This is a genomic window from Qipengyuania aestuarii (assembly GCF_019711535.1).
Lineage (GTDB): Bacteria > Pseudomonadota > Alphaproteobacteria > Sphingomonadales > Sphingomonadaceae > Qipengyuania > Qipengyuania aestuarii.
Map to the genome: position 1 here is coordinate 1 of NZ_JAIGNP010000001.1, position 905,219 is coordinate 905,219.

The 905,219-nt window shown below is 60.6% G+C and carries 902 protein-coding genes, 18 tRNA genes, 1 other RNA gene, 2 pseudogenes and 1 riboswitch (1 of these 924 running past the window's edge); of the genes and pseudogenes, 418 read left to right on the top strand and 505 right to left on the bottom strand.

The window, feature by feature from the left end; genetic code table 11:
• Positions 1 to 2: 2 nt before the first annotated feature.
• From K3175_RS00005 to recJ, 3 genes are all read right to left on the bottom strand, one after another.
• Positions 3 to 74, bottom strand: a tRNA-Glu gene (locus tag K3175_RS00005).
• A gap of 47 nt (positions 75 to 121) precedes the next feature.
• A tRNA-Glu gene (locus K3175_RS00010) sits at positions 122 to 196 on the bottom strand.
• A gap of 84 nt (positions 197 to 280) precedes the next feature.
• Complete coding sequence (recJ, locus tag K3175_RS00015; RefSeq protein WP_221541343.1) at positions 281 to 2,065, bottom strand: single-stranded-DNA-specific exonuclease RecJ; 1,785 nt, start codon at positions 2,063 to 2,065, stop codon at positions 281 to 283.
• Positions 2,066 to 2,148: 83 nt separating this feature from the next.
• On the opposite strand from recJ, the gene K3175_RS00020 reads away from it, so the two are divergent.
• Positions 2,149 to 2,634, top strand: coding sequence for a flavodoxin family protein (locus K3175_RS00020; protein ID WP_221541344.1), 486 nt, complete (start codon positions 2,149 to 2,151; stop codon positions 2,632 to 2,634).
• 28 nt (positions 2,635 to 2,662) lie between these two features.
• On the opposite strand, the gene K3175_RS00025 is transcribed toward K3175_RS00020, so the two are convergent.
• The 10 genes from K3175_RS00025 to miaA form a co-directional block, all read right to left on the bottom strand.
• The gene (locus tag K3175_RS00025) at positions 2,663 to 3,619 is read right to left on the bottom strand and encodes an NAD(P)H-dependent flavin oxidoreductase (RefSeq protein WP_221541345.1); all 957 of its coding nucleotides are present in this window, start codon (positions 3,617 to 3,619) and stop codon (positions 2,663 to 2,665) included.
• 369 nt (positions 3,620 to 3,988) lie between these two features.
• Positions 3,989 to 5,680, bottom strand: a complete 1,692-nt coding sequence (gene leuA / locus K3175_RS00030; RefSeq protein ID WP_221541346.1) for a 2-isopropylmalate synthase — start codon at positions 5,678 to 5,680, stop codon at positions 3,989 to 3,991.
• Between the two features lie 178 nt (positions 5,681 to 5,858).
• The gene (locus tag K3175_RS00035; protein ID WP_221541347.1) at positions 5,859 to 7,007 is read right to left on the bottom strand and encodes an alpha-hydroxy acid oxidase; all 1,149 of its coding nucleotides are present in this window, start codon (positions 7,005 to 7,007) and stop codon (positions 5,859 to 5,861) included.
• A complete protein-coding gene (locus K3175_RS00040; protein WP_221541348.1) occupies positions 7,004 to 7,621 on the bottom strand; it encodes a DUF4329 domain-containing protein in 618 nt (205 codons plus the stop codon). The genes K3175_RS00035 and K3175_RS00040 overlap by 4 nt, the downstream gene beginning before the upstream one ends.
• A 28-nt stretch (positions 7,622 to 7,649) precedes the next feature.
• Positions 7,650 to 8,291, bottom strand: coding sequence for a YceI family protein (locus K3175_RS00045; protein ID WP_221541349.1), 642 nt, complete (start codon positions 8,289 to 8,291; stop codon positions 7,650 to 7,652).
• Positions 8,292 to 8,549: 258 nt separating this feature from the next.
• Entirely contained in the window at positions 8,550 to 9,584 is a 1,035-nt protein-coding gene (ilvC, locus tag K3175_RS00050) for a ketol-acid reductoisomerase (RefSeq protein ID WP_221541350.1), read from the bottom strand.
• A gap of 26 nt (positions 9,585 to 9,610) precedes the next feature.
• Positions 9,611 to 10,126 (bottom strand): acetolactate synthase small subunit, encoded by a 516-nt coding sequence (ilvN, locus tag K3175_RS00055; RefSeq protein WP_221541351.1) that lies wholly within the window; start codon positions 10,124 to 10,126, stop codon positions 9,611 to 9,613.
• Positions 10,123 to 10,422, bottom strand: coding sequence for a hypothetical protein (locus K3175_RS00060; RefSeq protein WP_221541352.1), 300 nt, complete (start codon positions 10,420 to 10,422; stop codon positions 10,123 to 10,125). The genes ilvN and K3175_RS00060 overlap by 4 nt, the downstream gene beginning before the upstream one ends.
• Positions 10,422 to 12,182, bottom strand: coding sequence for a biosynthetic-type acetolactate synthase large subunit (ilvB, locus tag K3175_RS00065; RefSeq protein WP_221541353.1), 1,761 nt, complete (start codon positions 12,180 to 12,182; stop codon positions 10,422 to 10,424). The genes K3175_RS00060 and ilvB overlap by 1 nt, the downstream gene beginning before the upstream one ends.
• A gap of 94 nt (positions 12,183 to 12,276) precedes the next feature.
• Positions 12,277 to 13,230, bottom strand: a complete 954-nt coding sequence (gene miaA / locus K3175_RS00070) for a tRNA (adenosine(37)-N6)-dimethylallyltransferase MiaA (RefSeq protein ID WP_221541354.1) — start codon at positions 13,228 to 13,230, stop codon at positions 12,277 to 12,279.
• On the opposite strand from miaA, the gene serB reads away from it, so the two are divergent.
• Positions 13,223 to 14,107 (top strand): phosphoserine phosphatase SerB, encoded by an 885-nt coding sequence (serB, locus tag K3175_RS00075; protein WP_221541355.1) that lies wholly within the window; start codon positions 13,223 to 13,225, stop codon positions 14,105 to 14,107. The two genes, miaA and serB, sit on opposite strands and share 8 nt — an antisense overlap.
• Before the next feature lie 69 nt (positions 14,108 to 14,176).
• Here the strand turns inward: serB and purL are convergent, their stop codons facing one another.
• Genes purL through K3175_RS00090 form a run of 3 tightly spaced genes read right to left on the bottom strand, consistent with a single transcriptional unit; the run spans position 14,177 to position 17,549 of the window.
• The gene (gene purL / locus K3175_RS00080) at positions 14,177 to 16,411 is read right to left on the bottom strand and encodes a phosphoribosylformylglycinamidine synthase subunit PurL (RefSeq protein WP_221541356.1); all 2,235 of its coding nucleotides are present in this window, start codon (positions 16,409 to 16,411) and stop codon (positions 14,177 to 14,179) included.
• Between the two features lie 49 nt (positions 16,412 to 16,460).
• Positions 16,461 to 17,141, bottom strand: coding sequence for a hypothetical protein (locus K3175_RS00085; RefSeq protein ID WP_221541357.1), 681 nt, complete (start codon positions 17,139 to 17,141; stop codon positions 16,461 to 16,463).
• A gap of 12 nt (positions 17,142 to 17,153) precedes the next feature.
• Positions 17,154 to 17,549 carry a DUF2177 family protein gene (locus K3175_RS00090; RefSeq protein WP_221541358.1) on the bottom strand — a complete coding sequence of 132 codons (396 nt, stop codon included), beginning with the start codon at positions 17,547 to 17,549 and terminating at the stop codon, positions 17,154 to 17,156.
• A 63-nt stretch (positions 17,550 to 17,612) separates the two neighbouring features.
• Between K3175_RS00090 and K3175_RS00095 the strand changes: the two genes are divergently transcribed.
• The 12 genes from K3175_RS00095 to K3175_RS00150 all read left to right on the top strand — a co-directional run bounded on the left by K3175_RS00095 (position 17,613) and on the right by K3175_RS00150 (position 27,129).
• Positions 17,613 to 17,867, top strand: a complete 255-nt coding sequence (locus K3175_RS00095; RefSeq protein ID WP_221542285.1) for an exodeoxyribonuclease VII small subunit — start codon at positions 17,613 to 17,615, stop codon at positions 17,865 to 17,867.
• A gap of 21 nt (positions 17,868 to 17,888) precedes the next feature.
• The gene (locus tag K3175_RS00100) at positions 17,889 to 18,779 is read left to right on the top strand and encodes a polyprenyl synthetase family protein (RefSeq protein ID WP_221542286.1); all 891 of its coding nucleotides are present in this window, start codon (positions 17,889 to 17,891) and stop codon (positions 18,777 to 18,779) included.
• Complete coding sequence (coaD, locus tag K3175_RS00105; RefSeq protein WP_221541359.1) at positions 18,779 to 19,291, top strand: pantetheine-phosphate adenylyltransferase; 513 nt, start codon at positions 18,779 to 18,781, stop codon at positions 19,289 to 19,291. Before K3175_RS00100 ends, coaD begins: the two co-directional genes overlap by 1 nt.
• Before the next feature lie 83 nt (positions 19,292 to 19,374).
• Complete coding sequence (locus K3175_RS00110; protein WP_221541360.1) at positions 19,375 to 20,052, top strand: peptidylprolyl isomerase; 678 nt, start codon at positions 19,375 to 19,377, stop codon at positions 20,050 to 20,052.
• A gap of 37 nt (positions 20,053 to 20,089) precedes the next feature.
• Positions 20,090 to 21,118: a tRNA preQ1(34) S-adenosylmethionine ribosyltransferase-isomerase QueA gene (queA, locus tag K3175_RS00115; protein WP_221541361.1), complete on the top strand. Its 1,029-nt coding sequence runs from the start codon at positions 20,090 to 20,092 to the stop codon at positions 21,116 to 21,118.
• Between the two features lie 10 nt (positions 21,119 to 21,128).
• Positions 21,129 to 22,076, top strand: coding sequence for an ABC transporter ATP-binding protein (locus tag K3175_RS00120; RefSeq protein ID WP_221541362.1), 948 nt, complete (start codon positions 21,129 to 21,131; stop codon positions 22,074 to 22,076).
• Complete coding sequence (locus tag K3175_RS00125; RefSeq protein WP_221541363.1) at positions 22,073 to 22,837, top strand: ABC transporter permease; 765 nt, start codon at positions 22,073 to 22,075, stop codon at positions 22,835 to 22,837. The genes K3175_RS00120 and K3175_RS00125 overlap by 4 nt, the downstream gene beginning before the upstream one ends.
• A 149-nt stretch (positions 22,838 to 22,986) precedes the next feature.
• Positions 22,987 to 23,532, top strand: coding sequence for an outer membrane beta-barrel protein (locus K3175_RS00130; protein WP_221541364.1), 546 nt, complete (start codon positions 22,987 to 22,989; stop codon positions 23,530 to 23,532).
• A 96-nt stretch (positions 23,533 to 23,628) separates the two neighbouring features.
• Positions 23,629 to 24,579: a DUF481 domain-containing protein gene (locus tag K3175_RS00135; protein ID WP_221541365.1), complete on the top strand. Its 951-nt coding sequence runs from the start codon at positions 23,629 to 23,631 to the stop codon at positions 24,577 to 24,579.
• The gene (tgt, locus tag K3175_RS00140; protein WP_221542287.1) at positions 24,579 to 25,715 is read left to right on the top strand and encodes a tRNA guanosine(34) transglycosylase Tgt; all 1,137 of its coding nucleotides are present in this window, start codon (positions 24,579 to 24,581) and stop codon (positions 25,713 to 25,715) included. Before K3175_RS00135 ends, tgt begins: the two co-directional genes overlap by 1 nt.
• Positions 25,712 to 26,407 carry an SDR family NAD(P)-dependent oxidoreductase gene (locus tag K3175_RS00145; RefSeq protein ID WP_221541366.1) on the top strand — a complete coding sequence of 232 codons (696 nt, stop codon included), beginning with the start codon at positions 25,712 to 25,714 and terminating at the stop codon, positions 26,405 to 26,407. Before tgt ends, K3175_RS00145 begins: the two co-directional genes overlap by 4 nt.
• Positions 26,404 to 27,129 (top strand): M50 family metallopeptidase, encoded by a 726-nt coding sequence (locus tag K3175_RS00150; RefSeq protein WP_221541367.1) that lies wholly within the window; start codon positions 26,404 to 26,406, stop codon positions 27,127 to 27,129. The genes K3175_RS00145 and K3175_RS00150 overlap by 4 nt, the downstream gene beginning before the upstream one ends.
• Positions 27,130 to 27,132: 3 nt before the next feature.
• Here the strand turns inward: K3175_RS00150 and K3175_RS00155 are convergent, their stop codons facing one another.
• The 7 genes from K3175_RS00155 to radC all read right to left on the bottom strand — a co-directional run bounded on the left by K3175_RS00155 (position 27,133) and on the right by radC (position 32,100).
• Entirely contained in the window at positions 27,133 to 27,303 is a 171-nt protein-coding gene (locus K3175_RS00155; RefSeq protein ID WP_221541368.1) for a hypothetical protein, read from the bottom strand.
• A 133-nt stretch (positions 27,304 to 27,436) separates the two neighbouring features.
• Positions 27,437 to 28,051: a 30S ribosomal protein S4 gene (gene rpsD / locus K3175_RS00160; protein WP_221541369.1), complete on the bottom strand. Its 615-nt coding sequence runs from the start codon at positions 28,049 to 28,051 to the stop codon at positions 27,437 to 27,439.
• 175 nt (positions 28,052 to 28,226) lie between these two features.
• On the bottom strand, positions 28,227 to 28,868 hold the full coding sequence (locus K3175_RS00165; protein WP_345719285.1) for a phosphoribosylanthranilate isomerase: 642 nt from the start codon (positions 28,866 to 28,868) through the stop codon (positions 28,227 to 28,229).
• Between the two features lie 10 nt (positions 28,869 to 28,878).
• The gene (gene pyrF, locus K3175_RS00170) at positions 28,879 to 29,553 is read right to left on the bottom strand and encodes an orotidine-5'-phosphate decarboxylase (RefSeq protein ID WP_221541371.1); all 675 of its coding nucleotides are present in this window, start codon (positions 29,551 to 29,553) and stop codon (positions 28,879 to 28,881) included.
• Positions 29,550 to 29,912 carry a DUF1049 domain-containing protein gene (locus K3175_RS00175; RefSeq protein ID WP_221541372.1) on the bottom strand — a complete coding sequence of 121 codons (363 nt, stop codon included), beginning with the start codon at positions 29,910 to 29,912 and terminating at the stop codon, positions 29,550 to 29,552. Before K3175_RS00175 ends, pyrF begins: the two co-directional genes overlap by 4 nt.
• 59 nt (positions 29,913 to 29,971) lie before the next feature.
• The gene (gene purB / locus K3175_RS00180; RefSeq protein ID WP_221541373.1) at positions 29,972 to 31,282 is read right to left on the bottom strand and encodes an adenylosuccinate lyase; all 1,311 of its coding nucleotides are present in this window, start codon (positions 31,280 to 31,282) and stop codon (positions 29,972 to 29,974) included.
• A gap of 101 nt (positions 31,283 to 31,383) precedes the next feature.
• Entirely contained in the window at positions 31,384 to 32,100 is a 717-nt protein-coding gene (gene radC, locus K3175_RS00185; RefSeq protein ID WP_247710599.1) for a RadC family protein, read from the bottom strand.
• 57 nt (positions 32,101 to 32,157) lie between these two features.
• Here radC and K3175_RS00190 point away from each other — a divergent pair, with 57 nt between their 5' ends.
• The 8 genes from K3175_RS00190 to K3175_RS00225 all read left to right on the top strand — a co-directional run bounded on the left by K3175_RS00190 (position 32,158) and on the right by K3175_RS00225 (position 38,794).
• The gene (locus K3175_RS00190; RefSeq protein WP_221541374.1) at positions 32,158 to 35,367 is read left to right on the top strand and encodes an intermembrane phospholipid transport YdbH family protein; all 3,210 of its coding nucleotides are present in this window, start codon (positions 32,158 to 32,160) and stop codon (positions 35,365 to 35,367) included.
• A gap of 20 nt (positions 35,368 to 35,387) precedes the next feature.
• A complete protein-coding gene (locus K3175_RS00195; RefSeq protein WP_247710600.1) occupies positions 35,388 to 35,624 on the top strand; it encodes a YnbE family lipoprotein in 237 nt (78 codons plus the stop codon).
• Positions 35,625 to 35,635: 11 nt separating this feature from the next.
• Entirely contained in the window at positions 35,636 to 36,028 is a 393-nt protein-coding gene (locus tag K3175_RS00200) for a YdbL family probable chaperone protein (RefSeq protein ID WP_221541375.1), read from the top strand.
• A 184-nt stretch (positions 36,029 to 36,212) separates the two neighbouring features.
• The gene (locus K3175_RS00205; protein ID WP_221541376.1) at positions 36,213 to 36,533 is read left to right on the top strand and encodes an AtpZ/AtpI family protein; all 321 of its coding nucleotides are present in this window, start codon (positions 36,213 to 36,215) and stop codon (positions 36,531 to 36,533) included.
• 54 nt (positions 36,534 to 36,587) lie between these two features.
• A complete protein-coding gene (locus K3175_RS00210) occupies positions 36,588 to 37,376 on the top strand; it encodes a F0F1 ATP synthase subunit A (protein ID WP_321207868.1) in 789 nt (262 codons plus the stop codon).
• A gap of 37 nt (positions 37,377 to 37,413) precedes the next feature.
• A complete protein-coding gene (locus tag K3175_RS00215; protein WP_221541377.1) occupies positions 37,414 to 37,641 on the top strand; it encodes a F0F1 ATP synthase subunit C in 228 nt (75 codons plus the stop codon).
• An 81-nt stretch (positions 37,642 to 37,722) separates the two neighbouring features.
• Positions 37,723 to 38,217 carry a F0F1 ATP synthase subunit B family protein gene (locus K3175_RS00220; RefSeq protein WP_221541378.1) on the top strand — a complete coding sequence of 165 codons (495 nt, stop codon included), beginning with the start codon at positions 37,723 to 37,725 and terminating at the stop codon, positions 38,215 to 38,217.
• On the top strand, positions 38,210 to 38,794 hold the full coding sequence (locus K3175_RS00225) for a F0F1 ATP synthase subunit B family protein (protein WP_221541379.1): 585 nt from the start codon (positions 38,210 to 38,212) through the stop codon (positions 38,792 to 38,794). Before K3175_RS00220 ends, K3175_RS00225 begins: the two co-directional genes overlap by 8 nt.
• 71 nt (positions 38,795 to 38,865) lie before the next feature.
• Here the strand turns inward: K3175_RS00225 and gloB are convergent, their stop codons facing one another.
• From gloB to aroA, 6 genes are all read right to left on the bottom strand, one after another.
• On the bottom strand, positions 38,866 to 39,621 hold the full coding sequence (gloB, locus tag K3175_RS00230; RefSeq protein WP_221541380.1) for a hydroxyacylglutathione hydrolase: 756 nt from the start codon (positions 39,619 to 39,621) through the stop codon (positions 38,866 to 38,868).
• A 130-nt stretch (positions 39,622 to 39,751) separates the two neighbouring features.
• Positions 39,752 to 41,455, bottom strand: a complete 1,704-nt coding sequence (rpsA, locus tag K3175_RS00235) for a 30S ribosomal protein S1 (RefSeq protein ID WP_221541381.1) — start codon at positions 41,453 to 41,455, stop codon at positions 39,752 to 39,754.
• Between the two features lie 452 nt (positions 41,456 to 41,907).
• The gene (locus tag K3175_RS00240) at positions 41,908 to 42,519 is read right to left on the bottom strand and encodes a YSC84-related protein (protein WP_221541382.1); all 612 of its coding nucleotides are present in this window, start codon (positions 42,517 to 42,519) and stop codon (positions 41,908 to 41,910) included.
• Between the two features lie 87 nt (positions 42,520 to 42,606).
• On the bottom strand, positions 42,607 to 43,233 hold the full coding sequence (locus K3175_RS00245; protein WP_221541383.1) for a (d)CMP kinase: 627 nt from the start codon (positions 43,231 to 43,233) through the stop codon (positions 42,607 to 42,609).
• Positions 43,230 to 43,499 carry a CBU_0592 family membrane protein gene (locus K3175_RS00250; RefSeq protein ID WP_224811757.1) on the bottom strand — a complete coding sequence of 90 codons (270 nt, stop codon included), beginning with the start codon at positions 43,497 to 43,499 and terminating at the stop codon, positions 43,230 to 43,232. The genes K3175_RS00245 and K3175_RS00250 overlap by 4 nt, the downstream gene beginning before the upstream one ends.
• The gene (gene aroA, locus K3175_RS00255) at positions 43,496 to 44,803 is read right to left on the bottom strand and encodes a 3-phosphoshikimate 1-carboxyvinyltransferase (protein ID WP_221541384.1); all 1,308 of its coding nucleotides are present in this window, start codon (positions 44,801 to 44,803) and stop codon (positions 43,496 to 43,498) included. The genes K3175_RS00250 and aroA overlap by 4 nt, the downstream gene beginning before the upstream one ends.
• 164 nt (positions 44,804 to 44,967) lie before the next feature.
• Here aroA and K3175_RS00260 point away from each other — a divergent pair, with 164 nt between their 5' ends.
• From K3175_RS00260 to rimM, 5 genes are all read left to right on the top strand, one after another.
• On the top strand, positions 44,968 to 45,309 hold the full coding sequence (locus K3175_RS00260; RefSeq protein WP_221541385.1) for a TIGR02300 family protein: 342 nt from the start codon (positions 44,968 to 44,970) through the stop codon (positions 45,307 to 45,309).
• A 102-nt stretch (positions 45,310 to 45,411) separates the two neighbouring features.
• Positions 45,412 to 45,487, top strand: a tRNA-Ala gene (locus tag K3175_RS00265).
• Between the two features lie 187 nt (positions 45,488 to 45,674).
• Positions 45,675 to 47,177 carry a signal recognition particle protein gene (gene ffh / locus K3175_RS00270; protein ID WP_221541386.1) on the top strand — a complete coding sequence of 501 codons (1,503 nt, stop codon included), beginning with the start codon at positions 45,675 to 45,677 and terminating at the stop codon, positions 47,175 to 47,177.
• A gap of 38 nt (positions 47,178 to 47,215) precedes the next feature.
• A complete protein-coding gene (gene rpsP, locus K3175_RS00275; RefSeq protein ID WP_221541387.1) occupies positions 47,216 to 47,656 on the top strand; it encodes a 30S ribosomal protein S16 in 441 nt (146 codons plus the stop codon).
• Positions 47,657 to 47,664: 8 nt separating this feature from the next.
• A complete protein-coding gene (rimM, locus tag K3175_RS00280; RefSeq protein ID WP_221541388.1) occupies positions 47,665 to 48,150 on the top strand; it encodes a ribosome maturation factor RimM in 486 nt (161 codons plus the stop codon).
• On the opposite strand, the gene K3175_RS00285 is transcribed toward rimM, so the two are convergent.
• The gene (locus K3175_RS00285) at positions 48,147 to 49,061 is read right to left on the bottom strand and encodes an NAD(P)/FAD-dependent oxidoreductase (protein WP_221541389.1); all 915 of its coding nucleotides are present in this window, start codon (positions 49,059 to 49,061) and stop codon (positions 48,147 to 48,149) included. The genes rimM and K3175_RS00285 overlap by 4 nt on opposite strands.
• A 134-nt stretch (positions 49,062 to 49,195) precedes the next feature.
• On the opposite strand from K3175_RS00285, the gene K3175_RS00290 reads away from it, so the two are divergent.
• The 6 genes from K3175_RS00290 to K3175_RS00315 all read left to right on the top strand — a co-directional run bounded on the left by K3175_RS00290 (position 49,196) and on the right by K3175_RS00315 (position 54,996).
• A complete protein-coding gene (locus K3175_RS00290; RefSeq protein ID WP_221541390.1) occupies positions 49,196 to 49,489 on the top strand; it encodes a hypothetical protein in 294 nt (97 codons plus the stop codon).
• Between the two features lie 60 nt (positions 49,490 to 49,549).
• Complete coding sequence (gene trmD / locus K3175_RS00295; protein WP_221541391.1) at positions 49,550 to 50,275, top strand: tRNA (guanosine(37)-N1)-methyltransferase TrmD; 726 nt, start codon at positions 49,550 to 49,552, stop codon at positions 50,273 to 50,275.
• Positions 50,276 to 50,288: 13 nt separating this feature from the next.
• Positions 50,289 to 50,657, top strand: a complete 369-nt coding sequence (gene rplS, locus K3175_RS00300; protein ID WP_247710601.1) for a 50S ribosomal protein L19 — start codon at positions 50,289 to 50,291, stop codon at positions 50,655 to 50,657.
• Between the two features lie 360 nt (positions 50,658 to 51,017).
• Positions 51,018 to 53,309 (top strand): S9 family peptidase, encoded by a 2,292-nt coding sequence (locus tag K3175_RS00305; RefSeq protein ID WP_221541392.1) that lies wholly within the window; start codon positions 51,018 to 51,020, stop codon positions 53,307 to 53,309.
• An 83-nt stretch (positions 53,310 to 53,392) separates the two neighbouring features.
• Positions 53,393 to 54,418 carry an aspartate-semialdehyde dehydrogenase gene (locus K3175_RS00310; protein ID WP_221541393.1) on the top strand — a complete coding sequence of 342 codons (1,026 nt, stop codon included), beginning with the start codon at positions 53,393 to 53,395 and terminating at the stop codon, positions 54,416 to 54,418.
• A complete protein-coding gene (locus tag K3175_RS00315; protein ID WP_221541394.1) occupies positions 54,400 to 54,996 on the top strand; it encodes a hypothetical protein in 597 nt (198 codons plus the stop codon). The genes K3175_RS00310 and K3175_RS00315 overlap by 19 nt, the downstream gene beginning before the upstream one ends.
• Here the strand turns inward: K3175_RS00315 and K3175_RS00320 are convergent, their stop codons facing one another.
• The 3 genes from K3175_RS00320 to K3175_RS00330 form a co-directional block, all read right to left on the bottom strand.
• Positions 54,997 to 56,568 carry a DHA2 family efflux MFS transporter permease subunit gene (locus tag K3175_RS00320; protein ID WP_221541395.1) on the bottom strand — a complete coding sequence of 524 codons (1,572 nt, stop codon included), beginning with the start codon at positions 56,566 to 56,568 and terminating at the stop codon, positions 54,997 to 54,999.
• A gap of 4 nt (positions 56,569 to 56,572) precedes the next feature.
• Positions 56,573 to 57,532: an HlyD family secretion protein gene (locus K3175_RS00325; RefSeq protein ID WP_247710602.1), complete on the bottom strand. Its 960-nt coding sequence runs from the start codon at positions 57,530 to 57,532 to the stop codon at positions 56,573 to 56,575.
• 100 nt (positions 57,533 to 57,632) lie between these two features.
• Positions 57,633 to 58,079 carry a MarR family winged helix-turn-helix transcriptional regulator gene (locus K3175_RS00330; RefSeq protein ID WP_221542294.1) on the bottom strand — a complete coding sequence of 149 codons (447 nt, stop codon included), beginning with the start codon at positions 58,077 to 58,079 and terminating at the stop codon, positions 57,633 to 57,635.
• Between the two features lie 235 nt (positions 58,080 to 58,314).
• Here K3175_RS00330 and K3175_RS00335 point away from each other — a divergent pair, with 235 nt between their 5' ends.
• The 4 genes from K3175_RS00335 to rimK all read left to right on the top strand — a co-directional run bounded on the left by K3175_RS00335 (position 58,315) and on the right by rimK (position 62,384).
• Positions 58,315 to 59,070, top strand: a complete 756-nt coding sequence (locus K3175_RS00335) for an alpha/beta fold hydrolase (RefSeq protein ID WP_221541396.1) — start codon at positions 58,315 to 58,317, stop codon at positions 59,068 to 59,070.
• Between the two features lie 70 nt (positions 59,071 to 59,140).
• Positions 59,141 to 60,994: a M2 family metallopeptidase gene (locus K3175_RS00340; protein ID WP_221541397.1), complete on the top strand. Its 1,854-nt coding sequence runs from the start codon at positions 59,141 to 59,143 to the stop codon at positions 60,992 to 60,994.
• Between the two features lie 26 nt (positions 60,995 to 61,020).
• Positions 61,021 to 61,482 carry an ATP-dependent zinc protease family protein gene (locus K3175_RS00345; protein ID WP_221541398.1) on the top strand — a complete coding sequence of 154 codons (462 nt, stop codon included), beginning with the start codon at positions 61,021 to 61,023 and terminating at the stop codon, positions 61,480 to 61,482.
• A complete protein-coding gene (gene rimK, locus K3175_RS00350; RefSeq protein WP_221541399.1) occupies positions 61,479 to 62,384 on the top strand; it encodes a 30S ribosomal protein S6--L-glutamate ligase in 906 nt (301 codons plus the stop codon). Before K3175_RS00345 ends, rimK begins: the two co-directional genes overlap by 4 nt.
• A 14-nt stretch (positions 62,385 to 62,398) precedes the next feature.
• Here the strand turns inward: rimK and K3175_RS00355 are convergent, their stop codons facing one another.
• The 6 genes and pseudogenes from K3175_RS00355 to rpsF all read right to left on the bottom strand — a co-directional run bounded on the left by K3175_RS00355 (position 62,399) and on the right by rpsF (position 66,547).
• Entirely contained in the window at positions 62,399 to 62,641 is a 243-nt protein-coding gene (locus tag K3175_RS00355) for a hypothetical protein (RefSeq protein ID WP_221541400.1), read from the bottom strand.
• A gap of 103 nt (positions 62,642 to 62,744) precedes the next feature.
• Positions 62,745 to 63,122, bottom strand: coding sequence for a hypothetical protein (locus K3175_RS00360; protein WP_221541401.1), 378 nt, complete (start codon positions 63,120 to 63,122; stop codon positions 62,745 to 62,747).
• Positions 63,123 to 63,742: 620 nt separating this feature from the next.
• Positions 63,743 to 65,218, bottom strand: a pseudogene (locus tag K3175_RS00365) (AMP nucleosidase); the annotation flags it as partial.
• An 88-nt stretch (positions 65,219 to 65,306) separates the two neighbouring features.
• Entirely contained in the window at positions 65,307 to 65,945 is a 639-nt protein-coding gene (gene rplI, locus K3175_RS00370) for a 50S ribosomal protein L9 (protein WP_221541403.1), read from the bottom strand.
• A 12-nt stretch (positions 65,946 to 65,957) separates the two neighbouring features.
• Positions 65,958 to 66,182 carry a 30S ribosomal protein S18 gene (gene rpsR / locus K3175_RS00375; protein ID WP_006832330.1) on the bottom strand — a complete coding sequence of 75 codons (225 nt, stop codon included), beginning with the start codon at positions 66,180 to 66,182 and terminating at the stop codon, positions 65,958 to 65,960.
• On the bottom strand, positions 66,182 to 66,547 hold the full coding sequence (gene rpsF / locus K3175_RS00380) for a 30S ribosomal protein S6 (protein ID WP_221541404.1): 366 nt from the start codon (positions 66,545 to 66,547) through the stop codon (positions 66,182 to 66,184). Before rpsF ends, rpsR begins: the two co-directional genes overlap by 1 nt.
• A gap of 215 nt (positions 66,548 to 66,762) precedes the next feature.
• Here rpsF and K3175_RS00385 point away from each other — a divergent pair, with 215 nt between their 5' ends.
• A complete protein-coding gene (locus tag K3175_RS00385; protein ID WP_221541405.1) occupies positions 66,763 to 67,707 on the top strand; it encodes a DUF808 domain-containing protein in 945 nt (314 codons plus the stop codon).
• A 112-nt stretch (positions 67,708 to 67,819) separates the two neighbouring features.
• Positions 67,820 to 69,532, top strand: a complete 1,713-nt coding sequence (locus K3175_RS00390; protein ID WP_221541406.1) for a GGDEF domain-containing protein — start codon at positions 67,820 to 67,822, stop codon at positions 69,530 to 69,532.
• On the opposite strand, the gene K3175_RS00395 is transcribed toward K3175_RS00390, so the two are convergent.
• Positions 69,529 to 70,956, bottom strand: coding sequence for a Mur ligase family protein (locus K3175_RS00395; protein WP_221541407.1), 1,428 nt, complete (start codon positions 70,954 to 70,956; stop codon positions 69,529 to 69,531). The two genes, K3175_RS00390 and K3175_RS00395, sit on opposite strands and share 4 nt — an antisense overlap.
• 66 nt (positions 70,957 to 71,022) lie before the next feature.
• On the opposite strand from K3175_RS00395, the gene K3175_RS00400 reads away from it, so the two are divergent.
• The 4 genes from K3175_RS00400 (at position 71,023) to dnaN (ending at position 74,839) form a co-directional block, all read left to right on the top strand.
• Positions 71,023 to 71,835, top strand: coding sequence for an LD-carboxypeptidase (locus tag K3175_RS00400; RefSeq protein WP_221542295.1), 813 nt, complete (start codon positions 71,023 to 71,025; stop codon positions 71,833 to 71,835).
• A gap of 40 nt (positions 71,836 to 71,875) precedes the next feature.
• Positions 71,876 to 72,814, top strand: a complete 939-nt coding sequence (gene fabD / locus K3175_RS00405) for an ACP S-malonyltransferase (protein WP_221541408.1) — start codon at positions 71,876 to 71,878, stop codon at positions 72,812 to 72,814.
• Positions 72,814 to 73,566 (top strand): 3-oxoacyl-[acyl-carrier-protein] reductase, encoded by a 753-nt coding sequence (fabG, locus tag K3175_RS00410; RefSeq protein ID WP_221541409.1) that lies wholly within the window; start codon positions 72,814 to 72,816, stop codon positions 73,564 to 73,566. Before fabD ends, fabG begins: the two co-directional genes overlap by 1 nt.
• Before the next feature lie 148 nt (positions 73,567 to 73,714).
• Positions 73,715 to 74,839 carry a DNA polymerase III subunit beta gene (gene dnaN / locus K3175_RS00415; RefSeq protein ID WP_221541410.1) on the top strand — a complete coding sequence of 375 codons (1,125 nt, stop codon included), beginning with the start codon at positions 73,715 to 73,717 and terminating at the stop codon, positions 74,837 to 74,839.
• Between the two features lie 80 nt (positions 74,840 to 74,919).
• On the opposite strand, the gene K3175_RS00420 is transcribed toward dnaN, so the two are convergent.
• Entirely contained in the window at positions 74,920 to 76,227 is a 1,308-nt protein-coding gene (locus tag K3175_RS00420) for an FAD-dependent oxidoreductase (RefSeq protein ID WP_221541411.1), read from the bottom strand.
• Between the two features lie 99 nt (positions 76,228 to 76,326).
• Here K3175_RS00420 and K3175_RS00425 point away from each other — a divergent pair, with 99 nt between their 5' ends.
• The 6 genes and pseudogenes from K3175_RS00425 to K3175_RS00450 all read left to right on the top strand — a co-directional run bounded on the left by K3175_RS00425 (position 76,327) and on the right by K3175_RS00450 (position 85,103).
• Entirely contained in the window at positions 76,327 to 78,573 is a 2,247-nt protein-coding gene (locus K3175_RS00425; RefSeq protein ID WP_247710604.1) for an EAL domain-containing protein, read from the top strand.
• Positions 78,574 to 78,681: 108 nt separating this feature from the next.
• On the top strand, positions 78,682 to 80,898 hold the full coding sequence (locus tag K3175_RS00430; protein ID WP_221541412.1) for a sensor domain-containing protein: 2,217 nt from the start codon (positions 78,682 to 78,684) through the stop codon (positions 80,896 to 80,898).
• Between the two features lie 53 nt (positions 80,899 to 80,951).
• On the top strand, positions 80,952 to 82,769 hold the full coding sequence (gene lepA / locus K3175_RS00435) for a translation elongation factor 4 (protein WP_221541413.1): 1,818 nt from the start codon (positions 80,952 to 80,954) through the stop codon (positions 82,767 to 82,769).
• Positions 82,770 to 82,966: 197 nt separating this feature from the next.
• Complete coding sequence (locus K3175_RS00440; RefSeq protein ID WP_221541414.1) at positions 82,967 to 83,293, top strand: DUF6481 family protein; 327 nt, start codon at positions 82,967 to 82,969, stop codon at positions 83,291 to 83,293.
• A pseudogene (locus tag K3175_RS00445) lies at positions 83,294 to 83,475 on the top strand (elongation factor 4); the annotation flags it as partial.
• Positions 83,476 to 83,483: 8 nt separating this feature from the next.
• Entirely contained in the window at positions 83,484 to 85,103 is a 1,620-nt protein-coding gene (locus K3175_RS00450) for a hypothetical protein (RefSeq protein ID WP_221541415.1), read from the top strand.
• Here the strand turns inward: K3175_RS00450 and K3175_RS00455 are convergent.
• The 5 genes from K3175_RS00455 to K3175_RS00475 all read right to left on the bottom strand — a co-directional run bounded on the left by K3175_RS00455 (position 85,100) and on the right by K3175_RS00475 (position 89,444).
• Positions 85,100 to 86,119, bottom strand: a complete 1,020-nt coding sequence (locus K3175_RS00455) for a nucleotide kinase domain-containing protein (RefSeq protein ID WP_221541416.1) — start codon at positions 86,117 to 86,119, stop codon at positions 85,100 to 85,102. The two genes, K3175_RS00450 and K3175_RS00455, sit on opposite strands and share 4 nt — an antisense overlap.
• 50 nt (positions 86,120 to 86,169) lie before the next feature.
• Entirely contained in the window at positions 86,170 to 86,772 is a 603-nt protein-coding gene (locus K3175_RS00460) for an Nmad2 family putative nucleotide modification protein (RefSeq protein WP_221541417.1), read from the bottom strand.
• Positions 86,772 to 87,140, bottom strand: a complete 369-nt coding sequence (locus tag K3175_RS00465) for a PTS sugar transporter subunit IIB (protein ID WP_221541418.1) — start codon at positions 87,138 to 87,140, stop codon at positions 86,772 to 86,774. Before K3175_RS00465 ends, K3175_RS00460 begins: the two co-directional genes overlap by 1 nt.
• A 146-nt stretch (positions 87,141 to 87,286) precedes the next feature.
• Positions 87,287 to 88,096 (bottom strand): hypothetical protein, encoded by an 810-nt coding sequence (locus K3175_RS00470; RefSeq protein WP_221541419.1) that lies wholly within the window; start codon positions 88,094 to 88,096, stop codon positions 87,287 to 87,289.
• Positions 88,097 to 88,259: 163 nt separating this feature from the next.
• Positions 88,260 to 89,444, bottom strand: coding sequence for a GGDEF domain-containing protein (locus tag K3175_RS00475; protein WP_221541420.1), 1,185 nt, complete (start codon positions 89,442 to 89,444; stop codon positions 88,260 to 88,262).
• Between the two features lie 136 nt (positions 89,445 to 89,580).
• On the opposite strand from K3175_RS00475, the gene K3175_RS00480 reads away from it, so the two are divergent.
• Positions 89,581 to 91,521 (top strand): lipoxygenase family protein, encoded by a 1,941-nt coding sequence (locus K3175_RS00480; RefSeq protein WP_221541421.1) that lies wholly within the window; start codon positions 89,581 to 89,583, stop codon positions 91,519 to 91,521.
• Between the two features lie 63 nt (positions 91,522 to 91,584).
• Here the strand turns inward: K3175_RS00480 and K3175_RS00485 are convergent, their stop codons facing one another.
• Positions 91,585 to 92,850 (bottom strand): glutamate-5-semialdehyde dehydrogenase, encoded by a 1,266-nt coding sequence (locus K3175_RS00485; protein WP_221541422.1) that lies wholly within the window; start codon positions 92,848 to 92,850, stop codon positions 91,585 to 91,587.
• Between the two features lie 44 nt (positions 92,851 to 92,894).
• Positions 92,895 to 93,680, bottom strand: a complete 786-nt coding sequence (proC, locus tag K3175_RS00490; protein ID WP_345719318.1) for a pyrroline-5-carboxylate reductase — start codon at positions 93,678 to 93,680, stop codon at positions 92,895 to 92,897.
• A 211-nt stretch (positions 93,681 to 93,891) separates the two neighbouring features.
• Between proC and proB (K3175_RS00495) the strand changes: the two genes are divergently transcribed.
• From proB (K3175_RS00495) to K3175_RS00525, 7 genes are all read left to right on the top strand, one after another.
• Positions 93,892 to 95,040 (top strand): glutamate 5-kinase, encoded by a 1,149-nt coding sequence (gene proB / locus K3175_RS00495; RefSeq protein WP_221541424.1) that lies wholly within the window; start codon positions 93,892 to 93,894, stop codon positions 95,038 to 95,040.
• Between the two features lie 420 nt (positions 95,041 to 95,460).
• Positions 95,461 to 96,654, top strand: coding sequence for a Na+/H+ antiporter NhaA (nhaA, locus tag K3175_RS00500; protein ID WP_221541425.1), 1,194 nt, complete (start codon positions 95,461 to 95,463; stop codon positions 96,652 to 96,654).
• Positions 96,651 to 97,649, top strand: a complete 999-nt coding sequence (locus K3175_RS00505) for a TerC family protein (RefSeq protein ID WP_221541426.1) — start codon at positions 96,651 to 96,653, stop codon at positions 97,647 to 97,649. Before nhaA ends, K3175_RS00505 begins: the two co-directional genes overlap by 4 nt.
• 92 nt (positions 97,650 to 97,741) lie before the next feature.
• A complete protein-coding gene (locus tag K3175_RS00510) occupies positions 97,742 to 98,542 on the top strand; it encodes an outer membrane protein assembly factor BamD (RefSeq protein ID WP_221541427.1) in 801 nt (266 codons plus the stop codon).
• 77 nt (positions 98,543 to 98,619) lie between these two features.
• The gene (gene recN / locus K3175_RS00515; protein ID WP_221541428.1) at positions 98,620 to 100,284 is read left to right on the top strand and encodes a DNA repair protein RecN; all 1,665 of its coding nucleotides are present in this window, start codon (positions 98,620 to 98,622) and stop codon (positions 100,282 to 100,284) included.
• Positions 100,285 to 100,387: 103 nt separating this feature from the next.
• Positions 100,388 to 102,445, top strand: a complete 2,058-nt coding sequence (gene ligA / locus K3175_RS00520; protein ID WP_221541429.1) for an NAD-dependent DNA ligase LigA — start codon at positions 100,388 to 100,390, stop codon at positions 102,443 to 102,445.
• A gap of 45 nt (positions 102,446 to 102,490) precedes the next feature.
• Positions 102,491 to 103,627: a serine hydrolase gene (locus tag K3175_RS00525; protein WP_221541430.1), complete on the top strand. Its 1,137-nt coding sequence runs from the start codon at positions 102,491 to 102,493 to the stop codon at positions 103,625 to 103,627.
• On the opposite strand, the gene K3175_RS00530 is transcribed toward K3175_RS00525, so the two are convergent.
• The 4 genes from K3175_RS00530 to K3175_RS00545 are packed head-to-tail and all read right to left on the bottom strand — an operon-like array spanning position 103,593 to position 106,822.
• Positions 103,593 to 104,270, bottom strand: coding sequence for a TIGR02117 family protein (locus tag K3175_RS00530; protein ID WP_221541431.1), 678 nt, complete (start codon positions 104,268 to 104,270; stop codon positions 103,593 to 103,595). The genes K3175_RS00525 and K3175_RS00530 overlap by 35 nt on opposite strands.
• A complete protein-coding gene (locus K3175_RS00535; protein ID WP_221541432.1) occupies positions 104,267 to 105,169 on the bottom strand; it encodes a 50S ribosomal protein L11 methyltransferase in 903 nt (300 codons plus the stop codon). The genes K3175_RS00530 and K3175_RS00535 overlap by 4 nt, the downstream gene beginning before the upstream one ends.
• On the bottom strand, positions 105,166 to 106,068 hold the full coding sequence (bla, locus tag K3175_RS00540; protein ID WP_247710605.1) for a subclass B3 metallo-beta-lactamase: 903 nt from the start codon (positions 106,066 to 106,068) through the stop codon (positions 105,166 to 105,168). The genes K3175_RS00535 and bla overlap by 4 nt, the downstream gene beginning before the upstream one ends.
• A gap of 43 nt (positions 106,069 to 106,111) precedes the next feature.
• Complete coding sequence (locus K3175_RS00545) at positions 106,112 to 106,822, bottom strand: SDR family NAD(P)-dependent oxidoreductase (RefSeq protein WP_221541434.1); 711 nt, start codon at positions 106,820 to 106,822, stop codon at positions 106,112 to 106,114.
• Between the two features lie 110 nt (positions 106,823 to 106,932).
• On the opposite strand from K3175_RS00545, the gene sdhC reads away from it, so the two are divergent.
• From sdhC to K3175_RS00580, 7 genes are all read left to right on the top strand, one after another.
• Positions 106,933 to 107,313 (top strand): succinate dehydrogenase, cytochrome b556 subunit, encoded by a 381-nt coding sequence (gene sdhC, locus K3175_RS00550; RefSeq protein WP_221541435.1) that lies wholly within the window; start codon positions 106,933 to 106,935, stop codon positions 107,311 to 107,313.
• 8 nt (positions 107,314 to 107,321) lie between these two features.
• A complete protein-coding gene (sdhD, locus tag K3175_RS00555; RefSeq protein ID WP_221541436.1) occupies positions 107,322 to 107,708 on the top strand; it encodes a succinate dehydrogenase, hydrophobic membrane anchor protein in 387 nt (128 codons plus the stop codon).
• Positions 107,708 to 109,549, top strand: a complete 1,842-nt coding sequence (gene sdhA / locus K3175_RS00560) for a succinate dehydrogenase flavoprotein subunit (RefSeq protein ID WP_221541437.1) — start codon at positions 107,708 to 107,710, stop codon at positions 109,547 to 109,549. The genes sdhD and sdhA overlap by 1 nt, the downstream gene beginning before the upstream one ends.
• Position 109,550: 1 nt before the next feature.
• Positions 109,551 to 110,672, top strand: a complete 1,122-nt coding sequence (locus K3175_RS00565) for a saccharopine dehydrogenase family protein (RefSeq protein WP_221541438.1) — start codon at positions 109,551 to 109,553, stop codon at positions 110,670 to 110,672.
• The gene (locus K3175_RS00570; RefSeq protein ID WP_345719286.1) at positions 110,669 to 111,112 is read left to right on the top strand and encodes a thiol-disulfide oxidoreductase DCC family protein; all 444 of its coding nucleotides are present in this window, start codon (positions 110,669 to 110,671) and stop codon (positions 111,110 to 111,112) included. Before K3175_RS00565 ends, K3175_RS00570 begins: the two co-directional genes overlap by 4 nt.
• Positions 111,109 to 111,957: a glycoside hydrolase gene (locus K3175_RS00575; protein WP_247710606.1), complete on the top strand. Its 849-nt coding sequence runs from the start codon at positions 111,109 to 111,111 to the stop codon at positions 111,955 to 111,957. Before K3175_RS00570 ends, K3175_RS00575 begins: the two co-directional genes overlap by 4 nt.
• 82 nt (positions 111,958 to 112,039) lie before the next feature.
• The gene (locus K3175_RS00580; RefSeq protein ID WP_221541439.1) at positions 112,040 to 112,636 is read left to right on the top strand and encodes a hypothetical protein; all 597 of its coding nucleotides are present in this window, start codon (positions 112,040 to 112,042) and stop codon (positions 112,634 to 112,636) included.
• Here the strand turns inward: K3175_RS00580 and K3175_RS00585 are convergent.
• The 3 genes from K3175_RS00585 to ypfJ all read right to left on the bottom strand — a co-directional run bounded on the left by K3175_RS00585 (position 112,633) and on the right by ypfJ (position 114,891).
• Positions 112,633 to 113,259, bottom strand: a complete 627-nt coding sequence (locus K3175_RS00585; protein ID WP_221541440.1) for a peptidylprolyl isomerase — start codon at positions 113,257 to 113,259, stop codon at positions 112,633 to 112,635. The genes K3175_RS00580 and K3175_RS00585 overlap by 4 nt on opposite strands.
• 25 nt (positions 113,260 to 113,284) lie before the next feature.
• On the bottom strand, positions 113,285 to 113,845 hold the full coding sequence (locus K3175_RS00590; RefSeq protein ID WP_221542299.1) for an ATP-dependent Clp protease proteolytic subunit: 561 nt from the start codon (positions 113,843 to 113,845) through the stop codon (positions 113,285 to 113,287).
• Between the two features lie 191 nt (positions 113,846 to 114,036).
• Positions 114,037 to 114,891, bottom strand: coding sequence for a KPN_02809 family neutral zinc metallopeptidase (gene ypfJ, locus K3175_RS00595; protein WP_221541441.1), 855 nt, complete (start codon positions 114,889 to 114,891; stop codon positions 114,037 to 114,039).
• Between the two features lie 89 nt (positions 114,892 to 114,980).
• Between ypfJ and K3175_RS00600 the strand changes: the two genes are divergently transcribed.
• The 5 genes from K3175_RS00600 (at position 114,981) to K3175_RS00620 (ending at position 119,711) form a co-directional block, all read left to right on the top strand.
• Positions 114,981 to 115,736, top strand: a complete 756-nt coding sequence (locus tag K3175_RS00600) for a 3-hydroxybutyrate dehydrogenase (protein ID WP_221541442.1) — start codon at positions 114,981 to 114,983, stop codon at positions 115,734 to 115,736.
• Positions 115,733 to 116,413 carry a hypothetical protein gene (locus K3175_RS00605; RefSeq protein ID WP_221541443.1) on the top strand — a complete coding sequence of 227 codons (681 nt, stop codon included), beginning with the start codon at positions 115,733 to 115,735 and terminating at the stop codon, positions 116,411 to 116,413. The genes K3175_RS00600 and K3175_RS00605 overlap by 4 nt, the downstream gene beginning before the upstream one ends.
• A 36-nt stretch (positions 116,414 to 116,449) precedes the next feature.
• The gene (gene guaB / locus K3175_RS00610) at positions 116,450 to 117,955 is read left to right on the top strand and encodes an IMP dehydrogenase (protein WP_221541444.1); all 1,506 of its coding nucleotides are present in this window, start codon (positions 116,450 to 116,452) and stop codon (positions 117,953 to 117,955) included.
• Between the two features lie 15 nt (positions 117,956 to 117,970).
• Entirely contained in the window at positions 117,971 to 119,149 is a 1,179-nt protein-coding gene (locus tag K3175_RS00615; protein WP_221541445.1) for an RsmB/NOP family class I SAM-dependent RNA methyltransferase, read from the top strand.
• Positions 119,150 to 119,210: 61 nt separating this feature from the next.
• Positions 119,211 to 119,711: a tetratricopeptide repeat protein gene (locus K3175_RS00620; RefSeq protein WP_221541446.1), complete on the top strand. Its 501-nt coding sequence runs from the start codon at positions 119,211 to 119,213 to the stop codon at positions 119,709 to 119,711.
• 69 nt (positions 119,712 to 119,780) lie between these two features.
• On the opposite strand, the gene K3175_RS00625 is transcribed toward K3175_RS00620, so the two are convergent.
• Both K3175_RS00625 and K3175_RS00630 read right to left on the bottom strand, forming a co-directional pair.
• Positions 119,781 to 120,254 (bottom strand): RNA pyrophosphohydrolase, encoded by a 474-nt coding sequence (locus K3175_RS00625; RefSeq protein ID WP_221541447.1) that lies wholly within the window; start codon positions 120,252 to 120,254, stop codon positions 119,781 to 119,783.
• On the bottom strand, positions 120,251 to 121,201 hold the full coding sequence (locus K3175_RS00630) for an alpha/beta hydrolase (RefSeq protein WP_221541448.1): 951 nt from the start codon (positions 121,199 to 121,201) through the stop codon (positions 120,251 to 120,253). Before K3175_RS00630 ends, K3175_RS00625 begins: the two co-directional genes overlap by 4 nt.
• Positions 121,202 to 121,371: 170 nt before the next feature.
• Between K3175_RS00630 and K3175_RS00635 the strand changes: the two genes are divergently transcribed.
• From K3175_RS00635 to K3175_RS00645, 3 genes are all read left to right on the top strand, one after another.
• Positions 121,372 to 123,306, top strand: coding sequence for a 2-oxoacid:acceptor oxidoreductase subunit alpha (locus K3175_RS00635; RefSeq protein ID WP_221541449.1), 1,935 nt, complete (start codon positions 121,372 to 121,374; stop codon positions 123,304 to 123,306).
• Complete coding sequence (locus K3175_RS00640) at positions 123,306 to 124,340, top strand: 2-oxoacid:ferredoxin oxidoreductase subunit beta (protein ID WP_221541450.1); 1,035 nt, start codon at positions 123,306 to 123,308, stop codon at positions 124,338 to 124,340. The genes K3175_RS00635 and K3175_RS00640 overlap by 1 nt, the downstream gene beginning before the upstream one ends.
• A 227-nt stretch (positions 124,341 to 124,567) precedes the next feature.
• The gene (locus tag K3175_RS00645; RefSeq protein WP_221541451.1) at positions 124,568 to 125,515 is read left to right on the top strand and encodes a metal-dependent hydrolase; all 948 of its coding nucleotides are present in this window, start codon (positions 124,568 to 124,570) and stop codon (positions 125,513 to 125,515) included.
• On the opposite strand, the gene K3175_RS00650 is transcribed toward K3175_RS00645, so the two are convergent.
• On the bottom strand, positions 125,512 to 126,288 hold the full coding sequence (locus K3175_RS00650; RefSeq protein ID WP_345719287.1) for a phosphatase PAP2 family protein: 777 nt from the start codon (positions 126,286 to 126,288) through the stop codon (positions 125,512 to 125,514). The genes K3175_RS00645 and K3175_RS00650 overlap by 4 nt on opposite strands.
• 23 nt (positions 126,289 to 126,311) lie before the next feature.
• On the opposite strand from K3175_RS00650, the gene K3175_RS00655 reads away from it, so the two are divergent.
• The 4 genes from K3175_RS00655 (at position 126,312) to alaS (ending at position 132,444) form a co-directional block, all read left to right on the top strand.
• Positions 126,312 to 127,706, top strand: a complete 1,395-nt coding sequence (locus K3175_RS00655; protein ID WP_221541452.1) for a cryptochrome/photolyase family protein — start codon at positions 126,312 to 126,314, stop codon at positions 127,704 to 127,706.
• A 42-nt stretch (positions 127,707 to 127,748) separates the two neighbouring features.
• Positions 127,749 to 128,987, top strand: coding sequence for an SAM-dependent methyltransferase (locus K3175_RS00660; RefSeq protein WP_221541453.1), 1,239 nt, complete (start codon positions 127,749 to 127,751; stop codon positions 128,985 to 128,987).
• Positions 128,988 to 129,087: 100 nt separating this feature from the next.
• Entirely contained in the window at positions 129,088 to 129,714 is a 627-nt protein-coding gene (locus K3175_RS00665) for a glutathione S-transferase family protein (protein ID WP_221541454.1), read from the top strand.
• A 69-nt stretch (positions 129,715 to 129,783) separates the two neighbouring features.
• A complete protein-coding gene (gene alaS / locus K3175_RS00670) occupies positions 129,784 to 132,444 on the top strand; it encodes an alanine--tRNA ligase (protein WP_221541455.1) in 2,661 nt (886 codons plus the stop codon).
• Positions 132,445 to 132,488: 44 nt separating this feature from the next.
• Here the strand turns inward: alaS and K3175_RS00675 are convergent, their stop codons facing one another.
• The 4 genes from K3175_RS00675 to K3175_RS00690 all read right to left on the bottom strand — a co-directional run bounded on the left by K3175_RS00675 (position 132,489) and on the right by K3175_RS00690 (position 137,507).
• Positions 132,489 to 132,668 carry a hypothetical protein gene (locus K3175_RS00675; RefSeq protein ID WP_221541456.1) on the bottom strand — a complete coding sequence of 60 codons (180 nt, stop codon included), beginning with the start codon at positions 132,666 to 132,668 and terminating at the stop codon, positions 132,489 to 132,491.
• Between the two features lie 44 nt (positions 132,669 to 132,712).
• Positions 132,713 to 134,473, bottom strand: coding sequence for a cation:proton antiporter domain-containing protein (locus tag K3175_RS00680; RefSeq protein ID WP_221541457.1), 1,761 nt, complete (start codon positions 134,471 to 134,473; stop codon positions 132,713 to 132,715).
• Between the two features lie 51 nt (positions 134,474 to 134,524).
• Positions 134,525 to 136,180, bottom strand: a complete 1,656-nt coding sequence (locus K3175_RS00685; RefSeq protein ID WP_221541458.1) for a carbon-nitrogen hydrolase family protein — start codon at positions 136,178 to 136,180, stop codon at positions 134,525 to 134,527.
• A 106-nt stretch (positions 136,181 to 136,286) separates the two neighbouring features.
• Positions 136,287 to 137,507 (bottom strand): NADP-dependent isocitrate dehydrogenase, encoded by a 1,221-nt coding sequence (locus K3175_RS00690; RefSeq protein ID WP_221541459.1) that lies wholly within the window; start codon positions 137,505 to 137,507, stop codon positions 136,287 to 136,289.
• A gap of 516 nt (positions 137,508 to 138,023) precedes the next feature.
• Here K3175_RS00690 and K3175_RS00695 point away from each other — a divergent pair.
• Complete coding sequence (locus tag K3175_RS00695) at positions 138,024 to 138,254, top strand: hypothetical protein (RefSeq protein WP_221541460.1); 231 nt, start codon at positions 138,024 to 138,026, stop codon at positions 138,252 to 138,254.
• Positions 138,255 to 138,518: 264 nt separating this feature from the next.
• Here the strand turns inward: K3175_RS00695 and K3175_RS00700 are convergent.
• Positions 138,519 to 138,593: transfer RNA gene (locus tag K3175_RS00700), tRNA-Val, on the bottom strand.
• 73 nt (positions 138,594 to 138,666) lie between these two features.
• Positions 138,667 to 139,056 carry a response regulator gene (locus K3175_RS00705; protein WP_221541461.1) on the bottom strand — a complete coding sequence of 130 codons (390 nt, stop codon included), beginning with the start codon at positions 139,054 to 139,056 and terminating at the stop codon, positions 138,667 to 138,669.
• Between the two features lie 174 nt (positions 139,057 to 139,230).
• Between K3175_RS00705 and K3175_RS00710 the strand changes: the two genes are divergently transcribed.
• Positions 139,231 to 140,169 carry an N-formylglutamate amidohydrolase gene (locus tag K3175_RS00710; RefSeq protein ID WP_221541462.1) on the top strand — a complete coding sequence of 313 codons (939 nt, stop codon included), beginning with the start codon at positions 139,231 to 139,233 and terminating at the stop codon, positions 140,167 to 140,169.
• A 197-nt stretch (positions 140,170 to 140,366) separates the two neighbouring features.
• On the opposite strand, the gene K3175_RS00715 is transcribed toward K3175_RS00710, so the two are convergent.
• The 3 genes from K3175_RS00715 to K3175_RS00725 form a co-directional block, all read right to left on the bottom strand.
• A complete protein-coding gene (locus tag K3175_RS00715) occupies positions 140,367 to 141,338 on the bottom strand; it encodes a M48 family metalloprotease (RefSeq protein WP_221541463.1) in 972 nt (323 codons plus the stop codon).
• A gap of 89 nt (positions 141,339 to 141,427) precedes the next feature.
• Complete coding sequence (locus K3175_RS00720) at positions 141,428 to 142,216, bottom strand: SapC family protein (protein WP_221541464.1); 789 nt, start codon at positions 142,214 to 142,216, stop codon at positions 141,428 to 141,430.
• A gap of 83 nt (positions 142,217 to 142,299) precedes the next feature.
• Complete coding sequence (locus tag K3175_RS00725) at positions 142,300 to 143,748, bottom strand: FAD-binding oxidoreductase (RefSeq protein WP_221541465.1); 1,449 nt, start codon at positions 143,746 to 143,748, stop codon at positions 142,300 to 142,302.
• A 189-nt stretch (positions 143,749 to 143,937) separates the two neighbouring features.
• Here K3175_RS00725 and K3175_RS00730 point away from each other — a divergent pair, with 189 nt between their 5' ends.
• Both K3175_RS00730 and K3175_RS00735 read left to right on the top strand, forming a co-directional pair.
• The gene (locus tag K3175_RS00730; RefSeq protein WP_221541466.1) at positions 143,938 to 144,489 is read left to right on the top strand and encodes a hypothetical protein; all 552 of its coding nucleotides are present in this window, start codon (positions 143,938 to 143,940) and stop codon (positions 144,487 to 144,489) included.
• 122 nt (positions 144,490 to 144,611) lie between these two features.
• The gene (locus K3175_RS00735) at positions 144,612 to 145,946 is read left to right on the top strand and encodes a DEAD/DEAH box helicase (protein ID WP_221541467.1); all 1,335 of its coding nucleotides are present in this window, start codon (positions 144,612 to 144,614) and stop codon (positions 145,944 to 145,946) included.
• A gap of 58 nt (positions 145,947 to 146,004) precedes the next feature.
• Here the strand turns inward: K3175_RS00735 and K3175_RS00740 are convergent, their stop codons facing one another.
• Positions 146,005 to 148,317, bottom strand: coding sequence for an ATP-dependent helicase (locus tag K3175_RS00740; RefSeq protein WP_221541468.1), 2,313 nt, complete (start codon positions 148,315 to 148,317; stop codon positions 146,005 to 146,007).
• A 116-nt stretch (positions 148,318 to 148,433) separates the two neighbouring features.
• Here K3175_RS00740 and K3175_RS14115 point away from each other — a divergent pair, with 116 nt between their 5' ends.
• Positions 148,434 to 149,042 carry a hypothetical protein gene (locus tag K3175_RS14115; protein WP_247710607.1) on the top strand — a complete coding sequence of 203 codons (609 nt, stop codon included), beginning with the start codon at positions 148,434 to 148,436 and terminating at the stop codon, positions 149,040 to 149,042.
• 85 nt (positions 149,043 to 149,127) lie between these two features.
• Here the strand turns inward: K3175_RS14115 and rsmD are convergent, their stop codons facing one another.
• Positions 149,128 to 149,673 (bottom strand): 16S rRNA (guanine(966)-N(2))-methyltransferase RsmD, encoded by a 546-nt coding sequence (gene rsmD / locus K3175_RS00750; RefSeq protein ID WP_221541469.1) that lies wholly within the window; start codon positions 149,671 to 149,673, stop codon positions 149,128 to 149,130.
• Positions 149,670 to 150,437: a pseudouridine synthase gene (locus K3175_RS00755; RefSeq protein WP_221541470.1), complete on the bottom strand. Its 768-nt coding sequence runs from the start codon at positions 150,435 to 150,437 to the stop codon at positions 149,670 to 149,672. Before K3175_RS00755 ends, rsmD begins: the two co-directional genes overlap by 4 nt.
• 293 nt (positions 150,438 to 150,730) lie before the next feature.
• Here K3175_RS00755 and K3175_RS00760 point away from each other — a divergent pair, with 293 nt between their 5' ends.
• Entirely contained in the window at positions 150,731 to 152,470 is a 1,740-nt protein-coding gene (locus K3175_RS00760; protein ID WP_221541471.1) for an AmpG family muropeptide MFS transporter, read from the top strand.
• A 3-nt stretch (positions 152,471 to 152,473) separates the two neighbouring features.
• Here K3175_RS00760 and K3175_RS00765 read toward each other — a convergent pair whose 3' ends face one another.
• The 5 genes from K3175_RS00765 to trpB form a co-directional block, all read right to left on the bottom strand.
• Positions 152,474 to 153,763: a bifunctional folylpolyglutamate synthase/dihydrofolate synthase gene (locus K3175_RS00765; RefSeq protein ID WP_221541472.1), complete on the bottom strand. Its 1,290-nt coding sequence runs from the start codon at positions 153,761 to 153,763 to the stop codon at positions 152,474 to 152,476.
• Positions 153,764 to 153,771: 8 nt separating this feature from the next.
• Positions 153,772 to 154,620, bottom strand: coding sequence for an acetyl-CoA carboxylase, carboxyltransferase subunit beta (gene accD / locus K3175_RS00770; RefSeq protein WP_221541473.1), 849 nt, complete (start codon positions 154,618 to 154,620; stop codon positions 153,772 to 153,774).
• Between the two features lie 2 nt (positions 154,621 to 154,622).
• Positions 154,623 to 155,432: a tryptophan synthase subunit alpha gene (gene trpA, locus K3175_RS00775; protein ID WP_221541474.1), complete on the bottom strand. Its 810-nt coding sequence runs from the start codon at positions 155,430 to 155,432 to the stop codon at positions 154,623 to 154,625.
• A 177-nt stretch (positions 155,433 to 155,609) separates the two neighbouring features.
• Positions 155,610 to 156,005 carry a hypothetical protein gene (locus K3175_RS00780; RefSeq protein ID WP_221541475.1) on the bottom strand — a complete coding sequence of 132 codons (396 nt, stop codon included), beginning with the start codon at positions 156,003 to 156,005 and terminating at the stop codon, positions 155,610 to 155,612.
• Complete coding sequence (gene trpB, locus K3175_RS00785; protein WP_221541476.1) at positions 156,002 to 157,216, bottom strand: tryptophan synthase subunit beta; 1,215 nt, start codon at positions 157,214 to 157,216, stop codon at positions 156,002 to 156,004. The genes K3175_RS00780 and trpB overlap by 4 nt, the downstream gene beginning before the upstream one ends.
• A gap of 91 nt (positions 157,217 to 157,307) precedes the next feature.
• On the opposite strand from trpB, the gene K3175_RS00790 reads away from it, so the two are divergent.
• On the top strand, positions 157,308 to 157,619 hold the full coding sequence (locus K3175_RS00790) for a chorismate mutase (protein WP_221541477.1): 312 nt from the start codon (positions 157,308 to 157,310) through the stop codon (positions 157,617 to 157,619).
• Here the strand turns inward: K3175_RS00790 and K3175_RS00795 are convergent.
• The 11 genes from K3175_RS00795 to K3175_RS00845 all read right to left on the bottom strand — a co-directional run bounded on the left by K3175_RS00795 (position 157,609) and on the right by K3175_RS00845 (position 167,580).
• Complete coding sequence (locus K3175_RS00795) at positions 157,609 to 158,331, bottom strand: RNA methyltransferase (protein ID WP_221541478.1); 723 nt, start codon at positions 158,329 to 158,331, stop codon at positions 157,609 to 157,611. The genes K3175_RS00790 and K3175_RS00795 overlap by 11 nt on opposite strands.
• Positions 158,324 to 158,800, bottom strand: coding sequence for a transcriptional regulator NrdR (nrdR, locus tag K3175_RS00800; protein ID WP_221541479.1), 477 nt, complete (start codon positions 158,798 to 158,800; stop codon positions 158,324 to 158,326). Before nrdR ends, K3175_RS00795 begins: the two co-directional genes overlap by 8 nt.
• A gap of 29 nt (positions 158,801 to 158,829) precedes the next feature.
• The gene (locus tag K3175_RS00805; RefSeq protein ID WP_221541480.1) at positions 158,830 to 159,078 is read right to left on the bottom strand and encodes a hypothetical protein; all 249 of its coding nucleotides are present in this window, start codon (positions 159,076 to 159,078) and stop codon (positions 158,830 to 158,832) included.
• A gap of 10 nt (positions 159,079 to 159,088) precedes the next feature.
• Positions 159,089 to 160,372 carry a serine hydroxymethyltransferase gene (glyA, locus tag K3175_RS00810; RefSeq protein WP_221541481.1) on the bottom strand — a complete coding sequence of 428 codons (1,284 nt, stop codon included), beginning with the start codon at positions 160,370 to 160,372 and terminating at the stop codon, positions 159,089 to 159,091.
• Between the two features lie 7 nt (positions 160,373 to 160,379).
• Positions 160,380 to 160,817: a ribose 5-phosphate isomerase B gene (gene rpiB / locus K3175_RS00815; RefSeq protein ID WP_221541482.1), complete on the bottom strand. Its 438-nt coding sequence runs from the start codon at positions 160,815 to 160,817 to the stop codon at positions 160,380 to 160,382.
• A 92-nt stretch (positions 160,818 to 160,909) separates the two neighbouring features.
• Complete coding sequence (locus K3175_RS00820; protein ID WP_221541483.1) at positions 160,910 to 161,629, bottom strand: bacteriorhodopsin; 720 nt, start codon at positions 161,627 to 161,629, stop codon at positions 160,910 to 160,912.
• 117 nt (positions 161,630 to 161,746) lie between these two features.
• The gene (locus K3175_RS00825; RefSeq protein ID WP_221541484.1) at positions 161,747 to 162,427 is read right to left on the bottom strand and encodes a carbonic anhydrase; all 681 of its coding nucleotides are present in this window, start codon (positions 162,425 to 162,427) and stop codon (positions 161,747 to 161,749) included.
• Positions 162,428 to 162,501: 74 nt separating this feature from the next.
• Positions 162,502 to 164,508 carry an RNA polymerase sigma factor RpoD gene (gene rpoD, locus K3175_RS00830; protein WP_221541485.1) on the bottom strand — a complete coding sequence of 669 codons (2,007 nt, stop codon included), beginning with the start codon at positions 164,506 to 164,508 and terminating at the stop codon, positions 162,502 to 162,504.
• 19 nt (positions 164,509 to 164,527) lie between these two features.
• Positions 164,528 to 166,411 carry a DNA primase gene (gene dnaG, locus K3175_RS00835; protein WP_221541486.1) on the bottom strand — a complete coding sequence of 628 codons (1,884 nt, stop codon included), beginning with the start codon at positions 166,409 to 166,411 and terminating at the stop codon, positions 164,528 to 164,530.
• A gap of 33 nt (positions 166,412 to 166,444) precedes the next feature.
• Positions 166,445 to 167,131: a hypothetical protein gene (locus K3175_RS00840; RefSeq protein WP_221541487.1), complete on the bottom strand. Its 687-nt coding sequence runs from the start codon at positions 167,129 to 167,131 to the stop codon at positions 166,445 to 166,447.
• Entirely contained in the window at positions 167,128 to 167,580 is a 453-nt protein-coding gene (locus tag K3175_RS00845) for a GatB/YqeY domain-containing protein (protein ID WP_221542302.1), read from the bottom strand. Before K3175_RS00845 ends, K3175_RS00840 begins: the two co-directional genes overlap by 4 nt.
• A 164-nt stretch (positions 167,581 to 167,744) precedes the next feature.
• Between K3175_RS00845 and carA the strand changes: the two genes are divergently transcribed.
• The 4 genes from carA (at position 167,745) to greA (ending at position 173,503) form a co-directional block, all read left to right on the top strand.
• Positions 167,745 to 168,923 (top strand): glutamine-hydrolyzing carbamoyl-phosphate synthase small subunit, encoded by a 1,179-nt coding sequence (gene carA, locus K3175_RS00850; RefSeq protein ID WP_221541488.1) that lies wholly within the window; start codon positions 167,745 to 167,747, stop codon positions 168,921 to 168,923.
• A gap of 2 nt (positions 168,924 to 168,925) precedes the next feature.
• Positions 168,926 to 169,600, top strand: coding sequence for a hypothetical protein (locus K3175_RS00855; RefSeq protein WP_221541489.1), 675 nt, complete (start codon positions 168,926 to 168,928; stop codon positions 169,598 to 169,600).
• Positions 169,601 to 172,924, top strand: a complete 3,324-nt coding sequence (gene carB / locus K3175_RS00860) for a carbamoyl-phosphate synthase large subunit (RefSeq protein ID WP_221541490.1) — start codon at positions 169,601 to 169,603, stop codon at positions 172,922 to 172,924.
• A 111-nt stretch (positions 172,925 to 173,035) separates the two neighbouring features.
• On the top strand, positions 173,036 to 173,503 hold the full coding sequence (greA, locus tag K3175_RS00865) for a transcription elongation factor GreA (protein WP_247710608.1): 468 nt from the start codon (positions 173,036 to 173,038) through the stop codon (positions 173,501 to 173,503).
• Positions 173,504 to 173,550: 47 nt separating this feature from the next.
• On the opposite strand, the gene K3175_RS00870 is transcribed toward greA, so the two are convergent.
• The 6 genes from K3175_RS00870 to K3175_RS00895 form a co-directional block, all read right to left on the bottom strand.
• Entirely contained in the window at positions 173,551 to 174,072 is a 522-nt protein-coding gene (locus K3175_RS00870; RefSeq protein ID WP_221541491.1) for a GNAT family N-acetyltransferase, read from the bottom strand.
• 12 nt (positions 174,073 to 174,084) lie between these two features.
• The gene (locus K3175_RS00875; RefSeq protein ID WP_221541492.1) at positions 174,085 to 174,315 is read right to left on the bottom strand and encodes a DUF4170 domain-containing protein; all 231 of its coding nucleotides are present in this window, start codon (positions 174,313 to 174,315) and stop codon (positions 174,085 to 174,087) included.
• Between the two features lie 113 nt (positions 174,316 to 174,428).
• Positions 174,429 to 174,938, bottom strand: coding sequence for a hypothetical protein (locus K3175_RS00880; RefSeq protein ID WP_221541493.1), 510 nt, complete (start codon positions 174,936 to 174,938; stop codon positions 174,429 to 174,431).
• A gap of 53 nt (positions 174,939 to 174,991) precedes the next feature.
• Positions 174,992 to 175,327 carry a hypothetical protein gene (locus K3175_RS00885; protein ID WP_221541494.1) on the bottom strand — a complete coding sequence of 112 codons (336 nt, stop codon included), beginning with the start codon at positions 175,325 to 175,327 and terminating at the stop codon, positions 174,992 to 174,994.
• Complete coding sequence (locus K3175_RS00890; protein WP_221541495.1) at positions 175,320 to 175,757, bottom strand: phage holin family protein; 438 nt, start codon at positions 175,755 to 175,757, stop codon at positions 175,320 to 175,322. The genes K3175_RS00885 and K3175_RS00890 overlap by 8 nt, the downstream gene beginning before the upstream one ends.
• Positions 175,758 to 175,780: 23 nt before the next feature.
• Positions 175,781 to 176,422, bottom strand: a complete 642-nt coding sequence (locus K3175_RS00895; RefSeq protein ID WP_221541496.1) for a hypothetical protein — start codon at positions 176,420 to 176,422, stop codon at positions 175,781 to 175,783.
• Between the two features lie 177 nt (positions 176,423 to 176,599).
• Between K3175_RS00895 and eno the strand changes: the two genes are divergently transcribed.
• Positions 176,600 to 177,889: a phosphopyruvate hydratase gene (gene eno / locus K3175_RS00900; protein ID WP_221541497.1), complete on the top strand. Its 1,290-nt coding sequence runs from the start codon at positions 176,600 to 176,602 to the stop codon at positions 177,887 to 177,889.
• Between the two features lie 39 nt (positions 177,890 to 177,928).
• On the opposite strand, the gene ribH is transcribed toward eno, so the two are convergent.
• The 8 genes from ribH to K3175_RS00940 all read right to left on the bottom strand — a co-directional run bounded on the left by ribH (position 177,929) and on the right by K3175_RS00940 (position 185,659).
• The gene (ribH, locus tag K3175_RS00905; protein WP_221541498.1) at positions 177,929 to 178,357 is read right to left on the bottom strand and encodes a 6,7-dimethyl-8-ribityllumazine synthase; all 429 of its coding nucleotides are present in this window, start codon (positions 178,355 to 178,357) and stop codon (positions 177,929 to 177,931) included.
• A gap of 5 nt (positions 178,358 to 178,362) precedes the next feature.
• Complete coding sequence (ribB, locus tag K3175_RS00910; RefSeq protein ID WP_221541499.1) at positions 178,363 to 179,601, bottom strand: 3,4-dihydroxy-2-butanone-4-phosphate synthase; 1,239 nt, start codon at positions 179,599 to 179,601, stop codon at positions 178,363 to 178,365.
• A 114-nt stretch (positions 179,602 to 179,715) separates the two neighbouring features.
• Positions 179,716 to 179,791: transfer RNA gene (locus K3175_RS00915), tRNA-Lys, on the bottom strand.
• A 170-nt stretch (positions 179,792 to 179,961) separates the two neighbouring features.
• Positions 179,962 to 181,083, bottom strand: coding sequence for a rod shape-determining protein RodA (rodA, locus tag K3175_RS00920; RefSeq protein ID WP_221541500.1), 1,122 nt, complete (start codon positions 181,081 to 181,083; stop codon positions 179,962 to 179,964).
• Entirely contained in the window at positions 181,080 to 183,161 is a 2,082-nt protein-coding gene (mrdA, locus tag K3175_RS00925; RefSeq protein WP_221542304.1) for a penicillin-binding protein 2, read from the bottom strand. Before mrdA ends, rodA begins: the two co-directional genes overlap by 4 nt.
• On the bottom strand, positions 183,161 to 183,712 hold the full coding sequence (locus K3175_RS00930) for a rod shape-determining protein MreD (protein WP_221541501.1): 552 nt from the start codon (positions 183,710 to 183,712) through the stop codon (positions 183,161 to 183,163). The genes mrdA and K3175_RS00930 overlap by 1 nt, the downstream gene beginning before the upstream one ends.
• Entirely contained in the window at positions 183,712 to 184,602 is an 891-nt protein-coding gene (locus K3175_RS00935) for a rod shape-determining protein MreC (protein WP_221541502.1), read from the bottom strand. The genes K3175_RS00930 and K3175_RS00935 overlap by 1 nt, the downstream gene beginning before the upstream one ends.
• Positions 184,603 to 184,615: 13 nt before the next feature.
• Positions 184,616 to 185,659 (bottom strand): rod shape-determining protein, encoded by a 1,044-nt coding sequence (locus K3175_RS00940; protein ID WP_221541503.1) that lies wholly within the window; start codon positions 185,657 to 185,659, stop codon positions 184,616 to 184,618.
• 196 nt (positions 185,660 to 185,855) lie between these two features.
• Here K3175_RS00940 and mutL point away from each other — a divergent pair, with 196 nt between their 5' ends.
• Positions 185,856 to 187,658, top strand: a complete 1,803-nt coding sequence (gene mutL / locus K3175_RS00945; protein WP_221541504.1) for a DNA mismatch repair endonuclease MutL — start codon at positions 185,856 to 185,858, stop codon at positions 187,656 to 187,658.
• Entirely contained in the window at positions 187,658 to 188,152 is a 495-nt protein-coding gene (locus tag K3175_RS00950; RefSeq protein ID WP_221541505.1) for a hypothetical protein, read from the top strand. The genes mutL and K3175_RS00950 overlap by 1 nt, the downstream gene beginning before the upstream one ends.
• A 1-nt stretch (position 188,153) precedes the next feature.
• Here K3175_RS00950 and K3175_RS00955 read toward each other — a convergent pair whose 3' ends face one another.
• The 14 genes from K3175_RS00955 to K3175_RS01020 form a co-directional block, all read right to left on the bottom strand.
• Positions 188,154 to 188,612 carry a MaoC family dehydratase gene (locus K3175_RS00955; protein WP_221541506.1) on the bottom strand — a complete coding sequence of 153 codons (459 nt, stop codon included), beginning with the start codon at positions 188,610 to 188,612 and terminating at the stop codon, positions 188,154 to 188,156.
• A gap of 15 nt (positions 188,613 to 188,627) precedes the next feature.
• Complete coding sequence (locus tag K3175_RS00960; RefSeq protein ID WP_221541507.1) at positions 188,628 to 189,368, bottom strand: glutaredoxin family protein; 741 nt, start codon at positions 189,366 to 189,368, stop codon at positions 188,628 to 188,630.
• 136 nt (positions 189,369 to 189,504) lie between these two features.
• Positions 189,505 to 190,320 carry a DUF1206 domain-containing protein gene (locus K3175_RS00965; RefSeq protein ID WP_221541508.1) on the bottom strand — a complete coding sequence of 272 codons (816 nt, stop codon included), beginning with the start codon at positions 190,318 to 190,320 and terminating at the stop codon, positions 189,505 to 189,507.
• Positions 190,321 to 190,384: 64 nt separating this feature from the next.
• Positions 190,385 to 191,944, bottom strand: coding sequence for an alkaline phosphatase D family protein (locus tag K3175_RS00970; RefSeq protein WP_221541509.1), 1,560 nt, complete (start codon positions 191,942 to 191,944; stop codon positions 190,385 to 190,387).
• A gap of 52 nt (positions 191,945 to 191,996) precedes the next feature.
• Positions 191,997 to 193,097, bottom strand: a complete 1,101-nt coding sequence (ychF, locus tag K3175_RS00975) for a redox-regulated ATPase YchF (protein WP_221541510.1) — start codon at positions 193,095 to 193,097, stop codon at positions 191,997 to 191,999.
• A 65-nt stretch (positions 193,098 to 193,162) separates the two neighbouring features.
• Complete coding sequence (locus K3175_RS00980; protein ID WP_221541511.1) at positions 193,163 to 194,161, bottom strand: SDR family oxidoreductase; 999 nt, start codon at positions 194,159 to 194,161, stop codon at positions 193,163 to 193,165.
• 34 nt (positions 194,162 to 194,195) lie between these two features.
• On the bottom strand, positions 194,196 to 194,765 hold the full coding sequence (pth, locus tag K3175_RS00985) for an aminoacyl-tRNA hydrolase (protein ID WP_221541512.1): 570 nt from the start codon (positions 194,763 to 194,765) through the stop codon (positions 194,196 to 194,198).
• Positions 194,766 to 194,824: 59 nt separating this feature from the next.
• Positions 194,825 to 196,195, bottom strand: coding sequence for a beta-1,3-glucanase family protein (locus tag K3175_RS00990; RefSeq protein ID WP_221541513.1), 1,371 nt, complete (start codon positions 196,193 to 196,195; stop codon positions 194,825 to 194,827).
• A gap of 165 nt (positions 196,196 to 196,360) precedes the next feature.
• On the bottom strand, positions 196,361 to 197,044 hold the full coding sequence (locus tag K3175_RS00995) for a 50S ribosomal protein L25/general stress protein Ctc (RefSeq protein WP_221541514.1): 684 nt from the start codon (positions 197,042 to 197,044) through the stop codon (positions 196,361 to 196,363).
• A gap of 154 nt (positions 197,045 to 197,198) precedes the next feature.
• Complete coding sequence (locus K3175_RS01000) at positions 197,199 to 198,113, bottom strand: TraB/GumN family protein (protein ID WP_221541515.1); 915 nt, start codon at positions 198,111 to 198,113, stop codon at positions 197,199 to 197,201.
• A 78-nt stretch (positions 198,114 to 198,191) separates the two neighbouring features.
• Positions 198,192 to 198,389, bottom strand: a complete 198-nt coding sequence (locus K3175_RS01005) for a helix-turn-helix transcriptional regulator (RefSeq protein WP_221541516.1) — start codon at positions 198,387 to 198,389, stop codon at positions 198,192 to 198,194.
• Positions 198,386 to 198,772: a hypothetical protein gene (locus K3175_RS01010; RefSeq protein WP_221541517.1), complete on the bottom strand. Its 387-nt coding sequence runs from the start codon at positions 198,770 to 198,772 to the stop codon at positions 198,386 to 198,388. Before K3175_RS01010 ends, K3175_RS01005 begins: the two co-directional genes overlap by 4 nt.
• Entirely contained in the window at positions 198,769 to 199,038 is a 270-nt protein-coding gene (locus K3175_RS01015) for a hypothetical protein (RefSeq protein WP_221541518.1), read from the bottom strand. Before K3175_RS01015 ends, K3175_RS01010 begins: the two co-directional genes overlap by 4 nt.
• Positions 199,039 to 199,105: 67 nt before the next feature.
• A complete protein-coding gene (locus K3175_RS01020) occupies positions 199,106 to 199,432 on the bottom strand; it encodes a UrcA family protein (RefSeq protein ID WP_221541519.1) in 327 nt (108 codons plus the stop codon).
• 194 nt (positions 199,433 to 199,626) lie between these two features.
• On the opposite strand from K3175_RS01020, the gene K3175_RS01025 reads away from it, so the two are divergent.
• The 3 genes from K3175_RS01025 (at position 199,627) to ppdK (ending at position 205,414) form a co-directional block, all read left to right on the top strand.
• On the top strand, positions 199,627 to 200,526 hold the full coding sequence (locus K3175_RS01025; RefSeq protein WP_221541520.1) for a glycine--tRNA ligase subunit alpha: 900 nt from the start codon (positions 199,627 to 199,629) through the stop codon (positions 200,524 to 200,526).
• Positions 200,493 to 202,688 carry a glycine--tRNA ligase subunit beta gene (gene glyS, locus K3175_RS01030; RefSeq protein WP_247710609.1) on the top strand — a complete coding sequence of 732 codons (2,196 nt, stop codon included), beginning with the start codon at positions 200,493 to 200,495 and terminating at the stop codon, positions 202,686 to 202,688. The genes K3175_RS01025 and glyS overlap by 34 nt, the downstream gene beginning before the upstream one ends.
• 62 nt (positions 202,689 to 202,750) lie before the next feature.
• Positions 202,751 to 205,414 carry a pyruvate, phosphate dikinase gene (gene ppdK, locus K3175_RS01035; RefSeq protein ID WP_221541521.1) on the top strand — a complete coding sequence of 888 codons (2,664 nt, stop codon included), beginning with the start codon at positions 202,751 to 202,753 and terminating at the stop codon, positions 205,412 to 205,414.
• On the opposite strand, the gene K3175_RS01040 is transcribed toward ppdK, so the two are convergent.
• Complete coding sequence (locus tag K3175_RS01040) at positions 205,411 to 206,169, bottom strand: class I SAM-dependent methyltransferase (RefSeq protein ID WP_221541522.1); 759 nt, start codon at positions 206,167 to 206,169, stop codon at positions 205,411 to 205,413. The genes ppdK and K3175_RS01040 overlap by 4 nt on opposite strands.
• 67 nt (positions 206,170 to 206,236) lie before the next feature.
• Here K3175_RS01040 and K3175_RS01045 point away from each other — a divergent pair, with 67 nt between their 5' ends.
• The 5 genes from K3175_RS01045 to K3175_RS14315 all read left to right on the top strand — a co-directional run bounded on the left by K3175_RS01045 (position 206,237) and on the right by K3175_RS14315 (position 211,903).
• On the top strand, positions 206,237 to 207,049 hold the full coding sequence (locus K3175_RS01045) for a ComF family protein (RefSeq protein ID WP_247710610.1): 813 nt from the start codon (positions 206,237 to 206,239) through the stop codon (positions 207,047 to 207,049).
• 286 nt (positions 207,050 to 207,335) lie between these two features.
• Positions 207,336 to 207,710, top strand: coding sequence for a phosphoribosyl-AMP cyclohydrolase (hisI, locus tag K3175_RS01050; RefSeq protein WP_221541523.1), 375 nt, complete (start codon positions 207,336 to 207,338; stop codon positions 207,708 to 207,710).
• A gap of 32 nt (positions 207,711 to 207,742) precedes the next feature.
• Positions 207,743 to 208,186, top strand: coding sequence for a MerR family transcriptional regulator (locus K3175_RS01055; protein ID WP_221541524.1), 444 nt, complete (start codon positions 207,743 to 207,745; stop codon positions 208,184 to 208,186).
• A gap of 53 nt (positions 208,187 to 208,239) precedes the next feature.
• Entirely contained in the window at positions 208,240 to 210,045 is a 1,806-nt protein-coding gene (locus tag K3175_RS01060) for an acyl-CoA dehydrogenase C-terminal domain-containing protein (RefSeq protein ID WP_221541525.1), read from the top strand.
• Positions 210,046 to 210,259: 214 nt separating this feature from the next.
• Positions 210,260 to 211,903 carry a putative bifunctional diguanylate cyclase/phosphodiesterase gene (locus K3175_RS14315; RefSeq protein WP_345719288.1) on the top strand — a complete coding sequence of 548 codons (1,644 nt, stop codon included), beginning with the start codon at positions 210,260 to 210,262 and terminating at the stop codon, positions 211,901 to 211,903.
• 39 nt (positions 211,904 to 211,942) lie between these two features.
• Here K3175_RS14315 and cysK read toward each other — a convergent pair whose 3' ends face one another.
• The 4 genes from cysK to tyrS form a co-directional block, all read right to left on the bottom strand.
• Positions 211,943 to 212,863: a cysteine synthase A gene (gene cysK, locus K3175_RS01070; RefSeq protein WP_221541527.1), complete on the bottom strand. Its 921-nt coding sequence runs from the start codon at positions 212,861 to 212,863 to the stop codon at positions 211,943 to 211,945.
• Positions 212,860 to 214,140: an MFS transporter gene (locus K3175_RS01075; RefSeq protein ID WP_345719319.1), complete on the bottom strand. Its 1,281-nt coding sequence runs from the start codon at positions 214,138 to 214,140 to the stop codon at positions 212,860 to 212,862. Before K3175_RS01075 ends, cysK begins: the two co-directional genes overlap by 4 nt.
• A gap of 120 nt (positions 214,141 to 214,260) precedes the next feature.
• Positions 214,261 to 214,599, bottom strand: coding sequence for a PilZ domain-containing protein (locus K3175_RS01080; protein ID WP_221541529.1), 339 nt, complete (start codon positions 214,597 to 214,599; stop codon positions 214,261 to 214,263).
• A 105-nt stretch (positions 214,600 to 214,704) separates the two neighbouring features.
• Entirely contained in the window at positions 214,705 to 215,934 is a 1,230-nt protein-coding gene (gene tyrS, locus K3175_RS01085; protein WP_221541530.1) for a tyrosine--tRNA ligase, read from the bottom strand.
• Positions 215,935 to 215,966: 32 nt separating this feature from the next.
• Here tyrS and K3175_RS01090 point away from each other — a divergent pair, with 32 nt between their 5' ends.
• Both K3175_RS01090 and K3175_RS01095 read left to right on the top strand, forming a co-directional pair.
• Positions 215,967 to 216,509 carry a DOMON-like domain-containing protein gene (locus K3175_RS01090; protein ID WP_221541531.1) on the top strand — a complete coding sequence of 181 codons (543 nt, stop codon included), beginning with the start codon at positions 215,967 to 215,969 and terminating at the stop codon, positions 216,507 to 216,509.
• Positions 216,506 to 217,708: an exo-beta-N-acetylmuramidase NamZ family protein gene (locus K3175_RS01095; protein WP_221541532.1), complete on the top strand. Its 1,203-nt coding sequence runs from the start codon at positions 216,506 to 216,508 to the stop codon at positions 217,706 to 217,708. The genes K3175_RS01090 and K3175_RS01095 overlap by 4 nt, the downstream gene beginning before the upstream one ends.
• A gap of 11 nt (positions 217,709 to 217,719) precedes the next feature.
• Here K3175_RS01095 and K3175_RS01100 read toward each other — a convergent pair whose 3' ends face one another.
• Positions 217,720 to 218,901 carry a vWA domain-containing protein gene (locus K3175_RS01100; RefSeq protein WP_221541533.1) on the bottom strand — a complete coding sequence of 394 codons (1,182 nt, stop codon included), beginning with the start codon at positions 218,899 to 218,901 and terminating at the stop codon, positions 217,720 to 217,722.
• Between the two features lie 120 nt (positions 218,902 to 219,021).
• On the opposite strand from K3175_RS01100, the gene K3175_RS01105 reads away from it, so the two are divergent.
• Positions 219,022 to 220,422 carry a methyl-accepting chemotaxis protein gene (locus K3175_RS01105; RefSeq protein ID WP_221541534.1) on the top strand — a complete coding sequence of 467 codons (1,401 nt, stop codon included), beginning with the start codon at positions 219,022 to 219,024 and terminating at the stop codon, positions 220,420 to 220,422.
• Positions 220,423 to 220,484: 62 nt separating this feature from the next.
• Here the strand turns inward: K3175_RS01105 and K3175_RS01110 are convergent, their stop codons facing one another.
• Positions 220,485 to 221,351 (bottom strand): AAA family ATPase, encoded by an 867-nt coding sequence (locus tag K3175_RS01110; RefSeq protein ID WP_221541535.1) that lies wholly within the window; start codon positions 221,349 to 221,351, stop codon positions 220,485 to 220,487.
• A 95-nt stretch (positions 221,352 to 221,446) separates the two neighbouring features.
• Here K3175_RS01110 and K3175_RS01115 point away from each other — a divergent pair, with 95 nt between their 5' ends.
• Positions 221,447 to 222,667 carry a bifunctional alpha/beta hydrolase/OsmC family protein gene (locus K3175_RS01115; RefSeq protein ID WP_221541536.1) on the top strand — a complete coding sequence of 407 codons (1,221 nt, stop codon included), beginning with the start codon at positions 221,447 to 221,449 and terminating at the stop codon, positions 222,665 to 222,667.
• Positions 222,668 to 222,671: 4 nt separating this feature from the next.
• Here the strand turns inward: K3175_RS01115 and K3175_RS01120 are convergent, their stop codons facing one another.
• The 6 genes from K3175_RS01120 to K3175_RS01145 all read right to left on the bottom strand — a co-directional run bounded on the left by K3175_RS01120 (position 222,672) and on the right by K3175_RS01145 (position 229,211).
• Positions 222,672 to 223,811, bottom strand: coding sequence for a sensor histidine kinase (locus tag K3175_RS01120; protein WP_247710673.1), 1,140 nt, complete (start codon positions 223,809 to 223,811; stop codon positions 222,672 to 222,674).
• Positions 223,700 to 224,143 (bottom strand): response regulator, encoded by a 444-nt coding sequence (locus K3175_RS01125; protein ID WP_221541538.1) that lies wholly within the window; start codon positions 224,141 to 224,143, stop codon positions 223,700 to 223,702. Before K3175_RS01125 ends, K3175_RS01120 begins: the two co-directional genes overlap by 112 nt.
• Positions 224,140 to 225,636, bottom strand: a complete 1,497-nt coding sequence (locus K3175_RS01130; protein ID WP_221541539.1) for a sensor histidine kinase — start codon at positions 225,634 to 225,636, stop codon at positions 224,140 to 224,142. Before K3175_RS01130 ends, K3175_RS01125 begins: the two co-directional genes overlap by 4 nt.
• An 18-nt stretch (positions 225,637 to 225,654) precedes the next feature.
• A complete protein-coding gene (locus K3175_RS01135) occupies positions 225,655 to 226,026 on the bottom strand; it encodes a hypothetical protein (RefSeq protein ID WP_221541540.1) in 372 nt (123 codons plus the stop codon).
• Entirely contained in the window at positions 226,019 to 228,007 is a 1,989-nt protein-coding gene (parE, locus tag K3175_RS01140; protein WP_221541541.1) for a DNA topoisomerase IV subunit B, read from the bottom strand. Before parE ends, K3175_RS01135 begins: the two co-directional genes overlap by 8 nt.
• A 61-nt stretch (positions 228,008 to 228,068) precedes the next feature.
• A complete protein-coding gene (locus K3175_RS01145; protein WP_221541542.1) occupies positions 228,069 to 229,211 on the bottom strand; it encodes a penicillin-binding protein activator in 1,143 nt (380 codons plus the stop codon).
• Positions 229,212 to 229,249: 38 nt separating this feature from the next.
• Between K3175_RS01145 and rsmI the strand changes: the two genes are divergently transcribed.
• The 4 genes from rsmI to K3175_RS01165 are packed head-to-tail and all read left to right on the top strand — an operon-like array spanning position 229,250 to position 232,086.
• Positions 229,250 to 230,104, top strand: a complete 855-nt coding sequence (rsmI, locus tag K3175_RS01150; RefSeq protein ID WP_345719289.1) for a 16S rRNA (cytidine(1402)-2'-O)-methyltransferase — start codon at positions 229,250 to 229,252, stop codon at positions 230,102 to 230,104.
• Entirely contained in the window at positions 230,101 to 230,451 is a 351-nt protein-coding gene (locus K3175_RS01155) for a YraN family protein (RefSeq protein WP_221541544.1), read from the top strand. The genes rsmI and K3175_RS01155 overlap by 4 nt, the downstream gene beginning before the upstream one ends.
• Positions 230,452 to 230,484: 33 nt before the next feature.
• Positions 230,485 to 231,453 carry a glutathione synthase gene (gene gshB / locus K3175_RS01160; RefSeq protein ID WP_221541545.1) on the top strand — a complete coding sequence of 323 codons (969 nt, stop codon included), beginning with the start codon at positions 230,485 to 230,487 and terminating at the stop codon, positions 231,451 to 231,453.
• A 24-nt stretch (positions 231,454 to 231,477) separates the two neighbouring features.
• Positions 231,478 to 232,086, top strand: a complete 609-nt coding sequence (locus K3175_RS01165; protein ID WP_221541546.1) for a DedA family protein — start codon at positions 231,478 to 231,480, stop codon at positions 232,084 to 232,086.
• Here K3175_RS01165 and K3175_RS01170 read toward each other — a convergent pair.
• Positions 232,083 to 232,979 carry a tyrosine recombinase XerC gene (locus tag K3175_RS01170; protein ID WP_221541547.1) on the bottom strand — a complete coding sequence of 299 codons (897 nt, stop codon included), beginning with the start codon at positions 232,977 to 232,979 and terminating at the stop codon, positions 232,083 to 232,085. The genes K3175_RS01165 and K3175_RS01170 overlap by 4 nt on opposite strands.
• On the bottom strand, positions 232,976 to 234,130 hold the full coding sequence (gene hemW / locus K3175_RS01175; RefSeq protein ID WP_221541548.1) for a radical SAM family heme chaperone HemW: 1,155 nt from the start codon (positions 234,128 to 234,130) through the stop codon (positions 232,976 to 232,978). The genes K3175_RS01170 and hemW overlap by 4 nt, the downstream gene beginning before the upstream one ends.
• A gap of 296 nt (positions 234,131 to 234,426) precedes the next feature.
• Between hemW and K3175_RS01180 the strand changes: the two genes are divergently transcribed.
• On the top strand, positions 234,427 to 234,996 hold the full coding sequence (locus K3175_RS01180; protein ID WP_345719291.1) for a CAP domain-containing protein: 570 nt from the start codon (positions 234,427 to 234,429) through the stop codon (positions 234,994 to 234,996).
• Between the two features lie 3 nt (positions 234,997 to 234,999).
• Here K3175_RS01180 and rdgB read toward each other — a convergent pair whose 3' ends face one another.
• Together rdgB and rph are read right to left on the bottom strand one after the other, a co-directional pair.
• Positions 235,000 to 235,629 carry an RdgB/HAM1 family non-canonical purine NTP pyrophosphatase gene (gene rdgB / locus K3175_RS01185; protein ID WP_221541549.1) on the bottom strand — a complete coding sequence of 210 codons (630 nt, stop codon included), beginning with the start codon at positions 235,627 to 235,629 and terminating at the stop codon, positions 235,000 to 235,002.
• Positions 235,626 to 236,342, bottom strand: coding sequence for a ribonuclease PH (gene rph, locus K3175_RS01190; protein WP_221541550.1), 717 nt, complete (start codon positions 236,340 to 236,342; stop codon positions 235,626 to 235,628). Before rph ends, rdgB begins: the two co-directional genes overlap by 4 nt.
• Positions 236,343 to 236,495: 153 nt before the next feature.
• On the opposite strand from rph, the gene hrcA reads away from it, so the two are divergent.
• From hrcA to K3175_RS01210, 4 genes are all read left to right on the top strand, one after another.
• Entirely contained in the window at positions 236,496 to 237,539 is a 1,044-nt protein-coding gene (gene hrcA, locus K3175_RS01195; RefSeq protein WP_221541551.1) for a heat-inducible transcriptional repressor HrcA, read from the top strand.
• A 13-nt stretch (positions 237,540 to 237,552) separates the two neighbouring features.
• Positions 237,553 to 238,158 (top strand): nucleotide exchange factor GrpE, encoded by a 606-nt coding sequence (grpE, locus tag K3175_RS01200; RefSeq protein ID WP_221541552.1) that lies wholly within the window; start codon positions 237,553 to 237,555, stop codon positions 238,156 to 238,158.
• A gap of 37 nt (positions 238,159 to 238,195) precedes the next feature.
• The gene (locus tag K3175_RS01205) at positions 238,196 to 239,947 is read left to right on the top strand and encodes a DUF885 domain-containing protein (RefSeq protein WP_221541553.1); all 1,752 of its coding nucleotides are present in this window, start codon (positions 238,196 to 238,198) and stop codon (positions 239,945 to 239,947) included.
• Between the two features lie 61 nt (positions 239,948 to 240,008).
• A complete protein-coding gene (locus tag K3175_RS01210; protein WP_221541554.1) occupies positions 240,009 to 240,302 on the top strand; it encodes a glycine zipper domain-containing protein in 294 nt (97 codons plus the stop codon).
• 50 nt (positions 240,303 to 240,352) lie between these two features.
• Here K3175_RS01210 and K3175_RS01215 read toward each other — a convergent pair whose 3' ends face one another.
• Together K3175_RS01215 and K3175_RS01220 are read right to left on the bottom strand one after the other, a co-directional pair.
• Complete coding sequence (locus K3175_RS01215; RefSeq protein ID WP_221542308.1) at positions 240,353 to 240,787, bottom strand: vgr related protein; 435 nt, start codon at positions 240,785 to 240,787, stop codon at positions 240,353 to 240,355.
• Positions 240,788 to 240,882: 95 nt separating this feature from the next.
• Positions 240,883 to 241,362 carry a copper chaperone PCu(A)C gene (locus K3175_RS01220; protein WP_247710612.1) on the bottom strand — a complete coding sequence of 160 codons (480 nt, stop codon included), beginning with the start codon at positions 241,360 to 241,362 and terminating at the stop codon, positions 240,883 to 240,885.
• Here K3175_RS01220 and K3175_RS01225 point away from each other — a divergent pair.
• The 3 genes from K3175_RS01225 (at position 241,361) to dnaJ (ending at position 244,671) form a co-directional block, all read left to right on the top strand.
• Positions 241,361 to 241,543, top strand: coding sequence for a hypothetical protein (locus K3175_RS01225; RefSeq protein WP_221541555.1), 183 nt, complete (start codon positions 241,361 to 241,363; stop codon positions 241,541 to 241,543). The genes K3175_RS01220 and K3175_RS01225 overlap by 2 nt on opposite strands.
• Positions 241,540 to 243,474, top strand: a complete 1,935-nt coding sequence (gene dnaK / locus K3175_RS01230; protein ID WP_221541556.1) for a molecular chaperone DnaK — start codon at positions 241,540 to 241,542, stop codon at positions 243,472 to 243,474. Before K3175_RS01225 ends, dnaK begins: the two co-directional genes overlap by 4 nt.
• Positions 243,475 to 243,546: 72 nt before the next feature.
• Positions 243,547 to 244,671: a molecular chaperone DnaJ gene (gene dnaJ, locus K3175_RS01235; protein ID WP_221541557.1), complete on the top strand. Its 1,125-nt coding sequence runs from the start codon at positions 243,547 to 243,549 to the stop codon at positions 244,669 to 244,671.
• Here dnaJ and K3175_RS01240 read toward each other — a convergent pair whose 3' ends face one another.
• On the bottom strand, positions 244,672 to 246,990 hold the full coding sequence (locus K3175_RS01240) for a patatin-like protein (RefSeq protein WP_221542310.1): 2,319 nt from the start codon (positions 246,988 to 246,990) through the stop codon (positions 244,672 to 244,674).
• Positions 246,991 to 247,062: 72 nt separating this feature from the next.
• Here K3175_RS01240 and radA point away from each other — a divergent pair, with 72 nt between their 5' ends.
• The 10 genes from radA to K3175_RS01290 all read left to right on the top strand — a co-directional run bounded on the left by radA (position 247,063) and on the right by K3175_RS01290 (position 258,869).
• Positions 247,063 to 248,427: a DNA repair protein RadA gene (gene radA, locus K3175_RS01245; protein WP_221541558.1), complete on the top strand. Its 1,365-nt coding sequence runs from the start codon at positions 247,063 to 247,065 to the stop codon at positions 248,425 to 248,427.
• 34 nt (positions 248,428 to 248,461) lie between these two features.
• The gene (locus K3175_RS01250) at positions 248,462 to 249,001 is read left to right on the top strand and encodes a CvpA family protein (protein ID WP_221541559.1); all 540 of its coding nucleotides are present in this window, start codon (positions 248,462 to 248,464) and stop codon (positions 248,999 to 249,001) included.
• Positions 249,001 to 249,429: an iron-sulfur cluster assembly scaffold protein gene (locus K3175_RS01255; protein WP_221541560.1), complete on the top strand. Its 429-nt coding sequence runs from the start codon at positions 249,001 to 249,003 to the stop codon at positions 249,427 to 249,429. The genes K3175_RS01250 and K3175_RS01255 overlap by 1 nt, the downstream gene beginning before the upstream one ends.
• A gap of 34 nt (positions 249,430 to 249,463) precedes the next feature.
• A complete protein-coding gene (locus K3175_RS01260) occupies positions 249,464 to 251,125 on the top strand; it encodes an MFS transporter (RefSeq protein ID WP_221541561.1) in 1,662 nt (553 codons plus the stop codon).
• Positions 251,125 to 252,159: an alanine racemase gene (gene alr, locus K3175_RS01265; protein ID WP_221541562.1), complete on the top strand. Its 1,035-nt coding sequence runs from the start codon at positions 251,125 to 251,127 to the stop codon at positions 252,157 to 252,159. Before K3175_RS01260 ends, alr begins: the two co-directional genes overlap by 1 nt.
• An 82-nt stretch (positions 252,160 to 252,241) precedes the next feature.
• Positions 252,242 to 252,796, top strand: coding sequence for a polyhydroxyalkanoate synthesis repressor PhaR (gene phaR, locus K3175_RS01270; RefSeq protein ID WP_221541563.1), 555 nt, complete (start codon positions 252,242 to 252,244; stop codon positions 252,794 to 252,796).
• A 183-nt stretch (positions 252,797 to 252,979) separates the two neighbouring features.
• Positions 252,980 to 254,521 (top strand): proline--tRNA ligase, encoded by a 1,542-nt coding sequence (gene proS / locus K3175_RS01275; protein WP_221541564.1) that lies wholly within the window; start codon positions 252,980 to 252,982, stop codon positions 254,519 to 254,521.
• Between the two features lie 104 nt (positions 254,522 to 254,625).
• A complete protein-coding gene (locus tag K3175_RS01280) occupies positions 254,626 to 255,984 on the top strand; it encodes a M20/M25/M40 family metallo-hydrolase (protein WP_221541565.1) in 1,359 nt (452 codons plus the stop codon).
• Positions 255,985 to 256,005: 21 nt separating this feature from the next.
• Complete coding sequence (gene rnr, locus K3175_RS01285; protein ID WP_425594818.1) at positions 256,006 to 258,300, top strand: ribonuclease R; 2,295 nt, start codon at positions 256,006 to 256,008, stop codon at positions 258,298 to 258,300.
• Between the two features lie 50 nt (positions 258,301 to 258,350).
• On the top strand, positions 258,351 to 258,869 hold the full coding sequence (locus K3175_RS01290; RefSeq protein ID WP_221541567.1) for a peroxiredoxin-like family protein: 519 nt from the start codon (positions 258,351 to 258,353) through the stop codon (positions 258,867 to 258,869).
• Positions 258,870 to 258,873: 4 nt separating this feature from the next.
• Here K3175_RS01290 and K3175_RS01295 read toward each other — a convergent pair whose 3' ends face one another.
• Positions 258,874 to 259,326: a universal stress protein gene (locus K3175_RS01295; RefSeq protein WP_221541568.1), complete on the bottom strand. Its 453-nt coding sequence runs from the start codon at positions 259,324 to 259,326 to the stop codon at positions 258,874 to 258,876.
• Positions 259,327 to 259,455: 129 nt separating this feature from the next.
• Between K3175_RS01295 and K3175_RS01300 the strand changes: the two genes are divergently transcribed.
• From K3175_RS01300 to K3175_RS01330, 7 genes are all read left to right on the top strand, one after another.
• Positions 259,456 to 260,808: a pyruvate dehydrogenase complex dihydrolipoamide acetyltransferase gene (locus K3175_RS01300; RefSeq protein ID WP_221542311.1), complete on the top strand. Its 1,353-nt coding sequence runs from the start codon at positions 259,456 to 259,458 to the stop codon at positions 260,806 to 260,808.
• Positions 260,805 to 261,353, top strand: a complete 549-nt coding sequence (locus tag K3175_RS01305) for a hypothetical protein (RefSeq protein ID WP_221541569.1) — start codon at positions 260,805 to 260,807, stop codon at positions 261,351 to 261,353. The genes K3175_RS01300 and K3175_RS01305 overlap by 4 nt, the downstream gene beginning before the upstream one ends.
• Before the next feature lie 118 nt (positions 261,354 to 261,471).
• Complete coding sequence (locus K3175_RS01310; protein WP_221541570.1) at positions 261,472 to 261,951, top strand: hypothetical protein; 480 nt, start codon at positions 261,472 to 261,474, stop codon at positions 261,949 to 261,951.
• 3 nt (positions 261,952 to 261,954) lie between these two features.
• Positions 261,955 to 262,362 carry an acyl-CoA thioesterase gene (locus K3175_RS01315; RefSeq protein ID WP_221541571.1) on the top strand — a complete coding sequence of 136 codons (408 nt, stop codon included), beginning with the start codon at positions 261,955 to 261,957 and terminating at the stop codon, positions 262,360 to 262,362.
• Positions 262,363 to 262,656: 294 nt separating this feature from the next.
• A complete protein-coding gene (lpdA, locus tag K3175_RS01320) occupies positions 262,657 to 264,069 on the top strand; it encodes a dihydrolipoyl dehydrogenase (protein ID WP_221541572.1) in 1,413 nt (470 codons plus the stop codon).
• A 40-nt stretch (positions 264,070 to 264,109) separates the two neighbouring features.
• Positions 264,110 to 265,963, top strand: coding sequence for a cation:proton antiporter domain-containing protein (locus tag K3175_RS01325; protein WP_221541573.1), 1,854 nt, complete (start codon positions 264,110 to 264,112; stop codon positions 265,961 to 265,963).
• A gap of 110 nt (positions 265,964 to 266,073) precedes the next feature.
• Positions 266,074 to 266,250 carry a hypothetical protein gene (locus K3175_RS01330; protein WP_221541574.1) on the top strand — a complete coding sequence of 59 codons (177 nt, stop codon included), beginning with the start codon at positions 266,074 to 266,076 and terminating at the stop codon, positions 266,248 to 266,250.
• Between the two features lies 1 nt (position 266,251).
• Here the strand turns inward: K3175_RS01330 and K3175_RS01335 are convergent.
• A tRNA-Ser gene (locus tag K3175_RS01335) sits at positions 266,252 to 266,341 on the bottom strand.
• 126 nt (positions 266,342 to 266,467) lie between these two features.
• On the opposite strand from K3175_RS01335, the gene K3175_RS01340 reads away from it, so the two are divergent.
• The 9 genes from K3175_RS01340 to mazG all read left to right on the top strand — a co-directional run bounded on the left by K3175_RS01340 (position 266,468) and on the right by mazG (position 274,484).
• Complete coding sequence (locus K3175_RS01340) at positions 266,468 to 267,487, top strand: lytic murein transglycosylase (RefSeq protein WP_221541575.1); 1,020 nt, start codon at positions 266,468 to 266,470, stop codon at positions 267,485 to 267,487.
• 202 nt (positions 267,488 to 267,689) lie between these two features.
• Entirely contained in the window at positions 267,690 to 268,766 is a 1,077-nt protein-coding gene (locus K3175_RS01345; RefSeq protein ID WP_247710613.1) for a D-alanyl-D-alanine carboxypeptidase family protein, read from the top strand.
• Positions 268,763 to 269,404, top strand: a complete 642-nt coding sequence (gene tmk, locus K3175_RS01350) for a dTMP kinase (protein ID WP_221541577.1) — start codon at positions 268,763 to 268,765, stop codon at positions 269,402 to 269,404. The genes K3175_RS01345 and tmk overlap by 4 nt, the downstream gene beginning before the upstream one ends.
• Entirely contained in the window at positions 269,401 to 270,348 is a 948-nt protein-coding gene (locus K3175_RS01355; protein WP_221541578.1) for a DNA polymerase III subunit, read from the top strand. Before tmk ends, K3175_RS01355 begins: the two co-directional genes overlap by 4 nt.
• Positions 270,341 to 271,900 carry a methionine--tRNA ligase gene (gene metG, locus K3175_RS01360; RefSeq protein ID WP_221541579.1) on the top strand — a complete coding sequence of 520 codons (1,560 nt, stop codon included), beginning with the start codon at positions 270,341 to 270,343 and terminating at the stop codon, positions 271,898 to 271,900. The genes K3175_RS01355 and metG overlap by 8 nt, the downstream gene beginning before the upstream one ends.
• On the top strand, positions 271,900 to 272,676 hold the full coding sequence (locus K3175_RS01365; RefSeq protein ID WP_221541580.1) for a TatD family hydrolase: 777 nt from the start codon (positions 271,900 to 271,902) through the stop codon (positions 272,674 to 272,676). The genes metG and K3175_RS01365 overlap by 1 nt, the downstream gene beginning before the upstream one ends.
• Positions 272,673 to 273,440, top strand: coding sequence for an MBL fold metallo-hydrolase (locus K3175_RS01370; RefSeq protein WP_221541581.1), 768 nt, complete (start codon positions 272,673 to 272,675; stop codon positions 273,438 to 273,440). Before K3175_RS01365 ends, K3175_RS01370 begins: the two co-directional genes overlap by 4 nt.
• Entirely contained in the window at positions 273,437 to 273,622 is a 186-nt protein-coding gene (locus tag K3175_RS01375; RefSeq protein WP_221541582.1) for a hypothetical protein, read from the top strand. The genes K3175_RS01370 and K3175_RS01375 overlap by 4 nt, the downstream gene beginning before the upstream one ends.
• A gap of 103 nt (positions 273,623 to 273,725) precedes the next feature.
• The gene (gene mazG / locus K3175_RS01380; protein WP_221541583.1) at positions 273,726 to 274,484 is read left to right on the top strand and encodes a nucleoside triphosphate pyrophosphohydrolase; all 759 of its coding nucleotides are present in this window, start codon (positions 273,726 to 273,728) and stop codon (positions 274,482 to 274,484) included.
• Here the strand turns inward: mazG and hflX are convergent.
• The 7 genes from hflX to dusB all read right to left on the bottom strand — a co-directional run bounded on the left by hflX (position 274,481) and on the right by dusB (position 283,685).
• Entirely contained in the window at positions 274,481 to 275,782 is a 1,302-nt protein-coding gene (gene hflX / locus K3175_RS01385; RefSeq protein ID WP_221541584.1) for a GTPase HflX, read from the bottom strand. The two genes, mazG and hflX, sit on opposite strands and share 4 nt — an antisense overlap.
• A gap of 17 nt (positions 275,783 to 275,799) precedes the next feature.
• Positions 275,800 to 276,336 carry an RNA chaperone Hfq gene (gene hfq, locus K3175_RS01390; RefSeq protein ID WP_221541585.1) on the bottom strand — a complete coding sequence of 179 codons (537 nt, stop codon included), beginning with the start codon at positions 276,334 to 276,336 and terminating at the stop codon, positions 275,800 to 275,802.
• Between the two features lie 164 nt (positions 276,337 to 276,500).
• Positions 276,501 to 277,883 carry a nitrogen assimilation response regulator NtrX gene (gene ntrX, locus K3175_RS01395; protein ID WP_221541586.1) on the bottom strand — a complete coding sequence of 461 codons (1,383 nt, stop codon included), beginning with the start codon at positions 277,881 to 277,883 and terminating at the stop codon, positions 276,501 to 276,503.
• Between the two features lie 2 nt (positions 277,884 to 277,885).
• Positions 277,886 to 280,123 carry a sensor histidine kinase gene (locus K3175_RS01400; RefSeq protein ID WP_221541587.1) on the bottom strand — a complete coding sequence of 746 codons (2,238 nt, stop codon included), beginning with the start codon at positions 280,121 to 280,123 and terminating at the stop codon, positions 277,886 to 277,888.
• A 60-nt stretch (positions 280,124 to 280,183) separates the two neighbouring features.
• Positions 280,184 to 281,599 (bottom strand): nitrogen regulation protein NR(I), encoded by a 1,416-nt coding sequence (gene ntrC / locus K3175_RS01405; protein WP_221541588.1) that lies wholly within the window; start codon positions 281,597 to 281,599, stop codon positions 280,184 to 280,186.
• Positions 281,596 to 282,669, bottom strand: a complete 1,074-nt coding sequence (locus K3175_RS01410; RefSeq protein ID WP_221541589.1) for a two-component system sensor histidine kinase NtrB — start codon at positions 282,667 to 282,669, stop codon at positions 281,596 to 281,598. Before K3175_RS01410 ends, ntrC begins: the two co-directional genes overlap by 4 nt.
• Positions 282,666 to 283,685 (bottom strand): tRNA dihydrouridine synthase DusB, encoded by a 1,020-nt coding sequence (dusB, locus tag K3175_RS01415; protein ID WP_221541590.1) that lies wholly within the window; start codon positions 283,683 to 283,685, stop codon positions 282,666 to 282,668. The genes K3175_RS01410 and dusB overlap by 4 nt, the downstream gene beginning before the upstream one ends.
• A 77-nt stretch (positions 283,686 to 283,762) precedes the next feature.
• Between dusB and K3175_RS01420 the strand changes: the two genes are divergently transcribed.
• Both K3175_RS01420 and K3175_RS01425 read left to right on the top strand, forming a co-directional pair.
• Positions 283,763 to 284,905 carry a bifunctional 2-C-methyl-D-erythritol 4-phosphate cytidylyltransferase/2-C-methyl-D-erythritol 2,4-cyclodiphosphate synthase gene (locus K3175_RS01420; RefSeq protein ID WP_221541591.1) on the top strand — a complete coding sequence of 381 codons (1,143 nt, stop codon included), beginning with the start codon at positions 283,763 to 283,765 and terminating at the stop codon, positions 284,903 to 284,905.
• 16 nt (positions 284,906 to 284,921) lie between these two features.
• A complete protein-coding gene (locus tag K3175_RS01425) occupies positions 284,922 to 285,425 on the top strand; it encodes a CinA family protein (RefSeq protein ID WP_221541592.1) in 504 nt (167 codons plus the stop codon).
• On the opposite strand, the gene K3175_RS01430 is transcribed toward K3175_RS01425, so the two are convergent.
• A complete protein-coding gene (locus tag K3175_RS01430) occupies positions 285,422 to 285,877 on the bottom strand; it encodes a type II toxin-antitoxin system RatA family toxin (protein WP_221541593.1) in 456 nt (151 codons plus the stop codon). The genes K3175_RS01425 and K3175_RS01430 overlap by 4 nt on opposite strands.
• Positions 285,877 to 286,830: a lipoyl synthase gene (gene lipA / locus K3175_RS01435; protein ID WP_221541594.1), complete on the bottom strand. Its 954-nt coding sequence runs from the start codon at positions 286,828 to 286,830 to the stop codon at positions 285,877 to 285,879. The genes K3175_RS01430 and lipA overlap by 1 nt, the downstream gene beginning before the upstream one ends.
• A gap of 113 nt (positions 286,831 to 286,943) precedes the next feature.
• Here lipA and K3175_RS01440 point away from each other — a divergent pair, with 113 nt between their 5' ends.
• Together K3175_RS01440 and K3175_RS01445 are read left to right on the top strand one after the other, a co-directional pair.
• The gene (locus tag K3175_RS01440) at positions 286,944 to 287,582 is read left to right on the top strand and encodes a carbonic anhydrase (protein ID WP_221541595.1); all 639 of its coding nucleotides are present in this window, start codon (positions 286,944 to 286,946) and stop codon (positions 287,580 to 287,582) included.
• A gap of 37 nt (positions 287,583 to 287,619) precedes the next feature.
• Positions 287,620 to 288,345: an NYN domain-containing protein gene (locus K3175_RS01445; RefSeq protein WP_221541596.1), complete on the top strand. Its 726-nt coding sequence runs from the start codon at positions 287,620 to 287,622 to the stop codon at positions 288,343 to 288,345.
• 67 nt (positions 288,346 to 288,412) lie between these two features.
• Here the strand turns inward: K3175_RS01445 and K3175_RS01450 are convergent, their stop codons facing one another.
• A complete protein-coding gene (locus K3175_RS01450; RefSeq protein WP_221541597.1) occupies positions 288,413 to 289,747 on the bottom strand; it encodes a hypothetical protein in 1,335 nt (444 codons plus the stop codon).
• A gap of 300 nt (positions 289,748 to 290,047) precedes the next feature.
• Here K3175_RS01450 and gyrA point away from each other — a divergent pair, with 300 nt between their 5' ends.
• Positions 290,048 to 292,891, top strand: a complete 2,844-nt coding sequence (gene gyrA / locus K3175_RS01455) for a DNA gyrase subunit A (RefSeq protein WP_221541598.1) — start codon at positions 290,048 to 290,050, stop codon at positions 292,889 to 292,891.
• Positions 292,892 to 292,907: 16 nt separating this feature from the next.
• Here the strand turns inward: gyrA and K3175_RS01460 are convergent, their stop codons facing one another.
• A complete protein-coding gene (locus K3175_RS01460) occupies positions 292,908 to 293,564 on the bottom strand; it encodes a lysoplasmalogenase family protein (RefSeq protein ID WP_221541599.1) in 657 nt (218 codons plus the stop codon).
• A gap of 55 nt (positions 293,565 to 293,619) precedes the next feature.
• Here K3175_RS01460 and trmFO point away from each other — a divergent pair, with 55 nt between their 5' ends.
• Positions 293,620 to 294,987 carry a methylenetetrahydrofolate--tRNA-(uracil(54)-C(5))-methyltransferase (FADH(2)-oxidizing) TrmFO gene (gene trmFO, locus K3175_RS01465; RefSeq protein ID WP_221541600.1) on the top strand — a complete coding sequence of 456 codons (1,368 nt, stop codon included), beginning with the start codon at positions 293,620 to 293,622 and terminating at the stop codon, positions 294,985 to 294,987.
• Here the strand turns inward: trmFO and K3175_RS01470 are convergent, their stop codons facing one another.
• The 8 genes from K3175_RS01470 to K3175_RS01505 form a co-directional block, all read right to left on the bottom strand.
• Positions 294,988 to 295,455: an EF-hand domain-containing protein gene (locus K3175_RS01470; protein ID WP_221541601.1), complete on the bottom strand. Its 468-nt coding sequence runs from the start codon at positions 295,453 to 295,455 to the stop codon at positions 294,988 to 294,990.
• A gap of 35 nt (positions 295,456 to 295,490) precedes the next feature.
• Positions 295,491 to 296,135 carry a hypothetical protein gene (locus tag K3175_RS01475; RefSeq protein ID WP_221541602.1) on the bottom strand — a complete coding sequence of 215 codons (645 nt, stop codon included), beginning with the start codon at positions 296,133 to 296,135 and terminating at the stop codon, positions 295,491 to 295,493.
• A 30-nt stretch (positions 296,136 to 296,165) separates the two neighbouring features.
• Positions 296,166 to 296,693 carry a pilus assembly protein TadE gene (locus tag K3175_RS01480; protein ID WP_247710614.1) on the bottom strand — a complete coding sequence of 176 codons (528 nt, stop codon included), beginning with the start codon at positions 296,691 to 296,693 and terminating at the stop codon, positions 296,166 to 296,168.
• 129 nt (positions 296,694 to 296,822) lie between these two features.
• Entirely contained in the window at positions 296,823 to 297,431 is a 609-nt protein-coding gene (locus K3175_RS01485) for a TadE/TadG family type IV pilus assembly protein (RefSeq protein ID WP_345719292.1), read from the bottom strand.
• Complete coding sequence (locus tag K3175_RS01490; RefSeq protein WP_221541604.1) at positions 297,428 to 299,368, bottom strand: TadE/TadG family type IV pilus assembly protein; 1,941 nt, start codon at positions 299,366 to 299,368, stop codon at positions 297,428 to 297,430. Before K3175_RS01490 ends, K3175_RS01485 begins: the two co-directional genes overlap by 4 nt.
• 91 nt (positions 299,369 to 299,459) lie before the next feature.
• Positions 299,460 to 300,839 carry a pyruvate dehydrogenase complex E1 component subunit beta gene (locus K3175_RS01495; RefSeq protein WP_221541605.1) on the bottom strand — a complete coding sequence of 460 codons (1,380 nt, stop codon included), beginning with the start codon at positions 300,837 to 300,839 and terminating at the stop codon, positions 299,460 to 299,462.
• 3 nt (positions 300,840 to 300,842) lie between these two features.
• On the bottom strand, positions 300,843 to 301,913 hold the full coding sequence (gene pdhA / locus K3175_RS01500) for a pyruvate dehydrogenase (acetyl-transferring) E1 component subunit alpha (RefSeq protein WP_221541606.1): 1,071 nt from the start codon (positions 301,911 to 301,913) through the stop codon (positions 300,843 to 300,845).
• 131 nt (positions 301,914 to 302,044) lie between these two features.
• Positions 302,045 to 302,359 carry an FtsB family cell division protein gene (locus K3175_RS01505; RefSeq protein WP_221541607.1) on the bottom strand — a complete coding sequence of 105 codons (315 nt, stop codon included), beginning with the start codon at positions 302,357 to 302,359 and terminating at the stop codon, positions 302,045 to 302,047.
• Positions 302,360 to 302,552: 193 nt separating this feature from the next.
• Between K3175_RS01505 and hppD the strand changes: the two genes are divergently transcribed.
• The 4 genes from hppD (at position 302,553) to K3175_RS01525 (ending at position 306,409) form a co-directional block, all read left to right on the top strand.
• Positions 302,553 to 303,674 (top strand): 4-hydroxyphenylpyruvate dioxygenase, encoded by a 1,122-nt coding sequence (gene hppD / locus K3175_RS01510; RefSeq protein WP_221541608.1) that lies wholly within the window; start codon positions 302,553 to 302,555, stop codon positions 303,672 to 303,674.
• Positions 303,671 to 304,243, top strand: coding sequence for a VOC family protein (locus K3175_RS01515; protein ID WP_221541609.1), 573 nt, complete (start codon positions 303,671 to 303,673; stop codon positions 304,241 to 304,243). The genes hppD and K3175_RS01515 overlap by 4 nt, the downstream gene beginning before the upstream one ends.
• A gap of 79 nt (positions 304,244 to 304,322) precedes the next feature.
• A complete protein-coding gene (locus tag K3175_RS01520; protein WP_221541610.1) occupies positions 304,323 to 305,201 on the top strand; it encodes a mechanosensitive ion channel family protein in 879 nt (292 codons plus the stop codon).
• Between the two features lie 35 nt (positions 305,202 to 305,236).
• Positions 305,237 to 306,409 carry an MFS transporter gene (locus K3175_RS01525; protein WP_221541611.1) on the top strand — a complete coding sequence of 391 codons (1,173 nt, stop codon included), beginning with the start codon at positions 305,237 to 305,239 and terminating at the stop codon, positions 306,407 to 306,409.
• On the opposite strand, the gene K3175_RS01530 is transcribed toward K3175_RS01525, so the two are convergent.
• The 4 genes from K3175_RS01530 to grxC all read right to left on the bottom strand — a co-directional run bounded on the left by K3175_RS01530 (position 306,410) and on the right by grxC (position 308,079).
• Positions 306,410 to 306,486, bottom strand: a tRNA-Arg gene (locus K3175_RS01530). It abuts the gene before it with no gap.
• 39 nt (positions 306,487 to 306,525) lie between these two features.
• Positions 306,526 to 306,993 (bottom strand): DUF1178 family protein, encoded by a 468-nt coding sequence (locus tag K3175_RS01535; RefSeq protein WP_221541612.1) that lies wholly within the window; start codon positions 306,991 to 306,993, stop codon positions 306,526 to 306,528.
• Positions 306,994 to 306,999: 6 nt separating this feature from the next.
• Complete coding sequence (locus tag K3175_RS01540) at positions 307,000 to 307,815, bottom strand: carbon-nitrogen hydrolase family protein (RefSeq protein WP_221541613.1); 816 nt, start codon at positions 307,813 to 307,815, stop codon at positions 307,000 to 307,002.
• Positions 307,816 to 308,079 (bottom strand): glutaredoxin 3, encoded by a 264-nt coding sequence (grxC, locus tag K3175_RS01545; protein ID WP_221541614.1) that lies wholly within the window; start codon positions 308,077 to 308,079, stop codon positions 307,816 to 307,818.
• A 165-nt stretch (positions 308,080 to 308,244) separates the two neighbouring features.
• On the opposite strand from grxC, the gene K3175_RS01550 reads away from it, so the two are divergent.
• The gene (locus K3175_RS01550) at positions 308,245 to 308,712 is read left to right on the top strand and encodes an Hsp20 family protein (protein ID WP_221541615.1); all 468 of its coding nucleotides are present in this window, start codon (positions 308,245 to 308,247) and stop codon (positions 308,710 to 308,712) included.
• Positions 308,713 to 309,099: 387 nt separating this feature from the next.
• Here K3175_RS01550 and pyrG read toward each other — a convergent pair whose 3' ends face one another.
• The 3 genes from pyrG to tpiA form a co-directional block, all read right to left on the bottom strand.
• Positions 309,100 to 310,734: a CTP synthase gene (gene pyrG / locus K3175_RS01555; protein WP_221541616.1), complete on the bottom strand. Its 1,635-nt coding sequence runs from the start codon at positions 310,732 to 310,734 to the stop codon at positions 309,100 to 309,102.
• A 104-nt stretch (positions 310,735 to 310,838) separates the two neighbouring features.
• Complete coding sequence (gene secG / locus K3175_RS01560) at positions 310,839 to 311,198, bottom strand: preprotein translocase subunit SecG (protein WP_221541617.1); 360 nt, start codon at positions 311,196 to 311,198, stop codon at positions 310,839 to 310,841.
• A gap of 71 nt (positions 311,199 to 311,269) precedes the next feature.
• The gene (gene tpiA, locus K3175_RS01565) at positions 311,270 to 312,031 is read right to left on the bottom strand and encodes a triose-phosphate isomerase (RefSeq protein WP_221541618.1); all 762 of its coding nucleotides are present in this window, start codon (positions 312,029 to 312,031) and stop codon (positions 311,270 to 311,272) included.
• A gap of 219 nt (positions 312,032 to 312,250) precedes the next feature.
• Between tpiA and K3175_RS01570 the strand changes: the two genes are divergently transcribed.
• The 10 genes from K3175_RS01570 (at position 312,251) to lexA (ending at position 321,849) form a co-directional block, all read left to right on the top strand.
• The gene (locus K3175_RS01570; protein ID WP_221541619.1) at positions 312,251 to 314,188 is read left to right on the top strand and encodes a peptidyl-prolyl cis-trans isomerase; all 1,938 of its coding nucleotides are present in this window, start codon (positions 312,251 to 312,253) and stop codon (positions 314,186 to 314,188) included.
• 8 nt (positions 314,189 to 314,196) lie between these two features.
• Positions 314,197 to 315,711 carry an anthranilate synthase component I gene (gene trpE, locus K3175_RS01575; protein ID WP_221541620.1) on the top strand — a complete coding sequence of 505 codons (1,515 nt, stop codon included), beginning with the start codon at positions 314,197 to 314,199 and terminating at the stop codon, positions 315,709 to 315,711.
• Entirely contained in the window at positions 315,708 to 316,550 is an 843-nt protein-coding gene (locus K3175_RS01580; RefSeq protein ID WP_221541621.1) for a phosphodiester glycosidase family protein, read from the top strand. The genes trpE and K3175_RS01580 overlap by 4 nt, the downstream gene beginning before the upstream one ends.
• On the top strand, positions 316,543 to 317,499 hold the full coding sequence (gene pip, locus K3175_RS01585) for a prolyl aminopeptidase (protein ID WP_221541622.1): 957 nt from the start codon (positions 316,543 to 316,545) through the stop codon (positions 317,497 to 317,499). The genes K3175_RS01580 and pip overlap by 8 nt, the downstream gene beginning before the upstream one ends.
• A complete protein-coding gene (locus K3175_RS01590) occupies positions 317,496 to 318,023 on the top strand; it encodes a YcxB family protein (RefSeq protein WP_221541623.1) in 528 nt (175 codons plus the stop codon). The genes pip and K3175_RS01590 overlap by 4 nt, the downstream gene beginning before the upstream one ends.
• Before the next feature lie 9 nt (positions 318,024 to 318,032).
• Positions 318,033 to 318,632, top strand: a complete 600-nt coding sequence (locus K3175_RS01595) for an anthranilate synthase component II (RefSeq protein ID WP_221541624.1) — start codon at positions 318,033 to 318,035, stop codon at positions 318,630 to 318,632.
• A complete protein-coding gene (gene trpD, locus K3175_RS01600) occupies positions 318,629 to 319,624 on the top strand; it encodes an anthranilate phosphoribosyltransferase (RefSeq protein ID WP_221541625.1) in 996 nt (331 codons plus the stop codon). The genes K3175_RS01595 and trpD overlap by 4 nt, the downstream gene beginning before the upstream one ends.
• Positions 319,621 to 320,409, top strand: coding sequence for an indole-3-glycerol phosphate synthase TrpC (trpC, locus tag K3175_RS01605; protein ID WP_221541626.1), 789 nt, complete (start codon positions 319,621 to 319,623; stop codon positions 320,407 to 320,409). Before trpD ends, trpC begins: the two co-directional genes overlap by 4 nt.
• 133 nt (positions 320,410 to 320,542) lie before the next feature.
• Positions 320,543 to 321,016, top strand: coding sequence for a cyclic pyranopterin monophosphate synthase MoaC (moaC, locus tag K3175_RS01610; protein ID WP_221541627.1), 474 nt, complete (start codon positions 320,543 to 320,545; stop codon positions 321,014 to 321,016).
• A gap of 125 nt (positions 321,017 to 321,141) precedes the next feature.
• A complete protein-coding gene (lexA, locus tag K3175_RS01615) occupies positions 321,142 to 321,849 on the top strand; it encodes a transcriptional repressor LexA (RefSeq protein WP_221541628.1) in 708 nt (235 codons plus the stop codon).
• Between the two features lie 30 nt (positions 321,850 to 321,879).
• Here lexA and K3175_RS01620 read toward each other — a convergent pair whose 3' ends face one another.
• Positions 321,880 to 324,066: a ComEC/Rec2 family competence protein gene (locus tag K3175_RS01620; protein WP_221541629.1), complete on the bottom strand. Its 2,187-nt coding sequence runs from the start codon at positions 324,064 to 324,066 to the stop codon at positions 321,880 to 321,882.
• 28 nt (positions 324,067 to 324,094) lie between these two features.
• Between K3175_RS01620 and gltX the strand changes: the two genes are divergently transcribed.
• On the top strand, positions 324,095 to 325,534 hold the full coding sequence (gene gltX, locus K3175_RS01625; protein ID WP_221541630.1) for a glutamate--tRNA ligase: 1,440 nt from the start codon (positions 324,095 to 324,097) through the stop codon (positions 325,532 to 325,534).
• Positions 325,535 to 325,544: 10 nt separating this feature from the next.
• Positions 325,545 to 326,831 (top strand): citrate synthase, encoded by a 1,287-nt coding sequence (locus K3175_RS01630; RefSeq protein WP_221541631.1) that lies wholly within the window; start codon positions 325,545 to 325,547, stop codon positions 326,829 to 326,831.
• A 214-nt stretch (positions 326,832 to 327,045) separates the two neighbouring features.
• On the opposite strand, the gene K3175_RS01640 is transcribed toward K3175_RS01630, so the two are convergent.
• Together K3175_RS01640 and K3175_RS01645 are read right to left on the bottom strand one after the other, a co-directional pair.
• Complete coding sequence (locus K3175_RS01640) at positions 327,046 to 328,404, bottom strand: sensor histidine kinase (protein ID WP_221541633.1); 1,359 nt, start codon at positions 328,402 to 328,404, stop codon at positions 327,046 to 327,048.
• Between the two features lie 143 nt (positions 328,405 to 328,547).
• A complete protein-coding gene (locus K3175_RS01645; RefSeq protein WP_221541634.1) occupies positions 328,548 to 329,726 on the bottom strand; it encodes a hypothetical protein in 1,179 nt (392 codons plus the stop codon).
• 201 nt (positions 329,727 to 329,927) lie between these two features.
• Here K3175_RS01645 and K3175_RS01650 point away from each other — a divergent pair, with 201 nt between their 5' ends.
• A complete protein-coding gene (locus tag K3175_RS01650; protein WP_221541635.1) occupies positions 329,928 to 332,552 on the top strand; it encodes a coiled-coil domain-containing protein in 2,625 nt (874 codons plus the stop codon).
• A 3-nt stretch (positions 332,553 to 332,555) separates the two neighbouring features.
• Here the strand turns inward: K3175_RS01650 and K3175_RS01655 are convergent, their stop codons facing one another.
• From K3175_RS01655 to ndhC, 20 genes are read right to left on the bottom strand one after another with little or no spacing between them, the layout of a single operon-like run.
• Complete coding sequence (locus tag K3175_RS01655) at positions 332,556 to 332,828, bottom strand: DUF1467 family protein (protein ID WP_221542313.1); 273 nt, start codon at positions 332,826 to 332,828, stop codon at positions 332,556 to 332,558.
• Positions 332,829 to 332,844: 16 nt separating this feature from the next.
• Complete coding sequence (locus K3175_RS01660) at positions 332,845 to 334,503, bottom strand: ribonuclease J (protein ID WP_221541636.1); 1,659 nt, start codon at positions 334,501 to 334,503, stop codon at positions 332,845 to 332,847.
• Positions 334,500 to 335,276, bottom strand: a complete 777-nt coding sequence (locus tag K3175_RS01665; RefSeq protein WP_221541637.1) for a type III pantothenate kinase — start codon at positions 335,274 to 335,276, stop codon at positions 334,500 to 334,502. The genes K3175_RS01660 and K3175_RS01665 overlap by 4 nt, the downstream gene beginning before the upstream one ends.
• A 3-nt stretch (positions 335,277 to 335,279) precedes the next feature.
• The gene (locus K3175_RS01670) at positions 335,280 to 336,053 is read right to left on the bottom strand and encodes a biotin--[acetyl-CoA-carboxylase] ligase (RefSeq protein WP_345719293.1); all 774 of its coding nucleotides are present in this window, start codon (positions 336,051 to 336,053) and stop codon (positions 335,280 to 335,282) included.
• Positions 335,999 to 337,453: an NADH-quinone oxidoreductase subunit NuoN gene (gene nuoN / locus K3175_RS01675; RefSeq protein ID WP_221541639.1), complete on the bottom strand. Its 1,455-nt coding sequence runs from the start codon at positions 337,451 to 337,453 to the stop codon at positions 335,999 to 336,001. The genes K3175_RS01670 and nuoN overlap by 55 nt, the downstream gene beginning before the upstream one ends.
• A complete protein-coding gene (locus tag K3175_RS01680; protein WP_221541640.1) occupies positions 337,453 to 339,012 on the bottom strand; it encodes an NADH-quinone oxidoreductase subunit M in 1,560 nt (519 codons plus the stop codon). Before K3175_RS01680 ends, nuoN begins: the two co-directional genes overlap by 1 nt.
• Positions 339,012 to 341,075: an NADH-quinone oxidoreductase subunit L gene (gene nuoL / locus K3175_RS01685; RefSeq protein ID WP_221541641.1), complete on the bottom strand. Its 2,064-nt coding sequence runs from the start codon at positions 341,073 to 341,075 to the stop codon at positions 339,012 to 339,014. The genes K3175_RS01680 and nuoL overlap by 1 nt, the downstream gene beginning before the upstream one ends.
• A gap of 6 nt (positions 341,076 to 341,081) precedes the next feature.
• A complete protein-coding gene (gene nuoK, locus K3175_RS01690; RefSeq protein ID WP_221541642.1) occupies positions 341,082 to 341,387 on the bottom strand; it encodes an NADH-quinone oxidoreductase subunit NuoK in 306 nt (101 codons plus the stop codon).
• A complete protein-coding gene (locus K3175_RS01695; protein ID WP_221541643.1) occupies positions 341,384 to 342,004 on the bottom strand; it encodes an NADH-quinone oxidoreductase subunit J in 621 nt (206 codons plus the stop codon). Before K3175_RS01695 ends, nuoK begins: the two co-directional genes overlap by 4 nt.
• Positions 342,005 to 342,031: 27 nt before the next feature.
• The gene (nuoI, locus tag K3175_RS01700; RefSeq protein WP_221541644.1) at positions 342,032 to 342,517 is read right to left on the bottom strand and encodes an NADH-quinone oxidoreductase subunit NuoI; all 486 of its coding nucleotides are present in this window, start codon (positions 342,515 to 342,517) and stop codon (positions 342,032 to 342,034) included.
• Positions 342,514 to 343,569, bottom strand: a complete 1,056-nt coding sequence (gene nuoH / locus K3175_RS01705) for an NADH-quinone oxidoreductase subunit NuoH (RefSeq protein ID WP_221541645.1) — start codon at positions 343,567 to 343,569, stop codon at positions 342,514 to 342,516. Before nuoH ends, nuoI begins: the two co-directional genes overlap by 4 nt.
• Positions 343,566 to 345,554 (bottom strand): NADH-quinone oxidoreductase subunit NuoG, encoded by a 1,989-nt coding sequence (gene nuoG / locus K3175_RS01710; RefSeq protein ID WP_221541646.1) that lies wholly within the window; start codon positions 345,552 to 345,554, stop codon positions 343,566 to 343,568. Before nuoG ends, nuoH begins: the two co-directional genes overlap by 4 nt.
• Complete coding sequence (gene nuoF / locus K3175_RS01715) at positions 345,554 to 346,846, bottom strand: NADH-quinone oxidoreductase subunit NuoF (RefSeq protein WP_221541647.1); 1,293 nt, start codon at positions 346,844 to 346,846, stop codon at positions 345,554 to 345,556. The genes nuoG and nuoF overlap by 1 nt, the downstream gene beginning before the upstream one ends.
• The gene (locus K3175_RS01720; RefSeq protein ID WP_221541648.1) at positions 346,846 to 346,989 is read right to left on the bottom strand and encodes a hypothetical protein; all 144 of its coding nucleotides are present in this window, start codon (positions 346,987 to 346,989) and stop codon (positions 346,846 to 346,848) included. Before K3175_RS01720 ends, nuoF begins: the two co-directional genes overlap by 1 nt.
• Positions 346,986 to 347,657 (bottom strand): NADH-quinone oxidoreductase subunit NuoE, encoded by a 672-nt coding sequence (gene nuoE / locus K3175_RS01725; RefSeq protein WP_221541649.1) that lies wholly within the window; start codon positions 347,655 to 347,657, stop codon positions 346,986 to 346,988. The genes K3175_RS01720 and nuoE overlap by 4 nt, the downstream gene beginning before the upstream one ends.
• Entirely contained in the window at positions 347,657 to 348,874 is a 1,218-nt protein-coding gene (locus K3175_RS01730) for an NADH-quinone oxidoreductase subunit D (RefSeq protein WP_221541650.1), read from the bottom strand. The genes nuoE and K3175_RS01730 overlap by 1 nt, the downstream gene beginning before the upstream one ends.
• Positions 348,871 to 349,416: a hypothetical protein gene (locus K3175_RS01735; protein WP_221541651.1), complete on the bottom strand. Its 546-nt coding sequence runs from the start codon at positions 349,414 to 349,416 to the stop codon at positions 348,871 to 348,873. Before K3175_RS01735 ends, K3175_RS01730 begins: the two co-directional genes overlap by 4 nt.
• Complete coding sequence (locus tag K3175_RS01740; RefSeq protein WP_221541652.1) at positions 349,413 to 350,318, bottom strand: NADH-quinone oxidoreductase subunit C; 906 nt, start codon at positions 350,316 to 350,318, stop codon at positions 349,413 to 349,415. Before K3175_RS01740 ends, K3175_RS01735 begins: the two co-directional genes overlap by 4 nt.
• Before the next feature lie 11 nt (positions 350,319 to 350,329).
• Positions 350,330 to 350,896 carry a NuoB/complex I 20 kDa subunit family protein gene (locus tag K3175_RS01745; protein ID WP_221542314.1) on the bottom strand — a complete coding sequence of 189 codons (567 nt, stop codon included), beginning with the start codon at positions 350,894 to 350,896 and terminating at the stop codon, positions 350,330 to 350,332.
• Positions 350,897 to 350,912: 16 nt separating this feature from the next.
• Positions 350,913 to 351,287 carry an NADH-quinone oxidoreductase subunit A gene (ndhC, locus tag K3175_RS01750; protein ID WP_221541653.1) on the bottom strand — a complete coding sequence of 125 codons (375 nt, stop codon included), beginning with the start codon at positions 351,285 to 351,287 and terminating at the stop codon, positions 350,913 to 350,915.
• Between the two features lie 169 nt (positions 351,288 to 351,456).
• Between ndhC and K3175_RS01755 the strand changes: the two genes are divergently transcribed.
• Positions 351,457 to 351,939 carry a YbjN domain-containing protein gene (locus K3175_RS01755; RefSeq protein ID WP_221541654.1) on the top strand — a complete coding sequence of 161 codons (483 nt, stop codon included), beginning with the start codon at positions 351,457 to 351,459 and terminating at the stop codon, positions 351,937 to 351,939.
• Between the two features lie 74 nt (positions 351,940 to 352,013).
• On the opposite strand, the gene K3175_RS01760 is transcribed toward K3175_RS01755, so the two are convergent.
• Positions 352,014 to 353,420 (bottom strand): coniferyl aldehyde dehydrogenase, encoded by a 1,407-nt coding sequence (locus K3175_RS01760; protein ID WP_221541655.1) that lies wholly within the window; start codon positions 353,418 to 353,420, stop codon positions 352,014 to 352,016.
• 89 nt (positions 353,421 to 353,509) lie between these two features.
• Between K3175_RS01760 and K3175_RS01765 the strand changes: the two genes are divergently transcribed.
• Together K3175_RS01765 and K3175_RS01770 are read left to right on the top strand one after the other, a co-directional pair.
• Positions 353,510 to 354,706 carry a thiolase family protein gene (locus K3175_RS01765; protein ID WP_221541656.1) on the top strand — a complete coding sequence of 399 codons (1,197 nt, stop codon included), beginning with the start codon at positions 353,510 to 353,512 and terminating at the stop codon, positions 354,704 to 354,706.
• A gap of 57 nt (positions 354,707 to 354,763) precedes the next feature.
• The gene (locus K3175_RS01770) at positions 354,764 to 355,195 is read left to right on the top strand and encodes a hypothetical protein (protein WP_221541657.1); all 432 of its coding nucleotides are present in this window, start codon (positions 354,764 to 354,766) and stop codon (positions 355,193 to 355,195) included.
• Between the two features lie 72 nt (positions 355,196 to 355,267).
• Here the strand turns inward: K3175_RS01770 and K3175_RS01775 are convergent, their stop codons facing one another.
• Positions 355,268 to 355,735, bottom strand: coding sequence for an SH3 domain-containing protein (locus tag K3175_RS01775; RefSeq protein ID WP_221541658.1), 468 nt, complete (start codon positions 355,733 to 355,735; stop codon positions 355,268 to 355,270).
• An 85-nt stretch (positions 355,736 to 355,820) separates the two neighbouring features.
• Here K3175_RS01775 and K3175_RS01780 point away from each other — a divergent pair, with 85 nt between their 5' ends.
• Both K3175_RS01780 and K3175_RS01785 read left to right on the top strand, forming a co-directional pair.
• Positions 355,821 to 356,846, top strand: coding sequence for a 2-hydroxyacid dehydrogenase (locus tag K3175_RS01780; protein WP_221541659.1), 1,026 nt, complete (start codon positions 355,821 to 355,823; stop codon positions 356,844 to 356,846).
• A gap of 41 nt (positions 356,847 to 356,887) precedes the next feature.
• Positions 356,888 to 357,316, top strand: coding sequence for a nuclear transport factor 2 family protein (locus K3175_RS01785; protein WP_221541660.1), 429 nt, complete (start codon positions 356,888 to 356,890; stop codon positions 357,314 to 357,316).
• Here the strand turns inward: K3175_RS01785 and K3175_RS14320 are convergent.
• The 7 genes from K3175_RS14320 to K3175_RS01820 all read right to left on the bottom strand — a co-directional run bounded on the left by K3175_RS14320 (position 357,313) and on the right by K3175_RS01820 (position 365,975).
• A complete protein-coding gene (locus K3175_RS14320; RefSeq protein ID WP_221541661.1) occupies positions 357,313 to 358,362 on the bottom strand; it encodes a methyl-accepting chemotaxis protein in 1,050 nt (349 codons plus the stop codon). The genes K3175_RS01785 and K3175_RS14320 overlap by 4 nt on opposite strands.
• A gap of 94 nt (positions 358,363 to 358,456) precedes the next feature.
• Entirely contained in the window at positions 358,457 to 358,870 is a 414-nt protein-coding gene (locus K3175_RS01795) for an alpha/beta fold hydrolase (protein WP_247710615.1), read from the bottom strand.
• Between the two features lie 307 nt (positions 358,871 to 359,177).
• Complete coding sequence (locus K3175_RS01800; RefSeq protein ID WP_221541662.1) at positions 359,178 to 360,584, bottom strand: NAD(P)H-dependent flavin oxidoreductase; 1,407 nt, start codon at positions 360,582 to 360,584, stop codon at positions 359,178 to 359,180.
• A 38-nt stretch (positions 360,585 to 360,622) separates the two neighbouring features.
• Positions 360,623 to 361,330: a class I SAM-dependent methyltransferase gene (locus K3175_RS01805; RefSeq protein ID WP_221541663.1), complete on the bottom strand. Its 708-nt coding sequence runs from the start codon at positions 361,328 to 361,330 to the stop codon at positions 360,623 to 360,625.
• Positions 361,330 to 362,457: a peptide chain release factor 2 gene (prfB, locus tag K3175_RS01810; protein WP_221541664.1), complete on the bottom strand. Its 1,128-nt coding sequence runs from the start codon at positions 362,455 to 362,457 to the stop codon at positions 361,330 to 361,332. The genes K3175_RS01805 and prfB overlap by 1 nt, the downstream gene beginning before the upstream one ends.
• 85 nt (positions 362,458 to 362,542) lie before the next feature.
• Positions 362,543 to 364,978: a penicillin-binding protein 1A gene (locus K3175_RS01815; protein WP_221542316.1), complete on the bottom strand. Its 2,436-nt coding sequence runs from the start codon at positions 364,976 to 364,978 to the stop codon at positions 362,543 to 362,545.
• A 133-nt stretch (positions 364,979 to 365,111) separates the two neighbouring features.
• Complete coding sequence (locus tag K3175_RS01820; protein WP_221541665.1) at positions 365,112 to 365,975, bottom strand: N-acetylmuramoyl-L-alanine amidase family protein; 864 nt, start codon at positions 365,973 to 365,975, stop codon at positions 365,112 to 365,114.
• Positions 365,976 to 366,415: 440 nt separating this feature from the next.
• On the opposite strand from K3175_RS01820, the gene K3175_RS01825 reads away from it, so the two are divergent.
• Entirely contained in the window at positions 366,416 to 369,166 is a 2,751-nt protein-coding gene (locus tag K3175_RS01825) for an Rne/Rng family ribonuclease (protein ID WP_221541666.1), read from the top strand.
• A 128-nt stretch (positions 369,167 to 369,294) separates the two neighbouring features.
• Here K3175_RS01825 and K3175_RS01830 read toward each other — a convergent pair whose 3' ends face one another.
• Positions 369,295 to 370,044, bottom strand: coding sequence for a nucleotidyltransferase family protein (locus tag K3175_RS01830; RefSeq protein ID WP_345719294.1), 750 nt, complete (start codon positions 370,042 to 370,044; stop codon positions 369,295 to 369,297).
• A gap of 177 nt (positions 370,045 to 370,221) precedes the next feature.
• On the opposite strand from K3175_RS01830, the gene K3175_RS01835 reads away from it, so the two are divergent.
• Both K3175_RS01835 and K3175_RS01840 read left to right on the top strand, forming a co-directional pair.
• Positions 370,222 to 371,358 (top strand): CDP-alcohol phosphatidyltransferase family protein, encoded by a 1,137-nt coding sequence (locus tag K3175_RS01835; RefSeq protein WP_221541668.1) that lies wholly within the window; start codon positions 370,222 to 370,224, stop codon positions 371,356 to 371,358.
• Complete coding sequence (locus K3175_RS01840) at positions 371,355 to 371,783, top strand: HIT family protein (protein WP_221541669.1); 429 nt, start codon at positions 371,355 to 371,357, stop codon at positions 371,781 to 371,783. Before K3175_RS01835 ends, K3175_RS01840 begins: the two co-directional genes overlap by 4 nt.
• Here the strand turns inward: K3175_RS01840 and K3175_RS01845 are convergent, their stop codons facing one another.
• Positions 371,784 to 372,530 carry a phosphocholine cytidylyltransferase family protein gene (locus tag K3175_RS01845; RefSeq protein WP_221541670.1) on the bottom strand — a complete coding sequence of 249 codons (747 nt, stop codon included), beginning with the start codon at positions 372,528 to 372,530 and terminating at the stop codon, positions 371,784 to 371,786. It abuts the gene before it with no gap.
• A gap of 107 nt (positions 372,531 to 372,637) precedes the next feature.
• Here K3175_RS01845 and K3175_RS01850 point away from each other — a divergent pair, with 107 nt between their 5' ends.
• Entirely contained in the window at positions 372,638 to 373,987 is a 1,350-nt protein-coding gene (locus tag K3175_RS01850; protein WP_221541671.1) for a lipopolysaccharide biosynthesis protein, read from the top strand.
• Here the strand turns inward: K3175_RS01850 and K3175_RS01855 are convergent.
• The gene (locus K3175_RS01855) at positions 373,984 to 374,649 is read right to left on the bottom strand and encodes an HAD family hydrolase (RefSeq protein ID WP_221541672.1); all 666 of its coding nucleotides are present in this window, start codon (positions 374,647 to 374,649) and stop codon (positions 373,984 to 373,986) included. The genes K3175_RS01850 and K3175_RS01855 overlap by 4 nt on opposite strands.
• A gap of 103 nt (positions 374,650 to 374,752) precedes the next feature.
• On the opposite strand from K3175_RS01855, the gene K3175_RS01860 reads away from it, so the two are divergent.
• The 3 genes from K3175_RS01860 to zapE are packed head-to-tail and all read left to right on the top strand — an operon-like array spanning position 374,753 to position 377,107.
• Entirely contained in the window at positions 374,753 to 375,535 is a 783-nt protein-coding gene (locus tag K3175_RS01860) for a succinate dehydrogenase iron-sulfur subunit (protein ID WP_221541673.1), read from the top strand.
• A 1-nt stretch (position 375,536) separates the two neighbouring features.
• The gene (locus K3175_RS01865) at positions 375,537 to 375,995 is read left to right on the top strand and encodes a PaaI family thioesterase (protein WP_221541674.1); all 459 of its coding nucleotides are present in this window, start codon (positions 375,537 to 375,539) and stop codon (positions 375,993 to 375,995) included.
• Entirely contained in the window at positions 375,992 to 377,107 is a 1,116-nt protein-coding gene (zapE, locus tag K3175_RS01870; RefSeq protein ID WP_221541675.1) for a cell division protein ZapE, read from the top strand. The genes K3175_RS01865 and zapE overlap by 4 nt, the downstream gene beginning before the upstream one ends.
• Here zapE and K3175_RS01875 read toward each other — a convergent pair.
• From K3175_RS01875 to K3175_RS01885, 3 genes are all read right to left on the bottom strand, one after another.
• The gene (locus K3175_RS01875) at positions 377,104 to 378,336 is read right to left on the bottom strand and encodes an ExeA family protein (RefSeq protein ID WP_221541676.1); all 1,233 of its coding nucleotides are present in this window, start codon (positions 378,334 to 378,336) and stop codon (positions 377,104 to 377,106) included. The two genes, zapE and K3175_RS01875, sit on opposite strands and share 4 nt — an antisense overlap.
• Positions 378,337 to 378,408: 72 nt before the next feature.
• On the bottom strand, positions 378,409 to 379,635 hold the full coding sequence (locus K3175_RS01880; RefSeq protein WP_221541677.1) for a pyridoxal-dependent decarboxylase, exosortase A system-associated: 1,227 nt from the start codon (positions 379,633 to 379,635) through the stop codon (positions 378,409 to 378,411).
• Positions 379,632 to 381,161, bottom strand: a complete 1,530-nt coding sequence (locus tag K3175_RS01885) for an acyl-CoA ligase (AMP-forming), exosortase A system-associated (RefSeq protein WP_221541678.1) — start codon at positions 381,159 to 381,161, stop codon at positions 379,632 to 379,634. Before K3175_RS01885 ends, K3175_RS01880 begins: the two co-directional genes overlap by 4 nt.
• Before the next feature lie 123 nt (positions 381,162 to 381,284).
• Between K3175_RS01885 and K3175_RS01890 the strand changes: the two genes are divergently transcribed.
• On the top strand, positions 381,285 to 381,587 hold the full coding sequence (locus K3175_RS01890) for an acyl carrier protein (protein ID WP_221541679.1): 303 nt from the start codon (positions 381,285 to 381,287) through the stop codon (positions 381,585 to 381,587).
• Between the two features lie 3 nt (positions 381,588 to 381,590).
• Here K3175_RS01890 and K3175_RS01895 read toward each other — a convergent pair whose 3' ends face one another.
• From K3175_RS01895 to K3175_RS01920, 6 genes are all read right to left on the bottom strand, one after another.
• Positions 381,591 to 382,787, bottom strand: a complete 1,197-nt coding sequence (locus K3175_RS01895) for a class I SAM-dependent RNA methyltransferase (protein ID WP_221541680.1) — start codon at positions 382,785 to 382,787, stop codon at positions 381,591 to 381,593.
• The gene (locus K3175_RS01900; protein ID WP_221541681.1) at positions 382,784 to 384,172 is read right to left on the bottom strand and encodes an NAD(P)H-hydrate dehydratase; all 1,389 of its coding nucleotides are present in this window, start codon (positions 384,170 to 384,172) and stop codon (positions 382,784 to 382,786) included. Before K3175_RS01900 ends, K3175_RS01895 begins: the two co-directional genes overlap by 4 nt.
• Positions 384,173 to 384,210: 38 nt before the next feature.
• Positions 384,211 to 386,067 (bottom strand): dihydroxy-acid dehydratase, encoded by a 1,857-nt coding sequence (ilvD, locus tag K3175_RS01905; RefSeq protein WP_221541682.1) that lies wholly within the window; start codon positions 386,065 to 386,067, stop codon positions 384,211 to 384,213.
• A gap of 89 nt (positions 386,068 to 386,156) precedes the next feature.
• On the bottom strand, positions 386,157 to 386,882 hold the full coding sequence (locus K3175_RS01910) for an N-formylglutamate amidohydrolase (RefSeq protein WP_221542317.1): 726 nt from the start codon (positions 386,880 to 386,882) through the stop codon (positions 386,157 to 386,159).
• Positions 386,882 to 387,691 carry a 4-(cytidine 5'-diphospho)-2-C-methyl-D-erythritol kinase gene (locus K3175_RS01915; RefSeq protein WP_221541683.1) on the bottom strand — a complete coding sequence of 270 codons (810 nt, stop codon included), beginning with the start codon at positions 387,689 to 387,691 and terminating at the stop codon, positions 386,882 to 386,884. The genes K3175_RS01910 and K3175_RS01915 overlap by 1 nt, the downstream gene beginning before the upstream one ends.
• A gap of 165 nt (positions 387,692 to 387,856) precedes the next feature.
• Complete coding sequence (locus K3175_RS01920; protein WP_221541684.1) at positions 387,857 to 389,503, bottom strand: electron transfer flavoprotein-ubiquinone oxidoreductase; 1,647 nt, start codon at positions 389,501 to 389,503, stop codon at positions 387,857 to 387,859.
• An 82-nt stretch (positions 389,504 to 389,585) separates the two neighbouring features.
• On the opposite strand from K3175_RS01920, the gene K3175_RS01925 reads away from it, so the two are divergent.
• The 5 genes from K3175_RS01925 to K3175_RS01945 all read left to right on the top strand — a co-directional run bounded on the left by K3175_RS01925 (position 389,586) and on the right by K3175_RS01945 (position 394,911).
• The gene (locus K3175_RS01925) at positions 389,586 to 390,371 is read left to right on the top strand and encodes a hypothetical protein (RefSeq protein WP_221541685.1); all 786 of its coding nucleotides are present in this window, start codon (positions 389,586 to 389,588) and stop codon (positions 390,369 to 390,371) included.
• Positions 390,368 to 392,089 carry a lytic transglycosylase domain-containing protein gene (locus K3175_RS01930; RefSeq protein WP_345719295.1) on the top strand — a complete coding sequence of 574 codons (1,722 nt, stop codon included), beginning with the start codon at positions 390,368 to 390,370 and terminating at the stop codon, positions 392,087 to 392,089. The genes K3175_RS01925 and K3175_RS01930 overlap by 4 nt, the downstream gene beginning before the upstream one ends.
• Before the next feature lie 28 nt (positions 392,090 to 392,117).
• On the top strand, positions 392,118 to 392,645 hold the full coding sequence (moaB, locus tag K3175_RS01935; protein WP_221541687.1) for a molybdenum cofactor biosynthesis protein B: 528 nt from the start codon (positions 392,118 to 392,120) through the stop codon (positions 392,643 to 392,645).
• Between the two features lie 106 nt (positions 392,646 to 392,751).
• On the top strand, positions 392,752 to 393,765 hold the full coding sequence (locus K3175_RS01940) for a hypothetical protein (protein WP_221541688.1): 1,014 nt from the start codon (positions 392,752 to 392,754) through the stop codon (positions 393,763 to 393,765).
• Between the two features lie 48 nt (positions 393,766 to 393,813).
• The gene (locus tag K3175_RS01945) at positions 393,814 to 394,911 is read left to right on the top strand and encodes a PA0069 family radical SAM protein (protein ID WP_221541689.1); all 1,098 of its coding nucleotides are present in this window, start codon (positions 393,814 to 393,816) and stop codon (positions 394,909 to 394,911) included.
• Here the strand turns inward: K3175_RS01945 and K3175_RS01950 are convergent.
• From K3175_RS01950 to K3175_RS02010, 13 genes are all read right to left on the bottom strand, one after another.
• Positions 394,908 to 395,375 carry a DUF411 domain-containing protein gene (locus tag K3175_RS01950; protein WP_221541690.1) on the bottom strand — a complete coding sequence of 156 codons (468 nt, stop codon included), beginning with the start codon at positions 395,373 to 395,375 and terminating at the stop codon, positions 394,908 to 394,910. The two genes, K3175_RS01945 and K3175_RS01950, sit on opposite strands and share 4 nt — an antisense overlap.
• A 93-nt stretch (positions 395,376 to 395,468) precedes the next feature.
• On the bottom strand, positions 395,469 to 395,978 hold the full coding sequence (locus tag K3175_RS01955; protein ID WP_221541691.1) for a hypothetical protein: 510 nt from the start codon (positions 395,976 to 395,978) through the stop codon (positions 395,469 to 395,471).
• Between the two features lie 130 nt (positions 395,979 to 396,108).
• On the bottom strand, positions 396,109 to 396,642 hold the full coding sequence (locus K3175_RS01960) for a hypothetical protein (protein ID WP_221541692.1): 534 nt from the start codon (positions 396,640 to 396,642) through the stop codon (positions 396,109 to 396,111).
• 14 nt (positions 396,643 to 396,656) lie between these two features.
• Positions 396,657 to 397,376 carry a hypothetical protein gene (locus K3175_RS01965; protein ID WP_221541693.1) on the bottom strand — a complete coding sequence of 240 codons (720 nt, stop codon included), beginning with the start codon at positions 397,374 to 397,376 and terminating at the stop codon, positions 396,657 to 396,659.
• Positions 397,377 to 397,545: 169 nt separating this feature from the next.
• Positions 397,546 to 397,977 carry a DUF1330 domain-containing protein gene (locus K3175_RS01970; protein ID WP_221541694.1) on the bottom strand — a complete coding sequence of 144 codons (432 nt, stop codon included), beginning with the start codon at positions 397,975 to 397,977 and terminating at the stop codon, positions 397,546 to 397,548.
• A 10-nt stretch (positions 397,978 to 397,987) separates the two neighbouring features.
• Positions 397,988 to 398,533 carry a pseudouridine synthase gene (locus K3175_RS01975; protein ID WP_221541695.1) on the bottom strand — a complete coding sequence of 182 codons (546 nt, stop codon included), beginning with the start codon at positions 398,531 to 398,533 and terminating at the stop codon, positions 397,988 to 397,990.
• A 3-nt stretch (positions 398,534 to 398,536) separates the two neighbouring features.
• Positions 398,537 to 400,153, bottom strand: a complete 1,617-nt coding sequence (locus tag K3175_RS01980; protein WP_221541696.1) for a long-chain fatty acid--CoA ligase — start codon at positions 400,151 to 400,153, stop codon at positions 398,537 to 398,539.
• Between the two features lie 47 nt (positions 400,154 to 400,200).
• On the bottom strand, positions 400,201 to 403,674 hold the full coding sequence (gene dnaE, locus K3175_RS01985) for a DNA polymerase III subunit alpha (protein WP_221541697.1): 3,474 nt from the start codon (positions 403,672 to 403,674) through the stop codon (positions 400,201 to 400,203).
• 75 nt (positions 403,675 to 403,749) lie between these two features.
• On the bottom strand, positions 403,750 to 404,079 hold the full coding sequence (locus tag K3175_RS01990) for a hypothetical protein (protein WP_221541698.1): 330 nt from the start codon (positions 404,077 to 404,079) through the stop codon (positions 403,750 to 403,752).
• A gap of 6 nt (positions 404,080 to 404,085) precedes the next feature.
• Positions 404,086 to 404,565 (bottom strand): glutathione peroxidase, encoded by a 480-nt coding sequence (locus K3175_RS01995; protein ID WP_221541699.1) that lies wholly within the window; start codon positions 404,563 to 404,565, stop codon positions 404,086 to 404,088.
• 16 nt (positions 404,566 to 404,581) lie between these two features.
• On the bottom strand, positions 404,582 to 404,860 hold the full coding sequence (locus tag K3175_RS02000) for a P-loop NTPase family protein (RefSeq protein ID WP_221541700.1): 279 nt from the start codon (positions 404,858 to 404,860) through the stop codon (positions 404,582 to 404,584).
• A gap of 50 nt (positions 404,861 to 404,910) precedes the next feature.
• The gene (locus tag K3175_RS02005; protein ID WP_221541701.1) at positions 404,911 to 405,585 is read right to left on the bottom strand and encodes an ABC transporter ATP-binding protein; all 675 of its coding nucleotides are present in this window, start codon (positions 405,583 to 405,585) and stop codon (positions 404,911 to 404,913) included.
• Positions 405,578 to 406,819, bottom strand: a complete 1,242-nt coding sequence (locus K3175_RS02010) for a lipoprotein-releasing ABC transporter permease subunit (RefSeq protein WP_221541702.1) — start codon at positions 406,817 to 406,819, stop codon at positions 405,578 to 405,580. The genes K3175_RS02005 and K3175_RS02010 overlap by 8 nt, the downstream gene beginning before the upstream one ends.
• A 179-nt stretch (positions 406,820 to 406,998) precedes the next feature.
• Between K3175_RS02010 and purF the strand changes: the two genes are divergently transcribed.
• From purF to K3175_RS02025, 3 genes are all read left to right on the top strand, one after another.
• Entirely contained in the window at positions 406,999 to 408,471 is a 1,473-nt protein-coding gene (gene purF, locus K3175_RS02015) for an amidophosphoribosyltransferase (protein ID WP_221541703.1), read from the top strand.
• A gap of 1 nt (position 408,472) precedes the next feature.
• Positions 408,473 to 409,180 (top strand): SDR family NAD(P)-dependent oxidoreductase, encoded by a 708-nt coding sequence (locus K3175_RS02020; protein WP_221541704.1) that lies wholly within the window; start codon positions 408,473 to 408,475, stop codon positions 409,178 to 409,180.
• A 118-nt stretch (positions 409,181 to 409,298) separates the two neighbouring features.
• Positions 409,299 to 409,646, top strand: a complete 348-nt coding sequence (locus K3175_RS02025; RefSeq protein WP_221541705.1) for a PilZ domain-containing protein — start codon at positions 409,299 to 409,301, stop codon at positions 409,644 to 409,646.
• A gap of 469 nt (positions 409,647 to 410,115) precedes the next feature.
• On the opposite strand, the gene recA is transcribed toward K3175_RS02025, so the two are convergent.
• From recA to smpB, 4 genes are all read right to left on the bottom strand, one after another.
• On the bottom strand, positions 410,116 to 411,177 hold the full coding sequence (recA, locus tag K3175_RS02030) for a recombinase RecA (RefSeq protein ID WP_221541706.1): 1,062 nt from the start codon (positions 411,175 to 411,177) through the stop codon (positions 410,116 to 410,118).
• Positions 411,178 to 411,334: 157 nt separating this feature from the next.
• Positions 411,335 to 413,806 carry a hybrid sensor histidine kinase/response regulator gene (locus K3175_RS02035; RefSeq protein WP_247710616.1) on the bottom strand — a complete coding sequence of 824 codons (2,472 nt, stop codon included), beginning with the start codon at positions 413,804 to 413,806 and terminating at the stop codon, positions 411,335 to 411,337.
• On the bottom strand, positions 413,803 to 414,378 hold the full coding sequence (locus K3175_RS02040; protein WP_224811464.1) for a DUF2062 domain-containing protein: 576 nt from the start codon (positions 414,376 to 414,378) through the stop codon (positions 413,803 to 413,805). Before K3175_RS02040 ends, K3175_RS02035 begins: the two co-directional genes overlap by 4 nt.
• Before the next feature lie 131 nt (positions 414,379 to 414,509).
• The gene (gene smpB / locus K3175_RS02045; RefSeq protein ID WP_221541707.1) at positions 414,510 to 414,992 is read right to left on the bottom strand and encodes an SsrA-binding protein SmpB; all 483 of its coding nucleotides are present in this window, start codon (positions 414,990 to 414,992) and stop codon (positions 414,510 to 414,512) included.
• A gap of 113 nt (positions 414,993 to 415,105) precedes the next feature.
• On the opposite strand from smpB, the gene K3175_RS02050 reads away from it, so the two are divergent.
• A complete protein-coding gene (locus K3175_RS02050; protein WP_221541708.1) occupies positions 415,106 to 417,049 on the top strand; it encodes an alpha/beta hydrolase family protein in 1,944 nt (647 codons plus the stop codon).
• A gap of 21 nt (positions 417,050 to 417,070) precedes the next feature.
• Here the strand turns inward: K3175_RS02050 and dapA are convergent, their stop codons facing one another.
• The gene (gene dapA / locus K3175_RS02055; protein WP_221541709.1) at positions 417,071 to 417,952 is read right to left on the bottom strand and encodes a 4-hydroxy-tetrahydrodipicolinate synthase; all 882 of its coding nucleotides are present in this window, start codon (positions 417,950 to 417,952) and stop codon (positions 417,071 to 417,073) included.
• A gap of 137 nt (positions 417,953 to 418,089) precedes the next feature.
• Between dapA and K3175_RS02060 the strand changes: the two genes are divergently transcribed.
• Positions 418,090 to 420,009 carry a lytic transglycosylase domain-containing protein gene (locus K3175_RS02060; protein WP_221541710.1) on the top strand — a complete coding sequence of 640 codons (1,920 nt, stop codon included), beginning with the start codon at positions 418,090 to 418,092 and terminating at the stop codon, positions 420,007 to 420,009.
• A gap of 23 nt (positions 420,010 to 420,032) precedes the next feature.
• Entirely contained in the window at positions 420,033 to 420,512 is a 480-nt protein-coding gene (greB, locus tag K3175_RS02065; protein WP_221541711.1) for a transcription elongation factor GreB, read from the top strand.
• A 110-nt stretch (positions 420,513 to 420,622) separates the two neighbouring features.
• Here greB and K3175_RS02070 read toward each other — a convergent pair whose 3' ends face one another.
• Complete coding sequence (locus K3175_RS02070; RefSeq protein ID WP_221541712.1) at positions 420,623 to 421,294, bottom strand: outer membrane protein; 672 nt, start codon at positions 421,292 to 421,294, stop codon at positions 420,623 to 420,625.
• A 295-nt stretch (positions 421,295 to 421,589) separates the two neighbouring features.
• Between K3175_RS02070 and rlmN the strand changes: the two genes are divergently transcribed.
• From rlmN to K3175_RS02115, 9 genes are all read left to right on the top strand, one after another.
• Complete coding sequence (gene rlmN, locus K3175_RS02075; protein ID WP_221541713.1) at positions 421,590 to 422,846, top strand: dual-specificity RNA methyltransferase RlmN; 1,257 nt, start codon at positions 421,590 to 421,592, stop codon at positions 422,844 to 422,846.
• Positions 422,847 to 422,850: 4 nt separating this feature from the next.
• Positions 422,851 to 423,879, top strand: a complete 1,029-nt coding sequence (locus tag K3175_RS02080) for a septation protein IspZ (RefSeq protein WP_221541714.1) — start codon at positions 422,851 to 422,853, stop codon at positions 423,877 to 423,879.
• A gap of 66 nt (positions 423,880 to 423,945) precedes the next feature.
• Complete coding sequence (locus tag K3175_RS02085; RefSeq protein ID WP_221541715.1) at positions 423,946 to 424,926, top strand: acyl-CoA thioester hydrolase/BAAT C-terminal domain-containing protein; 981 nt, start codon at positions 423,946 to 423,948, stop codon at positions 424,924 to 424,926.
• Complete coding sequence (locus tag K3175_RS02090; RefSeq protein ID WP_221541716.1) at positions 424,923 to 425,522, top strand: class I SAM-dependent methyltransferase; 600 nt, start codon at positions 424,923 to 424,925, stop codon at positions 425,520 to 425,522. Before K3175_RS02085 ends, K3175_RS02090 begins: the two co-directional genes overlap by 4 nt.
• 164 nt (positions 425,523 to 425,686) lie before the next feature.
• The gene (locus K3175_RS02095) at positions 425,687 to 426,331 is read left to right on the top strand and encodes an MOSC domain-containing protein (protein ID WP_221541717.1); all 645 of its coding nucleotides are present in this window, start codon (positions 425,687 to 425,689) and stop codon (positions 426,329 to 426,331) included.
• A 127-nt stretch (positions 426,332 to 426,458) separates the two neighbouring features.
• Positions 426,459 to 426,854, top strand: a complete 396-nt coding sequence (locus tag K3175_RS02100) for a glycine zipper 2TM domain-containing protein (protein ID WP_221541718.1) — start codon at positions 426,459 to 426,461, stop codon at positions 426,852 to 426,854.
• A gap of 110 nt (positions 426,855 to 426,964) precedes the next feature.
• Entirely contained in the window at positions 426,965 to 427,732 is a 768-nt protein-coding gene (locus K3175_RS02105; protein ID WP_247710617.1) for an SDR family oxidoreductase, read from the top strand.
• Positions 427,733 to 427,807: 75 nt separating this feature from the next.
• Entirely contained in the window at positions 427,808 to 429,097 is a 1,290-nt protein-coding gene (locus K3175_RS02110; protein WP_221541720.1) for an SAM-dependent methyltransferase, read from the top strand.
• Between the two features lie 425 nt (positions 429,098 to 429,522).
• A complete protein-coding gene (locus tag K3175_RS02115) occupies positions 429,523 to 430,770 on the top strand; it encodes an SAM-dependent methyltransferase (protein ID WP_221541721.1) in 1,248 nt (415 codons plus the stop codon).
• A 52-nt stretch (positions 430,771 to 430,822) separates the two neighbouring features.
• On the opposite strand, the gene K3175_RS02120 is transcribed toward K3175_RS02115, so the two are convergent.
• The gene (locus K3175_RS02120; protein WP_221541722.1) at positions 430,823 to 432,136 is read right to left on the bottom strand and encodes an acyltransferase family protein; all 1,314 of its coding nucleotides are present in this window, start codon (positions 432,134 to 432,136) and stop codon (positions 430,823 to 430,825) included.
• A gap of 253 nt (positions 432,137 to 432,389) precedes the next feature.
• Here K3175_RS02120 and K3175_RS02125 point away from each other — a divergent pair, with 253 nt between their 5' ends.
• Positions 432,390 to 433,604, top strand: a complete 1,215-nt coding sequence (locus K3175_RS02125; protein ID WP_221541723.1) for an argininosuccinate synthase — start codon at positions 432,390 to 432,392, stop codon at positions 433,602 to 433,604.
• 947 nt (positions 433,605 to 434,551) lie between these two features.
• Entirely contained in the window at positions 434,552 to 435,064 is a 513-nt protein-coding gene (locus tag K3175_RS02130; protein ID WP_221541724.1) for a septal ring lytic transglycosylase RlpA family protein, read from the top strand.
• 51 nt (positions 435,065 to 435,115) lie between these two features.
• Here the strand turns inward: K3175_RS02130 and K3175_RS02135 are convergent, their stop codons facing one another.
• Complete coding sequence (locus K3175_RS02135) at positions 435,116 to 436,318, bottom strand: hypothetical protein (protein WP_221541725.1); 1,203 nt, start codon at positions 436,316 to 436,318, stop codon at positions 435,116 to 435,118.
• A 264-nt stretch (positions 436,319 to 436,582) separates the two neighbouring features.
• On the opposite strand from K3175_RS02135, the gene K3175_RS02140 reads away from it, so the two are divergent.
• The 3 genes from K3175_RS02140 (at position 436,583) to K3175_RS02150 (ending at position 438,750) form a co-directional block, all read left to right on the top strand.
• On the top strand, positions 436,583 to 436,813 hold the full coding sequence (locus tag K3175_RS02140) for a hypothetical protein (protein WP_221541726.1): 231 nt from the start codon (positions 436,583 to 436,585) through the stop codon (positions 436,811 to 436,813).
• Between the two features lie 336 nt (positions 436,814 to 437,149).
• Positions 437,150 to 438,217: a GmrSD restriction endonuclease domain-containing protein gene (locus K3175_RS02145; RefSeq protein WP_221541727.1), complete on the top strand. Its 1,068-nt coding sequence runs from the start codon at positions 437,150 to 437,152 to the stop codon at positions 438,215 to 438,217.
• The gene (locus tag K3175_RS02150; RefSeq protein WP_221541728.1) at positions 438,214 to 438,750 is read left to right on the top strand and encodes a HEPN domain-containing protein; all 537 of its coding nucleotides are present in this window, start codon (positions 438,214 to 438,216) and stop codon (positions 438,748 to 438,750) included. The genes K3175_RS02145 and K3175_RS02150 overlap by 4 nt, the downstream gene beginning before the upstream one ends.
• 31 nt (positions 438,751 to 438,781) lie before the next feature.
• Here K3175_RS02150 and K3175_RS02155 read toward each other — a convergent pair whose 3' ends face one another.
• From K3175_RS02155 to uvrA, 3 genes are all read right to left on the bottom strand, one after another.
• Positions 438,782 to 439,129: a hypothetical protein gene (locus tag K3175_RS02155; RefSeq protein WP_221541729.1), complete on the bottom strand. Its 348-nt coding sequence runs from the start codon at positions 439,127 to 439,129 to the stop codon at positions 438,782 to 438,784.
• Positions 439,130 to 439,262: 133 nt separating this feature from the next.
• Positions 439,263 to 439,562, bottom strand: a complete 300-nt coding sequence (locus K3175_RS02160) for a TM2 domain-containing protein (RefSeq protein WP_221541730.1) — start codon at positions 439,560 to 439,562, stop codon at positions 439,263 to 439,265.
• Between the two features lie 85 nt (positions 439,563 to 439,647).
• Positions 439,648 to 442,605 (bottom strand): excinuclease ABC subunit UvrA, encoded by a 2,958-nt coding sequence (gene uvrA / locus K3175_RS02165; protein WP_221541731.1) that lies wholly within the window; start codon positions 442,603 to 442,605, stop codon positions 439,648 to 439,650.
• Positions 442,606 to 442,969: 364 nt separating this feature from the next.
• On the opposite strand from uvrA, the gene K3175_RS02170 reads away from it, so the two are divergent.
• From K3175_RS02170 to K3175_RS02185, 4 genes are all read left to right on the top strand, one after another.
• Positions 442,970 to 443,887, top strand: a complete 918-nt coding sequence (locus tag K3175_RS02170) for a lysozyme (RefSeq protein ID WP_247710618.1) — start codon at positions 442,970 to 442,972, stop codon at positions 443,885 to 443,887.
• A 12-nt stretch (positions 443,888 to 443,899) separates the two neighbouring features.
• Positions 443,900 to 444,442: an RNA 2',3'-cyclic phosphodiesterase gene (thpR, locus tag K3175_RS02175; protein ID WP_221541732.1), complete on the top strand. Its 543-nt coding sequence runs from the start codon at positions 443,900 to 443,902 to the stop codon at positions 444,440 to 444,442.
• Positions 444,439 to 445,086 carry a hypothetical protein gene (locus tag K3175_RS02180; RefSeq protein ID WP_221541733.1) on the top strand — a complete coding sequence of 216 codons (648 nt, stop codon included), beginning with the start codon at positions 444,439 to 444,441 and terminating at the stop codon, positions 445,084 to 445,086. Before thpR ends, K3175_RS02180 begins: the two co-directional genes overlap by 4 nt.
• 147 nt (positions 445,087 to 445,233) lie before the next feature.
• A complete protein-coding gene (locus tag K3175_RS02185) occupies positions 445,234 to 447,480 on the top strand; it encodes a M3 family metallopeptidase (protein ID WP_221541734.1) in 2,247 nt (748 codons plus the stop codon).
• 22 nt (positions 447,481 to 447,502) lie between these two features.
• Here the strand turns inward: K3175_RS02185 and K3175_RS02190 are convergent, their stop codons facing one another.
• Both K3175_RS02190 and K3175_RS02195 read right to left on the bottom strand, forming a co-directional pair.
• Positions 447,503 to 447,793, bottom strand: coding sequence for a GCN5-related N-acetyltransferase (locus K3175_RS02190; RefSeq protein ID WP_221541735.1), 291 nt, complete (start codon positions 447,791 to 447,793; stop codon positions 447,503 to 447,505).
• A 59-nt stretch (positions 447,794 to 447,852) separates the two neighbouring features.
• The gene (locus K3175_RS02195) at positions 447,853 to 449,799 is read right to left on the bottom strand and encodes a TonB-dependent receptor plug domain-containing protein (protein ID WP_221541736.1); all 1,947 of its coding nucleotides are present in this window, start codon (positions 449,797 to 449,799) and stop codon (positions 447,853 to 447,855) included.
• A 411-nt stretch (positions 449,800 to 450,210) separates the two neighbouring features.
• Between K3175_RS02195 and K3175_RS02200 the strand changes: the two genes are divergently transcribed.
• The 9 genes from K3175_RS02200 to K3175_RS02240 all read left to right on the top strand — a co-directional run bounded on the left by K3175_RS02200 (position 450,211) and on the right by K3175_RS02240 (position 461,075).
• On the top strand, positions 450,211 to 450,423 hold the full coding sequence (locus K3175_RS02200) for a hypothetical protein (RefSeq protein ID WP_221541737.1): 213 nt from the start codon (positions 450,211 to 450,213) through the stop codon (positions 450,421 to 450,423).
• 311 nt (positions 450,424 to 450,734) lie between these two features.
• Positions 450,735 to 451,697, top strand: coding sequence for a malate dehydrogenase (gene mdh, locus K3175_RS02205; RefSeq protein WP_221541738.1), 963 nt, complete (start codon positions 450,735 to 450,737; stop codon positions 451,695 to 451,697).
• Positions 451,697 to 452,155 carry a hypothetical protein gene (locus tag K3175_RS02210; protein ID WP_221541739.1) on the top strand — a complete coding sequence of 153 codons (459 nt, stop codon included), beginning with the start codon at positions 451,697 to 451,699 and terminating at the stop codon, positions 452,153 to 452,155. Before mdh ends, K3175_RS02210 begins: the two co-directional genes overlap by 1 nt.
• Before the next feature lie 9 nt (positions 452,156 to 452,164).
• Entirely contained in the window at positions 452,165 to 453,055 is an 891-nt protein-coding gene (sucD, locus tag K3175_RS02215) for a succinate--CoA ligase subunit alpha (protein WP_221541740.1), read from the top strand.
• A 101-nt stretch (positions 453,056 to 453,156) separates the two neighbouring features.
• Positions 453,157 to 455,991 carry a 2-oxoglutarate dehydrogenase E1 component gene (locus tag K3175_RS02220; RefSeq protein ID WP_221541741.1) on the top strand — a complete coding sequence of 945 codons (2,835 nt, stop codon included), beginning with the start codon at positions 453,157 to 453,159 and terminating at the stop codon, positions 455,989 to 455,991.
• Positions 455,992 to 456,018: 27 nt separating this feature from the next.
• Complete coding sequence (gene odhB / locus K3175_RS02225) at positions 456,019 to 457,254, top strand: 2-oxoglutarate dehydrogenase complex dihydrolipoyllysine-residue succinyltransferase (protein WP_221541742.1); 1,236 nt, start codon at positions 456,019 to 456,021, stop codon at positions 457,252 to 457,254.
• A gap of 122 nt (positions 457,255 to 457,376) precedes the next feature.
• The gene (gene lpdA / locus K3175_RS02230; RefSeq protein WP_221541743.1) at positions 457,377 to 458,795 is read left to right on the top strand and encodes a dihydrolipoyl dehydrogenase; all 1,419 of its coding nucleotides are present in this window, start codon (positions 457,377 to 457,379) and stop codon (positions 458,793 to 458,795) included.
• Positions 458,796 to 458,810: 15 nt separating this feature from the next.
• Entirely contained in the window at positions 458,811 to 459,659 is an 849-nt protein-coding gene (locus tag K3175_RS02235; RefSeq protein ID WP_221541744.1) for a hypothetical protein, read from the top strand.
• Between the two features lie 51 nt (positions 459,660 to 459,710).
• Positions 459,711 to 461,075: a serine hydrolase gene (locus K3175_RS02240; RefSeq protein ID WP_221541745.1), complete on the top strand. Its 1,365-nt coding sequence runs from the start codon at positions 459,711 to 459,713 to the stop codon at positions 461,073 to 461,075.
• Positions 461,076 to 461,115: 40 nt separating this feature from the next.
• Here K3175_RS02240 and K3175_RS02245 read toward each other — a convergent pair whose 3' ends face one another.
• Positions 461,116 to 462,789 (bottom strand): dipeptidyl-peptidase 3 family protein, encoded by a 1,674-nt coding sequence (locus K3175_RS02245; protein WP_221541746.1) that lies wholly within the window; start codon positions 462,787 to 462,789, stop codon positions 461,116 to 461,118.
• A 119-nt stretch (positions 462,790 to 462,908) separates the two neighbouring features.
• Here K3175_RS02245 and K3175_RS02250 point away from each other — a divergent pair, with 119 nt between their 5' ends.
• The 3 genes from K3175_RS02250 to K3175_RS02260 are packed head-to-tail and all read left to right on the top strand — an operon-like array spanning position 462,909 to position 465,642.
• Positions 462,909 to 464,243, top strand: a complete 1,335-nt coding sequence (locus tag K3175_RS02250; RefSeq protein ID WP_221541747.1) for an amidase family protein — start codon at positions 462,909 to 462,911, stop codon at positions 464,241 to 464,243.
• Positions 464,244 to 464,287: 44 nt separating this feature from the next.
• Positions 464,288 to 464,992 carry a PepSY domain-containing protein gene (locus K3175_RS02255; RefSeq protein ID WP_221541748.1) on the top strand — a complete coding sequence of 235 codons (705 nt, stop codon included), beginning with the start codon at positions 464,288 to 464,290 and terminating at the stop codon, positions 464,990 to 464,992.
• Entirely contained in the window at positions 464,989 to 465,642 is a 654-nt protein-coding gene (locus K3175_RS02260; RefSeq protein ID WP_221541749.1) for a trimeric intracellular cation channel family protein, read from the top strand. The genes K3175_RS02255 and K3175_RS02260 overlap by 4 nt, the downstream gene beginning before the upstream one ends.
• A 150-nt stretch (positions 465,643 to 465,792) precedes the next feature.
• On the opposite strand, the gene K3175_RS02265 is transcribed toward K3175_RS02260, so the two are convergent.
• The 35 genes from K3175_RS02265 to K3175_RS02435 all read right to left on the bottom strand — a co-directional run bounded on the left by K3175_RS02265 (position 465,793) and on the right by K3175_RS02435 (position 491,301).
• Positions 465,793 to 466,377, bottom strand: coding sequence for a hypothetical protein (locus tag K3175_RS02265; protein WP_221541750.1), 585 nt, complete (start codon positions 466,375 to 466,377; stop codon positions 465,793 to 465,795).
• Positions 466,378 to 466,657: 280 nt separating this feature from the next.
• On the bottom strand, positions 466,658 to 467,080 hold the full coding sequence (rplQ, locus tag K3175_RS02270; RefSeq protein WP_221541751.1) for a 50S ribosomal protein L17: 423 nt from the start codon (positions 467,078 to 467,080) through the stop codon (positions 466,658 to 466,660).
• 83 nt (positions 467,081 to 467,163) lie between these two features.
• Positions 467,164 to 468,219 carry a DNA-directed RNA polymerase subunit alpha gene (locus tag K3175_RS02275; RefSeq protein ID WP_221541752.1) on the bottom strand — a complete coding sequence of 352 codons (1,056 nt, stop codon included), beginning with the start codon at positions 468,217 to 468,219 and terminating at the stop codon, positions 467,164 to 467,166.
• Positions 468,220 to 468,326: 107 nt separating this feature from the next.
• The gene (gene rpsK / locus K3175_RS02280) at positions 468,327 to 468,716 is read right to left on the bottom strand and encodes a 30S ribosomal protein S11 (protein ID WP_006831904.1); all 390 of its coding nucleotides are present in this window, start codon (positions 468,714 to 468,716) and stop codon (positions 468,327 to 468,329) included.
• Positions 468,717 to 468,776: 60 nt separating this feature from the next.
• On the bottom strand, positions 468,777 to 469,145 hold the full coding sequence (gene rpsM / locus K3175_RS02285) for a 30S ribosomal protein S13 (protein ID WP_221541753.1): 369 nt from the start codon (positions 469,143 to 469,145) through the stop codon (positions 468,777 to 468,779).
• A gap of 292 nt (positions 469,146 to 469,437) precedes the next feature.
• Entirely contained in the window at positions 469,438 to 470,790 is a 1,353-nt protein-coding gene (gdhA, locus tag K3175_RS02290) for an NADP-specific glutamate dehydrogenase (RefSeq protein ID WP_247710620.1), read from the bottom strand.
• 120 nt (positions 470,791 to 470,910) lie between these two features.
• Entirely contained in the window at positions 470,911 to 471,555 is a 645-nt protein-coding gene (locus K3175_RS02295) for an adenylate kinase (RefSeq protein ID WP_221541754.1), read from the bottom strand.
• A gap of 32 nt (positions 471,556 to 471,587) precedes the next feature.
• Positions 471,588 to 472,952 carry a preprotein translocase subunit SecY gene (secY, locus tag K3175_RS02300; RefSeq protein WP_221541755.1) on the bottom strand — a complete coding sequence of 455 codons (1,365 nt, stop codon included), beginning with the start codon at positions 472,950 to 472,952 and terminating at the stop codon, positions 471,588 to 471,590.
• Positions 472,953 to 473,054: 102 nt separating this feature from the next.
• Complete coding sequence (rplO, locus tag K3175_RS02305; protein ID WP_221541756.1) at positions 473,055 to 473,579, bottom strand: 50S ribosomal protein L15; 525 nt, start codon at positions 473,577 to 473,579, stop codon at positions 473,055 to 473,057.
• Positions 473,580 to 473,687: 108 nt separating this feature from the next.
• Positions 473,688 to 473,876, bottom strand: coding sequence for a 50S ribosomal protein L30 (gene rpmD / locus K3175_RS02310; protein ID WP_221541757.1), 189 nt, complete (start codon positions 473,874 to 473,876; stop codon positions 473,688 to 473,690).
• Between the two features lie 5 nt (positions 473,877 to 473,881).
• Positions 473,882 to 474,661, bottom strand: a complete 780-nt coding sequence (gene rpsE / locus K3175_RS02315; protein WP_404678912.1) for a 30S ribosomal protein S5 — start codon at positions 474,659 to 474,661, stop codon at positions 473,882 to 473,884.
• Positions 474,661 to 475,005 (bottom strand): 50S ribosomal protein L18, encoded by a 345-nt coding sequence (gene rplR, locus K3175_RS02320; protein ID WP_221541758.1) that lies wholly within the window; start codon positions 475,003 to 475,005, stop codon positions 474,661 to 474,663. The genes rpsE and rplR overlap by 1 nt, the downstream gene beginning before the upstream one ends.
• Before the next feature lies 1 nt (position 475,006).
• Positions 475,007 to 475,540 (bottom strand): 50S ribosomal protein L6, encoded by a 534-nt coding sequence (gene rplF / locus K3175_RS02325; RefSeq protein ID WP_221541759.1) that lies wholly within the window; start codon positions 475,538 to 475,540, stop codon positions 475,007 to 475,009.
• Complete coding sequence (gene rpsH / locus K3175_RS02330) at positions 475,540 to 475,935, bottom strand: 30S ribosomal protein S8 (RefSeq protein WP_221541760.1); 396 nt, start codon at positions 475,933 to 475,935, stop codon at positions 475,540 to 475,542. Before rpsH ends, rplF begins: the two co-directional genes overlap by 1 nt.
• Positions 475,936 to 475,946: 11 nt before the next feature.
• A complete protein-coding gene (gene rpsN, locus K3175_RS02335; protein WP_040963574.1) occupies positions 475,947 to 476,252 on the bottom strand; it encodes a 30S ribosomal protein S14 in 306 nt (101 codons plus the stop codon).
• Between the two features lie 41 nt (positions 476,253 to 476,293).
• Positions 476,294 to 476,872, bottom strand: coding sequence for a 50S ribosomal protein L5 (gene rplE / locus K3175_RS02340; protein WP_221541761.1), 579 nt, complete (start codon positions 476,870 to 476,872; stop codon positions 476,294 to 476,296).
• On the bottom strand, positions 476,865 to 477,185 hold the full coding sequence (gene rplX, locus K3175_RS02345) for a 50S ribosomal protein L24 (protein ID WP_221424868.1): 321 nt from the start codon (positions 477,183 to 477,185) through the stop codon (positions 476,865 to 476,867). The genes rplE and rplX overlap by 8 nt, the downstream gene beginning before the upstream one ends.
• Positions 477,185 to 477,553: a 50S ribosomal protein L14 gene (rplN, locus tag K3175_RS02350; RefSeq protein ID WP_006831888.1), complete on the bottom strand. Its 369-nt coding sequence runs from the start codon at positions 477,551 to 477,553 to the stop codon at positions 477,185 to 477,187. Before rplN ends, rplX begins: the two co-directional genes overlap by 1 nt.
• A 68-nt stretch (positions 477,554 to 477,621) precedes the next feature.
• Positions 477,622 to 477,912 (bottom strand): 30S ribosomal protein S17, encoded by a 291-nt coding sequence (gene rpsQ / locus K3175_RS02355; protein WP_221541762.1) that lies wholly within the window; start codon positions 477,910 to 477,912, stop codon positions 477,622 to 477,624.
• Positions 477,913 to 477,922: 10 nt separating this feature from the next.
• Positions 477,923 to 478,132 carry a 50S ribosomal protein L29 gene (gene rpmC, locus K3175_RS02360; protein WP_221541763.1) on the bottom strand — a complete coding sequence of 70 codons (210 nt, stop codon included), beginning with the start codon at positions 478,130 to 478,132 and terminating at the stop codon, positions 477,923 to 477,925.
• On the bottom strand, positions 478,132 to 478,566 hold the full coding sequence (rplP, locus tag K3175_RS02365; RefSeq protein ID WP_090478793.1) for a 50S ribosomal protein L16: 435 nt from the start codon (positions 478,564 to 478,566) through the stop codon (positions 478,132 to 478,134). Before rplP ends, rpmC begins: the two co-directional genes overlap by 1 nt.
• A gap of 21 nt (positions 478,567 to 478,587) precedes the next feature.
• Positions 478,588 to 479,283, bottom strand: coding sequence for a 30S ribosomal protein S3 (rpsC, locus tag K3175_RS02370; RefSeq protein ID WP_221541764.1), 696 nt, complete (start codon positions 479,281 to 479,283; stop codon positions 478,588 to 478,590).
• 1 nt (position 479,284) lies between these two features.
• Complete coding sequence (gene rplV, locus K3175_RS02375; RefSeq protein ID WP_006831883.1) at positions 479,285 to 479,662, bottom strand: 50S ribosomal protein L22; 378 nt, start codon at positions 479,660 to 479,662, stop codon at positions 479,285 to 479,287.
• The gene (rpsS, locus tag K3175_RS02380; RefSeq protein WP_160607323.1) at positions 479,662 to 479,937 is read right to left on the bottom strand and encodes a 30S ribosomal protein S19; all 276 of its coding nucleotides are present in this window, start codon (positions 479,935 to 479,937) and stop codon (positions 479,662 to 479,664) included. Before rpsS ends, rplV begins: the two co-directional genes overlap by 1 nt.
• 6 nt (positions 479,938 to 479,943) lie before the next feature.
• Positions 479,944 to 480,780: a 50S ribosomal protein L2 gene (rplB, locus tag K3175_RS02385; protein WP_221541765.1), complete on the bottom strand. Its 837-nt coding sequence runs from the start codon at positions 480,778 to 480,780 to the stop codon at positions 479,944 to 479,946.
• Complete coding sequence (locus K3175_RS02390; protein ID WP_221541766.1) at positions 480,780 to 481,100, bottom strand: 50S ribosomal protein L23; 321 nt, start codon at positions 481,098 to 481,100, stop codon at positions 480,780 to 480,782. Before K3175_RS02390 ends, rplB begins: the two co-directional genes overlap by 1 nt.
• Positions 481,093 to 481,716, bottom strand: a complete 624-nt coding sequence (gene rplD / locus K3175_RS02395; RefSeq protein ID WP_221541767.1) for a 50S ribosomal protein L4 — start codon at positions 481,714 to 481,716, stop codon at positions 481,093 to 481,095. The genes K3175_RS02390 and rplD overlap by 8 nt, the downstream gene beginning before the upstream one ends.
• Before the next feature lie 2 nt (positions 481,717 to 481,718).
• Positions 481,719 to 482,576 (bottom strand): 50S ribosomal protein L3, encoded by an 858-nt coding sequence (rplC, locus tag K3175_RS02400; protein ID WP_221541768.1) that lies wholly within the window; start codon positions 482,574 to 482,576, stop codon positions 481,719 to 481,721.
• A 243-nt stretch (positions 482,577 to 482,819) separates the two neighbouring features.
• On the bottom strand, positions 482,820 to 483,131 hold the full coding sequence (gene rpsJ / locus K3175_RS02405) for a 30S ribosomal protein S10 (protein WP_006831877.1): 312 nt from the start codon (positions 483,129 to 483,131) through the stop codon (positions 482,820 to 482,822).
• A gap of 333 nt (positions 483,132 to 483,464) precedes the next feature.
• Positions 483,465 to 484,640 (bottom strand): elongation factor Tu, encoded by a 1,176-nt coding sequence (gene tuf / locus K3175_RS02410; protein WP_221541769.1) that lies wholly within the window; start codon positions 484,638 to 484,640, stop codon positions 483,465 to 483,467.
• A 91-nt stretch (positions 484,641 to 484,731) separates the two neighbouring features.
• A complete protein-coding gene (gene fusA, locus K3175_RS02415; RefSeq protein ID WP_221541770.1) occupies positions 484,732 to 486,864 on the bottom strand; it encodes an elongation factor G in 2,133 nt (710 codons plus the stop codon).
• Between the two features lie 120 nt (positions 486,865 to 486,984).
• Positions 486,985 to 487,455 carry a 30S ribosomal protein S7 gene (gene rpsG, locus K3175_RS02420; RefSeq protein WP_221541771.1) on the bottom strand — a complete coding sequence of 157 codons (471 nt, stop codon included), beginning with the start codon at positions 487,453 to 487,455 and terminating at the stop codon, positions 486,985 to 486,987.
• A 161-nt stretch (positions 487,456 to 487,616) separates the two neighbouring features.
• Entirely contained in the window at positions 487,617 to 487,988 is a 372-nt protein-coding gene (gene rpsL / locus K3175_RS02425; protein ID WP_006831873.1) for a 30S ribosomal protein S12, read from the bottom strand.
• 480 nt (positions 487,989 to 488,468) lie between these two features.
• The gene (locus K3175_RS02430; protein WP_221541772.1) at positions 488,469 to 489,173 is read right to left on the bottom strand and encodes a DUF2290 domain-containing protein; all 705 of its coding nucleotides are present in this window, start codon (positions 489,171 to 489,173) and stop codon (positions 488,469 to 488,471) included.
• Positions 489,163 to 491,301: a DEAD/DEAH box helicase gene (locus K3175_RS02435; protein WP_221541773.1), complete on the bottom strand. Its 2,139-nt coding sequence runs from the start codon at positions 491,299 to 491,301 to the stop codon at positions 489,163 to 489,165. The genes K3175_RS02430 and K3175_RS02435 overlap by 11 nt, the downstream gene beginning before the upstream one ends.
• A 428-nt stretch (positions 491,302 to 491,729) precedes the next feature.
• Between K3175_RS02435 and K3175_RS02440 the strand changes: the two genes are divergently transcribed.
• Complete coding sequence (locus K3175_RS02440) at positions 491,730 to 492,299, top strand: hypothetical protein (protein WP_247710621.1); 570 nt, start codon at positions 491,730 to 491,732, stop codon at positions 492,297 to 492,299.
• Here K3175_RS02440 and K3175_RS02445 read toward each other — a convergent pair.
• The 15 genes from K3175_RS02445 to K3175_RS02515 form a co-directional block, all read right to left on the bottom strand.
• Entirely contained in the window at positions 492,253 to 492,936 is a 684-nt protein-coding gene (locus tag K3175_RS02445; RefSeq protein WP_221541775.1) for a Fe2+-dependent dioxygenase, read from the bottom strand. The genes K3175_RS02440 and K3175_RS02445 overlap by 47 nt on opposite strands.
• Positions 492,937 to 492,956: 20 nt before the next feature.
• Positions 492,957 to 495,224 (bottom strand): TonB-dependent receptor, encoded by a 2,268-nt coding sequence (locus K3175_RS02450; RefSeq protein ID WP_221541776.1) that lies wholly within the window; start codon positions 495,222 to 495,224, stop codon positions 492,957 to 492,959.
• A 224-nt stretch (positions 495,225 to 495,448) separates the two neighbouring features.
• Entirely contained in the window at positions 495,449 to 495,640 is a 192-nt protein-coding gene (locus K3175_RS02455) for a DUF1289 domain-containing protein (RefSeq protein WP_221541777.1), read from the bottom strand.
• Positions 495,641 to 495,647: 7 nt separating this feature from the next.
• Positions 495,648 to 496,031 (bottom strand): acyl-CoA thioesterase, encoded by a 384-nt coding sequence (locus K3175_RS02460; protein ID WP_221542323.1) that lies wholly within the window; start codon positions 496,029 to 496,031, stop codon positions 495,648 to 495,650.
• Between the two features lie 192 nt (positions 496,032 to 496,223).
• Positions 496,224 to 496,426: riboswitch (cobalamin riboswitch) on the bottom strand.
• Positions 496,427 to 496,466: 40 nt separating this feature from the next.
• On the bottom strand, positions 496,467 to 496,991 hold the full coding sequence (locus K3175_RS02465; RefSeq protein WP_345719297.1) for a GNAT family N-acetyltransferase: 525 nt from the start codon (positions 496,989 to 496,991) through the stop codon (positions 496,467 to 496,469).
• On the bottom strand, positions 496,984 to 497,772 hold the full coding sequence (locus K3175_RS02470; RefSeq protein ID WP_221541778.1) for a LysR substrate-binding domain-containing protein: 789 nt from the start codon (positions 497,770 to 497,772) through the stop codon (positions 496,984 to 496,986). Before K3175_RS02470 ends, K3175_RS02465 begins: the two co-directional genes overlap by 8 nt.
• Before the next feature lie 67 nt (positions 497,773 to 497,839).
• The gene (trxA, locus tag K3175_RS02475; protein ID WP_221541779.1) at positions 497,840 to 498,160 is read right to left on the bottom strand and encodes a thioredoxin; all 321 of its coding nucleotides are present in this window, start codon (positions 498,158 to 498,160) and stop codon (positions 497,840 to 497,842) included.
• A gap of 54 nt (positions 498,161 to 498,214) precedes the next feature.
• A complete protein-coding gene (gene addA / locus K3175_RS02480; protein WP_345719298.1) occupies positions 498,215 to 501,694 on the bottom strand; it encodes a double-strand break repair helicase AddA in 3,480 nt (1,159 codons plus the stop codon).
• Positions 501,691 to 504,708 carry a double-strand break repair protein AddB gene (gene addB, locus K3175_RS02485; protein ID WP_221541781.1) on the bottom strand — a complete coding sequence of 1,006 codons (3,018 nt, stop codon included), beginning with the start codon at positions 504,706 to 504,708 and terminating at the stop codon, positions 501,691 to 501,693. Before addB ends, addA begins: the two co-directional genes overlap by 4 nt.
• Complete coding sequence (locus tag K3175_RS02490; protein ID WP_221541782.1) at positions 504,701 to 505,423, bottom strand: nucleotidyltransferase family protein; 723 nt, start codon at positions 505,421 to 505,423, stop codon at positions 504,701 to 504,703. The genes addB and K3175_RS02490 overlap by 8 nt, the downstream gene beginning before the upstream one ends.
• Entirely contained in the window at positions 505,420 to 506,409 is a 990-nt protein-coding gene (locus K3175_RS02495; RefSeq protein ID WP_221541783.1) for an aminoglycoside phosphotransferase family protein, read from the bottom strand. The genes K3175_RS02490 and K3175_RS02495 overlap by 4 nt, the downstream gene beginning before the upstream one ends.
• The gene (tsaE, locus tag K3175_RS02500; RefSeq protein WP_221541784.1) at positions 506,406 to 506,843 is read right to left on the bottom strand and encodes a tRNA (adenosine(37)-N6)-threonylcarbamoyltransferase complex ATPase subunit type 1 TsaE; all 438 of its coding nucleotides are present in this window, start codon (positions 506,841 to 506,843) and stop codon (positions 506,406 to 506,408) included. The genes K3175_RS02495 and tsaE overlap by 4 nt, the downstream gene beginning before the upstream one ends.
• Entirely contained in the window at positions 506,840 to 509,182 is a 2,343-nt protein-coding gene (locus tag K3175_RS02505) for a sensor histidine kinase (RefSeq protein WP_221541785.1), read from the bottom strand. Before K3175_RS02505 ends, tsaE begins: the two co-directional genes overlap by 4 nt.
• A gap of 96 nt (positions 509,183 to 509,278) precedes the next feature.
• Complete coding sequence (ahcY, locus tag K3175_RS02510; protein ID WP_221541786.1) at positions 509,279 to 510,688, bottom strand: adenosylhomocysteinase; 1,410 nt, start codon at positions 510,686 to 510,688, stop codon at positions 509,279 to 509,281.
• 135 nt (positions 510,689 to 510,823) lie between these two features.
• A complete protein-coding gene (locus K3175_RS02515) occupies positions 510,824 to 511,282 on the bottom strand; it encodes an S-adenosyl-L-homocysteine hydrolase (RefSeq protein WP_221541787.1) in 459 nt (152 codons plus the stop codon).
• Positions 511,283 to 511,454: 172 nt separating this feature from the next.
• Here K3175_RS02515 and K3175_RS02520 point away from each other — a divergent pair, with 172 nt between their 5' ends.
• Entirely contained in the window at positions 511,455 to 511,934 is a 480-nt protein-coding gene (locus K3175_RS02520; RefSeq protein ID WP_221541788.1) for a peroxiredoxin, read from the top strand.
• 66 nt (positions 511,935 to 512,000) lie between these two features.
• On the opposite strand, the gene K3175_RS02525 is transcribed toward K3175_RS02520, so the two are convergent.
• Positions 512,001 to 512,456, bottom strand: a complete 456-nt coding sequence (locus K3175_RS02525) for a hypothetical protein (RefSeq protein WP_221541789.1) — start codon at positions 512,454 to 512,456, stop codon at positions 512,001 to 512,003.
• Between the two features lie 266 nt (positions 512,457 to 512,722).
• On the opposite strand from K3175_RS02525, the gene K3175_RS02530 reads away from it, so the two are divergent.
• Entirely contained in the window at positions 512,723 to 514,588 is a 1,866-nt protein-coding gene (locus K3175_RS02530) for a GGDEF domain-containing protein (RefSeq protein ID WP_221541790.1), read from the top strand.
• Positions 514,589 to 514,613: 25 nt separating this feature from the next.
• Here K3175_RS02530 and folE read toward each other — a convergent pair whose 3' ends face one another.
• The 3 genes from folE to K3175_RS02545 are packed head-to-tail and all read right to left on the bottom strand — an operon-like array spanning position 514,614 to position 517,278.
• Positions 514,614 to 515,225 (bottom strand): GTP cyclohydrolase I FolE, encoded by a 612-nt coding sequence (folE, locus tag K3175_RS02535; RefSeq protein ID WP_221541791.1) that lies wholly within the window; start codon positions 515,223 to 515,225, stop codon positions 514,614 to 514,616.
• A complete protein-coding gene (locus K3175_RS02540) occupies positions 515,222 to 516,784 on the bottom strand; it encodes a phospholipase D-like domain-containing protein (protein ID WP_345719299.1) in 1,563 nt (520 codons plus the stop codon). The genes folE and K3175_RS02540 overlap by 4 nt, the downstream gene beginning before the upstream one ends.
• Before the next feature lie 2 nt (positions 516,785 to 516,786).
• Entirely contained in the window at positions 516,787 to 517,278 is a 492-nt protein-coding gene (locus K3175_RS02545; protein ID WP_221541792.1) for a hemerythrin domain-containing protein, read from the bottom strand.
• Positions 517,279 to 517,387: 109 nt separating this feature from the next.
• Here K3175_RS02545 and K3175_RS02550 point away from each other — a divergent pair, with 109 nt between their 5' ends.
• Positions 517,388 to 517,786 carry a metallopeptidase family protein gene (locus K3175_RS02550; protein WP_221541793.1) on the top strand — a complete coding sequence of 133 codons (399 nt, stop codon included), beginning with the start codon at positions 517,388 to 517,390 and terminating at the stop codon, positions 517,784 to 517,786.
• A gap of 120 nt (positions 517,787 to 517,906) precedes the next feature.
• Here the strand turns inward: K3175_RS02550 and K3175_RS02555 are convergent.
• Positions 517,907 to 517,983 (bottom strand) — tRNA-Arg (locus K3175_RS02555).
• A gap of 44 nt (positions 517,984 to 518,027) precedes the next feature.
• Positions 518,028 to 518,450 carry a (deoxy)nucleoside triphosphate pyrophosphohydrolase gene (locus K3175_RS02560; RefSeq protein ID WP_425594820.1) on the bottom strand — a complete coding sequence of 141 codons (423 nt, stop codon included), beginning with the start codon at positions 518,448 to 518,450 and terminating at the stop codon, positions 518,028 to 518,030.
• 86 nt (positions 518,451 to 518,536) lie between these two features.
• Between K3175_RS02560 and K3175_RS02565 the strand changes: the two genes are divergently transcribed.
• Together K3175_RS02565 and K3175_RS02570 are read left to right on the top strand one after the other, a co-directional pair.
• A complete protein-coding gene (locus K3175_RS02565) occupies positions 518,537 to 518,716 on the top strand; it encodes a Flp family type IVb pilin (RefSeq protein WP_221541795.1) in 180 nt (59 codons plus the stop codon).
• A gap of 121 nt (positions 518,717 to 518,837) precedes the next feature.
• On the top strand, positions 518,838 to 519,011 hold the full coding sequence (locus K3175_RS02570; RefSeq protein ID WP_221541796.1) for a Flp family type IVb pilin: 174 nt from the start codon (positions 518,838 to 518,840) through the stop codon (positions 519,009 to 519,011).
• 83 nt (positions 519,012 to 519,094) lie between these two features.
• On the opposite strand, the gene K3175_RS02575 is transcribed toward K3175_RS02570, so the two are convergent.
• The 5 genes from K3175_RS02575 to K3175_RS14265 all read right to left on the bottom strand — a co-directional run bounded on the left by K3175_RS02575 (position 519,095) and on the right by K3175_RS14265 (position 524,499).
• The gene (locus tag K3175_RS02575) at positions 519,095 to 520,573 is read right to left on the bottom strand and encodes a M48 family metalloprotease (RefSeq protein WP_221541797.1); all 1,479 of its coding nucleotides are present in this window, start codon (positions 520,571 to 520,573) and stop codon (positions 519,095 to 519,097) included.
• Positions 520,574 to 520,690: 117 nt separating this feature from the next.
• Positions 520,691 to 521,635: an acetyl-CoA carboxylase carboxyltransferase subunit alpha gene (locus K3175_RS02580; protein WP_221541798.1), complete on the bottom strand. Its 945-nt coding sequence runs from the start codon at positions 521,633 to 521,635 to the stop codon at positions 520,691 to 520,693.
• Between the two features lie 10 nt (positions 521,636 to 521,645).
• Positions 521,646 to 522,524 carry a tyrosine recombinase gene (locus tag K3175_RS02585; RefSeq protein ID WP_221541799.1) on the bottom strand — a complete coding sequence of 293 codons (879 nt, stop codon included), beginning with the start codon at positions 522,522 to 522,524 and terminating at the stop codon, positions 521,646 to 521,648.
• A gap of 8 nt (positions 522,525 to 522,532) precedes the next feature.
• Positions 522,533 to 524,368: a hypothetical protein gene (locus K3175_RS02590; protein WP_221541800.1), complete on the bottom strand. Its 1,836-nt coding sequence runs from the start codon at positions 524,366 to 524,368 to the stop codon at positions 522,533 to 522,535.
• Positions 524,365 to 524,499, bottom strand: a complete 135-nt coding sequence (locus K3175_RS14265; RefSeq protein ID WP_282098236.1) for a hypothetical protein — start codon at positions 524,497 to 524,499, stop codon at positions 524,365 to 524,367. Before K3175_RS14265 ends, K3175_RS02590 begins: the two co-directional genes overlap by 4 nt.
• A gap of 77 nt (positions 524,500 to 524,576) precedes the next feature.
• Here K3175_RS14265 and K3175_RS02595 point away from each other — a divergent pair, with 77 nt between their 5' ends.
• From K3175_RS02595 to K3175_RS02605, 3 genes are read left to right on the top strand one after another with little or no spacing between them, the layout of a single operon-like run.
• Positions 524,577 to 525,137: a shikimate kinase gene (locus K3175_RS02595; protein WP_221541801.1), complete on the top strand. Its 561-nt coding sequence runs from the start codon at positions 524,577 to 524,579 to the stop codon at positions 525,135 to 525,137.
• Positions 525,128 to 526,237: a 3-dehydroquinate synthase gene (aroB, locus tag K3175_RS02600; protein WP_221541802.1), complete on the top strand. Its 1,110-nt coding sequence runs from the start codon at positions 525,128 to 525,130 to the stop codon at positions 526,235 to 526,237. The genes K3175_RS02595 and aroB overlap by 10 nt, the downstream gene beginning before the upstream one ends.
• Positions 526,215 to 526,703, top strand: a complete 489-nt coding sequence (locus K3175_RS02605) for a GNAT family N-acetyltransferase (protein WP_221541803.1) — start codon at positions 526,215 to 526,217, stop codon at positions 526,701 to 526,703. Before aroB ends, K3175_RS02605 begins: the two co-directional genes overlap by 23 nt.
• Positions 526,704 to 526,739: 36 nt before the next feature.
• Here the strand turns inward: K3175_RS02605 and K3175_RS02610 are convergent, their stop codons facing one another.
• From K3175_RS02610 to K3175_RS02650, 9 genes are all read right to left on the bottom strand, one after another.
• Positions 526,740 to 527,111 (bottom strand): tRNA-binding protein, encoded by a 372-nt coding sequence (locus K3175_RS02610; RefSeq protein ID WP_221541804.1) that lies wholly within the window; start codon positions 527,109 to 527,111, stop codon positions 526,740 to 526,742.
• A 1-nt stretch (position 527,112) separates the two neighbouring features.
• On the bottom strand, positions 527,113 to 529,179 hold the full coding sequence (locus tag K3175_RS02615; RefSeq protein ID WP_221541805.1) for an acetyl-CoA carboxylase biotin carboxylase subunit: 2,067 nt from the start codon (positions 529,177 to 529,179) through the stop codon (positions 527,113 to 527,115).
• Positions 529,180 to 529,346: 167 nt separating this feature from the next.
• Positions 529,347 to 530,378, bottom strand: coding sequence for a biotin synthase BioB (gene bioB / locus K3175_RS02620; protein ID WP_224811379.1), 1,032 nt, complete (start codon positions 530,376 to 530,378; stop codon positions 529,347 to 529,349).
• Positions 530,375 to 530,692, bottom strand: a complete 318-nt coding sequence (locus tag K3175_RS02625) for a hypothetical protein (protein WP_221541806.1) — start codon at positions 530,690 to 530,692, stop codon at positions 530,375 to 530,377. The genes bioB and K3175_RS02625 overlap by 4 nt, the downstream gene beginning before the upstream one ends.
• A gap of 1 nt (position 530,693) precedes the next feature.
• Entirely contained in the window at positions 530,694 to 532,850 is a 2,157-nt protein-coding gene (gene scpA, locus K3175_RS02630; RefSeq protein ID WP_221541807.1) for a methylmalonyl-CoA mutase, read from the bottom strand.
• Positions 532,851 to 532,872: 22 nt separating this feature from the next.
• Entirely contained in the window at positions 532,873 to 533,328 is a 456-nt protein-coding gene (gene mce / locus K3175_RS02635) for a methylmalonyl-CoA epimerase (RefSeq protein ID WP_221541808.1), read from the bottom strand.
• A 77-nt stretch (positions 533,329 to 533,405) separates the two neighbouring features.
• Positions 533,406 to 535,445, bottom strand: a complete 2,040-nt coding sequence (locus tag K3175_RS02640; protein ID WP_247710622.1) for a S9 family peptidase — start codon at positions 535,443 to 535,445, stop codon at positions 533,406 to 533,408.
• A gap of 168 nt (positions 535,446 to 535,613) precedes the next feature.
• On the bottom strand, positions 535,614 to 537,146 hold the full coding sequence (locus tag K3175_RS02645) for an acyl-CoA carboxylase subunit beta (protein WP_221541809.1): 1,533 nt from the start codon (positions 537,144 to 537,146) through the stop codon (positions 535,614 to 535,616).
• 56 nt (positions 537,147 to 537,202) lie between these two features.
• A complete protein-coding gene (locus tag K3175_RS02650; RefSeq protein WP_221541810.1) occupies positions 537,203 to 537,940 on the bottom strand; it encodes a TlyA family RNA methyltransferase in 738 nt (245 codons plus the stop codon).
• 1,058 nt (positions 537,941 to 538,998) lie between these two features.
• Here K3175_RS02650 and K3175_RS02655 point away from each other — a divergent pair.
• Entirely contained in the window at positions 538,999 to 540,078 is a 1,080-nt protein-coding gene (locus tag K3175_RS02655; protein ID WP_221541811.1) for a branched-chain amino acid aminotransferase, read from the top strand.
• Here the strand turns inward: K3175_RS02655 and K3175_RS02660 are convergent.
• A complete protein-coding gene (locus K3175_RS02660; RefSeq protein ID WP_221541812.1) occupies positions 540,075 to 541,004 on the bottom strand; it encodes a LysR family transcriptional regulator in 930 nt (309 codons plus the stop codon). The genes K3175_RS02655 and K3175_RS02660 overlap by 4 nt on opposite strands.
• A 107-nt stretch (positions 541,005 to 541,111) precedes the next feature.
• On the opposite strand from K3175_RS02660, the gene K3175_RS02665 reads away from it, so the two are divergent.
• Positions 541,112 to 541,813, top strand: a complete 702-nt coding sequence (locus tag K3175_RS02665) for a pirin family protein (RefSeq protein ID WP_221541813.1) — start codon at positions 541,112 to 541,114, stop codon at positions 541,811 to 541,813.
• A 14-nt stretch (positions 541,814 to 541,827) separates the two neighbouring features.
• Positions 541,828 to 542,421, top strand: coding sequence for an FMN-dependent NADH-azoreductase (locus K3175_RS02670; protein WP_221541814.1), 594 nt, complete (start codon positions 541,828 to 541,830; stop codon positions 542,419 to 542,421).
• A gap of 40 nt (positions 542,422 to 542,461) precedes the next feature.
• On the opposite strand, the gene K3175_RS02675 is transcribed toward K3175_RS02670, so the two are convergent.
• The 3 genes from K3175_RS02675 to K3175_RS02685 form a co-directional block, all read right to left on the bottom strand.
• Entirely contained in the window at positions 542,462 to 544,528 is a 2,067-nt protein-coding gene (locus tag K3175_RS02675) for an NAD(+) synthase (RefSeq protein ID WP_221541815.1), read from the bottom strand.
• 279 nt (positions 544,529 to 544,807) lie between these two features.
• Positions 544,808 to 545,821 carry a sensor histidine kinase gene (locus K3175_RS02680; RefSeq protein ID WP_221541816.1) on the bottom strand — a complete coding sequence of 338 codons (1,014 nt, stop codon included), beginning with the start codon at positions 545,819 to 545,821 and terminating at the stop codon, positions 544,808 to 544,810.
• A 124-nt stretch (positions 545,822 to 545,945) separates the two neighbouring features.
• Positions 545,946 to 546,947 (bottom strand): DNA topoisomerase IB, encoded by a 1,002-nt coding sequence (locus K3175_RS02685; RefSeq protein ID WP_221541817.1) that lies wholly within the window; start codon positions 546,945 to 546,947, stop codon positions 545,946 to 545,948.
• A 94-nt stretch (positions 546,948 to 547,041) separates the two neighbouring features.
• On the opposite strand from K3175_RS02685, the gene yghU reads away from it, so the two are divergent.
• The 10 genes from yghU to K3175_RS02735 all read left to right on the top strand — a co-directional run bounded on the left by yghU (position 547,042) and on the right by K3175_RS02735 (position 559,657).
• On the top strand, positions 547,042 to 547,893 hold the full coding sequence (gene yghU, locus K3175_RS02690) for a glutathione-dependent disulfide-bond oxidoreductase (protein ID WP_221541818.1): 852 nt from the start codon (positions 547,042 to 547,044) through the stop codon (positions 547,891 to 547,893).
• A gap of 50 nt (positions 547,894 to 547,943) precedes the next feature.
• A tRNA-Gln gene (locus tag K3175_RS02695) sits at positions 547,944 to 548,018 on the top strand.
• 439 nt (positions 548,019 to 548,457) lie between these two features.
• Positions 548,458 to 550,755 carry a glycoside hydrolase family 3 N-terminal domain-containing protein gene (locus K3175_RS02700; RefSeq protein WP_247710623.1) on the top strand — a complete coding sequence of 766 codons (2,298 nt, stop codon included), beginning with the start codon at positions 548,458 to 548,460 and terminating at the stop codon, positions 550,753 to 550,755.
• Positions 550,755 to 552,098, top strand: a complete 1,344-nt coding sequence (locus tag K3175_RS02705) for a GntT/GntP/DsdX family permease (protein WP_221541819.1) — start codon at positions 550,755 to 550,757, stop codon at positions 552,096 to 552,098. The genes K3175_RS02700 and K3175_RS02705 overlap by 1 nt, the downstream gene beginning before the upstream one ends.
• Before the next feature lie 103 nt (positions 552,099 to 552,201).
• Complete coding sequence (locus K3175_RS02710; RefSeq protein WP_221541820.1) at positions 552,202 to 552,987, top strand: enoyl-CoA hydratase-related protein; 786 nt, start codon at positions 552,202 to 552,204, stop codon at positions 552,985 to 552,987.
• A gap of 3 nt (positions 552,988 to 552,990) precedes the next feature.
• Complete coding sequence (locus K3175_RS02715; RefSeq protein ID WP_221541821.1) at positions 552,991 to 553,803, top strand: HTD2 family dehydratase; 813 nt, start codon at positions 552,991 to 552,993, stop codon at positions 553,801 to 553,803.
• Between the two features lie 56 nt (positions 553,804 to 553,859).
• Entirely contained in the window at positions 553,860 to 555,458 is a 1,599-nt protein-coding gene (locus K3175_RS02720) for an acyl-CoA dehydrogenase family protein (protein WP_221542329.1), read from the top strand.
• Positions 555,459 to 555,693: 235 nt separating this feature from the next.
• Entirely contained in the window at positions 555,694 to 557,802 is a 2,109-nt protein-coding gene (locus K3175_RS02725) for a TonB-dependent siderophore receptor (RefSeq protein WP_221541822.1), read from the top strand.
• Entirely contained in the window at positions 557,802 to 558,374 is a 573-nt protein-coding gene (locus K3175_RS02730; RefSeq protein WP_221541823.1) for a hypothetical protein, read from the top strand. Before K3175_RS02725 ends, K3175_RS02730 begins: the two co-directional genes overlap by 1 nt.
• Entirely contained in the window at positions 558,371 to 559,657 is a 1,287-nt protein-coding gene (locus K3175_RS02735) for a PepSY-associated TM helix domain-containing protein (RefSeq protein ID WP_221541824.1), read from the top strand. Before K3175_RS02730 ends, K3175_RS02735 begins: the two co-directional genes overlap by 4 nt.
• Before the next feature lie 71 nt (positions 559,658 to 559,728).
• Here the strand turns inward: K3175_RS02735 and K3175_RS02740 are convergent, their stop codons facing one another.
• A complete protein-coding gene (locus K3175_RS02740; RefSeq protein ID WP_221541825.1) occupies positions 559,729 to 560,001 on the bottom strand; it encodes a UvrB/UvrC motif-containing protein in 273 nt (90 codons plus the stop codon).
• 165 nt (positions 560,002 to 560,166) lie between these two features.
• Positions 560,167 to 560,853 (bottom strand): type 1 glutamine amidotransferase domain-containing protein, encoded by a 687-nt coding sequence (locus K3175_RS02745; protein ID WP_221541826.1) that lies wholly within the window; start codon positions 560,851 to 560,853, stop codon positions 560,167 to 560,169.
• A gap of 293 nt (positions 560,854 to 561,146) precedes the next feature.
• Between K3175_RS02745 and K3175_RS02750 the strand changes: the two genes are divergently transcribed.
• Positions 561,147 to 561,749: a TetR/AcrR family transcriptional regulator gene (locus tag K3175_RS02750; RefSeq protein ID WP_221541827.1), complete on the top strand. Its 603-nt coding sequence runs from the start codon at positions 561,147 to 561,149 to the stop codon at positions 561,747 to 561,749.
• Between the two features lie 79 nt (positions 561,750 to 561,828).
• Here the strand turns inward: K3175_RS02750 and K3175_RS02755 are convergent.
• The 5 genes from K3175_RS02755 to K3175_RS02775 form a co-directional block, all read right to left on the bottom strand.
• Positions 561,829 to 561,905 (bottom strand) — tRNA-Met (locus K3175_RS02755).
• 76 nt (positions 561,906 to 561,981) lie between these two features.
• A complete protein-coding gene (locus K3175_RS02760; RefSeq protein ID WP_221541828.1) occupies positions 561,982 to 562,500 on the bottom strand; it encodes a 2'-5' RNA ligase family protein in 519 nt (172 codons plus the stop codon).
• On the bottom strand, positions 562,497 to 563,465 hold the full coding sequence (gene mltG / locus K3175_RS02765; RefSeq protein ID WP_221541829.1) for an endolytic transglycosylase MltG: 969 nt from the start codon (positions 563,463 to 563,465) through the stop codon (positions 562,497 to 562,499). The genes K3175_RS02760 and mltG overlap by 4 nt, the downstream gene beginning before the upstream one ends.
• A 1-nt stretch (position 563,466) precedes the next feature.
• A complete protein-coding gene (gene fabF, locus K3175_RS02770) occupies positions 563,467 to 564,726 on the bottom strand; it encodes a beta-ketoacyl-ACP synthase II (protein ID WP_221541830.1) in 1,260 nt (419 codons plus the stop codon).
• A 97-nt stretch (positions 564,727 to 564,823) separates the two neighbouring features.
• Positions 564,824 to 565,060 carry an acyl carrier protein gene (locus tag K3175_RS02775; RefSeq protein ID WP_006834437.1) on the bottom strand — a complete coding sequence of 79 codons (237 nt, stop codon included), beginning with the start codon at positions 565,058 to 565,060 and terminating at the stop codon, positions 564,824 to 564,826.
• Between the two features lie 155 nt (positions 565,061 to 565,215).
• On the opposite strand from K3175_RS02775, the gene K3175_RS02780 reads away from it, so the two are divergent.
• Positions 565,216 to 565,647 carry a ferritin-like domain-containing protein gene (locus K3175_RS02780; RefSeq protein WP_221541831.1) on the top strand — a complete coding sequence of 144 codons (432 nt, stop codon included), beginning with the start codon at positions 565,216 to 565,218 and terminating at the stop codon, positions 565,645 to 565,647.
• Positions 565,648 to 565,724: 77 nt separating this feature from the next.
• Positions 565,725 to 566,120, top strand: coding sequence for a hypothetical protein (locus K3175_RS02785; protein WP_221541832.1), 396 nt, complete (start codon positions 565,725 to 565,727; stop codon positions 566,118 to 566,120).
• Positions 566,121 to 566,145: 25 nt separating this feature from the next.
• Here K3175_RS02785 and aspS read toward each other — a convergent pair whose 3' ends face one another.
• On the bottom strand, positions 566,146 to 568,002 hold the full coding sequence (gene aspS, locus K3175_RS02790) for an aspartate--tRNA ligase (RefSeq protein WP_221541833.1): 1,857 nt from the start codon (positions 568,000 to 568,002) through the stop codon (positions 566,146 to 566,148).
• A 158-nt stretch (positions 568,003 to 568,160) separates the two neighbouring features.
• Between aspS and rnd the strand changes: the two genes are divergently transcribed.
• Both rnd and K3175_RS02800 read left to right on the top strand, forming a co-directional pair.
• Positions 568,161 to 569,393, top strand: a complete 1,233-nt coding sequence (rnd, locus tag K3175_RS02795) for a ribonuclease D (protein ID WP_221541834.1) — start codon at positions 568,161 to 568,163, stop codon at positions 569,391 to 569,393.
• Positions 569,393 to 570,289, top strand: coding sequence for a hydrogen peroxide-inducible genes activator (locus tag K3175_RS02800; protein ID WP_221541835.1), 897 nt, complete (start codon positions 569,393 to 569,395; stop codon positions 570,287 to 570,289). Before rnd ends, K3175_RS02800 begins: the two co-directional genes overlap by 1 nt.
• Positions 570,290 to 570,312: 23 nt before the next feature.
• On the opposite strand, the gene map is transcribed toward K3175_RS02800, so the two are convergent.
• Together map and K3175_RS02810 are read right to left on the bottom strand one after the other, a co-directional pair.
• Positions 570,313 to 571,074, bottom strand: a complete 762-nt coding sequence (map, locus tag K3175_RS02805) for a type I methionyl aminopeptidase (RefSeq protein WP_221541836.1) — start codon at positions 571,072 to 571,074, stop codon at positions 570,313 to 570,315.
• Position 571,075: 1 nt separating this feature from the next.
• Entirely contained in the window at positions 571,076 to 571,285 is a 210-nt protein-coding gene (locus K3175_RS02810; protein ID WP_221541837.1) for a ParD-like family protein, read from the bottom strand.
• 209 nt (positions 571,286 to 571,494) lie between these two features.
• On the opposite strand from K3175_RS02810, the gene K3175_RS02815 reads away from it, so the two are divergent.
• Both K3175_RS02815 and K3175_RS02820 read left to right on the top strand, forming a co-directional pair.
• Positions 571,495 to 572,841 carry a M1 aminopeptidase family protein gene (locus K3175_RS02815; protein WP_221541838.1) on the top strand — a complete coding sequence of 449 codons (1,347 nt, stop codon included), beginning with the start codon at positions 571,495 to 571,497 and terminating at the stop codon, positions 572,839 to 572,841.
• 87 nt (positions 572,842 to 572,928) lie between these two features.
• Positions 572,929 to 573,309 carry a RidA family protein gene (locus K3175_RS02820; RefSeq protein ID WP_221541839.1) on the top strand — a complete coding sequence of 127 codons (381 nt, stop codon included), beginning with the start codon at positions 572,929 to 572,931 and terminating at the stop codon, positions 573,307 to 573,309.
• A gap of 262 nt (positions 573,310 to 573,571) precedes the next feature.
• On the opposite strand, the gene pgsA is transcribed toward K3175_RS02820, so the two are convergent.
• Positions 573,572 to 574,165, bottom strand: coding sequence for a CDP-diacylglycerol--glycerol-3-phosphate 3-phosphatidyltransferase (gene pgsA, locus K3175_RS02825; protein WP_221541840.1), 594 nt, complete (start codon positions 574,163 to 574,165; stop codon positions 573,572 to 573,574).
• Between the two features lie 115 nt (positions 574,166 to 574,280).
• On the opposite strand from pgsA, the gene K3175_RS02830 reads away from it, so the two are divergent.
• Positions 574,281 to 575,630: an MFS transporter gene (locus K3175_RS02830; RefSeq protein ID WP_221541841.1), complete on the top strand. Its 1,350-nt coding sequence runs from the start codon at positions 574,281 to 574,283 to the stop codon at positions 575,628 to 575,630.
• On the opposite strand, the gene K3175_RS02835 is transcribed toward K3175_RS02830, so the two are convergent.
• Positions 575,627 to 575,776, bottom strand: a complete 150-nt coding sequence (locus K3175_RS02835) for a hypothetical protein (RefSeq protein WP_221541842.1) — start codon at positions 575,774 to 575,776, stop codon at positions 575,627 to 575,629. The genes K3175_RS02830 and K3175_RS02835 overlap by 4 nt on opposite strands.
• A gap of 194 nt (positions 575,777 to 575,970) precedes the next feature.
• On the opposite strand from K3175_RS02835, the gene K3175_RS02840 reads away from it, so the two are divergent.
• Positions 575,971 to 577,638, top strand: a complete 1,668-nt coding sequence (locus tag K3175_RS02840) for a thiamine pyrophosphate-binding protein (RefSeq protein ID WP_221541843.1) — start codon at positions 575,971 to 575,973, stop codon at positions 577,636 to 577,638.
• 66 nt (positions 577,639 to 577,704) lie between these two features.
• Here the strand turns inward: K3175_RS02840 and K3175_RS02845 are convergent, their stop codons facing one another.
• The gene (locus K3175_RS02845) at positions 577,705 to 577,887 is read right to left on the bottom strand and encodes a CsbD family protein (protein WP_221541844.1); all 183 of its coding nucleotides are present in this window, start codon (positions 577,885 to 577,887) and stop codon (positions 577,705 to 577,707) included.
• 116 nt (positions 577,888 to 578,003) lie between these two features.
• Positions 578,004 to 578,414, bottom strand: coding sequence for an EVE domain-containing protein (locus K3175_RS02850; protein WP_221541845.1), 411 nt, complete (start codon positions 578,412 to 578,414; stop codon positions 578,004 to 578,006).
• Between the two features lie 144 nt (positions 578,415 to 578,558).
• On the opposite strand from K3175_RS02850, the gene K3175_RS02855 reads away from it, so the two are divergent.
• From K3175_RS02855 to K3175_RS02880, 6 genes are all read left to right on the top strand, one after another.
• Positions 578,559 to 580,265, top strand: a complete 1,707-nt coding sequence (locus K3175_RS02855; protein WP_221541846.1) for a putative bifunctional diguanylate cyclase/phosphodiesterase — start codon at positions 578,559 to 578,561, stop codon at positions 580,263 to 580,265.
• A 41-nt stretch (positions 580,266 to 580,306) separates the two neighbouring features.
• On the top strand, positions 580,307 to 581,116 hold the full coding sequence (gene dapF, locus K3175_RS02860) for a diaminopimelate epimerase (protein ID WP_221541847.1): 810 nt from the start codon (positions 580,307 to 580,309) through the stop codon (positions 581,114 to 581,116).
• Positions 581,113 to 582,300 (top strand): MiaB/RimO family radical SAM methylthiotransferase, encoded by a 1,188-nt coding sequence (locus K3175_RS02865; RefSeq protein WP_221541848.1) that lies wholly within the window; start codon positions 581,113 to 581,115, stop codon positions 582,298 to 582,300. Before dapF ends, K3175_RS02865 begins: the two co-directional genes overlap by 4 nt.
• Positions 582,297 to 583,220: a signal recognition particle-docking protein FtsY gene (ftsY, locus tag K3175_RS02870; RefSeq protein WP_221541849.1), complete on the top strand. Its 924-nt coding sequence runs from the start codon at positions 582,297 to 582,299 to the stop codon at positions 583,218 to 583,220. The genes K3175_RS02865 and ftsY overlap by 4 nt, the downstream gene beginning before the upstream one ends.
• A 69-nt stretch (positions 583,221 to 583,289) precedes the next feature.
• Entirely contained in the window at positions 583,290 to 583,949 is a 660-nt protein-coding gene (locus tag K3175_RS02875) for an inner membrane-spanning protein YciB (protein ID WP_221541850.1), read from the top strand.
• A gap of 7 nt (positions 583,950 to 583,956) precedes the next feature.
• Positions 583,957 to 584,391 carry a GNAT family N-acetyltransferase gene (locus K3175_RS02880; protein ID WP_221541851.1) on the top strand — a complete coding sequence of 145 codons (435 nt, stop codon included), beginning with the start codon at positions 583,957 to 583,959 and terminating at the stop codon, positions 584,389 to 584,391.
• Here K3175_RS02880 and K3175_RS02885 read toward each other — a convergent pair.
• The 11 genes from K3175_RS02885 to K3175_RS02935 all read right to left on the bottom strand — a co-directional run bounded on the left by K3175_RS02885 (position 584,388) and on the right by K3175_RS02935 (position 593,271).
• Positions 584,388 to 584,600 (bottom strand): hypothetical protein, encoded by a 213-nt coding sequence (locus K3175_RS02885; protein ID WP_247710624.1) that lies wholly within the window; start codon positions 584,598 to 584,600, stop codon positions 584,388 to 584,390. The genes K3175_RS02880 and K3175_RS02885 overlap by 4 nt on opposite strands.
• Positions 584,601 to 584,664: 64 nt before the next feature.
• The gene (locus K3175_RS02890; RefSeq protein WP_221541852.1) at positions 584,665 to 584,877 is read right to left on the bottom strand and encodes a cold-shock protein; all 213 of its coding nucleotides are present in this window, start codon (positions 584,875 to 584,877) and stop codon (positions 584,665 to 584,667) included.
• 235 nt (positions 584,878 to 585,112) lie between these two features.
• Positions 585,113 to 587,050: a potassium transporter Kup gene (locus K3175_RS02895; protein ID WP_221541853.1), complete on the bottom strand. Its 1,938-nt coding sequence runs from the start codon at positions 587,048 to 587,050 to the stop codon at positions 585,113 to 585,115.
• 119 nt (positions 587,051 to 587,169) lie between these two features.
• Positions 587,170 to 587,814, bottom strand: coding sequence for a tetratricopeptide repeat protein (locus K3175_RS02900; RefSeq protein WP_221541854.1), 645 nt, complete (start codon positions 587,812 to 587,814; stop codon positions 587,170 to 587,172).
• Positions 587,811 to 588,215 carry a cytochrome c-type biogenesis protein gene (locus tag K3175_RS02905; RefSeq protein WP_221541855.1) on the bottom strand — a complete coding sequence of 135 codons (405 nt, stop codon included), beginning with the start codon at positions 588,213 to 588,215 and terminating at the stop codon, positions 587,811 to 587,813. Before K3175_RS02905 ends, K3175_RS02900 begins: the two co-directional genes overlap by 4 nt.
• A complete protein-coding gene (locus K3175_RS02910) occupies positions 588,212 to 588,739 on the bottom strand; it encodes a DsbE family thiol:disulfide interchange protein (protein WP_221541856.1) in 528 nt (175 codons plus the stop codon). Before K3175_RS02910 ends, K3175_RS02905 begins: the two co-directional genes overlap by 4 nt.
• Complete coding sequence (locus K3175_RS02915) at positions 588,736 to 590,691, bottom strand: heme lyase CcmF/NrfE family subunit (protein WP_221541857.1); 1,956 nt, start codon at positions 590,689 to 590,691, stop codon at positions 588,736 to 588,738. The genes K3175_RS02910 and K3175_RS02915 overlap by 4 nt, the downstream gene beginning before the upstream one ends.
• On the bottom strand, positions 590,688 to 591,149 hold the full coding sequence (gene ccmE / locus K3175_RS02920; protein WP_221541858.1) for a cytochrome c maturation protein CcmE: 462 nt from the start codon (positions 591,147 to 591,149) through the stop codon (positions 590,688 to 590,690). The genes K3175_RS02915 and ccmE overlap by 4 nt, the downstream gene beginning before the upstream one ends.
• Positions 591,150 to 591,300: 151 nt before the next feature.
• Complete coding sequence (ccmC, locus tag K3175_RS02925) at positions 591,301 to 592,023, bottom strand: heme ABC transporter permease CcmC (protein WP_221541859.1); 723 nt, start codon at positions 592,021 to 592,023, stop codon at positions 591,301 to 591,303.
• A 55-nt stretch (positions 592,024 to 592,078) separates the two neighbouring features.
• A complete protein-coding gene (locus tag K3175_RS02930) occupies positions 592,079 to 593,143 on the bottom strand; it encodes a Leu/Phe/Val dehydrogenase (RefSeq protein ID WP_221541860.1) in 1,065 nt (354 codons plus the stop codon).
• A gap of 51 nt (positions 593,144 to 593,194) precedes the next feature.
• Positions 593,195 to 593,271, bottom strand: a tRNA-His gene (locus K3175_RS02935).
• Positions 593,272 to 593,464: 193 nt separating this feature from the next.
• On the opposite strand from K3175_RS02935, the gene K3175_RS02940 reads away from it, so the two are divergent.
• A complete protein-coding gene (locus tag K3175_RS02940; RefSeq protein ID WP_221541861.1) occupies positions 593,465 to 594,100 on the top strand; it encodes a prolyl hydroxylase family protein in 636 nt (211 codons plus the stop codon).
• Between the two features lie 59 nt (positions 594,101 to 594,159).
• Here K3175_RS02940 and rpmE read toward each other — a convergent pair whose 3' ends face one another.
• The 10 genes from rpmE to pyrH all read right to left on the bottom strand — a co-directional run bounded on the left by rpmE (position 594,160) and on the right by pyrH (position 603,521).
• The gene (rpmE, locus tag K3175_RS02945) at positions 594,160 to 594,384 is read right to left on the bottom strand and encodes a 50S ribosomal protein L31 (protein ID WP_221541862.1); all 225 of its coding nucleotides are present in this window, start codon (positions 594,382 to 594,384) and stop codon (positions 594,160 to 594,162) included.
• Between the two features lie 94 nt (positions 594,385 to 594,478).
• Positions 594,479 to 594,931 (bottom strand): 3-hydroxyacyl-ACP dehydratase FabZ, encoded by a 453-nt coding sequence (gene fabZ, locus K3175_RS02950; protein ID WP_221541863.1) that lies wholly within the window; start codon positions 594,929 to 594,931, stop codon positions 594,479 to 594,481.
• A 22-nt stretch (positions 594,932 to 594,953) separates the two neighbouring features.
• Positions 594,954 to 595,631: an OmpH family outer membrane protein gene (locus tag K3175_RS02955; RefSeq protein ID WP_221541864.1), complete on the bottom strand. Its 678-nt coding sequence runs from the start codon at positions 595,629 to 595,631 to the stop codon at positions 594,954 to 594,956.
• Positions 595,631 to 598,324 carry an outer membrane protein assembly factor BamA gene (gene bamA / locus K3175_RS02960; protein ID WP_221541865.1) on the bottom strand — a complete coding sequence of 898 codons (2,694 nt, stop codon included), beginning with the start codon at positions 598,322 to 598,324 and terminating at the stop codon, positions 595,631 to 595,633. The genes K3175_RS02955 and bamA overlap by 1 nt, the downstream gene beginning before the upstream one ends.
• A 136-nt stretch (positions 598,325 to 598,460) precedes the next feature.
• Positions 598,461 to 599,570 (bottom strand): RIP metalloprotease RseP, encoded by a 1,110-nt coding sequence (rseP, locus tag K3175_RS02965; RefSeq protein ID WP_221541866.1) that lies wholly within the window; start codon positions 599,568 to 599,570, stop codon positions 598,461 to 598,463.
• Between the two features lie 26 nt (positions 599,571 to 599,596).
• Positions 599,597 to 600,748 (bottom strand): 1-deoxy-D-xylulose-5-phosphate reductoisomerase, encoded by a 1,152-nt coding sequence (locus K3175_RS02970; protein WP_221541867.1) that lies wholly within the window; start codon positions 600,746 to 600,748, stop codon positions 599,597 to 599,599.
• Positions 600,745 to 601,377 (bottom strand): phosphatidate cytidylyltransferase, encoded by a 633-nt coding sequence (locus K3175_RS02975; protein ID WP_247710626.1) that lies wholly within the window; start codon positions 601,375 to 601,377, stop codon positions 600,745 to 600,747. Before K3175_RS02975 ends, K3175_RS02970 begins: the two co-directional genes overlap by 4 nt.
• 118 nt (positions 601,378 to 601,495) lie before the next feature.
• Positions 601,496 to 602,179: a polyprenyl diphosphate synthase gene (uppS, locus tag K3175_RS02980; protein WP_221542332.1), complete on the bottom strand. Its 684-nt coding sequence runs from the start codon at positions 602,177 to 602,179 to the stop codon at positions 601,496 to 601,498.
• Between the two features lie 25 nt (positions 602,180 to 602,204).
• Positions 602,205 to 602,762: a ribosome recycling factor gene (gene frr / locus K3175_RS02985; RefSeq protein ID WP_221541868.1), complete on the bottom strand. Its 558-nt coding sequence runs from the start codon at positions 602,760 to 602,762 to the stop codon at positions 602,205 to 602,207.
• 33 nt (positions 602,763 to 602,795) lie between these two features.
• Positions 602,796 to 603,521, bottom strand: a complete 726-nt coding sequence (pyrH, locus tag K3175_RS02990; RefSeq protein ID WP_221541869.1) for a UMP kinase — start codon at positions 603,519 to 603,521, stop codon at positions 602,796 to 602,798.
• 108 nt (positions 603,522 to 603,629) lie between these two features.
• Between pyrH and K3175_RS02995 the strand changes: the two genes are divergently transcribed.
• Positions 603,630 to 604,085, top strand: a complete 456-nt coding sequence (locus K3175_RS02995; protein WP_221541870.1) for a VanZ family protein — start codon at positions 603,630 to 603,632, stop codon at positions 604,083 to 604,085.
• Positions 604,086 to 604,175: 90 nt separating this feature from the next.
• Here K3175_RS02995 and tsf read toward each other — a convergent pair whose 3' ends face one another.
• Together tsf and rpsB are read right to left on the bottom strand one after the other, a co-directional pair.
• On the bottom strand, positions 604,176 to 605,102 hold the full coding sequence (tsf, locus tag K3175_RS03000) for a translation elongation factor Ts (RefSeq protein ID WP_221541871.1): 927 nt from the start codon (positions 605,100 to 605,102) through the stop codon (positions 604,176 to 604,178).
• Positions 605,103 to 605,219: 117 nt separating this feature from the next.
• Positions 605,220 to 605,969, bottom strand: a complete 750-nt coding sequence (gene rpsB, locus K3175_RS03005) for a 30S ribosomal protein S2 (RefSeq protein WP_221541872.1) — start codon at positions 605,967 to 605,969, stop codon at positions 605,220 to 605,222.
• Positions 605,970 to 606,322: 353 nt separating this feature from the next.
• Between rpsB and K3175_RS03010 the strand changes: the two genes are divergently transcribed.
• Complete coding sequence (locus K3175_RS03010; RefSeq protein ID WP_221541873.1) at positions 606,323 to 606,556, top strand: hypothetical protein; 234 nt, start codon at positions 606,323 to 606,325, stop codon at positions 606,554 to 606,556.
• On the opposite strand, the gene K3175_RS03015 is transcribed toward K3175_RS03010, so the two are convergent.
• Together K3175_RS03015 and K3175_RS03020 are read right to left on the bottom strand one after the other, a co-directional pair.
• Positions 606,525 to 607,367 carry a CDP-alcohol phosphatidyltransferase family protein gene (locus K3175_RS03015; RefSeq protein WP_221541874.1) on the bottom strand — a complete coding sequence of 281 codons (843 nt, stop codon included), beginning with the start codon at positions 607,365 to 607,367 and terminating at the stop codon, positions 606,525 to 606,527. The two genes, K3175_RS03010 and K3175_RS03015, sit on opposite strands and share 32 nt — an antisense overlap.
• Entirely contained in the window at positions 607,364 to 608,113 is a 750-nt protein-coding gene (locus K3175_RS03020) for a phosphatidylserine decarboxylase (protein WP_221541875.1), read from the bottom strand. Before K3175_RS03020 ends, K3175_RS03015 begins: the two co-directional genes overlap by 4 nt.
• A gap of 101 nt (positions 608,114 to 608,214) precedes the next feature.
• Between K3175_RS03020 and K3175_RS03025 the strand changes: the two genes are divergently transcribed.
• Positions 608,215 to 609,291 (top strand): phosphatase PAP2 family protein, encoded by a 1,077-nt coding sequence (locus K3175_RS03025; RefSeq protein WP_221541876.1) that lies wholly within the window; start codon positions 608,215 to 608,217, stop codon positions 609,289 to 609,291.
• Here K3175_RS03025 and K3175_RS03030 read toward each other — a convergent pair.
• Both K3175_RS03030 and K3175_RS03035 read right to left on the bottom strand, forming a co-directional pair.
• Entirely contained in the window at positions 609,252 to 610,394 is a 1,143-nt protein-coding gene (locus K3175_RS03030) for a beta-ketoacyl-ACP synthase III (protein ID WP_221541877.1), read from the bottom strand. The genes K3175_RS03025 and K3175_RS03030 overlap by 40 nt on opposite strands.
• Before the next feature lie 37 nt (positions 610,395 to 610,431).
• Complete coding sequence (locus K3175_RS03035; RefSeq protein WP_221541878.1) at positions 610,432 to 611,721, bottom strand: adenylosuccinate synthase; 1,290 nt, start codon at positions 611,719 to 611,721, stop codon at positions 610,432 to 610,434.
• Positions 611,722 to 612,061: 340 nt separating this feature from the next.
• On the opposite strand from K3175_RS03035, the gene K3175_RS03040 reads away from it, so the two are divergent.
• The 6 genes from K3175_RS03040 (at position 612,062) to K3175_RS03065 (ending at position 618,975) form a co-directional block, all read left to right on the top strand.
• Positions 612,062 to 613,927, top strand: a complete 1,866-nt coding sequence (locus K3175_RS03040; RefSeq protein WP_221541879.1) for a DUF1800 domain-containing protein — start codon at positions 612,062 to 612,064, stop codon at positions 613,925 to 613,927.
• Positions 613,928 to 613,938: 11 nt separating this feature from the next.
• Entirely contained in the window at positions 613,939 to 615,363 is a 1,425-nt protein-coding gene (locus K3175_RS03045; RefSeq protein WP_221541880.1) for a DUF1501 domain-containing protein, read from the top strand.
• Between the two features lie 97 nt (positions 615,364 to 615,460).
• Entirely contained in the window at positions 615,461 to 616,276 is an 816-nt protein-coding gene (locus K3175_RS03050) for an aldo/keto reductase (RefSeq protein WP_221541881.1), read from the top strand.
• A gap of 55 nt (positions 616,277 to 616,331) precedes the next feature.
• A complete protein-coding gene (locus K3175_RS03055; RefSeq protein ID WP_221541882.1) occupies positions 616,332 to 617,399 on the top strand; it encodes a DUF5694 domain-containing protein in 1,068 nt (355 codons plus the stop codon).
• 33 nt (positions 617,400 to 617,432) lie between these two features.
• Positions 617,433 to 618,377: an oxygen-dependent tRNA uridine(34) hydroxylase TrhO gene (gene trhO, locus K3175_RS03060; protein WP_221541883.1), complete on the top strand. Its 945-nt coding sequence runs from the start codon at positions 617,433 to 617,435 to the stop codon at positions 618,375 to 618,377.
• Positions 618,370 to 618,975, top strand: coding sequence for a glutathione S-transferase (locus K3175_RS03065; RefSeq protein WP_221541884.1), 606 nt, complete (start codon positions 618,370 to 618,372; stop codon positions 618,973 to 618,975). Before trhO ends, K3175_RS03065 begins: the two co-directional genes overlap by 8 nt.
• Here K3175_RS03065 and K3175_RS03070 read toward each other — a convergent pair.
• The 3 genes from K3175_RS03070 to K3175_RS03080 form a co-directional block, all read right to left on the bottom strand.
• Complete coding sequence (locus K3175_RS03070) at positions 618,972 to 620,084, bottom strand: ATP phosphoribosyltransferase regulatory subunit (RefSeq protein ID WP_221541885.1); 1,113 nt, start codon at positions 620,082 to 620,084, stop codon at positions 618,972 to 618,974. The two genes, K3175_RS03065 and K3175_RS03070, sit on opposite strands and share 4 nt — an antisense overlap.
• Before the next feature lie 28 nt (positions 620,085 to 620,112).
• Positions 620,113 to 621,696, bottom strand: coding sequence for a phosphoglycerate dehydrogenase (gene serA, locus K3175_RS03075; RefSeq protein WP_221541886.1), 1,584 nt, complete (start codon positions 621,694 to 621,696; stop codon positions 620,113 to 620,115).
• A gap of 89 nt (positions 621,697 to 621,785) precedes the next feature.
• Positions 621,786 to 622,943 (bottom strand): phosphoserine transaminase, encoded by a 1,158-nt coding sequence (locus tag K3175_RS03080; protein WP_221541887.1) that lies wholly within the window; start codon positions 622,941 to 622,943, stop codon positions 621,786 to 621,788.
• Between the two features lie 244 nt (positions 622,944 to 623,187).
• On the opposite strand from K3175_RS03080, the gene K3175_RS03085 reads away from it, so the two are divergent.
• From K3175_RS03085 to K3175_RS03095, 3 genes are read left to right on the top strand one after another with little or no spacing between them, the layout of a single operon-like run.
• Positions 623,188 to 624,360: a glycosyltransferase family 4 protein gene (locus K3175_RS03085; protein ID WP_221541888.1), complete on the top strand. Its 1,173-nt coding sequence runs from the start codon at positions 623,188 to 623,190 to the stop codon at positions 624,358 to 624,360.
• 46 nt (positions 624,361 to 624,406) lie between these two features.
• On the top strand, positions 624,407 to 625,729 hold the full coding sequence (locus K3175_RS03090) for a replication-associated recombination protein A (RefSeq protein ID WP_221541889.1): 1,323 nt from the start codon (positions 624,407 to 624,409) through the stop codon (positions 625,727 to 625,729).
• Positions 625,716 to 626,588 carry a hypothetical protein gene (locus K3175_RS03095; RefSeq protein ID WP_221541890.1) on the top strand — a complete coding sequence of 291 codons (873 nt, stop codon included), beginning with the start codon at positions 625,716 to 625,718 and terminating at the stop codon, positions 626,586 to 626,588. The genes K3175_RS03090 and K3175_RS03095 overlap by 14 nt, the downstream gene beginning before the upstream one ends.
• Here K3175_RS03095 and K3175_RS03100 read toward each other — a convergent pair.
• Complete coding sequence (locus K3175_RS03100) at positions 626,585 to 627,526, bottom strand: glutaminase (RefSeq protein ID WP_221541891.1); 942 nt, start codon at positions 627,524 to 627,526, stop codon at positions 626,585 to 626,587. The genes K3175_RS03095 and K3175_RS03100 overlap by 4 nt on opposite strands.
• Before the next feature lie 92 nt (positions 627,527 to 627,618).
• On the opposite strand from K3175_RS03100, the gene K3175_RS03105 reads away from it, so the two are divergent.
• A tRNA-Thr gene (locus tag K3175_RS03105) sits at positions 627,619 to 627,694 on the top strand.
• A gap of 83 nt (positions 627,695 to 627,777) precedes the next feature.
• Here K3175_RS03105 and K3175_RS03110 read toward each other — a convergent pair.
• Positions 627,778 to 627,863: transfer RNA gene (locus K3175_RS03110), tRNA-Tyr, on the bottom strand.
• Between the two features lie 153 nt (positions 627,864 to 628,016).
• On the opposite strand from K3175_RS03110, the gene rlmB reads away from it, so the two are divergent.
• Both rlmB and K3175_RS03120 read left to right on the top strand, forming a co-directional pair.
• Positions 628,017 to 628,808 (top strand): 23S rRNA (guanosine(2251)-2'-O)-methyltransferase RlmB, encoded by a 792-nt coding sequence (gene rlmB, locus K3175_RS03115; RefSeq protein ID WP_221541892.1) that lies wholly within the window; start codon positions 628,017 to 628,019, stop codon positions 628,806 to 628,808.
• A 111-nt stretch (positions 628,809 to 628,919) separates the two neighbouring features.
• On the top strand, positions 628,920 to 629,684 hold the full coding sequence (locus K3175_RS03120) for a hypothetical protein (protein ID WP_247710628.1): 765 nt from the start codon (positions 628,920 to 628,922) through the stop codon (positions 629,682 to 629,684).
• 82 nt (positions 629,685 to 629,766) lie between these two features.
• On the opposite strand, the gene K3175_RS03125 is transcribed toward K3175_RS03120, so the two are convergent.
• The 4 genes from K3175_RS03125 to K3175_RS03140 form a co-directional block, all read right to left on the bottom strand.
• Positions 629,767 to 630,039 (bottom strand): HU family DNA-binding protein, encoded by a 273-nt coding sequence (locus K3175_RS03125; RefSeq protein WP_221541894.1) that lies wholly within the window; start codon positions 630,037 to 630,039, stop codon positions 629,767 to 629,769.
• Positions 630,040 to 630,253: 214 nt separating this feature from the next.
• Positions 630,254 to 632,647: an endopeptidase La gene (lon, locus tag K3175_RS03130; protein ID WP_221541895.1), complete on the bottom strand. Its 2,394-nt coding sequence runs from the start codon at positions 632,645 to 632,647 to the stop codon at positions 630,254 to 630,256.
• 300 nt (positions 632,648 to 632,947) lie between these two features.
• Complete coding sequence (locus K3175_RS03135; RefSeq protein WP_221541896.1) at positions 632,948 to 633,289, bottom strand: YbaB/EbfC family nucleoid-associated protein; 342 nt, start codon at positions 633,287 to 633,289, stop codon at positions 632,948 to 632,950.
• A 10-nt stretch (positions 633,290 to 633,299) separates the two neighbouring features.
• Positions 633,300 to 635,198: a DNA polymerase III subunit gamma/tau gene (locus K3175_RS03140; protein ID WP_221541897.1), complete on the bottom strand. Its 1,899-nt coding sequence runs from the start codon at positions 635,196 to 635,198 to the stop codon at positions 633,300 to 633,302.
• A gap of 86 nt (positions 635,199 to 635,284) precedes the next feature.
• On the opposite strand from K3175_RS03140, the gene K3175_RS03145 reads away from it, so the two are divergent.
• Positions 635,285 to 635,773 carry a DUF4188 domain-containing protein gene (locus tag K3175_RS03145; RefSeq protein WP_221541898.1) on the top strand — a complete coding sequence of 163 codons (489 nt, stop codon included), beginning with the start codon at positions 635,285 to 635,287 and terminating at the stop codon, positions 635,771 to 635,773.
• On the opposite strand, the gene ffs is transcribed toward K3175_RS03145, so the two are convergent.
• The 4 genes from ffs to K3175_RS03165 form a co-directional block, all read right to left on the bottom strand.
• An RNA gene (gene ffs / locus K3175_RS03150) (signal recognition particle sRNA small type) lies at positions 635,772 to 635,866 on the bottom strand. The two genes, K3175_RS03145 and ffs, sit on opposite strands and share 2 nt — an antisense overlap.
• Before the next feature lie 147 nt (positions 635,867 to 636,013).
• Positions 636,014 to 636,292, bottom strand: coding sequence for an ETC complex I subunit (locus K3175_RS03155; RefSeq protein WP_221541899.1), 279 nt, complete (start codon positions 636,290 to 636,292; stop codon positions 636,014 to 636,016).
• 17 nt (positions 636,293 to 636,309) lie between these two features.
• The gene (gene hrpB, locus K3175_RS03160) at positions 636,310 to 638,742 is read right to left on the bottom strand and encodes an ATP-dependent helicase HrpB (RefSeq protein ID WP_221541900.1); all 2,433 of its coding nucleotides are present in this window, start codon (positions 638,740 to 638,742) and stop codon (positions 636,310 to 636,312) included.
• A gap of 29 nt (positions 638,743 to 638,771) precedes the next feature.
• The gene (locus K3175_RS03165; protein ID WP_221541901.1) at positions 638,772 to 639,788 is read right to left on the bottom strand and encodes a polyprenyl synthetase family protein; all 1,017 of its coding nucleotides are present in this window, start codon (positions 639,786 to 639,788) and stop codon (positions 638,772 to 638,774) included.
• 67 nt (positions 639,789 to 639,855) lie between these two features.
• Here K3175_RS03165 and K3175_RS03170 point away from each other — a divergent pair, with 67 nt between their 5' ends.
• A complete protein-coding gene (locus tag K3175_RS03170) occupies positions 639,856 to 640,164 on the top strand; it encodes a chorismate mutase (protein WP_221541902.1) in 309 nt (102 codons plus the stop codon).
• A gap of 8 nt (positions 640,165 to 640,172) precedes the next feature.
• On the opposite strand, the gene K3175_RS14130 is transcribed toward K3175_RS03170, so the two are convergent.
• The 5 genes from K3175_RS14130 to K3175_RS03195 all read right to left on the bottom strand — a co-directional run bounded on the left by K3175_RS14130 (position 640,173) and on the right by K3175_RS03195 (position 644,279).
• The gene (locus tag K3175_RS14130; RefSeq protein ID WP_247710629.1) at positions 640,173 to 640,940 is read right to left on the bottom strand and encodes a hypothetical protein; all 768 of its coding nucleotides are present in this window, start codon (positions 640,938 to 640,940) and stop codon (positions 640,173 to 640,175) included.
• A gap of 44 nt (positions 640,941 to 640,984) precedes the next feature.
• Positions 640,985 to 642,478, bottom strand: a complete 1,494-nt coding sequence (locus K3175_RS03180; RefSeq protein ID WP_425594822.1) for a sensor histidine kinase — start codon at positions 642,476 to 642,478, stop codon at positions 640,985 to 640,987.
• The gene (locus K3175_RS03185; RefSeq protein ID WP_221541903.1) at positions 642,426 to 643,106 is read right to left on the bottom strand and encodes a response regulator transcription factor; all 681 of its coding nucleotides are present in this window, start codon (positions 643,104 to 643,106) and stop codon (positions 642,426 to 642,428) included. The genes K3175_RS03180 and K3175_RS03185 overlap by 53 nt, the downstream gene beginning before the upstream one ends.
• A gap of 85 nt (positions 643,107 to 643,191) precedes the next feature.
• Positions 643,192 to 643,497, bottom strand: coding sequence for a PepSY domain-containing protein (locus K3175_RS03190; protein WP_221541904.1), 306 nt, complete (start codon positions 643,495 to 643,497; stop codon positions 643,192 to 643,194).
• A gap of 62 nt (positions 643,498 to 643,559) precedes the next feature.
• Positions 643,560 to 644,279: an SIMPL domain-containing protein gene (locus tag K3175_RS03195; protein ID WP_221541905.1), complete on the bottom strand. Its 720-nt coding sequence runs from the start codon at positions 644,277 to 644,279 to the stop codon at positions 643,560 to 643,562.
• 131 nt (positions 644,280 to 644,410) lie between these two features.
• Here K3175_RS03195 and K3175_RS03200 point away from each other — a divergent pair, with 131 nt between their 5' ends.
• From K3175_RS03200 to K3175_RS03210, 3 genes are all read left to right on the top strand, one after another.
• Complete coding sequence (locus K3175_RS03200; RefSeq protein WP_345719300.1) at positions 644,411 to 645,976, top strand: amidohydrolase family protein; 1,566 nt, start codon at positions 644,411 to 644,413, stop codon at positions 645,974 to 645,976.
• A 203-nt stretch (positions 645,977 to 646,179) separates the two neighbouring features.
• Positions 646,180 to 647,994, top strand: a complete 1,815-nt coding sequence (locus K3175_RS03205) for an ABC-F family ATP-binding cassette domain-containing protein (protein WP_221541906.1) — start codon at positions 646,180 to 646,182, stop codon at positions 647,992 to 647,994.
• Complete coding sequence (locus K3175_RS03210) at positions 647,991 to 648,569, top strand: uracil-DNA glycosylase family protein (RefSeq protein ID WP_221541907.1); 579 nt, start codon at positions 647,991 to 647,993, stop codon at positions 648,567 to 648,569. The genes K3175_RS03205 and K3175_RS03210 overlap by 4 nt, the downstream gene beginning before the upstream one ends.
• Positions 648,570 to 648,609: 40 nt before the next feature.
• Here K3175_RS03210 and K3175_RS03215 read toward each other — a convergent pair whose 3' ends face one another.
• Positions 648,610 to 649,095, bottom strand: a complete 486-nt coding sequence (locus tag K3175_RS03215) for a DUF6456 domain-containing protein (protein ID WP_221541908.1) — start codon at positions 649,093 to 649,095, stop codon at positions 648,610 to 648,612.
• A 94-nt stretch (positions 649,096 to 649,189) separates the two neighbouring features.
• Here K3175_RS03215 and K3175_RS03220 point away from each other — a divergent pair, with 94 nt between their 5' ends.
• Positions 649,190 to 649,762 carry a helix-turn-helix transcriptional regulator gene (locus K3175_RS03220; protein ID WP_221541909.1) on the top strand — a complete coding sequence of 191 codons (573 nt, stop codon included), beginning with the start codon at positions 649,190 to 649,192 and terminating at the stop codon, positions 649,760 to 649,762.
• 25 nt (positions 649,763 to 649,787) lie between these two features.
• Here the strand turns inward: K3175_RS03220 and secF are convergent, their stop codons facing one another.
• From secF to yajC, 3 genes are read right to left on the bottom strand one after another with little or no spacing between them, the layout of a single operon-like run.
• Positions 649,788 to 650,765, bottom strand: coding sequence for a protein translocase subunit SecF (secF, locus tag K3175_RS03225; RefSeq protein WP_221541910.1), 978 nt, complete (start codon positions 650,763 to 650,765; stop codon positions 649,788 to 649,790).
• A gap of 12 nt (positions 650,766 to 650,777) precedes the next feature.
• Positions 650,778 to 652,376, bottom strand: coding sequence for a protein translocase subunit SecD (secD, locus tag K3175_RS03230; protein ID WP_221541911.1), 1,599 nt, complete (start codon positions 652,374 to 652,376; stop codon positions 650,778 to 650,780).
• 27 nt (positions 652,377 to 652,403) lie between these two features.
• Positions 652,404 to 652,718 (bottom strand): preprotein translocase subunit YajC, encoded by a 315-nt coding sequence (gene yajC / locus K3175_RS03235; RefSeq protein ID WP_221541912.1) that lies wholly within the window; start codon positions 652,716 to 652,718, stop codon positions 652,404 to 652,406.
• 201 nt (positions 652,719 to 652,919) lie between these two features.
• Between yajC and K3175_RS03240 the strand changes: the two genes are divergently transcribed.
• From K3175_RS03240 to K3175_RS03250, 3 genes are all read left to right on the top strand, one after another.
• Positions 652,920 to 652,996 (top strand) — tRNA-Pro (locus tag K3175_RS03240).
• 322 nt (positions 652,997 to 653,318) lie between these two features.
• Positions 653,319 to 653,732: a holin family protein gene (locus K3175_RS03245; RefSeq protein WP_221541913.1), complete on the top strand. Its 414-nt coding sequence runs from the start codon at positions 653,319 to 653,321 to the stop codon at positions 653,730 to 653,732.
• A gap of 139 nt (positions 653,733 to 653,871) precedes the next feature.
• On the top strand, positions 653,872 to 654,546 hold the full coding sequence (locus tag K3175_RS03250; RefSeq protein ID WP_221541914.1) for a GNAT family N-acetyltransferase: 675 nt from the start codon (positions 653,872 to 653,874) through the stop codon (positions 654,544 to 654,546).
• A gap of 90 nt (positions 654,547 to 654,636) precedes the next feature.
• Here the strand turns inward: K3175_RS03250 and K3175_RS03255 are convergent, their stop codons facing one another.
• Positions 654,637 to 655,122: a DUF5946 family protein gene (locus tag K3175_RS03255; RefSeq protein ID WP_221541915.1), complete on the bottom strand. Its 486-nt coding sequence runs from the start codon at positions 655,120 to 655,122 to the stop codon at positions 654,637 to 654,639.
• 122 nt (positions 655,123 to 655,244) lie between these two features.
• On the opposite strand from K3175_RS03255, the gene K3175_RS03260 reads away from it, so the two are divergent.
• The 3 genes from K3175_RS03260 (at position 655,245) to K3175_RS03270 (ending at position 657,430) form a co-directional block, all read left to right on the top strand.
• Positions 655,245 to 656,147, top strand: a complete 903-nt coding sequence (locus K3175_RS03260) for a hypothetical protein (protein WP_221541916.1) — start codon at positions 655,245 to 655,247, stop codon at positions 656,145 to 656,147.
• A 130-nt stretch (positions 656,148 to 656,277) separates the two neighbouring features.
• Complete coding sequence (locus tag K3175_RS03265) at positions 656,278 to 656,967, top strand: hypothetical protein (protein ID WP_221541917.1); 690 nt, start codon at positions 656,278 to 656,280, stop codon at positions 656,965 to 656,967.
• Positions 656,968 to 657,109: 142 nt separating this feature from the next.
• Entirely contained in the window at positions 657,110 to 657,430 is a 321-nt protein-coding gene (locus tag K3175_RS03270) for a hypothetical protein (protein ID WP_221541918.1), read from the top strand.
• 135 nt (positions 657,431 to 657,565) lie between these two features.
• Here K3175_RS03270 and K3175_RS03275 read toward each other — a convergent pair whose 3' ends face one another.
• The gene (locus K3175_RS03275; protein ID WP_221541919.1) at positions 657,566 to 657,763 is read right to left on the bottom strand and encodes a hypothetical protein; all 198 of its coding nucleotides are present in this window, start codon (positions 657,761 to 657,763) and stop codon (positions 657,566 to 657,568) included.
• A 202-nt stretch (positions 657,764 to 657,965) separates the two neighbouring features.
• Here K3175_RS03275 and K3175_RS03280 point away from each other — a divergent pair, with 202 nt between their 5' ends.
• The 4 genes from K3175_RS03280 to K3175_RS03295 all read left to right on the top strand — a co-directional run bounded on the left by K3175_RS03280 (position 657,966) and on the right by K3175_RS03295 (position 661,380).
• Entirely contained in the window at positions 657,966 to 659,453 is a 1,488-nt protein-coding gene (locus K3175_RS03280; RefSeq protein ID WP_247710630.1) for a sensor histidine kinase, read from the top strand.
• A 146-nt stretch (positions 659,454 to 659,599) separates the two neighbouring features.
• Positions 659,600 to 660,391, top strand: a complete 792-nt coding sequence (locus K3175_RS03285; protein WP_221541920.1) for a hypothetical protein — start codon at positions 659,600 to 659,602, stop codon at positions 660,389 to 660,391.
• 10 nt (positions 660,392 to 660,401) lie between these two features.
• Positions 660,402 to 661,103, top strand: a complete 702-nt coding sequence (locus K3175_RS03290) for a hypothetical protein (RefSeq protein ID WP_247710631.1) — start codon at positions 660,402 to 660,404, stop codon at positions 661,101 to 661,103.
• A gap of 43 nt (positions 661,104 to 661,146) precedes the next feature.
• On the top strand, positions 661,147 to 661,380 hold the full coding sequence (locus K3175_RS03295) for a hypothetical protein (protein ID WP_221541921.1): 234 nt from the start codon (positions 661,147 to 661,149) through the stop codon (positions 661,378 to 661,380).
• A 30-nt stretch (positions 661,381 to 661,410) separates the two neighbouring features.
• Here the strand turns inward: K3175_RS03295 and K3175_RS03300 are convergent, their stop codons facing one another.
• The 3 genes from K3175_RS03300 to K3175_RS03310 are packed head-to-tail and all read right to left on the bottom strand — an operon-like array spanning position 661,411 to position 663,026.
• Positions 661,411 to 662,184, bottom strand: coding sequence for a sulfite exporter TauE/SafE family protein (locus K3175_RS03300; RefSeq protein ID WP_221541922.1), 774 nt, complete (start codon positions 662,182 to 662,184; stop codon positions 661,411 to 661,413).
• Positions 662,185 to 662,191: 7 nt separating this feature from the next.
• Positions 662,192 to 662,710, bottom strand: coding sequence for a rhodanese family protein (locus K3175_RS03305; RefSeq protein WP_221541923.1), 519 nt, complete (start codon positions 662,708 to 662,710; stop codon positions 662,192 to 662,194).
• 4 nt (positions 662,711 to 662,714) lie between these two features.
• The gene (locus K3175_RS03310) at positions 662,715 to 663,026 is read right to left on the bottom strand and encodes an ArsR/SmtB family transcription factor (RefSeq protein WP_247710632.1); all 312 of its coding nucleotides are present in this window, start codon (positions 663,024 to 663,026) and stop codon (positions 662,715 to 662,717) included.
• A gap of 73 nt (positions 663,027 to 663,099) precedes the next feature.
• Here K3175_RS03310 and K3175_RS03315 point away from each other — a divergent pair, with 73 nt between their 5' ends.
• On the top strand, positions 663,100 to 663,972 hold the full coding sequence (locus K3175_RS03315; protein WP_221541924.1) for an MBL fold metallo-hydrolase: 873 nt from the start codon (positions 663,100 to 663,102) through the stop codon (positions 663,970 to 663,972).
• A 159-nt stretch (positions 663,973 to 664,131) separates the two neighbouring features.
• Here the strand turns inward: K3175_RS03315 and K3175_RS03320 are convergent, their stop codons facing one another.
• Complete coding sequence (locus K3175_RS03320; RefSeq protein WP_221541925.1) at positions 664,132 to 666,612, bottom strand: DUF4838 domain-containing protein; 2,481 nt, start codon at positions 666,610 to 666,612, stop codon at positions 664,132 to 664,134.
• Positions 666,613 to 666,771: 159 nt separating this feature from the next.
• Here K3175_RS03320 and K3175_RS03325 point away from each other — a divergent pair, with 159 nt between their 5' ends.
• Both K3175_RS03325 and K3175_RS03330 read left to right on the top strand, forming a co-directional pair.
• Positions 666,772 to 668,130: an ADP-ribosylglycohydrolase family protein gene (locus K3175_RS03325; protein ID WP_221541926.1), complete on the top strand. Its 1,359-nt coding sequence runs from the start codon at positions 666,772 to 666,774 to the stop codon at positions 668,128 to 668,130.
• A 190-nt stretch (positions 668,131 to 668,320) separates the two neighbouring features.
• Positions 668,321 to 668,626 carry a UrcA family protein gene (locus K3175_RS03330; RefSeq protein ID WP_221541927.1) on the top strand — a complete coding sequence of 102 codons (306 nt, stop codon included), beginning with the start codon at positions 668,321 to 668,323 and terminating at the stop codon, positions 668,624 to 668,626.
• 631 nt (positions 668,627 to 669,257) lie between these two features.
• Here the strand turns inward: K3175_RS03330 and K3175_RS03335 are convergent.
• Positions 669,258 to 670,238, bottom strand: coding sequence for a transferrin-binding protein-like solute binding protein (locus K3175_RS03335; protein WP_221541928.1), 981 nt, complete (start codon positions 670,236 to 670,238; stop codon positions 669,258 to 669,260).
• 311 nt (positions 670,239 to 670,549) lie between these two features.
• Between K3175_RS03335 and aroQ the strand changes: the two genes are divergently transcribed.
• From aroQ to K3175_RS03360, 5 genes are all read left to right on the top strand, one after another.
• A complete protein-coding gene (gene aroQ / locus K3175_RS03340; protein ID WP_221541929.1) occupies positions 670,550 to 670,984 on the top strand; it encodes a type II 3-dehydroquinate dehydratase in 435 nt (144 codons plus the stop codon).
• A gap of 75 nt (positions 670,985 to 671,059) precedes the next feature.
• Positions 671,060 to 671,548 (top strand): acetyl-CoA carboxylase biotin carboxyl carrier protein, encoded by a 489-nt coding sequence (gene accB / locus K3175_RS03345; protein WP_247710633.1) that lies wholly within the window; start codon positions 671,060 to 671,062, stop codon positions 671,546 to 671,548.
• Between the two features lie 10 nt (positions 671,549 to 671,558).
• Positions 671,559 to 672,908, top strand: a complete 1,350-nt coding sequence (gene accC, locus K3175_RS03350) for an acetyl-CoA carboxylase biotin carboxylase subunit (RefSeq protein WP_221541930.1) — start codon at positions 671,559 to 671,561, stop codon at positions 672,906 to 672,908.
• 21 nt (positions 672,909 to 672,929) lie between these two features.
• Positions 672,930 to 673,364, top strand: a complete 435-nt coding sequence (locus K3175_RS03355; protein ID WP_221541931.1) for an NUDIX hydrolase — start codon at positions 672,930 to 672,932, stop codon at positions 673,362 to 673,364.
• Positions 673,365 to 673,647: 283 nt separating this feature from the next.
• Complete coding sequence (locus tag K3175_RS03360) at positions 673,648 to 674,217, top strand: TMEM165/GDT1 family protein (protein WP_221541932.1); 570 nt, start codon at positions 673,648 to 673,650, stop codon at positions 674,215 to 674,217.
• A 31-nt stretch (positions 674,218 to 674,248) separates the two neighbouring features.
• Here the strand turns inward: K3175_RS03360 and K3175_RS03365 are convergent, their stop codons facing one another.
• Positions 674,249 to 674,677 (bottom strand): GFA family protein, encoded by a 429-nt coding sequence (locus K3175_RS03365; RefSeq protein WP_221541933.1) that lies wholly within the window; start codon positions 674,675 to 674,677, stop codon positions 674,249 to 674,251.
• Entirely contained in the window at positions 674,674 to 675,135 is a 462-nt protein-coding gene (locus K3175_RS03370; RefSeq protein WP_221541934.1) for an Lrp/AsnC family transcriptional regulator, read from the bottom strand. Before K3175_RS03370 ends, K3175_RS03365 begins: the two co-directional genes overlap by 4 nt.
• A gap of 239 nt (positions 675,136 to 675,374) precedes the next feature.
• On the opposite strand from K3175_RS03370, the gene K3175_RS03375 reads away from it, so the two are divergent.
• From K3175_RS03375 to K3175_RS03390, 4 genes are all read left to right on the top strand, one after another.
• The gene (locus tag K3175_RS03375) at positions 675,375 to 677,015 is read left to right on the top strand and encodes a histidine kinase dimerization/phospho-acceptor domain-containing protein (protein ID WP_221541935.1); all 1,641 of its coding nucleotides are present in this window, start codon (positions 675,375 to 675,377) and stop codon (positions 677,013 to 677,015) included.
• 80 nt (positions 677,016 to 677,095) lie between these two features.
• Positions 677,096 to 677,172: transfer RNA gene (locus tag K3175_RS03380), tRNA-Ile, on the top strand.
• Between the two features lie 30 nt (positions 677,173 to 677,202).
• A tRNA-Pro gene (locus K3175_RS03385) sits at positions 677,203 to 677,279 on the top strand.
• Positions 677,280 to 677,385: 106 nt separating this feature from the next.
• On the top strand, positions 677,386 to 678,654 hold the full coding sequence (locus K3175_RS03390; protein ID WP_221541936.1) for an MATE family efflux transporter: 1,269 nt from the start codon (positions 677,386 to 677,388) through the stop codon (positions 678,652 to 678,654).
• Positions 678,655 to 678,675: 21 nt separating this feature from the next.
• On the opposite strand, the gene K3175_RS03395 is transcribed toward K3175_RS03390, so the two are convergent.
• Positions 678,676 to 680,037, bottom strand: a complete 1,362-nt coding sequence (locus tag K3175_RS03395; RefSeq protein WP_221541937.1) for a M20/M25/M40 family metallo-hydrolase — start codon at positions 680,035 to 680,037, stop codon at positions 678,676 to 678,678.
• A 137-nt stretch (positions 680,038 to 680,174) separates the two neighbouring features.
• On the opposite strand from K3175_RS03395, the gene ettA reads away from it, so the two are divergent.
• Complete coding sequence (gene ettA / locus K3175_RS03400) at positions 680,175 to 681,848, top strand: energy-dependent translational throttle protein EttA (RefSeq protein WP_221541938.1); 1,674 nt, start codon at positions 680,175 to 680,177, stop codon at positions 681,846 to 681,848.
• Positions 681,849 to 682,509: 661 nt separating this feature from the next.
• On the opposite strand, the gene K3175_RS03405 is transcribed toward ettA, so the two are convergent.
• Entirely contained in the window at positions 682,510 to 683,538 is a 1,029-nt protein-coding gene (locus K3175_RS03405) for an endonuclease/exonuclease/phosphatase family protein (protein ID WP_221541939.1), read from the bottom strand.
• Between the two features lie 334 nt (positions 683,539 to 683,872).
• Between K3175_RS03405 and K3175_RS03410 the strand changes: the two genes are divergently transcribed.
• The gene (locus K3175_RS03410) at positions 683,873 to 684,310 is read left to right on the top strand and encodes an FKBP-type peptidyl-prolyl cis-trans isomerase (RefSeq protein WP_221541940.1); all 438 of its coding nucleotides are present in this window, start codon (positions 683,873 to 683,875) and stop codon (positions 684,308 to 684,310) included.
• 54 nt (positions 684,311 to 684,364) lie between these two features.
• Here the strand turns inward: K3175_RS03410 and K3175_RS03415 are convergent, their stop codons facing one another.
• Positions 684,365 to 685,192, bottom strand: coding sequence for a substrate-binding domain-containing protein (locus tag K3175_RS03415; protein ID WP_221541941.1), 828 nt, complete (start codon positions 685,190 to 685,192; stop codon positions 684,365 to 684,367).
• A gap of 72 nt (positions 685,193 to 685,264) precedes the next feature.
• On the bottom strand, positions 685,265 to 685,852 hold the full coding sequence (locus K3175_RS03420; RefSeq protein ID WP_247710634.1) for a pyridoxamine 5'-phosphate oxidase family protein: 588 nt from the start codon (positions 685,850 to 685,852) through the stop codon (positions 685,265 to 685,267).
• Positions 685,853 to 686,007: 155 nt separating this feature from the next.
• Between K3175_RS03420 and K3175_RS03425 the strand changes: the two genes are divergently transcribed.
• Complete coding sequence (locus K3175_RS03425; protein WP_247710635.1) at positions 686,008 to 686,874, top strand: RcnB family protein; 867 nt, start codon at positions 686,008 to 686,010, stop codon at positions 686,872 to 686,874.
• A gap of 67 nt (positions 686,875 to 686,941) precedes the next feature.
• On the opposite strand, the gene K3175_RS03430 is transcribed toward K3175_RS03425, so the two are convergent.
• Complete coding sequence (locus K3175_RS03430) at positions 686,942 to 687,496, bottom strand: cytochrome b (protein ID WP_221541942.1); 555 nt, start codon at positions 687,494 to 687,496, stop codon at positions 686,942 to 686,944.
• Positions 687,497 to 687,596: 100 nt separating this feature from the next.
• Between K3175_RS03430 and K3175_RS03435 the strand changes: the two genes are divergently transcribed.
• Positions 687,597 to 688,265 (top strand): prolyl hydroxylase family protein, encoded by a 669-nt coding sequence (locus tag K3175_RS03435; RefSeq protein WP_221541943.1) that lies wholly within the window; start codon positions 687,597 to 687,599, stop codon positions 688,263 to 688,265.
• Positions 688,266 to 688,281: 16 nt separating this feature from the next.
• On the opposite strand, the gene K3175_RS03440 is transcribed toward K3175_RS03435, so the two are convergent.
• From K3175_RS03440 to K3175_RS03450, 3 genes are all read right to left on the bottom strand, one after another.
• Positions 688,282 to 689,910 carry a lysine--tRNA ligase gene (locus K3175_RS03440; RefSeq protein ID WP_221541944.1) on the bottom strand — a complete coding sequence of 543 codons (1,629 nt, stop codon included), beginning with the start codon at positions 689,908 to 689,910 and terminating at the stop codon, positions 688,282 to 688,284.
• A 355-nt stretch (positions 689,911 to 690,265) separates the two neighbouring features.
• Entirely contained in the window at positions 690,266 to 691,150 is an 885-nt protein-coding gene (locus tag K3175_RS03445) for an oxidoreductase (protein WP_221541945.1), read from the bottom strand.
• A gap of 11 nt (positions 691,151 to 691,161) precedes the next feature.
• On the bottom strand, positions 691,162 to 692,037 hold the full coding sequence (locus K3175_RS03450; RefSeq protein WP_221541946.1) for an NmrA family NAD(P)-binding protein: 876 nt from the start codon (positions 692,035 to 692,037) through the stop codon (positions 691,162 to 691,164).
• Between the two features lie 101 nt (positions 692,038 to 692,138).
• Between K3175_RS03450 and K3175_RS03455 the strand changes: the two genes are divergently transcribed.
• Complete coding sequence (locus K3175_RS03455) at positions 692,139 to 692,846, top strand: TetR/AcrR family transcriptional regulator (protein ID WP_221541947.1); 708 nt, start codon at positions 692,139 to 692,141, stop codon at positions 692,844 to 692,846.
• Between the two features lie 14 nt (positions 692,847 to 692,860).
• Here K3175_RS03455 and K3175_RS03460 read toward each other — a convergent pair whose 3' ends face one another.
• Positions 692,861 to 693,967, bottom strand: a complete 1,107-nt coding sequence (locus K3175_RS03460; RefSeq protein WP_221541948.1) for a mechanosensitive ion channel family protein — start codon at positions 693,965 to 693,967, stop codon at positions 692,861 to 692,863.
• A 101-nt stretch (positions 693,968 to 694,068) separates the two neighbouring features.
• Here K3175_RS03460 and K3175_RS03465 point away from each other — a divergent pair, with 101 nt between their 5' ends.
• The 3 genes from K3175_RS03465 (at position 694,069) to K3175_RS03475 (ending at position 697,933) form a co-directional block, all read left to right on the top strand.
• A complete protein-coding gene (locus K3175_RS03465) occupies positions 694,069 to 696,819 on the top strand; it encodes an ATP-dependent DNA helicase (protein ID WP_221541949.1) in 2,751 nt (916 codons plus the stop codon).
• Complete coding sequence (locus K3175_RS03470) at positions 696,816 to 697,343, top strand: SixA phosphatase family protein (RefSeq protein ID WP_221541950.1); 528 nt, start codon at positions 696,816 to 696,818, stop codon at positions 697,341 to 697,343. The genes K3175_RS03465 and K3175_RS03470 overlap by 4 nt, the downstream gene beginning before the upstream one ends.
• A gap of 83 nt (positions 697,344 to 697,426) precedes the next feature.
• Positions 697,427 to 697,933, top strand: a complete 507-nt coding sequence (locus K3175_RS03475) for a ComEA family DNA-binding protein (protein WP_221541951.1) — start codon at positions 697,427 to 697,429, stop codon at positions 697,931 to 697,933.
• Here the strand turns inward: K3175_RS03475 and K3175_RS03480 are convergent.
• Together K3175_RS03480 and soxR are read right to left on the bottom strand one after the other, a co-directional pair.
• Complete coding sequence (locus K3175_RS03480) at positions 697,918 to 698,490, bottom strand: protein-methionine-sulfoxide reductase heme-binding subunit MsrQ (protein ID WP_247710636.1); 573 nt, start codon at positions 698,488 to 698,490, stop codon at positions 697,918 to 697,920. The genes K3175_RS03475 and K3175_RS03480 overlap by 16 nt on opposite strands.
• Before the next feature lie 13 nt (positions 698,491 to 698,503).
• Entirely contained in the window at positions 698,504 to 698,980 is a 477-nt protein-coding gene (soxR, locus tag K3175_RS03485) for a redox-sensitive transcriptional activator SoxR (RefSeq protein ID WP_221541953.1), read from the bottom strand.
• A 127-nt stretch (positions 698,981 to 699,107) separates the two neighbouring features.
• Here soxR and K3175_RS03490 point away from each other — a divergent pair, with 127 nt between their 5' ends.
• Complete coding sequence (locus tag K3175_RS03490; protein WP_221541954.1) at positions 699,108 to 699,479, top strand: VOC family protein; 372 nt, start codon at positions 699,108 to 699,110, stop codon at positions 699,477 to 699,479.
• 59 nt (positions 699,480 to 699,538) lie between these two features.
• On the opposite strand, the gene K3175_RS03495 is transcribed toward K3175_RS03490, so the two are convergent.
• The 3 genes from K3175_RS03495 to ubiA are packed head-to-tail and all read right to left on the bottom strand — an operon-like array spanning position 699,539 to position 701,530.
• Positions 699,539 to 699,991: a tRNA (cytidine(34)-2'-O)-methyltransferase gene (locus K3175_RS03495; protein WP_221541955.1), complete on the bottom strand. Its 453-nt coding sequence runs from the start codon at positions 699,989 to 699,991 to the stop codon at positions 699,539 to 699,541.
• Position 699,992: 1 nt separating this feature from the next.
• Positions 699,993 to 700,613: an SOS response-associated peptidase gene (locus tag K3175_RS03500; protein ID WP_221541956.1), complete on the bottom strand. Its 621-nt coding sequence runs from the start codon at positions 700,611 to 700,613 to the stop codon at positions 699,993 to 699,995.
• Positions 700,613 to 701,530, bottom strand: coding sequence for a 4-hydroxybenzoate octaprenyltransferase (gene ubiA / locus K3175_RS03505; RefSeq protein WP_221541957.1), 918 nt, complete (start codon positions 701,528 to 701,530; stop codon positions 700,613 to 700,615). Before ubiA ends, K3175_RS03500 begins: the two co-directional genes overlap by 1 nt.
• 130 nt (positions 701,531 to 701,660) lie before the next feature.
• Between ubiA and K3175_RS03510 the strand changes: the two genes are divergently transcribed.
• From K3175_RS03510 to K3175_RS03520, 3 genes are read left to right on the top strand one after another with little or no spacing between them, the layout of a single operon-like run.
• The gene (locus K3175_RS03510) at positions 701,661 to 702,416 is read left to right on the top strand and encodes a 16S rRNA (uracil(1498)-N(3))-methyltransferase (RefSeq protein ID WP_221541958.1); all 756 of its coding nucleotides are present in this window, start codon (positions 701,661 to 701,663) and stop codon (positions 702,414 to 702,416) included.
• 41 nt (positions 702,417 to 702,457) lie between these two features.
• Complete coding sequence (locus K3175_RS03515) at positions 702,458 to 703,828, top strand: glutamate--cysteine ligase (protein WP_221541959.1); 1,371 nt, start codon at positions 702,458 to 702,460, stop codon at positions 703,826 to 703,828.
• A gap of 23 nt (positions 703,829 to 703,851) precedes the next feature.
• The gene (locus tag K3175_RS03520) at positions 703,852 to 704,154 is read left to right on the top strand and encodes a putative quinol monooxygenase (RefSeq protein ID WP_221541960.1); all 303 of its coding nucleotides are present in this window, start codon (positions 703,852 to 703,854) and stop codon (positions 704,152 to 704,154) included.
• 18 nt (positions 704,155 to 704,172) lie between these two features.
• On the opposite strand, the gene K3175_RS03525 is transcribed toward K3175_RS03520, so the two are convergent.
• The 4 genes from K3175_RS03525 to K3175_RS03540 all read right to left on the bottom strand — a co-directional run bounded on the left by K3175_RS03525 (position 704,173) and on the right by K3175_RS03540 (position 708,422).
• Positions 704,173 to 705,525: an outer membrane protein assembly factor BamB family protein gene (locus K3175_RS03525; RefSeq protein WP_247710637.1), complete on the bottom strand. Its 1,353-nt coding sequence runs from the start codon at positions 705,523 to 705,525 to the stop codon at positions 704,173 to 704,175.
• Between the two features lie 17 nt (positions 705,526 to 705,542).
• Positions 705,543 to 706,316 carry a tetratricopeptide repeat protein gene (locus tag K3175_RS03530; RefSeq protein ID WP_221541961.1) on the bottom strand — a complete coding sequence of 258 codons (774 nt, stop codon included), beginning with the start codon at positions 706,314 to 706,316 and terminating at the stop codon, positions 705,543 to 705,545.
• A 136-nt stretch (positions 706,317 to 706,452) separates the two neighbouring features.
• A complete protein-coding gene (locus tag K3175_RS03535; protein ID WP_221541962.1) occupies positions 706,453 to 707,556 on the bottom strand; it encodes a glycosyltransferase family 4 protein in 1,104 nt (367 codons plus the stop codon).
• Complete coding sequence (locus tag K3175_RS03540) at positions 707,553 to 708,422, bottom strand: alpha/beta fold hydrolase (RefSeq protein ID WP_221541963.1); 870 nt, start codon at positions 708,420 to 708,422, stop codon at positions 707,553 to 707,555. The genes K3175_RS03535 and K3175_RS03540 overlap by 4 nt, the downstream gene beginning before the upstream one ends.
• Before the next feature lie 79 nt (positions 708,423 to 708,501).
• Between K3175_RS03540 and K3175_RS03545 the strand changes: the two genes are divergently transcribed.
• Both K3175_RS03545 and astD read left to right on the top strand, forming a co-directional pair.
• Positions 708,502 to 709,905, top strand: a complete 1,404-nt coding sequence (locus K3175_RS03545) for a protein adenylyltransferase SelO family protein (RefSeq protein ID WP_221541964.1) — start codon at positions 708,502 to 708,504, stop codon at positions 709,903 to 709,905.
• Positions 709,906 to 709,986: 81 nt separating this feature from the next.
• Positions 709,987 to 711,435 (top strand): succinylglutamate-semialdehyde dehydrogenase, encoded by a 1,449-nt coding sequence (astD, locus tag K3175_RS03550; protein ID WP_221541965.1) that lies wholly within the window; start codon positions 709,987 to 709,989, stop codon positions 711,433 to 711,435.
• 112 nt (positions 711,436 to 711,547) lie between these two features.
• Here astD and K3175_RS03555 read toward each other — a convergent pair whose 3' ends face one another.
• Complete coding sequence (locus K3175_RS03555) at positions 711,548 to 712,009, bottom strand: glycine zipper 2TM domain-containing protein (RefSeq protein WP_221541966.1); 462 nt, start codon at positions 712,007 to 712,009, stop codon at positions 711,548 to 711,550.
• A gap of 182 nt (positions 712,010 to 712,191) precedes the next feature.
• Between K3175_RS03555 and rarD the strand changes: the two genes are divergently transcribed.
• Positions 712,192 to 713,100 (top strand): EamA family transporter RarD, encoded by a 909-nt coding sequence (gene rarD / locus K3175_RS03560; protein ID WP_221541967.1) that lies wholly within the window; start codon positions 712,192 to 712,194, stop codon positions 713,098 to 713,100.
• Here rarD and pyrC read toward each other — a convergent pair.
• Positions 713,078 to 714,124: a dihydroorotase gene (gene pyrC / locus K3175_RS03565; protein ID WP_221541968.1), complete on the bottom strand. Its 1,047-nt coding sequence runs from the start codon at positions 714,122 to 714,124 to the stop codon at positions 713,078 to 713,080. The genes rarD and pyrC overlap by 23 nt on opposite strands.
• 39 nt (positions 714,125 to 714,163) lie before the next feature.
• On the opposite strand from pyrC, the gene ygfZ reads away from it, so the two are divergent.
• Positions 714,164 to 714,898 (top strand): CAF17-like 4Fe-4S cluster assembly/insertion protein YgfZ, encoded by a 735-nt coding sequence (ygfZ, locus tag K3175_RS03570; RefSeq protein WP_221541969.1) that lies wholly within the window; start codon positions 714,164 to 714,166, stop codon positions 714,896 to 714,898.
• Positions 714,899 to 714,914: 16 nt separating this feature from the next.
• Here ygfZ and K3175_RS03575 read toward each other — a convergent pair whose 3' ends face one another.
• Positions 714,915 to 715,505, bottom strand: coding sequence for a TetR family transcriptional regulator (locus K3175_RS03575; protein ID WP_221541970.1), 591 nt, complete (start codon positions 715,503 to 715,505; stop codon positions 714,915 to 714,917).
• A 101-nt stretch (positions 715,506 to 715,606) separates the two neighbouring features.
• Here K3175_RS03575 and K3175_RS03580 point away from each other — a divergent pair, with 101 nt between their 5' ends.
• Entirely contained in the window at positions 715,607 to 716,491 is an 885-nt protein-coding gene (locus tag K3175_RS03580) for a metal-dependent hydrolase (RefSeq protein ID WP_221542342.1), read from the top strand.
• Between the two features lie 66 nt (positions 716,492 to 716,557).
• Here the strand turns inward: K3175_RS03580 and K3175_RS03585 are convergent, their stop codons facing one another.
• The 3 genes from K3175_RS03585 to rplU form a co-directional block, all read right to left on the bottom strand.
• On the bottom strand, positions 716,558 to 717,097 hold the full coding sequence (locus tag K3175_RS03585) for a GNAT family N-acetyltransferase (protein WP_221541971.1): 540 nt from the start codon (positions 717,095 to 717,097) through the stop codon (positions 716,558 to 716,560).
• A 208-nt stretch (positions 717,098 to 717,305) separates the two neighbouring features.
• Positions 717,306 to 717,575, bottom strand: coding sequence for a 50S ribosomal protein L27 (gene rpmA / locus K3175_RS03590; protein ID WP_006833595.1), 270 nt, complete (start codon positions 717,573 to 717,575; stop codon positions 717,306 to 717,308).
• A gap of 12 nt (positions 717,576 to 717,587) precedes the next feature.
• Positions 717,588 to 718,043, bottom strand: coding sequence for a 50S ribosomal protein L21 (gene rplU / locus K3175_RS03595; RefSeq protein ID WP_221541972.1), 456 nt, complete (start codon positions 718,041 to 718,043; stop codon positions 717,588 to 717,590).
• Positions 718,044 to 718,224: 181 nt separating this feature from the next.
• On the opposite strand from rplU, the gene K3175_RS03600 reads away from it, so the two are divergent.
• A complete protein-coding gene (locus K3175_RS03600) occupies positions 718,225 to 718,752 on the top strand; it encodes a hypothetical protein (protein WP_221541973.1) in 528 nt (175 codons plus the stop codon).
• Positions 718,749 to 719,429, top strand: a complete 681-nt coding sequence (locus K3175_RS03605) for a Crp/Fnr family transcriptional regulator (protein ID WP_221541974.1) — start codon at positions 718,749 to 718,751, stop codon at positions 719,427 to 719,429. The genes K3175_RS03600 and K3175_RS03605 overlap by 4 nt, the downstream gene beginning before the upstream one ends.
• Before the next feature lie 6 nt (positions 719,430 to 719,435).
• On the opposite strand, the gene K3175_RS03610 is transcribed toward K3175_RS03605, so the two are convergent.
• The 15 genes from K3175_RS03610 to coxB form a co-directional block, all read right to left on the bottom strand.
• Entirely contained in the window at positions 719,436 to 719,861 is a 426-nt protein-coding gene (locus tag K3175_RS03610) for a hypothetical protein (protein WP_221541975.1), read from the bottom strand.
• 75 nt (positions 719,862 to 719,936) lie between these two features.
• On the bottom strand, positions 719,937 to 720,410 hold the full coding sequence (locus K3175_RS03615) for a molybdenum cofactor biosynthesis protein MoaE (RefSeq protein WP_345719302.1): 474 nt from the start codon (positions 720,408 to 720,410) through the stop codon (positions 719,937 to 719,939).
• On the bottom strand, positions 720,403 to 720,645 hold the full coding sequence (locus tag K3175_RS03620; RefSeq protein WP_221541976.1) for a MoaD/ThiS family protein: 243 nt from the start codon (positions 720,643 to 720,645) through the stop codon (positions 720,403 to 720,405). The genes K3175_RS03615 and K3175_RS03620 overlap by 8 nt, the downstream gene beginning before the upstream one ends.
• Positions 720,642 to 720,947, bottom strand: coding sequence for a Rossmann fold domain-containing protein (locus K3175_RS03625; protein ID WP_221541977.1), 306 nt, complete (start codon positions 720,945 to 720,947; stop codon positions 720,642 to 720,644). The genes K3175_RS03620 and K3175_RS03625 overlap by 4 nt, the downstream gene beginning before the upstream one ends.
• A complete protein-coding gene (locus K3175_RS03630) occupies positions 720,947 to 721,318 on the bottom strand; it encodes a dihydroneopterin aldolase (RefSeq protein WP_221541978.1) in 372 nt (123 codons plus the stop codon). The genes K3175_RS03625 and K3175_RS03630 overlap by 1 nt, the downstream gene beginning before the upstream one ends.
• Positions 721,319 to 721,328: 10 nt before the next feature.
• Positions 721,329 to 722,216 (bottom strand): class I SAM-dependent methyltransferase, encoded by an 888-nt coding sequence (locus tag K3175_RS03635; protein WP_221541979.1) that lies wholly within the window; start codon positions 722,214 to 722,216, stop codon positions 721,329 to 721,331.
• Positions 722,216 to 723,607, bottom strand: a complete 1,392-nt coding sequence (gene thrC / locus K3175_RS03640; RefSeq protein WP_221541980.1) for a threonine synthase — start codon at positions 723,605 to 723,607, stop codon at positions 722,216 to 722,218. The genes K3175_RS03635 and thrC overlap by 1 nt, the downstream gene beginning before the upstream one ends.
• A 51-nt stretch (positions 723,608 to 723,658) precedes the next feature.
• Complete coding sequence (locus K3175_RS03645; protein ID WP_221541981.1) at positions 723,659 to 724,258, bottom strand: SURF1 family protein; 600 nt, start codon at positions 724,256 to 724,258, stop codon at positions 723,659 to 723,661.
• 71 nt (positions 724,259 to 724,329) lie between these two features.
• Entirely contained in the window at positions 724,330 to 725,154 is an 825-nt protein-coding gene (locus K3175_RS03650; RefSeq protein WP_221541982.1) for a cytochrome c oxidase subunit 3, read from the bottom strand.
• A gap of 77 nt (positions 725,155 to 725,231) precedes the next feature.
• Positions 725,232 to 725,795 (bottom strand): cytochrome c oxidase assembly protein, encoded by a 564-nt coding sequence (locus tag K3175_RS03655; RefSeq protein ID WP_221541983.1) that lies wholly within the window; start codon positions 725,793 to 725,795, stop codon positions 725,232 to 725,234.
• A 123-nt stretch (positions 725,796 to 725,918) separates the two neighbouring features.
• Complete coding sequence (locus tag K3175_RS03660) at positions 725,919 to 726,839, bottom strand: heme o synthase (RefSeq protein WP_221541984.1); 921 nt, start codon at positions 726,837 to 726,839, stop codon at positions 725,919 to 725,921.
• A 29-nt stretch (positions 726,840 to 726,868) separates the two neighbouring features.
• Positions 726,869 to 727,693 carry a TolB family protein gene (locus K3175_RS03665; protein ID WP_221541985.1) on the bottom strand — a complete coding sequence of 275 codons (825 nt, stop codon included), beginning with the start codon at positions 727,691 to 727,693 and terminating at the stop codon, positions 726,869 to 726,871.
• A gap of 67 nt (positions 727,694 to 727,760) precedes the next feature.
• Entirely contained in the window at positions 727,761 to 728,732 is a 972-nt protein-coding gene (locus tag K3175_RS03670; RefSeq protein ID WP_247710638.1) for an alpha/beta fold hydrolase, read from the bottom strand.
• Between the two features lie 82 nt (positions 728,733 to 728,814).
• Positions 728,815 to 730,533 (bottom strand): cytochrome c oxidase subunit I, encoded by a 1,719-nt coding sequence (gene ctaD, locus K3175_RS03675; RefSeq protein WP_221541986.1) that lies wholly within the window; start codon positions 730,531 to 730,533, stop codon positions 728,815 to 728,817.
• A gap of 41 nt (positions 730,534 to 730,574) precedes the next feature.
• Positions 730,575 to 731,660, bottom strand: coding sequence for a cytochrome c oxidase subunit II (gene coxB / locus K3175_RS03680; RefSeq protein ID WP_247710639.1), 1,086 nt, complete (start codon positions 731,658 to 731,660; stop codon positions 730,575 to 730,577).
• 213 nt (positions 731,661 to 731,873) lie between these two features.
• Between coxB and pyrE the strand changes: the two genes are divergently transcribed.
• The 9 genes from pyrE to K3175_RS03725 are packed head-to-tail and all read left to right on the top strand — an operon-like array spanning position 731,874 to position 738,587.
• On the top strand, positions 731,874 to 732,455 hold the full coding sequence (pyrE, locus tag K3175_RS03685) for an orotate phosphoribosyltransferase (RefSeq protein ID WP_221541987.1): 582 nt from the start codon (positions 731,874 to 731,876) through the stop codon (positions 732,453 to 732,455).
• A complete protein-coding gene (locus K3175_RS03690) occupies positions 732,452 to 733,516 on the top strand; it encodes a serine hydrolase domain-containing protein (RefSeq protein WP_425594823.1) in 1,065 nt (354 codons plus the stop codon). The genes pyrE and K3175_RS03690 overlap by 4 nt, the downstream gene beginning before the upstream one ends.
• Positions 733,513 to 734,253: a pyridoxine 5'-phosphate synthase gene (locus K3175_RS03695; protein ID WP_221541989.1), complete on the top strand. Its 741-nt coding sequence runs from the start codon at positions 733,513 to 733,515 to the stop codon at positions 734,251 to 734,253. Before K3175_RS03690 ends, K3175_RS03695 begins: the two co-directional genes overlap by 4 nt.
• Positions 734,254 to 734,266: 13 nt before the next feature.
• Positions 734,267 to 734,668, top strand: coding sequence for a holo-ACP synthase (gene acpS / locus K3175_RS03700; RefSeq protein WP_221541990.1), 402 nt, complete (start codon positions 734,267 to 734,269; stop codon positions 734,666 to 734,668).
• Positions 734,665 to 735,540: a signal peptidase I gene (lepB, locus tag K3175_RS03705; protein ID WP_221541991.1), complete on the top strand. Its 876-nt coding sequence runs from the start codon at positions 734,665 to 734,667 to the stop codon at positions 735,538 to 735,540. Before acpS ends, lepB begins: the two co-directional genes overlap by 4 nt.
• Positions 735,537 to 736,682, top strand: coding sequence for an AI-2E family transporter (locus K3175_RS03710; protein WP_221541992.1), 1,146 nt, complete (start codon positions 735,537 to 735,539; stop codon positions 736,680 to 736,682). The genes lepB and K3175_RS03710 overlap by 4 nt, the downstream gene beginning before the upstream one ends.
• Before the next feature lies 1 nt (position 736,683).
• Positions 736,684 to 737,964, top strand: a complete 1,281-nt coding sequence (locus tag K3175_RS03715) for a DUF3089 domain-containing protein (protein WP_221541993.1) — start codon at positions 736,684 to 736,686, stop codon at positions 737,962 to 737,964.
• Positions 737,961 to 738,431 carry a Holliday junction resolvase RuvX gene (gene ruvX / locus K3175_RS03720; protein ID WP_221541994.1) on the top strand — a complete coding sequence of 157 codons (471 nt, stop codon included), beginning with the start codon at positions 737,961 to 737,963 and terminating at the stop codon, positions 738,429 to 738,431. Before K3175_RS03715 ends, ruvX begins: the two co-directional genes overlap by 4 nt.
• Positions 738,432 to 738,449: 18 nt before the next feature.
• Positions 738,450 to 738,587 (top strand): hypothetical protein, encoded by a 138-nt coding sequence (locus K3175_RS03725; RefSeq protein ID WP_221541995.1) that lies wholly within the window; start codon positions 738,450 to 738,452, stop codon positions 738,585 to 738,587.
• A 171-nt stretch (positions 738,588 to 738,758) separates the two neighbouring features.
• Here the strand turns inward: K3175_RS03725 and K3175_RS03730 are convergent, their stop codons facing one another.
• The gene (locus K3175_RS03730) at positions 738,759 to 739,202 is read right to left on the bottom strand and encodes an Rrf2 family transcriptional regulator (protein WP_221541996.1); all 444 of its coding nucleotides are present in this window, start codon (positions 739,200 to 739,202) and stop codon (positions 738,759 to 738,761) included.
• Between the two features lie 108 nt (positions 739,203 to 739,310).
• Between K3175_RS03730 and K3175_RS03735 the strand changes: the two genes are divergently transcribed.
• The 6 genes from K3175_RS03735 to K3175_RS03760 all read left to right on the top strand — a co-directional run bounded on the left by K3175_RS03735 (position 739,311) and on the right by K3175_RS03760 (position 742,991).
• Positions 739,311 to 740,210 carry an NAD(P)/FAD-dependent oxidoreductase gene (locus tag K3175_RS03735; protein WP_221541997.1) on the top strand — a complete coding sequence of 300 codons (900 nt, stop codon included), beginning with the start codon at positions 739,311 to 739,313 and terminating at the stop codon, positions 740,208 to 740,210.
• Positions 740,211 to 740,408: 198 nt separating this feature from the next.
• Positions 740,409 to 740,747: a hypothetical protein gene (locus tag K3175_RS03740; RefSeq protein WP_221541998.1), complete on the top strand. Its 339-nt coding sequence runs from the start codon at positions 740,409 to 740,411 to the stop codon at positions 740,745 to 740,747.
• A gap of 121 nt (positions 740,748 to 740,868) precedes the next feature.
• Positions 740,869 to 741,186 carry a hypothetical protein gene (locus K3175_RS03745; protein ID WP_221541999.1) on the top strand — a complete coding sequence of 106 codons (318 nt, stop codon included), beginning with the start codon at positions 740,869 to 740,871 and terminating at the stop codon, positions 741,184 to 741,186.
• Positions 741,187 to 741,391: 205 nt separating this feature from the next.
• Entirely contained in the window at positions 741,392 to 741,964 is a 573-nt protein-coding gene (locus tag K3175_RS03750; RefSeq protein WP_221542000.1) for a hypothetical protein, read from the top strand.
• Positions 741,965 to 742,108: 144 nt separating this feature from the next.
• The gene (locus tag K3175_RS03755) at positions 742,109 to 742,576 is read left to right on the top strand and encodes a PaaI family thioesterase (protein ID WP_221542001.1); all 468 of its coding nucleotides are present in this window, start codon (positions 742,109 to 742,111) and stop codon (positions 742,574 to 742,576) included.
• Positions 742,569 to 742,991 (top strand): PaaI family thioesterase, encoded by a 423-nt coding sequence (locus K3175_RS03760; RefSeq protein WP_221542002.1) that lies wholly within the window; start codon positions 742,569 to 742,571, stop codon positions 742,989 to 742,991. Before K3175_RS03755 ends, K3175_RS03760 begins: the two co-directional genes overlap by 8 nt.
• A 9-nt stretch (positions 742,992 to 743,000) precedes the next feature.
• Here the strand turns inward: K3175_RS03760 and K3175_RS03765 are convergent, their stop codons facing one another.
• Positions 743,001 to 745,205, bottom strand: a complete 2,205-nt coding sequence (locus K3175_RS03765; RefSeq protein WP_221542003.1) for a transglycosylase domain-containing protein — start codon at positions 745,203 to 745,205, stop codon at positions 743,001 to 743,003.
• Positions 745,206 to 745,255: 50 nt separating this feature from the next.
• On the bottom strand, positions 745,256 to 746,248 hold the full coding sequence (locus tag K3175_RS03770) for an AAA family ATPase (protein WP_221542004.1): 993 nt from the start codon (positions 746,246 to 746,248) through the stop codon (positions 745,256 to 745,258).
• A 53-nt stretch (positions 746,249 to 746,301) separates the two neighbouring features.
• Here K3175_RS03770 and K3175_RS03775 point away from each other — a divergent pair, with 53 nt between their 5' ends.
• A complete protein-coding gene (locus K3175_RS03775; protein ID WP_221542005.1) occupies positions 746,302 to 747,147 on the top strand; it encodes an oxygenase MpaB family protein in 846 nt (281 codons plus the stop codon).
• Between the two features lie 56 nt (positions 747,148 to 747,203).
• Here K3175_RS03775 and K3175_RS03780 read toward each other — a convergent pair whose 3' ends face one another.
• From K3175_RS03780 to K3175_RS03795, 4 genes are all read right to left on the bottom strand, one after another.
• Positions 747,204 to 747,560 (bottom strand): response regulator, encoded by a 357-nt coding sequence (locus K3175_RS03780; protein ID WP_221542006.1) that lies wholly within the window; start codon positions 747,558 to 747,560, stop codon positions 747,204 to 747,206.
• Positions 747,557 to 748,639 (bottom strand): PAS domain-containing protein, encoded by a 1,083-nt coding sequence (locus tag K3175_RS03785; protein WP_221542007.1) that lies wholly within the window; start codon positions 748,637 to 748,639, stop codon positions 747,557 to 747,559. Before K3175_RS03785 ends, K3175_RS03780 begins: the two co-directional genes overlap by 4 nt.
• Before the next feature lie 77 nt (positions 748,640 to 748,716).
• Positions 748,717 to 749,868 (bottom strand): GGDEF domain-containing protein, encoded by a 1,152-nt coding sequence (locus K3175_RS03790; protein WP_221542008.1) that lies wholly within the window; start codon positions 749,866 to 749,868, stop codon positions 748,717 to 748,719.
• A gap of 83 nt (positions 749,869 to 749,951) precedes the next feature.
• On the bottom strand, positions 749,952 to 750,542 hold the full coding sequence (locus tag K3175_RS03795; RefSeq protein WP_221542009.1) for a J domain-containing protein: 591 nt from the start codon (positions 750,540 to 750,542) through the stop codon (positions 749,952 to 749,954).
• Positions 750,543 to 750,621: 79 nt separating this feature from the next.
• On the opposite strand from K3175_RS03795, the gene K3175_RS03800 reads away from it, so the two are divergent.
• Genes K3175_RS03800 through K3175_RS03810 form a run of 3 tightly spaced genes read left to right on the top strand, consistent with a single transcriptional unit; the run spans position 750,622 to position 752,509 of the window.
• Positions 750,622 to 750,894, top strand: a complete 273-nt coding sequence (locus K3175_RS03800) for a BolA family protein (protein WP_221542346.1) — start codon at positions 750,622 to 750,624, stop codon at positions 750,892 to 750,894.
• Positions 750,891 to 751,622 (top strand): glutathione S-transferase, encoded by a 732-nt coding sequence (locus K3175_RS03805; RefSeq protein WP_221542010.1) that lies wholly within the window; start codon positions 750,891 to 750,893, stop codon positions 751,620 to 751,622. Before K3175_RS03800 ends, K3175_RS03805 begins: the two co-directional genes overlap by 4 nt.
• The gene (locus K3175_RS03810) at positions 751,619 to 752,509 is read left to right on the top strand and encodes a pirin family protein (protein WP_221542011.1); all 891 of its coding nucleotides are present in this window, start codon (positions 751,619 to 751,621) and stop codon (positions 752,507 to 752,509) included. Before K3175_RS03805 ends, K3175_RS03810 begins: the two co-directional genes overlap by 4 nt.
• Positions 752,510 to 752,552: 43 nt before the next feature.
• On the opposite strand, the gene K3175_RS03815 is transcribed toward K3175_RS03810, so the two are convergent.
• Positions 752,553 to 753,617 (bottom strand): DUF2332 domain-containing protein, encoded by a 1,065-nt coding sequence (locus K3175_RS03815; protein ID WP_221542012.1) that lies wholly within the window; start codon positions 753,615 to 753,617, stop codon positions 752,553 to 752,555.
• A gap of 44 nt (positions 753,618 to 753,661) precedes the next feature.
• On the opposite strand from K3175_RS03815, the gene hisG reads away from it, so the two are divergent.
• The 6 genes from hisG to K3175_RS03845 all read left to right on the top strand — a co-directional run bounded on the left by hisG (position 753,662) and on the right by K3175_RS03845 (position 760,203).
• Positions 753,662 to 754,315 carry an ATP phosphoribosyltransferase gene (gene hisG / locus K3175_RS03820; RefSeq protein WP_221542013.1) on the top strand — a complete coding sequence of 218 codons (654 nt, stop codon included), beginning with the start codon at positions 753,662 to 753,664 and terminating at the stop codon, positions 754,313 to 754,315.
• Positions 754,315 to 755,604 carry a histidinol dehydrogenase gene (gene hisD / locus K3175_RS03825; RefSeq protein WP_221542014.1) on the top strand — a complete coding sequence of 430 codons (1,290 nt, stop codon included), beginning with the start codon at positions 754,315 to 754,317 and terminating at the stop codon, positions 755,602 to 755,604. The genes hisG and hisD overlap by 1 nt, the downstream gene beginning before the upstream one ends.
• A complete protein-coding gene (gene nusB, locus K3175_RS03830; protein ID WP_221542015.1) occupies positions 755,601 to 756,053 on the top strand; it encodes a transcription antitermination factor NusB in 453 nt (150 codons plus the stop codon). Before hisD ends, nusB begins: the two co-directional genes overlap by 4 nt.
• Positions 756,054 to 756,067: 14 nt before the next feature.
• Complete coding sequence (gene thiL, locus K3175_RS03835; protein ID WP_345719321.1) at positions 756,068 to 756,913, top strand: thiamine-phosphate kinase; 846 nt, start codon at positions 756,068 to 756,070, stop codon at positions 756,911 to 756,913.
• A gap of 144 nt (positions 756,914 to 757,057) precedes the next feature.
• Complete coding sequence (locus tag K3175_RS03840; protein ID WP_221542016.1) at positions 757,058 to 759,211, top strand: sodium-translocating pyrophosphatase; 2,154 nt, start codon at positions 757,058 to 757,060, stop codon at positions 759,209 to 759,211.
• A 101-nt stretch (positions 759,212 to 759,312) separates the two neighbouring features.
• Positions 759,313 to 760,203: an acyl-CoA thioesterase gene (locus K3175_RS03845; RefSeq protein WP_221542017.1), complete on the top strand. Its 891-nt coding sequence runs from the start codon at positions 759,313 to 759,315 to the stop codon at positions 760,201 to 760,203.
• A gap of 37 nt (positions 760,204 to 760,240) precedes the next feature.
• On the opposite strand, the gene K3175_RS03850 is transcribed toward K3175_RS03845, so the two are convergent.
• A complete protein-coding gene (locus K3175_RS03850; RefSeq protein ID WP_221542018.1) occupies positions 760,241 to 761,281 on the bottom strand; it encodes a phytase in 1,041 nt (346 codons plus the stop codon).
• Positions 761,281 to 764,127, bottom strand: coding sequence for a TonB-dependent receptor (locus K3175_RS03855; RefSeq protein ID WP_221542019.1), 2,847 nt, complete (start codon positions 764,125 to 764,127; stop codon positions 761,281 to 761,283). Before K3175_RS03855 ends, K3175_RS03850 begins: the two co-directional genes overlap by 1 nt.
• Positions 764,128 to 765,222: 1,095 nt before the next feature.
• Here K3175_RS03855 and K3175_RS03860 point away from each other — a divergent pair.
• Positions 765,223 to 766,086 (top strand): hypothetical protein, encoded by an 864-nt coding sequence (locus K3175_RS03860; RefSeq protein ID WP_221542020.1) that lies wholly within the window; start codon positions 765,223 to 765,225, stop codon positions 766,084 to 766,086.
• Between the two features lie 224 nt (positions 766,087 to 766,310).
• On the opposite strand, the gene K3175_RS03865 is transcribed toward K3175_RS03860, so the two are convergent.
• The gene (locus K3175_RS03865; protein ID WP_221542021.1) at positions 766,311 to 766,526 is read right to left on the bottom strand and encodes a hypothetical protein; all 216 of its coding nucleotides are present in this window, start codon (positions 766,524 to 766,526) and stop codon (positions 766,311 to 766,313) included.
• Positions 766,527 to 766,797: 271 nt separating this feature from the next.
• Between K3175_RS03865 and K3175_RS03870 the strand changes: the two genes are divergently transcribed.
• The 3 genes from K3175_RS03870 to K3175_RS03880 all read left to right on the top strand — a co-directional run bounded on the left by K3175_RS03870 (position 766,798) and on the right by K3175_RS03880 (position 771,248).
• Positions 766,798 to 768,651, top strand: coding sequence for a DEAD/DEAH box helicase (locus K3175_RS03870; protein WP_221542348.1), 1,854 nt, complete (start codon positions 766,798 to 766,800; stop codon positions 768,649 to 768,651).
• A 108-nt stretch (positions 768,652 to 768,759) separates the two neighbouring features.
• Positions 768,760 to 769,497: an EcsC family protein gene (locus K3175_RS03875; RefSeq protein ID WP_221542022.1), complete on the top strand. Its 738-nt coding sequence runs from the start codon at positions 768,760 to 768,762 to the stop codon at positions 769,495 to 769,497.
• A 77-nt stretch (positions 769,498 to 769,574) separates the two neighbouring features.
• Positions 769,575 to 771,248 carry a M28 family metallopeptidase gene (locus tag K3175_RS03880; RefSeq protein WP_221542023.1) on the top strand — a complete coding sequence of 558 codons (1,674 nt, stop codon included), beginning with the start codon at positions 769,575 to 769,577 and terminating at the stop codon, positions 771,246 to 771,248.
• A gap of 112 nt (positions 771,249 to 771,360) precedes the next feature.
• Here the strand turns inward: K3175_RS03880 and bdcA are convergent, their stop codons facing one another.
• Positions 771,361 to 772,074: an SDR family oxidoreductase gene (gene bdcA, locus K3175_RS03885; RefSeq protein WP_221542024.1), complete on the bottom strand. Its 714-nt coding sequence runs from the start codon at positions 772,072 to 772,074 to the stop codon at positions 771,361 to 771,363.
• A gap of 75 nt (positions 772,075 to 772,149) precedes the next feature.
• Here bdcA and K3175_RS03890 point away from each other — a divergent pair, with 75 nt between their 5' ends.
• Complete coding sequence (locus K3175_RS03890; RefSeq protein ID WP_221542025.1) at positions 772,150 to 772,740, top strand: TetR/AcrR family transcriptional regulator; 591 nt, start codon at positions 772,150 to 772,152, stop codon at positions 772,738 to 772,740.
• A 17-nt stretch (positions 772,741 to 772,757) separates the two neighbouring features.
• Here K3175_RS03890 and uvrC read toward each other — a convergent pair whose 3' ends face one another.
• Positions 772,758 to 774,725 carry an excinuclease ABC subunit UvrC gene (uvrC, locus tag K3175_RS03895; RefSeq protein WP_221542026.1) on the bottom strand — a complete coding sequence of 656 codons (1,968 nt, stop codon included), beginning with the start codon at positions 774,723 to 774,725 and terminating at the stop codon, positions 772,758 to 772,760.
• A gap of 80 nt (positions 774,726 to 774,805) precedes the next feature.
• Here uvrC and K3175_RS03900 point away from each other — a divergent pair, with 80 nt between their 5' ends.
• Together K3175_RS03900 and K3175_RS03905 are read left to right on the top strand one after the other, a co-directional pair.
• Complete coding sequence (locus K3175_RS03900; protein ID WP_221542027.1) at positions 774,806 to 776,092, top strand: APC family permease; 1,287 nt, start codon at positions 774,806 to 774,808, stop codon at positions 776,090 to 776,092.
• The gene (locus tag K3175_RS03905; protein WP_221542028.1) at positions 776,092 to 777,276 is read left to right on the top strand and encodes a BaiN/RdsA family NAD(P)/FAD-dependent oxidoreductase; all 1,185 of its coding nucleotides are present in this window, start codon (positions 776,092 to 776,094) and stop codon (positions 777,274 to 777,276) included. The genes K3175_RS03900 and K3175_RS03905 overlap by 1 nt, the downstream gene beginning before the upstream one ends.
• Before the next feature lie 7 nt (positions 777,277 to 777,283).
• Here K3175_RS03905 and K3175_RS03910 read toward each other — a convergent pair whose 3' ends face one another.
• Entirely contained in the window at positions 777,284 to 779,944 is a 2,661-nt protein-coding gene (locus K3175_RS03910) for a TonB-dependent receptor plug domain-containing protein (RefSeq protein ID WP_221542029.1), read from the bottom strand.
• A gap of 258 nt (positions 779,945 to 780,202) precedes the next feature.
• Between K3175_RS03910 and infA the strand changes: the two genes are divergently transcribed.
• The 6 genes from infA to K3175_RS03940 all read left to right on the top strand — a co-directional run bounded on the left by infA (position 780,203) and on the right by K3175_RS03940 (position 783,789).
• A complete protein-coding gene (gene infA, locus K3175_RS03915) occupies positions 780,203 to 780,448 on the top strand; it encodes a translation initiation factor IF-1 (RefSeq protein WP_007163491.1) in 246 nt (81 codons plus the stop codon).
• A 19-nt stretch (positions 780,449 to 780,467) separates the two neighbouring features.
• Positions 780,468 to 781,043: a Maf family protein gene (locus K3175_RS03920; protein ID WP_221542030.1), complete on the top strand. Its 576-nt coding sequence runs from the start codon at positions 780,468 to 780,470 to the stop codon at positions 781,041 to 781,043.
• Positions 781,036 to 781,995, top strand: a complete 960-nt coding sequence (locus K3175_RS03925; protein ID WP_221542031.1) for an Rne/Rng family ribonuclease — start codon at positions 781,036 to 781,038, stop codon at positions 781,993 to 781,995. The genes K3175_RS03920 and K3175_RS03925 overlap by 8 nt, the downstream gene beginning before the upstream one ends.
• Entirely contained in the window at positions 781,988 to 782,167 is a 180-nt protein-coding gene (locus K3175_RS03930) for a DNA gyrase inhibitor YacG (protein WP_221542032.1), read from the top strand. Before K3175_RS03925 ends, K3175_RS03930 begins: the two co-directional genes overlap by 8 nt.
• Positions 782,168 to 782,255: 88 nt before the next feature.
• A tRNA-Phe gene (locus tag K3175_RS03935) sits at positions 782,256 to 782,331 on the top strand.
• A 141-nt stretch (positions 782,332 to 782,472) separates the two neighbouring features.
• Positions 782,473 to 783,789, top strand: coding sequence for a cation:proton antiporter (locus K3175_RS03940; protein WP_221542033.1), 1,317 nt, complete (start codon positions 782,473 to 782,475; stop codon positions 783,787 to 783,789).
• Here the strand turns inward: K3175_RS03940 and K3175_RS03945 are convergent.
• Genes K3175_RS03945 through K3175_RS03955 form a run of 3 tightly spaced genes read right to left on the bottom strand, consistent with a single transcriptional unit; the run spans position 783,786 to position 786,801 of the window.
• Positions 783,786 to 785,042, bottom strand: a complete 1,257-nt coding sequence (locus tag K3175_RS03945; protein ID WP_221542034.1) for an adenosylmethionine--8-amino-7-oxononanoate transaminase — start codon at positions 785,040 to 785,042, stop codon at positions 783,786 to 783,788. The genes K3175_RS03940 and K3175_RS03945 overlap by 4 nt on opposite strands.
• Complete coding sequence (gene bioD, locus K3175_RS03950) at positions 785,039 to 785,659, bottom strand: dethiobiotin synthase (RefSeq protein WP_221542035.1); 621 nt, start codon at positions 785,657 to 785,659, stop codon at positions 785,039 to 785,041. The genes K3175_RS03945 and bioD overlap by 4 nt, the downstream gene beginning before the upstream one ends.
• On the bottom strand, positions 785,656 to 786,801 hold the full coding sequence (locus K3175_RS03955; protein WP_221542349.1) for an 8-amino-7-oxononanoate synthase: 1,146 nt from the start codon (positions 786,799 to 786,801) through the stop codon (positions 785,656 to 785,658). The genes bioD and K3175_RS03955 overlap by 4 nt, the downstream gene beginning before the upstream one ends.
• Before the next feature lie 145 nt (positions 786,802 to 786,946).
• Between K3175_RS03955 and purC the strand changes: the two genes are divergently transcribed.
• A complete protein-coding gene (purC, locus tag K3175_RS03960; RefSeq protein WP_221542036.1) occupies positions 786,947 to 787,753 on the top strand; it encodes a phosphoribosylaminoimidazolesuccinocarboxamide synthase in 807 nt (268 codons plus the stop codon).
• Here the strand turns inward: purC and K3175_RS03965 are convergent, their stop codons facing one another.
• Entirely contained in the window at positions 787,754 to 788,635 is an 882-nt protein-coding gene (locus tag K3175_RS03965; RefSeq protein ID WP_221542037.1) for a diacylglycerol/lipid kinase family protein, read from the bottom strand. It abuts the gene before it with no gap.
• A gap of 169 nt (positions 788,636 to 788,804) precedes the next feature.
• Between K3175_RS03965 and K3175_RS03970 the strand changes: the two genes are divergently transcribed.
• Complete coding sequence (locus K3175_RS03970) at positions 788,805 to 791,690, top strand: M16 family metallopeptidase (protein WP_221542038.1); 2,886 nt, start codon at positions 788,805 to 788,807, stop codon at positions 791,688 to 791,690.
• Positions 791,691 to 791,758: 68 nt separating this feature from the next.
• Here K3175_RS03970 and K3175_RS03975 read toward each other — a convergent pair whose 3' ends face one another.
• Positions 791,759 to 793,981 carry a TonB-dependent receptor gene (locus K3175_RS03975; RefSeq protein WP_221542039.1) on the bottom strand — a complete coding sequence of 741 codons (2,223 nt, stop codon included), beginning with the start codon at positions 793,979 to 793,981 and terminating at the stop codon, positions 791,759 to 791,761.
• Between the two features lie 290 nt (positions 793,982 to 794,271).
• On the opposite strand from K3175_RS03975, the gene purS reads away from it, so the two are divergent.
• Entirely contained in the window at positions 794,272 to 794,505 is a 234-nt protein-coding gene (purS, locus tag K3175_RS03980) for a phosphoribosylformylglycinamidine synthase subunit PurS (protein WP_221542040.1), read from the top strand.
• Positions 794,505 to 795,182: a phosphoribosylformylglycinamidine synthase subunit PurQ gene (gene purQ / locus K3175_RS03985; RefSeq protein ID WP_221542041.1), complete on the top strand. Its 678-nt coding sequence runs from the start codon at positions 794,505 to 794,507 to the stop codon at positions 795,180 to 795,182. The genes purS and purQ overlap by 1 nt, the downstream gene beginning before the upstream one ends.
• Before the next feature lie 10 nt (positions 795,183 to 795,192).
• On the opposite strand, the gene K3175_RS03990 is transcribed toward purQ, so the two are convergent.
• The 3 genes from K3175_RS03990 to K3175_RS04000 all read right to left on the bottom strand — a co-directional run bounded on the left by K3175_RS03990 (position 795,193) and on the right by K3175_RS04000 (position 800,366).
• Complete coding sequence (locus K3175_RS03990) at positions 795,193 to 797,556, bottom strand: putative bifunctional diguanylate cyclase/phosphodiesterase (RefSeq protein WP_345719304.1); 2,364 nt, start codon at positions 797,554 to 797,556, stop codon at positions 795,193 to 795,195.
• An 83-nt stretch (positions 797,557 to 797,639) separates the two neighbouring features.
• On the bottom strand, positions 797,640 to 799,463 hold the full coding sequence (gene glmS, locus K3175_RS03995) for a glutamine--fructose-6-phosphate transaminase (isomerizing) (RefSeq protein ID WP_221542042.1): 1,824 nt from the start codon (positions 799,461 to 799,463) through the stop codon (positions 797,640 to 797,642).
• 54 nt (positions 799,464 to 799,517) lie between these two features.
• Complete coding sequence (locus K3175_RS04000) at positions 799,518 to 800,366, bottom strand: DMT family transporter (RefSeq protein ID WP_247710642.1); 849 nt, start codon at positions 800,364 to 800,366, stop codon at positions 799,518 to 799,520.
• Here K3175_RS04000 and K3175_RS14135 point away from each other — a divergent pair.
• The 3 genes from K3175_RS14135 (at position 800,251) to K3175_RS04010 (ending at position 803,180) form a co-directional block, all read left to right on the top strand.
• Entirely contained in the window at positions 800,251 to 800,502 is a 252-nt protein-coding gene (locus tag K3175_RS14135) for a hypothetical protein (protein ID WP_247710745.1), read from the top strand. The genes K3175_RS04000 and K3175_RS14135 overlap by 116 nt on opposite strands.
• Before the next feature lie 105 nt (positions 800,503 to 800,607).
• Complete coding sequence (locus tag K3175_RS04005; RefSeq protein ID WP_221542044.1) at positions 800,608 to 802,134, top strand: TadA family conjugal transfer-associated ATPase; 1,527 nt, start codon at positions 800,608 to 800,610, stop codon at positions 802,132 to 802,134.
• Positions 802,135 to 802,145: 11 nt separating this feature from the next.
• Entirely contained in the window at positions 802,146 to 803,180 is a 1,035-nt protein-coding gene (locus tag K3175_RS04010) for an acyltransferase family protein (RefSeq protein ID WP_221542045.1), read from the top strand.
• Here the strand turns inward: K3175_RS04010 and K3175_RS04015 are convergent.
• Positions 803,177 to 803,401, bottom strand: a complete 225-nt coding sequence (locus K3175_RS04015) for a hypothetical protein (RefSeq protein ID WP_221542046.1) — start codon at positions 803,399 to 803,401, stop codon at positions 803,177 to 803,179. The genes K3175_RS04010 and K3175_RS04015 overlap by 4 nt on opposite strands.
• Positions 803,402 to 803,535: 134 nt before the next feature.
• Between K3175_RS04015 and K3175_RS04020 the strand changes: the two genes are divergently transcribed.
• Positions 803,536 to 803,667, top strand: a complete 132-nt coding sequence (locus K3175_RS04020) for an entericidin A/B family lipoprotein (protein ID WP_221542047.1) — start codon at positions 803,536 to 803,538, stop codon at positions 803,665 to 803,667.
• Between the two features lie 12 nt (positions 803,668 to 803,679).
• On the top strand, positions 803,680 to 803,811 hold the full coding sequence (locus tag K3175_RS04025; RefSeq protein WP_221542048.1) for an entericidin A/B family lipoprotein: 132 nt from the start codon (positions 803,680 to 803,682) through the stop codon (positions 803,809 to 803,811).
• A gap of 33 nt (positions 803,812 to 803,844) precedes the next feature.
• Here K3175_RS04025 and K3175_RS04030 read toward each other — a convergent pair whose 3' ends face one another.
• The 12 genes from K3175_RS04030 to K3175_RS04085 form a co-directional block, all read right to left on the bottom strand.
• Complete coding sequence (locus tag K3175_RS04030; protein ID WP_221542049.1) at positions 803,845 to 804,468, bottom strand: DUF938 domain-containing protein; 624 nt, start codon at positions 804,466 to 804,468, stop codon at positions 803,845 to 803,847.
• Between the two features lie 4 nt (positions 804,469 to 804,472).
• On the bottom strand, positions 804,473 to 804,946 hold the full coding sequence (locus tag K3175_RS04035; RefSeq protein WP_221542050.1) for an ABA4-like family protein: 474 nt from the start codon (positions 804,944 to 804,946) through the stop codon (positions 804,473 to 804,475).
• A gap of 11 nt (positions 804,947 to 804,957) precedes the next feature.
• The gene (locus tag K3175_RS04040; RefSeq protein ID WP_221542051.1) at positions 804,958 to 805,653 is read right to left on the bottom strand and encodes an NAD(P)H-binding protein; all 696 of its coding nucleotides are present in this window, start codon (positions 805,651 to 805,653) and stop codon (positions 804,958 to 804,960) included.
• Positions 805,646 to 806,806 carry a deoxyguanosinetriphosphate triphosphohydrolase gene (locus K3175_RS04045; protein ID WP_221542052.1) on the bottom strand — a complete coding sequence of 387 codons (1,161 nt, stop codon included), beginning with the start codon at positions 806,804 to 806,806 and terminating at the stop codon, positions 805,646 to 805,648. Before K3175_RS04045 ends, K3175_RS04040 begins: the two co-directional genes overlap by 8 nt.
• Positions 806,807 to 806,912: 106 nt before the next feature.
• Complete coding sequence (locus K3175_RS04050; RefSeq protein WP_221542053.1) at positions 806,913 to 807,602, bottom strand: aspartate/glutamate racemase family protein; 690 nt, start codon at positions 807,600 to 807,602, stop codon at positions 806,913 to 806,915.
• 53 nt (positions 807,603 to 807,655) lie between these two features.
• Complete coding sequence (locus K3175_RS04055) at positions 807,656 to 808,657, bottom strand: alpha/beta fold hydrolase (protein ID WP_221542054.1); 1,002 nt, start codon at positions 808,655 to 808,657, stop codon at positions 807,656 to 807,658.
• Between the two features lie 225 nt (positions 808,658 to 808,882).
• Positions 808,883 to 809,224, bottom strand: coding sequence for a hypothetical protein (locus K3175_RS04060; RefSeq protein ID WP_221542055.1), 342 nt, complete (start codon positions 809,222 to 809,224; stop codon positions 808,883 to 808,885).
• Positions 809,225 to 809,228: 4 nt separating this feature from the next.
• Positions 809,229 to 810,788: an NAD(P)(+) transhydrogenase (Re/Si-specific) subunit beta gene (locus tag K3175_RS04065; protein WP_221542351.1), complete on the bottom strand. Its 1,560-nt coding sequence runs from the start codon at positions 810,786 to 810,788 to the stop codon at positions 809,229 to 809,231.
• Positions 810,789 to 810,913: 125 nt separating this feature from the next.
• On the bottom strand, positions 810,914 to 811,198 hold the full coding sequence (locus K3175_RS04070; RefSeq protein ID WP_006833497.1) for an NAD(P) transhydrogenase subunit alpha part 2: 285 nt from the start codon (positions 811,196 to 811,198) through the stop codon (positions 810,914 to 810,916).
• 129 nt (positions 811,199 to 811,327) lie between these two features.
• Positions 811,328 to 811,900: a fasciclin domain-containing protein gene (locus K3175_RS04075; protein ID WP_221542056.1), complete on the bottom strand. Its 573-nt coding sequence runs from the start codon at positions 811,898 to 811,900 to the stop codon at positions 811,328 to 811,330.
• Between the two features lie 133 nt (positions 811,901 to 812,033).
• The gene (locus K3175_RS04080) at positions 812,034 to 813,155 is read right to left on the bottom strand and encodes an NAD(P) transhydrogenase subunit alpha (protein ID WP_221542057.1); all 1,122 of its coding nucleotides are present in this window, start codon (positions 813,153 to 813,155) and stop codon (positions 812,034 to 812,036) included.
• Between the two features lie 13 nt (positions 813,156 to 813,168).
• Entirely contained in the window at positions 813,169 to 813,294 is a 126-nt protein-coding gene (locus tag K3175_RS04085) for an aa3-type cytochrome c oxidase subunit IV (protein ID WP_221542058.1), read from the bottom strand.
• A gap of 212 nt (positions 813,295 to 813,506) precedes the next feature.
• Between K3175_RS04085 and K3175_RS04090 the strand changes: the two genes are divergently transcribed.
• Together K3175_RS04090 and K3175_RS04095 are read left to right on the top strand one after the other, a co-directional pair.
• The gene (locus K3175_RS04090) at positions 813,507 to 814,922 is read left to right on the top strand and encodes a sigma-54-dependent transcriptional regulator (RefSeq protein ID WP_221542059.1); all 1,416 of its coding nucleotides are present in this window, start codon (positions 813,507 to 813,509) and stop codon (positions 814,920 to 814,922) included.
• Positions 814,923 to 815,053: 131 nt separating this feature from the next.
• Positions 815,054 to 815,833 (top strand): SDR family oxidoreductase, encoded by a 780-nt coding sequence (locus tag K3175_RS04095; RefSeq protein WP_221542060.1) that lies wholly within the window; start codon positions 815,054 to 815,056, stop codon positions 815,831 to 815,833.
• A 5-nt stretch (positions 815,834 to 815,838) separates the two neighbouring features.
• Here the strand turns inward: K3175_RS04095 and folP are convergent, their stop codons facing one another.
• The 4 genes from folP to K3175_RS04115 all read right to left on the bottom strand — a co-directional run bounded on the left by folP (position 815,839) and on the right by K3175_RS04115 (position 820,642).
• The gene (gene folP, locus K3175_RS04100; RefSeq protein ID WP_221542061.1) at positions 815,839 to 816,951 is read right to left on the bottom strand and encodes a dihydropteroate synthase; all 1,113 of its coding nucleotides are present in this window, start codon (positions 816,949 to 816,951) and stop codon (positions 815,839 to 815,841) included.
• A gap of 83 nt (positions 816,952 to 817,034) precedes the next feature.
• Positions 817,035 to 818,360, bottom strand: a complete 1,326-nt coding sequence (locus tag K3175_RS04105) for a chloride channel protein (protein WP_247710643.1) — start codon at positions 818,358 to 818,360, stop codon at positions 817,035 to 817,037.
• A 65-nt stretch (positions 818,361 to 818,425) separates the two neighbouring features.
• Positions 818,426 to 819,397 carry a sensor histidine kinase gene (locus tag K3175_RS04110; protein WP_221542062.1) on the bottom strand — a complete coding sequence of 324 codons (972 nt, stop codon included), beginning with the start codon at positions 819,395 to 819,397 and terminating at the stop codon, positions 818,426 to 818,428.
• Positions 819,398 to 819,475: 78 nt separating this feature from the next.
• Positions 819,476 to 820,642: a site-specific DNA-methyltransferase gene (locus K3175_RS04115; RefSeq protein ID WP_221542063.1), complete on the bottom strand. Its 1,167-nt coding sequence runs from the start codon at positions 820,640 to 820,642 to the stop codon at positions 819,476 to 819,478.
• Between the two features lie 304 nt (positions 820,643 to 820,946).
• Between K3175_RS04115 and K3175_RS04120 the strand changes: the two genes are divergently transcribed.
• Positions 820,947 to 821,927 carry a sensor histidine kinase gene (locus tag K3175_RS04120; RefSeq protein ID WP_221542064.1) on the top strand — a complete coding sequence of 327 codons (981 nt, stop codon included), beginning with the start codon at positions 820,947 to 820,949 and terminating at the stop codon, positions 821,925 to 821,927.
• A gap of 28 nt (positions 821,928 to 821,955) precedes the next feature.
• Here the strand turns inward: K3175_RS04120 and K3175_RS04125 are convergent, their stop codons facing one another.
• The gene (locus K3175_RS04125; RefSeq protein WP_221542065.1) at positions 821,956 to 822,873 is read right to left on the bottom strand and encodes an oxidoreductase; all 918 of its coding nucleotides are present in this window, start codon (positions 822,871 to 822,873) and stop codon (positions 821,956 to 821,958) included.
• Positions 822,870 to 823,496, bottom strand: coding sequence for a ribonuclease HII (locus tag K3175_RS04130; RefSeq protein WP_221542066.1), 627 nt, complete (start codon positions 823,494 to 823,496; stop codon positions 822,870 to 822,872). The genes K3175_RS04125 and K3175_RS04130 overlap by 4 nt, the downstream gene beginning before the upstream one ends.
• On the opposite strand from K3175_RS04130, the gene K3175_RS04135 reads away from it, so the two are divergent.
• From K3175_RS04135 to K3175_RS04160, 6 genes are all read left to right on the top strand, one after another.
• Positions 823,495 to 824,679, top strand: a complete 1,185-nt coding sequence (locus K3175_RS04135; protein ID WP_221542067.1) for a PQQ-dependent sugar dehydrogenase — start codon at positions 823,495 to 823,497, stop codon at positions 824,677 to 824,679. The two genes, K3175_RS04130 and K3175_RS04135, sit on opposite strands and share 2 nt — an antisense overlap.
• A gap of 49 nt (positions 824,680 to 824,728) precedes the next feature.
• A complete protein-coding gene (locus K3175_RS04140) occupies positions 824,729 to 825,271 on the top strand; it encodes a GNAT family N-acetyltransferase (protein WP_221542068.1) in 543 nt (180 codons plus the stop codon).
• Positions 825,272 to 825,322: 51 nt separating this feature from the next.
• Entirely contained in the window at positions 825,323 to 825,871 is a 549-nt protein-coding gene (locus tag K3175_RS04145) for a DUF1285 domain-containing protein (protein ID WP_221542069.1), read from the top strand.
• The gene (locus K3175_RS04150) at positions 825,868 to 826,461 is read left to right on the top strand and encodes a CoA pyrophosphatase (protein ID WP_221542070.1); all 594 of its coding nucleotides are present in this window, start codon (positions 825,868 to 825,870) and stop codon (positions 826,459 to 826,461) included. The genes K3175_RS04145 and K3175_RS04150 overlap by 4 nt, the downstream gene beginning before the upstream one ends.
• Before the next feature lie 19 nt (positions 826,462 to 826,480).
• On the top strand, positions 826,481 to 827,656 hold the full coding sequence (locus K3175_RS04155; protein WP_221542071.1) for a CCA tRNA nucleotidyltransferase: 1,176 nt from the start codon (positions 826,481 to 826,483) through the stop codon (positions 827,654 to 827,656).
• A gap of 259 nt (positions 827,657 to 827,915) precedes the next feature.
• Entirely contained in the window at positions 827,916 to 828,455 is a 540-nt protein-coding gene (locus K3175_RS04160; protein WP_221542072.1) for a hypothetical protein, read from the top strand.
• A gap of 115 nt (positions 828,456 to 828,570) precedes the next feature.
• Here K3175_RS04160 and parC read toward each other — a convergent pair whose 3' ends face one another.
• On the bottom strand, positions 828,571 to 830,868 hold the full coding sequence (gene parC / locus K3175_RS04165) for a DNA topoisomerase IV subunit A (RefSeq protein ID WP_221542073.1): 2,298 nt from the start codon (positions 830,866 to 830,868) through the stop codon (positions 828,571 to 828,573).
• A 99-nt stretch (positions 830,869 to 830,967) separates the two neighbouring features.
• On the opposite strand from parC, the gene K3175_RS04170 reads away from it, so the two are divergent.
• Both K3175_RS04170 and K3175_RS04175 read left to right on the top strand, forming a co-directional pair.
• Positions 830,968 to 831,525, top strand: a complete 558-nt coding sequence (locus K3175_RS04170; protein WP_221542074.1) for a type 1 glutamine amidotransferase domain-containing protein — start codon at positions 830,968 to 830,970, stop codon at positions 831,523 to 831,525.
• A 103-nt stretch (positions 831,526 to 831,628) separates the two neighbouring features.
• Entirely contained in the window at positions 831,629 to 833,335 is a 1,707-nt protein-coding gene (locus tag K3175_RS04175) for a mechanosensitive ion channel family protein (protein WP_247710644.1), read from the top strand.
• 18 nt (positions 833,336 to 833,353) lie between these two features.
• Here the strand turns inward: K3175_RS04175 and K3175_RS04180 are convergent, their stop codons facing one another.
• The 4 genes from K3175_RS04180 to K3175_RS04195 form a co-directional block, all read right to left on the bottom strand.
• On the bottom strand, positions 833,354 to 834,244 hold the full coding sequence (locus tag K3175_RS04180; RefSeq protein WP_221542076.1) for an endo alpha-1,4 polygalactosaminidase: 891 nt from the start codon (positions 834,242 to 834,244) through the stop codon (positions 833,354 to 833,356).
• Positions 834,245 to 834,372: 128 nt separating this feature from the next.
• The gene (locus tag K3175_RS04185) at positions 834,373 to 834,699 is read right to left on the bottom strand and encodes a 2Fe-2S iron-sulfur cluster-binding protein (protein ID WP_221542077.1); all 327 of its coding nucleotides are present in this window, start codon (positions 834,697 to 834,699) and stop codon (positions 834,373 to 834,375) included.
• Positions 834,696 to 835,790: a cysteine desulfurase family protein gene (locus tag K3175_RS04190; protein ID WP_221542078.1), complete on the bottom strand. Its 1,095-nt coding sequence runs from the start codon at positions 835,788 to 835,790 to the stop codon at positions 834,696 to 834,698. The genes K3175_RS04185 and K3175_RS04190 overlap by 4 nt, the downstream gene beginning before the upstream one ends.
• A gap of 141 nt (positions 835,791 to 835,931) precedes the next feature.
• Positions 835,932 to 836,978, bottom strand: coding sequence for a cysteine desulfurase family protein (locus K3175_RS04195; RefSeq protein WP_221542353.1), 1,047 nt, complete (start codon positions 836,976 to 836,978; stop codon positions 835,932 to 835,934).
• A gap of 130 nt (positions 836,979 to 837,108) precedes the next feature.
• Here K3175_RS04195 and K3175_RS04200 point away from each other — a divergent pair, with 130 nt between their 5' ends.
• Together K3175_RS04200 and K3175_RS04205 are read left to right on the top strand one after the other, a co-directional pair.
• Entirely contained in the window at positions 837,109 to 837,765 is a 657-nt protein-coding gene (locus K3175_RS04200) for an alpha/beta hydrolase (protein ID WP_221542079.1), read from the top strand.
• A gap of 160 nt (positions 837,766 to 837,925) precedes the next feature.
• Entirely contained in the window at positions 837,926 to 838,615 is a 690-nt protein-coding gene (locus tag K3175_RS04205) for an energy transducer TonB (protein WP_221542080.1), read from the top strand.
• 19 nt (positions 838,616 to 838,634) lie between these two features.
• Here the strand turns inward: K3175_RS04205 and K3175_RS04210 are convergent, their stop codons facing one another.
• Positions 838,635 to 838,844, bottom strand: coding sequence for a hypothetical protein (locus K3175_RS04210; RefSeq protein ID WP_221542081.1), 210 nt, complete (start codon positions 838,842 to 838,844; stop codon positions 838,635 to 838,637).
• A 121-nt stretch (positions 838,845 to 838,965) separates the two neighbouring features.
• Between K3175_RS04210 and K3175_RS04215 the strand changes: the two genes are divergently transcribed.
• Both K3175_RS04215 and K3175_RS04220 read left to right on the top strand, forming a co-directional pair.
• The gene (locus K3175_RS04215; protein ID WP_221542082.1) at positions 838,966 to 839,346 is read left to right on the top strand and encodes a DUF3597 domain-containing protein; all 381 of its coding nucleotides are present in this window, start codon (positions 838,966 to 838,968) and stop codon (positions 839,344 to 839,346) included.
• Between the two features lie 38 nt (positions 839,347 to 839,384).
• A complete protein-coding gene (locus K3175_RS04220; protein WP_221542083.1) occupies positions 839,385 to 841,223 on the top strand; it encodes a DUF885 domain-containing protein in 1,839 nt (612 codons plus the stop codon).
• 23 nt (positions 841,224 to 841,246) lie between these two features.
• Here K3175_RS04220 and K3175_RS04225 read toward each other — a convergent pair whose 3' ends face one another.
• The 3 genes from K3175_RS04225 to K3175_RS04235 all read right to left on the bottom strand — a co-directional run bounded on the left by K3175_RS04225 (position 841,247) and on the right by K3175_RS04235 (position 844,807).
• Positions 841,247 to 842,179, bottom strand: a complete 933-nt coding sequence (locus tag K3175_RS04225; RefSeq protein ID WP_221542084.1) for a glycoside hydrolase family 16 protein — start codon at positions 842,177 to 842,179, stop codon at positions 841,247 to 841,249.
• Positions 842,180 to 842,225: 46 nt separating this feature from the next.
• On the bottom strand, positions 842,226 to 843,047 hold the full coding sequence (locus K3175_RS04230) for a glutaminyl-peptide cyclotransferase (RefSeq protein ID WP_221542085.1): 822 nt from the start codon (positions 843,045 to 843,047) through the stop codon (positions 842,226 to 842,228).
• A gap of 170 nt (positions 843,048 to 843,217) precedes the next feature.
• Positions 843,218 to 844,807, bottom strand: a complete 1,590-nt coding sequence (locus tag K3175_RS04235) for a phosphoenolpyruvate carboxykinase (RefSeq protein WP_221542086.1) — start codon at positions 844,805 to 844,807, stop codon at positions 843,218 to 843,220.
• Between the two features lie 183 nt (positions 844,808 to 844,990).
• Between K3175_RS04235 and K3175_RS04240 the strand changes: the two genes are divergently transcribed.
• The 7 genes from K3175_RS04240 to K3175_RS04270 all read left to right on the top strand — a co-directional run bounded on the left by K3175_RS04240 (position 844,991) and on the right by K3175_RS04270 (position 850,229).
• A complete protein-coding gene (locus K3175_RS04240) occupies positions 844,991 to 845,740 on the top strand; it encodes a response regulator transcription factor (protein WP_221542087.1) in 750 nt (249 codons plus the stop codon).
• Positions 845,733 to 847,301 carry a sensor histidine kinase gene (locus tag K3175_RS04245; protein ID WP_221542088.1) on the top strand — a complete coding sequence of 523 codons (1,569 nt, stop codon included), beginning with the start codon at positions 845,733 to 845,735 and terminating at the stop codon, positions 847,299 to 847,301. Before K3175_RS04240 ends, K3175_RS04245 begins: the two co-directional genes overlap by 8 nt.
• Positions 847,298 to 847,759: an HPr kinase/phosphorylase gene (locus K3175_RS04250; protein WP_221542089.1), complete on the top strand. Its 462-nt coding sequence runs from the start codon at positions 847,298 to 847,300 to the stop codon at positions 847,757 to 847,759. The genes K3175_RS04245 and K3175_RS04250 overlap by 4 nt, the downstream gene beginning before the upstream one ends.
• Positions 847,756 to 848,646 (top strand): RNase adapter RapZ, encoded by an 891-nt coding sequence (rapZ, locus tag K3175_RS04255; RefSeq protein WP_221542090.1) that lies wholly within the window; start codon positions 847,756 to 847,758, stop codon positions 848,644 to 848,646. Before K3175_RS04250 ends, rapZ begins: the two co-directional genes overlap by 4 nt.
• A 64-nt stretch (positions 848,647 to 848,710) precedes the next feature.
• Entirely contained in the window at positions 848,711 to 849,136 is a 426-nt protein-coding gene (locus K3175_RS04260) for a PTS sugar transporter subunit IIA (RefSeq protein WP_221542091.1), read from the top strand.
• The gene (locus K3175_RS04265; protein WP_221542092.1) at positions 849,133 to 849,411 is read left to right on the top strand and encodes an HPr family phosphocarrier protein; all 279 of its coding nucleotides are present in this window, start codon (positions 849,133 to 849,135) and stop codon (positions 849,409 to 849,411) included. Before K3175_RS04260 ends, K3175_RS04265 begins: the two co-directional genes overlap by 4 nt.
• 2 nt (positions 849,412 to 849,413) lie before the next feature.
• Positions 849,414 to 850,229 carry a TrmH family RNA methyltransferase gene (locus tag K3175_RS04270; protein WP_221542093.1) on the top strand — a complete coding sequence of 272 codons (816 nt, stop codon included), beginning with the start codon at positions 849,414 to 849,416 and terminating at the stop codon, positions 850,227 to 850,229.
• A gap of 155 nt (positions 850,230 to 850,384) precedes the next feature.
• Here K3175_RS04270 and K3175_RS04275 read toward each other — a convergent pair whose 3' ends face one another.
• The 4 genes from K3175_RS04275 to recR all read right to left on the bottom strand — a co-directional run bounded on the left by K3175_RS04275 (position 850,385) and on the right by recR (position 853,676).
• Complete coding sequence (locus K3175_RS04275) at positions 850,385 to 850,696, bottom strand: PilZ domain-containing protein (RefSeq protein WP_221542094.1); 312 nt, start codon at positions 850,694 to 850,696, stop codon at positions 850,385 to 850,387.
• A 129-nt stretch (positions 850,697 to 850,825) separates the two neighbouring features.
• On the bottom strand, positions 850,826 to 852,277 hold the full coding sequence (locus K3175_RS04280) for a DNA recombination protein RmuC (protein ID WP_221542095.1): 1,452 nt from the start codon (positions 852,275 to 852,277) through the stop codon (positions 850,826 to 850,828).
• Between the two features lie 173 nt (positions 852,278 to 852,450).
• The gene (gene def, locus K3175_RS04285) at positions 852,451 to 853,017 is read right to left on the bottom strand and encodes a peptide deformylase (RefSeq protein WP_221542096.1); all 567 of its coding nucleotides are present in this window, start codon (positions 853,015 to 853,017) and stop codon (positions 852,451 to 852,453) included.
• 62 nt (positions 853,018 to 853,079) lie between these two features.
• Complete coding sequence (gene recR / locus K3175_RS04290; RefSeq protein WP_221542097.1) at positions 853,080 to 853,676, bottom strand: recombination mediator RecR; 597 nt, start codon at positions 853,674 to 853,676, stop codon at positions 853,080 to 853,082.
• Between the two features lie 53 nt (positions 853,677 to 853,729).
• On the opposite strand from recR, the gene fmt reads away from it, so the two are divergent.
• From fmt to K3175_RS04305, 3 genes are all read left to right on the top strand, one after another.
• Positions 853,730 to 854,638, top strand: coding sequence for a methionyl-tRNA formyltransferase (gene fmt / locus K3175_RS04295; RefSeq protein ID WP_221542098.1), 909 nt, complete (start codon positions 853,730 to 853,732; stop codon positions 854,636 to 854,638).
• Entirely contained in the window at positions 854,635 to 855,384 is a 750-nt protein-coding gene (gene truA, locus K3175_RS04300; protein WP_221542099.1) for a tRNA pseudouridine(38-40) synthase TruA, read from the top strand. Before fmt ends, truA begins: the two co-directional genes overlap by 4 nt.
• Before the next feature lie 84 nt (positions 855,385 to 855,468).
• Entirely contained in the window at positions 855,469 to 856,578 is a 1,110-nt protein-coding gene (locus K3175_RS04305; protein WP_221542100.1) for a zinc-binding dehydrogenase, read from the top strand.
• Position 856,579: 1 nt separating this feature from the next.
• Here K3175_RS04305 and K3175_RS04310 read toward each other — a convergent pair whose 3' ends face one another.
• Entirely contained in the window at positions 856,580 to 857,569 is a 990-nt protein-coding gene (locus K3175_RS04310) for an asparaginase (protein WP_221542101.1), read from the bottom strand.
• A gap of 71 nt (positions 857,570 to 857,640) precedes the next feature.
• Between K3175_RS04310 and K3175_RS04315 the strand changes: the two genes are divergently transcribed.
• Positions 857,641 to 857,716, top strand: a tRNA-Val gene (locus K3175_RS04315).
• Between the two features lie 18 nt (positions 857,717 to 857,734).
• Here K3175_RS04315 and K3175_RS04320 read toward each other — a convergent pair.
• The 4 genes from K3175_RS04320 to K3175_RS04335 form a co-directional block, all read right to left on the bottom strand.
• Positions 857,735 to 857,878: a DUF2474 domain-containing protein gene (locus K3175_RS04320; protein WP_221542102.1), complete on the bottom strand. Its 144-nt coding sequence runs from the start codon at positions 857,876 to 857,878 to the stop codon at positions 857,735 to 857,737.
• The gene (gene cydB, locus K3175_RS04325) at positions 857,878 to 858,885 is read right to left on the bottom strand and encodes a cytochrome d ubiquinol oxidase subunit II (RefSeq protein WP_221542103.1); all 1,008 of its coding nucleotides are present in this window, start codon (positions 858,883 to 858,885) and stop codon (positions 857,878 to 857,880) included. The genes K3175_RS04320 and cydB overlap by 1 nt, the downstream gene beginning before the upstream one ends.
• On the bottom strand, positions 858,875 to 860,332 hold the full coding sequence (locus K3175_RS04330) for a cytochrome ubiquinol oxidase subunit I (RefSeq protein ID WP_221542104.1): 1,458 nt from the start codon (positions 860,330 to 860,332) through the stop codon (positions 858,875 to 858,877). The genes cydB and K3175_RS04330 overlap by 11 nt, the downstream gene beginning before the upstream one ends.
• 125 nt (positions 860,333 to 860,457) lie before the next feature.
• On the bottom strand, positions 860,458 to 860,871 hold the full coding sequence (locus K3175_RS04335) for a TlpA family protein disulfide reductase (protein ID WP_247710646.1): 414 nt from the start codon (positions 860,869 to 860,871) through the stop codon (positions 860,458 to 860,460).
• A gap of 160 nt (positions 860,872 to 861,031) precedes the next feature.
• Between K3175_RS04335 and argH the strand changes: the two genes are divergently transcribed.
• The 4 genes from argH to K3175_RS04355 all read left to right on the top strand — a co-directional run bounded on the left by argH (position 861,032) and on the right by K3175_RS04355 (position 864,740).
• Positions 861,032 to 862,405, top strand: coding sequence for an argininosuccinate lyase (gene argH / locus K3175_RS04340; protein WP_221542354.1), 1,374 nt, complete (start codon positions 861,032 to 861,034; stop codon positions 862,403 to 862,405).
• A gap of 3 nt (positions 862,406 to 862,408) precedes the next feature.
• Positions 862,409 to 862,645 carry a lipoprotein gene (locus K3175_RS04345; RefSeq protein ID WP_221542106.1) on the top strand — a complete coding sequence of 79 codons (237 nt, stop codon included), beginning with the start codon at positions 862,409 to 862,411 and terminating at the stop codon, positions 862,643 to 862,645.
• A 62-nt stretch (positions 862,646 to 862,707) separates the two neighbouring features.
• Positions 862,708 to 863,970 carry a diaminopimelate decarboxylase gene (gene lysA, locus K3175_RS04350; protein WP_221542107.1) on the top strand — a complete coding sequence of 421 codons (1,263 nt, stop codon included), beginning with the start codon at positions 862,708 to 862,710 and terminating at the stop codon, positions 863,968 to 863,970.
• The gene (locus K3175_RS04355) at positions 863,970 to 864,740 is read left to right on the top strand and encodes a precorrin-2 dehydrogenase/sirohydrochlorin ferrochelatase family protein (RefSeq protein WP_221542108.1); all 771 of its coding nucleotides are present in this window, start codon (positions 863,970 to 863,972) and stop codon (positions 864,738 to 864,740) included. Before lysA ends, K3175_RS04355 begins: the two co-directional genes overlap by 1 nt.
• On the opposite strand, the gene K3175_RS04360 is transcribed toward K3175_RS04355, so the two are convergent.
• The gene (locus K3175_RS04360; RefSeq protein WP_221542109.1) at positions 864,737 to 865,723 is read right to left on the bottom strand and encodes a helix-turn-helix domain-containing protein; all 987 of its coding nucleotides are present in this window, start codon (positions 865,721 to 865,723) and stop codon (positions 864,737 to 864,739) included. The genes K3175_RS04355 and K3175_RS04360 overlap by 4 nt on opposite strands.
• 143 nt (positions 865,724 to 865,866) lie before the next feature.
• On the opposite strand from K3175_RS04360, the gene obgE reads away from it, so the two are divergent.
• From obgE to K3175_RS04380, 4 genes are read left to right on the top strand one after another with little or no spacing between them, the layout of a single operon-like run.
• Positions 865,867 to 866,922, top strand: a complete 1,056-nt coding sequence (obgE, locus tag K3175_RS04365; RefSeq protein ID WP_221542110.1) for a GTPase ObgE — start codon at positions 865,867 to 865,869, stop codon at positions 866,920 to 866,922.
• Between the two features lie 5 nt (positions 866,923 to 866,927).
• Complete coding sequence (gene proB, locus K3175_RS04370) at positions 866,928 to 868,049, top strand: glutamate 5-kinase (protein WP_221542111.1); 1,122 nt, start codon at positions 866,928 to 866,930, stop codon at positions 868,047 to 868,049.
• On the top strand, positions 868,046 to 868,951 hold the full coding sequence (locus K3175_RS04375; protein ID WP_221542112.1) for an NAD-dependent epimerase/dehydratase family protein: 906 nt from the start codon (positions 868,046 to 868,048) through the stop codon (positions 868,949 to 868,951). Before proB (K3175_RS04370) ends, K3175_RS04375 begins: the two co-directional genes overlap by 4 nt.
• Positions 868,952 to 868,977: 26 nt before the next feature.
• The gene (locus K3175_RS04380; protein WP_221542113.1) at positions 868,978 to 869,625 is read left to right on the top strand and encodes a hypothetical protein; all 648 of its coding nucleotides are present in this window, start codon (positions 868,978 to 868,980) and stop codon (positions 869,623 to 869,625) included.
• A gap of 10 nt (positions 869,626 to 869,635) precedes the next feature.
• Here the strand turns inward: K3175_RS04380 and K3175_RS04385 are convergent, their stop codons facing one another.
• The 9 genes from K3175_RS04385 to K3175_RS04425 form a co-directional block, all read right to left on the bottom strand.
• On the bottom strand, positions 869,636 to 870,391 hold the full coding sequence (locus K3175_RS04385) for a phosphoadenylyl-sulfate reductase (RefSeq protein WP_345719306.1): 756 nt from the start codon (positions 870,389 to 870,391) through the stop codon (positions 869,636 to 869,638).
• Positions 870,388 to 870,840, bottom strand: a complete 453-nt coding sequence (locus tag K3175_RS04390) for a DUF934 domain-containing protein (RefSeq protein ID WP_221542114.1) — start codon at positions 870,838 to 870,840, stop codon at positions 870,388 to 870,390. Before K3175_RS04390 ends, K3175_RS04385 begins: the two co-directional genes overlap by 4 nt.
• Positions 870,833 to 872,464 carry a nitrite/sulfite reductase gene (locus K3175_RS04395; RefSeq protein WP_221542115.1) on the bottom strand — a complete coding sequence of 544 codons (1,632 nt, stop codon included), beginning with the start codon at positions 872,462 to 872,464 and terminating at the stop codon, positions 870,833 to 870,835. Before K3175_RS04395 ends, K3175_RS04390 begins: the two co-directional genes overlap by 8 nt.
• The gene (locus tag K3175_RS04400) at positions 872,464 to 872,760 is read right to left on the bottom strand and encodes a DUF2849 domain-containing protein (RefSeq protein WP_221542116.1); all 297 of its coding nucleotides are present in this window, start codon (positions 872,758 to 872,760) and stop codon (positions 872,464 to 872,466) included. Before K3175_RS04400 ends, K3175_RS04395 begins: the two co-directional genes overlap by 1 nt.
• A complete protein-coding gene (cobA, locus tag K3175_RS04405; protein ID WP_221542117.1) occupies positions 872,757 to 873,512 on the bottom strand; it encodes a uroporphyrinogen-III C-methyltransferase in 756 nt (251 codons plus the stop codon). The genes K3175_RS04400 and cobA overlap by 4 nt, the downstream gene beginning before the upstream one ends.
• Positions 873,513 to 873,609: 97 nt before the next feature.
• The gene (locus K3175_RS04410) at positions 873,610 to 874,665 is read right to left on the bottom strand and encodes a mechanosensitive ion channel family protein (protein ID WP_221542118.1); all 1,056 of its coding nucleotides are present in this window, start codon (positions 874,663 to 874,665) and stop codon (positions 873,610 to 873,612) included.
• A 14-nt stretch (positions 874,666 to 874,679) separates the two neighbouring features.
• Positions 874,680 to 875,891, bottom strand: coding sequence for a cystathionine beta-lyase (metC, locus tag K3175_RS04415; RefSeq protein ID WP_221542119.1), 1,212 nt, complete (start codon positions 875,889 to 875,891; stop codon positions 874,680 to 874,682).
• A gap of 98 nt (positions 875,892 to 875,989) precedes the next feature.
• Positions 875,990 to 876,817, bottom strand: coding sequence for a sulfurtransferase (locus K3175_RS04420; RefSeq protein WP_221542120.1), 828 nt, complete (start codon positions 876,815 to 876,817; stop codon positions 875,990 to 875,992).
• Between the two features lie 50 nt (positions 876,818 to 876,867).
• Positions 876,868 to 877,998, bottom strand: a complete 1,131-nt coding sequence (locus K3175_RS04425) for a hypothetical protein (protein WP_221542121.1) — start codon at positions 877,996 to 877,998, stop codon at positions 876,868 to 876,870.
• Between the two features lie 102 nt (positions 877,999 to 878,100).
• Here K3175_RS04425 and queF point away from each other — a divergent pair, with 102 nt between their 5' ends.
• Positions 878,101 to 878,559, top strand: coding sequence for a preQ(1) synthase (gene queF, locus K3175_RS04430; protein WP_221542122.1), 459 nt, complete (start codon positions 878,101 to 878,103; stop codon positions 878,557 to 878,559).
• Positions 878,559 to 879,446 carry a DUF1499 domain-containing protein gene (locus tag K3175_RS04435; RefSeq protein ID WP_221542123.1) on the top strand — a complete coding sequence of 296 codons (888 nt, stop codon included), beginning with the start codon at positions 878,559 to 878,561 and terminating at the stop codon, positions 879,444 to 879,446. The genes queF and K3175_RS04435 overlap by 1 nt, the downstream gene beginning before the upstream one ends.
• Before the next feature lie 105 nt (positions 879,447 to 879,551).
• On the opposite strand, the gene K3175_RS04440 is transcribed toward K3175_RS04435, so the two are convergent.
• Positions 879,552 to 880,469, bottom strand: coding sequence for an ABC transporter permease (locus K3175_RS04440; protein WP_247710647.1), 918 nt, complete (start codon positions 880,467 to 880,469; stop codon positions 879,552 to 879,554).
• A 74-nt stretch (positions 880,470 to 880,543) separates the two neighbouring features.
• On the opposite strand from K3175_RS04440, the gene K3175_RS04445 reads away from it, so the two are divergent.
• Together K3175_RS04445 and K3175_RS04450 are read left to right on the top strand one after the other, a co-directional pair.
• Complete coding sequence (locus K3175_RS04445; protein WP_221542124.1) at positions 880,544 to 881,239, top strand: GcrA family cell cycle regulator; 696 nt, start codon at positions 880,544 to 880,546, stop codon at positions 881,237 to 881,239.
• A 72-nt stretch (positions 881,240 to 881,311) separates the two neighbouring features.
• Entirely contained in the window at positions 881,312 to 881,833 is a 522-nt protein-coding gene (locus tag K3175_RS04450; protein ID WP_221542125.1) for a DUF1993 domain-containing protein, read from the top strand.
• Here the strand turns inward: K3175_RS04450 and K3175_RS04455 are convergent.
• Positions 881,830 to 882,510, bottom strand: coding sequence for a spermidine synthase family protein (locus tag K3175_RS04455; RefSeq protein WP_221542126.1), 681 nt, complete (start codon positions 882,508 to 882,510; stop codon positions 881,830 to 881,832). The two genes, K3175_RS04450 and K3175_RS04455, sit on opposite strands and share 4 nt — an antisense overlap.
• Before the next feature lie 100 nt (positions 882,511 to 882,610).
• Between K3175_RS04455 and K3175_RS04460 the strand changes: the two genes are divergently transcribed.
• A complete protein-coding gene (locus tag K3175_RS04460) occupies positions 882,611 to 883,714 on the top strand; it encodes an NAD(P)-dependent alcohol dehydrogenase (RefSeq protein ID WP_221542127.1) in 1,104 nt (367 codons plus the stop codon).
• Between the two features lie 78 nt (positions 883,715 to 883,792).
• Here the strand turns inward: K3175_RS04460 and K3175_RS04465 are convergent, their stop codons facing one another.
• The 13 genes from K3175_RS04465 to pspF all read right to left on the bottom strand — a co-directional run bounded on the left by K3175_RS04465 (position 883,793) and on the right by pspF (position 897,400).
• Positions 883,793 to 884,227, bottom strand: coding sequence for a GlcG/HbpS family heme-binding protein (locus K3175_RS04465; protein ID WP_221542128.1), 435 nt, complete (start codon positions 884,225 to 884,227; stop codon positions 883,793 to 883,795).
• Between the two features lie 191 nt (positions 884,228 to 884,418).
• Positions 884,419 to 886,701, bottom strand: coding sequence for a polyribonucleotide nucleotidyltransferase (gene pnp, locus K3175_RS04470; protein WP_221542129.1), 2,283 nt, complete (start codon positions 886,699 to 886,701; stop codon positions 884,419 to 884,421).
• 178 nt (positions 886,702 to 886,879) lie between these two features.
• The gene (gene rpsO / locus K3175_RS04475; RefSeq protein WP_221542130.1) at positions 886,880 to 887,149 is read right to left on the bottom strand and encodes a 30S ribosomal protein S15; all 270 of its coding nucleotides are present in this window, start codon (positions 887,147 to 887,149) and stop codon (positions 886,880 to 886,882) included.
• A 5-nt stretch (positions 887,150 to 887,154) separates the two neighbouring features.
• On the bottom strand, positions 887,155 to 888,075 hold the full coding sequence (gene truB, locus K3175_RS04480; RefSeq protein ID WP_221542131.1) for a tRNA pseudouridine(55) synthase TruB: 921 nt from the start codon (positions 888,073 to 888,075) through the stop codon (positions 887,155 to 887,157).
• Positions 888,072 to 888,761, bottom strand: a complete 690-nt coding sequence (locus K3175_RS04485; protein ID WP_221542132.1) for a site-2 protease family protein — start codon at positions 888,759 to 888,761, stop codon at positions 888,072 to 888,074. The genes truB and K3175_RS04485 overlap by 4 nt, the downstream gene beginning before the upstream one ends.
• A gap of 38 nt (positions 888,762 to 888,799) precedes the next feature.
• A complete protein-coding gene (locus K3175_RS04490) occupies positions 888,800 to 889,405 on the bottom strand; it encodes a thymidine kinase (protein ID WP_221542133.1) in 606 nt (201 codons plus the stop codon).
• Between the two features lie 107 nt (positions 889,406 to 889,512).
• Positions 889,513 to 889,911 carry a 30S ribosome-binding factor RbfA gene (rbfA, locus tag K3175_RS04495; protein ID WP_221542134.1) on the bottom strand — a complete coding sequence of 133 codons (399 nt, stop codon included), beginning with the start codon at positions 889,909 to 889,911 and terminating at the stop codon, positions 889,513 to 889,515.
• Positions 889,911 to 890,450 carry a DUF1697 domain-containing protein gene (locus K3175_RS04500; protein WP_345719307.1) on the bottom strand — a complete coding sequence of 180 codons (540 nt, stop codon included), beginning with the start codon at positions 890,448 to 890,450 and terminating at the stop codon, positions 889,911 to 889,913. Before K3175_RS04500 ends, rbfA begins: the two co-directional genes overlap by 1 nt.
• 151 nt (positions 890,451 to 890,601) lie before the next feature.
• The gene (gene infB / locus K3175_RS04505) at positions 890,602 to 893,175 is read right to left on the bottom strand and encodes a translation initiation factor IF-2 (protein ID WP_221542135.1); all 2,574 of its coding nucleotides are present in this window, start codon (positions 893,173 to 893,175) and stop codon (positions 890,602 to 890,604) included.
• Between the two features lie 20 nt (positions 893,176 to 893,195).
• A complete protein-coding gene (locus K3175_RS04510) occupies positions 893,196 to 893,939 on the bottom strand; it encodes a DUF448 domain-containing protein (protein WP_221542136.1) in 744 nt (247 codons plus the stop codon).
• A complete protein-coding gene (gene nusA, locus K3175_RS04515; RefSeq protein ID WP_221542137.1) occupies positions 893,920 to 895,584 on the bottom strand; it encodes a transcription termination factor NusA in 1,665 nt (554 codons plus the stop codon). The genes K3175_RS04510 and nusA overlap by 20 nt, the downstream gene beginning before the upstream one ends.
• On the bottom strand, positions 895,584 to 896,141 hold the full coding sequence (gene rimP, locus K3175_RS04520) for a ribosome maturation protein RimP (protein WP_221542138.1): 558 nt from the start codon (positions 896,139 to 896,141) through the stop codon (positions 895,584 to 895,586). Before rimP ends, nusA begins: the two co-directional genes overlap by 1 nt.
• A gap of 233 nt (positions 896,142 to 896,374) precedes the next feature.
• Entirely contained in the window at positions 896,375 to 897,400 is a 1,026-nt protein-coding gene (gene pspF, locus K3175_RS04525; RefSeq protein WP_221542139.1) for a phage shock protein operon transcriptional activator, read from the bottom strand.
• A gap of 156 nt (positions 897,401 to 897,556) precedes the next feature.
• Here pspF and K3175_RS04530 point away from each other — a divergent pair, with 156 nt between their 5' ends.
• The 13 genes from K3175_RS04530 to K3175_RS04590 all read left to right on the top strand — a co-directional run bounded on the left by K3175_RS04530 (position 897,557) and on the right by K3175_RS04590 (position 902,216).
• Positions 897,557 to 897,709 (top strand): hypothetical protein, encoded by a 153-nt coding sequence (locus K3175_RS04530; RefSeq protein ID WP_221542140.1) that lies wholly within the window; start codon positions 897,557 to 897,559, stop codon positions 897,707 to 897,709.
• A complete protein-coding gene (gene pspA, locus K3175_RS04535; protein WP_425594827.1) occupies positions 897,682 to 898,611 on the top strand; it encodes a phage shock protein PspA in 930 nt (309 codons plus the stop codon). Before K3175_RS04530 ends, pspA begins: the two co-directional genes overlap by 28 nt.
• Before the next feature lie 3 nt (positions 898,612 to 898,614).
• Complete coding sequence (gene pspB / locus K3175_RS04540) at positions 898,615 to 898,911, top strand: envelope stress response membrane protein PspB (RefSeq protein ID WP_221542142.1); 297 nt, start codon at positions 898,615 to 898,617, stop codon at positions 898,909 to 898,911.
• Positions 898,908 to 899,288, top strand: coding sequence for an envelope stress response membrane protein PspC (pspC, locus tag K3175_RS04545; RefSeq protein ID WP_221542143.1), 381 nt, complete (start codon positions 898,908 to 898,910; stop codon positions 899,286 to 899,288). The genes pspB and pspC overlap by 4 nt, the downstream gene beginning before the upstream one ends.
• Positions 899,289 to 899,314: 26 nt before the next feature.
• On the top strand, positions 899,315 to 899,623 hold the full coding sequence (locus tag K3175_RS04550; RefSeq protein WP_221542144.1) for a hypothetical protein: 309 nt from the start codon (positions 899,315 to 899,317) through the stop codon (positions 899,621 to 899,623).
• Positions 899,623 to 899,958 carry a hypothetical protein gene (locus K3175_RS04555; RefSeq protein WP_221542145.1) on the top strand — a complete coding sequence of 112 codons (336 nt, stop codon included), beginning with the start codon at positions 899,623 to 899,625 and terminating at the stop codon, positions 899,956 to 899,958. Before K3175_RS04550 ends, K3175_RS04555 begins: the two co-directional genes overlap by 1 nt.
• On the top strand, positions 899,958 to 900,281 hold the full coding sequence (locus K3175_RS04560) for a hypothetical protein (RefSeq protein ID WP_221542146.1): 324 nt from the start codon (positions 899,958 to 899,960) through the stop codon (positions 900,279 to 900,281). Before K3175_RS04555 ends, K3175_RS04560 begins: the two co-directional genes overlap by 1 nt.
• On the top strand, positions 900,281 to 900,595 hold the full coding sequence (locus K3175_RS04565; protein ID WP_221542147.1) for a hypothetical protein: 315 nt from the start codon (positions 900,281 to 900,283) through the stop codon (positions 900,593 to 900,595). The genes K3175_RS04560 and K3175_RS04565 overlap by 1 nt, the downstream gene beginning before the upstream one ends.
• Positions 900,592 to 900,870 (top strand): hypothetical protein, encoded by a 279-nt coding sequence (locus K3175_RS04570; protein WP_221542148.1) that lies wholly within the window; start codon positions 900,592 to 900,594, stop codon positions 900,868 to 900,870. The genes K3175_RS04565 and K3175_RS04570 overlap by 4 nt, the downstream gene beginning before the upstream one ends.
• A gap of 41 nt (positions 900,871 to 900,911) precedes the next feature.
• Positions 900,912 to 901,148 carry a hypothetical protein gene (locus K3175_RS04575; RefSeq protein WP_221542149.1) on the top strand — a complete coding sequence of 79 codons (237 nt, stop codon included), beginning with the start codon at positions 900,912 to 900,914 and terminating at the stop codon, positions 901,146 to 901,148.
• Between the two features lie 78 nt (positions 901,149 to 901,226).
• Positions 901,227 to 901,634 (top strand): SufE family protein, encoded by a 408-nt coding sequence (locus tag K3175_RS04580; RefSeq protein WP_221542150.1) that lies wholly within the window; start codon positions 901,227 to 901,229, stop codon positions 901,632 to 901,634.
• 1 nt (position 901,635) lies between these two features.
• Positions 901,636 to 901,983: a YbaN family protein gene (locus K3175_RS04585; protein WP_221542151.1), complete on the top strand. Its 348-nt coding sequence runs from the start codon at positions 901,636 to 901,638 to the stop codon at positions 901,981 to 901,983.
• A 74-nt stretch (positions 901,984 to 902,057) separates the two neighbouring features.
• On the top strand, positions 902,058 to 902,216 hold the full coding sequence (locus K3175_RS04590) for a YqaE/Pmp3 family membrane protein (RefSeq protein ID WP_221542152.1): 159 nt from the start codon (positions 902,058 to 902,060) through the stop codon (positions 902,214 to 902,216).
• Between the two features lie 38 nt (positions 902,217 to 902,254).
• Here K3175_RS04590 and K3175_RS04595 read toward each other — a convergent pair whose 3' ends face one another.
• The 3 genes from K3175_RS04595 to K3175_RS04605 are packed head-to-tail and all read right to left on the bottom strand — an operon-like array spanning position 902,255 to position 903,988.
• Complete coding sequence (locus K3175_RS04595) at positions 902,255 to 902,755, bottom strand: sterol desaturase family protein (RefSeq protein ID WP_221542153.1); 501 nt, start codon at positions 902,753 to 902,755, stop codon at positions 902,255 to 902,257.
• Positions 902,752 to 903,525 carry a fatty acid desaturase gene (locus K3175_RS04600; protein WP_221542154.1) on the bottom strand — a complete coding sequence of 258 codons (774 nt, stop codon included), beginning with the start codon at positions 903,523 to 903,525 and terminating at the stop codon, positions 902,752 to 902,754. The genes K3175_RS04595 and K3175_RS04600 overlap by 4 nt, the downstream gene beginning before the upstream one ends.
• A 40-nt stretch (positions 903,526 to 903,565) precedes the next feature.
• On the bottom strand, positions 903,566 to 903,988 hold the full coding sequence (locus tag K3175_RS04605; protein ID WP_221542155.1) for an acyl-CoA thioesterase: 423 nt from the start codon (positions 903,986 to 903,988) through the stop codon (positions 903,566 to 903,568).
• A gap of 89 nt (positions 903,989 to 904,077) precedes the next feature.
• Between K3175_RS04605 and leuC the strand changes: the two genes are divergently transcribed.
• A protein-coding gene (leuC, locus tag K3175_RS04610; protein ID WP_221542156.1) for a 3-isopropylmalate dehydratase large subunit crosses the window boundary here: on the top strand, positions 904,078 to 905,219 show its 5' portion. It continues 295 nt past the right edge of the window; 1,142 of the gene's 1,437 nt are visible here — the first part of the coding sequence; it begins with the start codon at positions 904,078 to 904,080; its stop codon lies beyond the right edge, outside the window.

Genomic DNA, 905,219 nt, shown 5'->3' on the forward strand with positions numbered 1-905,219 from the left:
GGTGACCCGTACGGGAATCGAACCCGTGTTTCAGCCGTGAAAGGGCCGCGTCCTAACCGCTAGACGAACGGGCCACATGAGTGGCGCTTTGCGCGGATTGCGTATGCAATAACGCCACCGATGGTGACCCGTACGGGAATCGAACCCGTGTTTCAGCCGTGAAAGGGCCGCGTCCTAACCGCTAGACGAACGGGCCACACCCCTTGCGGGGTCGGTGGCGTGGCGGCGCAATTAGGCGCGCCTGTCAAAACCGTCAACCCACAATCGGGTGTCTTTTCCATCAATCTGCAAAAGCTGCGTCTTCCAGATGGAGTTCCGCTTGTGGGCGGCTACCCCAGTCGTCGATTTTCACGCGCCCGGCGAGCCACAGACGCCGCCCCTTCGACGCATGAAGCAAAGCTTGGCCCATGTCGCTTTCCGCAGCGCGAAACGCGATTCCCTTGAAGCTCTTGCCGTCATCACCGCTGGCGATAAGGCGAACGTGGTCTGTGCCGACGATATCGCATTTTACCAAGCGGACGGGACCAACCGCGACGCGAGGTCCGGGCCAGCCGACACCGTAGGGGCCGCCTGCTTCGAGCGCTTCGACCAATTCGGGAGTGAGGCCACCGGGAGCGACGGCGAGATCGAGGAGCATCTCGCGATTCTCGCCAGCGCGGGAAACAGGGCCTTCGAGATGAGCGTCAATCCAGTCGGAGAATGCTTCAAGCCTGTCTTCTGCCACCGTCAGGCCGGCGGCCATCGCATGGCCACCGCCTTTTACCAGCAGACCCTCCTCACGCGCCCGGATGATTGCGGCACCGAGGTCAACGCCGGGAATCGAACGCCCTGAGCCCTTACCTTCGCCGTTTTCGTCAAGCGCGATCACGAGAGACGGCTTGCCAGTCTTCTCCTTTATCCTGCCGGCCACGATCCCGATCACGCCGGGATGCCATCCTCGGGCGAAAACGACGTGCACGGCGCGGTTGTGCTGGCTTGCAAGCTGGTCTTCGGCTTGCTGCTGCACGTCGGCCTCGATGGTCCGGCGATCCTCGTTCAACGAAGAGAGCTGGGCGGCGATCTGGCGCGCTTCTTCGCTGTCCTGCGTAGTCAGTAGCCGCACGCCAAGGGTCGATTCGCCGACCCTTCCGCCTGCGTTGATGCGGGGGCCGAGCGCAAAACCCAGGTCGGAGCAGGCCGGCGCGCGCTTCAGCCGGCTTGCGTCTATCAAGGCGGCCATGCCGATATTGTCGCGCCGAGCCATGATCTTGAGGCCCTGCGCGACGAAGGCGCGATTGAGCCCGTGCAGCGCCGCAACGTCCGCGACCGTGCCGAGGGCCACCACGTCAAGCAACGCCATGAGGTCCGGCTCCTTGCGGGCGGCAAAATAGCCCTGCTTGCGGAGGGTTCGCACCAAGGCGATGGCCAGCAGAAACGCGACGCCGACTGCCGCGAGATGGCCGTGTGATGCGGCAAGGTCGTTCTCGTCGAGACGATTGGGGTTCACCAGCGCGGCGGCAAAGGGAAGATCGGGCGAGCATTTGTGATGATCGACCACAATGACATCGACACCGGCCTCGCTCGCCATGGCGAGCGCTTCATGAGCCATCGCGCCGCAATCGACGGTCACGATCAGGCTGGAGCCGCTTTCGGCAAGCTTTACCAAGGCTTCCCCCGAAGGACCGTATCCTTCGAGCAGCCGGTCGGGGATGTAGTAATCGGCCTCGACGCCGAGGTCGCGTAGCAAGCGGATCAGCAGGGCTGAACTTGTGGCGCCATCGACGTCGTAATCGCCGTAAATGGTTATGCGTTCTTTGCCGAGGACCGCTTGGGCGATCCGGTCAGCGGCGACGTCCATATCCCTGAACTCCGAAGGGTCGGGCAGGAATTCGCGCAGAGTGGGTGTCAAATGGCGCGAAAGGTCCTCCGGCGCGACGCCGCGGGCCAGCAGTATCTGGCGTGCGATCGCCTCTCCGTCGCCGAAATGGCCTTGGCCCAAATCCATATTGCCGCCACGCCAGCGCCAGGCGCGGCCGGTGAGGGATTGGGAAACGCCGAAAACCTTGGGGAGGGCAGTGGTAGCCATGGCGTGGTTCATACTCTCTTGCGTGCTGGCACGGCAACCGTGCCTGCGTTGACAATCGACAGCGGTGCCCCGAATCTGTGCCCATGACAGACGGACATCTGCTGATCGCATGGCATGGGCGCACCGGCACCAGCGAAGCGCTTGCCGCGAGCGCTGCCGCAGGTGCTGCCGCCAATGGCTCTCTGCTCCCCGCCGCAGATGTCTCGCCCGATGACCTGCTGGCAGCGGCGGGCTATCTGTTCGTCTGCCCCGAGAACCTCGCCAGCATGAGCGGCGAGATGAAGGAGATGTTCGACCGCTGCTATTACCCGGTGCTGGGCAAGCTGAACGGCCGACCCTTCGCCACGATCATCGCCGCTGGAAGCGACGGCGAGGGCGCCCAGCGACAGATCGACCGCATCGCTAAGGGCTGGCGATTGAAGCGCGTGGCGGAACCGTGGATCGTCAACACCGAGGCGCAATCTCCAGAGGCGATCCTTGCGGCCAAGACGCTAGAACCCTCCACCCTGCAAACCGCCCGCGAGATGGGCGAAGCGCTGGCCGAAGGGATCGCGTCGGGGATGTTCTGACCCGGCGCGGCCCGGATCAGCCGGTCTTTTACGTCAGCGCGGCCTTGGCTGCTTCGTATTCGTGTTCCAGCCGCGCGACCATGTCCGACACGGGGCCGATGGTCTTGACCGTGCCGATGCCCTGACCCGAACCCCAGATGTCCTTCCACGCCTTGACCTTGGTATTGCCGCCGCTGCCGAAGTTCATCTTGCTCGGGTCGCTTTCGGGCAGGTTCTCAGGGTCCAGACCGGCATTCTCGATGCTCGAGCGCAGGTAGTTGCCATGCACGCCGGTGAAGAGGTTCGAATAGACGATCCCGTCCGCGCTGCCTTCCACGATGCCCTGCTTGTAGCCATCGACGGCATTGGCTTCCTCGGTCGCGATCCAGGGGGAACCGATATAGGCGAAATCCGCCCCCAGCGCCTGCGCGGCGAGGATCGAGCGGCCGTGGGCGATCGATCCTGACAGCGCCACCAATCCATCGAACCATTCGCGGATTTCCTGCATCAGGGCGAAGGGGCTCAGCGTGCCGGCATGTCCGCCCGCACCGGCGGCGACGGGGATGAGACCGTCCGCGCCTTTTTCGATCGCCTTATGGGCAAAGCGGTTGTTGATCACGTCATGCAGGGTGATCCCGCCCCAGCCACGCACGGCCTGGAAGATCTCTTCCCGCGCGCCGAGCGAGGTGATGATCAGCGGTACCTGCCATTTGGCACAGGTCGCCATGTCGGCTTCGATCCGGTCGTTCGAACGATGGACGATCTGGTTGACAGCGAAGGGTGCTGCCGGGCGATCGGGATTGTCGCGATTATGAGTGGACAGTTCTTCGGTGATCTGGTGCAGCCATTCGTCGAGCTGGCTCTGCGGCCGCGCATTCAGCGCCGGGAAGCTGCCGACGATACCCGCCTTGCACTGCGCGATTACCAGTTCCGGTCCGGAGACGATGAACAGCGGCGAACCTATCACTGGGATACGCAGTTTGTCGAAGGGGGCAGGTAGGGTCATTCGCTAGGGTTCCTCTTCCAGTTAGCGAAGTGCGTATTGCGTGCCATCGCACTTGTCGAGCGTGACGTTACGTAAACGTCAAGCGGGGGCGTTTAAGAGCTGGTCACGAAAGGAGAATCCTACAGGATGGAGCACATGGAGCACGGTCCAGGGCCAAAACAATTCACCCAGCAGAACCCGCAGATTTCTGCGGTCGGAGAGGTTAAATGGAGCAGGCATGGGGCAGCGCTATCAGCCAGGCTGAATGTAGGAAAGGGGTTGTCGCGGCTTGCAGGCGAAGGCCGGATCAGCCCACTCTTTAGGCCGTCCCAAACGCTCGCCGGCGATGCAGCGCAGGCTCCGTATCGGCCCCCCTGGCAGGTCCCGCGATCAGGCCGGGGACTTGCGCATGACAGCCGAATTCGCCGCCGACAGAACGGCGCGTACGCTGGCCGTGGCAACGTCTTCATCGATCCCCACGCCCCAGATAGTCTGACCATCGGGCGTCCGGCATTCCAGATAAGCGGCAGCGCGGCTGTCACGCCCCGTGGTCAGCGCATGCTCCGTATAGTCGATCACTTCGAGGCTCAGCCCGAATGCATCCTCGATCGTGGCGAGGACAGAGGAAATCAGACCGTTGCCGCGACCGGATACGGTCTGCTCCTGGCCCTCGACCTCGATCGTTCCGCTGAACAGCCGGGTGCCGTCCGTGGCGCGGCGTTCCTCGTAATCGACCAGCTGGAAATGCTTCGGCGCTGTCTGCACGTGATAGGCCTGCTTGAAGCTTTCCCAGATGTCGTCTGCCGTCAGCTCGCGGCTCAGTTCGTCCGCCACCCGCTGGACATGCGGGCTGAAATCGGCCTGCATCTTCTTGGGCAGCCTGAGGCCCTGCGTCTGCTCCAGGATCCAGGCGAAGCCGCCCTTGCCGGACTGCGAATTGACGCGGATGACTGCTTCGTAGCTGCGGCCCAGATCGGCCGGGTCGATGGGGAGGTAAGGCACGCGCCAGTGCGGATCGTTCTGCACCTGATGCGCCGCGAACCCCTTCTTGATCGCATCCTGATGGCTGCCGGAAAAGGCGGTGTAGACCAGTTCGCCGCCATAGGGATGGCGCTGGTGCACGGGCAGTTCGTTGCAATATTCGACCGTCTCGATCACCCGGTCGATGTCCGAAAAGTCCAGCTGCGGATCGACGCCTTGCGTGTACATGTTGAGCGCCATGGTCACGAGGCAGCAATTGCCCGTGCGCTCACCATTGCCGAACAGGCACCCTTCCACGCGATCGGCACCGGCCATCAGTGCCAGTTCCGCCGCCGCAACGCCTGTACCGCGGTCGTTATGCGTGTGCAGGCTGATGACCGCGCTTTCGCGGTTGGGCAGGTTGCGAATGAAATATTCGACCTGGTCTGCATAGATATTGGGTGTGGCCGCTTCCACTGTGGCGGGCAGGTTCAGGATGATCGGATGTTCGGGCGTGGGCACGAGCACCCCCATCACCGCTTCGCAGACCTCGAGGCTGAAATCGAGTTCGGCGGTGGAGAAGGTTTCCGGGCTGTACTGGAAGTGCCAGTCCGTATCAGGCTGCTTCGCCGCTTCATCGCGCATGATTTTGGCGCCTTGGACCGCGATGTCACGCACCTGGTCCTTCGTCATGCCGAAGACCACTTCGCGCCAGGCGGGGCTGACGGCATTGTAAAGATGGACGATTGCTGCACGCGCGCCCGTCAGGCTGGCGAAGCTGGTGCGGATCAGATCTTCTCGGCTTTGCGTGAGAACCTGCACCAGCACGTCGTCAGGGATGCGGCCCGACTGGACGAGGCCCGAAATGAAATCGAATTCGGTTGCGCCAGCGCTGGGAAAGCCGACCTCGATTTCCTTCACGCCGACATCAACCAGCAGGTCGAAGAAGCGGTTCTTCTTATGCGCGTCCATCGGGTCGACGATGGCCTGATTGCCGTCACGAAGATCGGTCGACAGCCAGCGCGGCGGCGCGGTGATGGTGCGCGAGGGCCATTGCCGATCCGCCAGCGGGACCTGCGGAAAGGGCGAATATTTGACGCTCGGGTCGGTGAGCATGGGCATTGGGGAGTACTCGTGTCGGTTAAAGCTGCGGTCTGATCTGCCCTTGGGTGCGCGGCGCACCTACATGGCACGCACGGATCACGCCCAAGGGCGGCTAAGTCGCAGAATAAGTCCGATACGGTTCATCGGCTGGTGCATTGCGTATTATTGCCTCCAGTTCAACCGTTACTTTGCATAATCATCGCAGCCTGACCCTTTCGCGGCTCAATTGTTGCACGCTGATGACGCCCATCAGGCGCATGGCCCGCTCGATCTCTTCCTTCAGGATTTGCAGCGCGCGCTCCACGCCCTCCTGTCCCGCGGCGGCGAGGGCATAGAGATAGAGGCGTCCGCCCGATGCAGCAGTGGCGCCCATGGCAAGGCTCTTCAGGACATGCGTTCCGCGCCTAACGCCGCCATCGAGAATAATCTCTATCTCGCCCCCGACCGCGTCGACGATTTCCTCGAGCTGGTCGAAGGGCGCGCGGCTGCCGTCGAGCTGGCGGCCGCCGTGGTTGGAAATCCAGATGGCATCCGCCCCGATTTCGACCGCGCGGCGGGCGTCCGCCACGCTCATGATGCCCTTGAGCGCGAAAGTCCCGCCCCAGTCCTGCCGAATGCGGGCGGCGGTGTCCCAATCCATGCCGGTGTCGAGCATGGTGTTGAAGTAATCCTGGATGCTCACCGCCTTGCCGCTGCCTTCGCTGACATGGCCATCGAGATTGGGCAGGCGAAACTTCGGCCCGAAGACATAATCCAGCGTCCAGCGCGGGCGGGTGGCATAGCTCCACAGCGAACTGGCGGAAAAGCGGGGCGGGGTGGTGAAGCCCGACCGCAGGCAGCGTTCGCGCTTGCCCGATACGATGGTGTCCACGGTCAGCGCCAGCGCATCGAAACCGGCGGCCTTGCAGCGTTCGATCATGCTGGCATTGAGGCGCTTGTCCTTGTGGACATACAGCTGGAACAGCTTGGGCGCGTCGGTCAGCGCGGCGATGTCCTCGATCGAATGGGTGGCGAGGCTGGAGATGCCGAACCAGACGCCGAATTTCGATGCGGCCCGGGCCACGGCGCGTTCGCCATCCCGGTGGAAGGCGCGTTGCAGGGCCGTGGGGCTGAGCATCAGCGGCAATTCGCTGCGGCGGCCCATGATCGTGCAGCCCGTGTCGATCCTCTCCACGCCCGCCAGCACATCGGGAACGAGATCGACTTCGTCGAAAGCGGCGGTGTTGCGGCCCTTGGTCAGCTCGTCATCCGCTGCGCCGTCGATATAGTCGAAGACCGGCCACGGCAGTCGCCGTTTCGCCAATTGGCGAAAATCGTGGATGTTATGGCAGTCGGACAGTCTCACTCCGGCTGGGTGCCGTAGGCCCCGCGTGCTTGCAAGTCAGCGATAGTGAAGGTGAGGGCAAGGTCTTCTTTCGGCGCCGCGACATAGCGCCGGTCCTGCGCCAGGCAGCCTTCGCCGCACAGCTGCGTGGAGGTGCCTTCCTGCCAGTCATTATACCACAGGCGCCCGCCGGGAGTGGACACGAAGCCGCCGATCCGTGCATCCACATCGTTGGCGAGATCTTCCACCGAAGGCACTTCGCTGTCGTAATCGAAATCATATCCGCCGTGGGTGTGGAAGCTGGCGACGACATGGTTGCCGAGCGGCAGGCCCCAGTCGAATTCGCATTCCGCCCGTTCGCCTTCGTAAATTTCGGAAGTGTGCAGCGCCCCGGCCTCGTCTTCATAGATGACACCGCAATATTCCTGATTGCGCGCGATGGACTGCTCCTGCAGTCCGGACAGCGTGTCACGGGCGTAGCGCTGTATCTCGGGGAGGCTGGATTGCGGCTGAAAGGCAGGCGAACGGTCGCGGGCAAGCAGGCTGAACACGACGGCCGTGAAGGCCACCGCGCACAGAAAATAGATCAGCCTGGTTCGATACTCGTCCCCCATCGGCACGGCAGATGCCGCCATGCCGATGGGAAGTCGAGATTAAAGTGGCTTACTGCTGGCGTTCGAACGCCGCGCTGATTTCGAGGTCGACTTCGCTGCCGACCATCGGAGCGGCATAGTCGACACCCCACTGCGTGCGGTCGATCGTGGTGCGGGCTTGGAAACCGACCGTGGGCGCCTTGCTCATCGGGTTTTCGCCCGCGCCGGTGAAATCTACGAGCATGGTGACCGGGCCCGTCTGGCCGTTCATGGTCAGCTGTCCGGAAACGACTGCGCTGGTGTCGCCGGTGCGGCGGACCGAGGTGGAGACAAACCGTGCAGGCTCGGGATTGGCGCCGAAGAAGTCGGGATCGCCGCCGTCCTTGCCGGGACGCAGCAGGTGATCGCGCAGGCCTTCGCTGGCCACCGAGACGCTGGTAATCGGCACGGTGATGTCGAATTCGGTGGCGGAAATATTCGCCGGATCGAGCGTCATGGTGCCTTCGATATCGCCGAACAGGCCGAAGTAATCGTTGAAGCCGAAGTGATTGACCTGCCAGCTCACGAGCGTGTGCGACGGATCGAGCTGATAGGTGCCTCCGGCAACGCGCGAGGGATCCATCTGCCCCGGGATGCTTGCGTTCTGGGCCGACAGGAAGGCGGCGGGGGCGGCTAGCGTGCAGGCAGCGGCGGCGATTACGAGTTTTTTCATTGCGTCTTCTCCTCAGGAGAGTCGGTTGGTGTCTGATCCCGGCCGAATTGGCTTGGGACGATTATCCTTGCCCCGGTCCGCCGCAATGCTGCGACGGTCCATCCTGCGGCCCCTTGTGGCGATGACGGGCGGATAAATCCAGCTATCGGTTCGCGCCGAAGACAAATTCGCATCAGACCCGCTCGGCAATGAAGACGTGGTGGTCGCGCCCTGTTTGCATCCTTTCCCTAAGGATAGCGATCGGGCGCGACCCAGGGGTCAGTTCTTGTCCTTGTCGACCAGCTTGTTGGCGCCGATCCAGGGCATCATGGCGCGAAGCTGGGCGCCGGTCTTTTCGATCGGATGCGCGGCGGCGGCCTTCCGGCTGGCCTTCAGTTCGGGCTGGCCTGCCTGATTGTCGAGCACGAAATCCTTCACGAAGCGGCCCGACTGGATGTCCTTGAGCACGCGGCCCATTTCGGCCTTGGTTTCTTCGGTGATGATCCGCGGCCCAGTCTTGATGTCGCCGTATTCGGCGGTGTTCGAGATCGAATAACGCATGTTGGCGATCCCGCCTTCATAGAGCAGGTCGACGATCAGCTTGGTTTCGTGAAGGCATTCGAAATAGGCCATTTCCGGCGCGTAACCGGCCTCTACCAGCGTTTCGAACCCTGCCTGGATGAGATGGGTGATCCCGCCGCACAGCACCGCTTGCTCGCCGAAGAGGTCGGTTTCGCACTCTTCCTTGAAATCGGTTTCGATGATGCCGCTGCGCCCGCCGCCGACAGCGCTCGCATAGGAGAGCGCGAGCTGCTTGGCGAAGCCATTGCCGCCCGACTGGCTCGATTCCTGATGGACCGCGATGAGGCAGGGCACGCCGCCGCCCTTGATATACTCGCCGCGCACCGTGTGGCCTGGGCCCTTGGGCGCGATCATGATCACGTCGACATCGGCGGGCGGGTCGATCAGGCCGAAGTGGATGTTGAGGCCATGCGCGAAGGCCAGCGCGCTGCCGGGCTTCATCTTGCCCGTGACTTCATCGGCATAGATTGCCGCCTGATGCTCGTCGGGCGCGAGGATCATCAGCACGTCCGCCCACTTTGCCGCTTCGGCAACGGTCTTCACGGTGAAGCCGGCCCCTTCGGCTTTCTTCACCGTGGCCGAGCCTTCGCGCAGCGCGATGACGACCTCGCCAACCCCGCTGTCGCGCAGGTTCTGCGCATGGGCGTGGCCCTGGCTGCCATAACCGACGATGGCGACCTTCTTGTCCTTGATCAGCTGCTGGTCGCAATCGGCATCGTAATAGACTTGCATTGTATTCCTCACTTGTTCCGCGGCCACTATTCAGCAGATGGCCCGCGCATCATTCCCACGATCCCCGAGCGGCCAACCTCGACGAGGCCGAGTTCGCGCATCAGGGTGATGAAACTGTCCACCTTGTCGGGCGAGCCGGTCAGCTCGAAGACGAAGCTTTGGGTGGTGGTGTCGACGACATTGGCGCGGAACAGTTCGGCAATCCGCAGCGCCTCGACGCGCGCGTCGCCTTTTCCGGCCACCTTCACCAGCGCCAGCTCGCGTTCGACATGCGCGCCGCTTTCGGTAAGGTCGATCACGCGGTGGACCGGCACGAGACGCTCGAGCTGCGCGCGGATCTGGTCGATGACCGGCTCGGGTCCGCGGGTGACCACGGTGATGCGGCTGATGGCGTGGTCTTCGGAGATGTCGGCCACAGTCAGGCTGTCGATATTGTAACCGCGTGCAGTGAAGAGGCCGGATATCTTCGCGAGGATGCCCGCCTCGTTATCGACGATCACGTTCAGCACGTGCCGTTCGGAGGACTGCTCGGCGATTCTCATTCGCCGCGGTCCTGCCACACGGGCGCAAACATGCGGCCGGAGCCGTCATATTCGGCGATGAACTGGCGGCCGCGCCGTACGGCCTCGAAATTCTCCGTCTGGCGGCCTAGGTCCAGGCCCTCGTCGATCAGCAGCCAGCTATCGTCGGACTGCTCCTGCGCCACGTCGACGCCCAGAAAGCGCTGGCCGGTCTCTTCGATCCAGTCGAGCAGCTGTTCGGCATTTTCGCGGGTGTACCAGTTACGTCGCTGCGCCTTGGCGGCCAGCGCCGCCGGAAGTTCTTTCGAGATAACCATTATACAAGTGCCTTCGCTTCGTCGTCCATCGTGCCGCCGACCTTGTCGCCGTAGAGCAGCATGTCGGTGTGCGCCGCGCCGCTGGGGATCATCGGGAAGCAATTGGCTTCCTTGGCCACCATGCAATCGACAATCACCGGACCGTCATGCGCCAGCATGGCCTCGATACCTGCGTCGAGCTCGCTTTCATCCTCGATGCGGATGCCTTTCCAGCCATAGGCTTCGGCAAGTTTCACGAAATCGGGCAGGCTGTCCGAATAGCTGTTCGAATAGCGGCTTTCATAGGTCAGCTCCTGCCACTGGCGGACCATGCCCATATATTCGTTGTTGAGGATAAAGATCTTCACCGGCAGCCGGAACTGGCTCGCCGTGCCGAGCTCCTGAATATTCATTTGGATGCTGGCCTCTCCGGCGATGTCGATCACCAGCGCATCAGGGTTGCCGAGCTGGGCGCCGATGGCTGCGGGCAGTCCGTAGCCCATCGTGCCGAGGCCGCCGCTGGTGAGCCATTTGTTCGGTCTCATGAAGCCGAAATACTGAGCTGCCCACATCTGGTGCTGGCCGACCTCGGTGGTGATGATCGGATCGCGATCCTTCGTCAGGGCAAAGAGCCGCTCAATGCTCTTCTGCGGCATAATGAGGTCCGATTTTTCCGGATAGGCGAGACAGTCGCGTGCCTTCCAGCCCAGAACACGCGCCTTCCATTCGGACAGATCCCGGCCTTTGCGGTTGCCCCAGCCTTCCAGCAACTGTTCGAGCACGTGCCCACAGTCACCCACGATGCCGAGATCCACCGGCACGATCTTGTTGATCTGCGCCCGGTCGATATCGATGTGGATTTTCTTGGCCTCGGGAGCGAAGGCATCGAGCCGTCCAGTGACGCGATCATCGAAGCGCGAGCCGACCGCGATGATGAGATCGGCGCGATTCATCGCCATATTGGCTTCGTAAGTGCCATGCATGCCAAGCATGCCAAGCCAGTCCGGATGGTCGGCCGGGAAGGCCCCCAAACCCATCAGCGTGCTGGTAACCGGCGCGCCTGTCTTGTGCTGCAATTGCCGCAGCAGTTCGGAGGCGCGCGGCCCTGCGTTGATAGCGCCGCCACCGGTATAGAAGATCGGGCGTTCAGCCGCCGCCAGCATATCGACCGCCTCGGCGATTTCGTCCGCTGCGCCAACCATCCGCGGCTGATACCGATGCGAGGGAAGGGGCGCGGAATCCTGCTCTCCCCATTCGGCGAGCGCGATCTGCACGTCCTTCGGAATGTCGACCACCACTGGCCCAGGCCGCCCAGTCGTCGCGATCCGAAAGGCTTCCTCAATCGTGGAGCGGAGTTTGGCCGGATCCTTAACGAGATAATTATGCTTGGAGCAGTGGCGGGTTAGCCCGACCGTATCGGCTTCCTGGAAAGCGTCGGTCCCGATCAGACCTGTCGGAACCTGCCCGGTGATCACGACCATGGGAATGGAATCCATATAGGCATCGGCAATGCCGGTCACCGCATTGGTGGCGCCCGGACCGCTGGTCACCAGAACCACGCCGGGCTTTCCGGTCGAGCGGGCATAGCCTTCGGCCGCATGAGCCGCGCCGGCTTCGTGCCGGACGAGGATGTGCCGAATGCCGCCGTCTGCTTCGCCTTCTGCGAAGAGTTCGTCGTAGATCGGCAGTACCGCGCCGCCAGGATAGCCGAACACGAATTCGACACCTTGCCGCTTGAGGCACTCGATCAATATGGCAGCTCCGCTGCGCTCGTCAGACACGTTTTCCTCCGCTCAAATCGCAAGTCGGCCCGGCGCTTGGGGTCGTAGCGCCGGGCCAACAGGACCTCTCGTATGGGAAACGAAAGTACTGCTGTCAACTCAGCTGACGCAACAATGATACAAAAATATCGTATTCTTCGATAGATTTGTTATCAGCGCGCGTCCACGATCCCGGTGGCTGATGCCTGAACCACGTATATTGCCGCTTGGCGTACTGTCGTGTGGCGCGCTGGCCAGAGACGATGGCTTGATCCCGCGATAGATCGCCTTGCACCAGCCCCGCTATTTCCGGGACACCGATGGCCCGCATGACTGGCAGCGAAGGGTCGAGCCTCCGTGCCAGCAGCGCTTCGACCTCTCCGATCGCACCGCCTTCCAGCATTAAAATGAAACGGCGATCGCAGCGCTCGTACAGCCACTCGCGTTCCGGCAGGAGGAGCAGGGGATAGAGAGAGACTTCGTCGCCGATCCCGCCGGTCTTGCGATCTTGCCAAGCCCTGAGTGTCCGGCCGCTGGATCGCACGACCTCCAGAGCGCGCATGGTTCGCGCGACGTCTGCCGGAGCGAGCCGGGCCGCCGCCTCTGGGTCCTCGATTTCAAGTGCCGCGCGGGCCTCGGCTTGATCCAACGCGCGGACATCGGCACGGATCCGAGGATCGATTTCGGGGACCGGGGCAATCCCTTCGAGCAGTGTACGCATGTAAAGACCGGTCCCGCCGCACAGGATCGGTACTGCGCCTTCGGACTGAAGCCGGGCGATTTCACGCTTGGCCGCTGCGGCCCAATTCGCCGCGGAGCAGGGCGTGGCCCCGTCCCATGCTCCGAAAAGACGATGTTCGATCCCGCCCATTTCTTCAACGCTCGGACGGGCCGAAAGCACATGCAGGTCGGAATAGACCTGGGCACTGTCAGCATTGATCACGACCGCCCGCTTTCCCTGCGCTTCGATCCGCTTTCCCAAGCTTACAGCCAGATCGCTCTTGCCGCTGGCGGTCGGCCCTGCAATGAGCGCAAGTGGAGGCAAAACAGGGGAATTCTCTATGCTCATCGCCCGGCTGATAGCAGAGGCGACCAGTCTGGAAACCCGGCTCGATGCAGCGAGCGAAACGCTGGCGTCTGCAGGCATGCCGGTGGCCGAAGCGTCGATGCTCGATTTCTGCGGCGATGTACTGCAGATCGCGCTTCCCCATGGTGATACGAAGCGGGTTGCGGCCACGCTGCAAGAGCATTTCGGCGAATGCGACATGCTGGTGGTCGATCACGCAATCGAGATTCCGCGCCTGTTCGTTTCCGACATGGATTCGACCATGATCGGGCAAGAATGCATCGACGAATTGGCCGATTTCGCCGGTATCAAGGACAAGGTGGCCGACATTACCGAGCGGGCGATGCGGGGAGAGCTCGAATTCGAGACCGCGCTACGCGAGCGTGTAGGACTGCTCGAGGGGCTGGGCGAAAGGGCGATCGACAATTGCCTGGCAGAACGGATCACTCCCGTGGCCGGCGCTCGCGCGCTGGTCCAAACCCTTGCTTCGAAGGGCTGCCGCAGTGTTCTCGTGACCGGGGGATTCCATCATTTCGCCGACAGGATCGGCCAGCAGCTCGGTTTCGAACGGGTCGTCGGCAATCGCCTTGCGGTTCACGCGGGCGTGTTGACCGGCAAGCTGGCGGGCCCGATCAGCGATGCCTCGACCAAGCTGGCGACGCTTGAGGAAGAGCGCGGAACCTTGGGTGAGGGGGCGCGTGTTCTTGCCACGGGAGACGGTGCGAACGACATCCCGATGATCGAAGCGGCCGATTACGGCATTGCCTATCGGGCCAAGCCGAAGGCACGCGAAGCGGCGAACGGCAGGATTTCAAGCGAGAACCTGACAGTAATCCTCAAGCTCTTTGGCATTCCAGAGAGCGAGTGGGTACAGGGCTAACCCAAATTCGAACCGAGCCGAACGATTGCTGTTCCTCGATGCTCCAGGCAGCAGGGAACAGCAATCCGATCAGGCATCCATCCATTCGTCGAAGAACGAACGATGTGCGGCGCGCATCTCGTCTATCGATTTGCCGAACAGGGTGGTTCCGCCTGTCTTGCCGATGCGGCGGAACCCGATGGATGCGGTTTCATCGTTCTCCGTCCCGCTGGCGAGCGCTTCGTTAAGCGCCTGAGCATCGGGAACAGTCACGATGTAGCGGCCCTGATCTTCGCCAAACCACCACTGCGCCTGCGTGTAATCTTCATGCCATTCGACATCGGCACCGATGCCGCCAGCCATCGCCATTTCCGCCAACGCCACTGCCAAGCCGCCATCGGACACGTCGTGAACCGCGCTTACGAGGCCATCGGCAATAAGCTGCAGCACGATCTTGCCGGCATTCTTTTCCACCGTGAGATCGGTGGGCGGCGTGCGCCCTTCGTCGCGGCCGTGGATTTCGCTCAGCCATAGCGACTTGCCGAGATGGGAGCGTTCCGGGTCCGGAGTGGCCCAATGTTCGGCGCGGATCAGATAGATCGCCTCGCCCTCTGCCTTGAACGGCATGGTCATCATGCGATCATAGTCGTCGATGATCCCGACACCGCCGATCGCCGGGGTGGGCAGGATCGCGCTGCCGCCGCCGGTCGCCTTGCTTTCGTTATAGAGGCTGACGTTGCCGCTCACGATCGGGAAGTCGAGGACGCGGCAGGCGCGGCCCATGCCTTCCAGCGCGTGGACAAACTGGCTCATAATTTCGGGCCGCTGCGGATTCCCGAAGTTGAGGCAATTGGTCACCGCCAGCGGACGTGCGCCTACTGCGCAAAGGTTGCGATAGGCTTCGGCAATCGCCTGCTTGCCGCCTTCATACGGATCGGCATGGACATAGCGCGGCGTGCAGTCGGTGCTGATTGCCAGCGCTTTCTTCGTCCCGTGAACGCGGACCACGCCCGCGTCGCCGCCGGTCTGCAGCGTGTCCGCGCCAACCTGGCTGTCATACTGCTCGGAAATCCACCGCCGCGAGGACAGGTTCGGCGATGCAAGCAGCTTCATCAGATCGCCGCCGACGTCATTAGTGTCAGGACGCTCGGCCATCGGCTTGATGCCGGCCCAGGCGGTGTATTCTTCCTTCGAGAGATAGGGTCGATCGTATTCCGGAGCATCTGCGGCAAGGGGGCCCAGAGGAATGTCGCAGACCACTTCGCCGCCGAATTCCAGCACCATGTGCTGCGTGTCGGTGACTTCGCCGATGACGGCGAAATCCAGTTCCCATTTTTCGAAAATGGCCGCGGCCATCTTTTCCTTGCCGGGCTTCAGCACCATGAGCATGCGCTCCTGGCTTTCGCTCAGCATCATTTCATAGGGCGTCATGCCTTCTTCGCGGCATGGGACCTTGTCCATGTCGAGGCGGATGCCGGCCTTGCCGTTGGTTGCCATCTCGACACTCGAGGAGGTGAGGCCCGCCGCGCCCATATCCTGGATTGCGACGATGGCGTCGGTCGCCATCAGTTCAAGGCAGGCTTCGATCAGCAGCTTTTCGGTGAAAGGGTCGCCGACCTGCACCGTGGGGCGCTTGGCCTCCGCGTCTTCCTCGAAATCGGCACTGGCCATTGTCGCGCCATGGATCCCGTCGCGGCCCGTCTTAGAGCCGACATAGACGATCGGGTTTCCGACGCCCGTTGCTGCGCTGTAGAAAATCTTGTCCGCATCGGCGACGCCGACGGTCATCGCGTTAACGAGGATATTTCCGTCATAGGCCGGGTGAAAATTGGTCTCGCCAGCCACCGTTGGTACGCCGACGCAATTGCCATAGCCGCCGATTCCCGCGACCACGCCCTGCACGAGGTGCTTCATCTTCGGATGGTCGGGGCGGCCGAACCGCAGCGCATTGGCATTGGCCACCGGCCGCGCGCCCATGGTGAACACGTCGCGCAGGATGCCGCCGACCCCGGTAGCCGCGCCCTGATAGGGTTCGATGTAGGAGGGGTGGTTGTGGCTCTCCATCTTGAAGATCGCCGCCTGGCCGTCACCGATATCGATCACGCCGGCATTCTCGCCGGGGCCGCAGATCACCCAGGGCGCCTCGGTCGGCAGCTTCTTCAGATGGAGGCGGGAAGATTTGTAGGAGCAATGTTCGCTCCACATGACCGAAAAGATGCCCAGTTCAACCAGATTGGGCTCACGGCCCAGCGCATTCAGCACGCACTCGTATTCGTCTTCGGATAGGCCATGCTGGGCAACGATGTCGGGAGTGATTTCGCTCATGGATCGCGCCTTTAAAGGGGCAGGCGCGAAGGCGCAATAACCATGCGGGTCAGAGTGGCGGGCTGGCGACGCCGAGGCCGATTTCGCTTTTATGCCAGCGCGTCGTATCAGTCCAATAGGCGATCGCGGTGAGTATCGCGAAAACCGCCATGGCTGTCAGCGGCAGCGCAATCGAATATTCGGTGGGTTGCGGTGCGAGCCAATTGAGCAGCTGAAACCCCAGCATGCTTCCTATCAGGATGAGCGGCGGTACCGGCGGACCCTTTGTTGCCCGAACGTACCAGACGAAGGCGGCCAGTGTTATGCCCAGTTCCAGCGGAACCTCGATCCAGGGGTAATTCCAGAGGCCGAAGCCGAATTTTTCCTGTCCGCCAAACAAGGTCAAATCGGGGCGATGCACGAGCAGGTCGAGAAACCAGTGGCTCAGGACGACTATCGCGGCCCAGGTGCCCGCCACCAGATTGCGCGACCATCTGCCGACCAGTAGACCAAGGGCAAGCGCGAAAGCGGCGGTGCCGAGCAGGCTGTGCGTATATGGCATGGTGTGCAGGTCCAGCGGGCTCATCACGGTGATCCCAGGCACGATCTCGCCATCTTCCAGCCCGATCATAAACAGGGCCATGAACGCCCAGTCGGTCAGTTGGGCGGCGACGAACAGAGTGCCGAGTTTCGGCGCTTCACCGGTGATGGCGCGTGCGGCGAAAGCCGGGGCAAAATGACCGATGAACATTATCGGCCGCTCCTATGCCAGTTTCGATGCGGCGAGGGTCGCGGCGGTCGCCGCAAATGCTGTGGCCGCGGCGCCCCAGCAGATGTCCACGACCGTGACCGTGGTGGACCAGTGCCGCATAGTCGCCTGATTTGTCAGGTCGTAAGTCGCATAGCAAATTGCACCCAGCAGAGCGCCGTTGAGTGCCGCCGAACCCAAGCCACTCGCCAGCCCGGGGCGAACTGCGAACCATACGATAGCCACGATATAGGCAAGGTAGAAGACAAGCGCCGGCACGATGCGGAAATTCTCTGCGAGAATGTCGCGCAACCGCGCCCGGTAGAAGTTCGGGCCTGCCCATTTCAGCCAGACGGCGTCCAGCGTGCCGAACGCCACGGCGGCCGCTATGATAGCGACAATCCACGTCATATCCGCTTCCCGTGTTTTGACCTTCTTGACCGCGCGCCTGCGTCCCGTCAATGCTCGCCCATGATGACAGAAGGCCAAGACAAACCGATTGCGGATATGAGCTTCGAAGAGGCACTCCGCGCGCTCGAAATCACCGTGCGTGGCCTCGAAAGCGGCGATGTCCCGCTTGATGAAAGCATCGCGCTTTACGAACGCGGCGAAGAGTTGCGCAAGGCATGCCAGAAGCGGCTCGATGCGGCGCAGGCGAAGATCGACAAGATCGTGCAGGGTAGTGATGGCAAACCTGCTGGCACCGTGCCCTTCGATGCGGATAGCTGAGGCGTGAGTGCGGTGACCACGATGCCGGGTCTGCTCGCGGAAGCTTTCGAAGAGGTTCAGCGCGACGTTGATGCTGCCTTCGATGCCTTTCTTCCAGTGCCGCAGGACACCCGTGCCCAACTGGTAGAGGCGATGCGGTATGCGGCGATCGGTGGCGGGAAGCGTGTTCGTCCACTGCTGGTATGCGCCACCGCCAGGCTCTTCGGAGTAGATCGCGATGCGGCCGTCGCAGCAGGCTGCGCGGTCGAAGCCATTCATGCCTACTCGCTCATCCATGACGATCTGCCCTGCATGGATGACGACGATCTGCGCCACGGCAAGCCAACGCTGCACAATGTCTATGACGAGGCAACCGCTGTCCTAGCGGGCGATTGTCTCCATGCGCTGGCATTCGATATTCTCACCATGCCGGGGACAAGCAGCGACCCTTTCGTGCGCAGCGAACTGGTGACCACACTTGCCAAGGCAAGCGGCCATGAAGGTATGGCGGGCGGTCAGATGATGGATATCGTATCTGACGAGCAGTCTTACGATCTGCGGCAAGTCACCCGCCTGCAGCAACTGAAAACCGGCGCCCTGCTCGCCGCAAGCGTGGAGATGGGAGCGATCCTGGGCAGGGTCCCGCCAGAAGGTCGTACCCATCTACGTGCTTATGCCCGCGATATAGGCCTCGCATTCCAGATCGCGGATGACCTGCTCGATGTGGAAGGCGACGAGGCGAAAGCAGGTAAAGCGCTGCGGAAGGATGAAGAGCAAGGGAAGCAGACTTTCGTGACGCTGATGGGGCGTGACAAGGCCCGTGCGCAGGCGGAGATGCTGGTCGATCAGGCGGGCGACCATCTGGCTGGCTATGGTGATGAGGCGCGGGTCCTCATCGATCTGGCACATTTCGTGGTGAAGAGAGATCACTGATGACTGAACGGATCGGCATTTACCCGGGAACATTCGACCCGATCACACTTGGTCATGCCGATATCATCAGGCGTGGCAGCAAGCTTGTCGACAGGCTCATAATCGGTGTGACAACCAATCCCTCCAAGGATCCCATGTTCTCCACCGACGAACGTTTCGCCATGGTCGAGCGAGAGATAGCGGCCATGGGTCTTGGCAATGTCGAGGTGGTCGGTTTTAACGCGCTGCTGGTGAAATTCGCCCAGAAATTGGGGGCATCCGTCCTAATCCGGGGGCTGCGCGCCGTCGCCGATTTTGAATATGAATATCAGATGGCGGGGATGAACCAGCAGATCGACGACGACATCGAAACTGTTTTCCTCATGGCGGATGTGTCGCTTCAGCCAATCGCATCCCGGCTGGTAAAGGAGATCGCTTTATTCGGCGGTGATATCACCCCGTTCGTCAGCCAAGACGTGTGCGAAGATGTCATCGCGAGGGTGCAGGAAATGGGACAGCTGGGGGACTACTGATAATGTGCGCCAAACCATTCATTGAATGGACAGCGCCCGCCCGCTAGGGCGTCCTCCACATAGGACAATTCGACGGAAATATGATGCTCAAGTCTTCGTTCGCTCTCGCTGCTGCCGCGCTTGCGGCAATGGCCCCGATCGCTGCCACCGCTCAGGAGGCCGAAACCGCTGCGCCAGCTCGTAAGGTCTACGATCCGATCAATTACAATCTGAACGAAGATCTGGAAAACATCTTGTTTCTGGATCTCTCGAATGGCGAACGTGTGGGCGTGCGGCTCATGCCAAGCTGGGCGCCCAATCACGTCGAGCGGATCAAGACCCTGGCGCGTCAGGGGTTCTATGACGGTGTCATTTTTCACCGTGTGATCGATGGTTTCATGGCCCAGACCGGCGATCCGACGGGAACAGGGCAGGGGGGAAGCGAGCTTCCCGACCTTGAAGAAGAATTCAACCCGATGCCGCATGTGCGCGGTACCGTTTCCATGGCCCGCGCCGCGAGCGAGGACAGTGCGAACAGCCAGTTCTTCCTCGTATTCTATCCGCGCTTCAGCCTCGACAAGAAATATACCAATTTCGGCCGCGTGATTTCCAATATGGACGCTGTCGATGCCATCAATCGCGGAGAACCGCCTGCAAACCCGACGCGTATCCTGCAGGCTTCGCTGGCATCGGAAAACAAGATTAAGCCGGCCGCAGCCCCTGCCATCATGTCCGATGCGCCAGTAACAGCTGATGATTTGAACGCGCCGATCGAAAACTGAGTTTCCTAGTGCGCAGCCAGCGTTTAGAGGCGCTGCCATGCGTGTCGACCTCTTCGATTTCGATCTTCCGAATGAACGGATAGCTCTTCGTCCAGCGCGGCCGCGCGATGCGGCGCGAATGCTGGTAGTCCGGGGGGATGATCCTTTCGTGGATGCCCATGTGCGCGACCTTCCCGGCCTGCTCGAGCCCGGGGATGTCCTCGTGTTCAACGATACGCGGGTAATTCCCGCGCAGCTCCAAGGGCGTCGGGGCGATGCAAAGATCGGAGCGACGCTGCACAAGCGCGTGGATCTGAGGCGCTGGCAGGCTTTCATCCGCAACGCCAAGCGCCTGCGCGTGGGCGAGGTCGCCGAATTCGGCGGCGGAGTGACGGCAATCGCGGAAGAGAGGCTGGCTGATGGCAGCTTCATCCTGTTTTTCGAAGGCGAGGAGCCGGTCGAAGTTCTGCTGGAACGGGCGGGGACCATGCCCTTGCCGCCATATATCGCAGGCAAGCGCCCCACCGATGCGCAGGACCGCGAAGACTATCAGACGATGTTCGCGAAAGAGGATGGCGCCGTAGCGGCGCCTACAGCTGCGCTGCATTTCACCGATCGGCTGATGGGGGCATTGGCAGATCGCGGCATCGCAACTGAAACGCTGACACTGCACGTCGGCGCGGGCACTTTCCTTCCCGTGAAGGCAGAGGATACCGAAGATCACCAGATGCATTCGGAATGGGGCCGGATCGAGCAATATACCGCCGACCGCCTCAACGAGGCTCGCGCACGCGGAAATCGCGTGATCGCAGTGGGGACGACCAGCCTGCGTCTGCTCGAAAGCGCGACGGGCGAAGACCGCGTCATCCGTCCTTTCGCGGGCGACACGGACATCTTCATTACCCCAGGTTACACATTTCGCGCCATCGACGGCCTCATGACCAATTTCCATCTTCCCAAATCGACGCTTTTCATGCTGGTCGGCGCACTGATGGGACGTGAGCGCATGCAGGAAACCTACGCACACGCCATTGCGGAAGAATATCGCTTCTATTCCTATGGTGACTCCTCGCTCCTGCTGCCGTAACTGAGCGCGAATGCACGAACCCATCCTCGAGCTCGACGGTCTTTCCAAAACCTATCCCGGCGGGCTGAAAGCGCTGGACGATGTGAGCCTCACAATCCGCAAGGGCGAGATTTTCGCGCTTCTTGGCCCGAACGGGGCTGGCAAGACAACGCTGATCGGCGCGGTTTGCGGCCTGGTTCGGCCGACCGGTGGCACTATTCGGGCTTTCGGCAACGATCTGGCGACGGACTGGCGCAAGGCGAGGGCGAGGATCGGTCTCGTGCCGCAGGAACTGTCGACCGACATGTTCGAGCCGGTCATACACGCTGTGGCTTATTCGCGCGGGCTTTTCGGTCTCGCACCCGACCCGGCACGAATCGAGGAAATCCTACGAAGCCTCAGCCTGTGGGACAAGCGCGATACGCGCATCATGGCTCTATCGGGCGGGATGAAGCGTCGCGTTCTCATCGCCAAGGCGCTGGCGCACGAGCCCGACCTGCTTTTCCTCGACGAACCGACCGCCGGCGTCGATGTCGAACTGCGCAAGGGCATGTGGGCCATCATCGACCAGATGCGCGACAAGGGGGTCACCGTCATTCTGACCACACACTATATCGAAGAGGCGGAGCAAATGGCCGACCGTGTGGGCATCATCCGGAAGGGCCAGCTGATCATGGTCGATGAGAAGGATGCGATGATGGCGCGGCTTGGCCGGACCGAGGCGCATATCACACTGGAAGAGCCGCTGAAGGAACTGCCGCGTTCACTGGCGCAATATCCACTCGAACTGGAGCAGGATGGAATGGCACTCTGCTATCGCGGCGGCGACGGGACCGGGCGCGGGAAGGGCGAGGTGGCGGATATCACGAAGGCGCTCATAGCGAGCGGTATCGACTACAACGGGATCGACGTGCGCGAGAGCAGCCTGGAGGACATTTTCGTCTCTCTGCTGGGCGAGAAAGAGGAGCAGGCGGCATGATCGGCTGGCGCTCCACCTGGTCGATCTACACCCGCGAACTGTTTCGTTTCCTGCGCACCGCGTTTCAGTCAGTGCTGGCGCCCGTGCTGACGACTTCACTCTATTTCATCGTTTTCGGTGCGGCTATCGGCGGGCGGATGCCCGATCTGGGCGGAGTGGATTACGGTGCCTTCATTATCCCCGGCCTGCTCATGCTGACGCTGCTCGGCGAGACGACCAGTAATTCCAGCTTCGGCATCTACATGCCGCGCTTCACAGGTACGATATACGAATTGCTCAGCGCACCGATCGGAGTAGCCGAGACCTTGATCGGCTTCGTGGGGGCAGCGATGACGAAGAGCCTGATACTTGCCGCGATCATCCTGCTGACAGCGCGTCTGTTCGTCGATTATTCTATCGCACACCCGCTTCTCGCAGTGCTCTACATCATGTTGGTGGCTGCAGCGTTCAGCCTGTTTGGTTTCATCCTTGGCATCTGGGCCGACAGTTTCGAAAAGCTCGGCATCATTCCGTTGCTTTTTCTCACGCCGCTCACGTTCCTCGGTGGCACATTCTACTCAATCAATATGCTACCGAAGCCGTGGGATACGATCGCGCTGGCCAACCCGATCGTCTATCTCGTCAGCGGTTTGCGGTGGACCTTTTACGGCAGCAGCGACGTCAATATCTGGGTGAGCTTCGGCATCACTGTGGCATTTTTGGCGGCATGCATCGCGGTGATAGCCTATATTTTCAGAACCGGATGGCGCTTGCGAGCGTAACCTTTGACACAGGTTCGCACGCAGTTCATGGTTGTGTAGTAAAAATGCAACAGTGTTGCACAAATGATTTCTGACCCTTGAATGACCCTACCTGAGATTTCTATCTGCGCCGCGCTCGGATATCCGGGCGTGAATACAGGATAGAAATAATGAAAAAGATTGCACTCTTCGCAGGAATGGCCGCTGCAGCCGTCGCTCTTCCGACCGCCGCTCAGGCTCAGCAGGCTGAACCTTTCGTCGGCGTATCCGGCGGCTACCACGACCTCGGCGCAGACGATGTCGACGACGAATTCGACATCGATGTCGAAGATTCCAGCGCGATTCTCGGTATCTTCGCTGGCGCAGACTTTGCTGCCGGATCGAACGTTTTCGTTGGTGTCGAAGGTAACTACCACTTCGGATTCAGCGCGATCGACAGCGAATATGGCGCGTCTGCACGTCTCGGCTTCCGCGACGCCGGCGGTGCGAAGTATTACGTGCGCGGCGGCTACCAGTGGGTCGACCTCGACGTTGCTGAACTGACGGGCGTTGACGAAGATATCATCGACGATCTCGACATCGACGACACCGGTGGCGACTACCTCGTTGGCCTCGGCGCAGAATTCCCCATCGGTGGCGCATCGCTCCGCGTGAATCTCGACACAATCGCGTTCGACACCGTTCGCGCGACTACGGGTGTTGCTTTCAACTTCTGATTGCACGACTTGCCAATCGGGGCGGGCCTCTCACGAGGTCCGCCCTTTGTCGTGAAGGGCTGGCGATTCCCTGGCTCACTCGCTATTCGCTCGCCCATGCCTCGCCTCCGTTTCCTCACACTTCCCATAGCGCTTGCATTTCTGTCTACTCCCGCCGCAGCCGAATTGCCCGAGGGCGTGCGCGCGATGATCGACGCGGCGATCGCCACTGGCGATACCAACAAGGTTTCGACCGTCCTTGAACTGGCGCGCAGCACCAATCCCGATGAAGGCGAGACAATCGACGCCATCCAGGCTGCGTGGTCCGCTTCGCAGGCAAAGAAGCTGGCGGAAGCCCAGGCCCAAAAGGAAGAAGCGATTCGTCAGGCGGGTATCTTCGATCGCTGGAGCGGTGAAGGTGAGCTTGGAGGTTTCCATTCTTCCGGCAATACCAACAGCGTCGGTATCGCGGCATCTCTCAAGCTCGAACGTAAGGGTCTGGAATGGACCCACCTCTTGCGCGCTCGCGGGGATTATCAGCGCCAGAATGGCAGCACCAGTAGAGAGCAGTTCCTCGCCGCCTATGAACCGCGATGGCAGTTCAGCGACGACATGTTTATTTACGGACTGGCTCAATATGAAGGCGATCGACTGCAGGGTTTTGATGGCCGCTACGCCGTTTCAGGGGGGCTGGGTTACAAACTTCTCGATCGCGAGGGCCTCAAGCTCTCCATCAAGGCCGGGCCGGCCTGGCGGTTGACTGACTTCAGGGATGGAGGGAGTGCGAGCCGGATAGCAGGCTTGTTCGGTGCGGATTTCGACTGGCAAATCGTCGATGGGCTGACGTTTACCCAAGATGCCAATGCGGTTGCCGAGGGAGGCGGAGAGGTCCAGGTACTTGTCGATGGCAACAATACCAGCGTGAACCTCGTCACCGGTCTCGACTATCGGATAAGCTCGCACCTGCGATCACGCCTATCCTATGCGCTGGATTACAACAGCAATCCGCCCGCAAATTCGGTGTCCACCGATACCGCGACCCGTTTTACCGTTGTTTACGGCTTCTGATCATGCAGCGATTTACTTTCGACATTCACGCGCGCGATGGTGCGTCCCGAACCGGTACCATCCGGATGATGCGCGGTGATATCCGCACTCCGGCATTCATGCCGGTAGGAACCGCAGCCACCGTCAAGGCCCTGAAACCTGAGACTGTCCGCAAGACCGGCGCAGACATCATTTTGGGCAATACCTATCACCTCATGCTTCGCCCCGGAGCTGAACGGGTGGCCCGTTTGGGCGGCCTTCACAAGTTCATGAATTGGCATCGCCCGATCCTCACCGATAGCGGAGGGTATCAGGTGATGAGCCTGTCCGACCTCCGGAAGCTGACGGAGAAAGGCGTCGAGTTTCGTAGCCATATCGATGGTTCGAAGCATATGTTGACGCCCGAACGCAGTATGGAAATCCAGCGTTTGCTCGGAAGCGATATCGTCATGGCTTTCGATGAATGCCCGCGGGCAGACCGCCCTCGTGACGAGATTGCAGCGAGCATGGAAATGAGCATGCGCTGGGCGAAACGTAGCCGCGAAGGTTTCGAAAGCGGCGTCGAGCATGCAAAGCGCGCGGCCCTGTTCGGAATTCAACAGGGAGCGCTCGATCAGGAATTGAGGAAAATCAGCGCGGAAAAACTCAGCGAGATCGGATTTGACGGCTATGCGATCGGCGGCCTTGCCGTGGGCGAGGGGCAGGAGGCGATGTTCGCCACGCTCGATTTCGCGCCGGGGCAATTGCCGGATGAAAGCCCCCGTTATCTGATGGGTGTTGGCAAGCCCGACGATCTGGTCGGCGCTGTCGAGCGCGGTGTCGACATGTTCGATTGCGTATTGCCCAGTCGATCCGGCCGAAATGGGCAAGCATTTACGTGGAATGGCCCCATCAATTTGCGCAATGCGCGGTTTGCTGAGGATCAGGAGCCGCTCGATGCCCGATGCAAGTGTGATACCTGTTCGACCTATACCCGCGCCTATTTGCACCATCTGGTCAAATCGCAGGAAATCTTGGGTGCGATGCTCATGACGGAGCATAATATCGCATTCTATCAGCAACTGATGCAGACGATGCGTGATGCTATCGCGCAAGGACGTTTCGCCGATTTTGCCAGCGATTTTCGAAGCGATTATTTGCGAGATCGGTCGGCGTGAGTTGGACCCGTGCAGCGGTGATTGGCGCATCGGGCGGCATTGGCGCGGCGCTTGCTGATGCTCTTGAGGGCTGCGGCACCGAAGTAGTCCGCTTTTCCAGGGTCTCTGCCGGGCAAAATCATTTGGACCTTTCCGATGAGAGCAGCATTGCAGATGCTGCAAAACTAGCTGCTGGAGACGGACCGCTGGATCTCGTCCTTGTCGCGACTGGTTATCTTCATGGCGAAGCCGGTGGCCCAGAAAAGGACTGGCGCCAGATTACTGGCGATGAATTATCCCGCAACTTCGCCATCAATGCGACTGGCCCTGCATTGGTGGCCAAGCATTTCCTTCCCTTGCTGGCTGAAGATCGGCGAGCTGGTTTTGCTGCATTGAGTGCACGAGTTGGAAGTATTTCCGATAATGGCCTGGGGGGGTGGTATTCCTACAGGGCGAGCAAGGCTGCTCTGAACATGCTTGTTCGCACGCTATCTATTGAATTGGCACGCAAAAAGCCCGAGGCGTTCTGCGTCGGTCTGCATCCGGGCACTGTCGATACCCGTCTGAGCGAGCCGTTTCAAAGAGGGGTGCCTGAAGGCAAGCTCTTCACGCCGGATCTTGCTGCACACTATCTGCTCGGTGTGCTGGGTGAGCTGACTCATGAAGATAGCGGCCGATGCTTTGCTTGGGACGGCAAGGAGATTACGCCATGAGCCGGGGCCGGTCAGCCTTTCGGACCGAGGCCGATCGGCGGGAGGTAACTCTGCTGATCATGATCGGAGTAATCACGATCTTGCTCTGGCACTCCCCGTATGGTGCCTACCTGCTCTATCCCTTCAGTATACTGGCGACCTGGTTCCACGAAATGGGGCACGGTCTGGCAGCGATGGCCTTCGGCAGCCAGTTCGAGCGACTGGTCATCTTTTCCGATGGATCAGGCTACGCTCTCTACTACTCTGCGGAGCAGCAATCGCGTGTCGCCATGGCGAGCATAGCAGCAGCAGGTTTGCTTGGGCCGACGGTCGCTGGTTGCCTGCTCATCCTTGCATCGCGCAAGCAGAGCTTAACCCAGATTGCTCTCTTGGCGCTCGGTGCTGCGCTGATAGCATCGACCTTGATCTGGGTCCGCTCGACAACTGGATGGGTAATCCTGCCTTCGATCGGCGCGGCGCTGCTCATCATCGCGCTTAAAGGCCGCCCATCGCATAAACGTCTGGCGGTGCAGTTCCTCGGTGTTCAAGGATGCATTTCAATATACCGGGACTTCGGATATCTTTTCAGCGAGGGGGGCACCCTGGGCGGGCGGCAACAGCTTTCCGATACAGGTCATATCGAGAGAGCGCTTTTTCTTCCTTACTGGTTCTGGGGTATCGTTATCACCGCGCTCATAGCGATCATGGTCTTATACGCCCTGAAACGCGCCCATCTGCGTTGACGATCAGCCCGAAGCCTGTTCCCGCATCTCGAGGACAGTGCCGCGATAGGCAATGAACTGTCCCACAGCGTCGGTAAAACCGGCACCGATACGATTGGCCTGGCGCTGGGCCTCGGCGAGCGAACTGTACCATTTTCCCGTTCGGGAACGAGTGACAAATCGATACTGTGTCATAGCGTTATACAAACGCTGCCACAGGCGCGGAGTTTCCTCCAAGTGCCTGAAAATACGACGAACCGTTCGATAATGCGCCAAACAAAAAGGGCGGCCCCGAAGGACCGCCCCTGATGTTCGATTTTCGGCAGTCTTAGCGCGAATAGAACTCGACCACGAGGTTCGGTTCCATGGTGACCGGATAAGGAACTTCGTCGAGCTTCGGCACGCGAGTGAAGGTTACCTTGTCCGTGCCATCGGGCGCCACGTAGTCAGGAATTTCACGCTCGGGCAGGCTCTGTGCTTCGATCACAAGCGCCATATCCTTCGCCTTGCTGCCGAGGCTGACAACATCCCCGACCTTTACGCGGGCCGAAGCGATGTTGGTCTTCACGCCGTTGAGATAGATGTGGCCATGGCTCACGATCTGGCGCGCAGCGAAGATGGTCGGTGCGAACTTGGCGCGGTACACGACCATGTCGAGACGCTGTTCAAGCAGGCCGATCAGGTTCTGACCGGTGTCGCCTTTCATAGCCGACGCTTCCTTGTAGGTGCGCTTGAACTGCTTTTCGGTCACGTCGCCGTAGTAGCCCTTGAGCTTCTGCTTGGCGCGCAGCTGCAGGCCGAAGTCGGACATCTTGCCCTTGCGGCGTTGGCCGTGCTGGCCGGGGCCATACGAACGCTTGTTAACCGGAGAATTCGGACGACCCCAGATGTTTTCGCCCATCCGGCGGTCGAGTTTGTACTTGGCGCTCTTGCGCTTCGACATAAATCTTTCCTTCAATTTGCTGAGCCATCCCCCCGATCTCGACATGAAATCGGCGGTGGCCATCCAACCCGGTTTCGCACCGACACACTCATTGAAGAGTGCGGCGCGGCCACCGCTTCACCGGGGTGCGGGGCCAATTAGCGAAGGCGCGCGAATAGCAGGAAATTCGGCAGCGTCAAGCTTTGCGCACCGCTTCGCAGAACGCAGATATCCGGGAAGGATCCTTCAATCCTGGGCCAGTCTCTACGCCGCTCGACGTGTCGACCAGCGGAGCTCCGGTTTCCGAAAGCGCACGGCCGACATTTTCCGGTGTCAGCCCGCCGGCCAACCCCCAACCGGGCCGACCTCGCCAGGTTTCAAGCAGGGACCAATCGAACCGTAAGCCCATGCCGCCGGGAAGTGCAGCGTCTTTCGGTGTTTTTGCGTCAAAGAGAATGAGGTCAGCCGCATCGTTAAATGTTCCGGCCCCCGTGATGTCGCCCGCGCTCGCGACCGAGATCGCTTTCCAGACAGGCAGATTAAATCGTCTTCTGATCTGTGCCGCGCGGGCCGGGCTTTCCGATCCGTGAAGCTGTATTGCTTCAAGCCGAGCGGCCTTTACCGCATCCGCAATTGTTGCATCGTCAGCATCAACGAACAGACCGACCCGGCCGATCCGTGACCCCGCACGCATCGCCAGAGAGCTCGCTGCATAACTGTCGACATGACGAGGGGATGGCGGGAAGAAAACCATCCCGAAGAAGTCCGCGCGCGCCTCGATGCATGCGTCGAGCGCTTCAACGCTCGAAATACCGCAGATCTTTATCAAGGTCTGCACAGTTGAACCTTCAAAGCGTCGCTTCGATCGCGCGAGCGGCTTCGGCAGGGTCATCGGCCCGGCTGATCGGACGCCCGATGACAAGTACGCTTGCGCCATCATCACGGGCCTGCCGCGGCGTCACGACACGCTTCTGGTCCCCGACGACACTTCCTTCGGGGCGCAGGCCGGGCACAACGAAGAATCCGTCCTTCCACTGCTCGTGCACTGCCTTGATTTCGTGGCCCGAACACACGACCCCGTCCAGGCCCGCTGAGTGAGCAGCTTCGCTTAAGCGCATGACGTAGCCATACGGGGTTCCGGGAACTCCCATCGCTTGCAAGTCCCGTTCGTCAAGGCTGGTAAGCATGGTGACGCCAACGACCTTCGTATTTTCCCCAGCGGCAGCCTTGGCATCTTCCATCATGGCAACACCGCCACAGGCATGGACGGTAACGATGGATGGTTCCAAAACGTGAATGGCTTGCATGGCCCCGGCGACAGTGTTCGGGATGTCGTGCAACTTGAGGTCGAGGAAGATCGGAAGCCCAAGCTGGGTGAGCATGTGCACACCGTGAGCCCCATGAGCATTGAAAAATTCCAGCCCGAGCTTCACCCCGCCGATATGCGCTTTGGCTTTCTCCGCAAGTGAAACCGCATCATGAAGACGCGGCATATCGAGAGCGAGATAGATGGGGTTGCTCATGATTTCGGGGTCGGTTCAGGTTCTACAGGATTTGCAGGATCGGGCGGGAGATTCCGGTCGGAGTTTTCTGGCCGGACCGGTGCCGCCGGTCTTGCTTCGGTTTTGGGTGAGGTCATCTTTGTCGTTGCCGTTTCTAGGGCAGAAATTCGGCGCGATTGTCTCCAGTGAACCCCGCGATGATAAAGCCACATGGGAACGAGGCCGAACAGGAACGAGACGACTACAAGCGCGGGCACCCGGGTGTCCCAGACGATGCCAGGCCATATCCGCACATCGATCTGTTTATCCCAATTGCCGAATGAAAATGCCAGGATTCCCACGAGAAGCAGAACCCAGAGTATCGTGCGTACAAATTGCATGATCGCAAGTCTCCCCGATCTTATTGGCCAGCGATGCTAGGCGCGGAAATCGGCGGCGTCTAGCCGAACACCCGATCGAAAATCGTGTCTACCTGCTTGAAGTGATAGTCGAGGTCGAAGCGTTCCTCGAGCTGCTCTTCCGTTAGCGCTGCGCTCACTTCTTCGTCGGCTTTCAGAAGGTCCAAGAGCATGAGCTTCCCATCGGATTCCCAAACCTTCATCGCATTGCGTTGCACCAGACGATAGGCATCCTCACGGCTGACGCCATTTTGGGTCAGCGCGAGCAGAACGCGCTGGGAATGAATCAAGCCACCCATGCGGTCCATGTTCGCCTGCATCCGCTCGGGATAGATCAGAAGTTTGTCTACCACGCCCGTAAGCCGTGCGAGCGCAAAATCGAGTGTGATCGTCGCGTCCGGACCGATGAAGCGTTCGACCGAAGAGTGCGAGATGTCGCGTTCGTGCCAGAGCGCGACATTTTCCAGAGCAGGGAGTGCATAGGCGCGGATCATCCGAGCCTGACCCGTCAAATTCTCGGTAAGGATCGGATTGCGTTTGTGCGGCATCGCGCTCGAACCCTTCTGCCCCTTCGAGAAAAACTCTTCGGCTTCCAGGACTTCGGTACGCTGAAGGTGGCGAACCTCCACCGCCAGGCGCTCGATGCTTCCCGCAATGACTGCGAGAGTGGCAAAGTACATGGCATGCCTGTCGCGTGGGATCACTTGCGTTGAAACTGGTTCCGCTTTGAGGCCGAGCTTTTCGGCAACATATTCTTCGACGCTGGGATCGATGTTGGCGAATGTCCCGACAGCGCCCGATATCGCGCAGGTAGCGATCTCCTCCCGCGCCGCCAGCAAGCGAGTCTTGCAGCGATCGAACTCTGCGTAACCCTGCGCGAGTTTGAGACCGAATGTCACGGGTTCAGCGTGGATGCCGTGGCTGCGACCGATTGTCGGCGTGTATTTGTGCTCACGTGCGCGCCGTTCGATGGCAGCGAGCAGCTCATCGAGATCTTCGAGCAATAGATCTGTCGATTGAGTTAGCTGAACGGCGAGCGTGGTGTCGAGAACGTCGGAACTGGTCATGCCCTGATGCATGAACCGCGCTTCGTCGCCGACGTTTTCCGCTACCCAGGTCAAGAATGCGATGACGTCGTGTTTGGTTACAGCTTCGATTGCGTCGATCGCTTCGACGTCGATCTTCGGTTTGGTTTCCCACCAGTCCCAAAGCGCCTTGGCTGCGCTTTTCGGCACTACGCCCAAGTCGCCGAGCTTTTCAGTGGCGTGCGCTTCAATCTCAAACCAGATGCGATATTTCGCCTCCGGCTCCCAGATGGCGGTCATGGCAGGGCGGGCGTAGCGGGGGACCATAGCGGACTCCGAAATAGAGCGGGGATCTGTCGCGACCCGCTAGAGAGGAGGCGGCTCCATGACAAGGCTGCCTGTTCTTTTATAGCTTCATCTTTGCGGGGCTACGACAGCAAGCCTTTCGCTCTCAGCGACACATGACTTCCACGTCCGATTATGACGTGGTCGTGCACGGTAATGTTCACTAATCGACCAGCTTCGGCGATGCGATTGGTGATCTCAATGTCTGCGCGGCTCGGTTCCGGGTCGCCGCTGGGATGATTATGCACGAGGATCAATGCGCTTGCGCCGACATCGAAGGCGCGGCGGATGACTTCGCGCGGATGGATCGCAGCTTCATCGATCGATCCTTCTGAGGCGAGATGATCGTCGATCAGCCGATTGCGGGTATCGAGATAGAGGACCCTGACGCGTTCGTGTTTCAGTTCACCCATGTCGATCGACAGATAATCGAGCAATGCCTGCCAACTTCCGAGAACCGGCTTCTGCTGTATGGTCCCCCGGGCCATCCGGCGAGCCGACAGAGATACCGCATGGAGGCACGCCGCGCTCGCTTCGCCCATTCCTTGCACCTGGGCAAGCGCGCCTGGAGATGCGTTCAGCACAGCTGAAAAAGACCCGAATTGACTGATGAGCCGTTTTGCCACCGGCTTGGTATCACCCTGACGAATGGCTGCGAACAAGAGAAACTCGAGCAGTTCATAGTCGGCCAGCGCTTCCGCCCCGCCATTCAAAAGTCGTTGCCGCAGCCGTTCGCGATGTCCGGCGCCCGAATGGCTGGTCGATTTCTTCGCCCCTTCCGGCAACTCTTTACTCCACAAGTCCTTTGAATATCTTGCATTGCCTCCGCGGAATAAAGCGCGCAAGTGCTCGCTCTAATGGACGGCTCTGAGGGTCAATTCGTAAGTCAAAGGCCGCGCTGGCGCAAAAAGCGCTGGTTCGTGCCCGCGCTCGTTCTTGCGGCGCTCGTGGTGACGGCGATTCTGGCGTGGTCGAATCGCATTGCCATAGCCGACGACTTTATTGCGGATCAGCTGGAATCCAACGATTTGCCAGCGACATATACGATCGATCGGATCGGCGGCCGCAACCAGATCATCTCCGATCTCGTGATTGGTGATCCAGGCTCGCCCGATTTTACCGCGACGCGCGTAATTGTGCAGCTACGCCACCGTTTGGGGTTGCCGGTAATAGATAAAATCACGCTGGTTGAGCCACGTCTTTACGGCCGATTTGTGGATGGCACGCTGAGTTTCGGTGCGCTGGACACATTGCTTTTCGGCGAGAGCCAAAAAGACCCGGGACTTCCGGATATCGATTTGGCCATTCGCGACGGACGCGGTCTTATCGAATCTCAATTCGGGCCTGTGGGGATCAAGTTGGCAGGTTCCGGAAACGTCGCGGATGGTTTTGCAGGTACATTGGCTGCCGCCGCGCCAGACCTATCCGTGTCCGATTGCCGGGGAGATGGTGTCACACTTTATGGAAAGCTGACGACCGCTTCCGGTAAACCGACTTTTCGTGGTCCTCTGCGGATGACCAGTCTGGCCTGTAAAAAGGCTGAAGTCTTAGCAGCCAATCTGGTTGCGGAAGTTAAGCTGACTACCAACGACACGCTGGCGGATCCCGCCGTGGAAGCTCGGATTGCCTCCGACCTCACGCAATCCGGACAATACAGTGCCCAATCGATTGCTGGCACGGTTCGGGCTCAAATGCGGGGTGAGGATATCACGGCTCGGTATTCTTTAGCTTCCAGAGGGGTCGAAACCCCTCAAGCGATAGCGGCTCTCCTCACGGCGGAGGGGAGGGTGCTGGCTCGCCAGAATTTCGAAATGCTCGATATCGAAGGGGACGTCGAAGGTAATGGCCTGCGGCTGGGTCGCGAACTTGACGGGGCGTTTTCCCAACTTGCCACCTTCGGGGGCGGTACTCTGCTCGAGCCAATCGTCAGGCGCGTCAGCGCAGCGCTTCAGGCTCAGACCCGTGGCAGCGCGATCGAGTTGGGACTGAGGCTGCGCTCGGATAAGCGCGGGGTTGTGCTCTCTGTCCCGCAAGGGGAATTGCGCGGGGGCGGCGGCACGCGCCTGGTTTCGTTGTCTCGCCTCGAATATTCTGCAGCTCAGGGGCGACCGACGCGACTGTCGGGAAACATCTCGACCGGTGGGCCGGCATTGCCGCGGATCAGGGGGCGGATGGAGCGATCCGGTAGGGGAGATGCGCTGTTTTCGCTCAGCATGGCGCAATATGAAGCTGGTGGATCAAGCCTCGCAATCCCGAGGCTTTCCCTGACGCGGGGAGAAAGCGGCGCGCTAGTCTTTTCCGGGAATGTTGAAGCGACCGGCAAGCTGCCGGGCGGGGCTGTCGACCGGCTTGCACTTCCGATCGACGGTCGATGGACACCTGATTCATACTTCACGCTATGGCGCGATTGCACCAAAGTGTCCTTCCGCCGTCTTCGGTTTGCGCAGCTGAATATCGCGGGGCCCGGCATGACGCTCTGCCCGCCGCCCGGCACGCCAATGCTGCAATATGGTGCCGGGGGAATCCAGTTTGCGGCGGGTGCACCTTCTCTGGATCTGGCCGGTTCGCTGGGGACGACGCCCATCAGGCTGTCGAGCGGACCTGTCGGCTTTGCTTACCCCGGTGTGCTGAAAGCGCGAAACGTCGATGTATCCCTTGGTCCAGTCGCGACTGCGAGCAGATTCGCCGTCTCGGATATCGATGCCCGGATCGGCGAGAACATTGCAGGCACCTTCGCCGGTGCGGAAATTGCCCTTTCCTCAGTACCCATGAATTTGAAAGAGACTGCCGGTTCCTGGGACTATACCGATGGGCGGGTTTCCATCGCGGACGCGTCCTTCCGGCTGGTGGACCGGCAAAGCCCGGCACGCTTCGAGCCACTTGTGGCCCGCGGCGCATCGCTGACGCTGGTCGACAATATTATCGATGCGGTGGCTGAACTTAGAAACCCGCAATCGGACCGCATCGTGACCACTGCCGATATCAGGCACAATCTCGGCACTGGCGACGGCCAGGCGGATTTGCGAGTGGCCGGGCTGCAATTCGACGACCAGCTTCAGCCGGAAGATATCAGCAAGCTGGCGCGAGGAGTTGTTGCCAACGCACTAGGCGTCATCGATGGCACGGGCCGTATTCGATGGACCTCCGGCGGGGAAGTTAAGAGTACGGGCAGCTTCTCATCCGACGATCTCGATTTCGCCGCGGCATTCGGACCTGTCAAAGGCGCCAGCGGAACCGTGGTCTTCACGGATCTCCTCGGCCTGACCACTGCGCCGGGCCAGACGATCCGCGTGGCTTCGGTAAATCCAGGCATCGAGGTGACGGACGGGGAGGTGCAGTTCAGGCTTGAGCGCGGTGAACTGCTCGCCGTCCAGGGCGGACAGTGGCCCTTCATGGGTGGAACGCTCATCTTGCGGGACGTCGATCTCAATCTCGGCATCAGCGAGGAGCGACGCTATGTGTTCGAGATCGTGGGACTGGATGCGGCCCAGTTCATCGCTCAAATGGGGCTGGACAACATTTCGGCGACCGGAATTTTCGACGGCACTCTGCCCATAGTCTTCGACGCGGACGGCAATGGACGGATCGAAGAGGGCATTCTCGTCTCTCGGGACCCGGGCGGCAACATCTCCTATGTGGGGGAGCTGACTTACGAAGACCTGTCGGCAATCGCGAATTTCGCTTTCGACGCGCTGCGCAGCCTCGACTATTCTCAGATGCGCGTCGTGATGAACGGCCCGCTGACAGGCGAAATCGTGACGCAGGTACGCTTCGATGGGGTGCGCCAGGGCGAAGATGCAAAGACCAATTTCATCACGAAACAACTCGCCAAGCTACCGCTTCAGTTCCGGATCAACATTCGCGCACAGTTCTATCAGCTGATCAATTCCGTCAAAGCCATGTATGATCCTGCGTCGGTCCGCGACCCGCGCGAGCTTGGCCTTTTGAGCGATGACGGGACGCGTCTGCTGCGCCGATCGATAACGGGCGAAGAAGCCGCGTCCGAGGTCGATCCGGAGGATATCGTGCCCGAAGCTCCCGCCATTCAGGATCAGGAAAGCGAGTGAACGCTATGAGGATACCAAAATTGACCGGTGCAATCCGGCATGCGAATAGCTTCGCCATGCAGGAAAGAGAAACAGGCATGGGTCACAGAATTCTGGCGGTGAGCATCGGTTCACTTGTTCTGGGGGGCTGTGTCACTGTGGAAGCACCGACCGAGCCGATCGTGATCGAGCTTAACGTGAACATCCGCCAGGAGGTCATTTATCGTCTCGCGGAAGACGCGGGCAACACGATCGAAGAGAATGCAGATATTTTCTGATGGGGAACGCAATGAACAGATATGTCATCAAGGCCGCACTTGCGGGATCGGCTTTCGCTGTGGCGCTGGGCGGTGTCGCAGCGCCGGCCTATGCCCAGCGCGATCCTGCCTATGCTGCGGCCCGTTCTTCCGGCCAGGTCGGCGAGAAGATGGACGGCTATCTGGGGATAGTCGGCAGCGAGAGCGTCGAACTGCGGCGCATTGTGAACGACATCAACATCAAACGCCGCGCAGTCTATTCGGAGCGTGCCCAGGCGACTAATGCCACGCTCGAGGAGTATGCCCTTACGGCTGGCTGCCAGGCCATTCTCGCCACCAAACCGGGCGAAAAGTATCAGGCGCCGGATGGGAGCTGGCAAACACGCACAAGCGCAGCTCCGATGCGCGATTCGCGCTGCCCCTGATCTGCGCTCCGATAATTTGAAAGGCCTCCCCCGGCGACGCGCCGGGTGGAGGCTTTTTTGTTATATCGAGAGGCCTCGGCGGGGCTGCCTGTGTTGACTCAGGTATAGCCCCCATCTAAGGGGGCCGCGCCCTTGGCGGGCAAGTCCCTGCGCGTGCCGCGCAAACCCCTTGAAGGAGTAAGGCATGAGCGACGACGAGCCCGCACGGAAATCCATCGAGGAGGATGCGCGGATCGATGCGCTGGAAAAGCGGCTTAGTGCCGCCCAGCAGCGCGAAGAGCAGCGTAACCGCAAGACTGGTTCCGGGGCCGATGCGAATTATCGCAGCGGCAACCGCGTACTGGCCGATTTGCTCGGTGGACTTCTGGGAGGTTCGGTTATCGGCTATGCCATTGGCTATTTCACCGATACCAACCCTTGGGGTCTGTTGGTCGGCTTGTTCCTCGGAATCATCGTCGCCTTCAGGAATGTTATCCGCGCGGCAAACCAGGGCCCCGGCAAGTAATCCCACACCGGGGTTGGCGGGGCTTTCGTTACAGGATTTAAGGACTAGAGAGACGTGGCAGCCGAACAGGCCAAAGTCGATCCGATGTACCAGTTCACCATCCAGCCGCTTGGCGGCTCGGAAGGCTGGGAGCTGGCCGGATACAATATCGCCTTCACCAACTCAGCAATGTGGATGCTGATCACCACCGTGGCGTTGTTTGCGTTCATGATCGGCGGCATGAGGCGCGAACTCGTTCCGGGTCGTTGGCAAATGATGGTGGAAAGCTTCACCGGCTTCATCGACAATATGCTCGAAGCGAACATCGGCAAGGCGGGGCGCAAGTATGTGCCCTACGTCTTCAGCCTGTTCATGTTCATCCTTTTCGCCAACCTTCTCGGTCTGCTGCCGCTGGGTGTTTTCGGTGTCCATCCGTTCACCTTCACCAGCCATTTCACCGTGACTGGCGTTCTCGCGATCATCAGCTTCTCGATCGTGCTGCTCGTGGGCTTTTACAAGCATGGGTTGCATTTCTTCTCACTGTTCGTGCCCGAGGGTACGCCGTTGCCGATGATCCCCATCCTCGCGCCGATCGAATTCATTTCCTTCATGGTTCGCCCTTTCAGCCTCGGCCTGCGTCTTTTCGTGGCAATGATGGCTGGTCACGTGTTGCTCGAAGTCCTGTCGAGCTTTGTCATCGACGGAACGAATGCCGGCGCAACCTTCGGCCTTGTCGTCGGATTGCCTGCCTTCCTGCTGATGATCGGCATCTGCGCGCTGGAACTGCTCGTTGCAGGCATCCAGGCCTATGTTTTCGCTCTTTTGACGTCGCTGTACATCAACGACGCCGAGAATCTTCACTAAGTCTTTAACTATACACGTTTTTCCAAAGGAGTTTATCATGGAAGTAGAAGCTGCAAAGCTGCTCGGTGCTGGTCTTGCTGCAATCGGTGCAGGCCTTGCGTCGCTCGGTGTCGGCAACGTCTTCGCCAAGTATCTCGAAGGCGCGCTCCGCAACCCGGGCGCTGCTGACGGTCAGCAGGGACGTCTGTTCATCGGCTTCGCCGCTGCCGAACTTCTCGGCCTGCTGTCGTTCGTCGTTGCCATGATCCTGATCTTCGTCGCCTAACAGCGCGAAATCACGTTTTGAGCCGGTCGGGTTTGCCCGACCGGCCTTGCATATTCTGTCACCCGCTTTTCGAGAGCTGCAATGCCCCAGATAGCACAGCTTGCCGAAACATGGTCCAGTCAGGTTTTCTGGCTGCTGGTCTTTTTCGGCGTCACTTTTTTCGTCATCGGCAAGGGCATGGTGCCCAAGGTGATGGACACCGTTGCCCAGCGTGACGGCCAGATTGCCGCCGACCTCGCCGCTGCTAAGGCTGCGCGCGATGCTGCCGACGAGCAGGAAGAAGCCTGGCGGGTGAAGGAAAACGAAAATCGTGCCGCCGCGCAGGCCATCGTCGCCAAGGCGAAGGACGACGCGGCAGCCAAATCCGCAACCAAACTCAAGGCTGCTCAGACGCGCCTCGACAAGAAGCTGGCAGAAGCCGAGGCTCGGATTGCCGAAGCTCGCACAGCAGCGCTGACCGAGGTCGAGGCAGTGGCGGTCGAAGCGGCTCAGGACATCGTCAAGACGCTTGCGGGCGTCAAGGTGACCAAGCCTGTCGCAACCAAGGCGGTGAAGGAGCAGATGGCACATGGCTAATTCCACGACGGCCCAGGCGCCCGAAGTCTTTGCGACGGATTCGCCCGAAGTCTTCACCGAGGCTGGTCACGGTGGTGCCGGTGTCCATGCCGAGCCGGAATTGTGGGGTCTTGCGCCCTTTCAGGTCGTCTCGGTGTCGATGCTGGTGCTGTTTGCGATCGCCCTGTTCATCGGCAAGGCCCACAAGGGCATTGCGGGCGGTCTGGACAGCAAGATCGCTGCGATCAAGGAACAGCTTGAAGAAGCGAAAGAGCTTCGCGCTGAAGCTGAGGCCTTGCGCAAGGAATATGCCGACAAGATTGCGAGCGCCGAGAAGGATGCTGAAGCCATGCTCGTGAAGGCGCAGGCTGAGGCTGACAGTCTTCTTGAAAAGGCCGAAGCCGATACCAAGGACATGGTCGAACGCCGTAAGCGCATGGCGGAAGACAAGATCGCAGCGGCCGAGCGTGAAGCGGTTCAGGACGTGCGTAATCGTGCCGTTTCTGCCGCAACCGGCGCGAGCCGCAAGTTGATCGCCGAGAAGCACGATGCGGAGGCCGACAAGGCGCTTACTGACACCGTCATTGCGGGTATCTGAGCTCTTCCTGTAACGGAATGAAGAGGGCGGCCTGAAGGTCGCCCTTTTTTGTGCCTATGACGAAGCGCTTTTCAGAAACTATCTTTTGCCGCTCGTAGTGCAGCAAAGGTCTCTGCTGGCTTTTCTCCGCCCCAGCGCGCCTGCATCTCAGGGCTGTCGGCGCGCAGGAAGGGATTGGTCTTCAATTCTCGCTCCAAGCTGGTCGGGACTGTGGGTTCTCCGCGAGCACGCTTTGCATCGACCTCACGTGCGTAAGCGGCGAGTTCTGGATTCTCTGGATCCGCATGCAGCGCGAACTTCGCGTTCGCTTGGGTGTACTCGTGTGCGCAATATAGGGTCGTCTCAGGTGGAAGCTGCCTGATGCGATCGAGGCTGTCCCAGAACTGCGTCGGCTCTCCTTCGAACATCCTGCCGCAGCCCAGCGCGAATACGCTGTCGCCGACAAAGGCAATGTCGTCTGCGGGCAAATGGAAAGCGACGTGGCCGTTTGTGTGACCCGATACATCGATCACACGGGCGTCGTGCCGGCCGAGCTTTACGACGTCCCCATGGCTGACCAGAGTGTCGATGGGCGAGAGCTTTTCGACCTCCTGCGGTGCGATTACCTTGGCCCCCGTCGCCTCGACTATGGCTTTGTTCCCGCCTGCATGATCGGGATGCCAGTGCGTGTTCCAAATATGGCTGATGGTCCATCCTTTAGCCTTGGCTTGCCGGAGGTACTCGGCACCATCCGGGGTGTCGATGGCGGCGGTCTCTTCGCTGTCGGGATCGTGCAGCAGATATCCGTAATTATCGGACAGGCAGGGGAACTGGTGGATTTCGAGCATGGGTGTCGGCCGTCCTATCGCATCAAGGCTTGAGGACCGAAGCTAGGCATCCTTCACGGAATAGGAAAGGCCCGCCTGCTCAGATGAGCAAGCGGGCCCCGCCTGTTTCCCAGAAGGGAAGGGGAAGAGCTTAGTCTTCCTTCTTCTTCAGCGCTTCGCCGAGGATGTCGCCGAGCGATGCGCCCGAATCGGACGAACCGAACTGTGCAACCGCTTCCTTCTCTTCAGCGATCTGACGCGCCTTGATCGAGAAGGTAGGCTTCTTCGAACGATCGAAACCGGTGACCATGGCATCGACCTTGGCGCCGGGCTGGAAACGATCCGAACGCTGCTCGTCACGGTCACGGCCGAGATCCGAACGCTTGATGAAGCCGGTCGCGCCATCTTCGCCGACCTGAACTTCGAGGCCGCCATCGCGGACTTCGAGAACGGTGACGGTGACAACCTGGTTCTTGCGAACGTCGCTCGAAGCACCGGCTTCGCTCGGAGCACCCTTTTCAAGCTGCTTCATGCCGAGGCTGATGCGTTCCTTGTCGATATCGACGTCGAGAACCACGGCTTCGACTTCTTCACCCTTGCGGTGCAGGGCAAGGGCGTCTTCACCCGAGATGCCCCATGCGATGTCGGACATGTGAACCATGCCGTCGACGTCGCCCGGAAGGCCGATGAACAGACCGAATTCGGTGGCGTTCTTGACTTCGCCGGTGACCTTGGCGCCAACGGGGTGCGCTTCGGCGAATTCTTCCCACGGATTGCGCTGAGCCTGCTTGAGGCCGAGCGAAATGCGGCGCTTTTCGCTGTCCACTTCGAGGACCATGACTTCGACTTCCTGCGAGGTCGAGACGATCTTGCCGGGGTGGACGTTCTTTTTGGTCCAGCTCATTTCCGAAACGTGGACCAGGCCTTCGATGCCCGGCTCGATTTCGACGAATGCGCCGTATTCGGTGATGTTGGTGACGGTGCCCGTCATCTTCATACCGACCGGATACTTGGCAGCAACGCCATCCCACGGATCCGATTCCAGCTGCTTCATGCCGAGGCTGATGCGCTGGGTGTCTTCGTTGATGCGGATGATCTGGACGGTCACGGTCTGGCCGATTTCGATCATCTCGCTGGGGTGGTTGACGCGCTTGTAGCTCATGTCGGTGACATGCAGCAGGCCGTCGATACCGCCGAGATCGACGAAGGCGCCGTAATCGGTGATGTTCTTGACCACGCCGTCGATGACCTGACCTTCGGCCAGCTTGTCGATCAGTTCGCTGCGCTGTTCTGCACGGGTCTCTTCGAGAACCGCACGGCGCGAAACGACGATGTTACCGCGGCGGCGGTCCATCTTGAGGATCTGGAAGGGCTGGGCCATGTCCATCAGCGGAGCGACATCGCGCACGGGGCGGATGTCGACCTGCGAACCGGGTAGGAAGGCCACGGCGCCGTCGAGGTCGACGGTGAAGCCGCCCTTGACGCGGCCGAAGATGCGGCCTTCGACGCGCTTGCCTTCGCCGAACTCGCTTTCAAGCTTGTCCCAGGCGGCTTCGCGGCGGGCGCGGTCGCGCGACAGCATGGCTTCGCCGTCGGCGTTTTCGATGCGGTCGACGAACACTTCGACTTCCGAACCGACTTCGAGGCCGTGCTCGTCTTCGCCGCGCATGAATTCCTTGAGGTCGACGCGGCCTTCGCTCTTCAGGCCGACATCGATGTGGGCCATGCCATTTTCGATGGAAGTGACGGTGCCTTTGACGACGCGGCCTTCGAAGCCGCCGTCATCTGCGCCGCCGAGCTGCTCGTCGAGCATTGCCGCGAAATCGTCGCGGCTCGGATTGGCTGATGTTGCCATGTGTTGTGTAGTCCTAACTTACGTTTGCTACCGGCCACCGGTTGTCCGGGGTCTTTACCCGTCTCCGCCGCACCATCGCGGTGGCTAACGGGGCAAGAGGGCCGTGATCTCCGCGAGGCCGGGTGCCAGCGCGAAGGTTCCTGCGAATCCGATCGGTTTTGCGAGAACGGCCGCGCGCCTAGTCCAAAGTCGGCCGAAAAGCAAGGGAATTGCCGGGGCGAATCCTACAGGATGGAGCACATGGAGCACGGTCCAGAGCAGAAAAATCCGCCCCCCCCCCAGGGTGTCGAAATGCCCAGGATTTTCGCGGGTTTGAGAGGGGCTGGGGCGAGCATGGGACCTCGGCTTGCACACATGCCCCAAAGTAGGAAAGGGGAAAGGGGCGACCATCAAAAGAAAAGACCGGGGAGCGGCCTGGCCCCCGGTCTCGTCTCACGGTAACGATCTGATGATCAGCTGTCGGTATTGGCCGTCATACCGGTTTCCATGTTCTCATCCGAAGCCGAATTCTCGTCCTTCCAGATGCGCATGGCGTCCACGCTGACATCGGCCATCAGGCCTTCTGCGTTGAACACGTAGAGGACCGTCTGGTCGCCAGCGGTCTCGGTCGCTGCATTGGCGTCGGCATTGGCGATAACCAGCGCGCTTTCGGCACCGATGCTCCATTCGCCGTCATCTTCGAATTCGGCCAGTGCTTCCTGGTTCGGCATCTTGAAGACGTATGACGCTGCCGAAATACCGGCCTGAAGGCCAATGCTGGCTTCACCCATATTGTAGTAATCGACGACCTGGCCGTTGCGGATCAGCGCGCCTTCGCCGCCTTCGCCGCCCACACCCAGCGCAACGGACGTGACATCGGGGAAGACGAGGTAGCTTTCACCGTCCTGGCCGCAGGTCGGCTCGACCTGCTCGCACTGCTGGAGGGCGGCGAGGGCCTTATCGTCGAGAGTGGCCTCCTCGGTCATCTGGCCCCGTTCTTCAGGTGTCGTTTCCGCTTCGTCCGACGGGTTCGAACCACACGCTGCAAGTGCACCCGCAAGGGCTACGATCGATAGAAATCTCATTGGTTTTCCCTTTCCCATTTAAGGCACAGCCCCAGCTGCCCCAGGGAAGAAAACCTATCGCTGCAATGCATGTTCCGGAAAGTTTCGCTAGGTGGAGGCGGCAGCGCTTTCCACCGCGTGGATCGCGGCGGCGATAGCCTCTTCCTTGCCCAGCGCACTGGTGTCGATCACCATCGCATCGGGCGCAGGGACCAGCGGGGCCACATCCCGATTGCGGTCACGTTCGTCACGGCGCTGGAGATCATCCTCGATTGCGGCCAGCGTGACCTCCACGCCTCGCTCCCGCATTTCCAGAAAGCGCCGCCGGGCCCGCGCCTCGACGCTGGCGGTGACGAACAGCTTGGCCTGTGCCTCGGGCGCGATGACCGTACCGATATCGCGCCCGTCCAGCACGGCACCACCAGCCTGCGTCGCGAAACTGCGCTGGCGATCATACAGCGCCTGGCGGACGGGCGGGTGGATCGAAACCCGGCTTGCAAGTCCGCCGGTTTCTTCATTCCTGAGATGGGGATCGCCTAGCAGACTGTCGGGAAAGCTGACCGCGGCCAGCGCATCGCCCGCGTCATCGGGATCGCCCCCGTCGAGAAAGACCTGCCGCCCGACCGCGCGGTAGAGCAGGCCGGTGTCCAGATGTGGCAGCCCGAAATGGGCGGCCAGCGCCTTGGCAATAGTGCCCTTGCCGGAAGCAGTGGGGCCATCGACGGCGATGATCATGCTTCGCGCTCCTGTCCCTTGCGCCCGGTGCGAACGGCTTTTGCAATTCCGAAGATGGCTATGGCGGCCCAGAAACCTTCCAGCACCAGGCTGGGCCAGTTCGTATGGACGATCAGCGATACCGTCAGCAGAGCTGCCCCGGAAAGGTTCGTGCCGTGGAGGATGAAGGGATTGGGTTCATCCTTGAACGTGAGATAGGCATAGGCGCCGATGATGCAGGCGGTGCCGACGAAGCCGACGAGACTGGCCCAGTCCAGATTGATCACGAGGTCGCGTCTTTCAGAAGTTCGTTGAAATTAGGGAAGCTGGTGGCGATCGGTTCCGCGCTGTCGATTTCGACGCCGTCCCGGCTCGCATGGCCCGCGATCGCCATGCTCATGGCAATACGGTGATCGAGATGGGTGGCAACCGGGCCGCCGCCAGGCAGGGCGGTCCCGCCGGATCCGTGAATGACGAGGCCGTCTTCCCGTTCCTCTATATCCGCGCCCACCAGCGAAAGGCTTGCCGCCATGGCCGCGAGGCGATCGCTTTCCTTGACGCGCAATTCCTCAAGCCCGCTGGTGACCGTGGTGCCGTCCGCCACAGCTGCCGCCACGAACAGGACGGGAAATTCGTCGATCATGCGCGGAGCGATTGCGGGATCAACTTCCACACCCTTGAGCGGTGCGTGGCGCACGCGCAGATCGGCCACCGGCTCACCGCCAACTTCGCGCGCGTCTAGGTACTCGATACTGGCACCCATCTGGCCGAGTACCTCGAAGATACCGTTCCGGGTGGGATTGAGGCCGACATTCTCGATGATGAGATCGCTGCCCGGCACGATACTGGCCGCAACGGCGAAGAACGCCGCCGAGGAAGGGTCGCCCGGCACGGTGATATCGCAGGGGGTGAGATCGCACGGACCGGTTATGCTGATGACGCGCTCGCCATCGCGCTCTTCGACTTGCACATCGACGCCAAAGCCGCGCAGCATCCTTTCGGTGTGATCGCGGGTGGGTACGGGTTCGATGACAGTGGTAGTGCCCGGCGTGTTGAGGCCGGCAAGCAGGACCGCGCTCTTCACCTGGGCGCTGGCCACGGGCAGGCGATAGGTGATCGGCACGGCAGGCTGCATCCCTTCCATCATCAGCGGCAGGCGGCCGCCGGGGGAGGGGGTGAAGCCGGCACCCATCATCGACAGCGGATCGATCACCCGGCCCATCGGGCGTTTCGACAGGCTCTCGTCTCCAACGAAACTGGTGGTTATGCCATGGCTGGCGACAAGGCCCATGAGGAGCCGCGTCGACGTGCCGGAATTTCCCATGTCCAGCGCCTGTCCGGGCTGGAGCAGCGTTCCGACCCCGACACCGTCCACGATCCAGTCGTCGCCATCCTTCTCGATCACGGCGCCCATCGCGCGCAGGGCAGCGGCGGTGGCCAGCACATCCTCGCCTTCGAGCAGGCCCGAGATGCGGCTGCGGCCCACGGCCAGCGCGCCGAACATCAGCGAACGATGGCTGATGGATTTGTCGCCCGGCACGCGAATGCGTCCGGTCAGCGGGCCCTGGGCCGAGAAGCGGTGCGAAGTCACGAAAGCGTATCCATATCTTCGCCGCGCTTTGACAGCGCGCACCCACTCTGGCAAGGCGCGCGCGCTATCGATTCCTCCCCCTTTACTTTAGGGCGACGGAGTCCATCTTTATTCGAGAATTCCCGCCTCGCCTGCTCGGCGGGGCCAGCATCCAAGGATTACACATGGTCAAACCTGAATGGGGCACCAAGCGCACCTGCCCGAACTGCGGCACCCGCTTCTACGATCTGAACAAGGACGATCCCGTCACCTGCATCGAATGCGGTGAAGAGTGGTCGCCCGAACCCGTGCTCAAGTCCAAGCAGCCGATCCTCGCCGAGGAAGAGAAGAAGGACAAGAAGGGCGAAGCCGATTCCGATCTGGGCGGCGATGACGATGATGATCTGGATATCGACATCGACGAAGACGATGATTCGCCGGACAATGAAGTCGATCTCGGCGGCGACGACGACCTTGGCGTGGAAACGAAATCCAAGGGCGACGACGACGACGCGGATGAAAGCTGATTTAGCTTGAAATTAGCTGTTGCATTGCGGGAGGGCTGCTTATATTGGGCGCCTCCCGCAAGGGTGATGCACCTCCCAGGATGCATCGGTTGAAAATGGTTCGGGGCCTTAGCTCAGCTGGGAGAGCGCTACAATGGCATTGTAGAGGTCAGCGGTTCGATCCCGCTAGGCTCCACCATTTCACAAATGGCACTTCGGGTGCGATGGTAGCAGGTCGTGGCGACGGCCGCGGCTTGCTTCCACCACACCTGGATATACATTCGGGTTTCACAGGGGTCTGACCCCACGCTGGCTGACGAGTTTTCGTCCGCCGGCGTTTTTCGCGTTTAATCCGGCATGTCGTGTCGGCAAGGAGTAGAACACACATGTTCGACAATCTGTCCGACCGGCTCGGTACTGTCTTCGACAAGCTCAAGGGCCGTGGCTCGCTGTCGGAGAGCGACGTTCGCGAAGCCATGCGCGAAGTGCGCATCGCGCTGCTCGAAGCCGACGTCGCGCTGCCCGTCGTGCGCCGCTTCATCGATGCGGTCACCGAAAAGGCGATCGGGTCCGAAGTCCTCAAGTCGGTCACGCCCGGCCAGCAGGTCGTCAAGATCGTCAATGACGAGCTGGTCGAAATGCTCGGCGGCGACGGCGAGGATGCCGAACCGCGCGAACTGAACCTCAACGCCAAGCCGCCGGTCGTCATCATGATGGTCGGTTTGCAGGGTTCGGGTAAGACGACCACGACGGCCAAGCTCGGCAAGCTGCTGCGCGAAAAGCACGGCAAGAAGGCCATGATGGCCTCGCTCGACGTCAATCGCCCGGCCGCACAGGAACAGCTCAAGGTACTGGGCGAACAGGTCGATGTGGCGACGCTGCCCATCGTTGCGGGTCAGCAACCGGTCGACATCGCGCGCCGTGCAATGGAAAGCGCCAGGCTTCAGGCTGCCGACGTGCTGCTGCTCGACACTGCGGGCCGCCTGCATGTCGATGAAGCGCTGATGGCCGAGATGAAGGCGATCAATGCGGTCTCTTCGCCCACCGAAGTGCTGCTGGTGGTCGACAGCCTGACCGGCCAGGACGCAGTCAATGTCGCGCAGAGCTTTACCGGCGAAGTGCCGCTGACCGGCGTGGTGCTGACCCGTATGGACGGCGATGCCCGCGGCGGTGCGGCTCTGTCGATGCGCTATGTCACCGGCAAGCCGGTCAAGTTTGCCGGTACCGGGGAAAAGCTCGATGCGATCGAGGCCTTCGATCCCAAGCGCGTGGCCGGCCGCATCCTCGGCATGGGGGACGTCGTCTCGCTGGTCGAGCGGGCAGCAACCGCGATCAAGGAAGAAGAGGCCGAAGCGCTCGCCAAGAAGATGGCGAAGGGCGAATTCGACCTCGACGATTTGCGCATGCAGCTGAAGCAGATGCAGAGCATGGGCGGGCTTGGCGCACTGGCTGGAATGATGCCGGGCATGAAAAAAGCCAAGGCGGCGATGGCGTCGAGCGGGATGGACGACAAGGTTCTCGTCCACATGGATGCGATCATCGGCTCGATGACTCCCAAGGAACGCAAGCTTCCCAAGCTGCTCAACGCCAAGCGCAAGAAGCGCGTGGCGGCAGGTTCGGGCACGCAGGTCCAGGATGTGAACAAGGTGCTCAAGATGCACCAGGAAATGTCCAAGGCCATGAAGCAGATCAAGAAGATGGGCGGGCTCAAGGGGCTCGGCGCGCTGTTCGGCAAAGGCGGCCTGGGTGCCGCCATGCCGGGCCTCGGCGGTCCGGGCGGCCCCGGCCCGCTGGGCGGCCTTCCGGGCCTCGGCAGCGGCGGGAAAGGGCCTTCGGTCGATCCCGATACGCTGCCGCCAGAGCTGCGCGATATGTTGAACAAGAAATAACCGAATTACCGATATTTACATTCGAAAGGTGAAGTAAAATGGCAGTTGCAATTCGTCTGTCGCGCGGTGGCGCGAAGAAGCGTCCTTACTACCGCATCGTCGTGTCGGACTCGCGCAGCCCGCGTGACGGCAAGTATCTCGAGCAGATCGGCACCTACAACCCGATGCTGCCGAAGGATTCGGGCGAGCGCGTGAAGCTCGACGAAGATCGTGCACGTCACTGGCTGAGCGTCGGCGCGGTGCCTTCCGACCGTGTTCATCGTTTCTTCGACGCTGCCGGCATTCTGGAGCGCGCACCGAAGAACAACCCAAAGAAGGGCGAACCGGGCGAAGCTGCCAAGGAACGCGCTGAAGAAAAGGCTGCCAAGGTTGCTGAGGCCGAAGAAGCCGCCAAGGCTGCTGCCGAAGCACCGGCTGAAGAAGCTGCTGCTGAAGAAGCACCCGCCGAAGAAGCCACCGAAGAGCAGGCCGAAGGCTGAGCATTTCGATGCAGGACAAGCCCGTCACCCTTGCTGCCGTCACCGGTGCGCATGGCGTGGCGGGCGAAGTCCGTCTGAAGCTGCTGGGAGAGGGCTTCGAGGCCCTGAAACCGCACAAGAGCTTCAACGAGGGGGCATTGACCGTCTCCAAATTGCGGAGCGACAACAAGGGTGGCGCCATCGCGCGCTTCGCCGAGGTTGCCGACCGCACCGCCGCCGAGAAACTGCGCGGCACCGTCCTCACCGTTTCGCGTGATGCACTTCCCGAGCTGGAAGAGGGCGAATTCTATTATTCGGACCTGCTTGGACTGCCTGTCATGACCGACAAAGGTGAAGCGATCGGGCGCGTGTGCGCGGTCGAGAATTTCGGCGCGACCGAGATCATCGAGATCGAGCAGCCCGACGGCAAGAAGTTCATGGTCCCGTTAACCGAGCAGGCCGTTCCGGGCTGGGATACGGAAAAACTGACAGTTAGTTCCGATTTCGTCGATTAACGACGCAGCGGCATTTTCTCGGCCAGCCGATTACGGATCGCTGTCGAGGCAACGCCTGCCTGCCCCATGGCGTGGCTGATCTGATCGAGGCCCAGGACCACATCTCCTGCGGCAAAGAGGCCGTTTACGCTGGTTTCCAGATGGTCGCCGACCAGGACGCAGCCTTCGTCGCTCAACTTCGCGCCGCAGTTTTTGGCCAGTCCTGACCGGATGACCGAGCCGAGCGCGGGGTAGAAGGTATCGAACACCATTCTCCCTTCCGCCGTCGCGAAGCCGATCTGGCCGTTCTCGATCGCAAATTCGCCGCATGGCCCGGCGACCCGCTTGATCCCGGCATCGTCCAGCGCCTCGCTGCAGGCGTCGGACAGATCATGGTCTCCGTGCGGAGAAACCAGAGTGATGTCCTTGGTATATCCGCGCAGGAACTGCGCCTCGGCCGTGCCGTGATCTCCGGTGCCGATCACGGCGACTTTCTTGTCCGTCACTTCATAGCCATCGCAGACCGGGCAATAACGGATCAGGCCGCGCGACAGGGCTTCGTCATGCAACTGCTCTTCGATGCCTTCGGGCCGATTGTTGACGACGCCCGTCGCCAGCAACACTGTGCGGGCGCGGTACGTCTCATCGTCGCAAGTGACGGTAAAGCAATCGTCAGGTTTGGTCAGATCGGTCACCCGCTTTGGTTCGCGCAGCGCCCCGTACTTCGCAGCCTGTTCGCGCATTCTGTCGAGCAGCTCGGCGCCGTTGATACCATCAGGAAAACCGGCGTGGTTGTGGCTGGTCGGGATCCAGCTCGCCCGGCTCGTGCCGCAATCGAACATGCGGATGTCTAGGTGATATCGGGCGAGGTAGATTGCCGCCGTAAGGCCCGCCGGGCCGGCGCCGATGATGATGCAGTCATCCGTATCCATGGCTGCAATACGCTCGGCCTGGAAAGGTGTGCCGATGACCGGCTCATAAAGTCGTTCGCAGAGTGGTGTATTGCCAATCTAAGACGGATGACGTTAAGCGCCTGCTCGATCTGATCTAATAGCGGGGACCGATTATGCTCGATAATCCGATTTTACTGGCGGCAAGTTACATGGCGATGGCCGCGGCGTTGAGCGTGGGCGTTGCGACGATATCGACTGGCATCGGCCCTCGATTGCGGCATTTCTTTGCCAGTACGGCGCCCCTGGCGGTGCTTTTCGCCTCACTCCTCAGTGGAAAGGACACTGTGATATTGCACGGGCAGGACATCCTGGCTGGTTTCGGGCTGGCAGCCTTGGGAATCGCGACATCGTTAATGTTCGGTAAGTTCATACCGAACATTAACGATAAGGACGGGCATCTCACCTGAAGCAGGTGATACTCGTAACCGAAGTGGTATCGCCGCGTAACAGTCGCTAAGGCGCGCGCCATGACCTTCGCAGCCACCATCCTCACCCTCTATCCAGAGATGTTCCCCGGACCTTTGGGCATATCCCTGGCGGGCAAGGCGCTGGAGCGGGGAGACTGGTCTTGCGAGACGGTCCAGATCCGCGACTTTGCCACGGACAAGCATCGCACGGTCGATGATACGCCTGCCGGGGGCGGGGCGGGGATGGTGCTCAAGGCGGACGTCCTTGGCCCCGCGATTAAAAGCGTCGGTACCGGACGACCGATTCTCGCCATGACGCCGCGAGGGAAACCCATCACGCAAGCGCGCATTCGCGAGATTGCGGCCGGCCCCGGGGTCGCCTTCCTGTGCGGACGGTTCGAGGGCTTCGACGAGCGGATTTTCGACCATTACCCTGAGATCGAGCAGGTCAGCCTTGCCGATATCGTCCTGTCGGGCGGCGAGACTGCGGCCCTGGCCATCCTCGACGCTTGCATTCGCCTGCTTCCCGGAGTAATGGGCGCGCCCGATAGCGGAGTCGAAGAGAGCTACGAAAACGGCCTCATCGAATATCCGCAATACACCCGACCTCAGGAATGGGAAGGGCGCACGATCCCTGAAGTGCTGCGATCGGGGGATCATGCGAAAATCGCTGCCTGGCGCAAGGCCAGGAGCGAGGAAGATACTCGGTTACGCAGGCCGGACCTTTGGGAACGCTATTGTGGTGTTCGGGACCAGTCTGCCTCTGGCGCGCGGCAAAAGAAGTAGGAAGACCAGGACAATGAACCTGATCCAGCAGCTCGAAGCCGAAGCAATTGAAAACCTCGGCAAGGACATTCCCGAATTCCGCGCAGGCGACACCGTCCGCGTTGGTGTGAAGGTTGTCGAAGGCACCCGCGAGCGTGTCCAGAATTTCGAAGGCGTTGTCATTGCCCGCTCGAACCGCGGCATGGGCAGCAACTTCACCGTCCGCAAGCTTTCGTTCGGTGAAGGCGTGGAACGTGTGTTCCCGCTGTATTCGCCGATCGTCGACAGCGTCACCGTGGTTCGCCGCGGTATCGTGCGTCGTGCGAAGCTGTACTATCTGCGCGGCCGCACCGGCAAGCGCGCGCGTATCGCGGAACGCCGCGACAACGCGCCGAAGGCATAATGTTTCGGGCGTAGAGCCCGCACACGAAAAATATGGGAGGGCGGTCCTGCGGGGCCGCCCTTTCTTTTTGAGATCCGGTAAAGCCTAAACGAGTGAGGGCGGCGCTCCAAGGAAGCGCCGCCCTCATGACGTGGGGATCATAGCGAGCCATCGCTGGCCCAAATAGATGTCACCGGGAAGCTTGTGAGCCGGAAAGCGCCGCCCGGTGACAAGACCAGCTTCTGGCATCTGTGCCTTAAGCAAGTTTAAGGAAGCGCGCTTAACTTCAAATTAGGCATGAAAAGACGGCCGACCTCCTGCGCGCTTGCTTTCGGCTTTCGTGCTTGCGAGGAGGGCCCGGAAGATATTCCGGGAGAAACCATGAAGTCGCTTCGCCTTGCCACAGCTCTCGCGCTGGGCACCTGCCTTGCCACGCCGGCACTGGCCGATCACCACACTACCTCGCAGGAGACCGCCGCAATGGACCTCACCTTCGAGCGCGTTTTCGCCTCTCCCTCGCTGGATGGTCCGGCACCGCGTCAGGCGAAGCTTTCTCCCGATGGGCGCTATCTCACCGTCTTGCGTAACCGCGCCGACGATCTCTCGCGCTACGATCTGTGGGCGTTCGATCGCGACGCGGGCGAATGGTCGATGCTGGTCGACAGCGAAAAGGTGGGATCGGGCCGCGAACTGTCCGAGGATGAGAAGATGCAGCGCGAGCGTGCGCGCGTAGGGAACTTGACCGGAATAATCAGCTACGAATGGACGTCCAACGGTAAGGCGATCCTCGTACCTCTGGACGGCGACCTTTATCTCGCCAGCCTCGACGGACAGGTGGTCCAGGTTACCGATACCGAGGAAAGCGAACTGAACCCCGCGCTAAGCCCGCAGGGGAACTTCATCAGCTTCGTGCGCGATCGCCAGCTCTGGGTGGGCGAGGTGGAGGGCGAGGCCGCGCCGATCACGCCGAAAGAAGGCGCCGACATCCGCTGGGGCGAAGCCGAATTCGTCGCCCAAGAAGAGATGGCGCGCATCGACGGCTATTGGTGGAGCCCGGACGAGAGCCGCATCGCGGTCCAGCGTTTCGATGAGAGCGGGGTGGCCATCGTCACCCGCGCGGCCATCGGCGCGACCGGGACCAGGGTGTTCGATCAGCGCTACCCCGTCGCGGGTAGCGCCAATGCCTTGGTCCAGCTGTTCCTGATGGATGCGGATGGCGGCAAGAGAGTCGAGGTCGACCTTCGCTCCAACCAGAACCCGAAATATTACGACCCGGACAATCGCGACGATTTCTACCTTGCACGGGTCGACTGGGCGCCGGACGGGTCGACGCTGTTCGTGCAGCGCCAGAACCGTGCCCAGACGGTGCTGGAGCTGCTGACGGTCGATCCGCGCACTGGCGCGAGCACGGTCGTGCTGACCGAGGAAGCAGCCGCTCCGCATTACTGGATCAACCTGTCCGACAATTATCGCGCTCTAGATGATCGCACGCTTATCTGGTGGTCCGAAAGTGATGGTTACGGTCACCTTTATCGCCGCACGCAGGAAGGGCCGGTCCAGCTGACGAGCGGCGAGTGGGTGGTTACCAGGCTGGTCGGGGTGGACGAGCAGGCAGGCCGGATCTTCTTCACCGGCACGAAGGACGACGTGCTCGAACAGCATGTCTATGCGCTCGACTATCGCAATCCGGGCGAAATCACGCGCCTCACCGAACGCGGCTACACCCATTCGGCCAGCATGGACAGGAAAGGCCAGACACTCCTCGTCACGCGCTCGAACGACGATACGCCGCCTCAAAGCTACATCGCCGACGCGACCGGCGAGCGTCTTGCCTGGATCGAGGAGAACAGGCTCGATGGCGACCACCCCTATGCACCGTATCGCGCAAGCCATCGGCCCACGCAATACGGCGCCATTCCGGCAGAAGACGGCACGCCCCTGTACTGGGAGATGGTCACGCCCGAGATGGAGGTGGGCAAGCGCTATCCGGTCTATTTCTATCATTATGGCGGGCCTGGGCCGCAGACGGTCAATCGTGGCTGGAATAGCGCCCTGCGTCAGGCGATCGTGGACATGGGTTATATCTGGTTCGCGCTCGACAATCGCGGCAGTGCCAACCGCGGCGTGGCCTTCGAGCAGCCCATCTACAGGGCGATGGGTACGGTCGAGGTGCGCGACCAGAAGGCCGGTGCCGACTATCTCAAGACGCTGGATTTCGTCGATCCCGACAAGATTGCCATCGATGGCTGGTCTTACGGCGGTTACATGACGCTGAAGCAGCTTCAGGCCGATCCGGGCCTCTATGCCGCAGGCATTTCCGGAGCGCCCGTCACCCGCTGGGAGCTTTACGATACCCATTATACCGAGCGTTTCATGGGTACGCCGCAGGCTGACGCTGCAGCTTATGAGGCGGCCTCCGCCGTTCCGAATGCCACCAAGATCGTCGATCCGCTGCTGCTCATTCACGGTATGGCCGACGACAACGTGGTCTTCGAGAACGCGACCGAAGTAATCTCGGCGATGCAGGAGGCCAACGTGCCTTTCGAAATGATGCTTTACCCGGGCTACACGCACCGCGTTTCGGGCGAGCAGATTTCGCCCCATCGCTACAACACCGTCTTCCGCTTTCTGGAACATCACGGGGTCACGCCACCGGAGGACGCCGGGGAGTAACGGTTTAGCGCCCGCAAACGAATGTGCGCTTGCGGGCGCATGGCTAATCGCTATCTCGGCTGCGAAAGAATTGGAGAAATACTTTGGGTTATCGTGTTGCCATAGTCGGCGCGACCGGAAACGTCGGCCGTGAAATGATGCAGGTTCTTGCCGAACGCGAGTTTCCCTGTGACGAGGTGGCTGCGGTGGCCAGCAGCCGTTCGCATGGCACCGAGGTCGAATTCGGTGACACCGGCAAGATGCTCAAGTGCAAGAACATCGAGCATTTCGACTGGTCCGGTTGGGACATAGCCTTGTTCGCTGCGGGTAGCGGCCCGGCCAAGGAATACGCGCCCAAGGCAGCGGCCGCGGGATGCGTGGTGATTGACAATTCCTCGCTCTACCGCATGGATCCCGATGTGCCGTTGATCGTGCCTGAGGTGAATCCCGATGCGATCCACGAGTACAAGAAGCGCAACATCATCGCGAACCCCAACTGCTCGACCGCGCAGCTCGTGGTAGCTCTCAAGCCGCTTCACGATGCGGCTACGATCAAACGCGTCGTGGTTTCCACCTATCAGTCGGTTTCCGGCGCTGGCAAGGCAGGCATGGACGAATTGTTCCAGCAGAGCCGCGCCATTTTCGTGGGCGATCCGGTCGAGCCGGTGAAATTCACCAAGCAGATCGCTTTCAACGTCATTCCGCACATCGACGTCTTCATGGATGATGGCTCGACCAAGGAAGAATGGAAGATGGTGGTCGAGACCAAGAAGATCCTCGACCCCAAGATCAAGCTGAATGCGACCTGCGTCCGGGTGCCGGTTTTTGTCGGCCATTCGGAAAGCGTGAACATCGAATTCGAGAATGAACTGTCGGCCGAGCAGGCGCAGGAAATCCTGCGCGAGGCGCCCGGCATCATGCTGATCGACAAGCGCGAAGACGAAGGATACATCACTCCGGTGGAAAGCGCCGGCGACAGTGCGACCTACATCAGCCGCGTGCGCGACGATCCGACGGTCGACAATGGCATTGCGCTGTGGTGCGTTTCGGACAACCTCAGGAAAGGCGCGGCTCTCAACGCAGTTCAGATCGCAGAATTGCTCGGCCGCGAGTGCCTGAAAAAGGGATGATCCGCGCCAGCCTCCCGTTCGCCCTGATGCTCGCTCTCGCAGCCTGCGGAAGCGGGACCGACGCGCCGTCTGCCAAGGGAGAGCAGTCCGCGGATCAAGTGCCGGAAAGCAGGCTGGCGGATGCAAAGGTCGTTGTGGATTCCAATGGTCTTGCCGTGCGGCAAGGCGGCGCACGCGAAGCTCCGCGTTTCGGCACTCCGCGGGGTGAGGTGGACGCTCTTCTGACCGTCGCGTTTGGAGACCAGCCGCAGAAATCCTCGAATGCGGAATGCGGTATCGGTCCGGCCGATTTTTCGCAGAGCGGACCGCTCCAGATCGCCTATCAGGACGGGAAGTTCGTCGGGTGGTTCCTCGGCGAGGGCGAAGGCGTGGTAACCGGAGACGGTATCCGTCCGGGGGCCTCAATGGCCGCCCTGCGCGATGAGCGACCGGTGCAAATTATCGCCGACAGTACACTGGAAGGCGAATTCCAGTACGAAAGCGCCGATTACGGCATGATAACGGGCTTCTTCTCCGGCAGCCCGACCGAAGGCAAGATTACCGGGCTGGCTTCAGGGATGACCTGTTTCTTCAGGTGATCATTCGCCAGGGGGTGGAAGGTTGGCTGTGGGGGCCGTGTTCTTCTTCATGAGGAATGCGAGCGGAACGGCTGCAAAGCTCATCCACATCATCAGGTAGTAATCGTCTATATAGGCGATCATTGCTGCCTGCCGGGTGACCTCCCCGTCCATCGCTCTCAGTACAGCGTCACCAAGACTCTGGAACCGGTCGACGGTCGACACATCCACGGAATTGACCACGCTGCTGGTGACATGTCCCGCCAGGTCGGAATGGCTGGTCTGCGTGTTACGGGCCAGCATGACGGTCATCAGCGAGATGCCAGCCGAGGCACCCAGCGACCGAAGCAGGTTGAGGAGGCTGGAGCCGTCAGTACGTAGGCGAGGCGCGAGGGTGGCGAAGGCGCTGACATTCAAGGGGATGAAGACGAGGCCGATGCCGAGGCCCTGCACCAGTCCGGAAAAGACTATGTTGTAGCGGTCGACCGCCAAGGACCAGTGGCTCATTTCGAACAGTGAGACACCGCAAATTAGGAAACCAAGCGCAACGACGGGCCGCGCGTCGAAACCTTTGCGCATCAGGAAACCCGCCACCTGCATGGACAGGAGCACCCCGATGCCGCGCGGCATCAGGACCAGTCCGGTGTCGATCACGTCGTAGCCGAACAGGCCCTGCAACATCGGCGGCATAAGAGCCATGACCGAGAACAGGACAGCGCCGATTACCAGCATGAAGAACAGCGCGATGACGAAATTGCGATCGGCAAAAAGCAGGCGGTCGAACAAGCCGTTCTTCGCCGTGCCGAGGTGGATCACCGCCATCCAGGTAGCCGAGATACACAGGAACGCGTAGGCCCAGATTTCGTAGCTGTCGAACCAGTCCGCCTGCTGCCCCCGGTCGAGCAGGAGCTGAAACGAGCCGAGAGCAATTGCCAAGAGGGCAAAACCGAAAATATCGAAGCGCCTGGTCAGCTGTTCGCGATGGGGAAGGTTCGCCATCAGAATCGCAAGACTGAGAATGCCGATGGGAAGGTTCACGTAGAATACCCACCGCCAATTCCAGTTCTCGGTCAGCCAGCCGCCCAGAACCGGGCCGAGGATAGGACCGATCATGATCCCCATACCCCAGATGGCCATCATCTGCGGGTGACGGCTGGGCTTGGTGGTGTCGAGCATGAAGCTCTGGCTCAGCGGAGCGATAAAGGCGCCTGCGATGCCCTGAAGCGCTCGAAACAGGACCATCTCGCCCAGATTCTGCGCAATTCCGCAGAGCATCGAAGTGGCTACGAAACCCGCCACCGAAAGAATGAACAGTCGCCGCGCCCCGATCCTGTCGGCCAGCCAGCCCGTGATCGGCAGAGCTACTGCCGAAGCGATGATGTAGCTGGTCAGCACCCAGGTGACGCTTTCCGCAGTCGCTCCCAGCGCGCTTTGCATGTGCGGGATAGCGACATTGGCAATGGTCGTATCGAGGACCTGGAGCAATGAGGCGCCCATGATGCCGACGATCAGCAGCATGTGATTGGTTACCGGGAGTTGAGCCTCGTCCAAAGCAGGTGAGGCCGACCCGGCGGGAAGGGCAGCGCTTGCCATGCGCTTACTTCGTATCGTCGGTTGTGACGGTCACTTCGGCGGAAAGGCCGGCGATCAACTGGCGTGGGCTGTTGCCATCGATGGCAATGCGGACCGGCACGCGCTGCGTGACCTTGACCCAGTTACCGGTAGCGTTCTGCGCCGGAAGAACCGAAAACTCGCTGCCGGTACCTGCGCCGATGGATTCGACGTGGCCCTTGAGAACGAGGTCGGGATAGGCATCGAAGCGCACCTCTGCAGCTTGACCTACGCGCATATCGTCAAGGTCGGTTTCCTTGAAATTCGCTTCCACATAGGAGCTGCCTTCGGACACCAGTGTCACGGCTGGCAGGTCCTGAACCAATTGCTGGCCCACTTGCAGACGATCGGCTTGGGCGACGCGGCCCGCAGAAGGCGCGCGGACTTCGGTCCGGCTCAGGGCCAGCTGCGCCACTTCTTTCTGCGCTTTCGCGGCGGCTATCTGGGGATTTTCACCCGGTACGGCAGAGCCGGTGGCCAACTTCGCCTGAGCTGCCTGCGCCCGAGCCTGTGCTTGCCGCAATTGCTCACGTGCCTGATTGACCGCGTGTTCGGCAGCATCATGTTCGGTCTTTGTCAGAAATCCGCGTTCGTAAAGGGCATCCTTGCGTGCGAAATTGGCTTGCGCGAAACTGATGTTTTCACGGGCGGCGGAGATGTCCGCGCCCGACAGGTCGGAAGAATTGGAAAGCGCAGTCACATTGGCCTGTGCCGAAGCGATGGCCGCGTTAGCCTGCGCAATCTGGAGCCTGTAGGGTTCAGGATCGATCCGGAAGAGGAGCTGGCCCTTTTCGACCTGCTCGCCGTCCTTGACGAACACTTCCACGATCTCACCGCCGACTTGTGCGCTGACAGCGACCTTATCCTGTTGCAGATAGGCATTGTCGGTCGAGATGGTCCCCTGAAGGGACAGCCAGTAAAAGAGACCGCCTGCCAACAGAGCCAATGGCAGAGCAAGCATTAGGGCGAGCTTGCCCCAGCGATGTTTGGGCCGCTGGTCCGTTGTTTCATTTAGTGGGGCGGAGCTTGTGATTGCGGGGGCGGCATCAGCCATGGGTGATCTCCAGCGTTTCGCGCTGAGCTGTCATATTGTTGCCGACAACTGCCAAAAGGCGGGCAAGCTGCTCACGCTCCTCGGCATCGATACCTTCCAAGATGTCTTCGACCAGCCGGTCCACGATTGCACGCAGCGGCTTGACGATATCCTGCGCCTTTTCCGTGAGCGCAAGAATGCGAGCGCGACGATCCTGGGGGGCAGGGCGGCGTTCGATCCAGCCTGCTTCTTCCATCCGATCGGCTAGCCTGGTCAAGGTAATTGGTTCCACTTCAATCCGGTCTGCATAAAAGGCCTGATTCTGCTCTGGAAACTTTTCGAGTGCGAGAAGCAGTCGCGCCTGGACGGCAGTCAGCCCCAGATCGCTGACTCGCTGATCGAAGAGGCGCCTGAGCAGGCGAGAATTGTCCGAGAGAAGATAACCGATATTAGGAATCATGCTCACTACATAATAAGCATGCTTATTATATCAAATAGCAAAAAAGAGTATGCGGCTGTAGGTTTTTGCAACTTTGGAATTGTCGGCACGGCCGATAAGGCCGGGACGGATGGGTGTGTTTCGCTGCGTTTCCGCATAAAAGTGGAAAGCCATCTGGTACTTCTCGACGTACTTGCCACGCGCGAGCAGAGGCGTTCGAAGACGCAAGAAACGAGTCGAAGGGGCTATGCCTGCTATGAAACTTGAGATGTTCGACAGCTTCGATGGGACGCGATTGGCCTTGCACAGGACCGGTCAAGGCCGGCCCCTGGTGCTTTTGCACGGTCTGTTTTCCAGCGCGGAAATGAACTGGATAAAATGGGGGCATGCTCAACTGCTCGCCGATCACGGGTTCGAAGTGTTCATGCTCGATTTTCGCGTACACGGCGAAAGCGAAGCACCCCAGGAGGCCGAGGCCTATCCCACGAATGTTCTCGTCCGTGACGTTGCCGCGCTCATCGATCATCTCTCGCTCGACGCCTATGATCTTGCCGGATTCTCGCTCGGTGCCCGCACCGCGCTTCACGCCGCGGCGCAAGGCGTTCTCCACCCAGCGAGGCTGATTGCAGGCGGAATGGGCACAGCAGGGCTCGGCGAATGGGCCAGACGAAGTGCGTTTTTCAAGCGCGTGATAGACGAATTCGAATCCATTCCGCGCGGCGATCCGGCTTATTTCTCGATGCAATTCCTCAAATCGCAGGGCGTGGACCGGGTTGCCGCACGCCACCTGCTCGATACGATGCCGGACCTCGATCTTGCCATGCTGTCGAATCTCACCATGCCGACGCTGGTCGTGTGCGGGGATGAAGACCAGGACAATGGTTCGGCTGAAGACCTGGCCGCGCTTTTGCCAGATGCGACATACAGGGAAATTCCCGGGTCGCACATGGGTAGCGTTACCAAGCCGGAGTTGGGCCAGGCCATGGTGGAATGGCTCGGCGATCGCACTTGATTAAGCAGGATCGGCGGTGCAATTCGGTCACCAAAGATATCAGATTCAATCCCCTTGGGAGAAAACCACAATGAAGTTCGCCCCCGTCGCCCTGTCAGCCCTCGCAATCTCGCTTGCTGCCTGCACGACTGCTAATGCGGAACCCATCGCCTCAAGCCCTGCAGCTGTTGCGGATGTATATCCGATGACCCCGGAAGGTGCGGCGAACTGGGTAGCGATGGTCGAGAAGGACCTGTTCGATTTCGGAGTGGAGTTCGCTCAGGTTTCGTGGGTCAATTCGACCTACATCACCCACGATACCGACGCGCTTGCGGCAAAATATGGTGCAGTATCGACGGAAAAGTCGGTCGCCTATGCCGCAAAGGCGGCCGAATATGCCCGCGTACCCGGTCTCGACCCTGAAGTGGCGCGCAAGCTCGATATGCTGCGCAACGGTATCGTCATGCCTGCGCCGGTGCGTGATGGTGCCGCGACCGAATTGAACGAGATCGCGACGAGCCTCAACAGCCAGTATGGCAAGGGCCGCGGTACGTTGAACGGCGAGGAGATTTCCGGCTCGGATATCGAGGCCGAGATGGGCAATCTGGAACGCACCCCCGCAGAATATGCGGAGATGTGGGAGAGCTGGCACAATAACGTCGGCGCACCCATGCGCGGCGATTATCAGCGGATGATCTCCATCGCCAATGAAGGCTCTAAGGAACTCGGTTTCTCCGATTTGGGTGCCATGTGGCGCTCGAACTATGACATGGATCCGGACGCCTTCGCCGCCGATACCGAGCGCATGTGGCAAGAAGTGAAGCCGCTTTACATGGCACTGCACACATACGTTCGCAGCAAGCTCAACGAAAAGTATGGCGATGCGATCCAGCCTGCCACCGGGCCGATCCGTGCAGATCTGCTCGGCAATATGTGGGCCCAGGAATGGGGCAATATCTATCCGCTCGTCGCGCCCGAAGGTGCAGGCGATCTGGGCTACGATCTGACCGATCTGATCGAGAAAAAGGGCTACACCGAGAAGGAGATGGTGAGCGTTGGTGAGGATTTCTTCTCATCGCTCGGGTTTGCTCCGCTGCCCGAGACCTTCTGGGAGCGTAGCCAATTCGTGAAACCGCAGGACCGCGAGGTCGTCTGCCATGCCAGCGCTTGGGATGTGGATAATGTCGATGATCTGCGCATCAAGATGTGCATCAAGCGCAATGCCGACGATTTCATCACGATCCACCACGAACTCGGCCACAATTATTACCAGCGTGCCTATAACCAGCAGGACTATTTGCACCTGAACGGCGCAAACGACGGTTTCCACGAAGCGATCGGCGATATGATCGCCCTCTCGATCACGCCAGAATATCTCGTCCAGATCGATATGCTGGACCCTTCGGAAGTGCCGAGTGCTGAGAAAGACATCGGACTTCTTCTTCGTCAGGCCATGGACAAGATCGCGTTTCTTCCTTTCGGCCTGATGGTCGACCGCTATCGCTGGGGGCTCTTCAGTGGCGATATTCCGGCTGATCAGCTCAATGCAGGCTGGAACGACCTGCGTCTGGAGTATCAAGGTATTACGCCACCGGTGGCACGTGATGAAAGCCAGTTCGATGCCGGAGCGAAATACCATGTTCCCGGCAACGTTCCCTACACGCGTTATTTCCTCGCACGCATACTTCAGTTCCAGTTCTACAAGGCTGCCTGCGATCAGGCTGGTTGGGAAGGGCCGCTGCATCGCTGTTCGTTCTACGGCAATAAGGAAGTCGGCAAGAATCTCGATGCGATGCTCGAAATGGGCGCCAGCAAACCTTGGCCCGATGCGCTCGAAGCGTTCACTGGCGAGCGCCAGATGAGCGGTAAGGCAATGGTGGAGTACTTCGCTCCGCTAAAGGCATGGCTCGACGAGCAGAACGCCGGAAAGGAGCAGGGCTGGTAATCGGTTCAAACAGGGGGACTGGAACGATGAGTGATCGTAAATTTCTGCCGCCAGTCGGATGGCGAGAGCTCGTGCATTTGCCCGATCTGGGCCTCCACGCAGTCCCCGCGAAGATCGATACCGGCGCGCGCACCTCTTCGCTACACGGCGAGGTGCTGGAGGAGTTCGAGCGTGACGGGCAGAAGCTCGTCCGCTTTGCAGTCGATTTCAGCCAGCAGCATGTCCGACAGGTTTGCGAGGCAGTGCATGTGGACGTGCGCGGTATCACGAGTTCCAATGGCGAGACTCAGTATCGCTATGTCATCAAGACTCCGTTGAAGATCGGCGATGTCGAATTCCGCGCCGAGATCAGCCTCGCCAACCGTAGCGACATGAAATTTCCGATGCTTATTGGCCGGTCGTCGCTCCGCCGTCGATTTGTAGTAGACTCTGGGTATTCGTGGTTGCAGACGCCGGAAATGAAGGTCCAGAAAGGCCATAAGCCATGAAAATCGCGATGCTGGCACGCAATCCGAACCTCTACTCGCATAAGCGGTTGAAAGAGGCTGCGGAGGAGCGCGGGCACGAATTCGATATCCTCAACACCACGCGTTGTACGGTGCACATCGCCAGCCATCGGCCCGAGGTCTATTACGAGGGCAAGCCTTGCCTTGGCTATGATGCGGTCATTCCGCGCATCGGCGCATCGATTACGCAATACGGGCTCTCCATCCTCCGCCAGTTCGAGATGCGTGGCTGCTGGCCGCTGAACGAGAGCGTTGCCATCGGGCGCAGCCGCGACAAGCTGCGCAGCATGCAAATCCTCGCCAAGCATGGGCTCGGCCTTCCTCTGACGGCTTATGCCAACGACCCCAAGCAGGCTGAGGAGATCATCAAAGCTGTAAACGGGCCGCCGGTTGTCATAAAACTGCTTGAGGGGACTCAGGGTATCGGCGTGGTGTTGGCCGAGACGATGAGCAGTGCCAAATCGGTAATCGAGGCATTCCGCGGTGCGAATGTAAACATTCTGGTCCAAGAGTTCATCAAGGAAGCCGGGGGGACCGATATCCGCGCGTTTGTTGTCGGCGGTAAGGTGGTCGCAACCATGAAGCGCACAGGCGCTCCAGACGATTTCAGAAGCAATTTGCATCGCGGCGGAAGCGCCGAATTGATCAAAATCACACCCGCCGAACGTTCAACGGCAGTCGCGGCAGCAAAGCGTATGGGGTTGAATGTCTGCGGCGTCGATATGCTTCGCAGCAATCATGGGCCGGTGATCATGGAGGTCAACTCCTCGCCCGGCTTGGAAGGTATCGAACAAGCGACCGGAATGGACATCGCCGGTAAAATCATCGGCTTCATGGAAGCCAATGCGAAGGTAGGTAAGACCAAGACCAAGGGCGAGGGTTAAAGGGCCCTCTCAGTCTACTCGGCAGCCATTCGGAGCAGTTCGATCTCTTCTCGCAAGCGGGCCAGTTCCATCTCGTAGAGGCGAGTGCAGTCAATCCGGTCGGGCCGATCTCCCAAGGGGATTGTCACCCGTACATACACGATGCCACGTTGATCGCGCTCGGAATTATAGAACCGCAGGGTATCGGTTTCATCTGGTAAAGGGCTCGCTGCAGTGCCTGCCGCACCCATGTCGAGATAAGCGCCATTCGAATTCATCGACTGCCGGCAACGTGTCCCTCCGGCTGTTTCGATGGAGTCTTCGCCCCCTGTGCCGTTCGGCGCTGGGGGTAAGTATACTCCTTGCGTTTGTCCGATAGCCTCACTGTTGAGGGCGAGGAGCAATACGACGAGCGCCAAGCTTCGAGCAAACGCGGACATGAACAATTACCTTCTCCTCTTCGAGACGCTCAGCGCAGACTCGAAAAACGACTTCCTCTCCAGGCGTCAGGTCGTTGACTACGACCAGTATTTTCCGACTTTTTTGAGATCCTACCAGCATGGTTTCCGGCAAGATTGAGATGCGCTTCGGATCAATTTCACTTTCAGGATCAACGTAGGCGCGGAACCGATCGGACTGCGGATAAGGGTTGGTGAGTGTCAGATAAAATCCCTTGCGATCGCTTGCAGTGAGTCCACTCTTTCGCAGTGGGCCAAGTCCCACCGCTGCAGCAGTCGTCGCGCATGCCACGAGTGCCAAACACGCTGTCGCAAATACTACTTTTAGCCTGAGCACGTTGCGGTTGTAGTGATTGTGTAGCTTCCTGCGCCAAAGCCGGACGGATCCGACGCCCGAGCATTGATGGTAAAAGTGTCAGTTAAAAGGGTGGGATTGCTAGAGGATTGGGAGCTCGTATACGGCTGTGAAACCCCCGAAAGACTAGTGTAGCTTATTTCCGGGGCCACCGAGCTGTTTGTGATCGTCGGGGCCGAGAACGCGACCGTGGCCGCGCCGCCCAGAGCGACCATGGCGATGGTCGCGGGAGCTCCGCCGGCCCCAGTGTTCTCAGTCGAAAGCTCAGTGTAGTCACCATTGGGCCCTAGCGAGCCCGCCGATGGCGTCAGGGTACACGAAAACAGCAAGTTGGTTTGAAATGTCACGTCCTGCTGGGCCAATAGCGGACTGCTGGCAAGCAATCCGGACGTGACAATTGCGACCGTCGTTAGCTGCCTTCTCATTGCGTCCTGCTCCCGTGTTTCTTAACGTTGCCTCAAATTATGGGCCTCAATAAGAAGTCACAAGTTAGAGGAACTACGGTAGGTATGCCTTTAGCGCTCAGCTAATCTGCGAATTTTCGACCAGAATTGGCCGATCGCAATTTATCTGAACGGCGGCTCGTTGAAAGCACGAAGCTTGCGGCTGTGCAGCTTGGGGCCTTCCTGCCGCAACAAATCGCACGCTGTCACGCCGATCTGCAGATGCGCAGCAATCGCTTCCTCATAAAACTTATTTGCCTGACCCGGCAGCTTGATTTCGCCATGCAGGGGCTTGTCCGAGACACACAGAAGTGTGCCGTAAGGCACACGGAAGCGATATCCTTGGGCTGCGATTGTCGCACTTTCCATATCGATGCCCACTGCTCGGCTGAGCGACAGGCGACGCGCCGATTGCGTATAGCGTAGTTCCCAGTTGCGATCGTCGGTCGTAACCACGGTGCCGGTACGCATGCGTTTTTTGAGGTCGCTGCCATGCTCGCCCGAAACGGCCTCGGCTGCGCCCGCAAGCGCTTGCTGCACTTCGGCAATGGCGGGCAACGGGATTTCCGGCGGAAGCACCGGATCGAGGACGTGGTCGTCGCGCAAATAGGCATGCGCGAGCACATAATCGCCGATCTTCTGACTTGGACGTAATCCACCGCAGTGGCCGATCATCAGCCATGCCTCGGGGCGCAACACTGCCAAATGATCGCAGATCGTCTTGGCATTCGACGGACCGACTCCGATATTGACCAGCGTGATGCCGGTGCGACCTTCGCCCACCAGGTGATAGGCTGGCATCTGGTGGCGGCGCCATGCAGTGTCAGACAGTTGCGCGCGGGCATTTTCGGTCTTTTCGGTGAGCAGGAGCCCGCCAGCGCCCGCCAGGGCGGTGTATCCGTTCTCTCCTAGTTGCGCCCCCGCCCAATCAACGAATTCGTCGACGTAGCGGTGATAGTTCGTAAAAAGAATGAACCGCTGAAAGTGCTGGACGTCGGTTCCCGTATAATGGGCGAGACGTGCAAGGCTGAAATCGGTGCGAAGGCCGTCGAACAGCGAGAGGGGGATGGGATCACCGGATGCGTCGAGTTCAATCCCGTCCGCAAGTTCGTCGCCGATGTCGGCAAGGTCGGTCGAGGGGAAATGGCGTGCGAGTTCGTTCGGATCGATGCCGGCGAGCTCTGCACCCGCCTGTCCGTCGAGAACATATGGAAACGGTATTTCCTGCCGCGAGGAACCGACTTCGATCTCGACCTCATAATTGCTTTCGATCAGTTCGATTTGCTCTCGAAGATACTCCCGAAATAGGTGCGGCTTAGTAACGGTCGTGGCATAAAGACCCGGTGTGTTCAGCCGACCGAATGCGCGGCTCGCGCCTTCGGGTAATTCTCCGCCGCGAAACAGCACGCGCAATTCGGGATAGGCATAGCTGCCATCCTTGCGGCGTTCGGCAGGCGGTATCTCCCGCTCGCGCCCGAAGGCAATGACATCGTCACGCAAACGGGTGACTGCGGCGTCATACACACTCTGCAATTTGTCGAGGATCTGATCGATCGTATCCATGCGGGCCTTTTTCTCCTGGCTCTTTTCGTTTTCGTGACGCTCTGTGCCACAGGATCGCGTCTGTTACAAAAAGGGCGCAGAAGCCGAAGCTGCCGCGCCCTTTTCAATTGCCTGAAGCGAGAGATTAGCCTTCGGTAGTCTCTTCGCTGTCCGTGCCTTCTGCACTGTCGCCATCTTCGAGCATATCGGCCGGAATTTCACCCGGCTCGAGCGTCGGATCAGTGGTGTTGGCTGCAGCCATTTCCTCGATCTCGCGCTGCTCGTCTTCGAACATCTGTGCAAGCACGTCGACGCCTTGGCTCTGCAGTTCGGCTTCGTCGTCAGAACGAGCAACGTTTGCCTTGACCGTGATCGAGACTTCGGGGTGAAGATCGACCCGGACGTCATGCATGCCGATCGTCTTGATCGGGTTGCCCATGATGACCTGCTTCTTGTCGATCTCGTGACCCTTGGCTTCGAGTCCATTCACGATGTCGCGGACATTGACCGAACCGTAAAGCTGACCAGTATTCGACGCTGCGCGGATCAGAACGATCTCGACGCCGTCAACCTTTTCACCGGCCTTTTCAGCTTCGCTACGGCGTTCCGCATTTTCTTTTTCAAGACGGTCGCGGTTGGCTTCGAACACCTTTTTATTGGCTTCGTTAGCGCGGAGGGCCTTCTTCTGCGGGAGAAGGAAGTTGCGTGCGTAGCCATCCTTCACGGTGACGACGTCACCGATCGTGCCGAGGTTTTCGATGCGCTGGAGGAGAATGATATCCATGAGGTCTTCTCCTTACTTCACGATGTAGGGCAGCAGGCCGATGTGGCGAGCGCGCTTGATGGCCTTGGCCAATTCACGCTGCTTCTTCGCACTTACGGCTGTGATGCGGCTAGGGACGATCTTGCCACGCTCGGACATGAAGCCCTGCAGCAAGCGAACGTCTTTGTAATCGATTGCCGGCGCGTTCTTCGCGGAGAACGGGCAGGTCTTGCGGCGGCGGAAAAACGGGCGGGCCATCAGTCACGCTCCTCACGGTCACGGCGCTTCTTGGAGTCACGCTCGTTCTTGCGCATCATTACGCTGGGACCCTCTTCGTGTTCATCAACACGGATGGTCATGTAACGGATGACATCTTCGTTGATGCGCGTCTGGCGCTCGAGCTCGGCTACGACGGCACCGGGGCCTTCGATGTTGAGCATCACGAAGTGTGCCTTGCGGTTACGGTCGATCTTGTAGGCGAGGTTCTTGAGACCCCAGGTCTCAGTTTTGGTGACCTTGCCTTCGTTTGCTTCGACGATTTCGGTCGCCGTGGCTGCGAGCTGGTCCACCTGAGCCTGGCTCAGGTCCTGTCGCGCCAGGAAAACATGCTCGTAAAGAGCCATGTCCTTGTCCTTTCACTTGCTGGCCGATCGCTGGCTGATCCGCGGGATTGCGGGGCCCCTCCGGCTTTCTTCTTTTCTCCGCTGCGATTCTTTGGCTGGCGAGAGATGCGCGCACATAGCGTGTTTCATCAAATGTGCAAGCGAGAGGAAGTCCTTGTGAGACCGGAACGCACAGGGCAGGGCGTCGTTGGCTTGCCAACTCAAGGAGATAATTTGTGCCCGGCGGACTTGTAGCTCTATTAGATGATGTGGCGGTTATCGCGCGTACCGCCGCGGCGTCTGTTGATGATATTGGCATCGCCGCAAGCCGGGCCGGCAGCAAGACAGCTGGCGTCGTCATAGACGACGCAGCGGTAACGCCTAGCTACGTGACCGGTCTTGACCCAAGCCGAGAACTACCGATCATCGGACGAATTACATTGGGAAGCCTGAAGAACAAGCTTCTCATTCTTCTTCCTGGCGCGTTGTTGCTCAGCTGGTTCCTGCCCCAGGCAATTATATTCATTCTGATGATGGGCGGATGCTATCTTTCTTTCGAAGGAGCTGAAAAGGTCATCGAGAAATTGGGAGGTGAGAAGCACGGCAAGACTCTTGAGGACAAGATTGAGGACCCAGCCGCGTTCGAAAAGCAGCGGACTTCCAGCGCGATCCGGACCGATCTTATCCTTTCTGCAGAAATCATGGCGATCACGCTTAACGAAGTCGCAGATGAAAGCTTCATCGTCCGGGCTGGCGTTCTTGCGATCGTCGGCATTGCCGTCACCTTGTTCGTGTACGGTGCAGTTGCGCTCATTGTGAAAATGGATGACGTGGGCCTACATCTCGCGAAGAAGAGTTCCGAATTCGCGCAGGCGATAGGACGTTTGCTCCTGAAAGCGATGCCGTGGCTGCTCAAGGCGCTTTCATTTGTCGGTACTATTGCCATGCTCTGGGTGGGTGGCGGAATCCTCCTCCACGGATTTCACGAAATTGGTTTCCATGGCCCGTCGGATTGGGCTCATCATGTCCAAGTCGCAGTCGAAAATGTCAGCGGGTCATTTTCGGGAATATTTGGTTGGTTAAGTTATGCATCCATTTCGGCAGTAGTTGGTCTTGCAGTGGGCGTGGTCTTGACTTTAGTAATTCATAAAGTCTTTATGCGTGGTGGTGCAGCTCATTGATTTGTTTCTGAGCGTCTCAATCTGGGACGCTCCTTGTTACGCTCATTGTGAGAACGCTGTACCATCGATAGCTTTTCGCTTGCCGGTAGGTCTGTGAAAGTTCGGGGGGTGCATGAGCCAGAGGGGGTTGGCTGCGTTAATTTACGCCTTGAGCGTGATTTGGCTCGCTATAGCCACGCCCGTCGCTGCGCGTGTAACCTCTCTGGCACCGGATATTTGCGTCGGGGGCGCCAACTCTGCGAGCGAGGCCCTCGCTCTGCCTCGAACTGCTCTGGACTGCGGGCCCGACCGCTTCAAAAATTCCGATCCCGTCCTGCGCTCCTCCATAGAACTGACTGATGCTAGCCTTCCGACTACCGGTACGTTTCTCTGGCAGACTGATCCTGCTCTTTTCGACTCTATGTTGCTGCAATTCACTTATGCCGACGGGGAAACCAAGCTGGTCGACGTAGATCGCCAAATGGCAGTCAGAAACTGGTTTGTAAGAGCCCGTTTTAGCGTACCTGTGCCAGACAGTTCTTCCGAACTCGAAGCGATAGATGTTGTCGTGGAGCGGCCTCGGACCCGGTCAATATTAAGTGCAGCCAGATTAATCGATCGCGACGAAGCTATCGGCGAGCATTATGTGAAATCCCTTGTTTATGGAATTGCATGTGGGCTGTTGTTGGTGCCAATATTTTTCGATCTGATGTTTTTCGGATTGCTGCGTTTCAGATTCATTCTTTGGCATGCAGCGATGTCTGCTTCTTTTCTAATTTTCATATTTTCGCATTCTGGGCTTATCTTTAATTTTTTTCCAGACACGGACCTGGGGCTCCGCTTTCATCTCAATTCTCTTTCGCTGGCTGCCTCAGTCGTTTTTGCTGTCTTATTCACCTTGGACATTCTTGAAGAAAGGACGGTGCCGAGAAAACTCGTGCGAGGTATTCTTGCTTTGACCGGACTAATGGTGACATTGAAACTGGTCACCTTGCTGGATCTCGAAGTTTTCAGGCTGGAAGGGCACAGAGCCTTTATCTTGAGCATGCTTCCGATTGTCGCACTCAATTTGGTCATAGCGATGCAGGCTTTCAGGCGTGGAAGCCGCGCGGCCACGTACTTGCTGATTGCTTTTGCCGGCGCCGTGTTCAGCGGATTGGCAAAGCTGATTATAGAGCTTGGTCTTCTCTCACCGCTCTTTCCCCTCGACGATTTGGTATGCGTTTCGATGATCCTGCTCGTCTTGAGCACATCCGCCGCGGTCGGCGACCGGTTCCTGATCTTGCGGATGGAGCGCGACAGAGCTCGTTTCAGAGCCTTGAAACTGGGCAAGATGGCGCTCAGCGATCCCTTGACAAAGGTGGGAAATCGGCGAGCTTTCAACGCAATTAGCATCGTGGAAGAAGGTGCGGCATTGCTGGTCATCGATATTGATCACTTCAAGTCGATCAATGACGCGTTTGGGCATGCTACGGGCGACATGGTTCTGTCTCGCCTCTCCCACATGCTTCGGCGTTTTTTCAATGAGCGAGGTGCGGCAGTTTTCAGGCTTGGCGGTGAAGAATTTGCAATTGTACTCCAGGCGCAAAACGAAACAGCCTTGCGGCATTGCGCGGAGCTATTGCGAGAAGCAGTCGCGAGAGAGATAGGTGATCCTTCTCTCTCCATCCCATCCATCACTATCAGTCTGGGTGGGGCGTTGGGAGTTGGAAGAAGCCGAGATCATGTCTTCTCGGAAGCCGATAAGGCACTTTATCGCGCGAAAAAATCCGGCAGAAACTGTAGTGTCATATGTAGCTGCGTCGCCTCAAAAATTGCCGTCGAGCCTGCCTTCGCCAGTTTTTAGGATAAGCTGTCAAACAACGACAAAGCGAATTCGGACAAGGTGTCGTCGCGGGCCCCCATCACGACGATGCGATCTTCTCGCCTTGCAATCTCAAGCAATCGAACACGGACTGCCGATCGATCGGGAATATACTCGGCTTGCCCTCCGGCAGACTTAACCAAGCTTACGATTCTTTCGCTACCCTCGCTACGGTCGACAGTACCGCCGAAGTAGACCGGATCGGACAACATCAGAACATCATCACCGCTCAGTTCGTCCGCAAATGTCTGGGCGAGCTCTTCCCCCATCTGTCGTAAAGGACCGTAACCATGTGGCTGGAAGAAAGCGAGTACGCGGCCAGGATGCGCGCGCAACGTTCGCAGCGTCGCGCCGCACTTTTCAGGATTGTGGCCGAAGTCATCAATGACGGTAATGCCATTTTCCGTTGTCCCCACCACGTCGAACCTGCGTGCAAGGCCATGGAAACCGGCAAGAGCATCAACTGCCGTCGCAACGGGAATGCCTGAGGCAACTGCTCCAGCGATCGCCGCGAGAGCATTCGCCAGATTATGTCTTCCCGGCATATTCAGCCGAAGCGCATGCTCGGAATTGTCATGGCGGTCGACGATCATGGCGGCTTGTCGGATCGGTCCTTCGGCAATGCTGCCGGGCACCACGCCGATTTGCGCCTTCTGTTGCTCGATCCCGAAAGTAATGACTTCCTTGGCATTCGGCAGCAGAGCGATGGCTTCTTCATCATCGGCATTGATTACCGATATACGACTGCGCGAGAGAAAGTCGCCGAAGAGCTGGCGCAATTCCTCCATGCTCTTGTGGTCGAGGCTGACATTCAACAGTACGCCGACCGCGGGACGATAAAGAGCAATGGACCCGTCGCTTTCATCCACTTCACTGATGTACAGACTTTGCCCGCCGACAACGGCACTCGCATAGGGACGTTCTGGTGAGACGAAATTTTTCATCACAGCGCCATTCATAATGGTCGGTTCACGTCCAGTGGCCTGCATTATCCAGCCGAGCATCCCGGTCACAGTAGATTTGCCGCTCGTCCCTGCGACGGCCACGCCCGCACCGCTGGTATTGAAGAGAATGGAATTGAGCTCCGCCCGCGTAAGGCGAAGGCATCCCAATTGGGTCGCCCGGTCGATGTCCGGGACGCTCTCTTCAATCGCAGCAGAAGCCACCACAACCTGGTCCCCCGAAACAATGCCGCTTCCGTCCTGCGGGCGCAGTTCAAAGCCCTGTTGTTTAAGCGCGGCGAATTTGTCCGGCGTGCGCCCCTGATCAAAACTCCGGTCCGATCCGCCGACCTTGGCGCCGCGACCTTTCAGAATCTGCGCAAGCGGAAGCATTCCCGATCCGCCGATGCCGACGAAAAAGAAGGGGCGTGCGAAAAGTTCGTCGGGGCTGGGGAAGTCACTCATTTTGAACGCGCTATGCAGTTGTAAGCGCAATGACAAGCAGGCATGGTCTCAAGTGTGCACCGACCTATCCGAAAAGTCGCCATTTGCGCGCCGGCAACGCCACTGAAGCGCAACTATGCAGACGCTGTCCTGAAGTTGGCGGAATCTGAGTTTCCGGACATTGCGCTTACCTTTCACCAACAATGCTTCATGGTTGAAGGACATTTTGCGGGGAGAGATGAGGTAAGGCTAGAAGCGCTGCTGGAGTGCGCGAACGACCCGCAGTTCGATGCGGTGTGGTTTGCTAAAGGCGGTTATGGTTCAAATCGCATTGCAGCCGAGTTTATCCATAGCGCTGGAATTGCGGCACGAAACAAGGCCTATCTTGGATATTCCGATCTGGGCTTCATACTGGGGAGCTTGTACCGCGCCGGCATCGGGAAGTCGGTTCACGCGCCGATGCCCGTAGATGTCAAGCGAGAGGGGGGCGTCGCTGCCGTCAGGCGCACGCTTTCATGGATGTCTGGTGACGATAGCGGGCTCGATCCCTCGCTTTCCGGCAAGCCTGCCGTCGCCTTCAACTTATATACACTTGCCATGCTTGTCGGCACTCGTTTCATGCCGGATCTTGCCGGCCACGAACTTCTCATCGAAGAGGTCGGCGAGTATGAATACGCCATCGACCGCCTGCTCTTCCATGTAGTCGAAAACCTCAAAGGCGTGGCCGGCATACGGCTCGGCGAAGTCACTGCGGTACCGGAAAATGATAGACCTTTCGGTGCTTCGCCTGAAGAGATTGTGCGTTATTGGTGCGATCGATACGATATCGAATATCTGGGGCGAGCCACAATCGGCCACACGCCTGCCAACAGGATAGTCCCCTTCGGCCTTGAGGGATAAGCGACACGCGCCTAAGCGCAGCCCCGACAAGGAGAGTTACATGACTGCATTCATCTTCCCCGGTCAGGGGAGCCAGAAGGTCGGCATGGGCGTAGAGCTCGCCGATGCAAGCGCCCATGCCCGTGAAGTCTTCGAAGAAGTGGACGAGGCGCTAAATCAGAAGCTTTCTGCGCTGATGAAGGACGGTCCGGAAAGCGAACTCACGCTGACTAGCAATGCTCAGCCCGCGATCATGGCGAACTCGATTGCCACCCTTCGCGTGCTTGAGAAAGAATTCGGCGTGTCGCTCGCCGACAAAGCCGATTGCGTAGCGGGGCACTCGCTAGGAGAATATTCTGCCTTGTGCGCTGCAGGGGCGTTTGGGCTTGCCGAGACCGCCAAACTGCTGCGTCTGCGCGGCATTGCCATGCAGGACGCAGTCCCAATCGGTGTCGGTGCCATGGCAGCGTTGCTTGGCGCAGATATCGAGAAGGCCGGCGTGCTTGCTGAAGCGGCCGCAGAAGGTCAGGTCTGTGAGGTCGCCAACGACAATGACCCCACACAGGTTGTAATCTCCGGTCACGCCGAAGCAATCGACAGAGCCATTGAAATGGCCAGGGATCATGGCATCAAGCGTGGCATTAAACTCCCGGTCTCCGCGCCGTTTCATTGCTCGCTGATGCAGCCCGCAGCCCAGCGAATGAAACTGGCCCTTGCCGATACGTCACCGAACGGTTTCACCGTTCCGCTATATGCCAACGTCACCGCAGCTCGTGTCAGTGATCCTGCCGAAGAACAGGCTTTGCTGGTCGATCAGATTACCGGTCGCGTGCGCTGGCGGGAAAGCGTGCTCGCAATGCGCGAAGCAGGCGTCGAGCGGTTCGTTGAACTGGGAGGCAAGGTGCTCGGACCGATGGTTGGCCGTATAGACAAGCAGGCCGGCACCGTCAGCCTCGTCACCATGGAAGACCTTGAGAATTTCGCGAAGGAAAACGGCTAATGTTCAATCTCGAAGGAAAAACTGCGCTCGTGACCGGTGCAAGCGGCGGCATCGGCAGTTCCATCGCTTATGCGCTCGCCCGTCAGGGCGCGCGCCTCGCCCTGTCCGGCTCGAATGGCGAGAAGCTGCGCGCTTTTCGCGATCAGCTCAATGCCGACACCGGCGGAGACCATGTCGAGATCACTTGCAACCTGTCAGAGACCAAGCAAGTTGAGGAACTCATCCCCGCCACCGTCGATACGCTCGGCAGCATGAACATTCTCGTGAATAATGCCGGGATCACGAGGGACAACCTCGCCATGCGCATGAAAGACGAAGAGTGGGACGAGGTCATCCGCATCAACCTTGAAGCGAGCTTCCGTCTGATGCGCGCGAGCGCCCGCCCAATGATGAAAGCCAAGGGTGGGCGCATCATCTCCATAACCAGCGTTGTCGGCCACACTGGCAATCCCGGCCAGATGAACTACGTTGCTGCGAAGGCGGGCCTTACCGGGATGACCAAAAGCCTCGCGCAGGAACTTGCGAGCAGGAAAATCACCGTAAACTGTGTCGCTCCGGGCTTCATTCGGACCGCAATGACCGACGCTCTGAACGATGAGCAGAAGGCAGCCATCAACAGCCGCATCCCGATGGGCCGTATGGGCGAGGGCGAAGAAATAGCGGCTGCCGTGGCCTATCTGGCCAGCGATGAAGCAGCGTATGTCACCGGTCAGACCATCCATGTGAACGGTGGTATGGCAATGATGGGCTGATTCCTCGGGTTTATCCCCAAGGGAAGTCTGTCCTCTGGTGTCCGACGCTTGCGGGGCGTGGCAGCCCCGCTAAGGTCGTTATCCGTATTCCGGCGCTGGTGGGGCGATTCCGGCCTTCACCGCGCCTAAAAGGGACGAAAGAAGGACCATGAAGGCCACAATCGAACGCGCGACCCTGCTGCGCTGTCTCTCCCACGTCCAGTCGGTGGTCGAGCGTCGCAATACCATTCCTATCCTGTCGAATGTCTTGATCGAGGCCGAAGGTAACGGTCTTAGGGTCATGGCCACCGACCTCGATTTGCAGGTCGTCGAGCACATCGAAGCTGCCAGTGTCGAAAGCGATGGTGCGATTACCGTCTCTGCACACCTTCTGTTCGACATCGCCCGCAAGCTGCCCGAGGGGAGCCAGGTCAGTCTTGAAACTGCGGAAAACCGGATGGATGTGAAGGCCGGACGCAGCCGCTTCAAGCTGCCGACGCTCCCACGGGACGATTTCCCGGTGATCGTTGAGGGGGACCTGCCAACGAGCTTCTCCTTGCCAGCCAAAACCCTGGCCGAGATGATCGATCGGACGCGGTTTGCCATTTCCACCGAAGAGACCCGGTATTATCTCAACGGTATTTTCCTTCATGTGTCGGATGAGGATCAGCCGGTTCTCAAAGCGGCGGCCACCGACGGCCATAGGCTGGCGCGCTTCACTCTTGCGCGCCCTGAGGGAGCGGAAGGCATGCCCGATGTCATCGTGCCCAGGAAAGCCGTGGCAGAATTGCGCAAGTTGCTGGACGAGAAAATGGATGGCGATGTCCAGATCGACCTGTCCGCCAGCAAGATCCGCTTCACGCTCGGCGGCGAAGGCGGGGTGGTGCTGACCAGCAAGCTGATTGATGGCACCTTCCCGGATTATTCGCGCGTCATTCCGACCGGAAATGACAAGCTGCTAAAAATAGATCCGAAAAGCTTCTTCGCCGGTGTAGACCGCGTGGCCACGATCGCCACTGAAAAGACCCGTGCTGTCAAGATGGGGCTCGACAAGGATCGTGTTACGCTGACCGTGACTTCGCCCGACAACGGGACCGCCTCCGAAGAACTGGCTGCGGAATACGGGGCGGACGGGTTCGAGATAGGCTTCAATGCAGGATATCTGAAAGACATTCTCAGCCAGATCGACAGCGACGAAGTGGAAATTCACCTCGCGGATGCCGGCGCGCCTACCTTGATCCGCAAAAACGATGACAGTCCTGCGCTCTACGTCCTGATGCCTATGCGGGTATAAGATCGGAAAAGGGGAGGCAGTCTGATCGCTGCCTCCCCTTTTGGTTTGGGCGCCTGAGAGGGTTGTGGTCCTTCAGTGATTTAGCTTTTTGCGGCGATCATGCTGGCTATGTCCACGAATTTTTCCCGCGGTGCGCCTGAACGCGCGGCGGCGATTTCGGCGCCTTCGATTTTCTGCCAATCGCTGAAGGTGACGATCTCGAGACCTCTTTCCGAAGCGAGCTCATCGAACCCCTCACGACCTCGCTTATGGCTACCCGAGGTCATATCTTCGGCCACAAGCTCCATCACATTATAGCCATCGGGACGGTTGGTACCGATCGTACCCGTGGGGCCGCGTTTTGCCCAACCGACACAGTACAGGCCGGGGGATATCCGCCCATCCACGCTATCGAAACGCCCGGCGCGCTGGTCGAAAGGCACGTCGCCCAAAGGCGAAGCTCGATACCCGATGCATGAAATGACCAGATCGGCAGGGAGGCGAAACAATTCACCCGTTCCCACCGGACGCCCGTCCACGACATTCATACGTTCGCATTCGACCTGCGTCACTCTGCCATCTTTTCCGTAAAAGGCTTTCGGACCGGCAAAGAACCGGAAGTCGATTGTGATTGCTGTTTTTGCGTGACTTTCCTCTGGCAAGTCCGCGAACTTCCGCAACAGCTCAACTGATTTACGCAAGCCCGGCTCGAGATTTGTGTCATCGGCAGGAGGCGGTAGATCAGCATTGTCCACCGATGGCGCCGCCCGCTGTAACTGCAGGAGTTCGCCCAATTCCTTCGGTGTCATCATTATCTGATGGGGTCCGCGGCGGCCAAGAATAGTGATGGTTTCGAGAGTAGACGTGTGCAGCGCTTCCAAAGCGTGCGCTACGATATCAGACCCCTGCATCTCCCCAGAGGTTTTCGCCAAGATACGGGCCACATCAAGAGCGACATTGCCCATCCCGATGACGACAGCATGCTTTCCTGAAAGATCGGGGTTAAGATCCGCGAATTTGGGATGTCCGTTATACCAACCAACGAACTCGGCGCTGCCAAAGACGTTGTCAAGCTGATCGCCTTCAAGCTGAAGTTGGCGATCATTTGGTGCACCGGTCGCCAAGATGACCGCATCGTAAAGGTCTCGCAACTCTCTGACGGTGATGTCGTCTCCAACAGAAACGTTGCCGAGGAAGCGGACATTGCTGGAAAGCGCGGTCTTCTCGTAACGAAGTGCGACTTTCTTGATCGACTGATGGTCCGGAGCAACCCCGCTGCGGATAAGCCCGTAGGGGACTGGAAGGGCATCGAAAACGTCTACGCGAACGTCATCACCCCATTTCTTGCTGGCTGCTTCCGCGGTGTAGTAACCGGCCGGGCCTGAGCCCACGATCGCGATCTGGCGCATAAAGCCTCTCTATATCCTGGAACGCCAGCATGGCGTCGCATTTTCGCGGTGGCAAGTTTCGCCAGCGCGTGGTTATCGGTTCATTAAGCAGTTTGAGATATGGTGCATATAGGTCGGGATGACGGTATATTCGAACGGGAGCGGGATCTGATTGCGATGCCGGGGTTATTTTCGAAAGGCTCCAAGGGCGTACCAGACCTGACGGACGACGCGTCGGTTATTCCTATTGCCGAGACCGACTACATTCGGCGGGTCGAATTGCTGGATAGTTTCGAGGATGCGGGTCTGGGCTGGTTCTGGGCAACCGATCATCTGGGCAGGATTATTTATCTTTCGAAGAATGCGAAGGAAAAATTCGGCCTCCCTGATGCAATGGTGATTGGAAAACCACTCACCGGTCTCTTTATTACCGACGATGCGTCAATGTTGGATGAGGATGACGTTTCTACGCGTCCGCTCGCCTATTATTTAGGTGCACGAAATTCGATAACCGAAATGCCAGTAAAGCTTGCATCTCGACGCGAAGAAATCTTTCTGGAAATTGCTGGCAAGCCGCAGTTCGATGCTCGTCATCGTTTTCTCGGGTACAGAGGCAGTGCCAGAGATATAACTCGAAGCCGAGAAACCCGGCGCGATGCACAAAGGCTTTCGCTCTATGATTCCCTGACAGGGCTCTCAAACCGTTTGCGAATGGGCAGGCGGCTGGAAACGATGCTCAAGCAGTATCGCAATGCGAAACGCGTCTGTGCCCTAATCATGCTGGATCTGGACCGCTTCAAACAAGTTAACGACACCCTGGGACATCCCGCCGGAGATGAATTGCTCAAGCAGGTTGCGGCACGACTGAAGCAGATTTGCGATACGAAAGGTGAGATTGGGCGCCTGGGTGGCGACGAATTCCAGATTATTCTGCCAGATATCGATGATCGCGGTGAGTTAGGAGAATTAGCCGCTCGACTGATCCAGATGCTTGCCCAGCCTTACTCGGTAAACGGTTCGCGGGCGACCATCGGAGCTTCTGCGGGAATAGCAATCGCACCATATGATGGGGTGAACTCCGAGGACCTCGTCAAAGCAGCCGATCTGGCCCTTTATGCAGCCAAGGGTGGCGGGCGAGCGCAATACCGTTTCTATTCCAGCGATCTCCAAGAGGATGCCCAATCGCGCAGATATCTCGAAGAAGATCTTCGCGATGCCATCGAGCGCGGTGAAATGCTTATGCATTACCAACCGATCGTGAAGGCGAGGGATTACAAGCTTTCCGGCTTCGAGGCGCTGATGCGCTGGGACCATCCCGATCGCGGATTTGTATCTCCGGAGATATTTATCGCTTGCGCCGAGGATATCGGGATAATCGACAAACTCGGAAAGTGGGCGCTGCGAAAGGTCTGCGAGCAAGCGCAGGAATGGCCCATGGAACTGCGCGTTGCCGTCAACGTATCTCCTACCCAGCTCAACACCGGCGACTTCGTACAGTCGGTCCAGATGGCTCTCCAGCAGTCAGGCCTCGATCCCGACCGTCTTGAACTTGAAATAACCGAGAGCGTGTTCGCAGGAGACGATGAGCAGACCCTCAAAATCTTTCACGAATTGAAAGAACTCGGTGTGCGTCTCGCCCTTGACGACTTCGGCACCGGCTATTCCTCCATGAGCTATCTGCGGCACGCTCCCTTCGACAAGATAAAGATCGATCAGAGTTTCGTGCGTGGCTCTACTGAAAAGGGGAACAAAAATTCCGCCATTGTCAGTGCGATCGTGAGCTTGGCCGACGCGCTCGATATGGAGACTGTCGCGGAGGGTACGGAGACGCACGACGAACTGGAACTAGTTAAGGCCCGCGGTGCAAGCCACATTCAGGGCTACATATTTTCGCGTCCGATTTCCCAGCAAGAGGCTCTGGTCAGGCTTGAGAAGGGAGATCTCGCCTATGAACCCAGGGGGCCGGAAAGGCATCGCGCTGAACGGCAGACGGTCTTTCGCAAGATTGGCTTAATTCATGATGATCACCGCTACAGGGTAACCCTTCGCAACATTTCGAAGACCGGCGCACGCATTGAAGGCCTTATTGACGTGCCGGTCGGGACCAAGTTCGTCCTGGATCTGGGTGATGGGCAGCTCGCAGTAGCTACAGTGCGAAGGTCAAAAAAACACACCCAAGGTGTGGAATTCGAGACGTCTTTAATCAGTGATGGCGCGGATGGCCTGTGTACGCGTCATAGGGTGTCTCCTTATGAGATCGAAGCTGCCGGTAAGCCTTTGGCCGCATTGACAAGAGATGCCTACGGTCAGCTGGCCGGCCTCAGCCCGGGTATGAGTATTCCTCGGTTCGCGGAAAAAGGCGACTGACCTGAACTGCAGTCGGAATTTTTGACACTGCCATTGCAGTTGTTAGGTCAATCCTAACCATTTCTTCCTAGTCACACGGCACGCAATTCGTTGGCAGGGTAAGACCAAATGGGCGCGACGCCCTTCTCCGATTTCTTCAAAGCCCGCAAAACTCCCGCGTCTTCGGAGGTAGAAGAGCGTGTGGATGTAGAAACGCCGCAATTTTCTGCCTCTGACAAGCTCGCAATCGTCGAGCAGCTTGAGAATTCGGGCGTCGCATGTTTCTGGGCGACCGATCAAACCGGTATCCTCACCTACCTGAGCCCAGCGATCCATGGTCAGCTCGGCATGAAAGGCGCCACTGCTTTTGAATCGCCTCTACAACAGGTTTTCGAACCCTTGGAGGGAGATGGCGACAGTCGATCTCTCGGCTTGAAGCTGGGCACGCGAAAAAGCTTTTCGAATCTGTTGGTCGTCGCCGGAGATAAGAGTTCGGACTGCGTTCTTCGAATTAGCGGCAAACCACTTTTCAATGATGAGCAGGTGTTTCTTGGTTTCCGGGGCACGGCGACGGATGTCACCGAAGCATACCGCAGTGAAGAGGAAGCAAGTCGGCTTGCCAAATTCGATTCGCTCACCGGTCTCGCCAATCGTCATCGGATGGAGCAGCGCATCGATTCAACCCTGCAAACCTTTCGCAATGCAAAACGGGCGGCCGCGCTACTCATGCTCGACCTCGATCGGTTTAAGCAAGTCAATGACACGCTTGGGCACGCGGCGGGTGATCAGCTATTGCAGCAAGTCGCAGAGCGGCTCAATCAGGCCATCGCCGGGCGTGGTGAAATCGGTCGGCTTGGTGGGGACGAGTTTCAGATACTCATTCCCGACATGGACGACCGCGGTGAGCTTGGCGAGATTGCGAAAAAAATCATTCAGATGCTTTCGCAGCCCTACTCGGTGGAGGAGGGACGCTGCGCGATTGGCTGTTCGGTAGGAATTGCGATTGCTCCCTATGATGGGCTCGAACGGGAAGATCTGACCCGGGCTGCAGATCTGGCTCTTTACGCCTCGAAGAATGGCGGGCGCGGTCAGTTTCGTTTTTATGCGGCGGATCTCGAGCATGAAGCCCATCTGCGCAGACGGATGGAGGATGATCTGTCCGCTGCAATCGAAGCTGGGAACTTTACCCTGGAATACCAGCCTTGTGTCGACCTCGCTACCAATGCCGTGGTGGCACTGGAAGCCCAATACTGCTGGGAGGACGAAGAACGAGGTCGGGTTTCGCAAGAAACCTTCATCCCCGTGGCCGAGGGTAGCCGGCTGATCGTTCCAATCGGGGAATGGGCGCTGCGCAAAGCGTGCGAAGAGGCATGTCAGTGGCCATCGCATTTGCGGCTGTCGATGAACATTTCTCCGGTGCAGTTCGAAGCATCTGGCTTTGTCGAGATGGTCGCAGAGATCTTAGATGAAACTGGCCTGGATCCGGCACGACTGGATCTGGAACTGAATGAGTCTGTCTTGCTCGGCGACAGTAGCAAGGTCGCAGCCGCGCTTGGAGCCTTGTTCAAACTCGGCGTTCGACTCACGCTCGACCAGTTCGGGACGGGCCTCTCTTCTTTGTCCTATCTTCGCCGAGCGCCTTTCAACTCTCTCAAGCTGGGTGCCAATTTCTTCGAGCCGGTCATGGGCAACGATCTGGGCGACATGGAACTGGTCAAAGCAGTCGTTGCTCTGGCTGGGGCGATGGGCATGGAGACTGTAGCTACCGGCGTCCATGCAATAGAGCTCATGACCGAACTAAGGCGGATCGGTGTCGGCCATGTGCAGGGTTTCGTATTCTCCGAAGCGGTACCGCAGCAGACTGTTCTGGAGGAGATTGCGCAAGGCGTGTGGGTCCTCGAACCGACCGATCAGGGCAGCCAGCGGGCAAGCAGACGCACTGTGTTCCGCAAGGTCGGCCTGATCCACGAGGACCATTACTACGACGTGACGCTTCGCAATCTCTCCCGGTCCGGGGCGATGATCCAGGGGCTTGAGGACGTTCCCACAGGGACGCAGTTCGTGCTCGACTTCGGGCAGGGCCAGCTGGCGGTCTGCACGGTGCGGCGGACGATGGGAGATACGCAAGGGGTCGAGTTCGAGCAGGAGATGGTCGACGACGGGGCGGGGGGGCTTTGTACGCGCAGCCGGGTGAGCCCTTATGCACTGGCGGCGGCGGGGGCTCCGCTCACCGCGCTTCCGGCTGGGAAGTATAGTCAGGCACCGGAGGCTGCGCCGGGCAGCTACGCGCAGTTCAAGCTTTCGCCCAACGCTCCGAAACAGGGCGGCGGTCCGCAACAGGACTGATCGCGCGCTTTGCTGCTGACAGGGCGATGCGGCGCGGCTAAAGGGCGCGGGCAATGACCGACCTTTCCAAGATCCGCAACTTCTCCATCATCGCCCATATCGACCATGGCAAGTCGACGTTGGCGGACCGGCTGATTCAGTTTTGCGGGGGGCTGACGGATCGCGAGATGTCCGAGCAAGTCCTTGATAACATGGACATCGAGAAGGAGCGCGGCATCACCATCAAGGCGCAGACCGTGCGCCTCAACTACACCGCCAAGGATGGCGAGACCTATGAGCTCAACCTCATGGACACGCCCGGCCATGTCGACTTCGCCTATGAAGTCAGCCGCAGCCTCGCCGCCTGCGAGGGCGCGCTGCTCGTGGTCGACGCCGCACAGGGGGTCGAGGCGCAGACACTCGCCAATGTCTACCAGTCGATCGAACACGATCACGAGATCGTCCCGGTCATCAACAAGATCGACCTGCCCGCGGCCGAACCCGACAAGGTGAAGGCCGAAATCGAGGACATTATCGGCCTCGATGCGTCCGACGCCGTGCTCACTTCCGCCAAGTCCGGCATCGGGATCGAGGAAACGCTCGAGGCGCTGGTCCAGCGCATTCCCGCCCCTACGGGCGACCGCGAGGCGCCGCTGAAGGCCATGCTCGTCGATTCGTGGTACGACCCCTATCTCGGCGTGGTCATCCTTGTGCGGGTGATGGACGGGGTCATCAAGAAGGGCCTCAACGTCAAGTTCATGCAGGGCGGCACCCAGCACCTGATCGACCGGGTCGGCTGCTTCACCCCCAAGCGCACCGATCTGCCCGAACTGGGCCCGGGCGAAATCGGCTTCATCACCGCGCAGATCAAGGAAGTCGAACAGGCCAAGGTCGGCGACACGATCACCACGGTGAAGGGCGGTTCGCAAACCGCGCTGCCGGGCTACAAGGAAGTGCAGCCCGTGGTCTTCTGCGGGCTCTTCCCGGTCGACGCGGCGGATTTCGAGAAACTGCGCGAAAGCATCGGCAAGCTGCGCCTCAACGATGCCAGCTTCACCTTCGAGGCCGAGAGCAGCGCCGCGCTGGGCTTCGGCTTCCGCGCCGGCTTCCTCGGCCTGCTGCATCTGGAGATCATCCAGGAACGCCTGACCCGCGAATATGATCTGGACCTGATCACCACCGCCCCTTCCGTGGTCTATCGTATCCAGCTGAACAAATCGCGGACCGACCCGGCGCAGGAAATCATGCTCCACAACCCGGCCGACTATCCCGATCCCAGCCGGATCGAACAGATCGACGAACCGTGGATCAAGGCCGTGATCTACACGCCCGACGAATATCTCGGCTCCATCCTGAAGCTGTGTCAGGACCGGCGCGGCATCCAGATCGACCTGACCTATGTCGGCGGCCGCGCGCAGGTGACGTATGAATTGCCGCTCAACGAAGTGGTGTTCGATTTCTACGACCGCCTGAAATCGATCAGCCGCGGCTATGCCAGCTTCGATTACGAACAGATCGGCCTGCGCGAAGGCGATCTGGTGAAGATGAGCATCCTGGTGAACAACGAACCGGTCGATGCCCTGTCGATGATCGTCCACCGCGATGTGGCCGAAAGCCGTGGCCGCGGCATGTGCGAGCGGTTGAAGGACCTCATCCCGCGCCACCTGTTCAAGGTGCCGATCCAGGCCGCGATCGGCGGCAAGGTGATCGCCCGCGAAACCATCGCCGCCATGCGCAAGGATGTGACCGCCAAATGTTACGGCGGCGACATCAGCCGCAAGAAGAAGCTGCTGGAAAAACAGAAGAAGGGCAAGGCCCGGATGCGCGAATACGGCAACGTCTCGATCCCGCAGGAAGCCTTCATCGCCGCGCTGCGCATGGGCGAAGAATAACCCGCATTCCGAAGGCGCGAGAGCATCTTCGGCCACGCCCTTTCCCCGCATAGGAGGGGGAGGAATTCACGCATTCCGCGAAGAGGCACGCGGCCTCCTTGCGGATCGACAACAGGCGGGCCGCGCTGCCCGCTTCGGCAAAACCTGCCTTTCCCGCCGGGCAAGACCCGGCCAATCAGAAGAGATAACGCCCCATAATGGCTGGATATAAAGACCCTACGTTCGAAGACCGCGCCGCTCTGGCCCAGAAGGCCCGCGAAAAAGCGCTGAAGAAGCTCGCCAACAAGCCCAAGGTGGATGACGAGACCGTGGTCCGGCGCAAGGCCGCGCAGGAAGCCCGCGAAGCCGAGGCCGCCGAAAAGAGCGCCGCCAAGCGCGCCGCGCGCGAGCAGGCCAAGGCCGAGAAGCTGGCCGCCGACAAAGCCGCAGCTGAGGCCGCTGCCGTGCCGGAGCCGACCGAGGAAGAGCTGAAAGCTGCGCGCGATGCGAAGTATGCGGCGCGGAAGGCGCGTAAGAAGCGGTAGTCCAACGAGACGATAACCTTTGGGCGCGAGCACGTCCCCGCCAGATGTTACGGCGGCGACATCAGCCGCAAGAAAAAACTGTTGGAAAAGCAGAAAATGGCAAGGCAAGGATGCGAGAGTATGGCAACGTTAGCATTCCTCAGGAAGCGTTTATTGCTGCTCTTTGCGTGAGGGAGAAATAGGGGGTAATTTGCGGCTCGATGAGTATGAAGAGTTTGTTCGTCAGAGCGATTGGACGTCTAATAAGAGTTTAGACGATAGAATTCGTATTGCGCGCTATGGCTTGGCAGCGGAAGTCGGTTCGCTCGCGGCGACATTAAAACGCAAAGTTATTCATCACTCTGACGAAAACTGGGACCAGCCCAACGAGGAAATTATAGAAGAACTGGGAGACTGTCTTTGGTACACTACACAGCTCTCGACGCTTCCCTTGGATGGAAGCTTAAGCGGCGTAGTGCGTGCAGATTTCGGTGCACTACCGAAAGAAATTGAGAAACGTCCCGAATTCCGTGATGCTCTCGATCCAGAAAACTATCAGCGGTTCTTTAAAGAATGTACCAAAGTGCTTGAGCGCGGCGGTAATGCGAGCCTTGACGAATATCAAAGAGTAGCTTTTCTAACTGCTCGGACAAAAGGTCGTGAATTGCTTGATGTCTGCATTACTAGATTGTTGCTTTACGCGACTTCAGTAATGAGTCAGCAATTTCCCGATACCGAATATTATTTAAAAGAAGATATACTCGCATTTTCCGCAGAGCGGACATTGGGTATGTTGCTTTGGCATTTGGGTGCGATAGCAACTCTATACAATACGTCTCTGGATGCGGTGGCGCGCGCCAACGTGACAAAATTGGAAGGCATCTTCAATCTCTCTAACGCTCCTCCCACGGAGCTGCATGATCGGAAAGTGGACACCCCACCGAGCCAAGTTTTCCCGCTTAGGTTTGACATAACCTTCGTTGAAACAAAACGCGGTCGCCTTCAGATGTTTTATCAGGGTAGACCCCTTGGCGACGAACTCGACGACAATTCAGAACTTGAAGACGGGTATCGGTTTCATGACGTTCTGCACCTAGCGAATGCCGCCATTCTCGGCTGGTCCCCAGTGCTGCGATCCTTGATGGGGCTTAAGCGCAAATTTTCTCCTTCAATCGATAACGCACAAGACGGTGCTAGAGCGCGTATCGTTGAAGAGGCGATTGTTAAGGCGGTCCATTCAGAAGCCCAAAGGGCGGCACGAAGTGAAGGTCTCACCCCCGAAGAAGCCAGAAAGCGGCTCTTTTCCGATAAAAGTCAGATCAAGCATGAGTTTCTCAAGCTGATTAAGACGTTTGCTGAAAAATTGGAAGCTGAAGAGAACCAACTTTGGGAGTGGCAAAGGGCCATCGTCGAAGGGCATAAGCTTTATAGCCAATTGATGCATGAGAAGCAGGGAACCATCAGCGTAGACCTTACAAAAAGATCTGTTAAATTTAGCCCATTGGTGGTCGCTGACGTCAGAGCGCCGGTTGTCGACACATCAATTGGAACCTTTGAAGCTCCGCATCTATTTTATCGCAAGCTGAAAGAGGCGGATAAAATCGACTCGGAAAAAGGCGCAATTTTGAGACTTCTAAAACTAAAGGCGTGCGCTGCTAACAAGCGTCTGATCCTTATCGCTTATTCCGTTGACGGTGAAATAAGTGTGAAGGCCGACGGTGTTGTCCAAGAACGGATTTGGGAGCGCTCAATTGTTGGTTTTAGAGCGAAGTGGTCGAAGGTCGGAAAACGTTGGATCTGCATAGCGATGGCCATTGGTACTCCGTCCTAGACACCGAACTCTAATTGCGTTTCGCATTGTTCGTTCGGCCTGTGCTCCGGCACCGATATATGTTCATTAATTCCCCATTTCGGAGGAAAAAAAGGCTTAGGTGTCGGTATTCTGCGATGGCTTGAAAAGGTTTGCTTTATACGCGTCCTACCTGTTGTACCTTCGAGGTTGGGGTGAGCGACACGACAATATTTAGAGATTTCGCAAAAAATATTCTGGCAATCTATCGCGCGAAGCGAGCGCCCAAAGAGGCCTCCAAAGTCTATTCCTAGGCGGCTGAACTCCCGTTCTTGGTTTTCTACCATCCAATAAATGATTAACTCGGCATCATCTGGAGAAGATTGCGGGAAGACCTTTCTAATACCATCATGGGCACCAGGCCCAGCAATAACGAATTCATTCTCCTCAAATTCAGTAAGCTGCGAGTAATTTACGTCGATTGCGTATTGGAACGCCAAGAATGGCCCAAGTCCCTTGAAGTTTAGCAACTCATTGTAGAGCGTTTGTAAGGACTTTGTTGCATTCACGCGTCGAGCTAGACCGCCAGCCATCATAGATTGTAGAAGGCGTAGATGGTTTGTGTGCTTTCGCTTCGCACCGAACGCAGGCGAAGGCATTATGTATGCCGCAGAGTAAATCGTCTTACCCGAGCTGATGAGAGCCTCAAGGAGGCCGTCTGCTCGATCAAAATCAAAATTTCGCCAGCGAATTTCACCGAATTCACGTTCTAAGGAATTCCAAGTATCAATATTGTTGAAAATCTTGAACAGTAAGGTCCGAAACAATAGGTCCTCATCGCCAATATCATTTGAGCGATCATACTGGATGCGCTGAATTAGAAACTGGCTAACTCGATCAGCAGCGCGAAATGTATTAGTAAACCTGTAGCGCGCGATGATAGGGTCATTGGTCCAAGGTGCAGATAGACCGTGTACACGGTTCAAATAAGCTTCGTGGCGCTTCGCTGCAAATTTCCAGTAATCGTCAAATGCAGCGCTGCGAGACAGGTGATCCATGCGGATTATCTCTACAGCGATCTACCTGATTCGTCTCAATCAAAAGGTGATCAGTGGGGGATATCGGTCCAGTCTGTTGGTAAACCTACGATACCTTTAGGATCATCGATTTTAAGCCACCGAACTAATCCGTTTTTCAAGTTGCTGGGGTGATGGCATGCACGATTTCTCTTGGGAAACATGCATCGAAATTCTTCAGGAATTTCTGGCCCAACTCCGCCATAATAGCTGTATTGACGTCCTAGAAGGACGTTAGTCGTCGTCCCCGTGTCAGTCTTAATGTCAGTCGGGCTTTGGACTCCATTCTCGTTGCTGTGGAACGAGTCTCGCTGAACAAACTTATTCGTTATGGGATCCCGAAAATACATGTTGTCGCCGTAGCGCAGCATAGTGCTCGCGCCCATATCTGGAACCTTTGCCGCAAATCGCGGGTCAGAATCATATTCCTCGAAACTCACAATTTCTTCGATCAGCATCCAGTAAACTAGATGGTCACGCCTTCCGACCCTTGCGCTACCTCTTCCTACCACCAGATCACCAACTGAGGCGTGTTTTCGCAGTTGAGGGGCGCAACATCCCAACGAGCAAACTCCGTGAAAGGGATTCGGGGCAAAGCCGAGATCGTGTTCAACACAGTAAGTGTGTACAAGCATTAGCAACAATGCCGGTCGGTCTTGGGTGCTGGATATTGCCCGCCGCTAGGAACATCGTTGCGGCCCGTTTTTTTGCAAATGACGTCATGCAGAGCTTCTGCGTCAAACTGAATTAGAGCGGTTCGAAGTTGACGAAGAATTTCAGGTAACGCCAGTTCATTTCCATCGGGCGGCCAGATGACAATGATCTTAGCACCCTTAGCGACTGCAGACATCATCGCCTCCTTGAGGTATGGGTCCTCGGCAATTTCATCATTATTCACCACAATGATGAAATGCTCGTCTGCCGCAATTTCGCAGTCGATTGTCCCCAGTAACTCTCTGAGACCTTCAATCTCAATTGAGTTGTAGATACTGACTTGTTCCATGAGTTTCCCTCATTTGTACCGTGTGTAATATTTGGGAAGCTATCGCATAAAAACAAGCAAGACTTTCCACTTTTCCTCGCATCTGACCTCATTTCTGGTTCTAAGTCCCTTATCCTTTTTGTTGACGAAGCTCACCCATCGCGTCCTCACCCCAAGTCCTTCCAGTAGTCCTCGTCCTCGTTCCACTGTTCCAGCTCCTCCTCGACCGAGTAGAGGTCTTCCAGCTCTCCGGCGGCCTTCCAGTCGGTGGTTACGAGGTGGGCGAAGTGCGTGTCGGCATCGTTTTCCGGCGGGCCGTCCTCGTCGGCGCGCTTGCGCCGGGCGATTTCGGCCAGCTGGGCCTGCATCGCCTCGATCTCCTCCAGGTTCATCTCCACCGGATCGAAATGTTCGACCATGGCGGCGTTCATGTCGTCCTTCTCCGCGCGGCTGAGGGCGGGGGTGGTCATGCTTGCGGGGTGGGTCGGGAGTCTTTGTTGTCCTACCGCTCCGCTGCTTGACGACCCGGGATTAAAATAACTCGCGGCGAGGCGTTTGCCGCGTTCGTCGCGGGCGTTCATCCTGAGGCAGAACATCAGCAGGCGATCGTTGCGGATGCGGCGGAAGCCTTTCAGCTTGCCGGCGACGAAGACGGGGCTGAGCTGGCCGTCGATCGCGCGTTCATAGGCGATGTCCTTCAGGCGCTGCACGCCGAGATCGAGGGCGGCCTCCCATGCGCGGCGGAAGCTTTCGGACCCGGGGCGGCGGCGCAGGTAATAGGCGCCCTCGGTGCTCATGTTGACATAGCGCGCGGCGCGGCTGACGCAGCCCGTATCGGCGAGCGCGCCGATGAAGGCCTTCTGGCGCGCGGGCGTCCAGCCATCGTGGCGGAACTTGACCGGCACGGTATCGAAGGCGGGGATGTCCTCTGCGGGGACGGGGGTGCGGGTTTCGGAAGGGTCCTTGCTGCGGGTCATGCGTGCGTCTCCTGGGCTTGAAAAGCACGGGGCATGGAACGGCAGGGGGCGTGTAGGAAAGCAAATAGGATTCCCTCTGGGGCAATCCTACATCCGAGGGGCTGGTGGGCGGCCGCGGCGGGGGAAATCAGGCGGATCGGCCCGTCTTAGGGAGGCAAAAAAGTCAGGCGGGACGGGGGGATAGCGGCCCGGCGGGCGATTCGCCCCGGGCCAGCGCGCTGCGGTAGGAAATCTCCAGCTCGTCGGCCTGGCAGGACTGGTCGCGGCCGCGGCGCTTGGCTTCGTAAAGCGCATCGTCGGCCCGGCGGTAGAGATTGCGCCAGGCGGGATCGTCTTCCAGCGTGCCCTCGGCAATGCCGATGCTGACAGTCACCCGTTCGCCATGCGGCATGGCGGCCGCGCGGATCTCGTCCAGCAAGACCTCGGCGGTGGAGCAGGGCAGCGCCTCGCGCGTGCCGAGCAGGGCGAATTCCTCGCCCCCCAGCCGCGCGGCGCTGACATTGTTGCCCGCATGCGCATCGATGATCCGGGCGATTTCCTGCAGCACACTGTCGCCCACGTCATGGCCATGCGTGTCGTTGACTGCCTTGAACCGGTCGATATCGATCAGCAGCAGGCGGGAAGGGCCGTCGTCATCCCCCAGCGCCTCGGCGAAATCGAGCAGGGCGCGGCGGTTGAGCAGGCCGGTCAGCGGATCGGTGAGGGCGAGGGTGTGGTTCTTGCGCTGGAGCAGCAGCAGCTCGACCACCTGCTGGTGATGCATATTGATCATCCGCCACTGGAACATGCCCGCCAGCGCCAGACTGACCGCCGCCGCCCGGTCGAGCGTGGAGCCGAAGATCAGCAGCAGAGCGGCGATGGGGACGATGTCGATCAGCAGATGCATCGCCGCCGCCGCGCGAATGCTCGCCACGCAATAGGCGGTGGCGAGCGCGCCCATCACGAGGATGACGGGGAAATGCAGCCGCTCCGCCCCGTCCGCGCTCAGCCAGCTGGCGATTGCCCAGGTGGTGCTGATCAACGCGCCGATGAGCGAGGAGAACCAGCTCTCGACAATGAATTTCTCGGCGCGCCAGGGCCTGCCTTCGAAGGATTTTCCGCGCAGGAGAGTGATCAGGCCGGAGATGCAGTAGATCGACATGCCGAGCGGCAATACCCAGCGCACGACCCAGCCGGTGCTTTCCGGCGTCACGAAAATGGCGAGCGGGCACGTGAGCAGCAGCGCGACGAACAGCCAGCGTGCCTGCTTGTTCACCTGCTGCGCCGCCGCGATCACGTAATCCGCGCGCACATCCTGCGGCAGATCCGGAATCGCTATTGCGCGGACAATCTTGCCGAGCTTCCCCATAAGCACACGTTAAACCCCCCGAGGCCCTAACATCTCCCAACGGGCCCACCCTCGTATAAGTACGTAGTTGCTAATCTTTGCGTTAACGTTTGTCGAGTACGCATTTCCGCACTTCAGCAAGACAGATGGACCGATAATGCCACAGCAAGCTCCACTTTCTCCATCACTGCCCCAAAATGACACAGCGGCAGAGCGGCAGGACCGGAAGGAGCAACTGGCTGAAAGTCAGGCGCAATATGAGTGGACCGATACCGTGCCCGCCGTCGATGGTGTTCCGGTCGTCAAGGTTTTGCCCAAGGCGGAGAAGCCCTCGGTGGAATGGTGGCTGAAGCTGCTGGGTATCGTGATCGAGATGGCAAAGAATGTCATCGCGGTGGAAACGTCTCTGGTTGAGCAGGGTCTGTCCTCGCTCGATACGGCATTACTAGACGCCGATCGCGCGGTGATTGCGGCGATCGAGAAGGACATTGCGGGACTTGAGGTGAAGCTGGCCGGTGACCTGATCGGGCACAAGGGATTGGCGGCTCTGGCAGGTGATTGCCTCCACATGGTCGAGGCGGAAGTCGTTACGGCGGATCTGCAGAACCACGCGACCAAGCTGAAAGGCATTCTCGAGCTACGCGGTGCAACCCTTGCTGCGCTCGGCAAGGAGCGACCGCGGACGCTGGAAAACTATCTCGACCTGTTCAAGACGATCCCGGTTCCTGCAATCGCCTATACTTTCCAGGACGATCTCGAATTCGCGCATCTGCGCGTGGGCGGACCCAACAGCGTGCTGATAGAGGCGGTAAGCGCCATTCCGTCAGGCTGCGCCATTACGGCGGAGCAATATGCCGCTGTCGTGGCAGGCGATACGCTGGATGCGGCGCTGGAGGATGGCCGGCTTTTCCAGTGCGATTACGCACCGCTATCGATCATCGAGCCTGGCCTATGGAACGGCATCGCGAAATATCTGACCTGCCCGGTCGCCCTGTTCGCCGTTCCTCCCGGTGGCGACAGTCTCGTGCCTATCGCTATCAATTGCGATCCTTCCAATGCGGCCAGTCCGGTTATGACACCGGCCATGGACAGCGCCCATGAATGGGGCTGGGAAATGGCCAAGCTGGTGGTGCAGGTTGCGGACGGGAATTACCACGAACTCTTCGCGCATCTTGCACGCACGCATCTGGTAATCGAGGCAATCGCCGTGGCCACCCAGCGCCATCTTGCGCAGCAGCATCCGCTCAACGCATTGCTGGTGCGGCACTTCGAAGGCACGATGTTCATCAACGAGGCGGCTGCAACCAGCCTGATCACGCCCGGTGGCCCGATCGATCATATTTTTGCAGGCACCATTCAAAGCAGTCAGAAGGCGGCTGTGGAGGCCCGGCTCTCCTTCGATTTCGCCAAGGGTATGCTTCCGCTCGACATCGAGGCGCGAGGCGTTGGCGCCGGAACGCCCTTGGCCGTCTATCCCTATCGCGACGATGCCTTGTTGATCTGGGGAGCGATCGAGACTTGGGTGCGCGAATACATAGAGACGTATTATGCCGAGGACGACGATGTCGTCGGCGACGCGGAGGTCCAGGCGTGGGCAGCAGCGATCGCGGGCAGTGGTAAACTGACAGGCTTCAGCGCACCGCAGACCGTCCAGAGCCTGATCGATCTGTGCACGATGACCATCTTCACCGCGAGCGCGCAGCATGCCGCGGTCAATTTTCCGCAGAAAGACATCATGGAATATGCCCCGGCCGTGACCGGGGCCCTGTGGCAGAGCGTGCCCGATACTCAGGATGGCAATACCAAGCCCCAATGGCTTTCCATGATGCCGCCTGAGGCGCTGGCGCTAGAACAGCTCAAAACGCTCTATCTGCTCGGCTCGCTCTATTATCGTCCGCTAGGAACTTACCGCTCGCCGCAATTTCCCTATCCGCAGTGGTTCCGCGATCCGAAGATCAGCGGTGCGAGCGGGCCGCTGGCCCGCTTTCAGTCGGCGCTGGAACAGGCTGAGGAGCAGATCGTGGCGCGCAACGCGCAGCGGCGGCGACCGTATACCTATCTCCAGCCAAGCCTGATCCCGAGCAGCACCAATATCTGACACGAAAAAGCCGCCGGGCGCAAAGGCTCCGGCGGCTTCTTTGATCGGTTTTGACGGTTCGCCTTACGGGCGCGTCTGCCCGTCGCCGTGGACGAGGTATTTGAAGCTGCAGAGCTGTTCGAGGCCGACGGGGCCGCGAGCATGCATCTTGCCGGTGGCGATGCCGATTTCCGCGCCCATGCCGAATTCGCCGCCATCAGCGAACTGCGTGCTGGCATTGCGCATGACGATCGCGCTGTCGATACTGGTCATGAATTTCTTCGCCGCAGCATCGTCTTCCGTCATGATCGCATCGGTGTGATGCGAAGAATGTTCGGACACCCACTCGATCGCCTGGTCGAGGCCATCGACGACTTTGACGCTGGCGATGGGATCAAGGTATTCGGTGTTCCAGTCGGCATCGTCGGCAGGCTTGATGCTATCGTCGATGGCGACGGCTTCCGTGTCACCGCGCAGCTCGCAATCGTTGCCCATGACCGAGGTAAGGCGGGGGATGAAGTCCTTTGCCACGGCCCGATCAACCACGATGCTTTCCGTCGCGCCGCAGACGCCGGTGCGGCGCAGCTTGGCGTTGCGGATGATTTCGGCAGCCTTGTCGAGATCGGCCGCTTCGTGGACGTAGCTATGGCAGTTGCCATCAAGGTGGAGGAGGGTGGGCACGCTTGCCTGGTCGCGGACCAGTTCAACGAGGCCGCGGCCCCCGCGGGGGATTACGAGGTCGACATATTCGTCGGCCTTGAGCAGTGCCGCAACGGCTTCACGGTTGGTCGTGCCGACAGTCTGGACTGCATCTTCGGGCAGGCCTGCCGCGTTGAGCCCCGTACGCATGCAATCAACGATTACACGAGTGGAGTGACGGCTTTCGCTGCCACCGCGAAGGATGACGGCGTTGCCGCTCTTCAAACAAAGAGCACTGGCATCGGCGCCGACATTCGGGCGGCTTTCATAAATCATCCCGATGACACCGATCGGTACGGCAACCCGTTCGATCTTGAGGCCGTTGGGCCGGTCGAAAGTCGCCAGGCTGCGTCCGACGGGATCGGGAAGCTCCGCGATTTCTTCGAGTGCAGACGCCATGCCCTCGATGCGATCTTCGGTGAGCCTCAGACGATCGATAAAGCTTTCGGGCTTCTTCCCCTCAACGCTCTTCACGTCCTCGGCATTCGCTTCGAGCAGCTCGGGCGTTTTCTCACGCAGTGCCTTGGCAGCCTCGCGCAGCGCAGTGTTCTTTGCGTCAGTGCTCGCGGAAAGCAGGCCGTGGGCGGCTTTGCGGGCGTTCTGGCCCAGCGTGGTGATGTGAATCTGCGGGTCTAGCGTCTGGTCGTTCATAGTCTCTCTCTCTTCGTCTTGTATCGGAGCGGGAGGCGCTGTCCTCAGCGCAGCTCTACCGCCCGGTCGTAGCAGGCCTGCAGTGTAGCATGCATTCGGTCGGTTAGGCCATTGTCGCCATTGAGTGCGTTGAGGCCGGCGGCTGTGGTACCGCCTTTGCTCGTCACCGAATTGCGCAGGTCTTCAAGGCTTGGGGCCCCTGGCTCGCTGGCCATGGCGATGGCGCCGCCGATAGTGCCGAGGACCATTTCACGGGCCTCTTCTTCGCTGAAGCCTTGTGCCATGGCGGCCTCTGCATAGGCGCGGGCGATCTCGAAGACATAGCCTGGACCCGAGCCTGCCACAGCGGTTACGCGGTCCAGCTTCTCTTCGCTGTCGACGGTCACGACCGTGCCGGCCCGTTCCATGAATTCGACAGCGTGGGCCATATGGCCGTCGGCCGTGTGAGGCCCGGCAACGACGCCGCTCACTCCGCGGCCGACCGCCGCAGGAAGGTTGGGCATGACGCGAACCACGGGCTTGTCGCCCATCAATTTCGACAGACGCGCGGCGGAATAGCCTGCGGCAATCGAGATGATGTAACCGTCATCCGCAAGGTTCTCCGCATATCCGGGCATCACATCATCGAACATCTGCGGCTTGACCGCTGCGACAATGCAGTCGAAACGTTCGTCGGCGATTTCGGAACTATCACGCACGAGCGTGACTTTTTCAGGCAGATCGCTGGCCATGGGGTCCACCACGGTTATCGCCTCCGGGCCGGAAACCCATTGCGAAAGTAACGCGGAGCCCATTTTTCCGCAGCCGACAATAAGTATAGAATTGATAATGGTAGAATTCCGTTTCCGCGCTCAGGGCGCTCTGTGTAATTCTTAGTTTAGTTCCAAAGTGAAATAACGATCCAATTAAGTCTTCGCTATTTCTTCGAAGAATACTTCCAGCATTTTGCGCATTCGATATTCTTAAAAATCCGGTTGTGCACTGCACCATCCCTATCTACGTTCTGACACAGAAATTTCAAGTTAGAGATATTTTTTAGATATGACCAAGAAACGCAATATTGTTGTCAAGATCGGTTCGGCATTGCTTGCCAATCAGGAACTCCTGACCCCGCGATATGGTTTCCTGCAACGCCTGCTCGAAGATGTCGCCACGCTGCGCGCCGAGGGTAACGATGTCATCATCTGTTCGTCGGGTTCGGTCGCGCTAGGTCTGCGGATCATTGGCGAAACACCGGAAAGCGCAGGGGTGTCGGACAAGCAGGCGGCCGCCGCTTGCGGCATGCCGCTGCTCCTGAACGCCTATAAGCAGGTGGGCCATGAATTTGGTTTCGAAATCGCGCAGGTGCTTTTGACGCTTGGGGACTTCGAAGATCATCGCCGGTTCCTCAACACTCGCAACACCGTGCATCGGCTGCTGGAATCCGGCGTGATGCCGATCGTCAACGAGAACGATACGATCACGACCGAGGAAATCCGCGTGGGCGACAATGATCGCCTCGCCGCGAAGGTTGCGCAGATGGTCGGTGCGACCGACTTCATCATCCTGACAGGGGTGGACGGTCTGTACGATCGCAACCCGGACGATCCGGATGCCGAGTTCATCCCGGAGGTGAGCGATGTCGGCCCTTACATGGCCGCGACCAAAGGTAAGAGCACGCTGGGCACCGGCGGCATGGAAACGAAGCTTCAGGCCGCGAATATGGCGCAGGAAGCTGGCGTGACGACCTGGATCGCCCAAGGCGAGGTGGATCGTCCCCTGTCGACCGTGCTCGATGGCAGCCGCCGGGCGACCAAGGTCCTGCCCAATCCGAACCCGCTGTCGGGCTGGGACAGCTGGATTGCCAATCGGCTGCAGATGGCGGGAAGTCTCGTGGTCTCTGAAGCGGTGGCCGATGCGCTGGCGCAGGGAGAGCGGCCGATCCGCCGCGCAGACGTGGTCAGCATGGACGGGGATTTCACACGCGGGGACGTGCTGCACATCTACGACAGCAAGGGGATCGAGCGGGCACGCGGCCTTACCGATTTCACCAGCGAGGAATTGCGTGTGCTGACCCACAATCCCTCCACCGATCCCGAGCAGCTGCTGGGCTACAAGACCCGCGGCGAAATCGTGCGCAGCAACAATCTCGTCATGCTGGAAACCCGACATTTGCTGTGGGATGCGCCCGACGGGTTTGGTGAAGGCTGAAGCGCAACGAAACACGCCGCGCGCTGGCTGAATCGGCGCGCGGCTTGAATTCCCGTTCAGTTGGGCTATAAGGCTCGACACGGACCGGGCCCCTCTGGCGGGCGCTCTTGCGCACGTGATGTCGGCCGTGTCGGACAAACCGATGCCAGCTGATAGGCCCGTTTCTTTTTCTTAGCCCGTCCCGCGCCGGTAGTCCGATCGATTTGAAGTTCGATCAGGGAGCGTATGATGACGGCGGAACATTCCATACTGGCATTCGACCGTGGGAGGCCCGTGCGACCGCATCTGCTGTGCGGGTGGGCTACGCAGTGCAAATCGCTGACGCATGTTGGCTTACCTTTGGGAAAGCCTCCTTGCCTCTTGGCGAGCCGCTGATCGCCCAAGCAAGCTTCCCCGCTTCCCTTCTATCCGGAGCATATCATGGTCAAAGCCATCACCCCCTTGCTGCGCGACTTCCTGCAAAAGGAGAGTGCCGGCGGCATCGTCCTCATTTTCGCGGCGGCGCTTGCCCTTGCGGTGGCCAATTCGCCGCTGGCTGCCAATTACATGTCCCTGCTGGATGTCCCGGTCGTCTTTGCGATCGATAGTTTCGTTATCGACAAGCCCTTGCTGCTGTGGATCAACGACGGACTCATGGCCGTCTTCTTCTTCCTTGTCGGTCTTGAGGTGAAGCGAGAGGTACTGGAAGGCCAGCTATCTAGCTGGAGCAAAGCCTCGCTACCGCTCGTCGCGGCTCTCGGCGGCATGGCTTTGCCTGCTTTCGTGTTCATCGGTCTCAATCTTGGCACGCCCGACAATATGCAGGGCTGGGCAATCCCGGCCGCGACCGACATCGCCTTCGCGCTTGGTATTCTGTCTTTGCTCGGCCCGCGGGTGCCAGTCGCGTTGAAGGCGCTGCTGCTGGCGATCGCCGTGATCGACGACATCGGCGCCATCGCCATTATCGCCCTGTTTTATTCCGGCGAAATCGACACCGGGATGCTGGCTGCAGCTGCAATGGTCTTCATCGCGATGCTGGCACTGGGCCGCGCGAAGGTCGCCTCGACGATCCCCTATGTGTTGCTGGCGATCCTGATGTGGGCATTCGTCCTCAAGTCCGGCGTTCACGCGACGTTGGCAGGCGTCGCCGCCGCGCTGACGATACCGCTGGATCGCTCCAGCGATCATGGTCCGCTGGAGCGGATGGAGCATGCGCTTCATCCATGGGTCGCGTTTCTGGTCATTCCAGTCTTCGGCTTCGCCAATGCCGGCGTTACGCTTGTGGGGCTCGAGCCATCGGCTCTGCTTGATCCTCTGCCGCTCGGCATCGCGCTGGGGCTCCTGATCGGCAAGCAGCTCGGTATCTTCGGGTTCGCCTGGTTGGCCGTAAAAATGAAGCTCGCCAGCCTGCCTAACGATGTGAACTGGCGTCAGATCCACGCTCTATCGCTGCTCGCGGCGATTGGCTTCACGATGAGCCTTTTCATAGGGAATCTCGCATTTACGACTGCGGATCAGATCGATGCCGTGAAACTTGGTGTGCTCGCAGGTTCAACGGTCGCCGCACTGACCGGTTACTTCCTGCTCAAGTCCGCTCTCCCGGCCCTGAACCCAGCTAAGGAGCATCACGCATGACCGACTTCTTCCTTTCGGACTGGCTCGGAACGCCTCTGTGGTTCTGGGCGGCATTTCTCGCGATCGTGATTGTCCTTACCGCGTTCGACCTCGGTGTCCTCCACAAGGAGGACAAGGAGATCGGAATTGCGGAAAGCCTGAAACTATCCGTGTTCTACATCGGGGTCGCCTTGCTGTTCGGTTTCTGGGTCTGGGTCGAGCGCGGGCCTGAAGCGGGCATGCAATATTATACGGGCTTCTTCATCGAGAAAGCGCTGTCGATCGACAACGTCTTCGTTATTAGTCTGATATTCACCTACTTCTCGATCCCGCCAAAATACCAATACCGCGCGCTTCTGTGGGGTATCATGGCCGTGATCGTTCTGCGCGGCCTCATGATTGCCGGCGGCGCGGCTATTCTGGCGGAAGCTTATTGGGTGCTCTATCTTTTTGCTGGCTTCCTGATCGTGACCGGGATCAAGATGTTCTTTGCCGGGGACGAGCCGATGGATGTGGGCAACAATCCGGCGGTGAAATGGATCAGCCGCCACATGCGCGTCACCCCGGACCTGCACGCGCAGCGCTTCCTCGTGAAGGTAGAGGATGCCAAGACCGGAAAAATGGTGCGTGCCGCTACGCCCCTGCTGCTCGCTCTCGTCGTGATCAATCTCGCCGATCTGGTGTTCGCAGTGGACAGCGTCCCCGCCATTTTCGCGATCACGACGGATACTTTCATTGTGTATACGTCTAATATCTTCGCGATATTGGGATTGCGGGCGCTCTATTTCGCTCTGGCGGCAATGGTCTACCGCTTCCACTATCTGAAATATGCGTTGGCGGCCGTGCTGGTCTTCATCGGTAGCAAGATCTTCGTTTCCGATTTCCTGCTCGACGGTGGCAAGATGCCGCCATGGATCAGTCTCGGGGTCACGATCGGACTGATCGGCGCAGGGGTGGGCTATTCGCTCTGGAAGACTCGCGGCCAGGAAGAAACGGACTGGCCCGCCACGCAATGATGCGGCCAGTTGCGGGTGTGTGCGCGGAAGCGGTGAAATCGCCGATAACTTCACTTGGCGTTCAGCGGGGCGCTGGTTATAGGCTCGGCCCTATGAAGACCCAATCGCGCACCACCCGCATGCTCGCCTTCGGCGCACTCGCTGCTGCCACCACACTCACTGCAGCCTGCGGTGGCGGTTCGAACCGGCCCGAAGACACGGCCTATGTCGCGCGCGATGTGGAGACGCTTTACGGTCAGGCCAAGTCGGAACTCGATAGCGGGAAGCCGCAATTGGCCGCTGCGCTGTTCGACGAGGTGGAGCGCCAGCATCCCTATTCGCCTTGGGCGCGCCGTGCCCAGCTGATGAGTGCGTTCAGCTATTATGTCGCTGGCGACTACAATAAGACTGTTGCTTCGGCGCAGCGTTTCCTTTCGATCCACCCGGGCAACAAGGACGCGCCCTATGCCTATTACCTGATCGCGCTTAGCTATTATGAGCAGATCAGCGATGTTCAGCGCGACCAGAAGGTGACAGAGCAGGCGCTGACTGCGCTGCGCGAAGTAAATCGTCGTTTCCCGCAAACTCAGTACGCTGCGGACGCGCGTCTCAAGATCGACCTTGTCCAAGATCATCTGGCCGGCAAGGAAATGGAAATAGGCCGCTATTACCAGCGCTCGGGCCGCTGGATCGCTGCGCAAATCCGGTTCCAGAATGTGGTGGATACCTATCAGACCACAAGCCATGCGCCGGAAGCCCTCTATCGTCTGGTGGAAAGCAGCCTTGCCTTGGGGATCAAGCCGGAGGCGGTAAAATATGCCGCTGTCCTCGGCGCGAATTATCCCGGCAATGAATGGTACGAGAAGGCTTACGAGCTCATTGAGGACAATGCTGCTGGCGTCTCGGCCAGCTGACCGGCGAACGACTATTCACAAGTCGATCATAAGGGGAACAGTGACGCGGCGTTCCGGCTGCGTTACATAGGGTAGCAATGCTGACCCGGCTTTCCATTCGCAACATAGTGCTGATCGAAGCGCTCGATCTCGATTTCGGGCGTGGTCTTGGCGTGCTGACCGGCGAAACCGGGGCGGGCAAGTCCATCCTTCTCGACTCGCTGGGGCTCGTGCTGGGGAACCGCGCCGACAGCGGTCTGGTTCGCGCCGGCGAAGCTAAGGCCAGCGTTTCGGCAAGTTTCGAATTCTCGTCCTTGCCCGAGCAGATCGTCGATGCACTCGACGACGCCGATATCGAGATTGAACCCGGAGAGCCGCTGATCATTCGGCGCCAACTCAAGGCAGATGGCGGCAGCAAGGCCTTCATCAACGATCAGTCGGTCGGCGTGGCCCTGCTCCGCGAAATCGCGGGCATCCTCGTCGAACTGCACGGGCAGCATGACGATCGGGGGCTGGTCAATCCGCGTGGTCACCGGGCGCTGCTCGATCGGTTCGCCGGTGCAGGCACCGCGCGGGTGGAACAGGCCTGGACCAAATGGCGCGAAACCGAGGCCCGGCTTGCGAGCGTGCGCGATGCGCTGGATCAAGCCCGGGAAGATCGTGATCTGCTTCTGTCTCACCTGAGCGAGCTCACGGCTCTCGAACCGCAAGCGGGAGAAGAGGCACGGTTGGCCGAAACGCGCGCCGACATGCAAAAAGGTGAGAGGCTTTCCGGGGATCTGGAAGAGTTACGGCACCTGTGGGAAGGCTCGGACTCGCCGCTTGCCAGCCTCCGAGTTGCGGCCCGCAAGCTGGACCGGATCGCCGCGGAGCACCCCTTGCTGGCCGAGGCTCTGGGCGCGTTGGATCGGGCTGTGATCGAAGCCGGGGAAGCCGAAGAAAAGCTGGAAGCGGCTGCGGAAGCGCTCGACCATGATCCAACCGCACTCGAAGCTGCAGAAACGCGATTATTCGAATTGCGGGCGCTGGCGCGAAAGCACCGCTGCGAGGTCGACGAACTGCCCGAAGCCATGCGCACGATGCGCAGCCAGCTAGACTCCATCGAAGGAGGCGAAGCTGAGCTGGATGCGCTGGAGGCCGCAGCTGTCGAGACCGAGGGCAAATATCGCGCGGAAGCCGAAGCGTTGCACGCAGCGCGCACCGCTGCGGCGCTAAAATTGGATGATGCCGTGGCACGCGAACTGGCGCCGCTCAAGCTCGATGCGGCACGGTTCAAGACTGCGGTAACAAAACTGCCGCAGGACCGCTGGGGACCGCATGGGATGGATAGCGTCGAGTTCCTGATCGCGACCAATCCGGGTGCGGATTTTGCGCCTTTGAACAAGATTGCCAGCGGCGGGGAATTGTCGCGTTTCATCCTTGCCTTGAAGGTTGCCTTGGCGGAGCAGGGCGGGGCGGCCACGGTTATCTTCGACGAGATCGACCGCGGCGTGGGCGGCGCGGTCGCCAGCGCGATCGGCGAACGTCTGGCGCGGCTTGCGTCCGATGGTCAGCTGCTTGCGGTCACGCATAGCCCACAGGTCGCTGCGCGCGGCCGGACGCACTACATGATCGCCAAGAGTTCGGACGGCACTGTCACGCGGACAAGTGTGGCTCTGCTCGACGAAGCGGGTCGCAAGGAAGAAATCGCTCGAATGCTTTCCGGTGCCGAAGTGACGCCAGAGGCGAGGGCGCAGGCGGACCGCCTGTTAGAGGGTGTGTGACACGAATGCTCCGAACTCGCGCGGGCCGAGATGATCCGGGATTAGTGGGCATGTGACCCGCGAGGCTATGGCGAATCTCGCAACGTCTGCTTAGAGCCAAGCCATGGAGATCAGTGAAGCCGAAGCAGCGAACGAGCTGATGCGCCTGGCGCGCTTAATCGCTAAGCACAACAAGCTCTATCATGCCGACGACGCGCCGCTAATCACGGATCAGGAATATGATGCTCTGGTGCGGCGAAATGCCGAGCTGGAAGAGGCGTTTCCCCATCTTGTGCGGGAGGATTCGCCATCCCGGGCCGTCGGGCATGAGATAGCTTCTTCTCCGTTATCCAAGGTGACGCACGAGGTTCGCATGATGAGCCTCGACAACGCTTTTTCGCCTGAGGAAGTGGAGGAGTGGATGGCGCGCGTTCGGCGCTTTCTCTCGCTTGACGAGGGTAACGCCATTGCCATTACGGCGGAGGACAAGATCGACGGTCTCTCCTGCTCTCTGCGCTACGAGGGGGGCAAGCTGGTACGCGCTGCCACGCGTGGAGACGGCCAGGTCGGTGAAGATGTCACCCCCAACGTTGCCTACATCGCTGACATCCCACAGAAACTTTCGGGTGCCGATATCCCGGAGGTGTTCGAAATCCGCGGTGAGGTCTACATGGCCAAGTCCGATTTCATGGCGCTGAACGAGGCGCAGGAAGAAGCAGGCGGAAAGCTCTTCGCCAATCCGCGCAATGCCGCTGCGGGCTCTCTTCGGCAGAAGGATGCCGCCGTAACGGCGAAGCGGCCGCTCAAGTTCTGGGCCCATGGCTGGGGCGCAGCGTCCGCAGTGCCGGGGGCCAGGCAGGAAGAGGTAATACGCATGATCGAGGCGTGGGGCGTGCCGGTCTCGCCTCTCTTCACGTGCGTAAAAGACGTTACGGGAATGCTTGCTCACTATGACAGGATCGCCCGCGATCGTCCTGATCTTCCTTACGAAATCGACGGCGTCGTCTACAAGGTCGATCGGCTCGACTACCAGCAGCGTCTTGGCTTTGTCGCCAAGGCACCGCGCTGGGCACTGGCGCATAAATTCCCAGCTGAGCGGGCCGAGACGACGTTGGAAGCAATCGACATCCAAGTCGGTCGTACTGGCAAACTGACCCCCGTCGGTCGCCTTGCGCCAGTGCTGGTGGGCGGCGTCACAGTCACGAATGTCACGCTCCATAACCGCGATGAGATCGAACGGCTTGGAGTCAGGCCGGGCGATCGGGTGGTGGTTCAGCGGGCGGGAGACGTTATTCCACAGCTTGTGGATAATTTGACACGCGACGTCGAACGCGCGCCATTCGTGTTTCCGGACCATTGCCCCGAATGCGGCAGCGAAGCGGTGGCTGAGGAGGGAGAAGTCGACGTGCGTTGCACAGGCGGCCTGATATGTCCTGCACAACGCACTGAAAGACTGAAACATTTTGTCAGCCGCGGGGCGCTGGATATCGACGGGCTGGGCGAAAAGACGATCGATCAGTTCTTCGCCCTGGGGTGGCTCGAAAGTCCCGCCGACATCTTTCGTTTCAAGAAACGCCGAGACGCCATTCTCGCGCTCGATGGCTGGCAGGAACGGTCTGTGGAAAAGCTTGTGGACAGTATCGAGGCAAGGCGCTCGCCGGATGCGGCACGCCTGCTTTTCGGTTTGGGCATTCGTCATGTCGGCGCCGTGACGGCACGCGATTTGATGAAGCATTTTCACGAGCTTCCTGCCTTGCGCGAGACTGCAGAGAAAGCGCGCGCGGGCGATGAGGGAGCTGCTGCCGCGTTGACTTCGATCGACGGTATAGGCGGTGCTGTGGTCGAAGCCCTCGGGGATTTCTTCCACGAGGACCATAACAAGGCGGTATGGGACGATCTCCTGAGCGAGGTCGATCCGCCCCGTTTCGAAGTGGAGACCCGCGATAGTCCGGTTAACGGCAAAACCGTAGTTTTCACTGGCAAGCTCGAAACCATGAGCAGGGACGAAGCGAAGGCTCAGGCAGAACGGCTTGGGGCTAAGGCCAGTGGATCGGTGAGCGCAAAGACCGACCTGCTGGTGGCGGGGCCGGGGGCTGGCAGCAAGCTGAAAAAGGCAGCCGAGCTGGGCATTGAGGTGATCGACGAGGCAGGTTGGGCCGAGATCGTTGCGAACGCGGGATAATCTCGGGAATTTGGAAACTTACGCCGTGGCCCGTGTTTCAGTGACGTGAACCGTTCCCCCATACTAATCCTGACCGTCCTCATCGTCGGAGCCTTCCTCGTCCTCGCCACAATAGCGAGCACTCCGGGCGAATCCGCCGAGGATTTTCACAAACGTGTGACGCTGGCCGAGCAGAAGCCGACGCCGCCTCCGGAACCGGAACTGACCGAGGCGCAGCTGGCGCTTCAGGAGCAGCTGCGGGATCTTGGCGAGAATTTCAGCGGCGATGTGGGTATCGCCGTGACCGAGGCGGATACGCTCGCAACTATGTCTTATACGGGAAAGAAACGGTTTCCGCAGCAGAGCGTCAGCAAGCTATGGGTGTCTCTGACCGCGCTCGACCTTGCCGACAATGGCGGGCTGGAGTTGAGGGAACCCGTGACCTTGCGCGCCGAAGACCTGACGGTTTTCCATCAGCCCATCCGCAATATCGTGCGCGCCCGTGGCTCTTTCGCGACCGATTATGCCGACCTGATAGACCGGGCGATCACGCAGAGCGACAATACGGCAAACGACCGTCTGCTGCGCCGTGTCGGAGGTCCGAGTGCCGTGGAAGGCTTCCTGCGGCGCAATCAGCTTGGCGGGGTCCAGTTCGGCACCGACGAGCGGACAAAGCAGAGCGCGATCGCTGGTCTCAAATGGAAACAGGCCTATTCAATCGACAATGCGTTTTACGAAGCCCGCGATCTGGTCGACGAGGAAGACCGGCGGCGCGCATTCGAGGCTTACCTCGCCGATCCGATCGATGGTGCCAGCCCCGAAGGCATCACCAGGGCGTTGGCGCGGCTTGCGAGGGGTGACTTGCTGTCGGAAAACTCGACTGATCTCATCATCTCGACGATGCAACGCACGCGAAGCGGGCCGAGGCGACTGAAAGGCGGAGTGCCGGCCGGATGGACCATTGCGCACAAGACGGGCACTGGCCAGTTCTTCGACGGAGTTCAGTCGGGCTATAATGACATCGGTATCCTCACTTCGCCGGATGGCACGAATTACGCGCTTGCAGTGATGATCGGGAGTACCCGGGTCTCCTACGCCGCGCGCATGGAGATGATGCAGGAAGTGACGCGAAGTGTGGCCCGCTATCACAACCAGCGCACGGCTGAGGTCACCGCCAAGACGGATTCGCAATCCACTTCATGACCCCGCCCGGAAAGGGCGTCCAGAGGCCTGTCTTGACGCCTGCCTTTGCCATCATGTCGCTGGTCCACTGATTGCATGTGTTGCCCAGATGATAGGTCCCCGGCGCATCGTAGAAGACATCGTAGCGGGCATAACCGCGCAGCGGCTTCCCCTCTCCCGGTCTAGGCGCCTGCCGTTCGATCGCTGCCACCAATTTTGCATACTGCGTACGCGTCAGGCGTAGAGGGCGGTTCGATGAACCGGGAGCCGGTCGTACGTAATGGGCCACGTGAAGCAGACCATCTCCGCCGACGGCTGCCCCGACTGCGGTCGACAGGCTGAGATCGGCCCATGTTGGCGTGTTGAGAAAAACTTCCCGTTCGCCCCAGCTCACGGCCACATGGGTATAGGGCCGTGCGCCATCTTGCAGGTCGCTGGACGGGAAAGTGGTTCGCCAGTCCTTCACGTCAGAAACCAGCGGCATGACGATTTCGGTATGGATGCCGTTATCGCCCACCATGATTTCGATGCCCTCGGCAGGCTCGGTCCAAGATTGGTTTCTGGGAATGGAACTGCCGATCCAGGCCGCGAAAAGAAACAGCATGATGGCTGAGATGATCGCCCCTATTGCCCAGGCGCCCGCCCGCAGCAGCTTCGCCTTCATTCGATCCGGCTTTTGCGAAGCCACAGGATTGCCCAGTCCCCGTTCGTCACCCTTCGCGCGAGCCGGAAGCCTTGCGCTCTATATGCGGCGCGTACCTCGGCCTCCTGCGTGGCGAGGAGACCGGCCAGCAACAGGCTGCCTCCGGGCGTGGTGACACTTGCGAAATCAGGTGCGAGTTCGACCAGCGGACCCGCGAGAATATTGGCGATCAGCAAATCGTAGGGCGCCCGCGCTTGGATCAACTGATCGTGCGTCCCCGGAGCGATCACCATGGTCAGTTCGCCGGGGCCGGGCCCCATCGCGATGCCGTTCGTAGCGCAATTGTCCACGACCACGCCGGCGCAGACCGCGTCGATATCCGAAGCAGTTACCCGGGCACGAGGCCACAAGTGCATGGCAGCGAAGGCAAGCAGGCCGGTTCCAGTGCCGATGTCTGCATGATTTCGAACCACCAAGCCCTCGCTCTTCATGAGGTCGAGCGTGGCAAGACACGCGGCGGTCGTCTTGTGCTGTCCCGTCCCGAATGCCTGGCTGGCAGGAATGATGAAATCGACCAGATTGTCATCGGCGGGATATTCCGGCGTGTGAACATGGAAGCGGCCTGCGCGGATGGGTTCCACGCCTTGCTGGCTAAGAGTTACCCAATCCTGCTCGGCAAGCTTTTCCGCAGCCAGTTCAGGGGCGCCCTCAGCGAACAGCGCTTCGACGGCTCTCTTTTCGGAAGCGGTCGGCTTGTGATCGAGCCACACCTCCAAAATCCAGTCGTCAGGTCTGTCCTCGGCTATCTCTCGGCCTGAGACGACCAATTCCTCCGGGAAACCCAAAGCCTCGTCGTGTGCCAGCAGCGCTTCCTGAACGATTTTCTTTCCAGCTTCGCCGGATAGCTTCCACGAGCTCATTCATCAGCCTCCTTAGCCAGACGGGCATCGAGTTTTGCGGACAAGGAGGCAGCGTAAGTCTCGCACTGACCCGGCGCGCCGAATGTTCCACTCCGGAGGTTTTTCAGCAACTGGCTCGCCGAGGGGTGCGGGGTGACGATGAAATCGCAGGGCAGCAGCCGCACTTTTTCGATGCTGTCGCGAAAGGCGGCAAGATAGGCGGGGTGGTCGCTCAAGCGATAGTCGTCGGAGGAAACCGCCGAGAGGCTGTCGACATAGGCCATTCTGCTACAGGCACGTGGTTCGGAGGCTAGGCTGCAAGAGTTCCACGTCCAGCTCATTGCGCCGGGGGTGTGGCCCGGAGTGGCGTGAGCGGTGAATTCTAGCTCACCCAGCCTGAGAACTTCGCCATCGGAGAGGATTTGTCCCACCTCTACCGGCGTCATGGCCGGGTGATCCATTTCGGCCTGTGGATCATCAGCTGCCGCCAGCCCGCTTTGCAGGACGGCTTCGGCCTGCGGTGAAGCGACGATTTGCGCACCTGTTGCTTCGGCCAGAGCGGCATGCGCGCCGACGTGATCGAAATGTTCGTGGCTCATCAGGATAAAGCGGACATCGCGTGGATGGAAGCCAAGCCGGCGGATGTTGGCGAGAACCAGCGGTGCAGCTTCGGGCACGCCGGAGTCGATCAGGACATGCCCGTCATCGCTGGTGACCAGCACCGCCGAAATGCCGCAGGTGCCGACGTAAAAGCTGTTGCCGATCAGCTGGAACGGCGGGGAAGGCTTGGCCCAATCGTCCCACGCTTCGCATGTGTCGAGAAAGGCCAGGCGCTGCTGCTTCAGATCAACCGGATCTAGAGCGGGTTCCCGACTGATCGCTGTGTTCATGTCTTCTTTTTCAGCGAGCACAGCGCCCATGCAACCAGCCAAGCTGATGCTGAGTGCGAGGGAAATGAGATACTTAGCGGACATAGCTCGCCCCGTTAGCATCCAGCGTCGCACCCGTCATGCTCGCTGGCGCGTCGAGTGCGCAGAATTCGATCAGCCGCGCGATTTCTTCAGGTTCGGCCACGCGGCCAAGCGGAATGTCCGCCAGCAGGCCGGGCCCGCCACGGCTTTCCAGATAATCCCCAGCCATAGCCGTGTCGGTAAAGCCCGGAGTGATCGCGAAGCTCAGAATACCCTCGCAGGCATAGGCCCGCGCGATGCTTTTATGCATCGCCAGCATACCGCCTTTGCTGGCCGCATATTGCCAGTGCGCGGGCGAATCGCCGCGGTGTCCTGCGCGACTCGCCACATGGACGATGCGGCCAGTGCAGCCACGTTCCTGCCAATGGCGGACGGCAAAACGGCTCAGCTGAGCGGCTGCGGTGAGATTGATCCGCATCGTATCCTCCCATGCATCGAGCCATTCGATATCCGATCGCTCGATCGGATTGGGATCGAACAGGCCGGCATTGTTCACCAGCACGTCGATCTTGCCGCCAGACCGGGCGAGGGCGGCGTGCCATAATTCGTGCGGCGCATTGGGTTCGCAGAAATTCGAAGGAACCGTATCTTCGCGGTCGGTGCGGGTGGCTTGGCCGATGACCTTGGCGCCGCGCGCTTCGAGTGCCGATTTGGCTGCTGCGCCGATTCCGCGGGAAGAGCCGGTAAGAAGGATGCTTGTCATGCAACCCGCTATTCGGAATTTTGCAGCAGATGTCGAGGCCGTGTGCCTTGCGTGGGCCGTCATCTTCGCTAAGGAGGCCCCACTGAATTCACGTAACGGACAAGGCATCTATGGCAAACCGCCCGCTTTCACCGCATCTGCAAATCTGGAAATGGGGTCCGCACATGCTGGTCTCGATCCTCCACCGCGTGACGGGGGACGGATTGGCACTGGTTGGCCTCACCGTGCTGCTGTGGTGGCTGGGTGCGATGGCGGGCGGGCCGGAAAGCTACGCCACCTTTGCAGACATCATGGGCTCGCCGATCGGAATCATCGTGCTGGTCGGCCTGAGCTGGGCGTTCTTCACCCACATGATGAGCGGCCTGCGCCATTTCGTCCTCGACATCGGCGCCGGTTACGAACTCGATACGAACAAGACCTGGTCGATCCTGTCGCCGGTTCTCGGTATTCTCCTCACCGTCGCCTTCTGGGCGGTGATCCTTCTCAAGTGAGCCAAATCATGAGTGACGGAACTCCCATCGGACGCGTGCGCGGGCTGGGCCCGGCGCATGAAGGCGCGCATCACTGGCTGGTGCAGCGTTTCACCGCCATCGGCAATCTCGTGCTGATGCTGTTTCTTGCGATCAGCCTCGCGCTGCTCCCGGCCTATGATTATGCAGCGGTGACGGGATGGGCATCGCAGACGCTCCCGGCGACTGCGCTCGCGCTCCTGATCGTCAGCGTTTTCTGGCACGCGCGCCTCGGCCTGCAGGTGCTGGTCGAAGATTATGTCCACGACGCCGGCTCCAAATTCGCCGCAATCACCCTTCTCAACCTTGCAACTATCGGCGGCGGCGCTTTCGGCCTCATCTCGATCGCCCGCATCGCCCTCGGAGGAGCCGTCTGATGGCCCGTACCGACACATTCGAAATCGGCGGTCGCAGCTACCCGATCATTGACCATGTCTATGACGCAGTGGTCGTGGGCGCCGGCGGTTCTGGTTTGCGCGCCACCATGGGCAGCGCCGAAGCCGGTCTGAAAACGGCCTGCATCACCAAGGTCTTCCCCACCCGCTCGCACACCGTTGCTGCTCAGGGCGGTATCGCCGCCAGCCTCGGCAACAACACGCCAGACCACTGGTCGTGGCATATGTACGACACCGTCAAGGGTTCCGACTGGCTCGGCGACCAGGACGCGATCGAATATATGGTCCGCGAAGCGCCGCAGGCGGTTTACGAGCTGGAGCATGCCGGGGTGCCCTTCAGCCGTAACGACGACGGCACGATCTACCAGCGTCCGTTCGGCGGCCACATGCAGAATATGGGCGAAGGCCCGCCGGTGCAGCGCACCTGCGCAGCGGCCGACCGCACCGGCCACGCCATGCTCCACGCGCTCTACCAGCAGAGCCTGAAGTATGACGCGGACTTCTTCATCGAATATTTCGCGCTCGATCTGATCATGGAAGATGGCCCTGACGGCAAGGTTTGCCGCGGCGTGATTGCCATGTGTCTCGATGACGGGACGATCCATCGCTTCCGCAGTCAGGCTGTGGTCCTCGCGACCGGCGGTTATGGCCGCTGCTACTTCACGGCTACTTCGGCCCATACCTGCACTGGTGACGGCGGCGGCATGGTTCTGCGCGCAGGCCTCCCGCTTCAGGACATGGAATTCGTTCAGTTCCACCCGACCGGCATTTACGGAGCAGGCGTGCTGATCACAGAAGGTGCGCGCGGCGAGGGTGGTTATCTGACCAACTCCGAAGGTGAGCGCTTCATGGAGCGTTATGCACCCTCGGCCAAGGACCTTGCATCGCGCGATGTCGTGTCGCGCTCGATGGCACTCGAAATGCGCGAAGGCCGCGGTGTCGGCCCGGATGGCGACCACATTTTCCTGCACCTCGATCACATCGATCCGAAGGTGCTGGGTGAACGCCTGCCGGGTATCACCGAAAGCGGCAAGATCTTTGCCGGTGTAGACCTCACCAAGCAGCCCCTGCCGGTTACGCCGACCGTGCATTACAACATGGGCGGCATCCCGACCAACTTCCACGGCGAAGTGCTGGCGGGTGATCCGGGCGATCCGGAGAAGATCGTACCCGGTCTGTTTGCTGCCGGCGAAGCGGGCTGCGTCTCGGTCCACGGTGCGAACCGTCTCGGCTCCAACTCGCTGATCGATTTGGTGGTGTTTGGCCGCGCTATCGGACACCGACTGCGCGATACGGTGAAGCCCGGCGCGAGCCAGGCGGAACTGCCGTCGAGCAGCGCGGACATGGCGCTTGGCCGTCTCGATCACTTCCGTCACGCAGACGGCGGATCGCCAACTGCGGAAGTACGCGCGGAAATGCAGAAGGGTATGCAGAAGCACGCCGCAGTTTTCCGCGACAGCAAGCTGCTGGCCGAAGGCGTCGACGTGTTGAAGAACGTGAATAAGCGGATGGAAGACATCAAGGTCTTCGACCGCTCCCTGATCTGGAACAGCGATCTCGTCGAAACGCTCGAGCTCGACAATCTGATCGCGCAGGCCAATGTCACCATGGCTTCCGCCGAAAATCGCAAGGAAAGTCGCGGTGCGCACGCGCATGAGGATTTCCCGGATCGGAACGATGCGGAGTGGATGAAGCACACCATCGCCTGGTTCGAAGGCTGGGGCGGCAGCGGCGGCGGCGTGAAGATCGATTACCGCCCGGTCCACGAATACACGCTCACCGACGACGTGAAATATATCGAGCCGAAGAAGCGGGTGTACTAAGGTGGCGCGCGCGCCGGGTCGGCCCCTGCGCGTCGCTGTCATCGGAGGTTACGGCAATTTCGGCGGCTATGTCGCGCGCGCCCTGGCAAGCGATCCGCAGATCGAACTGGTGATCTGCGGGCGCGATGGGGCCAAGGCCCGCCGCTTTGCCGCAATGCTGGGTGCCGCCAATCCAGCTACCGGCGAGACGGTCGATATTACATCTCCGCCGGAGGAGATGCTGCGCGGCATCGACCCAGACCTCGTGATAAACATGGTTGGCCCTTACAATGGGCAGGGTTACGGCGTCGCACGCGCGGCCATCTCGGCCGGAGCGCATTACTGTGACATCGCGGATGCGCGCGACTTCGTTTGCGGCATTACGGAGCTCGAAGTTGACGCCAAGGCGCGCGGCGTGGTGGTGCTGGCAGGCGCAAGCTCCGTGCCCGCGCTGACCGCAGCCTATTGCGATGCGGCGCTCGGCGAAATGGCAGAATTACGCTGCGTCGAATATGGCATCAGCGGAGCCGAGCAGGCCAATCGCGGGGCTGGGACGGTGGCGGCGGTGCTGTCCTACGTCGGCGAGCACTTCACACGCTTGCGTCAGGGGAGGATGCAGCGCGAGACAGGGTGGCGGGGGCTGGAATCCGTGACCTATCCTGAATTGGGCACACGCTGGTTCTCCGCCGGTAACGTTCCCGATCTGGAGATTTTCCCTCAGCGTTACCGTGGCCTTACCGACCATCGCTTTCTTGCAGGCCACGAAGTTGCGCCGCTCCACTTCGGTTTGTGGATTGCGGGATTGCTGCGGCGATGGCGGCTGCTACCCAATCTGGCGCGCTTCGCGCCGCTGCTTGTCCAGCTGTCTCGCCCCTTCAATGACTTGAGCAAGGGGCGCAGCGGGTTTTATATGGTTATCGAAGGCGTGGATCCTGCCGGGCAGTCCGTCAGCCGGCGGCACTGGATCATCGCGCGCAGTGGTGACGGCCCGAATATACCAGTTATCCCGGTCATCCTCATCGCCAGGAAACTCGCGCGCGGTGTACAGCTGGCGCCAGGTGCGAGGCCGTGCCTGGATGTCATAACGCTCGACGAATACCGGAATGCCTTTGCCGAGCTCGACGTAAGCTGGATAGACGAGTGATACGACCACCTTACAGCTATCGGGAAGACCCCGACGTTCCTCTATTCGACGATAGCCGCCCGCTCTTCATCTTCGACAATATCTGCGTGCTTTGTTCGGGAGGGGTGAACTTCCTGATGAAGCAGGACCGCAAGGGCGCCATCGCCTTCACCAGCGCTCAGGGTCCGCTAGGTAGTGCGCTGTATCGCCATTACGAAATGGCCATCGATGAAACCTACCTCTTCCTTGCCGATGGCAGGGCTTACGGGATGAGCGAGGGGTATTTTCAGCTGGCCAAGAGGCTTGGCGGGATGTGGAGGCTTACCCTCGTCGCACGGCTTGTGCCGCGGCCACTGCGCGATGCGATCTATCGGATGATTGCTCGCAATCGCTACCGCTGGTTCGGCAAGACGCAGGCCTGCGCACAGCTCACGCCGGAACAACGCGCGCGTCTACTATGAAACGCGCCGTTGCCATCCTTGCGCTGCTAGCCACCGGCTGCGTTACCGTGCAGCGCTTGCCGGAAAGTGAAGGGTTTTACCGCAAACAGGTCGTCGCGGACGGAATCCCAATCCAGTCGAGCGAGCGGGTCCCTGACGAAGCGCTGCTCGCCGCGCGCGACATGACCCGGGGCATGCTGAGCAATCGTCCCGAGCTGGCCAACTGGCTTGCTGCCAACGACTACCGGGTGGCGATTATCGCCGAGCAAGAGGCGCTGCTCGATCTGCCGGACAAGGCAAACTGGACCAAGCCAGCGCGGGACGATCCGAGGCTGACGCGCTGCGAACTCAAGCATTATGATACCCGCATCGGTGCCATGAGCGACCGTGCCTATTGGGATGCGCGCGCCCGCGGCATTGGCGGGCCGCGCTCAGTCGGCTCGGAAGAGGATGTGCTGGGTCTGCCGACCACGCGCTACTGGGGCGAAACGATCTTCGTGCACGAGATGGCGCACAATATCCTTTTCGCCATCGAGGCTGTGGATCCGAAGCTGTATCGCGAAGTCGAGGAAGCCTACGCCAATGCGCTGGCGAGTGATCTGTGGCTCAACGAATATGCGACCACGACCATCCAGGAATATTGGGCGGAAGGCACCCAGATCTGGTTCAATTCCAACCGTTTGGTTGTGGTCGAAGGGACGCGCATTTTAAACCATCCAGACCTGAAGGATTACGACCCTCAGCTCTACTCAGCACTGGCCAAGGCGTATGGGGCAAACCATCGTCTCAAGTCCGATCCCTTCTGGATGAGCGCCGCACGCGTGCCGCCTGGGCCAATCCCGAAGAATACCGCAGAGGAATGTTGAGAGCCTCTTTGAGTTGTAACGGAACTTTTACAGCCAGCTTCTAGCGTTAAGTTGCGGATCAAAATCAGAAAGCGGGTGGAGCATGAGTTTCGGCCGTAAGGGGCTGGCTCCGGGAGGGCGCCCGGCAAAACTAGACGGCTTGTCGCCGGCAGGCAGCGGTGGATTGAAAGGAGATCCCCTAGCTGGTCATGCGGTGCGCAAGTTCGACATAACGCCTAAACCGCTGACCATGTTTTTGTGCTTGATCCTCTTCGGTGCCGGTGCCCTCGTCATGGTCGAAAAGGTCCTCGACCCACGAGGAGTGGTCATCAATGGAATGATCACCCTGGGGCCGCTCGGAGCCGACTTGCTTTTCGGTCTTCTGGCTCTCTTTGCTGTCGCGGCGGCGTTCGCGGGTGGTCTGGAACTCGTGTCAGGCCTGACTTCCAAGACCTTTCTCACCCTCGACGGCAACGCAGTTGAAGGGAGGGGGAGCCCACTCTCGCGCAAATCCAGGCGCCTGTCCTATGCCTCGATTGTCGATGTCTCGCTCAGTAGGTACAAGGGTAATCATTTCGTGAAGATCGTGAGCGATAACGGCGAGAAAATTCGGATCGGGTCGGATAATTTCCGCTCCAAAGACGATTTCGCTGAATTTCTCGATCTACTCGGAGACCGTATTGCGAGCGCGCGTCGTTAGTCTTCCGAAACTCGCCTGACATCGATTATCGTTACCGGTTGCGCCAGCATCTGACCTTTCATCCAGCCTTCGCCAGCCTCCGGATCGCGCGGCGAGGCGTGGATCGCACGGACGACATCCATCCCCTCGACGACATAACCGAAAACTGCATAGCCTGCGCGTAGGTTGGGATCTTCGCTGGCTGCATGGGCGTCCAAGCCGGTCTGATCCTTGATCATGATCGAAAAGTCGCCCGTCGCAGTACCGGGTTCGAGACGCGCCATCGAAAGTGCGCCATCGGTATGGGTCAGACCGGTCTGGTCGGTGGGCTCGTGCGCTATCCCGTCCAGAATGCGGTCCGGATCGTTCTGAGTCCCGCCCTGGATCAAACCATTGGGCGGATCCCCCCAGTCGAGATGCATGGCGCGATAGAACACGGTGCCATCGAACCGATCTTCATCCACGTAACGGAGGAAATTGCGCGAGGTTAGCGGTGCCCGTTCGGTTTCCAGTGCCACCGTGATATCTCCAGCGGTGGTTTCCAGCATTACCAGCGTGGTTTCGTGGACCGTTTGGGGATCGGCGTCTTGTGCGGCCAGTGGGCTCGCAGCCAAAGCGGCCAGGGAGATGAACGTCCTGATCATTTGGCGATCCTAATCTGACCGAGCCTCAGATGATATCCGAAATCAATCCGCGGCGTTTTGCTTCTTCTGAACCGATATACCAGTTGTCAGGCGCCTTATCCCGAATTTCCTCGAAGTCGACCTCGGATCCATCTGCCAGAGACCTGAAGCCCGCTTCCTCGATGGCGATCGACTGGTCGATTTCGTTCAGCGCGGCTTTGAGCTGCGCGATGCAGCTGCGCAGCGGTCCGGAAAGGTTTATAGTTTTGGCGATCTGGCGCTCGTGCACCAGCAATGTGGTGTCGCGCGTTAAGAAGCGGCATTCGACGGGGAAGCCCGCCATGAAAGTCGCTCCGGCGGAGTACACCGCGGCTTTGCCAAGGAAATATATCGTGCGCCCTGCTTCGCGCAGAAGGCGAATATCGTCCGCCATCGCCCGCGCGATTTCCGGGTTGCCGCCAAGGGTGGTTAGCGCAACGACCAGAGGCCCCTCTTTTGGCGCCGCGCTCAACTGATTACGGAATTCGGCATACATCGCCTCATCCACGCTGCCCATCAGGCGAAGCTGGGGGGCGGTCAGCACAGTCTGACGGTCCTGTTTTTCCATTCTGGTCTTTCCCTTTTGACCGGGGAGATGAACCCATCCAGTGGTTGAGAGACCAGCTTGTTCCGTAGAAATCCCGCCGCCAGCAGAACAGTTCAAGAAATTGTTGGAAGAATGACGTTCATTCGTGCTGAAAAAAAAGGGGCGCGGCCAGCTCGGACCACGCCCCTTTTTGCTCCATTCCAAGGAGGCACTTAGCCCATATTGGTATATTGGTCGCAAACGCTGTCATCGCCCCTGAGCCCGGCACGCAATGCCTCGCTGCGCTGGGCGCTGGTGCCGTGGGTGAAGTTTTCGGAGGAAACGCGGCCGCCGGTCAGGCGATCGTCGCCGATGGCTGCTGCTGCTTGCATGCCTTCCTCGATGTCGCCGGGCTCGATGAGATTGCGGTTCTTGCCAGCCCATACGCCGGCATAACAGTCGGCCTGCAACTCCATCCGGACCTGAAGCTGATTGGCCGCGCGCGGGTTCTGCTGCTGAGCGCTTGCTATCTGACCGGAAATGCCGGTGATCGTCTGGATGTGATGACCATATTCATGGGCGACCACATAATAGCGTGCGAAATCGCCGCGGTTGCCACTCATTTGAGCAAGTTGGTCGTAAAAATTAACGTCGATATAAATACGCTGGTCGGCGGGGCAGTAAAAGGGGCCCATACCGACGGACCCTGTACCGCATCCTGTCTGGAACTGATTGGCGGTCGCGAAGCGCAATCCGGGTTGACGGAAGCGGTCGCCCAAGCCCTGTTCGCGGAAAACCCGCGCCCAGGTGTCGTTGAGCGAGGTTAGTGCATTACAGGTCTCGGTGGCATAGGCGTTCGAGGAACAGATCGCCTGTTCATCTTCGTTCTGTGGAACTTGCTCCGCCGATCCTTGCTGGACACTTTCGACTGTGGCCGCAGTCTGCATGGGGTCCAATCCGAAGACGAAGTATCCCAGCGCTGCGAGGATGATCGTGCCGCAGCCGATGCCCCCGGCCTTGCCAACGCCGCCCCGACCACCGGTAGTTCCGACGTCGATCTTACTGGTATCGAATGGATTGAGCCGCATGTGAGTCCCCTCTGTATTGGCCGCTTTACAGCGCGCTCCCTGTGCGCGATGGCCGTGACTGATTGTAGCCCCAACGCTCGGAGAGCAAAATGTTTCTCGAAGGTAAGCGCGCACTAGTCACCGGATCGACCAGCGGCATCGGCCTCGCCATCGCCAGGGCCTTGGCCAGGGAGGGGGCCAGCATCGTCCTCAACGGCTTTGGCGATGAGAGCGAAATCGCAAAATTGTGCGAGGAACTGGGCGCCACACACTCCGGTTCCGATCTGACCGACGTAGCTCAGATCGAGGAGATGATGGCGGAGGCGGGCGGGGTGGACATTCTCGTCAACAATGCAGGTCTGCAGCATGTATCTCCGGTGGAAGAATTCCCAGTCGAGAAATGGGACACGATCATCGCGCTCAATCTCACGGCTGCCTTCCATACCACGCGCCTTTCCGTCCCGGGAATGAAAGAGAAGGGCTGGGGGCGCATCATCAATACCGCCAGCGCGCATTCGAAAGCGGCCTCGCCCTACAAAAGCGCCTATATTTCGGCAAAGCATGGACTTGCCGGATTCACCAAGACGATCGCGCTCGAACTGGCCGAACACGGCATTACCGCGAACTGCATCAGCCCCGGTTATGTCTGGACGCCGCTGGTGGAAAACCAGATACCGGACACGATGAAGGCCCGCGGGATGACGCGCGAGCAGGTGATGAACGACGTGCTGCTCGCCAAGCAACCGACGAAGAAGTTCGTCCAGCCCGAGGAACTCGGCGCGCTGGCTGTATTCCTTTGCCGTGACGAGGCGCAGAACGTGAACGGCGCGAACTGGAGCGTCGATGGCGGGTGGACGGCGGAGTGAACACTATACGTCCGCTATTAATTGCATTTATTGCTTTGTTTTTGGAGGTTCCCACTTTCGCTTGTGCAATGGTGAAGCAGCAGGTTATCGAAGATATCAATCAAGCTGATTTCATAGTTTCTGCTAATGTGGAAAAATACGAGCTTGTTCAGCATCCCGAATACAAGAATGCTGAGTTTGCTCTTTTTACAATCAAGATCGATCGCAGCTTCAAAGGCAATCTTGCAGGCATACAACACGTAAGATGGCACAATTCGACTTTCGGCTTGCCTCAAACTCGACCGAATCCCCAGCTCATCCTGCTAGCGGGCAATTTCTCAAGTGATTCAGATGAAGGCTTGCCTCAAATTTATCCTCTGCAGGTTTTTCAAATAAGTTGCTCCTCAGCGTTTATCTTTCCGTACGATCGCCAATACGAAGAACAGGTCTGGCGAGCCGTAAATGGCCTCATTTCATGGGATACGCTTGAGGATGCCCTGTATGCTGAGCCGGTTTTTAGTCCTGCAATATCAAGCGGTTCGACACCGACTGAATCGGTGATTGGTAGGGAAAACCAAAATGACGACTATGAGAGTAATTTTGGGGGTGTTTTCTCGATACTTGCAGCAGTAATTTCTTCTGGTTTCTTTGCATATTTCGGTTTCCGTTTGTTTGGTCCGACGCGAAGGGACGCTTGAAGTGAAGCACTAGCTAATCCCGGTCACCATCGTTACATGGGCCGCCACATTTCACCCCCCGGCAGGCGATTCTTAACAGTGGCACATCTCGACATCCCCCTCGGCCTTACTTTCGACGACGTGCTCCTGCGTCCAGCCGAGAGCGATATCCTGCCATCCATGGCCAATACTACCACGCGCCTCACTCGCGACATCCAGATCAACATTCCGGTCCTGTCGTCTGCCATGGACACTGTGACAGAGGCGGACATGGCCATCGCCATGGCGCAGCTTGGCGGTATCGGTGTGCTGCACCGTAATTTCGAGGTCGACGAACAGGCCGCCGCCGTGCGGGCCGTGAAGCGCTATGAAAGCGGTATGGTCGTCAATCCCATTACCATCCTGCCCGATGCCACGCTGGGTGATGCGCAGCAGATCATGACTGCCAACCGCATCAGCGGCATTCCCGTCACCGATCGCAGCGGGAAGCTGGTCGGCATTCTGACCAATCGCGATGTGCGCTTCGCTGAAAACCCCCGCCAGCAGGTCAGCGAACTGATGACCACCGAGAACCTCGCCACCGTGCCGTTGGGTACCGGCCAGGAGGAAGCACGCCGGCTCCTTCATCAGCGGCGGATCGAGAAGCTGTTGGTTGTGGACGACGGTGGGCGCTGCGTTGGGCTGATCACGGTGAAGGATATCGAAAAGGCGGTCGCTTACCCGCATGCCACCAAGGACGAGCAGGGCCGCCTTCGTGTTGCTGCTGCCACCACTGTGGGCGACAAGGGTTTCGAACGTACCGAAGCGCTGATCGATGCGGGCGTCGACGTGGTTGTCATCGACACGGCGCACGGCCACAACAAGGAAGTGTCCAAATCGGTCGAGCGCGTAAAGAAGCTCTCCAATGCGGTCCAGGTCATCGCAGGCAATGTTGCCACGGGCGAAGCCACCAAGGCGCTGTGTGGCGCTGGCGCCGATGCGGTGAAGGTCGGCATCGGTCCGGGTTCGATCTGCACCACGCGCGTGGTTGCCGGTGTCGGTGTGCCGCAGCTGACCGCGATCATGGATAGTGTCGAAGAAGCGGACAAGCAGGGCGTGCCGGTGATCGGCGACGGCGGACTTCGCACCAGTGGCGATGCGGCGAAGGCTCTGGCAGGTGGCGCCAGCTCCATCATGGTAGGGTCCATGCTCGCCGGTACCGAGGAAGCGCCGGGCGAAACGTTCATCTATCAGGGCCGCAGCTACAAAAGCTATCGCGGCATGGGCAGCGTGGGCGCAATGGCACGCGGCAGCGCGGACCGTTATTTCCAGGCTGACGTGTCGCAGCAGAAACTCGTGCCTGAAGGCATCGAAGGCCAGGTGCCGTACAAGGGGCCAGCAAGCGCGGTCGTTCACCAGCTCGTCGGCGGGATCAAGGCGGCCATGGGCTATACCGGCAGCGCCACCATCGAGGACTTGCGCAAGAACGCGAACTTCGTGCGCATTACCAATGCGGGCCTGACCGAGAGCCACGTCCACGATGTGTCGATCACTCGCGAAGCGCCCAACTATCCGACGCGCTGATCTGGGAGGGGACGCATGACCCCCGCTGCCCGTGTCCAGACCTCGATAGAGTTGCTCGACACGATCATAGACGCCGCGCGCTCGAAAGGTGCGCCTGCCGACCGGATTCTGGCCGAGTGGTTTCGTGGCAATCGCTTCGCAGGATCCAAGGACCGGCGCGCCATCCGCGAACTGGTCTATTCGGCTATCCGCGCCTGCGGGCCTGTTCCCGAAACCGGCCGTGCGGCGATGCTGCGGTTGGCCCAGACGGACGAGAGCCTGGCGCCGCTCTTCGACGGGTCCAATTACGGCCCGGCGCCCCTTGCTGAAGGCGAAATCGCTGCGCAGGGCGGTATTGCCCCGGATTGGCTTGCCCGCCGACTTGCGGCCTCTGACATTACGGCTGACGAAGCCGAAGCCCTACTTGAGCGCGCACCGCTCGATCTGCGGGTCAACACTCTTAAGGCAGAGCGCGCCACGCTTTCGCTCCCGCTATCGGGCGAGCAGACAGCTGCGCCCCACGGCCTGCGCATTGAAGCGGGCACGCAGGTAGAGCAATGGCCTGAATGGCGCGATGGCAAGGTGGAGGTTCAGGACACTGGCTCGCAGCTCGCCTGTCTTGCGGTTGGTGCAAAGCCCGGCGAAACCATCATCGATCTCTGCGCCGGGGGAGGGGGCAAGACCCTCGCGCTGGCAGCGGCGATGGACAACCTTGGCCACCTGATCGCGTCGGACACCGACCGCGGGCGTCTTTCACGCTTGCAGCCCCGCGCCGAGCGGGCAGGGGCCAGCATCATCGAGACGCGGCTACTCGACCCCAAGCGCGAGTTCGAAGCCTTGGCGGACCTCGAAGGCCAGGCGGATGCGATCATGGTGGATGCGCCATGTTCCGGCACCGGCACATGGCGGCGCAATCCAGAGGCGCGGTGGCGGTTGGACGAGCAGGAGCTTGCGCGGCTGACAGCTTTGCAGGCCGACCTGCTTGACCTCGCCGCCCGTCTGGTGAAGCCCGGTGGCCGGCTGATTTATGTCACCTGCTCCCTGCTCGATGAAGAGGGTGCGGACCAGTTTGCAGCCTTCCTCCAGAGGGCGCAGCGCTTCAGACAGCACGAGCTTTCGCTCCCCGCTGGCCGAGTACGCGGGAACGGCATCCGCTTATCACCGTACCGTGAAGGCACGGATGGATTTTTCATCGCCTGTGCAGCTCGACCATGATAGTTCCGGGATTATGGTTAGCACCATTCCCCCCGCGCACAGATCGCTGACGGAGACCATAATGCGTTTTGCCCCCGCCGCCGCCGCCCTGTCACTGGCCTTCGCCATGACTGCCAGCGTTAGCTACGGGCAAATGCGCGACCCAGACCCGCGGGCCGGAATGCTTATCGCTCAGGGTGAAGCATCTCTCAACGCCGGTGACACGCAAGGTGCCATCGACGCCTTCGAAGCCGCGCTTGCCGTGGATCCGGGATATACGCCTATCTTCCTCCATTTGGGCGAAGCGGCGCGGGCCGACGAATTGCAGGGCAAGGCGATCCGTTACTATCGCGAGGCGCTGGACCGCGATCCGGGCAACCTCGCCGCCATTTCGGGCGAAGGTGCGGCGATGGCGGAAAAGGGCGCGCTGGAGAAGGCACGCCTCAACCTGGCGAAAGTCCAATCCCTCTGTGGTGAAAATTGCCCCGAAACGCGTGAGCTTGCCGCTGCCATTGCCGCAGGTCCGCATACGCAGGTTCTGACCGCAGAGGCGAATATCGAACCACAGCCGCAGCAAAACTGATTGCTGTTACAGCGCTGCGCACTGGGGCCGGTCCTCAGCGTGTGGCAATCCAAGCCGCGCTTGATTTGATCAGATCAGCGCGCGAAACTCTTCCAGAACAGCGCGGTAGACCCGTTTCTTGAAAGGAACTATCAGGTCGGGCAGCTGCTCCGCATCGACCCATTTCCAGTCGCAAAATTCGGCCGGATCGTGCGCCTGAAGGTCGATATCGTCATCGGTGCCGGAGAACCGCGCCAGGAACCACACCTGCTCCTGTCCGCGATATTTTCCGCCCCACAGCTTGCCGATCAGTTCCTCGGGCAAATCGTACCGAATGGGCTCCTCGGTCTGACGGATCAGCGACACATGCGCTGCCTGCGCCCCGGTTTCCTCGGCCAGTTCACGCAGCGCCGCTTCCTTCAGATCTTCGCCTTCATCGACGCCGCCCTGGGGCATCTGCCACCAATCGCCTTCTTTATTGTCGATCCGGCGGCCGACGAAAACGCGCCCTTCGCTATTTACCAGCATTACGCCGACGCAGGGCCGGTAACCGAGTTCGCTCACTTGTAACGCTCCACCATCAGATGAACGGCATCGAGAAAGGCGTCGAGGTCCTGCTGGCCGCTCGGAATCGCTTTCCGCAATGTCGTGAAACCATGAATTATACCGGGGAATTCGAGATAGACCACCTCTGTCCCCTGCTGCACGAGATGTGCGGCATACTCGCGCCCGGAATCGCGCAAGGGATCGAGGCCCGCCGTACACAGGACAGTCGGCGGCGTGCCAGAGCAATCGCCCACCATCGGGATGTTGCGCGGATCTGCGGGGTCGGCCCCATATTGCCGCGTGAACCAGCTCATCGTCGCGCCAGTCAGCAGGTAACCCTCGGCGAAATCGGCAAATGACCGGTGGTCCGCGATGTCGCTGGCAACCGGATAGATCGGCGCCTGCACGATGACCGGGACCTTGGCTGGCCGGCTGACCAGCTGGTTCGTCGTCACAATGGTGAGATTGCCGCCTGCACTGTCGCCCGTGATAATCATACCCGTGATGTCCCGCCCGAGCGCTTCGGGCGAGGAGGCGAGCCAGCGCGCGGCGGCCTCGCAATCGTCGGGGGCGGCGGGGAAGGGATGCTCGGGCGCCAGACGGTAATCGACCGACACCACCGGCAGGTCGAGCTGGAATGCAATCTCGGTACACAGCGAATTGTAGACTTCCAGATCGCCGATCACGAAGCCGCCACCGTGAAGGAACAGCACGCAGGGGCCGGGATCGCGGCTTTCGCGCGTATCGTAAAAACGCAGCGGTATGTCGCCCGCCGGTCCTGGGCAGGTCAGATCCTTTATCACGGTAACATCGCGCGGCGGCGCTTCGGCGAGCCCGCCCATGGCGCGCATCTGCTTGCGGCCCTCGGCCGCGCCCACGGCTTCCACGCCCTTTGCGTCCATCGCCTGCAGCATGGCGAGGAAGGTGCGAACATCGTCGCGTACGAAATGTTCGGTGTCGGGCATGGGTCTCTCCTTGAGTTGCGAAAAGGGACTTAGCCACTCGGCAAAGCTTTTCCACCTGCCTTTTTCCCGCTAGCAGAGAAACTTCATTGCGAGAGCAGGGCGTGCCTCCTAGGTGGCGCTCCCGATGACATTGCGCCCATCGCGTGGCGCGCGACAAGGAATTTGAACGGATGGCAACAGCCGCCACCGCGCCGCAAGACGGCCTCCCCGCAAGCCCCGATGCCATCGTCGTGCGTTTCGCCGGCGACTCGGGTGACGGCATGCAGCTGACCGGAGGGCAGTTCACGCTGTCCACCGCGCTCGCCGGAAACGATCTCGCGACCTTCCCGGATTTCCCAGCGGAAATTCGGGCGCCGCAGGGCACGCTGTTCGGCGTCTCGGCGTTCCAGATCAATTTCGGCAGCCGCGCCATCAACACCGCAGGCGATGCGCCCGACGTGCTGGTGGCGATGAACCCGGCGGCACTCAAGGTGAACCTTGCGGCGCTCAAGCCCGGCGGCCTGATCATCGCGGACACCGGCGCCTTCACCAAACGCAACCTCGACAAGGCGCATTACGAAGCCAACCCGCTTGAAGACGGCAGCCTTGCGAAGTTTGACGTGCTGGCTTTCGACATCAGCGAAAAGACGATCGAGGCGGTCAAGCCCTTCGGCCTTGGCAACAAGGATGCGCTCAGGTCCAAGAACATGTGGACGCTGGGCCTCGCGCTGTGGATGTTCGACCGTCCGCGCGAACCGATCCATGACTGGCTGAAAGCCAAGTTCAAATCCAAGCCCGATATCGCCGACGCCAATATCGCCGCGCTCGATGCGGGCCACGCCTATGGCGAGACGGCGGAGCTGGCAGGGCCAGTCAAGCAGCTGACCATGCCTCCGGTGCAAAGCGAACCGGGTCTCTATCGCACCATTACCGGCGCGGAAGCCGTGTCGCTTGGCCTTGTTGCAGGGGCGCAGCTGGCCGAACTGCCGATGTTCTTCGGCGGCTATCCCATCACGCCCGCCTCGGCTATCCTGCACCACCTCGCGCGGCTGAAGGAATTCGGTGTCACCACCTTCCAGGCGGAAGACGAAATCGCCGCCGTGTGTGCCGCCATCGGCGCAAGCTGGGCCGGGCAGCTCGGCGTAACTTCGTCCTCCGGTCCGGGCATCGCGCTTAAGACCGAGGCGATCGGCCTCGGCATCATGACCGAACTGCCGCTGGTGATCGTGAACTCGCAGCGCGGCGGTCCGTCGACCGGCCTGCCGACCAAGACCGAGCAGAGCGACCTCTATCAGGCAGTCTATGGCCGCAACGGCGATGCGCCCATGCCGGTGATTGCCGCGCGCAGCCCCTCTGATGCGTTCGAAGTCGCAATCGAGGCCTGCCGGATCGCGGTCGAATACATGACCCCGGTCATGCTGCTGACCGATGGCTATATCGCCAATGCCGCCGAGCCGTGGAAGGTGCCGGACCCCGCCGGTTTCAAGCCGTTCCCCGCGCAATTCCTCACCGAACCGCGCGGAGAGGAACTGCTGCCTTACAAGCGCGACGAGAAGGGCGCGCGCCCCTGGATCAAGCCCGGCACGCCCGGCATGATGCACCGCATCGGCGGGATCGAAAAGCACGAGGAAACGGGGAATATCGACTATTCGCCCGATAACCACCAGCGCATGACCGACCTGCGTAAGGCGAAGGTCGAGAATATCGCCGTGCCCGATCAGGAAGTGGCGCTGGGCGAAGACAGCGGCACGCTCGCCGTCGTGGGCTGGGGCAGCACTTATGGTCCGATCCACCAGGCCGTGCGCCGCAGCATCGCCAAGGGTTGCTCGGTCAGCCATATCCACGTGCGCCACATCTGGCCCATGCCGAAGAATCTGGGCGAGCTGCTCAAGGGCTTCGACAAGGTGCTGGTGCCGGAAATGAACACCGGCCAGTTCAAGACCGTCCTGCGCGATCAGTTCCTCGTCGATGCGCAGCCGCTGACCAAGACCAGCGGCCAGCCATTCCAGATCGCCGAGCTAGAGCGCGAGATCGCGAAATATTTTGACGGCATCGAAGGCAACGAAGGCGGCGAGGTTGCGGTCAATGACCAGCAGCTTCCCAGCCCGATTGCGGAGAACGACTAATGAACGCACCCGTTAAGATCGAAACCACGCTGAAGGATTGGGAAACCGATCAGGAAGTTCGCTGGTGCCCGGGTTGCGGGGACTATGCCATCCTCAAGGCCGTTCAGCGCACGCTGCCGCAACTTGGCTGCGATCCGGCGAAGACCGTCTTCATCAGCGGCATCGGCTGTTCGAGCCGCTTTCCCTATTACATGGAAACCTACGGCTTCCACACGATCCACGGCCGCGCGCCGGCCTTTGCGACGGGTGCGAAGCTGGCCAATCCGGAGCTCGACGTCTGGCTGGTAACGGGTGACGGCGACGGGCTTTCCATTGGCGGCAACCATCTGATGCATGTGCTGCGCCGCAACGTGAACATGCAGATCATGCTGTTCAACAACGAGATCTACGGCCTCACCAAGGGTCAGGCTTCGCCGACCAGCCGCGAAGGCACCAAATCGCCTTCGACCCCCATCGGCAGTTACGATCACCCGGCCCGCCCGGCAGCCTTTGCGCTGGGCGCAGGCGCGCGCTTCGTCGGCCGCGGTTTCGACGTGTCGAAGAACCTGCCCGAAGTGCTCAAGGCCGCGCATGCCCACAAGGGCGCAGCCTTCATCGAGATTTTCCAGAACTGCATCGTCTACAACAAGGATGTGTTCGACGATTTCGCCGCCCCCAAGGGTGCGGAAGATCGCCAGCTCTGGCTCGAAAACGGCAAGCCGATGCTGTTCGCCAAGGACAGCAAGGGCATCACGCTCAACCGCGAGACGCTTAGCCTCGAAGTTGTCGACGTGGTCGATGGCGATTGGGAAGCTGCGGGAGTGATTGTGCACGATGTCACCAATCGCTCGATTGCGCATATGCTGGTAGAAATGCCCTTCGGCCCGTTCCCGATGGCGCTCGGCGTGCTTTACGACGATCCGACCCCGACCTTCGAAGACGCTGTCATCGAAGAGCGCAAGATGGCGAGCCAGGGCAAGGAAGCCAATCTCGCCAAACTGCTCGGCAAGGGGCAGACCTGGACCGTCAGCGGAACGGCGCAGGATCCGATCTGAGATTACTGGTTCGCGCCGCCAATTAACGGCGCAAACCAAATCGCTTTCCTACATTGCCAGCGCGCGTTACGCCCGTTGGGCAATGGATCGGCCCACACCTTTTTCTTTCGCAAATGCTCGTCAGGGCAGCGTTTCTGTCGCCCAATCGGGCAGCACGGTTTGCAACCCCAGGACTGTGTCAACTGTGTCAACTTGGGTCAGCAAAACCCTCTCGAATCTGAACGCCGATGGATAATCTGACGCACAGCCTGATAGGGGCCGTGATCGGTCAGGCGGGGCTCAAGAAGAAAACCGGGCTGGCGATGCCCGCGCTGATAATCGGCGCCAATCTGCCCGATGTGGATGCGACCTGTTTTTTCTGGCTCGACGGGGTAGAGCATCTCGGCTTCCGCCGGGGAATCACTCATGGACCACCGGCCATGGTGCTGCTGCCGCTGATCCTCGCCGGGCTGCTGTGGGGTTTCGATCGCTGGCAGGCCCGGCGTGGCAAGCGGCCCGAGATGCGGCGGCGGGTCAGTTTCGCATGGCTCTACGTGCTCAGCCTCATCGGCTGTCTGACGCACCCGGCGTTCGACTGGTTGAATACCTACGGCATTCGCCTGCTCGAACCGTTCAGCCATCGCTGGTTCTATGGCGATACGCTGTTCATCATAGACGTTTGGCTTTGGGCGACCTTGGGCAGTTCGGTGTGGCTATCGCTCCGCCGCGAAAAGCGGGGAGGAGTGTGGACACGGCCTGCATGGCTCGGGCTTGGCGCTGCGCTTGCCTACATCGGCGCGAACTGGCTGGTCACGCACGATGTCGAGCGTATGGATCCCCTCAACATGGCGGTCAGCGAAACCATTGCCGCGCCGGTCGCCTTCGATCCGCGTGCGCGCGATGTCATCTTCGTCAACCCTGACGGGCGGCATGGCATCATCCCCGGATTTCGCAAGCAGGCGACAGGAAAGGTGGAATATCTGGGAGACGCCTTTCTCCCCTCCTGCGATCTGCAGGGAGCAGCGCGGGCCGATCCGCAGGTCAGGGCGTTCCTCTTCTGGTCGCGGGCCCCCTTCGTCGAACGGCGCGATGGAGGCCAGCTCTGGCTGCGCGATGCGCGCTTCGTCGATCCTCGCGCGGGCGACCGCTTCTCGGTCCGGTTGCCACCGCAGACCTGCACCGAGTTCTTTCGCTAGGGTCGATCCGGACCGGTATTCCTTTTTTCTCCATGGTCGGCAGCAGCCTTTGCCGGCGCATAGAACAGTACCGATGCGAGACAGGCCCAGCCGGCCCCGCCGAGCCAGCCCGCGACCACATCGCTGGGGAAGTGGACGCCAAGCAACACGCGGCTCCAGGCGACCATGGCGGACAGCGCCAAGGCGAAGCCGATGACGGTCAGGCGGACCGACTGCCTCCGGGACAGCGCGGCAAAGGCCAGCGCCATGCCGATATAGACGACCGCTGCGGAAAAGCTGTGGCCGGACGGAAAGCTCTCGCCGCCCGCCTCTGTCAGATGCGGCACGATTTGCGGCCGGTCGCGACCTATGAGCAGCTTCATGCCGGTGTTGACGAGCCATCCGCTAACCACCGTTGCCGCATAGAGGATGGCTTCCCGCCGCAGTTTCAGGAACAGGAGCGCCACCACCGCCGCCAGTGCAAAGAGATTGCGGAGAAAGACGCCGCCCAGCGCGGTGACATCGCGCACGCTTTCGAAAACGATCTCCGGCCCTCTCGGCCCCAGCGCCTCGCCACTGCGAAAGGACAGGAGGCCCCTGGCATCGAAATCGGCAGTCATTCCGTGGGTCACGGCGTAGACGAGAATAGCGAAGCCGGCCCAGCAGATCGCCGCCGCGGCGATGGCCTTGGGGCGATCGATCGTGAAGCCTCGTTCGGGCAACACGAAAGACTCCGGCGGCAGCGGAGCGTCGGGTGTGGACACGGCCTTGGTCATGCCGTGTGGAACCACCACCCGCGCGCTTCCGTTCCGCTGTCATGAGTTCTCCCCAGATCGTCTGGCTCAGGCGCGATTTGCGCATGGCCGATCACCCCGCATTGCACGCCGCCGCACAGGCAGGTCCGGTAATCCCCGTGTTCGTTTTCGACGAGGACCGCGGCGGTGATCACGCGATAGGCGCCGCGTCCAAGGTCTGGCTTCATTACTCGCTCGAGAGCCTGGGAAAATCCTTCGGCAGCAGGCACTCGCGCATCATCCTGCGAAAGGGCGATGCGCCGCAGGTGCTCGCTGCCATTGCCGATAGGGCTGGGGCGTCCTGCATCCATGCGATGCGCCATTACGAGCCGTGGTGGAAGGAAGCCGAAGACGAACTGCGCGATGCCTTGGGCGCCGAGCGCAAACTGTGTCTCTACGACGGAAACTACCTGCTGCCGCCCGGCTCGGTAACGACCGGCTCGGGCGATTCCTACAAAATTTATACGCCGTTCTCCAAGGCGATGCTGGAAGTGATGCCGCCGCGCGATACGCTGGAGGAGCCTGATCACATTTCATCGCCGGAAAGCTGGCCGGAAAGCGATGAACTGGAAGAGTGGGGCCTGCTTCCGACCTCGCCCGACTGGGCGGGCGGCATTCGCGACTTCTGGGATTTCGGCGAAGATGCCGCGCACGAACGGCTCGACTGGTGGGCCGATGAGGTCGCCGATTATGATGACGGGCGAAATCTGCCCTCGCAGGACACGACCTCACGCCTGTCGCCGCACCTCCATTGGGGCGAAATCAGCCCGGCGCAGGTCTGGCATAAACTCAAGGACAAGCGCAGTGACGGGTGGAAGACCTTTGCGAAGGAAATTATCTGGCGTGACTACGCGCAGAACGTCATCGACCAGTTCCCCGCCTACCCTCGGGAAAGTTACCGCGACTACGACGAACGCACCTTATGGCGAAATCCCAACGCCGGGCATCTGATAGAGGATGATCTGCGCTGCTGGCAGAAAGGCATGACCGGCTATCCCATTGTCGATGCCGGCATGCGGCAACTGTGGCAGACAGGATGGATCCACAATCGCGTCCGGATGATTTGCGCCAGCTTCCTCGTGAAGCACCTGTTGATCGACTGGCGATTTGGCGAACAGTGGTATTGGGAATGCCTCGTGGATGCCGACTACGCGAACAATGGCGTGAACTGGCAATGGATCTCCGGAACCGGAGTGGACAGCAACATGTTCAGCCGCATCATGGCTCCGCTCTCGCAGAGCGAGAAGTTCGATGCTGCCGACTTTATCAGGCAGTACGTCCCGGAGCTTGCCGAGGTTGAGGACGCCTGCATACACGATCCTCCCGACGACATGCGCGGGGATTATCCGGTCAAGATGATCGCCCACAAGGAAGCCCGCGAGCGTGCATTGCAGGCTTACCGGGAAAGTAAGACGTAGCGGACTTGTCGGCGCGCAGATGGCGCGGCATAGGCTCGGCGCATGGACACCCTGGCCAGTCAACGCGGACGCACCCTGATCGAAGGCGCCAAGCCCTTCGCACGTAAACCCGGTTGGCTTGCGCGGCTGTTCGCGCCCGGCATAGATAAAATGCTCCAGCGTATAGACGACGCGCTTGTCACGGGGACCATCCATGGAACTCTGCCCGATGGATCTCCGCGGGTGCTTGGCGGACGCGCGCCGGGCTTTGAATGCGTGTTCGAACTTCGCAGCTATCGCGCACTCATTCGCATCGCGACCAATGGCTCGGTGGGTCTTTATCAGGCGTGGGAAGCTGGGGAGTGGTGGAGCCCGGACCCGGTTCCGCTCTTCGCGCTTTTCATGCAGCACGCCGAAAGGCTCGGCGACACGGCGCGGGCCAAAGGCCCTTTCCGGCATTCGTTAAAGTTAGCGCATCTCGTCAATCGCAACACCCATGTCGGGGCGCAAAAGAACATCTCCGCTCATTACGACCTCGGCAACGATTTCTACCAGGCCTGGCTTGATCCGACGATGAGCTATTCTTCGGCACTCGAGGTCGGTGATGATGCTCTGGAAACAGGCCAGAAGCGCAAGTGGAAAGCTTTGGCCGAGCGCATCGGTGATGCGGACAAGGTGCTGGAAATCGGTTGTGGCTGGGGCGCTCTGGCGGCGTACTTTCAGCGCGCTGGCAGCCATGTCACTGCAATCAGTCTTTCGGATGAGCAACTGGCGTGGGCGCGGCAGCACCACTCACGCGAAGTCGATTTCCGGAAGCAAGACTACCGCGATACTGCCGGTCAGTACGATGCCATCGTTAGCGTCGAGATGGTCGAGGCGCTCGGCCGTGAATACTGGCCAACCTACATGGATTGCATCGCGCGGAATTTAAAAGCCGGGGGCAAGGCGGCGATCCAGTACATCTCGATGCGAGATGACCTGTTCGACGAATATGAGAGAAGCGCGGATTTCATCCAGGCCTACATTTTCCCCGGTGGTCTTCTGATTCGAACCAGCGAATTCCGCCGCTTGGCCGAGGAGCGGGGACTAAGCTGGTCTGATCAATGCGACTTCGGGCTGGATTACGCGGAGACGCTTCGGATCTGGCGCGAGAATTTCGATGCTGCAATCGCCGAGGGGAAATTGCCTTCCGGTTTCGATGCGCGCTTTTGCGACCTCTGGCGCTACTATCTGATGTATTGCGAGGGTGGCTTCCGCGGGGGAGGTATCGATGTGCATCAGGTGACGCTGACGAAGGTTTGAAGGCGCGAAGCTGGTTTCTTCAGGACGGTTTCGGGGCGACAGTCCGACCTCACATAGATTCTTAAGACGGGCAAGAAACCGAACGAGAAGGAAGAGCGCCGTGACGATTACAGTCCACCACCTCAACAATAGCAGATCACAGCGCATCTTGTGGCTGCTGGAAGAACTGGGCGCGGATTACGATATCGTGTCCTATCAGCGCGATGCGATAACGAATCTCGCTCCGCCCGAATTGAAGGATGCGCATCCGCTCGGCAAATCGCCGTTAATCGAAGATCGTGGCCGCTGCGTGAGCGAGAGCGGAGCGATCATCGAATACCTTTGCGAGCGTCATGGTGGCGAAAACTGGCTGCCGGACCGTTCATCCGATGCGTGGATCGACTATCTGGAATGGATGCAGTTCGGCGAAAGTTCGTTTTTCGTACCCGTCATGCTCAAAATTTATGCCGGGCGTCTCGGTGAAGCCGCCGCTCCCCTTATGCCGAGGATCGACGAACAATTGTCCGCGCACGTCGCTTATGCCGAGGACAGGATTTCAGATTCGCTTCATTTCGTCGGTGACGAGTGGAGCGCCGCCGATGTAATGATGAGCTTCCCGGCAGAAATCGCCGTTATGCAAGGCTATGGCGAAAAAGCGCCGAAGTTGGCCCGGTTCGTTGAGGCGATCCATGCCCGTCCGGCTTGGCAGCGGGCCCGGGAAAAAGGTGGAGCCTATTTCATCTGGTAGGCGACCGCTCGCCAGAGGTCGCGCTTTTGCTGCTTGTCGCTTGCCGCCCGATTGCCTAATTGCCCCGGCATGACGTCGACCAATGAAATCCGCCGCTCCTTTCTCGACTACTTTGGCTCGAACGGGCATGAGGAAGTGCAGAGCGCGCCGCTCGTACCGTTCAGTGATCCCACGCTCATGTTCGTCAATGCGGGCATGGTGCCGTTCAAGAATGCTTTCACCGGTCTAGAAACGCCGCCCGCACCACGCGCCACCAGCGCGCAGAAGTGCGTGCGCGCCGGCGGCAAGCACAATGACCTCGACAATGTGGGTTACACCGCGCGGCATCATACTTTCTTCGAGATGCTCGGCAATTTCAGCTTCGGTGACTATTTCAAGGAACAGGCGATCGACCATGCCTGGACCCTGCTGACGAAGGAATGGGGGCTCGACAAGGACCGTTTGCTGGTCACCGTCTACCACACGGACGACGAGGCTTTCGACCTGTGGAAGAAGCGCACGGGCTTTGCTGACGAGCGTATCATTCGCATCCCGACCAAGGACAATTTCTGGGCCATGGGCTCTGACGGGCCCTGCGGCCCCTGCTCGGAAATTTTCTACGACCACGGCGATCACATCTGGGGTGGCCCTCCGGGATCGCCCGAAGAAGACGGCGACCGCTTCGTTGAAATCTGGAACCTCGTCTTCATGCAATTCACGCAGGAATCGGACGAGATCGTTGGCGACTTGCCCAAGCCGAGCATCGATACCGGTATGGGGATCGAGCGTGTCGCTGCGGTCATGCAGGGTGTGCACGACAATTACGATACCGACACGTTTAAAGCTCTGATTGGAGCAAGCGAAGCGCTGACGGGAGTGAAGGCGGAGGGTGATCAGACCGCCAGTCACCGCGTGATCGCCGACCATCTCCGCTCGACCAGCTTCCTGCTCGCCGACGGTGTCCTTCCGAGCAATGAAGGCCGCGGCTATGTACTGCGCCGCATCATGCGCCGCGCCATGCGGCACGCGCATTTGCTGGGTGCGAGCGAGCCCCTGATGCATCGCCTCGTGCCCGAGCTGGTCAGCGAAATGGGTGCGGCTTACCCCGAACTTGTGCGCGGCCAGCCACTCATACAGGAAGTGTTGGAGCGCGAGGAAACGCAATTCCGCCGCACGCTCGACAAAGGTCTGAAGCTTCTCGACGAAGCGACCGGCGAAATGGGCGAGGGCGGTACACTCGACGGCGAGACAGCGTTCAAGCTGTACGATACCTACGGATTCCCTTACGACCTGACCGAAGATGCCTTGCGCAACCGCGGCATCGGTGTCGACAAGGCAGGGTTCGATGAGGCGATGGCCCAGCAGAAGGCTGCGGCCCGCGCGGCATGGAAGGGATCGGGCCAGGCGGCCAATGAGGAGGTATGGTTCGACATCGCCGAGCGCGCAGGTTCGACCGAGTTCACCGGTTATAGTTCGACTACGGGCGAGGCCGAAGTGGTTGCCTTGGTAAAGGATGGCAAGGAAGTCGATAGCGCTGGCGAGGGCGATGATGTCATCATTCTGACCAACCAGACGCCCTTCTACGGCGAAAGCGGAGGCCAGACAGGCGATGCAGGTCGCATCTGGATTCCCGAGGGTTTGGAAGCCAAGGTTTCCACCACCAACAAGCCTCTCGGTCGCCTGCATACCCATGTTGCGACAATCGTGAGCGGCAGCGTAAAGGTGGGCGACGCAGTCCATCTCGAAATTGATGCCGAGCGCCGCGACCGTATCCGCGCGAACCATTCGGCAACGCATCTGGTGCACGCGGCGCTGCGCGATCGTCTGGGCGAGCATGTAACGCAGAAGGGGTCGCTGGTGTCGGACGATCGCTTCCGCTTCGATTTCTCGCATCCCAAGCCGCTTGGCGATGATGATATTGATGCCATCGAGACAGAAGTGAATGCGGAAATTCGCGCCAACGAGACCGTCGGCACTCGCTTGATGACGCCCGATGACGCAGTGGCAGCCGGTGCGCTGGCTCTGTTTGGCGAAAAATACGGCGACGAAGTCCGCGTGCTTTCCATGGGTCGCAAAAGCGGCGAGGGTAAGAATTATTCGGTAGAATTGTGCGGCGGCACGCACGTAGAGGCTACGGGTGATATCGGGCTGTTCAAAATCGTCAGCGAAAGTGCGGTAAGCTCGGGTGTCCGGCGGATCGAGGCACTGACCGGCGAAGCGGCGCGCCAATGGCTGCTTTCTCGCGACCAGACAGTCCGTGCCATAGCCGGAGCGCTCAAGACTTCTCCTGATGAAGCTGCAGCTCGCGTTTCTGTTCTGGTGGACGAACGCAAGCGTCTCGAAAAAGAACTGGCGGAGACCAAGCGCGCACTTGCACTGGGCGGAAGCAGTTCGGGAGATGCAGCCTCGGCCGAAGAAATTGGCGGCGTCAAATTCTCCGGTCAGGTGATAGACGGTTTGAATCCGAAGGAACTACGGCCGCTGCTGGATGAGGCAAAAAATCGCATGGGCTCCGGCATTGCTGCGCTCTGCGCGGTGAATGAGGGCAAGGGTGCCTTCGCAGTCGCCGTCACCGACGATCTTACCGACCGCTTCAGTGCAGTGGATTTTGTTCGCATCGGCGTTGAAACGCTGGGCGGCAAGGGCGGTGGCGGTCGTGCCGACATGGCGCAAGGCGGTGGTCCGGACGGGGCGAAGGCAGAAGATGCAATTGCCGCCGTGCGCGAGGCGCTGGCAGAAAAAAACGCCTGACCGGCACAAGGCTGGTCAGGCGTCCGTTTTCATCTCGCAACGATTTAGGCGCTCGGCGTACTTTTCGTGACGCCGCTTGAGCCTTGCTCGATGTCATAGCCTTCCGTATCACCCGGAGCGCCGCGTTTGTTCGTTGGTGCTTGGTTCTTCAGCGGATCTTGAACATTCTGCGGCTTGAACTTCTCGTCGTTCGGGGTCGGCTTGGTTGGGTCAGGGTTGCTCATGTTTACTCTCCTTTGCCTTGTTAACGGGCGAGAAGCGCAATCGTTCAACTGCCTGCCGTGCTAGAGCGTAACTTGGGCTTGTAACCGAGCGCGCCGTCTTCTTCGATCTGCAATCGGAATTCGTCGCGCTTTTCGTGTATTGAAGCGATGACTGGGCCCATCGGTACGCCGATATCGACCAGCACCGCTTCGGACAGTTGCAGCGTCGCCTCCAACGCTTCGGGGACGGCATGGCTTGCCCCGGCGCGGTAAAGTTCGGCGGCATGGGCGATGTCGCGCGCGCGCGCGACGATCAGCAGTTCAGGGTATTCGGAGCGAAGCTTGCGAACCAGGCGCTCCGCCAACACCGGTTCGTCCATGGTGAGTACTACGGCAGTAGCATCTTCCACTCCCAGCCGTTCCAGCGCATCGCCTCGTGCCGCATCACCAAAGGTCGCACGGTAGCCTTCGCGCTTTGCGTATTCAATGAGATCGGCGTCGGAATCTATGGCTATGTAGGCTTTATCATGCGCCTTAAGCATTTGCGCAACCAGCCGGCCGACCCGTCCGACGCCCACGATAATGACCTTGCGCTCGCCTTCGTCTTCCGGCGGCAGTTCGGGCGCTGGCTCCACGCGGCGAGCAACAACGCGACCAAGCCTGGCGAGAAGCGGAGTTATCGTGAGGCCAATCGCCGTTACGATCTGCCAGAATTGCGCCGTGCCAGGCTGGATCAGCAGCGCGGAACTGGCTGCTGCCAGTACGATCAGCGTGGTTTCCGAGGGGCTCGCCATCAGAATGCCGGTTTCTGCCGCCGTGCTGCGCCGCGCGCCCATGAGGCGTAGCAGCACGCCAGTCAGTACCGCCTTAAACGTCAGCACGCCCAACACTGCCGTGGCGATCAGCGCGAAATGTTCGGCAATGGTCGCTAGGTCGATGCTCATGCCGACAGTGATAAGGAAGATACCCAGCGCGAGGCCTTTGAAAGGCTCCATGATGCTTTCGACTTCGCTGTGATACTCGGTCTCGGCGATGAGCAGACCTGCAATCAGCGCCCCCACAATGGGCGAGAGGCCGACGGCCGCCGTCGCAAGGCTGGCGCCGATCACCACGAGCATGGCAGCGGCAAGAAACAGTTCGGGACTCTTGGTGCGGGCAGCCTGTGCGAACAGACGGGGTAGAGCGAAACGACCGGCGATCATCATTACCGCGATCACCGCCGCACCCTGCCACATCGTGGTAAGCAAGCCCTCCCAGCCTTCAGATGCGGCATTGGGTGCCATCGCGCCAAGAATGAAGACGATCGGCACGATCATGATGTCTTCAAACAGAAGCATCGACAGAGCAGCCCGTCCAACAGGGCTGGTGCTGCCCGAAATCGGCAGGACGATTGCGGTCGAGGAGAACGCTAATGCAAAGCCTAGCGCCAGCGCGCCGATCCAATATTGTCCCATCATTGACAAGATGATGGCAAGGCAAATTCCGCCGATCAGCAGTTCTGCTGCACCAAGGCCAAATACGAGCTTGCGCAGTTGCCAGAGCCGCTTGAACGATAATTCCAGCCCGATGGCGAACAGCAGCAGAATGATGCCAAATTCGGCAAATATATCCAGCGCCTCTGGATCGGATATGGTTATGTGCTCAAGCCACGGTCGCTCAAACACCAACTGGCCGAGCCCATATGGTCCGACTAGGATTCCTATGAGGATGAATCCGATCACAGGTGTGATGCGGAATCGCGTGAAGACGGGTATCACCAAGCCCGCTGCGCCAAGGATGACGAGCGCGTCAGAAAGTGCCGGAGATGCCAGTTCGCCCGAAGCCATGGATGTAGCTTTACTCAGCCAACGTCACGAAGTCACGAAGCCTGCCAAATGTTAACCCCCGCCCGGTCCAGTGGGGCCAAGGGGCTCGCGGCGAGGGCGAGGCTTACCAGGATGCGCTCCATCCTCATCCCACTCGATACGATAGAGGTCGAACCGCCTATCTGCGAGGTTGCGCACGGTCCCTTCTGCACGAGCCCACTGCAAGTCGGCGAGATTGATGTCGCTGATAGTAAGTGTCTCGACATTCTCGGTCGCCTCGGCAGCGATCCCGTCACGCGCGAAGGGGAAATCGCAGGGCGTTAGGATGCAGCTTTGGGCATACTGAATGTCCATGTTGCCGACATTGGGCAAATTACCGACATTGCCGGAGAGGACCACAAAGCACTGATTCTCAATCGCCCGTGCCTGACCACAATATCTGACGCGAAGATAGCCTTGCCGGCTGTCGGTACAAAAAGGCACGAAAATGATGCGAGCGCCTTCGTCGGCCAAGCGGCGGGAGAGTTCGGGAAACTCACTATCGTAGCAAATCTGCACCCCGATCGGCCCACAGTCGGTCTGGATGACCTCGACCTTGTCGCCGCCCTTGATGTTCCACCAATAGCGCTCGTTCGGGGTGGGATGGATCTTTTCCTGGGCATGCACCGATCCGTCGCGCAGGCAAACATAGGCGACGTTGTGGATGTCTCCATCGTCCATGCGCGTGGGATGGCTACCAGCAATAATGTTGATGTTGTAGCGCATTGCCATTTCGGAGATGTCGGCCTGAAGACGCGGCGTATATTCCGAAAGGCGCTCGATTGCTTCGACGGGAGAGAGTTCTTTTTCCTCGAAACTTAAAAGCATGAGCGTGAAGAGTTCGGGAAATACGATGAAGTCTGATTCGTAGTCGCTTGCCACATCTACGAAATAGGTGACGTGGCGCATGAATTCGTTATAGTCTGCGACTTGCCGCGCTTGCAACTGACAGGTCGCTACGCGTACTGCCTCCACCCCTCGTGGAAGGCGTTTCTTTACTGGCTGATCTCGCTCGACATAGGGGTTGCGCCAGACCATCATCACGGCATTCGCCATGCTGGCCTTATCTTCCGGTAAGTACCCTTCGATCACTCGTTCCGGTTCGAAGCCATTGGCGAGTTGGAAGCGCAGGACGGGATCATGCAGCTTACCGCCGACGACTTGGTCCAGATAATCCTGCGGGCCTTCGACCTTGCGGCGCAGTCGGCGATAATTCGGCATCCGCCCAGCAAAGACGATCCCTGTCAGGTCCTTTTCCTCGGCCAACGCGCGACGTTCTTCATAGAGGCGTCGCCCTATGCGAACACCACGCACCTTGGGATCGACGCACATTTCGTATCCATATAGCCAGTCGCCGGTGGGATCGTGCCGGCTGCCGTATCCATTGCCGGTAATTTCGTCCCAGTCATGTTCCTGGAATGCCAAGGCTTCCGCAAGCTGCATTGTCGCGCAATAACCGACCACCTCGTCGTCGAGCAGGGCGACGAAGCAGCCTTCTCGGAAGTTGTTGATCTGCCCTCGGATTTCGCCGTGTGTGTAGGCAGGCATATCCTCGTAAACCCGTCGGACCAGATTCGCGATTCCCGGAATGTCCTTGATCTTGGCATTGCGAATGTCGAGCCGCTTCTGGCCGAACTTTTCTGAACCCTTGCGGCGAGTTGTACGCTTTTTAGCTGGCTGCTTTGCCATTAGAACCCCGTCTAAATTTGTGCGATCCCAAACAAAAAGGGGCCGGCTGCGCGCCGACCCCCAATGATCTGGCTTACCCGGATAACGACCCGGAAGCCGCGGGGTTTCAGCCCCAGTTTGCCATTTCCGTTTCCAAGCCTTCGACGATGGCTTGGAAGAACTGCTCGGTCGTCATCCAGCTCTGCTGCGGACCGATGAGAAGGGCGAGATCCTTCGTCATCTTTCCACTTTCGACGGTCTTGATGCAGACCTTTTCAAGTGTTTCAGCGAACTTCACCACGTCAGGCGTATTGTCGAACTTGCCGCGGTACATCAAACCGCGTGTCCAAGCGAAGATACTGGCGATCGGGTTGGTTGAAGTTGCCTTGCCTTCTTGATGCTGGCGATAGTGACGCGTGACAGTACCGTGCGCAGCTTCCGCTTCCACAGTCTTTCCATCTGGGGTCATCAGTACCGAAGTCATCAGGCCGAGGCTACCGAAGCCCTGCGCCACGATATCCGACTGGACGTCGCCGTCGTAATTCTTACAGGCCCAAACGAACTTTCCGTTCCACTTGAGGGCGGCAGCGACCATATCGTCGATCAGACGGTGCTCGTAAGTGAGACCGTGCTTTTCGAACTGCTCTTTGTATTCGGCGTCGAACACTTCCTGGAACAGGTCCTTGAAGCGGCCATCGTACTTCTTGAGGATGGTGTTCTTGGTCGACAGATACACCGGCCATTTGCGGTCGAGGCCGTAAGCGAAGCTGGCGCGCGCGAAGTCGCGGATGCTGTCGTCGAGGTTGTACATCGCCATGGCGACGCCGGGGCTCTGGAATTCGAACACGTCGAGGTCAATGTTCTCGCCGTTTTCGCCTTCGAAGACGAGACGCAGCTTGCCGGCGCCGGGGATCAGCGTGTCGGTGGCGCGATATTGGTCCCCGAAGGCATGACGTCCGACAACAATGGGATCGGTCCAGCCGGGTACAAGACGCGGCACGTTGTCGATCACAATGGGTTCGCGAAAGACCACGCCGCCGAGAATGTTGCGGATGGTGCCGTTGGGCGAACGCCACATCTTCTTGAGGCCGAATTCCTCGACGCGGGCTTCGTCGGGAGTGATCGTTGCGCACTTCACGCCGACCCCGTGCTCCTTGATCGCATTGGCCGCGTCGACTGTGATTTGGTCGTCGGTCTCGTCGCGCTTTTCGATCGAGAGGTCGTAATACTTAAGGTCGATATCGAGATAGGGAAGGATCAACCGTTCGCGGATCCACTTCCAGATGATCTTCGTCATTTCGTCGCCGTCGAGTTCGACGACCGGGTTGGCTACCTTGATCTTGGCCATGGGTTTCCTGTCTGTTCGAAGTTTGATTGCGCGCGCCTTAGCATAGCTTGCTTTCAGAGCAAGGTGGTGCGATTTTGCGCGTGGCGAACCCGATCGCAGCTATATGACTGGCCGCGGCTAACTACTACTCTCTGACGGGACGTTGACCTCGTTCTTTAATTGGTCTGTTTTATTTCGGATTCGCTCGCCGCAGCTCGGGTGTTCATCACCTGCGTATGATAGGTCGCTGCCAAAAAGAGAGAAATATGATGCAAAAATGCAACGGCGACTTTTCGCGCGTCGTAGCGGGCGTGATGAACTGGAACCGCACCGTTTTTCGCTAGTTTGCATCATTGAACTGTGCGATGTTTGCGAGCAGTGAGGAAATTCTCACTAATGACCAGATATTTAAAGGGCAGTTTGTGAGGCGAATTAGGCCGAATGGGGTTGAACTTATTTGTTTGGTCCGATATTCCGCCGCCTATCAAATCCAAAGGCCCTCGGGTAAGCAGGGTTAAATTAGGAGTAAGTGTAGATATGAAAAAGTTCATCCTTCCTTTTGCTGCAGTGGCTATGGCTGCAACTCCGGTCGTCGCTACGGCCGCTGACGCTCAGCGTAGCTCGCAGCCGGTTGAAGAAACCTCAGATCTGGCTGGCGGCTCTTCTTTGATTATTGCTGCTCTTGCAGCAGCAGCTGTCATCGCAGGCATCATCATTGCTGCTGACGATGATGATGACGATTTCGTTGATGCGCCTGTAAGCGCATAAGCTTTATCGCGAAAAATTTCTTGGGCCGGTTTCGCAACTGCGGGGCCGGCCTTTTTGATTTGGGCGAAGGATTTGCTTCTGATCAAAATTTATTGTTTTTGCGCAGTTTAGGCGTAGGTGCCCATCTCTTTAGAGAAGAGCACTCGTCGTCAGAGCGGTGCAGTACATCGACGTCAGAAGTTTTCGCGGCCTCGGTTGCTTTGCGCACCAAGCGCTAGATCAAGATCGGTGTGCAATTCAGACTCCGACTCTTGGAAATTCCGATGGTGGGCGTACCAAGGATTGAACTTGGGACCCCTACGATGTCAACATAGTGCTCTACCACTGAGCTATACGCCCACACATCGAATGAGCCGGCCGGGCCGGTAAGGACGCGCCTTAACGGGAGTGTCACAGGCACGCAAGGCCAATTTCAATATATTTGCGCGCTCATTGGTTCGCTCAGCACACGTCGCACTTCCAGCACCAGATCGCGAAGGTGAAATGGCTTGGATAAGACCTTCGCGTTGGGTTGTTCGCGGCTTGCTTTAAGACTGACCGCGGCGAATCCAGTGATGAACATGATCTTGGTCGAAGGGCTGATCTTATTGCATCGCTGGGCGAGTTCGATGCCGTCCATGCCAGGCATTACGATATCTGAAAGCAACAGGTCGTACATCTTGCCTTCGAGCAAAGTTACCGCTTCAGTTCCCCGGTCCACTGAATCCACTTCGAAACCTGCATTTTCCAACGCGCGTTCCAGATAAAGGCGCATGGCCTCATCATCTTCAGCTAGCAAAATGAGATTCTTGGGATCAGCCATGGCAATCGTCTTAGATCGAACCTTTTAAAAAAACCACTGCTCAGGTGGGTAAGGTGATCCAGCCTGACCCGCCTTGTGATGCAGCACGGTGCCTTGGAAGCGATATGGTTCCAATTCCGAGGCATAAATCTCTATGTGTCATGTTTGACCGCCTCTTTTGGAGCGAAATGCAATATGTTGAACACGAATGCCTTAGAAGCAATCGCGATGGAGGTTGGTGGCCGTATTTCGCAGGTAAACCAACCGGCTTTTCGCTATTCTTCCGTAGGTGCCGCGTTAATTCCGGTCGTTCTGTCTGTCCCTCACGCCGGACGTCTTTATCCTGACTCCCTAATCAAAAAGATGCGCGATCCTGAACCTTCAAGACTTAAGCTGGAAGATAGGATGGTCGATAAGCTCGCAATCGCGATTGCTCAACACACGGGGGCCGCAATTCTCATAGCCGATGCCCCACGAGCCATGATCGACCTTAACCGGGATGTAGATGACGTCGACTGGGGAATGGTAAGTGACAAGGCTGAGGAGCCGCGACCTGCGACCCCGGCAAGACGGAGAGCAAGGAATGGGCTAGGTCTTGTCCCCCGCCGCCTGGGCAGGGAAGAGATATGGAATTCCCCACTCGCAATGGATGAACTCTCAAACCGGATAGCAGAAATTCATCGTCCTTATCATGACCGGTTGAACGAGATGCTCAAAGGCACGCGAGATAGGTTTGGGTGCGCGGCGCTGATCGATCTTCATTCAATGCCTCCTTTGCCAAGGATGCATGACAATTTTCCACCTATCGAATTCGTCCTTGGCGATCGATTCGGAGGCAGTTGCCATGGTGAGATTTTGGATTCGGTTGAGCTGTTCTTCCGACAAGCGCGTCGCCATCTTGTTCGTAACAGGCCCTACGCAGGCGGTTACGTTCTCGATAGGCACGGGAACCCCAATTGCATGATCCAGGCATTTCAACTGGAAATCTGCCGGTCAATCTACCTTGACGCTGAGTTTGCGAATTTGACCAGCCATGCCGATCAGCTTGTAACACTGCTTACCCAAATGGTGCGGGAGGTGGCTGAGCGAACAATCATGCTAGGCTGCCCTCCTGGACTCGAAGCAGCGCAATAAAAAACTACCTCGTGCATTTGCACGAGGTAGCCAAGGTTCAGGGAGGTGGCGCGAAAAGATCGCGCCGCAACCGGGCCCGTCATGAGGGGAAAACGACCCCGGCTTTTCATAAGTAAGCACTACAAAGCGTGGTTCAATATCAACCGCCCACACGACATGCGGATTATCGCAAGTAGGGGCCACTCTGACCGCGTCGATCAGATTTCGTTCAAAAGCGGCTTGAAGTGGATACGCCAATCCACCCGCGCATCACCGGTGTGCGACCTGATCCGATTCACTGCTTCGACTTGAGTTTGGATCAGAGAAACGCGTTCATCCCAGCCGTCATGGCTACGACTGCGGAAAATGCCTCCCGAATGGCGTGGTCCGTATCTTTGCATCATGCGACTAGCAGCCCCCGGGTCATACCCGGCATTCGCCAGAAGCCAAGGCATCAAGCGATCGGCATCTCGTTCGGAATTGCGGCCACGGTTTCCGGAGCGGCCGTTTTCAATCAAGAATTCAATGTGGTTCAGAACATTGTGCGCCATTTCGTGAGCCAGAACGGCAGCCAATTCATCATCGCTATACGCTAGACCCGGAAATCGGTCTCCCACCAGAATACGAGTGCCATCTGCCAGAGCGCTGTCACTCTTCGATAGCAATTCCACTTGGGACTTGCAGACCTTCGCAACCTCAAGATCGGCACGTTGAACACCCGTATCTGAAGAAGACCATTCTACTGTTACGCTTCCACTGCTGGCGGATGCAGATATCTTGCGTCTGATGTCGAGCGCACGCCGCCAGGTCTCCTCCAGATCTGGCTGAAAGGAAACGACTGGCTGTCCATCAATCGCGATAATCGTATCATTGATTTTAATGCCGGCAACGGATGCAGGTGAATAGGGGGCGACAGCCTGAACGCCGATATCGCCAACCAATCCGAACTCTTCTCTGACCCGATTGGCGTCGTCGTACGCTCCAGCGTCGTGGATCAAGAAACCGAGTGTTGGTTCCGTCCGGTCGCAGTAAGGCGCATTCGCCGATGCCAGGCGGTACCCTATTTCATAAAGCCGGACTTCTTTGTCCTGAAATGTTTGTAGCGGCGATGCCAAGGAGGCGCTCGCTCTACCCGGTCCGCCCATTGCTGGGTTGCAGGCTGCGATCAGAACCAGCGCAGGCAGAATCAATAACCGGTGACCCGAACGCGTCCCTGATAGCCGAAGCAGGCCAAGAGGGCGGGAAATCTGACGTCGGGTCACCGGCTAACTTCAATAAATCAGTTGGGCAGGTTCGCTTGTGATGTAGGCTGCGGAGCCGAGCCTTGCTGCATCTGCCTCGCGAAGATGACCCGCATCAGTTCGAGAGAATAGATGTGGGCATGGATCAGCATGAGGAGACCGTTCTTGTTCCAGGCTTCCAGCTTTTCGGCACTGACCTCGCGGAGCTTTTCTTGGTCGACCATCTGGAACCCGCGATATACGAAGGGCTTGTCGGTGTCCTGGCGCTGAATGGCAACTTCGCCATCCATGAGAAGACCGGCTTCCTTGATTTCAGCGAGAAAGGCTTGAGTGCGCTGTGCTGCTTGTTCGAAATGTTCGCAGAACTCCAGGACACGTTTGGTGGCATCCGTGGTATTGCCCTCGTCGTCGAACAGGCGCTCTCCATCAGCGAATTCGCCCAACGCTTCGCTGGTGGGGTCAAACATCAAGGAAAGCTCGGTCGCGTCCTTCTGAAGCTTCGCCAGCATGAAGGGGTAGCGGCGGATGTAGGCTGGAAGGTAAACCTGTTCGGTCACCTTGCCGCTTTCATCCACGAAAGTGTTCACGCCTTCGTTGAGGCCCATGAGCGCGAGGGGAAGCGGATTCTCGCCGCTGGAAAACACAATCGGGAAATTACGCTGGGCCTGGACAAATTCGTCGACAGTCAACGGAATGGCATGTGCTTTGGAAAGCCACGGAGCGCTGTCGATCATGCGCGAGCGATAGTTCTTATGATCCCGGCTGTTCAACGGCATGAGATCGTTGAAGAACAAAGGCAATTGGGGCTGCTGCGGCGCGCTGGCCATGAATAATCTCCGACAAGTCTTTTAGAATAAAACTGATTTGGCGAACCATACCGATAGCGGCATTACGCGCCGGACCGTGGGCCTTACGTAGTTGCAGCTTGTTTCGCAAGCGGCACCAGTTTCCCGGGATTCATAATGCCCTTTGGATCGAGTGCGGCCTTTATGTTCCGCATGAGTGCCAGCCTTGCAGGGTCGCCCAGCCGTCCCAGCTCATCCCGCTTAACCTGCCCAATTCCGTGTTCCGCGCTGATGGAGCCTCCCCATTGCGAAACTTTATCATGTACGAACCCGCTGACTTCCTTCGCCTCGCCTGCCTCCCAGCGTTGCGGGTCGGCTCCCTTCGGCGCGAGGACATGAAAGTGCACGTTGCCGTCGCCGAGGTGGCCAAATGCAACGGTCGTCGTCCCTGGGAAACGGTCTTCGATTTCCGGCGATACTTTCTCAATGAAGTCGGCCATCAGCGGAACCGGAATCGCAATGTCGTGCTGCATGGCAGGACCGATCGCTCTTTCTGCCGGGGCGATCGAATCCCTCAGTAACCAGAATGCCTCTGCTTGCGTTTCATTGGCGGAGATAACGGCATCTTCAACAAGATCTGCCTCGAATGCCGAAACCATCAAGGCTTCCGTTTTCTGCGTGAGAGGTTCGCTTTCGCCTTGGATTGCGGTCAGCTCGATCAACGCATGCCAGGGATACTTCTCGGCGACCGGACTACGCGCGTCGGGAAGGTGGGCGAGCACCGCCTCGAGGCTATGATTCGGTAAGACTTCGAATCCTTCCAAGAAGTCGGGGGCTTGGGCCTCGCAATGGAGCAGCAGCTCTCGCGCCTTTTGAATCGATGTGAGGCCTGCCCAGATGACGCGCCGATCGCCGATTTGTGGCAAGAGCTGCAATGTAGCTGCGGTCACGATGCCCAATGTCCCTTCGGAGCCAATGAGCAATTGCTTCAGGTCGAAACCGCGGTTGTCTTTCTTCAGCGGGGTAAGCGTGTCGAGCACGGAGCCGTCGGCCATGACCGCTTCCAGCCCCAGCACCTGAGCGCGCATCGTCCCGTGCCGCAATACCTGTGTGCCGCCAGCATTGGTCGATATCAGTCCGCCAATAGTGGCGGATCCTTTTCCTCCGAGGGTGAGGGGAAAGCGAAGGCCTTGTTCGGCAACCCGTTCGTGGAGGGTCTGGAGAATGACGCCTGCACCACACGTGATCTGGCGCGCCTTCACGTCAAATGCACCAAAATCATTCATACGGCGGAGGGAGAGGATGAGGCTTTTGCCGGTGGTATCGGGGGTGGCGCCGCCGGACATGCCGCTGTTGCCGCCCTGGGGAACGATCGGCACCTCGTGTGCGGCGCATAGCTTGACCAGCGCGGACACCTCCTGTGTGCTCGCTGGAGAGGCTAGGCCAAGCGCCTTGCCGGTGAACCTGCCGCGCCAGTCGGTTAGCCACGGGTCCAGCAATTCGGGATCGGTCGTGAAGCCGCGCGGACCGAGCAAATCGGCCACGGCCGCAAGGAAAGAGGGATCGCGGGTCATGCGCCCCGAATGGCATAAAGCGATGGGGGAAGTCACCCTATTGCCAACGCCTGCCAATCAATTAAGCCGGTATTCAAGGATGCGAGGGTAGGGCGACAGTCACGAAGCCATCCTGCTGTCTTCGGTGCCGCCAAGGGAACTCTGACACTTCTACGCATGCCAAGCTTGCCCTTCTTTCTTGCACCTGTCGTGCTGCTGCTGCCCCTGACGGTAGAGACCGGCGCTGATCCCTCCGCCGAGGAGGTCCGCCCGGAGCAGGCGCAGCAGATTCGCGACCGGCGGATGTCACCGCTGCCTCTGGCTAGGGAAGCGCCGGCCTGGTCGCCGTTGTTCGAGGGTATCGGCCCCTCTACAAACGAGCAGGTCCGGATCGAGCGGCGCATCATCTTGCGCATTTCGCCCGCCCGCGGGCCAGTACGCCAGAATCTTACCGCCAGCTCATCCCAGGCGAGTCCGCGCCGGCGATTGGTAGAACGGCCCTATGCCAAATGCGTGGATAGCGAAGATATCGGCGGCGTTGCCGACCAAGGCGATCGCCTGGCCATGTTTACCCATGACCGCAGGACGCTCCTGGCCAAGCTCGAAAAGGGCTGCAGCCCGCGCGATTTCTACCGCGGCTTTTATATGGAGCGCAGCGACGATGGAAAGATCTGCATCAATCGCGACCGGCTACTGAGCCGGGCAGGGGCCAAATGCCAGGTGACACGGTTCACGCAATTGGCTGTCGAACCCGTCGACTGAGGCGGTTTTCCTTGACTTGAGGCGATGAATTGGCGATGGGCGCCCTCGCTAGAGGCCGCCTTGGCGCGGCCTTTTCTGGTATTTTCTGATATTTTTCCTGAAAAGGGGCAATCGTTAGCCGCATGAGTTTTGCCGATCTCGGCCTTTCCGCAGACCTGCTCAAAGCCGTCGAAGAGGCCGGCTACACCGAGCCGACTCCGATCCAGGCACAGGCCATCCCGCCGGTACTGATGATGAAAGACATCATCGGCATCGCGCAGACCGGTACTGGCAAGACAGCCAGTTTCGTCCTGCCGATGATCGACATTCTTGCGAGCGGCCGCCGCCGTGCTCTGATGCCCCGCAGCCTCATTCTCGCTCCGACGCGGGAATTGGCCGCCCAGGTCGCCGAAAATTTCGAGAAATACGGCAAGAATCACGATCTCAAGCTCGTGCTGCTGATCGGCGGCGTGCAGATGGGCGATCAGGTCAAGGCGCTTAACGATGGCGTCGATGTCCTGATTGCGACCCCGGGCCGCCTGATGGACCTGTTCGAGCGTGGAAAAATCCTGCTCAATGGCTGCGAGCTGCTCGTCATCGACGAAGCCGACCGGATGCTGGATATGGGGTTCATTCCCGATATCGAATTCATTTGCGACAAGCTTCCCGAAACACGGCAGACCATGCTGTTTTCGGCGACCATGCCGCCGCCGATCGAAAAGCTGGCCAAGAAGTTCCTCGACAATCCCAAGCGGATCGAAGTGAGCCGGGCAGCCACCACCAACAAGGACATCACCGCATTCAAGATCCCGGTGGAGCCGCGCAAGAAGCGTGAGACGCTGCGCTGGTTGCTCCGTAACGATCTGGTGGAAACGGCGATCATCTTCGCCAATCGCAAGACCACCGTGCGCGAGCTCAACCAGAGCCTGCAGCGTCACGGTTTCGCAAGTAGCGAGATCCACGGCGACATGGATCAGTCCAGCCGGATCCAGGAACTGGAGCGATTCAAGGCGGGCGAGGTCAACATCCTTGTCGCGTCTGATGTCGCGGCGCGCGGACTGGATGTGAAGGGCGTAAGCCACGTCTTCAATTTCGACACACCCTGGCACCCGGACGATTACGTACATCGGATCGGCCGTACGGGGCGGGCAGGGGCCAAAGGCCGCGCATTCACCTTCGTGACCGGCGAAGACGCGGAAGCGATCCAGAATGTCGAAAAGCTGACCAAGACCCCGATTGCCGTCTTCGGCAAGAAGGATGTCCGCGTCGAACTGGTCGAAGCGCCCAAGGAAAAGCCCGTCAGGGAAAAGCGCGGCGATCCGGAAGAAGCGCCCGCCAGATCGCGTCGCAGCCGGGATAGCGAACCGGAAAAGAAGGCGAAGCGTTCTTACCGGGACAACGATCGCGATGACGGCCCAACCGCGCCGGGCGAATGGAACGGCCCGCGCCCAAGCTTCCTGGACGTTTCCGCGCTTTAAGGCGCGGAAATTCTGCCTCAGAATTCCATTCAGGAGATCAGGGCAAAAGGCTTGCCGCTTATTCGGCGGCGAGCTTTACGAAGCTGTCTAGGACCCGCTTCGTGCCGGACTTCTCGAATTCGATTTCCAGCTTGTTGCCTTCCTGATCGGTGACGAGGCCGTAGCCGAATTTATCGTGAAACACCCGCGCGCCGATGCTGACATCGGTGCGGGGTTTTGCCGCGAAACTCGCCGCGCTTTTCCCCGATTCCGCCAATCTTTTAGGCGCCGTCTCATAGCCGCTTGCCAGTGCGCGCTGCCAGCCGGGCCCGCGCGCCGTGCTGCGGTCCGGACGTGCGGTTGAAACATGGGCGAAGGGATCTTCGGTTTCGGTCCAGTTCGCGCGCCACAGGGACGCGCCGCCGCTCATCGTGGTTTCGCTTTCCACATGTTCATCCGGCAGCTCGCCGATGAACCTGCTGGGTATGGAGCTGGTCCATTGCCCATAGATGCGCCGGTTCGCGGCGTGGAAAATGGTACAGCGGCGCTTGGCGCGAGTGATCGCGACATAGGCCAGCCGTCGTTCTTCCTCGAGACTGGCGAGCCCGCCTTCGTCGATCGCCCGCTGGCTGGGGAACACGCCTTCTTCCCATCCGGGCAGAAACACGTGATCGAATTCCAGCCCCTTCGCGGCGTGCATGGTCATGATGGTGACCTTTTCGCCATCGTCGGCGCGGTCATTGTCCATCACCAGGCTAACATGTTCGAGGAAATCGGTGAGCGTTTCGTACTCTTCCATCGCCCGCGCAAGCTCGGACAGGTTTTCCAGCCGCCCGGCGCTTTCCGCGCTGCGATCTTTCTGCAGCATTTCCTCGTAACCGCTTTCCACCAGAACCGTGCGCAGCAATTCGGAAGGGGTGACCTTTCCTGCCATTTCGCGCCAGTGGACGAACTGGCTGAGCAGGCCGACCAGAGTGTTGCGCGCGCGGGCAGGCAGTTCATCGCTATCGGCGAGATCGAGCGACGCGGCCGCGAGCGGTTGCTGCGTGCGGCGGGCGTGGCGGCGCATCGCTTCGAGCGTCTTCGCACCGAGCCCGCGCTTGGGCTGGTTGTATATCCTTTCGAACGCCAGATCGTCTGCTGGCTGGGCGATTGTGCGCAGATAGGCGAGGGCGTCGCGAATTTCGGCGCGCTCGTAAAAGCGGAAGCCGCCGACGATGCGGTAATTGAGGCCGATCTGAATGAAGCGGTCTTCGAACTCGCGGGTCTGGTACTGGGCGCGCACCAGAATGGCTACCTGATCGAGCGGGGCGCCTTCGCTTTCCAGCCGTTCAATCGCCTCGCCCACCCGGCGGGCCTCTTCCGGGCCGTCCCAGATGCCGACGACGCGCACCTTTTCTCCCGCGGGAAGCTCGGTCCACAGTGTCTTGCCCAGCCGTTCGCTGTTGGCATCGATCAGGCCGGAAGCCGCCGCCAGGATTTGCGGTGTCGACCGGTAGTTCTGTTCCAGCTTGATGACCGCCGCGCCGGGGAAATCCTTTTCGAACTTCAGGATATTGGCCACTTCGGCTCCGCGCCAGGAATAGATCGACTGATCATCGTCGCCCACCACGCAGATATTCTTGTGTGCCTGTGCCAGCAGGCGCAGCCACAAATACTGGACCTGATTGGTGTCCTGATATTCGTCCACCAGGATGTATTTGAAACGCTGCTGATACTGCGCCAGCACATCGTGATGCTGGCGGAAGATGTTGAGCATATGCAGCAGCAGGTCGCCGAAGTCGCAGGCGTTCAGCGCTTTCAGGCGGTCCTGGTAAAGCTTGTAGAACTGCGCGCCGCGCCCGTTGGCATAGGCTTCGTTTTCAACCGTATCGAGATCGCCCGGATTGAGCCCGCGGTTCTTCCAGCGATCGATCAGACCGGCCAGCTGGCGGGCAGGCCAGCGTTTTTCATCTAGATCCTGCTCCTGGATGAGCTGTTTCAGCAGGCGCAGCTGATCATCGGTATCGATGATGGTGTAATTGCTTTGCAGGCCCACGATCTCGGCATGGCGGCGCAGCATCCTTGCACCGATCGAATGGAAAGTGCCGAGCCAGGGCATGCCTTCGACCGCATCGCCGATATGACGGCCCACGCGTTCGCGCATCTCGCGCGCGGCCTTGTTGGTAAATGTGACACAGAGAATTTCGCTCGGCCAAGCCCTGCGGGTGGCAATCAGATGCGCCAGCCGGGCGGTGAGCGCGGCGGTCTTGCCAGTGCCAGCCCCCGCCAGCATCAGGACCGGGCCTTCAGTGGTCAGCACAGCCTGTTTCTGCGGCTCGTTCAGGGTAGCGGCATAGGCTGGAACGTCGGCATTTCCGGCGTTTTCGAGCGGGGTCGATAGGTCTGGCATTGTGTCAGAACAACTAGGGAACGCAGCCTCGCTGTACAACCCCCCGGGGGCGTCTTCGGAACAATCAGCCGTCCCGCCGCGTACTAGGCTCAAGGTCAACGTCAGGAGACTAGATTATGAAAAGTATCATTTTTGCCAGCGCCGCAGCCCTTACTTTTGCTGCCGCCCCCGCAATTTCCCAAGATATGGCTGTCACTGCAGATGGTGAGGCCTATGTTCTTACCGACGCCCAGACCACGATGTACGAAGGATGGCCAGCAGACCGCCGTGGCGCTTACGATGCGTGGCCCAGCGACGTTCAGGAATATTACTGGACCCTGGAGCCGACCCAGACCGAAGCGTGGTGGGTGCTTACCGATCCCCAGCGTGTCCGCATCTACGAGATGACTCCGGAACAGCGCACGATGGCTTGGCAGCAGATCAACGCCCAGATGTCGGGCATGAACAATTCCAGCACCGCCGCGACCGCCAGAACCTCGGCAGCATCTGCCAGTTCCATGTCCCCGCGCTTCGTGAGCAGCGAAGTCGTCCAATCGACGCCGGCGGACGCAGGTCCTCCGACCGGAGACCTCCCGATCTGTTCGGCCGACGAACAGGATAATTGCATTAATGCGTGGGAAGCCGGCAAGCGTGGTGCAGGCGTAAACCGCCCTCTCGAATATTGGCCGGGTCGTCCGGCAAGCGAAATTAACGAGCCGCTTCCGGCAACACGTCCGAACAACTAACCCTACATGTAGGTTTGCAGAGCGATCTGCAGAAAGAGAATAGGGCTGGGCTGCATATGCGGTCCCGCCCTTTCTTTTTGGGGGGCTAGTCTTTCAATCGTAACAGCGTGAGCTTCGCCTTGCCGACGACCCGCTCGCTTTCGATCTCCAATGCCTTGACCGCAATATCTTCGTCCTTGCGGGTTTCCAATGCGATCCAGCTGGCGCTACCGATCCAGCCGAGCCGCGCCATCCGGTCGAGAGCTACCTGACCGGCGCCGGTGTCGTAGGGCGGATCGAGCAGGATCAGATCATGCGGCACTTTTGCAGGGGCGAGGGCCATGACCGAGCCTTGCTGGACCTGGGTCCGGGTACGTGCATCGAAAGTGTCGATATTGGCTCTGATCGCCTTCACCGCCTCGCTTTCCTGCTCGACGAAGAGGCAGGAGGCTGCGCCGCGCGAAAGGGCTTCGAGGCCCAGCGCGCCGGACCCGGCGAACAGATCGACCACCGAGATGTCGTCAAAGCTGCCGAGGCGACTGGCGAGCATGCTGAACAGGGTCTCGCGCGTGCGGTCCGATGTCGGGCGCGTGAGGTCTCCCTTGGGCGCGACGATATTGCGCCCGCGCCAGTCGCCGGCAATGATCCTCACGAACGGCCTCCGCGCGCCAGCTCCCGCTTGAACCCCTCGACATCGCCGCGCTTGATCTCGACCGCCTGCCCGCGGGGCAAATCGCCAAGATGGAAGGGGCCGTAGCCGATGCGTAGCAAGCGGTTCACTTCGAGCCCGAGATGCTCCAGAATCCTGCGGACTTCGCGGTTCTTCCCTTCGCGCAAAGTCATTTCGATCCAGCGGTTGCGGCCCGACCCGCGTTCGAGATTGGCCTCGACCTGGCCGTAGCGGACTCCGTCGATCTCGACGCCTTCGATCAGTTCGTCGAGCTGCGCCTGGGTGATGTCGCCGAATGCCCGGGCACGGTAGGTGCGCGGCACGCCGGTCGACGGCAGCTCCATCGCGCGCTTCATTTCGCCGTCATTGGTGAGCAGCAGCAGCCCCTCCGTGTTGAAGTCGAGACGGCCCACCGGCATCACCCTGCCGGCATCCTTGGGCAGGGCATTGCGCAGCGCGGCATAGATTGTCGGCCGTCCCTTGGGATCGTGTTCTGCCGTGATAAGGCCCGACGGCTTGTGAAAGGCGAACAGCCGCGTCGCCTCGGCTTCACCCACGGGCTTGCCGTCGACACTCACGCCGCGAAGGCTCTCCAGCTTGATCGCCGGCGTGTCGAGCACCTTGCCGTTGAGCGAAACACGCCCGTCGGCGATCATCCGCTCGATCTCTCGGCGGCTTGCAACGCCAGCGCGGGCGAGCAGCTTGGCGATCCGGTCGCCGGCTTCGGGAAGTCTGTTTTCGGCCATGACAGCGCGGTTAAGCTTTCCGCAGGAAGCGCGCAAGGCTTCCTCGTGCCGCAATGCGCAGCGGTCTTCTTCGCTTAGAGTGGATGACCATAACTCGGTCCTGACGGAGCATCGCCCCACAGGCCAAAGCAGCAAGCGCCGGTTCAGCCAGCCGTGAGTATTTTGACCCCCTCTATAACGACATACGTTCATCGCCATCTGGCTGCGGCTAAGGAACTCCCATTGCGCCTGTTCCTTTCTCTATCCAGGCGCTAGTGTCGCAAAAAATACGATAAACGGAAGGACGCTCTTGCATGGCCGAAGCGGCAGAAAAGAAAAAGAAATCCGCGCTCAAAGTTCTCGGCCTTGCGCTTACGAACCGGAAAACGGGCTTCATGCTACTATTCGGTTTCGCCAGCGGTCTGCCCTTTGCTCTCTTTCTCGGCACCTTGTTCGCGTGGCTTACCGAGGCGGAGGTCGACCTCGAGACGATGGGTATCTTCAGCCTGATCGGTCTGGCCTATGCCTTCCAGTTCCTCTGGTCTCCGCTGATCGACAAGGTCAATATCCCCGTCCTACGCAAACTGGGACGACGCAAGCAGTGGATCGTCCCAATGCAATTGCTGCTGGGCGCGATTCTTGTGACCATGAGCATACTTGAACCACGAACCCAGCTCGGTTGGTTCAGCCTTTTGGCGGGCATTGGCGCTTTTGCCAGTGCCACGCAGGATATCGCGATCAATGCCTGGCGCATCGACGTTGCCGACGAACGCGCGACCATCGACATCCTCTCGACCGTCTATCAGATGGGTTACCGGCTTTCTTCTCTGGTCGGCGGCGCGCTAGGCCTCATCATCGCCGCGCGCATCGGATGGCCGGAAACCTATGCGCTGATGGGGGCGATTCTCCTGTTTGTCGGCTTCATCGGTCTGTGGGCTCCGAACGCGGACGAGGAAGCGTCTGACGTCGCCAATGAAAGCGAGCTGCAGGTTCGCGCCTTGCGAAAGGCCGGCGAACTCGCGCCGAAGGTCCGCAATCGTGCCCTGGCTCTAGTGGGCCTTCTCTGGGCTGGGGCGATCGGTGTGGTGCTCGCCTTCATGATTATGTCGATGACCTATGCGCCGGAAGATCGGCCTAACCCGACCGAATTTACCGTAAATGTCGGTCCGTGGATCATTGTGGCGACCATTATCCTGCCTGCCCTGATTGCGGGCTGGCTCGCATCGCAAAAGAAGCAGGGCAAGCATTTGCTCACCGTGGACGAAGCGCCCGCGACCGGAGGCGCGTTTGCGCTCGATCATCTCTATCGCGCGCTGGTTCTGCCTTTGGTCGAATTTGTGGGGCGTATGGGGTGGTCGCTGGTGCTGATTCTCGCCGTGGTTCTGACCTATCGCATCTGCGATGCGATCTGGGGCACCTTTGCCTATCCTTTCTATCTGGGCGAGCTTCAGTACACCAATGACGATGTTGCCTTCGCGTCCAAGTTCTTCGGCGTTGGCGCAATCATCGCAGGCCTCGCTTTGGGCGGACTGATGCTCACCACGATCGGGCGGATGGCGACGCTGCTTATCGGCGGCATTCTCGCCGCGCTTACCAATCTGCTCTATGCGGATATGGCTGTTGGGGGCGCGAACATGCAGGCGTTCAGCGACGCGATCGGCTTCACCTATCTGATCGAGCAGGTGCCCGGCATCGGCGATGCGGCTCTGGCAAGGCTGACGATCACCATCGCTTTCGAAAACCTTGCCATCGGGATTGCGGGTGCCGCCTATATTGCCTGGCTGTCGTCGATTGTGTCGAAGAAGTTCAGTGCCGTCCAATACGCTTTGCTGTCGTCGCTTACGCTGCTTGTGGGTACGCTCGGGCGCGGCGCTCTTGGCGAGATGATCGAGAACCAGGGCTATTACGACGTCTTCATTCTCACGACCTGGATCGGCCTTGGCGCCGCGGTGCTGGTGTGCCTTGAATGGTACCGCGAGAGCCGCGGCAAGCGGAACGCCGGGATCGTGGCGCCCGAAGCCGGGGAGAGCGAGGCGGAGACCTCCGCCGCCTGACGATCAGTCGGGCAATTCCGCGTTCAGGCGCAGGACCTCTCCGGCGAGATAGAGCGATCCGGCAATCAGCACCGGCAGCCCGTCCTGCGGAAGGGCGGCCAGTGCGGCGGGAACGTCCTCCGCCGCCCGGCTTCCGTCAGCGAAAGCACCGACCGGGTGCCAATCGTGGCCGGGCACAGGGACCACAGTCACGCTGGAAATGGCGCCGCGTAACGGCGCCGTGATCGCAGCGGGATCCTTTGCATCGAGCATGCCGATGACCAGATGGAGTCGCTGGCCTGCGAAATGGCGGCCCAGTATCTCCCCGGCAGAGGGGTTGTGCCCGCCGTCGAGCCAGATCTCGCGATCGCCGGTAAGCGGCCCGGGCGCCAAGCGCTGAAGTCTGGCCGGCCAGACAGCACTGCGTATGCCTGAGGCGATGGCGCGGGCCGAGACCGGCACGTAATCCTGATGTCTCAGCATGGCGGCCGCCAGCGCGGCATTCTCGGGCTGATGAGGTCCGGGTAGGGTGGGAAGAGAAAGCGCCAGTTCCCCGTGACGGTCGGCGTAATGCAGTTCGAGATCGGTCGCCGCGGCAGACCATTCCCGGGCGCGCATGGCCAGCGGCGCGCCGTGTCGTGCGGCGGCGGCTTCGATCTCGCTAGAGGCGATTTCGGGATAGGAGAGAGTGACGAGCGAAGCCCCCGATTTCGCGATACCCGCCTTCTCGAAAGCGATCCGGGCGAGGGGCGCTTCCGGCACGCCCTCTTCGGGTGCCAGCAGGAAGCGCTCGTGGTCGATGCCGAGCGCGGCTATCCCGCACGCAGCAGGTTTTTCCAGCACATTGGTCGCATCGAACCGCCCACCCAGGCCCACTTCCACCACGCAGGCATCGGCCGGGACGCGCGCGAATTCGGTGAAGGCTGCGGCGATCGTGACTTCGAAGAAGCTGGGGTTCAGATCCTCGCCGGCGTCCAGTACTTCGCCGAGCAATTGGGCGAGGCGTTCGTCACCGATCAGCTCGCCCGCCACCCGAAAGCGTTCGTTGTAGCGGACGAGATGCGGGCTCGTGGTCACGTGAACCCGGTAGCCTTCCGCCTCCAGCATGGCGCGCAGAAAGGCACAGGTCGAACCCTTGCCGTTGGTCCCCGCCACATGGAAGACCGGGGGCAGCCGCTCGTGCGGATTACCCAGCCGGTCCAGCAGGGCCCGGATCGTGACAAGTCCGAGCCGCCCATCGGGTACGCTCAGCTGGGCCAGCCGGTCGAGCTGCGCCTGCACGGCCGAGTTTTCGGAGCGGGCGAAGTCCCGCATCGAAAGGCTCAGGCCGCCTCGGCCGGGGCGAGGTAATCGATCAGCGTCGATAGCGTATCGCGCAGATCGTGGCGGTGGACGACCATGTCGACCATGCCGTGCTTGTGCAGATACTCAGCGCGCTGGAAGCCTTCGGGCAGCTGTTCGCGAATGGTGTCCTGGATCACGCGCTGCCCGGCAAAACCGATCAGGGCGCCCGGTTCCGCGATATGGACATCGCCGAGCATGGCGTAACTCGCCGTCACGCCGCCCGTGGTCGGATCGGTCAGCACGACGATATAGGGCAGGCCCGCTTCCTTCAGGCGCCGGGTCATCACGGTCGCCTTGGGCATCTGCATCAGGCTGAGAATGCCTTCCTGCATGCGCGCACCGCCCGCAGCCGTCACGACGATATAGGGCGCGCGCAGCGTCAGCGCGCGTTCGGCGCCCTGGCAGAAGGCGGTACCCACGGCCATGCCCATGCTGCCGCCCATGAAGGTGAAGTCCTGCACGCCGACGACTGCCGGCTTGCCCTCGATGGCGCCTTCACCAACGAGGAAAGCGTCCTTGTGCGGGCTTTTGGCGCGAGCCTGTTTCAGGCGGTCGGTGTATTTCTTGGAATCGCGGAACTTGAGCGGGTCTTCCTTTACTTCCGGAATGGGAAGCGTCTGGAAGCCTTCGTCCAGCACCATCGCGAGCCGCTTGTCCGCACCGATCCGGCCATGGTGGCCGCAGCGCGGGCAGACATCCATGTTCTCTTCATACTCCTGACCGAACACCATTTGCTGGCAGTTCGGACATTTGACCCACAGATCCTTGTCGGTGCTGCGCTTGGGTAACCAGGAGATAGAGTTGCGTACGCGTGTGAACCAGTTCATGCCTAACCTTCTTTCGAGGGGGCCTTTGCCGCCGAATGCACCGCCTTGGCAAGGCTTGCTGTCAATTCGCGCAGCTTTTCCGGAGCGTCGGCGCCGTGTTCCCCCACCAGTTCGACGAGTGCGGAGCCGACGACGACACCGTCCGCCACCCTGGCAATGGCGCCTGCCTGATCCGGCGTGCGCACGCCGAAGCCGACGGCAATAGGTAGATCGGTGGCCGCTTTCAGCCTGCCGACCGCTTCTTCGATCGAGGTCTGCGCTGCCTGCTGCTTGCCCGTGATCCCGGCGACCGAGACGTAATAGAGGAAGCCGCCCGATCCTTCGAGCACCTGCGGCAGGCGCTTTTCATCGGTGGTGGGAGTGGCAAGGCGGATGGGGGCGATGCCCTTGTCGCGTAGCTGCGGGCCAAGCGCATCGTCCTCTTCGGGCGGGATGTCGACGCAGATCACGCCGTCCACGCCCGCCTCGCTTGCCGCCTGGGCGAACCAGTCCGGTCCGCGGCGGATCATCGGATTGGCATAACCCATCAGCACCAGCGGCACGTCAGGATGGCGCCCGCGGAACTTGCGCGCGATCTTCAGCACGTCCGCCGTGGTGGTGCCCACGCCGAGCGAACGCAGGTTGGCGTTCTGGATCGCCGGGCCATCGGCCATGGGATCGGTAAAGGGCATGCCCAGTTCGATCACATCCGCGCCGCCTTCGACGAGCGCATCGAGATTGGCCGCCGTGTCGCCATCGCCAGCGGTGACGAAGCAGACGAGGGCGGGATGCGGCTTGGCGAAAGCTGCGGCGATTCGGGTCGGGCTGTTCATACTACGCTGCCTGAAGCTGAAGGTTGGAGCACATGGAGCACGGTCCAGGAGGTTAAAACTGACGGTCGAAGCGGGGGTGCGATCTGGCTGAAAATGCAAGTCTCACGAGCTTCGGTGGCGGAGCCTGCAGCAAAGGACGGCTGTAGGACAGCCTCGAAATAACTGCGGCAGCATTCATCACGCTGTCGGCATGTCGCCGAGGTAAATCCAGCGCGCCGCCACACCTGCCATGAACAGAACGCCGATCACGATCGCCGCGATCATAAACACAGGTGCGAAAAAGATGCCGAGAACGATCGTCAGTGCAAACGCGCCGAGCGCCAAGATGACCGTTCTACCCATGCGGCTCTGCCATCCGCTGGATCGGATGCCCATGAAATCGAAGGCCAAAGGCGACACGAAGAACGCGAGAAAGCCGGTCATGCCGAACACGATCATCGCGAGCAGGCCGATCGTGCCGCGGGTAGACACGTCGTCGGCACCGATCTGCGCAATGCCGCTCGCTTCTCCCAGAAGCAGAACGATGGATGCTGCGACATTGAAGGCAAACAGGAGGCGCATGGCCAGATTCACATCTCCACTCCCAGCCTTTCGGCCACGGTGAAGATGTCCTTGTCGCCGCGGCCGCAGAGGTTGGCGAGGATCACGCTGTCCTTTGGCATCTCCTTGGCGCGCTTGGCGACCGCCGCGATGGCGTGGCTGGGTTCCAATGCGGGGATGATGCCTTCGGTGCGGCACAGCAGCTGGAAGGCTTCCAGCGCTTCCTCGTCGGTGATGGCGGTGTATTCGACGCGGCCCGTGTCCTTGAGCCACGCGTGTTCGGGGCCGATGCCGGGATAGTCGAGGCCGGCGCTGATCGAATGGCCTTCGGTGATCTGGCCGTCCTCGTCCTGCAGCAGATAGGTCTTGTTGCCGTGGAGCACGCCGGGGAAACCACCGAGCAGGCTGGCGGCGTGCTCGTCACCATCGAGGCCGTGGCCTGCCGCCTCGACGCCAAGCATCTTCACGTCCGGATCGTCGAGGAAGGGGTGGAACAGACCAAGCGCGTTCGAGCCGCCGCCGATGGCTGCCACCAGCAGATCGGGCAGGCGGCCGATGCGGTCCTGCATCTGCACGCGTGCTTCCTTGCCGATCACGCTCTGGAAATCGCGGACCAGCTCGGGATAGGGGTGCGGCCCGGCGGCAGTGCCGATAATGTAGAAGGTGTCGTGGACATTCGCGACCCAGTCGCGCAGCCCTTCGTTCATCGCATCCTTCAGCGTGCCGCGCCCGCTGGTGACGGGCACGACTTCCGCGCCCAGCAGCTTCATGCGGAAGACATTGGGCGACTGCCGCCGCACGTCTTCTGCGCCCATGTAGATGACGCAGGGCAGGCCGAAGCGCGCGCAGACCGTTGCTGTGGCCACCCCGTGCTGGCCCGCGCCGGTTTCCGCGATGATGCGCGTCTTGCCCATGCGGATCGCAAGCAGGATCTGCCCGATGCAATTGTTGATCTTGTGCGCGCCCGTGTGATTGAGCTCGTCGCGCTTGAACCAGACCTGCGCGCCGCCGAGCGCGTCGGTCAGCCGTTCCGCAAAATAGAGCGGGGAGGGGCGGCCCACATAATGTTCCAGCAGGTCGTCGAATTCGGCCTGGAATGCGGGATCGGCCTGCGCGGCGCGATATTCGCGCTCGAGATCTAGGACCAGCGGCATCAGCGTTTCGGCGACGTAGCGGCCGCCAAAATCGCCGAAATGTCCGCGCTCGTCAGGTTGGTTGCGATAGGTGTTCGGATTGCTCGCCATGCGGCCCTATTGCCGAGGTGTTGCGGACAAGTCGAGAGAGGGTTTGGTTTGTCCTCGACAAGCCGCAATCTACCCGCCATTCCGCGCGGCCATGAGTGACAGTTTCAAGCTTCCCGAAGATTGCCGGACCATGCCCGAAGTGCGCGCCGGAGTGGACAGCACCGATCGCGAATTGATGGAACTGCTGGACCGGCGGTTCGGTTACATGCGGGCAGCCGCGCGCATCAAGCAGGATCGCAATGTCGTGCGTGACGAAGCGCGCAAGGCAGAAGTAATCGAGAATGCGAAGGCTGACGCTGCGGATCGGAGCCTTCCGGCAGAAAAGATCGAGCAAATCTGGGAGCTTCTGGTCGAAACCTCGATCGCTTATGAACTGGCCGAATGGGACCGGATCAGGGCCTAGGCCCGCGTTGCAGCGACGATAGCACACCGCGCAGGGTCCGCACCTCCAGGTGATTCCAGCCGGGCTTGGTCAGCACGCCGCGCAAGGTGCGCCGCGTGGCGTCGGCGCGCGGTTCGGGCATGAAATAGCCCTTGGGTTCCAGCATCCCTTCGAGATGCGCGATGAGGCCTTCGAGCTCTTCCTGAGGGGCAGGCGGCAGGATGTCTTCCTGCGTCGGCTGAACCAGCTGTTCGTGCTTCGACCATTCATAGGCGCATAGGATCACCGCCTGCGCCAGGTTGAGCGAGCCGAATTCGGGATTGATCGGAACGGTGAGGATCGCGCGCGCGAGGGCGACGTCCTCCGTTTCCAGCCCCGAACGCTCGGGCCCGAACAGGATCGCGCTGCGGCCTTCGGCCTGCGCCATCTCCTGGCACGCCTGTTCCGGCGTGAAGACCGGCTTGGTCACCCCGCGCTTGCGCACGGTGGTGGCATAGACATGCGCGCAATCGGCAACCGCTTCGGCCGTGCTTTCATAGACCTTGGCCTGCTCCAGCACGATATCGGCGCCCGCTGCCGAGGGACCGGCATCGGGATTGGGCCAGCCGTCGCGCGGCGTCACCATCCGCAGCTCGACCAGGCCGAAATTGAGCATCGCCCGGGCAGCCTTGCCGATATTCTCGCCCAGCTGCGGCCGGACAAGCACGATCACGGGTTTGCGATTCTCAGCCACTTTTCTGCTCGCCCTTCGCAGCTTCCTGCACCGTGCTGGCGAATTCCTCGAAATCGCGGGCTTCGCTGAAATCGCGATAGACCGAGGCGAAGCGGATGTAGGCGACGCTGTCGAGCTGGCGCAGGCCGTCCATGACCAGTTCGCCGATGCGCTTGGACGGGATTTCGGCCTCGCCTGCGGTTTCGACCTGGCGCTGGATTCCGCTGACGAGCTGGTCGATCTGTTCCTGCGCCACGTCGCGCTTGCGGCAGGCGAGGGCGATTGACTGTTCCAGCTTGCTGCGATCGAAAGGCTGGCGCCGCTCGCCGCTCTTGACCACGGTCACCTCGCGCAGTTGTACCCGTTCGAAGGTCGTGAAGCGCGCGCCGCATTTGGAGCACTGGCGGCGCCGGCGGATCGAGGTGGAATCCTCGGTCGGGCGCGAATCCTTTACCTGACTGTCGTCATGGGCACAAAACGGGCAACGCATTTAGGTAGTGTCTCGTCAGGCAATCGCGCTCAGGGGCGCAGGCGTTTGTAAAGCATGAAGCCCGCACCGGCCACGAGCCCGAGCGGCCAGGTGACGACCGGCAGAACACCGCCGGCAATCGCGCCGATGGCGGCACCGGTCAGGACCGGCTTGGTCGACGGGTGATCGAGCCCTTCCTTCGCCATGCCCTTGATTTCAGCGGTGGCATCCGGGACCAGATCGTGGTCGGTGAAGCCATTGCCCTTCTTGGGATCGCGATCGTCGTGCTTGTTCGTCATAGGAAGCTCCTTACCGTCCGGGATAGACGGGGAAAGCTTCGCACAATTCGGTGACACGGTCACGCACGCTCTGTTCGACCTGGCCATCGCCATCGGGGCCGTTGCTGGCCATGCCGCCAACCACTTCGCAGATGAGCTTGCCGATGGTCTCGAACTCGGCCTCGCCGAAGCCGCGCGTGGTGCCGGCGGGCGTGCCGAGACGGATGCCGCTGGTCACGAAGGGGCTTCGCGTGTCGTAGGGGATGCCGTTCTTGTTGCAGGTCAGCCAGGCGCGGTCGAGCCCGGCCTCGGCGGCCTTGCCCGTCACGTCCTTGGCGGTGAGGTCGACCAGCATGGAGTGATTGTCCGTTCCGCCCGACACCACTCGCAGGCCGTTTGCCTCGATCCCGCGGGCCAGAGCACGCGCATTGGCGACGACATTGGCGGCATAGGTCTTGAACTCGGGACGCAGCGCCTCGCGGAAGGCGACCGCCTTGGCCGCCACGATATGCATCAGCGGGCCGCCCTGCATGCCGGGGAAGACCGCCATGTTGATCGGCTTGGTGTATTTCTCGTCATTCCACAGGATGATGCCCGAGCGCGGACCGCGCAGGCTCTTGTGCGTGGTGGTGGTGACGATATCGGCATGCGGGAAGGGCGAGGGATGCGCGCCGCCCGCGACGAGGCCGGAGATGTGGCTCATGTCGACCATCAGATAGGCGCCGACCTCGTCAGCGACTTTGCGGAAGGCTTCCCAGTCCCACACGCGGCTGTAGGCGGTGCCGCCGGCGATGATGAGCTTGGGCTTGTGTTCCTTCGCGATGGCCATGACATCATCCATGTCGATGAGCTCATCGTCCTTGCGCACGCCATAGCTGACGGGGTTGAACCACTTGCCGCTCATGTTGACCGGCGAGCCGTGAGTGAGGTGGCCGCCCGAATTGAGGTCCAGCCCCATGAAGGTATCGCCCGGCTGCAGCAGCGCGAGGAAGACCGCCTGGTTCATCTGGCTGCCCGAATTGGGCTGGACGTTGGCGAAGTTGCAGCCGAACAGTTCCTTGGCCCGGTCGATCGCCAGCGTTTCCACCACGTCGGCATAATCGCAGCCGCCGTAATAACGCTTGCCGGGATAGCCTTCGGCATATTTGTTGGTGAAGACGCTGCCTGCGGCTTCGAGCACGGCAGTCGAGGCGATGTTCTCGCTCGCGATCAGTTCGATCTTGTCCTGCTGGCGCTTCAGTTCGTTGCGGACTGCGGCATAGACCTCGGGGTCGGCCTGTTCGAGCGTGTCGTTCCAGAAACGGTTGTCGGTCATGTCGGTCCTAGCAACTGGGGTTGGAAAGCTTGTCGACGCGGCGCTGATGCCGGCCGCCGGCGAATTCGGTGTCGAGGAAGGCGGTGACGCAAGCCTTGGCCATGTCCACGCCGGTCAGGCGCGCGCCCATGGCGAGGCAGTTCGCGTCATTATGTTCGCGCGCAAGGGCAGCGGAGAGCGGTTCGGAAACCAGCGCGCAGCGCACCGCCGGATTGCGATTGATGCTCATGGAAATGCCGATGCCGCTACCGCACAGGGCGATGCCGCGTTCGGCCACACCGTCGGCCACCACGCTGGCGAGCTTATACCCATAGTCGGGATAATCGACGCTGTCGGCGGTTTCGGGACCGAGGTCAGCCACCTCGTGACCCATCTCGATCAGCCAGTCCCGCAAGGCGGATTTCAGCTCGAGGGCGGCATGGTCGGAAGCAAGGGCGATACGCATGCGCGCGCCATAGTAAAGCGAGCCGATTCGCGCGACCCCGCCGCGAGACTTTTCCTGAAGCGCTCGCGGCGGGGTCGGCGGACAATCGGGTTTCAGACCTCGGTCGCAGGCATCGGCTTGCGATCAGCGTCCTCGATCGACAGCTTCTTGAACCGCGATGTTGCGACGAAGCCATAAATCACCTTGGCCGTGACATCCATGACGAGGATGAACCAGGCATCGGCCAGCGTCGTGAACAGGCCGAGGCCCTGGGGCCCCAGCGCCCATTCGATCGGATAGATGGCCCAGACCACCAGAAGGAAGGTCAGGTTGGCCTTGTAGACCGAGGTCATCTTGCCGCCCAGCGTCCGGGCCGCCGCCATCACGGGGCCGAGCAGGAGGTAGATGATGCCGAGGAAGGCAGCGCTCGACCATGCGAACCAGACCCACTTAGCTGTTTCGTTCTCGGTTATCGCCGCCAGCAGGCCGGTGACGATCATGAGCGCGTCGAGCACGACTGCGGGGAGAATGAAGGTCGAGTGGCGGGGGTGTTCATGCAGTCCGGCTAGGATCAATCCGGTGAGCAGGATGGGAGTGGTCACCACCCAGTCCGCGTAGCGGGCAAGAAACAAGGTCTGACCACCTGCCATCTCGAAGCGGCCGATGCCGAGTGCCATGGCCAGATAGGCCGTCGCGGCAATGAAGGGCACGACGGAATGAAACTGCGTATGGTGAAGAAATTCGGTGCGCTTGTCGCCGTGAGCATAAATCGCCAGCGAACCCAGCGACATGATGACGAAACCGATTAGCAAGGGGAGGGTGAGAGGTTCCATAACCCGCTGTCCTTTTGTTGCCCGTCAATGGCACAAAGGATCAGCATGCTTCGTGTTCCGTGAGTAAAGCGCATCTTTCGTTGCGCCTGATGGCATGCCCCATTTCGGGACGGCGCACTATTCCGCCGGAGCGACAACCAGTCTTTTATTGAGCGGCTGCATGGACCGGGCGCTCTGACCGAGCATCTGTTCCAAAGCGGCGATCTGTGCCGGGCTCGCTTCGAGCACCGTGTCGGCCACGTGCCAGTTCACGCCTTCAGTGCAGGGAGGAGTGGTGAGAGAGCCCATGTACCGGTAGACCCGCATATCTTCCGGGACCAGATCCTGCACATCGAGCGTGACCTGCTTGGCGCCATCCTGCGCCGCCTCGATGATCTTAGCGATCGCGGCGTTCTCTGCACCTGGGCGGAACATGGTGCCAAGCACGGCGAGTTCGCCGGTGGCGGTTGCGTGCACGAGATGAGCCGTAAGCGGATAGCGCTGTCCATTCATCCGGTGCTCGGACGGCGTGTGCAGATGGAACTGCAGCAGACTGAACAGCCGCTGGCCGGAAATCATGCCCATTCCGGGATCGACGACGACCTGTACCTTGCCCGGCGCGAGCTTGAGCTCGCCAGCGGTCTCTCCATAAGATGCCGCCAGCGCAATATCGCCTTGCGCATTGGCACTGTCCAGATCGATGGGCGACTGCATCATACCTGCATCGCAGGTCGCATAGTTCTGATTGGTGATAGACCATTTTTCAGGCAGTTCGCCATCGCCATAGACCCAGTCGACGGCGCCTTCGGGAGCAGCCATGGCGCTCCCGACGATCGAAGCTGAAAGTACGGCTGCTCCTAATGCGTGCCTGAAAATGATCCCCTCCCGTTTGTTTACTGATCCAGGAACGAGCGCATCTTGCGGCTGCGGCTCGGGTGCTTGAGCTTGCGCAGCGCCTTTGCCTCGATCTGGCGGATACGTTCGCGAGTCACCGAGAACTGCTGGCCGACCTCTTCCAGCGTGTGATCAGTGTTCATGCCGATGCCGAAACGCATGCGCAGCACGCGCTCTTCACGCGGTGTCAGGCTGGCAAGGACGCGCGTGACCGTTTCCTTGAGGTTCGCCTGGATCGCGGCGTCGACCGGAATGATCGCGTTCTTGTCCTCGATGAAATCGCCCAGATGGCTGTCTTCCTCGTCGCCGATCGGCGTTTCGAGGGAGATCGGCTCCTTGGCGATCTTCATCACCTTGCGCACCTTTTCGAGCGGCATGGAGAGTTTCTCCGCCATCTCTTCGGGTGTCGGTTCGCGGCCCTGGTCGTGCAGGAACTGACGCGAACAGCGGACCAGCTTGTTGATCGTTTCGATCATGTGGACCGGGATGCGGATCGTGCGCGCCTGGTCGGCGATCGAGCGGGTGATTGCCTGCCGGATCCACCAGGTGGCGTAAGTGCTGAACTTGTAGCCGCGGCGGTATTCGAACTTGTCGACAGCCTTCATCAGGCCGATGTTTCCTTCCTGGATCAGGTCGAGGAACTGCAGGCCGCGGTTGGTGTATTTCTTCGCAATCGAGATAACGAGACGAAGATTCGCCTCGACCATTTCCTTCTTGGCGATACGCGCTTCGCGCTCACCCTTCTGGACCATGTTCACGATGCGGCGGAATTCTTCCAGCGCCATGCCGGTGGCGCTGGCGATGTCGCTGATTTCCGTACGGATGCGATCGATGGCATCGCCTTCCTTCTCGGCGAAGGCGGCCCATTTCTTGTCCTTCTTGACCCGGTCATCCATCCAGTGATCGTCGAGCTCGTTGCCGATATAGGCATCGAGGAAATCGATCCGCTTGACCTTGTGACGTTCGGCAAGGCGCAGCATCTGGCCACCGAGCGCGGTCAGGCGGCGGTTGAAGGCATAGAGATTGTCGACCAGGAATTCGATCTTGGTCGCGTGGAACTGGACGCTTTCGACCTCGGCGGTCAGCTGGTCCGAAAGGTCCTCGTATTTCTTTTCCTTGGCCGGCGGGAATGCTTCGCCGCGGCCGAGGGTGTCCACGCGTTCCTTCTGGAGCTTTTCGAACTTGCCGAACAGATCCTTGATGCGGGCGAAGCGCTCGATAGCGTCGGGCTTGAGCGCGGCTTCCATCTGGGCGAGCGACATGGTGTTGTCCTCGTCCTCGTCATCGTCCGACTTGGAAGAGCCTTCCTCACCATCCTCGCCCTCGGAATCGGAATCGCTGTCCTCATCCTCGTCGTCGCGGATGGTCGGACCGGCGGTTTCTTCCGAAATCTCGCCGTCGTCATCATCGTCTTCGGCCCCTTCGGCGAGCTTGTCCGCCGGGGGTTCCTTGGAAAGCATGGCGTCGAGATCGAGGATCTCGCGCAGCTGCATTTCTTCGTTGTTGAGCGCTTCGGACCACTGGATGATCGCATGGAAGGTGATCGGGCTCTGGCACAGGCCCATGATCATCATGTCGCGGCCGGCTTCGATACGCTTGGCGATGGCGATCTCGCCTTCACGGCTGAGCAGTTCCACCGCGCCCATTTCGCGCAGGTACATGCGCACGGGATCGTCCGTGCGGCCTTCGGTGGCGGCTTTCTTCGCCGGCGCCTTCTTGGCGTCCTTTTCCTTGGCGGAAGGCGCGGGCGCGATTTCCTCGACCTCGTCTTCCTGCTCTGCATCTTCGTCATGCTCGACGATCTGCACGCCCATTTCGGACAGGGCCGACTGGATGTCCTCGATCTGATCGGAACTCATCTCACCTTGCGGCAGCGCGTCGTTGAGCTCGTCATAGGTGACGTAACCCTTCTTCTTCGCTTTGGAGATCAGCTTCTTGATCGACGATTCGTTGAGGTCGATCAGGGGAGCGTCGTCTTTTTCGCCCGACTTCGATTTGGTTGCCATAAAGTGCAATCAGTCCATTCTATGCACCGCCAGCAGGAGAGGATCCCTGTGCGGTCTCTGAATCTTTCGTAGCCGCTGATGCGGCCCTTCGACTTGCCATCTGTCCGAGTCGCGCCTCGAATTCCAGTTTCCGCTTCAGCAAACGTTGCTGGTCCGCGAAAGCTCCTTCGGGATCGATCTCGAAACGCGCGGTCGCTTCAGCAAGCGCGGCTTCGAGTGCCGGCCTTTCGACCAGCAGTGACACGGCTTCAGCCAGATCCTCGCGCGCATCAACCGGGTCGGTGCCTTTATCGAGAAAGGCGAAGCGGGTGTTTGCCGGTGGGGCGGGTAGGCCTTCTGGCAGCGATATGGGCGATTGCGCGCGCGAATCAAGCATTTCCGCAGCGGCGAGCAAGGAATCTATCGCCGGGCCTGCATTCGGGTCACGCGTGGCGAAGCGGGCGAGGGCGCTCTCATGCCTGGGAATTTCGCCCGGATGGAGCAGCAGCCCGTGAATGACCGCGCTGGTCAGCGTATCGCGCGAGCCCCCGGAAATGGCGCGTTTCAGGCGGTTCGCAGTCTCCTGCGAGAGGCGCGGGGCCTGCTGTTTGAAACTGCCCTTCTGCCATTCGCCCCGCGGTGTGAACGGGCGCTGCTGGCGCGGCGGAAAGGCAAAGTCGGAAAAGCGGTCCTGCAGCTCGCGCTTGTAGAGCGCGCGGATGTCGGGATGCTGGATCGCCTCGACATGGGCCATCAGCCGTTCCTTTAGGCCCGCCTTGTCCTCGGGCGATTCGAGCGGCACGGCATCGCGTTCGAACTGCCAGAGCGTATCGAGCAGGCCGCTGGCGGAAGATAGCGCTTCCTCCATCGCAGCAACGCCTTTCTCGCGGATCAGATCGTCAGGATCCATTCCGGCGGGCATGCGAACGATGGCCAGCGAATGTCCGGGTCGCAGCAGCGGCAGCACCCGGCCGATGGCGCGCATTGCGGCCCGCTGCCCGGCATTGTCGCCGTCGAAACACAGGATCGGACGCTCGACCTGGCGCCAGAGCAGTTCGATCTGGTTCTCGGTCAGCGCGGTTCCCAGAGGGGCGACGACTTCGGCAATCCCGGCATTCGCCAGGGCGATGGCATCCATATAGCCTTCGACCACCACGATGCGCCCGTTCTGGCGTGCAGCGGGAGCGGCGCGGTGCATGTTGTAGAGGGTCCGCCCCTTGTCGAAGAGCGGCGTTTCCGGGCTGTTGAGATATTTGGGCCCGTTGGCATCTGCATCTAGGATGCGTCCACCAAAGGCGATGACACGGCCCCGCGCGTCCTGGATCGGGAGCATGAGGCGCCCCCGGAAGCGATCGTAGGGATCCTTGCCCTCGACCTCGATCCGCATCCCTGCTTCGATCAGCATCGCATCTTCGAAGGGTAGCGCGGCTGCGAGCGCCTGACGCTCCACCGGCGCGAAACCGAAGCCGAATTCGCGCACGACTTTTTCGGAAAAACCGCGGCGTTTGAGATAGCTGCGCGCTTCCGCACCTTCTGGCGAGGAAAGCCGATCTACGAACCATTGCTGGGCCGCCGCCGTGACATCGTGCAGGCTGGCGCGTTTTTCCGCACGCTCTGCGGAACGCGGATCGGGGGCGGGGACTTCCATCCCCGCTTCTGCCGCCAGTTCCTTGACCGCATCCATGAACGGCAGGCCGCGCTGATCGGTCAGCCAGCGGATGGCATCGCCATGCGCCTCACAGCCGAAGCAATGGTAAAAGCCCTTCTCGTCATTGACGTAGAAGCTTGGCGTCTTCTCGTTATGGAAGGGGCAGCACGCCTTGAATTCCCGCCCCGCCTTGGTCAGGCGGACCGTGCGCCCGATCACGGCCGACAAGGTCGTCCGCATCCGCAATTCGTCCAGCCATTGGGGGGTGAGCGCCATGCCCACCTACCTAATGGCTGGAAACGAATTCCGCTAGTTGGCGGCGGCCCCGGCTGCCGGTTTTTCTTCGGCCGGAAACGGCCCCTTGGCCTTGGCCTGATTGCCGTCGATTTCCAGCAGATAGGCGTCGGCCGGACCTGCCGGTGGAAGCGTGGATTGCCACCAGAAGGTGATGGTCGAACCCGGTTTCCAGCCTTCCCCTTGCGTGACCCGCCAGATCAGGCGTCCGCCGTCGCTGGTGATGGAAATCGCATCCTCGTTTCCAAGCGCTTCCAGCGCCTGCGCGTTGGAATAGCCCACCGCGCGATTGAAGCCGTGCGCTTCCTGGGTCATCCGGAAAAGGGTGGGGGGACTTTCCAGCACCTCCGGCCCTTCTTCGGGTTGCTCCTCGACCTGCGGTGCATCGGCTAGAGTGACCTGGTGGACATAGGTGTAGATCGTATCCGCGGGCAAATCCCCGGGCACGCATTGGGTAACGCCTTCGGGGCAGGCCACGAAACTCACCATCTTGCCGATTTCGCGGTTGCCGGCGCTCAGCACGGTTTCCACCTCGTCGCCTTGCGGCCCGACGATCCTTGCACCCAGCGTCGACAGGTCAAGGTCGGCAGGGGCGAGCGCGCGCGGCTGCGCAACCGTGGGGGTGGGCGTGGGCGCAGGCTCGGGCTCCCGGTCGCCGCATGCGGTCAGCGCGAGCGGAGCGAGAAACAGCAGCTTTCTCACGACAGTGCCTCCTTCACCAGGCCGCTGGCCTTGGTCATGTCGAGCGTGGCGCCGTGGCGGGCTTTCAATTCGCCCATCACCTTGCCCATGTCCTTTATGCCGTCGGCGCCGGTATCCGCCTTGATCTGTGCGATCGCGGCGCGCGTTTCGTCCTCGCTCATCTGCTTCGGCAGGAATTCCTCGATTACGACCAGCTCGGCCTGTTCCTTGTCGGCCAGTTCCTGGCGCCCGCCTTCTTCGTACATGGCAATCGATTCGCGGCGCTGCTTGGCCATCTTCATGAGCACGTCGGTGACGAGCTCATCGTCTTCCGGCTTCTTGTCCGCGGTCCGCAGTTCGATATCGCGATCCTTGATCTTCGCGCCGATCAGACGCAGCGTCGCGGTGCGTTCCTTGTCCTTGGCCTTCATGGCGGTGACTGTTTCGGCCTGGATTTTTTCGCGCAGCATTGTGCCTCTATTCATGAATCTGTGGATGGTTGACGCTTCATTTAGAACAAGTGGCCGTAATGCCAAGGGTTCGTCCAATTAGGCGGTTGACGGGACTCGCTCCGGTCCTTAGCGGCTGGGACTTAGCACACATCGCTGGAAACCCCTGACACCGGAGCGCCCCCATGGCCCTGTCCGCATTTTCGCACGCGCAACCCAAAGACGCGACGGGAGTCATCGTCCTCGCCGACGGAACCTGTATCTGGGGCAAGGGCTTCGGCGCCTCCGGCACGGCTGTCGGCGAAGTCTGCTTCAACACGGCCATGACCGGCTATCAGGAAGTGATGACCGATCCTTCCTATGACAGCCAGATCGTCACTTTCACCTTCCCGCACATCGGCAATGTCGGCGCGAACGAGGAAGACGTCGAGAGCCGCGGCCTGGGCGCAGTCGGCCTGATCGTTCGGCAGGATGTGACCCGTCATTCGAATTTCCGGGCGCGCGACGAATTCGTCGAATGGTGCGTGAAGCATGGCAAGATCGGCCTGTCGGGCGTCGACACCCGGGCGCTGACCCGCCGTATCCGCGTGCAGGGCGCGCCCAATGCGGTGATCGCGCACAACCCGCGCGGCCAGTTCGACATGAAGGCGCTGAAGAAGCAGGCCGCCGAATGGAGCGGGCTGGAAGGCCTCGATCTCGTCCCCCGCGTGACGCGGGAAGCGCATGAGAACTGGAAGGGCGGGTTCTGGCAGCTCGGCACCGGCTATGCCGAGGCCGACAATCAGAAGCCGCATGTCGTCGCGATCGATTACGGGGCGAAGGACAATATCTTCCGCAATCTGGTACAGGCGGGCGCGAAAGTGACCGTGGTTCCAGCGCGGACCAGCCTTGAGGATATCCTGGCCCTCGAGCCTGCGGGTGTTTTCCTGTCCAACGGCCCCGGCGATCCGGCAGCGACGGGCGAATATGCCGTGCCGGTGATCAAAGGCCTGCTCGACCGCGATATCCCGCTGTTTGGCATCTGCCTTGGCCACCAGATGCTCGGCCTTGCGGCAGGGGCGAAGACGGCCAAGATGTTCCAGGGCCACCGCGGCGCCAATCATCCCGTCCAGCGCGTCGGGGAAGGTTGGGGCGACAGCACCGGCCTGGTCGAAATCACCAGCATGAACCACGGCTTTGCGGTCGATGGCGAAACCTTGCCCGACGGTGTCGAGCAGACCCATGTCTCGCTGTTTGACGGCACCAATTGCGGGATCTCGATCAAGGGCAAGAAAGCGTTCGGCGTGCAGTATCATCCCGAGGCGAGCCCCGGCCCGCAGGACAGCTTCTACCTGTTTGAGAAGTTTGTGGGGATGCTGGGGTGAGAGTGGAAGAAGCCTACGAACTTCGCATTGTCGCCATTATGCTTGAAGCGAGCAAGCTACAGACTTGGAGTGAGATCAATAGCAAGTTTTCCAGTAAGTTTGGCAGCAAAGAGGATTACCAGTTGTTTCGTACTGCACTCTCCAAGCTGCGCGACGACGGGACTCTGATCGAGTTTAGTCCAGAGTATGAAGCTATCGAGACAGCTATTTCGGTGTCTCATCCGACCCATGGAGAATTAGAACCTTACGATCTCGAATTTACAGGCATGGATGAATTTCTGAGTTTGGGTCCGGCGTCTGTGAGTTTGATCAACGAGAAATCGTCAATCCTAGCTGAGTTCGCGGCGGAATTGGGGTTGGCTAATGCGCTCGATCGCCTGCGAAAACTTCCGATAGATTCTCGAAAATGGACTGGCTTGCCGAGCGCTTTCGTCTTTAATGATGCTGTCAAATCGCGCTGTATCAGCCTACTTGAGGAAGCGAAATCAGAGCTTTCGAATGAGAGGCAAAATAGCAAGGTCGATCATGCGCACGATCTTCTCACCGCGGCGCTTGTCCTCGCTCAGAGCAATGAGCCTGAACCAGAGTTGGTGTGGTTAATAATTCAGCGATTGGCCACCGTCATCGGGCTTACCCAAGCAGTTATCGGTCTGCAAAACCTCTTCAAGGTAAACTGAATGCCTAAACGTACTGACATTTCCTCGATCCTCGTCATTGGCGCCGGTCCGATCATCATCGGCCAGGCCTGCGAGTTCGACTATTCCGGCACCCAGGCGATCAAGGCGCTGAAGGAAGAGGGTTACCGGGTCATTCTGGTGAACTCCAACCCCGCCACGATCATGACCGACCCGGAAATGGCCGACGCGACCTATATCGAGCCGATTACGCCCGAAATCGTCGCTAAGATCATCGAGAAGGAGCGTCCCGATGCGGTGCTGCCCACGATGGGCGGGCAGACGGCGCTCAACTGTGCGCTTGCGCTCTTCAACGAGGGAACGCTGGAGAAATTCGGCGTCCAGATGATCGGAGCGGATGCCGATGCGATCGACAAGGCAGAGAACCGCCAACGTTTCCGTGAGGCGATGGACAAGATCGGCCTGGAAAGCGCACGCAGCGGCGTCGCCAATACTGTCGACGAAGCCTATGCCGTGCTCGAGCGGACGGGCCTTCCTTCCATCATCCGCCCCAGCTTCACGCTCGGCGGGACGGGCGGCGGCATTGCCTATAACAAGGCCGAGTTCGAACGCATCGTGCGCGAAGGCTTGGATGCATCCCCTACCACCGAAGTCCTGATCGAGGAATCGCTCCTCGGCTGGAAGGAATATGAGATGGAGGTGGTGCGTGACCGCAAGGACAATTGCATCATCATCTGTTCAATCGAGAACGTCGATCCGATGGGCGTGCATACGGGCGATTCCATCACCGTCGCGCCGGCGCTGACGCTGACTGATAAAGAATACCAGATCATGCGTACCGCCAGCATCGAGGTGCTGCGGGAAATTGGTGTGGAAACAGGCGGTTCGAACGTACAGTTCGCAGTCAATCCAGCCGATGGGCGCCTGATCGTGATCGAGATGAACCCGCGCGTTTCGCGCTCCTCGGCGCTGGCATCGAAGGCCACCGGCTTCCCCATTGCCCGCGTCGCTGCGAAGCTGGCGGTGGGCTACACGCTCGACGAAATCCAGAACGAGATCACCGGTGCGACCCCGGCTTCGTTCGAACCGACCATCGACTATGTCGTGACCAAGATCCCGCGCTTCGCCTTCGAGAAGTTCAAGGGAGCGAAGAACGAGCTTTCGACGGCGATGAAGTCGGTCGGCGAGGTCATGGCCATCGGCCGCTGTTTCGCGGAATCGATGCAGAAGGCGCTGCGCGGTCTCGAAACCGGATTGGATGGCTTCAACCGCGTGCCTGAATTGGAAGGCGTCAGCCGCGAGAAGATCACCGCTTCGCTCAGCCAGCGCACGCCCGACCGTATCCTCAAGATCGCGCAGGCGTTCCGCGAGGAATTCACGGTGGAGGAAATCAACCAGATCACCGGCTTCGACCCCTGGTTCCTCCGTCAGATCGAAGCGATCATCTACGAAGAAAAAATGCTCGCGCACAATGGTTTGCCGCGCGATGCCGACGAAATGCGCCGCCTGAAAGCCATGGGCTTTTCGGACAAGCGCCTTGCGACGCTGGCGGTCCGCTCTGTCGGCGTGGCAGGAGGCCTCGCCGAAACGCAGGCGCGCCGGTCCGGTCTTCTGCACGACGCCCTACGCGCCATGGCCGGTGCCACGAGCGAGCAGGAAGTGCGCAAGCTGCGCCACAAGCTGGGCGTCTATCCGGTATTCAAGCGCATCGACAGCTGCGCCGCCGAATTCGAGGCCATCACGCCCTATATGTATTCGACCTACGAAGCGCCCAGCTTCGGGGAGAGCGAAGACGAGGCGGACCCTAGCGACCGCAAGAAGATCGTCATCTTGGGCGGCGGCCCGAACCGGATCGGGCAGGGCATCGAATTCGATTATTGCTGCGTCCATGCGTGTTTCGCGCTGGCTGAAGCCGGCTTCGAGACCATCATGGTCAACTGCAATCCTGAAACCGTCTCCACCGATTACGATACGTCTGACCGGCTCTATTTCGAGCCGCTGACCGAAGAAGACGTGCTGGAAATCATGCGCGTCGAAATGTCGAAAGGCGAGGTGGTTGGCGTGATTGTCCAGTTCGGTGGGCAGACGCCGCTGAAACTGGCCTCTGCGCTCGAGCGTGAAGGCATCCCGATCCTCGGTACCAGCCCCGACGCGATCGATCTTGCGGAAGACCGTGAACGGTTTGCCAAGCTGGTCAACAAGCTGAACCTCAAGCAGCCGCTCAATGGGATCGCCAAGAGCCGCGACGAGGCTGCCGCAGCTGCCGCGCGTATCGGTTATCCGGTTCTGCTGCGCCCGAGCTATGTACTGGGCGGCCGTGCGATGGAAATCGTCGACAGCGAACCGCAGCTCGACGACTATATCGCCACCGCCGTCAACGTGTCGGGGGACAGCCCCGTGCTGGTCGACCAGTATCTGCGCGATGCGGTGGAATGCGATGTCGATGTCGTCTCGGATGGCAGCGAGGTTCGCATTGCGGGCGTCATGCAGCATATCGAGGAAGCCGGCGTGCACTCGGGCGACAGTGCCTGCACTCTGCCGCCTTACAGCCTGCCTGCCGACATCATCGAGGAGATGGAGCGTCAGGCGACGGCACTGGCCGAGGCGCTGAACGTACGCGGCCTGATGAATGTGCAGTTCGCGGTGAAGGACGGGGAGGTTTACCTGATCGAGGTCAACCCGCGCGCCAGCCGCACGGTGCCCTTCGTCGCCAAGGCCATCGGCCAGCCGGTGGCCAAGGTTGCCGCGCGCGTCATGGCGGGCGAGCCGCTTTCAAGCTTCGAACCCTTTGATCTCAAGCCCGACCACATGGCGGTGAAGGAAGCCGTGTTCCCCTTTGCCCGTTTCCCGGGGGCCGACCCGGTCCTTTCGCCGGAAATGAAATCCACCGGTGAGGTCATGGGCATCGACCGCAGCTTCCCGGCGGCATTCTACAAGTCGCAGCTCGGCGCAGGTATGAAGCTGCCGACGGAAGGCACGATCTTCGTGTCGGTCAAGGACAGCGACAAGGACGTCATCTTACCGGCGGTCCGCACCATGATCGAAAAGGGCTTCCGCATCATCGCCACTGGCGGCACGCAGCGCTTCCTGTCCGAGAACGGGCTCGAGGTGGAGCGCGTCAACAAGGTTGCCGAGGGCAGGCCGCATATCGTCGATGCGATCATCGACGGCGAGGTCGCGCTGATCTTCAATTCGACCGAGGGGTGGCAGTCGCTGCTCGACAGCCAGTCGATCCGCGAGGCGGCGCTGGAAAAGAAGCTGCCCTATTACACCACGGCGGCGGCAAGCGCCGCCGCGGCGCGCGCAATTGCGGAGGTTTCGACCGAGCAGCTTGAAGTGCGTTCCCTGCAAGACTATTATAGCTGACAAGAATTAGACGCGTACCCTTCCTTACATTCGGTCCCGACAGGCTCCGCAACCCGCGGTCCGGGGTCCAATTGTCCGGGGAGGGGCGCCAAGCAGGAAGGAATTGGGCGCATGGAAAAGGTGCCGATGCTGCAAGAGGGTTATGAAAAGCTGACTGCAGACCTCAAGGTGCTGCGGGCGGAGCGCCCCAGGATCGTCGACGCGATCGAGGAAGCGCGCGCTCATGGCGATCTTTCGGAAAACGCGGAATATCACGCTGCGAAGGAGCGTCAGGGCCAGGTCGAGGCGATGATCGGCGATCTGGAAGACAAGATCAGCCGGGCGCAGATTATCGACCCCACCACCTTGTCGGGCGACAAGGTGATCTTCGGCGCGACCGTTACGCTTCTCGATGAAGACGACAAGCCGGTGAAGTATCAGATCGTCGGCCAGACCGAGGCTGATGCCGCCAAGGGACGCATCAGCTACACCTCTCCGATCGCGCGCGCGCTGATCGGCAAGCAGGTGGAAGACGAGATCGAGGTCACCGTGCCTAGTGGCGACAAGTTCTACCTCGTCGACAAGATCGAATTCGTTTGAGCTAAAGATTACGGGGTGAGGGCAGGGCCCTCATCCCGCTTCGCTTATCAGGCGTTCGACAGGCGCCCGTTTTTCGGGGCGCTCTCATTCGCGAGTTCGATCTCGCGCACCATCGCCCAATTGGTGATTTCAACCCCTTCGATTTCGAAGGTGCGTTTCTTCATCGCCGTATAGCCTGCGCTTTCGAATGCAGGTTTGGCTACCTCGCTCGCCTCGGTGAAGAGGTGCGTAATCCCATGATATTTCGCATAAAGCGCCGCCGTCTCCAGCAGGCTGGAGGCGATGCCTTCTTCCGTATGATCGGGGTGGCAGTAGAGGTGGTCAAGATGCCCGTTCGACTCGAGCATGGCATAAGCGACCGGCTCGTCCTCTTCATCGGTGGCGATGAAAATCTGCGTGCCCGCGTCGGCTTCCGCCTGGTAGACCTCGGGGCCGGCCAGGTTGGACAACCAGGCGTCGACCTGCTCTTCGGTATAGGCCTCGGGGCCGATGGCGCCGATCGCAGCGCGTCCAAGAAGGGCCAGTGCCTCGGCATCGCCTTCCTCGAATGAGCGGATCGAATAAGCCATCGGGTTTGTTCCTTACGCTTCCGGGTCGAGCAGCTTGTGGAGATGTACGATGACGTATTTCATTTCCGCATCGTCCACGGTGCGCTGGGCATTGCCGCGCCATGCGCTTTCGGCATTCTCGTAAGTCGAGAAAACGCCTGCCACGTGAATGCTCTCGGGATCGGAAAAGGTGACGCTGCGCGGATCGGTCACACGTCCACCCATCACCAGATACAGGGTTTGCTTGCTCTCTTTTTCTTCCATGGTCGGTATACTTTCGCTCTTTCGAGTTTCGGACGAAATCGGTCACGCCCATAAAGAAAGCGGCGCAACAGGCAAGCCTGTCACGCCGCTATACTGGTTTGGTTTAGATTTGGTTAGTTGCTCAGACGCGCGCGCAGATCGCGATAGCTGCGCTTGGACTTGCGGCTTGCGCGGCGACCACTGGAGCGAATGGTATCGCCCATGGAGTCAAGCCGGTATCCGGCATCGCGCTTCAGACGCCTCGCCTGAGTTTCGGCTGCATCGCCGAAGTCTTCGAACTTGTCGCCCGCGCCCTCGATCATCGAAAGCCCGTAAGCAATCGCAGCATCGGTGGCATATGAGGCAAGCGAACCTCCGCGCCGGCCAAGTTCACGGCCGCGGCGTGTCATCGCACCGACTGCCAGACCGACCGCAATCGCGCCTGCGACTGTCGCGACCGGGTGCCTTTTCGCAAAATCTACCGCGCTGTCGGCAACATCTTTTGCCTGATCAAGTAGACCACGCTCTTCCTGACGGCGCTCCCCGGCTTCGATCCGTGCACGAAGCTGATCGCGCTTCTGCTGATCGGTCAGCTTACTGTCGGAACTGATCGGGGTGATGTTATTTTCGGCGGTGTCTGCCATGATGTCGATTCCTCATTGAATGGATTGTTACCTTACTAACGGAGCGGACACCCTTAGTGTTCCGCCGCCCCGTCATGCAGATCCCACTCCTCGTCTTCTTCGCTTTCCCGAGCATTATCGAATCCGAAGGCGGAAAGAATCGGATGACGCGCAAACCAGACGGCCACGGCTGCAAGTAGGGCGGTAAATGCCCCCTTGTTGTCATCGGCAAGATCGATGGCATCTTCGTAAAGATCGATCGCCCCTTCCTTGGCGCGGTCCAGGATACGCTCTCCAACACCCTTGTGGGCCAGATCCGCCTTCAAGTGTTCGATGTCTGCATCGACGAGCGCGCGTGCTGAGTCGCGTAAGTGCTTGTCTGCCAGCATTTGAGTTTTGCGATCAATCATCGTCATTGTCCGAAAAAGCAGTGCGAATATCGTCGATCCGCCCCTTCAGCATCTTCAGCAAGACGATGCCGGTTATGATGAGAGCGACGGTGACAATCGCTGTAGCGAGCCACGGGCCTACCAAGGGTGTAAGCGCAATAACAATGCCCACGGTAAGGGCGATGAGGGCGAGATGAAGCACGCCGAAGGCAGCGAAGCCTAATGCCAGTGCCCCCTTGATCCGGTTGGCAGTGTAGCCAGCACGGCTCTTCTGATAGGCCAGCTCCGCTTCTGCATATGTCTTCCCGTCTTCGAAAAGAGCAAGAAGATCATCCGCCAGCGATGGCCGCGCGGAGTAATCCCCGGCGCTTTCTTCTTCGGAAATATGGTCGTCAGGAACGTCGAGCGGGCCCGCCGGGCCCGCTCGTCCTGTCTGTTCATTTTCTAGCATCTGGCCCCCGATTTTCGAGGCTATCAGCGACGAAAGATGCGCGAGAGCATGAAGCCTGCCACGGCGGCCAAGCCTACGGCCGTTCCGGGGCTCTTGCGGACGAAGGTGCGGCCATCTTCCACCAGGTCGTCAACACTCTTCTGATCAAGCTTGGCGGCATAATCGTTAAGTGCACTTGATGCGCTGCGTGCATAGTCGCCGTACTTCGCACCCAGCTTCTCATCGACCTGATGAGCGTTATCGCTGATGGAGCGGCTTAGCGACCTTAGACCTTCGCTGGTTTTGACCTTGCCTTCGGTGGCCAATTCCTTGCTCTTCACCTTGGCATCGGCGCCATAGGTCTTCGCTTCAGCTACCCAATCGTCGCCCTTGCCCTTGGCCTGACCACGATAAGCTGCTGCGCGCTCCTTGCCTTCGGCCTTAAGAGCGGCTGCACCGGCCTTCGCTTCTTCGAGCGCGGCGTTGAAGCGGCTTTTCGCTTCCGTGCGGTGTGCGTTGGTCGTGGTGGTTTCGGGTTCGATCGTCGTGGCAGTGTTGGTCACTGGAACTGTCTCCTTGGCTACACCTGTTTTCGCCACGGTCTTGCGCGGCTTCTTTGTGGTGCTGGTTTCTTTAGTGGTTTTCGTGCGCTTTTTCGGCGTTCCGCCTGAAGTTGTTTCGGCCATGTCTAAATCCGTTTTCCCTCAATTCGTATTCATCTTCCGGGTAATTCGGAAACCCGGCCTTCGGCATTGCAACGCAGCTTGCGCGGGTGTGTTCCGACGCATAGAGCGCTTGTCCAATATCCCCGCTTTGGGGTGTCTTGCGCTTATACAACAGCTGATAACGGAGAGAGTTCCGAAATGACGGCCATCATCGACATCCATGCCCGTGAAATTCTCGACAGTCGTGGCAACCCGACCGTGGAAGTAGATGTGCTACTTGAAGACGGAAGCTTTGGCCGGGCTGCCGTGCCGTCAGGCGCCTCGACCGGCAAGCACGAGGCGGTCGAATTGCGCGATGGCGACAGTGACCGTTATTTGGGCAAAGGTGTGACGAAGGCGGTCGACGCCGTGAACACCGAAATCCGCGATCTGCTCGTCGGCAATTTCGATGCGGAAGATCAGCGCGATATCGATTTGTCCATGATTGCACTGGACGATAGCTCCAACAAGGGGCGTCTGGGCGCGAACGGTATGCTAGGCGTCAGCATGGCGACCGCGAAGGCAGCGGCCAACGCACGCGGTTTGCCGCTTTACAGCTATATCGGCGGAGTGTCGGCGCATGTTCTGCCAGTGCCAATGATGAATATCATCAACGGCGGCGAGCATGCCGACAATCCGATCGACATTCAGGAATTCATGGTGATGCCGGTCGGGGCCGACAGCATTGCCGAAGCCGTCCGCTGGGGTGCGGAAATCTTCCATACCCTCAAGAAGAAGCTGGGTGAGAAAGGCCTGGCCACTTCCGTCGGCGACGAAGGTGGCTTCGCCCCAAATCTCAATGGCACCCGCGACGCGCTCGACTTCATTATGAATTCGATCGAACAGGCCGGCTTCACGCCGGGCGACGATGTTGTGCTTGCTCTCGACTGCGCGTCCACGGAATTCTTCCGCGATGGCAAATATGAAATATTGGGCGAGGGCCTTTCACTCGACGGTCACGGTATGGCGGAATATCTGGACAAGCTGTGCCGCGATTATCCCATCCGTTCGATCGAAGATGGAATGGCAGAAGACGATTTCGAGGGTTGGAAAGCCCTGACCGACCGCATTGGCAATACGATCCAGCTCGTCGGAGATGACTTGTTCGTCACCAATCCCGAACGCCTGCGCGATGGTATTGCACAAGGACTGGCAAATTCCCTTCTGGTGAAGGTCAACCAGATCGGCACACTCAGCGAAACCCTTGATGCAGTGAGCATCGCCAACCGGGCACGCTACACTGCCGTAATGTCACATCGCTCGGGCGAAACCGAAGATGCGACGATTGCGGATCTCGCGGTTGCGACGAATTGCGGACAGATCAAGACAGGCAGCCTCGCACGGTCGGACAGACTGGCGAAATACAACCAGCTTATCCGGATCGAGGAAGAACTGGGCGACAGTGCCGTCTACGCTGGGCGCGACTGCTTCGGCGCTATCGGGCTCTGATAAAAGCGAGGCGAGCCGGACTACCGGCTCGCCGCCATTTCAGGATGCGGCCGCGAACCGCATCTGGAGATCCAGAAGGGCGAGGGCGGCCTTGGCGGCTTCTCCGCCCTTGTTCTTTTGCGCCGGATCGGCGCGCACAAGAGCCTGGTCGGAATTCTCGACCGTCAGTATCCCGTTGCCGATCGCAATTCCATCCATCGTCAGGGCCATGATGGCGCGGGCGCTTTCTCCGGCCACGATTTCGAAATGATAGGTTTCGCCGCGGATTACGACGCCGATGGCCACGAAACCGTCATATCGGCCGGTTTCGGCAGCCAGAGCAATTGCCCCGGGTATCTCGAGAGCACCTGGCACCGTGAGAACTTCGACGGAATGGCTCGCTGCCTCGAGGGCCGCCTTGGCACCGGAGATGAGCATGTCGTTGAAGTCTTCATAGAAGCGCGCTTCAACGATGAGAAAATTCGCCATTCAGGTCACTCCGGAATGGAAAGATGGTCGACGATTTCGAGGCCATAGCCTGCGATCGCCACGACATTGGGTTGTGAATTACTAAGCAGGATCATGTCTTCCACGCCCAGATCGGCCAGGATTTGCGAGCCTATGCCCACGTTTCTTTCCGCTTCGCTCTGCGAATATCCGGCAGCAGGCTGGCCTGCGATGACCACGATCACCCCAGCGCCATGCTCTCCCATGACCTGCATAGCCCGCTGCAGGGTCCGTTTGCGGGGGCCCGGTTTGCCAAGCACGTCATCGAAGACGGAAATTGGATGCACCCGCGTCAGCGTGGGTTTGCCCTCGACGACCTCGCCCTTCTGCAAGGCATAGCTTTCGCTGCCATCGAGCTTGTTGCGATAGGTAAGCATCCGCCAAGTGCCGCCATAGTCGGACTCGAAGGATTCTTCTCCGGTCCGCTCGACGAGATGATCATAGCGCATCCGGTATTCGATCAGGTCACGGATGGTGCCAATCTTCATGTCGTGCTTGCGCGCGAAGGTGACGAGGTCATCCAGTCGCGCCATCGTGCCATCGTCCTTCATGATCTCGCAGATCACACCGGACGGGTTGAGTCCGGCAAGGCGTGAGATGTCGACGGCGGCTTCTGTATGGCCGGCGCGCACCAAGACACCGCCATCACGGGCGGTCAACGGAAAGACATGACCTGGCGAGACAATGTCGTCCGGGCCCTTAGTCGGGTCGATCGCAACGGAAACAGTGCGCGACCGGTCGGCGGCGCTGATCCCGGTGGTGACGCCTGTCTTGGCCTCGATAGAGGTCGTGAACGCCGTCTGCATGCTTTCGCGATTGTCGCGGCTCATGGGCTCAAGACCGAGCGCCTTTACTCGCTTGCTGTCCAGCGACAGGCAGATGAGGCCGCGGCCATGCGTGGCCATGAAATTGATCGCATTGGGTGTGGCCATTTGAGCCGGAATGACAAGATCGCCTTCGTTCTCGCGATCCTCGTCATCGACCAGGATAAACATTCGGCCATTACGCGCTTCGTCGATAATTTCCTCGGCCCCGACGATGACAGGAGTTTCGTCGTTCGCTTCCAGAAAGCGTTCTAGTTTGGCGAGTGTATCGGTGGTCGGGTTCCAGCTTTCGTCGGTACAATCGCGGAGCGTATTTGCATGGAGACCCGCACCGCGTGCGAGCCCCGCGCGTGTCATCAAGCCATTGCCTATGATCGCGCGAACTTTTTCAATCGTGTTCATGCGAGCGCGCTATCACATCGAAATGTGACCATCAATATCCATTCACATTAAATGTGAATCGAGATAACTCGGCTGTTCAGGGCATGGCCGCAGATAACTGGAGATCGGGAAAAATGGTGGACGCACTAGGGCTCGAACCTAGGACCCGCTGATTAAGAGTCAGCTGCTCTACCAACTGAGCTATGCGTCCACACTCACGGTCAATCTTCCGTGTTGTGCCTGATGTTGCAGGCAGCCCCTGTCGGGGAGGCGCTCATATAGCGGCTGTTTCGCGCATGAAAAGCCCTAATCGCAGTTTTTGCAAATTTCCCGACCGTGCTGACCACTGACGAGTGTTTGCGCTCTCAAAACAGCTCGCGATCAACTCACGATCAGACCAGTGCGCGGCGCCTTCCGGTTCCAGCGATGGATCATCATCAGCACACCGATACAGATCATGTTCGTCATCATGGAGCTGCCACCATGGCTGATGAAGGGAAGGGGTATTCCGACCACGGGTGCAAAGCCCATGACCATCAGCAGATTGATTGCAATGAAGAAGAAGATCGTCGCGGTCATTCCCGCAGCAAGAAGTTTCGAGAAGCGGTCATTTGCTTCCTTGGCCACTTTCAAGCCCCAGAAGAGGATCGTGCCGAAGCAGACGATGACGAAAATTCCGCCCGCGAATCCCCATTCTTCTGCCATTGTGGCAAAGACGAAATCGGTATGAGGTTCGGGCAGGTAGTTGAGGTGACTCTGCGAGCCTTCATTGAAGCCCTTCCCGAAAAGTCCTCCGGATCCGATCGCAATCTTCGATTGGGTGATCTGGTATCCATCACCAAGGGGATCATTCTCGGGGTCGAGAAAGGTCAGGACGCGCTTCTGCTGATACGGTTGCAAGCCGACGAAAAACGCCACCGGCGCCATCGCAACTGCAGCGGCTCCAGCTACCAAAAACCAGCGAAGGGGCAGGCCGGCGAGGAACATCACTACGAAACCGCCAAAACCGATGGCCAGAGAGGTGCCCAAATCCGGTTGCAAGAGGACGAAGGCGATCGGCAGAAGAATAATCATTCCTGCGGGTATCAACGCCCGCCACGTGGGCACCATGCCGATCGGAAGTCCCCCGTAATAATGGGCAAGGGCCATCACCGCAGCCGGCTTCATCAGTTCGGATGGCTGGATACGGATCGGCCCGACTTCCAGCCACCGCTGGCTGCCGCCACCCACCTGACCCACAATTTCCACCGCCATGAGGAGGAGGAGAATTGCGATATACGCGGGATAAGTGAGCAGGCTAACCGTTGGCTTGTTAAACCGGGAAATCACCACCGCCATGACGAAAAAGATCGCGAACCTGATGAGGTGCGATTCGGCATAGCGATCAAAGTTTCCCGCTGCCGCCGATGTCAGCACAAGCGCGCCGAAGCCGATCAACCCGAACAGCGGGAAGAGCATCATCCATGGCTGCCGCGCGACGGGCGCGGGTATTATTCCACTCATTCGGTCCCTCCGGACGGCACTTCGTCCGAAGAGACAGGAGGGCGCGAGCCTTCATTACGCGATGGCGTTGATGTCTGTGCGCGTTCCTCGGAGCGCATCTGAGCGAGGCGAGCCTCGGCATCGACCTGATCGAATATCTGCTCGGTCCGCTGGGGTACCGGTTCGACCACCTCTCCGGCAGCGGCGGCATAGGCGCGATATTTCTGATCGAGCCGTTGCTGCGCTGTGCCGCCCCATTGTTCCTCGAGAGGACGCAAGGCTTCCATGCCTTTTTCCGGGTCGAAGAGGAATGTCATCACATCGCGCGCAATAGGATAGGCGGAACCCGATCCGCCGCCATGTTCGATTACAACCGCGCCCGCGTATTTCGGTTTGTCGAAGGGTGCGAAGAAAACGAACAGGCCATGATCGCGGTACTTCCAAGGCCCGGTCTTGCCGTTCGACACGCTGAGCGAAACGACCTGCGCAGTACCGGTCTTGCCGGCCATCTGAATGTTGTCGATCGGCAGGCGGGCGCGGCCGGCGGTGCCCGGTCCATTGACGACGTCGCTCATGGCTTTGCGGACGTAATTGATTTCGTCAGAGCTGAAATCGAAATGCTCGAATTGCTTGCGCGGATCGTCCATCCGTAGATGGGGCACCACTTCGTATCCGGTGGCGAGACGCGCGCTCATCACCGCAAGCTGCAGCGGGTTGACGAGATAATAGCCCTGTCCGATCGAGGCGTTGACAGTGTCGTATGGTTGCCAGGCCTGATCGTATTTCTTCTGTTTCCAGGCGGGATCGGGGACGGTGCCGTAGAATTGGCTGGTTACGGGCAGGTCGAACTCTTCGCCAAGCCCCATCTTGTGCGCCCATTTGGCCACTTGGTCGAAACCAACCTGCTGAGCGAAGTGATAGAAATAGCTGTCGCACGATTGGTAGATGGCTTTCGCCATGTCGACCCGGCCGTGGTTGCTCCAGCAATTGAAGAAGCGGTTGCCAATCCGGCGGCCTCCGCCGCAAATGATCGCCTCTTCAGGCTTCACCCCAGCGTCGAGGAAGGCCATGCAGTGCATCGGCTTCACAGTCGAACCGGGAGGATAGAGGCCTTTCAGAACCTTGTTACGAAGCGGCACACGCTCATCGTCGCGGAGCATGGAATATTCGACACGGCCGATCCCGGCAGAAAAACTGTTCGGATCGAAGCTTGGCATCGACGACATGCACAGGATGTCGCCATTCTCCACATCCATCACCACGCAGGATCCGCTTTCCAGACCAATGCGGCGGGCTGCATAGTCCTGCAGTGGACCGTCGATCGTCAGCCTGACGGGGGCACCCTGCTTGTCTTCCCGCGTCTCAAGATCTCTCACGATCCGCCCGGAAGCCGTAACTTCTACGCGGCGCGCTCCGGGCTCGCCCTGAAGTTCCTTTTCGAACTCCTTTTCAAGGGCATCCTTGCCGATCTTATATCCCGGTGTGATCAGAATCGGGTCGGGATTCTCCTCGTAATCTTCTGCTGAGGCCGGACCGACATAGCCGATCAAATGGCCGACGCTGGGCCCGGTTGGATAGAACCGCGAAAAGCCGCGCTGCGGAACGACGCCTGGCAAATCCGGAAGGCGCACACTGATGGCAGCGAATTGTTCGTAATCGAGACCGGTGGCGACTTCCACAGGCTGGAAACCGCGCGCCTCGTCGATCTTTTTCCCGACATCGGCAAGGTTGTTGTCCGACAGCCCGAGGATCGACCCCAATTCGCCGAGGGTCCTTTCAGAATCGGACATCCGGTCGGGAATGACGTCGACCCGGAAATCGGCGCGGTTGGAGGCGAGGGGGGCTCCGTTACGGTCGAGAAGCCAGCCTCGGCGAGGGGGGATCAGCGACAGATTGACGCGATTGCTTTCGGATTCGAGCACCCACCGCTCGTTCTCGGCAATCGCAATATATCCCATTCGCCCGGCGAGGATTGTGCCGATGCCGCCCATTCCGGCACCGATCACGAATGTGCGCCGATCAAATGCGTTGTCGAGCGTGGTCTTGCTGACCAGATCGCGCGGCTTCTTGCCGTATTTCTTTCGACCGAACAGACCCATCAGACCCTCTTCCAGCGCCACAGGCGCCACAGGTCGAGACGGGCTACGATGCGAGACATAATGGGAAAGATAAGAATGGTAATCACGACTTGTGGCACGATTGCGATCAGCGAATGGAAATTGGGCGAGGCTCCCGACAGCAACCAACCCGTCAGGAGGTAGGTAAACCCTAACACACCTGCTGTTAACCAATCCTGCCAAAATGCACGCCAAGGCAATCTCATTTCGAGCGCCTCGATCGCCAGCATGGCCAGCGACCACGTCAGGATAGCGAAGCCAAACGGTTGGCCGTTGAAGAGGTCATCAAATATGCCGAGGGGGATGCCGGCCCAGACAGGGAGCAGGCCCGGACGCATCAGTCGCCACGCAAGAAGCATGAGAAATCCGAATGGGGGCACCACGGGGAGGGCAGCGGCGACGAAGAAAATCGGCAACAGACTGCCGATCATGATGGAAATCCACGGAACGACGTTGGCCACGACAACCGAATGCGAGCGATTCAGCCGGCTCCCATATGCATCGCTACGTGCTCGCGGATCGATCCGCTCCATTATTCGCCAAGCTCTTCTTCGATTGGCGTTCGAGCCCCGACCGCAGCTTCCGGCTCAAAAATTTCTTCGACGGAAACGTAGTCGGTGGCTGCCGGATCGCTGACAATGCGAGCAAGTGCCCCATCATCGGTCAGTTCGGTAACGATGGCCACGGCAGTGCCGGGCGCATAATAGCCGCCGGCTCCGCTCGTCACGAACATGTCGTTTTTCTTGAGCGGATTGATGCCAAGATTGATGAGCTTGATACGCAACAGGCTGTCACCGCGACCTTCCGCGAAGGCGACCGTTTCATCGCCTGCACGGCGGACGGGAAGGACGCTTTCGCTGTCGGTCAGCAGCAAAACGCGCGAGGACGCCCGGCCGGTCTCGAGGATCCGTCCGACAACTCCGCGTGCGCTACGCACCGGCATGCCGACACGAACGCCGTCGTCAGTGCCCGCGCCCAGATAGGCAAACCGCCTTGTGCTGGAGGACGAGGAACCGACAAGGCGCGCAACGGCGACAGGGCGGCGCTCTTCGTCATGCAGGTCGAGCAAACCCTTCAGGCGGACGTTTTCCTGCCTGAGCGCTTCAGCTTCCTGCAAGCGGATACGGGCCAATTCGACCTCGCGCTTGAGCTCCGCATTTTTCGAACCGGCACGATAATATCCGCTGACGGAGTCCCAGAGCGATTTCGAACCGGTTCGCGCGGCAGCGACGGTCTCAGTCGCGGGGGAGGCAGCATCCTGCGCCACCCCGCGTGGTCCGCCGAACAGGTGGGGCTGAAAGAAGGATATGCCAAGCAGCACGGCGCCGATCAGTGCGCCGATGCCTGCCACGATGTAGCCGGTAAAAAGATTGTACTGCGCCCGCTTGGAAAAACCGGAGCGCCGTTGATTGCTCGGCGCCATCGCCGCTTCCCCCTTAAGCGGTCATCAAAACGCCGCGATATACCGGATCTTCCATGGCCCGGCCAGTGCCGAGCGCAACGCAGGACAGCGGATCTTCCGCAATCGTCACGGGCAGACCGGTCTCTTCGCGCAGGTATTCGTCGAGACCGCCGATAAGTGCACCGCCTCCGGTCAGCACGATGCCCTGATCGACAATATCGGCTGCGAGTTCGGGTGCGGTGTTCTCGAGGGCGATACGCACGCCTTCGATAATAGCACCGATCGGTTCGGACAGCGCTTCGGCAATATGGCCCTGATTGATCGTGATTTCCTTCGGAACGCCATTCACCAGATCGCGGCCCTTGATCGTGATCTGCTCGCCAGTGCCGTCTTCGGGCTGACGGGCGACGCCGTAATCCTTTTTGATGCGTTCTGCCGTGCTGTCACCGATCAGCAGATTGTGGTGTCGTCGCACGTAGCTGACGATGGCTTCGTCCATCTTGTCGCCGCCAGTGCGGACCGAAGTGGTGTAGGCGAGACCGCGCAGCGAAAGCACGGCGACTTCGGTCGTTCCGCCGCCGATGTCGACCACCATCGAGCCGACCGGCTCGGTCACCGGCATATCCGCGCCGATGGCGGCGGCCATGGGTTCGAGAATGAGATAGACCTGGCTGGCACCGGCGTTGGACGCGGCATCGCGAATCGCGCGGCGTTCGACGGAGGTCGAACCCGACGGTACGCAGATCGTGATCTCGGGGTAGCGCATCATGCTGCGGCGCCCGTTTACCTTCTTGATGAAGTGCTTGATCATTTCCTCGGCCACATCGAGATCGGCGATCACGCCGTCGCGAAGTGGGCGGATGGCTTCGATGGAATCGGGCGTCTTGCCCATCATCATCTTGGCATCGTCACCCACGGCCTTTACACGCTTCTGGCCATTGATGAACTCGAGCGCGACCACGCTCGGTTCATTCAGGACGATGCCCTGATCCTGTACGTAAACCAACGTGTTGGCGGTGCCGAGGTCGATCGCCATGTTCTGCACGCCGAATTTGAAGATGTTGTTCCAGAAGCCCATTTTTGTTCGATTTTCCGTGTGATTTGAATCTCAGTCGGCGGTTAAGGGGTGCCGCGCGCTTCGACCCGGGAGGAAACGGTGGCGGTGCCTTAGCGATATTACGCACGGAAAGCCAAAAATTTCCGTAAGGTCTTCGGGGGATACGCACACCTCTTGTCTCGGAATCACAGCGCTTCGTCGCTACCATGGGTGGTCCATGCCTGAAATACGCCGTCTGCCCGATACTCTGGTTAACCGCATCGCCGCTGGCGAGGTGGTCGAGCGCCCTTCTTCCGCGCTCAAGGAACTGGTCGAAAACGCTATCGATGCGGGGGCCTCCCGCATTGCCATAAAACTGGTGGATGGCGGGCTGACCAGCCTGGAAGTGACCGACGACGGCTGCGGAATGTCGCCCGATCAAATGGCACTCGCACTGGAACGCCATGCTACGTCCAAGCTTCCCGACGATGCAATCGAACAGGTCGAGACCCTTGGTTTCCGCGGCGAGGCTCTACCGAGCATCGCCAGCGTATCGCGTTTCACGCTCGAAAGCCGGCCCAAGAACGTGGCGGATGGATGGAAGCGGGTCATTGATCATGGCGAGATGATCGCGGAAGGCCCTGCTGCGCTGCCGCCCGGAACACGGGTCAGAGTCGAAAACCTGTTTGGCAAGATACCGGCCCGGCGCAAATTCCTACGCACGCCGCGCAGCGAATATGCCGCCTCGATTGACGTGGTGAAGCGTCTCGCCATGGCCCGGCCCGATGTGGCGTTCACTCTCGACCACGGCGATCGGCGAATTCTCGGCCTGCAGAGCGGCGAAGGGCTGACTAACCGCGTAGCCCAAGTGATTGCGCGCGAATTGCGTGAGAACGGAGTCGCTATCGATCTCGATCGCGGCACGATGCGGCTGACGGGTATTGCCGGTCTGCCGACCTTCAACCGCGGGATTGCAGATCATCAGTATCTTTTCGTCAACGGGCGGCCAGTCAAGGACCGGCTCCTGACAGGCGCGGTACGCGGCGCCTATTCCGATATGCTGGCGCGCGACAGGCATGCCGTGCTGGCGCTGTTTCTCGATCTGCCGCCGGAGGAAGTTGATGTGAATGTCCATCCGGCCAAGACCGAAGTGCGTTTCCGCGATTCGCAGGCTGTGCGCGGCTTCATCGTATCCGGTCTCCGCAATGCACTGGCGAGCGTTGACAAGCGCAGTGCCCAGTCTCCTGACGCCGCGGCAATGTCCCGCTGGCAGGCCGAACCCGTCCGCGACGAACCGGCACCGGCGCTCCGTTCGATATTCGAGGGTCGCGACTGGTCCGCGCCGCAGTCCCGGGTTTCCGAGCCTGCACAGGGCTGGCGAGGGGCGGAGGCCGATGTCATGGCGGCCCCGCAGGGGCGCGCCGAGATGGCGACCGAAAGTACGGAAGAAAAGAAGGACTTTCCCCTGGGCATCGCGCGCGGGCAGGTCGCGAACACCTATATCGTGGCCGAGGCGGCCGATGGACTGGTCCTTGTCGACCAACATGCGGCGCACGAACGCCTCGTCCTGGAAAGGCTCAAGGCGGCCGGTGCGGAAGATGCGGTCGCGCGCAGTCAGGCGCTGCTGATCCCGGAGGTTGTGGAGCTTGAGGAAACCAGCTGCGACAGGCTGGAAGACGCGGCAGATGCGTTGGCCAAGCACGGCCTTGCGATAGAGCGCTTCGGACCGTCCGCCATTCTGGTTCGCAGCCTTCCGCACGCCATTGCCCGGACCAATCCAGAGAAATTGCTGCGGGACATCGATGACGATCTGGCTCTCAATGGCGAGGCGCTGCATCTCGGCGAAAAGCTCGATCTCGTGCTGGCGACGATGGCGTGCCACGGCTCGGTCAGGGCAGGGCGGACCTTGCGCGTGGACGAGATGAATGCCTTGCTGCGCGAAATGGAACGCACCCCTCGATCGGGGCAGTGCAACCATGGACGCCCCACGTGGGTTAAGCTGTCGATGGACGATGTGGAAAAGCTTTTCGGGAGACACTGATGCGTTGGATTATAGCTCTCGCGCCTCTGGCTCTGGCTGCTTGCGGTGAACAAAGCGCCGAAGAAAAGGAAGCCGAACGCAAGGCCGCCGTCGCGGAGGTCGAAGCCAATCAAAAGCCGCCGACAGAACAGCTGACGCTGGATCCGATCCGCTATCCGGAAATCGAGAAATACGACCTATTCGGTGCTGGATGCAGCTTTACGCCCGATGGGCAGGGGCTTGGCACGGTCGTCCTGGCGAACCCGGACAAGGGGTATTTCATTCGCGATGGCGAGCTGCAGGCGCTGGCCGCCGACATGGGCAGTGCCGAATTGCCTTATCTCGCCCGGCGCAAATACGACGGGCTTGCCTATTCCTTCACGCTTGATCTTGATGATGGAAGCGGCGAGCAGAGCGGGTACGAGACGACCGATTATCGCGGGAGATTGGCTATTCGCGATGGCGCGGACAACATTCTTTATCGTGCCGAGGGTCTAGTTCAATGCGGTGCCTGATCTAGTCTTCGCCTTCAGGAGAGCGCGTCCTGATCAAAGCATTGGACACCATTTCCAGCACGATTTCATCGTTCTGATTGAAGGTGCGCACTCTGCTTTTGAAGATTCCCATTTCGGGGCGTGAAGCGCTTCGGCGTTTTTCCATAAGCTCGGTTTCGCAGCGGAGCGTGTCTCCCGGAAAAACCGGCTTCTTCCAGCGCAATTGATCGATACCGGGCGATCCGAGACCGGCGGATGGATTGTCCGCCATGTCGTCGACCATCATCCGCATGGTCATGGAACAGGTATGCCATCCGCTGGCCGAGAGCCTGCCGAAATGGGTCTCGGCTGCCGCGGCATCATCAAGGTGGAAGGGCTGCGGGTCGTATTTCGTTGCGAAGTCCATCACCTCTTCGCGCGAAACTTCATACTGGCCGAACTTGCGAACCGTGCCGATGCGGAGATCTTCGTAAAATATCATCCGCTTGTTGTTCAATCAAACGAGCGGTCTTGCAAGCATCCAAAGCCCCATCCCGATCATTGCGAGATTTTCACTCAAAGATACGAAGCCGAGCGGGACATTACCGCTTCCCCCGACGCAGGCACATTTGATTGACCGTTTCTGGATGTAAACTGCGTAGAAGACACTGGCCGCTCCGACCGTGCCGATGAAAAGGGCGATCGGAATCGACAGCCACGGCAGGATCCGCCCAGCCATCAGGACCGCCGCTGCCGCTTCCAGGAAGGGATATGCATAGGCGTAGGGGACGAAGCGTTTGCCCAAGAGATCATAGCCCACGAACATGGTGGAAAACTGCTCCACATCCTGCAGCTTGAGCATGGCCAGCATTGCCATTGAAAACGCGACAAACCATTCCGCGGCGCGGATCGTCAGCGGCGTTTCATATACAAACAGGCTGAGCGGAACCGCCAGTGCCGCAGCGACCGCAAATACAGCAATCACCGGCGTATAGCTGGTATCGCTCTTGGTCTCTTTATCATATCCGAAATGCTTCCGCAGATCGGTGTAGCCACCCAGCATTTCGCCATCAATGAATGTCTGGGGCGTGGTCTTCACATCGTGCTTGGCTTTGAAGGCGTCGGTTTCTTCGCGTGTGGTGAGGTGATGATCCTCCACCTCAAATCCCTCACGTTCCAGCAGCCACTTCGATTTTATGCCGTAGGGGCAGACATGCTTGTCCATGACCATGCGGTAGAGGCGGGCGGTTTTCTTCATTGTGGACATCGCCTCCATGTTTGGGCGCGTATAGGTTTTTCAAGTTTCGTGCAGGAAATCGCCTTTGGCTTTGGAATCAAAACGGCCAGGCCGCTCGGTGTGAGCTGGCCTGGCCGATCCGGTTGTCATCTGACGATCAGGCGCGGAACTTAGGCACACCGGCGCTGCTGTCGAGCTCCGGAATGATGCGATACCGTGCGAGTACCAGGCTGAAAAGACCGAAGAGCATCAGGCCGATGGCGGTGAGCGTGAAGACGAAGCCTTCGCCGGCAAGGCTCGATACAGCATCGCCCAAGGTTTTGATCTGCTCGGCACCGCCCGACATGAAGCCAGCCTTGAAGAGCGACCATCCGATCACGGTATAGACCACGGCACGGGCAAGGTATCCTGCACCGCCAAGCCAGCGGGTAGCCGACGGGGCCCTGCCGCTGATGCGGTTCATGAATTCACCCGAAATGCCTTTCTTCGCCTGGAAGATTGCCGCCACGAAAAGCGCAATTCCGAGAAGGCCCAGGACAACACCGCCGAATTCCATGGAAAGGACGCCCGATGCAGCTTCTTGTGCACCGCCGCCCGAACCACCGGATCCGCCGCTCGAACCGCTGCTGCTCGCGAATTTATATGCGGAATAAGCGAGCGCTAGATGGGCGATCCCGCTACCGGCATGGCCGATGCGCTTGGCCCAGCCCTTGCTGTCGGATCCGTTGTTTTCGATATCGAACACCGGCGAACAAAAACGGAAGAGGGCGTAGGCGATCAACCCGATCACCATGATCCACAAGATTGCAGTTCCCGCAGGATAATCCTTGATCGCACGGAAGATACCGTTCGTACCCTCCTGAATCTTGCTGGCGCTGGTCAGCGCGATCAGGCCAAGAACGAAATACAGGATGGCGCGGCTGAAATATCCAACACGCACCAGCCAATTAAACTTTTCTGATTTATCTACCACGGATAACTCCCCTTGTTTGCACCCCTAACGGCAGGGGAGGGGGAGCGTTCCGCGAGCCAGGAAATCAGGCGATGGTCAGATTGGCGGGACCCGCCTCGATCACTGCACTGGCGCGTTTGGTCAGGATACCGTCACGGGTGCTCACCTTGTCGAGCACCATGAAGTCCGTCCGCCATTCATTCTGCGTGACTTCGCAAAGCCCAAAGCCGCGCTGATCGTTGATGAATTGCAATTGCGGGTTCTTCGCCAGAACGCGCTCGCTGCCGCTGCGCTGATCCTGTCCGTCGCCGCCGCTCGATACCGAAGTGATGACACATTCGGCTGCCACAGGTTTGTCATCGGACATCAGAAGGCCGGCATAGTTCTGATGTTCGTCCCCGGTCAGGACGACTGCATTGGAAACTTTCCCGAGGCGGCTCATCATCCGGCGGCGAGGAGCGTCATAACCGGCCCAGCTGTCCAGATTATAGGCCAGTTCGGGCTGATCCTCATACACGCTGCGGTTGAGCGGCATCATCATGACCTGCTGGGCAATGCCGGTCCATCGAGTGTCGCCGCGCTTCAGGCTGGAATCGAGCCAGCGTTCCTGCGCTTCGCCGAGCACTTGCGCATCCTTGTCGAACACGCCCTCGCACGGGGTCACGCCCCAGCGATCGCCGCATGGCTGGTCGCTGCGGAAGCTGCGCGTGTCGAGCACATTAATCGCCGCCAAATTGCCAAATGTTAGGCGGCGATTGGCAGAAATGATGCCGGCATTTGGAAGCATCGAGCGGCGGACCGGCATGTTTTCATACCATACCTGCATCGCAGCCTGGCGGCGCAGGGCAAACACTTCGGCCGGAACGCTGTCGTCCTGGGAGAAATTCTGCACCCAGTTGTTCTGGATTTCGTGATCATCGAAGGTCGGCACGAAAGCGTGGACCGACCGAGCGGCCTGAAGGTCAAGGTCGAGGAGATATTGCGCGTAGTGCTGGCGGTAGTCGTCGAGAGAATAAACCTCGCGCAGGCGATGCTCACGGGTTTTCGGCACGGGCAGGCGCTCTGGACCATACTGATAATCATAGGCATATTCGTAGATGAAGTCGCCGTAATGATAGACGAAAGCCAGATCGTCCTGTTTCGCGATCTCGCGGAAAGCGGTGAAATATCCGCTTTCGTAGTGTTGGCAGCCGCTCACGCCGAACTTCAGCTTCTCGATGCTGGCACCTGCTGCCGGCAAGGTACGTGCGCGGCCTGCGAGCGAGCGATCGCTGCCGATGTAAAACCGATACCAATAAGGGCGGTCCGGTTTCAGCCCCTCCACCTCGACATGGACACTGTGGCCCAGTTCCGGCCGGGCAAGAGTTTCGCCCTTGGCTGCCACGGTTCGAAAACCGCTATCTTCGGCAATTTCCCACTGGACGGGCAATGCCGAAGTGGAAACTCCAGAATGCCTTTCGAATGGCTCCGGCGCGATCCGCGTCCAGATTACGAAGCCGTCTGCTGCCGGATCTCCGGCCGCGACACCCAGCTTGAACGGATAATCGCGGAACCAGCTTTGCGCGCGCAGGATCGCGGGCGCGGCAAGCGTGCTCGCCGCAATCCCGGCCGCAGTGGATTGGATAAGCTTTCGGCGGGTGAGCATGGTCTTTACAATTCCGGTGGTAACGTCGCGCTAGCCCGCGCTCGCGGTCAGGTCAGACGTTGAACTTGAACATCAGAACGTCGCCGTCCTGAACGAGATATTCCTTGCCTTCCTGGCGCAGCTTGCCCGCTTCACGCGCGCCGCTTTCGCCGTTCAGCGCGACATAGTCATCGAAGGCAATTGTTTCAGCACGAATAAACCCGCGTTCGAAATCGGTATGAATTTCGCCAGCTGCCTGCGGTGCCTTGGCGCCTTCCGGGAAGGTCCAGGCGCGCGCTTCCTTGGGGCCGGCGGTGAAGAAGGTGTTGAGGCCCAGTAGCCGGTAGCCAGCCTTAATCACGCGCGACAGGCCGCTTTCCTGGAGACCGAGTTCCGCGAGATATTCCGCGCGGTCTTCCGTCTCCATGCCGACAAGCTCGCTCTCGATAGCGGCGGACACGACTACGGCCTGCGCGCCCTCGGCCTTGGCTTTTTCGAAGACGAGATCGGACAGGGCGTTGCCCTTGGCCGCGTCTTCTTCGCCGACATTGCAGACATAGAGGACGGGCTTGGCCGTGATGAGCTGCGCCTGCCGCAGGACCCGGGCCTCTTCCTCATCGTTGGGCTGGGTCAGCCGGGCTGGCTTGCCATCGCGCAGCAGGTCGAGCGCCTGGCCGAGAACGCTGGCAGTGATCTTGGCTTCCTTGTCGCCGGCGGTCGCCCGCTTCTGGGCGTTGGGGACACGCTTTTCGAGGCTTTCCAGATCCGAAAGCATCAGCTCGGTCTCGACAACTTCGGCATCGGCGATCGGATCGACCTTGTTTGAGACATGCTGGATATCGTCGTCTTCGAAACAGCGCAGCACGTGGACGATCGCGTCCACTTCGCGAATGTTGCCGAGGAACTGATTGCCGAGACCTTCGCCCTGGCTGGCACCTTTCACGAGGCCCGCGATGTCGACAAACGCCAGCTGCGTGGGGATGATCTTGGCCGACCCGGCAATGGCGGCGATCTTGTCCAGTCGCTCGTCAGGAACGGACACCTGGCCGACGTTCGGCTCGATCGTGCAGAACGGATAGTTCGCCGCCTGCGCTGCCTGCGTTTCGGTCAAAGCATTGAAAAGGGTAGACTTGCCGACATTCGGCAGGCCGACGATCCCGCAACGGAAACCCATCGATTACTCCGGAAATAATGTGCTTGGCGCGCCCTTAGCGCCGCCTTGCGCCAATTGCCAGCGTATCAAACCTGATGAACGGCTTTGATCAACGGTCCATAGCCGCTCTGGCCGAGCCAATCGACCTGCGTCTTGGCAGAAACTTCGTTGATGGCGGTCTGCGGAATGCTGCCCCCGCTGACAGGGACCCGCAAGGGACGAGTACCGGGCGGCATTCCCAGAACCTTGGCCATGGCGCGTGGCACATCCATTGGCTCGGCACTGCGCCCGGACCCATCTTCCTCGCCCATGCGCGCGACGACATCCGGATAGCCGGCGAGATGTATCTGCTCTGCCCGGGCCTTCAATTCGGAAGAATAGCGATTGCGGTTCACCCAGACTTCTGTCGGATAACCGCCGGGTTCGATGATGGTGACGCCGATCCCGTGCGGCACGAGCTCGTAGGCAAGCTGTTCGCCCATGGCCTCGACCGCGAATTTCGTGGCGGAATAATGCCCTGAGTAGGGAATGATCACTCGCCCGAGCTGGCTCGAGACATTGATGATATGTCCTTGCCTGCGCGCGCGCATCTCCGGCAGCACGGCACGGGCCATTCGGTGATATCCAAAGACATTGGTGTCGAAGGCGAGGCGGGTGGCCTCCATGTCCTGTACTTCGACAGGCCCGGTAATGCCGATGCCGGCGTTGTTGACCAGGACATCGAGGCCTCTGCCAAGGTCAAGCTGAGCCCCATTTACCGCGTCTTCAATCTCGTAGTCGAGCAGAACGTCCAGCCGCAATACGCGAATGTCCAGCCCGTCATCGGCCGCCAGTTGCTTCAGCTCCTCCGCTTCGGGCCGGGGGGTGTTGCGCATTGTCGCAAACACCGTCGCGCCGAGGCGCGCGAAATATTCCGCGGCCAGACGTCCGAAGCCGGACGAGCAGCCGGTGATCATGATCGCCTTGCCAGACAGATCCGGGGGCGGGGCGCTCACCCTGTCGCTCTGCGCCCGGGTCGCTGTGACGGCGAGGGCACCTGTTGCAGCAGCGCCAGCGAGCAGCGCACGGCGGTCGAGAACGGGCATCGATGATCTCCTTCGGCTGTGTAGCCTTATCAGATCAGGCCTGCATCCTTAAGGCAATGTCGTTCATGAACCGCACGTCGTCACCTTTGGCGAGCCATTCGGCTTCGGCCCCCACCGCCCCGAGCATGCCGACGAGATCATCCATCTCGGCCTTGGCATAATTGCCCAGAACGTGGCCGTTCACACGCTCCTTGCTGCCGGGGTGACCGATGCCAATGCGAACCCGGCGGAATTCAGGACCGAGATGCTGGTTGATCGACCGCAGCCCATTGTGCCCGGCAAGCCCGCCGCCGCGCCGAACCTTGACCTTGAAAGGCGCGAGATCCAGTTCGTCGTGAAAGACGGTGAGGGCTTCGATGTCGAGCTTGTAGAAGCGCATCGCCTCGCCGACCGATTGGCCGCTCTTGTTCATGAAGGTGGCGGGTTTGAGCAGGACGATCTTCTCGGATCCGATCCGGCCTTCCTGCACCCAGCCGGAAAACTTCTTTTGGACCGGACCGAATCCATGAATTTCGGCAATGGCATCGCATACCATGAAGCCGATATTGTGCCGGTGCATCGCATATTGCGGTCCGGGATTTCCGAGGCCAGTCCAGATCTGCATGGCGCGCGCTTTACCGAAGCTGCGCGCACAAGCAAATCCGTGCTGTCATCGGCGACGTCTTACCACCCGATCGCCACCACCAGCTGGCGCGGCGCATCGCATGCAATGAAAGAGGAATAACCGCCCACGTCGTCATAGGGAAAGCCATATGCCTTTCCTGCGATCCCGTGCTCGTGCCAGTAGCGCGCATAGAAGTTGGCCGGACCCTCGCTATAGAACGCGGTATCCGGGGTTTCCTGCCAGAAATTGGCGTTGATCAGCTTGCCGGTGGCCGTGAACGTCCCTGGCTTGTCAGCCACATGTCGGGCGACCGCCGCTTCAAGATCGGGATATTGATTGCTGGCGAATCGCAGGAAAGGCTTCGGCTTCGGCACGATCGCCTCGTTGATGCCGTTGTTCTGCCAGACACGATCGACATAGCTGCGAAAGTAACTGGCATAGGGGCCTTCTTCCGAGAACCCGGCAGCGCCCGGTTCTACTATCCGGTAGGGCCGGAACTTGTTGGCTGTCTGTGCGAATTCGGGATCACTTTCAGCGAGATATTTCCTGAACGTAACCTCGCGGTCTTCGAGGAACGTGCCATAGTCCTCGCCGCGCGCCACATCGGTACCGCCGTCGCAGCGCAGCCGCAGAGCGGTTTTCAGTCCAAAGGCATCGACGCGCGTGCTGTTGCCGTTGAAGCGATAGGTGCCGCCGTCATCGTTCCGGGCGATGTGCATTTCGATGAAATCGAAATATCTGCCGTCGCCGGTTTTCGCCTCGGCGCGATCCTTGGCGAGATAGAAATACATCCGCGCCGAATAGACTTCGCTCATGTCGTATGTCGGTGCCTCGGCGAAGCTCTTGAGAAGATCGATATCCTTGCCGTTCGCCAGCCTGCCCTTCAAATTCCAGAACAATTCGCTGTCAGCGTATTTGCCGTTGCTGCGATTGACGAATGAGAAGGTCATGACGTTTCTGGCAGCAGGCAGAGCGGCGACGTCGCCCCAGAAATCGGCGGGAGGAGCGCCGGTCTCATCCTGCCATATTTTCAGCGAGACTTCCTGGCTCGCTTTGGTCCCGGATGGTGTCGTCACCCGGACGCTGTATTTCGTGCCATCGTCCGAAGCGCTGGCCGTTCCGGTGAGATATTGCGCCTGCGTCGCTCCGGCGATGTCCTGTCCGTTTTTACGCCACTGGAAAGCGGTCGCTCCGTCGACATCGACGTAGAAAAGGGCGTGCTGTCCGACGGTAACTGTTTGATCGGCGAGGCCGGCAAATTCACCCGTTCCTCCGACAGGTGGCGGGGTTGGCGAAGGGCTGGGGGAAACGGGCGGGGCGCCTGCATTCGGCGGCGATGGACTAGCATCTCCGCCTCCGCATCCCACAAGAAGAACGGAGAGCAGAAGGCCTGCCGATGCGTTGAAATACGATTTATTCTTGGCGACCATCTTTACGACCCTTGCGCTTTATTTGCACATTTGATCCGTGGTTTGCCGCAATTGCATCAATTTTCAATATCGATTTGGCGTTAGCACCTAATTAACCGTGTCAGAAACAAGAACGCCGGCCTCTTTCGAGACCGGCGCCTTGGTGATCTGGTGAGAAAAAGGAGCTTATTCGCTCTTTTCTTCCTGTTCCTCGGCAGCATCGTCGTCCGGACCCTGTTCGGTCGCGGCGGTTTCGCCCGGTTCCATATCGGCACCGGTCTGCTCATCTTCGCTCTTCTTGAGCGCCGACGGAGCGACGAGGGTTGCGATGGTGAAGTCGCGATCGGTGATGGCGCTTTCTGCACCGGCCGGAAGCGTAACTTCGCTGATGTGAATCGAATCGCCGACTTCCTTGCCGGTGACATCGATTTCGATTTCGCCGGGGATCTTGTCGTTGTCGCAGACCAGTTCCAGCTCGTGACGGACCACGTTCAGAACGCCGCCCTTCTTGAGGCCCGGGCTGGCTTCTTCATTGGTGAAGACCACCGGAACCTGGACTTCGATCTTGCCGCCCTTGGCAAGACGGAAGAAGTCGACATGCTCGGGACGGTCCTTGACCGGGTGAAGCGACACGTCCTTGGGAATTGTCTTCACCTTCTTGCCATTCAGTTCGATCTCGACGATCGAGTTCATGAAGTGGCCGGTGTCGAGCTGCTTGAGCAGCTCCTTCAATTCCACGTGGATCATCGTGGGTTCTTCCTTGCCGCCATAGATCACGGCGGGGACACGGCCTTCGCGACGCAGTGCACGGGAGGCTCCCTTGCCAGCCCGTTCGCGCGTCTCGGCCGGAAGTGTCAGAGCATCGCTCATGTCGCTTACCTTTCGAATGCGTTTGATATATTCGGTCCGCCACGCCTCCAGGGATGACCATGACGCCGAAGCGCGCGCCTATAGCGTGGGTGACAGGAAAAGCAAGCGGCAAGCCAGCCCGATCGAGCGGGATGGCCTGCCGGCTTCTCTGGCCTTACTGGACGCGCGTGACTTCGATATCGCGCGAACGAAGGTAATCCTGCACACTCTTTTGTCCGGCAAGATGACCCGCGCCGACCGCGACGAATACCGCGCCCGGCTGATCGAGCCGCTCGTCGATCCATTCCGCCCAACGCTCGTTGCGATTGTAGAGCAGCGCAGCAGCGACCGCGGCGTCGGTCATCGTGCGATTCATGATTTCAGCCAGGCCGTCGGCATCGCCTTCAAGCCATTCGGCGACCATTTCGTCCATCATCGCGACCATGCCGTCCATATCGCGGGCGAGAGCCATGAGGAATTCCGTCTGGCTATCGACGGGCAGAGTGTCGAAGAAATCGATCTGCTGGCCCACGGTCTCCAGCGCAGCGCGCCGGGCGGTCTTGGCAGCGGCCGCTTCGACGACCTTCTCCACGCCGCTTTCCGGATCGTAACCCTTCTGTACCAGCGGGAGGACCGAAAGAGTCATCCCGGCAAACCAGGGTTCGAAACGGTCGAATGCCTGCGGCGGCAGGCCCACCTTGCCGAGCGCGGTTTCATAGACGGCGCGATCTTCGTCGGACAGCATGGCGCGCAGGGTCTGGCCTTCGGGCAGCATGGCCTTCTGCATGATGGCACCCTGAAGCGCGGGATCGCTCATCGCATCTGCGGGAATTTCCGTAACCAGCGTGTCAGCGCTTTCGAGAGCGGCAGCGATGTCTTCATCATACCATTCCACATCGGTGGGCAGGACATGAACGGTGCCGAACAGATAGATGGTGGTGTCTTCGTCGGCGACCTTCCACAGGGCGGGGCCGGAAGACGGCACAGACGCGGTGGCCGTCACGGTCTCGGTGTCCTGAGCGCCGGCCGTGGCGCAGCCGCCAAGGGCCAGGGCGATGCCGGTGCATGAAGCAAGTAGGAAGCGTTTCATAAAATGTTCTCTTACGTCGGGTTGGGTTTGCCAAAGGTTGGCATGAGATGCGTCAGCGGCGACGATGAGCTCGGCTATCTAGTCTTCACCATCATCGAAAATGTCCTCGATAGCCATGTCGAATAGCCGCGCAATGCGAAAGGCGAGTGGAAGAGAAGGATCGTGCTTGCCGGTCTCGATAGCGTTCACGGCTTGCCGCGAGACGTCGAGACGACTCCCCAGTTCGGCCTGGCTCCAGTCACGCTCGGCGCGCAGGACCTTGAGGCGGTTCTTCAATGTCGGCCTCCGATCATTTTGATCGTAACGGTCGCGAGATAGGCCGTGACGCTTAGAAGCGCAGGCAAGCGGGCGTCGCTGAAATCGAAAGTGTCTAAGGCAGACAGCAGTGCATTGAACGCGAGCCAGAAGACGGTGGTAGCGAAGCCGGCAGCAGTGCCGGCGTGCCATATCGCCAGCGTGTATTCGTCCCGGTTGCGATGAATAAACATGATAATGGCCGCACTTACGATCAGGCCAGCGGCAAGCCCGCTCAGAAAGTCGGGGAGCGGCCAGATGTAACCGAGCCACAGGAGAGCGACCGATGCACCGATAACGAGATGGCTCACAAAGAACCTGTCGGCACCGGATTTCTTCGAGATGGCCGGTTTGTTGGTGTTCATAATGCTATTCCGGAAGGATGTTTCAAAGCAGCGCTAGTTCCGGTTTGCCAGATCGTAGCGATGTACTCAGCGTCGTTCCGCGCGGCGAATATCACCAGGATCGCCAAGAACATTGAGATGAAAGCAACGACGAAAATTGGATGGGATAGCAAGTCGGCAAACAACGACCCGATCCCGGTGGTCACCAACGAGACGAAGGCGATCAAACTCGCGACATTGTGGCGGCGGACCGCTTTTTCGCGCTTGGTCAGAGGTCGTTCCTTCATGATCTAATCCGCTTGTGTCGGGAGGGTGCCGGAGCGCCTCTTGGGGAGAGCGCCCCGACAAAATGGTTCAGCCCTGGTTGTCGATACCATTGCTGGCGAGGCGTTCCGTGCGGGCCTTGCCGATTGCGATCTCGATTTCGCTTGTGGCCGCTTCGCGAAGATCCGCGCGGCAATCCGCTTCGGCCCGCATCATATCAAGAGTCCTGCCACCGAGACGGCAGGCCTTGCGAATTTCTCGGTCGATACGGCCTTCAAGGCGGGACTGACCAGCTGCCGATGCAAGGTTGAGATCGGCAGTCTTCACCGTGATGGAGGTGAAGTCTTCGGTATGGGCAGCTGCAGGAGTAGCAACGATTGCAAGGGCAGCGGCGACGAGTGCGAAAGTCTTGTTCATGTCAAATCTCCAGCTTGGATGTAGGGTCCAGTTGGTTAGGTCAACCTTCCTTTGTGTCAGGTTGTGCTGACTTTATGTCTTGATTCGCTGACTATGTCAACACAACCTGACAAAAAGTTTTGATGACCTGTCATTCGCACCATATGCGCGGTGCGCCATTGACGGTTTTTTATGCATCGGCCATTGCGCCGCGCATGGACCGTAATCCGCAAAAATCCTTCCAGGACATGATCCTTGCGCTCCACGATTTCTGGAGCGCGAACGGGTGCCTCATCCTGCAGCCCTATGACATGCGTATGGGCGCGGGCACCTTCCACACCGCCACCACGCTCCGCGCGCTGGGGCCCGAGCCGTGGAACGCGGCCTTCGTGCAGCCCTGCCGCCGCCCGACCGACGGGCGCTATGGCGAGAACCCCAACCGGCTGCAGCACTATTACCAGTATCAGGTGATCCTGAAGCCGAGCCCGCCCGACATCCAGGACCTCTATCTCAAGAGCCTGTCGGTCATCGGCATCGATCCGCTGAAGCACGACATCCGCTTCGTGGAAGACGACTGGGAAAGCCCGACGCTCGGCGCCTGGGGGCTGGGCTGGGAGGTCTGGTGCGACGGCATGGAAGTCACCCAGTTCACCTATTTCCAGCAGATGGGCGGCTTCGACTGCAAGCCGGTCGCAGGCGAACTGACGTACGGTCTCGAACGCCTGGCGATGTATATCCAGGGCGTCGACAGCGTTTACGATCTCGCCTTCAACGACCGCGGCGTGTCCTATGGCGAGGTGTTCCTCGAAAACGAGAAACAGATGTCGAAATGGAATTTCGAGGTCGCCGAGACCGACGCCCTGTTCGATCTGTTCAACAAGGCCGAGGCCGAATGCAAGAACGCGCTGGCGCATAATGTCCCCATCGCTGCGTATGAACAGGCGGTCGAGGCGAGCCACATCTTCAACCTCCTCCAGGCGCGCGGCGTGATCAGCGTGCAGGAACGCGCCAGTTACATGGGCCGCGTCCGCGATCTCGCGCGCGGATCGTGCGAAGCGCATATGGAAAAGGAAGCGCCCGCATGGGCCGAGAAATATCCGGAGTGGTCGAAATGAGCGGGTCCGACTTTCTCCTCGAACTGCGCAGCGAAGAAATCCCCGCCCGTATGCAGGCAGGCGCGCGCGCCGAACTCGAAAAGCTGTTCCGCCGCGAGATGGACGCGGCAGGCGTCACCACGGGCGAGATCACCGTCTGGTCCACCCCGCGTCGTCTCGCGCTGATCGCGCGCGACCTCCCGCAAGCCACCGAGGCGGTCAGCGAGGAGCTGAAGGGCCCGCCCGTCGGCGCTCCCGATCAGGCGCTCGAGGGATTCTGCCGGAAGGCAGGCGTGGACAAGGCCGATCTCGAGATTCGCGACGTGAAAGGCCGCGAGACCTATTTCGCGGTCAAGAACGTGCCCGGCCGCGCGGCGCGTGACCTGCTGGCCGATGCGATCCCCGCGATCATCCGCGATTTCAGCTGGCCCAAATCGATGCGTTGGGGAGCGGCCTCGATCAGCACCGAGAGCCTTCGCTGGGTGCGCCCGCTGTCGGGCATCGTCGCGCTGCTGGGTGACGATGTGGTCGAATGCGAGGTGCACGGCGTCACCAGCGGAGCGGTCACGCTCGGCCACCGCTTCCACCATTCGGGCGACATTACCGTGGGCAATGCCGATGATTACGCGGTGAAGCTGCGCGCAGCCCATGTCATCGTGGACCACGAGGAACGGCAGGACCTCATCCGTCAGGGGGCGGCCAAGGTCGCTACCGAAGCCGGCCTCAAGCTGGTCGAGGACGAAGGCCTGGTGATCGAGAACGCCGGACTCACCGAATGGCCCGTTCCGCTGCTCGGCCGGTTCGAGGAGGATTTCCTCGAAGTTCCGCCCGAGACGATCCAGCTCACCGCCCGCGTGAACCAAAAGTATTTCGTCTGCGAAGACGAGGCGGGCAAGCTCGCCAATGCCTTCATCTGCACCGCCAATATCGAGGCGGAAGACGGCGGCGCACGGGTGGTCGACGGCAACCGCAAGGTCCTCGCCGCCCGCCTTTCCGACGCGCGCTTCTTCTGGGACGTCGACCGCAAGAAAACGCTCGCCCAGCACACCAAGGGGCTCGAGCGCATCACCTTCCACGAGAAGCTGGGCACGGTCGCCGAGAAGGTCGACCGCGTGGCGAAGCTGGCTGATTGGCTGGTATTCGATGCCAAAGCACCGAACGGCGATCATAAGCTCGCACGGCAGGCCGCTGAACTGAGCAAGGCCGATCTCGTGACAGAAATGGTTGGCGAGTTCCCCGAACTGCAGGGTCTGATGGGCGGTTATTACGCCAAGGCCGAGGGTCTCCCGGTGGAAGTGTCCGAGGCCATTCGCGACCATTACAAACCCGTCGGGGCAAGCGACGAGGTGCCGACTGCGCCGACAACGGTCGCAGTCAGTCTTGCGGACAAGCTCGACAATCTTCTGAGCTTCTTTCGCATCGGCATCCTTCCGACCGGATCGAAGGATCCCTTCGCATTGCGCCGGGCCGCGCTCGGCTATCTGAGGCTTGTTCAGGCGAACGAGCTGAAGCTGGAGCTGGATCAAGTGGTCCACGCCTGGGCCAGCCAGCGGGTAGCAGGCCTGCCAGAGAAACTGGGCGAGTTTCTGTTAGACCGACTTGCGGTGCAGCTGCGCGATGAAGGTGTGCGGCATGACTATATTCAGGCGTCCCGCAGCTGGCAGGGTCGGCCCGACATGAGGGTGGACCGCGTCGAAGCCCGGGCGAGGGCGCTCGCCGCCTTCCTTGGCACCGAAGACGGTGCCAATCTCCTCGCAGGCTACAAGCGCGCCGCCAATATCCTTAAGAAGGAAGACTGGCACGGTGCCGAAGGCGAAATCGCCCGCACCGGCGAGGAAGACCCGCTCGCGCTCGTCGACGATCCCGACATGAAAGCCGTGATCGACGCCAAAATGTCGGAGCGGCATGCGAAAGAACTTTCCTACACGCCCGAACCGGCGGAAAAGGCGCTGATGGATGCTCTTGCCACTGCAGAACCCGCCGCGGCCAAGGCTATCGCAGCGGAAGATTTCTCCGCTGCCATGGCCGCGCTCGCCAGTCTGCGCGCGCCGATCGACCGCTTCTTCGATGAAGTGACGGTAAATGCGGAGGAAGAAAACAAGCGGGCACATCGTTTGGACCTGCTTGCAGCTTTCCGTACTGCAGTGCACAAAGTTGCGGACTTCTCTCGCATCGAGGGATAGCCGATTTCTACCCTAAGACACTGTCAACTGTGTCAACTTGCTTCAGATAGACCGGGATGAATATGAACGATACAGTCTTCACCTTCGGCGGAAATGCCCCGCATACGAATGCAAGGCAGAAGGACAAGACCGTCACGGGCGGCAAGGGGGCCAATCTTGCAGAGATGGCCAGCATCGGCCTCCCGGTTCCTCCCGGCTTCACCATCGCGACCGAAGAATGCCTGAAATATCTCGCGGGCGGCAGCGATTTCTCCGAGAAACTGCGCAGCGACGTGATGGCCGCACTGACCCATGTCGAGAAGACGGTGGGCAAGGGTTTTGGCGATGCCGCCGATCCGCTGCTGGTCTCGGTCCGCTCGGGTGCGGCCGTGTCGATGCCCGGCATGATGGACACCGTTCTCAACCTCGGCCTGAATGACGAGACGGTGCAGGGCCTTGCCCGGACCAGCGGCGACGAGCGCTTCGCCTGGGACAGCTATCGCCGTTTCATCCAGATGTATGGGGATGTGGTGCTCGGCGTCGATCAAGGCCTGTTCGAGGAAGCGCTCGAAATCGCGAAGGAAGACAATGGCTATTACGCCGATACCGAACTCAGCGCCGAAGAGTGGAAGACGCTGGTTGCCGAATACAAATCCATCGTCGAGCAGGAACTGGGCAAGCCTTTCCCGCAGGACCCGGTCGAACAGCTATGGGGCGCCATCAGCGCCGTATTCGACAGCTGGGATACCGAGCGAGCCAAGATCTATCGCCGCCTGAACGACATCCCGCATGACATGGGCACGGCGGTCAATGTGCAGGCGATGGTGTTCGGCAACATGGGCGATACCAGCGCTACGGGCGTTGCCTTCACCCGAGATCCTTCGACCGGCGAGAAAGCCTATTACGGCGAATGGCTGGTCAATGCGCAGGGCGAGGACGTGGTGGCGGGCATCCGCACACCGCAGTACCTGACGAAAGCGGCGCGCGAGGCGGCAGGCGCGGACAAGCCGAGCATGGAAGAGGCCATGCCCGACGCCTTTGCCGAACTGGCGCATCTCTTCGACCTGCTCGAAAAGCATTACAAGGACATGCAGGACATCGAGTTCACCGTGCAGCAGGGCAAGCTGTGGCTGCTCCAGACCCGCAACGGCAAGCGCACGGCCAAGGCCGCGCTCAAGCTGGCGGTCGACATGGTGGGCGAAGGGCTGATCGACGAGAAGACCGCGATCTGCCGCGTCGATCCGATGGCATTGGATCAGCTGCTGCACCCCACGCTCGATCCCGATGCACCGCGCGATGTGCTGACCACCGGGCTCCCGGCATCGCCGGGCGCGGCGAGCGGAAAGATCGTGCTCGATGCCGATACGGCGGAGCTTTGGGCAGGGCGGGGCGAGAAGGTTATTCTCGTCCGCGTCGAGACCAGCCCGGAAGACATTCACGGCATGCACGCCGCCACCGGCATTCTGACGGCGCGCGGCGGGATGACCAGCCACGCCGCCGTGGTGGCACGCGGCATGGGGCGGCCCTGCGTCTCGGGCGCTTCGCAAGTTTCGATTGCGCGTGAAGGGCGCACGTTAACCATCGGAAATCGCGAACTTAAGGAAGGCGACGTCATCACGCTCGATGGCGGCAACGGGCAAATCATGGCTGGCGAGGTGGCGACCATCGAACCCGAGCTCGCCGGAGATTTCGGCACGCTGATGGAGTGGGCTGACAAGCATCGCCGCATGCGTGTTCGTACCAATGCCGAAACCGAAAACGATTGCCGCATGGCGCGCCAGTTCGGTGCGGAAGGTATCGGCCTGTGCCGTACCGAGCATATGTTTTTCGATGCCGACCGCATCAGCGCCGTGCGCCAGATGATCCTGGCGGACAACGAAGCCGGTCGCCGGGCTGCGCTGGATAAACTGCTGCCGGAACAGCGGGCCGATTTCGTCAAGATCTTCGAGGTGATGACGGGCCTGCCGTGCACCATCCGCCTGCTCGATCCGCCGCTGCACGAATTCCTGCCGCATGGCGATGCCGAGTTCGAAGAGCTGTCTTCCGCCACCGGCAAGAGCGTCGATCAGCTTAAGCGGCGCGCCTCGGAACTGCATGAATTCAATCCCATGCTCGGCCATCGCGGCTGCCGTCTCGGCATCACCTATCCCGAAATATACGAGATGCAGGCGCGCGCCATTTTCGAAGCGGCGTGCGAAGTGGCGAAGACGAGCGGCGAGGCACCGGTTCCCGAAGTGATGATTCCGCTGGTCGCGACTCGCAAGGAACTCGACCTGCTCAAGAGCGTGGTGGACCGCGTGGCCGCGGAAGTATTCGAAGCCACCGGTCGCGCGCTCGACTATCTGGTCGGCACGATGATCGAACTGCCGCGCGCTGCGCTGATGGCGGGCGAAATCGCCGAAGTCGGCGAATTCTTCAGCTTCGGTACCAATGACCTCACGCAGACTACGCTGGGCGTTAGCCGCGACGATGCGGGCCGCTTCCTGACCGAATATGTCGACAAGGGCATTTTCGCGCGCGATCCCTTCGTCAGCCTCGACATCGACGGTGTCGGCCAGCTGGTCGAACTGGCCGCGGAACGCGGGCGCAAGACGCGCGGCGATATCAAGCTGGGTATCTGCGGGGAACATGGCGGCGATCCGGCCAGCATCGCCTTCTGCGAGAAGACTGGGCTCGATTACGTCAGCGCGTCGCCCTACCGTGTGCCGATCGCACGGCTTGCTGCCGCTCAGGCGAGCCTTCGTTAGTCTTTCCAGCCGGTTAGGGTCAGTATCTCGAAAGTTTCGATGACACGGTCCTGATCGTTGCTGGCTGTGAGGAACGAGGTCCTGGCACGCTCCAGGGCCGCTTTCCCCAGCGGCGGCGCCGGGCTGGCCAGGCTCGACGTCAGGCCCTGGTCGCGCAGGTCCGACACCAGCCTGTCGAGCGACCGATAGGCCACTTCGAGCGAGCGGCTGTCGACCACCTGCCGCTTGAACAGCGCCCGCTGCATCAGCGCCGATGCCGCGGCATTGTCGACCAGCGGATGCATGCGCGCAGCCGGGCGATTAGGCTCGGCCGCAATGACGGCACGGCGCAAATTGCTCAGACTTCCGGCCCCGATCAGCGAAGCGATCACGATCCCGCCTTCCGCCAGCGCGGTGCGCAGATGGAGCAGGGCACCGGGCAGATCGTTGACCCGGCCGAGCGAGGCCAGGCTGACGATCAGATCGTAGGGCACACCCTCGATCGGCTTTTCTTCGTCGATCGTGCGCACATTCGCCTCGTCCACTTGGGACCCGCGACCGCGCAAGGACAGCGCAAGCGTCCCCGTCCAGTCGCCGATGACCAGCACGCGGGCCGGTTCGAAGCGCATGAATTCGAGCCGGTCGAGAATATCCTCGACCATGTCGTCCAGCACGTAACGGGCCGCATCACGCTGCGACTGGCGGACCATTGCGCGACGAAAGCTGGCCATTCTGCGGTGGCGGCTGAAGATGCGGGGCGGCGCCTTATCTGCCATGGCTAATATCCATGCCGGCCCCCCTGCCGCGCTTGCCACAACCATGCAAGCGGTGCAGCACATCGGTATGGGGAGAATAACCACGATCCGCCGCGCTCTGGCAGAAGGGGCATCACCGCTCGCGGACCTTCTGTATCCGCCGCGCTGTCCTTCCTGCGGCGATGCCATTGGCGCTCAGGGCGGGCTGTGCGCAGCCTGCTGGTCTCAGCTCGTAATCCCGGGTGATCCCTCTTGCGCCGCGTGTCAGCGCCCCTTCGGCGATCATGGCCCACCTCACGGCGCGCTGTGCGGCCCATGCCTCGCCCACCCGCCACTGCATGACGGCATTGCAGCGGGTACGCTCTACACCGACGTGTCGCGCAAACTCGTTCTCGCGCTCAAGCACGGCAGGCGCATCGCTCTCGCGCCGATGCTGGCGCGCCTCATCGCTGCGCGCATTCCGGCCGCCGATAACGATCGGTTGATCATCCCGGTCCCGCTGCATCGCTGGCGCCTGTGGCAGCGCGGGTTCAACCAGGCAGCTTTGTTGGGCAGGGAACTGGCGAGGGCCGGGCATGGCAGGCTTGTGGTCGATGGCCTGACGCGCACACGAGCAACGCCAAGTCTCGGGGGAATGGGGGCGAGGGCACGAACGAAGGTCCTCACCGGCGCCATTGCCGTTACCCGGAAACAGAGCATCGCCGGCCGCAACGTCCTGCTCGTCGATGATGTGCTGACCAGCGGCGCCACTACCACGGCCTGTGTGAAAGCGCTCAAGAAAGCAGGGGCGAAGACAGTGCTGGTAGCCTGTTTCGCCCGCGTGCTCGACGAAGCGCTAGATCAGGCCAGACAAACGAAACGCCCGGAGTCCGAAGACCCCGGGCGCCACGTGACGAAATAAACCGGACCTTGGCGATGCAGCCCCCCAGCATGCATCAGGTCCTATCCCTCATCGTTACCGGATGCGCCGCGTATAACCCCTCGCGGCTGCGGATCCGGGACCCCTGAACCTGGCGCTCTTCTGGCACCGATGCTCCGGTTAGCAGGCTTCACATTACCTGCTGCGCCATTACATTCATCAGAAAGCCCATTACTCAAATAGCCTTCTTGGCCTAAGTCGGATTTTGACCCTGCCTTGTGGCGGTCGTGCAACACACTGTCGTAACTATACAATTTTCGGAGCGCACGTGTCCAAAACCCAGATCGACCGGGAAAAAGGTCCCGAATTCCTACCAAAATTCGACGAGAAAGGTTTGCTCAGCGCCGTCGTGCAGGATCTAGGCACTGGCGAAATACTCATGGTGGCTTTCATGGACCAGGAAGCGATCGATGCGACGTTGCGCACCGGCATCGCTCATTTCCATTCGCGCTCACGAGGCAAGCTGTGGAAGAAAGGCGAGACATCCGGAAATGTCCTGAACGTGGCCGAGATTCTCGTCGACTGCGACCAAGATGCGCTGGTCCTTCGCTGCGAACCGGCCGGCCCGACCTGTCATACCGGAGCGCCAAGCTGTTTCTATCGCAAGCTGGATGATGGCATTCTCCAATCCGTAAAGGCTTGACGCTTACGTAAACGTTTGACTATGAAAAGGGCATGACCCAGCCGCTTACCAATGCCGATACCGATCGTCGTCATGCCGGAGCGCATCTCGAACGCCCCGATAAGCTTGAGCGTGAACAATTTTCGATTTCGGATCTCACCAGCGAGTTTGAATGCACTGCGCGGGCCCTGCGCTTTTACGAGGACGAGGGGCTTATCGCGCCTTCGCGCGTTGGCCTGACAAGGATCTATTCCAAGCGGGACCGCGCGCGGCTTGCTTGGATCATGCGCGCCAAGAATGTCGGTTTCTCGCTGACCGAAATTCGCGAGATGATCGATCTTTACGATCTCGACGACGGTCGCGCCGAGCAGCGCAGGGTCACGCTCGAAAAATGCAAGAAGCATGTTGCCAAACTCAAAGCGCAGCGTGCCGATATCGACAGTTCGATCAAGGAACTTTCAGAATTCATCAATCTGGTCGAAGACCAGCTCGATTAGGGACCCCTCCCGGTTAAAGCCCGACTAAAGTCAATCTTTCCCAAGGACACCCAATGCCCATCTACAACGCCCCCGCTCGCGACGCCCGCTTTATCATCAACGAACTGCTTGATCTGGGCAGCTACGGCAATCTGCCCGGCTTCGAAATGGCGTCCGAGGATGTCGTGGAAGCTGTCATCAACGAAGGTGGCAAATTCTGTTCGGAAGTTTTGGCCCCGTTGAACCGCATCGGTGACGAACATGGCTGCGTGCGCAACGATGACGGCTCGGTCACGACACCTCCGGGGTTCAAGGAGGCGTTCGAGCAATTCAAGGAAGCCGGGTGGGGCACACTTGCTGCGCCCGAAGAGTTTGGCGGCCAAGGTATGCCTCACGTGCTCGGCTTCGTGCTGGAAGAATTCATCTCGAGCGCCAACCAGTCCTTCGGCATGTACCCGGGTCTTACCAACGGCGCGATTTCCGCGCTCATCGCCAAGGGTTCGGATGAGCAGAAGGCGAAGTATCTGCCCAAGATGATCTCCAACCAGTGGACGGGCACGATGAACCTGACCGAACCGCAGTGCGGCACCGATCTGGGCATGATCCGTACCAAGGCTGAGCCTCAGCAGGATGGCAGCTTCTCCATAACCGGGACGAAGATATTCATCTCCGCTGGCGAACACGACATGGCCGAGAACATCATCCATCTGGTGCTTGCCAAGACCCCTGGAGCGCCTGACAGCAGCAAGGGTATCACGCTCTTCGTCGTGCCGAAATTCCTCGTGAACGACGATGGCTCGCTCGGTGATCGCAATGGCGTCAGCTGCGGTTCGATCGAAGAGAAGATGGGCATTCACGGCAATGCCACCTGCGTGCTCAATTACGATGGCGCCAAAGGCTGGATGGTCGGCGAAGAGAACAAGGGTCTCGCAGCCATGTTCATCATGATGAACGCAGCGCGTCTCGGCGTCGGTATTCAGGGCCTGAGCCAGGCCGAAGTCGCTTATCAGAACGCGGTAGCCTATGCGCTCGACCGTCGTCAGGGCCGTGCGCTCACCGGCGCCGCAGAGCCTGAGGCGCAAGCTGATCCGATTTTCGTCCATCCCGACGTTCGCCGGATGCTTATGGATGCCAAGGCCTTTACCGAAGGAATGCGCGCGCTTGCCCTGTGGGGCGGCCTTTTGGTCGATCTGACACACAAGGCGCAAACCGAGGAAGAGCGCGAGGAAGCCGACATGCTGCTCGGCCTGATGACGCCGGTTATCAAGGGCTACGGCACCGACAAGGGCTATGAAGTCGCTACCAACATGCAGCAGGTCTTCGGCGGCCATGGGTACATCGAGGAATGGGGCATGAGCCAGTTCGTCCGCGATGCCCGGATCGCCCAAATCTACGAAGGTACCAATGGCGTTCAGGCGATGGACCTGTGCGGTCGCAAGCTTGCGCAGAAGGGCGGTGCTGCGGTGCAGGCCTTCTTTAAGCATGTCGGCGAGGAAATCGCTGCGGCCAAGGAAGTCGAAGAACTGAAGGATATGGCAGAGCAGCTCGAAAAGGCGCTCGGACAGCAACAGGCCGCCACCATGTGGTTCATGCAGAATGCTATGCAGAACCCCAATCATCTTGGTGCAGGCGCCCATCATTACATGCACATCATGGGCATCGTGACGCTGGGCCTGATGTGGCTGAAAATGGCCAGGGTCGCTGCGACGAAGATTGGCAGCGCAGGCGATGACAAGGCGTTCTATGAACAGAAGCTCGCAACAGCGCGCTATTACATGGATCGCTATCTACCCGACGCTGGCGCTTTGCGCCGTAAACTTGAAGCGGGCAGCGAAAGTCTGATGGCTCTGGGTGAGGATGCTTTTCAGACGGCTGCCTGAGCCTAGAGGCCCACTTTCATATTGTTTTTGAGGGGCGACGCTGTAGCTATACAGCGTCGCCCCTTGGTTTTGAGAAGTTCCAACAGGAACGATCACGGCCTTAAGTACGTAATGGCGTCAGGGTCTGGTTGGGAGATATTCGTTGCTTTAGGTTCAGGGCAATGAAGTAGGGGAACTCGCGGATGAGCGGAACATTTCCGAAAGCATACCCTGCGTGACCATTTTCTCGCGTCTCGTTGCATCCGCCCCGCTCGCTATCCTGTCCACGAATGACGAGGGCATAATTCTCAGTTGGAATTCTGCCGCCGAGAGGATTTTTGGGCATCTGAAGGACGAGGCTGTCGGATCACCCGTGACCATCATCATCCCTGAGCGCTTTCGTAGAGCGCATGAGGCGGGGATGCGGCGGATGCGCGACGGGGGGGAAACAAGGCTTGTTGGAAATACGGTCGAAATCATAGCCCAGCATGCGTCTGGGATGGAATTTCCGGCGGAGCTGACGCTATCCCTTCATCGGGACCGGGGGGAAACCATCGTCGGCGCGCATATCCAGGATATTTCGGAGAGACACGCACGCGAAGCGAATCTAGAACATCTTGCGAAGCACGACGAATTGACTGGGCTTCTAACGCCTAGAGCATTCCTGAACACCACCCGGGAATTTTTGGCTGACGGTGAGACACCGGGGCTACTGATAATTGATCTCGACAATTTCAAGGCCATCAATGACTCTCTCGGCCACCCGGCCGGCGATGCGCTTCTTCAATCCATTGCAGTGAGATTGAGACTGAATGCAGATCCTGCATGGCGCATCGCGCGAATGGGGGGAGACGAATTTGCAATTCTTATCCCTGGTCCCTGTACCGAGGAAGCGGTGGGAAGTGCGGCAGATCGAGTCCTCGAAACCTTGTCTGATCAGTTTCGAATATTCGAGCATCAGTTCTCGATTGCTGGCAGCGTGGGGGGCGCGGTAGTCGATGAATTCAATGAGGATGCCGAGACGCTCTTGCTCCATGCCGATCTGGCGATGTTCGCCGCCAAGAAGCAAGGAAAGTCTCGCCGAGTTTTCGATTCCGAAATGCGTGCCGAACACGCGCAGCAGAGATTATTACAGGCTGATTTGGTGGGTTCAGTCGAGAAAGGCCAGTGGGAGTTACTCTTCCAACCGCAAATCGACATCAGGAATGCCGCATTAATTGGCGCGGAAGCGCTCCTCCGCTGGAACCATCCTGATCTGGGCTTGCTGCGCCCCTCCAGCTTCATGGGCTTTCTGGACACGCATGTCATTGCTCAGGAACTCGGAGATTGGATAATCGAAGATGCATGCAGGTTTCTAGCCGAATGCCGCAATGCAGGACTAAATCTGCCGAGCGTAGCTTGTAACCTTTTCCCCATACAGGCGCAGTCACATAGGTTGTCCTCTTCAGTACCTCGAATACTTGAGAAGTACGGTTTACAGCCCAAAGATGTAGAATTTGAGGTCACCGAGCAGACGACGCTGCGCAGCGATAAGGAAAGTCTGTCGCATCTCATGACGCTCTATGATGCTGGCCATAAGATTACGCTCGACGATTTCGGCACCGGTTACGCATCTCTCACGACTTTGCAGTCACTCCCCCTGACAGGGATCAAGATCGACAAGAGATTCGTAGCAGACTTCCTAACCGACACGCCAAGCGAAGCGATTATCGCAGGTATGATTGCCGTCGCCGAGTGCATGGAAATCGAAGTGGTTGGGGAAGGTGTTGAGACAGAAGAACAGCGCGCCCGGTTACAGGAGATGGGCTGCTACAAGGCGCAGGGCTATCTCTTCGCCAAGCCGCTCACGAGAGCCGCTTTTTTCGCCAATTATGGTTGAAGTCGAGGCCAACTCAATGAGCTGGCCTCGAAAGTATTCTTAACTGTTGGGAAGGAACTCTGGCACTGACAGATACCGTTCGCCGGTATCGTAGTTGAACCCAAGCACGCGACTACCGTTAGCCAGCTCCGGTAGTTTCTTCGCAATTGCAGCCAATGTCGCGCCGCTTGAGATACCTACCAGCAAGCCCTCGATCGCCGCAGATTTTCTTGCCCACTCCTTGGCGTCTTCCGGGTCAACCTGAATGGCGCCGTCGATGGATTGCGTATGCAGGTTTTCCGGTACGAAACCGGCACCGATTCCTTGGATCGGATGTGGACCGGGCTGGCCCCCGCTTATCACGGGTGAGCCGGCGGGCTCTACCGCATAGGCCTTCATATCGGGCCATTTTTCTTTCAGCACTTCGGCGCAACCAGTGAGGTGGCCGCCGGTGCCGACTCCGGTGATCATCACGTCGATCGGCTCATTTTCGAAGTCGGCAAAAATTTCCTGCGCCGTTGTCCGTTTATGCACTTCAAAGTTGCTCGGGTTGTCAAACTGGCTTGGCATCCATGCGCCATCCGTCTGTTCAACCAATTCAGCTGCCCGGGAGATCGCTCCCTTCATGCCACCTTCCTTGGGCGTAAGATCGAACGTAGCGCCATAGGCCAGCATCAGACGCCGCCGCTCGAGGCTCATGCTTTCGGGCATGACCAGGACAAGCTTGTAGCCCTTAACGGCGGCAGCCATGGCGAGGCCAATGCCGGTGTTGCCGCTGGTCGGCTCGATAATGGTGCCGCCAGGCTTTAGCTTCCCCGATTTTTCCGCATCTTCTACCATCGCGAGACCGATGCGATCCTTGATCGAACCGCCAGGATTGGCACGCTCGCTCTTCACCCAGACTTCATGGTCGGGGAACAGGCGCGACAGGCGGATGTGCGGGGTGTTTCCAATGGTTTCGAGGATGGATTGGGCTTTCATGGAATCTGCTCCTGCAGCTTTTCTTCTGGTAATTCCCGATTGGGCTGTTGCCCTACCAATTCATCAGGCGGGTCGAAGGTCCGCGTTGTGCGCAGAACGGGAAAGATTTTCGTCCAAGCGGCGACAGTGATGATTGCGCCAGCGCCTCCGGTTACGACCGCCGCGACCGGCCCCAGCGCATAAGCAAGGCTGCCGGAGAAGAAATCACCGAACTCGTTTGATGCGCTTATCGTCAGCAAGCTAACCGAAGATACACGCCCGCGTTTCTCGTCGGGGGTATGCAACTGGATGAGCGACTGCCGGATATAGACGCTGAACATATCCGCCGCCCCGACAATGAAGAGCATGGCGAGACTCAACGGCATTGAGGTCGAGAGACCGAAGACGATCGTGGCGAGACCGAACACAGCGACCGCCCAGAGCATTCGTGGGCCGACATTGGTTTTCAGGGGCCGGAAGCTGAATATCAGCGCGGTAAGAGCCGCACCGACGGCGGGCGCCATGGCGAGCTGCGCAAGACCCGTCTCGCCGACTTTGAGGATGTCGCGGGCATAGACCGGAAAAAGCGCGGTCGCGCCGGCAAGAAAAACGGCGAAGAGATCGAGCGTGATCGCACCGAGCACCATTTTGTTTCGCACAACGTAGCGCAAGCCTTCGACCATCGCATGTATCGGCTGCTGGTTCTGCGGGCGAGGTGGTTGCGGGACTTTGCCGATGAAGGACAGCGCTGTCATCGCGAAGACGAACAATCCTGCTGCAATCAGATAAGGAAGCGAAGGGAAGATCGCATAGGTATAGCCGCCGACGGCAGGGCCCACGATCATGCCGGTCTGCCAGCTTATGCTCGACAGCGCGATGGCATTTGGCAGGATTGCCTTTGGCACGAGATTGGGGGCAAGGGCGGACATCGCCGGGCCGTTGAATGCTCGCACTATTCCGAGCACGATTGCCACGGCATAGATCGACCAAAGGGCGATGCTGTCACTCCACGTCAGCCAAGCGAGGGCGCTGGCGCACAATAGCTGCAGTGCGATAGTCGCGCGCCCCACGTTGCGTCGGTCGAAATGGTCAGCGGCCCATCCCGAAAAGGGGGTGAGCAAAAACAATGGCACAAATTGAAGGAGGCCGATCAATGCCAGCTGACCGGAAGCTTCGGCCACATCCATCCCGCTGTCTCGGGCAATATTGTACGTCTGCCAGCCAATGATCAGCATCATCGCATATTGCCCGAGAGTCATGGTCAATCGCGCGAGCCAGTAGGCGCGGAAGTTTGCGATTCTTAGCGGCGATGCTTGGGGCTTGGGCGCGGTGTCTGTTTTCACGCCAGACGCATGGCAGGCCCGCCAACCATTGTGAAGACGAGCCTGCTTTTATTTCTAGAAGTAACTCTTAACTCTTTACCGCATCTTACGCAGTCGCGGATTTGGCTGCAAAGTATCGATCAGTGACAGAAAATCGTCGACGCGAATGATCCGTTCGAACTGAAAACCGGCGCGGTTGTCCCGGCACCATATACAATAGGCCTCAATGCGCCCGATCACGGGCAGGCGAACGACAAGACGTTCGCCCCGGCCCACATTATCGGCATCGTCGATCATGAATCCATTGGCTGAGATGTTCGCAATATGCATGCTGACATCGCCGCGGCCGAAATATTCAGCGATCACTGGATGATCAACAGGATGCCGCGCCATGCGCCGCTGGTCGGTTACGCTCAGTTGTGCTCCTGCGCTCATCCGCTTGAACCTTAAAATATTTACCCCAGAACGCATTCGTCAAAAAAGGCGAATATTTGGTAAACCGACCGGAAATATTTGCCGATAGAATCTGAGCGCCAAGCCCTATCGCCGGATAATCGCGTGCTTTTTCTTGCCTAACGAAAGCTTGCGCTCGGTACTCGGTGCGACCTCGACCAGGTAACTCGGATCGTTAACCGTCATCCCGTCGAGCTTGACCGCGTTCTCCGCCAGCTTGCGTTTTGCTTCCCCGCCCGATGCAGTGAAGCCGAGGCCTGTAAGCACTGCGCCTATCCTCATTCCTTCTTCGCCAACATCGATCGAGGGAAGGTCCTCTCCGGCGCCGCCGCCGGCAAAAGTTTTTGCTGCAGTCTTTTCAGCGCTATCTGCAGCGTCACGCCCGCGCACAAGCGCTGTGACCTCATTGGCGAGTACAGTCTTCGCGTGGTTGATTTCCGCCCCTTGGAGAGATTCGAGCTTGGCAATTTCGTCGAGTGGCAGATCGGTGAACAGGCGAAGGAATCGGCCAACGTCACGATCGTCGACATTGCGCCAATACTGCCAGAAATCATAGTTCGGCAGCTGCGCCTCGTTAAGCCATACTGCTCCGGCGGCCGTCTTGCCCATCTTGGCCCCATCTGCAGTCGTCAGCAGCGGGGTGGTGAGGCCGAAAAGCTCCCGCCCATCCATTCGGCGCGCAAGTTCCATACCGTTGACGATATTTCCCCATTGATCACTCCCGCCCATTTGCAGCCGACAACCATATCGCTGCGCCAGTTCCCGGTAATCGTAGGCTTGCAAGATCATGTAATTGAACTCGAGGAAAGTCAGCGGTTGTTCCCGGTCGAGGCGAAGTTTGACCGAGTCGAAGGTGAGCATTCGGTTGACCGTAAAGTGTGGGCCAACATCGCGCAGCAGTTCGATGTAGCCAAGTTTGCTCAGCCATTCGTCATTGTTCACCATCACAGCGTCGGTGGGCCCATCACCGAAGGTCAGCAGTCGCTTGAACACCGTGAATATCCCGGCGACATTATCTTCGATAATCTCGTCGGTCATCATTCGGCGACTTTCATCCCGACCACTTGGATCACCGATTTTTCCGGTTCCGCCTCCCATAACCACGATCGGTTTATGGCCTGCCTGCTGAAGGCGGCGAAGCATCATTATCTGGACCAAGCTACCGATATGTAACGACGGCGCAGTGGGGTCGAAGCCGATATAGCCGGGTATGACTTGCTGCTTTGCAAGTGCGTCCAGCCCTTCAGGGTCGGTAATCTGGTGGATATAACCGCGCTCTTCGAGCAGACGCAGAAGTTCGGATTGGTAAGTGCTCATGATGGAGCGTCCGCTAGCATGGGGATTTCGAATTGGAAACGCATGAACTCGTCGCCCACGAGGCCTATCCGCCAGCGGATGTGACCTCTGTCACCGCCCGGATCGTGTCGCGTGATACGAATTGGTTGCAGCTTCGCTGGCGGATTGAAGGTGCCAGCAAACTCTTGATACCGCGTCTCGCAGGCAAGGGCAGGGCGGATGAGCTCTGGCGCACGACGTGTTTTGAGATTTTTCTAAAGCCCCATGGGGGCAGTTCCTACTGCGAGTTCAACCTATCGCCGTCCGAACGCTGGGCTGCCTACGATTTCTCAGCACCCCGAGAGGCAATGACAGATCGGCCAGTTGTCATTGAGCCAGCATGCACAATCCGGCAGGGCAGCAGCTTCGCTATTTTCGATGCGGCAATTCCTGAAAGTGCGTTACCTGCCACTGCTTGTGCCGTTGGCCTGTCGTGCATTTTGGAAGAGCAAGGCGGGATCAAGAGTTTCTGGGCATTGAGCCACAATAAGGATCAACCGGATTTTCATGATCCGACTTGCTTCGCCGCCTGCCTTGATGCACCAGCAGGGATATGAAATTCGGGATCGACCGCCTTCTCACCGATAGCGATTTGCAAAAACAGTTGAGCGGCAAGCGCGTGTCTCTCGTCGCGCATCCTGCCTCCGTGACAGCGCAACTGGATCATTCGCTCGACGCGTTGATCGACCGCGGCATTAACGTAGTCAGTGCATTCGGCCCTCAACACGGGCTCAAAGGCGATAAGCAGGACAATATGGTCGAAACTGCGGATGAAAATGATCCGCAATACGATATTCCGATTTTCAGCCTCTATGGAGAGGTCCGCCGCCCCACTGGCCAGGCGATGTCGACAGCCGACGTATTTCTATTCGACCTCCAGGATTTGGGGTGCCGAATTTATACGTTCGTCACCACGCTCCTCTACATTCTCGAGGAGGCAGCGAAAACGGGAAAGTCGGTTTGGGTGCTTGATAGACCAAATCCCGCCGGCGGCCCAGTAGAAGGTACTTTACTGTTACCGGGGCATGAAAGTTTCGTCGGCGCGGCGCCAATGGTTATGCGTCATGGTATGACTATGGGCGAGATGGGCCACTGGTTTGTTCATCATTTCGGACTCGATGTCGATTATCGGGTGATCGAGATGGAGGGATGGAAACCTGGGCAGGCGCCGGGTTTCGGCTGGCCAGAAAGCAGGGTCTGGATCAATCCCAGCCCCAATGCCGCAAGTGTCAACATGGCCCGAGCATATGCGGGAACGGTGATGCTGGAGGGAACAAATCTGAGCGAGGGGAGGGGGACCACACGCCCCCTCGAAATCCTTTTCGGCGCCCCAGACATAAATGCTCTTGCTGTTCTGGATGAAATGGAGCGTCTGGCTCCGGCCTGGTTACGCGGTTGCAAACTGCGCGAATGCTGGTTCGAACCTACTTTTCACAAGCACGCCGGCAAGCTTTGCAATGGCCTGATGATCCATGCGGAAGGCCCCTACTATGATCATCACGAATTCAAGCCTTGGAGACTGCAAGCTCTCGCTTTCAAAGCGATCCGCAGCATCTATTCCGACTATGATATCTGGCGTGATTTTCCATATGAGTATGAATTCGATCGCCTAGCAATCGATGTCATAAACGGTGGTCCCGCTTTGCGCGAGTGGGTCGATGACAGTGAGGCCACACCAGATGATCTCGACACGCTGGCCAGGCATGACGAGGAAAGCTGGCGGCAAACCATCGCTCGGCATCTAATCTACGGCTAAAAGGCCCTTGTTCAGCCCTGCTTCCGGCTCAGCTCGCGCATGGCGTCATCCAGCCCGTCCAACGTAAGAGGGTACATGCGATCATTTACCAAGTGTTTCAAAATCTTGGTCGATTGCGAATATCCCCATTGCTTTTCGGGTACCGGATTGAGCCAGACAGTTGCGGGATAGGTGCTAACCACTCTTTGCATCCAGGTGGCCCCGGCTTCCTCATTCATATGCTCGACACTACCGCCCGGATGCGTGATTTCGTACGGACTCATGGCTGCATCCCCGACGAATACTATCTTGTAGTCGTGTCCATATTTATGAAGAACATCCCACGTTTTTGTTCGCTCCTGCCACCGGCGGCGGTTGTCCTTCCAGACCCCCTCATAAAGGCAATTGTGGAAGTAAAAGAACTCCAGGTTCTTGAATTCGCTGGTTGCGGCACTGAAAAGCTCTTCGGTTACCTTGATAAACGGGTCCATTGAGCCGCCCACATCGAGAAATAGCAGTAATTTGACAGCATTTCGCCTTTCAGGGCGCATGCGAATGTCTAGCCACCCTTGCTTTGCGGTGCCCTCGATGGTCGCATCGATGTCAAGTTGATCGGCAGCCCCTTCGCGGGCGAAGCGGCGGAGGCGACGAAGCGCCATCTTGATATTCCGCGTGCCGAGTTCCTTGGTGTTATCGAGATTTTTGAACTCTCGCTTGTCCCACACCTTGATTGCCCGTTTATGTCGGCTTTCACCGCCGATCCGCACGCCTTCTGGATTGTAGCCAGAATTTCCAAAGGGGCTGGTCCCGCCCGTTCCTATCCATTTATTGCCGCCCTGATGGCGCTTCTCCTGCTCCTCAAGGCGCTTCTTCAGGGTCTCCATGATTTCATCCCAGTCGCCCAGGCTCTTGATCTTTTCCATCTCCTCCTCGGAAAGGAATCTCTCGGCTACGGATTTCAGCCAGTCTTCGGGAATATCGACGGGGTTTTGGCCGTAGTCAGACATGATGCCTTTGAAGACTTTAGAAAAAACCTGGTCGAAGCGGTCGAGTAGACCTTCGTCTTTCACAAACGTAGCGCGGCTGAGATAGTAGAAACTTTCCGGTGATTGACCAATTACCTCACGATCTAGTGCTTCCAGCAGAGTCAGGTGTTCTTTGAAACTTGCGGGAATTCCCGCCGCCCGCAATTCGTCGACGAAATTTAAAAACATAAGCGAATTCAACCTGAATTTTTGGCGATATCAAGGCCATGGGGCCCATTCGTTTAACGGTCCGCTAACCAATTATCATTACTCGGAATCCTGAACAGGACAATGAGGGGTCCCGACCAGATGGAAATCAGTCCAATCGATACTGCAACTGCTTCTGCGCTCAACAGCATACCAGAGGCGTGTGGCAAGGTCACTGTCGGTTGCAGTGACGTCGCGGGTATCGTCCAGGCCGTGCTCGACAGTTCAGGAGTTCTGCGAGCGGAACACGTCGAACTTCAGGGCACCGTTCGCGAACTGGAAGCCGACCAGCGCAAGGTGGCCGAAGCCAGCGACGAAGCGAGAATTCTTTCTGCCCGAGCGATCGAGCGATTGAACATGGGGACGACCCAGATTCAGTCATCGTTGCAGCAGATTACCAACCTTCTCGACCTTGTCGAAACCTTGGCCACTCATGTGACCGGATTTGCCGCTGCGATGGACCAGGTCAAGCGGTGCTCGCAGGATATCGAGCAGATAGCCGAAACCACGAATATCTTGGCGCTCAACGCGACAATCGAAGCCATGAGGGCTGGAGAAGCAGGAAGAACCTTCGCGGTCGTGGCGAACGAAGTGAAGACGCTTGCGGGCGAAACGCGCAAGGCCACCGATGAAATCTCAGAGGTGATCGAAACGCTGGGTAGCGAAGCATCTACAGTTATCGAGCGCATCGAGGCTGGGGCGAAAGCTTCGAACGAAGCCAAGACCTCCGTTGCGAGTATCGATGCGACGATCTCTGGCGTCAGCCAACTCGTCGAGGAAGTCGATCAGCAAAACGATCAGATCACGCGCGCGACAGGCATGATGACAGAGCATGTAGACCGTGTTTCGAGCGTGCTGGAAAGCTACGATCGCGCAGCAAATGAGAATGAACAGCGCCTAGAAACCGCTCACGAGCGTATCGAGGAGCTCGAACTAACTGCCAGCGAAATGTTCGACCGGATCGTCAAGGCCGGCCTTTCGCCGCAGGACAGCGAAATGGTCCAGCAGGCGCAGGAATTCGCCCAGCAAATCACGCAGCAAGCCGAAGATGCGGTTGCGAGCGGTTCTCTCAGGATGGAGCAATTGTTCGATCAGGATTACCGTTTGGTACCGGGTACCAACCCGGAACTCTACCGAACGAGCCTTTCCGATTGGGCAGACGCGAACTGGCGTCCGATCAATGATAAGGTTGTCGCGCAAGGCGGAAGCATCATGATGTGCTCACAGGCCGACCTAAACGGCTTCCTGCCCACTCACCTCAGCGATCGTTCGCGCAAGCCGACTGGTGATCTTGCGCATGATACAAAATATTGCCGCAACGGCCGTATCATGGTCGCGAATACCGATTTGTTGGCTCGTGCAAGTTCAGGGCCTTACACAATGGCCGTGTATCGCCAGGAGGGCGATGGCAAAAACTACATGGTCGTCCGAAATGTCTACGTGCCGATCGTTGTGAATGGCCGCCGATGGGGCGATTTCGAATTGGCCTACAGCTTCAACTGACTCCTGCGTCAGCAGCAACGCACCCCGGTAAGGGGAATGCGTTGCTGCAACCAGGCGTAAATCTAGCTTTGCCGACGAGCCATAAAGGCGAGGCGCTCAAACATCATGATGTCCTGCTCGTTCTTGAGCAGCGCGCCATGCAGCGGCGGAATAGCGCTGTTGGGATTGCTGTCGTGGAGGACTTCAAGCGGCATGTCTTCATTAAGAAGCAATTTGAGCCAGTCGAGCAATTCGCTCGTGCTCGGCTTCTTTTTCAACCCTGGCACTTCCCGTAATTCGTAAAACATCTCCATCGCCTTGGTGACGAGGTTTTTCTGGATGTTCGGGAAATGGACCTCGATGATCTCACGCATCGTCTCGTGGTCGGGGAATTTGATGTAGTGAAAGAAGCACCTGCGCAGGAATGCGTCGGGCAGCTCTTTCTCGTTATTCGAGGTAATCACGACGATCGGGCGCTCTTTCGCTTCGATCCGCTCGTGCGTTTCGTAGACATCGAAGCTCATGCGGTCGAGTTCCTGCAGCAAATCGTTGGGAAACTCGATATCTGCTTTGTCGATTTCGTCGATCAGTAGGACGGGTAATTCCGGGGATGTAAAAGCCTCCCACAATTTGCCCTTTTTGATGTAATTCGAAATATCATGAACGCGTTCATCGCCGAGTTGCCCATCACGTAGCCGCGCCACCGCATCGTATTCATACAGGCCCTGCTGCGCCTTCGTGGTCGACTTAACGTTCCATTCGATCAGCGGAGCATCGAGTGCTTTAGCGATTTCGTGGGCCAGAACCGTTTTTCCTGTTCCCGGCTCGCCTTTTACCAACAGCGGCCTTCTCAACAGCACGGCAGCATTTACCGCAACCTTGAGATCTTCGGTAGCGATGTAGGATTGAGTGCCCTCGAAACGGGTCTGGTCGGTGGTCGTGTCGGCCATAAGTCTTTCCTTGCAACTTTACCTAAACGTTAGGGTGAGGGCACGGTGAGGGCAAGGGGCGTTGCAATCGCCACTGCTGCGTGCATTAGGGGACCATGCCGACAGAAACTCTCGCGATCCGTGCTGCTGCGGGTCATGAACTTAGCGGATCGCTCGAACTGCCGACCGGCCTAGTCCGCGGCGCAGCGCTATTCGCACACTGCTTCACTTGTACGAAGGATAGTAAGGCGGCGGTCAGCATTGCCCGAGCTTTGGCGAGAGAAGGGATCGCTACGCTGCGATTCGATTTTACGGGATTGGGCGGGAGCGAGGGCGATTTCGGTCGCGCTGGCTTTGCCACCGACGTGTCGGACCTCGTGATGGCCGCCAAAGTTTTATTTGAAAGGTTTGCCCAACCGATCCTTATGGTGGGCCATAGCCTGGGCGGTGCAGCGGTACTGGCTGCTGCCGACGAGATCGGTTTCGATCGCATAGCTGCGATAGCGACGATTGGGGCCCCGGCTGACGTTCCGCATGTACTGACGAACATCAACGGTGACTTGGAGGCAATCCGCCTGACGGGCGAGGGGCCTGTACGCATCGCCGGGCGCGAATTCAGCCTGAGCCGTGAATTTATTGAAAGGGTCGAGAGCGCCGACTTGCTCGCGGAAGTCGCGCGCCTGCGGAAGCCTCTGATGTTTCTGCATTCGCCGACAGACGATGTAGTCGGTATCGATAACGCCAGCAGCCTCTTCAATGCTGCAAAACATCCTAAAAGCTTTGTCAGTCTCGAAGGGGCAGGCCACCTTCTTCTGCAACCTGAAGATGCCAATTTTGCGGCCAATGTCATCGCTGCTTGGGCAAGCCGCTATCTTCCCCTCAGCCATGATTGGCCGCTACCCGAAGAGGGAGTGGTCACCTGCATGGGGCACGGCAAATTCGGCACAGAAATTCATACCACCAGCCATCGCTTCGTTGCCGATGAACCGGACTCTTATGGTGGGGACGACAGCGGACCCACGCCTTACGACCTGCTGCTTGGCGCCTTGGGTGCTTGCACCTCGATGACCATGGGAATGTACGCACAGCGTAAGAATTGGCCGCTGGACGGAGTGAAAATTCATCTCACCCATTCGCGAGATCATGCGAAAGATTGCGAACAATGTGTCGCCGAGGAAGATGGAATGCCGCATCAGCTCATAACGCGCGCCATTTCGATTAATGGGCCCGGATTAACTGAGGAGCAGCGAGACAGGTTACTGGAAATTGCTGACAAGTGCCCGGTCCATCGGACACTGGAAAGCCGGATCAGCGTGGAGACCAAACTTGTAGATTAGGGGGTTATTTCGGAGAAACGACGAACCTGTGCGTAGTCCCTCGCTTACTCTCCATTCGCTCGAGCTGAGTACCAAGACTCTTCGTGATGGCGGCTACGATCCTCATTCCCAAGCCGGTTCCTTCAGGTGACTGACCCTCGGTAATGCCTGCACCGTCATCGCTTACAGTGATGCAATATCCTTCTTCCAGCTTGCTGAGATCGACGGAGACCGTGCCTTCCTTACTATGGGTGAAGGCGTATTTCGCTGCATTGCTGACCAGTTCGTTGACGACCACACCCACATTCACCGCGTCATCGGGTGATACTTCCACGTGCTGGGAAGTGAAAACCAGATCTACGGCAGTGTCGCCCTCTGACATGTTGGCGCGGAATTCGTCGACGAGTGTTTCGAGATATTCGTCGAGATCAATCGTGGTGAGATCGCCCCGAGTGTAGAGGTTCTGGTGGACCTTGCCGATAGCCTTGATACGGTTCTGTGTCGCCGCAAGTGCGTCCTTTGCGGCGGCTTCTTCGGTCTGGTGCGCCTGCATCGCCACGAAGCTCTGGACCATCTGAAGCGAGTTGGAGACGCGGTGATGCACTTCGCGCACCAGCATTTCGAGGCGTTCGTTCGCTTCGCGCAGATTGGCTTCGGCCTCGCGCTTTTCCCGCTCGAGCCTGTCCCTTAAAAATGCTTGCCGAAAACGGCTATCCAAGAGGTCGAAAAAGCTGTCGCCGACGGTCTTGACGACGAAGTCCGAGGCGCCCGCGTGAATGGCGTCGACCGCGACCGCAGTGTCACTGTCACCTGTCACGAAGACGACCGCTGGATGGCCTTCCTGCGCAACGATATCGTCGAGCATCTGCCGACCGCTCTTGCCAGGCATATGATTGTCGATCGCGATCAGATCGTAGCGCTTGGCCTCGATCAATTCCAAGCCCTGATCGGCGCTTTCTGCGGTATCGACCACAAACCCGCGTTTGCCGAGCGCGCGCTGAATGAGCCGGCGTAAGCCGGCGTCATCGTCAACGTAAAGGATCTGTTTCGGTTCTATTGCTCTTCTGCCGAGGGAACTTGGATAACCGACAGGAACAATCCCAATTGCCGGATTGCGTCGGCGAAACTTTCGTAATTGACAGGCTTCGTGATGTAGACATTGCAGCCTAGATCATAGCAGCGTTGGATCTCCACCTTATCGTCGGTCGTCGTCAAAACCACCACCGGAGTGCGATGCAACTTTTCATCCTGTTTTATCTTCTCGAGAATCGAGGTGCCGCTCATGTCCGGCAAATTGAGATCGAGCAAGACGAGTGCTGGGCCACCGTGCGACGGGCCGCCCGCATCGTTGAAGAGATAATCGAGCGCGCTGGTACCGTCGAGAAAATGCTTGATGTCATTGGAAATACCGGCGCGGCGAATGTTCTTTTCGATGAGCCGCGCATGGCCCGCATCGTCTTCGATCATGACGATACCAACAGATTGATGAGAATTCATGTAACTGCCTCTTGAGCAACGAATTTTGCGGGAAGTGAAAGCCTGAACCTTGCGCCTTGGTCAAGCTCGGATTCGACTTCGATCGTGCCACCCAGGCGATAGGCTAGCGCGCGTACGTTTGCGAGACCCAGACCTTCGCCTTCCTGATCCTGCGTGCCAGCTCTCCGGAAAAGCTCGAAAATCCGTTCATGATCCTCTGGCGCGATGCCGCGTCCGTTATCGATAACATCGACGCGCACAGTCCCAACCGCTGAGCTGCCTTCAACCCGGATTTCCCCGGGACGCTGCGGACTGAGATACTTAATCGCGTTTTCGATCAGGTTCTGAACAATCTGCTCTACAGCGATCCGGTCGCTTTCGACATCGGGTATGGAATGGACCTGAATATCCGAGCCTGCATCTTCCGCGCGCTGGTGCAGCGAGGCGACGATATTTTCTGTAAGTTCTTCCATATCGAGCACCTCGGGCTGCAGTTTGCGGCGGCCTTGGCGCGAGAGTTCGAGGATCGAATTGATCAGGCGGTCCATCTTTTCGGTCGAGGTGCGGATGAAGCCCAGAGCCTCGGGCAGATCCTCATCCACCGCGAGCCAGGTCTCTTCGTCCCGCAGGTCCGGGTTCTCCGCATAGAGAGCGGCCAGATGGCTGTGGATGGTCTTGCGGGCCTCATCCAGTTCGGAAGTGAAGCCGAGTACGTTGACCAGCGGTGAGCGCAGATCGTGGCTGACGATATAAGCGAACCGCTGGATCTCTTCATTGGCCCGCATCAATTCAGAGGTGCGAGACTGAACCGCTTCCTCGAGACCCAAATTGGCATCCCGCAGGCTGACCTGCGCTTTGGCCAGATCGCGATTATAGCGCAGCACTACAATCACCGCCGATACCAGAACGGCGATGAGCAAAAGAAACGCGATCCCGCCGACCACGTAGAATTGGACGAGCGACTGCAGCTGGGCCCGGTTGCGCCGTGCCAGCTCAGCCTCTTCGAATGCGGACATTTCCTTCGCGATCTCGCGGATGTCCTGCGTGATCAGGACCCCGTTATCGACGTTGAAATCCAGTCCGCGCGCATCGAGGAATGCTCTATTCGGATCCGCGAACATCCTGTCGATGATGACGGTTCTGTCCGAATTCAAATTCCGAATTTCTTCGAGCCTGTCCTTCTGCGCGCGCGAGTCGAGCAGGTCCGACAGGCGTTTCTGTTCACCTTCGAAATCGCTGCTGGCTTGCCTAACGGTGCGCGTGAAGGCCGGGTCTGGCTGAAGAAGAAAACCTCGGCGCCCCGCAGAAATCTGTTCGTTCGAAGTCGCCAGACTGTCGATACTCGCCTGGCGCTGCAGGGTGCGCTCCACAGCGTCAGTATCCCTGCTGATCGATCCCATCGTGAGGATTGCCGCGGTAATCGCGATAAAGAGAAGGGCGAGGCCGACGCCCAACAGGGCAAGAACTCTGCGGCGACCGATCTTTTCGTAACGCTGTCGGACTTTGTCTGGCATTGAAGGCCCAATGATGAATCAGGCGAGGACCGGTAATGCGGTCAGCGCGAAGAAGAAAGCGAGTATTGCAAAGGTCGCCACCCGCCAAGCGAGCGAAGCTGTGGAAAGACCGCGTTTCATTCCGACCTCCCAGACCAGAATACTCGCCGCGAAAGCGATGGCGATTACTGCGAGCTCTGAAAATCCCCACAAGTGCCTGAAAAGGAGGAATATGGCAGCCTGACCGACGACCTGCGTAATGAGCGCGCCGGCAAACCAGACGATAGGGATGGGCCGATACGCAGTGTCGGGACTTTCCCAATCTGGCAACGAAGCATCGGGGCGGGAAATCCTGCGATCTTCGTAGACGATGTCTTCTTCCTTGGGGTCCGGCCGGCCTCGATCAGGCATCGATCATGTCGCGATCGAATTCACCGGCATTGTTCTGAATAAAGTTGAAGCGATGTTCGGGGTTGCGGCCCATGAGCTGATCGACCAGCTCTTTCACCACGGCGCGCTGTTCGAATTCCTGCGGCAGCGTGATGCGGATGAGGCTCCGCGTATCGGGATCCATGGTGGTTTCCCGGAGCTGGGCAGGGTTCATTTCGCCCAGACCTTTGAACCGGCCAACATCGACCTTCTTTCCCTTGAAGACGGTTTCTTCCAGTTCCTTGCGATGCTCGTCATCGCGGGCGTAGCGGCTCTCCTTTCCGGCGGTCAGGCGGTACAGCGGAGGCTGCGCGAGATACAGATGACCCTTGCGGACGATGTCGGGCATCTCCTGGAAAAAGAACGTCATCAGCAGCGTCGCGATATGCGCGCCGTCGACATCGGCATCGGTCATGATGATGATGCGGTCGTAGCGCAGGTTTTCCGCGTCGCAATCCTTGCGCGTCCCACATCCCATGGCCAGCGTGAGATCGGCGATTTCGCTATTGGCCCGGATCTTGTCGGCGGTAGCGCTCGCGACGTTGAGGATCTTGCCGCGGATCGGCAGGATCGCCTGCGTCTTGCGATTGCGTGCCTGCTTGGCGCTGCCGCCTGCTGAGTCGCCTTCGACGATGAAAAGCTCGGTCTCGCCGTCGCCTTCGCCAGAGCAGTCCGTCAATTTGCCGGGCAGCCGCAGCTTCTTGGCATTGGTGGCGGTCTTGCGCTTGATCTCGCGTTCCTGCTTGCGGCGCAGACGCTCGTCCATCCGCTCCATCACCTGGCCCAGCAGCGCCTTGCCGCGATCCATATTGTCGGACAGGAAATGATCGAAATGGTCGCGCACCGCGTTTTCCACGAGCCGCGCGGCTTCGGGAGAAGTGAGGCGATCCTTGGTCTGGCTCTGGAACTGGGGGTCGCGGATGAAGACGCTCAGCATCACCTCCGCGCCGACCATGATATCGTCTGCCGTGAGATCCTTGGCCTTTTTCGTGCCGGTGAGATCGCCGAATGCGCGCAGTCCCTTGGTGAGCGCTGCCCGAAGGCCCTGTTCATGCGTCCCGCCATCGGGGGTGGGCACCGTGTTGCAGTACCAGCTGGTGGACCCATCGGAATAGAGCGGCCAGGCAATGGCCCATTCCACGCGGCCCTGTTCCAGCCCGTCCGTCTCCGGGAACTCCTGCTCACCGGCAAAGGGTTGCGCCGTGACGCATTCGCGCCCGCCGAGCTGTTCGGCCAGATGATCAGCCAGGCCGCCCGGAAACTTGAAGACCGCTTCGGCCGGCACATCTTCGGATGCCAGGCCTTCGGCACATTTCCAGCGGATTTCCACGCCCGCGAAGAGATAGGCTTTCGACCGGGCGAGCTTGAACAGGCGTTTGGCGCTGAATTTCCGATCGCCGAATATCTCGGTGTCAGGGACGAAAGTGACAGTCGTGCCACGCCGATTGGGTGTCGGGCCCAGTTCCTCGATCGGTCCCTTGGGTGCCCCCTTGGAAAACTCCTGCGCATAGAGCGTCTTGTCGCGCGCCACTTCGACCCGCGTATGATCGGACAGCGCATTGACCACGCTGACACCCACGCCGTGCAGGCCGCCGCTCGTGGCATAGGCCTTGCCGGAGAACTTGCCGCCCGAGTGAAGCGTGGTGAGGATCACCTCCAGGGTCGACTTGCCGGGATATTTCGGATGTTCTGCCACGGGCATGCCGCGACCGTTGTCCGCGATGGTGACACGGTTGCCTTCATCGAGCCTGACTTCGATCCGACTGGCATGACCGGCCACGGCCTCGTCCATCGAGTTGTCGAGCACTTCGGCAACCAGATGATGCAGGGCGCGGTCGTCCGTGCCGCCGATATACATGCCCGGGCGACGCCTGACCGGCTCCAGCCCTTCGAGCACTTCGATCGAGGAAGCGTCGTAATCGCCTGAGGACGTCGGGGTGTTTTCGAACAGATCGTCGGACATGGTTTCAGGCTATATCGCGCCACAGGCTCCCGGCAAGCGGGCAGGCAAGGTTATCCGCCTGTCAGAAGCCTTTCGGAGCAGCCGACACCGTTTCCACGCCGCCATTCGTCACCCGGCGGACTTCGAAAGCGCGTTCGATCACGCCGTTGCGCTGGAAGCGGAACGGGCCATCCATCCCGTCGAAACCACCCGACTGGAAAAGGACATCGGTGGGGAAGGGACGCCCCGTCTTCCAGTCACGGGCCGCACGAAGAGTGAGCAGCACCGCATCGTAACCCAGAGTGGCGATGCGATAAGGCTGGCCGCCGAAGCGTTCCTGGTAGCTGCGCACGAAACCGGCATAGCGACCGTCGCTCACCGCCGAATAAAATGCGCCGCGCAAAGGTGCCGAGCGCATCAGATCGCGGTCACCGCTCCAGCGTTCCGTGCCGAGAATGCGCAGGCCGTCCGATTTGACGGCCTGTGCCCCGCGAATAGACCCTTCGGCGCCATCGGCGATCAGAACGGTATCGAAGCCGCCGCGTTGCTTGAGACGCGCACCCGCACTGACGACCGAGGTATTGCTGCTGGCATAGCGTTCGCTGTTTACGAATTGCCCGCCATGTTCGCCCAATGCGGACCGAAGCGCCGCCTCGGCGCGGTTTCCGTAATCGCCATCGGGGGCGAGCAGGGCAAAATCCCGCGCTCCCGTATCTCGGGCGTATTCCACGCTGCGACTTATGGATTGTTCGGGGATGTGTCCCATGACGAACACGCCGGGACCGGCAACCGTCGCATCGTTGGAAAAGCTGATGATCGGCACATTGGCCGGCGCCGCTTCGGCGCGGACTGAAACCACATTACTGCCAAGAAGCGGGCCCAGAATAAGCTTGTTACCATCGGCGATTGCCTGGCTGGCAGCAGCCTGCGGTCCCTTGGCCGTATCATAAGTCGTGATGCGCAGATTATCAGCCGCCGTGTCGAGGATCGCCATGGTCGTGGCATTGGCGATCGATTGACCCACATCGCCATTCTGCCCCGACAGGGGCACCAGCAATGCCACGCGGTGAAGATCATCCTGGGGCAGGCTGGAACTGGTGGGCGCGGGGCTGGGCACACCTGCCGAAGGCGTCTCCGGGCCTTTCGGGATGATCGAACAGGCCGACAACAGGACGACGCTGGCCGCCATTGTTACATTACGCCGGGTGACAAATGCGCGCTTCATTCTTGCCGCGTCCCTCGAAATTGGTTCATGGGGGGAGGGTGAGCGACGATGCCCAGCCTCTTCCCGACTGCCTTACACCCGGTCTTTATCTCGTTGCCACCCCTATCGGCAATCTGGGCGATATCACCCTGCGCGCCGTTGACATTCTGTCACGGTGCGACGGTGTCGCATGCGAGGACACGCGGATTACCGGCAAGCTTCTCAAGCACCTCGGCCTGTCGAAGCCGATGTGGCGCTATGACGATCACAGCGAGCAAAGAGACCGGCGGCGGCTGGTCGACTCCATGCGGAACCGCGCGGTCGCCCTGGTGAGCGATGCCGGTACTCCGATGATTTCGGATCCCGGATTTCGCCTCGTCAACGACTGTCGGTTGGAGGGAATACCGGTCACCAGCATTCCCGGAGCCTGCGCGGCCGTGGTGGGGCTGACACTTTCGGGCCTTCCCAACGACCGCTTCTTGTTCGCCGGTTTCCTGCCCGCAAAGGAAAAGGCGCGGCGCGAAACGCTGCAAGAATTGGCCGCCACCGATGCCACGCTGGTTTTTTACGAGACCGGGCCGCGCCTTCTCAAATCGCTCAAGGCTTTGGGCGAAGTCATGCCCGAGCGCGAGCTGGCCGTGGCGCGGGAATTGACCAAGCTGCACGAGGAATGCCGCCGCGGTATGTCCGACGGTCTGATGGCCTATTACGATGCAAACCCTCCCAAGGGCGAAATCGTTCTGCTCGTCGGGCCGCCGCAGGAGCAGGTGCCGAGCGATGCCGACGCCGATGCAATGTTGCGAACGGCGCTGGAGACAATGAAGACAAGTCAAGCAGCAGCCCATGTTTCGAAGGCGACGGGTCTGGATCGCAAGACGCTCTATGCGCGTGCGATGGCCATGAAGTCTGAATGAAGCGGCAGCAGGCCGAGTTCAGTGGCAGGGCCGGAGAAGCAAAGGCGGCGTTATGGCTGCGGGCCAAAGGCTGGCAGATACTCGATCGCCGAGTGAAGACGTCTGCTGGCGAGATCGACCTTGTCGCCCGCCGTGGCCGGATCGTCGCCTTTGTCGAGGTGAAGTGGCGGAAACGCAAGGACGAGCTCGACCACGCGATCGACGAACGCAGGCTATCGCGCGTGGCTGCCGCCTGCGATGCCGTGGCCCATCGCTACGCGCAAGATGGCGAGGATATCCGTATTGATGTGATCCTGCTTGCACCGGGCACCTTCCCTCGCCACATCGCCAACGCGTGGCAGCCATAGCCGCGCCGCCGTCGCAGACGATCGGAGTATAGAATGACCCTACGTGTCGCCGTCCAGATGGACCCTCTCGAATCCATCAAGATCGCAGGAGACAGCAGCTTTGCGCTGATGCTGTCCGCCCAGGATCGCGGACATGAGGTCTGGCATTACGATGTTTCCAGCCTGGCGTGGGAAAGCGATGTTTCGCCCGCGGGCAAGATCACGGCCCATGCGGCGCCGGTCACCGTGAAGCCGGTGGAGGGCGATCACTACACCGCTGGCGAAAGACGCCGGATCGACCTTGCGAAAGACATCGATGTCGTTCTGATGCGGCAGGATCCCCCGTTTCATCTGGGCTATATCAGTGCCGCTTTCCTGCTCGATCGCCTCAAGGGCACGACGCTGGTGATGAACGATCCGCGCGAAGTGGTGAATGCGCCCGAGAAGATGTTCGTGCTGGATTTCGCGCGCTTCATGCCTCCGACGATGATCGCGCGGCACCTCGACGATCTGAAAGCATTTCAGCGCCAACATGGCTCAATCGTGGTGAAGCCGCTCCACGGGAATGGCGGCAAGGCGATTTTCCGGCTCGATGCCCATGGCACAAATCTCTCGGCGCTGAGCGAGGTGTTCGACAAGACCTGGCCCGAACCGCATATGCTGCAGCCATTCCTTCCCGAAGTGTCCGAAGGAGACAAGCGGATCGTCCTCGTCGACGGTGAATTTGCCGGTGCAATCAATCGCTTCCCGGGCGAAGGTGAGTTCCGTTCCAATTTGGCGCAGGGCGGCCACGCGGAGGCGGCTACACTGACCGCGCGCGAGGAGGAAATCTGCGCCGCGATGGGGCCTGAACTCAAGCGGCGGGGCCTGGTTTTCGTGGGCATCGACGTGATCGGCGGCAAGTGGCTTACCGAGATCAACGTCACCTCTCCCACCGGCATCGTCGCCATCGACAAGTTCAACGGCACCGATACAGCAGCGCGGATCTGGGATGCGATAGAGCGCCGCCATGCGGACCAATAGCGCGGCCTGCGCGTTCATGTCGGCGTGAACAGTCTGATCATCAACGCGATCGCCAAGGGGGGCTACATCGGCATCTTCCTGCTGATGGCGCTTGAAAACATCTTCCCGCCCATGCCATCCGAAATCATCATGGGTTACGGCGGAGTTCTCGTCGCCCGCGAACAGATGGCGTTTGTCCCTCTGCTTCTGATCGGCACGCTGGGCACGGTCGCGGGCAATTACTTCTGGTACTGGCTGGGCCGCAGATGGAAGGAACCAGACCTCAGGCGCTTCATCGGAAAGCACGGGAGGTGGCTTACGTTCGAATGGAGCGAGTTCGAACAGGCGCGCCAGCTGTTTCGCCGGAACGGGGACTGGATCGTCTTCTTCCTGCGCTTTTCGCCCTTCTTGCGCACGATTATCTCGTTGCCGGCCGGCCTCGCGAAGATGAAGCTGTGGCGCTTTCTCCTATTTACTTTTCTAGGCTCGCTGATCTGGAACGGCGCGCTGATATGGGGCGGCAGCGCTTTGTCGGGCGTGATTTCCCAATATGAGACTTACGCCAGCTGGGCAGTGGGCGCTTTCATAGCGCTCGGTATCGCGTGGTATGTCTATCGCGTGATCAAATGGAAACCTTCGGAAGATAGAGCCTAGTCGCGCTCGCGGGGATGCGCGCTGCGATAAGTATCCAGCAGCGACGCGGCATCCACCTTCGTGTAAATCTGCGTGGAGCCCAAACTCGCGTGGCCGAGCAATTCCTGAAGGCTACGCAGATCCGTGCCCGCACCAAGGAGGTGCGTGGCGAAGCTGTGCCGCAAGGCATGCGGTGTTGCCGTGTCCGGCAGGCCCATCACGCGGCGAGCCTTGGCGGTGGCTTTCTGGACGATGCCCTGAGTGAGGGCGCCGCCTTTGACGCCGCGGAACAGGGGGTCATCCTTCCCGATGGGCCAGGGGCATTGATCGACGTAATCATCAACTGCCGCGCGAACTGCGGGAAGGAGCGGTACCACGCGCTGCTTCCCGCCCTTGCCCATCAGCGTCAGCGTTTGCCCCAGCGGGAGGTCGCTCCCCTTCAGCCCCAGCGCCTCCGAAATGCGCAGACCTGCTCCATACAGAAGAAGGAGCACGGCGCGGTCACGGCATCCGACCCAGTCTTGTGCGGCGAGTTCTTCGACTGTTTCAGCAAGGCCGACGGCATCATCAGGTGAGACGGGGCGGGGCAGGCCCTTCTTTATTCGCGGCCCTCGCATCCGCGGAGGCTCCGCATTTTCGTGCCCCACTTGCGCTCGGGAAAAGGAAAGGAAAGCCTTGAGCGCCGACAACTCTCTGGCTGCAGACGCATTTGAAAGACCGTCCGCTCGCCGCGCCGCCAAATGCTGCCGCAACTGGCCGGAAGACACCGCGGATATCTGGTCGAAATGAGAAAGATCGAAAGCGATGAGCAGCCTTTGGGCAGCCTTGTGGTAGGCGCGGACGGTATGGGGCGATCGCCTCAGCCCAAGCGCGAGATGATTGTGCCAAGCACCAAGGATGTCCTGCTGGCTCAAGTCTCGACCAATTCATCTCGGACAAGCTCGGCGAGCAATGCGTCAAGCAACGGCATGCCCTCACCTGTCACGCCGATCCGTTCGCCCTCTTCCCAAAGCATACCAATGTCGCGGTAAAACGCGAATTTCTTCCCATCGATCATCTCGCCCGGCGCGATGCCGAAACGGTTGCTCATTTCCGCAAGCCCGATTCCCTCTCTCAGGCGCAGACCCATCAGCAGCGCCTCCGATGCCGACTCACGCTTGTTCAGGACGCGGTGTTCGGAAATCCCGTCGCCTTGCGCCCTTACCGCAGCGAGAAAATTTTCGGGTTTCCTGTGCCGCATCGTCGCAACGCCGCCTCGTCGGCCATGGGCGCCCGGACCGATGCCGTGATAGTCCCGATATCGCCAATAGGTCAGGTTGTGACGGCTTTCTTCACCGGGTCGGGCGTGATTGCTGATCTCATAGGCGGGAATGCCAGCAGCTTCCGTCATTTCCCTCGTGAGGGCGAACAGATCGGCGGCGGGATCGTCTTGCAAAGGATTGAAACGCCCAAGGCGCACATCGGTGGCGAACCGCGTCGCCGGTTCGATGGTGAGCTGGTACAGCGACATGTGGGAGGTCCCGAGCGCCAACGCTTCGGTCAATTCCTGCTGCCACTCCTCTGCGCTCTGATCAGGGCGGGCATAGATAAGGTCGATCGACACTCGGCTGAAATGCTTTTGTGCAGTCTCGACCGCCGCCAGCGCTTCCTCGACGCCATGCAACCGGCCGAGGAATTGCAGCACTTCGGGCCGCAGGCTCTGCACGCCGAGAGAGACGCGATTGATCCCAGCGCGCGACAGATCGGCGAAATTATCGGCTTCTACCGAGGACGGATTGCCTTCGAGCGTGATCTCGATTCCGGATGCAAAACCCCAGAGGCGTTCGGCCTCACCGAGCAGGTCAGCCACCAAAGCCGGGGGCATCAGCGAGGGCGTTCCGCCTCCGAAAAATATGCTTTCGAGAGGCGCCCGCGATTTGCTGGCAGCATGTTCGGCCCGCATGTCTGCCAGCAGAGCCGTTTTCCAGGCCCCGGTATCGGTCCGCTCGCGCACATGGCTATTGAAGTCGCAATAAGGACATTTGGCTAGGCAGAAGGGCCAATGAATATAAAGCGAACGAGCCAAGCCTTGCCTTCATCTAGAATTAAGCAGCGCTTTGCATGAAGCGCTGCGATGGACGGGGTTGAGTTCATGGTGCTGACAATTACCGCACTCACGGTGACATGTGCCACGGAATGGTGATCATGTCAGTGAAAGATCACGCAGTCCGTAAAAGACAATGAGCAATATCCCATCATTTGAATTTTCAGTTTTCCTTAGCACAGATTGGCCAGAGCACATCCATGCGATTAACCACCATCATGCTGCTTGCAACGACCGCCATACTCGCCAGTTGCGGAGGGGGTGAGGCAACACCTCCCGTGGCTTCTGGTGGGGGCGGGGCGGCGCCTGCTCCTTCTCCCGCTCCGTCGCCCACGCCAGCACCTTCGCCGACGCCCTCTCCCACGCCGACGCCGCCTCCTTCATCCGGAGGCGGTCTCGATGCGCGGCAGGAAGAGATGCTGACCAGGATGTTGGCCATGCACAATGCGGCAAGGGCGGAAGTGAAGGTTAATGCACTTGAACTCGACGAAGATCTCAATCGTGCGGCGCTGGCCTACGCAGAAGAGCTGGCGCGAACTGGCATGTTTCAGCACAGCCCCGGCGGTGACCGTCCGGGGCAGGGGGAAAACTTATGGGCTGGGACCGCGTCGGCTTTCTCTTACGACCAGATGGCGAACGCCTGGATTTCGGAAAAACGATATTTCCGCGATGACGCATTTCCCAACGTCAGCACCACAGGAAATTGGCAGGATGTCGGGCATTACACCCAGATCGTCTGGCGCGACACGACGCGCTTCGGCTGCGGTATTGCCACGGGCCTGGGACGTGACTGGCTCGTCTGCCGTTACGCTCCGCCAGGAAATGTCATCGGCAAGCGCGCCTTTTAGCGATCAATCGCCAAACTGCTCCGACACCAGTTTCGCAAAGGCATCGGCCCGGTGGCTTATGGCATGCTTTTCCTCTGGCGCTATTTCCGCGAAGGTCTGATCGCGTCCCTCCGGGATGAAGACCGGATCATAACCGAAGCCCAGTTCGCCCTTCGGCGGCCAGGTTAGCGTGCCCGGCGCGCTTCCTTCGTACACTGCCGTTTCCCCATCGGGCCAGGCGATGGCGAGCACGCAGTGAAAGGCGCAGGAACGGTCGGTATCCGGACCTCTTTCCTGCAGCATGCCTTCAACCTTGCCCATAGCCATATACCAGTCTCGGCCCGGGGCGCCCTCGAAATGCTGGCGCTCCGCCCAATCGGCGGTGTAGACGCCGGGACGCCCGTCGAGCGCATCCACCGAAAGGCCGCTGTCGTCAGCAAGGGCCGGCAAGCCGGATGCTTCTGCAGCAGCGCGCGCCTTGATCAGGGCATTCTGGATGAAGGTGGTGCCTGTTTCCGGCGGTTCGGGCAGGCCGAGAGAGCCGGCGGAAATGCACTTCACCCCGTGAGGAGCAAGAAGGGCGGAGATTTCCTTCAGCTTGCCAGCATTATGCGTGGCGATCACCAGGCTGCCTGAACCGATCCGGCGTGTCATTTACGAGTGGCCTCGTCCTGCGCCTTGAAGATATCCGCGCATCCCATCTGCGCAAGCCGCAGCAGGCGGAGGAACGCTTCCTCGTCATATGGCGCACCCTCGGCAGTGGCCTGCGCTTCGGCGATCTTGCCGCCTTCGATGAGAACGAAGTTGGCATCGGCATCCGCCGAACTGTCTTCGGGATAGTCGAGGTCGAGCACGGGAGTGCCCTTGTAGATGCCGCAGGAAACGGCCGCCACCTTCGCAGTGATCGGGTCCTCGACGATATCTCCCGACTTCATCAATCCGTCGATGGCCAGGCGCAGAGCGATCCATGCGCCGGAGATCGACGCTGTGCGCGTGCCACCATCTGCCTGGATGACATCGCAATCTAGTGTGATCTGGCGCTCACCGAGCTTTTTCAAGTCTACCACCGCACGCAAAGAACGCCCGATAAGCCTCTGAATTTCTTGAGTTCGGCCACTCTGCTTGCCTTTCGCAGCTTCGCGCTGACCGCGTGTGTGAGTGGCCCGGGGAAGCATCGAATATTCGCCGGTGACCCAGCCTTCGCCCTTGCCGCGAAGCCACGGCGGAATGCGTTCCTCAACGCTCGCTGTGCACAGCACCTTGGTTTCGCCGAAGCCGATCAGGCAGCTTCCTTCAGCATGTTTTGTATATCCGGTTTCGATCGTGATGGCGCGCATTTCATCGGGCGCACGTCCTGAAGGTCGCATCGTATTCTCCTGTAACCTTCCGCCGCCGCGAGTCCGGGTGGGGGAGGGTTGGTGTGATGTATCTGGCTTCCCGCTAGAAGAAAGTACCGCACTTCGACAAGCTTGGCGCGATAGGAAATTGAGATTGTCGACGGCTGCGGCTACCCTGCCTCCATGAACGCTCCCCCGCTTACCGACTTGTCCGATCGCGCCCGTGCCATCTTCAGGCTCGTGGTCGAAGGCTATCTGGAAAGCGGCTCGCCGGTCGGTTCCAAGGCGCTGGCGGGTGAGGGTGGGGTCAATCTTTCGCCCGCTTCGATCCGGTCGGTTCTCGCGGAACTTGAGCAGCGCGGTCTCCTCGCAGCGCCGCATACGAGCGCGGGTCGGATGCCTACCGACAGCGGGCTGCGCCTCTTCGTCGATGCGATGATGCAGGTGGCCGAGCCAACCGCTGAGGAACGTGTAGCGATCGAGCAGCGCATCTCCGAGCCCGGTCCGATCGAGCGCGCGCTGGAGCGGACGAGCGCTCTGTTGTCAGATCTGTCGGGAGCCGCGGGGATGGTCATGGTGCCCCGCAGGGAGCCTCGACTGAGCCAGGTGTCCCTGACGGCGCTGGATGCGAACCGTGTGCTGGCGGTGCTCGTAGGCGAAGATGGACACATCGAAAACCGTATCCTCACCGTTCCCGGCGAAGCGCTGGGTACTTCACTAGAACAAGCGAGCAATTATCTGACCGCGAAGGTCGCCGGCAGGACGCTGGCCGAAGCAGCTCAGCTTATCGAGCGTGAGGTCGCCAGTGGCCGAAGCGCTCTGGACGAAGCGAGCAGAAGCCTTGTGGAAAGCGGCATTGCCGTCTGGACCGAGGATGCCTCGAACCGCCCGGTATTGATCGTTCGCGGGCAAGCCAACCTGCTCGACGACAATGCCCTGTCCGACATCGAGCGGGTCCGCTCGCTGCTCGAAGACCTGGAAAACAAGCAGTCGGTTTCTTCGCTGCTCGAAAGCGCCAGAGAAGCCGAAGCCATGCGGATATTCATCGGAAGCGAGAACCGCCTGTTCTCATTGTCCGGTTCTTCCGTCATCGCTTCGCCTTACCGGGATCGGGAAGGCAAGGTGGTCGGTGTATTGGGCGTCATCGGTCCGACTCGGTTGAATTACGCGCGAGTCGTCCCCATGGTGGATTTCACGGCCCGTTCCTTGGGCAAACGCATAGGCTGACAGGGTTTTTCAAGTGACTGACAATACGAATAACGAACCGCAGAACGAAGCGGTCGACGAGGAAGTGGCGCGCGAGATGGAAGGTGTGCCCGAGCATCTGCGCGAAGGCGACGAGGCCGATGAAGCCGAAGCGGCTGATGAGGCGCTGGACGACGCTCTTGCGAGTCTTCGCGGCGATCTTGAAAATGCCAAGCAGGAAGTGCTTTACGCCCGTGCCGAAACGCAGAATGTGCGCAGGCGGATGGAGAAAGACGTCCAGGACGCCCGCAACTATGCGGCGGCGGGCTTCGCCCGCGACGTGCTGAGCGTGGCGGACAATCTAGCCCGCGCGCTGGATGCTGTTCCCACGGAGCTGCGGGAGGATGACAAGATCAAGGGCTTCGTCGCTGGCATCGAGGCGACCAAGCGCGAGTTGGACAAGGTTTTCACCCAGAACGGCATCACGCGGATTGCCGCGAAGGGCATGCCCCTCGATCCCAATCAGCACCAGGCGATGATGGAAATCCCGACCGATGAAGTCGAGGCAGGTACCATCGTTCAGGAAATGCAGCCTGGCTACATGATCAAGGATCGCCTGCTGCGCCCCGCCATGGTCGGTGTGGCGAAGAAGCCCGACTGATTATTCGACCTCCCCTGATATTCTTGGAGAAAAACCGATGAGGGTCGCCCTTCTTGTGAGTGCGGCCCTCGCCGCGTCTGCTTTTACTACCCCGCTTGCCGCGCAGGAAACCGCCGATGAGCAGGTGATGAGCCTTGCCGATGAATATTACGATTACGGCCTGGCTGCCAATGGCCTGACCGAAACGGAGAGCGGGCAAACCGAGCTTGGCGATAGGTTCTGGTCGGTGACCCCGGAAAGCCAGCGCGCGAAGGCTGAGCGTTATGCGGATATCCTGAACCGCCTTCAGACGGTGGATGCTGAAGCGCTGTCGCCGGAAGCCCGGACCAATGCCCTGGTACTTCGGACGCTGCTTGAGAACGAGATAGGCGACGCGCGTTTCGCAGAATGGGAAATGCCCTTCGACAGCGATAGCAATTTCTGGTCCTATCTGGCGCCTCGCGGCGGTCTGGCTACTGTCGAGGACTACGAGAATTATATCGGGCGGCTGCGCGATCTTCCCCGCCTGTTCGACGAGCATATCGCCAACGCCACAGCGGGCCTGGAGCGAGGTTTCAGCGTGCCAAGAGTAACCCTGGAGGGGCGTGACGTGTCCATCGAGGCGTTCGTCACTGAAGACCCAGAAGACAGTCCCTTCTGGGCGCCCTTCGCGCAAATCCCGGATCGCTTTTCGGAAGAAGACAAGGCGCGCCTGCGTGACGCCGGGAGGGACGCGATTTCGAGCCAGGTGACACCGGCCTATAGCGAACTGCTAGCATTCTTCCGGCAGACGTACCTGCCGCAAACGCGCACGACATTGGGCGCCAGTGAGTTTCCTGACGGAGAGGCCTATTACGCGCAGCAGATACGACAGTACACCACGCTCGACCTTACTGCCGAACAGATCCACAAAATCGGTCTGGAAGAAGTCGCGCGGATTACCGCCGAGATGGAGAAAGCCAAGCAGGACGCGGGCTTCGATGGCACGCTTGCCGAGTTCATCACCTTTCTGCGAACCGACCCTCAATTCGTCGCCCGCACGCCTGATGAACTGATGGGCGTTTCCGCCTATACCGCAAAGCGCGTCGACGATAAGCTCGGCGATTATTTCGGTTTTCTTCCACGCTATCGCTTCGGGATTCGCCCGGTGGACCCGGCCATAGCGCCTTTCTACACCGCTGGGCGCGGCGGGCTGGAATATTGCCAGATCAACACGCACGACCTGCCTTCGCGGCCAACCTACAATATCCCGGCTCTTACCATGCATGAATGCGCGCCGGGTCATTCCTTCCAGGCTGCGATCGCTCTAGAGCGCGAGGACGCGCCGCGTTTTCGCCGGCAGACCTATTTCTCGGGCTTCGGGGAGGGGTGGGGCCTCTATACCGAATATCTCGGCAACGAGATGGGCGTATACCGCACACCCTACGAACGCTTCGGGCAGCTATCCTACGAGATGTGGCGCGCTGCACGGCTGGTGATCGACACCGGCATTCACCATTATGGGTGGTCGCGAGAGCAGGCGGTCGACTATCTTTCAAGCCACACCGCCCTGTCGGATCGCGAGGTCGGGACCGAGATCGACCGTTATATAAGCTGGCCGGGACAAGCACTCGCCTACAAGCTCGGCGAGATGACCATTCGACGGGTGCGGGCCAAGGCGGAAGAGGCCTTGGGAGAGCAGTTCGATATTCGCAAATTTCACGATGTGGTCCTGTCGCTGGGCTCCGTTCCCTTGCCCGCTCTCGAGGATCGGATCGACGCATTCATTGCTGATGGCGGGCAGGGATTGCCCGGCGTTACTTACGACTGATCGGGAACGCTTGGCTAATTGCTCCGTATTTTCGCGACAATGCTCACGACGGAGGAATGCCATGAAAAGCAAAATCTTGATCGCTCCCGCGCTCGCTCTTTCCACACTCAGCCTTGGCGCATGCGCGCAGAATTACGCGGTTGAAGGGGCCGGTGCCGGTGCAGCTCTGGGTGCGGGACTTGCCGCTCTGACCGATGGCGATATCGAGACCTACGCGCTCGCAGGGGCGGCAATCGGCGGTGTGGTCGGTTATGCGACCGACAAGAATGATAGCTGCGACGGCTATTATGGCGACGGCCGCTATGTCGACGATGACTGCAGGTATGATGATCGCTACGCGCGTTACTGGAACTGATTGGATCGAAAAGGCCGCCGTTGATCCGGCGGCCTTTTTCTCGGCTGTGGTCAGGTGGCGGCGAAATTGACCAACAGATCATAAGCCTCGACCGGGCCGGCACCAGCCAATCTGACGCCGTTGCGAAGCCAGAAGGCGTGCTTCACGATTTCCGCCTGTTGCTCGATCCCATAGCGGTCCAGCGACCAGCCAGGCTTCAGCGAATAATCGTAGCGTGCCCACGGCATGCGGTGCGTTACCAGGTACCATTCACCCTTCGTCTGGGTTTGCCACACATGGGTCAATTCGTGAATCAGCAATCCCTGCCGGATGATGCCGACCGTTGAAAAATCGTCGCAGTAATTCTCTGACATTGGGTGAAAATGCAGGTGCCCGCGGGGGGCCATCGTGACGCGGCGAGGCTGAAAGGGAAACCACTTACGGCGCCTGATCGTCACTCTCGAATAATCGATAGCATTGCCGAACACACTTCGCGCCAGCTCGATTTCTCCTGCTGTGAGAGGGCGCTCCCCGCCGGCGACACATTGCGGCGAGACGGGGTTGTCATGGCTTTGGACGCCAAGGCTGTCGCGCCATTCGTTCAGCGATCTTCTCCGGCTGCGCGGATCTCAACCGGAACGGTCATAGTGTCTCCGCCGACGATGGTGAGTGTCATCATGGTGGAGGCCCCGGCCGCGAGCGAGGGGTCGAGATCGAAAGCCATTACGTGATAGCCACCGGATTCCAGGCTGGTCGTCGAGCCGGCCTCAACAAGTACCTGCCCCACACTGTCCATCATCATCTTGCCATCCATTTCCATCGAGCCATGCAGCTCGGCATTCTGCGCCCCTTCCACAGATACGGCGCGGATTGCGATGTTTCTTTCACCTTGATTGGCGACGTCGAAATAGACGGCAGCAGGGTTGCCCGACACGGGTGGCAGCACCAATCGGGCATTGGTGACTTCAAGCGGCAAGGCGTCGCTCTCCGCTTCCTGCGCGGGCTCTTCACCGCTCGAACAAGCGGCCAGCGGCACGGCTGCCAGAAGCAGGAAGGCGAGGACGGGGCGGCTCGTTTTCATGGATAATCCTTCGGTGATTTGCTCTGAAAAACTAGCTGAGCGCATCCCTTGTGCCAAGGAAAAGCGCTCCTATATCGCCCCGGTAATACACGTCTTTATTCGAGCCGCCGACCGGTTTCGCCAGAACTGGGAATCCAGCTGTGCGGCGTCCAACGATTTGAAACAGATGGGGAAACCATGAGTAAAGTTATCGGTATCGACCTTGGCACCACCAACAGCTGCATCGCCGTGATGGACGGCGGCAAGCCCAAGGTCATCGAGAATTCCGAAGGCGCACGCACGACGCCTTCGATCGTCGCTTTTACCAAGGATGGTGAACGACTGATCGGCCAGCCTGCCAAGCGTCAGGCAGTAACCAATCCCGACAATACGCTGTTCGCGATCAAGCGCCTGATCGGACGGCGGTTTGATGATCCCATGACCAAGAAGGACATGGAACTGGTCCCCTATGACATCGTCAAGGGTTCGAACGGCGATGCCTGGGTCGAAGCTGGCGGCGACAATTACAGCCCGTCACAGATTTCCGCTTTCATCCTTCAGAAGATGAAGGAAACCGCCGAGGAATATCTCGGGGAGAAGGTCGAAAAGGCGGTCATTACCGTCCCGGCCTACTTCAACGACGCCCAGCGTCAGGCGACCAAGGATGCCGGCAAGATCGCGGGCCTCGAGGTCGAGCGTATCATCAACGAGCCGACCGCTGCTGCGCTGGCATACGGCCTCGACAAGGACGACGGCAAGACCATCGCCGTTTACGACCTTGGCGGCGGTACTTTTGACGTCTCGATCCTCGAGATCGGTGACGGCGTGTTCGAAGTGAAGTCGACCAACGGCGATACCTTCCTGGGCGGTGAAGACTTCGACAGCGCAATCGTCGAGTATCTCGCCGAGCAGTTCAAGAAGAAGGAAAACATGGACCTGAAGAGCGACAAGCTCGCTCTGCAGCGCCTCAAGGAAGCCGCGGAAAAGGCGAAGATCGAGCTGAGCTCGGCGCAGACCACCGAGGTGAATCTGCCCTTCATCACCGCGCGCATGGAAGGTGGCTCGTCCACTCCTCTCCACCTCGTCGAAACCATCAGTCGTTCGGACCTCGAAAAGATGGTCGGCGACCTGATCAAGCGCACGTTGGAGCCCTGCAAGAAAGCTCTGGCAGACGCCGGCATCGACAAGGGCGGTGTCGACGAGGTCATCCTCGTCGGCGGTATGACCCGCATGCCCAAAGTGCGCGAAGTCGTAGAAGAATTCTTCGGGAAGAAGCCACACACCGGCGTGAACCCCGATGAAGTCGTGGCCATGGGTGCTGCCATTCAGGCCGGTGTTCTGCAGGGCGACGTCAAGGACGTGCTGCTGCTCGACGTGACTCCGCTTTCGCTGGGTATTGAAACCCTTGGCGGCATCATGACCAAGATGATCGATCGCAACACGACCATCCCGACCAAGAAGAGCCAGACCTATTCGACTGCCGAGGACAATCAGCAGGCGGTGACCATCCGCGTGTTCCAGGGTGAACGGGAAATGGCGGCGGACAACAAGATGCTCGGCCAATTCGACCTGGTTGGCATTCCGCCCGCACCGCGCGGTGTGCCGCAGATCGAAGTCACCTTCGACATCGACGCCAACGGCATCGTGAATGTGTCGGCCAAGGACAAGGGTACTGGAAAGGAACAGCAGATCCGTATCCAGGCATCGGGCGGTCTGTCCGATAGCGATATCGACCAGATGGTGCAGGACGCGGAAAAGTTTGCCGACGAGGACAAGAAGCGCCGCGAAAGCGCCGAAGCCCGCAATCAGGCCGACAGCCTCGTCCATGCGACCGAAAAGCAGCTGGAAGAGCATGGCGACAAGATCGACGCTTCGCTGAAGAGCGAAGTTGAAGAAAAGGTCGCGGCTTTGAAGACCGCTCTGGAAGGCGACGATGCCGATGACATCAACGCCAAAGCACAGGACCTGTCGCAGAGCGCGATGAAGATGGGCCAGTCGATCTACGAGCAGGAACAGGCAAATGCCGCTTCCGATGCTCCGACCGATGGCGCAGCTGCCGGGAGCGAAGGTGGCTCGGAAGAAGAAGTCGTCGATGCCGAATTCTCGGAAGTCGACGAAGACGCGAAGAACTGAGACGCCTCATGAAAACCATGCCCCCACCGGTGCCAAGCTCCGGTGGGGGCAAGTTTTAGGGCGGGGAAAGTTATGTCAGCTACCGAAATCGATTTTTACGAAGTGCTTGGCGTCAGCCGTGATGCCGATGGCGCGACCATCAAGAGCGCCTATCGCAAGCTCGCGATGAAGCACCATCCGGACCGGAATCCGGGCTGCACGGAAAGCGAGAACAAGTTCAAGGCGATCAGTGTCGCCTACGATTGCCTCAAGGACCCGCAAAAACGCGCGGCGTACGATCAGTATGGCCATGCCGCGTTCCAGAATGGCGGACCCGGCGGGGGGCACGCAAACGCCGATTTCGGCGATATTGGCGATATATTCGAAACGATTTTCGGGTCTGCATTCGGCGGCGCGGCCGGTGGCCGCGCACGTCCGCGGCGCGGAGCCGATTTGCGTTACGACATGCAGATCGGGCTGGAAGAAGCCTTCCACGGCAAATCCACCGAGATCGAGATCGAGGTGAGCAAGTCCTGCGACACCTGCCACGGATCGGGCGCGCAGCCCGGAACCCATGCCAGGACCTGCAATCTTTGCGGCGGGCAGGGCAATGTCCGCGCAAAGCAGGGCTTTTTTGTAGTCGAGCGGCCATGTCCCAATTGCCACGGTGCCGGCGAAGTCATCACTTCGCCATGCCGCGACTGTCGCGGCGAAGGACGGATCGACGTTCCGCAAAAGCTCGAAGTCGATATTCCGCCCGGGGTGGACACCGGCACGCGTATTCGCTTGTCCGGCAAGGGCGAAGCGGGACCGCGAGGCGCTCCTGCTGGTGACCTCTATATTTTCGTCCATGTGAAGCCGCACGAGATATTCCAGCGCGAGGGTACGACGCTCGCTACCCGCGTCCCGATCAGCTTCACCAAGGCGGCGCTCGGCGGATCAATCGAAATTCCCGGTCTGGACGGTGAAGAGCTGACGCTGGAAATCCCGGCAGGGATCCAGTCGGGCAAGCAATTGCGCCAGCGAGGCGCAGGAATGCCGGTTCTCCAAGGACGGGGCCGAGGCGATATGGTCGTGGAGATTGCCGTCGAAACGCCAACCAGGCTGTCCCGGGAACAACGCTCTTTGCTCGAACAATTTCAGGACCTGGAAACCGGCGATGAATGCCCGCAGAGCCAGGGCTTCTTCGACAAGATCAAGACTGCCTTCGGCGCGTGATCAGCCTCCCAGGCGCTCCTTCACCTCGTTCCTGATCTGATCGAGCAGTCTGGCACCGCAACGCTTCGCCGCGTCTTCTTCGTCCAATATGGCGAGGAAGGCGCGGCGTTTGAATATCCGGGCGTGGTCACCGTCCTGGTGTTTGCCGGAAGTCGAAAGGACGAGATCGATCATCCTTTCCGCTCCGTGCAGGCGCCCCCACAGATAGTCGTTCTCGCGGTAGGCACGGCTGAAAAAGGCACCGAAATTGTAGAATTCCACACCGCGCAATGTCGCGCGCGTTCCGCCATCGCGAATGCTTTTCGCATCGTCGGGACTGATCCGGTCGACCTTGACCGGATCGAATTCCGTCAGGCCCTCGTTTCGCAGCAAGGGTAGGGTCGCTACATCGTAAAAGGGAAAGCCCAGATAGGCGAACAGCATCCGGCGCTTGAGATTGGCGGGCATGGGTTCGAGAGTTTCCGCCAGCATTCCTTCGGCCAGACTGTCGGTTTCGATGAGAAGGCGTCGCTGTTCGATAAAGTCCAGTACGGCGCCGGGATCGGTCAGCACGTCCTGCGCTACCTCGCCAAAATCGGCGCCGAGGGAGGCTGCCCCTTCTTTTTCGAAATAAAGCGCCATGATCTTGAAGATGGCGTCCCGGCCCACCTCCAGAGCCTCGTCGGATATCTCCGGATCCGCCTCCCAGTCACGAGCAAGTCGCCGCGCCAGTAGCCGCAGCCGCCGAATACGAAAGCCGATATCGTGTTCTCGCAGGAATGTGATAGCTTCGGCAGTGGCGCCGCCGGAAGGCGCCGAAAGACTCGACAAACCGCGCTGGGCCAATTCCCTGCGGATCGCAGCTTCGATGGGCGCAGCGTCAGGCAGGTGGAGCGCCGGGGCCGCTTCCCACACCAGCCGAGCAATGCGCGATACGATCCCGCTGAGTTTCGCCTGCGCATAGGCGTGAAAAGCGTATCCGGCCTGATTGGCGGCGGCATCCTGTGCCTTCTGCCGCCAGTTCTTAAGCCGCTTCACCGTCGGGCGGTCGAGAAACAGCGTGCGGCCGAACAAGCGGTCTACCGCGCCTTCGACGTCTGGCCGCAGGGCCGCTACGATGCGGGACAGTCGCTCCGCCTCGCGGCTTTGTTCTTCGAGTTGCTCCAGATTGTCCCGGATGGGCTGTTCGCGCGGAATGGTCGAGAGCGAGCCGAAAATCGCCGAGAAGAACCCGACCTCGCCCGCTTGCATATCCGTGCGATGCGAATAACGGTCGGGCCGCGGATCGACATATACGAAGCGCCGATCCACCTCGCGCTGGGCAGGTCGGCCGCGAAGAGCCGCCATAGCTCCGCCGAACGGCTTGTTTACCAGTACCGATCCGTCGATCAGCGAGACCTTGTCCGTATCGCCATGCATCACATGAACGGGCATGATCCTTTCGAGAAATGCGTCCCGTCCCGGCCAGGATCGGCCAGTCTCATCGGCAAGGCGATCGATTTCTTCCAGACGCAGCGGAGGAAAAGCACCCGGAAAGCTGGCAGTAGCGCGCGCCGACATGACCAATTCGAGCGGATCGGCGAGATCCTGTCCGCCGGCAGAGGGCGTCTTGCGCCGAATCGAGATTGGCAATCTGTGCTCTGTGTCCTCGACCACTTCGGGGCTATGGAGCCGCAGCAGTTCGAGATAGCCATAAAAGTCTGTCGCAGTGACGAAGAGATCGAGCGGATGGTTCGGCGGAAGTAGCGGAGCCTCTATCTCCGAGTTGGCCATGGCCGAAAACGCCTGCTCCAGCAGGCGGGAGAACCCGATTCCCGAAAAGGGAGGCTCGAACCAGCGCCCCCTGATCAGATGAGAAACCTTACGCCTCACCTCATCACGGGTTTCGGGTGCGACCTCAGTGGAAATTTCATTGCCCGGCCGGTTCAGAAGCCAGGACGCAAGCGGCTGCGCCCAGAATTTCCCGCCTCTCCAGCGCAGCTTCGCATCCGGATCGGTGAGGCGGTCGACATCGGCCATCTCCAGCCAAAGATCGGTCAGCGGCTCGAGGCTTTGGCCGGAATAGATCGCTTGGGCGAGGAAGATGGCATTGATGCCCCCCGCACTCGCGCCGCTCATGATATCGGGGATGATGCGCAGCCGCAGCGCGTCTTCAGCCTCGATATGACGCAACAGATCCTGATAGACCTCATGCACTCCGCCGCGCTGACCTGTGGAGGCATGAAAATCCCGACTGGCGCGGGCAAGCTGCCACAGCTCACGCGTAACGCCATGCATGTAGACTGCCAGACTGACGCCGCCATAACAGACGAGCGCGATCCTGAGTTCCTTTTGCCGCATCGCCATCGCTTGTGCACAGGACCACGCCGGAAAGCAATTGCGTTCCGGTAATGTTCTGTTAGTTGAAGCGCCATGGCCAAGCCAAAAAAACGTTATATCTGTCAGGCTTGCGGATCGGTTTCCCACCGGTGGCAGGGTCAGTGCGCCGATTGCGCCGAATGGAACACGCTGGTCGAGGATGCACCCGCGACGGTGTTCTCGCTCAAGCATGATCTGTCGAGCGGGGGCAGGGCAGTAGAATTCGTCGACCTGGACAAGCCGGGCGAAATGCCCATTCGCCAGAAGACCGGCCTCGCCGAATTCGACCGTGCCCTGGGCGGAGGGCTTGTTCCGGGCAGCGCGATCCTGATGGGCGGGGATCCAGGCATCGGCAAATCAACCCTGCTGCTTCAGGCGGCAGCCAAGGTCGCCCGCGACGGGCACAGCGTTGCATACGTCAGCGGCGAGGAAGCCTCGGGTCAGGTCCGAATGCGGGCGGCGCGGCTCGGTTTGTCGGACGCTCCAGTAAAGCTCGCTGCGGCGACTGGCGTTCGGGACATCCTGACCACTTTAGGGCAGATGGAAACACCCAAATTCCTGGTCATCGATTCTATCCAGACCATGCATTCCGACACAATCGAGGGTGCGCCGGGGACGGTCAGCCAGGTCCGCGGATGCGCGTTCGAACTGATCCGCTATGCCAAGGAAAACGGTGTCGCGCTGGTGCTGGTCGGTCATGTGACCAAGGATGGCAACATCGCCGGGCCGCGCGTGCTGGAGCATATGGTCGATGTGGTCATGAGCTTCGAAGGGGAGCGCAGCCATCAGTATCGCATCTTGCGGGCGCTCAAGAACCGGTTCGGCGCGGTGGACGAAATCGGCGTATTCTCGATGGAAGGGGAAGGGCTGGAAGAGGTCGAAAACCCTTCGATGCTCTTCCTTTCCGGCCGCGAACAGCCGATGGCCGGAAGCGCCGTCTTCCCGGCCATGGAAGGAACACGTCCTGTCCTGATAGAGATACAGGCGCTCATCGTCAGACTTCAATCCGGGGCGACCCCGCGCCGGGCCGTGGTCGGGTGGGATAGCGGCCGCTTGGCGATGCTGCTGGCGGTGCTGGAGTCGCGTTGCGGGCTGTCGTTCAGTTCCGCGGAAGTGTATCTCAACGTCGCTGGCGGTTACCGCTTGTCCGACCCGGCTGCCGATCTGGCAGTCGCTGCGGCCCTCGTCAGTGCCTTGGCCGACAAGCCGCTGCCGGATCGCAGCGTCTGGCTGGGAGAAGTCAGCCTTGCCGGCGAAGTGCGGCCGGTGGCTCACGGAAACGTGCGCATGCGCGAAGCCGCCAAGCTCGGTTTCGAGCGTGGTTATGGCCCGGCCGATCCGAAGAACAATACGTCAAAGCTGCGCTATGAGGGTCTGGCACAATTGGCAAACCTCGTTGACCGGGTGATGAGCAATTAATAGACCGCTCAGCTCTCGGGGCTAAAGGGCGCGTATGACGGGTTTCGATCTCATTGTTCTTTTGATTGTCGGCGTAGCTGCGGTGGGTGGGTTCCTGCGCGGCTTTCTACAGGAGGTCCTGTCGCTGGGTGCGTGGATACTCGCAGCCGTGGCCATTCGATACTTGCACACTCCGCTCACGCTGCAGATGCAGGAATACATCGGGGCCAATGTGACGACTTCGGTCCTTGCTTTCACTTTCCTCCTGCTCATCCCCTACGCAGCCATGAAGGTCATCGCCAACAATGTGGGGCAGGCATCCCGGCAATCGTTTCTAGGGCCGATCGACCGTGTTCTCGGCTTCGGCTTCGGTGCGCTAAAGGGCCTGATCATCGTGATCATAGCCTTCTCAGTGCTGGTTTTGGGTTACGATTCCGTTTGGGATTACCGCGGCCGCCCGACCTGGATGACCACGGCTCGCAGCTATGAACTCATCGATTCCGGATCCCGGTCGATGGTGGAAGTGCTCGCCCAGCGCCGCGCCAAATTGCGTGAGGAAGAGAGCGATGACACTGCGTCCGAGGCGGAAGCATAGTGAGCGATACGCAAAAGGGAGCGCTCTATTCGCCGGAATTGCTATCACTCGCGGTAGAACTTGCCGGTTCCCCTTACGACGCTGCAGCGCCGCTACTTGGAGAAGCTCGTTCGCGCAGTTGCGGGAGCATTATCCGCATTTCGAGCCATCGTGATTTGGCCGGGCTGGGATTGCAGGCACAGGCCTGCGCTGTGGGGCAGGGCGCGGCGGCGATTTTCCTTCGCCACGCACAAGGACGGTCCCCGCAGGATATCGCGGACACACTTGTTGCTCTGGAGACATGGCTTGCCGGCGAAGGCACTCTGCCGGACTGGCCGGATCTCGAGAAAATCGAGATGGCCAGGAATTTTCCCGGTCGCCACGGCGCGATCCTTCTGCCGTGGCAGGCAGCGCTGGACGCGCTTTCCAATTCGGGCGACGAACGCTAGATCGAATCTCATAAAGTTACGGAGAGGGTGAGGAATGGCAGGCGACGTTGCTGCATTGCGGGAACCGACCGAGAAGGAAATTCGCCTTGTCATCGCCGCCAGCAGCGCGGGTACGATCTTCGAATGGTACGATTTCTTCATCTACGGCACGCTCGCTGGCCTGATCGGAGCGGCCTTCTTTCCCAGCGGCAACGAAACATTGCAGATCCTGCTGGTCTGGGCAGGCTTCGCCGTCGGTTTCGGGTTTCGCCCGCTCGGCGCAATCCTGTTCGGTTTTCTTGGTGACCGCCTCGGGCGCAAATATACCTTCCTCGTCACCGTCACATTGATGGGAATTGCAACTGCGGGCGTCGGTCTCATTCCCGGCGCCGCCAGTATCGGCATCGCCGCGCCGATCATCGTGATTTGTCTGCGTATCCTCCAGGGTCTGGCGCTTGGCGGTGAATATGGCGGCGCGGCCATTTACGTGGCTGAGCACGCCCCGCCGGAAAAGAGGGGCTTCTATACCAGTTTCATCCAGGCCAGCGTGGTCGGCGGATTCGTGCTCTCCATCGTCGTGGTGCTCGCCTGCCGTGCCGTGATCCCGGCCGACGATTTTGCCGCCTGGGGTTGGCGCGTGCCTTTCTTGCTCTCCATCGTGCTGCTCGGCATATCGCTGTGGATGCGCCTCAAGCTGTCCGAAAGTCCGGTATTCCAGGCGATGAAAGAGGCCGGGGAGACCAGCGCCAATCCCTTCAAGGAGAGCCTGACCTATCCCGGCAATCCCAAGCGCATCTTCGTGGCCCTGTTCGGCATCACCGGAGTGCTCACCACCATCTGGTATACGGCCTTCTTCTCATCGCTGAGTTTCCTGCGCCGCGACATGCGGGTGGACGAGACGACGGTAGAGTGGATCCTCTTGATCGCGGGATTGATCTCGATGAGTTTTTACGTCGTGATCGGCAAATGGTCCGACCGGGTAGGGCGCAAGAAGCCGATCATCATCGGTGCCATTGCCGCACTGCTGCTGCTCTTCCCGATCTTCTGGGGCATGGGCAGCCTTGCCAATCCCGGCCTGGCTCAGGCTGCGCGGGACAATCCCGTCCTCGTCAGCGGGCAGAATTGCACCACCGATCCCTTTGCCGAACTGTTCGACCGTGACCAGAGCGGGTGCGGCAAACTACTGGAAACTCTCACCGCAAGCGGCGTCGCCTACGATGTCGAAGACGCTGAGGAATTGAGCCTGACTGTCGGAGGGGAAGAAATCGCGCTGGGCGCGAACTGGGCGGGGGACGCCGTTGCACGGCGTGACGGATTGCAGGATGCCCTCAGCGCGCGCGGCTTCGATTTCGCCCGCCAGACACCGCCATTGCTCAACCTTCTCGGCATCGGCGCTCTGCTACTTGTTTGCGGCATGCTGTCCGCGCTGACCTATGGTTCGGTTGCCGCGCTGCTGTGCGAGATGTTCCCGGCCCGGATCCGCTACAGTTCCATGTCCATTCCCTACCATATCGGTGCCGGCTATCTGGGCGGCTTCCTGCCGCTGATCGCCGGAATTATCGTGGCGCGCAGCGGTGACGTTTACGCCGGCCTGTGGTATACGATGGCAGTCGTCGGCTTCGGCCTGATTGTCGCGTGGTGGGGCCTGCCAGACGGGCCGCCACGCGATTTCGAAGATGCCAACAATGCACCTCCGGTTTCGCCTGTCATACCCTGATGAAAATTCCTTCTCCTTCTCTGCGCCTCGCCATTGATCGCGAGGCTCTGGCGCATAATTGGCGCGCCCTTGATCGTCTTTCCGGCGAGGCGAGAGCCGGGGCGGCGGTCAAGGCCGATTGCTATGGCCTGGGCGTGGACATTTGCGTTCCGGTGTTGAGAGACGCGGGCTGCCGCAATTTCTTCGTAGCGCACTGGGCCGAAGTCCTGCCGGTGCTGGAGCATGTACCCGCTGAGCAGATCGCCGTCCTGCATGGTCCTCTGGATCAAAGCGATGTCGCCTTCGCGCGTGACACCGGCGTCCTCCCGGTGATCGATTCTCTTCGACAGGCGAGGCTCTGGCTCGACGGCGGCGGTGGGCCATGCCACCTGATGATGGACAGCGGCATCAACCGACTCGGAATTTCGCCGCAGGAACTCGCCGATCCGCTGGTCGAGGCTCTCGATATCCAGGTTCTCCTCAGCCATCTTGCCTGCGCGGATGAGGACAGCCCGATGAACGCGCGCCAGCTCGAAATCTTTCGCGATGCCATCCAGCGGATCGAGCACAAGGAAGCGAGCCTCGCCAACAGCGCCGGGATCGCCCTAGGCGGCGATTATCACTTCGACCTGACGCGGCCCGGGCTCGCACTGTATGGCGGTGTGCCGCGCGATGAGCTGGCCGAACATATCCGCCAGGTCGCCCGGCCCATGGCTGCGATCATGCAGACGCGCAGCCTGTCTGCCGGGGACAAGGTCGGCTATAACGCCACCTTCACTGCGAGCACCGAAATGCGGGTGGGCGTCGTCTCTCTCGGCTATGCAGACGGCATCTTGCGAAGCTGGGCCGGCGGTGCCTTCCTGAGCGGCCACAAACCGATACCGATCCTTGGCAAAGTGTCGATGGACATGATCGTGGTCGATCTGTCCGGGACACCGGAGCTTAAGGAAGGAGACTGGCTCGAGCTGCCCTATCACCTGCCCGATGCGCACCGGCAGACCTCGTTGTCGCAATATGAGTTGCTGACCGTGCTCGGCAACAGGTTCGCCCGCTAACACGCGTGTTGCGTTGCACATTGTGCAAGTGCTAAGCTGTTTGCGCTGCACAAGACTTGTCAGCCTGGGGAGAGAGCAGAACATGGCCAAGCGGACCGCCGAGGGCGAACCGATCATCATCAAGAAGTACGCCAACCGGCGTCTCTACAACACCGACACGTCGAGCTATATCACGCTTGACGATCTGGCCCTGATGGTGCGCGAAAACGTCGATTTCCAGGTCCTCGACGCCAAGACGGGTGACGACATCACCCATACGATCCTCACGCAGATCATCGTCGAGGAAGAAAGCCACGGGACGCAGCACATGCTGCCTGTCAGCTTCCTGCGCGATCTCATCTCGATGTACGGCAATTCGATGCAGTCGATGATGCCGAGCTATCTCGAAGCCAGCATGGCCCATTTCCGCAAGAACCGGGAAGAGCTGCAGTCGGCCTTTGCCAAGGGGCTGGAAACCAATCCCTTCGCCAAGATGGCCGAAGCGAACATCAAGATGATGCAGAACGCCGCCGAAGCCTTCATCCCCGCCACTCGCAAGACCGAAGATGCACCGCAAAAGGCCGATGAAGACGATCTCGCCCAGATGCGCGAGCAAATGGCCGCGATGCAGAAGAAACTGGACGAACTGAGCAAGTAAAGCTCGCGCTTAAAAAGTCTCTTTTTCGCCAGACTTTGGCCTGGCAAGAGCAAAGCAGGGCATTGCCCAACCGCCATCCAGTTCTTTATGGGCGGCCCCACCAGTCAGGACGGAGCTTCGCAAGGCCGGGCGCGAGTGCATCTCGGGCGCGCCAGCGGCTCCGAGCATAAGGTCCGAAATTCGATGTCCAAGATCCGCCACGCCCTCAATTCCCGCCGCGAAGACGATTTCGCCGCCTGGTATCAGGAAGTCATCGCGGCGGCCGAAATGGCCGAAGAATCGGGCGTGCGGGGCTGCATGGTCATCCGCCCCTGGGGATTCGGCATCTGGGAGCGCATGCAGCGCCTGCTCGACGACCGGATCAAGGCGACGGGGCATGAAAACGCCTATTTCCCGCTCTTCATCCCGCTTTCCAATTTCGAGCGCGAGGCCGAGCATGTCGAAGGTTTCGCCAAGGAAATGGCCGTCGTCACGCACCACCGCCTGATCGCGGGCAAGGATGGCGGACTGGTGCCGGATCCCGAGGCCAAGCTGGAAGAGCCGCTGGTCGTTCGGCCGACGTCGGAAACCATCATCGGTGATGCCATGGCGCGCTGGGTGCAGAGCTGGCGCGATCTGCCGCTGAAGCTCAATCAGTGGGCCAATGTCGTGCGCTGGGAAATGCGCACCCGCATGTTCCTGCGCACCAGTGAATTCCTATGGCAGGAAGGCCACACCGCCCACGCCGAGGAAGCCGAGGCCAAGGAGCATACGCTTCGCATGCTCGAAGTCTATCGTGCCTTTGCCGACGAAGACCTCGCGCTGGCCGTCGTCCCCGGCGAGAAGCCCGAGAACGAGCGCTTCCCGGGCGCGGTGGAGACCTGGTCGATCGAGGCGATGATGCAGGACGGCAAGGCGCTGCAGGCCGGCACCAGCCACTATCTTGGCACCAATTTCGCTCAGGCTTCGGGCATCAAATATCAGAACCGCGACGGCGGGGAGAGCCTGGCCCATACCACCAGCTGGGGCGTGTCCACGCGCATGGTCGGCGGCGTCATCATGACGCATGGCGATGACGACGGTCTGCGCCTGCCGCCCAAGATCGCGCCGCAGCAGGTCGTGATCCTGCCCATGCTGCGCGACAAGCCCGAAGACCAGGCGCTGATCGACTATTGCGAGGCGCTGCGCGCCACTCTCGCCAGCCAGCATGTGCTGGGCGAGCAGCTGCGCGTCCTGCTCGACATCCGGCCCGGCAAGGCGGCCCAGAAGCGCTGGGATTATGTCCGCAAGGGCGCTCCGATCATCGTGGAAGTCGGCGGGCGCGACATGGAGAACGGCGCCGTTTCGCTGCTGCGCCGCGATCGTCTGTGGGATCAGGAAACGGGCAAGACCGCCTTCCAGACCCCGACCCGCGAAGTGGCCGGCCAGACCATTCCCGACATTCTGGCCGACATGCAGGGCGCCCTGCTGACCGAGGCGCAGGAACGGCGCGACGCCAATATCACGCGCGGCATCACCGATTTTGCCGAGGTCGAAAAGCATTTCGCCGCCTCGCGCTATCCCGGATGGGTGGAGGTCCAGTGGTCCAAACCCACCGGCGCGGCGCTGGAAAAGGTCGTGGAGCGGCTGAAGGAACACAAGCTCACCATCCGCAACGTGCCGATGAACAACGTGCCGGTCGATGGTGCCTGCATCTTCTCCGGCGAACCGGCGGTCGAGCGTATTCTGCTGGCGAAGGCATACTGATAGGACGGTGGGCGCCTACTGATTCCTGCCTAGCTCCGGTGCGGGCCGGGCAGGGATCGACAAGACGGTTGTAATTAAGACCAAGTCGGGCAAACCTGCGCGGCATGAGAACACTCCTTCCGCTCGTCGCCCTCGTCTCCGCCCCGCTTGCAGCGCAGGAAACCGCGCCTGCCGATCCCGCCGCCGATGTCTCGCAGGAACGGCTGCGCGCCGATATCGATACGCTGGTCGGGTTCGGCACGCGGCACACGCTGTCGGAGCAAGACAATCCCGAACGCGGCATCGGCGCGGCGGTCGATTGGGGGCTGGCTGAATTCGGCCGTATATCAGGCACTTGCGGCGGATGCCTCACTGTAATTGCACCAGAGCGTATCGAGCCTGAGGGCGGCCGCCTGCCGCGCCCGACACGCATTCGCAATGCCGTCGCCATCCAGCGCGGGACAGAGCGGCCGAACGAGGTCGTCATCGTCCAGGGCCATATCGACAGCCGCGGCAGCGACGTGATGGATTGGCAAAGCGATGCGCCCGGCGCGAATGACGATGGCTCGGGCACCGTCCTGGTGCTGGAGGCCGCCCGCAACCTCAGCCGCAATCGCTATCCCGTGACGATCGTCTACGCGCTGCTCTCGGGCGAAGAGCAGGGGCTTTATGGCGGGCGCTTGCTGGCCGACTATGCCGAAGAACAGGGCTGGGACGTGAAGGCGGTGCTCAACAACGATGTCGTCGGCAACAGCTGCGGGAGCGACGGGTACTGCGATGCCGAACATGTCCGGGTCTTCTCCGAAGGACCGCGGGCCGACCTGACCGATGCGATCCGCGCTTCGCAGCGCCGCGAGGGAGGGGAAAACGACAGCCCGAGCCGCAATCTTTCCCGATGGCTCGACGATGTTGCGGATGAAACCGCAGGCGGGCTCGATGTGCGCCAGATCTGGCGGGTAGACCGCATGGGCCGCGGCGGTGATCAGATCCCCTTCATGGAAAAGGGTTTCCCGGCAATCCGGATCGCCGTTGCCGTGGAAGATTACGAACACCAGCATCAGGACCTGCGCACCGAAGACGGTGTGACTTATGGCGACACGGTGGACGAGATGGATTTCGCCTATCTCGCCAAGGTCACCCAGTTCAATATCCGCGCACTCGACAAGCTTGCCCGGTCTCCCGCACCGCCGGCATCGGCCGCCAAGGCCGCAGTCCAGACCTTTACCGACGTGACCTGGGCAGAGGTGCCCGGCGCGGTGAGCTATACGGTTTGGCAGCGCCGCACCGATGAACCCTACTGGCGCGATGAGCCGGTGATAGAAAACGTGGTCGCTAACAATGCGCGGCTCGAAGGCGTGCGCGGCGACGATTGGATTTTCGGCGTCAGCGCCACCGGTGCCGATGGCGTGATGAGCCCCGTATCCAGCGCGGTCCCGGCAGGCCAATTCGAACCTATCGCCGCCGAAGAGGATGACAGCGAGTAGCTGTGTCCCCATATGGCGCGCATGACAAAACAGAACAGAACCGGACGGAAGCAGGGGCTTCCGTCCAAAACGGAAATACTCGAATTCATCCAGGCCTCCGACAAGCCCGCCGGCAAGCGCGAAATCGCCAAGGCATTCGGCATCAAGGGGCAGGAAAAGATCGCGCTTAAGAAGCGCCTCAAGGACATGGCCGAAGAAGGCCTGATCGACGGCAAGAAAACCGCCTTCCACAAGATGGGCGGTCTGCCCAAGGTCACCGTGCTCAAGGTGGTCGAGATCGAAGATGGCGATCCCATCGCCGTCCCGGAAAGCTGGGACGCCGATGCGCCCGGCAAGCCCCCGCGGCTGGTGGTCAAGGAAAGCAAGAAGGTCGCGGCGCTCAAGCGCGGCGACCGCTTCCTTGCCCGGACCGAGGAACGCGGCAAAGGCTGGGTGGCGCATCCCATGAAAAAGCTGCCGGCCCGCACCGAAGGCCTGATGGGCGTGGTGGAGTTCGACGGCAGCGGCAAGCCATGGCTGGCGCCGGTCGACAAGCGGGTCCGCAATTCTTCACCCATTGCCGATCTTGGCGGTGCCGATGAAGGCGAACTGGTGCTGGCCGAAAAGGCCGGCAAATCGGCCCGCTCCGCCGTGAAGGTGGTCGAGGTTATCGGCGATCCGCTGGCGCCCAAGAGCTTCAGCCTTATCGCCATTGCCAAGCACGGCATCCCATATGTCTTTCCCGATGAAGCGCTGGCAGAGGCGCAGCGCGTCGCCGACCTGCCGCTCAGCGAAGACAAGCGCGAGGATTTGCGCGATGTGCCCATCGTCGCCATCGATCCCGCCGATGCGCGCGATCACGATGATGCGATCTGGGCCCAGCCCGATGGGCACGGCGGCTACAAGGCGATCGTCGCGATTGCCGACGTATCCTTTTATGTTCGTCCGGGCGGCAAGCTGGACAAGGAAGCCCGCAAGCGCGGCAATTCGGTCTATTTTCCCGATCGGGTCGTGCCGATGCTGCCCGAAATCCTGTCGGCGGACGTCTGCTCGCTGGTCGATAACGAAGACCGCGCCGCCATGGCCTGCCATCTGCGGATCTCGCCCGAAGGCAAAATCACCAAGTGGCGCTTCACCCGCGCGATCGTGCGGCTTGCAGCGAATATCGCTTATGAAGACGCCCAGAAGGCGATCGACGACGGCAGCGCCGACGAGCACCTGAAAAACCTGTGGGGCGCGTGGAAGCTGCTGTTCAAGGCGCGCCAGGCCCGCGACCCGCTGGATCTCGAACTGCCGGAACGGCAGGTCCGCCTCAACGACGAGGGCGTGATCGAGGAAATCGCCGTGCGCGAGCGGCTCGATGCCCACCGTGTGGTCGAAGACTTCATGATTGCCGCCAATGTCGCGGCAGCCAAGGCGCTGGAAGAGAAAGCCGCGCCAGTGGTCTACCGCGTGCACGAAACGCCGAGCCGCGAGAAGCTGACGGCGTTCAAGGAATATCTCGCCACGCAGGGCAAGAGCTTCGCGATGGGGCAGGTAATCACGCCCGGCCTCTTCAACCGGATGCTGAAGGACATCGTCGATCCTGCTGAAAAGGCTCTGATAATGGAGGCCGTGCTGCGTAGTCAGACGCAGGCCTATTACGGTCCTTCCAATTCGGGCCACTTCGGGCTGGCGCTTGGCAGCTATGCCCATTTCACCTCGCCGATCCGGCGCTATGCCGATCTGCTCGTCCATCGGGCACTGGTCGATGCCTACAAGCTGGAACAGCCCAAGCCGAAAGGCGACATCCCCGAGGATTCGGGGCTTTCGGATCGCGACAAGACCGCGCTCAACCAGATTACCGATGCGATCAGCCAGACCGAGCGCCGCGCCATGGAGGCCGAGCGTGATACGATCGACCGTTATGTCGCCGCGTGGCTATCGGGCCGTGTGGGGCAGACCTTCGATACCAGGATCACCGGCGTTCAGGGCTTCGGCTTCTTTGCGACCATCGAAAACCTGGGCGGTGACGGGCTCGTTCCGGTCTCGACGCTGGGCCGCGAATATTTCCGTTACGATGAGGCGGCGAGGGAACTGGTCGGCGAAGATAGCGGAACCACCTATGCAGTGGGTGACCGGCTGAAGCTCAAGCTGGCCGAGGCCAATGCCCTGACCGGCGCGCTCAAGTTCGAAATCCCCGACAGCGACGGGTCGCCGGTGGAAAAGCGCGGCGAGCGGTTCCAGCACAAGAAGAAGCCGCTGCGCAAAGGGCAGGGCGCCCCGCGCCAGAAGCACGCTCAGGGCCAGCGCGGGCGGCCGAAGAATATCCGGCACCAGGGCCGCAAGAAGAAGTAGGGCGGAACGGGCACGGGTGGCCGGTCATTGATCTTCGTAAAGGAGATATCATGACCCTCATTCCCGGAAAGCCCGTCCCCCCGCTCGACCTGCCGCTGACCATCGATGCCCGTTTCGAGCTGTCGGAGCAGTCGCCAGAAAACTTCACCATGCTGGTGTTCTATCGCGGCAAGCACTGCCCGATCTGCAAGAAATATCTGACCGAACTCGGCAGCAAGCTGAGCAATTTCACCGACAAGGGCATCAACGTCTTTGCCGTCTCGATGGACAGTCCCGAACGCGCCGCCGTCAGCCACGAGGAATGGGACACGGCCGATCTGCCGCTGGCGCATTCGATGAGCGAGGACAAGGCGCGCGAATGGGGGCTCTATCTCTCGCAGAAGCGTGATGGCAGCAAAGAACCCGACGTATTCAGCGAACCCGGCCTGTTCGTGGTGAAGCCCGATGGAACGCTGCATTTTGCCGTCGTCCAGAGTGCGCCGTTTACCCGGCCGAACCTCGACGACCTGCTCGAAGGCCTCGAATTCACCATGGACAAGGGCTATCCGACGCGCGGCACGCTGACCTGACGGGTCACGCCAGCTCGTCCAGCCTTTCCTTCGAAAGATTGCCCGGCACCAGATAGAGCGGGCAGGGCAGGCTGGCCGCGCGGGCGGCGAAATGCGCCACCAGCGGATCGTTGCCTCCTTCCGTGGCCGTGCCCAATACCAGCGCGGCCACTTCGCCATTGTCCTCGAGATATTTGGCGATCACATCGGCCGGCGCCCCGGGCCGGACCGCGATCACGGGGCGCTTGCCCATTTCCCCGAAAATATTGCCCGCGGCATTGTTCGCCATGACCTCGGCTCGCTCGCGTGCTTCCTGTTCGATCGTGGCTTGCACACCGCCGAAGGCATTGAAGGTCTGCTGCGGTACGAGTGCGAGGATATGCACCGATCCGCCGGTCTTCATGGCGCGCAGCGAGGCGAACCGCAGCGCCTGCTTGGCTTCTTCGGTTTCGTCCATGACGACGAGATAAATACGCATGGGTCCGGCTCCCTGTTGTGGAAGCCGGTTACAAGCTAATTCGTATTCTACGCAAGGACCTTGCGGGGGCGGCGCAAATTGGCCAGAGACCACCGCAACACATTACCCAGCGAGGACGTAACGTCACCAATGCCCACGCCGATCAAGATGCCCGCCCTGTCGCCCACCATGGAGGAGGGGACCCTCGCCAAATGGCTGGTGAAGCCGGGTGATACCATTTCCGCCGGCGATATCATGGCGGAGATCGAAACCGACAAGGCGACGATGGAATTCGAAGCCGTGGACGAAGGCACGCTCGCCTCGATCCAGATCGAGGAAGGCACCGAAGGCGTAAAGGTCGGCACCGTGATAGCCATGCTCGCCGAAGAGGGCGAGGACGTGGAAGAAGCCGCCAAGGCCGCGCCTTCCGGCGACAAAGCAGAAAGCTCGTCCGACGACGGGAAGGTCGAGGCCGAAAAGCAGCAGCGCGAGGAAAAGGTCGAGCAGGAAGAAAAACGGACCGAGAAATCGGCTTCCTCTCCATCGCCGGCGCCTGCTCCCGCAGCCACCGGCTCCGCTCCGGCGGCCCCCACCGATGACGATGGCAAGCGCATCAAGGCCTCGCCGCTCGCGCGCCGCATCGCCGAGCAGAAGGGCCTCGACCTTTCGGGCATAACCGGTTCCGGCCCCAATGGCCGGATCGTGAAGGCCGACGTCGAAAACGCCAAGCCCGGCGCGGCAGCACCCGCCAAGGAAAGCGCCGCACCCGCACCCAGCGCCCCGAAACCGGCATCGCAGGGCGGCGATCTCGATGCGCCTTACGAAGCGACCAAGCTCAACAATGTCCGCAAGGTCATCGCCAAGCGTCTCACCGAGGCGAAGCAGACGATCCCGCACATCTACCTCACCGTGGACGTGCGCCTCGATGCGCTGCTCAAGCTGCGCGGCGAACTCAACAAGAGCCTCGAGGCGGACGGCGTGAAGCTTTCGGTCAACGATCTCCTGATCAAGGCGCTGGCCCGTGCGCTCCAGCGCGTGCCCGCTTGCAACGTCAGCTTCCAGGGCGACGAGCTGTTCCAGTATTCGCGCGAGGATATCTCGGTCGCCGTGGCCGCGCCTTCGGGCCTGATCACGCCGATCATCCGCGATGCGGGCAAGAAGGGTCTGGCCCAGATCAGCACCGAGATGAAGGAACTGGCGGGCAAGGCCAAGGACGGCAAGCTGCAGCCGCATGAATTCCAGGGCGGCACCGCTTCGCTCTCCAACCTCGGCATGTTCGGCACCAAGCAGTTCGACGCCGTGATCAACCCGCCGCAGGCGATGATCCTCGCCGTCGGCGCGGGCGAGCAGCGCCCCTGGGTGATCGACGGCGCACTGGGCGTCGCCACCGTGATGAGCGCCACCGGCAGCTTCGACCATCGCGCCATCGACGGCGCCGACGGCGCGCAGCTGATGGAAGCCTTCAAGCAGCTGTGTGAAAACCCGATGGGACTTTTGGTATGAAGACGAACCTGTTTGGCATTCTGACCGCAGCCGCCAGCCTGAGTCTTGTGGCTGCCTGTTCCGATGCGAATGCGCCCGCCGAAACCGATACGGCGGCAGATAGCGAAGCGACGGCAAATGCGGCTGAGACTGCTGCTGCAGAACCGGCCGCCGATGCAGAACAGCCAGCCATGCCCGAAGGTCCGCTCGCCGACGGAACATGGAAGGTGGTCGAAACCCGCCTCACGCGGCCGAACGGCGTCTCCGCCATCGGCGATGCCGAACTGGCAGCTGCGCGCAATCTTTCGCTCTCGGTCACACCGTCCAGCATCAGCTGGCAAGGCGACGCGATTTCCGGCCCGCTGAAGGGTTACGGCTTCGATGCGACATGCGCCGGTCCGATCCGCAATCCCGAAGCGCAAGGCGGCTTCGCCCTGCGCTGCGATGACGGAGAGACCTTCGGCCCCGCCGTGTCCGGCACTCCCGCTTTCGCGCAGAATACGGATGGCACGGTTACGGTAAACTGGTTCGACGGTATCACGCTCGTCCTGCGCAAGGACGGCTGAACCGGTGATTGGGGCCGCTCACGCCCGTTCGGCGACGCGGCCCACGACCCGAAGCCTATCGCGGAGCGTGCCGGGTCATAGACCCGGATCCCGCCGAAGAATTTCCGGAGTTGATGCCATGAAATACGCCGTTCCTGCCATTGCTCTTTGCTTTCTCGCTGCCTGCTCGCAGCCGCAGGAAGAAGGTGCTGCGGCCGATGACGCGCCGGCCGCTACTCCGGCAGAAAGCGCCGCGCCTGCCGAAACCGCCTATGACGGCCCGATTCCCATGCCGATCCGGATCGGCGGCGACGGGCCGGATTTCGACGCCTGCGGCACCTATGCCGAAGTCGCCGAGTATGACGCCGCTGGCGAAGACAAGCCCTATGTGCACGACGCGCCCAGCGCTTCGACCAAGGTGCGTCACACGCTCTCGCCCGCGCAGGGCGTGCAGATCTGCGCCAGCGAAAACGGCTGGAGCGGCATCGTCTATCCGGGCGACGGGCAGACTGCCGCCGATTGCGGCACCGGCAGCCCGGTCGCGTCCGAAGAGAATTACACCGGTCCTTGCAGGCAGGGCTGGGTTGAAGAGCGCTATTTGGAAATGATTGCAGGCTGATCGATGGAAACCCGTACCCCCCTTATCCGCGTCACGGCCATGCCGACCGATCTCAACCCCTATGGCGGGGTGTTCGGCGGGTGGTTGATGAGCCAGATGGCGCTCGGCGCAGGCTCGCTCGCAAGCCGCGAGGGCGAGGGCAAGGCGGTGGTCGTCTCGGCCACGGATTTCGCCTTCCCCGGCGCAATGCAGGTGGGCGACGAGCTCTCGGTCTATTGCGAGGTCCTCGCCACTGGCAACACTTCGCTCACCGTGGCGGCAGAGGCGATCGCGCGCACCCGCAACGGCGCGGCGGAAACCAAGGTCGCGCAAGGCACCTTCAAATTCGTCCTCCTCGATGATGATGACAAGCCGCGCCCCGTCCGCATGTCGGCGGAGGCGGCCAATCCCGTGCCCGAGAACGATGCATGAGCGCTTTCCTACACACGCGCGGAAATGGTAGCACAGGCGCATGTCACGCGCGCCGGCCCTCCCCGCAAAGCCTGCAAATCCGCCGCTTTTGCGAGAGGGAGTTTTATCCTCAGGACACTGTCAACTGTGTCAACTTGCTTCAGGGTGCGCACCGCGAAGCTGAACATGGGCAATGGGCGAATCGTGACTCCGGTGTGTCCGATCCGCGCGATAATTGCCTTCTTTGGCGCGGCGACAGGCTTGTTCCGCGCCGCCGCGCGCTTGTTGATTGCTGAATAGAGTAAGGAATACCCCTTGGCTGATAATTACGACGTCATCGTTCTTGGCTCCGGCCCCGGCGGCTATGTCGCGGCGATCCGCTGCGCGCAGCTGGGCCTGAAGACCGCCATCGTCGAACGCGAACTGCTTGGCGGCATCTGCCTCAACTGGGGCTGTATCCCGACCAAGGCGCTGCTGCGTTCGGCGGAAATCCTGCATTATGCGCAGCACGCCAAGGATTACGGCCTCAAGATCGCGGGCGAGATCGAGGCCGATCTCGATGCGGTGGTGAAGCGCAGCCGCGGTGTCGCCAAGCAACTTAATCAGGGCGTCACGCACCTGATGAAGAAGAACAAGATCACGGTGCACATGGGCACCGGCACGCTGACCGGCCCCACCAGCCTGACCGTGAAATCGGACAAGGGCGAGGAAAAGCTCACCGCCAAGCATGTGATCGTCGCTACCGGCGCGCGCGCGCGCGACCTGCCCTTTGCCAAGGCCGATGGCGAACGCGTGTGGACCTATCGCCATGCCATGACGCCCAAGGAAATGCCGAAGAAACTGCTGGTCATCGGATCGGGCGCGATCGGGATCGAATTCGCCAGCTTCTACAACGACATGGGCGTCGATGTGACCGTGGTCGAAATGCTCGACCGGATTGTGCCGGTGGAAGACAAGGACGTGTCCGCCTTTCTCGAGAAGAGCCTGACCAAGCAGGGCATGACGATCATGACCGGCGCGGGGGTCGAAGACCTGAAGGTCACCGGCAGCGGCGTGAAGGCGAAGATCAAGGACAGCAAGGGCAAGGTCTCCGAAACCGAGTTCACCCACTGCATCACCGCCATCGGCATCGTGCCGAATACCGAGAATGTGGGCCTCGAAAAGCTGGTCGAAATGGACCGCGGCTTCATCCAGATCGACGATTACGGCCGCACCAAGTCGAAGGGCCTGTGGGCCATCGGCGACTGCACGCCGGGGCCGTGGCTGGCGCATAAGGCGAGCCATGAAGGCGTCACCTGCGCCGAAGCCATCGCGCAGGAACTGGGCAAGAAGGATCTTCATCCGCACCCGCTCGACCGCAACAACATCCCGGGCTGCACCTATTGCCACCCGCAAATCGCCAGCGTCGGCCTGACCGAAGCGAAGGCGAAGGAAGCCGGTTACGAGGTGAAGGCCGGTACCTTCCCTTTTATCGGCAACGGCAAGGCCATCGCGCTGGGCGAGGCGGAAGGGTTCGTGAAAACCGTGTTCGATGCCAAGACCGGCGAATTGCTGGGCGCGCATATGGTCGGCGCGGAAGTCACCGAGATGATCCAGGGCTTCGTCGTCGGCAAGACGCTGGAAACGACCGAGGCGGAACTGATGCAGACCGTCTTCCCGCATCCCACGATCTCCGAATCCATGCATGAAAGCGTTCTGGCCAGCTACGGACGCGCATTGCACGTCTAGGCCAGAATGCACGAAAACGGAGCGGGGCGAGTGACTTAGGATGACCGGTTTCCTGATCCTCGCCTTCCTCATCCTCGTTGCGGGCGTGGTGGCAGTGCCGCTGGCAAGCCGCTTCGGGCTGGGTTCGGTGCTCGGCTATCTGCTGGCCGGGATGGCGATCAGCCCGCTGCTCGTGGCGCTGCGCGTCGATGTCGAGGCCTTGCAGGTCTTCGCCGAATTCGGCGTGGTAATGATGCTGTTCATCATCGGGCTGGAGATCGAGCCGCGGCGGCTGTGGGCCATGCGCGGCAAGCTGCTGGGGCTGGGCGGCGGGCAGGTCCTGCTGACCACCCTGGGCATCACCGGCCTTGCGCTGATCGATGCGCAGCCCTGGCAGACGGCGCTGGCGATCGGCATGGTGCTGGCGCTGTCGTCGACCGCCATCATCGTCCAGACGCTGACCGAAAAGAAACTGATGGGCAGCGAGGGCGGGGAGGCCAGCTTCTCGGTCCTGCTGGTGCAGGATGTGGCGGTTATTCCCATCCTTGCGCTGCTGCCGCTGCTCGCCCTGCCGGACCTCTATCCCGCGGCAGCCGGGCATGGGGAGAGCGCGCATGGCGGGCTCGACCTGACCGGGCAGATGCCGATCTGGCTCGCCGCAGCAACGCGGATTGCCGCGGTCGCCGCCGTGGTCGGCATCGGGATCTACGCCATCCGTCCGCTGTTCCGCTATATTGCCGCCGCCCAGCTGCGCGAATTGTTCACCGCCGCCGCGCTGGTCGTGGTGATCGGCATCGCCCTGCTGATGTCGCTGGTCGGCCTGTCGCCCGCACTGGGCGCCTTCATCGCCGGCGTGGTTCTGGCGACCAGCGAATATCGCCACGAACTCGAAAGCGACATCAACCCGTTCAAGGGCCTGCTGCTCGGCCTGTTCTTCATCACCGTGGGGGCCAGCATAGATTTCGCTCTGGCGGAGCAGGTCTGGCAAACCGTGGTGCTGGGGGCAGGGATCATCATTGCGGCCAAGTTCGCGGTGCTCTTCGCGGTGGGCTGGCTCTACGGCCTCAGGCGGCAGGCGCTCTGGCTGTTCTGCCTCAGCCTGCCGCAGGCGGGCGAGTTCGCTTTCGTGCTGATCTCCTTCGCCGCGGCGAATGCGGTCTTCCCCGAAGCGATGGCCGACATGCTGCTGCTGGTCGTGGCGCTCACCATGCTCGCCACGCCGCTGCTCTTCATCCTCTACGACAAGGTGATCGCGCATGCGCTCTGCGAAGGGGAGGGGCCAGAGGCGGATGTGATCGAAGAGCAAAATCCGGTCATCATCGCGGGCCGCGGCCGTGTGGGCGGGATCGTTGACCGGATGATCCAGGCCGCCGGCTATTCCACCACCGTCATCGATTATGACAGCAAGCAGCTGGAAGTTGCCCGCAAATTCGGCCTGCGGACCTATTTCGGCGATGCCACGAGGCCCGACCTGCTCGATTCCGCCGGCATCGCCAGGGCAAAGTTGCTGGTGGTCGCGCTGGACGAGCGTGAGCAGATCGACCGCCTGGTCAAATATGTGGTGAAGAATCACCCGCAGGTCCACGTCGTCGCCCGTGCGATCGACCGCAGCCATGTCTACGATTTGTGGTATTACGGCTGCCGGGACATCATCCGCGAAACCTACGACAGCAGCATCCGCATGGGTCGCTCCTCTTTCGAGGCGCTGGGCATGAACGCAGCGCAGGCGCACGCTTCGGCCGATGCCTTCGAGGAAATGGACCGCAAGTTCATGCCCGCCATCGCCGATCTCTACGATCCCGACATTCCCTATGCCGAGAACGAGGCCCTGATCGCCCGGGTCCGGCAGCTGCGGGATGATTGGGATCCCATCCTGCGCGAACAGATGATCGAGATATTGCGCCACAACCATTGAGCGACCGGTGATCGCCTCTCGCGGCGTTTCACCGTAAATTCAAAGCTCTTCGGCTTGGCGACCGGCAACTTCCTCTCGCTGCTGCGTTGGGTATGCAAAGGAGAGATATCATGGAATTCGAAATAGCCGACGAACCGCAGGGTATCGATGAAGACGATGAAAATACGGCCGATGGCGGCATCGTGGAAGACCATCGCGCGCTGAAGAATCAGTCGAGCGTGAAGCCGCAGGATTATCCGAAGGCCGATCGCAAGGGCGCCGATCTTACCGGAACCCAGCAGAAATAGCTGGCGGACAGGGTGGGATTCGAACCCACGAAGGGCTTGCACCCTTGCCGGTTTTCAAGACCGGTGCATTCAACCGCTCTGCCACCTGTCCGCGAGCGAAGCGCTTGCTAGACAAACATAACCGGCCTGTCACGCCAATATCGGAACCGTGGCAGGCCTTTTTGCGTAAGCCCTTCATGACACTTGCCATTCAGCTTGAGCCTGCGACAGATCATCTATGAAATTACGAAACCTCTTTCTCGCCGCTTCGGCTTCACTTCTCGCACTTCCCGCTGCACCTGCGGCCGCACAGGACATGTCCTTCGACGCCTATATGCAGCTGCTGATCGCCCGCGCTCGCGCAGAAGGTGTAAGCGAAAATACGCTGCGCAGGATGACCGCCGGCCTCACGCCGAATCGCCGAGTGATCGAGCTGGACCAGAGCCAGCCCGGATCTTCGAGCGGGTCGGGCTATCCGCCGCTCGCTCCCTATATTTCTACCCACGTAGACAGCGCCAGGATCAACGGTGGCCGCCGTGAATATGCGAATTACCGCAGCCGCCTCGCCGGATTCGAACAGGAATATGGCGTACCCGGTGAAATCATGGTCGCCATCTGGGGGCATGAGACAGCATATGGCCGCGTGAAGGGCGGCTTCGACCTGTCGCAGTCGCTGGCAACGCTCGCCTGGGAAGGCCGCCGCCGCGAACTCTTCTCCAGCGAATGGGTCGATCTCATGAAGGTGGCCGACAAGGGCTATTCCCGCAGCGAATTGCAGGGAAGCTGGGCTGGCGCTTTCGGCAATCCCCAGTTCCTTCCGAGCGTGTATCTCAGGCTGGCAACCGATGGCGACGGGGATGGCCGCGCCGACATCATGAACAATAATGCCGATGCGCTTGCTTCCATCGCCAATTATTTCCGCGATGCCGGATGGCGCCCGGGCCAGCCATGGGGCGTTCGCGCTTCCGTGCCATCGGGCTTCGACATCGATCGCTATAAAAGCGAACTCAATGCGCCTGTCTGCCCGCGGGTCCATGAACGCCACAGTCAGTACAAGACTGTTGCCGAGTGGCGATCGCTGGGCGTGCAGCCGCAGCGGGCCTTGCCGCAGGATACGCTGGTGAGCCTGTTCCAGCCCGATGGCCCGGGTACACCCGCCTGGCTGCTGACCAGCAATTACCGCGTGATCCTCGAATATAATTGCTCCAACTACTACGCCATGAGCGTGGGATTGCTGGCGGACGAGATCGCGCGCTGATCGCCACCGTGGAAAGCGCGCGGTGGCTCTCGTCATCGCCGCTCTCCGTGATATAGAAGTCAGCCCAGTTAATCCGAGAGGAGAGCGCCGTCTCGCGGCGGCGCGAAACCCGTTGCGACAATCATTGCAAAATATCATTCTGGCCGCTTCCGTTGCGGCTCTGATACCCTCAAGCGCGATCGCTCAGGAGATGAAGAGGCCGATGCCTCCATCCCCCAGCGAGGCGCCGATCGCTTATCTGTTCGACGTCACCAGCGGCCAGATCCTCTTCGAACGCGAGGCTGATCGCCGTTTCATGCCCGCTTCAATCACCAAGGTGATGACGACCTTCCTCGCATTCGAATGGATGGAAGAAGGCAAGATTCTGCCACAGCAGAGCTTTTCCATCCGGCCGGAAGTCTGGAAGCGCTGGAATCAGGTCGGGTCCACCATGTTCCTGCCGCATGATGCGCGGGTTACGGTGGACGATCTGGTGCACGGCGTAACCACCGTCTCGGCCAATGATGGGGCAGCCGCGCTCGCCGACGGAGCTGCGGGATCGGTCGACAAATGGGTCGCCGCGATGAATGCCAAGGCCAGCGAGATCGGCATGCGTGACAGCCATTTCGGCACGCCCAATGGCTGGATGGATGAAGGTAATACTTTCGTCACCGCTCGCGACCTGACGACACTGGCCACGCAAATGCTGCGGCGCCATCCCTCGAAATATCGCCGTTACATCGGCCACCGCGAATTTACCTATAACGACATCACCCAGTCCAACCACGATCCGATCAGCGGCGTGGTGCCGGGCGCAGATGGCATCAAGACCGGCTTCACCAATCAGGCCGGCTACGGTTTTCTCGGCTCTGCTGAACGCAACGGGCGGCGGCTGGTCATGGTGGTCGCGGCAAGTCCGCGCGGCCGGGATCGCAACCGGGCTGCACGCGACCTGATCGAATGGGGCTTTTCGGCCTTTGACCAGCAGCGGCTCTTCGCTCCCGAAGCAGAGGTCGCCATGGCAGAGGTGCAGGGCGGCGACAGCACGCAGGTTGCGCTCGTCGCTCCTGCGGGGGTCTATGTCGATATCCCGGCCGGCGCCCATCGCGATGTGAAATTGACCGTGAATTATGAAGGTCCGGTTCGCGCGCCAATTCGCCAGGGCGAGCAGATCGCCATACTCACGGTCTCGATCGACGGCATGTCAGATTTCAGCGTCCCGCTCGTCGCGCGTGACACAGTCGATGAGGCCGGGCTTGGGCGCCGTATCCTAAACGGCGTCCTGGGCTGGATTACGTGACGCGCGGAAAGTTCATTGCCTTCGAAGGCGGCGAAGGGATGGGTAAATCCACCCAGGCCCGGCTTCTGTGCGACGCCCTGAAGCGGCGCGGTATCGAGGTCGTGGCGACGCGCGAGCCGGGCGGCACGCCGGGAGCCGAAGCCATTCGCGACTTGCTGCTCCACCCACCAGGGGAGGGGTGGGGGCCGCAGGCAGAAGCATTGCTGTTTGCGGCGGCGCGCGCGGACCATGTTCAGCGCCTGATACTGCCCGCACTGGAGCGTGGGGAATGGGTGGTATGCGACCGCTTCCTCGATTCCAGCAGAGCCTATCAGGGGGCTGCCGGCACTCTTGGTGATGATGCGGTTCGCAGGCTGCACGATGTTGGCAGTGCCGGTCTGCTGCCCGATCTGACCATCGTGATAGGAGCGGACAGCGCCGAAGTCTCACGTCGCCTGCGCGCCCGAGATGGCGAGATGTCTGACGCGATCGGCGGGCGCGATAGCCATTATCACGCCAGCGTAAATGCAGCCTTCGACACTTTCGTGGAAGCCGAGCCCCAGCGTTTTCTCCGTGTGAACGGCGACGGGACGGTTGAAGAGGTGCATGCTCGCCTCCTCGAAGCTTTGGCCCCGTTCCTGGCGGAAGCAGCGCGATGAGCCTTATCGGGCATGACGAGGCATGGAGCCAGTGGCGCCGAGCGTTGGACGGCAATCGCATGCATCACGCCTGGTTGCTGGCCGGCAAGAAAGGGCTTGGAAAAGCAAGCTTTGCGCAAGCGGCAGCGCGCCAACTTCTGGGCGGGGAAGGGGGGGCGGAACATCCCGACATTCTCACGCTGACATATGGCCCGAAGAACAAGGAAGAAGCGAAGAAGCGCGACGACGGCAAGCCCTTCGAACTCGCGCGCGGCATCAAGGTCGACCAGGTCCGCGACATTCAGCGCCGCCTCACAACAAGGCCAACGCTTGGCTCGAAGCGTGCAGTGATCATCGATCCCGCTGACGATATGGAAGTATCGGCATCCAATGCACTGCTGAAGAGCCTCGAAGAACCGCCGCAGGGAACATATTTCCTGCTGATCGCCCATAGTCCCGCGCGCTTGCTTCCCACGATCCGCTCGCGCTGTCGCACGGTCCGCTTTTCACCGATCGGCAAGGAAGCGATGGATGATCTCTTGCGCGACCTTGCCCCGGAAGCGGATATCGCTTCACGCGATGCTGCGATTGCCGCATCGTCCGGATCGCCAGGTTCTGCACTGACGTTTCTCAAATACGAGCTGGGCAAGCCCGCGCAGCTGATGCGCACAATCCTTGAGCAGGGAGACCGCGACTTCGTCCTACGCGGTCAATTAGCCGGTGCGATCGGTGCCAAGCAGGACATTCCGCGGCTGCAGGCGGTGCTCGGTCTGGCGCGGGCGATCTTATCGGAACGGATCCACCAGCATGCGGGAAATCCCGCCGGCCTGGTGGATACACACGCTGAACTCGTACGGCTGAGCGCAGAGCAGCCGACCTATAATTTCGATCCCGGTCTGCTTGGAATGGAAATCGGGACCTTGCTCGCACAAGCGGGCGCGGCTAGCGAACGCGGCAATGGCTGACCCTTATTACATAACCACCGCAATCCATTATCCCAACGGCAAGCCGCACATCGGTCATGCCTATGAAACGATTGCTGCCGATGTCATTGCGCGCTTCCAGCGTCTGATGGGCCGCGAAGTGCGGTTCCAGACAGGCACGGACGAACACGGGCTAAAAATGGCGCATAAGGCACGCGACCTTGGAAGAACTCCGAGGGAGCTAGCCGACGAGATGTCGGGTGCGTTCAAGGAACTCTTCGACCGGCTCGATATAACTTACGACCGCTTCATCCGCACGACCGATGAGGATCATCACAAGGCGAGCCGCGCGATCTGGCAAGCGATGGAGGCCAAGGGTGATCTGTACCTGGATCGCTACGAAGGCTGGTACTCGGTCCGCGACGAAGCCTATTACGACGAAAAGGAACTGATCGAAGGGGAGGCCGGCGAAAAGCTGTCTCCGCAAGGTACGCCGGTCGAATGGACCGAAGAGGAAACCTGGTTCTTCCGCCTGTCGAAATACGCCGATCAGCTTGTCGAATTGCTCAACAAGCCGGGCTTTCTGGAGCCAGTGAGCCGGCGAAACGAAATGATCGCCTTCATTGAAGGCGGTTTGAAGGACTTATCTGTCAGCCGCACCAGTTTCGACTGGGGCGTGAAAGTGCCCGGGCACGATAATCACGTGATGTATGTGTGGGTGGATGCGCTTACCAATTACATCACCGGGCTCGGCTATCCAGATGGCGGAGAAATGTGGGACAAATTCTGGCCCGCAAACCTGCATCTGATCGGCAAGGACATCGTCCGCTTTCACACGGTCTATTGGCCGGCTTTCCTCATGAGTGCCGACCTGCCCGTACCGCAGAAGGTTTTCGGCCACGGCTTCCTGCTCAATCGCGGGGTGAAGGAATCCAAGTCGGCAGGCAATGTAACGGACCCCAACGAGCTGGTGGACCTCTTCGGAGTCGACTCGCTCCGCTATTTCCTGATGGCCGAGGTGGTCTTCGGAAAAGACGGCAGCTATTCGGCAGAAGCGCTCGTAAACAAGGTCAATGCTGAATTGGCCAACAGCTTCGGCAATCTGGCGCAGCGCACGTTGTCGATGATCCACAAGAACATGGACGGCAAGCTCGAAGACTTCTCTCCAAATGGAGAGGACAAGTCGCTGCTCGCTATTGTGCGGGAGGCGTGTAACGTCACGTTGCCAAAGGAATTCGAGACGCTTAATTTCAGCGTCGGGATCGAAGCCTGGCTCAAGGCTGTGTTCGCCTGCAACGCCTATGTCGACGAGCAGGCCCCGTGGGCGCTGAAGAAGACAGATCCCGAGCGCATGAAGGCGGTATTGCAGACGCTCTTCCTTGCCATCCGTGACCTTGCCATCGCAATTCAGCCAGTCGTGCCAACAAAGTCTTCTGCAGTGCTCGACCAGCTTGGCGTGAAATCAGACGGTAGAAGCTATGCCGATTTATCGGATGAAGGATGGTTCACTGCACTGGTAGCGGCAGGCCACGTGATCGACAAACCCGTCCCGGCATTCCCGAGACTGGAACTTCCGGAAACAGAGGACAGCTGATGCTCGTCGATAGCCACTGCCACCTCGAGTATGAGGGCCTCGTAGATCACCAAGCCGAGGTCCTTCGCCGCGCACGCGAGGCCGGGGTAGGGGCGTTTCTCAACATCTCGACCAAGCGGGAAGAATGGGATCAGGTGGTTGGGACCGCGAACGCGCGACCCGACGTCTGGGCCAGTGTCGGCATCCATCCTCACAATGCCGATGATCATGCCGATCTGACCCGCGAAGAGTTATTGCGCGCGACCCAGAACGCGCGGGTCATCGGTATTGGTGAAACCGGTCTCGATTATTTCTACGATCATTCGGACCGTGCGCGTCAGCAACGGCTGTTCCGTCTGCATATCGATGTGGCGCGCGAGACGGGCCTGCCGGTCATCATTCATACACGCGATGCGGAGCCCGATACTCTCGCAATTCTAACTGACGAAATGGGCAAGGGTGCCTTCCCAGCTCTCATCCATTGCTTCACCGCATCGGCAGAATTCGGGGAAAAGGTCTTGGCGCTCGGCCTCTCTATCTCTTTATCTGGCATCGTAACTTTCAAGAATGCCAGAGCTTTGCAAGAAGTTGCCAAAAGCGTGCCCAAGGACCGGTTGCTTGTCGAAACTGACAGTCCTTTTCTCGCTCCGGTTCCACATCGCGGCAAAACATGCGAGCCCGGCTACGTTCGGGACACAGCTACTTTCATCGCCGGGCTGCGCGGCGAAACGGTTGACGATCTTGCCGAATACACGACGAGCAATTTCTACCGGCTGTTTTCAAAGGCAGCGGCATGAAACTGATCATGCTCGGATGCGGAACATCGACAGGCGTGCCGCGTGTTGGAAACGACTGGGGCGAATGCGATCCATCAGAACCCCGAAACCGCCGGTCACGCGTTTCCATTGTCGTCCAAAACGACTCCGGACAGCGTATTCTGGTAGATACGTCGACCGATCTAAGGGCCCAGCTTCTCGCCAACGACATCGGCAAGGTCGATGCCGTTTTTTGGACGCACGACCACGCGGATCATTGCCATGGTATCGATGATCTGCGGGTCATGAGGTACGATCGCAGCAATCCATTACCTGGGTTTGCGAGCCGGTTTACATGTGAGCGGCTGCGCCGCCGCTTCGACTACGTCTTCGAAGGGCAATTTGGCTATCCAACGCTGATTGAGCTCAAAGAAACTTCGCAAACCCAATTGGTTGCTGGCTTTTCTTTCGATGATGTCGAGATGCCTCATGGCCCGGTGCAAAGCACTGGCTTCCGCTTCGAAGCCGATGGGAAATCTCTGGTGTATGCAACCGACTTCAGCGAAATCACTCCAGGGATGGTGGATTGCTTCCGCAACTGCGATCTTCTGGTGGTGGACTGCCTGCGCGAGCGACCGCATCCTACCCACGCGCACCTCGATATGTCACTGGACCTCGCAAAGAAGTGCAAGGCGAAGGCGGTCGTCCTGACGCATATGGACAAATCGCTCGATTACAGAAGCTTGTGCGACAAGGTTCCTCAGGGAGTGACTGTCGGATATGATGGCTTGGAAGTCCGGTTATGAATGCCGGTCTGGGCGAAGTCGCTTGGGTCGCCATGATGGCGGCTCTAGTGATCGCTTATGTGGCTGGGATGAAACGCGATGATGGCTTGCGTGGAAATCAGATCATCAAAATGGCACTGATTTGGGTCGCCATTATCGGTGGAGCGTATGTCATTGTAAGCGGGGTGACTGGATGGTCCTGAGAACATGCCTCTCAAAACGTGTTATATTTAACATAATATATATTATCACTCTTCGACTAAAGGCGCTGCCCGTTTATATGTATGAAAACCCAGGTGATATCCCATGACCGAACAATTAGATCGCTTGCTTTCGATCATGGCATTGCTTCGAGACCCCGTCAGAGGATGTGAATGGGACGTCGCGCAGGACTTCTCGACTATCGCGCCTTACACCATCGAGGAAGCTTATGAGGTCGCGGACGCGATAGAGCGTTCAGATTTCGACGATCTCAAGGCTGAATTGGGGGATCTCCTACTGCAGGTAGTGTTTCACGCCCGCATTGCCGAAGAAGCCGGACATTTCGCTTTCAACGATGTTGCCAAAACCATCTCGGAGAAAATGGAACGGCGCCATCCTCATATTTTCAGTAACGAAGGCGGCGTGATGAAGTACGCTCGCTGGGAAAATCTGAAAGCGGCGGAGCGCGAGGCGGAAGGCGCCACCGGAGCTCTCGATGGAGTCGCCCTCGCCCTGCCGGCTTTGATGCGTGCTCAAAAATTACAAAAAAGAGCCGCGCGCCAAGGCTTCGATTGGCCAGACATTGCTGGTCCCAAATCAAAAGTGATCGAAGAGATTGGTGAGCTTGAAGAAGCCGGTGAACATGACCGGGCCGAGGAGGCTGGAGATTTCCTCTTTGCGGCTGTGAATTTGGTGAGAGCTTACGGAGTGGACGCAGAACAAGCCTTACGGTTTGCGAATTCCAAGTTCGAGCGTCGCTTCCGAGCCATGGAAGAATTGGCCAGTGGTGACTTTGCCGAGCGCGAACTGGAGGCGCAGGAAGAGCTGTGGCACGAGGTCAAAAGGCAGGAAAAAAGAAGCTAAAGGGTCTCGAACTGTCCAACTTCCTTAGGATTCAATCGAACCACAAACCTGCGGATTGGGCCTTCTTCACCCTCCCCGGCATCATTTTCTTCCAGAACATCGCCATGCGCATGCAGCCAGGCAATCCGCCGGCCATCGCTTGCCGGCAAATCAAATTGACGGACGGAAGCTTTGGCAGTCAGCATCTGCCCAAGTGTTTCCACGAACTCGTCAATACCAGCGCCGGACAGTGCCGACAACTGGACGATCTCGTCGGATGCTTCGGCCAAGGCCTGTAGTTCCGCAGCCTGCTCCTCACCTAGCAAATCCCACTTGTTCCACACTTCCAAAATGGGAATTGTAGAGCCTCCCCCCTCCCCTTCGATGACACCCAGATCCGTCAACACATTCAACACTTGGGCCTTCTGCGCCTCGGTTGAAGGGTTTGAGATGTCTCTCACATGGCAGATAACATCGGCAGCTGTTACTTCTTCGAGCGTCGCGCGGAAGGCCGCCACAAGCTGCGTGGGCAAGTCCGAGATGAACCCTACAGTGTCGGACAGAATTGCCTTTTCCACTCCGGGAAGCGAGATCGCGCGCATGGTCGGATCCAGAGTGGCGAAGAGCAAGTCCTCAGCCATCACTTGAGCACCAGTCAAACTGTTGAAAAGCGTGGACTTTCCCGCATTGGTATAGCCGACAAGCGCGACCACTGGCCAAGGAGCACGTTCACGCCTCTCTCGATGAAGGCCGCGAGTTTTCCGGACCTGCTCCAGTTCCTTGCGTAGCCGCCCCATTCGCTGACGTATCATACGGCGGTCCGCTTCTATCTGCGTCTCGCCGGGTCCGCCAAGAAAGCCGAAACCGCCTCGCTGCCGTTCCAAATGTGTCCAGCTCCGAACGAGACGGCTTTGCTGATAATCAAGATGCGCGAGTTCGACCTGTAGACGCCCTTCGGCTGTAGCTGCGCGTTCGCCAAAAATTTCAAGGATGAGCCCGGTACGATCGATTACCTTGCGAGAGAGTTTTTCCTCGAGATTTCGTTGCTGTATGGGGCTTAGCGCGCCATCAACGACCACCAGTTCGGCTTCGTTCTGCTCACAGGCGATGCGGATGTTATCCACTTGGCCAGCGCCGAAGAGAAGATTTGGCCGGACTTCTCGTATAGGAAGTACGAAACTCGCCTCAATCTCGATGCCAATGGCTAGAGCAAGACCTTCAGCTTCCTGCAGCCGGCTTTCAGCGTCGAGATCGTAAGCAAAGCCACGGATATCTGGGCACACGACAAGGGCTCGCGCACCGCGCGAAACTTCCCCCATAAGATCATCATCGAAACTCAGTTTTCGTCCTCTTCCCAGTCTTCCGTCAGGTCGACCGGCTCTGCAGGTTGAATTGTAGACACAGCGTGCTTGTAGGCGAGTTGCACGTACCCTTCGCGTTCCAGTAACATGCAGAAGAGGTCGTAGGCCGCAATTTTACCTTGCAGCATCACGCCATTGACAAGGAACATTGTTACCTGAGCCTCTGCTTCACGCACCCGACTTAGAAATACGTCCTGAAGAAGGCGCTGTTTTGCCCCCGAACCTTGGCTTACAAACTGTGTAGCGTCGATCGGCTGCCCTGGCATTATCGTACTGACCGCATGCTTGTAGACCAATTGCGACTGCCCATCCCTGCGCAAAAGGATCGAAAAATTATCGAACCACGTCACAATACCTTGAAGCTTCACTCCCTTTACGAGAAACACCGTAACCGGCGTTTTTTCTTTCCGCAAAAGGTTCAGAAAGGCATCTTGAAGGCTAGGTGATTTGCCTTTGCTGCGAGCGTCTTTCTCCGATCTAGGCCGGGCAGACAGGGTTCGCTCTCCGGACATCTTTGTGTCTCCTTTTCTTGGCGATCATTCGCGACCGCAATCTGGACGCTTCCACCCGCGTCCGGGTACCAGCCTAATTGGCCAAGTGATCATCAATCTGGCTATCAATTAACGGATCCGCAACGAAGAAAAATTGCCACGGTAGATCCACGCCTCAATCTATCTTACTTGCGTTCGCTTTCCTTCCGCTCTGCCATTCCCAGCAATTTCAATTTGCGGTGCAACGCCGATCGCTCCATTCCGATAAAACTGGCCGTCTTTGAAATGTTTCCAGAGAAGCGACGTATCTGAACGGATAAATATTCTCTCTCAAAGCTTTCGCGCGCTTCCCTTAGCGGGGCCCCCATTAGGCCGGCGACCCCAGCGGCGCCATTTTCACTTCCGCCCGCCACTTCTTCGGAAAGCATGTTCGCCTCGATCGTGTCTATCCTGTCTCTTGGAGTGAGAATTATGGTTCTTTCCACCACGTTTCTCAATTGGCGCACGTTTCCGGGCCAGTCATAGGCCTGAAGGGCGGCCATCGCCTCTTCACTGATCTTCGGAGGACGGATCCCCTGTTCCGAGGCGTACCGAGCGAAGAAGTATTCGGCCAGCGCAGGAATATCGTCGCGGCGTTCGGCAAGGGAAGGAATTTCAACCGGAACCACGTTTAATCGGTAGAAGAGATCTTCGCGAAACCTTTTTTCTTCCATCTCTTTTGCGAGGTCGCGAGCGGATGATGAGACCACTCGAACATCGACCCCAACCTGCCGACTTCCCCCGACCCGCACGAAGCTCTGCTCTGTCAGAACACGCAAGATGCGGGCCTGCGTCGATAGTGGCATGTCGGCTATCTCATCGAGATAGAGAGTGCCTCCGTCCGCGCTTTCCAGCAAACCAGGCCGGATCAACTTGCCGTCACTTTCTTCGCCGAACAGCTCTTCTTCGAAGCGCTCCGGGGTAATGCGGGCAGAGTTTACGGTGACGAACGGCTTGTCTGCTCGGGTAGACCAATTGTGAAGCAGGCGGGCCGCCACCTCCTTGCCCGCACCTGCCGGACCGGTGATCAACACGCGGCTACCGGTTTGGGCGACGCGCTTGAGCGTTGCCCTTACCGAATTGATTGCCACGGAGTTCCCTGTGAATTCTCCGGTTTCAACGGTTTTCGCCCGCAGCCTGCTATTTTCCCGCCGTAAATTTTCAGTCTCAGTCGCGCGCTCGACCAAGAGCAAGAGGCGCTCGGCCTCGAACGGCTTCTCGATGAAATCCATCGCTCCACGGCTGACAGCGCTGACGGCGGTATCTATATTTCCGTGGCCCGAGAAGATGATGACTGGAAGCTCAGGTTCGCGCGCTTTGATTGCATCGAGCACTTCGAGCCCATCCATTTGACTTCCATGCAGCCAAACATCGAGTAGCACGAGACTGGGGCGCTTCTCGTCTACAGCCTGCAGTGCGGACGTGCTGTCAGCTGCGGTTCGGCATTCATAACCTTCATCGCTGAGGACGCCTGCTACGAGTTCGCGGATGTCGCGCTCGTCGTCTACTATGAGGATGTCCAAAGCCATAATCAGAGTCCAGTATCTTCATCTAGGGTTTTAGAGGCGCCCACATTGGTGCCGTGCGGATCACGAGCAAACCTGAGGGTAACCTTCGTCCCGCCACCTTCTGCCGAAGAGAACGACATCTCTCCGCCGTGCTCCTCCACAATCTTGTTGACGATGGCGAGGCCCAAGCCAGTGCCCTTGGCCCGCGTCGTAACATAGGGCTCGACGATGCGTTCGCGATCCTGTGGCAGACCGATGCCATTGTCGGTAATTTCAACTGCAATATGTTTCTCAGTCTCGGTTACCTCGACCGCTATTCGCCCGCGAAAATCAGGTTCGGCTTGAGCAGACCGCGCCTCAATTGCTTCTGCACCGTTCTTGAGAATGTTGGTGACTGCTTGGCCCAGCTGATGGCGATCGGCTTGTATTTTAAGGGGACCTTCAAGCGGTGTTGATAGCCCATAGTTGATGTCCGGATTGGCCACTTCCTGGAGGAAGATCGACTGCCGAACCAAATCAAGCGCATCTTCGGCTCTGAAAACCGGTTTGGGCAGGCGCGCAAAGCTGGAAAACTCGTCAACCATTTTACGCAGATCACCGACCTGCCGAACAATCGTGTTCGTAAGCTCGTCAAACAGCTCTCCGTCCTGTTGGATCTGCTTCCGGTATCGACGTTTGAGGCGTTCCGTGGCGAGCTGTATCGGCGTCAGTGGGTTCTTGATTTCGTGAGCGATGCGCCGGGCAACGTCAGACCAAGCAGCCTGCCTTTGATCCAGTAATTGCCGGGTAATGTCTTCGAAAGTGATCACGTGGCCGGTGCCCTCACGAACCAGCTTGACCGCGAGGGTCATCATTTCACCATGCCTGGAATGGCTCACAACACCCTTTTCCAGATTGGCGATGACCATCGCCGCGATCTGCGGTGCCATCTGATCGAGAGTGTCGGGCGCCGTGCCGCCCTCCCCCTCATCGAGAAGGATGCTCTGCGCCGGAGCATTCATCAGCAACACCCGCCTCTCGCCATCGATCGTGATGACACCCGCACTGACCGATTCCAGAACTGCTTCAATAAAGCTACGCCGTTCCTCCAGCTCTCCATTTGCCGACACCAATGCATCGGTTTGTTTTTCAAGTTGCGCGGTCATTCTGTTGAAGGCCCGATTGAGGAGGCCGATCTCATCGGCTCCGGTCCGTCCGTCGACCCGCATTCTGAAATTGCCTGCGCCCACTTCTCTTGCAGCAGCGACCAAGTCGGTTAGCGGTTCCACCTGTCGATCGGCGAATTTCAGCGCGAACCAGACTGACAGTCCAACCAAAAAGAGGCTTACGAGGAAAAGGGATACGTTGAACTGCAACTGCAGAGCCCGGGCGCGCGTAGTCAGATCGTCATAGGCATTGGAGATGGAACGCGCACTTTCCCAGCTGCGAAAGCCTGATGCCTCGGCATTGCGCGAGGTATAGAGATAAATGCCCGCTTGGCGATCAATAGGCGCAATCGCCTCAATTCGTTCCGAACTCCCGCGAACTGCTACTGCCTGCCCCGACCTTAGCTCGGAAAGACTTTCCTCGGTGAAAGCAACCGGATCAGAACCTTCGCTAATGTTATAGAGCACAGCTGTCCGTGCGCTCCCGTCTGGCATGGCCTGTAGAATTGCACTTTCGACCACGTCCCGGGGCTGGGCCTGATATTCATAAACCAGCATAAAATCTGGATCGGTGACTGCGATTTTCTGCAAATTAGCGCGCATGTCCATCGCCATCGAGATCGTTTCCTGCCCGAGATCGAGCTGGTTATCCTCGTAATAACTCTCTGCCAATTCATTGGCATTTTTCATGAGCCCCCGAGAGTTGTCAGAGAACCAGAAGTCCACGCCCGACTGGAAGAGAACCGCCGCAAAAGCGACGACGAGCAGCGTTGGCACCGCAGCGACAATTGAGAAAAAGAACACCAAGCGCACGTGCAAGCGGGCCGTGCTTCCGGCCGCTCGCCTGAGTGCGAGTCTCCGGCCCATCAAAATCAATAGCGCCATGGCGGGCAGGAGAGTGCCAATCAAAAGCATGGCGACTTGGCCACTAGGCAAAAGCTGACCGTTAGCTGGCGCGCTCGTGAACGCCGCCCAAGTCGTACCCAGCATCACTAAGAAGGAAGTCGCAGCCGCGATTTCAATCAAAGTAAAGAGGTTAGCCTTTTTGGATGCCACGACGAACCTGCGCCAGAAGCGCGGCGTGTGTCCTGTTCGAGTAGCCGCCTGGGTCGCCATAGTGTCCGGCTTACATCGCTACTGTTGCAATATTGCAAGCATTAAAAGACGGACGGCTCCTCATCCGCGCTCGATGAAGTGATCGGCGATCACCCCGAGGTCACTTAGCTTTTTCCGTAAAGTGTTCCGATTTATGCCCAATAGCCGAGAGGCGCGAAGCTGGTTACCCCCGGTGACCTTCAAAGCATGCTCAAGCAGTGGCTTTTCGAACGCAGCGATCGCCTCTTGATATAGATTGCCTTCAACCGGTTTTTTCGATCTGATCCACTCGGATAGAGCGGGCTCGAAAGCGTTGCTATGCGCAGCCTCCGCCGGCGATATAGCTGTAAATAGTAGGTCCTCGACTGAATGGGCGTCGATTACATCATCTCTTGCCATCAAGGCCAGTCGGAAGATTACGTTGCGCAATTCCCGAACATTGCCTCGCCACTCATACGCCGAAAGAGCTTCAACTGCCTTCTCCTCGATAGTCTTGGAGGGAAGCCCTTCAGCCTTTGCTTGTGACAAAAAGTGTCGTGATAGCACCCCGATGTCCTCCCGCCGATCACGCAGAGGGGGAAGATGCATCGGAACTACATTCAGACGGTAATACAGGTCCTCGCGGAACCCACCCGAGGCAATTAAATTTGGCAGATTGCGATTTGTGGCGGCCACTATTCGCACATTCACCCCGATTTCCTGACGGCCACCCACTCGCCGGATCCTGCCTGACTGGAGAGCACGCAGAAGCCGCGTCTGCGCATCCGCTGGCATCTCACCTATTTCGTCAAGAAAGAGCGTCCCGCCATTGGCCTGCTCGAACTTCCCGATCGACTGTGAGTGGGCACCGGTGAAAGCGCCGCGCTCGTGACCGAACAATTCGCTCTCCAGCAAATCATGCGGGATGGCAGCCATATTGACTGCTACGAAAGGTCCCGTCCGCCGCGCGCCCAATTGATGTATTGCCTCCGCGACCAGTTCCTTTCCTGTCCCGCTTTCTCCGGTGACCAGAACAGTCAAATCGTTTCGCAAGACACGCGTGATCATGCGATAAACGTCCTGCATGGCCACGCTGCGGCCGATCAGCGGCAAGGATCCAGCATCCGTCTCATCTGGCTGGGATGACTTGCTGGGTGTTTTTGCTATCGCTTGGCGGACTGCCTGCGCAAGTTCGTCGAGGTCGAATGGCTTCGGAAAATACTCGAAGGCGTTACTATCGCTCGCCCGAATAGCTGTATCCAGCGTGTTTTGTGCAGAAAGGACAATGATGGGCATGGTCGGTGCTGTCTCGTGAACAATCTTGATGGTCTCGAGCCCGTCGCCATCATCCAACATTATGTCAGTCAGCATGACATCGAATTCACACGCCTTGATCAACTCGTTCCGGCGGGCGATCGAACTGCAGGCCGTAACGTGAAGCCCCTCATCCTGAAGCGCTTCTGAGATCACCGTGGCAATTGCACGATCGTCTTCGACCAGAAGAGCACGAGGTTTCATACTGCATTCCCGTTGGCGACCGAAAGATTGACCCGAAAATGTGTAAGCCCGGCGCGGTCGTCTCGCTCGTAAACGATGCGACCTCCCATGTCGCGCAACAGTTTGCGTACCAGAGCAAGCCCCAATCCCTGCCCGTTCTTCTTTCCCGAAACGAATGGCTCGAACGCGTGATCCTTCAATTCGGGCGGTAAGCCAGGGCCCCTATCGCTCACAGTAACTTCGATCGGCAATTTCGTAGCCTTTCCCAGCCGTATTGCTGAAAATACCAGCCCACTTACGAACCGGGTGCGAACCACGATCTCGGCATTTTCCACAGTGCTACTTGCATCACAGGCATTCGCGAGAAGGTTTATCAGAACTTGCTCGAGAGCTCCCTGATCCGCTTCGACCGCTGGGAGTGAAGGGTCAAACTCTTCAAGCAACTCGCAAGCATCACCCCGCCCTGCCCTCACAGTCGCCATCGCATTGCGGATAGCCGCATGGAGATTGCAGGGTCCTGTTTCTACGGGATTTCGGCTCCCCAATTGCTGCATCCTGTCAATCAGGCGCGCAATGCGGTCGACCTCGCCCTCGATCATGGTGGCTAGCGGACGATCGCGCTCCGATGCCCGTTTCGATAGAAGCTGACTTGCTCCACGTATCGCTGACAAAGGATTTTTTATTTCATGTGCGAGAACCGAGGGCGCGCGTAGTTCCACCCTTTCGGAATCAATATCGCCCATCTCCTCCTGCCCGACTTCAGACAGCGTGACCACCTGCCATCCAAAGTGGCCGGGCACCGGCGAACTGGTGATATTCACCAGTCGCGAGCCCGCTCCCGCAATGACGGGTATCCTTCTCGCTATCACTTTCTCGTCGCAAGCCAGCAAGCTGGAGCGGAGACGTTCGCTCTCAATCCTCAGAATTTCGAAAAGGTTGGCGTTCGCCATCCGTTGGGCGCTACGACCCAAGAGTTCTTCGGCTGCTTGGTTAGCCTGTATGATCCGCCCTTGTTGATCTATCAGGAGAACCGCGAAGACAAGACCGGCAATCTGGGTGGCCGCGTCTGGCGCGCCCAATCCTTGATTCACGCTGCCCGCCGACGAAGAAAAGGTTCATAGAAACGAGTTATTTCATCAATCACAACAGACGGTTGCTCGATGAAGTTAACCTTGTGTCGGAATTCTGCGGAGCCGTGCATACCTTTGGTATACCATCCAAGATGCTTTCGAGCGATCTTGACGCCCACCTGTTCTCCATACAACTCCAGCATATCGCGGTAGTGATCGAGGACGACTTCGAATTGCTCATCGAAACTTGGGCTCTCGAGAGTCTGACCCGTTTGCCACCAATGCATGACTTGAGCGAGAAGCCAGGGTTTCCCATAAGCCCCTCTTCCAATCATCAATCCATCAGCGCCTGACTGCTCCAGCGCCAATCCGGCGTCATTGACGGTACAGATATCGCCATTGACAATCACCGGAATGGAGACCGCTTCCTTCACTTTACGGATGAATTTCCAGTCCGCGCTACCTTTATACATTTGGTTGCGCGTGCGCCCATGCACGGTGACCATCTTGACACCCAGATCTTCAGCGATCCTTGCCAGTTCAGGGGCGTTGAGGTCGGCGTGATCCCATCCCATCCGCATTTTCACCGTGACAGGCACATCAACCGCTCGAACGGTTGCTTCCATCAGCTTGGTTGCGAGGCCGACTTCGCGCATCAGGGCCGAACCTGCCAGCTGACCAACGACCTTGCGGACAGGACAACCAAAATTGATGTCGATGATGTCCGCGCCATTATCTTGCTGGAGTTTTGCAGCTTCTGCCATGCTCGACGGATCACAGCCGACCAATTGCATCGATACCGGTTCTTCAATCGGGTCCCATGCGGCCTTCTGGACCGATTGCCGAGTTTCCCGGATCGCGGCCTCACTCGCTATCATTTCTGTCACATTGAGACCCGACCCGTAATTCCGGACCAGCTTTCGGAATGGCAGATCGGTGACGCCAGTCATCGGCGCCAGGACAACTGGCGTATCAATCGCAACGTTTCCGATCATGATCGGAGCCGGCGGGGCGTGCTGATGAGTTTTTGTCGTCATGTTGGAATGCCTAAATTTTGGGCAGCCACATAGTGCGTTGCGGCGAAAACCTCAAGCCGCTAGCGGATTGGCGAGCCATGAACAGATCTCCCCCCCTCCCCCCTTTCGGGGCCATTATCGTCGCTGCAGGAAAAGGCCTCCGGGCAGGACTGCCCACGCCAAAACAATTCGCAGTCTGGCGCGGCAAACCAGTCGTGCGTCATTCTGTCGAAGCGCTGCTTGATGCCGGGGCATCTCCAGTTGTCGTCGTCATACCTGTTGGAAGTGAGGAACTTATCTCACGGGCGTTGGTCGGGCTTGATGGGTGGATGCCCGTCACCGGAGGGGAAACACGCCAGCAGTCAGTGGCAAAGGGACTGGACATCCTCGATGGCGCAGAAAAAGTACTCATTCACGATGCAGCGCGCCCCGATCTCCCTTTTCCGGTGATCAAAAGGCTTCTGGCAGCGCTGAGTAATCATCCCGCGGCCATTCCGGTTCTGCCGGTGGTGGACAGCTTAGTTTCGGAAAGTTCGGGGGCGATGGGCGATCCCGCCGATCGAGATAGTTTGCGGCGGGTGCAGACCCCGCAGGCCTTCCACTATAGTCAGATTTCGCAAGCCCATCAGGCTTGGAGAGAGGACACGCCTGCGAGTGACGACGCACAGGTGCTGCAAGCGTTCGGCGGCGAGGTCGCCTTGGTCGAAGGGGATGAGAGATTGAAGAAACTTACTTTCGCGGAGGATTTTGGCGACCCTCGACCGCCGGTCCGCGTCGGGACAGGCTTCGATGTTCACAAGCTAGCCGCTGGCGAAGAATTGTGGCTGGGCGGTATCGAAATCGAATCCGAATTTGGCCTGGCGGGGCATAGCGACGCCGATGTGGCCATCCACTCCATCGTGGACGCACTGCTCGGAGCTATCGCCTGCGGCGACATAGGTAGCCATTTCCCCCCATCCGATCCTCAATGGAAAGGAGCAAGCAGCGACCAGTTTCTTAAACATGCGGCGACGCTGGTTGAAAGTGCTGGTTTTCACATTGGGAATATAGATCTCACGATTATTTGCGAGGCTCCCAAAATTGGCCCCTATCGAGAGGCAATGCGTGGCCGAATAGCAGAACTGCTCCACGTCGACATCGGGGCCATATCTGTGAAGGCGACTACTACCGAAAGGCTGGGGTTTGCCGGTCGCGGGGAGGGAATCGCCGCTCAGGCGGTTGCTACCGTCGTCAGAAGTTGAAATAAGAGGCGCGCCAATGACCCTCACCAAACTCTTGCCAGACGACGTCGAACGCCTTGCCGAGCGCGTTGTGGCGGAGAATAAAGTCAAAGGACGAAAAGTCGTTCTGGCTGAAAGCTGCACGGGCGGCTTGGTTTCGGCCGCACTCACCGAGATTGCTGGCTCTTCGGCCGTGGTCGACCGCGGCTTCGTGACTTATTCCAACGAAGCAAAGATGGAAGTTCTCGATGTCCCACTCGACATTATTGAGACCTTCGGTGCGGTTTCCATCGCCTGTGCCTGGGCAATGGCTAAGGGCGCGTTGGCCAACAGCAATGCGGATGTAGCGGTCGCGATCAGCGGCGTTGCAGGCCCCTCAGGCGGCACTGCATTAAAGCCTGTCGGCACAGTGGTGTTTGCCCGTGTAGTTCGCGGTGCGGAGGGGGAACCCGAGGGCGAACTCAAGCAATTCGGTCAGACTTCACGCGCCGATATCCGCAGACAGGCAACGATTTGCGCACTGGAACTGCTTCTTCCCTAAAGATTGGCTGCTGCGTTTTCCCGACCGTACAACTCGTCTGCGCGTTTTTCGAACGCTTCAACCATCTTACGGAAAGCGCGATCGAAATATTGCCCTGCAAGCGCTTCGAACACGGCGTTGCGGAAGGTGAAATCTACACAGAAATCGACTTCGCATCCACCATCGGGCAGACATACAAAATTCCACTTGTTGTCGAGATCCCGCAAAGGTCCGTCCACGTAGGAAACCTCAAGTCGCTCCGGCCGACTTTTGACGACACGTGAAGTAAATTTCTCGCGGATAGCTTTGAAACCGACAAGCATATCCGCTTCCATCACGGTGGCGCTGTCGCTGCGAATGCGCGTCGCTACGACCCAAGGTAGGAACTTGGGATAGCTGCCGACATCCGCGACCAGATCGAACATTTGCTCGCAACTATACGGCAGCCGCCGCGTCTCACGAATTCCAGGCATCAGGCGTGCGCCCTCGCCTTCTCCTTCGCCAGGCGTTGCTCACGAGCGTCCTTCATTACCGCGAAATCATCACCGGCATGGTAGCTGGAGCGGGTCAGGGGACTGGATGCGACCTGCAGAAAGCCCTTTGCTCGAGCGATTGAGCCGTAAGCGGCAAATGCCTTGGGTGTGACGAAATCTTCGACTTCCGCATGCTTGGGCGTTGGCTGCAGATACTGGCCCATAGTGACGAAATCGACATCTGCGCTTCGCATGTCGTCCATCACCTGATGGACTTCCAGCCGCTGTTCACCGAGGCCAAGCATGATGCCCGATTTGGTGAAGATAAGCGGATCGTGAGCCTTCACCTCTTCCAGCAGACGGAGCGAGGCATAATAGCGCGCGCCGGGCCTGATGGTCGGGTAGAGACGCGGCACAGTCTCGAGGTTGTGGTTGTACACGTCAGGCCCAGCCTCGCAAATCTTCTCCACCGCCGCTCTCATCTTCCCGCGAAAGTCGGGCGTAAGAATTTCGATCGTAGTTTCCGGCGTCTCGCGCCGGAGGGCCTTGATCACCTTAACGAATTGATCCGCACCGCCGTCTGGCAGGTCGTCCCGGTCCACGCTGGTTATCACGATATGATTGAGACCCATCTGACCAGCTGCGATCGCGACGTTCTCCGGCTCCATCGGATCGACCAGTCGCGGCATGCCCGTCTTCACGTTGCAGAAAGCACAGGCGCGAGTGCAGACATCGCCGAGGATCATGACGGTGGCGTGCTTCTTGTCCCAGCACTCGCCAATATTGGGACAAGCCGCTTCTTCACAAACCGTGTTAAGGGAAAGCTCGCGCATCAACTTGCGCGTTTCATGATAGCCCTTGCTAACGGGTGCCTTGACCCGAATCCAGTCCGGTTTGCGGGTTTTGCGAGGAGGCTCGCTAGCGGGGTTGGGCGTGGATGAGAGATCGTTCATGTCGCGCCCCATCTAGGCTCGACGCCCCCTTCTCGCAACCTCGCATCCTCATGCAATTGGCGCCTCAATTTGATCTCTTGCCTTGTACGGCCTTTCGAGGCAGCAGCATTTGCATGAAAACGTTCGAGCAGATGATCGAGGGCTATCGCCACTTTCGTGCCACCGGATGGCAGGAAGAGCGTGAAAGGTGGCAGCAACTCGCCGAAGGCCAGTCGCCGCAGGTTATGGTCATTTCCTGCTCCGACAGCCGCGTAGATCCGGCCCAAATCCTGGATGTGGCGCCCGGAGAAATTTTCGTGGTTCGCAACGTGGCCGCTCTGGTCCCTCCCTTTGAAACCACTCCCGGTCGTCACGGTGTATCAGCAGCGGTGGAATTTGCCGTTCAGTTCCTGAAAGTCAAAGAGATCGTCGTCATGGGACACGGGCTTTGCGGCGGCTGCAAGGCTGCGCTTACTCAGGACCTCCACGGCAATGAACTGGGCGAAGGAGGACACGTTGCTCACTGGGTCGACATGCTCGACGACGCGCGTGCCCCCATCGCACAGAAGCATGGCACCGACGGTAGGGAAGCGGAGTTGGCGATGGAGCTGGAAGCAGTAAAGGTCAGCCTGAAGAACTTGCAGACTTTTCCTTATGTGGCTGACAAAGTTTCAAGCGGTGAACTTTCGCTTCGCGGCGCACATTTTGCAATTTCAGACGGGATTCTGCGCCTGCTCGACAATCAACAGGGTGAATTCCTCGCCGCCGAATAGCTTGCGTCCGCCTATCTTGCCCGGCATGTGAATACGCATGTCTGATAAAGAATTAAAAAACATCGCCCTGCTCATCGATGCTGACAACACGTCACCACGCGGCATCGATCCGGTCCTGACCGTCATGGCGGAACTGGGCCAGGTCAATATCAAGCGAGCATACGGCAATTTCGCCAAGAACAACCTCGCTAAATGGGACAAGATCACGCACAAATTCGGCATCCGGCCGCAGCAGCAATTCGACCTCACTGCCGGCAAAAATGCCACCGACATGGCCATGACCATCGACGCCATCGATCTGCTTTATCAGGGCAAGGTCGACGGTTTCGGGATCATGAGCTCCGACAGCGATTTTACACCGCTCGCTACGCGGCTGCGTCAGGATGGCCTGATCGTCTACGGTTTCGGCAGCAAGAATAAGACTCCGGATGCCTTCAAAAGTGCTTGCACGAGGTTCATCGATATTGATGCTCTCATTGCCGGCGCGGACGAAGAGCCCGCAGCGGAGAAAAGCAAACGCTCCGGAGGCAACGGCCAGATCGATGAAGAACTGGTCGAATTGCTGGGGACTGCCTGGAAGGCTGCCAAACGGGACGACGAAGGCTACGCCCAGATGGGCGAGGTCGGCAGCCTGGCAGGCAACCGATCAAGCTTCGACGTTCGGAATTACGGATTCAAACGATTGTCCGATCTGCTGGAATCGATGGATCAGTTCAAAGTCGAGCGCCGTGACAACACTCTTTACGTGAAGCGTTTACGCTGAACGAAAAGCGGCGCGGATTCGAAAGAACCCGCGCCGCGAATAACGATGGTAATGGAGCGGAGCGCTTTTACATTCCGCCCTTCTGAGCTGCGTAGATCGCCCAGAGATTAGCGATATCCCTGCGAGCGCCTTCAACTTTACCAAAGGTTTCGCTGGCTTCGGCGTATTTGCCCTGATCGAACTGAGCGATCCCGAGACGGGTCAGAACCACTGGCGTTTCCACGCCGCTCATCCCCAGAGCCTTCGTATAGAATTCTTCGGCTTCTGCTGGCTGATCGTAACTGAGGAAGGTGTCACCCGCCACGACGAGCGTCTTGAGCGTCGCACCAGATTTGCGTGCATCTGCAGCCAAGGATGAGAGGCCCTGACGGTCGGCAGCAACACGTCCGGCAGCTTCCTTGCGGGATTCGATCAGAAAGGGATCACTCTTGTCGACATTACTAAGGGCGAAACCCTCGTCGATCGCGCTGACGACCTCGCCCGGATAGCGGCGAGAGTCCAGAAGTTCGATGTATTCTGCCAGAACGCGCGTATCGTTGTAGCTGTTCAAGCGGCGCGAAAGACGGAGAAGATCAAGAGCATCCGCATTGGCGTACCCACCGGAATTCAGAGTGATAATCACTGCGTCACCCCAGACCGAAGGACTGGGATAATTTTCGGCTAGCATCGCCACGTACTGACGCGACTGGGGCTGAAGATTGTTTTCATATGCCTGTGCCAGCCCGACACGGATCAGCTGTTCGGGTACCGGCTCGCCAGCAGCTTTCAGCCCGTCAATGGTTTGGCTCACATAGGCCAAACCTTCTTGGGTTTGATCGGCATTGAAATAAAGATCGGCGATCATCCGCTGCATTTCCGGCTTGCCGATCGTTTTTTGCGAGCCATCCGACATTGTGGCAGTGGTCGAATAATTGGCTGCAATCGCGCTTTCGAGGGCTTTTCGCGCCGCTGGAATGTCGTTGCGACCGCTATAGGCCTGATATGCCGCGAAACCGATCTGTCCGGCGAGTTCGGGCTCCAGGGTGCCGCTTTCCATCATCAATTCCAGACCACGAAGACGCATATCCTCGTCGCCGATCTTATTGCCGATGTTGAAGAGCGCTCCACCGGTCGCGCGCTTTTCATCCGGGCTTGAGGTCGTAGCGATCAGAGCCGGTACGGCAGCCTTTGCCGCAGCGGCGTCTGGTGTCTCCGCCTTCTGAACCTCGTCAATCGGCTGGTACGCAGCAAGGAACTCCTTGCTGTACTGACCCTTCTGCTCTTTCTCTTCCTTCTTTTTCTTCTGTGCAAAAGCTGGCGCTTCGAGCGCGGTCGCGCCCAGCGCGCCCGTGGCAGCGATCACGAGGGCCATAGCCACTGCGGAAGACGGCCGCGAAGCCTTGTTAAGACGGGTAAAAATCATTCGTAAACTCCCAAAATGTTAGGATAGCGTACTGTGCTAGCAGGGTGGAAAGCTCATCGAACTTGCCATTGCAGCGTGCGCGCAATCATTGCAAATAAACTGAGGATTTTGCCCTGAACGGCATTTGAATAGCGATCTTGTACGCAGTTCATGCTTATCTTCCGTCCGGACACAACCCATATGTGGAAAAAGCGCCGAACATGGACCAATGGTTCCCGGCTTCGGTGGCGCATCCCGGTCTTCTGGCCTAGGGTTCCGCTCTGAAAATCTGTCTTACACAGTATATGGAATGGTTTAGCTTTGGCTGACGACATCGACACGATCGATTCCCCCGTACCGGGTGGCGAAGAACACACACGCATCGACATCGTCGAGGAAATGAAGACGAGCTATCTCGATTACGCGATGAGCGTGATCGTGAGCCGCGCGCTTCCCGATGTGCGTGACGGTCTGAAGCCGGTTCACCGCAGAATCCTCTTCGCCAGTAACGAAGGCGGTTTCGTGGCGGGCCGGCCATTCCGCAAGAGCGCCAAGATAGTGGGCGACGTGATGGGTAACTATCACCCTCACGGTGACGCCGCGATTTACGATGCCCTGGCCCGCATGACACAGGACTGGTCGCTTCGCGTTCCCCTGATCGACGGGCAAGGCAACTTTGGTTCCATGGACCCCGATCCGCCAGCATCGATGCGTTACACCGAGGCCCGTCTGGCCCGTGTCACGAACTCCTTGCTCGACGATCTCGACAAAGACACTGTCGACTTTGCGGACAATTACGATGGGTCTCGCCGAGAGCCGACGGTTCTTCCTGCTCGCTTCCCCAATCTGCTGGTCAACGGTGCAGGCGGCATCGCGGTCGGAATGGCGACCAACATCCCTCCGCATAACCTGGGCGAAGTCATCGATGGCTGTTTCGCTTACATGGACAACCCCGCCATCACGAGCGAGGAATTGTTCGAGATCATTCCGGGGCCCGACTTCCCCACCGCGCCGCTCATTCTTGGCAAATCAGGCGCCCGCGCAGCGTATACGACCGGACGTGGATCGATATTGCAGCGTGCCCGGCACGAGATCGAGGACAAGCGCGGAGACAGGAAGTCGATCGTGCTCACCTCCATTCCCTTCCAGGTCGGCAAGAGCGGTCTGGTCGAGAAGATCGCCGAGGCGGCCAAAGACAAGCGCATCGAAGGTATTTCCGACATCCGTGACGAATCAAGTCGCAAGGGTGTCCGCGTTGTTGTGGATCTGAAACGCGACGCCTCGCCTGAAGTCGTGCTCAACCAGATATGGCGATACACTCCAGCTCAGGCGAGCTTCCCTGCCAACATGCTGGCGATCAGCGGCGGGCGTCCTGAAGTTCTCACCTTACGAGAGTTTATCCAGGCCTTCATCACGTTCCGTGAAGAGGTCATTACCCGCCGTACGAAGTTCGAGCTGAACAAGGCGCGAGACCGTGCGCACATCTTGCTGGGTCTGGTCGTTGCCGTGTCCAACCTCGACGAGGTCGTCGCGATGATCCGCAGCGCCCCTACTCCGGCCGAAGCGCGTGCTCGCCTGCTTACCAAAGAATGGCCGATTGGGGACATCGCGCAGTATATCCGCCTGGTTGAGGCGATCGAACCGAATGCTGAACAGGAGGGCGGAACATACCGCCTGTCCGAACGGCAGGTCAAAGCCATCCTCGACCTTCGACTCCACCGCCTGACGGCCTTGGGGCGAGACGAGATCGGCGATGAACTCAAGGAACTGGCTCTCTCGATCGAGGAATATCTCTCGATCCTGGCTGATCGTGTCAAACTCTATGGTGTGATGCGCACTGAACTCGAAGAGATCAAGGCGGCCTATGCCACCCCGCGCGTATCCGAAATTGCGCCGGCTTGGGACGGCATCGACGACGAAGATCTGATCGAACGTGAAGAGATGGTCGTCACGGTTACTCACGGTGGCTACATAAAGAGGACGCCGCTGGATTCCTTCCGCGCCCAGGCGCGTGGTGGCAAAGGCCGTAGCGGGATGGCCACCAAGGACGAAGATGCCGTGGTGGAAATGTTCGTAACCTCGACCCACAATCCTGTGTTATTCTTCACGAATACCGGTCGTGTTTATCGTAAGAAGGTATGGAAACTTCCCGAAGGCAGCCCGCAGACGAAGGGGAGGCCGATGGTCAACCTGCTTCCTCTGGGCGATGACGAGCGGGTAACCAACGTACTTGCGCTTCCCGAAGATGAAGGCGAGTGGTCGAAGCTCAATATCGTTTTTGCCACCGAGCAAGGCATGGTCCGGCGCAACTCGATGGACTCTTTTACGAACGTGCCCAGTAACGGCAAATATGCCATGGGGTTTGTGGAAGACAGCGGCGATCGTCTCATCGGTGTCGAATTGCTCACCGAAGATCAGGAAATCTTCCTGGCATCGGACTCGGGCAAGGCCATTCGCTTCTCCGCAACTGACGCCCGCGAGACCAAGAGCCGGACCGGTATCGGTGTTCGCGGCATGAAGCTGAAAGAGGGTCAGAAGGTCGTCTCGATGACGGTCCTCGATGCTGGCGAGCGCGATACGGAGGTACGCGAAGCCTATTTGCGTGCGGCGAACTGGAAGAACAACGATAATGAGCCGACGCTCGACGCAGAAAAGTCGGCAGAACTGGCTGAGACCGAAGAGTTCATTCTCACTCTGACTGCCAACGGATATGGCAAGATATCCTCCTCATACGAATACCGTACCATCGGTCGCGGCGGCATGGGGCTGACGAATATCGGAGAGCCGTCGAGTAACCCTGACCGGAATGGGCCGGTGGTCGCCAGCTTCCCGGTAAAGCACGGTTCGCAGCTTATGTTGGTGACTGATCAGGCGAAGCTCATTCGCATGCCGATCAAATTGCGGCATCTGGTCGAAGGCGGCTTCGAAAACCACGAAGGCTTCTCGATTTCGGGCCGCGGTTCGTCCGGTGTTCGTATTTTCAACGTCTCCAAAGGCGAACAGATTGTCGGCGCTGCATTGATCGACGAGACAGAAGAGCCGGAAAACGAGGCCGAAGAAATGGTCCATGATGAGATCGCAGCGCGCGGTGGCGGGTTGAACCCCACTACCCCGCACACGACTGCGCATTCGGACCGTAACATCGAGGATGAACCGGGAGGTTAGACCAGGTCCCTTTTCGTCACACTTGCTGCTTTCGGAGTGTCTGAACCACTCCGGTCACGATGAGAAACTGGCCGCTGTAATAGAGCGGCCAGATTATCCATGCGGCCAGTTCACTTGATACATGTGAGGATTCCTGCGCGAAAAGCACCAGATCACTCGCGACAAATAAGACTGCGCCCACTCCAACCCGATATCGCGGGAAGGTACTGATCCACGCCGTTCCTGCCATCGCCCCTAGAAGCGAGGCATAGAAAGTAGCGAACAACCAATTATCCAAGGGATATGTCAGCATACCTGCGATAGCTGGAGTAAAGAAAAGCAACGCCAGGCCTGCTATCTTTTGGCTGGCGCTGGCCGGATGGCGCATGTGGCTCAGAAAAAGATAGACCGCAACGAGGTGGCTTAGCGCAAAGACGAGGCCACCTGCCAAGAAACTGAATTCCAGAGCTACATCGCCCAGGGCCCCGAGGGCCATGACCGAGGCGATCAGAGCGCGCCCGTTTCCTTTTCCGCGATGGCCCGCATAAGCGGCGAGAAATGCGATCCCCGCACCTTTCCACAAAGCCATCCATGCCCCGCCCACCTTTCCGTCCATCGCGAAGAAGTAGCTGATCGCAAACAGCAGGCTCAGCAGGAGGTATGGCCGATGGTCGATCAAGGCGCGCTTTGTCATCGCGCGTCTATTCCCTTGATACCGGGTAGGTGCAAGCTCTAGGTGCGCAACTGCAATGACACATGACATCCAAATTATCGGAGGCGGCCTCGCCGGAAGCGAAGCGGCCTGGCAATTGGCTAAACGTGGCTTCAAGGTAAAGCTATCTGAAATGCGCGGCAGCGGTGATATGACCGCCGCGCATCAGACTGAGGGTTTGGCCGAACTGGTCTGCTCCAACAGCTTTCGATCAGACGATAGCGACAAGAATGCCGTGGGCCTCCTCCATGACGAGATGCGACGTCTCGATAGCATCATTATGCGTGCCGGAGAGGTTGCCCGGGTCCCGGCCGGCAGTGCCATGGCCGTAGATCGCGACGTATTTTCTGCCGAAGTCCAGCGGACACTCGAAGAACATCCAAACATCACCGTTATTCGCGAACGGGTTGATGCGCTACCGGAGACCGGCCTCACAATTGTGGCAACCGGTCCTCTTACGGCCCAAACACTGGCGGAAAGCATCGTGAAAGCCACTGGTCAGGACCGGCTGGCGTTTTTCGATGCCATTGCGCCGATAATCCACCGGGACAGCATCGACATGTCGAAATGCTGGATCCAGAGCCGCTGGAACAAGCGCACCGAAGCATCGAACGAAGAAGGCGATTATATCAATTGCCCGATGACGAAGGAGCAATACCATGCCTTTCATCAGGGCCTGATGGACGGCGAGAAGACCGAGTTCCGGGAATGGGAGGCGGATACCCCTTACTTCGATGGCTGCATGCCGATCGAAGTGATGGCGGCTCGCGGGATAGAGACTCTTCGTTATGGGCCAATGAAAGGCGTTGGTCTCGATAATCCTTACGACACAACGGAGGAGCACCCGCAGGGCCGCTGGCCTTATGCCGTTGTCCAACTGCGTCAGGACAACAAGCTTGGCACTTTGTGGAATATGGTCGGCTTCCAGACGAAACTTAAATACGGCGCTCAAGTCGAACTGTTTCGAACCATACCAGGACTCGAAAATGCGGAATTCGCAAGGCTTGGGGGGCTTCATCGCAATACATTCATCAACTCGCCGCTTGTTCTTGATCGCCAGCTTAGACTACGCGGCGCCGAACATATCAGGTTCGCAGGTCAGATCACCGGTTGCGAAGGCTACGTGGAAAGTTCGGCCGTCGGTCTGCTGGCCGGAATGATGGCTGCGAGCGAACTGACTGGAGCTGATTGGACGCCTCCTCCACGCACTACAGCTTTCGGCGCGCTGCTTTCCCACATCACGGGCGATGCCGAAGCAGAAACCTTTCAGCCGATGAATGTCAATTTCGGACTGTTCCCGCCGCTCCACGATGTAAAAAAGAAGCAGCGCAAGGAAGCCTACACCTCCCGAGCCAAGGCAGAGCTTGGAGAATGGATTGCAGGCACGGACGTTGTCCCCGCCTAATCAGCAGGCGCAGCTCCGCTTTTTCGTAGGTTTCGGTTTCGTGGTGGCGAATTCAGCCGGCGAGAGCTCCCGGTTGCCATCGGCGTCGGCGCCCTCGAACTTTTCGACCGTCGCGATCGCCCATTCCTCGAATGTCAGTAGATTGTTGCCATCCTTGTCGAGCTTGCGGAACCCATCGGATCTGGTGGAGAGCAGTTCGCTCCGCGTTATCCGCCAATCGCGATTGCGATCATAACGAAAGAAACGGCGCTGTTCCTTGGAAAGCTCGGTCGCCTCTGGCGGCGCTGGTCCAATGAGACCTTCAGCGTCAGCGGTCGGCAATGACTCCGGATCTAACGCCTGTGAGATTGTACCGTTCGTTTCCGGTGGGGGTGCAGCGCTTTCTACTTCCGCTCTTCCTTGCCACCAGAACAAACCAAGAGCTGCGAAAAATAAGGCGACAATGCCACCGCTGACGAATGTCTTCACTATCCGGCCCCCAGTAAAACCAATCTTCGTCTAGCCTAAACTCCCAGTAAGCCAAGCCTCATACCTACAATAGGACTGAAGCGATCGCCCATGAGAGGCTGCCCCCCCCTGAAAATCGCCCGTCTGGACAATCCGCCAATTATAAATAGCGATCTCAAGGTATTTGGCATGCGTGGAAGAGTGAGGTGCGTTTCAGAACCTCTTTCCAGTCCCAGTCGCAACAGTTTAGCTCTTCCCCACAGCCTGCCGTGCACCGCTGCATCTGCCGAAGCTTGCTCACTTTCAGCCATTCTTGCGAGGCTTGAGAAAGCCAACCCGTTGGCTTCCTCGAAGCGTGAAAGCGACAAAGTGTCCTCGGAAGGTTCGACCAATATCTCTTCCCAACCGTCGATAAGGTCCACGAGCGCTTGATAGTGTCCGCTCCAAGACCGGAGAAGCGATGCGAGTAGCGGGTCGGGCGGGCTAAGCAGGTCGTCCACGATTGCATGATTGAATTGCTCTCGCCACCAAGCCAGACGGATCTGCGCCAAAGCTGGCTCTTTTATCTGCGCGAAGACATTCGTTAGCCGCAAATCGAAAGCGATCAGGTCCCGTAGGGGATCTGCCAACTGGTCATTCGCATAGGCAAGTACGAGGTTCGCCCAGGCTGGTAGGTGCGCTAACTCATTATCATCCGGCATACATCTTCTTACAAGATGTGGATCACGACGCTAGCACTGGTTCTGTACTCCGGTAGATCCAGGAGTTAGCCCCGGCTCAAGGTTCCGATCGTCACGGATAATGAAAGCTGCTTCGTCGCGGAAATTCACATCGCCTACGAATGCTCCGGAAAAGACCGGGGAATAGGTGTAAACGACCTCAACAAACATAACTGCCTCCTCAGGCGGAGCAGTTATTTGCGGAGTTCCCATACCTTCGAGTTCTTCGCCTTCGCCACCATACGCGCTGTCGACCTCCTTAGTCCCGATACATCGTTGCCAGTGTATGAACTGGTTATCGTTACGGGGGTCCACCTCCAGGCTGCTCAGAATAATTCGACCATTTTCATTCATATCAATCGAACGGCCTTCAATTAGACTGCCATTCAAGACGGAACTTACCTGGTCTTCCCGTATGGTCGTGACAAATGCACCATTGTCTGTTTGGCCTAGGCGGGAAGCATTGTCGGCTACCGAAAGTGCTATCTGGCTCACTCTCATTTTCGTGATCGCCATATAGGCAATTTCGAAACCGAACATTCCGAGAGATATAAACACTGGCGCGACCACGGCAAATTCAGTCAGAGCCAGACCGCGTTTATCGCTCCTCAGCTTCCTCCAGGATGCTCGTAGAAGGTGTTTCAATTTGAGTGCCATCCCTATGGGCTCCTACGAACACACGCCGACTGTGCTTCCCAGAGCATTTTGTGCACTGAAAGGCTGGTTCTTTTTGACGAAGGTTGCCGAGAGCTCACGTTTCGCGCTGGCGTTGTCGTAGAACGGAATTTTGAAGAGCGGCTCGTAGCTGGCAGTTACAGTATAAACTACAACGTCGTTCGCTCCGCCGTTTCCGTTGACCCCGATGTCCTCGTCCCACTGGCCGTTGCCATTTTCATCGACGAAGTTTTCGTCATTGTTGCAAAAGCCATCGCCATCCGCGTCGTTGAATTGTTCCGGTCGCTCGATATCATCGAAATCGAAGTAGCTTTTGCGCTCTGGAGTTATCGTCGCACCAGGAGCAACGCGGCGGACAAGTTTGGTCAATTCCGCATCCGATAGATCGGGATCCCCCGTTTCAAGCGACACTTCGCGGGATACCGATTGCGCTGCCCCGTTCAGTACGGCCTGAGTGTATGCCATCTGGCCGATATCCATCATGCCCAGAACCATGGTGATGAATACGACCGATACGATGCCGAATTCCATCAGCGTCGCGCCTTCTTCGTCTGCGCGCAGCGCCTCCGATTTGAAGGGCGTGGCTCTGATCAATCGCGTCACTGCGTAATCCTCAGTTCGCCGACGTTCTTTGCGATTTCCTGAAAAGCTCTTTCGAGCTCATTCGCACTGTTGGCGGTAAAACTGCTTTCCGGTGAGCCACACGTCGTCAATGTGCTGGTTAGCTGTGTGGAAAGAGCAATAACCCAGACGCGAATGCCCTTGGCCTTCACGGCCGCACAAGTTGCGAGAAGACGCTGGTTGTGCCGCTCATCCTGCTCCGAAAAACCGTCCGCTGTCACGCGCTGATCATGCCATTCTACCCCCCATGCAGATTGAGCGTAGCTGGTATCCATCGCACCGTCGGTCATAAACACGATATGGCGCGCAACTTCTCCGCCATTTTCGGCGACCTTGTTGACATTGGTGCCAAAGATACCTTGTGGTGACGAAAGTCTCGCCCCCCAGATCATGCCGATGCTGTGATAGGTTCCGCCGAGGGGTGTAAGCGAGTCCGCATAGGCGTAGAAGTCGGATTTGGACATCTCCGAAAGCAGTTGCGCTTTGACTGGGCATGAAGAACCGACCGCGATACCGTCGTCGCTTTTTGCGGCCCTCTCCAAGCGATTTTTTTGCCTATTGGTCCGGACATAGGCCAGTTCTGGCCACATGGGACGCCAGCGTGTTGCGTCGGACTCGGGGACTCGATCGATGTCGAGATCAAACAGGCCTTCCGGACTAAATCCGACTTGGGAAGAGTACCGAATATTCCCTGCATTGACCGTATCGCGCTCTTCGATACATCCGGCCCACCGGTAATTCTGATTGGTCCCGTTCGGTCCATTCAGCGTGCTGGTGTTCGCACCAGTTTTGTATACCGATACGTCGATGTCCTTCACTTGCGCGTATACGAATTTATCGAAGACTCTTACAGTCTCTTTTTTGTAGATTGGCTCTTCGATTGCCTTCCGGACATAAAAGTAATTTCGCGAAGCTGATCGGCTAGCAATCCAATAGTTGCGCCACGACTTTCTGTAGCACACATATTCAGTTCGGGTTTGCCCGTAAGTCTGAACCGTTTCGGTAATCCGATTTCCGTTTGTATCGATATAAGTCTTTGTCGAGGTTTCAGGGCCGGTAGATGTCCAGTTGGTGTTATTGGGTTGATTGCTGTCACAATCCCGGTCTCGTGTCCAAGACCCTCTATAATCCTGCCAATTACTCCAATCCTGATCCCCCACCGATTGACTATCGACATAATAAGGGGGTTTATAAGCTTCTACTTCGTCGGTATCGCGTTCGACGTCATTGTAAGTGGGATATCTCGACTGGATATCCATCTTGTTGACGATCCAGTTGCCACTAAGCAGGTGGCCGACGTTAACCGACTGGTTGTAAGGCACAAAGCCGTAACGAATTCGTGCGTTTGTATCTTTGGTCGTCTCTTCGAGATTGTCGAAGAAATTTTTCATGGCCGACCGGAGAGCGGTGATGCGACGCGTGCCATCGGAACTACTGATCGCCCAATCCATCGATCCGGTCGTGTCGAGAACCATCACCACGTCCGAGTTGCCGATCGACATGCTTGCCGAACAGGTTACGGAGACGGGAATGTCGTCAATGCCGAGAATGTTCACGACTAGCGTGTTAACCGACGTCGACGCAGTTCCCTCCACGGAATTGCCGTCGTCGTCCGACGTGAAGCGAACCTGAGGTTGCTCGACATCCGAAACGCCGGAGAAGTTTACATCGAAATAAGTCTTAGCTGCGATCAGCGCGGTGTCATCGAAGCCTTGCGTGGTAACGGTCTTCCGACCTGCGAGCGCACCAGCGTCGCAGGCATTTTGCAAGCGGCTCTGGACTTGATAGGCCCGCGACATGTCTACCCCGCCCCCGACAAGGCCAGCCATCACGAAGATGGCAGCCGCGGTGAGCGGAAAGACGTTCCCAGCTTCGTTATCACGAAACTGTCTCAGAACCCGGCAACGATTAAGCGTCATGTGTCCGCCTCAAACAATAATTCAAGGCAGCGCTCTATCGCTCGTTTCGCTAATATTTCGCTAAGGCGGATGGTTAAACCACCCGCCCTGCTCAGTCGCGATAGCAGACTTTCTTGGCCGCTTTCACGATCTTGGGCGTATCGATCAGCGCCAGTTTCTCGAGGTTTGCGGCATAGGGAAGAGGCACATCCTCGTCGCATACCCGCGTTACGGGGGCATCGAGATGATCGAAGCCTTCCTCCATGCAGATCGCGACGATTTCCGAAGCGATCGAGCAGGTCGGCCAGCCTTCTTCGGCGATGACCATGCGATTGGTTTTCTTCAGGCTTTCGAGCACTGTTTCCTTGTCGAGCGGGCGCAGGGTCCGCAGGTCGATTACCTCGGCATCGATGCCCTCTTCCGCCAGCTGTTCGGCAGCCTCGAGGGCGAGCCCAACCGCGATCGAGTACGACACGATCGTCACGTCGGAGCCTTCACGCACGATCCGTGCCTTGCCGATCGGAAGGACGTGGTCATCAAGTTCCGGAAGCTCGAAGCTGCGCCCGTAAACAAGCTCGTTTTCGAGAAATACGACGGGGTCTTCGCAGCGAATCGCAGCCTTCATCAGGCCCTTTGCATCGGACGCATCGTAAGGCGCGATGACGATCAGGCCCGGGACACTGGCATACCACGGACCGTAATTCTGGCTGTGCTGCGCGCCAACGCGGCTCGCTGCGGCATTCGGACCACGGAAAACGACCGGGCAGCGCATCTGGCCTCCGGACATGTAATTGGTCTTGGCTGCCGAGTTGATGATGTGATCGATTGCCTGCATCGCGAAGTTGAAAGTCATGAACTCCACGATCGGACGCAGACCACCCATCGCAGCGCCCGTCCCGATACCGGCAAAGCCATATTCGGTAATCGGCGTGTCGATCACGCGCTTGGGGCCGAATTCGTCAAGCAGGCCCTGCGTGACCTTGTAAGCGCCTTGATACTGGGCGACTTCCTCACCCATGACGAAAACGCGTTCATCACGGCGCATTTCCTCGGCCATCGCATCGCGCAGCGCCTCGCGGACTGTGACGGTCGCCATATTGGTGCCGTGCGGAATCTCGGGATCCTTCACATCGGTCTTTTTGGCGGGCTTGGTGATCTCGGCTTCGGACGCGTCGCGGCCGACATCCTTGCCTTCCCCCGGAACGTCCTCGCTCTCGGGAGCCGAAGCGGCAACTTCGGAAGCGTCTTCGCCCTCTGCCGCGAGCATCGCGATGACAGTACCGACAGCTACGTTCTCCGTACCTTCCGCGACCAGAATTTTCCCGAGCGTGCCTTCGTCGACAGCTTCGAATTCCATGGTTGCCTTGTCGGTTTCGATCTCGGCGATGATATCGCCGGCGACGATTTCGTCACCTTCCTGCTTGAGCCATTTTGCCAGCGTGCCCTCTTCCATTGTGGGCGACAAGGCGGGCATTTTGAGTTCGATCGCCATGGCTCAATACTCCTCCACCAGAACATCGGTGTAGAGTTCGGATGCTTCTGGCTCCGGAGAATTTTCAGCAAAATCCGCGGCTTCGCTAACGAGCTTGCGGATATCCTTGTCGATGGCCTTCAACTCTTCATCCTTGCTGCCCTGCTCGATCAGGATCTTTTTCAGGTTCTCGATCGGATCCTTGTGATCCTTCATATCCTGGACCTCTTCACGCGACCGGTACTTTGCAGGGTCGGACATCGAGTGACCGCGATAACGATAGGTTTCGCACTCCATCAGGACCGGGCCCTTGCCCTCGCGGACATGTTTGAAGGCGATCTCGGCGGCCTGACGCACTTCGAGCACATCCATGCCGTTGACCTTCATGCCCGGAATGCGGAACGCAGTGCCGCGCCGGTAAAATTCGGTTTCGGCAGAGCTGCGGCTAACGGCCGTACCCATGGCGTACTGGTTGTTTTCGATCACGAAAACAATCGGAAGCTTCCAGAGCGATGCCATGTTGAAGGTTTCGTAAACCTGCCCTTGGTTCGCGGCACCATCGCCGAAATAGGCGAGGCAGAGACCACCATCCTCATTGTACTGGTGAGCGAGCGCCAGACCGCCTCCGAGCGCGACTTGCGCGCCGACGATGCCATGGCCGCCGTAAAACTTGTGCTCGGTCGAGAACATATGCATCGACCCGCCCTTACCCTTGGAAATGCCGGCCTCCCGGCCGGTCAATTCGGCCATGATGACCTTAGGGTCGATCCCATAGGCCAGCATGTGGCCATGATCGCGATATCCGGTGATGACGCTGTCCTTATCACCATCGAGAGCGGATTGCAGACCGATGGCAACAGCTTCCTGACCGATATACAGGTGGCAGAAGCCGCCGATCAGTCCGAGTCCGTAGAGCTGCCCGGCGCGCTCTTCGAAACGGCGGATGAGGAGCATCTGCTCGTAAAACTTGTGCATCTGCTCAGGCGACGCATCGAAGCGCTTGCTCTTTTCGAACTCCTCCTGAAGGGAGCCGAGAGCGAAATCGTGGTTCTCCGCGGGGCTGCGCGGCGTGCTGCTTTTAGGGGCCTTGGCCAAAATATCTCGTCCCTTTTCCAGTCGGGGAATTCTCTCGCTGCGCCTATAGCCACAGCGCCGCGCAGAGCGCAACGGCCCGCTTCATCTGCATACGAAAACCTTACGGAATTGCCGAGCTCGAGCGCGGCCGATCAGTCGTCCAGCTTGATTACGACTTCGTCCGGATGGACGACATTGAGCTGGCTGCGAAGAAGTTCGCCGACCATGTCGGGATCCGCATGATCGGGATGCAAAAGAGCGACCTTGTTTTCCAGAGCCGCGCGATCTTTCTCGAGCGCAGCGAGCTGGGCTTTGCGCTGATCCAGGAGGCGGAGATTCTCACTCCACGCAAGAAGCCCGGACGGACCTGCAATCGCCAGGCCGCCGATGACAAGCAGCACGAAAAGCGCCGCGCTTTGCGTCGCCTTTTGCTTCCGCACCAGATCGAGTCTGCCCCTGCTTCTCATCGATTTCACAGAATCATAGTTGCGACCCGCGCGCAAGCCGGAATTTCGGGGCTGAAGCCAGGCCGTTCGATCGATGGGATGAGATTGAGGATGCGGAACATCAGCTGGTCGAAAACCGTTGGATTCTTGACAGTGCCAGACCTGAAATGTATTTGGTTTCTATTGAAACTACTTAATGGACAGAGGATTTCCCATGCCCGACCTTTTTGAGAACCCCATCGGCCTCGACGGATTTGAATTCGTTGAATTTTGCGCGCCGGAAAAAGGCGTTATCGAACCGGTATTCAAGGCCATGGGCTTTATCCAGGTGGCCAGCCATCGTTCGAAAGACGTCCACCTTTGGCGCCAGGGCGGCATCAATCTCATCATCAATTATGAACCGCGAAGCGCGGCTTGGTATTTTGCAAGAGAACACGGTCCCTCTGCTTGCGGAATGGGGTTTAGAGTCCGCGACGCGAAAAAGGCCTACGCCGAATTGCTCGAGCGCGGTGCGGAGCCGGTCGTTGTCGAAAACGGCCCCATGGAACTGCGCATTCCTGCAATCCGCGGCATTGGGGGAGCGATTATCTATCTGATCGACCGTTACGCGGAACAGGGCGAAAGCACGCTGTCGATTTATGACATCGATTTCGAATATCTCGACGGCGTCGATAAATGGCCGAAGGGCGCTGGGTTCAACGTGATCGATCACCTGACCCACAACGTCTACAACGGCCGCATGAAATACTGGGCCGACTATTATGAAAGCCTGTTCAATTTCCGTGAAATCCGCTTCTTCGACATCAAGGGGGAATATACTGGCCTGACCTCCAAGGCGCTTACCGCTCCTGACGGCAAGATCCGTATCCCCCTCAACGAGGAAGGCGAAGGCGGCAAGGGCCAGATCGAAGAGTTCCTTCGCGAATTCAATGGCGAAGGTATCCAGCATATTGCGCTGATCTGCGACGACCTGATCAAAGCGTGGGACAATCTCAAGGATCTCGGCGTTCCGTTCATGACCGCCCCGCCCGAAACATATTACGAAATGCTGCCCGAACGTCTCCCCGGCCATGGTGAGAACGAGAACGAACTCAAGATGCGCGGCATCCTGCTCGACGGAACGACCGAAGGCGGAAAGCCGCGGCTTCTGTTGCAGATCTTTGCAGAAGCTCAGGTCGGCCCTGTCTTCTTCGAGTTCATTCAGCGCAAGGGCGACGACGGCTTCGGTGAAGGCAATTTCAAGGCGCTCTTCGAAAGCATGGAAAGGGACCAGATCAAGCGTGGCGTCCTCAGCGTAGAGGATGCGCAGACCGTGGATGCGGAGCCAGCAGAATGAGCGCCCCTTCTGCACATCCCGTAAAGCTCGGCGGCGTCCATCACGCGGCCTATCGTTGCAAGGACGCCAAGGAGACCGTCGAATGGTACGAAAAGGTGCTGGGCATGGAGTATACCACTGCCTTTGCTGAGGATCACGTTCCCTCTACGGGTGAATACGATCCCTACATGCATGTTTTTCTAGACGCAGGTAATGGCAACATCCTCGCCTTTTTCGAATTGCCGAACCAGAAGGACATGGGCCGGGACGAAAACACTCCCCAGTGGGTCCAGCATCTCGCGTTCAAGGTCGAGAGCGAAGAGGAACTGAACGCTGCCAAAAAGCATGTCGAAAGCCTTGGCATCGACGTCCTCGGGCCAACGCATCACGGCATTTTCAAATCGATATATTTCTTCGATCCTAACGGCCATCGCGTGGAACTGGCTGCCGATATCGGGACGGATGAGCAATATGCCGAACTGAAGCGCGTGGCACCGATGATGCTGGAAGAATGGAGCGAGACCAAGAAGGCTCCTCGTCACGCCGACTGGCTCCATGAACTGGCACGCCAGGAGCATGCTCAGAAATAGCGCGTCCTTGTCCGCCCTTCGGCGGCCTTGAGGAACCTGAGAGGCGACTTGTCGTTGCCCTGCAAAGGGAGCTTGATTAGTGAATTATATCGGAACGCTGCGCGATCAGCTTCAGTCGATGGGAAAGGGGTTCATAGAGGCCCTGCCCAGCATTGCGATCGCCTTGTTCATCATTCTGCTGACCTGGATCATTGCCCGGTTCGCGGTGCGCATTTCCGATATGATCGTGGGCCGGACGGAAATCCGGACCAGTCTCAAAAATCTCGTCGATACCGTAGTCAAGCTGACGATATGGGTAATTGGTCTTTTCATCGCGGCTGTCGTGGTTATGCCCGAGCTCACCTTTGCCAGCCTGCTCGCCGGCCTCGGCATCGGGGCAGTCGCGATTGGTTTCGCCTTTCAGGACATCTTCGAAAACTTCTTTGCCGGCATTCTCATCATGCTGCGGGAAAAGATGCAGATCGGCGATGTGATCGAGTGTGAAGGCATCACAGGCAAGGTCGAACATATTACCCTGCGCGAAACGCACGTCCGCAAGCTTTCGGGCGAACTCACCGTCGTTCCCAATTCCATCTTGTTCAAGAATCCGGTCGAAATCCTGACCGATGTCGAACAGCGCCGCCACGATGTGGTCGTTGGCGTTTCCTACGACACCAATCTCGACCACGCAGCGGACGTTATCCGCCGGGCAGTCGAAGGGGTGGATCTGGTTCTTGCCAGCAAGGGCGTCGATATTTTTGCGCAGGAGTTCAATTCCAGCTCCGTCGATTTTCTCGTCCGTTGGTGGGCCGGTGCCGCCCCTCGCGCGGGATGGGAAAGCAAGGACAAGGTCGTCCGCGCCATAAAGGCCGCGCTTGATGAGGAAGGAATAGAAATTCCGTTCCCTTACGTGACGCATACCTTCAAAGAGACCGTGCCGATTAGCCAGTTGGGCGAGAGTTCGAAGCCGACGCCCTAAGGCGCCATTCGAACCAGATTATTGGAAATTGGCAGATGAGCAATGCGTCGCGGCTTTCGCGCAAACAGGAGTATGCGCTCGCTTTCGCTGCGGCGGTAGTGACCGCGAATGCCTATTATATACATCCCATAATTGGTGATGTTGCGGTGTATTTCGGTGTCAGCGAAGCGCGCATCGGAATTGTCCCGGCTCTCAACCAGATCGCCTTGGCAATCGGGATACTCCTTCTGCTTCCTTTGGGCGATCGCTATTCCAACCGGCGGCTGACGATCATTTTCTCCATCGGCCAAACGCTCTCGCTCGCCCTGATGGCGTTTTCCGGCGGATTTTTCGGCTTCACTGCAGGATCCACCCTTCTCGGCTTCTTCACGATCGCCCCCTATTTGTTGCCGGCCTACGCTTCCAAGAGGGTCGCTCCGGAAAGACTGGGCCAAGTGACCGCCCTGCTCACTGCAGGAGTAATTCTCGGCATTCTCGTGGCCCGGGTCGGTGCTGGTTGGGTTGCAGAACATTACGGCTGGCGTCTGGTTTACTGGATTGCGACCGGCCTCATGCTCGCCGTGACCCTAGCCCTTCCCCGTCTGATGGAGAGCGGCGAGCGCGATCGGGGCGGCGAACCTTACGGCAGGCTTGTCCTCTCGGTCTTTCCGGTCGCTCGGAAGCATAAGGAAGTGCTGCTTTCCGGCACAATTCAGGCGTTGAATTTCGCCCAATTCATTGCGCTGTGGCTCGCGCTCGCGCTCTATCTCACCGGCCCGCTGGGATATGGGACCGATGTCGTGGGCTATCTCGCCGCGATTGCCGCCGTCAGCATTCTTTCCACCCCTCGTCTCGGCCGCTGGGCAGACGCCATCGGCCCGCGCAAGGCGCGCGTAATCTTTGCGCTGATCCAGCTTGTCGGCATGGCTCTGTTTCTGCCCCTTGGAGGCAGCCTGTGGGGATTGCTGGTCCCGCTTGTGATCGTCAATCTCGTCGGTCCGCCGATCGATGTGACGGGCCGCATGACGTTTCTTGCACTCGAGCCTGACCTGCGGACCCGGCTGACGACTGTCTACATTGTCCTCATGTTCGTCGGAGGCGGGATCGGGAGCATTTTTGCGACCTCCGTCTATGGCAATCTGGGCTGGACAGGGGTGTGCGCATTGCTGATCGCATCGTCAGCAATTCTCACCCTGCTTGCATGGCGGGCGACGAAACTGGGGAAATGATGGTGCGCCCGACAGGATTCGAACCTGTGGCCCCCAGATTAGGAATCTGGTGCTCTATCCGACTGAGCTACGGGCGCTCCAGCACGGCTCTATAACGTCTCGATGCTCCGAGGCAATCAGTTCAGTTTATCCGGATCCGAAATCGGGAAAAGGAGCGGGGCAACCGTAATTCCTTCCGCTGCAAGGTTCTCCGCCTCCTCGCGCGTGGCCTTGCCGTGAATGGGCGCTTCATCCTTTTCGCCGTAATGCTGCGAACGCGCTTCCTCGGCGAATTTTTCGCCGACCCACTGACTGCTCTCGAGCGCTTTTGCCTGCGCCTTCGCAAGCTTGGTCAGTGCCTCCGCAACCTCCGGGGGCATGGGAGCGTTGGAAAGCTGCGCCCCCTCTGATGCTGGTGCCCGCGTTGCTCCGCGATTTCCTTTTTGCGCCACCGCAGGAGCCATCGGTGCCTTGTCGACGAGATTGCTGCCGCATTCGGGGCAATCCACCAGGCCTCTGTCGCGCTGCATCTGATAATCGCTCGACGAGCCGAACCATCCTTCGAACCGGTGTCCGTTGTTGCAATGGAGATCATAAACAATCATGCGGCGCTACTTGGCCAATTCACGGCGATTGGCAAGGCTGGGAACTTGCGCACGCACTTCTGAAATGCGCGCTGGGTTCACCTGGGCAAATCCCAGCCCCGGCGGAGCATCGCCCATATCTACCAGGACCTCGCCCCACGGGTCGATCACCAGGCTGTGCCCGTAGGTCTGCCGGCCGTCGGCATGCGTACCCACCTGCGCCGAGGCGACGAGATAGGCACTTGCCTCGATGGCTCTGGCTCTTTGCAGGACATGCCAATGCGCCTCGCCCGTGGGCACCGTAAACGCGGCGGGAACGGCGATCACGTCACAGCGCTCATTGCCCAGCGCGTCGAACAGAGCGGGAAAGCGAAGGTCGTAACAGATGGCGAGGCCAAGCCTTCCGGCCGGGGTTTGGACCGCCACCACATTATTGCCCGGACGATAGGCATTGGATTCCCTCCAGGATTCGCCCGAAGCCAGATCCACGTCGAACATGTGCATTTTGTCATAGCGGGCCGCTATCTCGCCCTTGTCATCCACCACGAAGGACCGATTGACCCATATACCTTCGCCAGTGTCGATCGCGAGCGAGCCGATGCAGGTCCAAATTCCGTGCTTCGCAGAGCAATCGCGGACAGTCGCCAGAACCCTGTCTTCATCCTCGAGCCTTATCGACCCGGCCGCCCGCTTGCGATCTCGGTCGAGCATGCCCGACATTTCGGGCGTGAACAGCATGGCCGCCCCTTCCCCCGCCGCTGCCCCAATCATGTCTGCGAGGAATGCGGCATTTTCTTCGGGAGCGATGCCCGAAGTCATCTGCAGGACGGCAATGTCAGTCATTCAGCTCTCTAGCAATTCATCCAGTTTCCCGGAACGCTCCAAAGCAGCGAGTTCGTCCGAACCGCCGACATAGGTTTCCCCGATGAATATCTGCGGCACCGTGCGCGCTTGCGGGGCGCGCTGCTGCAGCTCTTCTCGCTTCGGGCCGCCCATCGTGATGTCGTGTTCGTTGTAATCGGCGCCCTTTTCGTCGAGCAGGCGCTTTGCACGGACGCAAAAGCCGCAACCGAATTTGGTATAGATGTCGATTTGCGGTTGGCTCATTGCATTTCCTCTGATGTTGCGGGCTATCGCTAGCTACGAATGACAACGCTTGAAAGCGTTTTGGCGGTACCTATTTTATTCGGGTCGGCTCGCTTCGAGCAGACACGGGAGTGCCGACTTCGGGCTCCTTACACAATCAAATTGCTCACTGGAGGATTTGTTTCGATGAACCGTTTTGATACCACACCCTATCGCCGTTCCACAGTTGGCTTCGATCGCCTGTTCGACCTGATGGAACGTCAGGCACGCAATGCCGGGGGCGATAATTACCCACCTTTCAATATCGAGCGCCGCGACGAGGATGCGTATCGCATCACTCTCGCCGTTGCCGGCTTCCGCGCCGAAGATCTCGAGATCACTGCCCAGCAGAACCTGCTCGTGATCCAGGGCCGCAAGCGTGACGACCAGCCCGAAGGCGAAATGCTGCACATCGGCATCGCCAATCGCGGGTTCGAACGCCGCTTCGACCTGGCCGATTACGTGCGCGTGGAGAATGCCGATCTGCGGGACGGTATGCTCTACATCGATCTCGTCCGTGAGGTCCCCGATGCGATGAAGCCCAAGAAGATCGCAATCGGCGGACAGAAGACGCTCGAAGTCGTCAAGAACGAGGACGATAGCGCAGCGGCCTGATCCCGCTCGCTTGCTTGCCGTTAGCGGTGCCTCGAAAGGGGCGCCGCCTTTTTCATGACCCTAAAACTTCACGGCTCACAACGCGATAGGGGCAGCGCCCTAGAGCACTGCCCCACGACGCAATGCGCCGCCAAGCCTCGGATACGGTTGTCCGGGTCGCAGAAGACGACCGAGTTCGAGGCAAGCCCCACCGCTTGCTCAACGCAGCGTAAATCTCCCTGCTCGTCAGCCTCGGGCTGAGTCGGAGATTGTCTGCCCCATCTATAACAAAAGATAAAGTCACGCCCTTGTGGGTGCGACGGGCAGAGTGTCGCCCCCGTACAAATCCCTACTATCGTTCGCAGGGATTACAGGACTTTAGATCAGGCGGACGCCGGTCAAAAAAATTTAGACGAGCCGCGCCTGTTCGAGCGCTGCACCGATGAATCCTGCGAAAAGCGGATGCGGATCGAACGGTTTGGACTTGAGTTCAGGATGGAACTGGACACCGACGAACCACGGATGATCGGGCCGTTCGACGATTTCCGGCAGCAGGCCGTCAGGCGACATGCCCGAGAAGATCAGTCCCTGCTTTTCCAGCGGCTCGATATATTTGCCGTTCACTTCGTAACGGTGGCGATGGCGCTCGGAAATCTCGGTGCTGCCGCCATAGATCGAGGACACATGGCTGTTGGCGGCGAGCTTGGCGTCATAGGCCCCTAGCCGCATCGTACCGCCCAGATCGCCCCCGTCCTCGCGAGTTTGCAAACCTTCCTGTGTCATCCATTCGGTAATGATACCGACGACCGGTTCGTCCGTGCTGCCGAATTCGGTCGAGCTGGCCTGGGAGAAGCCGGCATTGCGGGCCCCTTCCACGCAGGCCATCTGCATGCCCAGGCAGATGCCCAGAAACGGCACCTTGCGTTCGCGGGCGAAGCGGACGCTGGCGATCTTGCCCTCGCTGCCACGCTCGCCGAACCCGCCGGGCACGAGAATACCGTGCATGGGCTCGAGCTGGGCGGCGATATCGCCGTCCGCCTGTTCAAATACTTCGGCGTCGATCCACTTGATGTTGACCTTGACGCGATGCGCCATTCCGCCGTGGATAAGCGCTTCGTTGAGCGATTTGTACGCATCCTGCAGGCCGACATATTTGCCGACCACGCCGATCGTCACCTCGCCTTCGGGGTTCGAATGGCGGTCCACCACATCGTACCACCGCGCAAGATCGGGTTCGGGCGCATCTTTGATGCCGAAACCGCGCAGCACCTCGGTATCCAGCCCTTCCCTGTGATATTGGAGCGGGACCGAATAGATCGAGGGCGCGTCGAGAGCGGGAATGACCGCTTCCTTGCGCACATTGCAAAAATTGGCGATCTTCTGCCGGTCGCTATCGGGAATGGGATGCTCGGCGCGGCACAGCAGCACGTCGGGCTTGATGCCGAGGCTGGCCAGTTCGCGCACGGAATGCTGCGTCGGCTTCGTCTTCAGTTCACCCGCTGCCGCGATATAGGGCACCAGCGTCACGTGGACGCTTAGCGACTGCATCGGCTCCAGTTCGTTACGCAGCTGCCGGATCGCTTCCATGAACGGAAGGCTCTCGATATCCCCGACCGTGCCGCCGATTTCGCACAGGATGAAATCGTGATCGTCCTGCCCGGCCAGCGCGAATTCCTTGATTGCGTCGGTCACATGGGGGACCACCTGCACCGTCGCGCCGAGATAATCGCCGCGCCGTTCCTTGGCGATGATCTGCTGATAGACCCGGCCACTGGTGATATTGTCGCCCTGATGCGCCGAAACGCCGGTGAAGCGCTCGTAATGGCCGAGATCGAGGTCGGTTTCCGCCCCGTCGTCGGTCACATAGACCTCGCCGTGCTGATAGGGGCTCATCGTGCCCGGATCGACGTTGAGATAGGGGTCGAACTTACGAATGCGGACCTTGTAGCCACGCGCCTGGAGGAGGGCAGCAAGCGATGCTGCCATGAGACCTTTGCCAAGCGAGGAGACCACGCCGCCGGTGATGAAGATATACCGCGCCATGGGAGTCGGGCCTTAAGCGTGCGTGTTGAGTCGGCGCAAGGGAAAAGGCGCGCAGCAAGGCGCGCCATCCACCGTAGCGCAGGCGAATGTCGAAAGCGCGGGCCTTATTCGGCCAGCGGATCGTCGGAAGGAGCAGTTTCCTGAGCCGGTGCGGCAGGAGCTGTTGCCGGTCCGCCAAGCGGATCGTTTTCCACAGGAGCGACGCTGCGGTCGAGCGTCGATTCAATCTCACCTGCACCCACACCTTCGACGGCCATCGCGGCGAGCGCGATGGAAAGCGCGACGAAAGCAACAGCCAGCCACTTCGTCGAACGAGTGAGGAAGTCAGCCGCACCGCGTGCACTCAACATGCCGCTCGGGCTGCCGCCGATACCCAGGCCGCCGCCTTCGCTGCGTTGCATCAGGATTACCGTGATGAGTGCCGCGCCGATGATGGCCTGAACGACGGTGAGAAAGAGAAACATGGATGAGATACTCTGGGAAAGCTGTGAATTTCTGCGCCGCATCTAATGGCAGTGCGGCAAAACGGCAAGCGTCAGGCCTCTTCGGTCTCCGACGCTGCAACCACGATGCCGAGAAAGCTTTCGGCCGAAAGGCTAGCACCGCCCACCAGCGCACCGCCCACTTCCGGCAGAGAGAGGATTTCGCGGGCGTTTTCGGGCTTCACCGATCCACCGTAGAGGATCCGCACCCCGGAAGACTGCTCTTCGCCATAGGTTTCATCCAGCAGGCCGCGAATCGCCTTATGCATGGCTTCGATATCGTCAGGCGTGGCGGTCTTGCCGGTGCCGATGGCCCAGACCGGCTCATAGGCCACGGTCAGCCGTTCGGCCGGATCTTCGATCTTCGAGACGCTGGCCCGCAGCTGCTCGAGCACGAAATCTTCTGCCTGGCCCTTCTCGCGAACAGGCAGAGTTTCACCGCAGCACAGGATAATGCGCAGGCCGGCCTCGATCGCGCTTTCGATCTTGGCATTGATCTGTTCGGCGGTTTCCTTGTGGTCGCCGCGCCGCTCGCTGTGTCCGATAATGACGAACTTGGCCCCGGCGTCGGCGAGCATCGTCGCGGAGATATCTCCGGTATGCGCGCCGTCTTCACCGGGGAAACAATCCTGCGCGCCTACGCCGATCTGTTCCGCCTCGCGGTGCACGGCATGAATCAGGGTGAACGGCGGAGCCACGGCGACTTCCGCCTTCATGTAACGCTGTGCGGCACGGTCGATTGCGCGCGCTTCGGGCAGCATGGCGCGCGTTCCGTTCATTTTCCAATTGCCGACGATGTAGGGCCGTTCGGCCATAAATTAGGTCTTCCTGTACTGAAACGCTGTTCGGGCGCGTGGCTATATAGGTCGTGTGCGTAAGATCGCTAGACGTGGTTCTCTAATGGGTCAAAACCGGACGGCACCTGTTGCGGCTTGGTCGCAGGGCGGATAAAGCGCGCCCCACAACCGGTTCGTTGCCGCCGTTCATCCGGCAGGTGATGGCCAAAAGCACACGAAAAGGCATCTTCGCAAGCCATGCTCACGTTTTTCCGGAATTTCTTCAAGACCAAGATAGGTCTCGCGCTGGCCCTGGCCTTCCTGGTTCTGATCGGTTTCGCCTTTGCCAGTATGGATGTCTCCAATTCGGGCGCATTCGGCGGAGTGGCCGGCGGAAACAGCGTCGCCGTCGTTGGAGATGAAAAGATCGGTACGGCCGACCTCAATTCTGCCGCCAACAATGCACTCCAGCGCACGCGCCAGCAGGATCCCGAAGCCACGATGCAGACGCTGCTCGCGGGCAATGGCCTCAACGATGTGCTTGACGATCTCATCAACCGTTATGCGCTGATTGCCTGGGGCGAGGAAAACGGGCTTCGCGCGGGCACGAATCTGGTGAATAGCGAAATTCGCCAGATTCCTGCCGCCCGCGGTGCCAGCGGTGATTTCAGCACCGACAGCTACAATATCTTCCTGCGTACGAATGGCCTGACCGATGCCGAACTGCGGCAGCAGATCCGCACTTCGCTGTTCTTCCAGCAGTCGATCCTTCCTTCGGTTTATGGGTCGAAGCTTCCCGATAGCATCGCGACGACTTATGCGCGCAGCTTCAAGGAGCGTCGCTTCGGCGCCATTGCCACCATTCCTGCCACCCTGTTCGCCCCGCAAGGCGATCCGACCGATGCGCAACTGAACAAATTCTACACCGACAATCGCGATCGTTTCGTGCGTCCCGAACGTCGCATCCTGCGTTATGCAACCTTCGACAGCAACGCTCTGGGCGACAGCATCGAACCAAGCGATGCCGATATCGCTGCCTATTATCGGAGCAATGGCGATGAGTACGCCGCTCGCGAACTGCGCAGCTTTACTCAGCTGATCGTGCCGACACGCGAAGGCGCACAAGCGATCGCAGCGCGTATCAAGGGCGGCGAAAGTTTCGCTCAGGCTGCCGCCAGCGCCGGTCTGCGGACCACGACCGTCGATGCGCAGGAAAAGGCTGAAATCGCCAGCACCGCTTCGGCAGCCGTGGCCGACGCCTATTTCGCAGCTGCTCAGGGCACGGTGACCACTCCCGCTCGCAGCCCGCTGGGCTGGCACATTGCCCGGATTACCAATGTCGACAGCCAGCCTGCACGCACTCTTGCCAGCGTCCGCGGCGAAATTGCCGACCAGCTCCGAGAAGAGAACCGCCAGCGCGGCATTTCCGAACTTGCCGTCAATATCGAAGACCGGCTGGGCGACGGCGCATCGCTTTCTTCGGTCGCTGAAGAACTGGGGCTCGACCTGCAGACGACAAAGCCGGTCACTGCGTCCGGCTCCATCTACGGCACTCAGGAGCAGATCCCCGAAGTGCTGCGCCCGGTCCTGAATTTCGCTTTCCAGGCCGACGAGAATGAAGCCCAGATCGGCGCCCTGCCCGACGGCCAGACCTTCCTGGTCTACGATGTCTCCGATATCACGCCTTCGGCTGTCGCACCGCTGGCGCAGATTCGCGAAGATGCGATTGCCCAGTGGCGCCAGGTCCGCGGCGAGCAATCGGCCAAGGCCGCTGCAGAACGGATCGTGAAGCGCGTCGAGGGCGGTCAGAGCCTTGCCGAAGCCGTCGCCGCGGAAAAGAAGAATATTCGCGCGCCCGAGCAGGTCAACTACAGCCGCGAGGAACTCGCCCGCTTGCAGAATACGCGGGTGCCCGCGCCGATCGCGCTCATGTTCGGCATGGCCAAAGGCACGGTGAAGAAGCTCGAAGGCCAGGGCGACCAGGGTTACTATGTGGTCGATCTGGACCGGATCGAGCTTGAGGATCTGGCCGAGAACGATCCGCTGATTGCACAGGCCCGTTCGCAGGTCGGTCAGGCCTGGAGCGCCGAATATGGCGAACAGCTGCTGAACGCCATGCGCGCCGATGTCGGTGTCGAGCGTAATCCCGATGCCATCGCCGCGGTCCGTCGCCAGCTCCTCGGCGAGCCGAACTGAGCCGCACCTTGACTGGCGATCTGAACGGTTCCGTCTCGGCGCTGGAAGCGTTGGGGCAAGGCAATCCGGCGCTCGTCTGGCGCCGGATCGTCGCCGACACGGTTACCCCGGTCGGCGCCGCTTTGCGCCTCTTCCGCGAAGGGCGCGGGGATTTCCTGCTCGAATCGGTCGAAGGCGGCGAAATTCGCGGTCGCTACAGCCTGCTCGGCCTCGATCCCGATCTCGTCTTCCGCGCGAGCGGCGACGAAGCGTCGATCAACCGCCGGTGGAAGAGCGATCGCGATGCCTTCAAGGCCTGCGAGAACGGCACGCTGGATGCGCTGCGCGAGCTGCTGGCCCAGTGCCGGATCGATGTGCCGGAAGAGCTTCCGCCCGCCCTCGCCTGCCTGGTCGGCTATTTCGGCTATGAGACGATCGGCCTAGTGGAAAAACTGCCGCGCGCGCCGGATAATTCGCTGGACGTGCCGGACATGCTTTTCGTGCGCCCGACGCTCATTCTTGTTTTCGACAGCCTCGAGGACACGCTCTACTGCGTCGCCCCGGTCTGGCCGTCCCATGAGCCGGCGGAGCCTATGCTCGAGCGTGCGCAGGAACGGATCGACGCCGCGCTGTCTTCGCTCGGCTCCGCGATAGACATGGCGGGTGCCCCTGCTGCCGATCATCCCGAGCCTTTGCCGCAGCCGACGCTGCCGCCCGAAGAATACGCGGCCATGGTCGCGCGGGCGAAAGACTACATCACCGCCGGGGACATCTTCCAGGTCGTCCTGTCGCAGCGTTTCACCGCGCCCTTCGCCCTGCCGCCGATTGCGCTCTACCGGGCGCTGCGGCGGGTCAATCCGTCACCCTTCCTCTATTTCCTCGACCTGCCCGGCTTTGCCGTGGTCGGATCGAGCCCCGAAATCCTCGTGCGGGTGCGTGGCGGCGAAGTCACCGTGCGCCCCATCGCCGGGACGCGGCCACGCGGCAAGACCGCCGCCGAGGACCGTGAGGCGGAACTCTCCCTCCTCGCCGATCCGAAGGAACGGGCCGAACATCTCATGCTGCTGGATCTGGGCCGCAACGATGTGGGCCGCGTGGCCGAGGCGGGCAGCGTCACCGTTACCGATAGCTTTACCGTCGAACGCTACAGCCATGTCATGCATATCGTCAGCAATGTCGTCGGCCGTCTGGATCCTTCGCGCGATGCGCTGGAGGCGATGTTCGCGGGCTTTCCGGCAGGCACCGTCAGCGGGGCGCCCAAGCTGCGCGCCTGCGAGATCATCGCCGAGCTCGAGCCTGCCACCCGCGGCGCCTATGCCGGCGGCGTCGGCTATTTCGCGCCCGACGGATCGCTCGATAGCTGTATCGTGCTGCGCACCGCGGTGGTAAAGGACGGCACCATGCATGTGCAGGCTGGCGCAGGGATCGTTGCCGACAGCGATCCCGCCTATGAACAACGAGAATGCGAAGCCAAGGCCGGCGCACTGTTTGCTGCAGCGCGCGAAGCCGTACGCCTCGCGCAGGAACCCGGTTACGGCCAATGAAATACGCAATCCTCGCCCTGCCACTGATGCTCCTCGCCGCCTGCGAGCCCGCGCCCGAGGGTGAACCCGTCACCCGCACGCGCATCGATGGTCAGGGCAGCCCCTCCGACGCGCCCACGCCCAGCGATACTGCATCGGGTACGACGCGGGTCGAAAGCGCCTGCCGCTCGATCATCTTCGAGGACAGCCCCCTCACCCACTGCCTCGCCACGCCAGCGCGGCACACGATCTCGATGGATCTCGGCCCGTCGGGCGAAGCACCTTACCGCAGCCTCACCGCATTCTCGCAGGCCCAGTCGCAGGCGAGCATCGCGTTCGCGATGAACGGCGGGATGTATGACGACGAGGGCAAGCCTATCGGCTATTACGTCGAGAACGGGGACCGCCTGCAGACGCTGAACACGGCGGATGGCGAAGGCAATTTCCACATGTCGCCCAATGGGGTGTTCTTCGGCACCAATGGCAAGTGGGAAGTCCGCGCGACCGACGATTTTCTCGCCAATGTGCGCGAGAGGCCCGATTTCGGCACTCAGTCCGGCCCGATGCTGGTGATCGATGGCAAGCTCCATCCGGAAATCACCCAGGACGGCGAATCGCGCTATATCCGCAACGCGGTCGGCGTCGACGACAAGGGCCGCGCCCATTTCGTGATTTCCAACGGACCGGTCAGCTTCGGCAAGCTGGCGCGGTTCTATCGCGACGAACTCAATGTGAAGAACGCACTCTATCTGGACGGCAATGTCTCGGCCTTGTGGAATCCCGCCACCGGCCGCCTGGACACCGGCGCGCCGATAGGGCCGATCATCGTGGTCGGAAAGAAGGACCAGCAAAGTGATTGAATACGAACGCACTCTCTATCCCGAAATCGAGCCCTATGAGACAGGCATGCTCGACGTCGGCGAAGGCCATTCGCTGTATTACGAGCGGGTCGGCACACCGGGTGCCAAGCCCGCGGTGTTCATGCACGGGGGCCCGGGCGGCGGCATGTCGCCGGCGCATCGCCGCCAGTGGGATCCGGAGCTTTACGACGTCCTGCTGTTCGACCAGCGCGGCTGCGGCCAGTCCCTGCCTTTCGCCGAGATAGAGAATAACGACACCTGGCGCATCGTCGAGGATGTCGAGAAACTGCGGGAAATGTGCGGCCACGAAAAATGGCAGGCCTTCGGCGGCAGCTGGGGCGCCACCCTCGCGCTTGCCTATGCGCAGGCCCATCCCGACCGGGTGACCGAAATCGTCCTGCGCGGCGTTTTCCTCGGCCGGCAGACCGAGAAGGACTGGCTCTACAAATATGGCGCCAGCGAGATCATGGCCGAACAATGGGACGATTTCACCGGCCTCATCCCGGAAGAAGAGCGCGGCGATCTGGTCAAGGCCTATTACGACCGGCTGACCAGCGACAACGAACAGATCCGCCTCGCCGCGGCGCGCGAATGGTCGCTGTGGGAAGGCAATGTCGCCACGCTGCTGCCCGACGAGGACCTCCTCGACACCTTTGCCGATCCGTCGAAGGCTGTGCCCTTCGCCCGCATCTGCGCCAAATTCTTCCTGCAAAATTTCTTCCTCGAGGAAGCGCAGCTGCTCAAGAATGCGGATCGCATCAAGCATATCCCCGGCATCATCGTGCAGGGCCGCCACGACATCTGCACCCCGCCCACCTCGGCATGGGCGCTGAAGAAGGTCTGGCCCGAAGCGGAACTGTGGATCGTGCAGGATGCAGGCCATGCCGCCAGCGAACCGGGCATCATCGACGGTCTCGTCCGCGCGACCGACAAGCTGGCGGATAAATGAGCGAGCGTAAATTCACCTTCCAATACGACTACGCCGAGATGCTTGCTGCGAGCTGGTTTACTGTTCGCAAGCGATGGATGTGGAAGGGGGTCATTTGGTACATTGCCTTGATGACGCTTATCATGACCGCGATCATTAAAGTCGGCTCAGATGACTATTCGGTCATCTCTTTCGTAGCCTCCGCATTGGCCGGAATGGCGATTGCAATCGCATGCCTTCTCGTAACGTCGCTTTACTGGCTTTGGTGTGTGCCTCGAAGCGTACGGAAGGCTTACTCCCAACTCAGGCTCGACGGAGAAAGCGTCGAATTCTCGTTTGATGATGCCAAATTGAAAATTGCCGATTCCACGACAACCTTGGCACTTCCGTGGAACCGATGGGTCAAATGGGCAGAGAACGATCGGTTCTTACTGCTTTACCGAACGAGCACTTACGCCCATTATATACCGAAATCCGAAGTCCAGGCTGAGCAAACGGACGCGTTGATCGCCGAATTGAACGGTGCCGGTGTGAAGAAGATTTAGGGACCGGACATGATCCTCGTCATCGACAATTACGACAGCTTCACCTTCAACCTGGTCCATTATCTGATGGAACTGGGGGCCGAGGTCGATGTCGTGCGCAACGATGCCATCACTGACGAAGAGGCTATCGCGAAGGATGCGGCGGGCTATCTCATCTCGCCCGGCCCCTGCACGCCGAATGAAGCCGGGGTCAGCCTCGATCTGGTCGCCGCCTGCGCCAAGGCGGAAAAACCCCTGCTCGGCGTGTGCCTCGGCCATCAGTCGATCGGGCAGCATTTCGGCGGCAAGGTGGTGCGCGGCGGGCTGATGCACGGCAAGACGAGCGATCTTACACATGACGGCTCCGGCGTCTTTGCAAAGCTGCCCTCGCCTTACACCGCCACCCGCTATCACTCGCTGGTGGTGGAGGATATTCCCGACTGCCTGATCGTCAACGCCACCAGCGAGACGCCCGGTCTCGACGGGTCGAGCGTGATGGGCTTCCGGCATGAAAGCCTGCCCATCCACGGCGTCCAGTTCCATCCCGAAAGTATCGCCACCGAACATGGCCACGCCCTGCTGGCCAACTTCCTTGCGATCTGCGGCGTGGATGCCAAGGTGCCGGCATGAGCAGACAGCTTCCCTCGGCAGACACGCACCTTACCGAAGACGATGCGCATGAGATCTTCGGCTGGATCCTCGACGGCGAAGTGGGCGACGAGGAAATCGGCCGCTTTCTGGTCAATATGTCGGCCCGCAGCGAAACCTCGGAAGAGATTGCCGGGGCTGCGCGCGCCCTGAGAGACCGGTTGATACCGGTGCCCGCCCCTGACGGCACGATCGATTGCTGCGGCACCGGCGGTGACGGTCACCACACACTCAACGTCTCGACGGCAGTCAGCCTGGTGGTGGCGGCGTGCGGTGTACCTGTTGCGAAGCATGGCAACCGTGCCGCCAGTTCCAAATCGGGCGCTGCCGATACGCTGGAGGCGCTCGGTCTCGATATGGAAGCGGCGGGAAGAACCGCCGAGAAGACACTGAACGATCTGGGAATTTGCTTCCTGTTCGCCAAGAACCATCATCCGGCGATGGGCCGTATCCAGCCTATCCGGCAGAAATTGGGCGTGCGCACCATCTTCAATCTGATGGGGCCGCTGTCCAATCCCGCAGGCGTGACCCGCCAGCTGATCGGCATCGCACGCCCCGCCTATGTGCCGATCTATGCCCGGGCAAAGGCGCGGCTGGGTACGGAGCGGACCTTCATCGCCTCGGGTGACGAAGGGCTCGACGAACTCAGCCTTGCCGGCGGCAACGAACTGGCCGACGTCACCGGCCATGATTTCGAAATGCGCCGCGTCGTCGCGGTCCAGGCCAATCTGCCGCATTCCCCGGTAGAGGCGATCCGCGGCGGCGATCCGGCCTATAATGCCAAGGCGCTCGAAGCGCTGCTGCTGGGCGCGCCCGGGCCCTATCGCGATGCGGTGCTCTTCAATGCTGCCGCCACGCTGATCGTTGCCGGCAAAACCGAAGACTGGGCGGAGGGCGCGCAAATGGCAGCCGAAGCTCTCGACAGTGGGCGGGCAAGACAATTGCTGATCGACTGGATCGCACTGGCGAAATGAACAAGCTGGAACAGATCTGCGCGACCAAGCGCGAAGAAGTCGCCGCGCGCAAGGCGCAGCGCAGCCTCTCTGTCCTCGACGGCATTGCCCGCGAACAGGACGCGCCGCTTGGATTTCATCGCGCGCTGGAAAACAGGCAGCAGACCGGCTTCGGCCTGATCGCGGAGATCAAGAAAGCCTCGCCGTCCAAGGGCCTCATCCGCCCCGACTTCCAGCCCGCTGACCATGCGCGGGCCTATGCTGCAGGCGGTGCCGCCTGCCTCTCCGTGTTGACCGATGCGCCCTATTTCCAGGGCCATGAGGACTATCTCGTCGCCGCCCGTGCAGCCTGCGCGCTTCCCGTGCTACGCAAGGATTTCATGGTCGATCCCTGGCAGGTCGCCGAAGCGCGGGCGCTGGGCGCGGATGCCATTCTCATCATCGTCGCCGCGCTGGAAGACGCGCAGATGGCCGAGATCGAGGCTGCCGCTTTCGAGCGGGGTATGGACGTCCTCGTCGAAGTGCACGATGCCGCCGAGATGGAGCGGGCAGCCGGATTGAAGTCACGGCTTCTGGGTGTAAACAACCGCAATCTCAAGACCTTCGAAACCGATCTTGCCACGACGGAAGAACTCGCCGCCCTGGCGCCTGCGGACGCCCTGCTGGTCGGGGAAAGCGGGATTTTCACGAATGACGATTGCCAGCGTCTGGCCAATGCCGGTGTGCGCAGCTTCCTCGTCGGCGAAAGTCTCATGCGGCAGGACGATGTCGAGGCGGCCACCCGCCGGCTCCTGACGGGCAATTAACACTGTCCTACACGGTCTGGCCGCGCCATAGGTCGGGCATGTACATGTCCGGCCCTTCCTTCCCGCAATCCGGGATTTTTAGCTCTAGGGCTGTGCTCCAGGCGCTCCACCCTTCAGCTTGCAGGTCCGCTTTATGAACAGACTCACCCATCTCGACGATAAGGGCGCGGCGCATATGGTCGATGTCGGCGGCAAGCGCGAAACCGCGCGGCGGGCGGTGGCCGAAGGGCGTATCCGCATGAATGGCGAAGCGCTCGACGCGATCATGGCCGGGGCGACGGCGAAGGGCGATGCGCTCGCCACGGCGCGGATCGCCGGGATCATGGCTGCCAAGAAAACGGGCGATCTGATCCCGCTGTGCCATCCGCTCGGGCTGGAAAGCGTGACCGTTGAGTTCGAGCGGGAAGACAATGCGATCCGCGTGGTGGCGAGCGCCTCGCTCACCGGCAAGACGGGGGTGGAGATGGAAGCGATGGCCGCTGCCGGGATCGCCCTCCTCACGCTCTACGACATGGGCAAGGCGATCGACCGGGCCATGGTGATCAGCGGCGTGCGCCTGCTGTCCAAGACCGGCGGCAAGTCGGGCGAATGGAACGCGGAGGACTGAAAGGGGAACAGGTGTTCTCCCCAACTGGCTCGAAAATGGCTGTATTGCTTGACTTGTGAAAATCGGTTGCCTAATTGTTCCACATTCGTTCACAGGGTTGTGAACAGGAACATGGGAGTTTTCCGATGCTGACTGCCAAGCAGCACGAACTGATCCGTTTCATCCAGGAAAAGCTGGAAGAGACCGGCATTTCGCCCTCTTTCGAAGAGATGAAGGAAGCGCTCGATCTCAAGAGCAAGTCCGGCGTGCATCGCCTGATTTCCGCGCTTGAAGAACGCGGTTTCATCCGCCGCCTGCCCAACCGGGCCCGCGCGCTGGAAATCATCAAGCTGCCGGAAAACTCGGTGACCGGCACGGCGCGGGCTCCCGCATCGCCTGCCCAGCCTGCTGCCAATGATTCCGTCGTTGCCGCGCACGCCGCCAGGCCGGTCGCGCCCGAACCGGCCAACGACATCATCGAGGTTCCGCTCCACGGACGCATCGCAGCCGGCGCCCCGATCGAAGCGATCGAAGGCCAGTCCTCGATGCCGGTCCCGGCCGCCCTGCTCGGCCCCGGCGATCACTACGCCCTCGAAGTCAGCGGCGATTCCATGATCGAAGCGGGCATTTTTGATGGTGACTTCGCCCTCGTGAAGCGCACCGAAACCGCGCGTGACGGTGAAATCGTGGTCGCTCTGGTCGATAATGAGGAAGCGACTCTCAAATACCTGCGCAAGGAAGGCGCCATGGTGCGCCTCGATCCTGCAAACGGCAGCTATGAACCGCAGGTCTACGAAGCGGGCCGGGTTCAGGTTCAGGGCAAGCTTGCCGGCCTTTTGCGCCGCTATCACTGATCCGGCCGGGAATTGGGGCGGCAAGCTGGCCTAACCGCCACTCGCCCCTTTCCACCATCCATGGCTGCCCTGCCCCTGCGCCACCGTCTCAATTTCGCCCTTATCGAGATAGATGGCCAGTCCCCCGCTACGCTCGAGAAAGCGCCGGTCTGATTTCAGCCACTTGGGTCTGCAACTTCTCGGCAGCCACCGTTCTGAAATAACGATATCCGCTCTTTCGCATGCCGCGGCGAGTGCACGCTCGTCGATCAGCTCGCGGCTGCGGGAGATCAGAACGAACCAGCTGCTTTCGCCCTTTTGCACGGGGAGACTGCAGAAATCCGGGCTGCAACGCGCCCCCGGCCACCGCTCCAGATCGATGGGCGCGGCCTCCGTCCCGGCAAGCTCGACCAGATTGTCCTGGGCATAGGATCCGGGCTCGTCCCGCAGCACGAACAGCCGCCCGTCTTCGCCCACCAGACCGACATCGGCGCCATCACGCGCCACGAGTATGTCAGGCGCAGCGGTCGTCGCCAGTAGAAAGGACCCGACCAGGACCGGACCAAATCCTGCAAGCCGCGCCCTTCCCCGCCACAGCGCCAGCCACAAGCCTCCGGCCACGAAGAAGAGCACTGCCGGAAGGCCGATATGGGGCACCACCTTAACCGCTCCCGGCTGCGATGCAGTCAGATGCGCAATGGAGAGAAGGAGATCGAGTGATTGACCGGCCAGCCACCAGGCAGGAGCGCCTGCGCCGAGCAGGTCGAGGAGCAAGGCCACCGCAATCAGCGGCATCGACACGAAGGTCACAAGCGGAATGGCGATGACATTGGCAAACGCACCGTAAAGTCCGGCGCGGTGAAAGTGGAAGAGGACGATCGGCGTAAGCGCGATCTCGATCACCAGACCGGTCACGAAAAGCATCACTACCCGCCTGCCCAGTCGCCTTAGCCAACTCTCCTCCCGCGAAGCCAGGAAATCGCGCACCGGACCAGCATTGTGGAGAGCGACAATCGCAATCACCGCCGCAAAACTCATTTGGAAGCTCGGGCCCACCAATGATTCTGGCCACAAAAGCAGCACGATCGCCGCCGCTAGGGCCACCATCCGCATGGACAGCGGTTCACGCCCCAGAGCCAAGGCCCCCAGCACAAGCAGCGCCCCGATGCAGCTGCGAACAGTCGGCACCTCGGCACCGGTCAAGAGCGTGTATCCTATTCCCGCGCCGGCCGCCACGGCCGCAGAGAGCAAGGGCAGGCGAACTCTGAGCGCTAGCCAAGGAAAAAGAGCGAGGGATTTCATGACGAGAAAATAGGCCGCCGCGATCACAGCACTCACATGAAGACCGCTGATCGACAGCAGATGTGTCAGACCCGCATCGCGCATCGCTGCGTCATCCTGCGTTGCAATGGCGCCGCGATCCCCACTTGCAAATGCGGCCGCGATCGTTCCGGCAGAACCATCCAACCGTGCCCGGACATGCCTGGAAAGGCCCTCTTGCATCCTCGCGATGCGGCCCGAAGAGGATGTAGCCGGCTCCACCAATTCGATCTCGCCAGCGAGAGAGCCCGTCGCCGCAAGTCCTTCAAACCACGCCCGCCGTGCAAAATCATACGCACCGGGAAGCAGGGGCGGTGCCGGCGGCATCAAACGCGCTTTGAACCGGATATGAGCGCCTGTGCTATATTCGGGAGAGTCGCGATCAAGAGGAACGTTGATCCGCACCTTTATAGGTCTTCCGATCTCACCATCGCGCGCCGCGACGATAAGCCTCACCCGCCCCTCAGCCGGCTGTTCTTCGCGTTCGAGAATGCGCGCATCGAGTGTCATCATCGCGGGGTGATCGATGGGTTCGGCGCCGACCATCGCCGACCTCGCCCAGATCACCATCAGCCCCAGTGCGATTGCTATCGCGACGGCTGCGACCGCAAGCCGGAGATTAGGGAGGCTGCCTTGCTCTCTTTTGTAAAAAGCTGCAACCGTCGCAACAATCACCAAGGCTAACGCTATAGCGCCCCATTGCCAGAGATCATGAAGCGCGAACCATATCCCAATTCCGCATGCGAAACAGACTGTTAGCCATGGGCCCCTGTCGAAACCAGAACGATCTAGAAATGCTTCGGTTTGTCCGGCCAATCTGGACATTGCAGCACGCATACGCCAAGGGCGCTGCATTGCAGCATCGGCGGGCAGCCCCCCATCGCCGAATGGCACCATCGGCGTCCGCTGTGTCGCCATGCAAGGACTTGAAAGGAAAGACGAAGCAATGGCAAGCGAAACCAGCAAACAGGTCGTCACCAGGTTTGCGCCATCGCCTACCGGCTTCCTCCATATCGGTGGAGCTCGGACCGCGCTCTTCAACTGGCTATATGCTCGTCACCACGGCGGAAAAGCCCTGCTGCGTATCGAAGATACCGACCGCAAGCGAAGCACGCAGGAAGCCATCGACAAGATTATCGAAGGGCTCGACTGGCTTGGTCTCGAATTCGACGAACCGCCGGTCTTTCAATCCGATCGGGCCGAACGGCACGCAGAGGTCGCGAAGCAGCTATTGGAAGCGGGACATGCCTATAAATGCTTCGCCACTCCGGAAGAACTCGAAGCTATGCGAGCGGAGCAGAGAGCTAACAAGCTGCCGATGCGGTATGATCGCCGTTGGCGTGACCGGGACGAAAGCGAGGCGCCTGAAGGGGCGCCCTGTGTCATACGCCTCAAAGTTCCGACTGAGGGTGAGACCATCATTGATGACGAAGTCCAAGGAAAGGTGACGGTCGAAAACGCAGAGATCGACGATTATGTCCTCCTGCGGGCTGATGGCACGCCGACCTATATGTTAGCTGTCGTCGTTGATGACCATGACATGGGCGTGACCCACATTATCCGCGGTGACGACCATCTCAACAATGCATTTCGGCAGCTGCCTATTGTTCGCGCTATGAACGAGATCGAAGGCGGGTGGCCTGATCCGGTTTACGCGCATGTTCCACTAATCCATGGCAGCGATGGCGCGAAGCTGTCCAAGCGACACGGTGCTGTAGGCGTCGAAGCGTACCGCGACGAAGAGGGTGTCCTCCCGGAGGCATTGTTCAACTATCTGTTGCGCCTCGGCTGGGGACACGGTGACCGCGAGGAAATTACGCGCGGAGAAGCAGTCGAACTGTTCGATCTGGATGGCGTCGGCAAAAGCGCGTCGCGTTTCGATATCAAGAAGCTCCAGAACTTGAACGGACATTATATTCGCGAAGCCGATGATGCGCGCCTTGCAACTCTGGTCGCTTCCAAGCTCGGTCAAGAAGAGAACCAACAGCTGCTTGAAGACGCCATGCCGGTGTTGAAACCTCGCGCCAAGAGCGTGAACGAACTAGTTGAAGGCGCGGCATTTCTTTTCGTGCAGCGCCCACTCGAGATGACCGACAAAGCTGCAGCCTTGCTTGATGGCGAAGCCCGCCAGCGGCTGGGCGGCCTCTCGGCCCGGCTGGCCAAGGAAAATCACTGGACAATCGAGGCTCTCGAAGCCACTACGAAGGCGTATGCCGAAGAGCTGGAACTGGGTCTCGGCAAGCTGGCGCAGCCCATGAGGGCAGCGTTAACGGGCACCACCACATCGCCCGGAATTTTCGATGTACTGGTCCTGCTGGGCAAGGAAGAGTCGCTCGCGCGTATCGACGCGCAGGCAGCGCCCTCAGGATCGAATGAATTGAACTGAGGAGACAAGCGTGGCCGACAAGCAGGCAACTCTCAATCTAGGCGACCAAACCCAGGACTTCCCCGTCCTCGAGGGAAGCGTGGGTCCGGACGTCATCGATATCCGTAAGCTTTACGGCTCGACCGGCAAATTCACCTACGATCCGGGCTATAAATCGACGGCGAGCTGTGAAAGCGCGCTGACCTATATCGATGGCGAAGAGGGCGTGCTGCTCCACCGCGGCTATCCGATCGGTCAGCTCGCCGAAAATTCGAGCTTCATGGAAGTCGCCTATCTCCTGCTCAACGGCGAATTGCCCAACAAGGACGAGCTGGACGACTTCGATTACACGATCACGCGCCACACCATGGTGCACGATCAGTTGCGGCAGTTTTATCAGGGCTTCCGTCGCGATGCCCATCCTATGGCAATCATGTGCGGGGTGGTCGGCGCGCTTTCGGCTTTCTACCATGACAGCACGGACATCTCGGATCCCGAACACCGGACGATCAGCAGCCATCGCTTGATTGCCAAGATGCCGACGATCGCTGCGATGGCGTATAAGTATTCGATCGGCCAGCCCTTCATGCAGCCGAAGAATGATCTCAGCTACACTGGCAATTTCCTCCGCATGACGTTCGGCGTCCCGGCTGAAGAATATGAAATTCATCCGGCGATCGAAAAAGCGATGGACCGGATCTTCATCCTCCATGCGGATCACGAGCAGAACGCGTCGACCTCAACCGTTCGCCTTGCTGGTTCTTCCGGCGCCAACCCCTTCGCCTGCATCGCAGCCGGTATTGCCTGTCTTTGGGGCCCAGCGCATGGCGGTGCGAACGAAGCAGCGCTCAATATGCTGCAGGAAATCGGCTCTCCTGACCGTATTCCGCATTACATCGAGCGAGCCAAGGATAAGAACGACCCCTTCCGCCTGATGGGCTTTGGTCACCGGGTCTACAAGAATTACGATCCTCGTGCGACCGTCATGCAGCAGACACTGCGTGAGGTGTTCGATGCTCTGAATGTCAACGACCCGGTCTTCGAAACCGCTTTGAAGCTCGAAGAGCTCGCCTTGAATGATGATTACTTCAAGGAAAAGAAGCTCTTTCCCAATGTCGACTTCTATTCAGGCATTATCCTGAATGCGATTGGCTTCCCGACCACCATGTTCACTGCGCTCTTTGCGCTCGCTCGTACGGTAGGTTGGGTGGCCCAGTGGAACGAGATGATTTCCGACCCTGGTCAGGTCATTGGCCGTCCGCGCCAGCTCTATACGGGCCCAACCCAGCGCGATTACGTTCCTATCGGCCAACGCTGATATGCATCTGATCCTCAAGGTCTCCGGAATAGCGCTTATGCTTTCCGGAGGCCTTTGGGCTTTTCAGGGCCTCGGCTTGGTCACATGGCCCGCCAACAGCTTCATGCTGAGCGAACGCCCGTGGGTGGCGATTGGCTCAGCCACACTCCTTCTCGGCATTTCGCTGTTGATCGTGGTTCGTCGAAAAGCCTGAACTTGTGCCGCGCCCTGGTCCTTAATTGGCAATCGGGACAGCGAGACAGAAACGCGCTCCCTGGCCCGGCGCGCTTTCTACCGTCAGATCGCCACCCATAGCCCTTGCGATGCGCCGGGAGATATAAAGGCCGAGGCCTGTTCCGCCATCTTCCCCCTCACCGAGCCTTTCGTATTTCTCAAAGATCCGGACTTGCTCTGCAGCGGTAAGACCCAAACCTTGGTCCGCGACAGTCACCATCGCCATTCCGCCCGACGCATCCAGTCGCACCCAGATTCGGCTGTCTTCGGGCGCGTAGCGAATCGCATTGCCGATCAAATTGAGAAGCACCTGAAGCACTCTGCGAAATTCCGCTATGGCTGGCTGGCTCTCGCCTGCAGGAGGCGGGTCAAGTTCTATACTTCTTTCACGCGCCCGGACCCGCAAAATGCCGCAAGCTCGTCGAGCGACATCGCCTAGATCAATCCGATCGGGTGCAGTTGAAAAATTGTCCGCCTCCACGATGGCAAGATCGGACAGGTCATCCATAAGAGCGAGAAGATGCTGTCCCGCACTCGCGATGTCGGCAGCGTAATCGCTGTATTGAGCACCTATGGGCCCTGCCAATTGAGTACGTATTGTTTCGGCATTCGCGATGATGCGATTGATTGGCTGGCGAAGTACGGAGGCAAGGTCCCCGCCTATTGAAGGTGTTCCGGTAGGAGTCTGCGACTGGGAAAGCGGTGCTCGCTTTGCGAAGAAATGGATTGCCGAAGGTGCCCCGTCGCCCTCTCGTCTTTCAAAATTCTCCACGAAGGCCGTCAATTCCTGGCCTGTGGGTGAAAAGCTGCAGATCAAGGGCTTGGGCGTTTCGCCACTACCGGTCTGGCCAGCGGCGCGATCCGGAAAGCTGAAAATTCCGGTCCATTTCTGGCCGACATTTGCGCCAACTGCTTCTTCCACCCCCTCCAATTCGCTACTTGCCCTGACGACGGAAAGAATGCGGTCAGACTGATCAATTCGAAGGCTCAGATCGGAAAGCAGGCACAGTAATTCCCCCCTATGCCTTTGCTTCTCCCGCCCTGCGCTTTCCAAGCCAGTTTCTGAATGCCACGCGAGCACCCTAATCGAGCAGCCAGTTTCCCGGCCGCCTTTCGGTTCGACCTCGACCCAGGCAGAAACGCGCTGCCCGTCTTCAATCGCAGTGAATTGGCGGGAGAGGCATTGCTCGTATTCTCTGGCCTTGACCACGATGTCGAGAAGTTCGGGGATCGCCAATGTTGCGCCGACCCGTCCTCCGCAGTCTTCGTTCAAACGCTCGAGACGCCCATCGGCTATCAGCAGACGGTCGGCGTAATCCGTCGTTGCACAGCCAAGCTCCTGCATTTGACGGCTTCCCATTATCTTCGCCTTCTCCATTGATCGGCCGAAATTGGCGTTCAACGAACTGCCCATCCTCAATTTAGTACGACGAGAGACGGCTTCGCAACATGACTTGCCTTAGCCGGCTGCTGCTCCTCTATGCGTTCACGGTTAATTCGAAATTAGCTTGCACGAGCGCCGTTGAAAAAGCGTGAGGCCAGAACGATGAGGGCGAGAACAGCGGCCACTTCTGCAGCAAGATGAAAAAATGCTGCTACGCTCAGCACAACGCCAAGCCCCACTCGATCAGCATATGTTCGACGCCACCTTTCGTTCGCATAGCGTTCCCCCAACCGTAGCAAACCGAAGAGAACGAGGGGAATGAAGAAACTCATCCAGCCCAATGTTCCGTATGCTGAAAGACCGAGCAAGATAATGAAGAGTGGATCAAGGCCGTAGTCGAGGATGGCCTGGAGATGGGTCGAATGATCTTTGCCTGTGCCGGCGGCTGATATCCGTTGGACGACGACTGCGAGGTGCCTAAAAAGCGCGACTGCAGTTGTCAGGACCAGTCCGTATCCGGGAAGCTCGAACCAAGCAGCGAACATTGCTGCGATCGCGCACGCGACTGCGAGCAGCGTTGGCGCGATCTCTGTTTTCCGACCGACGATGTCGCGGGCAAGCCTCGCTCCAGCGCGTTCCGCGACCGCCATGCCGGGAGCACGAAACGATATCCTTTCTCGCTGCGCGTCTATCCAGCGCTTCTCTCTCACCGCCAGCGCATCGGCATCCGGGGCAAGCTGCCAGTCACCTTTTGCGAGCAGTTTTCTATCCAATAAGACTGGCGGAACTCCGTGTTGCAGAGCTATCCGGAGCAAGGAAGACACGGCATCGACATCACCCGGTAAGTGTTGAAGATCGCTTGTCAGTTTGCCCGGACCAAGAAGAATGCCGCTCCATGCGAGACCGAGATCGATCCTCTCAAATCCGAGAGGAACAGCAAGATCCGCCGGAAATGCGAGGACTGAGGGCTCTTCGAGAGCCGCAACGGCAGCATCGTCGTCTACCAATAATCCGTTCGAAATAAGCAGCATTTCGTCGTCAGGGCCAATCATTCCCGGCAGGCGACTGCTGGATTTGACAGCCCTGAATTTTGTGCCGGCCGTTTCTGCTCGGGATTGAAGACCCACGATCTCCGGACCGATGGAATCGGCCAAACAGACAATGCGTTCACATCCAAGCCGCAAAGCGAGATCAAGTTGCCGGTCCGCAATAGTTGCGCCAGCGAGCGTACGAAACGCTGCCCGTGGTTCTCCTCTTGAGCTATCTGTATCCGTAGTAGACAGCACTGCGATCCGCACGGTTTCTCCTTTAACAGAATTGTTCGAATGCGTTTCGTCCCGCTACCCTGCAAAATGCGGCGGCGCAAATGGGTGCTTGTCGGGCCGTTCCTTGCGATAACGTGCCCGGTTTTGCCTCGAAACACTTACAAGCTGCATATTTAGCGGGTTCCAATGGTTAACAAGGGTTTATGATAGCGGGACATGTGGTAGGAGAGAGCGATGAAAAAACGCTCGCATATTTCGGTGGTCGAAGGATCGGATGCCATTGAAGGCAATCCAACAGAAACGGTCGCGGGAGAAATACCCGATACTAGTTTCGAAGAAGATCAATTTGCGGAAACCGAGTGGCTGGACGAAGAGCCCGCAGAGCGATCGAGCGCCTGGATTGGGAAGGTCCTCATAGCGATCGCCATCATCGGCTGGACCGGCTTTTTTATCTGGGCCAACCTTTCGGCAATCACAGTCTCGCCAGCACCACGACAAGTCGCTGCACTCGTGGCAGATTGGTCTGTCCCAGTGATGGTGATCTTGGTGTGCTGGGTACTTGTGTCGCGTACTGCCACGCGCGAAGCTTCCCGGTACGGCAATGTCGCAGCCGCTTTATCGAAAGAGACTGCGCTGCTCGAACAGCGTCTTGTAACGGTAAATCGTGAACTCAGCCTCGCGAGGGAGTTTCTCGGCAATCAATCGCGCGATCTGGAATATCTTGGACGTAGCGCTTCGGAACGCATCTCCGGTCATGCTGAAAGGCTGCAAAGCTTGATAGCCGAAAATGGCGATCATCTGAATTCCATCGCGGCTACTAGCGAAACTGCCCTGGAGAATATGCGCAGGCTGCGCGGCGATCTTCCCGTTGTCGCCAATTCAGCCAAGGACGTTTCCAACCAGATCGTCGGTGCGGGCCGGACGGCGAAGGACCAACTAGGTGCGCTCGTCGCGGCGTTCGAGAAACTGAACGAGTTCGGCGAAGCGAGCGAGCGCCAGATAGATGCTCTTTTACAGAGAGTGGATGAAGCCCTCTCCGCTTTTTCCTCCCAAGCAGACCAGTTGGAGGCAATCGCGAACGAGCGTTTTGCGACGCTGGCCGAAGGAAGCGACGCCATTCGAAGCGATCTGCAGGCTCAGGAGGTCGAGGCTCTTTCGGCTTTGCGGGCGAGAAGCCTCGCTTTGCGAAGCGAACTCGGAGAGGCCCATGCAGAAGCGACCACGCAGGAAGAAGCTTCTATTTCGGCAATAAGGGATCGAATGGAAACCTTGCGCAGGGAGGCGGTGGAAGTTGCGTCCGCTGTTCGAGAAGGAGAAGATCTCGCCATCGGGGCATGGACGCGTCAGATCGACCAGATGAAGGAACGCCTTGAAAGGGCAGTTGCCGAAATCAAGGCTATCGACGATGCGGCCCTGGATTCTGCCAACACCAAGCTGCGCGACCTGTTTGAACAGGCTGAAACTGTGGATGCCCGCATTGCCGAGCGCAACCGCCAGTTCGAAGATGATACTGCAGCCCGTACCCAAGCCCTTGCCGACGCGTACGATGCCATCGCTCGCCAGATGAACGACCAGATGGCGCTATTGGATGAAGCGATCGGCACTCGGCGCGATGCACAACGCGAACAGCTTGCAACTCTTGCTACGGAGGGCGATGAACTCGCCGAACGGATCAATTCCCTCGGTTTGACCTTTAGCAAGGTTGCTGCCCACGGTCATGAAGCGCGCGAAGCGCTTGGAGGCGGTATCGATGCGTTGGGCAACCAGCTGCGCAGCAGCCGTGAAGCGCTCGAAGGCACGGATGAGCATATCGCGCGGCTGACCGACGCCAGTGTTCGCTTGCTGGAACTCATCCAGGCAACTGCCAAGAAGACTGGCGAAGAACTCCCCAAGGCGATGGCGATTTCCGAGGCGGGCCTTGAAGAGCTCGAACTCCGTGCGGATAAGGTGCATGTTCTCTTGCAAGACGCAAGATCGTCGGGAGAAACTCTCGAAGGCAGGATGGAGCTCATAGCTGGCCGCATACAGCACACAATTGAAGAGATCGGTTCTTTCCAAACCGACTTCGACGGTTCGGCGGCAAGACAAGTAGAAGAAGTCGAGCGACTTCGAGCCTCTCTCGCATCTCTGGCATCCGACAGCGATACATTCGCAAAGCAGGTGCAGGGCGAACTACATGATGCGCTCACGGCACTGGAAGGCAAGGCCCGCAACGCGCTTGCTTCTATCGAGACCGATCAGGCAGAGCGAATTTCACGTTTGGCCGAAGAAATCGGATCGCGCAGTGCCGACGCCATCGATCAGGCACTATCGGAAAAAACCGAGAACGCGCTTGAGGAACTCAATGCGGCGCGCGACCGGTCGAACGTTGCTACTCGGGAAATGGCTCAGAACCTGCGTGATCAACTCGCCAGGCTCAATGACCTCACCAGCAATCTCGAGGCTCGCGTGGCCCACGCTCGCGATAAAGCGACGGATACGATCGATAGCGATTTCGCAAGACGCGTCGCATTGATTACCGAGAGTCTGAATTCAAATTCCATCGACATCGCCAAGGCTCTTTCGAGCGAAGTGACGGACACGGCCTGGGCCAGCTATCTTCGTGGAGATCGCGGTATCTTTACGCGCCGTGCGGTTCGACTTCTGGACAGTTCCGAAGCTCGGGAAATTGCCTCAATTTACGACTTAGACAGTGACTTCCGAGAACACGTCAACCGGTACATTCACGATTTCGAGGCCATGTTGAGGACATTGCTGTCGACGCGGGATGGCAACGCAGTCAGCGTTACACTTCTCTCCAGCGATATGGGCAAATTGTACGTGGTCCTGGCCCAAGCCCTCGAACGGCTCAGACAATAAATCTCAGCTCGCAGTTGGGCCCCAAAAAATCAGGTCTTCAGCCTCGATCCATCCGAAAGCGTAATTGAGTACGTAAGCCACGGTCAGTAACGCAGCAAGCAAGGACGCACGTTTGGCGATCAGGCCCGGCCGGAAATTGGCGGGGGCGCTGTCTGCCTGTCCGGGTACTTTCTCAACGCCTGCCTCGTCATGTGTCTGGACGCCGAATGGCAACAGCACAAACGCACTTACAACCCAGAATAGCGCATAGATTGCCAGGATCGACGTCCATTCCATCGGCAAATTCATCGGATCAACTCAGTCCCGTCGAAGGAAGAATAACGCGAATCTGAGGGCGTTTGCCTGACCATCGCTGTGCGGCGCGACGTGCAGCCAAACGAGCTGCTTCATGGACGCTGCTGCGCGATTTGCGATCTGCCCCTTTCAGTTTCGTGATAGCAGTACGAATATCTTCGATGCCTTCGCGGACGAAGTCGTCGTAATCTTCGTCGAGCGGCAGGCCCACGCTGTCGATGACCGGGTTGAGACGATCATCAAGCGCAACAACGACAATGCCCTCTTGCATGATGCGGCGGCGCATCACGATACTGTCGCCATCCGCTGGAGTGATTATGTCGCCATCCAGAACAAGCCGCCCCGCCCTTACCTCTGCAATCTTGCCTGGCGCTCCTGGAGCGAGCCTCACGATATCGCCATTTTGCTGAACGACGGCATCGGCAATGCCATTCGCTAGGCCTAGCCGTGCCTGTTCCTGCATGTGCCGCATTTCACCATGAACCGGCACGAGGACCTCTGGTCGCAACCAACCGTAAAGTGCCTCTAGCTCCGGACGTCCCGGATGACCCGAAACATGGATCATACCTTGTCTGTCAGTCACCATGGTAATACCCTTGGCAGCGAGCCTATTCTGCACCGCGCCTATAGACAGTTCATTCCCAGGGATTTGCCTGCTGGAGAACAGGACTACATCATCCGCAACCAGCTTTAGCGGATGATTGTCTTCGGAAATGCGGGAAAGCGCTGCACGAGGCTCGCCCTGCCCACCGGTTGCAAGGATCAGCACCTCGCCACGCGGTAAGCCCATGGCCGTGTCGAAATCGACCGGTTCAGGAAAATCGGAAAGATAGCCGTTAGCTTGCGAGACTTCGATTATTCGGTCGAGGGAACGTCCGGCAACGCACATCTGGCGCCCTGTCTCGCGGGCTACCTCTCCCAAGGTGTGCAATCGCGCAACGTTACTTGCGAAGGTAGTAACCAATACCCGCTTGCCGGAATGCTTTTGAATCTCCTCGAGTAGGCCTTTGAATACCGCGCCTTCGGAACCGCTCGGGGATGGATTGAATACGTTGGTGCTGTCGCAAACAAGCGCGAGAACTCCGTCGTCTCCGATCTCCGTCAGCTCTTCCGCGGTCGCTGGTTCGCCGATGATGGGATCTTCATCCAGCTTCCAATCCCCGGTATGGAAAATCCGGCCGTGCGGGGTGTCGATGAGCAAGGCGTTGCCTTCCGCAATCGAGTGCGCGAGCGGGATATAGGTGACTTCGAAAGGTCCGACCTGGAAACTGCCATGGTCTTCTTCGATGATGTTGACCTCGACTTCGCGTTCGAGATTGGCTTCCTGAAGCTTTCTCCTCACGAGTTCTGCCGTAAACGGGGTCGCGAATATCGGGACACCGAGATCGGCAGCGAAATAAGGCACCGCACCGATGTGATCCTCATGAGCGTGGGTGAGCACGATCGCATCCAGATCCTTCACCCGATCCTCGATAAATTCGAGATCGGCAAAAACCAGATCAACGCCGGGATACTGTCCCCCAGAGAACGTCATGCCCAGATCGACCATGAGCCAGCGGCCCTGACAACCGTACAGATTGACATTCATGCCGATCTCGCCCGATCCCCCCAGTGCAAGGAAAAGGAGTTCGTCTTCGGGGGTAAAGTTCTTTCTCAAGGGGATGCACGCTCCGCTAGAATGGCAAGGCCGTCGAGCGTTAGATCGCTATCGACGGCATCGAATAGATTGGTGTGCTCATCGAAAAGTAGGGCGAGCCCACCGGTGGCGACAACTTTTGCGGGCCGTCCGATTTCGCGCTTCATCCTTTCGATCAAGCCTTCGATCAAACTGACATACCCCCAGAAGACGCCAATCAGCATCTGCTGCTCGGTGTTTCTGCCTATTACGCTCTGGCTAGCTGGCTTCTCGATCGCAATGCGGGGCAGTTTCGCGGTGTTGCCGACGAGAGCATCAAGGGAGAGATTAATCCCTGGCGAAATTATGCCGCCTTTATAGGCGCCATTGAAATCGACCATATCAAAGGTGGTGGCAGTACCGAAATCGATTACTATGAGGTCGCCATCATATTTTGCATGAGCGGCCAAGGCGTTGAGAGCACGATCAGCACCCAATGAGCTGGGCTGTTCGATATCGAGTTCGAAACCCCATTCCGCATGGCCCTGTCCGGCTATCACCGGTTCCACGGCAAAATATTTCTGAGAAAGCACCGTGAGATTATGGATCGATCTCGGGACGACCGAACCGATGATGATCTGCGTGATGTCGCGCCGCTCGTATCCCTCGAGATTAAGTAATTGCAACAGCCAGACGGCATATTCGTCGCCGGTTCGCCTGGCATCGGTCGCAATTCTCCAGCGTGCCTTTATTTCACGCCCGTCGAACAGGGCGAAGACCACGTTGGTATTTCCGACATCCGCAGCAAGCAGCATGGTTCAGCTTTCCTCACTGGCGAGCATTACGTCGCCTGCATGAATGATACGCTCGTCTCCACTGGACAAACGAAGGCGCAGCGCGCCAGTTTCAGTCAATCCGGCGAATGTCCCCCTGATCTGTTCCTCACCCGGAGGATTGACGCACAACTCCGAGCCCGGCGGATGTGCTACGGTTTCCCATCGGCGAACCAGTGGCTCAATCCCGTAGGTTCGCCATCTCTCGACTTCCCGGGCGAAGTGGTTGGCAAGTGAGTTCGCAAAGAGATCGCGATCAGGGGTTGGTCCGAATCTTGAAAGAGCGGTCGTGCGACGGTCGGTAAGGTCGGGCGCGATCGCCAGATTGACCCCTATCCCTACGACAATCGCTTGGGCTTCACGTTCAAGAAGGATGCCCGCCACTTTAGCACCGCCAAGCAGGAGGTCGTTCGGCCACTTCAACTTGAGGTCAGCAGCGTTGGAGAGCAGCGGCTGAACAGTCTCGTAGAGCGCGAGTGCAGCCATGAGCGCCAAACTCGCAGGGGCCGGGTCTCGTTCGTTCAGACGGACGACAGTCGAACCCATGAAATTGCCAAGACCGTCAAACCAACTACGTCCCTGTCGGCCTCGTCCGGTAGTTTGGCGGTCGGCTACAATCCAATCGCCCTCAGCTACAATCTCCCCTGCGCGAACCGCAGAAGCGAGATCGGCGTTAGTACTCCCGGTTTCGGAAATCGTCCGGATCAAACTGCTATGAACAGGGCTCGGGCCGCCATATCGGCCACGTCGCCAAGCCAAGGTGTCAACAGGTAGCCGAGGGGCGAAATTATCAACACGCTCACACCGAGAACAATCCAGTGAGAGATCGGAGCTGCCGCAGGACCCGAGCCCTTCGGATCATCGAAAAACATGACCTTCACGAACTTGATGTAATAAAATGCCCCGATCACGCTGGCCGCGATGCCGATCGCAGCAAGGGCGATCATATCCGCTTGTACAGCCGCCTGAAACACTACGAACTTGCCCCAAAAACCGAAGAGCGGAGGTATGCCAGCCAAGCTGAACATGAGGGAGAGCAAGCACCAAGCAAGCGCCGGGCTCGTTGTCGAGAGGCCGGAAATGTCATCGAACGATGTCAGAGCATTGCCATCTTTGTCGCGCAACATCAGCAACGCAGTGAAGCTGCCAATCGTCATGAAGACGTAGATCGAAAGATAAACCAGGACGCCTGACATTCCTTCCGGGGTCGCAGCAGCAAGTCCGATAAGAGTGAATCCGACATTGTTGATGGAGGAGTAGGCGAGGAGACGCTTCAGATTGGACTGGCCAATTGCCCCCAGTGCCCCCACCACGATCGACGCAAGCGCTGCGAAAATTACGATTTGCTGCCAAGCCTCGATCTGTCCACCGAAGGGACCGGTCGCCATTCGAACCAACATGGCAACCGCTGCGACCTTCGGAGCACTCGCGAAGAACGCGGTAACAGGAGTTGGTGCACCTTCATACACATCCGGCGTCCACATGTGGAACGGCACGGCAGCAATTTTGAAAGCAAGTCCGGCGAGCACGAAGACCACACCAAACATCGCACCCGTGGAGAAATCGAGCGCGAATGCTGCGCGAATGCCCTCGTAATTGGTGGTCCCGGAAAAACCGTAGACCAAGCTCACACCATACAGGATAATTCCTGATGCGAGCCCACCAAGCACGAAGTACTTGAGGCCAGCCTCACTCGACTTTTCATTGGTCCGTGCGAAGCTTGCGAGCACATATGATGACAAGCTCGACATCTCGAGACCGATGTACAGCGTCATCAAGTCTGTTGCCGAAACCATCATGCCCATGCCGACGGCATTGAAAAGCATGAGTACGGGATATTCGCCGCGATATTGTCCGCGCGCGTCGAAATAGCGCGGAGCGACGATCAGGCAGGCAATCGTTGCGATATAGACCAGGCTTTTGGCAAAGACTGCAAATCCGTCGGCCAGAAACAGTCCGCCAAAAGCAATGCCGGCAGCCCCTTGGTCGAAAAGAGATACATTGAAGAACAGGGCGCCGAAAAGAGCGGCCACGGCTGCAATGGTGATTGCGCGTGCGGCTTTTTCACCGGTCCAAGCTGTCACGAGAAGAAGAACTAGGCCCGACAGGGAAAGAGCAATTTCCGGCCCGGTCAGGTAGAGGGATGTCGAATAGGACATTAGTGCGCCCCCTCCCCTTCATGCCCTTCTTCGGCGTGGATCGGAGCTACGTAATTCGCAGCGTGTTCGCGCGGCGTCCCTTGATTGAGAGGGCTATCATAACGCGGTGCGACACCAGCAAGGCGCGTTTCGAGGGCGGCGATGTCCTGACGCATGGGAGCTAGGAAACTTTCGGGATAAATGCCCATCCACAACACTGCGGCTGCGATGGGGGCGAGCATGGCCCATTCGCGGGCGTTAAGATCGGTCATGGCGGCAGCATCAGCATTCTTCTGCTCGCCAAACGCGACACGGCGGTAGAGATAGAGCATGTAGGCTGCACCGAGGATGATGCCGGTAGTGCACACCAGCGTCACGAAAGTCGACACTTCGTAGATGCCTGCAAGCGCCAGGAATTCTCCAACGAAATTGCTTGTACCCGGCAGGCCCACGCTCGCCATGGTGAAGAGCAGGAAGAACAAGGCATATTTCGGCATGTTGATGCTGAGACCGCCATAGCGAGCAATCTCACGGGTATGGAGGCGGTCATAGATCACACCCACACACAGGAACAGCGCTCCGGAAACCAGTCCGTGACCCAGCATGACCATCATCGCGCCTTCAAGCCCCTGCACGTTGAATGCAAAAAGGCCCACCGTCACGATCGCCATGTGAGCTACCGACGAGTAGGCGATCAGTTTCTTCATGTCCGACTGCACCAAGGCAACGAGCGAAGTATAGACGACAGCAACCATGGACAAGGCAAAGACAAGCCAGGCAAGATCTGCACTGGCATCGGGGAACATAGGCAGGCTGAAACGGATAAAGCCATAGCCGCCGAGCTTCAGAAGCACACCGGCAAGGATGACCGAACCGGCGGTCGGTGCCTGAACGTGAGCATCAGGAAGCCATGTGTGGACCGGCCACATCGGCATCTTCACAGCAAAACTCGCGAAGAAGGCAAGCCACAACCAGAATTGAGCGTCTGCCGGGAAATCATACTGCATCAACGCTGGAATTTCGGTGGTCCCTGCATCGTTCACCATCCACAGCATTGCGATCAGCATCAGTACGGAGCCGAGCAAGGTGTAGAGGAAGAATTTGTACGATGCGTAGATGCGGTTGTCGCCGCCCCACACCCCGATAATCAGATACATCGGAATGAGGCCTGCTTCGAAGAATATGTAGAACAGGAAAATGTCCTGAGCGGCAAAGACGCCGATCATCAGCATTTCCATCAGCAGGAAAGCTGCCATATATTCGCCGACACGCTTCGTGATCGAAGTCCAGCTCGCCAAGATGCAGATGGGCATCAGGAATACACTGAGCATGATCAGCATCAACGCAATGCCGTCGATGCCGAGCGCATATTGGAAGCCTGCGAAGAGCCCCGCTCGCTCAGTGAACTGCCACTGGGCACCACCGATGTCGTAATTGAGCCAAAGCAGAATTCCGAGCGCAAGATCGACAAGAGTAGCGACCAGCGCAACGATGCGCGCGGCCGAGGCGTTGAGGAACAGGCAGGCTATGGCCGCAACGAGCGGCACTGCGAGCATGATCGAGAGGATGGGAAACTCCATCAGAACAGAACCCAGGTGATGGCGGCGACAAGCCCGAGGAGCATCACCAGCGCGTAACTATACAGATATCCGGTCTGGAACCGCTTGGCCCCGACCGAGCCCTTTTCGATCACCCAAGCCACACCATTGGGCCCGAAGCGATCGATGGTCCCCATATCGCCAAGCTTCCAGAACTGTCGGCCCAGCCAAAATGCGGGGACCACGAATAGGTAGTGGTACAGTTCATCGAAATACCACTTGTTGTAGAAGAACCGATAGACCGGCCCAAGCTGTTCGGCCGCCTTACCCGGAACCGAGGTATCCTTGATATAACCAAGCCACGCCACGAGCAGCCCGATGACCATCACAATGAATGCCGCGTACTTCACAAGGTAAGGCACGTTATGCATCCGATGGATCAGATCTTCATTGTAGAAGATCGCGCCGTTCCAGAAGGCCGCATTATCAAGGAAGGTAGGTGCAAAGACCTGCCCCGCTAAGATCGCCCCGAGGGACAGAACGCCCAACGGGATCAGCATGCTGACTGGGCTCTCATGCGGGTGATACCCGGCGGTGCCTGCCTCATAGTCATCCGACGGCACATGATGACTCACATCATGCCCGGAATCTTCCTGAATCGGCGGATTATGCTCCTCCGGCTCATCATGACCGTGGTGGACCGCGTGCTGGATATGCTCACTATCCGCCCAGCGCGGCTTACCCCAGAAGGTGAGAAACATCAGGCGCCAGCTGTAGAAACTCGTCAGCAGGGCTGCCAGTGTTCCCATCCAGAACGCAAAATTGCCAAGGTCGGTACCACGCCCGTAAGCCACCTCAAGAATTGCATCCTTTGACCAGAACCCGGCGAAGCCAGCCCCAAGGTGGTAAATGCCAACGCCCGTAATGGCGAGCGTGCCGAACATCATGGCCCAGAAGGTCAGCGGGATATGCTTACGCAACGCACCGTAATAACGCATGTCCTGCTCGTGGTGCATCGCATGGATGACCGAGCCAGCGCCCAGGAACAAGAGCGCCTTGAAGAATGCATGAGTAAAGAGGTGGAACATCGCAGCGCCATAGGCTCCCACGCCCGCAGCGAAGAACATGTAACCCAGCTGCGAACACGTCGAATAGGCGATGACGCGCTTGATGTCCCACTGGGTGGTGCCCACGGTCGCCGCGAATATGCAGGTGGCCGCGCCAATAAAGGTGACCATCGCCAGAGCAGCGGGAGCCGTCTCGAACATCGGGGACAAACGGCAGACCATGAACACGCCAGCAGTCACCATGGTGGCCGCGTGAATAAGGGCGGAAACCGGCGTCGGCCCTTCCATTGCGTCGGGGAGCCAGGTGTGCAGCCCAAGCTGAGCGGACTTGCCCATGGCCCCGATGAAGAGAAGGATGCAGAGGACATCCATGGTATGCACGCGTATACCAAGGAAGCCGATCGTCGCACCGCTCATGCTAGGTGCGGCAGCCAGGATCTCGGGGATAGACACCGTTCCGAACACCCAGAACGTGCCGAAAATTCCGAGCATGAAGCCAAGGTCACCAACACGGTTAATCACGAAAGCTTTCATTGCGGCGGCATTGGCGCTTGGTTTCTTGAACCAGAACCCGATCAGCAGATAGCTGGCGAGGCCCACCCCTTCCCAACCAAAGAACATCTGGACCAAATTATCTGCTGTCACGAGCATCAACATGGCAAAGGTGAACAGCGAGAGATATGCAAAGAACCGGGGCTGATCCGGGTCTTCATCCATGTACCCCCAGCTATACAAGTGTACGAGTGCGGATACTGTCGTGATCACCACCAGCATGATTGCGGTCAGCGTGTCGACACGCAAAGCCCAGTCGAAAGAGAGCTCACCGGATTGCATCCATGTGAGAACCGGCACGACCGTCGCTTCGGCACTACCGCTTACGAAGCCGAGAAATATCGGCCAGCTCAGGATGCAGGCAATGAACAGCGAACCGGTCGTGATCGCCTTAGCAAAGACGCTCGGCGCACTCTTGTTGACCAGCCCTGCCACGATCGCAGCAAGCAGGGGCAGGAAGACAATGAAAAGAATGGAGGTCTGCACGGATGCTTATCCCTTCATCCGGTTGGCATCGTCGACCGCGATGGTGCCGCGGCCACGGAAATAAATCACCAGAATGGCTAGCCCGATAGCGGCCTCGCCCGCGGCAACTGTCAGGACAAACATAGCAAAGACCTGCCCCACAAGATCGCCGAGAAAGGCACTGAAGGCGACAAGATTGAGGTTCACGGACAGCAGAATGAGTTCGATAGCCATCAAGATGACGATGATGTTTTTCCGATTGAGAAAGATGCCCAGCACGCCAAGCACGAACAGAATCGCGCTGACGATGACATAATGTTCGACGCCAATCACAATTCGACCCCCTCGCCCACGGTAGGCTGCTTCATAACAGTGGCCTCGTCCGGGTTCCTCCGAACCTGCTTCCCGATATCCTGATGACCGCGCTTGCTCTTCGGAGGGCGGTGGGTCAGCACGATTGCGCCGATCATCGCGACGAGCAAAATGATGCCCGCGGCCTCGAACAGGAAGAGATATCTCGTGTAAAGCAAACCGCCGATGGCACCTGTGTTGCTTGCCACCATCGCAGGCGCCTCGCCTGCTGCAGCCGTGCCCAGCTCGATAGCGCCCACGCGATAAGCGCTTAGCCCCAGGACGAGCTCAGCCAGGAGGATTAGAGCGATGACGATACCCAACGGAAAGTTCTTCACGAAACCGGCCCGCAAGGCTGCAACGTCGATATCGAGCATCATGACCACGAACAGGAACAGGACTGCCACGGCCCCGACGTAAACAATGACCAGCAGCATCGCGATGAATTCCGCACCGACAAGCACCATCAGTCCCGCTGCGTTGAAGAAGGCCAAGATAAGCCAAAGGACCGAATGCACCGGATTGCGGGCCGTGATCACCATCACGGCGGACGCGATCACAAGCACCGCAAAGATATAAAAGGCGATAGTCTGTATCATGATGCCCCGGATTCGTTTGCGGCGCGGTTAGCGGTAGGGTGCGTCGGCTTCAAGGTTCGCGGCTATGGCGCGCTCCCACTTGTCACCATTTGCGAGGAGCTTTGCCTTGTCGTAAAGCAATTCCTCACGGGTTTCGGTAGCATATTCGAAATTCGGTCCCTCGACGATAGCATCGACTGGGCAGGCTTCCTGACAGAAGCCGCAGTAGATGCATTTGGTCATGTCGATGTCGTAACGGGTAGTCCGGCGGCTGCCATCTTCGCGTGGTTCGCTCTCGATCGTAATTGCCTGAGCCGGGCACACAGCTTCACATAGCTTGCAAGCGATGCACCGTTCCTCCCCGTTGGGATAACGGCGCAGCGCGTGCTCGCCGCGGAAGCGCGGGGACAGCGGATTTTTCTCGAACGGATAGTTGATCGTCACCTTGGGCTTGAAGAAATACTTCAAGGTGAGAGCATGCGCCTTCACGAACTCCCAGAGAGTGAAAGATTTTACGAGTTGCGCGACGCTCATGCGGCGGCTCCGTAGTGGCCGGTGGCCATCAGCCAACCGGAAATGAGAACGACGAACAGCAGGCTGATCGGCAGGAATACCTTCCAGCCCAGTCGCATCAGCTGATCGTAACGATAGCGTGGGACGGTCGCCATGACCCAGCTGAACATGAAGAAGAAGAAAAATGCCTTCAGCAACAACCAGATGATACCCGGCACGTAATAAAGCGGAGCCCAGTCGATCGGAGGGAGCCATCCACCAAAGAACAGCAGAGCGTTGAGCACGCACATAAGCAGGATGTTGGCGTATTCACCAAGCCAGAATAGTGCGAAGCTCATCGAACTGTATTCTGTCTGGTATCCCGCGACGAGCTCGCTCTCGGCCTCCGTCAGGTCGAATGGAACGCGCTGGGTCTCCGCCAGGCTGGAGATGAAGAACATCACCCACATCGGAAACAGGAGCAGATTGAAGAAGTACCCGTTCACGATCCCAAAACCGTGGCCTTTTTGCGCCAGAACGATCTCGTTCAGATTGAAGGTGCCAGCATAGAGGATCACGCAAACGAGAATGAAGCCAATCGAGACTTCATAGCTGATCATTTGTGCGGCTGCGCGCATGGCGGAAAAGAACGGATACTTGGAGTTCGACGCCCAGCCCGCCATCACGATGCCGTAAACCGACAGTGAGCTGATCGCCAGAATGTACAACAGGCCCACGTTGATATTTGCCAGCACGGCAGTGGCGCTGAACGGAACTACCGCCCAAGCCGCAAGCGCCACCGTGAACGTCACGATCGGGGCGAGGATGAAAATCCCTTTGTTGGCTGCGCTCGGTATGATCGTTTCCTGAAGCATGACCTTCAGACCGTCGGCAAAGCTCTGCAGAAGGCCGAAGGGTCCGACCACATTGGGCCCGCGCCGCAGGTTAATCGCGGCCCAGATTTTGCGGTCCGCATAAATGATCATCGCCACCGACAGCATGAGTGGCAAAGCAATCAGCAGGATACCGGCGATCGTCGCGACACCCCATGCCCATTCATACGACATGCCAAGTGATTGGAAAAATTCGGTCATTCCGCGGCCTCCGCCAGCTCGCCGCCGTGGAGCAGTTCACTCGAGCAATGCTGCATCACTGCACTTGCGCGCGCGATCGGATTGGTAAGGTAGAAGTCCTTGATCGGATAAGCGCCCATCGTGCCTTGAGCCTTCGTCTTGGCATCGGCTTTGGGCAGTGCGCCATAATCGGCGAGGCCTTCTTCGCCCAATGCAGGCACCTCAGCAATCATGGCCGACTGAAGTTGTGCAAAGGTGTCGAAGCCGACGGAAACGCCCAGTGCGTCAGCGAGTGCTCGCAAAATTGTCCAGTCTTCACGCGCATCCCCGGGAGCGAAGACAGCTTTCTCAGCGAACTGTACGCGCCCTTCGGTGTTGACGTAGGTCCCGTCTTTCTCGGCGAAGCTGGCGGCCGGCAGAATGATGTCGGCAGCATGCGCACCCTTGTCGCCGTGGTGGCCGATGTACACCTTGAGCGAGTCCGCAAACGGTTCGAAATTCATCTCGTCCGCGCCGAGACTAATCAACACTTTGGGCTTGGCGACGACAATGTCGTTCATCCCGCCCTTCTGCGCAAAGCCGAGCATAAGCCCGCCCATGCGTGCAGCGGAGAAATGTAGGACATTGAAGTCCGCGCCCCACTCGCTCGCCAATGCGAGAGCCTTCCCGTGTGCGCCCTTCAGCGCGCCGCCGCCGACGATAACGGCGCTGCGCTCGGCGCCCTTGAACGCATCGGCAATATGTCCGGGAAGATCGTTGAGGACCGCAAGGTCGGTCCCGAGAAATTCAGCCGGATACGTCGTGTCCCAATGCGGGCCGACAACGAACACCTTCGCGCCACGCTTCACCGCCTTGCGGATACGCACGTTCACGAGCGGCGCTTCCCAGCGGATGTGGCTGCCCACGATGAGGATCGCCTTGGCTTGCTCCAGACCTTCGAAGGTCGAATTGAAATTTACCGCAGCAAGGTTCGACACGTCATAATCCATGCCGGTCTGCCGACCCTCGATCAGGCTTGAACCACAAGCCTTGAGCAGCGCCTTGGCTGCGAACATGGTTTCGCAATCGACCAAATCGCCAGCGATCGCAGCGATGTCCTTGCCAGGCTTCGCCTTAGCGATCGCCTTGAAAGCCTCGTCCCAGCTAACAGGCTTCAGGCCGTCTTTCTTGCGCATGAAAACCTTGTCGAGGCGGCGCTTGGAGAGGCCGTCGACCATATAACGCCCTTTGTCCGACAGCCATTCCTCATTGACCGCGTCATTGACGCGTGGGAGCGCTCGCATGACTTCACGCCCCCTGCTGTCGAGGCGGATGTTCGCGCCAACCGCGTCGGATACATCGATGCTGAGTGTCTTTTTGAGTTCCCACGGCCGGGCCTCGAAGGCATACGGGCGCGAAGTGAGCGCGCCGACCGGGCACAGATCGATCACATTGGCGGATAGCTCGTGTTCGGCGGCCTGCTCCAGATAGGTTGTGATCTGCATGTCCTCGCCGCGGCCCACCGCGCCGATTTCGTCAACCCCGGCAATCTCCTCGCTGAAGCGCACACAGCGGGTGCAGTGGATACAGCGGGTCATGACCGTCTTGATCAGCGGGCCCATATATTTTTCGGTGACAGCGCGCTTATTCTCTTCGTAACGCGTCGCGCCGCGACCGTAAGCAACCGATTGGTCCTGCAGATCGCATTCACCGCCCTGGTCACAAATCGGACAATCGAGCGGGTGGTTAATGAGAAGAAACTCCATCACCCCTTCGCGCGCAGTCTTGACCATCTGGCTGTCCGTACGGATTTCCTGACCATCTGTGGCAGGAAGCGCGCAACTTGCTTGCGGCTTCGGCGGTCCGGGTTTCACTTCGACCAGGCACATCCGGCAATTACCAGCGATCGAGAGCCGCTCATGATAGCAGAAACGCGGAATTTCTTTACCCGCAAGCTCGCAAGCCTGAAGGACGGTGGCGCCCTCCGGAACCTCGATTTCCTGTCCGTCGACGGTGACCTTAGGCATTATTCAGCTGCCTCTGCAAACTTGGCATTGTGTTCTTCGATCCGGCGTTCGAGCTCGGGGCGGAAGTGGCGGATGAGACCCTGGATCGGCCATGCAGCGGCATCGCCCAGCGCGCAGATGGTGTGGCCTTCCACCTGCTTGGTCACCTGTTGCAACATGTCGATTTCATCGACCGCGGCATCGCCGGTCCGCAGGCGCTCCATCATGCGCCACATCCAGCCCGTGCCCTCGCGGCACGGCGTGCACTGGCCGCAGCTCTCATGCTTGTAGAAATAGCTGATACGGCTGATTGCACGGACGATATCGGTCGACTTGTCCATTACGATGACGCCTGCGGTTCCCAATCCCGAACCAAGCTCCTTAAGCCCGTCGAAATCCATCGGCGCATCCCAGATCTGCTCTGCCGGAACCAGCGGGACTGAAGAACCGCCCGGGATCACGGCGAGTAGGTTATCCTTGCCGCCGCGAATGCCGCCGCAATGCTTCTCGATCAGTTCACTGAACGGAATGCTGAGCGCTTCTTCGACCACGCAGGGCTTGTTGACATGGCCCGAGATCTGGAAGAGCTTGGTGCCCTTGTTGTTCTCGCGCCCGAAGTTGCTGAACCAGCTCGCCCCACGGCGCAGAATGGTCGGGACGACAGCGATCGATTCCACATTGTTGACCGTGGTCGGGCAACCATAAAGTCCCGCACCTGCCGGGAACGGCGGCTTGAGGCGTGGCTGGCCCTTCTTGCCTTCGAGGCTCTCGATCATCGCGGTTTCTTCGCCGCAAATGTAGGCGCCCGCGCCGCGGTGCAGGAAGACGTCGAAATCATAGCCCGACTTCGACGCGTTCTTGCCGATCAGTCCTGCGTCATAGGCTTCGTCGATCGCGGCCTGAAGCGTCTCGGCCTCGCGGATATATTCGCCGCGGATGTAGATGTAGGCCGCCCTCGCCCGCATGGCATAGCCGGCAACCAGTGCGCCTTCGATTAGCTTGTGCGGATCGTGGCGGATAATCTCGCGATCCTTGCAGGAACCAGGTTCGGACTCGTCCGCATTGATGACAAGAAAGCTGGGACGTCCGTCCTTGCTCTCCTTAGGCATGAAAGACCACTTGAGGCCGGTAGGAAAGCCGGCTCCGCCACGACCGCGAAGGCCCGATGCCTTCATTTCCTCGATGATATTGTCATGACCGCGGGCGATGAGCGACTTGGTGTCGTCCCAATCACCGCGGTGCTGCGCCGCTTTTAGCCCCCAATCCTGGAAGCCGTACAGGTTGGTGAAGATGCGATCCTTATCGGCAAGCATCAGAAGCCTCCCCCGAACACTACGATAGCTGCGACAATCAGGATTGCCACGAGTGCTACGGTCTTGACGACGCCCTTGAGCACTTTCCACGCGATGACCACGCCCACGATGGCGAGTATGATGGTGAGCCAGTCAGCGCTCATTTCCATTCTCCCCGATAGTCGTGATTCGCGTCCACCATTTCCCTCAGCGTGGTCGGGCCGCCTTCCGGCTCGCTCGTGTGCTTGCCCTCAATCTGAGTACCGGTTTTGGGCTGCTTGCCCGCGGCCAGTTCGTCCAAGATTTCGTCGAGGCGCTCGGGCGTCAAATCTTCGTAATTGTCGTCGTTGATCTGGACCATCGGTGCGGTGGCGCAATTGCCCATGCATTCTACTTCGGTGAGGGTCCAGAGGCCGTCTTCCGAGACATGGCCCTTGCTCATGCCGCGCTTCTTGCACGTTTCGATGAGACCGTCCGATCCCCGAAGCATGCAGGGAGTCGTGCCGCAGACCTGCACGTGATACTTACCCACCGGTTTCATGTTGTACATGAAATAGAAGCTGGCAACTTCGAGCACGCGGATGACCGGCATGTCGAGATAGTCGGCGACATATTCGATCACAGGCAGCGGCAACCACCCTTGCGTATCGGTTTCCTCGCCGACCTGCCGCTGGGCAAGATCGAGCAGCGGCATCACGGCAGAGCGCTGACGCCCCTCAGGATAGCGCGCAATCGCCCTGTCCGCTTTGGCGCGGTAGCTCTCGGTAAACTCGAAAGCGCCCCAACGCTCGCGCAGTTCGGGGGTATCGGGTGCGGGGGAACGGTCAGCCATTAGCGATCACACTCCCCGAACACGACGTCGATCGCGCCGAGGATGGCGGTGGCATCAGGCAGCATGTGGCCTCTCGACATGAAATCCATTGCTTGCAGGTGGCTGAAGGCGGTCGGGCGGATCTTGCAGCGATAGGGTTTGTTCGAACCGTCGCTGACGAGATACACCCCGAATTCGCCCTTAGGGCTTTCCGTGGCGACATACACTTCGCCGGCGGGCACATGGAAGCCCTCGGTGTAGAGCTTGAAGTGGTGTATCAGCGCTTCCATCGACTGCTTCATCTCGGCACGCTTGGGAGGGCTTACTTTCCGGTCGGTGCTTGCGATGGGGCCGGTCGGCATTTGCGCCAGGCACTGCTTGATGATCTTGGCGCTTTCGTAAACTTCCTTCACACGCACCACGAAACGGTCGTAGCAGTCCGAATTGGTGCCGACGGGAATGTCGAACTCCATCCGGTCGTAAACGTCATAAGGCTGCGATTTGCGCAGGTCCCACGGGATACCGGCCGCGCGGATCATCGGGCCGGAGAAGCCCCAAGCAACGGCATCGTCCTTGCTGACGACGGCGATATCGACGTTGCGCTGCTTGAAGATACGGTTGTCGAGCACGAGGCTCATCGCATCCCCGAACAGTTCCGGCAGGCGCGTGTCGATCCATTCGCCAATATCGACCAACAGCTTCTCGGGCACGTCCTGGTGGACACCGCCCGGGCGCAGGTAGGCGTGGTGCATGCGCGCACCGCTCATTCGCTCAAAGAAATTCATGCAGTCTTCGCGCAGTTCGAACACCCAAAGGTTCGGCGTCATCGCGCCCACGTCCATGACGTGCGCACCGATGTTGAGCATGTGGTTGCAGATGCGGGTAAGCTCGGCGAACAGTACGCGGATATACTGCGCGCGCTCTGGCACCTCGACGTTGAGCAGCTTCTCGATCGCGAGAATGTAGCTGTATTCCTGCGCCAAGGGGCTGCAGTAATCGAGCCGGTCGAAATAGGGCAGCGCCTGCAAGTAGGTCTTGTGTTCGATCAGCTTCTCTGTGCCGCGGTGCAGCAGGCCGACATGCGGATCGATGCGTTCGATGATTTCACCATCGAGCTCCATAACCATACGCAGCACGCCGTGCGCCGCGGGATGCTGTGGACCGAAGTTGATCGTGTAATTGGTGATCGTTTCATCGCCAGTGGTCGGCGATTCCTCGATGTGCATTGCACTACTCATGCGCAGATCCAATTGCCGGAATATGTTGCAGTCTTACCATCGGTCGACGCGACCGAAAGGTTTGCCGGGCGCGCCTGAGCGCTACCTTCTGCCGGAGCCACCTGAACGGCTACACCCTCACCCGAGAAGCTCGTACCGTTTCTGATGGCAGCCAATCCGCCAGGCTGTCCGTCCAGCATCACGAGGCGACCGCCAACGCGGACCACCGCTTTACCCGGCAAAGTCGGCTCGTTGAGACCCGAAGCGATGAGGATTTCGCGATTTCCGTCCATGAAGGTGCAACCTCCATCGCGGGGACCAAAATCGACCCCGCCGATGTCGGCGAGCTGTTCAAGCTGGGTGACATCAGTGCCCTGAGGAACAGAGGCCTCTACGGTATTCGGCTGCTCAGCCCGTACAGCAGGATCCACGGCAGCCGAACCGCCATCCTGCTGGCCGATACGACCCGCAAAATCATCCGCGCTTTCCTGCTGCCCGGCAGGCTCCGATGAACATGCCGAGAGCGCAAGCGCCGTCAAAGGAAGAAGGAAAAAACGCATCATTCGCCCTTCTTTTTCTTCGCAGTGGAACGCTTTGCAGGCGCCGCCTTCTTCTTAGCTGCGGGAGCCTTTTTAGGCTGCGTGGCCTTTGCCGTGTCCGTAGCCTTCCCCTTGCGGGCTTTACGGTCCGGCTGATCTTCAGTTGGCTTGGGTGGCGGAGCGTCGCTGCCGCCATCCTCTTCAGCCGGAGCCCCGGCACTCACCTTGTCGGCAGCCTTGTCGTCGGCTTTTTTGCCCGCACCGGTCTCCGACGGTTTCTCAGTGGTCTTCGGCTCATCGACCGGGGGCTTATCTGCTTTTTCGTCACCAGGAAGCACGTAATCCGCGCCCTCCCACGGGCTCATGAAATCGAATTGACGAAGATCCTGGGCAAGCTCCACCGGTTCGTAGACAACCCGTTTTTCATCTTCCGAATACCGCAACTCGACATAACCAGTAAGCGGGAAGTCCTTGCGGAAGGGATGCCCCTCAAAGCCGTAATCGGTCAGGATGCGGCGCAGATCGGTGTTTCCATCGAACAGCACGCCATACATGTCGAACACTTCGCGCTCGAGCCAGCCAGCATTCGGCCAGAGACCCGTGACAGTCGGCACCGGCGTATCTTCGCTGGCGGTGCACTTCACCATAATGCGATTGTTCTTCGTCAGGCTCAAAAGCATATAGACGACTTCGAAACGCTCGGAACGTGACGGATAGTCAGCCCCGGCGATCTCCATCATCTGCTGGTAGCCATGATCGTCACGTAGCAATTTGAGCGCGTCGGCAATGCTCTCCCGCTTCACGCGCAGAAGCAATTCGCCGTGCTCTTCATGCGCCTCGACAAGGTGGTCGCCAAGCGCTTGGGACAGTGTCGCCTTCAGCCCTTCGATAAGGGTGAAGCGCGGTGCAGAGTGGAGTGTTGCCATAACTCTAACCCTCAACGCTCGATCGTGCCGATGCGGCGGATCTTCCGCTGCAGCTGCATGACACCATAAAGCAGAGCTTCGGCTGTCGGCGGACAGCCGGGAACATAGATATCGACCGGTACGATGCGATCACATCCGCGCACCACTGAATAGCTGTAGTGGTAATAGCCACCGCCGTTGGCGCAGCTGCCCATCGAAATCACGTATTTGGGCTCCGACATCTGGTCATAAACCTTCCGGAGCGCAGGGGCCATTTTGTTACAGAGTGTGCCAGCAACAATCATCACGTCGCTCTGACGCGGAGAGGCGCGCGGAGCGACGCCGAAGCGCTCCATATCGTAACGCGGCATATTAACGTGGATCATCTCGACCGCACAGCAAGCGAGGCCAAACGTCATCCACCAGAGAGAACCGGTTCGCGCCCACTGAAACAAGTCCTCGGTCGAAGTGACAAGGAATCCTTTGTCATTGACCTCTGCCTGCATGGCGTTGAAATAATCCGCATCAGGCTGGCGAACTTCGCCTGCCTGAGCAGTTGGCTGGACCAGTGGGTCACGGCCATGAGGTGAAGATGTCATTTGCTGGCTCATGCGGTTACTCCCACTCCAGCGCGCCGACTTTCCAGGCATAGGCGAAGCCGACGATCAATTCGCCGAGGAACACCATCATGGTGATCCAGCCCGGCCATCCGGTCAGGTCTAGGCTAACAGCCCAAGGGAACAGAAACGCCGCTTCGAGATCGAAGATGATAAACAGGATCGCCACCAGATAGAAGCGAACGTCGAACTGGCTGCGCGGATCTTCGAATGCAGGAAAGCCGCATTCGTACTCGCTGTATTTTTCTGCATTCGGCTGATGCGCGCCTGTAAGGCGCGACACACCCATGGGCAGGAACACGAACAGGGCAGAAAGCCCTGCTGCGATGAACAGGAAAATGAGGATCGGAAGATATTGTTCGAGATCGACCACGTATGATTCCGTCTGGGAATAGGTTTCGGGCCAGCCTCTAGGCCCCTCGCCCCGATGGCGCAAGGGCTTGCCCCGATGTGTTTCCTGCGATTTTCACAAGCGATGTTGAACCGGTGTTAATACCTCAGCACGATGAGGCGCGAAATCCGAAGCTAGAGGACATCAATGAATGTTGAAACAATGCCTATCCTTCTCCGTGGTTGCCGCATCGCTGTTTATCGCCACCCCAACCTTGGCGAAGAACGTTACGGCCGACCTCGATCAGATTGCCGAAGTCCTTCACGATCACGGGTATCAGGCGAAGCTAGAGGGTGAGGGCACCGACCGCTCCATCAAGACGGGCATGGCAGGCTACACATTCGTTATACTGCCTTTCAGCTGCGAAGATGACGGCACAGATTGCAAGTCGGTACAGTTCTACACGGCATTCGACCCGGAAAAGAGCCCGACATTGGAAGAGATGAATAGCTATGCCGCCGCGAACCGTTTCGGAAGAATATACCTCGACCATGAAGGCGACCCTGCGATCGAGATGGACATCGACCTAGAAGCAGGCGGAATGTCCGAAGCGCTGTTCATGGATAATCTGGCCTACTGGGAAGCGATCATGGTCAGCTTCGCGGAATTTGCTCTTGCAGACCGCGATGAATGAGAGCCGAAGACAAACGCGCGGCGCGCTTTCCCGCGCCGCGCAGAAACTGCCTTACTTTACGCTTTAATTAGCCTCTAATCGGTGGCGGAACCGTAGGGCGGCTTCAATCCGCCCAATTTTGCCACATCGATCTTTGGCTGAGTGTAGATGCTGCGGGCGTGACTGAATTCGCGGAAGCCCTCCACGCCGTGATAGCTCCCCATACCGCTCGGGCCGATGCCGCCGAATGGCAAATCATCCATTGAAACGTGGAAAACGACATCGTTCACAGTCACGCCCCCGCTGATCGTTCGGGTGAGCACCTGCTCCCGCTCTGTGCTGTCTTTGCCGAAATAATAGAGCCCGAGCGGACGGTCGTGCTCATTCACATAATCTATCGCCTCGTCGATGTGGGCATATGTCTTCACTGGAAGCACTGGCCCGAAAATTTCCTCCTTCATGGCCTTCATGTCTTCGGTCACGCCTTTCAGGATCGTGAGCGGCATCTTGCGCGCATTGCTTGAGGAAAAATCCTCGTTGGCAGGGTTTACCTCGATAATCTCGGCGCCCTTGTCGCGCGCATCCGCAACCATTTCCTGCAAGCGATCGAAATGCCGATCGGAGACAAGGCTGGCATAATCTTCGTTTTCGAGAAGGCTGGGATACATGGTGGCGGTCGCCTGCCAGATACCGTGAATTGCCTCGTCCTGGCGGCTTTCCGGAACGTACAGATAGTCCGGGGCCAGGCATATCTGTCCCGCGTTCATCATTTTCCCTAGTGCGATGCGCTCTCCTGCCGTGGAGAAATCGGCACTTTCGCCGAGCAGTACCGGGCTCTTACCACCAAGTTCCAGCGTTAGCGGCACGAGGTTCTTCGCCGCCGATTCCATCACCTTGCGCCCGGTTGCAGTCGATCCGGTAAAGACCAGGTGATCGAACGGCAGTTCGGAGAATGCGGCCGCCACGTCGGCGCCGCCGGTGAAGACAGAGCATTCGTCAGGGGAGAAATATTCCTCCACCAACTCTTTCATCATCAAACTGGTTTTGGGTGTAAACTCGCTCGGCTTGATCATCGCCCGATTGCCGGCTGCAAAAACCTGCATCAATGGTCCGAAGGTCAGATTGACGGGAAAATTCCACGGGCTGAGAATTCCGACCACCCCCTTGGGCTCGTACCGCACCTCCGCTTTTGCGCCCAGCAAACCGAGAGGAAATTGAACGCTGCGCTTTTCCGGTCTCGTCCATTTATCGATATGCTTGAGGCAGTATTTTCCAAAATTCACCGTGCTGGTAATGTCTGTGATCATCGATTGCTTCGGGGATCGATTTCCGAAGTCCGCGCTCATCACCTTGCCAAAGTCGTCGGCGTGATCTTTCAGCAGTTTGATTGCCCGGCCAAGCCGGTCCTTGCGGGCTGACAGGTCCTCGGGACGAGACCGCGTCGCCACCGCGCGCTGCTTGCGCAGCATATCTTCCATCGCAGTTCGTTGGTCACCAGCCATATAGATCACTCCCGCTTCGTGTTGCGCCCTAGCGACGCACATCCTATCTGCCCTGAGAGATATTCCAGACTAAAAGGACCAGCACAAGCATGCCCCAGTTCAGCGCATCCGACCCAGTCGTCATCCTTTCTTACGCTCGGACCCCGATGGGGAGCATGCAGGGCGCCCTCGCCGAGGTATCCGCCACTGAGCTTGGCGCAACGGCGGTCAAGGCTGCGGTCGAACGGTCTGGCGTCCCGGCCGATCAATTCGATCGCACCTATATGGGATGCGTGCTTCCCGCCGGCCTCGGCCAGGCACCGGCGCGCCAGGCTTCAATCAAGGCAGGATTGCCGAAATCGGTTCAGGCAACGACTGTAAACAAGGTGTGCGGTAGCGGTATGCAAACCGTCATCATGGGAGCTGAAGCGCTGGCCAGCGGGGCGATCGATTACGTGGTCGCAGGGGGAATGGAAAGCATGACAAATGCGCCATATCTCTTGAAGAAACATCGCAGCGGCGCGCGCATCGGGCATGACACTGCCTATGATCACATGTTCCTCGATGGCTTGGAAGATGCCTACGAAGAAGGCCGTGCGATGGGTACATTCGCACAGGATACCGCGGACGAGTATCAACTCACTCGTGAGCAGATGGACGATTATTCGATCGAATCTCTGCGCCGGGCCAATGCAGCAATCGAGAGCGGTGCTTTTGCCGATGAAATAGCTGCGGTAAGTTACACATCTCGCAAAGGCGAAACGACGGTCGATACGGACGAAGCGCCAAGCCGCGGCAATCCTGACAAGATACCTCAGCTTCGCCCCGCCTTTGCGAAAGACGGAACGATAACAGCAGCCACATCCTCATCGATCTCGGACGGTGCTGCTGCCGTGGTCCTGAGCCGTGAAAGCGTGGCCAAAGAAAACGGGCAGGAGCCTGTAGCTAAGATCATTGCCATGGCTGCACACGCCCAGGAACCGTCAGAGTTCACCGTCGCTCCGATCGGCGCTATCGAGAAGGTCCTTGCCGAAGCAGGATGGTCGGCCGACGAGGTGGATCTGTGGGAAGTCAACGAAGCTTTCGCCTGCGTCGCCATGTTCGCCATGCGCGACATTGGAATCTCTCACGACAAGATCAACGTCAATGGCGGCGGCACGGCTTTGGGTCATCCGATCGGAGCAAGCGGTACGCGGATTATCGTCACCCTCCTGAACGCTCTCAAGCGACAGGGCAAAAAGCGCGGCGTGGCAAGCCTTTGTATCGGCGGTGGTGAAGCGACGGCAGTAGCGGTGGAACTCTTCTGACGTAGTCGGGACCCTCCCCGCACCGACAGCGTTGGTGCGGGCAGAAGGGAAGATATCATGAAGAGATTTCTTGTAGTCGCTGCTTGCGGGTTCTTGGCCGCGTGCGGATCGAACGAGGCCGAGCAAACTGTCGAGGCACCGACGAATGCAACCGAGGTAGGGACAACCGACACAGCGTCAGCCAGCCAGATGGCTGGGACATATGAAATGACGATGGAGGATGGCACAGTTGTCCGCCAACAGGTCAATGCCGATGGCACCTATGTCGATACCGATCTTCAGGGCACGGAGCTCGAGCGCGGGACCTGGCGTCAAGAGGGAAGCCAGCTTTGTTATGATCCGCAGGGCGCAGAGCCGGAGGAATGCTGGACCGGTGGTACCCCGGGAGCAGACGGAACCTTCGAGGCGACAAGTGGCGACGGCGCGGAAACCGCGACAATCCGCCGGATCGAAAATTCCGGCACGGGAAACATGGCCCCGCTCAGCTGAATTTCACGCCTGTTATGAGCAAAAGCAGGGGGGCGGTTTGATAACCGCCCCTTTCCGTTTTTGTCGTTGCCCCTACGGCTCACCATCACCCCAAAGACGGTTTGCCCGTACCCACCCCCTTCTGTTGCCGATCGTTATTTCGCACCAACCGCTTGCGCAGTCCTTCAGAGCGCCAACCACTCCCGGTTCCAAACGCCACTTGATCTTGGATGAAGCGTCGGCGTCCTCGTGAATGGTCGCGTTACCCTTACCGATTACGATCACGCCGAGATCAGGGCTCAGCAGCCGTGAAGCGACCCAGCCTCTCGTCCCATCGGGATCTTCGATCAGGCGCCAACCATCCATGACGCGGATGACTTTAACGGGCAGACCGGGTCTGCGGTAGACCCACTCGATCCGATAATCGGCACTCGGCCCAACCCGTAAATTGATTTCGCTGGCTCGCAGCGTAGCCCAGTAAGGAACCTCACGATCCTGCGCCTGGGCCGGCGTAACTACCAACACAAAAGCTGCCAAAACAAAGGTTAATTTGCTGATCATGATAAGCTTGCCTTACCCTCGGACATCTTTGGCCACAAGCGCTGCTTGACCCGTCCGCCGCCAAGAGCGTAGCGGTGGCATTGGTATGAACACGTCAGATTTGCCCGGCTCCGCCCCCGAAAAGCGTCTTGCTCGCAAACCCCGCGTTATCGTGACGAGGCGGCTTGGCCCTGCCGTGGAAGATCGCATGAGCGCGCTATTCGACGCACGAACGAATGCGAGCGACATGCCTTTGACCCGCGAACAATTGGTCGAGGCAATGCAGCAGTGCGATGTCCTCGTCCCAACGGTTACCGATCGGATCGACGGAGACATGTTGGCCGAGGCCGGAGAAGATCTTGGCCTTATTGCGAATTTCGGGGCCGGGACTGAACATATCGACCTCAAGGCCGCGGCCGCACAGAAAATCATGGTGACCAACACGCCTGGTGTTTTCACCGACGATACCGCCGATCTTACGATGGCAGGGATCATCGGAGTTCCCCGCCGCGTTCGCGAAGGCGTCGAACTGGTCCGCAGTGGAGAGTGGAGCGGGTGGGCCCCTACCGCTCTCTTGGGGCGCAAGCTTGGTGGCAAAACTCTCGGCATTGTCGGTATGGGCCGGATCGGCCAAGCTGTCGCGCATCGTGCCCGCGCGTTCGGACTCCAGATCGTTTACCACAATCGGAAGCGATTGCCGGAAGCTGTGGAACGCATGTTTGGCGCGACATACATTGGCAATCTGGACGAACTTGTTGCCCTGGCAGATATCCTCACCCTTCATTGTCCTGCGGGGCCGGACAATCACCATATGATCGATGCCCGGCGTATCGGATTGATGAAAGAGGAGGCCAGCCTAATCAATACGGCTCGTGGAGATCTGGTCGATCAGGAAGCACTGATCGCCGCCCTTGAAAGCGGGAAACTGGCAGGTGCGGGGCTCGACGTTTATCCCGATGAACCGAATGTAGACGAGCGCTTGATTCGGCATCCCAATGTCATGACGCTTCCTCACATTGGCAGTGCCACACGCGAAGGGCGGGAGGATTCGGGAATGAAAGTCATCGCCAACATCCGCATGTGGGCCGACGGTCACCGGCCATCGGATCAGGTGCTTAGCGGCCTCGCCTGAAGCCTTGCCGATCTCGAGCTATACTGTAAGCGGCTGGCATCATGGATGAATTCGCAACCCGCATCGAAGCACTCGAACATCAATGGATGCGCAGCTGGGTACAGCGTGACCGCAACCAGATGAAATCGCTCGCCGCGCGCGATTTCATCTTTCTGCTGGGTTCCAAAAGTCCAGCGATACTCGACCGTGCGAGCTGGCTCGAAGCCGCGACAACACGCTTCCGCTGCAATGGGTACCGGTTCGATGAAGTCTACGTACGGCGCCACGGATCGGTTGCGGTTTTCGCCACCCGGATGACACTGGATGCCACCATGGGCTCCGACGAATGGTCCGGTGAAACCTGGCTGATGGATCTGTGGCAGAAGAGCAAAGTTCGGCGCAAATGGCGGATTGTCGAACGAACAATATCGCGGCCCGACACGGACACTAAGATGCCCGATGCGATCCGGTCGATGCAGCTCTGGCGCTAGGCCGCCAATTCCTTCCGCCCACTTCCCTTGATCATGCGCGCGGCTTGCGTTGTCGCGTCCCGGGTGTCCTGCGCAAGCTTCTTCACTTCGCTTGCGACCACCGCAAAACCGCGTCCATTTTCGCCTGCATGCGCAGCCTCGATGGTCGCATTCAAGGCCAGCATGGTCGTTTGGTTTGCGATCGCGTCAATTGTCGACACGATATTTGCGACCTCTCTCATCGTCTCTTCAAGGCGCTGATTCTGCTGACCGATGCGGGCTTCCAGCGTCCGGCTGTCTTCCAGCGCATCCTTGGCTTCCCGCTCTAGGCCGATCTGATAGGTTACATCCGTTGCCAACTTAACGACTTTGACGGGCTTGCCGTCCGCGTTCATCACCGGATTATAGGTCGCTTGCAGCCAGACATTACTGCCATCACGTCGTTTACGGCAGTAAAGACCGGCATCGAAGCGACCTTGACCCAATTGCTCCCAGAATCGCGCATATTCTGCACTCGCAGCATGACCGTGTTCGCAGAAAATCCGATGGTGCTTGCCCACCACATCCTCCAGGCGATAGCCCATCAGCTCCAGAAAATTCGTGTTTGCGGACAGGATGGTGCCGTCGAGCCCGAATTCGATGACCGCATAGGATCGATCAAAAGCCTGGGTTTTTCCAGCGGTATCGGCGGCTTCCTCGAATTCGCTGGTCACATCCGCTGCGATCTTCAGGATGCGATCACACTGCCCATTCTCGTCGAACACCGGATTGTACGTGGCGCGGAGATAGATCGCAGATCCATCCCGCCGAACTCTCCTGTAGGTACCTTCGTCGTAATTGCCCTTGCCAAGTTTCTCCCAGAACAGCCTATAGTCTTCCGAGTTGCGTAGGGCAGTTTCGCAAAACATTGAATGGTGCCGGTCGACAATGTCGTCGAGATCATAGTCCATCGCGTAACAGAATAGATCGTTCGCCCACAGCACATGGCCGCCAGGCGTAAACTCGGCGACCGCTTGCGAGCGGCAGACCGCGTCCCATGCGGATCGAAATTTCAGAGTTTCATTCACTTGATCGGCTCCGCTGAACTTCAGTCACCGGAGCTTCTAAGCGAACAATGGTAAATGAGTGATTAGGAACTCGTAATATATGTAAATGCCCCGCTCACTGTTCCAGTCTTTCGAGCCGGGAATTGACGGTTTCGATGACTGTGCGGACGGCAGTGCGGGAACAGCCCATCTCGAAGTGACGGACCGAAAGCTCGATCGCCTCGTCACGTTCAGTCTCTCTGCCCCGCGCACTGGCGGGAGCGACAATCCCATCAATCGCCGACCAGAACGCGATTGTGTAAACGGGAGGCTTGCGGGCTGGATCATCGGGCAATGGCGGATCATCTACGGAGTGGTCGGCCAGAAACTCGTACAATCGCCACGCGTTGTTAGCCCTGCGGCTTCCCGAGAATGGAGTTCCCATGGTGGCCACCATAGCCACCTTGTCAGGATGACGCTGAGCAAGAACGCGGGCGTAGAAACCGCCGAGACTCCAGCCTATGAGGACTGGCTTGCGGTCCGAACCCATGGCTATGTCGCAAAGACGGCTTTCGAGTGCTGCGAATTTTTCAGGAGAAACAGTTAGATTGCGACCGAGATCACCAGTGACAGGACGGTAATCTGCTTCAGCGAGAGAATGCCTGAGAAGCCCCGTCGAGCGGTCCCCAGACGCCATTCCAGGCAAAACGAGCACAGCGCGACCGGCCCCTTTTCTACTTGTCAAAACCGGCCGCCGATAAGGTGCCAACATCAGTTTCGGAATTGCCAGCGGCTCGGCAAGCCATTCCGAAAGAGAGGGCGCCCGAATGTCTTCCTTGGCGCCCCTCCCCTTCAAATCAATCTCCCGTCAGTATCCGCTCGACCAATTGCGCCACCGTTGGCGTAAAATTGTTCGAATAGAAGGGATCCTGCTTGAATCGGTAGGCTGCGTGTCCAGCGAAAGCGAGATTCTCGTCCGGGTCACCGCCATGCGCGATATCCTGCAGCGTCTTCTGAATACAGAAGCTGCGGGGGTCGGCCAGACGTCCCGTGGTGTGGTTGTCGTGATCCTTCCAGCTAGAGAACTGGCAGTGCGAAAGACAGCCCATGCACGCCTGCTGATCCGCGCGGATTTGTTCCGCGCTTTCCGGAGTGACGAAAACTACCGTATCGTCCGGAGTCTTGAGTGCCTCGGTAAAACCCTCGTGCATCCATGCCTGGGCTTTCCTCTGGTCTCCCGGGTGAACGAAGAAGTATTTCGCTTTGCCATGGTCCATCAGCGGGATGGTGCCCTCTTCCTCGTCACGCTTGAAGATCGGTATCTGGCGCTCACTGCGATGCATCAGATCATAGAGGAACGGCGTTTTCACCGCACTTGAATAAAAGCCGGTCGGGCTGAACTTGTGCAACAGGACATCACCCGGCTCCACCGTGCGCAGCATGTCCTTCCACACCTGCGGGATCGGGCTTTCATGCGTAAGCAGTGGGCGCGTACCGAACTGAAAGGCAATCTTGCCGAGTTCGGGATTGTCGATCCAGTCGTTCCATTCGCGCAGGAACCAGACGCCGCCCGCCATCACGATGGCGACATCCTCCGAAACGCCTTCCTTGCGCATGGTTTCGCGCAATGCCTTTACACGCGGGTATGGGTCTTCCGGCTTGGTCGGATCTTCGGCATTGGACAGGCCATTGTGTCCGCCGGCAAGCCAGGGATCTTCGTAGACCACTGCTGCCAGCCATTCTGGAACCTTCGAATAGCTCCGCTTCCACAGCGCGCGGAAAGCGCGAGCAGAGCTGACGATCGGCAGATAATACACCTTGTGGTGGGCGGCGATTTCGGCAAGCTTATACGGCATGCCGGCGCCGCAAGTCACACCGGTGACCATGCCGGGACAATTTTTCAGCACGCCCTCCATGACCCGCTGGGCACCGCCCATTTCCCACAGCACGTTGATATTGATCGCGCCCTTGCCATCGGCAATTTCATAGGCACGCTTCACCTGCTCGGTGGCGCCGTCGATCCCGTAGCGGACGAGCTGCTCGAAGCGTTCGACGCGGGTTGCCTGCGGATACACCTGCGGGACGGGGTTTCCGTCCTCATCATAGGTGTCGGCATTCACCGCGCTGACGGTGCCGATGCCACCGGCCGCAGCCCAGGCGCCCGAACTGAGATGATTCGTGGCCGAAACACCTTTCCCACCTTCGATTAGCGGCCAGACTTCACGTCCACCGTAAACAATCGGGGTCAGACCCTTGAAACTCATGCAATTTCTCTCTTTCAGCATTCGACCGCGATGCGGCCTCAGCCCTGCGCCATGCTTTCGCTGCGGCAGGGCTTGATCTCTCCTGGCTCGGGCCTGTTAGCCGTTGCCTTGAACTGTGCATAGTACCCCGCCAATTCGGGAGCATCCCTGAACGCCACCAATTCAAAACCGACGCGGCTGAATTCACACGACAGGAGCAGTGGGTCGATCCCGTGAGCGTCGGTGGGGCGGTCTATGTCGACTACGATTACCTGCCCACCCGCGCGCAAGGCAGGCCACATCCGCCACAGGAACTCGTAGGGCTGCTCGATCTCATGGTACATATGAACCATGAAGATACGATCAAAACTGTTGTCCGGCAGCTTGGGGTCGGCAAATTCGCCCCTCCTGATCGAGACATTATCCAGACGGTAACGCTCCACACGCCGGGCAAGTCGGCCAAGCGCCTTCTGGTCGATATCCTGTGCAAGAACACGGCCTTCAGGGCCTACCCGCTCGGCCAGACGCACAGTATAGTAACCATTTCCGGCACCAATATCCGCCACTGTCATTCCGGGCCGGATTTCCGCAAGCTCCATTACCGTTTGCGCTTCACCCCTGCTGTCGCGCTGGGTCTCTGTCGAGAACTGATTGGATCCGGCTTGGGAAACTGGCCTGTCGGGCGCAGGAAAAACCGACCCAGTATCGTTCGCACCCGAGCATGCACCAAGCAGGACCACCGTCAGGGCTAACGGCGTAAACCGCATCAGTCGGCGTCCTCGACCTCGACCGTTTCGCCGGTCACGCGTTGAGCGAGGGCGGCAGAAATAAAGGGATCCAGTGCACCGTCGAGAACATCGTCCGGAGTCGGCGACGTCACGCCGGTGCGCAAATCCTTGACCATCTGGTAAGGCTGCAGGACATAGCTGCGGATCTGGTGTCCCCACCCTATGTCGCTTTTTTCCTGATATTCTCCGGACGCTACCGCCTCACGCTCCGCCATCTCGCGTTCGAAGAGCCGCGCCTTGAGCATGTTCATCGCCGTGGCTTTATTCTTATGCTGACTGCGGTCGTTCTGACTCGCCACCACAATGCCGGTCGGCTGGTGGGTGATGCGAACGGCGGAATCGGTGGTGTTGACGTGCTGTCCCCCTGCGCCCGACGCACGATAGGTATCAATCTTCAAATCCGATGGATTGATCTCGATGTCGATGTCGTCGTCGATGACGGGATAGACCCAGACCGAGCTGAAGCTGGTGTGGCGGCGCGCCGAACTGTCATAGGGACTGATGCGCACGAGACGGTGAACGCCGCTCTCGGTCTTTGCATAGCCATAAGCGTTCTCGCCCTTGAGCAGCAGCGTCGCGCTCTTGATGCCCGCCTGATCGCCCGACTGATGCTCGACCGTCTCAACCTTGAAACCGCGCCGCTCGCCCCAGCGAGCATACATGCGGAACAGCATTTCGGCCCAATCCTGGCTTTCCGTTCCGCCAGCGCCGGCATGAATTTCGAGATAGGTATCATTGCCGTCGGCCTCGCCCGAAAGCAGCGCCTGGACCTTGTCGCGATCGGCGCGATCGGCAAGTATTTCCAGGCTGGTGAGGCCTTCGCGAATGATCTCATCATCGCCTTCATCTTCCCCCATGCCGACGAATTCGATGGCGTCCTTCATCTCGCTCTCGATTTCGCGCACGGTGTTGATTGCGGTCTCGAGACGCTTCTGCTCCTGCGTGATCGCCTGCGCCTGCTTGGGATCGTCCCACAGCGTCGGGTCCTGGACGCGTGCGTCGAGTTCATCGAGACGGCGCAATGCGCGCTCCCAGTCGAGCGATTGGCGCACCAGCGCCAGCGCAGCTTCGATACGGTCGATATAGGCCTGCCCCTCGGCACGCATAGACATTTTCCTCAAAACGATATGTCCGCCCACCTAACGTGCGGGCGTTGATTGTAAAGCGAAGGCGCAGCCGCGCCGGCTAAGTCTAGTAGATGCCGCCCTGGTCTTCGACGAAATCTTCCTGAACTTCCTCACGCGCTGCCCGGCGTGGGGCTCGAACACCCTCTCTCGCACGGCGTATCAGATCAAGAATCTCGCTGCGACGCGCAGCCAATTCATCGGAGCGGGTCGACCGGGCCGGTTCGGTATCGGGCTTGAATGCCTCCCAGATAACCGCAGCCTTCGGATCGTTTGACGGCGTTCCTTCGAATACGCGCTTGCCGGTCCGGCGGTCGATCTTGACCATTCGGATGCCGGGGGGCGCGATAAAATCGTCAGAAGTCCAGCGTTCGCGGGTGCTTTCGATGAACCGCTTCATGATCGGCGCGGCGGTATTGCCCCCCTGCACCCATCCCCCGAGATTGCGCGGCTGGTCGAAGCCGACATACATGCCTGCGATGATGTCCGGTGTGCCGCCCACGAACCATGCATTCGTCGGACCATTTGTCGTGCCGGTTTTGCCAAACAGAGGAAGCTCCAGGCTGCGCAGCCGCACGGCAGTACCGCGCGTGACTACGCCCTGCAGCATATGGACTACCTGGAACGCTGTCCGCGGATCTAGCACCTGCCTGCCGCCCGGCTCGAAGCGCGGCATGGGCTGGCCGTCCCATTCGTCCATATTGCAGCTGCTGCATTCGCGATTGTCGCTGCGGAAGATCACCTTGCCCCGGCGATCCTGGACATAATCAATCACCGAACCTTCATGCTGCCGGCCCCAGTTCGCAAGCGCCGCATAGCCGTTGACCATATTGGCAACCGTCGTGTCCCCTGCGCCCAGCGCGAAAGAATAATATGGTTCATAATCGCCAATACCGAGACGTTTGATCGTCTTGGTCACATTCTGCATGCCGGTATCGTCGGCGATATGGATCGTCATCAGGTTGCGGCTCTGCTCCAGACCCCAGCGCATGGTGTGCTCACCCCCGCCGCCGCCGCCAAAGTTGCGGAAGCACTTTTCGCCGAGGTTCGCACCCTGCCAAACGCAGAAAGTCTGATCGGGCACCATGGTAGCTGGCGTCATGCCGTGATCGAGCGCAGAGGCGTAGACGAAGGGCTTGATGGTCGAACCAGGTTGCCGCAGCGCCTGCGTAGCGCGGTTAAAGCTGCCAAGGCGGCTGTCGAAGCCGCCCTGCATCGCCAGGATGCGGCCCGTTTTGGGCGATTCAGCAAGGAAGGCGCCGGACACTTCAGGCACGCCGCGAATGGCATATCCCGAGCCCGATTTTTCGACCGCCACGACATCGCCAACTTTCACCGACGACGGGGCGCCTGATAGATCGTAGTCCTGCCCATCGGTCATGCCGACTTTGGCGCCGGACCCACCCGTGGTGATTACGCCGATTTGCCAGTCCTTGTAATTGATCGAGATATTCGAGGAGGCAAGCTGGCCGTGCAAATCGCCGTTTTCCGGATTCAGCGTTGCGATCGGCCCGGTGTAGCCGCGATTGCCGTGATAGCTGAGCAGTTGCGCGCGCAGCGCATCACGGGCGGCATCCTGCAACTCGGTGTCGAGCGATGTGCGCACCCATAGACCGCCAGCGTAAACGCTGTTGCCGCCATCCTCGGCAGTTTCGCCAAACTTGTCGATCAGCTGCCGGCGTACTTCCTCGAGGAAATAGCCCGCATCCGCAGACCGTTCCGAGCGCTGCTGCACCAGTCCGAGCGGCTCGCTCTTCGCTGCAGCAGCTTCACCCGCGCTGACGAAATCGTTGGCCACCATCTGGTCGAGAACGAAATTGCGGCGCGATACTGCCAGATCCTCGTACCGCGCGCGGCCGTATCGCTCGGGCGCCTTGGGCAGGATCGCGAGGAACGCCGTCTCGTGCAGGTCGAGATCACCGACGTCCTTATCGAAATAGGCGCGTGCCGCTGCCTGTACGCCGAAGCTGCGACGTCCCAGCGGAATTTCGTTGAGATAAAGCTCGAGAATTTCCTGCTTCGTCAGGACTTGCTCGATGCGCTGCGCAAGGATCATCTCCTTGAGCTTGCGGGTTACCGAATATTCGTCACCCAGCAACAGGTTCTTCGCTACCTGCTGAGTAATGGTGGATCCGCCTACAGCCCGCTCTCCCGAGCCATATTTGGTGGCGTAATCGAACACCGCATTAAGCGTGCCGGTAAAATCGACACCGCTGTGGCTGAAAAAAGTCTTGTCCTCCGCCGACAGAAAAGCCTCCACCAGCGGCTGAGGGAAATCCACGTATTGAAGCTGCACGCGTCGTTCACGCGCATAGGAATGGACGATTTCCCCGTCCACGCCGCGAACGACCGTGGGCAACGGCGTTTCGTATTCGAGCAGGGAATCCGCTTCGGGCAGATTTCGTGCCAGCGATGCCCAGGCCAATACCAGCAGAATAAGCCCGATACCGATGAGGTACGTCAACACGCGCAGCCGGCGGCTGTCCTGCCAATTTTCCTTCATCCAGGTGAACAGGCGCACGGGATCGCCGGTCAGGCGCTGGCGGACATATGCAAGATCGGGAATGGCAACCATATATGGACGACGCCTCTAGCACTTGTAATCTGGACATTGCCAGAACAAGAATCATCCGTTCTCAGCTTTCCGACTGGCGGACGAAGAATATCCTGATGGCGCGCGCCATCGTCTGGGCGAAGCGCCTTTGTCCTTCGGGCGAAGCAAGCCTTTCGGCATCCTGCGAATTAGAGATGAAGCCGCTTTCGAAAAGAACGGAAGGAATATCGGGCGCGCGCAGGACCGCCAGCCATGCCGAACGCCGCGCCTGGGGATGGAACTGGATCACCCCCTCCCCTTCCTGCTCGATGAGGCGCGCAAACTGATCCGACCGCTCCTGTGTACGGCGCTGGGAAAGTTCCACCAGGATGTTGGTCACGCTGTCGCTCTCCTTGGAAAGATCGACCCCGCCGATGGTGTCCGACGCGTTCTCCCGAGCGGCATACAGAGCGGCCGCCCGGCTCGATGCCTCGTTGGAAAGCGTATAGATGCTCGCGCCGGTTACATCCGCGCTGTCGCCTGCGCTGTCGGCATGGATTGAAAGAAAAAGGTCGGCGCCAAGGCGCTGCGCGATCCGGTAGCGCTCGTTATGAAGCAAATATTTGTCATCGTCGCGGGTCAGCGCCACTCGCGCGATGTTCTGACCCTCAAGCTCGTCACGCAAAGCCCTGGCAAGCGCCAGCACGAGCTTTTTTTCGACATAGCCCCCCGATGTCGCCCCCGGGTCGACACCGCCGTGGCCAGGATCGATTACGACCAGCGGCAGATCGGCGGCTCCCGAAACATCCGGCAGCGCCGCCCCATCTTCGTAGCCGGGCAAATCGGCCCGCATGATGAACCCTGCGCCCTTCCCTGCAAGGCCATTGCCGTTCTCAAGCAGCACCAGGCCGGCGATCAATACCGCCGGAACCAGGAAAATCGACAGAAGCTTGAGGCGCCGTGTCATGACCGGCAGTGGTTAGGGGCTAAGCGCATGACAGTGCAATATAGTTGCCGTTGGATACCCACGGTGCTAGCGAATTGGGAAGCCGAACCCAAAGTGCCTCCGATCGGCGCGCTTCATTCGCGACGAAGAGGGTCACTTGATCCGGCTCACGCTTCCACCATTCCGGTGGCGGCAAAGAATGAACAGGTTGATGCTGGACAATTCCCTTTCCCTCCCGACGCATGTGATGCAGGTGCGCCAGCACTTCGCAGCCATGGCGGGACGGACCGCGCAAGAGTTGCGGAAGGAAGTCCTCGCAGACACGAAATCCCGGACCTCTGCAGAGAGAGCGAGCCGGTTCACAAATCCCGCAGATCCATCATGGGACAGCGGATTTCCAACACTGACGCGCGAAAGCTGCAGCGGGCATCGCCCGCGCACTCGCGCATGGAGACTAATCAATGCCAACGCGCATGCTCATCGACGCGCGCCACCAGGAAGAAACCCGGGTGGCAGTCCTCAAGGGAAACCGGATTGAGGAATTCGATTTCGAATCTGCCGACAAGCGGCAGATCAAGGGAAATATCTATCTAGCCAAGGTCACGCGGGTCGAACCCTCGCTTCAGGCAGCCTTCGTGGACTTCGGCGGAAACCGCCACGGTTTCCTCGCATTCAGCGAAATCCACCCCGACTATTACCAGATTCCCAAGGAAGACCGTGAAGCCTTGCTCGCCGCGGAAGCGGAAGTCGCCGAGGAAGAGCAACGTCTGCGCGCCGAAGAGGAAGAGCGCGGCGAAATGCCCGGCGACGAATATGACGCCGACGACGAAAGCTCGGAAGCCCTTGCCGAGGATCTCGCCGAAGATGGCCTCGAAGAAGTCGACACGTCGGACAAGGACGATGTCGCCACCATCGAGGAAGGCCATGTCGATGACGACGACAGCGACGAAGATGACGATGGCGAGGACAAGCCGAAAGGTCGCGGTCGTCGTGGTCGCGGCCGTCGCCAGGGCAAAGGCGGTGGTCGCAGCCGCGCCAAGGAAGTGGACGATGCGCGCGCCCGCCGCATGGCCCTGCGCCGCAAATACAAGATCCAGGATGTCATTCAGCGCCGTCAGGTGCTTCTGGTTCAGGTCGTCAAGGAAGAGCGCGGCAACAAAGGCGCGGCACTTACCACCTATCTCAGCCTCGCCGGCCGTTACACGGTGCTCATGCCGAACAGCAGCCATGGCGGCGGCATCAGCCGCAAGATCAATTCCGCCAGCGATCGCAAGCGCCTGAAGCAGGTAGTCAACGATCTCAGCCTGCCCAAGAGCATGGGCTTGATCGTTCGCACCGCGGGCCTTTCGCGCACCAAGACCGAAATCAAGCGCGATTTCGACTATCTCGCCCGTCTGTGGGACGAAATTCGCGAGAAGACGTTGGCCTCGGCCGCACCGGCGCTGATCCACTCGGATAGCGACCTCATCAAGCGCGCCATCCGCGACATCTACAACCGCGAGATCGAGGAAGTCGTTGTCGAGGGCGACGAAGGCTACAAATCGGCCAAGGCTTTCATGAAAATGCTCATGCCAAGCCACGCGCGGCGGGTGAAGCAATACGCCGACCCCGTGCCGCTCTTCCAGCGTTATGGCGCAGAAGACCAGCTCAAGGCGATGTACGATCCGGTCGTGCAGCTCAAATCGGGCGGTTACCTGGTGATCAATCCGACCGAGGCACTGGTGTCGATCGACATCAACTCGGGGCGCTCCACCAAGGAGCACAATATCGAACAGACCGCGCTCCACACCAATCTGGAAGCGGCCAAGGAAATTGCCCGTCAGCTGCGCCTGCGGGACATGGCCGGCCTCGTCGTGATCGACTTCATCGACCAGGAGCATCACTCGAACACGCGCAAGGTCGAGCGCGCGATGAAGGATGCGCTCAAGAACGATCGCGCTCGCATCCAAGTGGGCCGCATTTCGAGCTTCGGCCTAATGGAGATGAGCCGCCAGCGTCTGCGCACCGGCGTTCTCGAAGCGACGACCCGCGAGTGCCCGCATTGCGACGGGACCGGCCTGGTCCGGACGGCCAGCTCGGCAGGCCTGTCGGCGCTCCGCCTCATCGAAGAAGAAGCGGCCAAGGGCAAAGGCACGAAGATCCGTCTCGCGGCCAGCACCGAGGCCGCCGTCTATCTGCTCAATGAAAAGCGCAACGAACTCGTGGAAATCGAGCAGCGTTACGGCGTGATCGTCGAAGTTCTTCCCGAAGGCGAAGACGAAGGCGCGAAGATGGCTGCGTCCAGCCACGGCCCCAAGCCCAAGGATGCACCGAAGTTCGAAGCGCTGGTCGAAGACGACGATGAGGACGAGGATGACGATGTCGACACCTCGGACGATGATTCCGACCGTGACGACGATGGTCGTTCGAACAAGAAACGGCGGCGCCGGCGTGGCGGCCGCGGCCGGAACAAGAACCGGGATCAGAACGACGACCAGGATGATTCGGAAGACGATTCCGATGACAGCGGCCAAGACGAAACTGACGAGGACAACGGGGAAGATCGGCCGAAGAAGCGCCGGCGCCGCGGTGGCCGCCGTCGGGGCGGTCGTGGTCGCGGAAAGCCGAATGGCGATGAAGTGACGTCCGAGGATGCCGAGAAGCTGGAGCAGGTCTCCGAGCATATCGTCGAGGACATGACCGTGGTGGCCGGGCCTGACAACGCGCCGGAAACAGCCGAGGAAGCAGCCGACGAAAAGCCCAAGAAGCGGGCTCCGCGTCGACGCAAGAAAACGGATGAGGCTGCGGAGACCGAAGCATCGGCTGAGGCCGCTGCAGAAGAAACTGAAGAGAAGCCGAAGCCCAAGCGGACCCGCCGCAAGAAAGCCGATACCGAGACCACCGAGGCTGCCAGCGAAGGTGAAGAGGCACCAAAGCCCAAGCGGACGCGGCGCAAGAAGGCCGATACTAATACGGCACCTTCTGACGAGGCAGCATCAGGCGAAACTCAGGCCGAAGCCCCCGCTGAAAAGCCGAAGCGTACGCGCCGGAAGAAGGCCGCGCCGGAAGTGGCGGAGCAGGTCAAGGAAGACATGGCCGTCGTGGCCGGACCGGAACACACTGCTCAGACAGCCGAAGCCGAAAACGATAAGTCCAAAGCACCTGAAGCTGAGAAGCCCAAGGCGGATGCCAAGCCCAAACGTGGCTGGTGGCAGCGCACTTTCGGCGAATAAGGCTATTACCCTCTCCGCCGGTGCGAATATTCTGGCCCGGCGGAGAGGACTGATCGAGAGTGCGGGCAGCTACGGCAGTTTTCGAAATTATCGGGGCACGTCGTAACCCGCCGCGCTCCGACATTTTCTCAACACCGACTGGCAAGCAACTCCTGCACCGCATCCAGATCGGCATGCTTGTCGACATCTACTGCGGCCAAGCCGTCGCTCGCCGCGATTAGCTGCGCGGATATGCCGATCCTCTTCCCGAGCCTATCCAGCCCTTCCTGAAGCGTCAGACGTCCCAGCAGCATGGAAATCAGCGTGCCCGGCCCAAGCCGTGCTGCGATTTTCCACGGCCGCTTGCGATCGACCTCCACCATCGCCCAAGTATCTATGGCTTTCACCGCAGCGGGCGTCTGCAGGTAGAAGAGGTTGCATCCGGACCACTGACCGTCGGCAAAGCGCAGGTAGGTCCGTCTTGTTTCAGGCATCGCCTGTTCGACCACATCACGGCGCGCAAGCATGACAGAAACGTCTGCATCCGGCCCCGTCTTCCCGATCAACTCGCGCACCCATTGAGGTTCCAGCAGAGCGTGATCGCTCGTGGTGACAACGAGAGGCGTACCCAGTGCCTGCAGCGCCAGCCCCACACTCGCGCTCGGGCCTCGTCCAGCTAACAGGACTTCCGCGCCCAGGGCGGAAGCAAGGTTTGCCACGGGCCCGTCGTCGCAACTGACGCCGACGCGCTCGATACCTGCCTCGCGCAAAGCGCCCACCACGCGCGCAAGAAGCGGCCTTCCGTCAAGTTCGATAAGTGCCTTGTGCGGAACGCCCAGCGCTTCGGCAAAGGGATCGCCGCCGGGTCTGGTTCCGGCGAGTACGAGCGCGGCAGTCACTCTGTCCTGCCCGGTTCTACATGCCAATTGCGGGCGGATGCGGCATCTGGGTAATTCTCGATCATGAAGCGGCTGTAGCGTCCTCTGAGCGCCGCACACAATACAAACCCTTTGCATTCGGCAGACTTCGCTCAGCGGCCATTGCCGATCCGCCATTCCCGGCTTATTCGGCCCGCCATGAGCAAAACGCAGCGCATGCCCGCCATCGAAACCATCGGCACCAACCCAACGATATTATGGGGCCTGTCGATGGAGGAACGGCATCGCAGGATCGGCGCAGCAAATGGCTACGACGGTTCGGCCGGGGATGCAGTCCTGCTAGTCAATGCGGCTTATGTGGCCGATCCGGCCTGGGTCCGTCACTTGGCCGCCAATCCCGGTCTCGTCCTTACCATCGACGGGACGCCGGCGCTCGCGCACGCCGTGGACCAGCCTTCAGCCGAAGCGCTGCGCCAAGCAATGCGGTCCGGTTCGGCAGTGCCGGAAGGCCTGGACCTGACTGTCTATCGCTACGAAGATGGCCCGACGATCGAGAACAAGCAGCTGCGAAAACGGGAGACGCCTTTCCTCGCCGAACTGCAGCCGCAGACGCTCAAAAGCATCGAACGCGCGAGCTATTTCGGCGCCTACAAAGGCGTAACGGATGTTTTGACCAAGTACCTCTGGCCGGAATGGGCGCTATTCCTGACCCGTATCGCGGCCAGGATCGGCATGACACCGAATATGGTGACCGCAATCGGCGCGATCCTGTGCGTCGCTGCGACAGTGGCGTTCGCTTTCGGTCATTATTGGGCCGGGATCGCGATGGGGCTGGTTTTCATGGTGCTCGACACCGTGGACGGAAAGCTTGCGCGCTGCACGATCACCTCCAGCTGGTGGGGCAATATCTTCGACCACGGCATCGATCTGGTCCACCCACCTTTCTGGTGGTGGTTCTGGGCAACCGGCCTCGTCTATTGGGGCCTCGCGCTGGATAGCACCACCTTCTGGTGGGTGCAGGGAGCAATTCAGGGCGGCTATGTCTTGCAACGCCTGATCGAGGGCGTCTTCATGCGCCGCAACGGCATGATGCATATCCATGTCTGGCGACCGTTCGACAGCTGGTTCAGGCTCATCACCGCGCGGCGAAATCCGAATATGGTCATTCTGTTCGTATCGCTGCTGTTTGCCCGGCCCGACCTCGGCATCATTGCCGTCGCGTGGTGGACGGTCATTTCGCTTGCCGTCCATACAGTCCAGCTGGTTCAGGCGGAGATCGCACGGGCGCGCAAGGGCGATCAGTTGACCAGCTGGCTTGCAGGAGATGAAGCATGAACGAGACGATCGAAAAATTCGGCTATCCGGCCACCTTGCTGCGCGAACTGGACCACTGGGTCATCCTGCTGCGCCCTTCCCAGCCCACGCTGGGCAGCCTGGTGCTTGCCGCGAAATCGGACGCCACCGATTTTTCCGGCCTTCCCCCGGAAGCGCATGCGGAACTCACGCAGGCAACACGGCTGATAGAGACCGCGCTCAAGTCGTTCGTCGATTATGCGAAGATCAACTATCTCATGTTGATGATGGTCGATCCGCAGGTCCATTTCCACGTCATCCCGCGCTATGAGGGGCACCGTGAATTCAACAGCGTAGCGTTCGAAGACGCAGGCTGGCCCAAGCTGCCCGACCTCGGCAGTGCACATTCGCTAGGCGCGGATGAAGTGGACCTGCTCAAGGCAGAACTCACCCCACTCTTCAGCTGATCAGCCTTCCTTGGCCCAGCGATCGGTCAGTTCGGTCGCGGTCTCGATATCGTTCGAGAAATCGACTTCGGCCCAGTCCATGCCTTCGATGGATTTGGTGCCGACCTTGCCGCTGTCCGCGATCATGTCGATCACTTTGAGATACCAGTGATTGACGCCGTCGGGCGTCCGCATCGTCTGGCGTACGGTTTCGCGGAACAGCTCCACCCCTTCGCCGCGAAAGGCGAGGAAACCGATGGATTCCGCATTGCTGACTTCAGCCGTCAGCGTCTTGCCGATGCGCGCAAGCCGGCCATTCTGGCCCCGGCTCACCTTCATGTCGTCACTATCGTAAGCGGGCTTCACATCCACCGTGACCGCGATCGGCCAGTCGCTGCCTTCCTGCACCCGCCGCACGATGTCTTCCGAAACCAGTGTATCGCCATTGAGGATGAGGAAGTCGCCTTTCATCCGCTCGCGCACGATCCAGCACGAGCCGAGATTGTCGGCAACCTTGAAGAAGGGGTTGAAATGGCAAGTGATTTCCACCCTAGGATCGTCGATTCGGGCGACATGCTCTTCGACCTGATCGGTCATGAAACCGGTGACGACGTCGATCCGCTTCACCCCCGCACGGGCCAGCATTTCGACCTGCCATTCAATGAGGGATTTACCCGAAAAATCGATCAGGCATTTGGGACGTTCGGCAGTCAGCGGCAGCAGGCGCGAGCCCTGCCCTGCGCTCAGGAGGATGGCATGTTCTATCATGCGGGGCGCCTTAATCGCACAAACTGCCTACTGCAACGCCGTGCTGGTCGCTGCCGGGGCCAGGCAAGCTTGCGCAGGCGCCAACGCTCGTCCAAAGCGCGCGCCAGATGGACGACTCCGTAGTTACCCACGATCAGCCGCGTTCGCTCATGGCGCGGATGCTGACGAATGTAGCCTGGCTCATTGGCGGCAAAGGCTTCGGGGCCGTCTGCTCACTGGCGTATCTGGCAATCCTCACGCGTTCGCTGGGTCTGAAGGATTTCGGACATTTCGCGCTGATATTCGGCACGTCCCAGGCCCTGATCGCCCTCGCCGGGTTTCAGACCTGGCGTACGGTGGTGCGCTTCGGCGTGAAGCATATTCACACGGAAAACTGGGGCGCGTTCGGGCGGCTCAGCATGATGAGCTTCGTCTTCGACGTCTTCGGGGCCCTGGCCGGGTGTCTCGTCGCGTATGTTGCCTTTTACCATTTCGCTGCGGAGCTCAGCCTCAATCCGCGGCTGATAGATACCGCGTTCTGGTTCAATGTCGCGGCACTCTGGGCGCTCGTTTCCACGCCTACCGGCATAGTCCGCGCGCTCGATCGCTTCGATGTGGCCGTTTATGTCGAGGCGCTGGTGCCTGCGCTGCGCCTGATTGCAGCGGGTGTGATCGCCTTTGCCGGACCCAGCCTGGCTCTCTTTCTGGTGGCCTGGGCCGTCATCGATCTGATCGAAGCCGCGGTCTACTGGATCGTGGCTCGCAGGCTCAGCCCCCAAGCGATCCGGCTGAAATATCTGCCGACGGCATTCAGGGCCCGGCATGAAAATCCCGGCCTCGTCCACTTCTTTGGAATAACTTACCTAGGGGCCACGCTCGATGCGATATTCAAGCACGGTCCGCTTCTGGCCGTAGGCTATTTCGTCGGCACGAGTGCAGCAGGCCTCTACCGCCTCGCCCACCAGCTTGCTCAGGGCTTATCCAAACTCTCCGCTCTACTGAGCCGCGCAGCCTACGCCCAGATTGCCCGCGCAAGCGTGGCTTCGGCGGCCGACGAGTTTCGCAGGCTCGCGGCGCAAACGACCAAGCTCGCGGCGATTGGCGGCGCGATCGTCGTGGTGGCCGCAGCGACCATCGGCGGACAGATTCTTGCACTTCTCGGCGGCGAGGAATTCCGCAATGGATATACGATCCTGCTACCGCTCGTCATCGTGTCGAGCATCGAGCTTGCAGGCGTGGCTTTCGAGCCGGTCCTCCATTCGACCGGGCGGGCGCGGCTATCGCTGATCGCCCGTGCCATCACGGTCGCGACGGCGGCAATCTGCATTGCACTCGTGGTCAACACCTATGCCGAACAAGGCATTGCGTGGTCGCTCGTCGTCGGGGCAACGGTGGGCTATCTGGTGATGGGAGCGATGGCCTTCGTCGCGCTTCGCCGGGCCCATTCGATCGACATCCACGCCGATCCCGAAATCTAGCCCTGCGGCGCGATAACCGCCCAGCCTCGCGATGCCGCGCGATTCGCCTTGCGCGCACTGGACGTTATGAAAATCGCCTCCTGCGCCTCGTTCAGCAAGGGCGCATCGGCGAAACTGTCGCTCACGAAACGCAGGCTGGTATCGGGTCTTGCATCTCCGAGGGCCTCCAGCACCCGGCGCCGTTTTTCCTCGCCGTAGCAATTGCCACCGGGGATCTGGCGGCCATCCCACCGCGTGGCAATCACGATGTCGATATCGAGCATGCGCGCAAAAGCGCGGGCGTAAAATTCAAAAGCGGCGGTGGCGATTACCAGGCGCGCGCCCTGGCGGCGGTCATCTTCCACCAGCGCGCTCACTTCCGGGATCCAGCCTGCCTTGGAGATATGCCGAGTGGCAAAGGCATGGCCTACTTTCTCCAGCTGGAATAACTCCTGCCGCCCGAGCATCAGTTTCATGCCCAAGGTCTTGAGGGTGGTGCGATCATAGAATCCGGCGCGATAGCCTATCATCAAGCCGATCCATAAGGGCAGGAACAGCAGCCGCCAGGGCGCCAGTCGGCGCGCTGCGAAGGCCAGAAAGGGCGTAAACGTAGCCTTTCGCACCAGCGTCTTGTCGAGATCGTAAATCGCCACTTTCATGGCCGCGCGGAGTGGCAGTTTCACCGCCATGCATCAAGCGATGCATATTTCGCGACGGCCTCCCCCTTGCACAGCGCGCCGCAACGGCTAGAGAGGGCGCAACCGCAGACAGGATCGAAAATACCCCATGGCGACCTTCACTCTTCCGAAGAACTCCAAGATCACCGGCAAGACCCGCACCCACAAGGCGGAGAATGCGGGCCGCGTGAAGAAATTCAAGATCTATCGCTACGATCCGGATCTGGGAGAAAACCCGCGTTACGACACGTTCGAGATCGATCTCGATGCCTGCGGCCCGATGGTGCTTGACGCTCTGTTCAAGATCAAGAACGAGATCGACCCCACGCTGACCTTCCGCCGGTCCTGCCGCGAAGGCATCTGCGGTTCGTGTTCGATGAACATGAACGGCAAGAATGGCCTCGCCTGCACCACCGCGATCGAAGATCTCAAGGGTGAAATCCGCATCACCCCGCTTCCGCATATGGAAGTGGTGAAGGATCTCGTTCCCGATTTCACCCATTTCTACGCGCAATATGCCAGCATCCGCCCCTGGTTGCAGACCGTCTCGACCACGCCCAGCGGCAAGGAACGTCTGCAGTCGCCCGAACAGCGCGAAAAGTTGGACGGCCTGTACGAATGCATCCTGTGCGCCTGCTGCTCGACGGCCTGCCCCAGCTATTGGTGGAACAGCGACAAGTTCCTTGGCCCGGCCATCCTGTTGCAGGCCTATCGCTGGCTGGCGGACAGCCGTGATGAAATGACCGGTGAGCGGCTCGATCAGCTGGAAGATCCCTTCCGCCTCTATCGCTGCCACACTATCATGAACTGCGCCAATGTCTGCCCCAAGGGTCTCAGCCCGGCGAAGGCGATTGCCGAAACCAAGAAGATGATGGCCGAACGCGCGATCTGACGTGCTGCTTGGCGACGTTTTCGAACACGGTCCAGATCCGGACAATCCCGGCTGGCGCCACTGGAACCTGAAGGACCCGACGCTGTTCAACGGCGCGGTAATGGGCAAGCTCATCACCCGCGTTGACGAGGATGGCCGCCATTCGCGCCTGCGGATGTTTCCCGAGCGGCGCCACGAGAACCTTCAAGGAATCATCCACGGCGCGGTCACCCTGTCGCTGATCGACATATCGCTGTTTACCACGATGCACACTCTGGGCAGCGGCAACGCCGGCCCGTCGGTCACGCTGGAACTTTCAACCCAGTTCACCGGCGCAGGAATGCCCGATCGCCCCCTGGATGCAGTGACCGAGATCGTCCGGGAAACTGGGAGCCTCGTTTTCGTCCGCGGCATGGTCGAACAGGAGGACAATGTCGTCGCGTCCTTTTCCGGCATCGTGAAGAAAAGGCGTGCCGAATGACCGGTATGCTGGCGCGTTATGAAAAACTGGTCGCTGCCGGAGAGCTCCGTTCCGATCCGGACCAGCGGCGCGCGGCCGAGCGGCTGGACCGGCTGCAAAAGGACCTCGAGGCAGAAAGCTCGGGCGGTCTTCTCAGCCAGCTGTTCCGGCCGAAAAAGACCCGGCCCCAGGGCGTTTACATGTGGGGCGGCGTGGGCCGCGGCAAATCCATGCTGATGGATCTGTTCGTCGAGACGCTCGGCATTGCTGAAAAGCGGCGCACCCATTTCCACGAATTCATGCTCGAAGTGGATCGCCTGATCCGCGAGGAGCGCAAGAAGGAAGCGGGCGATCCCATCGCCCCGGTCGCTGCGCGCCTTGCCGCCGATGTGCGCTGCCTCGCCTTCGACGAAATGGTGGTGAACAACACTGCCGATGCGGCGATCATGGCGCGGCTGTTCACCGCGCTCATCTGCGATCAGGGCGTGACGGTGGTGACCACCAGCAACCGCCCCCCTGCCGATCTTTACAAGGACGGGCTGAACCGCTCGCTCTTTCTGCCCTTCATCGATCTGGTGCAGGCGGAACTCGATGTTGTGCCGCTCAACGGGCCGACCGACTATCGCCGCGACCGGTTGGGCGATATCGACAGCTGGCATACCCCGCTCGGCGACGAAGCCACCGCGCAGGTCCGCGAGGCCTTTTTCCGCCTCACCGATTACGCGCCGGAAGATGCCGACCACGTGCCCAGCGGCGAAATCGACCTGGGCGGCGGGCGCAGCCTTCACGTGCCCAAAAGCCTCAAGGGCGTCGGCGTATTCAGTTTCAAGCGGCTATGCGGCGAAAATCGTGGAGCGGCAGATTACCTCGCTCTGGCTCACGCTTTTCATACGGTTATCGTGGTCGGCATACCGCGCCTGTCACCCGAAAGCCGCAACGAGGCGATCCGCTTCACCAAGCTGGTCGACGCGCTCTACGAAAACAGCGTGAAGCTGTTCGTCACTGCGGCTGCCGAACCGGAAGATCTCTACACCTCCGGCGATGGCGCGTTCGAATTCGAGCGCACTGTCAGTCGTTTGGAGGAAATGCAGAGTGAAGACTACATGGCCCGCGGCCACGGTGTTTCCGCCTAGGCGGCGTCGCGGTCACGGGTCGCATTGGTCTCGAAATAGTTGATCATCATGGTCAGGACCTGCCGGAGGGTCCGCTCCTGATCGTCGAGCCGCGCCTCAAGCGCTGCCAGCCTCTGCACCGTATCCGAATCCGCAGCTTTGGCGGGCATGCCATGGGCAATCTGCCCCAGTTCCTCGCGCAGGGCCGAAATCTGGCTGTCACGTTCGTAGAAAGCCTGCTCGATCGCCTCGATCTGCGCATCGAGCAGGGCGTTTCCTTCTGCTGGTTCGGACTGGTTCGGCTCATGCTGCGGTCTTGATTCGTGCTCGGGCTCGGACTCTGACTCGGACACGGCCGCGCTTTGGTGCTCATCGCGCCGGTAGGGCTGCGAATCTTCGGAAACGAGATGGATACCGCCAGCAGGCGGCGTTTCCGCCACGCGTCCGTTGATCTCGTCGAGCACCGCACGCAACGTGTCTTCAGCGATGACCTCGCGCTGCTCCATCGCACCCTTCATCAACACGCGCGACATGATCCGGTTGACGAGACGGGGAATGCCCCGGCTTTCGCGATGGATCAGCCGCCAGACATCGCCCTGGAAGCGCGGACACAGCTTGTATCCCACATGTTCGAGCCGGTGCATGACGTAAGGCTCGATCTCTTCGGGTTGCATCGCTTCGAGATGGTGGGTCGCGATCACGCGCTGGCGCAATTGTTCGAGCTGGTCCCATTCGGTCAGCAGCTGGCGGAATTCGGGCTGGCCGAGCAGCAGCATCTGCAGCAGCGGCTGCGCGCCGAGATGAAAATTGGACAGCATGCGCAACTCTTCGAGCGCGCCCACCGTCAAATTCTGCGCCTCGTCCACCACCAGCAGCACCTTGCGGCCTGCGCGGGCCTCGTCCTGCAGGAAGTTCTCGATCTCGGCGAGCGCACTGGCTTTGTCGCAAGTATCGACTTGGAGGCCGAAACTGTGCGCGGCCATGCCGATCATCTCGTCGCTGCCCAGAGCGCTGGTCACGACCTCGCCCACGGTCACGCTGTGCCAGTCGAGCCGGTTGCGCAGATGGCCGACAAGCGTCGACTTTCCCGCCCCCACCTCGCCGGTGATCACGATGAAGCCTTCACCCTGGTTCAGGCCGTAACCGAGATAGCTCAGCGCCTTCTTGTGCGTCGCGCTCTCGAAATAGAACGACGGGTCGGGCGTGAGCTGGAAAGGGCGCTCGCTGAAGCCGTAGAAATCCTCGTACATGTCTGCTCTGCAAAATCCTCTGGGTGCGCGCTGTCCTAGCGGCGAATTATCCCTAAAAGGTTGATAGAAGACTCACACGATAATTTCTTCGGCTTGTCCCTGTCCGAGAAAGGCTGCCGGCGAAGCGCTCGCTCCATAGGCACCGGCGCAGAATACGGCGACCAGATCGTCCACCTCGGCGCGCGGCAGATGGGCCTTGTCCGCCAGACGGTCGAGCGGAGTGCACAGGCAGCCCACGACATTGGCCTCTTCCTCCGCAGGTGCGTCGAAACGGCTCGCGATGGCGAGCGGATAGTTGCGGCGGACCACCGTGCCGAAATTGCCCGAGGCGGCAAGCTGGTGATGCAGACCGCCATCGGTCACGAGATACGTTTCGCCATGGCTGTCCTTGCGGTCGAGGATCCGCGTCAGATAGACGCCGGCCTCGCCCACGATATAGCGACCGAGCTCGATGAAGATTTCCGCATTCACAAGAGTTTGTGGAAGGCTTTCAAATCTTTTCTCAAGTTCCCGACCAACGCGGTGGACGTCCAGCGGCGTATCGCCGTGGAAATAAGGGATGCCGAAACCGCCCCCCATGTTAAGCTTGGGTAGATCGGTGCCCGCCTCGCTCGCCAGACGGTCGGCCAGGTCCAGCACATTCGCCTGCGTCTCGATGATGGCCTCGGCATCGAGCGCCTGGCTGCCGGTGAAGATGTGCAGTCCGCGCCAATCGCAGTCCGCCGCAATGATCTCGCGCGCCAGCGCCGGGACCCGCTCGGCATCGACGCCGAAGGGTTTGGCCCCGCCGCCCATCTTCATGCCCGAGCCCTTGAGTTCGAAATCCGGATTGACGCGTATGGCAAGCCGGGGCGTCCTGCCCAGCTCACCGGCGATCGTCAGGGCGCGCCGCGCCTCGTTCTCGCTCTCCAGATTGAGCGTCACCCCCGCCGCGATCGCCGCACGTAATTCCTCGTCGCGCTTGCCCGGCCCGGCGAAACTCACCCTTGCGCCGTCGATGCCGAGCGCCTGCACCATCGCGAGTTCGCCGCCCGATGCTATATCGAGCCCGTCGACCAGCCCGGCCACATGCGCCAGCAGCGGCGCGAAGCTGTTCGCCTTGATCGCATAATTGATCTTCAGCCGCTCGGGCATGGCCGCGCGCAGCAGGGCGACGCGCTGCTCGATCATGGGCCGCGAATAGACGAACAGCGGGGTCCGGCCCGCTTCGGCCACCAGATCGCTCACCTTGCGGCCCGATATGGCGAGCTCACCGTCCAAGGCTTCGAAGCCTTCGGGAATGGGGCCGAGCGCCTTCATGCACCGATCTCCTGCGCGAGAGTAGTCCGGTCGATCTTTCCATTGGGGTTCAACGGCAGTTCCTTGCGCCAGTGGATGGTGTGCGGCTGCATGAAATTGGGCAGCTCCCGTGCAAGCGTTTTGGGCAGCAACTCCCCGGCATCGGGCGTACCTGCCGCCGCGCGCACAACCAGATGGACCGCCTGACCCAGACGCTCATCGGCAATTCCCAGAGCGACCGCTTCGGCCACCAGCCCGGTGGCCAGCGCCGCACTCTCGATTTCCTGCGGGCTGATCCGGTTGCCCGAACTCTTGATCATCGCATCGCGCCGCCCGACGAAATAGAGCAGGCCGTCCTCGTCGCGCATCACCCGGTCGCCGGACCACACGGCAGTACCGCCATAATGCGATGCCGCAGGCGCAGACCTGAAGCGCTCTTCGGTGCGTTCGGCATCCTGCCAGTAGCCTTGCGCCACCAACGGGCCGCAGTGGACCAGTTCGCCTTCCTGACCCGCGCCGCAAACCTCGCCGGCCTGATCCACGACCAGGATTTCGGCAAGAGGAATGGCCCGCCCCATAGAGGTTGGGTGGTCGGCCACCAGCGCCGGATCGAGATAGGTCGAGCGAAACGCTTCGGTCAGGCCATACATAGGAAATATCTGCGTTTCCGGCAGGATAGAACGCAAAGCTGAGATCATTTCCGGGGTTAGCGCCCCGCCGCTATTCGTCACGCGCCGCAGCGACGTGACCGCGTCTTCCGGCCACTCCGCCTCGATCAGCTGCACCCATAGCGGGGGCACTGCCGCCAGTGTGGTGATGGCGTGCCGGGCGCAGGCCTTCGGGACATCGCGCGGGAAGAGATAATCGAGCGGCACGGCGCAGCCACCGGCATACCAGGTGGAAAGCAGCTGGCTCTGCCCGTAATCGAAGCTCAGCGGCAACACAGCCAGCGTCACGTCGTCATGTGCCAATCCGAGATAATGCGCCACCGACACGGCGCCCAGCCACATATTCGCATGGCTCAGCATGACGCCCTTGGGCTTGCCGGTCGATCCGCTGGTATAAAGAATGGCGGCTAGCTCCTCCGGATCGTGAGCGGACGCAGGCAGTGCGTGACTGGTCTGCTCCGCCGCCGACCACGCCCCATCCTCGTCGACAATGGCACAACCGGGAGGACTGTCCGAAGCTTCCAGCGTGCCGAGCCGAGCCCTGGTGCCGATCAACAGCCGCGCCCCGCTATCGCCAAGGATATGCGCCACCTGCGCGCGCTTGAGCAGCGGATTGATCGGCACATGGACCATCCCCGCCCGCGCCGAAGCCAGCGGCAGCAGAGAGGTCAGCTCGCCCTTCGCCGCCCAGCTTGCCACCCGGTCGCCCTTGTCCAACTGTGCACCAAGCCATCCGGCGAGCAGCGCCACGCGCTGCGCCAGATCGGCATGGCTGAGCGTGCGATCCTTCAGCACCAGCGCAGGCGCATCGCGCGGGCCGCGCTCTGCCAGGTGATCCAGCGGCAGCGGCAATTGATCGTGATCTGGAATATCGGACATTGCGCGCCCGCTATCTCTCCAACGATCACCGAGTGCAAGTGGCCGGACTGCGCCACCTTGCACCGCTACCCGCGCGCAGCTAAGGGCATGCCCGCCTTGGAGCTTGGGAAACCCGCCAGACATATGACCTCTCAGACTGCCACCGCCGATCCGACCGGTCCGAGCCGGAACGCAATCGATACACAGTTGCGTGCCATCCTGGTCGATGTGCTTGCGCTCGACGCGGCGCGCGTTGCCGAACTCGATGCGGACACCGGCCTGTTCGGCCATTTGCCCGAACTGGATTCGATGGCCGTCGCCACGCTCTTCACCGAAATGGAAGACCGCCTCGGCTTCGTGATCGAGGACGAGGATGTCGATGGCGAAATGCTGGAAACCTACGGCGGATTGCTGGCTTTTGCAGAAGCCAAGGCCGTCGAGATCTAGGCCTCAGCGGGTAAAATAGCTGGTCAGCTCGACATGGGTCGACCAGCGGAACTGGCCCACCGGGCGCAGCTTTTCCAGCCTGAAGCCCGCATCCACCAAAGTCTTTGCGTCGCGCGCCCAGCTTGACGGGTTGCAGCTGATATAAGCGACACGGGTCGCGCTGCTCTGCGCGATCTGCGCGATCTGTTCGCGCGCACCGGCGCGCGGCGGGTCAAGCAGAATGCCGCCGAAGCGTGAGATTTCATCGGCGGTCAGCGGGTTGCGGAACAGGTCGCGGTGCAGCGAGTGGACGGGAATGCCGCGCGCATTCGCCGCGCTCTGGCACGCCAGATGGGCATCGCGCGCTGCTTCGGCGGCCAGCGCCTTGGCCGGGCCTGCCAGCGAGAAGGCAAATGTGCCCAGCCCCGCGAACAGATCGGCGATCGTGGCTGCGCCGTCCAGAAAGGTCTTTGCGTCTTCCACCAGCACCTGCTCGCCCTCAACCGTGGGTTGGAGGAAGGCATTGGCCGGTAGACCGACCGGGACGTTACCCAGAGTGATCGTGGCTGGTTCAGGCTCCCACACCGTCTCGACGCCATAACCCTGATCGACGGCAAGCCGTGCCAGCCCATGTTCCCGCGCGAAATCGAGCAGCGCTTCGGTCGCGGCAAGGCCCTCGGTCACGAAGCCCTTGAGCAGGCAGTCGACCCCGCGATCGGCGATGGTCAGCGAGATATCGACCGGGCCTTTTCCCGCATGGGCGGCGATGAGCTTGCGCAGAGGTGCGACCAGCGCGAACAGGCGCGGCTCGAGGATATGGCATTCGCGCATGTCGACGATGCGATTGCTGCGGCCTTCGCGAAAGCCCAGCACCGCGCCCTTGGCTGTGGACAGCGCATGAAGGCTGGCGCGGCGGCGCGATTGAGGCGGCGAAAGATGTGTCGGCAGCAATTCCCCCACCGCGATCTCCTGCGACTGCGCGGCAAAGGCGACCCGCTCGGTCACGAACTGGCGCAGCGCCTCGTCATCGGCATGCTGCAGCTGGCAGCCGCCGCAAGTGCCGAAATGGCGGCAGGGCGGTGCCTGATGATGCGGTCCCGGCTCGATCACGCCGCTGGCATCGATCCGGTCGCCGGTGACGGCCCCGGCGATATGCCGCCCGCTTTCGGTGACGCCATCACCTTTCGCAGCGATGCGCAGAACGGTTTCCGTCTCGCTCACAGGAATGCCTCCAGAGCTGCGGCTGCGTTATCGGCAAGCTCGCTCGCGGTGAAGGCTGGCTTGCTCAGCCGCGCGGCCTCGTGGTGCAACCAGACCGCCTCCTCGCACGCCGAGAAGCCGTCACCATCAACGGCAAGGCGCGAGGCCGCCATGCCCGCCAGCACATCGCCCGATCCCGCGACCGAGAGCCAGCTCGTTCCGCGAGGGAAGAACTTCGCGCCTTCCGCGCCGACCAGCACGGTGTCCGGTCCCTTGGCGAGCACGGTCATGCCAGTCGCTTCGTGCAGCCCCCTCGCCCGCTCCAGCTTGGTGTTGCCGGCAATGCCGAACGCCTTGCACAGCGCCGCCAGTTCGCCCTCATGCGGCGTGACGACGATCTTGCGCGCATCGGTACGCTCCAGCAGCGCCGGGTCCAGCAGATGCAGCGCATCGGCATCGAGAATGGCGCGGTGGCAGCACGCGAGCGCCTGTTCGAGCCGCTGGCGCGAAGCCTCGCTGCGCCCGAGGCCGGGGCCGATCAGCACGGCAGCGATGCGGTCATCGGCCAAGCCTTCGTCCAGCGGCCCGTCCTCGATCACCAGATCGACCGGCGCATCAGGGTGCGAATGATCGCTGAAGAGCTTCACATAACCCGCCCCGCAGCGCATCGCCGCCTGTCCCGCGAGGATCGGCGCGCCCGGCATTTCGCCCGCCACCACCGCGAGCAGCCCGCGCCGGTATTTATGGGCATCGGCCGCCGGGGCCGACAGGCGCGGCGCCTGCGACAGGCTCGGGGCGTCGCGGGCCGGAGAAAGACCGATATCCACCAGCCTCTTCATGCCCATCCGGGCCATGGCGGGCATGGTGACATGCGCGTGTTTCCACGCCCCGAGCGCGAGCGTCAGATCGTAGTGAACCACCGGCCCCATCGCCTCTCCGCTGTCGCTGGCGATGCTGCTGGGCACGTCGACAGCGATCTTGAATGCGTCCGCGCTCTCCAGTTCCTTGAGCAGCACGGCGAAGGCCCATTTCACCTCGCGCGAAAGCCCGTAGCCAAACAGGCAATCGACGATCACCGGCGCATCGAGTTCGCCTTCTTCCAGCACCGTGCCACAAAAATGGTCGCGCGCGGAGCGGGCGGTCTCACTGCCCGGTGGCTTGGGCGCGATGACCTTAACCTCATTGCCTTGCGCGCGCAGGAATTCGGCGATCACATAGCCATCGCCGCCATTGTTGCCGGGGCCGCAGAGCACGCAAACCGCGCGGCCTGCCGCCATGCGGGCGACCCACTGCCCCGCGCCCTTCCCGGCGCGCTTCATGAGGTCCCATTCGCTGGTCCCGCTGTCCATGGCCGCCTGTTCGGCAGCGCGCATCTGGTCGACGGTGAGTATTGCTTCGCTAGGCATGCCGCGCGGCTGCCACGCCGCGGGGCGTTGGGCAAGGCCTAGCGGCGTTTGAGCTGCGAAACGTCGCGGATTGCACCCTTGGCCGCCGAAGTCGTCATCGCGGCATAGGCTTCCAGTGCCGGGCTGACCTTGCGCGGCCGCTCTGCCGCCGGAGCCCAGGCAGCATCGCCCTTCTCCTCCATCTCGGCTCGGCGCCGGGCCAGTTCCTCGTCGCTGACGGCCAGATTGATCGTGCGGTTCGGGATCGAAATTTCGATCCTGTCGCCATTCTCGACCAAGCCGATTTCGCCGCCTTCTGCCGCTTCGGGCGAAACATGGCCGATCGACAGGCCGGAGGTGCCGCCCGAGAAACGCCCGTCGGTCAGCAGCGCGCAGGCCGCGCCCAGCCCCTTCGACTTGAGATAGCTGGTGGGATAAAGCATTTCCTGCATCCCCGGCCCGCCGCGCGGCCCTTCGTAGCGGATCACCACCACATCGCCTTCGACGACCTGGCCGGTTAGGATCGCGGTCACCGCATCGTCCTGGCTTTCATAGACCTTGGCCGGGCCGGAGAAATCGAGAATGCTCTCGTCCACGCCCGCCGTCTTCACGATGCAGCCGTCGCGCGCGATATTGCCGTACAGCACGGCCAGCCCGCCATCCTTGCTGAAGGCGTAGTCCGCGCTGCGGATGACGCCGTTCTCGCGGTCGATGTCGAGGCTTTCCCAGCGCGCAGACTGGCTGAACGCGGTCTGCGTCGGCACGCCGCCCGGCGCCGCAGCATAGAATTCGCGCACCTTGTTGTTCTGCGTGCGGCCGATGTCCCAATCGTCCAGCGCATCGCCCATGGTCGGGCTGTGCACGGTGGGCAGCGCGGTATGGAGCAGCCCCGCCTTTTCCAGTTCGCCCAGGATCGACATGATCCCGCCCGCCCGGTGCACGTCTTCCATGTGCACGTCGTTCTTCGCCGGAGCGACCTTGGACAGGCACGGCACCTTGCGGCTGAGCCGGTCGATATCCGCCATGGTGAAATCCACCCCGGCCTCATGCGCGGCGGCGAGCAGGTGGAGGACCGTATTGGTCGATCCGCCCATGGCAATGTCGAGGCTCATAGCGTTCTCGAAAGCCTCGAATGTCGCGATGGAGCGCGGCAGCACGCCCTCTTCCTCTTCCTCGTAATAACGGCGCGCCAGCGTCACGGCGAGCCGCCCTGCCCGCTCGAACAGGCCCTTGCGGTCGGCATGGGTCGCCAGCGTCGAGCCATTGCCCGGCAGCGACAGGCCCAGCGCTTCGGTCAGGCAGTTCATCGAGTTGGCGGTAAACATGCCCGAACAGCTGCCGCAGGTGGGGCAGGCGTTCTGCTCGATCGCGGTCACTTCCTCGTCGGAATAGCTTTCGTCCGCAGCGGCGACCATCGCATCGACGAGGTCGAGCGCCACTTCCTTGCCCTTCATCACCACCTTGCCAGCTTCCATGGGGCCGCCGGACACGAAGACAGTGGGGATGTTGATCCGCATGCTCGCCATCAGCATGCCCGGCGTGATCTTGTCGCAATTGGAAATGCACACCATCGCATCGGCGCAGTGCGCATTGACCATATATTCGACGCTGTCGGCGATGAGATCGCGGCTGGGGAGCGAATAGAGCATGCCGTCATGGCCCATGGCGATGCCGTCATCCACCGCGATGGTGTTGAATTCCTTGGCCACGCCCCCCGCCGCCTCGATCTCGCGGGCGACCAGCTGGCCCAGATCCTTGAGATGGACATGCCCCGGCACGAACTGGGTGAAGCTGTTCACCACGGCGATGATCGGCTTGCCGAAATCCTCGTCCTTCATGCCCGTGGCGCGCCAGAGCCCGCGCGCGCCCGCCATGTTGCGGCCGTGGGTGGTGGTGCGGGAACGGTATTGCGGCATGGCTGCTCTCTTCGGATCGGTCGTCTGAAAGGAGCGCGGAGCCTAGGCCAGCAAACCGCCCATGCGAAACAGCTTTTGCTTGGGGGCGCTCAAACTTCGAGTGCCACGCGCCCCAGCACATCGGCCAGCATGACCGCCCAGCGCGATTGTCCGGCCTTGGTATTGATCTGGTCCTGCCGGATCTCGACCGTGCAATAGGGAATGCCCCTGGTCTCCGCGTGACGGTCCATCGTGGCATTGAGCTGCTTGCCGGAATAAGGCTCGTTATCGCCCACCGTCAGCCCCTGCTCGCCGAACAGGCGGATGGCGTGGCGCGCGGCGCGATCGTCCTGATTGTAGAGCAGGCCCACTTCCCAGGGGCGCTGCTCCCCGCTCGTCGCCAGGCTGGGCGTGAAGCTGTGCAGCGCGATGATCATGCGCGGCTGCAACCGCTCGATCAGCTGTCCCAGCTCGTAATGATAGGGGCGGTGGAACAGGTTCAGCCGCGCCTCCACATCGGCACCGATATTGCCCGGGATCAGGTGCCCGTCGCTTTCGGTGGGGACGACCGCTGCATCGTCTTCCTTGCGATGGAAATCACACACCAGCCGGCTGACGCAGGCGATATGGGCGGGAATGTCATGCTGCCGGGCCAGCCGGTCGGCGATCCCCTCCACCCCGATGTCGATGGCGATGTGATCGTTCAGCAGCTTCGGGTCGATGCCCAGTTCGATGCCGTCGGGCACATAATTGGACGCGTGATCGACCACGCAGAGAAGACCACCGGTACGCGCGCCCTCCGTACCGACTTGGCGATACGGCAGATTGTCGATCATCATCGAAGATTACCCTTTATGTGCCACCAGCCGGAATGATCGGCGGCGATACGCGCGGCGGCTTCGTCGCGCGTGGAATTGCTGTCGTAAAGCGCGAAACAGGTCGCGCCGGAACCGGACATACGGGCGAGAAACGGCGAAGTTCCGCGCATGGCGGCCAGCACTTGCGCGATTTCGGGCACCAGCGAGATGGCGGGCGCTTCCATGTCGTTGCGACCCTCAAGCGCGATGAGGCGGCTGTCACCTTCGGGCATGGCGCCCAAGTCCTTGCCGTCCCACGCCTTGAACACCGGACCGGTTGCCAGCGGTATGCGCGGATTGACCAGCAGCACCGGCGTTCCGGCAAGGCTGTGTTCGGCGGGTTCAAGCTCGGTCCCCGTGCCCCGGCCAATACAGGTGCGGCTCTCGACGCAGGCGGGAACATCCGCCCCCAGCCTCGCGGCACGCTCGCGCCAGTCATCCGGCAGGCCATGAAGCTCGCGCACGATGCGGAAGATCGCCCCCGCATCGGCCGATCCCCCGCCCAGCCCCGCTGCGACGGGCAGATTCTTTTCCAGAGTGATGTCGAGCCCCTCCGGCCGCGGCAGCGCGCTCAGCGCCTGCATCACGATATTGCCACACGGATCGGTCAGCGCTTCGCCGAACTCGCCCAGCGTCGTCAGCCGGTCCTCCGCCGCCGGTTTCGCAGTGAGGATATCGCCCGCATCGACAAAGGCGAACAGCGTTTCGAGTTCGTGATAGCCATCGTCACGACGTCGCCGCAGATGGAGAGCGAGGTTGATCTTGGCGTAGGCGGTTTCGCGCGTCATTTTTCTGCCTCTGCGAGCGATCTGCCCCTCATACGCTCAGTTACTCAAACTCCACGTCATTGCGAGCGAAGCGGTTGCGTAGCAGGCCAAAGGCCAATCAATCCATGGACCTTAGCTAAACATACCCTTGGCTTGCCCGGTGGCCCTGCGCCGCCTTCGAAACCCTCACATATTCGGATAGTTCGGCCCGCCGCCGCCTTCGGGGGTGGTCCATTCGATGTTCTGGTTCGGGTCCTTGATGTCGCAGGTCTTGCAGTGGATGCAGTTCTGCGAATTGATCTGGAACTTGGGCTCCTTCCCCTCTTCCTCGATCCATTCATAGACACCGGCGGGGCAATAGCGGGTCGACGGGCCGCCATAGACCTCCAGCTCGCTTTCCCGCTGCAATTCGCGGTCGCAGACCTTGAGATGCACCGGCTGGTCTTCGGCGTGATTTGTATAGCTGAAGGCCACATTGGTCAGGCGGTCGAAGCTGAGCGTGCCGTCGGGCTTGGGATATTTGATCGGCGCGAACAGATCCGCGCGTTCGAGCATTTCGTGGTCGCGGTGATGCTTCATCGTGATCGGCAGGCCGATCTTGAGCGTGCGCATCCACATGTCGATACCCGCCAGCACGGTGCCCAGATCCTCGCCGTATTTGGCCACGGCGGGCTGCGCGTTCTTCACCATCTTGAGCTCGGTGGCGATCCAGCTGTCGCGCACGGCGGCATCGTAATCCATCAGCTCGGTATGCTCATGCCCGGCGGCGATCGCGGCAGCGATGCTTTCGGCTGCGAGCATGCCGCTCTTCATCGCGGTATGCGTGCCCTTGATGCGCGGCACGTTCACGAAGCCCGCGGAACAGCCGATCAGTGCGCCGCCCGGGAAGGCCAGCTTGGGGACCGACTGCCAGCCGCCCTCGTTGATCACGCGCCCGCCATAGGCCACGCGCTTGCCGCCTTCGAGCAGTGCGGCGATTTCAGGATGGTGCTTCCAGCGCTGGAATTCCTGATAGGGCGAGACGTAAGGGTTCTTGTAATCGAGCGCGGTGACGAAGCCCAATGCGACCTGGCCGTTTGCCTGGTGGTAGATGAAGCCGCCGCCCCAGGTGCCGGTTTCCGACAGGGGCCAACCCTGCGTGTGGATGACCTTGCCCTGCTCGTATTTCGCAGGGTCGACATCCCACAGTTCCTTGACGCCAAGCCCGTAGACCTGCGGCTCGCAATCGGCCTCCAGGTCGAACTTCGCCTTCATCTTCTTGGTCAGATTGCCGCGCGCGCCTTCTGCGAAGAGCGTGTATTTCGCGTGGATTTCCATGCCCGGCTGGTAATCGGGCTTGTGGCTGCCGTCTTCGGCAATGCCCATGTCCTGTGTCACCACGCCGGTGACCGCGCCCTTATCATCGAACAGCACTTCGGCGGCGGGGAAGCCGGGGAAGACCATCACGCCCAGCCCTTCGGCCTGTTCGGCCAGCCAGCGGCAGGTATTGCCGAGCGAGGCGGTGTAATTGCCGTCATTGCTCATGAAGGGCGGCAACAGGAATTCGGGCATGTCCGACTTGCCGGTTTCCGACATCACCCAGTGGTGGTTCTCGGTCACAGGGGTTTCGGCCAGCGGGCAATCCATCGTGCGCCATTCGGGGAACAGCTCGTCCATCGCCTTGGGATCGACCACGGCGCCCGACAGGATGTGCGCGCCGATTTCGCTGCCCTTTTCCAGCACGACGACCTCGAGATCCTCGTTGATCTGTTTCAACCGGATCGCCGCCGAAAGGCCGGCCGGGCCGCCGCCGATGATGACGACGTCGCAGGGCATCGATTCGCGTTCGCTCATGTCTCTCTCTTTTCGTCGCTTAAACTTTGTCATTGCCTTGATTGCTGGGCGGTTTGAGGTCAAGACCTTGCGCGGACGGATTATGCTCGCAGACACACCGGAAACCCGCGAATTATCGCCCGCAGATGCGCTGGAAGCCGCCCTCGACTGGTGGCGCGAAGCCGGTGTGGAAGACGATTTCAGCAATGAAGCGACCAGCTGGCTGGCAGAGCCGGAAGAAAAGCAGGCCGTAGCGTCGCCCAAGCCGAAGAAACCGCCCGAAGAACCCAAGCAGACCCCGCTCGAACGCGCCTTCGAAGGCACGGCGGGCGAAGCGGCGATCGGCGCCGGTGACGGCGCGCTGCCCGCCAGTCTCGAAAAATTTCGCGAATGGTGGATGAGCGACAAATCGCTCCACCATGCCGGGCCCGAACTGCGCCTGCCGCCGCGCGGCGTGGCCGGGGCCAAACTGATGGTGCTGGTGCCCGAACCGGTGGACGGCGAGAGCGAGGCGCTGCTGTCGGGCGCGCCCGGCCGCTTCCTGGAAGCCATTCTGGGCGCCATGGGGATCGCCCCGCACGAAGCCTATCTCGCCAGCGCGCTGCCCGCACCGCTCTCGCTGCCCGACTGGGACCGGCTGGCCGAGCGCGGGCTGGCCGATGTCACGCGCCATCACATCGCGCTGGCCGCCCCGCACCGCGTGCTCGCCTTCGGGCGGTCGCTAGCGCCCCTGTTCAATGTTGCGCCCGAAATGGCGCGCGAGCCTGCCGTGGTGACGGCGGGCGACAACACCCTCCCCCTGCTGCTCGCGCCGGAGCTGGCCGAACTCGCCCGCTCCGCCCCGCGCCGCCGCAATTTCTGGAACCGCTGGCTGGAATGGACCGCATGACCCTACGCCCCCTGCTCTTCGCTGCCACTGCAAGTCTCGGCACGCTTGCCGCATCCGCCCCCGCGCTCGCCCAGTCGGACAGCGTCGCCTATTTCACCCGGTCGCATTCCTCGGCCCTGCCGCAGCTCCTCTCCACCGACGACCGGGCCTATTACGCCTCGCTGTTCGAAGCGATCGAGGCGCAGAACTGGGAGCGGGTCGAACTCGCCTTCTCGCAGCGCCCCGACGGCCCGCTGCACGGCGCCGCGCTGGCGACCTATTTCCTCGACCCCAACAGCCCGCGCATCGAACTTCCGCGGATCGAGGACTGGCTGCGGCGCTATCCGCGCAATCCGCAGGTCGAAGGCATCGTGCGCCTCGGCCAGACCCGCGGCCTGACATGGCAGCCGGGCCTGCCGCGCGAACAGTCGCTGACCCGCCAGCCGGGGATCACCCGCCGCGCCCTGCCGCGCAGCATCAACGACGGGACCATGCCAGCCAGCGTCAGCTCGGCCATTCTCGACCGGATCAAGAATGACGATCCCGACGGGGCCCGCCTCCTGCTCGACGGGGTGGACGCCTCGCTGTCCCCCCAGGCGCGGGCCGAATGGCGCCAGCGCGTGGCGTGGAGCTATTATATCGAGAACCGCGATGCCGAAGCCTACGGCATGGCGCAGCTCGTCTCGCAAGGATCGGGCCCATGGGTCGCTGAAGGCGACTGGGTGGCGGGTCTGTCCGCCTGGCGGATCGGCGATTGCGCCCGCGCCGGGGAATTCTTCGCCACTTCGGCCAAGGGGGCGGACAATCCCGAACTGCGCGTCGCGGCGCATTACTGGGCGGCGCGCGCGCTGATCCGCTGCCGCGAACCGCAGGCGGCGCAGGCGCATTTGCGCGCCGCCACGCAGTATGACGAAACGCTCTACGGCATGCTCGCCGCCGAACAGCTGGGCAAGGATCTGCCCGCCGATCACACCGCGCCCGATCTCACCGCCGCCGACTGGCAGCGGCTGGCCGACGAACCCGCCGTGCGAGAGGCGGTGATGCTGGCCGAAGTCGGCCGCCGCGATGTGGCTGACGACGTGCTGCGCTGGCAGGTCCGCTACGGCGATCCCGACGATTTCGCCGCGCTCACCCGCCTCGCCCGCGCGCTGGGGCTGGCGGGCACGCAGACCTACATGGCCTATAACGCGCCGCGCGGCACCGCCTCGCCGCCCAATCTGCGCTGGCCCGTCGCCTATCACACGCCGCATGGAGGCTGGCGCGTGGACCCGGCGCTGGCCTTCGCCCATGCGCTGCAGGAATCCAATTTCCGCGAACGTGTGGTGAGCCCCGCCAATGCCATCGGCCTGATGCAGATCCGCCCGATTGCCGCGCGCGAATATGCCGGGTCGATCAATATGAGCGCGAATGCCGATCTGAAGGACCCGCGCACCAATCTCGCGTTCGGGCAACGCACGCTCGAGGCGCTGGCGCAGGCCAGTTACACCAACGGCCATCTGCCCAAGATCATGGCTGCCTATAACGCCGGGCCCACCCCGGTCTCGCGCTGGAACAGCGAGGTGAACGATCAGGGCGATCCGCTTTTGTGGATGGAATCAATCCCCTATTGGGAAACGCGCAGCTATGTCGCCATCGTGATGCGCAATTACTGGATGTATCTGCGCCAGGCCAATGCCGCCGCGCCCAGCCGCAAGGAACTGGCCGAAAACGACTGGCCGCAATTCCCGCGCACCCGCTAAGCCTTTCCATCCACACGAGGACCCGCCGATGCCGATCGACGACAGCCGGACCTTCAAACCGGTCAATATCGCCCTGCTGACCATCTCCGACAGCCGCGAGCTGAAGGACGATACCTCGGGCGATATCCTCGCCGAACGGATCGCGTCGGCCGGCCACACGCTCGCCGCGCGCGAGATCAGCAAGGACGACAAGAACGAGATCGCCGCCCATCTCCACCGCTGGATCGACGACGAAGAGATCGACGTGATCCTCACCACCGGCGGCACGGGCCTCACCGGCCGCGATGTGACGCCGGAGGCGCTCGACCGAGTGAAGGACAAGGACATCCCCGGTTTCGGCGAACTGTTCCGCATGCTCAGCTATGACAGCATCGGCACCAGCACGATCCAGAGCCGCGCCTGCGCCGTCCTATCGCGCGGGACCTATATCTTCGCCCTGCCCGGCTCGAACGGCGCGGTGAAGGACGGCTGGGACAAGATCCTCGCCTTCCAGCTCGACAGCCGCCACCGCCCCTGCAATTTCGTGGAACTGATGCCGAGGCTGCGGGCGAAGTAGGGGCTAACGGCTCCGGACCTTCCCCCAAAAAATACCATTTTCCTACACGCCCATCCCTGCATAAGGGATCCGGTTCGCTTTCCATTTTCTCAGGAGACGGACCACCATGACCCACATCCCCCAGGACATTCCCGTGCGCGGCTGGACGCCCGGGCGCAAGGCGCGCTTTCTCGATCGGCTGGCGGTGCACGGCAATGTGCGCGAGGCCTGCCGCTGTGTCGGCCTGTCCGCCGAGGCGGCCTATCGCCTGCGCCGCCGCGATGCGATGTTCGCGCGCGGCTGGGCGGCGGCGCTGGTGCTGGCGCGGCAGAATTGCGAACAGGTGCTGGGCGAACGCGCGGTCGAGGGCGTGGAGGAGGAGATCTTCTATCGCGGCGAACTGGTCGGCACGCGCCGCCGCTATGACAGCCGCCTGCTGCTCGCGCATCTGGCGCGGCTCGATCGGCTGGTGGACGAGGACGGCGCGGGATCGGATGCGGGCCGCTTCGACGAAATCCTCGCCAGCGTGGCCGATCCGCGCACCGAACTGGCGCCGCGCCCCGACAGGGCGAGCAAAGCGGCCGCCGCGCCCAAGCCATCGCCGGAACAGCTCCTGCTGGAAGACTATCTCGCCTTCCTCGAGGAAATCGGCATGACCCCGCAGGCCGCCGACAGCTTCGGCGAGGACCGGGCCTTCCTCGGCATGCTGGAGGAAGAGGGGTTCGAACACATGTCGCTGGCCGAAATGGAAGAGCTGGAAAAGGCCGAGGAAGCCAAGGAGTCCGAACCTGCCCTTGGCGCGCGGGAAGAACGGCTGCGCAGCGTCTACGGCGCGGTCGACCGGCTGTGCCGCAAGCCGGAGCATGTGCTGAGCAAACGCTGGGGCTCGCCCGCCTTCACCCCGCCGCGGGCCGCGCCCGAAACGCTCGGCCGTGTGGCCGAAGGCTTCTCCGCGCAAACGGCGCCAGCCCGCAGCAGGCAGAATGCGCGTTCGGGCCGCGGGTTTTCATTCCCCAGGACAGTGTCAACTGTGTCAACCTCCACCCTCGCAACCGCGCTGGTCGCCGGCCTCGGCGGCGCTCCTTCCCGCTCCCCCTTCACCGCCCCGCGCATGCTTCAGGCAGGCAGGCCGGCGGGCTAGGCGTTTAACCGCTGGCAAAGCGCCCGTGTTCCATATATGTTCTCATGCATGGACCGCCGATTAGAACCAGCCATTCCCGGCCGCGGGGCGCAGGGGGCCGAGGTGCCGACGCGCTTCGGCCTGCCGACTCGCGAGACCGATGGCGATTGGCGCGATTACATGGAGGCGCTGGCGCTGAGCGAGGGCGAACCGCCCGCCAAGCTGCGCACCAAGGTCACCGAGGAGCATCCGCGCACGATCCTCAGCTTCAACCAGTCGCCCGACATCTTTTTCGACCGGTCGATCAATGCCTATCGCGGGTGCGAGCATGGCTGCGTCTATTGCTTTGCGCGGCCGACCCACGCCTATCACGATCTGTCGCCCGGGCTGGATTTCGAGACGCAGCTCTTCGCCAAGCCCAATGCGGCCGAACTGCTGCGCGCCACGCTGGCCAAGCCGAAGTACCGTCCCCGCCCGATTGCCATGGGGACCAATACCGATCCCTATCAGCCGATCGAGCGGCAGTACCGCATCACGCGAGACGTGCTCGAAGTGTGCCTCGATGCCCGCCATCCCGTCACGATCACGACCAAGTCGGACCGCGTGCTCGACGATCTCGACCTGCTTGCCGAAATGGCCGAGCGGCGGCTGGTGGCGGTGGCGATTTCGGTGACCAGCCTCGATCCGAAGCTGTCGGGCAAGCTCGAACCGCGCGCAGCTGCGCCTGCCAAGCGTCTGGTTGCATTGCAGAAACTGGTCGAGGCGGGCGTGCCCAGCCATTGCTCGGTCGCCCCGGTGATCCCGGCGGTGACCGACGAGTTCATGGAGGAAATCGTCCAGCGCGCCGCCGCCATCGGGGTGCACAGCGTCGGCTGGATCCCGCTGCGCCTGCCGCACGAGGTCGCCCCGCTATTCCGCGAATGGCTGGCGGTCCATTACCCCGATCGCGGGGACAAGGTGATGAGCATCGTCCAGTCGATCCGCGGCGGGAAGGACAACGATCCCGATTTCTTCACCCGCCTGCGCCCCACCGGCGTCTGGGCCGATCTCTTCCGCTCCCGCTTCCGCCTGGCCTGCAAGCGGGCAGGCCTCGGCAAGACGAAGTTCGAGCTGGATTGCACGCAGTTCAGGCCGCCTGCGGTGGGCGGGCAGTTGCGGTTGCTTTAGTGAACGTGCGCGTCGGCCGTGCCGCCATGGGTCGCGAAGACGCGGTGCTGGCCGTCCCTGGCGACGAGGACGACCTGATAGCGGTCCGCCCTGCCCTCCATCTCCATGCCGGGCGATCCCACCGGCATGCCGGGAACCGCCAGGCCGACCGCATCGGGCTTCTTCGCCAGCAAGGTGCGAATGTCCTCGGCCGGAACGTGGCCTTCGATCGCATAGCCTTCCACCCTCGCCGTGTGGCAGGAGCGCAAATTGTCCGGAATACCCGCCGATTTCGCGGCAGGCGCGGTATCGTCAACCTCGGTCACTTCGACCGTGAACCCCGCAGCGCGCATGCGCTCGACCCATTCGGTGCAGCATCCGCAATAGGGGCTTTTCATGACTTCGATGACCGTGGCGCTGGCGGCCTGCGCACAGGCGATCAGGGCCAGGGGCGCGGCCAGGGAAGCGATTCGAAAGCGTTTCATCCTGCGATAGTGCCTCTCCGATCCTTGACCGGCAATGACTATCCGGGCCGATCGTTCAGCGGCGCGCAGAAGTCGGCCAGCGGCCCTTCGCGATCAGGGGCAGCGCACCCAGGTCATGCGCTCGTTGTCGTCATAGCGGTAGCGCAGCGAACCGTCGGGCAGCAGGCGCATGTAGAAGGCATAGGTGGTGCCGGGATCCTCGGCATATTGCTCATAGACGGTGAGCGCGGCGGCGGGGCCATCCGCGCGCACATTGCGCACTTCGCCGGTGCTTTCGAAGAATCTGATCGCCTTGGCCTCGACCGTGAACAGCCCGTGGCTCGGCTCGTCGCATTTGGCGATGGTCTCGGCATAGGTCCCGCGGAACCGCTCGGGCACGGTGTCCTGAAGCGGCGCGCGCTCGGCCATCTCGTCATCGGCATTCTTCTGGCTGCCGGTATCGGGCGCCGGCTGCTCGTCATCGCTCGCAGCTGGCGGGGCGGTCTGGGCGGCGGAGGGTGAGGCCTGCTCACTGGCGGGCACACTTGCCTCATCACCCGCATCGCTTTGCGAGCAGGCAGCAAGGACAAGAACAAGCGGAGCGCAAAGGATAGAGTGTTTCATTCCGGCTATACCGATCCGGACTAAAAGCGTTCCGCAAGACAGGTAAAGATTACGAAGGCTCTTTGAAAAGTTAAGACGAATGCGGCCCTGATACTCGGCCGATGTGGAGCCCGGCGGCAGCAGGTCGAAATCAGTTCCGCTCCGGATGCGGGTTCGCCTCCAGCGCATCCAACACCCATTGTGGGCGGCGCCGGACTGCATGATCGGGGTCTAGTCTGAGCTGATCCAGACCGACTCTCAGCTCCGCATCAGCGACGTAGGGTGCAAGCTTGCAAAAGCGTCTGAATTCGCGGCGGTTGCACAGCCGCACCTGCTTTAAAATCAAGTCTCGGACACGCCTCTTTTGCTCGGTGGTCAGATGCCTTTTCTTGAGGTTTTCGAGGAGGCTTTCCTTGAAATAACCGGAACGGAAGAATACCGGGTCGCCTTCAAGAAATGCAAGTATGTCACCAACCGACATCTGATCGGGGCGGTCGTAGCGCCCTAGATCGCCGGGGTAGGCGCGCGACAGAGCGTCTCCGAAATCATGCAGCGCCTTTTCGAACGCCTGGGTTCGTGGGTCATTCGGGTCACCACGGTCGCGCAATTTCTCAGCCGCTTTTTTATAGCGTTGCTGCGCATCCTGAACAACTTGTGCCAACTGTGCATAGCGATAGGGATTCACACTAAATATCGCAGCTAAAAGATACGTTCAAAAAATACTCTATCAATCAGTTCAGTGCTGAAATGTGAGTAGCCTATTTGTTCATATAAATTGTCAGTTTGCATTTTTGTAAAGCGACTCCCGTCTAAATTTCTGGGTTCAGCCTCAAGCATCCAAGGCAAATATTTTTCGATGCCCTCAGTCACACGCTCATTGGTTTGATTGATGGTTATTCGATGAAGCTTGAAACCGGGACCGAACTCGGCATCCAGCTCATCGGGTTCGACCAGTCTCGCTGTCGAGGGGTCATTCACGTCGTCGAATGTCACCAGCATCGGCATGAAATTATCGTAATCCGATGCCTTGAGCCGCCGCGAATTCGACCAGATAGAAATGGGCTTGGGCGCGCCCCTTCCATACCTGTTAAACAGCCTGCTCATCTGGCCGGTAGGCTGGTTGGGGTCGACATATTCACCAAGACTGATTGCGAACAATAGGCGCCCATCCGGTAGCTCAACCGTCACAGCCTCGCCCTTCAGCCGCCAAAACCGTCGACTTTCCCCCAACGAACAGGCAAAGTTGGGGGATGCTCCCAAGGCGATCTGGCGGACGGCACTCCCGCTGCGAATTCCCTTGGGAGTTTTTACCTCCACCGTCATTTTGTAACGTATGGTATCCGTGCTGTAACCGCAGGCTGTCACGGACAAAAAAAAGAAAACCAGAACGGATACGGCCAGAATCTTAAGTACTTTCACTGCACCGTCTTCTTGAAATCGATGTTCATCAAGGGATTTTGTTCACCTAATATTGAATAATTCGTCAATATTTCCGTATATTTTTCGTGCTGCCGGAAACATTTTCGATACCAAAGTTATTTCAGGTCCCTTCCTTCCACCGACAAACCCGACGGGCGGTTCCGACAGACTAAAACCCCTCCCCCGCAGCGCCCGGCTTGAAGCGCACCAGCCGGCTATCCAGCAGCGCCGCCGTGCGGTTCACCACGGCGCTCTGGTAATCCGGGTCCTTGATCATCTCGAAGAAGGCGCCCGCATCGGGATATTGGGCCACGAAGCCGTCATGCCATTGCATCGCCTCCGGGCCGGTGACCACCGTCTGGAAGAGGCCGCGCCAGACGATGCTGCCGCCCACCCGGCGGAAGATCGGGCCGCTGGTCTTGCCGTATTCCTCATAGGCGCGGCGGCCGCTCCACCCCTTGGCCGCATGTTCGTGACCCTCTGGATAGGCGGCGTCCTCGCGGTACTGGAGGAGGTTGAGCATGTGGATCGGCTCGTCGCGCGGCAGGTCCTTGAAAGCTTCGAAATTGGCGCGGCTCGGATCGATGTAAGTCTCGGTCATGGCGGTCTCCTCAAACCTCGATGGAACGATAGGTCCCCGGCGCGATGCCATCGACGCTCCAATCGCCGATGCGCCAGCGGACGAGGCGCAGGGTGGGCAGGCCGACGGCGGCGGTCATGCGGCGGACCTGGCGGTTACGGCCCTCGGTGATTTCCAGCGCGATCCAGCTGTCGGGCACGCTCTTGCGGAAGCGCACCGGCGGATCGCGTTCCCACACGGGCGGAGGGTCGATCCGCTTGGCGCGTGCGGGCCGGGTCATCCCGTCCTTCAGCGCGACGCCCTTCGCCAGCCGATCGAGCGCTTCATCGCCGGCCTCCCCCTCGACCTGCACCAGATAGGTCTTGGCCATCTTGTGGCGCGGTTCGGCAATCCGCGATTGCAGCCGCCCGTCATCGGTCAGCAGCAGCAGGCCTTCGCTGTCCTTGTCCAGCCGGCCTGCGGGATAGACGCCCGACACATCGACCAGATGCGCCAGCGTGTCCTCCACCCCCTCCTTGCCGCCGGTGAATTGCGACAGCACGCCAAAGGGCTTGTTGAGCAGGATCAGCCGGCTCACACCCTATTCCGCATCGGGCAGGCGGTAATCGGCAAAGCGCGCACGAAGGTCCTTCTTGCTGATCTTGCCGGTGGCGGTGTGGGGAATATCGTCCACGAACTCGACCGCATCGGGCAGCCACCATTTGGCGACCTTGTCGGACAGAAAGGCGATCACGCTCTTCGCATCGCATTCCTGACCCGGCTTCCTGACGACGAAGAGCACCGGGCGCTCGTCCCACCGGGGATGCGCCATGCCGATGCAGGCGGCTTCGGCGACGGCGGGGTGGCCCACGGCGGCATTTTCCAGCTCGACCGAGGAAATCCATTCTCCGCCCGATTTGATCACGTCCTTCGTCCGGTCGGTCAGCTGCAGCGTGCCGTCGGGATGCAGGATGCCGACATCGCCCGTGTCAAACCAGCCGTCTTCGGTTACCGCGTCTTCCTCGGCCTTGAAATAGCGCTTCACCACCCAGGGGCCGCGGATCTGAAGCGCGCCGGAGGTCTTGCCATCGCGCGGCAGGACCTTGGTAAAATCGTCGAGATCGACCGTGCGCAGTTCGACGCCGAAGATCGGGCGACCCTGCATCTGGATCTTGGCGACCTTCTCGTCAAAGCTCATCTGCTCCCAGTCATGCGTCGGCCCGCCGACGGTGCCGATGGGCGAAGTCTCGGTCATGCCCCAGGCGTGCTGGACGCGGATGCCGCTCTTCATCAGCCGCTCGATCATGGATTTTGGCGCTGCGGAGCCGCCGATGGTCGCCACCTTGAGCGGGGGCAGATCGATGCCCTCGGCGTCGCAATACTGGAAATGCGCCAGCCACACGGTGGGCACTCCGGCGCTGTCGGTCACGCCTTCCTTGACCATCATCTCGTGCAGGACAGCGGGATCGTTCACCGCGCTGAAGACGAATTTGATCCCCGCCATCGCCCCGGCATAGGGCAGGCCCCAGCTGGCGGCGTGGAACATGGGCACGACGGGCAGCATCACGCTGGCCGCGCTGAAGGCGAAAGCGGCCGGCTGGAGACCGGCCATTGCATGCATCAGCGTGCTACGGTGTTCGTATTGCACGCCCTTGGGATTGCCCGTGGTGCCGCTGGTGTAGCAGATCATGCAGGGACCGCGCTCGCTGCCTTCGGCCCAGCGATAATCGCCGTCTTCCGCGCCGATCCAGTCCTCGAACGCGGTCGCGCCCTCGGCTCTGCCCGGTCCGGGGTCGAAGCAGATGTAATGCTCCACCTTCGGCCAGCGGTCTTTCATCAGGTCGATGATCGGCTGGAACATGGCATCGTAGATCACCACGCGGTCTTCGGCATGGTTCACGATGTATTCGAGCTGATCCTCGAACAGGCGCGGGTTGACCGTGTGGAGCACCCCGCCCATTCCGGCCACGCCGAACCAGCTGACCAGATGCCGCGAATGGTTCATCGCGATGCTGGCGACCTTGTCCCCCGGTTTGAGGCCCAGCCGTTCCAGTGCCTGCGCCATCTTCAGCGCATCCCGGCGGATACCCGCCCAATTGGTGCGGGTTTCGCTGCCATCGGCCCAGCGGGTCACAATCTCCCGTTTACCCGCTTCGCGCGCGGCGTGATCCACCACATGCGTCACGCGCATGGTCCAGTCCTGCATGGCTCCGAGCATCTGCCTCTCTCTCCTCGTCCGGCAGCGCCCTTTCGCGGGCGCCTGCTTCAGGCGACGAGGCGAAGGTGCGAGCCGCCGCGCCGCTTGTCGAGCTGTACCTTGGCAAGGCCGGGCACGCTTGCCAAGCGTTCTGCCAGCTCCCCGTCGAGCGAGAAATCACGGCCCAGTCGCATGGCGGGTTCGGCATCGCTGCCGAGCCGTAGCGTCACCATCACTTCATCCTGCCCCTTGCCCGCCTCGGACAATTCGCGCTTCAGAGTCTCGACCGCGCCAATCTCGAGGATATCGAGAGTGAGGATCATCGGCGTGGCGCCCTTCACCTCGCTCAGCGGCGTTCCTCCGCGCACGGTGATACGCGGCGGTTCATCCGGGCTGGGCGAATCGAGTTCCACCTGCAGCAGGACGCAGGTCTGGTCCTCGGCCCACTTCAGGAAGCGATCGACCATGCTCTCCTCGAAGCAGGCGGCGCTGAACTGTCCGGTGGCATCGGAGAAATCTGCCCGGATGAAAGGTTTTCCGCGGCGCGTGGTGCCCTTGTTCACCTTCTCGACCATGGCGGCCATCACCGCGTTGGATCGTCCGCCGACAGGCGCCCCGCCCGCAATCAGCGAAGCGTAGGTGCGCGCACCATTGGCAGAAGCGATGTCCTTCCACGCTGCGACCGGGTGGTTGGAAAAATAGAAGCCGAAATTCTCACGCTCGCGAGCCATCCGCTCGGCCCGGGGCCAGTCTTCCACCTCGCGCAGGCGCAGGGTTTCGCCCGGCGCATCATCGCCGCCGAACATGCTCGCCTGACCGCTGGTGCGTTCGCGCGCAGCGGCATCGGCCACCGCCAGCAGCATATCCGCATTGGCGAAGACCTTCGCCCGGTTCGGCTCGAGCGCATCGAGCCCGCCGGCGCAGGCCAACGCTTCGAGCTGGCGCGAATTCATCGATCCCTTGGGAATGCGCTCGAACAGATCCTGCAGACTGTCGAACTGGCCCGATACCTCGCGCTCGGCAACGATGGTTTCCATCGCCCGCTCGCCGACATTGCGGATACCTGCCAGCGCATAACGGACCGCATAGCCTGTATCGGTCTGCTCGACCGTGAATTCGGCTTCCGACCGGTTGATGCATGGCGGCTCCACCGCAATGCCCTGACGCCGCGCGTCGTCGACGAAAATGGTCAGCTTTTCCGACTGGTGCATGTCGAAGCACATGGAAGCGGCGTAGAATTCTTCCGGATAGTGCGCCTTCATCCACGCCGTCTGATAGGCCAGCAGTGCATAGGCCGCAGCGTGCGACTTGTTGAAACCGTAACCGGCGAACTTGTCGATCAAGTCGAATAGTTCGTTGGCCTTGGCCTTCTCGATCCCGCTAACTTCCTTGCAGCCTGCCACGAAACGTTCGCGCTGCGCGTCCATTTCGGCCTGGACCTTCTTGCCCATTGCGCGGCGCAGCAAGTCTGCATCGCCGAGCGAATATCCGGCCAGGATCTGCGCGGCCTGCATGACCTGTTCCTGGTAGACGAAAATGCCGTAAGTCTCGGCGAGGATGCCTTCGAGCTTGGCGTGCGGATATTCGATCTCCACCTCGCCCGCCTTGCGCTTGCCGAACAGCGGGATGTTGTCCATCGGGCCCGGACGATAGAGCGAGACGAGCGCGATGATGTCGCCGAAATTGGTCGGCTTCACCGCCGTCAGCGTGCGCCGCATGCCTTCCGATTCCAGCTGGAACACACCGACCGTGTTACCCGCCTTCATCAGTTCATAGACCGCCGGATCGTCGAGTTCGAGCTTGGACAGGTCGATCCGGACGCCGCGCTTTTCCAGCAGGTCGGTCGCCTTCTTGAGCACCGACAGCGTCTTGAGGCCGAGGAAGTCGAACTTGACCAGACCGCTGCTCTCGACATTCTTCATGTCGTATTGCGTCACTGGCATGTCCGACCGCGGATCGCGATAAAGCGGCACCAGCTTGGCCAGCGGGCGATCGCCGATCACCACGCCCGCCGCGTGGGTCGAGCTGTTGCGGGGGAAGCCTTCAAGCTGCATCGCGAGGTCGATCAGGCGTTTGACCTCGTTGTCGTTATCGTATTCCGCCTTGAAATCCGCCGCCCCATTGAGTGCGCGCGGCAGGGTCCAAGGATCGGTCGGATGGTTGGGCACCATCTTGCAGATCCGGTCCACATGGCCATAGCTCATCTGCAGGATGCGGCCCGTATCGCGCAGCACGGCGCGCGCCTTCAGCTTACCGAAGGTAATGATCTGCGCCACGTGGTCATGGCCATATTTGGCCTGCACATAGCGGATCACCTCGCCGCGCCGGGTTTCGCAGAAGTCGATGTCGAAGTCGGGCATCGACACGCGTTCCGGATTGAGGAAGCGTTCGAACAGCAATCCCAGCTGGATCGGGTCCAGATCGGTAATCGTCAGCGCCCAGGCGACCAGGCTGCCGGCACCAGAACCACGGCCCGGCCCGACCGGAATATCGTGATCCTTGGCCCATTTGATGAAGTCGGCAACGATCAGGAAGTAGCCGGGAAAGCCCATCTGATTGATGATACCGACCTCGTAATCGAGCCGGTCGAAATAGACCTTGCGGTCTTCCTCGCTCATCTCGCCATAAGGTTCGAGCCGCTTTTCCAGTCCCTTGCGCGCGTCTTCCTCCAGCATCCTTGCCTCGCCCTCCAGATCGCCGGCGAGACTGGGCAGGATGGGCTTGCGATAGGGCGGCGCATAGGCACAGCGCTGCGCGATGACGAGCGTGTTCGACACCGCCTCGGGCAGGTCGTCGAAGGCCTCTTCCATCATGTGGGCGGTCTTGACGTAGCTTTCGGGGTTCGACTTTGGCCGATCCTCGGCATCGATGTGGGTCGAATTCGCGATACACAGCATGGCGTCATGCGCCTTGTACATATGCGGTTCGGCGAAATTGGCCGGGTTGGTCGCCACCAGCGGAAGATCGCGGGCATAGGCCAGGTCGACCAGTGCAGCCTCTGCCGCCTCCTCCACCGGGTTCCCGCGCCGCGCCAGTTCGACATACAGCCTGCCGGGAAACAGCGCCTCCAGCCTGCCTAACATTTCGGCAGCGTGGCTTGCCTGCCCATCGGCAAGCAGGCGAGTGACGCCGCCCTCGCTCGCGCCGGTCAGCGCGATCAGCCCGTCGGTCCGCCCTTCGAGATCGCGCAGCGCGATATGCGGTTCGTATTCGAGCGGACGGTCGAGATGTGCCTTCGACACCAGATGGCACAGATTGTCATAACCTGCCTCGCTCTGGGCATAAAGCGGCAGATAATCGACATATTTGCCGTCTTCGTCCCGTGCGACCCCGAGCAGCGTACCGGTGATCGGCTGAATGCCTTCCGCCTTGCAGGCATTGGCGAACATGACCGCGCCATAAAGACCGTTGCGATCGGCCATGGCTATGGCCGGAAATCCACGCTCCTTCGCCAGTTTGGCCATCGCCTTCGGATCGATTGCGCCCTCCAGCATCGAATAGGCCGAAAGAACGCGCAAGGGTACGAAAGGCTTGTATGGCATGCAGCCAAAATAGGTTTTCCGGCGCCGATCTCAAAGAGGCGCTGCAAGGTTATTCTCCACAGGGCGTGGAGAATTCTATTCCTTGTCGGAAAGCGCTATTTTCCGCCGCGTATCGCGAATGGTGGACCAAGCGCCGTAGGCGACGAGAACCGCCAGGAAGATCCAGACCCAGACGGGAATGTTGCGCCCGGCAATCGCGAGATAGAGATACGCCGATACGAAAAAGAATCCGGCCAGCATTGTGGGCAGAACAGTCGATCGCCCCGCCCTCGCCCGCTTCACCAGCCAGGCAATCGAGGCAAGGAAGAAAGGAATGGCACCGACGTAGATCGCGCCAAAGATATACGGATTCACCCCGTACTGCTCACCGAGCGAGAGGAACCACTGATTGAGATCGGCCAGCATGATTATTCAGAGCAGCTTTTCGATGTCGCTGGCGATGGCCGCCGGCGCATCGGTCGGACCATAACGCTTCACGACATTGCCCTCGCGATCGATCAGGAACTTGGTGAAATTCCACTTGATCGCTTTCGAGCCCATCAGGCCCGGCGCCTCGCGCTTCATCCAATCGAACAGCGGACTCGCATCGGCACCGTTCACATCGATCTTTTGCATCAATGGGAAAGTCAGGCCGAAATTGACCTTGCAGAACTGCTCGATCTCTTCGGCATTGCCAGGTTCCTGCCCGCCGAACTGGTTGCAGGGGAAGGCAAGCACCTCGAACCCCTGCTCCCGGTAATCCTGGAAGAGCTTTTCCAGCCCGTCATATTGCGGGGTAAAGCCGCATTTGCTGGCGGTATTCACCACCAGCAATACCTTGCCGACCTTGTCCTTCAGATCGAGCTTTTCGCCCTTGTTGGTCTCTACGGAAAAGTCGGCAATGGTGGTCACTGGCGCTGGTGTCCCGTCAGGCAGCGGGGAAATCGCTGCGCTGCGAAAGCTCGGCGATTTCTTCGGCGTGGAATTCGCGGTCACCCAGCTTCTCGATGTAATAGGCCGAGCGTTCGTCTTCCGGCATCAGCATCATGTGGCGGACCAGCTCGGCAAAAGAACCCGAGCGCAGGCCCTTGGCGCCATCGAGTACGCCGTCATTATCATCCTTGCGGTGCAAGGAAGCGCGGTCATCCCATTGAATACCCTGGCGATGGCAGCCGTCGCCCTTATAGGTGCTGGGGTGGTCGGTCATTCAATCAAACTCCTTTTTCGCCCTAACGTGCGACGGGCGTTTCGGGTCCACTATCCAAGCACGCCTTCGTGCAGACGCACGACACGGTCCATCCGCGCTGCAAGGCGTTCGTTATGCGTTGCGATCAAGGCGGCGCTTCCTTCGCCCCTGACCAGCGACAGGAACTGTTCAAGAACCTTGTCGGAAGTCGCCTCGTCTAGGTTTCCGGTGGGTTCGTCGGCCAGCACGAGATCGGGCCGATTGGCCAAGCCGCGTGCGACAGCGACCCGCTGCTGCTCACCGCCGGAAAGCTGGCTGGGCCGGTGGTCGAGCCGGTGACCGAGGCCCAGTGCGGTCAGCAATTCTTCCGCCCGCACCTCGGCCTGCGCGCGGGGTTTCCCGGCGACGAGCTGCGGCAGAATCACATTTTCCCGCGCATCGAAATCGGGCAGCAGGTGATGGAATTGATAAACGAAACCCAGGTGATCGCGGCGCAGCGTGGTGCGCGCATTGGCATCGCTCTTTTCCGCCGAATTGCCCGAGATAAGGATTTCGCCACCGAAGCCGCCCTCGAGCAGGCCCACTGCCTGTAGCAGCGTCGACTTACCTGAACCCGACGGACCAAGCAGCGCGACGATCTCGCCCGGCATGATGTCGAGATTGACACCCCGCAGGACGTCGATGCGTACCCCACCCTGTTCGAAACTGCGGGTCAGCCCGCGAAGCTGGACGATGGGATCATTCATAACGCAGAACCTGTACCGGATCGGTGCTGGCGGCCTTCAGCGCCGGATAAAGCGTCGCGAGGAAGCTCATGATCAGCGCGAGACCGACGATCATGGCGATTTCCACCGGATCGGGTTTGGACGGGATCGTGCTGAGGAAGCGGACCTGCGGATCCCACAGATCGGCTCCGGTCAGCCAGCTGATCGCGGTCACGATCTGCTCGCGGAAACCGAGCACCAGTGCGCCCAGGATAAGCCCGGCGATAGTGCCGATCGCTCCGACCGTGAAACCGGTGGTGACGAATATCTTTGTGAGGCTGCGCCGGGTGGCCCCCATGGTACGCATGATAGCGATGTCGCGGGTCTTGGCGCGCACAAGCATGACGAGGCTCGACAGGATGTTGAACGCGGCGACCAGCACCATGAAGCTCAGGGCGAAGGCCATGGCGGCACGCTCCACCTGCAGCGCTTCGAACAGCGTGGCATTGATGGTTTTCCAGTCGCGCACCACGGCCCTTCCGGCTAGGGCTTGCTCCACCGGAGCAAGGATGTCCTCCACCTTGTCGGGGTCGGTCACTTTGACTTCGATCATGCCGATCGTATCGCCGATCAGCAGCAGGGTCTGGGCATCCTGCATGGGCATGACGACGAACGCGCCATCATAATCATACACCCCGACCTCGAAAATCGCGGCGACTTCGTATCCCACCTGGCGCGGAACGGTGCCGAACGGGGTGGATCGGCCCTGCGGATTGATGATGGTGATCGTGTCGCCCACCCGCGCGCCGATGTTCTCGGCCAGGCGGACGCCGATGGCGACCTTGCTTGCCCCCGGCTGAAGCGCGTCGATATTGCCGGCAACGACCTTCTGCCCCAGTTCGCGGATATCTGCCGGAGTATTGCCGCGCAGCAGGATCGCCTCGACCCTGCCGTTGAACGTCGTCAGCAGAGGCTGTTCGATCAGGGGAGATGCTTCGGTGACGCCCGGCGTCTGCTTCACTTCCTGAAGCACGTTCTCCCAGTCATCGAGCCGTCCGCCATAGGCCTGCACGATGGCGTGGCCGTTGAGACCCACGATCTTGTCGAGCAATTCGGCCCGGAAACCGTTCATCACGCTCATGACGATCACCAGCATGGCAACCGAGAGCATGACGACCGTTATCGATATGCCGGCGACGAGCGCAATGAAGGCCTCGCTCCTGCCCGGAAGCAGATAGCGTTTGGCAATGGTCCGTTCGAAAGGTGAGAGCAGCAAGGCGGTCCCGATGAAATGGTTCGCAGATAGGATATCTCGTGGAGTGGGCGTTTAGGCAGAGATTTCTGGCGGCGCAATGAATGGCTGCAAAATCTTGTCCGCAAACCGGCGCACAAACCTTGTAATCACGGCGTAACATCGCCATTGGGGCGCCATCATTCATCATCGCGGACAGCACCATGAATTGCACCCACCCCTTCCTCGATGCGGATGGCGATAAGCTGCGCGAAGAATGCGGCGTTTTCGGCGCCATCAACGCAGCAGATGCCGCCGCTGCGACTGCGCTCGGCCTGCACGCCCTGCAGCACCGGGGGCAGGAAGCCGCCGGAATAGTGGCCTGGGACGGCGTTGAATTCCGCACCCGCCGCGGCCTTGGCCATGTTGCGGAAAACTTCTCCTCGCAGGAAGCGATCGCAGAACTGCCTGGCCACATGGCTGCTGGCCACGTGCGCTATTCTACCACCGGCGGATCGGGCCTGCGCAATGTGCAGCCGCTTTACGCCGATCTGGCGAGTGGCGGCTTTGCGGTCGCGCATAATGGCAATATCTCGAACGCGGGCACGCTGCGGCAGGAACTCGTCCAGCGCGGGGCGATCTTCCAGTCGACGTCCGACACCGAAGTCATCATCCATCTCGTGGCGACGAGCCGCTATCCCACGATCGTCGACCGCCTGGTCGATGCGCTGCGCCTGCTCGAAGGTGCCTATGCGCTGATCGTGATGACCCCGGAAGGCATGATCGCCTGCCGCGACCCGCTCGGCATCCGCCCGCTTGTCATGGGCAAGATGGGCGATGCGACGGTGTTCGCGAGCGAGAGCGTGGCCTTCGACGTGGTGGGTGCGGAAATGGTCCGCGAAGTCGAACCGGGCGAACTGATCAAGGTCGATTACGACGGCAATGTCGATTCGCTGCATCCCTTCGGCAATCATTCCCCGCGCCCCTGCATCTTCGAACACGTCTATTTCAGCCGTCCGGACAGCTTCTTCGCTGGCCGCAGCGTTTATGAAGCGCGCAAGGCTATCGGTGCCGAGCTGGCCAAGGAAACGCCCGTCGAGGCCGATCTCGTCGTTCCGGTACCCGACAGCGGCGTGCCGGCGGCTATCGGTTATGCGCAGGAAGCGGGCATTCCGTTCGAACTCGGCATCATCCGCTCGCATTACGTCGGCCGCACCTTCATCCAGCCATCGGACGGCGCGCGGCATGCAGGCGTGAAGCGCAAGCACAATGCCAATCGCAATCTTGTAGCCGGCAAGCGCATCGTGCTGATCGACGATTCCATCGTGCGCGGCACCACCTCGATGCAGATCGTCGAGATGATGCGCGATGCGGGCGCAAAGGAAGTACATTTCCGCGTCGCCAGCCCGCCCACCGCTCACAGCTGCTTCTACGGCGTCGACACGCCGGAACGCAGCAAGCTCCTCGCCGCGCGGATGGATGTCGAGCCGATGCGCGAGTTCATCAAGGCCGACAGCCTGGCTTTCGTTTCAATCGATGGCCTCTACCGGGCCGTAGGCGAAAGACCGCGCGTGAAGGAATGTCCGCAATTCTGCGACGCCTGCTTCACGGGCGATTACCCCACCTCGCTGACCGATCTCGCCAAGCGTGAAGACAAGCAGGCGGAACTGGCCTTCCCGGCCGAGAAGGTCGCCTGAGATGACGAAGGCACTGGAAGGCAAGCTGGCCCTCGTCACTGGCGCGAGCAAGGGTATCGGTGCGGCAACCGCACTGGCGTTCGCCGAAGCCGGCGCGCACGTGGTGCTGACGGCCCGCGATGTGCGGGCTTTGGAAGCGGTCGAGGACCGTATCCACGAAGCGGGCGGCGCTTCCACCATCGCGCCGATCGACCTCGCCGAAAGCGATGGGATCGCCCGCCTGGCATCCGCTATTGCGGGGCGCTGGGACAAGCTTGATTACCTCGTTATTTCAGCTGCCTACTTGCCGACCCTGTCACCGGTTACGCAGATCGACGGCAAGCAGTTCAGTCAGGCGGTCACCACCAACCTCCTCGCCACGCAGGCGCTGCTTTCGAATTTCGACCCGCTGCTCAAGCGCGCCGATGCCGCCCGGGTTATCGGCCTGACCAGCAGCGTGGGCGAGACGCCTCGCGCCTACTGGTCGGCTTACGGCGCAACCAAGGCCGCATTCGACAATCTGCTTGACGCCTATGCCCAGGAAGTCGAGAAAATCAGCAAGGTCCGGGTGGCGACGATCGATCCGGGCGCGACGCGTACCGCGATGCGGGCCAAGGCCTATCCGGGCGAAGATCCGGCGACGGTCAAGCCGCCCGAAGACGTGGCGAAGCGGCTTGTCGATCTGGTCATCACCGACTTCCAGACGCGCCATCGCGAACGGATCGACTGATACGTTAACCCTGTCTTGCAACGGTTTCTTAATTAGGGCCTGCGTATGGGCTTTGGAATTACTTCACGCCTGCCGCGCGTGATGCCGTAATTGCATCGAGGGCAAGGGAACGTTGCACATGACCTACCAGACGCGAGATCGCTATTCACTGGCTGCGCAGGAAGATCGTAGCGCGCCGCGGACCAAGATCACCATTCCAGGCCAGCTGCGTGCCAGTGGTGGCCGCGCTTTCCAGACCGTGATCCACGATCTTTCGATGTCGGGCTTTTCTGCTGCGGCGATCAATCGCATGCATGAAGGCCAGCTTTGCTGGCTCACCCTGCCCGGTCTCGAATCGCTTCAGGCCCAGGTTGTGTGGTGGGAAAACTGCATGGTCGGCTGTGCCTTTAGCGAACTGCTGTCGCCGATCGTGCACGACAACATCCTCGCCCGCTATAGCGGCGCATCGGCTTACCGCCCCTACTGATCGATCGGTCCGGGACGCCTCGGCGCCCCACCGGAGCGCATCTTCGGATTGCCGGCTACCGCTTGCTCTCGGATCGAATGCCGGTGGGACGAACGCGTCTTCAGGCGGTTTGCATCCGTTGCCAACTGCAGGCCTACGGCCCCCTTTCGCGAACCGCGTGATAATGCCGGAGGCCGATTGAGTCGCCCCGGCGACTCAGAGCCGTGGTCTGTCCGACCGAACTGACGAGTAGCCCTTGCGCGCATCGGAGCTGAAGCGTGCTGTCTCTGTCCCTGAGGCCTTGGGATCGGGTCTTGCGCGCTCATCTATGTCGGAAAAAGACAGCTATAAACGCGAAAAGCCGGTGCGGCGGCCATCGAGGCAGCGCGCACCGGCTTTCCGTGTATCCGGGAACGCCGGGGGACAGTCCGGCATGAGACTTGTGGTTGGGAACGAGGAACCACAAGCGTTCCCGCTTGAAGAGATGTGATCAGTCTTCCGCGTCCGGGCCTGTCATCATCTCTTCGGCGACCTCGTCGGTTTTGCCGCGGATCGCAGCCTCCAACTTGGCGCACATTTCGGGGTTCTCGCGAAGGAAGTTCTTGGCGTTTTCACGGCCCTGACCAATCCGGACGCTGTCGTAACTGAACCAGCTTCCCGATTTTTCGACCACACCGGCCTTCACGCCGAGATCGAGAATTTCACCGATCTTCGAAATACCTTCGCCGTACATAATGTCGAATTCGACCTGCTTGAATGGCGGCGCGACCTTGTTCTTCACCACCTTTACGCGGGTGGCATTGCCGATCACTTCGTCGCGATCCTTGATCTGTCCGGTCCGGCGAATGTCGAGGCGGACCGATGCATAGAACTTGAGCGCATTACCGCCGGTCGTGGTTTCCGGATTGCCGTACATCACGCCGATCTTCATCCGCAGCTGGTTGATGAAGATCACCATGCACTTGGACCGGTTGATCGAACCCGTCAGCTTGCGCAGCGATTGGGACATGAGACGAGCCTGGAGGCCGACATGACTGTCACCCATCTCGCCTTCGATTTCGGCACGGGGAACCAGCGCGGCAACCGAATCGACGACCAGAACGTCGATGGCATTCGAACGGACCAGAGTATCGGTGATTTCGAGCGCCTGCTCCCCGGTATCGGGCTGCGAGACGATGAGCTCGTCGATATCGACGCCAAGCTTCTTCGCATAGACCGGGTCCAGCGCGTGTTCGGCATCCACGAAAGCTGCCGTACCGCCGGCTTTCTGGGCTTCCGCAATGCAATGCAGAGCCAGCGTGGTCTTGCCCGAGCTTTCCGGCCCATAGACTTCGATCACGCGGCCCTTGGGAAGGCCACCCACGCCAAGAGCAATGTCCAGCCCGAGCGAGCCGGTGGAAATCGACTCGACATTCATGGCCTCTTTCTGGCCGAGCTTCATGGCGGAGCCTTTGCCGAACGCACGATCGATCTGCGAAAGGGCGGCATCCAATGCCTTCTGACGGTCTGCGTCCACTTTCTTTCCTTCTACAAGCTTCAGACTGGCCGCCATGACACATTCCCTTCTCGGTTTTCCAGAGCCGGTATCGACTCTTCAACTGCGAAGTGATGTACCCACTATGTTCCAATAGAACAAGAGGAGAACGGAATTTTTTTCAATCGGTCGCCGAAGGCATGCGTTGGACGAGAGAAAAGACTAATCGGAAAGGCTACTTGCTGCCCTTGCCCTGTTCGGACAGCACTTCGGATACCTTCGCATTGATCTGCTGGACGCTGAAGGGCTTCGGGATGAAATGCATATTGTCGATGTCGATATCGTTGCGCAATTGCTCTTCGGCATAGCCCGACATGAAAAGGATGGGGATATTGGGCTTTATGCGCCGGATCGCGCGCGCCATCGCCGGACCATCCATCGCCGGCATGACCACGTCGGAAACGATCAGGTCGAAATCTTCCTTGCCCTTGGCGATCGCCAGGCCTTCCTCGCCGTCGCGGGCCGAGGTGACGACATAGCCTGCACGGGCCAAGGCGCGCTCCGCCACGGCGCGGACCATATCCTCGTCCTCGACCAGCAGGAGCTTTCCGCCGCCAGCCCAATCGCTCGCTTTCCCGTCGTCAGCCTCCTCAACCCGGCGCGCCTCTCGCACGTGCCCCTTGTGCACAGGCAGGTAGATGGTGAAGCGCGCGCCGGTCGGCCGGCCATGCGGGTCGAGCACATTGTCGGCATAGATAAAGCCGTTGGATTGTTTCACGATCCCGTAAACCGTCGAAAGTCCCAGCCCCGTTCCCTTCCCCTGCTCCTTGGTGGTGAAGAAGGGTTCGAAGATCTTGTTGAAGTTGTCAGTCGGAATGCCGCCGCCGGTGTCCTGGACGATCAGCACCGTATAATCGTCGGCAGGCATCACATCGACGCCCATGCGGCGCACCTCGCGCGCGGAGACACGCCGTGTCGCCAGGGTCAGCCGCCCCTTCCAATCCTGGTGCCCCTGTTTTTCGGCATTGCTTTGCATCGCATCGCGCGCATTCACGGCGAGGTTGATGATCACCTGTTCGAGCTGCTGAGGATCGGCCCGGACCGCCCCGAGCTCGCGGTCGTGGCGCACTGAGAATTCGATCTTTTCGCCCATCAGCCGCTTCAGAAGCTGGCTGACCTCGCTCACAACGTCGGGCATCTGCAGAACGACCGGCCGCAGCGTCTGCTGACGGCTGAAGGCGAGCAATTGCCTCGTCAGCGAGGCAGCGCGATTGGAATTCGCCTTGATCTGCTGAATGTCGTCATAGTCGCTGTCGCCGGGTGTGTGGCGCAGCAGCATGAGATCGCAATAGCCGATGATCGCGGTCAGCACATTGTTGAAATCATGCGCGACGCCGCCCGCCAGTTGGCCGACAGCCTGCATCTTGGTGGCCTGCGCAACCTGGCGTCGCAGCCGCTTTTCCTCAGAGGAATCGGTAATCGACAGCAGAACCGCCGCCTCCCCCAGCCCCCTTACGCCGGCCAAGCCGATCGACACTGGCTCTTCCTTGTTGTTACCGAGCCGGACCGCCATGTCGCCGCTGGCGGTCGCTCCCTTGGCAAAGCGCCGGACGGTATCTGCCAGAGCGGCCTTGTCCTCGCGCACGACGAGGTCCGAAGGATATTGGGGCAGCCCTTCCCCATCACGTTCCACCGCGCGCAAGAAGGCCTTGTTCGCGAACAGGAAGCGTCCGTCGCGATCGGTGAGCGCGAGGCCCAGTGGCAATGCGGAAAGCAGGGCCTCGAGCTGCGGGATGGCAGACTTTCCGCCCCCGTGCGCGCCGCCGCCGATGCCCACGGTGTTGTCGATCAGGACCATCAGGGAGGGCGGCCTTTCGCCATCCGGCCGGGCGGGATTGTCCATCGGAACATGAACCAGGGTCTGGGGCGAACCCTGCTGCCCTTCGCGCGCGAAGAAAATGCGGTCGCGGTCGTCGGAGCGCAGCAGCTGGACGAACTCCTCGCCTGCGAGGGACAGTGCCCTGTTGCCGGTGGTTCGCTCCGCCAGCCCGGGCGTGGTCGCCTTCACGATCCCGTCGGAGGCGACCAGCGCCACCTCGATGCCGGAATTGGACAGCATTTCGCTCAGCGGCCCGGCGAGCCACTGGACCACGCCTTCATGGGTCTCCAGTTCCACGATCTTTCCGAAGCGCCAGATCAGATAGTCTTCGCCGCGCCCGGCACGCTCGACCGAGAGGAATATCTGGTCTTCGCCGCCTTCCAGAACCAGACCGTCAGCCTCGGCGGTCCCCTCGCGCCAGGCGCGCCGCGCAGCCTCGGCCACCATCGCCTTACCGCTCCCCTGGAAAATGAGTTCATGCGGGGCCAGCGGACCGCCGAACCAGCGCTCATAGGTGGAATTGGCGCAGGTCATGCGATTGGCCCGGTCGACCACCGCAATACCCGCCTCTTCGTTCTCGATGGCGGACGCGGTAAGGCTCCAGTCGGGCTGCGTGACATCTTCATCGGGATTTGAGGCCGCAAGGCGCGGCGACAGCATCAGGGTCAGGACCACGACCAGCAGCGCCCCGGCATAGGCTGCAGCGGCCAGCGCAGTTCCGGCCGCGAGCCAGACCAGCGCGATCGACACGGCGAACGCCAGCAATATGCCCAGCATCAGCGGGACCGGCGGCAAGCTGTCTCCATCAAGGACGGGCCGCATGTTCATTGGCCGCTCTTCCCCGCTCTTGCTTCGCGGCGCTGCTTCAGCAGTTTCTTCCTCCGGCGCGCCACGACGAATCTCCACGTCAGGCTGGCCACGAGATACCCTGCCCCGGCGCTGACGATTGCCAGCACGAGAAAGCCCAGCGCGGTCACTCCGCCGACTTCGAGCCAGCCCGCCAGCACGCCGCTCTCGCTGGCGAGCCGGTCTGCCCCGGCACCCACAGCTGCGTCCAGATTGAGGACGAAGCGGCCCGTGCGATTGGCGAAGATCAGCCAGAAGGGCAGCGTGAAGGGATTCGTCACGAAGGTGACCACCGAGGCGAGCGGCACATTGGCGCGCGTGGGCAGGGCCATGAAGGCCGCCAGGAAGATCTGCCCGATCGGGACGATGAATGCCGCAAATAGCCCCAGCGCCACGCCGCGCGGCACACTGCGCCGGGTGAAGCGCCACAATTCGGGCGACAGGAAGCGGTGGGCAATCGGTTTGAGGAAACGGTTCTCCGCCATTTCCTCGCGCGTGGGCATGTGTTTGCGGATGAGGTCCGCAAGGAAGGTTTTGGAACGCGAACCGCTCATAAAGATGCCCAAGCCATGCACCGGCGCCATGAGCGCTGGCATGACATCTGGCAATGGCGGTGCGACGAAACTGGCATGGGCTCCGATGTGGTAGGCGAGAAATGGTTTCGAAAGGGGCAACAGGGAAGAAGTCAGCCCTTTTCGCGCATTAACCTCGCCTTGTCGCGCTTCCAATCGCGATCCTTGATCGTCTGGCGCTTGTCGTGGGCCTGCTTGCCCTTGGCCAGAGCCAGTTCGACCTTGGCGCGGCCGGTCGAATTGAAATAGATCGACAGCGGCACCAGCGTCATGCCCTTGCGCTCGACCGCCCCGAACAGCTTCTCGATCTCGCGTTCGTGCAGCAGGAGCTTGCGCGGGCGGCGCGGTTCGTGATTGAGCCGGTTCCCGTGCGAATATTCGGGCACGTTGGCATTGATCAGCCAGACCTGCCCATCACGCACCTCGGCATAGCTTTCCTTGATGCTCGCTTCACCCGCCCGCAGTGCCTTCACCTCGGTACCCTGCAGGGCCAGCCCCGCCTCGAAGGTTTCCTCGACATGATAATCGAACCGCACACGCCGATTGTCGGCGACGGTTTTCTGCTTGTCGAAGGTTGCGGGTTTGGGACGGGCCATAGAACGGGCGCATTTAGGCGCTGAGGCTGAAAACGCCAACCCCCTGCTTCGCACAACACTTGCTTTGTGAAAAATCCCGCGCCAGAGACAAGATATTGAATTGGGGGATTCAAATGAAAGTCGTCATTTTCTTTTTGGCAGTATTTGCCGCATTTTTTACTACGTTCGCAAGTCCAGACGCCCATGCACAGGAGCCTGCGCCTCTGTCTGCTTACGGCGCGCTTCCGGAGGTCGAAGACGCGGCCATATCTTCGAGCGGCAACAACATTGCGATACTTCTTACCGCCCACGGCACGCGCCAGGTGGTCTTTTTCGATTCCGATATGAAGCTGATCCGGCGGGTTGCCGCAGGTGAGGCGAAGGTGCGCTATTTCGACTGGATTGGTGACGACCAGCTGCTGTTGGTCACCAGTCAGACGGAAGATCTCTGGGGCTTCACCACCGACAAGGCAGAATTCTCGGTCGCGCGGCTCATTCCGGTGACTTACGAAGGTGAAATCGAGACGGTTTTTGCCAAGCGCCGGGATCTCGTGAATTCGGTTCTTGGCAATTACGGTGTGAGGAAAGTCGATGGCGAATGGGCCGCCTATTTCGGTGCCATCGAATTGCAGAGAACAGGGCGCACCGGTGGATACAACTGGGATCACGGACGCCCTTTTCTCTATCAGTTCGGCACGCGTTCGGGCCAGGCCCGCAGGATCTCCAACTCGGCGCGACAGGATGAATCCCGCGACTGGGTCGTGGATGCCTCAGGCAACGTCGCCGCCACACTCGACGTAAGCCTCAAGGACGGCGACTGGGTGCTGAAGGCCAATGACACCATCATCGCCCAAGGTAACGAGCGTAATGGCCGGGTCGGCCTCGTCGGATTGGGTTACGATGGTCGGTCCGTCATCTACTCCGCCCGCGATGAGGAAAACATCTCGAGATGGTACGAAATCCCTCTGGCAGGTGGCGAAGCGCGACCTTTCCTGAGGGAAGTCGATATCGAACGTCTGTATTGGGACGAAAGCACGGGCCATCTGATCGGATATCTCGATGTGGAGAAGGGCCCCGTTTTCAACGACCCAGCGCATCAGAAAGCCGCCACCGGAATACGCAAGGCGTTTGCCGATTTCGATCTCCGGATGGTCGACTGGTCGCCGGACTTCAAGAAGGTCCTGGTCCGGACCAGCGGCAATGGTGACAGTGGCTCCTGGTTTGTGGTGGATCTCACTAATGGCAAGGCGCAGGCAATTGCCTATGAACGCGAAGCGCTCACGCCCCAGCGCGTAGGTGACGTTTCCACCTTCGAATTCACTGCAGCCGACGGCCTCGATATGGACGGTATCCTAACGCTTCCGCCGGGAAAGGAGGCCAACAATTTGCCACTCGTCATGCTGCCTCACGGCGGGCCGCACGCTCATGATCGCGAACAGTTCGACTGGTGGGCGCAGGCCTTCGCGTCACGCGGCTATGCCGTGTTCCAGCCAAACTTCCGGGGTTCGACCAATCGTTCCCAGTCCTTCAAGCTCGCCGGCTACGGCGAATGGGGAAGAAAGATGCAGACCGATCTTTCGGATGGCCTGGCGGCGTTGGCGGACAAGGGGATCGTGGATCCGGATCGCGCCTGTATCGTCGGCGCGAGCTACGGCGGGTATGCTGCTCTTGCCGGGGTGACATTGCAGCAGGATCTCTATCGCTGCGCGGTCGCCGTCGCTCCGGTCAGCGATATTTCCGCCATGTTCAACGAAGACTATCGCGCCTCGGGCGGGCAGCCGATCACCAAGGCGGCGCTGCTCGATCAGTTGGGCCCGAAGGACAGGTGGAACGATGTGTCGCCGCGCCGCTTTGCCGATCGCGCCGACGCTCCGATCATGCTGATCCACGGCAAGGACGACACGGTGGTGCCGTATTCACATTCCCACAAGATGGCGGATGCGCTGAAAGATGCCGGCAAGCCTTACGAACTCATCGCGCTTGAAGGCGAAGATCACTGGCTGTCGCTCTCGACGACGCGCCTCCAGATGCTCGAAGCCGCAGTCGGCTTCGTGCAGAAGCACAATCCGGCCGACTAGCTTCTCGTTCGCGGGGCTGCGTTAGAGCAGTCCCGCGTGCTCCAGCGCTTCGTCCACCGCTTTGCGGCTTGCTTCGCTCGCACTGCAAAGCGGCAGCCGAACGTCGCAGCTTACCCAGTCGTGTACGCGGCTCAGCGCATATTTGACCGGCGCAGGACTTGCGTCGGAGAACATGGCGTAATGCAGCGGGAACAGCCGGTCGTTGATCTCGCGCGCCTTGACCAGATCATTGGCCGCGATGGCATCGTGGAATTCTGAACATAGCGCAGGAGCCACATTGGCAGTGACGGAAATGCAGCCCGATCCACCTGCCGCCGAGTGGGGCAGCCAGAGCTCGTCATTGCCGGACAGCTGGCAGAAGTCGCGCCCGATGCCCATGCGGTGATCGGCGACGCGGGAGAGATCTCCGCTCGCGTCCTTGATGGCAACGATGCGGTCGGGATATTTGCGTACCAGTTCGACCACGGTCTCGTCCTCGATATCGGTCACGGTGCGGCCGGGCACATTGTACAGCACGATCGGCAGGTCGCTGTTTTCGGCGAGGAAGCTGAAATGCGCGATGAGCCCCGCCTGGCTGGGACGGTTGTAATAGGGCGCGACGCACAGCCCGGCCGCCGCCCCCGCCTTCTTGGAAAATTGCATGTGCAACAAGGCGTTGCGCGTATCGTTAGAACCGCAACCGGCAATTACCGGCACTCGGCCGGCCGCCTGTTCAATGCAGACTTCGATCACGCGGTGATGTTCCGCGTTCGACAGGGTCGACGCCTCGCCCGTGGTCCCGCAGGGTACGAGCCCCTTGCTCCCGTTCTCTATCTGCCAGTCGACCAGTTTGCGAAAAGCGGCCTCGTCGAACGCTCCGTCGCGAAAGGGAGTCGCCAGAGCCGGAATTGAGCCTGAGAACATTTACGTCAGTCCTGCGTTAGAGGTATGAAAAGCGGGCCTTTCAGGCATCCGCGAACACATTTCATTCAGCGCCTGATAAGGAGGGGCCGGGCACTATGTCCAGCATGGGTCTAAAAACAAATATTTCATACGCTTTAATGGCAAGCTCCGCGTTGGCCATTCCTGTCGCCGCTCACGCGCAGACGCCCACCAGCTGGCCTGACGGCAGCAACACCATGGTTGCGCAGCAGCCGACGCAGGCTGCATCCGCGATCAATCGCTGGGAATATCTGACCAAGGCGGAAAATCTGTCTTTCGCCGATTATGCCGGCTTCATCACCAGCTATCCCAATTTCCCGAAGCAGGAATTGCTGCAGCTGCGCGCGGAGAACGCGCTTGATCGCGATGCGGCAACGCCGCAGGCGCTGGTCCAGTTCTTCGACAGCAACCCGCCCCTCACCAATTCCGCCAAGGCACGTTATGCCTTGGCGCTGGCCGCAATGAACCGCGGCGAGGCACGCGAACTCGCCCGCGAGGCATGGCGCAACGGCACGATGAGCGGCCCGGCGGAAGCATACATGCAGGGCCTGTTCGGCCAGAACTTCTCTCCTGAAGATCAGGACGCGCGGATGGACGCGCTTTTGTGGCAGGAAAATCTCGAAGCCGCATCGCGCCAGATCCTGCGCGTTTCGCCGGCCTATCGCGAAATGGCGCAGGCCCGCCTAGCCCTTCTGCAAGGAAGCATGCCGGCCAATGCCGGTCTTCCGGTCCCCGCTTCGGCCATGAGCGATAGCGGCTATGTCTATAATCTGGCGCGCTATTATCGCAGCAGCGGACAGCTGCCCAGCGCGATCAACCTGCTGTCCTCGCGGGCGAATTTCACCACCCCTGCCTATGACGGCACGGATTTCGTGGTCGAATCCCTGCGTGTGGCACAGGGTGCCGATGCCCGTAGTGCGGTGAACATCGCCTCCAAGGTGGACGATCTCTTTGCGCCGGGTACCGATATTTCGGACGGCTCCTTCACGCTGCGCGACAAATATACCGATCTGATGTGGCTCGGCGGCACCAAGGCGCTGTGGTCGCTCGGTGACGGTTCGCGCGCTGCGCCGCTGTTCTATCGTTACGGTGCGGCGGCCAAGACCCCCCTTACCCGCTCCAAGGGCTTTTTCTGGGCTGGCCGTGCCGCTGCGCGCTCGGGCAATCAGCAGGAAGCTCAGCGCTATTGGAACATGGCGGCCGAATATCCCGATTATTATTATGGCCAGCTTGCCCTGAGCGAACTCGGCCGGTCGGTGCCGACCTTCTCGCCGGTTCTCACTGCGGGTATCAGCGAACAGGCCCGCTCGCAGTTCAATGATGAGCCGCTGACCAAGGCGCTGCGGGCAATGGCGCGCGATCGCCGCGACTGGCGGACCGAGCGTGCGTTTTTCGAAGCGATCGCAGAAAATGCGAAGACGCCCGAAAGAATGGCGCTCGTCGCCGAACTGGCGCGCGAGACCGGTCTCGACGAGATGGCGGTGGTTGCCGGAATGGTCGCGGGCGAACAGGGTGTCGACGGGTTCGAGCGGCTCGGCTTCCCGACCGTTCCCACTCATTCGGGCGCGAACTGGACCATGGTCCACGCCATCGCTCGGCAGGAAAGCGAATTCGACCGCACCCGCGTTAGCCACGCCGGCGCGCGCGGCATGATGCAGCTGATGCCGGGCACGGCCCGCGAAGAAGCGCAGAAGGCCGGTATCCAGTATATGTCCGCCAGCCTCACCGGCGATCCGTCCTACAATATCCGCTTGGGCGACCAGCATTTCGCGCGGTTGATGAGCCGGTATAACGGTGCCTATCCGCTCGCCATCGCGGCCTATAATGCCGGTCCGGGCCGGGTGAACGAATGGCTGGCGCTCAACGGCGATCCTCGCACGGGCGCGGTCGACTGGGTGACCTGGATCGAGCAGATCCCCTCCAACTTCGAAACCCGCTATTACGTCATGCGCGTGATCGGCAACGCCGTGAGCTATGCCAATATGAACCCGGACAAGTCCAATTCGGCGCAGCGCAATGTGAAGCACTACCTTCCCTGACGATTAGCGCCTAAGGCGCGCCGATGACGGGACGAACCAATCCGATAACTCCGGCAGGCTACAGGGCGCTGCAGGCAAGGTACGACCACCTGCTGGGCACAGAGCGGCCGGAGATCGTGGAAATCGTCAGCTGGGCGGCCGGAAACGGCGACCGCAGCGAGAATGGCGACTATCTCTATGGCCGCAAGCGCATGCGCGAGATCGACCGCGAGCTCGCTCATCTTGCGCGCCGGATGAAGGCGGCCAGAGTGATCGCCCCGGCAGATCAGCCCGACAAGGACCGCGTGTTCTTCGGCGCGACGGTCGAAGTCGCCGACGAGGACGACGCCCGCAAGACCTTCACGCTGGTGGGTGACGACGAACAGGATGCAGGCAGCGGGAAGATCGGCTGGTCGAGCCCGCTCGCCCGTGCGCTCAAGGGCGCATCGGTGGGCGATGTCAGATCGGTGCGCCTGCCTGCAGGCCTGCGCGACTGGGAAGTGATGGCCATCACCTACGTATAGAGCGAGCCGCCAGATCGGCGCGCCCTCCCCGACTTACCCATTCGCACACCGCACAAACGAAAGGCCCGGGGCAATCACGCCCCGGGCCTCCGTTGTTCAGATCACTTCGATTAGAAGCGGTAGCCGAAGCCAACCATCACCTGGTGACGGTCGGTGTCGATTTCACCGATGTCCTGGTCGGCCAGGTTGTCGTTCTCGAAATCGACTTCAGCGTCGCTGTAGTTCGAATAACGGTACTCGAGCTTGGCGAAGGTGTTGGTGCTCAGAGCGTATTCCGCACCGGCACCGAGACGGTAGCCGTCGGCATCGATCTTGGCGTTGTATTCATCACCGTCGAACGAGCTTTCGATGTTGTAGCGTGCGTTGGTGTAACCACCCTTCGCGTAGAGCAGCAGGTCGGGCTGTGCGAGCACACCGACGCGGGCGCCGACATAAAGGTCACGGCCGGTTTCGACGTTACCGAGCCCAAAGCCTTCGAAATCGCCATCGGTGAATTCGGTCTTGGCGGTGGAATCGGTCCACTCACCTTCGACACCCAGGACAACGCCGCCGGCATTGAAGTCGTAACCGACGCCTACGCCGTAGCCGAAGCCGTCGATGGATTCGTCATTGTCAGCGTTCACGTCGTCATCGACGGTGCTGCCAGCCTTGCTGATGTCATAGCCGAGCAGAACTTCGGCGCGCGGACCGGTGAAGGTTCCGGCGGTTGCGTCCTGCGCTGCGGCAGGCACTGCAAGGGCTGCTGCCGAAGTTGCGACCATGATTGCGACTGTCTTTTTCATTACTTTAACTCCGTTATTACCCGCGGCTTTCCGGCCGCGTGGACTGATGAAACGGAGCTTTTCAGAAGTAGTTTCATTAACCTCAGACAACTTGGAAATGTTGCCAGAAAGACACATTATTGCGCCGAGATGAACGATTGGGGCGATGAGCCGTGGGGAAACACCCTGCCCCGGCGGGAACCTGAATGCGGAAGCTCTCCGCGCACCCTCCTCGCATCCTCAATGATACTGACTGAAGGCCGTAAAAGGATGTGGGTGGTAAAGCGGCGCGTCTCCTATTATATGCGCAGGCTCCATGACAGATACGACTTTGATGAGCATTCCCGGGCAGATCGACCCGGTTCCCGTCGCGCGTGACATCACGCCGCGCGCCGATGGCCGCGTGGATCTGATCGGCCTTCCCAAGGACCGCATCCGCGACCTGTTCGAAGAAGCGGGCCTCGATGCCAGGCAGGCCAAGCTGCGCGCCAAGCAGGTGTTCCACTGGCTCTATCACCGCGGCGTGACCGATTTCGAAGCGATGACCGATATCGCCAAGACCATGCGCCCCTGGCTGACCGAGCGGTTCGTGATCGGCCGCCCCGAAGTGGTCGAGGCGCAGCATTCGACCGACGGCACGCGCAAATGGTTGCTCAAGACCGCCGACGGCCACGAATTCGAAATGGTCTTCATCCCCGATGCCGATCGCGGCACGCTGTGCGTGTCCAGCCAGGTCGGCTGCACGCTCAATTGCCGCTTCTGCCACACCGGCACGATGAAGCTGGTCCGCAATCTCACCCCGGGCGAGATCGTCGGCCAGGTCATGCTGGCGCGCGATGCGCTGGGCGAATGGCCCAAGGGCAATATGAAGTTCGATTACGGGGCCGATCTCGACGAGATCGAGGAAAGCTCCGAATACAGGTCCGATGGCCGCCTGCTCACCAACATCGTGATGATGGGCATGGGCGAACCGCTGTATAATTTCGACAATGTCAAAGGCGCGCTGAAGCTGGTCATGGACGGCGAAGGCCTGGCCCTGTCCAAGCGCCGCATCACGCTGTCGACCAGCGGCGTGGTCCCGATGATGGAGAAATGCGGCGAGGAAATCGGCGTCAATCTTGCCGTCTCGCTCCACGCGGTGACCAAGGAAATCCGCGACGAAATCGTGCCGCTGAACAAGAAATACGGCATCGAGGAACTGCTCGAGGCCTGCGCCGCCTATCCCGGCGCCAGCAATGCGCGCCGCATCACGTTCGAATATGTGATGCTGAAGGACAAGAACGATAGCGACGAGCATGCGCGCGAACTCGTTCGCCTGCTCAAGCAGTATAATCTGCCCGCCAAGGTGAACCTCATTCCGTTCAACCCATGGCCCGGAGCGCAGTACGATACCTCTACACCGGAGCGTGTGCGCAGCTTTTCCAACATCGTCTTCGAAGGCGGCATTTCCGCCCCTGTGCGCACGCCGCGCGGCCGCGACATCGATGCCGCTTGCGGCCAGCTTAAGACCGCGGCCGAAAAAAAGAGCCGCGCACAAAGGGACCGCGAGGCGGCAGAGGCAGTCCAAGCGTAAGCCGATGGGCGGACTGACGCTCTGGCGCTATCGCCGCCGCTTTATGGTGGACGGCGTGCAGGCAACCGTCACGGCGCGTTCGCGCACCGTTGGGCTGGAATCCCAACTCGAACTGGATGGCCGGATCGCGGCGAGCGATTTCACCCCGGCCGTTGGCCCCGATGCGGTGCGCAATCATCATCTGTCCGCGACGCTGCCCGACGGCTCCGCCATCGAGGTCGAAGCAGGCTATGTCAGCTCGGTCAACATCGGGATTGCAGTGCACCATGACGGGCGGCTGATCCACGAAAGCCATCCCGGCCGCACCATCGCCTATCCGGAAAAGTATCGCGAGACGATGGCAGCCTATGCGAACGGGACCATGGGCAGTGCGCTGTCGCAAGATTTCGGTGGCGGTCCCTCCGGCGCCTCCTCTTCCGGCGCGCTCGATATGTCCGCGTTCAAGCGCAACCGCATCCCGCTGGCGGTCGATATCGCGCTGGGCCTGCTGTTCTTCGTCGTCGCCAAGCTGACCGATCTGACGACTGCGGCATTCGTCGGCGCTGCGCTCGGGGTTGCCCTGCTCGCCGCGCAGAAAATCACCAAGGTCGATTTGCTCGGCGGGCTGGCGCTTTTCGGCATCGGCCTGCTGCTGCTTTCCGCCGTGCTCGCGCTGGTGTTCCAGTCTGACGAGGCCGTGAAATACCGGTCCTCCATCGTCGGCGTGGTGAGCGCCGCGCTGTTCTTCATCGACGGTCTGGCCGGGGGCAACCGGCTGGCAGCGAGGTTGATGGCCTACCTGCCCTATCGCGATATCGATGCCGCGCGGCTGGGGATCGGCATGGGCGTGTTCGGCGCCGTTCTGGCGGCGCTCAATCTGCTGGTGGCGCTCTATGCCTCGACCGATGTCTGGCTCTTCTACAGCACTTTTGCCGATTTCCCGGTCTCGATGGTCCTGATCCTGCTGGTCTTCCGCTATTCGCAGGGCAAGGTCCTGCCCGATACCTATCCCAGATACCGCCACGCCCACGCCGAAAGGCCAGGTCAGCCCTAGATATCTGTCTTGCATGAACTCTTCCGAGGTGTATTATGCAACTGATACACAAGGAAGGGCATTATCATGAGCAAGCTGTTTGGTGTCGTCACGGCAATGTGCGTCGCCCTCGCCTCACCGCTCGCTGCCGAGCCGGGCCCGCCCGTCGCGCCCACCGAAGTCATGGTGGGCGACAGCCTGCCCTATGCCTATTTCGCCACGCCTGAAGGCGAAGGGCCCTTTCCGGCCATCATCATCCTTGGCGGCAGCGAAGGCGGGGATTTCGGATCGCGCGGCTCTGCGCCCCACTTTCTGTCCGAAGGCTATGCCATTTTGGGCCTGCCGTATTATTCGCCCGCCTATCTGCCCAAGGAACGGCAATTGCCCGACCTTCCGGTGGCCTTCGATTCCATTCCGCTCGAAAAACTGGAGATCGCCCGCGACTGGCTGAGGAACCGCAAGGACGTGCAGGCCGACAGCATCGGGCTTTATGGCGTGTCGAAAGGTGCCGAATTCGTTCTGGCAGGGGCCAGCCGGATCGACGGCTTTGCCGCCGTCGCCGCGATCGTGCCCAGCGATGTGATCTGGGAAGGCTGGGGCCCGAATGCCAAGCCGGGCGAAGTCAGCAGTTTCTCCTGGCAGGGCCGCCCCCTGCCCTTCGTCCCCTATCTCGGCATGGAAGAAGAGTTCAAGAAATACGCCATTCCCGGTGCCACTGTCCGCCTGCGCACTCCGCAGGATGCCGGACGGCGCGCCCATCCGGACCGGGTGGTGGATGCGCGTATCCGCGTCGAGACTATCGACGAGCCCGTTCTTGTCGCGGGCGGAGATCAAGATAATACGTGGAATTCGGGCGCGATGGCGCAGAACATTGCCGAGCGCCGGGCCGAGGCGGGCAATCTCGAAACCGTCGCCCTGATCTTTCCCGACGCCACCCATGCCCTCTCCGGCACCGGGGTCCAGCGGACCGAAGGCGACTTCCGCTATGACGAACCGACGCTGGAGGCGCAGCAGCAGATCTGGCCCGCCACGCTGGATTTCTTCGCGGCGCATCTCAAACGGCCATGAGCGCCGATCCTGCGACCATTGCCTATTACGAGGCCAATGCGCCGCATTACACTTTAAGCTTTGGGCAGGCGCCCAGCCGCCATCTCGATGGATTTCTGGACCGGCTCGATACACGCGCGCGCATCCTGGAACTGGGCTGCGGCGCGGGGCGGGATTCGGCGCGGATCATCGAGCGCGGTTTCGATCTCGATGCGACCGACGGCACACCGGCCATGGTCCGCAAGGCCAATGAACGCTTCGGCATCGGCGCCCGGGTCATGCGCTTCGACGAGCTCGCTGCCAAGGAAGCCTATGACGCGGTCTGGGCGCATGCCTGCCTGCTCCATGTCGCCCGGGCCGATCTGCCGCAGGTGCTGTCCGCGATCCATGCCGCGCTGAGGCCGGGGGGCTGGCATTTCGCCAATTACAAGCTCGGCAGCGGCGAGGGGCGCGATCCGCTGGGCCGCCTCACCAATCTGCCCGGCGAAGGTTGGCTGGAGCAGGTCTACCGCACCGCCGGCTTCGAGATCGCCGCGGGCGAGCGCTATCCCGGCAGGGGTGCCGACGGCGTCCAGCGCGACTGGTATGCGCTCACCCTGCGCCGCCCGCCGCGCTGAGGCAGAATATCGCTTTCATACATTTGCCCGCTGTGCTGGAAGGCTCTCATGCGCCTCTTGAATAGCCCTCAAACCCCCGGTTTCCGCCAGCTTGCAGGGGGTGGCTTATTTACCCCCTGGACCGTGCTCCATGTGCTCCATCCTGTAGGAAAGGGGTTTGCGGCATGACGGCCGAAGTCCTCGCGCTGTGCACCGGCAAGCCCGCGCGCCTCGCCGACGGAAAACTCAGTTCGATCGACAAGCATGCCGTGGAAGGGCCGGTGCGCATCACCCGCATGGGGCTCGAAGGAGATACCCAGACCGACCGCAAGCATCACGGCGGGCAGCACATGGCCGTGCATCTCTACGCGGCGGACCATTATGCCTATTGGCGCGAGGAGATTCCCGAAGTGGCGCGGCTGGCCTCTCCCGGGGCGTTCGGCGAAAACCTCCACACGCGGGGCCTGACGGAGGGCGAAGCCTATATCGGCGACCGTTTCCGGATGGGCACGGCACTGCTCGAACTGAGCATGGGCCGCCAGCCCTGCAGCACGCTGGAACGGCATTTCCAACGCAAGGACATGGTCAAACGCATCATCGCCAACCACCGCTGCGGCATCTACTTCCGGGTGATCGAGGAAGGCGAAGCGGTCGCCGGCGACAGTCTCGCCCTCATCGCCCGCAGCCAGGATCGCTGGAGCGTGGAGGACGCCTTCGCCCTGCTCTTCGACAAGGCACGCAGGCCGGCGCAGGACGAGATTCGCGATCTGCTCGCGGTCCCGCAGCTCGGGCCGCAGTGGCAGGACAAGCTGCGCGCCAGGCTGCGCTGATCGGCCACGGCCCGTCTCACGGGATATGTCGGCTCATCGCTAATATGCCGTAAAGCGCATTCGTTCATGCGCCGTTGTAAATGCGGCGGCAGATTGCGTGGCGAAGTTGAGAACACAAGGACGTAACATGAAACAGGTCGCCATCGCTCTTGGAGCAGCCACACTCGCCCTCACCGGCATCGGAACCGCAGCCCCGGCCGCAGCCGATCCGCCGTCATGGGCACCCGCGCATGGCAAGCGCGCCAAGGACCGCGCCCAGCACCGCATGTATGACGATCGCGGCTATTACTCCTCCCCGCGCCGCATCACCCGCGACAGCTACATGTGGCGCGGCCGCGATGGCCGCTATTACTGCAAGCGCGACAACGGCACGACCGGTCTGGTGATCGGCGCGGGTGTCGGCGCGCTCGCCGGGCATGAACTGGCGGGCCGCGGCGACCGGACCTTGGGCGCAATCCTCGGCGGTGCCGTGGGTGCGGTGGTCGGGCGCGAGATCGACCGCGGAAGCCTGCGCTGCCGCTAATTCACGCCCGAAACGGGTCGCAGAAGATGGCGTCGTCACTCCCCTCGGTGGCGGCGCCATTTTGACGCCCCCGCCTTCCCTTTACGCCGCTCGCTGATATGCTCCCCGCCATGGATCACGACAGACCAGCAGTGCTCGTTACCGGCGGGGCGAAACGCATCGGGGGCGCCATCTCGCGGGCCTTTGCCGGGGCCGGATGGCATGTGGTGATCCACTACAACCGCTCGGCATCCGCGGCGCAGGATCTGGCTGCCGAGCTGGACAGCGCCGAAACCGTCCGCGCCGATCTGTGCGACGATGACGCCGCCACTGCCATGGCCGAGGAACTCGCCCCCCGCCTTTCCGACTGGCGGGCCCTGATCAACTGCGCCTCGGTCTTCGATCCCGACGACGTGACCGCGCTCGATCCTGCCACCAGCCGCCGCGCGATGCAGATCAATGCGCAGGCCCCGGCGCTGCTAGCGCAGGCCTATCTCAGGCACGCGACATCGCAGGCCGGGCGGCATGTGATCCAGGTCACCGACCAGAAGCTGGCCAACCCCAATCCCGACTTCTTCAGCTATACCATGAGCAAGCACGCGCTCGATGCCACCATCGCCATGCTGGCCATGGGCGCGGCGCGGGAGGAGGACCGGGTCTACGGCCTCGCACCCGGCGCGATTCTCGCCAGCCACGACCAGTCCGCCGAAGAGGCCGAGCGGTCGCACCGGATGAACCTGCTGGGGCGCCGTACCTCTGCACAGGAGGTCGCCGATGCCGCGGTTTTCCTTGCCTCCGGGCATCTCGCCAGCGGCCAGACGCTCTTCCTCGACAGCGGCCAGCACCTGCTCCGCCAGCAACGCGATGTGATCTATCTCGCCCGCGAGCAGGTGGGATAGCACGGCCCTTCGCATTGACTTGGCCCGCATGATCGGCATGTTCGCCCGAAAATCGCCGAAGGGGAGCGGACGGCCATGTGGCTACTCGACAAGTTTCTGAAAGCCGCGGTCAAGACGGGCCGCCTCGTCGTCACGGACCATGACGGCAAGACCTATGAATACGGCCCAGCCGATCCCGCCGAGCCGCCGCTGCGCATCAAGTTGACCCACAAGAAGGCGGCGAACCACATCGCGCGCTATCCGCAGATGGGCGCGGGCGAGGCGTTCATGTGGGGCTGGCTCAAGGTCGAGGCCCCGCACGATATCCGCGATCTCATCCTCTTCGTCACCGAACAGGCGGGCAGGCCCGGCGACACGGCGCTGAAACCCAAGGGCAAGCTGCGCACCGCCGCCCAGCGGCTGATTGCCAAGGCCGACAGCATCAATCTGCGCGGCAAGGCGCGCAAGAACGCCGAGCATACCTACAACCTTACCCGCGAGCTGTACGAGCGGTTCCTCGACGAGGACCGGCAGTACACCATGGCCTATTACCGCGAGGATCCGGCCACCACCTCGCTCGAGAAGGCGCAGCTCGACAAGAAGGCGCATCTCGCCGCCAAGCTGCACATCAAACCCGGCCAGCGCATCCTCGACATCGGCTGCGGCTGGGGCGGCTTCGCGCTCTACCTGGCGCGGCATTACGACGTCGAGGTCCACGGCGTGGCGCTGGCCCCCGACCAGATCGCCTTCTGCAAGGAACGCGCGGAGGAAGCGGGCCTCGCCGACCGGGTCAGGTTCTCCCTCACCGATTACCGCGATGTGAAAGGCCAGTTCGACCGCATCAGCTCGGTCGGCCTGCTCGAACACGTGGGCACGCCGCATTACCCGCAGTTCTACGAGCACACCAACCGCCTGCTCAAACCCGATGGCGTGATGATGAGCCATTGCTGCGGGCGCGCCGGCCCGCCCGGCTTCACCGACGCCTGGACGCGCACCTACATCTTCCCCGGCGGCTACATTCCGGCGCTGAGCGAACTGGTCACCCAGTCCGAGCAGTTCGGCTGGCAGGTGATGGACGTGGAGGCCATGCGCTTCCACTACAGCCACACGCTGGAGGAATGGTACAATCGCACCGTCCAGCACCGCGCCGAGATCGTCGAGATGTATGATGAGACCTTCTACCGCATGTGGCTCTACTACCTCGCCGGGGCCGAACAGAGCTTCCGCCATGGCGACATGGTCAACTGGCAGCTGATCTATGTGAAGGACCGCAGCGCCATTCCCATGACCCGCGAATGGATTATGGAAGAGAGCGCCCGCCTGCGCGCCGCCGACGCCAACCAAATCCCCGAATGGCGCTTCGCCCAGCGGGAAGCCGCGGAGTAAGTGCATGTGCTCCATCCTGTAGGATTGGCCCTCGGGCAATCCTACAGGATGGAGCACATGGAGCACGGTCCTGAGGGTAATTTTCCCGGACCGCAAATGGGGCGAGCGGGCTGGATCGAAAAAGGGCAACGATGCGAAAGAGCGAGGCTGCGGCATATCGATTCGCCATCGTGTAGGAAACGCCTTTCGGGCCTCTTGCTGCGTGAGCGTGAGCGTGCGCGGGCGGGACCGGGCAAGGCGAAACGGACCGCCTGCCCCTTCCCGGTCATTGCGAGCGTAGCGAAGCAATCCATCGCGAGACTTTCCGTCACACGCAGGAGTAAGGGTCTTCCGCTCCCACGCCACCGCGCCCCCAATTCCGGTATCGCAAAAGTGCATCACGGTGATTAGCTAAGCTGAAAGATTACTCTTCCAGCAGGTTACCCATGAGCAAGACCCTCTTCCGCAAGTTCCTCCAGCGCGGTGTCAACCGGGGCAGGCTGGGCGTCGTCTATGCCGACGGCAGCGCCGACACGTTTGGCGAGCCTGCCACGGGCTTTCCCGAGATCGTGCTGAGGCTCACGGATGACCGCGTGCCGCGCGATATCGTGCTCGATCCGCGGCTCGGTGCGGCCGAGGCCTATATGGACGGCCGGTTGGTCATCGAAGAGGGTGACATCATGGGCCTCGTCACCCTGCTGCGCGCCAATAATGCGTGGGACAAGGGAGGCGATCTGGGCAAGCCCCGGCTCAGCCGGCGCCTGCTGGGGCGCGTTGCGGGCGCGGCGGAGAAGGTCAACAATGCCGTCCGGTCGAAAGACAATGTCGCGCATCATTACGACATCGGGAATGATTTCTACGCCCTGATGCTGGATGACGAGTACTGGCAGTACAGCTGCGCCTACTGGCCCACGGATGATTTGACCCTGGCCGAGGCGCAGCGGGCCAAGCTGGCCCATATTGCCGCCAAGCTGATGCTGCGTCCCGGAGACACCGTGCTCGATATCGGCTGCGGCTGGGGCGGCATGGCGATCTATCTGGCGCAGAATTACGATGTGAAAGTCACCGGCATCACCCTGTCGGAAGAACAGCACCAGCATGCCCGCCAGCGGGTGGAAAAGGTCGGGGTCGGAGACAAGGTCAGCATCGAACTGGTCGATTACCGGGCTTTTGCCGCGGCCGGGCGCAAGTTCGATCGCATTGTGAGCGTGGGCATGTTCGAACATGTCGGCCAGCCCCAGTTCGAGGAATTCTTCCGCTGCTGCGCCAACCTGCTGAACGATGACGGGACCATGCTGGTGCACACGATCGGCAGAATGGGTTCGCCCGGGTCGACCGATGCCTTCACGCGCAAATACATCTTCCCCGGTGGCTACATTCCGGCGCTGTCGGAAACGGTCGCTGCAAGTGAGAAATCGAGGCTGATCGCCACCGATGTGGAAACGCTTCGCCTCCACTACGGCAAGACCCTGCGCTGCTGGTATGCCAATTGCATCGCCAATCGGGAGAGGATTCTCGCGCTTTACGACGAGCGTTTCTATCGCATGTGGCTGTTCTACCTCGCCGGCGCGGCCACGGTCTTCGAATTCGGCGGGATGTGCAATTACCAGATCCAGTTCGCCCGCAACCGCCACGCGCTGCCGATCACGCGAGGGTATATGGCTGAGGAGGAAGAGCGGTTGTTGGAGGCGTAGCAATACTCACAGTCCCTCGCCTGCCCTCTGTCGTTTGGAGAGGCAAACGCCCTCACCCCCGCACCCAGCGATAGACCGGCCCGAACCCCACCAGTGCCGCGCCCACGAACGGCAGCGCCACGACCCATAGGCGCACGCCGGTTACGCCTGCGGGGCTGGCGATGCTGATGGCGGCCGTCATGGCTAGACCGATGCAGATCGCGATCATGCCGAGCACGAGGCGCAGGTGCGGAACGGGTTTGTCCCGCTTGGCAGCCCCCATGCCCCGCTCGTAGCGCGCGAACACGGCGATCAGCGGCAGCAGAACGGCGATGTAAAGCGCGAACCAGACCGGGCGGCTCCACCACCATTCCGTGCTGCCGGGGGCCATGTGCAGGCCGATCCCTCCGGCAATCCAGGCGGCGACCATCACCAGCACATAGGCCGTCAGGTGCCAGAGATAGACGGTCATGATCATGCCGTTCATCAGCACGGTCGCGGTCCACAGCGTCAGATTGTCCAGCAGCTTGCGGCCCCACGGCTCCAGCGCCAGCACCAGCCCGGCCTGCGTCACGCCCAGCGCGAGCAACGCCAGCGTGGGCGGCATGGAATTGGTGATCTCTGCCCCCGGCACGCCGATCATGGCGATGGGATAGGGCCCGTAGACGGTAAGGCCGATCAGCGCGGCCAGCCCGCCGACGAACAGCGCGAGCGCCCTACCCTGCGCCAGCCTGCCCTGCTGCCAGGCGTATCCCAGCTGGTGGATGCCCACCCATACGAACAGGAAATTGAGAAAGTTCACATAAGGCACGTCGAGCGCCAGCGTCAGCCAGTCGATCACGATCGCGGCCACCACCAGCAGCGCGATGCTGCCGAAGCCGAGCCGTTCCCACAGCGTCCATGTCAGCGGGGCGAGCGCGGTGACCACCAGATAGACCGCCAGGAACCACACCGGCACCAGCGCCAGCTCCACCGCCATGCGCACCGTCGCGCGCTCCATCCCCGCCTGCGTCGCGAGAAAGGCGAAAGCCGCCCACGCCAGCAGCACGGGGAAGACGGGATTGATCAGGCGCTGGATGCGGCTGGCGAACCAGTCCGAATAATGGCGGTTCTTCGCGCGGGACGAGGCCCAGCTTACCCCGTTGGAATAGCCGCCGACGAGGAAGAAGATCGGCATGACCTGGAAGCCCCAGGTCAGCCACTGCGTCCAAGGCAGGATGCCGAGCAGGTGGCCGCCAACCACCTCGCCGTTGGCGCCGATATAGGGCGCGGCGACCAGCCAGTGGCCCACCACTACCGCCAGGATCGACAGGGCGCGCAGGAAATCGACATAGCGGTTGCGCTCCGGCGGCGCTTGCTCGGCCAGCGCCTTCGCCTTGTTCCACATGGTAGTAATGCCCCTTCTCTCCAATCGTCTGACAGAAGATCTAGGATCGAATACTTAACAATCCAGTAGCGAAGCCAAGTGTTACTGGACGCGACTTATCGTTTTCCTACACGGCCGGGAGCGGATAGCGCGCTTGTGGCTCCTTCTTATCGTTCATCCCATGCGGCGAGATTTGTTCACGCCCAAGCGCGTCTTTATTGCCCGCATGGCCGCGCCCTGCTAGCGGCGCGGCGAATTTACAGAAGGTATGCCCATGTCCGATATCAAGCGCGTCGTCCTTGCCTATTCCGGCGGCCTCGATACTTCCGTCATCGCCAAGTGGCTCGAAGTGGAGCGCGGCCTTGAGGTCGTGACCTTCACCGCCGATCTCGGCCAGGGCGAGGAAATCGCGCCGGCGCGCGAAAAGGCCCGCGCGATGGGCATTCCCGACCAGCACATCTTCATCGAGGATCTGCGCGAGGAATTCGTGCGCGATTTCGTCTTCCCGATGATGCGCGCCAATGCCCGCTACGAAGGGGATTATCTGCTGGGCACCAGCATTGCGCGCCCGCTGATCTCCAAGCGCCTCGTCGAGATCGCGCATGAGACCGGCGCCGATGCCATCGCGCACGGTGCCACCGGCAAGGGCAACGATCAGGTGCGGTTCGAACTGTCGGCCTATGCGCTCGATCCGGATATCAAGGTGATCGCCCCGTGGCGCGAATGGGACCTGACGAGCCGCACCGCACTCATCGCCTGGGCCGAGGCGCATCAGATCGCCGTGCCCAAGGACAAGCGCGGGGAAAGCCCGTTCTCGACCGATGCGAACCTTCTGCACACCTCGAGCGAAGGCAAGGTGCTGGAAGATCCGTGGCAAGAAACGCCCGATTACGTCTATTCGCGCACCGACCATCCCGAAGACGCGCCCGACACGCCCGAATATATCGAGATCGGCTTCGAAAAGGGCGACGGTGTATCGCTCAATGGCGAGGCGATGAGCCCGGCCAGCCTGCTCGCCGCGCTCAACGATCTGGGCCGCACCCACGGCATCGGCCGCCTCGACCTGGTCGAGAACCGCTTCGTGGGCATGAAGAGCCGCGGCATGTACGAAACCCCGGGCGGCGAGATCTACGCCCGCGCGCACCGCGGCATCGAACAGATCACCCTCGATCGCGGGGCGGCGCATCTCAAGGACGAGCTGATGCCGCGCTATGCCGAGCTGGTGTACAACGGCCTGTGGTTCAGCCCCGAGCGCGAAATGCTGCAGGCGGCGGTCGATCTGAGCCAGGAGAAGGTGAACGGCGTGGTGCGGCTCAAGCTGTACAAGGGCAATGCCATGGTTGTCGGCCGCAAGTCGGACAACTCGCTCTATTCCGAAGCGCATGTGACCTTCGAGGACGATGCGGGCGCTTACGACCAGAAGGATGCGGAAGGCTTCATCAAGCTCAACGCCCTGCGCCTGCGCCTGCTCGCCAAGCGCGACCGGTAACAATATTACGCGAAAGACGCTGACAGGGCGCGGTGATTTTTACTTGCCGCGCCCTGTCACGCATAAAATTGCGGTGAGCCGTGGACTTATCCACCCTGATCCACAGCGAAATCGGCCGAAAGTGGATAACCCGCGTCCGGCCCGCTTGCCAATTTGCCGCTTCGGGCGCAGCTTCAATTCATCGGAACGGCCAGGAAAGCTTCTCGCCAAGATGATCTAACGATCTGAAAGGCAAGGACTTTCCGAAACCGGGAAGACGCAGCGGGTTCTGTCCGCGCGCTTTTCGAGACCCTCGTGCCAAGGCTTCTGGCCGGACGCAATGCGGGTCGATGACGGAAGTGCGAAGGTTTCTCGTTGCGGGTCGGGCCAACCCGGCCGGATGCCGAAGATGGCGTCGCACGAAGGTCTTCGGACCGGACATGCGATGTGATCGCTCGAGGCGCCGGCCATCAACGGAAGGCCAGGCTGCGGAACCGCCCGTTGAAGCGCGGCTGGGCAAGGCGAGCGAACGATCCTCGGATCGCGACGCGGCCGACACCGGGCCGAGCGGAGGGTAGATCCGGATGCCGGTGCGAGCGCCGGTGAAGGAACCTGAAGACCATTTTCGAATGGCCGGACGGGGAAACATCGGATGCCAAGTCTGTGTCTCTTGAACACTCGTGTTTAAGGAACTCGGCCACGCATCGGTGAGAGTGGGGTCGGCAGCGATGCCGGCCCCATTTGTCGTTGGAGGACCCTTTCCCCAGTACCGGTCAAGCAGGTGCCGGAGTGCGGGATTCGCTCCCTTGTGTGCCCAGGGCATCGCACCCCCAATATGCTGTAGCGCCCCCATCCCGCGGGTCCGATCACGATGAATCGTGGCGGAAACGGGGCAGCTTCCCCTGGGGTTAACGACTCCCGCCGAGGAGCCCTCTATATCCTCCCGAACCGCACGGGAGGTCCCAGACATGACCAATCGAACGCTTCGCAGCGTACTCTTTGTTGCAGCCATGGCGCTGCCCAGCACGGCCGGACACTCGCAGACGAGCGAGCAGACAGCCGTGGTCCAGCCCACCTTCGGGGGGCATTTCGCGCCTTATCGCGCCCTGCCGGACCAGCCCGAGCCGGGCCCGCAGGCGGTCGACCTCGACACGTTCGAGCCGCCGGTCGAAGCCGCGCCCGCCGCCACCTCGCTCGGCCAGGGCGTCGCCTCCTATTACGGCAAGCGCTTCCACGGCCGCCGCACCGCCAGCGGCGAACGGTTCGACATGAACGGCTACACCGCCGCGCACCGCACCCTGCCCTTCGGCAGCAAGGTGCTGGTCACCAACCCATCCACCGGCAAGAGCGTGACGGTCCGCATCAACGACCGCGGGCCCTTCAACCATTCGCGCACGATCGACCTCAGCCGCGCCGCCGCGCAGGATCTGGGCCTGATCGCCCGCGGCCACGGCACGGTGGAACTCGCGCTGGTCGACTGAGCCCCCCGCACACTGAGACCCCGCCCGGCGCCGCGCGTCACCCCGCCGCGCCTAATAGGGGCCCAACACGGTGATCGCGGGCCATGGGCGCAGGTTCTCCTCGCCAGCAGGTTCCCCGGCCTCGCCCTCGTCGCTATCCTCCGCACAGGCCCCGTCAGCGACCGGCGCGCTCTCTTCCAGCGCCCCCTCGCCGGATGAGCCAGCGCTCTCGGCGCTTTCCCCCTCCCCGCTCTCATAGTCCTCGCCCGCGTCCTCGTCCTCGGCCCAGTCCTCCCCCTCGTCCTCGTCGTCATCCTCGTCGCGGACCGGCATCCACACGCCGTAGGTGGTGCTCTCGAACAGGGTGAAGCCCGCGCCCATGCGCCACCAGTCCTCGTCGCCCGCGAGGAAGGCGGCGGTCTGGCATTCGTCCACCGCCATCATATCGCCCAGCTGGCCCGGCAGCGGCGCGTGGCTCGGCCGCGCATCCTCCATCTCGTCATGCAGCCTGATTTCGGGCGGATAGTGCGCGCAGCCGCGGCAATCGGGCCAGCGCGGCTTGTCGCAGCACGGCCCCTTGCCCCCGCCCCGGTTCGCCACCGGCTCCGGCCCCTGCGGCCCCATGCACCAATGCGCCGGGCCGCCTCCGCCATCATGGTGCGCCCCCACGCAGTCGCAGGGCTTGTCGAGCGGATCGGGCCCGCTGCGCGCCTTTTCCTGCCCCTGTTGGATTCCCCCAGAGCCATTCCTACAGGATGGAGCACCTGGAGCACGGTCCTGGCGATTATTTCCCGCATCCTCACCGGCCCGCGCGCCATCGTCCAGCGCCTCGCCCCGGCGCAGGCTTTCGAGCATGGTGTCCATCACCGCCAGCGTCTCGACCACTTCGGCGCGGTTTTCGAGCCGGTCGAGCCGCGCGAGATGGGCGAGCAGCAGCCGGTCGGAAAAGCGGCGGCGGCGCGCCACCTCCTCGCCGTGATAGAACACCGGCTCCTCCACCCCGTTCAGCGCCCGCTCGGCCAGCGTCGCCTCGGCATGGGTGCGCGCCGCCAGCAGCGCCGCATCCCACAGATCGGCCAGCGCGGGCGAGGCACGCCGCTGGCGATAGGCCGTCTGCGAGGATACCCGCGCCGCGCGGCAGGCGAGCCGCACATTGCCGAACATCTGCAGGCTCTGGATGAAATCGGCCTGCTTGCGGGGCGAAAAACTGGTGTGCCCCGCCCCATGCGGCCCGGCGGTGGGGGCAGGCTGCTCGATCGTGACGATGGCGTTCATGCGGCACCTCCCGCACGCAGCGCGCGCATAAGAGGGCGCCGCCGACAGCGCAGCGCACCGGGCGGCAAAAGGTCTTCACGAATACAGAAAAACATCATGGTTCACCTCATGGATTTGGAGTGAACCGAACCAGATATACAGGCGATTTCGTGTAGGACAGCCCTAATTGATAAATATTTAGCCCGGGATACGGAAGCACGCAGGGCGCGTTTACTGTGCGTGCGCGCGAAGAAATCGCCCGCCGCCCGAGGATCGCCCAGCCCCATGTTCACCCAACTCAATCCGCCGCTGCCCGTGACCGTCATCGACCGGGGCAAGGGCCTCGCGCTCGCCGTGATCGACTACGGCCCGGAGCACAATCTGATCTGGGTCACCGCGCTCGACGCCAATGGCGAAATCTGGTGCGCGCCCAATCCCAAGGTGCGGATGCAGGAGAACTGGTCGATGGGGAGAGGGAAGCCTGATGTCGCGATGGATGCGGGAGACAGCGGTTAAGGCTTCGCGCCTCATGCCCACGGCTATAGGTTCACACGTACCTCAAAGCGAACGTCGGCGACATGTTGGAAGTGATCCTTTCCAAAGTCAGCGCCGTCTTCGAACGAGCCCGGCGCTTGGTTTTCGCTGATCATGAAGTTGCGAGTTGGTGAGGGTTTATATTCCCGCAGGCTGCGCGAAGCCGTGTCCTCGAAGCGACACGAACTAAAATCGAGGCATAGTGAGCAGCGGCCAAGTGATTTTCCACCGAAAACGCTTAACTTCTCAAGCTGTCAAGTTGCTTAGAGAACAATCCCTGCTTACGTCTTCAAACTTATCGGTTTGATCGGAAGACATATGACAGACGAATTTGACGACTTGAACACGGTGGAAGAAGCAGATGATGAACCATACGTCGAGTTTGATATTTCTGTCTCACCGTCCGATCCAACTTTAGAAAGTTTGGCGCAAAAGATCGAGAACGGCGACATGATTGTCCCGTTTTACCAGAGACGCTTCGTCTGGAAAATTGAACAGGCTTCTAAGCTGATAGAGTCGTTCTTAATGGGCCTGCCTGTCCCGCAGGTGTTCTTGTACGTCAACGATGATGACCGCCTTGAGATCATAGATGGTCAACAGAGAATAATGTCCGTCAAATACTTCTTTGAGGGCTATTTTGGAGAGGAGGATAATCGGGGAAGGCGACAAAGCTTTAAGCTTAAAGGCCTATCTGAGCGCTCTGAATACAACGGTCTGACATTCGAGGATCTCGGGGAACGAGAGAAACGGCGCTTGAGAAATAGTACCCTACGAGCAATAAATATTAAGCAACTTACTCCCAACGACAATTACAATAGCGTGTTTCATATTTTTGAACGACTCAACACGGGTGGGACCGCGTTGAAGCCGCAAGAAATTCGAAATGCGGTTTACCGTGGAAATATTGTGGCCGAGTTGCAGGAGCTTAACACTGACCCCGATTGGCAAGAAATATTAGGTTTAAAAGCGCCAGACCGTGGACAGAGAGACGTAGAACTTATCTTGAGGCTGTTTGGCTTGTTCGAAAATTGGGATGACTACGAGAAACCCATGCTTCGCTATCTTAATAACGTCATGTCAAAAAATAAGGAGTTTGACTCAGAGAAAGCGGAAAGGTTTTGTGACAGATTTGGAGAAGTCACCGATTTGGTTAATGACACCCTCGACAAACCATTTCGACCGAAACGAGTAGTAAACAGCTCAGTCTTGGAGGCCGTTATGGTCGCCCTACTCGAAGATGCATCAATCGACGCTAAAAAACTTGATGCTAATTACGACAGGTTGATGGTGGATGAAGGGTTTCAAGAAGCAACCAGCGGAGCCACCACTGACACGGCAGTTCTGAAAAGCAGAATCCAGATCGCGAAGCGCATTCTTTCCGCATGAATCGCGCGCCAATTGTGGAGACCCTGGCTCGAATCGAGGGCCTCGCTAATGAAATTAACCAGCACGTTCCTTCTGATCGTCCAAGTTTAAACGAATTCCGTTCTGATCTTGCCGGACTTTTGACTGTCACTTCTTGCGCCACCTATGAAAACTGTGTGAAATTAATCTTGCAAGATTATGCCGGGCGCCAAAGCAATCTGTTTAGAGTCTACGCAGAAAACCAGTACGATAAGATAAATAGTCGGATTGATATTCGTGACTTACATAAGTACTGCAAAACCTTCCATCCAAATATCTCGAGAATATTTAAAGATAAATTAGAGAAGTCCAAGAGGTTTTACCTAGAAAGGGCGAACTCCGATATCACAGAATCTTATGGCCAACTCTTGAAATGGCGTCATTCTTTTGCCCATTCTGGTGCGCGAATTACAACCGTCGAGGAAGTACTAAGGCACCACCAACTTGGGAAGCGAGTAATTATTCTTTTCTCTGATGCGTTTGCTGAATTTCCACCTTCGACGCCGGTGACTTGATTTACTTCGCCGTGGGCCGCCTCCCCCTGCTTTATCCGAACAAGATCAATGGCAGGAAGATCGTCGCCAAAATGATCGCCAGCGAGACCGCGAAAACCAACCATGCTCCGCCGCGCAAGGTTCGGGCCTTCTCCTCGCCGGAGAAACGACCGTGCTGGCCAAGGTCCAACGGCTCCGAAGTGTCGACCTGCCGGCGGTATGCACGGTAAACGCGCATGCCAGTCACCATGGCCACGAACAGGATGGGGGTGACCTTCCAGACCCAATCCCCGAAGACTGCGGAGAGGACGATGTTGACCAGCAGGAAGGGTACCAGGGCGAAGAGCACCAGTGCCTTCCCGGCACCATCCCCAAAACCCCCTCCGCTGTAACCGCTCATTGCGCTGCGGCTTCCTTCTGTCGCTGAAGCATCGGATGCAGGTAGTGGACGGTGTAGCTTTCTGTGCAGCGGCGACTTCTCCGCGTGAAATCCCGTGGTGGGCTCATCAAACACGATCGGCGGTGCCGCGACACTATTCCCCGAACTTGTCCGCGATTTCCATATTCTTTTTTCGAGCCATGCCGGGGATAAGAAATAGGTCGATCAATATCCAAATCCCTAACGGTATCCAGAAGAGGCCAGCTGTCGGCCAACCCAAAACCCATAAGACTAACTGCACCGCTCCCGTACCGGGATATCCAAGATAAAACCGATGCGCGCCCAAGCCGCCCAAAAAGATCGCAAGAAGATATGCGACGCCTGTCGATCTTCGATTGGCGTCATACATCATTTGTGCTCGCGCATTGGCGAGATTATTGGAATCCGTACTCATGCAGCCCCCCGCTTACAATTTACGATAGCTAGTCGCGGGAAGCCTTTTAGTACAAGGGGAAATTGCCGTAGCTGGATCTATTTTCCTATTCCGCCGCTTCCGGCTGCTTTTTCTTTGCCGCCGACTGCGGCGTGGCACGCTCCAGCATCGGCTTCAGGTAATGCCCGGTGAAGGACCCCTCCACCCCGGCCACCTTTTCCGGCGTGCCCTCGGCCACGATCTCGCCGCCGCGCACGCCGCCGCCCGGCCCCAGGTCAAGGATGTGGTCGGCGGTCTTGATGACGTCGAGATTGTGCTCGATCACCACCACCGAATTGCCCTGGTCCACCAGCCGGTGGAGCACTTCGAGGAGCTTGCGGACATCCTCGAAATGCAGGCCCGTGGTGGGCTCGTCGAGGATGTAGAGCGTCTGGCCGGTGCTGCGCTTGGACAGTTCCTTGGCCAGTTTCACGCGCTGCGCCTCGCCGCCTGACAGCGTGGTCGCCTGCTGGCCGACCTTGACGTAGCCCAGCCCCACCTCGTTCAGCATGTGCATCTTGTCGCGGATGGGGGGGACGTTCTCGAAGAAGCTTTCGGCATCTTCCACCGTCATGTCGAGCACGTCGGCGATGGAGTGGCCCTTGAACTTCACCTCCAGCGTTTCGCGGTTGTAGCGCTTGCCGCCGCATTCCTCGCAGGTGACGTAGACGTCGGGCAGGAAGTGCATCTCGATCTTGATCAGGCCGTCGCCCTGGCACGCCTCGCAGCGGCCGCCCTTCACGTTGAAGCTGAAGCGGCCGGGCTTGTAGCCGCGCGCCTGCGCTTCGGGGAGGCCCGCGAACCAGTCGCGGATATTGGTGAAGGCGCCGGTGTAGGTGGCCGGGTTGGAGCGCGGGGTGCGGCCGATAGGCGACTGGTCGATCTCGATCACCTTGTCGCAGTGATCGAGCCCGGTGACCTTGTCATGCGCGCCCGCGACCACGCGCGCCCCGTTGAGCGCCCGCGCGGCGGAGGCATAGAGCGTGTCGATGGTGAAGGACGACTTGCCCGAGCCCGAGACGCCGGTGATGCAGGTGAAGGTGCCGAGCGGGATGGAGGCGGTGACATTGTTGAGATTGTTCGCCCGCGCCCCGTGGACGGTCAGCTTCTTGCCATTGCCCTTGCGGCGCTGGGCCGGGACGGCGATCTCGCGCCGGCCGGTGAGATAGGCGGCGGTGAGCGACTTCTTGTTCTTGAGCACCTGTTTCAGCGTGCCCTCGGCCACCACTTCGCCCCCGTGGACGCCGGCCCCGGGGCCGAGATCGACCACGTAATCGGCGGCGCGGATGGCGTCCTCGTCATGCTCCACCACGATCACGGTGTTGCCGAGATCGCGCAGGCGCTTGAGCGTTTCGAGCAGCCGGTCGTTATCGCGCTGGTGGAGGCCGATGCTGGGCTCGTCGAGCACGTAGAGCACGCCCGACAGGCCCGAGCCGATCTGCGATGCGAGCCGGATGCGCTGGCTTTCGCCGCCCGACAGCGTGCCGCTGGTGCGGTCAAGGTTGAGATAGTCGAGCCCGACATTGTCGAGGAAGCCCAGCCGCTCGTTGATTTCCTTGAGGATGGCCTTGGCGATCTGGCCCTGCGTTTCGTTCAGCAGGCCCGGCAGCGCGAGGAACCACTCCTTGGCATCGGCCACGCTCATTTTGGTGGGGGTGGCGATATCGGTCGCGTTGTCGGGCCCGCCGACCTTCACGCTGAGCGCCTTTTCATTGAGCCGCTTGCCGTTACAGGTCTCGCATGGCTGCGCGGTCTGGAACTTGGCCAGCTCCTCGCGCATCCAGGCGCTCTCGGTCTGCAGCAGGCGGCGGTTGAGATTGCCGATCACGCCTTCGAACGGCTTCTTCACCGTGTACTGCTTGCGCCCGTCCTTGAAGGTGAGCGGGATGGCACGGCCCTTGGTGCCATAAAGGATGATGTCGCGGATTTCCTTGTCGAACTCCTCCCACGGGGTGGTGAGATCGAACTCGTATTCCTTGGCGAGGCTGGCCAGTACCTGCATGTAATAGGGGCTTGGCGGATTGCTCTTCGCCCAGGGCACCACCGCGCCCTTCTTCAGGCTCAGCGCTTCGTTCGGCACGACCAGCTGCGGGTCGAACAGCTGCTTTTCGCCGATCCCGTCACAGGTAGGGCAGGCCCCCTGCGGCGCGTTGAAGGAGAACAGGCGCGGCTCGACTTCCTCGATGGTGAAGCCCGAGACCGGGCAGGAGAATTTCTCGGAGAAGACGATGCGGTTGGCAGGCAGCCCCGCCCCCTTCATCGCGCCGCCCGCGGTCCCTTCGTCCTCGCGCCCCGGCACCACGCCGTCGGCCAAATCGACATAGGCGAGACCGTCGGCCAGTTTCAGCGCCTGTTCGAAGCTGTCCGCCAGCCGCGTCTCGATGCCTTCCTTGACCGCCAGGCGATCTACGACGACTTCGATGTCGTGCTTGAACTTCTTGTCGAGCGCAGGCGCTTCCTCGATCCCGTACATCTCGCCATCGATGCGGACGCGGGTGAAGCCGGCTTTCTGCCATTCGGCCAGTTCCTTGCGGTATTCGCCCTTGCGCCCGCGCACGACGGGCGCGAGCAGGTACAGCCGCGTCCCTTCGGGCAATTCCATCACCCGGTCGACCATGTTGGAAACGGTCTGCGCCTCGATCGGCAGCCCGGTGGCGGGCGAATAGGGAACCCCCACCCGCGCCCATAGCAAGCGCATGTAGTCGTAAATCTCGGTCACCGTCGCCACGGTCGAGCGCGGGTTTCGGCTGGTAGTCTTCTGCTCGATGCTGATCGCGGGAGACAGCCCGTCGATATGCTCGACATCGGGCTTCTGCATCATCTCGAGGAACTGGCGCGCATAGGCCGAGAGGCTCTCGACGTAGCGCCGCTGCCCTTCGGCATAGATGGTGTCGAACGCGAGGCTGGATTTACCCGACCCCGAAAGGCCGGTGATCACGATCAGCGCATCGCGCGGCAGGTCGATATCGACGCCCTTGAGATTGTGTTCCCGCGCACCGCGGACGGAGATTTTGGTGAGTGCCATAAAGGAGGCGTGTTCCCGTTCTGTTCGAAACTGTCAAGAGACGTTGCCGTCGCCGCGATGGAAGCCCTGGGGCCCGAAGCGCGAGCTGAGATGAAGGGGTAATATGGAATGCGCTTCGCCAATTCCAACCAGAGAGCGGCAGGAAGTTTCCCGGACTCGCCTCGCCTCGCAATTTCGAACAATCGACCCCCGATCTGTGGCCCAGATACGGTGAAGTGAGGACCCAATCGGGTCTGCGGACCGTTGTAGAGACACATAAGGCCATCCCGATGCAATTTTCTTTCGCTCGGTTGAATGAGCCTCCCGGGAGGTGAAATCGCGCCTCTTCGGCAGACTAATACCGTTACACGAGGCGCACCGCAGAATGTCAGAACAGAAAAAGCGAGAGAGCACCGCGCCGATCGACACCTCATCTCTTCGCCCCGCTTCCAAGAATTCCTTGCAGAGCGAGCGGCTGAAGAAATTGATGGAGGAACTCGATCGGCCGCTAGAGAACGAGAAGTGGACATCCACGCCGCACGCCGGAGAGCAGAAAAATGCGCTCGGCCTGATTGGCCGGATCCGCAGGCACCGCCGGCATCGCGACGAACTCAAGCGGGCACGCCGTGCCGCTTCGAAGGTCTATAGCGTCAAGCCCAAGCTTTCGACGCGCAAACGCGCATCGCTGATGATGGGCGTCGGCGCGATGAGCCTCGGGGCGTTTACCGGCCCAGTCCAGAAGTCACGTGCTCCGGCGACGGAATTTTCGATGGCGATTACGCCGCAGGATGAAGTTCGCAAGCCCGCGACTCTCCTGAAAGCCAGCGAAGATTTCAAGCAGGCGTTGATCGAGGAAGAAGGCGTGCGCTACACCGTGTATCGCGACGTTGCCGGTTATCCTACAGTTGGCGTTGGCCACCTCATTCGCCCCGCAGACAATTTGCGGGTCGGTGACCGGATCAGCGACGAGCAGGTTATCGAATTTCTTGAAAGCGACCTTGTGACAGCTGAACGCGGCGTGCGTATTCTCGTCGGGGATCTTCCCCTGCATCAGCATGAATTCGATGCATTGCTTGATCTTGTCTACAACGTCGGCCTTGGAAACGTCTCGGAACGCGAAAGCCCGCGCCTCAACGCTGCTATCCAGAATGCCGATTACGAAGCGATCGCCGCAGAACTGGATTACACCCATGCCGCCGGGCGCGTGGCGCGCGGACTGGAGTTCCGTTCAGAGAGACGGGCCAAGATTTTCATGGATGCGTCTTACGAAGATCCGCGGGAAATCGGCTCGACGATCTCCTGATAGGAGGCCGGGATGAGTTGCCGTCTGTTCTTCGCGCTTCGGCCGCCCTCCTCCCTTCGCGAGAACCTGCTAGATTTGATGGAGCAGGTCGATGTTGCGCGGTGGCAGGATGACGATCAGCTGCATCTGACGTTACGCTATATCGGCGAGGTCGATGAGAGCATGGCCGAGGATCTTGCCGACAGCGCCCGCCACATTGCCTTCAAGCCGCTTGAGCTTTCCATTGCAGGCTGTTCTTTTTTCGAAAAAAAAGGCATACCTCGCCAACTGTATGCGCGCATCGCTCCGAACGAGCGCCTGTCAGCGCTCCACCGCAGGCTCGATCGCTTGTGTGTGAAGAGCGGTTTGGAACCCGAACGGCGCAAATTCGTGCCGCATGTCACGCTCGCACGCCTGAATCAGGCCAGCGGTTCTCTCGGGCCTTTTCTGGCCAATCATGCGACGGTTCGCCTTGGCCCGTGGCATGTGGACGAGTATATATTGTATGAAAGCCATCTCCGCGAGCAGGGATCGCTTTACGAACCGCTTTGCACCTATTCCGCACGGATGAAATGATCTTACCTTATCGCCTTGCCCTGCCCCTTGTGATCGCCGCTTTGACGGGCGCCTGCTCTCCGGTACCGAACGACAGGTCCGCGCAGAGCCCGGGGCGCCAGAACCTGCTCAAGACCGTGGAAGCCAGTATCGACGGCGGCCCTGCCGAAAGCTGCCTGCTTATGGTATGGTCCGAACAGGAAGAGGATAGCGATATCGAATTCGACCGAGCAAACGACACGGTGAAAGGCGGCGCGATATCCTGCGCCACGGGCGCTACACCCAGCCAGTTCGAAGCCGCCATCGCCGCCTTGCGCGATGCCGCGCGCAGCGGGAACAAGGCCCGCATCCTCGACCAGATCGGGATCCCTCTGCTCTACATCGCGCCCGATGGCGAACGCCATGAATTGACCAAGGACCAGATCGATACGCTGTTCGACGACGTCTTCGACGCCCGAATGCTCGATCTGCTGCAACGGCTCGACCTGTCGAAGATGACGGTTGAAAAGGACCAGGGCGCGTTCTTCGAACTCGGATCACTGTGGCTGGTCGTCGATGAAAGCGGGCAACCCCGCGTAATGACCGTGAACCGTCAGGCGCTCGACGAAGCGGCCGTGGCTGCCCGCGACCAGGCCGAACGCGGCCAGGGCGAACCGATCGAGTAGTCGTCGTTCGCAGAGTGCCATGAGCGGTTGAGCGCCGCGGCCTTGCCCTTGCGCTTCAGTCCACGTTCAAGCAGACTGATCACAATGGCAACCAATTAGCGCATCCGCGCATTCACTCGTTGATTTAAGTAGAAATACGGAGAGATCATGAAGGCCCACATTCTGGCCACGACAGCCGCAGCCGCCCTTCTTTCAGCCTGCACCACCGCTCCCGGAGGAGAAATGGACCCCATCGCCGACGCCGCCGTAGACGCGGGCATTTCGATTCCCAAGGGCACCGGATACTTCGCTTCCGACAGCGACCTGCCGTTCCAGGCACCGAATTTCGATGCGATCTCGGAAGACGATTACATCCCGGCGTTCGAACAGGCGATGCGCATTCACAAGGCCGAGATCGAAGCGATCAAGGCGAATCCGGCACCGCCGACCTTTTCCAACACCATCGTTGCGCTCGAAAAATCGGGCCGCATGCTCGGCCGGGTCAGCCGCGTGTTCTTCGCCCTTACGGGTTCGAACACCACCGACCGGCTCGATGAAATAAACACCGAGATCAGCCCCAAGCTGACCGCCCATGGCGACAGCATCACGCTCGACCCCGTGCTGTTCCAGCGCGTGAAGGCGGTTTACGACAACCGCGCCGCAATGAGCATGACGCCCGAAGACGCGACGCTGCTCGAAAACACCTATGAAGGCATGGTCCACGCCGGTGCGCTTCTCACCGAAGCCCAGCGCGAGCGCGTGAAGGCGATCAACACCGAACTGACCACGCTGACCACCGAGTTCGGCCAGCAGGCGAAGGCCGCCATGGCCGATCAGCCGGTCATCTTCGACAATCGCAGCGATCTTGCCGGCCTGTCCGACAGCGACATCAAGGCTGCCGCCGATTTCGCCGCGGAAAAGGGTTTCCCCGGCAAATACGCCATCGCCCTGCAGAACACCACGCAGCAGCCTTCGCTGCCGAGCATGGAAAACCGTGCCGCGCGTGAGAAACTGTTCATAGCGAGTTTCCACCGCGCCGACGGCACGACCGATTTCGACACGCGCCAGCTGATCGCCGAAATCGCCGAATTGCGCGCCGAGAAGGCCGCCCTGTTCGGCCAGCCCGACTGGGCGACCTATGCGATGTGGGACCGGATGGCGGAAACGCCCAAGACCGCGCTCGACTTCATGGAACAGATGGTCCCCGCCCTGGCCGCCACGCAGCGCCGCGAAGCCGCGATGCTGAATGCGGCGATCAAGGCCGATGGCGGCAATTACGAAGTGAAGCCGTGGGACTGGTATCGCTATGCCAACCGCATCAAGGCCGAACAGTTCGATCTCGATGAAGACGCGATGACCGAGTATTTCCAGCTCGACAAGGTGCTGGAAGACGGCGTGTTCTATGCTGCGGACAAGCTTTATGGCCTGCGCTTCGAACGCCGCACCGATCTACCGGTCTACCATCCCGATGTGTGGACCTACACTGTGTTCGATCGCGACGGCAGCGAACTGGGCCTGTTCTACTTCGACCCGTTCCAGCGTCCGTCCAAGCGCGGCGGCGCCTGGATGAGCAACTTCGTGGACCAGAGCTTCCTGTGGGACACCAAGCCGGTGATCTACAATGTGCTCAACATCCCGAAGGCACCGGCGGGCGAGCCGCAGCTGGTGAGCTTCGACAATGTGAACACCATGTTCCACGAATTCGGTCACGCACTGCACGGCTTCTTCGCCGACCAGCGCTATGAAAGCCTTTCGGGCACCGCAACGGCGCGCGACTTCGTGGAATATCCGAGCCAGGTCAACGAAGTCTGGGCGACGTACCCCGAAGTGCTGTCAAACTATGCCAAGCACTATCAGACCGGGGAAACCATCCCGCAGGCGATGATCGACAAGATCGAAGCCGCGTCCAAGTTCAACCAGGGCTATGATTTCGGCGAAGTCGTCGAGGCTGCCCTGCTGGACATGAAATGGGCTGCTCTTTCGAAGGAAGAGGCTGCGGCTCTCGATACGCCGGCCAAGGTCGACGCGTTCGAGCGCAATTCGCTGAAGGAGCTCGGGCTCGAAATCGACCTCGTCCCGCCGCGCTATCGCAGCACCTATTTCAACCACATCTTCAGCGGTCCCACGGGCTATTCGGCCGGTTACTACAGCTATCTGTGGACCGAGATGCTCGATCGCGACAGCCGCAAGTGGTTCATGGAAAACGGCGGGCTGACCCGCGCCAATGGCGATCACTATCGCGAAACCGTGCTCAGCCGCGGTGGCACGATGGACTATTTCAAGATGTTCGAGAACTTCGCCGGTCGTGCACCCGACGTGACGCCGATGCTCGAAGCCCGCGGCCTGATCGCTGGCGACGAGGCAGCGGATAGCGAAGTATCCGACGGCGCGCTGCCGGGCAGTGCAACCGAGTAAGGGAATTCAGCGGGGCAGGCCTTCAGAGCTTGCCCCGCCATTCCAGAGAGTTGCGATTGAGCGCGGCCAGATCCGTCCTCCCCGCAAGACAATCCTTGCCTAGCTTTACGGCGTCCTTCAGCACCCGGTCGGGTGCTTTTTTGTAGGCCGGCGCGGCAATGTGTTTGGTCCATTTCGCGCCCACCGCATTGTCGAGCAGGATGCGCTGGAAACAGTGATCGAACCGCACCGGCCAGCCCCGAGCGGACGCGCAGGCGGGCATCCGGACCCGGGTCAGCTCGAACCATTCCGCGACGAGGGCTTCTCTGTCCATGACAGGGAAACGGCCCGCGAGGCGGCAAGTGCCGGGAGCGCGAGGCCCCCGGCGAGCTATTACATCTTGGCCCGCACGCCGACGAAGGCGCCGCGCCCAGCAGTGCCGTAACCGGCAACCGTCTGGTATTCGGCGTCAAAGACGTTTTCCACGCGGCCGAATAGCTCGAGCCTTTCGCCAAACGCCATGGAGGCGCGCAGGTCGAGGATCTCATAGCCATCGAGGCGCGTGAGGTTGGCGGGATCGTCATAGCGCGAACCACTGATCCGCAGGTCCGCGCCCAGATCGAGGCCGAAGCCGGTCCGGTAATCGGCAAACAGCGTGCCGAAATGACGGGGCCGCCGCGCCAGGTCGAGGCCGGTCTCGCGATCTTCGCTGTCGACCAAGCTGTAGACGCCAGACAGGCGCAGACCCTCGATCACGTCAACACCGGCCTCCGCTTCGAGACCCTGCGCGCGTGCCCGGCCGACATTCTGATAGACGCCGAACTGGCCGGGCGTGCAGGTCGCGGGCGCACCCGCACCGAAGCAGGAGACATAACCAATGAGATTGTCGCTATCCCGGCGGAAACCCGTGAGCGCCAGATAGAGGCCCGCCTCGCGCTGTCCCTTCTCGATGCCGAGATCGAAGCTGGTGCTCTGCTCCGGCTCAAGCTCTTGGTTGCCGTAATCGGAATAGAGCTGGAAGAGGGTCGGGGCCTTGTATCCCTCGCCCAGGCTGGCGCGCAGACGCAGGTCGCTGCCAATCCGATAGCTGACATCGCCGCCGAAGGTGGCTTCGGTCCCGAAATCCTCGTGATCGTCGACCCGGCCGCCGACATGCGCCGCCAGCGGCCCCATCACCCAGCCGAGCTGGGCATAGGCGCCGGTCGTCTCGACCTCGGCCGTTCCGTCGGAACTGGTGCGATAGTCGCTCCACTCGTGCTCGCCGCCGAATGCCGCGACAAGGCCGCCCAAGAGGCGATATTCACCGCGCAGCGCGAGGCGCTGGCTGTGGCCGTCGCTGGCGAAGGTTTCCAGCCCCTCGCCATCGCGGTTCGTCCGCTCGGTGTCGGCCATGCTGTAACTGCCGCGCAGGGTCAGGTCGTTGCCATAATAGGCAAGACCGACATCGCCCCAGTGGCGCGTGGTCTTCTGCGTGTCGGCGCTGTCCACCAGCCCATAGGGGGGCGCGGATGCAAATCCGTCTATTTCAAGGTCGCCCTCGCTGAAATTGGCGTGGGCGAAGGCTTCGAGACTGTCGGTCAGATCGACGAAGGTGACCATGCCGAGCGCGAGCTGGCGAAAGCCGTCGTTCTCGGTCCCGTCGGCCGCGGCGGAAAAGCCATCGGTAGAGAACCATGAGCCGGTGAGCCCATAATAGACCCCGGCATCATCGACTCCGGCCGAGGCGCTGGCAAAAAGCGTGTCGCGCGCGCCGTATTCCACGCTGCCGCGCGCCCCTGTTTCCGTGCGGGTGGAAATGTCCATCACGCCGCCCACCGCATCGGAGCCCCAGATCGTGCTGTTGGACCCGCGCAGGATGTCGAACTTGTCGATCGTGCCGGTGAGGAGATTGCCAAAGTCGAAGCCACCGGCTGGCGAAGAAGGATCGGAGACGCGCACTCCGTCGACCAACACGAGAACCTGCTCGGCATTCGCGCCGCGGATGTTGACGCCCGTCACGCCGCAGATCCCGCCATTGCGAGCGAGCGAGAGCCCCGGAACCCGGCGCAGAACGCGGGTCGGGTCGGCGCCCTGCACCCGGTCGATTTCTGCGCTGTCGATCACGCTGACTCCCTGACCGGTGTTGCGGATATCCGTACCGAGCCCATTTGCCGTAACAGTGATGGCCTGCGTGAGCGGGAGATAGCCTTCATTGCCCGGCGCGGTGACCAGTGGGTCATCCTCCTCGATCACCTCATCTTGCGCGGCCACGATTTCGGCCAGTGCATCCTCGGTGGAATTCTGAGCCTGGGCCGATACGGAGAGAACGGAAACAGAAACGAATAACAGGTATTTATACACGAAAGCTCCGATGAAATTTGAAGCCGCCTTGCCCCTCAAAACTGGGCTGCAGGCGAATTCTGCAGGGCCGGACCGTTCGGCCCGCCCCTTGATCTGCGCGCCTTTAAGTGCCCGCCTCCACGCTGACAAGTTCTGGGGCCGAGCTTGGCAGTAACTGGCATCGGAAGGACCCGCGCCTCCCAATCGTAAACGGTCTCGAAAGCATGCTGAGGAACCCGCGGTTAGGCGATCATGGGTAAACACGCTGGCATGGGGAATGCCGGTGGGGACCGGCAGGACAGGGGAGTTTCACGGTCGATGCCCTTTCGATTTGCGCCCGCGCGCAACGCGGCGAATTCGCCGATTGCAAGAATCCTGAAACGTGCGCCGCTTAAGCTCGCAGCCAACGATCACGACGGGATATTTCTTGGGATGAAAGACACCACACAGGACGCTCTGCGCCATTTCGCCGCCCATGGCCTGCGCGCCGCCAAAATCGCCTTGGGGAATGCCTCCGCCGCTGCAGCAGCAGCGCATGACGAGGATTACCGCTACTGGCTCGGTATCTGCCGCGAGCTGGATGCGCGCGCCGCGGCCCAATTCGAAGCTGCCCGCAGCGTGCCGGAAACCCGCCTCCTGGGTTGATCGGAACTGTAACGGGCGACAGGCGACCACGCCCAGCGTGTGGTCGACGCTTCGCAGTTCGCACCGAATCCGGAACGACCATTCGGCCTGGGCGTCTGACAGGTATAACCACAGCCCGACGGGTTTATTGCTACTGCAAACCATTTGCAAAGATAGTTTGCAAGGTCAGTCCGTTAGAGGTTGCAATCCCTTTTTCGCAGGCCTAGGTCGCAGTCCGAACACCGGGCGCGCGCACCCACGCGGGACAGGCGTCGCGCCATAGCGGTCCAGACATCACCGTCCCGCGAGGCTCGTAAAGGACGCATCCCCCTATGGCACGCAAGAAGATCGCGCTTATCGGTTCCGGCATGATCGGCGGCACGCTCGCCCATCTCGCCGCGAAAAAGGAAATGGGCGACATCGTCCTCTTCGACATCGCGGAAGGCATGCCGCAGGGCAAGGCGCTCGATCTCAGCCAGTGCGGCCCCGTCGAAGGCTTCGACGCCAAGATCACCGGCTCAAACGATTATGCAGACATCGCCGGCGCCGACGTGATCATCGTCACCGCCGGTGTGCCGCGCAAGCCCGGCATGAGCCGCGACGACCTGCTCGGCATCAACCTCAAGGTGATGAAGGCGGTCGGCGAAGGGATCAAGAACAACGCGCCCGACGCATTCGTGATCTGCATCACCAACCCGCTCGATGCGATGGTCTGGGCGCTGCGCGAATTCTCCGGCTTGCCGCACAACAAGGTCGTCGGCATGGCCGGCGTACTCGACAGCGCGCGCTTCGCCACCTTCCTCGCCTGGGAATTCGATGTCTCGGTGAAGGACGTGAACGCCTTCGTCCTCGGCGGCCACGGCGACACCATGGTGCCCGTCACCAGCTACACCACCATCAACGGCATCCCGGTCAACGACTTCGCCAAGATCAAGGGCGTCGATCAGGGCCGCATCGACGAAATCGTCGACCGGACCCGGAAGGGCGGCGGCGAAATCGTCGGCCTGCTCGGCAACGGCTCGGCCTATTACGCCCCGGCCACCAGCGCGATCGCCATGGCCGAAGCCTATCTGGGCGACAGCAAGCGCATCCTGCCCTGCGCTAGCTATGTCGAAGGCAAGTACGGCCTCGACGGCCTCTATGTGGGCGTCCCCACCGTGATCGGCGCGGGCGGCACCGAGGAAGTGATCGAGATCGAACTGTCGGACGAAGAGAAGAGCAACCTCAAGGTCTCGACCGACGCGGTCGAGGAACTGCTGGAGGCCTGTAAGGGGTTGGATAGTTCGCTGGCATAATGCTGACGTCCGCCATCATCCTTGCGCTCACAGCGGCGAACGGTGCGAATGCAGAGCTGACCCCTCTGAACTTGCACCTGAAGCCGATATTGAACGCATGTGTACTACTTGACATGTCGATAACGTCGCCTGAAAACGAATTTGCGGCTGCCGGTTGGACCAAGCTTGAAGGCGGTTGGCTTTCTGACGACCAACGAACCGTTGTCATGACGACTTGGCCTCGCAAGGGTGATGATGCAGCAAGCTGTTCGGTCTATTCAACGCAGTACTCAGTTGCCGAGCTTCATGCTTGGTTCGTAGGTCGCATTGGCGAAGCAAACTCGATCCCATGGGATCCAAAAACCCCGATCGCGGCATGGCGGATCGATATTAACGACCATCCTGCCGCCATCTACGTCGCTCATGACCATCATCCCGAGACCGGTGCTACTTCGCCCGTCATTCACATCCTGCAATAGGAACAGCGCATGTCCATCCTCGTAGACAAGAACACCAAGGTCATCACCCAGGGGATGACCGGCAACACCGGCACCTTCCACACGCAGCAGGCTCTCGATTACGGGACGCAGATGGTTGCGGGTGTGACGCCTGGCAAAGGCGGTACCGATCATATCGGCCTGCCGCAGTTCAACACTGTCAAGGAAGCAAAGGCCGAAACCGGCGCGACCGCATCGTGCATCTACGTGCCGCCGCCATTCGCGGCCGACGCCATTCTCGAAGCGATCGACGCCGAGATGGAACTTATCGTTGCCATCACCGAAGGCATTCCGGTGCTCGACATGGTCAAGGTGAAGGCCGCCCTCACCGGCTCCAAATCGCGCCTCATCGGCCCGAACTGCCCCGGCGTGCTGACGCCCGGCGAATGCAAGATCGGCATCATGCCGGGTTCGATCTTCAAGAAGGGCAGCGTCGGCGTGGTCTCGCGCTCTGGCACGCTGACCTATGAAGCCGTTCATCAGACCACCATGGTCGGCCTCGGCCAGACCACGGCTGTCGGTATCGGCGGCGACCCGGTCAACGGCACCAACTTCATCGACGTGCTCGACCTCTTCCTCGACGACGACGACACCAAGTCGATCATCATGATCGGCGAAATCGGCGGCAGCGCGGAAGAAGAAGCCGCGGCCTTCATTAAGGAACAGGCCGCCAAGGGCCGTAAGAAGCCCATGGTCGGCTTTATCGCGGGCCGCACGGCGCCTCCGGGCCGCCGCATGGGCCATGCTGGCGCCATCGTTTCGGGCGGCCAGGGCGGCGCGGACGACAAGATTGCAGCGATGGAAGATGCGGGCATCCGCGTCTCGCCCTCGCCCAGCGAACTCGGCACCACGCTCGACGCGATGCTGAAGGAACTCGCCTGATCACGCAGCGCGGAAAGGTTTTCTCCTCCCCGGGAGCCTTCCGCGCCGCCTAGGCATTGGCAGTATGAGCCGACATGAGGGTCGGCGCGAAAGGTAACCCGATGGGTAACGAGAGCCACGATTTCCTGCCCGAGATGGGCGATCAGGAAGGTCCGCAGCAGGGCCCGAGCTGGGGCAATCCCAACTGGCTGCAGCAAGTGGTCGACAGCGATGCGGACCTGACCGCGGCGCTCGATCCCACGCAGATGCGGATCGCGGTCAAACAGGCAGCTGAAAAGGCCGGCAAGGCGGCCGATCCCAAGGCGATCGAGCAGGCCGCCGACGACAGCATCCGCGCGATGCTGCTGGTCCGCCTGTATCGCGTTCGCGGCCATCTCGCTGCCGATCTCGACCCGCTGGGCCTCTCGCACCGCGATGTGCCCGAAGACCTGACGCTCGAATGGCATGGCTTCCAGGGTCAGGAAGACCGCGAAGTCTATGTCGGCGGTGTCTTCGGCTTCGAATGGGTCACCGTGGGCGAGCTCTACCGGGCCTTGCGCGAAACCTATTGCGGCAAGGTCGGCCTAGAATACATGCACATCTCGGACACGGAGGAGCGCCGCTTCCTCCAAGACAAATTCGAGACACCCGAAGATACGATCCAGTTCACCGAGGAAGGTAAGCGCGCCATCCTTGCTGCGGTGATCCGCGGCGAACAGTACGAGAAATTCCTCGGCAAGAAATACGTCGGCACCAAGCGCTTCGGCCTCGACGGCGGCGAAAGCATGATCCCGGCGCTGGAAGCGGTGATCAAATACGGCGGCCAGCTCGGCGTGCGCGAGATCATCTACGGCATGGCGCACCGCGGCCGCCTCAACGTGCTCGCCAATGTCATGGGCAAGCCTTACAAGGTCATCTTCCACGAATTCTCGGGCGGTTCGTCGAACCCCGACGATGTCGGCGGCTCGGGCGATGTGAAATACCACCTCGGGACAAGCACCGACCGCACGTTCGACGGTATCGATGTGCACATGAGCCTGGTGCCCAACCCCAGCCATCTCGAAGCGGTGAACCCGGTCGTGCTCGGCAAGAGCCGCGCGCAGCAGGCGATCCGGGACGATCTCAAGAAGCACGAGCAGGTGCTTCCCGTGCTCCTCCACGGTGATGCGGCGTTTGCCGGTCAGGGCATCGTATGGGAATGCCTTGGCTTCTCGGGCGTGCGCGGCTACAACACGGGCGGCTGCCTACACTTCGTCATCAACAACCAGATCGGCTTCACCACCAGCCCGCAATTCGCGCGCTCCTCGCCCTACCCCAGCGATGTGGCGAAGGGTGTCCAGGCACCGATTTTGCACGTCAATGGCGACGATCCCGAAGCCGTCACCTTCGCCTGCAAGCTGGCGATCGAATACCGCCAGACCTTCGGCCGCGACATCGTGATCGACATGTGGTGCTATCGCCGCTTCGGCCATAACGAAGGCGACGAACCGAAATTTACCCAGCCGGTGATGTATGACGAGATCCGCAAGCACCCCAAGGTGAGCGAGCTTTATACGAAGCGTCTCGAAGCAGAGGGCGTGATTGACCAAGGCTATGCCGACGGCTTGTGCGCGGAATTCAACGCGCATCTCGAGGAAGAATTCGCCGCTTCCAAGGATTACAAGCCCAACGAGGCCGACTGGTTCGGCGGGCGCTGGGCAGGCATGAACAAACCTGCCGATCCGGAAACAGCGCGACGCAATGTGGATTCGGGCATCGACAAGAAACTGTTCGACAGCCTGGGCCGCACGCTGACCACCGTTCCTGACGATGTGACCATTCACAAGACACTCGGCCGCGTGCTTGATGCCAAGCGCGAGATGTTCGCGACCGGCGAGGGTTTCGACTGGGCAACCGGTGAAGCGCTCGCATTCGGCAGCCTTGTGACCGAGGGCTTCGGCGTGCGTCTGTCGGGCCAGGATTCGGGCCGAGGCACCTTCAGCCAGCGGCACGCGGTCTGGACCGATCAAACCGACGAGCGCAAATATATTCCGCTGTCGACCCTTCCCCATGGCAAATTCGAAGTTTATGACAGCCCGCTGTCCGAATACGGCGTGCTCGGCTTCGAATATGGTTTCGCCATGGCGGATCCGAAGAGCCTGGTGATGTGGGAAGCGCAGTTCGGCGATTTCGCCAATGGCGCGCAGATCATGATTGACCAGTTCATCGCCGCCGGCGAAGTGAAATGGCTGCGTGCCAATGGTCTCGTGCTGTTGCTGCCGCACGGATATGAAGGCCAGGGTCCCGAGCATAGCTCCGCCCGGCTCGAACGTTTCCTGCAGCTTTGCGCGAACGACAATATCCAGGTCTGCAACATCACCACCCCGGCGAACTACTTCCATGTTCTCCGTCGGCAGATGTTGCGGTCTTTCCGTAAGCCGCTGGTCATCATGACGCCCAAGTCGCTGCTTCGCCACCCACTGGCGAAATCCAGTGCCGGCGAGTTCATGGACGATCACCACTTCATGCGGATCAAGTCCGACCTGACCGAGATCGAGGACAGCAAGGTAAAACGTCTCGTCCTGTGCAGCGGCAAGGTCGCCTACGACCTGATGCAGCGCCGTGACGAAGCAGAGCTCGAAGACGTTTCGATCGTGCGCATCGAACAGCTTTATCCCTTCCCCGGGGAACCGCTGGCCGCCCGCCTCGAGCGAATGAGCAATCTGGAAACCATCGTCTGGTGCCAGGAAGAACCCAAGAACAACGGCGCGTGGTTCTTCGTCGATCGCCTGATCGAAGAAGCCGCCACCAAGGCTGGCAAGGATGGTATGCGTCCCTGCTATGCCGGTCGGGAAGTCGCTGCGTCACCTGCCACCGGCTTTGCCAGCCGCCACCAGATTCAGCAGGAAGCACTCGTAAACATTGCGCTCGGCCTGAATGACGGCGACAATTCCGCCGCCACCAGCACGTGCAACTGATTGAGGCCTGAAAAGGAACATTACACCATGGCCACCGAAGTCAAAGTCCCCACGCTCGGCGAGAGCGTTACCGAAGCCTCCATCGGCGAGCTGCTCAAGAATGTCGGCGACAGCGTCGCAGTGGACGAACCCATCGTCAGCCTCGAAACCGACAAGGTTGCGGTCGAGGCGCCATCGCCGATCGCCGGGGTGATCAAGGAATTCAAGGTCGCCGTGGGCGATACCGTCGAAGTGGGCGCTGTGCTGGCAGTGATCGAGGAAGGCGGCGCTGGCGCCGCTCCATCGAGCGAGCCCAAGGCAGAAGCACCCGACGCAGGTGTCGAGAAAGCCGCTCCTGCACAGGCCAAGGAAGCTACTGGCAGCGATGCCTCGCAGACGCTCTCGCCTGCCGTGCGCCGCGCCGTGCTCGAGCACGGCGTTGACCCGTCGACCATCAAGGGCACCGGCAAGGACGGGCGCCTCACGAAGGAAGACGTAATTGCGGCTGCGAAAGCAAAGGGTGACAGCCCGGCCCCCGCTCCCGCTCCAGCCTCTTCTGCCCCTGCGCCCGCCGCTTCCGGCGAACGCCGCGAGGAACGCGTCAAGATGACGCGCATGCGCCAGACCATCGCCAAGCGTCTGAAAGGCGCGCAGGACAATGCCGCGCTGCTCACCACCTTCAACGACGTCGACATGAGCGCCGTCATGGAAGCGCGCGGCAAATACAAGGACATGTTCGCCAAGAAGCACGACATCCGTCTCGGCTTCATGGGCTTCTTCGCCAAAGCCGCCTGCCTTGCACTGAAGGACGTACCGGCGGTCAACGCCTATATCGAGGGCGACGAGATCGTTTATCACGATTATGTCGACATCTCGGTTGCCGTATCGGCTCCCAATGGCCTCGTCGTCCCAGTCATCCGTGACGCGCAGGACAAGGGTTTTGCGCGCATCGAAAAGGACATCGCGGACTTCGGTAAGCGTGCCAAGGAAGGAACGCTGACGATGGAAGACATGAAGGGCGGTACCTTCACCATTTCCAACGGCGGCGTCTTCGGATCGCTGATGTCGACCCCGATCATCAATCCGCCGCAGAGTGCCGTCCTCGGCCTCCATCGCATCGAGGATCGCCCGGTTGTCGTCGATGGCGAGATCGTCATCCGCCCGATGATGTATATCGCCCTGTCCTACGACCACCGGCTGATCGACGGCCGCGAGGCTGTGACCGCGCTCAAGATCATTAAGGAAGCGATCGAAGATCCCACCCGGATGCTGATCGACCTCTAAGAAGTTATCGCAATCCTACCCCCGTTCGGGCTGAGCCTGTCTAAGCCCTGCTCTTCTTTTGAGAGCGACGGACCAAAAGAAAGTGCAGCCCTTCGACAGGCTCGGGGCGAACGGAGTTTAGAATGGCCGACCATTCCTACGACTACGACGTCCTTGTCATCGGAGCTGGCCCGGGTGGCTATGTCGCCGCAATTCGCGCTGCGCAGCTAGGCCTGAAAACGGCCTGCGCCGAAAGCCGCGAGACGCTGGGCGGGACCTGCCTCAACGTGGGCTGCATCCCTTCCAAAGCCATGCTGCATGCGTCCGAGTTCTACGATGCCGCCGCCAATGGCGCGATGGCCGAGATGGGAATCGACGTAAAGCCGACCCTCAATCTCGAACAGATGCACGCCCAGCGCCGCGACGCGGTAAAGGGTCTGACCGGCGGTATCGAGTTCCTGTTCAAGAAGAACAAGGTCGACTGGAAAAAGGGCCACGCCACCTTCCAGGATGCGCACACGGTGAAGGTCGGCGACGAAACCGTCACCGCCAAGAACATCATCATCGCCACCGGTTCCTCCGTCACCCCGCTGCCGGGTGTGGAGGTCGACAATGACGCAGGCGTGGTGGTCGATTCCACCGGCGCGCTCGAGTTGCCTGCCGTGCCGAAGAAGATGGTCGTCATCGGCGGCGGTGTGATCGGGCTGGAAATGGGCTCGGTCTGGAACCGCCTTGGCGCGGAAGTCATCGTGGTGGAATATCTCGATAAGCTGCTGCCGGGCATGGACGACGATGTCCGCAAGGAAGCCGCAAAGATCTTCAAGAAGCAGGGCATGGAACTGCGCCTGTCGACCAAGGTCACCGGCTGCAGCGTCGACGGAAAGACTGCCTCTCTTACGCTCGAACCGGCAGCAGGCGGCGAAGCGGAGACGCTTGAAGCCGATTGCGTGCTGGTATCGATCGGCCGCCGTCCGAACACCGATGGGCTTGGTCTCGACACCATCGGCCTTGAAACCAACAAGCGCGGCCAGATCGAAACCGAGCAGGATTTCCGCACTGCCGTAGACGGCGTTTGGGCTATCGGTGACTGCGTTCCTGGCCCCATGCTCGCTCACAAGGCGGAAGACGAAGGTATCGCCTGCGCCGAGAACATCGCGGGCCAGACCGGGATCGTGAATCACGATATCATCCCGGGCGTAGTCTACACCTTGCCCGAATTCGCCGGTGTCGGCCTGACCCAGGAAGAAGCCATCGAGAAGATGGGCGGCGACAAGGCCAAGATCAAAGTCGGCAAGTTCCCGATGATGGCCAACAGCCGCGCAAAGACCAACCACGAACCGGACGGCTTCGTGAAGATCATCGCCGAAGCGGAAAGCGACCGTGTGCTAGGTGTGTGGTGCATCAACAATGTCGCCGGCACGATGATCGCGCAGGCCGCCCAAGCCATGGAATTCGGCGCGACTTCCGAAGACATCGCCTACACTTGCCATGCCCATCCGACGCATTCCGAAGCGATCAAGGAAGCGGCCATGGCCGTACAGGGCAAGGCCATCCACGTCTGAGGACGACAAACTGACATGACCGAGAGGCGATCGATCCGGCGGACCCTAGAGCTCGCGCGGACGGTCGCCTTTCCGATTCTTGGCGGATTGCTGATCTTCTGGTGGCATGATGCGCCTGCGCACTATGCGTGGATCAATATCGCCGCATTTCTGATTGGTTTGTTGGCAATCCATTTCATTCGTCCAGCCGGATCGCTGGCGAGCGCCAGGCTGTTATGCGGCCTCGCCATCGCCATTCTCGCGCTGCCGCTGGTCACCGGCCCCCAACTGGACGGAGTGAGCCGCTGGCTGCCGATCGGGCCGCTCACGCTAAACTCCGGCCTTCTAGCCATCCCACTGCTCGCCTTGGCGGCATTGCGCGATGGCAAGCTGGGCTGGGCCTTTCTGGCGGCTGCCCTGCTGATGGCCTCACTGCAACCTGATGCTGCCGCTGTCCATGCCCTTGCCGCCGCCGCCGGAGCGTGGATGTTGGTCCACGAAACGAGATGGGGCTTGGCGGTCACCGGGGCGGCGATAGGTGTGGGCAGCTTTCTCCTGGAGCAGCCCTCCCTCTCCCCGGTTCCTTTCGTGGAATATCTCGTTCCCATGCTCTGGCATGAAATGGGTGTACCAACTCAGGCCGTCGGCTTGGTGGTGTTGCTGCTTGCGCCGCTGTTCTACCTGTTGAGGAGCGAGGCTGCCCTGACTTCCGATCGGCGTGCAATAGCCTTGGTCTATGGCGCGTTCCTGGGATCTTCCTTTCTCGCGCCCTACCCCGTGCCGTTCGCTGGATATGGGGCTTCCGCAATAATTGGTCTCATGGCGGCGCTCGGCTGCCTGCGGGATTCTTCAGCACAAATCGCGACCGAAGATCAGTTGGCTTGAATTCGCGCCGCCAAGGTGTATTGCTTATGCAAGTCACCTAGGGAGGAAGTGATGAAAAGACTACGCCTGACCGCCTGGGCCATGGCACCCGTTGCGGTGATCCTAGCCACGCCATCTGCATCCGCACAAGACGCAGCCCGGATGGATCAGGCCGTATCGGCATCAGCCGAGGATCAGAGCTTCATGGGGACCGCTCTTGTCGCGATCGGCGATGATATCCTTTTGGACAAAGCTTATGGTTCGGCCAATCTCGAATGGGATATTGCCAACAGTACGGATACCAAGTTCCGCATCGGGTCCGTGACCAAGCAATTTACCGCCGCGGCAATCCTGATGTTGCAGGAACGCGGCAAGCTGGACATCGACGAGAAGGTAGGCACCTATTGGACCGACGCACCGGACAGCTGGAACGCGATCACTTTAAGGCACTTGCTCAACCACACTTCGGGCATCCCCAACGTCACCGATTTCGATGACTTTGGTAAGTGGAAATATCTTCCGACCACGCGGGATGAGATGATCGCTCGTTTCGCCGGTAGCGAATTGGAATTCGTACCCGGTGAGAAATGGAGCTATTCCAATTCCGGCTATCTGCTGCTTGCAGCGGTGATCGAGGAAGTGTCTGGCCAATCCTACAGCGACTTCGTCGAGGAGAAAATTTTCACGCCGTTGGGGATGGAAGACACTGCGATAGACCTTACAGCCCAGATCGTGCCGAAGCGCGCTTCCGGCTATTCTCCCTCGGGCACCGGGCCGCTCAATGCCGATTATGTCGATATGGGCATCCCGAGTGGTGCGGGCGCCTTGTATTCGACCACGCACGATCTGCTGAAATGGGAGCGCGGATTGTTCGGCGGCGCACTCTTGAAACCCGAAACGGTCGTCTTGATGACGGCACCTTCTGTGGAAGCCATGCCCGGCTCATCCTACGCGATGGGCGTTCTTGTAACCGAAGACGAGGATGGTACGCTCATCTGGCATGGCGGCGGTATTGAGGGCTTCAACGCTTTCCTCGCCCATGATCCCGAGCGTGACATCACGGTGGCGGTTCTTGCCAACATCAACGGCGGGGCGGCGAACAAGCTTGGGCAATCGCTGGTTACGCTCGCGCGCGGAGGTGAAATCGAACTGGCGAGCGAGCGAACGGAGATCACCGTCGATCCGGAAACACTTGCCGAATACGAGGGAAGCTACGAGCTGGCGCCCGGCTTCATGCTGAAATTCTGGGTCGAAGGCGAGCAATTGATGACGCAGGCGACCAACCAGCCCGCCTTCCCGGTCTTTGCGCAGAAGGCCGACCATTTCTTCCTCAAGGTCGTGGACGCGAAGCTCGAGTTCAACCGTGATACCGCCGGCGAAGTCACGTCGGTAACCCTGCACCAGAACGGCGCCGTTATGACAGGCGCCAAACAATGAGATGAATGCGCCTGCCCCGATGCGAGGCAGGCGCGTTTCCTCATACCTCGTTCGGGTAGATTGGTTGAATATCTACCGGAATGTCCGACATGGCGGCGAATCTGCCGCGGGCCCAATCGTCGAGCTTAGCGTAGCGGGCAAAGAAAGCTTTGGTGCCCTCGTAATCACCGCGTGCCTGCAACATCAGTTGGTCGTGCAGAAGGTCGCGAAGGCCAGTTTCCATCTTGGCGTAATCGACCACATATCGATTGGATGAGGCGTCCCAGCGGAACGCGCCCTTTTCCTTGAGATAGCCGTACTGCAGCGCCGCGCCCTTGCCATGCGCCTCATCGATGCCGAAGCGCATGGACCGGAAGAGCCCCGCCATATAGCTCGCGAGCGCGCTTTCCTTTTCCGACATGGGCAGTTCGCCCTTTTTCATCATGAACATGAGGTTCCACATGCCCATCACGTCGGCCTTGGACTCTTCCAGCGCCGAATATTGCTCCTTGAGCTCTTCGTTTACCGTGGTCTGACGCCCATCAACCGTGATCGTACCGGGCCCGAGGCTGTGCGAAAGTTCATGGAACAGCGTAAACAGCTCCATGTATTTCTTGGCCACCAGAGCCGACTGATCCTGTTTCAGGACCACGTCCCCGATGGGATCGAGAATCCGCTCGTATTTCGCGCCCAGCACGTTGGCCAGAATGACCTTCTTGGCCCCCTTGGCTTCTCGCACACGCTCGTCATTGGGCAGATTGAAAGCGATGGTCTGGACGCCGGGCACATTATCACCGCCGCCGTGAACCTGATCCGCAACAGCAATGGGGCTTTCGAACCCGCGCTGGAAGTTCTTGTACTGATCCTCGATCGGAAGGTTCGCTTCCATGTCTCTGAGGTAGTTCTTGTACTTCGCCAAGGCGGCGCTTTCCTCGGGGTTGCGCAAGGTCACGAAGCTTTCGAAGGCGGTCTTCGTGCCGTAAAGCCTGTCGGTATAGACTTCGTACGGGCCGATCGCGATTTCGATGGGCGTGTCCTTCAAATCCATCCAGGCCATTTCGCTTTCGAAATAATCGTCGGTCAGGAATGACCGCGCGCGCAAGGCCAGGAATTTCTTGAGGCTGGGATTGGTCGTGATCTGAGCCGCCTGTTCAAGCAGGCGTGACGCAGGGATGAGCCACTCGGCATATTCCTCGCTATAGGGTACGGCGACAAGACGATCGCCGTCGCGCTTCACGACCGTATAGGGATTCAGCAGCTCGTCACGCTGGCCTGGATTTGCCGCGAGATAGGCATCGAATTCTGCGCGCGTGAGATCGGTGGGATAGAAGCCAGCCCCTTCGGGCAATTCTTCCGTCCCCCAGAATGGATGAAATTCGTCGAGATCGTCCCACGCGCCATAGTAACGATCGAACATTGCGAGAAGCACATCACGATTTGCGATCCTGCTGCGGCTGATTGCCTGGCGGATTTCCGGATTGGCGGCAAAGCGTTGGCGAAGATAAATTTCGTCCATGTAACCGCTCGCATCGATCAGCAGATTGACGACCTGCCGTTCTTCCTCGCTGAGATAGCTGGTATCGGGATCCATCTCGATCTGTGCCAGCTTGGCGTATTGCGCATTCAGATCATAACCTTCACCCGCAGACCTATCGGTGCTGGCAATACCGGTCTCGGTCATGACTGGTGCACAGGCCGCCGTGGCGAGCAAAAGCGGCAAAATGGCATGACGCATTAGGAATTCCTTCGTCTCGAAATAGTAGCCAGGCCCTAAACGAGAACTTCCATTATGTCTTGCACAGCGTTGAGCGGTATGGTCCGGTGACGCGACGCAAAGCGCGAGAGGAGAGTGGCTTGGCCTATCCGACTTTGACCCAGTTGCCCGGCGCGCTGGAAACCGCCGCCATGATTGCGCGCGGGAAATTATCGCCCTTGGAGGCGGTGGATTCGGCCATCAATCGGATCGAGCGGATGGACGCGCATATCAACGCAGTGGTGGTCTGTGATTTCGATCGGGCGCTCTCCGCCGCAAAGGCGGCCACCAGCAACAGACCTTCGGGCAAGCTTCCCCTGTTCGGCGTCCCGATGACGATCAAGGAAAGCTTCGATATCGAAGGTTTGCCTACCTGTTGGGGCCATGCAGCCCATGCCGACAATATCGCCAAACGAGACTCGGCAGTCGTTCGCAAGCTCAAGGATGCTGGCGCAATCTTTCTCGGCAAGACCAATGTCCCTCCCGATCTTGCAGACTGGCAGTCGGCCAATCCGGTTTATGGCCGTACGCATAATCCGCACGACCACGAGCGCTCGCCCGGCGGCTCTTCCGGGGGATCGGCGGCAGCCGTGGCGAGTGGGATGGTTCCGTGCGAATTCGGCACCGACATCGGCGGTTCCGTTCGCGTGCCGGCGCATTTCTGCGGGATCTGGGGGCATAAAACGAGCTGGGGCCTGATAAGCAAGGAAGGCCACGAGCATCCACTCATGGCTGGCCGACCGGCCCATGATGGTGTGCTCAGTATCGCCGGGCCGCTGGCGCGTAACGCACAGGATCTCTCGGCACTGGTCGAATTGACCGCGCAAATTCCGCTGAGGCGGCGCACGAAGACGCTCACCGATTGCCGCTTGCTTGTCATTACCGATCATCCCTCCTGCCCCGTGGACGAAACTGTGCTTCGCCCGATGGAGGATATGATCGCGGAACTGGAGAAGGCGGGCGCGCGGATTGATCGCTCCAGCGATCTGGTTCCCGATCTCGCAAAACAGAATTCCGACTACGTGCGGATGCTGAGCATTGCCATGGCGCGCGGTGCGCCGGGCAAGGACGGCAAGCGCGCGAGCGCAACCGATTGGTTCGACCTGCTCGATCTTCAGGCGCGCAATGTAAGTGCGTGGGACGATCTCTTTGCAGTCTACGACTTTGTCATCGCCCCGCCCGCCCCGGTCCTCGCCATACCGAGCCGCAAAGGATCAGTCTTCGAGGGCGATTTGGAAATCGACCGCCAATCGCGACGTGGTGCGGACGCCCTTGCCTGGGCAGGCCTGGCCACCTTTCCCAACCTGCCTGCCACCGTCCTACCGATCGGCGAGAACGACGGATTGCCTTGCGGGGCACAGATCATGGGGCCTCGCTGGTCCGATCTCGACACCATTGGCGTCGCCGCGGAAATAGGCAAGCACTTGCACTCCTGAGCGCAAATGCTCAAAGGCCCGCCGCGGACGACGGAGGAATATCCATGGGACAGCAACGCGCGATGAGGCGCTTCGCCGCTTGGCATATCTGGCTAGGCTGGCTGGTCGGCTTGCCGATATTGATGTGGACCCTGACCGGACTCATCATGGTCATCAAACCGATCGAGGAAGTCCGAGGCAATCACCTGCGCAAGGACGTCGCCGAGGTAGCACTTCCCAGCGATACAAATATTTCCGTTTCGCTTCCCTCTGATAGCACCGATCCGGTTCGCTCGGTCACCACTCAGGTCGAGCGCGGCGAGACTGTCACGCGCATCACTTACATGGACGGCACCAGCGAACGCTTCCGTCCGGATGGCAAGAGAATGTCGCCGCTCTCCGAAGTGGAGGCGCGGATGATCGTGGATGAGAATATCGTGGGCGGCGATAAGATCGTCAGTTCCAAGCGCTTTGCGGCTGATGAACCATCCTCGGACTTTCGCCGCCCGGTTCCAGTCTGGCAAATCGGGCTTCAGGATGGAACTCATGTTTATGTAGGCACCGAAACAGGCGCAATCGAAGCCGTGCGCACACGGTGGTGGCGGACTTTCGATTTCATGTGGGGCCTTCACATCATGGACCTCGAGACGCGTGAGGACACGAGCCATCCAACGCTTATCCTTTTCGCGTCTCTGTCGGTAATAGGCAGCCTACTCGGCTGCGTGTTACTGTTCCGGCGTCGTAAAAGCCGGGTCAGAGTGGCCGCATGAACGAGGAAGTTCTTACTCCCGTTCTGGACTGGCTCGATCTGGCCGGCGTGATGATCTTCGCGCTCACAGGCGCTCTGGTGGCCGCGAAGGAGCGCCAAACGTTAGTCACGCTGTCCTTCTTTGCACTGGTGACGGGCGTCGGCGGCGGCACGATCCGCGACCTCCTGATCGGCGCCAGAGTATTCTGGATCGAAGACCCGTGGGTTGCGGCCATCTGTCTCGGCGTCGCTCTGTTCGCCTGGTTCACGCCGACACGGTGGTGGGAAGGACGTTTTCTGTCGATAGCCGATGGCGCTGGCCTGGCCGCCTATGCCGTTCTCGGATCGGCCAAGGCTCTCGAATACGGGGTGCCGCCGGTTCCTGCCGTGCTGATGGGCATCATCACGGGAACGGCAGGCGGAATGATCCGTGATGTTCTGGCTGGTCGCCCGTCTATCCTGATGCGCCCCGAACTTTACGTAACGGCGGCCGCGCTGTCCGCCAGCCTCACCGTGATCGGGGAGCCATTACCCTTCGGAAGTTGGGTAATCTGGACTGCCGCAGCGCTGGCAGGCTTCACGCTTCGCCTGGCCGCCATCATGATGAACCTGGCTCTGCCTTCCTATGACGAACGCGGGCCCAAGACGGATCAGGACCCGAAAACCCGGTAAACAGTTCCGTTCTCAAGGTCGCCATCGACCGCTCCAGACCCATCGTCATGACCACAAACGCAAGGCCGTTGGGTAGTAATTTGATTGAACCGCGAAGAAAAGCGGCCCGGACGAACACGTCCGGGCCGTAAGCATCAATTCCATTCGGTATTAGCGAAGTCCGCGTATTCCGCTGTAATCGACCTTGCTCACTCGCCCTCTATCGATATAGCACGTGAACTTGCCCGCGTCTCTGCTGCGGCTGCTGTAACGGCGATCCCTGCGATCATATCTGTCGTAACGATCGTAGCGGCCCCCGCGGTTTTCAACCTCGATACGGCCCTTCACTCTCCAGCCATAACGCGTGTCGTCGACATCCCGGATTTGCGTTACCTGAGCCCAGCGATACCCACCGTACCGGCGCGCATCGCGACTGGCGGCATTAACGCACCGCTCGACCGCTGCGCGCGGATTGCCGCGCTGGCGATAGGCATGACGGCGATAATCGCTTCCATCCCGATAATAAGCGCCGTCGCGGTAATACCGGTCACCGCGATAATAGTCGCGGTCTCTGTTTGAAGATCCGGCAATAGCGGCAATTCCACCGATGATAACTGCACCTGCAATTACCTCGCCGATCGAAATTCCGTCATCGCGATCTCGCGCCTGAACAGGCGTTGCGCCCGCAAGCGCCATGGCGCCGAGTGACGCTGTCGCAATCCCACCTTTTGCGAGCATCCTTAAGTTGAAAGTCATGTGAGGCCCTCCTCATTCTTATACCGCGACGGGATTGCCTCGGTTGACCATCTTTCTAGAAGCGCGACGTTGAGACGACGCTGAATTGCAGATGCAGGAAACGTTCATCTCAAGCGGTATTTATATTAACCGCAGGTTCCTGCTCGACCATCCCAGACATGATGAAGGCGTGCGCCAGTTTCCTAGGCACCTCAGCAGATCGACCAGAACCCCGAAGACAAAAAGAAAAGGGCCGGAAGAACACTTCCGGCCCCTTGCTGATCTCGTGGAAAACGAACGCTTATGCGTCTACCATTTCCTCTTCTTCGGCCATCACCGGGCCGCTGTCCTGACCCTTCGCATCGACATCGCGATCAACGAGTTCGATGACTGCCATCGCCGCTGCGTCGCTGCCACGGTAGCCCGCCTTGATAACGCGCGTATAACCGCCATCCCGGTCAGAATAACGCTCGGCGAGAACTTCGAACAGCTTCTTAAGCTGCGTTTCATCCTGCAGCTTGCTCATGGCAAGGCGACGGTTTGAAAGACCGCCACGCTTTGCCAGCGTGATGAGCTTTTCGATGTACGGACGCAGTTCCTTGGCTTTGGCCTGCGTGGTGAGGATCTGTTCGTGCTTGATGAGCGCAGCGCTCATGTTGCGGAACAGTGCCTTGCGGTGGCCGGTCTTACGCTGAAGCTTACGACCTGAAATCTTATGACGCATTGTATTTCCTTCTTCGTTCGAAAAGGGCCCGTTCAAGGTAGCCCAGTGCTGGCGGCGGTTCGGGCCCGCCGCCCCTGCCCTGATTAGCCGAGAAGTTCCTGTTCGAGCTTCTTGGCCATTTCTTCGATGTTTTCAGGCGGCCAGCCCGGGATGTCCATGCCGAGGCGCAGACCCATCGAGCTCAGGACTTCCTTGATCTCGTTGAGTGACTTGCGGCCGAAGTTCGGCGTACGGAGCATCTCGGCCTCGGTCTTCTGGACCAGGTCGCCGATGTAGATGATGTTGTCGTTCTTGAGGCAGTTCGCCGAACGCACCGACAGTTCCAGTTCGTCCACCTTCTTGAGAAGGTAGCGGTTAAGCTGGTTACTGTCGCTTTCCTGCGGCTCTGCAGACTGACCGACCATCGCCGAGGTAGGCTGCGGAATACCGTCTTCGAAATGCACGAACAGCGTCAGCTGGTCCTGAAGAATACGAGCAGCATAAGCAACGGCGTCTTCCGGCGTCACAGTGCCATCGGTATCGATGGTGAGGCTGAGCTTGTCGTAGTCCAGTTCCTGGCCAACACGAGCATTCTCGACCTTGTAGCTGACCTGGCGAACAGGCGAATACAGGCTGTCTACCGGGATGAGGCCGATCGGTGCATCCACCGGGCGGTTCATCACGGCGGGGCGATACCCCTTACCGGTGTCGGCAGTCAGTTCCATGTTCAGCGTCGCGCCTTCGTCGAGATGACAGATCACGAGATCCTTGTTCATCACTTCGATGTCGCCCGACACGGCGATGTCGCCGGCCTTTACTTCGCCCGGACCGGTCGCGGAGAGCTGAAGGCGCTTCATGCCCTCACCTTCCATCTTGAGCGCGATCTGCTTCACGTTCAGGACGATGTCGGTAACGTCCTCGCGCACGCCAGCGAGCGAGGAGAATTCGTGAAGCACGTTCTCGATCTTGATCGAGGTAATCGCTGCGCCCTGAAGCGAGGACAGAAGCACGCGGCGCAGAGCGTTACCGAGCGTCAGGCCAAAGCCGCGCTCGAGAGGCTCAGCCACGAAAGTAGCCTTGCGGCCCTTGTCGCCACTATCCTTGATGTCGAGGGTGTTGGGTTTCTTGAGTTCCTGCCAGTTCTTGTTGTTGACGGACATGGATTTCCCCTGGTGTGGATGCGGGCAGGACCGGAGCTCAAGCGAGCGTCCGGTCCGTGAAAATGTGTCGGTGGCTCAGCGGATCCGAGCCACCAGGCAGGTACGGATCAGACGCGACGACGCTTGGAAGGACGAACCCCGTTGTGCGGGATCGGCGTCACGTCGCGGATCGAGGTGATCGTGAAGCCCACAGCAGCGAGACCGCGCAGCGCACTTTCACGGCCCGAACCCGGACCCTTAACTTCTACTTCAAGGGTACGCACGCCGTGCTCCGCAGCCTTGCGGCCTGCATCGTCGGCAGCAACCTGAGCCGCATAGGGAGTCGACTTGCGGCTTCCCTTGAAGCCCATCATGCCGGCACTGGACCAGCTGATGGCATTGCCTTGCGCATCCGTGATGGTGATCATGGTGTTGTTGAAGCTGGCGTTGATATGCGCAACGCCGCTCGAGATGTTCTTTTTGTCGCGGCGCCTAACGCGGCCGGGTTCGCGTGCCATGGTTCTGTATTCCTCTATTCTATCAAGAAGGGAAAAGCCTGAGGGACAAAGCCCCGAAGCTTACTTCTTCTTGCCAGCGATCGGCTTGGCCTTACCCTTGCGGGTACGGGCATTGGTGTGAGTGCGCTGACCACGAACGGGCAAGCCGGCACGGTGACGCAGGCCACGATAAGAACGCAAGTCCATGAGGCGCTTGATGTTCATCGCGGTGTCACGGCGAAGGTCACCTTCAACCATGTGCTCTTCGTCGATGGTTTCACGAATACGAAGAACTTCTTCGTCGGTCAGATCCTGCACGCGGCGAGCGTGATCGATGCCAAGCTTGTCGGCGATCTGAACGGCCGTGGTGCGACCGATCCCGTGAATATAGGTGAGCGCGATGATAACGCGCTTGTTGGTGGGGATATTTACCCCGGCAATACGAGCCACTTAATTCTCCATGCTCCACAGGGTCGTTTGGAAGCGCGACCCCATCTCAACGCCTTCTTCATTCTTAGCATCGGACGCCATAAGCGCAGAAAATCCGGATGGCGCGCTAATAAGGCTGCCGCCTTCCGGATTGACCGAAACTATCAAATGAACGGCGCGCATAATAGGATTCGGCGATGCCGTCAACCGTCTGCACGCGCTGGCACGACGGGGCGAATATGGGCGGACTGTTCGCGGTTTCAAGAAGTGCCCTGACATCCGGCCTTTACCATTTTCATATAGAGCCGGCCAATCAGACCACGCCGAAGGCAAGCATGGCATCTGCAACCTTTCGAAAGCCCGCGATGTTTGCACCCCGGACGTAGTCAATCGCGCCCTCGTCGTTTCTCCCATCCTCGACGCACTTGCGATGGATGTCCTGCATGAGTTCGGTCAACATTCCATCGAGCTTGTCCCTCTCCCAACTGACACGTCCGGAGTTCTGGCTCATTTCCAAGCCGGAAACGGCCACGCCTCCGGCATTGGCCGCCTTTGCCGGACCGAACAGGATACCAGCCTCGCGGAAGGCGTCCGATGCTTCGGTGGTACTGGGCATATTCGCGCCTTCAACTACCGCTTTCACCTGATTGCCAATGAGGTTTTTCGCAGCCTGTTTGTCCAGCTCGTTCTGGGTGGCGCAAGGAAGTGCGATGTCGCAGCCGACGCCCCACGGGGCCTTTCCTTCGTGATAGTCCGCACCGCTGAACTGCTCGCAATATTCGGAGATCCGACCGCGCCGCTCAAGTTTGAGCCCCTTGACCCATTCAAGCTTCTCTTCATCAAGGCCGTCAGGATCATGGATGAAGCCGTCACTGTCCGATAGCGTCAGGACTTTCGCACCCTCAGCGATAAGCTTTTCCGCCGCATGCAGTGCGACATTCCCAGAGCCCGAGATGACGGCACTCTTCCCATCAAGCTCTTCATCCGCCGCCTCCAGCATCTCCCGCAGGAAATAGACCACGCCATAGCCTGTGGCCTCCGTTCGCAGGTTCGACCCACCATATTCACTCGCCTTTCCGGTCAAGACTCCTTCCCAACGCCCGGTAAGTTTCTTGTATTGGCCGAACATATATCCGATTTCGCGGGCGCCGACGCCTATATCGCCCGCCGGCACGTCGGTGTCGGGACCGATGTGACGGTAGAGTTCGGACATGAAGGACTGGCAGAACCGCATCACTTCCCGATCCGATTTACCTTTCGGATTGAAGTTCGATCCTCCCTTGGCGCCGCCCATGGGCAAGCCGGTCAACGAATTCTTGAAGGTCTGTTCGAACGCGAGGAATTTTAAGACGCTTTCGGTCACGCTGCCGGAAAATCGCAAGCCGCCCTTGTAGGGGCCCACTGCATTGTTGTTCTGCACACGCCAACCGCGTTCGACACGCACATTGCGCTTGTCATCTTCCCAGCACACACGAAACGAGACAATCCGGTCAGGCTCGGCGATCCGGCGAAGTATCTCGGCCTCGTGATATCTCGAATTGTCCGCGACGAAGGGAATGATATCGCGGGCAACATCCTCGACGGCCTGGACGAATTCTTCCTGACCAGGATTGCGTTCGCGAACGCCTTCGATGAATTCACGCAGATCGGGTACGGTTTTGGGCAATGCGGCCTCCTTGTCTTCCGACAAGTACGCCCACAGCTTTCAATCGTTCACCGATCTCGAAAAGAACTTCGAACCAGACTTGGTGAGTAGCGCAGCGCGTAAATTTAAGCGCAAGCCAGCTTAGGCGAGGATGGAATCGATTGCGTGCGTAACTTCGTCAATTGCACCCATACCATCCACGCGCGATACGATGCCGCGCTTTTCGTAGCCAGGCAGGATCGGGGCGGTTTCGCTGCGGTATACCTGCATGCGATGGCGCACGGTTTCTTCCGTATCATCGGGGCGGCGCTTGAATTCGGTCGAGCCGCATTCATCGCACACACCGTCGACTTCGGGCCGCTTGAACACTTCGTGGTAGCCCGCCCCGCAATTGGCGCAGGAGTAGCGTCCGGTGATGCGTTCGACCAGAGCATCCTCGTCGACTTCCAGTTCGATCACGTGATCGAGATTCCGGCCATGCTTGGCCAGAATTTCGTCAAGCTGTTCGGCCTGCGCTGCGGTCCGCGGATAGCCATCAAAAATAGCGCCCACTTCCGGACCCATATCGGCAAGCTTGGCGTCGATCATGGCGGAGACGATGTCGTCTGAAACGAGCGACCCTGAATCCATGATATCGGAAACCTTGCGACCCAGTTCGGTATCCGCCTTGCGCGTTTCGCGGAGCATGTCGCCGGTCGACAGCTGCATCATGCCGTGATGCTCGACCAGGCGATGCGCCTGCGTGCCCTTGCCCGCACCCGGAGGGCCCAAAAGTATGATGTCCATCGAGAGAGGTCCCCTTCCCCGAGCACCCTGCCTTAACGCAGGCGGCCCTTCAACTTGGCCTTTTTGATGAGGTCGCCGTACTGGTGCGCCAGCAGATGCGACTGAATTTGGCTGATCGTATCAACGGTCACGTTCACCACGATGAGCAGGCTGGTACCGCCAAGGAACAGCGGAACGCCGGTCTGAGCGATCATGTACTCCGGCACCACGCAGACGAATGTCAGGTAGATGGCGCCGATGACCGTAATTCTCGTCAGCACATAGTCGAGATAATCTTCCGTGCGCTTACCCGGACGGATGCCTGGAATGAAGCCGCCGTTCTTCTTCAGATTGTCGGCAGTTTCTTCCGGGTTGAAGACGACCGCGGTGTAGAAGAAGCAGAAGAAGATGATGCCGATCGCATAGAGCGTCATGTAGAGCGGCTGACCGTGCTGGAGATATTGAAGCACTGTCTGAATGGTCCCGCCCACGCCGCTGTCGGTATCCAGCGAATTCCCGGCAAATTGCGTGATCGTCAGCGGCAGCAGAAGCAGCGAGCTGGCGAAGATGGGAGGAATAACGCCGGCGGTGTTGAGCTTGAGCGGCAGGTGCGACCGATCGGCCTGCATCATACCTCGCTGCGTGGCACGCTTCGGGTACTGGACGAGCAGGCGGCGCTGAGCGCGTTCGAAAAAGCTGATCAGAAGGATCAGGCCCACGACCATGACGATGAAGCCGAGGAGGATACCCGTCGAAATGGATCCCTCGCTATAGCCAGAAGTCATGTTGGTGATGAACGTCGGGAACTGGGCGACGATGCCGGCCATGATGATGAGCGACACGCCGTTGCCGATACCGCGGCTGGTGATCTGTTCACCGAGCCACAGCAGGAACATCGTTCCGCCGACAAGGCTGATCACGGCGCCAATACGGAACATGTAACCGGGATCGACGACTGCCGCGATACCGCTGGAGGCACCGAAGCTTTCGAGGCCCGCTGCCAGGAACCAGCCCTGGACCGTGCACAGAAGCACCGTACCGTAGCGCGTATACTGGTTGAGTTTCTGCCGCCCGGCAGCGCCTTCCTTCTTCAGCGCGGCAAGCGTGGGATGCAGTGCGGAAGCCATCTGCACAACAATCGAAGCGGTGATATAAGGCATAACGCCCAGAGCGATGAGGCTCATGCGTTCGAGGCTGCCACCGGTGAACATGTTGAACATGTCGATGATGCCGCCCTGCGTCTGGTCGGCCAGCTGGCTGAGTGCGCGGGCATTGATGCCCGGCAGCGGCACGAAGCTCAGGAATCGGAAAACAATAAGCGCACCGATGGTGAACCAGATACGGTTCTTCAGCTCGGTGGCTTTGGAGAAATTGGCGAGACTGATATTGCTCGCGAAATTATCGGCGCGTGATGCCATTGGTCGTCTTCGATCCTAGCTTGCCGCCGGCCCGTCCCGGCGTTGACCGGACAGATAGGGAGCGGAGCGACCTTTGTCGAACCCCGCTCCCTACATTTTCGGTTATTTAGACTTCTTGGCCTTGTTGGCTTCGGTCCGCTTCGCCTTCTTTTCGGCTTCGCTTTCGCCCTTGTCGATCACTTCGACCGAACCGCCAGCTTTCTCGACCGCTTCGATGGCACCCTTCGAGGCACCAGCGACGATGAACTTGGCCTTTGCCTTGAGTTCGCCCTTGCCGAGGAGACGGACGCCGTCCTTGCCGCCACGTGCAAGGCCAGCAGCCTTCAGTGCAGCGTGGTCGATGTCATTCTTGGCGTCGAGCTTCTTCTCGTCGATGAACTTCTGGACCATGCCCAGGTTCACTTCGGCATAATCCTTGCCAAACGGATTGTTGAAGCCGCGCTTCGGAAGACGCATGTGAAGCGGCATCTGGCCGCCTTCGAAGCCCTTGATGGCAACGCCCGAACGGCTCTTCTGGCCCTTCTGGCCACGGCCGCCGGTCTTACCCTTGCCCGAGCCGATACCACGGCCAACACGCATGCGCTCCTTGCGGGCGCCAGGATTATCGCGGAGATCTGTAAGTTTCATAGTCTGCACTCGCTTTCGCTTTTGTTCGCGCTGTAAAATGGAAGCGGCCCGCTATCGCAGCAGGCCGCTCCCGTCAAATTGTAATCGTATCCGACTTTGGCCGTGGCCTTAGTCTTCGACGATCGCCACCAGATGCGGAACCTTAGCGACGGCACCACGCACTTCGGGAGTGTCCTGGCGTTCGACGACCTTGTGCATCTTGTTCAGGCCCAGACCGATGAGGATCTTGCGCTGACTTTCAGGGCGGCGGATCGGCGAACCGATCTGCTTGATCTTGATGGTTTTAGCTTTGGCCATTGGAATTACTCCACGACTGCCGCAGCGTCGGCTTCAGCCTCAGCTTCGGAAGCGCCACCGCGGCCGAGCAGGTCGGCAACCTTCTTGCCACGACGCTGCGCAACCGACTTCGGCGAAGTCTGGTCCTGCAGCGCGTCGAAGGTAGCGCGGATCATGTTGTAGGGGTTCGAGGTGCCGACCGACTTGGTCACCACGTCGGCAACGCCGAGGCTCTCGAAAACGGCACGCATCGGACCGCCGGCGATGATGCCAGTACCTGCAGGCGCCGTACGAACGGTGACCTTGCCGGCGCCAAAGCGACCGTTACCATCGTGATGGAGGGTACGACCTTCCTTCAACGGCACACGGATCATCTTCTTGCGCGCAGCTGCGGTTGCCTTCTGGATCGCCTCAGGCACTTCGCGGGCCTTGCCCTTGCCGAAGCCGACACGGCCCGAGCCGTCACCCACGACAACCAGTGCAGCGAAACCGAAGCGCTTACCGCCCTTCACCGTCTTGCTGACGCGGTTGATGTGGACGAGCTTCTCGATGATGCCGTCGTCTTCTTCTTCGCGGCGGTTGTTACGACGATTGTCGCGACCACCGCGGCCACGGCCACCGTCACGGTTGCCACCGCGACCACCACGGCCACCACGCTCACGCGGCTGACCTTCGGCACCCTGTGCAGGGTCCTGGTTTGCAGCTGCTTCACTCGGAGTATCGGCGATCGCCGGTTCTTCCTTGGTTACAGCGTGCTGTGTTTCAGCCGTCACGGCTTCTTCGGTTTTGTTTTCGTCAGCCATCATCAGAACTCCAGCCCGCCTTCACGAGCGGCGTCGGCCAGCGCTTTCACGCGGCCATGGAACAGGAAGCCACCGCGGTCGAACACGACGGTCGTTACGCCAGCCTTCTTTGCAGCGGCAGCGATATCGGAGCCGACCTGCTTGGCCGCATCGACATTAGCGCCCGAAGCCTTGCCACCCAGCGTCGAGGCCGAGGCAACAGTCTTGCCCGCGGCATCGTCGATGATCTGCGCGTAAATGTGCTTGCCGGTGCGGTGCACCGACAGGCGAGGCTTGCCACCGGCGCGGCTCTTGAGAGCGGTGCGGACGCGGCGACGGCGACGTTCGAAAAGAGAAAGCTTTGCCATCTTACTTCTTCTTCCCTTCCTTGCGGAAGATATACTCGCCGCGGTACTTGATGCCCTTGCCCTTGTAAGGCTCGGGCTTGCGCCACCTGCGGACGTTTGCCGCAAACTGACCCACGGCCTGCTTGTCGGTGCCGCTGATTTCGACGGTCGTCTGGTCCGGGGTCTTCACCTCGATACCTTCGGGAACGTCGAGATCGACATCGTGCGAATAGCCGAGCTGAAGCTTGAGCTTCTTGCCCTGGGCCTGCGCACGGTAACCGACACCGTTGATTTCGAGAACCTTGGTAAAACCATCGGTCACACCTTCGACCAGGTTCGAAACGAGCGTACGCTGCATACCCCAGTGGTTGCGAGCGGCGCGCGTGTCGTTGGCCGGTGTGACGGAGATTTCGTCATTCTCGAGCTTGTATTCGACCAGGTCGGACAGGCCCATGGTCAGGGTACCCTTGGGACCCTTAACCGAAAGCTTGTCGCCGTCGATATTGGCAGTGACCCCGCTTGGGATCGCCACCGGACGTTTGCCGATGCGGCTCATCAGAACACCTCCGCCAGCACTTCGCCGCCGACGTTTTCAGTGCGCGCTTCCGCGTCGGAAAGCACACCCTTGGGCGTCGAGACGATGGTGATGCCGAGGCCGTTGCGTACTACGGGGAGTTCTTTCGAACCCGCATAGACGCGGCGGCCAGGCTTGGAGACACGGGCAACATGCTTGATCGCAGGTTCGCCTTCGAAATACTTCAGTTCGATCCGCAGCTGTGCATGCTTGCCCGAAGCATCATCGCTGTAGCCACGGATGTAGCCTTCGCGCTGAAGCACTTCGAGAACGTTTGCACGCAGCTTGCTGGCAGGCGAAAGGACGCTGTCCTTCTTCGCCTGCTGGCCGTTGCGGATACGGGTGAGCATATCACCCAAGGGATCGGTCATAGCCATCTGTCTCTACCTCACCAGCTCGACTTGGTCAGGCCTGGAATCAGGCCTTTGTTGCCGAGGTCGCGCAGTTCGATACGGTTGAGACCGAACTTGCGATAGTAGCCGCGGGGGCGGCCGGTGGTGGCGCAACGATTGCGCACGCGGGTGGGATTCGCATTACGCGGGAGTTCAGCCATCTTGAGACGAGCGATCAGTCGCTCACCTTCATCGAGGCTTTCGTCGTCAGCGATAGCTTTGAGCTTCGCAAACTTGTCCGCATACTGCTTGACGAGCTTCTTGCGACGCTCGTTCTTGTTGATCGAACTCAGTTTCGCCATTGGACTTAAGTTCCTTCCTTATCCTGCGATCCGGAAGCGGCTCACGCCGCCTCCTTCTCTTCCGACTTTTCAGACGGGAACGGGAAACCGAACAGCTTCAGGAGCTCGCGAGCTTCTTCGTCGGTCTTCGCCGTGGTGGTGATGATGATATCCATGCCCCGAACCTTCTCGATTTGATCGTAGGAGATTTCAGGGAAGATGATCTGCTCTTTGAGGCCCATTGCATAGTTGCCGCGGCCGTCGAACGACTTGGCGTTGAGGCCACGGAAGTCGCGGATGCGGGGCATTGCAATGGTGACGAGACGGTCGAGGAATTCGTACATACGGTCACGGCGCAGGTTTACCTTGCAACCGATCGGCATGCCGTCGCGCAGCTTGAACTGTGCGATCGACTTCTTCGCCTTGGTGATGACGGGCTTCTGACCCGCAATCTTGGCCATTTCTTCAGCAGCGGTCTGGACCTTCTTCTTGTCCTGGCTGGCTTCGCCCACACCCATGTTGAGCGTGATCTTTTCCAGCTTGGGGACTTCGAGACGGTTCTTGTAACCGAACTTTTCGGTCATCGCCTTAACGATCTCGTCGTCGTAGCGCTGCTTCATACGGGGGGTGTAATCAGCCATCGATGGTCTCCCCACTCTTCACGGCAACGCGCACCTTCTTGCCGTCCTTTTCTTCGAAACGGACGCGGGTGGGCTTGCCATCCTTTGGATCGGCCACAGCAACCTTGCTGATGGGCATCGGCGCTTCGAAGCGATCGATACCACCCTGCGGGTTCTGCTGGGTCGGCTTGCGGTGACGCGCGGCGATGTTCACGCCCTCGACGACAATCTTGCCGTCCTTGGGGCTGACTTTCGACACGGTACCGGTCTTGCCCTTGTCCTTGCCGGACAGGACTACGACGGTGTCACCCTTCTTGATCTTTGCAGAAGCCATTACAGCACCTCCGGAGCAAGGCTGATGATCTTCATGAAGCCACGGCCGCGAAGTTCGCGGACCACGGGGCCGAAGATACGGGTGCCGATGGGTTCTTCGTTCTTGTTGACGAGAACGGCGGCGTTGCTGTCGAAGCGGATCACGCTGCCATCGGGGCGGCGGACGTCCTTCTTCGTACGCACGATGACAGCGCGATGGACATCGCCCTTCTTCACCTTCGTGCGTGGCTGGGCTTCCTTCACGGAAACCACGATCACGTCACCGACGGACGCGGTGCGGCGCTTGGAGCCGCCCAGTACCTTGATGCACTGGACGCGCTTTGCGCCGCTGTTGTCCGCGACGTCGAGATTGGATTGCATCTGGATCATTGATCCGGTTCCTTCTCTTGGCTTGCCGGGACGGCCCTGTCTCCAGGCGCCCGGCAGTTCCTAATACGTCAGTTGCCTGCGGCTTCGACTTCGAGGTCAGCCTCGACAGCCTGGGTTCCGCCTGCCGTCACTCGGTCCTTGACCATCCAGGTCTTGGTTTTCGAGATCGGCTTGGTCTCTTCGATGCGCACGACGTCGCCGAGCACATACTCGTTCTTCTCGTCATGAGCGTGGTACTTCTTCGAGCGGCGGATGATCTTCCCGTAGAGGGGATGCTTCACCTTGCGCTCGACAAGCACGGTTACGGTCTTGTCGGTCTTGTCGGAGGTGACGGTGCCGATAAGGATTCGCTTGGGCATTGTCTACTCCTTACGCCTTGGCTGCCGCTGCACGGGCGCGTTCGCCCTGCAGCGTCTTGATCTTGGCGATCGTGCGACGGACTTCGCGGATGCGCGCCGGAGCTTCGAGCTGGTTGGTCGCAGCCTGGAAGCGCAGGTTGAATGCCTCGCGCTTCAGGCTGGTCATTTCCCAATCCAGCTGGTCGTCGCTCTTCTGGCGCAGATCTTCGATCTTGCTCATTATTCGCCTCCGAGGTGCGAGCTGTCGCCGAGACGGGCAACAACCTTGGTCTTGACCGGCAGCTTCATGGCTGCGCGGCTGAACGCTTCGGCAGCCAGTGGGCCGGCAACACCGTCGAGTTCGAACAGGATGCGGCCCGGCTTCACACGAGCAGCCCAGTATTCGACCGAACCCTTGCCCTTACCCTGACGGACTTCAGCAGGCTTCTTGGAAACCGGCACGTCGGGGAAGACACGGATCCAGAGACGACCCTGGCGCTTGATGTGACGCGTGATCGCGCGGCGAGCCGCCTCGATCTGGCGTGCGGTGATACGCTCGGGCTCAAGAGCCTTCAGCCCGTAAGAGCCAAAGTTGAGCGTGGTGCCGCCCTTGGCGTTGCCATGGATCTTACCCTTGAACGCCTTGCGGTACTTGGTTTTCTTCGGTTGCAGCATGGTTCTTTCCTATACCTGCAATCAGCGAGCCGGACGGACGCCGGACGTCTGCGATTCCATCATGAGACGGTCCTGCGCGGTCGGATCATGGCCGAGGATCTCGCCCTTGAAGACCCACACCTTGATGCCGATGATGCCGTAAGCGGTCAGTGCTTCGGCTTCGGCATAGTCGATGTTGGCACGCAGCGTGTGCAGCGGCACACGGCCTTCACGATACTGTTCCACGCGGGCGATTTCAGCGCCGCCGAGACGGCCGCCACACATGATCTTGATGCCTTCTGCACCAAGGCGCATGGCCGACTGCATCGCGCGCTTCATCGCACGGCGGAAAGCCACACGGCGGATCAGCTGATCGGCGATTCCCTGGGCAACGAGCTTCGCATCGACTTCCGGCTTGCGGATTTCGACGATGTTAAGCTTCACTTCGCTTTCGGTCATCTTCGACAGCTTGGTGCGCAGCTTTTCGATGTCCGCACCCTTCTTGCCGATGATGACACCGGGACGCGCAGCATAGATCGAAATGCGGCAAAGCTTCGCCGGACGCTCAATTACGACCTTCGAGATAGCGGCCTGGGCAGCGTTCTCAAGGATGTACTTACGGATCTCGATGTCCTCGGCCAGCAGCTTGGCATAGTCACGCCCTTCGGCGTACCACCGGCTGTCCCAGGTGCGGTTGATCTGCAGGCGCAGACCGATCGGATTGCTCTTATGGCCCATCTTACGCCTCTTCCTGCTCGCGGACGACGATCCGAAGGCGGCTGAACGGCTTCAGGATGCGCGTCGACTTACCGCGACCACGGGTGTGGAAGCGCTTCATCGTGATCGACTTGCCCACCGAAGCCTCAGCAACGACCAGCGAGTCGACATCGAGGTTGTGGTTGTTTTCCGCGTTGGCAATCGCCGAGGCGAGAACCTTCGTGGCATCCTTGGCCATCGACTTCTTCGAGAACGCCAGGATGTTGAGGGCCTCTTCGGCCTTCTTGCCGCGGATGAGCTCGGCAACGAGGTTCAGTTTCTGCGCGGAACCACGGATGGTGGTGCCTACGGCAAGAGCCTCGTTGTCGGCAACGCGACGGGGTGCTTTTTGCTTGCTCATCAGCGCTTACCCTTCTTGTCGGCAGCGTGACCGGGGAATGTGCGCGTGGGCGCGAATTCGCCGAGCTTGTGGCCCACCATCTCTTCCGAGACGGAGACCGGGATGAACTTGTGGCCGTTGTACACGTTGAACGTGAGACCGACGAACTGGGGCAGGATGGTGCTGCGACGCGACCAGGTCTTGATCGGCTTCGCGTTGCTTGCGTCCTGCGCCTCTTCTGCCTTCTTCAGAAGGCTGAGTTCGACGAACGGACCTTTCCAGACGGAACGAGCCATGTCGGATTACCTCTTCTTCTTGGCGTGGCGCGAACGGATAATCATCTTGTCCGTCTGCTTGTTCTTGCGGGTACGGGCACCCTTGGTCGGCTTGCCCCACGGGGTAACCGGATGACGGCCACCGCTGGTGCGGCCTTCACCACCACCGTGCGGGTGGTCGACCGGGTTCTTTGCAACACCGCGAGTAAGCGGCTTGATGCCCATCCAACGACGACGACCGGCCTTGCCAAGGTTCTGGTTCTGATTGTCGGGGTTCGAAACAGCGCCAACGGTGCCCATGCAGTCGGCGCGCAGATAACGCTGCTCGCCGCTGTTGAGGCGCACGATGACCATGCCGCGGTCACGACCGACCAGCTGAACATAGGCACCTGCCGAACGTGCGATCTGACCGCCCTTGCCGGGCTTCATCTCGACATTGTGGCAGATCGTACCGACCGGCATCTGACCGAGCAACATGGCGTTGCCAGGCTTGGTGTCGGTCTTCTCGCCTGCGATCACCTTGTCGCCGACAGCGAGACGCTGCGGAGCGATGATGTAGGCCATTTCGCCGTCTTCGTACTTCACGAGTGCGATGAAGGCTGTGCGGTTGGGATCGTATTCGATCCGTTCCACGGTGCCTTCGACGTCCCACTTGCGACGCTTGAAGTCGATGAAGCGGTACTTCTGCTTGTGACCGCCGCCGATGCCACGCGAAGTGACATGACCTTTGTTGTTGCGACCACCGGTCTTGCGCTTGCCTTCAGTCAGCGACTTGACGGGCTTGCCTTTGTACAGGCCCGACTTGTCGACGAGAATGAGGCCGCGGCGCGCCGGGCTCGTCGGTTTGTAATTCTTGAGTGCCATCAGCCTACACCTTCCGTGATGTCGATCATGGCACCTTCAGCGAGGGTGACGATCGCCTTCTTCACGTCGTTGCGCTTGTAGGGCTTGCCCTTCCAGCGCTTGGTCTTGCCCTTCACGTTGATCGTGTTGACCGAAAGGACTTTCGCCTTCTGGTCAGCATAGATCGCTTCGACCGCCTCCTTGATCTGCGGCTTCGTAGCGTCGCCGGCAACCTTGAATACGACCGCATTGTTTTCGGAAGCCATGGTCGACTTCTCGGTGATGTGCGGAGCGAGGATCACGTCGTAGTGACGTGCTGCGATTTCCTGCTTCTTAGCCATTGAAACGGCCCTCCAGCTTTTCGACAGCGTCCTTCGTAAGGACGAGCGTGTCGTGCTTCAGGATGTCGTAGACATTGGCGCCCATCGCGGGGAGGACGTTCACGCCCGGCAGATTGCCGGCAGCCTTCTTGAAGCCGTCGTTCACGCTTTCGCCGTCGATGATCAGGACCTTGCCCGCCCAGCCATTCTTGTCGAAGTGACCCTTGAGCGCCTTGGTCTTGGCATCCTTCAGCTCAAGGCTGTCGACGACGATGAGGCCGTCTTTCGCCTTGCTGGAGAGAGCCATCTTGAGACCGAGAGCGCGGATCTTCTTGTTCAGCGACTGCTCGAAGTCACGCTTGCGCGCACCATGAGCCTTACCACCGCCGATGAAGATCGGGGCGCCACGGTCACCGTGACGTGCGCCGCCCGAACCCTTCTGGCGGCCGAACTTCTTGCCCGTGCGAGCAACGTCCGAACGTTCACGCGTGGGACGTGCAGTGGCGCGACGGTTCTCGAGCTGCCAGGTGACAACGCGGTGAAGGATGTCGGCGCGCGGCTCGACGCCGAACACATCATCGTTCAGCTCGATATCGCCCGACGCCTTGCCGTCGATTTTCTGGACCTTGACCTTCACGATCAGGACTCCTTGCTTTCACCGCCGGCAGCGCCGTCGGTGGTGGTTTCGGCATCAGCACCCGCGTCCTGCTGCTGCATCAGCTTTTCCTGCTGCTCAGCAGACACCTCGGTGCCGACTTCGTGCTCGGCTGCGCTCTCAACGAGACCCGCATCGGCATCTTCCGTTTTGAACTCATCGCGGTTGCGGTACATCACGCCGGGGAACGGCAGATCTTCCGGCATAGCGACCTTCACGGCGTCACGAACCATCAACCAGCCATTCTTCGCACCCGGGACCGAACCCTTGACGAAAAGCAGACCGCGATCGGCGTCGGTGCGCACGATTTCGAGGTTCTGCTGTGTGCGCTGGCGGTCGCCCATGTGGCCGGCCATTTTCTTGCCCTTGAACACGCGGCCCGGATCCTGACGGTTACCCGTCGAACCGTGCGAGCGGTGCGAGATCGAAACACCGTGGGTTGCACGCAAACCGCCGAAGCCCCAACGCTTCATGGCGCCAGCAAAGCCCTTACCCTGCGTATGACCAGTGATATCGACCTTCTGACCAGCAACGAAGTGCTCAGCGGAAATACGAGCACCGACCGGAAGCAGAGCCTCTTCGCTGTCGACGCGGAATTCGCAAACCTTCATCTTTAGGGCGACTTCAGCCTTCGCGAAAGCTTCGCGCTGCGGCTTGTTAACATTCTTTTGCTTCGCTTCGCCGGAACCGACCTGGACGCCGTAATAGCCGTCACGGTCTTCCGTGCGATGTGCGGTAACCTGACAATCTTCCAGCGAAAGAACGGTCACGGGAACGTGCCGTCCATCCTCCTGGAAGAGGCGGGTCATCCCGACTTTCTTTGCGAGTACGCCTGTGCGCATCGTCAAACTCCTCAACAGAGGCACCAAAGGGCTCATCCCCAGGGTGCGTGCCAGCCCGATTGTGCGATGCGTGCCCCCGTCCGGGCTGATTGCTTCCCGAGAGAAGCAGACGGGGGACGCAGTCCCGGATGAAATCCGGCGGTATCCCGATGTCTTGCCTGTTCTTGCGAACCGGCGGGGCTATCGAGCGCCCCTGAACTTCCCTGCCATTTTCAGTCCGGCAGGAGGACCAATCGAGCTGGCTTAAGCAAGCTTGATTTCGACATTCACGCCAGCAGCGAGGTCGAGCTTCATCAGCGCGTCGACAGTCTGGGCGTTGGGCTGCACGATGTCGAGCAGCCGCTTGTAGGTCCGCACCTCGAACTGCTCGCGCGACTTCTTGTCGATGTGCGGGCCGCGGTTCACGGTGAACTTCTCGATGCGCGTCGGCATGGGAATGGGACCACGAATAAGGGCACCCGTACGACGTGCGGTGTCTGCGATTTCACCAGTTGCCTGATCGAGAACGCGATGATCGAACGCCTTGAGGCGAATGCGGATATTCTGTGCTTCCATTACCTACACCGATGCGAAAGAGCCAAGCGAGCCATTAGGTGACCCGCAAACAAAAAGAAAGGCCAGCCCCGCTGTGAGCCCGGTTTCCCGGTTGCGGGCGACCTTCCGTGAATTCTAGTAACCGGAGACGAATCTCCGCTGTGGAGGCGCATATACGGGGCAGACCCGGTAATGACAACCCCCGATTTCCGCCTGTTGAAACACACCTCCGCCGGACGCGCCGAACCGTGCATTTCCATGGTTTTTTATGCCCTATTAACAACTAAGGCCCACCTCCCAGTGGGAAGCGGGCCTCTGTTATTTCAGCAGAAGCTGACTTCGAGAAACCGAAGCTTACTTCTTGATCGAGCCTACAACGCCCGAGCCGACCGTACGGCCACCTTCGCGGATTGCGAAGCGCAGGCCCTGGTCCATGGCGATCGGTGCGATCAGCTTGACGTCGATTGTCACGTTGTCGCCCGGCATCACCATTTCGGTGCCTTCGGGAAGAACCACTTCGCCGGTCACGTCGGTCGTGCGGAAGTAGAACTGCGGACGATAGTTCGCGAAGAACGGCGTGTGACGGCCGCCTTCGTCCTTCGAGAGGACGTAGACTTCTGCGCTGAACTCGGTGTGCGGGTTGACCGAGCCGGGCTTTGCGAGAACCTGGCCGCGCTCAACATCTTCACGACCGATGCCGCGGATCAAGGCACCGATGTTGTCGCCAGCTTCACCGCGATCGAGCAGCTTGCGGAACATTTCGACGCCGGTAACCGTGGTCTTCTGCGTGTCCTTGATGCCGACGATTTCGACTTCGTCACCCACGTTGACAACGCCGGTTTCAACACGGCCAGTGACAACCGTACCACGACCCGAGATCGAGAACACGTCTTCGATCGGCATCAGGAAGTCCTTGTCGACCGGACGGTCGGGAGTCGGGATATATTCGTCGACTGCGTCCATCAGAGCCTTGATCGAGCTTTCGCCGATTTCAGGATCGCGACCTTCGAGAGCGGCGAGAGCCGAACCCTTGATGATCGGAATGTTGTCGCCGTCGAAATCGTACGAGCTCAGGAGTTCGCGAACTTCGAGTTCGACGAGCTCGAGGATTTCCTCATCGTCGACCTGGTCGACCTTGTTGAGGTAAACAACAAGCTGCGGAACGCCAACCTGACGAGCCAGCAGGATGTGCTCGCGGGTCTGCGGCATCGGGCCGTCAGCTGCGTTCACAACCAGGATGGCGCCGTCCATCTGGGCTGCACCGGTGATCATGTTCTTCACATAGTCGGCGTGCCCCGGGCAGTCGACGTGCGCATAATGACGTGCGTCGGTTTCATACTCGACGTGTGCGGTCGAGATGGTGATGCCGCGCTCACGCTCTTCGGGAGCCTTGTCGATGTTTGCGAAATCGACAGCCGTACCCTGAACCTTGGTGATTGCTGCGGTCAGCGTGGTCTTGCCGTGGTCGACGTGGCCGATGGTGCCAACGTTTACGTGCGGCTTATTACGCTCGAATTTTTCCTTCGCCATTTTCCAATAACCTCTAATCTGAAAGTGAATTTCTGCGGGTTGGAAACGGCGCCCGCGGAATCAGGCGCCGCCCCTAGACTGGAAGCCTCGCTTACGCAAGCTTCTCCTTGACTTCCTGAGCCACGTTTGCCGGAACTTCATCGTAGTGGCTGAACTGCATGGTATACTGAGCGCGGCCCTGGGTGAAGGAACGCAGCTCGTTCACGTAACCGAACATGTTCGCCAGCGGCACGTTGGCTTCGACAGCCTGTGCATTGCCGCGGGTGTCGGTGCCCTGGATTTGGCCACGACGGGAGTTGAGATCGCCGATGACGTCACCGAGGTAATCCTCGGGGGTCACGACCTCTACCTTCATGATCGGCTCAAGCAGCTTGATGCCCGAACGCTCGGCCACTTCACGCATGGCACCGCGACCGGCGATTTCGAACGCGATCGCGCTCGAGTCGACGTCATGGTAGGCACCATCGTAAAGCGTGACGGTGAAGTCGATGATCGGGAAGCCGACGAGATGGCCGCTCTCGGCCTGCTCGCGGAAGCCCTTTTCGATCGCGGGGATATATTCCTTCGGAATGTTACCGCCCTTGATCTCATCTTCGAACACGAAGCCCTGGCCACGTTCGCCCGGAGCGACCTTGACCTTCACGCGGCCGAACTGACCCGAACCACCCGACTGCTTCTTATGGGTGTAATCGACGTCCACCGGCTTACCGAGGTATTCGCGGTATGCGACCTGCGGCGCGCCGACATTGGCTTCGACCTTGAATTCGCGCTTCATGCGATCGACGAGAATGTCGAGGTGAAGCTCGCCCATGCCCTTGATGATCGTCTGACCCGACTCGTGATCGGTGGTGACGCGGAAGCTAGGATCTTCTGCAGCCAGACGGTTGAGGGCTACGCCCATCTTTTCCTGGTCGGCCTTGGTCTTCGGTTCGACCGAAAGTTCGATCACCGGCTCGGGGAATTCCATGCGCTCGAGAATAATCGGAGCGTTCGAAGCACACAACGTGTCTCCGGTCGTCGTTTCCTTCAGGCCCGCAATAGCGACGATGTCGCCGGCGAACGCTTCATCGATGTCCTCGCGGTTGTTCGAGTGCATCAGCAGCATGCGGCCGATCTTTTCCTTCTTGTCTTTCACCGAGTTCATGACGCTGCCCTTGGTGAGGTGACCCGAATAGATACGGGTGAAGGTGAGCGAGCCCACGAAGGGATCGTTCATGATCTTGAATGCGAGCGCGGAGAACGGAGCCTCGTCGGAAGAAGGACGCGTGTCTTCCTCGTCGCTGTCGGGCTTGACGCCCTTGATGGCCGGAACGTCGAGCGGGCTCGGCATGTAGTCGACAACTGCGTCGAGCAGCGGCTGAACGCCCTTGTTCTTGAACGCCGAACCACACAGCACGGGCACGAAATCACGCGCCATGGTACCCTTGCGGATCAGACGCTTGAGCGTCGCTGCATCGGGCTCGTTACCTTCGAGGTACTGCTCCATGACATCGTCGTCCTGTTCGACGGCGGTCTCGATCAGCTTCTCACGGTATTCGGCAGCCTTGTCGGCCAGCTCGGCCGGAATTTCGACGAACTCGTATTTTGCGCCGAGATCTTCGTTCTGCCACACGATGCCGCGGTTGTTAACGAGATCGACAACACCCTGAAGATCGCTCTCCGCACCGATGGGGAGATAAAGCACCAGCGGGTTCGCACCGAGACGGTCGATGATCGACTGGACACAGTAATAGAAGTCGGCACCGGTACGGTCCAACTTATTCACGAAGCACATGCGAGGTACGCCGTACTTGTCGGCTTGGCGCCATACGGTTTCGGACTGGGGTTCGACGCCGGCGACGCCGTCGAAGACGGCTACGGCACCGTCGAGCACGCGCAGCGAGCGTTCGACTTCGATGGTGAAGTCGACGTGGCCGGGGGTGTCGATGATGTTGATGCGGTGCTTGGGCTGGCCTTCACGCAGGTCTTCGGGAGCGCCCATCGGATCCTTGGTCGGATCTTCCGCGGTCCAGAAGGTGGTGGTGGCAGCCGAAGTGATGGTGATGCCGCGTTCCTGCTCCTGCTCCATCCAGTCCATGGTGGCGGCGCCGTCGTGGACTTCGCCGATCTTGTAGGACTTGCCGGTGTAGTAGAGGATGCGTTCGGTCGTGGTGGTCTTGCCGGCATCGATGTGGGCCATGATGCCGATATTGCGGTACCGCTCCAGCGGATATTCGCGGGCCATGTGGAATTCCTCGTAAGTCGGGGGTGAGCTAGCTCGACCCCCATGTAGGGATTAATGCGACAGTTTCGAGACCGAGGGAGATCCCCCGGCCCCAAGCCTGCCTCGCCTTACCAGCGCCAGTTACCAGCGGTAGTGGCTGAACGCGCGGTTCGCATCCGCCATGCGGTGCGTGTCTTCGCGCTTCTTGACGGCGTTGCCGCGGTTGTTCGAGGCATCCATCAGCTCACCCGACAGACGCGCTGCCATGGTGGTTTCCGGACGGCCGCGCGCAGCCGAGATCAGCCAGCGGATCGCCAGCGCCTGGGCACGCTCGGGGCGCACCTCGACCGGCACCTGGTAAGTCGCACCGCCGACACGGCGGCTGCGGACTTCGACCTGCGGCTTGATGTTGTCGAGCGCTGCGTGGAACAGCTCGACCGGGTTCGCCTTGGCCTTGGCTTCGACGGTGTCGAGCGCGGTGTAGACGATACCTTCTGCGACGGCCTTCTTGCCGTCATACATCAGGTTGTTCATGAACTTGGACAGGACCTGATCGTTGAACTTCGGATCAGGCAGGATTTCCCGCTTCTCGGGACGACGACGACGTGACATGGCACGAATTCCTTCTTTTGCCCGGCGGTCTAGCTGTTCGTCATTCCCGCGAAAGCGGGAAGCCAGCGAGGACCGGGTAAATTCCTAAAAGCCTTGAGGACTGGATCCCCGATAAAATCGCACATGGCGATTTTTCGAGGATGACCTGTCCCCCGGACAGATCACTTCGGACGCTTGGCGCCGTACTTCGAGCGCGACTGCTTGCGATCCTTCACGCCCTGCGTATCGAGCACGCCGCGAAGGACGTGATAGCGAACGCCGGGAAGGTCGCGAACACGGCCGCCGCGGATGAGCACAACGGAGTGCTCCTGCAGGTTGTGGCCTTCGCCCGGGATGTAGGAGATGACTTCGCGCTGGTTGGTCAGGCGAACCTTGGCAACCTTACGCAGAGCCGAGTTCGGCTTCTTCGGAGTCGTCGTGTAGACGCGGGTGCAAACGCCGCGCTTCTGCGGGTTCTGCTCCATCGCAGGGACCTTGCTCTTGGCCTTCTGCGGAACGCGGCCCTTGCGGACCAGCTGGTTGATTGTCGGCATATGAGTTCTTTCTCTTCACCGTGTGAAGGTGACGACTAGGGGATGATCGGTGATGCTATCGGGTTCGTGCCCTCGCTCGTCATTCCCGCGCAAGCGGGAACCCAGCGAACCAAAAACGCCCGCCAAGCGGACCTTTCTCGCACGAGCCTGAAACGCTCCACCCATCGGCCCACACGGCCACCGGGTTACTTTGACGGCTGCCCCGAACGAGTTACCTCGCTGCAATAGAAAAGAGCCTCATCGCATCTGCGACAGGCCCCCGGGACATGACCGGCAATGTTCAGCTCTATCTGCCCGGCGCGGGATGAACCCGGCACCGGATGGGGCGCACATACTGTCCGAACAGGCTCCGGTCAAGTGCCGGAGTCCGGCGGAACCGGGGTGGAATGTGGCCGAAAGGGTCCGGATAGCAGCTCGGCGACCGGACAAAGCGACATGCGCGAGGCGCGCACCTTCTGCCGCTCGTATTCTGGTCGAGGATCAGGTGAAATGAAGCCTGTTCCGCTCGTTATTTGAGTAGAAATCTAGTGGCACAGCCCCGCATTGCCCTTTCACGGTCGTGAGCTCTTCGTCCAATGTAACGCGTCTGTCACCAGAGGGTATTCCCTGACACTCTCTCCAAGCATTCGGATATAAGTGCCGCAATACAGTCAATGTGAACAGTTTCGGGTTGAGAAATTTCGCGATTCCCCAACGCCAATCAGCAAAAATTCCAATATGCAAATGTGAAGCCGGATGCCATTCAGAGTCGTATTGGGATGCGGAGAATTCATAACGGATCATAGGGGGATAACGAGTAACGCTCACTTCACTTATTGACCGAAGATAATCTTCATAATCGAGAACGCCTTCGGAGACGTATTCGTGCAATTCTTTAATGGAAGAAACAGCGGCCTCGTCCGATCCGAGATAAGGGTTTGGATAGTACGCAAATCTATATTCGTTTTCCGAATCCTGTGAGAATTGAAAGAAGCTGAAATCGTTCAAAATCATATTGTATTGAACATCGCGCAACCCAAGGAGGTATAGTTCCTCATACGGGACATCTGTGTCCCGCGATTTTGCGCGAAATTCGGCATTTGCCGAAAATGATACAGGCTGCGCAAACGCCTGCCCGACCTCGGAGCGGCTCAAATACTCCCAAGAGCGGCTGATCCCAGCCCTCAACTCAACATTAGTCAGCATTTGAGCTAAGCTTCAATTCTTCATCGATCTCTTCGTCCGAAAGGCCTGCCGCTCTAAGATTGCGAATATATTCTTCTCGAGCAGCCTTGGCCGCCTCCTGTTTCTTACTGAACCCCCGCTGTATTGTTTCGATTCGCTTCAGATTGGGCATAACAAATTGCATTTTTGGCGAATTATCCAATGCCTTAGATAGTTCGTCTACCACTAACATCGCGGCATGGGACAATCCGCTCATGCGCAACCAAACTTTGGACCGAGTCATTGCAGTAAAAAGCTTATTGCGACCACCTCTGGACTTTAGGCTCACACTATCGATCCCCAGAACAAAAACCGCTGCCGCTTCATTGCCTTTTGCTCGGTAAACAGTCGACAATGTGACTTTATCTACAATCGAGAACGGTGGCTCATTATAAGGATCCGCAATAACATTGTTCGAACTGATACCTTCGAATGCCAAGGCTTCGCTCAGAAGCCGAAAATAAGCTCGAGCATTGCGGTCATCTAAGGAAATAACTAAAATTTCTTCAGCAGAAAGACCGCCTACAAGAAAATCCTTTATACTTTCCGCAATCCACCTCACCTCATCATGGATAGTTTCAGTTACATGGTGATCTACTACGGGAAAATTTGGGATTTCGGGCACGTGAAGAGGGCTGTTTCGCTCTGGCCTTACTATAGTGACACCGTCACCCTCAACCAGGGAGCCTGAAGGAACCTCGTACCCAACATCCTCCCAGTGCTCTTTGCTTTCGAGCATCTGGACGATTTGGCCATACACGCCAAAACCAAGCGCATGGGCAGCAACCAAAACCTGTAATTGGTTACGATAGGCCTTTTCTAGAACTGCGTCATTCGTCGCACCGGGCGGAAGTGTTGCCGCCGACCGGTCTAAATCAACTAGCGCCTGCCCAGCACTGTCAGTCCCAAAAAGCTCTTTTGGTTGACGAATGTGGATGTTAAGGATGTCTTGCAATTCATCATACGCCCAAACGATGTTTTTCTTGTCGCGAGCTCCTTCAGTGATTTCATACGCGAGCTTATAGAAAGAGTCTGGAAAATCCTGCCCTTCGTCTATTAGAACATGATCATAGAACGACTTTACAGTACCCGCCTCTAGCAAAATACGGCAAGCAGCACCGAATGGATCTTCACCTTGCTTTGCCGCACTTCTCGCTTCCGGAAACTTTAAAGAGCGAACACCAGCACGTTTGCAGGCATCAGAATACACCCCAGGAATCTGCACACCCCCCCACCCATGCCGAATGTGGATGCGTTTCCAATCCGGATCTGCGTCGGAGTAGATACGGTAAAACTTTGTAATCAACTGTTTGATAGTAGACCGTAAGCTTTTAGTGTAGAACGTCACTAGAATTTGAGCTTCGGGATTTGTCAGGTGAATGTGCGCGGCTTTCATCGCAAGAATAACTGTCTTGCCCGTTCCCGCGAGACCTCTAATTCGAGCCGGACCTCCAACCTCAACTAACGCAATATTCCGCTGTTTTTCGTCGAAATTTATTATTTCATTCTCAAGCCTAGCCAAGGCTGCAGCAAGTGGTTCCTTTCCCTCGTCTTTTACGATCCGCTTGCTCGGTCGACCAAGAGCCTTGGCACCCTCCACAACTGACCGAGTTTCGGACAGCTCTTCGGACGACAGGTTGATCTCCCCCCAATCCGTTAATGTATTTTCTACTGATTCCAAACTTCCTAAAACTTGGGAATCTAAATCGATGTCTACATCTCCGCCTCCTTGGATGAGGATGACGGTATGAATAGGAACAATAGACTCAGTTCGTGTCTTTCTCAGCGAACGGCTTTTAATAATACGCGAATGCAGATTGCTTGCGAAATCACCAAGGGCGATATCGATTTCCTCTAGAGTCTCCTCAGATCTTTGAAAGATCGTCTCTTGGAAACACCGGAAAGCTACAAATCCATGGACTGGCGAAAGTAGAAGTAAGTCGGGCCTAAACTTAGATTCTGAATAATCTACATAGGCTGGAAAATCATAATACAGCACTGCATCATCTAAATTCAAATCGCCGCTATTTTTACTGAGATAATCTACTAGCTCACGAGATACTGGATCATTTTTCCAGCGGCTCGTCGTTACGACAATTTCTAAACTCATCTTCTGCAACATCCTGAACGCTTTTTGGCTGCTTATGGGCCACAGACAAAATTTGCAATTTCCTCGTCTGCAATTTCGCGTTTTCGATCCGAAACCGCGATCTTTTGCGTTGTCACGTCTACAGTTCAGATCTCTTGGACAGAAACCGTTTTCCCACACGCCAGTTTTTGCTTTCGTCCCTCAAACGCCGGGCGGAGCGCGTCCGCGCTCCTTGGCTTCGCGCCATAAGGCGCGGCGGGCGGTCGCCCTTGTTTCGCCTGCGGCTCGGTGATTTCGCCGAATAGAAAGCATTTTCCTACACGTCATTGCGAGCGTAGCGACGTAATCCATCTCCTGCCGTAGCCTCCCTAGGTCAGGAGATGGATTGTCCTTTGGACAGTTGCACTTCGCCGCGTCGCCTGCGGCTCCTCGCAATGACGGGAAAACCGATGACCCACCCTACTCCCACCCGCAAGATCGCCCGCCAGGCCACCTCCGCCGTCGCCCATATCGGGGAGGAGCCGGAGGCGGACGATCCGCTGCTCGCCTTCGCGCCCTATCTCCACAAGCAGCCGCGGCGCAATTCGATCACGCCCGATCTGCAGCGGCGCTTCGTCGCCGCGCTCGCGGCGACGGGCATCGTCAAGCAGGCGGCGCTTTCCATCGGCAAGAGTATCGAGGCGCTCTACAAATTGCGGGCGCAGCCGGGGGCCGAGGGGTTTGCGGAGGCGTGGGATCTGGCGCTGCGCTACGGCGCGGAGCGGCTGGAGGATTGCGGATTAGAACGCGCGCTGAAGGGCGGGTTCGACGATGATCCGGTCAGCGGCTGGGGCGGCCGCGGCAATGGCCTGCTGATCTATCTGCTCAACCGGCGCAGCGCCTTCCGCGTGGACGAGCGCGAGATCAGGCCGGGCCATCCGATCTATGAACGCATCCGCGCCGAGGTGCTGGCGGAGGCGAAGGGGGAGGCGCTCAGGACGAGGCCCACATCCGCACGAGATTGTGATAGAGCTGGGTGAGCCGCAGCACCTCTGCATCCTGGCTGCCGCGATCGGCGGCGAGGGTCTGGGCAGTGCGGTCGAGATCGAACAGCATCTCGCGCTGCGCATGGTCGGCGACCAGCGATTGCATCCACATGAAGCAGCTCACCCGCTCGCCCCGCGTCACCTCGGTCACCCGGTGGAGCGTGGTGGAGGGATAGAGCAGCATGGCCCCGGCGGGCAGCTTGAAGGTCTTGCGCCCCTCGTTGCCCTCGATCTCCAGCGCGCCGCCGTCATAGTCATCCGGCTCGGTAAGGAAGAGCGTGGCCGACAGATCGGTGCGGATGCGCGCGCCGGTGCCCGCGTGGACGCGGATGGCGTTGTCGACATGGAGGCCGAAGGTCTCGCCCTCGCCATAGCGGTTGAACAGCGGCGGGAAGATGCTGTGCGGCAGGGCGGCGGCAAGGAAGGTGGGATTGGCCGAGAGCGCGTTGCTGACTGCGGCCTGCGCGGCGCGGGTCTCGGCCGCATCCTCGGGCAGCTGGCGGTTGCGCTTCGCCCCGGCGGCAGTGGCCCCGCTGGTGACGTTGCCATCCACCCACTCGGCGGCAAGGAGGCGGCCGCGCAGGGCAGCCGCCTCCTCCGGGCTCAGGACATTGTCGATCTGGAGTATCATGTCCTGCTCCCGTTAGCCGATCACAGCGTCGCCGTCAGCGTGAAGAAGGCCGAGCGGCCCGGCGCGATGTAGCTGAAGGGCGAACCCGAGCGGTAGATCGCGTCGTAATAGCGCTCGTCGGTGACGTTGAGCACGTTGACGCGGGCCTCGAACACGTCGTTGACGCGGTAACGCGCCACGGCGTCGAAGCGGGCATAGCCGGGGACGCGCGCCGTGCCGGCCAGCTGGGTGCCGCCGAACATCTCGTCCTGGTAATAGACCTGGCCGCCGACTTCGAAGCGGCTGGTGACCAGCACCGTGGCGAGCAGCTGGGCGGTATGCTCGGGGATATTGGCGAAGCGCCGCCCGACATTGTCCGGATCAGCCGAGGCGGTGATCTCGGCATCGGTATAGGTGTAGCCGCCGAACAGCTTGATCCGGTCCGCGACCGTGCCGCTGAAGCCCAGCTCCACGCCCTGAGAACGCAGCGTGCCGACATTGGTGTAAGGCTGGCCGCGCCCGCCGGATTCGCGGGCATTGTCCTTCTCGATCCGGAACAGCGCCGACGTCAGCAGCAGATTGCCGCCGAACAGTTCGAGCTTGCCGCCGATTTCCATCGAAGTGTTTTCTTCGGGCTGGAAGTCGATGGTCTGATCGGAAATGCCGTCATAGGAGGCGCCATTGCCGTCGAGCTGCTCGCCGCTGGGGTTGGAGCTGGTCGCATAGCTGGCATAGAGCGTGGCCTTCGCGGCCGGCTTGTAGATCGCGGAGGCCTGCCAGTTGAAGAAGTCCTCCGAATAGTTGAGCGTGGAATTCGGGCTGGCGTAATCGATGTCGAACGTGTCGATCCGCCCGCCCAGCATGACGCGAAATGCGTCGGAAAAGCGGATCGTGTCGAGCAGGTAACCGGCATAGCTGGTCGCCTTCGTCGTGGTCGCACCGGCTTCGAGATCCGGGCCGATGGGCACATCGAAACCGAGCACGGGATCGGGATCGAACAGATCGTAGATCAGCCCGCCGGGGACGGAGATGATGTTGCCATTGGCGTCTTCCACGGTCGAGGGGACGTTGAGGCGATAGGACTCGATCGTCTCAACGCTGAAGTCGCCGCCGAGGACGATTTCGTGCGTGATCCCGCCGGTCTGCGCTTCGGCGACGGCATAGGTGCTGTTGGCCCAGTAGCTGTTGTCGCGCCAGCTGCTCTTCATGGCCGGGCTGACGGTATACTCGCTCTCGGGCACCGGCGTTCCGCCACCGCGCGGGCACCGGCCCTCCGCATCGCGCTCGAAAATGCAGAGCGACGGTTCGCTCACCGCGTAGCGATTGTAGGTCTCGCCATAGCGCGTCACCGAGTGGAAGCTCAGCCCGGATGTCGGCGTCCAGTCGAACTGGACCGTGCCGATATCGGCGCCGTTTTCGATGAAGTCTCGGCCCACCACGCCGTAGAAATTGTCCCGGTCAACAAGATAGGGTTCCTGCGTGGTGGCGTCGAAGGGATGGCCGTAATCGGGAACGCCGTCGAGGCGGTAATGATAATAGTCCGCCGAAATAGCGAGCGTATCGGTCGGGCGCAGCGTGATGGCAGCCGTTCCGCCGTAACGCTCGCTTTCCACATAGTCGCGGCCCGGCGTATCGGCGTCGTGATAGAGGCCGTTCACACGCACGGCGACTGCTTCGCCAAGCTGGTAATTGGCATCCACTGTACCGCGGTAATAGTTCTCGGTCCCGATACCGCCTTCGATGACGGCAAAATCGTTGCCGAACTGCGGCTTTTTCGACTGGAGGCTGACCAGACCGCCGGTGGTCCCGCGGCCGCCGTAGATGGCGCTTGGACCCTTGACGACCTCGACCTGTTCCACGGCGAAGATCTCGCGGCTGGTCACGCCGGGATCGCGCAGGCCGTCGATATAAACGTCGTTGCGGGCTTCGAAGCCGCGGATGAAAATGCGGTCGCCGAAGGCATTCCCCCCCTCGCCCGTGCCGAGCGTAACGCCAGGTGTACTGCGGACGATTTCGCGGAAGCTGTTGGCGCCGATGTCCTCGATCACTTCCTTGGGAATGATGGTCTGTGATTTCGGCGTATCGAGAACGTCGTCAGTAAACTTTCGGTCAGTCGAGCGATCGATCTTGTACGGCGACTCCTCGGCATTCACGTTCACGTCGGGGCGCTGCCCGGTGACCACGATTTCACCCTGCGGCGGACTTTCCGAAACTTCTTCCGCAACTGCAATCGACGGCAAGAATGCCGCGCCGAATGCGCCCGCCAGCAATGTGGTGGCGGCGCTTGTCCCTGCCCTGTTCTTACTCATGTTATCTGGCAAATTGCCCTCCGTTGATGTCCGGAGGCGCTATTGCGAATGATTAGCATTATTACAAGGCGTTTTTGGTCAAGATGATGTTTTCTTTACTTTATTCCTTCCTAATATGCAGTCGATCTAATTGAAATTGCGGCAAATGCTTGCAATCGCAAGCGGCGCGACCGGTCGCCTCTTACCCACACCCGAGCACCATCCATTTGCGTGTCGCAGGAATATCAGCGCTCCACAGCCGACCCGTTGGTGTCCAACCGATGCTGCGCGCGGCTTATGATTGCACGCCGCTCGCCATCTTCGGCATCCGCCCAGCCTGCGATCTCCGACAGGCTGCGGCCGCAGCCCGTGCACCATTGTCCGTCGGCGTCGAGCCGACAGACTTTGATACAAGGTGATGCGACCGATTCCGTCATCTTATCCCTATGCAACTACCGCGAGCGGTTTGACCGAGCGCGGGCGGCGGTCCTGCCCGATGGCGACGAAAGTGAAACGGGCCTTGGTTACCAGATTGGCTTCTTCAGAATGCCTGTCCCGTCGCCAGGTGGCAACTGCGACCTTCATGGAACTGCGCCCCACCTCTTCCAGCGTGGCATAGACCGATACTTCGTCGCCCACGAAGACCGGCCGGTGGAAGGTCATTCCATCCACCGCGATCGTTACCGCTCGTCCTCCGGAATGGCGCGAGGCGATGGCGGATGCGGCAAGGTCCATCTGGGCCATCAGCCAGCCTCCGAAAATGTCACCGTAGACATTCGCGTCTGCAGGAACCGCAGTCACGCGAATAGCGGCCTCGCTGGTCGGCATCGTTTCATCGCTCACGACGCAGCCTCCCCGAACACGGGAGCTACAGGGCGGTCAGCGAAATATGCAATCATCATTGTCTTCCCCGAAGATCTGGGCGGGGACGAACGGGCGCAGGCAGCTGCACGGGTCCTGCGAACATCAAGTCCGGCCCATGGTTCACCGCAAGCATCCGTACCGGACACCCCGCCGGTGGATAGTATCGCGCCAAAGGCAGGTCTCCTGGCTCACGGGTCGGTGCAGTCGGTCCGTCTTCCCGCAAGCCAGAGCCGCAGTGACATCAATGGACCGCCGCTCGCCGCTTACAGTTGCGGGGGCAGCGCCGGTTTTGCACCGGCTTCCCGTCTTAGCTCCGCAGCGAAAAACCGCTCCGAAGAACCTTCGACATCTGGGCGCATGCGCCAGCGACCCTGCCCCGTCAAGACAAGGTTTTGAAGCTCAAGGCAGGGGATCGGAAGCAAGCAGACCGTAAACCGCCAGATCGCAAAGCCCCTTGTGCGTGGTCTCGTGCTCACGAAACAGGGCCTCTCGGGTGAAGCCGAGGCCGGTCAGGAGGCGGATAGACGGTACGTTTTCCAAATCCACCTCGGCAATGACCTTTCGCTTTCCTTCCGTTTGGACAAGGTGGCTAACCAGCGCCGCAGTGCATTCGCGGGCAACGCCCTCGCCTTGGCGATCAGCGCAGGTCACATAGCCGATTTCTTCAATACCCTCTTCGTGGCCGGGGACCGCCACGAAGCGCCCTGCCACTTCGCCCTGTTCGTCTTCGGCAATCCAGGTGCGCCCGTTCCATCCGGGCTCCGCGAGCCATTCCCATAACGCGTCTTCGCTTTCGAAGGCAGGCCTGGAGAGATAACGGCATTGCACGTCATCAGCGAATGTAGGGTAGAGCGCTTTGGTATCCGTGTAGATCAGGGGGCGAAGCTTGAACCGCTCCGTCCTGATGATTGGAACGTCACTCACCCGCAAGGAACGTGACGAGCGAGCGCACCTTCTTGGTTCGCCACTGCGGCGTGGGTGCGACGAGCCAGTATGCGCGCGTACCGGTTTCCGGACCGTCGAGTACTTCGAGCCGTCCGGCTTCAATAGCTTCCTTGGCAAGGAGTTCGGGCAGGATAGCCTTGCCCAGCCCAGCCATTGCGCCGGACAGAGCCTGCCCTGCATTGCTGACTGTAACATGCGCCTGCACCCCATCCTGCAGCGGCAGTCCCCAGTCGATCCAGCGATCGGGTGCGCCCGGCGCCGCCACAGTCACACGGCGGGCTGCGGCCAGTTCGGTACCCTGCAGATCACCCGGCCCATCGACGAGCCGGATGGCGCAATCGAGATTGGCCTCGGTGAAATCGGCGTTCTCGTCCGCCACGAAGGAGAACTTGACGTCGGGATTGTCTCTGGAAAATTCCGCCAGCCGGGGTGCGAGCCACTGGGCATAGAATTCACGCGGGCATGCGATCGTGTAATTGTCGCTCGCCTGACCCGCCTGCATGGCGGAAACGCTTTCTTCGAACTTGAGGAAACCTTCGCGCAGGGAATCGAGGCCGGCTGCCCCTTCCTGCGTTAGCTCAAGGCCCTTGCTCGTCCGGCGGAAAAGAACCGTGCCGAGATGGTCTTCGAGCGCACGGATCTGCTGGCCGACAGCAGCAGGCGTCACCGCCAGTTCATCCGCCGCGCGAGTGAAACTGAGATGTCGGGCCGCAGCGTCATAGACGCGCAGGGCGTTGAGGGGCAGATGCGTGCGCTTCATGGTTCCAAGCGTTTAGCAAGGTCGCGCCGCAAGACAAGTTTGCGGCGCGAGGATATGGATTGCAGGATTAAAGCGCGCCTTCAAGCCACTGCTTGAGCTGCCCCTTGGGCGCTGCACCGCGCATATGGGCGGCAGGCTCCCCGTTCTTGAACAGCACGAGATAGGGAATGGACTGGACGCCCATCTGGCCCGGCACGCCCGTATTTTCCATGATATCCATCTTCGCGATGGTGACCTGGTCGGCCATTTCCTCGCTCAGTTCTTCCAGCGCGGGCGCAATCATCTTGCAAGGGCCACACCATTCGGCCCAGAAATCCACGAGAACGGGCTTGTCGCTGTCCAGAACGTCTTTCTGGAAACCTTCGTCGGTGACAGTGATGGTGGACATGGGAATACTCCTGAAATCAAATGTCTTGGCGGCCCATATGGGCGCGTGGGCTAATTACTCAACGGCCATCGCGGGAAAGCTTTCCTGCCGATCGGCAAATGCGGCCTTGTATGGCGCGAGAGTGGCGGCGGGCAAGGCAATGAGTTGGGGTGTCTGGGTGTAAAGCACGGCTGCGTCCACCGCACGGCCCGGATATATCGCCTCGAGCGCCGCGACATAGGCCGCCATCTGGCGAAGCGTTGTATCCGGGATGGCGTCGAGCGATGTCGGCGGGCGGCGGGCGGTCTTGAAATCGACCACGGTCACCTTGTCAGGCGTTACCAGCAATCGGTCTGCGGTCCCCATCACGACCTGCCCCTCCACTGTCGCCGCAAGCGGGATTTCCGCTAGCGCGCCGGGTCCGAAGAGATCGGCGAAGCCCGGTTCGTCCAGCACGGCCAGAGCGCGCGAAAGCATCTCTTCGCGCTCTCCTGCAGGCAGATCGTTGGCCTGCCGGGCCAGCCATTTCGCCGCAGCATCCTCGCGCCGCTCGGGTGCCACTTCCGGCAACCGCTCTAGCAGCGCGTGGATTAGCACGCCGCGCCGGGCCGCACCGGCAGCGGCTTCCGGCGGGAGCGGCGGATCGCTTCCTTCAACTTCACCCAGACCCGACGGCGCGAGCGGGCGTGGAGGCCGCGGTTCCGGGCCGACGGGCTGCTGCGCCCATAGCGGCAACTGAGTAGTCGCGACCTGCGTCTCCTTCGCCGGGGCAGGCACTGCAGGAGCCCGCTCGCCCGTTTCCCAGCGGGCGCCCCAGATCGCATCGTCGACCGCCTCATCCTCGTCGAACAGCGCCGAGAGCCGGGCGTACCAGCTATCTTCATGCGGCCCGTTCTTGGCATCGCGCGGGCCAAGCGAGCCGCCGATAAACAGCGCCTCTTCCGCGCGGGTCATGGCCACATAGAGCAGGCGCCAGTGTTCCTGCATCGCGCGGGTGGCGTTGAGCTCTTCCACGGCCTTGAGCGGACCGACCTTTTCTTCCTTGGTCAGGGGAGGCAGCGGAATGATATTGCTCTCTTTCGCGCCGAGCGGCGTGTCCTCAAGCGCGAGTTCGCCTGAGGCATCGGGCCTGATCGCCGCATCCGCCAGGATCACGATGGGGGCCTGCAGACCTTTCGAGCCGTGGCCCGTCATCACGCGGACCTGATCGCCGCCCTTGCCTGCCTCGCGCTTCACCTCGCCGTCTCCGGCATCGAACCAGCGGATGAAGCCCTGCAGGCTCGTGACATGGGTCGATGCATAGGCATTCGCGGCGTTCAGCAGTTCGTCCACCGGATCGTTCGCTTCCCGCCCCAGCCGCGCCACCAGCTTGCGGCGACCATCGAGCGGACCGACGAGAATGTAGTGCAGCAATTGCTGCGGACTGTCGTAATCCGCACGGCGCAGAATTTCGCGCAAGCCATGGACCGTCTCCGCAATGCGCGGATGGTCCGAGCTGCGCACATGGTCCCAAAAGCGGATGCCTTTCTCACGCCATCCGAATTCGAGCAGCTCTTTCTGGCTCCAGCCGAACAGCGGCGAGACAAGCAGGCTTGCGAGCGTGAGATCGTCCAGCGGCTGTGCAGCAAAGCGAATTGCCGCCATCAGGTCCTTCACCGCCAGCGGATTGCCGAGCCTCAGCCGGTCGACACCGGCCACCGGCACCCCATGCGCGTAAAGCCGCGCCACGATCAGCGATGCAAGCTCGCGCCGTTTCTGGACCAGCACCATGACATCGCCCGCTCCGGCCCGCCGCGCCTCTCCCTTGACCAGAGTGAAGCCATCCCCCGCGGGATCGAGCCAACTGGCGACTTGCTGCGCGATCCGGTCAGCGATCAGGCGATCGTGCCGCGCAAGCCAGCCATTCTCCTCGCTCGCCTCATCTTCGCCTTCCGCGATGCGGACCTCTTTCCACAGCGTAACCAGACCGGGCGCATCGGCACCGATATGGGGGGGCGATGGCTCTTCCAGCCCGAAATCCTGATGCCCGATGCTGGCCATCGCCCTGTCCACGAAGCCCAGCACCGTCTGATTGGTCCGGTAGCTCCGGCCGAGGTCATATTCCTCCAGCCGCCCTGCCCCGTGTGTCGCCCTGCTTTCCATCGCAGCAGCCGACGCCGCATCCATCTTGTCGCGGAAATAGTCGCGGGCCTCGCGGAAGTTCTCCGGACTGGTGCCTTGGAACCCGAAGATCGCCTGCTTGTAATCGCCAACCGTGAAAATGGTGCGGACCGCATCACCGCGCGCCCCGAGCCCGTCGAAATAATCATCGGTCAGTGCCTTCACGATGGCCCACTGCGCCTTGTTCGTATCCTGCGCCTCGTCGACGAGAATGTGATCGAAGCTGCGGTCGAGCTTGTAACGGATCCAGTCCGCCATCTGGCTCGACGACAGAAGGCGAGCGGCACGGTGGATGAGGTCGTCAAAATCGACGAAGCCTTCACGCGCTTTCGCCTCTTCCCAACGCAGCGCGAAGGCGCGCCCGGCCTCCAGCTGCGGGGCGAGAAAATCGGCAAGTGCGAGCAGTTCGCGCCGATCGTTCACTGCTGCGACCGCCGCAGCTATCTCCTGCTGCTTGCCCGGGAAAGCGGAATCGTTCTTCTCCGCACCCTTCATCGAGGTGGGCTCGCCATCCTTTTTGAGGATGCAATTTCGCTGGGTGAAGCCGCATAGTTCGGCGAGGCGCGTTGCTGGTTCCAAAGCCAGCCAGTGCTGGATGAAGGATGTGCTGGTCTCGGCGGCCTTGGTTTTCCATCCATCAAAGGCTGGCAGCATGGCGCGCAGCGTACCGACCGGGAAGTTCGCGTCCGAGCAGGCATCGGCCACCCACGCCTCATCAGCATTCACAGGCACGCCGAGCAGGCGCCGTACCGGGTCGCGAAGGCCGTGCTGCCATCCCGGCTGATCCCACAGTTCCTTATGGCGCGCGCAGCGCATCAACCAGCCAAGCACGGCATCGGGGCCCTTGCGGCGGCTCATTTCCGCGACCGCTTCGCGAGTGGCGGGGTCGCCCTCGGCCAGCAGATCCGAGAGAACATCGCGGCTCAGCAGATCGCGATCGCGGTCCTCCATCGGCTGGCTGCCGGGAAGCACGCCTGCCTCGCTGGGAAAAGCGCCGAGCAGGTATTGCGCAAATGCGTGGATCGTGTCGATCCGCAGGCCCCCGCCGGGGCAGTCGAGAACGCGGGCGAAGAGCGAGCGGGCGCGCGACTGGGTATCGGGATCGATCCCCGCACCGAGATGGCCCAGTTCCAGCGCCAGCTGACCCGCATCCATGCGAACCCAGCGCGCCAGCACCGAATTGACGCGGACCGCCATTTCCGCCGCGCCAGCCTTGGTAAAAGTAAGGCAGAGGATCTGCGATGGATCGGCATTGGGTTCCAGCAGTAGCCGCAGCACGCGCGCGGACAGAACCTGCGTTTTGCCGGTTCCCGCACTGGCAGACAGCCAGACACTGTCCTTCGGATTGACGCTGTCCGCCTGCGCGTCCTTCAGGGGAAAGACCTTGCCGCTCACGCTGTTGCTTCCTCGTCGCCCTGGCGGGGAAGCCATTCTTCCAGTCGCATCAGCTGATCGTAGGTGTCGTAGGCTGGGTAGTTCGGGTTCTCCCTCGCCGTGAACGGCGCCTCGCCCTTGATGTATTTGCCGATCGCGTCACTCAGTTTGCCACGGGTGAGCGGCAGAAAGTCCTCTGGCGCGATGCCGCTCCGCTTGCTGCCCACCTTGAGCGGCACTTCGACATATCCGAAGCCGTGAGGATTATCGTCCTTGGCCCGGCCAAGCGACCAATACTCATAACCACCGGGCTCGCCCGTCAGGCCTTTGAAACCGTTGTCTTCTGCGATCAGGCCGAGAATACCGAGCTGGAGCGCAAAACCTTCCTCGACCATGGCCGCGCTGGGCGGTTTTCCGGTTTTATAGTCGACGATGGCAAGGCTTCCGTCAGGCAGTCGGTCGATGCGATCTGCACGGCCGTGGACGAATACGCCGTCGAATGTCATCGCACCCTTGGCTTCGACTGCCAGCACCTCCCGCTCTTCATAGCCAGAGACGCTGGCCTCCACCCATTCGAGCGCCTTTTGCAACCGCGGCTGCCACAGCCCGCGAATGAGCGGATCGGCATTCTGCTGGTCGAGTACCTGCTCCATGATCGGCCCGATACGTGCCGCGGAGTCCGTGTTGCGGGCCACGTGCCAGCGTTCGAGTATCTCGTGCGCGACATTGCCCTGCCACAATGCATCCGGATCTGAGTCGAGCGCATCGAGATCGGACAGACCCATGATCTTCTGGGCGAAAAACTGGTAGGGATCGCCCAGCAATCGATCGAGCGCCGTAGCGGAGATGTCGACATCGCGCTGTTCAGCCGACGGTGAAGGCCGCGGACGCGGGTAATGCGGCGCCGCTTGGGCGCGGGTCATGACTTGGGCGAGCGAGATCGTTCTGCGGTCCTCGTAATTTGGCAGCAAGTCTCCGAGCAAGGCCTGTACGCGTAGGAGGAAGCGGCTGGGGATGGCGGGCCCGCCCTCGTCTCGTTCGCTGCGGCTGAGCACCACTTCGGGCGCGCCCATCGCACCTGCGAGATCGTGTGCGGACAGACCAATGCGGAAATCTCCGCCCGGCACGCCCAAGGCGCGCAGGACCGGCGGCGCAAGCAGCGCATCGATGCTTCCGCGAGCAGGCCAGACGCCTTCGTTGAGGCCGGCACAGATCACCAGATCAGCCCGGTTCATGCGTGCTTCGAGCAAGCCGAGGACCTGCACCCGCGCGTGGCCTCCATAGGGAGGGCGCACGGCGCGTTCTTCCATCGCATCGCCCAGCACCGCAGCGATGTCTCGCGGTGCGGTCTGAAACGCAGCATCGCGCGCATGCAGCCGGAACTCCTCGACGAAGCCAGCAAGCGTTCGCCCGTCTTCCTGTGCCCAAAACTTCTCTCCACAGAGCCCCTCGGCACTGGCGGCAAGCGTGTCGATCAGGTCGGCGAGATCAATCGGTATATCCCGGTCGATTTCGACCAGCGGGGCCACATGCGCTTCTGCGACGCTCCACCAATCTGCCATGTCCGGCTGTCTCTCTGCCAACCGGGCGATTTCCGAACGCGCCGGTTCCAGCCCAGGCGTGAGGCGCGGCCCGCGAAGCGCGCGTTCCAGCTTGCGCAACCGCTGTAACCAACGCCCGCGGTCCATTCTGCCATCCACCAGCGGGTGGCCGAGCAATGCCATCAGGGGAACCGCCTTCGCCCCCTCCGCCATGACCTCTGCAGCAAGAAGAAACGCCCGCCCAGCCGCAGTTTGCGAGAGCGGACGACCGGCGGAATCGTCCGCCACGATGTTCCAGCGCGCAAGATGGTGGACGACGCGCCGCGCCAGCGGGCGGTCTGGGGTGATGACGGCAACACGTTTTTCAGGCTCCGCCAACGCCTCGCGGATCAGCAGCGCAATCGCTTGCGCCTCCTCCTCGGGATTGGCCGCCTCCATCAGGCGCACTCCCGACAGACGCCGTTTTTCGGCTGGCAGCTCGACCCAGACCTTGCTCGCCTCGGGGGGCAGGAACAACGCCGATATCGCGTGACTGCGTTCGGGCGGAGCCGCGGTCATGCCCTTCCGGTGCCACGGCTGCACCTCCTCGCGCGCGACCCCCATCCGGCTCAGTAGCAGTTTGAGGTGATACTGCGGGTGCGTGACTGCATCTTCGCGGGCGAACACGGCATCGCCGGGGTTCGGCGCGGCTCCAGCGCGGCCCAATTCTTGCCACACGGCGGCGTTCATTGTGAGATCGAAATCAGGAAGAATTACCGCACCTTGCGGTAATTCGCTCACAACCCGTAACAAGCGCGCCAAAGCTGGGGCAGCACTGGTGACGCCTGCAGCCACGATCGGGGTCGCAGGCGGGTTCGCCTTCCAGATGTCACGCGCCTTGTCGAACAGGCGGTTGCGGCGCGCGGCGGCGTCGAGCATGCCATTCTCGCCCAGCCATGTGAGCCATTTCACCTGCACGTTCGCAAACAGACGGATGGATTGCTGCCAGTGCTCCGACAGGTCGGGAAAGATGTCGACCACCTTTTCATCGAGCAATTGCTCGGGCCCTACATCCTCAACCAACAAGCGGTCCATCGTGGCGCCGGTTTCGCGCGCCAGCCTGAGCAGCGTCGCGCCCTTGGGGGCATCGTCACCCATCTCTTCGGCAATGAGCCTTGCGAGCGCGAACATGCGCCGCTGCGGATCGATCGCGGGTTTTATGTCGCTCGTGCCAAGCGGATCGAGCAGCGGCCCCAGAGCCTCGTCCAGATCCAGATCACCCACCACTGCCATGCGCGGCATCAGCAGGCCTGCGCGGCCCTCACCGCCAGCATGGCGGATGAACGCTTCGGAGATAGTGCGCCGGGCGCGTGAGCTGGGCAGCAGCAGGGTTAGTCGCGCCAAGCCCAGTTCGCCGTCTCCATACCGGGGCACCAGCCCGGCGACGAGCGCGTCGGCGAAGCCTCTGTGCGCGGCGATGGAATAGACTTGCGGCCCGCTCCGCGCCTCAGCCACCCGTCAGCGCCTCTTCGGTCGGCCGAATATGCTGCGGCGTGCCGACTTCGTACCACATGCCGGTGAAGGCGATGCCAAACAGGCGCCCTTCCTCGATCGCCCGGTCCCAGAGGATATTGGTCGAAAACTTTCCGTCCGGCGCATCGCGCAGCAAGCGGTGCGAGACCAGCTGTATGCCGGTGTAGATGAAGGGCGCGATGCGGCCCGGCAGCTTGCGCTTAAGCTGGCCCCGCCCATCCATGTAGAAATCGCCGGACCCATCGAAATTCCGCGCTCGTGCGTGCGTCACCACCAGCAGCAGCGCGTCCATCCGTTCGGGATCCCAAGCGGCGGACAATTCTTCGAAGGCGTTGCGCGGACCGTCGAGCCAGATGCTATCGGCATTGCACCCGAAGAACGGATCAGGAAGCATCCCCGCAGCCTTCGCTTTGACCATCCCGCCGCCGGTTTCCAGCAATTCGTCACGTTCATCTGAGAATTGCACCGCCGGACATTTACGTGGCCCGAGATGCGCCTCGATCGATTCGGCGAGGTAGTGCACATTGACGACCGCTTTTTCGATCCCCGCATCCTCGACCCGGTCAAGGGCGCGGTCGATGAGCGGCTTGCCCAAGACGCGCACCAGTGGCTTCGGCGTGGTTGCCGTGAGCGGGCGCATCCGTTTGCCGAGACCGGCAGCCATCAGCATCGCGGTATCAGAAACGAGGCGGCTCACGAAATCTTCCCCCCGTGCGCATCGCGCAGATCCTGCGGAATATTGGCGTCGAACCAGGCCGCGACCGGCGCCATGGCTTCATGCGCCAGATCGCGTTCCATTGCTTTCCAGACGCGCGGGACCATGCCGAGATAGCGCGGCTTGCCGTCGCGCTTGAACAGGCGCGTGAAGATGCCGACGATCTTCGCGTTCCGCTGGGCCCCGAGCCGCGCGTAATCGGCTTCGAAATGCTCGCCAGGATCGGCTGCTGCGCGGTAGCGGCACAGCATGTCATGTTCGAATTGGTGGGACACGTCGCGCCGAGCATCCTGAAGAAGGCTGACGAGGTCGTAAGCGGGATGGCCGACGAGCGCGTCCTGGAAGTCGATCAGGCCCTGCTCGCCTGCAAGAGCGCCATCTTCCAGCAGCATGATGTTTTCGGCGTGATAGTCACGCAGCACCGTCACACCGGGATTCTGACGCGGGAGCATCGGAGTGAGCGCCTCTTCCCAAGCCGCCTCCCACCCTGCCTCATCGACTGTCAGGCCAACTGCGGGGCAGTACCATTCCAGGAAAAGCGCCGCTTCGCGCTGGTACACGGCCAGATCATAAGGTTCGAACGGGCCGGGAGGCAGGCGGTGCAGCTGAACCAGCGTGTCGATCGCCTTAGCATAGATGTCATGCTCGTCACCGGGATGATCGTCGACCCATTCCTTCATGCGCGTGTCGCCGAAATCCTCGGTCAGCACCCAGCCCTGCGACGCGTCCTCGCGTAGGATTTCGGGTCCGCGCAGACCATTGGCATTGAGCCATTCGGCAACATGCAGAAAGGGCTTCGGATCTTCATGCGGCGGAGGTGCGTGCATCAGCATCGCGCTTTGCCCACCACGGCGGATACGGAAATAGCGGCGGAAGCTGGCATCGCCCACCAGCGGGGCGATCTCTGCACCTTCCCAGCGGGTCGCACCGAGGAAGGTCTGGATGTCGTCGAATATGGCGTCGCTCATGGCATGCGGCTTTGCCAAGCCTTGCCTGGCTTCACAATGGCCTGTCTGCCCTCTCCCACCGTTTCCAGCGCGATTGAAAGGCAAGTGGCCTCATGTTCGAAGCCGCCAGCATGATCGGGCCATTCGGCAAGCAAGGCCGCCCCTTCCCTGTAATCATCCAGGCCTATCTCCGCCGCCTCGGAAGGATGATCGAGTCGGTAGAAGTCCGCATGCACCAGCGGAATGCGAAGATGATCGTAGGTTTCCACGATGGTAAACGTAGGAGAGGGCACCTCGCCCCGGTGGCCGAGTGCCGCGATGATCGCGCGGGCCAGCGTCGTCTTGCCGGCACCCAACCCGCCCGACAGCGCGACGACATCACCGGGCCGCAACTGGCCTGCAATACGTTCGCCAAAGGCTTCCATGGCAGCGAGATCGGCAAGATCCACTATCATGGAAGCGTGATCGTCACAGTGGTTCCGGCGTTCTTCCTGCTCTGGAAGTCCAGCGTGCCGCCGTGCGCCTCGATCAGCTGGCGAGCGAGCGGAATGCCAAGGCCATGCCGCCGTTCGATCCCCTTTCCATCGCTGCTCATGCGAATTCCTTCCAGCGCACGGGTCATTTCGTGCTGACTCATGCCTTCCCCCGTATCTGTGATCGAGATACGGTTCACTCCGCGACGTTTCGCGATCTCGATCATGATCTTTCCGTCGCGCGGCGTATGAGCGATAGCATTATCGAGCAGCTGGCCGATTGCCCGCTCCAATTGCTGCCGATCGACCTCTATCGACTTTTGCGGATTGCCATTGAGATCGAGAGATAGTCCCGCACCGATAATGGCATCTTCCCGCTGACGAACGATCTGTTCCAGGAACGGCAGCACCTGAACCTTGGTCTTTCGCAACGGCATCAGTCCGGCTTCGGATTGCGACAAGTCCAGCACGTTCTCCACTTGCTCGGTCAACTTCTCGACCGAAGTGGTGATGGCCTGCACATATTCCTTGGCCTGGGGCGAAAGATCGCCCGCCACCCCTTGGGTCAGCAGTTCTGCAAAGCCCCCGATCGTGGTCAGCGGTGTCCTGAATTCGTAAGACATACTCGCTAGAAAGCGCGTCATCACCGCATCCGCCTCTTCCAGTGCGCGGTTACGTTCTCTCAGCGCCTGCTCTGCCTGTTGAGAGGCCGTTACATCGAGCACGGTGAGCAGGCCGTTCCCGTCCGGCAGTGGCACCCCGCTATAAGTGAGTGTTCGCCCATCGGCGAGTTCGACAGTATGCTGGTTGTTCTTGCGGTCGAGCGTGGCGGCGCGAATGGTTTGCCCGATCTTGCCGACCTCTTGGGGATTGGCCAGCTGTGTGGCAATATTGCCAAGCAATTGTTCGGCTTGCGGGTGCCCGTCCAGAGCTTCGCTCTCGATACCCCAGGCGATCGGAAAGCCGCGATTCCACAGTTCGAGATGGCCGTCAGGCGCAAACACCGCCAGCGCTTCGGAGAGACTGTCAAACGTCGCTGTGCGGGTTCTGAGCAAAGTGTCGCGAGTGGCGGACAAAGCGAGCTGTTCGGTGTGGTCTTCCGCGATCATCACCAGCCCCCCGTCAGGCAGCGGCTGCGCAACCAGGCGAAGATGCGTACCGTCGGGGAGTGGCCAGTTGAACTCTTCTGGCTCGTCCTTCTGGAACCACTCGCCCAGTTCCTTGCGCCAGCTGGGAAAATCGCGGACCTCCGGGATCTTGCCGTTTTCGCGCGCCACGGTCAGCATCTGATCGAAGCGAATGCGATCCCCGACCACGCCCGGCGGCAGGGCGAAGGTGCGGTGGAAGGGCTGGTTCGCGAAGGTCATGCGCTGGCGCGAGTCGAACTGAGCAACCCCGATCGAAAGCTGGTCGAGCATCGAGCGCTGGGCTTCTCGGAAAGCACGGAATTCGCGTGCCTGCTCCTCCATCTCCTCGATATCGATCGCGTAGCCGGCAATCCCTTCCCCGACCAGAGGAAGGTCGGTGACACGCACGGTGCGCCGGGCGTTGTTGATCGTTGCGGAGAGGATGCGTTCGATGGGTTGGCGCCGATCCGCCGCCTGCTGCGCTACCTGCGCCGCACTGCGACCACCGATCTGTTCGACCAGTTCTATCTGATCCGCCACAACCCGGTCTGCACTCTCGGCACCGACCGCTTCGACATAGGCCTTGTTGACCAACCGCAGATGCATGTCCGACCCGCGGAACCACATGGGCATGGGAGCCGCTTCGATCAAACCGACCAAGGCTGCGAAATCGTCACGCGCGCGGGCCGCTTCCTCGCCGAGCCGGGCCAGCTCTTCTTCGGTTTCGGTGAAGTCGAATGCCCAGACCAGCGCGGCCCCGCTGGGAGATACCATCGGGTCCGCCAGCGCTCCCCTTAGCGAGAGCGTCTTTCGCGAACCGATGGGCCGGAGCACCATTTTGAAGGGTCGAGCAGTCTTTTGCGTCCGGCGAACATGGGAGGAAAGCTCTTCCACCTGCTCTTCGGAAAGGCCGCTTCCATCCGCGCGGGACAATTCGGTGAGATATTCGGGCACTGTGTCGAGCCCGATCCAGCGGGCAAAGCGATCCGGTGCTTCGATCCGCCCGTCGGACCGCACCAAAAGCGCGATCGCCGGCCCATCTTCGACCATGCGGGCGAGACGCCGCGCGGCGTTGCGATGCGCACGCGCGCTCCGGATTTCCCGGCTCGCCTTCAGCATCAGGAATATCGCTGCCCCGGCCCACAGCGCAAGCAACAGGCCGATCAGGGGCAGGAATACAGGCGTGATTTCCATTACAAGCCAGCTATGCCGCTAGCGGGCTCGATGCAACCGCAGATGCAGCCGCCATGGCGGCGGCCCGACGCCAAGCCGGGCCGCCCCTGCCGCCTGTCAATAACGGTAATGCTCGGGCTTGAACGGCCCTTCGACGGGAACGCCGATGTAATCCGCCTGGCCCTGGCTGAGCTTGGTAAGCTGCACACCCAGCTTGTCGAGGTGCAGCGCGGCGACCTTCTCGTCGAGCTTCTTGGGCAGGACGTAGACGTCGTTCTTGTAAGCGTCGGTGTTCTTCCACAGCTCGATCTGCGCCAGCACCTGGTTGGTGAAGGAACAGCTCATCACGAAGCTGGGGTGGCCGGTGGCGCAGGCGAGGTTCACGAGACGGCCCTTGGCCAGCACGATGATTTCCTTGCCATCGGGGAACTTCACCAAATCGGTGCCGGGCTTCAGTTCGGTCCACTCATAATTGTCGAGCGCCGAGATCTGGATCTCGCTGTCGAAGTGACCGATGTTGGCCACGATCGCCATCGGCTTCATCGCCTTCATGTGCTCTGCGGTGATGACGTCTTCATTGCCGGTGGTGGTCACGAAGATGTCGGCGCGCTTCACGGCCTCTTCCATGGTCACGACCTCAAAGCCTTCCATCGCTGCCTGCAGCGCGCAGATGGGGTCGATTTCGGTGACCAGCACGCGCGCGCCGCCATTGCGGAGCGACTGGGCAGAGCCCTTGCCGACATCGCCGTAACCGGCGACGCAAGCGACCTTGCCGGACAGCATCACGTCGGTGGCGCGGCGGATGGCATCGACCAGCGATTCGCGGCATCCATAGAGGTTGTCGAACTTCGACTTGGTCACGCTATCGTTCACATTGATCGCCGGGAACGGCAGCTTGCCGCCCTTGGCGAGGTGGTAAAGACGGTGAACGCCGGTGGTCGTTTCTTCCGAGACGCCCTTGATCGCCTTGACCGACTTGGTGAGATAGCCGGGCTTGCGCTTGAGGAAATCCTTCAGCGCGCGCTGCATCTCGATTTCCTCGGCATTCTGCGGCTCGGGCATTTCTTCGCCCGCCTCGATCCGCGCACCCCACAGCGCGAACATGGTGGCATCGCCGCCATCGTCGAGAATGAGATTGGCGGTGAGGTCTTCGTCACCTTCGGTCGACCAATCGAAGATCTTGCCGACATAGTCCCAGTAATCGGCGAGGCTTTCACCCTTGATGGCGAAGACCGGAATGTCCTGCGCGGCGATGGCGGCGGCGGCGTGATCCTGCGTGGAGTAGATGTTGCAGGTCGCCCAGCGTACTTCCGCGCCCAGCGCTACCAGCGTTTCGATCAGCACGGCCGTCTGAATGGTCATGTGGAGCGAGCCCACGATGCGCGCGCCCTTAAGCGGCTGCGCCTCGCCATATTCTTCGCGCGTGGCCATCAGGCCCGGCATTTCGGTTTCGGCGATGCGAATTTCCTCGCGGCCATAATCGGCGAGGTTGATGTCCTTGATAACGTAATCGTTGAATTGGGCCACGGGCGGTCCTTTGCAATCTCGATAGAAGATGTGCCGCACATGAAAATGGGCGGCACCTTGATGGCGCCGCCCTAGCCTCTCGCCGATAGGAGGGCAAGCTGTCCGCCCGCCCCCCTACCCGGCTCCGAAAAGCCTTTAGCGTCGCGCCCACAGGCCTCCGCTGCGCGGTGCCGGGCCGAGCAGTTCGTCGGCAGCCTGTGCGAGAACAGCCGGATCGCTGTTCTTCGAGAGATCCTCGGTGATCTCCTTGAGTTCCGCGCAGCCCAGCCACGGGTGGCCCTGACCATATTCGTTCGCCATGCCGACGCTGATCCGGTCGAGGGCGCGCTTGGCGCCCTTCTTGCCATGCGCGGCCACGAGGCCGCCTTCCAGCCGGCGCGCGGCCGAATTCAGCGCGGTGATGTGCGTCGCTGAAAACTTGCGGTAATGCGGCTGGAAATCGTCCGCACCCATCCGGCACCGCAGCGATGTTACCATCAGCATGATGTCGAGGCGGCGTACCTGTTCGTCCTGGCTGGTGGCGCTGGCTGCCGTCGGTGTAAGCACCAGAGCAGCGGCGATGGAAGCAACCCCCAATTTCTTCGTGAAATGCATAATACTGTGTTCCCTGAGCGAGCGTCCCGTGCTCGCCAGGAAAGGCCTAGGGTGGAAAATTTACCGACACTTAAAGCCCCGCGGTAAAGCCATCTTAACCATGCGATGGCTTGCAAGGCTGACGCAGCGCATTAAGTCGCGTGGCAGGATGGGACATACAGGAGTTTCCAAAATGACAATCAACGTAGGCGATCGCCTGCCCGACGTAACTCTGGTAAAGGCCACCGAAGAAGGCCCCGAACAGGTCCAGTCGTCCGAGTATTTCGCCGGCAAGACCGTGGCGCTGTTTTCGGTTCCGGGCGCCTTCACGCCGACCTGTTCGGCCCGCCACCTTCCCGGCTTCGTGGAAAAGGCCGACGAACTGAAGGCCAAGGGCGTCGACGAGATCGTCGGCACCGCCGTCAACGATGCCTTCGTGATGGGCGCCTGGAACAAGGCCGCCGGCAGTGACGACATCACCATGCTGGCAGACGGCAATGGCGATTTCGCCGAAGCGGTCGGCCTGACGATGGACGGTTCGGGCTTCGGTCTCGGCAAGCGCGGCCAGCGCTATTCCATGCTGGTCGAAGACGGCGTGGTGAAGCAGCTGAACGTGGAAGAGCCGGGCGATTTCTCGGTCTCCAGCGCGGACCATATGCTCGGCCAGATGTAAGCCGGGATGTCCCGGGCCGCGTGACACCGACCGGGGCCTTTTCAAAAACTCTGACGGGGGCGGGATTCACGATCCCGCCCCCGTTTTGCGTGGGAGGCCGGCACCCCGCCGCGCCAGCCGCAACAGCGCGGAAATATCGGGTTTTTGCCTAATGCCAACCATCTTCCCGCGATAGATGACCGGCTGCACCAGCCCGTCATCGACCCATCGAAACAGCTCTTCGATTGTCAACTTCCGCCAGTTGGGTTTCGGGCGGCTGGAACGGCCCGTTCCCGGTCCGCTGAGCACATGGTCCCAGGCAAAGGCGAAACCTTCGCCGCCAGCCCTTTCGCGCAGGCCATAGGCGCTCGCCCGCGACATGCCCGCACCACGCGCCGCGGCGCTGACCGATCCCGTGACATAAAGCGCCGCCAGGAAACGGCATTGCCGCTCCAGCGTCCAGCCATCGCTGCGCGGCCTGAGCGGCACGGGATGGAAATAGGGCGGACGGCGGCGGCAGCGATGGGCGGGGATTCCGGTCATCCGGCAGGATGGAGCAGAAACGATCGGTGTAGGAAAATGATTTCGCAGAAGATGCCCGGCCGCGCCGATTGAACAGAAAGTCCGCTGGGCGATACCCCTTAATTCCTTACCGGGCCTGACAGGTGTATCACTTTGGTCTAATGAGAGGCGAAGAGGCGAGGTTAGTTTCGTCCCATGTCCTGACGAAGTCATGCGACCTGAGTGCTGGGGAGAGCAGGAGGATGGCAAACGATCGGATTTCCTGCAGGTGGTGGCAGGCGGCCGCCATGTCTATCGGCCTGTTTTCTCTCGCCATTCCCTCGCTGGCTTCGGCGCGCTGCATCGGCAGCGACGATCCGCTGGTGATAGAGGCCGAGAATGAAGTCGGGCGCGATCCCGCAGCGGCAATTGACTGGATCGATCGGGCCATCGAACGCACCGATTCTGCCGATCGGCGCAGGATTGCCAATCTTTATCTCGCGCAGTCGATCGCCTATTCCATGGCCGGGCAGCCGGGTACTTCTGCGATCGACGCCGCCAACCGTATCGCTGCCCCCTTACCGGAAGGCGATCCGATCAAGCTTTTCCTTGCGATCAGCAGGGCAGCGAAGATCGATGACGGAACGGCGCGATCGCGCAGGCTCGATGCCATAGCCGAGGCGCACGCAACTCTCCCCGCCAGTTCCGGGCAGAAAACCTGTCTCGGCGTTGATCTGGCCTATTACAAATCCATGGACGACGAGTGGCGCGAGGCTTTTGAGTTCGCCAGCCAGGCTTACCGCGACCGCGATGCCGAAAGAAACAGCCGCCCGCGGGCCGAAGCAGCATCTCTTCTCGCCTATATCCTGTCCGAAGGTCATCAATACGAATACGCCAAGCAACTTCATTCCGAAGCGCTTTCCTATTTCGTGGCCAAAGACTTGTATGATCTTGCCGCGAACGAATATGTGATCCGCGGATTCATCGAACTGGAAATGGGCCAATGGTTGGCCGCCCTGGCAGACTTCGAAGCTTCCATCGAGCAAGCCAGAAGCTACGGCAACGACTATGCAGTGGCCTACGCCGAACTGGGTGCCTGCCAGGCAGCCCTGGATGGCAATATGATCGAACGGGCCCAGCCTTCGTGCGACCTTGCCTTCGCTGCACTCAACGGCCCGAGAGAACCGACGGCAATGTTCGCCAGCACCGCCAAGGCATCTCTTCTCCTGCGCCAGGACAAGCCTGCGGAAGCGGTATCCGTGCTGAACAAAGCCATTGCGGAACGGGCTGAACGAGCCAACGCCAAGCAACAGGCGGCGGCCTATGAAGTGCGCGCCGAAGCGCTATATGCCCTCGGCCGTTACGCTGAAGCCTATCAGGACACCGTTCGCGCCGGGGAGATCAACGAAGACCTTTACGAGCGCAGACAAAGCAATGCGACGGTCATCGCGCAGGCCCGCTTCCAGACACAAGAATTGCAAACCGATCTGGAAAAGGAACAATTGTCGGGCCAGGCCAGCAGGAGGCTCGCACTGGCTGTCGTGATCGGCGCCGTCACGATCCTGCTGCTGCTGGGGCTGCTGGTCTTCACGCTGCTGCAACACCGCCGCGAGTTCCGCAAACTGGCGATGATCGATCCGCTGACCAATCTTTCGAACCGCAGGGCCACTCTCGACCAGGCCGACGAAGCCTTGCGAGACGCGGGCACCACCAAGCCGCGCGCCGCCGTGGCCCTGCTCGACATCGATCACTTCAAGCGCTGCAACGACACCTATGGCCACGATGCCGGTGACGAGGTGCTGCGCGAATTCGCGCATATCGTGAATGCGGAAATGCGGGATCAGGATATCGTGGGCCGCTGGGGCGGCGAAGAATTTCTCGTGATCTTCCCGCGTACCCGCGCCGCCGAGGCAGCTGCTGCGATCGAGCGTATCCGCAATGCCGCCTTACGCGCGAAATTTGATTTCGCGCCAGGCTATGTCCTGCAATTCAGTGCCGGCATCGGCGAACTGGACGAGGCCGAGGGCGACTTGCGCGAGATCATCAAGCTCGCCGACCGGCGTCTGTATGCAGCCAAGGCAAAGGGAAGAAACCGCACCACCATCAAGGGAGCGGGCATCGATGTGCTGGCGGCCTTCGGCAAGAGAGGACCGGCGAACCGGCCCACGCCTTGACCGGGCGGCCAGCCTGGGCCCCGGACTAGCCGTAACCCATCAGTTTCAGCACTTCTTCCCGGCTGCGCGGATCATCGAGGAACGTGCCCATCATGCGGCTGGTGACCATGCCGACACCGGGGGTACGCACGCCGCGCGCGGTCATGCAGCTGTGCTGGGCGTCGATCACCACGGCCACGCCCTGCGGGTTGAGATGTTCCCAGATGCAGTCGGCCACCTCCGCGGTCAGGCGCTCCTGCACCTGCAAGCGGCGCGCGAAGCCGTGCAGGACGCGGGCCAGCTTTGAAATGCCGACCACTCGGTCGTTGGGAAGATAGGCGATCGCCGCCTTGCCGATGATCGGCGCCATGTGGTGTTCGCAATGCGACTGAAAGGGAATGTCCTTGAGCAGGACGATCTCGTTGTACCCGCCCACTTCCTCGAACACGCGGCGCAGGTGTATGGCCGGATCCTCGTCATAACCCTGGCAATATTCCTTCCACGCGCGCGCGACTCGCGACGGCGTATCGAGCAGGCCTTCGCGGGTCGGATCGTCACCGGTCCATTCGATCAGCGTGCGGATCGCATCCTGCACATGTTCCGGCACGGGCGGTTTGCCCAGCGGGTTGTCTTCGTCGGGCCCTACGAGGCTGCTCACTTCGCTTTCTTCCTTCTGATCCTTTCGCGCATGCGCGCGAGACGGCTTCCCTTGCGGAAAAGCCCGCCCTTGGCAAATGGCTCAAACAGGTCCTCCGGGTCTTCCGGGTCCAGCAGGCCGCTCTCCGCCACCTTCTCTTCCACTTCATTGAGTTCGGGCGGGTGGTAGCGCACCAGATTGCGGCCATCCTCGGTGATCGAATGATCGATCATGGTCGCCATCGAGCCATGCGTGTCGAGCAGATCGCCGATCTCGTCTTCTTCCAGGCCGCAATGCTCGGCCAGAAGCGAATGGCGGATGCGCCGGATCGCGTCTTCGGCATGGCCGTTTCCTTCCCGCTCGCAGTCCACGAAGACGTCGCATTCACTGTCGAGGCCCATCGACCGGTTGTTCATATTGGCCGAACCGATGCGGAATATCCGGTCGTCGACGATCATCATCTTGGCGTGAACATAGATCGGGGTGATGCCGGAATAGGGCGTCCAGATGCTGAAGCGGCCCTTCTTGTCGGCCTCCTCGATACAGCGGACCAGCTGCGCCCGGGCGTGATCCATTGCCTGCTGTTCCAGCCAGCCGTCGGCATGGCGGGGATGGACGATCACGATTTCGGGCGGATCGTCTTCCTGCACGCGCTTGAGCATCGCCTCTCCGATCGCGCGCGAGGCGAAATACTGGCTTTCGGCATAGATGAACTTCTTGGCGCGGCCGATATGTTCGACGAACAGGGTCTCGATCTCGTCGACCTTGTCCCAGTCACGGTGGGCCGCGCGGGTGCGGGCGATGCCGACTTCGATGTTCTCGAAAGTTGGCTCCAGCCCGTCGGGCCACAGGCTCCGGTCGGTCCGCTGGACGGGCAGCAGCGGCGTGCCCCCTGCCCTGATCCAGCGATCGCGGCCGAGGTCGCTCAGCGCGTCGGCAACTTCGCCTTCCATCATCATGGTCGCATCGTGCCAGGGCTCGTAAGGGCCTCCGCGCGGCGTCTTGCGCAAGGGCTCGTCCTCATTGTGATCACGCGTGTCCCAGCGCTTCACGGTCATGTCGATGCCGCCGCACACAGCCAGCGAATTGTCGAGCACGGCGATCTTCTGGTGGTGGCTGCATCCGGTGGGATGCGCGCTGTCGAACTTGAAATCGATTCGCCGATGGCGCGCCCAGCGGGTGAGGTCCCACCACATCGATCCGCGGATCACGAATTTGAAGATGCCGAAGCTCCACTTCAGCATCCGTATTTCCAGCGTGGGCCGGTGGCGGACCAGCCAGCTGATGAAGCTGCCCAGCCGGACCGGATATTCGCGCTTGTAGCTGCGCTGCCACCAGCGCCGCCCTTCGGCGAGATGGATGCGCGTGTCGAAATCCCATCCGATCAGGAAGATGCGGTAACGCGCCTTGAGCATGGCCTCCTGCATGGCGGCGAAATAATCCGCCGCATCGATCAGGACCGCGGCCCGGTCGACCTTCGCGAAACGCCAGACGCTGGAGGACTCGCCGTCCTCCAGCCTCGAAATGGTTTTCGGATCGGGCGTTTCCTCGCCCGCATCTCTTGCCCCCTCATCCAGCACGTTTATTCTTTCGCGTCCTCTTTCTTCTCGGGCGTCATTTCCGCCTCGCTCATCTCTTCTTTCTTACGGCGATCGAAGACCGAACGCATATGCTCCAGGTCCTTCTCGTCGAGATAGTTCGCGAAATCGGGGAAATGGTCTTCCTCTTCCTCGTCGATGTGATGGCGATAATCGTGATCGAAGGTCTTGAACTTGGTCAGCCAGCCGCCTTCGGACATGTCGGTTGCGGCCAGATCGTTCAGCGCTTCCTCGATTTCATGATGCTCGGCCACCGAGTGGCGGGTTTCGCCGGTGGTCGGCGGCTTGCGAAGCATGGTCGAATACAGCGCCTGCTCTTCTGCGGCGGCGTGCGACTTGAGCTCCTTGGTGAGCTGTTCGAACAGCTGTTCACGCTCGTCACTGTCGCCGCTGGTCTGCAGCAGCTTGTCGAGCAGTTCGCGATGCTTGTCGTGATCCTGCTTGAGGCGATCGAAAATCTCTTTGGTGTCGGCCATGTTCGCTAAACTCCTTCGGTTGCAGAACAGGCGGCGGGTATGCCGGTTCCGCAATTCTTGAAACGGGGCCATTCTTGAAAGGACACTGGGCGGATCGCATATCCGTTTCATGACGAACCAGCCCGAAGCGCCTACCAGAGCGCAGATGCAGCAGATGGCAGAAGCGGTCGTCGCTTCGCTACCGGACCATTTCCGCCAGCAGATGGGTGATATCGTCCTGCAGGTCGAGGATTTCGCCACGGCGGAACAGCTGGCAGCGGTCGATCTGACGAACAAATGGGAACTGAGCGGCCTCTATCAGGGAGAGGCCCTGCCCGACCGTTCGATCTGGCAAAGCCACCGCATGCCCGCGCGTATCTGGCTGTTCCGCGAACCGCTGATCGCCGAATGGCGCGAGACTGGCGTGCGGATGGATGATCTCGTGCGGCATGTCGTCATCCACGAGGCAGGCCATCACTTCGGTTTCAGTGATGACGACATGCATGCGCTGGAACGCGGTGCGGACTGACGGGCGCCTTAATACTTAAGGCCACGGGCTCCAAGGGCCGGGACCACAATCCCCAACTCGCCTCGCAAAAGACCCCAGAAACCAAAAAAGCCCACGACCGCTGAGGGTCATGGGCTTGTTTGGCGCGCCAGGAAGGATTCGAACCTCCGGCCGCCTGATTCGTAGTCAGGTACTCTATCCAGCTGAGCTACTGGCGCGTCGGAGGGCGGCCAATAGGCAGAAGCTGAGACCTTGGCAACACCTAATCTGCAATTTTTTCAAGCAATCCGCTCATCAAGGCGACATCCAGCGGCGGCCGATCGAGCAATGCAGCGTCGGCGGGCAGGAACCAGCCAAGCTTCCCACCTTCTAACGGCCGAGGCTCCCCGCTCCAGGAAGCGCAGGTGTAAAGAAGTATGACAATCGGCGGCCGCCCCTCGCTCACCGCTTCCTGCGCAAAAGTATCGGGCACAAGATTCATCGATTCGATCTTGATATCCAGCTCCTCGCGCACCTCGCGCACCAAAGCTTCTGCGGGCGTTTCCCCGCCTTCCACTTTGCCGCCGGGAAATTCCCACAGTCCCGCATGATGCTTGCCCGGCGGGCGGCGATGCATAAGCCAGCGCCCCCTGTCATCCACGAGCCTGACAGCGACAACCGGCATCCATGTCGGAATTTTTTCCAATCTCGTCATCCGTGAAAAGACTTTCTTAAGACCTGCCCCCCTAGTCGAAGGATGTCAGCTACGAAACGACAAGAGGGACAAACCAAGTGGTCCGATATTTGAAAGCATTGGGACACGATGAACGGGGCGCGACCGCTGTTGAATACGGGCTGATTCTCGCGCTGATATTCTTCGCCCTTGTGGGTGCTCTAGAAACCTTTGGGAAGACGACCATCAACATGTGGAACCACGTCAGCTCAACGGTCGCTGAGGCCCGGGAAAAATAAAGTAGGAAGAAAAGCGAACCTGATTAGCAATTTGTCAATCAGTCGCCGTCAAAACGAGAATAACTCGAGCCGTTGGACACGGTGAGAGTCGGGTACCGAAGACTGAACCAGGAGACATACCATGAAATTCATCAAGAAGCTTCGCAAGAACGAAGAAGGCGCGACCGCAATCGAATACGGCCTTATCGCTGCTCTGATCGCTGTTGCCGCCATGACCGCCATGGGCGCTCTCGGCGACCAGCTTGGCGAAACCTTCAACAAGGTTGCTTCGACCATGTCGGGTGCAAACGCCTAAGTTCTGCGATTTCGCATTAAAGAGGGCGGCGAGGGAAACCTCGCCGCCCTTTTTTATTTGAATTCAATAGTTCTGAGCCATGATCAGCTGCCGCGAACCACGATCTTGACCTTCTGCCCGGCAGTCACGCCCTCGCCCGAGGCAAGCCCGTTGAGCACCCGGAAGCGTTCTTCCTGCGCGCTGCTGTAAGCCATGCGCCGCGCTAGCGAACTGACCGTATCGCCGCGCTGCACGGTCACTACGTCCAGCACACGGGGCACGACATTGGCCGCTTCCGAAGCCGAGACCCGGCGCACCGACGAGAACATCGAATTGAAAGTGCTGGCGCCGCCGGCAGGAGTGATTGCCAGGAAGTGATAGGCACGGTCCCTCGCAAACTCATAGGCGAAGACCGTCACATCGACCTGGCCATTCCCGTTATTAACGCGCGCGGTGCCATAAGCAGCCGGCAGGCCGTTGACAGTGGTCGTCTGGATATTGCCCGGACGGATCTGTTGCTGCTGGCTGAGGCCCGCAAAGACGGAATTCACGTAGGTCTGGAGATTACCGTTATACGGTGCCAGCGAGAACTGTGCCTTGCCGCTCTGCCCGTTGACCGAAACGGCACTGGTGCTGTTGACCATGTAGAATCCCTGCGGCGCAGTGAATGCGAGGCGCAGTTCCGGATGAATGAACTGACGCCCCTCGACGATACCTTGCGAAGGATCGTCGCCATAGGTCAGACCATCGATGCGAGTCAGGAACGTATCGCGGTTGGTTACGCCGGTCATTCCCTGAGCCTGGCTTGCAGCCGCCTGTACGCGGCTGGCCGGATCCGGGTGAGTCGAAGCCCATTCGGGAAGGCTGGCGTTGTCGCGGCCCTGAAGTCTGGCATCGAGAGCGTTCTGCGCTGCGAGGCTGGCGAGAACGGTGGCCATCGCGCGGGGATCGTAACCTGCCTTCTGCAGATATTGGATGCCCATCGTATCTGCTTCGAGTTCCTGGCTGCGCGAGAACTTCAACGTCAGCATTTGCGAACCTTGCAGGGCCGCTTGCCCGATCTGCTGGCCCAGCGGATTGCCACCGAGCAGAATGCCCGAAAGGATTGCTGCACCGGCACCCAGCAGCGAGTTGCGCTGCGCAGCGGCCTGGCGGCGCTGCGAGTGGCGCAGCGCGACGTGGGCGACTTCGTGGCCAAGCACGCCGGCCAGTTCCGCTTCATTGTTCATAAGCGAAACGAGCTGGCGCGTCGTGTAGACATAGCCGCCGGGGATGGCGAAAGCGTTGTTTACCGGGCTGTTGACGAGGCTGACCGTGAAGCTGTCGCGAGCATTGCCAAGGCCCGACTGGACTGCAATCGTTTTGCCCACCTGCTCCACATATTGAGCCTGGGATCCGGTCATCGCGCCGCCGAATTCGGCGAGCAATTCGGGATGTGCCTGCGCCCCCATCTGCGCCTCGCTCTGCGTGATCGGTTCGGAGGCGCTAGGAATATTGCCACCGCCCGGCAGAGCGGCACATCCGCCCAGAGCTAGCGAAACAGTAGCGGTCGACGCGGCGGCGATTGATTTGAAGCTGGGCATTTAAGGCTCCCCTTGCACAGGCGAGCAGAGACATCCCCACGCCCGTAAGTTGTAACTATGCAAGGAGAAACTTTAGTAGCAGACGGTTGTTCCCGCTCACCGCGGGCCAGAACTGCCTCAGCCGGCGATTTTCAGAAACCGCTCTTCACGCATCCGTTTCAGCTCGTCGGCAGAATTGCGCGAGAGCATGTCGAGCTCTTCGCCGATCGCTTCGCCCAGCGCCTTTGCCGCGGCGACCGGATCGCGGTGCGCGCCGCCGACCGGCTCACCCACAATGCGATCGATGACGCCGAGGCGTTCGAGATCCTGCGCCGTCACTTTCATCGCTTCGGCTGCGTCGGGCGCCTTTTCCGCCGTGCGCCAGAGAATCGAGGCGCAGCCTTCAGGCGAAATGACCGAATAGACCGCATGTTCGAACATCAGCACGCGTTCTGCGCTGGCAAGGGCGACCGCGCCGCCCGAACCGCCCTCGCCCACGATGCTGGCCACCATGGGCACAGGCAGCGCAAGACATGCTTCGGTGGACCGGGCAATGGCTTCAGCCTGACCGCGCTCTTCGGCTTCGACGCCGGGAAATGCGCCGGAAGTATCGACCAGCGTCACCACCGGCAGGCCGAAGCGCCCGGCCATTTCCATGAGCCGGATGGCCTTGCGATAGCCTTCGGGCTTGCCCATGCCGAAATTGTGCCGGATCCGGCTGGCGGTATCGTTGCCCTTCTCATGGCCGATCAGCACCACCTTGCGGCCGCCGAGCCGGGCGAGGCCGCCCATGATCGCCTCGTCTTCGCCATAATTGCGATCGCCGCCAAGCGGCACGAATTCGTCGAATGCATGTTCGACATAATCGCGAAAATGAGGCCGCGCGGGATGGCGTGCTACCTGCGTTTTCTGCCACGGCGAGAGCGATTCATAGGTGGTTTCGAGCAGGCTGGCGCTCTTCACCTCAAGCCGCTTCAGCTCGTTGGAGATATCGACATCGTCGCCTTCCGCTGCCGCACGCAGTTCTGCAATGCGTTGATCCAGTTCCGCGACAGGTTTTTCAAATTCGAGATAGGAAATCATCGCCACCCCGCTAGTCGCTGGCGCGCGCGCGCGCAAGCGGGTGGCGTTCGTTTACCAGCTTCACCAGCCGCGCGGCATCGACATGGGTGTAAATCTGCGTGGTCGCGATGTCGGCATGTCCCAGCAGCGTCTGCAATGCGCGCAGGTCGGCCCCGCCCTCCAGCAGGTGTGTGGCAAAAGCATGCCGCAGCACATGCGGGCTGAGCTTTTCTGGCGGCAGATCCGCGCGCGCCGCCAGGTCCTTCAGCAGCTGGAACAGGCGAATGCGCGTCAGATGTCCGCTGCGCGAGGGAAACAGCCAGCGGGAATCGGTCTGGCGGACGGCCAGCCACCGCGATAGCACTTTCTTGGCTCGCGAGCTGATCGGGACCAACCGGGCCTGCCCGCCCTTTCCGGTGACGGTCAGGAATGGTTCGTCGCGCGGCACCGCCGACAGCGGCAGCGAGACCAGTTCGGTGGCGCGCAATCCCGATCCGTACAGCAGCTCGAGCATGGTCAGCAGGCGGACTGCCTCGGCACGCTCGCTTGCAGCTTCCGTCTCGGCGCACTGGAAGAGCGCCTCCACCTGATCATGCGACAGTATCTTGGGCAGCGGGCGGCGGGTCGCGGGGCGCGGCAAGGCATGGGTGGGATCATCCTCGCGCTCGCCTTCATCGATAAGGAAACCGTAGAATTGCCGCAGGGCCGAAATCTTGCGGGCCATGGTCGACGGCGCCAGCGAGGACCACCCCTGCCCCAGCTTGGCCAGCTGCGCGGCGCTGAGCGCGGCCAGCTCGCTTCCCGCCATCTCTTCCGCCTGCCGCAGGTCGCGGCCGTAGGCGAGCAGCGTGTTGCGCGCCGCTCCGCGTTCGGTCGCGAGCATGGCCAGGAATTCGTCGATACCGATCATCTGGGCCCTCAGGCGCGTGCAACCGCCTCAGCAGCGATCATCCGTGCTTCCGCTTCCAGCCCGACTTGCTGGAGCGCGGCAACGATGTGGTAGAGATGGCGCGCCGTCATCTGGTCCCACCGGGTTCCCTGCATGCCGAGGCCTGCGAGAATGGTCACCAAGGCAGCATTGTCGGCGGCCGCCGCACGGTCGATCATGCGCGTCCAGGCAGTCGGTGCGGACAGGTCCACGCCGAGCGTCTCGCTATATTCCGCGATATTGCCCGAAGAGAATCGGCCAAGCCCCGCCAGTCCGGCCAGCAGCATGCGCGACTTGCGCTTGCCCGACGAGCCATCGTCATCCTCGAAACTGCCGAAATCGCCATCGCTCACTTCTTCGCCAGCCGGGTTGGCCAGCGCCAGCAAGGCCCAGCCGACAGAGCCGGTGTCCACGACATCGGCCCAGCGCATGGCGTCGCGGTCGAGACCGGCAGTAAGCATGGAAGCGATCAGCCTGCCGGAATCGCTCTGGAAATCCGCCGTAGGGGTCAGGCGGGCCGCGGCATATGCGGTGAGCACCAGCCGGCCGTAATCCGTATCGTCACCGCCCCACACATCCTTGATGGCGGCAAGCCGCTCCGCCGCGGAGGCTTCGGTATAAGCATCGCCGAGCCGAATGGCAGTGGTCAGGCCGGCGCTCTGCTCTTCGTTCGCGCGCATGGCGTAGAGCTGCGAGTAGAGGTCCACCATGGCTTCGGCTGACAGTATGCCTGCCGCAGCCGCCTCGTCCGCGCCGCGCAGCCGCTGCACGGCCGGAAGCGCAGGTATCAGCGCCGAAGACTTGAGGTAATAGGGCCCCAGATCTTCCGAAAGCTCCTCAGGCAGATCGATACTGAGGGCATTGGCCAGCGCGAACCGCCACGGGTTCATCTCTTCCACGCCGTCCCATTCGATCGTGACTGCCCGGCGCCCCTGTCCGGCGGATCCGGCATAGCGCTGCGCCAGCAGAACATCGATACGGTCAGTCTCGGTGCGGTTGAGCAGACGGCGCAGATCGTTCTGCGCTCCCGATGCTTCACCGGCGAAAGAGGCGCAGATCGCCTCCACCATCGACCATTGCAGCCCCTCGCCGCTCACCCCGTCCAGCCGGACGACCGGACAGGCGCCCACGATGTCCGCCGTCCCCAGGTATGCGCCCAGAGCGGCATTGACGAGCGCGCCATTGTAATTCGCGGCGTCGATATCCTGGACCAGCGCGCGTGCGGCGGCATGTTCGCCCATGGAATTAAGAGTGGTGGCTCGCAGCGCGGCAAAGTCGACATCGCTCATGCCTGCCGGGGCATTGAGCCTACTCGCGAGCGCGCGGCGCAGGAGGATATGACCCCAGCGCGATATGACCGGTCCTTGCGAGGCAGCGAGTGCCGCCTGCACGATCGAGCCAGGCTGGCGGGCGAGCGAACCGGTCGGGAAGCCGCCCTCGCCCGGACCGATGACGCCGATTTCCTCGGTCGAACGCTGGGCGCCCGGGGGAATGTCGTAGCGCGGCTTGAGCCCGAACAATTCGTCCAGCTCGGAAGTGGTCATCGCTTCCAGTTCCGCGGCGGAGGGGATGTCCGACGGGCTGACGTTCGACGTGTCGACCGGGGCCGGAGCGGATCGCGACGGCAACGGCTGTACCACCTCGCCCTCTGTCGGTGACGGAGCGGGCGCAGGCGCGGGTGAAGGAGCCGGTGCGGGCGCTGGCTCCGGATTGGGAGCTGGCGACTGCGTAGCGGGCGGAAGGATGCTTTCCGGTGCCCGCTGCGCCAGAACGACGGTCGAGGTGAGAGCAAGACTTGCCCCCGCAAGAAGCAGACCCCGCTTCACAGCGCGCTCTCCGGTACCTGGACCGAATGGCTCATTGGCCGGAGCGGCTCTTCGCCGCCATCGATCCATGCGGCGACCAGAATGCCGAGGACCGCCAGCAGAGCGATCCAGCCAAGGGCGGAACGTTTCACGACCAAGTTTTTCGTATCCTCGTGCAAATATCCATGTGCCTTGCCCGCGCCCTAGCGCATCTATAGGCCGAGCGGCAATGAACAACGCGAACTCTTCTGCCAAAGGTGTCGATACCGCGTCCGCCGCGGCCCGGCCGATCGTGCTGGTCGGGCTGATGGGCGTCGGCAAAACCACTGTCGGCAGGCGGCTCGCAAATGCGCTCGACGTGGATTTCATCGATGCTGACGAAGAAATCGAGCGTGCTGCCGATCGCAGCATATCGGAAATTTTCGCCGCCCATGGCGAAGCCTATTTCCGCGCTGGCGAACGGCGCGTAATCGCCCGCCTGATGGAAGAAGGGCACGGTGTAATCGCGACCGGCGGCGGCGCCTTTGTGGATGGCGAAACGCGCACGCTTGTCCTCGAAAAAGGCATTGCCGTTTGGCTTGATTGCGACATCGATACGCTTGTCGAGCGAACATCGCGCAAGGACACGCGCCCGCTGCTGAAGACTGGCGATCCGCGGACCATCCTGCGCGATCTGAAGGAATTGCGCAGCGCGGCCTATGCGCAAGCGCACATCCATATCGTTACGGATGACGGCCCGCACGAAGCGACGGTCGAGAAATTGCTTAAGGAATTGAGTGGATGGCAATAATCCCCGTCGAACTGGCCGGTCGCAGTTACGAGGTAAAGGTAGCGCACGGTCTGCTGCAGGATATTGCGGACCATGCCGCCCCCTTTCTGCGCAAACAGAATGTGCCGATCGTTGCCGACGCCAATGCCAAATCGCATTGGGGCGCCGTGATCGAAGCGTCCCTGCAAACTGTGGGCAAGGAACCGCATTGGTATGAGATAGCGCCCGGCGAATCTTCCAAGAGCTGGGAAAGCCTTGCCCGCCTGACCGAATGGTTGTTGGAGCAGGGAGTTGAGCGGGGAGACCATGTCCTTGCCCTTGGCGGCGGAGTGGTCGGCGACCTCACCGGCTTCGCCTGCGCCATCCTTAAGCGCGGCTGCGGCTTCGTCCAACTGCCGACCACGCTGCTTGCCCAGGTCGACAGTTCCGTCGGCGGCAAGACCGCAATCAACACGCCAGCGGGCAAAAATCTGGTCGGCGCATTTCATCAGCCGTCACTGGTTCTTGCCGATCTCGACACTCTGTCCACCCTGCCACAGCGCGAATTGCGCGCCGGCTATGCCGAGGTTCTGAAATACGGCATTCTGGGGGACGCGGAATTTTTCGACTGGCTGGCAGAAAACGGCCCCGATGTCGTGAATTTGCAGGCTTCCGCGCTCGAACATGCCGTGGGAACCAGCGTGGCGGCCAAGGCGCGCATCGTAGCAGAAGACGAGCGCGAGACCACCGGGACACGCGCCCTTCTCAATCTCGGCCATACATTCGGACATGCGCTCGAGGCGGAAACCGGTTTTTCCGAACGCCTGCTTCACGGTGAGGCGGTAGCGCTCGGCATGGTCCTCGCAGCGCGATATTCGGCGCGGCGCGGAGAACTAAGAGAGGCAGACAGCCAGCGGATTACCGAAGCGATCGATGCTGCCGGCCTGCCGAGCGAGATCGCCGCGCTGGGAATGGACGCGACGGGGGATACGCTTGTCGGCCATATGCTTCACGACAAGAAGATGGATTCCGGCACCCTGCCCTTCATCCTCCTGCGCGGAATTGGCGATGCCTGGCTGGCAAAGGATGTCGACCTGGCCGATATCGCCGTTTTTCTCGATGGCCAACTGCAGGCGCATTGACGCGGTGAAGGTCGAGCATGCCAGCCTTGACGATCCCGATGTCCGGGCGCTGATCGCCTATCACCAGCGGGACATGCACCGTATATCCCCTCCCGGCACAAGCTGGGCGCTGGATATTGCAGGACTTTCCGGCCCCGACACGACCGTGCTTGGCGCGTGGAATAGTACGGCGCTGATGGGTATCGGGGCAATGAAGCGCCTTGGGAACGACAGTGTCGAACTCAAATCCATGCGGACGCTGCCCGATCACCTCGGCAAGGGCGTGGCGAAGGCGATTCTCGAAGAGCTCCTTCAGATTTGCCGGAACGAGGGCTTTTCCCGCGTCAGCCTCGAAACAGGCACCAGCGAGGAATTCCTTCCGGCGATCACGCTATATCGAAGGCGGGGCTTCATGCCCGGAGAGGCGTTTTCCCAATACGAGAACGGGCTGCATAACCAATGCTATCACCTCGATCTGGTCGATTAGCACTGGTCACGAAGCGGGCAATTCAAACGGCTGCCTTCAAAAAAGGCGCGACCCGTCCGGCACCGGTTTGTCAGGCGAAAACAGCACTACCTCGCCGGCTTCGTCGGCAAAGCCGAGTGTCAGCACTTCGGACATGAGCGGCCCGATCTGGCGCGGCGGGAAATTGACCACCGCCGCGACTTGCCGACCGATGAGCTCTTCCCGCGTGTAATTCGCCGTGATCTGAGCGCTGCTTTTCTTCCGGCCGATGACCGGCCCGAAATCGATCATAAGCTTATAGGCAGGCTTGCGCGCCTCCGGAAAATCCTCTGCCGAAACGACCGTGCCGATGCGGATGTCGGCCTTCAGGAAAGTGGCGAAGTCGGTTTCTTCCGCAACAGGCGCATCGCTCGCATGCGACAGATGCATATTATTCTAGCTCCAGAATGATCTCGTCGACAGCGAGGCTGTCGCCTTCAGCAGCGTTGACCTTGCTCACAGTCGCCTGCTTTTCGGCGCGAAGGATGTTTTCCATCTTCATCGCTTCCACCGTGGCGAGCGGCTGCCCCGGCTGGACTTCCTCGCCCTCGGCGACATGTAGCTTCACCAGCAGGCCGGGCATCGGGCAGATCAGCAGCTTCGACAAATCGGGCGGCGTTTTTTCGATCATGTGGCTCGCCAGATGGGCGACACGCGTCTGCAGGATACGCAGCGTGTGCGTGGCCCCGCGCGTCGTCACCGCATAGCCCGTGCGGGTTGGCTCGATCTGGAAGGTGTAGGTTTCGACCGGCGCGGAATCCTCGTCCGCGCCATTCTCGTACAGCGCCACGTCGACCATTGTTTCGCCCGGCGTATACTGCATCTCGATCGTGACCGGCTCGCCGTCGACATTCAGGGCATCTTCCTCCAGCCGCACTTCGTGGCTGGTGGAGCCTTCCTCGCGCTCGCCAATCCGCACCGTCCAGTCGCCCGGAGCATAGAGATCGGCGGCGAGTTGACCTTCGATGCGCCGCGCCCGGTCGGCATCGGCAGTCGCGATCACTCCGCCCACGGCGGCAAGTACGCGGCGCAATTGCTGATCGAGCGGCGCCCCCATGAAGCCTTCGGGATATTCTTCGGCGATGAAGCCCGTGGTAAGTTCGCCCGAGCGAAAGCGCGGATGCTGCATGATAGCGCTGAGGAAATCGACATTGTGGCCCAGCCCTTCGATGCGGAAGGCATCGAGCGCCTGCACCTGCTTGTCGGCCGCCTCGTCGCGGGTTTCGCCCCAGGTCACGAGCTTGGCGATCATGGGGTCGTAGAACATGCTGACCTCGCCGCCCTCGAACACGCCGTCGTCTACACGCACGCCATCGACGCCGCGGCGACCGTTCTCGGCTCCGTCATCGGTCCAGCCTTCGACCGGCGGCTGGTAGTGAACCAGGCGCCCGATGGAAGGCAGGAACCCGCGATAGGGATCTTCGGCATAGACACGATTTTCGATCGCCCATCCGTCGATGCCGATATCGTCCTGCGTGAACGGCAGCTTTTCGCCTGCAGCTACACGGATCATCTGTTCGACCAGATCGACACCGGTGATTGCTTCCGTCACCGGATGCTCAACCTGGAGGCGTGTGTTCATTTCGAGGAAGTAGAAGCTCTCGCCGCTCGGATCGGCACCGCTGACGATCAGTTCCACTGTCCCGGCGCTGAAATAGTTCACTGCGCGTGACAGCGCAACGCATTGTTCGCCCATGGCCTTGCGCATCTGCGGCGTCACGAAGGGCGACGGGGCCTCCTCCACCACCTTCTGGTGGCGGCGCTGGATGCTGCATTCACGCTCGTTGAGATAGACGATGTTGCCGTGCTGATCGCCCAGAATCTGGATTTCGATGTGGCGCGGATCCTCGATGAACTTCTCGATGAAAACCCGCTCGTCGCCGAAGCTGTTCTTGCCTTCGCGCTGGGTGGCTTCGAAGCCGTCCTTCACGTCTTGATCGTTCCAGGCGAGACGCATTCCCTTGCCGCCGCCGCCGGCGCTGGCCTTCATCATCACCGGATAACCGATCTTGTTCGCCCATTCGAGCGCCTCGGCGGTGTCCGCAATGGCTCCGCCCGACCCCGGCACGGTGTTCACGCCCGCCTCGGCTGCCAGCTTCTTCGATTCGATCTTGTCGCCCATGGCAGCGATCGCATTGGCAGGCGGGCCGATGAAGACGATGTTCTCCTTCGCCAGCGCCTCCACGAAGCTCGCGCGTTCGGAGAGGAAGCCATAGCCCGGATGGACCGCCTCGGCGCCCGTTTCCTTGCACGCCGCGATGATCTTGTCGGCAAGCAGATAGCTTTCGGCAGCAGCCGCCGGACCGATATGCACCGCCTCGTCCGCCATTGTCACGAAGGGCGCGCGGGCATCGGCGTCGGAGTAGACCGCCACGGTGGCGATCCCCATGCGCTTGGCGGTCTGGATGACACGGCAGGCGATTTCGCCGCGGTTTGCGATCAGTATCTTTTTGAACATATCTGCCTTCGGTTCTCTTCCCATTGCCGGCTCGCATAGCCGATTAACCGCATTGCGTAAGCCCCTGCGCTCTAGAGGTTATCCTCTCACTTAGCGCAGGAACCCCATTAGCAACCTCACAGCTAGAGCAGTGGTTGGGAATCCAGTGCCGCAAAACGGGCCCCTGGTTACTCGGCCGGCTCCACCACCTTGCACGCCCGCATCGGTTCTTCCTGCTTGAGCGCCGTCATCCCGAGCTTGGCGAAGAGCGCCGCATCGCTGTCGTCGCCCGCATTGGGCGCGGTCAGCAGCTTGTCCCCGGTGAAGATCGAGTTCGCGCCTGCGAGGAAGCACAGTGCCTGTGTCGCCTCGCTCATGCTTTCGCGGCCTGCGGACAGGCGAACCATGCTCATCGGCATGCAGATACGCGCCACCGCAACAGTGCGGACGAATTCGATATCGTCGATCTTGGCGAGCGGGGTATCGGCCAACATGTCGCCCAGCACCGTGCCCTTGACTGGCACGAGAGCATTGACCGGCACGCTTTCGGGATGGCGTTCGAGCGTGGCGAGCGTGTGGACAAAGCCGACGCGGTCATCCCGCGTTTCGCCCATGCCCACGATACCGCCGCTGCACACGTTAATGCCTGCGTCGCGCACGTTCTTCAGCGTATCGAGCCGGTCCTCGTATTTGCGGCTGGAGATCACGCGCTCGTAATATTCCGGGCCGGTGTCGACATTGTGATTGTAATAGTCGAGCCCGGCTTCCTTGAGCATATCCGCCTGCTTCGGCGTCAGCATGCCCAGCGTCATGCAGGTTTCGAGGCCCATTGCGCGCACGCCCTTCACGATTTCGACGATCGCGGGCATGTCCCGGTCCTTGGGGTTGCGCCACGCGGCGCCCATGCAGAAGCGCTGGCTGCCTTGGTCCTTGGCCTGTGCCGCGCGCTGGAGGACGGATTGCACCTCCATCAGCTTGGTCGCCTCGACCCCGCTGTCGGCCTTCACCGACTGCGAGCAATAGCCGCAATCCTCCGGACAGCCGCCGGTCTTGATGCTGAGCAGCGTGCAGAGCTGGATCTGCTCGGGCGGATGGTTCTCGCGATGCACTGTGGCGGCGCGGAAGAGCAGTTCGGTGAAGGGAAGGTCGAAGAGGCCTGCGATTTCGTCGCGGGTCCAGTCGGTGCGGATTGAAAGCCCGTTAGCTTTTGCGTCTATCAATTATCTTCTTCCAAAATCTGATGAAATCGGGTCACGCCATAAAAAAGCATGAACGCACATGTAATTAGGCCCACACCGATCGCGGCGAAATAAAGCCCAAGGCCCCTGCCCCCTAAATCTACCAGTGAGAGCAGCATAATGGCCATAATCGCTAGTGCGACAAATCCCAGCAATTCGAAGCATAGCATTAAAACGCGATGAAAGATTCTCATTTCGGCCTCTTCTGCGCTGCCGCGGTGAACCACCAGTGTTGCCGGAAACGACATCAGTTGGATTGCTTCGCTGCGCCCGCAATGACGGAATGGGAACAGCATTTCACTCCGCCGCCTCGTCCAGATCCTCACCCGCGGGCGGCATATTGTGGCCGAGCAGGCGCAGGACGTCCGCCGCGCATTCGATCACGTTGCTGCCCGGGCCGTAGATGCCCTGCACCCCAGCATCGCGCAGGAAGTCGTAATCCTTCTGCGGGATTACGCCGCCGGCGATGACCTTGATATCGCTGCGGCCCGCTTCCTTAAGCAAGCCGATGAGTTCGGGGATCAGCGTCTTGTGGCCAGCCGCGAGACTGCTTGCGCCGATGGCGTCGACATCGTTTTCTAGCGCCATGTCGCGCGCTTCGGCCGGGGTCTGGAAAAGCGGGCCGGACACCACTTCGAAACCCATGTCGGAAAAGGCGCTGGCAATGACATTGGCACCGCGGTCGTGGCCGTCCTGGCCCATCTTGGCGACCATCAGCTTGGGTGCTCTGCCCAGCCGCCGCTCGACCGCCTTTACGCCTTCCACGACCTGGGCGTAGCGATCGTCGTCTGAATAGGCTTCGGAATAAACCCCGCGGACGGGCGAAGGTACGGTGTCATACCGGCCGTAGGCATCTTCCATTGCCTGACTGATTTCACCGAGGGTGGCATCGTGGCGTGCGGCTTCGACCGCGAGGGCCAGCAGATTGCCATCGCGCTGCGCGGCGCCGCGTGCGAGCGCATCGAGCGCGGCGCGGCAGGCGAATTCATCACGCTTGGCGCGCACTTCTTCGAGCCGGGCGATCTGGCTTTGGCGAACCTTGTGGTTGTCGATATCGAGCGTGTCGATCTCGTCTTCCTTGTCGCGGCGATATTTGTTCACGCCCACGATCACGGTCTCACCGCGATCGACGCTCGCCTGCTTGGCCGCAGCTGCGCGCTCGATCTGCGCCTTGGGCTCGCCGCTGGCGACATATTCGGTCATGCCGCCCGCCGCTTCGACTTCTTCGAGCATCGCCTTGGCCTTCTCGACCAGAGCGGCGGTCAGACTTTCGATGTAATAGCTGCCACCCAGCGGATCGGCGACATTGGTGATCCCCGTTTCTTCCTGGATCACCAGCTGCGTGTTGCGCGCGATGCGGGCGGAAAAGTCGGTCGGCAGCGCAATCGCCTCGTCCAGTGCATTGGTATGGAGCGACTGTGTGCCGCCCAGCACGGCCGCCATCGCTTCAATCGTTGTGCGAATGACGTTGTTGTAGGGGTCCTGTTCCTGCAACGAAACGCCGCTGGTCTGACAGTGCGTGCGCAGCATCTTCGACTTGGGGTTCTGCGCCCCCAGATCGTCCATCACATCATGCCAGAGCTGGCGCGCGGCGCGCATCTTGGCGATCTCCATGAAGAAGTTCATGCCGATGCCCCAGAAGAAGGACAGGCGCGGCGCGAAGGCATCGAGATCAAGGCCCGCCTCCATCGCGCGCTTGGCGTATTCCTTGCCATCAGCAATGGTGAAGGCCAGCTCCTGCACCGCCGTCGCCCCGGCCTCGTGCATGTGATAGCCCGAGATCGAAATACTATTGAATTTCGGCATGTTGGCCGAAGTATATGCGATAATGTCCGAGATGATCCGCATGCTCGGTTCGGGTGGATAGATATAGGTGTTGCGGACCATGAACTCCTTGAGGATGTCGTTCTGGATGGTCCCGGCGAGCTTGTCCTGCGAGACGCCCTGCCGCTCCGCCGCGACGATGTAGAAGGCGAGCACGGGAATTACCGCGCCGTTCATCGTCATGGAAACGCTCATCGTGTCGAGCGGGATCTGGTCGAACAGAATCTCCATGTCGCGCACGGTGTCGATCGCCACGCCTGCCTTGCCGACGTCGCCCACCACACGGCTGTGATCGCTGTCATAGCCGCGGTGCGTGGCAAGGTCGAAGGCGACCGAAAGGCCCTTCTGACCCGCCGCGAGATTGCGGCGGTAAAAGGCGTTCGACTCCTCCGCGGTCGAGAAGCCCGCATACTGACGAATTGTCCACGGACGCCCGGTATACATCGAGGCATAGGGTCCGCGCGTGAACGGCGCGATGCCGGGCATGCCGGGATCGAGGCTGTCCGTATCTTCGCTCGTATATAGCGGCTTAACGGCGATGCCCTCGGGCGTGTGCCAGGTGAGGTCACGGCCCTTCACCTCCTTGTCGGCGCGGGCTTTCCAGTCGTCATAGCTAGGCTTGTCTGTCATCGCATTTCCAATCGCGCAGGCGTCAGTTTGACCCATGCGCATTTTTCCTGGGCGTTTCCATGATTTCGGTTAGCTGTCCCATCATATCCTTTGGGTGCAGGAAAAAAATGGGCGTGCCATGCGCGCCGATACGCGTGGGTCCGAGGATCCGCTTGCCCTTGCCTTCGAACCATTCCCGGGCCGCGCCGATATCCTCCACCTCATAGCAGAGGTGATGCTGACCCCCTGCAGGGTTTTTCGCCAGAAAGCCGTTGATGGGAGAATTTTCATCAAACGGTTCGATCAGTTCGATTTGCGTGCCCTTGCCAACCTCGCCGGAGCTATCGGGCGTGTCGACGAAACAGACCCTCACGCCTTGCTCAGGCAGATCAAACGGATCGGCAATTCCGACCGCACCCATCGTTTCGCGATAATAGGCGATACTTTCTTCAATCGAAGGTGTTGCAACACCGATGTGATTGAGGCGGCCGAGTTTCATGTCGCAGCTCCGAAAAACAAGTGGCGCGGCCCCGCTAACGGAACCGCGCCCTGTTATGCAATCACAAAGCTGGGAAATCAGCCGCCTTTCGACACGTCGCCCAGGCCATCCACATATTCTGCGCCGGCAAGAACTTCTGCCGAACTGCCTTCGAAAGCATCGCCGATAGGCTGGACCCGCCCGCCGAGACATTTGCCGAGGAAGCCTTCCATCGCGGCAAAGAAGCTGAGCCTGTTCTCCGGTTTCTGGAAACCGTGCCCTTCATCGGGATAATTGATGTAGGTGACCGGCAGACCCTTGTCCTGCATGGCAGATACCAGATTGTCCGCTTCCGGCTTGGTCACGCGGGGATCGTTTCCGCCTTGGCCAACCAGCAGCGGCGCCTGAATATCGTCGATCCGACTGATCGCAGACCGAGCGATCATCGCTTCGCGCGCCTGCGGGTCGGACGGATCGCCGACATAACGGTACCAGGTGCCGGCCAGGAACGGCTTCCAGTATTCCGGGAAGCTCTCGATCAGGGTCGCAAGGCTTGAAGGCCCCACGATATCGACACCGCAGGCGAAGCGGTCAGGTGTAAAAGTGACGCCGATCAGTGTCGCATAGCCACCGTAGCTTCCGCCGCCGATCGCCACCTTATCCTCTTGCGCAATGCCTTCTTCGACCGCCCAATCGACTGCATCGATCAGATCCTCGTGCATCTTACCGGAGAATTCGCCGACCGCGGCATTGGTGAAATCTTTCCCAAACCCGGTCGAACCGCGGTAATTCACGCTGAGAACCGCATATCCCCGATTTGCCATCCACTGATGGACCGTATTGTAGCCGTACCCGTCACGCGACCATGGGCCGCCATGGACCCACAGAAGCATGGGGACGGCCTTGTCCGGTCGCCCGTCTCCGTCCGGATCGCTGCCCGGCGGCAGGGTGAGGTAGGAAACCAGCGTCTTTCCGTCAGAAGACTTGAGCTCTAGCGGATGCATCGGCTGCAGAGGGGCTTCCGAGAGGTCAGGACGCGTAGCGAACCACGGCGTCAGCGTGTCTGCCTCGCGGTCGTAGATGTAATACTGTCCTGGGGCCTGGGCCGCGCCTTCGTATACAATCCACGTCTTGTCGTCCTGCGTTCTGGAGCTGACCGAAAACTCCCCTTCGAGATTGGCATCGAGGAAATCCAGCTCGCTCTGAGCCTCCTCGTTCATCGCAGTCCACTCGCTTTTCAGGTAGTTCACCGCGTAAGCGATTGGCTCATAGGTCTCGTTGTCGACCATGATGTCACTGAGATCGGCCTTCTCGGGCTCGACCAGAACAGTCCGTTTACCCGTCGTCAGATCAACAGCCACACCAGCGGCCAGATTTCGCTCCCGGCTATCGATCATGTAGACCGTATCGTTGTCCCGCGAAAACTGGACGATATTGGTGTTCAGCATGTCCTCGCTGGGAATGTCGGCGAAGACTTCTCCCGGCGTCAGATCCTCGTTGAGGAAGACCGTTTTCATGCCTCCGTCAGGCTGAGGCACCATTGCCATGCGGGGCTTGTAAGTGTTGTCGGTAATGAAAGACGCGTAACCCGGATTTTCCGCGATCAGCTTACGTTCGCCCGTCGACAGACTGTATTCGTAAAGATCCGTCAGCTGCGGGTTTCTTTCATTCGTGCCCACCAGGATTACGCCCGGACGGTCGCGGCTCACACCCATCAGCTGTGCACGGATGCCGTCCGGAAGCGGGGTAAGGTCACGTGTCGCCCCAGTACGGGGATCGGTCGCATAGACGTGATAGTTTTCGTCCCCGTCATTATCCTTCACGAACAGCACATATTTGCTGTCTACCGACCAGAGATGGTTTGAAATGCCGCGGTGACGGTCGTCGGTGACGACGGTCCCCTTCGAAGGGTCAGAAGCAGGGGCCACCCAGACATTCATCACGCCATCGTCAGGCGCAATCCAGCTGACCCAGTTGCCATCAGGGCTGATCCGTCCTTGTGATGCGACGGGATTGCCGAACAGGTCCGTCCTGTCGATGAGTTCGTACTCGGACAAAGCATGGTGTTCGGCGTGCCCGACACCGGTCATCATGGTCGATGCGGCAAGCGCGGATGCCGCAAGAAAGCTCTTCTTCATCGAAACACCTCCTCCTGGTTAACTACAGGCAAGCTATCGAAAAGGAGGTGTATTGTCTAGGCGACACACGTTAGGCATGGGCCGCGGACGCCATTATCTAGCGGCAGGTGGGGCAGTGGCTATCGTTAGAAGCAAAAGTTCGAGACGGATTCCGCTTCTTTGGGAGTCTCAAAGCGGAATGTTATCGTGCTTCTTCCACGGGTTCTCGAGCTGCTTCGTCCGCAACTTTCTCAGACCCAGCGCAATGCGCCGCCTTGTGGAGTGCGGGTAGATCACCTCGTCGATGTAACCACGGCTCGCCGCAACGAACGGATTGGCGAAGCGGTCTTCGTATTCCTTCGTCTTCTCGGCGATCTTATCGGGATCGTCGCGGTCCTGGCGGAAGATGATTTCCACTGCACCCTTCGCGCCCATTACCGCGATCTCGGCGGTAGGCCATGCGTAGTTGAGGTCGCCGCGCAGGTGCTTGGAGGCCATCACGTCATAGGCGCCGCCATAGGCCTTGCGGGTGATTACGGTGATCTTGGGCACGGTCGCCTCGGCATAGGCGAACAGCAGCTTTGCGCCATGCTTGATGATGCCGTTGTGCTCCTGGCTCGTTCCGGGCAGGAAGCCGGGCACATCGACAAAGGTCAGGATCGGGATTTCGAAGGCATCGCAGAAACGCACGAAGCGCGCGGCTTTCTTCGATGAATTGATGTCGAGCACGCCGGCAAGCACCATCGGCTGGTTCGCCACTACGCCTACCGTGCGCCCTTCCACCCGGCCGAAGCCGCAGATGATGTTGGCGGCATGGTTTGGCTGGATTTCGAAGAACTCGCCCTCGTCCAGCGTCTTCCGGATGACTTCGTGCATGTCATAGGGCTGGTTGGCATTGTCGGGGATCAGCGTGTCGAGGCTGTCTTCCTGCCGGTCCCACGGATCGCTGGTCGGGCGTTCGGGCACATCTTCGCGATTGGACAGCGGGAGGTAGTCGAAGAAATTGCGCGTCGCGAGCAGCGTTTCGATGTCGTTCTCGAAGCTGTTGTCGGCAACGCTGGTCTTGGTGGTGTGCGTCTTCGCCCCGCCCAATTCTTCTTGCGTAACCACCTCGTTGGTCACCGTCTTCACCACTTCGGGGCCGGTGACGAACATATAGCTGCTGTCTTCCACCATGAAAATGAAATCAGTCATGGCGGGGCTGTAAACCGCGCCGCCGGCACACGGCCCCATGATGAGGCTGATCTGCGGCACCACACCGCTCGCCAGCACATTACGCTGGAATACCTCGGCATAACCGCCGAGCGACGCCACGCCTTCCTGGATGCGCGCACCGCCACTGTCGTTAAGGCCGATGACCGGCGCACCGACCTTCATCGCGGTGTCCATTACTTTGCAGATTTTCTCCGCATGACGCTTGGAAAGAGAGCCGCCGAAGACGGTGAAATCCTGGGAAAAAACGTACACCAGACGGCCATTGATCGTGCCCGAACCGGTGACCACGCCATCACCGGGGATTTTCTGGTCCTGCATGCCGAAATCGACGCAGTCATGCTCGACATAGGTGTCCAGCTCTTCGAAGCTCCCTTCATCGAGCAGTATATCGAGCCGCTCGCGCGCGGTCAGCTTGCCCTTGGCATGCTGCGCGGCGATGCGCTTTTCACCCCCGCCCAGCTTGGCAGCATCGCGGCGGCGTTCCATTTCGGCGATATTGGCGGACATGCTCTCTCCAATGGGTACGTTTGCGCTGAGCGCCTAGAGCGAGGCGTGCTGCCACGTCAATCGCGGTAAGCGGAAATGAGGAATTCGACATTGCCTTCCGGCCCGGTGATCGGGCTCTCCACGATGCCTTCCACGGCGAAACCAAGGCTTGCTACCCAATCGCGGACTTCCTCGCACACACGCGCATGAAGTGCCGGATCGCTGACCACGCCCTTCTTGCCGACCTCCTCGCGTCCGACCTCGAATTGCGGCTTGATGAGCGCGACGAGGCGGCACTTTCTCTCCGCCAGTTCCAGCGGGCGTTGCAGCACTTTGGCAAGCCCTATGAAACTGGCATCACACACCACCCATGTCGCCGGCCTGTCGATCATCTCGGGGGTCAGTACTCGCGCGCTGGTCTGTTCGAGCACGGTGACACGCTCATCTTGCCGAAGCTTCCATGCAAGCTGGTTGGTGCCGCTGTCGACCGCAAATACATGATCCGCCCCGCCCTGCAGCAAGACATCGGTAAAGCCGCCGGTAGAACTGCCAATATCCATTGCGGTGACACCCTTAGGATCTAGACCGAAATGCTCGATCGCATGGGCTAGCTTGATACCGCCCCGGCTAACCCAGGGATGGTCGCGCCCGCGCACATCCAGCGGTGTATCTTCGGCCATTTGCTGGCCGGGTTTCGCCAGTTTCTGTTCACCTGAAAACACCAGGCCGGCCATCACCAGCGCCTGCGCACGGGTGCGACTTTCGACCAGTCCCCGGTCGACGAGCATCTGATCGAGACGACGTTTCTTTGCCATTCCTGCTCACTTACATGAAACCAGAGCGCCTAGCGGGCATTGGTCTGGCATGAAAGCCTCTGAACATGCCATCGCCCGTGTCCTTGTCCTGTCGAGCGCCTTGCTCGCGGTGGCCTGCGTACCGGCACCAGATTCGACCCCGGCACCCACCCCTGCGCCCGTGGAAAAGGAACCATCGCCCCCAACGGCACCTCCTCCCGCTTCGATTCCCAAATATTCGAACTGGATGGATGCGCCGCGGACCGCCGGCGATTGGTCTTATCGATCGGATGGAAGCGGTTCAGTCGCTCTCTATGGGCAATCTCAAACGGAACCGAAATTCTCGCTACGATGCGATCGCTCGCGAAATGAGGTGGTGCTCTCCCGCGCTGGAACGGCTGGACCCAATGCTTCCATACGGATCCTGACCGAAACGACCGAACGGTCGCTAGCGGCGCAACAGGTCAGTGGGCAGCTTCCGCAGGTAAGAACAAGCCTTCAGGCCCGCGATCCTCTGCTCGATGCCATGGCTCTGACGAAAGGTCGATTCGCTGTGGAAACCTCAGGCCTTCCCACACTTTACGTTCCCGCCTGGGGCGAAGTGACGCGGGTTATAGAGGATTGCCGATAGGCCGAGTCCCGCCTCCAGTTCATCGCCTGTGGGTTCGGCGTAAACCTGTCATGACAATGGCCCGGAAATACTACCGAGCCACAAACGACAATTCTGACGTGGGAAAACTTTTTTACAAGGCTTGTTTTGTGCTGCGGAAAGACTCAAATTGATCTCAAGATCAGCGGCGAACGCGATCTTCATCCCCGGTGAAACGCGGGATGCAGCTCACAAGCTTGAAAGGAGGTGATCCGATGTCTCATGGTTCAGTAGCGAGGTCGGTGAAGATCCCTACGGAGCATATTCGGTAACATTCCTGCCGAGTAAGGCGACGTGAGCGGCACTTCCGGCCGCTGACCATGCGAAGGCCAGTCTCTCCACGGGCGAGAGGCTGGCCTTCTCATTTTCAGGCCCATCTTCAAGCGTACGATACTTGCGTCGTCCTGTCCTTCCCAGTAACCGCCCAGACATGGATTTCGAGCATCTTCCCCACGCCGCCCCCGTCCCCGGTGAAACCCGCGATCAAGCCTTAAAGGATCCCGGTTTCGGCAAGCTGTTCACCGATCACATGGTCGTCATCGATTACGATGCCGATAAGGGCGGATGGCACAAGGCAACGCTCGGCCCGCGCGAACCCATCGCGCTCGATCCTGCTGCCGCCGTGCTGCATTACGCGCAGGAAATTTTCGAAGGCATGAAAGCCTATAAGCAAGGCGATGACAGCCTCGCCCTGTTCCGGCCCGAACAAAATGCGCGCCGCTTCAATGAGAGCGCGAGGCGGATGGCAATGCCCGAATTGCCGGAAGAACTTTTCCTCGAATCCATCCGCCAGCTAGTAGCCAAGGACCGGGACTGGGTGCCGTCCGACCCTGACGGCTCGCTTTACCTGCGGCCCTTCATGTTCGCTTCCGAGGCATTCCTCGGCGTACGCCCTGCGCGCCAATACAAATATGTCCTCATCGCCAGTCCCGTTGGCCCTTATTTCAAGGGTGGTGCAAAGCCGGTGAAAATCTGGGTCAGCCGCAATTACACCCGCGCTGCGCCCGGCGGTACCGGCGCGGCCAAGACCGGCGGGAATTACGCGGCCAGCCTCGTTCCTCAGGCCGAAGGCATAGAGAATGGCTGTGACCAAGTCGTGTTCCTCGACGCGGTCGAAAAGAAATGGGTCGAGGAACTGGGCGGCATGAACCTGTTCTTCGTGTTCGATGACGGCACTGTCATCACTCCCCCGCTGACCGGCACGATCCTTCCCGGCATCACCCGCGAAAGTCTGATCCAGCTTCTGCGCGAGGAAGGGCTGCAGGTGCGCGAAGAACCTTACAGCATCGACCAGTGGCGTGCCGATGCGACGACAGGAAAGCTGCTGGAAACGATGGCCTGCGGCACGGCTGCCGTAGTTACCCCGGTTGGCACGGTGCTTGGCCCTGATGGAGAGTTCACCATCGGGACCGGCGGCACCGGGCAAATGACACACAAGATCCGTGAAAGACTGGTGGGCATCCAGAAAGGCTCTTTCGAAGATACTCAGGGCTGGGTGACGAAGCTCTAGGCAGTTCCGCTGACCGAAGCATCGACGCCGCTGCAATTTACCAGCCGGTCCCGAATTGCGTCGATCAACCAGCTGGTAGCGGGCCCGGGCGCCTCGTTGCGGCGCCAAAGCGCGCTCAGTGTATAATTCGCACCCGGTTTCTCAGGCAGGTCGAGCTCGCGAAGCCTCCCCGCGGTGATGTCGTCCATCACCATGTGACGCGGCATATTACCCCAGCCGATCCCCTCCTTGAGCAGCGCATGCTTGGCTCCAAGATCTGCCAGTCGCCAGCTTTGGGGTGAAAGCACTGAAAATTCGCGCCCCTCGGTCAAAGGCGATCGGTCGGACAGGACCAGTTGCAAATGCCGGCGGCTTTCTCCCGGCTCTACGCCCGCGCTCGCAAGCGGATGATCGGGTGCTGCAACGGGTACCAGTTCGATGGCGCCGATTGCCTGTCGTTCGAGTTCCGCATGGTCGGACAGGACCGGCCCCCCGATGGCAAGATCTGCGCCTCCGTCCAGCACGCAGGCTGCCACCGCCCCCAATGCTTCGACTTGCAGACGAAGGGCGACCGTCGGAAACATTTCCCGGAAGTCGCGCAGCACGCTGGCCGTCACGTCGCCCGGCAGCATCACATCGACCACCAGTGACACCTCGCTTTCCAGGCCTGCGTGAAGGCTTTGCGTCTTGGCCAACAAATGATCGATGCCATCGGCCACCGCCTTGGCTTCGACGAGCAGGCCCCTCCCCTCTTCGGTGAGGACGGGCCGCCGCGATCCCTCGCGTCCGAAAAGGGTCACGCCAAGCTGCGTTTCCATCTGCGAAATGCCATAGCTGACAGCGGATACCGCACGGCCCATTCGCCGTGCCGCTGCACCGAAGCTGCCTTCTTCGGCCACGGCGAGGAATATCCGAAGCTGATCGAGGCTCGGCTCCCCAAGTTTCATTGTTCGGATTTCCTGAACATCTTGGTGTGTTTTATCGCAGTTATCGGAATGGCGAGCAATCTCTATTTCCAAGGTCAACAAGGCAGTCCTGCGAAAGGAAGACCGCTATGATCGAACACAGACCATTCGAAAGCCTCGGTGCAGCCAATCATGGCTGGCTCGATGCCCATCATCACTTCTCATTTGCGGGCTATCATGATCCGGCCCGCGTAAACTGGGGCGCCCTGCGCGTCTGGAATGACGATGTTATCGCGGCGCAATCCGGCTTTCCGACCCATTCCCACCAGGACATGGAGATCATCACCTATGTCCGCACCGGTGCCATTACCCACCGCGACAGCATGGGCAATGAAGGGCGTACCGAAGCAGGCGATGTTCAGGTGATGAGCGCAGGCCGCGGCGTGGCCCACTCGGAATTCAACCTGGAAGACGAGGAAACGACCATCTTCCAGATCTGGATCATTCCTACGCAACGTGGCGGCGAGCCCGATTGGGGAGCCCGGGAATTTCCGAAAGGCGACCGTGCCGGCGCTTTCATCCCGCTCGCCAGCGGAGCTGACAATGATGAGGATGCCCTCCCCCTCCGCACCGACGCCCGCGTTCTGGGAGCTACTATCAAGGCCGGCGAAAGCGTGACTTACGTCCCCCGCCAGGCGGATCGTCATCTCTATCTCGTGCCGGCCACCGGGCGCATCCGCGTGGGAGATACGGAAGCGAAGGCCCGCGACGGTGTGGCCATCACCAAGGAAGAAATAATTACCATAACCGCGCTCGAGGATTCCGAACTCGTCCTCGTGGACGCGGCCTGAAAAGGAGACTGACTATGAGCACTATTCTTCACATCACCGCCAGCATTCGTGGCGAAGAATCCGTATCCCGCGGTCTGGGCCAGAAGCTTGTCGGCAAACTTGCCGAGAGCCAGGGCGCCGACGTAGTCACGCGCGACCTTTCCAAGAACGATCTGCCGTATATCGATGCTGATCGCTTCGCAGCCAACCTTGCTCCTTATGCCGACCGGTCGACCGAGCAGCACGAACTGGCCAAGATCGCCGACGAGCTGATCGAGGAACTGCAGCAGGCAGACACCATCGTGTTCAGCGTGCCGGTCTACAACTTTTCAGTGCCTGCCACGGTCAAGGCATGGGCAGACCTTGTCGCCCGCGCCGGAACGACTTTCCGCTATACCGAAAACGGTCCCGAAGGCCTGCTGACCGGAAAGAAGGTCTATCTCACCGCCGCGACCGGCGGAACGCCGATTGGCAGCGAGGTTGATTTCATGAGCCCCTGGCTCAAGTTCTTCCTCGGCTTCCTCGGCATGCATGATGTGGAAATCGTCGCGGCCGATGGCATCATGGGCGAAGGCGGAGAAGAAAAGATCGCCGAGGCTCATGAGAAGGTGGAACAGCTGGTCGCATAATCCTCCCTTGCCCCATGTGACCAGTGACGTGCCGGAAAGCCTACAAGCTTTCCGGCACGTTTCTCTTGATATCGTCGAGCCAGATGTCCGCGACGGCATCGCTCGGCGCGCGCCAATCCCCGCGCGGTGAAAGCGCGCCGCCAGCGCTGACTTTCGGTCCGTTGGGCAATGCACTCCGCTTGAACTGGCTGAAGCCAAAGAACCGCTTCACGAAATTCTCCAGCCATTTGCGGATGGTTGCCAGATCGTACTGGTTGCGGGCTTCCACGGGAAAACCGATAGGCCAGAGCCCATCATCCGCATCTTTCCATGCGTGCCATGCCAGAAACGCCACGTGGCTCGGGCTCTGACCCCAGCGGATCACATGGTGAAGAAAGAAATCGTTCAGTTCGTAGGGACCGATAATCGATTGAGTGGACTGGATGATTCCGTCTTTGCCGGCGGGCACGAGTTCAGGACTTATTTCGGTGTCGAGGATTGCTCCCAACACCTCGTCCACACCGTCGTCGAACTGGTTAGTCGTCGTAGTCCAACGTATTAGATACTGGATCAGCGTCTTAGGAACTCCGGAATTGACGCCGTAATGGCTCATCTGGTCCCCTACCCCATAGGTGCACCAGCCAAGCGCAAGTTCGGACAGATCACCCGTACCGATGACCCAGCCACCATGATGGCCTGCCAGCCGGAAGAGGTAATCGGTACGCAGGCCCGCCTGCACGTTCTCGAAGGTGACATCATAGACTTCCTCACCCTTGGCGAAGGGATGGTCCATATCCTCTAGCATTTGCCTCGCAGCTGGCCTGATATCGATTTCTTCGGCCGTGATGGCAAAGGCATCCATCAGTTTCCAGGCATTGGATTTGGTGTGGTCCGACGTGGCAAAGCCGGGCATCGTATAGCCGCGGATATCGGTTCTCGGGCGCCCCAGCCGGTCCATCGCCTTGGCAGCAACCAGCAAGGCATGCGTGCTGTCCAAACCGCCGGATATCCCGATCACCAGACATTTCGGCCGCGTCGCCTCAATCCGGCGCATGAGCGCATCGACCTGGATGTTGAACGCTTCATAGCAATCTTCATCCAGCTTCTCCCTCCGATTGGGTACGAAGGGGAAACGGCGGACGGGACGCTCAAGGCCAATGTCGCGGCGCTCAACGTCGTGACTGAATTCGATACGACGATAACTGTCTTCTGGCCTGCCCTCCGCATCCGCAGAATCGCCCCAGGTCTGCATCCTCATGCGTTCTGCAAGGATGCGCTTGGTATCGACATCGGCAACGGACAGCTCGGGCGCGTGGTCGAAGCGAACGCTTTCCGCCAGCAAATCGCCCATCTCGTAAATCATCCCCTGTCCATCCCAGGCGAGATCGGTCGTGCTCTCCCCATAGCCGCTGGCCGAATAGACATAAGCGCAGACAGATCGGCTGGAGCTAGCCCGTGTGAGCATGTGCCGCTCGTCGGACTTGCCGATCGTTATATTGGACGCGGACAGGTTCAGGAGTATCGTCGCCCCCGCCAGAGCTGCCTGCGTACCAGGCGGATTGGGCGACCAGAAATCTTCGCAGATTTCCATGCCGAAGGTAAAACCTGCAAGTTCCTTTGCCTGGAAGATAAGATCGGTTCCGAACGGAACCGATCTTCCGTTCACGGAAATCTCCAGACCGATGCAAGACCGGCCATGGCTGAACCAGCGCTTCTCGTAAAACTCGCGATAATTCGGCAGATAGCTTTTCGGCACGACCCCTAGGACAGCACCATTCGCGATCGCTACTGCGCAATTGTAAATCCGCCCGTTGCGGCGCAGGGGAGCGCCAATGACTAGGACCGGGGTGAGCTCTGCGGAAGCCGCGACGATTTCGGCCAAATGGCGTTCGACAGCATCGAGCAACGCGGTCTGCAAATGCAGATCGTCGATCGCGTAGGAGGAAAGACAGAGTTCAGGATAGAGCAGCAAGTCGACATTGCGATCATGCGCCTTGCGCGCCTGCTCCAGAATGCCCTCGGCATTGTAAGCGACGTCGGCCGTCCGGACCTTGGGCGTTGCCGTCGCGACCCGCACGAATCCATGCGTATGCAGGTCAAAGAAAGGATGTAGATTGTTTGAATCCATCGGTGATGGGTCTTTCTTAAGATCCGCTTCGGTAGCGGCCTCTTCGTGCCAATCCGCCAGCTGGCAGATACATAGCTCCGCGAGTCGTTTCTGTATGAACGAACGAGCGATGCGGCCTTTGGCTTCCCACCCGTAAACGGTACGACTTGGCCAAGGATCCGGAGCGCCGTATCTCTGGCCGAATTCCTCCGCGCTCATAGGTGGCTCTTGCGCTTCGCGCCATGCCCTGATTTTTGCGCCGGCCAAATGCATGGCAAGCCGGTATCCCTTTAGGATACTCTAGGCAAGAGCTTCGTCGGCCACCCGCATTTCTGTCCGGAAGCCGTTGAGCACCGGGCCTGCGTGATGCGTGGCTCCCGCCTGCTGCGCGAAGGCCGACAGCAGCTTGCTGCCCAAACCTCCCGGTGTTTGTGACAGCGCCTCCTCGCCAACTCCGTCATCTTCGATTGTGAGGCGCCACTTCCCGTCACGACAGTGAAAGTAAACTGCGAGCGTCCCGGCGCGGTTGTCGGGAAAGGCGTATTTTGCTGCGTTGGAAACCGCCTCGTTCAGGTAGAGGCCGATGGCGACCGCAGTCTCGCGCGAAAGCTTGATGTCGTCGATCTCGCGAAATAGCCTAACGTTTTGCGGCAGGGCAGCGCGTTCCAGACGAGTAAGCATCATGTCGAGGTACGGTCCGATCGCCACGTCTTTTTCCTTGCCTTGCTCCATCGCCAGACCGGAATAAGCGTCGGCAAAAGTGCGCACGCGACCGACCGCATCATCCAGCGGTCCGTGCAGTTCAGCATGGGGAATTCGCCGCTTCTGAATCTCGAGCATGCTTGCGACAAGGGCGAAATTGTTTTTCGTTCGGTGCTCGAGATCTGCCAGCAAGGTAAGCCGGCGGTCTGCTTCTTCCCTGATCGTGTCCATGGTGCTGTGCGCTGCACGGCGGAAAGCCTCCGCGAAAATAATCACGATTATTGCGCAGACCCCATTCAGCAAAACACGCGCCGGATCTGTAGCTTCGGTGAAGAGAAAGGACTGAGGAGCAGGAAGTACGAAATACCACGCCCAAGCGAAGCTTACACAGAAGGCAGCAACACCCGCGCGCCAATGCCCATATAAAGTGGCGAGCAGTACGGTGGGATAAATCATTGCAAAAGGGCCAGACGTCGGTGCCCATAGATCGTATAGCGTTCGCAAGCCGACCATCGACGCCGCACAAATAATGCCGAACATGGTCTGCGCAGCAACCTTGCTCCACTTGCCAACGAACTGTCGGCTAACGTCGAAATTGGCAAGTCTTTGCATATGCCGTGTCCTGGAGCGCGCAGGTCAATCGAGGCGTCGTCGCTCGGACGCCCCAAAGTCGACCGGAAGGGCCGTGAGCGGCACTTTAGAGGTTTGTGGCTTAAATGCCTAGGATTTTTACGTTTTATGCCGCGAGTAGCTCGGCAGCGCTTGGGCAAACCTGCAGCATCGCAATCAAAGCCCGCTCTTCTCGCGTATGCCAACGGGTCGCACGCGGCAACTTCACACCACGGCGCCAGTCTTCCTGCCTCCCAACCAGATCGATCACCGCCGGGTGAATGTAGCTCTTCCGGGTCACGGCCGGGGTATTGCCCAGATGGGTTGCCACGCACTCGAGCAAGCTTTTCATCGGGATTTCGCCATCACCGGTGCGCAGCGTTTCGAAGCCGAGCACGCTGGCGTGCCAGGTGCGGAAATTTTTCGCGGTAAAGCGCTCACCCATACAGGCTTCGAGATATTCGTTTACGTCGCTGGAGGTTACCGTTTCCACCTCGCCATCGTCATCGACATATTTGAAGACATTCTGGCCCGGCAGGTCCTGCATGTTGCGCACCATTCGCGCGAGGCTACCGTCCGTCAGCGTCACTTCCCGCATCTTGCCGGACTTGCCCTTGTAGCGCAGCTTCAGCGTCTTGCCCGTGACCTCGGCATGACGGCGGCGCAGGGTAGTCGCACCATAGCTCTTGTTACGTTCAGCATATCCTTCATTGCCAACGCGAATGGCACCAAGGTCGAGTAAACGAACTACACTGGCCACAGCCCGCTCGCGCGTAAGTTTGCGGCCTTTCAGATCTTCTTCGACCTTCTTGCGGACCAGCGGCAGAAGATTGCCGAACGCCAGACATTTATCGAACTTTTCGCTTTCCCGTTCAGCCCGGAAATCGGGGTGATAGCGGTATTGTTTACGCCCTTTCGCGTCGATCCCGGTGGCGAGGATATGGCCGTTGGGCGCAGGACAGAACCATTCATCGGTATAGGCTGGCGGCAAAGCGACGGCGTTCAGGCGCTTCTTCTCTGCCTTGTCGGTGATCAGCTTTCCCTTCGGGTCGTAATACGCCCACCCCTTCCCGGCACCCTTGCGGGTGATTCCTGGCAGTTGATCGTCGACATAGATGAGCTTCGTCATGGCAAGGCAAACAACCATGGAAAGCGTGCTAGCGTTCCCCATCTTGCGACGAACGGTTGAGCGGCATATCGCCCCGCCAAACAGGAGACATAACATGGCCGATGCCACTTACACACCGCCCGCCGTATGGAGCGCCGACACCGTGAGCGGTGGGAAATTTGCCAACATCAACCGCCCTACAGCTGGAGCCCGCGAAACGAAGGCATTGCCCGAGGGCGAACACGGCTTTCAGCTCTATTCTCTAGCAACGCCCAACGGCGTGAAAGCGACGATCATGTTCGAGGAACTGCTGGAAGCAGGACATTCGGGCGCGGAATACGATGCCTTCACGATCGACATCGGAGAGGGCGAGCAATTCGGCTCCGGTTTCGTGAATATCAATCCGAACAGCAAGATCCCCGCACTGCTGGACCGCACCGGGCCCGAACCGCTGCGCATTTTCGAAAGTGGCGCCATACTGATGCATCTGGCGGAAAAATTCGGTGCCTTTCTGCCAACCGACCATACACGCGCCGAAGTTCTCAGCTGGCTGTTCTGGCAAATCGGCAGCGCCCCTTTCATCGGCGGGGGCTTCGGCCATTTCTATGCCTACGCGCCAGAAAAGTACGAATATCCGATCAACCGCTACGCCATGGAAACGAAGAGGCTTTTCGATGTCGCCGATCAGCGCTTGAAGGACAGCGAATATCTTGGCGGCAATGAGTACACAGTCGCCGACATTGCCGCGTGGCCGTGGATGGCACCTTTTGTCGAAGGTACGATCTACAACGAGGCGAAGACCTTCCTCTCTATCGACGAGTACGAAAACGTCTCCCGCTGGGTGAAACAAATCGGGGAGCGCCCTGCGGTAAAGCGCGGCAGGATCGTGACCAAGGTTTGGGGCGATGAAGACACGCAGCTCCGCGAGCGTCACTCCGCGGCTGATTTCGATGGCAAAAAGGTTTAAAATCGACCCTTCACATTCGCGATAGGCGCGCTATAGGGGCGACCGCCTGCTGGGGTGTAGCCAAGTGGTAAGGCAGCGGTTTTTGGTATCGCCATTCGCAGGTTCGATCCCTGCCACCCCAGCCAGCACTTCCCGACATAGTCCGGAACTCGAGACCCGCGCCTCGCCAGGCCGCGGGTTTCTGGCTGGCGGCTGAACCCCTCCAGATCATTGGTGTGATCAACATTCGCCGATAACCAGCCGCTTCCTGTTCAGGAATAGCGATCAACTATCACTAAATGACACGTTCTGATCCGTGCACCAGACAGTTTTTGCGTATAGCCTCTTTGGCAGATGGCCTTTTAATGTTACCGCTACCATGACAAGGCGTTTTGGGAGCCGGACATAAGGCCCTGGCACCAGCCGCCATGTCTATGGCGAGGGGAAAATGATGGCGAAGGTCGGTCGGGTTGCGTACACGCGGATCAGGAGATCCGTCACCTCGCGACACATGCCAAATTTAGCCCGCAGGCGCGATTCGGGTCGGACTAATCAGGATGTTTTGCCGACGAGCTGGCCCGCGCGATGAACGCCGCAATCAAGCGCCGCGCCTTTCTCGCCGCCAGCGCGCTGCTGGCGGCAAGCACCCGCTTCCCAGCCTTCGCAGCGAGCAAAGTCGCTGCATCGGAAGAACACGAACGGCGGGCCCGCGGTTTGATTGCCCAGATGAGCCTGGCTGAAAAGCTCGGCCAGATGACCCAGCTCGCCGGCGGTCGTCAGAAAGCGCTCAATTCCCGGATTGATGATGCCGCGCTGGACCGGGTCCGCCAAGGCCGGGTGGGATCCTATCTCCACGTCGCTGGAGCAGAGCCTCTCGCGCGCCTGCAACGCGTGGCGGTCGAAGAATCGCGGCTTGGTATCCCGCTGCTCTTCGCGATGGATGTGGTCCATGGCTATCGAACGATCATGCCGGTGCCGCTGGGCATGGCCGCAAGCTTCGATCCAGAACTGGCCCGACGCGCCGCCCGCGTCGCAGCGGTCGAGGCGTCCGTCAGCGGGCTGCATTGGACCTTCGCACCGATGATCGACATCGCTCGAGATGCCCGGTGGGGCCGCGTTGTCGAAGGGGCCGGCGAAGACCCATATTTGGGATCGCGCATGGCCGAAGCGCAAATCCTCGGCTTCCAGACTGACGATCTTGCCAACAAGGACGTGCTATTGGCGTGCGCCAAGCATTTTGGCGCCTATGGAGCCGCTGATGGCGGGCGCGATTACGACCGTGCTGACATTTCAAATGAAACCTTGCACGAGGTCTATCTACCGCCATTCCAGGCCGCGATTGCTGCGGGCTCCGGGAGTTTCATGACGGCGTTCAACGAATTGAACGGCGTCCCCACTACCGGCAATGCCGATCTGGTCCGGTCGCTCCTGCGCGATCAATGGGGTTATCAGGGATTGGTGGTCAGCGACTGGAACGCCATCCTCGAACTCGTCGCGCATGGAGCGGCAAGCGACCCGGTAGAGGCCGCCGCACTGGCGCTGCGCGCGGGTGTCGACATGGACATGACCAGCGAAACCTATGCCGATCATCTGGAAAAAGCGCTGGCCGCCGATCAGACCCTGCTGCCGCTGGTCGACGAAGCGGTGAGCCGCATTCTGCATGCAAAGGCAGGGCTGGGCCTGTTTGACGATCCCTTCCGCTTTGGCGAAGCAGAAAGGGAAAAACTGGTTCTCGGTTCGCAAGAACATCGCGCGGTAGCGCGCGAGGCTGCGACGCGCTCGATCGTGCTGCTGCGCAACGAAGGCAAGTTCCTTCCCCTGCGCAGCGATGCGCGGATCGCGCTGATCGGTGCGCTTGCCGACGATGCGTCCTCCACCATCGGATCGTGGCGGGCGCGCGGCCAGATGGACGAATCTATTACGCTGCGGGCTGCGCTGGAATCCCGAACGGTCACCTATGCGCCGGGCGTCTCTCCGCGCGATCCCGATACGAGCGGTATTGCCGCCGCTGTCGAGGCGGCAAGAAATGCAGATGTTGTGCTGCTCGTCATGGGAGAGGATTTCGACCATTCGGGCGAGGCCCGCAGCCGATCGGATATTGGCTTGCCCGGCCCTCAGAAAGAGCTGGTCGACGCTATTCGGGCAACCGGCAAGCCAATCGTGGCTATCCTGATGAATGGCCGCCCGCTCGCGCTCGAAGAGGTTCTGGACGGCATTCCTGCAGTGCTGGAAACGTGGTTCCTGGGTAATGAAAGCGGCCCCGCAATTGCAGATGTTTTGTTCGGCGAAGTGTCTCCTGCGGGGCGGCTGCCGATGGGCATGCCGCGCAGGATCGGGCAGGTGCCGCAATATTACGCGCATCCGCCGACCGGTCGCCCGGCCAATCCGGATTTATCGAAGGACAGCGCCCGCTATCATGATGCAGATATCGGACCGCTCTTTCCCTTCGGCCATGGCTTGTCCTACGCCGAGTTCCGCTATTCCGATTTGAGTGTCGTGCCGCAAGGCAAAGGCGGCTCGCTGGCATGGAAAATTGCAGCGACAGTGACCAACACCAGCGCGCGCGACGCGGAAGAAGTCGTCCAGCTTTATATCCGCGCACCCCTTGCGGGCTTGGCGAGGCCGGTAAAGGAATTGCGCGGCTTTGCGCGCCTGGCGATCCCCGCCGGCGATGCGCGGCGCGTGACCTTCACGCTCGACCCTGAGCATTTTGCCGTCTGGCGGGGCGGCTGGCAGATTTTGCCCGGATCGGTCGAGATCATGGTCGGCGCGTCATCGGAGGATATCCGACTTCACGGCAGGCTGGAGAATCCTGAAGCCAGGGCGGTGGGCCCAGGCGAAATCGCTGGTGCAGCTCGTCTGACGACCGTGACGGTGGCGTGATGGCTGAACCCTGGTCCAGCCTCGCCATCGTGGCAGTCAGCATATTCGTGCTCATCTTCATGGTACTGCGATGGAAAGTCCCCGCTTTCATCGCCCTACTGGTCGTCGCGCTTGCCACGGGCATTGCGTTCGGCGCGCCACCGGCCGACGTGCTCTCGGCCGTGCGCAAGGGGACCGGGGAAGCGCTTGGCTTCGTCGCGGTGGTGATCGGGCTCGGTGCCATGCTGGGCGGACTACTCGAAGCGAGTGGCGGGATCGGTGTGTTGGCAAACCGGCTGCTCGATGCTTTCGGCGAAGGCCGCGCGCCTTGGGCACTGGTGGTCATCGGCACGCTGGTCGGCATCCCCCTGTTTTTCGACGTGGGCTTCATCGTGCTCGCTCCGCTGGTCATCACTCTGGCGCTGCGGGCGAAGCGGCGGGTCATGTATTTCGCCCTGCCCTTGCTTTCAGGGCTGCTAACGATGCATGCCTTGCTGCCCCCGCATCCCGGGCCGGTCGCCGTCGCCGAGCTCATCGGGACCGATTACGGACTGCTGGCAATCTATGGCCTTGCCTGCGGGATCCCGGCCGCCGTGATTGCCGGACCGGTGTTCGCCATGCTGACCCAGGGACAGAAGGGCTTCGGAGAGAGCGGCCCGCCCCCACGTTTCGACGAGGAAGCGCCCCAGCTTGCCCATATCGGCTTCGTCCCGGCCCTGGCGGGCATGCTGATTCCTTTGTCGCTGATCCTGCTTGCGGCGCTGGCAAGCGGCATCCTTACCGAGGGACCGGCGCGGACCGTGCTCGAATTCGTCGGCCATCCGTTCACCGCGCTTATCATCGCCTGTGCTTTCGTCGGGCTGTGGCTGAGACTGCGCCTCGATGCGCCGCTGCAGACCGTGTCCGATGTCATGACCCGTGCTCTCGCGCCAGCGGGTCTCATGGTGCTCGTGGTTGGTGCGGGAGCGGCGTACAAGGAAGTCCTGATCCAGTCCGGAGCGGGCGCGCAGATCACCGATGCCGTCTCGGCGTTCGATCTGTCGGTACCGGTCTTCGCATTCCTGCTCGCCGCCTTCATCCGCGTGGTACAGGGATCGGCAACGGTCGCCATGGTTACTGCCGCAGGGCTTGCTGCGCCGCTGATCACCGCGGCGGGACTTTCGCCGGCACAGATCGCGCTGGTCACCGTCTCGATCGGTGCAGGCGCCTCGATCGCGAGCCATGTCAACGACACCGGCTTCTGGCTCGTCAAGCAATATCTCGGGCTTACCGAGGCGGAGACATTCCGCAGCTGGACGCTGAGCGCCACCATCGCCGGTTTCGTCATGTTCGCCATGGCGATGCTGCTGTGGCAGTTCGCCTGAAACCCAATCCGCATTTCCCCGGCCACCGAACATCGCAGTCGGTTGCATTTACAGACCCTTTTGCCCAAGGAAGCCCAAACCAGATTTTGTGCGGGAGACAGCGATGAGCGATTTCGAAATGATCCGTAGCGAGCGTGAAGGCGATGTCCTCAAGATCACGCTGGACCGGCCCGAGCGGCTCAATGCCTGCCCGCCCCAGATGGCGGACGAGATTTTCGCTGCCATCACCGACCTCGGCGGCGCACGCGCCGTGTTGCTTAGTGGAGCGGGCCGCGCCTTCTGTTCGGGCGCCGATCTCGCTACCAATTCGAAGATGTCGGTGAGCGGGGGAGACCGCGCCTTCGGCTCGCTGTCCCGCCATTACAATCCGATGATTCAGGCACTCGCCAGCCTGCCCGTCCCGGTCGTATCTGTGGTCCAGGGTCCTGCCGCCGGAATCGGATGCTCGATCGCGCTGGCTGCCGATTTCGTGATCGCCGGCAAGAGCGGGTATTTCCTGCAGGCCTTCGCCAATATCGGCCTGGTGCCCGATGGCGGATCGAGCTGGATGCTGCCCCGCCTGATCGGCATGGCACAGGCGACGCGGATGATCATGCTGGGCGAGAAAATTCCCGGAGAGGAAGCGGAACGGATCGGACTGATCTACAAGTGCGTCGAGGATGATGCCCTTGAAAGCGAGGCCGACGCGCTCGTCCAGCGGCTGGCGCAGGGGCCGACCGTGGCGCTGGGCGCAATGAAGCAGGTCCTGCGCGACGGGCTGGAAAACAATCTCACCGCCACGCTGGCCGCCGAAGCCAGGGCCCAGCGCCGGGCCGGCAGCACGCAGGACGCGGTCGAAGGCGCGATGGCGTTCCTCCAGAAACGCAAGGCAGAGTTCAAGGGCGCCTGAGCGGTGGCTAGCGTCACCCCGGCGCAGCTTGCCGAATGGCAGGAGGCGGTTGGCCGCCAACTGGTGGAGGAGGAAACGCTTCACCGCGCCCCGCTACGACGCTACGCGCAGGCCCTAGGCGACGACGGACAGTCCGCCGTCCCACCGCTTGCCCATTGGGCGTTCTTCCTTCCCTCCCCGACCGATGACGAGATCGGTCCCGACGGTCACCCGAAGCGCGGGGTGTTCCTGCCCGATGTCAGCCTGCCGAGGCGGATGTTCGCAGCTTCCGAAATGCATTTCCTCGCACCGCTCGTTATCGGCCAAAGGGCGCGCCAGACCAGCGAGATCATCGCGCTGACGCACAAGCTCGGCGGGTCGGGCGACCTGATCTTCGCGAAAGTTGAAAAGCGGCTCGAGCAGGACGGGTCGGTCCGCGTGCGCGAAGTCCAGACCTATGTCTATCGCCCCGCCGGTGAGCGGACACCTATGCCCGTGCCGGAGAACCCCTTGCCGCAGGGCGAAATCTGGGAGCCGGAGGAGGTGAACCTGTTCCGCTTCTCCGCCGCGACGGCGAACGCCCATCGCATCCACTATGACCGGCCCTATGCTACCGAGGTCGAGGGCTATCCCGCGCTGGTCATCCATGGCCCCTTCACGGCGGCAAAGCTCGCCGCGCTTGCCCAGCGCAGCGGTACGCTTGCCAGCTTTTCCTTCCGCGCGATGGCGCCGCTGTTCCTGGGCCAGCCGGTTTGGCTTCGCAAAAGCGACGGGGTCTATCAGGCGGTCCGCTGCGATAGCGTGGTGGCGATGGAAGCAAGGGCGAGCCTGCAGTGACCGATAGCCTCGCCCTCGCCCGGTCCGCTGCCCGATCAGCCGCAGAGTTCAGCGGCATGGTGCGCAACAAAATCGGCGAAATCGTTTCGATAGCCGGCAAGGTCGATCCCGCGGTGGCCGAACGCGAGCAGCACCGGCTTCACGGCTATGCATGGATCGCCACACAGGTCGAAGCGCTTGGCGCGTTGTGCGATTGGGCGGATCGGGCCAGCCACGCAGATGCCTTTGGCGATCTGGAACGCCTCGTCCTCGACATCGGGATCGGCGAATATTGTGCCCAGATCTTCAGCGGCGTGGCGATGAGCCAGAGCGAGATCGTGCGGCCGTCCGATTTCGGTTTGCAGCAGGAAGCCTTCGCCCTCGCCGCGAGCGATGCGGCCGCCTACTTCGTCCGATCGGGCAACACTCCGGATAGGCGGGCGGAGCTGGCGCGCAGGCTCGCCGATGGCGAACGCCCCTATGAAGGCACCGGTGACGACACGCTGGACATGATCCGCGACCAGTTCCGCACCTTCGCCAGCGAACGCATCGCGCCCCATGCTCATGGGTGGCATCTGGCCGATGCCCTAATCCCGCTGGATGTGGTCCGGGAAATGGCCGAACTGGGTGTCTTCGGCGTCTGCATTCCGGAAGAGCATGGCGGTCTCGGTCTCGGCAAGCTGGCCATGTGTCTCGTTTCCGAAGAATTATCGCGCGGCTGGATTTGCGCGGGATCGCTGGGCACCCGGTCCGAAATTGCGGGCGAACTGATCGGTCAGAACGGCACGGACGAACAGAAGGCGAAATTCCTTCCCCGGATCGCCGATGGATCGATCCTGCCGACCGCGGTCTTTACCGAACCCGATACCGGCTCCGACCTCGCCTCGGTGCGCACCAGGGCGCGGCAGACCGACACCGGGGCATGGCGGATCGACGGGGCAAAGACATGGATCACCCATGCCGCGCGCGCCGATCTGATGACCATTCTGTGCCGCACCGACCCTGCGGCCCCGGGATATGCGGGCCTTTCCATGCTGCTGGCCGAAAAGACCCGCGGCAGCGATAGCGATCCCTTCCCCGACGAAGGGATCGCGGGCGACGAGATCGAAGTGCTCGGCTACCGCGGCATGAAGGAATACACCCTCGGTTTCGATGGTTTCGAGGTTGCGGAAGACGGCCTGCTGGGCGGCGTCGAAGGTGAGGGCTTCAAGCAACTAATGCGCACTTTCGAAGGCGCCCGCATCCAGACCGCCGCACGGGCACTGGGCGTGGGTTGGAATGCCTTCGACCTCGGCCTGTCCTATGCGACCCAACGCCAGCAATTCCGTAAACCGTTGCTGGCGTTTCCGCGTGTGTCGGACAAGCTGGCTCTGATGGTCTGCGAACTTGTGATCGCCCGCGAACTTACATGGACCGCCGCGCGTCAGAAGGATCGCGGCGAACGCTGCGATATCGAGGCCGGGATGGCGAAACTGCTCTGCGCCCGCGTGGCGTGGTCGAGTGCGGACAATGCGCTGCAGATCCATGGCGGCAACGGATATGCGCTCGAATATGAGATAAGCCGGGTCTTATGCGATGCGCGTATATTGAATATCTTCGAAGGTGCCGGAGAAATACAGGCCCAAGTAATCGCGCGCGGCCTGCTCGGTTCGCGCCGAAGCGCGCAATCCGCCTGAACAGCCACTATTTACAGTTAAAGACGCGATAAGCATTTGCACGGTTAATCGGACGCGGCGCCCGGGCGTGGTCCGATTGTTCAAGTATGGACAGGATTAGCGATCGCTTAACTTGAGCACCAATCTGCAAATTCCCTCACAAGACTTGCAATTGATAATTGTTCTCAATAGCAGGCCCTCAATCGATTCGCACACGACGGATCAATCCAGGGTCAAGGAACAGGGAATTTTTGGAATGAGGCTTTCGCTTTTGGCGACCACCGCGCAGATCGCATTACTGAGCGCGGCTCCGGCTTACGCGCAATCGGCGCAGACTGGCGATCCGGAAGACCAGCGCGAAGAAACCACGATCATCGTAACGGGCGCGCTATCCGATTTCGGTGCGACCAAGTCCGATAAACCGATCATGGAAACAGCCCGTTCGATCTCCATCGAAACCGCGCGCGATTTCCAGGAAAAGGGCGCTCAATCGCTGGACGATGTCCTCACCTATTCCGCTGGCGTCACCGCCGAACCCTTCGGCTTTTCCACGAGGGGCGATTTCGCCCAGGTCCGCGGCCTCGATGCGCCCGAATACCGCGATAATCTCCAGTATCTCTTCGGCTATTACAATAACACCCGCCAGGACATTTACACGCTGGAGCAGGTCGAAGTGCTGAAAGGCCCGGCCTCCGTCCTGTACGGTGCGGGATCGCCCGGCGGCATCATCAATGTCGTCACCAAGCGCCCCCACGGCACCAGCGAAGGCGAAGTCCGCGTCGATTACGGCAGTTTCGACCGCAAGCAGATCGCCACGGACATCAACATTGCCATTCCGGGCGCCGAAGACAGCGCGCAGTTCCGCTTCGTAGGTCTGCTGCGCGATTCCGATACGCAGATCAAAGAGGTTTCGGACGACAAGCTGGTCATCGCACCGGCCTTCACCGCCCGCCCCGCTCCCGGCACCGAGATCACGATCCTGGCCAACTATTCCGACCAGAATTCGGATACGGCGCACCAGTTTCTTCCGGTGACAGGCACCCTCTTTGAAGGCGCCAGCGGCGAGAAAATCGATCCCTACAGCTATCACGGCGCACCAGGCTTCAACGCCTACGATACCGAAAGCCTGGCGCTTACCCTGATCGCAGAGCAGCAGATCAACAGAATCTTCTCGGTCGAAGGCGTCGCACGTTATCTCGATACCCATGCCGATTATCGGCAGGCCTGGATTTCCTTCCGCGGAAATGGCGTGCCCCGCATCGATGCCGAGGGCAATGGCGGCTGGACCTTCTATCTCGCCGACAATCGCAGCGAACAGATGGCCTTCGACGTCCGTGCCCGCGCCGACTTCACCACTGGTCCGATCGAGCATGAATTGCTGGCAGGCGTTCAGTATCAGGACGTGTTCACCGATTCCGATACGGCATATCTCGCGGACCTCGGCACTCTGAACGCCTTCGATCCGCAGTATGCCGGCGTGCCGACCGTGGCCGAGGTCGAAAGCATGAAGGGCGATGGCCCGCGCAACTATGTAAAATCCACAGGCTATTACATCTCGAACCAGATGAGCCTCGGCAATCTGGTGGCCAATGCGGGCGTGCGCTTCGACAATGTGACCAACCGCGTGGAAAACGGCAGCCGCCAGGAAGATGATGCCACCAGCTTCAGCGTCGGCGTGCTCTGGCGCGGTCCTGCAGGCATTTCGCCCTACGCCAGCTATGCCGAAAGCTTCGAGCCCGTAGTCGGGATCGACACGCTGACCAATGAACAGCTGCTTCCCCAGGAAGGACGGCAATATGAAGTCGGCATCAAGTACCAGCCGCGCGGCGTCAACGCGCTGGTGACACTAAGCGCGTTCGATATCGAGGTGTCCAACCTGCCCAACCCCAATTCGCTTGTCGGCGGGGACAGCCAGCAGGAAGGCGTCTCGAAGGTGCGCGGCGTGGAGCTCGAAGCCAATGCGCTGGTCGGCGGGCTGCGGCTGGACGGCAATGTCAGCTATCTTGATACCAAGGATCCCGACGGATACCGCCTGACGTCGATTGCCGACTGGCAGGCCTCGCTCTTCGCTCTCTACAATTTCACCGGAGCGTTGGACGGGTTTTCGCTGGGCGGCGGCGTTCGCTATGTGGGCGGGAACGAGAGCAACGGCCTTTCCGCCATCGAAGGCAGCCTGCTGACCTACCGGGTCGATGGCCACACCGTCGGCGACCTTTCGGCAGGCTACGATTTCGGCCCGTTCGAGCTTCGGCTGACCGCCCGTAACGTGACGAATGAGGAATATTTCTCCGTCTGTCTCGTCCGGGGCGATTGTTATCCGGGCGAAAAACGCAGCATCAACGGCTCGCTGGCGTATAAGTTCTGATGCTCGGTCAAGGGCTTATCTGGTTCGCTCTCGCGCTTTCCGTTTTAGGAATCGTGATCCTGCGCGTGTCGTGGGGGCGGACCGGAAGGTCTTCGACGCTCAACACCCTCGGCTGGGGCACGGTCGTTCTGGCCGTGCTCGCGGCCGGGGCGCACTCCGGCGCATGGGGTATCGCCAATGTCAGCCTTTGCGCCATGGCAGCGGCAGGGGTATTCCTCCTGCTCGATGCCGCCAAACCCTTGGCAAAGAGGAAGAAATCGGCCCCGAAAGTCCGCAGCCTTCCTGCGGCCAGACGATCCACCGGCAAGGCCTTGGCCACCTTCCTCATCGCCGGTCCGCTCTCTCTCCTCGCCAGCCTCGTGATCGCGCTGGCCCTCCGCGACCTCATTGCGGCCACCGGCGGCTCTGAAGCCAATGCGAATGTGACCGTGCTCGCCTTCGTCCCGCTCGCCTGGCCCCTCCTCTCCTTCGCCGTCCTCACCATGAGGTCGCGCATGAGACAATTTGCTTGGCTTTCAGCGCCCGCGCTCGCCTGCCTCCCACTGGTTCTGGTCCAGGGAGCGGTGATATGAGAAAGGATGCCGAGAACGGTCTGGTCCAGCGAAGCCTGGCGGCGCATTCCACCATCGGCCTGATCTGCTGTGCCTTGCTCTATCTGATCTGCGTCAGCGGCACCGCACTCGTCCTCTACGAGGAGTGGCAGAGGCTCGAACAGCCGGGCGCGCCGGAAATGGCGACGATCGCTCCAGCCAGCGTCCAGCGGGCAGCGCAGAACGTGCTGCAGCGGGAAGAAGGCTCTCCGACCACCACCCATCTCTATGTTCATCTGCCGGTGCCATCGCTGCCCCGTACGACAGTGACGACCGACACGCAGGCCTTTCATGTCGACGGGGACGGCGCGGTCGTCGAGCCCGAAGAGAATGCCTGGGCTGAGTTCCTTCTTGCACTCCATTACCGGCTCAACCTGCCCGCAACCATCGGCATGACCCTAGTGGGCGCGTTCGGCGCCATGATCGTTGCTCTCAGCGTCTCGGGAATACTGGCGCATCCGCGCATCTTCCGGGACGCCTTCCGTCTGCGTGCCCGTCGCTGGGACGAAGTGGCAACCGTGGACTGGCACAACCGGCTTGCGGTTTGGACCCTGCCCTTCGCATTGGCGATTGCGCTGACTGGATCGGTCATCGGGTTGTTCTACGTGACTGCAGGCGGCCTGGCCTACGCAGGGTACGAAGGCGACAGCGAAGCCGCCATCGCGCCGATTTTCGGCGACGAGCCTGCCGAGAACGCGGCACCTGCGCCTGTCGCCAATCTGGTCCCCGCACTTGAATATATGGCGCGCGAATTCCCGGAGGTACGGCCTTCCTACGTCATACTCCACGATCCCGGCACGGTCGGCCAGCATGTCCAGATTGTCGGCCTTCATCCGCAGCGCCTGATCTTCGGCGAATACTATGCCTTCGACGCCAACGGGCGGTTTCATGGCACAGCCGGCCTTGCCGACGGTGAAATCGGCCAGCAACTGGCGGCGTCGGTCTATAATCTGCATTTTGGCAACTTCGGCGGATTGCCGGTCAAGATCGCCTATATTCTGTTCGGGCTAGCGCTCTGCATCGTCGTCGCGACAGGGACCTTCATCTGGCTCAACAAGCGAGAGCGACAAGGCTCGGGCGCGCCTCTTTTGCGGGCGGGCTGGTGGGGGCTGGTCGTTGGTGTACCGGCAGGCTTGGTCACCACACTCGCTGTACGCCTCGTCATCGGGAATGAGGTGGCTTTCGTGCCGATCTACTGGGCGACTTGCCTGCTTGTGCTGGTTGGTTTTGTTTCCCGCGAACTGGCGCAGAAACGCCAGAATTGATTGCAAGAGTTTTCCTTCGCAAGCATCAAAGTCGCCAAGGGACATCGCGCCTTATGTAACCGTGCCGGTCGCTACTTGCGATTGCGATTGGCCGTCATGGGATCTGGCTTTTTGGGCGGCTTCCACTCTGGCGGAGGAACCGGCCTTTGCCGGCTCGTGCCCAGCCCCATCGCTCCCGGTCGCTGACGCGCGAGGCCGCTCGTGTCTGCCTCGGCAGCCGCTTCAGCATCCGCTCCGCCGCGCATCAGATTGATCCGATCGCGGATGCGCCGTGCCTCCTCGAAATCGAGAGCATCTGCGGCCGCCTGCATGTCACGCTGAAGATCTTCGACAGTCTTTTCCATGCCTACTCTACGCACCGGCCCGGTATTCGGCACCATCCACGATCGGATGACCGACACCAGGCCCAATATATCTTTGGCCGCACAAGACAGAAATGACTTCTCCCGATGCGACGGAGCACACCGGGATAAGTCGTTCGCCGAGCATTACGCTAAACCAGCCAGTTATCAGGCAGCGTTCTTGACCGCCTCCAGCAACGCTTTCGCAGCGGGTGCCGACGATGCAGGGTTCTGCCCCGTAATCAGCAATCCGTCTTCCAGCACATAAGGGCCCCAGTCGGGTCCGCTGGAATAGTTGCCGCCTTTCGCCTTCAGTTCATCTTCCACGAGGAACGGGACCACATCTGTCAGTCCGACGCCTTCTTCTTCGGTGTTGGTGAAACCGGTGACGCGTTTGCCTTGAACCAGCGGCGTTCCATCGGCGGACTTGACGTGGCGCAGGACGCCGGGCGCGTGGCAGACCAGCGCGACAGGCTTCTCGGCCGCAACGAAGCTTTCGATCAGCGCGATCGATGTCTTGTCCTCCGCGAGATCCCACAGCGGGCCGTGGCCGCCGGGATAGAACACGGTATCGAAATCACCTTCGTTCACATCGGCCAGCTTCACGGTTTCCCCGAGCTGCTTCATCGCCGCCTCATCGGCTTCGAAGCGCCGCGTGTCGTCGGTCTTCGCATCGGGTTCATTGCTCTTCGGGTCGAGCGGCGGGCGTCCGCCAAGCGGCGAGGCCAGAGTGATTTCCGCGCCCGCATCCTTGAACGCATAATATGGCGCGGCAAGCTCTTCGAGCCAGAAGCCGGTCTTTTTGCCTGTATCCCCAAGCGTGTCGTGCGATGTCAGTACCATTAGTACCTTCATGATAATCTCCTTCCGTGCGGCACAAAACGGCCGCTGGTGAATAACAGGCCCAGTAAAGTTGGTCTCAGCCCACTCCGATTTCGAAGCGCGCCACCCTTGGGCCTCTGTCAAAATGGATTTAGGAACGACTAGACCGATCGTCTAGTGCCGCAGGCGATTTTAATTTCCGGATCGCCGCGAAAGCCAACCGCTCCTGATAATCTTATGATTTTTCCGCAACTTCCACGGCTCGCGCGACCTCCTCGAAGCCCCATCTCGTAGACGTGAGGTGCAAGCGTCCCTACATGGGGGTGATGGCTGCCACTCACCCCCACCACGACACCAGATCGGCCATCCTGTCGGTCGGACAGGCGATCATGGGACGAAAAGGATATTCCGCGGTCGGATTGGCCGAGATCCTCTCGGAGGCCGGAGTGCCCAAGGGCTCGTTTTACCACTACTTCGGTTCGAAAGATGCTTTCGGCCAGGCCATGGTCGCTGCCTATTTCGAGGAATATCTCGCCGAGATGGATGAGATCTTGTCCGCGCCCGAAGCGATCGGGGCAGACCGTCTCATGCATTACTTCGCCAACTGGCGCGAGAACCAGGCAGCCTTCGATTGTCAGGGCCGCTGTCTCGCGGTGAAACTGGGCGCAGAAGTCTCCGATCTGTCCGAACCCATGCGGCTTGCGCTCAAGTCAGGCACGTCCGGCATCATCTCTCGGCTGGAGAGCGCGCTGAAAGCGGCACTTGTCGATGGCTCGGTAAAGTTCGACGGAGATGCTCGCGATGTCGCCGCTTTGCTCTACAACCTTTGGCTGGGGGCAAGCGTGATGGCGAAGATCCAACGGACGCAAGCACCCTTCGAAAGCGCACTTCGCTCGACACGGCAGATGCTGGCGATATCGGAAGCCTGATCATAGCACGATAGTACCGCCGGCTGGGCTGAACCCTGTATAATGCTGTAAGGTTAGAGGACCTTTACCGATCCGATACTGGTAGCGGAGGAGGGACTCGAACCCCCGACACGCGGATTATGATTCCGCTGCTCTAACCACCTGAGCTACTCCGCCCCAAAGGGCCGCGCGGCGGGCAGATGCCCGCTCGGCAGGCGGCGCATTTAGGGCGGGAAGGCCCCCCGGTCAACACTCATTTCCCCCTAAATGCGAAGCGGCGGATAAATTCCCATGGACCGCCACGATAGGCATGCAGCGCAAGGCCGGGAAAAGCGATTTCGCGGGCCTCGATCGTGCCCAAAAGCTGCGCCTGCAATGCCTTTGCTTCCTTGGACGTGACCTTGTTCTGGATCGTCACGTGCAGCCGCGGTCTATGCTGGTCCTGCTGGGTCAGGAGCCCGCGAAAATGCTCGGCAATCTCGTCCCGCAGGGCCAGCAGGTCCGGACTGGACAGCTTAATCGCAGTGCCCCCGCCAAGCGACATCAGCCCTTCCACCTGCCCGCGAACCGGGGCGACCTCGCCCACAAGGCGCGCCAGATATCGGCGCAGCTCATCCTCGCATTGCGCAGGGATCGCGTGGAATAGCGTGACATGCGCTTCGAGATAGTTGCGCTCCGGCGGGAAATGCTCGGTGCGCAAGGCGGTGTACCGATGATGCAGCTCGGGCGGAAGCTCCGCCGTTAGGATCAGAGGGGCGTCCGCCTCGCTCACATTTCCCCGCGCTCGCGCCGCAGCTTGCGCCACGCTGCCGCATTGCGATTATGTTCGTCGAGGGTCTCGGCGAAGACATGGCCCCCGCTGCCATCGGCCACGTAATAGAGCGCCTTGGTCTCGGCAGGATCCAGCACGGCGGCAATCGCCTCGCGTCCCGGATTGGTGATCGGTCCGATGGGCAGGCCCGCAATCGCCCGCGTGTTATAGGGGTTCCTGTCGCGCAGCTCGGAGATCTTGATGCGCCGGCCCAGCGGCTTGCCCTTGGTGATGGGATAGATCGTGGTCGCATCGGCGCCCAGCGACATACCGATGCGCACGCGGTTCGACAGCGCGCCAGCCACCATGCGCCGTTCGTCGGGGACGGCCGTTTCCTTCTCCACCACCGACGCGAGGATGACTGCTTCTTCGGGAGATTTCACCACGGCTTTCGACGTCCGCTTGGCCCAGGCATCGGCGAGATATTCGTCCATAGCCGCCTGCATGCGGGCCACCACGGATGCCCTGCTCTCACCCCGTTCGAAATCATAGGTATCGGGCAGGATCGAGCCTTCTTCGGGGACCGGTACTTCGCCTGTCAGCAGGTCTTCCGCCATCAGGCGTTCCCACACCATGATCGAGGGCAGGCCTTCGGGCACGGTGACGAAACGGCGGATCACCTGGCCGTTCTGGAACGTGTCGAGGATCTGCGACGCGCTTGCGTTAGCCGGAATGAGAAACTCGCCCGCCTGGATCGGATCGCCCGAACCCAGCACCTTCGCCCGCAGCAGGAAACTGTCCGACGAATCGATCAGCCCTTCCTCGTCCAGCAGGCGCGCGACGGCAGTCAGCGTCGAACCCTGGGGCACGATGAAGCTGGTGTCCTCCTCGACATCGGCTGAGCCGTACCAGCCGCTGGCGAACCATACGAGGCCCGCCAGCCCTATAAGGACCACGGCCCCCAGTACGAGGCCGAGCTTCTTCATGTCAGTCGACCTTTCGCATGATCAGCGATGCATTGGTCCCGCCAAAGCCGAAGCTGTTGTTCAGGACTGCCTCGACTTCGCGCTTCTTGGCCTCGTGCGGCACCAGATCGACGCCTTCCGTGCCCTCGTCGGGATCGTCGAGGTTCAGCGTAGGAGGAACGATCTGGTCGCGGATGGCAAGGATGCAGAACACCGCTTCTACCGCGCCAGCGCCGCCGAGCAGATGGCCGATGGCGGATTTCGTGCTGCTCATCGAAGCACCGCACAGATCGTCGCCAAGCACGCGCTTTACCGCAGCGAGCTCGATCGTGTCGGCCATGGTCGAAGTACCGTGAGCGTTGACGTAATCGATGTCGCAGGGTTCGAGCCCGGCCTTCTTCAGCGCCATGCGCATGGCCAGTTCCGCGCCGCGGCCTTCGGGATGCGGGGCGGTGACGTGATAGGCATCGCCCGACATGCCATAGCCGACGACTTCGGCATAAATCTTCGCACCGCGCGCCTTGGCGTGTTCATATTCTTCCAGCACGACGACGCCGGCGCCCTCGCCCATGACGAAACCGGCACGGTTCTTGTCATAGGGGCGGCTCGCCTTTTCAGGCTGGTCGTTCATATCGGTGTTGAGCGCACGCGCCTGCGCGAAACCGGCAATGCCGAGCGGGTTGACGGTCGATTCCGCGCCGCCCGCCAGCATGATGTCGGCATCGTCGTCGCGAATCATGCGCGCCGCATCGCCGATCGAATGCGCGCCGGTCGAACAGGCGGTGACGACGGCGTGGTTCGGGCCCATCAGGCCATAGCGGATCGAAACCTGACCGCTGATCAGGTTGATGATGCGTCCGTGGACGAAGTGCGGGCTGACACGGCCGGGGCCGCGTTCATGCAGATTGACCGATTCCTTCTCGATGCCCGGCAGACCGCCGATCCCCGCGCCGATCGAGACACCGGCGCGTTCGCGCGTCGCTTCGTCCATCTCCATCAGACCGGCATCCTCGAGCGCCTGACCGGCGGCATCGAGGCCGAAGACGATGAAGGGATCGACCTGCCGCTGGATCTTGGGATCGACGCGCTTGTCGGCATCGAAGCCCCAGGGGTGGTCTTTGTTTTTCACCTCGCAGGCGATCGTCGCCTTCTGGTTCGAGGCATCGAAACGGGTGATCTGCCCCGCCCCGCTCTTGCCAGCAATCAGGTTGGCCCAGCTGGTTTCGACGTCTCCGCCCAACGGGGTGACGAGGCCAAGTCCGGTAACGACCACACGACGCATGAATTTCTCCGCAAAAAAGACAACAGGCCCGGCCCATCGTCAGGGTCGGGCCTGTCCAGTCCCGCACGCAAGGTACGGGTCGTGAAAAGCTTGGGGCTTAGCCCTTATGCTCTTCGATATACTTGGTCGCATCGCCGACGGTGGTGATCTTCTCAGCCGCATCGTCGGGGATTTCCACGCCGAATTCTTCTTCGAACGCCATCACCAGTTCGACGATGTCGAGGCTGTCTGCGCCCAGATCATCGATGAAGCTGGCTTCCTGGGTGACCTTGTCGGCCTCGACGCCGAGATGCTCGACGACAATCTTCTGCACGCGGTCGGCAGTATCGCTCATTCTTTTCCCTCTCAGTCTTGGGGGTTTGATAGTTGGCCATCGCCCTAGTCAACGCCGCAGCGCAGCGCAAGGGCAACTCGTCTCCTTCACCGAACCCATTGGCGCTTTTGAGCATTGAGTGTGCAATACCCATTTCGAAAAAGGAAGACATTTCAATGGCTACCACAACCTTCAAGAGCCTTACCGACACCACCTTCGATTCGGTCGAAGGCTATCGCCAGGCAGGTGAAAAAGCCAACAATCCCCAGCTCAAGCAGGCGCTACAGCAGCGCGGCATCCAGCGTGAAGCCACGCTGCGCCAGATGAACGCCGAGCTGGAGCGTCAGGGCGACGAGCTCGTGACCAAGGGCACCTTGACTGGCGAAGCGCACCAAATGTGGCAGAGCATAACCTCGGCATTCGAAAGCGATGACGAAGCAGCGGCAGAGCGCGTCGAGGAAGGCGAAGACTACATCAAGGGCAAGTTCGAAAAGGCGCTCAACGGCGATCAGCTCGAAGCGCAGGAACGTGCGATCGTGCAGCAGTGCTATAATGAAATCTGCGAAGGCGACCGGTTCGGCGACATGATTTCGAAGCAATACGACTGATCACCGAGTAGTCGTTTGAAGGAGGGCGCGGAGCATAGGCTTCGCGCCCTTTTTCGTGTGCAAAGCGTTCGCTGAGAATGCGCCTATCGTTTTCGCTCGCTCCGAACATCGCCGCGCTCACCGGTTGCGCCATGACGCCTGCCCCGCCCCCTTTTCCCAGCTATGAATATGCCGGGATCGATCTGGGGGCGACTGTGGAAGGCCAAGTGGACCTGATCGATTGCTGCCTGATTATCGAGCCGGTCCTAGGCGGAGAGGTTCAGCCGCCCGTCAATCTGATCATGCCTCTCGGCACGCGGCTCGAAGGCGGCGTGATCGTCCTGCCCAAGGAAAATGGAGGTGCCCGGATTGCGCTGGGCAGCGCGGCCCGTTTCCAGGGCGGCTACAACACGATCGACGAGAAAATCACATGGGCGCGCAACCCCGGCAACTGCCGGGGCGACGCTTTCATCGTCAATCGGACCTACCCATAGGCTTCAGCCTTGGGAGCGGCGGCGATCAGCCTTCTGGCGGAGCGTCACGCTTGGTGGCTTCGGAGTTCATGTCAGTCTTTTCCGCAGCGCTCGCATTCTTCTGTGCTTCGAGCGCGCTGGGGGCCAGACGGACATGCACATCGCGCAGCTGGTTCGGAGCGACCACGCTCGGCGCGCCCATCATCAGGTCCTGCGCTTTCTGGTTGAGTGGGAATGCGATCACCTCGCGGATGTTCGGCTCGTCGGCCAGCAGCATCACTATGCGGTCGATACCCGGTGCCGAGCCGCCATGCGGCGGTGCGCCCAGCTTGAAGGCCTCGATCATGCCGCTGAAGTTCGCGTCGACATCTTCCTGGCTGTAACCGGCGATCTCGAAAGCCTTGTACATGATGTCCGGGCGGTGGTTACGGATGGCGCCCGAAGACAGCTCGTAACCGTTGCAGACGATGTCGTACTGCCATGCGAGGATATCCAGCGGGTCCTTGGTTTCCAGGGCTTCCATCTCGCCCTGCGGCATGGAGAAGGGGTTGTGGCTGAAATCGACCTTCTTGGCGTCTTCGTCATATTCGAACATCGGGAAGTCGACGATCCAGCAGAACTTAAAGCAGCCTTCCTCGATCAGGCCCAGCTCCTCGGCCACGCGTGTACGCGCGGCACCGGCCAGCTTGGCCGCGTCCTTCTCCTTGCCAGCGGCAAAGAACAGGCCGTCGTTTCCGCCCAGGCCGAGTTCGGCATAGAGCTTTTCCATCCCTTCGGTGCCGTGGTTCTTCGCGATCGGGCCGCCGAATTCGCCGCCCTTGCGGGTGACGTAGCCGAGCCCGGCGAAGCCTTCGCGGCGAGCCCAGTCGTTCATCTCGTCGAAGAACTTGCGGCTCTTTTCATGCGTGTTCGGGGCCGGGACCACGCGCACGCGGCCGCCGCCGCCCACGATCTTCTCGAACAGGCCGAAGCCCGAAGTGGTGAAATGATCGGTGACGTCGCTGATGATCAGCGGGTTGCGCAGATCGGGTTTGTCGCTGCCGTATTTCAGCATCGCTTCGGCATAGGGAATGCGCGGGAATTCGCCCGCAGGCGTCACCGTCTTGCCGCCCGAGAATTCCTCGAACACGCCGGCCAGCACCGGTTCGATGGCCTGGAAGACGTCTTCCTGCGTCACGAAGCTCATCTCGAAATCGAGCTGGTAGAATTCGGGGCTGCGGTCGGCGCGCAGGTCTTCGTCGCGGAAACAGGGCGCAATCTGGAAATAGCGGTCGAAACCGGCCACCATCAGCAGCTGCTTAAACATCTGCGGTGCCTGCGGCAGCGCGTAGAACTTGCCCGGATGCAGGCGGCTCGGCACCAGATAGTCGCGCGCGCCTTCGGGGCTGGATGCGCCCAGGATCGGGGTCTGGAATTCGCTGAAGCCTTGCGCGATCATGCGCTGGCGCAGGCTGGTGATGACCCGGTTGCGCAGCATGATGTTGTTATGCACGCGCTCGCGGCGCAGGTCGACAAAGCGGTATTTGAGGCGCGTTTCTTCCGGATAGTCTTCCGCCTGGTTGACGATCAACGGCAAATCCTCGGCGCGGCTCTGGATTTCCACCTGGCGGGCGAAGACCTCGATCTCGCCGGTCGGCAGATTTTTGTTCACCGCCACTTCGTCACGCGCCTTCACCGTGCCGTCGATGGTGACCACCGATTCCAGCTTCAGCTTTTCCAGCACCGGCAGCGCGGGGCTGTCGCTATCGGCGACGATCTGGGTGATGCCGTAATGATCGCGCAGGTCGACGAACAGCACGCCGCCGTGGTCGCGCTTGTTGTGCACCCAGCCCGACAGGCGAACGGTGTCGCCGACATTGTCCTTGGTCAGCTGTGCGCAGGTGTGGGTACGATAGGCGTGCATCTGGAATTCTTTCCAATTTAGGATGTATGGCGCTAAGGGCGCGGGCGTGGCGGCTCCTTAACTCGGAATCGCGCGCGCTAACAGGGCACCAGCGGGCTTTTGTCAAGTTCGCTCGCGGTGCGGGAGCGGTACTCCGCTCGACAGACAGAAATGATACGATGAAAATACACGATCTGATTACCGACACCGACACTCTCGCCGAGCTGTGCGAGCGCCTGGCGAAAAGCGACTTCGTCACCGTCGACACCGAGTTCATGCGCGAAAACACCTATTGGCCGGAACTCTGCCTCGTGCAGATCGCCAATGAGGAAGAAGCCGCGGCGATCGATCCGCTGGCCGACGATATCGACCTCACCCCGCTGTGGGACCTGCTGTGCGAGAACGAGGAGGTCCTCAAGGTCTTCCACGCCGGCGGGCAGGATGTGGAAATCGTCTACAATTTCACCGGCAAGACGCCCCATCCCATCTTCGACACCCAGATCGCGATGATGGCGATCAGCCAGAACGAACAGATCGGCTATGCCAATCTGGTCGAAAGCTGGCTCGGCATCACGGTCGACAAGGGCGCGCGCTTCACCGACTGGAGCCGCCGCCCGCTGACCGATCGCCAGATCGAATACGCCATCGGCGACGTGACCCATCTTTCCAAGATCTTCCCCAAGATCCTCGCCAAGCTCATCAAGACGGGGCGCGGCGTCTGGCTCGATGCGGAGATGGACAAGCTGGCCGATCCGGCGAACTATGCCAACGACCTCGAAATCGCCTGGAAACGCATCCGCTCGCCCGGCCGCAATCCCACCGTCCTCGGCCGGCTCAAGGGGCTGGCCGCCTGGCGCGAAACCGAAGCCCAGCACAAGAACATCCCGCGCGGCCGCATCATGCGCGACGAAACGCTGGCCGATATCGCCAGCCATCCGCCCAAGAAACAGGCCGACCTCACCAAGGTCCGCGGCCTGTCGAATGCGTGGAAAGACAATGACATCGGCAAGCGTCTGATGAAAGTGCTCGAAAAGGCCGAACCGCTGCCGAAGGACGAAATGCCCGACAAGCCCAAGCGCGGTGCGCCGCTGGGCAAGGAAGGCGCACTGGTGGCCGACCTGCTCAAGCTGCTGCTCAAGATCCGTGCGCGCGAGATCGACGTGGCCTCGCGCCTGCTCACCCGTGCCGACGAGATGGAGGCCTTGGCCGCTGGCGTACGCAAGCTGCCGATCCTCGAAGGCTGGCGCTATGAAGTGTTCGGCAAGGACGCGCTCGAACTGGTCGAAGGCCGGCTCGCCTTCGCCGTGAAGGATGGCCGCCTGCTGATGACTCATGTCGACGATGTGCGCGCCGGGATGATGGCCGCAGCGCAGGACGAAGTGATCACCGCCAGCGAGGTTGGGGCCGAGTAGTGAGCACCTACCTCCCCACCCTCAAGCAGCTGCAATATCTCGTCGCCCTGCACGAACACGGGCACTTCGGCCGCGCCGCCGATGCCAGCTTCGTGTCGCAATCGACGCTGTCGGCGGGCATTCGCGAGCTGGAATCGCTGCTCGGCGTGACGCTGGTCGAGCGCAGCCGCCGCGTGGTGCGGTTCACGGCGCTGGGCAATCAGGTGGTCGACAAGGCGCACCGCGTGCTGCGCGAGACCGAGGAACTGGCCGATCTGGTCCAGGCCGCGGGCAAGCCGCTCGCCGGTCAGCTGCGCATGAGCGTGATCCCAACCATCGCGCCCTTCATGCTGCCGCGCTTCCTGCCGCGCCTGCGCCGCGAACGGCCCGATCTGGAACTCTTCTTGCGCGAGGAAACCAGCCATGACGCGGTGGAATCGCTGCAGCACGGACGGGTCGATTGCGTTCTGCTCGCCCTGCCCTTCGCCACGGGCGAGGTGGAGAAGGCGCATATCGCCGACGATCCGCTGTATGTCGCATTCCCCAAGGACGATCCCCGCGATCCGCCCGCCTCGGTCACCGCCGACATGATCGACGATGGCCGCCTGCTGCTGCTGGAAGACGGGCACTGCCTCAAGGATCACGCGCTGGCCGCCTGCAACCGGTCCGAACTGCGCGGTTCGACCACCATGATCGGCACCAGCCTGCATACGCTGGTGCAGATGGTCGACAATGGTCTGGGCCTGACCATGCTGCCCGAAATGGCCGTGGACGCCGGCATTCTCAATGGCACGGAAGTCGTGGCGCGACCCCTGAAATCGAGCCAGGCAAGCCGCGAGATCGCGCTGATCTGGCGCAAGAATTCCCCCCGCCGCGACGATTTCGAACTGCTGGCCGAGGAATTGCGCGCGGGCTAGCAGGCGCCGCGCCGCGGAAGAGCTCAGACCCGCTCGTCCTGCCGCAGGGTCAGCACTTCGACCCCGTCGCTCGTCACGGCCACCGTATGCTCGAACTGGGCGGACAGTTTGCCGTCCTTCGTTACCACGGTCCAGCCATCGTCCAGCGTCTTGGTGCGCGCGCTGCCCAGATTGACCATCGGCTCGATGGTAAAGGTCATGCCTTCGCGCAGGCGCAGGCCCCGGCCCGGCTTTCCGTGATTGAGCACTTGCGGGTCCTCATGCATTTCGCGCCCGATCCCGTGGCCGCAATATTCGCGCACCACCGAACAGCCGTTCTTCTTGGCGTGCTTTTCGATCGCGAAGCCCACATCGCCCAGATGCGCGCCCGGCCGGACCTGCCGGATGCCCGCCCACATGGCTTCCTGCGCGATCCTGACGATCCGCCGGGCCTGCGACGAGGCATTGCCGACCATGTAGGTCTTGCTGGAATCGGCGATGAAACCGTCCTTTTCCAGCGTGATGTCGAGATTGATGATATCGCCGTCCCGCACGAACCTGCTCGCCGAAGGCACGCCGTGGCAGACCTCCTCATTGATCGAGCAGTTCAGGACATAGGCAAAGCCGTACTGCCCCTTGCTGGCAGGCCGAGACTGCAGATCCTCGCGAATGAACCGTTCGACCAGATCGTTGATCTGCATGGTCGACATGCCTTCCAGATCCAGCTCGTCGAGCATCTCGAACACCGATGCCAGCAGGCGCCCGGAGGCCCGCATCAGCGCGATTTCGTCCGGTGTCTTGACCATGTCAGGCCGCCTCGCGGGCCGCGCCCCCATCCTCGCTCGCCAGCGCAAGCTGCTGCGAGACGATCTCGTTGAACGACAACGTGGGATTGGCCTCCGCCAGCCGCCCGATCTTCATCCAGAACTCGGCCTGCGCATTGATCGACCGGCACATGACAGCACTGGCGGCCCGCACCTGCTCATGCAGGTCTTCATTAATTTTGACGAGACCCATAGGAGTTCCTGAATATATGAAACAGCTACGATCCATAATCGTTCTGTTTATCACTCCGGTCAAGACCAACCTGCGTCACCCTCTGCTAAGCCTAGATTTGCGCTTGATGGTTGTAGAGCCCCGTATAAAACAGGCTGGCAGGTTCCGACGCGAGTGTTGGGCACCCGTGCCGCTGATTGATGACAAACAGTGCGGAGCTAAAGTTCTTCATGAAAGGGATTGCGCAGCGCCCCAATACGGCGTGTTCAGGCCTGACCGGCAAGCGAACAAAGTTTGCGCGTCTGGCGCTCGCCGCTCTCGTCGCGCTCAGCACATCTGCGAACGCCCAATCCGACAACGCCAACCACTACGACCTCACGGCTGCGCTCGATCCAGCGTCCGGTGCCCTCTCGGTTACGGGGACGATAGATATCGTCGCCGACAAAAGAACCGCCGAGATCGAGATGCTGCTCAACGGACAACTTCGTATCGAACAGATTTCGTTCAGTCGTGAAGCGGAAATGCAGACGGAAAACGGCATTACCTTTGGGACCTACCCGCTGCCCCGCACCCAGCGCATGCTCATAGCACTGGCCCAACCCATGGAACCAGGCGATCATCTGCAGATCGCACTCGCTTATTCCGGCAGGCTCACGACCGAGAGTTTCGAGATGGGCCGAGGCATCGTTTCTCCACTCTGGACGGAACTCAGCGCAGACGCCCTGTGGTATCCGGTCTGGTACGATGAACCCGACATCCGCTACACCCTATCGCTCGACCTCCCGCCGAAATTCGATGTCGTCGGTCCGGGTCGGTATGACCGCGTCGGCGATGGAAAGTGGCGCTTGTCGTCGCCGGGTATCGTCAACACTCGGATCACTTTCGCGGCGTCCGATAGCTGGACGATTGCCGAGCGTGAGATCGGCGATGGCCTGATGGGTGCGGTCTATACTGCGCGCCGCACGGCCAAGACCGACTCTATTCTCACGGGTCTAGAGCAGGCATTCGAGGCATATCGCACTTTCCTGGGCACTCCCGCCCTCTCAACCGGCGCAATAAAAATCATCTATCCGGGGCCCGAGGTCGAGCCGACATATCCGCAGCAGGCATACGTCGCGGGAAACGATTTCATCGTCCTCGACGAATCCGATTTGCAGGTCCAGTTGGACACGCTCAATCACGAGGTCGCGCATCTGTGGTGGTCGCGCGGCGCTCCCGCTACACCCGACGAATTCCTTTCGGAATCGATCGCCGAATATCTGGCCAAGCGTCACGGCGGCGATCTCTGGGGTGCCGAGTGGCTGGAGCGGCAACGCGAGCGGATGCGGGCAAGGTCGGAAAGGATCGATTCCTCATTGCTCGAAAGCGATGGGTTCACCGGCGATAGGCAGGCGCTGCTCTATAATCGCGGCCCGGCAATGCTCTTCGCGCTGGAAGACAGGATCGGACGCGGTGCCATCGACGCTATCCTGCGCGAGGTATACTCGCGCCGGGCGGATACGTTGGACGATTTCTTCGAAATACTTTCTGCCCGGCACGGCAAAACCATGGTCGATTGGGCGAGAGATCGTCTGTAAGGTTGCGATCGCGTCAAAGTACGGTGTCCGCGAAAACCCGCAAGGTGAAGAGCACTGCCCTTGCCAATCATGACAAGGATCACCCGAATGGCCAAGCGCCGCTATATTGTCGATGTGCCCGGTGTGCCGAAATCGCCGTCGCCCATCTCGAACGCCGTGGTTGTAGGCAAGACCTGCCACATCTCCGGCCAACTGGCGGTCTATGACGACGGCTATCGGCGGGGCAGTGCGCGTGAGGAGGCGGCCCGCGCATTCGAACTGGTGTTTGCGATCGCTCGCGAAGCAGGCTTTGCGAGCGATGAAATCGTCTACGTGGACATAGCCTTCGCGGACCTCGACGATTTGCCCGAGGTCAACGCGCTTTACGCAGAGCTGTTTGCCCATCCCCCGGCCCGCACGATTTACGAGGCCGCCCGCCTGCCATTTGACGCGAGAGTGAAAGTTCAGGCCATCGCGATGAAAGATTGAAATATGCGCGGTTCCCGGGCGCCCCACTGCCGCCCGCAAAACCCGTTTTCCTACACGCCGGTTTTCTGCCAGCCATCCCAGCATGCTGGCCGCGCTCGCCCCGACGGAAATTTCCCTTACTGCTGACGGGACCAGATCGGCCGGATTTCACCGCAAGCGGAAGTTGACAACCGATGCGGCTGAAAATCGCTGCCAGCGGCAGAAGACCGCGCTTACCGGGAATGGAAGAGTTTTTGCAAAACCCCCGGTCGGTGTCACACGGTCAGTCCATGTGCTTCAGGCCGACTCGCAGATAATCCCAGCCGGTCACCACCGTCATCACGGCAGCAGCCCACAGCGTGATCAGGCCTACCGTATGCGGGATATTCGCCTCGACCGCGCCCACCGTCATGTTCCAGCCGGGCAGGCCCTGGCCCAGGATCAGCGAGCCGAGCGCGAGCAACTGGAAGGTCGTCTTCCATTTCGCCAGCCGGCTGACCGGCACGGAGACCTGCAGGCCGCCGAGGAATTCGCGCAGGCCCGAAACCGCGATCTCGCGCATGAGGATGATCAGCCCGGCGATGACATGCGCATCGCCGACATAGGGCCCGCGCAGCACGCCCTGTGCCGCGAGCACGAGGATGACCGCCGCGACCATGATCTTGTCCGCGATCGGATCGAGGAAGATGCCGAGCTTGGAGACCGTGCCGCTCGTGCGGGCCAGATAGCCGTCGAAATAGTCGGTGATGCCCATGGCGCAGTACAGCGCAAAGGCCATCAGATAGCCGCTTGCCCAGCCCGGCCACCACAGCAGGAAGGCCAGCAAGGGAATCGCGACGATCCGCGACAGGGTGAGAATGTTGGGCAAGTTCAGCATCGGGGCCCTCCCCTAACGGCAAACGTCTTACCGCAAAAGAAACAATGCAGGCTTGTCCGCTGCGGCGATGTCTCTACGAAGGGCAGCCAAACGGAAGGGTTCTTCCCGGGGGTTCATGTTCACAAGCACACATTTGCTGCGGTCCCGGCGGTTCTTGCCGCTGTTCGTGACCCAGCTGTTCAATGCCTTCAACGACAATCTCTACAAGACCGCCATGGTCCTGTTCGTGGTCTATCAGATCTACGAATCGGAAGAAGCGGAAGGCATGTTCTCCGCCGTCGCATCGGGCCTGTTCATCCTGCCCTTCTTCGTCCTGTCGGCGCTGGCCGGACAACTGGCGGACATGCGCGACAAGGCGATGATCATCCGCCGGGTGAAGGCCTTCGAAATCCTGCTCATGCTGATCGGGGCGAGCGGTCTCTATCTCGCCTGGCGCGGTTACGATCTGCCGGTGAGCCTGTTCGGTATCCAGACGACCTTCCCGATCATCCTGATGCTGCTGGCGCTGTTCATGACCGGCATCCAGTCGACCTTTCTCGGGCCGATCAAATACGCCATCCTGCCCCAGCATCTCAAACGGGAGGAAGTCCTCGCCGGCACGGGGCTGGTCGAAGCGGGTACCTATATCGCCATTCTTGCGGGCACGATCCTCGCCGGGTGGATCCCGGTCGAAGTGGCCGCGATCGGCATCATCATCACCTCGATCGCAGGCTATCTCGTCAGCCGGCAGGTGCCCCCTGCCCCGGCCCAGGGCGAGGTGGAGGCGCTGGACTGGCATATCCTGCGCGCATCGAACCGGCTGATCCGCGAAACGATGCACAATCGCGAAATCTACTATGCCATTCTCGCCATCAGCTTCTTCTGGACCATCGGGGCGGTGCTGTTCATCCAGTTCCCCCCGCTCGCCAAGAACGTGCTGATGGCCAGCAAGGAAGTGGCCAGCCTGTTCCTCGTCGTCTTCTCGATCGGCGTGGCGATCGGTTCGGTCGCCGTGGGGGCTCTCCTCAAGGGCGAGGTTTCGGCGCGCTATGCACCGCAATCGGTGATCGCGATGGGAGCTTTCGTCGTGGCCTTCTATGCCGTGTGCAAGGTGTGGGAAACCGACCAGCCCACGCAATTGCTGAACGTCGGCGGGTTTCTCGCCTGGCCCATGGCCAGCCTGATCCTGCTGTGCCTGCTGGGCGTGGCAATCGCGGGCGGGATGTTCGTGGTGCCGCTCTATGCGTTTCTGACCACGCGCGCCTCGCCCGAAAAGGCATCGCGCACGATCGCGGCGAACAACATCGTCAACTCGGGAGCCATGGTCGGCGGATCGCTGCTGGCGATGGCCATGAGCGCAGCCGGGGTTCCGATCGTGGAGCAGGTGCTCATCAGCGCCGCCATGTGCCTCTTTTCGGCATGGCTGGGGCGCAAGCTGCTGCTGGCAGAGCGGGAAGCTGCGGCAAGTGCCGCCGCCGCGGGCTAGATCAGGAAGGCGAGCACCGCCACCAGCGTGGCGAAATAGGTCGTCGCGACGCCGCGAACATCGCTCGCGGTAAGCTTCCAGTCGAAGCTTGCGGGTGTTGGCATGTCGGCGAAGAACGCCCGGCGATGAGGAATCTGGGCCCGCATCCAATGCCGGGCACCTTCACTCGTGAGGACAAGGGCGCGTCTCATAACATAGGCTTTAACGCTTTTTTAACCATAGGTTTCCCGGCGAAATCGGGCGTTCCCAAAACGGGACAGCCCTCTTCCCCCGCTATCTTGAATGGAGATTGCCAGGCGGGCGATTGCACGGCAGGCGCGGCGCGGCTAACCGCAGGTGCATGACCAAGCGCCCTACTCCTGCCGCCGCCAAGCTCCTCGTCGATTGCCTGATCGAGCAGGGGTGCGAGCGTATCTTCACCGTCCCGGGCGAAAGCTTCCTTCAGGTGCTGGATGCATTGGGACAGCAGGACACGATCAATCTCGTAACCTGCCGACAGGAAGGCGGCGTCGCGATGATGGCCTGCGCAGATGGCGCGATGACCCAGCGGCCGGGCGTGGCTTTCGTGACCCGTGGCCCCGGCGCCACGAACGCCAGTATCGGCGTACATGTCGCCATGCAGGATTCGCAGCCGATGATCCTGTTCGTCGGCGATGTGGATAGCGAGATGCGGGATCGCGAAGGGTTTCAGGAGGTGGATTTCGCTGCCTTCTTCGGACCGATCGCGAAATGGGCCGCGCGCATCGACAGCGCCGATCGCATTCCCGAATATGTCGCCCGCGCCTATGCCACGGCAATCTCGGGAAGGCCGGGACCCGTGGTGCTGGCTTTGCCCGAAGACATGCTCGGGCGGGATACCGATGCCCGGCCAAGAGCCCGCGTGGAAAGGCCCGCCCAGGCGCCCTGCCCCGATGCCATGCAGGCGATGATGGCGATGATCGCCGATGCGGCATCTCCGGTCGCTGTCGTCGGGGGCGCAGGCTGGAACTCCAAGGCACGCGAATACTTCCAGCTGTTCGCAGAACGGCTGGGCATCCCCGTCGCCACGGCGTTCCGCAGACAGGACGCCATTTCGCCATCGAGCCGCGTTTATGCAGGCAATCTGGGCTATGGCCCCAATCCAAAGCTTGTCGCCCGGGTCAAGAAAGCGGATCTCGTTCTCGCGGTCGGCGCAAGGCTCGGCGAAGCAACGACCGATGGTTACACCGTTCCCCCGCTCGTCGCGGAAGATCGCAAGCTGATCCACGTTTATCCCGACGCCAGTGAGCTGAACAGCGTTTACCCGGCCGATCTCGCGATCTGTTCCGATATGGCGGAGTTTGCCGAGAGCGCGGCCTTGTGGGACGACAGCGACCCGATCGATTTCGATGCTGGCGCCCAGGCTCACTCTGAATGGGAAGAATGGGCGACCGCGCACCCGACAGACCATCCGCTCGACATGGGCCAGTGCGTCCAGTTCATGCGCGACACCCTGCCGGCCGACGCGATCATCTGCAACGGTGCGGGAAATTTCGCCGGCTGGTGGCACCGGTACTGGCGGTATGACGGGTATCCGACCCAGCTCGCCCCAACGTGCGGCGCCATGGGGTATGGCGTTCCGGCAGCCGTCGCAGCAGCACTGCGTTATCCGCAGAGGACGGTCGTCGCAGTCGCCGGAGACGGTGATTTCTTGATGAACGGACAGGAACTGGCGACTGCAGTTCAACACGGCGCCAACATGCTTGTGCTCGTGATCGATAACGCAGCCTATGGGACCATCCGCATGCATCAGGAACGCGAATTCCCTGGTGAGGAAAGGATCAGCGGAACCAGACTGCTGAACCCCGACTTTGCAGCGCTGGCATCAGCCTACGGCGCTTGGTCAGCTACAGTTGGAACGACCGACGAATTCAAGGATGCGCTGGTGGAGGCCCAAGGGCTCGCAGGGCTTCGCCTGATCCATGGTAAGATCGATATCGAACAACTCGCGGCAAGCGGCGCCACGGTGAGCGGATTGCGAGGTAGTTGAAAACGCAAGAAAGGCCGCCTCTACAGTGAGAGACGGCCTTTTTCGCTGTTATTCTAGAACGCTGGGTTAGATGTCGTTGCCCAGCTTGCCTTCGACTTCGCCCTTGAATTGCTGGGCTTCGCCTTTGGCTTCTTGCTGCTTGCCTTCGCGATCAAGTTTCGGATTGTTGGTCGCGTCGGCTACAGCCTGCTTCACATTGCCGGAAGCTTCGTTGGCATTACCTTTGGCCTTTTCGCTCAGTTCGCCCATTTGTCGTCTCCATTATTTTGCCCATCTGCAAAGATGCGCTTCACAACAATTCAACTGTAACGGGCGAGTGTGAGTTCCTAAACTTGCGGCCAAGCGATTACTTGGAGCGACAAAGTTTATATACCGGCCATTTCGAGGATGATCGACCATTCCTCAGGCTTTATTTCTGCGACGGAGAGCCTCGATAGCTTCACCAGTTCGCAGTCCTCAAGCTGTGGCTCTGCCTTGATCTGCTTCAGGGAAACTGGATGGGGCAGCTTGGTTTTCGGGACGATCTTGACCGCCGCCCATTTGCCTTCGGGATCGGTCGGGTCCGTAATACCGGAAACACTTACTTCACAGATGCCGACGATCTCCAAACCCTCGCGGGAATGGTAGAAGAAAGCCTGATCTCCAACTTCCATCGCTGCGAGATTGTTCTTGGCACGGTGGTTTCGAACGCCGTCCCAGGTTCCCTCTTTCTCAGCGACGAGATCGTCCCAACTGTATTTGAAAGGCTCCGACTTCATTAGCCAATAGCGCGCCATGTGATTTTCTCTTGTGATTGCGATCTGTTTCGACGCCTAGCGAGACACGCAGGGCTTTTCCACCTCGAGCGGGGATGCGAACGGATTAACCGGTTTTTAGGCAGCACAGCCTATCACGGCACTACTGGCTTATCGGGGATCATTTTGTCGCAGCATTTCAATCCTGACCAGAGCACCGCCAAAGACCAGAGGCCGACGGGAAGCCAATGTGCCGCCAAGAGCGGGGGCAACATCGTGTCCTTAGTGATTGCGCTTTCTGCGATCGTGGTTTTCGTCGCCTCGGCAGGCTCGGTACTGCCGGAGCTTATGCGCTCGGGCCATCTGCAGTCGACGGGATCAGAATTTCTTCTGACCAATGCATTGCTCCTAAATATTGCTCTGATTCTTTTGGGATGGGACAGATACAAGGCGCTCAGCACTGAACTAGAATTGCGTCGAGAATCGGAGGAAGAAGCTCGTCGGCAGGCCGGCCTGGACGACCTGACGGCCTGTCTAAACAGACGCAGTTTTGTCGCGAGGATGGAAGCCTGGCTTGAGAGCAGCAAGTTCGAGCAGCAAATCGCTACGATTGCGATCGATATCGACAATTTCAAGCAGGTGAACGATCTTAACGGTCATGCGGCTGGAGATAGTGTGTTGCGCGAGGTATCGTCGCGTATTGCAGCGCTTCTTCCCGATAACTCATGCATCGCCCGTCTTGGCGGAGACGAGTTCATATGCGCGGTGCCTTTCACTGGATCCGCTGAAGATCATCTAAATCCAGTCCTGGGCAGAATGGTTGAAACGGTCGCTCGCCCGGTCCTTTACAAGGACGCTGCGATCGAAATCTCGGTGTCGATCGGGGTCTCGACATCTCTCCAGGCAACAGACGCAGATATCGATATGCGCGCACAAAGCATGATGCATAAAGCGGATATCGCCATGTATCATGCCAAAAAGCATGGCAAAAACCGATACTGCTGGTTCGAAATGGCCATGGAAAACGACCTTAGGTTCCGTAACGAACTCGAAGCCGGTATTAGACGCGGAATCCACAACGGCGAGTTTGTTCCTTATTACGAGCAGCAAATCGATCTCGATACTGGCGAAATCGTCGGTTTCGAGATGCTAGCAAGGTGGGAATCGCCTGACATGGGCTTAGTGGGCCCCGACATTTTTATCCCGATTGCCGAGGAAATCGGTGTCATCTCGGTGATGTCCGAACGGCTGATCGTCGCGGCATTCGAGGATGCGAAAAAATGGCACCCCTCGATCACGCTGTCGGTCAACATTTCGCCCGTGCAGATGCGTGATCCTTGGTTTGCTCAGAAAATACTCAAGATGCTTCTGAAGCATCGCTTCCCAGCACATCGGCTTGAGATCGAAATAACCGAGACTTGCCTGCACGAGAATCTAGGCATGGTCAGATCCATGATAACGTCTCTTCGCAATCAGGGAGTACGGGTCAGCCTTGATGATTTCGGCACGGGATATGCCAGCATATCGCAGTTGCGCAGTCTGCCATTTGATCGTTTGAAAATCGATCGCAGCTTCATCGGCGAGCTCGGTGCCGAGGAACATGGCGACCAGCTGGTGAATGCCATTGTATCGATGAGCAATGGGCTCAAGCTACCGATTACCGCAGAGGGTATTGAAAATGCTGAGGTTCTTTCCGCTCTGAAACAGTGGAGCAATATGAAGGGGCAAGGCTATCACTATGGTCGCCCCGAACCTGCGAGCCAGGTCTTGACGCGACTTGAGGCCATCGGCCTTCTGGCGGTCGGGGAACCAAAATCCTCTAACCGAGGAAATGAAGGCGCGATGGAAAGTGCGAGCAACCGAATTCTCGATAGCGACGTACGTGCCGGCTGAGACTGGACCTATTCGATCCCACCACCTAGATGCGCAAAATCATGCGCGTTCCCTTCATCAAGATGCACGGTCTCGGCAATGACTTCATTGTATTGGATGCGCGCAAAGAGGCTCTGCCGCGCATAACGAACCGGATGGCGTCGGCACTTGCCGATCGGCACACCGGAATAGGGTGCGACCAACTGGTGCTGCTCGAGAGGAGCGACCAAGCGGATATCCGCATGCGGATCTTCAACTCCGATGGCGGCGAAGTGGGCGCTTGTGGAAATGCTACCCGGGCGGTTGCGTTAATCCACGGCGAGGAAGCCCGAATCGAAACGCAGGCCGGCATTCTGATCGCCTCTCCAACCGATGGCGGTGCCAGCGTGGATATGGGCCAGCCGCGCTTCGAATGGGATGCGATCCCGCTGGCCTATCCAATGGACACTCTCTCAATGCCGGTTGGGTGGGGACCACTCGATACGCCAGGCGCGGTCAGCGTCGGCAATCCCCACGTGATTTCGTTCGTCGATAACTGTGATGCGGTTCCGCTTGAACGCCTTGGTCCCGAAATTGAAAATGACCCGCTTTTTCCCGAACGGGTCAACGTGAACGTTGCTACCGTCGAAAGCCCTGGCCGTATCCGCCTGCGTGTGTGGGAACGGGGAGCCGGACTAACCCGCGCCTGTGGCACAGGGGCTTGCGCAACAGCCGTCCACGCCATGCGCCGCAAACTCGTCGACAGCTCAGTAACCGTTGGTCTGCCAGGCGGTGATTTGCAGATCGAATGGCAGATGGGTTCTGCAATACGAATGACAGGACCTGCAAGCGAGAGCTTTCGCGGCACCTTCGAATGGGAAGATTACGCATGAACGCGCCTCAAAAGGTGCCGGAAGTGGTCTCACTGGGTTGCCGCCTCAATCTTTCCGAAAGCGAGCGCATTCGCACCATGTTGGCGGGGGAGGATAACCTCGTCGTGGTCAATAGCTGTGCGGTGACAAGCGAGGCGGTCCGCCAGACGCGGCAAGCAATTCGCAAGGCACGCAAGGCCAATCCCGAGGCTAGACTTCTTGTAACCGGGTGTGCGGCCGATATAGAACGTGAACAGCTCGGCGCCATGCCCGAAGTAGACGGCCTGATCGCCAACGCGGCGAAGCTCGACCCGCGTGCGTGGAATGTTCCGGCAAAAGCGCCCCCCGTAGCAGCGCTTCACACCCGCGCTTTCGTCGCGGTTCAAAACGGCTGCGATCATGCGTGCACTTTTTGTGTCATTCCTCAAGGTCGCGGCCAAAGCCGATCCCTTCCAATTGCCCAAGTTTTGCGGGAGATAGAGACGCACCTTGAGGCAGGATCTGCCGAAGTCGTGCTGACCGGGGTGGACGTAACTTCATGGGGTCACGATCTGCCGGGCAGTCCAAAACTCGGCGCATTGGTGACAGCAGTTCTGCATGCCTTCCCGGCACTTCGCCGAATAAGAATGTCGTCCATCGATGGCATAGAGGTAGACGATCAGCTTTTCGAGCTATTCGCGGGGGAGCGTCGCATCATGCCGCATATCCACCTGTCCCTTCAGCATGGCCACGATCTCATCCTCAAGCGAATGAAGCGCCGGCACAGCCGCGCCGACGCACTTGATCTCGTCAGACGCCTGAAAGCCCGGCGGCCCGAAGTTGCCCTCGGTGCAGATCTAATTGCAGGGTTTCCAACCGAATGCGAAGATCACCACGAAGCCAATCTTTCGATCATCCGTGATCTCGATATCGTCCATGGACATATCTTTCCTTATTCCGTCCGTCCCGGCACTCCTGCCGCGCGGATGCCGCAGGTCGATCGGCTTTCGGTAAAACGACGTGCCGCAGAATTGCGCGCTCAAGTCGCGAAGCAGCGAAGCGAATGGCTGCCATCTCTTTTGGGAAAACCGCTGGAAGTACTCGCGGAAGCAGACGGCACCGGCTATTCCCCTGAATTCGCTCGCGTGACGCTGCCGCAAGGCGCAGCGCGCGGCTCTATTGTCAATGTGACGCCCAAGACCCTCGAGGACAATCTCCTGTCATGAGCAAACCTAGCTGGACCGAGCGCCTGTTCGGCGGCTTCAAGAAAACATCCGACCGCCTGAGCGAAAATCTCACGGAGGCGGTCTCCAAGGCAAAGCTCGACGATGCAACTCTCGACGATGTCGAGGATGCTTTGATCATGTCGGACCTCGGCCCAAGCGCCGCTGCTCGGATACGCGAGCGACTGAGAGAAAAAAGATTTGGTCTGGAAATCAGTGCCGACGAATTGAAGGAGGCGGTCGCAGACGAAATCGCGGCGATTCTGCGTCCCGTTGCCAAGCCTCTGGAGATCACTGCCTTTCCGCGGCCTCAAGTACTTTTGGTCATCGGCGTTAACGGCAGTGGGAAGACCACCACGATCGCCAAGCTTGCGCATCTCTTTGTCGAGGATGACTACAATGTCATGCTAGCCGCTGGAGACACCTTTCGTGCAGCCGCCATTGGTCAGCTTCAGACTTGGGCCGACCGTGTCGGGGTGCCCATTGTGCGGGGGCCAGAAGGCGGAGACCCGGCGAGCATCGTGTTCGATGCCGTCAAGAAAGGCACCGAGATCGGAACCGACGTGCTTATCGTCGACACGGCTGGGCGTTTGCAGAACAAGCGAGAACTGATGGACGAGCTGGCCAAAATCCGAAAGGTCCTAGGCCGCCTTAATCCAGAAGCACCGCACGATGTAGTTTTGGTGCTCGACGCGACCAATGGCCAGAACGCTCTTTCCCAAATCGATGTCTTCAAGGAGGTCGCGGGCGTAACAGGCCTCGTGATGACCAAGTTAGATGGCACCGCGCGAGGCGGCGTGCTGGTTCAGGCGGCGGAGAAATACGGGTTGCCCATTCATGCCATTGGCGTCGGCGAGAAGATCGATGACCTGCGGCCGTTCGATCCCGATCTCGTCGCACGCGTCATCGCGGGGATCGCATAGCAGCTGCTTCTAACGGACCGATAAAGTCTGCGTTGCAGCCGAACGAATTGTGGAAACGAACCGATACAGATGACAGAGACAAAGACCGAAACTGAGGCTGGAAAAAAGCCAACCGGTTGGCTCAATACCCTAGTCGATTATGGCCCTCTGCTGGTTTTTCTCGGCGTCTATAAGTTTTACCAACCGCCCGAGGATTCCACTTTCGGCGAAATCGCCGCGGTCATCTACGGCACTATGGCCTTCATGGTGGCAGCGGTTGCCGCCCTGGCTTTCAGCAAGTGGAAGTTCGGCAAGGTCAGCCCGATGCTTATTTTGTCGACCACCTTAATTGTGGGCTTCGGTGGCCTCACAATCTGGCTACGCGACGAACGTTTCATCCAGTTCAAGCCAACCGCCATTTATCTGCTGTTTGGCGCTGTGTTGCTCATCGGCTGGCTTCGAGGCCGAGCTTGGCTTCAGGTGCTGCTGGAGGCAGCATTCGAAGGAGTGACGCAGGAAGGCTGGCTCAAGCTCTCGCGCAATTGGGGCTTCTTTTTCCTGTTCCTCGCCGTTTTGAACGAGATACTCGTGAGGACCATGAATTTCGAAAGCTGGCTTTGGGCAAAGATCTGGGTGTTTTTACCCCTGACCTTCCTCTTTACCTTTTCGCAGATCCCCATGCTGCTCAAGCACGGTCTCTCGCTTGAAGATAAGAATGATGTCGTCGAAGACGAACCACCTACCGCTTGAGAAGTCGATGCCCATCACAATCGAGCTCAAACCAACTCTGGAGGTAAGGACTGCACTTAGCCAAGGGATCATCGACTTCAATCGTAACACGATCGTCGACCTGGAAGCCAATGATGCCGAAATCCGCTTTTATGTCATCGCGACCGATGAACAAGATGAATTGATCGGAGGTCTACGCGCAAGCTGTTACTGGAATACGCTACACATCGAATTGCTATGGCTATCAGATCCAGCACGCGGGCGAGGAACGGGGGCCAAAATATTGGCCGCCGCTGAAGATTTCGCCAGAGCAAAGGGATACGAAAAGGCTCTTGTCGAGACGACAAGTTGGCAGGCCAAGCCGTTTTATGAGAAGCACGGCTATGATCTGCTGGCTACGCTGGAAGGCCGCCCTAAGGGCCATTCTTCGCACTATCTCACCAAGGACCTGACCCGAGCTTAGTCCTGCTCCTGCGCCGCCTCAAGCTTCTCGACGCGAACCTTCTCGCGTTCTTCTGCCACCCCACGTGCATGCTCAGCCAAACCACGCCACGTTTTTTCCGAACGTAACGCGCGATCCCTGACGTTATCCAGTGTAGCGCCTGCCGCTTCCTCAGCTGCCTGATCGGCGCGGGAAATGCAAAAGGCATAGCTTTGTGTGTTCGCCATCATATGGCTCCACGAATTAGATGTCGGGTGCCCGCGCTGATCTGCGCGGGCACCCGACGAGATTGAATCAGTCGGCAGCCGAGAGATTTACGGCGCTTTCCTTGCCATTGCGGCCGGACTCGACTTCGTAATTGAGACGCTGCTCTTTATCGAGAGTCTGCATGCCAGCGGCCTGAACTGCAGAAATGTGTACGAAGCTGTCAGCAGAACCGTCGTCGGGCTGGATGAAACCATAGCCCTTGTCGGTGTTAAAAAATTTGACTGTTCCGGTCTTGCTCATGTTCGGTTCCTTTCAAGAACGCGTAAGTGTGCCCCGCAGCGACATGCCGCGGGGTCGTGCGTAAAATCGTCCGATGAAAGGAAGTCAGCGTCTGGTTTACGCCGGGGCCCATAAGGGCAAGCGGCGGTCGTCAAATAACCGAAGTCCGTCGCAAATTTCGACGTCAGCGAGAGCTTACTAGCACGGAGGGCGTGATTTACCTAACGATTACACGCGGATCGTCTGAGACCGAACCTTAGATCTCCACCTGGCTGCCTAATTCGACAACGCGATTGGTAGGCAGACGGAAGAAATCCATCGCAGTCGCCGCGTTGCGAAGCATCCAGGCAAAAATCTTTTCTCGCCATATCGGCATGCCGGGATTGCTGCTCGGCAACAGGGTCTGGCGGCTAAGGAAGAAGCTGGTATGCATCATGTCGAACTCGCCGCCGCACCGTTCCATTTCTTTCAAGCCTTGCGGGACATTCGTCTCCTGCATGAAGCCGTAATGCAGCACTGCGCGGTAGAAACCATCGCCGATGTCATGGATTTCGCATCGCTCGGTTGCATCCACATAGGGTGCGTCGGCGATAAGAACGGTCAGGATAATGACGCGCTCGTGCAGCACTTTGTTGTGCTTGATGTTGTGAAGAAGCGCTGACGGCACTCCGGCGGTCTGGCTGGCCATGAAGATGGCGGTTCCAGGCACACGAGCAGCAGAGTTCTTGGCACTCTTCGCGAAAATCTCAATGGGCAATGCAGTCTCATGCATCCGCTCCCGCATCAGTTTGCGACCCCGCGCCCAAGTCGTGAGAAGCGTAAACGCGACAAGCCCCACGACCAGCGGGAACCAGCCTCCTTCGGGGATCTTGGCCAGATTGGCTGCAAAGTAGGCACCGTCTACGATGAGGAAGAACAGGACGACAGGAGCGGCGACCCACCACTTCCACTTCCATACACCGACGAACAGGACCCCCATCAGCAGTGTGTCGATCGTGACCGCTCCCGTCACAGCGATCCCGTACGCGCTCGCGAGGTTGGACGAGTTCTGGAAGGTGAGGACGAGGATGATAACAGCCACCATCAGGGCCCAATTGATGACCGGAATGTATATCTGGCCGCTTTCGGTTTCGCTCGTGTGCCGGATGGTCATGCGCGGCATGAAGCCAAGCTGCATCGCCTGATGGGTGATGCTAAAAGCGCCCGAGATCACGGCCTGGCTGGCGATGAACGTCGCCAATGTTGCGAGGATGACCAGCGGCAGGCGATATTCCTCGCTCGCCAGCAGGAAGAAGGGATTGCGGACCACCTCAGCTGCCTGCTCTGCAGGGAGCCCCGCGATCATGGCTCCCTGACCGAAATAGTTTAGCAAAAGGCATGGCATGACAAAGCCGAACCACGAAAGCCGCATCGGGCCACGACCGAAGTGGCCCATGTCGGAATAAAGCGCCTCCGATCCTGTCACAGCCAGTACCACCGCGCCCAATGCGAGGAACGCGATAACGCCGTCAGAAATGAAAAACTGAACTGCATACCACGGGTTGAGTGCCCAGAGGATATCTGGATTTTGCCAGATCTGGTTTGCGCCCAAGAGAGCGATCGTCGCGAAATAAACGATCATGACAGGCGCGAACAACGCACCGACCTTCGCCGTCCCCCGGCTCTGCAGGAAGAAGAGGAACACCAGCAGGACCAAGGCGATGGGGATGACAAGCGATTCCAGACCTGGATTTACGACAGTCAGCCCTTCGACGGCCGAAAGTACGGAAATCGCTGGCGTGATCATGCTATCGCCATAAAATAGCGAGGTAGCAAAAACGCCCAGCAGCACGACCAACCAACCGTATTGCGAACGACCGATGTGGCGGCTCAGCAAGGCGACAAGAGCAAGGCTACCGCCCTGCCCCTTGTTATCGGCGCGCATGAGAATGGTAACGTATTGGATCGATACGACGATCAGCATCGACCAGAATATGAGGCTGACGACACCGAGAACATGCATCCGGTCAATGGCGATATTCGCAGCCCCGGCGAAGGTTTCGCGAAACGCATAAAGCGGACTCGTGCCGATGTCCCCGAACACGATGCCGATGGCGCCGAAGGCAAGTGCGGCCTTTGACGCGCCATGGCTATTGCCATGACTGCTGTCGCCGCCACGCTCGGGCTCTGAAATCGGCGCTAGGGCCTCGGTCATAGAATGGATTTTACCTGCCGCATTGCGTCAAACCTTGTAGAAACGGAAGCCACGCTCCCGCACAAGCTGGCGGCGATTAGCAGTAAGGGTCAAGCTGAGCAACACGCCGCGCGCCACGCCTAGTTTTCCGGCGTTTCCACTGCCTGAGGGCGAAGGATTTCGTCGAGCCTTGCAAGCCTCTGGGAAAGCGACTCGCGCCATGGCGCATCGACTGGCGCGGATTCGATAGCTTCCCGCCACAATTCGCGCGTCCGCTCGATCTCGCCGGACCGCAGCCAGGCCAGCCCCAGAAAATACCGGGGGCCGCCGTTGGCCTGGTCGAGAAGTTGCGCGCGTTCGAATGCCTCGAGTGCGGCGGGCGTCAGCCTTCCATCGGCATGCTCGACCAACGCGATTCCCAAAGCCAGCCAGGCTTCCCGATCTTTCGGCGCCTCCTCTACAGCGTTCCGGTAGAACCCAGACGCAGCTTCGAAGTCGCCACGCCGCACATAACTGTCGCCAGTGACGATCCAGCGGGAGGGAAACTGCGTGGTATCGAAAAACTCACGGCGGGCTTCAACAAGAAGCTCGCCGTCGACGTCGTTCTGCTCTTGAGCCTCACCCGGCGATGCGGGTTGATTAGGCGAACCTTGCAGCGCGTAGCCTGTCAGTCCGAAAAGGAGCGCAGCGCCAAGGACTGTCCAGCCGGCTCTGTTCACTCGCAGGACAAAGGCTGCAACCAGAAATGCTCCGACCGCCAACGCGACCACGGCGATCCAGCTCACGAGCGCCTCCGAAACCGCCGACTGAACAGCAGTAAAGCAATTACCACCAGCAAAGCCGGAACTGCGAAAAGCGGCCAGGTTGTCGCGCTCATGACTGGTTCGTAACTGACATAGTCGCCATAGCGGTCCATCAACCAGCGCCGGATCGCTTCAGGCTCTTCGCCTGCGGCGATGCGAATACGCACCTGATGCCGCATGTCGCCCGCCATCGACGCATCGCTGTCCGCAATGGATTGTGATTGGCATTTCAGACAGCGCAGCGTCTCCATCAAATCCTGCGCCTGTGCTTCCTGAGCCGGGTCATCCAACTGCCGATAGGCATACGGCGCTGGGGGCACCTCACCTTGCGCAGCTAGAGGCATCGCCAAAGAAGCGGCAAGAAGAGCCAAGGCCAGCCTCATCTTTCGGCTTTCCGCAGTTCACCAAGCAATATGGGCACCTGCTCTGGCCGTATATCCCCGACATGTTGATAGGTTATCCGGCCACTTCCATCGACCACAAAGGTCTCAGGCACTCCCGACGAACCAATCCCGAGTTGCACTTCGGAAAGGTCATCACGACCAATCCGCGCATAGGGGTTACCGTGCTGGCTCAAGAACCGGGCCACGTCCTCCGGTTTGTCACGAATAGCGATGCCTACGATTTCCGCCCCTTGCTCCTTTAACTGCTCGAGTTGCGGTGCTTCCGCAATGCACGGAAGGCACCAACTTGCCCAGATGTTGAGAAGCCGTGGACGACCATCGGAAAAGTCCGCACTGGCCACTCCCGGCTGCTCGCTCACCGCCGGCGGGAGGTCGAAGTACGGCAACGCCTCGCCAATCATCGCACTTTTGACGACGTCATCGCGCGGCTGGGTCAGTTGGTACGCTGCGAGGCCGAGGAAGGCGAAAAACACCAGGAATGGCAACCAAAGCCGCCAACTCATAGCATGGCCTCCTCATCGCGCCGACGTGCGGCAATTCTGCGCTCCGCAGAACGCCGTTTGACGTCGGTTCTGACGCGCCCGACGAGCGCAAAAGCACCTCCTAGAGCGATGAGAAGTCCGCCATACCAGATAAAGGTGACGAACGGCTTCCACCACAATCTCAGCTGCCAACGGCCATCCACGCCTTCGCCCCCCATGACGGCGTAGAGCTGGCCGTTCCAACGAGTCACCAGAACGCTCTCTGTAGTTTGCTGAGGAGGCGCCCAGAAATTGCGGGACTGAGGTTCGATTTCCACCGCCTCTCCACCTTTGTATGCCGCCAGCAATCGTCCGGAGAGCGCGGTCCAGTTCGGCCCCGCAATTGGTTCTACGCCATCGAGGCGGACCTGCCACGGCCCCACAGACGTCTGCTGTCCTTCTTCCAAAGCGGCGAGGCGTTCTTCGGAGAATGCGCTCTCACTAGCCATACCGAACAACGAAACCGCGATGCCGAAATGCGCGATGACCATTCCCCATGTCGCGAGAGGGACACGAGTGAGTTTTCGACCCCTCAGCGGGAGGAAGCTCGCGACCCCTAGAGCAAAGGCGAATGAAAGACCTAACAATGGCAACACTGCCATGCCGAAGATAACAGCCAGCAAGCCTATGGCTGCAATCGTCAGCGCTGCCGTCAGGGCAAGCTCCCGCGATATGCGGCCCCAATTATCCCGACGCCACCTGAGCAATGGCCCGACCGCCATGACCGCTAACATAGGAAAGACAAAAATGGCGCTGACGGGATTGAAGTACGGCGGCCCCACGGACACGCGTATGTCGAACGCTTCGGTCAGAAGCGGATAGAGCGTACCTAGAAGAACAACGGCAAGGATCGCGCTAAGCATCACGTTGTTTACGACCAGCGCCCCTTCCTTGCTGGCCACGGAAAAGCGCTCACCCTCGCTTATCGAACCTGCGCGCAAGGCGAAGAGCAACAGCGCGCCACCGATGTACAACGCGAGAAGAAAGAGAATGAAACTTCCACGCTCCGGATCCACGGCGAAAGCATGAACACTGGTGAGAATGCCCGAACGAACCAGAAATGTGCCCAGCATCGACATGGAAAAGGCGACAACACCAAGCATAATCGTCCAGACCCGTAACGCGTCGCGGCTGGCGAGGACGCCAGCTGAATGAAGCAGCGCAGTCGCGGCCAGCCACGGCATGAGGCTGGCATTTTCGACCGGGTCCCAGAACCAGTATCCTCCCCAGCCAAGTTCATAGTAGGCCCAGTAACTTCCCGCAGCGATGCCGAGCGTTAGAAAGGTCCACGCCCCGAGGATCCACGGCCTCATTGCACGAGCGAAAGCAGGAGTAACTTGCTTCGTCACGAGAGCACCGACGGCGAAGCTGAAAGCCACTGAAAGACCGACATAGCCAAAATAGAGCGTCGGTGGATGGAGCGCGAGACCGATATCCTGCAGCAAAGGGTTGAGGCCCAACCCTTCCGGGGCAGGCTGCGCAAGCCGTTCGAAGGGATTCGAGCTGAGAAGAAGAAACGCGTAAAAACCCAGCGCCACGAAGCCCTGAGCAGCCAGGGTCGCCTGCATCGTGCGCTCCGGCAGTCGCCTCTCGACCGCCGCGATAAGCGCTCCGGCGAGTGCCATTACCGTCACCCACAATAGCATCGAGCCTTCGTGATTTCCCCAGGCACCTGATAATTTGAATATGAGTGGCTTCATCGTGTGCGAATTCATCGCCACCAGCTTCACCGACAAATCGGTAATGCCGAAAACCCACAACAGTGCGCCAAACGCGGTCCCAACCAATCCGCCCTGCAATATTGCCGCCGGACGCGTCAGTTGCGCGATCTCGTTATCCGCCCCGCTCCACACGGACAATGCACCGCACGATAGTTGCAGAACGGCAAGCGCCGCAGCCAGCCAAAGCGCTGCAAGACCGAGTTCTGCGATCATTCCAGTCCAACCGTCGTGTCTTCCGCCATTTCGGCGGCCTGATGCTCGCTCATCCCTTCCAGTTCTCGCGGAACGTAATTTTCATCATGCTTGGCGAGAAGGTTGTCCGCAACAAAGGTGCCGCCACTGTTGAGGCGCCCCTCGGCAACCACACCGGAACCTTCAACAAACAGGTCAGGCAGTATTCCGGCATATCGCACTGGAATGCGAGAGTTGTCCCGACCAGTCACCGCAAAAGTAACCGTTACTCCATCAGCCAACTTCTGGAGCGAGCCAGCTTCGACCATTCCGCCCAAGCGTACAGCCTGACCCGGCTCCGGAGGTTCGGCAACTATCTGTTCCGGGAGATAGAAATAATTCGCCTGATTGCGCAGCGCGTATACCGCGAGAAGCGATGCACCAACTAGCGCAATAAGAGCGAGAACGACGAGAACGAGGCGTTGGTGCTTTGCTTTCATCTTTCTCGCCTCGATCCGGAACGAATTTTTTCGCGCCTAGCCTCAGCCCTCTTCATGGCGACCCAGCTCCAGAAGATCATGGCAGCAGTCCCACCGATGCCTATCGCGTAAGCTGCATAAACAAAGGTCCACTGATCCAAAGCCTCGTGCACTAGTCCGCCTCCAAGGCCTGGCGGCGCAGTCGCGCATCGGCCTGAATATCGGCAAGGATGGCACGCATGCGCGCCAGAACAACGCCAGCAAAGATCAGCGAAAAGCCGATAACTGCTGCAAGCAGAGGAGCAAGAAATACCCCGTCAATAGCGCTTTTCCCCATCGTGATACTCGGCGGCTGATGGAGGGAGTTCCACCATACGACGCTGCGATTGATAATCGGGATGTTAATCGCACCCAAGAGTCCGAATATAGCGGGGATACGGGACGAGACCCCTTCCCGCTCGGCTGCTTGTCCAAGAGCGATATAAGCCGCGTAGAGAAAGGCCAGAACGAGCATCGATGTCAGCCGTCCATCCCAGACCCACCAAGTGCCCCAGGTCGGCCTGCCCCAGATCGATCCGGTAACCAGACAAACTAGGGTAAAAACCAGGCCCGGCACAGCTGCGCCGCGAGCAGCGATGGCGGCGAGGGGGTGCCGCCAAACGAGGTAAACCAGACTTGAGAGAGCGATCGCGGTCCAGCCCCCCATTCCAAGCCAAGCGGTCGGGACATGGATAAATATGATCCGCACGGTCTCGCCCATCAAGCGATCCGGCGGCACCAGCGCGAAACCCCAGATTAGGGCAGCTGCGGTCAAGACTATCCCGGCAATCAACGATGCCGGGGTTAGCCAGCCCGCCAAGGCCAGAAAACGTTTAGGATTTGCGAAGCCATGCATTGTTCAAGCCGTGGCCGAAGCCTATTGCAGCCGCTGACCCTGCCCGCAAGGAAGATCAGCGTCCAATTAGTTCCTGAGCCATTCGGTCAGCTACCTGGTCGGGAGAAACGCCGGTCTCATCGCTCGTCTGCCAGATTTCCTCGAGGCGCCCAGGGATAAGCGCGATGCGCTTACGCACCTCGTTGATATCACAGGGGGCTTTGTCGTTCCGGCAAAGGTATTCGAGCGTCACCGAGATGATACCGCCGGCGTTGATGACATAGTCCGGGGCGTAGAGAATGCCACGCTCCGCCAGCATCGGTCCATGCTCCGCACGCTTTAGCTGGTTGTTAGCGCCACCGGCGACGATCTTGCAATCCAGCCGGCCGATCCCCTCTTCATCGAGAATCGCACCAAGAGCGTTTGGGCTGAAGACATCGCAGGCTACGGACATAATAGCTTCGGGAGCGACACATTCCGCATCAAGTTCGCGTGCCAGATCTTGGCACCGGTCCATATTGATGTCCGAGAGCGTGAGCTTCGCACCTTCCTTCGCCAGGAGCCGTGCAACACCGCCGCCCACGCTACCGGTGCCCTGGATCGCGACATGGACACCGTCCATGGCATCCTTGCCAAGCTTGTGCTTCACTGCCGCTTTGATGCCGAGAAAAATACCCAGCGCCGTAAAGGGGCCTGGGTCTCCGCCCGCTGCATCTTCACCCTCGACCGGAAGCCCGGACACATACTGCGTGCGCTCGGCAACTGCCGCCATGTCGGCTTCCGAGATGCCGACATCTTCAGCGGTGACATATTGGCCGCCCAATGCATCGACCGCATCTGCAAAAGCGGCCAGCATTTCTGGCGTTTTGGTCCTGCTCTCGTCAGCAAGAATAACTGCCTTGCCTCCGCCCATGGGGAGACCGGCCATCGCATTCTTGTAACTCATCCCGCGGCTTAGGCGCAGCGCGTCCCGCATAGCGGCTTCAGGCTCGGCATAATGCCAGAAACGGGTCCCCCCGGCGCCGGGGCCAAGATGCGTAGAATGCAGGGCGATAATTGCCGTGAGGCCGCTTTTCGGGTCGCGTACGACCTCGACCAGTTCGTGGTCGTCGTAATCCGCTTCGGTCCAGAACGCCGTCATCGATCAATCACCCCCAAAAGGTATTTCATAACCCGGCGCGAAGGGAGAAAATGGGGCGATCGACGGGGTTCGAACCCGCGACCTCCGGTACCACAAACCGGCGCTCTAACCAACTGAGCTACGATCGCCACACGCCCCCGGAACGCTGTCGGGAAGGCGGCACATATACGCAAGGATCGGGCCGTCAACCCGCCTTACGCAACGGCGAGCGCCTGTTGCACAACAAGGGGCAGATGGGAAGTCAAAAAATGAAAGAGGCTCACTATGCGCAACTTTCTTTCACAGCTTGCGAGGGCGCTCGTGTTGGCTAATGCATGGACAATGAATTCTCCCAGCGAATCTACAAGCGCTCTCCTGCTCTCGTCGAATGGGGTACAGCGCCCTCCCTCGGACAAGATCGAGTTGTTTCAAATGCGAGGCTTCGCTGGTCCGGAGTTATGCAGGCAATTGATCGATCTCATCGAAAAGGATCGGCGACCGTCGACGCTCGCGGACGCAGGCGACGATCGCTATTTTCGAACCAGCGAAACCTGTGATTTGCCTGAGGACGAACCGGCAGTTCGTGAGATGGAAGATTTGCTGGCAAGATTGAATGGCATCGATCCTACGCACGGCGAACCGCTGCAGGGCCAGCGCTATGATGTCGGTCAGGAGTTCAAACCCCATTGCGATTATTTCAATCGAGGTGGCCGCGATTGGGAAAAGTATTGCTCGGTCGCGGGTCAGCGAACTTGGACCTTCATGGTGTACCTGAACGATGTCGAAGCTGGCGGCGCAACCCGGTTCAAAGCCGTAAAAAAGACCTTTCAACCCGAGTTGGGAAAACTGCTCTGCTGGAATAACCGCCGGCCAGATGGGAGCGAGAATCCGAATACCATCCACCACGGGATGAAGGTTAGAAAGGGCGTAAAATACGTAATTACGAAATGGTATCGTGAAAAAGTCTGGGGTTGGTAGAACGGAAAAGGGCGGCCCAACCGGACCGCCCTCCAAAAATCTGGCGTAAGCGGAAAAGCTTACTTCTTGAGCGTAAGCCCGCCGAAACGCTTGTTGAACGCGGCAACGCGCCCACCCTCGGAAAGCTGCTGCTTCCCGCCAGTCCACGCGGGATGGCTTGTGGGATCGATATCGAGCGCGAGAGTGTCGCCTTCTTTGCCCCAGGTCGAGCGCGTCTGGAATTCGGTACCATCGGTCATCTTGACCGTGATCATGTGGTATTCGGGGTGACCTTCAGCCTTCATGATTTACGTCCTTTTAGCTTCGGAACGGTTCCGACCGGTCCAGCTGTGTTGGGAAAGGTTGCGCGCTTAACGCCGAAATGCAGGATTCGCAAGGCTATTCCGGAGCGTCCGCAATCATCGCAGTGAAGCCGACTTCACAGGTAACCTTGCCATCAACCGAGGCTTCTCCTGCAAATTTGCACACACGTGCCCGCTTCTGCACGAATTCAGCCTTGAGATCGAGAAGGACGCCTGGCGTTACCGGAGCACGAAATTTCGCATTCTCGATTGCCAGGAAATAAACGAGCTTACCCGATCCGGCGAGATTCAAACTTTCGACTGCGAGAACTCCCGCAGCCTGGGCCAAGGCTTCAATCTGGAGAACACCCGGCATGATGGGAGCGCCAGGGAAATGGCCTTGAAAGAAGTCTTCGTTGAAACTTACAGCCTTTACCGCATGAATTCTCTCATCGACGACGATCTCTTTGACACGGTCGACAAGGAGTAAGGGATAGCGATGTGGAAGGCGTTTAAGCACTTCAACAACGTCGAAGCTGGTGTCGCTCATATCCCCACTCCCCTTTTCAAAATCAGCGACCAGAGGTCTGGGCGGGCTGCTGCTGCGCTGCGGCGGCCTGCTGCTGACGGGCCGCGACCATGCGAATTTGTTCGACCTGCTGATATACGGCGACCGACTGCTGGCTTGGCTGCCAGCCTTGTGGAGCTGCAGTCTGTACGCTCGGCACGCGTGTGTTGAGTGCGGTTACTACCTTTTCGCTGATGTTCGCACCGGCAGCCGACCACGCCACGGCATCGGGCGAAAGCACGACCTGAATGTTGTTTGCCGAAGTGACGGTCTGCAGAGCAGCCGAATACTGCTGAAGGATCTGTTCGACAGCATACACACGTGCCATATCGATCTGATTGCTCAGCTGGCCGATTTCGCGCTCAAGAGTCTGAATCTGCTGAGCTTGCGGAGCATTCTGCGCAGCCTGCTGTTCCGCTTGGTCGAGATTACCGTCGTTATTGGTATCCAACTGCTGGATCAGGCCCTGGGCCTGCTGCTGCTTCTGCTGGATCTGCTGAATCTGCGACGCATAGGTCGTATTGATCTGCTGGTACGCTGTGTTGAGCGCCTGGCTCGCAGCGATAGTAGCCGGCGGATTGACGATGCCGATGTTCCCGCTGACCTGTGCGGCAAGTGGCGATGCTGCAATAGCCGCACCTGCAAGGCTGGCGACAGCGATGGTTTTGCTGAAAATGTTCATCAGAATTGCGTTCCTACGTTGAAGGAGATGGTCTTGGTGTCATCTCCCCTCTGCTTCTTGATCACTTGCGATACATCGATCCTGAACGGACCGAACGGCGAGTTCCAGTTGACCCCGATACCCGCTGTTATGCGTGGACTGATGCTGTCCCCGAGGAAGACTTCCTTGTAATAATTGCCGATGGCGGGATTGTAGGGCGTTCCGTCCTCCGCCGCGGCATTGGTGGTCTGGAGAAACTGACCGGTAGGCTCGCCGTCGGTATTCAGGACTGGCTGAAGATACAGCAGGTCCCCAGCGAGATTACGAAGTTGCTCTCCATTCGGATTGTCGACCAATGTCGGGCGGTCGACGGCGAACAAGGAACCAACATCAAGCCAGACCGAAGGCCTCAGCCCCATTTCCTGCGCGCCGGATCCGAGCGGAATTTCCAGTTCGGCACGGCCCAGATAGTAGGCTCGTCCGCCAAGCGCATCGTCGAAGTTGCGATTGTTGTTCTCGCGCAGATCTTCGAGGGTCTGAAGAATTCTGGGGCCGCTCGGATCATCCGGATTGATCTGATACTGAAGTCGAACGACGCGCGGGCCCACACCGCGAATATCGAAACCACGGAACTGGGGTTCGCCGAGCTGGAAGCGATCGGTGAGCCGGACATCGTCGAAGCCCGGCGTTCCGCGGTCTTCGAGCGCCTTGATCCAGCCCCCTTCGGCCTGAAGCGAGAAAATGAAGCCGGATCCAAGAGGCATCCATTTACCCATCTTGGACCGCATTCTGAGATATTTCACATCGCCGCCCAGTCCTGCGAACTCGGCAGTCGTCGATATCGATTCACCCCGTGTGGGGCGCAGTCTGCTGTTAAGCGAATCATAGTTCAGCGTGAAACCGAGGATTGAACTCGTTCGCTTTCCGACCGCTTCGCAAATGAAGCGTGACTGGGTGCATTCATCAACCCCGTCACCGTCGAAGTCGCCGAAATAGGCGGTTCCCACCGTCACGTCTTCAAAGTTCAGCGTGTAGCTTCCGATCGCCGACATGTATTCGGTAAGGGGCACACCCGCGCGGAGCTGCAAGCCGGTTGTCGCCTGCTTGTAACGGTTTAATTCGCTGGCATAAAAGTCGTTATCGTATTCGCGATGGTAGATATCCGCGCCCATCGAGATATTGCGATCAAACACATAGGGCTCAGAAAAGCTCACCTGCGCCGATTTCGAGAACCGCGAGTAATTCAGGCTCAGGCCGATGGTCTGCCCTCGGCCGCGGAAGTTGCGCTGCCGGATCGAACCCGCGAGCACGAACTTTTCCAAGCTCGAAAACCCTGCGGAAAGCTGCAGTTCGCCCGTTGGCTGTTCTTCGATATTTGCTTCCAGAATTACGCGGTCAGGAGCGCTGCCCTCAACCTGAGTAATTTCGAAATTCTCCTGAAAATAGCCAAGCGAGCCAATCCGCGCCTCGGAGCGCTTGATAGCAAGGCTATTGAAGGCGTCACCTTCTGCGACGCGGAACTCTCGCCGCACGACCTTGTCCTGCGTGAGAGTGTTGCCGTTTACATCGATACGCTCGACATACACACGAGGTGCTTCACGAAGGACGAAAGTAACGTCCATAGTGAGATCTTCGGGATTGCGAGTAAACTCAGGACGCACGTCCGCAAATGCGTAGCCAAAGGTACCAGCCAGGTCGGTCATCTGCTCGACCGTGTCTTCCACCTGCTTGGCGTTATACCAATCGCCCGTCGACATCGGCAATCGACCAGTCATCGCACTGCTATCGAAATCGCGAAGTTCGCTGCGAACCTCGACGTCGCCGAACTTATACCGTTCACCTTCTTCCACCACATAAGTGATGATGAAGTCTTCCTTGTCCGGCGTCAGCTCCGCAACGGCGGAAACGACGCGGAAATCGGCATATCCTTCGGTAAGATAGAAGCTGCGTAGATTTTGCTGGTCGAATGCCAGACGATCAGGATCGTAGCTGGTGTTCGAACTGAGGAAGGAAAGTAGTCCGCCAGTCTGCTTGGTGACCATTTCATCTTTCAGATCACCGTCGGAAAACTGTTCATTCCCGATGATGTTGATCTGGCGAACCTTGGATTTCGGTCCCTCATCGATCTCGAAGACGATATCCACCCGGTTCTGGCTGAGCTCGACCATCTGCGGCTCGACCGTCGCCGCAAAGCGACCCTGGCGCTTGTAGAGCTCGATGATCCGGGCAACGTCCGCTCGCACTTTCGAACGGGTGAATATCTGGCGCGGGGCCAGGCGAATTTCGGGCAGGATCTTATCATTCTTGATGCGATCGTTCCCTTCGAGAATGATCCGGTTGATCACCGGGTTCTCGACGACATTGATGACCACATTGCCATCTTCGTTCGTTACGCTCGCGCTCGAGAATAGCTCGGTCGCATAGAGGTCCTTGATGACCTGGTCGCCAGCTGCGTTGGTGTAGACGTCACCGGGCCGAAGACGGATGTAGGAAAGGATGGTTTGCGGCTCGAGGCGCTGTGCACCCGCTACGGCAATGCTGCGCACTACAGCCTGCTGCTCGACTGCCGCACTCGCTTGATCCGTTTCCGGAGCAGCATCCTGCGCCAGAGCCAAACCAGGCATACCGCCCATGATCGTCCCGGCCAGCAGGCCGGCTACAAGCTTCGCAGCCCGAGGTTTCGTCTTGCCCGCGGCAGTCGCAAATCCAGTCATCGACAAGGGAGTTCCCGTCCTCAAATAATCCATTGGCCTGCCCGTCCGGCGGCCAGATGGCCCCCTGCCCGAAGCAGCCCGTCCAATCAAGCCGTGTCGAGCCGTACTCTGCGGCTCCTTCTCGGCCTGTCCCCGCCTAATTCCCGAACACCGGGAGCTTGGCGATATCTATGAAGGTGACGAATATCATCAGCGCGAGCACAAGCGCCACACCGGCTCTGTAAGCCACCTCCGTACTGCGGGGCCCCAGCGGTTTGCGGCGGATCGCCTCAGCCGCATAGAATGCCAGGTGCCCGCCATCGAGGGCTGGAATTGGCAGGAGGTTGATGAATGCCAAGTTAAGCGAGATAAGCGCCACGAAGTTGATGAAAGCAAGCGGTCCCATGCTGAGCTGTTCGCCTGCATATTTACCGATCGTGACCGGACCGCCCAACTCTTGAACGGAGCGATCTCCCACAATTATCTGCTTGATCCCGGTAACCATCATGTCGACCATGTTGACCGACTGAACCACCGAAAGTCTGGCAGCTTCCTCAATCCCGACTGGCTGAAAATCCATACCACCGGAATAGACACCAAGCCTGCCTACACGCGAACTGTTACCGAACCGATCTGTCTCGACGCTATCAGCGATGGTGACCGGAAAAGTCAGGCTGCGCCCTTCGCGCTCGACGGCCATCTCAATGGTCTTGCCCGGGAACATAAGGACGCGATCCTGAATGTCCTGAAATTGCCGCACCGGATCTCCGTCGATTGCGGTGATCCGATCTCCCTCCTCAAGACCGGCTGCCTGCGCAGCGGATTGCTCGGCAAAGCTCTGTATGACGTTCGTTTCTGAAGGATCGGCCGGCACAGGCTTTCCGTAGAGCGCGAAAAAACTCGCGAAGATCGCCAGAGTGATCAGTATGTTCATCGCCGGTCCGGCAAATACGATCAGCGCTCTCTTCCAAAGAGCAGCATGATGGAAACTGCCGTCACGCTCTTCCGGTAAGGCCTTGGCGATAGTCTGTTTGTCCGGAATGCTTGCCGGGTCCATGTCGCCCTTGAACTGCACATAGCCGCCCAGTGGCAAGGCGGACAACTTCCAACGCGTCCCGCGCTTATCCGTGTAACCGGCAAGCTCCCTGCCGAAACCGACGGAAAAGGCCTCGGCCTTCACTCCGAAAAATCGCCCAACGAGATAATGGCCAAGTTCATGCAGTGTCACCAGCGGCCCCAACAGAAGTGGGAAGCCGATGATGTACATCCAAAAAGGAATAGAAGCGTCCAAGGTCAGTCTTTCTCCAGGTACTCTTCAGCCAGTTGTCGAGCCGCGGAGTCGACGAGGAAAACATCATCCAGCGTCTGTGGGTCCGGCGGCAAGTTTGCTGTGTTGAGAACGGCTTCCACTATTACCGGGATGCGGCTGAACCGGATCTTACCTGCAAGGAAAGCAGCTACGGCAATTTCGTTCGCGGCATTGAGCACCGCCGGCGCCGCCCCGCCCGCCTCGGCAGCCTGGCGGGCGAGCTTGGTTGCCGGGAAACGAACCTCGTCAGGCGCAAAGAAAGACAATTCTCCGATTGCAGCGAGATCGAGCGGGGCCATTGGCGTATCCATGCGGCGCGGATAAGCCAGGCACGAGGCAATCGGGACCCGCATATCGGAGGGTCCGAGCTGAGCCAAGGTGGAGCCGTCGCGATATTCGACCATCGAGTGGATCACACTTTGTGGATGGACCACGATGCGTATTTTATCGAGACTCACCGGAAAAAGGTGATGAGCTTCGATCAGTTCTAAACCCTTGTTGAACATGGTGGCGCTATCCACGCTGATCTTGGCTCCCATATCCCAATTGGGATGTGCGATCGCCTGTTGCGGGGTTACCGAGTCAAGGTCATCGACCAGCCTCAGCGGTCCGCCGCTGGCGGTTAGGGTAATCGACCGCACGTCGGCCAAATTACCACCCTGAAGGCACTGAAAGATCGCGTTGTGTTCACTGTCGACAGGCAGAAGCGTAGCGCCATGCGCTTCAACTGCGGCAGTCATGACCTCGCCCGCTGAAACCAAGGCTTCCTTGTTAGCGAGCGCGACTGTGTACCCTTGCTTGATCGCGGCCATGACCGGAGCGAGTCCTGCGCAGCCTACGATGGCGGCCATGACCACATCCGTCGGTCGTTCAGCAGCCTCGCACAGGGCAGATCGTCCGGCAGCAGCCTCGATCCCCGAACCGGACAGAGCAACTTTCAGATCGCCATAACGCGCTTCGTCGGCGATGACCGCAATCTCGGGACCAAATTCGCGGGCTTGAGCGGCAAGCTCCTGCACATTGGAATGCGCTGTCAGGGCACCAACGCGCCAGGCATCAGAGTTGCGCCGAACGAGATCAAGTGTGGATGCGCCAACCGAGCCTGTCGCTCCGAGGATGCTGATTGTACGGGTCATAGGCTGCTATTCAAAAACAGACCCGCCAAAAGCACCACCGGAATAATGCCGTCGGTCCGGTCGAAAAATCCGCCGTGTCCGGGGATGAGGTTGGAACTGTCCTTTACACCTGCCTTGCGCTTGAGCCAACTCTCCAGGAAATCGCCGCTTTGCGCTGCGATTGCTATTATCGCACCCATGCAAAGAACTGAGAACACGGAATGCGGCGCGACGCGCGCTGCAACAACGCTATCCATGGCCGGCGCGACAATGGCGCTGAAAATGCTTAACCAGACGCTGGCCCCGACGACACCTCCGAGCAGTCCTGCCCACGTCTTTGAAGGGCTTATTCGCGGCGCTATCTTTGGTCCCCCAAGCGTGCGGCCGAAACCATAAGCAAAGCTATCGACAAAGATCACCGCGCCCACCACCCCGACGATCATTGCGACCGGTAGTTGCGTCAGTACAAAGCCTGAAGAGGCTATGTAGAGCGTACCGCCCACTAGCGAAATCAAGCGAAATGGAAATTTCGAAGTAGCTCTCGGCACAAGGCGCAGGAACTCAGCCAAGGTGGCTAAGGCGACAAATGCGATGAACGCATCTAGCCACGGATCACCGGCGATGACCGCACCAACCGCGACAGCAAGCATTACGACCGCAGACGCAATCCGGACTGGCAGATCAGACGTCCGCACCGAAAGTGGCACGGTCATGTAACGACGGGCGCGCTCTCTTAATGCGTCCCTCTTGCGCGGCGCGCTTTCGGCTTCACCGTCCCCCAAATCGCCTCTCCCTACCCGAAAACTGGTCCAGCGCGTCCATTAGATGTGCTGGCGTGAAATCGGGCCATAAAATCTCCGTAAAGACCATTTCGGCATAAGCAGCCTGCCACAAGAGAAAATTCGACAGGCGCACTTCACCGCTGGTGCGAATAAGGAGATCCAAGGGCGGCAGGTCAGCCGTGTAAAGGTTTGCAGCGATGCTTTCCTCGGTAACCTCGCCCTGCTTTGCAGCGAGACGCGCAGCAGCGGCGATTTCTGCCTGGGCACCGTAATTCAGCGCGACAGCCAGCGTTCGCGAGCCCTTGGCCGTCTGCGCCAGCGCATCTTCCAGCATTGCTACGATGTCCGGCGCCAGGCTGCGCCAGTCGCCGAGGATATGCAGCTTCACGTCGTTAGCAATAAACTCCGGCAAGTCAGACTTGATGAATTTGCGCATCAAATTCATTAAGTCATCGACCTCGTCCTCAGGTCGCTTCCAGTTCTCCGAAGAGAAAGCATAAAGCGTCAGACACTCGACCGGCGTATCCTTCAGGCTGCGTACAAGCGCGCGGACAGCCTCTACGCCTTTTCTATGCCCCATGACGCGTGGCAAGTGCTTGCGCTTCGCCCAGCGTCCGTTTCCATCCATGATGATGGCAACATGGCGGGCCTCCTGCTGTTTTTCACTCATGCCGGTGCGGCCCCTCACAAGCCGCTTACTGGCTCATGATTTCCTGCTGCTTCTTGGCCACAGCTTCTTCGGCCAGCGTCACGTGGGTGTCGGTCAGTTTCTGGACATCTCCTTCGGACCGCTTTTGGTCGTCCTCAGAGATTTCCTTCTTCTTTTCGTCTTCCTTCAGCGCTTCCATCCCGTCACGGCGCACGTTGCGGATGGCGATCTTGGCCTTTTCGCCATATTCGCCTGCCACCTTGGCGAGATCCTTGCGGCGCTCCTCGGTCAAGTCCGGCATGGGCAGACGGATATTCTGCCCGTCTTGAATGGGGTTGAGGCCCAAATTGGCCTTTGCGATGCCCTTTTCTACCGCACTGACATTGGCTTTGTCCCAAACCTGTACGCTCAGCATGCGCGGCTCGGGTGCGGAGACCGTCGCCACCTGGCTCAACGGCATCATTGAACCGTAAACTTCGACCACCACCGGATCTAGCAGACTGGTGTTGGCACGGCCGGTGCGCAGGCCCGAAAGATCGCCCTTGAGGCTTTCCACGGCGCCCTTCATGCGGCGCTCGATATCGGCTTTGTCGTATTTTGCCATCGTCGGCTTCCTCGTTCTGTCGGTTTGTTCGTTTTACGCGGCCTGATCTGTCACAATTGTCTGCACGCCCTCGCCCGAAAGCACGCGTGCCAGATTACCTTTCTCGCGAATAGAGAAGACCATGATAGGAATGTCATTATCTCGGCACAGTGCCACTGCACTGGCATCCATGACCTTGAGGTTATCGGCAAGTACCTTGCCGTAGCTCACCGTATCATAACGCTTGGCACCAGCATCCTTCTTCGGATCGCTATCATAGACGCCGTCCACGCTAGTGCCCTTCAGCAGTGCATCGCAATTCATTTCCGCTGCGCGTAATGCAGCACCACTATCGGTGGTGAAATAAGGTGCACCAACGCCCGCAGCAAAAATGACGATGCGTCCCTTTTCCAGATGGCGTTCGGCGCGGCGACGGATAACCGGCTCGCACACCTGATCCATCTGCACCGCGCTCTGCACACGTGTTTCGACGCCCAATTGCTCGAGCGCACTCTGCATTGCCAGAGCGTTCATGACGGTGGCCAGCATACCCATGTAATCGGCTTGCGCCCGGTCCATGCCCTGCGCTGCGCCAGCCATTCCGCGAAAGATATTACCGCCGCCGATGACGAGGCAAATTTCCAGGCCAGTTTCCTTGGCCGCCTTCACCTCTTTGGCCAGCTCCAGCACGAAGGCGGGATCAATGCCGAACTGGTTCGTCCCCATCAATACCTCGCCCGACAATTTCAGGAGGACGCGGTTCATCTTGGGAAGGGTCATGGTGGCTGTTCTCTTTTTCCGGATTTGCGGCTCCTTAGCCATCACACGCTCAAGGCGCAAAGGGAAAGGCCGACTCTCCGAGACCTAAGATTGCCAATGAGGTGAATTTTGCTCAAAGCCTTCGTCCGGTTCCACACCAGCGCGCGCATCGAATTCACCGCAGCGCAATCAAAATGGTGCACTGGCAGCACGATGGATTTGCGCACCCTCTTTCGAATCGGTTTTATCGCGCTGCTCGCTGGGATTTTCGTTTTGGCGAACATGCCGGGCAATGAGGCGCCGTCGGTCTTCACCTACGACAAGTTCAATCACATGCTCGCGTTCTTCGTCCTGACATTAGCTGCGATGTTGGCATGGCCTCGCACCAGACCTCTCGTAGCATTCATAACGCTCACTCTGTACGGTTGCGCGATCGAACTTTCCCAATGGCTGATGCCGCTGGGGCGACAGGCTGATTGGCGCGACCTTGTCGCCAACAGCCTCGCTATCGGCATGGGCATTTTGGCAGGATCAGTAGCGAACCGGTTGTGGGGCCGAAATTCGGCGGACCAGCAAGCCCCGTAGGACCTGTCCTGCGAGCCTATACGGGCGGCCAATAAAAAAGCCGCCGGACCTTTGCAGTCCGGCGGCTCCAGATTTTTCTTCGCCTAGTTCTCAGCCTTTGACAGCAGCAGCCACTTCGGCGGCGAAATCGGTTTCTTCCTTCTCAATGCCTTCACCGAGCTGGAAGCGGACGTAGTCAACCAATTCAACCTTGGCACCGATGTCCTTGCCGGCCTGCTCGACGACCTGTGCGATCGGGGTCTTGTTGTCGATCACATAGACCTGGCTGAGCAGCGCGTTTTCCTTCGCGTATTTTGCAACCGCGCCTTCGACCATCTTTTCCTGGACGTTTTCGGGCTTGCCGCTTTCAGCAGCCTTTTCCTTTGCGATCGCGCGCTCACGTTCGATCACTTCGGCGTCGAGTCCATCTGCGGTCAGCGCCTGCGGGAAAGCCGCAGCGATGTGCATGCCGAGCTTCTTGCCAAGCTCTTCGAGCTTTGCCTTGTCACCTTCGCTTTCGAGGGCCACCAGAACACCGATCTTGCCGAGATCGGGAGCGACAGCATTGTGCATGTAAGGCACGATCACGCCGTTTGTGACCGCAACGGTTTTCACACGGCGGATCTGCTGGTTCTCGCCAATGGTGGCGACATTGTTGGTCAGCTTTTCGGCGACCGTGCCACCGGTCGGGTAGGCAGCGTTCTTGAGCGCTTCCACATCGTCGCCATCGATGCCAAGGGCAGTTTCGGTGGTCTTCCGGACGAAATCCTGGAACTGGTCGTTCTTCGCCACGAAGTCGGTTTCCGAGTTCACTTCGACGGCAACGCCCTTGGTGCCCTCGACGGCAACGCCGACGAGACCTTCGGCCGCAGTACGGCTCGATTTCTTCTGGGCAGTGGCAAGGCCCTTGGCGCGCAGTGCGTCAACAGCGGCTTCAATATCGCCATTCGCAGCTTCGAGCGCCTTTTTGGCATCCATCATGCCCGCGCCGGTCTTTTCACGCAGGGCCTTAACGTCAGCGGCAGTAAATGCAGCCATGGTAATTTCCTTAACTGGTGTTTGATGCGGTGGCACCGGGTCCGCTGGTGTCAGCGGCCCGGCGCGTACCTCGTTTTTATGACGGCTGCGTTGCGCTGCCGTCCAACGGGAGTGGGCTTAGGCCGCAGCTTCTTCCGGCGGATTTTCCATCGCGCCGACATCGCGGCCGCTGTCCGCCACACCTTCGCCCTTGCCAGTGCGGGCTGCTTCGGCAACCGCATCGCAATAGAGCTTGATGGCACGGGCAGCGTCGTCATTGCCCGGGATCGGGAATGCGATGCCGTTCGGATCGACATTGGTGTCGAGCACTGCAACCACCGGAATACCAAGCACGTTGGCTTCCTTGATGGCGAGATCTTCCTTGTTGGCGTCGATCACGAACATCACGTCGGGAATGCCGCCCATATCGCGGATGCCGCCAAGCGAAAGTTCAAGCTTGTCGCGCTCGCGCGTCAGCTGAAGGATTTCCTTCTTGGTCAGGCCCGACATTTCACCCGAAAGCTGCTCGTCCAGCGTCTTAAGGCGCTTGATCGACTGAGAAATGGTCTTCCAGTTGGTGAGCATGCCGCCCAGCCAGCGGTGATTCACGAAGTGCTGGCCCGAAGCGAGCGCTGCTTCACGGATCGGATCCTGTGCCTGACGCTTGGTACCAACGAACAACACCTTGCCGCCCGAACGCGCGGTCGAGCTGATGAAGTCGAGAGCACGCGCAAACAGCGGCACGGACTGCGACAGGTCGATGATGTGGATGCCGTTGCGCGCGCCGAAGATATATGGCTTCATGCGCGGGTTCCAACGGTGGGTCTGGTGGCCGAAGTGTGCGCCGGCCTCAATCAGTTGCTGCATGGTGACGGTAGGAGCCGCCATGGTCATTTCCTTTCCGGTTGTACCTCTGGAAGACTGGAACCCGTGATGCGGAGTATCCCGCGCCGGGCACCGGTATGAGCGCCTTCCATGTGGATTTGTCTGCAATGAGTTTAGCCCGAATTGGCCGATTCACCTGCAGACGGCGGTCACTTAGCGGGTAAGCGCCAAGAAATCCAGTCTCAATTGAACGCAGAAAAAGGCGCGGCCGTCGCAAAAGGAGGTTGACAGGACGGAACAAAAAGAGAACATATGGCTCATCGCCGGAACAGGCGGCTCAGCTTGAAGTTTTCCACTCAAGTCGGCCCGCTTGTCAACAGCCTTATGCACAGGCAGGCGGGAAGGAGATACTTGATATGGTTTCTGGTCTTTTGGTAATCCTTTTCGCCTTCGCGACCGTGGCGATTGCGTTTGTTTTGGCTGACAACGGGCTGCGGTGGTGGTCCGGTGCCCGTCTGCTGCGTCAGCGGATGAAGCAAGGCTATACCAGCACGGGCGTCGGCCCACGTGTATCGAGTTGTTCGCATGGTTTCGGGCGGCAGGTTCGCCCCTATCCGGTTATCCGTCAGACTGCGCGCCGCGCCGCTTGATCCGCGAGTAGCGCATCAGAGTGAAGGGAAGCAGCGCCAGATAACCAATCCCGATGGCGCTGAGTGTCCACCATGGTTCCACCAGCAGGGCAGCAAAAAGCAGACCGACAAAGGCTAACACCCACAAACGAATTCCTCGTCGTGGCCGCAGGGATGTCCAGCTTGGAGTGGCCATACTCGAGATCATCAACAGAGCGGTAGCGAGCAGCCAAGGGGCGACAAGCAAGGGCGACCGGAAAACATCGAGGTCCGTTGCCATCCACAGATAGAATGGCATGAAGGCCAAACCAGCCCCCATCGGCGCGGGCACCCCCGTCAAAAAGCCGAGCGATTTATGTGGCTGTTCTTCGACATCGATTTGTGCGTTGAAACGGGCCAGACGCAGAGCGCAGCAGATGGCTAGCGCCAAGGCGGCAAACCAGCCCCACCGCGGCTCGCTCGAAAGCGACCAAAGATAAACAATGATGGCAGGCGCTGTTCCGAAGCTAAGTGAATCGGCGAGGCTGTCCAGCTCTGCTCCGAAACGTGATTGGGCTTTCAACAAACGGGCAATACGTCCGTCCATCCCGTCGAGAATACCGGCAACAATAATCGCGACGGCCGCAGCCGCCCACTGTTCGGAAATTGCGAAACGGATACCTGTGAGGCCAGAACACAGCGCGGCAGCCGTGATGGCATTTGGCGCCATCGCCCTCAGAGAAAGACCTCGCGACCGCCCCATCACTGGCACTTCGTCTTCAGCGGCTTTCGGGCCCAAACGCGCATTTTCTTCGGGCAGATCGTGCCGCTTTGGATCGGATAGCAGGCTCATTGCGAAACTCCTTCAAGCAGGGGCTGGCTACCCACGGCGGCAATTACTGTTTCGCCCGCTACGACCTTTTGACCGAGCATGACGTAAGATCCGGTGCCCTGTGGCAAATACACATCAACGCGGCTACCAAAACGGATTAGCCCCACCCTCTGGCCAACGCCAAGCATGTCTCCGGGTTTCACGAAAGAGACGATCCGGCGCGCGACCAATCCGGCGATCTGTGTAAAGGCCACCTTCACTCCGTCGGATCTTTCGATAAGAACATGCTGGCGCTCATTGTCTTCGCTCGCCTTGTCGAGATCTGCGTTCAGGAATTTGCCGGGAACGTAGACCAGACGCCTCACGATACCGCCGATTGGAGTGCGGTTGATATGCACGTCGAATGGCGAGAGATAGATGGACACACGCGTCACGACACCCGGTAGCAGGCCAGCTTCTCCGCTGCTGTCTTCCACAACCAGTTCATGCGGCGGTTCGACCTGATCGATCTGAACCACGGTTCCATCGGCAGGTGCGATGATGAAACGGGCATCCTGCGGCACCACGCGTTGCGGGTCACGAAAAAATGCGAATACTGCAAGGCTCAGGAAAGCAAGCGGCCACGCGAGGGTTTCCCATGCAAACCAAGCACAAACGAGGGAGAGGGCAAGCGTGGCGAGACCAAACTTGCGTCCTTCGGGATGGATGCGCGGCACGCCGGAGTGGATTTCACCACGGCCTCGATTGTCCTGAAGGTCGGTCGCCATATCAGTTCCCCTAGGCGGCAAATTCGCAAGCGACAAGCGACAGCGCAAATGAGCCGGATCCCTTAGCAATTTCTTCACCAGCCTATGGTAAACACGCGGTTATGAGAGCGCTGAACGACATCGCACGCCGGTGGTGGGGCGAGATCCCTGTTTATCTTTTCGGCTTTGCCTGCAGCCTGCTGTGCCTGTTTCTCTGGTCAGCTTATGGCGTCGATTACGATGTGGGCGAGTCGTTCTCCAGCTTCACGCTCTTCTTCAGCTGCGGCATCATCTATTTCTTCGTCGACATCTGCTGGCGCCTCTTTCGCGATCGCCCGGCTCGTCCCCTGGCTTGGGCACGGCAGCGTTATTTCTCCATGAATTCGTTGCGCCTCGCTATCGCAAGCCTACCCGCAATCGCACTCTGCGCCACGATCATCCCGCTCTTCTCCAGCATGAAGTCGATGATTCCGATGTTTACCGAATATAGCTGGGATCCAACCTTTATCGCGTGGGATAGAGCGATCTTCTTCGGAACCGATCCATGGCGAGTTCTCCAACCGCTCTTCGGCTATCCGGCAGTCACCGCAGCGATGGCGTTCGCTTATCACATTTGGGTTATGTTCCTGTACCCGGGCGTGATCGTCATGGCTCTGCTACCGTCGATCTCCGACGACCTGCGACGCCGCTTCTTCTTGAGCTACGCCCTCGCCTGGTCGGTGGTTGGAGGCTTTCTCGCGACCTGCCTCGCCTCGGTAGGGCCGGCGTTCGCCGAGCCCCTGCTTGGCATCGATACCTTCACTGACCAGATGGACTACCTGCGCGCCGCGAATGAACAGGTCCGCGTGATGACCGTAAGCGTACAGGACATGCTGATCGCTCGCTTCCACGATCAGGAACGCAGTATCGGCAGCGGGATCACCGCGATGCCGTCCATGCACGTCGCTATCTCGGTTCTCTATTGGCTGGCAGCGCGCGAGATCTCACCCAAGGCCGGGCGCTTGTTCTTCTGGTTTATGGTAGTGATCTGGATCGGATCGGTTCACCTTGCCTACCACTACGCGCTCGACGGCCTCGTCTCACTAGTTGCGATATTTTGCATCTGGCGAGCCGTGCCGCTCGTCTTCCGTGCTTGGGACCGTCTTGCATTACCTTGGACTCAGCCCGCTTTGCGGACGAACACCGTTCCCGCGGAATAACCAGCGCCAAAGCTGCAAATCAGGCCAGTATCCTCAGCCTGCAGATCAGCTCTGTGCAGATGAAAAGCGATAATTGAGCCCGCGCTCGAGGTATTACCATACGAATCGAGTACCGTCGGGCTTTCATCTTCGCTGGCTTCGTGCCCCAGTACGCGGTGTGCGATCAGTCGGTTCATGCCTGCATTGGCCTGGTGCAGCCATAGGCGGCGAAGGCTTTGCGGATCGATCTTCAGTCGTTCGGCCTCTTCCACGATCATCTGCGCGACCATGGGGACGACTTCCTTGAAGACTTTCCGACCTTCTTGGACGAATAGCTTGTCGGCTCCTTCAGCTTCTTCCGGATAAGCACGGTTCAGGAAGCCAAAGTTGTTGCGAATGTTGTTCGAGAAAACCGTCTTGAGTTTTGTACCCAGGATATCCCAATGTTCAGCAGGCGCGAGCGCGGCATCTTCTACCAGGACTGCTGTGGCGACATCGCCGAAGATGAAATGGCTATCGCGATCGCGCCAGTTCAGGTGGCCGCTGGTGATCTCCGGGCTGACGACGAGCACGCTCTTCGCGTTGCCCGCGCGAATGTAATCAGCAGCGGTCTGAATGCCGAAAGTCGCTGAAGAGCACGCGACATTCATGTCGAAGCCGAAGCCATCTATACCCAGCGCTTGCTGGATTTCGATCGCCATAGCCGGATATGGCCGCTCCATATTCGAAGCAGCACAAAGTACCGCATCGACATCTTCAGCCTTGCGCCCTGCCCTCTCAAGAGCCTGACGCGCTGCCTTCACGCCAATTTCCGCAAGGATCGACAATTCATCGTTCGATCGTTGAGGCCATCGCGGAGACATGATGTCAGGATCCAGCACGGGCTGCTTCGCCATGACATGCCGCGCCTTTATGCCGCTGGCCTTCTCGATGAATTCCACCGAACTTTCGGTCAGGGCAGTGATTTCGCCGGCCTCGATAGAGTCGGAATGCTGCTGGTTGTAGCGACGAACATATTCGTTGAAGCTGGCGACCAGCTCTTCGTTCGAGATGCTGTCTTCTGGAGTAAACAACCCTGTCGCCGAGATCACCGGGCGCCCGGACATTTCAGTCATATCTGTCATAGTGCATGCCTAACTTCCGCACGTGCGGGCAGAAAGATCAATCCATGAATGGGTCGCGCATCAGGATCGTGTCGTCACGCTCGGGGCTGGTAGAAACCAGCGAGACAGGCGTTTCGATCAGCTCCTGAATACGCTGAACATATTTCACCGCGTTGGCCGGAAGGTCGGCGAAACTGCGCGCCCCAGCGGTCGACTCTTTCCAGCCTTCCATCGTTTCGTAGATCGGCTCTACTGCTGCCTGATCGGCAGCATGGCTGGGGAAATAGTCGTAAACTTGGCCGCGGAGTCGATAGCCGGTGCAGATTTTCACCTCATCGAGCCCATCAAGCACATCGATCTTGGTGAGCGCAATCCCGGTCACGCCACTGATCGAGCAGCTCTGGCGAACGATGACCGCATCGAACCACCCCACACGGCGCTGGCGTCCGGTGACGGTGCCGAATTCGTGGCCCCGCTCGCCCAGACGCTGGCCGATCTCGTCTTCCAGTTCGGTGGGGAAAGGGCCTGAGCCAACGCGCGTGGTATAGGCCTTTACGATACCCAATACATAGCCGGTCGAATTGGGGCCGAGGCCGCTGCCAGAGGCGGCGGTTCCGCTCACCGTATTGGAACTGGTAACGAAGGGATAGGTCCCATGATCGATATCGAGCAGCACGCCTTGCGCCCCCTCGAACAGTATCCGGGCTCCCGCCTTGCGGACTTTCTTCAGGCGCTTCCAGACCGGCTGCGCGAACTGAAGTACGAAGTCTGCGATTTCCCGCAGTTCATTGAGCAGCGCATCCCGGTCCACCGGAGCCTGATCGAAGCCAGCACGCAGCGCGTCGTGATGCGCGCATAAACGGTCGAGCTGGGGGCCGAGATCGTCAAGGTGGGCCAGATCGCATACCCGGATCGCACGGCGACCGACCTTGTCTTCATAAGCCGGGCCGATGCCGCGACCAGTGGTCCCGATCTTGCCCGTACCGGCAGCGGCTTCGCGCAACCCGTCGAGGTCGCGGTGGATTGGCAGGATGAGCGGGCAGTTATCAGCAAGCGCGAGATTGTCCGCGGTGATGGCAACACCCTGCCCCTCGAGCTTTTCAACTTCGGCTTTCAGGGCCCAGGGGTCGAGCACGACGCCGTTACCGATGATCGACAGCGTGCCCGACACGATACCCGAAGGCAGCAGCGACAATTTGTAAGTCGTTCCATCGATGACCAGCGTGTGTCCGGCGTTATGTCCGCCCTGAAAGCGGACCACGGCATCGGCGCGGCTGGCCAGCCAGTCGACGATCTTGCCTTTTCCCTCATCACCCCACTGAGCACCGATAACGGTTACGTTCGCCACGAAATTTCCTTCCTGCTGAGCGCGCCCCGCTTCGATTCCGGGCAGCGCGCGGCGATTAGGGCACCGCTACGCACAGGGCAAGCCTGTGCCCTTCAGACGGAAGCGATCCATTTTTGCCAGCGGGGAAAATATGAATTTGCTGACCTGAAATTAACCTACGCCCCGGGAAAAGAAACCACCCAACATCCAGCATATTCTGAATATAACTAAGCATAAACTCTTAATAAAATGCTTTATCTTGCGTTAAACAGGTTCTTTTATACAAATTCTACCCTGCCGAGCCAGACTGGCTATCGGATCGAGCGCTTTGGATCGGCGCTCTCAACGGACGGGGATAAACATGCTCGACGATATTACGCTCGACCCGACGGGGGCAAGTGCGCCCGAAAGCGAGGCCTCTCCAACATCAGCAGATACCGAAACAAGGCAGGCCTCGATTGGCGGTACAATCGGCAAATCCGCTGCCATTGGCGCTTTGGCCGTCAACCTTGCCGCTTGCGGCGGAGCGAGTGCGGATGGTGCAGGTGGAGGCAGCGCAACATCTGGCGGAGGCGCGACGGGAAGCGTCAAGCAAGACGAAAGAAAGCCTGAAACCGATGCGCAGGCCGCGCGCTTTGCGCTTCATGCGTCGCTTTCGGTATCCTCACAGGACATTTCCGACCTGAAACAGATCGGTTACGAGCCGTGGCTGGACCGTCAAATGGATGCAACCAATGCACAGTCGGCGGCGGAATTCTTCGAATCGCGCGGGTTCAACCGGATCGATGCGAATAGTTACTACTCCCGCACCCAGCCCGCCGATGCGATGATCTGGAACCAGCTGATGGCTGGTGGCAGCGGGGTCCGCAAACGGATCGCCCTTGCCCTTTCGGAATTTTTTGTAGTCTCTCTCAATTCGGTCGATAGCCTGATCTGGCGAAGCCAGGGCATGGGCGCCTATTGGGATATGCTCAACGACCGTGCTTTCGGCAATTTCCGCGATCTGCTGGAGGATGTCTCGTTGGCGCCGGTGATGGGCGTTTATCTCAACACCCGCGGTAACCGGAAGGCCGATGCCCGGACCGGACGCGTACCGGATGAAAACTTTGGCCGCGAGATCATGCAGCTGTTCTCCATCGGCCTGCACGATCTGAATATCGACGGCACAGACAGATTAAATGGTTCCGGCCAGCCGATAGAGACTTACGACAATGAGGATGTGACCGGCATCGCCAAAGTCTTCACCGGCTACGATCTCGATTTCTCCGAAACCACGATGCACCCTCACCCATCTGGCAGTAATTGGCAGATACCCGACCCTGACGTAGCTATGCGTCCGATGACAGCAGACGCCGGCAAATGGCGCTATCCCCGCAGCGAAAGCTTTCATTCGCCGGAAGAAAAAAGCTTCCTCGGCACAACGATTCCGGCTGGGACCGGTCCTGCCGAAAGCCTGGCGATCGCACTCGATACGCTGTTTAATCATCCAAATGTCGGTCCATTCTTCGGCAAGCAGATGATCCAGCGTCTGGTCACTAGCAACCCGAGCCCGGCGTACGTCACGCGTGTGGCACAGACTTTCAACGATGATGGAACCGGGAAGCGCGGGAATCTGCGCGCGGTCTTCAAGGCGATCCTTCTCGATGATGAGGCGCTGTCCGACAGCGGCCTGTCGGATCCGCGCTTCGGAAAGCTGCGCGAGCCGATGCTGCGCTACATCCAGTGGGCGCGCACGGTTGGCGTACAATCGGCAAGCGGCAAATGGGATATCGGGAGCACGGACTCCAGCACCTATGGTCTGGCGCAATCGCCGCTCCGCTCGCCTTCCGTGTTCAACTATTTTCGACCGGCTTATTTCTCCACCAATTCGCAAGCTGCCGCCAACGACATGGTCGCGCCGGAATTCCAGCTGGTGAACGAAACCACGGTCGCAGCCTACCTTAACTTCATGCAGCAGACCATTCGCGGCAAAGGTTCGCGCTCCAACGATGTGAAGCCATTGTATTCGGCAGAAGTTGCCATTGCGCATGATCGGTCAGCGCTGCTCGACAGGCTCGATTTGTTGCTGACTGGAAATCAACTGATGGCGGCAACTCGCAGCGAAATCCTCACGGTGCTCGAGGGGATCGACGTGACCCAGGCAAGTCCTGAACAGGACAAGCTAAACATGATCTACATCGCCGTCATGCTCGTGATGGCGTCCTACGATTACCTGATCCAGCGCTGAGGAGACGAGACATGTTCATCGGAAATCTTCCCGAAGTTTCGCGTCGCGCCTTCCTGCGCCGCTCGGCCCAATTGGCATCGCTAGGGGCCGCATCCAGCTATGCGCTCGGCCTTGCGGGGATCGGCGAAGCAGCTGCCTTTGATTCGAGCGATGGGTACAAGGCGCTGGTGTGCGTCTTCCTTCTCGGCGGCAATGATCACAACAACACGCTGATCCCCTTCGACCCGGCCAATTACGGCAGGTACCGTGCGATCCGGGGGCTTGCATCCGACGGTACAGGCGTGGGCCTCGACCGGTCGCAGCTTTCTTCGACCGTTCTTGCCCCGCCGGACGATCAGCAACTGACCGACGACATCCTGTATGCTCTTGCTCCGACGATGCCGCACCTCAAGGCGCGCTTCGACGCCGGCCATATGACGCCATTGCTCAATGTCGGCCCTCTCGTCGCGCCGCTGACCCGCGCCGAATATGAAAGCAGCAATCATGTGCGCTATCCGCGACCGGCAAAGCTCTTTTCGCACAATGATCAGCAATCGACCTGGCAGTCCAGCCTTCCCGAAGGTGCGCAAAGTGGCTGGGGCGGCCGGATGGCGGATCTGGCGCAGTCCCACAACACCAACGCCATGTTCACCGGCATAAATGCCTCGGGGAACACCGTATTCCTGTCAGGCGAAACATCGGCTCCCTATCAGGTAAACGGAACCGGCGCGATCAAGATAGCAGGCTATGGTGGCTGGTTGCTGGGCTCTCGTGCGGCCGGATCCGCGCTCGAGACGATCCTCGGCCAGCACAATGGCAGCATTTTGGCGAACGACTATGCGCATATGACCGCACGTTCGATACAGTATGGCGAATTCGTCAACAATGCACTCGGCAGTGTCAGCCTGAATACTCAATTCGATGGCGGTAATGGCCTCGCCAAACAGCTCGAGCTGGTCGCCCGGCTGATCGGCGGACGGGGCTCGCTCGGCGTGAAGCGTCAGGTGTTCATGGTTTCGATGGGCGGTTTCGACACTCACGATGGACTGCCTGGAAAGCACCCAGGCCTGCTCGCCGCGCTGGATGGGGCGCTGAATTCCTTTTATCAGGCCACTGCAGAATTGGGGGTCGCCGACAAGGTCACAACGTTCACCGCCTCGGACTTCGGCCGCACCCTAACCTCGAATGGTGACGGTTCCGACCATGGCTGGGGCAGCCACCACTTCATCATGGGCGGCGCGGTCAATGGCGGCAGGTTCTATGGCACCGCCCCCCACATCTCGACTGACACCGACGACCAGGTCAAGCAGGGACGCCTCTTGCCCAGTACGTCGGTCGACCAATATTCCGCGACGCTGGCCAAATGGTTCGGGGTCAGTCCGGGCGAGATGCCGAGTGTTGCGCCGAATATCGGGCGGTTTGCCACTCCCGACCTGGGTTTCATGACCACTCAGTAAGCGCGCCAGTCACCGGTCGGCGCAGATATCACACGGACGGAATACGTCTTTCGGAAACTTCCGCTCGCTCTTCCATTGATCGGGCAAAGGAGATTTTATGAAAGACTATCCCACTCTCGACCTGAACGATGGCCGCCGAATCCCGCAGTTGGGGTTCGGCACATATAAATTGTCAGAGGAAGACGCGCCCAAATCGGTTTCGACCGCGATCGACGTTGGGTATTGGCTGGTCGATACAGCCGCGGTTTACGAAAACGAAAAGGGCGTGGGAAAAGGCGTTGGAGAATGGTCCGACATCTTTCTGCAGACCAAGGTCTGGAACGAAAGCCAGGGCTTCGATCGCGCTAAGCGTGCGGCGGAAAAATGTCTTGAACGCCTGGGCCGCGACCATGTCGACATGCTGCTCATCCATTGGCCTTGCCCTGAGAAGAACGAGTTCGTGGACACGTGGAAGGCGTTCATCGAACTGCGCGAGGAAGGTAAAGCAAAGTCGATCGGTGTATCAAACTTCCGCGAAGAGGATCTTCGCCGCATCATCGACGAGACCGGCGTGGCACCTGCTTTGAACCAGATTGAGCTTCACCCAACCTTCCAACAGCGCGAACTGCGCAAAGTTCACCAGGAATTGGGCATTGTGACGCAAAGCTGGTCGCCGCTCGGTCAGGGCGAAGGTCTTTCGAACGACACCATCGCAGCGATCGCCGAAGAAACCGGCCAGCCGGCCAGTGCCGTCATTCTGAGCTGGCATCTGCAGCACGGGCTGTGCCCCATTCCCAAGGCTACCAGCCGCGATCATATCGAGGCCAATTTCAAGGCGCTCTCGTTCGAATTGACCGAAGACCAGATGTCGAGAATTGATGCTCTGGACGATCCCGACGGAAGGATGGGGCCGCATCCCGCCGAACTTAATTGATATTGACCGTATTAGGTCGTCATGACACCGAGGCAGCTCTGAAAGGAGTTGCCTCTTGTCGTATCTGCTTTCCCTTATCGCCGCAGCCAGCCTCGCTTCTTCCGTCGCGCCTCTCGATCCAGTCGATGTAGTCGACGACGCGGCGCGGCAACGTGGCGATCGGAGCGAAGTGCTCGTGCTCGGCACAGCACATCTCAGCGGCCTGCCCGCCGACTACGATCGAGAGGTATTCGATCCGCTGCTCGAACGCCTGCAAGAGTGGGCACCGGAAGCGATCGCCAATGAGGCGCTTTCGGGGCCGCAATGCGATTATCTTCGCGCACATTTTTTTGCTTACGAGGGCACGGCTGACGAATATTGCCCCGATCCGACGCCAGCACGCTTGGCCCTGGGCCTAACCGGCGCGCAGGCGGAACAGGAAGTCGAGGCTCTGCTTGCGGCACCGATGGCAGAACGAACGCCCGGCCAGCGGCGTCGCCTGGCCGCTCTGTTCCTCGCCATGGGCGAACCGACATCGGCGCTGGTCCAGTGGCACAGGCTCGCGGAGACAGAGCGCCGCGCGGACGAGCATCTCACTCCTTTCCTCGTGGAGATACTCCAGCGCCGGGGGCAGGGTCGCGACGAAGACAGCATCATCGCCTCAAGGCTCGCAGCCCGTCTTGGGCTGGAGCGGGTGTATCCGGTCGATGATCACACTGGAGATCGTGCCTCTGGAATCTCCGATGACAATATCTTCGGAGCCGAGATAGCGGAGATTTGGGACAATGACGCGGTAAAGCGCTTGCTGGAAAGAAGCGAGCGATCGCAGCACGCCTTCCTCGAAAGCGGCGATGTCCTGGCCTGGTATCGCGCAATCAATGATCCTTCACAAATGTCAGATACGATGGCCGGAGATTTCGGCGCTGCTGCAGGCTCGAAGCTCCCGGGCAACACAGGTCGGCGGTATCTGGCATATTGGGAAACCCGCAACCTGCGGATGGTAGGAAATCTTCGCGAGGTGATCGGGCCCGGGCGCCGGGTTCTGGCGATCGTCGGCGCGTCTCATGTGCCTTACTATCACCGTTACCTTGGCATGATGAGCGATGTCGAACTGGCTGACCTGACAAAAGTGCTCGACGATTGATCGTCTGGCGGTGTGCCTGCTAAAGGGCCCGCCGTGATCGACCAGCCCCCCATCCGCATCGCCGCGCTCTACCACTTTACGCGCTTCGAAGATCCGGCGTCCCTGCGACCCGGCCTGCTCGCCTGCGCAGAAAGAAACGATGTACGCGGCACCCTGCTGCTCGCCTCGGAAGGCATCAACGGAACAATAGCCGGCAGCGATGCGGGCATTACATCGGTGCTCGATTACATTCGTGCCCTTCCGGGCTGCGCCGATTTCGAGTGGAAGGAATCGCGAGCGGCCAAAATGCCCTTCCACCGGACCAAGGTGCGCCTGAAGAAAGAAATCGTCACCATGGGCCAGCCCGGCCTGGACCCACTCGACGGCGTGGGTACCTATGTCGATCCGCAGGACTGGAACGCGCTCATATCGGATCCGGACACCATCCTGATAGACACCCGCAACGACTATGAGGTAAAAATAGGAACTTTCGAGGGCGCGATTGATCCTCAAACCAGCTCCTTCCGTGAGTTTCCCGAGTGGTTCCGTACCCGGCGGGAAGAATTCGAAGCCGAAGGCCGAACGCCGAAGATCGCCATGTTCTGCACGGGAGGTATCCGCTGCGAGAAATCCACCGCGTTCTTGAAGAGCGAAGGGCTGGACGAGGTGTTTCACCTGAAGGGCGGTATTCTCAAATATCTGGAAGAAGTCCCTGAGAGCGATAGCCGCTGGCAGGGAGAATGCTTCGTGTTCGACGAGCGCGTCAGCGTGAAGCATGGGCTGGAAGTCGGCAGCCATAGCCTCTGCCGCGCCTGTCGCCGCCCGCTTTCCGAGGCAGACCTGACCCATCAACATTTTGAGACCGGTGTTTCGTGTCACCAATGCCACGGAGAGCGCACCGAAGAGCAGCGCGCGCGCTACCGAGAACGGCATCGGCAGGCTAGCCTCGCAAGGGCGCGCGGAGCAGAGCACATCGGTCGTCCTGAAGACCATGACTGAAGCTATACTCTACAGCTTTCGCCGCTGTCCTTACGCGATGCGAGCCCGAATGGCGCTACACGTCAGCGGCCTCGCCTATGAGCATCGCGAGGTCGTCCTGCGCGACAAGCCGCCCGAGATGCTCGAGGTTTCGCCGAAGGGCACCGTGCCGGTCTTCGTTGATGCAGAAGCGGGCGTGCTGGAGGAAAGCCTCGACATCATGCGCTGGGCACTTCGCCATCGCGATCCGGAGAATTGGCTGAAACGGCAGGACGACGAACTACTCGCCGCCAATGACGGGCCCTTCAAGCACCATCTCGACCGCTACAAATATTCGACGCGCTACGACGGTGTGGACCCGGAAGAACACGGCGCCAAGGCTGTCGAGCACCTGCGCGTCTTGGAAGAGCGGCTGACTATGGCGCCCTATCTTTGCGGCGAGATACGCGGCTTTACCGACATCGCCGTCTTTCCCTTCGTCCGGCAATTTGTGAATGCCGACAAGGCCTGGTTTGCCGCACAGCAACTCGAAGGGGTCACTGCCTGGCTCAAGAGCCTGACTGGCTCGGACCTGTTTACGGTCGTCATGGCCAAACACGAGCAATGGAAAGCTGGCTAGAGCGCCATCGGCTCGCCGCCTTGTAAAATATGTGTGCAGCCTAGCGACGCAGGCTCATCGCTTTCCGCATTGGCCGCGATGGTGCGCCACCCTTCTGCACGCAAATGCAGGGCTTGATTGCGATCATGATCCAAAGGCAGGAAGATCGTCTTGCGGGCTTCAGTATTATCGGTGCCAAGTACCTCGAGAAGCGGCTCCATGTACAACGAGAAGCCGGTAGCCGCTTCATCAGTCCCCTTGATGGCATAAGTACCGCCTCGGCCAAGCGCGCCGCGCGCGCCGGTGGCATGGACTGTAAAGCCAAACCAGCTTTGGTACTCGAAACCATGGCGTTCGGATGGATCGAGTGTCAGGCGTACCCGGCCGCGCAGCGCCGCCGCCACTTCGCGCAAGGCGGCAATGCGGCTCGCCAGAACGCCGCCTGCATCGATTGCAGCAAGCTTCTCGACAGCTTGGTCAAAAGGGCCGGTCGCATAAAGAAGCGGCAGATACGCATCGCCCCCAGCTGCTTTCAGGGCGCCTGCGTCCTTCATGTCGAGCTCGCGCCTCACTGCCTCGCGCTTGTCTGCGGGAAGTGGAAGAGCCTCTTCGGCGAGCGTGTCGACGAGATCGGGCAGCGTCAAATCGACCGAAAGGCCAGTAATACCGGCCGCTTCAAGGGCATCCAACGCGACAGTCACAGCCTCGATAGCGGCAGCTACGTTATCACGCCCGATCAATTCAGCGCCAAGCTGAAGCCGCTGGCGGGCCGGATCGAGTTGGTCGGCTTTCAGCAAGGCCACATCTCCGGCATAACAGAGGCGCAAGGGACGCGGCGCGTCGGCTAGGCCGGTAGCAGCAATACGCCCCACCTGCACCGTCATGTCGCCGCGCAGAGCTAGCGTTAGCAAACTCTCTGGGTCAGTGAAACGGACCATCCGGCGCGTAGCCACGCCTTCCATCCGTCCCGCGAGTGATTGCTCGAATTCGATCAACGGCGGGCGCACGCGGTCGTAGCCGTGGCTGTCCATCGCCTGCAGCACATCGCGCATGGCGCGGGTGATGGTGGCGGCTCGCGCGGGCAGCGCATCTTCAAGGCCGATGGGCAGGAGATCGTCTGGCTTGGTCATAGCGCCGCGTCCCCTGCCCTATCACCGGTTAGAATGCCAGTGGCATTACCGTCTTCACGCCTTCCAGCGCGCAGGCTTTCTTCACGACCTCATTCGGGATCGGCTGATCGACGCTGAGGAGCAGCACCGCTTCCCCGCCTGCGGCACGGCGTCCCAGGTTGAAAGTACCGATATTGATGCCGTTCTCCCCCAAAAGCGAACCGATCCGGCCGATGAAGCCTGGTGCGTCCTCATTGACGATATAGAGCATGTGACCGTCGAGTTCGGCTTCGATACGAACGCCGAAAATTTCGGTCAGGCGCGGCGCATCTGCACCGAACAGCGTACCGGACACTGAACGGTCGCCGCTTTCCGTACCGACTGTGACGCGCAGAAGCGTGTTATAGGCGCCCTCTTTTTCGTGACGGATCGAACGGATGTCGAGACCGCGTTCCTTGGCGAGATAGGGCGCATTGACCATATTTACCGTGTCGGAATATTGGCGCATCAATCCAGCCAGTACAGCACCCTCAATCGGTTTGCCCGAAAGTTCTGCTGCCGCACCTTCGCGCTCAATGGAAATCTTGGTCAAATTGCCGTGCGCGAGTTGGCCCACGAGGCTGCCTAGGTTTTCGGCTAGTCCCATATAGGGGCGAAGCTTGGGTGCTTCTTCTGCACTTAGCGACGGCATGTTAAGCGCATTCGTTACGCCGCCGTTGACGAGGTAGTCTGCCAGTTGCTCGGCCACCTGTAGCGCGACATTGACCTGCGCTTCGGTCGTGCTGGCGCCAAGATGCGGGGTGCAAATGAAATTGGGCTTGCCGAACAAGGGTGAATCCTTCGCCGGTTCGCTTTGAAACACGTCCAGCGCCGCGCCTGCCACCTGTCCGCTGTCGAGCGCTTCGGCCAAAGCCTCTTCAACGATCAGACCACCACGCGCGCAATTCACGATACGCACGCCCCTCTTCGTCTTCGCGAGGTTTTCTTTCGAGAGTATGTTGCGCGTCTCATCGGTCAGCGGGGTGTGCAACGTGATAAAATCGGCGCGGCCCAGCAGTGTGTCGAGATCAACCTTCTCAACCCCGATCTCCAATGCGCGTTCTGCGGTCAGGAACGGATCGAAGGCTATAACCTTCATCTTGAGGCCTTGCGCACGGGAGGCAACAATCGAACCAATGTTTCCCGCGCCGATCAAGCCAAGTGTCTTGCCGGTAACCTCTACACCCATGAAATCGTTCTTGGGCCATTCACCCGCCTGCGTGCGGCGGTCGGCCTGCGGAATCTGGCGGGCGAGCGCCATAATCATCGCAATCGCGTGTTCGGCCGTCGTGATGGAGTTGCCGAAGGGGGTATTCATCACCACCACGCCCTTGCCGCTGGCATAGGGTATATCGACATTGTCGACGCCAATGCCGGCGCGGCCGATGACCTTGAGATTGGTCGCCGCGTCGAGAATTTCGGGCGTTACCTTGGTCGAGGAACGGATGGCGAGGCCATCGTATTCGCCGATGCGGGCTTTCAGTTCTTCGGGCGTTTCGCCGGTGATGACATCAACGTCGCACCCGCGCTCTTCGAAGATCTTTGCGGCGTTCGGGTCCATCTTGTCGCTGATGAGGACTTTGGGTTTGCTCATGACGGAAAATTCCTGTCGTTTTCCCGACGCGTCGTCGGGCAATAATAGGGGGGGAAGGCGGCGGCCCGACATGGGGGCCGCCAACCGGATCAGCCGTTCTTGACCTGCTCGTAAGCCCACTCGATCCACGGCAGGAGACGCTTCAAATCTTCCTGTTCGACCGTGCCGCCGCACCAGATGCGCAGTGACGGCGGGGCGTCTCGATAGCCGTTGAAGTCATAGCCGACATCGCGCTCCTCGAGGAGCTTGACGATTTTCTTCGGCACGCCTGCCTTATCCTCGTCGGAAAGGCTGTCGTACCAGTCGCCCTGGAAGACGAAGCACACGCCGGTATTCGTCTGCTTGGCCGGGTCGGAGACCATGTTGCGCAGCCAGGGCGTAGCTTCGATCCAGTCTTTCACGATCTTCGCGTTGGCGTCGGCACGCTCAAACATTGCCTTGCGGCCACCCATCGCCTGCGCCCATTCGAGCGCTTCGATGTAGTCTTCGGTGGCGAGCATGGAGGGGGTGTTGATCGTCGCGCCTTCGAAAATCCCGGTATTGATCTTGCCGCCCTTCTTCAGACGGAAGAGCTTGGGTAGCGGCCATTCGGGATCGTATTCCTCGATCCGCTGGACAGCCTTGGGCGACAGGATCAGCATGCCGTGCTGGGCTTCGCTGCCCATCACCTTCTGCCAGCTGTAGGTCGTGGCATCGAGCTTTGCCCAATCCATCTCCATCGCAAAAACGGCGCTGGTCGCATCGTTGATCGTGACGCCTTCGCGGCCCGTAGCTAGCCACTCGGTGTTTGGGATCTTCGCGCCGCTGGTTGTGCCATTCCAGGTGAAGACGACGTCGTTGTCCTGCGGGATCGAAGCAAGGTCCGGAATTTCACCGTAATCGGCGTCGAGCGTGGTAAGCTTTGGCAGCTTGAGCTGCTTAACAGCGTCCTGAATCCATACATTCCCGAAACTTTCCCACGCCGCGACGGTGGCCGGACGATCGGGGCGCAGCATCGTCCACATTGCGCATTCCAGCGCGCCGGTATCCGATGCCGGCATAATGCCAACGAGGTAATCCTCTGGCACGCCGAGCATTTCTTTCGACAGGTCAATGGCATATTTCAGCCGCGACTTGCCGAGGGCGCTGCGGTGCGAGCGGCCGAGCGATTCGGTTTTGAGATTGGCGGCAGACCAGCCCTTGTGCTTGGCGGTCGGCCCGGACGAGAAAAAGGGGCGCTCTGGCTTGAGCGTCGGTTCAGCAGTCATGTATTCTCTCCTTGCAGAGAGCACGCGCGGCGTTGGGACCGCGTGGCCCGCTGGCGGCAATAAAGTTGCTTGTCTGGGAGTCAATCTGAAATAGGTATGCACCCCGAAAGCTTCGGTTCGCTCTCTAAAGTGCTGAACCGCCCTTGTCGTTCCTCGGGCGCGATAGGCTGGTCCTGTCAGAAGATGGCTGGTGCACGCACGCTAACCCTCGCCAAACGACACAGCTTTTCCTATGTCGCGCCCGATGGAAGCCAAAGACCTTCGTATCGCGCTGTTCAGCGGAAACTACAATTACACCCGCGACGGTTGCAACCAGGCACTGAACCGCTTGGCCGATTACGTTCTGCGACAGGGCGCGGCGCTGCGGGTCTATGCACCGGTCGTCGAGAACCCCGATTTTCCGCCTACGGGCGACCTCGTGAATGTACCTAACATGCGCATGCCGGTGAAAAACCGGGGCGAATACCGGCTCACTCTAGGCCTTGGCAGCGATGTTCGAAAAGATCTCGAAGCATTCCGGCCCAATCTCGTCCATGTCTCAGCGCCGGATCCGACCGGGCATGCCGCCGTCAAATGGGCGCGCGATAACGACGTCCCGATCCTTGCAAGCGTCCACACAAGATTTGAAACCTATCCCCGCTATTACGGGCTCGGCTTTCTCGAACCGGCGGTAGAGGCCTTGCTCCGCCGCTTCTACCACCGCACCGACGCCCTCGTAGCTCCTTCACAGAGCCAGATCGACGAACTCAAAGCGCAAGGCATGCACCACGATATCTCGATCTGGTCGCGAGGTGTCGATCGGGATGTTTTCGATCCATCGAAGCGCGACCTGCAATGGCGCCGCGAAAACGGACTCGCTGACGACGATGTCGCCATCGTCTTCCTCGGACGTCTGGTGATGGAAAAAGGGCTCGACGTGTTCGCTGATACGATTGTCGAACTGCGCAAGCGCCAAGTCCCGCATAAAGTGCTCGTGATCGGTGACGGTCCAGCTCGCGGATGGTTCGAAAGGGCGTTACCCGGCGGTACTTTCGTCGGTTTCCAGACCGGCAAGGATCTCGGCCGCGCGTTGGCCAGCGGCGATATCTTCTTCAATCCGTCGATTACGGAGACATTTGGCAACGTAACGCTTGAAGCCATGGCTTGCGGTTTGCCCGTCGTTGCTGCCGGTGCGACAGGTGCAGCGAGCCTAGTGCACGATGGTGAGACCGGGCAGCTTGTCCCGCCAAGCAAGACCGACGCCTTCTCCAAAGGCTGTGCCGAAGCCCTCGCAGCTTATTGTACCGACGACAATTTGCGTCTCGCCCACGGCGCTGCGGGTGAAAGCGCTGCACGTGCCTATAGCTGGGATACAATCAATCAGGCGGTGGTCGACACCTATTTGCGGCTTCATCACCAGCGCGGCCGAGCCACCTGAGGACGGCGGGTGGCAATCTGCGGCCGAGTGATTAGGTAGGCTCGCGATGGCCGACCTATTTCCCGAAGACCTTCCGCAAGAACGAAAATCCGGCGAAGTGCGCGAAGATGCGCCGCTGGCAGACAGGCTGCGTCCCGCCTCGCTTTCCGAGGTCATCGGGCAGGATCATCTGACGGGCCCCGAAGGTGCAATCGGACGAATGGTGGCGGCAGGCCGTTTGTCCAGCATGATCCTTTGGGGGCCGCCTGGGACAGGGAAGACCACCATCGCGCGTTTGCTGGCAGATAGCGTCGGCATGCGCTTCGAAAGCGTCTCTGCGGTATTCAGCGGCGTAGCGGACCTCAAGAAGGCCTTCGCCGCTGCCGACAAAGCGGCGGAAGCCGGCCAGCGTACACTGCTTTTCGTAGATGAGATCCACCGATTCAACCGCGCGCAGCAGGACGGCTTCCTGCCTTTCGTCGAGCGCGGCACGGTCACGTTGGTCGGCGCGACGACCGAAAATCCCAGCTTCGCGCTCAATGCCGCACTGCTGAGCAGAGCTCAGGTGCTGATTCTGCAGCGGCTCGACCGAGAGGCGCTGGGTCAGTTGCTCGATCGTGCAGAGGAACTCGAGGGCCCCCTCCCCCTTACTGCGGAGGCACGCGATGCACTGGTGGCGAGCGCGGACGGGGATGGCCGGTTTCTCCTCAATCAAGCCGAAACGCTCTACAATGCGAAGATCGCCGAACCGCTCGACCCGGCTGCACTGGGCAAGTTCCTCCAGCGCCGCGTCGCTGTCTATGACAAGGACCGTGAAGGGCATTACAACCTCATCTCGGCACTTCACAAAGCCGTGCGAGGCAGCGATGTTCAGGCGAGCCTTTACTACCTCGCCCGTATGCTGACCGCGGGCGAAGAGCCGCGGTTCCTTGCCCGCCGCCTCGTTCGCATGGCAGTGGAGGACATCGGCATGGCCGACCCGCAGGCGCTGGTGCAATGCATGGCCGCCAAGGACGCTTATGAATTTCTCGGCAGTCCCGAAGGCGAACTCGCGCTGGTACAGGCCTGCACCTATCTGGCCACCGCCCCTAAATCGAACGCGGTCTACAAGGCACAGAAATCCTCTTTCAAATCAGCGAAGGAGACCGGCAGCCTGATGCCGCCGCAAAACATCCTCAACGCGCCGACAAGGCTGATGAAGGACATCGGATACGGCGCAGGCTACAATTACGATCACAATGCCGAGGAAGGTTTTTCGGGCGACAATTACTGGCCCGACGATATGGAAGCGCAAAGCTATTACGAGCCCGTCGAACGCGGTTTCGAGCGCGAGGTAAAGAAGCGGCTCGATTATTGGGACAAACTCAGGCGAGACCGTGCGCAGGTTTGAGAACTTTCTCGCCATCGACTGGTCGGGCGCGAAGGGCAAAAAGCAGAAAGGCATCGCTCTGGCGCTGGCAGATGCGAGCGGAGGTTCGCCGGTTTTAGTCGAGCACCGATGGTCACGCGAAGAGGTCCTCGCCGTGTTGCGCGATGACTTACCTGGCAATACGCTGGTCGGGCTCGACCTCGGCATCGGTTTGCCCCATGCGGATTGCGGTGCCTATTTCCCGGGGCTTCCCGAGTCTCCTGCCGACGCTCCCGCCCTTTGGCAGTTCATCGATGATCTGGCGCAGGACGAACCAAATCTCGGGGCCAACACCTTTGTGGGCGATTCAAGCGTGCGTCCATATTTTCGCGACGGTATCGAAACAGGCGTGCGATTTCGGTGCGACCGGGCCGAACACGGGCGCGGACGTTTTCGGGTCACGGAGCAGGCTCAGGCAGCGATGGGATGCAAACCCTACTCCAATTTCAACCTCGTCGGCGCAGCGCAAGTGGGCAAATCCAGTCTCACTGGCATGCGTATGCTTCATCACCTTCGCGGAAGTTTGCCGGTCTGGCCGATCGATCCATTCCCGGAAACAGGGTCTGTCGTGGTAGAGATTTATACCAGCCTCGCCGCGCTGGAAGCAGGCCGCAGCGCGGCCAAGGCAAAGATGCGCAGTTATGAGGCGTTGAATGACGCACTTGCGACGCTCGGATCCCCTCCTGTCCAGGACACTGGCGAAGTGGACGATCATACGACCGATGCCTTGCTGACGGCCGCATGGTTGCGCGCAGTCGCGCATGAGCCTGAACGGTGGGATCCTGCCGGTCTCACGCCCGCCATCGCCCGCACCGAAGGCTGGACCTTCGGTGCTCTCTAGATTTCAGGTAGCTGCCCGCTGAATACCGACCAACCGGTTCGCATCGCGATGCGCGCCAGGGCCTTGGCGCCGAGCACGCTGGTACCTGACCTTCCCAGCCCGGGTGACCAGACCGCAATCGCTGCCCTGCCCGGCACGCTCGCTAGAATGCCTCCGCCGACGCCCGACTTGCCGCAAAAGCCGACCTCGAAGGCGAACTGACCCGAATTGTCGTAGTGCCCGCACATCAGCATCAGCGCGTTAATGCGCCGCGCACGGCTCGCGCCGCACATCTGCTGGCCCGTGACCGGGTCTGTGCCATCAAATGCCAGAAAAAGTGCTGCTTCGGCCAGTTGGCGGCAACTCAGTCTCAGCGCGCACTGCCGAAAGTAGACTGACAAGACATCTTCGACCGGGTTGTAGAGCCGTCCGAAGTCTTCAAGGAAATAAGCAAGACTGCGATTGCGCGAACCCGTCTCGCTCTCGCTGCGGGCTACTTCCGCATCGAAGTCGATCGTCTCATCGCGCGCCATGCGCCGCAGCCTCACCAGAAGATCGGCGACCGCCTCGTCCGGCGAACTATCGCCGATGAAACGATCAGTCGTTACAATCGCACCCGAATTGATGAAGGGATTACGAGGTATGCCCTTCTCGCGCTCTAGCTGTACGATGGAGTTGAAGGCGTTGCCCGACGGTTCACGTCCGACAGCGTCCCATAAAGCGGGACCTTCCCGCTCAAGCGCCAATGCAAGGGCATAGACCTTCGATATCGACTGGATCGAGAACGATTCGTCCGCATCGCCTGCACAGAAAACCCTGCCGTCGGGCGTAGCCAGCGCGATCCCGAACTTTCTCGGATCGACCAGAGCTAGGGCGGGAATGTAGCGGGCTGGATTGCCGCTGCCCCGCTCGTCGGCCAACTCATTCCAGGTTTCAGTGACAATCGCGCTCAGATTCATGGGGCGGCGATAGGCTTGAGGGCCGAAGCGTGCAATCGGCGCTGGACGCGGCGGCAATTTTCCGCCACAGGCGCGCCCTCACATAGTGATGTGCCGGCTTAGCTCAGTTGGTAGAGCAGTTGATTTGTAATCATCAGGCCAGGGGTTCGAATCCTCTAGCCGGCACCATTTCCCGAAAATCTGCGTATTTGGTCACCGAAAAACGGACAGCCGTTATCCGACGGTGATGGCTTGTTTTGGTGAAGGGCGGGTGGTGGACAGGGCTGGATTCGAACCAGCGTACGCTTGCGCGGGCAGATTTACAGTCTGCTGCCTTTAACCACTCGGCCACCTGTCCACACCGGTTCGCCAAATCTCTCCGGAGAGAGAATTATGCGGGGATTCGCTTGGTATCCCCTGCCGAGAGGCGCCCCTTTGGCGAAGCGGCGCTTGCCTGTCAATGCCCTCACTGGCACTAGCGCCACGCAAATCGAATTACAGGACATGAAGCATGGCAAAAGGCGAACGCAAACGCGCATTGAGAGGCCGGGCCGGCCGCATGAAGGGTGGCCGCGGCAGCGGCAGGGCCAGTGCCGGCCATGTCCGGCTGTGGGGCCGCCATGCGGTCGAGGCAGCGCTGAAGAACCCGGAACGCCAGCATCGTAAGCTGTGGGCCACGCGCGAAGGTGTAGCCTCCTTGGATGGCGAATTGCCGGCGGATTTTCCGGTGGAATATGCCGATGTGCAGGATCTTGCACGTCTGGTAGCGAAAGATGCGCCGCATCAGGGCCTGGTTCTCGAATGTGCAGCCTTGGAGGACAAATATCTCGATGAGGTGCTGGATGGCGATCCGTCCCGTCCGATCGTCGTTCTCGACCAAGTCACCGACCCGCACAACGTCGGCGCGATCATGCGTTCGGCCGTGGCCTTCAACGCAGCGGCACTGGTCACGCAAGACCGCCATGCTCCGCCCGAAGGAGGCGTCATCGGTAAAAGCGCGTCGGGCGCGTTGGAAACCCTGCCGTGGATTCGGGTCGTCAATCTGGCCCGCGCGATGGAGGAGATGGCCGAGGCGGGATACTGGCGGATAGGCCTTACAGGCCATACCGACACGACCTTTGCCGAAGCCCTGCCTGCCGGACCGGTGGCTATCGTCCTCGGGGCCGAAGGTGAAGGCATGCGTCATAATATCGGGACACATTGCGACGCGCTGGCGAAACTGCCGATCTCCGACGAGATCGAAAGCCTCAATGTGTCGAACGCTGCTGCAGTCGCGCTCTATGCAGTTGCAACTCGCAGCTGACACCGAACTGGAAGGAAACGAATGACCATCTCGGTAAAGATACGCGCGCTCGCCTTGGCCGCTGTAAGCTCCCTCGCGCTTTCGGGGTGCCTCCTCTCCCCTGGCTCCTTCATGAGCAAACTGCATGTGATGAAGGATGGCACCTTTTCCTACAGTTACGATGGAGAAATCCAGATGCTGGCTCTGTCCAAGCTGGCGGAGATGGGAAACAAGGGCGAAACGACCTTCGAAGCGGAATGCTGGGACGACGATTTCGAGGAGCGTGAGTGCACGGCCGAAGAAATCGAAGAGCAAAAGACCGCCTGGGATGCGTCGGCCGAGCAGCGCGAAGCGAAAAGCCGCAGAGAGGTTGAGCAGGCAAAAGCCTTGTTCGGCGGTATCGATCCTTCGAACCCGGAGGCGGCGCAGGAGCTGGCCGATCACCTTTCGCGACAACGCGGATGGGATCAGGTCATCTACAAGGGCGACGGCCTTTTCGAAGTGGACTTCAACATTTCAGGACGGATGAGCCACGACTTCGTCTTCCCGGTAGTCGAGAAGATGCCCGTGGCGAACAGCTTCGTCACTGTCGTGCTGCGCAAGGATAATCAGATCCGCGTGGATGCGCCTGGTTTTGCCAATGCCGGCAGCGGCAATCCGATGCATGGCATGATGGGCGGAATGGCCGGCATGATGCAGATGATGATGGAGGAAGAAGGGGGTGAGATGCCAGAGGTTGTGCTTCCCGACGGGACCTTCACGATCATTACCGATGGGCGCATTCTTGCCAACAACACCGACGAAGGGCCCAAGACCGTGGCCAAGGGACAGTCGCTGAGCTGGGACGTGACCCCGCGGAGCGAGCAGGCGCCGACGGCTTTGATTGCCCTCGACTAGGACGCTAAGTTTACCCACCACACAAAAACGCCGCAGCCTCTTATCGAGACTGCGGCGTTTCCATGTCCGATAGGAGCGCGTCTTAGTTGACGGCGTCCTTGAGGCCCTTGCCGGCCTTGAACTTCGGCTGGTTCGAAGCGGGGATGTTCATCGGTTCACCGGTGCGCGGGTTGCGGCCGGTCGATGCCTTGCGCTTGGCAACCGAGAAGGTGCCGAAGCCGACGAGGCGCACTTCGTCACCGTCGGACAGCGACTTGGTGATAGCGTCGAAAACGCCTTCGACAGCGCTGGAAGCATCGCTCTTCGAGAGACCGCTTGTTTCGGCAACTGCGGCAATCAGATCGTTCTTGTTCATTATTCTTGAAACCCCCTCATTACGAGTTCTGAATTTGTAGTCCGGTGAATCACTTCAACCGAGAGGCCGGGAATTGAGAGGCTTTTGCGCTCCGTGTCAAAGGCAAATTCCCCCGAAAACGGCGGGTTAACTCGCTGAAACCCTATTTCTGCGGCAAAACGGGCATTTGATATGCCGCAGCGATTGCATTCGCTGCAGCATATCATGTCTTTTGTTAATGCGCGGTCGGCACCGATCCGCCCATTTGGGGATGGCCCGGCTGGCTGGCGAGGTCGTCGGCTTCGGTCCATTCGATGGGTGACGGCAGCGACGTGAGCGCGTGTTCCAGCACCTCGTCGACATGGCTGACCGCCACGATCTCGAGACCCTGCTTCACATTCTCGGGAATCTCGGCAAGGTCCTTCACGTTCTCTTCCGGGATCAGCACCTTCTTGATGCCGCCCCGCAGCGCTGCGAGCAGCTTTTCCTTCAGACCGCCGATGGGCAGCACCCGCCCGCGCAGCGTGACTTCGCCCGTCATCGCGACATCGGGACGCACGGCGACGCCCGACAGGGTCGAGACGATCGAGGTGACCATGCCGATACCCGCGCTCGGGCCATCCTTGGGCACCGCCCCTTCGGGCAAGTGGATGTGGATGTTCTTGCGCTGGAAGATGCTGGGCTTGATGCCGTAGTGCGGCGCCCTCGCCTTCACGAAACTAAAGGCCGCAGCGACGCTTTCGTTCATCACTTCGCCCAGCTTGCCGGTGGTCTTGATCTCGCCCTTGCCCGGCGTGGTGACGCTTTCGATGGTCAGCAATTCGCCGCCCACCTCGGTCCATGCGAGGCCGGTGACCGCGCCGACCTGCGCTTCGTCCTCGCCCATGCCGTGCTTGAACTTGCGCACTCCGGCGAACTCGGCGAGGTTTTCGGGCGTGATGCGCACGCTTTCCGCCTTGCCTTCGAGTATCCGGCGCAGGCTCTTGCGCGCCAGCCGTGCCAGTTCACGTTCCAGCGTACGGACGCCCGCTTCGCGCGTATAGTAGCGGATCAGATCGCGCAGGCCGTCTTCGGTCAGCTCGAATTCGCCGTCCTTGAGGCCGTGATCCTTGATCTGCTTCTGCAGCAGATGGCGGGTCGCGATCTCGACCTTCTCGTCTTCCGTATAGCCTTCGAGCCGGATGATCTCCATCCGGTCGAGCAGCGGCTGCGGCAGGTTGAGGCTGTTGGCCGTGGTGACGAACATGATGTCCGACAGATCGAGGTCCAGCTCCAGATAGTGGTCCTGGAACTTGCTGTTCTGTTCGGGGTCCAGCACTTCGAGCAGCGCCGAAGCCGGATCGCCGCGGAAGTCCTGGCCCAGCTTGTCGATCTCGTCGAGCAGGAAGAGCGGATTGCTCTTGCCGGCTTTCCTCAGATTGGTGACGATCTTGCCCGGCAGCGAGCCGATATAGGTACGCCGGTGGCCACGGATCTCGGCCTCGTCGCGCACGCCGCCCAGCGACTGGCGGATGAACTCGCGCCCCGTCGCCTTGGCGATCGACTTGCCGAGGCTGGTCTTGCCGACACCCGGAGGGCCGACGAGGCACAGGATCGGGCCTTTCAGCTTATTGGTCCGCGCCTGCACGGCGAGATATTCGATGATCCGGTCCTTGACCTTCTCCAGCGCATAGTGATCCGCATCGAGGATCTCCTGCGCTTCCGCAATGTCCTTCTTGACCTTGCTCTTCTTGCCCCACGGCAGGCCGAGCAGCACGTCGAGATAGTTGCGGATCACGGTCGCTTCGGCGCTCATCGGCTGCATGGCCTTGAGCTTCTTCAGCTCGCTTTCGGCCTTGGCGCGCGCTTCCTTCGACAGCTTGGTCTTGCCGATCTTCTCGGTCAGTTCGGCAATCTCGTTGCCGCCATCCTCGTCGCCGTCGCCTAGCTCGTTCTGGATCGCCTTCAGCTGTTCGTTGAGGTAGTATTCGCGCTGGGTCTTTTCCATCTGGCGCTTCACGCGGCCACGGATGCGGCGTTCGACCTGCAGCACCGACAGTTCGCCTTCCATGAAGGACATGACCATTTCGAGGCGCTTGAGCGGATCGGGTTCGACCAGCAGCGATTGCTTGTCCGAAACCTTCGCCTGGATCGCGGCGGCGATGGTATCGGCCAGATCGCCGGCATCGTCGATTTCGCCCAGCTGTTCGGCGGCATCTTCGCCGATCTTCTTGTTGAGCTTGGCGTATTCGCCGAACTGTTCGACCACCTGGCGCATCATCGCGCTGATTTCGGTGCCCGACGTGGTCGGTTCCTCGATTTCGGTGACTTCGGCGGCGACATATTCGTCCACCGTGCGCAGTTCCTTCAGCTTGGCGCGGGCCTGGCCTTCGACCAGCACGCGCACGGTGCCATCGGGCAGCTTCAGCAGCTGGAGCACCTGCGCGATGACGCCGGTATCGTAAAGGTCGCGGGCCTCGGGATCGTCACAGCCCGGATCGAGCTGCGAGAGGAGGAAGATGTCCTTGGAGCCTTCCATCGCGACTTCCAGCGCCGCCACCGATTTGTCGCGCCCCACGAAGAGGGGGACGACCATGCCGGGGAAAACGACGATGTCGCGCAAGGGAAGGAGGGGAAAGGTCTCTGTCATATGCATTCTGTCCATCTGCGGCCTGCGAGCGAGGCCGTGGCGTTCCTGCGAGATATGGGTAGCGCGCCGCCAAGGTGCAACGCCCCGCAGAGGCTAAGCTGTGCACAGCGCGCCGCGTTCAGCTTCGCCGCCGGGAAGCTGAAGGATGGAGCGCCTGGAGCACAGTCCTGAGGATAAAAAATCCGCTGCCAATGCAAAAGGCCGCAGCGATCTCTCGCGCGGCCCCTGCGGCTTGTCGAATCCAAGGTCATGGCCCGGCGCTAACACAGGCGCGGCCTTGTAGGAAAGTGCCGGGAAAGCTCAGCCCAGACCGGGGATATTCATGCCCGGCGGCAGGCCCATTCCGCCCTGGATCGCTTCCATCTCTTCGGCGGACTTGCGATCGGCCTTGTCGCGCGCATCGTTGAAGGCGGCAGCGACGAGGTCTTCGACCATCTGCTTTTCTTCCGGTTTCATCAGGCTTTCATCGATCTGCACGCCAAGGATCCGGCCCCGCGCCGTGGCGCGCACCTTGACCAGCCCGCCACCGGATGCGCCTTCGACCTCGATCGTGTCGAGTTTGGCCTGCGCGTCGTTCATCTGCGTCTGGATCTGTTCGGCAGCCTTCTGTGCCGCGGCGATCATTTCTTCCATCGATTTCATCTATCTGTCCTCATGCTCTGCGGTTCCACGGAACCTCGCGCCGGATCGGGGGCATATCGGCGCCGTCTTCTATCATTTCGGCATCGGGAAAGGCAGCTTCAACCGCTTTCACCATGGGATGCTCCCGCATTGCCGCTTTGGCCGCCTCGGCCTTGGCCTGGCGTTCCTCTTCCATCGACGGCCGGGCCAGCGAAGGATCGCCGGTTTCCAGCTGCCAGCGGGTTTCGGTGATGGCGTAGAGCGCGTCTTTCAACACCGGTTCGATCGCATCCGAATAACGCGCATCGCGGGCATAGACGAGCTTGCCGTGTTCCACGCTGATCGGGCGGATCTGCAGGCGCATGATGCTTTCCGCCTGAAGCTTTCCGGCGGCGGACACCTTCTCGACCAGCTCTTCCCAGTCGAGCGCGGCGCTGGGCGCGCTGCCACCGCCCTCTCCCGCGTTTCCGCCCGAGGTGGGCGCAGGGGCCGGGGCGCGCGCCGCGAGTTCTTCCAGCTTCTTCGCCAGCCTGCCCGGATCGGGCATGGACGAGGCGTGCAGCACCCGCAGCAGCGCCATGCGCGCCGAAACCAGCGGATCGGGCGCCTGCCGCACTTCCTCGTGCCCCTTGAGGAGCAATTGCCACAGCCGGTGGACCTGCCCGACATCCAGCCGGTTCGCCCACTCGGTCAGCTGTTCGCGCTCTTCGGCGGTGGTGGCATCGGCTTCGCCGCCTGCCACCTGCGCCAGCGCGATCCGGTGGGTGAGGTCCATCAGGCTGCGCATCAGCGCCAGCGGTTCGACGCCCAGCGCATATTGATCGTCCACCCCGGCCAGCGCCGCCTTGGCATCGCCATCGAGAATCTGTGCGAACAGTCGCCGCTGCGCGCCGCGATCGGCAAGGCCCAGCATGTCGCGCACCCGCTCTGCCGTGACCATGCCGCCCGTATCCATATCGGCATGGGCGATCGCCTGATCGAGGATCGACAGCCCGTCGCGCACCGACCCTTCGGCGGCATTGGCGACGATATGGAGCGCCTCGTCCTCGGCTTCGACACCTTCCTTGCGGCAGATTTCGGCGAAATGCGCTTCGAGCAGATCGGACGGGATGCGGCGCAGGTCGAAGCGCTGCGTCCGGCTCAGCACCGTGACGGGCAGCTTGTCGACCTCGGTCGTCGCGAAGAGGAATTTCACATGCGCAGGCGGTTCTTCCAGCGTCTTGAGCAACGCGTTGAACGCATTGCGCGACAGCATGTGGACTTCGTCGATAATGTAGATCTTGTAGCGCGCCGAAACCGCGGCATAGCGCACCGCCTCGATGATCTCGCGCACGTCGTCCACGCCCGTATGCGATGCGGCGTCCATCTCGATCACGTCGATATGGCGGCCCTCGGCAATCGCCCGGCACGGTTCGCACACGCCGCAGGGGCTGATCGTGGGGCCGCCCTCGCCATCGGGACCGATGCAGTTCAGCGCCTTGGCGATGAGGCGCGCGGTGGAGGTCTTGCCCACCCCGCGCACGCCGGTCATCAGGAAGGCATGCGCCAGCCGGTCGCGCGCAATCGCATTGGCCAGCGTGCGGACCATGGCATCCTGCCCGATCAGTTCGGCAAAGGTCTGCGGCCGGTATTTGCGCGCAAGCACGCGGTATGGCTGCGCAGCTTCGGCGGCAGGCTCTGCCGGGGCGGCCGCTTCGGGCGCGGCGGATTCGGGTTTGGTAGACTCTGGCTGGGATGAAGCCGGTTCGGGGTCTGCCGGTGGCGAACCCTGTTCCAGCTCGGGCTCGGGCTCGGGCTCAGGCAGGGCATCGGGCGCGTCGCCGAACATCGAATTCTGCCCCGCTGCTTCCAGATCGGCCGCGCTCGGCGCGTGGTCTTCGGTCTCGGTCTCCCAAGGAAGACCGTCAGAATTGTCCGGTGAATCACCCATGCCGACCTAGGTAGGCGCTAAGCCGCCTTTTGCGAAGCTTGACATTTAGGTTTCGATTTGAAATCTATTTTGGAAAGGAGGTAGCCATGGCTGTCAATGCAGGGCGGATGACCGCCGATTTCACCGGTCCGCTGGTGGTGTTCGTGATCGGAATGCGGATCAACCATTTCCACAAGATTGGCAAATGGTGGCCGGTATTGAGCGCGATGGGCCCGATGCTGAAAGAACTTTCGGCCAATCCGGACAGCGGTTTTCTGGGCACGGAATATTGCCTGCAGGGGCCGCGCCAGGTGATGCTGCTGCAATATTGGCGGGATTTCGACAGTCTCGAACGCTACGCCCGCTCGCGTGACGAGAAGCACTGGCCGGCCTGGGTCGCCTTCAACAGGAATGTCGGGAATGACGGGACCGTGGGCATTTTCCACGAGACCTATACGGTGGCAGGCGGGGCGCATGAGACGATCTATGCCAACATGCCGCCCTTCGGCCTCGGCAAGTTCGCGGGCGTGGTCCCGGCGACGCATTCGCGCAGTGCGGCGCGCAGCCGGATGCGGATCAGTACCGATGCTGGGTGATTAAGGAGCCGAGCGACCCGCCGCAATTCACCTGGGCTGCTTCCTTCCGGACCTGACCCGGTGAGCGAACGCAAACGTCCACCCGACTCCCGGCGCGCCATATGGCCGGGTGGAAACGTCTTTTCAAGCAAAACGTCACCGCGAGCCGGAGGCGCGGCGATCCAGCTCTATTGCTCCGCCAGTCTGACAGGTCGCAAACTGGATTGCCGCGTTGCCTGCGGCTCCTCGCAATGACAATGCTCAGCGGAAATTGTCGGCGTAGGCCTGCAGCTTGAGGTTGTGCGGAGGAGTGGCGTGGACGCGGGCGGCGATGCCGTATTTCTCGGCATAGGCCTTGGCCTCGTCCTTGCTGGGGAATTTGAGCTGCACCTGCGCCTGCGTATCGCCGCTGCCGGTCCAGCCCATCAGCGGGTCTGCACGCCGCGCTTCGGACTGTTCGAATTCCAGCACCCATTCATCGGTGCGGGCCTTGCCCGATTGCATCGCGCTCTGCGGTCTTTGATAGATTCGTGCAGCCATAGTCAGCGCTCTCTAATTCAGCCCCCCGAATTTTGGAAGGCGTTCTTGGTCTTCAGACTGGGCTTTTCCGCCCATGGCTCCTCCGGCCAGCGATGCTTGGGATAGCGGCCCTTCATGTCCTTGCGCACATCGTCCCAGCTGCCGCGCCAGAAACCGGGCAGATCGCGGGTCGCCTGGATCGGCCTTCCGGCAGGGCTGGTGAGCTTGAGCAGCAGCGGCGTGCGCCCGACCATCGGATGCCGTTCGAGCCCGAACAGCGCCTGCACACGCACTTCCACGCTGGGCGCATCGTCGCCGGTGTAATCGATCCGGTGCGTCGTGCCTGCAGGGGAGGTGAATTCGCGCGGCGCCTCGGTATCGAGCCGCTGCCGGTCGTTCCAGTCGAGGAGGTTGAGCAAGGCCTCGACCAGCTTCCCCTTCGGAATGTCCAGATCGCGGCGACCCTCGAGCAGGGGCGCCAGCCATAATTCGGTGCTGCTTGCGAGCGCCTCGTCACCAAATGCCTCCAGTCCGATGAAGCTCGCCCTCGCCCGCAGCTCTGCCGGGAGCAGTTTTGCCGGGTTTTCCAGAGCCTTTTCCACAAGGCTGTCCACAATAGCCTGACGGTCGGGTTCGGGATCGGGTCCGCTGGCCAGTGTAATCGCCCCGAGCCTGCGTTCGACCAGAGCTTCGATCCGCTCGCCCTTCCAGCTCAGCACCTTGCGCCGCTCCATCCGATCGGCCAGCCAGCGCTCCAGATCCGCTTCCTCCAGCCGCATGGCCGAGGTGATGCGCGCGCCCTTTGCCTGCCCCTGCGCATCGCCGATGACGAGAAAATCGGCGCGGGCCAGCGGTGAGGCGGGATCGAGCATGAAGCCGCGTCCGCCAGAGGCGATCCAGTGCTCGCCCGAAGCGCCGCGCCGCCTGGCAATAAAGTCGGGACGACCTGCCGCGAGGAGGATGGCGGGCGGCACGTCTGAAACCGTACGTGCCGAGCCATCACCTAACAGGCGGTCAGCCTGCGCAGCCCACCGTCCCGCCAGCTTCCGGCTCGCCTCCGCGCGCGGGCCGCGGTCGCCGTTCCAGCGCGAGAGCCGCGCTTCCATATCCTCGCCCCGCCCGCCGAGGCCGCGTTCCTGCAGCAAGAGCGCCAGCCGCGCGGACAGTTCCGCCTGACCAAGCTCGGCCCCGAACAGCACCATGGCCGCCGCCGAGGGATCGAGCGGCAAGCTCGCCAGTTTCTCGCCGAAGGCCGTGATGCGCCCCTCGGCATCGAGCGCGCCCAAACCCTGCAAGCTGAGACGCGCCGCCGACACCGAAGCTTCCGGCGGTGGGTCCAGCCATTGCAGGCTGGCAGGATCCGCCGTGCCCCATTTCGCAAGATTCAGCACCAAGGGCGCAAGGTCGGCGGTTTCCATCTCCGGCGGATCGAAGCGGGGCCTGCCGCCGTGGCCGCCCTCTTCCCACAGGCGATAGGCGACACCGGGCCCCTGCCGCGCCGCGCGCCCCGCGCGCTGTGCCGCCGCAGCTTGGCTGGCGCGGTGGGTGACGAGATGCGTGGTCCCCGCCGCCCGGTCAAATTCGGCGCGCCGCGCAAGCCCTGCATCCACCACCACCGATACTCCGTCGAGCGTCAGTGAGGTTTCCGCGATCGCGGTGGCCAACACGATTCGGCGCCGTCCGCCGGGATCGGGGCGGATGGCCGCGCGCTGATCGGCGGGCTGGACCTGCCCATGCAGCGGCAAGACCAGCGCCTTGGGCAGCCGCTCCTCCAGCCTTTCGCGGGTCCGTTCGATTTCGCCGACGCCGGGCAGGAAGGCGAGGATGTCGCCCTCCTCTTCGCGCCAGGCGGCGGCGATGGCTGCCGTCATGGCGTCTTCCACTCGCACCTGCGGGGACGAGCCGAGCCAGCGGATGGCGAGCGGATAGGCCCGCCCTTCGCTCTCGATGACCTGCGTGCCCTCTCCCATCAACGTGGCGAAACGCGACCCGTCGATGGTGGCCGACATGACCAGCACGCGCAGATCGTCCCGCAACACGCCCTGCGTTTCGAGTGCCAGCGCCAACCCCAGATCGCTGTCGAGATGGCGCTCATGCGCTTCGTCGAACAGGACGGCTGAAACGCCTTCCAGCTCGGGGTCGGCGAGGATCGTGTTCACGAAAATCGCCTCGGTAACCACGAGCACGCGGGTCCGGGCCGAACGCTTGCTGTCGAGGCGGGTGAGGTAACCCACCGTCTCGCCCGGCTTTTCGCCGAGCAGCTGCGCCATGCGTTCGGCTGCGGCGCGCGCGGCAACGCGGCGCGGCGAAGTCAGGATCACGGTGCCCTTGCACCAGTCCTCGTCCAGCAGCGCCGGAGCGACCGCCGTGGTCTTGCCCGCACCGGGCGGCGCGACCAGCACGGCGCCGTTGCTGTCACGCAGGGCGCCGAGCAGATCGGGCAGGACGGAAAAGATGGGAAGGTCGGACACGCGAGCGCCCTAGCCGCAAACCGCCGGAATCAATATCCCCGCGATACCGAGAACAGCGCCGCCTGGACCATGGCCTGCCGCGCCTTGCCATCAGGAAAGATCGACAGCGCATCGATGGCGCGCTGCGCGAAATGGCGGGCGCGCGCCTTGGTATCGGCCACGGCGTTGTGCCGTTCGATCAGGCGGATCGCTTCGTCGAGATCGTCGTCCGAGGTGCGGAAACCGGCAATGGCCGCTTTCCAGAATTCCCGCTCTTCCTCGGTACCTCGGGCATAAGCCAGGATCACCGGCAGCGTCATCTTGCCTTCGCGGAAATCGTCGCCCCGGTCCTTGCCCATTTCGGCAGCATTCGAATCGTAATCGAGCGCATCGTCCACCAGCTGGAAGGCCACGCCCAGATTGCGGCCGTATTCGTCGAGCGCTTTTTCCTCTTCCTCGCTCCGTTCCGCGACCACGGCCGCAATGCGGCTGGCGGCCGCGAACAGCGCGGCGGTCTTGGCGCGAATGATGTGGAGGTAGCGTTCCTCGCTCGTGTCGATCTTGCGCTGGGCGGTCAGCTGGTCGACCTCGCCTTCGGCGATGATCGCGCTGGCACCGGACAGGATCTTGAGGACCTTCAGACTGCCATCTTCGGTCATCAGTTCGAAGCTGCGGCTGAACAGGAAATCGCCCACCAGCACGGTGGCGGGATTGCCGAAGATGATATTGGCCGCCGCCTTGCCGCGCCGCAGGTCGCTGCCGTCGACGACATCGTCATGCAGCAGCGTGGCGGTGTGGATGAATTCGACAGCGGCCGCGAGCCGGTAATGGCGCGTGCCGCTGTAGCCGACCAGTTCGGCACCGGCGAGCGTGAGCATCGGGCGCAGGCGCTTGCCGCCGCCCGAGATGAGGTGGCCGGCCAGGGCGGGAATGAGCGGCACTTCGCTCTGCATCCGATCGAGGATGACCTGATTGACCTGATTCATACCCTGCGCGGTGAGCGCCAGCATGGGCTCGATCGAGGGTTGCGGAGCCTTGCGCGGCAGGGGAACAACGTCTGCTGTCATGTCTGCTTGGCCATGTCCTGCCTAAGCTTTCTTGGCAAGAGAAGCTTTCTCGCTAATCTGGCAAGCAATGACGCAGGACGCGCAACACTCCGCCGCCGAAGACGCCACGCTGGCAGGCTTCCGCAAGAGCATCGACAATATCGATGCCGCTCTGGTCCATATGCTGGCCGAGCGTTTCCGCATCACGCAAGCCGTTGGCGAATATAAGGCCAGGGCCACCCTGCCCCCCGCCGATCCGGCGCGGGAAAAGGAACAGATCGCCCGGCTGCGGCGGCTGGCCGAGGAAAGCCAGCTCGACCCCGAGTTCACCGAAAAATTCCTGCGCTTCATCATCGACGAAGTCATTCGCCATCACGAACAGGCGCGCCGAAGCTAACTAGCGGATCACTCGATTTGGGTGTTGCGCCGGATGCCGGGCTCCCGCCTGACCGACTGATTGCGAACTGCGGGGCGCTGCGGCTCGACCCGGCGCGGCGCGTCCTGTCTCGGTTGGGCACGGGCTCGCGGTGCGCGGGTCGGGGTCACCGACTGGCGCTCTGGCCGCGGAGCTGCGCGCTGTTCGCGCCGCTCTTGGCGCGCCTGGGAGCGGGCGGCCGCTTCTGCCGCCTTGCGAACGAGGCCGTCCGCAAAGCCGTTACGCCGCTTGCCTTCATGCTCCTCGCGCTGGTCTCGCCGATCGCGATGGCCGCGCCTGTCGTCACGGTCCCGGCGGTCGTCACGATAGCGGTGCCCGCGATCGTAGCGGTCGTCACGGTGGCGGCGGTCGGCGCGGTGGCCGCGCCTCCGGTAATCGCGGTAGTAGCCGTCGTGGCCGCGCGAATATCCGTCCCAGTTCTCGTGATACCTGCGGTGGGCGCCGCGCCGGGCCATCCAGTAATGGCGCAGGCGGTCGTTCCAGTGATGACGGGCCCCGCGGCGGTCGTAGACATACTGTCCGGCGCCGGGGTAATAATAGTCGTCATACCAGCCGTAATAGGGATCGTAATACGGGTCACCATATCCCGAACCGTACCCGGTGCCGACGCCCACGCCGACCGAAACGCCCGATCCATAGGGATCGAGCATGGTCGAACAGGCCGAGAGGCCGAGACCGGCAGCGATGACCACGCCCATGCGCAGGGCAAGCGATTTCCTGGGGGCTTTGTTATCCATGAGTCGTTGTATATCGGCGCCGGATTGAACGGGCCGTGAACCTGCTAGGCCGCGCGCGGCAGCCGCAGGACCACCATCAACCCGCCCAGATCCTCGCTTTCGCCGAGTTCGACCTGACCGGAATAGATTTGCGCGACATCGCGCACGATGGCGAGGCCGAGCCCGGTGCCGGGCTTGCCCGTATCCAGCCGCGCGCCGCGATCGAAGATGCGCGTGCGGTCGGCCTCGGGAATGCCCATGCCGTCGTCTTCCACCCAGATGGCGCATAAATCCGCCTCGGGTTCGGCATCGACGGTGACGAAAACGCTGCCGCCGCCATATTTCGCCGCATTCTCGATGAGATTGCCGAGAATTTCATCGAGATCCTGCCGTTCGATGGCGACACTCGCGCTCTTGTTGCCGTCGAGATCCAGCCGGGCGTCCTCATAAATGCGGGTGACCGCGCGCAGGACGCTTTCCGCGCTGGGCCAGACTGCGGCGCGGGCGTGGCCCGAAGCCCGGCGGCCCACTGCGCGGGCGCGGGCCAGATGGTGCTCTACATGGCGCTGCATGGTCCGCGTTTCGCGGCATACCAGATCGGACAGCTTGGGATCGTGCGCGGTGGCGGCGTTGGTCAGCACAGTCAGCGGGGTTTTCAGCGCATGGGCGAGATTGCCCGCATGCATGCGCGCTTCCTCGGCCTGCCTTTCGCTATGGGCGAGCAGCGAATTGATTTCCTCCACCAGCGGCTCGACCTCGAGCGGCAGCGGCTCGTCGATCCGGTTGGCGCCTTCGGACCGCATCGCCTGGATCGCGGCCCTGACCCGCCGCAGCGGCGACAGGCCGTAATAGCTCTGGAGCACCGCCATGATCAGCAGGCCGAGGCCGAGCGCGACAAAGCTCCACACGAGAATGGAACGAATACGCCGGACCTGCGCGTCCATTTCCTCACGCGCGGACGCCACGGCGAAGGTCCAGCGCGTGTCGCTATCGGGCAGGATGATGCTGCGTTCGGCGATGCGCAAAGGTTCGTCGGGAAACTGTTCGCTGTCGTAGAAATGGGCGTCGTCATCGACATGCTCGCCATCGAGCTGGAGCGTGCGGTCCCACAGGCTGCGGCTGGGATAAGGATCGCGGCCCGGCCCGCTGATCTGCCAGTAAACGCCGCTGTTCACTTCCAGAAAGCGCTGGTCGCCGAGTGAGCGATAAAAGCGGACATCGCCCCAGTCGTCCACCTCGGCGGAGGCGATGAGGGCGGTCAGGACATATTCCAGCTGATCGTCGAAATTGCGCTGCACCTGCCCGGTCAGCGTTCGCTCCAGCGCGAAGCCGCCGCCGAGCAGCAGCACGGTGATCCAGATGGCGGCGATCGCCATCATGCGCGCTGCAAGGCTGCGCCGCGGCCCGTGCCGATCGTTCAGGACGACGGGCTGGCCGTCTGAGGCGGGCGCAGATGCGTCCCCGGCAGGAGAACCCGCCGCCGGACGCACCTCGTCCGCCACTTCGTTACGAAGCGCGGGGCGCGTCGGCGGGGTCGTCGAGGCTGTAACCCAGTCCACGGATGGTTGTGATCACGTCTGCACCCAGCTTCTTGCGGATACGCGTGACGAAGACTTCGATGGTGTTCGAATCGCGATCGAAATCCTGGTCGTAGATATGTTCGATCAGTTCGGTGCGGCTGACCACCTTGCCCTTGTGGTGCATGAGATAGCTCAGCAGCTTGTATTCCTGGGCGGTCAGCTTGACCGGCTCGCCCGCTAGAGTGACGCGGCCCGAGCGCGTGTCCAGCCGGACCTGCCCCGCCGTCAGCTCGCTGGAGGTATTGCCCGAAGCACGGCGGATGAGCGCGCGCAGGCGGGCGATAAGCTCTTCGGTCTGGAACGGCTTGGCGAGATAATCGTCCGCCCCGGCATCGAGACCGGCGACCTTGTCCGACCAGCTGTCGCGCGCCGTAAGCACCAGCACGGGGAACTTGCGTCCCTCCTTGCGCCACATGCCCAGCACGGTCAGCCCGTCAATTTCGGGCAGGCCGAGATCAAGGATGACGGCATCGTAATCTTCGGTAGACCCGAGGAAATGGCCGTCTTCGCCGTCGGTCGAAAGGTCGACTGCATAGCCGTTCCCTTCGAGCGTTGTCTTGAGCTGCAGGCCGAGCGTCGGCTCGTCCTCGACGATCAGGATTCTCATGAATTTCCGTCCTCGCTAATAATCTTGCGCGTGTCGTTCATGTAGATGAACGCGTCAAGATGAACGAGGTTTCGGATGGTGGAATTCAGTTGCTGCGGCGCAGGACGCGGCCGGTGCGCGCATCCACATCCACATAGATGACCCGGCCCTCGCGAATGAACTTGAGGCGATAGGCCATGGCCGTGGAATCGTAGTCGAAGCCAAGGTATTCCGCGCCCTTCATCTGCGGCAGGATGCGGTTTTCGATTTCCCGGGCGCGCAGGATATTGCCTGCACGCATTTCCTTGCGCGCCTCGCCCTGGTCGGAGCGACGCTGCGCTTCCGCAGGTGTAGCGGCAATCGGTCCGGCGATCAGGCCGAAGGCGAGCAAGGATGCGATAACCTGTTTCATGATGCCGTTCTGACTAATCGAACGGCATTGAACAAGGTGTGAATGTGGCGATGTGCCCGTGTTCAGCGGGTCATCTCGTATTTAACCGAGATGCTTACTCCGGTCGAAATGGTGCCCGGTTCGACCGGTGCGGATTCGTCCATCGCCTTCAACCGGCTTCCCGTAACCACGATGGGCTGCGGGCCGGAGCGGCCCTGAACGCTCTCGCTGATCTCGAGCAGGCGGACGTTGGAATATCCCGCCAGCGAGGCATATTCACGGGCCTGCGCCTCGGCGCGCTGGAGCGCGGCACGGCGGGCGGCGACCTTGGCGCGCTCATCGTTCTCCAGACCGAAGACGGGGCCGTTGAGATCGGTTGCGCCGGCCACCACCAGGGCATCTAGCACTTCGCCGGTCTCGTCGATCTCGCGCAGCTTCACGGTCACGCGGTTGCTGGCCCGATAGCCGCGAAAGATCTGTTCCTGGCGCTGCTGGTCGTAATCGTACCGCGCGTTGAGATTGATGCTGCTGGTCTGGATATCGCGCTCTGCTACGCCCAGCGATTTGATCCGGTCGATCACTGCGCGCATCGCCCGTGAATTCTGGCGCAGGGCCTCCACCGCATTGGGCGCTTCGCTGCTGACCCCGGCACTGACAGTGACCATGTCGGGCGCTGCGTCCACTTCCTCCAGCACATTCAGTTCGACCACCGGGCCGGTGGCGGCGATCTGGATTTCGGCAGCCTGCGCTGTCATAGGCAAGGCGGCCGCGAATGCGAAGGCGGGAATGGCGTAACGGATCATGGGCAAACTCCTGTTGTCTGACGCGTCTTTCGTCTTGGCTGCTTTACGCACAGCTGAACAAAGCTGTTCCGCGAAATACTTTGCGGCAAAGAAAAGGGCCGGATATCGACGGGCTCAATAGGGGGACGCCAGTGATCAGATTGCACAAATTCTTTGCCATTGCTTTGGCGGCGGCACTCAGCCCGCCGGTTCTCGCCCAGCCGATGGACCGCGTGCCGGACCGGGCGGAAGGCGATGGCCCCTATGAAACGCTGATCGTGTCCGGCGCCACCATGGTCGAAGGATCGGGCGCGCCGCCGACGGGGCCGGTCGATATCGTGATCGAAGGAAACCGCATTGCGGCGATCCATGGCGGCAGCGCCCCCGCAGCCGTGCGCGCCCGCGCCAGCCGCATCGTGGACGCCGCTGGCATGACGGTGATGCCCGGCTTCGTCGATGTGCATGGCCACAATGGCGATGCCGGCAAGGCGGGCCAGCCCTCCTATGGCTACAAGCTGTGGCTCGCCCACGGCGTGACCAGCGTGCGCGGCGTCTCCTTCTATTGGGGTCCCGGCCAGCCCGACCTGGAGGATACGCGCCGCAGCGCCGCCAATACGATCACCGCACCGCGCCTGTTTCCCTATGCCGCCTTCGGCGACAAATGGGACGGCGGCCCAGTGGACAGCGAAGCGAAGGCGCGGGCCTGGGTCCGCTGGGCCAAGGCCGAGGGGTTCTGGGGTATCAAATTCTTCAACTCGCTCGAACCCGATCTGCTCGGCGCGGCTCTCGACGAGGCGGAAAAGCAGGGCCTCGGCACGGTCGCCCATCTCGCCCAGCCCGGCGTCCAGCGCGTCAACGCCCGCAAGGCGGTGGAACTGGGCATGGACGGTGTCACCCATTTCTACGGCCATTTCGAAAGCCTGCTCGATGATGCCGCCCTGCCCACCTATCCGCAGGGCTATAATTATGCCGACGAACAGTCGCGCTTCGCCTGGGTAGCCCGCTTGGCCGATCAGGTGGTGGAACCCGGCAGCGAGGAATGGGACGAATACGTCGATTTCCTCGTCGACAGCGGCGTGACGCTGAGCCCCACCTTCAACATCTATTCCGCCAGCCGCGACGTGATGGCCGCGAAAACGCGCGATTGGCACGAACGCTACACGCTGCCCAGCCTGATGGATTTCTATGCCCCCAGTCCCACCAACCACGGCAGCTATTACAAGGATTGGTCGACCGAGGACGAAGTCGCCTGGCGCAAGTTCTACCGGTACTGGTTCGACGTGACGAAGGAATTTCACCGCCGCGGGGGCCGGGTCACGGCTGGCAGCGATCCGGGATATATCTACCAGACCTGGGGCTTCGCCTATATTGGCGAGCTGGAAATGCTGCGCGAGGCCGGCCTCGAACCGCTCGAGGTGATCCGCGCGGCCACGCTTGCGGGCGCGCAGGAAATCTACCAGCCGCGCGGGGAAACGCCGCCGATGGGGACGATACAGGTCGGCAAGCTGGCCGATATGGTGATCGTGCCGGGCAACCCGCTCGACAATCTCAAGCTGCTTTACGGGACGGGCCATACGAAACTGAACCGCGAAACCGGCGCAATCGAGCAGGTCGGCGGCGTGCGCTGGACCATCAAGGACGGCATTGTTTACGATGCACCCGCGCTGCTGGAAGATGTGGCGCGGATGGTCGAGGCGCAGAAGGCGGCGCGGCCTTAAGGAACAGCCATCGCGAGCGCCGCGGGGCAATCCGTCGTGAGACGGTGCGCCGCTGCCGGTTGTTCGGATGTGGCACCATGGATTGCCGCGTCGCCTGCGGCTCCTCGCAATGACTGTGAGGAGGGTCATTACAAGCAGAGCACTCGCGACAAAAGCGCAGGGCACTTGCCGACAGCCCTCCGCCCGCCTACCTCGCGCCACCTATGGCACAGCCCCCAATTCTCAGCCTCGAAGGCATGGCCCTGCAGCAGGGCGGCAAATGGCTGTTCGGCGGCCCGGATCACGAACCGCTCGACCTCCATATCGGCCCGCGTGACCGGCTCGCGCTGATCGGCCGCAACGGCGTGGGCAAGACCACGCTGTTCCGCATGATCGACGGGCGGATCGATACCGATGCCGGCATGCGCAAGATCAAGCCGCATACCAAGGTGGTGCTGCTCGAACAGGACCCCGATGTGGCTGCCCATGCCACGTTGATGGACTGGGCGCTGGCGGGCGAGAATGCGCCGCAGGAATTCGAGGTGGAGGCCATCGCCAGCCAGCTCGGCATCGACATGGGCCGCGAAACCAAGGGCGCGAGCGGAGGCGAGAAACGCCGCGCGGCGATCGCACGGGCACTGGCGCAGGACCCGGACCTGCTGCTGATGGACGAGCCGACCAACCACCTCGATCTCGCCGCGATCGACTGGCTGGAAAGCTGGCTCGACCGCTACAAAGGCGCCTTCGTCGTCATCAGCCACGACCGGACCTTCCTCAAGCGCCTGACCCGCGCGACCATCTGGCTCGACCGGGGAGAATTGCGCCGCAAGGAAGTGGGTTTCGGCGGCTACGAGGCCTGGGAAGAACAGGTCTATGCCGAAGAAGCCCGCGCGGCGGAAAAGCTCGACGCGAAGCTCAAGCTCGAAGCCCACTGGCTCGAACGCGGGGTAACCGCGCGGCGCAAGCGCAACCAGGGCCGGCTCGAAAAACTGTGGCAGATGCGCGCCCAGCGGGCCTCGATGATTTCGGCCGGCGGCACGGCCAAGCTGAAGCTGGCGACCGAGGCGGAGTTCAAGTCCAAGTCGGTCATCACTGCCGACCAGATCACGAAGTCCTATGGCGACCGCACGATCATCAAGCCCTTCTCCCTGCGCATCCAGCGCGGTGACCGGATAGGGATCGTAGGCGCGAATGGCGCGGGCAAGACGACGCTGCTGAAGATGCTCACCGGCGAGCTGGAGCCCGACAGCGGCACGGTCAACATCGCCAAGACGCTGACCGGCGTGATGATCGACCAGCAACGCCAGCTGCTGACCGCCGACAAGACCGTGCGGCAGGTACTGGCAGAAGGCGGCGACTGGATCGACGTGCGCGGGGTACGCAAGCATGTGCAGGGGTACATGAAGGAGTTCCTGTTCGATCCCAAGATCGTCGACATGCGCGTCTCGGTCCTGTCGGGCGGCGAACGCTCGCGCCTGCTGCTGGCGCGCGAATTCGCCAAGGCATCGAACCTCCTCGTGCTGGACGAGCCGACCAACGATCTCGACCTCGAAACGCTGGACCTGCTGCAGGAAGTCATCGCCGATTACGAAGGCACCGTGCTGATCGTCAGCCACGATCGAGACTTCCTCGACCGTACCGTGACCGTCACGCTGGGCCTCGACGGGACCGGCAAGGTCGATGTGGTCGCGGGCGGTTACGAGGACTGGCAGGCCAAGCGCCAGACACCGGTCTCGGGCAAGGCGAAGGACGAAAAATCGGGCGACAAATCCGCCCCGCCTGCGCCGCCCCCACCTCCGCCTAAGCCGACCAAGCTGTCCTACAAGGACCAGCGCGATTACGAGCTGCTTCCGGCGCGGATCGAGGAGCTGGAAGCCGCCATCGCACGCGGAGAACAAATCCTGGCCGATCCCGATCTCTACACCAGCGATCCGCAGCGCTTTGCCAATGTCTCCAAGGGCATCGAGAACGCGCGCGCCGAGAAGGATGCGGCGGAAGAACGCTGGCTGGAACTGGCCGAGCAGGTCGAGGCGCTTTGACGGCAGCGGCGCTCAAGCGGGAAATCCGGGCTTGCACCCTGTGCGCCGAGCATCTCCCGCTGGGACCCAAGCCAATCGTCCAGTTCAGCGCCACGAGCCGGGTCGTGGTCGTCGGTCAGGCGCCGGGGCGCATCACCCATGAAACCGGCCTCGCCTTCGACGACAAGTCGGGATACCGGCTGGCCGAATGGCTGGGCGTGAGTTTCGAGACGCTGCACGATCCCGCCCGTTTCGCGATCGTCTCGATGGGCTTCTGCTATCCCGGCAAGGCCAGTGGGGGCGACAAGCCCCCACGGCCCGAATGCGCGCCGACCTGGCACGAGCGGGTGATGGAGGAACTGCCCGAAGACCGGCTGACGCTGCTCGTCGGCACCTATGCCCAGCGCGCCTATCTGCCGGATACCAAGAGCTGGACCATGCGGGAGCGCATGCTGCGCTATGCCGAGTTTCTTCCGCATTTTCTGCCGCTTCCCCACCCCGCCTGGCGCAGCACGCTGTTCATGCGCGACAACCCCTGGTTCGAGGCCGAGGTTCTGCCCGAGGTCCGCCAGAGGGTCGCCCGGTTGATCGGCTGACAGGTTGACAGGTTGACACTGTCCTGGAGAAAAATCCGCCTCACCGGATGCAGTAGAAATCGGCCACCCGGTCGAGCGCCAGTTTCAGCACCAGCTTGCCGCTCCTGCTCGGCCAGCCAAGCCCCTTCTCCGCCTCTGCCAGCGCCTCGCAGCCGCAGGCCACGCGCCAGAGGATGTCCTTCAGCCCCGCCCCGGCTTCCGCCATCGCGCCGTCGAAGCGGTCCTTGGCTGACAGCTGGCATTCGGACGGCGTCATGCCGTCATTCCCGCCGCCCCCGGCTCCGCAATCCACGCGCACCGGGTCCCAGCGCATGGTGACCTGCGGCGATAGCTGCGCACGCTCGTAATCCGCCCGCAGCCGCTCCCCCGCATCGAACTGCCGGTCGTCCAGATGGCCGCGCGCATGCAGCCAGGTGAGCGGCGATTCGCCCAGATTCACCGTCACCGTGCGGCGCCTGCCGCGCGGGCTGCCGCGCCGTTTCGGACCGACTTCGGTCAGCTCGCGTTCGATCAATTCGCGTTTCATCCGTGCATCTCCTCGATTTTGAAGAAGCGGACTTGCCTTTATTAGGTTCGTGTAGGAAAGAAGAAAAACCATTTTGGTTATACAGGTACTTTCCATGATCAACCGCATTCGCGACATCCGCAAGCAGAAGGGCATGACACTCGCCGATCTGGCCGAAGCCTGCGATCCGCACACCACGCCGCAGACGGTCGGCCGTCTGGAAACGGGGATGCGCAATCTCTCGCTGAAATGGATGGAGCGGATCGCCGCCGCACTGGGGGTGGAGCCCGAAATGCTGGTCCGCTCGGAAAACGCCGCGCATCCGCAGGTGGTGGCCCGGCTGGGCCAGTCGGGCCCGGAAGGCCTGGAAGAAACGCGCGACGCGATCCTTGCCACCGATCTTGGCGGCGATGGTGCGCTGGTGGTGATGACGGTCGACTATCCGCATGGCGAATACCGCCCCGGCGACCAGCTGTGGCTGCGTCAGCTCGATCCCGCCGATGCGGCGCGCGCTGTCAATCGCGATGTCCTGATCCCGCGCAAGGGCGGGCGCTTCGCCTTCGGCCGCCTGATCGACCGGCAGGGCAAGCTAGTCGGCGTGCTTCCGCCGGGCCACGGGGAAAAGCAGCAGGTCGTCGAAAATCCGGCCTGGATCGGAGTGGCCGAAATGCTCGTCCGCCGCCTCTGACAGGCAGCGGACGAGAGAGTTCAGATCAGACTTCGCCGCGGAGTTTCTTTTCCTGGCGGTCGGCGACCGATTCCTGCGGCACGAAGCTGTTGGAATTGACTCCCATCCACACCAGCAGCGGCGCCGCCATGTAGATCGAGCTGTAAGTACCCACGAAAATGCCGAGCGTGATCGCCGCGGTCAGGCCGAACAGGCTGGCGGGACCGAACAGCAGCAGCGGGATCAGGGCCACGAGCAGTGTCAGCGAGGTCATCACGGTACGCGCCAGCGTTTCGTTGACCGACAGATCCAGCAGCTCGGGCAGCGGCATCTTGCGGTATTTCTTCAGGTTTTCGCGGATACGGTCATAGACCACGATGGTATCGTTCAGCGAATAGCCGATGATCGCCAAAATGGCCGCGATGATCTGAAGGCTGAATTCCAGCTGGAAGAGGCTGAACATCCCCAGCGTCAGCGATACGTCGTGGAACAGCGCGAACAGGCCGCCCACGCCGAACTGCCATTCGAAGCGGATCCAGATGTAGAACGCGACCCCGAGCATCGCGAGCGCCAGCGCGAAGATCGCATCGCTGCGAAACTCGCCCGAGACCTTGCCCGAGACGTTGTCGTTCCCGTCCAGACGGAAGTCGGGATAGTTTTCCTGCAACTGTTCGACCACGGCGTTGGCGGCAGCCTGCGCTGCGTCCTTGTCCGACGAGACTTCGTCGGGCAGGCGAATGCGGATCGAGACCTGGTTGTCCTCGCCGAAGCGCTGGACGACGGGGGTCCCGTAGCCCAGATCCTCGATATCGGTGCGCAGCTGCGCCACCGGAGCCTCGGTGCTCTGCGTGAAGGTAGCGCGCACTTCCAGGCCGCCGGCGAAATCGACGCCGTAATTGAGGCCCTTGGTCATCACGAGCCCCCAGCTCGCCGCGATCAGCACGATGCTGACCACGAAGAACGGGATGCGCCATTTCAGGAACTTGATGTTGGTGTCGTCGGGGACGAGCTTGAGCAATTTCATGGTCCGTCCTCCTTACAGGTTCAGATCTGTGGGCCGCGCCTTGCGAAGCCATTGGGCCACCCACATCCGCGTGAGCGGAACGGCCGTGAAGACCGAGGTGAAAAGACCGACGACGAGCACCACAGCGAAGCCCTTGATCGGGCCCGAGCCGAACTGGAACAGCAGCACGCCGGCGATGAAGTTGGTGACGTTGGCGTCGTAAATGGCGCGGCTGGCTTCCTTGTAGCCGTTTTCCACTGCCGCCACGACCCGCCGCCCGCGCTTGCGCTCCTCGCGGATACGCTCGTTGATCAGCACGTTGGCGTCGACCGCTGCGCCGATCGTCAGCACGAAGCCGGCGATGCCGGGCAGGGTCAGCGTGGCGTTGAGCGCGGCCATGATGCCGAGCAGCATGAGCACGTTGATGACCAGCGCCACCGTGGCATAGATGCCGAAGCGGCCATAGGTCACGATCATCAGCAGCATGACCAGCAGCGTGCCGATGCCCATGGCGAGCAGGCCCTGCTTGATCGAATCGGCGCCGAGATCGGGGCCGACGGTGCGTTCCTCGACCACGGTCAGGTCGACCGGCAGCGCGCCCGAGCTGAGCTGGATCGCCAGTTCGTTGGCGCTCTGCACGGTGAAGCTGCCGCTGATCTGCGACTGGCCGTTGAGGATGGGTTCCTGCATCACCGGCGCCGAAATCACCTCGCCGTCGAGGATGATGGCGAACCGATCACCGGTATACTGGCGCGTCATGTTGGCGAACTGCTTGCCGCCCTGCGGGTTGAAGGCAATGCTGACGACCGGTTCGTTGGTCTGCTGGTCCACGCTCTGCTGCGCGTTGGTCAGCGTCGAGCCGTCGATCCCGCCGAGACGGTTCACGATCACGCCGCCGCCGCCATAACGCTCCTTGTCGGCATAGGCGACCACTTCGCCGCCCGCGACGAAGCCGCGCTCGACCTCTTCCAGCGTCGCTTCACGCTGCACCAGCTTGAATTCGAGCTGGGCGGTCTTGCCGATCAGTTCCTTCAGCGCTTCGGGATCCTGCAGGCCGGGGACCTGCACCACGATGCGCGTATCGCCCTGGCGCAGAACGGTGGGTTCGCGCGTGCCGAGGCTGTCGATACGGTCGTTGATCACGCTGAGGGCGGCGTCCATCGCCGAGCTCACCGCATTGTCCAGACCGGCGCTGGTCGGGGTCAGCACGAAGCGCTGCCCGTCGACCACCTGAAGGTCCCATTCGCGGACCGGGCCGGTGCCCGACATCAGGCCTTCGATCTCGCTGCGGGCAAGATCGATCTGCGAGGCATCGTCGAGCAGGAAGCTCAGGCGGTTGTCTTCGGTCGACACATCGCCGATGCGGATGCGTCCGCCCTCGGCCCCGCGAAGGGCGTTGCGCACGCCTTCTTCCATGTCTTCCAGCCGCTTGGCGGCGACCTGGTCGCGCTCCGCCTCGAGCAGAATGTGACTGCCCCCGGCAAGGTCGAGGCCGAGATTGACCGTCGGATTGGGCAGGCTGTCGGGCCAGTCCTGGTTCGACAGCGAAGCAAGCGAGGGAAGCGCCGCGAGCACGCCCAGAAGGGCGATACCCCATAGCATGACCTTCTTCCAGGTCGGGAATTCCAGCATGACCGGGTCTCTATCCTTGTGGCCGGATCAGTCGTTGGCGGGTGCTGCGGGCTTGCCGCTGAGCACTTCGCCGATGGTAGATTTGACCGCGCGGACCTTCATGCCCTTGGCCAGTTCGAGCTCGACATAATGCTCTTCCACCTTGGTGATCTTGCCGACCAGACCGCCGGCGGTGATCACTTCGTCGCCGCGCTTGAGGCCCTCGACCTTCTCGCGGTGCGCCTTCTGCTGGCGCAGCTGCGGGCGGATCATGAGGAACCAGAAAACCGCGAAAATGGCGACCCAGGGCAGAACCTGGAGCCAGACCGGCGGCTGGGCAGCGGCGGCAAGAAGGGTGATCATGGGAAAAGAAGACCTGTTGGTTGCAGCAAGAGTTTTGCGTCAGTTGGGCGCCCTGCCCCCGCAGTTCAAGCGGGCTGGAGCGCGCATCTTTCGATCGGTGGCGGGCGGTTAGCAGTATTGATTGAGACTGGCAATGAATTGGACAAGACAGGTGCTTGCCATGTGGATGAGCCGGGCCTATAGGGCCGCCTCCACTGGTTTCGGGATGTAGCGCAGCCTGGTAGCGCACCATACTGGGGGTGTGGGGGTCGCTGGTTCGAATCCAGTCATCCCGACCAGTGGTTTACCACCCCTTCTCTCCCACATCCGCGGCGCCGCCCTCGGTGTTGCCCGCAATGTTCCGGAAAACGCTCCGAACACCGTCTTGATCGGTGGCCCGCGCGCCGAACACACGGCGTATGCTGGACAAAAGGGCGCGAAATAGGATTCGCTTCTGCGCACTCCCTTCCCAGATCACTTTTTTCGCGCTGCCGAAAAGCGAATTCCGCCCCGATTTGCGCCGTTCTTGCGAGTCGCCGCGCTAGCTCCGGCACTCGGGAGCCAGAACACCCTTTCCTACAAGAACCCATCTGGTTACTTCTTTAGGCAAGGAGAAACCAAATGGCCCTCATCGAATCGCTCATCGGCCCGCTCGCCTCGATCATCGACAAGATCATCCCCGACAAACAGGCCCGCGCCGAGGCCAAGCTCGAACTGCTAAAGCTCGAAGGCGCGCACGAGCTGCGCCAGATCGAGGCGCGCCTGTCCGCCATCGTCGCCGAGGCGCGCAGTCCCGACCCCTGGACCAGCCGCGCCCGCCCCAGCTTCCTTTACGTGATGTATGCGATGATCCTCTTCGCCCTGCCGATGGGCGTGCTGAGCGCCTTCTCCCCCGCCGCCGCCCAGGGCGTGAGCGCAGGCATCACCAGCTATCTGAGCGGCCTGCCGGAAGAACTCTACGCCCTCTTCGGCACCGGCTACCTCGGCTACACCGCCGCCCGTCAATGGGGCAAGGCGAAGGGGAGGGAGGTATGAGGAGTGAGAGGGGTGCGGAACGCCGGCCTCTTCTGGGACTCCATTCTGAGGTTCGTAGTGTCTGCAATTGGGTGGTTTTGCGACTGTCCGCTCTCTAGATTCCATGGACGGATAGCTGCCGGGCGAACTACATGAAGGAATGACTTTTTTAGGCGTTGATGCTTTGCTCTTGAGCGCGTGGCTATCTGCCCGCTCGATCGCACGCGACTTGCCGATGCCGGTCCCGGAATATGGCGGTTTTCGCGTCGATACAAACTCGAAGGACGAGATTGCTCGCTGGGTGTTTCCGAAAGCGCAGCCGTATCTGGCAAGGCTTGCTCAAACCATCAGCGAGCCGGGATATCTCCTGAAACTTTGTGGTTCGGCCGACGAACTAGCCGCCCTGTTGCCGGTCCAGTGGACGCTTCATCCTCCTGGCTACTTCATGCAATCGACGTCGGAACCCGCCGCGGGAAGGCTAGCGGTCGGCTATCAGATCAGAGTCGAACGCTATGGGGTAGTGACCCACGCGCAGATATTCTGCAATTCAGGCGAACTCGCTGCGGATGGCTATGCCGTAGAGACAACTGATGTCTTCATATACGACCGCATCGTAACGCGGCCCGAGCATCGCCGAAAAGGCTTGGCCCAAGTCCTGATGAAAAAACTTTATGCAGCGCGGCAGCTAGATTGCGGACCGCAAGTGCTGGTTGCAACGGAAGCTGGCCGCGTTCTCTATACTGCGTTGGGGTGGGATACGGTTTCGCCCTATTCGACCGCGTCATTAGCAGGCCCTGAGTCTGCTTTTGGCGTTCGCCACATCGCCGGTGAATGACTGCAATCGGGTCGTTAGGTGACAGGCAGCTTTTAGGAAGCGTCACGCTCGGCAGCTATCTCTGAACTAAGGTGGAAAGCGGAAGGAGGGCTAAAGGTCAGCTAGAAGCCGACTTACGTCGCGGCGAAGGGGCTCCCAAGCGCTATATGCAGACGCCGCCCACCTTTGGACCGCAGGAACATGATTACTGGCCTCCTCGGCGACCACATCGGCGAGCGTGATCGAATGAGACTGCGGCGCCGGCGGTAGCGGGGGGAGAGGTTTGCTCGCCAGCGTCTGCATCTTGGCCGGTATCGATGCGTGTGAAACCTCTTCCACCATTGCCAGATGGAGGGCAGCATAGTGGATCCAAACTGACTGCGTTGCACGGCGATCAGAAGGATCGCCGGGATGCTGCAATGCATAGGCATCGACGGTCAGCCGATGGGCTGCTCCGAACAGCAATGGATTTTCGTACTCGCGCGCCAACAGCTCACCATACGCCTTCCAGCAGCCGGGTGAGGACAGCATGTATTTGTGGGTGGGCCCCTCATACAGTTCGAAACGGCCCCCGCATGAGAAACAGGGCTGTGCCATTTGCTTCCTCCTCATGTCGCTTGCTGCTGAGAACAACTCGCAATCCGGTGATTGACGCTATAATAATTCGCAAGATGATGTTAATACATCTGAGAGCTTTATAAGATGATCGGGATACTACCATGAATAAGTTCACGATATTATCCGTTGCATCTATTTCCATCATCGCCGCGCTTTACAATCCGGCGAACGCCACGACCTTCGTCTCCAGAAAATTCGAGTGCCCGGTTGGCGGGGAAAAGTTCGAAGCGAATGTCGTGGCCAGCAATGTTTCTTACGGCCAGCGGCCCGATGGTCGCCCCTATAGCCCAATGCCGGTTTACCCGATCATAGAGTGCCCCGAGAACGGGCTGCTGCTGATCGACGAAGAGTTTACCGAGGAAGAACTATCGGTACTTGAAGCCGCGATCGCCACGCCGGAATACCAAGCCATGCGGTCGGAAGAAACGCCCTACTTCCGGGCGGCCTGGCTTCAAAAGCTGCTTGGGGAAGAGCCGGTCTCTCAGGTCCGCTCGCTCCTCAATGCGACGTGGGAAACGGATCGCGATCCGCAAAGAAAGGCCAGATATCAAACCCTGTTCATCGATGCCGCCATGGCGATGCCGCGCACCGAAGAGACTGCAGACGAATGGCTCTGGTACAATCTGAGAGCGGTCAATGCGCTGCGCGAGTTGGGCAATTTTGCCAAAGCCAAAAGCCATCTCGAGCGTGTCATGCAGCCGGAAAACCTTCCCTCCAATGAAGAGCAGGCCGGATATGCAATCGATTATGCCGATCGCTTGCGCCCCCTGCTGGAGGAAGCGAATTCCTACTTCGAACCGGCGAACATGGTCCCTCCGCGGATGGCGATCTTCCGCTGCGTCGCTCCGAAATCGCCGCTCACCTCCTCGGAAATCGAGGCCTGTGCCGATGACGACATCACCACCGCAATAAGCGAATACGAGTTCGACCAGGAAGGAGCAGAGACGCTGCACGGCAGAGCTGCCGCCGAAGCCGCAGCGCCCTATTACTCTATCAATTATTGAAATTGATCGCCGGCAACGCCGGGAAGGTGCGCCAAACGAGTGGCGGGAGTTGCTGTGAATTTAGCCCGTATGACGGCCCCGGGAATCGAGTCCAATATTTCGCGATATTTCGGAAGAAGCGGAGATCTTGATGTTTAACAAAGAAAGTCAACGGCGGACGCTAGTGCGAAAGGCGTGGCTCCGTTGGTTTTTACTGTGGCTTCCAATGATGGCGATGGCCGCGGTCGCCAGTGTTTGGATCGATTTCACTGTGGTCATGGCGGCCTTGCTCGTGATCTTAGCGGCTGTCCTTCTGTATCAACGGCACGTCAAAAAGCGCTCGTGGCGCTCGATTATGTGGGCAATCCCCTTCGCTTCTTGCGCCCTGTTAAGTGCGTGCTGCGACCCACCAGAAATATATCACACCGCTGAAATGGATTACTGCTCAGGGCTGGGTCGAGAATTGACGGATGAAGAGCGCCTGATTGCCGCGCTTGATCATGCATACGACGATCCCTCACTTATCCATTTTCAGCAATTTAAAGAAAGCGACTTTTATAACAGCGATGATTTAGGCGGCGTTGCTTTAATAAAGAGCTATCTTCGTTACTTCCCCGACTGCTGCTCGGTATTACCGCCAGCATATATTTCCGAAGAATGGCACAGTATAGTTGTTGGTGCGGAGGCGGAGTCTGGCCTCCTTGACGGCTGGAGTCGCGACGTAAAAATCACTCAGCGCCTTGAGGACTTTGGCAATGTGCCAAGTAATTATAAATATTCTCGAGATTGGCACCGAAGAATTGACGCTTGCGGCAATGTCGCGAAAATCAATCGCGGGTGATTTTCGCCGATAGCGCGGCAATATACTGTGTGCTGGGTGGCAAATGCCCCCTCAGCAGCGGTCTCCCGCAAGACTCTCGTTCAGCTTACCGACAGGTTCCGATTGATCTGGTTACATCTTCGGACAATGAAAGGATCTTGCAATGAGCAGACTGGCATTGGCAGCATGTGCGGTATCGGGGATCTTCGCTTCCGGGCTGAGCGCACATACCAGCACCCCTGATCCGACAATCGCCCCCCTCACCTATGCCGCGCCCCAGTTCCGCGCGCTTGCGCCAGTAGGGACTGCAGGCGTGCCCAAGGGGTCCATCGACGTGGCGCGGGAGTACCGCGACGAGCGGGCCCGGCTCTTGCGCAAATACATGACGCTCGAACAGCAAAGCGGCGGCACCCTCGCTCCGGAAGATCGCGCCGCCATGCGGGCGGATATCGCCGAACTGAAGGCTCGATACTTCGGTTCGTAAGGGGCTCTTCCTTCGCACTCTCGATCAGTGTGGGAAGCGTTGAGAAGATGAGTGCCGGGACCTCGGCGACTGTTTGATCTTGCTGCGTGACGAAGCCACCGGCGACGGGCGCGGCTGCTTATGCAGAGGCACCACCTATTTCTTTTTAGGACCGCTCACCTTGCGCAGGCGCTTTGCCTGCAAGCGAGCGTGTTCGATCGAGGCTGGCGAACAGTCCGCATCTGCCAGATCGTCGATTTCATCGGCAGCCCGGTTGAGCATTTTCTTGAGCGCAAGCTTGTCCTGCTCGGCATTTCTGAGCTCGTGACGAAGGTCTCGCGTGTCGTCGGTCATGCGTAAATCATAATGAAATCACGCTGTTCTCTCAAGCAGGCGCTATTATGGGCCTAAAATACCGCTGCCGGCTGCGCTTTTTACGGGAAACAAAATCAGGCTGCGAACTATTATTGTGCGTGGACGCACGGGATGACACGGCTGACAGACTGAATTAGGCGCTTCTCATCTTTACTATCGTAAGCATCAGAATGGACTTCGCTTGAACATCGATTTCGCCGCTCTCCTCGGAAAATCGCCGAACCCTTACATGGTGATGGACCCCGAATTGCGGCTGGTGTGGGTGAACGATGCCTATCTCGGCGCGACCATGCGCGAGCGCGAGGATATCATCGGGAAAACACTGTTCGACGCCTTTCCCAGCGATCCCGCGACGGAAAGTTACCGGCTGCTCGACGATTCCCTGCAACGCGTCCTGCGGACGGGGCAGGTCGATGAGCTCGCCCTTATCCGTTACGATATCACCGCGCCCGATGGCGGGATGCAAACCCATTACTGGAGCGCGACGCATACGCCGCTGCTCGATGATGCGGGTGCGGTCAAACTCATCCTGCAGCATACCGTCGACGTGACGGAACTGCAGGAACTGAGGCAGCATCGCAAGCAGGCGGACCTCATCCGCCGGGCCGAAAAGGTCCAGTCGCGGAACGTCACGCTGGTGAGGGAAAGCAGGCGGCTCACCGAATTCTTCGATCAGGCCCCCGGTTTCGTCGCCGTTCTGGGCGGCCCCGGTCACGTCTTCGAAATGGCGAATACCGCCTATCTCGACCTCGTCGGCAGGAGGGACATCCTTGGCAAGGCGGTGGAAGAATCGCTGCCCGAAGTCGTCGAGCAGGGGTTCATCGAGGTGCTCGATCACGTCTATCGCAGCGGTGAGCCCTATATCGGCCGGCGCGAGAAGGTCATGCTGAACACCGCGGATAACGACGCCGGGGAAATCCGGTATCTGAACTTCATCTTCCAGCCCTGCCTCAATCCCGAAAACGAAATTTCCGGGATCATCATCCAGGGCTATGACATCACCGAAGAGGTTGCTTTCGAAGAGCGGCAGGATCTGCTGATCAACGAGCTGCAGCACCGGGTTAAGAACACGATCGCAGTGGTTCACGCGCTCGCGAAGCAGACCTTCAGGTCGGTCCCGGCGGCGAGCAGCGCGGTCGAACAGTTTTCCGCGCGGCTGTCCGCCCTGGCCGCAGCGCACGGCCTGCTGACGGAGGGTAGCTGGCGGCCGACTTCTTTGCGCAGCCTGCTCCGCGCGACGCTCGGTGCCTCGCTGGGCGACTTGACCGGGCGCATCGGCATGGACGGGCCCGACCATCTGCTCGATCCGGAAACCGCGCTGGGCCTGACGATGACGGTCCACGAGCTAGCCACCAATGCGGTGAAATACGGCTCGCTGTCGGTGGAGGATGGCACGGTTGCGATAGACTGGTCGGTCGAGAGCGCTGGCGATGACGATATCGTGCACCTGACCTGGCAGGAAAGCGGCGGCCCCCCGGTTGCCGAGCCAGAGCACAAGGGCTTCGGCACGCGCCTGATCGAACGCGGATCGCATTCCGGCGGCGAAGCGGAGGTGACGATGGAGTTTCGTCCTGGCGGACTGAAGTGCAGCCTCGCCATCCATGTCCCGAAGGACCCGCAATCGGCGGAACACGGCCGCCCGTTCGCCAAATTCAAGAAAAGTGGCTGACCTTACGAAAGGTCTCATCCGATGCTCTGTCAATCCGCTTGTCGATTCCGCGACTTACCGCACTAGATCGACTTTCTCCGACTTCATGATAGCATCCCGTTCAAAATCGAGTCGCATGTGTATGTTCCTTATCGAGGAGTGATACGATGCATGTCACCGCTTTGGGCTCTACCCTCGCCTCCGTCGCAGCACTCGTCCTGGCGACGACACCCGCCTTTGCCGAAAAGGCGAGCCAGCTGACTACCTTGAATGGATTGCCTGCCGATGGAGCAGAGAGTGCCCTGATCTCGCGCGGATTCACCTACATCACCGGCAACACCAATCAGATGGGTTACACCTATTCCTATTGGTGGGATGCAAGCGACCGGAACTGCGTTTCGGTCGAAGCCTATGGCGGGACGGTGGAAACCATTACCGATGCCTCCGACAAGGATTGCCATCATGGCGGAAATGGCAGTGCCGCGGCAGCAGTTGGCGTGGTGGCCGGCGCCGCGATCCTCGGAGCGCTGCTGAGCCACAAGTCCCACCATCACGACGATGACAAGCATCTTTCCGACGCTCAGGCCGAGCAATTTTACGAGCGCGGCTACAATGACGGTCTCTACAACGCAGCATACCACAATTACGATAATAACGACGCCTACTCGTCGGGTTATCGGGCGGGGGTCGATCAGCGTTCTGCCAATCTGAGGCACCATTCCAACCGCGGTGGCTACGGCGGTTACGCCCAGTTTGCCGACCTGCAGGGTGCACGTGCGGCGGGCGGAATGAGCGAACTGGAACGCCGCGGCTTCCGTCAGGTGGACAATTTCACCAGCGGCAATACGCGCTATTCGATCCAGTATCGCCCTGCCTCGCGCCAGTGCGTGCAGGTCACGATCGCAGACGGCCGCTTCTACGATGTCCGGGACATCGGCCAGAATCCCAACTGCCGCTAAGGAGAAGCCGATGCGCTCGATGATTGCCGCTGGGCCCTTGGCCTTCACCCTATCGCTCGCCGCCTGCGGCGGAGAGGTCGGTCCACCCGAAGCCGACGTCGAAGCGAGCACCTCGGCTGCCGCTTCCATCCCCGAAACCCTTGCCCCCTTCGGCGATGGTTACCCCGAGGCAGGCGACCCCTGCCGTACTCTCGGCGAGAGCGCGGCGACCTCGCCTTACCTCGACGACAGCGCGCGGCTGGTGGGCTGTCCCGACGAGACTTCTGCCGAGGCGCTGGGCGGCGAGATCGTGGACAATATCGAAGGAGTGCGCCTTGTCTCCATACCGCTTGGGATGGCGAACGCAGGCATGGCGGAAAACGATCCTTCCATACCGACCCAATCGACCGACACGAAGGTTGCGGGGACCGATTACAACGCGACCGCCGACATTATGTGCGGCTTCAAGGGTGCCGCTCCGACCCAAAGCTGTCCTGCCGGGGTGAAGCGCAACTGGATGGAAGAAGGCAGTAATCTGGTCGAGGTAACGAAGCCCGACGGACGCAAACGCGCGATTTTCTTCACCGGCACAACGCCGACAAGTGCTGACAGCGCGCAATCAGACGGCAGTGCGGGCTGGGATTTCGAATACACCCGCAGCGGCGACACGGTGACGATTACCTACGGCCCCGAAAGCTACGTCATTGTTGACGCGCTGGTCGAGGGAGGGTGACGAAAGCAGGGCGCTGGCAGAGCAGGTGGGAGGTGACGCTGCGATGAAATGGATATTCTGGCTTTTTCTCGCCCTCTACGCCTTCGCTGCGGTAATTTTCCTTATCGGCACTTTCGGATGGTTCGGACAGGATAAAGACCCGCTTTCCGCAGTGTTTCTGATGCCCTTGGGCCTGCCCTGGAACCTGTTCGCCGACCGCTTGGGAGCGCTCGGCCCGCTTGTTGCCCTGCTGGCACCGGCAGTTAACGCAGGGATCCTGCTGTGGCTTTGGAGATAGTTCGCGTCCTAAGAGCGCTGCCCACGAAATTCACGACACCGACACAAAGCCGCCGATCGCGATCACCAGCAGGGCGAAGCCGCGTTCCAGCAGGCCTTCGCGTGCGCCCAGCTTCTTGCCGAGGGCGATGCCGGTCACAGCACCTACCAGTCCGCCTGCCACGAGCAGCGCGGTGATGCCCCAGTCGACCAGCCCCGACAGCGCATAGGATGTCGCCGTGGTCAGGCCGAGCGCGCTGACGACCACGAGCGAGGTTCCGATGGCGAATTCCAGCGGCATGGCAGTCGCCAGGATCAGGCCAGGCACGATCAGGAAGCCTCCTCCGATGCCGAAAAAGCCTGCCGCGAGCCCGGTGCCGAGGCCGATGGGGACGAGCCGGGGCAGCAGGGTGCCCGCACTGGCCCGGTCGAGGCGCACGTCCGGCGCCAGCGCCGTGCGCCGTGTGCGCAGCATCGTCAGCCCCACCCCGATCATCAGCAGGCCGAACAGGACCAGCAGCCTGTCCCCGTCGACCGCCTTGCCGATTTCTGCGCCCAAGGCCGCGCCCGCCATACCCGCCAGCGCGAATACGGAGGCACAGCGCCATTTCACGCGCCCGGCGCGGGCATGGCCGGCAAGGCTGGTCAGGGCGTTGATGCTGACCGCGACGGCCGCGGTTCCGATCGCTGCATGGGTCGACTGGACCCCGACGACATAGACCAGCAGGGGCACGGCGAGGATCGACCCGCCGCCGCCGACCAGCCCGAGGATGAGCCCGATGACCCATCCCGCAGCAAGGCCCGCGGCGATGGCGCCCACATCCATCGCCGTGTCAGCCGGCCGCCCGGCGGTTCCACGGCATCGCCCCCAGCAGATGGGCCATCCCGCACCAGCCGGTCGATCCGGCCAGCAGCAGGCCCGCGCCGACGAAGCCCGCAAGGCCGAAGAATGCAGGCGTCCACAGGAAGCCCAGGGTAACGCCCGTAAGGATCAGGATACCCGCCACGATCTGCACCTGGCGCATGATCTCGAGCGGCTGGCTCCTGTCGGCCAGCACCGGCTGCCCGTCCCGGCGCCAGCCGTCGATCCCGCCGCCGATCAGAAAGGCAGGTGCGCCCGCTGCGGCGGCGGAAAGGCGCGCGGCATTGGCATCGGTGCGCATGCCCGACTTGCAGTGGAAGATCACCGGCGTCTCGCCGTGCGGCAGGTCCTCGATCCGCTCGAGCGGCAGATTGGCAGCGCCCGGAATACGCTCGCGCGCATGTTCGTCCGCCGCTCGGATATCCACCAGCCTCGCCCCGGCATCGATCATGCGCGCGGCTTCGGCGGGAGTAAGGGAAACACAGGTCATTCGGTCAGTCCTTGCAATAAAGCTGGTACAGCAGCGCGAGCAGCGTCTCGACGCGCGGGTCGGCAATCGCGTACCACAGCATCTGGCTCTCACGCCTATAGGAGACGAGGCCCTCGTCGCGCATCCTTGCCAGATGCTGCGAACAGGCGGGCTGCGACAGGCCGACTTCACGGGCCAGATCGCTCGCCGTCATCTCGCCGTGCTCGACCAGCTTGCACAGCAGCATCAGGCGCCGGCCGTTGCCCATGGCCTTGAGCGTGCCCGCGACCATGCCCGCCTTGGCTTCGAATGTTTTCAGATCCATCGAGTGCAGCATCGTCACGCCTCCTTAAGCACTTGCTTATTTAGCATACACTTATATATTAGCAAGGCCTGATGGAGCGAAGAATATGACCAAGCCCGCGATCGAAGCCTTTTTCGACGAAGCGACCAATACAATCAGCTACCTGCTGGGAGATCCGGCGACGCGGAAGGCCGCGGTGATCGACCCGGTTCTCGATTTCGATCTTGCCAGCGGCGCAGCCGATACCCGGTCGGCCGAGCGCATCCTTGCCTTTGCGGAAGATGGCGGATGGCAGATCACAATGGTTCTGGAAACGCATGCCCATGCCGATCATCTTTCGGCAGCGCCCTTCATCAAAGCGCGGACCGGTGCCCGGATCGGGATCGGCGCGCGGATAAAGGATGTGCAGAAGATTTTCCGCCCGGTCTTTGCGATGGAGGATCTGGCGACCGACGGTTCCGACTTCGACCGCCTGTTCAAGGATGGGGAGCGATTTGCCATCGGCGAACTGGAGGTGCGCGTCATGCATGTGCCCGGCCATACGCCCGCCGATGTCGCCTATCTGGTCGCCGATGCCGCCTTTGTCGGGGACACGCTGTTCATGCCCGATTTCGGCACCGCCCGGGCGGATTTCCCCGGCGGGGATGCGCGCACCCTCTACCGTTCGATCCACCGCCTGCTGGACCTTCCGCGCGAGACGCGCCTGTTCCTCTGCCACGATTACAAGGCGCCCGGCCGCGACGACTATCGCTGGGAAACCACCGTGGACGAACAGCTGCGCTCCAATGTGCACGTGGCGGAGGGCATGGACGAGGACGGCTTCGTCGCCTTGCGGGAAAGCCGCGACAAGGGCCTGGCCGTGCCCAAGCTGCTGCTCCCCTCGATCCAGGTGAACATCCGCGCCGGCCGGTTCGAGGAAGCGCAGGATAACGGCGTCAACTATCTGCGCATCCCGGTGAAGTGGACGGGTGGCGTCTAGCCTGCCGTGGCAGTCGGTCGAACTTGAGAATTGCGGGCTGATATCCTCGATTGAGAATGATTATAGGGAGTCCTTCGCGGACTGACTGCGAAATGTAAGTCAGCTGCGGCACCTGCCGGATCGAACCGCCCCTTCCGCGGGTCCTCGGTTGCTGCGCCGTCAGTCTTGTGCAAACGGAAGGGTTTCTTCGCGGCCTTTGGGAAAGGTGAAGAGAAAGCTGGGCCGGAAAAGACCGCCGATGCCGATTTCGTTGATGCCATCGCGGCGTTCGATGTGAATTGCGAGAATGTTGTCACTCCCAGGCACCATTTGGTCCGTGAGATCGAAGATGGCGGGCTTTGAAAATTGCCTCCCGCTCGATCCGACGAGTTGCCCATTCAGCCATACGGTTGCCTTATCATCGAAGCTGCCCAGAAACAGCGCCAGCTGCTCGCCATTCATGTTGTCCGGTAGTGGAATCCTATGGCGGTACCAGACCGAGCCACCTGGACTTGTGAGGCGCTGCGCATCCCAAGTGGTGGAGAAAGTGCTGGTCGGTGAGAAAGCCGTTTCGTCGGTCTGCATTCGGTCAAAGTGCAGCCGAAGCCCCTCGGCACGCGAAGCGAACGCAGTTTGAAGCTGGTCGGGAAGCGGCCCAAAGAAGCCGTAAGGAGCGACTGTGTATTCAACGGCCGTATCGACGAACGGCCTTATGAAGCGATCAAGATATTGTGGACCTTCTTTCGCAGCTATGTCGCTATTTTGGTCATAAGCTTGCTGCCAGACATCGCCCATGCCTTCGAACGCCAATTTTGCGGCGGGGAAGTCGAAGCGCATTGTGGCCTCGTGATAATCCAGGAAGCGGTCGAGAATTTCGATCGCCGGACGGAAATGGGCGATTCGGGTCCTTTGATCCGCGGTGCGCGCCTTGCGCATCGCCTCCCTCATGTCGCGTTTTGCAGCCACCACGAACTGACGGTCGAAGATGAGCGGAATCGCATGATAGGAACCAGCCTCCTGTCCGGCGGCATGCTGCCTTTCGGCAAGGCGCAGGAAATAGTCCTCCATAGCGGGAGCTCCAGCCCCAAAGCTCTTCACGCAATATTCGTGGAGCAGATCTTTCCAGTCGCGGGATGAATCCCATGCCAGTTTGGCGAACATCCAATCGCTCGGACCATTGATCCCCCATGCCTTGGTCGCTTCGACATTCAAGCCGATCAACCCCATGCGCTGGTAAAACGGCAGTTCCTCTCCCCAAATCCGGACCTTGGTATAGGGAAGAATGTTTTCGGCCAAATTCCAGTTGTAGCCCCGATACAGGAGGGGGTTGCCCTGTTTGGCGGACAGGACGGCCCATTGTTCTACCACCTCACGATAGCGGCCTTGGCTCCGAGAGGTATCGTCAACTACCGAGTGGTAGCGCGAAAAATTGATCGGCGCGAAAATCTGCACCAGCCTGGGATGCGGCCTGTAGCGTTGCGGATATCCGGCATGTGCGCCGTAGGAATAGTAGCCGAGGTAGACATTGGGGTATTCCTCCCCCAACGCAGCGAAAATGCGGTTTGCGAGCAGGACCATCTGTTCGGTTTGATCCATGACGCCCGACGCAGCATCCACCGTACCGGACCCAACCGCAAGCGCCTCGGGCGTTTCCGAAAAGCCTACGCCATCCGCCGGTCCTATGGGAAACCCGACCTTTCTGTCCTTGGCCCATCCCTTCTTGGCGAAGACCTCCCGGATGTCCTGTGCCATCAATTCGATAACCAGCGGATGGGTGCTTTCAATTTGCGGCCCGAGACGCTTCAGTTCTCCGCTGGCATCACGGCGCAAAGCGTACATGGTCGGGTCTTCATCGAATTGCGCTTGGTGTTTCCTGATGAACTCTTGCCAGTAATGACCTTCGGTCTGCTTTGCGACTGGTTCGAACGTACCGCCCCTTTGTCGACGCATCCACTGCTGAAAGCGCTCTTTCTCGGTCATGGAAACGAGTTTTTGTCCGCCTCGATACCAGAGTTTCCGCATCGCGAAATCGGGGACCTGCGTTTCATCCATCTGCGGCAACGAAACAGTATCGCGTTGCGGGATTATCTCGCCGATCACACCCGGCATCACCCACTCGCAGCCCACCTTTTCCAACAGAGCATATACTCCCAGCAGGACCGCTGCCTCGCTTTCCCCGCCGATCAAGAGCTGGTCGCCCCGCGTCATGAGCCTAAAGGCTTCGCCGGACTCGCTTTTCTTCGTGGGAATAGCGCCCAGCTTCCGGGCCAGCGTCCCGAGGACGATCGCAGGACCGCGAACCTGCTCCACGTTGTTGGTTAGTATGACTTCAAGCTGCGCCCCCGACATTTTCAGCAAATGATAATTGAGCTCTTCGACAGCGGTTTCGAGCGGCGGTATCGAATCGTGGCCAGCGGCCTCTGCCTTGTTCCCCGGTGCCAGATATATACGGGCAACTGGCCGTCCTTCGTCCACCAAAGTCTGCGCAGCGGCAGGGATAGCCCAACTGAGAAAGCAGACAGATAGAGCTAAGAAAATTCCTCGAACAATCATGAATTGCATTGTGAGCGGCGGCCCATCAGAATGCAATGCTAGCAAGCGGAGACTGGGCACCCGGTATGTTCGCATATCAAGGCTGCGTCGGATACGAAGTTCGATCACCTCAATCTATCCCAATCTAAATCTGCGCAACCAATGTGAACGATCACAACTCGGCCTTTCCGACTTGAATTCAGTCCGCTACACCGCCGCGCAACAATGGGAGGGCGATCAAGGTGCAGGCGCGAAACGCCGCCCATCGCCCTGTGGAGGAGAGAGATTTTGCGCCGACTGATGCTGCCCGCCCTGCCCCTGCTTCTGGCCGCCTGCGCCACCACTGGCACTGCTCCTTCCCCGCACAGCGCGGCTACGGCGCAAACCGCCACGCTGGAAATCGACCGGGCCGCCTATGCCCGCCGAATGGAAGGTTTCTGGCTGGGGCAGAGCATCGCCAACTGGACCGGCCTCGTCACCGAAATGGACAAGATCGGCGGCGAAGGGCCGCATGGCGAATTCTACACGCGCGAGGACTGGGGCCAGCCCGACCAGCCCAGCATCTTCGATCCCGGCAAGCCCAGCCCGATCTCGCCGACCATCGATTTCGTGCTGCGCGCGCCGGGCGAAAGCTGGGGCGCGGATGACGATACCGATATCGAATATATCTATCAGGACGCGCTGCTGAAGCACCGGACCAGCATTCTGACGCCGCAGCAGATCCGCCAGGCGTGGATCGACCATATCTATGACGAGACCAAGCCCACCCCCTATGGCACGGACGAGACGGGCTATCAGAACTATCTCTGGGTCTCCAACCAGCGGGCGCATGAACTGATGCTGGCGGGGACGCTGCCTCCCGAGACCTCCGACCCCGCGCTCAACGAGCATTGGGAAATGATCGACGCCCAGCTTTCGACCGAGATCTTCGGCCTGTTCGCGCCGGGCCGCCCCGATGTGGCGCTGCGCATGGCCGATCTGCCGATCCGCACCGCCGCGCGCGGCGAGGCGGCGGACATCGCGCGTTTCCACGTCGCGCTTCATGCCTTGTCCGCCCGGGTCGATCCCGCGCGCCCGCTGGGGCCGCAGCTGCGCGCCATCGCCAAAGAGGCCAGCCGCGTGCTGCCCGAAGGCGAATATCCGCTGGCCATGTACCGCTTCGTGCTCGCCAAGTATGAAAGCGGCGCCAGCTGGGAAGAAGCGCGCGATGCGGTTTACCGGCGCTATCAGGTCGAGATGCAGGACGGCTACGACATCTCGGCGCGCGGGCTCTATTGCAACGGCTGCTTTGCGGGCGGGATCAACTTCGCCGCCGGGCTGGTCAGCTATTTCTACGGCGAGGGCGATCTGCGCGACACGATCCGCATCGGCACGCTGGCGGGCTGGGATTCGGACAATCCCACCGCCACCTGGGGCGGGCTGATCGGCTCGATCATGGGCCGCGCGGCAATCGAGGAGGCGTTCGGCATGCCGCTGTCGGGCAGTTTCCACATCCACCGCACGCGCAAGGGCTTCCCGAACGACGGTAATGACTATTTCGCCGCCATGGGCGAACGCAGCCTCGAAATCGTGGACCGCGCCGTGACCGAGGAAGCCGGCGGCAGCATCGACCGCGCAAGTAACCGCTGGATCATCCCGCAGCCCTGACGAGCGTTTGTCTCACCCGTAGCGCTGGGGAAGCCAACAAGATTGCGGCAAATGCCCGGTGCCAGCAATACTCTTGCGTTTACTGCAAGCAACACGAGATTTTTTGCACTTGCGAAGAATCATGCTGCACTGCACAATCATCATGTCTTGGGAGGCCGCTCACCCTAATCACTCTGTTTGGAGAACGATTATGCGCCGCCTGCTTATCCCTGCCCTGGCTTCGGCCATGTGCCTTTCCGCCGCTCCTTCGAGCGCCGCGCCAAACGAGATCGAAGTACGCATCTCCCACGCGGATCTCGACCTGTCGAACCCCGCCCATTTCGAGGAGGTCCGCACCCGGATCGCCGACGCCGCAAAGCGCGCCTGCGAAGTACGGACTTCGGTCACCACCTCGGGACGGATCGTCGACAAGGAATGCGTCGCCGACGTGACCGAGAAGGCGCTCGCCCAACTCGAAAGCCGCCGCGCCCGTCAACTGGCCTACAACGCGCGCTGACCCTTACACCACACCAGAAAACCGGGCCTTCGCGCCCGGTTTTTTGTGTGCGTGACCGAAGTTCGCATCCTGGCTTGCACGCCCATCCGGTTGACACCGACAGGCGGCAAAACAAAAACTCGGCCATCCTAGAACACGCCCGCATTTCTGCCGCTTTTGGCTTTTGTGTCGCACGCTTTGTGTCAACTTCCAGCCGCACCGACATTTCCTCCCGAATTCCGTGCCGACCGCACCTTAAAACCTCCTCTCTCGCCGGGCGATTCCCACGGTGGTGGCAGAAAGCGAGCCTGTAGGAAAACGAAAGGCGCGTGGCCTGAGGAAGCCGCTTACGAATAGGATTCATAGTTGCGTCGAGCAGCTGTGAAGCTGTGGAATGCAAATCAGATACCGACTTTGCCGACTACCTCATCGAGGCTGAGACCGTATATGCGGTTCTTCACCGTGCCGCGGCTCCGCGAGAAAGCGCTGACCGTCAGTCACGAACTTCGCTCCTAAGTGAAAGTCTAAGGCACTGGTGGTCAGCAGCCGGGCCATCAGATGCCCATGAGCTTTTGGAACCCCGCCAGCACGGCCAAAACGTCAAGAGGTGGTGTAGAAAGCGGATCATCCACTTCTTAACGCTTGAAGCACTCTAGATATCAGTCCCATCACTATCTCCCGTTATCTTGCCAACAACTTGCTCATCCGTGGGGTGTTGCAGGCTGTAGATAATGCCCAACTCTTCCCCCTTCGGCCCGAAAAAGGCCCCTCCGAATGAGCCAGTGTATTGGGAATTAGTGCTCTCTATCGTGCCTGAGATGCGGTTCGTGTCAGCGTCATAGGTGCCATTTAAAATCACGCTGATCTTGATAGGCTCATTTCCGTTAGCTGCCGATACCTGTTCGAGATAGACAGGGACCGAGAAGGTCGAAGAAGCAAAATCAATCGATAACGCGGCATCATCAGATGTTCCCGGCTGGCTGGCGGCAAACAGTCCGCCTGCACCATCCCTGGTCGGGGAGGTAGATGACCCAGTTAATCGATATGTCTTACTTCCGGACGCGGGAAGATCGCTGATCTGCGTAAAACTTCCTCCGACGCCATACCGATCCTTTAAAACGCGGCGACCTGTACCATCTGTCAGATCGTACTCCTGCTCGTGGACGGCGGCGAACATATAGGTATAGCTTTCCATCTTTGTGATGGTGAAGGCATCCGATCTATAGGGATTGGACATGGTTTTGTACCATTGCCGCCCATTGTCTACACTGCTGCCGAGGTTAGCTGATTCGAAGAGCACATCTTCAGTACCATAGCGAAGTGTGATATTTTCAGCGGTTGCATTCCAGAGGGCACTTTTGTCGATTGCCCGGTCATCGCGCGCGAAGCTGACGCTTTGCCTAGCGAACCTGCCATTCTCGATCACACCGGCCTGTTGCAATTCAACGGTCAGGAGAAAATTCTGAAAATCCGCGTCGAAATTGAATACCGGATCGTAGGATGGAGATGCGACGGGCGGAGGGGTCGGGCTCGGCGTTGATACAGGCGGTGCTGTCGGCGTGCTAGCCTCGCCACCACCGCATGCCGTTAAAGTCGCCACTGCTGCCGCGCTCAGTAAATATGTAATCTTCATCGTGACCCCCTGTATTTGAAAGCCACAATTATCGGCGGAAACCAAACATATAGTAAATGCCACCAACTAGCTCTGGGCGAGGCGGTCGACCGTTCTAAGAAGCTGTTTTCGTTTTGATCCGAGAAGCGACCGAACGAACGTGATTAAGGTCGCTAGCAGAATGTCTGCTTTCATCCTTTAGCCACGCCGCAGCAGACATCCGCTCCGCCCGCTGCTCCCACTTACGCCCTCCCGCCCCGCGCTGCCGCCCATAATCCCGCCAAAGCCCGAAACATGTTGAAGCCATCGCGCCGCCCTTTCATAGCGCGCTGATGACCGACACCGTATTCGTCCTCAACGGCCCCAATCTCAACCTCCTCGGCCAGCGCGAGCCGGAGATCTACGGGCACCAGACGCTCGCCGATATCGAGGAGATGCTGGCGCAGCAGGCCGAAGAGCTGGGGCTGGCGATCAGTTTCCACCAGACCAATCACGAAGGCCAGCTGATCGACTGGCTGCATGACGCCAACCGGCAGGAAGCCCGCGCGGTGCTGCTGAACGCGGCGGCGTATACCCACACCTCGATCGCGCTGCTCGATGCGATCAAGGCGATCGAGGTGCCGGTGATCGAGGTTCACCTCTCCGATCCGGAGACGCGCGAGGAATTTCGCCACCTGTCCTATGTCGGGATGGCCGCCGCAGATTGCGTGAAAGGCCTCGGCGCGCGCAGCTATTCCGTAGCGTTGGAGAAGGCCGCGGCTCTCTAAAACCCCGCCCTGCCCCTTGTCTTGCGCGGCGAGCGGTAGCATAGGCGCGGGCGAAAACTAACAAGGGACCATTTCATGGCCGATCGCAAAGGCGCCGGTAATTCCGGCATGAATGTCGACACCTCGCTCGTACGCGAACTGGCAGAGATGCTGGGCGACACCGGGCTGACCGAAATCGAAGTCGAAGACGGCGAGCGCAAGATCCGCGTATCGCGCGGCGGCGTGGCCATGGCCGCTGCCCCTGCCGCCGTGGCCGCCGCGGCACCTGCCGCCGCCCCGGCAGCGCCTGCGGCCCCCGCGGGCGACGCCGCTGCCCCGGCCGCCGATACCGCCGGTGCGATCAAGTCGCCCATGGTCGGCACGGTCTATCTCGCCCCCGAACCGGGCGCATCGGACTTCGTGAAGGTCGGCGACAGCGTGAAGGAAGGCCAGACCCTGCTCATCGTGGAAGCGATGAAGGTGATGAACCCGATCACTGCCGAAAAGGCCGGTACGGTAAAGTCGATCCTGGTCGAAAACGCGCAGCCGGTCGAATTCGACCAGCCGCTCGTCGTCGTCGGATAAGGGCCGGTTCGTGGGCATTTCACGCATATTGATCGCCAATCGCGGCGAAATCGCGCTGCGCATCCACCGCGCCGCACATGAAATGGGTATCGAGACGGTCGCGGTGCATTCCACCGCCGATGCCGATGCCATGCATGTGCGCCTGGCCGATCACGCCGTCTGCATCGGTCCGCCGGCGGCGGGCGACAGCTATCTCAACGTCGCCAACATCATTTCGGCCGCCGAAATCGCGCAGGCCGATGCGATCCACCCGGGCTATGGCTTCCTGTCGGAAAACGCCAAGTTTGCGGAGATCGTGGAAGCGCACGACATTGCCTGGATCGGCCCCAAGCCCGAACATATCCGCACCATGGGCGACAAGGTCGAAGCCAAGCGTACCGCGGGCGCCCTGGGCCTGCCGCTAGTGCCCGGCAGCGACGGCGCCGTGTCGGATTTCGACGAGGCGCGCCGCATCTCCGCGGAAATCGGTTATCCCGTCATCATCAAGGCGGCATCGGGCGGCGGCGGCCGCGGGATGAAGGTCTGCGAAAGCGAAGACCAGCTCGAAACCCTGATGCAGCAGGCCGGCAGCGAGGCGAAGGCCGCCTTCGGCGATGCAACCGTCTATATTGAGAAATATCTCGGCAATCCGCGCCACATCGAATTCCAGGTCTTCGGCGACGGGCGCGGCAATGCCGTGCATCTGGGCGAGCGTGACTGTTCGCTCCAGCGCCGCCACCAGAAGGTGCTCGAAGAAGCGCCCTCGCCCGTCATCAGCCATGAAGAGCGGATGCGGATGGGCGAAGTCTGCGCCTCTGCCATGCGCGACATGGCCTATCGCGGTGCGGGCACGATCGAGTTCCTGTGGGAAAACGGCGAGTTCTACTTCATCGAGATGAACACCCGCCTGCAGGTCGAACATCCGGTGACCGAAATGATCACCGGCATCGATCTGGTGCGCGAACAGATCCGAGTGGCCGATGGCAAGGACCTGTCCTGCAAGCAGGACGACATCACCTTTACCGGCCATGCGATCGAATGCCGCATCAATGCGGAAGATCCGTTCACCTTCGCGCCCAGCCCCGGCAAGATCAGCTATTATCACGCGGCAGGCGGCATGCATGTCCGCGTGGATAGCGGGATTTACGCCGGTTATTCGATCCCGCCCTATTACGACAGCATGATCGCCAAGCTGATCGTCTATGGCCGCGACCGCGAACGGTGCATGATGCGCCTGAAGCGCGCGCTGGAGGAAATGGTCATCGAAGGCGTGAAGACCAGCGTGCCCTTGCACCAGGCGCTGCTCGAACAGGATGACGTAAAGAGCGGCGACTATTCGATCAAATGGCTCGAAGAATGGCTGAAGACGCGCGAGAGCTGACAGCGACCGCGCGTCGCTGAAATGGCGGCCGATGGGGACTTTTCAGGCGCGAAAATCGTCCTGAAACGCGAAGATCGGCTGCTTGCCTATCTCCGCGACGACAAGTCGGGCATTCCCTTCCCTGGCCTGTGGGATTTGCCGGGCGGAGGGAGAGAGGCCGGCGAAACCCCTGCCGAATGCGCCATGCGCGAGGTCGAGGAGGAATTCGGTCTCCACATACCGGTCGGCAGGATCGTCTGGAGCCGCCGCTACCCCAGTCCCTTCGGCGGCCTCGCCAGCCATTTCTTGGTCGCTCACTTGCTGGCGGGCGAGATCGAACAGATCACATTTGGGAGCGAGGGGCAGCGCTGGCGGATGATGACCGTGGAGCGCTTCCTCACCCGAAAAGATGCCGTCCCCGACTTGCAGACGCGGCTGGCCGATTACATCGCAGAGTGTGGACCGTCTGGACCGTAACCCCTCTTGCGGGGTGCGTGACACCGGCGGTGCGGGCCAAACCGCGGCCTTCCTGCCAGAGCGCGTTGCAATGCCGCGCGTGCCTTGCTAGGCGCGCCGCGTCATCTGGGGAGTAGCCCGCTGCTTCATGCAGTTCCCTCGCGTCAACATACTCGTCCGAGAGGGCGTGGCGCAGGGGTTCGAATGGTTTCGTTCGGGCAAGACCAATGGCACCTGACTTGCGTCCGGCCGGGCGGGAGGTCCGGTGCCGTTGCAGTCTTGAAGCCCGGCCCGGAGATCATCATTGGAAGCCCTGTTCACCTCCACCGCAGTCGTGGCGCTGGCCGAAATCGGCGACAAGACCATGCTGCTGGCCATCGTGCTGGCCACCCGGTTCCGCAAGACGCTGCCCGTCGTCATGGGCATATTGGTGGCGACGCTGGCCAATCACGCGCTGGCGGCGCTGGTCGGGCATTCGATTGCCAATCTGCTCGAAGGACAGTGGTTTCGCATCGCTGTCGGGGTGAGCTTCCTGGCCATGGCCGCCTGGACGCTGGTGCCCGACAGGCTGGACGAAGACGAAGAGCCCAAGGCCGCGCGCTTCGGCCCGTTCCTGACGACCACCATCTCCTTCTTCATTGTCGAGATCGGTGACAAGACGCAGGTCGCCACCATTGCCCTTGGCGCGCAGTTCCAGAGCGTGCTGCTGGTCACTTTGGGCACGACGCTGGGCATAATGCTGGCGAATGTACCCGCCGTCTATTTCGGGCGCGCGATCGTGGAGCGGGTTTCGCTGCGGCTCGTCCGCACGATTGCCGCGCTGCTGTTCTTCGCGATCGGTATCTGGGTCGTGGCGGACGCACTCGCGCTCTAGCCCACTCAGACGGGGGCCGAGGGCGGCAGGATCAGTCGAAAGTGAAGCCTGCCGCCTTGGCTTCCGCCATGATTTCCTCGCCCGTCATCCGGCGATGGCAGCCTTCTATCCGGCACCAGTCCGCCCGCTCGTCGACGAAGATCTCTTTTTCGATCGGAAGCCCTGCAGCCCCGTCGAACAGGCCCGCGGAGAAGCTGCGGTTGCCCGTGGGCAGGAAACGGAACCACAGGGTGCTGCCGCAAGTGCCGCAGAAAGCGCGCTCCGCCCAGGCGCTCGAGCGATAGACCCTGGCGCTATCTTCGCCAGCGACCGCAACGGAATCGCCGGTCAGCGCGGCATAATAGGCCCCGCCCCAGCGGCGGCACATGCTGCATTGGCAGATTTCAACGCTGCTGCCGGCGCCGTCCAGTTCGACTGTCACGGCGCCGCAGAGGCAGTGTCCCGCAAGGGCTCCGCTCAAAGCGGAACGCCCGGATCGTTCTTGCTGGTGCGGATCGTCAGCGACGTTTTCACGCTAGCGACATTGGGCGCGGGCGTCAGCTTGCTGGTCAGGAATTCCTGGAAGCTCTGCAAATCGCGGCTGACGATCTTGATGATGAAATCGATCTCGCCATTGAGCATGTGCACTTCGCGCACTTCGGGCAGATCCTTCATCGCGACCTCGAATTCGCGCAGTGAATCTTCGGCCTGGCTCTTGAGACTGACCATCGCGAAGACCGTGATCGAAAAACCGAGCTTCGACGGGTCGAGTTCCGCGTGATAGCCGCGGATGACGCCCTCTTCTTCCAGCGCGCGTACACGGCGCAGGCAGGGAGGTGCGGTAAGGCCGACGCGATGCGCCAGCTCGACATTGGTAATTCTGCCCTCGTCCTGCAATTCGGCGAGCAAGCGACGATCAATATCGTCCATATTGGCCATGCCAGTCTTTCCTCAAGCCAGAGATACGCCTATCGAAAGATAAGCCGCACACGAAATGTTGGTGGGGCGTAATGATCCGAATGGCTAACATTATTTTGTTTGCCAGCAATCGAATGCTTTTGCAACGGCGGCCGATACGGTTCTCGGTAAACGACAGTTTTACCATTTACTGATACAAAGGCTTTGCCGATCGCGCGCCTTATGGACTGGCGGGTCGATGCGGCACTCATGGAGATAGGATGCATTTCGACGACCGCCTTGCCACCGTGTTGCGCCTGCGCGCATTCGGCAGGCGTGCGGCAACGACGCAGTTTCGCCAGCTGATCGACCTGCTCGGCGAACGGTCGGAAGGCGGCGATCCGGCGCTGGAAACTGCTGCATATCTCCGGCTCATCGCGCTTGGCGAGGAAATTCCCACAACGGAGCGCGTGGCGTTGGTGGCGGAGCATGGTTGGCGGTTCCGCAACCCCGATCTGGTAAAATGGTTCGGTGAAGAACATCCCCATATCGCAGCCGCTGCCCTTGCCCGGGCGCAGCTTCGCCCGGAAGAATGGGTCGAACTGATACCCAGCCTGCCGATCCGCGCCCGCGGGTTCCTGCGGCACCGCGGCGATTTACCCCCCGCCGCAGTGAGAGTGCTCGACCATCTCGGTGTTGCGGACAGGGCGCTGCCCCGCCCCGAGCCTGTCGCCGAGGGAGAAGACCGACGAGCGCCTCCGCAGCCTTCCCTTGCGCCTGCGGCCAAGGACCCTGCACGGGTCCTTCCGGGCAAGGAAGATGTCAAAGCGCTGCTCGCACGGATCGAAGGCTTCATCCACGACCGCAATGCGCCCGGTGCAGCTGCTCCAGAAGAGAAAGCCGCGCCCAAGGCGGCCCCCGAACAGATTGACCATTTCCTGTTCGAAGCGAGTTCCGAAGGCCGGATCGAATGGACCGAAGAAGAGATTCTTCCCATGGTCTATGGAACCGACCTCAAGAAACTGGGCTCTGGCAGCACCGTGGAAGCCATCGCGCGGCGGCAACCCATGCGCGACACGCTCGTGGCGCTGCGCGGGGCGCCGCGCATCGAAGGCAAGTGGATCGTCGATGCCACTCCGCGATTCGACCCGGGTAATGGCCGGTTCCTTGGTTATGTCGGTCTTTTCCGCCGCTTCGGCGAAGCTGCCACCGAGGGCGGCGAACAGGCCGATCGGCTGCGGCAGGTGCTGCATGAATTGCGGACCCCGGTGAATGCGATGCAGGGTTATGCCGAAATGATCCAGCAGCAGGTCATCGGCGCAGTGCCGCATGCCTATCGCTCCATTGCGGCTACCATAGCGGGAGATGCGGCGCATGTCCTTGCAGGCCTGGAAGAGCTGGAACGGCTCGCCCGGCTGGAGACGGACACGCTGGAACTGGAGCCGGGATCGAGCGATTTCGCGCGGATTCTCACGACCCAGGTCAAACACTTGCAGGGTGTCCTGCAGCCGAAAGTCGCGCGAATCGAGGCCGATCTGGGCGATCGCACTGCCCCTGTCGCGCTTGCGGAAACCGAGGCGGAACGCCTGGCATGGCGACTGCTGGCAACGCTCGCAGGCTCTGTCGGTGCTGGCGAGACGATCAGGATCGAATTACTGGCGCAGGCCCAGTGTTTACGGCTTGCCGCCGAAATCCCCGCTGCGCTGCGCAATTCGGCCGATATTTTCGCCATCGAGTCGCGCAGCTCCAGCGGTGTTCTGAGCGCCGGGATATTCGGCATCGGCTTCTCTCTCCGCCTCGCCCGGGCAGAAGCACGCGCGGCGGGGGGTGATCTTGTCTGCAGCGGCGCCGACATGATCCTGTCCCTGCCATTATGCGTTGCAGACGAGCCGCTTTCTGCACCGGAAAATGCCGCCGGGTGACAAAAGCGCGTTTTCGCGGCTTGCCCTTCACGACACACGCGGCTAGGCGGCGGTTCGAGCCTTCACGGACGGTCCCTTGGGGGCCCGTAGCTCAGTTGGTTAGAGCTGGCCGCTCATAACGGCTAGGTCGCGGGTTCGAGTCCTGCCGGGCCTACCAACCGTCCGGCTTGAAGATCGACGTTAGTGTCGGGGAGTGGCGCAGCCTGGTAGCGCACCTGTTTTGGGTACAGGGGGTCGCAAGTTCGAATCTTGTCTCCCCGACCACACGTCGATCGATTGCAAGGAGCCTGACCTGACCGCCGGCCCCGCCCCCATTCCTTCCCAAGCGCGCCTCGATACACGGGCGATCTGGGCGATTGCCCTGCCTGCCATGGTGACGAATGTCGCCACGGCGCTGATCGGCATCGGCGACATGTGGATCGTGGGCCAACTGGGCGATGCGCCCACTCAAGGTGCGGTCGACGTCGGCGCGCGGCTGTTCGCCGTCCTTTTCACAGTCATGAATTTCCTCAAGACGGGCACCACCGGGCTGGTGGCGCAGGCAGGCACACGCTCGGGCGCGCAGGCTCAGGCCATGGTGCTCCTGCGAGGCTTGCTTGTCGGGCTGTCGATCGCGCTCCTGCTCCTGCTGGTAAAACCGTTCGTACTCCCTCTCGCCCTCGATGCTCTGGGCGCGACTGGTTCGGTGCGCGAGGCAGCGAATGTCTATGCGGATATCCGCTACTGGAGCGCCCCGGCGGTCATGGCGAACTTTGCCGCGATCGGCTTTCTGATTGGCCAGCGCCGCATGAAGACCGTGCTTGTGGTCGAGGTGCTCTATAATCTGCTGAACGTGGGGCTCGGCCTATGGTTCGTGCTGGGTCTGGATTGGGGTATTGCCGGCATCGGCTGGTCAAGCTTCATCGCCGAATTCGCCAAGCTGGCGCTGCTGGCGGCGATCCTGCTGGGAAGCGCCACCGGCCGTTCACTGATCGAAAGTGCCCGCAGCGGCGGCATCGCCAGCCTGTCGGCCCTCAAGCCCTTCCTTGCCGTCAATCGCGACCTGTTCCTGCGCACACTGGTGCTGGTGATCGCCATGGCGGGATTGACCCGTCTTTCGGCGGAGCGCGGCGCCGTGGTACTGGCCGCCAACGGCATCCTGTATCAGCTCTTCGTCTTCACCGCTCTGCTGCTCGACGGGTTCGAGAATGCGGCGCAGGTGCTGAATGGCGAGCGGGCCGGTGCACACGACCGCAAGGGTTTCGCCTTCTATATCCGGGCGATTCTGTGGCGCGGCATGGCGGCGGCGGCGCTGCTTGCCGGGGCCTTTGCCCTTTTGGCGGACCCGATCCTGGCGAGCTTTGCTGCGACCGAAGCGGTGAGAATCCAGGCGCAGAGCCTTGCGCCGTGGCTGATCGTGATCCCTTTTGCCGGCCTCGCGGGCTTCGTGCTCGACGGGATCTTCGTGGGCGCCAGCTGGACGCGGGCGCTGCTGCTGACCATGGTTGGCGCTGGTTTGGTCTATGCGCTGGCCCTGTGGCTGAGCTGGCCGCTCGGCAGCCATGGGCTGTGGCTATCCTTCAGCCTTTTCCTGCTGGCCCGCGCGGCCTTCCAGCTTGCCCTGCTACCCCGCCTGATCAAGCGCGAATTCACGCGCTGACCAGAACCGGCGCGGCGCGCCTTACTCGGCGCTGTCTTCTCCGCGCCGGATCGGCTCGGCGTGATTGGCCATCACATCCACCACCGCAGTCCACACTGCGACATTCTGCCGCAGCTGCGCAGGATCGATCTTGTCCAGCGTATCGTCGGCGGTGTGGTGCAGATCGAAATAGCGGGTCCCGTCCTGCTGCAGATCGATCAGCGCACCGTCCTGGTCGCGCACGACGTTGAGATCCGCCCCGCCGGTCGCGACGCCTGCTGCGGGGGCGACACCGAAGCGGGCCACTGCGCTTGCCAGCTGCCGGAAAAGTTCGGGATCGTTGCGTGTGAAATTGGTTTCGATGCGCCAGATCCTGTCGGCCCCGAAATCGCTTTCCAAGCCGACGAAGAAAGGCTCGTCTGCATGAGCCGCGGCATAGGCGCGCGAACCCCACAGGCCGGTTTCCTCCGCACCCGCAAACAGCACGCGGATCGTGCGCAGCGGCTGGCCCTGCGCGGCCACATGGCTCGCCGCCGCCGCAGCGATCCCGCATCCCGCGCCATCATCGATCGCGCCAGTGCCCAGATCCCAGCTGTCGAGATGGCAGGCGAGCAGAACCGGCGGCAGCGACGGATCGCGGCCCACGATTTCGCCAACGACATTGCCGCTTTCGGTGGTGCCAAGATCACGCGGGGTCATCACCAGTTTCATCCGGATCGGCTGGTCATCGGCGCGGGCGAACATGCGTTCGAGATTGTCGGCATCGGGATTGGACAGCGCGCCAGCGGGCGTCGGACGGACGCCTTCGGCAAAGGTCGTGGTGCCGGTGTGGGGCACGCGGTGACTGTCGGTCCCGACCGAACGGATGACCGTGGCCACCGCGCCCTTGCTTGCCGCCAGCGAGGGGGCCGTCCAGCGCGCGGGTCCGGCAAAGCCATAATGCGAGCCATCCTGCGCCGCGCGCATCCGGTGGCTGACGAAGGCGATCTTGCCCTTCAGGCTACCCGGCGCGGCAGCTTCGAGATCGGCATAGGACGGGAAGTACACCACCTCTGCCTCGATCCCTTCCAGGCCGGTTGAAGACGTAGTCGACAAAGCGGTGATCGCCATCGGCTGGGCATAGGGCGCCATGATCTGCGCGGTTTCCGTGCCGCGTACCCAGGTGTCCATTTCGAACGGCTCGTTGGCGACATTGGCAAAGCCATTGGCGCGCAGCCAGTCCATGGCCCACACGCGCGCTCTCGCCTCCTGTTCGGTACCGGGCATGCGCGGCCCGATTTCCGTGGTGATGCCTTCGACGAAATCCCAGGCGATGGTGTCGCTTTCCAGCGCCTGGTCGGCGCGGTCGGCGGCTGCGGGAACGGAGAGCGAAAGCGCGGCAAGCGCGATGAGCGATCTGGTCATGGCGCGGCTAGCTATCACTCCCAGCGGCAAAGCCAAGCCCTGTCTTATCGCCCTGCGACCTTGCCCATTGGCGCCGCCACGACTATCTGCGCCACCAACTTTCCCGTTCTTACAGATCAAATCCAAGGATTCGCCCGATGGCCGCGCAATACGCCTTTGTCATGAAGGACATGACCAAGACTTTCCCCGGTGCCAACAAGCCGGTGCTAAGCAATATCAACCTGCAGTTCTATCAGGGCGCGAAGATCGGTATCGTGGGCCCTAACGGTGCGGGTAAATCGACGCTGATCAAGATCATGGCCGGCATCGACACCGATTTCACCGGCGAAGCCTGGCCGGGCGAGAACATCACCGTCGGCTATCTGGAGCAGGAGCCCGAGCTCGACGAGAGCAAGACCGTGCTCGAAAACGTCAAGGACGGGGCACGCGAAGTGGCCGACATGGTCGAACGTTTCAATGCGATCGGCATGGAAATGGGCGAAGAAGACGCCGATTTCGACGCGCTGAGCACCGAGATGGCGGAACTTCAGGACAAGATCGACGCGGTCGACGGCTGGACGCTGGACAACCAGCTCGAAGTCGCGATGGAAGCTCTGCGCTGCCCGCCGGGTGACTGGCCGGTGACCGACCTGTCGGGTGGTGAAAAGCGCCGCGTCGCCCTCACCCGCCTGCTGATCCAGAAGCCTTCCATCCTGCTGCTGGACGAACCGACCAACCACCTCGACGCCGAGTCGGTCCAGTGGCTTGAAAACCACCTCAAGGAATATGCCGGTGCGGTGCTGATGATCACCCATGACCGCTACTTCCTCGACAATGTGGTGGAATGGATCCTCGAACTCGACCGCGGGTCCTACTATCCTTACGAAGGCAACTACTCGACCTACCTGGAAAAGAAGGCCAAGCGTCTCGAGCAGGAAAGCCGCGAGGAAAGCGGGCGCTCGAAGGCCCTGTCGCGCGAACTCGAATGGATCCGGCAGACGCCCAGCGCGCGCCAGACCAAGTCGAAAGCGCGTATCCGCAAGTTCGAGGAACTGCAGGAAAGCCAGAAGGATCGGCGCCCCGGCAAGGCGCAGATCGTCATCCAGGTGCCCGAGCGTCTGGGCGGCAAGGTCATCGAAGCCAACAACATCACCAAGGCTTACGGCGACAAGCTACTGTTCGAAAACCTCAGCTTCATGCTGCCCCCCGGCGGCATCGTCGGCGTGATCGGGCCTAATGGCGCGGGTAAATCGACCCTGTTCAAGATCCTGACCGGCAAGGAAGAACCCGATAGCGGCACGGTGGAAATCGGCTCGACCGTCCACCTCGGCTATGTTGACCAGAGCCGCGATCACCTGAACCCCAAGAACAACGTCTGGGAAGAGATTTCGGACGGCCTCGATTACATGAAGGTCAATGGCCACGACACCTCAACCCGTGCCTATGTCGGCGCGTTCAACTTCAAGGGCGCGGACCAGCAGAAGAACGTTGGCAAGCTCTCGGGCGGTGAACGCAACCGCGTCCACATGGCCAAGATGCTGAAGGAGGGCGGCAACGTCCTGCTGCTGGACGAACCGACCAACGATCTCGACGTGGAAACGCTGGGCGCGCTGGAAGAGGCGATCGAGAACTTCGCCGGCTGCGCCGTAGTCATCAGCCATGACCGCTTCTTCCTGGATCGCCTCGCCACCCACATCCTCGCCTTCGAGGGTGACAGCCACGTCGAATGGTTCGAAGGCAACTTCGAGGCTTACGAGGAAGACAAGCGTCGCCGCCTTGGCGATGCCGCGGACCGTCCGACGAGGTTGGCGTACAAGAAGCTGACGAGATAATTCGCTCATTGATCTGAGCATTCCTCCCGTCAGCTTCACAGCATTTCAGTGCTATGTAACGAAAAACTGGCGGCGAGACCCTTAGGTCTCGCCGCCATTATTCATGGTTATCTTACCTGCCAATTATGGCGGCGATTAATTCATTGCGGATTCCAGCGCCTATAGCACCAGTTCTCGCATAGGCGCACCGTTTTGGTATCAGGCTGCCAATCTTGACAATTTTCCATGCAAATTTCGAAATTTCGTTCGTTGGAGCCAGGGCCTGCCTGAAGAGGCGACGCAGCGACGCCAAGAGCTAAAGCCAATAAACCAGCTTTTCTTGTTATTCTGTTCATGCCGTTCTCCAATTCTAGATACGCCAGGTAGGCGCCAATTAAAGCTGTCTGAATTGGATTATTTTTGCAAGTTTGTTTCGCTTTAACTCGCGGTTTTAGTATTTTTACCTATAAAATGAAAAAGTGCATTTACACTAGACTGCTAGGGCAACTCTCCTCCGGCCCAGTATTGTGGATTGCAAATTTGGGTTTTTGTCATCGTCGCGAAAACTCACTTAACGGTCGACAAAAACTACGGCTGCCGATGAAGTCTCACGATGATCGATCCGACAAGGGGGATTGACTCATTACTTGGTCCGCACCGGCTATGCCAAACGCGAACCTGACTATTGCTCCCCCTCCACACGGTCCTTAGCCGTATCTTCCTCGAACTCTTCCATCACCTCGTTCGCCTCGTCCTCGTCCTCGGCGCTGGGGCCCTCGACGTTTTCGTTGCGGATGCGGGCTGCTTCAGGGTCGAGGCACAGGCGTGCCATGAAGGGGCGGTGGTCGGAGCCGACCGATTTGCCGACCTCCATCTCGCCCAGCAGGAATTCCTCGGTCACGAACAGGTGATCGAGCGGCCAGCCCAGCCACACCATGCCGGCCGGGAAGCTGGCATAGGTGCCACGGCCTTTACGCGGGTCGAGCAGGCCGCCGATGTCGGTGAACAGGCGCGTGGTGTCGGACCACGCGACATCGTTGAAATCGCCGATGGCCAGCACCGGCATCGCCAGATCACGCGCCATACGGGCGGCGACGACAATTTCCGCGTCGCGCTCTTCCGTATCCTGCTTCGGCTTGGGCGGACGGGGGTGCAGACCGATCACGCGGAAGCTGTGCCCGCCGGCTTCCAGCGTGGCGAAGACCGAAGGCGTGTCCTTTTGCGCCAGATCCTGGATCGACGAATTGCTCATCGGCAGGCGCGAGGCGAACATGATGCCGTAGGTATTGTCGAGCGGCCGGTCGATCCGCCCCGGATAGTCTTCCAGCACGCCCGCCACGGCATCAGCCCAGGCCTGATCGGTCTCAGTCAGCAGGACGATGTCGGGATCGAAGCGCCGGATCAGGTCGATCGTGCGGCCGTATTCGCGGTTCTTCTGGAGGACGTTGAGAGTAAGCAGGCTGAAGCAGCCCTCCCCCCGGCCCTCGCCCTCGGCGACCTGCGCGATATCGGTCGGCACCAGCGGCGTATAAGGGAGAACACGGTAGAACTGCCAAGTACTCGCCACGATCAGCGCCAACGGCACCCAGGGCCGCCATGCCTTGTCGACGAACCACAAGACAAAGGCACTGGCGATCATGGCAAGCAGGATCTGGATCCGCGGGAAATCCCAGATGCGGATCCACCACTGGTTGAAATCGGTAGTGCTCATGAGCGACCCCGCCACCAGTGCGATGGCGAAAATACGCAAGACCCAGATGCCTAATTTGCGCCACCCATGGGCGCCCGTACCGATTATCCTAGACACAAGGCCCCCTAAGCTGACGACGAGAGGCAGGCGCTACAGGGAGAAACGGAAAGCGTCCATGTCCCGGCATCCACTTTCACCGGCGCTGTAAACCGCGCGTTCCATCCTTGTCGGACGCTCGTTTGACATGCCCCACCATCCTTTGACACAATAGTGCTCAAGGCGCCCGGTTCGCGGGTGCTGTTCCGGACGGCGCAGTTCTCTCGGCGCCGCGAACACGAAATTCAAAGGATTCCCCATGACTACTCCAAGCAACGGTGACACCGTGACCATCGATTACGTCCTCAAGCGGGGCGACGGCGAAGTGGTCGGCAATACCGAAGAAGCAGGCCCCCAGCAGGTCCAGCTTGGCGCCGGACAGATCTTCCCGCAGATCGAAGAGGCCCTCACGGGCATGGAAGTGGGCGACAGCAAGAGCGTCGACATCGCCAGCGATAACGCCTTCGGTGCGCGTAGCGAGGAACTGGTGATCGACATTCCGCGCGCCAACCTTCCCCCCGAACCTGCACCGCAGCCCGGCATGGCGCTCAACGCGCAGACGCCCGACGGCCAGCCGATGACTCTCTACATCCTCGAAGTGGGTGACGAGGCGATCAAGGCCGACGGAAACCACCCGCTGGCGGGTCAGGACGTGACGTTCGACGTTACCCTGCGCGACATCAAGCAAGCCGCGTAATTTTCACGTGGGGCGGCATGCGCAAGGGCCGCATTGCCGCCCCTCGTCAGCCAGTCAGCTTGCTGTCGGAGCGACCGAACTGCGCTCGGCGAGCTGGAAAGGGATTTCGGCGTGCGCTTTCGCATCTCCCTTTCCCGCTACGCAGTTGGCAAGCAGTTCGCAGGCCTTCGCCCCCATTTCTTCCAGCGGCTGCCGCACCGAAGTCAGCGGCGGGTTCATGGACTTCGCAATCGGATCATCGTCGAACCCGACGACGGAAAGCTGCTGCGGCACCGACTTGCCGGCACGCCGGGCCGCATCGACAAGCCCCGCTGCCATTTCGTCATTGCTGGCGAAAACCGCTGTGGGCTCTGCAGCAAGCAGCTTTGTGCCCATGTCTACACCGGACTGACGCGTGTAATCCCCTTCGACCATGAGGGCGGGATCGATCTTGACCCCTTTGGTACCCAGAGCCGCAGTGAAGCCGTTGTAACGCCGCATGCTGGACAGATGCGAGCGCGGGCCGCGGATGATGCCGATCTTGCGGTGGCCTGCTTCGAGCAGCAATCTGGTGACGCTGAGCACCGCTTCATACTCATCCATCACGATGGTGATGCCGCGGCCCGGGTCGAGCATCGGAGCAATACGCGCAAAAGGAATGTTCCGCTTTTCGATTTGCAGCATGAGATGCCGATCATCGGAAAGCGGCGCTGTCAGGATCACGCCCCCGCCCCCTTCTTCGGCAATTGCCTCCTGCGCATTGCGACCGGTGGTGTGCAGATTTTCGAGCTGTATTTTAACGCCCATCGTACCCGCCTGACGGGTAGCGCCCGAGTGCAGCCGCGAAACATAATCGCGATTGGTATTGTCGAACAGCATAAGAATGCGGTCGCCGGCTTTCATTTAGATCATCCCCCCATATTAGATAGCGCTAACATTTCCGCTCGTTCTTGAGGAGCGGCTTGTAGGCTGGCCTCAGGGCGTAACCCAACACCCCTTACCATTGGTAAATATCGCGCGCCTGTGGCCATCGTTGGAGAGAAAATACCAGTCGGCACTCTCGATCTTCACGACCATGACTGCGAAATTCTTCCGCGCCGGAGCAAGTTCTTCCTCAGTCGGGCGCTTTCCTTCAATCTCGTCGGGCAATCCGCTCGACGGCTGCTCTCGCTCTTCGCCCGGAGGCGCGCCGAGATAGCAACGCCGCGCATAAGTGTCGCTTTCGCTCCAAGCAGCGGTTGCAAGCCAACTCTCTGTCTCGATACGCGCCTGGCCCCTGCAACGGATCTGCACCTTCTCATCCCGGTCGTAGAACAGCACGGCGACCGCCGCATTGTCTTCCAGCGTTTCGACCTTGGGCGAGCGGGCGTCGGTGTGAAATCTCAGCGTCCAGTCGCTGGTGTCGAAATTTCGCAGTACCATGATCCGCGCATCTGCATCCGCTGTGGCGACCACGGGGGTATGCATGGGTGACCGCCTGTTGCTGGCCGCCTCCAGCAGGCGATCCTCAATATCCTGGCGAACTGTTTCAAGTGTCATTGCCATGGGCACGTAACGCGCCATCGCTCAGAGTGGTCCGCATTCATTCTTTCTGGCAATAAAATGAACAATCACACCTCGCAGCGGTTCAGACACCGGTCAGCCTGATCTGATAAGCATTTCCCATCGATAACGGCCGCAGGTGTGGAGCGGCACTCGAAGATATGAGGACAGGCTCCATGACATTGATCAGACTGATGAGCGGTGGCGCGCTCGGTGCACTCGCCATAACGCTCGCCATCACCGCCCTGCCTACCCCGGCACAGGCGGCCGAAGCGGCGCAGTTCAGCCAACGCGACCGCGGCGACCGTAATCAGGACCGGGCCGAATGGCGGCAGGAACGCCGGGGCGAGCGCAGGGAACAGCTGCGCCAGGACCGCGGCGAACGACGCGATGAAAACAGGCGCGCCGATTTCCGTTCCGTGAGAGACGATGCCGTTCGCGAAGGCGCGCGGCGCGCGCGCGACGATGAGAACCAGCGGGGAGCCTATCGTGACCGGCAGTGGGACAGGCCCCGCGAAAGGGACGACGATAATCGCCGTGATCGACGATATGGCGGAGACCGCAACCAGGACTACAATGGCGATCGCAACCGCAGCTATCGCGACCGGCGCCAGGACGCCCGAGAGGATCGCAGGGATCGCCGCGATGCCTATCGTCAGGGTTACCGCGAGGCCCGGCGGGATGACCGCCGCTCGCGCTATTATGATGGCAGCCGCTGGCGCGATTACGACCGGTGGGACCAACGGCGCTGGCGGCAGAATAATCGGTACAATTGGAGCCATCATCGCGCCAACAACCGCGGCCTGTACCGCTTGGGGCGCTATTACGCCCCATATCGCGATTATCGCTATCGCCGGCTTAACATCGGCTTCCGCCTGGGCAGCCAGTTCTTCGGCAATCGCTACCGGGTCAACGATCCGTGGCGCTACCGCCTGCCCGAGGTCTACGGCCCCTATCGCTGGGTCCGGTACTACGACGACGTCCTACTGGTTGACGTCTACAGCGGCGAAGTGGTCGACGTGATCTACGACTTCTTCTGGTAAGCTGACCGCAGAACGAAAGATACAAGACCCCCGCCGGGCAGCCGGCGGGGGTTTTCTGTTGAGTTGGTCAGGCTTTGCCAAAAGGAAGCATGCGGAAGATACCACCGTTCTTGTCGAAGAAGGTATGCTTGAGCGCGCCGAGGATATGGAGCGCGATCAGATAGATGAAGATGCTGCCGCCCGTCGCATGAATGCTGAAGATCGATTTTGCTGCATCCGGATTGTCGCCCACGGGAAGCGGCGGAATGGTGAACAGGCCGAACATGTCGATCTCGCGCCCGGCCAGCGAATTGGCGATCCAGCCGCCGAGTGGCAACGCGATGAGCAATACGTAAAAGATGACGTGCACGATGCGGGCAAGGGTCTTTTCCCACTGTGCCAGATCGGATGGAAGCGGTGGTACCGGGTGTGTCCAGCGCCACAGCAGACGACCGACGGTCAACACCAGAATGAGGATACCCAACGCCTTGTGATTGGCGAAAATCGCCGCGCTTTCCGCCCCCGACTGCGCGTGATGCGCGTTTTCGGCGAGCCGCCAGTTCACGATTACGGCGACGGCAATGACCCAGTGAAAGATCATCGCACCAACCGAATAACGGCGCGCGGAATCGGCGGTGTTCATATGTAACTTCCTTTCCCAACTTTATCGGCGAACGTTAGCTTAGTCTCGCCCGCCTGCAAGATGGGTTGAAGTGGCAGGCCCGGTCGCTAAGATTCTGATCATGACGAAGACCACGACGATTCCCGATCAGGATGCCCTCAAGCGTATCGGTGCCAAGGTCCGCCAGCGACTGGAGAGCGATCCCGACATCTACAAGGTGCCGACCGACAAGGCCGAGATTTTTGCAGTCGCTAATTTCCTCAGCCCCGAGGAATGCCGCCGGTTCATCACTATGATCGACGTTGTGGCACGGCCGAGCGAGTTGCATGAGACCGCCTATATCGAGAAGTTCCGCACTTCCTATTCGGGCAATTTCCACCCCAACGATCCCTTCGTCAAAGGCGTGTCACGCCGGATCGACGATCTGCTGGGCCTGCCGGCCGTCAATGGCGAGGCGATCCAGGGCCAGCGCTATCTTCCGGGTCAGGAATTCAAGCCGCATAACGACTGGTTCTACACCGACCAGGAATACTGGAAGGAAGAGCGCAAGCGCGGCGGCCAGCGGTGCTGGACGGCTATGGCATTCCTCAATAAGGTGCCTCAGGGCGGACATACCCACTTCACCCATGTCGGCGCCTCGATCGAGCCCAAGCCCGGCGTGCTTCTCATCTGGAACAACGCCAGCCCGGACGGCACGCCCAACCTCGACACCATGCACGCCGGCACGCCGGTCATCGAAGGCTCCAAATACGTGCTGACCAAGTGGTACCGCACGCGCGCCCACAAATAGGCGCCGATCGGGGGCGTCAGCCGCGCGCCAGCGCCTCGGCGATGAGCTTGCGGCTGTTTTCGATCCCGTACAGCGCAATGAAGCTGCCCATGCGCGGCCCCTGATCGCTGCCGAGCAGCGTCTGGTAAAGCGCCTTGAACCAGTCGCGCAGGTTCTCGAAACCGTATTCCTCGCGCTTGCCGATCTCGTACACCTGCGTTTGCAGATCCTCCGCGCTCGTATCGGCGGGGGCGTCGGCGAGATAGGCATCGAGCGCCTTGAGCGCCTCCGCCTCGTTCGCCGTCGGCGCGCGCTTCGAGAGGGTCGGCACGATGTAGTCGCGCGTATAGGCCACCGCCGTGCCGATCAGCGTGTCGAGTTCGGGCGTGATCCGGCCCGCCCCGATGTAGCTTTCGAGATAGTCGCGCAGCGATTCCTCGCTGGCTTCCGCGCCCAGCACGCTGGCAAGGTTGAGCAGCAGGCCATAGGTCACCGGCAGGCTGTCGCCCGCTCCGGGCGCTTCCGCCGCCTCGAACCCGCCATTCGCGCGGGCCAGATGCCACACCGGATTGCCCAGCTGCTTGTCGAGCTCCTGCTCGGCCAGCCGCTCGCGGAACTGCCAGTAATCGTCCACCGCCCGCGGGATCACGCCCACATGCAGCTGCTTGGCGCTCTTGGGATTGGGGAAGATGTAGAAGCCCAGGCTCTCCTCGCTGCCGTAATCTAGCCATTGCTCGATGGTCAGACCGTTGCCCTTCGACTTGGAGATCTTCTCACCCTTCTCGTCGAGGAACAGCTCGTAGATCAGCCCTTCGGGCTTGCGGCCGCCCAGCGCCTGCACGATCTTGCCCGACTGCACGCCGCTGTCGGTCAGATCCTTGCCATACATCTCGTAATCGACGCCCAGCGCGTACCAGCGCATTGCCCAGTCGACCTTCCACTGCAGCTTGGACATGCCGCCCAGCGCGGATTGCTCGACCACCGTGCCATCCTCGTCGGTAAAGCGGATGGTCCCGGCTTCCGCATCGACGACCTCGACCGGCACCTGCAACACGCGGCCCGTCTGCGGGCTCACCGGGAGGACCGGCGAATAGGTCTTGCGCCGTTCCTCGCGCAGGGTCGGCAGCATGATGTCGAGGATCGCGTCATTGGTCCGCAAGACCTGGCGCAGCGCTTCGTCGAAGGCGCCGGAATTATAGCGGTCGCTCGCCGCGATGAACTCGTACTGGAAGCCGAACTGGTCGAGAAAGGCGCGTAGCTGCGCATTGTTGTGCGCGGCGAAGCTGTCGTATTCGGTGTCAAAGGGGTTGGGTACGCGCGATAGCGGCAGGTGCAGGTTGTCCTGCAACAGCGCCTGGTTCGGCACATTGTCGGGCACCTTGCGCAGGCCATCCATATCGTCGCTGAAGGCGATCAGGCGTGTCTTGCCGTCTTCAGGCTTCGCGCCGATCATCGCCTCGAAGGCACGGCGGACCAGCGTGGTGCGCAGCACTTCCTGGAAAGTGCCGATATGCGGCAGGCCGCTGGGGCCATAACCGGTCTCGAAGACGACCGGCGATCCGTCGGGCTTGGCCCCGCTCGGATAGCGTTTGAGCAGCCGCTGCGCCTCCTGGAACGGCCAGGCCTTGGACACGCGGGCGGCTTCGATAAGATCGGTCATGCTCATGCGCACCCTCTTGCCGCTGGCCGCCGTGGTTGCAAGTGCCAAATGTCGGATTCCCTCTCGGCAAATCCTACAGGATGGAGCACATGGAGCACGGTCCAGAGGGAAAAATCGGTGGCGGTTGAGAAGCTCCCCGAAGTGGTGCTCGAAGAATGGGATGCGGGCCGATTCATGCGCTCGTTGCTAGTCGGGCCTATGCGTGTAGGAAAGTAGATAGGTGCGGGTCAGGGCCGTACGGCAGCCAGCGCGCCGCATCACTTCGAACATCGGCGTCCGGGCCGCTTTGCGCGAGATTCTCAGTGTCTCACAGGAGCACTTCACGGAGCCCGGAAGCCGACTTTAGGCGGAAAGCAGGCGGCTACTTCCCTATTCCGTTCAGCGTGGCCACAGCTTCCTCAGGAAGATGCAAATTGGCTGCTGCGACGTTCTGACGCAGGTGGTCTACCGAGCTCGTGCCGGGAATCAGCAGGATATTGGGCGAGCGCTGAAGCAGCCAGGCGAGCGCGACCTGCATTGGCGTTGCGTCCAGATCTTTCGCCACGCTTTCCAGCGTATCCGACTGCAGGGGATCGAAGCCGCCGAGCGGGAAGAACGGGACATAAGCGATCCCCTCACCCGCGAGGTGATCGATCAGATCATCGTCGCCGCGATTGGCGAGATTATACATGTTCTGCACGCAGACGATCTCGGTCATGGAGCGCGCCGCCTCAACCTGTTCGGGCAAAGCGTTACTGATCCCCAGCGCGCCGATCCGGCCACGATCCTTCAGCGCGATGAGGGGTTCGAGCATCGGCCTCACATCCCCGGGAGTGGGCCCCGCGTCGCCTTCGCCGAACATCAGCCGCAGGTTCGCAATCTCGATCCGCTCGATCCCGAGATTGTCGCAATTGCTTTCGACCGCATCGATCAGTTCCTGTGGCTCCATCGCCGGGAGCCAAGCGCCTTCGTCATCGCGGCGTGCGCCGAGCTTGGTCACGATCGTCAGCCCTTCCGGAAAAGGGGCGAGCGCTTCGCGGATCACGCGATTGGTATGATGCGGGCCGTAGAAATCGCTCGTGTCGATATGGTCGATGCCGAGCGCGAGTGCTTCGCGTAGCACGGCGATCGCGCCCTCGCGGTCCTTCGGCGGGCCGAAAACATGCGGTCCGGCAAGCTGCATCGCGCCGTAGCCCATCCGGTGGACGGTGCGGTGGCCCAAGGCGAAGGTGCCCGAATTGGCGATGGCGTTGTCTGTCGTAAGCATTGGCAATTCCTTTATTCGTGATTGGTTTGGGGCGCCGGAGCCAACGCGGCCGCGAGCACGTCGCGCAGCGGTGTGGGTTTGCGGCCGAGCAGGGTTTCAAGCGCCGGGTCCACCGTGCTGAAATCACCCCGGCGAGAGGCGCGGAAGGTGCCCAGCAGCATTTCGGCGTAGTTCTCGGGCACGCCCGAAGCGACCTTCGCCGCTTTCCATTCCGCGTCCGACACGACGGTGTGGCGAATCTGGCGGCCGGTGATCTGCGAGGCGAGCTCGGCAATCTCGGCCATGGTCCAGGCGCGCGATGCCGTGAGCGGCGGGGTCGCCCCGTCGAAAGTCGCCTCGCCTGCGAGGAGTGCCGCGTCCGCCTGCGCCAAGTCATCGCGGGCGGTCCAACAAACCGGGCCATCCTCGGGCACGCGCAATTCGTTACCCTTCAGATCCTCGCCGATCATCTGGAGACAGCTCTCGGCATAGAAGCCATGCCGCAGCGCCGTGAACGGCGTGCCGCTCGCCTCGAGATCCGCTTCGCTCCTGGCGTGCTGGTCGGCGGGCGGAAAGGGCGATCCCTCGCGCGCGCCGGCATGGGAGGTGTAGAAGATACGTTCGACGCCTGCGCGGCTGGCCGCGACGATCGCATTGCGGTGCAATCTGCGCGCTTCCTCTCCGAGCTTGTCGACCGAGACGATCTCGATCCGCTCCATCCCGGCAAAAGCCTCGGGCAGACTGGCCGGATCGGCGAAATCCGCGCGCCGCACCGCGACGCCATCGGGCGGCGAGAGTGACCCAGGCTCGCGCGAAGCGGCAATGATCTGCGCCGGCGCTGTGCGCTGCGAAAGATGTTCGACGATTGCGCGGCCAAGATGGCCATTGGCGCCTGTGACCAAAATCATGTCTGAATTCCTTCCAGTGATATCGCTTTTCAGTTATCAGTGATAACAGCAATACGCAATCGGCGCTATCATTGTTCCCGTATCGTCGATATTGATTGGTCATGACGATGGACGAAGCCACCGACACCGATACCGACACAAGGCGCGCAGTACTCGATGCTGCTGCCGAGCTGATCGCAAGCGGCGGAACCGCTGCGCTGACGACGCGTGCGGTCGCGGCGAAAGCGGCGATCCAGCCGCCCACGCTCTACCGCATATTCGGCGACAAGCGCGGGCTGCTCGACGCCGTGGCGCAAGACAGGCTGGCGCGGTTCGTGGCGGAAAAGGAAGCCGATCAGCCGCATCCCGATCCGGTCGAGGAGCTGCGACGGGGGTGGAGCCGCTATGTCGCCTTCGGCCTCGAGAATCCGGAGGTATTCGCGATCATGAACGAGATCGGTTCGCCCCTGGCGCAGTCGCCTGCGTCGCTGGCCGGGATGGCGGCGCTGCGCCGCCGCGTGGCGCAGATCGCGCAGGCTGGCCGGCTTCGCATCGCGGAAGAGCGGGCCGTCGCACTCGTCCATGCGTCCGCAGTCGGCATCGTGACCACCTTTCTGGCCTTGCCGCCCGAGGAACGGGACGAGAAGATGCTTGCCCTGACCCGTGGCGCGGCGATTGCTGCGATCGTGGATGAGAGGGCAGCTTCGCAAGTATCCGGCCCGGTGCCTCACGCCATCGCCCTGCGCGCCCATCTCGACAATGCGGAAGCGCTGTCCCCAGCTGAAAGAGCGCTTTTGGGCGAATGGCTGGAGCGGCTGATCGAGAGCTGAGGAGGGGGAGTCGCTTACCGCGCCATCTGCTGCAGTGCTTCGCCTGAGGGAAAGCCCGTAATATCCAGCGGGGCGACCGGGGCCAGGCGACTGCGTACGATGGCTTCGGGCATTTCCGCCGCCAGCCACTGTATCAGCGCTTCGCGGATATCGCAGCGCAGGTCGTAAAGCGTCGGGGAATCCTTGGCCGTGACGAGGAAGCGGACCTCGATCGCGTCGCGCGTCAGCTCGGTGACCTGCATGTGCTTCACCCGCCCATCCCAGCGGGCATTGCTTTCGACCAGCTCCTCGAACTTGGTCCGGATCGGATCGAGCCGGGTGACCGGATCGACATAAAGCATGATCGTGCCCATCAGCTGCGCCGTGGTCTTGGTCCAGTTCTGGAACGTCTCGTCGAGAAATTTGGAAGTCGGCACCACCAGCCGCCGTTCGTCCCACACCTTGACCACGACATAGGTCGTGCGGATTTCCTCGATCCAGCCCCATTCGCCTGCGATTATCACGGCATCGCCCACGATCACCGGCTCGGTCAGCGCCATCTGCACTCCGGCAATCAGCGATTTGAGCGCCGGCTGCGCTGCCGCGCCGACTGCGAGACCCGCAAGGCCGGCGGAAGCCACCAGTGTCACGCCGATGTCGCGCACCCCCGGGATCGCCAGCAGCATCAGGCCGATCACGACGAAAACGATGATAAAGGTGGCGATGCGATTGAACAGCGCGAGCTTGGTACGGCGGCGGCGCGCACGGCGATTGTCGGCCATGGAATCGTCATTCCGCAGGATAGCGACTTCAACCAGCGCGTGAAGGATCGCCAGCACCATCCAGCCGATGAAAAGCGGCATGACCACCCCGCCGATCCGGTCCCAGATTTCGTGCAGCACGGGAAAGATCGACGAAACCGCGACCAGCGCCAGTATGATCATCGCCCAGCGGCTGGGTTGGGCCAGCTTCCTCACCACGATATTGTCGGACCGGCTCTCACTCGACCGGGCAAAGCGGCGGAGCAGGCCGAAAGCCGCGGCATGGACCAGGACCGCGGCAGCGATGGTGACCAGCGCCACGAGGCCGACGGCGACCCACCAGGGGAGGAAAGCGAGATGTTCGTTTATCCACTGAGGCATGGGCCAAGGCTATGGGATCAACAATTATGCTGCAAGTGCGAAAGAAACTTCGCCGGGTACGGGCCTTGCTCCCCGTTCCGTTTGTGTTCTAACGCGCAGCTGTGAGCCAGTCGCTGCCCCTCCCTTCCCTTCACGCCAGCCATGCCGGGACCTGGCTGCGGGACGCCAACGGATCGACGCGCGGCTGTTCCAAGGGCGAAGCAGTGATGGCGGCTGCGGACACGCCGCTGCTGCTGCTGAACGCGCCGTTGGTGGCGAGCCGGCTGGGCTATCCCGACCTTTCGGGGCTCGATCTGCTCGAACTGTTCGCCTTCGTCCATCCAGCGAAATTCTGCGTGCCGACGCCCAAGGGGCTGGCCCATGCGCTGGGGCTGGAAGAACCCGCCGACGATGCGGCGGTGCCGCTGCTGCTGCAGAAGGCGGCCGGCGCCTTGATCGCCACCTGCGAAAGCGAGGACTGGGCGGAGCGCGAGGGGGCGTGGTCCACCCTGCAATCGCTCACCCGGCTGCGCTGGCCCTGGGCCAATGTGCTCGCCCCGCATGTCCGCAAGCCGGAGCGGGCGGAAAAATGGCTCTTCACGCGGCTGCCCGAATGGGAAGAAACGCCCGAACGCCCCCAGCCCTCGCAGGTTCTGATCGAGGAACCGGAGATCGAGGCGCATCTCGAACGGCTGACCGGAGAAGGCGCGGAACGGCGCGAAGGTCAGCGGCTGTTCGCGCGCGGTGCGGGGCATGTCTTCTCCCCGCGCGACCGGCAGAAACGCCCGCATGTCCTGCTGGCGCAGGCGGGCACGGGGATCGGCAAGACGCTGGGCTATCTCGCCCCCGCCTCGCTCTGGGCGAGCGCCTCGGGCGGGACCGTCTGGGTCAGCACCTATACCAAGAACCTCCAGCGCCAGCTGCGCCGCGAAAGCACGCGGGCCTGGCCTGCCCGCCGGCCGGATGGCTCGCCGCCCGTGGTGGTGCGCAAGGGGCGCGAGAACTACCTCTGCCTGCTCAATCTGGAAGATGCGCTGCAGGGCGGCTTTGCCGGGCGCCCGGCGATCCTGGCCCATCTGGTGGCGCGCTGGGCCGCCTATTCGCAGGACGGCGACATGATCGGTGGGGATCTTCCCGGCTGGCTAGGCACGCTGTTCCGCAAGCGCGGGATCGCGGCGCTGACCGACCAGCGCGGCGAATGCGTCTATGCGGGCTGCCCGCATTACCGGAAGTGTTTCATCGAGCGCAGCGCGCGCAATGCGGCGCAGGCCGACCTGGTGATCGCCAACCATGCGCTGGTGATGGTCAACGCGGCGCGCGGGCGCGATCTAGCCAGCCGCCCTACCCGCATCGTGTTCGACGAAGGGCATCACGTGTTCGATGCCGCCGACAGCACATTCTCGGCCGCGCTGACCGGGCAGGAGGCGATCGAACTCAGACGCTGGATCATCGGGCCGGAGCGCAACTCGCGCGGCCGGCGGCGCGGTCTGGCAGCGCGTCTGGCCGATGTTGCGAGCTATGACGAGGCTGGCGGAGAAGCGGTGGAGGCTGCCGTCGAGGCCGCCGAGGCCCTGCCTTCCGATGGCTGGCTCGGCCGGCTGGCGGAAAGCTCGCCTTCGGGGCCGCTCGAGGCGCTGCTCGCCCAGGTTCGCGCCACCACCTATGCGCGCGATGAGAGCGGGCAGGAAGCGGGCTACGGAATCGAGACCGAAACCTCGCAGCTTCCCGGCGAACTGGTCGAGGCTGCGGGCACTGCCGCGCAGGCACTGGCGCAGCTTCGCACGCCCCTGCTCAAGCTGGCCGGGCGGCTGGAAGCCGTGCTGGAGGACGCGCCCGACTGGCTCGATGGTCAGGGGCGGGCGCGGATCGAAGGTGCGCGGCATTCGCTCAGCTGGCGCATCGATCTGATCGCCGCGTGGGAAGCGCTGTTGGGGCGGCTGGGAGGGCCGGCAGATCCCGAATTCGTGGACTGGCTTGCGGTCGACCGCAACGATGCCCGCGAATTCGATGTGGGTCTCTATCGCCACTGGCTCGACCCGATGAAGCCATTCGCCAAGGTCGTGCTGGAACCCGCGCATGGCGTCATGCTGACGAGCGCCACGCTGACCGACCGCGACGAAACCGGGCCCGACTGGCCGCATGCGATCGCCAAGAGCGGCGCGCCGCATCTCGAACTCATGCCCAAGACGGCGCAGGCGGACAGCCCGTTCGATTATGCGGGCCGCGCCGAAGTGCTGATCGTCACCGATATCAAGCGGGGCGACATTCCGGCACTTGCGGGTGCCTATGCCCGGCTGATCGAAGCCTGTGACGGCGGCGTGCTGGGGCTGTTCACCGCGATCCGCCGGATGCGGGCGGTCTATGGCCGTATCGCCGACCGCTTGGCGCGCGCGGGACTGCCGCTCTATGCCCAGCATGTCGACCCGATCGACACCGGCACGCTGACGGACATCTTCCGCGACGATGCGCGCGCCAGCCTGCTCGGCACCGATGCCCTGCGCGACGGGGTGGACGTGCCCGGCCGCAGCCTGCGCTGCGTCGTGATGGAAAGCGTGCCGTGGCCCCGCCCCACCATCCTTCACCGCGCGCGCCGGGCCGCCGCGGCGGAAGAGGCCGGCGGGGCGCAGCGCTATGACGACCGCATCATTCGGGCGCGGCTTGCACAGGCTTTCGGCCGCCTGATCCGCAGCCGCGAGGATTCGGGGCATTTCGTGGTCCTGTCCCCCGCCTTCCCCAGCCGCCTGCTGTCGGCCTTCCCCGAGGGTACGCCGATCATACGCCTGACGCTTGCGGAAGCTTTACAGCGAGTGACGAACGGTGTTGGAGACAATGCCGATGCCGACACGGCTCCAGCGGAAAAGGAAGAATCGTGAAAGTCCTCGGGTTGTTGCGGCATGCCAAGTCCGACTGGGGCCAGAGCGACAAGCGCGATTTCGACCGCGGCCTGAACAAGCGCGGCTGCAAGGGCGCGGAACTGATCGGCCAGCATATCCGCGATCATGGCATAAAGTGGGACAGGCTAGTGGCAAGTCCTGCGAAGCGGGTGAAGACCACGCTGGAACAGGCAGCGATCGGACCGGCGGCCGAATGGGACGACCGCCTCTATCTTGCCGGCACCGAAACCATCATGGACGTCATCAGCGAAACCGCCAATGACGCCGGATCGCTTCTGGTAGCGGGCCATAATCCCGGCTTCGGCGACATGGTGTTCGAACTCGTGGCCCCTAAAAACGAAAACGCGCTGTTCGACGAGGCGAAGGTCAAATTCCCCACCGCGAGTTTCGCCGTGTTCGAACTGGACATCGATGACTGGTCGCAGCTGCGCGAAGGGTGCGGGAAACTGGTCCATTTCGCCCGGCCGCGCGATCTCGATCCCGAACTCGGCCCCGAATTCTGAAGGCGCATGGGCAGAGCAAAGACTTCCCTTTCAATACGCCTTGAACCTGCTAATGCGAGCCCTTCGCAATAAGAGGAATGACAATGCGTAAACTGACTTTCACCGTCCTTGCCGGTTCGGCGCTGGCCCTTGCGGCATGTTCGGGCGCGAATGACGAAGCGACCGACGAAACCGCGACCGCTGAAGCACCTGCTGCCGACACGGCGGAAACCACCGCCGCAACCACGGTGATGGATGCCAACACCGTTACCGAAGAGCAGCTTGCCGCAATGGACGGCGTGACCCCCGAGCTCGCCGCAGCCATCGTGGCCGGCCAGCCCTATGAAAACGTCACCGCGTTCAACACCGTCCTCATGGAAACGCTTGGCGAAGATCAGGCTGCGACACTGCGCGAAACGCTGTTCGTTCCGGTCAATCTCAACACCGGCAGCGAAGAAGACATCAAGCTTATCCCCGGCATGACCGAGAAGATGGAGCATGAGTTCATGGAATATCGACCCTATGAAGACATGAACGAATTCAACCGCGAAATCGGCAAATATGTCGACGAAGCGGAAGTTGCCCGTTTCCGCAACTACGTCACTCTCTGACGTAGCTGCAACAGCACTCTGAGACCCTCGATCGCGGCCAGGATACCCACGTGGATCCAGGCCGTGGTCGGGTCGAATGCCGACCAGACCCAATGCAGGAAGGTCAGCACGGCAGCAGGATAGACCAGCCGGTGCAAGGTCTTCCACCTGCGTTTCAGCGCCCTCATCGAGGCATCGTTCGAAGTCAGCGCCAGCGGTAGAAACAGCGCGAAGGCGAGCCAGCCCACCACGATGAACCGCTGATCCAGTTCGGCCAGAACCAGTTCTGCCGAACCCTTCTTCCAGAGATAGATCACGGTATGCATCAGCGCATAGCCGAAGCTTGCCACGCCCAGATCGCGGCGGCGTTTCATCAGCCACTGCGCCCATTTGCGCTTGCGGAAAAGCAGGCGAACCGGAGTAACCGCCAAGGTCACCAGCAGCAGCCATGCGGCCCAGTCGCCCGTATCGCCGATCGCATGGCCATAGCCATAAGCATCGGGCGTGAAGACCCAGCGCCACACGATCCACAGCCCCGGCAGGGCGAGGACGAACCAGAGAAACGGGCGGGATTTCAATGCTGACGTCAATTCACTTCCGATCATGCGATAAGTCGGCCGCTATGCTGGCAGGTCGCAAGACCCGCGGCCCGCTGCCCGTCTTTCCCCATTCGTCCTGCGGATTGTAGAGCGCGCATTTTTTCAGCGACAGGCAGCCGCAGCCGATACAACCGTCCAGATCCTCCCGCATTTTCTCGAGCGAAGCGATCCGCGCATCGATCCGGCGGCGGATCTCTCCGCTGATGTTTTTCCAGTCGGCTGCATTGGGCGTGCGCCCCTGCGGCAGCGCGGCCAGGGATTCCTCGATTTCACCGAGCGACAGGCCGAGTTGCTGGGCGATTAGGATAAAGCTCAAGCGCCGGATGTCGCTCCGCAGAAAGCGGCGCTGATTACCGCGCGTACGCAGCGCTTCGACAAGCCCCTTTTCCTCGTAATATCTAATCGCAGACACAGAGAGCCCGGTGCGGCGGGCGAGTTCGCCAATGGGCAGAAGGTCGTTCGCTTTCATCAATCACGCTGATAGATTCATTCATGCTTGACCTCAAGTGAGCTTGAGGTTGCATAGAGTTGTGCATCGCTTTCGTCGCAGCCTCTTTACTCGGAAGGGGCACGGCGCAAATCAAAGGAGATGCACAATGCCTACCGGACGCCTCGAACATGCCAATATCTCGGTAACCGATCCCGAACGCAGCGCCGCTTTGTTGATGGATATGCTCGGCTGGAAGGAGCGGTGGCGCGGTCCTTCCATGAAATACGGCCGTTCGGTCCATGTCGGGGCAGAACATGACTACATTGCGCTATATACTGGCGATCACGTTTCGGGAGGGTACACCAAAGGCAACCCGCTCAACCACCTGGCTTTCACCGTATCCGATCTCGATGCCGCGGAAGCCATAGTCAAACGGCATGGTCTCGAACCATTCGGCCACGATGATTACGAGCCGGGCAGGCGGTTCTATTTCTTCGATTGGGACGGCATTGAATTCGAGGTGGTCAGCTATGAATGACATCGTCCTGCGCTGCCCCTTGTTTGCGGCTTCTTCCGCCAAAAAGCCTCAGCGAAATGCTAGGCCGGAAGGGTCCCGGTCTGCCGCAAGGCCTCGGTCAGGGCGATTGCCGCGCTCGTCGCGAGATTGAGCGAGCGCACCTGCGGCCGCATCGGGAGGCGCACACTCGCGTCGACCGATGCGCGCACATCGTCGGTGACCCCGGCGCTTTCCTTGCCGAAAAGCAAGATGTCATCCGCCCGATAATCGAAAGCATAGGACGATTGCGTGGCGCGCGTGGTGAAAAGCACGAGGCGGCTAGCCTGCCGGGCCTCTCTAAACGCCTCGAAGGATGAATGTCGGACCACTTCCACGTGGTCGATATAATCCATCGCGGCGCGGCGCACCCGTTTGTCGTCCCACGGAAAGCCGAGCGGCTCGATCAGGTCGATGCCCGCGCCCATGCACGCACCAAGGCGCATGACGGCACCGACATTGCCCGCGATTTCCGGTTCGAAAAGGGCAATCCGCATGTCAGAGCAATCCCATCTGGCCCCGGCCGGACCATGGCTCAGGCGTTCGATCCAGCGCAAGCTCGCCTTCCCATGGCCGGCACAGGGCATGGGCCTCGTCCGGCGTACCCCCGGTCCAGTGCCCGTGGTCCGCCCTCTGCAGCAATATGGGCATGCGGGTGTGGCATTGTGCCGCCACGCCGCAGGCATCGGTCATCACCATGGAATAGCACTTTCCCCATTCATCGGTATCTCGCCAGATGCCCGCAACCGCAAACAGCTCAGCATCCGGGCGGCTGAGCCAGCTACGCGTCTTGCCACCGCTCGGCCCTTCGGCTTCCGCCCATGCGGTTACCGGGATCAGGCAGCGACGCTGCTCGAAACTGGCGCGCCAGAAAGCGCTGTCGAGCTTGTCGGTCCGCGCATTGTTGACCGGCTTGGGCTTCAGTGGTTGACCGCTCTTGCCCTTCAGCACCAGCGGGAAACCCCAGCTCATCTGCATCAGCCGGCCATCGGCAACCACTGCCCCCGGATAGCCGGGAAAGACTTCATCAGCGGTGTTTGCGCCGCCAAGGTCGTTTACAGCATCGAACCAGGCGGCGACCTCGTTCTTGTTCTTGGTCATGCGGTAGAGATTGCACATCAGGCATTTCCCACCACGAAGCAGGCGGCGGCGACCAGGGCACCCGTCCACCGGTTGGAGCGAAAGCGTTCTAGCGGATTGGCCGGATCGCCGCTATCTAGCGTCGCGACCTGCCACGCCAGATGGCCAGCCGCCGGGATGAGCGCGAGCAGCGCCACCCAGTCCGCGCGGTAGAGCCAGAAGGCCAGTGCCCACAGCGCCACTGCGCCCGTATAGAAGAGAGCGACCCCGCCCCTCACATGGCCGCCCAATCTCAACGCGGAAGAGCGGATGCCCACAAGCGCATCGTCCTCGCGGTCCTGCAGGGCGTAGATAGTATCGTAACCGATCACCCACAGGGCCGCGCCAGCATACATGGCCGCAAGCGCATCGAGATTATCCGTGCGCAGCTGGGTCCAGCCGACCAGCAGTCCCCAGGTGAACACAAGCCCGAGCCAGGCTTGCGGCCACCAGGTAATCCGCTTCATGAAGGGATAGGCGGCCACAAGCAGGAGGCTCGCCAGCGCAACCATTTGCGCTTCGAACCGCAATTGCAGCAGTACGATCAGCCCCACGAAACTCAGGGCGAGAAGCCATCCCCATGCCAGTTTTTTCGATACCCGTCCGCTGGCCACCGGTCGGCTGGCGGTACGCGCGACCTGACGGTCGAGCTTGGCATCGACGATGTCGTTATAGACGCAGCCCGCTCCGCGCATGGCGATGCTGCCCAACAGCATCCAGCCGAGCAACGCCAGTTGCCACCCGGCCCCGGCAAGCCAGACACCCCAGACGCAGGGCCAGAACAGCAGCCACCAGCCGATCGGGCGATCGAAGCGCGCCAGCTGGGCAAGATCGCGCGGGCGCTGCGGCAGGCGGGCCGTCAGCCCGCGATGCTCGGTGTCGGGGACGATATCGTTCGGAGCGGCGGGTTCGGACATCGCACGGCTCCTAGCGCTCCCGCCCCGCCCCGTCATCCCCGCTTCGGTGATGCAGGTTAGCTCTGGCTACCGTATCGAAGGCAGCATTCACGCTTTCGCGCCTATGCCCATGTCGGCTAGGAGCGCCGTCATGTCTGCAACACCCGCCTGGCCGCCCAAGAGTGCCCCCCGCCTGTTCGTCGATGAAACCCTCTCTGACGCGAGCGAAATCCGGGTCGAGGGAAATCAGGCGCATTATCTGGGCAAGGTGATGCGGATCGCACCGGGCGACACGGTGATCCTGTGCGACAACCGGACCGGCGAATGGGCCGCCGAGGTGATCGACGCAGGCAAACGTCACGTTACGCTGGCCCCGCGGGAGAAGCTGCGCGCGCGCGAGGAAGTGCCCGATTTCTGGCTCTGCGCTGCCTTGCTCAAGAAGGACCGGTTCGACCTGGTTCTGGAGAAGGCGACCGAACTCGGCGTCGCGCGCATCCAGCCGGTTGTCACCAGTCGCTGCGTGGCCGACAAGCTCAATCCCGAACGGGCGAACACGATCGTCACCGAAGCAGCCGAACAATGCGCCCGCACCGCCCTGCCGGACGTTACCGAGCCGAAGAAGCTCGACGCGCTGCTGCGCGACTGGCCGCAGGACCGCATCCTGTTTTTCGCCGATGAGGAAGGCGGCGAAGCGGCCGCAGACGCATTCTGCTATGCCGATGGACCTGCCGCCCTGCTGACCGGGCCGGAAGGAGGCTTCACCGATCAGGAACGCGCGGCGATCCGCGCCCATCCGTCGGCCCGCACAATCAGCTTGGGGCCCCGCATCCTGCGCGGGGAAACGGCTGCGCTGGCCGGAATAGCCGTATGGATGGCCGAAGCGGGGGACTGGATCGGGGAGGAATAAATTGCTTTCCTCGCAAGGTCGGCTTGCCTAACGCGAGCGCTATGAGCACGCGCGACACCTCTGCCAAGGACGATCCGATAATCGAAAGCCGCGACCAGCTGGTTGCGCCGATGCGAGGGGGCGAAAAGCCGAAAGAGGCATGGCGAATCGGAACCGAGCACGAGAAGCTGGTCTTTCACCGGAGTGACCACCGCGCCCCGTCCTATGACGAACCCGGCGGCATCCGCGACATCCTGATGAGCCTGCAGCAATTCGGCTGGGAGCCGGTCGAAGAAGGCGGTAAGGTCATCGCCATGCGCGGCGACGATGGCACGGTCAGCCTCGAACCCGCCGGCCAGCTTGAGCTTTCGGGCGCGCCGCTGGAAAACCTGCACCAGACATGCGCCGAGACCGGGCGGCATCTCGACCAAGTCAAGAAGGTGGGCGAGAACTGCCAGGTCGGCTTTCTCGGGCTTGGCATGTGGCCCGACAAGACCCGTGAAGAATTGCCGATGATGCCCAAGGGGCGCTACGACATAATGAAGCGGCACATGCCGCGCGTCGGCAGCCTCGGGCTCGACATGATGCTGCGTACCTGCACCATTCAAGTCAATCTCGACTATTCGAGCGAGGCGGACATGGTGCAGAAATTTCGCACCGGCCTCGCCCTCCAACCGCTGGCAACAGCGCTGTTTGCCAATTCCCCCTTCACCGAGGGCAAGCCGAACGGATACCTTTCCTATCGCAGCCATATCTGGTCGGACACCGATCCGCACCGCACGGGCATGCTGCCATTCGTGTTCGAAGATGGCTTCGGCTACGAACGCTGGGCCGATTATATGCTCGATGTGCCCATGTATTTCGTCTTCCGGGACGGCAAATATATCGACGCGGCAGGCCTCAGCTTCCGCGATTTTCTGGACGGCAAGCTCGAAGTCCTGCCGGGCGAGAAACCCACGCAAAGCGACTGGTGGGACCATCTTTCGACCGCGTTCCCGGAAGTTCGCCTGAAAAGCTTCCTCGAAATGCGCGGTGCCGATGGCGGCCCGTGGAGCCGGATCTGTGCCCTGCCCGCGTTCTGGGTCGGGCTGCTATACGATCAAACCGCGCTCGATGCGGCATGGGATCTGGTCAAGGACTGGACGATGGAAGAGCGTGAGACGCTCCGCAACGCCGTCCCCCAGGAAGCGCTGGACGCGGCCATACCGGGCGGCGGCAAGCTGCGCGATCTCGCGAAAGAAGTCCTCGCGATCGCCCGGTCAGGCCTTGCTGCCCGCGCGCGCCTGAATTCTTCGGGAGACAACGAGACCGGCTTCCTCGAAACGCTCGACGAGATCGTGGCGACCGGGAAGGTTCCTGCGCAGGTGCTGCTCGACCGCTATAACGGCGAGTGGAACGGCGACATCAGCCGCGTCTATAAATACAGCTTCTAACCAACCAATAGGGACTACGCGGTATGATCCAGATCAACGGTACCATCCAACTGGGCCGCACACTCGATGCAGCGATGCAGAAGGCGCTGGTCGATATGGTCCGCGCCAGCCGGGCAGAAGATGGCTGCCTCGATTACGCTTTCGCGCGCGATCTCGCCGATCCCGACAGGCTGATCCTGTTCGAACGCTGGCGCGATCAGGCCGCCCTCGATGCACATGGCCGCTCGGCTCACATGGCGGAGTTTCAGGAATTCATGGCGGCCAATCCGCCATTATCCCGCGATTTCAGAGTATATGAAACCGACGAGGGCCAGCCCCTCGGCTGACCCCGCTCGGCCTCAGTCCTATCTGAAAGCGGTAATGCGGCCGCTGTCGTCCAGAACGTACAGCGTGCCGTTGGCCACAACCGGGGGCAAACTGATCGGCTCACCCAGTTCGCGGTAAAGCGAAGCAGAGCCTTCACCGGTGCTGACCGTCCAGATTTCACCGTCCGAATTGACCGCCCACAGATTGCCACCTGCGAGAACCGGTCCCTGCCAGAAGATCGGATTCTTCTTCTTTTCCTCGTTTTCGAAACGGGCAAGCTGGGTCAGCCAGCGCACCTTGCCGGTGCTGCGGGCGATTGCCATCATACGCGCATCATCGGTGAGAGCGAAAATCCAGTCACCGGCAATCGCGGGCGTGCTGATACCGGCTACGTTGAGTTCCCACAGGCGCTGGCCGGTGACCAGCTCGTAGGCCGCCATACGGCCGCCCTGGCCCAGTGCGAAGACCTGACCATTGTCGATGATCGGATCGGCGTCGATATCGGACAAGGCGCCGACCTGCGTCGAAATCGACGTACGCGCCAGGGCATCGGCCCACAGGCTGCGGCCGTTTTCATAGCGATAAGCCACGAGTTCGCCCGAAGTGTAACCGCTGACCACCGTACCGTTACCGGCTGCCGGCGCGGCGACACCGAATACGCCTGCCATGGTAGTGGAGCCGGACTCCTGCCACGCCAGCTTGCCGTCGGCCGCATTGAGCGCGAACAATTGATTGTCCTGGCTCATCACGAAGATATTTCCGAAAGCGACGGTCGGCGATCCGCGCAAAGGGCCGCCGGGCTTCACTTTCCAGAGCTGCGCGCCATTACTGGCGTCGAGCGCAAAAACATTGCCGGCGCCATCGGTGCCATAGATCTTGCCGTTGTCGAAGCTCACGCCGCCGCCGAACGCCGAGGGGCGCATATCATCGGTAAGATCGGCCTGATAGCTCCACACTCTGGCACCGGTCTGCGCATCGAACGCCGTGACCTGACCGTCGGTGCCTACAGCGAACAGCTTGCCGCCGCCGACAACGGGCGCAGCGCCAAGACGGCGCTTGTTGCTGGAGCCTGCGATCTGCGCCGTGAAAGCCTGCGTAGGCGTCGCTGAGAGAGCCAGGTGGCCGTAACTCTTGCTGGCGGTGCCACCTGCTTGGCCCCATGCGGCATTGGTCTGCGCTGCGGGCAGCACCACAGCAGTTCCAGCCAGTGCCGGATCCACCTTGGCACCGCTTTCGATACGCGACAGGATCGGCTGGCGTTCACCAAGCGTCGGTGTGGTCTTCTTGCCGTCACCGCCGCCGAACAGGCCGCCGCTGCAAGCCGCCAGGGCGAGCGTGCCAGCTGATAGAAGCGCGCTGCGCAAAATGGTCTTGGTCATGGTCTGGCTCATCAAATTTCCGTTTCGTGTCACTCGCCGCTGGGCGAGGGATCGTTAACCCGCTGTGTATCGAGCAGGTCCTGAACATCGTCGACCGCATCCACACCCAGGATACCGGCCATGTTCAACATGCGGGCACGTGCCGATTCGGGTGTATTCTCGTCACGCGAGATTTGCGCGAAAAGGGCGCCCGCCTCGCTCCGCTTGTTCTGCGCAAGATAGGCGTGGGCCAGCAATTCACCGGCGCTGGCAAAGAAAGGCTCGCCCGGGACCGCAAGCGGCTTCATCGCCGCGATAACGTCTTCAGGCTTCATGGTGTCGAAGAGGGTCGCGGTGCGCCGCACGGTCGCAAGATCGCGGAGCGCCTGCGGAGCGGATTCGTTGCCGGCCACTTCTGCGAACAGCTTCCCGGCCTTGGCAGTATCGCCCTGCTCAGCCGCGATCCCGGCCGAAAGCATCTTTGCGCTTACTGCGGGAGTTCCGGACCCTTCGAAGCCGTCCAAACGGCCGGCGGTGGCTTCGATGTTTCCGGCATCCAGCTGATCCATCACGGTGACGAGCTGTTCGCTGGACCGTTCGATCTCGGCTTCCTGCTGGTTATGCCAGTAAAGATACCCGCCAAAGGCAGCGAGGCCGAGGACGACAACTGCAAGAAGAGCCTTGCCATAAGTGCCCATGAAGCTTTCGAGATCGCCTTGGCGGACGGCATCGTCCACCTCGCGCATCAGAGCTTCCTGTTCGGCCGCATCGGCTTTCGCCCGTTTCTCTTCGCGGCTCAGTTCGGTCTTGGGTGTGCGTGCCACTGCGGCGCGGTCTCCGGTCCTTGAAATTCGGTTGCGCGGGTCTTTAGGCACCCCGCCGCGAATGAGCAATGCCTAGGGCAAATCACGCCCCTGCCTGTCCCCGCCCGCGTGAACCCGACATGAAAGGCAAAGCTGGCTAGAACTCTCGTTTCATCGCGCTGGCGTAGAGACGGCGGAAGGCGGCGGTGGTTTTTGCTTTGTCCAGCTCTTGCACCGCTCGCAGACGGTTCGCCTCGCCGATTGCGCTTCGCCGATGCTTGTCCTCGGCAAAGCTGCGCAAATTGGCTGCCAACGTGCTTTGAGCCGCTTTATCGAACAGCCATTCGCGATTGGCTTCCGCAAGAAGATGCTCCGCTTCCCCGTCACGCACCGCCAACACCGGCACGCCCGCTGCCATGGCTTCGGCCATATGAAGAGGAAACACCCGGGCAGGCTCGGTCTGCACGAAGATATCGAAAAGACCGACGACCCTGCTCGTTTCGCGAGGTATTCCCAGAAAATAGACCCGATCGACCAGTTCCAGTCGGTCGATCTCCGTATCGACCGCATTGGTACGGATATCTTCACCCAGAATGATCAGCTGCCATTCTGGCGCCATCTCGGCGAATGCGCGCAAGAGCATCGTCAGGCCCTCTGCGTCCGTGTCCTCGGGCCATGCTCCGACCCACATCTCGCCGGCATGCTTGATCAGCCGGAAACCGTCGCGCTTGGGCTTTTTGGCGAAAGCCTTGGTATCGATGCCCGGGCTGATCCGTTTCACCCGGCCAATCGGCTGCTGCCAGTCGACCAGCGCGGCTTCTTCCAGCCGTTCACCCGGCACGACGATACCCGCCGATTTGCCAAGCGCAATGCGCCGATACCACGTCAGCTTCATGCTGCGCTTCGCATCTGGCTCATCCTCATGATGAATGAGTGCGGGAAGGTTCATCACATCCTTGAACATGGTGTGCGCCATGGCGACATCGAGCGCGTCCGGTCCATGGGTCAAAACCAGGTCGAAGGGGGTCATCGCCCGCGCCAGTTTCTGCATGCGCCCTGGCAGTTTCATGCCGTTGAGAGCAGGGAAGTCATTCGCGGGCTTGATGTAGGAGCTCGCCCGCAAGCCTTCCGGCAAGGCCCCGTCGGGAGTGACAAGCGTATGGCGCAGCTTCCCGCCGAATGCGCCGATCAATTCGACCGAATGGGCGTTGGGGAGGACGTGAAGTAGATGGGGCGGCAACTCGCCTGTCGGAGCGCTCATCCGACGCTGGCGAGCAGCGCATCAATCGCGCTACGCACTTCAGGTTCATCGAGAGTAGGGGCGTGGCCGGCATCGGGCACGATCACCGTATCGGCATCGGGTGCGCGGCGCTGCATCTCGGACAGAGTATCCGTACTCAGCAAGGTGGATAATGCGCCGCGAACCAGAACCAGCGGCTTGTCGGCCAGCGCTTCGAACCCTGGCCACAGATCGGGTGGCACGGCATTCTGGCCCGCATCGTTGAAGGGATCTGCGATCTTCATGTCGTAATCGAACGCGATGCGGCCGTTGTTGCACAAGGTCATGGTTCTTTTCGCCATGCCCAGCCAGTCGTTCGTATCGAAAGATGGGTGCGATCCCCCATGCACTTCCTCCAGGCTCCGGGCCGCGTGCATCCAGGTCGGGAAGCTGCCTCCCTTGCCCAGATAGGTCCGGATACCTTCCATACCCTGCGCATCGACTACCGGGCCGATATCGTTGAGCACCGCACCGGCAATTTTTTCGGGCGCGAACTGGGCCATCAACATGGTCATGATCCCGCCCATCGAAGTCCCGATGGAAATGAATTTGCCCACTTCCTCCTGCGCCAGAAGTGCCGTGACATCCGAGATGTAGTTGGTCACCGCATAGGTTGCGCTATCCTCGGCATAGGCGCTCTGTCCGCGGCCGCGCATGTCAGGCACGATCACCCGGTGTCCTTTGGCCGCGATATGCGGCGCGAGGCTTTCGAAATCGCGGCTGTTTCGGGTGAGCCCATGCAGACAGAGGACTGCGGTCTTGCCAGTATCGCCCGCGGGATAGTCACGGAAGTACAGCTCCAGCCCATCGGGGCTCCGCCAGCTGCGTTCGCTATAATCGCTTTCCATGAGCGCTCCGGTAGCGCGGCTTTGCGCAAATTTCGAGAGACGACTTGCATGGAGCCTGTCCGATGCCCATCCCAGTGACATGCCCAGCGCACCCGGCCCAGCCCCCTATCGCCCCGAAACACCCATTTCCCCCCTCGCCGAATGGCTCGCGGATGAAGTCGCCCCGGCTGCGTTCCCAGAGACGATCCTGCGGTTTCGCAACGACCGCTGGGCGCAGGCGGTCGGATTGGACCAGCTTTCGGAAAAGGACTGGCTGGGGCACTTCGGGAAGTTTCAGCCACTGGCGGAAAACCTGGCTACGCCCCTCGCCCTGCGCTACCACGGCCACCAGTTTCGCGTGTACAACCCTGATCTTGGCGACGGACGCGGCTTTCTGTTCGCTCAGATGCGCGATGGAGAGGGCCGTCTGCTCGATCTTGGCACCAAGGGCTCGGGACAGACGCCGTGGAGCCGCGCCGGTGACGGACGATTGACACTGAAAGGCGGCGTGCGGGAAATTCTGGCAACCGAAATGCTGGAAGCGCTCGGCGTCAACACCTCGAAAACTTTAAGCATCGTCGAAACCGGCGAAGAGCTGGTGCGCGGAGACGAGCCTTCGCCCACCCGTTCGGCCGTCATGACAAGGCTAAGTCACGGCCATATCCGCATCGGCACTTTCCAGCGCTTGCTCACACTCGAGGACAGCGAGAACATGAAAGCGCTGGTGGATTACTGCCTCACAGAGTTTCCAGGCCCGCCGCCGCCTTCTGAAGCACCGGGAAGCGAGCAGCCTGCCGTGCAGCTGATGCATTTGGTAGTCGAACGCCTCGCCGACCTTGCTGCCAGTTGGATGGTCGCCGGATTTGTTCACGGCGTCCTCAATACCGACAACATGAATATTTCCGGCGAAAGTTTCGACTACGGGCCCTGGCGCTTCCTGCCCAAATGGGATCCCAAATTCACCGCCGCCTATTTCGATCACGGCGGCCTTTACGCATTTGGCCGCCAGCCCGAAGCGCTGCACTGGAATTGCGGCCAGCTTGCCATTGCGCTGCGCCTGATTGCAGACGCGCCGCCACTGATTGCTGCAATGGAGCGGTTTGGTCCGCTCTACATGGCTGCAGTCGGCAAACGCTGGTGCTGGCGTCTTGGCGTCGAAAGCCGCGGCGCGGAAGAAGACGGCAGACTGGTAGGAGCCTGCGAAGCGAAATTGTCGGCAAGTGGCGACCAACCGGACGCGTTTTTCCATCGCCATCGCGGTGGCCGCAACGCTGAGGGAGAGCTTGGTGAAATTCTGTCACGCTATCGCGCGGTAGAAGTAGAAAACGATCACCCTTACTGGTCGGAAAGCACAGCCGAAAGCATGCTGATCGAAGAGGTCGAGGCAATCTGGTCTGCCATAGATCAGCGCGACGATTGGCAGCCGCTGCACGATAAGGTGGACCACATTCGCAGGATGGGAGATGCGCATGGTCCTGCTCCGGAACCGGCAGGAAATGGCTAGCGTTCGCGATTTGACGGCGCCTTCCCTAAGGCACATAGGCCGTTGCAACTAAGATAACGGGTTCAAGGACAAGGTATTCCAGTGTCAGACATGATGATTTCGACCGAGCCGGCAACCGGCAACCAGATCTGGCGCGGCAAGGTCGGCAATGTCGACCGCGCGATGGAACGGGCGCTTTCAGCCAAGACCGGTTGGGCCCGCGAATCCACGGCGAGGCGCATGGAACTGGTCCGCCGGTTCGCCAACGAAGTGCTGAAGCATGCAGATCCGTTCGCCGAATTGATCGCTCGCGAGACCGGTAAGCCGTTGTGGGAAGCGCGCACCGAAGTCGAAGCCGTAAAGAACAAGGTCGAGATTTCGATTACCGCCTTTGCCGAGCGCACCGGCCAGAAAAAACTGGATAGCGCACTTCAGGGAAGCGCCGGTCTGCGCCATAAGCCCCACGGCGTGATGGCCGTCCTCGGCCCGTATAATTTCCCGGCACATCTGCCGAACGGCCACATCGTCCCTGCCCTGATTGCCGGCAATGTCGTCGTCTTCAAACCCAGCGAGAAGACCCCGGCGGTCGGCGAATTCCTGACCAAGCTCTTCCATGAGGCTGGAATTCCGGAGGACGTCGTTCAATGCGTGCATGGCGGAGCCGATATCGGTAAAGCGCTGGTCGCCCATCCGTCGATCGACGGGCTCTTGTTCACCGGATCGGCCCCGGCCGGGATTGCGATCAACAAGAAGCTTGCTGGCGATCCGAGCAAGATCGTTGCGCTAGAGATGGGCGGCAACAATCCCATCGTGATGCTCGAGACCCCCAAGATCGAAGACGCGGCAGTCACCATCATCCAATCTGCCTTCACAACGGCGGGCCAGCGCTGCACCGCTGCCCGCCGCTTGATCGTGCCGGACAACTTTTACGATCAGATCGTTCCTGCGGTCAAAACTCTGGCCGAGCGCCTGCTCGTCGACGAACCTTTCGCCGATCCGCAGCCGTTCATGGGCACGGTGATCGACAACCAAGCTGCCGATTTGCTGGTCGAGAGCCGCGAGGCCCTACTAGAACGCGGCGGCGAGGATATTCTGGCGATGACCCGGCCGAATACAGATCTGCCTTTCCTCACGCCCGGCATCATCGATGTGACCGCGATTTCCGACCGCCCCGACGTGGAACTGTTCGGCCCCCTTTTGCAGGTTATCAGGGTGGCCGACTTCGATGCCGCAATCGCAGAGGCCAATAACACCCGTTATGGTCTCTCGGCATCGCTTATCGGTGGTGACCCGAAGGATTTCGAGCGTTTCTGGGCAGAAATACGGGCCGGAATCGTCAACTGGAACAAGCCAACCAACGGAGCATCGTCAGCGGCTCCGTTTGGCGGTATCGGCTTGTCGGGCAACCATCGCCCTGCCGCCTTCTATGCAGCGGATTACTGTGCTTATCCTGTCGCAAGCACCGAGACGGACCAGCCACGGGCGAGCATCGGCATTGGCCTGAAAGATACGAGCCAGCCGGTCCGCAAGTCGAAAGATGCCCACAAATAGCCCACGGTAAAGGGCGCCGCCCGCCCCTTTTTGCAAGGGTTCAGACGACGCCCACTGCGACCCGAAGGTCGCCTCCAGGCTGCGGGTGGGCACAGCCTGAAGCTTGTTCAAATCAGCCGCAGCGCGTGCTGGATCGGTCGATCGTGCGGCCAAGCAAGGCGCCGGCTGCGCCGCCAAGGATGGCTCCCAAGGTGCGATCGCCATTTCGGCCCGCAACTTCGTGGCCAATCAGCGCGCCCACCCCTGCTCCGACCAGCAGGCCGGTAGTGCCATCGTCCTTGCGGCAATAATAGCGATCGTCACGCCCGCGCCATATCCGCGTATCGCGGCGAACGGGCTGCCCCCAATTGCGATCATAACCCATGTAATAGGGGCGGCGTTCGCCATAATAACGGTCGCCCCGATAATCGCGGTTCCGTTTCCACTTTTTGCCGTGCTCATAAACCATATCGCCCGTCGCAATCGAATGAGCCTGCGGAGCGGAGTGAGAAGGCACTGCGGCCGCTGCCGGAATACCCAGCGAAAGGCCAGTGGTGGCAATTGCGATTGAAATTGTCTTGATGAGTTTGGGCATTGGTTAGTCCTTTCGGCCGTGTTCGACTCGTAATTCCCTGTCTGCCGTTCATCATTAGGATCGATTACCTGAACAGAACGCAACCGATCTGGAAGAATCCGATTTATCGACGAGGCGTGTATCTGACAGGGACAAGTTGATGCTTGCCGCGTGAAGGCGGCGGGCCTACGCGGCAGCTATTCATGGAACCGACAGCAAAAGAGCATCCCAAGACTGGCCTCGGCGCTGCCGTGGGGGCCTATGTTATATGGGGTTTCCTCCCTCTCTACCTTCTTCTCGTGAAAGAGGTCCCAGCGCTCGAATTCGTTGGTTGGCGAATTATCTGGACGCTTCCGCTTTGCCTCTTGATCGTCTTGGTCCGTCAGCAATTTCCGCAACTTCGCGATGCGCTGAGAAGCCCGAAAACAATGGGATGGCTGCTTCTTTCGGCGACGCTCATCGCGGTCAACTGGGTGGTCTATGTCTGGGCCATTCAGAACGGCAATGTCTATGCGGCAAGCCTTGGGTATTACATAAACCCGCTGGTTAACGTGCTCCTCGGCACACTCCTTCTCAAGGAAACCCTGTCGCGGCTGCAATGGCTGGCCGTGGGACTGGCGGGCGTGGGTGTCTCCTTGCTCATCGGGGGCGCATTGACCACGCTCTGGATCAGCCTGACCCTGGCGCTGAGCTTCGGATCCTACGGCCTTATTCGCAAGCAGGTGGACGTAGGGGCATTACCCGGCCTCACGATAGAGTCGCTGGTTCTGCTGGTTCCTGCTGCCGGCGTGACCTGGTATTATGCCGGTTTGCCGGCAGGCTCCGGCTTTTCCCAGAGCATCGGTCTCAGCCTTGCTATTATGCTTGGCGGAGTGCTGACCGCCATTCCGCTTTTGATGTTCGCGATTGCCGCGCGGCGACTGCCCTATTCCACCCTCGGTTTCATCCAGTTCCTCGCCCCCAGTATCGTCTTCTTGTTGGGGCTGACTGTCTTCGGAGAAGAACTGAAGACCGCTCAGATTGCCTGCTTCGCCTGCATCTGGGGGGCCGCAGCCATTTTCGTCTGGGACCTGTGGTCGCGTTCCCGCGTCAGGAAACCAGCCGCCATTTAAGTGTTTCGCCAGCATGGAAAGGTACGATGGATGCATCTCCTCCATCGACTTCTTCAGGCACAGCAACGTCCACCTTTTCCAGCGTAACGCTGCCTTCATTCACCGGCAGTCCGTAAAATTCCGGCCCGTTGAAGCTGGCAAAACTTTCGAACTGCCCTAGCGCGCCCACTTCATCGAACACCTCAACATAGCTTTCCAAAGCATAGGGCGCATTGAAGATACCCGCGCACCCGCAGTCGCTTTCCTTCGCATGGCGATGATGCGGCGCACTGTCCGTGCCGAGAAAGTATTTCTTCGAACCCGATGTGGCCGCCCTGCGGAGCGCCAGCCTGTGTTCCTCCCGCTTGGCAACCGGTAGGCAGAACATGTGAGGGCGGATGCCGCCGACGAGTATGGCGTTGCGATTGATATGAAGATGCTGGGGAGTGATTGTCGCCCCCACATTCGGCCCGGCACCATCGACGAATTCGACTGCCTGCCTGGTGGTGATGTGTTCGAAGATGACCTTCAGATGCGGCATACGATCGACCAGCGGTGAGAGGATGCGATCGATAAAAACTGCCTCGCGATCGAAAATATCGATATCGGCATGAGTGACCTCGCCGTGAACGCAAAGCGGCATGCCTATGGCCGCCATTCGCTCCAGCACGCTTTCGATGTTGGCGATATCGGTCACCCCGTGAGAGGAATTGGTGGTCGCGCCTGCCGGATAGAGCTTTGCCGCCGTAAGGACGCCATCGGCAAAGCCTGCGGCCAGGTCGTCTGCATCGGTCTGGTCGGTGAGGTAGGCAGTCATCAACGGTGTGAAGTCGTTGCCCTCTGGGACCGCCTCGAGCAGCCGCTCGCGATAAGCCCTCGCCAAAGCGGTCGTGGTCACCGGAGGTGAGAGATTGGGCATGACGATCGCTCGAGCGAATTGGCGCGCAGTATGAGGGACCACGGCCCGCATTGTAGCGCCGTCGCGAAAATGGAGGTGCCAGTCGTCTGGTCGGCGGATGGTGAGTGAGTCGGCGGGATTCGTCATGATGGTTGCCTATGGCCGCAGGGGGCCTATCTGTCACCCATGACAGCAACTCGCCTAATGAACCGCGCCGTGATCCGTGTCAGCCCGCAGGACGATGGCGAGGATGTTCCAGCTTTCCTCCAGGGACTGCTGACGAATGACGTAACGAAACAGCTGCCTGTCTACGCCGGTCTCCTGACCCCTCAGGGCAAGGCCATGTTCGACATGCTGGTGTGGCCGGCCGCGGGTGGCACACTGTTGCTCGACTGCGAAGCCGAACATGCAGAAGAACTTGCCAAAAGGCTGTCTCTCTACAGGCTGCGGCGCAAGATCGATATTGAGGTCGACGAAACAGTGGCAGTTCACTGGGAAGAGCACGTCGGTGATGGAGGCGCGCCCGATCCGCGGCTCGCATCGCTCGGTCAGCGATGGATCGCACCTGCAACCGACAACGATGCCGCAGCCGATGAACGCTACCGCGCCCATCGGCTTTCGCTAGGAGTGCCAGAGGGACGCGATGAACTGGCCGACATTCTTTGGTTGGAAACCAACGCGGTGGAGCTCAACGGCGTTGCTTTCGACAAAGGCTGCTACATCGGCCAGGAAAACACTGCCCGTATGAACTGGCGCAGCAAGGTCAATCGGCGCTTGCTGGTGGTCCCGCTCGACCGGTCGGACGAAAAACGCCGCAAAGTCGCTTACGAGCACCTTCGTCTCGCCGTAGACCACGTGAGAGTTGCTGACATCGAACGTGAAAAAGCGCCCGAATGGATGGCTTCATCTCTCACCGAGTGAGTTGCGCCGGTCGCTTTCAGGTTTGAGTTTCCAGAGCGCCTGTCAGCATTCTTTCGGCCCGATCGCGGGCTGCGGTATCCGGAAGCCCTAGAGACCGGGAAAGAGCAGTTCCGATAAGCGCATCGCCAAGCGCCATCAGGACAAGGCCGAGTGTCTCCTCGTGGACCTGCAAAGGCTGCGCCAGATGCAGCGCCTCTTCCGGTGCGATTTCGTCCACCAATTGATGAATGGTTTCCACAATCGGCGTAAGTGCATCCTCGTTCCCAGTCAGAATCATCCAACTGGCAAGCGCTCCGGCACCTTCCTTGTCGAAAGCATCGAATGCGAGATCGACTACCTCGCGCGGCCGACCGAGGCCGGCTCTGCTTGCGCGTACGGCGTCGGCGATGGTCGAACAGACCGTTTCCGCCAAATGGCGGGCAAGTTCTTTCTGCAATCCGGCCGCGGACCCGAAATGATGAAGCAGATTGGCGTGTGTCCGCCCGATCCGCGACGCGACGGCCTTGAGCGTAACAGATTGCGGACCCATTTCGATCAGGAGCAGCCGAGCCGCCTCCAGGGCTGCCAGACGGGATTCCTCCGGGGAAAGACGCTTGCGAGTAGCCATCGCCCGAAGCGTTATCGCATCATTTGCCTTTCGCAACCCCGGAGGGGTCACTTATTGACATTAATGTCAGTAAGTCCTAATTTACATTGCTGTAAGTGATGATGGAGATTGCCTTGAACGCACTGGCATCCAAACAAGCAAATCCTTCCGCTCCAACCCCCGCCGATCTGACGATTACGGTGCGTGACGAGCGCTTCAACCGTGCTGCCGCGCCTCGGCGCTGGTGGGCTGGAGACCCGTTCGGAACAGCTTGGCACAATGCGCTGTCGGCGACCTTTCCGCGCGGTGAAGCTTTCTTCATCGAAGCAGTAAAGGCCCACCGCGAAGGTGCCGATCCTCGGCTAGAAGCCGAAATCCGAGCGTTCGTACGGCAGGAAATCAACCATACTCGGGAGCACATCGCCTTCAATCGCCTAGCCGCAGACCACGGCTACGACATCAAGGCGATCGACAAGCGAGTAGAAGAGCTGCTGGCGATGACGAAGGAGAGGCCGGTAATCTTCAACCTCGCCACGACCATGGCGCTCGAACACTATACTGCGATGATGGCCGCAGAATTTCTCGCCAACCCAGCCCATTTCGATAACGCCGATCCGGAAGTTCGCGCGATGTGGGAATGGCACGCCGTGGAAGAAATCGAACACAAGGGCGTGGCTTACGATACGTGGAACCACGCGACCAAAGACTGGCCCAAGGCGAAGCGATATAAACTACGCACCATCATGATGCTGCTGGTCACGTTTCATTTCTTCCGTAACCGCTGGACCGATTCGCTTGAATTGCTCGCGCAAGACGGGATTACGGGATGGAAGGCCAAGTGGGGTATGTTCAAATACCTCGCAATCTCGCCCGGGGTGGTGCGCCGCATCGTTCCGGCATGGCTCTCCTATTTCAAGCCAGGTTTCCATCCTTGGGATCACGACGATCGCGCGCTGATCGGCAAGTATGAGGGCGAATTTCAAGCGGCGCTCAGCCCCGCTGAATAACCTAGGCTCCTCAGATATCAAAAGGGCCCCCGGAACACGAAATCCGGGGGCCTTTTTGGTTAGAAATCAGGCTGCTTGTAAACTCGGCCCATCATCGGCGGCCAGATCGAGCAGATAGGTTACGCATTCCGCTTCCTCGCCCCGGCCGCAACTGTGGCGCTTAACGGTTTTGCCGGTTGGCCGAAAACCAAGCTTTCGCAGCACCTTGCCCGACGCAGGATTGTCAACGAAATGTCCCGCCTGAACACGCTCGTAGCCTAGGATCCTGGCGACTTCGAGCACGCCCCGAGCAGCTTCTGTCGCGTAGCCCCGCCCCCAGTAAGGACGTGCAATCCAGTAGCCCAGTTCAACTCCGCCATCCAAGTCGCCGAGGCCGGCGCCGCCGATAATGCTCGACCCATCGCTGCCGGGAAGCGTCAGCAAAAAGCTGGGCGTCATGGGATTTTTTTCCATCGCCACGAATTGCCGGGCATGTTCCGGAAGATAGGGCCACGGCGCACGCGCGAGATTGCGGACGACGCCTCGATCGGCGATCCCCCCAAACAAGGCTTCTGCATCTTCAGGCCAGGCAGGCCGCAGCAGCAGCCTCTTCGTAACATGGAACATCGGTATTCTCCCGGTTCATCCACGCTCCGGGCTCCTAGGCCGGACACGTGACAATTGCGTGGCGGCGAAACGCAATTTCGCCTGCGATGATGAAGAGGGAGAAACGACAAGAGGGAGACGGGTCGGCCCCATCTCCCTCTTCGTCTGCCGGATCGTTAAACCGGCTGGGACCGTCCCGTGTGGACGATCCCGTTATCGGAACGTCCGGTTATTCGGCTGCTTCCGCCATTTGGTCGACGGACACGTATTTGCGGCCGAGTTTGCCCGAGTGGAATCGGACGACACCGTCGGTAAGCGCAAACAGCGTGTGGTCCTTGCCCATGCCGACATTGACGGCGGGGTAGAACTTGGTGCCGCGCTGACGCACGATAATGTTGCCGGCTACGACGTTCTCGCTGCCGAACTTCTTCACGCCAAGACGACGACCGGCCGAATCACGACCGTTACGCGACGAACCGCCTGCTTTTTTATGTGCCATGGTCCGGGCTCCTTACTTCTTGGCTTCGGTCTTCTTGGCATCTGCCTTCTTGGCAGGAGCCTTCTTGGGAGCCGCATCCTTCTTGGGAGCGGCCTTTTTCGCTTCAGCCTTCGGAGTTTCGTCGGCCTTGGCTGCTTCCTTCTTGGGAGCCGCCTTCTTTTCAGCCTTCGAATCACCGACCGCAGTGATGCGCAGAAGCGTCATCTGCTGACGGTGGCCGTTCTTGCGACGATAATTGTGACGGCGACGCTTCTTGAAGACGAGGACCTTTTCGCTCTTCGCCTGCGCGATGATCTCTGCCGAAACGACGGTCTTCGCCGCATCGGCAAGCTTGTCGCCTTCGCCAGCGAGCAGAACGTCGCCCAGCGTGATGGTTTCGCCGGCTTCGCCAGCCAGCTTTTCAACTGCGATCTTGTCTCCGGCGGCAACTCGGTATTGTTTGCCGCCCGTGCGCACTACTGCGAACATGGTACGTGTCTCTCGTTCAAATTGCTGTGCCGCATCCTTGCGAATCTACGGCGCGCCCGTCGACCCACTGATTAGTAGGCCCGGAAAGAAGCGTGCCGTTAAGCGAAAGGCTGGCCCAAGTCAACGCTGGAGCATTGCCTTTTTTGCCTTTCACTCTGGCACCCTGCCTGACGCATGCTATGTGGCGGCCATGCCGCAATATGCAACTGCCGCCCCACTCACTATCCTCATTTTCCTGCTTGGCGCCTGTGCGACGGCAGAAAGCGATTACCCTTCTCTCGCCATCCGAGACGTCGAGCGCGCCGAAGGACAGTTCGATACCGGAGAGCCGGCCCGGATCGACGTGCCACCTGTCGAAGTCGATCTGACGGGAGGTCTTGCCGCCCGCCTTCAATCGCTTCTTGCAGCGGCTGAAGAGGCACATGGCGATTTTCTTGCCGTCCGCCCCCGCGCGGCGCGAATCGTGTCGTCCGCGAGAGGAAGCGCTGTCGGCAGCGACAATTGGGCAGCGGCGCAGGTGGTGCTGGCCGAGCTCGATTCGGCACGCAGCCGCGCAGCTGTTCCGCTTGGCGACCTCGACTCGCTCTATGCCTCTGCGAGGGTCGCGACAGAAGACACGGTCGCGATAGAGACCGCGCGTGGCCGCGTGATCCATCTTGTCGCCGAAGAAGATGCGATTCTCGAAGACTTGCGCGCCCGCGTCCGATGAGCCTCGCCTGCGCCACTTGTCCGGTGCGTGATCGCGCCGCCTGCGCCGTGTTGAGCGAGGATGAGAGAGATGAGCTTGCCAAGGCTGGCCGGATCAGAACTCTCGAGGCGGGAGAAACGCTGTTTGCAGCCGGAACCGATGAACTGGCTTGTGCCACGCTGAAAAGCGGTGCGCTGAAAATCACGTCTACGAGCGCAGACGGGCGCGAACGCATCCTCTCGCTCGTCCACCCCAGCGGCTTCGTGGGCGAAATGTTTGGCCCTTATGTACATCACGACGTGGTGGCGCTGGCGGAAAGTGAACTCTGCGTTTTTGCTGGCCCCGCCTTTTCGCAGGCTATCGAACGCTATCCGCGACTCGGTCAGGCGCTGCTGCGGCGTACCCAGGAAGATTTGTTCGCCAGCCGCGAACTGCTTTCCCTGACCGGAAATGCATCGGCGGGTGAACGTGTTGCGGGTACGCTTCTCTCGATGGCCCGTGCCGCCAGCGATTCCCCATGCCATCCCGCGACCTATTTCGAGCTGCCCTTATCACGGGGCGAACTGGCGGACATGCTTGGGCTCACCATAGAAACGGTGAGCCGCATGCTCACACGCTTCGAGCGCGCCGGAGCTATCCGCAAGGTGAAGAAACGCGGGATCGAACTGGTCGACCCCGCGCTCCTCCCTCTCCCCTGAAGGCCCTCAGCGCACAGCAGATGCGATAAGGACGGTCGAAACTCCCCAACAGAAGATGATGATCGGCAAGATCAGCATCTGGACGCTCGCATCCCGAGCCGAGAGGCGGCCCGTCAGGGTGGCGATGCCTTCACGCCGAAGCTTCGCAAAACTCATCTGCTTCGATTTCGTGGGCGGACCCACCTTGGCCCAAAGCGCCGGAACGCCGAAGCCAGCGACGATGAATAGCACAAAGATCGCCATGGGAATGACGAGACCCGGCGAAGACAGCCCGCTCGCCATCACCAGCAGGAAACCAAGATAGAGCGAAACGGTCACCGCATAGAGCCCCTTGGGCAGTTCGAAGCTCCGGTCCACCTCGTGACGCGGCTTGGGCTCGGCAACGATCAGCGCCTGCTGCTCGACGAGTTCGCGGGTAAAATGCTTGGACATTTCAGGTCTCCTTTGTGGAGACCTCTATGCAAGCCTTAGGAAGCAGCTTCCTTGATCGAGATCAAAACAGCGCAACTATCTCCGCTCCCATCTTTGCCTGTCCTGGTAATCGGCCTCGCGCGGTTCGATCCAGTGCCAGCCTTCGGCCCGCCGCTCGCGTTTCCAGAACCAGGCCGCGGACTTGAGATGATCCATCACAAAATCGGCAGCATCGAATGCGTTTCGGCGATGCGGTGCTGCGGCAGCGACGAGGACGATCGCATCCCCCGGGACCATCACACCGATCCGGTGCCATGCCAGGATACCATCGAGTGCGAATCGCTCGAGTGCAGAGCGGGCAAGATCGTCCATTCCCGATTTGGTTAGCGGCTCGTAATGCGTAAGCTCCAGCGCCCGAACGTCGTTGCCGGGTCGCACTTTACCCAAAAACGACACGATGCCCCCGGCTTCAGGATAGGCAGCGCTGAATGCCGCCGACGCTTCGCCGACCGACATGCCCTTGGCGAGAACCCTCACATCGAGGGGCGTGGATAAAGTCAGCCTAGCCACCGCTAACCGGCGGCAACAAAGCAATTTCATCACCGTCCCTGGCCTGAAGACTTTTCTTGTCGGCAAGCACACTGCCCCCGCACGCCACATTCACCCGGTCGGCCTGAATTTCTCGCGCGATGTCCGGCCCCACGGCTCTCAGCAAACCGGCCCAATCGAGCGGACCTGCAACCTCAAGCTCATGCCCGTTGGCGAGATCCGCCAAGGGGCCAAGGAAAACTATCGTCACGCTCATATGGCAGCCTCGAGATATTGGCCCGTCACAGCGTGAGCCGATTCAAGATACTCGACAACCGCTCTCGCTTGGGCCCCGCTTCCGGCTACCATATTCACGCGATGCGGCGTGTGTTTGCGCGCCAGCATGGCGACTGCTGCCTTGCGCCATTCTTCATGCGTATGGTCGGCCGAGGGAACGCAAATCGTGACGCTGCTGCCTTCGCCAAGGGACCGCTCGATCGCGGCGAGCCAGCTATTGTGAAAAATTCCCGCCGCCTGAAGGGGGTCGTCCGGCAAACCCTCGACCGCAATCTCCTGCATCAGGGGCGCTCGCGATGAAGTGTGATACCGATCTTCTCGCCCGCTTCGGCAATGGCCAGCTTTACGATTTTCACGGTCACCGCGTCTATACGTTTGTCCTGAAGGAACAGCGTTTCGCAGACATGATCGGCGACGGCCTCGATCAGCTTGAAGTGCACACCTTCCGGCAGCGCATCCGAGGCGGCGAATTTCAGGTCCATATAATTCTTCGAGTCGTCCAGCGACGTATCGGGATCATAATGCCGCAGGGGTTTCATCCGCACCTGGATCGTGAAGCGAAGCGGTTGGGGCTTGCCAGTTTCCTCGGAATAGATGCCGGTGAGAACATCATGTTCGAAATCGGCAACTTCGAGAATCAGCGAATCGTTCATGGTTCGGGTCTTAGCGCGGATTGGACCAGCGAGCGAAGATGGCAGTCGGCAGTAAGCGCCCGCCTTCTTCCTGAACCGCAAGGTCGCCATGTTCGATCTTGCCGGGCAGACCGGCGAACACCTCTTTCAGGAGCCCGCCAAGCGCCAGGCTGCTCATGCGTACCGCGTATACTGTGAGGAAAAGGAAGCTGCTGTCGGAATCGAGCAACTGGCGGCAGTCTGAGACCAGAGCGGGCAGGCCCTGCTCGAGCCGCCAGACTTCGCCATCGGGCCCGCGACCGAATTTCGGCGGATCAAGGATGATGCCATCGTACCGCCGGGCGCGGCGAACCTCGCGCGCGGTGTATTTCATTGCATCTTCCACGAGCCAGCGCACCGGGCGATCGTCGAGCCCTGCCAGGGCTGCGTTCTCACGAGCTTGGGCGACCGACTTCTTGCTGGCATCGACATGGGTGACCCGGCCATGGCCGCTCAGAGCCTGGGTCCCGACGCCGGTGTACCCGAAAAGGTTCATGGTTTCCGCATCGGTTCGGCCCTCAAGCTGCTCGCCCATCCAGGTCCAGACCGGTGCCATGTCGGGAAAGAAGCCCAAATGGCGGAAGGGGGTACATTGCGCCGTGAAGCGGACATCGTCCCCCCACCCCAATTCCCAGCCATCTTGCGGCACGTCCTTGGAAAACTGCCAGCGTCCGCCGCCATCCTCGTCGCTGCCGGGCACGAATTCGCCATGAGCATCCCACTCGCCGAGCCGCGGCGTCCACATCGCCTGCGGTTCAGGACGGACAAAGCGGTAATCGCCATAGGCTTCGAACTTGCGCCCATGCCCGCTATCGAGGAGTCGATAGCTGTCCCAGCCCTCACCCACCATCAGCACCGGCTCCCGCTGCAAATCGGCCATCAGGCGGCATTCCCGAGAATGTGGTCACGCACCGCATCGTAGGTGCCCGGCAGTTCGACGTAGCTTTCCTCGCGCGCGAAGAGATCGCCAATTCTCGCAGGCAGGCCGGGCCGGATACCGGTTGCGCGCTCGACGGCATCGGGGAACTTGGCAGGGTGTGCCGTCGCCAGGGTTACCACTGGTATCGAACGATCGATATCAGCCTGCCTGGCCGCGTGGAGACCGATGGCCGTATGCGGATCAAGAAGCTCGCCGCAATGTTCGCAGGCCCAGCGCATCGCCTGAAGCGTGTCGTCCTCATCGGCCCGCGCGCTGGAGAATAGGGCCGAAGCGCCTCGTGTCTGCAAATCGGTCAGGCGCATGGCCCGCTCCGTGTCGAAGCCGCGCATCTGCTGCGCCATCGCCGCCCCGTCGCGGCCGCCAACGTCGAACAGCAGGCGCTCGAAATTGGAGCTGACCTGAATGTCCATACTTGGCGATGCGGTAGGTGTAACGGATCCTGCCGAATAATCGCCCTCGCTGAGCGCGCGGTGAAGGATATCGTTGACATTGGTGGCCACGATCAGCCGCTCGATCGGTAGGCCCATTCGCGCTGCCACGTGGCCTGCGAAGACGTCGCCAAAGTTGCCCGTCGGCACGCTGAAGGCGAGCTTGCGTTTCGGCCCGCCTAGCTGAAGCCAGGCCGCAAAGTAATAGACCACTTGCGCCATAAGCCGCGCCCAGTTGATCGAATTGACCGCGCCGATGCGGTGTTTTGCAGTCACGTCCTTGTCGGCAAAGATGCGCTTCACCATCGCCTGCGCATCGTCGAACGAGCCGTCGATAGCGATATTGTGGACATTGGGCGCGCGCACCGTGGTCATCTGGCGGCGCTGAACATCGCTTACCCGCCCCTTGGGGTGAAGCATGAATATCTCGACGTTATCGAGACCGGCCACCGCATCGATCGCCGCACTGCCCGTATCGCCGCTCGTCGCACCCACAATGGTGAGGCTGCCTTCCTCGCGGCCGAGAAATTCCTCGAATAGTAGGCCCAGCATCTGCAACGCCACGTCCTTGAACGCCAATGTCGGCCCATGGAACAACTCGAGGACCCAATGTTGCTCGTCTAGCTGCACGAGCGGAGTGACCGCCTTATGCGCGAAACGGCCATAGGCTTTTGTAGTCAGGTCACGCAGACGCTCTGGCGTCAGGCAGTCGCCGACGAAGGGCTCCATCACCCTCGCCGCAAGCTCCGCATAGGGCAAACCCCGCATTGCGGCGATTTCATCGGCAGAGAATCGCGGCCAGCTTTCGGGCACATAGAGCCCACCATCGCTGGCCAGTCCGGCCAGCGTGACTTCGGCGAAATCGAGGCTGGGAGCCTCGCCACGGGTGGAGACGTATTTCATTGCGCGGATGCGGTTAGCCGCGCTGGCCCACGCGGGCAAGCAAGCCGCTCTTTAATGGTCCCTAGCGCGCGTGCCGCCGCCCTGCGTTCTGCGCCGCAAGGCTAGGATGTAAATTACCAGCGCGGTGATCGCGAAAAAAAACCACTGCCCAGCATAAGCGAGATGATTGTTGGGAATGTCAGCGGGGTCTGGCCGAGCCAAGGGCTCGAGCCCATCGGCCGCAGGATTGGCAACAAGTCGTGCCTCAGTTCCCGCCGGACCTACAATGCCTTGGACTGTCCCGCCGCTCCAATCGACAACCTGGGGCGTTGGCGTCCATCCGAACGCCACTTCCGCTTCTCCGCCACCACCGAGCCGGCACCGCGCCATCTGTGCAATCCCGCTGCGCCCTGCCTCATTATGCCCAGGCGTTGTCCGCTGGGAGAGGACCTCGGCGCAGGTGACGCTGCTGCGGCGATAAAGCGCATTGTCGATGTCTTCCGCCTTACGCGGAAAAGCGACCGGAGTGTCCAAAGTCTGCGCCTGAGCAAACCGGGCCAGCATAGCCTTTTTCTCGTCCATCCGCGCCAATTGCCAGAAGCCGAGCGCAATCATCACGGCAATCGCGGCGCCGACGATGATGGTGGGAATGATGGGAAGACGATTGGCCATTGGTTCCAAACCGAAAGGGGCAGCCACGGGTATACCGGGCTGCCCCAAATTCTATCCGTACTGTTCGGAGATCATCCGTGCGTCGCTGCGCCCCAGCCGCCCCAGACGTAGACGACGGCGAAGAGGAACAGCCACACGACGTCTACGAAGTGCCAGTACCAGGCAGCCGCTTCGAAACCGAAGTGCTGGCGCGGGGTAAAGTGGCCCTTGTAGGTCCGTACGAGGCAGACGATCAGGAAGATCGTGCCCACCAAAACGTGGAAGCCGTGAAACCCGGTCGCCATGTAGAAGGCCGAGCTGTAGGTGTTTCCTCCGAAAGCGAAGGGTGCGTGGGCGTATTCATAAGCCTGGATGCAAGTGAACACCGCGCCCAGGATGATGGTGAGCCAGAGGCCCTTCTTGAGGCCTTCGCGGTCGCCGTGGATCAGAGAATGGTGAGCCCAGGTCACGGTCGTGCCCGAGCACAAAAGGATCAGCGTGTTGAGCAGCGGAAGACCGAAGGGATTGATGACAGCTTCGATCGCTGCGGGCGGAAATTCGCCGCCAATCACTTCGGAAATTTCGGAAGGGAAGAGCGAGAAATCGAACCAGCTCCAGAACCAGCCGACGAAGAACATCACTTCCGACGCGATGAACAGGATCATCCCGTAACGCATGTGCAGCTGGACGATCGGCGTGTGGTCGCCGCGTTCGGCTTCCTTCACGATGTTCGAGAACCAGCTGAAGAATGTGGCGATCAGACCCGCGATACCTAGGCCAAGCACGAGGTGTGCCGAGGGCATTTCGTGCATGTACAGCACCATGCCGCTGGTAAAGATCAGCGCCGAAAACGAACCGATGAACGGCCAGATGTCGGGTTCGAGGATGTGATATTCGTGATTGACGTTACCAGCCATTGTACCTGTGTCCTGGGTTTCGCTTAGCGCAAGGCCCTTAATGCGCGTTTGCCTGCGGGTCTAGGGGCAGAAGGCCCTTATTCCTTCGCTTCGTGGAAAGTGTAGGAAAGGGTGATCTGCTCCACCCCATCCATATTCGGATCATCGAGCGCTTTGGGATCGACGAAATAAAGCACGGGCATGCGAACTTCCTGCCCGGGTTGCAGCGTCTGCTCGGTGAAGCAGAAGCACTGGATCTTGTTGAAATAGGCTCCTGCCTGCTCCGGCTCGACATTGAAGGTCGCCGTGCCGGTAATGGGCCGGTTCGTATTGTTCTTCGCCAGATAGATCGCCATGTCCCGCTGGCCGATGGTCACGGTGTCGGTCACCTGTTCGGGGTGGAAGCTCCAGCCAAGGCCTGGCGCGACATTTCCGTCGAACCGGATCGAAATCTCCTGCCCGCCCGACGATTTTGCAAACCGTTCGGCAATTGCCGCGTCGCTTTCAGTGGCGCGCTGCGTGGTCCCTGCAAATCCGGTAACCTGACAGAACAACTGGTAAAGCGGCACCGCAGCATAACCCAACCCCAGCATCGCCGCAGCACCAACCAACGCCAATAGCGCCGTGCGGTTCTTCCGGGATTCCAAGGTCGCGGTCGTCATAGGGGCCTCACATTCTTACGATGGTGATAGCATAAAACAGCACTGCCATGAACAGCAGGATCCCGCCAAGAACCAGATTGCGGCTCTTCTGCCGACGGCGATATTCTTTCTCTTCTTCGGGCGTCATCCGAAAACTCCGTAATGTGCCGCAAGGCGGTCGACGACGAGCGCCCCGAAAAGCGCAAAGAGGTAGAACACGCTGAATGCGAACAGCCGCTTTTCCTTGATCATCCGGTCGCCTTCGACAGCGGTGCGGAACGCAACAGGCACGCTCATCAGCAGGAAAACCAGCGAGAGCGCGATGGCCGTGACCCCGTAAATAGCGCCCGTCCCGCCGATCAGCCATGGCGCAGCCGCGATGGGCACCAGCAGCACGCAATAGGCGATTATCTGGCGGCGGGTGGATTTTTCACCCTTCACGACCGGCATCATGGGAATACCGACCTTCGCATAATCGCTCTGCACGAAGAGGGCGAGAGCCCAGAAATGTGGCGGCGTCCAGAAGAAGATGATCGCGAACAGCAAGACCGGCATCAGCGTGATATCGCCGGTTACCGCGATCCAGCCGATCATCGGAGGAAAGGCACCCGCCCCGCCGCCGATGACGATATTTTGCGGCGTACGCGGCTTCAGCCAGATCGTGTAGACGACCGCATAATAGACGATGCTGATCGCGAGAATCGCAGCAGCGAGCCAATTCACGCCCAGCCCCATAATCATGACCGAGGCCGCTGACAGCAATATACCGAAATCGCGCGCATCCGTGCGGTTCATGCGGCCCGAGGGAAGCGGACGCTTGGAGGTGCGCTTCATGCCCGCATCGATATCGGCTTCCCACCACTGATTGAGAGCCGCCGCCCCTCCCGCGCCAATGGCGATGCAGAAGATCGCAGTGAAGGCAATCACAGGGTGGATCGAACCGGGCGCGGCCAGCAGACCGCAGAGGCCGGTGAAGATGACCAATGTCATCACGCGCGGCTTGGTAAGCGCGAAGAAATCGCGCCAGTCCGCGGGGAGCTGGGATGATGAGACGGCGTCGGTCATGGGAATCTCGTGATCCCGCCTATAGTCCGTTACGAAGCGCTGTCCAATCCGTCTCGTGACATTCGCATAATCACCATGGTTCCGGTCTCCGCGGACGGACATCTGCTGGAGAAGCTGAAATCCCCATCCGGCAGAAACGCGAGGCCGATTGTGTAGCTGCCGCAACCTATGGCTACGGGCCTTGCCTCGCGCCACTCGCCTCCGACAATTTCCGACCTCCAGACTGCAAAATCTTCCCCCGTTGGCCCGTAGAGACCGCGACTGAACAGCAGCGTTTTCCCATCGGTGGAAAGAGTCGGATCGAATTCGCTGAGCGGTCCGTTGACTGCAGGTCCGAAATTGCGTGGACCTTCGGGATTAGCGGGATCGCCCATGAACAGATCGTGTTTTCCTGCGCCGCCCCAGCCATCCGAAGCGAAAAGCAATTTGCCGTTCGCGAGCGGCCAAGGCGCCCATTCATCGCCTGCGCTGTTGACCGACGGGCCCAGATTTCGTGGCGGGTTGAAGCCAAAGGCGCCCAACCGTTTGGAAACATAGATATCCGTGCCACCCTTCCCGCCGGGACGGTCGGAATGGAAATAAAGCCGTGTTCCGTCCGGCGAAAAGGCCGGGTCGAAATCTTCTCCCGAACCGTTAATGGCGAGGCGTGCGGGCGGCGACCATTGACCATCAGCCGCCCGGTGACGTTCCCAGAGATCCAGACGGCCGCGCCCACTGCGTCCCACCGCTCCCCAGACCTGCTGAAGCCCATCGGGCCGTTCCGCCAGCTTGACCTCCTCGGCCTCTGCTGTGCTGATGACGCCCGGTGCGACGATCTCGGCTTCCTCGTTCAGGAGAGAAGTCTGTGCGGGCATCGAGGGTGCACACGAACCCAGAAAGGCAAAGTATAGCGGAGAAAAGGCGGGGAAGCGTTTCACCCTTTCAGAGCCGGTCGAGCCAGTCGATTAGCAGCCGATTGACTTCGCCCGGCCTCTCCTGCTGGGTCCAGTGCCCGACATTGTCGAGGATATGCCCTTCGACCTTTGGTGCACTCATTTTCATCAGTGCGATCGGGTCGCTGACCGCGCCGAACAGAAATGTCGCGGGATCGCGCGTGCCGCCGACGAAGAGCGCCGACTGTTCGATCTGCTGGCCCTTCCATGCTTGAAGCCATTCGAAGTCCGCGACGTGATTGCGATATCGGTTGAGCGGGCCCCGGAAGCCCGATCGGCGGAATTCGTTTTCATAATAGTCGAGATCAGCTTTACTGAGCCATGGCATCGGCTCGGGATCTGGCAGGCCTTCCAGGAAGGTGGCTCCGTAAGGTTTGCTGAAATAGTCACCGGGAGGAACGTCCCCGCTGATGGAATACATCATGCGCTCCACCCAATCGCGCGGGTCTACTTCCGCTTCGGCCTCAGCGACGCCCGGCTCCTGGAAATATTCCTGATAGAAGAACTTGCCCTGCGAAGTGAAGTGCTGGTGGAAAACCTCGGTGAACGGCCGGCTCGGTACTCCCGCAAAGGGCACAGCCATGCCCGCGACCGCATGAAAGTGTTCGGGGTTGGTAAGCGCCGTATTCCAGACGATCGGCGCGCCCCAGTCATGGCCGACAAGGATTGCAGGCCGGTCTGGCTGAAGTGCCAACTTGAGGCCAACGAGGTCGCCGACGATCCGCTCGAGTGCATAGGCCTCGATGGGGTGAGGCTTGTCTGAACCACCGTAGCCGCGCACGTCGATCGCACAGGCCGTGAAGCCGGCCTCTGCCAGCGGACCCAACTGATGCCGCCAGCTGTACCAGCTTTCGGGAAATCCATGCACCAGAATGACGAGATCGCCGGGGCCATCCCGAGGTCCTTCGATCGCACATCGCAGCTGCACCTCGCCGACATCGATCATTCGCATCTCTGGCATGGTCACTCCCTCATCCGCACAAAAGAAAACGGCCGGCCCCTCATGGGACCGGCCGCTCTGTCTTGTCCAGTCTCGGAAGAGATCAGCCGTGTGCCGGCTTCGCCTCTCCGATGTGGTTGTGGTAATCGTGATGCTCTTCGATCACCGGCAGTTCGCTGAACTGATGGAACGGCGGCGGGCTGGACAGGGTCCATTCCAGCGTCGTCGCGCCTTCGCCCCAATAGTTGGGAGCAGCCTTCTTACCTGCCACGAAGGCATAGATGATGTTGGCGAAGAACAGCAGCATGGAAGCAGCCATGATCTCGTAACCGATCGAGCTGATCTCGTTCCAATAGGCATAGGCTTCCGCATAGTCGGGATAGCGGCGCGGCATGCCCTGCCATCCGAGGAAGTGCTGCGGGAAGAAGATCACGTTCACGCCGACGAAGAAGCCCCAGAAGTGCAGGTGCGCCAGCAGTTCGGAGTGCATGCGGCCGCTCATCTTCGGGAACCAGTAGTAGAACCCGGCGAAGAGCGAGAACACTGCGCCCATCGAAAGCACGTAGTGGAAGTGAGCAACGACGAAGTAAGTATCGTGCACCACATCGTCCACGCCTCCATTGGCGAGATAGACGCCGGTCACACCGCCCACGGTGAAGAGGAAGATGAAGCCCAGCGCCCACACCATGGGAGACTTGAACTCGATCGAACCGCCCCACATCGTCGCGATCCAGCTGAAGATCTTCACGCCGGTCGGAACCGCGATAACCATGGTGGCCGCGGTGAAGTACATCTTCGTATTCACGTCGAGACCCACGGTATACATGTGGTGCGCCCAGACGATGAAGCCGACCACGCCGATCGCGACCATGGCATAAGCCATGCCGAGGTAGCCGAAGACCGGCTTGCGGCTGAAGGTCGCCACGATCTGGCTGATCATGCCGAAACCGGGCAGGATCATGATGTACACTTCGGGGTGACCGAAGAACCAGAACAGATGCTGGTAAAGGATCGGATCGCCGCCGCCGGCCGGATCGAAGAACGTCGTGCCGAAGTTACGGTCCGTGATGAGCATGGTGATTGCAGCGGCGAGCACCGGAAGCGCCAGCAGCAGCAGGAAGGCAGTAACCAGCACCGACCATACGAACAGCGGCATCTTGTGCAGGGTCATGCCCGGCGCACGCATGTTGAAGATGGTGGTGATGAAGTTGGTTGCGCCCAGGATCGAGCCAGCACCGGCAAGGTGCAGAGCGAAAATCGCGAAGTCGACTGCCGGGCCCGAGGATCCGGAGGTCGAGAGCGGAGCATAGACGGTCCAGCCCGTACCTGCGCCCGGTCCCGTGCCGCCCGGCACGAAGAGCGAGAACATCAGCGAGAAGAAGCCCGCTACGGTCAGCCAGAATGAGATGTTGTTCATGCGTGGGAACGCCATGTCAGGCGCACCGATCATGAGCGGCACGAACCAGTTGCCGAAGCCACCGATCATCGCCGGCATGACCATGAAGAAGACCATGATCAGGCCGTGGGCCGTGATGAACACGTTCCACATGTGCAGCGAGGTATCGAAATCGGCGTTTCCGCCCATGAACTCGGCCCAGAACTGGAGGTACTGGATGCCCGGTTCATGCAACTCTGCGCGCATGATACCCGAAATAGCGCCACCGACGATGCCCGCGATGATCGCGAAGATCAGGTAGAGCGTACCGATGTCCTTGTGGTTGGTGGACATGAACCAGCGCGCGAAGAAGCCGGGCTTGTGGTCGGCATGATCGTCGTGCGCGTGGTCGGCGTGGGCCTGGAAGTTATCGGCGGTGGTAGCCATCGGTTGGTCTCTCGGCTTCGTATATTAGAAAAAGCTTACTATTACGCTTCGGTCGGTGCAACCGGTGCCGCACCTGCACCCGGCGCGCCGGGTTCACTGCTTTCGGGTTCCTGCAGCGGAGCGGCAGAAGGATTGGCTTCTACACCTTCTTCTTCCGCACCGGCAATCGTGCCGCCCTGAGCAAGAACCCAGGCATTGTACTGGTCCATCGGCAGAGCTTCCACTGCAATCGGCATATAGCCGTGGCGTGCACCGCACAGTTCCGAACACTGGCCGTAGTATACGCCGGGTTCATCGACCTGGAAGATCTTCTCGTTCAGGCGGCCCGGAACGGCGTCCATCTTGAACCAGAGGCTCGGCACGGCGAACGAGTGGATAACGTCGGCGCCGGTGACCTGCAGGCGGATCGGAACACCAACGGGGACGACCATGCGATTGTCGACCGCAAGCTGGTGCGGTTCGCCGCGGGCATCCGCTTCATCGGCCTCCAGCATGTTCGAAACGATTTCGAAGTCGCCGTTGTCGGGATAGGCATAACCCCAGTACCACTGATAGCCGATCGCTTTGATGGTGATGGCGTCCTTGGGCGGCGTTTCATACTGCTTGGCAATCAGCGTGATCGAAGGGATGGCGATGCCAAGCAGGATAAGCGCGGGAACGACCGTCCAGACAACCTCGACCAGCGTGTTGTGGCTCGTCTTCGACGGTACCGGGTTAGCTTTCCGGCGGAAACGGATGACGACGTAGAGCATCAGCGCAAGCACGAAGGCACAGATCAGCACCATGACCCAGATCAGGCCGGAGTGGAGCGCGTAAGCGAACTCGCCAGTCTGCGAATACTGAGGCTGAATGTCGATGCCGGCATCCACCGGCATCCCCTTGCCTGCGGTCGGCTTCATCGGCGTATACGCTCCGCTGCCCGCTGCTACTGCATCGGGATCGGCCACATCCGCAGCTTCGGCAGGATCGACTGCCTCAAGCGCTGCCGAGGGAGTTTCATCGGGAACAGGGCCGACTAGGTCGCCTTGCTCCAGAGTCGTCTGCGCCAACGCCACCTGTGCGCCAAGCAGCAGCGAAACGGCCATCGCCAGGCTGGCTACGATCCGGTGAAATCCGAGAGTTTTCATTAGGTTGGAACTCTTTCGTGTCGTGTCGTCTGTCGGTATGCGACGCTTTGCGAACTCCGCAAGCACGCAGGTATCCGCCCCTCAAGCGAGGCCCGGTTGCGATGCGCCCTATAGGCAGGGTTTGAGCCAGCCTCAAGCCGCGGCGGGATAAAAATATACATCCTTCTTTGCCTCTTGCGCAAATCGTCGCGAGGCGCTTTGGGTTTTCGCACTATGACAGAAGACGAAATCCTCTCCGAATTCCGCGCCAGCGACGCCCTGCTGCAAGGTCACTTCCTGCTCTCCAGCGGACGCCACAGCGGGCATTATCTACAGTGCGCACGCGTGCTGATGAACGCCGAGCGCGCCGGACGACTCGCCTTTGCGCTTGGCCAGAAGATACCCCGCGACATCCGCAATCAGATAGATGTGGTCGTGAGCCCTGCAATGGGCGGCATCATCATAGGCCAGGAAATGGGACGCGCTCTGGGTAAAGACGCCATGTTCCTCGAACGTCCCGAAGGCACTTTCGAGCTGCGGCGCGGTTTCCGTCTGGAGCCAGGCGCCAAGGTCCTGATGGTGGAAGATGTCGTCACTACCGGTCTCTCCAGCAGGGAAGCCATCGAAGCGGTAAAGCGCGAAGGCGGCGAAGTGATCGCCGAGGTTGCTCTGGTCGATAGAAGCAACGGGTCCGCCGATCCGGGCGTGCCGTTCTTCCCGCTCATTCACATCAATTTCCCGACCTATGCCGAAGACGAGGTGCCAGAGGCGCTGGCAGCCATCGATATCACCAAGCCCGGAAGCCGCAAGGCTTGATCTTTCGCCCCTTTCTCCTTGCCTCCGCGCTCACCCTTCTTGGCGCTTGCGCGTCAGTTGGCGAGGTGCCGGGAGGAGGAGTGGCGGATGGAACAAGCGTGGCTGACACCGCAATTTCCAAGCTGGCGAATGCCAATGGTTTTCGCGGCGAAATCGCCATCTCTTTGGGCGGCGATGAAGACATACAAAGCCGCGCCTTTGGGCCGAGAGCAGCGGATCAACTCTGGCCCTGGGCTTCGGTGACCAAGCAAGTTGTGGCCACATTAGCGATGCAACAGGTTGGCATGGGCAAAATGTCGCTCGACGAACCAGTCGGACGCTACGTCCCTCGTCTCGCAGGCAGCAGCGTCACCTGGCGCGAACTGCTTCAGCATCGGTCCCCCCTTCCCAATCCCGACGAAGCTGGATCATCAGGTGATTGGCCTGCGTTCTACACTAGCGACCTTCCCTCGACTCTGGATTGGTGTACGAACACGTTGGGCGAGCCTCTTGAGACGGGCTACAGCTATAACAATTGCGATTACATCGTGCTTGGTGCCGCCCTTGAGATGGTAACGGGGCATTCTCTCGAGAAACTCGTCTCCGACATGATCGCGGGCCCGGCCGGATTAACGGGAACGCGCTTTCTGGGCGGCGGCGGCACGCTTGAATTTGCAGGTTCTGACGAACTTTATCGAAAGATCCTTCCTCGCTACGGCGCGGCGGGCGGCTTGGTCGGGCCGCTTTCGGATATGGTCAGATTTGACCGGGCCCTGCTCGCCAAACGTCTCCTCAGCGACGAACCATTGCAAGCGATGTGGACCGGTGATCCGGCGCTTGGGTACATGGCTCTGGGCCAATGGGCATTCGCCGCGCCTCTCGCCGGCTGTAGCGGCGATGTCCGCATTGTCGAGCGCCGCGGTGCCATCGGCAAATATCAGATTCGCAATCTCATCCTGCCCGACAGCGGCATCATCGTCGCAATGGCCACAGAGCAAGGCGAAGATATCTTCTCCTTCGGCGAAGTGTGGTCCGGGAACGGCTTTACCTTCGACATATTGAGCGCAGTTGCATGTCAATGACCCCTCCCCTCCGCCTGGGCGTGAACATCGATCACGTCGCCACCATTCGCAATGCGCGCGGTGGCGACCATCCCGATCCGGTTCGCGCTGCGCAAATCGTGGCGAGTGTCGGCGGCGACGGTATCACTGCCCATCTACGCGAGGATCGCCGCCATATCAGGGATGCCGATCTGCGGCGTATTCAGGAAGCGACCGACCTGCCGCTCAATCTCGAGATGGCTGCGACGGAAGAAATGCTGGAAATCGCGCTGCGACATGCGCCGCATGCAGCCTGTATCGTGCCGGAAAAGCGCGAGGAACGCACGACCGAAGGCGGGCTCGATGCGGCAGGGCTGCACAATACGCTGACGCCGATCGTCGCCAAATTGCGCGACGCAGGCATTCGGGTCTCGCTGTTTATCGAGGCGACAGAGCGGCAACTCGACGCTGCCCTGCGGCTGGGTGTGCCGGTGGTGGAATTCCACACGGGAGAGTATGCCCACGCCCACCTGGACGGCGATAACGAAAGGATGGCCCAGGAGCTCAAGCGCGTCGCCGACATGGCCGCCCTGGCTGCAAAGAACGGCATCGAGCCGCATGCTGGCCATGGGCTCACCTATGAAAACGTGCAGCCGATTGCCGCCATTCCGCAGCTCGCCGAACTGAACATCGGCCACTATCTCGTTGGAGAAGCTGTGTTTGTTGGCTTGGAGCAGGCGGTGCGCCACATGCGCGAATTGATGGACGAGGCCAGATGAGAGGAACGCTCAGATGATCATCGGCATGGGCAACGATCTGACCAATATGGACCGCATCGCTAATTCGCTGGAACGCTGGGGCGAGAAATTCGAGCAGCGGTGTTTTACCGATGTCGAGCGTGCCAAGGCGGACAAGCGTCCCTTCACCCGGGTCGGCACTTTCGCCAAGCGCTGGGCGGCGAAAGAAGCCTTTGCGAAGGCGGTCGGGACAGGGTTCTCGCAAGGCGTATTTCACAAGGACATCGGCGTAGTAAATGCCCCATCTGGCGCGCCGACACTTCATCTGACTGGCGGCGCGGCGGAAAGGCTTGCCGAAATGGTGCCGCAGGGCCATGAGGCGCGCATTCATCTAACTCTCACCGATGATCATCCATGGGCACAGGCATTCGTGATCATCGAAGCCCTTCCCGAATGAGTGCAGATACCGCCGCAGTGACCGACAAGACCAAGAAGAACAAGCAGCACGACAAGCGCGTCGACTGGATCGCAGAAATTCGCGGCCTGGCCTTGATGTTGCTGGCAGTTTTCGCGTTTCACAGCTTTATCGCCAAGCCTTTCTACATTCCATCGGAATCGATGCTGCCGAACCTGCTTGTCGGCGACCGGTTGGTGGTCAGCAAATATCCCTATGGATGGAACTGGTCTTCGATCAGTTTTCATCTTGCGCCGCGCGGCGATTGGCGGCTGTTCGCCTCTACGCCCGAATATGGCGATATCGTGATCCCGGTTCATCCCGAGCGGGATGAGGATTACATCAAGCGGGTTGTCGCCCTGCCCGGCGACCGTATTGCTGTCCAGAACGGCCAGATCATTCTCAATGGCAATCCGATCCAGCAGGAAGCAGAGCCCCCGCTCGACCTCCCTGTCGACGAGAATTCGCGCTGCTACGGTTTTGGCGATCCCACCTTCCTGGTGAATAACGACGATGGAACGCCGGTTTGCCGGGTTCCGGTGTACCGGGAAACCCTGCCCAATGGGGCGACCTACCTGATCATCGACCACCTCAATCAGCCGCTCGACAACTTCGCCGAGATCACCGTTCCGGACGATGCTGTATTCGTAATGGGCGACAACCGCGACCATTCGGCCGACAGTCGCGAACTCAACTCCTCGCGGGGCCTGCTGGGGCCGGTTCCGCTGACCAATATCGGCGGTCGGGCGGAATTCATCACATTCTCGCTCGATGGCACGACCACGCTAAACCCCATCTCCTGGTTTACGAGCTTGCGTGAAGGCCGTGCCTGGACCACGCTCCGCCCGGCGCAGACAGGGAACCGCACGGAATGACTGATAAATCGTCGGAGACTGCAAACGAGCAGGTCGATACGAGCGACCTTGCCTATCACGACGATCCGGGCGCAAGCCCGACCTATATCGGCGATCCGAAGCTGCGGTTCGAAGCTGGCCGCGCGCTCGTCTGGGGGCTTGTCATCGGGCTGATCGTACTGGTGATCCACATCTCCCAGTCGCTGCTGGTGATTTTCGGCGCCATGGTCTTTGCCTGCATGGTCGACGGCGGGGCGCGCCTCTTGGCCAAGGTCATTCCTGTCGGGCGCGGCTTGCGGGTAGCCATCGTGCTGCTGCTGGTGACGGCATTCTTTATCTGGCTGGGATATTTCGCCGGATCGCAGATCTCGCAGCAGGCCGCCCAATTCCCGTCGATCATCAATGAGCAACTCGGGCGGCTGATCGGCTTCCTCCAGTCGAAGGGCTTTGCCATCCGGTCCGGCGACATCCAGAGTTTCGCTGGCAGCATGGCGAGCGGTGTGGGCACGGTAACCAAGGCGATCGGCGGCATTTTCGGCGGACTTACCACGCTGTTTCTGATCATAATTATCGGCATTTACCTCGCAATCGACCCACGCATTTACGAGCGCGGCGTCGCGTGGATCGTGCCCGCGAGCCAGCGAGGCGGGTTCTACGACACGCTGAGCCACCAGGCGTATACGCTGCGGCGCCTGATGGCCGGACGACTGGTGGGCATGGCCTTCGAGGGATTCTTTACCTGGATCATGCTCGCATTCGGCGGGATGGTGATCGGGATCGGCTCGGTGCCGATGGCGGCTTTGCTGGGTTTGCTGACCGGCCTTTTGGCCTTCATCCCGAACATCGGCGCCATTATTTCAGGAATTCTGATGGTCCTCGTCGGTTTCTCCGGCGGGCCCGACATGGGGCTCTATACGATCTTCGTCTATTTCCTCGTCCAGAACTTCGACGGCTATGTGCTGGTGCCCATGATCGCCAAGAAAACCGTCGATCTCGCGCCCGCGCTGGTGCTTTCGGCGCAGCTGATTTTCGGGGTGCTGTTCGGCCTGCTGGGGCTGGCGCTGGCGGATCCGTTGCTGGCGATGATAAAGGTGGCGCTCGAACGGCGGTCTGCGCGCCGCAAGGGAGATGTCGAACCCCACGCCGCGCCGGAAGCTGCCTGACATGGTCCGCAAGTTTCTTTTCATCGTCGCATTGCTCATCGTGATCGTCATCGGCGGCGCTATCGCGCTGTCGATTTGGTCGCGCGAAGCCACTGAAATCGCTTTTGTTCCTCGCGGAGACTTCGTCGAGCAGGAGGCGCTGGCCGCCAATGCCTATGAAGATCCGGAGATGTGGTATTCGCGGCCCGGCCTGGGGACGAGCGACCCGTCGCGGTACCAGCCGGCCATCGCCCAGCCTGCCGAAAACGGGGCGGCCGATGCAACCAATCCGACCGCCGAGGACACCCCAAATCGTTCCGGAATTGGCTCCGAACGCCCTCTTGATCGGGCCGCCGACGCCCGAACAACGGGTTCCGTCACCGGAGAAGCCGCCAATCCGGCCGCAATCCCCGATTTCGCCGTCTTCTTCGTTCCGCCGACCAGTTTCCTGAAGGCCGGAGGCACCGCCTGGAACGCCACGCTGGACGATGCGGCGACCAACAGCCGCGCGCGGACCTTCCTGCGCGGGCTGGCCAGCCCCTTCAACCGGGCCGATGAAATCTGGGCGCCGAAATACCGCCAGGCGGCAGCCGGGGCCTTCCTGACCGACCGGCCCGAGGCGCAGCAGGCGATCGACGCGGCCTATGCCGATGTGGCGCAGGCGTTCGACTATTTCCTCGACAGCGTCGATCCCGATAAACCCATCGTGCTGGCCGGCCACAGCCAGGGCGCGATCCATATCCTGCGCCTGCTGATCGACCGGGCCGAAGCGCGCGGGCTGAGCGACCGGATCGCCGCGGTCTATGCCATCGGCTGGCCGATCTCGATCGAACACGATCTGCCCGCCCTGCCCCTCCCGGCCTGCGCCGCGCCCGCCCAGACCGGCTGCCTGATCGCCTATTCCGCCTTCAGCGACGACGGCGATGCCGATCTGTTCGAAAGCCGGTACCAGGCCACCCCGGGCTTCGACGGACAGCCGCGCGGCGACGGGCCGATCCTGTGCGTCAATCCGCTGACCGGGGCGACCGGCGGCTCGGCCCCGGCAGAGGCCAATCTCGGCACGCTCAAACCCAGCGCCGACCTGCGCTCGGGCGAGCTCATCGTGGGCGCCATTCCCGCCCGCTGCGACGAGCGCGGCCTGCTGCTGATCGGCGATCCGCCCGATCTTGGCCCCGGCGTGCTGCCTGGCGGCAATTACCACGTCTACGACATCCCGCTGTTCTGGAAGAATCTGCAGGAAGACGTGCTGCGCCGGGTCCGCGCGCTGGCTGCATCGGCCACGCCGGCTCCCTCCGAAGCGTGATTACCGCCAACGCGCTGGAATATGGCGATGCGCTGCCCGAAGGCGGCGCGCTGCTGGGCCTCGATCTCGGCACCAAGACCATCGGAGTGGCGGTGTGCGACGCCGGCTGGCGCTATGCCACGGCGGGCAAGACCGTGCCGCGCAGCAAGTTCACCAAGGATGCGGGCAAGCTGAAGGAGATCGTCGCCGCGCGGAATATCAAGGGTATCGTGATCGGCCTGCCGCTCAACATGGACGGCAGCGAGGGCCCGCGCGCGCAGGCGAGCCGCGCCTATGCCCGAAATCTTTCCCAGACGCTTGAACTTCCCATCCTTCTATGGGACGAAAGGTGGTCGACCTCGAGCGCGCTGAGCGCCATGATCGGCCAGGACATGAGCCGTGCCAAGAGGGCAGAGAAGGTCGACAGCCACGCCGCTGCGATCATTCTGCAGGGTGCGATAGACGCTTTGGCAGGCGGCGGTTTTTGATGGGGAGCAAAAACGGATATGAGTTTTCTGAAAGTCTTCGAACAGCCAGACAACTGCGCTGACCAGACAGGCGGTTTCCTGTCGGCAGCGGGACGCGCGGTGGCCTTCTGCGTGCTGGTGATCCTGTTCATGCTGACCGTCTACACGCTCTGGTAGGACGCTGGCGGGAGAAGGCCGCACCTAGGCCGTTACGGAAACACCTCGGCTTTCCGCATTCCTGAGTTTTTATCTGCAGCGGTCGGTTTCGAGGAGTGGCTCGAAAACCGGTTCGGGCAACCGCTGCCGCTTAAAGTGCCCCGTCAAAGGCGCCTTTCCGGAAGCACTTCGCTAGCTCGCCCGATTGTCAGGCGGCAGCTCCCCGAAACGCTGGTCGAAGTCAGCCGCGATATCGGCCAGCGAGACATCGGCCAGGCGTTCCAGCAACAATGCCTCCGCCTCGCGCAGCGCACTCTCCAGTGAGCGGTTGACGGCCTGTTCCACCAGACACGCAGGGTCAGGATCGGCGGGGCCGAGCGCAAAAATCCGGTTCTCCCCCAGCGCGCGATGCACATCGAGCATCGTGATCTCGTGCAGCTTGCATGTCAGCGACCAGCCTCCCCCATGGCCCTTGACCGAGCGCACGTAACCGGCATCGCGAAGCCCTGCCATCGTCCGCCGGATCACGACCGGATTGGTGCCCAGCATCACCGCAGCCGCATCGGACGTCAAAGGACCGTCCATCCGGCCCATGTGGATCAGCAAGTGAAGCATTCGGGAAAGGCGCGCGTCCAAATTTTCGAACTCCGATCAAGGACCATTGTGATATCATGTCACATTCGATGTTGCAAAAGATCCGAAAGCCTCTCATGTAACAGGTAATGTTATGTGAAAGGTGACGACATGTACGATGTGATTGTGGTGGGCGGCAGTTTTGCGGGAATGTCGGCTGCGATGCAGCTGGCGCGGGCGCGGCAGAAGGTGCTCGTGATCGATGCGGGGATGCCCCGTAACCGCTTTGCAGACGAAGCCCACGGCTTTCTGGGACAGGATGGCCGGGCGCCTGCAGCGATCATCCGCGATGCCCGTGCTCAATTGCTGCGCTATCCCAGTGCCGAGGTTACGTCGGGCGAGGCCATCGCTGCCCGTGCCGACGGCGATGGATTCGCAATCGAACTAGCGGGCGGCAGCGAACACCGCGCCAGGCGTCTCGTCTTGGCAACCGGCGTCGCGGACGAATTGCCGCCGATACCGGGCATGAGCGAGCGCTGGGGAGAAACCGTGCTCCATTGTCCTTACTGTCACGGATACGAAATGCGGGACCTGCCGCTCGGCGTGATCGCGGCCCATCCGATGTCCGCGCATCAGGCCGTCCTGATCCCCGACTGGGGGCCGACCACCTATTTCACCCAGGGAGAATTCGAGCCCGAACCGGCCGAGATCCACGCCTTTGCCGCACGCGGCATCACCATCGAGCGTACTCCTGTGGTGGAGCTGATGGGCGAAGCGCCCGTCCTCGACGGCGTCCGCCTCGCGGATGGACGGTTCGTGGAAGTAGCGGCCGTGTTTACCGCGCCGCGAACCAGACCCGCCACGCCGCTCGCCGCGATGCTCGGATGCGAGCACGAGGATGGACCAACCGGACCTTACGTCAAGGTCGACCAGTGGGGCGCAACATCGGTCGATGGAGTGTGGGCGGCGGGCGATGGCGCCACGCCGATGCACAACGCCACACTTGCCTCCGCAGCAGGCGTTCTGGCGGGCATAGGAGCGCATCAGGCCTCCGTCAGAGCGGCGTCGTGAGCCTAATCGACTTTGCTCAGCCCGCCATGGCAGTTCAAGCGGAAATAGAAACCGAGCAATGGAGAATCGTTGAGTAGTTCTTGAGTCCAATCACGCAATCATCGGCGAAGCTGGGCTGCAGCGCTAATTCGATCTTTTTATAATAGAAATTCAATCTAATTGGTCTTCAATCCCCAGGACCGCCAAAAGAGATTGATTATGTTGGACCTTACCTTTCCGATATCTTGCTCCGACGAGCAAATCGAAAGCCTATATGTGCTCTTCGTGGAATCGCATCCTGTCATGGCTAGGAAATGGGCCGACAATTTCATCCGCAATCTTAACAAACCCACCAAAGAGATATCTTTGGAATATGATCCATTCGCCGAAGAATTACGGCGGACAATAGATAAATTTCTGGAAGAAAATTCGGATATTAGCGATTCTGATGGCAGGTCTACTGCGATGATGGATATGGCGGGATTCCTATGGAACAAAATTCGTGCTGAACATGAACAATCGAGCGGGTCGGAAAAGCAGCGGAGGATCGTTGAGTAGTTCTTGAGTCCAATCACGCAATGATCGGCGAAGCTGGGATGCAGCGCTAATTCGATCTTTTTATAATAGAAATTCAATCTATTTCGTCTTCGATCCCCAGGACCGCCAAAAGAGATTGATTATGTTGGATCTTACTTTTCCGATATCTTGCTCCGACGAGCAAATCGAAAGTCTATATATGCTTTTCGTGGAAACGCATCCGGTTATAGCGAAGAAATGGGCCGACAATCTGATCCACACGCTTAACAATCCCACCAAAGAAATATCTTTGGAATATGATCCATTCGCCGAAGAATTACGGCGGACGATAGATAAATTTCTGAAAGAAAATTCGGATATTAGCGACTCTTCGGGAAGGTCTTCTGCGATGGTGAAGATGGCCGTATTTCTATGGAACAAAATTCGCGCTGAACGTGAACAATCGAGCGGGTCGGAATGAAAAATGTTTTATACTTGTACAACATCCTGCTTTTCACGCCTATTGATCGGCTTGGAATCAAAGAAGGAATAAACGGCTCTACTCCCGAGAGCGCTTCTTGATATTTTGAAGAATTTCCGACTGTCGAAAGGCAAAAATTGTATTTGTGGGGAAAGGGGTCTGCTGAAGATCCCATTGCCGATATTGACCTTAGCGCTATTATTACATGATGATTGATATTCCGCCCGAACCTTCGACGATCCAAGAACGGATAATCGAGCAACGATTGCTCGATTGCGGCCTCGATCGGCGTGGGTTCACGGTCTCATACGAAGACTATCTCCAGAGCATCCAGGTTGCGATTGCACCAAACTCTGGAGCGACTTCTGAAAATTTTGCGTGCATCAAAAAGGCTGCGGGCGACGAGATCGTCACGTTTCAGGATCGTGCCATGTTCGCCGCTTATACGAACTTCGTCTCGCAGCTGGCTCGACCTGAAATGCTGGCGATGATGGAGGCTCGATTGAACGAGGCCGGGCTGCTGGAAGGCTTTCCAGACCGTGAAGACTTCGGTTCGCTGGCAGAATACGCCGCGGCGCTGGAGGTACATGCCGGCATCGAGCCGCGATCGGCGCTGCGTGTTTCAGGCGACACCATTGTTTTCGACCAGCCAGATGATCCGTCGGACGATGAAGACGCCGATGAGCGATACTCAAATCTTTTCGCGGTAATCTCCTATGCGACCACGCGAGATCGCCTGAGCTTTGGCTTCACGGGAAACGCGGAGATCGCAGACTAGCGGAAGTTAGAGACGGTCTAGGGGGCGCGTGCTAACCCCAATCGGACCCAAAAAGCTCTCATTTGAGGTTGGACAAGAAGCGCCGAATGCCGCAGAGCTTCCGGCCTGATAGGACATGGGTTTGCCAACGCAAGTGACTGAAAAATGAATGATAGCGTGAACCAGCCCAAGTTCGATCCCGTCACGGCGACCCCGTTCCTGACCAGCCGCGGGCATCCCGGCTGGCTGGGCATGCGCTATGCCGATCATGGGGAGGACTGGGTCGAGCTGGAGCTGCCCTGGCGCGAGGATCTGCTGGGCGAGGAAGGGCAGCAGGTGCTGGCATCCGGTCCGATCCTGAGCCTGATGGACATGGCCAGCGGGATTGCGATCTGGAAGGCGATGGACCGCTTCGAACCCATCGCCACGCTGGATCTGCGGGTGGATTACGTGCGCCCTGCCCGCGCCGGTGCGGCGGTGTTCGGCCGCTCGCAATGCTATCGGATAACGCGCAGCGCGGCCTTCGTCCGCGGGCTGGCGCATGACGGCGATGCCGACGATCCGGTGGCTCATATCCAGGGCGTCTTCATGAAGATCAGCGCCAATGTGAAGCGGGAGGTGCCCCGTGGCTGAGGCGAAGGACCATCCCGATATCGAGCTGCTGACGCCCTATGCAAGGTCGCTGGGCATCAAGCTGTCCGAGTGGGAAGACGATGCCCCGGTGATGACGGTGGAATTCGTGGAGGCGGTCGAGGGCCGGCCAGAGCATTTCCATGGCGGCGCGACCGGTGGGCTGCTGGAGACGGCTGGCTATGCCGCGCTGCGCACCGAGCTGGCGCGGATCGGGCGCGATGCGGTGCTCAAACCCATCAACATCACCGTGCAATATCTCGCCGCGGGCAAGAGCCAGGCGAGCTTTGCCAAGGGCCGCATAACCAAGCTGGGGCGCCGCAGCGCCAATCTGACGGTCGAGGCGTGGCAGGACGACCGGTCGCGCCCCATCGCCACGGCAGTCATGAATGTGCTGATGGCCGAGCCTGAGGGCTGATGCTGGGGGCTAATTGCCCTCGGTAAGCTCGCGATCGAATTCGCGCCGGACATCTTCATAGCGCTGTTCGGCCTGCTCGCGCCGTTGTTCTGCGGCGCGGCGGGCTTCCTCGATCGCCTGTTCATCGACTCCGATGCCGTTTTCGCCCACGCGGATATCCACCGGCACGCCGTCGATCTCGGTCGAGAAGACGGCTTCGCCATTGCGGATGCGGACGCGCGAATTGCCGTCGCCGATGGGGATATCGCCAAGATCGGGCACGTCGAGCGGTTCGACCGGGCCGCCCGGATCGGGCAGATCGGTCGGTGCGGGGCGGCTGGGGGCAGCGCTGGTGCCTAAGGCCTGGCTCATGAAATCGCGCCAGATGCGTGCAGGCATGCCGCCGCCCGACACGCCCTTGAGCGGGGTGTTGTCGTCGTTGCCGATCCACACGCCGACGACCAGATCCCCGGCATAGCCGACAAACACCGCATCGCGGTTGTTCTGGGTGGTGCCGGTCTTGCCGAAAGCGGGCATGGACAGCTTCGCGCTGCGCCCGGTGCCGCTATCGATCACGCCGCCCAGCAATTGCTCCATCTTGCGCGCGGTCGAGCCCGGCAGGCTGGAGGGGCCATCGACCATGCGTTCGAGCCAGCCGCGTTCGGGCACGGCGAAGGCGCGCGGTTCGACCGGGAAGGCATTGCCTGCCACCCCGGCATAGGCCGCGGTGAGTTCGAGCAGGCTCATGGTGGAGGTGCCTAGCGCCATGCTGGGATCGCCCTTGGTCAGCGGCGATGTGACGCCCAGATCGCGCGCGGTCTCGATCACCTTGGCGCTGCCCACTTCGCCGAACAGGCGCACGGCGGCGACATTGCTCGACTGCGCGAAGGCTTGTTGCAGCGTCAGGCTGTCGGAATAGCGCCCGCCCGAATTTTCCGGGCGATAGCCGCCCTGTTCGATCCGGCGGTTGCTGATCGTATCATCAGGGTCCCAGCCATCGCGCAGCGCGGCGAGATAGACGAACAGCTTGAAGGTCGATCCCGGCTGGCGCTTGGCCTGCGTGGCGCGGTTGAAGGGCGATTTTTCGTAATCCTTGCCGCCGATCATGGCGACGACCTCGCCATTGGTGCGCATCGCCACCAGCGCCACCTGCGCATTGCCCAGCGGGGCGCGGCTGGTGACGCGTCGGGCGATGTTCTGCAGTCGCGCATCGAGCGTGGTGGTCAGCGCCTGGCGCGAATAGCCGGTTTCCGACAGCTTGCGCGCCTCGGGCAGCGCCCAGTCGGCGAAATAGGTGCCGGTGGGCAGATCGCTTTTCAGCCGCACGTCGAGCGCGGGCGGGCGCATGGCCCTGGCTTCCGCTTCGGTGATGTAGCCTGCCGCGACCATGGACTGGACCACCAGCTGCATGCGCTTTTCCGCGCGGTCATAATGGCGGGTGGGCGCATAGGCGCTGGGCGCCTGCAACAGGCCCGCCAGCATGGCCGCCTGATTGGGCAGCAGGTTTTCCGGCTTGCGGTAGAAATAGTGCAGGCTGGCCGCGCGCAGGCCGTACACATTGTCGCCGAAATAGGCGTTGGACAGATAGCGTTCGAGAATCTCGTCCTTGGTCAGCCGCGCTTCGAGCCAGAAGGCGATCAGCGCCTCGCGCGCCTTGCGCGACAGGCTGCGTTCGGGCGTCAGGAAGGTGAATTTCGCCAGCTGCTGGGTGATGGTGGAGCCGCCGCCCGTGCCGGTGAAGGCCGCACGGGCAATCCCGCGCGGATCGACGCCCCAGTGATCGTAGAACCGCCGATCCTCGATGGCGAGGAAGGCTTCGACCACATGCGGCGGCAGCGTGTCGATATCCACCGGTTCGTCCACGATGGCCCCGTTGCGGGCGATGGGCGTGCCGTCGGATGCCAGCAGCGTGATCTGCGGCGCGGCAATCGGTTCGAGCGACTTGTTGAGCGGCGCAGTGACCGCCAGCCAGGCCACCAGCACCATGAACAGGGCGACCAGCGCGGCCAGGATGCGGACGATCCACCAGCGCTTGCGGCGGCCCAGCCAATGGTCGCGCTGCCACCATTTGAGCCGCCGGCGTTCCTCGGCGGCGACGGCGTGGTCGAGATCGTCGAGCCGGTCGTCCCACGCATCGTCATCGTCCCAGTCGTCGCTGAGCGCGTAATAGCCCCGGTGCGCGGGCGGCTCCGGCTCGGTACGCTCTTTGCGGAAGATGGAATCAATCAAGGCCATGGCTTCACTGTGCTATATTAATAACACAGTTATGCATAGTGGCAGCAGGATTAACTCTTCCCAACGACGCTTTCGGGCAGATCGTCACCGAAGACGCGCTGGTAATATTCGGCCACCAGCATCCGCTCTTCCTCGTCGCATTTGTTGAGGAAGGAGAGGCGGAAGGCGAAGCCCACGTCCTTGAAGATGGCATAGTTCTGCGCCCAGGTGATGACGGTCCGCGGGCTCATCACCGTGCTGATATCGCCGTTTATGAAGCCCTGGCGCGAAAGATCGGCCACCTTGATCATGTCGGCCAGGATCTTGGGATCGGTATCCGGGTTCTTAGCCTCGGTGATCTTCTGCTCGGTCTCGGCAGGCAGATAGTTCAGCGCGGTGACGATGTTCCAGCGGTCCATCTGGCCCTGGTTGATCGCCTGGGTGCCGTGATAGAGTCCGCTCGTATCGCCCAGCCCGACGGTGTTGGCCGTGGCGAAAAGGCGGAAATTGGCATCGGGACGGATCACGCGGTTCTGGTCGAGCAGGGTCAGCTTGCCCTGCTGTTCAAGCACGCGCTGGATCACGAACATAACGTCGGGGCGGCCCGCGTCATATTCGTCGAACACCAATGCGACCGGGTGCTGGAGCGCCCAGGGCAGCAGGCCTTCGCGGAATTCGGTGACCTGCAAGCCGTCGCGCAGCACAATGGCATCGCGGCCGACGAGGTCGATCCGGCTGATGTGGGCATCGAGGTTGATGCGGATGCACGGCCAGTTGAGGCGCGCGGCGACCTGTTCGATATGGGTCGACTTGCCCGTGCCGTGATAGCCCTGGACCATCACTCGGCGATCATGCGCGAAACCGGCCAGGATGGCGAGCGTGGTGTCGGCATCGAAGACATAGGCGTCGTCGAGGTCAGGCGTGCGCGGATCGGGTTTGGAAAAGGCGGGTACCTTCCAGTCGATATCGATCCCGAAAGTCTCGCGCACATCGACCTCGATGTCTGGCGCGGGCAGGACGGTCTTTTCGGAAGGTTCGAAGCTCTTGTCGGTCATATCGTTCATCGCTCAAGCGACCTAGGCATTTATCTCGGCAACGCCAAGCCTATATTGGGATTGTGAACCGGCCCGATCCCCTCGAATTTCTACGCCAGCGCATAGTCGGCACCGTGCGCGCCACCTTCAACGAAGGCGATGCCAAGGCCCAGCCGCGCCCGGTGTCGGAGGATGCGCTGTTCGAAAAGGACAGCCCGATCCGCATGGTCCACGCCGATATCGTGGGCATGATGGTGGGCGGGATTCGCGGGCTGTTCCTGCAGATGCTGCACCCGCATGCGCTGCAGGGCGTGCTCGATTATTCGAATTTCCGCAGCGATATGCACGGCCGGCTGGCGCGTACGGCCCATTTCATCACCGACACGACTTTTGGCGACCGCGAGGTTGCGATGCAGTCGATCGAGCGGGTCAATCGCATTCACAGACACGTGAAAGGCACCCTGCCCGACGGTTCGCCCTATTCCGCCACCGATCCGCGCACGCTAGCCTGGGTTCATGTGGCCGAGGCGACCAGTTTCCTTGCGGGCTACATGCGCGTGACCCGGCCCGACATGCCGGGCCGCGAGCAGGACGAATATTACCGACAGTTTGCACTTGTTGCCGAGGCGCTGGGTGCCGATCCCATTCCCACCAACCGCAGGGAAGCGGAAGCGATTTTCCGCGAGCTGCGGGAGGATCTGCGCACCAGCCCGCAGGCGCGTGAGGTCGCGCAATTCGTGGTGTCGATAAAGCCCGAAGGCGCCCCGCCCGCGCTGCAGAAAGCGATCGTCAGCGAAAGCGTGGCGCTGCTGCCGCCCTTTGCCCGGTCGATGCTGGGTCTCAAGCGCCCCGCGCTGGGGGCCTTGTCGGCCCGGGCGATGACCTGGGGCACGGCCAAGACCCTGCGGTGGGCCTTCCGCCAGAGCTGACGAGGCCGGGTAATTGCCGCCGGATAACGCTGGCTGCCGATCGCGCGCGCGGGCGTTCAGGCTTTCTCCGCCATCCCGACCAGCTTCTCGATCACATCGTCCGCAGCCTGCGGTTTGGGCAGGACCGGGGCGTTTAGCGCCCGGAGGTGTTCGCCCACGCGGTCAAGATCGCCGGTATGGAGGACGAAGGGAATGCTGTGCTCGCTGAGCAATTTCGCGGTCGGTTCGCAGGTTTCGCCATCACCCAGGCTGACGTCGAGTATGGCGCCCGCAATGGTGTTGTCCGCCACCGCCTGGCGCGCTTCGGCATTGTTCACTGCGACGACGGCCTCATGCCCGATATCCTCGATTGCGAATTCGAGATCCATGGCAATCAGCGGTTCGTCTTCGAGAACCAGGTAGGTGAGGCTCATAATGATCTTCTTGTAAGAGGGACGAGAATGCGCGCCTGCAGGCCTTCGGGAGGCCACTCAGCTTCAAGCACGCCGCGCGCATGATTGAGGAGGGTTTTGGAGATATTGAACCCGGTGCCGTCCATATCCGGCTCCTGCTCGATCCGCGGCCCGCCCTGTTCGATCCAGGTCACCTCCAGCGCGGAATTGTCCATCTTGTCCTTGATGTGCTGCCAATGGACGGTGATGGTACCTTCGCGGTTGGACAGCGCGCCATATTTGGTCGCATTCGTGGCGAGCTCGTGAAGCGTCAGCCCGATCGCGGAAATCGCATTGGGTTCTGTCCGCACGCCGTTCCCTTCGAAGATGAACCGGTCGCCTTCGGGATCGTAGGGCGCCAGAACGGACCGGATCGCCTGCCCTACATGAATGGTGCCGAGCGAGGCTTCGTCCAGGGTCGGTTCGTAGGAGCGGCCAAGCGCCTGAATACGCTCGTTGATCTTTTTCGCAACGTCCCGGGAATCCATCGACCGGCCGGTTATGTTCACGATGCCGCCCACGACGGCGAAAACGTTCTTGAGCCGGTGCGAGACCTCTCTCGCCATCGCTTTCGCATGCCGTTCCTCGGCACGGGACTGGTGGATGTCGGTGACATCCCACTGGCTGCCGAAGAAATACCGCAGATTGCCGTCTTCATCGTAGATCGGGCCGAGATGAAGGGTGTTCCAGAAGCTCGAGCCGTCCTTGCGGTAATTCAGCAATTCGACGACGACGACACTTTCATCGCGAATGGCTTCGCGGATTTTGGCGACCTGCGCCTGATCTGTATCTGGCCCCTGAAGAAACCGGCAATTGCGCCCGAGGATTTCGACTTCGCGGTAACCGGTGAGCTGCTGGAAAGCTTCGTTGCAGAACACGATAGGATCGTCTTCGAGGCGAGGATCGGTAAGGCAAACCGCCATGCGCGTCTGCCCCATGGCCTGTTCGAACAGCAGCCCGGACGAGCCATCGAAGGCATCCCGCTGCGCGTCTGACGGGTAAATCGCTCGGTGAGCCTGATTTGAGGACTTAAGTCCCGATCGGCTGGTATCGTCTGACATTTACGGTTTTCCTCCACGACCCAAATGAGAAAACGTCTGGCTGGTTCCCTCAGATGGGCTGACCGCAGCCATTGCGTTCAATGGGAGGCGATCGCAACCCTGTCGCGCCCCATCGTTTTCGCCTTGTACAATGCGGCATCCGATTTGCGACTGAGATCCGAAAGCTGGTCCATATTCGCCAGTTCGGCCACTCCGAAGGATGCCGTCACCGTGTCGGGCAATCCATCGCGGCGGGGCAACTCCTCCAGGATGGCCAATCGGATATCTTCTGCGATCCGGCCGCCCTCTTGCGCGCCGCGACCGGGGAGCAGGATGGCGAATTCTTCCCCGCCCATTCTGGCGACGAGATCGCTGCCATCGACCGACTGGGCCAGCAGGCCGGCGAAATCCGCGATCACCATGTCGCCTGCGGCATGGCCGAAACCGTCATTGATGGCCTTGAACCGGTCGAGATCGATCGTCACGAGAGACAGCGGCAGGCCGGTGCGCTTCGCCTTTCTAACCAGCCGTTCCGCATGCCTTGTGAACCCGCGGCGATTGAGCAGGCCGGACAGCGGATCGGTTTCGGACCGCACGACCATTTCCAGCGTCGTATCGCGCATGATGACCAGCAGCAGGACCAGCGCCAGCGCGATCAGGAACACGGCCCCGAGGGTCTGTGAAATCGCCGCATAGTCCGACGAAAGATAGCCTTGCGGCCCGCTTGCAATGCCGATCCTCCAGGCGACGGCAACCTTCACCAGATAGGTCCCGGCGACCAGGAAGCTCACTGTGGCGAGCAGCTTGTCCAGTGCCATCTGGCGGCTGGATCGCATCACCACCCATGTCATCAGAAGCTGCAGACACACGTATGGTGTCTGATACAGCAACGACCGCGGCCCCGATCCATATGGCAGGCTTATCATTGCCGGGATGAGCGCGGCGGCCAAGAGCCAAATGGCCAGGATTGCGCGGGTGGGCGGCCCAGCCCCGTAATGCGTCGCCACGCCGATCACGCCGCAGGACAGCGCCGCAAGATAGGCGACGTAGATGCTGAAGACGGCAAGATCCGGGTGGACCAGCCATGGAAGGCTGAACTCCAGGGCAACGTCCAGCACTCCGATCCCGTAACCCGCGGCCAGCCACCGCGCCCCGCGCACTGTCGGATTGGTAGAAGCCACGACGGAGAAGGCGACGGCAAACAGGGCCGCAACGAACATATTGATGCTGAGAATATACGCCCCGGTCATGCCGGGCATACCCAAGCCAAAAGCGGCGTCTTGTGCAAGCGTGAAAAGGGAAACCCGGAGGTAACTTCGCGGGCACCTCCGGTTTACCCGATGGCACTGGCCTTGCGAAGCGTTTGATAAGCCTCGACAACCCGGTTGAGGCGGGATTCGTACTGGCGATCGCCGCCGTTGCGGTCGGGATGATACCGCCGGACCAGCTCCGTATACCGCCGCCTCAGCCTGCTCTTGTCCGTATCGGTTCCCAGACCCATGACTTCGAGCGCCTCTGCCTCTTCGCGGCTGAACCTTCCTTCCATGGCGATTTCCGCCTCGCGCCGGGCGCGGCTCTTGATCCCGCTGGCCCGCGCCGAGATCGCATCGAGGGGATCGGTGTAATCGGCCCAGCGCGGCATGCCGTCGACACCGGCGGTGGGCCGGAAGCTGGGGCTTTCGGTACGCCAGCCGCTTACCGGACCCTGAGCATCGAGGATTTCTTCCGCGCTCATGCCTTCGAACCAGTCGTAGCCGGCATTGAATTCGCGCACGTGATCCAGGCACATCCAGCGCCATTGGCCGGGCCCGTCGAAACGGTGGCCGCTGCCCGGCGCGCGGAACTCTCCCGGCTCGTTGCAGGCCGGGTGATCGCATATCCGGCCGGTATCTTCATATCTTCCGTGAAACTTTGACTGGCGCATTCGTTCTAGAATGGTGAAGGATTTGCCGGATGCAAACCCTTCGATACGAAGCAAGGCTTTGAACAGGAGAATTCAGCCGATGGCCGAAACGGTCCAGCAGGAAATGGAACGCCTTTTGACCGAGGAATTCAGCCCGACCAGGCTGGAAATCGTCAACGACAGCGCGAAACATCACGGCCATGCCGGGGATGACGGCAGCGGGGAATCGCACTTTACCGTGGTGATCGAAGCACCTGCCTTTGCCGACATGAGCCGGGTCGACCGCCAACGCGCCGTGAACCGGGCGCTGGGCGACATACCGGGCGACCGTGTGCATGCGCTCGCAATCCAGGCATCGGCGCCGACGCCATGACGGATGCACCCTATGATCTGTGGTACTGGCCCTCGATCCAGGGTCGGGGCGAATTCGCCCGCGTGTTCATGGCTGCTGCCGGTATTGCATGGCGCGACCGCGCGCGGGACAGCGATGCACAGGCGCTGGTCGAAGACATGGAAGCGCGGGAGAAATCCTCGGAATTTGCACCCTATGCCCCGCCCTATCTCGTCGATCGGGAAAGCGACTTCGCCATCGCGCAGGTCGCGCATATCCTTTCCTGGCTGACCGACCGTCATGATCTCGGCACTGGCGACCGCGGCCTGGATCTGCACTTGATCCAGATGCAGCTGACGATCACCGATGTCGTCGCGGAAGTGCATGACACGCATCATCCGATTGCCGGATCGCTCTATTACGACGACCAGAAAGACGCCGCCGCGCAGGCTGCAAAATCTTTCCGCGAAGAGCGCATCCCGAAATATTTCGATCACTTCGAAGCAGCCTATAGCAAGATCGACGGACCCTTCGTGGCAGGCGAGCGATGGAGCCATGTCGACACCTCGATCTTCCAACTGATCGAGGGATTGCGCTATGCCTTCCCCAACCGCATGAAATCGGTCGAGAGCGATTATCCGCACCTGGTCGCAGTGCGCGATGCGGTGGCGCGGATCGATGGTGTGGCAGCGTATCTAGCCAGCGATAAACGCCTTGCCTTCAACGAGGACGGCATCTTCCGTCATTATGAAGAACTGGACGGGAAATGAGCCAATTCGAACTGACGCTGACGCCGACTACCCACGATCTGGGCCAGTTTCAGGTGCGCCGCGTGCTGCCCTCCAAGCAGCGCAGCATGGTGGGGCCCTTCATTTTCATCGACCAGTTCGGCCCGGCGCAGCTGGATCTCGGCGCCGGGATGGATGTGCGGCCGCATCCGCATATCAATCTTGCCACCGTCACATGGCTGTTCGAAGGCGCCATCGACCACCGCGACAGCCTGGGCAGTTTCTCGACCATCAGGCCAGGGCAGGTCAATCTGATGACGGCGGGCAAGGGGATCGTGCATTCAGAACGCTCGCCGCAAGAAGAACGCGAAGCCGGCCCTAAGCTTTATGGCATGCAGACCTGGCTCGCCCTGCCCGATGGGAAGGAAGAAACCGACCCGGCGTTCGAAGCCGTGTCGGACCTGCCGGTGATCGAGGATGGTCGGGCAAAGGCCATCGTCATCATGGGCGAATTATGGGGCGAGCGGGCGCCCGTCACCACTTATGCCGACACGATCTATGCCGAAATCGTGCTGGGCGCAGGCGGCGCGATCCCGCTAGAAGACGATGCCGACGAACGCGCGGTGATGCTGGTGGGCGGCGAGGCGAATGTCGATGGGCACGCGCTCAAGCTTTATGAACTCGCGGTACTTCAGCCAAGCCGCGACATGACGCTGGAGAGCAAGAGCGGAGCGCGGGTCGTGCTGCTTGGCGGCGAGGCTTTCCAGACCGAGCGCCATGCTTGGTGGAACTTCGTCAGCTCCAGCCGCGAGCGCATACAGCAGGCGAAAGAGGACTGGCGCAATGGCCGCTTCCCCGAAGTTCCGCAGGACAATGACGAGCGCATCCCGCTGCCCGACGGCGCGCCCAAGACCGTCACCTATCCCTGAACGTCGGCACGGGTGAGTTGCAGGCTGGCCGGACGCGGAATGCTCAGGCCAGCCATTCGACCCACGCGCCATGCGGGTGGGCATTGGCGAGGTGGACCGCCTCTTCGCCGCCGGGCCAGTAACGGACCTTCAATTCATGCGCGAAAGTCTCGCGATTGGTCTCGAGCGAGATAAGCGCCAGCGGCTTGTCCTTCGTCGCTTGTTCGCCCGCCCCCTCCAGCGTTTCCTCGATACGGTCCTGAGTCAGATCGGGCAGATACTGCCACATGATCGAGTGCGCGAGAACGCGGGTAACGCCTGCGTCCTGCGGCTTGGCCAGCTCCTTTTCCACCCAGTCGCCGGCATCCATCCGCTCGATTTCCGGCGGCATCCGTGTAGCCAAAGCGATGGCGGCGTCGATCCTCGCCATGCGCCCCGTCGCTTCAGGCCAGACATAGCTCTTGAGGCGCAGCGCCTGTCCCTCGTCGGTCAGGTCGACCGGGGCAATGTCGCTGCCTCGTGCGTCGACCAATCCGATCTCTGTCGCCGGCGGAGGCGCGCCGCGCCATTCCGGCGCGATCCGCATGCGGCTCGCGCCTGGACCGGTGGTGACTCCGCCTAGATCATAGTGATAACGGCCCAGCATGGTGTTGATACCCGCGCTCGCTCCGATTTCGAGCCATTCGAACTGCGCAGTGGTTCGCCCGTCGGCGAGCCACAGCAGCGCCGCGGCAAAACTGGACGAGCGCCCCGCCTCGTTCGTCTGGGGCGGCCCATCGAGCCAGGGCATGAGCTGGAAATCATGCGTTTCTACGATTTCGCGGACCAGCGCATCGACCTGCTCTTGCGCAGGCATCCGCCCGGCGTAGACATCTTCCAGCCGCGGCTCTTCGCCGGTCAGCAACAAATTGTGCAGGCCCGCAGCGATGCGCAGCGGCATGGCATCGCGCAAGGACAGCCCCTGCCATGCGAAGATCCGCCGCGCTGTCGCCGCCGTGCTGTCTTCCAGCGCCAGCAGTGCGCGCACGACCTGTGCCGTGCCGGGAGCGCCTGCTTTTTGCGCGTGGTTCGCCTGCCATTCGATCGCTTCCGCCACCGAAACGGTATCCATCACTGCGCCGTTTGCCATATTCGTTGCCCTTTCGGCTCCATATCCCTATCTGCCGCCACGCAATGACAGACAGTCTTACCTTCGCCATTCCCAAGGGGCGCATCCTCGATGAGGCGCTGCCCGTGATGGCACGCGCGGGCGTCGTGCCGGAAGATGCCTTTCACGACAAGGCGAACCGTTCGCTGACCTTCGCGACCACCCGAGACGACATGCGCCTGATCCGCGTGCGCGCCTTCGACGTGGCGACTTTCGTGGCGCATGGCGCGGCGCAATTGGGCATTGTCGGTTCGGACGTAATCGAGGAATTCGACTATGCCGAGCTATATGCTCCGGTCGATCTCGACATCGGCCACTGCCACCTCGCCGTGGCCGAACCCAAGGGTGCCAGCGCGACCAATGGCGCGAGCCATCTGCGCGTGGCGACCAAGTACCCGAACCTCACCCGCCGCCATTTCGAGCGCCAGGGCATCCAGGCTGAATGCGTGAAGCTGAACGGCGCGATGGAAATTGCCCCGGAACTGGGCCTCGCGGGACGGATTGTCGACCTCGTCTCAAGCGGGCAGACGCTGAAGGAAAACGGGCTGGTCGAAACCGGCCATATCATGGACATCACCGCGCGGCTGATCGTCAACCGTGCCGCGCTCAAGACCGATCCGCGGGTTTCCGCCCTCGTCGAGGCTTTCCGCGCCGATAGCGAACAGAGGAGCGCCGCCTGATGCAGCTTCTTCGCACGAGTGACGCGGACTTCGAAACCAAGTTCGCCAAAATCGTCCGCGACCGCCGCGAAAGCGATGCACAGGTCGGGCGCGACGTGTCCGCCATTCTGAACGAAGTGCGCGAGCGCGGCGACGGGGCACTGGTGGAATACACGCGCCGGTTCGACCAGCACAATCTGTCAAGCGATGCGGACTGGTCGATTTCGAAAGAGGCCTGCCGCGCCGCTTATGACGGGTTGGAGCCGGACTTGCGCGAGGCGCTGGAAACAGCCGCCGCCCGCATCCGCGCCTATCACGAAGGCCAGTTGCCCGAAGACCGCGACTATACCGACGATATCGGCATGCGTCTCGGCGCGCGGTGGGGTGCGGTGGAGGCAGCCGGACTTTACGTGCCGGGTGGTCGCGCATCCTATCCCTCCTCGCTGCTGATGAACGCCATCCCGGCGAAGGTCGCGGGTGTCGAGCGTCTGGTGGTCACGACCCCCACCCCCAAAGGCGAGATGAACGACCTCGTCCTCGCCGCTGCGCACATTGCGGGCGTCGACGAGATCTACCGCGTCGGCGGAGCGCAGGCCGTCGCTGCCATGGCCTACGGGACCGAACGGATCGCGCGCGTCGATGTCGTGGTCGGTCCGGGCAATGCCTGGGTGGCAGAAGCCAAACGCCAGCTTTACGGCGTGGTCGGTATCGACATGGTTGCTGGACCAAGCGAAATCCTGGTGATCGCCGACAAGGACAACGATCCCGAATGGCTGGCTGCCGATCTGCTCAGCCAGGCCGAGCATGACCCGACCAGCCAGTCCATCCTGATCACCGACGACCGTGGCCTGGCGAACCGGGTCATGGACCAGATCGATCTGGAATTTCTCAAGCTGCCGACGGCCAAGACCGCGAGGCAAAGCTGGGACGACCACGGGCTGGTCGTGCTGGTCGACACTCTCGACGAAACCCCGGCGCTGTCGGACCGCCTCGCTGCCGAACATGTCGAGATCGCCACTGCCGATCCCGAGGCGATTTTCAAACAGTTGCGCCATGCCGGCAGCGTATTTCTCGGCCGGATGACTCCCGAAGCCGTGGGCGACTATATCGCTGGGCCGAACCATGTCCTTCCCACCGGTCGCCGCGCGCGTTTCGCCAGCGGTCTCTCCGTGCTCGACTTCATGAAGCGCACCAGCTTCATCGGCGCGTCCGAAGCTGCCTTGAAAGCCATCGGTCCTGCCGCCGTGCGCCTGGCCGAGGCAGAAGGCCTCCCCGCGCACGCCCTGTCCATTTCTAGGAGGCTTTCGTGAGCCAGAATCCCCGCAGCCAGTCGCGTAGCGCTGCCCGCCTCGGTGCCGTACAGGCGCTTTATCAGCAGCAGATGGAAGGCACCAAGACCATCCGGCTGCTCGATGAATTCCACCAGCACCGTTTGGGCAAGGTGATCGAGGACGAAGAATACGCCGAGGCCGATGTCGCCTTCTTCGACGATGTGGTGAAAGGCGTCGATGCCCGCCGGGATGAAATCGACGACCTCCTGATCGCGCGCCTCGCATCCGGCTGGACGCTGGCCCGCCTCGACAAGACGATGCTGCAAATCCTGCGCGCGGGAACTTACGAATTGCTTGCGCGCAACGATGTGCCCAAGGCGGCAGCCATCAGCGAATACGTCGACGTCGCCAAAGCCTTCTTCGACGATCGCGAAGCCAAGTTCGTCAATGGCATTCTCGATGCGGTAGCCAAGGAAATAGGACGCTGAACGAAGCCGAATTCATCTCTTCCCTTCGCGCGCTTGCGAGCCATCGGGCCGCGCGCGGGCTGGAAGACGATGCTGCGGTGCTCTGGTTCGGAGGCGAATCCCTTGTCCTGACGCACGATACCCTGGTGGATGGAGTGCACATCCTCGAAGGACAGGACCCGGCGGACATTGCTTGGAAGCTTGTCGCAGTGAACCTCTCCGATCTGGCCGCCAAGGGCGCCGAGCCAGTGGGCGTTCTGATTTCCCACATGCTGGGAATGGACGACCATCGTTTCGTGGCTGGCCTCGATGAAATTCTGAACGCGTTCGATGTCCCGCTGCTTGGCGGAGATACCGTCAGGGCGGAGGGCAGGCGCGTCTGGGGGTGCACCGCGATCGGGCGCGCCATGCACACACCTGTCCCCTCGCGGTCCGGCGCCACACGGGGTGATGTCGTCTATCTGGGTGGCCGGATCGGAATGGCCTTGTTGGGTTACGAAGCGATGCGAGACGACACGGATGGCGATGACCGCGCCTATCGCCGTCCGGTCCCGCAGCTGGAACTTGGACAGGCGCTTGCTCCGCACGTGTCGGCGATGATGGACGTTTCGGATGGCCTGTTGCTCGATGCATCCCGAATTGCCGCCGCCAGCAAGGTGACCCTGGCGCTCGATCAGGCCAGGATCGCTCTGCTGGCGCCGGAGGGGCGCCTCGACGACGCGATGAGATGGGGCGACGATTACGTGCTGCTATGCACCGGGCCCGCAGGGTTGGAGAGCGATTACGCGGTAACTGCAATCGGCGAAGTGCGTGATCAATCCGCCGATCCGGTCCTTCTCGACGGCGTCCCGCCGTCCGGCTCTCTGGGTTACACGCACTGACATTGCTCAGGACCTGATCGGCACTTTAGGATCGCTGCGCGGCAAGGCCCTTGCCAGCAATTCCATGCCGCCTATACCTTCCTGCCACGCTACGCCGGTGTCTCCCACCGGAAGCGAAACATATAAGCAGGAGGGGAGAGTTTCGTGGATCTAGTAATCATATCCATCGTGTTGGGCTTACTGGCCATCGTGTACGGTTTCGTCACCAGTCGCCAGGTACTCGCCGCAGGGGCAGGCAATGAACGGATGCAGGAGATCGCCGCAGCGATCCAGGAAGGCGCGCAGGCCTATCTCAAGCGTCAGTATACGACCATCGCCATCGTCGGCGTGGTTGTCGCAGTGCTGGTGTTTCTCTTTCTCGGTATCATTCCCGCAATCGGTTTCATCATCGGCGCGATCCTGTCGGGCGTTGCCGGCTTCATCGGTATGAACATCTCCGTACGGTCAAACGTCCGCACCGCGGCAGCCGCGCAAAGCGGATTGCAGCAGGGACTTACCCTCGCCTTCCGCGCAGGTGCCATTACCGGTCTCCTGGTGGCCGGGCTCGCCCTCCTCGCGATCGCTGTCTTCTTCTGGTATCTTGTCGGCCCTGCCGGACATGCCGCCAACAGCCGCGAGGTGATCGACGGTCTCGTAGGCCTGGCCTTCGGCGCTTCGCTGATCTCCATCTTCGCGCGTCTGGGCGGCGGTATCTTTACCAAGGCTGCCGACGTCGGCGCCGACCTCGTCGGCAAGGTGGAAGCGGGCATTCCCGAAGACGATCCGCGCAATCCTGCGGTCATCGCCGACAATGTGGGCGATAACGTCGGCGATTGCGCCGGCATGGCAGCCGACCTGTTCGAAACCTACGTCGTCACCGTGGGTGCGACCATGGTTCTCACCGCGCTGTTGCTGAAGGGTCTGGGCGATTTGTTGCTGCCGATGATGGCGCTCCCGCTGCTGATCGGCGGGGCGTGCATCCTGACCAGCATCATCGGTACCTATTTCGTCAAGCTGTCGAAAGGCGGCACGAACGTCATGGGCGCGATGTACAAGGGCTTCGTCATCACCGCCATCCTGTCGATTCCGCTGATCGGCGTGGCGATCCATGTCGCGCTGGGCGGTCTGGACACGGTCATCGGCGGCGCTCCTGTCAATATCGACCCGGGTGCGCCTGTATCGGAAGAAGGCGTGTCGGAACAGGTGAAGTCGTTCACTGGCTGGGCGCTGTTCTACTGCTCCATCGTGGGTCTCGCGATCACCGGCCTGATCATCTGGATCACCGAATATTACACCGGCACCAATTATCGCCCGGTCCGCTCGATCGCCAAGGCTTCGGAAACGGGCCACGGCACCAATGTGATCCAGGGCCTCGCCATCAGTCTGGAATCGACCGCACTGCCGACCATCCTGATCGTGGCCGGCATCATCGTTACTTATCAGCTCGCCGGCCTGATGGGCATTGCCTATGCCGCCACCGCAATGCTGGCGCTCGCGGGCATGGTCGTGGCGCTCGATGCCTATGGCCCGGTAACGGATAATGCGGGCGGCATCGCCGAAATGGCTGGTCTCGACGATAGCGTTCGCGAAAAGACCGACCTGCTCGACGCGGTGGGCAACACCACCAAGGCAGTGACCAAGGGCTATGCCATCGGATCGGCGGGGCTTGCCGCACTGGTGCTCTTCGCGGCCTATACCACCGATCTGGCCGAGTTCTTTCCCAATGCCGACGTCGATTTCAGCCTTGAGAACCCTTATGTAATCGTCGGCCTGCTGCTTGGCGCGCTGCTTCCTTACCTTTTCGGAGCAATGGGAATGACCGCCGTCGGCCGCGCTGCGGGCGATGTGGTGAAGGACGTGCGTGAACAGTTCGCGGGCGATGCCGGGATCATGGCCGGGACCAGCAAGCCGGATTATGCCCGCACGGTGGACCTCGTGACGAAGGCGGCCATCAAGGAGATGATCGTCCCCTCGATGCTGCCAGTGCTGGCGCCGATCGTGGTCTATTTCCTCATCACGCTCATCGCGGGTCAGGAAAACGGCTTCGCGGCTCTCGGAGCATTGCTGCTCGGGGTGATCGTCGGCGGCATCTTCGTCGCACTTTCCATGACCGCGGGCGGCGGCGCATGGGACAATGCGAAGAAGTATATCGAAGACGGCAATCACGGCGGCAAAGGATCCGAAGCGCACAAGGCAGCCGTAACCGGAGATACGGTGGGTGATCCTTACAAGGACACGGCCGGTCCCGCCGTCAACCCGATGATCAAGATCACGAATATCGTCGCTTTGCTGCTGCTGGCTGCTCTCGCAGCTGGCTGAAGCCGCGGCGAATTTAAGTGGAAACGGGCGGCGTGATCGGTAGTCGCGCCGCCTTTTTCTTGACCCTTGCGTAAACGGCAAGCACATCGCGCAGCGTGAATATGACAAAAACTCCAGAAGAGCTCGTTGCCGGCCTTGTCCGCCTTTTGACCGTCGAACCGGCGGGCACCCAAACCTTTACCGGCAGTCAGCAGCCCGGCGGCGTGGGAAGAGTATTCGGCGGCCAGGTGGTTGCCCAGGCTCTCCAATCCGCTCAGGCGCAGGCACCGGAAGGCATGGAAGCCCACTCGCTCCATGCCTATTTCCTGCGCGGTGGGCGCGAAGGCACAGACATCGACTATTCGGTCGCTGCCGATTTCGACGGACGCAGCTTTGCCAACAGGCGCGTCGTGGCCAGCCAGGACGGCTCGCCGATCCTGAACCTGACGGCCAGTTTCCAGCGTCCAGAAGAAGGGCTGGAGCACGAAGACAGCCCGATGCCCGATGTGGCACCACCCGAAGATCTTCCTACCGACCGGGAGATGCGGGACAAATTCCTCGCCAGCCAGAGCGATCTTTCAGAGGCCCAGCGCCGCTGGATGAGCCGCCCGAACCCGATCGAGATGCGCACGAGTGGTGAATTGCACTGGATGACTCCGGGAAAGAAGCCTCCCCGTGCCTACAGCTGGTTTCGCGCCGCTGCTCCCTTGCCGGACGATCGATCTCTGCACCGCGCCGTGATCGCATATGCGAGCGACTATACGCTGCTGGGAACGGCGGCTCTTCCGCATGGACTTAGCTGGGCCCGCAACGAGCTTACAGGCGCCAGCCTCGACCATGCCGTGTGGTTTCATCGCCCGGCGCGGGCGGACGAATGGCTTCTCTATGCGACGCACAGCCCCTGGTCCGGCGGCGGGCGCGGCTTCAATCGCGGGCGTATTTTCAATCGCGAAGGCCAACTCGTGGCCAGCGTGGCGCAGGAAGGCGTGATACGAAAAAACCGGCGTAACTGATCAGTCGCGCCGGTTTCGAAATGCGTCAGTGCCGGGATCAGCGCTTGAGCGCGTCCATCACCTCGGCCCATGATACCAGTTTGAAGTTCTGCGCCTCGGGCTCGTTCTGCCCGTCCTGAGCGATGAACAGGCCGCCGGGATAAAGCGACCCGAAGCTGCCGGATGCAAGCTCGATACCGTCAGTTTCCTCGGTGCTGCCGAATTGGTCTGATGCGATGCGAAAACGGCCCACGGGTGTCATCTCCGGCAATTGATACACTGCATATGTGTTATCGCCCTGGCTCGAGGCCACGACCATGCCACCCTTCTCTCCTTCGGGGAAAAGCGCAAGCCCTTCTACGTCGGCCACAAGCATGCGATTATCGACGCGGGCCATCAGGCGCTTGCTGGCGTCGATATCGGCTGCTGCAGTATCGAAAGCCCAGATACCCGCTGCTTCCTCGCCGACATACAGGATATTCGTCCGGTCATCGAAAACGCAGCCTTCTGGCTGGCTGGCGACCGTGCCGATCACGGCCGACTGACCGGTGATCTGCGAACCTGCCGTATTCAGTACGGTCCGATAGATCGTCCCTTCCTTGGGCGCGCTGTAGACGGTAACCGAGCCATCCGCGGCTGCCCTGGCGATGCAGATCCCATATCCCTCGCCCGGACCGACGGCGATCCGTCCAGCGGGCGACAACACGCCGGTGTCGCGGTCGAGGAAGGAGAGACTGACATGCGCGGTCAGCGGATCGCTCCGATCGCTGGCGGCCACCAGGATCCGGCCATCGGCAAGCTCTGCCAAGGCGACATTGTTGAGACCGCCTTGCTCCAGGAACGACAGCTGACGACCCTGCAGGTCATAGACGTGGAGACCCGCCTTCTTGTCGGTCCCCACGATGAGGCTCTGTTCCGGGTTCGCCGCATTGCGCCAGATCGCCGGATCGTCCGCAGCGTCTTCATTGGCAGTCCCCACCGGCGCCGTCTCCGCTTTCGCGAACACGGCTACCGCCGGATCTCCCTGGATCGGGACCGTGGCACAAGCGCTCGCAAGCCCAAGCGATCCCAGGGCGAGAATGTGAATTGGCCGCAGCATCAGAAGGTCATCCTTACACCGGCTTTCATCGTCCAGTTGTTCTCTTCATACTGGAAGATATTACGACGATCGCCGAGGTTGTTGTACGCGAAGTACTTGGCGTTGTTGATGTTCACCCACTCGTAGAACAGCTGGATCTTGTCGTTGAAGCGGTACTTCGCGCTCAGGTCGAGCTGGAAGTGATCGTCGACATAGCGATCGAGTTCCGGTTCCGGGCTCAGCTCATCGAGATACTTGTCGCGGTAGGTACCCGAAAGGCGCACGTCGATCGGCCCCTTGTCATAGCCCAGCGAGAGGTTGCCCGTGTGCCTGCTGGTCGTCGGCAGAGTGATCGAGCGTGGCCCTTCGGCCGCCTCCAGCGTCACCGTGCCATCGCTGTCGGTGAAGGTGTAGTTCGCCCCGATGACGATCCCGTCCAGCGCGCCCGTGAAGGCTTTCGATGCCCCGATCTCGACCCCGGCGACATCGGCCTTGTCGCCGTTGAACCAGATGGTCGCTTCGTCGAAGTCGATGCCGCGGAAGCTGCCGTTATAGGGGCCGTCGTCGGCTTCGAAGACGGTTTCCACGAAGAAGTCCTCGATGTGCTTGTAGAACAGCGAGGCATAGATCGCGCCATTACCGTCGAAGTAGTATTCGGCAGCAGCGTCGAGGTTCCAGGCTTCGGCCGGGCGCAATTCGGGATTGCCGAATTCGCCTTCACGTTCGCCGTCATCCGCCTCTTCCACTGCAAAGCGCGGGGCCTGCTGATAGGGACCGGGGCGCACGATCGAGCGATAGCCTGCCGCGCGCAGCACCAGATTGGGCGAGGCTTCGTAGCGCAGGTTCAGGCTTGGCAGCCAGTGATCGTAATCCTTCTCAATCGAGACTTGGTCGACAAGAAGCGTATCATCGGCGGCCTCGGTGCCGTCGGGAAGCGTTCCCCCTTCCTCGACCAGCAGGACATCGTTGCCCCTGAGCACGTTCGAGGTGTTCTCATAGCGCACACCGCCGATCACGGTTAGCGTCGAGCTGTCCCAGCGGCCGAGCAGGTAACCCGCGAGGATGTCTTCGTCGACCGAGTAATCCGACACTGCGCTGTCGAAGGCGCTGTCGAGTTCCTGGAGCGCGAACAGGTCGCGATTGGCGAGGAAGTAGTCGCTCGCCTCGGTGAAGCCCGGCAGCGGGCCGATGTCGCCCAGGCGATAGGTCTGTCCGTCGCCCAGCGCATCGGCCAGATTATAGCCCTCCAGCTCGTAGAACTCGACATCGCCGTTGTAGCTCTTTTCGCGCCAACGTCCCTTGGCACCGGCCTGCACAGTGAATTCGCCCATGCCCGATACGAAGCGGCGGCCGATGTCGAACTTGGCCGAATACTCTTCGTCCTGGCTGTCCGACAGAGCGACGTATTCGATGTCCTTCAGCTCATAGCTCTTTGGATCGGCGAAGTCCGCCGGGCCGGCGATCACGGAGTAGCCGGGTATGCGCGTGTCGGACAGGTCGATGCCGATCTGCAGGCCCTCGCCCTCGAACTTGCGGCGGAACTCGGCGGGGTCGACGCTGCCGTCCTCGCGCTCGCTCGACTTGGCCCAGCTGGCCGAGTAGTCGGCGAACCAGTCGCCCCAGTCGCTTTCGCCGCCCGCCACGATGCTGCGGATCTTCTGGCTTTCGAAGCGATCCTTCACATCGCGCTCGACGGTGATCTCCTCGTCATCCTCGAACACCAGCGCATCGCTCGTGCCCGAGACGCTCGCATCGCCGAGGTCGAAGGTCAGGCGGCGGCGGTATTCCTGGTCGTCGAACTGGCTGTAGATGCCGCGCAGGTAGAGGCTCGTCGAGTCCCCGGCGCGGAAGTCGAAGCCCAGCGTCGCGCTGATGCGTTCGCGTTCCACGTCATAGTCGCGGAACTGGAACTCCTCGGCATAGACCAAGCCGTCGTCCTCTTCCCAGTCGTCGGCCTCGATGTTGTCGGTCTCGAAGGTGCGCTTGTAGTAGGACAGGCCGCCGGTCACACCGAAGTTGTCGCTCGCCCGATAGGAGAAGTCGACGCTGCCCTTGGGGCTCAGCTCGTCGGCCAGCTCGTTATAGCTGCCCTCCAGCTTGACCGTCAGCAGGTCCTTCTTGCGGTCGAAGGCGCTGGTGGTCTCGATCTCGACCGAGGCGCCGATGGTGTCGGCATCCATATCGGGCGTGAGCGACTTCTTCACCTCGATCGATTCGATGATGTCCGAGGAGATCACGTCGAGCGCCACGGCACGGATGTCGTTCTCGGGCGACGGCATGCGCACGCCGTTGAGCGAGGTCGCATTGAGGCTCGGGTCGAGCCCGCGGACCGAGACGAAGCGCCCCTCGCCCTGGTCGTTGAGCACGTTGATGCCCGGCAGCCGGCGCAGGCTTTCGGCCACGTTCTGGTCGGGGAACTGGCCGATCGCATCGCGGCTGAGCACGTCGGAGACGACGTCGTTCTCGCGCTTGCGCGACAGCGCGCTGGCAAGGTTCGCGGCCTGGCCGATCACCAGGATCTCGGAATTGCTGCCCATGCCCGACAGGCGCAGGTTCGCGGTCACTGCGCCGGTGGCGGGCACTTCGATCGCCTGGCTGACCGGATCGGCGCCGACATAGCGGACCTGCAGCGTATAGCTGCCGGCGGGCACGTCGGCGAAGCGGAAGGTGCCGTCCCGGTCGCTCGCGACGGTGCGGCCGAGTTCGACGATGGTGACTTCCGCCGAACGCAGCGCGACGGTCTGGCTGGCATCGGTAACGGAGCCGACGACTTCGCCCGCCAACGCGGGAGAAGCGAGGGTTGCGGCGGCGGCGAGAGCGGTGAAACTGGCTGCAAGATGCAGCGATTTGCGTGTGGTGTGAGACATGTGTCCTCCTGTCGAGGGGGCACATAGGTCCGGTATTTGACTCGAACGTGTCCGTTGGATGAAGTCGCTGTGACAGTGTGACAGCCGCATGACTCGCATCGGCGATTCCGCCACAAGGCGGCCCGCAAGGCGCGCGTTTCCGCCGCTGCCGCGACCCGCAGGATGGAGCACATGGAGCACTGTCCAAGAGCAAAAACCCCATTTGTGTGACCCTGTGATGCAAAAGCGTCACTCTGGCCGCGCGAGTGGCACCCTTGCCGCGAAAACTGTCACCCGGCGCAGGGCAGATGTCACCTTGCGCAGCGAAAGTGTCACCCTGCAAAGCGCGACATGTCACCTTGCGGCGCGCCACATGTCACCCTTTGCGGGGCGGATCTGTCACCCTGGGCGAGGCTGGGAAGATGGACGATGGAAAGAGCCGTGACGCGGCCTAGCGGATCGGCGGCGTGTAGGAAAATGGCGAGTGTTGTGTTCAGTTCTTAGAGCGTCGAACATACCGAGCGCAAAAGCCGCTTTGGGTGCAGCGAATCAACTCCCGCACATCATTCGTTCTGCGATAGGATTCAGCATGGAAAGCGGCGAAGGCCGAGATAATGACCGGACAGCGGCGGATCATTCGGTATCTTTTGCCCCCATTCACCAAGGGCTGGATAGGGTGAGAAGGGAGCGGTGAGTAGCGATCTGCAAAAAGCAATCTGCAAACCTACAGGTTTCTATAGTGCGCCGAGGGAAGTTCGGAAGATGGTGAATATGTCCCTGCAATTCATTAATCTCTTCGGTTGACGCAAATCTTCTTCGCTGCGTAGACAGCAAGAGGGATTTGGGGGCGTATGGGGCGCATTTTCGCTTTGCTTTTGGGCCTGTCCATTTGCGCGACGGGGTGTGCGACGGCGGACTATTCCGACGTCCCGATTTCGGTGCGAGAGCGATGTTCGTTAAAATCCAAGAGATCAGTCTCGAACGCGCAAGCGGCCAGCCTTCCTTCTACGACTTCAGCGGGTGCCGTTGGCGCGTCCATCGGGAAGATGGTTGCCGATGGGCTCTTGTCGAAGAAAGCCTTTGCACACTGTATTGCGAGATCGGGTTACCCATCCAATGAAAACTAAGCTCTTCTTCACTTGTCTGGTTTTCATGGCTTCGGCGGCGTGTGCGGTGCCCGGGGAAAATACGGAGCGCGACGGCATCGTAAATTCGGATAGTTCGATCACTTCCCGCTATCTGAAGGAGATAGACTATTTTTTGGTCTCTGATGACTCGGACCGATACTTCTTTTCTGCTTGGCGACTTGATCTCCCTAGCCGGGAGTCGACCTTCATCGAAGGAATCGTTCGACCTCCGACAAAGAAAATGAAAGAGGCAGCTTCATTTCGTGAGAGGGAGTTGAACGCTGGGGAAAGTCGTCATGTCCTTTCGCCCGGCAAGGCTGTCGTCGAGATGCTTTCCGTATATCGATCCGATCTGAACGCGGCAGACGAAACGTGGCGAGTGGCTTACGGAGCGCCAATATTCCTGTTTTCAAATCGTTTAGATCTCGATCGCACTCTGGACGCGTTGGCAACCGATGAAACTGTTACAACTTTGACGCTCGATCCAAATGAGAGAGACTGCATTTTCGTCAGCGGCTCTAGCCCGCGATCCGGGCACGAATTAAGGGCTCTTTTCACTGTAATGGCCGATGATCAAATCGGCTTTGCTGACCCGGACTTTGCGCGTTGTATGGGGGCGTTCATGCTGCTGTACCAAGGCGCGATTCAGGAATTTTCCGAGCAAGCCCTTGATGCGGCGGTTGATTGGCACACAGGTACACCTTCGGGTTCTTGCATTGTGGGCGTTGTGCGCTCGCGATCACAATTTCTGGCTCAAGGTGAGCCTTCAGCGGAGGCTCCCTTTTTCGGAATAGCTGGAAATATTTCCGCGTGTGAGCCGCGCGGCAAGGTTACGATCGATAATCAAGATTAACGTCTTCTGTTTTTTCAACCTGTTATTCGGCTGATACGTTAAAATAGGGGGTCGCTTGTGCACACTGTTGGTGGTCTACTATCCGCCCCCGCACGAGGATCATGCAGTGCCAGAATGCGCGGTTTCACCGCTCCATAGAAAGGCAAGGCTTGCGACGGTTAGACACGCCCTTGGGATAGGTATGGTCAGCCAACCTGCTTAGGCTTTTCCAAAAATCACCCCAATCACGGCCCTATGCGGCGCGGGCGGCTGCCGCAGCGATAGCATTTCAGCTTGGTTGCAAGCCGCTCCAGACTGATGCGGTCTTCGCCTTTCTCCTGCAGAGTCAGCAGCATCTGGTGCGGATCCACCAGGACCACCCGCCCGCAGGCGCAATCTATCCTGATCTTGTAACCATGCCGCGCAAAGTCGCGCAAAGTTTCGAGGCGTTTGGAACTCATGACGAGAACATTACAGGAACAAATGATTCGCGAAAGGTGTCTGACGGCTAACTCCACTGCAACGCGTTACTTTCCTGCGCAGAGCCCATCCCGGCCGGCGAAAATAACGCAAGCCAAAGCGCGCGTATTCGTGTAGGGGCCACGGCAAGCGTGGTCGCGTGGGAGCCGTTTTGCCGGTCCGCGATCCCCTCGCCGCCGGAATGAGCGGCTTCAACCCTACCCCGTTTTCGCTCTGCGGCACTTTCGCCGCGGCGCCAGCCCTGTGAGCCTTATGTCCTTCGAAAATCTCCCGCCCATGATCGGCGAAGCCCTTGCCGCGCGCGGTTATACCGCCCTTACCCCCGTGCAGTCCGCCGTGATCGAGGACGAGGCGCGCGGCCGCGATCTCGTCGTCTCGGCGCAGACCGGGTCGGGCAAGACGGTCGCCTTCGGCCTCGCCATGGCCGAAGCGCTGCTGGCCGAAACCGCCAATCTGGCGCTCGTCGAAAAGCCGCTGCTGCTGGTCATCGCGCCGACGCGCGAACTGGCGCTGCAGGTCAGCCGCGAACTGGGCTGGCTGTATGCCCAGGCGGGCCTGCGCATGGCGACCTGTGTCGGCGGCATGGACGCGAGCAAGGAACGCCGCGCGCTGCGGGCGGGCCCGGCCATCGTGGTCGGCACGCCGGGGCGTCTGCGCGATCACCTCGAACGCGGGGCGCTGGACCTGTCGGACCTGCTTGGCGTGGTGCTCGACGAAGCGGACGAGATGCTGGACATGGGCTTCCGCGAGGATCTGGAAGAGATCCTGGATGCAACGCCCGAGACGCGCCGCACGCTGCTGTTTTCGGCCACCATGCCGCGCCAGATCGAACGACTGGCCGAACGCTATCAGACCAATTCGCTGCGCCTCAGCCTCGTCGGCCAGGACCGCGGGCATGGCGACATCAGCTATCAGGCGATCACCGTCTCCCCCGCCGAGGTGGAGAATGCGGTGGTGAACCTGCTGCGCTATCACGAGGCGGAGACGGCGATTCTGTTCTGCGCCACGCGCGACAATGTGCGCCGCTTCCACGCGACGCTGCAGGAACGCGGCTTCGGCGTGGTGGCGCTGTCGGGCGAACATTCGCAGAGCGAGCGCAACCAGGCGCTGCAGGCTTTGCGTGACCGGCGCGCGCGTGTGTGCGTCGCCACCGATGTCGCCTCGCGCGGGATCGATCTGCCCACGCTCACCCTCGTCATCCATGTCGAGATTCCGCGCGATGCGGAGACGCTGCAGCACCGTTCGGGCCGGACGGGCCGCGCGGGCAAGAAGGGCACGGCGGCGATCATCGTGCCCTACAACCGCCGCCGCCGCGTCGAAGGCATGCTGCGCGGCGCCAAGATCGAGGCGGAGTGGATGGATGCGCCCACGCCCGAAATGATCCACAAGCAGGATCGCAGCCGCCTGATGGAAGCGCTGACCGCCGAGGCCGAATATGACGAGCACGACCGTGCCATGGCCAAGGAGCTGATGGAAAAGCGCTCGCCAGAAGATATCGCCGCGGCGCTGGTGCAGGCGCACCGCGCCAAGCTGCCCAGCCCCGAGGAACTGGCCGCCAACACGCCCGAAGCGCGCGACAAGGCCAAGGCCGACCGCCAGCGCCCCGGCTTCGAGGACGTGGCGTGGTTCAAGATCGGCGTCGGCCGCCGCCAGAACGCAGAGGCGCGCTGGATCCTGCCGCTGCTGTGCCGCCGCGGGCATATCACGCGCAACGAAATCGGCGCGATCCGTATCGGCCAGTTCGAAAGCTGGTTCCAGGTGCCCACCGCGGTCGCACCCAAATTCGCCGAAGCAGTCGCGCGCACGGCCTCGTCCGAGGACGAGCAGGACGCCATCCTGATCGAGGAAGCACCCGAAGGTCCGCGCATCCAGGCCCGCGAAAACCGCCGCGAAGGTGGCGGCGGCGGATCGCGCGTGCGGCCCAAGCCTTTCGGCAAGGGTCCGAACCGCGGCCCCGGCGGCCCCCGCAAGAGCGAGGGCGGCAAGAGCTTCGGCGGCGGCAAGCCCGGCGGGAAACCTGGCGGCAAGCCGTTCAAGAAAGGCCCCAAGCCGACCGGCAAGAGATTCGCCGGTAAGGGCAAGCCGGGCGGCAAGAAGGCCGACTGAGGCTTTCGTCCGCGGGCGGTCAAAGCGATGCGGAGGCGCAGGTAGCTGCTCCTCCGCAGAAACGCGCCATGCCCCGGAACGCGTCTGCCCCTCGACCATTGCGTTGTCATGGACATCGCACAAGAGCAGCAGCGCTTTCGCCGCCAGAAACCCTCCCGCCTCGGCCGGGGGATCGAACGCCTTACCCATCCTTTCGGCAAGGCCATCGCCAGCGTCGTGCCCAACGCGGTTGTGGAAGCGGTGCTGAAGGGCCTCGATACGGCGGTCGGCATGCCGCAGCTGGTGCGTTTCGACCATGACGTGAACGATCTGGAAGCGGCCAATCGCGCCGCCAAGAAGGTCACCCGCGCAGCCCGCTCGATCAGCGCCAGCACCGGCGCGGCAGCCGGGCTCGGCGGCGCCATCTCCATGGGCCTCGACATTCCCGCCACCATCGCCATCGCGCTGCGCACCATCCGCGACACCGGCCGCGCCTATGGCTTCGATGGCGAAGGTCCGGCAGAAAAGCTCTTCCGCCTGCAGATCCTCGAACTCTCCGCGCTGGACGATCCCGAACAGCGCGAAGCCCGCATCGCCGCATTGGAAAGCGCGATCGGCGACAATGGCCAGCTGATCCATGCCGATCACGAACACATCACCCCGGTCGTCGACCAGGCGGTCGAACGCGTCAGCCGCGCGATCGCCTTCACCAGCTTCCGCAGCCGCGCGGGCATGATCGTGCCGGTGGTCGGCTCGGTCGTCGGCGGGCTGGTCAATTCCTCGTTCCAGGACGATGTCGGCAAGGCCGCCCGCTTCGCCTTCCAGGCCCGCCGCCTGAAGCAGGACGGCAGCCTCGCCGCCGCCTGACGACCTGTCCACGGTGCGGGGTTTTCAACGATAATCCAACCAGCTAGGCCAAGCCCCTACCCTAGCTGGAGATTTCGATGATCCTTCGCAGCCTCGCCGCAAGCACGGCCCTGATCCTTGCCCTTCCCGCCGCCGCGCAGCCGGAAGAGATGGCAGGCACCGAGATCGAAGCAGACCGCCTCGTGCAGACCGTGCGCACGCTGGCTTCCGACCAATTCGAAGGCCGTGCGCCCGGCACTGCGGGCGAAGACCGCACGATCGGCTATCTCATCGGCAGGTTGCAGGCGCTCGGCCTCGAACCGGGCGGCGAAAACGGCACGTGGACGCAGAAGGTCCCGCTGCTGCACACCCGCCTCGGCACGCCTGAACGCCTCGCCTTCCAGCATGATGGCAACACGAGCGAGCTGAGCTTCCCGACGGACATCTACCTCTCCACCCTCCAGCCGAATGCCGCGGCCAAGATCGACGGCGCGCCGCTGGTCTTCGTTGGCTACGGCGTCCACGCGCCCGAGCGCGGGTGGGACGATTTCAAGGGCGTGGACCTCAAGGGCAAGGTCGCCGTCTTCCTCGTCAACGATCCCGATTTCCACGCCGGGGCGGATGAAGATGTCGCCGGAACCTTCGGCGGGCGCACCATGACCTATTACGGGCGCTGGACCTACAAGTTCGAGGAAGCCGCGCGGCAAGGCGCGGTGGGCGCGCTGATCGTTCACGAAACCGCCGGTGCGGGCTATGGCTGGAACGTCATTGAAAGCCCGGGCGGCGAGAATTACGACGTGGTCCGCAAGCCCGAAGACCTGACCAGCCTCGCGCTTCAGGGCTGGATTTCGGGCGAGACCGCCAAGAGCCTCTTCGCCGATGCGGGGCTGGACTTGGCCCAGCTGAGCGTGGCCGCGCGCAAGGACGATTTCCGCCCCGTCGATCTCGGCACCAGCTTTTCCGCATCTTTCCCGGTCACCAGCGAAGTGGTGCAGAGCCAGAACGTGCTGGCGAAGATTTCCGGCACCAAGCGGCCCGAGGAGAGCATCGTCTACGGCGCGCACTGGGATGCCTATGGCGAAGGCCAGCCCGACGAGCTGGGCCGCATCTACCGCGCCGGGGCGAATGACGATGCGCTGGGCGTTGCCGGGCTGATGGAGATCGCCCGCGCGTTCAAGGCCGCTCCCGCGCCGGATCGCAGCGTGGTCTTCGCCTTCTGGACGGCAGAGGAACGCGGTTTGCTGGGATCGGAATTCTACGCCGCCAATCCGCTCTACCCGATCGAGAAGACGGTCGCGAATTTCGACCTCGACATCCTGCAGACGGCGGGCCTTGCGAAGGACGTGATCCTCGTCGGCAAGGGGCAGAGCACGCTGGAAGACGACCTGGCCCGCTTCGCCGCCGCGCAGGGCCGCACGGTGAGCGAGGAAAGCCTGCCCGAACGCGGTCTGTTCTTCCGCGCCGACCATTTCAGCATGGCCAAGCGCGGCGTGCCGGTGATGCTGATGATGGGCATCGCGGGCGCATCCGACCTGATCGAGGGCGGCAAGGAAGCGGGACAGGCCTGGGTCGATGACTATACCGGGCGCTGCTACCACGCGGCCTGCGACGCCTGGAGCCCCGAATGGAACCTGGCGGGCGCGGTGCAGGACATCGCCCTGTTCCGCGACATGGGCGCCGAATTGGCGAACAGCAGGCGCTGGCCCGAATGGAAGGCTGGTTCGGAGTTCAAGGCCGTGCGCGAGGAAAGCGCGGCGGTGCGCGGGGAATAATTGCCGGGGTAAGCACCCTGCTTTCCAGGCTTCAGCGTCGCTGAGCCAGCATCGATTGTCGTTGGGAACGGCCGATGAAAATTGCTGGCGGACCAGCGGCCCGCCAGCGAAACTATGCGCCGAATGCGCCATCGATGGTGTGCATGGAACCGGTGACAAAGCCCGCTTCCGGCCCGGCCAACCAGGAAACCATGCTGGCGACTTCTTCGGGGCGACCGTGGCGCTTGAGAGCCATGAAGCTGTGCATCAGATCCTTCATGGGTCCATCGGCAGGGTTGGCATCGGTATCGATTGGTCCGGGCTGAACGACATTGATCGTGATGCCGCGCGGGCCGAAATCGCGTGAAAGTCCACGCGCCATGCCCTGCAGCGCCGATTTGCTCAATGCGTAAGACGCCATGCCAGGGAGTGGCATGCGGTCACCATTGACCGATCCGATGACGATAATTCTTCCGCCGTCAGGCATGTTACGCGCCGCCTCGACCGAAGCGTGATAAGGTGCGTGCACATTGACTCGAAACAGCCGGTCGATTTCGTCGGGGTCCTGTTCCAACGCATCACCGAAAATCGCGAAACCAGAATTCACAATCAATATGTCGAGCGGACCACTTTCGCGAACGCGGGCGATGACTGCATCGCGATCGGCGCTATCGGTCTTGACTGCCGTGCTCCCCGTTTCTGCCGCTAATGCCTCTGCCGCTTCCTGCGAACCGAAATAGGTAAAGATTACCTGCGCACCCTGCGCGGCAAAGCGCCGCACAATCGCCGCCCCGATGCCCCGACTTCCGCCGAGCACCAGTACCGTTTTTCCTTTTGATATACCCACGATGTTTTCCTTGAGATATTATGTAAGGGTCCCTACATAAATTTCAGAACGGCCGCTTCAAGGATTTATATAGCTTTGACTACAAAAATATCTCGCGCACGAGGTCGTCCTCGCACCTTCCAAATCGATCAGGCAATCGAGACGGCCCAGAGGCTATTCCATGCGCGTGGATATGATGCGGTGAGCGTAGGCGACATCACCGAGGCGCTGAGTATCAGCCCGCCCAGCTTCTATGCCGCTTTCGGTAGCAAGGCGGGGCTCTACGCCCGCGTCCTGGAGCGCTATCAAGATACGGCGGCCATTCCGCTCCATAGCTTGCTGCGAGCAGATCGCTCCGTCGCGGAATGTCTCGAGGACGTTCTTGCGGAAGCGGCCCGATTCTACGCGGCCAAGCAGAACGCTGCCGGATGCCTCGTGGTTGAAGGGACCCGATGTATTGACGGCGAGGCGCGAGAAGCCGCGCGTACGTACAATCTTGCTGCAGAAGATGTGATCCGCAATTACATCTCGAAACGTCATCCTAGCGAAGCGGATCGATTGACGGATTTTGTGGCGACGACGATGTTCGGTCTGTCTGCCAAGGCCCGAAACGGGCACACCCTCGACCAACTACTTGCAACCGCGCGAATAGCCGGAGCAGCAATCAGGTCCCTGTTATCCGACTGAATCGCGATTGAGGAAATTCATCCCCCGGCGTGGTAGAAATCGTAGATCTGCTGCGCCACCCCTGCACTGATGCCGGGGGCGCGTTTGAGGTCGTCCAGCGCCGCCGCCCGCACTTTTCCTGCCGTTCCGAAATGCAGCAGCAGGGCGCGCTTGCGTGACGGGCCGATGCCGGGGATCTCATCGAGCGGTGAAGCGGTGATGGCGCGGCTGCGCTTGGCGCGGTGCGCGCCGATGGCATAGCGGTGGACTTCGTCGCGCAGGGTCTGGAGATAGAACAGGAGCTGCGAATTGACCGGCAGGGTCTTCTCGCGCCCGTCGGGGAAGTGGAACACCTCGCGCCCTTCGCGGCCGTGATGCGGGCCCTTGGCGATGCCGATGACCGGCACATCCTCGGCAATGCCCAGATCCTGCAGCACGCGCATAACCGATGAGACCTGCCCCTTGCCGCCATCGATCAGCAGCAGGTCGGGCCAGATCGCTTCGTGGCCCTTGCCGCCTTGGGCGCCCTCGTCGGCGCGCTCTGTTTCGGCCAGCTTGCGGAAGCGGCGTTCCATGACTTCGCGCATCATGCCGAAATCGTCATTGGTCTGCGCGGACTTGATGTTGAACTTGCGGTACTGGCCCTTCTCGAACCCTTCGGGGCTGGCGACGACCATGGCGCCCAGCGCCTTGTCGCCCTGGATATGGCTGTTGTCGTAAATCTCGATGCGCTGGGGGACTTCCTCCAGCTCGAGGAAATCCGCCAGTTCGCGCAGCCGCTGCGCCTTGGTGCCGGTTTCGGCCAACCGCCGTTCGAGCGATTCCACCGCATTGCGCTGTGCCTGCTGCATCAGCTTGCGCCGGTCGCCTCGCTGGGGGATCGAGATGGCGACAGCATGGCCCGCCTTTTCCGCCAGCGCTTCGGCGATCAGCTCCTGTTCGGCGAGGTCCTGGTCGACCAGGATGGTGCGCGGCGGCGGGACTTCCTCGTAGAATTGGAGCAGCACGTCGGACAGCACCTCGTCATGCTCCAGATCGCCGGTGTTCTTGGGGAAGAAGGCCTTGTGCCCCCAGTTCTGCCCGCCGCGGATGAAGAAGGCCTGCACGCCGATCTGCCCGCCCTTTGCCGCCAGCGCGAAGACATCGGCATCGCCCACGCCGCTGGCGTTGATGGCTTGGCTGCCCTGGATGAAGGTCGCCGCGCGCAGCCGGTCGCGCAGGATGGCCGCCGTCTCGAAATCGAGATCCTCCGCGGCCTTGGCCATCTGCTTTTCCATATTGGCCTGAACCGCGCTGGATTTGCCCGAGAGAAAATCCTTCGCTTCCTGCACGAGGCTGTCATAGCCCGCCTCGTCGATCCGGCCGACACAGGGGGCCGAACAGCGCTTGATCTGGTAGAGCAGGCAGGGCCGGTCGCGATTGTTGAAGAAACTGTCGGTGCAGGACCGCAGCAGGAACAGTTTCTGCAGCGCATTCAGCGTCTTGTTGACCGATCCGGCGCTGGCGAAGGGGCCGTAGTAATTGCCCTTGGCCCGCCGCGCGCCGCGATGTTTCTGGATCCGCGGAAAGGCATGGTCGGCGCGCAGCAGGATGAAAGGAAAGCTCTTGTCGTCGCGCAGCAGCACATTGAATGGCGGTCGGTAGCGCTTGATAAGCTGCGCTTCGAGAAGCAGCGCCTCGGCTTCGGAATTGGTGACCACGATTTCCATCGCGCGGCACTGGCTGACCATGCGCTGGAGCCGGTTGGTCAGCGCCTTGACCTGCGTGTAATTCGCCACGCGGGCCTTCAGGCTGCGCGCCTTGCCGACATAGAGCACATCGCCGCGCGTATCGAGCATGCGGTAGACGCCGGGCCGCGGCTTCAGCGTCTTCACCGTTTCGCGGATAGCGTTGATGCCGGTTTCCAGATCGGGCTGCGCGCTGGCCACGGTGTTGGTGGCGCGTTCCTCGTGGAAACGCTCCTTGCCTCGAGGATCGTTGGGGGAACCGGCTTTCGTGCGCGACATGGCGGTGGAGATAGTGCGCAATGCCCGCTTGCGCAAAGGGGCGCTTGTGCAAATCGGCAATTGCCGCCATCTCGCCGCGCATGACCGCAAAAACTCTTGCTCCGCCGCGCACCATGGGGCTGTTCGGCGCTTCCCTGCTCCCGGTGAACGGGATGATCGGCGCCGGGATCTTCGCCCTGCCCGCCACGCTGTTTCTGGCCGTGGGCAGCTTCGCGCCCTGGATGATGCTGCTGGGCGGATTGCTGTTCCTGCCGCTGACGCTGACCTTCGCCTGGCTGGCGGCGCGGTTCGATCATTCGGGCGGGCCGATCCTGTATGGCGAGGCGGCCTTCGGGCGGTTCGTGGGCTTCCAGGCCGGCTGGGCCCGCTATGCCAGCGCGATCGTGACTGTCGCGGCGAACACGCATGTCATGGTGTCCTATCTCGCCACGCTCTATCCCGTGCTCGACGGGCCGGTGCTGCGCCCGCTGCTGGTGGCGGGTTTCATCGGCTTCATCACCATCGTGAACCTGTTCAGCCTGCGCAGTTCGGTCACCACGCTGAGCGCGCTGACGGCAGTGAAGATCCTGCCGCTCTTCGCGCTGATCGCCGCCGGGCTGTTCGGCGGCCAGCCCGAGATGGGCCTCGTGCTGCCCGAATTTTCCGACGCCGAAAGCGTGGTGCTGCTGACCTATTACGCCTTTATCGGTTTCGAATATGTCGTGCTGCCCGCCGGTGAGATGAAGAACCCCAAGCGCGACGTGCCGCTGGCGCTGATAGCGATGCTGGCGGCAGTGACGCTGCTCTACATGCTGGTGATCTGGGCCTATATCGGCATCGCCCCTGCAGCGAGCGCGGATGCGGAGAACCCGCTGGCGATCGCGGCGCAGGATGCCATGGGATCGGTCGGTGCGATCGCCATCGTGATCGCGGCAGCGTTCAGCATCGGGGCGAACAATTTTGCCGGCGGCATCAGCCTGCCGCGCATGACCTATGGCATGGCCGAAAGGGGCATGTTGCCGCGGTGGTTCATGCAGGTTTCGCCCAAGCTGGAAACCCCGGTCAATTCGATCCTTTTCTACGGCGCGGCAAGCATCGCCTTCGGCCTGTGGGAAGGCTTCATGGTGCTGGCGCTGGCAGGGACGCTGACGCGGCTGCTGACCTATCTCGTCGCGGCTTTCGCGCTGCCGGTGATCGAAAAGCGCGACGGCGGCATCAATCTGCTTCACGGCTTTGTTTCGATCCTGACCGTGATCAGCACGATCTGGGTCGGCACCCATGCGGATGAACAGAGCTGGCTCGTCTTCGGCGAGCTCGTCGCCGCCGGGACGCTGCTTTACTTCATTGCCCGGCAAGAACGCCCGGTAGAGCCGCTTTCCGTCCAGTAATGGCCGATTACGACGCGATAATCTTGGGCGCCGGTGCGGCGGGCCTGATGTGTGCCGGGCGCGCAGGCCAGCTGGGCAAGCGCGTGCTGGTGCTGGAAAAGGCCGAAAAGCCGGGCAAGAAAATCCTGATCTCCGGAGGCGGCAGGTGCAATTTCACCAATATCGGCGCAGGTCCGGCCAATTATTTGTCGAGCAATCCCCATTTCGCAAAGTCCGCGCTTGCCCGCTACACACCGCGCGATTTCCTCGAACTGGTCGAGAGCTACGGCATCGCCTGGCACGAAAAAACGCTGGGCCAGCTGTTCTGCGACGGGTCCTCGAAGCAGATCGTCGAGATGCTGCTGGAGGAATGCGCAAAAGGCAAAGTCGAAGTGCGCTGCAATACCGAAGTAAACGCAGTCGAGCATGAGGACAGGCGCTTTGCCGTCATGGCCGGTGGGCAAATCGTAACGGCGACCAGCCTCGTCATCGCCACCGGAGGTCCTTCGATCCCCAAAATGGGCGCTACCGGCTTTGCGTATGATCTAGCGCGGCAGTTCGGCCTCAAGGTCGTCGAGCCGCGCCCCGCCCTCGTCCCATTGACCCTCGGCGGAGAGGAATTGCTGTTCCGCGAGATATCGGGCGTCTCCGCCCCGGTCGTGGCCAGTGCGGGCAAGGCGCGCTTCCCGGAAGCGGCACTCTTCACCCATCGCGGCCTGTCGGGGCCGTCCATTCTGCAGGTCTCATCCTACTGGAAGCCGGGCGAGGAAGTGGCGGTCGATTTCCTGCCGGATAACAACGGCGACTGGCTGCTCGACCGGAAACGGGAAACGCCCCGCGCCACGCTGCGCTCGATCCTGCGCGAGGCCCTGCCCGACCGGCTGGCCGATATCCTTGCCGAAAAGCTGGGGGTCGAAACCGAACTCGGCAATGCGAGCGACAAGGCGCTGCGGGCGGCGCAGGAGCGGCTTTCGCGCTGGAGCTTCCGCCCGTCCGGAACCGAAGGCTTTGCCAAGGCCGAGGTGACCGTAGGCGGCATTTCAACCTCGGCGCTGTCCTCGAAAACCCTCGAAGCCAAATCCGTACCCGGCCTCTACGCCATTGGCGAGGCGGTGGACGTGACCGGCTGGCTCGGCGGCTACAATTTCCAGTGGGCCTGGGCCAGCGGCGTGGCGGCGGGCGAATCCATCGCCGCCACAGCCTGATCCTGCCCTAGAACGCCTTGCGGATATCGATACCGAGGTAACGCCCGGTCGGGTCGATCCGGAAGGGTTCATAGGCGGTAGGCACATCGCCATTCTCATCGGTCACCCGGCGCCGCGCATCGAAGACATTGTCCGCCACCAGCGATACACGCAAACCATCCAGCCAGCCGTCTTCCTTCTCGAACACTTCTCCGAGGTTTGCGAACAGGCGCAGGTCGAAAGTGGCAAGATCAGAGAAGAAGAGATCGCTCGATCCCGGGAAATCGCCGCCGCGCAGGACCGCATCCCCGACATATTGGCCCGACAGGCGCAAGCCGTAGCCCTGCCAGAAAATACCGCCTTGGAAGCGAGAAGTATTGCGTGGCAGGGCGCCACCACCCAGCACGAGACCATCGAGCTGGTCGAATAACGGGCCATCCTGTGACAGCAGTACCTCATTCTCCAGAGTGACGTCGTGGCTCAAGCTGAGGAAGTAGCGCGCGCGATTGTCCTCGCGTTCTCCACCGCCAAACATCGCACCTCGACCGCCAGCGCCTCGCGGCTGGCTAGTCGGCGCGTTCTGGTCGCCTGAAGCGCTGCACATACGTTCACGAAGCGCTGCCAGCTTTTCCGCATCGATCTCCCCATTCTCGTTTCTGAGCCGGGCGAGCATCTCTTCGGGCAGGCTATCGAGTTCTGGCGGATCGGCGCAGATCGCGGCGCGCATAGCCGCGAAACGCTCACCCGTCTTTTCGGCTTCCGCACCACAAAACCGTGCCCGGGCTGCGGTGATCTTTTCGGGATCGGGATTACCGTTTTCGTCGAGCAGACGTGCGCGGAACATGTCAGGAAGTTGGGACAGGTCAGGAGTGCCACCTTCGGGCGTTTCGCAAAAGACTTTGCGAATGGCCTCCATGCGTGATGGATCGAAGCCGCCCGTCGGCGCGCTGTTGCTTTGCACGCGGGCCCTATCGCCACTCGCGGCAGGTTGCGGCTCTTTTCCAATTTGACCACGGGTATTCAGCCCGAAGGAAAGGATCCGGCTGCGGGTTTGGTAAAGCGTGAGCGGGCGGCGATCGATCGCTAGCAGTTCACCGGCATCATCGCGGCTTACCCGATCGGGAAAGGCCTGTTCGAAAGCCGAACTGAAGCCCGGTGACGAGGTAACGTCGCGCGATCGATTGATGCCGTAATCAACATTGAAGCGCGTGTTCTCCCAGAAGGGAAGCTCCCAATTAGCGCTAAATTTCCAGTCGGATTGTGTTTCTTCCTGCAAATCCGGGTTCCCGCCTGTGATCACCGTCGCCAAAACGGTCTGACCGGTGCGGTAATCGAACACGGTGGAATTGAGCTCGTCGATGCGTGGGCTGCCAAGATTTGTCAGTGACGGCGCGACTTCACGCCAGATCCGCGTGCCGCTCAGACTCAAATTTTCGAACGGCGACCAGTTGACACCCAAGGACCAGTTGGCAAGCGTGCCGAAGTCAGAAAGATCGTCCACTCCAGCAGTCGCTGTCAGGCCGATATCCCCAATCGCACCGAGTGGATCGCCCCTTCGCGCAACCGGAAGGTTGACCGTCAGCCCTGCGCCGAGGCGGCGACGCGACAAACCCAGATCGGCGTCACTACGCGTGTCTTCGCTTTCGATCCGGTTCCAGTCCAGATTGAGGTCAAGCGTGGTGCTGAGTTCTCCGGCAGGTAATTCAAGCGGGAAGCCGTTGAGGGTTAGTTTGTTCGCCGTCGTGTAATTGCGACTACGTGCTGTGTCGAAACCACTTGCGTCGTTGCGGTCGATCTCGGTCAATCCCCGCGCGTAGTTATTGTCGCTGGTGAACGTCGCAATCCAGTCGCCGAGTGGCTTGTTGATACTCAGCCCTGCCGACACGCTGTCAGTGTTGCCGCGCCGTTCGAGCGGGGTGGTCCCGTCAATCGCAAGGCCCGACAGGCTGCGAGTCTCATCATGTTCGAAGGTGCCGTTGAGATTGAATGACGTGCCGCTTTCGATGAAGGCACGGGCATAATTGGCATCCGCCTGAAAGCCGAACGTATCGGAGATCAGGCTGCGGAAAGGCGCTTCTTCTGCAGAACGGGCAGGCGTGACATCGCGTTCGGCTTCGGTCAGCAGGCTGCGGTCTTCCGCTTCCACGCTGATGTTGAGCCGGCCCTTCTCGCCGATCCTGAGCCAGGTCGCTTCCTGTTCGTTGCGCGAATATCCGCCGATACCGGGCTGTTCGTATTCGACTTCTGCGGTCAGGCTCTGGAAATCTGGTTTAAGGATGATATTCACCACGCGCTGGTCGGCAGAATAGCCGAAGCGCTGGGCCACTTCTTCAGGAAACACCTCGATCTTGGCAACGGCTTCTGGAGGGTAGCTGCGAAATTCGCGCGAACTCGACACGCGGATCCCATTGAGCAGGAAAACCGGCCGACCTCCACCGCGACCGCCGCGTGCGCTGCTGCCGGTGGCAGGTTCCAGAGCCTCGAGAAGGTCGGCAATGGAATTGGCACCGAACGCCGCGATGTCGGCTTCGTCATATTCGGCGATCGGGGGCTGATCGACAATCAACTGGCCTTTGAGCCTTGTGCCATAGACCACGATATCCCCCTCATCGACGGTAGGTTCGTCGGGAGCAGGCTCCGGAAGCTGCTGCTCAACGGGCCGTTCCTCCTGCGCTATTGCAGAAGGCACTTGCCATACCCATATGGCAGTAAGCGCTAGAAGCGCAGATTTCCGGGATTTATGGATCATCAATAACTTCCGATTTCTTGTCGTTGCCCCCTCGCCTCGCCTGATTGACGAACGTCGGGGTCGGCACAAGATGGGTTAGCGTAACATTTCGTCGCAGCAGGCTTGCACGCGGGTGAATGCCACACTCTTTCCTTTTATCCCGCCTCCCGCTATGGGCGCGCGACACACCTCGACCAACTGCATGACTTAAGGACACGAATGGCCAAAGAAGAACTTCTCGAAATGCGCGGGCGCGTTGTGGAACTGTTGCCCAACGCCATGTTCCGCGTCGAGCTCGAGAACGGCCACGAAGTTCTCGGCCACACTGCCGGCAAGATGCGCAAGAACCGCATCCGCGTGCTGGTGGGTGACGAAGTGCTGTGTGAACTGACGCCTTACGATCTGACCAAGGCGCGCATCACCTACCGCTTCATGCCGGGACGCGGCGGACCCGGCCCCCAGTAACATTCTGCAGTAAGTCAGATTGGGCCAGCCCACTCTCATTCTTGCATCCGCCAGCCCGCGCCGCCGCGAATTGATCGCGCGGCTCGGCATCGTGCCGGATGCCATCAATCCTGCCGATATCGACGAAACGCCCGCCAAGGGCGAGCTTCCGCGCGTCTATGCCAGCCGCATGGCGCGCGAAAAGGCTGAAGCCGCCGCCAGTAGCGATGGCTTCGTTCTCGCCGGCGATACGGTCGTGTGTGCCGGGCGCCGTATCCTGCCCAAGGCCGAGGACGAGGCGACGGCGCGCGAATGTCTCGCGCTTCTTTCAGGGCGCAGGCACCGGGTGCTTTCCGCCATCGCCCTGCGCGCTCCTGATGGCACGCTGCGCGAACGGCTGAGCGAAACCATCGTGATGTTCAAGCGGCTCTCCACCGCCGAGATCGACGCCTATATGGAAAGCGGAGAGTGGGACGGGAAAGCCGGCGGCTATGCCATTCAGGGAATTGCCGAAGGTCTCATCAGCCGCATCCAGGGCAGCCACTCGGGCGTCGTGGGCCTGCCGCTTTACGAAACGCGCCTGCTGCTGAAGGCAGCCGGATTCGAAATTGCCTGAGACAGGGCCCGAATGGGTCGTCGAAGACGGCGTGGGCGAAACCCGCGCGCTGCTGATCGACGGGGACACGGTGTTAGCCGCGAAACTGCGCTGGCCGGGTGAATTCTACCGCGGGCAGGAGCTGACTGCGAAACTTGTCAGCAAACGCGGTGCCCGCGGCACTGCCATGACAGCCGAGGGCCGCGAACTGCTGGTCGACCGGCTGCCCCGCGAGGTGTCTGAGGGCAGCGAGCTGGCGCTGGTGGTGACCCGCGCCGCGCTCGCCGAACGCGGACGCTACAAGCTGCCCTCGGCCCGTGTGGCCTCTCAGCCGACGCCCGTCGCCGATCCGATCGAGACCGGCAAACGCGTCCATCGCTTCCCGCCCGGCATGTGGGAAGAGGTGTGGCAGGCCGCGAGTTCGGGCGAGGTGACATTCGATGGCGGATCGCTGCTGTTTGCCGTGACGCCTGCGATGACGCTGGTCGACATAGACGGGGCTCGCGATTCGCGCTCGCTGGCCCTTGCTGCGACCGGACCCCTGGCCCGCTCGCTGGGCGAATTCGACCTTGGGGGATCGATCGGGATCGATTTTCCGACTCTGGAGGCGAAGGCCGACCGCAAGGCCGTGGACACCGCAATGGGAGAAGCGCTCGGCGACTGGCCGCACGAACGCACCGCCATGAACGGTTTCGGCTTCGTGCAACTGGTAGCACGGCTGGAAGGGCCATCGCTGCTTCACCGCTTCGCCACCTCGCGCGTGGGCATGGCCGCCCGCATGGCGCTACGCCGCGCGGAAATGGTGGACGGTGCTGGCGTGACCCTGCTCACCGTGCACCCGGCGCTGAAGGCAAAGCTCCGCCCGGAATGGCTCAGCGAAGTGGAACGGCGCACCGGCAGGCCGCTGCGGATAGAAACCGATCCCGGCCTTGCCATCGAAGCGGCGGCTGCCCAGATCGTGGGCCATGAATAAAGTCTGCCCGATCTGCAAGAAACCCCGCGTGGAAGAGCACAAGCCCTTCTGCTCCACCCGCTGCCGCGACCGCGATCTCGCCCAGTGGTTCGGCGACGGTTATGCGCTTCCCGGACGCGCGGCCCTGCCCGAAGAAATCGCTGCGGAAGTGGTGAAGCCACAAGACGATTGAATTAGGCCCTTGCCAAGCACGCGCGCCTTCGCCATAGGCGCCCACTCCAACCGCTGATGAGCCTTTCGAGAGCTCTCAGCGACGGCAAGCCCGGGTAGCTCAGTTGGTAGAGCATGCGACTGAAAATCGCAGTGTCGGCGGTTCGAATCCGTCCCCGGGCACCACTCCCCCGCCCTTATCGATACCGTCGATTCTGATCGCCGCCGCTTGATGCGGACCGTGCTTTGCGATCGTATCGAACGCCGCACGACCCTGATTCCACAGGCGCGCTTCCCGTAACGCGATGTCCGCGCTATCCCGCAGGGATGCACGAAGAAACCGCAACCATGCTCTCCGCCTTCGATATCGCAGCTTTGCTGGTGGTGGCTTCCGCGCTGCTGGGATGGTTCAACCACCATTTCATCAAGCTGCCGCACGTCATCGGGCTGACGGTGATGGGCGCGCTGGCGGCAATCGGGCTCATGGTGGTCGACGCCCTGATCCCAGGAGTAACGCTCTACGATCAGGTGACGGAAGTTCTTCAGCAGATGAATTTCACCGAAACGCTGCTGCAGGGCATGCTTAGCTTCCTGCTCTTCGCCGGGGCGCTGCACGTCGATCTGGACCGCTTGAAGACGGCCTGGCTGCCGGTGCTGCTGCTTTCCACGGTCGGCGTGATAATCTCCACCGTGCTCGTCGGTGCGGCGACATGGGGCGTTGGCTCCATGCTCGGCCTTTCCTTCGCCCCGATCTGGTATTTCGTGTTCGGCGCGCTCATCGCACCGACGGACCCGGTATCGGTGCTTGGCGTCCTGAGGGAAGAGAACGTCCCGCAGTCCCTGCAAAGCGCAGTGGCAGGAGAAAGCCTGTTCAACGACGGTGTGGGCATCGTCGTGTTCATCATCCTTCTCGGCGCCGCAGTCAGCGGCAACGAATTCCCCCTCTCGGAAGGTGTGCGTCTGTTCGGGATCGAAGCAGGCGGGGGCATCCTCGTCGGTCTCGTCGCGGGCTATTTCGGCTATCGCGCGCTCGCTGGAATGGATGAATACACGCTGGAAGTGCTGATCACTCTCGCCATTGTCATGGGCGGGTATGCCCTGTGCAGCCAGCTCCACATTTCGGGCCCGCTGGCCATGGCGGTTGCCGGCTTGCTGATCGGCAACCAGGGCGTGACCTATGCGATGAGCGATGTAACGCGCGATTATGTGATCAAGTTCTGGGAACTGGTGGACGAATTGCTCAACTCGGTCCTGTTCCTGCTTATCGGACTGGAGATGATCGTGCTGACGATCACCGGAGAAGTCCTGCTGTTCGGCCTGATTGCTATCCCGCTGACGCTGATTGCCCGCGCCATCGGAATCTTCGTGTCGACAAAGACAATTCCTGCCGCCCGGCTGCAGGACAAAGGCGCTGGCCGCGTGCTGTGGTGGGGCGGACTGCGCGGGGGCATTTCCGTCGCCCTCGCACTGTCGCTACCTCCCGGGGAGACGCGCGACTTCATCCTGGCCGGGACTTTCGCCGCCGTGTTATTCAGCGTGCTTGTGCAGCGCGCCACGCTGGGCATGCTCATCGACAAACTCAAGGACGGCAAGGCTCCGGCGGTCGAGGGCGATGGAAGCTCCACCGCCCCGTCCATCCATTAGGCTGCCACAAAATCGTCGGCAGCTGCGCCGATTTCCGACCACACCCGGTCGAGATCGGCATCGTCGATGCAATAGGGGGGCATGACGTAGACCGTGTTGCCAAGCGGGCGCAGCAGCAGATCGGCATCGCGAAAGCGGCGCAGCAGGCGCGGGCCTAGATCGGAAAGATAGCTGCCCGCCGCATCGCCCATCTCAAGTGCAGCGATCGTTCCGCAGCGGCGCCCATTGCGAACCGCCGGATGCCCCGACAGCGCGGAGAGGTGCGCTTCCTGCCGCGCGCAGAGGCCGTCAATGCGTTCCATAACCGGCTCTTCGCGCCAGATTGCCAGATTGGCATTCGCGGCGGCGCAGGCGATCGGGTTCGCCGTATAGCTGGAGGAATGATAGAAAGTGCGCGTCCGGTCGTTCGAATAATGAGCCGCCCAGATCGGCTCGCTAGCCATGGTCACGGCCAGCGGCATCGAACCGCCAGTCAGACCCTTTGAAAGACACATCATGTCGGGCACGACATCTGCTTGCTCGCACGCGGTCAGCGTACCCGTCCGGCCCCATGCCGTCATGACTTCATCGGCGATGAAGAGAGTGTCGTAACGTGCGCAGATACGGCGCATCTCGGTGAGGACGGATGGAGAATACATAAGCATGCCGCCCGCCCCCAGAACGAGAGGCTCGACGATGAAAGCCGCCGCTCCGCCGGCACATTCCCGTTCCAGTGCATCGTAAGTCGGCTGCGGGTCGTCCCCGGGGAAGGGCACGCGGCCCACGTCGAACAGCATGGGGGCATAGGCGGCATTGAACACGCCTCGCGCGCCGACCGACATCGCGCCGATCGTGTCGCCGTGATAGGAATGCTCCATCACGACGATACGGCTGCGCTCCTCCCACTGATGCTTCCAGAAGCCCAGCGCCATCTTCAGGGCGACTTCCACCGCGGTGGAGCCGCTGTCGGAGAAGAACACGCGGCTGAGCTGGTCCGGCAGGATCCTGCGCAATTCGAGCGCCAGCTGTTCCGCCGGTTCATGCTTCCAGCCGGCGAAGATCATCTGATCGAGCTTTCCGGCCTGCTCCGCGATCGCCGCGGCAATACGGGGATGGCAGTGGCCGTGCGTCGTCACCCACCAGCTCGAGATCGCATCCACGATGCGGCGCTTGTCGGCAGTGTAAAGCGCGGCACCTTCCGCGCGCTCTATCTGCGGAATAGGGTCGCCAAGGCCGTGCTGCGTGAAGGGATGCCAGACAGGTGACTGGGTCATATAAAATCCGAGAGGTCGAAATTAGCGGCGAAAGCGTCTGCGAGAGATGCTGCGTCTAGTTGGGGGATAAGCGGCAAGCGCCCAAGTCGGCGAACATTGCCCAAGCGGCAAATGGTGGCCTCGCTATCCTCCACCGGGTCGCCGACGAAAGCGATGCCGTGCACTTTCACACCGCGGGCTCGCAGTGCCTCCAAGGTCAGCAGCGAATGGTTTATCGTTCCAAGAGCCGTGCGAGCGACCACGATCACCGGAAGATCCCACTGCGCGAAGAGATCGGCGTACAATACATCGCCCCCCAGCGGGACAAGTGCGCCCCCTGCCCCTTCCACGACGAGGGGGCGTTGGGGCGGAAGGGTTAGCCGGTCTGGCTCTATGGTCACGCCGTCAATCTCGGCTGCGAGATGCGGCGAACAAGGTGTTTTCAGCCGATAGGCCTCCGCGATTATCCGCTCCGGCTCAAGCGATGCAAGCTCCGCGACGCGCGACAGATCACCGCCCTCATCGAGCCCCGCCTGAACCGGCTTCCAGTAGTGCGCGCCCAGCGCCTGTGTCAGCGCGGCAGAAAACACCGTCTTGCCGATTTCTGTATCGGTACCGGTGACGACATAAGCGCTCATAAAATTGTCTCCTCGAGTGCGCTGGCCAGCGCGTCGATCTCTTCCCGCTCTACATTCAGGGTAAGCGAAATGCGTAGGCGGCTGCTACCGTGCGGCACCGTTGGCGGGCGAATGCCACGAATATCAAAACCGCGCGCTTGTAGGGCTTTTGCCGCGGTCATCGTGCGCGCTTCCCCGCCAAGCACCAGCGGCATTATCTGCGATCCGGTCAACGCCACACCGAAAGGAGCAAGGCGCTTTCCCGCATAATCCACCAGGCGGGCCAGTTCCTCCCGCCGGTGCGGCTCGTCGGCAACTGCCGACAAGGCTTCTCTCACGCAGGCAGCCATCAGCGGGGACGGTGCGGTTGAAAAAATGAAATTGCGGGCGCGGTTGACCAGATGATCCCGCATGATGCGAGGCCCGGAAAGAAGCGCGCCCTCGCATCCCAGCGCCTTGCCGCAGGTCCGCAGCACGATCGTGTTTTCGCGGCCATCAAGAATCGAGGCCAGTCCCCTGCCCCCGTCGCCCCAAACACCGGTGGCGTGCGCATCATCGGCATAAAGGACCCCGCCGTAGCAATCGGCGAGCGCCAGCAACTGCTCGAGCGGCGCACGGTCGCCGTCCATGCTGTAGAGCGTCTCGACCGCGATCCACGGAGTGCCTTGCGCATGATCAACTCTCCACCCGGCGAGCGCGTCAGCGAAGGCGTCGACGTGGTTATGCGCGATGGCGCGGGTTTCTGCCCTGGCGAAACGCATGCCTTCATGCGCGCTGGCGTGGATCAATTCGTCGAAAAAAATGATGTCCCCGCGCTGAGGCAGGGTCGAAAGGAGCGCACTGTTCGCGGCATATCCGCTGGCCATGAAAAGCGCGCTTTCGCAGCCCAAGAACGCAGTTGCTTCCGCTTCGAGCCTTTCATGCTCCGGATGATTGCCCCGCAACAGCCGCGACCCGCCGGATCCAACGGGAACGCCGCGCCCGATGGCGCTCTCCGCCGCTGCCTTCAACCGCGCGCTACCCGCCAGCCCCAGATAGTCGTTCGAAGAGAGGTCGATGCCGGTTTGCGGAGCGAGCGATCGCAGGCGGGAATTTTCCCGCAACCCGTCCAGATCTCCCGCCAAATGGGCAAAGGGACCGCGCAGTGTTTCTGCCTTTTCCATGTGCGGCCCCGCTAACGCTGTCACGCCGCGCCTGCAATTGCTTTCGCCGCTCTCGCTCTGTATGGCCGCGCCCACGTTACGGCTCAGGATTGCGAGGGGCGATTCTGTAGCTGCGAGAAGGCTTTTCCAGCGAGGGAACACACGCATGGCACGTCGCCGCCAGATCTACGAAGGCAAGGCCAAGATTCTTTACGAAGGTCCTGAGCCGGGCACGATCATCCAGTATTTCAAGGATGATGCCACCGCCTTCAATGCCGAAAAGAAAGGCACGATCAACGGCAAGGGCGTGATCAACAATCGCATCAGCGAATATGTCTTCACCCGCCTTTCGCACATCGGCATCCCGACCCACTTCATTCGCCGCCTCAACATGCGCGAGCAATTGGTCCGCCAGGTGGAGATCATCCCGCTTGAAGTGGTGGTCCGCAATGTCGCCGCCGGCTCGCTCAGCAAGCGGCTCGGCGTCGAGGAAGGCGAGCTTCTTCCCCACACGCTGATCGAATATTGCCTCAAGGATGATGCTCTGGGCGATCCAAAGGTCTCGGAAGAGGAAATCGCATGCTTCAACTGGTGCAGCCATGAAGAGATGCAGGACATGTCTTCCATGGCCATCCGCATCAACGATTTCCTGTGCGGCATGTTCGCTGCCATCGACATCAGACTGGTGGACTTCAAACTGGAATTCGGGCGGATCTGGGACGGTGATTACAGCCGCACCATTCTTGCTGATGAAATCAGCCCGGACGGCTGCCGCCTATGGGATATCAACACCGGCGAGAAGCTCGACAAGGACCGTTTCCGCCGGGACATGGGCGGCGAAAGCGAAGCCTATCAGGAGGTCGCCCGGCGTCTCGGCCTGCTGCAGAACGAGGATAACGGCCCCGGCGAAGTTCTCGACATGAACGCCCACCGCGGCCGGCTGCGCAGCCCCGCCAAGCCAGCGAAGAAGTAACTAGACCACGTATCGCAAGGTCAGGCCGCTCGGCGCGATTGCATAGGCGCAGTCGGGCATGTGGTCGCCATCGACCTGCACCGGGGTCACGCAGCGGTCGAATTCGATCCGGTGGCAGGAGCGGACGCGCGCCTTGGCGAACCGCTCCACCGGCAGGCCCAGCATCGCTGCAAGGCTGAGGGCCATGATGCGCAGGCGGGTGCCTTTGCCAACTGTGATGAGTTCGACCGAATCTGCGTGAAGCGCCGCCTCGGGGCTGAGGCGGAATGGACCCGCGTACAGGGCTGCATTCGAAACGATGACCGCTTCCGCCTCGTCTTCGAATTGCTCGCCTTTCGTCGTCGTGCCGCGGATACGCATCGGCGCCCTCGGCCATTCGCGCAATTGCTGCATCATCGCGGCAACATAGGCGTAGCGCCCGATCCGCTTTTTCAGCGCGCCCGACACCCGCGCCACCGCATGGCTGTCGGGGCCGATGGAAAGGCATGAGACAATCGGCATGTCACCAAGCCGATAGAGCGGAGCTTCGATCCAGCTTTCCGGTCCCCGCGCCCAAGCTTCAGCCAACTTTTTCGCAAACGCCTGCGGATCGCGCGGATAGGACAATTCGCGTGCCACCAGATTGATGGTGCCGGACGGTGCGATGGCGAGAGGGACCTGCCCTGCATCGACGCCCAATGCCTGGACGGTGTCGCGCAATGTTCCGTCGCCGCCGTGAACGCACACAAGGTCGGCCGTTCCAGACAGGACCGCGCCATCGGCGGTGGTGGGCAAGGCACACACTTCAAACCCTGCCTGCTCGAGCGCGACCAGCAGCTTGTCGCAAATCGATTGGCTGAAGCTGCCGGATACAGGGTTAAAGACGAGATCCAGTTTGGTCACCGGATGCTCCTAGCCGCCATTGCAGCCTGCGCAACCACCATAGTGGGGCCCCGCAGCAGGAAAAGTACGGAAAATAAGGAGATATTTGCCCTTCCAATCCCATCGCCAACTGCATTACCAAGGTCGTTGGACGAGCCTGCCACATGGCAGTGGAGATGGGGACCTTTTCATGAAAAATAGGAATTTAACCTGCGCGTTGGCAGCTCTGCCGCTTCTTGCGCTGTCTGTTCCGGCGACATCATTCGCTCAGGAGACAGATGTTACGACGAGTGCCCTCCGCGCACCTTCGGGCGAAACGGCCTGGGGCATTCCCGTTTACGACATCCCCGCCGACGCAGATGTCCGCTTCGGCGTGCTGCCCAACGGCATGAAATATGCGATTGCCCACAATGAAACGCCGAAAGACACTGCCGTCGTTCGGTTCGGTTTCGATGTGGGCTGGATTGACGAGCGTGAAGCGGAATTGGGCCTCGCCCATGTGGTCGAGCATATGGCCTTCAACGGTTCGACAAATGTGCCCGAGGGCGAAATGATCAAGCTGCTTGAACGACTCGGGCTCGCATTCGGGGCGGATACTAATGCTTCGACCAGCTTCGAGGACACGATCTACAAGCTCGACCTGCCGCGCGTGGATTACGAGCTCGTCGATACGGCCCTGATGCTGATGCGTGAAACCGCGTCGGAACTGACGATCACGGATGAAGCGGTCGATCGCGAGCGCGGGATCATTCAGTCGGAAACACGCACCCGCAACAATTATCAGATCCGCAGGTTCAAGGACTATTTCGACTTCGTCTCGCCGGATACACTGTATGCAAAGCGGTTCTGGGCGGACGGGACGGTCCAGAATATAGATGCAGCTCCCGGCTCGGTCGTGCGGGACCTCTATCGCCGCTATTATCGGCCCGACAATGCCACTCTCGTCGTGGTCGGCGATGTCGACCCAGCTACAATCGAAGCCAAGATCGTAAAGAAATTTTCCAGCTGGCAGGCGCCTTCGGCCGCAATCAGCCAGGTGGACAAAGGTTTGGTCGATATCCGTCGCGGTAGAGCGGCAGGAAATTTCGTCGACCCGGATGTTCCTTACATCGTGACGATCGATCGCTTCGCGCCTTATCAGGAACGCGAAGACACTGTTGCCGAACTGCGCCAGCAGCTGCTCGTAAATCTCGGCACAATGATCCTCAACCGTCGCCTTCAGAAAATCGCCACGAGCGAGGACGCCCCTATCGTCGGCGGCAATACAAGTGCCAGCGACTTTTTCGACATCAATCGCCAGTCTTCCATGCAAGTACAGGCGAAGGAAGGCGAATGGGAGCAGGCACTCGGGACTGCCGAACAGGAATGGCGGCGGGCGGTGCGATATGGGGTCACCCCCGCCGAATTGACCGAGCAGCTGGCCAATCTGGAAAAGGCGCTTCGCGATGGAGCCGCGCAGGAAGGCACCCGATCGAACCAGCAGCTCGCAGACAGCATCCTGGCAACGTCCCGCGCCGAGGAACTCTTCGTCAAGCCGAGCACGTATTATTCCCTGTTCGAGCAGTTGAAACCCGGGCTCACCGCAGAAGCCGTCAGTGCAGCGCTGGCGCAGCATTACAGGCTGAGCGACCCGTTGATCCACGTCTCCACGAAGGAGCCGATCGCGGATGCCGAAGCCACCATTCTTGCCGCTTACGACCGGTCGAGTGAGGTGGCCGTCGCCGCACCTGAAGACGGCGGGCTCGTGGAATTTGCCTACGCGCCTTCAGGTGAAAGTGCGGCAATAGTTTCCGATACGGTCGTCGAAGATCTGGGCATCCGCACCATTCGTTTTGAGAACAATGTCCTGTTGAACCTCAAACAGACCAGTTTCGAAGACGACAAATTGCGCTATTCGATCCGCGTGGGCTCGGGCCAGCTCGCGTTCCCGGACGAGGATCTATCCGAAGCTATTCTGCTGTCCAATCTCAGCGCCCAGGGCGGGCTTGGCCAGCACAGCTTCGACGAGCTGCGTCAGATATTTGCAGGCCAGAGCCTCACCTATGGGTTCAACGTCGCCGAAGACAAATTCGTCGTCATGGGCGCCGGGACCATGGCTGACCTGCCCGCGCAGATGAACCTGAGCATGGCTTACCTCACCGATCCCGGCCTTCGTCCGGAAATGGTCAGCCAATGGCGCGGCCTGATCCCGCCCTTCATGGCGCAAATCGATTCAACCCCGCAGGCCGTAGCTCAATTCAAGGCAGGCGAGGTCGTAAGCGGCGATAATCCACGTTTTGCTTTTCCTAGTGAGGCCGAACTGGAAGCAGTCAGCGCAGATCGCGCCCGCGCGCTCATCGCCGACGAGTTCGCGACTGCGCCCATCGAAATCGCAGTGGTTGGTGAATTCGATGTAGACCAGGCCATCGCAGCCGTCGCTTCCACCTTCGGCAGCTTGCCCCCACGTGCCACACAAGTCGAAGTGCACGCAGAGCGCCGGAAAGCTGCCTTCACGAGCGACCGTGGCGAGCGGGTACTGACTCACGCCGGTGCACCGGACCAGGCCCTTGCCCAGACGTATTGGCCCACCACCGATGACGGGGATGCTCAGGAAGAAGCGACGCTGGAACTGCTAGCCCGCGTCATGCGCCTGGAAATGACCGACACCATACGCGAACAGCTTGGGGCATCCTATTCTCCCAGCGCGGGATCATCGATGTCCGACATCTACGATGGGTACGGCACCTTCTCGACCTCGGTGATCGTCGAACCCTCACAAGCGGAGGAGGTCTTTGATGTAGTGGATCAGCTGGCTGACAAGCTTCGTTCTGCACCCGTCGATGCCGATACGCTCGACCGGGCGCGCAAACCGCTGCTCGAGCAGATTGCCCAGGCAAGAAAGAACAATGGGTGGTGGCTCGGCGTAGCGGACGACGCGCAGCTGGATGCCGGGCGACTCGATCGAATCCGGACGCAGGAAAAGCGTTATAATGCGGTGACGCCGCAGATGCTGCAGCAGGCGGCCCAGCGATATATCGATCCGGCGCAGGCCCTGCGAATCCGTATCGTGCATGAATCGCTGGTCGAAGGCGAGTAAAGGCTTCCAGAAATGAAAAAGGGCCGCGAGGAAATCCCTCGCGGCCCTTTGTTGTAAGTCAGCAAAGCTTAGTGCTGGAAGCGAACGGAGACGCCGATTACGCGCGGATCGTTCACGAAAGCAGTGTTGTTGTTGAAGTCGATCCCGCCCTTAACATTGTCCTCGTCAGTGATGTTGCGGGCAAACAGGGCGACTTCGAGACTACCGTCGAATTTGGCGTAACCAATGCGCAAGCCTCCTTCGAACTGGTCGTCCGAATTGAACTCCGCACTTTCGTAGAGGAAGAAGTTGGTCGCCCCCTGATAAGTCCAGTCGGTATAGGCGAAGAGTTCGCCCTGCGCAGAGATCGGGACCGCATAACGCGCGGTGAAATCAGCGATCCATTCAGGCGCATTGGGGAAAGGATTGCCGTCGACCAGCGCGCGATCGGTACCACCGATATTCACGAGCGGATCGCGGACATTGCACTGCAGGCACGTCCCCACAGCCAACTGATTGTCCTGAATTTCCGTCTTGTTCCAGCTTGTACCAGCGGTGATCAGGAAATCGGGCGTAATCTGAAACGCGCTATCCACCTCGAAGCCGTAGCCGCGGCCCTTGTTCGCATTGACGAGCTGGACCAGATTGTCAGCGCCACCGATAGCCGAGAACTGCGGATCGTCGATCGTGTAATAATAGCCCGCCAGATTGAAGCGAATGCGACGATTGAGCAGTTCCGACTTGAGGCCGGCTTCGTAGCTCATGATCTTCTCGCTGGTCGCGACGGAAGGCGGATTGAAAAACGCGACGTCGCGCCCCTGGATCGTCGGTGCACGGAAGCCACTCGCCACGCGGGCAAAAAGGCTCGCGTCCCCGCTCAGTTCGTAGAATGCGGCAAGGTCCCAGCTTATGCGTTCGTCGGAAACGGACCGAGCTTGCGGATCGGCCGCATCGCGCACGAAGAAATCCTTGTCGTCTTCGGTATAGCGCAATCCGCCCGTCAGCTTGAGTTCCGGCGTCACTTCGCCGGTTACCTGGCCGAACACGGCCCAGCTTTCATTGGTGTGGTTTACCGTAACCGGCGGCGGAAAATCAAAACCGACCGTCGTCACGTCGAAATCGCTGTCGAAATAGAAACCACCGACCTGCCATTCGAAGAGGCCGCCGGAATTCGAGGCGAGACGTATTTCCTGCGTGAACTGATCGAGCGAAAGAGCGTCCTTGGTGTCCGACTGAAACGGGATAAAGCCCGGCCCGCTCACTGCATTGCCGCCATCGATGTCGCCGCGGCTCGAACCCTCGCTGTCCGCCCAGCTGGTGATACTGGTCAGAGTGGCGAAATCGGCCTCATATTCAGCTTTGACGGTCGCGATCTCGGCCTTGTATTTGGCTTCGTTGCCGCCGCCGGCGTCGTAATAGACGGTGTCGCGATCGTAATTCTCGTTCAGCTCGTTGGAGTTCGGCCCGAGAATGTTCGCACGAAACAATGTTGACGTGCCATCGAGATCGCGGACCGAATAGCTGCCGAGGATGGAGAGGCGGTCGGTCGGCGTCAGCAACAGCTGCGCACGCCCGGCGATATCGCTGTAGGCACCATAGGCGTTTTTCTCGCCGGTAAAGCCATTGTCGACCCAATCGTCGCGTTGCTGCCACAGGCCGGAAAGCCGCACGGACGCCAGCCCCGGGACCAGCGGAACGGTCACCCCGCCATCGATCGATACCGTATCGAAGCTACCGTAGCTGAGCGAACCCTGCACTGCGAATTCGTCGCCCGGCTTCGTCGTATCGATCTTGACTATGCCAGCTGGAGTGTTGCGACCGAAGAGCGTTCCCTGCGGGCCGCGCAGGACTTCGATGCGCTCGACGTCGAAGATCGGAAAGCTCTTCAAAGAGACGTTTTCGAGGACCACATCGTCCATCACCACGGATACCGGCTGCGAGGCGGCAAGGTCGAAATCGGTGTTACCGAGGCCGCGGATATAGAATCGCGGAGCTGCGCGCCCGTTTGAGCTCTCCACGAACAGTCCAGGCACTCGTCCGGCGAGCGCGGTGACATCGGCGCCTGAATCGAAAATGGTCTTGACCGTGTCCGCCGAGATAGTGGCTGCCGAGACGGCTACGTCCTGCAGATTTTCTTCACGACGGTTGGCTGTCACGACAATGACGTCGAGCATGGAATTGTCGGCCTGTTCTGCGCCGGTAGCTTCGATGTCGGAGCTGTCGATGCTTTCCTGTGCCAAGGCCGGCTGCGCACAGGCGATAGCCAGCGTGCTTGCCGAAAGGAAACGGAGAGTAAGGGAGCGGTCAATCATGGGGAGTAATCCTTTGGACCCGCTAGGCGCCGATAGGTTGCGCGGGGGTGGTGGACGGGAATGTGAATTGACGCTGCCGCCTGTAACGATAACGTCATAAAAAAGCAGTCTGGAAAGCGCGGAAGTGCGCGGTTTTCGGTGTTTGTTGCATTGCAGCAACATGGATCATTGCCCCAACACCCCCCAAGGAGTGTCTTCGCTGCGCATTGTGTCGCCGAGCTTGCTCTCTCGGCTCGTAAACGGCATAGGCGCGCGCAACCTGCCCACACGGTAAAACCGAAAGGCCGCCCATGAAGATTCGCGTTCTCGTAAGCCTCAAGCCTGGCGTACTCGACCCTCAGGGACGGGCAGTGCATCATGCGCTTGAAGGGCTTGGCTTCAAAGGTGTCGACGATGTCCGCATCGGTCGCACGGTGGAATTGGATGTGGCGGACGATACGAGCGATCAGGCGCTGAATGACATGTGTGAGAAGCTGCTCGCGAATACCGTCATCGAAAACTACAAGATCGAGAAGCTGGGCTGATGGCGTTCCGTTCGGCTGTCATCACCTTCCCCGGATCGAACTGCGACCGCGACATGGCGGTGGCGCTCGAGCGGATTTCGGGAACTGCTCCGGTGCGCATCTGGCATGGCGATGCCGAATTGCCGGATGGTCTCGACTTCATCGCCCTTCCGGGGGGGTTTTCCTACGGCGATTACCTGCGTTCTGGCGCAATGGCGGCTAACAGCCCGATCATGCGCGAAATCATCCGGGCGGCGGATCGCGGCGTCCCTGTCTTGGGCGTTTGTAACGGATTCCAAGTCCTCACCGAGGCGCGCCTGCTTCCAGGCGCACTTATGCGCAATGCAAGCCAGCATTTCATCTGCCGCACCGTGTCACTGAAGGTAGAGAACGCGCAATCGCTCTTCACCCAAGGGTATGCCGCCGGAGAGGAAATTCAGATACCGGTTGCGCATCACGATGGGAATTATTTCGCGGACGAAGCCACTCTGGACGAACTGGAAGCTGAAAGCCGGGTGGCCTTCCGCTACGTTCAGAACTGCAACGGCTCGCGGCGGGACATCGCCGGGGTCCTCAACAAGGCCGGTAATGTACTGGGGATGATGCCTCATCCGGAACGCGCCGTGGATAGCGCGCATGGCGGGACAGACGGGACAGCCCTTTTCGAAGGTGTCGTGAAGGCTCTCGCCAAAGCCTAACGGTCCACCGTCAGGCTATCTTGCGGGCATCGTTCAACCGGCGATCGAAAATCCTGTGAACGTCTTCGGACGGCATCGGCCGACCGAAGTGGTACCCTTGGATCTTGTTGCAGCCGAGCTGGCGGATCATTTCCGCCTCTTCCTCGTTTTCAACGCCTTCCGCCGTCGTCGTCATGCCAAGACTGTCTGCCATAGCCACGACGGCGCGGATGATGGCCAGGCTTTCAGGGCTGTTCTGCGCTGCTCCTTGTACGAAGCTGCGATCGACTTTGATCGTCGTGAAGCGTAATTTCCGCAAATAGCCGAGCGAAGAATAGCCGGTCCCGAAGTCATCGAGCGCAACCGAGCACCCGAGAGCCATGCATTGTTCGAGCGCTTTGCGTGCGACATTGGCATCGCGCATGAAGATGCTCTCGGTCACCTCTATTTCGAGACGCTGGGGATTTAGGCCACTATGCGAGAGTGCCTGTAGCACGGTGCCAGCGAAATCCGGTTCTATCAGCTGCTCGGGCGAAACATTGATGTTGACCTTGACGTGCTCAGGCCAATTCAATGCGGCTTCGCGGCATGCCTCGCGCATGACCCACGTACCGATTGGCACGATCAGGCGCGTGTCTTCTGCCAAGGGAATGAATTTTGCAGGGCTGACGAAGCCATGATCGGCGCTGTTCCAGCGAATGAGGGCTTCGAAACTGACGACCTCTTCCGAACCGGCATCCACGACGGGCTGGTAGTGCAGGACGAATTCGTTTTTCTCCAGCGCGCTGCGTAGCGAGAACTCGAGAACCCGCCGCTCTTCGGCATCGAGATGCAAGGACGGTTCAAATTCGAAATGGGTTCCGCCGCCCTCGTCTTTGGCGCGATAGAGGGCAAGATCAGCGTTGCGGAGAAGTTCTTCCACCTTTTGACCGTCGCGCGGGCCGACGCACGAACCCACGCTCGCACCAACATAAAGTACCTGATTGTCGAGATGATACGGCGCCGACAAAGTCGCGATTATCTCGTGGGCCAGAGCGTCGATCCGATGACGGTCGCTTGCGTCACGGATCACGACGGCGAATTCGTCGCCTCCGAGCCTGCCGCATAGCTCACCCTCGCGCATCAGGGGAAGGAGACGCGAGGCCACCTGCGCCAGCATGCGGTCGCCCACAAGATGGCCGAGAGAGTCGTTGATCGCCTTGAACCGATCAAGGTCGATCATCAGGACGGCGCAGCGCGAGCGCCATTTCTCGGCATACAGGAGTGCCTGCGCCAGAAACTCATTGACCTGGGTACGGTTCGGCAGGTGCGTCAATGTATCGTAGCGAGCCAGATATTCGATCTTCTCGCTGCTTTCACGTTGTATGGTGACGTCGGAGCCCACTCCCCGGAAGCCGGTCCACTGCCCATCCTCATCGAACATGGGCGTGCCCGACATTTCCCACCAACGCAGCTTTTCGCCTGAAGTGACCTTCACGATCAGATTGGAGAAGCTTTCTTTCCGCTTCAGCTTCTCTGCCAGTTCATGCAGGCTGGCGTGGAATTCGCCGGACTTCCACCCATCTCCCGAGATGAGTTGCAGAAGAGATTTGCCCTCGATGTCGGAAATATCGCTCCCGATGGCGTAGGCCAATCTGGGGCTGACCGATCGTAAGCGGCGATTGGTGTCGATCTGCCAGAGCCAATCGGCCTGCCCATCCTCGAATTCTCGCAGCAGCATGGAGACGGTTTCGCTCTTCTCGTGCATCTCGAGCTCGGTGGTGTGCATTTCCCAAGCGGCCCGGGCGCGTTCGATAACACCAAGGCAAGTGAAAAAGGCCGTCGCCAAAATGATGGCGGCAATTCCAAAAGCTCCGCTCGCAATTGCAGCGATAAGCATTCCCGCGCATCCGGCCAGAGTGAAGGCGATTGTCGTGAGAGGCGCGCAATAACGGCTGATCGAGCCAACCATCATTACGAAGGCGAGAAACGCCCACAAATGTGCGACCATGCCGGTGGCCCCGACCAAAGCGAATGCGCCCAGTCCGCCAGACCAGACCACTCCCTTCAATACACCGATATAAGCATGTTGCCGCAATTCGCGTTTGGAGAGCGTGCGATCATCCGCATCCTTCAGCTTCCGGTCAAAAACGAAGCCGCCAACGAGTATTCCGCCCAAAAGGGCCACCCATGCACCCAAAAGCAGATGTGGAACGCTGGACCAGCAGAGCCATGCCACAACGCCCATAGCGATAGCGTGCACAAGCATGCGCATGTAGGATCGTTGCGGGACCAGCTGATAGCGCTTGCTATGAAAGCGCCCGAAATCGGCATGATCCGGATCGTCCAAGCCAATCAATTGCCGGACGGTCGGATCCAGCCTGATTGCAGATGACAAGTTTTTCGCTTCGCTCACGCGCTACCACTTAGACTTGAAAGGTTATTTCCCGGTAAAGGGTCGGCGAAGAGATACCCGCAAGCGTGCCTGCGCCGACGGACTTATTCGACCGTGACTGATTTCGCCAGATTCCGTGGTTGGTCGACGTCGGTCCCCTTCACGCATGCCACGTGATAGGCCAGAAGCTGTACGGGGATTGCATAGACCAAGGGTGCAATCAGTGGATGCACTTCGGGCATTTCAATGGTCGCTATGCAACCTTCTCCCGCTTCGGCGAGTCCCTTCGCATCGGAGATGAGAACGACCTGGCCACCGCGTGCACGGACCTCCTCCATATTGGAGATACTTTTTTCGAAGAGCGGCCCGGAGGGAGCGAGAACAATGACGGGCACGGCATCGTCGATGAGAGCGATCGGACCATGCTTCATTTCGCCGCTGGCATAGCCTTCCGCGTGAATGTAGCTGATTTCCTTCAGCTTGAGCGCGCCTTCCAGCGCCAATGGAAAGTCCGGTCCGCGCCCGAGGTAAAGCACGTCACGAGCAGGCGCGATGAGATGCGCCATGCTGGCGATGTCGTCATCATGATCCAATGCCTTGTTGAGGCAGGCGGGCGCTTCAAGCAGATGAGCAACTACCCGCTGCTCTTCCTCGCGGCTCATGAGACCCTTCTTTACTGCCATATGAGCTGCCAGGGCTGCGAGGACAGCGAGCTGACAGGTGAAGGCCTTTGTTGACGCTACTCCGATCTCCGGCCCTGCATGTGTAGGCAGAAGCAGGTCGGCCTCGCGCGCCATGGAACTGGTGGGAACATTGACTACGGCGCCGATGGTCTGGCCGTTTTCCTTGCAGTGCCGCAAGGCTGCCAACGTATCAGCCGTCTCACCGCTCTGGGATATAAACAGCGCGAGGCCGCCTTCCTCCAGCACCGGTTCGCGATAGCGGAATTCCGACGCAACATCGATATCGACCGGCACGCGGGCGAATTGCTCGAACCAGTACTTCGCGACCATGCCGGCATAATAGGATGTGCCGCAAGCTACGATCGTCACACGCCGGACCGAGGAAATATCGAAATCGAACTGCGGCAGCGCCACCGAATTATCGGCCTGACGCAGATAGGAGGAGAGCGTTTGTGCAACTACGGTGGGCTGCTCGAATATCTCCTTTTGCATGAAGTGCCGATAGTTACCCTTTTCCACGGCTGCAGCGGACGCGCCGGAGGTCTGGATTTCCCGCTCAACCACATTTCCGCTTTCGTCGTGGATAATCACACCGCCACGCTCGACGACTACCCAGTCGCCTTCCTCGAGGTAGGTGATTTTTTGCGTCAGCGGAGCCAGAGCAAGGGCATCTGAGCCAAGATACATTTCACCCGAACCATAGCCCACAACGAGTGGCGAACCACGACGCGCCCCGATGATCTTGTCGGGATGAGACCTGAACACGATTGCCAGTGCGAAAGCACCCCGAAGCCGGGGCAGGACCTGAGCAACAGCATTCTCAGGACAGGCCCCATTCTCGACTTCGATCGACACAAGGTGAGCGACCACTTCACTGTCAGTATCACTTTCAAGCGTGCGCCCTTTGTCGCGCAACTCCGCCCTAAGATCTTTGTAATTCTCGATAATCCCGTTGTGAACCAATGCCACGTGATCTGTTGCGTGCGGATGGGCGTTGCTGGTGGTGGGTGCACCATGGGTTGCCCAACGCGTGTGGGCGATGCCGATCTCGCCGGGCGCAGGATTATTCGCCAACTCTTCGACGAGATTTTTCAGCTTGCCCTCTGCCCGGCGGCGGATCAGCTTTCCGTCATTGATCGTACAGATGCCGGCGCTGTCGTAACCGCGGTATTCCATGCGCCGCAGGCCGTCGACAAGCCGATCGACAACCGAACTGTTGCCCACGATACCGATGATTCCGCACATATTCTCTGACCCTTCAAACTTCCAATTCGCGCTATAGCTGTTGCTGCTCGCCGATCAATCGGTCCGCGGCATGATGCGCTTTTGCGGCGCGGTCCACCAAAGAAGAAGACCGGCCCCGATGATGATTGCTGCGCCGCACAGCGTGATAATATCCGGAACATCGCCGAACCACCACCAACCCAATACCGTAGCCACCAGCATCTGGATATACGTAGTCGGGGCAATGGTCGCCGCCCCTGCCCGCTGGGTGCCGATATAAACCAGCCAGTGTGCGCTGCTGGCGGTGACAGCAACGAACGCGCAGCGTGCGATTATGGTCCAGTCCGGCATTGCGAGGCTTAGACTGTTCACACCGGAAAAGTGTCCGGCCGCGGCCGCGATCAGCAGCAAGGGCATGGCGACGATCTGTACATAAGCTTGCATCGACAGGGCACTGCCCTGCCCTACGCTGGCTCGATTGGCGATGATCATCAGCGCAAAGAACGTGGCAGACAGCAAAGGCAGAAGCGTAACGAGTCCCAATGCGGCAAGGTTGGGCCGCAATATGAGACCGACTCCGACCAACGCCGTAACCGATGCAATCCAGACGGCCGGCCGCACTTTTTCCCCGAGCAGAGGCGCGCTGAGCAGGGCGACAATGACAGGAGAAACGAATGCGAGCGCCATCGCAGTGGCGAGCGGAAGAACGAAGATCGCCGAGAAAAAGCAGAGAGTTGCCGCCGCGAGGCAAAATCCGCGGGCAGCCTGCAAACGGGGATTGCGGGGACGAAAACCCTGCCTACCTTCCTTGATCGACAACAACGCCGATAGCCCAGCCGCTCCCAGAGCGAAGCGCAGCGCCGCGACACCCAGCGGCGAAAACTCACTCGCCATCGTTTTGATGACAGCGTCGCCAACGCTCAAGAGAGCGAAGCCGCATAGAGCAATGATGATGCCGCTTCGTTCGGAAGGCTGCATGAATTCGAAAGTCTTTTTTCTGAAGGAAAGAGAATTTCGCCGCATTGCGGCAAAAGCCATTCCGTTCAAGTCCCAGGGTTAGGGAAAAATCAAGGTTTCCGATTTATTCACCAAAGATGCAAACGCGCTATTGCCCTTGGAGACCTAGGGCGCGGCGCATGGAAATATCGACGCTAAGGATTAAGCGATGAGTGCATTCGGGCGGAAGAACGGACCTGCAGGGATGGGCGCGGCAGCGCGGCCGCAGTTCGGCATCGCTCGCCCGATGTCCGGCGGTGCCAGCGCGGAAAAAGGGCCGCTACGGGAAAAGGGCGGCGAACAGTTCCCGCCTCTCCCCCAGGACGCGCCCCCTCCCGGTGCTCCGGCGCAGGCACCGCAGAACAGCGATGCCATGTCGCGCCTCGACGAGCGGATGAACACGGTTCATTCTGGCGAATCCGAGGTAGGAGGCTTCGAAGCCTCGGTTCACAAGATCAAGGAGCAGGTTCTTCCCCGCCTCCTCGAACGTGTGGATCCTGAAGCCGCCTCGACCCTCACGAAAGATGAACTGTCGGAGGAATTCCGTCCGATCATCATGGAAGTGCTGGCCGATCTCAAGGTCACTCTCAATCGCCGTGAACAGTTCGCGCTGGAAAAGGTTCTGGTCGACGAACTGCTGGGCTTCGGTCCGCTGGAAGAACTGCTGAACGATCCCGACGTTACCGATATCATGGTCAATGGCCCCGACCAGACCTATATCGAAAAGAAGGGCAAGCTGACCATCGCCCCCATTCGTTTCCGGGACGAGACTCATCTTTTCCAGATCGCCCAGCGAATAGTGAACCAGGTTGGTCGCCGCGTCGATCAAACAACGCCGCTGGCCGACGCCCGCCTCAAGGACGGCAGCCGTGTGAACGTGATCGTGCCGCCGCTCTCGCTAAAGGGCACGGCCATCTCGATCCGTAAGTTCTCCGAGAAGCCGATTACGCTCGACATGCTCCAGGGCTTCGGTTCGATGAGCGAGAAGATGTGTACGGCGCTCAAGATCGCCGGCGCCTGCCGCATGAACATCGTCATCTCGGGCGGTACGGGTTCGGGTAAGACGACCATGCTCAACGCCCTATCGAAGATGATTGACCCGGGCGAACGCGTGCTGACGATTGAGGACGCCGCCGAACTTCGTCTGCAACAGCCCCACTGGCTGCCCCTCGAAACGCGTCCGCCGAACCTTGAAGGCCAAGGCGCCATCACCATCGGCGACCTCGTGAAGAACGCCCTGCGTATGCGCCCTGACCGGATCATCCTGGGCGAAATTCGCGGCGCGGAGTGTTTCGACCTACTCGCCGCCATGAACACCGGCCACGATGGTTCGATGTGTACGCTTCACGCCAACAGTCCGCGCGAATGCCTGGGCCGTATGGAAAACATGATCCTGATGGGCGACATCAAGATTCCCAAGGAAGCCATCAGCCGCCAGATCGCAGAATCGGTTGATCTCATCGTGCAGGTCAAACGTCTTCGCGACGGTTCGCGCCGCACGACCAACATCACCGAAGTCATCGGGATGGAGGGCGACGTCATCGTCACCCAGGAACTGTTCAAGTTCGAATATCTCGACGAAACCGACGATGGGAAGATCATCGGTGAGTTCCGGTCATCCGGTCTGCGCCCCTACACTCTGGAAAAAGCACGCCAGTTCGGGTTCGACCAAGCCTATCTAGAAGCCTGCCTCTAGCGTAATCAGTAATGGCCTCCGAACCAAGAGCAAAAACTCAACGTATTCCAGAACTAGATGGTTTAAGAGGTTTGGCCGCGTTAGGTGTAGCGCTTTTTCATCTACGCATCTTTCTTGCTGGCGCACCAAATCCAGTCGCTTCCTTGCCTGGAGGGGAATGGATTCTTTTAAAAGGCTGGCATCTCGTCGATCTCTTTTTCGTTTTATCGGGCTTCATATTTGCTCATTGCTATTTGCGTCGTGGCCGGATGAGGGAGGACGTCGATCTCGCAAAGTTCGCATGGGCACGAATAGCCAGGCTGGTTCCAGTTCATGTAGTGATCATCTGTTTTACAGGATTTATGCTGCGTTATGCTCCTAGCACGACCTGGGCAAACTTTTCCCTGTCCTTATTCATGCTGCACGCATTCGTGCCAAAATTGGAACTGTTGAATCCTCCCGTTTGGTCGATCTCGGTAGAATTAATTTGTTACGCACTTTTCGCCATATTAGCGATCACCGCAGGGCCCCGTCGCTTACCTCTTGCATGCACATTTTTAGCATTTACTGGCGCGTTTCTAATACTCAGTGAAATGTCGCCATACATCGGCCGCGGCCTTCTTGGCTTTTTCGTGGGATGCTTGGTCCAACAGCATGAGGAAAAACTCTCCTATATTCCGTGGGGAATCCTCTCTCTTGCTGCACTATTTCCCTTCATTCTGGGATCTGCACTTCACTGGGTCATCGTCGAAACGCTAGTAAGTTGGCCTGCCATTCTGTTACTCGCTCCAAAAATCAGGCAGCTGCGGGGTGCGCCCTTGCAATGGTTGGGATCGCGTAGTTATGCAATTTATCTAGTGCATGTTCCGTTATTCCTGTTCTTCGGCTACTTAGCTTTGGACTTCCCAGTCGTTCCTACCAATTTCGCAGTTATCATCTGTCTAGCGACTGTCTTGCTGGTCGCTGACATTCTCCACCGAAACGTGGAAATTCCGATGCAACATAAATTGATCAACTGGACAGCGAACCGGAAACAATTTCCGCGAGAAAAGCGGTCTAACGGTTAAGCTCTCAAAATACTTGGGATCGCGACTGCCAGAAGGCCTCCGCCAATCACCGCGAAGGTCAAGAACAGTCCGGTCCATGGCATCCAGCCGATGCGGTCTATGCGCGCCCGCCGATTGCGGCGGCGATCCATGATCAACGTAAAAGCGGCAAGGCCCAGAAAAGCCACCCCCCACATGGCGAGAATATCTGCGTCGCTGGCGAAGGTTAGAAACTCGTGCATCGGCGCGCCATATGGTGTGGCCGAGATACCGCGCCAAGTCCGCTTTTCGCCTTTTCCCAGGTGGAACGCGTTTCATGGCAAGGCGTTGTTAAGCCTCAGAAGGCCACCAACAGGTTCTTCGGGAAGGAACACCGATGATCAAGAAACTCTTACTCGCGTTTGGCGTAACCTCGATCGCTTTAACGGCAGCCGCTTGCAACACCGTAAAAGGCGTAGGCAAGGACATCGAATCGGTCGGCAATGCCGGTGAAAACGCGATCGACTAAGGAACGATCCGAATGACCAGAAAACTGACCCTTCTTATCTCTGCTTTGACCATGTCGGTGGTGGTGGCCGGCTGCAACACGGTCAAGGGCCTGGGCGAAGACATCCAGTCTGTCGGCCGCGCCGGAGAAGAAGCGATCAACTGAGGGCTACATTTCGGTTGTCAGGAAACGCCCGCCCTAACCGGCGGGCGTTTTGTTTTTGTGATTTGAGTTCTTGCGATACACGATCATCAGATTGTTGGCCGGCATTTGATATCGCGCAGTGCGTTCGAAATCGGTGGCTTTTGCGACCACATCCACAGCGCCAAGTCGGCGGATTCCCCATTCCGCACTTCGGCGCTTGAGATCAGCATCGAATGCCAGGTTGGACAGGGCTGTTTCCACATGCTCTTCCAGAAATGGGCCGTATAAGATGAGCGGCTCACCATCCTGGAGAGTGTCGGCTGCACCGCGAAACAAGCCCAGCGTTGCTTCCCAGGGAGAGATGTGGATCATGTTGATGCAAACAAGCGCATCAGCAGCTTTTACTGGCCAGTTGGACATGCGGGCATCCAGTTGCAATGGCTCGAGCAGGTTGGGAAGCCCTTGCTCCTTTGCCCATGCCGCGGCAGATGTGAGTGCTTCCAGATCGGGATCGGTTGGCTGCCAGCGGATCGAAGCGAAACGATGCGCCATGAAGACAGCATGTTCGCCGGTGCCGCTGGCGATTTCGAGTACCAGGCCGCTTTTCGGCAGTTCCTTGTCCAGAACTTCCGCAATGGGTTGCGAGTTACGAGCGACAGCGGGAGAAACACGCTTCACGCGGTCATCCCCTTGGTATCCGGATATTGCTTCTCACTCCGCCCTTTCTCGCTCGCCGTTCACGTATGATCAGCCACAAAAGAAGGCCGAATGGACCAGCGAGGAAAGTCGCGAGAAGGATGGGGGCCTGCACCCAGCGTCCAAAAGCCTTCGCATCGGCATCGCGGGCTATCCAGATGCCGACAAACAGGTCGAACGCCAGGTAATGTATCCATCCGATCGTGACCCCGGCGTCCGTTGCGAAGATGGAACGTACTCCCTCGATCGAACCGAAATCCATGCCTGAACCGCTTCCGCCAGATGTCTGGAGCACTCCGCTGAGAATGCCCGCCAAGGCGGCAGTATAGGCGAAGCTAAGCAGGCCAACGCCGAGATAAAGTGCAGCTGAAAGAAGGGCGGGCCAACGAGGCAGAATTATCAGGCCAGCCCACATGATCAATGCGAGCAGATTAGCTGCTGAGAAAAGACTGTCCCACATAGCGATCCCCCTCAGGTCTCGACCAACGCGGGGAGCGAGTGTGCCGCCCGCATGATTGCATCGTTGTCATGGACAAACCGCCCCCTTGCCGCACGCTTCGCCAGCGACACAGCGGCTTTTGCGACCAATTCGGCATCGATGCCGCGATACTGGCGATATTTGCCATGCATCAGAAGGTTCGCGATCGGAGATACGGCGATGCCCATCCTCTCAGCTGTGCGGCGATCGTTGTCGCGCCTTCCGAGAAGAAGTCCGGGGCGAAGAATATCGAGCCGGTTGAAACGCAGGCGGGTGAGGTCCCGCTCCACTTCGCCTTTCACCCGAAGATAGAAGGTCTTCGAGGCAGGGTCCGCGCCAACCGAACTTACATGGACGAAGCGTTCCACTCCGTTATCCAGCGCTGCTTTCGCAGTATTCAACACGAGTTCCTGATCCACCGCGCGAAATGCCGCCTCATCTTCGCCCGCCTTTTTCCACGTGGTTCCCAACGTGCAAATCACCGCCTTGGGCCTGAGGGCTTCGAATATTTCAGACCACTTGCACGGATCGGCGACGAAATATTCGATCCTGATGCCATGCGGGAGATTGGCCTCCCGCCGGGCAACTGCCTGAATACGGACGTCTTCCCGGCCCACACAGGCTTCGAGAACCTTGCCGCCAACCAGTCCGGTCGCCCCAACAAGACAGATCCGCAGGGCGTCAGACATTCGAGAGACCTTCCGGCGCGCGCCCATAGATCTTGCGGCACTGGTCGATCGCGAAACGGTCGGTCATGCCCGCGATAAAATCGGCGATGTGGCGACTTTTCTCCGGTTCGCGGGTGGGTAATCTTTCGAACCAGTCGTCGGGCATGGTGCTGGGATCCTGCTGATAGGCCACGAATAGCCGTGCGACGACGTCGCGCGCCTTTTCCGCCGTGGCGATCTGTTCCGCGTGGTAATAGAGGCGATCATACATGAATTTCTTAAGGCGACGCTCTTCATCGGCCAGATCGGGCGAAAATCCGGCCAGCTGACGACCCGCGCCACGGATCTGCGCAATATCGCCCATCCCCGACACATTCGCGCGGGTATGGTGGATGACGTCGTTGACCATCAGCCCGATCTGGCTTCGGATCAGTTCGCGCAGCTGGATGTCCCGCGCCACATGCGGGAAGCGCCGCTCGACCTTGCGGAATTGGTCGGCGAGGAAATCGAGCTCCATCAGGTCGTCGAGATCGAGAAAGCCTGCCCTCAGGCCATCGTCGATATCGTGGTTGTCATAGGCAATGTCGTCGGCAACCGCTGCAACCTGCGCCTCGAGCGAAGGCCATTCACCCAGCTCCAGCGGGAACGCCCGATCGACTTCGGCCAGTGCCCAGTTCGGCGTTGCGACCGGGCCATTGTGCTTTGCCATACCTTCCAGCATTTCCCAGGTCAGGTTCAGCCCGACGCGTTCGGGATAGGGGCTTTCGAGCCGCGCAAGCGTGCGGATGCCGTGGGCGTTGTGATCATAGCCACCGGCATGGCTCATGGCCTCTTCCAGCGCTTTCTCGCCCGCATGGCCGAATGGCGGATGGCCGATGTCGTGCGCCAGGCAAAGCGCCTCGGTCAGATCCTCGTCCAGCCCGAGTTCGCGGGCGATGACCCGCCCGATCTGCGCCACCTCTATGCTATGGGTGAGGCGGGTGCGATAGTGATCGCCGTCCGGAGCGACGAAGACTTGGGTCTTGGAGCGCAGCCTGCGGAAGGCGATCGAATGGATGATTCGGTCACGATCGCGCTGGAATTCGCTGCGCGGTCCGCGCGCGCCATCGCGGTCTTCGGCGAATTCGCGTCCGCGCGATGAGGCGGGATCGGCGGCGTAAGGGGCTTTGTGCATCTGCGAGGGGGCTTAGGTCACCCGATTCCCCGCGACAACGTGAACGAAAAGCGAACCTTCCCGCTTTTCGGCAGGAAGGTTCACACGATCGGGCAAAAGCGTAGGTCTAGCCGAAGATCCAGTCGGTCGCGGCGCGGCAGTGGATATCGGTGGAATCGAACACCGGCAGCACATTGGCATCGGTATCGACGACCAGTTCGAGCTCGGTGCAGGCAAGCACGATGGCATCCGCCCCCTGCTTATCCTTCATGGTGATCACGCTCTTGAGCGCGCGTTCCGCATCGCGCGTCACCCGGCCCAGCATCAGTTCCTTGTAGATGATGCCATCGACCAATTCGACATCGCCCGGATCGGGCGGCAGCAGGTCCACGCCGTGCGAGACCAGCCGCTGGCGATACCAGCTTTCGGTCATCACGTAGCGCGTGCCCAGCAGTGCGGCGCTTTCGCAATTCGCCTCGGCCATCGCTTCGCCCACCGCATCGGCGATGTGGATGACCGGGATCGAGATCCCTTCGGCCACGCGGTCATAGACCTTGTGCATGGTGTTTGCCGCGATCACGAGCCCTTCGGCACCGGCCGCTTCCAGCTTGCGCGCGCTTTCGACCAGGATCGAGGCGACCCCGTCCCAGTCATCGGAATTCTTGGCCGCTGCGATCCGCGAATAGTCCAGACTTTCAATGACCAAAGGCGCGCTGGCCATCGGCTGTGCCCGTTGCTGGACCAGCTTGTTGATGCGTTCGTAATAGGCGCGGGTGGAAATCCAGCTCATCCCGCCGATGAGACCCAATGTGCGCAAAGTCCGCGCTCCCTTCAATCGTGTTTAGCCGCCCCCTGTGCGGCCCCTCATGTTCAAGGGCTTAGAACGGGCTCGGCACCTGCCGGTTCCGTGATTGGCAGATCGGGCGGAACCAGCGCTTCGGGAAGCCAGATGGCAAGGTCGGTGGCGCTGCGTTCTGCCGCCTCTTCCATCGGCAGGTGCCCGACGCCGTCATAGGCCACCAGCGTGGAGCGCGGCAGATGCTCATCGTACCACAGCGCCGCCTCGTAAGGGATCAGCGCATCTTCCTTCCCCCAGATGATCAGCGTGGGCACTCGGACCCGCGCCACATCCTGTGCATCGAAGCTGCTGCGGGCCGTTCCGAACCGTTTGCGGGTCGCGCCGCGATTGCCCGGATATCGTGCCAGTTCCCAATAGCGATCTATGGCGGCATCGGTGGCGACGGCCTGATTGGACACACTCTGGCGCAGGCTCTTGGCGACCAGGCTGCGCGGCAGCAGCTGGCTCATGATGTCGCCCACCACCGGCACGCCTGCCAGCGTGAAGGCGATATTGCCGCCCCCTTCCCGCTCTACCGGCGCGCCTGCTGCATCGACCAGCACCAGCGCATCCAGCCGCCAGGGCTTGGCGATGGCATAGGCCATGGCGATGCCGCCGCCCATCGAATTGCCCGCCAGCGTGAAGGTGTCGACGCCCAGCTTGGCGGTCACCGCGTCGATGTCTGCGCCGAAGGCTTCGGGGCTATAGTCATCGTCCGGCGCGGGGCCGGTCAGCCCGTGGCCGCGCTGGTCGAACCGGATCACGCGGTAATCCGCCTTCAGCATGTCAGCCCATTCCTGCCACGTATGCAGATCGGAGTTCGATCCGTGAAGCAGCACGATCACCGGTGCATCGCGCGGGCCTTCATCGCGCACATGGATCGCCCGGCCATCGCCCACCGGGATGAACTGCGACGGGGCGGCGCCGTATTTCGCGCGCATCGCCGCCGGGTCGGTATCGGGTACGCGGAAGGCCAGCACGGCCACCACCAGCACCGCGACGAGAATCAGCAGCCCCCGCCAGAACCACTTCATCGAGACCCTCCCCGTTCAGCTTGAGCCATCCAATCCTGAAGGATGGAGCGCCTGGAGCACAGTCCAGAGGATAAAATCCCCGCTGCGCGTCGGGCGCCCCCATGGCATGGCTCGGTCATTCTCATGGCGCGAGGATAGGCGAATTGGTCCCGAGTAGGAAAGGGCCGAGACGGCCTTTGCCCCGGCGCGATTCCGTTCTCGCGATCCCTGATAGCCGTTGCCGGTCTAGCGGGCCGCGAAGGAACAGATCGCCGCAGAGGTGCCGACGACTTCGATCGCTTCGGGATCGTCCACCCGGCGCAGCCGCTCGAGAAATTCGGCCATGGTCAGCGGCAGTTCGCTCTCGCCCTCGCGGGCCTGCAAGTTTTCCAGCTTGCGCAGCTGGTTGAGCGAAAGGCGTTCCGACAGACGCTGGCCCATGCAGGCAGCCACCGGCTGGGGGATGCCCTTGTCGACCAGCGTGGTCTCGATCCTGTCTGAGGTGACCTGTTCCACCCCGCCGAGCGCGCCCCACAGAAACAGGCCGCCGATCGCGAGCAGAGCGATGATGATAATGATGTTACGCATGAATTCAGTCGAGCGCCTTCACGATTTCTTCGACCATCTTCTTGGCATCGGACAGCAGCATCATGGTCTGGTCCATGTAGAAGACGTCATTGTCCACGCCTGCATAGCCCACCCCGCCCATGGAGCGCTTGATGAAGAAGACCTGTTTCGCCTTGTCCACGTCGAACACGGGCATGCCGTAGATGGGCGATGATTTGTCGGTCTTGGCCGCCGGATTCACCACATCGTTCGCGCCGATGATGAAGGCAACGTCGGCCTGCGCGAATTCGGAATTGATGTCCTCCAGCTCGAAGACGTTTTCGTAAGGCACCTGCGCTTCGGCCAGCAGCACGTTCATGTGCCCCGGCATGCGCCCGGCGACGGGGTGGATCGCGTATTTCACCTCCACGCCCTTTTCTTCGAGGATGTCGGCCATTTCGCGCAAGGCGTGCTGCGCCTGTGCCACTGCCATGCCGTAACCGGGGATGATGATGACCTTTTCCGCCTGTTCGAGCATGAAGGCCGCATCGGCCGCGCTGCCCTGCTTGTAGGGGCGCTGCTCTTTCGCCTCGCCCCCCGCTCCTGCACTGTCGTCCGCGCCGAAGCCGCCCGCGATTACGGAGATGAAGCTGCGGTTCATCGCACGGCACATGATGTAGCTGAGGATCGCGCCCGACGAGCCGACCAGCGCGCCGGTGATGATCATCGCCGTATTTCCGAGCGTAAAGCCCATCGCCGCCGCCGCCCAGCCCGAATAGGAGTTCAGCATCGACACCACGACCGGCATGTCCGCCCCGCCGATGGGGATGATCAGCAGGAAACCGATAAGGAAGGCGAGCACGGTCAGCGCGACGATGAGCGGCATGGTCTCGGCAGGAGACGCCATGGCGAAGAGCGCGGTCAGCACGATGATCGCCGCCAGCGTACCGAGATTGATGATGTGGCGCGCGGGCAGGAGGATGGGCGATCCGCTCATCCGCCCCGACAGCTTCAGGAAGGCGATGACCGAGCCGGAGAAGGTGATGGCACCGATGGCGATGCCGAGGCCCATCTCGACCTTACTGACTGCGCCGATCTGCATCGGCAGGCTGTAGTCCGTGCCGATCGTATCCATCGGCACCAGCAACCCGAACGCACCCGGATTGAGATAGGCCGCCCAGCCGACAAGCACTGCGGCCAGACCGACGAGGCTATGGAAGGCCGCGACGAGTTCGGGCATCGCGGTCATGGCGATCCGGCGGGCGATTGTGATGCCGATGATCGCACCGACGGCGATGGCGATGAGGATTTCGCCCATAGAGAACAGGTCAAATCGCTGGACACAGTCATGCACGCAAGCGACGTCCATCGCAACAGGCGTCTCGCTAACTGGAGCGCTCATCGGAAAATGCGTCACCAGCGTCGTCACTACGGCGATCAGCATGCCGATCATGCCGAAGCGGTTGCCCGTCCGGCTCGTCGCGGGCGACGAAAGGCCGCGCAGCGCAAGGATAAAGAACACGCCCGACACGAGATAGGCGAGCGCGACCCACGGGTTCACCGCCTCTCCGGTTGCGGCCCGAGCGGGTGTGGCAAAACCCACCATCGTCATCGCGAGAAGCGAAGCGACGAAGCGATCCATAGACCGGCCGCCAAGCTTCGCGCGAGGGCTATGGATTGCCGCGGCGACTGCGTCGCCTCGCAATGACGGGATGGAGAGGAAGCGCATCATCACTTCTTCTCCTTCTTCTTGTACATAGCCAGCATCCGCGCTGTTACCGCGAAGCCGCCGAAGATGTTGACGCTGGCGAGCACGATGCCGAGCAGCCCCAGCCACTTTGCCCCCGGCACATCCGCCGCCGCCGCCGCGATCAGCGCGCCGACGATGATCACGGAAGAAATCGCATTGGTCACCGCCATCAGCGGCGTGTGCAGCGCGGGCGTGACCGACCAGACCACGTAATAGCCGACGAAACACGCCAGCACGAAGATCGACAGGATCGAAATGAAGTCCAACTGTCCGCCCCTTCCCAAAGAACCTGCAAACCTTGTGCAAGAGGATCGGATCAAAGTCGAGCGCCGAAACGAACGGGGCCGCGAATGCGCAATGCACTCGCGGCCCCGATCTTTTGCGTTGAAGCAGGCTTACATGCTGGGTGTCAGCACGCCGTTGACCACGTGGATCACGCCGTTCGACTGCATGACGTCGGCCTGTGTCACATAAGCCGAACTGCCGTTCTTGCCCATGATCATCACATTGCCGCCCTGCATGTGGAAGGTCAGCGGTTCGCCCTGAACCGTCGTGACCGTTGCCGTGCCATTCCCGGCACGAATGCGATCCATCAGATCGGCTGCCGTTATGCGGCCCGGAACGACGTGATAGGTCAGAACTTTCTGCAGCGCCGGGCGGTTGGCGTCCATCATCAGCATGTTGCGGGTGGCCTCGGGCACGCGGGCAAAGGCCGCATCGGTCGGAGCGAACACAGTGAAGGGTCCCGGACCCGAAAGCGTGTCGACAAGCTGTGCCTGCTTGACCGCTGCCACCAGCGTGGTGTGGATCGGCGAATTGGCCGCATTCGCCACGATGTTCTGATTGGCGTACATGGCAGCGCCGTCGATATAGGCGACGTCATTATCCATCGAGCCGCCCATGGTGGTTGCGCATCCTGCGAGTGACAGCGCGGCTGCGCCCACTCCCATCAAAAAAGCCTTCTTCATATTGTAGGGTCCCTTTTCAATCTCCCGGTCACCCTACGGTTTAGCCAAGGCTAATGTTCCGAGACACGCGGATATCTGCGCGCGGCGCGCTTTCAAGGGAGCGAATTGCCGCCGACAGCCAGCGCGCGAGAGCCTATCCGGCCAATCTTTCGTTCACCACCTTGCCGCCCTGCGTGAGCCGCACGGCGTCGCCGATTTCCTCGTCCAGCACGGGCCTGCCGGCCTCCTTGTCCCAGAAGGCCGAGAGGAAATTGTAGAGATTGCGCGCGAACAGAGCCGATGCGTCGGCTGCCAGATGGCCGGCGGTATTCGAATAGCCGACGATTTTCACGCCGTGTTTCTCGACGGTCTGGTCGGGCTGCGAGCCTGCCACGTTTCCGCCCTGCGCCACGGCCAAGTCGAAGATCACACTGCCCGGCTTCATACTGGCGATCTGCGCGTCCGAAATCAGTTTCGGCGCGGGCCTGCCGGGGATCAGCGCGGTGGTGATGACGATGTCCTGCTTGGCGATGTGCGCGCTGACCAGCTCGGCTTGCGCCTTCTGGTATTCCTCGCTCATCTCGGTGGCATAGCCGCCCGAGCCTTCGCCCTCGATGCCCGCGACGTCCTCGACGAACACCGGTTTCGCTCCGAGCGACTGGATCTGTTCCTTGGTGGCCGACCGCACATCGGTGGCGGATACCTGCGCGCCGAGCCGCTTGGCGGTGGCGATCGCCTGCAGGCCCGCCACGCCGACGCCCATCACGAAAACCTTGGCCGCCTGCACCGTGCCGGCGGCGGTCATCATCATCGGGAAGGCGCGGCCGTAAGTGTTGGCGGCCGTCAGCACCGCCTTGTAGCCTGCCAGATTAGACTGGCTGGACAGTACGTCCATGCTCTGCGCACGCGTGATGCGCGGCATGAATTCCATCGCCAGCGCCTCGAAACCGCCCTTGGCATAGGCAGCGACACGCTCTGTCTCGCGGAAGGGATTGAAGGTTGCCGCGACCCAGGCGCCCGGCTTCGCGCCGGCCAGCGCCATCACGTCGGGCGCCTGCACGCCCAGCACGATGTCCGCCCCCTCTACAGCCTTGGCAGCCGGGACGACTTCGGCCCCGGCTTCGCGATAGGCTTCGTCGGTGACGGAGGCGGCGAGCCCCGCCCCCTCCTCTACCGCGATCGTGGCACCCAGGGCGATGAATTTCTTCACCGTTTCGGGCGTGATGGCGACCCGGTTTTCACCGGGCGCCCGCTCCTTCAGTGCCGCGATCCGCATGCGCCTCGCGGGCTTAACTGGCGATCATCAGGACGACGAAGGCAGCGATAGCCACGATCAGCGGGACTGCCCATTTGAGCATGCCGATGAAGGAACCGTAGGTTTTCTCATGAGCCTTGCGGTCGTTGGCGGTTTCCATGTCTTGTACCCTTATTCGATGTTGGTGTTTCCGGCAGAGGTTTAGAATGGAGTGCTCCGCTCGACAAGGGCGTTGGGCAACCGCGCCCTGTCCTGCGCCGTTCGCCGGGCATGAGAGTTAATACGCTCTTTACCGGTCCCTTCTAGCGTCTAGGTTAGTTGACGGAGCGGGAGGGACGCCCGGGGCAGAAAATGAATTGGGGAGCACACACAATGGCAGGGTCGGACACCAGACTGCTCATGCTGATCGACGAGGACGCTCCTCAGATCAGCGCCATCTCTCCTGTCGCGGCCCATGAAGGGTTCGATATCCTCACGGCGAAAACCTATGCGGCAGCGCTGGAAATGCTGGGCGCGGAGGATGGGCCGGAGGTCGACATCCTGCTGTTCGACGGCGAAGTTGCCGCGGACAATGCTGGCCGCTTCATCCAGCAGGTGCACGAACTCCAGCCCGACTGCACGATCCTGGTGATCGGCACCAGAAACGCCCCGGAAATCGTCTTCGATGCCATGAAGGGCGGTGCGAACGATTATCTGGTGAAACCGATCAGGCCCGAACGACTGACCACGGCGCTGCGCAATTCCAGCCTCGTCGCCCTTCCCCGCGACGAGCTCCTTCCCCTTTCCGAAAAGCTCGTCTCGATCCTCGAATTCGGCGGCATGGTCGGCTCCGAGGCGCAGTTCAGGATCGCTCTTGCCAAGGCCGCCGCCGCGTCGCGCGGCAACGGGCATGTGCTGGTCGAAGGCGAAAGCGGCACGGGCAAGGCAACGCTGATGAAAGCCATCCAGCATACCTCGGCGCGCGCTAAGGGGCCTACGGAAATGCTCGAATGCGCGGTGCAGCGGCACGACATGCTGGAGGGGCTGATTTTCGGTCGCGAGAGCGCCGGCACGCCGCACGATCTGGAACGGCAGGAAGGCGTGCTTGCCCGCTGCGACGGGGGAACCGTGATGATCGGCTCGATCGATGCCCTGCCCCGCGAATTGCAGGATAGCCTGGACGCCGCGCTGGAAACCGGCATCGTGCGTCCGGTCGGCGCCGCCCATGGCTTCAAGATCGACGTGCGCATTCTCGCCTCGTCGCGGGTCCCGCTCGAAGACATGGTGAAGGAAGGCCTGTTCTCCGCTTCGCTCTACGAGAAATTGTCGCTCACCCGCATCGTGATGCCGGCCCTGCGCGACCGGTCCGGCGACATCCCCGCCCTCACCCGCTTCTTCCTTGCCGCCTTTGCCGAGGTGGAGGGAATGAAGCACCATTCCATCGCCGATAGCGGCCTCTCCCTGCTCGAGGCTTTCGACTGGCCGGGCAACGTCCGGCAGCTGCAGAACGTGCTGTTCCGCGCCTGCATCAACGAGCAGCGCGAAGCGCTGACCGACCACAGCTTCCCACATCTCAGTGCATTGCTGGGCGATACCGACCGCGGGGAAAGCCGCGCACGGGGTCTCGGCGTGCTGCTCTACAAGGAAGACGGCAATCTGCGCACGCTGGCAGAGATCGAGGCGGACGTGATCCGCATCGCCATCGGGCAGTACGAAGGCAAGATGAGCGAAGTCGCCCGCCGCCTGGGTATCGGCCGCTCGACACTCTACCGCAAGCTTCAGGAGCTGGGGATCGACAATCCGGGCTGAAACGGCCATGATGCCCGCAGGAAAAGAGGAGCAAGTCAGGTGAACTAAGGCGACCGCCACGGCGGATCTCATACATTTCCGGCCCGCGATGGCCTGACCGCCAGACCTGATTACTTCTCGAAAGAAAGCTCATGCAAAAACTGAACGACATGCTCTGCGTGGTCACCGGCGGTTCGCGCGGGATCGGCGAGGCCGTCTGCGCCGCCTTCATCGCCGAAGGCGCGCGCGTTATCCTGACCGAAATCGACGAAACGGCTGGAGCGGCCACGGCCGCGCGGCTCGACTGCGAATTCCGCCAACTGGACGTGGCCAGCGAACCGGCCTGGGCTGCCCTAGAAAGTGAGCATCCCGCCATCAATGTGCTCGTCAACAATGCGGGCATCACCGGCTTCGCAACCGGCACAGCGCCGCACGATCCCGAAACGGCCAGTCTGGCCGACTGGCGGCGCGTTCACGCGGTCAATACCGACGGATGTTTTCTCGGCTGCCGCTACGCCTTGCGGGCGATGAAGGAAGGCGGCGATGGCTCGATCATCAACATCTCCTCGCGATCCGGCATGGTGGGCATCCCGGGCGCGGCAGCCTATGCCGCGAGCAAGGCGGCGATCCGCAACCACACCAAATCGGTGGCGCTTTACGCCGCGCAGCAGGGCTGGCGCATCCGCTGCAATTCGGTCCATCCCGCCGCCGTGCTGACCCCCATGTGGGAGCCGATGCTGGGCCAGGGCGAAGAGCGCGAGGCGGCCATGGCCGCTCTGGTCGCAGACACTCCGCTCAAGCGGTTCGGCAGACCGGAAGAAGTCGCTGCGCTTTGCGTCTATCTGGCTTCAGCGGACAGCGCCTATATGACCGGCGCCGAACTGACGATGGATGGCGGTCTGCTCGCAGGGAGCGCCGCCTCGCCCGGTTAGCCCGGTTAGCCCGGCAGATCGCCGAAATCGGTCAGCGCCGCATCGCGCAGACCGCGCCAGACATTGCGCGCCTGCACCGTTTCCGCGACATCGTGGACGCGGTGCAGCTGCACGCCCGCATCCATACCTTTGAGCGCCAGCGCCACGCTGCCGCCGAGGCGATGGTCGGCGCCGGCTTCGTTCGACAATGCCCCGATCATGCGCTTGCGGCTCGCGCCGAGCAGGACCGGGTGCCCCAGCGCGTGGAACAGCGGCAAGGCGTTCATCAGCGCGAGATTGTCCGACAGCGATTTGCCGAACCCGATACCGGGATCGAGCATGATGCGCTCTCCTGCCACGCCGGCTTCCAGCGCGGCATCGCGGCGCGCGCGTAATTCGTCGAAAACATCGAACACCACGCTGGCATAGTCGCCGCCTTCGTGGAGGTCCTGCCCCGTACCGGGTGCATGCATCAGCACCACCGCGCACTGCGCGCCCGCCACTACTTCGGCACTTCGCGGGTCATGGGTGAGGCCGGAGACATCGTTGATCAATGTGGCACCGGCAGCCAGCGCCGCTTCCATGACCGCGGCCTTCCGGGTGTCGACGCTGACCGCAGCGCCCATCCCTGCGCACATTTCTATGGCGGGCACCACGCGCTTGATCTCGTCGCCTTCCCACACCGCTTTCGCGCCCGGCCGGGTGCTTTCGCCGCCCACATCGATGATCGCGGCCCCGGCTTCGATCATCGACGAGGCCTGTTCGCGCTGGGCATCGGGATCGTCCATGAAAGCTCCGGCATCGCTGAAACTGTCGGGAGTGACATTGAGAATGCCCATGATCTGCGGCTGGTCGAGCCGGATCGTGCGGCTGCCCAGTTCGAACGGGGGATGCGCCAGGGTGAGATTGGCCCACTGGCGTTCCGCATCATCCGCGACACTATCGGGCAAGGCGCCCATCACATCGGCGATGGTGTCGGGCGCGGCGAGCCAGCGTTCCGCCACTGCCCCGTCGCGGCGCAGGATCACGGCGAAACGGCTGGCATAGACCATGCCGCCGGCCAGCCGGATGGCATTGCCGTGTTCGCTTTGCGGACCGGGCACGAGGCCGATGGGGCGGATGTAGATGCGATCAGTCATTGCCAGGCTGTCCTAGCCGATTGGCGGCAGGATGGAACATGGTCCCGGCCAGAAAATGCAATGCGCCCCACCGCGGCGCGTCCCTAGCTCTCTCTGGCAGGCTCGGCGGGGTCCTTCGGCATGAAGCCCCGTGCCAGTGCGAGATACAGCTTCTCGCGGCAGACCAAGCTCCCCGCCCAGTCTCCGATCAGGGCCGTTGCGAACAGCGGCAGGATGACATGGCTGCTGCCCGTCGCTTCGCCCAGAATGATCACAGCCGTCAGCGGCGCGCGAACGACGCCGGTGAAATAGCCCGCCATGCCGAGCAGGACGATCAGACCCGCCTGTTCGGCCGGAAAGAGCGGCGTCAGGATCTGGCCAAAGCCCGCCCCGGCGGCGAGCGAGGGGGCGAAGATGCCGCCGGGAATGCCGCTGACGCTGGTTGCCAGCGCGGCGAGGAATTTGGCGGGACCAAACCAGTAATCGCCCTGTTCGCCTTCGAGCAGCGCCCTGGTCGGTTCGTAGCCCGTGCCTGCTGCATCGCCATCGGTAAGGAATACGAGGAGGCCAACGACGACGCCGCAGAGCGCGGCGGTCAGCAAAGGTCGTTTGCCGAGGACCGCGGACCAGCGCCCCTCGGGGCCCCGGAGCATGAGGAACAGGCGCGAGAACAGCCCGCCCAACACGCCGCCGAACAGACCGGCCAGCGGGGCGGCGATGAGGACTGTTGTCAGCGGTAGGCTGCCCTGCAACAGACCGAAGTAGATGTAATCCCCGGCAAGCCCCTGCGCAGTGAGACCGGCGATCATCACCGCGCCCATGACGAGGACGGCCACGCGCTGCTCATACGCGGTCGCCAGTTCCTCGATGGCGAAGGCAATGCCTGCGAGAGGCGTGTTGAAGGCGGCGGCCACACCCGCGGCCCCGCCTGCAATGATCACGCCCGGCGTAACGCGCAGGCGAAAGAGCCGGTGGACCTGGACCATGATCGATCCGGCGAGCTGCACGGTCGGGCCTTCGCGGCCCACGGATGCGCCGCCGCACAGCGCCACCACCGTGAGCACAATCTTGGCACACGCCGCGCGCAGCGACATGAGGGCGCGCGCCGCAGGGCCCATCGGATCGCGGCTGGCTGCCATGACCTGCGGAATGCCCGAACCGCCCGCCTCGCTGGCGAAGCGGCGGGTTAGCGCGGCGACGATAAGGAAGGTGGCCGGAGTGAGAACGAGCGGCAGCCAGACATGCTCGCTACGGACGGAGGAAAAGAGCGCCTGGGCATGATCGCCCAGTTCGGCAAACAGCAGCGCTGCCAGTCCGATGAGCACGGCCGAAACCAGCATCGCGATGCGCCGCTTCCAGTCGTCCGCACTGACCAGTTCCTGCGGCATCTTGCCGTCGAGGAACCGAGGTCTGCGGGGAAGGAGGGCCATCGCGGCCTGCCCTATGCTGCCGAACGGCATTCGTCCAGCACGGACGGTTCAGCGGGAAAGGGGCCTCAGGCGATTTTGACCTTGATATCGCACTCGACGCCCTCGGGCGGATAACGCAGGTCGATCTTGCCTGCCGAGCCGATGGCATCGGCGATGAGAATTGTCCCGAAGCCATGGGCGCTGCTCGCCCTGACCGGCGGTCCGCCCAGCTCGCGCCACTCGATGAAAAGCGTGTCTTCCTCGCGCACGATATTGACGGAGATGCGTCCGCAATCGTTGGAAAGCGCCCCATATTTCAGCGCATTCGTAGTGAGTTCGTGAAAGATCAGGGCCAGACCCTGGCCTATCGAGCCGGTCAGTGGCACTTCGTCCTTAACCGTCACTTCGATCCGGGCATCGAGATCGGGGAGCACCGCCAGTTCCGCGTCCAAGATCGCGCTCGGAGTGAGCGATGCCGAACCATCGCCGACCAATATCTGGTGACTGCGCGCCAGGGCGCTGACGCGACCTTCCAGAGCCGCAGCGAAGCTCGGCAGGTCCGCGGCCTTGCGAGAAGAGAGGCGCACGATCGACTTGATCACCGAGAGCATGTTGCGCACCCGGTGGTTGAGTTCGTCGGTGAGCAGCTTGAGCCGGGCTTCGCGCTGCTTTGTCTGCGTGATGTCGATGACATGGCCGATGATCTTGTCGACATGGCCGTCCTCCCCGACGAGAGGCTGGCCGGAGGCACTGATCCATCGTTTCTCGCCATGGGCATCGCGAATGGCGCAGTCGAAAGACCAGACGGTTCGATCGGCTATCGCCGCGCGCTGCTTGGTCTCGACCTCATCCCGTTGGTCGGGAAGGACGTGGCCCAGGAACCTGTCGAAGGTCCACTCTTTCAGCGGCTCGTCATACCCGAAAATGGCATCGTGCCGCCGGTTGCGGACCGCTTCGCCATTGGCAACGTCGAGTTCCCAGATGCCGATCTGCCCAGCTTCGAGGATAAGGCGCAGGTGATCCGCGCTCAGCTTTTCAAAGGGTATGACATCGGGCATCGGTAGGAACGCGTAGGCAAAGCCGGAACCCAAGTCACGGAAATACGCGCTCCTTGGGCTACGCTTCGGTGATCCAGCTCAGTCCTCGACCGCCAGCAGATACAGCTGCCGCGCGGCATCGATGGGTTTTACGTCTTTGCCATTCGGGCCCTCGACCTCGTAGTGCCAGAAGGTCCAGCCATTGCAGCTGGGCGCGCCCTGCAATTCCTTGCCGAGGCCGTGGATGCTGCCGGTCTGCTTTTCATGGGCGAGCGAGCCGTCGGCGCGGACTGTCGCGGTCCAGCGGCGCTTCTTGTCGAAGACAATGGTGCCCGGCGCGATGAAGCCGTTTTCGACCAGTGCTCCGAACGCCACCTTGGGAGCGCTGCGGCCCGCCTGCATCGTGGTGAGCGCGCTTTCGTCCAGCGGCAGTTCCTTTTCGATCCGCTTGAGCGCGGCATCGCGGTAATTGCTCTCGCGCTCGCAGCCGATCCACTGGCGGCCAAGGCGCTTGGCAACCGCACCGGTGGTGCCGGTGCCGAAGAAGGGATCGAGCACGACGTCGCCCTTTTCGGTGGTCGACAGCAGCACGCGGTAAAGCAGTGCTTCGGGCTTCTGGGTCGGATGGACCTTGTGCCCGCCTTCCTTCAGCCGCTCCGCCCCGTTGCAGATCGGCAGGACCCAGTCGCTGCGCATCTGCAATTCGTCGTTCAACGTCTTCATCGCGCGGTAGTTGAAGTGATACTTCGCCTTCTCGCCCTGAGAACACCACAGCAGCGTCTCATGCGCATTGGTGAAGCGCGTGCCGCGGAAATTGGGCATGGGGTTCGACTTGCGCCAGACGATGTCGTTGAGGATCCAGAAGCCGAGATCCTGCAGGATCGCACCGACACGGTAGATGTTATGATAGCTGCCGATCACCCACAGCCCGCCATCGGGCTTGAGGATGCGCTTGGCCTCGGTCAGCCATTCGCGCGTGAATTTGTCGTACAGCGCGAAGCTGTCGAACTGGTCCCAGTGATCGGTAACCGCGTCGACATGGCTGCCATCGGGCCGGTTGAGATCGCCGCCCAGCTGGAGGTTGTAAGGCGGATCGGCGAACACGAGATCGACGCTCGCGCTGGGAATCGAGCGCATGGCTTCGATGCAGTCGCCATCGAGGATCTGCCCGACGGGCAGAATGCTCGTGTTGTCGGCCTTAACCGTCTTCGTCTTTGCTTTCGCAACCATCCGGTCGCGCGTCTTCGTGGTCTCGAGGACCGCCATCACATTACCCCCGCTTGAAGTTATCCACAGGGTGAGTCCAAATGGATTCCGGGTCAAGTCAGATATTTAGGCAACGCGTTGCAAGATGATGTTAACCATGAGAGAACGAAAGGAGTCCCCCACCAGATGTTGAGTCCGAGGCCGCGCGCCAGACTCCAGATGCTGGGGTGTGTCTTTCCGGACTCGACTGATAAGTTTCTCCGGCAGGCTGAAAGCGAGGATCCAGCCCCGAGCTTGCAAATCAGGCCCGAAGCTTCATATTAAGATCTTGAATTAAGGGGTCTTTTAACAAATGTTAAACTCGATGGAGCAGCGCGGCAGCGCTGACCAGCATCTCGACATGGCTGTTGCCGCCGGTCACATCGGGATTTGGGAACTCGATGCCGTTACTCGTGCCGCATGGCGCAATCTCACGCATGACCAGATTTTCGGTTACGAAACCATGCGTGACAGCTGGACCTACGATGACTTCCTCGATCATGTCGTCGAGGAAGACCGCGAGGAGGTCGCGGCCACCTATTCCGCCGCGCTTACCGACGGCGTCGACTGGGCGTTCCAGTGCCGCATCCAGCGGGCCGACGGGCTTATCCGCTGGATAGATGCGCATGGGCGCCATCTGCCTGGCGGTGACGGCAAGAACGATCGGCTGATCGGCCATGTGATAGACATTACCGAGACCAAGCGCGCCGAGGAACACCTGCGGCTGGTCACGGCCGAACTGAATCACCGCCTCAAGAACATCATCGCCTCGATCAGCGGGCTGGTCAGCCTCGCCGCCCGGCAGGAAGGCGACCGCAAGGAAATTTCCGAGACGCTGACCGCGCGGCTGGCCGCAATCGGCAGGAGCCATGATCTGGCATATCGCGAACGGAATACGGCGGTTGCAGTCGAGCATATACTCCAGGCCGAACTGGAGGCCTGGCCGAAACTTGCCTCGCAATTCCGCTTCGATATCGATCCCGAGCTTTACGTCAGGGCCTCGCTTGCCGAACGGCTGACGCTGGTGCTCCACGAACTCATGACCAATGCCATCAAATATGGTGCGCTTTCGACCAACGAGGGCCGTGTCAGTTTGAAAACCTATCGCAGTGATGATGGCGAAATCATCCTGCAATGGGCGGAGAGCGACGGTCCCGAAGTCACCGAGCCGTCAGGTCGCGGTTTCGGAAGCAAGCTCATCCGCAGTTCGCTGAGCGCGGATGCCAAGGTCGAACAGTCGTTCCCGCCCGAGGGGGCGATATGCACCATCACCTTCCCTGCCAGCACCTTCGTGGACAAGGACTAGCAGCCGCGTAGGTGCAACTGCGCTCGGTTCAGTCCGCGGGAGAAAGGCCCGGATCGACACCGGTCATCTCGACCGACTTGGCCCAAAGCCGACTGGCAAGAAGCGGATCCTGCGCGGTCTTGGTGGCAATCGCAGGGCCGGACACCTTGCCGCTCATTTCGCGAAAGCCATAGGGCCCGAAATACTCGCCGCCCTGCACGCCCGCATCGGTCGCTGCCTGCAGTGCGGGCAGCGCCCCTTCTTCCGACGAATTCAGGAACAGACCCACTGCCGGGCCGAATATCTTGCCAGCAAGGCCCATGTGGCGCGTGAGGTTGGTCTGCGCCACGCCCGGATGCGCCGCAACCGACTTGACCGGCGACCCGGCCGCGCGAAGGCGGCGATCGAGTTCGAAGGCGAACAGCAGATTGGCCAGCTTGCTCTGGCCATAGAACTTGCTGCGCGAATAGCCTTGCGATGCATCGAGATTGTCGAAATCGAGCGCCCCGTCGCGGTGGGCTATGGACGATTGGCTTACCACTCTGGCCCCGCCATTTTCCGCCAGCTTGTCCAGCAGCAGGCCCGTGAAGGCAAAATGGCCAAGGTGGTTCACCGCAAACTGCAGTTCGGCGCCGGTCGATCCGTGCGACAGGGGCGGAAACATCACGCCCGCATTGTTGATCAGCAGATCGATGCGGTCTTCCTTACGCGCCTCTTCGGCGGCGTCGCGAACCGAAGCGATATTGGCGAGATCCAGATGCAGATAGGCAAGATCGGCGCGCTCCGGACCGGTGGAGATTTCATCGATCGCAGCGTTCGCCTTGTCGGCATCGCGGCAGGCCAGCACGATCCGGGCGCCCTTGCGCGACAATGCGCGGGCAATCTCCAGACCGATGCCGGTATTGGCCCCGGTGACAATAGCTGTCTTGCCGCTGAGCGTGGGAATATCGGAAAAAGCAAAGGTCACGCGAACATCTCCATCTGGCTGACCGGAGCGAAGCTGCGGCGGTGCAGCGGGCTCGGTCCATATGTTCGCAATGCTTCCATGTGCTGGGCCGTTCCATATCCCATGTTGCGCTCCCACCCGTAATGGGGGTGCGCGGCTGCCGCCTCGCGCATAAGCCGGTCGCGATATTCCTTGGCCAGGATACTCGCCGCCGAGATACAGGCTTCCTTTGCATCGCCGCCCACAATGGCCCGGGCAGGCCAGCGCCATTCCGCACGCCGTCCGGCGGGGGTGAGATTGCCGTCGATGAGGACTTCCTCCGGCTCTGCGCCCAGGGCCTCGATGCAGCGCTGCGTCGCCAGTGTCATCGCCAGCATGGTCGCGCCGAAGATGTTGAGCCGGTCGATTTCGCCAGGCTCGATCACCGCCAGCCCCCAGGCACAGCGACGCTGAATCTGCGGCTCGAGTTTGGAACGCTTGAGAGCGGTAAGTTTTTTGGAATCGTCGAGCCCGCCGGGACATGGCTTGCACAAAACCACCGCAGCGGCCACCACTGGTCCTGCCAGTGGCCCGCGCCCGGCCTCGTCCACGCCCACAATGAGCGGGGCCGTGCCCAGACCTTTCTCGGGAGTTGATGACAACATGAAGCGACTATCCGTTCTTGCCGCCACCCTATCGCCTGTCGCGCTGCTCGCAAGCTGCGGCAGCGGATATTCCACCGGAGAGCCGACCGGCGAGGCCATTTCGACCCCTAGCCGTACTGGCGATTTCGATGGCGATTTCGCAATTTCCGAACATGGCACCTTCAACGAACCGTGGGCGTCCGCCTTCGTACCCGGAACGCAGAAGCTGTTCATCACCGAAAAGCCCGGCACCGCCAAGATATATGATGTGGCGACCCGGCGGACCGCGACGGTAAGCGGCCTTCCGCAGGTCGATTACGGCGGTCAGGGAGGCCTTGGCGACGTCGCATTCCTGCCTTCGGAAAGCAGCAATACGATCAATGGCCGGACGATCTATCTCAGCTGGGTCGAGGCAGGTAGCGGCGACACGCGTGGAGCAGTGGTCGGCCGCGGGCAGCTGACCTGCGCGCAAGCCGAAGCCTGCAGCATCAGCGGCCTCGATATCGTCTGGCGTCAGACCCCGAAGGTGACCGGGCGCGGACATTATTCCCACCGGATCGTATTCAGTCCGGACGAACAGTACATGTTCGTGACGAGCGGCGAACGCCAGAAGAAGGACCCTGCGCAGGATCGCTCCAACACGCTGGGTACGATCGTGCGCCTGAATCTCGACGGTACGCCCGCCGCAGGCAATCCTTTCGCAAGCGAAGGCAGTCCCACAGACGAGATCTGGACCTATGGCAATCGCAACATGCTCAGCATCGATTTCGATAGCGAAGGGCGCTTGTGGGAAATCGAGCACGGCCCCCAGGGCGGGGACGAACTGAACCTCGTCCAGCCCGGCAAGAATTACGGCTGGCCGGTCCGGTCCAACGGAATCAATTACGATAATTCCAACATCCCCGATCACACGCCGGATGATGGTTTCACCAAGCCGGTCATCAGCTGGTCGCCCGTCATCGCGCCGGGTAACATGGTCTTTTATCAAGGCGACCTCTTCCCGGGGATGGATGGCGACCTGATCGTGGCGGGCCTGAAGACCCAGGCCCTTATTCGCGTCGCGTTCGATGGCGAAAGCGCCCGCGAAATCGCCCGCTACGACATGGGCGAAAGGATCAGGCAGGTGGTCGAAGGACCCGATGGTGCTCTGTGGGTGCTCGAAGATGGCGAAGGCGGCCGCCTGCTGGAGCTTCGTCCCGAATAAGCCGATTTTGTTCGACAGGCATGGGCTGCGCCCCTAATCGGCGCGGCCCATGGCGACTCTGGTTCCCCTCGACGCGATCGATACCGCGCTGATCGAACAGCTTCTCGACGCTGCATTCGGCGATGGCCGGCATGCGCGCACGGCATACCGTATCCGCGAAGGCGTGGGCCATCTGCCGGGCCTTAGTTTCGCGGCACTCGACGATGACGATTATCTCGCCGGATCGATCCAGCTGTGGCCTGTGGCGCTCACTGATCCCAAGGGACGCCCCCATCCGCTCATTATGGTCGGTCCGGTTGCGGTCATGCCCGGGCGTCAGGGAGAAGGCTTCGGCAAGGCGCTCATGGCTGCCAGCCTCGGCGCGATCGATGCCGCTTTCGAGGACGGCGCCCCGCCCTATCCGCAAGTGATGATCGGCGACCCGGATTATTACGATCGCTGGGATTTCACCGCCGACCATACCGGCGGCTGGCATTGCCCCGGCCCGTTCGAGCAAGAGCGGCTGCTGCTGCGCACCGGCAATCCCGCAATCCTGCCGCCGGAAGGCATGCTCGGCCCCTGGACGAAGGAAACGAGCGAGGCCGCCAGCTAAGGGTAGGTTCCCTGCCCGGCACCAAGCGCCGCGTCATCCATTGAAGCAGCGATGGTCTATACTCCGCCCCCCGAACTCGCTGGAATGAGCCTTGCCGATATCGCCGAAGCAGTGGCCGAACGCCGCCTGCCGCCGGTCGAACAATGGTCTCCCGAAAATGTCGACGACAGCCACATGCTCATCCGCGCGGATGGGACATGGCTTCATGACGGTAGCCCTATTACCCGTCCCGCAATGGTTCGCGCCTTCTCGGGCCTGCTGAACCGGGAAGAGGACGGGAGTTACTGGCTGGTGGTACCCTATCAGAAGCTTTCGATCGAGGTCGAGGATGCCTGCTTCATCGCCACCGACGTTAGCCGCAAGGACGGCGATCTCGCGTTCCGGCTCAACACCGACGAACTCGTGGTGGCTGGGCCGGATCATCCGATCCGCACGCAAGGCGATGCCGATAATCCGGCGATCTACGTCCACGTCCGCCGCGGGTGCGAGGCGCGTCTCAATCGCTCCACCTATGAACAGCTGGCGCAGATCGCGCTGAGCGAGAGCGAGGACTGGACAGTGACGAGCGGCGGCGACAGCTATTCCCTCATCCCCGCATGAGCGCCATTTTCGAGCGGCTAAGCGATCTGTTCACGCAGGGACACGAGCGTGATGTCGCCGATCTGCTGACCGATGCCCGCTTTGCCGATCTCGACCGGACGGCGGATGCTGCCGTGCTGATCGCGGTCACCGAATGCGATAATCCCACGGTCCTTCTCACCCAGCGTCCGCGGACCATGCGCGACCATCCCGGCCAGGTCGCCTTTCCCGGCGGCAAGATCGACGAAGGCGAGGACGCGGTCGAGGCGGCTTTACGGGAAGCCTGGGAGGAACTGGGTATCGAGGCCGAACAGGTGCGCGTGATCGGCACGACCGACCGCTATCAGACCGGCACGGGGTTCGATATTACTCCGGTGCTGGCGACCGTGCCTGCCGACCTTCCCATTCGCCCCGATCCACGCGAGGTCGAAAGCTGGTTCGAAGCCCCGCTGGCCAAGCTGATGGACCGTTCCGCCTGGAGCGAGAACGAAGTGTTCTGGAAGGGCGCGATGCGTCACTATTACGAGATGGACCACGAAGGTTACCGTATCTGGGGCGTGACCGCCGCGATCTGCATCAATCTTTCGCGCCGTCTGGCGTGGTTCGACTGAGCCGGTTAAAGGGCGCGGCATGACGAAACTGCCCGAAGCAGACTGGACGAAGCGCGAAGATCTGGCGCAGCTTATTGCTGCGCTGGGCGCGGACCATACGCGCTATGTCGGCGGGGCCGTGCGCGACAGCCTGCTGGGCAAGGACATTCACGACATCGACTGCGCGACCCCGATGCATCCGGCGGAAGTCATCGACCGATGCAAGGAAGCAGGCATTCGCACCGTCCCCACCGGCATCGACCATGGCACGGTCACCGCGATTCTCCCGCAGGGCAATGTGGAGATCACCACCCTGCGCCGCGACGTGTCGACCGATGGCCGCCGTGCCACGGTCGCCTTTGCCACCGAGTGGAAAGAGGATGCCTCACGCCGCGATTTCACGATCAACGCGCTCTATGCCCACCCCGAGACGCTGGAAATCGATGACTTCTTCGGCGGCGTTGCCGACCTCGAGGCAGGCCGCGTGCGCTTCATCGGCGATGCGCGCGAGCGGATCCGCGAGGATCACCTGCGGATACTGCGCTATTTCCGCTTCCAGACGCGCTTCGGCGGAGACTGGGACGATGAAGCCACCGCCGCCTGCCAGGAACTCGCCTCCACGCTCAAAGGGCTGAGCCGCGAGCGTGTCGGCTGGGAACTGCAGAACCTGCTTGCCCTGCCCGATCCCTCGGCAACCGTTTTCAAGATGCGCGAACTTGGCGTGATGCAGGAAGTGCTGCCCGAATGCGGCCAGCGCGAGGCGGACACCCTCGCCCAGCTTATCGCGACCGAGCATGCTTACGCGGCGGAGCCCGATGCGATGCGGCGGCTCGCAGCCTTGCTGCCAGCCGTGCCGCCGGTGGCTGAGGCCGTGTCGGCCCGTCTGCGCCTGTCGCGCAGCCAGCGCGAGCGCCTCGCCTGCGTGGCGGCACGTGACACGCGCGACGTGGAAGCTCCCTTGGCGCTTGCCTATTACGAAGGCGTGGAATGCGCGCGCGACCGGCTCCTGCTCCTGCGCGCCGACCCGGGGGCCCTCGACAACTGGACCGCGCCGCAGCTCCCGCTAAAGGGCGGTGAGATCGTCGAACGGGGCATGGCCAAGGGGCCGCAAGTCGCGCGCACGCTTCAGGAAGTGGAGCGGCGCTGGGTGGAAGAGGGCTTCCCCGAACGCGAACGGGTGATGGCCATGCTGGACGATGTCCTCGCAGCCGGATGACGCGCTGCAACACTGCCGTCTGCGCCCTTCCCAACAGCATCTTCAGCTTCGCTTAAGCTGCAATGCAGCATAAGTATCGGTGAAGCGGTTGCCTCCCGGGGACCGGTTTGCCATAGAGCAGGTCGTTTCCTCGGAGGGGGAACTGGCGGCCACGGCCCGAGACTTACAGTCTCACCGCCGCTCTAACTAATCAGATTCGTTCGCAGAGCGTGTTTCGCGCGCTGCGGAACCGTAAGTTAAACAAGCCTTGGAGATTTTTATGAAATTCGCGAAGCTGGCCATTGCCTCCGTCGCTCTTGCTGCAACCCCCGCCATGGCCAACGACCAGGTCGTTTCGGGCGCCACTGTGACCGGCCCCGAAGGCAATGCCGTGGGCACCATCGTTGCGGTCGAAAACGGCACCGCCGTGCTCGACACCGGCAAGCACAAGGTTCCGCTGGCGGTCAACATGTACGGTCAGGGCGAAACCGGCCCGACCATCACCGTTACCCAGGCGCAGCTGAACAGCATGATCGATGCGCAGCTGGCCGAAGCCGCTGCCAAGCTCGACGCCGCTCTCGTGGCCGGCGCGACCGCTATGGACGCAGAACAGGCACCGCTCGGCACGATCGTATCGGTCGAAGGCAACAATGTCGTCGTCGCCCGCGGCGGTGACGAAGCGAACAAGGTTGCTCTGCTGCGCGAACATTTCGCAGTTACCCCGAACGGCCTGATGGCCCTGCTGACCAACGCGCAGATCGATGCCGCGATGGCGCAGGCAGCTGCTGCAGCACCGGCTGCGGACGGTGCCGGACAGTAAGTTCGGCTGAACCCGTTTCTCTGGAGCCACCGAAAATCCGGAGAAATCCCTACCAAGGGGACCTGGGCCGGAAGCGATCACCGCTTCCGGCCTTTTTTGTCAGCTAAATTTTTTGTCAGCTGAAGGTATTGTCGCGGGGGAAGCCCTGCGGCGGCAGCCGTCCGGCACCGCCGCGCGCGACCTTCCATTGCCACATCTCTGTTTCGGTCCTGGTGCGGCCTTCCTTGCCGCCCATGGTCCAGCTCAGCCCTTCTTCCATGGTGAAGGTGGTCGCATCGGAAAGCCCGCCGTCGCGATAGTTCTGCAGCTTGTTGCCCTGCCCGCGCGTCATCTGCGGCAGTTCTTCAAGATTGAACACCACCAGCTTGCGGTTCTCGCCCACCACGGCGACGTGGTCATGCCCCTTGTCGATCGGCCGCGCCACGCGCAGCACCGCCTTGCCGGGGAGATTTACCACCTGACGGCCCTTGCGGGTTTCGGCCAGCAGATCATCGGTTACGGCGGCGAAACCCTTGCCCGTGCTCGCCGCCAGCAGCAAACGCTTGCCCGGTTCATGCACGATGACAGAAATGATGTGGGCGGTGGTCTCTATATCCAGCGTATTGCGCACCGGCTCGCCGAAGCCGCGCGCGCCGGGCAGCTTGTCCGCGCCGAGCGTGAAGAAACGGCCCTGATCTGTGGCGAGCAGCAATTTGTCGGTCGTCTGCGCGTGGATAACGAAGGCAGGGCCATCGCCTTCCTTGTATTTGAAGTCCTGATCCAGCGGCAAGTGCCCCTTGGCACCGCGGATCCATCCCTTCTGCGACAGGATGATCGTGACCGGCTCTTTCTCGATCATCGCATCCATGCTGAATTCCACCGCAGGGGCAGCTTCTTCGATGGTCGTACGGCGGCGTCCGAGATCGGTATCCTCGCCATATTCCTTGCGCAGCGCATTGAGATCGCGCTTCAAGCGCGTGCGCTGACGGGCCGGACTGCCAAGCAGCTTGTCGAGCTCGTCCTGCTCCTTGAGCAACTCGTCCTTTTCGTTCCTGAGCTGCATCTCCTCCAGCTTGCGCAAGGACCGCAGGCGCATGTTGAGGATGGCTTCGGCCTGCCGGTCGGTCAGGTTGAACTCCGCCATCATCACCGGCTTGGGTTCGTCCTCGGTGCGGATGATCTCGATCACGCGGTCGAGATTGAGAAAGGCAATGATGTAGCCTTCGACCAGTTCGAGCCGCCGCGCGATCTGGTCGAGCCGGTGCCGGCTGCGGCGCTGCAAGATGTCGATCTGGCTGGCGATCCAGTTGTCGAGCAGTTCCTTCAGCCCCATGACCATCGGCGTGCGCGTGGCATCGAGCACGTTGAGGTTCAGGCCGAACCGCGTCTCCATATCGGTGAGCTTGTAGATGCTCTCCTTCAGCAGCTCGGGGTCGATGTTGCGGCTGCGCGGGATCAGCACGATGCGGATCTGTTCGTCGCTTTCGTCCCGAACATCTTCGAGGATCGGCAGTTTCTTGTCCGAGATCGCGGCCGCGATCTGTTCGATCAGCTTGCCCTTGGCGACCTGATAAGGAATTTCGGAAATAACCAGCTGCCACTGGCCGCCCCCGAGCCTTTCGATGCCCGCATCGCGGTCTTCGGCCTTTTCCGCCTCTGCCGCATGGAAGCGGCCACGCACGCGGAAGGATCCGCGCCCGGTTTCATAGGCATGGCTGATGGTTTCCGCGCTTTCGGGGACCACACCCCCGGTGGCGAAATCGGGACCCTTGAAGATTTCCATCAGCCGCGCATGCTCGACATGCGGGTTGTCGATCACTTCCAGCGTTGCGTCGACGATCTCGGCAACATTGTGGCTCGGGATATTCGTGGCCATGCCGACCGCGATCCCGCTTGCGCCATTGGCGAGCAGGTTCGGGAAGAGGCCCGGCATGATTTCCGGTTCTTCTTCCTCGTTATTGTAGGTCGGGATGAAATCGACCGTGCCGGCGTCCAGCCCTTCCATCAGGCGCATCGCCGTCTTCGTCAGGCGCGCTTCGGTGTAGCGATAGGCCGCGGCATTATCACCGTCGATATTGCCGAAATTCCCCTGCCCCTCGACCAGCGGATAGCGCAGCGCGAAATCCTGCGCGAGGCGGACCATCGCGTCGTAGGCAGCCGTGTCGCCATGCGGGTGGTATTTGCCGATCACCTCGCCCACGACGCGGGCCGATTTCTTGAATCCGCTCGCCGGATCGAGCTTCAGCTGCCGCATGGTCCATAGCAGGCGGCGGTGAACCGGCTTCAGCCCATCGCGCAAATCGGGCAGCGACCGCGCCGTGATGGTGGAGAGCGCATAGACGAGATAGCGTTCCGACAGCGCGGAATCGAATGGTGCATCGACAATCGCATCGAACGGATCGGCGCCGGAATCATCAAGGTCGGTAGTGGCCATGGAGCCTGCCCTATCAGAGCCACGGCTCGCCTGTCAGCAAGGAACGGGGCGTCATCCCCACACGTTGCATGGGTAACACGAAATCAAAGGAATTGACCCATGACAAAGCGCGTAATGATCCTCGCCACCAACGGCTTCGAACAATCTGAACTTATGAAGCCGAAGGCAAATCTCGAGAACGCCGGTTTCGAGACGACAGTTGTCAGTCTCGAAAAGGGCGAAATCAAGGGATGGGACCAGAAGGACTGGGGTGAGAGCGTGACCGTAGAGAAGACGGTCGACGAAATTGCCGACTGTTCGGGCTACGATGCTCTCCTTCTCCCCGGTGGCCAGATGAACCCGGATGTCCTGCGTATGAACGAGCGTGCGGTCGCGATCGTGCGCGAATTCAACATGGCAGGAAAGCCCATTGCGGCTATTTGCCACGCGCCATGGCTGCTTGCCGAAGCCGATCTGGTGAAGGGCAAGACTGTGACAAGCTGGCCATCGATCCGTACGGACCTGAAAAATGCAGGTGCGAATGTGGTCGATCAGGAAGTTGCGGAAGACGGAAACCTGATCACCAGCCGCAAGCCCGAAGATATTCCTGCCTTCAGCAAGGCCTTGATTGAGAAGCTGGGCGCCACCGCAGATAAGAGCGCGATGGAAGCCGCCTGATCTTCCAATATAAAAATGCTAAGACCCCGTTGCCGCAAGGCAGCGGGGTTTTCTATTGCGAACGGAACCCTTCGCCTGTCCGATCCATTGGGGCCGCATGGGGATGAAAATCAGCGACTTCACCAAGAGCATAGCCGTTTTACTTCTGGCCTTCCTTGCGCTGCCGCTCGCGGCCCAGAGCGGACGGGATATCGCACAGGGTTCGGAGCCTTTCGTCTACGAAGTGGAGAGCCTCCAGAATGCCACCGGCGCTGCCCGTTCCCCGCTCGATCTCGATACGCCGATGGGCTTGCTCGAAAGCTTCATGGATGCCGGCGCGCAGAAAGACTGGGGCCGCGCCGCCGCAGCACTGGATCTGGAGAATGTAGGGGGAGAAGCACGCGATCCCGATCAGCTTGCCGAAGAGCTTTACGATCTCCTCCACCGCTCGATGACCGTGGACTGGGCAAGCTTGCCCGACCGCCCGGATGCCGTCGACACGGCGACCACGTCCAAGGATCCGATGGCCGGAGTTCCCCGGCGCAGCCTGACGCTTGGGAGGCTCGAACTCGCCGACAGGACCGTTCCAATCCGGATTGCGCGGGTTCGTGCACCCGGCGGCGAACCCGTATGGGTGTTCAGCCGCCAGACCGTGGAAAATGTCCCCGCTCTCTACGATATTTACGGCCCGACCAAATTCGAACGCTCGCTGCCGACCTATCTCCGCAAGCAGGCATTCTGGACGCTGGCTTGGTGGGAAGTGATCGCGCTTCCGCTGATCCTGCTGGCCGGTGCGCTTGCGGCTGCCCTCACCTATCTCGCCATCGACCGCCTCCGCCAGACGCAGGAGGAAGACGGCAAGGTCTATGGTGTGCTGCAGGCGATCCACCTTCCCGCGACCCTGCTGGCGTTTGCGGGCACGTTCGCCGTGGTTCGGGCGACGTTCTTCCGGCTGTCCGGGCCGGTCAAGGACCTGCTCGATCCGCTCCAGCTCGTGCTCATCATCCTGGCGGTGATCGGGATCGCCCTTTCGGTGATCGAATCACTGTTCGACATCGCAACCTCGCGCCGGACCGACGAGCTGGAGGCGCCCGAGAACAACGCCGATCGCAATTTCTACACCAAGATGAGCGCGATCCGCCGCATCGTCACCGTCCTGATCCTGCTCGCCGGGATCGGCTTTTTGCTTGTTGCCAGCAATATCTCGGACACTCTCGGCTTTTCGATCCTCGCGTCGGCCGGGGTCTTGGGCATCGTGCTCGCCTTTGCTGCGCGCAAGGTGCTGGGCGACATCATGGCGAGCGTCCAGATCGCTTTCGCCCAGACGGCGCGCATCGGCGATGCCATCTATTTCGATGGACAGTGGTGCTTCGTCGAGAAGATCGGCTTCACTCATCTGCGCCTGCGCACATGGGACGAACGCCGCGTGATCGCACCGGTCAGTGATTTCACCAGCGACAGTTTCGAGAACTGGACCAAGCAGGACCCGAGCCTGATGATGCATGTCGAGCTCGAACTCGACAACCGCGCCGATGTCGACCAGCTGCGCGGACCGTTCCGCGAATTCATCGAGAACGACGAGGATGTGGTCGATCCCGATGACGCCAGCTGCGAAGTCGTGGCGCAGAATGCGAAGGCGATGACCGTGCGTTTCATGGCCCGCTCGACCGATCCCAAATGCGGCTGGAAGATGCACTGCCGCCTGCGCGAACACATGCTGGCCGCCGCCTCCCGCCTCGACGCAGCGTCAGGCTACGAGCCTGCGCCCGCCTATATCCCGCGCGAACGCGAGGTGCGGATGGATCTCACGCGGGACGACGAGGCCGACTGATCCCTGCGATCGGCCCGGTCACTCGGGACAGGGTTTGCGAAACGATCCGTCGAGGCTCAACGGCAGCACCAGCGTACTGAAGCCCAGCTCCTTGCTCGCCGCGCACATGTCCGCAAACGCGGCGGCATCGGTGCGGAAACGCTGGTCGTATTCGGCGTGGAAGACCGGTTTGCCCTGCGCGATGAAGGGCGCCAGCACCTGGCATTCATCATATTCGGTGCACTGCTCGTTCACCGCGAAGTCGAACTCGTCGACCAGCCCGGCCACCTGGTCGAGATCGTTCTTCAGACCAACCGCGAGCCCTCGCGCATGCGCTTCGGCGGCCAGAAACCGGTTGTAGGATAGCTGGTCTGCTCCGGTCAGGGCGAAGCCGCTGTCATTGGCATAGGCATCGACATTGTCCGGCTCCACCCCGTCGCAGCCCTTCTGCGCTGCCAGTTCGAGCCGCTTCGACATGATCGCGCGGACGGCATTGCTGCGAATGTCGACCCATTGTTCGTCGGGCCAGCCATCCATCGTCTTGCCGATATCGGCGGAGGGGAAATCACCCGCATCGCTGCGATAGTTCTCGCGCGATCCGGCCGAAAAATAGCAGATCACTTTCACACCGCGCGCCTGCAACGCTTCGATAGTCGGCGTGGGCGTCTCGTAGAGGTCGATGTCGTAGACCGCGACGGGCAGCGAGGTGTCAAGCGACCCGGTCAATTGCCAGTGCCAGTCGAGCCCGGCCTTCGGGCGGTACCAGTCCGCTGTTCCGCCCGAAGGCGGCGGGGTAGGCGTTGGCGTAGGCGCCGGAGTTGGGGCTGGTGCAGGTGCAGGAGCACCGGTCGCGGGCGGCGGCGTCGCTTCGCTGCCCTCGCCGCAGGAAACCAGCAGCAGACTTGCCAGAGTTATAGTGAGATGACGCATCGACCCGAACTACCTGTGTTGTTCTGTATTGTTCGGGCGCGCGCTACCTCTCCGCTGATTGAAATTCCGTGAACTCGCTAGGCACTTATGAAACCGCGGCAGGATTACTTCGGCGCGGTGGATTTTGCCTAGCGCGACATGTCATGGCTTTCGACCGGGATGGTCACCGTCAGCCCGTCGAGTTCTTCGCGCAGGACGATCTGGCAGGACAGGCGGCTGGTCCGGCGGGCGCCGGCGGCAAGGTCCAGCATGTCCTCTTCCTCTTCGCTCGCTTGCGGCAGACGATCAAACCATTCGCTGGCGACGATGACATGGCAGGTGGAACAGGCCATCTGCCCTTCGCAGGTCCCCTCCAGCGGCATGCCCGCAGCCTGCGCGATCCGGAGCAGGCTGTCTCCGTCAGCGCCCTCGGCGTCCACGCGCTGGTCGTCCGACGTGATGAAATGAACCTTCATAGTGACCCTTGCGCCTTTGCTGCCTCGTTGATGGTCCGGCCCGCTTCCTCGATTTCCTCGAGCGTGGTGTAGCGCCCGAACCCCAGCCGGATCGAACATTTCGCCAGCTTCTGGGGCAGGCCGATGGCCTCCAGCACATGGCTGGTCCGGCCCGATCCGCTGGCACAGGCCGAGCCGGCGGAAAACATCACATTGCGGCATTCGCTCATCAGCCGGTTCACATCCAGCCCGCCGCCATTGGGCCCGCGCGGACGGATGTTGAGATTGCCGTGATAACGCGCTTCGGCGCTGCCGTTCAGCTCCCAGCCTTCGAATATTTCGGTCGCGCGTTTCCACAACTTCTGCACGTGTTCGGCATCCTGCTCCATCCGGTCCTTCGCCTCGGCCGCCGCCGCGCCCATGCCGGCGATCAGTGCCGGCGACAGCGTGCCCGACCGCAAGCCGAATTCCTGCCCGCCGCCGGTCTGAACCTCCGAAAGGTCCACCCCGTTGCGCACCCATAGCGCGCCCACGCCCTTGGGGCCGTGGAACTTGTGCGCGCTGATGGCGATCATGTCGGCGCCGGTCACTTCGATCTTGCCATAGGCCTGCACCGCATCGCAGAAATACAATGCGTTGTTTCCCTTCGCCTTGCGGTGCCATTCGACGGTCGGCTGGATCGTCCCGATCTCGTTATTGACCTGCATCAGGCAGACGAGGCGCGTATCCTGCGGCAGATCCTGCTTGGTATTGCACTGTCCGTTCTTGGCGACATTGAGGACGTGGCACGCGCCCAGATCGCGCGCCGTGTCCAGCACCGCGGCATGTTCGATGGCCGAAACCGAAACCGTCCCGCCTGTCCCGCTGCCGCGAATGGCGAGATTGATGGCTTCGGTCGCTCCGCTGGTAAAGATCACCCTGCCCCCGGCGGGAAATAGCGCGGCGACCTGATCGCGAGCAAATTCGATCGCCGCCTTTGCCTGGCGGCCCATCTTGTGCGGAGAATGGGGATTGCCGAAACCGGTTCCGCCCGGCCCGTCTAGCCAGCGCAGCATGGCATCGCGCGCTTCGGGAGCGAGCGGGGTGGTGGCCTGATAGTCGAGATAAATCATCGGTGCGCAAACGTCCCTATCCGTTCGCCCTGAGCTTGTCGGAACCGCAGGTGGGCAAACGCCCTACGGCCGTACTCGCTTCGGGTGCCGCGCCAGTCAAAAAGAACAACGGTGCTTCGACAGGGTCAGCACGAACGGACACTACTGTTTCGCCAAATCAAGCCATACCTCGCAGAAGCGTTCCACTTCCTCGCGCGTGGTGGTCCAGCCGAAACTGGCGCGGATCGTGCGGTCGGCGATTTCGGGCTCCACCTGCATCCCCTGCAGCACATGGCTGGTCTTCATCGTGCCCGACGAACAGGCCGAGCCCTGGCTTACCGCGATTCCTGCCATGTCGAACCGCATGACCTGCGCACTGCCGCTCATCGCGGGCATCGCAATCGCGCGAACGAACGGCGTGGGGCTGGACAGCCGGTCGGAAAGCCAGGTGCCGCCCATGTCGCGGCATGCCTGCGCAAGGGCATCGAGCGGCGCGAGAATGGCCGGATCGATATAGCGCTCGCCGCAAGCCTCCAGCGCCGCCGCCATACCCAGCGCGCCGGGCATATTCTCCGTCCCGCGCCGATAGCCGCGCTCCTGCCCGCCGGCGGGATCGAGCATGGCGAAATCCTTGACCAGCAGGGCACCGATCCCGATCGGACCGCCGAACTTGTGCGCCGAAACGATCGCCATCTCGCAATCCGGCAGCGCGAGCTTGCCGGCGGACTGGGCGCAATCGGCCACCACCATGCCGCCCGCATCGCGCACGATTTCGGCGATGGCCGCCATATCCTGCCGATTGCCGGTTTCCGAATTGATCTGCTGCACCGCCACCAGCGGGCGTTCGCGCTGGACGGCTTCGGCCAGCAATTCCAGATCGAGCGCACCGTCGGCCTTGACGAACAGCCGTTCGGCCTCGGGCGCGGCCTTCAGCACGGCGTCATGCTCAATCGCAGAAACCAGCCGGGCTCCGGCCCTGGCATGGCCGAGCGCCAGCGCCGCCGCCTCGCTCGCGCCGGAGGTGAAGATCACTTCCCCCTCCCAGCCGAGCGCGCGTTTCACCCGCTCGCGCGCATCCTCCAGCGCGGCGCGGGCCTTTCGGCCTTCGGCGTGCGGACTGCTGGGATTGGCCCAGCGGGCAAAGCCTTCGTCCATCGCCGCCCGCGCTTCGGGGCGCAGCGACGTGGTTGCGGCATGGTCGAGATAGATACGGTTATTGACGGGTCATGCTCGAATTTATTGCGATTTCGGTGGTAAACACTATATAGCCCGCGACCCCGCGCAAAGCCCTTCTCGGGATCAGCGCCCCGAAAATTTCTGCCAAGGTACTTTCACCTTCATGCCTACCGTGATTTTTCCCGGCCCCGAAGGCCGTCTAGAAGGCCGCTTCTCTCCTGCCCCCCGGCCCCGTGCCCCCGTGGCGATGATCCTTCATCCGCACCCGCAGGGCGGCGGCACGATGAACGAACAGATCACGCAGCGTCTGTACAAGACCTTCGTGAACCGGGGCTTCGCTACCCTGCGCTTCAACTTCCGCGGCGTCGGCCGCAGCCAGGGCAGCTTCGACAATGGCGTGGGCGAATTGTCCGATGCGGCATCCGCGCTCGACTGGGTCCAGCAGGTCCATCCCGAAGCGCAGGTGACCTGGATTGCAGGCGTCAGCTTCGGCGCCCTGATCGGTATGCAGCTGCTGATGCGTCGTCCGGAAATCCGTGGTTGGCTGTCGATCGGTGCGCCGGCCAGCATGTATGATTTCTCGTTCCTGGCGCCCTGCCCCGCTTCCGGTATCTTCATCCACGGTGCGCAGGACACCGTCGTTCAGCCGAATGCGGTTACCAAGCTGGTGGAAAAGCTGCGCACCCAGAAGCACATCACCGTGCATCACGAAGAGATCCCGCGCGCCAATCACTTCTTCGAAAACGAGCAGGAAGAGCTGATGAAGTCGGTCGACAATTATCTCGACTTCCGCCTCGACCCGGCCTGCCCGATCACGTGATAATGCGATCCTTTTCCAAGTAATTAAAAAGGGCCCTTCCGGGGCCCTTTTTATTGCCCTGAGATCTCTCGCTGAGACGCAATCCAACAAAGACTTGTCTTTATATGGTAATGTTGTAACATTGCCGAGTCATGGGTTGCAGAGGAAGAGGAGGCATCAAATGGCATATGTCGATCAGAAACAGGGGCCTTCGCCAGCCGGGCTGGCCGGTGCCATAGTCACGCAGGCCGCGATCGGTGCGCTGGTAATTGCGGGATTGTCGGTGGCCACAGGTGTCGCGGAACCGGGCGAGATCATCGATACTTTCGATATCCCGACGGTCCCCCCGCCCTTGCCCGAACCGGAGCCACTGCCGGAACCGGAGACCACCGCCGAACCAAAGGTTCAGTCAGACCCTCCGGTCACGGTGCCGGATCCCAAAGTCGAGCTCAGCGATCAGAAATCGACATCTCAAACGACGACCACGATCCTGGATATCCCCCGGCCGCCGGTGCCGCTTCCCAAGCAGGAGGAGCTATCCATACCCGCCCCTCCGGCGCCGGTCCCTACCTTCGATCCCGTCGGCGCCAAGCCGCGCAACGATCCAGGCCGATGGCTGACCGATCGCGATTACAAATCGAGCTGGGCCCGGCGCGAGCTGACCGGCGACGCGAAATTCCAGCTGGACATCTCCAGGACCGGGGCCGTGACCGGCTGCCGCATCCTGGGCTCGACCGGGCATTCCGAACTGGACCAGGCGACCTGCTCGCTGGTCACCCAGCGTGCGAAATTCGAACCTGCCCGTGGTTTGAATGGCGAACCGGTCGCTGGAAAGTTCGTCTCGTCGGTAAGGTGGCAATTGCCCCGGTAATCCGCCGCTTCCGACACAATTAGCGCGAGCCTCGTTCGACCTTGTCGAGCGGGGCTTCGCCGTCTGTGGTGGGTACCGTCCAGATCGCCACATTGATCAGCGCGATGAACGCCAGCACCACCATCAGGGCGGCGTTCTTCGCATTGCCCGTACGCCGCCACAGGAAGTACGCGCCCGCCAGCAAGGCGATGGCGGCAAGAACGACGATCGAAAGCACGAGATCCAGCATGACTGCTGCCTAGCGGGCATGGCGCGATTCGCGCAATCCACCGGAACGCGCGCTGCGGAGGTCCGTTGATCCGGCAAGCATGCGGCATTCCGCCGCCAGCCGTTTTACGGAGCATATTCAAATGGGCATTTTCAGCAGCATCAAGGACGCGATCTTCGGCAAGCAGGCAAAGGCGCAGGACGCTCCGCCGGTCGAAACCAAGACGGGCAATGCCTGGGCCGACGCGCCCGTCACGCAGCCCAAGGCGGCCCCGGTCGTCGATGTCGAGAACAGTCTCGATTCCATGCCCGGTGCCGACCGCCTGAACTGGCGGACCTCCATCGTCGATCTGATGAAGCTGATCGGCGTCGATTCCTCCTATGAAAACCGCAAGGCGCTGGCCCATGAGCTTGGCCGCCCGGACTATTCCGGCAGCGCCGAGGACAACGTCTGGCTGCACAAGCGGACCATGCGCGAACTGTCGGCCAATGGCGGCAAGGTTCCGGCGGAATTTCTCGATTGATTTGACTTGGTTATGCGAGGGGCGCACATGCTCCTCGCATGACGACACCGACCTTCGACACGACCCGCCGCCAGCTCCTCGCCGGACTTGGCGCCACCACTGCCCTCACCCTCGGCGGATGCGCCACGGTCCCCCGGCCCGTAAGCGGCCAGACGGCCGACCAGCTGCTCGAAAGCGTCGCCTACAACCTCCTCCAGCACGAACCCGAACGCGCCACCGGCCTCGGTGTCGATATGGGTGAATATAGCTATCTTCGCAGCAGGCTGGAGGATCAGTCTCCCGCCGGCCAGCGCGCCTACGCCGCCACGCTGAAGACCGATCTCGACCGCGTCCGCGCCTTCCCGCGCGATGGCCTCGACAGCACCACGGTGACCAATCTCGAAGTCGTCCAGAGCGCCTATGAGCTGGCGCTAGACGGCTTCGCCCTCCCCTATGGCGATACGCCCGTCGGCAACTGGCGCACGGCACCCTATGTCGTGATCCAGAATGTCGGCGAATACATCGGCATGCCGCGCTTCATGCAGTCCACCCACATGGTGGAGACCGCCGCCGATGCGGATGCCTATGTCGAACGGCTGAAGCAGGCACCCGCCACCTTCGACGGAGAATTGGCCCGTATCCAATCGGCCCGCAAGATGGGCGTGGTCCCGCCCGACTTCCTCCTCGACAAGACGATCCGCCAGATGGAACAGACCATCGACAGTGCTGGAAAGGGCGAACTGTTTGCCGCCGATCTTCGCGCCAAGCTAGCTGCAAAGGGCTTGCCAGAGATCCGTGCCCAGCAGGCACTCGTCCTCGAACAAGGCCCGATTGCCGAAGCTCTTGGCCGGCAGCTGGCCGAACTCAAGGCGGAAAGGGCAGTCGCGACATCGGCGCCGGGCATTTCCGCCCGGCCATATGGCGAAGAATTCTACGCCTGGGCGCTCCGCAACAGCACGACCACCACGCTCAGCCCCGATGAGGTGCATGAGCAAGGTCTCGAAGAGCTAGAAGCCTTGCATGCCCGCATGGATCCGATCCTGCGCAAGATCGGCTACACCGACGGCAGTGTGGGCGATCGCATGAGCGCCTTGGCCGACGACCCCCGCTACAAATTCGCCGAGGGCGATGCCGGACGCGCGCAGATAATGGAGTTCATCGAAGAACGCGTGGATTGGATCCGCGCCCAGATGCCGCGCGCCTTCAACACGCTGGTCGATCCCAATCTGGAAGTTGTCCGCATTCCTGTGGCCGAAGAAGCCGGCGCACCGGGCGCATATGGCGGCGCAGGCAGCAAGGACGGCACGATCCCGGGCCGGTTCTGGATCAATCTACGCACGACCGACCTTCATCGCAAATACGACCTCGCGGACCTGACCTATCACGAAACCATCCCCGGCCATGTCTGGGAGGGGGAATATTCCAACCGCCTGCCGCTGATCCGCTCGATACTCGCTTTCAACCCATTTAGCGAAGGCTGGGCGCTATATGGCGAACAACTTGCGGATGAGTTGGGAGCCTATGACGGTTTCGAAGTCGGACAGTTGGGCTATCTCCAGTCCCTCGCCTTCCGTGCCTGCCGTATGGTGGTCGACACGGGCCTCCACGCGAAGGGGTGGACCCGCGAACAGGGACGCCAGTTCTTCATCCAACGCAACGGTTCCAAGCCGGAAGAGGTGCAGAGCGAGGTTGATCGCTATTGCAGCTGGCCCGGCCAGGCGACCGGTTACAAACTGGGCCACAGCCGCATAGTCGCGCAGCGAGCGCGGGCACAGGCGCAGCTGGGCGGCGCTTACGACTTCAAGGCATTCAACGATGCAGTCGTCCTTGGGGGGAACGCACCGATGGACGTGATGGAGCACAATATCAGCAGATACATCGCCCAGACGAGGAGCTGACCAGTGCGCCGGGGTGCGAACGCCTATTCGTAGACGCGCACCCAGTCGACCTCGACAGCGATCCGATCGTCTTTGATTGCGTCCACGGTGGACGCAGGAAGGCCGTAATAGGGCGAGGTCACATTGTTGTAGCCACGCGGATACTCGCCGCCCAGCGCCAGGTTCAGGATCAGAAATTGTTCGCGGTCGAAACGCCACTGGCCCTTCTCTTCGACCTTGGCCCGCGTGATCTTGAGGAATTCGCGGTCATCCACGAAAAAGCGGATATCGTCGGGGCGGCGCTCGACGGCGTAGACGTGCCACTCCTCCTCGCTCTGGCCGGCTGGGAAAAATTGACGTTCTCCGATATTGCCCCCTGCCGAATAGCCGGGACCATGCAGCGATGAACTGGTCCAGCCTGCTTCGCCGATATATTCCATGATGTCGGTTTCACCGGCATCGGGCCAATCGCCATAGCCAAGCATCCAAAAAGCAGGCCACACTCCTTGGGCGCGCGGCATGCGGATGCGAGCTTCAACGCGGCCATAGGTTACGTTGACCTTGTTGGCGGTATCGATCCGGCCCGAAAGGAAATCGACACGGCGGCCGGACGGGGTCACATAGCCCGGCTGGTACCGCGCGCGCAGGACCAGCGCGTTGCCGTCATCGGCGTCGGCGATGGAAGAAAGGGCGATCGTTTCCTCCGAATCGACATAGGCCTGCTGCTCATTGTTGACCCAGAACGAAGGACCCTCGATATTCCAGACACTGCGATCAAGCGTGCCTGTGGCAAACTGTTCTTCGAAGACAAGCGTGTCGAAACTGGTCGGGGTCGGCGTGGGGCTGGGTGTCGGAGTTGGGCTGGGCGCAGGCGATGGAGCCGGTCCGCTAATGGGTGGAGGGGCCGAGCCTTCGCCACCTCCGCAACCAAGCAAGGCCAACGCGGCGACCGCCGGCAGCAATCCGAATGTCTTCATCTTCCGCTCCAAAGAAATGTGTTGCAGGGCTATACTACACTAACGGTCAGCCCACACTTGCATTCGTTTCCACAAGGCGAATTTCAAAAAGAGACGGCCAGAGCTTTCCCGTCACGAAAAGTCTCTTGTTCTCTGCATCCCAGGCGATCCCGTTCAGGACCGCGTCGCTATCGGTCGGTGATATGGTCTGAACGATCGCCCGCAGGTCGATGAGCTTCCGCACCACGCCATCGGCCGGATCGATGGCAACGATGAACGGTGTCATCCAGACGTTGGCAAACACCAAACCGTCAATCATCTCAAGCTCGTTAAGTCGCCTGAGAGGACGCCCGTTCAATGTCACGCTTACGCTCCGTCGCACTTCGTAGGTTTCAGGATCGAGGACCCGTAAAATATCGCTGCCGTCCGAATGGATCAGCCCTTCTTCCGCAGAGGTCAGACCCCACCCGTCCAGCGGATAGTCCGAGCGGCTAGAAACGTGTGCGAGCGTATCGGCATCCCAGCGATGAATCACGCCGTCGCGCCACGTCAGGCTGATCAATGCGCCTTCCCACAACGCAAGCCCCTCACCAAACTGGTCGGCGGGAATAGCGCTCTCGCCAATCGTCTTTCCGGAACTGAGGTCGACTTTGCGCACGACGGACCTGCCTTCCTGTCCAGTGCTCTCGAAGAGGGCACCATCGTGCCACAGCAGCCCCTGCGTGAAGGCGTCCTTATCATGCGGATACCGCGCAACCACTTCGGCTTGATATACAGTTGGTCCCGCATAGGGGGCTACGGCGACCTCCGGTGATGCTTCCTGCGCCGTCGCCGCGAATGGCATGGAGAGCGAAAGCAAAAGTGCGGAAAATGTCTTTCGAAGCAGCATCGGGTGAGAATGTGCCTTTTAGTCCCTTGCCGCAAGCTGAAGCCGCCAAGGAAGATTTCACCGGACTTCTAGAGTCCCCAACGCGATCGCCAATTTAAAACCCCCGGTCCACACCGAAGTGCGGCCGGGGGTCTCCTCTCCAACTCTTTGCCTCAAAAGAGGCTATTTGATCAGGCGGCTGCAGGAGCCGCGTCACGCACGCCCTGATCGACATGGGCGGCAAAGGGTTCAAAATTGTCTACGAAAAGGTGCACCAGCTTGGTGGCAGTGCGATCGTATTCTTCCTTGTCGTCCCAAGTCGAGCGCGGGTCAAGGATTTCGCTATCGACACTAGGCACGCTCACGGGCACTTCGAACCCGAAATTCGGATCCTTGCGGAATTCGGCGTCGTTCAACGACCCGTCCAGTGCAGCGTTGAGCAATGCGCGCGTCGCCTTGATGGGCATGCGGCTACCTGTGCCGTACTTGCCTCCGGTCCAGCCGGTGTTGACCAGCCAGCATTGTGCGCCGCCCTCGGCAATGCGTTTCTTGAGAAGGTTGCCGTAGACGCTCGGATGGCGGGGCATGAACGGTGCGCCGAAACAGGTGCTGAAAGTGGCAGTCGGCTCGGTCACGCCGATTTCCGTTCCCGCGACCTTGGCGGTGTAGCCCGATAGGAAGTGATACATCGCCTGATCGGGCGTGAGACGCGCAATCGGAGGCAGCACGCCGAATGCGTCGGCGGTCAGCATGATGACATTCGATGGCGGTGGGCCTAGATTATCATCGCTGGTATTGGGGATGGAGGACAGCGGATAAGCACCGCGGGTGTTTTCAGCGAGGCTGTTGTCGTCGAGATCGACCTCGCCATTCTCATCCATTACCACGTTTTCGAGGACCGTACCCTCCATGCGGGTAGTGGCATATATTTCCGGTTCGCTCTCCGGGTCGAGGCGGATCATCTTGGCATAGCAGCCGCCTTCGAAGTTGAAGACCGCCGTGTCCGACCAGCCATGCTCATCGTCACCGATCAGCGTGCGGCTGGCATCAGCCGAAAGAGTAGTCTTTCCCGTACCGGAAAGTCCGAAAAACACAGCGCTCTTCCCGTCCGGTCCGATATTCGCCGAGCAATGCATTGGCATGACGCCCTTTGGCGGCAGCAGATAGTTGAGTACGCCGAAAACGCTCTTCTTCATTTCACCGGCATACTTGGTGCCGCCGACAAGTATCAGCTTTTCTTCGAGATTAACCGCGATCACCGTCTCGCTGCGGGTGCCATGCCGCTCTGGATCGGCCTTGAAGCCAGGAAGGTCGATGATGGTGTATTCTGGCGTGAACCCTTTAAGTTCTTCCGCGGTCGGGCGCACCAGCAACGTGCGGATGAATTGGTTATGCCAAGCAAGCTCGTTGATGACCCGTACATTGACCCGGTATTCGGGCTGCGAGCCTCCGAAAAGATCGGCCACGAACAGGTCGGACTTGTCGGCCAAGGCAGCCATGAAATCCTGCTTCAACGCAGCAAAATGCTCCGGCGTCATCGAAGCGTTGTTGTCCCACCAGACGGTGTCTTCCGTTTCCGCATTGCGGACGATGAACTTATCCTTCGCGCTACGACCCGTGTGCTTACCAGTTTCGACGACCAGCGGACCATGCTTTGCGCGCCGACCCTCTCCCCGCTCCAAAGCGACGGAGGTCAGTTCCTCCGCTGTCAGGTTGGCGTGAATGGTTGCAGCGGTCTCGATGCCCTGCGCGGCAAGCGAGTGGGAAAGCTCGGTGGTCACTGAAATCTCCGGCGCAAAAGAGGCGGTCACGTAACGGGAATCGTCGGCGCATACGAATGCGCCGCCCTTGCCGCTGCCATTACTCGCAGTGCGCCTTCACGTCAAATCAACCCAAGCAGTTTAATCTCACAGTCCGCCAGGGCACGTTGTCTTGCCTGTCGAACTGCGGTAACCGCTCCAACTATGCAAACTGAAGCCAGCCACGGCACGTCGCCGCCGGAAGACGATCGCACCGTCATCGCCCTGGTCGACGACGATCGCAACATTCTCACGACGGTTTCGATCGCGCTGCAGGCAGAAGGCTTTGCGACACGCGTGTACTCGGATGGCGAGGCGGCGCTGTCCGCTCTGCTGGGCAATCCGCCCGACCTTGCCATCTTCGATATCAAGATGCCCAAGATGGACGGCATGGAACTGCTCCGTCGTCTGCGTGAGCAATCCCCGCTTCCGGTTATTTTCCTCACCAGCAAGGATGACGAGCAGGACGAGGAAGCTGGCCTGCAGATGGGCGCGGACGATTATATCGCCAAGCCGTTCAGCTTGCGGCTGCTGCTCGCTCGAATCCGGGCGATCCTCAGGCGCTCGGACGCTCGGCGCCCGATTCCGATCGAGCCAGGCGAAAAACCGGCCGAGATCATCGAGCGCGGCCGGCTGCGGATGGACCCTGCCCGCCATCACGTGACGTGGGACGAGAAACCCGTGTCGCTTACAGTAACTGAATTCCTGCTTCTCGAGGCTCTCGCCTCGCACCCCGGGGTAATCAAAAGCCGGAATCAGTTGATGGACGCGGCCTATCCGGATGATGTCTTTGTCGACGACCGGACGGTGGACAGTCATATCAAACGTATGCGGCGCAAATTCCGCAGCGTGGATAATGAATTCTCTGCCATCGAAACGCTGTACGGTGCTGGCTACAGCTTCAGCGATGGCTGAGAGAAAGAGCGTCCTTCGGGGCGATCCGAGGCTGGACAAGCTGCGGTGGTCGCGGCGTCTGACCCTTACAAGCCGCATTCTGTTCGTAAATGTATTGCCACTGGTTCTGCTGGGCGGCGGCGTCCTCTATCTCGACAGCTATCGGACGCAGCTGCTCGACGAGCGGTTCAAACTGGCTCTGGTCGAAGCGCAGATTACGGCAGAAGCACTCGCTGGCGCCACGCCAAAGCGTCAGGAAGCCCTCCTGATCCAGATTGGCAAGGAACAGCGGCTTCGCATCAGGGTCTACGATGCCGAAGGCAAGCTGGAATCCGACAGTTTTCAGCTTGCCCCGCCGAGTTTCGAACTGCCGGATCCGGCAGACGTCGACCAGACCGATTTCGCCCTGCGCACGGACCGCTGGTTCGATCGGGTCGTCGGGGCACCTGCCCTGCCCGACTATCGTGAACCGGTATCCGACAGTGTAGATGCGTGGCCGGAGCTCGTTCGTGCGCGGGAAGAAAGCCTCACGCAGATCGTCCTTCGCGACGCGCCCGACGGTACGCATGTTATCAACGCCGCAGCCCCTGTCGGCCTTGATGGGGACACGCTGCTCATCACGCGCAACCCGGTCGACATTACCCAGAGTGTGCGGGAAGCACGCACGACAGTGGCGATGATCGTCCTGCTATTCCTCCTCGTTTCCACCCTGCTCAGCTTTTTCCTGGCGCAGACAATCGTAAGGCCACTTCGTGAACTTGTGCAGGCGGCCGTGCGCGTGCGGCAGGGCCGTGATCGGCAGGTGGAAGTTCCCCGCCTACCCGATCGGCGTGACGAGATCGGCATGCTGGCGCGCGCCGTCTCCGACATGACCGCCGCCTTGCGGCACCGCATTGATGCGGTGGAAAGTTTCGCCGCCGACGTAGCGCATGAGATCAAGAATCCGCTCGCCAGCCTCCGCAGCGCAACGGAATCTCTGGGTAAGGTGGAGGATCCCGATCTGCGGAGCCAATTACTCGATATCGCAGTCCATGACGTGCGGCGGATAGATCGTCTGGTCACCGAAATTTCGGACGCCAGTCGGATCGATGCGGAAATGTCTCGTACCGAATTCGAACGGGTGGACATGGCGGAGTTGCTGCGCAATGTTGCCGCCAGCCGTGAAGAGCGCGGCGAGAACGAGGGGCGCAATGTCACCGTGACCGCCGACGAAAGTAAGCTGGTCGTTAACGGCGTCGGCTTAAGGCTGGAACGTATAATGGAAAATTTGCTCGATAACGCCGTCTCTTTCTCCCCTATCGGAGGCTCTATTGACGCGCGCCTTGTCCGGCGCGAAGGGCGCGTAGTCCTTACCGTGTGCGACGAAGGCCCGGGCATCCCCGAGGAGAAGCGAGAAAAAGTGTTCGAACGGTTCCACTCGGATCGCCCCGAAGGCGAAGATTTCGGCAATCATTCCGGGCTCGGTCTCGCGATTGGACGCACCATCGCGGAAGCACATGAAGGCACCTTGCATGTCGAAGACCGCGCTGATGGCGACCGCGGCGCATGTTTCGTTCTCAGCCTGCCTGCGTTGGACAAATGAAAACCAAACTTCCCAATGTCACCGCTGTGGCCATCGATGGACGGGGCCTCCTCATTGCGGGCGAACCCGGAGCCGGCAAATCCTCACTTGCCCTGGCCCTCATTGACCGCGGAGCCACCTTAATCGGCGATGATGGTCTGATTATCGATGATGAACAGGGTTTTCCACTCGCCTGTCCGCCAAAGACCACCCGCGGTTTGCTCGAGGTTCGAAATGTCGGCTTGATCGAATTTGACCCCTGCGATGCTCCCGTTTCCCTCGTGCTGCAATTGACCACCCTGGCGCCGCGTTATCCGATGGAACTTGCAACGACGACACTTGGGGGCGCACCAGTACCTGTCCTGCTTTTTCGCCCTGGTGATGCGACGCAAGCGCTGCGCGCCGAATTCGCCCTTGTGAAGCATGGCCTCCCGCTCCCGAACGCTGCGAAGGCAGTCGCCGCGGTCGAGCAGCAATGACCGGAGATAGCCAGCCAATCCTGCTGGTCACCGGTATGTCCGGTGCGGGCAAATCGACTGTCCTTCAGGTCCTCGAGGATCTCGGGTGGGAAACGCTCGACAACTTCCCTCTTCGTCTGCTGGCTAATCTCCTCGAGACGTACGGCGAATCTCCGACACCGATCGCGATCGGTCTTGATTCGCGCACAAGAGGATTCGCTCCGACCGATATCATCCGCGAATGCGAGGCGCTGGCTTCGCGCGACGGGGTCAGTCTCACGACGCTTTTCATCGACTGTTCCGACAGCGAATTGCAGCGCCGCTACAACGAAACCCGAAGGCCACATCCAATGGCTCGCGAGCGGCAGGTGGCAGACGGGATCAGTGATGAACGCAGCCTTCTCGAACCGCTACGCAAGTGGGCCGAGACGCTTGTCGATACCAGCGCATATTCAACCAATCAGCTCCAGCAAGTCATCCGCGAAAGATTCGGCAAGAAAGATGCGCAGGAAATGACTGTCACGGTAACGAGCTTCGGATTCTCCCGTGGCATGCCACCCTTGGCAGATTTGCTGTTCGATATGCGCTTTCTCGATAATCCACACTGGATTAGCGGATTGCGCGACCTGACCGGTCTCGATGAGCAGGTAGCCGACCATATCCGCCAGGATCCCGCGTTCGACCCGGCATTCAATAGCATTTGCAATACGCTACTCGAATTGCTTCCTCGCTATGCAGCGCAGGATCGAAGCTACCTCAACATCGGTTTCGGCTGTACCGGAGGGAGACACAGGTCCGTCTTCAGTGCGGAAGCAGCGGCACAGGTCTTGCGCGAGGCCGGATTTTCGCCCACGGTTATTCACCGCAATCTGGAAAGTCGGCCCGCCGATCCGCTCGAGCGCCGCTAACCTAAACAATGGTGCAAACCCAAAGCCCCCACTTGCGACACGCGAAACGGATATCGACACCCGCATGATCGGCATGATCCTCGTTACTCACGGCAAACTGGCCGAACACTTCATCGACGCGATGGAGCATGTCGTCGGCAAGCAGGAAGGCGTGGCCACCATTTGCATCGGGCCCAATGACGACATGGAGCAGCGACGCAAAGACATCGCCGACGCTATCGCCCGTGTCGATACCGGAGAGGGTGCGATTATCTTGACGGATCTGTTCGGTGGCACACCGTCCAATCTCGCCATCTCACTGCTGGATACTGGTCGGATCGAGGTCATCGCAGGCATCAATCTGCCGATGCTTATTCGCCTTGCCGGCGCCCGCAAGAGCATGAATGTGGTCGACGCGGTGAATGCCGCGCAAACCGCAGGCCGCAATTACATCACTGTGGCGAGCGAGTTTTTAGGCCAAGATCTCGACAGTGCGCGGAAAGCAAGTTGAGCGAAGTCAGGAAAAGGGTTGAGGTCGTCAACCAACGAGGGTTGCACGCACGGGCAAGCGCGAAGTTCGTCGGGGCGGTCTCAGAAGTCCCTGAAACCTGCCGGGTCCGCGTGAGCAAAGGGGACAATGAGGCAGCAGGCGGCTCCATTTTGGGCCTGATGATGCTCGGCGCAGCCAAAGGGGACACGATCGAAATTATCGTCGAGGGGCATGACGCCGAGGCGGTACTGGCCAATCTTGCTGGATTGGTCGAGGACGGCTTCGGGGAACCCTGACAATGTCGTCGCAACGGCGGGTTATTACCGGCTATTCAAATCCAACAGTCAAGGCATTGCGCTCTCTGCGCGAAAAGAAGCATCGCAAACGCGAAAGAAAGTTTCTTGCCGAGGGCCTGCGCCTCCTCACTGACGCGAGGGAATGCGGCCACGTCCCCGAAATTCTGGTCCTAGCCGATCGGCGCGAGACTCACCCCCTACTCAGGGCGCTGGAAAATGCGGTTGATGCGAGCGGCGGAGAAGTAATCGAAACCACGCCGGACATCCTGTCCAAGATTACGGGTAAGGAAAATCCTCAAGCGGTCGCCGGCGTATTTACAGAATTCGACACCAGTCTTGAGGCGCTGAAGCGAGACACTTCGAAAATTTGGCTGGTCGCGCAGGCACTGCGCGATCCAGGCAATCTCGGCACCATGCTTCGCACCGGCGATGCAATCGGTGCAGGCGGCCTCATCCTGATCGACGATTGCGCCGACCCGTTTAGTGTTGAAGCGGTGCGGGCGAGCATGGGTGCGGTCTTCACTCAGGCGATCGCGCAGACGAATTGGCAGGAATTCGAAGAATGGCTCCGCCAGGGTCCCGGTCAATTGGTCGCGGCAAGCCTCCGCGAAGCCCATCCCTATCGCGGCGCGCCTTACTCTGCGCCCTGCTTTGTGATGGTCGGTAATGAAAGCCGCGGTCTGCCTGAAGACTACGAACTGGCTTGCGACCTCCGCGTGACGATGCCGATGAAAGGCCGGGCCGACAGCCTGAACGCTTCGATTGCAGCGGCTGTGCTTGGCTATGAGGTATTGGCTGCCCTAGATGCGGGCGACTAGCTCTTTTCTGTCTGGATTTATCGCAGCACATGCTGATCCGATGAACTTGAGCGCGAGCCCCATCTTCTGGATGAGTTTGGACAGCTTACTGCTATTGCTGCGACTTTCATTAAGACGAGGCGATGTCTGGTTGCGCTGGTCGCGCTACCTTCCCATCAACTTAGTGTCCGAAACTCGTCTTTTCCGCCTTGCGCGATGATATGATCGAGAACGGCGGGATAAAGCGGTTGGTCGAATTCGACTCCGGCACAGCGCCGTTCGATCCAGCGCACTTTTGCATGTAAAGGGCCTATCTTTCCAATGCGTAGAGTGATCTCGTCACCCGCTTCCAACCGCCCGACGACATCGTAAAACTGACAGCCGTATTCGGAAAGATCCTTGATCGAAATGTCGAACCTTATCCCGGTGCCACGCCGGTATCGTCCCGAAGTCGAGATCGAATAACGTGGTTCTCTGCGCAATTCCATAAATTCAGCCGGGCAACGCCCCCTCCGGTTGCGACCGCGGACTTACCTGAATTATATTGGAGCAAGTTGCTAGGCCCTATTAGTTTAGGATGCCCTAACATACCAAAAGGCCAGTTCCGTATCTTCCGGTCAGTTTTCGCCCTGGGAACGTTCGGCGGCATCCGAAAAATTGGCGAGCGCGCGCGGGGTGTGGCCGATCGGCAATGCTTCAGTGAGATCCTGCGCGCTGGTGTCGACGTTCAATTCCTCGAACCGCTCTCCGGTGCGCCGCAAGTTGCTATCGAAACTTCCCACCAGCTTGTCGAAGTGCTGGTTGGTGGAAAGCAAGCTTTTGCGCATCGCCCCCATATGGCCCGCGACGACGCCGAGCCGATCGTATAACTCTTTGCCAAGCTGAGCAATTTCCTTCGCATCTGCCTGCACTCCGGCCTGGCGCCAGACGGTGGAGACGGTCAAAGCGATGGACATGAAATTGAGAGGGCTGGACAATACGATCTGCCGTTTGAGAGCGTAATCCAGCAGGCCGCTGTCCTGCGTCAAAGCTGCGTAGAGCACGTGTTCGCCCGGGACGAACATCACAACGAAGTCGGCAGAGCCATCGACATGGTCCTGATAGCGCTTCCCCGACAATTCATCGATATGGGTCCGCAGCTCTCGAGCATGCGTTTTAAGCAGAGCTTGGCGTTCTTCGTCGCTATCCGCCTCATTAGCAGCCCGATAAGTGTTGAAGACGTTCTTTACATCCACCACCAGACGGCGGTTGCCGGGGATATTGATTACGGCATCAGGACGCAGCAAATTGCCGTTCTCATCGCGAACGCTGGTTTGGAAATTGAAATCTGCCTTGTCGTAAAGACCGCAGCTTTCGAGCAGGTTCTCAAGCTGCAGTTCACCCCAATCGCCGCGCGCCTTGGTCGCACCCTGCAGCGTCGTGGTGATGCGGTTAGCACCGTCAATGACACGTTGCTGGCCTTCGCGAACCTGGCCGATGACACCCTGCAGGCGCTCGAAATCGGAAACGCGATTCTTCTCCAGTTCCTCCACCCGCTTGCGATAGCGCTCTAGCGTCTCGCCGACGGGCCCGACCCGCTTTTCCAGCTCGGCCAGGCTTTCCTTGTTGAGAGTAGCCAGATGGTTCTGTGCGCCTTCGAGAAATTTCGACTGTGCGCCGACAAGCATTTTCTCGCCGATTTCACCGAACTTGGCCTGCAGTTTCTCTTCGGCGTCCTGCAATCGCTTGAGTTCGCGCGCAAATTGCGCCTCGCGCTCGGAATAACGCTCCTCGAGTGCGCGCTCGCGTGCTTCGGAAGAGCTTTCCAAAGAAGCCAGCCGATTTGCCGCCAATTCGCGATCCGCTTGCGCGGTTTTCAGGTCTCGGGCCAAGTCATCCGCTCGCGCAGCGCGCTCGGACATGATTGCCAGATCGCGTGTCATTTCCTTAAGCTTGTCCTCGATGGCACGCGCTTCGGAATCGCGCTCGGCATGCCGCGTTTTCCATTCCGCTACCGGGCGTGACCCCAGAAACCATCCGAAAACCAGCCCGGCGACAAGCGCGACGATTGCGATAATGCCCAATTCCATGAGCTCAGAGTATGCGGAACACAAAAGGAACGCCAGTGCGCTGGCCGCATCTATCCACTATGGATGATCATCCCCGGCCGCAGTGAGCCCATCGCCACCTCGATCTCGCAAAAGAAAAAGGCGAGCCGCTGAGCGACCCGCCGGTTTCGGATTACAAGAATCTCGTAAGGGTCCTAAGCCGCCTCGCGCAGCTTTCTCAGCTTTTTCAAAGCCATATTACGCTTGAGACGCGAAAGATGGTCGATAAAGAGCACGCCTTCCAGATGATCCATCTCGTGCTGGATGCACGTAGCCATCAAACCGTCCAGATCTTCCTCGTGGGTCTCGCCCTCGAGATCCTGATAGCGCACGCGGCAGGTTGCCGGCCGGTCGACATCGGCGAAGATATCGGGAACCGAGAGACAGCCTTCCTGATAGGTAGCAAGCTCTTCCGCCGGATCCAGAATTTCCGGATTGATAAAAACCCGTGGTTCCTTTTTCGTCGGGTAGTGGACGTGTTCGTGGCCGCCGTGGTTGCAGACTTCCCCTTCAGCCTCTTCATCTTCCGGCTGCAGGTCGATTACCAGCACGCGCTTCGGTACGCCCACCTGGATCGCCGCCAGTCCGATTCCCGGCGCGTCATACATAGTTTCGAACATGTCGGAGACGAGGGTACGCAGGTCGTCGTCGAACTCGGTAACCGGTTCGGACACGACTTTCAGCCGGGGGTCCGGCACTTCAAGTATTTCACGGATAGCCATGGAGCATAAATAAGCGCGCCGCACGCAATTTTCAATCCACTTGGACCGCTCAGAGTTATCGCCTAGCCCAGCGGCCGACGAGCCCTCAGGGCCTGCGCAAGAGTTCCCTCGTCGAGATAGTCCAGTTCGCCCCCTACCGGCAGCCCATGGGCAAGCTGGGTAATCCGGACAGGATAGTCCTCCAGCCGTTCTGCCAGATAATGCGCGGTGGTCTGCCCCTCCAGCGTGGCGTTCATCGCCAGCACCACTTCGTCTACACCGCCCTGCTCGACGCGTGACAACAGACTGGCAATGTTCAGATCTTCAGGGCGTATGCCGTCGAGCGCGGAAAGTTTGCCGCCAAGCACATGATATTTCCCCGTGAAGAGCTTCGCACGATCCAGAGCCCACAGGTCTGCGACATCTTCCACTACGCACAGGCCCTTCCCGTCCCTGCGCGGGTCGGCGCATATCCCGCAGGGATTGGTCGTATCGACATTGCCGCAAATATCGCATTCGACCAGTGCCTCGCCTACAGTGGCCAGCGCCTCGAGCAATGCCGGAAGCGCGCTCTCGCGGCGCTTGACCAGCCACAGGACGGCACGCCGCGCACTGCGCGGGCCGAGGCCGGGCAGACGGGCCAGCGCGGCGGCCAGCGTCTCGATCTCTTGCGATGCCATACGGGCACAGATAGGGGCCTTGGCGGAACAGAGAAAGACCAGACAGGGGCTTCATGCGCATAATCTTCATGGGATCGCCGGAATTCGCCATGCCAACGCTACAGGCATTGGTTCACGCCGCGCATGAAGTCGTGTGCGTCTATACCCAGCCGCCCCGCCCCGGTGGGCGCCGAGGCAAGGAACTGACCAAGACCCCGGTTCACCAGCTGGCCGAGCGGCTTGGAATAGAGGTGCGCCATCCAACATCGCTTAAATCCGAGGAAGAACAGGCAAAATTCGCCGCACTCGACGCGGATATCGCGGTGGTGGCAGCCTATGGACTGATCCTACCCCAGGCGATCCTCGATGCTCCAAAACGAGGCTGTCTCAATGTCCATGCCTCTCTCCTTCCCGACTGGCGCGGCGCGGCGCCCATTCACCGCTCCATCATGGCAGGGGATGAGGTTACCGGCGTCACCATCATGCAAATGGAAGCCGGACTCGACACCGGTCCCATGCTTGCCACGGTTCGCACCCCGGTCGAAGACAAGACCACCGGAGAACTGACCGAGGAACTGGCCGAGCTGGGTGCGCAGCTGATGGTCGGCACTCTCATCGATATCGATGCGCTGCACGCGGTCGAACAGGATCATGATGCCGCAAGCTACGCCAAGAAAATAGAAAAGGCCGAAGCGCGCATAGACTGGTTGCGATCTGCCGAAGATGTGGCGCGTCACATCCATGGCCTTTCACCCTTCCCCGGCGCATGGGCCGAACTCGAAGGCGCAAGAGTGAAATTCCTCCGCGCCGAGCCCGTAGACGGTTCGGGCGATCCGGGGACGGTGCTGGATGACGACCTGACGATTGCCTGCGGCGAAGGCGCCATTCGCCCGCTGCGTCTCCAACGCGCCGGCAAACCTGCAATGGAACGCCCCGAATTCCTGCGCGGTAATTCCGTGGGCGAAGGCGCACGTTTCGCGTGACACGCTTCGCGCTTACCATAGAGTTCGACGGCACGCCCTTCTTCGGGCTCCAGCGGCAGGACAACGGGCCGAGCGTGCAGCAATCGCTGGAGGAGTCCGCGTTTCGCGTCACCGGAGAAGACGTGCGCCTTCATAGTGCCGGCCGCACGGACACCGGGGTCCACGCGCTCGCCATGCGAAGCCATGTCGATATCGAAAAAGAGATAGCGCCGTTTCGCCTGATGGAGGCGCTTAACGCACAAGTGAGGCCAGACCCAATCGCCGTCACCCATTGCGCGGTGGTCGATGACGATTGGCACGCACGCTTCAGCTGCACCGGGCGCAGTTACGTCTACCGTATCGCCAACCGCCGCGCGCCGCTGACCCTTGAACGCAACCGTCTGTGGCAGGTCCCGCAGGACCTCGATGCTGAGGCGATGGACCGCGCTGCGAAAGCGCTGGTGGGTCTGCACGATTTCACCACTTTCCGCTCGGTCCAGTGCCAGGCCCAGAGTCCGCTCAAGACCTTGGACCGGCTCGATGTGGAAAGGGTCGGCGACGAAGTGCGCGTGCACGCCGCAGCGCGCAGTTTCCTCCACCATCAGGTGCGCTCGATGGTCGGCTGCCTCGCGCTGGTCGGTATGGGACGCTGGCGGGAAGAACAGATGGCGGAGGCGCTGGAGGCCCGCGACAGGCAGGCGCTGGGTCTCAATGCTCCGCCGCACGGGCTCTACTTCGTCAAGGCGACCTATCCGGACGATGCGTGACTGAACGGCACCCTAGCCAATTTCCATTTCGGCGCGTAGCGAGACGGTCAAACAGGTTTCAATAACGCACCGAAAGGGAACAGGATGACCACCGGTAAACAGCTCTTCACCACGCTTGAAAGCGACGGCACACTCACTCTCCAGATCGAAGACGTCACTTTTCCCGAACCGAAAGGCAATCAGGTTCTGGTCAAGATGGAAGCCGCACCGATCAACCCTTCCGATCTGGCGATCCTGACGGGCGCTGCCGATTTCGAGAATGCCGAATATTCGCCCGGCAAGGTCGTCGCCAAGATGCCCGAACCGTTCAATTCGGGGAGCAAGGCGCGCCATGGCAAGAAACTGCCGGCAGGTAACGAAGGCGCCGGCACGGTGGTTGCGACCGGTGACGGCGACGCCGCAAAAGCCCTGATGGGACAACGCGTGGCCTGTGTGCCCGGCAATGCCTTCAGCCAGTACGCGATTGCCGATGCCAATATGTGCCTGCCGCTGGGCGATCATAGCGCCGAAGCCGGCGCATCGAGCTTCGTCAATCCGATGACTGCTCTTGGCTTCGCTGAGAACGCGAAGATGGAAGGACAGGACGCCATCCTACACACGGTCGGGGCATCGAACCTCGGCCAGATGCTGAACCGCATCTGCCTCGAAGACGGACTTGGCCTCGTCAACATCGTGCGCAAGGACGATCAGGCGGAACTGCTGAAGTCGCAGGGCGCGACGCATGTCGTGAATTCATCCGGCGACGATTTCATGGGCCAGCTTCGTAGCGCGATCAAAGATACGGGCGCGTTTTTCGGCTTCGATCCGATCGGCGGCGGCAAGATGGTAGACAGCTGCTTCAAGGCCATGGAGCAGGTGGCTGTGGCGAACATGACCGAATATTCGCGCTACGGATCGAACCAGGCGAAGCGGATGTTCATCTACGGCCGTCTCGACGTCAGCCCGACCACGCTAACGCCATCCTATGGCTTCGGCTGGACCTTGTCGGGCTGGCTACTGTTCCCGTTCCTTCAGCAGGCGGGACAGGAAACGATGGGTCGGATGCGCAAGCGCGTGCTCGACAATCTCACCACGACCTTTGCCAGCAGCTACAAGGCGAAGGTCGACCTTCAAGCCATGCTGACCAAGGATGCGATCCTGGACTATCGGGAAATGAAGACGGGCGAGAAATATCTGGTCACGCCGCACGGCTAAGTCAGCGGCGGTCGAACTTCTGCTGGATGGCGGCGGGATCGCTGATCCCGTCCGCCAGAAGCAATTGCAAAAGCACCCGCGCTTTCTGGGGATTGAGAGCGCGGGCCGCGATGAAACCGTTGTCCCGATCTTCCGGCTCCCGGTCGACGAGGCCTTCATCGGTGCGGCTCGCACGAACCACGGCAACGCCATTACGTGCCTGTTCGACCAGAGCGGTGCGAACCGCTTCGGGCATATTGCCTTCCCCAAGGCCGGCGACAACAATGCCGCGCGTCGCATCGCCGATCTGACGTCTCACGCTTGCTGCATCGAGGCCGGCATGAGCGTAGACAATCACGACTTCGGGCAGGTCGGTGGTCCATCTGAAAGCAGCAGCCCTGCCCTGACGCCAGGGCGCGCCGAACCATTCCAGGCTGGCAGGCGTGACCAGCCCGATGGATTCGCGCGGGAAGCCGCGAAATGCTTCGGTTCCGCGCGTCCGCACCTTGCGCACATCGCGCGCGGCAAAGACCCGGTCACCCATGACCACGAGCACTCCGCGCCCGGCTGCGTCCGGGTCGCTCGCCACACGCACGGCATTGGCGAAATTTCTCAGGCCATCGTATCCCACCGCATCAGCAGGCCGCATGGCGCCCACCACGACCACCGGCTTGTCGGCGGCCAAGGTCAGGTCGAGCAGAAACGCCGTTTCCTCCAGCGTGTCGGTGCCATGGGTCACGATGATCCCGCGGCAGCCATCATCGGCCATCGCCTCCGCAATTGCCGCATGCAGGGGATTCCACACGCCCGGCCCCATATCGGCCGAATCGATATTGGCGATCTGGCGGCCTGAAAGCTCCGCACCCAGGCCCAATCCGCCGACTTTTTCGAGATAATCATCGATCCCGATTTCGCCTGCACGATAGTCTTTCGCTATCGCAGAACCGGCGATTCCCGCGATTGTGCCGCCAGTGGCGAGGACTGTGAGCCTGGTCGAATTCGTGCTTGTCATCACAAAGCGCACTAGCGGGAATTGATTTATGCGTCACGCACGCTATGTGGCGCTTCACCCGATGCTGGTCGGGGCGATTAGCTCAGTTGGTAGAGCATCTCGTTTACACCGAGAGGGTCGGCGGTTCGAGCCCGTCATCGCCCACCAGTTCCAGGCTTCGGGCCCTCACTTCAGCCACAGTCTCAGCCCGTAGGCGACCGCGCCGAGCACGGCCACGCTGACGATCCAGATCAGCACCATCCAGCCGATGCGCTGCCAGAGCGGCTTTCGCTCCGCCTCGTCCGATCCGGAAAGCGGATCGAACGGCATCAATGATATCCTTCCGTACCAACCTTGCCGCGAAAGACCCAATAGGCCCAGCCCGTGTAGGCGAGGATGAGCGGCATGGTGATGGCTACTCCGATCAGCATGAAGATCTGGCTCTTTTCGGGTGCGGCAGCCTCCCAGATCGTGACGTCGGGCGGTATGACATTGGGCCAGATGGTCAGCCCCAGTCCCGCCATGCCAAGGAAGAAGAGCGCTATCGATAGCCAGAAAGGCTTGCTGTTGCGTTCTTTCCTCAGCGCGCCGAGCAGGGACAGCGCCAGAATCCCGGTCACGATCGGTACCCAACCGGTAATGTAAATCTCCGGCGCGGTCAGCCAGCGGTCGGAATATTCGGGATTGAGCACGAGATTGTAAGCGCTCACCGCCCCCATCAATGCAAGCGTGGCGAGAAAGGCTTTCTTGGCCAGCGTGCGCGCATGAGCCTGCGATGCCCCTTCCAGTTTCCAGATCAGCCAGGTCGCGCCGAGCAGTGCATAGCCGGCCACCGTGCCGATACCCGTCAGCAGGGTGTAGGGCGTGAGCCAATCCCACCAGCTTCCCGCATAGGCACGGCCCTCGACGTCGATCCCCTGCAGCATCGCACCGAGGATCATGCCCTGCGCCATCGCGGCGATGAAGCTTCCTGCCGTAAAGCTGATGTCCCAGAACTTTTCGTGCGCCTTGTCGCGCCAGCGAAATTCGAAGGCCACGCCGCGAAAGACCAGCCCCAGCAGCATGGCGATGATCAGGGGATAGGTTGCCGGGAGAATGACCGCATAGGCCAGCGGGAAAGCCGCAAACAGCCCCCCTCCCCCGAGCACCAGCCAGGTCTCGTTCCCGTCCCACACCGGCGCGATCGAGTTCATGGCCTGATCGCGTTCCTGCCCCGGTTTGAAGGTCGGGAAAAGGATGCCGATGCCGAGATCGAAGCCGTCCATCACGACATAGGCGAACACGGCGAAGGCGATGATGAAGGCCCAGATCACCGTCAGGTCGAAATCAATTCCCATCGGTCGCCTCCTCGCGGCTTTCGGGCAGCACATCGGGGTCCGCGCCCGGATTCTGCGTTGGCCCCGGCGTGATACCGGCGGTCCGCACAGGCCCCTTCTCGGTACGCTTGACGCCCTTTTCCCCGAGATGCGGCGGGTGGCTCATCAGGCGCAGGATGTACCAGGTCCCCACGCCGAATACGGCGAAATAGACGATGACGAACGCGATGAGCGAGGTCGCCACGGCCGGCGCGTCGAGCGGGCTGGCGCTATCGGCGGTCCGCAAGACGCCGTAGACCGTCCAGGGCTGGCGCCCGACCTCGGTTGTAATCCAACCGGCGATCACCGCGACGAAACCAGATGGTCCCATCACCACGGCCGCGCGGTGCAGCCAGCTCCAGTCGTAAAGCTTCTTCCTAAAGCGCGCGAACAGGCTCCACGCGCCGAGGCCCAGCATCAGGAACCCGATACCGACCATCACGCGAAATGCCCAGAATACGGGAAAGACGGGCGGCTGGTCCTCATCAGCAATCGTGTCCAACCCTGCCAGCGGGGCATCCAGCTCATGCTTCAGGATCAGGCTGGAAAGCTTGGGAATGCCGACGGCGTAATCCAGCCGCTGTTCCTTGTCGTTGGGAATGCCGAACAGATAGAGCGGCGCACCGTCCGGGTGGCTTTCATAATGCCCCTCCATCGCCATGACCTTGGCGGGCTGGTGTTCAAGCGTGTTGAGCCCGTGCATGTCACCTGCGAAAATCTGCACCGGCGCGACCAGCGCGGCCATCCACATCGCCATCGAGAACATCTTGCGCGCGTGCTGGTTGGTGCGATCCTTGAGCAAGTGCCAAGCGCCCACCCCGCCGACGACCAGCGCAGTGGTGAGATAGGCCGCGATGACCGTGTGCACCAATCGGAACGGGAAGCTGGGATTGAAGACGATGTCGAACCAGCTCGCCTCCGGCAGCAGCTGTCCCGCTTCGCTGACCGACCAGCCGACCGGCGTCTGCATCCAGCTGTTGACCGACAGGATCCAGAATGCGGAAATGAAAGTGCCCAGCGCCACCATGAAGGTGGCGAAGAAGTGGAGCCCTTTGCCCACCCGGTTCATCCCGAACAGCATGACGCCCAGGAAACCGGCCTCGAGGAAGAAGGCGGTCAGCACTTCATAAGCCATGAGCGGCCCCAGGATCGGACCCGTCTTATCGGAAAACACGGACCAATTAGTGCCGAACTGGTAGCTCATGACAATGCCTGAGACGACACCCATGGCGAAGGCGATCGCGAAGATCTTAAGCCAGTATTTGAACAGGTCCTGGTACAGCTGTTTGCCGGTTTTCAGCCACAGCGCTTCCAGCACCGCGAGATAGCTCGCCAGCCCGATCGAAAAAGCCGGGAAGATGAAATGGAAGCTCACCGTGAAGGCAAACTGGATGCGAGCTAGCAGAAGCGCGTCGGCATTTTCGAACATGGCTGCACCCTATAGCGGCAAATCTTGCGAACCGCGATGAAAGCTGTGCACCAGATGATGCGCGCGGCGCACCACGTCAGCCCGACTTCTTGAAGCGAGGGCGAGCGACAGACCCAAGGACAGTTCTAGCCTTCGATGACCTCATCGATTGCTGCCCGCGCTTCCGCGCCGGCCCAGTCGAAATCGCCGCGAACCCGCCACACTTCCTGGCCGCTTGCATCATACAGCACCGTCGTGGGCAGCACCGTGTCGCCCAAGGCATAACCCAGCTGGGCTTCGGGATCGATCCAGGGTTCGAGATTCTCGTAGCCCCCTTCCCGGAAGAAGTCGGTGACCTTTTCGACCTTGCCCATATCTTGGCTGACCGTCACCACTCTGAGCCGGTCGCCATAATCGCCCGCCAGTTCGTCCAGCAGCGGCATTTCCTTGACGCAGGGTGCGCACCATGTGGCCCACAGATTGAGCAGCACCGGCTGCCCCTGCAGCGCACCCAGATTAAGCGCGCGGCCATCCGGGTCCTGCACATTTATGGCCGGCATCAGCATGCCTGCATTGGAGGTGTCGATTTCCCCGGTTGCCGCATTTGAAGCACCGCTTTCTTGCACCTGCTCCGGCGCGCTCCTATCGCAGCCGGCAACGGCCAAACCAAGGATACAGACGAACGTGAGCGACAAGCGGGACAATCAGGGCTCCAACAGCATGTGGGGCGGAAGGTTCGCCGAAGGGCCTAGCGCCATCATGCGCGAAATCAACGCTTCAATCCCTTTCGACAAGGCGCTGTGGCGGGAAGATATCGCCGGCAGCCGCGCCCATGTCGCCATGCTGGCCAAGCAGGGCATCGTCAGCGAAGCCGACGCGAAGGCCATCGACGACGGGCTGCAGCAGGTCGCCGCCGAATATGAAGCCGACGGTGTTCCCGAAGATTGGGATCTCGAGGACATCCACATGACGGTGGAATCGCGCCTGACCGAAATCGTCGGCCCGGCAGCAGGCCGATTGCATACGGCGCGCAGCCGCAACGATCAGGTGGCGACCGATTTCCGCATGTGGGTGCGCAGCGCCATGCAGCGCGCGATTGCCGGGGTGGACGCGGTTCTGGGCGCAATCGCCCAGCGCGCCGAAGACCATGCCGACACGATCATGCCCGGATTTACCCATCTGCAAACCGCCCAGCCGGTCACCCTTGGTCATCACCTGCTCGCCTATTTCGAAATGCTGGTGCGTGACCGGTCGCGCTTCGCCGATGCGCTCGCGCGGATGGACGAATGCCCGCTCGGCTCTGCCGCGCTGGCAGGTACCGGCTTCGATCTCGATCGCGACATGACCGCGCAGGCGCTCGGCTTTGCCCGCCCCACGCGCAACAGCCTCGACGCCGTATCGGATCGCGATTTCGCGCTCGATTACCTGATGGCGGCCAGCCAGTGTTCGCTGCACCTCAGCCGCCTCGCGGAAGAGTTCATCATCTGGGCCAGCCAGCCCTTCGGCTTCGTGAAACTGCCCGACACGCTTTCTACCGGCAGTTCGATCATGCCGCAGAAGCGCAATCCTGATGCTGCCGAACTCGTGCGCGGCCACGCCGGGCGCGTCATCGGCTGCGCAACCGCGCTGATGGTCACGATGAAGGGCCTGCCGCTTGCCTATTCGAAAGACATGCAGGACGACAAACCGCCCGTCTTCGAAGCCGCGGGCCTGCTCGATCTCAGCCTGGCGGCAATGGCCGGCATGGTCGCCGACAGCGGGTTCGACAAAGCGCGGATGCGCAAGGCGGCCGAAGCTGGCCATGCGACGGCGACTGACCTTGCGGACTGGCTGGTGCGGCAGGCGGACATCCCTTTCCGGGAGGCACATCACATCACCGGCGCGGCGGTGAAGCTGGCCGACGAGAAAGACGTCGCTCTCGACGGTCTTACCATCGAAGACCTCAAAGCCATCGACGAGCGGATCGACGAACGCGTTTTCGATGCGCTGTCGGTCGATGCCTCGGTGGCCGCCCGCGCTTCCTATGGCGGCACCGCCCCGGTGCGTGTAAGGGAACAGGCGAAGGAAGCCCGCCGGCGGCTGGAGGAATTTTGATCTATGCGTAAACTTGCCATCCTCGGCCTTGCCGCCCTGCTTGCCGCATGCGGGCAGAAGACGGATTTGAAACCGCTGGCGCAGGACACGCTGCCGCCCACGCCCTATGGCGCGGAAGTCCAACCGGATTCGCAGGACCTCCTCGCGCTCGATCCGCAGGCGGCGCCCGACCGTTCGGTCGAATTGCGGACCCGTTCGGAAGAACGCGAAGACGATCCGTTCGATCTGCCGCCCGAATGAATTGCAGCCCGCAAAGTACTCATTGTTAGACAGGTCGCGCGCGATTGGGCAGAGGCGCCCGCATGGACCATTTTGAGCTTCGTGACGGCGCCCTCTACGCCGAAGATGTCCCGCTATCCGCGATTGCCGATGATGTCGGCACGCCGGTCTACGTTTACTCGCGCGCCACGCTGGTGCGCCATGCACGCGTGTTCCGCGATGCCCTGGCAGAGCTGAAAGACCCGCATATCGCCTTTGCGGTGAAGTCCAATCCAAACCTGTCCGTGCTCCGTGTGCTCGCCAATGAAGGCTATGGCGCCGACGTGGTATCGGGCGGGGAACTGCGCCGCGCGCTCGCGGCCGGGATGAAAGCGGAAGACATCGTGTTCTCCGGCGTCGGAAAAACCCACGGCGAATTGCAGGAAGGGCTGGAAGCCGGCATCGGCCAGTTCAATATCGAGAGCGAGGAAGAAGGCTACGAGCTGGCAGCCATCGCTCGCAGGCTGGGCATGAAGGCCGCTTGCGCGCTGCGCGTCAATCCCGATGTCGATGCGCGCACGCATGAGAAAATCTCCACCGGCAAGCGCGAGAACAAGTTCGGCGTCCCGCTCGACCGGGCGGCAGAAATCTACACCGCCCTCTCGCAGGAAGACGGCCTCGATATGCGCGGCATCGCTGTTCACATCGGCAGCCAGCTTGCCGATCTCGAACCGCTGGAAACCGCTTTCGGGAAGGTCGGGGCGCTGATCGCTGAACTGCGCGCCGCCGGCTGCAAGGTGACCCATGCCGATCTGGGCGGCGGGCTCGGCGTACCGTACAAGGCCGGTGAAGAACTGCCCGCGCCTGCCGAATATGGCGCCATGGTCGCGCGCGTGACCAAGGACTGGGACGTGCGGCTGATGTTCGAGCCGGGCCGGGTCATTGCCGGAAATGCGGGCGTGCTGCTGACGCGGGTCATCCGCGTGAAGCGCGGGATCGAGCGGCCTTTCGTGGTGGTCGATGCCGCCATGAACGATCTGGCCCGGCCTGCCATGTATGGCGCCTGGCACGATTTCGAGGCGGTGAAGCCCAGCGGCGCCCGGACAGTGGCCCATATCGTCGGCCCCATTTGCGAGACCGGCGATACATTCGCCATGGACCGCGAATGCGATGAACTCGTCGCGGGCGATCTGGCGGTGTTCCGCACGGCCGGTGCCTATGGAGCGACCATGGCGTCGAGTTACAATTCGCGCGGCTTCGTTGCCGAAGTGCTGGTGGACGGTGATCGCCATGCCGTGGTGGCGGAACGGATCGGTGCGGATTCAATCATGGATGCCGAACGCGTGCCGGACTGGCTCGAAGGCTGATGCATTCGCTGCCGCTCTTCCACCGGATCGGCGGCCAGCGGGTCGTCGTGGTCGGCGAAGGCGAAATGGCCGATGCGAAAGCGCGGCTGGTCGTGCGGGCGGGCGGCATTCCCTGTGCCGAGACCGAGGCGCATCATGCCCGCCTCGCCTTCGTGGCACTGGACGATCCGAAGGCAGCGGCAGCCGCGCATCTGCGGCTCAAGCGCGCCGGGCTGCTGGTCAATGTCGCCGACCAGCCCGATCTGTGCGATTTCACCCTGCCCAGCGTGCTCGACCGTGAGCCCGTGCTGGTTGCCGTGAGCACTGGCGGCGCATCGGCAGGGCTGGCCAAGCATCTCCGGCTCCGGCTCGAGCGGCTTCTGCCCCAGTCGCTCGGCGGGCTGGCGCAGGCGCTGTCCGATGCGCGCGAGGCTATTCGGCGCAAGTTCCCCGAAGGCGCGGCGCGGCGCAGGGCGCTCGACGATGCGCTGGCCGAAGGCGGCGCGCTCGACCCGCTCGAGAGCCGCGAAACTGCGGGCGTGGAGGAATGGCTTGCCAGTCCCGCGACCACCGGGGGGACGCAGCTGCATGAATTCGTGCTGTCGAGCGACGATCCCGACGATCTGACGCTGCGGCAGGCGCGCCTGCTGGGCAAGGCGGATGCCGTGCTGCATGATCCCGCCATACCGGAGGCAATCCTGGTGCGCGCGCGGGCCGATGCCCAGCGCATCGCCCTGCCCGCCGATCCGCCGGGTGACGGGATCGCCGTGATCCTGCGCCGCGAGGGCTAGGCGGCCACAGCTTCGCCGGTAGCGACAAGGCCGATCGCCGCGAAATAGCGGGCCATGCTGTCGGCCGTCTTGTCCGCCAGCGCGATATGGGCGCGCCGGCGGTCGTGCGGATCGGGAATGCGCAGCAGCAGATCCGCCTCGACCATCTGGCCGATCCAGCGCAGCGCCGTGGTGGCAGGAACGCCCGCCGCGATACACAGCGAGCTGACACTGACCTGCTGGCGTTCGGCCCGCGCGGCGGCGAGGTCGAGCAGGATGTCCCAGGCCGGATCGGCGAAGAGTTCCGCATCGAAGAAGTTGCTGCGCAGCTGCCGGTGGTGGATCAGCTTGCGGATCGCTTCGGCGGGCGGCAGCTGCGGCGCCGTGTCACGCGCCCTGGTGCCCGGTTCATCGCCTTCGCCGCGGAAGGTCTGCCTGGCCGCTTCGAAGCGGAAAGCGCCCCCGTTCGCCGTGCGGCCTGCGAAGACCTGCGCCGAGAGCCCTTCCACCCGCTGCGCCACGCGGCCGACCTGTTCGGTCAGGCGCAGCAGCATCAGCCGGTCGGTTTCGGACAGTTCGCGCAGGCGCAAATTCGGCACGCTGGCCAGCACGCGCCCGATCGCGATCACCCGGTCGGCGCGGCCCGGATCGACCAGGATCTGCGCCGGCGAGATGGTGAAACAGCCGAACACCACGTCGAGCGATTCCATGATGGTGGAGACGACCAGCTGCGCGCCGGACTTGGCCGCGCGCACGTCCAGCCGCGACAGCAGCGCCATGGCCTGCGCATCCATGCCTGTGCAATCGACCAGCACCAGATCGCCCAGCGCCCCGATCGCGCCGCTGCCGAATTCATCGAGGCCGCAGCATTCCAGCACGCGGAAGCCCGCCCCTTCGGCATCGGCGCGCATTTCGCCCCGCACCGTGTCGCGATCGGCCAGGATCGTGACCGTCAGCTGGCAGCCGGCGCCATCGTAAACCGGCTCGTAAGCGAAATCCTGCATCGAATCAGCCCCTTCAATTTGCAGGAACAGGAGTAGAACAAAACGGGAATTTGTCAATGTCATGCCGCCGGATCCATCCCCGATGGCGGCCGCGCGCACCACGGCGCTCGCCAAGGGCGGCAAAAGCGATTAGGGGCCGTGGCATGCATTTTCTCGACCAGGCCAAGATCTATCTCAAATCCGGCGGGGGCGGCCCGGGCGCGGTCAGCTTCCGGCGCGAGAAATATATCGAATACGGCGGTCCCGACGGCGGCAATGGCGGCAAGGGCGGCGATATCATCTTCCGCGCCGTCCAGGGTCTCAACACGCTGATCGACTTTCGCTATGCCCAGCACTTCAAGGCCCCGCGCGGCGCGCATGGCATGGGCAAGGACCGCACCGGCGCAGGCGCGGACGATCTGATCATCGACGTGCCCGTGGGCACGCAGATCCTGTCGGAAGACAAGGAAGAAGTGCTCGCCGATTTCACCGAAGTCGGCCAGGAAATCGTCTTCCTCGAAGGCGGCATCGGCGGCCGCGGCAATGCGAGCTACAAGAGCTCGACCAACCGCGCGCCGCGACAGCACCAGCCCGGCATGCCGGGTGAGGAAATGTGGGTCTGGCTGCGGCTGAAGCTGCTGGCCGACGTCGGCCTGCTTGGCCTGCCCAATGCGGGCAAGAGCACGCTGATCAACCAGGTCACCAATACCAAGGCCAAGGTGGGCGATTATGCCTTCACCACGCTGGTGCCCAAGCTGGGCGTCGTGCGCCACAAGGGCCGCGAATTCGTGCTGGCCGACATTCCCGGCCTGATCGAGGGCGCGGCGGAAGGCGCCGGGATCGGTGACCGCTTCCTGGGCCATATCGAACGCTGCCGCGTGCTGATCCACCTGATCGACATTGCGGGCCAGGACCCGGCCGATGCCTATAATACGGTGAATGCCGAGCTCGACGCCTATGGCGAAGGGCTGGCCGACAAGCCGCAGCTGGTCGCGCTGAACAAGCTCGATCTGGCGGATGCCGAACTGGGCAAGGCCTTTGCAGACGAACTGCTGGCCGCCGGTGCCGAAAAAGTGTTCAATATCTCCGGGGCAACCGGCGAAGGCATGGAAGAACTCCTCGACGGCGTCCTGTCCTACCTGCCCGATCGCACCAGCACCGAAACGCAGGCCGAAGAGGTCGAAGACGAGGGCGACGAGCCCGATTGGTCGCCCATCTGACGGCCATGGCCATCGCCAGCCTATCCGATCTCGCGCAGGCACGGCGCATCGTGGTCAAGGTCGGTTCGGCCCTGCTCATCGAACGCGGGCAGGCGCGGGCCGAATGGTTGGCCACGCTGGTCAAAGAGATTGCCGGGCTGGCGAAGGACGGCACGCAGGTCATCGTGGTTTCTTCCGGCGCCATCGCGCTGGGCGCGGCCAAGCTCAAACTGCCCAAGGGCGGCCGGGCCAGCCTTGCCGATGCGCAGGCCGCGGCCTCCGTCGGCCAGGTTGAACTGGCGCGCCTGTGGTCGGAAATGCTCGGCCAGCACGGACTTACCGCGGCGCAGATGCTGGTCACGCTGGACGATCTGGAAGACCGCCGCCGCTATCTCAATGCCTCGGCCACGCTCGAACGGCTGATCGAGGCAGGCGCGATCCCCGTCATCAATGAAAACGACAGCGTCGCGACCGAGGAAATCCGCTTCGGCGACAATGACCGCCTGTCCGCCCGGGTGGCGCAGGCCGCGCAGGCGCAGGGCGTGCTGCTGCTCTCCGATGTCGACGGGCTGTACGACCGCGATCCCGCCGATCCCGATGCCAGCTTCATTCCCACGGTCGAAGGCGTCACGCCCGAGATCATCGCCATGGCCACCGGCAGTTCCGGCTCCGGTCTCGGATCGGGCGGCATGCTGGCCAAATTGCAGGGCGCGCGCATTGCCGAACGCGCAGGCATCGCGCTGGCGATCATCAACGGCACCCATGCCGATCCCATCACCACCGCGCTTGCTGCGGATCGCGGCACGCTGTTCCTGCCGCAGGGCGATGAAAGCGCGCGCAAGGCTTGGCTTTCAGGCCGCCTCGCCCCCGCCGGCGTGCTTACCGTGGATGCGGGTTGCACCGAAGCGCTGGCTCATGGCGCCAGCCTGCTCGCCGCCGGTCTCACCGAGGTCGAAGGCGATTTCCGCCGCGGCGATCTGGTGGCGATCTTCGGCGCCAAGGGCGAACGACTGGGCCAGGGTCTGGTCGAATATACCGCCGCCGAATGCCGCGCCATTCTGGGGCTGCGGGAAGAGGAACAGGCGGCAAAGCTGGGCTATTCCCCCCGCGCCGCCGTGGTCCACCGCGATCACATGGTGAAGGCATGATCGTCGCGCTGACCGGGGCGACCGGCTTTGTCGGGCAGGCTGTACTCGATGCCGCGGCGCGGCAGGGCGTGGCCATTCGCGCCCTCACCCGGCGCCCGCAGGAAGACCGCGAGGGCGTAACCTGGCTCGCGGGCAGTCTCGACGATCCGGCCGCGCTGGAGGAATTATGCCGCGGCGCGGACAGCGTGGTGCATGTGGCGGGCCTCACCAACACGCCCGACCCCAGCGAATTCGAACGCGCCAATGTGCTTGGCACGCGCAACCTGCTCGATGCCGCGCGCACGGCGGGTGTATCGCGCTTCGTCTTCACCTCCTCGCTCTCGGCGCGCGAGCCCTCGCTGTCGCAATATGGCGCCTCCAAGGCGAGCGCCGAAGGCTATGTCGAAACCTCGGGCATGGATTTTACCATCGTGCGCCCCCCGGCAGTCTATGGCCCGCGCGATATCGACATGTTCGAGCTGTTCCGCACCGCCAAATACGGCGTCGTGCCGGTGCCGCCCGAAGGCCATACCTCGATCATCCATGTCGACGATCTGGCCGAATGCCTGCTGGCCTTGGCCCCGGCGGGCATCGCGCCCGGCGCCACGCTGGAGCCCGATGACGGGCGGCAGGGCGGCTATGAACATGGGGAACTGGCCCGGCTGATCGGCGAGGCGGTGGGCCGCCGCGTCTTCGCTCCGCATCTGCCCGGCGCAGTGCTCGGCCTCGCCGCCCGCGCCGACCAGCTGCTGCGGCGGGACAAGGCCAAGCTGACGCCCGACCGCGTGGGCTATATGGTTCATCCCGACTGGGTGGCCCGCCCTGCCCGCCGCGTGCCCGATGATGTCTGGAAACCGCGCGTCGACGGCCCGGCCGGGCTTGGCGCCACCGCGCGCTGGTACGAACGCGAAGGCTGGCTCTGAGGGCAAAAGCGCGATAGCTTCGCGCAATGGACTTCATGAAGATCATCAAGTCGCTGGAGCTGCTGCTCTACGAATTGATGGTGTGGGTGGTTTTCTATCCGCTCACGCTGTGGAAGTCTTTTCGTCATCCGCTGGCACTGATGGACTATGCGGATGACGAATTGGAGGATGCCGATGACGATCGGTATTCGGATACGCTCAGCCCGCCGATCTTTCTGGCCATCACGCTGGGGCTGATCCACTTGCTGGAAGTGTCGGAGAGCTGGAATATCCAGAGCGACGGCATTTTTTCGGACGACAAGAATTTGATCGCCTTCAGGCTGGTCGCCTTTTCCCTCTTTCCGCTGATGATGGCGCTGCGCATGCTGCGCGCGAAGGGGATCGCGCTGGACCGTAAGACACTGCGGAAACCCTTCTATGCCCAGTGCTTTACCGCCGGTCCCTTTGCGATCGGCATCAGCGCGGCGACCCTGTCGATGGCGGCCGGTGCACAGCTCGCGGTAGGCCTGGCGATCATCGCCATTACGCTGCTCTGGTATATCGCCGTGCAAACGCTCTGGTTCCGCTCACAGCTTGCGATCGGCCCGGTCCGCGCGCTCGGCAATGCCTTGCGCGGTTTCCTCGAAGCGCTGATCATTGTCATCGTGCTCGATATCGCGACCGACACCCTCTGACCGGCGCGCCCTAGAGGAAGGGTTCTTCGCCCGGCTTGTGGATGCCGCATTCCACCTTGTCCCACCCGGCCCAGCGCCCGGCGCGCGGGTCTTCGCCCTCGGCGACGGGGCGAGTGCAGGGGGAACAGCCGATGGAGGGAAAGCCCCGCTCCACCAGCGGATGGCGGGGCAGGTCGTGTTCTTCGAAATAGGCGGCGATGCGGTCCGCATCCCAGTCGATCAGCGGATTGATCTTCAGCCGCCCCTGCTCGTCCGACGTATCGATTTCGAAGCGCGGCAGATTGGCGCGGGTGGAGGACTGGAACGCCTTGCGCCCGGTCAGGCTGGCGTCATAACTCGCCAGCGCTTTCGCCAGCGGGCGCACCTTGCGCAATTCGCAGCAGCCATCGGGATCGTAGGACCAGCGCAGGCCAGTCTCGTCGCGCTGCTTCAGATCTTCCAGCTCGGGATAGAGATTGACGAGATTGAGGCCCAGCCGCTCGGCCAGCTGGTCTCGGTAAGCCAGCGTTTCGGGGAAATGCTTGCCCGTTTCGAGGAACAGCACGGGCACGCTGCGGTCGATCTGCGACACCAGATGCAGCAGCGCCGCGCTTTCCGCGCCGAAGCTGGACACGATGACGATGTCGCCCGCCAGCCCGTCACGCAGCACCGCGCTCAGCCATTCCTCCGTCTCGCTGCCACGGAACATGCGGTTGAGACGGATCGCATCATGCTCGGTGAAGCGGGGGCCGGTATCCAGCCGGTCGATGGCGCGCAGCTGGTTCACGCGTGCCTCTTGCTCCAGATCGGCGTCCGGCCGTCGGCAGCCTTCTGGTATACTTCGGGCCAGCGGTTCAGCGCCGCCTCGAGATCGTCCGCGTCGAGCGCGCTGTCGGGATCGAAGGCATCGAAGCCGCAGCGGCGCATATAGGCCACCTGGTCGACCAGCACATCGCCCACCGCGCGCAGTTCGCCCTCGTACCCCGCCTCGCGCAGGATCTGGGCCGAGGAATAGCCGCGCCCGTCGCCGAATGCGGGGAAGTTCACCTCGACCAGCGCCAGCCGTTCGAGATGGGGGATGAGTTCGCGCGCATCGTCGCCCGGCTCGATCCGCACGGCCGAGGCATTGGACTGGTCGAGAAAGGCATCCACCGTCACCGCGCCGTGATCGACCGGCTTGTCGTCACGATAGCGGATGAGGTTGAGGCGGGCGGGATCAGAAGACAGGTCAGCCATAGAGCGCCTCCTTGAACGGGTTCATGCCGATGCGGCGATAGGTGTCGAGGAAACGCTCGCCGTCCTGGCGTTCGCGCAGATAGACATCGGCGGCGGTCTCCACCGCATCGACAATCCCTTCCTCGTCGAAACCGGGGCCGGTGATCTTGGCCAGGCTGACGTCCTCGGCCTCGCTGCCGCCGAGCAGGAGCTGGTAATTCTCCACCCCTTTGCGGTCGACGCCCAGGATGCCGACATGGCCCGCGTGGTGATGCCCGCAGGCATTGATGCAGCCGGAAATCTTCAGCTTCAGCTGGCCCAGCGCCTCGGTCTTGCCGCTGGCGGCGAAGCGCTGCGAAATCTTCTGCGCCACGGGGATCGACCGTGCATTGGCGAGGCTGCAATAATCGAGCCCCGGGCAGGCGATGATGTCTTCCACCGTATCGAGATTGGGGCTGCCCAGCCCGGCCTCGTCGAGCGCGGTCCACAGGGCATGCAGATCCGCCATGCGCACATGCGGCAGCACGATGTTCTGCGTGTGCATCACGCGCAATTCGTCGAAGCTGTAGTCCTTCGCCAGATCGGCCATCAGGCGCATCTGCTCCGAGGTGGCATCGCCGGGGATGCCTCCGACCGGCTTCAGGCTGATCACGGCCGAGACATAGCCGGGTGCCTTATGCGCAACAGTGTTGCGATCGACCCACAGTGCGAAGTCGGGATCGCTGCGATCGATCGTTTCGGGCGCATTCTGTTCGAACAGGGGGTCTTCGAAGAACGTCCGGACACGTTCCAACTCTTCAAGTACCCGATCAAGAGGGTGTTCGGTGAGCTTTTCGTACTCTTTTTCAACCGCCGCAGCATATTCCTCGGCGCCCATTTCATGGACCAGGATCTTGATGCGCGCCTTGTATTTGTTGTCGCGGCGGCCCTGCCGGTTGTAGACCCTCAGGCACGCCTCGGCATAGGTAACCATCTGATCGAGAGGGACAAATTCCCTGATGCAGGGCGCAATCATGGGGGTGCGCCCCATGCCGCCGCCGACATAGAATTTGGCGCCCAGCTCGCCGTCTCGCTCGACGATCTGGATCCCGATATCATGCAACCGCATCGCCGCCCGATCATGGTCGCTGGCGATCACGGCGATCTTGAACTTTCGCGGCAAGTAACTGAATTCAGGATGGAAACTCGACCACTGGCGCAGCAGTTCGGCATAGGGACGCGGGTCGGTCACCTCGTCCGCCGCCGCTCCGGCGAAGTGGTCCGAACTAATATTGCGAATGCAATTCCCGCTGGTCTGGATGGCATGCATCTCGACCTTGGCGAGGTCCGCCAGGATATCCGCCGCATCCTCCAGCTTGATCCAGTTGTACTGGATATTCTGGCGCGTGGTGAAATGCCCGTAACCGCGATCATACTTGTCGGCGATATCCGCCAGCGCATGCATCTGCCGGCTGTTGAGCGTGCCATAGGGAATGGCCACCCGCAGCATATAGGCATGCAGCTGGAGATAGAGCCCGTTCATCAGCCGCAGCGGCTTGAACTGGTCTTCGGTCAGCTTGCCTTCCAGCCTGCGGCGTGCCTGGTCGCGGAATTCCTCGACGCGGGCATCGACCATCGCTTGGTCATATTGGTCGTAAAGATACATCAGATAACCCAGTTGCCGATATCGGGATCGGCCGGTTTGAGGGTGAGGTCCTGCCGGACGGTGGGACCCAGCGCCCGGACGCGGTCCTTGATATGCGCGGGACGCGGGCTGCCTTCATGCAGTTCGGCATCGATGGCGTAAGGGACATTGACCCGGCGCGCGGCTTCCTCGCGGCTTGCGATCTCGTCTTCCTTGCCGGTGACATCGACCGCGTCTTCCACATGAAGCGACCAGTCACTGCCGGTCCACCAGGTGACGAAGCCCGTCTTAAGATCGTTTCCGGTAAGTATTCTCATATCGCCGCCTCCTGCGCGAGAGCCGCCAAAGCATCGTCACGTGCAGTCACTTCGCCAATCACGATCAGAGAGGGGCTGATCACATTCTCGCGCACCACGAGATCGGGCAGCCCGGCAAGCGATGCCCGCAGAACGCGCATGCTCGGCCGCGCGCCGTTTTCGATGACCGCAACAGGCATTTCGGGCGACAGGCCATCGGCCATGAGCTTTTCCGCGATCAGGGGCGCGGTCTTGACGCCCATGTAAATCACGAGCGTGCGGCCTTTTCCGGCGAGCCCTGCCCAATCCTGATCCGCCAGGCCCTTGCATTGCCCGGCCACGAAACTGACGATCGACGAGGCATCGCGGTGTGTAAGCGCGATCTGCGCCGCTGCTGCCGCACCATTGGCCGCGCTGATGCCGGGCACGATCTCCACCGATACGCCCGCTGCACGCGCAGCTTCCGCCTCTTCCCCACCACGCCCGAAGACGAAGGGGTCGCCGCCCTTGAGGCGCACGACATCCTGTCCGCTTCTCGCAATGGAGATGAGCAGTTGATTGATCTCTTCCTGCGGCATCGTGTGCTTCGAGCGTCGCTTGGCGACCGAAATCAGCTTCGCACTAGAAGGCGCCAGATCGAGAATCGACCGATCGACCAATCCGTCATGAACGATGACGTCCGCACTCTCGATCAGCCGCGCCGCGCGCAACGTCAGAAGATCGGTATCGCCCGGCCCTGCGCCGACGAGATAGATAGTTCCAGCTCTTGCCATGGCGACAAGATGTGCGGCCCGGCAAAACTTCGCCAATCAAAATGCGTGTGCAGCAGGGTAGCGGAAATTTTGAAACCCCCGCTGTGGGCGCTCCAACCTAATCTTTTGCGGGCAGCTCGCCATTTCGCGCCGCAAACCAGCGATCGAGCTGGTCGCTGGACCGGATGTGGATGTCCCGCTGCGGGAACGGGATTTCCACCCCATGCTCCTTGAATAGCCACCACAGCTTCTTCAACACGGCGCTGCGCACATTGCCGACACCGTCTTCCGGATCCTGGATCCAGCAGTGGATGGTGAAATTGACCGAATTGTCTCCATACTCGCTCATCCAGACGGTCGGCGGTGGCGCCTTGAGAATGCGATCACAGCTACCAGCCGCTTCCAGCATAAGCTTTTCGGCCAGGTTCATGTCGGCTTCATAGCTGACGCCCACGGGAACCTGCATGCGTACATTCTTGCTCGAGTAGGACCAGTTCTCCACCTGATTGATCATCAGGTTCTCGTTCGGGATCAGATATTCGCGCTGATCGCGGGTGGTCACCGAAACCGCGCGGACCCCGATCTTACGGATCTGGCCGAAGGTCTCGTTGCCAGCCATATCTGCCACCGCAATGACATCACCCGGCTTGATCGACTTGTCCATCAGCAGGATGATCCCGGCGATCAGATTACCGAAGGTCTTCTGAAGACCGAAACCGATGGCCAGACCGAAGGCGCCGGAAAACACGGCGAGCGCGGTGAGATCGATGCCGAGCAGATCGATACCGAGGAAAAATGCGGCCGCCCAGACCACGATAGTGAGTATTTTTTCCGCCAGAAGCTGCTGCGTATCGTCCAGCTTGGTAAAGCGGCGCACACCGCGGCGGGCCAATTTGCTGATAAACCATGCAAAAAACAAAACACCGGCGACGATTGCTGCGACAAGGAGGACGTCGAGCAACGAAATGCGCATATCGCCCATGCTGAGCGCCACGGCATCGAGCCCATCGAGAACCGAGCCAACCGTTTCGTTCTGGCTGCCAACAGCTTCCTTGAACCCTTCAGCCGCTGCAACACCGCCTTGATCCGGTGCATTTTCGGCCAGACTCCAAGCCTGTTCGACCGGCGTTGCATCCGGGTTGGGAGTGGGAGTTGGGGGTGTTTCGCCTTGCACTTGGAGTACCGTGTCTAATCCTGATTCATGACCGCAAAGGCCTGTTCGAGGTCGGCGATAAGGTCGCCCGCATCTTCAAGCCCGATGGATAGGCGAATACCGCAGCGATCCTCAACCCCCCAGCCCGTTTTGGGCCAGGACATCTTCTTGCGTATCGGTTCAACGTCAAACGGCAATGCGAGGCTTTCGAACCCCCCCCAACTATATCCAATCCCGAAAAGGTCCAGTGCATCGATCAGACGGCAGCGCGCGGCGTCGTCCCGGCCGCGCAAGACAAAGCTGAAAAGGCCGCAGCCTCCTGTAAAATCGCGCTGCCACAATTCGTAGCCGGGAGCTCCGGGCAGCATGGGGCACAGGACGTGTGCCACGTCATCGCGTGCGGATAGCCTGCGGGCGATGGCAAGCGCGCTCTCGCTCTCCTGCTTCAGGCGAACGCCCATGGTGCGCAGCCCGCGCAACGCCAGTGCCGCATCGTCAGGCGAGACGACATGGCCCAATTGCTGGGCAGTCTGGCGCAACCGGCGGTGCAATTTCTCGCCCGCGCTAGCCGCCCCCATCATCACGTCGGAGTGACCGCCGATATGCTTGGTGAGAGCTGTGATCGAGATGTCGCACCCACGCTCCAGCGCCGGGAAGCCCGTGGAAGTCGCCCAAGTATTGTCGATCAGGCTGACTGCTCCCTTCTCCCGCGCGATGCCGGCGAGCGCTGGGATGTCAGCCATTTCCATAGTCAGGCTACCGGGATTTTCGAGCATCACTGCCTTCGTGCGGTCGCAGAATGCATCGGAATATGCTGCGGTATCGAGCGGATCGAAAAAACGATGCTCCACACCGTAGCGTTTCAACAGCCCCATCGCCGTGTTGCGCGTAGGATCATAAGCGTTGTCCTGTACCAAGAGGACGTCACCCGCCCGCAGCACGGCCATCAGCGCCCCGACAAGCGCGGCAAGCCCGCTGGGATAAAGGACCGTCCCATCGGCACCAGGCTCCAATTCCGTCAGAGCTTCGGCTAACGCCCATTGCGTAGGCGCGCCTCTGCGGCCGTAAAAGAAGTTGCCGTCTGCATTGCTCTTAACCCCTTCCCGCAAGGAGGCGCAGTCGGGATAAAGGTGGGTGCTGGCACGCCAGACAGGCGGATTGACTACGCGCTTTCCAAAGGCGCCTGAGCGACCTCCGGTCACCAACTGCGTTCCCTTGCCGATTGAACTACTTTTAGGCGAACTCATCGAGCCTCCGGTAATGATGAGCTATGCAAGCACAGCTTTAAGGCGTGTCTCTTTGGCAATTGTGCGCAGGCGGTTGGGGCAGGAAAGGGTCTCCAGCCTCAAGCCCCGCTTTCCTTCGGCAGCGAAGGATCATGGCCCCATTCCATCCAGCTACCGTCGTAAAGCGCGACGTCGTCTTTTTCGATCAGTTCGAGACCAAAAAGCAACACAGCCGCCGTCATACCACTGTTACAACTCGTGACGACCGGCTTGTCGAGATCGATGCCAGTCTGCTCGAATTCGGAGCGGATGTCAGGCGCAGACTTGTATGTCCCATCTTCGCTAAATAGCCGAACGAAAGGCACGTTTCGCGCGCCGGGAATATGTCCTTCCGAGCCGCTGTCCTCCTGCCCTTCGAACCGGGCAGTGTCGCGCGCGTCGACGACTTGCCAATCCTGGCTATCGAGATTGTCGCGTATCTCGTCCTTTGTCCGGACCTCGCGCGTCGCCTCGGGTTCCGCGCGGTGCCGGGGCGCATGCTCCACGATACGTTGGGATAGATCTCGGCCTTCCGAGCGCCATTTGGAAAGACCGCCATCGAGCACTGCCAGTTTATCCTCGCCATACCGATCGAGAATAAACCACGCACGAGCCGAGCTTTTGATCGCGCTGTCATCATAAAGCACGATGCGACTGCCCGGCGCGATGCCGAGTTCACCCATCCGCTCTGCGAACTGTTCGGCGCTGGGCACGGCTTTGGGCACCTCCGACTGCTCGTCGGTGAAACTCGCAAGATCAAGGAAACGCGCGCCGGGTATGTGCCCGTCCTCGAACTCCGCGCGGGCATCGCGGCCCGCATCAGGAAGATGCTGGGTCGCATCGAGGATCACGATGTCATCGGAACCAAGCCGTGCGGCGAGCCATTCGGTCGAAACGAGTTTGTCCATGAGCGCACGCTAGCGCCCGCTGCACGGACTGTCGATGAAATCGGCCTGATCTAATCTAGCGCGCGGGCAGCGATCGGCTCGTAACTGCGCGGCCCTTCGTCGATCCGGAAGGGCATGACCCGACCGCCCTCGGGCAGGCCCAGGCCTACCACGAAGGTTTTCACCAGCGGCTCGGACGTGGCCCCGTCGATACGCAGGCGTAGCAGCGGCACGAACAGCGCGGCGTTATTTTGCCGAATAGCGCGGATTTGCGACAAAGGTATTGTGATCTGCCCTTCGTAGCGGACATTCTGGCCCGGCGCGACACGATCGAACTGGTGGCGTTTTTCCAAAGCATGGTCGGCGCTGGCGACCTGCTGCTCCATCGGAACGCCGCCGTGCGCAGAAACGACATCCGCCCCGATCGCTACGTTCGATAGCGCACGGGTGGCCTTGTTGAGCAGCGATACACGATAGTGCAGCGTCGCATTCATGACCGACCGCGTGAGCTTGATCGCTTCTGTCCGAATGTGAATGTCGCTCGCATTCACAGGACCGCCGGATCCGACGACTGGCTTTTCGATGATCGGAGCGGGCGCACTACTGCGCCGTCGCGAGAGAAAAGAACCCAGCCCAAGAAGCGCAAGAATTCCGCCCCCAATTGCTGGCCAGATCCAATCCGCTTTTTCCTGCTCGGTGTCGGCTTGAGGAAGCGGCGCGATTGAACCGCTCTCGTTCGGCATCGGTTCACCGGTCGCTTCTCCCACCTGATCCTCCCCTTGCAGGTTTGGCTCAGCTGCCGCTTCTACACCCTCGCCCAGCGGTGCGCGCTCATCTGCCGAAGGCAGTGTGATTGGGGCGTTGCGCGGAATTTGGGGGACTTGATCGATCGGCGCAGTGCGGGCCGGGGCGGGACGGTTCGGCGGCAGCGGCGCAGACGTCGATTGGGGCACGGTCGGCTGCGGCACCGGGGATGCCTGCCGAGGTGTCGGCGCAGGCGCAGGTGTAGGCGTCGGTGTCCCGATAACGCGCGGGCGTGCCGGGATACTGTCACCCTCAGTATCGACTGGCCCCTGCACTCGGGGCGACGGGGTCGGTGTCGGATTCGGAGGCAACTGGAAATCCTGCACGCTCTGCGCGACCAATGGGGTCGGCGCGGCGAGGATCAGCGCGATGAAGGGAAGGTGATTGCGGGTAAACATGGGCGTTGGTGCCTGATTTGATCGGCGCGCTGAATAGGCACTGAAGGGCGTGGTTCCAAGCCCTGCCTTGCGCCGAACGGACATTCGCGGCAAATGCGCTGCATGAGCGACACAGTTACACCGAAGTTTCTCGGCGAGAACAGCCCCCTACCCGCCTCCCCGGAAGAGGCCGAGCTGGACTATGTTCCGAACCCTCGCGCCGGACAGCTTTATATGGTCCGTTTCGCCGCGCCGGAATTCACCTCCCTCTGCCCGGTCACCGGCCAACCCGATTTCGCGCATCTGGTCCTCGATTATGCGCCCGAGGCGACCATCGTCGAATCCAAGAGCCTGAAGCTCTTCCTCGGATCTTTCCGCAATCACTGCGGGTTTCATGAGGATGTCACCGTCGGTATCGGGCGGCGCTTGTTCGAGGAAATGAAGCCGAAGTGGCTGCGTATCGGCGGCTATTGGTATCCGCGTGGCGGCATACCGATCGACGTCTTCTGGCAGAGTGGTTCCGCGCCGGAAGGATTGTGGGTGCCTGATCAGGGCGTTTCCTCATATAGGGGTAGAGGGTAATGGAAAATGACGATCAATCGGCCCGTGTGACGAGGCCAGATGATGAGGAGCGGGTCATTTCCCAACCGTCTCCGACCAAGGATCGCGAGTGGCGCCGGAGCCTTCCCAAATACGCGCTGTGGCTGTCGCTAGCCGTGCTCATATGGTTCGTCCTCGCCGCTTTCGGGCCGAAATTCGGGCTGATCGACTGGCGCACCGGCTTAGGCTTCATGATCAGGGACGCAGGCACCATCCTTATCGCAATTTCCGGCCTCTTCGCCGCGATCGCTTTTCTCTTTGCCTTTCTCAAGACACCCAAAGGCCCGTGGTGGAAGGCCGCCTTCGCCTTCGCGATTCCCGCGCTACTTTTTGTCGGGCTGCTGTCGATGAAAGCGCAGGCCGAAGCCGTGCCGCCAATTCACGACGTCTCCACCGACTTGCGAGACCCGCCGACATATTCCGCGCAGACCATGGCTCTCCGCTCCGAGCTGGGCGCCAATCCGATGAACGACTACGGCACGCCGCTTGGCGATCTGGAGATGTGGGCCAATTCTGATGATGAATCACTTAAGGTCAAAAATCACGCCGACATCATCGCGGAAGAATTTCCCGATCTGCAGCCGATAGTGATTGGTCAGGCGACCGAAGAACAAGCGTTTGACGCCATCGTCGCGGCCATGGGTGCAATCGGATTACAAGATGTTCGCCGGGTCGCTGGCTCGAACACGGTCGAAGGCGTGGCTGAAACCTTCGCTTTCGGCTTCAAGGACGATGTGGTTGCCCGCGTCGCCGATGGCCAGATCGATTTACGGTCGGTCAGCCGCGTGGGCGTGTCGGATCTCGGCTACAATGCGTCGCGCGTCAAGGAACTGCGCGAGGCCATCGAGGATCGTTTGAAGTCTGAGTAGCCTGGGGGAGCGGGGCGGGGCAGGCGCGCCGACCCGACCGAGCTATCGCTTTCTTCCATTAGAGTGTGAGTGGTATTTGAACCGACGCCTTTAATGGGGCAGTGGTCAGCTACGGATTTTCCAACCCGAAGCAAGGATGCGGTAAACCACAAAGGCGAACACCAGATTGAAGAGTCCGAGACCGATGGCGCTATGGATCACGGCCTGGTTGGTATCGCCGATGTCGCTTTGACCGAGAAATCCGAAGCGGAAGCCGCTGATCACATAGAAGAATGGATTGAAGCGGCTGATCGTCTGGAAAAGCGGGGCGAGGTTGTCGATCACATAGAAGGTGCCAGAAAGTAGGCTGAGCGGTGCGATCACGAAATTCGTGACGGCCGCATTGTGATCGAACTTTTCCGCCCAGATCGAAGCGAGCAAGCCCATCAGCGCCAGCATCACCGCGCCCATCAGGCCGAACCAGACAACAGCCCAGGGATGCGCGGTAGCAAGGGTCACGCCAGGGTAGAAGGCCATAGCGAGAGCCACTGCGCAGCCTACTGCGACCGCGCGTGTTACCGCAGCCGCGACGATGCCTGTCATCAGTTCGCCAGTCGAGAGCGGCGGCATCAACAGATCGATGATCGTGCCCTGGATCTTACCCGAAAGAAGAGAAAAGCTGGAATTTGCGAAGGCATTTTGCATCATGCCCATTACGATCAGCCCGGGTGCCACGAAAGTGGCGAAGTTCACCCCCAGGATTTCGCGGTCCGATCGGCCTAGCGCAACGGTGAAGATTACCAGAAAAAGCAGAGTGGTAACCGCCGGAGCCCAAATCGTCTGCGTCTGGACCTTGAGAAAACGGCGAACCTCCTTAATATAGAGGCTCCATAAACCCACGCGGTTGATCCCGGTAATGACCGGCTCTCCGCGTTTCGGGAAACTGCTCCTCCCCTTGCCCGTAGTTTCGGTGAAAGAGGCATCCTCGCTGGACTGACCATGGTCGGGTTGCGCGGCGGGAGAGGGTTGGACTTGATCGGCCATAGGCCTGCGCCTAGGGCCAAGCACTTCCGCTGGCAAGACGGCCGTGGCGGAGACATGAAGGATACAGGATTCGCATGAGCTGGACCGACGAACGGATCGCGACGCTGAAGAAGATGTGGGAAGGCGGCTCGACTGCCAGCCAGATCGCCGACGAACTGGGCGGCGTCAGCCGCAATGCCGTTATCGGCAAGGCCCATCGCCTTGGCCTCAAATCGCGTCCCTCGCCAGTAAAAGCTGCGGAAAAGAAAAAGCCTGCGCCCAAGCCGAAGCCGACGGCAAAGCCAGCGGTGAAAAAGGCAGCCCCCCGCCCCGCTGCGCCTCCCGCGCCAACGCCGGCCCCTGCTCCCGCGCCGGCGCAGGCATCGGCGCAGCCAGCACCTAGGTCCGATGCGGCTATTCCGTCTCAGCCAATGCCGAACAAGAATTCGGATCTTCCGAAGATCGTTTCCGTCGGTCCCGGGGGCTTTCTCCGCCAAGGACCTGGCGACCAGCAGCCCCCCATCCCTCCGGCACCGCCGCGGCGTCTCGTTCCTGCTAAGCCCGACCCATCCATTGCCGACAAGACGAGCCTGCTGGATCTTTCCGACAAGGTCTGCCGCTGGCCGATGGGGCACCCGGGCGAACCCGATTTCCATTTCTGCGGCGAAGCGGTCAATCCCGGCTTCCCCTATTGCGTCGAACATTGCGGACGGGCTTATCAAGCCCAGCTGCCGCGCGGTGCGCGCCGCCCCCCTCCGCCTCTGCCATTCGGCGGCCCGCGGGTACGCTGATTACCATTCACATGGAGGCCCGGCAGTCGCAAGACAGCCGGGCCTTTTGCTTTCCTGTCCTGGAGAACGATAATGCCGCTTTCGCTTCACGCCGCCTATATCCCTAGTGCGCTGCAAATGCTGGGGACGGCGCGCCACCTTGTCGATAAGGCGGAAAGCTGGTGCGAAGCGAGCGGCACTGCCGAGAAAGACATCATCGGGGCGCGCATCATCGAAGACATGCTGCCCTGGTGTTATCAGGTTAAATGCGTCGCCGAACACACCCAGGGTTCGATGGAGGGCGTGCGCAAGGGCGTATATTCACCCGATCTCAACCCTCCGCCGACGAGCTTTGCCGCCCTGCGCGACAAGCTTTCTGGCGCCCGTGAGGCCATGGAAGCTTTAACCGAGGACGAGATGGAAAATTTCATCGGCCAACCGATGCGTTTCGAATTCAAGGATCATCGGATCGATTTCACAGCCGAGAATTTTCTATTGAGCTTCAGCCAGCCCAACTTCTATTTCCACTGCGCAACCGCCTACGATATTCTGCGCATGAAAGGCGTTCCGATCGGCAAGACCGATTTTCTGGGGCGAATGCGCCTCAAGGCCTAGCGCTTGCGGGCAAACCAGATCGTGTGACGTGGCCCCTTATTGTTGGGCCGCGCGCGCACTTCGCGCACTTCCACATCGAACCCGCTTTCTTTCAAACGCACCGTGAACTTGTGGTCGGGCGCGGCGGACCATACTGCAAGGATACCGCCGCGATTGAGCGCATCACGCGCCTTGCCCAGCCCGGTCTTCGAATAGATCCGATAATTGGCATCGCGCACGATTCCGTCTGGACCGTTGTCCACATCCAGGAGAATGGCGTCGTATTTAGCCGTAGTGCCATCGTTGGCATCGTCGATTAAGGCAGCAACATCGCAGATCACGATTGAGCCACGCGGGTCTGCCAGGCTCTCGCCGGTCAGGTGCGCGAGTGGCCCTTCCGCCCATTCGAGGATTTCCGGTACGATCTCGGCCACAGTGACCGATCCACCCTCCGGCAGTTTGGCCAGCGCCGCGCGATAGGTGAAGCCCATACCATACCCGCCAATCAGCACGCGCGGGCGTGGCCGGTCGAGCTCTGCGAGTGTCAGCTCGGCCAGCTGTTCCTCGGAGAATTGCATGCGCGTGCCCATGAGCTCATCGCGGCCGAGCATGATGATGAAATCGCGCCCATGGCTGACAAGGGTGAGTGTCTCCCCATCGGGAACCTGGGCAGTGGCAAGGGTTTCACGCGGCAACATCGGGCTGCTCTAGCATCGCTAACCATAGGGACAATCCGAAATGCCGGAACGGGGAGAGTGAGCAGCAGTTTTCTTAACAATACTATGGATGGAGAATTGCATGTCTACGAGTGCCCGTATCGCCGTTGTTGCCAAAGCCGGCGCCGACTACGAAATCGAAACCCGCGACATCGCCGATCCTGGCCCGCATGAAGTCCTGATCAAGCTGACGGCAACTGGTGTGTGCCATACCGACCTGTCGGTGCAAGCGGGCAATCTGCCAACTAACTATCCGGTGGTGCTCGGCCATGAAGGTGCCGGCACCATCCTCAAGGTTGGCAGCCATGTTCGCGATTTGGCCGAAGGCGACAAGGTCGTACTGTCTTACGGCTCCTGCGGCCATTGCCGTCCATGTGAAGAAGGTGACCCTGCCTATTGTGCCGATTTCGAAGCACTCAACTTCATGAATGAACGTCAGGGCGATGATGCCCCGGTGTTCGATAATGGTCCAAATGCCGCATTCTTCCAGCAATCGAGCTTTGCCACTCATTCGATCGCGCACGAACGCAATGTCGTGAAAATCGACGCTGACGTCGATATCTCTCTACTGGGCCCGCTTGGGTGCGGTATCCAGACTGGCGCAGGTGCTGTGATGCGCACTGCACGCCCGCCGGCAGGTTCGAGCCTGCTCGTCTCGGGTGTCGGAAGCGTCGGCATGGCTGCCGTGATGGGCGCAAAGGTCGCAGGCTGCAGCACGATTATCGCTGTCGATACCAATGCGGATAGGCTCGACCTGGCCCGTGAATTCGGTGCGACCGACACTGTGCAGGCAGGCACGGATGTCGATGTCGCGGAAGAAGTCCGCAAGATCGTGGCCGGAGGCGTCGATTTCTCGATCGAATGCAGTGGCAACGACAAGGCGGCCAGAGCAGCGCTGCAGGCCTTGGCCAAGCGCGGCACACTGGTGGTTGTCGGCGCCCCGCCATCAGGCACGGAATATGCTTTCGATGCCAATGAACAGATCCTCAGCGGACGCAAAATCGTTGGCTGTGTGGAAGGCGACGCCAAAGTGAAGCAGTTCATTCCCGAACTGGTGCATCTTTACGAGCGCGGCCTGTTCCCCTTCGATCGCCTGATCGAGCGTTATCCGTTCGACAAGATAAATGAAGCGGTGAAAGACCTGCACGATGGCAAGGTGTTCAAACCTGTGCTCGAATTCGGTTGATCGGACAGGAGATCATGCGACGGAAAATATGGAGAGCCGGAAGCACATAGCTTTTCGACTCTTTTCCAACAAATAGGATTAATTTTCGGGGGCGGTCAGACCGGCTGCGGCAATACCGGCCAGAGCGCACGCGACATCTTCGTCGCTGCTGGCTCCCGAAACACCTATTGCACCCAGCGCTGTACCATCGCTCGCTAAAAACGGTACGCCGCCCGCCCAATCTGCCAGCATCGGGGCGCTTCCACCCCATGTAGCCGTATTCGCGCTCGATTGGCGATATGTTGCTGCCGACTTTCCTTTCCACTGTGCGACTTCGGCAATCGCGGTCGGCGTCCCATCTAGGTGGGCTGTCGTGATCAGACGCCCCGCGTCATCGAATACCGCAAGCGACACTGTAATATTGCGCTCTGTCGCCCACGCGATGCATCCGTCCCGGACTTTCGCCGCTGTCTTGTAGGTCAGCACGGTTTGACTTGCCTGCGCGCCTGCTGCCGTTGCGGTAATCAAGCTCAACACAACTGAGGAAAGCGTGATCAACGTCATCGTTTGGCGCATATCATCCCCTCTCGTTTACACCTGTGCCATCATGCTTACCCTCACCAGAAAGGCAAGCGAGCTAAAGAAAAGGGCTGCAGCGCATGTCGCGCCGCAGCCCTGATGCTAGGGTGCCCCTCAGCATGGACGGGCACGTTTTTGCTGAAGTCTTAGTCCTTCAGGAAGTCCGGCACGTGAGCTTCGCCGCCCTTGTCACCGCGGTCACGTCCGCCACCACGCGGGCCACGGTCACCGCCGCCACGACGATCGCCGCCACGGCCGCCGCCGCCGCGTGGGCCACGATCGCCTCGCGGCTCACGCGGTTCGCGCGGAGGACGCGTGTCTTCCAGTTCTTCACCGGTTTCCTGGTCGACGACGCGCATCGAAAGGCGGACCTTCCCGCGCTGGTCGATCTCAAGGACCTTTACCTTCACTTCCTGGCCTTCCGACACGACGTCGGTCGGCTTTTCCACGCGCTCGTTCTTCATTTCGCTGACGTGGACGAGACCGTCCTTGCCGCCCATGAAGTTCACGAAAGCACCGAAATCGACGATATTGACGACCTTGCCGTTGTAGATCTTGCCGACTTCCGCCTCTTCGACGATGCCTTCGATCCACTTCTTGGCGGCTTCGATCTCATCGGCATTGCTCGACGAAATCTTGATCACGCCTTCATCGTCGATATCGACCTTTGCGCCGGTTTCAGCAACGATCTCACGGATCACCTTGCCGCCCGTACCGATGACATCGCGGATCTTCGACTTGTCGATCTGCATGGTTTCGATACGCGGAGCGTGCTTGGACACTTCACCGCGAGCGCCCGAAAGCGCCTTGGTCATTTCGCCCAGGATGTGCGCACGACCGGCCTTAGCCTGTTCCAGCGCGGTCTTCATGATTTCCTGCGTGATGCCGGCAACCTTGATGTCCATCTGGAGCGAGGTGATGCCCTTCTCCGAGCCGGCGACCTTGAAGTCCATGTCTCCGAGGTGATCTTCGTCGCCCAGGATATCCGACAGAACAGCGAAGTCGTCGCCTTCGAGGATAAGACCCATGGCGATACCCGATACCGGGCGTTCGATCGGCACACCGGCATCCATCATCGACAGACAGCCACCGCATACGGTCGCCATCGAAGACGAACCGTTGGACTCGGTGATGTCCGACAGAATGCGGATCGTGTAGGGGAAGTCTTCATGAGCGGGCAGAACCGGATGCAGCGCGCGCCATGCGAGCTTGCCGTGGCCGGTTTCGCGGCGGCTGGTGAAGCCGAAACGACCCACTTCGCCGACCGAATATGGCGGGAAGTTATAGTGCAGCATGAAGTGATTGTACGATAGGCCTTCAAGGCCGTCGATCATCTGCTCGGCATCCTTGGTGCCCAGCGTCGTAGTGCAGATAGCCTGCGTCTCACCGCGCGTGAACAGGGCCGAACCGTGCGTACGAGGCAACAGGCCGACCATCGCCTCGATCGGGCGAACCTGGTCGAGCTTACGGCCGTCGATACGCTGGCCGTCCTTCAGAATAGCGCCGCGTACGATTTCCGCTTCCAGCTTCTTGACCGCCTTGTTGGCGACCATCTGCGTCTGCGGTTCTTCTTCCGCGAAAGCTTCCTTGGCCTTGGCGCGCGCGTCGTTGAGCGCATCGCTACGAGCCGACTTATCGGTCAGCTTGTATGCAGCAGCGATATCGTCACCGACAATGCCGCGCAGCTTTTCCTTGATCGCCGAGGTGTCGTCCGAGGTATCCATTTCCCACGGATCCTTGGCGGCCTGTTCGGCCAGGTCGATGATCGCACCGATGACCTTGCGGCTTTCCTCATGCGCGAACATGACGGCGCCGAGCATTTCTTCCTCGGTCAATTCCTTTGCTTCGGATTCGACCATCATCACCGCATCCTGGGTTGCGGCAACGACGAGGTCGAGACGACCGTCTTCCCCCAGCGCGCTGTCGAGGCTCGGGTTGAGGATGTAATCGCCATCGTTCGAGAAGCCGACGCGTGCAGCGCCGATCGGGCCCATGAAGGGCACGCCCGAGATGGTCAGCGCGGCCGAGGCAGCGATCATCGCGACGATATCGGGTTCGGTTTCGCCGTCATAGGACAGGACCTGCGCGATGACGTTGATTTCGTTGTAGAAGCCTTCCGGGAACAGCGGCCGCACGGGGCGGTCGATCAGGCGGGAGGTCAGCGTTTCCTTCTCCGTGGCGCGACCTTCGCGCTTGAAGAAGCCGCCCGGGATACGGCCCGCGGCAGAGAATTTTTCCTGGTAGTGAACGGTTAGCGGGAAGAAGTCCTGCCCTTCGCGTACACTCTTGGCGGCAGTCACGGCGCAGAGCACCACGGTTTCGCCATAGGTAGCCAGAACGGCACCGTCAGCCTGACGGGCGATCTGTCCGGTTTCGAGGGTGAGGGTCTTTCCGCCCCACTCAATCGATACGGTTTTCTTGTCGAACATGTATTTTCCTTGATGACCCGCACGGCCTTATTGCGGTGCGGGGCCTACTGTACCGGGCAATCCGTCCCGGTCCGGTTCGAGGCGCTTTATCTTGCCTCTTGTTTGCCCCTGCGCCGAATTGCGAAGGTAGCCAAATGCGAAAAGGGCGGCCCGTTTGAGCCGCCCTTCCCGAAAACTCTTACTTACGAAGACCCAGCTTCTGGATCAGTGCGTTGTAACGCTCGACATCCACCTTCTTGAGATAGGCGAGCAGGTTACGGCGCTTGTTGACCATCATGAGCAAACCGCGACGGGAATGGTTATCCTTATGGTTGGCCTTGAAGTGGTCGGTGAGATTGCGAATACGCTCGGTGAGGATCGCGACCTGGACTTCCGGCGAACCGGTATCGCCCTGTGCCTGGGCATTGTCCTTGATAATTTCAGCTTTACGCTCGGCAGTAACCGACATGTATTCTACTCCGCGACATCCGGCAGATTGAAACCCCGCACGACCTTGGCCGAGCCTCCCTCCAGTTCCATCAGCGCCACCGGAACTTGTCCAAGTTTAGCCATATGAAGCCCGTCAGGCTGGGGCAGTTCCGACAATACCCGGCCCTGGCGGACCGCCTGCGCGCTGTCGGGATCGAGGTGAAGGACCGGGATGTCGTCCAGTCCCGCCTCTAGCGGCAGGAGAAGGTGTTCAAGAGGCGCGCCCTTAGCGACTTCTTCCGCCGAGTCCAGCGAAATCGCCTGTTCCTGAGTGAACGGGCCAGCCTTGATGCGTCTGAGATAGGTCACATGTCCGCGGCTTCCAAGGGCGAGCGCGATGTCCCGTGCAAGCGACCGGATGTATGTCCCCTTGGAGACATGCGCGCGCAGGGTCACCGCTTCCGCCGCGCCCTCAAGGATATCGAGCGCATGGATCGTCGTATCCCGCAGCTTCATCTCGACCTCTTCACAAGCTCGCGCGCGGTCGTAGGCGCGTTTGCCATCGATCTTGATCGCCGAATATGCCGGAGGTGCCTGCCGGATCGGTCCGGTGAAGGCAGAAAGGGCGGCAGCAATGTCCCCCACGCTCGGCATATGGTTGGAGGTCGCGACGACCTCGCCTTCGGTGTCGAGCGTGTCCGTCTGCTCGCCGAAGCGGATGGTGAAGTCGTAGATCTTACTGGCATCGAGCATGCGCCCGGCCAGCTTCGTTGCCTCGCCCAGCGCGATCGGGAGCACGCCTTCGGCCAGCGGGTCCAGCGTGCCGCCATGCCCGACCTTGGTCTTGGCATAGCCGCCCTGGCGCAGCACGCGCTTCACCAGGCCGACGGCCTGTGTCGAGCCGAGACCGCGCGGCTTGTCGAGCAAGAGCCAGCCATGGGGCGCGGGCTTGGATCGCGCGTTCATGCGATCACCCGCGCCACGCCGTCCGCGACCGCGTAGAAGATACCCGTCAGCCATTCCACCGGCGGGAACAGCGTGTTTTCAATCCAGCGCGCGTCCGGGAAGGCCCAGGTCGCAGCGATCAGGACCACCAGCAGCAGCATGCCCATGGCCTGCAGTTTCTGCCAGTGATGCACCCAGCGACGCGGCATCAGACCGCCCACGATGTGCGATCCATCGAAGGGCGGGATCGGCAGCATGTTGAACAGGGCGAGGAAAGCATTGATGAGGACGAAAGCCCCGAAGAAGGTCAGGGACCATTCCGGCGGGGCAACGCCCCAGTTCGATGCGAAACCGGCGAATATGCCGAAGAGTATAGCCGCTGCAAGTGCGAGCAGGATATTTGTGCCGGGACCGGCGGCAGCCACCGCCATCATGCCGTAGCGCGGATTGTCGAGCCTGCGCTGGTTGACCGGGACGGGCTTTGCCCACCCAAACACCGGGCCGCCCATGAGAGCCAGCGCGCCGGGCACGAGCAGCGTGCCGATAGGATCGACATGACGGATCGGATTGAGCGAAAGGCGCCGCTGCTCCTTGGCAGTCGGATCGCCCAGCATAAGCGCGACCCAGCCATGCGCCACTTCATGAAAGACGATCGCAATGATCAGGCACGGGATCAGAATGGCCGCAAGGGTAAGTGTGTCGAGCATCGCTGGTATGTAGATACGCGGAAGCGGCCGCGCACCCCTTACTGTGCCTGCAACCCCGGAAAATGATCGCCGCCGGTTCTTTCGACGAAATGCTTGCGGCACAGCGCGACATAGCGATCGTTGCCGCCGATCTCGGTCTGGGCGCCTTCGCGTACGGCCCGGCCGCTTTCATCGACGCGCAGGTTCATCGTCGCCTTGCGGCCGCAATCGCAAACCGCCTTCATCTCCACCAGCTTGTCCGCGATGCCGAGCAACGCAGCAGAACCGGGAAACAGCTCGCCCTGAAAGTCGGTCCGCAAACCATAGCAGAGAACGGGAATATCGGCCCCGTCGCACAGGCGCGCCAGCTGCCAGACCTGCGTCTTGGTGAGGAACTGCGCCTCGTCGATCAGAACGCATGCGACCGGAGCCTCGGCATGCTCTTCGAGCACGCGCGCCTCGATATCGGTTCCGGCATCGAAGCGGTGCGCGTCGCTTGCGAGGCCGATACGACTTGAAATTGCCCCGAAGCCTGCCCGGTCATCAAGCGCCGCGGTCCACAACGAGACCTTCATGCCGCGTTCGCCATAATTGAATGCCGTCTGCAGAAGCGTCGTGCTTTTCCCGGCATTCATGCTGGCATAATAGAAATAGAGCTTGGCCATTGTGCCTGGCGCGCCTCTCAAACAACTTCTCTGCGGGACTTCGCTTAACCGGCACCTAAAGCGATGGATGGCCCTGCGGCAAGTTCAGGGCGCGGCGAAGCAGGGGATCATTCTTCCTCGTCGAGGTCGCGCGCGACCTTGGGATCGCTCAGCAATTGCTCGATCCGGTCTGCTTCATCGAAGCTCTCGTCCGGCTTGAAGGATAGCTTGGGCGCGAATTTGAGCCCTAGGCGCTGCGCCACCTCCTTCTGGAAGAAGGCTGTGTTCGTGCGCAGGGCCTTGAGCACTTCGGCTTCATCCTTGCCCAGCAGCGGTTTCACATAAGCCTTCGCGTTGCGAAGATCGGGCGTCATGCGTACTTCGGTCACCGCGATATGGTGCGCGCGCAGGACGTCATCATGCGCCTCGCCCCGCGCGAGCAGTTCGGACAGGATATGGCGGACCCGCTCCCCCACCTTGAGGACGCGGACCGATTGCTGTTCTGGAGTGGATTGGTTGCGAGCCATCAGGATAATTTCTCGATAATTCTGTTGAGCGAACGGACATTGCGGGCAGTGCCTCTGCAGCCCAGTCGCCGTTCGATGAATGCACGGGTGAGCTTGCTGGAGCCGACACTGGAAACGAAGTCGATGTGGAGCGCACGCGTCCCTGGCGCAAGCCTTTCCGGCCCGCGCCCCTCATGATCGGCAATGAGGGCACTGAATTGCGCCGCCGTCGGTTGACCGGTCAGGAAATGGACATGAACGAACTTGTCCTCCCCCTCCCCCGCGAAGGGATTTTCCGCCAGCGCGGCAGCTAGATCTTCAGCGCTGCGGACCGTGGCAACACTGTCGATTTCGAACTCATCCTTCAGGATGGCAGCGATGCGGTTTTCCAATTCCGCATCAGGTGCGCTTTCATGGTCGAACAGCAGATTTCCGCTGGCGACGACAGTAGCGACATTCTGGAAGCCGCGCGTCTCCATCGCCGCAACGAGATCCGCCATCTTGAGACGGTTGCCACCGACGTTGATGGACCCGAGAAGTGCAGCGAAGCGCGCCATCATGCTGTCCCTTTCAGCTGAGCCGCAATGCATTTTTCAGTTTGAGCGAAAAGCGAGGGCACTGCCGCACTTACCCCCAAACTGCCGAAGGCGCCGCCCATCCCCTCTGGATGGACGGCGCCTTCATCATGCGGTCTGTCGGACCCGAAACGGATCACAGTGTGCGTTCGCGCTCCTCGACCTCGAACACCTCAAGCTGGTCGCCCGGCTTGATGTCGTTCGTGTCGGCGAGGACCACACCGCATTCGAGACCGGCGCGGACTTCGTCCACATCGTCCTTGAAACGGCGCAACGAGGCGATGGTCGTGGCCGAGACGATGACATCGTCGCGCGTGAGACGTGCGTGCAGTCCCTTGCGGATGACGCCTTCCTCGACGAGCAGACCGGCGGCCTTGTCCTTCTTGCCCGAACGGAACACTTCCTTGATCGCGGCACGGCCGACAACATTCTCGATCCGCTCCGGACCCAGCTCGCCGGCCATTTCCTTCGCGATTTCCTCGGTCAGGTGATAGATTACGTCGTAATACTTCATCTCCACCCCATCGCGCTTGACCAGTTCGCGGGCCTTCGCATTGGGACGGACGTTGAAGCCGATGATCGGCGCCTTCGAAGCCGCAGCCAGCTGAACGTCGCTTTCGGTGATCGCACCCACGCCTGCATGCAGGACGCGGACCTTGATCTCGTCGTTCGAGAGGTTGTGCAGCGCCGAGGTGATCGCTTCGACCGAACCCTGTACGTCGGCCTTCACCAGCACGGGGAATTCGATCACATTCGATGCGAGGTTGTTGAACATCGTATCGAAGCTTGTCGGAGCCAATGCAGTGCGCTTCTCGGTCGCCTTCTCCTGACGGTATTCGGCAACTTCGCGAGCGCGCTGCTCGTTCTCGACCACGGTTAGCACGTCACCGGCACTCGGCACGCCGCCGAGGCCAAGGACCTCGACCGGCATCGATGGCCCGGCCTTCTTGATCTGCTTGCCCTGATCGTCGACGATCGCGCGGACGCGGCCGCTCTGGGTACCGACAACGAAGGTGTTGCCACGCTCCAACGTGCCACGGGTGACAAGCACGGTGGCCACCGGTCCGCGGCCCTTGTCGAGCTGCGCTTCGATGACGGTCGCTTCCGCCATGCGATCGGGATTGGCTTTCAGTTCGAGCAGTTCTGCCTGAAGCGCGATCTTTTCAAGCAAATCGTCCAGACCGGTCTTCGCCTTGGCGGAGATTTCCACGTCCTGCACATCGCCCGACATCGATTCCACGATGACTTCGTGTTCGAGCAGACGGGTGCGGATGTTGTCCGGATTGGCTTCCGGCTTGTCCATCTTGTTGATCGCCACGATCATCGGGACGCCAGCGGCCTTGGTGTGATTGATGGCCTCGATGGTCTGCGGCATGATGCCGTCATCGGCGGCCACCACCAGCACCACGATATCGGTGACGTTGGCACCGCGCTGGCGCATCTGCGTAAAGGCGGCGTGGCCCGGCGTATCGAGGAAGGTGACCTTGTCGCCGTTCTTCGTCTTAACCTGATAGCTGCCGATATGCTGGGTAATGCCCCCGGCTTCGCCCTTCACCACATTGGCGCCGCGAAGCGCGTCGAGCAGCGACGTCTTGCCGTGATCGACATGGCCCATGATGGTGACGACCGGCGGACGCGCTTTCAGCGTTTCTTCCGGATCGACATCAGCCTCTGCGGCGATGTCGACATCGGCTTCGGAAACCTTCTCGATATTGTGCCCGAACTGTTCGACGAGCAGTTCTGCCGTATCCTGGTCGATCGTCTGGTTGACGGTGACCATCATGTCGAGATTGAAGAGTTCCTTGACCAGGTCGGCACCCTTCTCGCCCATGCGCTTGGCCAGTTCGCCAACCGTGATCGCCTCGGGCACAACGACGTCGCGCACCTGCTTTTCACGCGGCTTGTTGGAGCCACCGCCCTGCATGCGGCGTTCTTTCTCGCGCGCACGCTTGAGCGCGGCGAGGCTGCGCGCACGGCGGCCTTCGTCCTCGTTGAGAGCCTTCTTGACGGAGAGCTTGCCCGACCGGCGCTTGTCCGGCGTTTCGGCCGTGGCACCGCGAGCAGGCTTGTCTTCCTTTTTCTTGGCGCGCTCTGGCTTCTTGATTTCCGGACGCTTGACCGGGGTGAAGCGACGCGGCGCGGGCGCCGAAGTGCCTTCTTCCTCGGCATCGGCAGCGGGTTCGCTTGCCTCGGCCTCGGCTTCCGGCTCGGCTGCCGCTTCCTTGGCTTCGGGAGCCTTCTTTGCATCTTCGGCAGCCTTCTTGGCAGCCTCTTCCTCGGCCTTGCGGTTTTCCTCGGCGCGCTTTTTCTCGTCCTCGGCAGCCTTGCGTGCGCTTTCTTCTTCGCGCTTGCGGGATTCCTCGGCCTGACGCAGGCGATCTTCCTCGGCTTCGCGCTGAAGACGGGCGACGCGTTCCTGCGGCGTTTCATTGGAAGGAGGTGCCTTCTTGGGCGCAGGCTTCTTGGCCGCAGGCGCAGGGGCCGGAGCTGGCGCGGGAGCCGGTGTCGGCGCCGGAGCTGCCTCTGGCGCTGCCTCAGCGGGCGTCGGGGTCGGTGCCGCTTCGCCCGGTTTCACGAGCTTGCGGCGGCGCTTCACCTCGACCGCCACCTTGTTGGTGCGGCCGTGGCTGAAGGTCTGCTTGACCTCGCCCGGTTGCGCGCCCTTGAGGGTAAGCGGTTTACGGGCCGGTTTCTTGTCGTCGTCGCTCATTCTTGCTCGTTTCTCTTCGTTCAATCGTTCGTATCGGTTGCGGCGCGCGAATTCGCACGCCCGGATTCGTCGGGAATTTCCTGTCCCAGATAATGCATCAGCCGCTTCAAGGGTTTGAGCACCCGAGCAGCCGCTGCATCGTTCGCCAGTCCGAGATGGACGACATTGTCGCGGCCCAATGCCACAGACAGAGCGTCGCGGTCCAGAGGCAGGGTCCAGCCCCGTTCTCCGCTGCCTTCCGTCTCCCGGCCGACGCGCCACGCCTGATCGAGCTTCTTGCGCCCGTCCTCGCTGGCGTCGCTGGCATGGAAAAGCGCCGAGATACCGCCCGCACGGGCAGTCTCGGCGATGCGCTGCGTCCCCAAGATAAGGGCTCCGACGCGCATTTCGAGACCCAGCCGATCAAGAAAGACGCGTTTGAGCGCATCTTCGATCTTCTGGGGCAGTTCTTCGGGTATCTCGAGATCGCCGGTCTTGAAGGCCCGCGCAAGGGCGCCCTTGAGCTTGCCGTTCGCCTGCGCCTCTTCGATCGCGCTGCGCGATGAGCACACCCACGCGCCCCGACCCAGCGCTTTTTCCTGCGCGTCGGGGAGCACCAGACCCGAGGGCGAAGCGGCAAGACGCACCAGTGCGTCCCGCGATTCGGATGCACCCGTCAGGACGCACCGGCGCTCCGGGCAGGCCTTCTGGGGCCCGGAAGCTTTCCGGGCCTTGCCAGTTTCAGCGATGTCGGACGTCAGGCGCTCATTGGGTGGAGTCCGCATCGGCGGCCTCCTGCGTGTCGGTCGTCTCGGCAGTAGCCGGAGCTTCCTCTTCGTCGTCGAACCAGTGGGCGCGGGCAGCCATGATGATCTCGTTGCCCTGCTCTTCGGTCAGGCCGTATTCGCCGAGCACGCCGCCCTTGTCAGCTTCGCGCTGCGGACGATCACGGCGCATCGGCGGGCCGTCGGCATTGTTCCGGCGACGCGGCGCTTCGCGCTTCTTGGCGATGAGTTCGTCAGTGGCGAGATCCGCCACATCATCGAGGGTCTTCAGGCCAGCCTTACCCAGGGTCACCAACATCGCCTCGGTGAGGTGCGGCAGGTCTGCCAGTTCGTCTTCCACGCCCAGTTCACGGCGCTCGGTCCGGGAAGTCTCTTCCTGACGGTCGAGCGCTTCCTTCGCGCGGTTCTGGAGTTCTTCAGCCAGTTCCTCGTCGAAGCCTTCGATCGCCGCAAGCTCGTCGAGCTCGACAAAGGCGACTTCTTCCAGCTCGGCGAAGCCTTCGGCCACGAGCAGCTGCGAAAGCGTTTCGTCGACGTCCAGTTCCTCTTCGAACATCTTGGAGCGCTCGGCAAATTCCTTGCTGCGCTTCTCCGAGGCTTCTTCCTCGGTCATGATGTCGATCTGGTTTCCGGTAAGCTGGCTGGCCAGACGTACGTTCTGACCACGGCGGCCAATGGCAAGGCTCAGCTGATCGTCCGGGACCACCACTTCGATCCGGCCGTCTTCCTCGTCGAGCACCACGCGGCTGACGGTGGCGGGCTGCAGCGCATTGACGATGAAGGTCGCGCCATCTTCCGACCAGGGGATGATGTCGATCTTTTCGCCCTGCAGTTCCTGCACGACGGCCTGAACGCGGCTACCCTTCATACCGACGCAGGCGCCGACCGGGTCGATGCTGCTGTCATGGCTGATCACGCCGATCTTCGCGCGGCTGCCCGGATCGCGGGCAGCGGCCTTGATTTCGATGATGCCGTCGTAAATTTCGGGGACTTCCTGCGCGAACAGCTTCTTCATGAAGTCGGGGTGCGCGCGGCTGAGATAGATTTGCGGGCCGCGGTTGTTGCGCTCGACCTTGGTGATCAATGCGCGAACACGCTCGCCGACACGAGCCGCCTCGCGCGGGATCTGTTGGTCGCGGCGAATAACGCCTTCGGCGCGGCCGAGGTTGACGATCACGTGACCGAACTCGACCGACTTGATCACACCGGTGATGACTTCACCGGCGCGGTCCTGGAATTCGTTGAACTGGCGCTCGCGCTCCGCATCGCGAACTTTCTGGAAGATAACCTGCTTGGCCGACTGCGCATCGATACGGCCGAGATCGACCGGCGGCAGCGGATCGACGATGAAGTCGCCAATCTTCGCATCAGCTTCGAGCTTCTGCGCGGCCTTGAGATCGACCTGCTTGAAATAGTCCTCGACCTCTTCGACAACCTCGACGACACGCCACAGGCGAAGGTCGCCCGTCTGCGGATCGAGCTTGGCGCGGATGTCGTTCTCCGCGCCGTAGCGGTTGCGGGCGGACTTCTGAATCGCTTCTTCCATCGCTTCGATCACGATGGATTTGTCGATCATCTTTTCCGATGCGACCGCATTCGCGATTGCAAGGAGTTCTGCCTTATTGGCGGAAATGGCACTGGCCATCAGTCGTCTGCCTTTTCTTCTTCGATGTCGTCGGCACCGCTCGTGTCGAGCGGCTGGGTGGCGGCGATCAGCGCGTCGGTCAAGACGAGCTTTGCCGAATGTATGAGATTACGGGGGAAGGAAACTTCGCCCGCCTTGTGATCCTCGATCGTGACCATATCGCCATCGATGCCCTTGAGGTCACCTTTGAGCGTGCGCTGGCCATGGACCTTCTCGACCAGCGAAATCTTCGCTTCGTGCCCGGACCAGTTGGCGAAATCCTTCGCCCGGGTAAGGGGACGATCGATACCAGGGCTCGACACTTCCAGATGGTATGCACCCGGCACAAGTACCTCGCCTTGCTCCTCCAGCTCATCGAGCCTGTCTGACACGCGGCGCGAGAGCGCGGCACATTGTTCGATCACAAGCTGCCCGGTCGCCGGGTCTTCGGCCATGATCTGGAGCGCCTGCCCACCGTCGCCAGCTTCGGACGCCATCATCTTCACGCGTACGAGTTCGAAGCCCAGCGCCTGCGCTTCGGGTTCGATAATGTCGTTCAAGCGGTCGATGTCGGCCATTCATACTCCATGACTGGATGACATTATGGCAACGGAGTTTGGTGCCGGCCCCTTCCGGCGCCAGCCCCACAGTGTCGCGACAATGTCGGGATTGATGCGGAGATAGGCGCGAGTCCCGAAAAAGGCAAGGCCCCGCAAAAAGGAGCTGGGACCCGGCGCTAAATCCGGTGCCTATCAATGGATTAGGATACCTTACCCTTCGGCGCCACTCAAGCTTCGCCAAGAACCGATGCTCAATCGGCGTCGGTGAGGCCGTGCTTCTTGATCGCGTGCCGCAACTGGTCGTAGCTCAAGCCGAGCGCCTTTGCGGTCTGGCGCTGGTTCCATCTGTGTTTGCCCAGTGCGTGTTCGAGTATCGCCTTTTCGTACGAATCGACCGCCGCTCGCAGATCATCGATCTCATCGAGTTGCGTGGTGGCTTCTGGCGCCTCTGCACTATTGTCGCCTTCCTGGTGGGCTTTAACCGAAGGCATGGGCGCTGGCTTCCAGGGACTGTCGAACGGGTCGAACACCACATGACCGATTGGATTGGACCAGTCGTCCCAGCGATAGACCGCGCGCTCGACCACATTGCGCAATTCGCGGACGTTGCCAGGCCATGGATGATTTTCCAGTTGCTCCGCAACATGGTCTGCGAAGCCCGGCCAGGCTTCCCAGCCCAGTTCCGCCCCCATGCGCCGACCGAAATAATCCGCCAGGACCTCAATGTCTCCTTCGCGCACCCGCAAGGGTGGAAGAGTAATGACCTCAAAGCTCAGGCGATCGAGCAGGTCGGAGCGAAATTCGCCGCGACGAGCCTTGTGCGGAAGATCTTCATTGGTTGCAGCGACGATGCGCACATCCACTCTGATCGGGCGCGATGACCCGATCCGGGTAACCTCCCCATATTCGACGGCGCGCAGCAGGCGTTCCTGAGCGCCCATGGAAAGTGTGCCCAGTTCATCAAGAAACAGCGTCCCCCTGTCCGCCTCCTCGAACCGGCCGATCCGCTGCTTGGTCGCGCCGGTGAAGGCCCCTGCCTCGTGACCGAACAATTCGGCTTCGATCAGCGTCTCAGGCAGCGCGGCACAATTCATCGTCACCAGCGGCTCTCCCCACCGCGTGGACAAACGATGAAGACGCTCGGCGATCAATTCCTTGCCGGTCCCGCGCTCTCCGATGACGAGAACAGGCCTGCGCATTGGAGCGGCGCGGCTCGCCCTTTCGACCGCATCGAGAAAGGCCCCGGACTGTCCGATAAACTGATTTTCGCGCTCCATGGCCAACACATAGGAAATTTCACCAAGGCTTGGCAATAGTCACCAATCGAGGGCCGGGATGAGATCAAAGATCCCGCTGTTTTCCGCCACAAACGGAATTTGGCACAGCCTTTGCTGAACAGTGAACAACAAGAAATCACGTCCAGGGAGGACACCATGTACGATCGCAAGTTCTTCAGCACGACCCTCGGCAAGGCCGCACTCGCCAGTGTAGCTATGATGGCCGCCTTCGTTGCCTTGAGTTCTCAGATCACAGTCGCCACCCCGATGCCGATGGTGGCATCGATCCAGCAGATGGAAATCGCGTGAGCAACCAGAAACACCCCCTTGGGCCGGAGCGCCTCGTCCCCGAAACCTCCGAGCCTCCCGCTCGGCAGAATAGCGCTTCGGCCCGCCCCGACCGGGTAACTCTTTCGCGTCTGGACAGTGAGGTTGAACGGCTACGTCGATCGCCTACTCCGACGCAGGACAAGCCGCGCAACCGAGGCACAGACTTTTTCTCCAGTGGAGCACCTTTAATGGGAATATTCAGCCGTACTCGCGATATCATCGCGGCCAATTTCAACGATATGCTCGACAAGGCGGACGATCCGCAGAAGATGATCCGCATGATCATCCTCGAAATGGAGGAAACCCTGGTGGAGGTCCGCGCCAGTGCCGCGCGCACGATTGCCGACCAGAAGGAAATGCACCGGCATACTGTGAAGCTGGACAAGCTTCAGGGCGACTGGGGCGAAAAGGCCCAGCTGGCCCTGTCGAAAGATCGCGAGGATCTGGCCCGTGCCGCTCTCGTCGAAAAGAAAAAGGCGGCCGACATGGCCGATCAGCTCAAGGAAGAAATCACCGTACTCGATGACGCTCTTCGCGCCTACGAGCAGGATATTCACAAGCTCCAGAACCGTCTTCGTGAAGCGCGCAGCCGCCAGACCGCCATCGCTGCGCGTCTCGAGAGTGCGGAAAACCGCGTGAAGCTGCGTAGCCTGATGACCGAAGAACGCGTGGACGATGCGCTGAGCCGGTTCGACCAGCTCGAACGCCGTGTCGATTATGCCGAAGGCAGAGCGGACGCGCTGAGCATTTCGGACGGCGCCGGCAAACCCAGCCTGTCCGACGAGATCGCCGCGCTGGAAGGAGCCGATGCGATCGACGACGAGCTAGCGGAAATGAAGAAAGCGCTCGGTAAAAACGACAGCGCCGAGAAGGAGGGCTAAGCCATGGAAGAAGTATTTGCAGTCGTTGCGATTTTCATCGCTCTGCCATGGATCGTCCTTCACTACATCACCAAGTGGAAGACTTCCGCCACCATCACCACCGATGACGAGGCCTTGCTCGAAGAGCTCTACAACCTCGCCAAACGTCTGGACGAACGCATGGATACGGTCGAGCGCTTGGTCGCTTCCGACAATCCTGACTTTCGCCCCGCCCGCCTGATCCACGATAGCGAACAGGATAACCAGCAATTGCGCGAACTAGAGCAGTTGATTGCCGAGAAAAAAGGAGTTCACCAGTGAACAGCCCCCGCACCACCCTCTATCGTGACAAGCATAATGCGAAGTTGTTGGGCGTATGCTCGGGCATTGCGGACTATACCGGCATCAATAACTTCTGGGTTCGATTGGGCTTTATAGTGTCGCTTTTCACACCACTTTCGGCAATTACATTTCCGGGATACTTCATTGCCGGCTTCCTGCTTAACAAGAAGCCCGCGCATCTTTATTCCGAACCTGCCGAGCAGAAATATTGGCAGGGCGTTCGCCAGAACCCAAAGCGCACGGCCCGCGAAATTCGCGCGAAGATGAAGGACGTCGATCGCCGTCTGGCAGAAGTCGAAACGTTTTACGTCAGTAGCAATCCGCGCCTGAACGCCGAAATCGAACGGCTTCGCTGAGGCATAAAGAACAGGGGGAAACCATTATGAGCGACCTTGGAGTGCTCGTCCCGATCCTCGCGCTGACAATCCCGATCATAGCGATCTGGACAAGGCATCAGCAAAAGATTGCCGAAATGAACGTAGAAACCACCGCGAAAGCCACGGCAGAAAAAGCGGCGCAATATGCCAGCCACGTTCAGGACCTTGAGGATCGCGTCCGCGTGCTGGAGCGCATCGTGACCGACCGGGGCTACGATGTAGCCACTCAGATAGAGGCCCTGCGTGACCAGCGAGAGGTGGAGCAAAAGGAAAGCGATCTACCTCTGGATAGCAAACACGGGGAGCGAGCATAATGGACTTTGGAGACCCCTCTTTCGTTATCGCCATCATCGCAGTCAGTACGGGCGGATGGCTGATCAACAACTGGATCCGCGCAAAGCACGGCTATTCCTTGGAGAACGAATGGGGCGGGATGACCGAGCCTTCGGATACCGCCGAAACCAAGCGTTTGCGCGCTGAAAACCGCGAGCTGAACGAGAAGCTGGACACAATGCAGGATCGCATGGTCGTGCTGGAGAAAATCGTGACCGATCGCGGCTATTCGTTGAGCGAGGAGATCGAGGCACTGCGCGGTCGTCCCGAGGGAAATATCAATCCGGCAGGACTGCAAAGCAAGGAGCGCACGTAATGGAAAAGATTGCTTTACTTGAGGCTCTGGCGCCGATGATTGCGGTAGGCATCGTTTCGATTTCGATCGGTTGGGTGATGACGACCTGGCTTCGCATCAGGAACGGCTATCCACTCGAAAGCGGATGGGGAAAGCCACTCTACCCCAAAAGCCTCGAATCCGAAGAGCGGGTGAAACTGCTCACCCAGGAAAACGCCCAGCTTCGCGCCGAACTCGGTTCACTGAAGGACCGGCTTGGGAATGTTGAGCGCATCGTAACCGATAGTGGATATCAGCTTACCAGCGAAATCGAGTCCCTGCGTGCCAAGCAGGAGGCAAACTGATGGATCCCGACCTTACTCTCATCTTCGCGTTCATCCTCGCCATCGTCATTATGGTCCTGCCGTTCGCCTATTTCGTGAATCAGAGGGTGCAGGAGCACGAAGCACGCAAGCTGGAACTGAAGGCTCGCGTTGAAGAGGCGAAGGCAGAACAGCTGCGCTTTGCCAATGGCGATTATTCGAAGATGGAAGAACGCGTCCGGGTGCTCGAGCGGATCGCTACCGACAGCAACCATGCCCTGGCCTCGCAAATCGAAGAATTGCGCAGACTGGATAGAGCGGCAGCTGGTCCGCAGCTGGCGGAGCCTATCGAATGAATATCTGGACCGCGCTTATCGTGATCGTCGCCATCTGGGCGGTGGTCCAGATGTATACGTACCGACGCGATCGGATTGCGAACGTGAAGTACGACGAAGACGGCTATCCTCTTCCGGCGAAGGAGGATGAGGAGACAAGACAGGAAATCGACGAATTGCGCGAGCGCATTCGGGTGCTGGAGCGGATCGCCACCGATGGCAATTCGCTCGACGCGCAAGAAACCAAACGGATTTCCGCCGAGATCGAAGCCCTGCGTGACAAGCAGAGCGATTGAGGCGGTAGGGAAAGATACAGGTTCAAGGAGGACATGGGGAAATGTTCGAGCCGACACTCGTAATTGCAGCAGCAAGTCTGACTGGCATTGTTATCATCGCAGCGGCCCTGCTTCGTGCGTGGCAGGGCTGGCTGGAACTCAAGCGGCGCGAATTGGACGGCCATACCGCTCCGCGCGCGGAGGAGGGTTCCTCGATCGGCGCAGCTCGGATCGAGCTCGCCGACCTCAAGGAACGGATCAAGAAGCTGGAAGCAATCGCCAGCGGAGTTGATCTGTGAACCAATTTGTTTCCCATTCGTCCTGAACGTATCGTAGCGAAACCTACCATCCGATACATTGGTACGAACGGAGTTTGCGTGAGAAGTCTTGAAGATATCCAGGAAGAATATGAGTTTCTCGAAGGCGACGAGCGATATCGCCTGCTGATCGAACTGGGCCGCGAACTCGATCCCATGCCAGATGCTCTCAAGACCGATGCCACCCTCGTTCGGGGGTGCTCGGCAAGCGTATGGGTTTATCCGACCGGTGAGGCGGACGAGCTTCACTTCCTGGCGGATAGCAATGCCGCCATCACCAAGGGTATCGTCGCGCTCGTGATTGCTGCGGTCCAGGACAAGCCCGGCGAGACGATCGCCGCCATGGATATCCACCAGGCGCTGGCACCTTTCGATCTCAAGAACCAACTGTCGAGCAATCGCACACAGGGCGTCCCGAACATGATCGCACTGGTCCAGGAACACGCGTCACGCATAGCGACGGGCTGACATGCGTCATCTGTACCGTATTCTGGGATATCTGGCGGTGGCGCTCGGCGCGATCGGCGCGGTGCTCCCCATAATGCCGACAGTACCCTTCCTCCTTCTGGCAGTCTATTTCTTCGCCCGTTCAAGCCCCGAACTTGAACAAAAGATACTCGACCACCCGCACTGGGGGCCGCAGGTGAAAGATTGGCGTGAACGCCGCGCGATCAGCCGCTCCTCGAAAACAATTGCGATCGGAGCGATGGCAACCGGTTCCGTATTCACATATTTCACCCTTGGTCATCCATGGTATCTGATATCCATCGCGATCCTGGTGATCGCAGGAAGCTGGATTGCGACACGAAATGAATAACTTCCGAGGAACGAGCGCGTCGATCGACCATTGGTGAGGCGGACGACGGGAGGGCGAACCAGAGGACATTCTACATGGCAATTCTGATACTTATCGCGACCATTCTCTTGCCCCCGCTCGGCGTCGCCGCCAAGCATGGGCTGGGAAAGACCGCATTGATCAACCTCGTGCTCACGCTGTTGGGATTCATTCCCGGGCTAATCCACGGATTGTTCGTGAATTACGCCCGCTAAGAAAGAAAATCAGATTTTTTGCAGAGAGCGCCGGGGCCTCAGGCTCCAGCGCTTTCGCGTACCACGGCTTCGCCTGCTTCGCGCTGCCGGCGCAATTCGGCTTTCAGTTTTGCCGGATCCTGCGCAAATACAAATCCGAAGCTGACGCCGCCTTCCTTGCCGATAGTCGCATGATGCAGCTTATGCGCTTGGACCAGCCGCTTGGCATACCCCTTTTTCGGAACCCAGCGAAAGTAACGCTGATGGACCAGCCCGTCATGAACGAAGGTGTAGATCAGCCCGTAGCAGGTTATTCCAAACGCAATCCACCAGAGCAGATCCGACCACACATAACCGATGGCAAACATGGCGAACACGATCGTCCCGAAGGTTACGGCGTAGAGATCGTTTTTCTCGAAAATATTATCGTGCGGCTCGTGGTGATCCCGATGCCAGCCCCAACCCCAGCCATGCATGACGTATTTATGCGCCCACCAGGCGAATACCTCCATGCCGAGGATGGAAAGAAAAACGGTGAGTAGGATGGCTGGAACGGTCATGCTGTCACTTGTTCGTCGCGGGATGCCTGCCGACGCGCCGCCGGCAAATGCCACCATGGTACATTGGGTGCCAGGTGATGTTCGTGGTGATAGCCGAAATGAAAGCAGGTGGCGAGAGATGCCGCGGTTCCGAAATTGTCGGAGCGGGCGTTGTGCCGGTCAGCGAAGCGATCTTCTCCATGCCGGTGGGGGCGAAAAGTCCCGAAATAGAAAAGCTGCATAGACGATGCGATCGCAGGCATACCGTATAACAGAACAATCTTCTCGATCGGAACGCCGAAGGCAAGCCAGTACGTCAGCACGACGGTGAAAACGAAAACAACCGACTGCCAACCGAAATAACGTTTCAGGAATTGGCCGTACCAAGGCCAGAAGTGCGATGGGTGATCTGCGCTGAAGTCGGGATCATCCGGGCTACCCGGCACGCGGTGATGGGCGAAATGGGCATCGCGCATCCGCCGCCAGGAAAAGCCCGCGTAGATGAAAAGCAAAAGGCCCCCGATCATATCGTTCACCCGACCGCCGCGGGGCACCAGCGAGCCATGCATCGCATCGTGGCTGACTATGAAAAGACCAACCGACAGCCAGCATTGGAGCAAGGCCATGGCCAAGGCCAGCGGAAGGCTTGCCCAGCGAAGCTCGAAAACGAACATGGCATAAGCGTGCAGGCAGGCCCACGCGGCGACGATCGCTAACGCCAGGACAAGACCGGTCGCTGCCTGTCGGCGGGCCGAAAGCGGCAATTTCGAAACCTGATTTCTTTCCCGCATACGGTCTATATAGGTTGCCGGGCGGCCCAGCGCAAAAGACTTAGTCTGCGGCGACCCCGCTCTTGCGACAAATCCCGAAATATTTTTCCGCTACATCGGCACTGATGCGCGCGGGGCGATGACTGTCGGCATCGAGGCAGCACCACATGCTTTTCACTTCTGCCAGGACATCTTCGCCGCGGCGAATCACCGTGTTGTAGAAGCTGCGCGCGCCTTTTATCTTTTCCAGCACCGTTTCCGCGATCACCTCGTCATCTAGGAACGCTGGTTTGCGATAGGTTATCTCGTGCTTGAGCGCGACCCATGCCTTGCTGGCGACTTCGTCCGCCGGCGCGAGCTTTTGCCAGTGCGCCAGCACCGTGTCCTGCACCCAGTTCAGGTAGCGCGCATTGTTCACGTGCCCCATGAAATCGATATCGCCGGGAAGGACCTTGATCGGGAAGCTGAATGGCTTTGCTGACATGAATGTAAGTAAAGCACAGAAAGGTTAAGTTTGGAAGACTCTGGATTTGCCTTTTTGCTCCCGGCGCGATCCGGGACCACAACGATGGCATGGCAAGCAAACCACGGACACTCTACGAGAAAATTTGGGACGCTCATGTCGTCGAACGGCATGATGATGGCACATGCCTGGTCTATATCGACCGTCACCTCGTACACGAGGTGACGAGCCCGCAGGCGTTCGAGGCGCTCCGCCTTGCGGGCCGCAAGGTCCGCCGTCCCGATCTCACGCTCGCTGTCCCCGATCACAATCTGCCAACGACCGCCCGAACTGACGAGGCTGGGCGGCGGCTGCCGATCGAAGATCAGCAAAGCGCGGCGCAACTCGCCGCGCTTGAGCGAAACGCGCCTTCTTTCGGCATCCACTACATCGACGCTGTCGCGCCTGAACAGGGCATCGTGCATGTGGTCGGGCCCGAGCAGGGGTTCTCCCTTCCGGGGACGACAATCGTTTGCGGGGACAGCCATACGGCCGCGCATGGCGGTATCGGCGCCCTCGCCTTCGGTATCGGCACGAGCGAAGTCGAGCATGTCTTGGCGACCCAGACGCTGCTGCTACGCCCCAGCAAGACGATGGAAGTCCGGGTCGAAGGCGCGCTCGGACCCGGGGTCACACCCAAGGATCTCATTCTCCATATTATCGGAGTGATCGGAACCGCCGGGGGTACGGGACATGTCATCGAATATCGCGGCGAGGTCTTCGAAAGAATGAGCGTCGAAGGCCGACTTACCGTTTGCAATATGAGCATTGAGGGCGGCGCGCGGGCAGGCCTCATAGCGCCCGATGACACGATATTCGCCTATCTGAAAGGCCGTCCTTATTCGCCCACTGGCGAGGCTTGGGAAAAAGCGATCGACTGGTGGCGCTCCCTCGCGACCGATGACGGTGCGCGATTTGACAAGAGTGTCGTCATCGACGCGTCGGAGATCGAGCCTACCGTCAGCTGGGGGACCAGCCCCGAAGATGTCGTACCAATCGGCGGGAAAGTGCCCGCCCCCGAAAGCTTTGCCGACCAGGCCAAGAAGGACGCTGCGCGCAAAAGCCTCGATTACATGGGCCTCGAACCAGGCACGCCGATGGAATCGGTTCCCATCGAGAATATCTTCATAGGATCATGCACGAACAGCCGGATCGAGGATCTGCGTGCGGCCGCTGCAGTTCTGAAGGGCCGGACCAAGGCCGAGAATGTCCG

Bases quoted from the DNA above. Each gene is read 5' to 3' on its own strand.
- rpmD (WP_221541757.1), bottom strand. From the start codon at position 473,876: ATGGCCAAAGCTAAAACCATCAAGATCAAGCAGATCGGTTCGCCGATC.
- K3175_RS02700 (WP_247710623.1), top strand. From the start codon at position 548,458: ATGAACGCCGCAATCAAGCGCCGCGCCTTTCTCGCCGCCAGCGCGCTG.
- K3175_RS02545 (WP_221541792.1), bottom strand. From the start codon at position 517,278: ATGGCCGACACCAAAGAGATTTTCGATCGCCTCAAGCAGGATCACGAC.
- K3175_RS00340 (WP_221541397.1), top strand. From the start codon at position 59,141: ATGAAGTTCGCCCCCGTCGCCCTGTCAGCCCTCGCAATCTCGCTTGCT.
- K3175_RS02820 (WP_221541839.1), top strand. From the start codon at position 572,929: ATGGCCAAGCGCCGCTATATTGTCGATGTGCCCGGTGTGCCGAAATCG.
- K3175_RS02150 (WP_221541728.1), top strand. From the start codon at position 438,214: ATGAATCGCGCGCCAATTGTGGAGACCCTGGCTCGAATCGAGGGCCTC.
- K3175_RS00660 (WP_221541453.1), top strand. From the start codon at position 127,749: ATGGACACCCTGGCCAGTCAACGCGGACGCACCCTGATCGAAGGCGCC.
- K3175_RS01020 (WP_221541519.1), bottom strand. From the start codon at position 199,432: ATGAACAAGACTTTCGCACTCGTCGCCGCTGCCCTTGCAATCGTTGCT.
- K3175_RS03535 (WP_221541962.1), bottom strand. From the start codon at position 707,556: ATGAGCGCTCCGACAGGCGAGTTGCCGCCCCATCTACTTCACGTCCTC.
- ribH (WP_221541498.1), bottom strand. From the start codon at position 178,357: ATGGCGAATTTTCTCATCGTTGAAGCGCGCTTCTATGAAGACTTCAAC.
- K3175_RS02035 (WP_247710616.1), bottom strand. From the start codon at position 413,806: ATGAACATGCGGCCCGTCCTTGATGGAGACAGCTTGCCGCCGGTCCCG.
- K3175_RS03020 (WP_221541875.1), bottom strand. From the start codon at position 608,113: ATGGCGACCGACCTTCAGGACAATCGAGGCCGTGGTGAAATCCACTCC.
- K3175_RS00685 (WP_221541458.1), bottom strand. From the start codon at position 136,180: ATGGCAAAGCAGCCAGCTAAAAAGCGTACAACTCGCCGCAAGGGTTCA.
- K3175_RS02005 (WP_221541701.1), bottom strand. From the start codon at position 405,585: ATGAATGATCCCATCGTCCAGCTTCGCGGGCTGACCCGCAGTTTCGAA.
- K3175_RS02100 (WP_221541718.1), top strand. From the start codon at position 426,459: ATGAAACAGGTCGCCATCGCTCTTGGAGCAGCCACACTCGCCCTCACC.
- K3175_RS04135 (WP_221542067.1), top strand. From the start codon at position 823,495: ATGAAGCGACTATCCGTTCTTGCCGCCACCCTATCGCCTGTCGCGCTG.
- K3175_RS02450 (WP_221541776.1), bottom strand. From the start codon at position 495,224: ATGAGTAAGAACAGGGCAGGGACAAGCGCCGCCACCACATTGCTGGCG.
- ilvC (WP_221541350.1), bottom strand. From the start codon at position 9,584: ATGCAAGTCTATTACGATGCCGATTGCGACCAGCAGCTGATCAAGGAC.
- K3175_RS00320 (WP_221541395.1), bottom strand. From the start codon at position 56,568: ATGGCAAGCGCTGCCCTTCCCGCCGGGTCGGCCTCACCTGCTTTGGAC.
- K3175_RS01820 (WP_221541665.1), bottom strand. From the start codon at position 365,975: ATGACACGGCGCCTCAAGCTTCTGTCGATTTTCCTGGTTCCGGCGGTA.
- ntrC (WP_221541588.1), bottom strand. From the start codon at position 281,599: ATGAAACCTCGTGCTCTTCTGGTCGAAGACGATCGTGCAATTGCCACG.
- K3175_RS03585 (WP_221541971.1), bottom strand. From the start codon at position 717,097: ATGTTCCATGTTACGAAGAGGCTGCTGCTGCGGCCTGCCTGGCCTGAA.
- K3175_RS04330 (WP_221542104.1), bottom strand. From the start codon at position 860,332: ATGTTCGAAAATGCCGACGCGCTTCTGCTAGCTCGCATCCAGTTTGCC.
- K3175_RS00045 (WP_221541349.1), bottom strand. From the start codon at position 8,291: ATGAAAAAACTCGTAATCGCCGCCGCTGCCTGCACGCTAGCCGCCCCC.
- folP (WP_221542061.1), bottom strand. From the start codon at position 816,951: ATGACTGATCGCATCTACATCCGCCCCATCGGCCTCGTGCCCGGTCCG.
- hflX (WP_221541584.1), bottom strand. From the start codon at position 275,782: ATGGGGGAAGTTTCGCGCGGTGCGCGAGCCCTTGTCGTGTGCCCAGAT.
- parC (WP_221542073.1), bottom strand. From the start codon at position 830,868: ATGGCCACTACCGACCTTGATGATTCCGGCGCCGATCCGTTCGATGCG.
- K3175_RS03390 (WP_221541936.1), top strand. From the start codon at position 677,386: ATGGTGACGAATGTCGCCACGGCGCTGATCGGCATCGGCGACATGTGG.
- K3175_RS01775 (WP_221541658.1), bottom strand. From the start codon at position 355,735: ATGATCAGCAAATTAACCTTTGTTTTGGCAGCTTTTGTGTTGGTAGTT.
- fusA (WP_221541770.1), bottom strand. From the start codon at position 486,864: ATGGCCCGCGAATATCCGCTGGAGCGGTACCGCAATATCGGCATCATG.
- K3175_RS00705 (WP_221541461.1), bottom strand. From the start codon at position 139,056: ATGGCTGATCCCAAGAATCTCATTTTGCTAGCTGAAGATGATGAGGCC.
- K3175_RS02245 (WP_221541746.1), bottom strand. From the start codon at position 462,789: ATGCGTCATGCCATTTTGCCGCTTTTGCTCGCCACGGCGGCCTGTGCA.
- K3175_RS00480 (WP_221541421.1), top strand. From the start codon at position 89,581: ATGCCACAGCAAGCTCCACTTTCTCCATCACTGCCCCAAAATGACACA.
- K3175_RS02880 (WP_221541851.1), top strand. From the start codon at position 583,957: ATGCCCATCACAATCGAGCTCAAACCAACTCTGGAGGTAAGGACTGCA.
- K3175_RS00880 (WP_221541493.1), bottom strand. From the start codon at position 174,938: ATGGCAGACACCGCCGAAAATAACATCACCCCGATCAGTTCCGACAGT.
- dnaK (WP_221541556.1), top strand. From the start codon at position 241,540: ATGAGTAAAGTTATCGGTATCGACCTTGGCACCACCAACAGCTGCATC.
- K3175_RS14130 (WP_247710629.1), bottom strand. From the start codon at position 640,940: ATGGATAACAAAGCCCCCAGGAAATCGCTTGCCCTGCGCATGGGCGTG.
- K3175_RS01755 (WP_221541654.1), top strand. From the start codon at position 351,457: ATGTTGAAACAATGCCTATCCTTCTCCGTGGTTGCCGCATCGCTGTTT.
- K3175_RS03630 (WP_221541978.1), bottom strand. From the start codon at position 721,318: ATGAACGATTCGCTGATTCTCGAAGTTGCCGATTTCGAACATGATGTT.
- K3175_RS03290 (WP_247710631.1), top strand. From the start codon at position 660,402: ATGCGCTCGATGATTGCCGCTGGGCCCTTGGCCTTCACCCTATCGCTC.
- K3175_RS00590 (WP_221542299.1), bottom strand. From the start codon at position 113,845: ATGGAAAAACAGGACCGTCAGACTGTGCTGACCGCCCCCCAGCTTCGC.
- K3175_RS01115 (WP_221541536.1), top strand. From the start codon at position 221,447: ATGCCGACAGAAACTCTCGCGATCCGTGCTGCTGCGGGTCATGAACTT.
- K3175_RS03195 (WP_221541905.1), bottom strand. From the start codon at position 644,279: ATGATCCGTTACGCCATTCCCGCCTTCGCATTCGCGGCCGCCTTGCCT.
- dnaE (WP_221541697.1), bottom strand. From the start codon at position 403,674: ATGCCATACAAGCCTTTCGTACCCTTGCGCGTTCTTTCGGCCTATTCG.
- secD (WP_221541911.1), bottom strand. From the start codon at position 652,376: ATGCTGGAATTCCCGACCTGGAAGAAGGTCATGCTATGGGGTATCGCC.
- K3175_RS04510 (WP_221542136.1), bottom strand. From the start codon at position 893,939: ATGCGGACTCCACCCAATGAGCGCCTGACGTCCGACATCGCTGAAACT.
- K3175_RS00760 (WP_221541471.1), top strand. From the start codon at position 150,731: ATGGCCGAAGCGGCAGAAAAGAAAAAGAAATCCGCGCTCAAAGTTCTC.
- K3175_RS01760 (WP_221541655.1), bottom strand. From the start codon at position 353,420: ATGGCTGGTGACCAACGAACTGCGATGGAAGATATGCTGCGCAAGCAG.
- K3175_RS00025 (WP_221541345.1), bottom strand. From the start codon at position 3,619: ATGACCCTACCTGCCCCCTTCGACAAACTGCGTATCCCAGTGATAGGT.
- K3175_RS00720 (WP_221541464.1), bottom strand. From the start codon at position 142,216: ATGGCCAGCGCGCCGCAGCAGCCCCAATTGCCTTTGTTCTTCAACGAT.
- K3175_RS04380 (WP_221542113.1), top strand. From the start codon at position 868,978: ATGGACTTCATGAAGATCATCAAGTCGCTGGAGCTGCTGCTCTACGAA.
- nhaA (WP_221541425.1), top strand. From the start codon at position 95,461: ATGGTCAAAGCCATCACCCCCTTGCTGCGCGACTTCCTGCAAAAGGAG.
- K3175_RS02070 (WP_221541712.1), bottom strand. From the start codon at position 421,294: ATGAAAAAGACAGTCGCAATCATGGTCGCAACTTCGGCAGCAGCCCTT.
- K3175_RS00240 (WP_221541382.1), bottom strand. From the start codon at position 42,519: ATGAGATTTCTATCGATCGTAGCCCTTGCGGGTGCACTTGCAGCGTGT.
- K3175_RS02605 (WP_221541803.1), top strand. From the start codon at position 526,215: ATGGCCAACTGCAGGCGCATTGACGCGGTGAAGGTCGAGCATGCCAGC.
- K3175_RS02525 (WP_221541789.1), bottom strand. From the start codon at position 512,456: ATGACCGGAATCCCCGCCCATCGCTGCCGCCGCCGTCCGCCCTATTTC.
- K3175_RS02115 (WP_221541721.1), top strand. From the start codon at position 429,523: ATGAGCAAGACCCTCTTCCGCAAGTTCCTCCAGCGCGGTGTCAACCGG.
- soxR (WP_221541953.1), bottom strand. From the start codon at position 698,980: ATGAAAGCGAACGACCTTCTGCCCATTGGCGAACTCGCCCGCCGCACC.
- moaC (WP_221541627.1), top strand. From the start codon at position 320,543: ATGAACAGACTCACCCATCTCGACGATAAGGGCGCGGCGCATATGGTC.
- K3175_RS01210 (WP_221541554.1), top strand. From the start codon at position 240,009: ATGAAAAGCAAAATCTTGATCGCTCCCGCGCTCGCTCTTTCCACACTC.
- K3175_RS02390 (WP_221541766.1), bottom strand. From the start codon at position 481,100: ATGGCTAAGAAGCAGGAAATCGCAGCACGTCACTACGACGTGATCCTC.
- hisD (WP_221542014.1), top strand. From the start codon at position 754,315: ATGCAGCTTCTTCGCACGAGTGACGCGGACTTCGAAACCAAGTTCGCC.
- proB (WP_221541424.1), top strand. From the start codon at position 93,892: ATGACCAAGAAACGCAATATTGTTGTCAAGATCGGTTCGGCATTGCTT.
- K3175_RS03610 (WP_221541975.1), bottom strand. From the start codon at position 719,861: ATGTCCAAGCATTTTACCCGCGAACTCGTCGAGCAGCAGGCGCTGATC.
- K3175_RS00955 (WP_221541506.1), bottom strand. From the start codon at position 188,612: ATGATATTTTACGAAGATCTCCGCATCGGCACGGTTCGCAAGTTCGGC.
- K3175_RS02615 (WP_221541805.1), bottom strand. From the start codon at position 529,179: ATGTTCAAAAAGATACTGATCGCAAACCGCGGCGAAATCGCCTGCCGT.
- K3175_RS04560 (WP_221542146.1), top strand. From the start codon at position 899,958: ATGGAAAAGATTGCTTTACTTGAGGCTCTGGCGCCGATGATTGCGGTA.
- K3175_RS03065 (WP_221541884.1), top strand. From the start codon at position 618,370: ATGACTGAAGCTATACTCTACAGCTTTCGCCGCTGTCCTTACGCGATG.
- K3175_RS00530 (WP_221541431.1), bottom strand. From the start codon at position 104,270: ATGAAGGCGAAGCTGCTGCGGGCGGGCGCCTGGGCAATAGGGGCGATC.
- K3175_RS01730 (WP_221541650.1), bottom strand. From the start codon at position 348,874: ATGAGTAGTGCAATGCACATCGAGGAATCGCCGACCACTGGCGATGAA.
- pyrG (WP_221541616.1), bottom strand. From the start codon at position 310,734: ATGGCGCGGTATATCTTCATCACCGGCGGCGTGGTCTCCTCGCTTGGC.
- rpsS (WP_160607323.1), bottom strand. From the start codon at position 479,937: ATGGCTCGTTCCGTCTGGAAAGGTCCGTTCGTCGAACTCAGCCTTCTG.
- K3175_RS01095 (WP_221541532.1), top strand. From the start codon at position 216,506: ATGAAATTCGGGATCGACCGCCTTCTCACCGATAGCGATTTGCAAAAA.
- K3175_RS01590 (WP_221541623.1), top strand. From the start codon at position 317,496: ATGAGCGAGCGTAAATTCACCTTCCAATACGACTACGCCGAGATGCTT.
- K3175_RS02585 (WP_221541799.1), bottom strand. From the start codon at position 522,524: ATGATCGGTATCGACGAATTCCTGGCCATGCTCGCGACCGAACGCGGA.
- K3175_RS04305 (WP_221542100.1), top strand. From the start codon at position 855,469: ATGACCACCGGTAAACAGCTCTTCACCACGCTTGAAAGCGACGGCACA.
- K3175_RS03695 (WP_221541989.1), top strand. From the start codon at position 733,513: ATGACCCCTCCCCTCCGCCTGGGCGTGAACATCGATCACGTCGCCACC.
- K3175_RS02890 (WP_221541852.1), bottom strand. From the start codon at position 584,877: ATGAGCAAGACCGGAACAGTCAAATTTTTTAACACCGACAAGGGCTAT.
- K3175_RS04605 (WP_221542155.1), bottom strand. From the start codon at position 903,988: ATGTCAGCAAAGCCATTCAGCTTCCCGATCAAGGTCCTTCCCGGCGAT.
- K3175_RS03335 (WP_221541928.1), bottom strand. From the start codon at position 670,238: ATGAAGATTACATATTTACTGAGCGCGGCAGCAGTGGCGACTTTAACG.
- K3175_RS02930 (WP_221541860.1), bottom strand. From the start codon at position 593,143: ATGACGGCGTTCTGGACCGAAGCGGATTACGACGACCACGAACTGGTC.
- K3175_RS02675 (WP_221541815.1), bottom strand. From the start codon at position 544,528: ATGGATTCAAACAATCTACATCCTTTCTTTGACCTGCATACGCATGGA.
- K3175_RS02625 (WP_221541806.1), bottom strand. From the start codon at position 530,692: ATGCTGTTCCCATTCCGTCATTGCGGGCGCAGCGAAGCAATCCAACTG.
- dnaG (WP_221541486.1), bottom strand. From the start codon at position 166,411: ATGGCGCTCACCCCCCAATGGCTGGACGAATTGCGGATGCGGACGACC.
- K3175_RS02730 (WP_221541823.1), top strand. From the start codon at position 557,802: ATGCTCGGTCAAGGGCTTATCTGGTTCGCTCTCGCGCTTTCCGTTTTA.
- lepA (WP_221541413.1), top strand. From the start codon at position 80,952: ATGACCGACCTTTCCAAGATCCGCAACTTCTCCATCATCGCCCATATC.
- K3175_RS01260 (WP_221541561.1), top strand. From the start codon at position 249,464: ATGGCAGGCGACGTTGCTGCATTGCGGGAACCGACCGAGAAGGAAATT.
- K3175_RS03310 (WP_247710632.1), bottom strand. From the start codon at position 663,026: ATGCTGCACTCGATGGATCTGAAAACATTCGAAGCCAAGGCGGGCATG.
- K3175_RS01370 (WP_221541581.1), top strand. From the start codon at position 272,673: ATGAAACTGATCATGCTCGGATGCGGAACATCGACAGGCGTGCCGCGT.
- K3175_RS00935 (WP_221541502.1), bottom strand. From the start codon at position 184,602: ATGGCGCCGAGCAATCAACGGCGCTCCGGTTTTTCCAAGCGGGCGCAG.
- K3175_RS00510 (WP_221541427.1), top strand. From the start codon at position 97,742: ATGAAGACCCAATCGCGCACCACCCGCATGCTCGCCTTCGGCGCACTC.
- K3175_RS03650 (WP_221541982.1), bottom strand. From the start codon at position 725,154: ATGGCTGGTAACGTCAATCACGAATATCACATCCTCGAACCCGACATC.
- K3175_RS03800 (WP_221542346.1), top strand. From the start codon at position 750,622: ATGGCCGAAACGGTCCAGCAGGAAATGGAACGCCTTTTGACCGAGGAA.
- K3175_RS02910 (WP_221541856.1), bottom strand. From the start codon at position 588,739: ATGAGTTGGCGGCTTTGGTTGCCATTCCTGGTGTTTTTCGCCTTCCTC.
- K3175_RS00330 (WP_221542294.1), bottom strand. From the start codon at position 58,079: ATGATTCCTAATATCGGTTATCTTCTCTCGGACAATTCTCGCCTGCTC.
- K3175_RS00950 (WP_221541505.1), top strand. From the start codon at position 187,658: ATGCGTTGGATTATAGCTCTCGCGCCTCTGGCTCTGGCTGCTTGCGGT.
- K3175_RS00695 (WP_221541460.1), top strand. From the start codon at position 138,024: ATGAAAAAGTTCATCCTTCCTTTTGCTGCAGTGGCTATGGCTGCAACT.
- secF (WP_221541910.1), bottom strand. From the start codon at position 650,765: ATGAAATTGCTCAAGCTCGTCCCCGACGACACCAACATCAAGTTCCTG.
- guaB (WP_221541444.1), top strand. From the start codon at position 116,450: ATGGGCCGCCACATTTCACCCCCCGGCAGGCGATTCTTAACAGTGGCA.
- K3175_RS04575 (WP_221542149.1), top strand. From the start codon at position 900,912: ATGTTCGAGCCGACACTCGTAATTGCAGCAGCAAGTCTGACTGGCATT.
- rph (WP_221541550.1), bottom strand. From the start codon at position 236,342: ATGCGACCTTCAGGACGTGCGCCCGATGAAATGCGCGCCATCACGATC.
- yghU (WP_221541818.1), top strand. From the start codon at position 547,042: ATGGCCGATGCCACTTACACACCGCCCGCCGTATGGAGCGCCGACACC.
- K3175_RS03425 (WP_247710635.1), top strand. From the start codon at position 686,008: ATGACATTGATCAGACTGATGAGCGGTGGCGCGCTCGGTGCACTCGCC.
- fabZ (WP_221541863.1), bottom strand. From the start codon at position 594,931: ATGAGCGACACCAGCTTCGACGTTGTTGAAGTGCTTAAACGCCTTCCA.
- K3175_RS00095 (WP_221542285.1), top strand. From the start codon at position 17,613: ATGACAGAAGGCCAAGACAAACCGATTGCGGATATGAGCTTCGAAGAG.
- fabG (WP_221541409.1), top strand. From the start codon at position 72,814: ATGTTCAATCTCGAAGGAAAAACTGCGCTCGTGACCGGTGCAAGCGGC.
- K3175_RS02575 (WP_221541797.1), bottom strand. From the start codon at position 520,573: ATGCCCAGCTTCAAATCAATCGCCGCCGCGTCGACCGCTACTGTTTCG.
- K3175_RS03620 (WP_221541976.1), bottom strand. From the start codon at position 720,645: ATGAGCGTGACGATAGTTTTCCTTGGCCCCTTGGCGGATCTCGCCAAC.
- K3175_RS00020 (WP_221541344.1), top strand. From the start codon at position 2,149: ATGACAGACGGACATCTGCTGATCGCATGGCATGGGCGCACCGGCACC.
- K3175_RS00875 (WP_221541492.1), bottom strand. From the start codon at position 174,315: ATGGAAGAAAAAGAGAGCAAGCAAACCCTGTATCTGGTGATGGGTGGA.
- ypfJ (WP_221541441.1), bottom strand. From the start codon at position 114,891: ATGCGGCTCAATCCATTCGATACCAGTAAGATCGACGTCGGAACTACC.
- K3175_RS01000 (WP_221541515.1), bottom strand. From the start codon at position 198,113: ATGAAACGCTTCCTACTTGCTTCATGCACCGGCATCGCCCTGGCCCTT.
- K3175_RS03865 (WP_221542021.1), bottom strand. From the start codon at position 766,526: ATGAGTTCCAAACGCCTCGAAACTTTGCGCGACTTTGCGCGGCATGGT.
- scpA (WP_221541807.1), bottom strand. From the start codon at position 532,850: ATGACAGACAAGCCTAGCTATGACGACTGGAAAGCCCGCGCCGACAAG.
- dnaN (WP_221541410.1), top strand. From the start codon at position 73,715: ATGAAGGCCACAATCGAACGCGCGACCCTGCTGCGCTGTCTCTCCCAC.
- K3175_RS00870 (WP_221541491.1), bottom strand. From the start codon at position 174,072: ATGGCTTATTCGATCCGCTCATTCGAGGAAGGCGATGCCGAGGCACTG.
- ftsY (WP_221541849.1), top strand. From the start codon at position 582,297: ATGAGCAAACCTAGCTGGACCGAGCGCCTGTTCGGCGGCTTCAAGAAA.
- K3175_RS01125 (WP_221541538.1), bottom strand. From the start codon at position 224,143: ATGAATTCTCATCAATCTGTTGGTATCGTCATGATCGAAGACGATGCG.
- K3175_RS03050 (WP_221541881.1), top strand. From the start codon at position 615,461: ATGAAAGACTATCCCACTCTCGACCTGAACGATGGCCGCCGAATCCCG.
- K3175_RS01305 (WP_221541569.1), top strand. From the start codon at position 260,805: ATGAAGACGAACCTGTTTGGCATTCTGACCGCAGCCGCCAGCCTGAGT.
- K3175_RS01900 (WP_221541681.1), bottom strand. From the start codon at position 384,172: ATGCCTAGCGAAGCAATACTCACCGTCGACCAGATGCGCGCTGCCGAA.
- K3175_RS03850 (WP_221542018.1), bottom strand. From the start codon at position 761,281: ATGCTGCGGCCAATTCACATTCTCGCCCTGGGATCGCTTGGGCTTGCG.
- trpA (WP_221541474.1), bottom strand. From the start codon at position 155,432: ATGAACAGCCCGACCCGAATCGCCGCAGCTTTCGCCAAGCCGCATCCC.
- K3175_RS01300 (WP_221542311.1), top strand. From the start codon at position 259,456: ATGCCCACGCCGATCAAGATGCCCGCCCTGTCGCCCACCATGGAGGAG.
- K3175_RS03435 (WP_221541943.1), top strand. From the start codon at position 687,597: ATGACGAAGACCACGACGATTCCCGATCAGGATGCCCTCAAGCGTATC.
- K3175_RS04035 (WP_221542050.1), bottom strand. From the start codon at position 804,946: ATGTGGGACAGTCTTTTCTCAGCAGCTAATCTGCTCGCATTGATCATG.
- K3175_RS03740 (WP_221541998.1), top strand. From the start codon at position 740,409: ATGTTGGACCTTACCTTTCCGATATCTTGCTCCGACGAGCAAATCGAA.
- K3175_RS02110 (WP_221541720.1), top strand. From the start codon at position 427,808: ATGTGGCTACTCGACAAGTTTCTGAAAGCCGCGGTCAAGACGGGCCGC.
- K3175_RS02135 (WP_221541725.1), bottom strand. From the start codon at position 436,318: ATGAACGCCATCGTCACGATCGAGCAGCCTGCCCCCACCGCCGGGCCG.
- K3175_RS04400 (WP_221542116.1), bottom strand. From the start codon at position 872,760: ATGAGAATACTTACCGGAAACGATCTTAAGACGGGCTTCGTCACCTGG.
- K3175_RS04335 (WP_247710646.1), bottom strand. From the start codon at position 860,871: ATGCCGGCCATAAATGTGCAGGACCCGGATGGCCGCGCGCTTAATCTG.
- K3175_RS01250 (WP_221541559.1), top strand. From the start codon at position 248,462: ATGACGGGTTTCGATCTCATTGTTCTTTTGATTGTCGGCGTAGCTGCG.
- K3175_RS02655 (WP_221541811.1), top strand. From the start codon at position 538,999: ATGGATTTCGAGCATCTTCCCCACGCCGCCCCCGTCCCCGGTGAAACC.
- K3175_RS04215 (WP_221542082.1), top strand. From the start codon at position 838,966: ATGGGCATTTTCAGCAGCATCAAGGACGCGATCTTCGGCAAGCAGGCA.
- K3175_RS00285 (WP_221541389.1), bottom strand. From the start codon at position 49,061: ATGGATACGGATGACTGCATCATCATCGGCGCCGGCCCGGCGGGCCTT.
- K3175_RS00755 (WP_221541470.1), bottom strand. From the start codon at position 150,437: ATGGCCGAAAACAGACTTCCCGAAGCCGGCGACCGGATCGCCAAGCTG.
- K3175_RS01745 (WP_221542314.1), bottom strand. From the start codon at position 350,896: ATGACATCTTCACCTCATGGCCGTGACCCACTGGTCCAGCCAACTGCT.
- K3175_RS01890 (WP_221541679.1), top strand. From the start codon at position 381,285: ATGACCTCTCAGACTGCCACCGCCGATCCGACCGGTCCGAGCCGGAAC.
- K3175_RS02295 (WP_221541754.1), bottom strand. From the start codon at position 471,555: ATGGACATCATACTTTTGGGCCCTCCGGGTGCGGGCAAGGGCACGCAG.
- K3175_RS03525 (WP_247710637.1), bottom strand. From the start codon at position 705,525: ATGAGCCAGACCATGACCAAGACCATTTTGCGCAGCGCGCTTCTATCA.
- K3175_RS00630 (WP_221541448.1), bottom strand. From the start codon at position 121,201: ATGCCCGACACCGAACATTTCGTACGCGACGATGTTCGCACCTTCCTC.
- K3175_RS02660 (WP_221541812.1), bottom strand. From the start codon at position 541,004: ATGAAACTTGGGGAGCCGAGCCTCGATCAGCTTCGGATATTCCTCGCC.
- dapA (WP_221541709.1), bottom strand. From the start codon at position 417,952: ATGTTCTCAGGCTCAATTCCGGCTCTGGCGACTCCCTTTCGCGACGGA.
- K3175_RS01475 (WP_221541602.1), bottom strand. From the start codon at position 296,135: ATGCCGGATGATAATGAGTTAGCGCACCTACCAGCCTGGGCGAACCTC.
- mazG (WP_221541583.1), top strand. From the start codon at position 273,726: ATGACCGAACAATTAGATCGCTTGCTTTCGATCATGGCATTGCTTCGA.
- K3175_RS03025 (WP_221541876.1), top strand. From the start codon at position 608,215: ATGAGAGCGCTGAACGACATCGCACGCCGGTGGTGGGGCGAGATCCCT.
- K3175_RS01080 (WP_221541529.1), bottom strand. From the start codon at position 214,599: ATGAGCGCAGGAGCACAACTGAGCGTAACCGACCAGCGGCGCATGGCG.
- K3175_RS00085 (WP_221541357.1), bottom strand. From the start codon at position 17,141: ATGTTCATCGGTCATTTTGCCCCGGCTTTCGCCGCACGCGCCATCACC.
- tpiA (WP_221541618.1), bottom strand. From the start codon at position 312,031: ATGGCCGAACGGCCCTACATCGTCGGCAATTGGAAAATGAACGGAACG.
- K3175_RS01290 (WP_221541567.1), top strand. From the start codon at position 258,351: ATGACCCTCATTCCCGGAAAGCCCGTCCCCCCGCTCGACCTGCCGCTG.
- K3175_RS01240 (WP_221542310.1), bottom strand. From the start codon at position 246,990: ATGCGGCAAAAGGAACTCAGGATCGCGCTCGTCTGTTATGGCGGCGTC.
- K3175_RS03970 (WP_221542038.1), top strand. From the start codon at position 788,805: ATGAAAAATAGGAATTTAACCTGCGCGTTGGCAGCTCTGCCGCTTCTT.
- accD (WP_221541473.1), bottom strand. From the start codon at position 154,620: ATGAACTGGTTCACACGCGTACGCAACTCTATCTCCTGGTTACCCAAG.
- K3175_RS01145 (WP_221541542.1), bottom strand. From the start codon at position 229,211: ATGAAGCGCGCATTTGTCACCCGGCGTAATGTAACAATGGCGGCCAGC.
- thrC (WP_221541980.1), bottom strand. From the start codon at position 723,607: ATGAAATACGTCTCCACCCGTGGCGAGGCTCCCAGCCTCGATTTCGCC.
- K3175_RS00260 (WP_221541385.1), top strand. From the start codon at position 44,968: ATGGTCAAACCTGAATGGGGCACCAAGCGCACCTGCCCGAACTGCGGC.
- K3175_RS02645 (WP_221541809.1), bottom strand. From the start codon at position 537,146: ATGTCCGCCAATATCGCCGAAATGGAACGCCGCCGCGATGCTGCCAAG.
- K3175_RS04170 (WP_221542074.1), top strand. From the start codon at position 830,968: ATGACAAAGCGCGTAATGATCCTCGCCACCAACGGCTTCGAACAATCT.
- K3175_RS01990 (WP_221541698.1), bottom strand. From the start codon at position 404,079: ATGCTGGCCGATCTCAATCAGTGGTTCCTCTCGCTCGGTGAGCAGTAC.
- K3175_RS01420 (WP_221541591.1), top strand. From the start codon at position 283,763: ATGAACAGATCTCCCCCCCTCCCCCCTTTCGGGGCCATTATCGTCGCT.
- K3175_RS01570 (WP_221541619.1), top strand. From the start codon at position 312,251: ATGCTCACGTTTTTCCGGAATTTCTTCAAGACCAAGATAGGTCTCGCG.
- K3175_RS01945 (WP_221541689.1), top strand. From the start codon at position 393,814: ATGGACCGCCGATTAGAACCAGCCATTCCCGGCCGCGGGGCGCAGGGG.
- K3175_RS03545 (WP_221541964.1), top strand. From the start codon at position 708,502: ATGCCCAGCGCACCCGGCCCAGCCCCCTATCGCCCCGAAACACCCATT.
- hfq (WP_221541585.1), bottom strand. From the start codon at position 276,336: ATGTCCGGAGAGCGAACCCTGTCTGCCCGGCCTAGATCGGAGAAAGAC.
- K3175_RS01515 (WP_221541609.1), top strand. From the start codon at position 303,671: ATGAGCGCCCCTTCTGCACATCCCGTAAAGCTCGGCGGCGTCCATCAC.
- K3175_RS01950 (WP_221541690.1), bottom strand. From the start codon at position 395,375: ATGAAACGCTTTCGAATCGCTTCCCTGGCCGCGCCCCTGGCCCTGATC.
- K3175_RS03870 (WP_221542348.1), top strand. From the start codon at position 766,798: ATGTCCTTCGAAAATCTCCCGCCCATGATCGGCGAAGCCCTTGCCGCG.
- tyrS (WP_221541530.1), bottom strand. From the start codon at position 215,934: ATGAGCACTTACCAATCCGAACTTCTGCGTCTGCTCGAAGAGCGCGGT.
- K3175_RS02210 (WP_221541739.1), top strand. From the start codon at position 451,697: ATGCTGACGTCCGCCATCATCCTTGCGCTCACAGCGGCGAACGGTGCG.
- K3175_RS02650 (WP_221541810.1), bottom strand. From the start codon at position 537,940: ATGGCAAAGAAACGTCGTCTCGATCAGATGCTCGTCGACCGGGGACTG.
- K3175_RS02255 (WP_221541748.1), top strand. From the start codon at position 464,288: ATGGGACAGCAACGCGCGATGAGGCGCTTCGCCGCTTGGCATATCTGG.
- ppdK (WP_221541521.1), top strand. From the start codon at position 202,751: ATGAACGATACAGTCTTCACCTTCGGCGGAAATGCCCCGCATACGAAT.
- K3175_RS04055 (WP_221542054.1), bottom strand. From the start codon at position 808,657: ATGAAGTGGTTCTGGCGGGGGCTGCTGATTCTCGTCGCGGTGCTGGTG.
- K3175_RS04210 (WP_221542081.1), bottom strand. From the start codon at position 838,844: ATGCTGGATCTCGTGCTTTCGATCGTCGTTCTTGCCGCCATCGCCTTG.
- K3175_RS03450 (WP_221541946.1), bottom strand. From the start codon at position 692,037: ATGATTTTGGTCACAGGCGCCAATGGCCATCTTGGCCGCGCAATCGTC.
- K3175_RS04245 (WP_221542088.1), top strand. From the start codon at position 845,733: ATGGCTGAGAGAAAGAGCGTCCTTCGGGGCGATCCGAGGCTGGACAAG.
- dusB (WP_221541590.1), bottom strand. From the start codon at position 283,685: ATGACGACAAAAACTCATCAGCACGCCCCGCCGGCTCCGATCATGATC.
- K3175_RS00110 (WP_221541360.1), top strand. From the start codon at position 19,375: ATGCTCAAGTCTTCGTTCGCTCTCGCTGCTGCCGCGCTTGCGGCAATG.
- K3175_RS03810 (WP_221542011.1), top strand. From the start codon at position 751,619: ATGAGCCAATTCGAACTGACGCTGACGCCGACTACCCACGATCTGGGC.
- bioD (WP_221542035.1), bottom strand. From the start codon at position 785,659: ATGAGCGCTTATGTCGTCACCGGTACCGATACAGAAATCGGCAAGACG.
- purB (WP_221541373.1), bottom strand. From the start codon at position 31,282: ATGGTCCCCCGCTACGCCCGCCCTGCCATGACCGCCATCTGGGAGCCG.
- alr (WP_221541562.1), top strand. From the start codon at position 251,125: ATGAAAATTCCTTCTCCTTCTCTGCGCCTCGCCATTGATCGCGAGGCT.
- K3175_RS00335 (WP_221541396.1), top strand. From the start codon at position 58,315: ATGAAACTTGAGATGTTCGACAGCTTCGATGGGACGCGATTGGCCTTG.
- K3175_RS01665 (WP_221541637.1), bottom strand. From the start codon at position 335,276: ATGCTGCTTGCTGCGGATGTCGGAAATACCAACGTGGTCTTCGCCCTG.
- K3175_RS01375 (WP_221541582.1), top strand. From the start codon at position 273,437: ATGAATGCCGGTCTGGGCGAAGTCGCTTGGGTCGCCATGATGGCGGCT.
- K3175_RS01695 (WP_221541643.1), bottom strand. From the start codon at position 342,004: ATGATACAGACTATCGCCTTTTATATCTTTGCGGTGCTTGTGATCGCG.
- K3175_RS03355 (WP_221541931.1), top strand. From the start codon at position 672,930: ATGGCGGCCGATGGGGACTTTTCAGGCGCGAAAATCGTCCTGAAACGC.
- K3175_RS00790 (WP_221541477.1), top strand. From the start codon at position 157,308: ATGAGTGACAGTTTCAAGCTTCCCGAAGATTGCCGGACCATGCCCGAA.
- K3175_RS04010 (WP_221542045.1), top strand. From the start codon at position 802,146: ATGGCCTCCGAACCAAGAGCAAAAACTCAACGTATTCCAGAACTAGAT.
- K3175_RS03370 (WP_221541934.1), bottom strand. From the start codon at position 675,135: ATGGCCAATATGGACGATATTGATCGTCGCTTGCTCGCCGAATTGCAG.
- K3175_RS03710 (WP_221541992.1), top strand. From the start codon at position 735,537: ATGACTGATAAATCGTCGGAGACTGCAAACGAGCAGGTCGATACGAGC.
- K3175_RS00460 (WP_221541417.1), bottom strand. From the start codon at position 86,772: ATGCTTGTACACACTTACTGTGTTGAACACGATCTCGGCTTTGCCCCG.
- coxB (WP_247710639.1), bottom strand. From the start codon at position 731,660: ATGAAAACTCTCGGATTTCACCGGATCGTAGCCAGCCTGGCGATGGCC.
- K3175_RS04015 (WP_221542046.1), bottom strand. From the start codon at position 803,401: ATGCACGAGTTTCTAACCTTCGCCAGCGACGCAGATATTCTCGCCATG.
- mrdA (WP_221542304.1), bottom strand. From the start codon at position 183,161: ATGGGTCTGTTCGGTCGAAAGAAATACGGCAAGAAGCCGCGCGATCTG.
- rseP (WP_221541866.1), bottom strand. From the start codon at position 599,570: ATGTACATCATCGGCTTCCCACTTCTGTTGGGGCCGCTGGTGACACTG.
- K3175_RS01815 (WP_221542316.1), bottom strand. From the start codon at position 364,978: ATGAAGGAAAATTGGCAGGACAGCCGCCGGCTGCGCGTGTTGACGTAC.
- K3175_RS02705 (WP_221541819.1), top strand. From the start codon at position 550,755: ATGGCTGAACCCTGGTCCAGCCTCGCCATCGTGGCAGTCAGCATATTC.
- K3175_RS00680 (WP_221541457.1), bottom strand. From the start codon at position 134,473: ATGGCTTCGGGCGAACTGGCATCTCCGGCACTTTCTGACGCGCTCGTC.
- K3175_RS03575 (WP_221541970.1), bottom strand. From the start codon at position 715,505: ATGGCTACTCGCAAGCGTCTTTCCCCGGAGGAATCCCGTCTGGCAGCC.
- acpS (WP_221541990.1), top strand. From the start codon at position 734,267: ATGATCATCGGCATGGGCAACGATCTGACCAATATGGACCGCATCGCT.
- K3175_RS00825 (WP_221541484.1), bottom strand. From the start codon at position 162,427: ATGGCTGCTCCCGAAGGCGCCGTCGACTGGGTCTATGGCGATGGCGAA.
- K3175_RS02665 (WP_221541813.1), top strand. From the start codon at position 541,112: ATGATCGAACACAGACCATTCGAAAGCCTCGGTGCAGCCAATCATGGC.
- K3175_RS01800 (WP_221541662.1), bottom strand. From the start codon at position 360,584: ATGAGTTTCAAGGGTCTGACCCCGATTGTTTACGGTGGACGTGAAGTC.
- gshB (WP_221541545.1), top strand. From the start codon at position 230,485: ATGACCCTACGTGTCGCCGTCCAGATGGACCCTCTCGAATCCATCAAG.
- K3175_RS01595 (WP_221541624.1), top strand. From the start codon at position 318,033: ATGATCCTCGTCATCGACAATTACGACAGCTTCACCTTCAACCTGGTC.
- rplF (WP_221541759.1), bottom strand. From the start codon at position 475,540: ATGAGCCGCATCGGCAAACGTCCGGTGGCGATCCCAAGCGGGGTCACT.
- rapZ (WP_221542090.1), top strand. From the start codon at position 847,756: ATGACCGGAGATAGCCAGCCAATCCTGCTGGTCACCGGTATGTCCGGT.
- sdhA (WP_221541437.1), top strand. From the start codon at position 107,708: ATGGCCCGTACCGACACATTCGAAATCGGCGGTCGCAGCTACCCGATC.
- K3175_RS01460 (WP_221541599.1), bottom strand. From the start codon at position 293,564: ATGACAAAGCGCGCCTTGATCGACCATCGGCCATACCTCCTGCTGAGC.
- ychF (WP_221541510.1), bottom strand. From the start codon at position 193,097: ATGGGTTTCCGTTGCGGGATCGTCGGCCTGCCGAATGTCGGCAAGTCT.
- K3175_RS03305 (WP_221541923.1), bottom strand. From the start codon at position 662,710: ATGACCTGTGTTTCCCTTACTCCCGCCGAAGCCGCGCGCATGATCGAT.
- rimK (WP_221541399.1), top strand. From the start codon at position 61,479: ATGAAAATCGCGATGCTGGCACGCAATCCGAACCTCTACTCGCATAAG.
- yajC (WP_221541912.1), bottom strand. From the start codon at position 652,718: ATGATCACCCTTCTTGCCGCCGCTGCCCAGCCGCCGGTCTGGCTCCAG.
- eno (WP_221541497.1), top strand. From the start codon at position 176,600: ATGACGGCCATCATCGACATCCATGCCCGTGAAATTCTCGACAGTCGT.
- nuoN (WP_221541639.1), bottom strand. From the start codon at position 337,453: ATGTCCTATTCGACATCCCTCTACCTGACCGGGCCGGAAATTGCTCTT.
- carA (WP_221541488.1), top strand. From the start codon at position 167,745: ATGGCCCTGTCCGCATTTTCGCACGCGCAACCCAAAGACGCGACGGGA.
- K3175_RS01835 (WP_221541668.1), top strand. From the start codon at position 370,222: ATGAGCAAAACGCAGCGCATGCCCGCCATCGAAACCATCGGCACCAAC.
- K3175_RS00890 (WP_221541495.1), bottom strand. From the start codon at position 175,757: ATGCTAGAAAATGAACAGACAGGACGAGCGGGCCCGGCGGGCCCGCTC.
- K3175_RS02840 (WP_221541843.1), top strand. From the start codon at position 575,971: ATGACCAAGCGCCCTACTCCTGCCGCCGCCAAGCTCCTCGTCGATTGC.
- K3175_RS04005 (WP_221542044.1), top strand. From the start codon at position 800,608: ATGAGTGCATTCGGGCGGAAGAACGGACCTGCAGGGATGGGCGCGGCA.
- K3175_RS03515 (WP_221541959.1), top strand. From the start codon at position 702,458: ATGAGCACGCGCGACACCTCTGCCAAGGACGATCCGATAATCGAAAGC.
- aroQ (WP_221541929.1), top strand. From the start codon at position 670,550: ATGACCGACACCGTATTCGTCCTCAACGGCCCCAATCTCAACCTCCTC.
- K3175_RS00040 (WP_221541348.1), bottom strand. From the start codon at position 7,621: ATGGCGGCATCTGCCGTGCCGATGGGGGACGAGTATCGAACCAGGCTG.
- K3175_RS00535 (WP_221541432.1), bottom strand. From the start codon at position 105,169: ATGAGCTCGTGGAAGCTATCCGGCGAAGCTGGAAAGAAAATCGTTCAG.
- K3175_RS01850 (WP_221541671.1), top strand. From the start codon at position 372,638: ATGGACGACTCCGTAGTTACCCACGATCAGCCGCGTTCGCTCATGGCG.
- K3175_RS03785 (WP_221542007.1), bottom strand. From the start codon at position 748,639: ATGTCAGACGATACCAGCCGATCGGGACTTAAGTCCTCAAATCAGGCT.
- K3175_RS01540 (WP_221541613.1), bottom strand. From the start codon at position 307,815: ATGACTGACATTGCCGTCCTGCAGATGACTTCGGGCATCGCTCCCGAA.
- tsf (WP_221541871.1), bottom strand. From the start codon at position 605,102: ATGGCTGCATTTACTGCCGCTGACGTTAAGGCCCTGCGTGAAAAGACC.
- K3175_RS04550 (WP_221542144.1), top strand. From the start codon at position 899,315: ATGAGCGACCTTGGAGTGCTCGTCCCGATCCTCGCGCTGACAATCCCG.
- K3175_RS03645 (WP_221541981.1), bottom strand. From the start codon at position 724,258: ATGGCCAATCGTCTTCCCATCATTCCCACCATCATCGTCGGCGCCGCG.
- K3175_RS00100 (WP_221542286.1), top strand. From the start codon at position 17,889: ATGCCGGGTCTGCTCGCGGAAGCTTTCGAAGAGGTTCAGCGCGACGTT.
- mce (WP_221541808.1), bottom strand. From the start codon at position 533,328: ATGAAACTCGGCCGCCTCAATCACATCGGTGTTGCAACACCTTCGATT.
- ligA (WP_221541429.1), top strand. From the start codon at position 100,388: ATGGAGATCAGTGAAGCCGAAGCAGCGAACGAGCTGATGCGCCTGGCG.
- sucD (WP_221541740.1), top strand. From the start codon at position 452,165: ATGTCCATCCTCGTAGACAAGAACACCAAGGTCATCACCCAGGGGATG.
- K3175_RS00355 (WP_221541400.1), bottom strand. From the start codon at position 62,641: ATGAATTCGAATGGCGCTTATCTCGACATGGGTGCGGCAGGCACTGCA.
- radA (WP_221541558.1), top strand. From the start codon at position 247,063: ATGGCCAAGCCAAAAAAACGTTATATCTGTCAGGCTTGCGGATCGGTT.
- rnd (WP_221541834.1), top strand. From the start codon at position 568,161: ATGAAAATACACGATCTGATTACCGACACCGACACTCTCGCCGAGCTG.
- K3175_RS00995 (WP_221541514.1), bottom strand. From the start codon at position 197,044: ATGAGCGATGCTCTGACACTTCCGGCCGAGACGCGCGAACGGGCTGGC.
- K3175_RS01450 (WP_221541597.1), bottom strand. From the start codon at position 289,747: ATGATTTTTACCCGTCTTAACAAGGCTTCGCGGCCGTCTTCCGCAGTG.
- K3175_RS03155 (WP_221541899.1), bottom strand. From the start codon at position 636,292: ATGGCTGCACGAATCTATCAAAGACCGCAGAGCGCGATGCAATCGGGC.
- nuoF (WP_221541647.1), bottom strand. From the start codon at position 346,846: ATGCTTGCCGATAAGGATCGCATCTTCACCAACCTGTACGGCTTCCAG.
- K3175_RS04115 (WP_221542063.1), bottom strand. From the start codon at position 820,642: ATGGCGGTCCTCGAGACCACGAAGACGCGCGACCGGATGGTTGCGAAA.
- K3175_RS00655 (WP_221541452.1), top strand. From the start codon at position 126,312: ATGAGTTCTCCCCAGATCGTCTGGCTCAGGCGCGATTTGCGCATGGCC.
- K3175_RS04110 (WP_221542062.1), bottom strand. From the start codon at position 819,397: ATGCCCGATGTCATACCCTTTGAAAAGCTGAGCGCGGATCACCTGCGC.
- K3175_RS02105 (WP_247710617.1), top strand. From the start codon at position 426,965: ATGGATCACGACAGACCAGCAGTGCTCGTTACCGGCGGGGCGAAACGC.
- K3175_RS03495 (WP_221541955.1), bottom strand. From the start codon at position 699,991: ATGCGGATTGCCCTTTTCGAACCGGAAATCGCGGGCAATGTCGGTGCC.
- K3175_RS03845 (WP_221542017.1), top strand. From the start codon at position 759,313: ATGACAAAAACTCCAGAAGAGCTCGTTGCCGGCCTTGTCCGCCTTTTG.
- K3175_RS03715 (WP_221541993.1), top strand. From the start codon at position 736,684: ATGGTCCGCAAGTTTCTTTTCATCGTCGCATTGCTCATCGTGATCGTC.
- K3175_RS00575 (WP_247710606.1), top strand. From the start codon at position 111,109: ATGAAACGCGCCGTTGCCATCCTTGCGCTGCTAGCCACCGGCTGCGTT.
- rpsG (WP_221541771.1), bottom strand. From the start codon at position 487,455: ATGTCACGTCGTCGTCGTCCCGAGAAGCGGGAAATCCTGCCTGATCCG.
- ccmC (WP_221541859.1), bottom strand. From the start codon at position 592,023: ATGCATGGCTTCGCAAATCCTAAACGTTTTCTGGCCTTGGCGGGCTGG.
- K3175_RS03185 (WP_221541903.1), bottom strand. From the start codon at position 643,106: ATGAGAATCCTGATCGTCGAGGACGAGCCGACGCTCGGCCTGCAGCTC.
- trxA (WP_221541779.1), bottom strand. From the start codon at position 498,160: ATGTCCACCATCACTGTCACCGACGAAGGTTTCCAGAAAGACGTTCTG.
- K3175_RS00395 (WP_221541407.1), bottom strand. From the start codon at position 70,956: ATGAGTGACTTCCCCAGCCCCGACGAACTTTTCGCACGCCCCTTCTTT.
- K3175_RS04085 (WP_221542058.1), bottom strand. From the start codon at position 813,294: ATGGAAACCGCCAACGACCGCAAGGCTCATGAGAAAACCTACGGTTCC.
- K3175_RS02570 (WP_221541796.1), top strand. From the start codon at position 518,838: ATGAAATTCATCAAGAAGCTTCGCAAGAACGAAGAAGGCGCGACCGCA.
- K3175_RS00125 (WP_221541363.1), top strand. From the start codon at position 22,073: ATGATCGGCTGGCGCTCCACCTGGTCGATCTACACCCGCGAACTGTTT.
- purL (WP_221541356.1), bottom strand. From the start codon at position 16,411: ATGAGCGAAATCACTCCCGACATCGTTGCCCAGCATGGCCTATCCGAA.
- K3175_RS02470 (WP_221541778.1), bottom strand. From the start codon at position 497,772: ATGAAGCGCACGCATCTGCCCCTCAACGCCCTGCGCGTCTATGACGCT.
- K3175_RS00215 (WP_221541377.1), top strand. From the start codon at position 37,414: ATGGAAGTAGAAGCTGCAAAGCTGCTCGGTGCTGGTCTTGCTGCAATC.
- K3175_RS03750 (WP_221542000.1), top strand. From the start codon at position 741,392: ATGATGATTGATATTCCGCCCGAACCTTCGACGATCCAAGAACGGATA.
- def (WP_221542096.1), bottom strand. From the start codon at position 853,017: ATGGCTATCCGTGAAATACTTGAAGTGCCGGACCCCCGGCTGAAAGTC.
- K3175_RS00205 (WP_221541376.1), top strand. From the start codon at position 36,213: ATGAGCGACGACGAGCCCGCACGGAAATCCATCGAGGAGGATGCGCGG.
- K3175_RS04075 (WP_221542056.1), bottom strand. From the start codon at position 811,900: ATGAAGAAGGCTTTTTTGATGGGAGTGGGCGCAGCCGCGCTGTCACTC.
- K3175_RS00585 (WP_221541440.1), bottom strand. From the start codon at position 113,259: ATGATCAGGACGTTCATCTCCCTGGCCGCTTTGGCTGCGAGCCCACTG.
- K3175_RS01910 (WP_221542317.1), bottom strand. From the start codon at position 386,882: ATGATCGACAATCTGCCGTATCGCCAAGTCGGTACGGAGGGCGCGCGT.
- K3175_RS01875 (WP_221541676.1), bottom strand. From the start codon at position 378,336: ATGTACGAGGATTTCTACGGCTTCAGCGAGCGCCCTTTCCAGCTCACG.
- K3175_RS02830 (WP_221541841.1), top strand. From the start codon at position 574,281: ATGTTCACAAGCACACATTTGCTGCGGTCCCGGCGGTTCTTGCCGCTG.
- rlmN (WP_221541713.1), top strand. From the start codon at position 421,590: ATGACAGATACGACTTTGATGAGCATTCCCGGGCAGATCGACCCGGTT.
- K3175_RS03540 (WP_221541963.1), bottom strand. From the start codon at position 708,422: ATGGAAAGCGATTATAGCGAACGCAGCTGGCGGAGCCCCGATGGGCTG.
- K3175_RS01060 (WP_221541525.1), top strand. From the start codon at position 208,240: ATGCCCATCTACAACGCCCCCGCTCGCGACGCCCGCTTTATCATCAAC.
- K3175_RS03330 (WP_221541927.1), top strand. From the start codon at position 668,321: ATGCGCCGCCTGCTTATCCCTGCCCTGGCTTCGGCCATGTGCCTTTCC.
- uvrA (WP_221541731.1), bottom strand. From the start codon at position 442,605: ATGGCACTCACCAAAATCTCCGTCCGCGGTGCGCGGGAACACAATCTC.
- K3175_RS03265 (WP_221541917.1), top strand. From the start codon at position 656,278: ATGTTTAACAAAGAAAGTCAACGGCGGACGCTAGTGCGAAAGGCGTGG.
- K3175_RS01340 (WP_221541575.1), top strand. From the start codon at position 266,468: ATGAAATTACGAAACCTCTTTCTCGCCGCTTCGGCTTCACTTCTCGCA.
- K3175_RS00470 (WP_221541419.1), bottom strand. From the start codon at position 88,096: ATGACCCGCAGCAAGGACCCTTCCGAAACCCGCACCCCCGTCCCCGCA.
- K3175_RS03460 (WP_221541948.1), bottom strand. From the start codon at position 693,967: ATGCCTCAGTGGATAAACGAACATCTCGCTTTCCTCCCCTGGTGGGTC.
- K3175_RS03855 (WP_221542019.1), bottom strand. From the start codon at position 764,127: ATGTCTCACACCACACGCAAATCGCTGCATCTTGCAGCCAGTTTCACC.
- K3175_RS03580 (WP_221542342.1), top strand. From the start codon at position 715,607: ATGGAGATTGCCTTGAACGCACTGGCATCCAAACAAGCAAATCCTTCC.
- coaD (WP_221541359.1), top strand. From the start codon at position 18,779: ATGACTGAACGGATCGGCATTTACCCGGGAACATTCGACCCGATCACA.
- K3175_RS01880 (WP_221541677.1), bottom strand. From the start codon at position 379,635: ATGAAGGCGCTCGGCCCCATTCCCGAAGGCTTCGAAGCCTTGGACGGT.
- K3175_RS00885 (WP_221541494.1), bottom strand. From the start codon at position 175,327: ATGATTGATCGCAAAACTCAAATGCTGGCAGACAAGCACTTACGCGAC.
- gltX (WP_221541630.1), top strand. From the start codon at position 324,095: ATGGCAAGCGAAACCAGCAAACAGGTCGTCACCAGGTTTGCGCCATCG.
- trpB (WP_221541476.1), bottom strand. From the start codon at position 157,216: ATGGCGAGCAATCCGAACACCTATCGCAACCAACCTGACGAGCGCGGA.
- rpsD (WP_221541369.1), bottom strand. From the start codon at position 28,051: ATGTCGAAGCGCAAGAGCGCCAAGTACAAACTCGACCGCCGGATGGGC.
- K3175_RS01770 (WP_221541657.1), top strand. From the start codon at position 354,764: ATGAAGAGATTTCTTGTAGTCGCTGCTTGCGGGTTCTTGGCCGCGTGC.
- K3175_RS04175 (WP_247710644.1), top strand. From the start codon at position 831,629: ATGAAAATCAGCGACTTCACCAAGAGCATAGCCGTTTTACTTCTGGCC.
- K3175_RS03190 (WP_221541904.1), bottom strand. From the start codon at position 643,497: ATGAAACAGGTTATCGCATCCTTGCTCGCCTTCGGCCTGATCGCCGGA.
- K3175_RS01025 (WP_221541520.1), top strand. From the start codon at position 199,627: ATGGACCGTAATCCGCAAAAATCCTTCCAGGACATGATCCTTGCGCTC.
- K3175_RS03975 (WP_221542039.1), bottom strand. From the start codon at position 793,981: ATGATTGACCGCTCCCTTACTCTCCGTTTCCTTTCGGCAAGCACGCTG.
- rimM (WP_221541388.1), top strand. From the start codon at position 47,665: ATGCAGGACAAGCCCGTCACCCTTGCTGCCGTCACCGGTGCGCATGGC.
- K3175_RS01805 (WP_221541663.1), bottom strand. From the start codon at position 361,330: ATGCGGTTTACGCCGTTAGCCCTGACGGTGGTCCTGCTTGGTGCATGC.
- K3175_RS01505 (WP_221541607.1), bottom strand. From the start codon at position 302,359: ATGAGAAGCAGGGGCAGACTCGATCTGGTGCGGAAGCAAAAGGCGACG.
- K3175_RS03245 (WP_221541913.1), top strand. From the start codon at position 653,319: ATGGCCCTCATCGAATCGCTCATCGGCCCGCTCGCCTCGATCATCGAC.
- K3175_RS03780 (WP_221542006.1), bottom strand. From the start codon at position 747,560: ATGAGCCTCACCTACCTGGTTCTCGAAGACGAACCGCTGATTGCCATG.
- aspS (WP_221541833.1), bottom strand. From the start codon at position 568,002: ATGCACGCCTATCGTACCCACACCTGCGCACAGCTGACCAAGGACAAT.
- K3175_RS01425 (WP_221541592.1), top strand. From the start codon at position 284,922: ATGACCCTCACCAAACTCTTGCCAGACGACGTCGAACGCCTTGCCGAG.
- K3175_RS00645 (WP_221541451.1), top strand. From the start codon at position 124,568: ATGGATAATCTGACGCACAGCCTGATAGGGGCCGTGATCGGTCAGGCG.
- K3175_RS01740 (WP_221541652.1), bottom strand. From the start codon at position 350,318: ATGGCAACACTCCACTCTGCACCGCGCTTCACCCTTATCGAAGGGCTG.
- sdhC (WP_221541435.1), top strand. From the start codon at position 106,933: ATGGCAAACCGCCCGCTTTCACCGCATCTGCAAATCTGGAAATGGGGT.
- nuoH (WP_221541645.1), bottom strand. From the start codon at position 343,569: ATGACCGAATTTTTCCAATCACTTGGCATGTCGTATGAATGGGCATGG.
- K3175_RS01640 (WP_221541633.1), bottom strand. From the start codon at position 328,404: ATGGGAAGCCGTCAAATGCAGGAGCTTGGCTGTGCAACGACGGATTAC.
- K3175_RS02000 (WP_221541700.1), bottom strand. From the start codon at position 404,860: ATGACCGACCACCCCAGCACCTATAAGGGCGACGGCTGCCATCGCCAG.
- K3175_RS03430 (WP_221541942.1), bottom strand. From the start codon at position 687,496: ATGAACACCGCCGATTCCGCGCGCCGTTATTCGGTTGGTGCGATGATC.
- ribB (WP_221541499.1), bottom strand. From the start codon at position 179,601: ATGAACACGATTGAAAAAGTTCGCGCGATCATAGGCAATGGCTTGATG.
- pspB (WP_221542142.1), top strand. From the start codon at position 898,615: ATGGAAGAAGTATTTGCAGTCGTTGCGATTTTCATCGCTCTGCCATGG.
- K3175_RS04150 (WP_221542070.1), top strand. From the start codon at position 825,868: ATGAGCGCCATTTTCGAGCGGCTAAGCGATCTGTTCACGCAGGGACAC.
- K3175_RS03170 (WP_221541902.1), top strand. From the start codon at position 639,856: ATGACGCAGGACGCGCAACACTCCGCCGCCGAAGACGCCACGCTGGCA.
- K3175_RS02240 (WP_221541745.1), top strand. From the start codon at position 459,711: ATGAAAAGACTACGCCTGACCGCCTGGGCCATGGCACCCGTTGCGGTG.
- K3175_RS02185 (WP_221541734.1), top strand. From the start codon at position 445,234: ATGAAGGCCCACATTCTGGCCACGACAGCCGCAGCCGCCCTTCTTTCA.
- K3175_RS03270 (WP_221541918.1), top strand. From the start codon at position 657,110: ATGAGCAGACTGGCATTGGCAGCATGTGCGGTATCGGGGATCTTCGCT.
- K3175_RS01105 (WP_221541534.1), top strand. From the start codon at position 219,022: ATGGAAATCAGTCCAATCGATACTGCAACTGCTTCTGCGCTCAACAGC.
- K3175_RS04060 (WP_221542055.1), bottom strand. From the start codon at position 809,224: ATGCGTAACATCATTATCATCATCGCTCTGCTCGCGATCGGCGGCCTG.
- rpsF (WP_221541404.1), bottom strand. From the start codon at position 66,547: ATGGCTCTTTACGAGCATGTTTTCCTGGCGCGACAGGACCTGAGCCAG.
- K3175_RS02505 (WP_221541785.1), bottom strand. From the start codon at position 509,182: ATGGAAATCACGCCTGTATTCCTGCCCCTGATCGGCCTGTTGCTTGCG.
- K3175_RS04160 (WP_221542072.1), top strand. From the start codon at position 827,916: ATGAAATTCGCGAAGCTGGCCATTGCCTCCGTCGCTCTTGCTGCAACC.
- K3175_RS04090 (WP_221542059.1), top strand. From the start codon at position 813,507: ATGGCAGGGTCGGACACCAGACTGCTCATGCTGATCGACGAGGACGCT.
- K3175_RS03295 (WP_221541921.1), top strand. From the start codon at position 661,147: ATGAAATGGATATTCTGGCTTTTTCTCGCCCTCTACGCCTTCGCTGCG.
- K3175_RS00620 (WP_221541446.1), top strand. From the start codon at position 119,211: ATGCGTTTTGCCCCCGCCGCCGCCGCCCTGTCACTGGCCTTCGCCATG.
- K3175_RS04450 (WP_221542125.1), top strand. From the start codon at position 881,312: ATGCCGCTTTCGCTTCACGCCGCCTATATCCCTAGTGCGCTGCAAATG.
- K3175_RS00930 (WP_221541501.1), bottom strand. From the start codon at position 183,712: ATGGAGCGGATCGATCCGCGAGCACGTAGCGATGCATATGGGAGCCGG.
- K3175_RS02725 (WP_221541822.1), top strand. From the start codon at position 555,694: ATGAGGCTTTCGCTTTTGGCGACCACCGCGCAGATCGCATTACTGAGC.
- K3175_RS00120 (WP_221541362.1), top strand. From the start codon at position 21,129: ATGCACGAACCCATCCTCGAGCTCGACGGTCTTTCCAAAACCTATCCC.
- rplI (WP_221541403.1), bottom strand. From the start codon at position 65,945: ATGGATATCATTCTCCTCCAGCGCATCGAAAACCTCGGCACGATCGGT.
- K3175_RS01650 (WP_221541635.1), top strand. From the start codon at position 329,928: ATGAAAAAACGCTCGCATATTTCGGTGGTCGAAGGATCGGATGCCATT.
- K3175_RS04460 (WP_221542127.1), top strand. From the start codon at position 882,611: ATGTCTACGAGTGCCCGTATCGCCGTTGTTGCCAAAGCCGGCGCCGAC.
- K3175_RS00430 (WP_221541412.1), top strand. From the start codon at position 78,682: ATGGGCGCGACGCCCTTCTCCGATTTCTTCAAAGCCCGCAAAACTCCC.
- K3175_RS02140 (WP_221541726.1), top strand. From the start codon at position 436,583: ATGTTCACCCAACTCAATCCGCCGCTGCCCGTGACCGTCATCGACCGG.
- K3175_RS03080 (WP_221541887.1), bottom strand. From the start codon at position 622,943: ATGACTGCTGAACCGACGCTCAAGCCAGAGCGCCCCTTTTTCTCGTCC.
- K3175_RS02640 (WP_247710622.1), bottom strand. From the start codon at position 535,445: ATGAAGAAGAGCTTTCTTGCGGCATCCGCGCTTGCCGCATCGACCATG.
- K3175_RS00505 (WP_221541426.1), top strand. From the start codon at position 96,651: ATGACCGACTTCTTCCTTTCGGACTGGCTCGGAACGCCTCTGTGGTTC.
- K3175_RS01490 (WP_221541604.1), bottom strand. From the start codon at position 299,368: ATGACGCTTAATCGTTGCCGGGTTCTGAGACAGTTTCGTGATAACGAA.
- K3175_RS04180 (WP_221542076.1), bottom strand. From the start codon at position 834,244: ATGCGTCATCTCACTATAACTCTGGCAAGTCTGCTGCTGGTTTCCTGC.
- K3175_RS02975 (WP_247710626.1), bottom strand. From the start codon at position 601,377: ATGCTTGCTGTCGCGGTTGGTGCGGTCATCGCCGGTGATCCGTGGCTA.
- K3175_RS03880 (WP_221542023.1), top strand. From the start codon at position 769,575: ATGATCCTTCGCAGCCTCGCCGCAAGCACGGCCCTGATCCTTGCCCTT.
- K3175_RS04390 (WP_221542114.1), bottom strand. From the start codon at position 870,840: ATGGCTGACCTGTCTTCTGATCCCGCCCGCCTCAACCTCATCCGCTAT.
- K3175_RS03475 (WP_221541951.1), top strand. From the start codon at position 697,427: ATGCGTAAACTGACTTTCACCGTCCTTGCCGGTTCGGCGCTGGCCCTT.
- K3175_RS01040 (WP_221541522.1), bottom strand. From the start codon at position 206,169: ATGGCAGATAAGGCGCCGCCCCGCATCTTCAGCCGCCACCGCAGAATG.
- K3175_RS01495 (WP_221541605.1), bottom strand. From the start codon at position 300,839: ATGGCGATCGAACTCAAAATGCCCGCCTTGTCGCCCACAATGGAAGAG.
- pyrC (WP_221541968.1), bottom strand. From the start codon at position 714,124: ATGACGAATCCCGCCGACTCACTCACCATCCGCCGACCAGACGACTGG.
- K3175_RS00305 (WP_221541392.1), top strand. From the start codon at position 51,018: ATGAAGTCGCTTCGCCTTGCCACAGCTCTCGCGCTGGGCACCTGCCTT.
- K3175_RS00940 (WP_221541503.1), bottom strand. From the start codon at position 185,659: ATGGGCTTCTGGAACAACATCTTCAAATTCGGCGTGCAGAACATGGCG.
- K3175_RS04120 (WP_221542064.1), top strand. From the start codon at position 820,947: ATGGAGCAGCGCGGCAGCGCTGACCAGCATCTCGACATGGCTGTTGCC.
- rbfA (WP_221542134.1), bottom strand. From the start codon at position 889,911: ATGGCTCGCAACCAATCCACTCCAGAACAGCAATCGGTCCGCGTCCTC.
- lipA (WP_221541594.1), bottom strand. From the start codon at position 286,830: ATGAACGATCTCTCATCCACGCCCAACCCCGCTAGCGAGCCTCCTCGC.
- recR (WP_221542097.1), bottom strand. From the start codon at position 853,676: ATGGCATCGCAAGAGATCGAGACGCTGGCCGCCGCGCTGGCCCGTCTG.
- truB (WP_221542131.1), bottom strand. From the start codon at position 888,075: ATGAACGCGCGATCCAAGCCCGCGCCCCATGGCTGGCTCTTGCTCGAC.
- purC (WP_221542036.1), top strand. From the start codon at position 786,947: ATGGCACGTCGCCGCCAGATCTACGAAGGCAAGGCCAAGATTCTTTAC.
- K3175_RS01840 (WP_221541669.1), top strand. From the start codon at position 371,355: ATGAACGAGACGATCGAAAAATTCGGCTATCCGGCCACCTTGCTGCGC.
- K3175_RS04585 (WP_221542151.1), top strand. From the start codon at position 901,636: ATGCGTCATCTGTACCGTATTCTGGGATATCTGGCGGTGGCGCTCGGC.
- K3175_RS01535 (WP_221541612.1), bottom strand. From the start codon at position 306,993: ATGATTGTTTATGATCTCCATTGCAACAACGGACACCGGTTCGAAGGA.
- K3175_RS01315 (WP_221541571.1), top strand. From the start codon at position 261,955: ATGGAAACCCGTACCCCCCTTATCCGCGTCACGGCCATGCCGACCGAT.
- miaA (WP_221541354.1), bottom strand. From the start codon at position 13,230: ATGAGCATAGAGAATTCCCCTGTTTTGCCTCCACTTGCGCTCATTGCA.
- fabF (WP_221541830.1), bottom strand. From the start codon at position 564,726: ATGCGTCGTGTGGTCGTTACCGGACTTGGCCTCGTCACCCCGTTGGGC.
- metG (WP_221541579.1), top strand. From the start codon at position 270,341: ATGGCTGACCCTTATTACATAACCACCGCAATCCATTATCCCAACGGC.
- ygfZ (WP_221541969.1), top strand. From the start codon at position 714,164: ATGACAGCAACTCGCCTAATGAACCGCGCCGTGATCCGTGTCAGCCCG.
- K3175_RS01940 (WP_221541688.1), top strand. From the start codon at position 392,752: ATGACCCACATCCCCCAGGACATTCCCGTGCGCGGCTGGACGCCCGGG.
- K3175_RS02680 (WP_221541816.1), bottom strand. From the start codon at position 545,821: ATGCAAAGACTTGCCAATTTCGACGTTAGCCGACAGTTCGTTGGCAAG.
- K3175_RS01860 (WP_221541673.1), top strand. From the start codon at position 374,753: ATGGCGACCTTCACTCTTCCGAAGAACTCCAAGATCACCGGCAAGACC.
- K3175_RS04345 (WP_221542106.1), top strand. From the start codon at position 862,409: ATGCGTAAACTTGCCATCCTCGGCCTTGCCGCCCTGCTTGCCGCATGC.
- K3175_RS02170 (WP_247710618.1), top strand. From the start codon at position 442,970: ATGTCAGAACAGAAAAAGCGAGAGAGCACCGCGCCGATCGACACCTCA.
- uvrC (WP_221542026.1), bottom strand. From the start codon at position 774,725: ATGTCGCGCACGAAAGCCGGTTCCCCCAACGATCCTCGAGGCAAGGAG.
- K3175_RS03875 (WP_221542022.1), top strand. From the start codon at position 768,760: ATGGACATCGCACAAGAGCAGCAGCGCTTTCGCCGCCAGAAACCCTCC.
- K3175_RS04045 (WP_221542052.1), bottom strand. From the start codon at position 806,806: ATGCACAAAGCCCCTTACGCCGCCGATCCCGCCTCATCGCGCGGACGC.
- K3175_RS04600 (WP_221542154.1), bottom strand. From the start codon at position 903,525: ATGCGGGAAAGAAATCAGGTTTCGAAATTGCCGCTTTCGGCCCGCCGA.
- rpsH (WP_221541760.1), bottom strand. From the start codon at position 475,935: ATGGCTATGACCGATCCCTTGGGTGATATGCTCACCCGTATCCGCAAC.
- K3175_RS02020 (WP_221541704.1), top strand. From the start codon at position 408,473: ATGACGAAGGCACTGGAAGGCAAGCTGGCCCTCGTCACTGGCGCGAGC.
- K3175_RS02145 (WP_221541727.1), top strand. From the start codon at position 437,150: ATGACAGACGAATTTGACGACTTGAACACGGTGGAAGAAGCAGATGAT.
- K3175_RS03735 (WP_221541997.1), top strand. From the start codon at position 739,311: ATGTACGATGTGATTGTGGTGGGCGGCAGTTTTGCGGGAATGTCGGCT.
- K3175_RS02040 (WP_224811464.1), bottom strand. From the start codon at position 414,378: ATGAGCGGTTCGCGTTCCAAAACCTTCCTTGCGGACCTCATCCGCAAA.
- trmD (WP_221541391.1), top strand. From the start codon at position 49,550: ATGACCTTCGCAGCCACCATCCTCACCCTCTATCCAGAGATGTTCCCC.
- accB (WP_247710633.1), top strand. From the start codon at position 671,060: ATGGCCGATCGCAAAGGCGCCGGTAATTCCGGCATGAATGTCGACACC.
- K3175_RS03375 (WP_221541935.1), top strand. From the start codon at position 675,375: ATGCATTTCGACGACCGCCTTGCCACCGTGTTGCGCCTGCGCGCATTC.
- K3175_RS03040 (WP_221541879.1), top strand. From the start codon at position 612,062: ATGCTCGACGATATTACGCTCGACCCGACGGGGGCAAGTGCGCCCGAA.
- trpD (WP_221541625.1), top strand. From the start codon at position 318,629: ATGAGCAGACAGCTTCCCTCGGCAGACACGCACCTTACCGAAGACGAT.
- K3175_RS04260 (WP_221542091.1), top strand. From the start codon at position 848,711: ATGATCGGCATGATCCTCGTTACTCACGGCAAACTGGCCGAACACTTC.
- K3175_RS02835 (WP_221541842.1), bottom strand. From the start codon at position 575,776: ATGCGGGCCCAGATTCCTCATCGCCGGGCGTTCTTCGCCGACATGCCA.
- rlmB (WP_221541892.1), top strand. From the start codon at position 628,017: ATGGCAAAAGGCGAACGCAAACGCGCATTGAGAGGCCGGGCCGGCCGC.
- K3175_RS01010 (WP_221541517.1), bottom strand. From the start codon at position 198,772: ATGAACACCAACAAACCGGCCATCTCGAAGAAATCCGGTGCCGACAGG.
- K3175_RS00635 (WP_221541449.1), top strand. From the start codon at position 121,372: ATGGCAACAGCCGCCACCGCGCCGCAAGACGGCCTCCCCGCAAGCCCC.
- K3175_RS00545 (WP_221541434.1), bottom strand. From the start codon at position 106,822: ATGACAAGCATCCTTCTTACCGGCTCTTCCCGCGGAATCGGCGCAGCA.
- K3175_RS02090 (WP_221541716.1), top strand. From the start codon at position 424,923: ATGAGCGCCGATCCTGCGACCATTGCCTATTACGAGGCCAATGCGCCG.
- K3175_RS01720 (WP_221541648.1), bottom strand. From the start codon at position 346,989: ATGAGCGCTGACTGGCTCACCATCATACTCGCCATCGTGGGCGTGGTC.
- K3175_RS00060 (WP_221541352.1), bottom strand. From the start codon at position 10,422: ATGGTTATCTCGAAAGAACTTCCGGCGGCGCTGGCCGCCAAGGCGCAG.
- K3175_RS03805 (WP_221542010.1), top strand. From the start codon at position 750,891: ATGACGGATGCACCCTATGATCTGTGGTACTGGCCCTCGATCCAGGGT.
- K3175_RS02750 (WP_221541827.1), top strand. From the start codon at position 561,147: ATGGCTGCCACTCACCCCCACCACGACACCAGATCGGCCATCCTGTCG.
- K3175_RS00740 (WP_221541468.1), bottom strand. From the start codon at position 148,317: ATGCCAGACCTATCGACCCCGCTCGAAAACGCCGGAAATGCCGACGTT.
- K3175_RS03395 (WP_221541937.1), bottom strand. From the start codon at position 680,037: ATGACCAGATCGCTCATCGCGCTTGCCGCGCTTTCGCTCTCCGTTCCC.
- K3175_RS04200 (WP_221542079.1), top strand. From the start codon at position 837,109: ATGCCTACCGTGATTTTTCCCGGCCCCGAAGGCCGTCTAGAAGGCCGC.
- K3175_RS00290 (WP_221541390.1), top strand. From the start codon at position 49,196: ATGCTCGATAATCCGATTTTACTGGCGGCAAGTTACATGGCGATGGCC.
- K3175_RS01330 (WP_221541574.1), top strand. From the start codon at position 266,074: ATGGAATTCGAAATAGCCGACGAACCGCAGGGTATCGATGAAGACGAT.
- K3175_RS03795 (WP_221542009.1), bottom strand. From the start codon at position 750,542: ATGCGCCAGTCAAAGTTTCACGGAAGATATGAAGATACCGGCCGGATA.
- thpR (WP_221541732.1), top strand. From the start codon at position 443,900: ATGAGTTGCCGTCTGTTCTTCGCGCTTCGGCCGCCCTCCTCCCTTCGC.
- rplS (WP_247710601.1), top strand. From the start codon at position 50,289: ATGAACCTGATCCAGCAGCTCGAAGCCGAAGCAATTGAAAACCTCGGC.
- leuA (WP_221541346.1), bottom strand. From the start codon at position 5,680: ATGCCCATGCTCACCGACCCGAGCGTCAAATATTCGCCCTTTCCGCAG.
- rdgB (WP_221541549.1), bottom strand. From the start codon at position 235,629: ATGACACGCCGGATCGGTTCAGGCAGCCTGGTGATCGCCACGCATAAT.
- rplC (WP_221541768.1), bottom strand. From the start codon at position 482,576: ATGCGCACAGGCGTACTCGCAAAGAAAGTCGGGATGACCCGCCTCTTC.
- K3175_RS03285 (WP_221541920.1), top strand. From the start codon at position 659,600: ATGCATGTCACCGCTTTGGGCTCTACCCTCGCCTCCGTCGCAGCACTC.
- K3175_RS01925 (WP_221541685.1), top strand. From the start codon at position 389,586: ATGCTCGCAGACACACCGGAAACCCGCGAATTATCGCCCGCAGATGCG.
- K3175_RS03275 (WP_221541919.1), bottom strand. From the start codon at position 657,763: ATGACCGACGACACGCGAGACCTTCGTCACGAGCTCAGAAATGCCGAG.
- K3175_RS00135 (WP_221541365.1), top strand. From the start codon at position 23,629: ATGCCTCGCCTCCGTTTCCTCACACTTCCCATAGCGCTTGCATTTCTG.
- ilvN (WP_221541351.1), bottom strand. From the start codon at position 10,126: ATGAGAATCGCCGAGCAGTCCTCCGAACGGCACGTGCTGAACGTGATC.
- K3175_RS02735 (WP_221541824.1), top strand. From the start codon at position 558,371: ATGAGAAAGGATGCCGAGAACGGTCTGGTCCAGCGAAGCCTGGCGGCG.
- K3175_RS00640 (WP_221541450.1), top strand. From the start codon at position 123,306: ATGAACGCACCCGTTAAGATCGAAACCACGCTGAAGGATTGGGAAACC.
- lexA (WP_221541628.1), top strand. From the start codon at position 321,142: ATGCTGACTGCCAAGCAGCACGAACTGATCCGTTTCATCCAGGAAAAG.
- K3175_RS01280 (WP_221541565.1), top strand. From the start codon at position 254,626: ATGAGAACACTCCTTCCGCTCGTCGCCCTCGTCTCCGCCCCGCTTGCA.
- pyrF (WP_221541371.1), bottom strand. From the start codon at position 29,553: ATGAGCAACCCCATCTATCTCGCTCTCGATATGCCGCGTCTTCATGAT.
- K3175_RS02200 (WP_221541737.1), top strand. From the start codon at position 450,211: ATGAAAGACACCACACAGGACGCTCTGCGCCATTTCGCCGCCCATGGC.
- K3175_RS02940 (WP_221541861.1), top strand. From the start codon at position 593,465: ATGAATTCTCCCAGCGAATCTACAAGCGCTCTCCTGCTCTCGTCGAAT.
- K3175_RS03905 (WP_221542028.1), top strand. From the start codon at position 776,092: ATGGCCGATTACGACGCGATAATCTTGGGCGCCGGTGCGGCGGGCCTG.
- rimP (WP_221542138.1), bottom strand. From the start codon at position 896,141: ATGGCCGACATCGACCGCTTGAACGACATTATCGAACCCGAAGCGCAG.
- purS (WP_221542040.1), top strand. From the start codon at position 794,272: ATGAAGATTCGCGTTCTCGTAAGCCTCAAGCCTGGCGTACTCGACCCT.
- K3175_RS02265 (WP_221541750.1), bottom strand. From the start codon at position 466,377: ATGACTTTCAACTTAAGGATGCTCGCAAAAGGTGGGATTGCGACAGCG.
- K3175_RS01430 (WP_221541593.1), bottom strand. From the start codon at position 285,877: ATGCCTGGAATTCGTGAGACGCGGCGGCTGCCGTATAGTTGCGAGCAA.
- K3175_RS00155 (WP_221541368.1), bottom strand. From the start codon at position 27,303: ATGACACAGTATCGATTTGTCACTCGTTCCCGAACGGGAAAATGGTAC.
- pgsA (WP_221541840.1), bottom strand. From the start codon at position 574,165: ATGCTGAACTTGCCCAACATTCTCACCCTGTCGCGGATCGTCGCGATT.
- mdh (WP_221541738.1), top strand. From the start codon at position 450,735: ATGGCACGCAAGAAGATCGCGCTTATCGGTTCCGGCATGATCGGCGGC.
- K3175_RS03930 (WP_221542032.1), top strand. From the start codon at position 781,988: ATGAATAAAGTCTGCCCGATCTGCAAGAAACCCCGCGTGGAAGAGCAC.
- mltG (WP_221541829.1), bottom strand. From the start codon at position 563,465: ATGAAGAAGCTCGGCCTCGTACTGGGGGCCGTGGTCCTTATAGGGCTG.
- K3175_RS02850 (WP_221541845.1), bottom strand. From the start codon at position 578,414: ATGGCGCGCTATTGGCTAATGAAGTCGGAGCCTTTCAAATACAGTTGG.
- tuf (WP_221541769.1), bottom strand. From the start codon at position 484,640: ATGGCGAAGGAAAAATTCGAGCGTAATAAGCCGCACGTAAACGTTGGC.
- K3175_RS00425 (WP_247710604.1), top strand. From the start codon at position 76,327: ATGGTGCATATAGGTCGGGATGACGGTATATTCGAACGGGAGCGGGAT.
- parE (WP_221541541.1), bottom strand. From the start codon at position 228,007: ATGTCCGACGATCTGTTCGAAAACACCCCGACGTCCTCAGGCGATTAC.
- K3175_RS00130 (WP_221541364.1), top strand. From the start codon at position 22,987: ATGAAAAAGATTGCACTCTTCGCAGGAATGGCCGCTGCAGCCGTCGCT.
- K3175_RS02970 (WP_221541867.1), bottom strand. From the start codon at position 600,748: ATGACCCGTACAATCAGCATCCTCGGAGCGACAGGCTCGGTTGGCGCA.
- K3175_RS02435 (WP_221541773.1), bottom strand. From the start codon at position 491,301: ATGAGTTTAGAAATTGTCGTAACGACGAGCCGCTGGAAAAATGATCCA.
- K3175_RS02875 (WP_221541850.1), top strand. From the start codon at position 583,290: ATGACAGAGACAAAGACCGAAACTGAGGCTGGAAAAAAGCCAACCGGT.
- K3175_RS00245 (WP_221541383.1), bottom strand. From the start codon at position 43,233: ATGATCATCGCCGTCGATGGCCCCACTGCTTCCGGCAAGGGCACTATT.
- bamA (WP_221541865.1), bottom strand. From the start codon at position 598,324: ATGACTGGATTTGCGACTGCCGCGGGCAAGACGAAACCTCGGGCTGCG.
- rplU (WP_221541972.1), bottom strand. From the start codon at position 718,043: ATGTTCGCAGTAGTGCGCACGGGCGGCAAACAATACCGAGTTGCCGCC.
- K3175_RS02455 (WP_221541777.1), bottom strand. From the start codon at position 495,640: ATGACGGAATCGGTCGCATCACCTTGTATCAAAGTCTGTCGGCTCGAC.
- K3175_RS04445 (WP_221542124.1), top strand. From the start codon at position 880,544: ATGAGCTGGACCGACGAACGGATCGCGACGCTGAAGAAGATGTGGGAA.
- K3175_RS04280 (WP_221542095.1), bottom strand. From the start codon at position 852,277: ATGGAATTGGGCATTATCGCAATCGTCGCGCTTGTCGCCGGGCTGGTT.
- K3175_RS03125 (WP_221541894.1), bottom strand. From the start codon at position 630,039: ATGAACAAGAACGATCTGATTGCCGCAGTTGCCGAAACAAGCGGTCTC.
- K3175_RS03770 (WP_221542004.1), bottom strand. From the start codon at position 746,248: ATGAACGATATGACCGACAAGAGCTTCGAACCTTCCGAAAAGACCGTC.
- K3175_RS02060 (WP_221541710.1), top strand. From the start codon at position 418,090: ATGGCAAGCTCCGCGTTGGCCATTCCTGTCGCCGCTCACGCGCAGACG.
- rplB (WP_221541765.1), bottom strand. From the start codon at position 480,780: ATGGCACTCAAGAATTACAAACCGACGAGCCCGGCGCGCCGCGGCCTC.
- K3175_RS03215 (WP_221541908.1), bottom strand. From the start codon at position 649,095: ATGAAACGCGAATTGATCGAACGCGAGCTGACCGAAGTCGGTCCGAAA.
- lepB (WP_221541991.1), top strand. From the start codon at position 734,665: ATGAGTGCAGATACCGCCGCAGTGACCGACAAGACCAAGAAGAACAAG.
- proB (WP_221542111.1), top strand. From the start codon at position 866,928: ATGGCCATCGCCAGCCTATCCGATCTCGCGCAGGCACGGCGCATCGTG.
- greB (WP_221541711.1), top strand. From the start codon at position 420,033: ATGACGGGACGAACCAATCCGATAACTCCGGCAGGCTACAGGGCGCTG.
- rpsA (WP_221541381.1), bottom strand. From the start codon at position 41,455: ATGGCAACATCAGCCAATCCGAGCCGCGACGATTTCGCGGCAATGCTC.
- K3175_RS03455 (WP_221541947.1), top strand. From the start codon at position 692,139: ATGACGATGGACGAAGCCACCGACACCGATACCGACACAAGGCGCGCA.
- K3175_RS01400 (WP_221541587.1), bottom strand. From the start codon at position 280,123: ATGGCGACCCAGGCGGCTACTCGAACAGGACACACGCCGCGCTTCTGG.
- K3175_RS04310 (WP_221542101.1), bottom strand. From the start codon at position 857,569: ATGACAAGCACGAATTCGACCAGGCTCACAGTCCTCGCCACTGGCGGC.
- mutL (WP_221541504.1), top strand. From the start codon at position 185,856: ATGCCTGAAATACGCCGTCTGCCCGATACTCTGGTTAACCGCATCGCC.
- K3175_RS04220 (WP_221542083.1), top strand. From the start codon at position 839,385: ATGACGACACCGACCTTCGACACGACCCGCCGCCAGCTCCTCGCCGGA.
- K3175_RS03860 (WP_221542020.1), top strand. From the start codon at position 765,223: ATGAAAACTAAGCTCTTCTTCACTTGTCTGGTTTTCATGGCTTCGGCG.
- K3175_RS01225 (WP_221541555.1), top strand. From the start codon at position 241,361: ATGGATAATCCTTCGGTGATTTGCTCTGAAAAACTAGCTGAGCGCATC.
- cobA (WP_221542117.1), bottom strand. From the start codon at position 873,512: ATGGCAAGAGCTGGAACTATCTATCTCGTCGGCGCAGGGCCGGGCGAT.
- K3175_RS02275 (WP_221541752.1), bottom strand. From the start codon at position 468,219: ATGTCCGTCAACAACAAGAACTGGCAGGAACTCAAGAAACCCAACACC.
- K3175_RS01980 (WP_221541696.1), bottom strand. From the start codon at position 400,153: ATGCTCGGAGCCATGCAGGACTGGACCATGCGCGTGACGCATGTGGTG.
- K3175_RS03490 (WP_221541954.1), top strand. From the start codon at position 699,108: ATGCCTACCGGACGCCTCGAACATGCCAATATCTCGGTAACCGATCCC.
- K3175_RS03660 (WP_221541984.1), bottom strand. From the start codon at position 726,839: ATGACCGACGCCGTCTCATCATCCCAGCTCCCCGCGGACTGGCGCGAT.
- K3175_RS01480 (WP_247710614.1), bottom strand. From the start codon at position 296,693: ATGTTCGGTTTCGAAATTGCCTATATGGCGATCACGAAAATGAGAGTG.
- K3175_RS02955 (WP_221541864.1), bottom strand. From the start codon at position 595,631: ATGAACATTTTCAGCAAAACCATCGCTGTCGCCAGCCTTGCAGGTGCG.
- K3175_RS01440 (WP_221541595.1), top strand. From the start codon at position 286,944: ATGAAAACGTTCGAGCAGATGATCGAGGGCTATCGCCACTTTCGTGCC.
- K3175_RS02845 (WP_221541844.1), bottom strand. From the start codon at position 577,887: ATGGGCGAACTGAGCGAAAAGGCCAAAGGTAATGCCAACGAAGCTTCC.
- K3175_RS02720 (WP_221542329.1), top strand. From the start codon at position 553,860: ATGGTGCGCAACAAAATCGGCGAAATCGTTTCGATAGCCGGCAAGGTC.
- K3175_RS04020 (WP_221542047.1), top strand. From the start codon at position 803,536: ATGATCAAGAAACTCTTACTCGCGTTTGGCGTAACCTCGATCGCTTTA.
- glyA (WP_221541481.1), bottom strand. From the start codon at position 160,372: ATGACCGACAACCGTTTCTGGAACGACACGCTCGAACAGGCCGACCCC.
- K3175_RS03250 (WP_221541914.1), top strand. From the start codon at position 653,872: ATGACTTTTTTAGGCGTTGATGCTTTGCTCTTGAGCGCGTGGCTATCT.
- K3175_RS04570 (WP_221542148.1), top strand. From the start codon at position 900,592: ATGAATATCTGGACCGCGCTTATCGTGATCGTCGCCATCTGGGCGGTG.
- rplO (WP_221541756.1), bottom strand. From the start codon at position 473,579: ATGAAACTTACAGATCTCCGCGATAATCCTGGCGCCCGCAAGGAGCGC.
- lysA (WP_221542107.1), top strand. From the start codon at position 862,708: ATGGACCATTTTGAGCTTCGTGACGGCGCCCTCTACGCCGAAGATGTC.
- K3175_RS01680 (WP_221541640.1), bottom strand. From the start codon at position 339,012: ATGGAGTTTCCCATCCTCTCGATCATGCTCGCAGTGCCGCTCGTTGCG.
- pyrH (WP_221541869.1), bottom strand. From the start codon at position 603,521: ATGACCCTTCCCAAGATGAACCGCGTCCTCCTGAAATTGTCGGGCGAG.
- ctaD (WP_221541986.1), bottom strand. From the start codon at position 730,533: ATGGCTACCACCGCCGATAACTTCCAGGCCCACGCCGACCACGCGCAC.
- K3175_RS02915 (WP_221541857.1), bottom strand. From the start codon at position 590,691: ATGATCGCAGAACTCGGTCTTGCAGCGCTTTGGCTGGCTGCGGCGCTT.
- K3175_RS01915 (WP_221541683.1), bottom strand. From the start codon at position 387,691: ATGACGCGCGAAACCGCCTACGCCAAGATCAACCTCGCTCTCCATCTG.
- hisG (WP_221542013.1), top strand. From the start codon at position 753,662: ATGACAGACAGTCTTACCTTCGCCATTCCCAAGGGGCGCATCCTCGAT.
- K3175_RS02530 (WP_221541790.1), top strand. From the start codon at position 512,723: ATGTCTATCGGCCTGTTTTCTCTCGCCATTCCCTCGCTGGCTTCGGCG.
- K3175_RS04040 (WP_221542051.1), bottom strand. From the start codon at position 805,653: ATGTCTGACGCCCTGCGGATCTGTCTTGTTGGGGCGACCGGACTGGTT.
- K3175_RS01765 (WP_221541656.1), top strand. From the start codon at position 353,510: ATGCCCCAGTTCAGCGCATCCGACCCAGTCGTCATCCTTTCTTACGCT.
- K3175_RS02580 (WP_221541798.1), bottom strand. From the start codon at position 521,635: ATGATTTCCTATCTCGAATTTGAAAAACCTGTCGCGGAACTGGATCAA.
- rnr (WP_425594818.1), top strand. From the start codon at position 256,006: ATGACAAAACAGAACAGAACCGGACGGAAGCAGGGGCTTCCGTCCAAA.
- K3175_RS02430 (WP_221541772.1), bottom strand. From the start codon at position 489,173: ATGCTGACTAATGTTGAGTTGAGGGCTGGGATCAGCCGCTCTTGGGAG.
- rplN (WP_006831888.1), bottom strand. From the start codon at position 477,553: ATGATCCAGATGCAATCCAATCTCGACGTCGCGGACAACAGCGGCGCA.
- K3175_RS01920 (WP_221541684.1), bottom strand. From the start codon at position 389,503: ATGAGCGAACGCGAATCGATGCCCTGCGACGTCGTCATCATCGGCGGC.
- K3175_RS03745 (WP_221541999.1), top strand. From the start codon at position 740,869: ATGTTGGATCTTACTTTTCCGATATCTTGCTCCGACGAGCAAATCGAA.
- K3175_RS04145 (WP_221542069.1), top strand. From the start codon at position 825,323: ATGGTCTATACTCCGCCCCCCGAACTCGCTGGAATGAGCCTTGCCGAT.
- K3175_RS00225 (WP_221541379.1), top strand. From the start codon at position 38,210: ATGGCTAATTCCACGACGGCCCAGGCGCCCGAAGTCTTTGCGACGGAT.
- K3175_RS04140 (WP_221542068.1), top strand. From the start codon at position 824,729: ATGGCGACTCTGGTTCCCCTCGACGCGATCGATACCGCGCTGATCGAA.
- K3175_RS03015 (WP_221541874.1), bottom strand. From the start codon at position 607,367: ATGAGCCTGCTATCCGATCCAAAGCGGCACGATCTGCCCGAAGAAAAT.
- K3175_RS04455 (WP_221542126.1), bottom strand. From the start codon at position 882,510: ATGTTGCCGCGTGAAACCCTTGCCACTGCCCAGGTTCCCGATGGGGAG.
- K3175_RS03755 (WP_221542001.1), top strand. From the start codon at position 742,109: ATGAATGATAGCGTGAACCAGCCCAAGTTCGATCCCGTCACGGCGACC.
- K3175_RS04250 (WP_221542089.1), top strand. From the start codon at position 847,298: ATGAAAACCAAACTTCCCAATGTCACCGCTGTGGCCATCGATGGACGG.
- K3175_RS04105 (WP_247710643.1), bottom strand. From the start codon at position 818,360: ATGGCCCTCCTTCCCCGCAGACCTCGGTTCCTCGACGGCAAGATGCCG.
- ilvD (WP_221541682.1), bottom strand. From the start codon at position 386,067: ATGCCGCAATACCGTTCCCGCACCACCACCCACGGCCGCAACATGGCG.
- K3175_RS04420 (WP_221542120.1), bottom strand. From the start codon at position 876,817: ATGGACAAACTCGTTTCGACCGAATGGCTCGCCGCACGGCTTGGTTCC.
- K3175_RS02810 (WP_221541837.1), bottom strand. From the start codon at position 571,285: ATGGGTCTCGTCAAAATTAATGAAGACCTGCATGAGCAGGTGCGGGCC.
- hppD (WP_221541608.1), top strand. From the start codon at position 302,553: ATGCCCGACCTTTTTGAGAACCCCATCGGCCTCGACGGATTTGAATTC.
- K3175_RS02745 (WP_221541826.1), bottom strand. From the start codon at position 560,853: ATGAAGGTACTAATGGTACTGACATCGCACGACACGCTTGGGGATACA.
- K3175_RS03445 (WP_221541945.1), bottom strand. From the start codon at position 691,150: ATGCTTACGACAGACAACGCCATCGCCAATTCGGGCACCTTCGCCTTG.
- K3175_RS00970 (WP_221541509.1), bottom strand. From the start codon at position 191,944: ATGCTCACCCGCCGAAAGCTTATCCAATCCACTGCGGCCGGGATTGCG.
- K3175_RS02740 (WP_221541825.1), bottom strand. From the start codon at position 560,001: ATGGAAAAGACTGTCGAAGATCTTCAGCGTGACATGCAGGCGGCCGCA.
- K3175_RS03520 (WP_221541960.1), top strand. From the start codon at position 703,852: ATGATCCAGATCAACGGTACCATCCAACTGGGCCGCACACTCGATGCA.
- K3175_RS02125 (WP_221541723.1), top strand. From the start codon at position 432,390: ATGTCCGATATCAAGCGCGTCGTCCTTGCCTATTCCGGCGGCCTCGAT.
- K3175_RS02130 (WP_221541724.1), top strand. From the start codon at position 434,552: ATGACCAATCGAACGCTTCGCAGCGTACTCTTTGTTGCAGCCATGGCG.
- K3175_RS03045 (WP_221541880.1), top strand. From the start codon at position 613,939: ATGTTCATCGGAAATCTTCCCGAAGTTTCGCGTCGCGCCTTCCTGCGC.
- rpsP (WP_221541387.1), top strand. From the start codon at position 47,216: ATGGCAGTTGCAATTCGTCTGTCGCGCGGTGGCGCGAAGAAGCGTCCT.
- K3175_RS04155 (WP_221542071.1), top strand. From the start codon at position 826,481: ATGACGAAACTGCCCGAAGCAGACTGGACGAAGCGCGAAGATCTGGCG.
- K3175_RS04490 (WP_221542133.1), bottom strand. From the start codon at position 889,405: ATGGCCAAGCTCTATTTCTATTATGCCAGCATGAATGCCGGGAAAAGC.
- K3175_RS02260 (WP_221541749.1), top strand. From the start codon at position 464,989: ATGAACGAGGAAGTTCTTACTCCCGTTCTGGACTGGCTCGATCTGGCC.
- K3175_RS03220 (WP_221541909.1), top strand. From the start codon at position 649,190: ATGATCAACCGCATTCGCGACATCCGCAAGCAGAAGGGCATGACACTC.
- K3175_RS01445 (WP_221541596.1), top strand. From the start codon at position 287,620: ATGTCTGATAAAGAATTAAAAAACATCGCCCTGCTCATCGATGCTGAC.
- K3175_RS04355 (WP_221542108.1), top strand. From the start codon at position 863,970: ATGCATTCGCTGCCGCTCTTCCACCGGATCGGCGGCCAGCGGGTCGTC.
- serA (WP_221541886.1), bottom strand. From the start codon at position 621,696: ATGAGCAAACCCAAAGTCCTCATCAGCGACAAGATGGACCCGAACGCC.
- recA (WP_221541706.1), bottom strand. From the start codon at position 411,177: ATGGCGGCCAGTCTGAAGCTTGTAGAAGGAAAGAAAGTGGACGCAGAC.
- purF (WP_221541703.1), top strand. From the start codon at position 406,999: ATGAATTGCACCCACCCCTTCCTCGATGCGGATGGCGATAAGCTGCGC.
- pyrE (WP_221541987.1), top strand. From the start codon at position 731,874: ATGACAGAAGACGAAATCCTCTCCGAATTCCGCGCCAGCGACGCCCTG.
- queF (WP_221542122.1), top strand. From the start codon at position 878,101: ATGAGCGACACAGTTACACCGAAGTTTCTCGGCGAGAACAGCCCCCTA.
- K3175_RS03140 (WP_221541897.1), bottom strand. From the start codon at position 635,198: ATGGGTGATTCACCGGACAATTCTGACGGTCTTCCTTGGGAGACCGAG.
- K3175_RS02220 (WP_221541741.1), top strand. From the start codon at position 453,157: ATGGGTAACGAGAGCCACGATTTCCTGCCCGAGATGGGCGATCAGGAA.
- phaR (WP_221541563.1), top strand. From the start codon at position 252,242: ATGGCCAAGCGGACCGCCGAGGGCGAACCGATCATCATCAAGAAGTAC.
- gloB (WP_221541380.1), bottom strand. From the start codon at position 39,621: ATGCTCGAAATCCACCAGTTCCCCTGCCTGTCCGATAATTACGGATAT.
- serB (WP_221541355.1), top strand. From the start codon at position 13,223: ATGCTCATCGCCCGGCTGATAGCAGAGGCGACCAGTCTGGAAACCCGG.
- K3175_RS04320 (WP_221542102.1), bottom strand. From the start codon at position 857,878: ATGCCGTTCGATCCGCTTTCCGGATCGGACGAGGCGGAGCGAAAGCCG.
- K3175_RS03900 (WP_221542027.1), top strand. From the start codon at position 774,806: ATGACCGCAAAAACTCTTGCTCCGCCGCGCACCATGGGGCTGTTCGGC.
- K3175_RS00465 (WP_221541418.1), bottom strand. From the start codon at position 87,140: ATGGAACAAGTCAGTATCTACAACTCAATTGAGATTGAAGGTCTCAGA.
- nrdR (WP_221541479.1), bottom strand. From the start codon at position 158,800: ATGCGTTGCCCGTTTTGTGCCCATGACGACAGTCAGGTAAAGGATTCG.
- K3175_RS02440 (WP_247710621.1), top strand. From the start codon at position 491,730: ATGACCCACCCTACTCCCACCCGCAAGATCGCCCGCCAGGCCACCTCC.
- K3175_RS04530 (WP_221542140.1), top strand. From the start codon at position 897,557: ATGTACGATCGCAAGTTCTTCAGCACGACCCTCGGCAAGGCCGCACTC.
- K3175_RS04130 (WP_221542066.1), bottom strand. From the start codon at position 823,496: ATGTTGTCATCAACTCCCGAGAAAGGTCTGGGCACGGCCCCGCTCATT.
- K3175_RS01110 (WP_221541535.1), bottom strand. From the start codon at position 221,351: ATGGCCGACACGACCACCGACCAGACCCGTTTCGAGGGCACTCAATCC.
- uppS (WP_221542332.1), bottom strand. From the start codon at position 602,179: ATGAGTGAAAAACAGCAGGAGGCCCGCCATGTTGCCATCATCATGGAT.
- K3175_RS14115 (WP_247710607.1), top strand. From the start codon at position 148,434: ATGAAAAGTATCATTTTTGCCAGCGCCGCAGCCCTTACTTTTGCTGCC.
- cydB (WP_221542103.1), bottom strand. From the start codon at position 858,885: ATGGGAATTGATTTCGACCTGACGGTGATCTGGGCCTTCATCATCGCC.
- K3175_RS04240 (WP_221542087.1), top strand. From the start codon at position 844,991: ATGCAAACTGAAGCCAGCCACGGCACGTCGCCGCCGGAAGACGATCGC.
- rplR (WP_221541758.1), bottom strand. From the start codon at position 475,005: ATGGCAAAGCTTTCTCTTTTCGAACGTCGCCGTCGCCGCGTCCGCACC.
- K3175_RS01325 (WP_221541573.1), top strand. From the start codon at position 264,110: ATGACCGGTTTCCTGATCCTCGCCTTCCTCATCCTCGTTGCGGGCGTG.
- lpdA (WP_221541743.1), top strand. From the start codon at position 457,377: ATGGCCGACCATTCCTACGACTACGACGTCCTTGTCATCGGAGCTGGC.
- K3175_RS01955 (WP_221541691.1), bottom strand. From the start codon at position 395,978: ATGAAACACTCTATCCTTTGCGCTCCGCTTGTTCTTGTCCTTGCTGCC.
- K3175_RS03510 (WP_221541958.1), top strand. From the start codon at position 701,661: ATGTCTGCAACACCCGCCTGGCCGCCCAAGAGTGCCCCCCGCCTGTTC.
- K3175_RS04485 (WP_221542132.1), bottom strand. From the start codon at position 888,761: ATGCTCGACACACTTACCCTTGCGGCCATTCTGATCCCGTGCCTGATC.
- K3175_RS00820 (WP_221541483.1), bottom strand. From the start codon at position 161,629: ATGGAACCTCTCACCCTCCCCTTGCTAATCGGTTTCGTCATCATGTCG.
- K3175_RS03165 (WP_221541901.1), bottom strand. From the start codon at position 639,788: ATGACAGCAGACGTTGTTCCCCTGCCGCGCAAGGCTCCGCAACCCTCG.
- K3175_RS03670 (WP_247710638.1), bottom strand. From the start codon at position 728,732: ATGCCAGAGATGCGAATGATCGATGTCGGCGAGGTGCAGCTGCGATGT.
- K3175_RS03085 (WP_221541888.1), top strand. From the start codon at position 623,188: ATGGAAGCCAAAGACCTTCGTATCGCGCTGTTCAGCGGAAACTACAAT.
- K3175_RS00710 (WP_221541462.1), top strand. From the start codon at position 139,231: ATGTTGAACACGAATGCCTTAGAAGCAATCGCGATGGAGGTTGGTGGC.
- rplP (WP_090478793.1), bottom strand. From the start codon at position 478,566: ATGCTGCAACCGAAGAAAACCAAGTACCGCAAGGCGTTCAAGGGTAAG.
- K3175_RS00440 (WP_221541414.1), top strand. From the start codon at position 82,967: ATGGCTGGATATAAAGACCCTACGTTCGAAGACCGCGCCGCTCTGGCC.
- K3175_RS03555 (WP_221541966.1), bottom strand. From the start codon at position 712,009: ATGCCCAAACTCATCAAGACAATTTCAATCGCAATTGCCACCACTGGC.
- K3175_RS02160 (WP_221541730.1), bottom strand. From the start codon at position 439,562: ATGAGTACGGATTCCAATAATCTCGCCAATGCGCGAGCACAAATGATG.
- K3175_RS04435 (WP_221542123.1), top strand. From the start codon at position 878,559: ATGGAAAATGACGATCAATCGGCCCGTGTGACGAGGCCAGATGATGAG.
- K3175_RS03315 (WP_221541924.1), top strand. From the start codon at position 663,100: ATGACCAAGCCCGCGATCGAAGCCTTTTTCGACGAAGCGACCAATACA.
- glyS (WP_247710609.1), top strand. From the start codon at position 200,493: ATGGGCCGAGAAATATCCGGAGTGGTCGAAATGAGCGGGTCCGACTTT.
- lon (WP_221541895.1), bottom strand. From the start codon at position 632,647: ATGACAGAGACCTTTCCCCTCCTTCCCTTGCGCGACATCGTCGTTTTC.
- K3175_RS01130 (WP_221541539.1), bottom strand. From the start codon at position 225,636: ATGCCAGACAAAGTCCGACAGCGTTACGAAAAGATCGGTCGCCGCAGA.
- K3175_RS00580 (WP_221541439.1), top strand. From the start codon at position 112,040: ATGAGTTTCGGCCGTAAGGGGCTGGCTCCGGGAGGGCGCCCGGCAAAA.
- greA (WP_247710608.1), top strand. From the start codon at position 173,036: ATGGAAAAGGTGCCGATGCTGCAAGAGGGTTATGAAAAGCTGACTGCA.
- rpmA (WP_006833595.1), bottom strand. From the start codon at position 717,575: ATGGCACATAAAAAAGCAGGCGGTTCGTCGCGTAACGGTCGTGATTCG.
- K3175_RS01620 (WP_221541629.1), bottom strand. From the start codon at position 324,066: ATGGCGACACAGCGGACGCCGATGGTGCCATTCGGCGATGGGGGGCTG.
- K3175_RS03410 (WP_221541940.1), top strand. From the start codon at position 683,873: ATGACTACTCCAAGCAACGGTGACACCGTGACCATCGATTACGTCCTC.
- K3175_RS00390 (WP_221541406.1), top strand. From the start codon at position 67,820: ATGAGCCAGAGGGGGTTGGCTGCGTTAATTTACGCCTTGAGCGTGATT.
- K3175_RS04080 (WP_221542057.1), bottom strand. From the start codon at position 813,155: ATGCGGATCGCGGCACTGAAGGAGCGGGCGCCCGGTGAAAACCGGGTC.
- grxC (WP_221541614.1), bottom strand. From the start codon at position 308,079: ATGAGCCAACCGCAAATCGACATCTATACCAAATTCGGTTGCGGCTTT.
- K3175_RS00675 (WP_221541456.1), bottom strand. From the start codon at position 132,668: ATGAGCAACCCTGACCCAACCAAGCCGACCCCGAACGACGAGAAGTTC.
- K3175_RS03955 (WP_221542349.1), bottom strand. From the start codon at position 786,801: ATGGAAAAGGCAGAAACACTGCGCGGTCCCTTTGCCCATTTGGCGGGA.
- K3175_RS00960 (WP_221541507.1), bottom strand. From the start codon at position 189,368: ATGAAGAAAACCGCCCGCCTCTACCGCATGGTCATGGACAAGCATGTC.
- nuoE (WP_221541649.1), bottom strand. From the start codon at position 347,657: ATGGCTGACCGTTCCCCCGCACCCGATACCCCCGAACTGCGCGAGCGT.
- dapF (WP_221541847.1), top strand. From the start codon at position 580,307: ATGCGCGTTCCCTTCATCAAGATGCACGGTCTCGGCAATGACTTCATT.
- K3175_RS01825 (WP_221541666.1), top strand. From the start codon at position 366,416: ATGCCAACGCGCATGCTCATCGACGCGCGCCACCAGGAAGAAACCCGG.
- K3175_RS00895 (WP_221541496.1), bottom strand. From the start codon at position 176,422: ATGGCCGAAACAACTTCAGGCGGAACGCCGAAAAAGCGCACGAAAACC.
- K3175_RS01135 (WP_221541540.1), bottom strand. From the start codon at position 226,026: ATGCCTGATCGAGGCCGGCCGGACCCCAAGGAAGAAGACATCGTCTAC.
- K3175_RS02710 (WP_221541820.1), top strand. From the start codon at position 552,202: ATGAGCGATTTCGAAATGATCCGTAGCGAGCGTGAAGGCGATGTCCTC.
- K3175_RS03135 (WP_221541896.1), bottom strand. From the start codon at position 633,289: ATGAAATCGATGGAAGAAATGATCGCCGCGGCACAGAAGGCTGCCGAA.
- rplE (WP_221541761.1), bottom strand. From the start codon at position 476,872: ATGGCTGATTACACCCCCCGTATGAAGCAGCGCTACGACGACGAGATC.
- K3175_RS02050 (WP_221541708.1), top strand. From the start codon at position 415,106: ATGAAAGTCGTCATTTTCTTTTTGGCAGTATTTGCCGCATTTTTTACT.
- hrcA (WP_221541551.1), top strand. From the start codon at position 236,496: ATGAACGCTCCCCCGCTTACCGACTTGTCCGATCGCGCCCGTGCCATC.
- K3175_RS00345 (WP_221541398.1), top strand. From the start codon at position 61,021: ATGAGTGATCGTAAATTTCTGCCGCCAGTCGGATGGCGAGAGCTCGTG.
- K3175_RS03255 (WP_221541915.1), bottom strand. From the start codon at position 655,122: ATGGCACAGCCCTGTTTCTCATGCGGGGGCCGTTTCGAACTGTATGAG.
- K3175_RS02095 (WP_221541717.1), top strand. From the start codon at position 425,687: ATGACGGCCGAAGTCCTCGCGCTGTGCACCGGCAAGCCCGCGCGCCTC.
- K3175_RS00200 (WP_221541375.1), top strand. From the start codon at position 35,636: ATGAACAGATATGTCATCAAGGCCGCACTTGCGGGATCGGCTTTCGCT.
- K3175_RS04555 (WP_221542145.1), top strand. From the start codon at position 899,623: ATGGACTTTGGAGACCCCTCTTTCGTTATCGCCATCATCGCAGTCAGT.
- K3175_RS02520 (WP_221541788.1), top strand. From the start codon at position 511,455: ATGACAATCAACGTAGGCGATCGCCTGCCCGACGTAACTCTGGTAAAG.
- K3175_RS02785 (WP_221541832.1), top strand. From the start codon at position 565,725: ATGCGCCTATCGTTTTCGCTCGCTCCGAACATCGCCGCGCTCACCGGT.
- smpB (WP_221541707.1), bottom strand. From the start codon at position 414,992: ATGGCCCGTCCCAAACCCGCAACCTTCGACAAGCAGAAAACCGTCGCC.
- K3175_RS02190 (WP_221541735.1), bottom strand. From the start codon at position 447,793: ATGGACAGAGAAGCCCTCGTCGCGGAATGGTTCGAGCTGACCCGGGTC.
- K3175_RS01780 (WP_221541659.1), top strand. From the start codon at position 355,821: ATGAACACGTCAGATTTGCCCGGCTCCGCCCCCGAAAAGCGTCTTGCT.
- argH (WP_221542354.1), top strand. From the start codon at position 861,032: ATGTGGGGCGGAAGGTTCGCCGAAGGGCCTAGCGCCATCATGCGCGAA.
- nusA (WP_221542137.1), bottom strand. From the start codon at position 895,584: ATGGCCAGTGCCATTTCCGCCAATAAGGCAGAACTCCTTGCAATCGCG.
- K3175_RS04375 (WP_221542112.1), top strand. From the start codon at position 868,046: ATGATCGTCGCGCTGACCGGGGCGACCGGCTTTGTCGGGCAGGCTGTA.
- K3175_RS01930 (WP_345719295.1), top strand. From the start codon at position 390,368: ATGACCCTACGCCCCCTGCTCTTCGCTGCCACTGCAAGTCTCGGCACG.
- sdhD (WP_221541436.1), top strand. From the start codon at position 107,322: ATGAGTGACGGAACTCCCATCGGACGCGTGCGCGGGCTGGGCCCGGCG.
- K3175_RS01365 (WP_221541580.1), top strand. From the start codon at position 271,900: ATGCTCGTCGATAGCCACTGCCACCTCGAGTATGAGGGCCTCGTAGAT.
- rpsK (WP_006831904.1), bottom strand. From the start codon at position 468,716: ATGGCACGCGAACCCGGCCGCGTTAGGCGCCGCGACAAAAAGAACATC.
- glmS (WP_221542042.1), bottom strand. From the start codon at position 799,463: ATGTGCGGAATCATCGGTATCGTGGGCAACAGTTCGGTTGTCGATCGG.
- K3175_RS02670 (WP_221541814.1), top strand. From the start codon at position 541,828: ATGAGCACTATTCTTCACATCACCGCCAGCATTCGTGGCGAAGAATCC.
- K3175_RS00690 (WP_221541459.1), bottom strand. From the start codon at position 137,507: ATGGCCAAGATCAAGGTAGCCAACCCGGTCGTCGAACTCGACGGCGAC.
- secY (WP_221541755.1), bottom strand. From the start codon at position 472,952: ATGGCATCACGCGCCGATAATTTCGCGAGCAATATCAGTCTCGCCAAT.
- K3175_RS02685 (WP_221541817.1), bottom strand. From the start codon at position 546,947: ATGACGAAGCTCATCTATGTCGACGATCAACTGCCAGGAATCACCCGC.
- K3175_RS01735 (WP_221541651.1), bottom strand. From the start codon at position 349,416: ATGATGCGTTTTTTCCTTCTTCCTTTGACGGCGCTTGCGCTCTCGGCA.
- K3175_RS02865 (WP_221541848.1), top strand. From the start codon at position 581,113: ATGAACGCGCCTCAAAAGGTGCCGGAAGTGGTCTCACTGGGTTGCCGC.
- K3175_RS02080 (WP_221541714.1), top strand. From the start codon at position 422,851: ATGGGCGGACTGACGCTCTGGCGCTATCGCCGCCGCTTTATGGTGGAC.
- K3175_RS03605 (WP_221541974.1), top strand. From the start codon at position 718,749: ATGAGCCTCGCCTGCGCCACTTGTCCGGTGCGTGATCGCGCCGCCTGC.
- tsaE (WP_221541784.1), bottom strand. From the start codon at position 506,843: ATGATAGTGGATCTTGCCGATCTCGCTGCCATGGAAGCCTTTGGCGAA.
- K3175_RS03765 (WP_221542003.1), bottom strand. From the start codon at position 745,205: ATGGCCTTGATTGATTCCATCTTCCGCAAAGAGCGTACCGAGCCGGAG.
- nuoI (WP_221541644.1), bottom strand. From the start codon at position 342,517: ATGAGCGTCGCGCAACTCGTAAAATCTTTCACTCTCTGGGAGTTCGTG.
- K3175_RS01970 (WP_221541694.1), bottom strand. From the start codon at position 397,977: ATGACCGAGACTTACATCGATCCGAGCCGCGCCAATTTCGAAGCTTTC.
- ntrX (WP_221541586.1), bottom strand. From the start codon at position 277,883: ATGGCTTTGGACATCCTCATAGTAGACGACGAGCGCGACATCCGCGAA.
- K3175_RS02515 (WP_221541787.1), bottom strand. From the start codon at position 511,282: ATGCATTTCACGAAGAAATTGGGGGTTGCTTCCATCGCCGCTGCTCTG.
- rpiB (WP_221541482.1), bottom strand. From the start codon at position 160,817: ATGCGTATCGCCCTTGCTTCCGACCATGCCGCCCTCGAGCTGAAATCC.
- K3175_RS01220 (WP_247710612.1), bottom strand. From the start codon at position 241,362: ATGAAAACGAGCCGCCCCGTCCTCGCCTTCCTGCTTCTGGCAGCCGTG.
- K3175_RS03815 (WP_221542012.1), bottom strand. From the start codon at position 753,617: ATGGCAAACGGCGCAGTGATGGATACCGTTTCGGTGGCGGAAGCGATC.
- obgE (WP_221542110.1), top strand. From the start codon at position 865,867: ATGCATTTTCTCGACCAGGCCAAGATCTATCTCAAATCCGGCGGGGGC.
- K3175_RS04230 (WP_221542085.1), bottom strand. From the start codon at position 843,047: ATGCTGCTTCGAAAGACATTTTCCGCACTTTTGCTTTCGCTCTCCATG.
- K3175_RS01310 (WP_221541570.1), top strand. From the start codon at position 261,472: ATGAAATACGCCGTTCCTGCCATTGCTCTTTGCTTTCTCGCTGCCTGC.
- K3175_RS01155 (WP_221541544.1), top strand. From the start codon at position 230,101: ATGAAGCGGCAGCAGGCCGAGTTCAGTGGCAGGGCCGGAGAAGCAAAG.
- K3175_RS03665 (WP_221541985.1), bottom strand. From the start codon at position 727,693: ATGCCCGCACAGACTTCTCTCCTGAACGAGGAAGCCGAGATCGTCGCA.
- K3175_RS04565 (WP_221542147.1), top strand. From the start codon at position 900,281: ATGGATCCCGACCTTACTCTCATCTTCGCGTTCATCCTCGCCATCGTC.
- rpsR (WP_006832330.1), bottom strand. From the start codon at position 66,182: ATGGCCCGCCCGTTTTTCCGCCGCCGCAAGACCTGCCCGTTCTCCGCG.
- K3175_RS03205 (WP_221541906.1), top strand. From the start codon at position 646,180: ATGGCACAGCCCCCAATTCTCAGCCTCGAAGGCATGGCCCTGCAGCAG.
- fmt (WP_221542098.1), top strand. From the start codon at position 853,730: ATGCGCATAATCTTCATGGGATCGCCGGAATTCGCCATGCCAACGCTA.
- K3175_RS00615 (WP_221541445.1), top strand. From the start codon at position 117,971: ATGACCCCCGCTGCCCGTGTCCAGACCTCGATAGAGTTGCTCGACACG.
- K3175_RS03500 (WP_221541956.1), bottom strand. From the start codon at position 700,613: ATGTGCAATCTCTACCGCATGACCAAGAACAAGAACGAGGTCGCCGCC.
- K3175_RS04095 (WP_221542060.1), top strand. From the start codon at position 815,054: ATGCAAAAACTGAACGACATGCTCTGCGTGGTCACCGGCGGTTCGCGC.
- K3175_RS02780 (WP_221541831.1), top strand. From the start codon at position 565,216: ATGGCTACCACAACCTTCAAGAGCCTTACCGACACCACCTTCGATTCG.
- K3175_RS03405 (WP_221541939.1), bottom strand. From the start codon at position 683,538: ATGAGCACTACCGATTTCAACCAGTGGTGGATCCGCATCTGGGATTTC.
- K3175_RS00485 (WP_221541422.1), bottom strand. From the start codon at position 92,850: ATGAACGACCAGACGCTAGACCCGCAGATTCACATCACCACGCTGGGC.
- K3175_RS04500 (WP_345719307.1), bottom strand. From the start codon at position 890,450: ATGATGGCGCGCTTCGCTGCACTTCTCGGGTCCATCAACGTCGGTGGC.
- K3175_RS03090 (WP_221541889.1), top strand. From the start codon at position 624,407: ATGGCCGACCTATTTCCCGAAGACCTTCCGCAAGAACGAAAATCCGGC.
- K3175_RS03635 (WP_221541979.1), bottom strand. From the start codon at position 722,216: ATGGCCGATTTGCAGCGGGAGCCGGTGCTGATGGTGGGTGAGGGCTGG.
- K3175_RS01580 (WP_221541621.1), top strand. From the start codon at position 315,708: ATGAAATACGCAATCCTCGCCCTGCCACTGATGCTCCTCGCCGCCTGC.
- K3175_RS01045 (WP_247710610.1), top strand. From the start codon at position 206,237: ATGGGGAGAATAACCACGATCCGCCGCGCTCTGGCAGAAGGGGCATCA.
- K3175_RS04360 (WP_221542109.1), bottom strand. From the start codon at position 865,723: ATGCAGGATTTCGCTTACGAGCCGGTTTACGATGGCGCCGGCTGCCAG.
- pnp (WP_221542129.1), bottom strand. From the start codon at position 886,701: ATGTTCGACAAGAAAACCGTATCGATTGAGTGGGGCGGAAAGACCCTC.
- rpmC (WP_221541763.1), bottom strand. From the start codon at position 478,132: ATGAGCAAGATCGAAGATCTGCGCCAGAAGAGCGACGACCAGCTGGAT.
- K3175_RS04440 (WP_247710647.1), bottom strand. From the start codon at position 880,469: ATGGCCGATCAAGTCCAACCCTCTCCCGCCGCGCAACCCGACCATGGT.
- bla (WP_247710605.1), bottom strand. From the start codon at position 106,068: ATGGGCGCTGTGCTCGCTGAAAAAGAAGACATGAACACAGCGATCAGT.
- K3175_RS00765 (WP_221541472.1), bottom strand. From the start codon at position 153,763: ATGCGGGACTTCGCCCGCTCCGAAAACTCGGCCGTGCAGGCGCAGCTC.
- K3175_RS03100 (WP_221541891.1), bottom strand. From the start codon at position 627,526: ATGAATCTGAGCGCGATTGTCACTGAAACCTGGAATGAGTTGGCCGAC.
- K3175_RS04270 (WP_221542093.1), top strand. From the start codon at position 849,414: ATGTCGTCGCAACGGCGGGTTATTACCGGCTATTCAAATCCAACAGTC.
- frr (WP_221541868.1), bottom strand. From the start codon at position 602,762: ATGGCAAAATACGACAAAGCCGATATCGAGCGCCGCATGAAGGGCGCC.
- nuoG (WP_221541646.1), bottom strand. From the start codon at position 345,554: ATGCCTAAGGTCACCGTCGACGGACAGGAAATCGAGGTTCCGGAGGGC.
- K3175_RS00420 (WP_221541411.1), bottom strand. From the start codon at position 76,227: ATGCGCCAGATCGCGATCGTGGGCTCAGGCCCGGCCGGTTACTACACC.
- rpsO (WP_221542130.1), bottom strand. From the start codon at position 887,149: ATGTCGGTTACTGCCGAGCGTAAAGCTGAAATTATCAAGGACAATGCC.
- infA (WP_007163491.1), top strand. From the start codon at position 780,203: ATGGCCAAAGAAGAACTTCTCGAAATGCGCGGGCGCGTTGTGGAACTG.
- K3175_RS01550 (WP_221541615.1), top strand. From the start codon at position 308,245: ATGAACCGTTTTGATACCACACCCTATCGCCGTTCCACAGTTGGCTTC.
- K3175_RS01100 (WP_221541533.1), bottom strand. From the start codon at position 218,901: ATGTTTTTAAATTTCGTCGACGAATTGCGGGCGGCGGGAATTCCCGCA.
- dnaJ (WP_221541557.1), top strand. From the start codon at position 243,547: ATGTCAGCTACCGAAATCGATTTTTACGAAGTGCTTGGCGTCAGCCGT.
- K3175_RS03790 (WP_221542008.1), bottom strand. From the start codon at position 749,868: ATGACCGGGGCGTATATTCTCAGCATCAATATGTTCGTTGCGGCCCTG.
- K3175_RS00725 (WP_221541465.1), bottom strand. From the start codon at position 143,748: ATGACCCGCGATCCCTCTTTCCTTGCGGCCGTGGCCGATTTGCTCGGT.
- recN (WP_221541428.1), top strand. From the start codon at position 98,620: ATGCTGACCCGGCTTTCCATTCGCAACATAGTGCTGATCGAAGCGCTC.
- rpoD (WP_221541485.1), bottom strand. From the start codon at position 164,508: ATGGCAACCAAATCGAAGTCGGGCGAAAAAGACGACGCTCCCCTGATC.
- K3175_RS04065 (WP_221542351.1), bottom strand. From the start codon at position 810,788: ATGGTGGGTTTTGCCACACCCGCTCGGGCCGCAACCGGAGAGGCGGTG.
- K3175_RS03010 (WP_221541873.1), top strand. From the start codon at position 606,323: ATGGTTTCTGGTCTTTTGGTAATCCTTTTCGCCTTCGCGACCGTGGCG.
- K3175_RS01205 (WP_221541553.1), top strand. From the start codon at position 238,196: ATGAGGGTCGCCCTTCTTGTGAGTGCGGCCCTCGCCGCGTCTGCTTTT.
- K3175_RS00600 (WP_221541442.1), top strand. From the start codon at position 114,981: ATGTTTCTCGAAGGTAAGCGCGCACTAGTCACCGGATCGACCAGCGGC.
- map (WP_221541836.1), bottom strand. From the start codon at position 571,074: ATGGTCAAGACACCGGACGAAATCGCGCTGATGCGGGCCTCCGGGCGC.
- fabD (WP_221541408.1), top strand. From the start codon at position 71,876: ATGACTGCATTCATCTTCCCCGGTCAGGGGAGCCAGAAGGTCGGCATG.
- K3175_RS01845 (WP_221541670.1), bottom strand. From the start codon at position 372,530: ATGATAGAACATGCCATCCTCCTGAGCGCAGGGCAGGGCTCGCGCCTG.
- aroB (WP_221541802.1), top strand. From the start codon at position 525,128: ATGGCAATAATCCCCGTCGAACTGGCCGGTCGCAGTTACGAGGTAAAG.
- prfB (WP_221541664.1), bottom strand. From the start codon at position 362,457: ATGCGTGCCGAGGGGCAGGCCTATATCGACCGTATCGAAGCTGCGCTG.
- carB (WP_221541490.1), top strand. From the start codon at position 169,601: ATGCCTAAACGTACTGACATTTCCTCGATCCTCGTCATTGGCGCCGGT.
- K3175_RS01525 (WP_221541611.1), top strand. From the start codon at position 305,237: ATGAGCAATGCGTCGCGGCTTTCGCGCAAACAGGAGTATGCGCTCGCT.
- K3175_RS03145 (WP_221541898.1), top strand. From the start codon at position 635,285: ATGGCTGTCAATGCAGGGCGGATGACCGCCGATTTCACCGGTCCGCTG.
- K3175_RS00190 (WP_221541374.1), top strand. From the start codon at position 32,158: ATGGACGGCTCTGAGGGTCAATTCGTAAGTCAAAGGCCGCGCTGGCGC.
- K3175_RS00735 (WP_221541467.1), top strand. From the start codon at position 144,612: ATGAGTTTTGCCGATCTCGGCCTTTCCGCAGACCTGCTCAAAGCCGTC.
- K3175_RS01785 (WP_221541660.1), top strand. From the start codon at position 356,888: ATGGATGAATTCGCAACCCGCATCGAAGCACTCGAACATCAATGGATG.
- K3175_RS03070 (WP_221541885.1), bottom strand. From the start codon at position 620,084: ATGACCAAGCCAGACGATCTCCTGCCCATCGGCCTTGAAGATGCGCTG.
- K3175_RS01885 (WP_221541678.1), bottom strand. From the start codon at position 381,161: ATGTCCGATATTCCAGATCACGATCAATTGCCGCTGCCGCTGGATCAC.
- K3175_RS00845 (WP_221542302.1), bottom strand. From the start codon at position 167,580: ATGCTGCGCGAAAAAATCCAGGCCGAAACAGTCACCGCCATGAAGGCC.
- K3175_RS01345 (WP_247710613.1), top strand. From the start codon at position 267,690: ATGCCTCCATCCCCCAGCGAGGCGCCGATCGCTTATCTGTTCGACGTC.
- K3175_RS03945 (WP_221542034.1), bottom strand. From the start codon at position 785,042: ATGACCCAGTCACCTGTCTGGCATCCCTTCACGCAGCACGGCCTTGGC.
- K3175_RS04025 (WP_221542048.1), top strand. From the start codon at position 803,680: ATGACCAGAAAACTGACCCTTCTTATCTCTGCTTTGACCATGTCGGTG.
- K3175_RS04185 (WP_221542077.1), bottom strand. From the start codon at position 834,699: ATGAAGGTTCATTTCATCACGTCGGACGACCAGCGCGTGGACGCCGAG.
- K3175_RS02085 (WP_221541715.1), top strand. From the start codon at position 423,946: ATGAGCAAGCTGTTTGGTGTCGTCACGGCAATGTGCGTCGCCCTCGCC.
- K3175_RS04590 (WP_221542152.1), top strand. From the start codon at position 902,058: ATGGCAATTCTGATACTTATCGCGACCATTCTCTTGCCCCCGCTCGGC.
- K3175_RS03300 (WP_221541922.1), bottom strand. From the start codon at position 662,184: ATGGATGTGGGCGCCATCGCCGCGGGCCTTGCTGCGGGATGGGTCATC.
- K3175_RS04595 (WP_221542153.1), bottom strand. From the start codon at position 902,755: ATGACCGTTCCAGCCATCCTACTCACCGTTTTTCTTTCCATCCTCGGC.
- K3175_RS02120 (WP_221541722.1), bottom strand. From the start codon at position 432,136: ATGTGGAACAAGGCGAAGGCGCTGGCCGAGCAAGCGCCGCCGGAGCGC.
- proS (WP_221541564.1), top strand. From the start codon at position 252,980: ATGTCCAAGATCCGCCACGCCCTCAATTCCCGCCGCGAAGACGATTTC.
- K3175_RS00175 (WP_221541372.1), bottom strand. From the start codon at position 29,912: ATGCAATTTGTACGCACGATACTCTGGGTTCTGCTTCTCGTGGGAATC.
- rodA (WP_221541500.1), bottom strand. From the start codon at position 181,083: ATGAGTGGAATAATACCCGCGCCCGTCGCGCGGCAGCCATGGATGATG.
- K3175_RS01655 (WP_221542313.1), bottom strand. From the start codon at position 332,828: ATGGAATGGACGTCGATCCTGGCAATCTATGCGCTATTCTGGGTTGTA.
- ccmE (WP_221541858.1), bottom strand. From the start codon at position 591,149: ATGAAAGCAAAGCACCAACGCCTCGTTCTCGTCGTTCTCGCTCTTATT.
- cysK (WP_221541527.1), bottom strand. From the start codon at position 212,863: ATGAAAGCCCAATCCATCCTCGAAACCATTGGAAACACCCCGCACATC.
- K3175_RS03940 (WP_221542033.1), top strand. From the start codon at position 782,473: ATGCACGAAGAAACCGCAACCATGCTCTCCGCCTTCGATATCGCAGCT.
- K3175_RS02815 (WP_221541838.1), top strand. From the start codon at position 571,495: ATGAAAGGGATTGCGCAGCGCCCCAATACGGCGTGTTCAGGCCTGACC.
- K3175_RS04225 (WP_221542084.1), bottom strand. From the start codon at position 842,179: ATGAAGACATTCGGATTGCTGCCGGCGGTCGCCGCGTTGGCCTTGCTT.
- rarD (WP_221541967.1), top strand. From the start codon at position 712,192: ATGGAACCGACAGCAAAAGAGCATCCCAAGACTGGCCTCGGCGCTGCC.
- K3175_RS02445 (WP_221541775.1), bottom strand. From the start codon at position 492,936: ATGATACTCCAGATCGACAATGTCCTGAGCCCGGAGGAGGCGGCTGCC.
- ffh (WP_221541386.1), top strand. From the start codon at position 45,675: ATGTTCGACAATCTGTCCGACCGGCTCGGTACTGTCTTCGACAAGCTC.
- rpsQ (WP_221541762.1), bottom strand. From the start codon at position 477,912: ATGCCCAAGCGAATCCTTATCGGCACCGTCACCTCCGACAAGACCGAC.
- K3175_RS02895 (WP_221541853.1), bottom strand. From the start codon at position 587,050: ATGACCGAGGCCCTAGCGCCGATTTCAGAGCCCGAGCGTGGCGGCGAC.
- moaB (WP_221541687.1), top strand. From the start codon at position 392,118: ATGCCGATCGACGACAGCCGGACCTTCAAACCGGTCAATATCGCCCTG.
- K3175_RS00805 (WP_221541480.1), bottom strand. From the start codon at position 159,078: ATGACGAACAAGCACGACGATCGCGATCCCAAGAAGGGCAATGGCTTC.
- K3175_RS04190 (WP_221542078.1), bottom strand. From the start codon at position 835,790: ATGATTTATCTCGACTATCAGGCCACCACCCCGCTCGCTCCCGAAGCG.
- rpmE (WP_221541862.1), bottom strand. From the start codon at position 594,384: ATGAAGGCTGAAGGTCACCCCGAATACCACATGATCACGGTCAAGATG.
- rpsE (WP_404678912.1), bottom strand. From the start codon at position 474,661: ATGATGGCTGACGAAAACAAAACCGAAGAAGCCGTGACGGCTGAAACA.
- K3175_RS02775 (WP_006834437.1), bottom strand. From the start codon at position 565,060: ATGAGCGATACTGCCGACCGCGTGCAGAAGATTGTCGTCGAGCATCTC.
- K3175_RS00150 (WP_221541367.1), top strand. From the start codon at position 26,404: ATGAGCCGGGGCCGGTCAGCCTTTCGGACCGAGGCCGATCGGCGGGAG.
- K3175_RS01015 (WP_221541518.1), bottom strand. From the start codon at position 199,038: ATGAAGGAACGACCTCTGACCAAGCGCGAAAAAGCGGTCCGCCGCCAC.
- K3175_RS03655 (WP_221541983.1), bottom strand. From the start codon at position 725,795: ATGACGACCGCGACCTTGGAATCCCGGAAGAACCGCACGGCGCTATTG.
- metC (WP_221542119.1), bottom strand. From the start codon at position 875,891: ATGAGTTCGCCTAAAAGTAGTTCAATCGGCAAGGGAACGCAGTTGGTG.
- trpC (WP_221541626.1), top strand. From the start codon at position 319,621: ATGAACAAGCTGGAACAGATCTGCGCGACCAAGCGCGAAGAAGTCGCC.
- K3175_RS00980 (WP_221541511.1), bottom strand. From the start codon at position 194,161: ATGCCCGTTCTCGACCGCCGTGCGCTGCTCGCTGGCGCTGCTGCAACA.
- K3175_RS02235 (WP_221541744.1), top strand. From the start codon at position 458,811: ATGACCGAGAGGCGATCGATCCGGCGGACCCTAGAGCTCGCGCGGACG.
- K3175_RS04205 (WP_221542080.1), top strand. From the start codon at position 837,926: ATGGCATATGTCGATCAGAAACAGGGGCCTTCGCCAGCCGGGCTGGCC.
- rplV (WP_006831883.1), bottom strand. From the start codon at position 479,662: ATGAGCAAGCAAAAAGCACCCCGTCGCGTTGCCGACAACGAGGCTCTT.
- K3175_RS03415 (WP_221541941.1), bottom strand. From the start codon at position 685,192: ATGAAAGCCGGCGACCGCATTCTTATGCTGTTCGACAATACCAATCGC.
- K3175_RS01795 (WP_247710615.1), bottom strand. From the start codon at position 358,870: ATGGGTTCGGACCGCAAGCCAGTCCTCATAGGCTGGAGTCTCGGCGGT.
- rpsC (WP_221541764.1), bottom strand. From the start codon at position 479,283: ATGGGCCATAAGAGCAATCCGATCGGTCTGCGCCTGCAGATCAACCGC.
- K3175_RS03420 (WP_247710634.1), bottom strand. From the start codon at position 685,852: ATGGCGCGTTACGTGCCCATGGCAATGACACTTGAAACAGTTCGCCAG.
- K3175_RS00220 (WP_221541378.1), top strand. From the start codon at position 37,723: ATGCCCCAGATAGCACAGCTTGCCGAAACATGGTCCAGTCAGGTTTTC.
- K3175_RS02550 (WP_221541793.1), top strand. From the start codon at position 517,388: ATGACGAACCAGCCCGAAGCGCCTACCAGAGCGCAGATGCAGCAGATG.
- rplQ (WP_221541751.1), bottom strand. From the start codon at position 467,080: ATGCGTCATAAGATTTCAGGTCGTAAGCTTCAGCGTAAGACCGGCCAC.
- K3175_RS02180 (WP_221541733.1), top strand. From the start codon at position 444,439: ATGATCTTACCTTATCGCCTTGCCCTGCCCCTTGTGATCGCCGCTTTG.
- K3175_RS00455 (WP_221541416.1), bottom strand. From the start codon at position 86,119: ATGGATCACCTGTCTCGCAGCGCTGCATTTGACGATTACTGGAAATTT.
- rpsL (WP_006831873.1), bottom strand. From the start codon at position 487,988: ATGCCGACAATCAACCAGCTGGTCCGCAAGGGCCGCGTTCCGCAGAAG.
- K3175_RS00475 (WP_221541420.1), bottom strand. From the start codon at position 89,444: ATGGGGAAGCTCGGCAAGATTGTCCGCGCAATAGCGATTCCGGATCTG.
- queA (WP_221541361.1), top strand. From the start codon at position 20,090: ATGCGTGTCGACCTCTTCGATTTCGATCTTCCGAATGAACGGATAGCT.
- K3175_RS02460 (WP_221542323.1), bottom strand. From the start codon at position 496,031: ATGCCGACCAGCGAGGCCGCTATTCGCGTGACTGCGGTTCCTGCAGAC.
- pth (WP_221541512.1), bottom strand. From the start codon at position 194,765: ATGCAGATCTGGACTGGCCTCGGAAATCCCGGACCGCAATATGCGATG.
- rpsJ (WP_006831877.1), bottom strand. From the start codon at position 483,131: ATGGAAGCACAGAATATCCGCATTCGCCTCAAGGCGTTCGATCATCGC.
- K3175_RS04275 (WP_221542094.1), bottom strand. From the start codon at position 850,696: ATGGAATTGCGCAGAGAACCACGTTATTCGATCTCGACTTCGGGACGA.
- K3175_RS03625 (WP_221541977.1), bottom strand. From the start codon at position 720,947: ATGCAGGAGATTGCGGTCGAGGGTTTGCCGGACGACCCCCTTCAGGCG.
- K3175_RS03440 (WP_221541944.1), bottom strand. From the start codon at position 689,910: ATGAGCATGACCGATCTTATCGAAGCCGCCCGCGTGTCCAAGGCCTGG.
- pspF (WP_221542139.1), bottom strand. From the start codon at position 897,400: ATGGAGCGCGAAAATCAGTTTATCGGACAGTCCGGGGCCTTTCTCGAT.
- K3175_RS04425 (WP_221542121.1), bottom strand. From the start codon at position 877,998: ATGTTTACCCGCAATCACCTTCCCTTCATCGCGCTGATCCTCGCCGCG.
- alaS (WP_221541455.1), top strand. From the start codon at position 129,784: ATGACGTCGACCAATGAAATCCGCCGCTCCTTTCTCGACTACTTTGGC.
- K3175_RS02155 (WP_221541729.1), bottom strand. From the start codon at position 439,129: ATGAGCGGTTACAGCGGAGGGGGTTTTGGGGATGGTGCCGGGAAGGCA.
- K3175_RS02905 (WP_221541855.1), bottom strand. From the start codon at position 588,215: ATGAGGCTGGCCTTGGCTCTTCTTGCCGCTTCTTTGGCGATGCCTCTA.
- odhB (WP_221541742.1), top strand. From the start codon at position 456,019: ATGGCCACCGAAGTCAAAGTCCCCACGCTCGGCGAGAGCGTTACCGAA.
- ubiA (WP_221541957.1), bottom strand. From the start codon at position 701,530: ATGTCCGAACCCGCCGCTCCGAACGATATCGTCCCCGACACCGAGCAT.
- recJ (WP_221541343.1), bottom strand. From the start codon at position 2,065: ATGGCTACCACTGCCCTCCCCAAGGTTTTCGGCGTTTCCCAATCCCTC.
- secG (WP_221541617.1), bottom strand. From the start codon at position 311,198: ATGTTTCTCTTTCTCACCGTCGTTCAGGCCATCATCGGCGCGGCACTC.
- K3175_RS00990 (WP_221541513.1), bottom strand. From the start codon at position 196,195: ATGGTCGCCAAGAATAAATCGTATTTCAACGCATCGGCAGGCCTTCTG.
- K3175_RS04395 (WP_221542115.1), bottom strand. From the start codon at position 872,464: ATGTATCTTTACGACCAATATGACCAAGCGATGGTCGATGCCCGCGTC.
- K3175_RS02610 (WP_221541804.1), bottom strand. From the start codon at position 527,111: ATGCATCTGTCGCATGCGAGCGATGCGCCTGTTGCGGAAGAAACCGAC.
- K3175_RS03120 (WP_247710628.1), top strand. From the start codon at position 628,920: ATGAGCAAACTGCATGTGATGAAGGATGGCACCTTTTCCTACAGTTAC.
- K3175_RS00090 (WP_221541358.1), bottom strand. From the start codon at position 17,549: ATGACGTGGATTGTCGCTATCATAGCGGCCGCCGTGGCGTTCGGCACG.
- K3175_RS02025 (WP_221541705.1), top strand. From the start codon at position 409,299: ATGACCTACCAGACGCGAGATCGCTATTCACTGGCTGCGCAGGAAGAT.
- infB (WP_221542135.1), bottom strand. From the start codon at position 893,175: ATGAGCGACGACGACAAGAAACCGGCCCGTAAACCGCTTACCCTCAAG.
- K3175_RS03260 (WP_221541916.1), top strand. From the start codon at position 655,245: ATGAATAAGTTCACGATATTATCCGTTGCATCTATTTCCATCATCGCC.
- zapE (WP_221541675.1), top strand. From the start codon at position 375,992: ATGACCGGTATGCTGGCGCGTTATGAAAAACTGGTCGCTGCCGGAGAG.
- K3175_RS02885 (WP_247710624.1), bottom strand. From the start codon at position 584,600: ATGATGGCGAACACACAAAGCTATGCCTTTTGCATTTCCCGCGCCGAT.
- K3175_RS01055 (WP_221541524.1), top strand. From the start codon at position 207,743: ATGACCCAGCCGCTTACCAATGCCGATACCGATCGTCGTCATGCCGGA.
- rpsN (WP_040963574.1), bottom strand. From the start codon at position 476,252: ATGGCGAAACTGAGTTCGATCAACAAGAACGAGCGTCGCAAGAAGCTC.
- K3175_RS01295 (WP_221541568.1), bottom strand. From the start codon at position 259,326: ATGCGTATTTATCTCGTCGTCATGGACGAAACCGAAGAAGCCAAGCAG.
- K3175_RS01355 (WP_221541578.1), top strand. From the start codon at position 269,401: ATGAGCCTTATCGGGCATGACGAGGCATGGAGCCAGTGGCGCCGAGCG.
- rpsB (WP_221541872.1), bottom strand. From the start codon at position 605,969: ATGGCGGCTCCTACCGTCACCATGCAGCAACTGATTGAGGCCGGCGCA.
- K3175_RS02495 (WP_221541783.1), bottom strand. From the start codon at position 506,409: ATGAGCGACGCCATATTCGACGACATCCAGACCTTCCTCGGTGCGACC.
- K3175_RS03725 (WP_221541995.1), top strand. From the start codon at position 738,450: ATGAGTTTTCTGAAAGTCTTCGAACAGCCAGACAACTGCGCTGACCAG.
- trmFO (WP_221541600.1), top strand. From the start codon at position 293,620: ATGACACATGACATCCAAATTATCGGAGGCGGCCTCGCCGGAAGCGAA.
- purQ (WP_221542041.1), top strand. From the start codon at position 794,505: ATGGCGTTCCGTTCGGCTGTCATCACCTTCCCCGGATCGAACTGCGAC.
- K3175_RS02595 (WP_221541801.1), top strand. From the start codon at position 524,577: ATGAACAACGCGAACTCTTCTGCCAAAGGTGTCGATACCGCGTCCGCC.
- rplX (WP_221424868.1), bottom strand. From the start codon at position 477,185: ATGGCTTCTGCAAAGATCAAGAAGGGTGACACCGTCGTAGTCCTGTCC.
- ettA (WP_221541938.1), top strand. From the start codon at position 680,175: ATGGCCGCGCAATACGCCTTTGTCATGAAGGACATGACCAAGACTTTC.
- K3175_RS03030 (WP_221541877.1), bottom strand. From the start codon at position 610,394: ATGACAGATATGACTGAAATGTCCGGGCGCCCGGTGATCTCGGCGACA.